830 protein-coding genes, 3 tRNA genes and 13 pseudogenes (2 of these 846 cut by a window edge) are annotated in these 913,057 nt (G+C 63.9%); 369 read left to right on the top strand and 477 right to left on the bottom strand.

Features of this window, described 5'->3' with window-relative positions:
- From KMZ68_RS11710 to KMZ68_RS11695, 4 genes and pseudogenes are all read right to left on the bottom strand, one after another.
- A pseudogene (locus KMZ68_RS11710) lies at positions 1–183 on the bottom strand (branched-chain amino acid ABC transporter permease) (it extends 679 nt beyond the left edge of the window).
- Positions 184–263: 80 nt separating this feature from the next.
- Positions 264–1,484: an ABC transporter substrate-binding protein gene (locus KMZ68_RS11705; protein WP_215615915.1), complete on the bottom strand. Its 1,221-nt coding sequence runs from the start codon at positions 1,482–1,484 to the stop codon at positions 264–266.
- A 33-nt stretch (positions 1,485–1,517) separates the two neighbouring features.
- Complete coding sequence (locus KMZ68_RS11700; RefSeq protein ID WP_249779595.1) at positions 1,518–2,267, bottom strand: ABC transporter ATP-binding protein; 750 nt, start codon at positions 2,265–2,267, stop codon at positions 1,518–1,520.
- Positions 2,260–3,015 (bottom strand): ABC transporter ATP-binding protein, encoded by a 756-nt coding sequence (locus KMZ68_RS11695; protein ID WP_215615914.1) that lies wholly within the window; start codon positions 3,013–3,015, stop codon positions 2,260–2,262. Before KMZ68_RS11695 ends, KMZ68_RS11700 begins: the two co-directional genes overlap by 8 nt.
- A 388-nt stretch (positions 3,016–3,403) precedes the next feature.
- On the opposite strand from KMZ68_RS11695, the gene KMZ68_RS11690 reads away from it, so the two are divergent.
- Positions 3,404–4,006, top strand: a complete 603-nt coding sequence (locus tag KMZ68_RS11690) for a PAS domain-containing protein (RefSeq protein WP_215615913.1) — start codon at positions 3,404–3,406, stop codon at positions 4,004–4,006.
- Here KMZ68_RS11690 and KMZ68_RS11685 read toward each other — a convergent pair.
- On the bottom strand, positions 4,003–4,380 hold the full coding sequence (locus KMZ68_RS11685; RefSeq protein WP_215615912.1) for an ArsC family reductase: 378 nt from the start codon (positions 4,378–4,380) through the stop codon (positions 4,003–4,005). The two genes, KMZ68_RS11690 and KMZ68_RS11685, sit on opposite strands and share 4 nt — an antisense overlap.
- A gap of 76 nt (positions 4,381–4,456) precedes the next feature.
- Between KMZ68_RS11685 and KMZ68_RS11680 the strand changes: the two genes are divergently transcribed.
- From KMZ68_RS11680 to KMZ68_RS11665, 4 genes are all read left to right on the top strand, one after another.
- Positions 4,457–4,615, top strand: coding sequence for a DUF5993 family protein (locus KMZ68_RS11680; protein ID WP_215602306.1), 159 nt, complete (start codon positions 4,457–4,459; stop codon positions 4,613–4,615).
- Between the two features lie 133 nt (positions 4,616–4,748).
- Complete coding sequence (locus KMZ68_RS11675) at positions 4,749–5,579, top strand: hypothetical protein (protein ID WP_215615911.1); 831 nt, start codon at positions 4,749–4,751, stop codon at positions 5,577–5,579.
- The gene (locus KMZ68_RS26020; protein ID WP_249779594.1) at positions 5,566–5,895 is read left to right on the top strand and encodes a DUF5993 family protein; all 330 of its coding nucleotides are present in this window, start codon (positions 5,566–5,568) and stop codon (positions 5,893–5,895) included. Before KMZ68_RS11675 ends, KMZ68_RS26020 begins: the two co-directional genes overlap by 14 nt.
- A gap of 21 nt (positions 5,896–5,916) precedes the next feature.
- Positions 5,917–6,465, top strand: coding sequence for a disulfide bond formation protein B (locus tag KMZ68_RS11665; protein ID WP_371741450.1), 549 nt, complete (start codon positions 5,917–5,919; stop codon positions 6,463–6,465).
- Between the two features lie 5 nt (positions 6,466–6,470).
- Here the strand turns inward: KMZ68_RS11665 and KMZ68_RS11660 are convergent, their stop codons facing one another.
- Entirely contained in the window at positions 6,471–7,175 is a 705-nt protein-coding gene (locus tag KMZ68_RS11660) for a glutathione S-transferase family protein (protein ID WP_215615909.1), read from the bottom strand.
- An 80-nt stretch (positions 7,176–7,255) separates the two neighbouring features.
- Between KMZ68_RS11660 and KMZ68_RS11655 the strand changes: the two genes are divergently transcribed.
- Entirely contained in the window at positions 7,256–8,122 is an 867-nt protein-coding gene (locus tag KMZ68_RS11655) for an SDR family oxidoreductase (RefSeq protein WP_215615908.1), read from the top strand.
- Between the two features lie 4 nt (positions 8,123–8,126).
- On the opposite strand, the gene KMZ68_RS11650 is transcribed toward KMZ68_RS11655, so the two are convergent.
- From KMZ68_RS11650 to KMZ68_RS11630, 5 genes are all read right to left on the bottom strand, one after another.
- A complete protein-coding gene (locus tag KMZ68_RS11650; RefSeq protein ID WP_215615907.1) occupies positions 8,127–9,341 on the bottom strand; it encodes an MFS transporter in 1,215 nt (404 codons plus the stop codon).
- A 153-nt stretch (positions 9,342–9,494) separates the two neighbouring features.
- Complete coding sequence (locus KMZ68_RS11645) at positions 9,495–10,187, bottom strand: GNAT family N-acetyltransferase (protein ID WP_215615906.1); 693 nt, start codon at positions 10,185–10,187, stop codon at positions 9,495–9,497.
- Complete coding sequence (gene fabA / locus KMZ68_RS11640) at positions 10,184–10,735, bottom strand: bifunctional 3-hydroxydecanoyl-ACP dehydratase/trans-2-decenoyl-ACP isomerase (RefSeq protein ID WP_215615905.1); 552 nt, start codon at positions 10,733–10,735, stop codon at positions 10,184–10,186. The genes KMZ68_RS11645 and fabA overlap by 4 nt, the downstream gene beginning before the upstream one ends.
- Positions 10,736–10,753: 18 nt before the next feature.
- On the bottom strand, positions 10,754–11,401 hold the full coding sequence (locus KMZ68_RS11635; protein ID WP_215615904.1) for a TetR/AcrR family transcriptional regulator: 648 nt from the start codon (positions 11,399–11,401) through the stop codon (positions 10,754–10,756).
- 129 nt (positions 11,402–11,530) lie between these two features.
- Positions 11,531–11,881 carry a Lin0512 family protein gene (locus tag KMZ68_RS11630; protein ID WP_215615903.1) on the bottom strand — a complete coding sequence of 117 codons (351 nt, stop codon included), beginning with the start codon at positions 11,879–11,881 and terminating at the stop codon, positions 11,531–11,533.
- Positions 11,882–12,088: 207 nt separating this feature from the next.
- On the opposite strand from KMZ68_RS11630, the gene KMZ68_RS11625 reads away from it, so the two are divergent.
- Both KMZ68_RS11625 and fabF read left to right on the top strand, forming a co-directional pair.
- On the top strand, positions 12,089–12,598 hold the full coding sequence (locus tag KMZ68_RS11625; protein ID WP_215615902.1) for a winged helix-turn-helix transcriptional regulator: 510 nt from the start codon (positions 12,089–12,091) through the stop codon (positions 12,596–12,598).
- Between the two features lie 8 nt (positions 12,599–12,606).
- Positions 12,607–13,872, top strand: coding sequence for a beta-ketoacyl-ACP synthase II (gene fabF, locus KMZ68_RS11620; RefSeq protein WP_215615901.1), 1,266 nt, complete (start codon positions 12,607–12,609; stop codon positions 13,870–13,872).
- Positions 13,873–13,938: 66 nt separating this feature from the next.
- Here fabF and KMZ68_RS11615 read toward each other — a convergent pair whose 3' ends face one another.
- The 5 genes from KMZ68_RS11615 to KMZ68_RS11595 form a co-directional block, all read right to left on the bottom strand.
- Entirely contained in the window at positions 13,939–14,238 is a 300-nt protein-coding gene (locus tag KMZ68_RS11615) for a hypothetical protein (RefSeq protein ID WP_215615900.1), read from the bottom strand.
- A gap of 47 nt (positions 14,239–14,285) precedes the next feature.
- Positions 14,286–15,074 (bottom strand): DUF899 domain-containing protein, encoded by a 789-nt coding sequence (locus KMZ68_RS11610; RefSeq protein WP_215615899.1) that lies wholly within the window; start codon positions 15,072–15,074, stop codon positions 14,286–14,288.
- Between the two features lie 177 nt (positions 15,075–15,251).
- The gene (locus KMZ68_RS11605) at positions 15,252–15,668 is read right to left on the bottom strand and encodes a GFA family protein (protein ID WP_215615898.1); all 417 of its coding nucleotides are present in this window, start codon (positions 15,666–15,668) and stop codon (positions 15,252–15,254) included.
- Between the two features lie 13 nt (positions 15,669–15,681).
- Positions 15,682–16,167 carry an SRPBCC family protein gene (locus tag KMZ68_RS11600; protein ID WP_215615897.1) on the bottom strand — a complete coding sequence of 162 codons (486 nt, stop codon included), beginning with the start codon at positions 16,165–16,167 and terminating at the stop codon, positions 15,682–15,684.
- A complete protein-coding gene (locus tag KMZ68_RS11595) occupies positions 16,164–16,493 on the bottom strand; it encodes an ArsR/SmtB family transcription factor (RefSeq protein WP_215615896.1) in 330 nt (109 codons plus the stop codon). The genes KMZ68_RS11600 and KMZ68_RS11595 overlap by 4 nt, the downstream gene beginning before the upstream one ends.
- A gap of 159 nt (positions 16,494–16,652) precedes the next feature.
- Here KMZ68_RS11595 and KMZ68_RS11590 point away from each other — a divergent pair, with 159 nt between their 5' ends.
- The 6 genes from KMZ68_RS11590 to KMZ68_RS11565 all read left to right on the top strand — a co-directional run bounded on the left by KMZ68_RS11590 (position 16,653) and on the right by KMZ68_RS11565 (position 20,373).
- A complete protein-coding gene (locus KMZ68_RS11590; RefSeq protein WP_215615895.1) occupies positions 16,653–16,946 on the top strand; it encodes a type II toxin-antitoxin system TacA family antitoxin in 294 nt (97 codons plus the stop codon).
- 3 nt (positions 16,947–16,949) lie between these two features.
- On the top strand, positions 16,950–17,459 hold the full coding sequence (locus tag KMZ68_RS11585) for a GNAT family N-acetyltransferase (protein WP_215615894.1): 510 nt from the start codon (positions 16,950–16,952) through the stop codon (positions 17,457–17,459).
- A gap of 88 nt (positions 17,460–17,547) precedes the next feature.
- Positions 17,548–18,045, top strand: coding sequence for a peptide deformylase (locus KMZ68_RS11580; protein ID WP_215615893.1), 498 nt, complete (start codon positions 17,548–17,550; stop codon positions 18,043–18,045).
- 144 nt (positions 18,046–18,189) lie between these two features.
- The gene (locus KMZ68_RS11575) at positions 18,190–19,254 is read left to right on the top strand and encodes a ketopantoate reductase family protein (RefSeq protein ID WP_215615892.1); all 1,065 of its coding nucleotides are present in this window, start codon (positions 18,190–18,192) and stop codon (positions 19,252–19,254) included.
- Positions 19,255–19,393: 139 nt separating this feature from the next.
- Positions 19,394–19,858, top strand: a complete 465-nt coding sequence (locus tag KMZ68_RS11570) for a TspO/MBR family protein (RefSeq protein WP_215615891.1) — start codon at positions 19,394–19,396, stop codon at positions 19,856–19,858.
- A gap of 11 nt (positions 19,859–19,869) precedes the next feature.
- A complete protein-coding gene (locus KMZ68_RS11565; RefSeq protein WP_215615890.1) occupies positions 19,870–20,373 on the top strand; it encodes a hypothetical protein in 504 nt (167 codons plus the stop codon).
- A gap of 235 nt (positions 20,374–20,608) precedes the next feature.
- On the opposite strand, the gene KMZ68_RS11560 is transcribed toward KMZ68_RS11565, so the two are convergent.
- Complete coding sequence (locus KMZ68_RS11560) at positions 20,609–21,676, bottom strand: linear amide C-N hydrolase (protein ID WP_371741449.1); 1,068 nt, start codon at positions 21,674–21,676, stop codon at positions 20,609–20,611.
- A gap of 99 nt (positions 21,677–21,775) precedes the next feature.
- Between KMZ68_RS11560 and KMZ68_RS26015 the strand changes: the two are divergent.
- Positions 21,776–21,871, top strand: a pseudogene (locus tag KMZ68_RS26015) (glutathione S-transferase family protein); the annotation flags it as partial.
- Here the strand turns inward: KMZ68_RS26015 and KMZ68_RS11555 are convergent.
- The 5 genes from KMZ68_RS11555 to guaA all read right to left on the bottom strand — a co-directional run bounded on the left by KMZ68_RS11555 (position 21,870) and on the right by guaA (position 27,356).
- Positions 21,870–22,406 carry a dihydrofolate reductase family protein gene (locus KMZ68_RS11555; protein ID WP_215615888.1) on the bottom strand — a complete coding sequence of 179 codons (537 nt, stop codon included), beginning with the start codon at positions 22,404–22,406 and terminating at the stop codon, positions 21,870–21,872. The pseudogene KMZ68_RS26015 and the gene KMZ68_RS11555 sit on opposite strands and share 2 nt — an antisense overlap.
- A gap of 30 nt (positions 22,407–22,436) precedes the next feature.
- Positions 22,437–22,856: a YciI family protein gene (locus KMZ68_RS11550; protein ID WP_215615887.1), complete on the bottom strand. Its 420-nt coding sequence runs from the start codon at positions 22,854–22,856 to the stop codon at positions 22,437–22,439.
- Positions 22,857–23,034: 178 nt separating this feature from the next.
- Positions 23,035–23,640 (bottom strand): YdeI/OmpD-associated family protein, encoded by a 606-nt coding sequence (locus KMZ68_RS11545; RefSeq protein ID WP_215615886.1) that lies wholly within the window; start codon positions 23,638–23,640, stop codon positions 23,035–23,037.
- Between the two features lie 319 nt (positions 23,641–23,959).
- Complete coding sequence (locus tag KMZ68_RS11540; protein WP_215615885.1) at positions 23,960–25,651, bottom strand: AIPR family protein; 1,692 nt, start codon at positions 25,649–25,651, stop codon at positions 23,960–23,962.
- 109 nt (positions 25,652–25,760) lie between these two features.
- Positions 25,761–27,356 carry a glutamine-hydrolyzing GMP synthase gene (gene guaA, locus KMZ68_RS11535; protein ID WP_215615884.1) on the bottom strand — a complete coding sequence of 532 codons (1,596 nt, stop codon included), beginning with the start codon at positions 27,354–27,356 and terminating at the stop codon, positions 25,761–25,763.
- Positions 27,357–27,481: 125 nt separating this feature from the next.
- On the opposite strand from guaA, the gene KMZ68_RS11530 reads away from it, so the two are divergent.
- A complete protein-coding gene (locus KMZ68_RS11530; RefSeq protein WP_215615883.1) occupies positions 27,482–27,856 on the top strand; it encodes a nuclear transport factor 2 family protein in 375 nt (124 codons plus the stop codon).
- Between the two features lie 239 nt (positions 27,857–28,095).
- Here KMZ68_RS11530 and KMZ68_RS11525 read toward each other — a convergent pair whose 3' ends face one another.
- Positions 28,096–29,394, bottom strand: coding sequence for an RsmB/NOP family class I SAM-dependent RNA methyltransferase (locus KMZ68_RS11525; protein WP_215615882.1), 1,299 nt, complete (start codon positions 29,392–29,394; stop codon positions 28,096–28,098).
- A gap of 262 nt (positions 29,395–29,656) precedes the next feature.
- Between KMZ68_RS11525 and KMZ68_RS11520 the strand changes: the two genes are divergently transcribed.
- Positions 29,657–30,340, top strand: a complete 684-nt coding sequence (locus tag KMZ68_RS11520) for an acriflavin resistance protein (RefSeq protein ID WP_371741448.1) — start codon at positions 29,657–29,659, stop codon at positions 30,338–30,340.
- A gap of 67 nt (positions 30,341–30,407) precedes the next feature.
- The gene (locus KMZ68_RS11515) at positions 30,408–31,253 is read left to right on the top strand and encodes a metallophosphoesterase family protein (protein WP_215615881.1); all 846 of its coding nucleotides are present in this window, start codon (positions 30,408–30,410) and stop codon (positions 31,251–31,253) included.
- On the opposite strand, the gene KMZ68_RS11510 is transcribed toward KMZ68_RS11515, so the two are convergent.
- From KMZ68_RS11510 to guaB, 4 genes are all read right to left on the bottom strand, one after another.
- Complete coding sequence (locus tag KMZ68_RS11510) at positions 31,231–31,638, bottom strand: hypothetical protein (RefSeq protein ID WP_215615880.1); 408 nt, start codon at positions 31,636–31,638, stop codon at positions 31,231–31,233. The genes KMZ68_RS11515 and KMZ68_RS11510 overlap by 23 nt on opposite strands.
- Positions 31,639–31,814: 176 nt before the next feature.
- A complete protein-coding gene (locus KMZ68_RS11505; protein ID WP_215615879.1) occupies positions 31,815–32,840 on the bottom strand; it encodes an NADP-dependent oxidoreductase in 1,026 nt (341 codons plus the stop codon).
- 132 nt (positions 32,841–32,972) lie between these two features.
- Positions 32,973–33,596, bottom strand: coding sequence for a hypothetical protein (locus KMZ68_RS11500; protein ID WP_215615878.1), 624 nt, complete (start codon positions 33,594–33,596; stop codon positions 32,973–32,975).
- 146 nt (positions 33,597–33,742) lie between these two features.
- A complete protein-coding gene (gene guaB, locus KMZ68_RS11495; RefSeq protein ID WP_215615877.1) occupies positions 33,743–35,245 on the bottom strand; it encodes an IMP dehydrogenase in 1,503 nt (500 codons plus the stop codon).
- Between the two features lie 415 nt (positions 35,246–35,660).
- Here guaB and KMZ68_RS11490 point away from each other — a divergent pair, with 415 nt between their 5' ends.
- Entirely contained in the window at positions 35,661–37,136 is a 1,476-nt protein-coding gene (locus KMZ68_RS11490) for a DHA2 family efflux MFS transporter permease subunit (protein WP_215615876.1), read from the top strand.
- A 108-nt stretch (positions 37,137–37,244) separates the two neighbouring features.
- Positions 37,245–37,475 (top strand): hypothetical protein, encoded by a 231-nt coding sequence (locus tag KMZ68_RS11485; RefSeq protein WP_249779593.1) that lies wholly within the window; start codon positions 37,245–37,247, stop codon positions 37,473–37,475.
- A 57-nt stretch (positions 37,476–37,532) separates the two neighbouring features.
- Here the strand turns inward: KMZ68_RS11485 and KMZ68_RS11480 are convergent, their stop codons facing one another.
- The 4 genes from KMZ68_RS11480 to KMZ68_RS11465 form a co-directional block, all read right to left on the bottom strand.
- Positions 37,533–37,811, bottom strand: a complete 279-nt coding sequence (locus KMZ68_RS11480; RefSeq protein ID WP_215615875.1) for a DUF1488 family protein — start codon at positions 37,809–37,811, stop codon at positions 37,533–37,535.
- A 9-nt stretch (positions 37,812–37,820) separates the two neighbouring features.
- Positions 37,821–37,997 (bottom strand): hypothetical protein, encoded by a 177-nt coding sequence (locus tag KMZ68_RS11475; protein WP_215615874.1) that lies wholly within the window; start codon positions 37,995–37,997, stop codon positions 37,821–37,823.
- Positions 37,998–38,080: 83 nt separating this feature from the next.
- Positions 38,081–38,377 carry a hypothetical protein gene (locus KMZ68_RS11470; protein ID WP_215616288.1) on the bottom strand — a complete coding sequence of 99 codons (297 nt, stop codon included), beginning with the start codon at positions 38,375–38,377 and terminating at the stop codon, positions 38,081–38,083.
- Complete coding sequence (locus tag KMZ68_RS11465; RefSeq protein ID WP_215615873.1) at positions 38,370–38,639, bottom strand: hypothetical protein; 270 nt, start codon at positions 38,637–38,639, stop codon at positions 38,370–38,372. Before KMZ68_RS11465 ends, KMZ68_RS11470 begins: the two co-directional genes overlap by 8 nt.
- A gap of 186 nt (positions 38,640–38,825) precedes the next feature.
- Between KMZ68_RS11465 and KMZ68_RS11460 the strand changes: the two genes are divergently transcribed.
- Both KMZ68_RS11460 and KMZ68_RS11455 read left to right on the top strand, forming a co-directional pair.
- Positions 38,826–39,632 (top strand): transglutaminase-like domain-containing protein, encoded by an 807-nt coding sequence (locus tag KMZ68_RS11460; RefSeq protein ID WP_215615872.1) that lies wholly within the window; start codon positions 38,826–38,828, stop codon positions 39,630–39,632.
- Positions 39,632–39,823, top strand: coding sequence for a hypothetical protein (locus tag KMZ68_RS11455; protein ID WP_215615871.1), 192 nt, complete (start codon positions 39,632–39,634; stop codon positions 39,821–39,823). The genes KMZ68_RS11460 and KMZ68_RS11455 overlap by 1 nt, the downstream gene beginning before the upstream one ends.
- A 13-nt stretch (positions 39,824–39,836) precedes the next feature.
- Here the strand turns inward: KMZ68_RS11455 and KMZ68_RS11450 are convergent, their stop codons facing one another.
- Complete coding sequence (locus KMZ68_RS11450; RefSeq protein WP_215615870.1) at positions 39,837–40,541, bottom strand: RlmE family RNA methyltransferase; 705 nt, start codon at positions 40,539–40,541, stop codon at positions 39,837–39,839.
- A 36-nt stretch (positions 40,542–40,577) separates the two neighbouring features.
- Positions 40,578–41,654 (bottom strand): Ppx/GppA phosphatase family protein, encoded by a 1,077-nt coding sequence (locus KMZ68_RS11445; RefSeq protein ID WP_215615869.1) that lies wholly within the window; start codon positions 41,652–41,654, stop codon positions 40,578–40,580.
- Between the two features lie 196 nt (positions 41,655–41,850).
- On the opposite strand from KMZ68_RS11445, the gene KMZ68_RS11440 reads away from it, so the two are divergent.
- Together KMZ68_RS11440 and KMZ68_RS11435 are read left to right on the top strand one after the other, a co-directional pair.
- Positions 41,851–44,226, top strand: a complete 2,376-nt coding sequence (locus KMZ68_RS11440) for a xanthine dehydrogenase family protein molybdopterin-binding subunit (protein ID WP_215615868.1) — start codon at positions 41,851–41,853, stop codon at positions 44,224–44,226.
- A 143-nt stretch (positions 44,227–44,369) separates the two neighbouring features.
- Positions 44,370–45,758, top strand: coding sequence for an FAD-binding oxidoreductase (locus tag KMZ68_RS11435; RefSeq protein WP_215615867.1), 1,389 nt, complete (start codon positions 44,370–44,372; stop codon positions 45,756–45,758).
- A 30-nt stretch (positions 45,759–45,788) separates the two neighbouring features.
- Here KMZ68_RS11435 and KMZ68_RS11430 read toward each other — a convergent pair whose 3' ends face one another.
- Entirely contained in the window at positions 45,789–46,397 is a 609-nt protein-coding gene (locus KMZ68_RS11430) for a 2-hydroxychromene-2-carboxylate isomerase (RefSeq protein ID WP_215615866.1), read from the bottom strand.
- A gap of 103 nt (positions 46,398–46,500) precedes the next feature.
- Complete coding sequence (locus tag KMZ68_RS11425; protein WP_215615865.1) at positions 46,501–47,301, bottom strand: MaoC/PaaZ C-terminal domain-containing protein; 801 nt, start codon at positions 47,299–47,301, stop codon at positions 46,501–46,503.
- Between the two features lie 191 nt (positions 47,302–47,492).
- Here KMZ68_RS11425 and KMZ68_RS11420 point away from each other — a divergent pair, with 191 nt between their 5' ends.
- The 3 genes from KMZ68_RS11420 to KMZ68_RS11410 are packed head-to-tail and all read left to right on the top strand — an operon-like array spanning position 47,493 to position 50,911.
- Positions 47,493–47,990, top strand: a complete 498-nt coding sequence (locus tag KMZ68_RS11420; RefSeq protein WP_215602349.1) for a YaiI/YqxD family protein — start codon at positions 47,493–47,495, stop codon at positions 47,988–47,990.
- A gap of 11 nt (positions 47,991–48,001) precedes the next feature.
- The gene (locus KMZ68_RS11415) at positions 48,002–49,819 is read left to right on the top strand and encodes an ABC-F family ATP-binding cassette domain-containing protein (RefSeq protein ID WP_215615864.1); all 1,818 of its coding nucleotides are present in this window, start codon (positions 48,002–48,004) and stop codon (positions 49,817–49,819) included.
- A gap of 12 nt (positions 49,820–49,831) precedes the next feature.
- A complete protein-coding gene (locus tag KMZ68_RS11410; protein ID WP_215615863.1) occupies positions 49,832–50,911 on the top strand; it encodes a D-TA family PLP-dependent enzyme in 1,080 nt (359 codons plus the stop codon).
- 37 nt (positions 50,912–50,948) lie between these two features.
- On the opposite strand, the gene KMZ68_RS11405 is transcribed toward KMZ68_RS11410, so the two are convergent.
- From KMZ68_RS11405 to KMZ68_RS11370, 8 genes are all read right to left on the bottom strand, one after another.
- The gene (locus tag KMZ68_RS11405; RefSeq protein WP_249779592.1) at positions 50,949–52,196 is read right to left on the bottom strand and encodes an NAD(P)/FAD-dependent oxidoreductase; all 1,248 of its coding nucleotides are present in this window, start codon (positions 52,194–52,196) and stop codon (positions 50,949–50,951) included.
- Positions 52,197–52,355: 159 nt separating this feature from the next.
- Entirely contained in the window at positions 52,356–53,273 is a 918-nt protein-coding gene (locus KMZ68_RS11400; protein ID WP_215615861.1) for an SDR family NAD(P)-dependent oxidoreductase, read from the bottom strand.
- 127 nt (positions 53,274–53,400) lie between these two features.
- A complete protein-coding gene (locus KMZ68_RS11395) occupies positions 53,401–53,880 on the bottom strand; it encodes a MaoC family dehydratase (protein ID WP_215615860.1) in 480 nt (159 codons plus the stop codon).
- Between the two features lie 3 nt (positions 53,881–53,883).
- Positions 53,884–55,620 (bottom strand): AMP-binding protein, encoded by a 1,737-nt coding sequence (locus KMZ68_RS11390; protein ID WP_215615859.1) that lies wholly within the window; start codon positions 55,618–55,620, stop codon positions 53,884–53,886.
- Between the two features lie 10 nt (positions 55,621–55,630).
- Positions 55,631–56,518, bottom strand: a complete 888-nt coding sequence (mmsB, locus tag KMZ68_RS11385; protein ID WP_215615858.1) for a 3-hydroxyisobutyrate dehydrogenase — start codon at positions 56,516–56,518, stop codon at positions 55,631–55,633.
- A 39-nt stretch (positions 56,519–56,557) separates the two neighbouring features.
- Entirely contained in the window at positions 56,558–57,640 is a 1,083-nt protein-coding gene (locus KMZ68_RS11380; protein ID WP_215615857.1) for an enoyl-CoA hydratase/isomerase family protein, read from the bottom strand.
- Positions 57,637–58,782, bottom strand: a complete 1,146-nt coding sequence (locus KMZ68_RS11375; protein WP_215615856.1) for an isobutyryl-CoA dehydrogenase — start codon at positions 58,780–58,782, stop codon at positions 57,637–57,639. Before KMZ68_RS11375 ends, KMZ68_RS11380 begins: the two co-directional genes overlap by 4 nt.
- A gap of 14 nt (positions 58,783–58,796) precedes the next feature.
- Complete coding sequence (locus tag KMZ68_RS11370; RefSeq protein WP_215615855.1) at positions 58,797–60,293, bottom strand: CoA-acylating methylmalonate-semialdehyde dehydrogenase; 1,497 nt, start codon at positions 60,291–60,293, stop codon at positions 58,797–58,799.
- A 99-nt stretch (positions 60,294–60,392) separates the two neighbouring features.
- Here KMZ68_RS11370 and KMZ68_RS11365 point away from each other — a divergent pair, with 99 nt between their 5' ends.
- Positions 60,393–61,307 carry a LysR family transcriptional regulator gene (locus KMZ68_RS11365; RefSeq protein ID WP_215615854.1) on the top strand — a complete coding sequence of 305 codons (915 nt, stop codon included), beginning with the start codon at positions 60,393–60,395 and terminating at the stop codon, positions 61,305–61,307.
- Here KMZ68_RS11365 and KMZ68_RS11360 read toward each other — a convergent pair.
- A complete protein-coding gene (locus tag KMZ68_RS11360) occupies positions 61,304–61,918 on the bottom strand; it encodes a TetR/AcrR family transcriptional regulator (RefSeq protein WP_215615853.1) in 615 nt (204 codons plus the stop codon). The genes KMZ68_RS11365 and KMZ68_RS11360 overlap by 4 nt on opposite strands.
- 81 nt (positions 61,919–61,999) lie before the next feature.
- On the bottom strand, positions 62,000–62,548 hold the full coding sequence (locus tag KMZ68_RS11355; protein ID WP_371741446.1) for a PaaI family thioesterase: 549 nt from the start codon (positions 62,546–62,548) through the stop codon (positions 62,000–62,002).
- A gap of 164 nt (positions 62,549–62,712) precedes the next feature.
- Here KMZ68_RS11355 and KMZ68_RS11350 point away from each other — a divergent pair, with 164 nt between their 5' ends.
- Positions 62,713–63,483 (top strand): enoyl-CoA hydratase, encoded by a 771-nt coding sequence (locus tag KMZ68_RS11350; RefSeq protein WP_215615852.1) that lies wholly within the window; start codon positions 62,713–62,715, stop codon positions 63,481–63,483.
- A gap of 6 nt (positions 63,484–63,489) precedes the next feature.
- Here KMZ68_RS11350 and KMZ68_RS11345 read toward each other — a convergent pair whose 3' ends face one another.
- Positions 63,490–64,305, bottom strand: a complete 816-nt coding sequence (locus KMZ68_RS11345) for an enoyl-CoA hydratase/isomerase family protein (protein WP_215615851.1) — start codon at positions 64,303–64,305, stop codon at positions 63,490–63,492.
- A gap of 151 nt (positions 64,306–64,456) precedes the next feature.
- On the opposite strand from KMZ68_RS11345, the gene KMZ68_RS11340 reads away from it, so the two are divergent.
- The 4 genes from KMZ68_RS11340 to KMZ68_RS11325 all read left to right on the top strand — a co-directional run bounded on the left by KMZ68_RS11340 (position 64,457) and on the right by KMZ68_RS11325 (position 69,206).
- Complete coding sequence (locus KMZ68_RS11340; RefSeq protein ID WP_215615850.1) at positions 64,457–66,148, top strand: FAD-dependent monooxygenase; 1,692 nt, start codon at positions 64,457–64,459, stop codon at positions 66,146–66,148.
- The gene (locus KMZ68_RS11335) at positions 66,145–66,330 is read left to right on the top strand and encodes a hypothetical protein (RefSeq protein WP_215615849.1); all 186 of its coding nucleotides are present in this window, start codon (positions 66,145–66,147) and stop codon (positions 66,328–66,330) included. The genes KMZ68_RS11340 and KMZ68_RS11335 overlap by 4 nt, the downstream gene beginning before the upstream one ends.
- Before the next feature lie 158 nt (positions 66,331–66,488).
- Complete coding sequence (locus KMZ68_RS11330) at positions 66,489–67,685, top strand: acetyl-CoA C-acyltransferase (RefSeq protein WP_215615848.1); 1,197 nt, start codon at positions 66,489–66,491, stop codon at positions 67,683–67,685.
- A 237-nt stretch (positions 67,686–67,922) separates the two neighbouring features.
- A complete protein-coding gene (locus KMZ68_RS11325; RefSeq protein ID WP_215615847.1) occupies positions 67,923–69,206 on the top strand; it encodes an MFS transporter in 1,284 nt (427 codons plus the stop codon).
- A 74-nt stretch (positions 69,207–69,280) separates the two neighbouring features.
- Here the strand turns inward: KMZ68_RS11325 and KMZ68_RS11320 are convergent, their stop codons facing one another.
- Both KMZ68_RS11320 and KMZ68_RS11315 read right to left on the bottom strand, forming a co-directional pair.
- Positions 69,281–70,840, bottom strand: a complete 1,560-nt coding sequence (locus KMZ68_RS11320) for an acyl-CoA carboxylase subunit beta (RefSeq protein ID WP_215615846.1) — start codon at positions 70,838–70,840, stop codon at positions 69,281–69,283.
- Positions 70,770–71,744: an IclR family transcriptional regulator gene (locus KMZ68_RS11315; RefSeq protein WP_215615845.1), complete on the bottom strand. Its 975-nt coding sequence runs from the start codon at positions 71,742–71,744 to the stop codon at positions 70,770–70,772. Before KMZ68_RS11315 ends, KMZ68_RS11320 begins: the two co-directional genes overlap by 71 nt.
- A gap of 134 nt (positions 71,745–71,878) precedes the next feature.
- On the opposite strand from KMZ68_RS11315, the gene KMZ68_RS11310 reads away from it, so the two are divergent.
- The 4 genes from KMZ68_RS11310 to KMZ68_RS11300 all read left to right on the top strand — a co-directional run bounded on the left by KMZ68_RS11310 (position 71,879) and on the right by KMZ68_RS11300 (position 75,593).
- Positions 71,879–72,100, top strand: a complete 222-nt coding sequence (locus tag KMZ68_RS11310; protein WP_215602371.1) for an acetyl-CoA carboxylase biotin carboxyl carrier protein subunit — start codon at positions 71,879–71,881, stop codon at positions 72,098–72,100.
- The gene (locus KMZ68_RS26130; protein ID WP_256443703.1) at positions 72,097–72,219 is read left to right on the top strand and encodes a hypothetical protein; all 123 of its coding nucleotides are present in this window, start codon (positions 72,097–72,099) and stop codon (positions 72,217–72,219) included. The genes KMZ68_RS11310 and KMZ68_RS26130 overlap by 4 nt, the downstream gene beginning before the upstream one ends.
- Positions 72,220–72,274: 55 nt before the next feature.
- Positions 72,275–73,444, top strand: coding sequence for a TAXI family TRAP transporter solute-binding subunit (locus KMZ68_RS11305; RefSeq protein WP_215615844.1), 1,170 nt, complete (start codon positions 72,275–72,277; stop codon positions 73,442–73,444).
- 70 nt (positions 73,445–73,514) lie between these two features.
- Positions 73,515–75,593, top strand: a complete 2,079-nt coding sequence (locus KMZ68_RS11300) for a TRAP transporter permease (protein WP_215615843.1) — start codon at positions 73,515–73,517, stop codon at positions 75,591–75,593.
- 79 nt (positions 75,594–75,672) lie between these two features.
- Here KMZ68_RS11300 and KMZ68_RS11295 read toward each other — a convergent pair whose 3' ends face one another.
- The 15 genes from KMZ68_RS11295 to KMZ68_RS11225 form a co-directional block, all read right to left on the bottom strand.
- Positions 75,673–75,918, bottom strand: a complete 246-nt coding sequence (locus KMZ68_RS11295; protein ID WP_215615842.1) for a class I SAM-dependent methyltransferase — start codon at positions 75,916–75,918, stop codon at positions 75,673–75,675.
- Between the two features lie 16 nt (positions 75,919–75,934).
- On the bottom strand, positions 75,935–76,462 hold the full coding sequence (locus KMZ68_RS11290) for a carboxymuconolactone decarboxylase family protein (RefSeq protein WP_215615841.1): 528 nt from the start codon (positions 76,460–76,462) through the stop codon (positions 75,935–75,937).
- A 400-nt stretch (positions 76,463–76,862) separates the two neighbouring features.
- Entirely contained in the window at positions 76,863–77,222 is a 360-nt protein-coding gene (locus KMZ68_RS11285; protein WP_215615840.1) for a Zn-ribbon domain-containing OB-fold protein, read from the bottom strand.
- Entirely contained in the window at positions 77,219–78,355 is a 1,137-nt protein-coding gene (locus tag KMZ68_RS11280; protein WP_215615839.1) for a thiolase family protein, read from the bottom strand. The genes KMZ68_RS11285 and KMZ68_RS11280 overlap by 4 nt, the downstream gene beginning before the upstream one ends.
- Before the next feature lie 177 nt (positions 78,356–78,532).
- Positions 78,533–79,699 carry an acyl-CoA dehydrogenase family protein gene (locus KMZ68_RS11275; protein WP_215615838.1) on the bottom strand — a complete coding sequence of 389 codons (1,167 nt, stop codon included), beginning with the start codon at positions 79,697–79,699 and terminating at the stop codon, positions 78,533–78,535.
- 4 nt (positions 79,700–79,703) lie between these two features.
- Entirely contained in the window at positions 79,704–80,915 is a 1,212-nt protein-coding gene (locus KMZ68_RS11270; RefSeq protein WP_215615837.1) for a CaiB/BaiF CoA transferase family protein, read from the bottom strand.
- 248 nt (positions 80,916–81,163) lie between these two features.
- Positions 81,164–82,693 carry an AMP-binding protein gene (locus KMZ68_RS11265; RefSeq protein WP_215615836.1) on the bottom strand — a complete coding sequence of 510 codons (1,530 nt, stop codon included), beginning with the start codon at positions 82,691–82,693 and terminating at the stop codon, positions 81,164–81,166.
- Between the two features lie 9 nt (positions 82,694–82,702).
- On the bottom strand, positions 82,703–83,872 hold the full coding sequence (locus tag KMZ68_RS11260) for an acetyl-CoA acetyltransferase (protein ID WP_215615835.1): 1,170 nt from the start codon (positions 83,870–83,872) through the stop codon (positions 82,703–82,705).
- Between the two features lie 54 nt (positions 83,873–83,926).
- Positions 83,927–84,571: a bifunctional 4-hydroxy-2-oxoglutarate aldolase/2-dehydro-3-deoxy-phosphogluconate aldolase gene (eda, locus tag KMZ68_RS11255; RefSeq protein ID WP_215615834.1), complete on the bottom strand. Its 645-nt coding sequence runs from the start codon at positions 84,569–84,571 to the stop codon at positions 83,927–83,929.
- Positions 84,568–85,512 carry a sugar kinase gene (locus KMZ68_RS11250; protein WP_215615833.1) on the bottom strand — a complete coding sequence of 315 codons (945 nt, stop codon included), beginning with the start codon at positions 85,510–85,512 and terminating at the stop codon, positions 84,568–84,570. Before KMZ68_RS11250 ends, eda begins: the two co-directional genes overlap by 4 nt.
- A gap of 101 nt (positions 85,513–85,613) precedes the next feature.
- Positions 85,614–86,600, bottom strand: coding sequence for a D-erythronate dehydrogenase (denD, locus tag KMZ68_RS11245; protein ID WP_215615832.1), 987 nt, complete (start codon positions 86,598–86,600; stop codon positions 85,614–85,616).
- 48 nt (positions 86,601–86,648) lie between these two features.
- Positions 86,649–87,584, bottom strand: a complete 936-nt coding sequence (locus KMZ68_RS11240) for a carbohydrate ABC transporter permease (protein ID WP_215615831.1) — start codon at positions 87,582–87,584, stop codon at positions 86,649–86,651.
- Positions 87,577–88,536 (bottom strand): carbohydrate ABC transporter permease, encoded by a 960-nt coding sequence (locus tag KMZ68_RS11235; protein WP_215615830.1) that lies wholly within the window; start codon positions 88,534–88,536, stop codon positions 87,577–87,579. The genes KMZ68_RS11240 and KMZ68_RS11235 overlap by 8 nt, the downstream gene beginning before the upstream one ends.
- 112 nt (positions 88,537–88,648) lie before the next feature.
- On the bottom strand, positions 88,649–89,968 hold the full coding sequence (locus tag KMZ68_RS11230) for an ABC transporter substrate-binding protein (RefSeq protein WP_215615829.1): 1,320 nt from the start codon (positions 89,966–89,968) through the stop codon (positions 88,649–88,651).
- Between the two features lie 33 nt (positions 89,969–90,001).
- Positions 90,002–91,069, bottom strand: a complete 1,068-nt coding sequence (locus tag KMZ68_RS11225; RefSeq protein ID WP_215615828.1) for an ABC transporter ATP-binding protein — start codon at positions 91,067–91,069, stop codon at positions 90,002–90,004.
- Positions 91,070–91,249: 180 nt separating this feature from the next.
- Between KMZ68_RS11225 and KMZ68_RS11220 the strand changes: the two genes are divergently transcribed.
- From KMZ68_RS11220 to KMZ68_RS11190, 7 genes are all read left to right on the top strand, one after another.
- Positions 91,250–92,281, top strand: a complete 1,032-nt coding sequence (locus tag KMZ68_RS11220; RefSeq protein WP_215615827.1) for a LacI family DNA-binding transcriptional regulator — start codon at positions 91,250–91,252, stop codon at positions 92,279–92,281.
- Positions 92,282–92,485: 204 nt separating this feature from the next.
- A complete protein-coding gene (locus KMZ68_RS11215; protein ID WP_215615826.1) occupies positions 92,486–94,294 on the top strand; it encodes an IlvD/Edd family dehydratase in 1,809 nt (602 codons plus the stop codon).
- A gap of 128 nt (positions 94,295–94,422) precedes the next feature.
- Entirely contained in the window at positions 94,423–95,157 is a 735-nt protein-coding gene (locus KMZ68_RS11210) for an SDR family oxidoreductase (RefSeq protein WP_215615825.1), read from the top strand.
- 153 nt (positions 95,158–95,310) lie between these two features.
- Positions 95,311–96,057: an SDR family NAD(P)-dependent oxidoreductase gene (locus KMZ68_RS11205; RefSeq protein ID WP_215615824.1), complete on the top strand. Its 747-nt coding sequence runs from the start codon at positions 95,311–95,313 to the stop codon at positions 96,055–96,057.
- A 147-nt stretch (positions 96,058–96,204) separates the two neighbouring features.
- Positions 96,205–96,597 carry a GFA family protein gene (locus tag KMZ68_RS11200; protein ID WP_215615823.1) on the top strand — a complete coding sequence of 131 codons (393 nt, stop codon included), beginning with the start codon at positions 96,205–96,207 and terminating at the stop codon, positions 96,595–96,597.
- Positions 96,598–96,676: 79 nt separating this feature from the next.
- Positions 96,677–97,357: a site-2 protease family protein gene (locus tag KMZ68_RS11195; protein WP_215615822.1), complete on the top strand. Its 681-nt coding sequence runs from the start codon at positions 96,677–96,679 to the stop codon at positions 97,355–97,357.
- 60 nt (positions 97,358–97,417) lie between these two features.
- Positions 97,418–97,822: a hypothetical protein gene (locus KMZ68_RS11190; protein ID WP_215616286.1), complete on the top strand. Its 405-nt coding sequence runs from the start codon at positions 97,418–97,420 to the stop codon at positions 97,820–97,822.
- Positions 97,823–97,841: 19 nt separating this feature from the next.
- Here the strand turns inward: KMZ68_RS11190 and KMZ68_RS11185 are convergent, their stop codons facing one another.
- Complete coding sequence (locus tag KMZ68_RS11185) at positions 97,842–98,780, bottom strand: hydrogen peroxide-inducible genes activator (protein ID WP_215615821.1); 939 nt, start codon at positions 98,778–98,780, stop codon at positions 97,842–97,844.
- Positions 98,781–98,889: 109 nt separating this feature from the next.
- On the opposite strand from KMZ68_RS11185, the gene katG reads away from it, so the two are divergent.
- Both katG and KMZ68_RS11175 read left to right on the top strand, forming a co-directional pair.
- Positions 98,890–101,058: a catalase/peroxidase HPI gene (gene katG, locus KMZ68_RS11180; RefSeq protein WP_215615820.1), complete on the top strand. Its 2,169-nt coding sequence runs from the start codon at positions 98,890–98,892 to the stop codon at positions 101,056–101,058.
- Between the two features lie 905 nt (positions 101,059–101,963).
- Positions 101,964–102,397: pseudogene (locus KMZ68_RS11175) on the top strand (selenium-binding protein SBP56-related protein); the annotation flags it as partial.
- Between the two features lie 272 nt (positions 102,398–102,669).
- Here KMZ68_RS11175 and KMZ68_RS11170 read toward each other — a convergent pair.
- A complete protein-coding gene (locus KMZ68_RS11170; protein ID WP_215615819.1) occupies positions 102,670–105,729 on the bottom strand; it encodes a DUF11 domain-containing protein in 3,060 nt (1,019 codons plus the stop codon).
- A 435-nt stretch (positions 105,730–106,164) separates the two neighbouring features.
- Here KMZ68_RS11170 and KMZ68_RS11165 point away from each other — a divergent pair.
- Positions 106,165–106,465 (top strand): annotated as a pseudogene (locus KMZ68_RS11165) (phosphoribosylglycinamide synthetase C domain-containing protein); the annotation flags it as partial.
- A gap of 649 nt (positions 106,466–107,114) precedes the next feature.
- On the opposite strand, the gene KMZ68_RS11160 reads toward KMZ68_RS11165, so the two are convergent.
- The 6 genes from KMZ68_RS11160 to KMZ68_RS11135 form a co-directional block, all read right to left on the bottom strand.
- Positions 107,115–107,909, bottom strand: a complete 795-nt coding sequence (locus KMZ68_RS11160) for an energy transducer TonB (RefSeq protein ID WP_215615818.1) — start codon at positions 107,907–107,909, stop codon at positions 107,115–107,117.
- 18 nt (positions 107,910–107,927) lie between these two features.
- Positions 107,928–108,401 (bottom strand): TonB system transport protein ExbD, encoded by a 474-nt coding sequence (exbD, locus tag KMZ68_RS11155; RefSeq protein ID WP_215615817.1) that lies wholly within the window; start codon positions 108,399–108,401, stop codon positions 107,928–107,930.
- 3 nt (positions 108,402–108,404) lie between these two features.
- Positions 108,405–109,349, bottom strand: a complete 945-nt coding sequence (gene exbB, locus KMZ68_RS11150) for a tonB-system energizer ExbB (RefSeq protein ID WP_215615816.1) — start codon at positions 109,347–109,349, stop codon at positions 108,405–108,407.
- Positions 109,346–110,035 carry a Fe2+-dependent dioxygenase gene (locus tag KMZ68_RS11145; RefSeq protein ID WP_215615815.1) on the bottom strand — a complete coding sequence of 230 codons (690 nt, stop codon included), beginning with the start codon at positions 110,033–110,035 and terminating at the stop codon, positions 109,346–109,348. Before KMZ68_RS11145 ends, exbB begins: the two co-directional genes overlap by 4 nt.
- Positions 110,036–110,038: 3 nt before the next feature.
- Positions 110,039–112,450, bottom strand: coding sequence for a TonB-dependent receptor (locus KMZ68_RS11140; RefSeq protein WP_215615814.1), 2,412 nt, complete (start codon positions 112,448–112,450; stop codon positions 110,039–110,041).
- Between the two features lie 253 nt (positions 112,451–112,703).
- Positions 112,704–112,943 (bottom strand): hypothetical protein, encoded by a 240-nt coding sequence (locus KMZ68_RS11135; protein WP_215615813.1) that lies wholly within the window; start codon positions 112,941–112,943, stop codon positions 112,704–112,706.
- A 294-nt stretch (positions 112,944–113,237) separates the two neighbouring features.
- Here KMZ68_RS11135 and KMZ68_RS11130 point away from each other — a divergent pair, with 294 nt between their 5' ends.
- The gene (locus tag KMZ68_RS11130) at positions 113,238–113,759 is read left to right on the top strand and encodes an invasion associated locus B family protein (RefSeq protein ID WP_215616285.1); all 522 of its coding nucleotides are present in this window, start codon (positions 113,238–113,240) and stop codon (positions 113,757–113,759) included.
- Between the two features lie 17 nt (positions 113,760–113,776).
- Here KMZ68_RS11130 and KMZ68_RS11125 read toward each other — a convergent pair whose 3' ends face one another.
- Entirely contained in the window at positions 113,777–116,062 is a 2,286-nt protein-coding gene (locus tag KMZ68_RS11125; RefSeq protein WP_215615812.1) for an arylsulfatase, read from the bottom strand.
- A 137-nt stretch (positions 116,063–116,199) separates the two neighbouring features.
- Here KMZ68_RS11125 and KMZ68_RS11120 point away from each other — a divergent pair, with 137 nt between their 5' ends.
- Positions 116,200–116,898 carry a TetR/AcrR family transcriptional regulator gene (locus KMZ68_RS11120; protein ID WP_249779591.1) on the top strand — a complete coding sequence of 233 codons (699 nt, stop codon included), beginning with the start codon at positions 116,200–116,202 and terminating at the stop codon, positions 116,896–116,898.
- 15 nt (positions 116,899–116,913) lie between these two features.
- On the opposite strand, the gene KMZ68_RS11115 is transcribed toward KMZ68_RS11120, so the two are convergent.
- From KMZ68_RS11115 to KMZ68_RS11100, 4 genes are all read right to left on the bottom strand, one after another.
- Positions 116,914–117,645 (bottom strand): spermidine synthase, encoded by a 732-nt coding sequence (locus tag KMZ68_RS11115; protein ID WP_215615810.1) that lies wholly within the window; start codon positions 117,643–117,645, stop codon positions 116,914–116,916.
- Between the two features lie 338 nt (positions 117,646–117,983).
- Positions 117,984–119,330 (bottom strand): hypothetical protein, encoded by a 1,347-nt coding sequence (locus KMZ68_RS11110; protein ID WP_215615809.1) that lies wholly within the window; start codon positions 119,328–119,330, stop codon positions 117,984–117,986.
- Entirely contained in the window at positions 119,327–120,481 is a 1,155-nt protein-coding gene (locus KMZ68_RS11105) for an ATP-binding domain-containing protein (RefSeq protein WP_249779590.1), read from the bottom strand. Before KMZ68_RS11105 ends, KMZ68_RS11110 begins: the two co-directional genes overlap by 4 nt.
- Positions 120,478–121,845 (bottom strand): serine/threonine protein kinase, encoded by a 1,368-nt coding sequence (locus tag KMZ68_RS11100; protein ID WP_215615808.1) that lies wholly within the window; start codon positions 121,843–121,845, stop codon positions 120,478–120,480. Before KMZ68_RS11100 ends, KMZ68_RS11105 begins: the two co-directional genes overlap by 4 nt.
- 442 nt (positions 121,846–122,287) lie before the next feature.
- Here KMZ68_RS11100 and KMZ68_RS11095 point away from each other — a divergent pair.
- A tRNA-Gln gene (locus tag KMZ68_RS11095) sits at positions 122,288–122,361 on the top strand.
- Between the two features lie 48 nt (positions 122,362–122,409).
- On the opposite strand, the gene KMZ68_RS11090 is transcribed toward KMZ68_RS11095, so the two are convergent.
- The 13 genes from KMZ68_RS11090 to KMZ68_RS11030 all read right to left on the bottom strand — a co-directional run bounded on the left by KMZ68_RS11090 (position 122,410) and on the right by KMZ68_RS11030 (position 136,323).
- Positions 122,410–124,218 carry a hypothetical protein gene (locus KMZ68_RS11090; RefSeq protein WP_215615807.1) on the bottom strand — a complete coding sequence of 603 codons (1,809 nt, stop codon included), beginning with the start codon at positions 124,216–124,218 and terminating at the stop codon, positions 122,410–122,412.
- Between the two features lie 226 nt (positions 124,219–124,444).
- Positions 124,445–125,311, bottom strand: coding sequence for a hypothetical protein (locus KMZ68_RS11085; protein ID WP_215615806.1), 867 nt, complete (start codon positions 125,309–125,311; stop codon positions 124,445–124,447).
- 24 nt (positions 125,312–125,335) lie between these two features.
- Positions 125,336–126,595, bottom strand: a complete 1,260-nt coding sequence (locus KMZ68_RS11080) for an MFS transporter (RefSeq protein ID WP_215615805.1) — start codon at positions 126,593–126,595, stop codon at positions 125,336–125,338.
- Between the two features lie 126 nt (positions 126,596–126,721).
- A complete protein-coding gene (locus KMZ68_RS11075) occupies positions 126,722–127,504 on the bottom strand; it encodes a CbiX/SirB N-terminal domain-containing protein (RefSeq protein WP_215615804.1) in 783 nt (260 codons plus the stop codon).
- Complete coding sequence (locus tag KMZ68_RS11070) at positions 127,501–129,066, bottom strand: cytochrome D1 domain-containing protein (RefSeq protein ID WP_215615803.1); 1,566 nt, start codon at positions 129,064–129,066, stop codon at positions 127,501–127,503. Before KMZ68_RS11070 ends, KMZ68_RS11075 begins: the two co-directional genes overlap by 4 nt.
- Positions 129,044–130,252 carry a heme d1 biosynthesis radical SAM protein NirJ gene (gene nirJ, locus KMZ68_RS11065; RefSeq protein WP_215615802.1) on the bottom strand — a complete coding sequence of 403 codons (1,209 nt, stop codon included), beginning with the start codon at positions 130,250–130,252 and terminating at the stop codon, positions 129,044–129,046. Before nirJ ends, KMZ68_RS11070 begins: the two co-directional genes overlap by 23 nt.
- 21 nt (positions 130,253–130,273) lie before the next feature.
- The gene (gene ahbB, locus KMZ68_RS11060; protein ID WP_215615801.1) at positions 130,274–130,750 is read right to left on the bottom strand and encodes a siroheme decarboxylase subunit beta; all 477 of its coding nucleotides are present in this window, start codon (positions 130,748–130,750) and stop codon (positions 130,274–130,276) included.
- A gap of 2 nt (positions 130,751–130,752) precedes the next feature.
- On the bottom strand, positions 130,753–131,205 hold the full coding sequence (locus KMZ68_RS11055; RefSeq protein ID WP_215615800.1) for an Lrp/AsnC family transcriptional regulator: 453 nt from the start codon (positions 131,203–131,205) through the stop codon (positions 130,753–130,755).
- Positions 131,205–132,191, bottom strand: coding sequence for a siroheme decarboxylase subunit beta (gene ahbB, locus KMZ68_RS11050; protein ID WP_215615799.1), 987 nt, complete (start codon positions 132,189–132,191; stop codon positions 131,205–131,207). The genes KMZ68_RS11055 and ahbB (KMZ68_RS11050) overlap by 1 nt, the downstream gene beginning before the upstream one ends.
- The gene (locus tag KMZ68_RS11045; RefSeq protein WP_215615798.1) at positions 132,188–133,366 is read right to left on the bottom strand and encodes a cytochrome D1 domain-containing protein; all 1,179 of its coding nucleotides are present in this window, start codon (positions 133,364–133,366) and stop codon (positions 132,188–132,190) included. Before KMZ68_RS11045 ends, ahbB (KMZ68_RS11050) begins: the two co-directional genes overlap by 4 nt.
- Positions 133,363–133,656: a c-type cytochrome gene (locus tag KMZ68_RS11040; protein ID WP_249779589.1), complete on the bottom strand. Its 294-nt coding sequence runs from the start codon at positions 133,654–133,656 to the stop codon at positions 133,363–133,365. Before KMZ68_RS11040 ends, KMZ68_RS11045 begins: the two co-directional genes overlap by 4 nt.
- A gap of 7 nt (positions 133,657–133,663) precedes the next feature.
- Positions 133,664–134,443, bottom strand: coding sequence for a uroporphyrinogen-III C-methyltransferase (gene cobA / locus KMZ68_RS11035; protein WP_215615796.1), 780 nt, complete (start codon positions 134,441–134,443; stop codon positions 133,664–133,666).
- A 95-nt stretch (positions 134,444–134,538) separates the two neighbouring features.
- Positions 134,539–136,323, bottom strand: a complete 1,785-nt coding sequence (locus KMZ68_RS11030) for a nitrite reductase (RefSeq protein WP_305853276.1) — start codon at positions 136,321–136,323, stop codon at positions 134,539–134,541.
- A gap of 185 nt (positions 136,324–136,508) precedes the next feature.
- On the opposite strand from KMZ68_RS11030, the gene KMZ68_RS11025 reads away from it, so the two are divergent.
- Positions 136,509–138,611, top strand: coding sequence for a NosR/NirI family protein (locus KMZ68_RS11025; protein WP_215615795.1), 2,103 nt, complete (start codon positions 136,509–136,511; stop codon positions 138,609–138,611).
- Positions 138,601–139,593, top strand: a complete 993-nt coding sequence (locus KMZ68_RS11020) for an FAD:protein FMN transferase (protein WP_215615794.1) — start codon at positions 138,601–138,603, stop codon at positions 139,591–139,593. The genes KMZ68_RS11025 and KMZ68_RS11020 overlap by 11 nt, the downstream gene beginning before the upstream one ends.
- A 34-nt stretch (positions 139,594–139,627) precedes the next feature.
- Here KMZ68_RS11020 and KMZ68_RS11015 read toward each other — a convergent pair whose 3' ends face one another.
- The 9 genes from KMZ68_RS11015 to KMZ68_RS26125 form a co-directional block, all read right to left on the bottom strand.
- On the bottom strand, positions 139,628–140,011 hold the full coding sequence (locus KMZ68_RS11015) for a c-type cytochrome (protein ID WP_215615793.1): 384 nt from the start codon (positions 140,009–140,011) through the stop codon (positions 139,628–139,630).
- Positions 140,012–140,080: 69 nt separating this feature from the next.
- Complete coding sequence (locus tag KMZ68_RS11010) at positions 140,081–140,485, bottom strand: bacteriohemerythrin (protein WP_215615792.1); 405 nt, start codon at positions 140,483–140,485, stop codon at positions 140,081–140,083.
- A 10-nt stretch (positions 140,486–140,495) separates the two neighbouring features.
- Positions 140,496–140,996, bottom strand: a complete 501-nt coding sequence (locus KMZ68_RS11005; RefSeq protein ID WP_249779588.1) for a hypothetical protein — start codon at positions 140,994–140,996, stop codon at positions 140,496–140,498.
- Entirely contained in the window at positions 140,996–142,591 is a 1,596-nt protein-coding gene (locus KMZ68_RS11000; protein ID WP_215615790.1) for a cytochrome b N-terminal domain-containing protein, read from the bottom strand. The genes KMZ68_RS11005 and KMZ68_RS11000 overlap by 1 nt, the downstream gene beginning before the upstream one ends.
- A 28-nt stretch (positions 142,592–142,619) precedes the next feature.
- Complete coding sequence (locus tag KMZ68_RS10995) at positions 142,620–143,387, bottom strand: SCO family protein (RefSeq protein ID WP_215615789.1); 768 nt, start codon at positions 143,385–143,387, stop codon at positions 142,620–142,622.
- A gap of 32 nt (positions 143,388–143,419) precedes the next feature.
- Entirely contained in the window at positions 143,420–144,292 is an 873-nt protein-coding gene (cyoE, locus tag KMZ68_RS10990; protein ID WP_215615788.1) for a heme o synthase, read from the bottom strand.
- 30 nt (positions 144,293–144,322) lie between these two features.
- Positions 144,323–146,044 (bottom strand): cbb3-type cytochrome c oxidase subunit I, encoded by a 1,722-nt coding sequence (locus KMZ68_RS10985; protein WP_215615787.1) that lies wholly within the window; start codon positions 146,042–146,044, stop codon positions 144,323–144,325.
- A 4-nt stretch (positions 146,045–146,048) separates the two neighbouring features.
- Positions 146,049–146,624, bottom strand: coding sequence for a hypothetical protein (locus KMZ68_RS10980; protein ID WP_215615786.1), 576 nt, complete (start codon positions 146,622–146,624; stop codon positions 146,049–146,051).
- Positions 146,625–146,685: 61 nt separating this feature from the next.
- Complete coding sequence (locus tag KMZ68_RS26125; RefSeq protein ID WP_256443702.1) at positions 146,686–146,811, bottom strand: hypothetical protein; 126 nt, start codon at positions 146,809–146,811, stop codon at positions 146,686–146,688.
- 147 nt (positions 146,812–146,958) lie between these two features.
- Between KMZ68_RS26125 and KMZ68_RS10975 the strand changes: the two genes are divergently transcribed.
- On the top strand, positions 146,959–147,423 hold the full coding sequence (locus KMZ68_RS10975; protein ID WP_215615785.1) for a hypothetical protein: 465 nt from the start codon (positions 146,959–146,961) through the stop codon (positions 147,421–147,423).
- 27 nt (positions 147,424–147,450) lie between these two features.
- Here KMZ68_RS10975 and KMZ68_RS10970 read toward each other — a convergent pair whose 3' ends face one another.
- The 3 genes from KMZ68_RS10970 to hemA all read right to left on the bottom strand — a co-directional run bounded on the left by KMZ68_RS10970 (position 147,451) and on the right by hemA (position 149,996).
- Complete coding sequence (locus tag KMZ68_RS10970) at positions 147,451–148,203, bottom strand: Crp/Fnr family transcriptional regulator (protein WP_215615784.1); 753 nt, start codon at positions 148,201–148,203, stop codon at positions 147,451–147,453.
- Between the two features lie 133 nt (positions 148,204–148,336).
- On the bottom strand, positions 148,337–148,537 hold the full coding sequence (locus KMZ68_RS10965) for a DUF1858 domain-containing protein (protein ID WP_215615783.1): 201 nt from the start codon (positions 148,535–148,537) through the stop codon (positions 148,337–148,339).
- Between the two features lie 229 nt (positions 148,538–148,766).
- The gene (hemA, locus tag KMZ68_RS10960) at positions 148,767–149,996 is read right to left on the bottom strand and encodes a 5-aminolevulinate synthase (protein ID WP_215615782.1); all 1,230 of its coding nucleotides are present in this window, start codon (positions 149,994–149,996) and stop codon (positions 148,767–148,769) included.
- A gap of 347 nt (positions 149,997–150,343) precedes the next feature.
- On the opposite strand from hemA, the gene KMZ68_RS10955 reads away from it, so the two are divergent.
- Positions 150,344–152,110 (top strand): ATP-binding protein, encoded by a 1,767-nt coding sequence (locus KMZ68_RS10955; protein ID WP_215615781.1) that lies wholly within the window; start codon positions 150,344–150,346, stop codon positions 152,108–152,110.
- 386 nt (positions 152,111–152,496) lie between these two features.
- On the opposite strand, the gene KMZ68_RS10950 is transcribed toward KMZ68_RS10955, so the two are convergent.
- Complete coding sequence (locus KMZ68_RS10950; RefSeq protein WP_215615780.1) at positions 152,497–153,471, bottom strand: helix-turn-helix transcriptional regulator; 975 nt, start codon at positions 153,469–153,471, stop codon at positions 152,497–152,499.
- An 87-nt stretch (positions 153,472–153,558) separates the two neighbouring features.
- Here KMZ68_RS10950 and KMZ68_RS10945 point away from each other — a divergent pair, with 87 nt between their 5' ends.
- A complete protein-coding gene (locus KMZ68_RS10945) occupies positions 153,559–154,077 on the top strand; it encodes a cupin domain-containing protein (RefSeq protein ID WP_215615779.1) in 519 nt (172 codons plus the stop codon).
- 134 nt (positions 154,078–154,211) lie between these two features.
- On the opposite strand, the gene KMZ68_RS10940 is transcribed toward KMZ68_RS10945, so the two are convergent.
- Positions 154,212–154,784 carry a GNAT family N-acetyltransferase gene (locus tag KMZ68_RS10940; protein WP_215615778.1) on the bottom strand — a complete coding sequence of 191 codons (573 nt, stop codon included), beginning with the start codon at positions 154,782–154,784 and terminating at the stop codon, positions 154,212–154,214.
- A 324-nt stretch (positions 154,785–155,108) separates the two neighbouring features.
- On the opposite strand from KMZ68_RS10940, the gene KMZ68_RS10935 reads away from it, so the two are divergent.
- The 8 genes from KMZ68_RS10935 (at position 155,109) to KMZ68_RS10900 (ending at position 161,337) form a co-directional block, all read left to right on the top strand.
- Positions 155,109–155,687 carry a peroxidase-related enzyme gene (locus KMZ68_RS10935; RefSeq protein ID WP_215615777.1) on the top strand — a complete coding sequence of 193 codons (579 nt, stop codon included), beginning with the start codon at positions 155,109–155,111 and terminating at the stop codon, positions 155,685–155,687.
- 38 nt (positions 155,688–155,725) lie between these two features.
- Positions 155,726–156,220, top strand: coding sequence for an MgtC/SapB family protein (locus KMZ68_RS10930; RefSeq protein WP_215615776.1), 495 nt, complete (start codon positions 155,726–155,728; stop codon positions 156,218–156,220).
- A gap of 143 nt (positions 156,221–156,363) precedes the next feature.
- On the top strand, positions 156,364–156,711 hold the full coding sequence (locus KMZ68_RS10925; protein WP_215615775.1) for a hypothetical protein: 348 nt from the start codon (positions 156,364–156,366) through the stop codon (positions 156,709–156,711).
- Positions 156,712–157,074: 363 nt separating this feature from the next.
- The gene (locus KMZ68_RS10920) at positions 157,075–157,362 is read left to right on the top strand and encodes an acyl carrier protein (RefSeq protein ID WP_215615774.1); all 288 of its coding nucleotides are present in this window, start codon (positions 157,075–157,077) and stop codon (positions 157,360–157,362) included.
- 9 nt (positions 157,363–157,371) lie between these two features.
- Positions 157,372–157,842, top strand: coding sequence for a 3-hydroxyacyl-ACP dehydratase FabZ family protein (locus KMZ68_RS10915; RefSeq protein WP_215615773.1), 471 nt, complete (start codon positions 157,372–157,374; stop codon positions 157,840–157,842).
- Complete coding sequence (locus KMZ68_RS10910) at positions 157,839–159,029, top strand: beta-ketoacyl-ACP synthase (RefSeq protein WP_215615772.1); 1,191 nt, start codon at positions 157,839–157,841, stop codon at positions 159,027–159,029. The genes KMZ68_RS10915 and KMZ68_RS10910 overlap by 4 nt, the downstream gene beginning before the upstream one ends.
- Before the next feature lie 27 nt (positions 159,030–159,056).
- Entirely contained in the window at positions 159,057–160,334 is a 1,278-nt protein-coding gene (locus KMZ68_RS10905; RefSeq protein WP_215602441.1) for a beta-ketoacyl-ACP synthase, read from the top strand.
- 70 nt (positions 160,335–160,404) lie between these two features.
- Complete coding sequence (locus tag KMZ68_RS10900; protein ID WP_215615771.1) at positions 160,405–161,337, top strand: lipid A biosynthesis lauroyl acyltransferase; 933 nt, start codon at positions 160,405–160,407, stop codon at positions 161,335–161,337.
- A 113-nt stretch (positions 161,338–161,450) separates the two neighbouring features.
- On the opposite strand, the gene KMZ68_RS10895 is transcribed toward KMZ68_RS10900, so the two are convergent.
- From KMZ68_RS10895 to KMZ68_RS10865, 7 genes are all read right to left on the bottom strand, one after another.
- Positions 161,451–162,557, bottom strand: coding sequence for a polyamine ABC transporter substrate-binding protein (locus KMZ68_RS10895; RefSeq protein WP_215615770.1), 1,107 nt, complete (start codon positions 162,555–162,557; stop codon positions 161,451–161,453).
- Positions 162,558–162,570: 13 nt separating this feature from the next.
- A complete protein-coding gene (locus KMZ68_RS10890; RefSeq protein ID WP_215615769.1) occupies positions 162,571–163,734 on the bottom strand; it encodes an aminotransferase in 1,164 nt (387 codons plus the stop codon).
- 8 nt (positions 163,735–163,742) lie between these two features.
- On the bottom strand, positions 163,743–164,069 hold the full coding sequence (locus tag KMZ68_RS10885) for a rhodanese-like domain-containing protein (protein WP_215615768.1): 327 nt from the start codon (positions 164,067–164,069) through the stop codon (positions 163,743–163,745).
- A 193-nt stretch (positions 164,070–164,262) separates the two neighbouring features.
- On the bottom strand, positions 164,263–166,191 hold the full coding sequence (locus KMZ68_RS10880; protein ID WP_215615767.1) for a potassium transporter Kup: 1,929 nt from the start codon (positions 166,189–166,191) through the stop codon (positions 164,263–164,265).
- A 133-nt stretch (positions 166,192–166,324) separates the two neighbouring features.
- Positions 166,325–168,223 carry a potassium transporter Kup gene (locus tag KMZ68_RS10875; protein WP_215615766.1) on the bottom strand — a complete coding sequence of 633 codons (1,899 nt, stop codon included), beginning with the start codon at positions 168,221–168,223 and terminating at the stop codon, positions 166,325–166,327.
- Positions 168,224–168,384: 161 nt separating this feature from the next.
- A complete protein-coding gene (locus KMZ68_RS10870) occupies positions 168,385–169,215 on the bottom strand; it encodes an OmpA/MotB family protein (protein WP_215615765.1) in 831 nt (276 codons plus the stop codon).
- A 30-nt stretch (positions 169,216–169,245) separates the two neighbouring features.
- Complete coding sequence (locus KMZ68_RS10865; protein WP_215602449.1) at positions 169,246–170,019, bottom strand: motility protein A; 774 nt, start codon at positions 170,017–170,019, stop codon at positions 169,246–169,248.
- 373 nt (positions 170,020–170,392) lie between these two features.
- Between KMZ68_RS10865 and KMZ68_RS10860 the strand changes: the two genes are divergently transcribed.
- Genes KMZ68_RS10860 through KMZ68_RS10850 form a run of 3 tightly spaced genes read left to right on the top strand, consistent with a single transcriptional unit; the run spans position 170,393 to position 173,688 of the window.
- Positions 170,393–171,655: a Tm-1-like ATP-binding domain-containing protein gene (locus tag KMZ68_RS10860; protein WP_215615764.1), complete on the top strand. Its 1,263-nt coding sequence runs from the start codon at positions 170,393–170,395 to the stop codon at positions 171,653–171,655.
- Positions 171,652–172,317, top strand: coding sequence for an HAD-IA family hydrolase (locus KMZ68_RS10855; protein WP_249779587.1), 666 nt, complete (start codon positions 171,652–171,654; stop codon positions 172,315–172,317). Before KMZ68_RS10860 ends, KMZ68_RS10855 begins: the two co-directional genes overlap by 4 nt.
- 18 nt (positions 172,318–172,335) lie before the next feature.
- Positions 172,336–173,688 carry an aspartate aminotransferase family protein gene (locus KMZ68_RS10850; protein WP_215615763.1) on the top strand — a complete coding sequence of 451 codons (1,353 nt, stop codon included), beginning with the start codon at positions 172,336–172,338 and terminating at the stop codon, positions 173,686–173,688.
- 1 nt (position 173,689) lies between these two features.
- On the opposite strand, the gene KMZ68_RS10845 is transcribed toward KMZ68_RS10850, so the two are convergent.
- The 6 genes from KMZ68_RS10845 to KMZ68_RS10820 form a co-directional block, all read right to left on the bottom strand.
- A complete protein-coding gene (locus KMZ68_RS10845; RefSeq protein WP_215615762.1) occupies positions 173,690–175,267 on the bottom strand; it encodes a gamma-glutamyltransferase family protein in 1,578 nt (525 codons plus the stop codon).
- 139 nt (positions 175,268–175,406) lie between these two features.
- Positions 175,407–176,078, bottom strand: coding sequence for a helix-turn-helix transcriptional regulator (locus KMZ68_RS10840; RefSeq protein WP_215615761.1), 672 nt, complete (start codon positions 176,076–176,078; stop codon positions 175,407–175,409).
- A gap of 35 nt (positions 176,079–176,113) precedes the next feature.
- Positions 176,114–176,749: an RraA family protein gene (locus tag KMZ68_RS10835; protein WP_371737177.1), complete on the bottom strand. Its 636-nt coding sequence runs from the start codon at positions 176,747–176,749 to the stop codon at positions 176,114–176,116.
- 283 nt (positions 176,750–177,032) lie between these two features.
- Complete coding sequence (gene pssA, locus KMZ68_RS10830; RefSeq protein ID WP_249779586.1) at positions 177,033–177,887, bottom strand: CDP-diacylglycerol--serine O-phosphatidyltransferase; 855 nt, start codon at positions 177,885–177,887, stop codon at positions 177,033–177,035.
- Positions 177,888–177,993: 106 nt separating this feature from the next.
- Entirely contained in the window at positions 177,994–178,692 is a 699-nt protein-coding gene (locus KMZ68_RS10825; RefSeq protein ID WP_215615759.1) for a phosphatidylserine decarboxylase, read from the bottom strand.
- A gap of 57 nt (positions 178,693–178,749) precedes the next feature.
- On the bottom strand, positions 178,750–180,666 hold the full coding sequence (locus KMZ68_RS10820) for an ABCB family ABC transporter ATP-binding protein/permease (RefSeq protein WP_249779585.1): 1,917 nt from the start codon (positions 180,664–180,666) through the stop codon (positions 178,750–178,752).
- 259 nt (positions 180,667–180,925) lie between these two features.
- Between KMZ68_RS10820 and KMZ68_RS10815 the strand changes: the two genes are divergently transcribed.
- Positions 180,926–181,531, top strand: coding sequence for a TIGR00730 family Rossman fold protein (locus KMZ68_RS10815; RefSeq protein WP_215615757.1), 606 nt, complete (start codon positions 180,926–180,928; stop codon positions 181,529–181,531).
- Here KMZ68_RS10815 and KMZ68_RS10810 read toward each other — a convergent pair.
- From KMZ68_RS10810 to cysS, 4 genes are all read right to left on the bottom strand, one after another.
- Positions 181,528–181,917: a VOC family protein gene (locus tag KMZ68_RS10810; RefSeq protein ID WP_215615756.1), complete on the bottom strand. Its 390-nt coding sequence runs from the start codon at positions 181,915–181,917 to the stop codon at positions 181,528–181,530. The genes KMZ68_RS10815 and KMZ68_RS10810 overlap by 4 nt on opposite strands.
- Positions 181,918–182,032: 115 nt before the next feature.
- Entirely contained in the window at positions 182,033–183,631 is a 1,599-nt protein-coding gene (gene cimA / locus KMZ68_RS10805) for a citramalate synthase (RefSeq protein ID WP_215615755.1), read from the bottom strand.
- Positions 183,628–184,140 carry a GNAT family N-acetyltransferase gene (locus KMZ68_RS10800; protein ID WP_215615754.1) on the bottom strand — a complete coding sequence of 171 codons (513 nt, stop codon included), beginning with the start codon at positions 184,138–184,140 and terminating at the stop codon, positions 183,628–183,630. Before KMZ68_RS10800 ends, cimA begins: the two co-directional genes overlap by 4 nt.
- 118 nt (positions 184,141–184,258) lie before the next feature.
- Entirely contained in the window at positions 184,259–185,662 is a 1,404-nt protein-coding gene (gene cysS / locus KMZ68_RS10795; protein WP_215615753.1) for a cysteine--tRNA ligase, read from the bottom strand.
- A gap of 274 nt (positions 185,663–185,936) precedes the next feature.
- Between cysS and KMZ68_RS10790 the strand changes: the two genes are divergently transcribed.
- Positions 185,937–186,245, top strand: a complete 309-nt coding sequence (locus KMZ68_RS10790) for a hypothetical protein (RefSeq protein ID WP_215615752.1) — start codon at positions 185,937–185,939, stop codon at positions 186,243–186,245.
- 154 nt (positions 186,246–186,399) lie between these two features.
- Complete coding sequence (locus KMZ68_RS10785) at positions 186,400–187,539, top strand: DUF2865 domain-containing protein (RefSeq protein ID WP_215615751.1); 1,140 nt, start codon at positions 186,400–186,402, stop codon at positions 187,537–187,539.
- 23 nt (positions 187,540–187,562) lie between these two features.
- Here KMZ68_RS10785 and KMZ68_RS10780 read toward each other — a convergent pair whose 3' ends face one another.
- From KMZ68_RS10780 to KMZ68_RS10770, 3 genes are read right to left on the bottom strand one after another with little or no spacing between them, the layout of a single operon-like run.
- Positions 187,563–189,314: an NAD+ synthase gene (locus tag KMZ68_RS10780; RefSeq protein WP_215615750.1), complete on the bottom strand. Its 1,752-nt coding sequence runs from the start codon at positions 189,312–189,314 to the stop codon at positions 187,563–187,565.
- Positions 189,315–189,359: 45 nt separating this feature from the next.
- On the bottom strand, positions 189,360–189,713 hold the full coding sequence (locus tag KMZ68_RS10775; protein ID WP_215615749.1) for a diacylglycerol kinase: 354 nt from the start codon (positions 189,711–189,713) through the stop codon (positions 189,360–189,362).
- A gap of 1 nt (position 189,714) precedes the next feature.
- Complete coding sequence (locus KMZ68_RS10770; RefSeq protein WP_215615748.1) at positions 189,715–191,103, bottom strand: class II 3-deoxy-7-phosphoheptulonate synthase; 1,389 nt, start codon at positions 191,101–191,103, stop codon at positions 189,715–189,717.
- A gap of 266 nt (positions 191,104–191,369) precedes the next feature.
- Here KMZ68_RS10770 and KMZ68_RS10765 point away from each other — a divergent pair, with 266 nt between their 5' ends.
- Positions 191,370–192,269 (top strand): alpha/beta hydrolase family protein, encoded by a 900-nt coding sequence (locus KMZ68_RS10765; protein WP_215615747.1) that lies wholly within the window; start codon positions 191,370–191,372, stop codon positions 192,267–192,269.
- A 208-nt stretch (positions 192,270–192,477) separates the two neighbouring features.
- On the opposite strand, the gene KMZ68_RS10760 is transcribed toward KMZ68_RS10765, so the two are convergent.
- From KMZ68_RS10760 to rpiA, 10 genes are all read right to left on the bottom strand, one after another.
- The gene (locus KMZ68_RS10760; RefSeq protein ID WP_215615746.1) at positions 192,478–192,708 is read right to left on the bottom strand and encodes a hypothetical protein; all 231 of its coding nucleotides are present in this window, start codon (positions 192,706–192,708) and stop codon (positions 192,478–192,480) included.
- A gap of 171 nt (positions 192,709–192,879) precedes the next feature.
- The gene (locus KMZ68_RS10755) at positions 192,880–193,152 is read right to left on the bottom strand and encodes a PilZ domain-containing protein (RefSeq protein WP_215615745.1); all 273 of its coding nucleotides are present in this window, start codon (positions 193,150–193,152) and stop codon (positions 192,880–192,882) included.
- Positions 193,153–193,254: 102 nt separating this feature from the next.
- Complete coding sequence (locus KMZ68_RS10750) at positions 193,255–194,394, bottom strand: hypothetical protein (RefSeq protein ID WP_215615744.1); 1,140 nt, start codon at positions 194,392–194,394, stop codon at positions 193,255–193,257.
- A gap of 70 nt (positions 194,395–194,464) precedes the next feature.
- Positions 194,465–195,295, bottom strand: coding sequence for an aspartate dehydrogenase (locus KMZ68_RS10745; protein WP_215615743.1), 831 nt, complete (start codon positions 195,293–195,295; stop codon positions 194,465–194,467).
- Positions 195,296–195,308: 13 nt separating this feature from the next.
- Positions 195,309–196,832, bottom strand: a complete 1,524-nt coding sequence (locus KMZ68_RS10740; protein ID WP_215615742.1) for a tripartite tricarboxylate transporter permease — start codon at positions 196,830–196,832, stop codon at positions 195,309–195,311.
- Positions 196,832–197,311 carry a tripartite tricarboxylate transporter TctB family protein gene (locus KMZ68_RS10735; RefSeq protein WP_215615741.1) on the bottom strand — a complete coding sequence of 160 codons (480 nt, stop codon included), beginning with the start codon at positions 197,309–197,311 and terminating at the stop codon, positions 196,832–196,834. The genes KMZ68_RS10740 and KMZ68_RS10735 overlap by 1 nt, the downstream gene beginning before the upstream one ends.
- Positions 197,308–198,270, bottom strand: coding sequence for a Bug family tripartite tricarboxylate transporter substrate binding protein (locus tag KMZ68_RS10730; RefSeq protein ID WP_215615740.1), 963 nt, complete (start codon positions 198,268–198,270; stop codon positions 197,308–197,310). The genes KMZ68_RS10735 and KMZ68_RS10730 overlap by 4 nt, the downstream gene beginning before the upstream one ends.
- 167 nt (positions 198,271–198,437) lie before the next feature.
- Positions 198,438–199,811: a glutathione-disulfide reductase gene (gor, locus tag KMZ68_RS10725; RefSeq protein WP_215615739.1), complete on the bottom strand. Its 1,374-nt coding sequence runs from the start codon at positions 199,809–199,811 to the stop codon at positions 198,438–198,440.
- An 86-nt stretch (positions 199,812–199,897) separates the two neighbouring features.
- A complete protein-coding gene (locus KMZ68_RS10720; protein ID WP_215615738.1) occupies positions 199,898–200,449 on the bottom strand; it encodes a DUF2059 domain-containing protein in 552 nt (183 codons plus the stop codon).
- A gap of 26 nt (positions 200,450–200,475) precedes the next feature.
- Positions 200,476–201,174: a ribose-5-phosphate isomerase RpiA gene (gene rpiA / locus KMZ68_RS10715; RefSeq protein ID WP_215615737.1), complete on the bottom strand. Its 699-nt coding sequence runs from the start codon at positions 201,172–201,174 to the stop codon at positions 200,476–200,478.
- A 189-nt stretch (positions 201,175–201,363) separates the two neighbouring features.
- On the opposite strand from rpiA, the gene KMZ68_RS10710 reads away from it, so the two are divergent.
- The 7 genes from KMZ68_RS10710 (at position 201,364) to KMZ68_RS10680 (ending at position 208,748) form a co-directional block, all read left to right on the top strand.
- Positions 201,364–202,050, top strand: a complete 687-nt coding sequence (locus KMZ68_RS10710; protein ID WP_215615736.1) for an HAD hydrolase-like protein — start codon at positions 201,364–201,366, stop codon at positions 202,048–202,050.
- Between the two features lie 133 nt (positions 202,051–202,183).
- Positions 202,184–202,636, top strand: coding sequence for a hypothetical protein (locus KMZ68_RS10705; protein WP_215615735.1), 453 nt, complete (start codon positions 202,184–202,186; stop codon positions 202,634–202,636).
- 116 nt (positions 202,637–202,752) lie between these two features.
- Complete coding sequence (gene moaA / locus KMZ68_RS10700) at positions 202,753–203,787, top strand: GTP 3',8-cyclase MoaA (protein WP_215615734.1); 1,035 nt, start codon at positions 202,753–202,755, stop codon at positions 203,785–203,787.
- Positions 203,788–204,072: 285 nt separating this feature from the next.
- Positions 204,073–204,612, top strand: a complete 540-nt coding sequence (locus KMZ68_RS10695) for a TRAP transporter small permease subunit (protein ID WP_215615733.1) — start codon at positions 204,073–204,075, stop codon at positions 204,610–204,612.
- Entirely contained in the window at positions 204,609–206,222 is a 1,614-nt protein-coding gene (locus tag KMZ68_RS10690) for a TRAP transporter large permease (protein WP_215615732.1), read from the top strand. Before KMZ68_RS10695 ends, KMZ68_RS10690 begins: the two co-directional genes overlap by 4 nt.
- A gap of 254 nt (positions 206,223–206,476) precedes the next feature.
- Positions 206,477–207,058, top strand: coding sequence for a TRAP transporter small permease subunit (locus tag KMZ68_RS10685; protein WP_215615731.1), 582 nt, complete (start codon positions 206,477–206,479; stop codon positions 207,056–207,058).
- A gap of 31 nt (positions 207,059–207,089) precedes the next feature.
- Positions 207,090–208,748 carry a TRAP transporter large permease gene (locus KMZ68_RS10680; protein WP_215615730.1) on the top strand — a complete coding sequence of 553 codons (1,659 nt, stop codon included), beginning with the start codon at positions 207,090–207,092 and terminating at the stop codon, positions 208,746–208,748.
- A 78-nt stretch (positions 208,749–208,826) separates the two neighbouring features.
- On the opposite strand, the gene KMZ68_RS10675 is transcribed toward KMZ68_RS10680, so the two are convergent.
- The 4 genes from KMZ68_RS10675 to KMZ68_RS10660 form a co-directional block, all read right to left on the bottom strand.
- Complete coding sequence (locus KMZ68_RS10675; RefSeq protein WP_215615729.1) at positions 208,827–209,915, bottom strand: TRAP transporter substrate-binding protein; 1,089 nt, start codon at positions 209,913–209,915, stop codon at positions 208,827–208,829.
- A 185-nt stretch (positions 209,916–210,100) separates the two neighbouring features.
- Positions 210,101–211,189: a TRAP transporter substrate-binding protein gene (locus KMZ68_RS10670; RefSeq protein WP_215615728.1), complete on the bottom strand. Its 1,089-nt coding sequence runs from the start codon at positions 211,187–211,189 to the stop codon at positions 210,101–210,103.
- A 189-nt stretch (positions 211,190–211,378) separates the two neighbouring features.
- On the bottom strand, positions 211,379–212,509 hold the full coding sequence (locus KMZ68_RS10665; protein ID WP_215615727.1) for an Mrp/NBP35 family ATP-binding protein: 1,131 nt from the start codon (positions 212,507–212,509) through the stop codon (positions 211,379–211,381).
- A gap of 180 nt (positions 212,510–212,689) precedes the next feature.
- Positions 212,690–213,127: a VOC family protein gene (locus KMZ68_RS10660; protein ID WP_215615726.1), complete on the bottom strand. Its 438-nt coding sequence runs from the start codon at positions 213,125–213,127 to the stop codon at positions 212,690–212,692.
- A 217-nt stretch (positions 213,128–213,344) separates the two neighbouring features.
- Here KMZ68_RS10660 and KMZ68_RS10655 point away from each other — a divergent pair, with 217 nt between their 5' ends.
- The 4 genes from KMZ68_RS10655 to KMZ68_RS10640 all read left to right on the top strand — a co-directional run bounded on the left by KMZ68_RS10655 (position 213,345) and on the right by KMZ68_RS10640 (position 216,755).
- Entirely contained in the window at positions 213,345–214,214 is an 870-nt protein-coding gene (locus KMZ68_RS10655) for an NAD(P)-dependent oxidoreductase (RefSeq protein ID WP_215602491.1), read from the top strand.
- A 140-nt stretch (positions 214,215–214,354) separates the two neighbouring features.
- On the top strand, positions 214,355–215,956 hold the full coding sequence (locus KMZ68_RS10650; protein ID WP_215615725.1) for a sensor histidine kinase: 1,602 nt from the start codon (positions 214,355–214,357) through the stop codon (positions 215,954–215,956).
- A 45-nt stretch (positions 215,957–216,001) separates the two neighbouring features.
- Positions 216,002–216,211: a DUF1289 domain-containing protein gene (locus tag KMZ68_RS10645; protein WP_215615724.1), complete on the top strand. Its 210-nt coding sequence runs from the start codon at positions 216,002–216,004 to the stop codon at positions 216,209–216,211.
- A gap of 31 nt (positions 216,212–216,242) precedes the next feature.
- Positions 216,243–216,755, top strand: coding sequence for a TIGR02281 family clan AA aspartic protease (locus tag KMZ68_RS10640; protein ID WP_215615723.1), 513 nt, complete (start codon positions 216,243–216,245; stop codon positions 216,753–216,755).
- 14 nt (positions 216,756–216,769) lie between these two features.
- Here KMZ68_RS10640 and dusA read toward each other — a convergent pair whose 3' ends face one another.
- Both dusA and KMZ68_RS10630 read right to left on the bottom strand, forming a co-directional pair.
- Entirely contained in the window at positions 216,770–217,765 is a 996-nt protein-coding gene (dusA, locus tag KMZ68_RS10635) for a tRNA dihydrouridine(20/20a) synthase DusA (protein WP_215615722.1), read from the bottom strand.
- Between the two features lie 628 nt (positions 217,766–218,393).
- Positions 218,394–218,771 carry an RtcB family protein gene (locus tag KMZ68_RS10630; RefSeq protein WP_215615721.1) on the bottom strand — a complete coding sequence of 126 codons (378 nt, stop codon included), beginning with the start codon at positions 218,769–218,771 and terminating at the stop codon, positions 218,394–218,396.
- A gap of 67 nt (positions 218,772–218,838) precedes the next feature.
- Here KMZ68_RS10630 and KMZ68_RS10625 point away from each other — a divergent pair, with 67 nt between their 5' ends.
- The 5 genes from KMZ68_RS10625 to KMZ68_RS10605 all read left to right on the top strand — a co-directional run bounded on the left by KMZ68_RS10625 (position 218,839) and on the right by KMZ68_RS10605 (position 224,603).
- Positions 218,839–219,258, top strand: coding sequence for a DUF2267 domain-containing protein (locus KMZ68_RS10625; RefSeq protein ID WP_215615720.1), 420 nt, complete (start codon positions 218,839–218,841; stop codon positions 219,256–219,258).
- A gap of 82 nt (positions 219,259–219,340) precedes the next feature.
- Positions 219,341–220,432 (top strand): CapA family protein, encoded by a 1,092-nt coding sequence (locus tag KMZ68_RS10620; RefSeq protein ID WP_249779584.1) that lies wholly within the window; start codon positions 219,341–219,343, stop codon positions 220,430–220,432.
- A gap of 450 nt (positions 220,433–220,882) precedes the next feature.
- Entirely contained in the window at positions 220,883–221,362 is a 480-nt protein-coding gene (locus KMZ68_RS10615) for a hypothetical protein (protein WP_215615718.1), read from the top strand.
- Positions 221,363–221,778: 416 nt separating this feature from the next.
- Positions 221,779–223,470, top strand: a complete 1,692-nt coding sequence (locus KMZ68_RS10610) for a DNA topoisomerase VI subunit B (RefSeq protein WP_215615717.1) — start codon at positions 221,779–221,781, stop codon at positions 223,468–223,470.
- A complete protein-coding gene (locus tag KMZ68_RS10605; protein ID WP_215615716.1) occupies positions 223,467–224,603 on the top strand; it encodes a DNA topoisomerase IV subunit A in 1,137 nt (378 codons plus the stop codon). The genes KMZ68_RS10610 and KMZ68_RS10605 overlap by 4 nt, the downstream gene beginning before the upstream one ends.
- A gap of 663 nt (positions 224,604–225,266) precedes the next feature.
- Here KMZ68_RS10605 and KMZ68_RS10600 read toward each other — a convergent pair.
- A complete protein-coding gene (locus tag KMZ68_RS10600) occupies positions 225,267–226,100 on the bottom strand; it encodes a hypothetical protein (RefSeq protein ID WP_215615715.1) in 834 nt (277 codons plus the stop codon).
- Positions 226,101–226,545: 445 nt separating this feature from the next.
- Between KMZ68_RS10600 and gpmI the strand changes: the two genes are divergently transcribed.
- Positions 226,546–228,063, top strand: a complete 1,518-nt coding sequence (gpmI, locus tag KMZ68_RS10595) for a 2,3-bisphosphoglycerate-independent phosphoglycerate mutase (protein ID WP_215615714.1) — start codon at positions 226,546–226,548, stop codon at positions 228,061–228,063.
- Between the two features lie 312 nt (positions 228,064–228,375).
- Here the strand turns inward: gpmI and KMZ68_RS26225 are convergent.
- The 5 genes and pseudogenes from KMZ68_RS26225 to KMZ68_RS10570 all read right to left on the bottom strand — a co-directional run.
- Positions 228,376–228,699: pseudogene (locus KMZ68_RS26225) on the bottom strand (transposase); the annotation flags it as partial.
- A gap of 20 nt (positions 228,700–228,719) precedes the next feature.
- A complete protein-coding gene (locus KMZ68_RS10585; protein ID WP_215615713.1) occupies positions 228,720–229,259 on the bottom strand; it encodes a hypothetical protein in 540 nt (179 codons plus the stop codon).
- A 77-nt stretch (positions 229,260–229,336) separates the two neighbouring features.
- On the bottom strand, positions 229,337–229,816 hold the full coding sequence (locus tag KMZ68_RS10580) for a universal stress protein (RefSeq protein ID WP_215615712.1): 480 nt from the start codon (positions 229,814–229,816) through the stop codon (positions 229,337–229,339).
- A gap of 491 nt (positions 229,817–230,307) precedes the next feature.
- The gene (locus KMZ68_RS10575; protein ID WP_215615711.1) at positions 230,308–231,129 is read right to left on the bottom strand and encodes a universal stress protein; all 822 of its coding nucleotides are present in this window, start codon (positions 231,127–231,129) and stop codon (positions 230,308–230,310) included.
- 128 nt (positions 231,130–231,257) lie between these two features.
- On the bottom strand, positions 231,258–232,604 hold the full coding sequence (locus KMZ68_RS10570) for a nicotinate phosphoribosyltransferase (RefSeq protein ID WP_215615710.1): 1,347 nt from the start codon (positions 232,602–232,604) through the stop codon (positions 231,258–231,260).
- Positions 232,605–232,874: 270 nt separating this feature from the next.
- Here KMZ68_RS10570 and KMZ68_RS10565 point away from each other — a divergent pair, with 270 nt between their 5' ends.
- Positions 232,875–233,084 (top strand): ChaB family protein, encoded by a 210-nt coding sequence (locus tag KMZ68_RS10565; protein WP_215603070.1) that lies wholly within the window; start codon positions 232,875–232,877, stop codon positions 233,082–233,084.
- A gap of 305 nt (positions 233,085–233,389) precedes the next feature.
- Here KMZ68_RS10565 and polX read toward each other — a convergent pair whose 3' ends face one another.
- Positions 233,390–235,084: a DNA polymerase/3'-5' exonuclease PolX gene (gene polX / locus KMZ68_RS10560; protein WP_215615709.1), complete on the bottom strand. Its 1,695-nt coding sequence runs from the start codon at positions 235,082–235,084 to the stop codon at positions 233,390–233,392.
- A 145-nt stretch (positions 235,085–235,229) separates the two neighbouring features.
- Here polX and pncA point away from each other — a divergent pair, with 145 nt between their 5' ends.
- Positions 235,230–235,868, top strand: a complete 639-nt coding sequence (gene pncA, locus KMZ68_RS10555; protein ID WP_371741471.1) for a bifunctional nicotinamidase/pyrazinamidase — start codon at positions 235,230–235,232, stop codon at positions 235,866–235,868.
- Between the two features lie 82 nt (positions 235,869–235,950).
- On the opposite strand, the gene KMZ68_RS10550 is transcribed toward pncA, so the two are convergent.
- The 3 genes from KMZ68_RS10550 to KMZ68_RS10540 form a co-directional block, all read right to left on the bottom strand.
- Positions 235,951–236,520, bottom strand: coding sequence for an HPF/RaiA family ribosome-associated protein (locus KMZ68_RS10550; RefSeq protein ID WP_215615708.1), 570 nt, complete (start codon positions 236,518–236,520; stop codon positions 235,951–235,953).
- 47 nt (positions 236,521–236,567) lie between these two features.
- Positions 236,568–237,221, bottom strand: a complete 654-nt coding sequence (locus tag KMZ68_RS10545; protein WP_215615707.1) for a BON domain-containing protein — start codon at positions 237,219–237,221, stop codon at positions 236,568–236,570.
- A gap of 359 nt (positions 237,222–237,580) precedes the next feature.
- Positions 237,581–237,844 (bottom strand): hypothetical protein, encoded by a 264-nt coding sequence (locus tag KMZ68_RS10540; RefSeq protein ID WP_215615706.1) that lies wholly within the window; start codon positions 237,842–237,844, stop codon positions 237,581–237,583.
- Positions 237,845–238,024: 180 nt separating this feature from the next.
- On the opposite strand from KMZ68_RS10540, the gene KMZ68_RS10535 reads away from it, so the two are divergent.
- From KMZ68_RS10535 to KMZ68_RS10505, 7 genes are all read left to right on the top strand, one after another.
- Positions 238,025–238,483, top strand: coding sequence for a YbhB/YbcL family Raf kinase inhibitor-like protein (locus tag KMZ68_RS10535; RefSeq protein WP_215615705.1), 459 nt, complete (start codon positions 238,025–238,027; stop codon positions 238,481–238,483).
- Between the two features lie 128 nt (positions 238,484–238,611).
- A complete protein-coding gene (locus KMZ68_RS10530; RefSeq protein WP_215615704.1) occupies positions 238,612–239,040 on the top strand; it encodes a universal stress protein in 429 nt (142 codons plus the stop codon).
- A gap of 602 nt (positions 239,041–239,642) precedes the next feature.
- Positions 239,643–242,483, top strand: a complete 2,841-nt coding sequence (locus tag KMZ68_RS10525; protein ID WP_215615703.1) for an AMP-binding protein — start codon at positions 239,643–239,645, stop codon at positions 242,481–242,483.
- A gap of 117 nt (positions 242,484–242,600) precedes the next feature.
- On the top strand, positions 242,601–242,870 hold the full coding sequence (locus KMZ68_RS10520; RefSeq protein ID WP_215615702.1) for a YbhB/YbcL family Raf kinase inhibitor-like protein: 270 nt from the start codon (positions 242,601–242,603) through the stop codon (positions 242,868–242,870).
- Positions 242,833–244,224, top strand: coding sequence for an MFS transporter (locus tag KMZ68_RS10515; RefSeq protein ID WP_215615701.1), 1,392 nt, complete (start codon positions 242,833–242,835; stop codon positions 244,222–244,224). The genes KMZ68_RS10520 and KMZ68_RS10515 overlap by 38 nt, the downstream gene beginning before the upstream one ends.
- Positions 244,225–244,481: 257 nt before the next feature.
- Positions 244,482–244,715: a hypothetical protein gene (locus KMZ68_RS10510; protein WP_215615700.1), complete on the top strand. Its 234-nt coding sequence runs from the start codon at positions 244,482–244,484 to the stop codon at positions 244,713–244,715.
- A gap of 668 nt (positions 244,716–245,383) precedes the next feature.
- Complete coding sequence (locus tag KMZ68_RS10505) at positions 245,384–253,984, top strand: GH36-type glycosyl hydrolase domain-containing protein (protein ID WP_215615699.1); 8,601 nt, start codon at positions 245,384–245,386, stop codon at positions 253,982–253,984.
- Positions 253,985–254,709: 725 nt separating this feature from the next.
- On the opposite strand, the pseudogene KMZ68_RS10500 reads toward KMZ68_RS10505, so the two are convergent.
- From KMZ68_RS10500 to KMZ68_RS26120, 4 genes and pseudogenes are all read right to left on the bottom strand, one after another.
- Positions 254,710–254,961 (bottom strand): annotated as a pseudogene (locus tag KMZ68_RS10500) (ABC transporter substrate-binding protein); the annotation flags it as partial.
- Positions 254,852–256,127, bottom strand: a pseudogene (locus KMZ68_RS10495) (amidase). The pseudogenes KMZ68_RS10500 and KMZ68_RS10495, both read right to left, overlap by 110 nt.
- Before the next feature lie 448 nt (positions 256,128–256,575).
- Positions 256,576–257,601, bottom strand: coding sequence for a histone deacetylase family protein (locus KMZ68_RS10490; protein WP_215615698.1), 1,026 nt, complete (start codon positions 257,599–257,601; stop codon positions 256,576–256,578).
- Positions 257,602–257,828: 227 nt separating this feature from the next.
- Complete coding sequence (locus KMZ68_RS26120; RefSeq protein ID WP_256443701.1) at positions 257,829–257,963, bottom strand: hypothetical protein; 135 nt, start codon at positions 257,961–257,963, stop codon at positions 257,829–257,831.
- Positions 257,964–258,286: 323 nt separating this feature from the next.
- Between KMZ68_RS26120 and KMZ68_RS26115 the strand changes: the two genes are divergently transcribed.
- The gene (locus tag KMZ68_RS26115; protein ID WP_256443700.1) at positions 258,287–258,418 is read left to right on the top strand and encodes a hypothetical protein; all 132 of its coding nucleotides are present in this window, start codon (positions 258,287–258,289) and stop codon (positions 258,416–258,418) included.
- A gap of 5 nt (positions 258,419–258,423) precedes the next feature.
- Here KMZ68_RS26115 and KMZ68_RS10485 read toward each other — a convergent pair whose 3' ends face one another.
- Complete coding sequence (locus KMZ68_RS10485; RefSeq protein ID WP_215615697.1) at positions 258,424–259,689, bottom strand: D-amino acid dehydrogenase; 1,266 nt, start codon at positions 259,687–259,689, stop codon at positions 258,424–258,426.
- A gap of 74 nt (positions 259,690–259,763) precedes the next feature.
- Positions 259,764–261,044: an aspartate aminotransferase family protein gene (locus KMZ68_RS10480; protein WP_249779629.1), complete on the bottom strand. Its 1,281-nt coding sequence runs from the start codon at positions 261,042–261,044 to the stop codon at positions 259,764–259,766.
- A 213-nt stretch (positions 261,045–261,257) separates the two neighbouring features.
- Between KMZ68_RS10480 and KMZ68_RS10475 the strand changes: the two genes are divergently transcribed.
- Positions 261,258–261,806, top strand: a complete 549-nt coding sequence (locus KMZ68_RS10475; RefSeq protein WP_215606756.1) for a cupin domain-containing protein — start codon at positions 261,258–261,260, stop codon at positions 261,804–261,806.
- Between the two features lie 69 nt (positions 261,807–261,875).
- On the opposite strand, the gene KMZ68_RS10470 is transcribed toward KMZ68_RS10475, so the two are convergent.
- From KMZ68_RS10470 to KMZ68_RS10450, 5 genes are all read right to left on the bottom strand, one after another.
- On the bottom strand, positions 261,876–262,118 hold the full coding sequence (locus KMZ68_RS10470; protein WP_215615695.1) for a DUF2798 domain-containing protein: 243 nt from the start codon (positions 262,116–262,118) through the stop codon (positions 261,876–261,878).
- Positions 262,119–262,137: 19 nt separating this feature from the next.
- Positions 262,138–263,214, bottom strand: a complete 1,077-nt coding sequence (locus KMZ68_RS10465) for a hypothetical protein (RefSeq protein WP_215615694.1) — start codon at positions 263,212–263,214, stop codon at positions 262,138–262,140.
- Positions 263,215–263,292: 78 nt separating this feature from the next.
- Complete coding sequence (locus KMZ68_RS10460) at positions 263,293–264,039, bottom strand: haloacid dehalogenase type II (protein WP_215615693.1); 747 nt, start codon at positions 264,037–264,039, stop codon at positions 263,293–263,295.
- 82 nt (positions 264,040–264,121) lie between these two features.
- On the bottom strand, positions 264,122–265,666 hold the full coding sequence (locus tag KMZ68_RS10455) for a solute symporter family protein (RefSeq protein WP_249779583.1): 1,545 nt from the start codon (positions 265,664–265,666) through the stop codon (positions 264,122–264,124).
- Positions 265,647–265,961, bottom strand: coding sequence for a DUF485 domain-containing protein (locus tag KMZ68_RS10450; protein WP_215615692.1), 315 nt, complete (start codon positions 265,959–265,961; stop codon positions 265,647–265,649). The genes KMZ68_RS10455 and KMZ68_RS10450 overlap by 20 nt, the downstream gene beginning before the upstream one ends.
- Positions 265,962–266,159: 198 nt before the next feature.
- Between KMZ68_RS10450 and KMZ68_RS10445 the strand changes: the two genes are divergently transcribed.
- Entirely contained in the window at positions 266,160–267,032 is an 873-nt protein-coding gene (locus tag KMZ68_RS10445) for a LysR substrate-binding domain-containing protein (RefSeq protein ID WP_215615691.1), read from the top strand.
- Positions 267,033–267,116: 84 nt separating this feature from the next.
- Here the strand turns inward: KMZ68_RS10445 and KMZ68_RS10440 are convergent, their stop codons facing one another.
- From KMZ68_RS10440 to KMZ68_RS10415, 6 genes are read right to left on the bottom strand one after another with little or no spacing between them, the layout of a single operon-like run.
- Positions 267,117–268,568, bottom strand: coding sequence for an aldehyde dehydrogenase (locus tag KMZ68_RS10440; RefSeq protein WP_215615690.1), 1,452 nt, complete (start codon positions 268,566–268,568; stop codon positions 267,117–267,119).
- Positions 268,569–268,613: 45 nt separating this feature from the next.
- Positions 268,614–269,339 (bottom strand): ABC transporter ATP-binding protein, encoded by a 726-nt coding sequence (locus tag KMZ68_RS10435; protein ID WP_215615689.1) that lies wholly within the window; start codon positions 269,337–269,339, stop codon positions 268,614–268,616.
- Positions 269,332–270,081 (bottom strand): ABC transporter ATP-binding protein, encoded by a 750-nt coding sequence (locus KMZ68_RS10430; protein WP_215615688.1) that lies wholly within the window; start codon positions 270,079–270,081, stop codon positions 269,332–269,334. The genes KMZ68_RS10435 and KMZ68_RS10430 overlap by 8 nt, the downstream gene beginning before the upstream one ends.
- Positions 270,078–271,025, bottom strand: coding sequence for a branched-chain amino acid ABC transporter permease (locus KMZ68_RS10425; RefSeq protein WP_215615687.1), 948 nt, complete (start codon positions 271,023–271,025; stop codon positions 270,078–270,080). Before KMZ68_RS10425 ends, KMZ68_RS10430 begins: the two co-directional genes overlap by 4 nt.
- Entirely contained in the window at positions 271,022–271,891 is an 870-nt protein-coding gene (locus KMZ68_RS10420) for a branched-chain amino acid ABC transporter permease (protein WP_249779582.1), read from the bottom strand. The genes KMZ68_RS10425 and KMZ68_RS10420 overlap by 4 nt, the downstream gene beginning before the upstream one ends.
- Before the next feature lie 31 nt (positions 271,892–271,922).
- Positions 271,923–273,146 carry an amino acid ABC transporter substrate-binding protein gene (locus KMZ68_RS10415; protein WP_215615686.1) on the bottom strand — a complete coding sequence of 408 codons (1,224 nt, stop codon included), beginning with the start codon at positions 273,144–273,146 and terminating at the stop codon, positions 271,923–271,925.
- A gap of 164 nt (positions 273,147–273,310) precedes the next feature.
- On the opposite strand from KMZ68_RS10415, the gene KMZ68_RS10410 reads away from it, so the two are divergent.
- Positions 273,311–274,222: a helix-turn-helix domain-containing protein gene (locus KMZ68_RS10410; RefSeq protein ID WP_215615685.1), complete on the top strand. Its 912-nt coding sequence runs from the start codon at positions 273,311–273,313 to the stop codon at positions 274,220–274,222.
- A 10-nt stretch (positions 274,223–274,232) separates the two neighbouring features.
- Here KMZ68_RS10410 and KMZ68_RS10405 read toward each other — a convergent pair whose 3' ends face one another.
- Positions 274,233–274,736 carry an Lrp/AsnC family transcriptional regulator gene (locus KMZ68_RS10405; RefSeq protein WP_215616279.1) on the bottom strand — a complete coding sequence of 168 codons (504 nt, stop codon included), beginning with the start codon at positions 274,734–274,736 and terminating at the stop codon, positions 274,233–274,235.
- A 154-nt stretch (positions 274,737–274,890) separates the two neighbouring features.
- Between KMZ68_RS10405 and ald the strand changes: the two genes are divergently transcribed.
- The gene (ald, locus tag KMZ68_RS10400; protein WP_215615684.1) at positions 274,891–276,006 is read left to right on the top strand and encodes an alanine dehydrogenase; all 1,116 of its coding nucleotides are present in this window, start codon (positions 274,891–274,893) and stop codon (positions 276,004–276,006) included.
- Positions 276,007–276,010: 4 nt separating this feature from the next.
- Here the strand turns inward: ald and KMZ68_RS10395 are convergent, their stop codons facing one another.
- On the bottom strand, positions 276,011–276,223 hold the full coding sequence (locus KMZ68_RS10395) for a hypothetical protein (protein ID WP_215615683.1): 213 nt from the start codon (positions 276,221–276,223) through the stop codon (positions 276,011–276,013).
- A 108-nt stretch (positions 276,224–276,331) separates the two neighbouring features.
- Positions 276,332–276,628: a hypothetical protein gene (locus KMZ68_RS10390; protein ID WP_215615682.1), complete on the bottom strand. Its 297-nt coding sequence runs from the start codon at positions 276,626–276,628 to the stop codon at positions 276,332–276,334.
- 99 nt (positions 276,629–276,727) lie between these two features.
- Between KMZ68_RS10390 and KMZ68_RS10385 the strand changes: the two genes are divergently transcribed.
- A complete protein-coding gene (locus KMZ68_RS10385) occupies positions 276,728–278,431 on the top strand; it encodes a thiamine pyrophosphate-binding protein (protein ID WP_215615681.1) in 1,704 nt (567 codons plus the stop codon).
- Positions 278,432–278,441: 10 nt separating this feature from the next.
- Here the strand turns inward: KMZ68_RS10385 and KMZ68_RS10380 are convergent, their stop codons facing one another.
- Genes KMZ68_RS10380 through KMZ68_RS10370 form a run of 3 tightly spaced genes read right to left on the bottom strand, consistent with a single transcriptional unit; the run spans position 278,442 to position 281,363 of the window.
- Positions 278,442–279,491: a hydroxyacid dehydrogenase gene (locus tag KMZ68_RS10380; protein WP_215615680.1), complete on the bottom strand. Its 1,050-nt coding sequence runs from the start codon at positions 279,489–279,491 to the stop codon at positions 278,442–278,444.
- 14 nt (positions 279,492–279,505) lie between these two features.
- Positions 279,506–280,390: an amidohydrolase family protein gene (locus KMZ68_RS10375; RefSeq protein WP_215615679.1), complete on the bottom strand. Its 885-nt coding sequence runs from the start codon at positions 280,388–280,390 to the stop codon at positions 279,506–279,508.
- A gap of 4 nt (positions 280,391–280,394) precedes the next feature.
- A complete protein-coding gene (locus tag KMZ68_RS10370) occupies positions 280,395–281,363 on the bottom strand; it encodes a Bug family tripartite tricarboxylate transporter substrate binding protein (RefSeq protein ID WP_215615678.1) in 969 nt (322 codons plus the stop codon).
- A gap of 192 nt (positions 281,364–281,555) precedes the next feature.
- Between KMZ68_RS10370 and KMZ68_RS10365 the strand changes: the two genes are divergently transcribed.
- The 3 genes from KMZ68_RS10365 (at position 281,556) to KMZ68_RS10355 (ending at position 283,167) form a co-directional block, all read left to right on the top strand.
- On the top strand, positions 281,556–282,110 hold the full coding sequence (locus KMZ68_RS10365; RefSeq protein WP_215615677.1) for a thiamine pyrophosphate-binding protein: 555 nt from the start codon (positions 281,556–281,558) through the stop codon (positions 282,108–282,110).
- An 8-nt stretch (positions 282,111–282,118) separates the two neighbouring features.
- Positions 282,119–282,733: a thiamine pyrophosphate-dependent enzyme gene (locus KMZ68_RS10360; RefSeq protein WP_215615676.1), complete on the top strand. Its 615-nt coding sequence runs from the start codon at positions 282,119–282,121 to the stop codon at positions 282,731–282,733.
- A 77-nt stretch (positions 282,734–282,810) separates the two neighbouring features.
- Positions 282,811–283,167 carry a VanZ family protein gene (locus KMZ68_RS10355; RefSeq protein ID WP_215615675.1) on the top strand — a complete coding sequence of 119 codons (357 nt, stop codon included), beginning with the start codon at positions 282,811–282,813 and terminating at the stop codon, positions 283,165–283,167.
- 35 nt (positions 283,168–283,202) lie between these two features.
- On the opposite strand, the pseudogene KMZ68_RS26005 reads toward KMZ68_RS10355, so the two are convergent.
- The 6 genes and pseudogenes from KMZ68_RS26005 to KMZ68_RS10330 form a co-directional block, all read right to left on the bottom strand.
- Positions 283,203–283,432 (bottom strand): annotated as a pseudogene (locus KMZ68_RS26005) (NAD-binding protein); the annotation flags it as partial.
- Positions 283,411–284,913: a tripartite tricarboxylate transporter permease gene (locus KMZ68_RS10350; protein WP_249779581.1), complete on the bottom strand. Its 1,503-nt coding sequence runs from the start codon at positions 284,911–284,913 to the stop codon at positions 283,411–283,413. The pseudogene KMZ68_RS26005 and the gene KMZ68_RS10350, both read right to left, overlap by 22 nt.
- A complete protein-coding gene (locus tag KMZ68_RS10345) occupies positions 284,913–285,416 on the bottom strand; it encodes a tripartite tricarboxylate transporter TctB family protein (RefSeq protein WP_215615674.1) in 504 nt (167 codons plus the stop codon). The genes KMZ68_RS10350 and KMZ68_RS10345 overlap by 1 nt, the downstream gene beginning before the upstream one ends.
- Complete coding sequence (locus KMZ68_RS10340) at positions 285,413–286,381, bottom strand: Bug family tripartite tricarboxylate transporter substrate binding protein (protein WP_215615673.1); 969 nt, start codon at positions 286,379–286,381, stop codon at positions 285,413–285,415. Before KMZ68_RS10340 ends, KMZ68_RS10345 begins: the two co-directional genes overlap by 4 nt.
- 163 nt (positions 286,382–286,544) lie before the next feature.
- A pseudogene (locus KMZ68_RS26000) lies at positions 286,545–286,631 on the bottom strand (IclR family transcriptional regulator); the annotation flags it as partial.
- 212 nt (positions 286,632–286,843) lie between these two features.
- On the bottom strand, positions 286,844–288,973 hold the full coding sequence (locus KMZ68_RS10330) for an acetate--CoA ligase family protein (RefSeq protein WP_215615671.1): 2,130 nt from the start codon (positions 288,971–288,973) through the stop codon (positions 286,844–286,846).
- Between the two features lie 350 nt (positions 288,974–289,323).
- Between KMZ68_RS10330 and KMZ68_RS10325 the strand changes: the two genes are divergently transcribed.
- From KMZ68_RS10325 to frc, 3 genes are all read left to right on the top strand, one after another.
- Positions 289,324–290,016, top strand: coding sequence for a GntR family transcriptional regulator (locus KMZ68_RS10325; RefSeq protein ID WP_369810030.1), 693 nt, complete (start codon positions 289,324–289,326; stop codon positions 290,014–290,016).
- 79 nt (positions 290,017–290,095) lie between these two features.
- Positions 290,096–291,832 (top strand): oxalyl-CoA decarboxylase, encoded by a 1,737-nt coding sequence (gene oxc / locus KMZ68_RS10320; RefSeq protein WP_215615669.1) that lies wholly within the window; start codon positions 290,096–290,098, stop codon positions 291,830–291,832.
- Positions 291,833–291,921: 89 nt separating this feature from the next.
- Positions 291,922–293,199, top strand: a complete 1,278-nt coding sequence (gene frc / locus KMZ68_RS10315; protein WP_215615668.1) for a formyl-CoA transferase — start codon at positions 291,922–291,924, stop codon at positions 293,197–293,199.
- Positions 293,200–293,223: 24 nt separating this feature from the next.
- On the opposite strand, the gene KMZ68_RS10310 is transcribed toward frc, so the two are convergent.
- A complete protein-coding gene (locus KMZ68_RS10310; protein ID WP_215615667.1) occupies positions 293,224–293,415 on the bottom strand; it encodes a hypothetical protein in 192 nt (63 codons plus the stop codon).
- Here KMZ68_RS10310 and KMZ68_RS10305 point away from each other — a divergent pair.
- The 10 genes from KMZ68_RS10305 (at position 293,408) to KMZ68_RS10260 (ending at position 307,025) form a co-directional block, all read left to right on the top strand.
- A complete protein-coding gene (locus KMZ68_RS10305) occupies positions 293,408–293,545 on the top strand; it encodes a hypothetical protein (protein WP_215615666.1) in 138 nt (45 codons plus the stop codon). The two genes, KMZ68_RS10310 and KMZ68_RS10305, sit on opposite strands and share 8 nt — an antisense overlap.
- 547 nt (positions 293,546–294,092) lie before the next feature.
- Entirely contained in the window at positions 294,093–295,097 is a 1,005-nt protein-coding gene (locus KMZ68_RS10300; protein ID WP_215615665.1) for a Bug family tripartite tricarboxylate transporter substrate binding protein, read from the top strand.
- An 82-nt stretch (positions 295,098–295,179) separates the two neighbouring features.
- Positions 295,180–295,677 carry a tripartite tricarboxylate transporter TctB family protein gene (locus KMZ68_RS10295; RefSeq protein WP_215615664.1) on the top strand — a complete coding sequence of 166 codons (498 nt, stop codon included), beginning with the start codon at positions 295,180–295,182 and terminating at the stop codon, positions 295,675–295,677.
- A gap of 40 nt (positions 295,678–295,717) precedes the next feature.
- Positions 295,718–297,217, top strand: a complete 1,500-nt coding sequence (locus KMZ68_RS10290; RefSeq protein ID WP_215615663.1) for a tripartite tricarboxylate transporter permease — start codon at positions 295,718–295,720, stop codon at positions 297,215–297,217.
- Positions 297,218–297,447: 230 nt separating this feature from the next.
- A complete protein-coding gene (gene oxlT / locus KMZ68_RS10285; RefSeq protein ID WP_215615662.1) occupies positions 297,448–298,737 on the top strand; it encodes an oxalate/formate MFS antiporter in 1,290 nt (429 codons plus the stop codon).
- Positions 298,738–299,004: 267 nt separating this feature from the next.
- Complete coding sequence (locus KMZ68_RS10280) at positions 299,005–299,436, top strand: CBS domain-containing protein (protein WP_215615661.1); 432 nt, start codon at positions 299,005–299,007, stop codon at positions 299,434–299,436.
- Between the two features lie 1,534 nt (positions 299,437–300,970).
- Positions 300,971–301,966 carry an NAD(P)H-dependent flavin oxidoreductase gene (locus KMZ68_RS10275; RefSeq protein WP_215615660.1) on the top strand — a complete coding sequence of 332 codons (996 nt, stop codon included), beginning with the start codon at positions 300,971–300,973 and terminating at the stop codon, positions 301,964–301,966.
- A gap of 28 nt (positions 301,967–301,994) precedes the next feature.
- Complete coding sequence (locus KMZ68_RS10270) at positions 301,995–302,969, top strand: zinc-binding dehydrogenase (protein ID WP_215615659.1); 975 nt, start codon at positions 301,995–301,997, stop codon at positions 302,967–302,969.
- A 151-nt stretch (positions 302,970–303,120) separates the two neighbouring features.
- Complete coding sequence (locus KMZ68_RS10265) at positions 303,121–304,503, top strand: cation diffusion facilitator family transporter (RefSeq protein ID WP_215615658.1); 1,383 nt, start codon at positions 303,121–303,123, stop codon at positions 304,501–304,503.
- 197 nt (positions 304,504–304,700) lie between these two features.
- On the top strand, positions 304,701–307,025 hold the full coding sequence (locus KMZ68_RS10260; protein WP_215615657.1) for a PAS domain-containing sensor histidine kinase: 2,325 nt from the start codon (positions 304,701–304,703) through the stop codon (positions 307,023–307,025).
- Between the two features lie 13 nt (positions 307,026–307,038).
- Here KMZ68_RS10260 and KMZ68_RS10255 read toward each other — a convergent pair whose 3' ends face one another.
- On the bottom strand, positions 307,039–307,785 hold the full coding sequence (locus KMZ68_RS10255) for a GntR family transcriptional regulator (RefSeq protein ID WP_215615656.1): 747 nt from the start codon (positions 307,783–307,785) through the stop codon (positions 307,039–307,041).
- 114 nt (positions 307,786–307,899) lie between these two features.
- Here KMZ68_RS10255 and KMZ68_RS10250 point away from each other — a divergent pair, with 114 nt between their 5' ends.
- The 5 genes from KMZ68_RS10250 to hydA are packed head-to-tail and all read left to right on the top strand — an operon-like array spanning position 307,900 to position 312,784.
- Positions 307,900–308,997, top strand: coding sequence for an ABC transporter substrate-binding protein (locus KMZ68_RS10250; protein WP_215615655.1), 1,098 nt, complete (start codon positions 307,900–307,902; stop codon positions 308,995–308,997).
- 8 nt (positions 308,998–309,005) lie between these two features.
- Positions 309,006–309,815 carry an ABC transporter permease gene (locus KMZ68_RS10245; RefSeq protein ID WP_215602542.1) on the top strand — a complete coding sequence of 270 codons (810 nt, stop codon included), beginning with the start codon at positions 309,006–309,008 and terminating at the stop codon, positions 309,813–309,815.
- A gap of 3 nt (positions 309,816–309,818) precedes the next feature.
- On the top strand, positions 309,819–310,607 hold the full coding sequence (locus tag KMZ68_RS10240) for an ABC transporter ATP-binding protein (RefSeq protein ID WP_215615654.1): 789 nt from the start codon (positions 309,819–309,821) through the stop codon (positions 310,605–310,607).
- A complete protein-coding gene (locus KMZ68_RS10235; RefSeq protein ID WP_215615653.1) occupies positions 310,604–311,332 on the top strand; it encodes a maleate cis-trans isomerase family protein in 729 nt (242 codons plus the stop codon). The genes KMZ68_RS10240 and KMZ68_RS10235 overlap by 4 nt, the downstream gene beginning before the upstream one ends.
- A gap of 42 nt (positions 311,333–311,374) precedes the next feature.
- Complete coding sequence (gene hydA / locus KMZ68_RS10230) at positions 311,375–312,784, top strand: dihydropyrimidinase (protein WP_215615652.1); 1,410 nt, start codon at positions 311,375–311,377, stop codon at positions 312,782–312,784.
- Positions 312,785–312,826: 42 nt separating this feature from the next.
- On the opposite strand, the gene KMZ68_RS10225 is transcribed toward hydA, so the two are convergent.
- From KMZ68_RS10225 to KMZ68_RS10165, 13 genes are all read right to left on the bottom strand, one after another.
- Positions 312,827–315,793 (bottom strand): bifunctional [glutamine synthetase] adenylyltransferase/[glutamine synthetase]-adenylyl-L-tyrosine phosphorylase, encoded by a 2,967-nt coding sequence (locus KMZ68_RS10225; protein ID WP_215615651.1) that lies wholly within the window; start codon positions 315,791–315,793, stop codon positions 312,827–312,829.
- A complete protein-coding gene (locus tag KMZ68_RS10220; protein ID WP_215615650.1) occupies positions 315,790–317,262 on the bottom strand; it encodes an ATP-binding protein in 1,473 nt (490 codons plus the stop codon). The genes KMZ68_RS10225 and KMZ68_RS10220 overlap by 4 nt, the downstream gene beginning before the upstream one ends.
- On the bottom strand, positions 317,246–317,926 hold the full coding sequence (locus KMZ68_RS10215) for a response regulator transcription factor (protein WP_215602548.1): 681 nt from the start codon (positions 317,924–317,926) through the stop codon (positions 317,246–317,248). Before KMZ68_RS10215 ends, KMZ68_RS10220 begins: the two co-directional genes overlap by 17 nt.
- 370 nt (positions 317,927–318,296) lie before the next feature.
- Positions 318,297–319,892, bottom strand: a complete 1,596-nt coding sequence (locus tag KMZ68_RS10210; RefSeq protein ID WP_215615649.1) for a Do family serine endopeptidase — start codon at positions 319,890–319,892, stop codon at positions 318,297–318,299.
- Between the two features lie 258 nt (positions 319,893–320,150).
- The gene (locus tag KMZ68_RS10205) at positions 320,151–321,494 is read right to left on the bottom strand and encodes a methyl-accepting chemotaxis protein (protein ID WP_215615648.1); all 1,344 of its coding nucleotides are present in this window, start codon (positions 321,492–321,494) and stop codon (positions 320,151–320,153) included.
- Between the two features lie 178 nt (positions 321,495–321,672).
- Entirely contained in the window at positions 321,673–322,173 is a 501-nt protein-coding gene (locus tag KMZ68_RS10200) for a cytochrome c-type biogenesis protein (RefSeq protein WP_249779580.1), read from the bottom strand.
- A 115-nt stretch (positions 322,174–322,288) separates the two neighbouring features.
- Positions 322,289–324,271, bottom strand: coding sequence for a heme lyase CcmF/NrfE family subunit (locus tag KMZ68_RS10195; RefSeq protein ID WP_215615646.1), 1,983 nt, complete (start codon positions 324,269–324,271; stop codon positions 322,289–322,291).
- Positions 324,268–324,756 (bottom strand): cytochrome c maturation protein CcmE, encoded by a 489-nt coding sequence (ccmE, locus tag KMZ68_RS10190; RefSeq protein WP_215615645.1) that lies wholly within the window; start codon positions 324,754–324,756, stop codon positions 324,268–324,270. Before ccmE ends, KMZ68_RS10195 begins: the two co-directional genes overlap by 4 nt.
- A gap of 123 nt (positions 324,757–324,879) precedes the next feature.
- Positions 324,880–325,983, bottom strand: a complete 1,104-nt coding sequence (gene ccmI, locus KMZ68_RS10185; protein ID WP_215615644.1) for a c-type cytochrome biogenesis protein CcmI — start codon at positions 325,981–325,983, stop codon at positions 324,880–324,882.
- Between the two features lie 145 nt (positions 325,984–326,128).
- On the bottom strand, positions 326,129–326,398 hold the full coding sequence (locus tag KMZ68_RS10180; RefSeq protein WP_215615643.1) for a hypothetical protein: 270 nt from the start codon (positions 326,396–326,398) through the stop codon (positions 326,129–326,131).
- A gap of 102 nt (positions 326,399–326,500) precedes the next feature.
- Positions 326,501–327,901: a hypothetical protein gene (locus KMZ68_RS10175; RefSeq protein ID WP_215615642.1), complete on the bottom strand. Its 1,401-nt coding sequence runs from the start codon at positions 327,899–327,901 to the stop codon at positions 326,501–326,503.
- Positions 327,902–328,063: 162 nt separating this feature from the next.
- Entirely contained in the window at positions 328,064–329,437 is a 1,374-nt protein-coding gene (locus tag KMZ68_RS10170; RefSeq protein ID WP_215615641.1) for a sensor histidine kinase, read from the bottom strand.
- A 118-nt stretch (positions 329,438–329,555) separates the two neighbouring features.
- Positions 329,556–330,227 carry a response regulator transcription factor gene (locus tag KMZ68_RS10165; protein ID WP_215615640.1) on the bottom strand — a complete coding sequence of 224 codons (672 nt, stop codon included), beginning with the start codon at positions 330,225–330,227 and terminating at the stop codon, positions 329,556–329,558.
- Between the two features lie 330 nt (positions 330,228–330,557).
- Between KMZ68_RS10165 and ku the strand changes: the two genes are divergently transcribed.
- Positions 330,558–331,523 (top strand): non-homologous end joining protein Ku, encoded by a 966-nt coding sequence (gene ku, locus KMZ68_RS10160; RefSeq protein ID WP_215615639.1) that lies wholly within the window; start codon positions 330,558–330,560, stop codon positions 331,521–331,523.
- 104 nt (positions 331,524–331,627) lie between these two features.
- Here the strand turns inward: ku and KMZ68_RS10155 are convergent, their stop codons facing one another.
- Positions 331,628–331,792, bottom strand: a complete 165-nt coding sequence (locus KMZ68_RS10155) for a Flp family type IVb pilin (protein WP_215602560.1) — start codon at positions 331,790–331,792, stop codon at positions 331,628–331,630.
- Between the two features lie 291 nt (positions 331,793–332,083).
- Here KMZ68_RS10155 and KMZ68_RS10150 point away from each other — a divergent pair, with 291 nt between their 5' ends.
- The 4 genes from KMZ68_RS10150 to KMZ68_RS10135 all read left to right on the top strand — a co-directional run bounded on the left by KMZ68_RS10150 (position 332,084) and on the right by KMZ68_RS10135 (position 337,935).
- A complete protein-coding gene (locus tag KMZ68_RS10150; RefSeq protein ID WP_215615638.1) occupies positions 332,084–333,628 on the top strand; it encodes a thymidine phosphorylase family protein in 1,545 nt (514 codons plus the stop codon).
- Positions 333,625–334,545, top strand: a complete 921-nt coding sequence (locus KMZ68_RS10145; RefSeq protein ID WP_215615637.1) for a ribose-phosphate pyrophosphokinase — start codon at positions 333,625–333,627, stop codon at positions 334,543–334,545. The genes KMZ68_RS10150 and KMZ68_RS10145 overlap by 4 nt, the downstream gene beginning before the upstream one ends.
- The gene (locus KMZ68_RS10140) at positions 334,542–336,140 is read left to right on the top strand and encodes an MBL fold metallo-hydrolase RNA specificity domain-containing protein (RefSeq protein WP_215615636.1); all 1,599 of its coding nucleotides are present in this window, start codon (positions 334,542–334,544) and stop codon (positions 336,138–336,140) included. Before KMZ68_RS10145 ends, KMZ68_RS10140 begins: the two co-directional genes overlap by 4 nt.
- Before the next feature lie 160 nt (positions 336,141–336,300).
- Entirely contained in the window at positions 336,301–337,935 is a 1,635-nt protein-coding gene (locus KMZ68_RS10135; protein WP_215615635.1) for a thiamine pyrophosphate-requiring protein, read from the top strand.
- A gap of 196 nt (positions 337,936–338,131) precedes the next feature.
- On the opposite strand, the gene KMZ68_RS10130 is transcribed toward KMZ68_RS10135, so the two are convergent.
- The 3 genes from KMZ68_RS10130 to KMZ68_RS10120 all read right to left on the bottom strand — a co-directional run bounded on the left by KMZ68_RS10130 (position 338,132) and on the right by KMZ68_RS10120 (position 340,837).
- Complete coding sequence (locus tag KMZ68_RS10130) at positions 338,132–338,353, bottom strand: hypothetical protein (RefSeq protein ID WP_215615634.1); 222 nt, start codon at positions 338,351–338,353, stop codon at positions 338,132–338,134.
- A gap of 234 nt (positions 338,354–338,587) precedes the next feature.
- Complete coding sequence (locus KMZ68_RS10125) at positions 338,588–340,168, bottom strand: MDR family MFS transporter (protein WP_215615633.1); 1,581 nt, start codon at positions 340,166–340,168, stop codon at positions 338,588–338,590.
- Positions 340,169–340,324: 156 nt separating this feature from the next.
- Positions 340,325–340,837: a YcgN family cysteine cluster protein gene (locus KMZ68_RS10120; protein WP_215615632.1), complete on the bottom strand. Its 513-nt coding sequence runs from the start codon at positions 340,835–340,837 to the stop codon at positions 340,325–340,327.
- 285 nt (positions 340,838–341,122) lie between these two features.
- Between KMZ68_RS10120 and KMZ68_RS10115 the strand changes: the two genes are divergently transcribed.
- Genes KMZ68_RS10115 through KMZ68_RS10105 form a run of 3 tightly spaced genes read left to right on the top strand, consistent with a single transcriptional unit; the run spans position 341,123 to position 344,600 of the window.
- Positions 341,123–343,414, top strand: coding sequence for a transglycosylase domain-containing protein (locus KMZ68_RS10115; RefSeq protein WP_215615631.1), 2,292 nt, complete (start codon positions 341,123–341,125; stop codon positions 343,412–343,414).
- 2 nt (positions 343,415–343,416) lie between these two features.
- Positions 343,417–343,995 (top strand): DUF1214 domain-containing protein, encoded by a 579-nt coding sequence (locus KMZ68_RS10110; protein WP_215615630.1) that lies wholly within the window; start codon positions 343,417–343,419, stop codon positions 343,993–343,995.
- Positions 343,992–344,600, top strand: a complete 609-nt coding sequence (locus KMZ68_RS10105) for a DUF1254 domain-containing protein (RefSeq protein WP_215615629.1) — start codon at positions 343,992–343,994, stop codon at positions 344,598–344,600. The genes KMZ68_RS10110 and KMZ68_RS10105 overlap by 4 nt, the downstream gene beginning before the upstream one ends.
- A 15-nt stretch (positions 344,601–344,615) precedes the next feature.
- On the opposite strand, the gene KMZ68_RS10100 is transcribed toward KMZ68_RS10105, so the two are convergent.
- Positions 344,616–345,380, bottom strand: a complete 765-nt coding sequence (locus KMZ68_RS10100) for a hypothetical protein (RefSeq protein ID WP_215615628.1) — start codon at positions 345,378–345,380, stop codon at positions 344,616–344,618.
- Between the two features lie 17 nt (positions 345,381–345,397).
- Entirely contained in the window at positions 345,398–345,595 is a 198-nt protein-coding gene (locus KMZ68_RS10095; RefSeq protein ID WP_215615627.1) for a hypothetical protein, read from the bottom strand.
- A 232-nt stretch (positions 345,596–345,827) separates the two neighbouring features.
- Between KMZ68_RS10095 and KMZ68_RS10090 the strand changes: the two genes are divergently transcribed.
- Entirely contained in the window at positions 345,828–346,796 is a 969-nt protein-coding gene (locus KMZ68_RS10090) for a DUF2336 domain-containing protein (RefSeq protein WP_215615626.1), read from the top strand.
- Here KMZ68_RS10090 and KMZ68_RS10085 read toward each other — a convergent pair.
- Genes KMZ68_RS10085 through KMZ68_RS10075 form a run of 3 tightly spaced genes read right to left on the bottom strand, consistent with a single transcriptional unit; the run spans position 346,793 to position 349,702 of the window.
- Entirely contained in the window at positions 346,793–347,137 is a 345-nt protein-coding gene (locus KMZ68_RS10085; RefSeq protein ID WP_215602576.1) for a DUF1491 family protein, read from the bottom strand. The genes KMZ68_RS10090 and KMZ68_RS10085 overlap by 4 nt on opposite strands.
- A 35-nt stretch (positions 347,138–347,172) precedes the next feature.
- Positions 347,173–347,820, bottom strand: a complete 648-nt coding sequence (locus KMZ68_RS10080) for a peptidoglycan-binding domain-containing protein (RefSeq protein WP_371741438.1) — start codon at positions 347,818–347,820, stop codon at positions 347,173–347,175.
- Between the two features lie 22 nt (positions 347,821–347,842).
- Positions 347,843–349,702: a PAS domain-containing sensor histidine kinase gene (locus KMZ68_RS10075; protein WP_215615624.1), complete on the bottom strand. Its 1,860-nt coding sequence runs from the start codon at positions 349,700–349,702 to the stop codon at positions 347,843–347,845.
- Between the two features lie 404 nt (positions 349,703–350,106).
- Here KMZ68_RS10075 and KMZ68_RS10070 point away from each other — a divergent pair, with 404 nt between their 5' ends.
- Both KMZ68_RS10070 and KMZ68_RS10065 read left to right on the top strand, forming a co-directional pair.
- The gene (locus KMZ68_RS10070) at positions 350,107–350,490 is read left to right on the top strand and encodes a DUF5330 domain-containing protein (RefSeq protein WP_215615623.1); all 384 of its coding nucleotides are present in this window, start codon (positions 350,107–350,109) and stop codon (positions 350,488–350,490) included.
- A 101-nt stretch (positions 350,491–350,591) separates the two neighbouring features.
- Positions 350,592–351,017, top strand: a complete 426-nt coding sequence (locus KMZ68_RS10065; protein WP_215615622.1) for a SufE family protein — start codon at positions 350,592–350,594, stop codon at positions 351,015–351,017.
- Positions 351,018–351,038: 21 nt separating this feature from the next.
- On the opposite strand, the gene KMZ68_RS10060 is transcribed toward KMZ68_RS10065, so the two are convergent.
- Positions 351,039–351,455, bottom strand: coding sequence for a MucR family transcriptional regulator (locus KMZ68_RS10060; protein WP_215615621.1), 417 nt, complete (start codon positions 351,453–351,455; stop codon positions 351,039–351,041).
- A 178-nt stretch (positions 351,456–351,633) separates the two neighbouring features.
- Complete coding sequence (locus KMZ68_RS10055; protein ID WP_215615620.1) at positions 351,634–352,506, bottom strand: DUF308 domain-containing protein; 873 nt, start codon at positions 352,504–352,506, stop codon at positions 351,634–351,636.
- A 331-nt stretch (positions 352,507–352,837) separates the two neighbouring features.
- Between KMZ68_RS10055 and KMZ68_RS10050 the strand changes: the two genes are divergently transcribed.
- The gene (locus KMZ68_RS10050) at positions 352,838–354,487 is read left to right on the top strand and encodes a glycosyltransferase family 39 protein (RefSeq protein ID WP_215615619.1); all 1,650 of its coding nucleotides are present in this window, start codon (positions 352,838–352,840) and stop codon (positions 354,485–354,487) included.
- 1,170 nt (positions 354,488–355,657) lie between these two features.
- Here the strand turns inward: KMZ68_RS10050 and KMZ68_RS10045 are convergent.
- The 3 genes from KMZ68_RS10045 to KMZ68_RS10035 form a co-directional block, all read right to left on the bottom strand.
- A complete protein-coding gene (locus KMZ68_RS10045) occupies positions 355,658–357,061 on the bottom strand; it encodes a M20/M25/M40 family metallo-hydrolase (RefSeq protein ID WP_215615618.1) in 1,404 nt (467 codons plus the stop codon).
- Positions 357,062–357,189: 128 nt separating this feature from the next.
- Positions 357,190–358,500: a glycosyltransferase family 87 protein gene (locus tag KMZ68_RS10040; RefSeq protein ID WP_249779579.1), complete on the bottom strand. Its 1,311-nt coding sequence runs from the start codon at positions 358,498–358,500 to the stop codon at positions 357,190–357,192.
- 48 nt (positions 358,501–358,548) lie between these two features.
- Complete coding sequence (locus KMZ68_RS10035; RefSeq protein ID WP_215615617.1) at positions 358,549–360,126, bottom strand: helicase HerA-like domain-containing protein; 1,578 nt, start codon at positions 360,124–360,126, stop codon at positions 358,549–358,551.
- A gap of 357 nt (positions 360,127–360,483) precedes the next feature.
- Between KMZ68_RS10035 and KMZ68_RS10030 the strand changes: the two genes are divergently transcribed.
- From KMZ68_RS10030 to KMZ68_RS09960, 15 genes are all read left to right on the top strand, one after another.
- Positions 360,484–360,849: a DUF2267 domain-containing protein gene (locus KMZ68_RS10030; RefSeq protein WP_215615616.1), complete on the top strand. Its 366-nt coding sequence runs from the start codon at positions 360,484–360,486 to the stop codon at positions 360,847–360,849.
- Positions 360,850–360,871: 22 nt separating this feature from the next.
- Positions 360,872–361,279, top strand: coding sequence for a DUF4332 domain-containing protein (locus KMZ68_RS10025; RefSeq protein WP_215602598.1), 408 nt, complete (start codon positions 360,872–360,874; stop codon positions 361,277–361,279).
- 83 nt (positions 361,280–361,362) lie between these two features.
- Complete coding sequence (gene folP, locus KMZ68_RS10020; protein ID WP_215615615.1) at positions 361,363–362,220, top strand: dihydropteroate synthase; 858 nt, start codon at positions 361,363–361,365, stop codon at positions 362,218–362,220.
- Positions 362,217–362,597 (top strand): dihydroneopterin aldolase, encoded by a 381-nt coding sequence (gene folB, locus KMZ68_RS10015; RefSeq protein WP_215615614.1) that lies wholly within the window; start codon positions 362,217–362,219, stop codon positions 362,595–362,597. Before folP ends, folB begins: the two co-directional genes overlap by 4 nt.
- Positions 362,590–363,081: a 2-amino-4-hydroxy-6-hydroxymethyldihydropteridine diphosphokinase gene (gene folK / locus KMZ68_RS10010; RefSeq protein ID WP_215615613.1), complete on the top strand. Its 492-nt coding sequence runs from the start codon at positions 362,590–362,592 to the stop codon at positions 363,079–363,081. Before folB ends, folK begins: the two co-directional genes overlap by 8 nt.
- A gap of 105 nt (positions 363,082–363,186) precedes the next feature.
- Positions 363,187–365,058, top strand: coding sequence for a methylmalonyl-CoA mutase family protein (locus KMZ68_RS10005; RefSeq protein WP_215615612.1), 1,872 nt, complete (start codon positions 363,187–363,189; stop codon positions 365,056–365,058).
- Positions 365,055–365,519, top strand: a complete 465-nt coding sequence (locus KMZ68_RS10000) for a GFA family protein (RefSeq protein ID WP_215615611.1) — start codon at positions 365,055–365,057, stop codon at positions 365,517–365,519. The genes KMZ68_RS10005 and KMZ68_RS10000 overlap by 4 nt, the downstream gene beginning before the upstream one ends.
- Before the next feature lie 42 nt (positions 365,520–365,561).
- On the top strand, positions 365,562–367,718 hold the full coding sequence (gene scpA / locus KMZ68_RS09995; protein ID WP_215602610.1) for a methylmalonyl-CoA mutase: 2,157 nt from the start codon (positions 365,562–365,564) through the stop codon (positions 367,716–367,718).
- A gap of 69 nt (positions 367,719–367,787) precedes the next feature.
- Positions 367,788–368,549, top strand: a complete 762-nt coding sequence (locus KMZ68_RS09990; protein ID WP_371741470.1) for an RsiV family protein — start codon at positions 367,788–367,790, stop codon at positions 368,547–368,549.
- 139 nt (positions 368,550–368,688) lie between these two features.
- Positions 368,689–369,681: a tripartite tricarboxylate transporter substrate binding protein gene (locus KMZ68_RS09985; protein ID WP_215615609.1), complete on the top strand. Its 993-nt coding sequence runs from the start codon at positions 368,689–368,691 to the stop codon at positions 369,679–369,681.
- Between the two features lie 45 nt (positions 369,682–369,726).
- Positions 369,727–370,212, top strand: coding sequence for a tripartite tricarboxylate transporter TctB family protein (locus KMZ68_RS09980; protein ID WP_215615608.1), 486 nt, complete (start codon positions 369,727–369,729; stop codon positions 370,210–370,212).
- Between the two features lie 3 nt (positions 370,213–370,215).
- Positions 370,216–371,730 (top strand): tripartite tricarboxylate transporter permease, encoded by a 1,515-nt coding sequence (locus tag KMZ68_RS09975; RefSeq protein ID WP_215615607.1) that lies wholly within the window; start codon positions 370,216–370,218, stop codon positions 371,728–371,730.
- Positions 371,731–371,781: 51 nt separating this feature from the next.
- Positions 371,782–372,774 carry a methylmalonyl Co-A mutase-associated GTPase MeaB gene (gene meaB / locus KMZ68_RS09970; protein ID WP_215615606.1) on the top strand — a complete coding sequence of 331 codons (993 nt, stop codon included), beginning with the start codon at positions 371,782–371,784 and terminating at the stop codon, positions 372,772–372,774.
- 1 nt (position 372,775) lies between these two features.
- On the top strand, positions 372,776–373,435 hold the full coding sequence (locus tag KMZ68_RS09965; RefSeq protein ID WP_215615605.1) for a pyroglutamyl-peptidase I: 660 nt from the start codon (positions 372,776–372,778) through the stop codon (positions 373,433–373,435).
- Between the two features lie 156 nt (positions 373,436–373,591).
- A complete protein-coding gene (locus KMZ68_RS09960) occupies positions 373,592–374,962 on the top strand; it encodes a TIGR03808 family TAT-translocated repetitive protein (protein ID WP_215615604.1) in 1,371 nt (456 codons plus the stop codon).
- A 32-nt stretch (positions 374,963–374,994) separates the two neighbouring features.
- On the opposite strand, the gene KMZ68_RS09955 is transcribed toward KMZ68_RS09960, so the two are convergent.
- The gene (locus tag KMZ68_RS09955) at positions 374,995–376,533 is read right to left on the bottom strand and encodes a DHA2 family efflux MFS transporter permease subunit (RefSeq protein WP_215615603.1); all 1,539 of its coding nucleotides are present in this window, start codon (positions 376,531–376,533) and stop codon (positions 374,995–374,997) included.
- 84 nt (positions 376,534–376,617) lie between these two features.
- Between KMZ68_RS09955 and KMZ68_RS09950 the strand changes: the two genes are divergently transcribed.
- Positions 376,618–377,136, top strand: a complete 519-nt coding sequence (locus KMZ68_RS09950; protein WP_215615602.1) for a MarR family winged helix-turn-helix transcriptional regulator — start codon at positions 376,618–376,620, stop codon at positions 377,134–377,136.
- Positions 377,133–378,212: an HlyD family secretion protein gene (locus KMZ68_RS09945; RefSeq protein ID WP_215615601.1), complete on the top strand. Its 1,080-nt coding sequence runs from the start codon at positions 377,133–377,135 to the stop codon at positions 378,210–378,212. Before KMZ68_RS09950 ends, KMZ68_RS09945 begins: the two co-directional genes overlap by 4 nt.
- A 21-nt stretch (positions 378,213–378,233) precedes the next feature.
- On the opposite strand, the gene KMZ68_RS09940 is transcribed toward KMZ68_RS09945, so the two are convergent.
- From KMZ68_RS09940 to KMZ68_RS09925, 4 genes are all read right to left on the bottom strand, one after another.
- Positions 378,234–378,695: a TIGR03809 family protein gene (locus KMZ68_RS09940; RefSeq protein ID WP_371741437.1), complete on the bottom strand. Its 462-nt coding sequence runs from the start codon at positions 378,693–378,695 to the stop codon at positions 378,234–378,236.
- Positions 378,696–379,199: 504 nt separating this feature from the next.
- Positions 379,200–380,888 carry a S8 family serine peptidase gene (locus KMZ68_RS09935; RefSeq protein WP_215615599.1) on the bottom strand — a complete coding sequence of 563 codons (1,689 nt, stop codon included), beginning with the start codon at positions 380,886–380,888 and terminating at the stop codon, positions 379,200–379,202.
- 65 nt (positions 380,889–380,953) lie between these two features.
- Complete coding sequence (locus tag KMZ68_RS09930; RefSeq protein ID WP_215615598.1) at positions 380,954–381,658, bottom strand: hypothetical protein; 705 nt, start codon at positions 381,656–381,658, stop codon at positions 380,954–380,956.
- Positions 381,655–382,224 carry a sigma-70 family RNA polymerase sigma factor gene (locus KMZ68_RS09925; protein ID WP_215615597.1) on the bottom strand — a complete coding sequence of 190 codons (570 nt, stop codon included), beginning with the start codon at positions 382,222–382,224 and terminating at the stop codon, positions 381,655–381,657. The genes KMZ68_RS09930 and KMZ68_RS09925 overlap by 4 nt, the downstream gene beginning before the upstream one ends.
- Before the next feature lie 443 nt (positions 382,225–382,667).
- Here KMZ68_RS09925 and KMZ68_RS09920 point away from each other — a divergent pair, with 443 nt between their 5' ends.
- Together KMZ68_RS09920 and KMZ68_RS09915 are read left to right on the top strand one after the other, a co-directional pair.
- A complete protein-coding gene (locus KMZ68_RS09920) occupies positions 382,668–383,816 on the top strand; it encodes a GGDEF domain-containing protein (protein WP_215615596.1) in 1,149 nt (382 codons plus the stop codon).
- A gap of 66 nt (positions 383,817–383,882) precedes the next feature.
- Complete coding sequence (locus KMZ68_RS09915; RefSeq protein ID WP_215615595.1) at positions 383,883–384,998, top strand: DUF2336 domain-containing protein; 1,116 nt, start codon at positions 383,883–383,885, stop codon at positions 384,996–384,998.
- Positions 384,999–385,032: 34 nt separating this feature from the next.
- On the opposite strand, the gene KMZ68_RS09910 is transcribed toward KMZ68_RS09915, so the two are convergent.
- Both KMZ68_RS09910 and KMZ68_RS09905 read right to left on the bottom strand, forming a co-directional pair.
- Positions 385,033–385,671 (bottom strand): NrsF family protein, encoded by a 639-nt coding sequence (locus KMZ68_RS09910; RefSeq protein WP_215615594.1) that lies wholly within the window; start codon positions 385,669–385,671, stop codon positions 385,033–385,035.
- A gap of 2 nt (positions 385,672–385,673) precedes the next feature.
- Positions 385,674–386,219: a sigma-70 family RNA polymerase sigma factor gene (locus KMZ68_RS09905; RefSeq protein ID WP_215615593.1), complete on the bottom strand. Its 546-nt coding sequence runs from the start codon at positions 386,217–386,219 to the stop codon at positions 385,674–385,676.
- 358 nt (positions 386,220–386,577) lie between these two features.
- Between KMZ68_RS09905 and KMZ68_RS09900 the strand changes: the two genes are divergently transcribed.
- Both KMZ68_RS09900 and KMZ68_RS09895 read left to right on the top strand, forming a co-directional pair.
- The gene (locus KMZ68_RS09900; protein ID WP_371741436.1) at positions 386,578–387,222 is read left to right on the top strand and encodes a hypothetical protein; all 645 of its coding nucleotides are present in this window, start codon (positions 386,578–386,580) and stop codon (positions 387,220–387,222) included.
- 105 nt (positions 387,223–387,327) lie between these two features.
- Positions 387,328–388,107 carry an enoyl-CoA hydratase gene (locus KMZ68_RS09895; RefSeq protein WP_215615592.1) on the top strand — a complete coding sequence of 260 codons (780 nt, stop codon included), beginning with the start codon at positions 387,328–387,330 and terminating at the stop codon, positions 388,105–388,107.
- A gap of 16 nt (positions 388,108–388,123) precedes the next feature.
- On the opposite strand, the gene KMZ68_RS09890 is transcribed toward KMZ68_RS09895, so the two are convergent.
- Together KMZ68_RS09890 and KMZ68_RS09885 are read right to left on the bottom strand one after the other, a co-directional pair.
- Positions 388,124–389,986: an acetyl-CoA hydrolase/transferase C-terminal domain-containing protein gene (locus KMZ68_RS09890; RefSeq protein WP_215615591.1), complete on the bottom strand. Its 1,863-nt coding sequence runs from the start codon at positions 389,984–389,986 to the stop codon at positions 388,124–388,126.
- A gap of 89 nt (positions 389,987–390,075) precedes the next feature.
- Positions 390,076–390,954, bottom strand: a complete 879-nt coding sequence (locus KMZ68_RS09885) for a LysR family transcriptional regulator (protein ID WP_215615590.1) — start codon at positions 390,952–390,954, stop codon at positions 390,076–390,078.
- A gap of 125 nt (positions 390,955–391,079) precedes the next feature.
- Here KMZ68_RS09885 and KMZ68_RS09880 point away from each other — a divergent pair, with 125 nt between their 5' ends.
- The 3 genes from KMZ68_RS09880 to KMZ68_RS09870 all read left to right on the top strand — a co-directional run bounded on the left by KMZ68_RS09880 (position 391,080) and on the right by KMZ68_RS09870 (position 393,642).
- Positions 391,080–391,373, top strand: a complete 294-nt coding sequence (locus KMZ68_RS09880; RefSeq protein ID WP_215615589.1) for a DUF1330 domain-containing protein — start codon at positions 391,080–391,082, stop codon at positions 391,371–391,373.
- Between the two features lie 27 nt (positions 391,374–391,400).
- Positions 391,401–392,021, top strand: a complete 621-nt coding sequence (locus KMZ68_RS09875; protein WP_215615588.1) for a glutathione S-transferase family protein — start codon at positions 391,401–391,403, stop codon at positions 392,019–392,021.
- Positions 392,022–392,223: 202 nt separating this feature from the next.
- A complete protein-coding gene (locus tag KMZ68_RS09870; protein ID WP_215615587.1) occupies positions 392,224–393,642 on the top strand; it encodes a TolC family outer membrane protein in 1,419 nt (472 codons plus the stop codon).
- A gap of 163 nt (positions 393,643–393,805) precedes the next feature.
- Here KMZ68_RS09870 and KMZ68_RS09865 read toward each other — a convergent pair whose 3' ends face one another.
- Complete coding sequence (locus KMZ68_RS09865) at positions 393,806–395,050, bottom strand: efflux RND transporter periplasmic adaptor subunit (protein ID WP_215615586.1); 1,245 nt, start codon at positions 395,048–395,050, stop codon at positions 393,806–393,808.
- Between the two features lie 501 nt (positions 395,051–395,551).
- On the opposite strand from KMZ68_RS09865, the gene KMZ68_RS09860 reads away from it, so the two are divergent.
- Genes KMZ68_RS09860 through KMZ68_RS09850 form a run of 3 tightly spaced genes read left to right on the top strand, consistent with a single transcriptional unit; the run spans position 395,552 to position 400,283 of the window.
- Complete coding sequence (locus KMZ68_RS09860; RefSeq protein WP_215615585.1) at positions 395,552–398,875, top strand: adenylate/guanylate cyclase domain-containing protein; 3,324 nt, start codon at positions 395,552–395,554, stop codon at positions 398,873–398,875.
- 18 nt (positions 398,876–398,893) lie between these two features.
- A complete protein-coding gene (locus KMZ68_RS09855) occupies positions 398,894–399,574 on the top strand; it encodes a peroxiredoxin-like family protein (protein WP_215615584.1) in 681 nt (226 codons plus the stop codon).
- 25 nt (positions 399,575–399,599) lie between these two features.
- Positions 399,600–400,283 carry a formylglycine-generating enzyme family protein gene (locus tag KMZ68_RS09850; protein WP_371741469.1) on the top strand — a complete coding sequence of 228 codons (684 nt, stop codon included), beginning with the start codon at positions 399,600–399,602 and terminating at the stop codon, positions 400,281–400,283.
- 63 nt (positions 400,284–400,346) lie between these two features.
- Here the strand turns inward: KMZ68_RS09850 and KMZ68_RS09845 are convergent, their stop codons facing one another.
- The gene (locus tag KMZ68_RS09845; RefSeq protein ID WP_215615582.1) at positions 400,347–401,168 is read right to left on the bottom strand and encodes a DUF2182 domain-containing protein; all 822 of its coding nucleotides are present in this window, start codon (positions 401,166–401,168) and stop codon (positions 400,347–400,349) included.
- Between the two features lie 6 nt (positions 401,169–401,174).
- Complete coding sequence (locus KMZ68_RS09840) at positions 401,175–401,810, bottom strand: DUF1326 domain-containing protein (protein ID WP_215616275.1); 636 nt, start codon at positions 401,808–401,810, stop codon at positions 401,175–401,177.
- Between the two features lie 313 nt (positions 401,811–402,123).
- On the opposite strand from KMZ68_RS09840, the gene KMZ68_RS09835 reads away from it, so the two are divergent.
- From KMZ68_RS09835 to KMZ68_RS09825, 3 genes are all read left to right on the top strand, one after another.
- Entirely contained in the window at positions 402,124–403,596 is a 1,473-nt protein-coding gene (locus KMZ68_RS09835) for an amidase (RefSeq protein WP_215615581.1), read from the top strand.
- 67 nt (positions 403,597–403,663) lie between these two features.
- A complete protein-coding gene (locus KMZ68_RS09830; protein ID WP_215615580.1) occupies positions 403,664–404,578 on the top strand; it encodes a hotdog domain-containing protein in 915 nt (304 codons plus the stop codon).
- 281 nt (positions 404,579–404,859) lie between these two features.
- Complete coding sequence (locus KMZ68_RS09825; RefSeq protein WP_215615579.1) at positions 404,860–405,282, top strand: hypothetical protein; 423 nt, start codon at positions 404,860–404,862, stop codon at positions 405,280–405,282.
- A gap of 82 nt (positions 405,283–405,364) precedes the next feature.
- On the opposite strand, the gene KMZ68_RS09820 is transcribed toward KMZ68_RS09825, so the two are convergent.
- From KMZ68_RS09820 to KMZ68_RS09810, 3 genes are read right to left on the bottom strand one after another with little or no spacing between them, the layout of a single operon-like run.
- A complete protein-coding gene (locus KMZ68_RS09820) occupies positions 405,365–408,826 on the bottom strand; it encodes an error-prone DNA polymerase (protein ID WP_215616274.1) in 3,462 nt (1,153 codons plus the stop codon).
- Positions 408,827–408,831: 5 nt separating this feature from the next.
- The gene (locus tag KMZ68_RS09815) at positions 408,832–410,424 is read right to left on the bottom strand and encodes a Y-family DNA polymerase (RefSeq protein ID WP_215615578.1); all 1,593 of its coding nucleotides are present in this window, start codon (positions 410,422–410,424) and stop codon (positions 408,832–408,834) included.
- Positions 410,315–411,109, bottom strand: a complete 795-nt coding sequence (locus tag KMZ68_RS09810; RefSeq protein WP_215616273.1) for an ImuA family protein — start codon at positions 411,107–411,109, stop codon at positions 410,315–410,317. The genes KMZ68_RS09815 and KMZ68_RS09810 overlap by 110 nt, the downstream gene beginning before the upstream one ends.
- A gap of 226 nt (positions 411,110–411,335) precedes the next feature.
- Here KMZ68_RS09810 and KMZ68_RS09805 point away from each other — a divergent pair.
- Positions 411,336–411,974, top strand: a pseudogene (locus KMZ68_RS09805) (UdgX family uracil-DNA binding protein); the annotation flags it as partial.
- 232 nt (positions 411,975–412,206) lie between these two features.
- Here the strand turns inward: KMZ68_RS09805 and KMZ68_RS09800 are convergent.
- The gene (locus KMZ68_RS09800; RefSeq protein WP_215615576.1) at positions 412,207–413,379 is read right to left on the bottom strand and encodes a M20 aminoacylase family protein; all 1,173 of its coding nucleotides are present in this window, start codon (positions 413,377–413,379) and stop codon (positions 412,207–412,209) included.
- Between the two features lie 142 nt (positions 413,380–413,521).
- On the opposite strand from KMZ68_RS09800, the gene KMZ68_RS09795 reads away from it, so the two are divergent.
- From KMZ68_RS09795 to KMZ68_RS09760, 8 genes are all read left to right on the top strand, one after another.
- The gene (locus tag KMZ68_RS09795) at positions 413,522–415,141 is read left to right on the top strand and encodes a GMC family oxidoreductase (protein ID WP_215615575.1); all 1,620 of its coding nucleotides are present in this window, start codon (positions 413,522–413,524) and stop codon (positions 415,139–415,141) included.
- Between the two features lie 198 nt (positions 415,142–415,339).
- On the top strand, positions 415,340–416,284 hold the full coding sequence (locus KMZ68_RS09790) for a metallophosphoesterase family protein (protein WP_215615574.1): 945 nt from the start codon (positions 415,340–415,342) through the stop codon (positions 416,282–416,284).
- Positions 416,285–416,297: 13 nt separating this feature from the next.
- Positions 416,298–416,630: a cupredoxin domain-containing protein gene (locus KMZ68_RS09785; RefSeq protein WP_215615573.1), complete on the top strand. Its 333-nt coding sequence runs from the start codon at positions 416,298–416,300 to the stop codon at positions 416,628–416,630.
- Positions 416,631–416,721: 91 nt separating this feature from the next.
- Positions 416,722–417,282, top strand: a complete 561-nt coding sequence (locus KMZ68_RS09780; protein ID WP_215615572.1) for a sigma-70 family RNA polymerase sigma factor — start codon at positions 416,722–416,724, stop codon at positions 417,280–417,282.
- Positions 417,279–418,040 (top strand): anti-sigma factor family protein, encoded by a 762-nt coding sequence (locus tag KMZ68_RS09775; protein ID WP_215615571.1) that lies wholly within the window; start codon positions 417,279–417,281, stop codon positions 418,038–418,040. The genes KMZ68_RS09780 and KMZ68_RS09775 overlap by 4 nt, the downstream gene beginning before the upstream one ends.
- Positions 418,041–418,434: 394 nt before the next feature.
- The gene (locus KMZ68_RS09770; RefSeq protein ID WP_215615570.1) at positions 418,435–419,019 is read left to right on the top strand and encodes a hypothetical protein; all 585 of its coding nucleotides are present in this window, start codon (positions 418,435–418,437) and stop codon (positions 419,017–419,019) included.
- Positions 419,020–419,263: 244 nt separating this feature from the next.
- Entirely contained in the window at positions 419,264–419,857 is a 594-nt protein-coding gene (locus KMZ68_RS09765) for a hypothetical protein (RefSeq protein ID WP_215615569.1), read from the top strand.
- A 58-nt stretch (positions 419,858–419,915) separates the two neighbouring features.
- Positions 419,916–420,365, top strand: a complete 450-nt coding sequence (locus tag KMZ68_RS09760; protein ID WP_215615568.1) for a hypothetical protein — start codon at positions 419,916–419,918, stop codon at positions 420,363–420,365.
- On the opposite strand, the gene KMZ68_RS09755 is transcribed toward KMZ68_RS09760, so the two are convergent.
- Both KMZ68_RS09755 and hpnO read right to left on the bottom strand, forming a co-directional pair.
- Positions 420,295–420,564, bottom strand: coding sequence for a DUF3551 domain-containing protein (locus KMZ68_RS09755; RefSeq protein ID WP_215615567.1), 270 nt, complete (start codon positions 420,562–420,564; stop codon positions 420,295–420,297). The genes KMZ68_RS09760 and KMZ68_RS09755 overlap by 71 nt on opposite strands.
- A gap of 70 nt (positions 420,565–420,634) precedes the next feature.
- Positions 420,635–422,026, bottom strand: a complete 1,392-nt coding sequence (gene hpnO / locus KMZ68_RS09750) for an aminobacteriohopanetriol synthase HpnO (protein ID WP_215615566.1) — start codon at positions 422,024–422,026, stop codon at positions 420,635–420,637.
- Between the two features lie 120 nt (positions 422,027–422,146).
- On the opposite strand from hpnO, the gene KMZ68_RS09745 reads away from it, so the two are divergent.
- Positions 422,147–422,755, top strand: a complete 609-nt coding sequence (locus KMZ68_RS09745) for a DUF2147 domain-containing protein (protein WP_215615565.1) — start codon at positions 422,147–422,149, stop codon at positions 422,753–422,755.
- Here KMZ68_RS09745 and KMZ68_RS09740 read toward each other — a convergent pair.
- On the bottom strand, positions 422,723–425,311 hold the full coding sequence (locus KMZ68_RS09740; RefSeq protein ID WP_215615564.1) for an MMPL family transporter: 2,589 nt from the start codon (positions 425,309–425,311) through the stop codon (positions 422,723–422,725). The two genes, KMZ68_RS09745 and KMZ68_RS09740, sit on opposite strands and share 33 nt — an antisense overlap.
- A gap of 452 nt (positions 425,312–425,763) precedes the next feature.
- Here KMZ68_RS09740 and ispH point away from each other — a divergent pair, with 452 nt between their 5' ends.
- On the top strand, positions 425,764–426,690 hold the full coding sequence (gene ispH / locus KMZ68_RS09735; RefSeq protein WP_215615563.1) for a 4-hydroxy-3-methylbut-2-enyl diphosphate reductase: 927 nt from the start codon (positions 425,764–425,766) through the stop codon (positions 426,688–426,690).
- Positions 426,691–426,727: 37 nt separating this feature from the next.
- Positions 426,728–427,888 carry an adenosyl-hopene transferase HpnH gene (gene hpnH, locus KMZ68_RS09730; protein ID WP_215615562.1) on the top strand — a complete coding sequence of 387 codons (1,161 nt, stop codon included), beginning with the start codon at positions 426,728–426,730 and terminating at the stop codon, positions 427,886–427,888.
- A gap of 188 nt (positions 427,889–428,076) precedes the next feature.
- Here the strand turns inward: hpnH and KMZ68_RS09725 are convergent, their stop codons facing one another.
- The 6 genes from KMZ68_RS09725 to KMZ68_RS09700 form a co-directional block, all read right to left on the bottom strand.
- A complete protein-coding gene (locus KMZ68_RS09725; RefSeq protein ID WP_215615561.1) occupies positions 428,077–428,811 on the bottom strand; it encodes a phosphorylase in 735 nt (244 codons plus the stop codon).
- Entirely contained in the window at positions 428,808–430,769 is a 1,962-nt protein-coding gene (gene shc / locus KMZ68_RS09720; protein ID WP_215615560.1) for a squalene--hopene cyclase, read from the bottom strand. The genes KMZ68_RS09725 and shc overlap by 4 nt, the downstream gene beginning before the upstream one ends.
- An 81-nt stretch (positions 430,770–430,850) precedes the next feature.
- Positions 430,851–432,104, bottom strand: a complete 1,254-nt coding sequence (gene hpnE, locus KMZ68_RS09715; RefSeq protein WP_215615559.1) for a hydroxysqualene dehydroxylase HpnE — start codon at positions 432,102–432,104, stop codon at positions 430,851–430,853.
- Positions 432,104–432,943 carry a presqualene diphosphate synthase HpnD gene (hpnD, locus tag KMZ68_RS09710; RefSeq protein WP_215615558.1) on the bottom strand — a complete coding sequence of 280 codons (840 nt, stop codon included), beginning with the start codon at positions 432,941–432,943 and terminating at the stop codon, positions 432,104–432,106. Before hpnD ends, hpnE begins: the two co-directional genes overlap by 1 nt.
- Complete coding sequence (hpnC, locus tag KMZ68_RS09705) at positions 432,940–433,818, bottom strand: squalene synthase HpnC (RefSeq protein ID WP_215615557.1); 879 nt, start codon at positions 433,816–433,818, stop codon at positions 432,940–432,942. Before hpnC ends, hpnD begins: the two co-directional genes overlap by 4 nt.
- Before the next feature lie 200 nt (positions 433,819–434,018).
- The gene (locus tag KMZ68_RS09700; RefSeq protein WP_215615556.1) at positions 434,019–434,255 is read right to left on the bottom strand and encodes a hypothetical protein; all 237 of its coding nucleotides are present in this window, start codon (positions 434,253–434,255) and stop codon (positions 434,019–434,021) included.
- Between the two features lie 497 nt (positions 434,256–434,752).
- On the opposite strand from KMZ68_RS09700, the gene KMZ68_RS09695 reads away from it, so the two are divergent.
- Complete coding sequence (locus KMZ68_RS09695) at positions 434,753–435,256, top strand: hypothetical protein (RefSeq protein WP_215615555.1); 504 nt, start codon at positions 434,753–434,755, stop codon at positions 435,254–435,256.
- Between the two features lie 142 nt (positions 435,257–435,398).
- Here the strand turns inward: KMZ68_RS09695 and KMZ68_RS09690 are convergent, their stop codons facing one another.
- The 14 genes from KMZ68_RS09690 to hpaR all read right to left on the bottom strand — a co-directional run bounded on the left by KMZ68_RS09690 (position 435,399) and on the right by hpaR (position 456,837).
- The gene (locus tag KMZ68_RS09690; RefSeq protein WP_215615554.1) at positions 435,399–437,747 is read right to left on the bottom strand and encodes an efflux RND transporter permease subunit; all 2,349 of its coding nucleotides are present in this window, start codon (positions 437,745–437,747) and stop codon (positions 435,399–435,401) included.
- A gap of 331 nt (positions 437,748–438,078) precedes the next feature.
- On the bottom strand, positions 438,079–438,849 hold the full coding sequence (gene eutC / locus KMZ68_RS09685; protein WP_215615553.1) for an ethanolamine ammonia-lyase subunit EutC: 771 nt from the start codon (positions 438,847–438,849) through the stop codon (positions 438,079–438,081).
- Between the two features lie 6 nt (positions 438,850–438,855).
- Positions 438,856–440,442, bottom strand: a complete 1,587-nt coding sequence (locus KMZ68_RS09680; protein WP_215615552.1) for a B12-binding domain-containing radical SAM protein — start codon at positions 440,440–440,442, stop codon at positions 438,856–438,858.
- A gap of 161 nt (positions 440,443–440,603) precedes the next feature.
- Complete coding sequence (locus KMZ68_RS09675) at positions 440,604–441,986, bottom strand: ethanolamine ammonia-lyase subunit EutB (RefSeq protein WP_215615551.1); 1,383 nt, start codon at positions 441,984–441,986, stop codon at positions 440,604–440,606.
- 67 nt (positions 441,987–442,053) lie between these two features.
- Complete coding sequence (locus tag KMZ68_RS09670) at positions 442,054–443,754, bottom strand: methyl-accepting chemotaxis protein (protein ID WP_215615550.1); 1,701 nt, start codon at positions 443,752–443,754, stop codon at positions 442,054–442,056.
- 48 nt (positions 443,755–443,802) lie between these two features.
- Positions 443,803–444,225, bottom strand: coding sequence for a cache domain-containing protein (locus tag KMZ68_RS09665; protein ID WP_249779577.1), 423 nt, complete (start codon positions 444,223–444,225; stop codon positions 443,803–443,805).
- 164 nt (positions 444,226–444,389) lie between these two features.
- Complete coding sequence (locus KMZ68_RS09660; protein ID WP_215615548.1) at positions 444,390–445,592, bottom strand: NAD(P)/FAD-dependent oxidoreductase; 1,203 nt, start codon at positions 445,590–445,592, stop codon at positions 444,390–444,392.
- Positions 445,589–446,467: a transglutaminase family protein gene (locus KMZ68_RS09655; RefSeq protein ID WP_215615547.1), complete on the bottom strand. Its 879-nt coding sequence runs from the start codon at positions 446,465–446,467 to the stop codon at positions 445,589–445,591. Before KMZ68_RS09655 ends, KMZ68_RS09660 begins: the two co-directional genes overlap by 4 nt.
- Positions 446,464–448,908, bottom strand: a complete 2,445-nt coding sequence (locus KMZ68_RS09650; protein ID WP_371741468.1) for a circularly permuted type 2 ATP-grasp protein — start codon at positions 448,906–448,908, stop codon at positions 446,464–446,466. The genes KMZ68_RS09655 and KMZ68_RS09650 overlap by 4 nt, the downstream gene beginning before the upstream one ends.
- A gap of 114 nt (positions 448,909–449,022) precedes the next feature.
- Positions 449,023–452,313: a transglutaminase family protein gene (locus KMZ68_RS09645; protein WP_215615545.1), complete on the bottom strand. Its 3,291-nt coding sequence runs from the start codon at positions 452,311–452,313 to the stop codon at positions 449,023–449,025.
- 167 nt (positions 452,314–452,480) lie between these two features.
- Positions 452,481–454,004, bottom strand: a complete 1,524-nt coding sequence (locus KMZ68_RS09640) for a UxaA family hydrolase (RefSeq protein ID WP_215615544.1) — start codon at positions 454,002–454,004, stop codon at positions 452,481–452,483.
- A gap of 156 nt (positions 454,005–454,160) precedes the next feature.
- The gene (locus tag KMZ68_RS09635) at positions 454,161–454,940 is read right to left on the bottom strand and encodes an HpcH/HpaI aldolase family protein (RefSeq protein ID WP_215615543.1); all 780 of its coding nucleotides are present in this window, start codon (positions 454,938–454,940) and stop codon (positions 454,161–454,163) included.
- 54 nt (positions 454,941–454,994) lie between these two features.
- A complete protein-coding gene (locus KMZ68_RS09630; protein WP_215615542.1) occupies positions 454,995–456,080 on the bottom strand; it encodes a malate/lactate/ureidoglycolate dehydrogenase in 1,086 nt (361 codons plus the stop codon).
- 220 nt (positions 456,081–456,300) lie between these two features.
- Entirely contained in the window at positions 456,301–456,837 is a 537-nt protein-coding gene (hpaR, locus tag KMZ68_RS09625; RefSeq protein ID WP_215616272.1) for a homoprotocatechuate degradation operon regulator HpaR, read from the bottom strand.
- A 110-nt stretch (positions 456,838–456,947) separates the two neighbouring features.
- On the opposite strand from hpaR, the gene hpaH reads away from it, so the two are divergent.
- The 6 genes from hpaH (at position 456,948) to KMZ68_RS09595 (ending at position 463,379) form a co-directional block, all read left to right on the top strand.
- On the top strand, positions 456,948–457,754 hold the full coding sequence (gene hpaH, locus KMZ68_RS09620) for a 2-oxo-hept-4-ene-1,7-dioate hydratase (RefSeq protein WP_215615541.1): 807 nt from the start codon (positions 456,948–456,950) through the stop codon (positions 457,752–457,754).
- A 33-nt stretch (positions 457,755–457,787) separates the two neighbouring features.
- A complete protein-coding gene (locus KMZ68_RS09615; protein WP_215615540.1) occupies positions 457,788–458,186 on the top strand; it encodes a 5-carboxymethyl-2-hydroxymuconate Delta-isomerase in 399 nt (132 codons plus the stop codon).
- Positions 458,179–459,723 (top strand): 5-carboxymethyl-2-hydroxymuconate semialdehyde dehydrogenase, encoded by a 1,545-nt coding sequence (gene hpaE, locus KMZ68_RS09610; protein ID WP_215615539.1) that lies wholly within the window; start codon positions 458,179–458,181, stop codon positions 459,721–459,723. The genes KMZ68_RS09615 and hpaE overlap by 8 nt, the downstream gene beginning before the upstream one ends.
- Positions 459,724–459,841: 118 nt before the next feature.
- Positions 459,842–460,825, top strand: coding sequence for a 3,4-dihydroxyphenylacetate 2,3-dioxygenase (hpaD, locus tag KMZ68_RS09605; protein WP_215615538.1), 984 nt, complete (start codon positions 459,842–459,844; stop codon positions 460,823–460,825).
- 24 nt (positions 460,826–460,849) lie between these two features.
- On the top strand, positions 460,850–461,722 hold the full coding sequence (locus tag KMZ68_RS09600) for a fumarylacetoacetate hydrolase family protein (protein ID WP_215615537.1): 873 nt from the start codon (positions 460,850–460,852) through the stop codon (positions 461,720–461,722).
- Positions 461,723–461,750: 28 nt separating this feature from the next.
- Positions 461,751–463,379 carry a thiamine pyrophosphate-dependent enzyme gene (locus KMZ68_RS09595; RefSeq protein ID WP_215615536.1) on the top strand — a complete coding sequence of 543 codons (1,629 nt, stop codon included), beginning with the start codon at positions 461,751–461,753 and terminating at the stop codon, positions 463,377–463,379.
- A gap of 112 nt (positions 463,380–463,491) precedes the next feature.
- On the opposite strand, the gene KMZ68_RS09590 is transcribed toward KMZ68_RS09595, so the two are convergent.
- The 5 genes from KMZ68_RS09590 to KMZ68_RS09570 all read right to left on the bottom strand — a co-directional run bounded on the left by KMZ68_RS09590 (position 463,492) and on the right by KMZ68_RS09570 (position 468,405).
- Positions 463,492–464,724, bottom strand: coding sequence for an MFS transporter (locus KMZ68_RS09590; protein WP_215615535.1), 1,233 nt, complete (start codon positions 464,722–464,724; stop codon positions 463,492–463,494).
- A 56-nt stretch (positions 464,725–464,780) separates the two neighbouring features.
- On the bottom strand, positions 464,781–465,434 hold the full coding sequence (gene alkB / locus KMZ68_RS09585; protein WP_215615534.1) for a DNA oxidative demethylase AlkB: 654 nt from the start codon (positions 465,432–465,434) through the stop codon (positions 464,781–464,783).
- Positions 465,435–465,445: 11 nt separating this feature from the next.
- Complete coding sequence (locus KMZ68_RS09580; RefSeq protein ID WP_215615533.1) at positions 465,446–466,195, bottom strand: 2OG-Fe(II) oxygenase; 750 nt, start codon at positions 466,193–466,195, stop codon at positions 465,446–465,448.
- Between the two features lie 181 nt (positions 466,196–466,376).
- The gene (locus tag KMZ68_RS09575; protein ID WP_215615532.1) at positions 466,377–467,063 is read right to left on the bottom strand and encodes a DUF2848 domain-containing protein; all 687 of its coding nucleotides are present in this window, start codon (positions 467,061–467,063) and stop codon (positions 466,377–466,379) included.
- Positions 467,056–468,405 (bottom strand): amidase, encoded by a 1,350-nt coding sequence (locus tag KMZ68_RS09570; RefSeq protein ID WP_215615531.1) that lies wholly within the window; start codon positions 468,403–468,405, stop codon positions 467,056–467,058. The genes KMZ68_RS09575 and KMZ68_RS09570 overlap by 8 nt, the downstream gene beginning before the upstream one ends.
- 266 nt (positions 468,406–468,671) lie before the next feature.
- Here KMZ68_RS09570 and KMZ68_RS09565 point away from each other — a divergent pair, with 266 nt between their 5' ends.
- The 3 genes from KMZ68_RS09565 (at position 468,672) to KMZ68_RS09555 (ending at position 471,280) form a co-directional block, all read left to right on the top strand.
- A complete protein-coding gene (locus KMZ68_RS09565) occupies positions 468,672–469,085 on the top strand; it encodes a Zn-ribbon domain-containing OB-fold protein (protein WP_215615530.1) in 414 nt (137 codons plus the stop codon).
- Between the two features lie 5 nt (positions 469,086–469,090).
- On the top strand, positions 469,091–470,230 hold the full coding sequence (locus KMZ68_RS09560) for a thiolase C-terminal domain-containing protein (protein WP_215615529.1): 1,140 nt from the start codon (positions 469,091–469,093) through the stop codon (positions 470,228–470,230).
- Positions 470,231–470,362: 132 nt separating this feature from the next.
- On the top strand, positions 470,363–471,280 hold the full coding sequence (locus KMZ68_RS09555; protein WP_215615528.1) for an SDR family oxidoreductase: 918 nt from the start codon (positions 470,363–470,365) through the stop codon (positions 471,278–471,280).
- 75 nt (positions 471,281–471,355) lie between these two features.
- On the opposite strand, the gene ppc is transcribed toward KMZ68_RS09555, so the two are convergent.
- The 3 genes from ppc to KMZ68_RS09540 all read right to left on the bottom strand — a co-directional run bounded on the left by ppc (position 471,356) and on the right by KMZ68_RS09540 (position 476,904).
- A complete protein-coding gene (gene ppc, locus KMZ68_RS09550) occupies positions 471,356–474,154 on the bottom strand; it encodes a phosphoenolpyruvate carboxylase (RefSeq protein ID WP_215615527.1) in 2,799 nt (932 codons plus the stop codon).
- Positions 474,155–474,402: 248 nt separating this feature from the next.
- Positions 474,403–475,947: an acyl-CoA synthetase gene (locus tag KMZ68_RS09545; RefSeq protein ID WP_215615526.1), complete on the bottom strand. Its 1,545-nt coding sequence runs from the start codon at positions 475,945–475,947 to the stop codon at positions 474,403–474,405.
- A gap of 141 nt (positions 475,948–476,088) precedes the next feature.
- Positions 476,089–476,904: a crotonase/enoyl-CoA hydratase family protein gene (locus KMZ68_RS09540; RefSeq protein ID WP_215615525.1), complete on the bottom strand. Its 816-nt coding sequence runs from the start codon at positions 476,902–476,904 to the stop codon at positions 476,089–476,091.
- A gap of 120 nt (positions 476,905–477,024) precedes the next feature.
- Here KMZ68_RS09540 and KMZ68_RS09535 point away from each other — a divergent pair, with 120 nt between their 5' ends.
- Both KMZ68_RS09535 and KMZ68_RS09530 read left to right on the top strand, forming a co-directional pair.
- Entirely contained in the window at positions 477,025–477,897 is an 873-nt protein-coding gene (locus tag KMZ68_RS09535; RefSeq protein ID WP_215615524.1) for an SDR family oxidoreductase, read from the top strand.
- 226 nt (positions 477,898–478,123) lie between these two features.
- The gene (locus KMZ68_RS09530) at positions 478,124–479,701 is read left to right on the top strand and encodes a fatty acid--CoA ligase (protein WP_215615523.1); all 1,578 of its coding nucleotides are present in this window, start codon (positions 478,124–478,126) and stop codon (positions 479,699–479,701) included.
- Positions 479,702–480,573: 872 nt separating this feature from the next.
- Here KMZ68_RS09530 and KMZ68_RS09525 read toward each other — a convergent pair.
- A complete protein-coding gene (locus tag KMZ68_RS09525; protein ID WP_215615522.1) occupies positions 480,574–481,848 on the bottom strand; it encodes an acyl-CoA dehydrogenase family protein in 1,275 nt (424 codons plus the stop codon).
- Positions 481,849–482,070: 222 nt separating this feature from the next.
- Between KMZ68_RS09525 and KMZ68_RS09520 the strand changes: the two genes are divergently transcribed.
- Complete coding sequence (locus KMZ68_RS09520; protein ID WP_215615521.1) at positions 482,071–482,850, top strand: enoyl-CoA hydratase-related protein; 780 nt, start codon at positions 482,071–482,073, stop codon at positions 482,848–482,850.
- A 105-nt stretch (positions 482,851–482,955) separates the two neighbouring features.
- Here KMZ68_RS09520 and KMZ68_RS09515 read toward each other — a convergent pair whose 3' ends face one another.
- Genes KMZ68_RS09515 through KMZ68_RS09505 form a run of 3 tightly spaced genes read right to left on the bottom strand, consistent with a single transcriptional unit; the run spans position 482,956 to position 485,109 of the window.
- Positions 482,956–483,330: a DUF6285 domain-containing protein gene (locus KMZ68_RS09515; RefSeq protein WP_215615520.1), complete on the bottom strand. Its 375-nt coding sequence runs from the start codon at positions 483,328–483,330 to the stop codon at positions 482,956–482,958.
- A 1-nt stretch (position 483,331) separates the two neighbouring features.
- Positions 483,332–484,321: a phosphotransferase family protein gene (locus KMZ68_RS09510; RefSeq protein ID WP_215615519.1), complete on the bottom strand. Its 990-nt coding sequence runs from the start codon at positions 484,319–484,321 to the stop codon at positions 483,332–483,334.
- On the bottom strand, positions 484,318–485,109 hold the full coding sequence (locus tag KMZ68_RS09505; RefSeq protein ID WP_215615518.1) for an enoyl-CoA hydratase/isomerase: 792 nt from the start codon (positions 485,107–485,109) through the stop codon (positions 484,318–484,320). The genes KMZ68_RS09510 and KMZ68_RS09505 overlap by 4 nt, the downstream gene beginning before the upstream one ends.
- Positions 485,110–485,286: 177 nt before the next feature.
- Here KMZ68_RS09505 and KMZ68_RS09500 point away from each other — a divergent pair, with 177 nt between their 5' ends.
- From KMZ68_RS09500 to KMZ68_RS09490, 3 genes are all read left to right on the top strand, one after another.
- Complete coding sequence (locus KMZ68_RS09500; protein ID WP_215615517.1) at positions 485,287–486,066, top strand: SDR family NAD(P)-dependent oxidoreductase; 780 nt, start codon at positions 485,287–485,289, stop codon at positions 486,064–486,066.
- 157 nt (positions 486,067–486,223) lie between these two features.
- Positions 486,224–487,498, top strand: a complete 1,275-nt coding sequence (locus tag KMZ68_RS09495; protein WP_215615516.1) for an acyl-CoA dehydrogenase family protein — start codon at positions 486,224–486,226, stop codon at positions 487,496–487,498.
- 78 nt (positions 487,499–487,576) lie between these two features.
- On the top strand, positions 487,577–488,194 hold the full coding sequence (locus KMZ68_RS09490) for a flavin reductase family protein (protein ID WP_215615515.1): 618 nt from the start codon (positions 487,577–487,579) through the stop codon (positions 488,192–488,194).
- Between the two features lie 17 nt (positions 488,195–488,211).
- Here the strand turns inward: KMZ68_RS09490 and KMZ68_RS09485 are convergent, their stop codons facing one another.
- On the bottom strand, positions 488,212–489,885 hold the full coding sequence (locus tag KMZ68_RS09485; protein WP_215615514.1) for a flavin-containing monooxygenase: 1,674 nt from the start codon (positions 489,883–489,885) through the stop codon (positions 488,212–488,214).
- A 318-nt stretch (positions 489,886–490,203) separates the two neighbouring features.
- Between KMZ68_RS09485 and KMZ68_RS09480 the strand changes: the two genes are divergently transcribed.
- Complete coding sequence (locus KMZ68_RS09480) at positions 490,204–491,718, top strand: acetyl-CoA acetyltransferase (RefSeq protein ID WP_215615513.1); 1,515 nt, start codon at positions 490,204–490,206, stop codon at positions 491,716–491,718.
- Between the two features lie 34 nt (positions 491,719–491,752).
- On the opposite strand, the gene KMZ68_RS09475 is transcribed toward KMZ68_RS09480, so the two are convergent.
- The 5 genes from KMZ68_RS09475 to ltnD form a co-directional block, all read right to left on the bottom strand.
- Positions 491,753–493,780, bottom strand: coding sequence for a methyl-accepting chemotaxis protein (locus KMZ68_RS09475; protein WP_215616271.1), 2,028 nt, complete (start codon positions 493,778–493,780; stop codon positions 491,753–491,755).
- A gap of 206 nt (positions 493,781–493,986) precedes the next feature.
- Positions 493,987–496,017, bottom strand: a complete 2,031-nt coding sequence (locus KMZ68_RS09470) for a methyl-accepting chemotaxis protein (RefSeq protein WP_249779576.1) — start codon at positions 496,015–496,017, stop codon at positions 493,987–493,989.
- Between the two features lie 196 nt (positions 496,018–496,213).
- Positions 496,214–497,491 carry a 3-oxo-tetronate kinase gene (gene otnK, locus KMZ68_RS09465; protein WP_215615512.1) on the bottom strand — a complete coding sequence of 426 codons (1,278 nt, stop codon included), beginning with the start codon at positions 497,489–497,491 and terminating at the stop codon, positions 496,214–496,216.
- Entirely contained in the window at positions 497,488–498,270 is a 783-nt protein-coding gene (otnI, locus tag KMZ68_RS09460) for a 2-oxo-tetronate isomerase (RefSeq protein WP_215615511.1), read from the bottom strand. The genes otnK and otnI overlap by 4 nt, the downstream gene beginning before the upstream one ends.
- A 25-nt stretch (positions 498,271–498,295) precedes the next feature.
- The gene (gene ltnD, locus KMZ68_RS09455) at positions 498,296–499,210 is read right to left on the bottom strand and encodes an L-threonate dehydrogenase (protein WP_215615510.1); all 915 of its coding nucleotides are present in this window, start codon (positions 499,208–499,210) and stop codon (positions 498,296–498,298) included.
- A 115-nt stretch (positions 499,211–499,325) separates the two neighbouring features.
- Here ltnD and otnC point away from each other — a divergent pair, with 115 nt between their 5' ends.
- Positions 499,326–499,985 carry a 3-oxo-tetronate 4-phosphate decarboxylase gene (gene otnC / locus KMZ68_RS09450; RefSeq protein WP_215615509.1) on the top strand — a complete coding sequence of 220 codons (660 nt, stop codon included), beginning with the start codon at positions 499,326–499,328 and terminating at the stop codon, positions 499,983–499,985.
- A 139-nt stretch (positions 499,986–500,124) separates the two neighbouring features.
- On the opposite strand, the gene KMZ68_RS09445 is transcribed toward otnC, so the two are convergent.
- The 6 genes from KMZ68_RS09445 to KMZ68_RS09420 form a co-directional block, all read right to left on the bottom strand.
- On the bottom strand, positions 500,125–500,829 hold the full coding sequence (locus KMZ68_RS09445; protein ID WP_215615508.1) for an ABC transporter ATP-binding protein: 705 nt from the start codon (positions 500,827–500,829) through the stop codon (positions 500,125–500,127).
- On the bottom strand, positions 500,813–501,544 hold the full coding sequence (locus tag KMZ68_RS09440) for an ABC transporter ATP-binding protein (protein WP_215615507.1): 732 nt from the start codon (positions 501,542–501,544) through the stop codon (positions 500,813–500,815). The genes KMZ68_RS09445 and KMZ68_RS09440 overlap by 17 nt, the downstream gene beginning before the upstream one ends.
- Positions 501,541–502,521: a branched-chain amino acid ABC transporter permease gene (locus tag KMZ68_RS09435; RefSeq protein WP_215615506.1), complete on the bottom strand. Its 981-nt coding sequence runs from the start codon at positions 502,519–502,521 to the stop codon at positions 501,541–501,543. Before KMZ68_RS09435 ends, KMZ68_RS09440 begins: the two co-directional genes overlap by 4 nt.
- On the bottom strand, positions 502,521–503,354 hold the full coding sequence (locus KMZ68_RS09430; RefSeq protein WP_249779627.1) for a branched-chain amino acid ABC transporter permease: 834 nt from the start codon (positions 503,352–503,354) through the stop codon (positions 502,521–502,523). Before KMZ68_RS09430 ends, KMZ68_RS09435 begins: the two co-directional genes overlap by 1 nt.
- Positions 503,355–503,422: 68 nt before the next feature.
- The gene (locus tag KMZ68_RS09425) at positions 503,423–504,667 is read right to left on the bottom strand and encodes an ABC transporter substrate-binding protein (RefSeq protein ID WP_215615504.1); all 1,245 of its coding nucleotides are present in this window, start codon (positions 504,665–504,667) and stop codon (positions 503,423–503,425) included.
- A gap of 84 nt (positions 504,668–504,751) precedes the next feature.
- Positions 504,752–505,576, bottom strand: a complete 825-nt coding sequence (locus tag KMZ68_RS09420) for a putative hydro-lyase (RefSeq protein ID WP_215615503.1) — start codon at positions 505,574–505,576, stop codon at positions 504,752–504,754.
- 119 nt (positions 505,577–505,695) lie between these two features.
- Between KMZ68_RS09420 and KMZ68_RS09415 the strand changes: the two genes are divergently transcribed.
- Genes KMZ68_RS09415 through KMZ68_RS09405 form a run of 3 tightly spaced genes read left to right on the top strand, consistent with a single transcriptional unit; the run spans position 505,696 to position 508,850 of the window.
- Entirely contained in the window at positions 505,696–506,613 is a 918-nt protein-coding gene (locus KMZ68_RS09415; protein WP_215615502.1) for a LysR family transcriptional regulator, read from the top strand.
- 45 nt (positions 506,614–506,658) lie between these two features.
- Positions 506,659–507,909 carry a Zn-dependent hydrolase gene (locus KMZ68_RS09410; RefSeq protein ID WP_215615501.1) on the top strand — a complete coding sequence of 417 codons (1,251 nt, stop codon included), beginning with the start codon at positions 506,659–506,661 and terminating at the stop codon, positions 507,907–507,909.
- Between the two features lie 26 nt (positions 507,910–507,935).
- Positions 507,936–508,850, top strand: a complete 915-nt coding sequence (locus tag KMZ68_RS09405; RefSeq protein ID WP_215615500.1) for an NAD(P)-dependent oxidoreductase — start codon at positions 507,936–507,938, stop codon at positions 508,848–508,850.
- A 55-nt stretch (positions 508,851–508,905) separates the two neighbouring features.
- On the opposite strand, the gene KMZ68_RS09400 is transcribed toward KMZ68_RS09405, so the two are convergent.
- Together KMZ68_RS09400 and KMZ68_RS09395 are read right to left on the bottom strand one after the other, a co-directional pair.
- Positions 508,906–509,616: an OmpW/AlkL family protein gene (locus KMZ68_RS09400; protein WP_249779575.1), complete on the bottom strand. Its 711-nt coding sequence runs from the start codon at positions 509,614–509,616 to the stop codon at positions 508,906–508,908.
- 480 nt (positions 509,617–510,096) lie between these two features.
- On the bottom strand, positions 510,097–511,176 hold the full coding sequence (locus KMZ68_RS09395; RefSeq protein ID WP_215615498.1) for a tartrate dehydrogenase: 1,080 nt from the start codon (positions 511,174–511,176) through the stop codon (positions 510,097–510,099).
- Between the two features lie 176 nt (positions 511,177–511,352).
- Here KMZ68_RS09395 and KMZ68_RS09390 point away from each other — a divergent pair, with 176 nt between their 5' ends.
- The gene (locus KMZ68_RS09390) at positions 511,353–512,129 is read left to right on the top strand and encodes an SDR family oxidoreductase (RefSeq protein ID WP_215615497.1); all 777 of its coding nucleotides are present in this window, start codon (positions 511,353–511,355) and stop codon (positions 512,127–512,129) included.
- Between the two features lie 125 nt (positions 512,130–512,254).
- On the opposite strand, the gene KMZ68_RS09385 is transcribed toward KMZ68_RS09390, so the two are convergent.
- Positions 512,255–513,106: an alpha/beta hydrolase gene (locus KMZ68_RS09385; RefSeq protein ID WP_215615496.1), complete on the bottom strand. Its 852-nt coding sequence runs from the start codon at positions 513,104–513,106 to the stop codon at positions 512,255–512,257.
- Between the two features lie 105 nt (positions 513,107–513,211).
- Here KMZ68_RS09385 and KMZ68_RS09380 point away from each other — a divergent pair, with 105 nt between their 5' ends.
- Positions 513,212–514,633, top strand: coding sequence for an amidase (locus KMZ68_RS09380; RefSeq protein WP_215615495.1), 1,422 nt, complete (start codon positions 513,212–513,214; stop codon positions 514,631–514,633).
- 156 nt (positions 514,634–514,789) lie between these two features.
- Here the strand turns inward: KMZ68_RS09380 and KMZ68_RS09375 are convergent, their stop codons facing one another.
- Positions 514,790–515,437: a TetR/AcrR family transcriptional regulator gene (locus KMZ68_RS09375; protein ID WP_215615494.1), complete on the bottom strand. Its 648-nt coding sequence runs from the start codon at positions 515,435–515,437 to the stop codon at positions 514,790–514,792.
- Between the two features lie 172 nt (positions 515,438–515,609).
- Between KMZ68_RS09375 and KMZ68_RS09370 the strand changes: the two genes are divergently transcribed.
- From KMZ68_RS09370 to KMZ68_RS09350, 5 genes are all read left to right on the top strand, one after another.
- Entirely contained in the window at positions 515,610–515,819 is a 210-nt protein-coding gene (locus KMZ68_RS09370; RefSeq protein ID WP_215615493.1) for a ferredoxin, read from the top strand.
- Between the two features lie 136 nt (positions 515,820–515,955).
- Positions 515,956–517,155, top strand: coding sequence for a cytochrome P450 (locus KMZ68_RS09365; protein WP_371741467.1), 1,200 nt, complete (start codon positions 515,956–515,958; stop codon positions 517,153–517,155).
- 70 nt (positions 517,156–517,225) lie between these two features.
- On the top strand, positions 517,226–517,891 hold the full coding sequence (locus KMZ68_RS09360) for a sulfite oxidase-like oxidoreductase (protein WP_215615491.1): 666 nt from the start codon (positions 517,226–517,228) through the stop codon (positions 517,889–517,891).
- Positions 517,892–517,924: 33 nt separating this feature from the next.
- Complete coding sequence (locus tag KMZ68_RS09355) at positions 517,925–519,148, top strand: bifunctional alpha/beta hydrolase/OsmC family protein (RefSeq protein WP_215615490.1); 1,224 nt, start codon at positions 517,925–517,927, stop codon at positions 519,146–519,148.
- A gap of 166 nt (positions 519,149–519,314) precedes the next feature.
- Positions 519,315–520,268, top strand: a complete 954-nt coding sequence (locus KMZ68_RS09350; protein ID WP_215615489.1) for a fatty acid desaturase family protein — start codon at positions 519,315–519,317, stop codon at positions 520,266–520,268.
- On the opposite strand, the gene KMZ68_RS09345 is transcribed toward KMZ68_RS09350, so the two are convergent.
- Together KMZ68_RS09345 and KMZ68_RS09340 are read right to left on the bottom strand one after the other, a co-directional pair.
- A complete protein-coding gene (locus KMZ68_RS09345; protein ID WP_371741435.1) occupies positions 520,251–521,330 on the bottom strand; it encodes a YeeE/YedE family protein in 1,080 nt (359 codons plus the stop codon). The genes KMZ68_RS09350 and KMZ68_RS09345 overlap by 18 nt on opposite strands.
- A 228-nt stretch (positions 521,331–521,558) precedes the next feature.
- Complete coding sequence (locus KMZ68_RS09340) at positions 521,559–522,584, bottom strand: quinone oxidoreductase family protein (protein ID WP_215615488.1); 1,026 nt, start codon at positions 522,582–522,584, stop codon at positions 521,559–521,561.
- 192 nt (positions 522,585–522,776) lie between these two features.
- Here KMZ68_RS09340 and paaI point away from each other — a divergent pair, with 192 nt between their 5' ends.
- On the top strand, positions 522,777–523,241 hold the full coding sequence (gene paaI / locus KMZ68_RS09335) for a hydroxyphenylacetyl-CoA thioesterase PaaI (protein WP_215615487.1): 465 nt from the start codon (positions 522,777–522,779) through the stop codon (positions 523,239–523,241).
- 36 nt (positions 523,242–523,277) lie between these two features.
- A complete protein-coding gene (gene paaK, locus KMZ68_RS09330; RefSeq protein ID WP_215615486.1) occupies positions 523,278–524,609 on the top strand; it encodes a phenylacetate--CoA ligase PaaK in 1,332 nt (443 codons plus the stop codon).
- 121 nt (positions 524,610–524,730) lie between these two features.
- Here the strand turns inward: paaK and paaE are convergent, their stop codons facing one another.
- The 12 genes from paaE to KMZ68_RS09270 all read right to left on the bottom strand — a co-directional run bounded on the left by paaE (position 524,731) and on the right by KMZ68_RS09270 (position 534,853).
- Complete coding sequence (gene paaE / locus KMZ68_RS09325; RefSeq protein WP_215615485.1) at positions 524,731–525,834, bottom strand: 1,2-phenylacetyl-CoA epoxidase subunit PaaE; 1,104 nt, start codon at positions 525,832–525,834, stop codon at positions 524,731–524,733.
- Positions 525,825–526,328: a 1,2-phenylacetyl-CoA epoxidase subunit PaaD gene (gene paaD, locus KMZ68_RS09320; protein WP_215615484.1), complete on the bottom strand. Its 504-nt coding sequence runs from the start codon at positions 526,326–526,328 to the stop codon at positions 525,825–525,827. The genes paaE and paaD overlap by 10 nt, the downstream gene beginning before the upstream one ends.
- Positions 526,322–527,098 (bottom strand): 1,2-phenylacetyl-CoA epoxidase subunit PaaC, encoded by a 777-nt coding sequence (gene paaC / locus KMZ68_RS09315; protein ID WP_215615483.1) that lies wholly within the window; start codon positions 527,096–527,098, stop codon positions 526,322–526,324. Before paaC ends, paaD begins: the two co-directional genes overlap by 7 nt.
- Positions 527,099–527,261: 163 nt before the next feature.
- Entirely contained in the window at positions 527,262–527,549 is a 288-nt protein-coding gene (paaB, locus tag KMZ68_RS09310; RefSeq protein WP_215602761.1) for a 1,2-phenylacetyl-CoA epoxidase subunit PaaB, read from the bottom strand.
- Between the two features lie 17 nt (positions 527,550–527,566).
- Positions 527,567–528,562, bottom strand: a complete 996-nt coding sequence (paaA, locus tag KMZ68_RS09305; protein WP_215615482.1) for a 1,2-phenylacetyl-CoA epoxidase subunit PaaA — start codon at positions 528,560–528,562, stop codon at positions 527,567–527,569.
- A gap of 68 nt (positions 528,563–528,630) precedes the next feature.
- Positions 528,631–529,500, bottom strand: a complete 870-nt coding sequence (paaX, locus tag KMZ68_RS09300) for a phenylacetic acid degradation operon negative regulatory protein PaaX (RefSeq protein ID WP_215615481.1) — start codon at positions 529,498–529,500, stop codon at positions 528,631–528,633.
- A 167-nt stretch (positions 529,501–529,667) separates the two neighbouring features.
- Positions 529,668–530,438: an esterase/lipase family protein gene (locus KMZ68_RS09295; protein WP_215615480.1), complete on the bottom strand. Its 771-nt coding sequence runs from the start codon at positions 530,436–530,438 to the stop codon at positions 529,668–529,670.
- Positions 530,439–530,622: 184 nt separating this feature from the next.
- Positions 530,623–531,909, bottom strand: a complete 1,287-nt coding sequence (locus KMZ68_RS09290) for a DUF445 domain-containing protein (protein ID WP_215616268.1) — start codon at positions 531,907–531,909, stop codon at positions 530,623–530,625.
- 211 nt (positions 531,910–532,120) lie between these two features.
- Positions 532,121–532,597, bottom strand: coding sequence for a phasin (locus KMZ68_RS09285; RefSeq protein WP_215602766.1), 477 nt, complete (start codon positions 532,595–532,597; stop codon positions 532,121–532,123).
- 182 nt (positions 532,598–532,779) lie between these two features.
- Positions 532,780–533,376, bottom strand: coding sequence for a GNAT family N-acetyltransferase (locus KMZ68_RS09280; RefSeq protein ID WP_249779574.1), 597 nt, complete (start codon positions 533,374–533,376; stop codon positions 532,780–532,782).
- Positions 533,373–534,452 (bottom strand): alpha/beta fold hydrolase, encoded by a 1,080-nt coding sequence (locus KMZ68_RS09275; protein ID WP_215616267.1) that lies wholly within the window; start codon positions 534,450–534,452, stop codon positions 533,373–533,375. The genes KMZ68_RS09280 and KMZ68_RS09275 overlap by 4 nt, the downstream gene beginning before the upstream one ends.
- A 14-nt stretch (positions 534,453–534,466) precedes the next feature.
- A complete protein-coding gene (locus tag KMZ68_RS09270) occupies positions 534,467–534,853 on the bottom strand; it encodes a hypothetical protein (RefSeq protein WP_215615478.1) in 387 nt (128 codons plus the stop codon).
- Positions 534,854–535,040: 187 nt separating this feature from the next.
- Here KMZ68_RS09270 and KMZ68_RS09265 point away from each other — a divergent pair, with 187 nt between their 5' ends.
- Positions 535,041–535,961: an alpha/beta fold hydrolase gene (locus tag KMZ68_RS09265; RefSeq protein ID WP_215615477.1), complete on the top strand. Its 921-nt coding sequence runs from the start codon at positions 535,041–535,043 to the stop codon at positions 535,959–535,961.
- Positions 535,962–536,016: 55 nt separating this feature from the next.
- Here the strand turns inward: KMZ68_RS09265 and KMZ68_RS09260 are convergent, their stop codons facing one another.
- The 6 genes from KMZ68_RS09260 to KMZ68_RS09235 all read right to left on the bottom strand — a co-directional run bounded on the left by KMZ68_RS09260 (position 536,017) and on the right by KMZ68_RS09235 (position 544,492).
- On the bottom strand, positions 536,017–539,250 hold the full coding sequence (locus KMZ68_RS09260) for a bifunctional cytochrome P450/NADPH--P450 reductase (RefSeq protein WP_215615476.1): 3,234 nt from the start codon (positions 539,248–539,250) through the stop codon (positions 536,017–536,019).
- Between the two features lie 151 nt (positions 539,251–539,401).
- Entirely contained in the window at positions 539,402–540,397 is a 996-nt protein-coding gene (locus KMZ68_RS09255; protein ID WP_215615475.1) for an alpha/beta fold hydrolase, read from the bottom strand.
- Positions 540,398–540,425: 28 nt separating this feature from the next.
- Positions 540,426–541,973: a WS/DGAT/MGAT family O-acyltransferase gene (locus KMZ68_RS09250; RefSeq protein ID WP_215615474.1), complete on the bottom strand. Its 1,548-nt coding sequence runs from the start codon at positions 541,971–541,973 to the stop codon at positions 540,426–540,428.
- Positions 541,974–542,053: 80 nt separating this feature from the next.
- Positions 542,054–542,851 (bottom strand): esterase/lipase family protein, encoded by a 798-nt coding sequence (locus KMZ68_RS09245; RefSeq protein WP_215615473.1) that lies wholly within the window; start codon positions 542,849–542,851, stop codon positions 542,054–542,056.
- Between the two features lie 5 nt (positions 542,852–542,856).
- Entirely contained in the window at positions 542,857–543,123 is a 267-nt protein-coding gene (locus tag KMZ68_RS09240; protein WP_215602776.1) for a DUF6489 family protein, read from the bottom strand.
- Positions 543,124–543,238: 115 nt separating this feature from the next.
- Complete coding sequence (locus KMZ68_RS09235; protein WP_215615472.1) at positions 543,239–544,492, bottom strand: NAD(P)/FAD-dependent oxidoreductase; 1,254 nt, start codon at positions 544,490–544,492, stop codon at positions 543,239–543,241.
- A 201-nt stretch (positions 544,493–544,693) separates the two neighbouring features.
- On the opposite strand from KMZ68_RS09235, the gene KMZ68_RS09230 reads away from it, so the two are divergent.
- The 12 genes from KMZ68_RS09230 to KMZ68_RS09175 all read left to right on the top strand — a co-directional run bounded on the left by KMZ68_RS09230 (position 544,694) and on the right by KMZ68_RS09175 (position 558,478).
- Positions 544,694–546,292 carry an ABC transporter substrate-binding protein gene (locus tag KMZ68_RS09230; RefSeq protein ID WP_215615471.1) on the top strand — a complete coding sequence of 533 codons (1,599 nt, stop codon included), beginning with the start codon at positions 544,694–544,696 and terminating at the stop codon, positions 546,290–546,292.
- 100 nt (positions 546,293–546,392) lie between these two features.
- On the top strand, positions 546,393–547,373 hold the full coding sequence (locus KMZ68_RS09225) for an ABC transporter permease (protein ID WP_215615470.1): 981 nt from the start codon (positions 546,393–546,395) through the stop codon (positions 547,371–547,373).
- Positions 547,374–547,386: 13 nt separating this feature from the next.
- Positions 547,387–548,358: an ABC transporter permease gene (locus tag KMZ68_RS09220; protein ID WP_215615469.1), complete on the top strand. Its 972-nt coding sequence runs from the start codon at positions 547,387–547,389 to the stop codon at positions 548,356–548,358.
- Positions 548,359–548,389: 31 nt separating this feature from the next.
- Positions 548,390–549,376: an ABC transporter ATP-binding protein gene (locus tag KMZ68_RS09215; RefSeq protein ID WP_215615468.1), complete on the top strand. Its 987-nt coding sequence runs from the start codon at positions 548,390–548,392 to the stop codon at positions 549,374–549,376.
- Entirely contained in the window at positions 549,373–550,374 is a 1,002-nt protein-coding gene (locus tag KMZ68_RS09210; RefSeq protein ID WP_215615467.1) for an ABC transporter ATP-binding protein, read from the top strand. Before KMZ68_RS09215 ends, KMZ68_RS09210 begins: the two co-directional genes overlap by 4 nt.
- A gap of 94 nt (positions 550,375–550,468) precedes the next feature.
- On the top strand, positions 550,469–552,274 hold the full coding sequence (locus tag KMZ68_RS09205; protein WP_215615466.1) for a gamma-glutamyltransferase family protein: 1,806 nt from the start codon (positions 550,469–550,471) through the stop codon (positions 552,272–552,274).
- Between the two features lie 7 nt (positions 552,275–552,281).
- Positions 552,282–552,992, top strand: coding sequence for a DUF1028 domain-containing protein (locus tag KMZ68_RS09200; RefSeq protein WP_215615465.1), 711 nt, complete (start codon positions 552,282–552,284; stop codon positions 552,990–552,992).
- Complete coding sequence (locus KMZ68_RS09195) at positions 552,989–553,978, top strand: ABC transporter ATP-binding protein (RefSeq protein ID WP_215615464.1); 990 nt, start codon at positions 552,989–552,991, stop codon at positions 553,976–553,978. The genes KMZ68_RS09200 and KMZ68_RS09195 overlap by 4 nt, the downstream gene beginning before the upstream one ends.
- Positions 553,975–555,078 (top strand): ABC transporter ATP-binding protein, encoded by a 1,104-nt coding sequence (locus KMZ68_RS09190; protein WP_215615463.1) that lies wholly within the window; start codon positions 553,975–553,977, stop codon positions 555,076–555,078. Before KMZ68_RS09195 ends, KMZ68_RS09190 begins: the two co-directional genes overlap by 4 nt.
- A gap of 25 nt (positions 555,079–555,103) precedes the next feature.
- The gene (locus KMZ68_RS09185; protein WP_215615462.1) at positions 555,104–556,615 is read left to right on the top strand and encodes an ABC transporter substrate-binding protein; all 1,512 of its coding nucleotides are present in this window, start codon (positions 555,104–555,106) and stop codon (positions 556,613–556,615) included.
- A 28-nt stretch (positions 556,616–556,643) separates the two neighbouring features.
- The gene (locus tag KMZ68_RS09180; protein WP_215615461.1) at positions 556,644–557,585 is read left to right on the top strand and encodes an ABC transporter permease; all 942 of its coding nucleotides are present in this window, start codon (positions 556,644–556,646) and stop codon (positions 557,583–557,585) included.
- Between the two features lie 5 nt (positions 557,586–557,590).
- On the top strand, positions 557,591–558,478 hold the full coding sequence (locus KMZ68_RS09175; RefSeq protein WP_215615460.1) for an ABC transporter permease: 888 nt from the start codon (positions 557,591–557,593) through the stop codon (positions 558,476–558,478).
- Between the two features lie 114 nt (positions 558,479–558,592).
- On the opposite strand, the gene cnbZ is transcribed toward KMZ68_RS09175, so the two are convergent.
- The 5 genes from cnbZ to KMZ68_RS09150 all read right to left on the bottom strand — a co-directional run bounded on the left by cnbZ (position 558,593) and on the right by KMZ68_RS09150 (position 564,723).
- Positions 558,593–559,336, bottom strand: a complete 744-nt coding sequence (gene cnbZ, locus KMZ68_RS09170) for a 2-amino-5-chloromuconate deaminase CnbZ (RefSeq protein WP_215615459.1) — start codon at positions 559,334–559,336, stop codon at positions 558,593–558,595.
- Positions 559,337–559,474: 138 nt separating this feature from the next.
- Entirely contained in the window at positions 559,475–562,570 is a 3,096-nt protein-coding gene (locus KMZ68_RS09165) for a MexW/MexI family multidrug efflux RND transporter permease subunit (RefSeq protein WP_215615458.1), read from the bottom strand.
- Positions 562,571–562,587: 17 nt separating this feature from the next.
- Positions 562,588–563,781, bottom strand: a complete 1,194-nt coding sequence (locus tag KMZ68_RS09160; protein ID WP_215615457.1) for an efflux RND transporter periplasmic adaptor subunit — start codon at positions 563,779–563,781, stop codon at positions 562,588–562,590.
- A 1-nt stretch (position 563,782) separates the two neighbouring features.
- Entirely contained in the window at positions 563,783–564,469 is a 687-nt protein-coding gene (locus tag KMZ68_RS09155) for a TetR/AcrR family transcriptional regulator (RefSeq protein ID WP_215616266.1), read from the bottom strand.
- Between the two features lie 116 nt (positions 564,470–564,585).
- Positions 564,586–564,723 carry a hypothetical protein gene (locus KMZ68_RS09150; RefSeq protein ID WP_215615456.1) on the bottom strand — a complete coding sequence of 46 codons (138 nt, stop codon included), beginning with the start codon at positions 564,721–564,723 and terminating at the stop codon, positions 564,586–564,588.
- A gap of 57 nt (positions 564,724–564,780) precedes the next feature.
- Between KMZ68_RS09150 and KMZ68_RS09145 the strand changes: the two genes are divergently transcribed.
- Both KMZ68_RS09145 and KMZ68_RS09140 read left to right on the top strand, forming a co-directional pair.
- Complete coding sequence (locus KMZ68_RS09145; protein ID WP_215615455.1) at positions 564,781–565,998, top strand: cytochrome P450; 1,218 nt, start codon at positions 564,781–564,783, stop codon at positions 565,996–565,998.
- A gap of 298 nt (positions 565,999–566,296) precedes the next feature.
- Positions 566,297–567,094 carry an outer membrane protein gene (locus KMZ68_RS09140; RefSeq protein WP_215615454.1) on the top strand — a complete coding sequence of 266 codons (798 nt, stop codon included), beginning with the start codon at positions 566,297–566,299 and terminating at the stop codon, positions 567,092–567,094.
- A gap of 85 nt (positions 567,095–567,179) precedes the next feature.
- On the opposite strand, the gene KMZ68_RS09135 is transcribed toward KMZ68_RS09140, so the two are convergent.
- The 5 genes from KMZ68_RS09135 to KMZ68_RS09115 form a co-directional block, all read right to left on the bottom strand.
- The gene (locus KMZ68_RS09135; protein ID WP_215615453.1) at positions 567,180–567,857 is read right to left on the bottom strand and encodes a nitroreductase; all 678 of its coding nucleotides are present in this window, start codon (positions 567,855–567,857) and stop codon (positions 567,180–567,182) included.
- Between the two features lie 119 nt (positions 567,858–567,976).
- Positions 567,977–568,864 (bottom strand): glutathione-dependent disulfide-bond oxidoreductase, encoded by an 888-nt coding sequence (gene yghU, locus KMZ68_RS09130; RefSeq protein WP_215615452.1) that lies wholly within the window; start codon positions 568,862–568,864, stop codon positions 567,977–567,979.
- Between the two features lie 174 nt (positions 568,865–569,038).
- Entirely contained in the window at positions 569,039–570,406 is a 1,368-nt protein-coding gene (locus KMZ68_RS09125) for a vWA domain-containing protein (protein ID WP_215615451.1), read from the bottom strand.
- Between the two features lie 876 nt (positions 570,407–571,282).
- A complete protein-coding gene (locus KMZ68_RS09120) occupies positions 571,283–572,134 on the bottom strand; it encodes a VOC family protein (RefSeq protein ID WP_215615450.1) in 852 nt (283 codons plus the stop codon).
- Positions 572,131–573,390, bottom strand: a complete 1,260-nt coding sequence (locus KMZ68_RS09115) for a Glu/Leu/Phe/Val family dehydrogenase (RefSeq protein WP_215615449.1) — start codon at positions 573,388–573,390, stop codon at positions 572,131–572,133. The genes KMZ68_RS09120 and KMZ68_RS09115 overlap by 4 nt, the downstream gene beginning before the upstream one ends.
- 226 nt (positions 573,391–573,616) lie before the next feature.
- On the opposite strand from KMZ68_RS09115, the gene KMZ68_RS09110 reads away from it, so the two are divergent.
- Both KMZ68_RS09110 and KMZ68_RS09105 read left to right on the top strand, forming a co-directional pair.
- The gene (locus KMZ68_RS09110; protein WP_215615448.1) at positions 573,617–574,510 is read left to right on the top strand and encodes a sugar kinase; all 894 of its coding nucleotides are present in this window, start codon (positions 573,617–573,619) and stop codon (positions 574,508–574,510) included.
- 22 nt (positions 574,511–574,532) lie between these two features.
- Positions 574,533–575,447 (top strand): ribokinase, encoded by a 915-nt coding sequence (locus KMZ68_RS09105; protein ID WP_215615447.1) that lies wholly within the window; start codon positions 574,533–574,535, stop codon positions 575,445–575,447.
- A 1-nt stretch (position 575,448) separates the two neighbouring features.
- Here KMZ68_RS09105 and KMZ68_RS09100 read toward each other — a convergent pair whose 3' ends face one another.
- The 4 genes from KMZ68_RS09100 to KMZ68_RS09085 all read right to left on the bottom strand — a co-directional run bounded on the left by KMZ68_RS09100 (position 575,449) and on the right by KMZ68_RS09085 (position 579,794).
- On the bottom strand, positions 575,449–576,729 hold the full coding sequence (locus KMZ68_RS09100; RefSeq protein WP_215615446.1) for a TRAP transporter large permease: 1,281 nt from the start codon (positions 576,727–576,729) through the stop codon (positions 575,449–575,451).
- Positions 576,730–576,744: 15 nt separating this feature from the next.
- Positions 576,745–577,317, bottom strand: coding sequence for a TRAP transporter small permease (locus tag KMZ68_RS09095; RefSeq protein WP_215615445.1), 573 nt, complete (start codon positions 577,315–577,317; stop codon positions 576,745–576,747).
- 168 nt (positions 577,318–577,485) lie between these two features.
- Entirely contained in the window at positions 577,486–578,472 is a 987-nt protein-coding gene (locus tag KMZ68_RS09090) for a sialic acid TRAP transporter substrate-binding protein SiaP (RefSeq protein ID WP_215615444.1), read from the bottom strand.
- Positions 578,473–578,573: 101 nt separating this feature from the next.
- Positions 578,574–579,794, bottom strand: a complete 1,221-nt coding sequence (locus KMZ68_RS09085; protein ID WP_215615443.1) for an NAD(P)/FAD-dependent oxidoreductase — start codon at positions 579,792–579,794, stop codon at positions 578,574–578,576.
- 276 nt (positions 579,795–580,070) lie between these two features.
- On the opposite strand from KMZ68_RS09085, the gene KMZ68_RS09080 reads away from it, so the two are divergent.
- The gene (locus KMZ68_RS09080) at positions 580,071–580,877 is read left to right on the top strand and encodes an enoyl-CoA hydratase/isomerase family protein (protein ID WP_215615442.1); all 807 of its coding nucleotides are present in this window, start codon (positions 580,071–580,073) and stop codon (positions 580,875–580,877) included.
- A gap of 204 nt (positions 580,878–581,081) precedes the next feature.
- On the opposite strand, the gene KMZ68_RS09075 is transcribed toward KMZ68_RS09080, so the two are convergent.
- Complete coding sequence (locus tag KMZ68_RS09075; RefSeq protein ID WP_215616265.1) at positions 581,082–582,788, bottom strand: IlvD/Edd family dehydratase; 1,707 nt, start codon at positions 582,786–582,788, stop codon at positions 581,082–581,084.
- A 170-nt stretch (positions 582,789–582,958) separates the two neighbouring features.
- Between KMZ68_RS09075 and KMZ68_RS09070 the strand changes: the two genes are divergently transcribed.
- The gene (locus tag KMZ68_RS09070) at positions 582,959–583,651 is read left to right on the top strand and encodes a GntR family transcriptional regulator (RefSeq protein ID WP_215615441.1); all 693 of its coding nucleotides are present in this window, start codon (positions 582,959–582,961) and stop codon (positions 583,649–583,651) included.
- Here the strand turns inward: KMZ68_RS09070 and KMZ68_RS09065 are convergent, their stop codons facing one another.
- Positions 583,652–584,470 (bottom strand): NAD-dependent epimerase/dehydratase family protein, encoded by an 819-nt coding sequence (locus KMZ68_RS09065; protein WP_215615440.1) that lies wholly within the window; start codon positions 584,468–584,470, stop codon positions 583,652–583,654.
- 92 nt (positions 584,471–584,562) lie between these two features.
- On the opposite strand from KMZ68_RS09065, the gene KMZ68_RS09060 reads away from it, so the two are divergent.
- A complete protein-coding gene (locus KMZ68_RS09060) occupies positions 584,563–585,528 on the top strand; it encodes an SMP-30/gluconolactonase/LRE family protein (protein WP_215615439.1) in 966 nt (321 codons plus the stop codon).
- 251 nt (positions 585,529–585,779) lie between these two features.
- Here the strand turns inward: KMZ68_RS09060 and KMZ68_RS09055 are convergent, their stop codons facing one another.
- Both KMZ68_RS09055 and KMZ68_RS09050 read right to left on the bottom strand, forming a co-directional pair.
- Entirely contained in the window at positions 585,780–587,210 is a 1,431-nt protein-coding gene (locus KMZ68_RS09055) for an aldehyde dehydrogenase family protein (RefSeq protein WP_215602816.1), read from the bottom strand.
- 318 nt (positions 587,211–587,528) lie between these two features.
- The gene (locus KMZ68_RS09050; RefSeq protein ID WP_215615438.1) at positions 587,529–589,895 is read right to left on the bottom strand and encodes a transketolase; all 2,367 of its coding nucleotides are present in this window, start codon (positions 589,893–589,895) and stop codon (positions 587,529–587,531) included.
- A gap of 137 nt (positions 589,896–590,032) precedes the next feature.
- On the opposite strand from KMZ68_RS09050, the gene KMZ68_RS09045 reads away from it, so the two are divergent.
- Entirely contained in the window at positions 590,033–590,494 is a 462-nt protein-coding gene (locus tag KMZ68_RS09045; RefSeq protein WP_215602818.1) for an Lrp/AsnC family transcriptional regulator, read from the top strand.
- Positions 590,495–590,756: 262 nt separating this feature from the next.
- On the opposite strand, the gene KMZ68_RS09040 is transcribed toward KMZ68_RS09045, so the two are convergent.
- The 8 genes from KMZ68_RS09040 to KMZ68_RS09005 all read right to left on the bottom strand — a co-directional run bounded on the left by KMZ68_RS09040 (position 590,757) and on the right by KMZ68_RS09005 (position 600,159).
- A complete protein-coding gene (locus tag KMZ68_RS09040) occupies positions 590,757–591,455 on the bottom strand; it encodes a class I SAM-dependent methyltransferase (protein WP_215615437.1) in 699 nt (232 codons plus the stop codon).
- Positions 591,456–591,498: 43 nt separating this feature from the next.
- Complete coding sequence (locus tag KMZ68_RS09035; protein ID WP_215615436.1) at positions 591,499–592,581, bottom strand: zinc-binding dehydrogenase; 1,083 nt, start codon at positions 592,579–592,581, stop codon at positions 591,499–591,501.
- A 75-nt stretch (positions 592,582–592,656) separates the two neighbouring features.
- Positions 592,657–595,962 (bottom strand): autotransporter outer membrane beta-barrel domain-containing protein, encoded by a 3,306-nt coding sequence (locus KMZ68_RS09030; RefSeq protein WP_249779572.1) that lies wholly within the window; start codon positions 595,960–595,962, stop codon positions 592,657–592,659.
- 245 nt (positions 595,963–596,207) lie between these two features.
- The gene (locus KMZ68_RS09025; RefSeq protein ID WP_215616263.1) at positions 596,208–597,155 is read right to left on the bottom strand and encodes a DMT family transporter; all 948 of its coding nucleotides are present in this window, start codon (positions 597,153–597,155) and stop codon (positions 596,208–596,210) included.
- 233 nt (positions 597,156–597,388) lie between these two features.
- The gene (locus KMZ68_RS09020; RefSeq protein WP_215615435.1) at positions 597,389–598,228 is read right to left on the bottom strand and encodes an aldo/keto reductase; all 840 of its coding nucleotides are present in this window, start codon (positions 598,226–598,228) and stop codon (positions 597,389–597,391) included.
- A 97-nt stretch (positions 598,229–598,325) separates the two neighbouring features.
- Complete coding sequence (locus tag KMZ68_RS09015; protein WP_249779626.1) at positions 598,326–599,039, bottom strand: SDR family NAD(P)-dependent oxidoreductase; 714 nt, start codon at positions 599,037–599,039, stop codon at positions 598,326–598,328.
- Between the two features lie 43 nt (positions 599,040–599,082).
- Positions 599,083–599,733 carry a glutathione S-transferase family protein gene (locus tag KMZ68_RS09010; RefSeq protein ID WP_215615433.1) on the bottom strand — a complete coding sequence of 217 codons (651 nt, stop codon included), beginning with the start codon at positions 599,731–599,733 and terminating at the stop codon, positions 599,083–599,085.
- Between the two features lie 21 nt (positions 599,734–599,754).
- Complete coding sequence (locus tag KMZ68_RS09005) at positions 599,755–600,159, bottom strand: MAPEG family protein (RefSeq protein WP_215602823.1); 405 nt, start codon at positions 600,157–600,159, stop codon at positions 599,755–599,757.
- 62 nt (positions 600,160–600,221) lie between these two features.
- Between KMZ68_RS09005 and KMZ68_RS09000 the strand changes: the two genes are divergently transcribed.
- The gene (locus tag KMZ68_RS09000) at positions 600,222–601,301 is read left to right on the top strand and encodes an AraC family transcriptional regulator (RefSeq protein WP_215615432.1); all 1,080 of its coding nucleotides are present in this window, start codon (positions 600,222–600,224) and stop codon (positions 601,299–601,301) included.
- 88 nt (positions 601,302–601,389) lie between these two features.
- Here KMZ68_RS09000 and KMZ68_RS08995 read toward each other — a convergent pair whose 3' ends face one another.
- From KMZ68_RS08995 to urtA, 8 genes are all read right to left on the bottom strand, one after another.
- On the bottom strand, positions 601,390–602,430 hold the full coding sequence (locus tag KMZ68_RS08995; protein ID WP_215615431.1) for an aliphatic amidase: 1,041 nt from the start codon (positions 602,428–602,430) through the stop codon (positions 601,390–601,392).
- 38 nt (positions 602,431–602,468) lie between these two features.
- Complete coding sequence (locus tag KMZ68_RS08990) at positions 602,469–602,807, bottom strand: FmdB family zinc ribbon protein (RefSeq protein ID WP_215602826.1); 339 nt, start codon at positions 602,805–602,807, stop codon at positions 602,469–602,471.
- Positions 602,808–602,896: 89 nt separating this feature from the next.
- Complete coding sequence (fmdA, locus tag KMZ68_RS08985) at positions 602,897–604,126, bottom strand: formamidase (RefSeq protein WP_215615430.1); 1,230 nt, start codon at positions 604,124–604,126, stop codon at positions 602,897–602,899.
- 32 nt (positions 604,127–604,158) lie between these two features.
- Complete coding sequence (gene urtE, locus KMZ68_RS08980) at positions 604,159–604,848, bottom strand: urea ABC transporter ATP-binding subunit UrtE (protein ID WP_215615429.1); 690 nt, start codon at positions 604,846–604,848, stop codon at positions 604,159–604,161.
- A gap of 24 nt (positions 604,849–604,872) precedes the next feature.
- A complete protein-coding gene (gene urtD, locus KMZ68_RS08975; RefSeq protein WP_215615428.1) occupies positions 604,873–605,628 on the bottom strand; it encodes an urea ABC transporter ATP-binding protein UrtD in 756 nt (251 codons plus the stop codon).
- An 11-nt stretch (positions 605,629–605,639) separates the two neighbouring features.
- Positions 605,640–606,785 (bottom strand): urea ABC transporter permease subunit UrtC, encoded by a 1,146-nt coding sequence (gene urtC / locus KMZ68_RS08970; protein ID WP_215615427.1) that lies wholly within the window; start codon positions 606,783–606,785, stop codon positions 605,640–605,642.
- Between the two features lie 16 nt (positions 606,786–606,801).
- Complete coding sequence (urtB, locus tag KMZ68_RS08965; protein ID WP_215615426.1) at positions 606,802–607,728, bottom strand: urea ABC transporter permease subunit UrtB; 927 nt, start codon at positions 607,726–607,728, stop codon at positions 606,802–606,804.
- 123 nt (positions 607,729–607,851) lie between these two features.
- Positions 607,852–609,111 carry an urea ABC transporter substrate-binding protein gene (gene urtA / locus KMZ68_RS08960; RefSeq protein ID WP_215602832.1) on the bottom strand — a complete coding sequence of 420 codons (1,260 nt, stop codon included), beginning with the start codon at positions 609,109–609,111 and terminating at the stop codon, positions 607,852–607,854.
- A 164-nt stretch (positions 609,112–609,275) separates the two neighbouring features.
- Here urtA and KMZ68_RS08955 point away from each other — a divergent pair, with 164 nt between their 5' ends.
- Both KMZ68_RS08955 and KMZ68_RS08950 read left to right on the top strand, forming a co-directional pair.
- Complete coding sequence (locus KMZ68_RS08955) at positions 609,276–612,647, top strand: hybrid sensor histidine kinase/response regulator (RefSeq protein WP_215615425.1); 3,372 nt, start codon at positions 609,276–609,278, stop codon at positions 612,645–612,647.
- Positions 612,637–613,560 (top strand): response regulator transcription factor, encoded by a 924-nt coding sequence (locus KMZ68_RS08950; protein WP_215615424.1) that lies wholly within the window; start codon positions 612,637–612,639, stop codon positions 613,558–613,560. The genes KMZ68_RS08955 and KMZ68_RS08950 overlap by 11 nt, the downstream gene beginning before the upstream one ends.
- 20 nt (positions 613,561–613,580) lie before the next feature.
- On the opposite strand, the gene KMZ68_RS08945 is transcribed toward KMZ68_RS08950, so the two are convergent.
- The 6 genes from KMZ68_RS08945 to KMZ68_RS08920 all read right to left on the bottom strand — a co-directional run bounded on the left by KMZ68_RS08945 (position 613,581) and on the right by KMZ68_RS08920 (position 621,897).
- Positions 613,581–616,325: a nitrate reductase gene (locus KMZ68_RS08945; RefSeq protein WP_215615423.1), complete on the bottom strand. Its 2,745-nt coding sequence runs from the start codon at positions 616,323–616,325 to the stop codon at positions 613,581–613,583.
- 13 nt (positions 616,326–616,338) lie between these two features.
- On the bottom strand, positions 616,339–617,556 hold the full coding sequence (locus tag KMZ68_RS08940) for an NAD(P)/FAD-dependent oxidoreductase (RefSeq protein ID WP_215615422.1): 1,218 nt from the start codon (positions 617,554–617,556) through the stop codon (positions 616,339–616,341).
- Positions 617,557–617,576: 20 nt separating this feature from the next.
- A complete protein-coding gene (locus tag KMZ68_RS08935) occupies positions 617,577–618,368 on the bottom strand; it encodes an ABC transporter ATP-binding protein (RefSeq protein ID WP_215615421.1) in 792 nt (263 codons plus the stop codon).
- A gap of 11 nt (positions 618,369–618,379) precedes the next feature.
- Positions 618,380–619,291 carry a nitrate ABC transporter permease gene (gene ntrB, locus KMZ68_RS08930; RefSeq protein WP_215615420.1) on the bottom strand — a complete coding sequence of 304 codons (912 nt, stop codon included), beginning with the start codon at positions 619,289–619,291 and terminating at the stop codon, positions 618,380–618,382.
- Positions 619,292–619,351: 60 nt separating this feature from the next.
- Positions 619,352–620,668: a CmpA/NrtA family ABC transporter substrate-binding protein gene (locus tag KMZ68_RS08925; RefSeq protein ID WP_215615419.1), complete on the bottom strand. Its 1,317-nt coding sequence runs from the start codon at positions 620,666–620,668 to the stop codon at positions 619,352–619,354.
- A gap of 317 nt (positions 620,669–620,985) precedes the next feature.
- The gene (locus KMZ68_RS08920) at positions 620,986–621,897 is read right to left on the bottom strand and encodes an intradiol ring-cleavage dioxygenase (RefSeq protein ID WP_215615418.1); all 912 of its coding nucleotides are present in this window, start codon (positions 621,895–621,897) and stop codon (positions 620,986–620,988) included.
- Between the two features lie 142 nt (positions 621,898–622,039).
- On the opposite strand from KMZ68_RS08920, the gene KMZ68_RS08915 reads away from it, so the two are divergent.
- Together KMZ68_RS08915 and KMZ68_RS08910 are read left to right on the top strand one after the other, a co-directional pair.
- Positions 622,040–623,314 (top strand): serine hydrolase domain-containing protein, encoded by a 1,275-nt coding sequence (locus tag KMZ68_RS08915; RefSeq protein ID WP_215615417.1) that lies wholly within the window; start codon positions 622,040–622,042, stop codon positions 623,312–623,314.
- 135 nt (positions 623,315–623,449) lie between these two features.
- On the top strand, positions 623,450–624,964 hold the full coding sequence (locus KMZ68_RS08910; protein WP_215615416.1) for a sensor histidine kinase: 1,515 nt from the start codon (positions 623,450–623,452) through the stop codon (positions 624,962–624,964).
- A gap of 21 nt (positions 624,965–624,985) precedes the next feature.
- Here the strand turns inward: KMZ68_RS08910 and KMZ68_RS08905 are convergent, their stop codons facing one another.
- The 7 genes and pseudogenes from KMZ68_RS08905 to KMZ68_RS08875 form a co-directional block, all read right to left on the bottom strand.
- Positions 624,986–625,249 carry a DUF2798 domain-containing protein gene (locus KMZ68_RS08905; protein WP_215615415.1) on the bottom strand — a complete coding sequence of 88 codons (264 nt, stop codon included), beginning with the start codon at positions 625,247–625,249 and terminating at the stop codon, positions 624,986–624,988.
- A gap of 100 nt (positions 625,250–625,349) precedes the next feature.
- Entirely contained in the window at positions 625,350–626,084 is a 735-nt protein-coding gene (locus KMZ68_RS08900) for a cytochrome c biogenesis CcdA family protein (protein WP_215615414.1), read from the bottom strand.
- A 106-nt stretch (positions 626,085–626,190) separates the two neighbouring features.
- Positions 626,191–627,468, bottom strand: coding sequence for an allantoate amidohydrolase (locus KMZ68_RS08895; protein ID WP_215615413.1), 1,278 nt, complete (start codon positions 627,466–627,468; stop codon positions 626,191–626,193).
- 5 nt (positions 627,469–627,473) lie between these two features.
- Positions 627,474–627,572, bottom strand: a pseudogene (locus tag KMZ68_RS08890) (allantoinase); the annotation flags it as partial.
- A 24-nt stretch (positions 627,573–627,596) separates the two neighbouring features.
- Complete coding sequence (locus KMZ68_RS08885) at positions 627,597–628,010, bottom strand: DUF3830 family protein (protein ID WP_215602847.1); 414 nt, start codon at positions 628,008–628,010, stop codon at positions 627,597–627,599.
- A gap of 170 nt (positions 628,011–628,180) precedes the next feature.
- Complete coding sequence (locus KMZ68_RS08880; protein ID WP_249779571.1) at positions 628,181–628,450, bottom strand: hypothetical protein; 270 nt, start codon at positions 628,448–628,450, stop codon at positions 628,181–628,183.
- Entirely contained in the window at positions 628,443–628,745 is a 303-nt protein-coding gene (locus KMZ68_RS08875; RefSeq protein ID WP_215615412.1) for a hypothetical protein, read from the bottom strand. The genes KMZ68_RS08880 and KMZ68_RS08875 overlap by 8 nt, the downstream gene beginning before the upstream one ends.
- Before the next feature lie 185 nt (positions 628,746–628,930).
- On the opposite strand from KMZ68_RS08875, the gene KMZ68_RS08870 reads away from it, so the two are divergent.
- The 5 genes from KMZ68_RS08870 (at position 628,931) to KMZ68_RS08850 (ending at position 632,898) form a co-directional block, all read left to right on the top strand.
- The gene (locus KMZ68_RS08870; protein ID WP_215615411.1) at positions 628,931–629,980 is read left to right on the top strand and encodes a LysR family transcriptional regulator; all 1,050 of its coding nucleotides are present in this window, start codon (positions 628,931–628,933) and stop codon (positions 629,978–629,980) included.
- A gap of 7 nt (positions 629,981–629,987) precedes the next feature.
- Positions 629,988–630,383 (top strand): helix-turn-helix domain-containing protein, encoded by a 396-nt coding sequence (locus KMZ68_RS08865; protein WP_215602850.1) that lies wholly within the window; start codon positions 629,988–629,990, stop codon positions 630,381–630,383.
- 45 nt (positions 630,384–630,428) lie between these two features.
- Positions 630,429–630,620 (top strand): hypothetical protein, encoded by a 192-nt coding sequence (locus KMZ68_RS08860; protein ID WP_215615410.1) that lies wholly within the window; start codon positions 630,429–630,431, stop codon positions 630,618–630,620.
- Between the two features lie 188 nt (positions 630,621–630,808).
- Positions 630,809–631,630 (top strand): enoyl-CoA hydratase, encoded by an 822-nt coding sequence (locus KMZ68_RS08855; RefSeq protein WP_215615409.1) that lies wholly within the window; start codon positions 630,809–630,811, stop codon positions 631,628–631,630.
- A gap of 158 nt (positions 631,631–631,788) precedes the next feature.
- Complete coding sequence (locus tag KMZ68_RS08850) at positions 631,789–632,898, top strand: RelA/SpoT domain-containing protein (RefSeq protein WP_215615408.1); 1,110 nt, start codon at positions 631,789–631,791, stop codon at positions 632,896–632,898.
- Between the two features lie 855 nt (positions 632,899–633,753).
- Here the strand turns inward: KMZ68_RS08850 and KMZ68_RS08845 are convergent.
- The 8 genes from KMZ68_RS08845 to KMZ68_RS08810 form a co-directional block, all read right to left on the bottom strand.
- On the bottom strand, positions 633,754–634,833 hold the full coding sequence (locus KMZ68_RS08845; protein WP_215615407.1) for an isocitrate/isopropylmalate dehydrogenase family protein: 1,080 nt from the start codon (positions 634,831–634,833) through the stop codon (positions 633,754–633,756).
- Between the two features lie 153 nt (positions 634,834–634,986).
- Positions 634,987–636,051, bottom strand: coding sequence for an alcohol dehydrogenase (locus KMZ68_RS08840; protein ID WP_215615406.1), 1,065 nt, complete (start codon positions 636,049–636,051; stop codon positions 634,987–634,989).
- Between the two features lie 120 nt (positions 636,052–636,171).
- Complete coding sequence (locus tag KMZ68_RS08835; RefSeq protein WP_215615405.1) at positions 636,172–637,158, bottom strand: ABC transporter ATP-binding protein; 987 nt, start codon at positions 637,156–637,158, stop codon at positions 636,172–636,174.
- Complete coding sequence (locus KMZ68_RS08830) at positions 637,158–638,153, bottom strand: ABC transporter ATP-binding protein (protein ID WP_249779570.1); 996 nt, start codon at positions 638,151–638,153, stop codon at positions 637,158–637,160. The genes KMZ68_RS08835 and KMZ68_RS08830 overlap by 1 nt, the downstream gene beginning before the upstream one ends.
- On the bottom strand, positions 638,150–639,022 hold the full coding sequence (locus tag KMZ68_RS08825; RefSeq protein ID WP_215615404.1) for an ABC transporter permease: 873 nt from the start codon (positions 639,020–639,022) through the stop codon (positions 638,150–638,152). Before KMZ68_RS08825 ends, KMZ68_RS08830 begins: the two co-directional genes overlap by 4 nt.
- Positions 639,009–639,959, bottom strand: coding sequence for an ABC transporter permease (locus tag KMZ68_RS08820; RefSeq protein ID WP_215615403.1), 951 nt, complete (start codon positions 639,957–639,959; stop codon positions 639,009–639,011). The genes KMZ68_RS08825 and KMZ68_RS08820 overlap by 14 nt, the downstream gene beginning before the upstream one ends.
- Before the next feature lie 6 nt (positions 639,960–639,965).
- Entirely contained in the window at positions 639,966–641,507 is a 1,542-nt protein-coding gene (locus KMZ68_RS08815) for an ABC transporter substrate-binding protein (protein ID WP_215615402.1), read from the bottom strand.
- 144 nt (positions 641,508–641,651) lie between these two features.
- Entirely contained in the window at positions 641,652–642,857 is a 1,206-nt protein-coding gene (locus KMZ68_RS08810; RefSeq protein ID WP_215615401.1) for a CaiB/BaiF CoA transferase family protein, read from the bottom strand.
- Between the two features lie 158 nt (positions 642,858–643,015).
- On the opposite strand from KMZ68_RS08810, the gene glgA reads away from it, so the two are divergent.
- Entirely contained in the window at positions 643,016–644,431 is a 1,416-nt protein-coding gene (gene glgA, locus KMZ68_RS08805; protein ID WP_215615400.1) for a glycogen synthase GlgA, read from the top strand.
- A 79-nt stretch (positions 644,432–644,510) separates the two neighbouring features.
- Here the strand turns inward: glgA and ccoS are convergent, their stop codons facing one another.
- From ccoS to KMZ68_RS08755, 10 genes are all read right to left on the bottom strand, one after another.
- On the bottom strand, positions 644,511–644,696 hold the full coding sequence (ccoS, locus tag KMZ68_RS08800; RefSeq protein WP_215602861.1) for a cbb3-type cytochrome oxidase assembly protein CcoS: 186 nt from the start codon (positions 644,694–644,696) through the stop codon (positions 644,511–644,513).
- Positions 644,696–646,888 carry a cation-translocating P-type ATPase gene (locus KMZ68_RS08795; RefSeq protein ID WP_215615399.1) on the bottom strand — a complete coding sequence of 731 codons (2,193 nt, stop codon included), beginning with the start codon at positions 646,886–646,888 and terminating at the stop codon, positions 644,696–644,698. Before KMZ68_RS08795 ends, ccoS begins: the two co-directional genes overlap by 1 nt.
- Before the next feature lie 13 nt (positions 646,889–646,901).
- Positions 646,902–647,402, bottom strand: a complete 501-nt coding sequence (locus KMZ68_RS08790) for a FixH family protein (RefSeq protein ID WP_215615398.1) — start codon at positions 647,400–647,402, stop codon at positions 646,902–646,904.
- 17 nt (positions 647,403–647,419) lie between these two features.
- Positions 647,420–648,886: a cytochrome c oxidase accessory protein CcoG gene (gene ccoG, locus KMZ68_RS08785; protein WP_215615397.1), complete on the bottom strand. Its 1,467-nt coding sequence runs from the start codon at positions 648,884–648,886 to the stop codon at positions 647,420–647,422.
- A gap of 103 nt (positions 648,887–648,989) precedes the next feature.
- Positions 648,990–649,862 (bottom strand): cytochrome-c oxidase, cbb3-type subunit III, encoded by an 873-nt coding sequence (gene ccoP / locus KMZ68_RS08780; RefSeq protein WP_215615396.1) that lies wholly within the window; start codon positions 649,860–649,862, stop codon positions 648,990–648,992.
- Positions 649,863–649,865: 3 nt separating this feature from the next.
- On the bottom strand, positions 649,866–650,030 hold the full coding sequence (locus KMZ68_RS08775; RefSeq protein WP_215602866.1) for a cbb3-type cytochrome c oxidase subunit 3: 165 nt from the start codon (positions 650,028–650,030) through the stop codon (positions 649,866–649,868).
- Positions 650,031–650,043: 13 nt separating this feature from the next.
- Positions 650,044–650,778 (bottom strand): cytochrome-c oxidase, cbb3-type subunit II, encoded by a 735-nt coding sequence (ccoO, locus tag KMZ68_RS08770; protein WP_215615395.1) that lies wholly within the window; start codon positions 650,776–650,778, stop codon positions 650,044–650,046.
- An 11-nt stretch (positions 650,779–650,789) separates the two neighbouring features.
- Positions 650,790–652,409: a cytochrome-c oxidase, cbb3-type subunit I gene (ccoN, locus tag KMZ68_RS08765; RefSeq protein ID WP_371741465.1), complete on the bottom strand. Its 1,620-nt coding sequence runs from the start codon at positions 652,407–652,409 to the stop codon at positions 650,790–650,792.
- Between the two features lie 195 nt (positions 652,410–652,604).
- Positions 652,605–653,036, bottom strand: coding sequence for a CBS domain-containing protein (locus tag KMZ68_RS08760; protein ID WP_215615393.1), 432 nt, complete (start codon positions 653,034–653,036; stop codon positions 652,605–652,607).
- Positions 653,037–653,074: 38 nt separating this feature from the next.
- Positions 653,075–653,902, bottom strand: coding sequence for a universal stress protein (locus KMZ68_RS08755; RefSeq protein WP_215615392.1), 828 nt, complete (start codon positions 653,900–653,902; stop codon positions 653,075–653,077).
- A gap of 305 nt (positions 653,903–654,207) precedes the next feature.
- Between KMZ68_RS08755 and fixL the strand changes: the two genes are divergently transcribed.
- From fixL to KMZ68_RS08735, 4 genes are all read left to right on the top strand, one after another.
- Entirely contained in the window at positions 654,208–655,728 is a 1,521-nt protein-coding gene (gene fixL, locus KMZ68_RS08750; RefSeq protein WP_215615391.1) for a sensor protein FixL, read from the top strand.
- 2 nt (positions 655,729–655,730) lie between these two features.
- Positions 655,731–656,348 carry a response regulator FixJ gene (gene fixJ, locus KMZ68_RS08745; RefSeq protein WP_215615390.1) on the top strand — a complete coding sequence of 206 codons (618 nt, stop codon included), beginning with the start codon at positions 655,731–655,733 and terminating at the stop codon, positions 656,346–656,348.
- Between the two features lie 96 nt (positions 656,349–656,444).
- A complete protein-coding gene (locus KMZ68_RS08740; protein WP_215615389.1) occupies positions 656,445–656,852 on the top strand; it encodes a response regulator in 408 nt (135 codons plus the stop codon).
- A 104-nt stretch (positions 656,853–656,956) separates the two neighbouring features.
- The gene (locus KMZ68_RS08735; protein ID WP_215615388.1) at positions 656,957–657,646 is read left to right on the top strand and encodes a helix-turn-helix domain-containing protein; all 690 of its coding nucleotides are present in this window, start codon (positions 656,957–656,959) and stop codon (positions 657,644–657,646) included.
- Between the two features lie 138 nt (positions 657,647–657,784).
- On the opposite strand, the gene KMZ68_RS08730 is transcribed toward KMZ68_RS08735, so the two are convergent.
- Together KMZ68_RS08730 and KMZ68_RS08725 are read right to left on the bottom strand one after the other, a co-directional pair.
- On the bottom strand, positions 657,785–659,731 hold the full coding sequence (locus KMZ68_RS08730; protein WP_215615387.1) for an alkyl/aryl-sulfatase: 1,947 nt from the start codon (positions 659,729–659,731) through the stop codon (positions 657,785–657,787).
- Positions 659,732–659,759: 28 nt separating this feature from the next.
- Positions 659,760–661,037, bottom strand: a complete 1,278-nt coding sequence (locus tag KMZ68_RS08725) for an acyl-CoA dehydrogenase family protein (RefSeq protein ID WP_215615386.1) — start codon at positions 661,035–661,037, stop codon at positions 659,760–659,762.
- Between the two features lie 111 nt (positions 661,038–661,148).
- Here KMZ68_RS08725 and KMZ68_RS08720 point away from each other — a divergent pair, with 111 nt between their 5' ends.
- Both KMZ68_RS08720 and KMZ68_RS08715 read left to right on the top strand, forming a co-directional pair.
- Positions 661,149–661,952 (top strand): IclR family transcriptional regulator, encoded by an 804-nt coding sequence (locus KMZ68_RS08720; RefSeq protein WP_215615385.1) that lies wholly within the window; start codon positions 661,149–661,151, stop codon positions 661,950–661,952.
- Positions 661,953–662,030: 78 nt separating this feature from the next.
- The gene (locus KMZ68_RS08715) at positions 662,031–663,011 is read left to right on the top strand and encodes a Bug family tripartite tricarboxylate transporter substrate binding protein (RefSeq protein WP_215615384.1); all 981 of its coding nucleotides are present in this window, start codon (positions 662,031–662,033) and stop codon (positions 663,009–663,011) included.
- A gap of 37 nt (positions 663,012–663,048) precedes the next feature.
- On the opposite strand, the pseudogene KMZ68_RS25990 reads toward KMZ68_RS08715, so the two are convergent.
- Positions 663,049–663,572, bottom strand: a pseudogene (locus KMZ68_RS25990) (diguanylate cyclase domain-containing protein).
- A 1,112-nt stretch (positions 663,573–664,684) separates the two neighbouring features.
- Here KMZ68_RS25990 and KMZ68_RS08705 point away from each other — a divergent pair.
- Complete coding sequence (locus KMZ68_RS08705; RefSeq protein WP_215615383.1) at positions 664,685–664,906, top strand: hypothetical protein; 222 nt, start codon at positions 664,685–664,687, stop codon at positions 664,904–664,906.
- 11 nt (positions 664,907–664,917) lie between these two features.
- Here the strand turns inward: KMZ68_RS08705 and KMZ68_RS08700 are convergent, their stop codons facing one another.
- From KMZ68_RS08700 to KMZ68_RS08680, 5 genes are read right to left on the bottom strand one after another with little or no spacing between them, the layout of a single operon-like run.
- Complete coding sequence (locus tag KMZ68_RS08700) at positions 664,918–665,745, bottom strand: sugar phosphate isomerase/epimerase family protein (protein ID WP_215615382.1); 828 nt, start codon at positions 665,743–665,745, stop codon at positions 664,918–664,920.
- On the bottom strand, positions 665,742–667,466 hold the full coding sequence (locus KMZ68_RS08695; protein ID WP_215615381.1) for an FAD-dependent oxidoreductase: 1,725 nt from the start codon (positions 667,464–667,466) through the stop codon (positions 665,742–665,744). The genes KMZ68_RS08700 and KMZ68_RS08695 overlap by 4 nt, the downstream gene beginning before the upstream one ends.
- Before the next feature lie 27 nt (positions 667,467–667,493).
- Positions 667,494–667,877, bottom strand: a complete 384-nt coding sequence (locus KMZ68_RS08690) for a cupin domain-containing protein (protein WP_215615380.1) — start codon at positions 667,875–667,877, stop codon at positions 667,494–667,496.
- A 22-nt stretch (positions 667,878–667,899) separates the two neighbouring features.
- Positions 667,900–668,604 carry an SDR family oxidoreductase gene (locus KMZ68_RS08685; protein WP_215615379.1) on the bottom strand — a complete coding sequence of 235 codons (705 nt, stop codon included), beginning with the start codon at positions 668,602–668,604 and terminating at the stop codon, positions 667,900–667,902.
- 59 nt (positions 668,605–668,663) lie between these two features.
- Complete coding sequence (locus KMZ68_RS08680) at positions 668,664–670,466, bottom strand: thiamine pyrophosphate-binding protein (protein ID WP_249779569.1); 1,803 nt, start codon at positions 670,464–670,466, stop codon at positions 668,664–668,666.
- Between the two features lie 200 nt (positions 670,467–670,666).
- Here KMZ68_RS08680 and KMZ68_RS08675 point away from each other — a divergent pair, with 200 nt between their 5' ends.
- From KMZ68_RS08675 to hemE, 5 genes are all read left to right on the top strand, one after another.
- Positions 670,667–671,572 carry an IclR family transcriptional regulator gene (locus tag KMZ68_RS08675; RefSeq protein WP_249779568.1) on the top strand — a complete coding sequence of 302 codons (906 nt, stop codon included), beginning with the start codon at positions 670,667–670,669 and terminating at the stop codon, positions 671,570–671,572.
- Between the two features lie 147 nt (positions 671,573–671,719).
- On the top strand, positions 671,720–672,964 hold the full coding sequence (locus KMZ68_RS08670; RefSeq protein WP_215615377.1) for an ABC transporter substrate-binding protein: 1,245 nt from the start codon (positions 671,720–671,722) through the stop codon (positions 672,962–672,964).
- Between the two features lie 192 nt (positions 672,965–673,156).
- Positions 673,157–674,032, top strand: a complete 876-nt coding sequence (locus KMZ68_RS08665) for a branched-chain amino acid ABC transporter permease (RefSeq protein WP_215615376.1) — start codon at positions 673,157–673,159, stop codon at positions 674,030–674,032.
- The gene (locus KMZ68_RS08660) at positions 674,029–676,569 is read left to right on the top strand and encodes a branched-chain amino acid ABC transporter ATP-binding protein/permease (protein WP_215615375.1); all 2,541 of its coding nucleotides are present in this window, start codon (positions 674,029–674,031) and stop codon (positions 676,567–676,569) included. Before KMZ68_RS08665 ends, KMZ68_RS08660 begins: the two co-directional genes overlap by 4 nt.
- Positions 676,570–677,249: 680 nt before the next feature.
- Positions 677,250–678,296 (top strand): uroporphyrinogen decarboxylase, encoded by a 1,047-nt coding sequence (hemE, locus tag KMZ68_RS08655; protein ID WP_215615374.1) that lies wholly within the window; start codon positions 677,250–677,252, stop codon positions 678,294–678,296.
- A gap of 173 nt (positions 678,297–678,469) precedes the next feature.
- On the opposite strand, the gene hemC is transcribed toward hemE, so the two are convergent.
- Positions 678,470–679,438, bottom strand: a complete 969-nt coding sequence (hemC, locus tag KMZ68_RS08650; RefSeq protein ID WP_215616259.1) for a hydroxymethylbilane synthase — start codon at positions 679,436–679,438, stop codon at positions 678,470–678,472.
- A 102-nt stretch (positions 679,439–679,540) separates the two neighbouring features.
- A complete protein-coding gene (locus KMZ68_RS08645; protein ID WP_215615373.1) occupies positions 679,541–680,800 on the bottom strand; it encodes an acyl-CoA dehydrogenase family protein in 1,260 nt (419 codons plus the stop codon).
- Between the two features lie 179 nt (positions 680,801–680,979).
- Here KMZ68_RS08645 and KMZ68_RS08640 point away from each other — a divergent pair, with 179 nt between their 5' ends.
- From KMZ68_RS08640 to KMZ68_RS08595, 10 genes are all read left to right on the top strand, one after another.
- Positions 680,980–682,224 carry an ABC transporter substrate-binding protein gene (locus KMZ68_RS08640; RefSeq protein ID WP_215615372.1) on the top strand — a complete coding sequence of 415 codons (1,245 nt, stop codon included), beginning with the start codon at positions 680,980–680,982 and terminating at the stop codon, positions 682,222–682,224.
- A 7-nt stretch (positions 682,225–682,231) separates the two neighbouring features.
- Entirely contained in the window at positions 682,232–682,951 is a 720-nt protein-coding gene (locus KMZ68_RS08635; protein ID WP_215615371.1) for an ABC transporter ATP-binding protein, read from the top strand.
- Positions 682,944–683,648 carry an ABC transporter ATP-binding protein gene (locus KMZ68_RS08630; protein ID WP_215615370.1) on the top strand — a complete coding sequence of 235 codons (705 nt, stop codon included), beginning with the start codon at positions 682,944–682,946 and terminating at the stop codon, positions 683,646–683,648. The genes KMZ68_RS08635 and KMZ68_RS08630 overlap by 8 nt, the downstream gene beginning before the upstream one ends.
- A 14-nt stretch (positions 683,649–683,662) precedes the next feature.
- Complete coding sequence (locus KMZ68_RS08625; protein ID WP_215615369.1) at positions 683,663–684,529, top strand: branched-chain amino acid ABC transporter permease; 867 nt, start codon at positions 683,663–683,665, stop codon at positions 684,527–684,529.
- The gene (locus KMZ68_RS08620) at positions 684,526–685,506 is read left to right on the top strand and encodes a branched-chain amino acid ABC transporter permease (protein ID WP_215615368.1); all 981 of its coding nucleotides are present in this window, start codon (positions 684,526–684,528) and stop codon (positions 685,504–685,506) included. Before KMZ68_RS08625 ends, KMZ68_RS08620 begins: the two co-directional genes overlap by 4 nt.
- 214 nt (positions 685,507–685,720) lie before the next feature.
- Positions 685,721–686,743: a TRAP transporter substrate-binding protein gene (locus KMZ68_RS08615; RefSeq protein WP_215615367.1), complete on the top strand. Its 1,023-nt coding sequence runs from the start codon at positions 685,721–685,723 to the stop codon at positions 686,741–686,743.
- A gap of 44 nt (positions 686,744–686,787) precedes the next feature.
- A complete protein-coding gene (locus tag KMZ68_RS08610; RefSeq protein WP_215615366.1) occupies positions 686,788–687,336 on the top strand; it encodes a TRAP transporter small permease subunit in 549 nt (182 codons plus the stop codon).
- Positions 687,333–688,622 carry a TRAP transporter large permease gene (locus KMZ68_RS08605; protein WP_215615365.1) on the top strand — a complete coding sequence of 430 codons (1,290 nt, stop codon included), beginning with the start codon at positions 687,333–687,335 and terminating at the stop codon, positions 688,620–688,622. Before KMZ68_RS08610 ends, KMZ68_RS08605 begins: the two co-directional genes overlap by 4 nt.
- A gap of 29 nt (positions 688,623–688,651) precedes the next feature.
- Complete coding sequence (locus tag KMZ68_RS08600) at positions 688,652–689,689, top strand: TRAP transporter substrate-binding protein (protein WP_215615364.1); 1,038 nt, start codon at positions 688,652–688,654, stop codon at positions 689,687–689,689.
- Between the two features lie 83 nt (positions 689,690–689,772).
- Positions 689,773–690,933, top strand: coding sequence for a CaiB/BaiF CoA transferase family protein (locus KMZ68_RS08595; protein WP_215616258.1), 1,161 nt, complete (start codon positions 689,773–689,775; stop codon positions 690,931–690,933).
- 233 nt (positions 690,934–691,166) lie between these two features.
- On the opposite strand, the gene KMZ68_RS08590 is transcribed toward KMZ68_RS08595, so the two are convergent.
- The 12 genes from KMZ68_RS08590 to KMZ68_RS08535 form a co-directional block, all read right to left on the bottom strand.
- Positions 691,167–691,970, bottom strand: a complete 804-nt coding sequence (locus KMZ68_RS08590) for an SDR family NAD(P)-dependent oxidoreductase (RefSeq protein ID WP_215615363.1) — start codon at positions 691,968–691,970, stop codon at positions 691,167–691,169.
- Entirely contained in the window at positions 691,967–692,539 is a 573-nt protein-coding gene (locus KMZ68_RS08585; protein WP_215615362.1) for a carboxymuconolactone decarboxylase family protein, read from the bottom strand. Before KMZ68_RS08585 ends, KMZ68_RS08590 begins: the two co-directional genes overlap by 4 nt.
- A gap of 43 nt (positions 692,540–692,582) precedes the next feature.
- Entirely contained in the window at positions 692,583–693,446 is an 864-nt protein-coding gene (locus tag KMZ68_RS08580) for an HpcH/HpaI aldolase/citrate lyase family protein (RefSeq protein WP_215615361.1), read from the bottom strand.
- Positions 693,447–693,450: 4 nt separating this feature from the next.
- Entirely contained in the window at positions 693,451–693,906 is a 456-nt protein-coding gene (locus KMZ68_RS08575; protein ID WP_215615360.1) for a MaoC family dehydratase, read from the bottom strand.
- A gap of 51 nt (positions 693,907–693,957) precedes the next feature.
- Positions 693,958–694,734, bottom strand: coding sequence for an enoyl-CoA hydratase/isomerase family protein (locus KMZ68_RS08570; protein ID WP_215615359.1), 777 nt, complete (start codon positions 694,732–694,734; stop codon positions 693,958–693,960).
- Positions 694,735–694,759: 25 nt separating this feature from the next.
- A complete protein-coding gene (locus KMZ68_RS08565) occupies positions 694,760–695,965 on the bottom strand; it encodes a CaiB/BaiF CoA transferase family protein (protein ID WP_215615358.1) in 1,206 nt (401 codons plus the stop codon).
- Positions 695,966–696,139: 174 nt separating this feature from the next.
- Positions 696,140–697,339, bottom strand: coding sequence for a mannonate dehydratase (gene uxuA / locus KMZ68_RS08560; protein ID WP_215615357.1), 1,200 nt, complete (start codon positions 697,337–697,339; stop codon positions 696,140–696,142).
- A 42-nt stretch (positions 697,340–697,381) separates the two neighbouring features.
- On the bottom strand, positions 697,382–698,431 hold the full coding sequence (locus KMZ68_RS08555) for an L-idonate 5-dehydrogenase (protein ID WP_215615356.1): 1,050 nt from the start codon (positions 698,429–698,431) through the stop codon (positions 697,382–697,384).
- The gene (locus tag KMZ68_RS08550) at positions 698,428–699,834 is read right to left on the bottom strand and encodes a TRAP transporter large permease (RefSeq protein WP_215615355.1); all 1,407 of its coding nucleotides are present in this window, start codon (positions 699,832–699,834) and stop codon (positions 698,428–698,430) included. The genes KMZ68_RS08555 and KMZ68_RS08550 overlap by 4 nt, the downstream gene beginning before the upstream one ends.
- 4 nt (positions 699,835–699,838) lie before the next feature.
- Positions 699,839–700,417, bottom strand: coding sequence for a TRAP transporter small permease (locus KMZ68_RS08545; RefSeq protein WP_215615354.1), 579 nt, complete (start codon positions 700,415–700,417; stop codon positions 699,839–699,841).
- 112 nt (positions 700,418–700,529) lie between these two features.
- Positions 700,530–701,438: a sialic acid TRAP transporter substrate-binding protein SiaP gene (locus KMZ68_RS08540; protein WP_371741464.1), complete on the bottom strand. Its 909-nt coding sequence runs from the start codon at positions 701,436–701,438 to the stop codon at positions 700,530–700,532.
- 188 nt (positions 701,439–701,626) lie between these two features.
- Positions 701,627–702,364 (bottom strand): FadR/GntR family transcriptional regulator, encoded by a 738-nt coding sequence (locus tag KMZ68_RS08535; protein ID WP_215615352.1) that lies wholly within the window; start codon positions 702,362–702,364, stop codon positions 701,627–701,629.
- A 179-nt stretch (positions 702,365–702,543) separates the two neighbouring features.
- Here KMZ68_RS08535 and KMZ68_RS08530 point away from each other — a divergent pair, with 179 nt between their 5' ends.
- The 4 genes from KMZ68_RS08530 (at position 702,544) to ppsA (ending at position 709,945) form a co-directional block, all read left to right on the top strand.
- The gene (locus KMZ68_RS08530) at positions 702,544–704,001 is read left to right on the top strand and encodes a mannitol dehydrogenase family protein (protein WP_215615351.1); all 1,458 of its coding nucleotides are present in this window, start codon (positions 702,544–702,546) and stop codon (positions 703,999–704,001) included.
- Positions 704,002–704,097: 96 nt separating this feature from the next.
- Positions 704,098–705,333 (top strand): efflux RND transporter periplasmic adaptor subunit, encoded by a 1,236-nt coding sequence (locus KMZ68_RS08525; protein WP_215615350.1) that lies wholly within the window; start codon positions 704,098–704,100, stop codon positions 705,331–705,333.
- Positions 705,334–705,365: 32 nt separating this feature from the next.
- Positions 705,366–707,477, top strand: coding sequence for an ABC transporter permease (locus tag KMZ68_RS08520; protein ID WP_215615349.1), 2,112 nt, complete (start codon positions 705,366–705,368; stop codon positions 707,475–707,477).
- 56 nt (positions 707,478–707,533) lie between these two features.
- Positions 707,534–709,945: a phosphoenolpyruvate synthase gene (gene ppsA, locus KMZ68_RS08515; RefSeq protein ID WP_215615348.1), complete on the top strand. Its 2,412-nt coding sequence runs from the start codon at positions 707,534–707,536 to the stop codon at positions 709,943–709,945.
- Positions 709,946–710,009: 64 nt separating this feature from the next.
- Here ppsA and KMZ68_RS08510 read toward each other — a convergent pair whose 3' ends face one another.
- Entirely contained in the window at positions 710,010–711,347 is a 1,338-nt protein-coding gene (locus KMZ68_RS08510) for an agarase (protein WP_215615347.1), read from the bottom strand.
- A gap of 143 nt (positions 711,348–711,490) precedes the next feature.
- Between KMZ68_RS08510 and KMZ68_RS08505 the strand changes: the two genes are divergently transcribed.
- The 6 genes from KMZ68_RS08505 to KMZ68_RS08480 all read left to right on the top strand — a co-directional run bounded on the left by KMZ68_RS08505 (position 711,491) and on the right by KMZ68_RS08480 (position 716,791).
- A complete protein-coding gene (locus KMZ68_RS08505) occupies positions 711,491–712,876 on the top strand; it encodes a GH1 family beta-glucosidase (RefSeq protein ID WP_249779566.1) in 1,386 nt (461 codons plus the stop codon).
- Positions 712,873–713,853 (top strand): glucokinase, encoded by a 981-nt coding sequence (glk, locus tag KMZ68_RS08500; RefSeq protein ID WP_215615346.1) that lies wholly within the window; start codon positions 712,873–712,875, stop codon positions 713,851–713,853. The genes KMZ68_RS08505 and glk overlap by 4 nt, the downstream gene beginning before the upstream one ends.
- On the top strand, positions 713,846–714,802 hold the full coding sequence (locus tag KMZ68_RS08495) for a 1-phosphofructokinase family hexose kinase (protein WP_249779565.1): 957 nt from the start codon (positions 713,846–713,848) through the stop codon (positions 714,800–714,802). Before glk ends, KMZ68_RS08495 begins: the two co-directional genes overlap by 8 nt.
- On the top strand, positions 714,799–715,887 hold the full coding sequence (locus tag KMZ68_RS08490) for an SbmA/BacA-like family transporter (RefSeq protein ID WP_215615344.1): 1,089 nt from the start codon (positions 714,799–714,801) through the stop codon (positions 715,885–715,887). The genes KMZ68_RS08495 and KMZ68_RS08490 overlap by 4 nt, the downstream gene beginning before the upstream one ends.
- 113 nt (positions 715,888–716,000) lie before the next feature.
- Positions 716,001–716,285: a YARHG domain-containing protein gene (locus KMZ68_RS08485; protein WP_371741433.1), complete on the top strand. Its 285-nt coding sequence runs from the start codon at positions 716,001–716,003 to the stop codon at positions 716,283–716,285.
- A 23-nt stretch (positions 716,286–716,308) separates the two neighbouring features.
- Positions 716,309–716,791, top strand: a complete 483-nt coding sequence (locus KMZ68_RS08480) for a hypothetical protein (RefSeq protein ID WP_215615343.1) — start codon at positions 716,309–716,311, stop codon at positions 716,789–716,791.
- A 21-nt stretch (positions 716,792–716,812) separates the two neighbouring features.
- Here KMZ68_RS08480 and KMZ68_RS08475 read toward each other — a convergent pair whose 3' ends face one another.
- On the bottom strand, positions 716,813–717,787 hold the full coding sequence (locus tag KMZ68_RS08475; RefSeq protein ID WP_215615342.1) for a zinc ribbon domain-containing protein: 975 nt from the start codon (positions 717,785–717,787) through the stop codon (positions 716,813–716,815).
- A gap of 31 nt (positions 717,788–717,818) precedes the next feature.
- Positions 717,819–720,671: a hypothetical protein gene (locus KMZ68_RS08470; RefSeq protein ID WP_215615341.1), complete on the bottom strand. Its 2,853-nt coding sequence runs from the start codon at positions 720,669–720,671 to the stop codon at positions 717,819–717,821.
- Positions 720,672–720,925: 254 nt separating this feature from the next.
- On the opposite strand from KMZ68_RS08470, the gene KMZ68_RS08465 reads away from it, so the two are divergent.
- Positions 720,926–721,723 (top strand): SDR family NAD(P)-dependent oxidoreductase, encoded by a 798-nt coding sequence (locus KMZ68_RS08465; protein ID WP_215615340.1) that lies wholly within the window; start codon positions 720,926–720,928, stop codon positions 721,721–721,723.
- Positions 721,724–721,799: 76 nt separating this feature from the next.
- Here the strand turns inward: KMZ68_RS08465 and KMZ68_RS08460 are convergent, their stop codons facing one another.
- Together KMZ68_RS08460 and KMZ68_RS08455 are read right to left on the bottom strand one after the other, a co-directional pair.
- Positions 721,800–722,768, bottom strand: a complete 969-nt coding sequence (locus KMZ68_RS08460) for an NAD-dependent epimerase/dehydratase family protein (protein WP_249779624.1) — start codon at positions 722,766–722,768, stop codon at positions 721,800–721,802.
- Positions 722,769–722,997: 229 nt separating this feature from the next.
- Entirely contained in the window at positions 722,998–724,071 is a 1,074-nt protein-coding gene (locus KMZ68_RS08455) for a YeiH family protein (RefSeq protein WP_215615338.1), read from the bottom strand.
- 113 nt (positions 724,072–724,184) lie between these two features.
- Between KMZ68_RS08455 and KMZ68_RS08450 the strand changes: the two genes are divergently transcribed.
- Positions 724,185–725,087 (top strand): LysR substrate-binding domain-containing protein, encoded by a 903-nt coding sequence (locus KMZ68_RS08450; RefSeq protein ID WP_249779564.1) that lies wholly within the window; start codon positions 724,185–724,187, stop codon positions 725,085–725,087.
- Here KMZ68_RS08450 and KMZ68_RS08445 read toward each other — a convergent pair.
- The 7 genes from KMZ68_RS08445 to bufA2 (KMZ68_RS08415) form a co-directional block, all read right to left on the bottom strand.
- Positions 725,077–725,298 (bottom strand): hypothetical protein, encoded by a 222-nt coding sequence (locus KMZ68_RS08445; protein ID WP_215615336.1) that lies wholly within the window; start codon positions 725,296–725,298, stop codon positions 725,077–725,079. The genes KMZ68_RS08450 and KMZ68_RS08445 overlap by 11 nt on opposite strands.
- A gap of 251 nt (positions 725,299–725,549) precedes the next feature.
- Positions 725,550–726,185, bottom strand: a complete 636-nt coding sequence (locus KMZ68_RS08440) for a TetR/AcrR family transcriptional regulator (protein WP_215615335.1) — start codon at positions 726,183–726,185, stop codon at positions 725,550–725,552.
- A gap of 524 nt (positions 726,186–726,709) precedes the next feature.
- Positions 726,710–727,285 (bottom strand): NAD(P)H-dependent oxidoreductase, encoded by a 576-nt coding sequence (locus KMZ68_RS08435; protein ID WP_215615334.1) that lies wholly within the window; start codon positions 727,283–727,285, stop codon positions 726,710–726,712.
- A 646-nt stretch (positions 727,286–727,931) separates the two neighbouring features.
- Entirely contained in the window at positions 727,932–728,909 is a 978-nt protein-coding gene (locus KMZ68_RS08430) for a hypothetical protein (RefSeq protein ID WP_249779563.1), read from the bottom strand.
- Positions 728,910–728,958: 49 nt separating this feature from the next.
- The gene (locus KMZ68_RS08425; RefSeq protein WP_215615333.1) at positions 728,959–729,744 is read right to left on the bottom strand and encodes an HvfC/BufC N-terminal domain-containing protein; all 786 of its coding nucleotides are present in this window, start codon (positions 729,742–729,744) and stop codon (positions 728,959–728,961) included.
- Positions 729,741–730,601 carry an MNIO family bufferin maturase gene (gene bufB / locus KMZ68_RS08420; protein WP_215615332.1) on the bottom strand — a complete coding sequence of 287 codons (861 nt, stop codon included), beginning with the start codon at positions 730,599–730,601 and terminating at the stop codon, positions 729,741–729,743. Before bufB ends, KMZ68_RS08425 begins: the two co-directional genes overlap by 4 nt.
- Positions 730,602–730,763: 162 nt before the next feature.
- Complete coding sequence (gene bufA2 / locus KMZ68_RS08415; RefSeq protein ID WP_215615331.1) at positions 730,764–731,021, bottom strand: BufA2 family periplasmic bufferin-type metallophore; 258 nt, start codon at positions 731,019–731,021, stop codon at positions 730,764–730,766.
- Positions 731,022–731,328: 307 nt separating this feature from the next.
- Here bufA2 (KMZ68_RS08415) and KMZ68_RS08410 point away from each other — a divergent pair, with 307 nt between their 5' ends.
- Positions 731,329–733,389, top strand: a complete 2,061-nt coding sequence (locus KMZ68_RS08410) for an adenylate/guanylate cyclase domain-containing protein (RefSeq protein WP_215615330.1) — start codon at positions 731,329–731,331, stop codon at positions 733,387–733,389.
- 77 nt (positions 733,390–733,466) lie between these two features.
- Here KMZ68_RS08410 and bufA2 (KMZ68_RS08405) read toward each other — a convergent pair whose 3' ends face one another.
- From bufA2 (KMZ68_RS08405) to KMZ68_RS08380, 6 genes are all read right to left on the bottom strand, one after another.
- Positions 733,467–733,724, bottom strand: coding sequence for a BufA2 family periplasmic bufferin-type metallophore (gene bufA2 / locus KMZ68_RS08405; protein WP_215615329.1), 258 nt, complete (start codon positions 733,722–733,724; stop codon positions 733,467–733,469).
- A 403-nt stretch (positions 733,725–734,127) separates the two neighbouring features.
- Positions 734,128–734,601 carry a DoxX family protein gene (locus KMZ68_RS08400; protein WP_215615328.1) on the bottom strand — a complete coding sequence of 158 codons (474 nt, stop codon included), beginning with the start codon at positions 734,599–734,601 and terminating at the stop codon, positions 734,128–734,130.
- A 138-nt stretch (positions 734,602–734,739) separates the two neighbouring features.
- Positions 734,740–735,066 (bottom strand): hypothetical protein, encoded by a 327-nt coding sequence (locus KMZ68_RS08395; protein WP_215615327.1) that lies wholly within the window; start codon positions 735,064–735,066, stop codon positions 734,740–734,742.
- 125 nt (positions 735,067–735,191) lie between these two features.
- Positions 735,192–735,650 (bottom strand): DUF302 domain-containing protein, encoded by a 459-nt coding sequence (locus KMZ68_RS08390; protein ID WP_215615326.1) that lies wholly within the window; start codon positions 735,648–735,650, stop codon positions 735,192–735,194.
- 160 nt (positions 735,651–735,810) lie between these two features.
- Positions 735,811–736,536 carry a cytochrome c biogenesis CcdA family protein gene (locus KMZ68_RS08385; protein ID WP_371741432.1) on the bottom strand — a complete coding sequence of 242 codons (726 nt, stop codon included), beginning with the start codon at positions 736,534–736,536 and terminating at the stop codon, positions 735,811–735,813.
- 1 nt (position 736,537) lies between these two features.
- Positions 736,538–736,918 (bottom strand): thioredoxin family protein, encoded by a 381-nt coding sequence (locus tag KMZ68_RS08380; protein WP_215615325.1) that lies wholly within the window; start codon positions 736,916–736,918, stop codon positions 736,538–736,540.
- A gap of 280 nt (positions 736,919–737,198) precedes the next feature.
- Between KMZ68_RS08380 and KMZ68_RS08375 the strand changes: the two genes are divergently transcribed.
- From KMZ68_RS08375 to KMZ68_RS08360, 5 genes and pseudogenes are all read left to right on the top strand, one after another.
- Positions 737,199–737,723, top strand: a complete 525-nt coding sequence (locus KMZ68_RS08375; RefSeq protein ID WP_249779562.1) for a sigma-70 family RNA polymerase sigma factor — start codon at positions 737,199–737,201, stop codon at positions 737,721–737,723.
- A 5-nt stretch (positions 737,724–737,728) separates the two neighbouring features.
- On the top strand, positions 737,729–738,406 hold the full coding sequence (locus KMZ68_RS08370) for an NrsF family protein (RefSeq protein ID WP_215615323.1): 678 nt from the start codon (positions 737,729–737,731) through the stop codon (positions 738,404–738,406).
- Positions 738,407–738,520: 114 nt separating this feature from the next.
- Positions 738,521–738,586 (top strand): annotated as a pseudogene (locus KMZ68_RS26220) (GDCCVxC domain-containing (seleno)protein); the annotation flags it as partial.
- Between the two features lie 324 nt (positions 738,587–738,910).
- Positions 738,911–739,333, top strand: coding sequence for a redoxin domain-containing protein (locus KMZ68_RS08365; protein ID WP_249779622.1), 423 nt, complete (start codon positions 738,911–738,913; stop codon positions 739,331–739,333).
- A gap of 187 nt (positions 739,334–739,520) precedes the next feature.
- The gene (locus KMZ68_RS08360) at positions 739,521–739,895 is read left to right on the top strand and encodes a hypothetical protein (protein ID WP_249779561.1); all 375 of its coding nucleotides are present in this window, start codon (positions 739,521–739,523) and stop codon (positions 739,893–739,895) included.
- Positions 739,896–739,981: 86 nt separating this feature from the next.
- Here the strand turns inward: KMZ68_RS08360 and KMZ68_RS08355 are convergent.
- Positions 739,982–740,056 (bottom strand) — tRNA-Gln (locus KMZ68_RS08355).
- Between the two features lie 302 nt (positions 740,057–740,358).
- Here KMZ68_RS08355 and KMZ68_RS08350 point away from each other — a divergent pair.
- On the top strand, positions 740,359–742,143 hold the full coding sequence (locus tag KMZ68_RS08350) for an acyl-CoA dehydrogenase (RefSeq protein ID WP_215615321.1): 1,785 nt from the start codon (positions 740,359–740,361) through the stop codon (positions 742,141–742,143).
- Between the two features lie 431 nt (positions 742,144–742,574).
- On the opposite strand, the gene KMZ68_RS08345 is transcribed toward KMZ68_RS08350, so the two are convergent.
- Both KMZ68_RS08345 and KMZ68_RS08340 read right to left on the bottom strand, forming a co-directional pair.
- Entirely contained in the window at positions 742,575–742,814 is a 240-nt protein-coding gene (locus KMZ68_RS08345; RefSeq protein ID WP_215615320.1) for a hypothetical protein, read from the bottom strand.
- An 88-nt stretch (positions 742,815–742,902) separates the two neighbouring features.
- Positions 742,903–743,250, bottom strand: coding sequence for a hypothetical protein (locus KMZ68_RS08340; protein ID WP_215615319.1), 348 nt, complete (start codon positions 743,248–743,250; stop codon positions 742,903–742,905).
- 383 nt (positions 743,251–743,633) lie between these two features.
- On the opposite strand from KMZ68_RS08340, the gene KMZ68_RS08335 reads away from it, so the two are divergent.
- From KMZ68_RS08335 to KMZ68_RS08300, 8 genes are all read left to right on the top strand, one after another.
- A complete protein-coding gene (locus KMZ68_RS08335) occupies positions 743,634–745,304 on the top strand; it encodes a bifunctional metallophosphatase/5'-nucleotidase (RefSeq protein ID WP_215615318.1) in 1,671 nt (556 codons plus the stop codon).
- A gap of 274 nt (positions 745,305–745,578) precedes the next feature.
- A complete protein-coding gene (locus KMZ68_RS08330) occupies positions 745,579–746,508 on the top strand; it encodes a histone deacetylase family protein (protein ID WP_215615317.1) in 930 nt (309 codons plus the stop codon).
- A 72-nt stretch (positions 746,509–746,580) separates the two neighbouring features.
- On the top strand, positions 746,581–746,832 hold the full coding sequence (locus tag KMZ68_RS08325) for an exodeoxyribonuclease VII small subunit (RefSeq protein WP_215615316.1): 252 nt from the start codon (positions 746,581–746,583) through the stop codon (positions 746,830–746,832).
- 156 nt (positions 746,833–746,988) lie between these two features.
- A complete protein-coding gene (locus KMZ68_RS08320) occupies positions 746,989–748,287 on the top strand; it encodes a hypothetical protein (RefSeq protein ID WP_215615315.1) in 1,299 nt (432 codons plus the stop codon).
- A 325-nt stretch (positions 748,288–748,612) separates the two neighbouring features.
- Entirely contained in the window at positions 748,613–750,538 is a 1,926-nt protein-coding gene (dxs, locus tag KMZ68_RS08315; protein ID WP_215615314.1) for a 1-deoxy-D-xylulose-5-phosphate synthase, read from the top strand.
- A gap of 131 nt (positions 750,539–750,669) precedes the next feature.
- A complete protein-coding gene (locus tag KMZ68_RS08310; RefSeq protein ID WP_215615313.1) occupies positions 750,670–751,242 on the top strand; it encodes a nucleoside 2-deoxyribosyltransferase in 573 nt (190 codons plus the stop codon).
- 50 nt (positions 751,243–751,292) lie between these two features.
- Positions 751,293–752,000, top strand: coding sequence for a TlyA family RNA methyltransferase (locus KMZ68_RS08305; protein WP_215616253.1), 708 nt, complete (start codon positions 751,293–751,295; stop codon positions 751,998–752,000).
- On the top strand, positions 751,993–753,231 hold the full coding sequence (locus KMZ68_RS08300; RefSeq protein ID WP_215615312.1) for a class I SAM-dependent RNA methyltransferase: 1,239 nt from the start codon (positions 751,993–751,995) through the stop codon (positions 753,229–753,231). Before KMZ68_RS08305 ends, KMZ68_RS08300 begins: the two co-directional genes overlap by 8 nt.
- 17 nt (positions 753,232–753,248) lie before the next feature.
- Here KMZ68_RS08300 and KMZ68_RS08295 read toward each other — a convergent pair whose 3' ends face one another.
- Positions 753,249–754,100 (bottom strand): DUF1194 domain-containing protein, encoded by an 852-nt coding sequence (locus KMZ68_RS08295; RefSeq protein ID WP_215615311.1) that lies wholly within the window; start codon positions 754,098–754,100, stop codon positions 753,249–753,251.
- 296 nt (positions 754,101–754,396) lie between these two features.
- On the opposite strand from KMZ68_RS08295, the gene clpS reads away from it, so the two are divergent.
- The 3 genes from clpS (at position 754,397) to KMZ68_RS08280 (ending at position 756,307) form a co-directional block, all read left to right on the top strand.
- A complete protein-coding gene (clpS, locus tag KMZ68_RS08290; RefSeq protein WP_215602995.1) occupies positions 754,397–754,702 on the top strand; it encodes an ATP-dependent Clp protease adapter ClpS in 306 nt (101 codons plus the stop codon).
- Positions 754,703–754,776: 74 nt separating this feature from the next.
- The gene (locus tag KMZ68_RS08285; protein ID WP_215615310.1) at positions 754,777–755,544 is read left to right on the top strand and encodes a hypothetical protein; all 768 of its coding nucleotides are present in this window, start codon (positions 754,777–754,779) and stop codon (positions 755,542–755,544) included.
- A gap of 4 nt (positions 755,545–755,548) precedes the next feature.
- On the top strand, positions 755,549–756,307 hold the full coding sequence (locus KMZ68_RS08280; protein ID WP_215615309.1) for a hypothetical protein: 759 nt from the start codon (positions 755,549–755,551) through the stop codon (positions 756,305–756,307).
- Here the strand turns inward: KMZ68_RS08280 and KMZ68_RS08275 are convergent.
- The 4 genes from KMZ68_RS08275 to fabI all read right to left on the bottom strand — a co-directional run bounded on the left by KMZ68_RS08275 (position 756,304) and on the right by fabI (position 760,412).
- A complete protein-coding gene (locus KMZ68_RS08275; RefSeq protein WP_215615308.1) occupies positions 756,304–757,488 on the bottom strand; it encodes an adenylate/guanylate cyclase domain-containing protein in 1,185 nt (394 codons plus the stop codon). The two genes, KMZ68_RS08280 and KMZ68_RS08275, sit on opposite strands and share 4 nt — an antisense overlap.
- Positions 757,489–757,709: 221 nt before the next feature.
- A complete protein-coding gene (gene aroC / locus KMZ68_RS08270; protein WP_215615307.1) occupies positions 757,710–758,798 on the bottom strand; it encodes a chorismate synthase in 1,089 nt (362 codons plus the stop codon).
- A 129-nt stretch (positions 758,799–758,927) separates the two neighbouring features.
- On the bottom strand, positions 758,928–759,521 hold the full coding sequence (locus tag KMZ68_RS08265; RefSeq protein ID WP_215615306.1) for a histidine phosphatase family protein: 594 nt from the start codon (positions 759,519–759,521) through the stop codon (positions 758,928–758,930).
- Between the two features lie 60 nt (positions 759,522–759,581).
- The gene (fabI, locus tag KMZ68_RS08260) at positions 759,582–760,412 is read right to left on the bottom strand and encodes an enoyl-ACP reductase FabI (protein ID WP_215615305.1); all 831 of its coding nucleotides are present in this window, start codon (positions 760,410–760,412) and stop codon (positions 759,582–759,584) included.
- 198 nt (positions 760,413–760,610) lie between these two features.
- Between fabI and KMZ68_RS08255 the strand changes: the two genes are divergently transcribed.
- Both KMZ68_RS08255 and KMZ68_RS08250 read left to right on the top strand, forming a co-directional pair.
- Complete coding sequence (locus tag KMZ68_RS08255) at positions 760,611–761,099, top strand: RNA polymerase sigma factor (RefSeq protein ID WP_215615304.1); 489 nt, start codon at positions 760,611–760,613, stop codon at positions 761,097–761,099.
- A gap of 67 nt (positions 761,100–761,166) precedes the next feature.
- Positions 761,167–761,937, top strand: a complete 771-nt coding sequence (locus KMZ68_RS08250; protein WP_215615303.1) for an anti-sigma factor family protein — start codon at positions 761,167–761,169, stop codon at positions 761,935–761,937.
- A 217-nt stretch (positions 761,938–762,154) separates the two neighbouring features.
- Here KMZ68_RS08250 and KMZ68_RS08245 read toward each other — a convergent pair whose 3' ends face one another.
- Both KMZ68_RS08245 and KMZ68_RS08240 read right to left on the bottom strand, forming a co-directional pair.
- Positions 762,155–763,099, bottom strand: coding sequence for a DnaJ C-terminal domain-containing protein (locus KMZ68_RS08245; protein WP_215615302.1), 945 nt, complete (start codon positions 763,097–763,099; stop codon positions 762,155–762,157).
- Between the two features lie 200 nt (positions 763,100–763,299).
- On the bottom strand, positions 763,300–763,701 hold the full coding sequence (locus KMZ68_RS08240; RefSeq protein ID WP_215615301.1) for an RT0821/Lpp0805 family surface protein: 402 nt from the start codon (positions 763,699–763,701) through the stop codon (positions 763,300–763,302).
- Positions 763,702–763,824: 123 nt separating this feature from the next.
- On the opposite strand from KMZ68_RS08240, the gene pdxH reads away from it, so the two are divergent.
- Positions 763,825–764,466 carry a pyridoxamine 5'-phosphate oxidase gene (gene pdxH, locus KMZ68_RS08235; protein WP_215615300.1) on the top strand — a complete coding sequence of 214 codons (642 nt, stop codon included), beginning with the start codon at positions 763,825–763,827 and terminating at the stop codon, positions 764,464–764,466.
- A gap of 23 nt (positions 764,467–764,489) precedes the next feature.
- Complete coding sequence (locus KMZ68_RS08230) at positions 764,490–765,245, top strand: SDR family NAD(P)-dependent oxidoreductase (protein WP_215615299.1); 756 nt, start codon at positions 764,490–764,492, stop codon at positions 765,243–765,245.
- Between the two features lie 51 nt (positions 765,246–765,296).
- On the opposite strand, the gene KMZ68_RS08225 is transcribed toward KMZ68_RS08230, so the two are convergent.
- Together KMZ68_RS08225 and KMZ68_RS08220 are read right to left on the bottom strand one after the other, a co-directional pair.
- A complete protein-coding gene (locus KMZ68_RS08225; RefSeq protein WP_215615298.1) occupies positions 765,297–765,524 on the bottom strand; it encodes a hypothetical protein in 228 nt (75 codons plus the stop codon).
- A 161-nt stretch (positions 765,525–765,685) separates the two neighbouring features.
- On the bottom strand, positions 765,686–766,666 hold the full coding sequence (locus KMZ68_RS08220) for a magnesium transporter CorA family protein (RefSeq protein WP_215615297.1): 981 nt from the start codon (positions 766,664–766,666) through the stop codon (positions 765,686–765,688).
- Positions 766,667–767,045: 379 nt separating this feature from the next.
- On the opposite strand from KMZ68_RS08220, the gene KMZ68_RS08215 reads away from it, so the two are divergent.
- The gene (locus KMZ68_RS08215; protein WP_215615296.1) at positions 767,046–767,726 is read left to right on the top strand and encodes a L,D-transpeptidase; all 681 of its coding nucleotides are present in this window, start codon (positions 767,046–767,048) and stop codon (positions 767,724–767,726) included.
- 99 nt (positions 767,727–767,825) lie between these two features.
- Here the strand turns inward: KMZ68_RS08215 and KMZ68_RS08210 are convergent, their stop codons facing one another.
- Positions 767,826–768,017 carry a hypothetical protein gene (locus tag KMZ68_RS08210; protein WP_215615295.1) on the bottom strand — a complete coding sequence of 64 codons (192 nt, stop codon included), beginning with the start codon at positions 768,015–768,017 and terminating at the stop codon, positions 767,826–767,828.
- 48 nt (positions 768,018–768,065) lie between these two features.
- On the opposite strand from KMZ68_RS08210, the gene KMZ68_RS08205 reads away from it, so the two are divergent.
- Positions 768,066–768,749 (top strand): L,D-transpeptidase, encoded by a 684-nt coding sequence (locus KMZ68_RS08205; RefSeq protein ID WP_215603013.1) that lies wholly within the window; start codon positions 768,066–768,068, stop codon positions 768,747–768,749.
- 130 nt (positions 768,750–768,879) lie between these two features.
- Here KMZ68_RS08205 and KMZ68_RS08200 read toward each other — a convergent pair whose 3' ends face one another.
- Entirely contained in the window at positions 768,880–769,863 is a 984-nt protein-coding gene (locus tag KMZ68_RS08200) for an extensin family protein (protein ID WP_371741431.1), read from the bottom strand.
- Positions 769,864–770,011: 148 nt separating this feature from the next.
- Here KMZ68_RS08200 and KMZ68_RS08195 point away from each other — a divergent pair, with 148 nt between their 5' ends.
- Positions 770,012–771,640, top strand: a complete 1,629-nt coding sequence (locus tag KMZ68_RS08195; RefSeq protein WP_215615293.1) for a fatty-acid--CoA ligase — start codon at positions 770,012–770,014, stop codon at positions 771,638–771,640.
- A gap of 320 nt (positions 771,641–771,960) precedes the next feature.
- Positions 771,961–772,809 (top strand): DUF1499 domain-containing protein, encoded by an 849-nt coding sequence (locus KMZ68_RS08190; protein WP_215615292.1) that lies wholly within the window; start codon positions 771,961–771,963, stop codon positions 772,807–772,809.
- A 75-nt stretch (positions 772,810–772,884) separates the two neighbouring features.
- On the opposite strand, the gene KMZ68_RS08185 is transcribed toward KMZ68_RS08190, so the two are convergent.
- The 4 genes from KMZ68_RS08185 to KMZ68_RS08170 form a co-directional block, all read right to left on the bottom strand.
- Positions 772,885–773,802, bottom strand: coding sequence for an MBL fold metallo-hydrolase (locus KMZ68_RS08185; protein ID WP_215615291.1), 918 nt, complete (start codon positions 773,800–773,802; stop codon positions 772,885–772,887).
- Positions 773,803–773,962: 160 nt separating this feature from the next.
- The gene (locus KMZ68_RS08180) at positions 773,963–775,177 is read right to left on the bottom strand and encodes an acyl-CoA dehydrogenase (protein ID WP_215615290.1); all 1,215 of its coding nucleotides are present in this window, start codon (positions 775,175–775,177) and stop codon (positions 773,963–773,965) included.
- A gap of 66 nt (positions 775,178–775,243) precedes the next feature.
- A complete protein-coding gene (ribB, locus tag KMZ68_RS08175) occupies positions 775,244–776,320 on the bottom strand; it encodes a 3,4-dihydroxy-2-butanone-4-phosphate synthase (RefSeq protein WP_215615289.1) in 1,077 nt (358 codons plus the stop codon).
- 154 nt (positions 776,321–776,474) lie between these two features.
- Positions 776,475–778,205 (bottom strand): cation:proton antiporter, encoded by a 1,731-nt coding sequence (locus tag KMZ68_RS08170; RefSeq protein WP_215615288.1) that lies wholly within the window; start codon positions 778,203–778,205, stop codon positions 776,475–776,477.
- Between the two features lie 58 nt (positions 778,206–778,263).
- Here KMZ68_RS08170 and KMZ68_RS08165 point away from each other — a divergent pair, with 58 nt between their 5' ends.
- From KMZ68_RS08165 to KMZ68_RS08155, 3 genes are all read left to right on the top strand, one after another.
- Positions 778,264–778,806: a DUF3124 domain-containing protein gene (locus KMZ68_RS08165; protein WP_371741430.1), complete on the top strand. Its 543-nt coding sequence runs from the start codon at positions 778,264–778,266 to the stop codon at positions 778,804–778,806.
- Positions 778,807–778,870: 64 nt separating this feature from the next.
- Positions 778,871–780,112, top strand: coding sequence for an aminotransferase-like domain-containing protein (locus KMZ68_RS08160; RefSeq protein ID WP_215615286.1), 1,242 nt, complete (start codon positions 778,871–778,873; stop codon positions 780,110–780,112).
- A 33-nt stretch (positions 780,113–780,145) separates the two neighbouring features.
- On the top strand, positions 780,146–780,925 hold the full coding sequence (locus tag KMZ68_RS08155) for a PAS domain-containing protein (RefSeq protein ID WP_371741429.1): 780 nt from the start codon (positions 780,146–780,148) through the stop codon (positions 780,923–780,925).
- Here KMZ68_RS08155 and hpaD (KMZ68_RS08150) read toward each other — a convergent pair.
- A complete protein-coding gene (gene hpaD, locus KMZ68_RS08150) occupies positions 780,841–781,764 on the bottom strand; it encodes a 3,4-dihydroxyphenylacetate 2,3-dioxygenase (RefSeq protein ID WP_215615285.1) in 924 nt (307 codons plus the stop codon). The genes KMZ68_RS08155 and hpaD (KMZ68_RS08150) overlap by 85 nt on opposite strands.
- A 19-nt stretch (positions 781,765–781,783) precedes the next feature.
- Positions 781,784–782,044, bottom strand: coding sequence for a helix-turn-helix domain-containing protein (locus KMZ68_RS08145; RefSeq protein WP_215615284.1), 261 nt, complete (start codon positions 782,042–782,044; stop codon positions 781,784–781,786).
- Positions 782,045–782,213: 169 nt separating this feature from the next.
- Here KMZ68_RS08145 and KMZ68_RS08140 point away from each other — a divergent pair, with 169 nt between their 5' ends.
- The gene (locus KMZ68_RS08140; RefSeq protein ID WP_249779560.1) at positions 782,214–782,666 is read left to right on the top strand and encodes a hypothetical protein; all 453 of its coding nucleotides are present in this window, start codon (positions 782,214–782,216) and stop codon (positions 782,664–782,666) included.
- Positions 782,667–782,681: 15 nt separating this feature from the next.
- Here KMZ68_RS08140 and KMZ68_RS08135 read toward each other — a convergent pair whose 3' ends face one another.
- Positions 782,682–783,500 carry an aldo/keto reductase gene (locus KMZ68_RS08135; protein ID WP_215615283.1) on the bottom strand — a complete coding sequence of 273 codons (819 nt, stop codon included), beginning with the start codon at positions 783,498–783,500 and terminating at the stop codon, positions 782,682–782,684.
- A gap of 144 nt (positions 783,501–783,644) precedes the next feature.
- Between KMZ68_RS08135 and KMZ68_RS26110 the strand changes: the two genes are divergently transcribed.
- Complete coding sequence (locus KMZ68_RS26110; RefSeq protein WP_256443699.1) at positions 783,645–783,773, top strand: hypothetical protein; 129 nt, start codon at positions 783,645–783,647, stop codon at positions 783,771–783,773.
- A gap of 31 nt (positions 783,774–783,804) precedes the next feature.
- Here the strand turns inward: KMZ68_RS26110 and KMZ68_RS08130 are convergent, their stop codons facing one another.
- Positions 783,805–784,176 carry a hypothetical protein gene (locus KMZ68_RS08130; protein ID WP_215615282.1) on the bottom strand — a complete coding sequence of 124 codons (372 nt, stop codon included), beginning with the start codon at positions 784,174–784,176 and terminating at the stop codon, positions 783,805–783,807.
- A 269-nt stretch (positions 784,177–784,445) separates the two neighbouring features.
- On the opposite strand from KMZ68_RS08130, the gene KMZ68_RS08125 reads away from it, so the two are divergent.
- Genes KMZ68_RS08125 through KMZ68_RS08095 form a run of 7 tightly spaced genes read left to right on the top strand, consistent with a single transcriptional unit; the run spans position 784,446 to position 791,887 of the window.
- Complete coding sequence (locus tag KMZ68_RS08125) at positions 784,446–784,739, top strand: helix-turn-helix domain-containing protein (RefSeq protein WP_215615281.1); 294 nt, start codon at positions 784,446–784,448, stop codon at positions 784,737–784,739.
- Entirely contained in the window at positions 784,736–786,769 is a 2,034-nt protein-coding gene (gene hyfB, locus KMZ68_RS08120) for a hydrogenase 4 subunit B (protein WP_215615280.1), read from the top strand. Before KMZ68_RS08125 ends, hyfB begins: the two co-directional genes overlap by 4 nt.
- Positions 786,760–787,716: a respiratory chain complex I subunit 1 family protein gene (locus KMZ68_RS08115; RefSeq protein WP_215603029.1), complete on the top strand. Its 957-nt coding sequence runs from the start codon at positions 786,760–786,762 to the stop codon at positions 787,714–787,716. The genes hyfB and KMZ68_RS08115 overlap by 10 nt, the downstream gene beginning before the upstream one ends.
- Entirely contained in the window at positions 787,716–788,378 is a 663-nt protein-coding gene (locus KMZ68_RS08110; RefSeq protein ID WP_215615279.1) for a hydrogenase-4 component E, read from the top strand. Before KMZ68_RS08115 ends, KMZ68_RS08110 begins: the two co-directional genes overlap by 1 nt.
- Entirely contained in the window at positions 788,375–789,826 is a 1,452-nt protein-coding gene (locus KMZ68_RS08105) for a hydrogenase 4 subunit F (protein WP_215615278.1), read from the top strand. The genes KMZ68_RS08110 and KMZ68_RS08105 overlap by 4 nt, the downstream gene beginning before the upstream one ends.
- Positions 789,827–789,845: 19 nt before the next feature.
- A complete protein-coding gene (locus KMZ68_RS08100) occupies positions 789,846–791,357 on the top strand; it encodes a hydrogenase large subunit (protein ID WP_215615277.1) in 1,512 nt (503 codons plus the stop codon).
- Between the two features lie 2 nt (positions 791,358–791,359).
- Positions 791,360–791,887, top strand: coding sequence for an NADH-quinone oxidoreductase subunit B family protein (locus KMZ68_RS08095; protein WP_215615276.1), 528 nt, complete (start codon positions 791,360–791,362; stop codon positions 791,885–791,887).
- Between the two features lie 62 nt (positions 791,888–791,949).
- Here the strand turns inward: KMZ68_RS08095 and KMZ68_RS08090 are convergent, their stop codons facing one another.
- Entirely contained in the window at positions 791,950–792,261 is a 312-nt protein-coding gene (locus tag KMZ68_RS08090; RefSeq protein WP_215615275.1) for a helix-turn-helix domain-containing protein, read from the bottom strand.
- A 217-nt stretch (positions 792,262–792,478) separates the two neighbouring features.
- On the opposite strand from KMZ68_RS08090, the gene KMZ68_RS08085 reads away from it, so the two are divergent.
- Together KMZ68_RS08085 and KMZ68_RS08080 are read left to right on the top strand one after the other, a co-directional pair.
- On the top strand, positions 792,479–793,222 hold the full coding sequence (locus tag KMZ68_RS08085; RefSeq protein ID WP_249779559.1) for a class I SAM-dependent methyltransferase: 744 nt from the start codon (positions 792,479–792,481) through the stop codon (positions 793,220–793,222).
- Between the two features lie 270 nt (positions 793,223–793,492).
- Positions 793,493–796,972: an indolepyruvate ferredoxin oxidoreductase family protein gene (locus tag KMZ68_RS08080; RefSeq protein ID WP_215615274.1), complete on the top strand. Its 3,480-nt coding sequence runs from the start codon at positions 793,493–793,495 to the stop codon at positions 796,970–796,972.
- 42 nt (positions 796,973–797,014) lie between these two features.
- Here KMZ68_RS08080 and KMZ68_RS08075 read toward each other — a convergent pair whose 3' ends face one another.
- From KMZ68_RS08075 to KMZ68_RS08060, 4 genes are all read right to left on the bottom strand, one after another.
- Positions 797,015–797,914, bottom strand: a complete 900-nt coding sequence (locus KMZ68_RS08075) for an alpha/beta fold hydrolase (RefSeq protein ID WP_215615273.1) — start codon at positions 797,912–797,914, stop codon at positions 797,015–797,017.
- Positions 797,915–798,012: 98 nt separating this feature from the next.
- A complete protein-coding gene (locus KMZ68_RS08070; protein ID WP_215615272.1) occupies positions 798,013–798,330 on the bottom strand; it encodes a DUF1476 domain-containing protein in 318 nt (105 codons plus the stop codon).
- 67 nt (positions 798,331–798,397) lie between these two features.
- Entirely contained in the window at positions 798,398–798,808 is a 411-nt protein-coding gene (locus KMZ68_RS08065; RefSeq protein WP_215615271.1) for a F0F1 ATP synthase subunit epsilon, read from the bottom strand.
- 123 nt (positions 798,809–798,931) lie between these two features.
- Entirely contained in the window at positions 798,932–799,291 is a 360-nt protein-coding gene (locus KMZ68_RS08060) for a hypothetical protein (RefSeq protein WP_215603042.1), read from the bottom strand.
- On the opposite strand from KMZ68_RS08060, the gene KMZ68_RS08055 reads away from it, so the two are divergent.
- The gene (locus tag KMZ68_RS08055; protein WP_215615270.1) at positions 799,290–799,883 is read left to right on the top strand and encodes a hypothetical protein; all 594 of its coding nucleotides are present in this window, start codon (positions 799,290–799,292) and stop codon (positions 799,881–799,883) included. The genes KMZ68_RS08060 and KMZ68_RS08055 overlap by 2 nt on opposite strands.
- Before the next feature lie 50 nt (positions 799,884–799,933).
- Here the strand turns inward: KMZ68_RS08055 and KMZ68_RS08050 are convergent, their stop codons facing one another.
- Positions 799,934–800,167: a hypothetical protein gene (locus KMZ68_RS08050; RefSeq protein ID WP_249779620.1), complete on the bottom strand. Its 234-nt coding sequence runs from the start codon at positions 800,165–800,167 to the stop codon at positions 799,934–799,936.
- Between the two features lie 110 nt (positions 800,168–800,277).
- On the bottom strand, positions 800,278–800,796 hold the full coding sequence (locus KMZ68_RS08045; protein ID WP_215615268.1) for a MarR family winged helix-turn-helix transcriptional regulator: 519 nt from the start codon (positions 800,794–800,796) through the stop codon (positions 800,278–800,280).
- A gap of 129 nt (positions 800,797–800,925) precedes the next feature.
- On the opposite strand from KMZ68_RS08045, the gene badH reads away from it, so the two are divergent.
- From badH to KMZ68_RS08025, 4 genes are all read left to right on the top strand, one after another.
- Positions 800,926–801,693, top strand: a complete 768-nt coding sequence (gene badH, locus KMZ68_RS08040) for a 2-hydroxycyclohexanecarboxyl-CoA dehydrogenase (RefSeq protein WP_215615267.1) — start codon at positions 800,926–800,928, stop codon at positions 801,691–801,693.
- 21 nt (positions 801,694–801,714) lie between these two features.
- A complete protein-coding gene (badI, locus tag KMZ68_RS08035; protein ID WP_215615266.1) occupies positions 801,715–802,497 on the top strand; it encodes a 2-ketocyclohexanecarboxyl-CoA hydrolase in 783 nt (260 codons plus the stop codon).
- Positions 802,498–802,568: 71 nt separating this feature from the next.
- Positions 802,569–803,720 carry a cyclohexanecarboxyl-CoA dehydrogenase gene (gene aliB / locus KMZ68_RS08030; protein ID WP_215615265.1) on the top strand — a complete coding sequence of 384 codons (1,152 nt, stop codon included), beginning with the start codon at positions 802,569–802,571 and terminating at the stop codon, positions 803,718–803,720.
- A 226-nt stretch (positions 803,721–803,946) separates the two neighbouring features.
- Entirely contained in the window at positions 803,947–804,141 is a 195-nt protein-coding gene (locus KMZ68_RS08025) for a hypothetical protein (RefSeq protein WP_215615264.1), read from the top strand.
- 61 nt (positions 804,142–804,202) lie between these two features.
- Here KMZ68_RS08025 and KMZ68_RS08020 read toward each other — a convergent pair whose 3' ends face one another.
- Both KMZ68_RS08020 and KMZ68_RS08015 read right to left on the bottom strand, forming a co-directional pair.
- Positions 804,203–805,312 carry a tetratricopeptide repeat protein gene (locus KMZ68_RS08020; RefSeq protein WP_215615263.1) on the bottom strand — a complete coding sequence of 370 codons (1,110 nt, stop codon included), beginning with the start codon at positions 805,310–805,312 and terminating at the stop codon, positions 804,203–804,205.
- A gap of 320 nt (positions 805,313–805,632) precedes the next feature.
- Complete coding sequence (locus KMZ68_RS08015; RefSeq protein ID WP_215615262.1) at positions 805,633–806,133, bottom strand: SRPBCC family protein; 501 nt, start codon at positions 806,131–806,133, stop codon at positions 805,633–805,635.
- A gap of 241 nt (positions 806,134–806,374) precedes the next feature.
- Here KMZ68_RS08015 and KMZ68_RS08010 point away from each other — a divergent pair, with 241 nt between their 5' ends.
- Positions 806,375–807,073, top strand: coding sequence for a winged helix-turn-helix transcriptional regulator (locus tag KMZ68_RS08010; protein ID WP_215615261.1), 699 nt, complete (start codon positions 806,375–806,377; stop codon positions 807,071–807,073).
- Positions 807,074–807,212: 139 nt separating this feature from the next.
- Positions 807,213–807,539, top strand: coding sequence for a DUF1330 domain-containing protein (locus KMZ68_RS08005; protein WP_215615260.1), 327 nt, complete (start codon positions 807,213–807,215; stop codon positions 807,537–807,539).
- A 104-nt stretch (positions 807,540–807,643) separates the two neighbouring features.
- Here the strand turns inward: KMZ68_RS08005 and KMZ68_RS08000 are convergent, their stop codons facing one another.
- Together KMZ68_RS08000 and KMZ68_RS07995 are read right to left on the bottom strand one after the other, a co-directional pair.
- Positions 807,644–808,720 carry a tartrate dehydrogenase gene (locus KMZ68_RS08000; protein ID WP_215615259.1) on the bottom strand — a complete coding sequence of 359 codons (1,077 nt, stop codon included), beginning with the start codon at positions 808,718–808,720 and terminating at the stop codon, positions 807,644–807,646.
- Positions 808,721–808,787: 67 nt separating this feature from the next.
- Positions 808,788–809,777, bottom strand: coding sequence for a tripartite tricarboxylate transporter substrate-binding protein (locus KMZ68_RS07995; protein WP_215615258.1), 990 nt, complete (start codon positions 809,775–809,777; stop codon positions 808,788–808,790).
- A 139-nt stretch (positions 809,778–809,916) separates the two neighbouring features.
- Here KMZ68_RS07995 and KMZ68_RS07990 point away from each other — a divergent pair, with 139 nt between their 5' ends.
- Positions 809,917–810,822: a LysR family transcriptional regulator gene (locus KMZ68_RS07990; RefSeq protein ID WP_215615257.1), complete on the top strand. Its 906-nt coding sequence runs from the start codon at positions 809,917–809,919 to the stop codon at positions 810,820–810,822.
- 143 nt (positions 810,823–810,965) lie between these two features.
- Here the strand turns inward: KMZ68_RS07990 and KMZ68_RS07985 are convergent.
- Positions 810,966–811,042 (bottom strand) — tRNA-Pro (locus KMZ68_RS07985).
- A gap of 69 nt (positions 811,043–811,111) precedes the next feature.
- On the opposite strand from KMZ68_RS07985, the gene KMZ68_RS07980 reads away from it, so the two are divergent.
- The 5 genes from KMZ68_RS07980 to KMZ68_RS07960 all read left to right on the top strand — a co-directional run bounded on the left by KMZ68_RS07980 (position 811,112) and on the right by KMZ68_RS07960 (position 815,416).
- Positions 811,112–812,104 carry an L-threonylcarbamoyladenylate synthase gene (locus KMZ68_RS07980; RefSeq protein ID WP_215615256.1) on the top strand — a complete coding sequence of 331 codons (993 nt, stop codon included), beginning with the start codon at positions 811,112–811,114 and terminating at the stop codon, positions 812,102–812,104.
- 43 nt (positions 812,105–812,147) lie between these two features.
- On the top strand, positions 812,148–813,578 hold the full coding sequence (locus KMZ68_RS07975) for an FAD-binding oxidoreductase (RefSeq protein WP_215615255.1): 1,431 nt from the start codon (positions 812,148–812,150) through the stop codon (positions 813,576–813,578).
- Positions 813,575–814,036, top strand: a complete 462-nt coding sequence (locus KMZ68_RS07970) for a GNAT family acetyltransferase (protein WP_249779558.1) — start codon at positions 813,575–813,577, stop codon at positions 814,034–814,036. The genes KMZ68_RS07975 and KMZ68_RS07970 overlap by 4 nt, the downstream gene beginning before the upstream one ends.
- Before the next feature lie 138 nt (positions 814,037–814,174).
- Positions 814,175–814,756, top strand: a complete 582-nt coding sequence (locus tag KMZ68_RS07965; protein ID WP_215615254.1) for an NUDIX domain-containing protein — start codon at positions 814,175–814,177, stop codon at positions 814,754–814,756.
- 15 nt (positions 814,757–814,771) lie between these two features.
- Positions 814,772–815,416, top strand: a complete 645-nt coding sequence (locus KMZ68_RS07960; RefSeq protein ID WP_215615253.1) for an aspartate/glutamate racemase family protein — start codon at positions 814,772–814,774, stop codon at positions 815,414–815,416.
- Between the two features lie 8 nt (positions 815,417–815,424).
- Here KMZ68_RS07960 and KMZ68_RS07955 read toward each other — a convergent pair whose 3' ends face one another.
- Positions 815,425–816,189 carry an SOS response-associated peptidase gene (locus KMZ68_RS07955; protein WP_215615252.1) on the bottom strand — a complete coding sequence of 255 codons (765 nt, stop codon included), beginning with the start codon at positions 816,187–816,189 and terminating at the stop codon, positions 815,425–815,427.
- Between the two features lie 62 nt (positions 816,190–816,251).
- Between KMZ68_RS07955 and KMZ68_RS07950 the strand changes: the two genes are divergently transcribed.
- The 4 genes from KMZ68_RS07950 (at position 816,252) to KMZ68_RS07935 (ending at position 818,066) form a co-directional block, all read left to right on the top strand.
- Entirely contained in the window at positions 816,252–816,764 is a 513-nt protein-coding gene (locus KMZ68_RS07950; RefSeq protein ID WP_215615251.1) for a hypothetical protein, read from the top strand.
- Positions 816,765–816,769: 5 nt separating this feature from the next.
- Positions 816,770–817,195 (top strand): NUDIX hydrolase, encoded by a 426-nt coding sequence (locus KMZ68_RS07945; RefSeq protein WP_215615250.1) that lies wholly within the window; start codon positions 816,770–816,772, stop codon positions 817,193–817,195.
- 69 nt (positions 817,196–817,264) lie between these two features.
- Positions 817,265–817,642, top strand: coding sequence for a TIGR02301 family protein (locus tag KMZ68_RS07940; RefSeq protein ID WP_215615249.1), 378 nt, complete (start codon positions 817,265–817,267; stop codon positions 817,640–817,642).
- Positions 817,643–817,799: 157 nt separating this feature from the next.
- The gene (locus KMZ68_RS07935) at positions 817,800–818,066 is read left to right on the top strand and encodes a hypothetical protein (RefSeq protein WP_215603116.1); all 267 of its coding nucleotides are present in this window, start codon (positions 817,800–817,802) and stop codon (positions 818,064–818,066) included.
- Between the two features lie 161 nt (positions 818,067–818,227).
- Here KMZ68_RS07935 and KMZ68_RS07930 read toward each other — a convergent pair whose 3' ends face one another.
- Positions 818,228–819,562, bottom strand: coding sequence for a dihydroorotase (locus tag KMZ68_RS07930; protein ID WP_215615248.1), 1,335 nt, complete (start codon positions 819,560–819,562; stop codon positions 818,228–818,230).
- A gap of 211 nt (positions 819,563–819,773) precedes the next feature.
- On the opposite strand from KMZ68_RS07930, the gene ygfZ reads away from it, so the two are divergent.
- The 6 genes from ygfZ to KMZ68_RS07900 all read left to right on the top strand — a co-directional run bounded on the left by ygfZ (position 819,774) and on the right by KMZ68_RS07900 (position 826,240).
- Positions 819,774–820,655, top strand: coding sequence for a CAF17-like 4Fe-4S cluster assembly/insertion protein YgfZ (gene ygfZ / locus KMZ68_RS07925; protein WP_215615247.1), 882 nt, complete (start codon positions 819,774–819,776; stop codon positions 820,653–820,655).
- On the top strand, positions 820,652–821,278 hold the full coding sequence (locus KMZ68_RS07920; RefSeq protein WP_215615246.1) for a DNA-3-methyladenine glycosylase I: 627 nt from the start codon (positions 820,652–820,654) through the stop codon (positions 821,276–821,278). Before ygfZ ends, KMZ68_RS07920 begins: the two co-directional genes overlap by 4 nt.
- Positions 821,275–821,892, top strand: a complete 618-nt coding sequence (locus KMZ68_RS07915; protein WP_215615245.1) for a YfbR-like 5'-deoxynucleotidase — start codon at positions 821,275–821,277, stop codon at positions 821,890–821,892. The genes KMZ68_RS07920 and KMZ68_RS07915 overlap by 4 nt, the downstream gene beginning before the upstream one ends.
- A gap of 71 nt (positions 821,893–821,963) precedes the next feature.
- On the top strand, positions 821,964–822,470 hold the full coding sequence (locus KMZ68_RS07910) for a tyrosine phosphatase family protein (RefSeq protein ID WP_215615244.1): 507 nt from the start codon (positions 821,964–821,966) through the stop codon (positions 822,468–822,470).
- 19 nt (positions 822,471–822,489) lie between these two features.
- On the top strand, positions 822,490–823,467 hold the full coding sequence (locus KMZ68_RS07905) for an NUDIX hydrolase (RefSeq protein ID WP_215615243.1): 978 nt from the start codon (positions 822,490–822,492) through the stop codon (positions 823,465–823,467).
- A gap of 76 nt (positions 823,468–823,543) precedes the next feature.
- A complete protein-coding gene (locus tag KMZ68_RS07900) occupies positions 823,544–826,240 on the top strand; it encodes a DUF2339 domain-containing protein (protein ID WP_215615242.1) in 2,697 nt (898 codons plus the stop codon).
- Positions 826,241–826,306: 66 nt separating this feature from the next.
- Here KMZ68_RS07900 and KMZ68_RS07895 read toward each other — a convergent pair whose 3' ends face one another.
- From KMZ68_RS07895 to KMZ68_RS07870, 6 genes are all read right to left on the bottom strand, one after another.
- The gene (locus KMZ68_RS07895; protein ID WP_215615241.1) at positions 826,307–828,457 is read right to left on the bottom strand and encodes a methyl-accepting chemotaxis protein; all 2,151 of its coding nucleotides are present in this window, start codon (positions 828,455–828,457) and stop codon (positions 826,307–826,309) included.
- Between the two features lie 282 nt (positions 828,458–828,739).
- Positions 828,740–830,767 (bottom strand): methyl-accepting chemotaxis protein, encoded by a 2,028-nt coding sequence (locus tag KMZ68_RS07890; RefSeq protein WP_215615240.1) that lies wholly within the window; start codon positions 830,765–830,767, stop codon positions 828,740–828,742.
- Positions 830,764–831,000, bottom strand: a complete 237-nt coding sequence (locus tag KMZ68_RS07885; RefSeq protein ID WP_215615239.1) for a hypothetical protein — start codon at positions 830,998–831,000, stop codon at positions 830,764–830,766. Before KMZ68_RS07885 ends, KMZ68_RS07890 begins: the two co-directional genes overlap by 4 nt.
- Positions 831,001–831,280: 280 nt before the next feature.
- Positions 831,281–831,880, bottom strand: coding sequence for a hypothetical protein (locus tag KMZ68_RS07880; protein ID WP_215615238.1), 600 nt, complete (start codon positions 831,878–831,880; stop codon positions 831,281–831,283).
- Positions 831,881–831,996: 116 nt separating this feature from the next.
- Positions 831,997–832,983 (bottom strand): acrylyl-CoA reductase (NADPH), encoded by a 987-nt coding sequence (gene acuI / locus KMZ68_RS07875; RefSeq protein ID WP_215615237.1) that lies wholly within the window; start codon positions 832,981–832,983, stop codon positions 831,997–831,999.
- A 40-nt stretch (positions 832,984–833,023) separates the two neighbouring features.
- Entirely contained in the window at positions 833,024–834,274 is a 1,251-nt protein-coding gene (locus KMZ68_RS07870; RefSeq protein ID WP_215615236.1) for an MFS transporter, read from the bottom strand.
- 376 nt (positions 834,275–834,650) lie between these two features.
- Between KMZ68_RS07870 and nadA the strand changes: the two genes are divergently transcribed.
- The 3 genes from nadA to nadC are packed head-to-tail and all read left to right on the top strand — an operon-like array spanning position 834,651 to position 838,320.
- Positions 834,651–835,760 (top strand): quinolinate synthase NadA, encoded by a 1,110-nt coding sequence (gene nadA / locus KMZ68_RS07865; protein ID WP_215615235.1) that lies wholly within the window; start codon positions 834,651–834,653, stop codon positions 835,758–835,760.
- A gap of 58 nt (positions 835,761–835,818) precedes the next feature.
- Positions 835,819–837,426, top strand: coding sequence for an L-aspartate oxidase (locus KMZ68_RS07860; protein WP_215615234.1), 1,608 nt, complete (start codon positions 835,819–835,821; stop codon positions 837,424–837,426).
- Between the two features lie 15 nt (positions 837,427–837,441).
- Positions 837,442–838,320: a carboxylating nicotinate-nucleotide diphosphorylase gene (gene nadC / locus KMZ68_RS07855; RefSeq protein ID WP_215615233.1), complete on the top strand. Its 879-nt coding sequence runs from the start codon at positions 837,442–837,444 to the stop codon at positions 838,318–838,320.
- Between the two features lie 7 nt (positions 838,321–838,327).
- Here the strand turns inward: nadC and KMZ68_RS07850 are convergent, their stop codons facing one another.
- From KMZ68_RS07850 to KMZ68_RS07835, 4 genes are all read right to left on the bottom strand, one after another.
- Complete coding sequence (locus tag KMZ68_RS07850) at positions 838,328–839,779, bottom strand: cell wall hydrolase (protein ID WP_215615232.1); 1,452 nt, start codon at positions 839,777–839,779, stop codon at positions 838,328–838,330.
- A gap of 95 nt (positions 839,780–839,874) precedes the next feature.
- Positions 839,875–840,054 (bottom strand): hypothetical protein, encoded by a 180-nt coding sequence (locus tag KMZ68_RS07845; RefSeq protein WP_215615231.1) that lies wholly within the window; start codon positions 840,052–840,054, stop codon positions 839,875–839,877.
- 27 nt (positions 840,055–840,081) lie between these two features.
- Positions 840,082–842,943 carry a pyruvate, phosphate dikinase gene (gene ppdK, locus KMZ68_RS07840; RefSeq protein ID WP_215615230.1) on the bottom strand — a complete coding sequence of 954 codons (2,862 nt, stop codon included), beginning with the start codon at positions 842,941–842,943 and terminating at the stop codon, positions 840,082–840,084.
- 91 nt (positions 842,944–843,034) lie between these two features.
- A complete protein-coding gene (locus KMZ68_RS07835; RefSeq protein WP_215616248.1) occupies positions 843,035–843,190 on the bottom strand; it encodes a DUF3096 domain-containing protein in 156 nt (51 codons plus the stop codon).
- A gap of 239 nt (positions 843,191–843,429) precedes the next feature.
- Between KMZ68_RS07835 and KMZ68_RS07830 the strand changes: the two genes are divergently transcribed.
- Complete coding sequence (locus KMZ68_RS07830) at positions 843,430–843,792, top strand: DUF1236 domain-containing protein (protein WP_215615229.1); 363 nt, start codon at positions 843,430–843,432, stop codon at positions 843,790–843,792.
- A 903-nt stretch (positions 843,793–844,695) separates the two neighbouring features.
- Here KMZ68_RS07830 and glyS read toward each other — a convergent pair.
- The 6 genes from glyS to KMZ68_RS07800 all read right to left on the bottom strand — a co-directional run bounded on the left by glyS (position 844,696) and on the right by KMZ68_RS07800 (position 850,576).
- Positions 844,696–846,930 (bottom strand): glycine--tRNA ligase subunit beta, encoded by a 2,235-nt coding sequence (glyS, locus tag KMZ68_RS07825; protein ID WP_215615228.1) that lies wholly within the window; start codon positions 846,928–846,930, stop codon positions 844,696–844,698.
- A gap of 5 nt (positions 846,931–846,935) precedes the next feature.
- Positions 846,936–847,901 (bottom strand): glycine--tRNA ligase subunit alpha, encoded by a 966-nt coding sequence (locus KMZ68_RS07820; protein ID WP_215615227.1) that lies wholly within the window; start codon positions 847,899–847,901, stop codon positions 846,936–846,938.
- A gap of 206 nt (positions 847,902–848,107) precedes the next feature.
- On the bottom strand, positions 848,108–848,299 hold the full coding sequence (locus KMZ68_RS07815) for a hypothetical protein (RefSeq protein ID WP_215615226.1): 192 nt from the start codon (positions 848,297–848,299) through the stop codon (positions 848,108–848,110).
- Between the two features lie 105 nt (positions 848,300–848,404).
- Complete coding sequence (locus KMZ68_RS07810) at positions 848,405–849,316, bottom strand: S49 family peptidase (protein WP_215615225.1); 912 nt, start codon at positions 849,314–849,316, stop codon at positions 848,405–848,407.
- A 272-nt stretch (positions 849,317–849,588) separates the two neighbouring features.
- Entirely contained in the window at positions 849,589–850,356 is a 768-nt protein-coding gene (locus KMZ68_RS07805; RefSeq protein WP_215615224.1) for a tRNA1(Val) (adenine(37)-N6)-methyltransferase, read from the bottom strand.
- Positions 850,349–850,576: a putative signal transducing protein gene (locus tag KMZ68_RS07800; RefSeq protein ID WP_215615223.1), complete on the bottom strand. Its 228-nt coding sequence runs from the start codon at positions 850,574–850,576 to the stop codon at positions 850,349–850,351. The genes KMZ68_RS07805 and KMZ68_RS07800 overlap by 8 nt, the downstream gene beginning before the upstream one ends.
- A 136-nt stretch (positions 850,577–850,712) precedes the next feature.
- Between KMZ68_RS07800 and KMZ68_RS07795 the strand changes: the two genes are divergently transcribed.
- Positions 850,713–851,723, top strand: a complete 1,011-nt coding sequence (locus KMZ68_RS07795; protein ID WP_215615222.1) for a polyprenyl synthetase family protein — start codon at positions 850,713–850,715, stop codon at positions 851,721–851,723.
- Positions 851,724–851,848: 125 nt separating this feature from the next.
- Here KMZ68_RS07795 and KMZ68_RS07790 read toward each other — a convergent pair whose 3' ends face one another.
- From KMZ68_RS07790 to KMZ68_RS07780, 3 genes are all read right to left on the bottom strand, one after another.
- The gene (locus tag KMZ68_RS07790) at positions 851,849–852,727 is read right to left on the bottom strand and encodes a 4-(cytidine 5'-diphospho)-2-C-methyl-D-erythritol kinase (protein ID WP_215615221.1); all 879 of its coding nucleotides are present in this window, start codon (positions 852,725–852,727) and stop codon (positions 851,849–851,851) included.
- 18 nt (positions 852,728–852,745) lie between these two features.
- Positions 852,746–854,527, bottom strand: a complete 1,782-nt coding sequence (locus KMZ68_RS07785; protein ID WP_215615220.1) for a tetratricopeptide repeat protein — start codon at positions 854,525–854,527, stop codon at positions 852,746–852,748.
- A gap of 251 nt (positions 854,528–854,778) precedes the next feature.
- On the bottom strand, positions 854,779–856,437 hold the full coding sequence (locus tag KMZ68_RS07780; protein WP_215615219.1) for an electron transfer flavoprotein-ubiquinone oxidoreductase: 1,659 nt from the start codon (positions 856,435–856,437) through the stop codon (positions 854,779–854,781).
- A 137-nt stretch (positions 856,438–856,574) separates the two neighbouring features.
- On the opposite strand from KMZ68_RS07780, the gene KMZ68_RS07775 reads away from it, so the two are divergent.
- Positions 856,575–857,402 carry a uracil-DNA glycosylase gene (locus tag KMZ68_RS07775; RefSeq protein WP_215616247.1) on the top strand — a complete coding sequence of 276 codons (828 nt, stop codon included), beginning with the start codon at positions 856,575–856,577 and terminating at the stop codon, positions 857,400–857,402.
- A 187-nt stretch (positions 857,403–857,589) separates the two neighbouring features.
- On the opposite strand, the gene KMZ68_RS07770 is transcribed toward KMZ68_RS07775, so the two are convergent.
- The 4 genes from KMZ68_RS07770 to KMZ68_RS07755 form a co-directional block, all read right to left on the bottom strand.
- Positions 857,590–859,098: a glycosyltransferase family 39 protein gene (locus KMZ68_RS07770; RefSeq protein WP_215615218.1), complete on the bottom strand. Its 1,509-nt coding sequence runs from the start codon at positions 859,096–859,098 to the stop codon at positions 857,590–857,592.
- Positions 859,099–859,181: 83 nt separating this feature from the next.
- Entirely contained in the window at positions 859,182–859,925 is a 744-nt protein-coding gene (locus KMZ68_RS07765; RefSeq protein WP_215615217.1) for a ribonuclease HII, read from the bottom strand.
- 135 nt (positions 859,926–860,060) lie between these two features.
- Positions 860,061–860,516, bottom strand: coding sequence for a VOC family protein (locus KMZ68_RS07760; protein WP_215615216.1), 456 nt, complete (start codon positions 860,514–860,516; stop codon positions 860,061–860,063).
- Between the two features lie 162 nt (positions 860,517–860,678).
- Positions 860,679–861,842, bottom strand: coding sequence for a PA0069 family radical SAM protein (locus KMZ68_RS07755; protein ID WP_215615215.1), 1,164 nt, complete (start codon positions 861,840–861,842; stop codon positions 860,679–860,681).
- Positions 861,843–862,015: 173 nt separating this feature from the next.
- On the opposite strand from KMZ68_RS07755, the gene KMZ68_RS07750 reads away from it, so the two are divergent.
- Positions 862,016–862,588: a glycosyl transferase gene (locus KMZ68_RS07750; RefSeq protein ID WP_215615214.1), complete on the top strand. Its 573-nt coding sequence runs from the start codon at positions 862,016–862,018 to the stop codon at positions 862,586–862,588.
- Between the two features lie 137 nt (positions 862,589–862,725).
- Positions 862,726–863,655 (top strand): bifunctional helix-turn-helix transcriptional regulator/GNAT family N-acetyltransferase, encoded by a 930-nt coding sequence (locus tag KMZ68_RS07745; RefSeq protein WP_215615213.1) that lies wholly within the window; start codon positions 862,726–862,728, stop codon positions 863,653–863,655.
- 189 nt (positions 863,656–863,844) lie between these two features.
- On the opposite strand, the gene moaB is transcribed toward KMZ68_RS07745, so the two are convergent.
- Both moaB and ypfJ read right to left on the bottom strand, forming a co-directional pair.
- A complete protein-coding gene (moaB, locus tag KMZ68_RS07740) occupies positions 863,845–864,408 on the bottom strand; it encodes a molybdenum cofactor biosynthesis protein B (protein WP_215615212.1) in 564 nt (187 codons plus the stop codon).
- Positions 864,409–864,449: 41 nt separating this feature from the next.
- Complete coding sequence (gene ypfJ, locus KMZ68_RS07735; protein WP_215615211.1) at positions 864,450–865,388, bottom strand: KPN_02809 family neutral zinc metallopeptidase; 939 nt, start codon at positions 865,386–865,388, stop codon at positions 864,450–864,452.
- Between the two features lie 260 nt (positions 865,389–865,648).
- Between ypfJ and KMZ68_RS07730 the strand changes: the two genes are divergently transcribed.
- On the top strand, positions 865,649–866,782 hold the full coding sequence (locus KMZ68_RS07730) for a site-specific DNA-methyltransferase (RefSeq protein WP_215603157.1): 1,134 nt from the start codon (positions 865,649–865,651) through the stop codon (positions 866,780–866,782).
- Between the two features lie 257 nt (positions 866,783–867,039).
- Here KMZ68_RS07730 and KMZ68_RS07725 read toward each other — a convergent pair whose 3' ends face one another.
- Both KMZ68_RS07725 and KMZ68_RS07720 read right to left on the bottom strand, forming a co-directional pair.
- Entirely contained in the window at positions 867,040–868,371 is a 1,332-nt protein-coding gene (locus KMZ68_RS07725) for a methyl-accepting chemotaxis protein (protein ID WP_215615210.1), read from the bottom strand.
- Positions 868,334–868,870 (bottom strand): PAS domain-containing protein, encoded by a 537-nt coding sequence (locus KMZ68_RS07720; RefSeq protein WP_215603159.1) that lies wholly within the window; start codon positions 868,868–868,870, stop codon positions 868,334–868,336. The genes KMZ68_RS07725 and KMZ68_RS07720 overlap by 38 nt, the downstream gene beginning before the upstream one ends.
- A 294-nt stretch (positions 868,871–869,164) precedes the next feature.
- Between KMZ68_RS07720 and KMZ68_RS07715 the strand changes: the two genes are divergently transcribed.
- Positions 869,165–869,851: a glutathione S-transferase family protein gene (locus tag KMZ68_RS07715; RefSeq protein WP_215615209.1), complete on the top strand. Its 687-nt coding sequence runs from the start codon at positions 869,165–869,167 to the stop codon at positions 869,849–869,851.
- 120 nt (positions 869,852–869,971) lie between these two features.
- Here KMZ68_RS07715 and KMZ68_RS07710 read toward each other — a convergent pair whose 3' ends face one another.
- Positions 869,972–870,400, bottom strand: coding sequence for a nuclear transport factor 2 family protein (locus tag KMZ68_RS07710; RefSeq protein WP_215615208.1), 429 nt, complete (start codon positions 870,398–870,400; stop codon positions 869,972–869,974).
- A gap of 91 nt (positions 870,401–870,491) precedes the next feature.
- Between KMZ68_RS07710 and KMZ68_RS07705 the strand changes: the two genes are divergently transcribed.
- Positions 870,492–871,415, top strand: coding sequence for a LysR family transcriptional regulator (locus tag KMZ68_RS07705; RefSeq protein WP_215615207.1), 924 nt, complete (start codon positions 870,492–870,494; stop codon positions 871,413–871,415).
- On the opposite strand, the gene KMZ68_RS07700 is transcribed toward KMZ68_RS07705, so the two are convergent.
- Positions 871,412–872,032 (bottom strand): glutathione S-transferase family protein, encoded by a 621-nt coding sequence (locus tag KMZ68_RS07700; RefSeq protein ID WP_215615206.1) that lies wholly within the window; start codon positions 872,030–872,032, stop codon positions 871,412–871,414. The genes KMZ68_RS07705 and KMZ68_RS07700 overlap by 4 nt on opposite strands.
- Positions 872,033–872,164: 132 nt before the next feature.
- Here KMZ68_RS07700 and KMZ68_RS07695 point away from each other — a divergent pair, with 132 nt between their 5' ends.
- Positions 872,165–873,454: a flavin-dependent oxidoreductase gene (locus tag KMZ68_RS07695; RefSeq protein WP_215615205.1), complete on the top strand. Its 1,290-nt coding sequence runs from the start codon at positions 872,165–872,167 to the stop codon at positions 873,452–873,454.
- Here the strand turns inward: KMZ68_RS07695 and KMZ68_RS07690 are convergent.
- On the bottom strand, positions 873,451–873,906 hold the full coding sequence (locus KMZ68_RS07690; RefSeq protein ID WP_215615204.1) for a PaaI family thioesterase: 456 nt from the start codon (positions 873,904–873,906) through the stop codon (positions 873,451–873,453). The genes KMZ68_RS07695 and KMZ68_RS07690 overlap by 4 nt on opposite strands.
- 131 nt (positions 873,907–874,037) lie before the next feature.
- Here KMZ68_RS07690 and KMZ68_RS07685 point away from each other — a divergent pair, with 131 nt between their 5' ends.
- Complete coding sequence (locus tag KMZ68_RS07685; RefSeq protein ID WP_215615203.1) at positions 874,038–874,349, top strand: DUF1905 domain-containing protein; 312 nt, start codon at positions 874,038–874,040, stop codon at positions 874,347–874,349.
- Here the strand turns inward: KMZ68_RS07685 and KMZ68_RS07680 are convergent.
- On the bottom strand, positions 874,327–875,538 hold the full coding sequence (locus tag KMZ68_RS07680) for an A/G-specific adenine glycosylase (RefSeq protein WP_215615202.1): 1,212 nt from the start codon (positions 875,536–875,538) through the stop codon (positions 874,327–874,329). The two genes, KMZ68_RS07685 and KMZ68_RS07680, sit on opposite strands and share 23 nt — an antisense overlap.
- 205 nt (positions 875,539–875,743) lie before the next feature.
- Between KMZ68_RS07680 and KMZ68_RS07675 the strand changes: the two genes are divergently transcribed.
- The 9 genes from KMZ68_RS07675 (at position 875,744) to KMZ68_RS07635 (ending at position 886,209) form a co-directional block, all read left to right on the top strand.
- Positions 875,744–876,232 (top strand): DUF721 domain-containing protein, encoded by a 489-nt coding sequence (locus KMZ68_RS07675; RefSeq protein WP_215603168.1) that lies wholly within the window; start codon positions 875,744–875,746, stop codon positions 876,230–876,232.
- Between the two features lie 115 nt (positions 876,233–876,347).
- On the top strand, positions 876,348–877,004 hold the full coding sequence (locus tag KMZ68_RS07670; protein WP_215603169.1) for a DsbA family protein: 657 nt from the start codon (positions 876,348–876,350) through the stop codon (positions 877,002–877,004).
- A gap of 261 nt (positions 877,005–877,265) precedes the next feature.
- Positions 877,266–880,730, top strand: a complete 3,465-nt coding sequence (gene smc, locus KMZ68_RS07665; protein ID WP_215615201.1) for a chromosome segregation protein SMC — start codon at positions 877,266–877,268, stop codon at positions 880,728–880,730.
- Positions 880,731–880,889: 159 nt separating this feature from the next.
- Positions 880,890–881,882 carry a small ribosomal subunit Rsm22 family protein gene (locus KMZ68_RS07660; protein WP_215615200.1) on the top strand — a complete coding sequence of 331 codons (993 nt, stop codon included), beginning with the start codon at positions 880,890–880,892 and terminating at the stop codon, positions 881,880–881,882.
- A gap of 72 nt (positions 881,883–881,954) precedes the next feature.
- The gene (locus KMZ68_RS07655) at positions 881,955–882,335 is read left to right on the top strand and encodes a COG4315 family predicted lipoprotein (protein ID WP_215615199.1); all 381 of its coding nucleotides are present in this window, start codon (positions 881,955–881,957) and stop codon (positions 882,333–882,335) included.
- A 204-nt stretch (positions 882,336–882,539) separates the two neighbouring features.
- Positions 882,540–883,100 (top strand): LemA family protein, encoded by a 561-nt coding sequence (locus KMZ68_RS07650; RefSeq protein WP_215603172.1) that lies wholly within the window; start codon positions 882,540–882,542, stop codon positions 883,098–883,100.
- 144 nt (positions 883,101–883,244) lie between these two features.
- Complete coding sequence (locus tag KMZ68_RS07645; protein ID WP_215615198.1) at positions 883,245–884,447, top strand: M48 family metallopeptidase; 1,203 nt, start codon at positions 883,245–883,247, stop codon at positions 884,445–884,447.
- Between the two features lie 285 nt (positions 884,448–884,732).
- Positions 884,733–885,482: a hypothetical protein gene (locus tag KMZ68_RS07640; RefSeq protein WP_215615197.1), complete on the top strand. Its 750-nt coding sequence runs from the start codon at positions 884,733–884,735 to the stop codon at positions 885,480–885,482.
- A 58-nt stretch (positions 885,483–885,540) separates the two neighbouring features.
- A complete protein-coding gene (locus tag KMZ68_RS07635) occupies positions 885,541–886,209 on the top strand; it encodes a hypothetical protein (protein WP_215615196.1) in 669 nt (222 codons plus the stop codon).
- A 44-nt stretch (positions 886,210–886,253) separates the two neighbouring features.
- On the opposite strand, the gene KMZ68_RS07630 is transcribed toward KMZ68_RS07635, so the two are convergent.
- Positions 886,254–886,793: an adenine phosphoribosyltransferase gene (locus KMZ68_RS07630; protein ID WP_215603176.1), complete on the bottom strand. Its 540-nt coding sequence runs from the start codon at positions 886,791–886,793 to the stop codon at positions 886,254–886,256.
- A 32-nt stretch (positions 886,794–886,825) separates the two neighbouring features.
- Positions 886,826–888,991 carry an anthranilate synthase component I gene (locus tag KMZ68_RS07625; RefSeq protein ID WP_215615195.1) on the bottom strand — a complete coding sequence of 722 codons (2,166 nt, stop codon included), beginning with the start codon at positions 888,989–888,991 and terminating at the stop codon, positions 886,826–886,828.
- Positions 888,992–889,322: 331 nt separating this feature from the next.
- Here KMZ68_RS07625 and KMZ68_RS07620 point away from each other — a divergent pair, with 331 nt between their 5' ends.
- Complete coding sequence (locus KMZ68_RS07620; protein ID WP_215615194.1) at positions 889,323–890,324, top strand: VOC family protein; 1,002 nt, start codon at positions 889,323–889,325, stop codon at positions 890,322–890,324.
- Between the two features lie 140 nt (positions 890,325–890,464).
- Here KMZ68_RS07620 and KMZ68_RS07615 read toward each other — a convergent pair whose 3' ends face one another.
- From KMZ68_RS07615 to petA, 3 genes are all read right to left on the bottom strand, one after another.
- Positions 890,465–891,139: a dienelactone hydrolase family protein gene (locus KMZ68_RS07615; protein ID WP_215615193.1), complete on the bottom strand. Its 675-nt coding sequence runs from the start codon at positions 891,137–891,139 to the stop codon at positions 890,465–890,467.
- Positions 891,140–891,280: 141 nt separating this feature from the next.
- A complete protein-coding gene (locus tag KMZ68_RS07610; protein ID WP_215615192.1) occupies positions 891,281–893,347 on the bottom strand; it encodes a cytochrome c1 in 2,067 nt (688 codons plus the stop codon).
- A gap of 65 nt (positions 893,348–893,412) precedes the next feature.
- Positions 893,413–893,943: a ubiquinol-cytochrome c reductase iron-sulfur subunit gene (gene petA, locus KMZ68_RS07605; RefSeq protein WP_215615191.1), complete on the bottom strand. Its 531-nt coding sequence runs from the start codon at positions 893,941–893,943 to the stop codon at positions 893,413–893,415.
- A gap of 277 nt (positions 893,944–894,220) precedes the next feature.
- Between petA and KMZ68_RS07600 the strand changes: the two genes are divergently transcribed.
- From KMZ68_RS07600 to KMZ68_RS07585, 4 genes are all read left to right on the top strand, one after another.
- Complete coding sequence (locus KMZ68_RS07600; protein ID WP_215616246.1) at positions 894,221–894,676, top strand: tRNA (cytidine(34)-2'-O)-methyltransferase; 456 nt, start codon at positions 894,221–894,223, stop codon at positions 894,674–894,676.
- A 12-nt stretch (positions 894,677–894,688) separates the two neighbouring features.
- The gene (queE, locus tag KMZ68_RS07595; RefSeq protein ID WP_215615190.1) at positions 894,689–895,321 is read left to right on the top strand and encodes a 7-carboxy-7-deazaguanine synthase; all 633 of its coding nucleotides are present in this window, start codon (positions 894,689–894,691) and stop codon (positions 895,319–895,321) included.
- A 116-nt stretch (positions 895,322–895,437) separates the two neighbouring features.
- A complete protein-coding gene (gene hemF, locus KMZ68_RS07590) occupies positions 895,438–896,325 on the top strand; it encodes an oxygen-dependent coproporphyrinogen oxidase (RefSeq protein ID WP_215615189.1) in 888 nt (295 codons plus the stop codon).
- On the top strand, positions 896,316–897,065 hold the full coding sequence (locus tag KMZ68_RS07585; protein WP_215615188.1) for an HAD family hydrolase: 750 nt from the start codon (positions 896,316–896,318) through the stop codon (positions 897,063–897,065). The genes hemF and KMZ68_RS07585 overlap by 10 nt, the downstream gene beginning before the upstream one ends.
- Before the next feature lie 336 nt (positions 897,066–897,401).
- Here the strand turns inward: KMZ68_RS07585 and KMZ68_RS07580 are convergent, their stop codons facing one another.
- The 6 genes from KMZ68_RS07580 to KMZ68_RS07555 all read right to left on the bottom strand — a co-directional run bounded on the left by KMZ68_RS07580 (position 897,402) and on the right by KMZ68_RS07555 (position 902,998).
- A complete protein-coding gene (locus KMZ68_RS07580; RefSeq protein ID WP_215616245.1) occupies positions 897,402–899,216 on the bottom strand; it encodes a caspase family protein in 1,815 nt (604 codons plus the stop codon).
- Between the two features lie 202 nt (positions 899,217–899,418).
- Entirely contained in the window at positions 899,419–900,198 is a 780-nt protein-coding gene (locus KMZ68_RS07575) for a TSUP family transporter (RefSeq protein ID WP_215615187.1), read from the bottom strand.
- Between the two features lie 7 nt (positions 900,199–900,205).
- Positions 900,206–901,462, bottom strand: a complete 1,257-nt coding sequence (locus KMZ68_RS07570) for a CCA tRNA nucleotidyltransferase (RefSeq protein WP_215615186.1) — start codon at positions 901,460–901,462, stop codon at positions 900,206–900,208.
- Positions 901,459–901,722 carry a DUF6111 family protein gene (locus KMZ68_RS07565; RefSeq protein WP_215615185.1) on the bottom strand — a complete coding sequence of 88 codons (264 nt, stop codon included), beginning with the start codon at positions 901,720–901,722 and terminating at the stop codon, positions 901,459–901,461. Before KMZ68_RS07565 ends, KMZ68_RS07570 begins: the two co-directional genes overlap by 4 nt.
- Complete coding sequence (locus KMZ68_RS07560; protein ID WP_371741425.1) at positions 901,719–902,378, bottom strand: CoA pyrophosphatase; 660 nt, start codon at positions 902,376–902,378, stop codon at positions 901,719–901,721. Before KMZ68_RS07560 ends, KMZ68_RS07565 begins: the two co-directional genes overlap by 4 nt.
- 8 nt (positions 902,379–902,386) lie before the next feature.
- Positions 902,387–902,998, bottom strand: a complete 612-nt coding sequence (locus KMZ68_RS07555; protein WP_215615183.1) for a DUF1285 domain-containing protein — start codon at positions 902,996–902,998, stop codon at positions 902,387–902,389.
- A gap of 303 nt (positions 902,999–903,301) precedes the next feature.
- Between KMZ68_RS07555 and KMZ68_RS07550 the strand changes: the two genes are divergently transcribed.
- The 6 genes from KMZ68_RS07550 to KMZ68_RS07525 all read left to right on the top strand — a co-directional run.
- Positions 903,302–904,306 carry an AAA family ATPase gene (locus KMZ68_RS07550; protein WP_215615182.1) on the top strand — a complete coding sequence of 335 codons (1,005 nt, stop codon included), beginning with the start codon at positions 903,302–903,304 and terminating at the stop codon, positions 904,304–904,306.
- A complete protein-coding gene (locus tag KMZ68_RS07545) occupies positions 904,306–905,250 on the top strand; it encodes a DUF58 domain-containing protein (RefSeq protein ID WP_215615181.1) in 945 nt (314 codons plus the stop codon). The genes KMZ68_RS07550 and KMZ68_RS07545 overlap by 1 nt, the downstream gene beginning before the upstream one ends.
- Positions 905,250–908,060: a DUF4159 domain-containing protein gene (locus KMZ68_RS07540; RefSeq protein WP_215616244.1), complete on the top strand. Its 2,811-nt coding sequence runs from the start codon at positions 905,250–905,252 to the stop codon at positions 908,058–908,060. Before KMZ68_RS07545 ends, KMZ68_RS07540 begins: the two co-directional genes overlap by 1 nt.
- 10 nt (positions 908,061–908,070) lie before the next feature.
- Positions 908,071–910,134, top strand: coding sequence for a hypothetical protein (locus KMZ68_RS07535; RefSeq protein ID WP_215615180.1), 2,064 nt, complete (start codon positions 908,071–908,073; stop codon positions 910,132–910,134).
- Positions 910,135–910,298: 164 nt separating this feature from the next.
- Positions 910,299–910,706, top strand: coding sequence for a DUF2946 family protein (locus KMZ68_RS07530; RefSeq protein WP_215615179.1), 408 nt, complete (start codon positions 910,299–910,301; stop codon positions 910,704–910,706).
- Between the two features lie 133 nt (positions 910,707–910,839).
- On the top strand, positions 910,840–913,057 hold the 5' portion of the coding sequence (locus KMZ68_RS07525; RefSeq protein WP_215615178.1) for a TonB-dependent receptor. The gene runs 167 nt beyond the window's last position; the window shows 2,218 of its 2,385 coding nt (coding positions 1–2,218); the start codon lies at positions 910,840–910,842; its stop codon lies off the right edge, out of view.

Raw genomic sequence — 913,057 nt, 5'->3', positions numbered from 1 at the left:
CAGTAGCCGATGCCCGCCACGTTGAGCAGGAAATAGGCGCAGAACGCGCCCATCATGTAAACCGCGCCGTGCGCGAAATTGATGATGTTGAGCATGCCGAAGATCACGGCGAGCCCAAGGCTCAACAGCGCGTAGAACGAGCCGTTGATCAGTCCCACCAAGCTGCGCGTAGAGAGCCTGCATCGATCGATCTTTCGAAACTCAATCTTCTGTAATCGCCGGGCGAAGACCCGCCGGCGCCAGGCGCCGGCGGGCAGCCATTGTTACTTCTTTACCAGCAGACATTCGCTTTCCGAAAGCGGCCGGAAAGCCTGCTCACCGGGGGTCGTCCCGATCAGCTTGTAGTAGTCCCAGGGTCCCTTGGATTCCGCGGGCTTCTTGACCTCGAACAGATAGGCCGGGTGAATCTTGCGGCCGTCCGCGCGGATCGTACCCTTGCCGAACAGCGGATCATCGGTCGGCATCGACTTCATCTTCTCGACGACCTTGATGCCGTCGTGCGGATTGCCGCCCATCGCCTCGAGCGCCTTGAAGTAGTGGATCAGGCCCGAATAGACGCCGGCCTGGATCATCGACGGCATCGCCTTGTTCTTCATGCGCTCGGAAAAGCGCTTCGAAAACGCCCGGGTCCCGTCATTGAGGTCCCAATAGAACGTTTCCGTGAAGTTCAGCCCCTGCGCCACCTTCAGACCGAGCGAGTGAACGTCGTTGATGAACAGCAGGAGACCGGCGAGTTTCTGGCCGCCCGCAACGATGCCGAATTCCGACGCCTGCTTGATGGTGTTGGTGGTGTCGCCGCCGGCATTGGCCATGCCGATGATCTTGGCCTTGGACGCCTGCGCCTGCAGCAGGAACGAGGAGAAGTCCGACGAATTCAGGGGATGCCTGACGGTGCCCAGCACCTTGCCGCCCGACTTCACCACCACCGCGGCGGTGTCGCGCTCCAGCGCGTGACCGAACGCATAGTCAGCGGTGAGGAAGTACCAGGTGTCGCCGCCGGCCTTCACCAGCGCCTGACCGGTGCTGTTGGCGAGCATGTAGGTGTCGTAAACCCAATGAATCGTGTTCGGCGAGCATTTGGTATTGGTGAGATCCGACGACGCCGCGCCGGTGTTGATCATGATGACGTTCTTTTCCTTCACCAGGTTGCTGACCGCCAGCGCGACGCCGGAGTTCAGCACGTCCATGAAGATGTCGACCTTGTCGACGTCGATCCACTGACGCGCGGTGTTGGTGCCGATGTCGGGCTTGTTCTGATGGTCGGCGGAAACGATGTCGATCTTCCAGCCCTTGGCCGCCAGCCCGGAGTCCTCAACCGCCATCTGGGCGGCCAACGTGGAGCCTGCGCCGCCGATATCGGAGTACAGACCCGAATTATCGGTAAGCACGCCGATCTTGATGGTCTTGTCCTGCGCCAAAGCGGCGCCACTTGCGCCAAGCGCCAGTGCGGTACCAAGCAAAACTGCCGAGATTCTATGTTTCATATCTTCTCCGTTGGATCGTGCTTGAGAGGTAGTTCAGACGCCGAGATAGGTGTGAAGCTTGTCCATATTGGCTTGCAGATCGGAATTTGCGAAACCGTCGATCACCTTGCCGTGCTCGACGATGTAGTAACGGTCCGCGACGGTCGCCGCGAACCGGAAATTCTGTTCGACCAGAAGGATCGTGAAGCCCTCCTTCTTGAGGCGCGCGATGGTATGGCCGATCTGCTGGATGATGACCGGCGCCAATCCCTCGGTCGGCTCGTCGAGCATCAGGAACCGTGCGCCGGTGCGCAGGATTCGCGCGATTGCCAGCATCTGCTGCTCGCCGCCGGACAATTTGGTGCCCTGGCTGTTGAGCCGCTCCTTGAGATTGGGAAACAGGTCGAAGATCTGGTCCAGCGACAGCCCGCCCGGGCGCACCGCCGGCGGCAGCAGCAGGTTTTCGCGCACATCGAGGCTGGCGAAGATTCCGCGCTCCTCGGGGCAGAAGGCGACGCCCATGCGCGCGATCTTGTCCGACGATGCCCGGATGATCTCCTGATCGCCGAAGCGGATCGAACCGGTGCGCTTGCCGATGATCCCCATCACCGATTTCAGCGTCGTGGTCTTGCCCGCGCCGTTGCGTCCGAGCAGCGTGACCACCTCGCCTGCATTCACGTTGAAATTGATGCCGTGAAGGATGTGGGATTCGCCGTACCAGGCTTCGAGATTCTGCACCGACAGCACCGGCGCGCCCGCGCCGGACTTGGTCGTGGCGGCATCGGCCATCTTCAAATCAGCCATGACCGGCCCCCAGATACGCTTCCTTGACGCGCTCGTCCTTGGTGAGCTCGGCATAATTGCCTTCCGCCAGCACCTGCCCGCGCGTCAGCACCGTGATGATGTCGGAAAGGTTGGCGACGACGCTGAGGTTATGTTCGACCATCAGGATGGTGTATTTCGCCGAGATCCGCTTGATCAAGGCGGCGATCTTGTCGATGTCTTCATGTCCCATGCCGGCCATCGGCTCGTCGAGCAGCATCATTTCCGGATCGAGCGCCAGCGTGGTCGCAATCTCGAGCGCACGCTTGCGCCCATAGGGCATCTCGACCGCCGGCGTGGCGGCGAACTCGCTGAGGCCGACGTCGTCGAGCAATTCGTGGGCACGGCCGTTGAAACGGTCGAGCACCGACTTGGAACGCCAGAAATCGAAGGACTGCCCATGCTGCCGCTGCAGCGCGACCCGCACATTCTCCAGCGCCGTGAGGTGCGGGAACACCGCTGAAATCTGGAACGAGCGGACCAGGCCGAGGCGCGCGACGTCGGCCGGCGCCATCGCCGTAATATCCTGTCCCTTATACAGAATCTGGCCCGCTGACGGCTTCAGGAACTTGGTCAGAAGATTGAAGCACGTCGTCTTGCCGGCCCCGTTCGGACCGATCAGCGCATGAATGCTGCCACGGCGGACCCTGAGATCGACATCGCGAACGGCAAAGAACCCCGCGAATTCCTTGGTCAATCCGTGGGTTTCGAGAATGAACTCATCGGCCAATCAAATTTCCCCCGACAGCCTACGCCGCGAATGCCACCGCGCGTGACCGAATTCCTGCTAACCGGCAGGTTCTCCTTGAGACGCCCCGAGGGCGCCCTGGAAGATCCCGTCCCGGACCTGCCGCCTCCGGCCGGAATATGCCGTCAACGGCCTGGTTTGCGCAAGATGGAAAGCTGCCATGCGCGGCGAGCAGAAGCCGGCTCCGGCTGTGCCATTAGTCGAATTACCGGCGGATTGGAATAGCCGGGAGGCCGGGGTCTTCGGCCTCCCTTTCAATCCGTCCCGAAAGCAAGCGTTAACGGTGTTCTGACACGATCCGGCGGTTTCATCGGAAATTGCCCGTCGACCCGATAGTTTGGTGTTTTGTAATCGAGATCGGATTGCAGCCGTGGAATTTGAAAGCGCCAACCCGTCGGTCGTCAAATCGATCAAGCAGCGGGACCTGCTGAACAACTGGCTGCGGCTTTTTGCCCGCGAACGGTTGATGCCGCGCATCGAGGAATACCAGCCGGCTCGGATCGAGGACGAACTTCCGGACCTCGTGTTTTTTACAGTGGATACCGCCAGCTGGCCGCCGCGCCTGACCATCGAGAGCGACGGCACGCGGATGTCGAGCGCCTATGGCCACACCGGCAAGGGCCGGCTTCTCGACGAATATCTCGGCGCCAGGCTCGCGCCCATGATGATGCCGGTCTATTACGAATGCATCGCCCGCCGCCTCCCCGTCTACACCATTGCCAACATCGACGACGTCTATGGACGAATCGTCGCCTATGAGCGGCTGCTGCTGCCGTTCTCGAACGGCGACAATGTCAGCCATGTGATCGCCTCGCTGAAGACCATCAGCGAAGACGGCAACTTCGAGATCAAGAATCTGATGCGCGGCAACGACTCGCTGCCGACGCCGAAACTCCGTGCGGTCATCGATCGCGATCTCTTCCATCGCGCACCCGGCCGTATTCCGGCCGGCGACCAGATCGAATTCAGCTAGGCCTTCCGCGCCCGCGACCCGCCCGACGGCTTGACTTCCCTGGCATAGGTTTCCGGCTTGAAGCCCACCAGCAATTTGCCGCCGAGATCGAGCACCGGCCGCTTGATCATCGAGGGCTGCGCCAGCATCAGCGCCAGCGCCTTGCGCTCGTTCAAGCCTTCCTTGTCGCTATCGGGCAATTTGCGAAACGTGGTGCCGGCGCGGTTGAGCAGGGCTTCCCAGCCGAGTTCGTCGCTCCAGCTCTTCAGTTTGTCCTTGGCGATGCCCGCGGTCTTGTAGTCGTGGAATCCATGCGTGACGCCATGACTGTCGAGCCAGGCGCGGGCCTTCTTCATGGTGTCGCAGTTCTTGATGCCGTAGATGGTGATGGGCATTCTGATCCATTCCGGAATGGTGCGGTTCGATCGTCCATTGTAGGGTATTGTAGGCTTCCTTGCATCCGGGGCGAACATGGAATTCACCGCGCTTTTTCTGGCCGTCGCGATCGTCATGGTCGTCGCCTGGCGAGGTCCACGGCCGCTGGCGCTGGCCTTGTTCGCGGCGGTGCTTGCAGCCTCTGTCGCGACCTATCTGCATCATGCGACCGACACCCTGAAACTGTCATTCTGAGGCAGGCGCATGATGAGACGAGACAGCAAGAGGCGAACGGTTGCGGCCGCGTTCGCAAAATCCCGTGCAGGGCGGTAGCATCGTCATGACTGGCGCAGCATAGTTTGCTTCCTTTGCGAACGGATACGAACCAATGACTAGTAATCGGGCCAGCATCTACTTAGCCCTGACGTTCGCGGCAATCTTTGCGCTTGTATCTCTTGTCCTGGGATTCGGCGTGATTCTCTCGATCGCTTCTGCCTTGATTGGGGCCGTCTCCGGTAGCGCCTTCATTGACCGATCGTCCCGTCACTTGGACCCTCGCTCCCGAGAGATCGTGGAGCAAATATTCCGTGGCGAGCTTCGCGGCGATGTCGTGCCCCAGAGGATATTGCTGCAGGATCGTAAAGGTCTTGCCAAGCTGCTGCTCACCATTTCGATTATTTTCAGCTATCAATCGCCGATTCAGCGTGTCGCCAGCTATACTTTTCTCATCCAATTGATGATTGGCGGTGTTGCGGTCGTTTTGTTTTTCGTGGCGCAGGCAGCCAGCATCGAGGTCGATTTGGTCGGCAATCCCTCGCTGGCGCGGCTGCTCGCTGACGCGTTTCCCATGGAAGGCGCATCAGCAATTGCAAGAGCCAGATTTGATCATCTCTTCGTGCCGCTCGCTTCGCTTTATGCAATCTCGCTCGCGATGTTTGGTGTGGCATTCCTGGCTAGCATTCCTGGTGCCTTGAAGAACTTGAGAAGACATACGCCCGCATTGTTTCTCTCGTTGGTGTTGGTCTTTGCCTTGTGGTCGTTCTTCTTCCCTGCAAGTTCATTCCCAGCTGCTCCCCAGAGGTTAATCATCAGGGGCGACTTGTGGGGTTACATCGTCATCTTCGTTTTCATACCAATCTTTTGTCTCATTCTTACCGGTGCCTTGCCGAATTCTGACTCGCGGCAGCGCTCAACCTTGGGATCAAATGGCCACAGCTGAAGGTGTCAAGACAATCGCAGACCTTGTCTCCACCACAGGGCAGGCGATGCAGCAGGATGCTTCTGCGGCGATCAGAGCAGCTGGCCGAGCGTTCGAGCTTGCTGGCACCGGCTTTCTTCATGGTGTCGCAATTCTTGATGCCGTAGATGGTGATGGGCATTTTGATCCATTCCGGAATGGTGCGGATCGATCGCCCATTGTAGGGTATTGTGGAGGTCCACGGCCGCTGGCGCTGGCCTTGTTCGCGGCGGTGCTTGCAGCCTCTGTCGCGACCTATCTGCATCATGCGACCGACACCCTGAAACTGTCGTTCTGAGGCAGGCGCATGACGCGATCCTTGGCCGTCACTCTCAATGCGCTCGGCCTCTACGCCGTGGCGCTGGTGCTGACGGCGGCGTTTGCCGCGCAGCTCCTGCTGCATGAGCTGCCCTGCCCGCTGTGCCTGCTTCAGCGCCTCCAGTTCGCGGCGCTCGCCGTCGGCCCGATCCTGAACGTCCGCTTTGGACCGCGCCCCAGCCACTACGCCCTGTCGTTGTTTGCCGCCGCCGCGGGCTTTGCTTTTTCGACGCGCCAGGTGCTGCTGCACATCATGCCCGGCGACGCCGGCTACGGCACGGCGCTGCTCGGCTATCACTACTATACCCTTGCCTTGATCGGTTTCGCGGTGGCCATCGTCCTGATCGCGGCCATCCTGTTGTTCGACCGTCAGTTCGAACGGGATGGCGCAGAGATGCAGCCTGTCGCGCCCCGCCTGTTCGCGACAATGGCAGTGTGGCTCGTGATCGCCTTGACGGCGCTGAATGTCGCCTCGACGCTGCTGGAGTGCGGGTTCGGGGCCTGCGCCGACAATCCGGTGGATTACGAACTACTCAAGCGCGGGGCCTGAGGCGTTCACGGCCGCTTCGGAATCTCGAGCCCGCGCTGCACCGCCGGCCGCGCCAGACCGCGATCGAGCCAGGCCGAGACGTTGCCAAAATCATCGAACCCGACCAGCTCGCGCGCGCCGTAGAAGCCGATCAGGTTGCGCACCCAGCCGAGCATCGAGATGTCGGCGATGGTGTAGTCGTCGTCCATGAACCATGACCGCCCGGCAAGCCGCGTCTCCATCACGCCGAGCAGGCGTTTGGACTCCGTGACATAGCGTTCCAGCGGCCGTTTGTCGGCAAACTCCTTGCCGGCGAATTTGTGGAAGAAACCGACCTGGCCGAACATCGGCCCGATCCCGCCCATCTGGAAGTGGACCCACTGGATGGTTTCCCAGCGGCGTGCGGCGCCGGCCGGCATCAGCTTGCCGGTCTTCTCGGCGAGATATTGCAGGATCGCGCCGGACTCGAACAGGCCGAGCGGTTGGACGCCGGGTCCGTCCGGATCGAGGATCGCGGGGATCTTGCCGTTCGGGTTCAGCGACAGAAACTCCGGCGTCTTCTGGTCGTCCTTGTTGAAGTCGACCAGATGCGCTTCGTAAGCGAGCCCGACCTCCTCCAACATGATGGAAACCTTGACGCCGTTCGGCGTTGGCAGCGAATAGAGTTGGAGACGGTCGGGATATTTGGCGGGCCAGCGTTTGGTGATCGGAAAGGCGGAAAGATCGGACATCACAACTCGTTCTTTGCTTCGACTCTATTGCGTGGCTACTGTACGGGGACTGCCTGACGTGACAAGGGCCGGCGCCATCGATGGATGACCAAGCGAACGCAAAACCCGGCCTGACCGACGCGGAGCTTGCGGTTCATCCGACGGTTTACGCACCCGACGCGCTCAAGGGTCAGGTCGCGGTCGTGTCCGGCGGATCGGGCGGCATCGGCCGCGCGATCGCCTGGCTGTTGGCACGGCTGGGCGCGCATGTCGTCGTGGTCGGGCGCGATCAGCACAAGCTCGACATCCTCGTCGGCCAATTGACCGGCCGCGGTTTGAAGGCCTCCGCGCATGCCGCCGACATCCGGGACCCGGACGCGGTCGATGCGCTGTTCGACAAGGCCTGGGCCGCGCATGGCCGCGTCGACAGCCTCGTCAACAGCGCCGGCGGCCAATTTCCGCAACCCGCGATCGATTTTTCGGTGAAGGGCTGGAACACGGTCATCAACACCAACCTCAACGGCACCTGGTACATGATGCAGGCCGCGGCGAGACGCTGGCGCGACCACGGACATCCCGGCAGCATCGTCAACATCGTGGTGGTCACCACCCACGGGCTCTACGGCATCGCGCATTCGGTCGCGGCGCGCGCCGGCGTGATCGGCCTGTCGCGCGCCGTCGCGGTCGAATGGGCGCCGCTGAATATCCGCATCAATTGCGTAGCCCCCGGCGTGATCGAGACCGAGGGCTGGAACGTTTACACGCCGGAGGCTCGCGCCGCCTACCCGCGCTCCAATCCGATGATGCGCGCGGGCTCAGCCTGGGACATCGCGGAAGCGTGCGTCTACCTCGCCGGGCCGTCGGGACGGTTCGTCGCCGGCGAAACGCTGACGGTCGACGGCGGCGGGCAGTTGTGGGGCGAGACCTGGACCACGGGGAAGCCGGATTATTTTGGCGGCGGCCATTGACGGATCACGCCGGCGCAGGCGCCGCCTGCGCTTTTGCAAAGGGGCGGAAGCTCAAGGCCATCAGGAACGCGCCGATGCCCATGCCCCACGCGCCGATATAGAGCCAGGCGTAGCTGGCGAAGGTGTCGTAGATCAGGCCGCCGGCGATCGGTCCCGTGGCCATGCCGAGACTGCCCGCCATCGCAATGCCGCCGATCACGGTGCCCATCATCTTCAACGGGAAATTTTCCCGTGCCAGCACCGCATAGAGCGGCATGACGCCGGCATAGATGAAGCCGAACAGCGCTGCCACGGCATAGAACGCGGCCAGTTCGCGCACGAACACATAGGCCAGCGCGCCGAACGCCTGCGCCAGCAGTCCCGTGACGAGCACGCGCTTGGCGCCGAACCTGTCGCCGAGCAGGCCGAACGCCACGCGGCCGCCGAGGCCGGCGAGCCCTTCCACGCTGTAGATCGAAACCGCAGCCAGCATTGGGATGCCGCAGCTGATGGCATAGCTCACGGTATGGATGATCGGTCCCGAATGCGTGGCGCAGCAGAAGAAATTCGTCGCGAGCAGGACGATGAATTGCGGCGAACGCACCGCTTCGCCGAGCAACATCTCGGCCGGCGCCGCGCCGGTTTCGGATGCAGGCGCGTTTCCGCCCGCGAGCGCCGGCGGGCGCCGCACCAGCAGCGATACCGGGATCATGATGGCGGCGACGATGACGGCAACGATCTGCAACGTGGTTCGCCAGTCGTGGAAGGAGACGAGCCATGCCACCAGCGGCGACATGGTCATGGGCGCCATCCCCATGCCGGCTGATACCAGCGACACCGCGAGGCCGCGATGGGTATCGAACCAGCCGGTGACGCACGCCATCAACGGCGCGAAGATCGCCGCGGTGGCGCCGCCCACCAGCAGCCCGAACAGGAGTTGAAACTCGATCAGCGAGGTGGCGCGGCTCGCCAGCGCCAGGCTTGCCGCGATCACGATCGAGCCCGTCAGCACCACCGGGCGCGGCCCCACGCGGTCGGACAGTGTGCCCCAGATCATGCTGCCGAAGGCCATCGCGAGGAAGCCGATCGTCATGGCGCTGGATACGCCGGCGACCGACCAGCCGGTGTCCCGTGTGATCGGCTGAAGCAAAACCGGCAGTGAAAACATGCCGCCGATCGCGACACAGCCCAATAAGCCGCCGGCTGCGACGATGACCCAGCGATAGCGAGAATCGTTCATTCCATATCTCCCATTCGAGCTCTCTGCGCAGAGGACGAATGAGGGGGTGCAAATGCCGACACGCTTGCCTCGCGTGCGGCGTCACTTCTTTGTGAGCGTCCCGGCCGCGACGGGCGGCGTCGAGCCGGCCGGCCCGCGGCCTCAGCCGGTCGTTCACTTTCGCCGATGCAACACGGTGACGTGGAAACGGCGGCGGATTTCCATCCCTTGCCGCCGGTACAGCGCGATGGCCGAGGTGTTGCTGGAAAATACGTGCAGGAACGGAAGCTCTCCCCGCGCCAGGATCTGGCGGGAAATCTCACCAAGCAGGATTTGCCCGTAACCGCGGCCGCGGTGCGATGGATGCACGCAGACCGCCGTTATCTCGGTGTAGTTGGCGGGCTTCATTCGCTCGCCGGCCATCGCGACAAGCTTTCCATCGATCCGGATCCCGAGAAAGGTCCCCAGCTCATGCGTGCGCGCGCTGAAGGGTCCGGGCTTGGTCAATTCGGTCAAAGCGAGCATCTCCGGAACGTCATCGGCGCCGAGCGTGACGATTTCCACGCCTGGGATCGAAGCTTCCGCGAGCGTCCCGATCATCTGCTCTCCGGTCTCGGCGAGCAAAACCTTGAACTCGGCGGGCGGGGTCACGGGGTCGGGCGTAAACAGCACGGCGATGTCGGATTTCGACATCAGCGCGTGGAGCGCCGCAAAGCTCTGCGGTGACATATCCGGCGTTGCCGCGAACGGCGCGATTTCAGGAGGATAGCGCCGCGCCAGCGCGCCGCCTTCCGCCAGGGCCCGCTGCCGGGTCGTCAATGCGGTCCAGATCGGATGATCGAGCGGGTGGATCAAGGGGGCCGTCATTCAGGGGAGTTGACGGAAGTGGTGGCGGGTTTCATCAGGCCTACTCTCAAATCGTTGGCGACATAGACACATGCGTCGTCAGCAAACACACGACCGTTCGCAATACCCAGAACCAACTTCCCGCGCCGCACTTTGTGCATATCAACCTCGTAACGCACGCGCTTGATGTCAGGCGTGATGTGCCCGCTGAACTTCACCTCGCCAACGCCGACGGCGCGGCCTTTGCCCGGTGAGCCCGACCAGCCAAGCCAAAAGCCGACAATCTGCCACATCGCATCCAGACCGAGACATCCCGGCATCACCGGGTCACCGACAAAATGGCAATCAAAGAACCAGAGATCCTTCGTAATATCCAGCTCCCCGACGATACGGCCTTTGCCGAATTCGCCGCCGTCCATGCTGATCTCCGTGATCCGATCCATCATCAACATGGGCGGCGCGGGCAATTGCGCATTGCCCGCGCCGAAATACCCTCCATTGCTGGATCTAAGCAATTCTTCCTTTGTGTAAGAGGATTGTGGGGTGTGAAAAGCGTGTGGATCTGACAAGGCAATGTCACCTTCCTGCTAGATTGGGCGCCTGTTCCTGCTGTTGGGCAACAGCCGAGCTTTTCGCGCTCCTGCCCCCGGGGCTCGCTTCAGGTGCAAGGCGCCTGCCATGAAGTCCCATATGGCATTCGCCAATTTCTTCCGATCAGGGCGCCGCTCGCTGGTCAGCGCGCCGATCAACGCTTGACGAATCCCTCCTATCATCAGCGCAATCGTGAGATGAGGATCAATGTTCTCAGGAACAATGCCGTCACGTTGGGCCGCCTTGAGCATCCGCGCGCCCGCGGCGAGTTGCCGGCTGGTAAAGGCGATCTCGACATCCAGCACCTCGGGCGCACGGCTCAATGCACCGATCACAAGGGGGGCAAATGGATGTTCATAGTGGAATGCGACATAGGCGGATATCCGCTCCTTTTCTCGCTCTGCCCACGATTCCGAAACCATCTTAGCGCCGCCGAAAGCCGCATCATCCAGGAGACGGTAGAACCTTTCAACGACGGCAGCGATCAAGCCCGCTTTCGATCCGAAGTGATGATAGGCAAGCCCCACGGAAAGTTGGGCTCGTCTTGCCACGGCCTGCATTTCGATATGACCGTGGCCGCGGATCAGCTCTTCTTGAGCGGCAAGGATCAACCTCTCTCGCGTACCGACGCTCTCAGCGGCCATCATCGCCTCGGACTTGAATTGAATTCAATTCAGCCCAGGTTGGTGGAGTTGTCAAGCGACCCAGGTTGTTGCAGCGCCCATATTCCTCTCAGCAAAGACTCCGGCGACGAGGCAGCCGGGAGACGTAGCCTAGCCAGCCGTCCCGTCATCCAGACTCACGATCACCGCCGCATTGGCAATGATGACGCTATCACCGCCGCTCTCGGCCGGAATCTCGAGCCCGCCCTTGACCGCGGTGACGGTCACCGTTCCATAAGGCAGCTCCTTCGCGACCGCTGCGGTGTCGACCGTGCTCGGATCCGGCACGCCGATGGTGACGTCGACGAACATGTCGCTGGCGGCCTTGCCGAGCATCCGGAAGAACCCGAGGCTGGAGTGACGGATGGCGTCGGAGACCGCGCGTTTCGCCGCCTTGGTGGAATCCTTGCCGTGGACGTCGACGCCCATGCCCATTTCGGTGATACAGCGCACGCGTGCCATCGATTTCCTGCTTTCTTTAGGGTCCCGGGAAGCCAGCGATCTTCCCTGATTCTCGTGGCGCCGGCCACGGCTGCCGTTACTCCCACTCGATCCCGCCATCAACCCGAAAGGCAGCGCTGCGCCGGATGCGGCCTTTGCAGATCCGCTTCTGCAGTTACCGCGGGCGAGGTACTTGCAAAATGCAAGTACCTCGCCTAGCCTTGCTTCATGCAGCCGCGGAAGAAGCCCCGTTCGGAATGTCCGGCCGCCCGGACTCTCGAGTCCGTTGGCGAATGGTGGAGCATTCTGATCCTGCGTGATGCGTTCCAGGGCTGCACCCGCTTCGACGAATTCCAGCGAAGTCTGGGAATTGCCCCGAATATCCTGGCTCGCCGCTTGAAGCATCTGACCGAGCGCGGCCTGTTCGAGCGCCGCCTCTATCACAGGAAGCCCGACTGGTACGAATACGTGCTCACCCAAAAAGGCCGCGACTTCTTTCCTGTGGTCGTGACGATGTTCGCCTGGGGCAACAAATACCTTTCTTCCCACGGAGAGGCTCTGCTGATGGCGGACCGGGCGTCTTCGCTCAGGGTCGATCCGGTCGTGGTCGCGGCCGGCACTCTTGCGCCAATCACGCCGGACAATGTGGTTCTCGTTCCCGGCCCGAAGGCCAGCCGGGACATGCATCGGCGGCTAGCCACGATGCGCGCGATGCGGCCAGACGTTTCTCCAGCATAGGGAATGACATGCGCCGAATTGTTGTGACTGGCATGGGAGCGGTGTCTCCGCTGGGCTGCGGAGTGGAATTGATCTGGTCGCGCCTGCTCGCCGGCCGATCGGGTCTGCGGTCCCTCCCCGCCACCATCGGTGCAGGTCTTGCCGCGCGGGTGGCCGGCCTGGTGCCTGACAATGCCGATGACCCCGAGGGCGGATTCGATCCCGATACCGTCGTGGCGCGCAAGGACCAGCGCAAGATGGACCGCTTCATCCTGTTCGCGATGGTGGCGGCGGCCGAGGCGATCGCGCAGGCCGGCTGGACGCCTGCGGATGCGCAGTCGCTCGAACGGACCGCGACGGTCATAGCGTCTGGGGTCGGCGGCTTTCCGGCCATCGTCGAGGCCGTGCGCACCACCGATCAGCGCGGCATCCGGCGCCTCTCCCCGTTCACCGTGCCGTCGTTCCTGGCCAATCTGGCGGCCGGTCAGATCTCCATCCGCTACGGATACAAGGGGCCGATCGGCGCTCCCGTCACCGCCTGCGCCGCAAGCGTCCAGGCCGTCGGCGATGCCGCGCGGCTGATCCGGGCGGGCGAAGCGGACATCGCGATTTGCGGCGGCGCCGAAGCCTGTATCGACCTCGTCAGTCTCGGCGGCTTTGCCGCTACCCGCGCGCTCTCGACCGGCTTCAACGACACGCCGACGCAGGCGTCCCGTCCATTCGATCGCGACCGCGACGGCTTCGTCATGGGCGAAGGCGCGGGAATTCTCGTCATCGAGGAATTGCAGCACGCGCTGGCGCGAGGGGCCACCCCGATCGCCGAACTCGTCGGCTACGGCACCAGCGCCGATGCCTACCACCTGACATCGGGACCCGAAGACGGCGAAGGCGCCCGCCGCGCCATGCAACTGGCGCTGCGGCAAGCCGGGCTGGCGCCGGGCGACGTACAACATCTGAACGCGCACTCCACCTCCACGCCGGTCGGAGACAGCGGCGAATTGGCGGCCATCAAGGCCGTGTTCGGCAACGACCAGGGCATTGCGGTCAGTGCGACGAAATCGGCCACGGGTCATCTGCTCGGAGCCGCCGGCGGCCTGGAGGCGATTTTCACCATCCTTGCCCTTCGCGACCAGGTCGCTCCGCCCACGCTCAACCTTGAAAACCCGGACGTCCTTGCCGACGGCATCGATCTGGTCCGGGGCGAAGCGAGAGGCATGCCGATCGAGCATGCGATCTCGAACGGTTTCGGTTTCGGCGGCGTCAATGCCAGCATCGTACTGCGCCGTTGGTCGTGACAGATTGACGAGAATCCGCAACGAACGCCCGTCACTCGCACTCGTTCGTCCTCGACCATCTTGACGTCACGTCATAGACCCGGTTGACGCCCGTCGCCGGCTGGAAATCAGCTTCAGCCAGGGCGCCGAATGGAAGGCGCTCATCAGCAAGTACATCGGGACCATTCCACTCAGCGGCGATGCACTCACGATCGAACACAGCGCATCCTGCGATCCGCCGCCAAGGACGCCCGTCAGCAGCGCCATGATCGCGAAGGTTGGCGCGGCCGCGAGGTATAGAAAATCGGCTGCCCCAATTGCTGCTGCGTTACCGTTTTCACCATCGAGCGCACCGGTGCCGCGTCTGCCGGCAAGCACCTCGCTCATGTTCTCTCTCTCCTGCAATGAGCGCATTTGCGCCGCTGGCACCTATGTCACCGCGCGGAACGTTGAGGTTCTCCCAACGTCACCAAGGCGCTGTCCACCACCTCGCTCCACCTCGAGTCGCGCGGGGCGTCGGCGGCGTAACTGTCGTGCCAGTTCCACCACTTGCACGGTGGGGTCTGCGGATAGCCCTCCGGGGAGTCCTCCCACTCCTCCTGGCGCCCGAGCGGCGTCACGTCGAGGTAGCTCCAGGTGCTCCCCATCGCCTCGTCGCCGCGGTTGTTGATGAAGTAGGTACGGAAAAGTTTGTCGCCGCCGCGGAAAAACACGTTGGTGCCGTGCCACTCGTCCACGCCGAAGTCTGCGTCGAAGCCGTCCGTGATGGTGTACCAGGGCATCTCCCATCCCATTCGCGCCTTCAGGCTTGCGATGTCCGTCTGAGGCGCGCGCGAGACAAACGCGAGAGTGGTATCACGGGCGTACAGATGGGCGACGTGGGCGACCTGGTCGGCCACCATGGAGCAGCCTCGGCAGGCATGCTCGGGCCACCCGAACACCCCGGGCTCGAAGAAGGCGCGGTAGACGATCAGCTGACGGCGGCCGTCGAACAGGTCGAACAGGCTCACCTTGCCCGCAGGCCCGTCGAACGCATACTCTTTCTCCACGGCCAGCCACGGCATCCGCCGACGCTCGGCTGCCAGCGCGTCACGGGCGCGGGTCAAGGCCTTCTCCTTCACGAGCAGCTGCTCGCGCGCAGCCGCCCACTCCTGCGGCGAGACGATCGGTGGGGTGTCCATTGCGGTCCGCCCTTTGCGGCCGTTCTCGGGTGATATCTGCATTGTTGATCTCCTCTCCACCATGTCCGGTTCCTTCTGCTCCAGCGTCCAGATGCAGCTAGAACGATTGAGGCAGGGAAAAGGAGTCACACGCCGCCGCCGGGGACCGATCCTCCAGCCTGCGCGAGGGGCTGGACAAGGGAGCTCGACGAGGGCCCGCGATTCCCGATCACGCCGCTTTTACATCGGCGGCATCTTGTCGAATTTCGGCAGCGCCGGATCGAGCTGGTCCCAGGCGTAACCGCGCATGCGATACGTCACGGCCTGCGGCCTGTATCGGCTGGGATCGTCGAGGCTCGCAGCGTGCACGGTGAACAGATCGGGCATCGCCGCAAACCTCATATAGACCGGTGACCCGCAGGTGGGGCAGAAGGCGCGCGTCTTCACATTGCCGCTGTCGCCAACGATGTCCCAATGCGTCGCTTCGCCTTCGAGCTTCACGCTCTGCCTGCCCGGGAAAGTCAGGTAGGACCCGTGGCCGGTGCCGCTCTTGAGCTGACAGTCGCGACACTGGCAGTCGTTCATGAAGACAGGTTCGCCGGAGATTTCATAGCGGACCGCGCCGCAGGCGCATCCACCGGTATAAGCCTCGCTCATGTGTTTTTCCTCCCTAGTGCGGCTTTTTTGGGCGGTCCTGTTCCGCAGCGATGACGCCGATGCTTGGCACGACCTTCTTCCAACCTTCGCCCATATTCCTGAACGCCAATTCGTTCCGCGGCAGCACGAAGCCGGAGTGGACGAGGCGAAGGCGCGTACCGTTCTCCACTCTCGAAAGGATAAAGGTGACGACAGTGTCCAGCGGTGCGCCGTAGCCGACATTGCCCTCGTGTCCGCCTTTCCAGGCAAAGGCGAGGCGCTGGTTCGGGATCGCCTCCAGTACCTCGCAATGAATGACGCCGTCCCAGGCGCCGGCGGGTGTGGTCTTCATCGTGAAGTGTTTGCCTTTGACCGGCTCGAATCCTGTCGGCGACATCTTCAGCCAGCGGCCGATCAGTTCGTTCGTCGTCAGCGCTTTCCAGATCGTCTCCGGCGCATGCGGAAGGACCTCGTCGACCACGATGGCCTGCGTGTCGGACTTCAATGCGGCGTCGTTCATGGATCGATCTCCTTCAGCAGGGTTTTCAGGTTGGCGAAGCGCTCGCGCCAGAACACGCCGTAATGGCTCATCCAGTCGACCAGCGGCGCGAGGCCTTCCGGCTCGGCCCGGTAATAAACGTTGCGGCCTTCGGGACGTTCGGCGACCAGGCCGGCGAGCTTCAACGATTTGAGATGCTGGGAGATGGCGCCCTGCGTCACCCCACTGCCCCGCGTCAGCTCGACCACGGTAATCTCGTCGGAACCGACGATGCGTTCGAACACGGCGCGCCGGGTGGGATCGGCAAGCGTGCGCAGGACGGTGTTGATGGCGGCGGCCTGGTTCATGACCATTCAATTAGTATACGCTAATTCATTAGTCAATACTTATTTGTTGTCAGTCATGCCCCATCGATCCGCCCGGCCTTTCCCGCTCACAATCCACGTATTGCAAAATGCACTACGTTTGTGCTAGCATATCTCTCTGAACGCTTCGGAGAGTTGCCAATGCCGCGCGTCGTCAAACGCAAGGAACACCCGCTGTCGATGCGGCTGCCCGAGGCGGACATCGCCATTATCGATCGGGCTGCGAACCTGCGCGGACGTTCGCGCACCGATTTTATGCGCGAGGCGGCTGTGCGCGCAGCAGAAGACGTGCTGATGGAAACCGCACCCATTCGGATGAGTCCTGCCAGCTTCAAAGCCTTCATGGCGGCGCTGTCGGAGCCCGTCCGTCCCGTCCCCGAGATGATCGAACTGTTTCAACGCAAAGCCCCCTGGGAATCCGGGACCGGGAAGTGAAACGTGGTGGTTTCCGGCCCCGAACCGCTGACGGCCGCGCACGATGTCTCGCAATTCTCCTGTGGCAAACCATCGCTTGACCGCTGGTTGAGAACGCACGCGCTCTCCAATCAAGAGAAGGGTTTTACGGCAGTTCTTGTCGTTCATGAAGCCAACCGGGTAATCGGCTACTACGGCCTTGCCCCTACCGCCGTTCTGCCATCCACTCTTCCGCGCTCGATCCGTACCGGCCAGCCGCCCACGCCTGTCCCCTGCCTGCTGCTGGGGCAGCTGGCGACTGATCGGAACTGGATCGGCAAGGGAGTCGGTACAGGTCTACTCAAACACGCGCTGCAGCGCTGCGTGGCGGCTGCGGAACTCGTTGGCGGCCGCGCGTTGATCGTGAACGCTGTGGACGCTGAAGCCGCAGGCTTCTGGATGAGACGCGGATTTATTCCGTCGAAAGACGACCCGCAGGTCCTGTTCCGGTCGATCGCGGATATTGCGGCTTCGATCGCCGCCCGATCCGGTTGAGCTTTTCAAGGCCGAACGCGCAGGCCACGCACGCGGCACGACCAGCCGCGTTGCCCGCCGCCATTCACCGGCCTACGACAGGGATCACATGACCATCCGCCCGATTGTCCGTTATCCCGACTCCCGGCTTGCGCTCCCGGCGCAGCCCGTGACCGTGTTTGACGGCGCGCTGCGGGAGCTTGCGAGGGACCTGCTGGAGACCATGCACGCAGCACCCGGGATCGGGATCACCGCGCCGCATATCGGCATCTCCCTGCGGGTGGTGGTGCTCGACCTCGACCCGGTCGATGGCGCGCGGACCTATGTCAATCCCGAGATCATTTGGGCATCGCCCGAGACGATCACGCATCAGGAAGGCAGCGTCTCGATGCCCGGCGTCAATGACGACATCCGGCGTCATGCCCGCGTCCGCATCAGCTATCAGGACGTCGACGGCAACATGCAGACCGAGGAATCCGAGAGCCTGCGCGCCGTCTGCCACCAGCATGAAATCGACCAACTGAACGGCGTGTTCTGGATCCAGCGGCTGTCCCGCCTCAAGCGCGAGCGGCTGGTCAAGCTCTTCGGGAAGCTGTCGCGGGGCTGAGATTGGCCTGCCGCGGATGATAAATTGAAACCGCTATGTAATTGTCATGCCTATCGATTTGCGCTAGCACCTCCCGCGGATCCCTAACGGGAATTTTCAGACTGGCGCGGATCGGGACGTCAGATCATCGGTGGAAGAGAGAGTATGGCGCGCAACATTCTGATCCTTGGAGCCTCGTATGGCTCATTGCTGGCGACAAAGCTGCTGATGGCGGGTCACAACGTGACCCTGGTCTGCCGGGCGAAGACGGCGGAACTCATCAACCGCGACGGCACCGAGGTTCGCATCAAGCTGCGTGACGAGGCGGTGCATCGCGCGATCTTCTCGCGCGACCTGCCCGGGAAGCTGGACGCGACCACGCCCGCCGACGTCAAGCTTTCCCGTTACGATCTGGTTGGTCTTGCCATGCAGGAACCGCAATACACCAACCATACGATCAGGGTTCTGATGATCAAGATCGCCGAGGCGAAGCTGCCTTGTCTTTCGATCATGAACATGCCGCCGCTGCCCTATCTCAAGCGGATCCCGGCGCTGGCGGCGATGGACCTTGAGGAAGCCTATACCAACGCGCAGGTCTGGGAGCGGTTCAAACCGGGACTGGTGACGCTGTGCTCGCCCGATCCGCAGGCCTTCCGTCCGCCGGAAGAGGCGGCGAACGTCCTTCATGTCGGCCTGCCGACGAATTTCAAGGCAGCGGCCTTCGAAGACGCGAAACACAACCAGCTGCTTCGGGAGCTGGAAGCCGACATCGACGCGGTGAAGCTGGATGGCCATGACGTTCCGGTGAAGCTCAAGGTGTTCGATTCGCTGTTCGTCCCGCTGGCGAAATGGTCGATGCTGCTGACCGGCAATTACCGCTGCATCACCCTGCACGAGCCGCGGCCGATCCGCGACGCCGTGCACGGCGATTTGAAGCTCTCGCAGTCGATCTACGACCATGTCGACGCCATCGCCCGGCGTCTCGGCGCCGACCCGAAGGATCAGGTGCCGTTCGCAAAATACGCCAAGGCGGCGGAAAGCCTGCTCAAGCCCTCATCGGCGGCCCGCGCGGTCGCAGGCGGAGCGCCCTTCATCGAGCGGGTCGACCTGCTGGTGAAGCTGATCTCGCATCAGCTCGGCATGCCCAATGCCGAGATCGACCGCACGGTCGAGATCGTCGATCAGAAACTCAATGAGAAGATCGTGGCGGGTGGTTCCGGCCTGGCGTGAGGCCGAAGGCAGGGCGGCAGCAAGAATAACGCCGAAATCACGCTATTTCCGTTTACAAGGAGACGCGATCGCTGCTGCCGATCCGAGGCGAAAGGACCAACTTTCCTGCGCCGACAACCAGGGATGAAAAGTCATTTCAATGAAAATGCGCGCAGCCGAACTCGGCAGTGTAGTCTGGTTTCTTGCGCTCGTTCTAGGTGGTGGCCTCATTATCGGTTTCGTGACCGCCCCCGGTGCATGGTATGCGACGCTAAGCAAGCCGCCTTTCGGTCCGCCGAACTGGATCTTTGCCCCGGTTTGGAGCACGCTTTATATCATGATCGCGATCGCCGGATGGCGTGTTTGGAGAGAGGGCCGCAATAGCGCGCCAATGAAGCTGTGGTGGGGGCAGCTGGCTCTGAATTTCGTTTGGCCGCCCATCTTCTTCTTGGGCCATCGCATCGATATCGCCCTTGGCGTAATCATACTGCTCCTGATCACGATCATTGGCTTCATCATGATAACTTGGCGACAGGATAAGATCGCATCGCTCCTGTTCGCGCCCTACGCCGCCTGGGTAGCGTTCGCTTTGGTTCTGAACGGTGCGATCTGGCTGTTGAACTAACAGGAGGCCGAATGCGCCGCCGCATCGTCACCGACAAGATGCAGAATGGCTATCGCTATGTGTTATCTGCGTCGGCCGGCCGCGATTTCGACCCGCAATTCCGGCCCGATTTGACGCCCAAGCAGATGCTCGAACTCGGTGTGTTCTGCGGCAAATACCTCACCGATTGTCGTGACGAGTTTCCCGCGAGTTGGTTTGCGCGCGCGAAGCTCTCGCCTTCGGGCCGCGACTGCTCCTTGAACTATTTCGGCGTGGACGCCAGCCAACGCTTGTCGGAATGGAGAAGAAAGGGCTGGATATATCCGAACGATCCGCGCGGCTGGTTCCAGTGGTATTGTCGGTACTACCTGGGCCGGCGCTTGCCTGAGGAGGACGCGCGCCAAATCGGGCGCTGGAAGGCCATGAGACGACACGTCTCACAAATCAGGAAGCATTGCGAACCGGGCGACCCGACTTGCCGGCCGCGCCAGCGCCAGGCGCTATTACATTGGGCCTACGACAGCCGAAAAATTTAGAGGCCGCGTCGTCGCTGCCGCCACGCACAAGGCACCAAGAGGAACTGTGATGCTTCAGAAACCGTATGACGAGCAAGCAAATGGGATCGACTGACGCCCTCACCGCACCATGAAGCTCGGCCTGCGAGCAAATGCCACTTTTGCCCGCCCTCGAAGACGAGATCGTCGATCAAAAACTGAATGAGAAGATCGTGGCGGGCGGTTCCGGCTCGGCGTGACACGCTGCCGTCAGTGCTCACATCGGCAGACCCAGGAACTTGAACGGCTCAGCCTCCTGGAAATTCGCCGTCGCATCGCCGGAAAAGGTGCGCGACTGTTGAGGTCCCAGATCGAGCTTCTTCACCTTTCCCTTCTCAGGTGAGAAGTCGACCGCCTTGAGATCCACCCAGAATGTGTTCGGGGTCAGGACGGATTCAAAGAAGTAGAGCTTGCGCTGATGGTCGGCGACGGTGCGCCACCGCGTCGAGGAAATATTCGGCTGGTCCGGCGTCGAAATGCCGAATGGCACAGACACGTTGCGGATCACGCTGAAGACGCTGGCCAAGGCGCGGTCGGGATTTTCATCTTTCGGGATTGCGTTGACGTAGAAGGATGCCCGCGCGAACCGGTCCGCGGCGCGGTTCGTGCCCGGCAGCATCACCGTGCCGCCGATCTCCTTCCAGTATTCGTTCAGCGCCAATTGCTGTTCAAAGATGGGGGAATTGGTCATCACCTGGTACTTCCGGTCGTGATGGATGACCGGTTTGCCGTTGATGTATTCGACGATCGCGCTGTCACCCGCGGCATCCGAGATCGACAGGTGAAGCGTGGCGAGCAACTTCAGCCCGGGTACGTTGTCCGTGACGATCGTGAAAGGATTCTTCTCAAGTATCTCGACCGCCTCCTGAACGGTCGCGAAATTATCAAGCACATATTGTGCCCAGGCGGCGATGGACAGACCCGGCTTGCTGGAGTCGAACTTTGGATATTCGGATTCCGTGAGCCAGAGGACGTTGGCGACAAGTCCCGCCTCGTTCATGCCGTCCGACGTCGAAACCTCATAAGCGGAAGCAACTACGCTGCCATATTTGGATTTCCATTGCATCGAGTTCGGCCCGACCTCTCCGCTACGCGCCATGCCTCTCGGGAAAATCCAGAGACTGGTGGGCATCTCAAATCGCCAATCCATCGAGCGCGCAGTGATGACCTGACTCTTGGCGCCGAGATATACCAGCCGCGTACAGGCAAGCGAGAGCGAAGGTGCGGTGGCGATCACCGCCACCAGACTGGCTGCGAAGACGCGCGACAGAGCGGAACTTTTCATTCTCATCGACACCTTTTTGAAAAAGCTATCAGGTTTCGATGATCATCATCATGACGCAGCTCAAACCGGACAAGTTTACGTAAAACTTCGCCGTGTTTTCTCGAACCGGTGCTGGCAGGACGCCAACGGCTGGCGGGCACCTTCTCCGTCGCCGACATCCTGTTGGCGGATGTGCTGCGCCTTGTCGACCGGTTCAAGCAGGAACGTACGTCAACCTGATCACCTCCTCGCCAATTCGATCGCTGGCCACCAGGCGGAGCGGCGGCCGGGGGCCGGCGAAGAACGGCTTGCCGCGACCCAACACGATCGGGTGGAGGTAGAGGCGATACTCATCGATCAGGCCAAGATCGCTCAGGCTTCGCGCCAGCTCCGGTCCGGCGACGTCGATCTCGCCTGCGCGCTCGGCCTTCAGCTTCCGTATCACCGCCTCGAGGTCATCCCCGACCAGCGTGGCGTTAGGGCCGACTGACTTAAGGGAGCGCGACACCACCCACTTCGGCTGGCTCCGCCAGGCCGTCGCAAAATCGCGTTCATCGGAGTCCCACTCGGGCTGGTCGTCGTCCCAATAGCGCATCACCTCGTAGATGCGGCGACCGTACACGCTGCCCGCGAGGGCGCGCACTTGCCCGACGAAGTGACGAAACAGGGCGGGGTCCGGCCTGAATTCGGCGTGGTCGTGGTCGACATAGCCGTCCAGCGACTGGTTCATTCCAAATACGAGCTTCGCCATTGCGATTTCCCCACGTAATTTCCCCGATCATCAGGCGACGCCGAGCTTGCCGCGCTCGCCGTCACGGGGCGTCGAGAGTTCCTCTGATGTCAGAAACTCGGCCAGGTCCGCCGCCTCGTAGAACGGGCGGATCTCGACCCCGCTCGCGCCCAACATGGGATTGCGCTTCGCCCAGGCCACGGCCTCGTCCAGATCCCTGACCTGCCAGATCATGAAGCCGGCGACCAGTTCGCTTGTCTCGGCGAACGGCCCGTCGATGACCTCAGCGCCCGAACCATCCGACGTGATGCGCTTGGCCTCGGCGTTGTTTTGCAGCCCGGCGCCGGCCACCATGATCCCGGCCTCGACCAGTTCCGCGGTGAACCGGTCCATCGCCGCGAACGCCTCTTGCGAAGGCGGCGCGCTGTTTTCGCTGCCATCGCCGGCTTTTCCGAACACCATCACCCGCATCGTCGGTCTCCCTGCCTGAGTCGTCCCCGTTGGCGCCTCGCCGGAACGACGAACAGGGGTTTCGGAAACCGACATCGTTTGCGGAAATTTTTCGAATGTCGTAGGGCGGGTTAGTGTCACGGTGAAACAATGCGGTGGATTACGCCTTCGGCTAATCCACCCTACGAACTGCGAGTTATCAATCGTCCTTGGTGGTTTTTTGCGGGTGGATCGTCTCGCCGCGCTTGAGCATGGCGACGAAAGCCTCGATCTTCTTCTTCCGTCCGGCTTCGGTTTTCATGTTGTGGACGCGAAAGGCCAGCGCGAAACGGTTCTGCGCACTGAGTTTCGCCAGCATGGCCTTTGCCTTGGGCTCGGCGTCTACAGCGGCCTGGAGATCATCGGGGATCTTCATGTCCTTGCTGTTATAGGCGCGCGCCCAGCGCCCGTCGGCCTTCGCCGCATCGACTTCCCTCAACCCGCGTTCGGTCATGCGGCCTTCCCCGATCAGGCGCGCGACGTTATCGACGTTGATCCGGCTCCAGACGCCTTTCTTTGTGCGCGGCGTGTAGCGCTGCAGATAGCTCTTGTCGTCAAGCCCTTTGCGGAGGCCGTCGATCCAGCCCCAGCAAAGCACGACGTCGATGGCTTCCTTCGGCGTGATCGATTTGAAACCGGAATCCACCTTGTGGATCTTGATCCAGATTTCGTCTTCCTTGTCGTGGTGTTTGCCGAGCCACTTGTAGCAACTCGCCGCGTCCTTGAACGCGAGGATTTTATCGGGATTGATCTTGACGGGTGCCATCGGTTTTCTGTTTTCAATTCCTGGACAGCGTGAGGTATGGGGCCGCCTTCTCGCGGCACGGATGCCCAAGGTTTGCATAACTTTCCGCCCTCAAAAAGCAGCCCGGTAGGATGGGTGGAGCGAAGCGATACCCATCAATCGCCATTTGTGAACGGGTGGTGGGTTTCGCGAACGGCTCAACCCACCCTACGTGCTATGCAGGAGACCGGACGACAGGTTCGGCGTTTCAGTTACCCATTCTCACGGCCACGACGGAAACTTGCACATTCGAATTGACTCGCAGGAGCGTTGATACCGGCAACTCGATCATCGCCGCCACCTAAACTAATGCAAGCATCTCACCCAAGATCGCTTGCCGTTTAAGGCGGTCGCTAGATACATCCCCTAATCGGTGACATATATCCACGATCTTGTCGAACACATCAGTCGCTGGTTGGCCGTGCTGACCCATAACTTCGATGATTCGATCAGACGCTTGTTGAAGCTGCCTTGAATTCAGCAGCGGGACAGATGGTCCACACAGGATTGCCCGCACCAGCGGCAACATATGCCACTTGAAACGTTTCATATTCTGCGGAACCGTGCTGTTCGAAACCAGCAAATTGAACCGGTAAAGCGTTACACAAGCCGCATAGAACGCCACTTCTCTGGTTGAGTCTGCGAAAATTGTCTCGGTAAGTTCGCCATACATCTGCTTGGGATATCGCGCCGCCAATTCGGGGCGATTGCAAAACATAGCAGCGACGCATTTCGCGGCGTTATGCAAAGAGAAAACTCTCGTTGCAGGAATGTCCTGCCCCACGTACTGCCTGTCCCTTCGTTCTAAATACAGGCGACTATCAGCTCCTTCGTACGTGTTGAAATACTGCTCAACTCGTTTGATGATCGGTCGCAGCGAGAGAAACTGCGTATCTTCCACTTTTGTCTGACTATTGGTGGCCCTTACCAACTCGGAGAAAACATCCTCGAGCTGGGTCTTCACGACCTTGATATTTACCATGACGTCACCAAGCGCATCGCGATTCTCAAACAGAACGTTTGACGTCTGACAACCATTTACAATCTGATAGTTTGTTAGATGCAAGGTCGTGCCCTGAAGTTTGACATCAGGACTCACGATGGTAATGCCATTGTTGAGAACTGGAAAACGACTTGCCGCACCTGATGCCAGAGTTGCTGCGATCGATTGGTTCACGGGATTATCGTGACCGAGAAATGAGCGAACATTTTCCTCAAACACTTGCGTCCGTAAGTTACCGTCCTCCGTCACAAGTAAATTGTTAACAAAGTCGCTGGCACGAACCACGGCGAGATAGGCCTCATCGATTCCAGCAATGTTGGGCAGCGCTGCGATGCTGAACGCAGGCATGCTGGCATTTATCCCGGAATACGTGCCGACCCACAGACGGGTCAGCTCGTCCCGATCGACAAATCGCACATCGATATCGTGGAAGAGACCCAGCGCGTCTAGTTGCGCTTTAAAATCTGTCAATGCAGTCTCAAGTGCTGCTGGCTTCTGGTATTGCCCATTCGTAACAAAACGCGCGGTCAATGAGGGCTTGCCGTTACGTACCTTCGGCACTTCCTTGAGAACCACATCGAACATCTGTCTAGCCGATAAAAGAACTTCGTCGGTCGGGCCATATGACGTCTGTGTGGCAAACCGCAGGATTCCTTCTTTGAACTTGAGAAAATCTCCGAGATCAAAGCTTTCGGACCGCTTCGCCTGAACGAACAGAACGTCTACATCATGATTTCGTCGCTGAGACGCGAAGATGGCTTGAGCGTCCTCGACAGAAGGCGTGACCACTTCGTCGATAACCACTGCTATCCCATCAATTCCTTCGTCACCTGGCCCAGTGGAAACGTCATCCAGATCAAAAGTCGCGCTGAATCGACTAGATAGCACACAGTACGTTGCGAATTTTTCGAATTGTAAGGCCTCGTCCTCCGCCTCAAGCCCGAAGCTTTTTACGAAGCTTTCCAAGTGCGCCTTTACAATCCGATGCATGAATAAACTTCTCCAAAACGCGTTAGTTTGCCGGACGTATCAAGTGGAGGCAAGAAAGCTACGCCAGGTCATTCTGGCCAAGCTAACTAGAGGTGATAGAAATATAAGACTACTCCCACTCAATCGTCCCCGGCGGCTTGCTCGTCACGTCATAAACCACGCGGTTGACGCCCTTGACCTCGTTGATGATCCGCGTCGCGGTCTCGCCCAAAAATTTCATCTCGAACGGATAGAAATCCGCGGTCATGCCGTCGGTGGAGGTCACTGCGCGCAGGCCGACGACGAAATCGTAGGTGCGGCCGTCGCCCATCACGCCGACGGTTTTGACCGGCAGCAGCACGGCAAAGGCCTGCCAGATCTGGTCGTAGAGGCCGGCCTTGCGGATCTGGTCGATGTAGACGGCGTCCGCATTGCGCAGGATGTCGAGCTTTTCCTTCGTGATCTCGCCGGGGCAGCGGATCGCGAGGCCCGGACCGGGGAACGGATGGCGGCCGACGAAGATTTCGGGCAGGCCGAGTTCGCGGCCGAGCACGCGCACCTCGTCCTTGAACAATTCGCGCAACGGCTCGACCAGCTTCATCTTCATGCGCTCGGGCAGGCCGCCGACATTGTGGTGCGACTTGATGGTGACCGACGGGCCGCCGGTGAACGACACGCTCTCGATCACGTCGGGGTAGAGCGTGCCCTGCGCCAGGAAATCGGCGCCGCCGATCTTCTTCGCCTCCGCGTCGAACACGTCGATGAACAGGCGCCCGATGGTTTTGCGCTTCGCTTCGGGGTCGCTGACGCCATGGAGCTCGCCGAGGAAAAGCTTCGATGCATCAACGTGGACCAGCGGGATGTTATAGTGATGCCGGAACAGGTCGACCACGGTCTCGGCCTCGTTGAGCCGCAGCAGACCGTGATCGACGAACACGCAGGTGAGCTGGTCGCCGATCGCCTCGTGGATCAGCACCGCGGCGACGGCGGAATCGACGCCGCCGGACAGGCCGCAGATCACCCTGCCCTTGCCGACCTGCGCCCTGATCTTCTCGATCGCCTCCTCGCGGAAGGCGCGCATGGTCCAGTCGCCGGTGAGGCCCGCGACCTTGCGGACGAAATTGCGCAGCAGCTTGGCGCCGTCGGGCGTGTGCACTACTTCGGGGTGGAACATCAGCCCGTAATACTTCCGCTTCTCGTCCTGGATCACCGCGAACGGCGCATTCGGCGACACGCCGGCGACGACGAAGCCCGGCGGCATTCTGGTGATGCGGTCGCCATGGCTCATCCAGACCGGATGCTTCTCGCCCATGGCCCAGGTGGATTCGAACAATTGGCTTTCGGCCTTGACCTCGACGTCGGCGCGGCCGAACTCGCGGTGGTGGCCGCCCTGCACCTCGCCGCCGAGCTGGGCGGCCATGGTCATCTGGCCGTAACAGATGCCAAGCACGGGCACCCCGGAATCGAAGATCGCCTGCGGCGCCCGCGGCGAACCTTCCTCGTGCACTGACTCCGGGCCGCCGGAGAGGATCACCGCCTTCGGCTTCATCTCCCTGAAGGCGGCTTCGGCCTTCTGGAACGGCACGATCTCGGAATAGACGCCCTCCTCGCGCACCCGCCGCGCGATCAGTTGCGTCACCTGACTGCCGAAATCGACGATCAGAATCTTGTCATGCGCCGAGGCCACTGATGGCGCCGACTCGCGGGCTTGCTGTGCTGCTGTCATGGACAGGAATTACGCGACGGGGGCGGCGCTCGCAACCGCGCAAAACGATGGCCCACATTCTTTCGGAGGCATGGACAAATCCAATTAGGTCAGTATTATTGACCTAATTGTATCAGGAGGAAACCATGCCAACGCAACCTCACGAGCCCGCGCGCCTCGCCGCCCTCGGCCGGGACTGGATCTCAGCCTGGAACTCGCGCGACCTGGAACGCGTGCTCGCGCTCTATGCCGAGGACGCCGAGATGACCTCGGACAAGGTCCAGGCCCTCGGCCTCGATTGCAGTGGAACATTACGCGGCAAGGCCAAGTTGCGGATGTACTGGGGAAAAGCGCTGGCGCTGTTGCCCAATCTGCACTTCGACCTGATCGATCTCTACGTCAGCCCCGACAGCATCGTGGTGCATTATACCAACGAGCGCGGGGCGCGGATTTGCGAATATCTGCGGCTCGATGCGGACGGCAAGATCAGGCAGGGCTCGGCCAATCATCCGGCGCACTAAGTCGAACCGCCGCCACTGCGACTTCGGTGCCCGCCCTGGGGCCGATCCTGTTGGATGAGCCAGGAATTCCTGTGATCGCGACGCAGCACGAGTGCCGCGAGTCGAGGCATTCTACTTTGCATGGGGTTGTTTTCGCGATTTTTGTAGGTGGGCAAAGCGCAAGCGTGCCCACCATCCAGAATGACGCTGTCGATGGATGGTGGGCACGGCGCAGAAGCGCCTTTGCCCACCCTACGAATTCACGCCTTCTTCAGCACCGAGACGAAAAACCCGTCCGTCCCGGTGCGGCGCGGCGTCATCAGCAGGCCTTCCGGAGACTGCAGCACGGCGGCGGCGAATTCCTCGGCCTTGTCCCACAGCACCGTCACGGTCTGCTCGGGCGGCACCACCGCAAACTCCGGATGGCGCGCGACGAAGGCGCGGATCTGCTCGTTGTTCTCCTGCGGCAGGACCGAGCAGGTGATGTAGGCGATCCGCCCGCCGGGCTTGACCAGCGCGGCGGCGCGGTCGAGCACCGCTACCTGGTCCTTCAGCCGCACCTCGAGCGCGCCGGGGCGCATCCGCCATTTGGCGTCGGGATTGCGCCGCCAGGTGCCGGTGCCGGTGCAGGGCGCATCGATCAGCACCAGGTCGGCGGAGGCGTGGATGTCGAGCAGCGTGTCGTTCGGGCCCTTCGGGGTGCGTACATCGCAATTGTGCACGCCGGCGCGCGACAGCCGCTCGTAGATCGGCGCCAGCTGCCGCTTGTCGTGGTCGGTCGCGATCAGCCGGCCCTTGCCCTGCATCATCGCCGCCAGCGCCAGGGTCTTGCCGCCAGCGCCGGCGCAGAGGTCGATCACCTGCTCGCCGGGTTTCGCCGCCGACAGCAGCGCCGCCAGCTGCGAGCCCTCGTCCTGCACCTCGATCGCGCCCTTGATGAAATCCTCCTCGGCATGGATGCCGGGATTGCGCGCGTCGGCGCCAAGCTCGATGCGCAGGCCGATCGGCGACCACGGCGTCGGCTGCACACCGAGATGGGCCAGCGAGGACAGCAGCTTCTCGCGCTTGGCTTTCAGCGTGTTGACGCGCAGATCGAGCGGCGCCCGGCTCGCCATTGCGGTCGCCTCCGCGACCCTGTCGTCGCCGAACACCTGCGCCAGATGGCCGTCGAGCCATTCCGGGTAGTCGCCGGCGATATGCGACGGCGCGTCTTGCAGGGATCGCGAGGTCAGCGCCGCGCGCTCGTCCTCGGTGAGCGGCTCCGGCGCAAACCGGCCGCCGTCGCAAAGCCCCGCGATGGCGTCGGCGTCCATGCCGCGCTCCAGCCTGAGCATGCCGAGCACCCGCGCCCGCGGCGTGTCGGCGTCCATGATCCAGGCGCTGGACGCGCGCCGGCGCAGCACGTCCCAGACCAGGCCGGAGATCGCGGCGCGGTCGCCGGAACCGGCATAGCGATGCGCGGTGCCCCACTCCTTCAGCGCCTTCGCCGCCGGAACACGCTGCGCGTCGATGGTGCCGATCAGTTCGATGGCGGCGGAGAGGCGCGCGGCGGGGGTCATTCAAATCTTTCGGTTCGAGAAGGGGTTAGATCGACAACAGAATCTTCAGCGCGAAGGTGGGCCACATCGCCAACAGCACCGCCACGCCGGGCCTCCCGCGGGGGGTGAAGCGCGAGCCCCCGCTATAGCGACCGCGCCCCCGCCTGACAATGAATCGCCGTCCGCCGGTTGAACCACATCCCCCGCTCCGGTGACCAACTGCAGATAGTTCCGATGATTTCAGTGCTGAATTGGCCCTAAACGCTTTCCTGCGGATACTGCGATGAACCTGACCTCTCCCGTCCTCAAAGGCGTCGCCGAGGCCGCCGAAGTGCCCGGCAACTCCGTGGCCTCGCTGCTCAAGATGGCCGACGACAGCCCGGACGGGGCGCTCGGCATGGTGATGTCGGGGCTTTCGGGCGTCGCCGCCGCGCTCGCCGTGGCAATCGTCCTCACCGTCTATTTCCGCAGCGGCTACCGGAGCGGCCACGATATCCTCCGCCACAGCCTCGCCGCCACCGCGGTGCTCGCCCTGCTCGCCTTTGTCGCCTACGACATGCGGCATGCCGCGCTGGCCTATCTCGGCATCAACCCGGCCAAACCCGCGGTCGAGTTCGAAATCCGCCTGCCCAAGGCCGCGCTCACCGCCGTCGGCGACAGCCAGGTCGAGCTGGTCACCAACCGAAACCAGAAGCTTGCCGACATCCAAGGCGCGCCGGCGTCCGACAGCCACGGCCGCACCGTGCTGCGGGGCTCGGTGACGCTGGATTACCGGACCACCGACCGCGTCGTGGTCCTCAACCTGCCGGGTCAGCCGCAGCGCGAGTTCCGGCTGCGGCTGGCGGCAAGCCCGAGCCACTCCGATCAGTTCGGGCCATGGCATCTGGCCGATCGCGTCACCGCGCCTGCCGGCGAACCGGCGCGTGAACCGAATGACGCCTTCGCGATCCGCTACCGGGTGTTCTGAGCATCAAGCCGAGGTTTCATCATTCCGTCGCCGATCGATATATAATCAGCGCCGGAAGGACCATTGCATGTCCGAATTTCGCCTGACCCAGATTTCCGACACCCACCTCGCCCGCCGCCACCGGAAACTCACCGACAATTTTCACCGGGTCAGCGAATACATCGACGCGGCGCGGCCGGATCTCGTCGTCAACAGCGGCGACCTCGCCTGGGATGCCCCGACCAACCCGGACGATTTCGCGTTTGCCCGCGAACTGCACGCAGCGCTGCCCGTCCCCTGCCGTTACCTGCCCGGCAATCATGACATCGGCGACAACCCGACCGAGATCGGACCGGCGCCGGCTCAGCCGGCCACCGAACGGGATCGGCAGGCTTTTCTCTCCTGCTTCGGCGAAGACCGCTGGCGTTTCGAGGCCGCCGGCTGGTGCTTCATCGGCCTCAATTCGCTGATCATGAACACCGGCCTTGCCAGCGAGGCCGAACAGTTCGACTGGCTGGCGTCGCAGCTCGCGGGCGCCAACGGCAGACCGGTGGCGCTGTTCCTGCACAAGCCGCTGTATCTGAATTCGCCCGATGATCCCGAGCTGGCGGCATCGGCGGTACGCTACGTGCCGCAGCCAACGCGCAGCCGGCTGGTCGAGCTGCTGGGCAAGGTCGACCTGCGGCTGGTCGCCAGCGGCCACGTCCACCAGCGCCGGGACTTTACTTATGGCCGGGTGAGGCAGGTCTGGGCGCCGTCGACGGGCTTCGTCATTCCGGACCGCAAGCAGGAAGTGATCGGCACCAAGGAGGTCGGGCTGGTGGAGTACCGCTTCCGGCCCGACGGCTTCGAGGTCCGGCACGTCAGGGCGCAGGGTCAGGTCGACGTCGACCTGGATTCGCTGCTCGGCGCTACCGCGTCCCGGCCGTCTTGATGCGGAGCAGATCGCAGTCGGGCTCGGCATATCTGGTCCGGCGGAGCCCCTCCCGGTCCACGACCACGGTCGGCCGGCAACGCGCCTGCCAGGCGGCGTGGGCCTGTGCGTCCGCCTTCTGCTGCTCCGGCGGCGGCGCCGGGATAGTGCCACCGGCATTGACGTAAAAATCGGTAAATTCGCTGGGGCTGCGCGGAGCTCCGCCGGCGCCGGCGGCCACCTGGTTCGATGCGGCGGCAGCCGCGTTGTTTGACGCAGCCGCATCCCCGTCGCTTGCCGCTGCCGCCTCTCCATTCGCGCGCCCGTTATCCGCCGACTCTTGCTGCGCGGATGCCGTCGAGATGCCGGCGGCGGCGATCAGCAACAGGACTGGAATGATACGCATTGTCAGAAGCCCGCAAAAAAACTCGCAACGCTTCTCGTTGCTAGTCGGCAAAGCTTGCGGGCGCGTAAAGCGGGCTGGTTAGCGCTCCCTCAACAGGATGCGCCGCATTGTAACGACGGCCGATATCCCTGCGGCGTCCGCTTCGGGGATCGAGAGCGGACGCAGCGTTCGGCGGCTTACGCCTTGTCGGGCCCGACCCGCACCAGCTGCTTGCCGAAATTGGCGCCCTTCAGAAGCCCCATGAATGCGGCGGGCGCGCTGTCGAGGCCTTCGGTGACGAATTCCCTGTGCTTGACCTTGCCCTCGCGCACCCACTGCGACATGTCGCGCAGGAAGTCGCCATGGCGCGCGGCGAAATCGCTGACGATGAAGCCGCGGATGGTCAGCCGCTTGGTCAGCACCGCGCGCATCAACTTGCCGGCCCATTTCGGCGAGGTCTCGCCGAAATTATTGTATTCCGCGATCAGGCCGCAGACCGGCATGCGCGCAAAGGCGTTGAGCAGCGGAAACACCGCCTCGAACACCGCGCCGCCGACATTCTCGAAATAGACGTCGATGCCCTTCGGGCAGGCCTCCTTCAGTTTGACCGCCAGATCGGGATCGCGGTGGTCGAGACACTCGTCGAAGCCGAGCTCCTTTTTCACGTAGTCGCATTTGTCCTTGCCGCCGGCGATGCCGACCGCGCGCGCCCCCTTGATCTTCGCAATTTGTCCGACCGCCGAACCGACCGCGCCGGAGGCCGCCGCAACCACCACGGTTTCGCCGGCCTGCGGCTTGCCGATATCGAGCAGGCCGGTATAGGCGGTCATGCCGGGCATGCCGAGCACGCCCACCGCGGTCGAGATCGGCGCGAGTTTCGGATCGATCTTCGCCAGTCCCTTGCCGTCGGAGAGCGCGTGGGTCTGCCAGCCGGCGCGCGACAGCACGATGTCGCCCTTGGCGAAGCCCGGATTGTTGGACGCGACCACCTCGCTGACCGTGCCGCCCTCCATCACGCCGCCGATCGGCACCGGCGCCGCATAGGACGGGCCGTCGCTCATGCGGCCGCGCATATAGGGATCGAGCGACAGCCAGATGGTGCGCAACAGAACCTCGCCCTCGCCCGGCGCCGGTATCGCGCAATCCTCGACGCGGAAGTCCGACGCCTTGGGCTCGCCGACCGGACGGGAGACGAGAACGACGCGCTTTGCAGATTGGGCCATGGTTATTTCCTCTGGTTTTTTTGTTTGTCATTCCGGGATGGTGCGTCAGCACCAGACCCGGAATCTCGAGATTCTCCGATGTGCAATTGCACTAGTTCGATGCTTCGCATCGCCCGGAATGACGGTTGAGACTTAAGCCGTGATTTTCGCCAGCGCCGCGTCGAACGCAGCGGCAGCACTCGGCAGATCCTTGAAGGCGAGCCCGCTGTCGGCGGACTGCTTCTGCGCTTCGGTCGCGGTGGGACGGATCTCGGCCACCGGCCTTGCGCCATCGAGCAGGGCCTTTGGCGCGATCACGTGAAACTCGTGGGCCTCGATCGGCTGGTCCTTGAGCAGAAACACGTTCAGCGAAACGACGTCCGTGCCGCGCCGGTATGAAATGTAGCGGTCGATCGCCACCGATCCGTCGCGCTGCATGCCGCCGAGTTTGGCGTAGCCCTTGGCGTCCAGCAGCTTGTGCGCCCTGAAGCCCTTGACGCCGGCCGATTTCGCCTTCGCGGTCTCCTCCGACAGGTCGTATTTGGCGGCCATCTCGCGGCCGACCGCGGCAAGCTGGCCGGCCATCTCGTGCTCGAATTCCTTGAGCTCGGTGCGCGGCTTCGATGCCTTGCGGGGCTTCAGGGCGTCGCGCTTTTCCATCTCGGCCTTGCACTGCGCAACGACCTCGGCGACCGATTTGCGTTCCGCATTGACCAGGAGGTTCTTCAGATCCTGATCCGAAAGCGCTGCAATCCTGTCGTCCGTCCAATCGACCATCGTGTCCAACTTCTTTTCTGTATGCGCTGAGATGAATCGCTCAAGACCGCACCGCGATCCGCGCGTCTATTCCGGGGCGGCGCGACGATCCGCAGGCAGCAAACTGTACCGCGTTTCATCGGCCTTGTGGCAGTCTATTTGGGGCCCTAGAAGCTGGCCCCGCCGGGGTAATTCGGGCTTTCGCGCGTGATGGTGACGTCGTGGACGTGGCTTTCGCGCAGGCCCGCGCCGGTGATGCGCACGAACCGCGCCTTCTCGTGGAATTCGGCGAGGTTCCTGGCGCCGACATATCCCATCGCGGCGCGCAGGCCGCCGGCGAGCTGGTGCATGACATTGCCGACCGGGCCCTTATAGGGCACCTGGCCCTCGATGCCCTCCGGTACCAGCTTGAGCGTGTCCTTGATGTCCTGCTGGAAATAGCGATCGGCCGAGCCGCGCGCCATCGCACCCACCGAGCCCATGCCGCGATAGGCCTTGTAGGAGCGGCCCTGCCACAGGAACACCTCGCCCGGCGTCTCGTCGGTGCCGGCCAGGAGCGAGCCTACCATGGCGATGTCGGCGCCGGCGGCGAGCGCCTTGGCAAGATCGCCGGAATATTTGATGCCGCCGTCGGCGATCACGGGCACGCTGGCCTTCTTCGCGGCTTCGACCGCATCCATGATCGCGGTCAGTTGCGGCACACCGACGCCGGCGACGATACGGGTGGTGCAGATCGAACCCGGCCCGATCCCGACCTTGATCGCGTCGGCCCCGGCATCGATCAGCGCCTGCGCGCCTTCCTGGGTGGCGATGTTGCCGGCGATCACCTGCACGGCGTTCGACAGCCGCTTGATGCGGTTGACGGCTTCCAGCACCCGCGAGGAATGGCCGTGCGCGGTGTCGACCACGATCAGGTCGACACCGGCGTCGATCAGCCGTTCGGTGCGCTCAAAACCGCCCTCGCCGACCGTGGTCGCGGCGGCGACACGCAAGCGGCCCTGCGCATCCTTGCAGGCCAGGGGATGGGCGACCGCCTTTTCCATGTCCTTGACGGTGATGAGGCCGACGCAGCGATACTGCTCGTCGACGACAAGCAATTTTTCGATGCGGTGCTTGTGCAGCATTCGCTTCGCCTCGTCCTGGCTGACGCCTTCGCGCACCGTGACGAGGTTTTCATGCGTCATCAATTCGCTGACTTTTTGCCTTGGGTCGGTGGCGAACCGCACGTCGCGGTTGGTGAGGATGCCGACCAGCTTGCCCGGAATTCCCTTGCTGGCGCCGGTGACCACCGGAATGCCGGAAAAACCGTGATCGGTCATCAGCGTCATCGCGTCCGACAGCATCGCATCGGGACCGATGGTCAGCGGATTGACCACCATTCCCGATTCATACTTCTTGACCTGCCGCACCTGGGCGGCCTGGCCGTCGACGTCGAAATTGCGGTGAATGACGCCGACGCCGCCGGCCTGCGCCATGGCGATCGCCATGCGCGCTTCGGTGACGGTATCCATCGCCGAGGCGATGATCGGAATATTGAGCGGGATGGCGCGGGTGACGTGAGAGCGGATATCGGCCTCCGAGGGCAGGATATCCGAAAGGCCCGGTTTCAGCAGCACGTCGTCGAATGTATAGGCTTCGCGAATCCCCTGAAGTCCCTGCACAACAGCCATTACCAACTCCTTCGGCGGCTCGTTTGCCGCGGTACGATCTAGGGATGAACAGGACCTTCGGCGACGCAGATGGCGTTACCGTCGAATCGAAGCCCATCGGTAGGGTTGGCGGTGGTCGATAGCATGGCGGGCCGCCGAATCAAAGCGTTTGCCAGCCATGCACAGGCTTTTCGTCGGCGGCGGCCGGCCCCTTGCCCGGTCAGCGCGGATAGCCCGGTTTCGGCAAGCGTCAGCGCCGATAACCCGGCGGCGGGCCGTGCCGGCGGATCACCTCCACCACCTCCCGATGCCGGCGATCCTCCGGGGGCAAATCACGCAGGATTTAGGCGGCCTGCCGGGTTCCACATTGGCCGCACCGGCGATGCGATGATACAGCCGGTCCGCCCGCCGTTGTCCCGCTCCTCCGCGAATCCCGATGACCAAAGAACGCCTGATCCCGCTCATCGTGGCCACCGCCCTGTTCATGGAGAACATGGATTCGACCGTGATTGCGACCTCGCTTCCGGCGATCGCGGCCGACATCGGCACCAGCCCGCTGACGCTCAAGCTCGCCATCACCTCGTACCTGCTGTCGCTGGCAGTATTCATTCCGGCGAGCGGCTGGACCGCCGACCGCTTCGGGGCGCGCATGGTGTTCTCGGTCGCCATCGGCATCTTCATGGTCGGCTCGATCGGCTGCGCGCTGTCCTCTTCCGTCGCCCATTTCGTGATCGCACGCATCCTGCAGGGCATCGGCGGCGCGATGATGACGCCGGTCGGGCGGCTGGTGCTGCTGCGCTCGATCGACAAGAGCGCGCTGGTCAACGCAATGGCCTGGGTCACGGTGCCGGCGCTGATCGGCCCGGTGATCGGGCCGCCGCTCGGCGGCTTCATCACCACCTATTTCTCCTGGCACTGGATCTTCCTGATCAACATTCCGATCGGCCTCGTCGGCATCTTCTTGGCGCTAAAGTACATCGATCCGATCAAAAGCGAGGATCCCGAGCGCTTCGACCTCTACGGCCTGGTGCTGGCCGGGATCGGCCTTGCCGGCATCGCGTTCGGCCTGTCGGTCGCCGGCCTCAATCTGCTGCCGTGGACCGTGGTCGTGGCCCTGGTGGCGATCGGCTCGATCTCGATGACGCTCTACGTGATTCACGCGCGGCGCACCGGGTCGCCGGTGCTGGACTTTTCGCTGATGCGGCTGCCGACCTTGCGCGCCAGCATCATCGGCGGCTTCCTGTTCCGCCTCGGCATCGGCGCGCTGCCGTTTCTGCTGCCGCTGTTGATGCAGGTCGGCTTCGGCCTGTCACCATTCCGCTCCGGGCTGGTGACGTTCGCTTCCGCCGTCGGCGCCATGGGAATGAAGACTCTGGCCGCGCGCATCATCCGCACCTTCGGCTTCCGCAATCTGATGACCATCGACGCCGTCATCAGTTCGGTCTTTCTCGCCGCTTGCGCGCTGTTCACGGCGACGACGCCGCTGCTGCTGATCATGATCGTTCTGGTGGTCGGCGGCTTCTTCCGCTCGCTGCAGTTCACCGCCATCAGTACCGTCGCCTATGCCGAGGTCGAGCCGGCCCAGATGAGCCGGGCCACCACGCTGGTCAGCGTCAACCAGCAACTGGCGATTTCCGCCGGCGTCGCCGTCGGTGCGTTCTCGGTGGAATCGACCATGCTGATGCGCCATGTCAGCGAACTCGGCGCCGCCGACTTCGCCCCGGCATTCGTCGTGGTTGCGGCCATCTCGGCAGCCTCGGCCTGGTTCTTCTGGCAGATGCCCGACGATGCCGGCCACGAGATCTCCGGCCGTCAGGCGATCGAGATTTCCAGCCGCAAGGGTGCTGCGAAAGCGGCGGCCAAAGCGGCCGGCGAAACCACCGAAGACGCCCGGGATCAGCGGCTCGGGTAGATCACCACGTCATCGCAACTTCATTTGAAGAGAGTTTTAGCGACCCTTCGAACACGCCCTTAAGCCCCGGCCAGCAGATTGCTGCCGCAGAGTCCAAAGGGGCATTTCATGATCGACGAAAAAGTGAGAATCAAATGCACGAAGTGCACGCAGGTATTCCGGGAACGGGCGCAAAGAATTCGTGACGGCTTTCAAACCAACTGCCAGCACTGCAACCGGCTGATTACGTTCGATACCACTTCGGAAGACAAGAATATCCGGCGGGCTCTGATGAGCGCCAGGGAAGTACGGATGGCGATCGAAGCCCGGCCCAGGAGCAGCAGCGTGGCGTCAAACTAGTTTGGCGCAGCGTCGTTGCGCCGGCCCGGCGAGCAAAACCACCGGGGCGACGACGTCCTAGCTGCGAAAATCGATGCTTCGCAGGATGATGCCGGGCGGGGTCCCCTCGAACTCTCCCGCGAGAAACTTGCGGGACGCGCATTGTTCGATCCGGTCGCGCAATCGCAGGAACTGCTCCTCGCGCTGTTCCGGCCTGGTCCGGGCCACGTGTTCCAGATCGTCCATCGCCGAGCTGCTGATGGCGCAACCGACCTCCCTGCTGCCGTCCATCATGGAAAACAGCATGACCATCCGATTATGTTCGAAAGCTCCGGCACTGCCTCGTGTAAGGGTCATCTGAAGCCCTCATTTTCGCTTCTTCATCGGGGGATCGATCTCCGAAATCCTGCGAAGACAATCGGCCTCGGACTCATGCGGTCCCGAGACGAATGTTCCACTGACCTTGGTCGAGTACCAGCCGGACACCACGCCGAGGCGAAGCGATTCTTCCGTCTTGACGTGACGTGGCGATAGGTTCTGCATCGGATACTTTCAATTCGGACGTTCGCTTCCGCAGCGAACGAAGGGGTGAAGTTTCAGTTGATCCGGGGATAACCCCGCGTCGTTCAGCTCTCACCGGAGAGCCGGGCAAAGTCGGCAAGTACCGCCGCGACCAGGTCGCGATGGTGCGTATCGGCCGGAGCAAGATCGGCCGCATACAGGTTCAAGACATAACGCGCCTTTGCGGCCGCCTCGGGCCACGAGGTGGCCGGCACGGCAAGAAGCTCGATTTCCACCTCGCCCTGCCGGTCGCGCAACAGTTTTGCATTGGCCTCGACATCGGCCAGCACACGGCGGATGTCGGTCGCCTTTTGTGCCGCCATGCCACGATGCTTGTCGAGCTCGACCGGGATATCACTCATCCCGTGCACCGGCATCGTTGCGCTGCGCATCCGACAGATCGACCGAGCTGATCGCGAACATCTCCATCGAGGACTTCCGCGGCGCGGCGCCGGGCACCATGATCATCGTGGCGACGCGCCGAAAGCTCGGAAACGAAAGGCCTTCGATCATCTCCTCGTCGGTGACGATCTCGTAAGCGCCGGGCGACAGCAGGCGATCGACACCCTTGAGCCGGAAGGGATGCTTGAAATGAACCGTTTCCCGTCGCGAGCGCCCGGTCATGGACCAGCGCTTCTGCGCGTGAGGACGTCGACATATTCGGACATCTGATCACCCTGCGCGCTTTCAGGGGAATTAGCTATGGCTTTCTCGCCGCATGCGCGCATTTGACCGAATAAGGCAGTCCGCGCCTTGTATTCGAGGGCTCGATAGCCATCTCAATGGTTGTATTTAACGAAAGTGTTTCGAATGAAAATTCGCGTCGGATTCGAAATGCTGTACGATTTTCCGCAGCCGACGCCGATGATCATGGTGCTGGGTACGCACTTCACGCGCGCGTCCGACGTCATCGTCCCCGATTTCCTGACCATCACCCCTGCCGTGCCGATCACGCCCTATCGCGATCTCTTCGGCAACTGGTGCAGCCGCATCGTCGCACCGGCCGGCCGGGTGCGCCTGGCTGCCGACGGTGTGGTTCGCGACAGCGGCCTGCCTGACCCGGTTGTTCTCTCGGCCCAACAACATGCGGTCGAGGATCTGCCGACCGATACACTGGTCTACCTGCTCGGCAGCCGCTACTGCGAGACCGATCGGCTCTCGGACATCGCATGGAAGCTGTTCGAGAAGACGCACCCGGGCTGGGCGCGGGTCCAGGCCATCTGTGATTTCGTGCATCGCCACATCGTTTTCGGTTACGAGCACGCCCGCGCAACCAGGACCGCCTGGGACGCCTACACCGAGGGCAAGGGCGTATGCCGCGACTATGCCCATCTCGCCATTACATTTTGCCGCTGCATGAATATTCCGGCGCGCTACTGCACCGGATATCTCGGCGACATGGGAACGCTGCCGCCTTACGGGCCGGGTGACTTCGCCGGGTGGTTCGAGGCCTATCTCGGCGGATGCTGGCATACGTTCGACCCGCGCAACAACGTGCCGCGGATCGGCCGCGTTCTGATTGCGCAGGGGCGCGATGCTTCCGATGTCCCGATCACCCAGACGTTCGGGCCGAATACGCTGGTCAGCTTCAAGGTCTGGACCGACGAGGTCGCGTGATGACGGATAATTCCCCTGCCCTCAGTCCGGACGAATTTGCCTCGTTGCTCGAGGTCAGCAAGGGCGACGCGCAGCGCGAGATTCCTCAATTGCACTGGGAGCGCCTGGTCGGACTGGGCTACGCCGTCAGACGGCTCGGAGAGCTCGGGCTGACTGCATCCGGCGTTCGGCGGCTGGCGACGGGCCAATAGCCGATCGGCGCGCTTAGGTGCGCTCGCCCGGCGGCTTTGCCTGCCCGCCCCGAAATCCCATCGCCAGCACGTAGCGCTCGGAAGAATCCTTGCGGCTTGACGCCGGCTTGACGTGCTTGACGGTGGCAAAGTCACGCTTGAGTTGCGTCATCAGTTCGGCATCCGCACCGCTCTGGAACACTTTTGCGACGAACGTGCCGCCGGGATTGAGTACCTCGGCGGCGAACGCTGCAGCGGCTTCGACGAGGCCGACGATACGGAGCTGATCGGTCTTGCGATGGCCGGTCGTATTGGGCGCCATGTCGGACAGCACGACGTCGGCGCGGCCGCCCATCATCTTCAGCAACTTGTCGGGCGCATCGTCTTTAAGAAAGTCGAGCTGCGCAAAGCTGACGCCGGGGATCTCCGGCATCTCCAGAAGATCGATCGCGATCACCTTGCCCTTGCCGCCGACCGAACCGACGCGTTTGGCGGCGATCTGGCTCCAGCCGCCGGGCGCCGCGCCGAGATCGACCACCGTCATGCCCGGCTTGAGGAAATGGTGCTTGTCGTCGATCTCGATCAGCTTGAAGGCCGCGCGCGAGCGCAGGCCCTCCCGTTTGGCCTGCGCCACATAGGGATCGTTGAGCTGCCGCTCCAGCCAGAGCTTGGAGGACAGCTTGCGCTTGCCGCCGGTCTTGACGGTAACGTGCAGCCGGCCGGTGGTGTCTTTCGCCATGATTTGAGGGCTCTAGCACATTGCCGGCGCAAACGCCTATCGGCATCCGCCGAGCGCGCCGTCCTCGCGCATCATTTCGACCAGCATGCCCTCGCGCAGGCCGCGATCGGCGACCCGCAGCCGCGGCAGCGGAAACGCGTCACGGATGGCATCGAGAATGGCGCAGCCCGCCAGCACCAGATCGGCGCGCTCGACGCTGATGCAATTGTTGCTGGCGCGCTCCTGGTAGCTCATGCCGAGCAGACGCGCGATGGTAGCGGTAAGATCCGCATCGCTCATCCAGACGCCATCGATCCGGCGGCGATCGTATCGCGCCAGATTAAGATGGACCCCGGCCAGGGTGGTCACCGTGCCCGAGGTGCCGAGCAGGTGCATATCCCTGAGGTCCTCGCCGTGCTCGGCCGCAAACGGCGCGATGTGCCGGGCGACCTTCTCGACCATATCGGCATAGGATTGCGGCGTGACGTCCTTGCCGCCGAAATGCTCGGCCAGCGAGACGACGCCGAGCGGGATCGACATCCATCCCTTGATGCGAGGCGCCGCATCCTGCTCATCCGGATCGCGCTCGATCCGGACCAGTTCGGTGGACCCGCCGCCGATATCGAACAGAATGGCGCCGCGGCCCCTGGGATCGAGCAGCGGCGAACAGCCGATCACCGCCAGCGTCGCTTCGGTCTCGCGATCGATCACCTCGAGCCGGATCCCGGTCTCGGCTTCGACCCGGTGCCGGAAGCCGTCGGCGTTGGAGGCGGCGCGGCAGGCCTCCGTTGCGATCAGCCGCAGCCGCCCGGCTCTCCTGGAATGGATCTTGTCGCGGCAAATGCTCAAGGCGGCGATGGCGCGGTCGATCGCGGCATCGCTGATGCAGCCGGTCGCCGAGATGCCCTCCCCCAGCCGGATGATCCGCGAGAACGAGTCGACCACGCGAAAGCCGTCGCCGGTGGGACAGGCGATCAAGAGCCGGCAATTGTTGGTGCCAAGGTCCAGCGCGGCATAAACGCCGGTTCCAGCGGCGGCCGGCGGATGGGCCGCCCCGGGCGTGCCATCACGCAGCCTTGGGCCATCGGCTTCGCGCGGCGCGGGGCCATCGCGAAGCCGGGTGTCCTGGTTCATTCAAAATGTCTTTCCGCGGCCTTCTGGAGCCGGCGTGGAATTTCCGTTCACGGAAACTTTAGCAGCGCGCAAGCGCCACGCAACAGCCGTTCACATGGCAGCATGCCCAATCAGGCGTTGTCGTACCGGTATCGGTGCGTTATCTCACGGGAACCCGCGAAATCGCGCAAAAACCAAGCCTTTCAGGTACCTGCCAATGCAAGATCATTCGTCTTCGTCCTCCCTGGAAAACGCTATCGCACTGCAAAAATACGGTGTCGGGCAACCGGTGCGCCGCAAGGAGGACGACACGCTGGTCCGCGGCAAGGGCAAATACACCGACGATTTCAACCTGCCCGGCCAAGCCTACGCCTGGATCGTACGCTCCAGCCATGCCCACGGGATCATCCGCGGCATCGACACCAAGGCCGCCAAATCGATGCCGGGCGTGCTCGGGGTCTACACGGCCAAGGACCTTGCGGTGGCGAATTACGGGCCCTTCACCTGCGGCCTGCCGCTGAAGAGCCGTGACGGCACGCCGCTGCTGCAGACCAACCGCACCGCACTGGTGAGCGACAAGGTGCGCTTCGTCGGCGATCCCGTCGCCTTCGTCGTCGCCGAAACGCTGGCGCAGGCGCGCGATGCCGCCGAAGCCGTCGAGGTCGATATCGATCCGCTCCCCGCCGTCACCGACGCCGCCGAAGCGGCCAGGCCCGGCGCCCCCCAGCTCTATGACCACATCCCCAACAACGTCGCGCTCGATTATCACTACGGCGACACCGCCAGGATCGAGGCCGCCTTCGCCGCCGCGGCGCATGTGACGAAGCTCGACATCGTCAATACCCGTGTCGCCGTGGTGTCGATGGAACCGCGCGTGGCGCTGGCGGCCTACGACAAGACCAGCGAACGCTTTACGCTGCAGGTTCCGACCCAGGGCGTGTCCGGCAACAAGGTGACGCTGGCGAAGATCCTCAACGTGCCGAACGACAAGGTCCGCATCCTGACCGCCAATGTCGGCGGTTCCTTTGGCATGAAGAACGTCAGCTATCCCGAATATACCTGCATTCTGCATGCAGCGAGGGCGCTGGGACGGCCGGTGAAATGGACCGATGAACGGTCGACCAGCTTCCTGTCCGACAGCCACGGCCGCGCCCAACTGATCCATGCCGAACTCGCGCTCGACGCCGAGGGCAAGTTCCTCGCGGTCCGCCTCTCCGGCTACGGCAATCTCGGGGCCTATATCACCGGCGTGGCGCCGGGGCCGCTGTCGCTCAACACCGGAAAAAATCTCGCCAGCGTCTATCGCACCCCGCTGCTCGGCGTCGACATCAAGACGGTCCTGACCAACACCACGCTGATGGGCGCCTATCGCGGCGCCGGCCGGCCCGAGGCCAATTACTACATGGAACGCCTGATCGACCGCGCCGCCGACGAGATGGGCATCAACCGGCTGACGCTGCGCAAGCGCAACTTCATCAAGCCGTCGCAGATGCCGTTCGCGGCGGCCAGCGGCGTCACCTATGACAGCGGCGACTTCCAGGGCGTGTTCAACAAGGCGCTGGAGATTTCCGATCACGCCAATTTCGCCAGACGCAAGAAAGAGAGCCGCAGGAACGGCAAGCTGCGCGGCATCGCGATCGGCTCCTATCTGGAAGTCACCGCCCCGCCCGCCGGCGAACTCGGCAAGATCACCTTCGAGCCGGACGGTTCGGTGAAGCTGACGACCGGCACGCTCGATTACGGGCAAGGCCACGCCACGCCGTTCGCGCAGGTGCTCTCCGCCCAGCTCGGCGTACCCTTCGAAAAGATCACGCTGGAGCAGAACGACAGCGATCTGGTGCGCTTCGGCAACGGCACCGGCGGTTCACGCTCGATCACCGCGACGGGCGCCGCGATCGTCGAGGCCGCGGCACTCGTCGTCGCCAAGGGCAAGCAGGCGGCGGCGCACCTTCTGGAGGCGTCGGAAGGCGACATCGAATTCGGCAATGGCCGCTTCACCATCGCCGGCACCGACCGCAGCATCGGCATCATGGAACTGGCGCAGCGGATGCGCGAGGGCAAGATGCCGGAGGGCGCGCCCGATACGCTCGACGTCGACCACGCCACCAAGGATACGCCCTCGACCTTCCCCAATGGCTGCCATGTCGCGGAAGTCGAGATCGATCCCGACACCGGCGTGACGCGCATCGTGCGGTACACCGGCGTCAACGATTTCGGCACCATCGTCAATCCGATGATCGTCGCCGGCCAGTTGCATGGCGGCGTCGCCCAGGGCATCGGCCAGGCGCTGATGGAGCAGGTCAGCTACGACTCCAGCGGCCAGCCGATCACCGGCTCGTTCATGGATTACGCGATGCCGCGCGCCGAGGACGTGCCGCTGATGGAGGTCGGCGATCATCCGGTGCCCGCCAAGTCCAATCCGCTGGGCACCAAGGGCTGCGGCGAAGCCGGCTGCGCCGGAAGCCTGGCGTCGATCGTCAACGCGGTGCTCGACGCGCTCTCCGAATACGGCATCACCCACATCGACATGCCGTTGACGCCGGAGCGGGTCTGGCGTGCGATCCAGGATGCCAAGGCCAGGCAGGCGGCGTGAGCCGCCACATCCGCGATCGTCGGCGCCCGGCTTGACCGGCGACCCAGTGCTCCGGGACATCTGTGATGAACCGAGATGCCGCGGCGTACTGGCTTCCCCGCTTTCGCGGGAATGACGACTGAGAGTGAAACGGAGCAAGCTACGTGCAGGCGGCAATCATCGGCGAACTTCGCGCGGCGTTCGATGCGACGACGGTCCTGACCGGCGGCGACATCGGCGCCCGCTATCACACAGACATGGCCGGTATTGCGGTCGCGCCGCCGCTCGCGGTGGTGCGGCCGCGCACGACGGAAGAGGTCTCCCAATTCCTCAAGCTTTGCCATCGGGCGCGCGTGCCGGTCACGACGCAGGGCGGCATGACCGGACTGGTGCGCGCCACGATGCCGGCACCGGGCGAAATCGTGCTGTCGACGGAACGCATGAACGCAATCGAAGAAGTCGATACCGGCGGCGGGGTCGTGATCACCCAAACCGGCGTGCCGCTGCAGCGCCTGCAGGAGCGCGTCGGGCAGGACGGCTTCATGTTCCCGCTCGATCTCGGCGCGCGGGGCAGTTGTACTATCGGCGGCAACATCTCCACCAATGCCGGCGGCAACCGGGTGATCCGTTACGGCATGACGCGCGAGCTTGTGCTCGGGCTCGAAGCCGTGCTTGCGGACGGCACCATCCTCAAGGGGGTGCGCAAATACATCAAGAACAACACCGGCATGGACCTCAAGCAGTTGTTCGTCGGCACCGAGGGCACGCTCGGCGTGGTCACGCGCGCCGCGCTGCGGATCTTCCCGGCGCCGGCGGAGCAGCAAGTGGCGCTGTGCGCGCTTTCGAGCTTCGACAAGGTCCGCGCCTTGCTGGCGCTGTCGCGCTCGCGTCTTGGCGGCGACCTCACCGCCTTTGAGGTGATGTGGAACAACTATTATCGCCTCACCACCGAACTGGTGAAAGGCGTCGCCGCGCCGCTTCCGACCAATCATCCCTTCTACGTCCTGCTCGAATCCTCCGGCAGCGACGCCGGGCGCATCCGCGCCGATCTCGAAAGCTTGCTGGAGCAGGTGCTGGGAGACGACATCATCCTTGATGCCACGATTGCGAGTTCAGGGGCTGCGGCCGCGGCGATCTGGCGGATTCGCGATTCCTCGGTCGAACTCGGCCGCGCGCTCGGCCCCGGCGTCGGCTTCGACATCAGCCTTGCCATCGACAGGATGGAGGCGTTTGCGGACGCCGTCGACAAGGGACTGAAGACGATCCACAGCGATGCCTACGCGATCGTGTTCGGCCATGCCGGCGACGGCAACCTGCATGTCAACGCAAAGTACCCGCCGCCGGCCGACAAGCACGACGAGGTCTCGAAGCTCGTCTACGGCATCACCGGCGAATTCGCAGGCTCGGTCTCGGCCGAGCACGGCATTGGCATTCTCAAGCGGCCCTATCTCAAGCTCAGCCGCACCGCGGAGGAGATCGAGACCATGCGCACGCTGAAGCGCGCGCTCGACCCGCATCAGATTCTCAATCCCGGGCGCATCTTCACGATGTGAAGGGAACGCCGGACTCCAACAGCGCGTCGGCTAAGCCATCTGCTTCAAGGCGCGTTCCAAGAGCTCCAGCCGGTCCTGGCCCCAGAAGATCTCGCCCGAAGGCAGCACGTAACTCGGCGCCCCAAATACTCCGGCCGCAAGAGCCTCGTTTGTGTACTGATCGTGCAGCGCGTCGAGTTCGGCGTCGGAGGGGCCGCCGGCGCGCAGCGCCGCGGCATCGAGGCCGGCGCGCTGGGCGGCCGACGCAATGCAATCCGGATCATTGAGCGTTTCCTCGCGTTCCCACACCGCGCGCCCCAGCTCGATCGACAGCTTGAGGGCATCCTTGCGTTGCAGCTTGGCCGCGATCACCAGCCGCGCCGCCACGGTGTCGTCGCAGGGGAAACCTTTCGGCTCGAGGTTCAGCGGAACGCCCCGCACCTCGCGCCAGCGCTTCAACTCCATCATACGGTAGGCGCGCCGCTGCGGCGAGCGCTTCGGCAGCGGCAGCCCGCCGGTCTGCTCGAAGATCGGTCCGAACTTGCAGGGCTTGATATTGACGGCCACGTTATTTCGCCTGGCGATTTCGGCGAACGGCGCGCTGCCGAGATAAGTCCAGGGCGAAGTCAGTGCCATGTAGTAGTCGACGGTGACGGTCATGGTCCGCAAGTTCCTCGAATGGTCTCGTGTGAAGCCGCAGCGTACTGGGTCCCCCGCTTTCGCGGAGAACGACAACTGAAGATGTTGCGGGCGGCGTGCGCGCCTACGCGGCCGCCTGCTCGCGCGGCTGGGTGATCGCGACATGTTGGCAATGCGCCAAAGGCGTCTTGCCATTGGCTACCACCAGCGCGTCCAGTTCGACGAAGCGGTGGCCCTTCTTGTCGTAATTGCCGGTGACCCTGGCCCGCGCAGTGATTTCGTCGCCGGCCTTGGCGGCCGACAGCAGCTGCATCGTGCTGCCGACATGGATCCACGGTCCCAGGATGGCGTTGTCGACCAGCACCCTGTTCATCACCCGCTGCAGCAGGCCAGGATGGGCAAGGCCTTCCCGGGCATAGATCGGGTCGGATTCGCGGACATCGGCGAGATATTCCTTGCCTGCCTCGCCGGCCCAGTCGCGCGGCACGGTGCCGAGCCATTTGCCAAGCTCATAGGAGGCGGCATTGACCGGCATGCGCTCGGCCACCGCGGCGACCGCCTTGTAATCCGCGATCGAAACCGATGGCGCGGCTGATGGCAACGAGGCGATCCCGGTGGCGCAGAGCTGGCCCCGGCTTTTGACCTCGATCGAAAGCACGCCATTGGTTTCCTCGGCCGTCACCTCGGCGGTCTCGCCGTCATAGACCGGCTTGACAAAGCGCGCGTCGATCAATCCGCGTTCGAGAAAGGCCCGGCCCCACTTCGCCACCGGCATGTGCATCATATAGGCCAGGACGTCGACGCCGGGGACGAGGCCGCCCGAGAATCCGAACCGCTTGGCCACGGTGTCGTCATGCATCTTGTTTTCGGAGAGTTTGGCGGTGTTGAAGGCCTGGACGCGGTAGGTTTCGAGCCGGTTCGGCATTTCCTGCGTTTCCTCGGTTTCTGGTTGGCTTTTCTGGCCACAATGGTACGCGAAGAAAATGCCGAGGCAAGCGTGTTCCACGCGCCGTTTTCCTCGCAATTCCGCCCGTGATGGGGTACCACGCGCATTCGGGAGCGCAGTTGCGCTCCAGGGAGGGCGCGGCTTGCGCCCCCGACCTAAATCTCCAGCCGATGACAGCCGTTTTGAACACCACCCGCATCTATGTCGACGCCGACGCCTGTCCGGTCAAAGACGAAATCTACCGCGTCGCCATCCGGCACGGCCTGCCCGTCAGCGTGGTCGCCGGCAACTTCATCCGGGTGCCGCAGGACCCGCTGATCGAGCGCGTCGCGGCGGGCTCCGGGATGGACGCCGCCGACGACTGGATTGCGGAACGCGCGGGAAAGGGCGATATCGTCATCACCTCGGATATCCCGCTGGCGAGCCGCTGCGTGAAGACCGGCGCCGAGGTGATCGCGCCGAACGGCAAGCCGTTCACGGAGCAATCGATCGGGATGACGCTGGCGGTTCGCAATCTGATGACCGACCTGCGGTCCTCGGGCGAAGTCACCGGCGGTCCGCGGTCGTTCGCGCCGCGCGACCGCTCGGCGTTCCTGTCGGCGCTCGACCAAACCATCCGCCGCATCCAGCGCCAACGCGCCGATCAAACTGCGCAAGAACAGAGTTGAATTAGAGAGCCATGGCGCCTCCGCTGATCCAGTTGAAAGACATCAAGCTGACCTTCGGCGGTACGCCGCTGTTGTCTGGCGTCGAACTGTCGGTGTCGGCCGGCGAGCGCGTCTGTCTGATCGGCCGCAACGGCTCCGGCAAATCGACGCTGCTCAAGATCGCCGCCGGCCTGGTGGAGCCCGACAGCGGCAGCCGCTTCGTGCAGCCCGGCGCCACCGTCCGCTATCTGCCGCAGGAGCCGGATTTCGACGGTTTTACGACCACGCTGGCCTATGTCGAGGCCGGGCTTGGCCCCGGCGACGACCACTATCAGGCCCGCTATGTGCTGGAACAGCTCGGCCTGCACGGCGACGAAGACCCCGCGCATCTTTCCGGCGGCGAAGCCCGCCGCGCCGCGCTGGCGCGGGTGCTGGCGCCCTCGCCCGACATCCTGCTGCTGGACGAGCCCACCAACCATCTCGACCTCACCACCATCGAATGGCTGGAGAGCGAACTCGGCAGCCGGCGCAGCGCGCTGGTCATCATCAGCCATGACCGCCGCTTCCTCTCCAATTTGTCGCGCTCCACCGCCTGGCTCGATCGCGGCCAGATCAAGCAGATCGACCGCGGTTTCAGCGCCTTCGAGGAATGGCGCGACGAGGTACTGGCCGAGGAAGAGCGCGACCAGCACAAGCTCGACCGCAAGATCGTCAATGAGGAGCACTGGCTGCGCTACGGCGTGTCCGGCCGCCGCAAGCGCAACGTCAAGCGGCTCGGCAATCTCTACACGCTGCGCCAGCAGCGGCGCGACTACCGCGGCGCAACCGGGAATGCCAGCCTCGCCGCCGCCGAAGCCGACAAATCCGGCAAGCTCGTGATTGAAGCCAAGAACATCTCCAGGACCTATGGCGACCGCAAGATCGTCGACGGTTTCTCGATCCGGGTGCAGCGCGGCGACCGCATCGGCATCGTCGGTCCCAACGGCGCCGGCAAGACCACGCTGATCGAGATGCTGACCGGCGCCAAGCCGCCGGACAGCGGCACCATCCGCTTCGGCGCCAACATTGAAATGGCGACGCTGGACCAGCACCGCGAAAGCCTCGACCCCAAGTCGACGCTGGCCGAAGCCCTGACCGGCGGCCGCGGCGACCACGTCATGGTCGGCGGCAAGCCCAAGCATGTGGTCAGCTACATGAAGGACTTTCTGTTCGGACAGGAGCAGATGCGCACGCCGCTGGAGGTGCTTTCCGGCGGCGAACGCGGCCGGCTGATGCTGGCCCGCGCGCTGGCGAAGCCCTCCAACCTTTTGGTGTTGGACGAGCCGACCAACGACCTCGACCTCGAAACCCTCGACGTGCTGGAGGAAATGCTCGGCGACTACGAGGGCACCGTGATCCTGATCAGCCATGACCGCGACTTCCTCGATCGCGTGGTCACCTCGGTTATCGCGCCGGAAGGCGACGGCCGCTGGATCGAATATGCCGGCGGCTATACCGACATGCTGTCGCAGCGCGGCGCGGATCTCAGGCGCGAGGCGGTGAAGGCGGCGGCAACCGCCGCCGAGGAGAAACGCGAATCGAAAACCGGCACGCCATCAGGCACATCGAAGCGCCGGCTCAATTTCAACGAAAAGCACGCGCTGGAAACGCTGCCCAAGACCATCGCCAGGCTGCAGGCCGAAATCGCCAAGCAGCAGCGGCATCTTGACGATCCCAATTTGTTCCAGAAGGATCGCAAGAAGTTCGACCAAGCCTCTGATGCACTTACCAAAGCGCAGAAGGAATTGCAGGAGGCCGAGGACCGATGGCTGGAACTTGAAGTGCTGCGCGAAGAGATCGAACAGGCCTGACTTGGAGTTGGAATGACCACGCCCCTCGCCGCCAAGATCGCCCGTGAATATGGCACGCCTTGCGCCGTCATCGACATGGAGCGCGTGGAACGCAACATCGCGCGGATCCAGGCCGTCTGCGACGCGGCCGGGGTCGCCAACCGGCCGCACATCAAGACCCACAAGAGCCCTGTGCTGGCGCGGTTGCAGATCGCGGCCGGCGCCAAGGGCATCACCTGCCAGAAGCTCGGCGAGGCTGAGGTGATGGCGAACGCCGGGATCGACGACATCCTGATCAGCTATAATCTGATCGGCGAAGAGAAAATGGCGCGGCTCGGCGCGCTGCAGGCCAGGGCCAATATGACGGTCGCCGCCGACAATTCGACCGTGATTGCCGGCCTGCCGCAGGCGGCCGCCGCCTCCGGCCGGCCGCTCTCGGTGGTGGTCGAATGCGATACCGGGCGCAAGCGCGCCGGGGTCGAAACCCCGGCCGAAGCCATCGCATTGGCGCGCGAGATCGCAGCGTCGAAGGGATTGCTGTTCGCGGGCTTCATGCTGTACCCGACCGAGACCGGCTGGGCGGAGGCGCAGAAGTTCTACGACGAGGCATTGGCCGGCGTGCGCGCGCACGGGCTCGATGCGGCGATGGTCTCCACCGGCGGCTCGCCGAACCTGAAGAACGTTGGAAAACTCAAGGGCGCCACCGAGCACCGGCCCGGCACCTATATCTATAACGACCGCATGCAGGTCGCGGCCGGCGTCGCCAGCTGGGACGATTGCGCGCTGAATATCTATTCGACAGTGGTCAGCCGCGCAGGCCCGGACCGCGGCATTCTCGACGCCGGATCGAAGACACTGACCTCGGACACCGGCGGGCTGGAGGGCCACGGCCTGATCCTCGAACATCCCGAGGCCAAGATCGCCCGCTTTGCCGAGGAGCACGGCTTTCTCGATCTGACCCGCAGCAACACCCGGCCCAATGTCGGCGACGTCGTGCGGATCGTGCCGAACCATGTCTGCGTCGTCGTCAACATGATGGACGAGGTGGTGATGGTGCGCGGCGAGGAAATCGTCGGCACTCTGCCGGTGGCGGCAAGGGGGAAGTTGCGGTAGGCGAATGGCGAGTAGCGAATAGGGAAAGTTCCACTCGCTATTCGCTATTCGCCATTCGCATCTCAAGCCACCTCAACACACCCTTCCCCGCCGCCACTCCCGTCGCGAATGACGCCTGCAGCAGGTAGCCGCCGGTCGGGGCCTCCCAGTCGAGCATTTCGCCTGATGCGAATACCCCGGGCAAACGGCGGAGCATGAAATCGGCGTCAACCTCGTCGAAGGCAATGCCGCCCGCGGTCGAGATCGCGCGCGCGATCGGGGCGATGCCGGTGAGCCGGACCGGCACCGCGTTGATCAATGCGGCGAGATTTTCCGTCGGCAGCGACGACAGCGACGTGCCCGAGGCTATCGCCGCCTCCTGCAACAGGCCGATGGCGACAGGCGAAAGATGCGCCGCCTTGCGCAGCCAGTTTGAAAGGGATTGCTTGCCGCGGGGGGCAGATAGCCGGGCCGCCAGATCGGGGATCTTCAGATCGGGCCGCAAGGCGATGTGCAGCCTCGCCTGCCCTGCCTTGATAATGGCTTCGCGCAACACCGCTGACAGCGCATAGATCGCGCCGCCCTCGATGCCGGCGCGAGTGATCAAGGCCTCGCCTCGCACGCTGTGTTCGCCGAACGACAGTTCAATGCCCTTGAGCGGATGCCCCTCGAAACGGTTTCGGAAGACATCGGACCAAGCTACCACGAAACCGCAATTGGCCGATCGCAGCGGCGAGATCGTTATACCCTTCGATCTGAGTATTTCCACCCATGCGCCGGTCGACCCAAGCCGCGGCCAGCTGGCGCCGCCGAGCGCCAGCACGGTGGCGTGCGCACCGGCAGCGCGCGGTCCGTCGGGCGTTTCAAACAGCAAACGGCCCTGCTCGTCCCAGCCGGTCCAGCGGTGGCGCAGCGCGAATTTCACGCCCATGGAATCCAGCCGCCGCAGCCATGCGCGCAGCAGCGGCGAGGCTTTCAATGCTTCGGGAAAAACCCGGCCGCTGGAACCGACGAAGGTCGGCTGGCCCAGCCCCTCGCTCCATGCGCGCAAAGCGTCCGGCGGAAATGCTTCAATAGCTGCGGCGAGTTGCGGCGACGCCTTGCCGTAGCGGGTGAGGAATTCCTCGAGCTTCTCGCTGTGAGTCAGATTGAGTCCGCCGCGCCCGGCCATCAGGAACTTGCGGCCCGCCGACGGCATCGCGTCATAGACGGTGACGCGCGCGCCGCCCTGCGCCAGCACCTCGGCGGCCATCAGGCCGGCGGGGCCGGCGCCGATGACGGCGACATCCACTTGCGATGTTGTCACGCCTGCGGCCAAGACGCGCTCCCTCCCGGCACACCGGACCTCATCCTGATGAGCGGCCAATTGGCCGCGTCTCGAAGGATGGCCGCGAGTTCATTCGTTGCCTCCATCCTTCGAGACGCTTGCTTCGCAAGCTCCTCAGGATGAGGCTGTCGCAAGCATCTACAGCTTGATCCCCGCCCGTGCCGCGGCCTGGGCGACATATTTCTGGGTCTGCTCGAACGCGCCCTGCAGCGCCTTCGCTCTCGACATGTCGGAGATCTCGGCGAAATGCGCGGCAACCGCATCGGGGGTCCAGTCGGATTGGGCCAGGTTGATGCCCTCGGTTTCCATGACCTTGATCACCGCGAACGAACCCGCGCCCGCGCCCATGATGGTGCGGGTCGGCGCGTCCTCGCTGAGCAGGTACTCCACCGCGGGCGTAATCGCTTCCGGCTTCAACAGCGCCTGCGCCTGCGGCGGCAGCAGTTCCTCCGTCATCCGGGTCGCCGCGGTCGGCGAGATCGTGTTGACGCGGATGTTGTTCTTGCGGCCCTCTTCCGCCAGCACGTTCATCAGGCCGACCATGCCGGCTTTCGCAGCACCGTAATTGGCTTGGCCGAAATTGCCGAACAGGCCGGACGACGAGGTGGTGACGACGATGCGGCCGTAATTGCGCTCGCGCATGCCGTCCCACACCGCCTTGCAGCAATAGAAGGTACCGATCAGATGCACGTCGAGCACTTTGGCGAAGTCGGCTACTTCCATCTTGGCAAACGACTTGTCGCGCAAAATGCCGGCATTGGCGCAGAGCAGATCGACGCTGCCCCACTCTTTGGTGGCGCGAGCCACCATCGCCTTGACCTGCTCGAAGTTCGAGACGTCGGCGCCGTCGGCCATCGCCACACCGCCCGCCTTGCGGATTTCCTCGACCACGGTTTCGGCCGGGCTCAACGATCCGCCGGTGCCGTCGCGCGCGCCGCCGAAGTCGTTGACCACGACCTTGGCGCCGCGGCTCGCCAATCCCAGCGCGTGCGCCCGTCCAAGACCATTGCCCGCGCCGGTAACGATGGCGACGCGTCCGTCAAATCTGATTGCCATGAGTAAAATTCCCGGAGTTTGGTTTCCCTCGTCATGCCCGGCCTCGTGCCGGGCATCCACGTCTTCTTGGTTGCTGCATAGCAAGACGTGGATGGCCGGGACAAGCCCGGCCATGACGGCTGAGACATCAAGCGAAATAGATCAAACCGAGCCAGTCGGCCACCAGCGCGGGTTTTTCCTCGCCCTCGATCTCGACGGTGACATTGGTGCGCGACAGCAGTTCGGTCGGCTTGCGCAGCTTGGCTTCCGCGAGCGTGAAGCGGCCGCGGACGCGCTTGCCGGAACGCACCGGCGAAAGGAAGCGCAGTTTGTCGAAGCCGTAATTGACCCCCATGGTGGTGCCTGCGATCACGGGCATCACCTCGTAGGACATGATGCTCAACAGCGACATGGTCAGGAAGCCGTGCGCCACCGTGCCGCCGAACGCGGTTTCGCGCCTGGCGCGCTCGGGATCGACATGAATGAACTGATGATCCTCGATCACGTCGGCGTAGACGTCGATCCGGTTCTGATCAAGCAGATGCCATGACGACACCCCGACTTCGTGGCCGACCATGTTCTGATAGGCCTCAAGCGAGATCGGGGGTTTCTTCCAGACTTCATTCATTCCTTAGTTCTCCGACGATCCGGCCGCCCGCACCTTTTGCAGCTCCGGGAAATCCTCTTCGCGGAATTCGTCGCCCCTCAAGGGGTCGCCGCGATCGTTGTCATGCTCCAGCCGGCGCAACTGCACGCGGCGGATTTTTCCGGAAATCGTCTTCGGCAATTCCGTCACCAGTTCGATCCGCCGGATGCGCTTGAACGGCGCCAGCCGCTTGTGCAGGTGCTGGAAGATCGACAGCGCGGTTTCCGCCGAGCGCTCCGCACCCGATACCAGCAGCACATAGGCTTTCGGGATCGCCAGCCGGATCGGATCCGGACTGGGCACGACCGCGGCCTCCGCCACCTTCTCATGTTCCAGCAAAATGCTTTCGAGTTCGAACGGGCTGATCCGGTAATCCGACGACTTGAAGACGTCGTCGGAGCGGCCGACGAAGGTCAGGTACCCATCCTCGTCGGCGAACACGACGTCGCCGCTGCGATAGCGATCGCCGTCGGCGCCCGAGAGCTTGCCGTCGTCGCCCTGATAACCCTGCATCAGGCCGGCCGGCCTGTCGTCGCCGAGCAACAGGGTGACCTCGCCCTCTTTCGTCACCTGGCCGTCGATATCGGTAATCTGGACGCGGTAACCCGGCAGCGGGCGGCCCATCGACCCGACCTTGACCTTCTGTCCCGGCGAATTGCCGGCCAGCGCCGTGGTCTCGGTCTGGCCGTAGCCATCGCGGATGGTGAGCCCCCAGGCGGCGCGCACCTGATCGATCACTTCGGGATTGAGCGGTTCGCCGGCGCCGCAGACTTCGCGCAACGATACCTTGAAGGTGTCGAGCTTCTCCTGGATGAACAGCCGCCACACAGTCGGCGGCGCGCACAGCGTGGTGACGCCGCAGCGGCCGATGGTCGCGAGCAGTCCCTTGGCGTCGAAGCGCGGCTGGTTGACCACGAACACGGTCGCGCCGGCGTTCCAGGGCGCGAAGAAGCAGCTCCAGGCGTGCTTGGCCCAGCCCGGCGAGGAAATGTTCAGATGCACGTCGCCCGGCTGCAGGCCGAGCCAGAACATGGTCGAGAGCGCGCCGACCGGATAGCTGCGCTGGCTGTGCCGCACCAGTTTCGGTTTGGCGGTCGTGCCCGAAGTGAAATACAGCAGCATCGGATCGTTGGCGCCGGTCGGGCCATCAGGTACAAAACTTTCCGGAAACTCCGCAACCTGCTCGTAAGCCAGCCAGCCGTCCTGCTGCGAGGATGCACCGACCACGATCCGAACAAGCCGTTCGGCGCCGAGACCTGAGAATTTCGCGACCTGATCCTGCGTCGCCACCACGACCTTGGCGCGGCCGCGATCCAGCCGGTCGCGCAATTCGTCCGGCGTCAGCAACGTGGTGGCGGGGATCACCACCACCCCGAGCTTCATCGCCGCCAGCATGGTCTCCCACAGCGGCACGACATTGCCGAGCAGCAAGAGCAGATGATCGCCGCGCTTCAGTCCCTGCGCGCGCAGGAAATTGGCGACTTGATTGGAACGGCGGGACAGCGCCTCGAACGACAGCTTCGTCTCCCGGTTGCTGCCGGCATCCACGATCCACAGCGCCGCGCGATCCTTGCTGTCGGGGTTGCGCGCCAGTTCCGCGTCGAACCAGTCCAGCGCCCAGTTGAACGGCGCCGGATCCGGCCAGCGGAAATCCGCAACCGCCTTGTCGTAATCGGTCCGATGCCTGAGGAGGAATGCGCGCGCTTCCTGGAAGGTCGTCATCGATTGCCTGTCATTTTCCGGCCAGACTCCGCACGTGCTGAATGATCCCCGAGAAATCGACCCCGCCATGCCCGGCGGCGTCGAATGCCTTGTAGATTTCCTGCGCATGCTTGCCAAGCGGCGTCGCAGCGCCCGTCGCCTTGGCGGCGTCCTGCGCCAGCGTGAGGTCCTTCACCATCAGGGTCGAGGCAAAGCCGGGCTTGTAGTCGTTGTTCGCGGGCGAGGTCGGCACCGGGCCCGGCACCGGGCAATAGGATGTCAGCGCCCAGCATTGTCCCGATGACGTCGAGGCGACGTCGAACAGCGCCTGATGCGACAACCCCAGTTTCTCGGCGAGCGCAAAGGCCTCACCGACCGCGATCATGGAAACGGCCAGGATCATGTTGTTGCAGATTTTCGCCGCCTGCCCGGCACCGGCGCCGCCGCAATGCACGATCTTCTTGCCCATCTTCTCCAACACAGGCTTGGCCGCCGCGAACGCCTTGTCGTCGCCGCCGCACATGAAGGTCAGCGTCGCACCCTTGGCGCCGCCGGTGCCGCCGGACACCGGCGCGTCGACCGAAACAGCACCGTATTTGGCCGCCAGCGCATGGGCCTGCTTGGCGCTTTCAACATCGATGGTCGAGCAGTCGATGATCAGCGTCCCCTTCGCCATCGCCGGGACGACTTCGTTCCAGACCGACAGCACATGCTTGCCCGCGGGCAGCATGGTGACTACGACGTCGGCTCCCTTCACCGCGGCAACGGAGTTCTCGGCAATCACAGCCCCGTCAGCCTTGGCCTGGGTGCGCGACGCTTCCACCAGATCGAACGCGGTAACCTTATGACCGCCCTTGACCAGATTGGCCGCCATCGGCCCGCCCATATTGCCGAGACCGATGAATGCGATCGTTGCCATGGTATTTCCTCCGCTTCCAGTCGTTGCTGTTCTTGTCGCTTAGAACTTGAGTTCGTCGGTGCCGATCTCGGCGAAGTAAGGCGCCACCATTTCGGGCGTCACGTCATCGATCCGAGCCGGCGACCATTTCGGGTTACGGTCCTTGTCGATCACGGCGGCGCGTACGCCCTCGCGAAAATCGTCGCTGGCGAACACTTCCAGCGCGGCGCGATATTCCCGCACCAGGCATTGTTCGAGCGAGGACGCCGCCCGCGCCAGCCGCAGCAATTTCAGCGCCACCACCATGCCGCGCGGCGACTTCTCATTCAACGTCTTCAGCGTCGCCTGCGCCAGTTCCGAGCTATCCGCCTGCAGCGCTGCGACGATATCCTGCATCCGGTCAAAGCCAAACCAGCGGTCGATCTGCGGCTCGATCGCGGCAACGGGTCCCGCGGTCTCGCCGGTCGCGAAACCATCGATCACGCCCTTGACCTCCGCCGCCGTCACGCCGGGACAAAGCTTCGTCAGCGCCTCGCGCAGGGCGGCCAGTTCACCTGACGGCACCACCGCATCGGCGAACCCGGCATAAACCGCATCGGGACCGTTCATGGTCTGGCCGGTGAGCCCAAAATAGGTGCCGACCTCGCCCGGCGTGCGCGCCAGCAGCCAGGTGCCGCCGACATCCGGGAAGAAGCCGAGGCCGACTTCCGGCATCGCGAGCCTGGTGCGTTCGGTGACGACGCGATGGCTGCTGTGCGCCGACAGCCCGACGCCGCCGCCCATCACGATGCCGTCCATGAAGGACACATAGGGTTTTGCGAACCTGGCGATACGGGCGTTGAGGATGTACTCCTCGCGCCACAGGATCTTGCCGAGATCGCCTTTGACCTTCGAGCTCTCCCAGAGCGCGCGGATATCGCCGCCGGCGCACAGGCCGCGCTCGCCGGCGCCTTCCAGCAGGATCACGCCGACCGCAGGATCGGCCTCGAACGCGTCGAGCGCCTTGTCGACGTCGCGAAACATCTGCAGCGTCACCGCATTGATCGCCTTCGGCCGGTTGAGCCGGATCACCCCGACGGCGCCCTCGCGCCGGGCGATCAGGTCGGGTTCCGGCGCCCCGGCAGCGGCAGTCGCCGCCGTCATCGCGCACCCTCGATCAATTTCCGCGATACGATCAGCCGCATGATTTCATTGGTGCCTTCGAGGATCTGGTGCACGCGCAGGTCGCGCACGATCTTTTCGATGCCGTATTCGCTGAGGTAACCGTAGCCGCCATGCAGTTGCAGCGCCTGGTTGGCGACCTCGAAGCCGACATCGGTGCCGAAGCGTTTGGCCATCGCGCACAGCATGGTGGCGTCCGCATCCTTGCGGTCGAGCGCCGCCGCCGCGCGCCACACGAAGGTGCGCGCCGCCTCCAGTTCGGTCGCCATGTCGGCGAGACGAAACTGCAGCGCCTGGAATTCGTCGAGGCGTTTGCCGAAGGCTTTCCGCTCTTTCATATAGGCGAGCGACTTGTCGAGCGCCGATTGCGCGCCGCCGAGCGAACAGGCCGCGATATTGATGCGGCCGCCGTCGAGCCCGGCCATCGCGATCTTGAAGCCGATGCCCTCGTCGCCGAGCCGGTTTTCGACCGGCACCCGCGCATTCTCGAAAATCACCGCGCGGGTCGGTTGCGCGTTCCAGCCCATCTTGCGCTCGTTGGCGCCGAACGACAGCCCCGGCGTGTCACCCTCGATCACCAGCGTCGAGATGCCGCCGGGCCCCTCGCCGCCGGTCCGCACCATCACCACATAGAGATCGCCCTTGCCGGCGCCGGAGATGAACTGCTTCTGGCCGTTCAGCACATAATGATCGCCGTCGCGCACCGCACGGGTGCGCAGCGCGGCGGCATCCGATCCCGAGCCCGGCTCGGTCAGGCAATAGCTTGCCAACAGCTCCATGGTGCAGAGCTTCGGCAGCCACTTCCTCCGCTGCGCGTCGTTGCCATAGGCATCGATCATCCACGACGCCATGTTGTGGATCGAGATGAAGGCCGACACCGTCGGACAGCCCTGCGCCAGCGCCTCGAAGATCAGCGCGGCGTCGAACCGCGTCATGTCAGAGCCGCCGACGTCGTCGCGGATATAGACGCCGCCGATGCCGAGGCCGGCGGCCTCGCGCATCACGTCGACCGGAAAATGCTTCTCCTCGTCCCAGCGGATCGCATGCGGCGCGATTTTTTCCGCGGCGAAATCCCGCGCCATATCGCGAACCGCAATCTGGTCCTCGTTGAGAGCGAACTGCATTGGCTACCGGGCGTCTACTTCATCGTCGGAATCGAGAACTCCGCGCCTTCCTTGACGCCGGAGGGCCAGCGCGAAGTCACCGTCTTGGTCTTGGTGTAGAAGCGCACGGAATCCGGTCCATATTGATTGAGATCGCCGAAGCCGGAACGTTTCCAGCCGCCGAAGGTGTAGTACGCGACCGGCACCGGGATCGGCACGTTGATCCCGACCATGCCGACATTGACCCTGGCCGCGAAGTCGCGCGCGGCGTCGCCATCGCGCGTGAAGATCGCAACGCCGTTGCCGTAGTCGTGTTCGGACGGCAGTCGCAGCGCCTCATCGTAGTCATGGGCGCGCACGACCGACAGCACAGGACCGAAAATCTCTTCCTTGTAGATCCGCATGTCCTTGGTGACGTTGTCGAACAGACAACCACCCATGTAAAAGCCGTTCTCATAGCCCTGCATCTTGAAGCCGCGGCCGTCGACGGCGAGTTTGGCGCCCTCCTTGATGCCGATCTCGACATAGTTCCTGACGCGGTTGAGCGCCTCCTTGGTCACAAGCGGACCGAAATCGGCGGTCGGATCGATCGAGGGCCCGATCTTCAGATTCTCGACGCGCGGAATCAACTTTTCCATCAGCCGGTCGGCCGTGGTCTTGCCGACGGGAACCGCCACCGATACCGCCATGCAGCGCTCGCCCGCAGCGCCGTATCCGGCGCCGACCAGCGCATCCACGGTCTGATCCATGTCGGCGTCAGGCATAATGATGGCGTGGTTCTTGGCGCCGCCAAAGCATTGTGCGCGCTTGCCGGTCGCCGCCGCCCGTTCATAAATATACTGCGCAATCGGCGAAGAGCCGACGAAGCCGACGGCGCGGATGTCGGGATCGTCGAGGATGGCGTCGACCGCTTCCTTGTCGCCGTTGACCACGTTGAGGATGCCCGGCGGGAGCCCCGCCTCCAGCATCAGTTCCGCAAGCCTCATCGGCACGCCGGGGTCGCGTTCCGATGGCTTCAGGATGAAGGCATTGCCGCAGGCGATCGCGGGCGCGAATTTCCACATCGGAATCATCGCCGGAAAATTGAACGGGGTAATGCCGGCGACGACTCCCAGAGGCTGGCGCATCGAATAGATATCGATGCCCGGGCCGGCGCCTTCGGTATATTCACCCTTCATCAATTGCGGAATGCCGAGAGCGAACTCCACCACCTCGACGCCGCGCAGAATGTCGCCCTTCGCGTCGGGAAGGGTCTTGCCATGTTCGCGGGCGAGCAATTCGGCCAGGGCATCGTTGTCGCGCGCCACCAGTTCGAGGAATTTCATGAGAACGCGAACCCGGCGCTGCGGGTTGGTCGCGCCCCATTCCGGCTGCGCGGCCTTGGCGTTCTCGACGGCGGCGCGCAGCTCGGCCTTGGTGGCCAGATCGACCTTGGCCTGGACCGTACCGGTCATCGGCTCGAAAACGTCGGCCGTACGTCCCGATGTGCCCTTGACCTCGCGGCCGCCGATGAAATGTCCGATTAAGCGCATTGAATGATCTCCCTGGTCCCGGCTGGATCGCTTTCAGACCCTTTGGACCCGCATTTTGTAGTATTCAAGTCCGAGATGTTGCACCATAGATGTGCGCAAATGCAGGATCAAGGCGGCATGATCGACTGGGATGACTTCCGCTTCGTGCTGGCCATTGTGCGCGGCGGATCGGTCTCCGCGGCTGCCAAACAGCTCGGCGTCGATCATGCCACCGTGATCCGGCGTGTCGACCGGCTGGAACGCCATCTTTCGGCAAAGCTGTTTGATCGCCGCAAGAGCGGATACCTCCTGACCGAAGCCGGCCAGCGCGTCGCCGACAGCGCGGAGGCGATGGAATCGACCATCGTCGCCAACCAGGAGGCGGTCGGCGGGTCGCGCGCCCACCTGACCGGCACGGTGCGGATCGGCGCGCCCGATGGCTTCGGCAGCCACTTCCTGGCCTCGCGGCTGGTGCGGTTCACCGAGCGCTATCCGGATCTCGATCTGCAGCTCGTCGCCACCGCGCGGCTGTTCAGCCTGTCGAAGCGCGAGGCCGACATCGCGATCAGCCTGTCGATGCCGAAGGAGGGCCGGATCGTCGGGCGCAAGCTGCTCGACTACAGCCTCGGGCTCTATGCCGCGCCGGCCTATCTCGATCGTTTCCCTGCGATCGCGACCCGCAGCGACCTGCCCCGGCACCGCTTCGTCGGCTACATCGAGGACTTGCTGTTCACGCCCGAACTGGACTATCTGCCGCAGGTCTCGCCGAAGATTTCGGCCAAATTCCGCAGCGCCAATCTGATCGCGCAGCTCAACGCCACCATCGCCGGATTCGGGATTGCGGTGCTGCCGCACTTCATGGCGACCGCGCATCCCGAACTGCGTCCGGTATTGCCGGACGAAATCTCGATCTCGCGCACCTTCTGGCTGTTGATGCACGCCGACAGCAAGGACCTGGCGCGGATTCGCGCCGTTGCCGATTACATCTACGAGACGGTGGAGCGCGAGCGCGCGTTGTTTAACCGGCCAACCTAATTCGACGGGGATTTCCTCGCCGCAGGCTTCGCCGGCGCCGCGCGGCCCAGCGTGGCCTCACGCCCGGCGCCCAGAATTTCGTCGGAAAAATCGCCGGTGCCGGCGATGCGGGCCAGTACCAGCGTGCCCACCATGGTCGCGAGCGCTGATATCGCCTGCTTGCGAGCGGCCTTGCGCGTCAGTTCCGGAAGCTGCGCCGCCAGCATGTCGATCATCTGCTCCAATTTGGCCGCGAACGCCTTGCGGGCCTTCGGGCTCTCACGGGCGATTTCCGCGCCCAGCGCCGTCAGCGAGCAGCCATGGCCGGGATCGTCGCGATGCAGCGAGGTCAGATAGGAATCCACGATCGCCGCCAGCCGCTTTTCCGGCGCCGTCGCGGCGGCGAGCTTGCGCCAGTGCTCGGTCGAGCGGTCCATCGCATAGCCGAAGGCCTCGATCACCAGCGCTTCCCGGGAGTCGAAGTGGGCGTAGAACCCGCCATGGGTCAGCCCGGCCTCCTTCATCAGGTCGGCGACGCCGATGCCGTGCGCGCCCTTTTCGCGAAGCCGCACCGAGGCTTTCTTCACGATCCGGGCGTGGGTCTCGAGCTTGTGTTCCCTGGAATAGCGCATCGGCGGTCCCATAAGATGTTTGCAGTCATATAATGGCGCTTGATAGCATTTGGCGCCGAACAATGCTGCATCTTATTTGCTTCAGGTGGCTTCGCCGACCATCGAGAACGTCGCCGTCGCGTGCACTGCAAGATTGCCGTTGCCGTCGCGAACCGAGCCTTCGGCGTAGCTGGTCTGGCGGCCGAGCTTGACGAGCTTTCCCTCGGCGGAAATCGTGCCCGACTTGACCGACAAGGGTCGAAGGTAGCTGAGTTTCAGGTCGAGGGTGACCGCGCCCTGCCCGGCCGGCAGCATGGTGGAGATCGCGCAGCCCATCGCGGTGTCGAGCAGGGCCGCCGCGGTCGCCCCATGCAGCAAGCCGATGGTGTTTTCGAGCGCCTCGTGCGGCTCCATTTCCATCACGATCCGGCCGGGCTCGGCGACGCGCAGCCGAAAATCGATCAGCCTGGCCATCGGCGGCTCCGGCAGGATGCCGTCGCGGATCGCCCGCATCGTCTCCAGCCCGGACATCCCGGCGGCCGCCCTCGCCACCGGCCCCGGCGCCTGCCAGTCCACCACCCGTTCCCGCCTCCATGCCGCCGTGAAAAGGTCGATGGATTCCGCCGTATCAATCCTGCCAGCCGCGGTCATGGGCCTTCCTCCATTATAAATGATGATCGTCATATTATAGCAGCGGCTGCCGCTTCGCAATGGGCGGACGGCCCCGGCGGCGATCGGCCTGGCTCCACTTGACAAGGCGACGTTTTGCCGGGAAGTGGCACCAACCGCGCACTTCACCAATTGCGAGACCGTCCATGGAAATGCTCAATCCCTATTGCGGCGTCGACCGCGACCCGCGCGGCGTCGTCCGCCTGACGATCTGCAATGCCGGCTCGCTCAACATCCTCGGCACCCCGGCCATCGGCGGCGTGCGCGAAGGGCTGGAGGCGCTTAGCAACGACAAGCAGATCCGGGTGCTTGTGGTCGCCGGGCAAAGCGAAAAGAGCATGATCGGCGGCGCCGACATCAAGGAAATGGCGAAACTCGATCAGGCCTCGGCGGAGAAATTCATCACCGGCCTGCGCGACCTCTGCGAGGCCGCGCGCGCGTTCCCGGCACCGGTCATTGCGCGGATGCCGGGCTGGTGCCTCGGCGGCGGGCTCGAATTCGCCGCCGCCTGCGACTTCCGGATCGCCGCGCACGACGCCCATTTCGGCATGCCCGAAGTTCGCGTCGGCATCCCCTCGGTCATCCATGCCGCGTTGCTGCCGCGGCTGATCGGCTGGGGCCGCGCCCGCTGGCTGGTGATGACGGCGGAGAATATCGACGCGCCCACCGCGCTCGCCTGGGGATTGGTCGATGTGGTCGCGCCATCAGGCGGCCTCGACGCCGCGGTCGAGAAGACCGTGGCGGCGCTGCTGGAATGCGGCCCCGAGGCGCTGCGCGCGCAGAAGGCGCTGCTCCGGCAATGGGAAGAACTGCCGCTGAAAGAATCCGTCGACCTCTCGATCGCCGTGTTCGGGCAATCCTTCCTGACCGGCGAGCCGCAGCGGCTGATGCAGGGTTTTATCAATCGCAAGCGGTAGGCGGGTTCAGCGGCCCTCGAATTTCGGCTCCCGCTTCTCCATGAAGGCCTTGATGCCCTCCTGCATGTCCTGCGTCTTGAACAGCGGCAGGAGTTGCAGATAGACGTGGTGCACATGGTCCGGAAAGGTCTCGTTGAGCCCCATCCGCATCATCCGCTTGGCGGCCTGCACCGCCAGCGGCGCATTGGCCGCGATCTCGCGCGCCACCGCGCGCGCCCGCCCCATCAGTTCGGCGTCCGGCACCACCTCGTTGGCGAGGCCCCAGTCGAGGCATTCGCGCGCGCTGAGCGTGCGCCCGGTGAAGATCAGTTCGGAAGCCTTGGCCCAGCCGATCATCCGCGGCAGGAACCAGGTGCCGCCGGACTCCGGCACCACGCCGCGCTTGACGAAGGCCGCCGCAAGTTTCCCCGACTCCGCCATGATGCGGATGTCGCAGCCGAGCGCGGTGTCCATGCCGTAACCGGCCGCGCCGCCATTGACTGCGCAGATCGTCGGCTTGTCCATCGCCTGCAGCACTGTCGGCGGGGTGTTGCGCAGATCGAGCGACGTCGATGAGGATGCTGAGCTGATCCCCTCCCCGCTGCGTTCCTTGCGCAGATCGAGGCCGGCGCAGAAGGCGCGGCCGTTGCCGGTCAGGATGACGCACCGCACCGCTCTGTCCTCGTTGGCCCTGATCAGGAGTCGCGTGAGATCGTTCAGCATCGGCCCGGAGATCGTGTTCATGCGCGCGGGCGCATTGAGCGTGATGACCGCAATGCCGTCATCGACGTCGTACAGGACTTCGCTGGATTCGGTCTGCTCGGCGCGTGCGGATTGATTCATCGTAAGCGTCTCTTTCAATCGCGAAGGTGGGCGGTGATCGCGTTCCGGCGCATGCTGCCTTGCCATCCGGCCTCTTTCAAGCTGTAGTCCACCGGACGCCTGTCGCAAACGAAGCCGCACAGCCGGCCTGAGAACAAAAAACAGGAAACGCATGAGACCTGCCGGCAAAGGGCCGCTCGATTCCCTCTATTTCCACTATCCGACCTTCCCGGCGCGGCGCGCCCCCGAGCTCGACGGCCTCGCGGCGCGTCATCCGGTCGCGATTGTCGGCGCCGGCCCGATCGGCATGACCGCGGCGCTGGTGCTGGCGCGATACGGCATCCGCAGCGTCCTGCTCGACCGCAAGGACACCTTCAACGACGGCAGCCGCGCCATCTGCATCGCGCGGCCGAGCATGCATATCCTGGAGCGGATCGGGGCGGTCAAGCCCTTCGTCGAAAAGGCGCTGGGCTGGCGCTACGGCCGCAGCTATTACCGCGGCGAGCAGATCTTCCGGCTGGAGATGCCGCAGCCGCCGGGCGAGAAATACCTGCCGATGTACAATCTGCAGCAGCAATATATCGAAAAATTCCTGCACGACGCGGTCGCCGCCTGCGACCTCGTCGACATGCGCTGGCAGAGCGAGGTCGCTGACGTCGAATGCCGCAACGACGGCGTGTCGCTCCGTGTTGCCTCGCCGGCCGGCGATTATCGCCTCGAGGCCGACTACGTGCTCGCCGCCGACGGCGCGCGCTCGCCGGTTCGTTCACGGCTGGGCCTGCGCCTGAAGGGCGAGAACTACGAAGGCAAATATGTCATCGCGGATATCCGCATGGATCACGACTTTCCGACCGAGCGCCGCGCCTTTTTCGAGCCGAGCGGCAATCCCGGCGGCACCGTGCTGATCCACAAGCAGCCGGACGACATCTGGCGGGTGGACTACCAGCTCCGCGAAGGCGAGAGCGAGGAAGAGGCCTTGCGCGAGGAAAATATCCGCGCCCGCGTCGGCGCCATCCTCAAAGATATCGGCCACGACAAGCCGTGGGAACTGGAATGGTGGAGCATCTATTCCGCCAACACGCTGTGCCTCGACGACTACCGGCACGGCCGGGTGTTCTTCATCGGTGACGCCGCGCATATCGTGCCGATCTTCGGCGTGCGCGGTCTCAACAACGGCCTCGCCGACGCCGATAATCTCGGCTGGAAGCTCGCAGCCGTGCTCAAGGGCGAGGCGGACGAAAAGCTGCTCGACAGCTATTCGCCGGAGCGGCGCGGCGCCACGCTGGACGTGTTCGCCAACGCCACCAAGAGCACCCGCTTCATGACCCCGCCGACCCGCGGCTGGCGGCTCGCGCGCGAAGCGGCGCTCTCGCTCAGCCTCCGTCACGAATTTCCGCGCGGCCTCGCCAATCCCAGGCAGATGCAGCCCTACACCTATTCGGAAAGCCCGCTGACGCCCTACGCCAGCCGCGATGCCGACTTTGCGGCCGGACCGGCCAGCGGCAGCGCCTCGCCCAACGCCAGGCTGACCGACGGCAGCTTTCTTCTGGATCGCGCCGGCGACGGCCTGACCGCGATCCTGTTCGGCGACGGCGCGGCCAATACCGAACAGGCCGGACTTCTCGATCAACTCGGCAAGCTCGACCGGCGCTTCATTGCATTGCGGATTCAACCCCCGGGCCTCGCGGCCACGGCAGATGCGATTGCCGACGGGGATGGCGAAATCGCCCGGCTGTTCAATGCTCGGCCGGGGACGCTCTATCTGCTGCGTCCGGACCTGCACATCGCCGGGCGCTGGAAGACCATCGCAGCCGACGAAGTCCTGCGCACCGCGCGCCTCTGCCTGGGGAGAACGGCGCCATGAGCACGATGCGTTCCGAAGACTTCGAAGCCGCCTACGAGACGCTGGCGACAGCGATCGATTCGGCCGGCCCCGAGCGCGAGGCACTGTTTCTGACCCGGCTGGCGCTGCTGCTCGGCCATGAACTCGGCGACATCGCCGCCTTCAGGAAAGCGATCCTGACGGCGCTCGAAGGTATTGAATAAGCGGGTCAATCCGGCGGCCTGAGGCCGCCGATCCCCCTCGCCGGCCAGTTCACGATAATTTATCCCGCATCGCCGTTGCAAATCCCGCGGCGCATCATATGATGATCATAATTCAAACGGCATTGCCTTCGCGCGCAAAGAATTTGAGGAGCCCCGCCATGGCCGCAGCTTCCGATCCCGTCGTCATCGTTTCCGCCGCCCGCACTCCGCTCGGCCGGTTCATGGGCGAGTTGTCGCCGTTCAGCGCCCACCAACTCGGCTCCCACGTCATCGGCGCAGCTCTTCAGCGGGCCAAATTGCCACCGGAGCGGATCGACGAAGTGTTCATGGGCTGCGTGCTGCCGGCCGGTCAGGGCCAGGCCCCGGCGCGGCAGGCCGCGCGCGGCGCCAAACTGCCGGACGCGACGGGAGCGACCACCATCAACAAGGTCTGCGGTTCCGGCATGAAGGCCACGATGCTGGCGCATGACATCATCCATGCCGGCTCCGCCGACATCGTGTTGTCCGGCGGCATGGAGAGCATGACCAACGCGCCGTACCTGCTGGCAAAGGCACGCGGCGGTTACCGCGCCGGCCATGACCGCATCATCGACCACATGATGATGGACGGCCTCGAAGACGCCTATGAGACCGGCCGCTCGATGGGCGATTTCGGCGAAGCCACTGCCGAGGCCTATCAGTTCACCCGCGCCGACCAGGACGCCTACGCCATGGAAACGCTGACCCGCGCCCGCAAGGCGGTGGAAGGCGGCGCGTTCAGGGCCGAGATCGCGCCGATCACGGTCACCGAAAAGTCCGGCCCGCGCGTCATCGCCAATGACGAGCATCCGCTCAAGGTCGATCCCGCCAAGATTCCCGGGTTGAAGCCGGCATTCCGCGCGGGCGGCACGATCACGCCGGCCGCCTCGTCGGCCAATGCCGACGGCGCCGCGGCGCTGATCCTCGCGAAGCGCTCGCTCGCCGACCGCAACGGCCTCCCTGTACTGGCCGAGATCAAGGGCCACGCCACCCACAGCCAGGAACCGCAATGGTTCACCACGGCGCCGATCCCGGCGATCCGTAAATTGCTCGACAAGGTCGGCTGGAGCGCCGGCGATGTCGATCTGTTCGAGATCAACGAGGCCTTTGCAGTGGTGGCGATGGCCGCGCAGCGCGATCTCGGAATCCCCCGCGACAAACTCAACATCAACGGCGGCGCCTGCGCGCTCGGCCATCCGATCGGCGCCACCGGCGCCCGCCTGATCGTCACGCTGCTGCATGCGCTGGAAGCGCAGAACCTGAAACGCGGCGTCGCCGCGCTCTGCATTGGCGGCGGCGAAGCCACCGCCATCGCCGTGGAGCGCATCGTCCACTAGGCCCAGACTTCAATTGGTCCACGTGTGGTCGCGGCGGCCATGAGAATTGCAGATACTGGTTTTGTCCTGAATTGAGGGAAATATGGCATTTCGGACATCGGAGGCTCGTGCAACATGCCGCGGTCAAGCAAGGCTTCGAAAGGCTCAATCCGTTTCCATTGCGGATTTGATCCAACCGAGTGCGGCGCCTAGGTCATCTGGCCTCATCATCACCCGGAATTCCGGCAAGGAACTTTCATGATCTCCAATTGGCTGTCAGCCGCCCTCGCCCGCCGCAACATCCATTACGGCTGGGTGATGGTCGGCGTGACCTTCCTCACTGCGCTGATCACCGCCGGCACGGTCGGCGCGCCCGGCGTCTTCATCGTGCCGCTGCAACAGGAATTCGGCTGGAGCACCGCGGAGATTTCCTCGGCGCTGTCGATCCGCTTCATCCTGTTCGGACTGATGGCGCCGTTCGCCGCCGCGTTGCTCAACCGTTACGGTTTGCGCAACGTCACCCTGTTGTCCTTGCTGATCGTGGCTTCTGCGCTGGTGATGTCGCTCGCGATGACAGACGTCTGGCACCTGGTGCTGCTGTGGGGCGTCGTCATCGGCCTCGGCACTGGCATGACCGCGCTGGTATTGGGCGCCACCATCGCTACGCGCTGGTTCGCCGCGCGGCGCGGCCTTGTCGTTGGCATCCTCACCGCCAGCGTCGCCACCGGACAACTGGTGTTTCTGCCGCTGCTCGCTGCCATCACCGAGCGGCTGGGCTGGCGGATCGCGCTGCTGCTGGTCTGCGTCATGCTCGGCGTCGCCGCCTTGGCGGTGCTGCTGGTGGTGCGCGACCGCCCGAGCGATCTCGGATTGCGGCCGTTCGGCGATGCAGGCACCGAGCCGCTGCCGGCGCCGCCGCCCAATACCGCGCCGATCATGGCGGCGGCGCTCGGCACCCTGCGCGATGCCGCCAGGACACGGGTGTTCTGGATCCTGTTCGCCACCTTCTTCATCTGCGGCGCCAGCACCAACGGCCTGGTTCAGGTCCATCTGATTCCGATGTGCCTCGATTTCGGCATCCCGCAGGTCCAGGCCGCCGGCCTGCTCGCCGCCATGGGTATCTTCGATTTCGTCGGCACTATCCTGTCGGGCTGGCTGTCGGACCGCTACGACAATCGCTGGCTGCTGTTCTGGTATTACGGCCTGCGCGGGCTGTCGCTGCTGCTGCTGCCGTTTTCCGATTTCTCGTTCTACGGGCTGTCGCTGTTTGCGATGTTCTACGGCCTCGACTGGATCGCGACGGTGCCGCCGACGGTGCGGCTGACCGCGCAACGATTCGGGCCGGAACGTGCCAATCTGGTGTTCGGCTGGATCTTCGCCGGCCATCAACTGGGCGCCGGCGCCGCCGCCTTCGGCGCCGGACTGTCGCGGACAATGCTGGCGAGCTACCTGCCGGCCTTCTTCATCGCCGGCGCGCTGTGCATCATCGCGGCGCTGATTATTCTTGCGGTCTCGCGGCCGCCGAAACCGGTCATCGCCTGAGGGCGGCGAATAGCGAGTGGCGAATAGAGTTTCCCCATTCGCTACTCCCTATTCGCTACTCGCCATTCCCTACTTCACGGCCTGATCGTGAAATTCTTCGGCGGGCCCGGCGTGCGCAGCGGCTCGGCGAGGCGGGCGAATTCGCACAACAGCGAACGCGTCTTGCGCGGGTCGATGATCTCCTCGACCCAGAATTTCTCCGCCGACCGGAACGGCGAGCGCAGCTTGTTGAGGCGGTCCTCGATCTCCTGCTGCTTGGCCTTGGGATCGTCCGATGCGTCGATGTCGGCGCGATAGGCCGCCTCGATGCCGCCTTCTAGCGGCAGCGAACCCCAATAGGCCGACGGCCAGGCATAACGCATCGAGAACCGGTTGGCCGGCTGATGCACCACGGCGGCGACGCCGAAGGCGTTGCGCACGATGATGGTGCACCAGGGTACCGTGGTCTGGTTGACCGCGGCCATGGCGCGCACGCCGTGGCGGATGGTCGCCGCCTTCTCGGCCTCGAGCCCGATCATGAAGCCCGGACAATCCATCAGATAGACTACCGGCAGATGGAAGGTTTCGGCGAGATCGACGAAGCGCACCACCTTCTGGCACGCCTCCGACGTCCACGAGCCGCCGTAGTGAAAGGGATCGCTGGCGAGCAGCAGCACCGCGCGGCCGTCCAGCCGGGCAAATCCGGTGATGACCGGGCGGCCGAAATTCGCCGCCATCTCGAAGAACGAACCCTTGTCGACGACAGCGTCGATGATCGGGCGCATCTTGTAGACCTGGCGGCGGTTGCGCGGCACCGCCTTCATCAGGGATTCTTCCGCGCGTTCCGGATCGTCGTCGCAGGCAACCGTCGGCGGCAGGTCGTAAACCGACGACGGCAGATAAGAGAGAAAGCGCTTGGCGCAGGCGAAGGCTTCCTCCTCGGTTTCGACGGCATGATCGACGCCGCCGGCGCGGGTCTGGATATCGGCGCCGCCGAGTTCCCACTTGGTGAGATCCTGGCCGAGGCGCTTCACGACAGGCGGACCGGCGACGAACATCGCCGAGGTCTTGGTCATGACCGAGTAATGGCTGGCGGCGAGCCGCGCCGCGCCGAGGCCTGCGACCGAGCCAAGCCCGAGGCCGACCACCGGCACGCGGGCCATGTTCGCGATCGTGTACCAGTACCAGCGGGTGCCGCCGACGCCGCCGGGCAGATTGGCCGCGCCCTTGGTTTCGATGGTCTTCACCGAGCCGCCGCCGCCGGAGCCCTCGATCACGCGGATGATCGGCATGCGGAAGTCGTGCGCCATCTCCTCGGCCATCAGGGGCTTGGCGGAAATGGAAGCATCCGCGGAGCCGCCGCGCACGGTGAAATCGTCGCCGACCACCACCACCGGCCGGCCGTCGATCTTGCCACGGCCGAACACGCAGTTCGCCGGCGTCAGGCCGGTGAGTTCGCCGCGCTCGTTATATTCGGCAGTGCCGGATATCGCGCCGATTTCGTGGAAGCTGTTCTGATCGACCAGTCCGTCGATGCGATCGCGAACGGTGAGCCGACCCTGGTCGCGCTGCCGCTTGACCTTGTCAACGCCTCCCATCTCGCGCGCGAACGCTTCGCGCCGGGCGAGGTCGTCGAGTTCCGGCTTCCAGGTCATTCGTATCCTCCGTCTTTATGATTTTATTGTTATGGGTCGTCACTGGAAGCGGCTTTCTATCCAGCCGATTGCTGAAGATATCTCCCTCGGCACCCTCGAGCATGCTGCCGACCGCAAAGCCGAGATCGAGCATCCGCGGCGCAACCTCCTTGTGCAGGCGCTTCTCGTCATACATCGCGGACAAAAGGCCGATCGTCACCACGACAAAGGTCTGGTACTGCGGCGACCACATCGGCACAGCGAGACCGTTGATGTGCGGGCTCCACAGGCCGCAGGCGACGACATAGCCGTGCTCCCTCAGGAAGCGACGGTTGGCTTCGAGCCGCGGCCGCAGCACCTTGGCGCCTTCGGGGTTTTCACGTTCCATTTCCACAAGCAGCGCGTCGCCGACATCGGCATCGAGCGCCGCCGTGTAGGCGTGCCCCGCCGCGGTCGAGGCGATCGCGATGCGGCTGCCGGTGCTCTCGTGCAGGCCGAGCGCGTTGGCGGCGCGGGCATATTCGAGATAGACGAGGTGAAAGCGATCGGGAATCACGAAGCCGACGGTGCCAGGCAATTGTTCGGCGACATCCTGCAGCCGCTGCCGGATCAGGTTGCGAAGCTGCAGTCCCCGCATCATCGAGGTGCTCATCGCCACCGCGCTCGGGCCGATGCGGTATTTCTGGTCGCGCGGCAGATAGACCAGCTGGCCCATCCGGGTCAGCGTGTGAGTCAACCGCGACACCGTCGATCGCGGCAGTCCGCAGCGATTGGAGATTTCCAGATTGCCGAGCCGCGCCTCGTGGCCCTCAAAACAACGCAATACGTCGAACGCACGCGACACCACCTGAATGACATCGCCCTCGCCCGCCAGATCGCTGGCGAGCATTCCCTGCTTACTGAGCCGTTCCGAGCGTCTTCCCATGTGATTTTTTCCATTCCGTCAGGCGGAATAAAATTCCACTTGTAGATCAAGCTACCTCAGGCAATCTGCGGCCACAACAAAAAGCCGTTCGCGAGGGCATCTGTCCGACAAACGGTCGTCCCCGGGAGAACGGAATGCCAGAAATCAAGATTGTGACCGAAGTGGCCGGACGCGTTTGCGCGCTGCCCGTTGAAATCGGCGGCAGCGTCGGCGACGGCGACGACATCGCCTTCGTCGAAGCCATGAAGATGGAAATCCCCGTCGCCTCGCCTGCAGCGGGCAAGCTCAAGCTCATTCTCGTCAGCGTTGACGACGTCGTCGCCGAAGGTCAGGTGCTCGCCGTCATCGAGACGTGAGTACCGCCGGCCGCTTCATCGACTTCGGTCCGATCGAGTTCCGCGACGATCCGTTCGGCTCGACGGATCGTGGGCTCAGCGATAACCGCCCGGTCGTTGCCATCGCCATCAAGCGATGACATGATCCGGCCAACAAACAGTCATTTTTCGCGCAGCGAAAATATTGGAGGGAAGATGATCCGTCGCCTGATCGTGCTCACGCCTGTCATTGCTGTCACGAGTATTTCGCTGCTGACCTTGCCCGTGGCTCGCGCCCAGGACGTCAAACTGCCGCCGACCATGACGTTCACGGCCTACGACACCGGCACCGCCGGTTTCAATATTGCTGTCGCCGTCGGCAAGATGATGAAGGACAAATACGGTACCGATCTGCGGGTGCTGCCCGCGGGCAACGACGTTGCGCGCCTGTCGCCGCTGCGTGCCGGCCGGGCGATGTCGTCGGCGATGGGTTCCGGCACCTATTTCGCACAGGAAGGCGTGTTCGAATTCGGCGCCAAGGAATGGGGACCGCAGGCCCTGCAGCTGGTGCTGTCGACGGTCGACTGCAATGGCGCCTCACTCGGCGTGGCGAAGGACACCGGCGTGAAGGAGGTCAAGGACCTCAAGGGCAAGCGCGTCGGCTTTGTCGTCGGCTCGCCGGCCTTGAACCAGAACTCGCTGGCGATCCTGGCATTCGGCGGTCTCAAGCAAAGCGACGTCAAGTCCGTCGAGTTCTCGAGCTATGGCGCGATGTGGAAAGGCCTGCTCAACAACGACGTCGACGCCGCCTTCGCAACCACGATCACGGGCCCGGCGAAGGAAGCCGAGACCTCACCGCGCGGGCTGGTCTGGCCGCCGCTGCCGCACAACGACAACGCCGGCTGGGAGCGGGTGCAGAAGGTTGGATCGTTCTTCTTCCGGCACAACGCGACTTGCGGCGCGGGCATTTCCAAGGAAAAGCCGATCGAAATGGGAACCTATCCGTATCCGATCTTCGTGGTTTACGGATCGCAAGCCCCCGACCAGGTCTACGCCGTCACCAAGGCGATGATCACCGGCTACGACGTCTACAAGGACGCCGCCGCCGGTGCGAGCGGGCTCGCGGCCGACAAGCAGACCAAGAAGTGGGTGGTGCCGGTGCATCCCGGCGCGGTGAAGGCGCTCAAGGAAGCCGGCCAGTGGAGCGACGACCAGGAGGCGCACAATAATGCACTGTTCAAGCGGCAGGCGGTTCTGGCGGCGGCGTGGGCGGATTTCGGCAAATCCAGCCCGCCTTCCGATGACAAGGAATTCCTGGCGAGCTGGATGAAGGCGCGCGCCGCGGCGCTGAAGAAGGCCAACATGCCGAACGGATTCGACGAATAGCGCTGCTTCGAAGACAGCCTCAGCTGCCACGCCCGCGCCGGATCGGCCGGGCCATTTGACGGGATAACTCATGTCGACTGCATCACCGACTGCCGACTCCGAAAAGCCGGCGGCCAAACGTATCGAGTTCGACGATCCCCACGGCAGCCTCGACAATTTGCAGGAGGCCGAGGTCACGCGGGTGCGGACCCTGACCGGCGGCTGGCGCTGGGCGCTGATCGTGGCCACCGCGGCGACGATCCTGCTCTGCATCAACCAGCAATTCTCGCTGCGGTTCTTCATCGGCTACACCCAGCTCAACACCGAATATTTCTATCTGCTGATCGCGCTGATGCTGCCGTTCACCTTCCTGATCTTTCCGGGCTCGGAAAGCTCGCCGCTCGATCGCATCCCCTGGTACGATGTCCTGTTCTTTGTCGTGACTTCCGGCGCGGCCGTCGTGCTGATGCGCAGCGTGCGCAAGGCTGCGGAAGCCGGCTGGGAATTCGGCGGCGCCCCGATGCCGGTGATCGTTGCGGGCCTGGTGATGTGGTTCGTGCTGATGGAGGCGCTGCGCCGCACCGGCGGCTGGAGCCTGCTGCTCAGCGTGCTCCCCTTCACCGTCTATCCGCTGTTTGCCGACGCCAGATGGCTTGGCCCGTTCCGCGGCACCGAGTCGACCCTCGAACAGGCCACCTCGTATCACGTGCTGTCGGGCGAAAGCCTGCTCGGCATCCCGATCCAGGCGTTCGCCGACACCGTGATCGGCTTCCTGGTGTTCGGCACCGCGCTGATGATGACGGGCGCCGGCAAGTTCTTCATCAACCTGGCGTTCGCGCTGTGCGGCACGTTCCGCGGCGGCGCCGCCAAGGTCTGCATCTTCGCCAGCGGCCTGCTCGGCATGATGTCCGGCTCGATCATTTCCAACGTGCTGACAGCCGGCACCATGACCATTCCGGTCATGAAGAAGAGCGGCTTTCGCGCCTCCTATTCCGCCGCGATCGAGGCTTGCGCCTCGACCGGCGCCGTGCTGGCGCCGCCGGTGATGGGCGCGACCGCGTTCGTGATCGCGCAGTTCCTCAACGTCAGTTACGCCGATGTCGCGATCGCGGCGATCATTCCGGCAGCGCTGTATTATATCGGCCTGTTCGTGCAGGTGGATTCTTACGCTGCCCGGCACGGCCTTGCGGGTATCCCGCGATCCGAGCTGCCGAGGGTATGGGATACCATCAAGGACGGCTGGTACTATATCTTCGTCATCGCACTGCTGATCGTCATGCTGCTGTACTTCAAACGCGAGAGCCATGCGCCGTTCTACGCCACCGCGCTGCTGCTGGTTCTGAACCAGCTGTTTTCGAGGGAAACCCGCTGGACGTTTTCGACGATCAACAAGTTCCTCGAGGTCAATGGCCGCACCTTCGTCGAGCTGGTAGGCATTCTCGCTGGCTGCGGCCTCCTGATCGGCGCGTTCTCGATGACCGGGGTGGTCTCCAGCCTCGCCAACGATCTCCTGCGGATCGCCGGCGACAACGCCTTCCTGCTGCTCGGGATGTGCGCCTTCACCAGCCTCGTGCTCGGCCTCGGACTGACGACGACGGCCTGCTACATCTTCCTTGCCATCCTGGTGGCGCCGGCGCTGGAAAAACTCGGCCTCAACAAGATGGCCGTGCACATGTTCATCTTCTACTGGGGCATGCTTTCGTCGATCACGCCACCGGTGGCCATCGCCTCATTCGCCGCGGCCGGCATAGCCGGTTCGCCGGCCATGAAGACCGGCTGGGAATCGATGTGGGTCGGCAGCATCATCTATTTCATTCCCTTCTTCTTCGTGCTGAACCCAGCGCTGGTGCTGCAAGGCGATAGCCCCTATTTCGAAGGGCTCGGCCTGATGGCGCTGGCCGCCTTCGGCACCTTGTTCATCTGCGGCGGCATTCAGGGCTATCAGGCGTTCGTCGGCGATCTCCGCCGCGCCGGTGCGATGGAGTGGCCGATACGGGTGCTGCTGGTGATCGGCGGCTTCGTGATCGCGACGCCCGGCGGCGGCATCATGCCGATCTCGCAGTTCCAGGTCACCAGTCTGGGGCTGGCCATCCTGGTCCCGACGGTCGTGATCGCGCGGCTCCTGATGCGGGGGCAGCCGCTTGCAGCGGGCCAGTTACGCGTCCGCTGATTGCGCAGCAAGACTGGGGGCGATGAATCCGCGACCGCGTGATCGTCGCCAATACGCGGGTGGATCTGCTGACGGCGAACTAGCGTCGTTTCGCCGTTTCCAGCAATTGCAGCGTCGGATCGATCCCCGTCGCGTTGACGCCGGCCGCCTTCAGCATTCGGCAAAAGCGGCCTTCACCACAACCAACATCAAGCGCGCGTTCAAACCGCCCCCTCCCGACGCGGCCAAGCATGACCGGATCGAGCACATGCTCCCGCGCCCAGTCGCCCCGCTCGCCCATGGAGTCGATCCAGGCCTGGGCTGAACGATCCCATCCATTACCCATCGGAGCGCGGTCCTGATCAGCTCACCACTTCCGTCACCGGCTGCATGTCGATGCCAAAGGTTTCCAGGAACTTCGACGTCATGATGTAGAAGCCGACCGAAAGCTGCAGCTCGACCAATGCTGCCGGCGTCAATTTTGACGCGATGGCATTGAAGGTCGCATCGGTCGGCTTCCTCAGCTTGACGATCTCATCGGTGAAGGCCAGCGCGGCCCGCTGCACCTCGTCAAAGCAGGTCGCGGCCTGCCAGTTCTCCAGTGCCTCGTTTTGCTCGTCGGTGACGCCGACATTCTTGCCGATACGCTTGTGCGCGACGATCTCGTACGGCGCCTCGCACAGGATCCCCGTGCGCGTGATCGCGAGTTCCCGCACCACCGGATCGAGTTCGCCCTTGTGACGGATCGCGCCGCCGAGCCGGCAGTACTGTTCGAAATAGCTCGGCGAATGCGCCATCATCCGGAAGATATTGGCATTGCGGTTCTTGCCGAGAATTTCCTTGGTGCGCTCGTTCGATTTCGTCGTGTCGCAATAGTCGATGCGGGCCATGATTCACCTTGGGTTTTCGGTTCTTGATTGTTGTTTTCGGAGCGTGGGTTCCATTCCACAGTAACGGGCGGCTGACCACGGAGCAACACAACCGAGTCAAAATGCCGCCGCATTACTGTTCGATCCTGAGACGGTCGACGTTCGCTGAGTGGGGACTCAATTCAAGCGAATGCTCGTCGCGGGGTGTTCCGAGTAAAGAATTATGGCCTTCGTTTGCGCTCTCGCGCAGCGATGAGTCATGCCCAAGTCTAGGGAGATCGGCATGAAGGAAGCCAGCAAGAGGGCGGCCTCGGAAGCGTTCGCGCAAATGCTGGCGGTGACGGCCATGCTCGTCATTGCCAGCTTCATCTTTTACGGGCGGTGACGGATTCACCCTTTTGGGTGACGGCAAGCAAGCAACTCACTTCGCCTTCTCGAAATACGGAACCAGGCGCCCGGCAAACGGCGCGAACCGCGCGGTGACCTTGTCGCCGATGGCGAGATCATTGTCGCCGTGGGCCATCATGCGAAAGCCCTCCGCGGTATCGACCAGCACGATGTTGTAAGGCACATGCGCACGGGTCTCCGGCGTCGCGGCGCGGCATACCAGCGAGGTCGCGTAGACCGTCCCCTCACCGCTTGCCGCTTTCTCCGCCGGCTCCGGCGCGCCGCAGACGCAGCAGAAGCTGCGGCGGAAATATTGCAGGCTCCCGCAGGCCGCGCAGGCCTGATAGACGATCGCTTCCGCGCCCGTGGTCCAATCCGCGAGTTTGTCGCTCATCGCACCCGCTCCAGGAACATGCTGACATGCGAGGACAGCACGCCGCCGTCGCCATGCAGCAGCGCGATCGAGGCATCGCGCACCTGGCGATTGCCGGCCCGCCCCGTCATCTGCAGGTGGGTCTCAACCAGATGCGCCATCGCGCCGCCGACACCGCAATGGCCGTAGCTGAGCAGCCCGCCATGGGTATTGAGCGGCATCGCACCGTCTTGGCTGAAATGCCCGGAGCGTACCCGCGCCGCCGCCTCGCCGCGCCCGGCTAGGCCCAGATCTTCCAGCAGCATCGCCAGCGTGATCGTAAAACTGTCGTAGACCGCGGCGTAGCGCACATCCGATATCGCGACGCCGGCGACCTGTTTTGCCTTTGCGATCGCAATCTCGGCGCCGAGTTCGCTCAAGGCGGGCGCTGCAGTGACATGCTGATGGGTATGCGCCTGCGCGCAGCCCCTCACCCGCACGCCGACATCGCCGGTGCGTTCGCGGCTGACCACGAAGGCCGCGCCGCCATCCGACACCGGGCAGCAATCCAGCAGTTTCAGCGGCATCGCCACCGGCTTCGAGGCCATCACGTCCGCGACCGTGATCGGGTCGTGAAATTGCGCGCCGGGATGGGTCAGCGCATGCTTGCGCATCAACACCGCGAATTCGGCAAGGTCGCCCTCCGTCACGCCGTATTCGTGCATGTAGCGCGAGGCGACCAGGCCGTAATAGGCCGGGATGGTCGGCCCCAGCGGCACCTCGTAATCGGGATGCCCGACCTGCGCCAGCGCCAGAATCGAGGCGTCGCGGCTCTGCCCGGTCAGCCGGTTCTCGCCGGACACGACCAGCACGTGCCTGACCACGCCGGCCTCGACCAGCTGGTGCGCCAGCATCGTCATCGCGAGCCCGGTGGCGCCGCCGACCTGCACGGCGTGGGCGTAAGACGGCTTGATGCCGAAATGCTCGGCGAACACGGTCGCCAGCATGATGTGCGGTGAAACCGTGGAGTAGCCGCAGAGAATGCCGTCGATCTCGCTGCGCTGCAGCCCCGCATCCGATATCGCCAGCTGCGCTGCCTTGCTCATGAGGTCGAGCGAAGATGAGCCCTCATGCCTGCCGTAAGCGGTCAGTCCGACGCCGGTGATGAAGCTCATGATAGTGCGACTTCGTTTGATGCCGTCATTCCGGGATGGCCCGAAGGACCAGACCTCAGATGCGCAACTGCGCATCGGGGAATCTCGAGATTCTCCGATGTGCAATTGCACATCGTAGTTCGCATCTTCGATGCGCCCCGGAATGACGGCTGAAAATTCCGGTCGACTTCCATCATCTCAATACGATTTGGGCAGGCCCAGCACCTTCTCGGCGATGAAGCTGAGAATGAGCTGAGGGCTGATCGGAGCGATGCGCGGGATCAGGGATTCGCGCAAATAACGCTCGACATGGAATTCCCTGGCATAGCCGAAGCCGCCGTGGGTCATGACAGCCTGCTCGCAGGCGTGGAAGCCGGCTTCGGCGGCGAGGTATTTGGCGGCATTGGCCGCCGGGCCGCACGGCAGGCCCTGGTCATATTGCCAGCCCGCCGACATCACCATCAGCCACGCCGCTTCCAGCTCCATCCAGTTCTTGGCCAACGGATGCTGGATTCCCTGGTTCATGCCGATCGGGCGGTTGAACACGATGCGGCTCTTGCCGTAGGCCGCAGCGCGCGCCAGCGCCACCTTGCCCAGGCCCACCGCTTCGGCGGCGATCAGGATGCGCTCAGGATTCATGCCGTGCAGGATATATTCGAAGCCGCGGCCTTCCTCGCCGAGACGGTCCTCGACCGGGATCTCGAAATTCTCGAAGAACAGTTCGTTGGAGTCGACGGGCTTGCGGCCCATCTTCTCGATCTCATGCACGGCGACGCGATTCTTGTCGAAATCGGTGTAGAACAGGCTCAGACCGTGGGTCGGGTTCTTGACCTCTTCCAGCGGCGTGGTGCGGGCCAGCAGCAATATCTTGCTGGCGACCTGCGCGGTGGAGATCCAGACCTTCTGGCCGTTGACGACGTACTTGTCGCCCTGCCGCACCGCGCGCGTCTTCAACTGCGTGGTGTTCAGCCCGGTATTCGGCTCGGTAACCGCGAAGCAGGATTTGTCACGGCCATCGACGATCGGCGGCAACATGCGCTGGCACTGCTCCTTGGTGCCGAACACCACCACCGGATTGAGCCCGAACACGTTCATATGCACGGCAGAGGCGCCGGACATGCCGGCGCCAGATTCCGAAATCGTCCGCATCATGATCGCGGCGTCGGTGATGCCGAGGCCCGATCCGCCATATTCCTCGGGGATGCAGATGCCGAGCCAGCCGGCATCGGCCAGCGCCTTGTGGAAGTCGGCGGGATAGCCGCCCTCCTTGTCCTTCTTGAGCCAGTAGGCGTCGTCGAAGCGCGCGCAGATCTTGCCGACGGCGTCGCGGATCGATTCCTGGTTGGCGGACAGCGCGAAATCCATGATCTCAATCCTTGTTGGCGCCGGGCGCCGTTCCGGTGACGCCGTCGCGCACCAATGCAGCGATCTCGTCGGCGGAGAAGCCCGCCTCGCGAAGAATTTCCTCGCCGTGTTCGTTGAGACGCGGCGCCAGCCGCGCCGGCTCCGCCGCGGTGTCCGACCAGGTCGCCGACACCTTCATGTTGCGGATCCGGCCTTCGGTGGGATGGTCGATCACGGGAAAGAAATTGGTCGCGACCAGATGCGGGTCCTGCAAAATGCTCTCGAGATCGTGCATCGGCATCACGGGCACGTCGGCCTTGACCAGTAGCTCCGTCCATTCGGCGGTGGTGCGGGTGTCGAAAATCCGCGCGAGCTCGGCATAAACAGTGTCGATATTGGCGGCGCGTCCGGCGAAGGTGGCGAACTTCGGATTCTGGCGCAGATCGTCGCGGCCGGTCGCATCGAAGAAGGCGTTCCACTGCTTGTCGTTGTAGACGATCACGCAGATATAGCCGTCGGAAGTCTTGTACGGCCGCCGGTCGCGCGACAGGTGCCGCGCATAGCCGCCTCTGTCGAGCGGCGGCTCGTAGGTGAGCCCGCCCATGTGATCGCCCATGACGAAGCCCGCCATGGTCTCGAACATCGGAATATCGACGCGCTGGCCGCGCCCGGTGCGGTCGCGATGCACCAGGCTGGCGCAGATCGCGCCGACGGCGGTCAAGCCCACGATGCGGTCGACCAGCGCGTTCGGAACATAACGCGGCGTGTCGTCGCCGCCGACCGCCATCAGATGCGCCAGCGCCGAGCCGCCCTGGATCAGGTCGTCATAGGCCGGCTTGGCGGCATAAGGGCCGTCCTGGCCGAAGCCGAACACGCCGGCATAGATCAGCCGCGGGTTGAGTCTTGAGACCACGTCGTAGCCGAGTTGCAGCCGCGCCATCGCCTGCGGGCGGACATTGTAGACCAGCACGTCGGCGGTCTTGATCAGCCGCAGCACCGCGTCGCGTCCCGCCGGTTTCTTGAGGTCGAGGCAGAGGCTTCGCTTGCTGCGATTGGTGTTGAGGAACACCGGGCCCATGCCGGGATGCCGGGTCGGCCCGATCTGCCGCGTCACGTCGCCCTCGAGCGCCTCGATCTTGATGACGTCGGCGCCGTAGTCGCCGAGCATCTGGGTGGCATAGGGCCCCATCAGCACGGTCGTCATGTCGATGACCTTGATGCCCTCGAGCGGTCCCATGGCGTTATTTGCTCCCGATGCGACGGTTTTCGCCGCGGTTTTGTTGCTCAGGCCTAGTAACGGCAGCGCGCCGGCAAGATCAAGGGCGTGGCGGGTATGGGCGTATGCGTCTCGCGTCGTCCCGGCCAAGCGAAGCGCGAGCCGGGACCCATACTCCGTGAAGTCGCTAGTTTGCGCTGGGGTTAGTTGCCTCACACCAACCAAAGCCGGTGGTTATGGGTCCCCGCGTTCGCGGGGACGACGACAACCTACTTCTTCATCATCGCCCGCAGCTCGGTCTTCAGCACCTTGCCGTAATTGTTCTTCGGCAGGGCGTCGAGATAGACGTAGCGCTTCGGCCGCTTGAAGCGCGCGATCGAGGCGAGGCAATGCGCGTCGAGCTTGGCGTCATCGGCCTTGGCGCCGTCTTCCAGCACCACGCAGGCGACGACGATCTCGCCCCAGTCGGGATCGGGCACGCCGATCGCCGAAACCTCGCGCACATCAGGATGCGTCAACAGCGCCTCCTCGACCTCGCGCGGATAGATGTTGGTGCCGCCGGAGATGATCACATCCTTGGAACGATCCGACAGCGTCAGGAAGCCGTCTTGATCCAGCCGTCCGACGTCGCCGGTGCGCAGCCAGCCGTCCTTCAGCGTCTCGGCATTGGCTTTCGGGTTATTCCAGTAGCCGAGCATCACCGCGGAGCCCTTGGCCTCGACCTCGCCGGTTTCGCCAGATGGCAGCGGCTGGCCGTCGGCGCCGGTGATGCGGACCTGCATCACGCTCTGCGCGTGCCCGACCGAAGCGAGGCGCTCGAGATAGCGCGGATGGTCGGTACGCTCATGCCATTCGCGGCCGAGCGCGGTGATCGTCATCGGCGATTCGCCCTGGCCGTAGATCTGCACGAAGCGTTGGCCCATGGTGGCGATGGCATCCCTGATATCGGCAAGATACATCGGCCCGCCGCCATAGATGATGGTGCGGAGACCAGCACCGTTCTCGCCGCGGCGCTTGGCGGCATCGACCAGCCGCCGCACCATGGTGGGGGCGGCAAACATCACGACATTGTCGAGCTGCCGGCCGAGATTGAGCACTTCATCCGGATCGAAGCCTTTCGATTCCGGGACCACATGCCTCCCGCCGATCCGGACATGCGGAAAGTTATACAGCCCCGCGCCATGCGAAATCGGCGCGGCGTAGAGCGAGGCGTCGTGCGGGGTCGCCGGATCGACGTCGGCGAGATAGCACAGCGACATCGCCACCAGATTGCCGTGACTGATCATCACGCCCTTGGGGCGGCCTGTGGTGCCCGAGGTATAGAACAGCCAGGCAAGATCGTTGACCTCGCGCGGCAACGGCGCCGGCGTCCCCTCGCCGTCGCGGATCTTGCGATAGGCGTCGCTGTCCATCGACACCGTCTTCATTGCGGCGGGCAGGTCGCTCCTGGCTTCGGCCAGAGCCTCGGCGGTGTCGTCGGAGACAAAGGTCAGCTTGGCGCCGCCGTCGCTGCAGATCCACGCCGCCTCGCGGCCGTGCAGCTTGGCGTTGATCGGGATCGCGACCGCGCCGATCCAGAAGATGCCGTACAGGCACTCCAGATATTGCGTGCAGTTGGTTGCGAACAGGCCGACGCGGTCGCCGGGCGCAATGCCGTAGTCGCGCGACAGCGCGGCTGCGATCGCCGCCGCACGCCGCGCGAAGGTGGCATAGTCCGCATCGAGATCGAAGCCGGTCAACAGTGCCGGCGAATGCGGGCGGAGACGCGCGGTCGCCGCCAGCCATTCGGCAACGTTCATCGCTCAAGCCTACTTGGCGGGCTCCAGCACGGAAACGTAGTTCGCCACCGCCGCACCGCCCATGTTGAAGATGCCCGCGAGCTTCGCATTCTTGATCTGCATGCCCTCGGGCGCCTGGCCGACGAGCTGCATCGCGGTCATCACATGCATGGAGACGCCGGTGGCGCCGATCGGATGGCCCTTGGCCTTCAACCCGCCGGACGGATTGACCGGCAGCTTGCCGTCCTTCTGGGTCCAGCCTTCCTTGATGGCGCGGGCGCCCTGCCCGCGCGGCGTCAGGCCCATCGCTTCATATTCGATCAGTTCGGCGACGGTGAAGCAGTCGTGGGTTTCGACAAAGGACAGATCGGACAGCTGCACGCCGGCCGATTGCAGCGCGCGCTGCCAGGCCACGGTGCAGCCTTCGAACTGCAGGATGTCGCGCTTGGACATCGGCAGGAAATCCTGGGCATGCGCGGTAGCGCGGATGTTGACCGCCTTGCCCATGGTCTTGGCGGTCTCGGCATCGGTCAGCACCAGCGCGGCTGCGCCGTCCGACACCAGCGAGCAGTCGGTGCGCTTCAAGGGGCCCGCGACGAACGGGTTCTTCTCGCTCTCGGAGCGGCAGAATTCGTAGCCGAAATCCTTGCGCATCTGCGCATAGGGATTGGCGACACCGTTCTTGTGGTTCTTGGCGGCGATCATCGCCAGCGCATCGGACTGGTCGCCATATTTCTGGAAATAGGCCTGCGCGATCTTGCCGAACACGCCGGCGAAGCCGCCGGGGGTGTCGCCATCCTCGGGCAGATAGGAGGCGCGCAACAGGTTGCGGCCGATTTCGGCCGGCGGCGTCCGCGTCATCTGCTCGACGCCGACCACCAGCACGATCTTGGCCGCGCCCGCGGCGATCGCCCGGATGCCCTGATGCACAGCGGCCGAACCGGTGGCGCAGGCATTCTCGACCCGGGTTGCCGGCTTGAACCGCAAGGCGGGATCGGCCTGCAGCACCAGGGATGCGGTAAAGTCCTGCGGCGAGAAGCCGGCATTGAAGTGCCCGAGCACGATTTCGTCGACGTCGGCGGCCGTAATCCCGGCGTCCGCCATCGCCTCGGTCGCGACCTTCACCACGAGGCTTTCGACGGTTTCGGTATCGAATTTGCCGAACGGCGTGTGCGCCCATCCGACGATGCTGGCTGTCATGGCGGTTCTCCCTGCATTGCTCGGAAGGCGTTGTAGCCTATTGGCAGGAATACTTCACGCCGGTTTCAATAATTTCATCGCTCGATTGCACATGGCGGTTATGCCGGCCCAGTTGCCGGACCTGACATCTGCAGCCGGACATAGCCAGGAACCGCCCACCGCGACCACATTGGGCTCGGCCAGCCAGGCCGCGGCGTTGGCCTCGCCGATGCCGCCGGTCGGGCAAAACATCACATCCGGAAAAGGCCCGGCCAGGGCGCGAAGCGCCTTGATGCCGCCGGACTGTTCGGCCGGAAAGAATTTCACGAGATCGAAGCCATGGGCCAGCGCCAGCATCAGTTCGGAGGCAGTGGCGATCCCCGGCGCCAGCGGCAAGGCGCTCGCCGAAGCCGCCTTCAGGAGATCCGGCGTGACGCCGGGGCTGATGCCGAAGCCGGCGCCGAGCGATTCGGCGCGCGAAAGATCATTGGCATTGAGGATGGTGCCGATCCCGACCTCGGCCTCCGGCACGTTGGCCATCATCGCCCTGGCGGCTTCGATCGCCACCGGCGTGCGCAGGGTGACTTCCAGTACCCGCACGCCGCCCGCGACCAACGCTTTGGCGAGCGGCACCGCGTCCTCGATCCGTTCGATGGTCAGGACGGGGATGATCGTCGCCTGCCGGAACAGCGCAGCAAGTTTTTCCTGTTTCGCTCTCATGGCGACGGCTTTCGAGCGGGTGGCGGCCCAGGCAAAATACTTGCCGGCATCGCCGAGCGCGGGATGATCGCGCCGGGATAGCAGACCACGACGCCGCCAAGACGATGACCGGCCCGCGCGGCTTCCGCCGGCTCAACGCCTGCAAGGCGTGCAGCAATGTAGGCAGCCGAGAAACTATCGCCGGCCGCCGTGGTGTCGACAACGGGCTGCGTCACAGGCTCCGCCCTCACCTCTTGCGAAACGCCTCCAAACCGCACGATGCTGCCCGGACTGAGGAGCTTCAATACCGCTTCGCCGCAGGGAATTCGCGCCATCAGTTGCTCGTCGCTGTCGTCGGGATAAAGCGGAAGCAAATCTTCCGTGGAGGCCAGCACAATATCGGATGCCGCAAACGCTTCGTCAAAGGCGGCGCGTGCGATATCAGGATCGGGCCAACCACTGGCGCGGCGATTGGCGTCAAAAACAATTGTCGTGCCGCGCCGTCGGGCCTGGCCGAGCGCACCGATCAATTTCGTCCGCCCCTGCGCGCCGTAGATGGACAGGGTAATGGCCGAGAGATAGACGACGTCGTAGGTGCCGAGCGACTCCAGGATGCCGTCGGTCTCGGGCAGATCCATCAAGCGGCGTGCGGCGGCGCTTTCCCGCCAGTGAAGGAAACGGCGGTCGCCAAACTTGTCGGTCTGGATCATGTAGAGGCCGGGCAATTTGCCCTTGAGCCGGACGACACGCTGCGTGCCGACACCCTCGGCCGCCCAGCCTGCGATCATTTCATCGCTCATGGGGTCATCACCGAGCGCGGTGACGTAGTCGACACCTACGCCAAGCCGGACGAGATAGATGGCGGTATTGAGCGTATCGCCGCCAAATCCCCGCGAATACAGACCGCCTTCCGCCTGCTTCAGCTCGATCATGCACTCGCCGATGCTGGCCACTTTGGTCATGAAAGCTCAACACAATAACGGCCTCTACACCGTCATTGCGAGCCAACGGGTCGCGCTTCGCGCCGACCCATTGGCTCCTCGCAATGACGACAAAGGCAAGCTTATGCCACGAACTTGCCGTCGAGTTCGTCCTCGATGTGAATTTTGATGATGTCGTCAAACGTCTTTTCGGCGGTCGTGAAGCCGAGTTCGCGGGCGCGTCTGGCCTCGAAATTGCGCGGCCAGCCGTCGACGATACCCATGATGAACGGGTCGGGTTCGCGCTTGATCCGGGCAGCGACCTTGTCGCCCGCCACCCGCTTCAGCGCCGCGATCTGTTCGCCGACGGTGGCCGAAAGACCGGGCATGGTGAGGTTGCGGCGCGCGCCGGCCGCCGCGCTATCCATGGTCGCCGCGTGAATCAGGAATCCCACGGCCGAACGCGGCGAAGCGTGCCAGTGACGGACCTCCTCCGACACCGGCAACACCGCTTCCTTGCCGGCCAGCGGTTCGCGCAGGATGTTGGAGAAGAAACCGGAAGCCGCCTTGTTGGGCAGGCCGGGACGGATGCAGATGGTCGGCAGCCGGATGCCGATGCCGTCCAAGAAGCCGCGGCGCGAATAATCCGCCAGCAAGAGTTCGTCGATCGCCTTCTGGGTGCCGTAGCTCAACAGCGGCGTATGGAAGAACTCGTCGCCGATCGCATCGGGGAACGGCGCGCCGAACACCGCGATCGACGAGGTGAAGACGACGCGTGGCTTGTAGCCGCCGCCGATCAGCCTGATGGCGTCGAACAGCATCCGGGTGCCGTCGAGGTTGATGCGATAACCCTTGTCGAAATCCAGCTCGGCCTCGCCGGAGACGATCGCCGCGAGATGGAAGATCACGTCGGGGCGATGCGCCACCAGCGGCGCGGCGGTGCCGGGGTCGGCGAAGTCGCTGGTGACGACGGTGATGGGGATCGCCGCGCCCACGGGCTTGGTCGGGGCCACGACATCGTGCAGCGTCATCCGCGAGATTTCGCGGTTGCCGAGCCGGCCGTCGCGCAACAGCCGCTCGGTCAACTTGCGGCCGACCATGCCGGCGGCGCCCAGAACCAGAATGTGCAAAGCCCAACTCCTTTTTCTTGAAAACTTATCTGATGCGGGCCTGCAGGCTCACTCTTTGACGGCTCCGGTCATCGCCGACACGTAGTGCTCGACGAAGAATGCGTAGAGGATGACCAGCGGCAGCGAACCCACCAGCGCGCCCGCCATCAACGATCCCCAGCGATAGACGTCGCCATCGACGAACTCGTTGACGATGGCGACCGGCACCGTCTTGTTCTGCACCGATGTAAGGAAGGTAAGCGCGTAAATGAATTCGTTCCAGCACAGCGTGAAGCAGAAGATGAACGCCGAAATCAGCCCCGGAATCGCCAGCGGCAGCACGATCTTGGTCAGGATCTGCCAGCGGCTGGCGCCATCGATCAGCGCGCATTCCTCCAGTTCGAACGGGATGGTCTTGAAATAACCCATCAATAGCCAGGTCGAGAACGGGATCAGGATGGTGGGATAGGTCAGGATCAACGCGAACGGCGTGTCGAACAGGCCGTACTGATACACAACGGTCGCGAGCGGAATGAACAGGATCGACGGCGGCACCAGATAGGACAGGAAGATCAGGCCCCCGACCCACTGCGCGCCGCGATAGCGCAACCGCACGATGGCATAGGCCGCGAGCACGGAGGCCAGGATCGACAGGATCGTCGAGCAAATCGCCACATACATCGTGTTCCAAAGCCAAAGCGGGTAATAGCTTTCGAACAGCAGCTTGTAGATGTGCTTGAATGTCGGGTTCCAGGTCCAGAACGGATTGAAGGTGTTGAGATCGAGCAACTGGTCGTCGGGTTTGATGGCAGTAAGCGCCATCCAGTAAAACGGGAACAGCAGGACGATCACGATGAGCGACAACGGCAGATAAAGCGTAACCATCCGGCGCGGCAGCGACTCCAGATAGCTCATGCCCTCGCTGTGATCGTCTCTCGCGACCGTCGGCGAGGTAGCGGTGAGTACAGCCTTGACGTCGACCGGCAGGGTGGGAATCTCAGTCATTGCTCTCTCCCTGCTGCCACTTACGCCGCTGCAGTCCGAACCATGAGATCATGATCGCCGCGAGCAGGAACGGAATCATCGCATTCGATATCGCCGCGCCCTCGCCGAGCACGCCGCCGATGATCGCACGCTGATAGGACAGCGTCGCCATCAGATGGGTCGCGTTGACCGGTCCACCGCGCGTCATCGCCCAGATCAACTGGAAGTCGGTGAAGGTAAACAGAACCGAGAACGTCATCACGACCGCGATGATCGGCGTCAGCAGCGGATAGGTGATGAACCGGAATCGCTGCCAGCTGGTCGCGCCGTCGAGCGTCGCGGCTTCGTAGAGCGATGGCGACACCGTCTGCAGGCCAGCCAGCAGCGTAATCGCAACGAAGGGAACGCCGCGCCAGATGTTGGCGAAAATCACGCACGCCCGCGCCCAGGCGACATCGCCGAGGAAATTGATGTTGTCGGTGATCAATCCCATCTGCTTCAGCGACCAGGAAATGATCGAGAATTGCGAATCGAAGATCCACCAGAAAGCCAGCGCCGACAACACGGTGGGCACGATGAAGGGGATCAGCACCAGAGCGCGCAGCATCGCCTTGAACGGCATGTTCTCGTTCAACAACAGCGCCAGATAGAGGCCGATCGCAAATTTGATGGCGCTGGCGACCGTGGTGTAGAGTAACGTGTTGAACACCGACAACCAGAAGATCGAATCGCCCCACAGCCATTCGTAATTTTCCGTGCCGATGAACACGCCGGGCCGCCCGATACGCGCATCCGTAAATGAAATCCAGACCCCCAGACCCAGCGGATAAGCCAGGAACAGGATCAGGAACGCCATCGCCGGCAGCATGAACCAGAAGCCGAGCCAGTTGCGATTGGCCCTGATCTGATCCCAGGTGGTGGCCTCACGAATTGGCCGCCTGCCGGTCCTGGGTTCGAGTGCGATGTCAGCCATTGCCGAAATCCCTTGGTATTAGCGATGCCGTCTTCACCGATGCGGGCGGTCGAATTTCGCGCAACGTCGTCGATCGGCGGGCTGCAGGCTGCCTGCAGCCCGCCGATTTCGTTCAACGATAGATGCGCTTCAACTGCCGTTCGGCAATTGCGATCGCGCCGGCGGCGGTCTCGCGGCCGGTGCAGTAGTTGGCGAACATGTCGACCACCAGGAAGTCGGCGATCGCGGTTGCCGCCTTCTCGCCGGGCGTACCGATGCCGGAAGCGGGAAGCGAGCGCTTGCTGGCCTGGCTGAACACCTGGTTCTTCGGGTCGGCGGTCCAGACCGGCGAGTTGTCGTAGGCGTTGAGCGTGTGGGTCAGATAGCCGCGCGCGCCGCTCAGCCACTTGTCGTAGTTTTCCTTCTCCAGCATGAAGGCAACGAAGGCTTTCGCCGCGTTCGGATACTTGGTGAAGTTGAATGCCAGGATCGGAACCGTGAGCTGCAGTTCGGTCGGCTTGCCGATCGGCCCGACCGGATACAGCGCGTGATAGGTATCCTCGGTAAGTTCCTTCTTGGTCGGATCGTCCTTGGCGGCGACGTAGATCGAGATGCCGTTGGCGGTGCAATAAAGTTCACCCGACAGGAACGCCTTGTTGTTGGAGCCGTCGTTCCACGACGCGGTGCCTGGAATGAAGGTGTCGGACAGCGCCTTGGTGTATTCCAGCGCCTTCACGGTCTCCGGCGAATTGATGATGACCTTGTCGTTCTTGTCGACCGTGTAGGCGCCGTGGCCCCACAGCATCCAGTGCAGCCAGCCGTTGGCATCGCCCGAGGCATGACCGAGCGCCATGCCGGCCGGCGTGTTGTTCTTCTTGAGCGCCTTGCACAATTCGAGGAAACCCGCGAAGTCCTTCGGGAATTCCTTGAAGCCGGCCTTTTCCATCGCCGATTTGCGGTAGGTCATGTAGCCGCCGATGGTGGCGACGGGAATGCCGAGCCAGTCGTTGCCCTGCTTGCAGGTAACGGCGGCCGCACTGGTCCATCCGCCATACTTCTTGCCGAGATAGTCGGCGACGTCGTTCATCTTCAGCACTTTGGTCGGGAATAACTGCGGCAGCGTGTGCAGGCCCCATGCGAGATCAAGACCCTGCCCGGTGTTGGCGGCGACGGAAGCCTTCGGCTGTACGTCCTCGAAGGACTCGCTGAAGACGTTCATCTCGGTGCCCGTGGCGGTCTTGAAGGCTGCGACCATGGCGTTGAAGGCATCATCCTCGGCCGGCACGAAGCGCTTCCAGCGCATCACGGTGAGCTTGGCGCCCTTCTCCGGCTTCCATGGCGATGCCTGCGCCCAGGCCTTGGCAAAATCAAGAAGAGCCGGCCCGGTAAGTGCGCCGGCCGCGGCAAGCGCGGTGCCGCCCTGAAGCAAAGTGCGGCGGGTAAAGTCTTGCATAGTCGATCCTCCCTTTTGAATTTGATTATGTCTTTAGGCGTTCAGTCGCTTCCCGGTAGTCTCGTCGAACAGATGCACGAGCGTTGGATCCGGCTTCAACCGGATCTTGTCGCCCGGATTGAATTGATGCCGCTCGCGGAATACGGCGACGACCTGTTCGCCGCCGAGTTTGGCGAAGACCTGGGTTTCCGAACCGGTCGGCTCGACCACCACGATCTCGGCCTCCGCACCATCGTCCGCGATGGTGAAGTGCTCAGGCCGGATGCCGTATACCGCGGGCCGGCCTTCGGAATTGGCGGGCGCCGAGGCGAGCGGAAGCTTGACCCCGTTCGGCCCCTCGAACCCGGCGGTGCCGTTCGACTTCACCTTGCCTTTGAGGAAATTCATCGCCGGCGAGCCGATGAAGCCGGCGACGAACTGGTTGTCCGGCTTGTCATAGAGCTCGAGCGGTGTGCCCATCTGCTCCACGATGCCGTCGTGCATCACCACGATCTTGTCGGCCATGGTCATGGCCTCGATCTGGTCGTGGGTGACGTAGACCGTCGTGGTCTTCAGCCGCTGATGCAGTTCCTTGATTTCGGTGCGCATCGCGACGCGCAGCTTGGCGTCGAGGTTGGACAAGGGCTCGTCGAACAAGAAGACCTGGGGGTCGCGCACGATGGCGCGGCCCATCGCCACACGCTGGCGCTGCCCGCCGGACAATTGCCGCGGAAAGCGATCGAGCAGCGGCGTCAGGTCAAGGATTTCCGCGGCGCGCTTGACGCCGGTGGAAATTTCGTTCGCGTTCGCGCCGCGCAGCTTCAGCGAGAATCCCATATTGTCGGCGACCGTCATATGCGGATAGAGCGCATAGTTCTGGAACACCATCGCGATGTCCCGCTCCTTGGGCTGGACATTGTTGACGACCTTGTCGCCGATCGAGATCGTACCGGAGGTGATGTTTTCGAGGCCGGCGAGCATCCGCAGCAAGGTCGACTTGCCGCAACCGGAGGGGCCGACCAGAACCACGAAGGCGCCGTCCTCGATCGGGATCGTCACACCGTGCAGGACCTCAAAGCCGCCAAACGACTTCCGCACGTCGCGAATCTGCACCGACGACATGTAATTCCCTCCATGTTTCCCGGCATCGTACAGCGCGAGCCGTCGCTGCTCTGTTCTCAACTTCGACGCGGACGTCGAACCTGATTGGGCATTGTCTGCAATTCAAATATCATTAGCAATCCGGTGGTAGCGCTGTCAATCTTTGTTCAATTGCCGGAATTGTTGTGGTATGAGCGCATCATGGAACGGAAACGGGCGAAGTCTGGCGAAATCCGGCTCACAGAAGTTGCCAAACTTGCGGGGGTAAGCCCGATCACCGCTTCGCGATTTTTCAGAAATCCCGAAGCGCTGTCGATCAGCAAGCGGGAACGGGTGGCGAGCGCGGCAAAGGAACTGGGTTACGTGCCGAACCTCGCGGCGCGTGCGCTCGCTTCGCAGCGCACCGAAGTCATCGGCGTTCTGATCCCGTCCCTCACCAACAACGTGTTCTCCGACGTGCTGCGCGGCATCTACGACGCCTCGGAGGGCAGCCGCTACAGCATCCAGCTTGCCAATACCCGCTACAGCATCCTGCAGGAGGAAAAGCTGCTGCGGCTGTTCCAGGCGCAGAAGCCGGCCGGATTGATCGTGACCGGCATCGACCAGACCCCGGAGTCCCGCTCGGTCATGGAGGCCATGAACTGCCCGATTGCGCAGATCATGGAAATCGGACCCGACCCGGTCGACATGATGGTCGGGTTTTCGCATTATGATGCAGCCTTTGCAGCGGTTTCTCACCTTATTTCGCAAGGTTTTCGGCGCATCGGGTTTCTCGGCGCGCAAATGGATCCGCGCATGCAGCGCCGACTGCAGGGCTACCGCGATGCGATGAAGGCGGCCTCGCTGTTCGACCCGCGCAACATCGTTACCACCCCCGTGCCGACCACCGTGACGCTGGGCGGTACGCTGATCGCCGACCTGCTCCTGAGGACGCCCGACATCGAGGGGATCGTCTGCGTCAATGACGACATCGCGCTCGGCGCGCTGTTCGAATGCCAGCGCCGGCATATATCCGTTCCCGAAGACATGGCGATCGTCGGCTTCAACGACCTGGAGTTCATGGCCTCGGCCGTCCCCTCGCTCACCAGCGTCAGAACCAACCGCTACGAGATGGGCCGGCGCGCCGTCACCATGGTGACGGCCGCGATCGACGGTAATCGCCCACCGGAGCCGGTCATCGATCTCGGTTTCGAACTCATGGTCCGCGAAAGCTCGTCGGCACGGAGCGCTTGAGGACCCGATACTACCGTCCCCGATCAAATCAGCGTGGCAGAAGAAAATGGTAGCGCTGTCTTTTCGACGCCGTTAGAGTTGAATCTCTGAAAACTCGGTCCGGGAAATGCCCGGCTTTGCAAAAGATGCATCTCGACGCGTGGTGCGAGCCACTGCCGCGCGCTAGGCTGCATAACAAGAATGCTACTCGCGGAGGAAACAACAATGAACAAGCCGCTCACCGGCGTCACCAGGCGCAAGCTCCGCTCCAGCGAGTGGTTCAACAACCCGCACAATCCCGGCATGACCGCGCTCTACCTCGAGCGCTATCTCAATTACGGCCTGACCCGGCACGAGCTGCAATCCGGCAAGCCGATCATCGGCATCGCGCAGACCGGCAACGACCTTTCGCCGTGCAACCGCCATCACCTCGAACTGGCGCATCGGGTCCGCGAAGGCATCCGCGCCGCCGGCGGCATCGCCATGGAATTCCCGATGCACCCGATCCAGGAGACCGGCAAGCGCCCGACCGCGGCGCTCGACCGCAACCTCGCTTATCTCGGTCTCGTGGAAGTGCTGTTCGGCTATCCCCTCGATGGCGTGGTGCTGACCACCGGCTGCGACAAGACCACCCCCGCCTGCCTGATGGCGGCGGCAACGGTGAATATCCCGGCGATCGTGCTGTCGGGCGGGCCGATGCTCAACGGCTGGCACAAAGGCCAGCGCACCGGTTCCGGCACCGTAGTCTGGAAAGCGCGCGAGGAGCTTGCCGCAGGGGATATCGACTACGAGGAATTCATGAACATCGTGGCCTCCTCGGCGCCGTCGGTCGGCCACTGCAACACTATGGGCACTGCCTCCACCATGAATTCGCTGGCCGAAGCGCTCGGCATGTCGCTGCCGGGCTGCGCCGCCATCCCCGCCCCCTATCGCGAGCGCGGCCAGATCGCCTACGAGACCGGCATGCGCATCGTCGGGATGGTGTGGGAGGATCTGAAGCCGTCCGACATCCTCACCCGCAAGGCGTTCGAGAACTGCATCGTCGTCAATTCGGCGATCGGCGGCTCGACCAACGCGCCGATCCACATCAACGCGCTGGCCCGCCATATCGGCGTCGAGCTTTCGATCGACGACTGGCAGAAACACGGCCACGACGTTCCGTTGCTCGTGAACATGCAGCCGGCCGGCTTCTATCTCGGCGAGGAATATCACCGCGCAGGCGGCGTGCCGTCGGTAGTGCGCGAATTGATGGCGCACCAGCGCATCCATGAAGACGCCATGACCGTCAACGGCCACACTATGGGCGACAATTGCCGCGAGGCGCCGAAGCCCGATGGCGACGTGATCTGGTCTTACGACAAGCCGCTGGTGAAGGACGCCGGCTTCCTGGTGCTGCGCGGCAATCTGTTCGATTCCGCGATCATGAAGACCAGCGTGATATCCAAGGAATTCCGCGACCGCTATCTGGTCAACCCGAAGGATCCGAACGCCTTCGAGGGCCGCGCAATCGTGTTCGAGGGCCCGGAGGATTATCACCACCGCATCGACGACGCTTCGCTCAATATCGACGAACACTGCATCCTGTTCGTTCGCGGCACCGGTCCGATCGGTTATCCCGGCGGCGCCGAGGTTGTGAACATGCAGCCGCCGGCGGCGCTGATCAAACGCGGCATCCTGTCGTTGCCCTGCATCGGCGACGGCCGCCAGTCCGGCACCTCCGGCTCGCCCTCGATCCTCAACGCCACGCCCGAAGCCGCCGCCAATGGCGGGCTCGCAATTCTCAGGACCGGCGACAAGGTCCGCATCGATCTGAACAAGGGCAGCGCCAACATCCTGATCGGGGATGACGAGGTGAAGCAGCGGCACGCCAAGCTCAAGGCCGACGGCGGGTTCAAATATCCGGCCAACCAGACGCCGTGGCAGGAAATCTACCGCTCGACCGTCGGCCAGCAGTCGACCGGCGCCTGCATGGAGCTCGCGACCCGCTACCACGACATCGCCGGCAAGGTCGGAGTGGCGCGGGATAATCATTGAACTCAATCGTCATTGCGAGGAGCGAAGCGACGAAGCAATCCAGGCTTCCTTTCTGCGGCAGCAATGGATTGCTTCGCTGCGCTCGCAATGACGGATAGCAACTCAGGCTGAATTCCAGGGAGATTTGAATGTCAGACCGCCTCAAGGGCAAGCGCGCCTTCGTGACCGCCGCCGCGGCCGGCATCGGCCGCGCCAGCGCAATCGCCTTCGCGCGCGAAGGCGCCACGGTGTTCGCCACCGACATCGACGAGAAGGGCCTCGCCGCGCTCAAGGCTGTAGGCATTGCGGAGGTCGCAAAACTCGACGCGCGCGACACCGCCGCCGTTACCGCGATGGCAAAACGCGCAGGCCCTGTCGACATCCTGCTCAACGCCGCCGGTTTCGTGCATCACGGCACCGTGCTCGACTGTTCCGACGAGGACTGGGATTTTTCCTTCGACCTCAACGTCAAATCGATGCACCGGACCATCCGCGCGTTTCTGCCGGGCATGCTGGAAAGCGGCCGCGGCTCGATCGTCAACATCTCCTCGGCCGCCGGCGTGTTCAAGGCCGCGCCCAACCGTTACGTCTATGGCGCGACCAAGGCCGCGGTTGCGGCCTTGACCCGCGCGGTCGCGGTCGACTTCATCACCAAGGGCATCCGCTGCAATTGTATTTGCCCCGGCACCATCGAGACGCCGTCGATGTTGAACCGCGCCGCCGCCGCGGGTCCGCAAGGCCGCGAAATGTTCATCAGCCGGCAGCCGATGGGCCGGCTCGGCACCGCAGAGGAAATCGCGTCGCTCGCGGTCTATCTCGCCAGCGACGAAAGCGCGTTCACCACCGGCGTCGCCCACATCATCGACGGCGGCTGGACGCTTTGACGCAACCCTCATCCCTGCGTAACGGCTTCGCCGTTATCGCTGGAGGAGCCGCGCTTTGCGCGGCGTCTCGAAGGATGGGCCACGGGCCTCATGGTTCGAGACGCGCAAGAGCGCTCCTCACCATGAGGAATATCAAGTGAAAGGATTTTTTTCATGAACAAGATCGATCTCAACGGCCGCTGCGCCGTCGTCACCGGCGGCGCGCAGGGTTTCGGACGCGCCATTACCGAGCGCTTCGTCTCCTCCGGCGCCAAGGTCGCGATCTGGGATCATGACCAGCCGTTCGCCGAGAAGACCGCGAAGGAGATCGGACCGGCCGTCACCGCCTTCAAGGTCGACGTGTCCGACCTCGCTGCGGTCGAGAAGGCGCGCGACGCCACGCTGGCCGCGTTCGGCAAGATCGACATTCTCGTCAACAACGCCGGGATCGCCGGCATCAACAAGACGGTGTGGGAAACCGACCTCGAGGAATGGCGCAAGGTGCTGCGCATCAATCTCGACGGCCCCTTCATCTGCTGCAAGGCGATCGCGCCCGCCATGATCAAGCAAGGCTACGGCCGTATCGTCAACATCGCTTCCATCGCCGGCAAGGAGGGCAACCCCAACGCCGCGCACTACTCGGCCTCGAAGGCCGGCCTGATCGCGCTGACGAAATCGCTCGGCAAGGAACTCGCGGCGCACGACATCCTCGTCAACGCGGTGACGCCTGCCGCCGCCAGGACCGCGATCTTCGACCAGATGACGCAGCAGCACATCGACTTCATGCTGTCGAAGATTCCGAAGGGACGTTTTGTTCTGGTGGAAGAACTCGCCGCAATGGTGGCGTGGCTGGCGTCGGAGGATTGCGCCTTCTCCACCGGCGCGGTGTTCGACATTTCCGGCGGCCGGGCGACGTATTAGCTCCAGCCTCATGGTGAGGAGGCGCCCCTCCCGGCAGCGCTTTTGCGCTGTCCGGTGCGCCGTCTCGAACCATGAAGAACACGTACCACTCATCCTTCGAGACGCGGCGAAGATGCCGCTCCTCAGGATGAGGTCAGTGAGGACGCCATGACCAGAGAAGGCGGATGTCTGTGCGGTGCGGTCAGGTTCAGGGCGGAGGGCGAGCCGCTCAACGTCCGCGTCTGCCATTGCCGCAATTGCCAGAAGGCGATGGGCTCGCCGTTCTTTGCCCGCGCGCTGTTCGACCAGCGGGCGCTTTCGGTCGAGGGCGAGACGGCGCGCTATCCGTCGTCGGAGGCGCTCGACCGGGTGTTCTGCAGGATTTGCGGCACGAGGCTGTTTTCCCGGCGCACCAACGGCACCGTGGTAGGCGTCGCGCTGGCGGCCTTCGACGACCGCAACGCCTTTGCGCCGGCCGAACACATCTGGGTGTCCGAAAAAATGGACTGGGTGAAGCTCGACGACGGGTTGCCGCAGTATAAGGGGACGGTTCTCCCGTAGCTCGTCGTGGCAAGAACGCCTCACACGAAATTCATGATAGCCTGATTTCGCGAAGCAACACGAGTCGAGGCCCCCTGGATTGAACATCTCCCTTTACGACATCTCGGTCTGGGTGCTGCCGCTCCTCATCGCCATCACCTTTCACGAGGCTGCCCATGGCTTTGTCGCGCACCGTCTCGGCGACGACACCGCCTTCCGGCTCGGCCGGGTCAGCTTCAATCCGCTGAAACACATCGATCCCTTCGGCACGGTGATGTTGCCGGCTATCCTGCTGTTGTCCCACTCCCCGTTCCTGTTCGGCTACGCCAAGCCGGTGCCGGTGAATTTCCGGGCCCTGAAACATCCCCGGCTCGACATGGTCTGGGTGGCGCTGGCGGGCCCTGCGACCAACATCCTCCTCGCTCTGGCCGCGGCGGCGGCATTCCACGCCCTGCCCCTCGCGCCGGCGAATTCGGCGCAGTGGATCGCCGACAACCTCAAGAATTCGCTCGTCATCAATGTCGCGCTGGCGGTGTTCAACATGCTGCCGATCCCGCCGCTGGACGGCGGGCGGGTCGCGGTCGGGCTGTTGCCGAACGTACTGGCCTACCCGCTTTCCCGGCTGGAGCCGTACGGAATGCTGATTTTGATCGGGATTCTGATCGTTCTGCCGCTGGCCGGCTCGCAGTTCGGTCTAAATCTTGATGTTATTTCAACGATACTGCGAACATCGACCGGCACGATCATACGATTACTTCTCGTATTGACCGGCAATCTGTAGTCCAATCCGCCCAGGGAAATGCCGACAAGGGCTGAGGCCATTTTGATTAAAGCTGCCGACATGCTGATCGCGCGACGCGCCGATACCAGGGCGCGCGCGGATTTTGCCACCTGGAAGATGCTGGCCAAGTTAAACGGCACCTCCTCCTTGCCCGAGGAAGCCCAGAGCTTCCTCGCCGGCTACCGGACCCTGCTGGAGAAGATGGCGGAAGCGGAGGCGACGGAAGTCACCATCCAGCTCATCTACCGCAGCTATTACGCCGAGATGGGCGGGGCCGGCGCACCGCCCGATGTCAGGACCCACAAGGACGGTCCGGTGACCGACAATGTGACGGCGTTCCGGCGGCCGGTGCCGAGGCCGGCCAGAGCCGCCGGCGGTCCGCGGGCAAAGCCGCGGCTTCCGGTGGCGCTGATCTTCGCCTGCCTCGTCGTCGTCTATGTCGGCCTGCGATATTTCTGGCGCTGAGACGGACGACGCGCTCGGCTCAGGTCCGGCGATTGCGCGAAGACGATCCCGGGCTGTGCCGCTCGCGCAACGCGTCGGCGGAGAGACGAACCACCTCGGAAATCTGCAGGAGCTGTTTGGTTAGAGGACTTGTCTTGCGCCAGACCATGCCGATGGTTCGCGAGGGTTGCGGGTTCTTGAAGCGGGCGACCGACACCGGCGCCGAGCGTGTCTCCACCGCCACTGCCATTTCCGGGATCAAGGTGACCCCGATCCCGGCGCCGACCATTTGAACCAGTGTAGACAGCGAACTCGCGTCCAGCACCTCCCGCGGCGGCGACGATTGCATGCCGCAGAACGACAGCGCCTGATCGCGAAAACAGTGCCCCTCTTCCAGCAGAAGCAGCCTCAATTCGCGCAGCTTTTCGCTGCTGGGCACCGGCGTTCCCTCATCCCCGCCGGGCCGGACCAGCAGAAAATTTTCCGAAAACAAGGCGACCTCCGTCAGCGAAGGTTCGGACACCGGCAGGGCAACGATTGCGGTGTCGAGCCGGCCTTCCGCGAGCTCTCGTATCAGCTTCTGCGTCAACGCCTCACGTATGTGAATGTCGAGTTCGGGATGCGTTCGGGTGAGGTTCCCGATCACCGTCGGCAGCAGATAGGGTGCAATCGTCGGGATCATGCCGATGCGCAGCCGGCCCACAAGCCGGTCCCGCGACGCACGCGCGAAGTCTCCCAGTTCATCGACGGAGCGCAGGATGTCGCGGACGCGCTGGGCGACGTCTTCCCCGAACTTGGTAAGCCCGACTTGTCGTGCGCCCCGCTCGAGCAGCACGCCGCCCAGATCTTGCTCCAGTTCCTTGATCTGCATCGACAAAGCCGGCTGCGAGATCGCACATGCCTCCGCCGCGCGTCCGAAGTGGCAATGACGTGCCAGCGCATCGAAATAGCGAAGTTGCCTGAGGGTAGCATTGTTCATCAGGTAAAGTTATCGTGGCAATCAATAAAGTCAACTTTACCTGATGGCTTGCGTTGCCTAGAAACACGGAACAGGGTGGCCACCATGCAAACCACCACGGGAGAGAATTATGGATGACAAAACCAAGTGCCCGTTCACGGGGACCCGCGCACATACCAACCGTGACTGGTGGCCGAGCCAGTTGAACCTTCAGGTTCTCCACCAGCACTCCACTTTGTCCGATCCGATGGGCGAAGCGTTCGACTACGCCAAGGAGTTCAAGAGCCTCGACCTCAATGCCGTGATCAAGGACCTTCATGCCCTGATGACGGACTCGCAGGAATGGTGGCCGGCCGACTTTGGCCACTACGGGCCGTTCTTCATCCGGATGGCGTGGCATAGCGCGGGCACCTACCGCATCGGCGATGGCCGCGGCGGCGCCGGAGCTGGCCAGCAGCGCTTTGCGCCCCTCAACAGTTGGCCGGACAACGTCAACCTCGACAAGGCCCGCCGGCTGCTGTGGCCGATCAAGCAGAAGTACGGCCGGAAACTATCCTGGGCCGACCTGATGATTCTCGCGGGCAACGTCGCCCTCGAGTCGATGGGATTCAAGACGTTCGGTTTCGGCGGCGGCCGCGCCGACGTCTGGGAGCCCGAAGAGGACATTTACTGGGGCGCCGAAGGCAAGTGGCTGGCGGACGAGCGTTACTCCGGCGACCGTGACCTTCAGAATCCTCTCGCCGCCGTGCAGATGGGTCTGATCTACGTCAATCCGGAAGGGCCGAACGGCAATCCGGATCCGCTCGCTGCGGCGCGCGATATCCGCGAGACGTTTGCGCGCATGGCGATGAACGACGAGGAGACCGTCGCGCTCATCGCCGGCGGACACACGTTCGGCAAAACCCACGGCGCTGCCGATCCGGGCAAGTATGTCGGTCCCGAGCCCGAAGCCGCCTCCATCGAGGACCAGGGTCTTGGCTGGAATAACAGCTATGGAAGCGGCAAAGGCGGTGACACGATCGGCAGCGGCCTCGAAGTCATCTGGACCACGACGCCGACGAAGTGGGGCAGCAACTTTTTCTGGAACCTGTTCGGCTACGAATGGGAACTGACCAAGAGCCCGGCCGGTGCGCATCAGTGGAAACCGAAACATGGAGCAGGCGCCGGTACCGTGCCGGATGCGCACGACCCGTCGAAGCGTCATGCGCCATCGATGCTGACTACCGACCTCGCTTTGCGGTTCGACCCTGCCTACGAAAAGATCTCGAGGCGCTTCTACGAGAATCCGGATCAGTTCGCTGACGCGTTTGCGCGGGCATGGTTCAAGCTGACCCACCGCGACATGGGCCCGGTCGTGCGTTATCTCGGCCCGCTGGTTCCGAAGGAACAGCTGGCGTGGCAAGACCCGATCCCCGCTGCGGATCATCCTTTGATCGGTGAGCAGGACATTGCGGCTCTGAAGGCGAAGATCCTCGCGTCCGGGCTGTCGGTGTCCCAGCTCGTCTCGACGGCCTGGGCGTCAGCCTCGACGTTCCGCGGCTCCGACAAGCGCGGCGGCGCCAACGGAGCGCGCATCCGTCTCGCACCGCAGAAGGATTGGGGCGTCAACCAGCCGGCTCAGCTGGCGAAGGCGCTCTCGAGCCTCGAAGCGATCCAGAAGGAGTTCAACGCCGGCGGAAAGAAGGTCTCGCTTGCCGACCTGATCGTTCTCGGCGGCTGCGCAGGCGTAGAGAAAGCCGCGAAGGGCGCCGGGCACGACGTCAAGGTTCCCTTCACACCGGGGCGCATGGACGCGTCGCAGGAGCAGACCGATGCCGACTCCTTCGCGCCGCTCGAACCGACCGCTGACGGGTTCCGCAACTATCTCCACGGCAAGCAGCGCTTGTCCGCCGAGGAGCTGTTGGTGGATCGGGCGCAATTGCTTACGCTGACGGCGCCCGAGATGACGGTTCTGGTCGGTGGCCTGCGCGTCCTGGGCGCAAATGCCGGCAAGTCCACGCACGGCGTCTTCACCAAGCGGCCGGAGACGCTGACCAACGACTTCTTCGTCAACCTGCTCGACATGGGCGCGCAATGGCAGCCGGCCGCCGGCTCCGAAGGCGTGTACGAGGGGCGCGACCGGAAGACCAACGAGGTCAAGTGGACCGCCACCCGGGTCGACCTGATCTTCGGTTCGCACTCGCAGCTGCGCGCTCTTGCGGAAGTCTATGCGTGCGCGGACTCGAAGGAGAAGTTCGTGAAAGACTTCGTGGCGGCCTGGAACAAGGTGATGAACCTCGATCGCTTCGATCTTGCCTGATCCCGGCGGGAAGCTCTCCAGGGGCGCAGCCGCGCCCGCTACGGAAGAAAAGCTGAGCTGACGTCACCACGTCACGCGATCAAAATGCCCGGCGAGCGATCGCCGGGCATTCTTGTTCGAGGATGGCAGCGCCCCCTTTCGCGCCGGGTGCGTCTTCAACCGAAACGCCCTAACCGGAAACGTGTTACGGTCGTATCGAAGCGTAGAAAGGACAGCTGGCCTGTCCCACACCGACACCTCCGCCTGGGTGCCGGTGCCGCGGCCTTTGAACCTTTGCGCAGCTCCGTTGACCACACCTTCAGGGCTGGGGGAACGGAGGTTCCCATGACGACCGGCATGATGTCTCAAGAACTCACGGCCGCCGCAAATAAGCTCCCGACCGGGGTTCAGGACCATTCACCGGTCCAATCGACGAACGTCAAGCGAGAGGCCGCCGATCAGGGCCGCCTCGTTGTTCGAGCAACGTGAAGCGTTTGAGTGGAGAATGCCAAAATGGCCCACACTGCAGAATGGTTGCCTGTTTCGATCGAGCCATCCGACGAAGATCTCGAGGTCTGCGTCGTAGACTATGACGGAATCGTTCGCACGCTGATCTACCCCTGTCATAAGGATGGGGACGAATGGTTCGATGCTTCAAACAGGAAGCACGTCCACATTCAGCCGACGCATTGGCGTAGATGGACCGAGAGCCATTAGATGAGTGGCTCGAGATGGAGCAGCCTGAACGCCGGTACGAGCCCAAGTAGACGAGCCCAAATCGAATTGATTGGCCGCCGTTGACCGTCTTTCGATCCGAAGAAGTCGGCGGCGCTCGCCAGGGAACCTGGACGAACCGGATTATCTCCTGCGGCTTCATGGCCGCCGAGCCCCCTGCTGCACATTCACGCAAACAGGGAGGCAGTACGATGACGATACGACCCGACCCGACGTTTCATGCATCGCCGAAGCTTGCCATGGAAGCTTCGCCGGAGAGCTTCCCCTACACCCTGCTGCTCAGTCCGGACTTCTCAAAGCCCGACGCTCTCGCTGTGATCGACGTCAAGCGCGGCTCCCCGACATTCAGCCGGGTCGTCCATACGGTGGTGATGCCCAACAAGGGCGACGAGTTTCACCATTTCGGCTGGAATGCCTGCTCGTCGGCTCTGTCGCCGCTGGCCGGGCACGCTTTCCTCGAGCGGCGTTACCTCATCATCCCCGGCATGCGGTCCTCTCGAATTTACATTGTGGACACCAAACCGGATCCCACCAAAGCGAAGATCCACAAGATCATCGAGCCCGAGGAAATCTGGTTCAATCTGGATACATCCTGGGCCATCAGCCTCATTCTGGTGGGGTCTATTGCACTGGTGCTCGTCCTCACGAGCTAGCGCCGAAGCCATGCAAGGCTCCAGCATCATCAGACTCGGAGGAGAGACGTTTGTGAAAGACTTCGAGACGGCGTGGGAAAGGTGATGAATCTCGATCGCTTCGATCTTGCCTGATCTCGGCGGGAAGGTCTTCGAGGGCGCAACCGCATCCGCTGCGCAAGAAGAGCTGAGCTGACGTCACCATGTCACGATAAAGATGCCCGGCGAGCGATCGCCGGGCATCCTGTTCTTGCAGACCGCGCGATCAGCGGTGGGTTGGCTCCCTTATCAGTATCGGCCGGCAGTTCGGCGGCGTTCCCGTCGTACCGCTTGGGCAGCGGCGCTCGATCCGCTGGCAGTTCGGCGGCGTGCCGACCATGCCGGGCGGACAGCGGCGCTGGATCCGCTCGCAGTTCGGCGGCGTGCCGACCATGCCGGGCGGGCAGCGGCGCTGGATCCGCTCACAGTTCGGCGGCGTGCCGACCATGCCGGGCGGACAGCGGCGCTGGATCCGCTCGCAGTTCGGCGGCGTGCCGACCGTTCCAGGCGGGCAGACGCGCGGCGGAGGCTCGTCGCGACCGCAACGCTTGCCGGTCCAGGGCTGTCCGGGCGGGCAGCACATCCCGGCGATCGGCGTCGGAGTCCAGCCGGGCTGGCATCGCCCGGAGGGAGGAGGCTCGTCGCGACCGCAGCGCTTGCCAGTCCAGGGTTGTCCGGGCGGGCAGCACATCCCGGCGATCGGAGTCGGAGTCCACCCCTCCTTGCACAGGGTCGGCGGCGGCGGCAGCGGCCGCTGACCGCATTGCCGACCGGTCCAGGGTTGACCGGGCGGGCAGCAGACACCGGCCACCGGGGCGATCGTCCAGCCGGCCGGACAGGCCGGTTGCCGCGGCTCGCACGTCGTGCCCTTGGCGACGAAACCTGGCGGACACGTCGTCGGCGAAGGCGGCGGTGGTGGCGGCGGCGGTGGCGGCGCCGGGGCGATGATCAGTAGCGGGCAGATGTCCGGCGGCAGGTTCAGCGTCGCCGAAGCCTGGTCATCGCCAGCGTTGCTGTTCTGCACGCTTCCGCCGGCCGCGACGGTAATCCGGGACTCGTTCGTCACCTGGCAGCCCGGGACCAGGGCGGCCGCCGGCAGCGGCATCCGAACATGCACCTGCATGTGCACGACACCGCCCGGCGGTATGTTCACGCCGGGAAGCGTGCAGGTATAGGTCGGCGGCCCGCCGCCGCAAATCCACGGCGGTGAGAAGGTCGCCATCGTTCCAGCCGGCACCGTATCGGTCACGGTGATGTTCCCGGCGTAGGCGCCCGGGCCCTCGTTGTGAACGATCACGACGAAGCTGCAGTCGGCCATGCCGCCGACGGCCGTGCAGACCGATCCCGTCTTCTCCATGCGCAGGTTGGTTCCTCCGCAGTTCGGACCGGGCACAGCCATGCTGTCGCTGTCGGCATCGTCTCCCGGATTGATGTCGCCGCCGCCGGGCGGCCACACCAGATTTGCATTGTTGTTGATCGAACAACCCGGGAAATTGGCCGGCAGGTGCACCGAGATCAGCAGGTCGATGCTGTCGCCTGGATGCAGCAGCACCGGGGGATGCGTACAGGTTACCCCCCCGGGGCCGGCCGGCGCGCAGGCCCATGGCGGCAGGCCATGCACGGTGCCGGGCGGCACCCCCGCCACGGCATCATGAACCGTGACGGGACCGAAATAGTCGCCCGGGCCGGTGTTGGTGACGCGGACCGTGAACAGGCACCAGAAGCCGCCCCCGAAGTGCACGCACGAATTTGTATTCGCGCTCTTGTTCAGTCTCAAATTGGTAGGCGGCGGTGGCGGCGGTGGCGGAATCCAGTCCGGCGGCAGTGGCCAATAGGCGGCGCCACCCCAGAAGCCGAACATGCCGAGGTCACCGATCTCGGCGGGGAGTCCGGCCGCACGCTCGCAGGGCTGCCAGATCTCGACATCGCCGATATGGCCGGCGCGTTCGGGATCGCCGAATACACCATCATAATCGGCGAAATAGCTGGCGCTGGGCGGCGCGTTCTGCGGCCGCACCAGCGTGACGGAATTGCCCTGCAATCCGTGCACCTCGAACGGCGGAGCGCCGGCCAGCGTAGGGTTGTTGCGCAAATTTTCGCCGGTCGACCACAGAAACGACGAACAACTCGCTCGGCTCATGGCACCGGATGGATCGTGACCATAGCCGAGCGCGACGCCACCGGTCGCGTTCCGGAACGGTTCGGGGAAGCCGATCGCATATTCTTCCGGTACCGGCACCCAGTAGCCCGGCGTCGCCGGATTATCCGGCACTTCGCGCCGGAAACGCTTGACGTCGGTCTGCTGGGTCCGTTCGGCGAATACCGAATAATTGTAGCTGCCGCGCGGCGCACCGCGCAGCGCGACGAGAAGCCGCCCCTCGCCATCAAAGGCGAGGTCGGTGATGAGCGCGCCGGGCGGCACGCCGGGCACGCTGAACTCCCATCGCGCATCGTTGGCGAACTCGCCCTCGAGGCGGATACCGATCGACCAGATTTCGGAGCCTTCGGCGACCGCGTAGTACAACCGGCCGGCGAACACCGCCATGCCGTAGACCATGCGCTGGCGCTGCGTGAATCCCCAGGTCGCAGTGTCCTCGCTGTTGAACGCGGGGCTCTGGATCATCATCCGCTTGCCGTCGTCCGGTATCGGCGCGAGGCCGCGCCCGGGCCGCCCGGCCAAGCCGTGATCGAAGCTGTCGATCAGCGTGCCATCGACGTCAATCCGGTGGATAAGGCCGCTGTCGAGATCCGATGCGAAGAACTGGTGCGAGGCCGGATCGTAGACGACGTCGCCGAGCCCCGGTCCGGAATTGTCGAGGCTGGCGAACAACGACGCGGCGCCGGTCTGGCCGTCGATTCGATAGATGCTACCCGGCCCGCCGCCGAGCGCGGTGCCGAACTGGCCGATCATCCACTGCGCGGCGGGATCGCCGGTGCGAATACGCTGCGGCTGTCCATCCGGTCCTGTTCTCACGATCTGGATGCCGAAGGCGGAGGTGGCGCCGAGATAGATGTCGGGTACGGCCTGCGGGGTGCCGGGTGCGACACTCAAGGGCGGCGCCAGCGTGATCGCGAACACCTGGCCTATCTGACCGGCCTTGATCTGCATGACCGGTGGGGCGGGTATCAATTGGCCTTGCGGCGGCCCGCCCGGCTGAAGTCTCAGCACCTGCATCGCATTGCCGTCGATATCGATGAAGAAGCGGGCGAGCGGATCGGGCGGAGCGGCTGGCAGATCCAGCGCCTTGAACCCAGAAAATCCGGTGACGACGGCATCGCCCGGCATCATCGGACCGCCCTGGGCCACCGCTGGAGCGGACGATAGAGATAGAGACGTCGCGAGCAGAGCAACGCCGATCAGCCCGGAGACGACCCCGCCAAAATGGCGGGCATGTCCGCGAGACAGTCCGTAGCGAACGATTGGCATCCAAATATGCCACCTTGATGGAGAACCTTGCGCCGCCAGCCTCGTACGAGCGCTGAACGTTGTGATGTGTGGCAACATGGATTGGCCCCTCCACGGCACGCGACATTTATCATTTTCCTCCCGGATTCCCCGTTGCGCGTTGATCTAGCGCAACCCATCCACGCCTCTTCCCAGAAATAAGTGGAGCTCCTCGCCAATTTCGGACATCGAAAGAGCAGGCGAATGTCCGCGCAGGGGCAACTGCGAAAATATTAGTTCAAATAACGCTGCTTCCGCCCATGACCGATACCGGACGGCCCAAAACTGTTCGAATACAATATCCGCTTCGGCGATCCGGAATGCCAGGTCTTGATGCTGCGGATGATGTCGGACATCGTGCCGGCCATGCCGGCGTGAGGGCGTCGAAATTTTCCACGCCGGTACCAGAGCCGACGGCAAAAAGATTCTCGCCAATGGTGGCCACGTGCTGAACGTCTGCGCGTCCGGCCAGACCGTCAGCGAAGCGCAGAGCCGCGCCGATGCCGCGGTCGATCGCATCCAATGGCCGGAGGGCTTTTGCCGCCGCGACATCGGCTGGCAGGCGGTGACAAGAGAGAACGCGCATGGCCATAGCGCGATCCATCTTCCGCCCTCACCGGGTGCGGCAAAACAACCCGACGGGCAAGATTTCGCTTAACCCGTCGGGCAAATCAGCGCTAACGACTCGCCCGTCTCACCCGACAAGAGGGGCGGCTCGCGATCGTCACGAAACGCGCGGTGGGATGCGATGGACGCGGAAGCGCCTTTGACGAACGGTGCGGACGCGGACGGCAAAGTCGTGTGGTCCTGACACCCCGACGCTGGTGTCAAGTTCGCGCTAGGGAGCGCGGGCGACGGTGGCAAGAAAGCCCGGTCACCGGGGAGAGCGCGCTATAAGCCGTAAAACCATTGCGCAGGGAAGGCCGGATTGCCTCCGCTGAACCTGTATGCTCGTGTGCGTTTTTCCCAATAACAATTGCACACGGGACCGCGGGTGCAGCGCGCACCCGGTCTTCCCTGCGCCCTCTGAATGGAGGGCCGAGGAAACTGATAGCAAAACTCGGGCGAAATGCGCCGCGAGATCGCAAAGCTGTGCTTGCCAACAGCGGCTGTCTGGAGCGTGAATTGGGATGCCTGACACTTCGTCTTTGCGAGCCGACGACGCTTCGCGTTTGTCGCAGGCAATGACGGCCCCCGTTGCCCACCCCGCCCTGCCCGTGTTCGCCTCAGCTCTTTCCCTTGACCCGGAAGATCACCGGCAGCGTAAAACTCAAACCCTCGTCGGCGACCATCGGCGGGGGTTGCGGGACGGGATCGGAACGCTTCACCATCGCCAGTGCCGCCTCGTCGAACGCCGCATCGCCAGATCCCTTGACGATGCTGGCCGAGAGCACGTGGCCCATGCGGTCGAGCGCGAAGCTGACCAGGATCTCGGCACTCTTCTGCGAACGCTCCGCCGGATAGCGCTTGTGCTTGTCGAGATGCGCCACCAGCTCCTTCTGCCAGGTCGCGCGCACCCGCCGCGCAGTCTCGCCGCTGCCGATCGCGGGCGCGACCGAACGCGGTCCTTCCGGGATCGCTTCGGAGCTGGGCATGGCGGTGGCTTCGGCGGCGACCGACTCGGTGGAAGCCGAGGTCTGCACCGCGGCGATCTTCGGATCTTCTTCCTTGGGCTTGTTCGACTCGTTCGGCGCCACCACGCGATCGGGATCGTCGGTCTCGGTCGGCGTGTCCTTCGGCAGCTCGGTCTCCTTGAGCTCGGCCTTCTGGTCGGCCAGCGCCGGCGAAGCGACCGACGCGTCGGTGTCCGGCCCCGGCGGCAGGTCGGTGGCCTCCCGGCGCAACGACGCGAATTCGATGCCGACCTCGATCGCATTGGCGCCGAGTTCATTCTCGGCTTCCGATTCCTGCAGATGCGCGATCGCCAGCGCGCCGCCGCCGAGATGAAGCACGAGCGCACCGATCGCGGCCAGGATCCACAGCCGGCGGGACGGTCTTGGTTCGGTTTCGAGGCCGGACATCGCTACGTCGCCCCCGGCTCAGGGTTTCGGGTTGTCGGAAGCTGCAGGCGGAATGGCATTGGCGGGAACGCCTTCCAGCGCCACCAGCTTGACCTTCGAATAGCCGCCGGCGCGGAGGATTTCCAGCACGTCCATCAGCTCGCCATAGGGCACCGCGCGGTCGGCGCGCAGGAAGATGAAGCGCTCCTTGCTGCTATCGGCCATCGCATCGAGCGAACGCACCAGATCGACCCGCCTGACCAGGGTTTCGCCGATCGCCACCGCGAGATCGGGCTTGATGCTGACATAGGTCGGCTTGTCCGGCTTCTTCTGCGGCGTTGCGGTCGACGACGGCAAATCGATCGGCAGGTCGACGGTCGACAGCGGCGCCGCCACCATGAAGATGATCAGGAGAACCAGGATGACGTCGATGAACGGCGTGACATTGATTTCGTGCGACTCCGCGAAATCGCTGTCCTCGTCGACGTCATGTTCTGCGACCGATGCGCCCATCGCCTACTCCGCCGCGCGCGCATGTGCGCCGCCGACATGGGTGCGATCGAGATCGCGCGACAGCAGCCGGCCGGCAGCGCCAGATGCCCGGCCGACCAGTTCGAGGTAGCCTTTGGTCACGCGCGCGAAGTGATTGTAGATGATCACGGCGGGAATCGCCGCGACCAGGCCGAGCGCCGTGGCCAGCAGCGCTTCGGCGATACCGGGCGCGACCACGGCGAGATTGGTGGTCTGCGATTTCGAAATGCCGATGAAACTGTTCATGATGCCCCACACCGTGCCGAACAGCCCGACGAAGGGCGAGGTCGCACCGATGGTCGCGAGCAGTCCCATGCCGAGCCTGATCCGGCGCGCTTCTGCGCGCACGATCTCGGCGAAGCTCGAGGCGGCCCGCTCCTTGATGCCGGCGTCGCTGGAAATTCCCGCCGACAGCCGTGCCTCGCGCATCGCGGCGGCGAGCAGCGACGACAACACGCTGTCCTTGGCGCCGAGCGCAAACTGCGCTTCCGCCAGCGATCGCGCTTCTCCGATCTTGCCGAGCGCCACACGCAGGCGCCGCTGCACGACGGAGAGCTCCACCATTTTTGCGATAAAGATGGTCCAGGTCACCAGCGAGGCAAAGGCGAGCCCGATCATCACGGCCTTGACCAGCACATCGGCCGACTGGAACATCGACCACGGCGACAGCTCACGCGGCACCGCGGGCGTCGACCTCAGCGATCTGCCCTCTGCGGGAGTTGCTGTGGTGCCGGCCGCCACGGGCGAAACGGCCGCTGCTGCTGGAACCGGCACCGAAGGCGCGGCCTGCACCGGCGCCGCCGGAACTTGCGACAGCCCCGGCACGGCGACAGGCGCCGCCTTCTGCTGCGCCCATGACGGCAGCGGAAGCGACAATGCTACCAGCGCAAAGACGACGGCACATGCGGTTCGGAACGGTGACATCTTCATACTTCGGCCCAGCGGCGGATCAGGTTGTGATAAATACCGGTCAATTTGACCGTTTCGGGGTCATCTCGCCCAAGCCGCTCCACCAGGGCCTGAATCGCCGTGTCGAGATCGAAGATCAGGCTGCGGGCGTGGGCATCTCGTATCATGCTCTGCAGCCAGAAAAAAGATGCAACCCGCCTGCCCCGCGTCACCGGGGTGACCATATGCAGGCTGGAGGCTGGATAGAGCACGAGATCGCCGGCCGGCAGCTTGACCTCGTGGAAACCGTAAAAGTCCTCGACCACCAGTTCGCCGCCGTCATATTCCTCCGGTTCGGACAGAAACAGCGTCACCGACAGGTCGGTCCGGATCCGCAAGCCCGTCCGGTGATCGCCGCGCACCGCATTGTCGACATGGATGCCGAAATGATGTCCCTCGGCGGCGCCGTAGCGATTGAACAGCGGCGGAAAGATCTGCAACGGGATCGCCGCCGAGATGAACCGCGGATTGGCCGTCAGCGCGGAAACGATGTGGTTGCCGAGCCTGCGCGCCACCTCGCTGTCCGGCGGCAGCTGCTCGTTCTTCTTCACCAGCGCCGATTGCGCCCCCGCGGTGGAGCGGCCGTCTTCCCACGCGCAGTCGTCCATGACGCGGCGGAACTCCGCCACATCGTCCTTGCTCAGGACCTCGGGGACACAGATCAGCATTTTTCAGAACTTCGCCGAGGTGACGAGGTAGAACGCCCGCCCAGGCGCGACCGCGACAAACGGCGTCGCGCTACGGTAGAGCGTGTCGTAATAGAGCTTGTTGGTCAGGTTCTGCGCGTAGAGCTTCACGGTCCAGTGCTTGTCGATCTTCTTCTCGACGAAAGCATCGAAGCGCCAGTAGCTCGGCAGCTCGGTGCCGGTGTTGGCGCCGAAGGTGCCGCCATAGATCTTCGAGCGGTAGACCGCCTGCCCACCGAGTTCCCAGTCGCCGTCGAACTTGTACTTGGTCAAAAGGCTGAAGGACTCATGGGCGATGTTGGCCATCTGCAGCCCGATGTTGGAAGCGAGCGCACTTTGCGTGACCTTCGACCTCATCAGCACAATGCCGCCGAAGACGCTCCAGCGGTCGGTGATGTTGCCGCTGACCTCGATATCGATACCCTCGACCCGGTAGGCTGCCCCCGACTGCAGAACACCACTGACCGTTTCACGCGCATTGGCCTTGTCGGTCTGGAACAGAGCGCCCGTCACCAGCAGGTGACGATCGAACAGCTCCCACTTGGTGCCGACCTCGGCGGCCTTGTTGCGCTCAGGCCCAAGGACGACGCCGCCCGGGACAGCTCCGCCGTAGTCCCCAGCGGTGCCGTCGAGTTCGGAACCGAATGGATTGGTCGAGGTCGCGTAGGCAGCATAGAGGCTTCCGATCGGCACAGGCTTGAAGACGATGCCGCCGTTGTAATTGACGAAATCCGAATTAACCGTGCTCGATTTCGCTGCGGTCGACGATCGCAGGTCGTAGCCGTCATAACGCACGCCGCCGTTCAGGATGATCCTGTCTTCCCAATTCGCGGTATCGAGAACATAGAAGGCCTTGCTGTCGACATTGTAGCGGGTCGGATCGCTGCCCAACGTCGGGACCGAGGCGAACGGAATGAGCGTGTAGCTTGGCGCATAGATCGACTGCCCCGGCAAGGCGCCGTTGCTGGTGAATGCGCCGGCACCGAACACCTCCGACGAAAGCCCGGTGTAGCGGCCGATCCCGACACGCTCGTTGGAGACCTCGAGCCCGACCACGGCCGTGTGCTTGACGGCCCCCGTGTTGAACTTGAACGTGGCGTCTTCCTGGTTCGCCACGACGTCGACCCACTGGTTGCGGCTCTGCGCGCTCGCGGTGAACGTCCACTTCGTCGGATCGGGATTTGTCGTCACGGGCGACTGCGGCAGCGTCCCGATGTAGGCCAGCAGCGAGTGCTCTGCACGGGTCCTGCTGGTCAGCGTGATGCTATCGGTAATCTTGTACTCACCCGTCAGCGTACCGAAGTCCTGCCGCGCGGTCTGGAAGTCGCGATTGACGAATCCGTACCAATTCTGTCGCGGGATGCCGGCCTCGGTGACCGGCGTATTGCCCTGCCGATACCAGGGCACACCGAAGTCCGGCAGACCGCTGAGGTCGGTGTGGACGTAGTTCGTTGTGATCTTGATGTCGTTGGTCGGCGTATACTTGGTCGAGATGAAACCGCCCCAGCGATCGTCGGTCACATAGTTGCGACCGGCGACGTTGGCATCCTGGAACATGCCACCGGTACGCACCGCGAAGGTCGGGCTGATCACCTGGTTGACGTCGAGGGTGACGCGCTTGGTCCGGTCGGTGCCGAACGTGCTCTCGGCGTTGTAGAAGTTGCGATCACCTGCCTGCTTGGTGACGATATTGATGGCGCCGCCGGCGGTGCCGCGGCCGGCATAGGCCGAGGCCGGTCCGCGCAAGATCTCGATCTGCTCGGTAAAGAAATTCTCGCGGATGCTGACTGCCGGGTCGCGAATGCCGTCGATGAAGACATCGTTGCGCGCATCGAAGCCGCGGATGAAGAAGCGGTCACCAAACGCGTTGCCGCCCTCGCCCGACCCCAGCGTCACGCCGGCGGTCGAGCGACCGACCTCGCGCAGCGAGGTGATGTTCTTGTCCTGGAGCACTTCCTTGCTGAGCACCGTGATGGACTTCGGCGTATTAAGCAGGGGCTCGGGGAACTTGCCAGACGCCTGTACGCGATCCACCTTGTAAGGCGCTGCCGCATCCGCATAGGGGTTACGATCGGGCGCAAGGCCGCCGGCATTGGGGAATGGCACCGCCGCGACCTGCGCCGGCTGCGACCGGCGCGCGGCGCGCCGCAGCGCCATGCGGGCGCGCAGCGCATCCGGCGACGGCTTCGACGCTGCGGGCCGCGGGCGAGCGACGGGGGCATCGACCGTCACCGGCGGGAGGTTGGATTGCTGCGCTTCGGCGCCCGAGAACGAGGCGACCGCGATCAGGCCGGCGACGGCGGAGACTTTCCTGCCCGAATTGTTGTCGACCCCATCATTGACCGAATAAACCGTTGCCACCGAGCGCAACGACCTCGGTGCTCTTGCCTGTCCCATTTCAACTCGCCCCTTGCCCCGAATTTCAATTCGCTCATGCGGTTCATTTGCAACGACCGATGAAGCGTTGGTATCGAGCGAAAAATTTCGGGTCAATGCGATTGCGGCTCTTGGATGTTTGAATACATCCAGATCGAAATGATTCTAAATCGCGAGTTTGAAACCGTTCTAAATTTGGATTTGAAGCGTTCTAAACTGGAGACGAGAAATGCCCAAGAATCGCGCCTTTCTGCTCTTTCGCGAACGACACCGATCAATCGCTGCTGGGCGGCTTCATCAGCGAGAACAGTTCGTCGACGGTCTGCTGCGCGATCAGCCGTACGCGATCGGTGTTGTCCATGCCCGCAATGTTGACGCCCTTCACGACAGCTCTGATCTCGTCGCGAAAATCGGTGAGAAACCGCAACGCGTCGGGCGAGTTGTTGGCGACGCGCGCGATCAGCCCCGTGATCAGGATCTGGCAGGCGATCATGCGTCCGTTCAATTCGTCCATCATGCACACTCCGGGTAGCTACGTCTTCGCGAAATAGCGATCACGACGATGGTGCATATGAACGACATGCCGCGCGGTGACAACGGAGTGTGCGACTATTCAATTTAGAACGTTCCTAGCTGGCGCCGTCGAGAACGGCAGATGCGGGGCATCGCCGCCGGGATTCCGGCCACGGCATCGGCCGGAAAGTCCGCCTGACGACTTGACTTTGCGCGGCCACCGGCACATCCGGTGGGTATTGCTCACGGAGCCGGTTCAGTGAAGATCTTTACAACGTTTGTTGTCCTCCTCGCCATGCTGGCTTTCGGGTCAGCCGGCCAAGCCCAAGCCCCCAAATCAAAAGCCGCGCCGCCCGCGGCGCAAGCTGCAACACCGGCCGCGCCTCAGGCAGAGCCCGCGGCAAGTCCCACAGCCGGCTGGGCCGCGCGATGCAGCAGCGCCAGCCGCACTGCGCCGCTCGAATGCGCGATGGAGCAGACCGCAGTTCTCAGCAAGACCGGGCAGTTGATCGTACTCGTCAACATCCGCGTGCCCGCCGACACCAAGGCGCCGGTCGCGCTGGTGCAACTGCCGCTCGGGCTCAACCTGCCGGGCGGCGCCAAAGTCCAGGTCGATGACGGCAAGGTGACCGACCTGCAGATCCAGACTTGCGAGAACAGGGGCTGCTACGCCAGTTCCCCGATCGCGCCCGACCTGCTGGCGGCGCTCAAATCGGGCAAGCAGCTAAGAGTGTCGTTTCAAAACCTCGCCAAGGAAACCATCATGATTCCGATGCCGCTGGCCGATTTCGCGGCGGCTTACGACAAGATCAAATAGGCGATCCGACGCTTACCTCACTGCCTCGCCATTTCCGCAGCGCCGATGCCGTCGCCGTCGAGCTTCTGGTCGTCGTGCATGGCGACCGTCACCCGCAGCAGCCGCCCGGTGAATTCGAACGGCGCCTCGTAGTGCGACACCGGGCTGGAGCGATCGCGTCCGATGTCGAGGCCGGACCACGAGATGAAGTTATTGAACGCCTGTTGCGTCTGCAGCGTGCCCGCAGGTTCGCCGTCGATCAACAGCGTATAGGCAGTGATCCCGGTGCGCGCGCCCTTGGCCGGCGGCGTGTCGCGCACCAGACGTTCGACATGCACGCCGAACCGATGCGCGCCTGCCGGCACCTTGCGATCGGAGCGGACGATCTCGTGCCCGCCACCGATGTTGAGATCGTGAACCAGGTGCCCGTCCTTGATGTAGAGGCTATAGCCTGACGTCGCGTCGCCATGCGCGATCAGAACTCCCTCGGCGCCGGCATCGCCGACCTCGGCATGCGCCTCGATGGTGTAGCTGCGGCTGCGCACGTCGGGCGCGACGTCGGTCGGCACATGGCCCATGCCGGCGTGAAAAACGAAATTATTGCGCGAGCCTTGAAACCGCGCGGCGTTCTCCGCAAAGCGCGCCGCGAAGCGGTCGTCGAGCGGCAGCACTTTGTGTTTCTCCGCCTCGCTCCACCACAGCTTGATCATCTCGGCGAGGCGCTCGGGTTCCCTGGCCGCGAGGTCGTCGACCTCGGAGAAATCACGGTCGAGATGGAATAGCTCCCATTTGTCGTTCTCGAACGGCGTCCCCGGCGGGTGAAAGGAGACCGCCTTCCAGCCCTGATGCCAGAGCCCGCGATGCCCGAACATCTCGAAATATTGCGGCTGACATTTCGATGGCGCCGACGGCTCCGCGATCGAACGCGCAAAACTTTCGCCTTGGATCGGCATTTGCGCGGTCCCTGCGATCTCCTCGGGCGCGCTGACACCGACCAGTTCGAGCAAGGTCGGCACCAGATCGCTGGCGTGGACGAATTGATGGCGCAACTCGCCCTGCGGGACCCGCTTCGGCCACGAGATCACGAAGGGATCGCGGATGCCGCCGCCGTGGGTGTTCTGCTTGTAGCGGCGCAGCGGCGTGTTGGAGGCCATCGCCCAGCCGTGCGGAAAATTGTTGTGCGAGTCCGGTCCGCCGATATCGTCGATCCGACGCACCTTTTCCGCGATCGGTTCGGGGCGGAAATTATAGGGTCCCATCGCATTGACGAAGCCGAATGGCCCGCCCTCCTGGCTGGCGCCGTTGTCCGACAGCACGAGGATCAGCGTATTGTCGCGAATCCCGACCGTGTCGAGAAACCCGATCAGCCGCGCCAGGTGTTGATCGGCATGATCGAGCATGCCGGCGAACGCCGATTGCAGCCGTGTGAACAGGCGTTTCTCGTCCGCGCTGTGCTGGTCCCACGCCTTCACGCCATCGTTGCGCGGCGGCATTTTGGTCTCCGGCGGTACGATGCCCATCGCCTTCTGGCGCGCCATCCGCTGCTCGCGCTCGACATCCCAGCCGTGCGCGAACACCGCGTCGTAGCTCTTGATGATGTCGATGGGCGCCTGATGCGGCGCGTGGCAGGCGCCGAGCGCAACCCAGGTCAGCCAGGGCAGATCGGGCCGGTCGGCCAAGTGATCGGCAATGAAGCGGATCGACTGGTCGACCAGATCGGAGGTCAGGTGATAGCCGTCGGCGAATGTGCCGGGCGGATCGATATGGGTGTTGTCGGAGACCAGTTCCGGCGCGAACTGGTCGGTCTCGGCGTCGAGAAAACCATAGAACCGGTCAAAGCCGCGGCCGAGCGGCCAGCCGTCGAACGGGCCGGTCGCGCCGCTTTCGGTCAGCGGCGTGACGTGCCATTTGCCGACCATGTAGTTGCGATAGGCGTGCACCTTCAGCATTTCCGCCAGCGTCCCCGCCTCCCGCGCGATCTTGCCGCGATAGCCGGGATAACCGCTGTCGAAATTTGCGAGGCAGCCGACGCCGACGGAATGATGGTTGCGCCCGGTCAGCAGCGCCGCGCGCGTGGTCGAGCACATCGCGGTGGTGTGGAACCCGGAGTAGCGCAGGCCTTCGGACGCCAGCCTGTCGATGGTCGGCGTCCTGACCGGCGAGCCGTAACAGCCGAAATCGGAAAAGCCGACGTCGTCGAACAGCACCACCAGGATGTTGGGCGCGCCGGCCGGCGGCTTGGGCTTCGACGGCCACCACGGCTTTGAGGCCGCGACCGTCTGGCCGATGGTGCCGCCAAATGAGCTGTCGCTGCCTGCGCCCATGGGTCTCTCCCTGTCACCGCGACGGCGGTTGATCCGCCATTCGCCCCGAGCGGCCACCGCCGCGCTCCGATCCGGATTGCCAGAAAGCATAATCCGAATTATCATTATGGATAATTCACCGGGAGATGCAATATCCGATGCAGCCTGAAGCGGAAGATTTCGACCTTCCCGGCGTCACGCCGTCGCGGCAGAAGCGGAGCCGCGAAACCACGGCGGCGCTGCTCAGGGCGGGTGCGGACATGCTGCGAACGCGCAGCCTTGCCGGACTGTCGATCGAGGCGCTGTGCGCGAAAGTCGGTGTCACCGTCGGCGCTTTCTACAGCCGGTTCGAAAGCAAGGAAGCCTACTTCAACGCCCTGATCGAACTCGCCGCACGCGACGGCGAAAGCAGGCTATCGCGGATGGTGGCGAACGAAAAGGCCGCCGACGGATCGCTCGCCGAGCTGTGCCGCCTCGTGGTCCACGGCCTCATCGGCTGGATCAGAAAGCATGAAGGCGTGCTGCGCGCGGCTCTGCAGCACGACGATACCAGGCCGAACCGGTGGACCACCTTCAAGGGCCTGGCGCGCGCCACCACCGGCCATGCCACGCCTCCCCTGCTCCGCATCATGGGCAGAGGCCGCGAGGCGGCGAAGACCCGGGCGATCGCCTTTGGGTTTCAGGTGGTGCTGGGCACGCTGGTCAACGCCATCCTCAACGATCCCGGACCGCTGTCCATCCACGACGACGAGATGGAGGCCCGGCTCAGCGGCTGCCTGTTGCTGCTGCTGGAAGCCGAGCTGCAGGCGACCCCGCCCGGGGCACCGGTTCGTGGCGCAATCAAGCGCAGGAAATAGTCCGGCGCTTGAGCGTCAGCCACCGAGACATGCCTCCTTGACCCCGACATAAACGGTGTTGCTGGCGTCGTGATCGCCGAACGAATTATCGAAGGTCACGACATGCGCATCCGACGTGGCAAAGACACTGGCGAGCACCGCGCTGAAGGCGGCCTCCGGCGGATCGTTCGACCACAGGGCGAACACGCCGCCGGGATTGAGATGCTCGGCGAGCCTCGCGAGCCCCTCCTGCTCGTACAGCGCGGCGTGGCGCGGATGCAGCAGGTTGCGCGGCGAGTGATCGATGTCCACCAGCACCGCATCGAAGCAGCGGCCCGGCGCGCGCGGGTCGAAGCCCTCGGCCGAATGCGACATCGCGAAGAAATCGCCATTGACGAGGCGGCAGCGCGGATCGCCGGTCAGTTGCTTGCCGAGCGGCAGCAGCCCCTGCTCGTGCCATTCGATCACCTCGGCCAACGCGTCGACCACGAGCAGCGATCGCACGCCCTGATTCTCGAGCACCGCCTGCGCGGTGTAGCCGAGCCCGAGGCCGCCGACGACGACGTCGAGACCGGCTCGATCGAGCGCGGCCAATCCCAGCCGCGCAAGTTCAATCTCGGCCACGGTGAACCGGCTCGACATCAGGTACTCGTCGCCGAGCTTGATCTCGTAGACGTCGGTATCGGTGGAGGGCAGCCTGCGGCGGCGCAGGCTGAGTACGCCCATCGGGGTCGGACGGAAATCCAGCTCTTCGAAATAGAGGCTCATGCACCGACCGTCCTGCCTGCGGCGGCTTGCCGCCACGCCGAATGGCCGCGGCGCCGCCCACATCAGCAACAAGCGCATCGCCGCGCGCTTGCCAAGGCCGGGATCTAGCGGGTAGAAGGACGCAACTGTTCGGCCGGTTCTGCCTGATCCGTCGCCGGAACTGTAAGATTTCATCCTAAGTATTTGAAAATATTGGGGAATGGTGTAACGGTGGCCTAAAGCTAAGCTATTGATTTCCTTCAGGTCCTTGCGATCACGGCCTGACTTCGTCCCCGCACATAACGCAGAGGTTTGCAAAACTCCCCGCAACACCAGGCCTTGTTTTTAGGGGCCGAAGATTATGATTTACTTCGGTTCGGTCGACGCGATTTGTAGAGATCGCCTTGGCGCTCCTCTCCCACCCGATCGGTTAAGATCCGGCGAGCGCGATTAGCGAGATAAGACATCTCATCTAAAGTGCGTAGCAGGGTCTCACGTCCCTCTACATTTCCTTCGTCTTGACTATTCTCATGTGACAGAACCCGGCTGATAACGTTTGGAAGGATCTCTACTTCGATCGATCGTGGTCCATGAACACCCAGTTGTCCGATATCCATTTTGCTGCCTTGGATAAACCGGAGTTCCGTCGAGGCAATATCTGCTCTTGGTAGATCGAATGGGTCGTCGCGCCGCAAAAGATCGCGGACGATGCGGCGGCCAGCTGAATTAGCGTAGGCAAGGACATTGCTTTCCTCAAAAAGCGCTGCGCAGATGCCGAACCAAACAACCGCGCCGTCCAGCCAGCCCTCGAACTCCCGCGCTGATCGCATCATTTCAAACGATCCGTTGCCAGCTATCGCCAACATTAGACCTGCCAGAAATTCCGATTGAAGTCCGCCTTCGCCACGACTCTTGAGTTGTGTGAGCGTTGCATTGAAACGGCTTATTCGCTCCTCCCTAGAAGCACCAAGCAATTTCACCAGATCGAGATCAAGACCCGCAATCGCCGATAGCGGACGAAGCATTTCCGGGCGGACAGATCGCGCCTCGACCGCCGCTGCAATGAATTCAACTATCGAACTGTTGTCGCTCGAAAGGGATTTCTGAGAGAGAGCCGTTGCGAGATGCACATAGTGCCAAGCGAGGCCAATGCTTCCGACACTCCGGCTGCTGGCCGCATCGGTATGCCCCGCTCTTGTTGCTATCCATTCCTGCATGCACCAGTCAAACGCATTGCCATCGTAGCCAGCAAGAACGGATTGACCAAGCACGAAGGATAGCGATGATTGGAGCAGCGGTAGCACGTAACTCGGCCGTTCTGCCTGTCGCGCTGCAGCAGTCCAGATGTCCGCGATACTTGCTCCGGCGATCATCCGCGCGAGTTGCATCTCGTTGCCCCGCACACGCTCGGTGTGCTGTAGATTCTCGAGCAACTCGAGGGGCATTACTCGAAAGTATGCGGTGAACGGTCGTACGCTCGTGCTGTAGGTCGACACAAACGCAAAAAACTCTTGAAGCTGGCGCTCGGCAACGCAGACAATCGGCCGTGCATTCGATTGAAAATCGGGCCATGCCAAGGTCACATCGCTAGATTTCGTTCCTGATGTCCTTAAATCGCGCGGTAACGCTGGAATTCCGGCCAGCGCCTCGGCCATCCAGTTGACGAACCCCTCCCGGCTTAATCGGCGCGCCGTGATCGCGATCATAGGAAAAGATCCTTTAGGTTCGGCTCAACTGGCTTTGTAATCTCGCAGGCCTTCAACCCCTTTTCGAAATACCCAGCCAAACTCTCACCATGATACACGACTAAAGTCGTTTTCGCCCTTGTGACGGCAGTGTAAGTTAGATTCCTCTGCCTGGAAAATCTTTTCAGCTTGTCGGCCGCCATCAGGTGAACGGCCCTGAACTCAAGGCCCTTTGCTCCTTGTACTGTCGTAACGACCACTGGGCGTCCTGCAACAATCGAGGTGTAGGCACCGGCGCGCTGAACCTGCACCTCACCAGCGATATCACTAGCAATAAGCTGTGCAGTGACCGCCTTCAGATCGTCAGCTCTAGGACACAACACTCCGATCATCTCTCCGGGATAAGCCTGCAGCTGCGTCTTTATGCGTTTAACTGCTTCCGCAATCTGATCCTGGATTTCGAGCTGACCTAGCACCTCGACGGCGGATGGGTAGGCAGCCTCGTCATAGTTAGAAGTTGCTTCCATGCCATTAGGATCATCGATGATATTCTTAATCCCATCCGCCACCCGGCAAATTTTGATGCCATTGCGATAATGGTGGCGAAGGATCGCCATCTTCGCCCCGAGCTCCTCCAACTTCTCTAACGCTCCAGTCTTCTCGGAAATGCGCTGATTATTGTCCCCGACTGCGAAAATGCGCTCACCAAATGAACGGATCAAGTTGACCTCATCGGCGGAATAATCTTGCGCTTCATCGAGTAGGATTACGTCATAAACGTTTTCTGCTCTCTTCATCGCGGCAACTTCTTCGAGTTTAGCAAACATTTGATCTCGAACCTTGTCGAAGTCATCCTCCTCCTCTAGCCCGACACCGTTCGCAGCCAAAACCTCGTATGCCCATCGCATGAAAGTCTGCACCTTGTCAGGGGCAAAGGGATAGTGCGCAGTTCCGGATGCAATGAACTCCTTTAGAACTCGGCCAAAGGCCAGCACCTTGATATTGGCGGTTCCTTTTTTATGGAGATAACTTGCACGCAAAAGAAGGAGATTAGTTTTGCCGCAACCTGGCGGCCCAACCACAAGATGATCGATATCGTCATCGAGAGAGATAACCTTCTTCTGTTCGTCATCTAGTTGGCCAAGGTCTTTCCACCAAGAGGCTTCCATCATACCCCTCCCAAGCCTTCTAGGTCGAGTGGACCCTCGCGCCCCTGCTGCGCCTGATCCAAACCCAAGAACAAGGCGGCTTCGATCCGATCACCAATCGCTACTGAACTGTACGGACCTTTGAACACCTGCGTGACGGGAATACCATCCATTGATTCGGTGGAAGCGGCTGCAGCCATCTGCACAACAATTGCTTGGGCGTCGACATCGATCACTTCGACCGTGATCCTCAGCCGCAACCCCCTCGCGAGCTGAAGACTCTCTGAAGGCTTCAGCTGAATAACGAGCGTCGGCGAGCGGCGCGTGGTTCGCGTTACTTCGACCGGAGGAATCAGCGAAGCATTCGCCTGTCGTATTCGTCGAACCTCGATCTTCAATCCCGCAATAATTGTGTCGAGAAGTTCGCTGGCGGAGGCGGCGTCCTTCGTTGGCGCATGAGCGGTTTCGGCCTTCGCGAGTAAGATACGTTGACCGACGCGTTTGCGAGCTTGCTCTGCAGCCGGCATCGTTCGCGGAGGTCGGAATGCGTCCCAATTGACCAGGTCGCGCCGCTTAGCCGGGTCCTTGATCAAAGCCATGCGACATGCGTCAACCAAATAGGAGGGGGCCGTCTCGCTGGCAACATTCGGAAGTTCGTACTGCACTGCATTTACGAGCGCGGCATATGGATTCACGAACTCTTCAAAAATGGGGCGGCGCATAATCAGATCATGTAACACGGCGCCAACCTGATAAAGCGACAAGGCACGCCAGCCATCGGCATCATCCGCCTCATCCCTCAGCAGGAACTCTGGAGAGCTGTATTGTAGAGTGCCGACAAATACGCGCTGACCATCCACGTCGGTTAGTCCGGCCTCGCCGATCGGCTTCAGCACACCGAAATCGAGCAACACAAGCCTACTAAGATCTTCCAGTAGAACTATGTTGGCAGGCTTGATGTCTCTGTGTGCCAGGTTAAGCGACTCCAAGAACTCGCATGCCGACACAAGTTGTTCTATTAGACTTGGGATATTGGCTTCTGGTACGCGCTCTAGGCATTTGCTCAGGCTGAGACCGTCCAGAAACTCCATAACGATATAGTGGTTCTTGCTATTTGCATCCACTCCGCCGCCAAGGAGGCGGACCATGTTAGGGTGCGATTTGCCAACCAGCGTCAGCTCACGCTTAATTCGACCGAGTTGTGCCTCGTCGCCATAGCGCTGAATGATTTCATCGTCGAATATCTTGACGGCGACCAAGCCGTCTTTTCCGGTAGCCCGAAATACCGCTGCTGACTTTCCATGATCGATCAGCGATTCGATCGTCCAAGATTCGATTGCAGTTCCGCGAAAGCGGTCTTCCCATTCTTTTGCTTTGGCTGAATCCACGATTTCCCCTTGGGGTTCGCATTTGGCGGTCGTTCATGAATTACCAAGCGCGCGAGGCGGACGATCGCCGAGACTAGAGCCGCTAGGTCGTTCCTTGCCCCGAGAAACATAGTCATCAGCATTTCAATTTGCGATATAGGCAAGCCATCTTTTCCACCATGAATCGGCAGAGCCGACACGTCGGAAAGCTAGTTCGACGCGCGATCGCACGTGGGGCGGAACGGCTCGGCATGTGGCGTAGGAACGTCCAGCACCACATGTGTTTCCGCGACCATTGGAAATCGCAGATGGGCGGTCAAAGGAAGCTCAAGGTCGTCGACAAACAAGACTAGACCACGAACGTTGGGGTCGCTATATCAGCCGAACATCGCGGCTGATTTGCAAAACTCCATCGAAAATTGCAAAACTTTCGTCAGAAGTGCTTATATATCAAGCGCTTAATTGGGGAATGGTGTAACGGTAGCACAACAGACTCTGACTCTGTTTGTCTAGGTTCGAATCCTAGTTCCCCAGCCACCGTTCTCAATACTGACCCATATATCCCCTCCTCACGCGCCGGCCCGTTCAGATCGCGTTTCTCTGCCCCTTGAGCCGGCTCGCAATATATCCGCCCACCAGAGCCATCACGGCCAATGCCGCCAATCCCCAGGCGCCGTAGCCGAGCAGGCGCAGATTGAATAGCCACGCGGCCAATCCGACCACGACCAGCAGCGGCGTCGCAAAAGCCAGCAAGGCATAGACTGACCGGGTGCCGAGCGGCTCGCCAAGCCCCTGATAGACGCTCGCGTAATCATAGGGCTTGCCGGGATCGGGCTGCGTCAGGGTGCGGAACGAGCCGTCGCGGCGATAGATGATGCGAAACAACGCGTCGATGACGATTCGATTGTTGAAATAGCCGCCATGCGAAGCGCCGGGATCCGGAAATCCGAAATTGGCGACGTGAACATTGTCGACGCGCTGATTGAAATCGACCGCGCTGGCCGGCGAATGCAACGCGCCGCTGATCGCATCGCCCTGATCCCAGAAGTTGATCCAGTGGATGTAGGGATGCCGGTTGCGCGTGAACGGCGGCGCGCCGATATCGCCGCGAAGCGCCTCGACCACCCGCTTGTATCGATGCGAGGGCGACGAATAGCTCTCGAAGAAGTACTCGATCTTGTCGATCGGGCTGCCCATGGTCACGAAGTGCTCGATCTTGTTCATCGGCACCGGACCGGCGATCGGATCTTCGGGCTTGAAGGCGCGGTTGCGCCGGGTCAGCGCCAGCAACGCGTCGTGGGCGACGCTGGTTCCGAGGCTGTGGGCGACGACGGTGACCCGCTCGCAGGCGGGATCGCCGAGCACGTGGGTCAGGAGTTCGAGGCTCTGGTCCAGCACCTTGTTGCGAGCCATGTGCTTGATATCGGTTTCCTCGTAGGTGGCCCAGGCCTCGACGTCGCCGAGGTAATCGGTAAGGAACCTGCCGATCCCGACCAGCCCCGCCAGTGAAGCGGCGATGGCAATCACGGTCTTCCAGTCGGCCTTCAGCGGCGCATCCAGCTGCGTCAAAACGTCGGCGAGCGGCCGGAACGCCAGCATTGACTGCAGCACGATCAGGACCCCGAACAACGTCGCCCCGGCCAGCAGCACCAGCGCCAGGGCCATGATCGCAAGGATGGCGGCATTGCGCAGCTCCTCGAAGCGGTAGGCGGCGTACCAGGCCCGCGCCAGTGCCTCGAGCCGCCTGGCGGTTTCCGGCTTCGACTTCGCCTCCTCGGCGACGAAGGAGAGAAACTCGTCGAAGCTGCCCTCGGGGAAGCGGCGCTGCGCCTCCAGGCCTTCGAAATCGTCATAGAGGCTGATCAGGCGCGCGTAGTCGCGCTCTTCGGTCTCCACCGGGGGCTGAGCGCGCTTGCGCTCGAACAGGGCGGCAAGGCTGGCTCGCCGCAGGCGTTGCCGCTCCCGCCACGGCGATCGCAGCGTGCGCCACGGCCGCAACGGCTGCTTGAACAGCCACTTCGTCACGCCCCACGGCGACTTGTTGCCGGCCATGATCGGAGCCCAATAGACCTCGTAAAACCGTACCGAAATCGCCTCGCGAACCTGCGGCCCGGCTGCGAAGACCGTTCGGATATAGCCGACGATGTCGCCGGACGCCTGGGCGGATCGAAGCGGCTCGACGCGCACCCTGATGTTTCGCAGCATGCCCAGCGAATTGCCGGCACGATGCTGGCCGACGAGGTACCGATCGAGGCAATCGATCAGCCGGCTGGTCTCCTCATAGCGGCGCTGGCTGCCCATGCCATGGAAGTAGACCACGCTGGAATAGCTGGCGCGATCGGCGCCGCCGGCTGCATCCTTCGGCCGCTCCGCGTTATCGAGGTCGCTTGCCATCTCATCCCCCTCTATCAGAGGGTGTACGATAGCTCATCTGCACCATAACCCGCCAGCCCGATCAGGTCATCAAAGAGGTCATCAAACGCGGCTTCGCGTCCCCTCATCGGGCCGGGATGACGGAATCAATAAGGGTGTTTCCGCCAAATCGCGAAGCGCAATATTCTTGCAACGTGGGCTGGACAGTCGGGTGAACAGCCAACGAACTGACTTTCCCGCCGGGTAGTCAGCCCATGGCCCGGAGCGTACGCGTCAGATCGTCGAACAACTCGTCCACCGCAAACGCCCGCGGAATCAGCCGCTGCTGCGCGGCATAGCCAATGATCATTTCCAGCGAGCGGCGCATTTCGTCATCGCTGAACCGCGGCACCGAGGCTGCGGGCGCGCGCGCGGCGCTTTCGCGCAGCAGGCGGAACACTTCCCGCACGGCATCGGGATGGTCACGACACAACGTCTCGCTGACCACCACCATGTGGTTGATCGGCAGCACGCCGTACTTGGCGAACCAGGATTGTTCCTCCGCGGCGACGTCCGGAAACAGCGGCTTCAGCCCGGGCTTCTCCACCTTCTCTCCGAGCACGGCGTCGAGTTCGCCGTCGAGCAGCATCTGGATGATCTGCCTGCCCGCGGGCGCGCGCTCCGTGGTGTCGACGTATTCGGCGACATGCGCGTCCTCGAACGTCACCCAACTGATAGCATCGAGGTTGACGCCGTATTCGTTGGCGAGGATGCCACGCAGCCACGCCCCTGTCGTGGTGGTGAAGGAGCGGATGCCGACCCGCCGGCCCTCGAGATCACGCGGCTTCAGGTTGCCGAGATCGGCCCGGTACACCGCATGGGCATATTGAAACCGCGCCACCACTACGTGCGGCAGCAGCACCATCGCCTTGCCGAAACTCTTCGCCATCAAATAGGTGACGATGGCCATCTCCGAGACGTCGAAGGCCTGCTCGCGCACCATCGGCTTGAAGCCCTTGTTGGTCGGCGAGTATTCCGCGAACTCGAACGCAACGAGATCGGACCTGAGCGATCCATCCTTCAGCGCCAACGTGCCGGCATGATCACCAAGCAGAGTACGCAGGCGTAGGGTCATCTCATCAGGACTCCGGTTCGGCGCTCACTTCGCATTCGCCGGCGCGTGCAGGTGCCACAGATCGGCGCGCCAGTGCAGCACGATGGCCAGCATCAGCGCGATGCCGGCGGCGGCGTAGAGCGAGGCGGTGGCGGCAAATCCGATATCGCCGATCAGGCTGCCGGCGGCCAACAGGCCCAGCGGCAGGCTGTAGATCGCCAGCATGCGCACGCCCATCACCCGGCCGCGGAAGTGCTCGCTCGCGGTGCGCATCAGGATCACGGCGACCGAGATCATGGCAAGGCTCTGCATGAAGCCGGCCAGCGCCAGGCAGGCGATCGCGGCATGGATGGTCTGCATCTGCGCGAACACCAGCAGGGTCGCGTACCATGCCATGGTGGCGCCGATCATCAGCCGCGCCACCCGGATGCCGCCGATCAGGCTCAATGCAATGGAACCGACCAGCGAGCCGAGCGCGAAGCTGGCCGCCATATAACCGAGCCCGGTCTGGTCGGTGCCGTAGATATCGCGCGCCACATAGGGCAGCAGTCCGTTCGACAGCGGATAGGCGGTGAGATTGGCGAGGAACGCGACCCAGATCACCGCGCGCATCCGCGGCGTGGTCCAGACATAGGCGACGCCCTCCTTGAGGTCGCGCATCGGCGAGCGCGGCGGCGCGCCATCAGCCGCTTCACCGGCCGGATGCGGCTTCGAAGGCGCCACCACGCAGAGGGTCAGCAGGGTCGAGGCGATATAAAGGGTCACGATCGCGACATAGGCCGGCCCCATGCCGAGGGCCGCGAACAATCCGGCGCCGCTCAGCGCGCCCGCGAACTTCGCGGTGTCCATCGTGGTCCTGGAAATGCTGATCGCGCCGATCAACTGGTCGTGCGGCATGATGGTGGCGACCAGAGCGCCGCGCACGCCGAGGTCCGACGGCCGGACCAGGCCCATGACCGCGACGATGATGAGGACATAGAGCGGACTGAGATGGCCCGATAGCGCCAGCGCCATCAGCGTGGCCGCCAGCACCGCATAGGTCGCGCGCATCATGGCGAGCAGGTCGCGGTGGCCGATGCGATCGCCGACCACGCCGAACATCGGGGCAATCAGCGTGCCGACGAAATTGAGCGAGGCAAACACCGTCAAGAGCAGCACCGATCCGGTCTCGACCAGCACGTACCAGCCGAGGATCAGCGTCTCCATCTCGAACGCCCACGAGGTGAGCAGATCGGCGGGCCACTGAAATCGGTAGTTCCTGATACGGAAGGGTGCGAGCGCGGAAGGCCGCGCGGGCCCGCTCAAATCCCGACGCCGCGGTTCATCGCGTTCCACCCTGCCCTGTTTCTTGTTAGCCCAGCCAACCGATTTCCCTGCGGTGAAAATTGCTGCCTGGAGGTTGGACTCAGCGTAGCGTTGATCTTGCTCGTGTCAATCACGCCCGGCGGCATGGCACCATTCCGCCGCCGCGGTGGCCGTTCGGCGCAGCGCCTCGGCAACAGCCCGGGCCACCAGATTTTCGATTCCCGAAACGTTGCCGATCACGCCGGCATAGACCACGTCCTTCCGGTTCAGTTCCGCGATCAGCCTCGGCGCGTCGCTGGCGCCGTGCATACCCTCGCCGGAAAACATGCCGACCACAACGGCCGGTCCCTGAACCAGCGCCATCGCCTGATCCAGGAACGGCCGCTCCTCCAGCAAGGCGATACCGACGCTGCGGAACGCTGCGCGGCCTTCGATCGCGCGCGCCACCTGTTCGGTGGCTTCGCGCGAGGCCGAATTACGCCTCGAGCCATGGGCGAGCAGGACGACGCTGGTGGCTTCCGGCGCAAAGCCGTTCTCGCGCGCGACCTGGCTGGCGCGATCCAGCACCAGATCCGGCAGGCCGGGATCGAGGCCGAGCGGCGGCAGCACCTCGACATTGCGGCTCTCGCTGTTGGCCTCGTCGAGCAGTTGCACCAGGCGGTCGCGGGTAAAGTAGCCGCTTGAGGCGAACAGCGGATAGACGATGACCCTCGGCGCGGTCAGCGCGGCGAACGCCTCGCCGATATCAGGGGTGCCGTTGATGAAGCCGACGCCGACTTCCGCGACGAGCCCTTGGGCGGAAACGGCCTGCGCGATAGCCCTGGCGCCGTCGTTGGTCGCCCCCTCGCTTCGTTCGCCATGGGCCGCGATCAGCAATGCAACGCGGGTGGCTTCATCATCGGCGCTCAATGACTGGTTCCGTCGGAGAAATTGATCTTGTTCCATACATTATATTTGCCTGACGGCCGCGACATCGGGATGCGCTTGATCTCGGCAAACGTGGCGGCATCGTAGATCACCAGGGCGCCGTCGTTCTCCCAGATCGACACCAGCGCGTAACGCCCGTATTTGTCGAACTCGACATGAGCGGCGGTCTTGTTCGGCGCGGGTGTCACGGTGCGGACGATCTCGAGGCTGCGCTTGTCGATGATCGACATCGTATCCTTCTTCGGCCCCATCATGGCATCGGTCCAGGCATAAGGCGAATTTTCATGGCTGCGCATGAAGAAACCCGGCCCCGGCGTATCGATCGCCTTGATCAGGGACCAGTCCTGCATGTCCAGCACGCTGATCTTGCCTTCCTTCAGATGCGGGGTCGCCATTACAGGCCGCCCGTTCCAGATCCAGGAAATTCCGGAGCCGAGGTGCGGCAGGCCGGGCAAGGTAAGCTGCTTGATGTCGCGGCCGACGGTGAGATTGACGACGATCGCCTTGCCCTCCCGGGCCGAGCCGACCAGATTGCGGTAGGGCGGATCGAAGAAGAAGTCGTCGAGCGGTTCGGGGATTTCAATCCGGCGCAGCGCGAACAGCCCCTGCGACGACTGCAAGGCCTCGACCATGCCCTTCTCGTGCGAATGCACCAGCCCCGGATAGACCGGCGGCGCGTTCGGATCGGTGGCGATCTCCCAGATTTCCGGCACGTCCTTCAGCGCCGCGATGAAGCTGTCGCGCGGCGGCGCCTGGTACACCGCCGACACCCGCGACGAATTTCCCTTTTTGTCCCTGGCCTCGAAAATCTTCTCGACCGACAGGTCCGCGGTGGACAGCATCACGAGCGTATGCGGCAGATAATTCGCGACCGCGATATGCTTGCCGTCGCGCGAAATCGCGATGTTGCGCGAATTGATGCCGGCGCGCACCTCGGACAGCATGGTCAGCGACCACAGATCGTATTTGCTGACCCAGCCATCGCGCGACATGAAGAAGACATAGCGGCCATCGGGGGTGAACTTCGGGCCGCCATGCAGCGCAAAGCGGGTCGGAAACCGCGCCAGCGGCTCGAATCGATCGCCGTCGAGGATGGTGGCGTGGTGGTCGCCGGTTTCGACCACGACGAACAGGTTCAACGGATCGGCCGCAAAGCGCGGGCGGTCGAGCGCCGGCGCGGTGGCGTGGATGACGCGGCTCGCGGCAATCTCTACAGCTCCCCACGCAGGCATCTTCGGCAGCGGCGTCGCAATGAAGGCCGCCAGCGCCGCGATCTCGTCCTTGTCGAGTGTCGCGCTGAAGCCCGGCATCTGCGTCGCCGTCCGGCCATCGGCGATCACAGCAGCCGCCCGCGGGCCCATCAGGCGCCCGAGATTTTCCGGCAGCAGCGCCGGCCCCTGCCCGCCGAGCCGGTCCGCGCCATGACACGACGCGCAGTGCTCGGCGAACAGTTTTGCCGCGTCCGGGTCTGCCAAGGCCGGAACGGTCAGGCCGATGATGACCAGCAGCGCGGCGGCGAGCTCAGAGCGAAAGCGGCGCTTCATGGCGTGCTCCGCGGTAGGCGCTGACCGTGACGCGCTCGACCGGCGCAGCGAGACCGATCTCGGCATCGCTGAGATAGCAGCCGGGGTCTTCGGCCCAGGGATCGCCGGTGATACGCATCGCGCGCACCCTGGTGTTGCCGTTGCAGACGTCGAAAAAGGCGCACTGGCCGCAACGTCCGCCAATCACGCGCGGCTTCCGCTTCAATCCGGCCATGATCGGATCGGACAGGTCGGTCCAGATCTCCGAGAACGGCCGCGCCCTGACGTTGCCGAGAGTGTAGTGCCACCACATCGTATCCGGATGCACATTGCCAAGATTGTCGATATTGGCGACGTTGACGCCGGAGGAGTTGCCGCCCCACTGCCTGAGCCGCGCGTGCAGGCCTGCCACGGCGTGCGGCATGGTGCGCTCGGCCCAATGCAGGAGATAGACCGCATCGGCGTCGTTATTGCCGGTGACGATTTCCATGTCGCTGCCCCTTTGCGCCCAGCGCCAGGCGCGCTCGATCACCATGTCCATGGTGTCGCGCGTGGTCTGCCACACCGCGTCGTCGCCGCGATTCTTGTTGCCGCGTCCGGCATAGACCAGATGCGACAGATAGAATTTGTGAAAGCCCTCGCGCTCCACCAGATCGAGCATGTCAGGCAGTTCGGCGGCGTTGTCTTCCGTCATGGTGAAGCGCACGCCTACCTTGATGCCGCGGTCGCGTAACAGCCGCAGCCCGCCCAACGCCTCGTCATAGGCGCCGGCCTTGCCGCGGAAGCGGTCATGGGTGTCGCCGATGCCGTCGAGCGAAATCCCGACATAGTCGTAGCCGACATCGCGGATGCGGTCGGCGAGCGCGGCATCGACCAGCGTGCCGTTGCTGGAAAGCCCGACATAGAACTTCATCGCCTTGGCGCGCTCGGAGATCTCGAAGATGTCGCGCCGCATCAGGGGTTCGCCGCCGGACAGGATCAGCACCGGCACGCGAAACGCCTTGAGGTCGTCCATCACGGAGAAGACTTCCGGCGTCGACAGTTCGCCGGGGAAATCGACATCGCCCGAAATCGAGTAGCAATGCTTGCAGGTCAGGTTGCAGCGCCGGATCAGGTTCCAGATCACCACCGGTCCCGGCGGCTGGCGCGCCGGCCCAAGCGGCGTCGGCTCGCGCAACTGGTGCAGATAATGGCTGAGGCGAAACATGGTGTGCGCTCCCTCGAAGGTCTACGCAGCGATGCGCAAGCCGGTCTTCTTCAGGATCCGGGTTGAAAACAGGACGTCATGCGCGCGGGCGGCGGGGCCGATCAATCGCGCAATGCGCTCGACCTTGGCCCTGACCTCGTCGCGGGTATGGCCGTGCACCATGGCGAAGAGATTGTAGGGCCACAGCGGCAGATGGCGCGGCCGCTCGTAGCAATGCGTGACCTCGTCGAGCGCGCCGATTTTGGCGCCGATCCCGGCAACCGCATCGTCGGCGACGTCCCACACCGACATGCCGTTGGCGATGAAGCCGAGCGCGTAATGGTTGGGGATCGCGCCAATCCGGCGGATGGCGCCCTCGTCGAGCAGCCGCTTCAGGCGGACGATGATGTCGGCCTCGTCGAGGCCGAGCTTTTCGGCGATCGCCCGATAGGGCTCGCGCACCAGTGGAAGCCCGGCCTGGGTGGCGGCAACGATCCTGCGATCGACGGCGTCGAGCATCTTCATACCTCCACCCGGAAACCGACGAAGAACTCGTGCATCTTCGGCATGGCGTGCACGCCAAGCCCGGTTTCGGTTTCGATTTCCGCGATCACCTCAGCGATGCGGCGCGGGTCTTCCGCCGAGATGACGAACCACATGTTGAGCGCATGGCTGCGTTCGTAGTTGTGCGCGATTTCGGGATGGGCGTTGACCTGTTCCGCCACCTCGTCGAACCGCTCCGGCGGCACTGCGATGGCGGCAAGACAAACATCGCCGCCGAGCATTTCCGCGTTCCACAGCGGGCCGAAGCGGCTCAACTGTCCCGCCCCGACGAGGTCGCGGACGCCGTCGATGAGTTCGCCCTCGCTCAACCCGAGCTCGGCGCCGGCATCGCGAAACGGCCGCGGCGTCAGCGGAAATCCGCCCTGCAGGCCGTTGATGATCGCTCTTGATGTGGGATCGAGGACCGGCATCAGTTCAACCCCCTGGCTTCCGAGAACACCGCGCCGCGCTGCTTGAAACAGCGCGTCGAGAACAGCACCGCCTGCCTGTTCAAGCCGGTATCGGCCAGCAGATTGATTTCGTCGATGACGGCGTAAGCGTCCTGGCGCGCCCGCGCGTGGATCATGCAGAAGATGTTGTAGGGCCACAGCGGCAGATGGCGCGGCCGGCGGTAGCACAGCGTGACGTTCGGATTGCGGGTGAACCTTTCCGCGACCGAATCGACCATGTCGTCCGGCACATCCCATACCGCCATGGCGTTGGAGTTGAAGCCGAACTTGTCGTGGCGCACGACGCAGCCGAAACGGGTCACGATGCCGGCGCTGGTGAGATGGTCGAGCCGGTCGATGATTTCGTCCTGGTCGAGGTCGAGCTGTTCGGCCACCGCCCGGTAAGGCTGCTCGACCAGCGGCAGGCCGTCCTCGATCGCCGCCAGGATGCTGCGGTCGCGCGGATCGGGACGATAGTCGCCGCGCGGGCCGGCCGGCTCGCGCTTTGCGGGACGCGCGGCGCGAAGCGGAAAGCCGAGACCGAGATGGTAGGCGCTGAGCATCGGCAGGTCGATTGCCTGAAGCCCGGTCTGCTGCTCGATGCTCTCGATGGTCGCGGCGATTGCCCTGGCATCGGCGCCGGCGATCACGAACCACAGATTGAGCGTGTGGGTGCGCTCGTAATTATGGGTCACCAGCGGCTCGCGGCTGACGATCGCCGCCACCTCCTCCAGCCGCTCGGGCGGAACCTGCAGCGCCGCCAGCGTGCTGGCGCCGACGGTGTTCGGCCGCACCACCGCGCCGATGCGCGAGATCACCCCGGTCTCGCGCAGGCGGCGAAACACGCGGATGGTTTCGCGTCCATTGAGCGCCGCGGAGCGGCCGACGACCTCGAAGGGTTTGTCGACCAGCGGGAAATTATGCTGCCAGCGATCGACCAGTGTCAGTTCGGCGGGGTTCGGGCTCATTGTCCAATCCTCGTTGCACGTGCGGTGAAGAAAATGCCGGATGGTTTCTGCGCGGAGATCTGTCCCTTCCTGGCGAAGGTCGCGGCGTCGTAGATGTCGACGCGGTCGGCGTCGCGCAGCGAGACCCAGACCTCGTTGCCGCGCGGGGTGAATTCCATGTGCAGCACCGCAGGTCCCGGCGCGAAGCGGTGGATCACCGTAAGCGTCAGGGTATCGACGATGTCGATGGTGTCGTTGAGCGGATGGGCGAAATTGACCCAGACATGGCGGCCGTCGGGACGCGCCACCGCGAACACCGGCTGGCCATGGGTGGCGACGCGGCCGGCCTCGGCGAAGCTGCGCGTGTCCACCGCGATCAGTTCATGGCGGCCGACCGCGGGCAGCAGCAGCCGGTCGCCGATCGCCGCCCAGCCTTCGAGATGCGGCATCTTGTAGACCGGCAACGGCTCCTCGCCATGGCCGTAGCGGTCGAGGATGCGCTCGGCCTTCGGCGGCGATTGCCACATGTCGACATGCACCACGCCGTCCTCGCCGAACAGCCCGGCCAGATAATGCCGGCCGTCCGGCGTGACGTTACCGTCATAGGGTAGCTTGCCGACCCCGGTCAGACGGGTGATCGCCGGGGTCTCGACCCTTGAAAGGTCGGCGATCCAGATTTCGCCGGCGTTGTAGAGCGCAAAGGCGAAACGACGCCCCGGCAGATCGACGAGGCCGACGGTCTTCGAGGCCTTGCCGTCGGCGCCGGTGGCGGGAATATCGGCGACCTGCGCCAGCGTTTTGGCGTCGAACACCCGCACCCCGCCCGGCTCGTAGTTCGAGACCGCAATCAACTCGCCGTCGTCGGAAATGGCGCCGCCGATCGAATTGCCGGCCTGCACCACGCGCCCGGCGATCTTGGCCGTCAGCAGGTCGATTCTGGTCAGCCCGCCGTCGCGTCCGAACACATAGCCGTAACGCTGATCCGGCGAGAACACGACCGAGGCATGCGAGAGATCGCCGACGCCCTCGACCCGACCGAGCGTCTCGCGGGCGCTGGTATCGACGATCAGCACCGAGCCCGTGGCACGCTCGATCACGAGGCCGAGGTTGCCGGTGCCGCGCAATCCTTCGGCAAGCCCGGTGGCCGGGATCGCCAACAACAACAGCGCAGCAAATATGCGCGCAGCGAACATCATGGCAGATTTCCCTGCTTGAGCCGGTCGGCGATCCAGCGGGCGTCGAGTTCGGACAGCAGCGGACGCCATGGCGGCATCGGCGTGCCCGGAATGCCATCGAGAATGATGTGGACGAGCTGGTCGCGGTCCCAGGGCCCGAGCTGCTCGGCGGTCAGTGGCTTGCCTAGGCCGCCCTTCAAGGTCAGCCCGTGGCATGAACCGCAGTCCTGCCGCACCAGGTTCGCGAGCTTGACCGGATCGGGCGCCGTCTCTGCGGCCGAGGCCGGCGCCATCGTCGCGATCAGCGCCAACGCCGCGTTAGGCCACAACCGAGATCGCGCCGGAGTCCGTTGCATCATCGTGCTCATTGCGCTGCATGGCGATCGCTGCGACCCGACCGATGATGAACAGGACGGGGCCCGCAAAGCCAGCCTCCTGGGCCGCGGCGGGAAGTGCTGCGAGCCATGTGCATATTCGCTGCTCCCGGGGGGTCGTACCTTGACACACCGCAAGGACCGGAGTGTCCGGCGGCAAACCGTTGGCGATCAGGTTCCCGGCGATTTCCTCGATGTTGGCCAGCCCCATGTAAACGACGAGCGTGGTTTCGGGATCCGCCAGCCTCGCCCAGTCCAGATCCAACGGCTCGTTCGCCTTGCGATGCCCGGTGACGTAGTGGACGCCGGTCGCAAGTCCGCGATGGGTCAGCGGAACGCGCAGCGATGCGGCGCAGCCTTGGGCCGCGGTGATGCCGGGGATAACCTCATAGGGAATACCGGCGCGTTCGAGTTCGGCTGCTTCCTCGGAGCCGCGGCCGAAAATGAAGGGGTCGCCGCCCTTCAGCCGCACCACGGTCCGGCCGGCCCGGCCGAGCCGCACCAGCATTTCGTTGATTTCTTCCTGTGGCACCGGATGGAAACTGGCCTGCTTGCCGACATTGATCCGGGCCGCGCCGTCGCCGATGGTGGCGAGAATGCTGTCCGGCACCAGCCGATCGTAGACGACGACCTCCGCCTCCTTGATGACTCGCGCCGCCTTCAGGGTCAGCAGTTCCGGATCGCCCGGGCCTGCCCCGACCAGGTAGACTTTTCCAACGCTCATAGCGCGCTCCGCCCGGTTGGCCTTTGCAATTCGGCTCCTTGCATCGAGGCGGCGCGGCAGACTCGTTGCCGCGCCGGCTCATTGTCGTCCGGTCCTCAATAGACGTCGTTACGCGTATTATGGACGTTGAACTTGCCGGTCGGCGTCACCAGCCGCTTGTCGCGGATGACGGTCTTCAGGGTCAGGGTCTTGTCATCGACCACGACGATCGCCGATTCCTGGGCCTTGTTGTTCCAGACCGAGAACCAGACTTCGGTGCCATCCTTGTTGTACTCGCCCTGCACGACGCGGCGCGCGCCTTCGGAAATCCCGGACCACTGGCCGATCGGAAGCACCTTGTATTCGGGCTTCTCCTTGGCGAGATCCTTGATCTTGAATACCGCAACCGATGAGGAGATTTCGGCGTCGGTGTTCAGCGGCGTATCGACGTAGAGGTTTTCCGACTTCGGGTGGGTCTTGATGAACAGCGACCCGCCGCCCTGGCCGTCGACCTTCTGCACGACCTTCCAGGCATGCTGCTTGTTCTTCTCCGGATCGGTGCCGATGAAGGAGATCGTTTCGTTGCCGAGATGGCTGGTCGCCCAGACCGGACCGTATTTCGGATGCAGCAGGTTGGCGCCGCGTCCGGGATGCGGGGTCTGGCCGCCGGATTCGATCACGCTGACCAGCTTGTCTTCCTTGGTGTCGACGATCGCGATCTTGTGGCGGGCGTTCGCCGCCACCAGGAAGTAGCGCCCGGTCTTGTCGAAGCCGCCGTCATGCAGGAAGCGCTCGGCCTCGATCGCCGTCACCTTCAGGTTCTTGATGTCCTTGAAGTTGACGAGCAGGATCTGTCCGGTCTCCTTGATGTTGACGACGAATTCCGGGTTGTAGTGCGAGGCCACGATCGAGGCGACGCGCGGTTCCGGGTGGAACTCCTGGGTGTCGTAGGTCATGCCCCGGGTGGAGACGACCTTGAACGGCTCGAGCGTCACGCCGTCCATGATCACGTATTGCGGCGGCCAGTAGGCACCGGCGATCGCGTACTTGTCCTCATACCCCTTGAACTTGGAGGTCTCGATCGAGCGCGCTTCGGAGCCGACCTTGAGTTCGGCCACAGTCTGCGGCGGATCCATCCAGAGATCGACCAGATTGATCTTGGAGTCGCGGCCCACCGTGAACAGGTAGCGGCCCGAGGCCGACATCCGCGAGATATGCACCGCATAGCCCGTCTTCAGGATCAGCTCGATCTTCTTGGTCGTGCCGTCGATCAGGGCGACTTCGCCCGCGTCGCGCAGCGTCACCGCGAACAGGTTGTCGATATCGAGCTTGTTCATCTTCTTGGTCGGCCGCTGCGCGACCGGGATCAGGACCTTCCAGCTCTCCTTGATCTCCTTGAGACCGAATTCCGGCGGCTGCGCCGCGTCGTTGAGCAGATAGCGCGCCATCAGCTCGATGTCGGCCGGCTGCAGGTCGCCGGAGGTGCCCCAGTTCGGCATGCCGCCGGGCGAGCCGTAGGTGATGAAGTCGCGCAGATAGTCGAAGCCGAGCTTCTTGGTGAGATCAGGCGTCAGCGGCTTTCCGGTCGCGCCCTTGCGCAGCACGCCGTGACAGCCCGCGCAGCGTTCGAAATAAATCTGATTCGCCTTGTCGAACTCCGCCTTGCTCAGCACGGGATCGCCGGGCTTGGTGCCGGGCTGTTCGGTGCCCTTGCCGCTCAGCGTATCCAGGCTCGGCTGGTACTGGCCGCCGGGCGTGGTTTTGTGTTTCTCGATATCGGCAGGCGCCGGCTTGGCCGGCTGCTGTTGCGCATATCCGGGCGTTGTCGCGCCGAGATAGAACATAGCCGCGGCGGCGATGCCGCCCGTGAGCATTGCAAGCACATAAGCGTGACGTCGCATCGCATTCCTCCGCATGAATCTGGTGCCTTGTTTATGCCTATGCTGCGGGTGCGTCGCCTTGACCGCGGTTAAGGACGCGGTTGGCCGCAGTTTGACATAGCTCAATGCGCACTCATCCAAAGACTGCCTCATCCGAAACCATGCACAGCAACGTCATCGCAAGCAGGCTCTCTAAAGTGCGCTGGATGTTGCGCATTTTCGCGGCGCTGGTGCTGGCGGCGAGTGGCGGCGCGCAAGCCGCCGATCTCGGAATCGCCAGACAATTTTTTCCATCGGAAAGTTCCGCGACGATCGAGCAGCCGCAGGGAACTCCTCCGGCCGCCATCGTCCGCGGCTCCAACGGCCGTATTCTCGGCCATGCGTTCTCGACCTATGAGGTTTCCGGTTCGGTCGGTTATGCCGGCCGGCCGCTCGATATCGTCGCCGCGGTCACGCCCGAGGGCATCATCGCCGGCGCCCGGATCGTGGCGCATGAAGAGCCGATTCTCGTGATCGGCATCCCGCGCGAGGCGCTGGCCGCCTATGTGGCGGCCTTCAAGGGCTTCGATATCCGCACCGGCGCCGGGCTCAAGCAAACCAGGGATCTCGCGAGCGGCCCGCACGCCGTAGCGGGCGCGACCATCACCAGCACCGTCATTCGCGATGCCATCGTGCGGTCGGCGCGGGCGATCTGGCGCAGCCGAAGCGGCGCTGCGGAAAATGTTGCACGGCTCGACCGCGAAACCCTGCGCCGGTCGTCCTGGCCATCCCTGCTCGCCGAGGGCGCGGTGCAGCGGCTGCTGGTGTCGCGCGGCGAAGCAGCGAAAATGCTCGGCACCAGGGACAATGAACCGGAAAAGGCTTTCATCGATCTCTGGCTGGCGCTCGCCACACCGCCGCCGATCGGCGAAAGCCTGCTGGGGCAGCGGATCTACGAAAGCGAACTGGCCAGGATCGGCCCCGAGGACGATCTCGTCCTGATCGGCGCGACCGGGCTCTATTCCTTCAAGGGCACCGAATGGCGCCGGTCCGATTCGTTCAACCGCATCGAAATCATTCAGGGCGGCCGAACCATCCGGCTGAAACCCGCCGACCATACCGCCATCGAAGCGCTGCGGGCGGCCGGCGCACCCGAACTGCGCGAGATCGCGGTGTTTCGGATCGCGCGCTCGAGCGGCTTCGATTCGACCAAGCCGTTCCGGCTCGATCTCGATCTCGGGCCTGCGGCGTCCGCAGCCGGCCCTGCAGTGGTGTCGCTGGAGTACCGCATACCCGACCGGTATCTGATCGCGCCTCGGGTTGCGCCGGCGGCGGCACTGTCCGGCAAGGCGGCACAATCCGATGCGTCCGCGCCAAGCCAGGCGCCGCTATGGCAGGATATCTGGTGGGCCCGCAGCTACGAAATCGCGGCGCTCGGCGCCATGCTTGCCGTGCTCGGCGGCATCCTGATCTTCCAGGACTCGGTAACCGCTCATGGCCGCTTCTATTACCGCCTGCGCACCGGTTATCTGCTGCTGACCTTCGTGTTTCTCGGCCTGATCGCCAACGCGCAATTGTCGGTGGTCCATGTCCTGACCTTCATTCATGCCCTGCTGTCGGGCTTCCGCTGGGAGCTGTTCCTGCTCGACCCCATGGTGTTCCTGCTCTGGAGTTTTGTGGCGATCAGCATGCTGTTCTGGGGACGTGGCGTATTCTGCGGCTGGCTGTGCCCGTTCGGGACCCTGCAGGAATTGACCAACCAGCTGGCGCGGCGGCTCGGCATCAAGCAAATCGAAATTCCGTTCGGGCTGCACGAGCGGCTCTGGATGATCAAATATGTCGCCTTCGTCGGCATCCTCGCGATCTCGCTACGCTCGATCATCACCGCGTTCCAGTTCGCCGAGGTCGAGCCGTTCAAGACCGCAATCACCATGAAATTCCTGCGCGAGTGGCCGTTCGTGCTCTATGCGGGGAGCCTGTTGGTCGCCGGGCTGTTCATCGAGCGGTTCTACTGCCGCTACCTCTGTCCGCTCGGCGCGGCGCTGGCGATCCCGGCGCGCATGCGGATGTTCGAATGGCTCAAGCGCTACCGCGAATGCGGCTCCGAATGCCATGTCTGCGCACGGCGCTGCACCGTTCAGGCGATTCATCCGCTCGGCCAGATCAATCCCAACGAATGCATCTACTGCCTGAAATGCCAGGCCAACTATTTCGACCACGACGTCTGCCTGCATCTGAAGAAGCGCGCGACGCGGCGCCAGCCGTTTGCAGCCACGCCTGTTCCGACCAGCGCCGGCGCCCGACCGAAGGGAGCCGGTGATGCGATCTGACGCTCCGACGCGACGACGCGTCATCACGATTTTCGCTGCCGCCGCCGCTAGCGCCGTGGCCGGCAGCCCTGCCCGCCCCGATGAGGCCGACTACGTCTGGCACGGCGTTGCGATGGGCGCGGACGCCACCATCCTGTTCAACGGGGTCGAACCCGCGGCCGCCCGCAGCGCGATTGCCGCCGCGGCCGCGGAAATCGATCGTCTCGAAGACGCGCTGAGCCTGTTCCGCGACAACTCGGAACTGCGGCGCTTGAATCGTGACAAGCAGCTGCATGCGCCTGGTGGCGACATGCGCCGCGCACTGGCGCTGGCGCTCGATATCGCCGGCCGCAGCGGCGGGCTGTTCGATCCCAGTGTCCAGGCGCTCTGGGAAGCGCATGTGGACTGGTTTGCCGCATCGCCCGGCGCCGGGCTGCCGCCCGATGAGCTGATCGCCAAGGCGCGGACAGCGGTCGACTGGCGCCGGATTGCGGTCGAGACTGACAGCATCCGTACCGGAGCCGATCAGCGCCTCACGCTCAACGGCCTCGGCCAGGGCTATGTCACCGACCGGGTCGCGGACCTGCTGTATTCACGCGGCTTGCGGCATATCTTCGTCGATCTCGGCGAGCAGCGCGCGCTCGGGCCGCGCCAGGACGGTGCGCCATGGCTGGTCGCCCGCGCCGATGCGGCGCCGCTCACACTGAGCGGCGGCGCGCTGGCGACCTCGGAAGGCTCAGGCTGTGTGCTCGGCGCGTCCGGCGCTGCGCATCATCTGTTCGACCCGCGCAACGGCCGCAGCGCCACACACTGGAAGACAATCACGGTGCATCATCGCTCTGCCGCCGTCGCCGATGCGCTGTCGACGGCGCTTTACGCCGCTTCATCAGCTGAGATCGAAGCCCTGCTGCCGCGCTTTGCGGGAACGGCGATATGGGCGACCGGCCACGACGGACGCGAGCGGCGATGGATTTCGCCGCCGGTCGATGGGACCATCGGCTGAAATCCACCGCAACGCTATCGCGAAAGCGCCTTGGCTACTTGGTCTTGCCTTCCGCGTCGTACTGCTTGAGGAAGGCCCAGAGACTCTTCGCCTCGCCCTCGTTCTTGATGCCGGCGAACACCATCTTGGTGCCCGGGATCTTGCCCTTGGGATCCCTGATGTATTCGAGGAACACTTCCTCGTTCCAGGTGATGCCGGAACCCTTGTTGGCATCGGAATAGTTGTAGGCGGCCGCGGTTCCGGATTTGCGGCCATCGAGGCCGTTCAGCACCGGTCCGACCTTGTTCTTCGCCGTCGGTCCCACGTCGTGGCAGGCGGCGCACTTCTTGTACGAGGTTGCGCCGGCCGCCACGTCCTGTGCGAACGCCCCGCTCGCCGATACCATCGAGATCGCAACCACCGTAATCATTCTCTTCATAATCGCCGTCTCCTTCTGCTGGATGCCGTGTACCGGCCTGACTTGACCGGAATTCGTAAAGATCCGATTTCACCCGGGATGCGTGCCGAGCGCGTTGTGCAGCCTTGCGTCATGGGTCTCGAAGTGCCGGGAAAACCACGCATCGAGCCGCTGCGCGAGCAAACCTTCGTCGAAGCGGTCGCTGGCCTCGAAATCCTCCATGATGTCGCGAATCTCGTCCAGCAGGCGCTCATGATCGTTCTTGTGCTGGGTCAGCTGGTCGTAACCGCGCTCGCGCATGAAGCGCTCCTCGAGCGCAAAATGCGCCGAGATCGCCTTGAACAGGTCGCCGAAGAAATTGAGCACGGCGTCTTTCGATCCCTGCGACGTGGCCTCGTCGTAGAGTCGATTGACGAGTTCGACAAGCTCCCGGTGCTCGTGATCGACCGCGGCGTTCCCGACGCTGTAACGATCCTCCCAATGCAGCAGGCCCATGATGTACCCCTCAGCGAAAGATGAACTCCCCGCTCTCCGGCCGGTAGTCGATGACGAACATCTGGCTCGGCGCGAAGTCCACGGTACCACGGCGCTCGTGATCGAAGCCGTCGGCGCGCGCGGTGTCCCGCATGCGCACCGCAACATCGTATTTCCCGGCCGGCATCACGAAGCGCTGGTAGACCCGCGATGGGCCGTCGCCGGCAATCCCGGTAGGCTTCAGGTCCGCAGCATAGATCTTGCGGCCATCGATATCGAGCTCGACATAGAGGGACCGGCGGACGCGCGGACAATCCTGCACCCGGCGCATGTTCGGCGCCAGTTTGGCGATCTCCTCAGGAGAAAGCCTGCGGCATTCGCCCTTGCGGTCCGCGCCATGCACGAAGGTCAGCATCATCATCCCGGACCCCTCGGGGATTTTCCGGTAGACTGGCCGGTCGGACAGCCACGCCACGCCGGCGAACAGCGCGGCAATGACCACGAACTGGCCTGCGAGCCGCAGCAGCTTCATCACGAATCCCCCTTCAGCTCGGCGGGCTCGGGAGGCTTGGCGGCCGGGGACATGGGGCTCACCGGCAGCGGCGAACGCAGGCGCAGCGGCGGCAGGCCGGCAATGGTGGCAGCGAATGATGCAATGGCGGATTCGGCCTTGGTCACCTCGAGCGCGGAGGCCCAGATCGTGGCAATCCGGTCGCGCGGAACCCGCGCGCGCAAATATGGATCGCGCTGCCCGGCGAAGCGCTGCTCCGTCCATTGGATACCGAGGCGGTTGTAGCAGGCGCTTTCCGCGCAGCCCGCCACCACCACGCCGTCGGCGAGGTCGCGGCTGAGGACGAAGTCGATCAGCGACGGCGGCATCATTGCGACGCAGGGCATCACCACCGTTCCATCGAGCCGTCCGCCGGCCGCACCGTGCTCGCAGGCGAGCACCAGCACGCGGCCCGGCTTCGTCAGCGTAGCGGCGGCGGCGATAACCCGCTCGCGCAATTCCTTCAGCGAGTAGTCAGGCAGATCGATTCCGGTCTTGAGGTCCTCGGAGCGGCGGAACGGCGTCGAGGAAGGGCACGCGCCGACGCAGATGCCGCAGGATACGCAGAGCGATGGATTGACCGCCGCCTCGGTTGGGAACGGCAAGCCATCGGTGCGAGGGACCATCCGGATGGCCTCGTAGGGGCAATCCTCGGCGCAGCGCGCGCAGCCATTGCAGTGCGCCAGATCAATCTGCGCAGCCTTCGCCCGCCGCAGCGGCGGCAGCCAGGGCATCAACCCGATCATCAGCGAGAAGGCACCCAGGAAAGCCCAGACCGCACCGTTGCCCCAGATGTCGGTCAGGGGATAGAGCGGCAGATAAAGCCAGTCGAGGCCGACTTCGGCCGGCACCTTCGCCAGATCGGCGGGGCCCTGCGACAGCGCGGGCTTCCAGATCGACACCGCGAGCAATGCCGCCAGCGACAACAGCGCGAGCGTACGCGGCGGGTTCATCTTCGGCCGGGAGATCCGGATGATATGAATCCACATGATGAAGAGCAGGAACAGCGGCACCGCCACATGCATGAACACCATCAGCGAGAAGAAGCGGCTGGTGAGCGTGCCGGTGGAAATGAAATTTCGCGCAATCGGTTCCCCGAAAATCGGCAGCCAGTCCAGAAGCTCCGACGAGACGACCGCGACATACTGGGCAAGCTTGTCCCAGACCAGCCAGTAGCCGGTAATGCCCGAGGCGTAGAGCAGCCAGATGATCGGCAGGCCGGTGATCCAGGAGAACCACCGGACGCCGCGATAATGATCGAGCGAGAATTCCCGCAACAGATGCACCACCACCATCACGACCATCAGGTCCGACGCATAGCGATGAAAGCTGCGCATCACGCCGGCATGAAACCAGTAGTCCTGGGTCAGGTGTTCGACCGATTGATAGGCCCGCTCGATGCCGGTGTCGAAGAAGATGAACAGGTAGATCCCGCTCACCGCCACTATCCAGAAAAAGAAGAAGCCGAGCGCGCCGAGCTGCGCGAGCGGATTGAGCTGCGGCGTGAACAGCCGCTCGAACGGCCGCTCGATCAGCGAAAATCCTGCCCGAAGCACCCTGCGGATGGCGCCGATCACATTGCTCTCCGTTTCCGGCCCCGGCCGTTCATGCGTGCGCCGAGCGAAACCATTCCCGCAGAATGAGGCCGCCCATGACGAGGAGAGAGAATGCCGCAATCACGCCGCCGAACACCAGCCCGAAATCGATACGGTAGCGGCCGGCGCCGGGGTCGTAAGCGGTGCAGATGAACTTGATGCGGTCCACGATGCCGCGGAAAGTGAACGATGTCGTGGTGCCGTAGACGACGTCCTTGAGCGGCTCCATGAACATCTGCAGCGGAAACTCCTCGCCATAGACGTGGCGGTATATCCGGCCCTCGCGGTCGACGATCGTGGTCTGCGTCAGATGATCGAATCCGCCGGCCACGGCGCGGTAGCTGAAGCCGAGGTCGCCCAGCAGCGCCTCGATGGTCGCGGGATCGGCGCTGGCTACCCGCCAGTTCAGCGACCGGATGCCCTGGGTCGACGCGAACTGGGTCAGCCGCGCCGGCGTATCATTGCGCGCGTCAAAACCGACCGTGAGCACGTTGAAGCGGTCCAGGCCGATCATCCGCCCGGCCTCGTTCACGGCGTCGATGACATGCTGGGTGGTCGGCGGGCAGACCGAACTGCAGGCGGTGTAGACCAGGCTGATCACCAGCGGCTTGCCGCGGTAGTCGCGCAGCGCCAGTGGCGCGCCCTTCATGTCGACAAGGGTATAGTTGCCGATGGCTCGTCCAAGCGCCTGCGTTCCCTTGGCGACCGTTGCCGCGGGATCGAGCTGGGGCGACGCGGCCTCTGCGGAAACCGGCGCAATGAACAAATGAGCGAGCATGACAGCCGCGCATGCCGCAACGCGACCCCTGGTCATAACCAATGCCTGACGGCGCTCGCGAGCAGCGCGCCGGCGATCAGTAGCGCCAGTTGTACCAGCGACGCGAAGAAGTTCGCCATCGCATTCTCCTTGGAAGGAACGCGATACAGCTTCACGCTCTTCCAGACGAAATAGCCGCCGCCAAGTCCGGCGCCGAGCCCGTAGAGCAGCCCCTCGCCGAACCACAGCGGCACCAGCGAGACGGCAGCCAGCGCCACCGAATGGACGAGGATCGCCAATGTCCAGGCATAGGCGGGAACCACCACCGGCAACATCGGGATGCCGGCCTTGGCGTAGTCCTGGCCCTTGGCGGCCGCAAGGCTCCAGAAGTGCGGCGGCGTCCACAGAAACAGCGCAACCGCCAGCACGGTCGGGATCACCTGCGGCGACGGATCGACCGCCGCGGCACCGGCGAGCACCGCGAAACTTCCGGCCAGGCCGCCGACTACGATATTCCAGGTACTGCGACGCTTCAGCCAGACGGTATAGACGATGCCGTAGGTGAAGGCGCCGAGGAAGACATAGGCCGCCGCGACGTTGCCGGCACTGACCGAGGCGAGCCCGAGCGACGCCGCCAGTAGCCCGAGAAATCCGACCAGCCACCACGGGCTCGGCTTGAAGGTTCCGCTGGCAAACGGCCGCGCGCGGGTGCGCCGCATCAGCCGGTCGACGTCGCGCTCGTAATAATGGTTGAAGGCGCCGGCCGCGCCGGAGGCGCCGAGGATCGCCAGTGCGAGGCCGGTGATCTGCCACCATGCCAGCGCCGGTCCGCTCGCGACCGCGATGCCGGCCAGCGCGCTCGCCGCAATCGCGACGCCGATCCTGAGTTTCAGGAGCGAAATCGTCAGTCCGACTGCGGCGCGCATGAGGTTTCCTCCGTAGGGATCCAACGGTAATCAGCGGAACAGCCAGAGTTCCGACAGATATTTCCAGTTGATGAAGTAGTAGAGGACGAAGCAGACGAAGAAGATCATGACCAGGATGATCGTGCCCGGAAGCTTCGGCGCCTTCTCGCTGCCGTAGTGCGAGACTGCGGCGCCGCCGCCGGAGTGCAGCGGGAAGGTCAGCTTGTGACCGGCCTTGATCTTCTCGCCGAAGAACACCGTGCCGACGACGACCAGGATGAAGAGGATCCCGCCGATCGCCGCGATGATCGCGAAGATGCCGTTGAGACCCATCATCAGGAACGCGCCGGCCGAGTGAGCGAACGACAGGTTGGCGTCGCTGAAGGTGATGTCCCAATGCCGGCGCGGGACCCCGAGCGTGCCCGCCCCCATCATGAACAGCGAGATGCCGGCGGCGCCGATCCCGAACAGATAGGGCTGGATCTTGGCGAGCTTGGGAAACAGGATTTCGCGCTCGAACACCAGCGGCAGCACGAGATAGGTCGCGCCCATGAAGGCGAGCGTGGTCCCCGCCACCACGGTGCCGTGGAAGTGGCCCGGCACGTAGATGGTGTTGTGCATCAGCACGTTGAGCTGCTCGGTGCCGAGCACGACGCCGGAGATACCGCCGATGAAGCCGAAGAACACCAGCGACAGGAACATTCCGGCCCAGGCCGGATGACCCCAGGGCGACTTGCGCAGCCACTCGAACACGCCGCGGTTATAGCCGTTCTTGCGCTGCGCCGATTCGATCGCTCCCGGCACAGTCAGGCCGTGAACCATCGAGCCGAGCACGGCCAGATACATCATGTAGCTGGTGTTGACGATCTTCCAGCTCGCATCCAGCGCAGGGTCGGCCAAGAGATGGTGCGCCGAGGCGAGCTGCAGGAACAGGATGTACATGAAGAAGGCGGTACGGCTCACCTTCTCGCTCAGCGGCTTGGCGCCGACCAGGAGCGCTGCGGTCAGGTACCAGAGCGAGACATGCGCCGAGACGTTGATCTGCTGCGAGGAATGGCCCATCGCCCACCACACCACCTTGTACATCAGGGGGTCGATGTCGTTGATCAGGCCGAGCGACCACAGCCAGGTCGGGATCAGGATGATGGCGCCCGAGGCGATCGTGAACACCGCGATGATCGCGGCGGTCAGCGCGCCGAAGGTCACCAGCGGTATAGAGCCCTCATAGGTCTTTTCCTCCTTGGCGATCGCCAGCGTCGCGAAGAAGATCGCGCAGCCGATCAGGGCGCCGACCGCGAACAGGATCAGGCCGAGATAGAAATGCGGCTGGGCCTTCATCGGCGGATAGGAGGTGAACATCACGCTGGAATCGCCCTGCAGCACCGCGACATTGGTCGCGATCGCGCCGACGACCATCATGACAAAACCGACCCAGGCGAGCTTCGGCGCCGCCAGCCGCGAATTGAGCAGGATCGCGGAGGCGAAATAGAGCACGGCCATTTCGAAGAAGATGATCCAGAACAAGAGCACGTTGGCGCCGTGCCCGGTCAGGATCAGGTAGAACCAGTCGGCCGGAAGCAAATGCACCGCCGGCCAGCGCGTCAGCGCGACCAGCAGGCCCATCAGCCCGCCGATGGCGAGAAACACCACCGCGGCCACGGCATTGGCCTTGATCAGCGCCTGCGCCGCGGTGTCGACCTTGAGGCCGGTATATTGGCAGGTGCGGAACTCTGCCTGCGCAGGCACGGCACCGATGACGGTTTCTGCGGTCATGAGCCTACCTCCCCCCGGCGAGGCGCTGTTCGGCCTCGGCTCGCTTCTGTTCCGTGACGTAAATCTTTCCGGTCATGGTGTGATGGCCGATCCCGCAAAACTCATTGCAGATGATGCCGAACTCGCCGCTCTGGGTCGGCGTCAGCGAAATCACGTGCTCGTAGCCCGGGTGAACCGAAATGTTGATGTTGACGGGCTGCAGCGAGAAGCCATGCTGCCAGTCGATCGATGAAAGATGGATCCGGTAGCTGACGCCCTTCTCCAGCTCGAGAATCGGCCACCATTGCCACAGCCGGCCGAGCAGATAGACATCGGTTCCCGGCTTCGGCTTGACCACCGGGATGCCCTGCTCCTCGCGCACCGTGAATTTCTTGGCGAACTCGTCGACCTTCGCCTCATAGGCCGACGGCGCGATGCGGTAGGCTTCCTTGCTGAGGTTTTGCTGGCCGATGAAATGCCAGGCGATCATGAAGCCGAACATGAACAGGCCCCAGAGGAAGGCGATCACGATCCAGACCAGTTCGACCCTCTCGATAGGCTCGTTCCACCAAATTCGTTGTTCGGGCGGTGTGACGGCCATGTCGATCTCCCCTTCTCAAAAGGATACGCGCCTCAGCGCGGGTGGTTGCAGTTTGCAGCCTTCATTTCGCCAGCGGGACCGAGGCGATTTCCATCACGCCCCAGATCAGATAGAGCACCGTCGGAAGCGTCACCCCGAGGAACAGCAGCAGGAACGGATTGTCGAGAATGCGCTGCATCATCGGCATGTGCTCTAAGCTCGGAGGCTGTTCGATAGGCGGCATGGCGGGACCCCTTGGACCTTCCGGTGAACAATTCAAATCTATCTGGCGCGCACCCGTCGCATCCTTGACCGCGGTCAAGGATGACGAGACCGGCAACAGAAATAATTCGACATGTCTGGAATTCGGCTCCTCGTTCAACGGGCACGCCGTTCGGCGATCTTTCGCCGAACGACGTTCGGCGCCGGCATCGTCGTTGCCGTCGCGGCGGTCGCGGTGACGGCGTGGGCCGTTCATGCCGGCAAGCCCGCGCGCGACGCAGACATCATGCTGCTGTATGTCGGCGCCGAGGATTGCGCGCCCTGTCGCGCCTGGCAGAACGGCGACGGCGCCGCGTTCCTGGCATCCGCGGAATTCCCGCGCATTACCTACCGGGAGGTCAAGTCGCCGCATCTCCACGACGTCCTGAAGGACGAACACTGGCCGGATGACCTGCGCAACTACCGCAACGGGCTGCGGCGCAGCGACGGCGTGCCGCTGTGGCTGGTGGTCGCCGACCACAGAATCGTGGAGCAGCGCTTCGGCGCGACCGAGTGGCGCGCCAGCGTGTTGCCGAGGATCAAATCATTGCTGCACTAGGAAGAACGGCTGCAGCCTTCGCGACCATCAGTGCTGAGCCCGGCCCTCGCCGAGCTGATGCCTTCCGCCATTCATCCCGCTGCGGGCCTTGATTCGATCGCTGGCGATCAGGCTCCTGAGCAGGGCGACTTCGCTGACCACGACATCGGAGGCACGAACGTCGACACCGACCAGACGAAGCTTCGCGAACACCCGCGACAGCGATTCCGGCTTGAGCCCGAGCCGCCCGGCAATCAGGGATTTGTCGTAAGGCAGCGAAATCCGGCAGGAGCCGTTGATGTTCGGGCACAATGCGGCGAGGAATTCCGCTACGCGCTGCAAACCGCTTTGCGCGGAAAGCTGCTCGACGCGCTGAACCAGTTGATGGAGATGCTGTGAGGTCGACGCAATCATCGCGATCGCGATATCCGGTATCTCGCGAATGCAGCACATCACATGATGCGCCGGTATCAGGACAACGCGGGAATCGGTGGCGGCGGAAGCTGTGGCGGGATAACGGCCCCCTGCGAAGGCGACCGCCTCGGCGAAACTCTCGCCCTTGGTGAGAACGTGAAGAACCGCCTCGTCGCCGGCGGGCGTGATCCGGTACAGCTTGATCCATCCCTCGATGACGATGAAGAACGCCGCAGCCGGCTCGCCTTGCCGGAACAGGGCGTCGCCGGGCTCGAGCTCGACGACAGTGGCGGGCGCAAGAAGGGCCTGGACCGTCCGCGGGTTGAGACCGCAGAGCACGGCCGTCTGTGAAGCGGTTTTCAGATCGTCTGGCGTCGGAGCGGTCATGGATCAATTCCTCGGTGGTGATGCCTCCGCCTGCTTCGTTGCCTGCGGTGCAAGACTACTGCCTATGCAGAAAGCAAATTGACCTAGATCAATTTGCGCCGGCGAAAGGCCGGGTTTTTCGGAGCACAGCCGTTCATTGTGATGCGACAACTTCGCGCAGCGCCTTCAGGAAGGCGTCGCGATCGACGTGATGCTCTCCGCATGCGTCGTCCACGGTATGGAAGCACGCGATAGGACAGCCCACGCACCCCATCCTGAAGTCGAGAAAGACCCGGATGGTCGCCGGCCAGTCGTTCATGACGTCGTGCACCAGATCGTCGAAGCCAATCGGCATGAGCACCTCCACGGTGCATTACGCCCAGGAAGGCCCGCCCGGTCTTTGTGGAAGCACAACTTTCGCGGCGAATCCGGTCCGCGCATGGGCGCTTAGGCCGGAAAAATCCGGCATCCCCGTCATTTTTTTGCGCTGCAATAGGAGCGCCGCGCAATGTGCGGCGATCGGTCATCCACGAAACCGGACGGGCCGCAGCGGAGAGCGCAATGCAGCTTTTTCCGGATCCGGATTATTCCGCTGCGAGAACCTGATCGACCCACTCGAGCCCGAGCCGGTCCCAGACATCGGTGAGGGCTTCGGCCAGACGATCGATCAGAGCGTCGTCGTGATAGGGTGACGGCGTGATCCGCAGCCGCTCCATGCCTCTGGGCACCGTCGGGTAGTTGATAGGCTGGATATAGATGCCGTATTCCGACAGCAGCAGGTCGCACGCCGCCTTGCATTTCTCGGGGTCGCCGACATGCAGCGGCACGATGTGGGTGTCGCTTTGCATCACCGGAAGCCGCGCGGCATTGAGCACGAGCTTGAGGCGGGCGGCGCGGTCCTGGTGGCGATCGCGCTCGGACTGCGACGTCTTGAGATGCCGGATGGCGGCGGTGGCCGCCGCGCAGATCGCCGGTGGCAGCGCCGTCGTGAAGATGAAGCCCGGCGCGTAGGAGCGCACCGCGTCGATCAGATTGGCGTTGGCCGCGATATAGCCGCCGAGACAGCCGAACGCCTTGGCCAGCGTGCCTTCGATGACGTCGATGCGCGCCATCGCCCCGTCCCGCTCGGCGATGCCGCCGCCATGCGGTCCGTACATGCCGACGGCGTGAACCTCGTCGACATAGGTCAAGGCGCCGTAGCGCTCTGCGAGATCGCAGATCCGATGCAGCGGCGCGACGTCGCCGTCCATCGAGTAGAGGCTTTCGCACAGGATCAGTTTCGGCCGCTCCGGGGCCGCCGCCCGCAGCAATTGCTCGAGATGTTCGATGTCGTTGTGGCGCCACACCTGCTTTTCAGAGCCGGACTTGCGCACGCCCTCGATCATCGAGTTGTGGTTGAGCGCATCCGACAGCAGCAGACAGTTCGGCAACAGCCTCGCAAGCGTCGAGATGCCGGTCTCGTTCGAAACGTAGCCCGAAGTAAAGACCAGCGCGGCCTGCTTGCCGTGCAGCTCGGCGAGCTCGCGCTCCAGCTCGATCAGGGGATGATTGGTGCCGGCGATATTGCGGGTGCCGCCGGCCCCGGTGCCCATCCGCATGGCGGTCTCCACCATCGCGCCGACCACTTTCGGATGCTGGGCCATGCCGAGGTAATCGTTGGAGCACCAGATCACGACGTCGCGCGGACCGTCCGGCGAATGCCAGATGGCATGGGGAAATCTGCCCGCCAGCCGTTCCAGGTCGGCAAAGACCCGGTAGCGGCGTTCGTCCCGAAGCTGGTCCAGGGCCCGATCGAAAAAGACATTATAGTCCATGATGCTTCGTCCCCACGGTATCCTCTGCCAATACTAAAGCCGGGATCCCGGCCGCTCGCCTTGATCGAGATCAGGCACCGGATCGGAATCCAAGGGTCGCCCGCGAACCGTGACCTCCGGCCTTGGTAAACAAGAGGTAAAGCGAGGGGCGCCCCTGACGCCCGTCGGCGAGCCCCCGAAAACCGCGATTTCCCAGCAAAATCCGCCAATGCGGACCAGTTTGCTGCGGGGCAGCAAGCGGCAGCCCTAACCAAAGTAGGGTGGATTTGAAGGACCGGGCATCTCCCCCATTTAACCGTTTCTCCAGCCCCGTGGCCGCATAATGGGGTCCGATCCAACCTCATGACATGCCAGGTTCAACCACTGTGACATCCTTCGGACGAGTGATTTCGGTGCGCGGATCCCTCGCCCGGGTCGGACTGCTGGCGACCAGCCAGATGGCCGTCTCCGAAGCGCGAGCGACCGTCGGCAAGTTCGTCAGCATCCGCTGCGCCAATTCCACCATCGTGGCCATGATCACGGAAGTGACCTGCGAGGGCCTGCCGGCCAGCGACAATTACGTCGCCATCGCCGGCGTCGACCTGCTCGGCGAAATCCTCGGTGGCCCGGAACGCCCCAAATTCCAGCGCGGCGTCACCAATTATCCGACCATCGGCGATCCCGTCGAACTCATCACCAATCAGGAGCTGCGCACCGTCTACGCCCCGACCGGGTCGGACCAGATCAATATCGGCACCCTGCAGCAGGACCGCTCCGTCATCGCCTATGTCGACGTCGAGGAAATGCTCAGCAAGCACTTCGCGGTGCTCGGCTCGACCGGCGTCGGCAAATCGAGCGGCGTGTCGCTGCTGCTGAACGAAATCCTCAAGTCGCGGCCCAACCTGCGCATTTTCCTGCTCGACGTTCACAACGAGTACGGCCGCTGCTTCGGCGACCGCGCGCTGGTTCTCAATCCGCGCAATCTGAAGCTGCCGTTCTGGCTGTTCAATTTCGAAGAGATCGTCGACGTGCTGTTCGCCGGCCGGCCCGGGGTGCCTGAGGAACTCGACATCCTTGCCGAAGTCATCCCGATGGCGAAGGGCATCTACACCCAGTACCAGAACACCGACCGGCTCGGGCTGAAGCGCGCCGATCCCAAGGCGATCGGCTACACCGTCGACACCCCGGTCCCCTATCGCCTGGTCGACCTGATTTCGCTGATCGACGAACGCATGGGCAAGCTCGAGAACCGCTCGTCGCGCATCATCTATCACAAGCTGATCTCGCGCATCGAGACCGTGCGCAACGATCCGCGCTACACCTTCATGTTCGACAACGCCAATGTCGGCGGCGACACCATGGCCGAAGTCATCAGCCACCTGTTCCGGCTGCCCGCCAACGGCCGGCCGATGACCATCATGCAGCTGGCCGGCTTCCCCGCCGAAGTCGTCGATTCCGTGGTGTCGGTGCTGTGCCGGATGGCGTTCGATTTCGGGCTGTGGAGCGACGGCGTCTCGCCGCTGTTGTTCGTCTGCGAAGAGGCGCATCGCTACGCCTCCGCCGACCGCAACATCGGCTTCGGCCCGACCCGCAAGGCGGTCTCGCGGATCGCCAAGGAAGGCCGCAAATACGGCGTCTATCTCGGCCTCGTCACCCAGCGCCCCGCCGAACTCGACGCCACCATCATTTCCCAGTGCAATACGCTGTTCACGATGCGGCTTGCCAACGACCGCGACCAGGCGCTGCTGCGCTCGGCGGTCTCCGACGCCGCGGCCAACCTGCTGTCGTTCGTGCCCTCGCTCGGCACCCGCGAAGTGCTGGCGTTCGGCGAAGGCGTGGCGCTGCCGACGCGCCTGCGCTTCAAGGAAGTGCCGGCGCATCAATTGCCGCGTAGCGAGGCCACGATATCGACGGTGCCGTCGGTCGCCGCCGGCCACGATATGCATTTCGTCGGCGCCGTGCTGGAGCGCTGGCGCGGAGCCACCTCGCATCGCGACGTCCCCAACGATCCCGCCATCAACGAACGCCCCGCCGCCCGCTCTTTGGAACCGCGCATGGTGGAAGCGCCGATGCTGCAGCCGTCGATGGGACACGATCCCGACCGGTTCTCGCTCTTGAAGAAGCCGCTGCGCTGAGGGCCGGCGGCGGCGATTTTCGTGACAGAGCCGCAGGACGGGTGGAGCGCAGCGATACCCATCGCGTGACGCGAACGGCCGCATGCGGGCAGCAAGGTGATGGGTTTCGCAAGAGCTCAACCCATCCTACCGGCCACCTGCGATCGCGATCGGGACAGGCGAAAGGCCGACCCGGCGCCCTCCAAACCAAAATATCGAAAACAACCCCATGCAAAGTAAGAGCTGGGCGCCTGAGGCTTTGAACGTCCCGCGAAAATATTTTGACACGTCGGGCAAATCAGCGGCACTGTTGCATCATCACGCGATTTGAAAATGCTCATGGCCCTGCCCGTCGTCGAGCGCTATCGCGGAAGGATTAAGTGCACTGTCGCCGTAATTCCCATCGATCAGTTGCGTGGCTCGCGATAAGCCCGCGCTATGTCCTCTGCGACTCTTGCCATTTTGTCACGCAGTTCCAGAGGCTCGAGCACTTCGACTTCCCCGCCAAGACGCAAGAGGTCTGTGATGGCGTGCCACGTCTTTCCGACCGGAAGCGTCGCGATACGCCATCCTTTGGCGTCGCCATCAATCTCCAGTTTTGTCCTGTCGCGCACGTAGGCAGGGCTGAACGCGGCCAAGAGATCGACGCCGAGCGGAGAGAGGCGCAGCCTCGCCGTCACGGGATGTAGCTCCGCTTCGAGCCGCTCGGTCGACTCCCGCCAGTAGCCGGAAAGGTCGAACCTGTCTGGCCGCTCGAAAGCCTCATCGAGAACCGTAAGTTCGAGGATCCGGGCAATGCGATAGGTGCGCGCGCGTCCTTCGATCTGGCCGACGAGATACCAAGTCCCGCTCTTGAGCACGATCCCCAAGGGTTCGACCAGACGGGTCTTTTCGGCCTTCCAGCTCTTGTAGCGAATCCTGATCGCGATCTGTCGCCAGACGGCATCGGCGATCGCGATGAGGTGGATGGGGTGCTCGGCCTCCGAGAACCAAGCCGGCGCATCAAGATGGAAACGGCTGCGCATCCGTTCCGCGCTCGACCGCAGGTCTTGCGGCAGAGCCGCAAGCAGCTTCGTTTGGGCGGCGGTCATGACGGCGCCGAGCCCGAGATCAGCGGCGGGGCCGGAGAGGCCGGTCAAAAACAACGCCTCGGCCTCCTTGGCCGAGAGGCCGTTCAGCCGCACGCGATAGCCGTCGAGAAGCCGGTAGCCGCCCTCCGATCCACGTTCACTGTAAACGGGGATTCCGGCCGCGCTGAGGGCGTCGATATCGCGATAGATGGTCCGCAGCGAAACTTCACACTCGTCGGCGAGCGTTTGGGCCGTGACGCGGCCGCGCGCTTGAAGGGTCGTCAGTATGGACAGGAGCCGGCTCGCTCGCATGATGACGATTATGCTAAACCAACCTGACAGAAATTGACAGGTATGGATCGCTAGACTGGGGCGCTCATAAGCAAAGAAAGAGCTCCGATGACCAGACCCATCCTCAACGTCGCCGACGCCGACCTGCACCCCCGCCCGCCGCAATATGCCCCGACCGGCGCGGCGGCGGAAATCATCGACGCCAAGGTCGCATTCGTTTCGCGGCAGTTCGGCGCGAGCAAGCTCGGCTATAATGTGACCGCCATCCCGCCCGGCAAGCGGGCCTTCCCGTTCCACAATCACCACGTCAACGACGAGATGTTCTTTATCCTGTCGGGGACAGGCGAGATTCGGATCGGTGGTGAAAGCCATGTCATCCGCCCAGGGGACATCATCTCCTGTCCCGCCGGTGGGCCTGAGACGGCGCATCAGTTCGTCAACACCGGCACGGAGGAATTGCGATTTCTGGCGGTCAGCTCGATGTTCTCACCCGATGTCGTCGAATATCCGGACAGTGGCCGCTTCGGCATCCTCGCCGATCTCGCACCTGCGGCGGACGGCCAGCCGCGAAAACTCATGTATGTCGGGCGAGAGAATGACAGCTTACCCTATTGGGACAGCCTGTGAGGACCTGGCCCCAGAGAATCTTCGTGGCGGAGGCCCAGCCGTCGAGCGGCGATGGTTGCGCGGGGATCAGCACTATCTGTCAGAGCGCGGCGACGTGATTGCGTAGTGGGCGCTTTTCATCTCAATGACCGACCTCACTTGGTTCCAGCTACAGTGAGTGCCTTGCGAACAACGTGTCGACGGGCTCCCTTGTGGCCGACCAGTGAGTATCCGGCCTGCTCGAATGCCGGCAGGAAGCCGCCAAACCGGTAGCTGGGAGAGTCTTGATCGACAGGATACCCCTCGAGCAATGTCGCTCCGTTGTCGGCTGCATGCGTTTCCGCAGCCGCGATCAACTTCTGGAACAGCCCCTGTCCTCGGAACTGTCTCGACACGAAGAAGCAGACGATCGACCAGATTTTGTGCTTTTCGTCCCCCCGCATTGGATCGCTCATCGCGGCGCGGTAGGTGTCGCGCGGCGCTATGGAACACCATGCAACGGGCTCCGAGCCGAAATAGCCGAGCAGTCCTACCGGCTCTCCCGTCGATATGCGTTTCTTCATCTCCAGTTTCTTGGCCGTTGCCGGACGCTCGGAATTCGGGCAGCTCTGCACCGTTCGCCAAACGGTGCACCAGCAGGATTTTGGTCCGCCACGGCTCTCGAATAACTTCTCAAAGTCGGTCCAGTTCTCTGAAGTCACCGGACGGAAGGTCAGTTCATGGGACATTGCCTGGGTCCTTGGTAGCTTGGCGTTCAATGCGGGAGTTTCTGCAGGAGCAGCAAACGGTAGCCGTGCCTGGTCATCCAGCGAGCGCGTGCCGGATGCGTGTCGTGGATACGACGCGCCAAACGGTTCTACAACGCGACCCGGCGCCATTCGACGATCAGGTATCTCAGCCCTGTTGAGTTCGAACGCAAGATGGGACTAGCTTAACCGGGGCGTCCATCAAACCGGCAGCAGCTCACTCCCGCCCAGCCACCTTTGCGCTGACGCGGCCATGGACTATGGTTGCGGCCGACCGCATCTCGCGGTGTGAGCCGGAACCTGCTTATGACCCAGCCCGTTGCCAGACGCTTCCCGACGCCCGCCATCGACAAGCTGCCCGACGATATCCGTACCCGCATCCTCGGGGTGCAGGAAAAATCCGGCTTCGTGCCGAACGTGTTCCTGACACTGGCCTATCGGCCCGACGAATTCCGCGCGTTCTTCGCCTATCACGATGCGCTGATGGAGAAGGACAGCGGCCTCACCAAGGCCGAACGCGAGATGATCGTGGTGGCGACCTCGAGCGCCAACCAGTGCCATTATTGCGTGATCGCACACGGCGCCATCCTGCGCATCCGCGCCAAGAACCCGCAGATTGCGGATCAGATCGCCGTCAACTACCGCAAGGCGGATATCACGCCACGCCAGCGCGCCATGCTCGACTTCGCGATGAAGGTGAGCACCGAGGCCAACAGGGTTTCGGAAGCGGATTTTGCCGCGGTCGCCGGTCATGGCTTCAGCGACGACGACATCTGGGACATCGCCGCGATTGCGGCGTTCTTTGCGCTGTCGAACCGGATGGCGAACGTTACCGCCATGCGCCCGAACGATGAGTTCTATATGATGGGACGGCTGCCGAAATAAGACGTGCGCAGGAGCATGATCCACGGGAGTGAAACGCTTTGCTTGACTGGTCCGAAATCGTGCTGCGTCTTGGCGTCGCCACGCTCGCCGGCGGCCTGATCGGTCTTAACCGCGATCTTCAGGGCAAGCCGATCGGCCTGAAGACGCTCGGGCTGGTGGGTCTTGCCACCGCCATGGTCGTGATGCTGGCCGATCCCTCCGGCGACAGCAGCAGAATCTCCGATGCCTCGAGCAGGATCATCCAGGGCATCCTGACCGGCATCGGTTTTCTCGGCGCCGGCGTCATCGTCCACGCCGAGCATCGTTTCCGGGTTCGCGGGCTGACCAGCGCCGCCTGTACCTGGCTCGCGGCGTGCGTCGGCATCGCCTGCGGCGTCGGGCAATGGCGGATTGTCACGATCGCCGTCGTGATTGCGCTGGCGTTGCTCACCGTCGGCCGCCGGCTCGAGCGCTGGCTGCATCGCACGCTCGGCGGCAAGGACGAGCCATCGCATAAAACTCCCGCCCCGCCGCCGGATACGCCGCCGGCCTGACGGCGATCCGGCAGCACCCGCGCCCGATCCACCGCCGGTTCCGCGCCGGCGTCGATTGCCGCATCCATGCCATGCCAACATTTTCGGTGAGACGCGCGGCGGGCCGTGCTAAATGAGATCGGCGTCTCCCGGAGCTGGCAGCAGTGAACACCCAGCAGCCCATCACCTCGGATCAAGAGCATCGCGTGCTCAAATTCCGGCCGCGCACCCTGGCCCATCCGCCGGGTTGGCGGGGAGAGCCGGGCAAGCAGGCCCACAACGACGCCGGCCGGCCGCAATCCGGGCACCTGTCGCGTTTCCAGCAGGGCCGGGAGGAATCGGACGATTTCCGCCATCGCATGCTGGCCAACCTCGCGGCCTTCGCCTTCACCGTGGCGCTGACGGCGATCGGAATTTGGCTCGCGATGAGCATCGCCGATCTGCGCAAGACCCAGGATTGCGTGCTGATGGGGCGGCGCGATTGCGCCCATATTTCGACGCCGCGCATCTAGTGCTCGCTATTAATGGTCAGTGAGTTGCTTGTTGCCATGCTTCGAGACGCTCGCGATGCTCGCTCCTCAGCATGAGGTTGTTGTGTATCAACAAGTTAGACCTCATCCTGAGGAGGCCGCGAAGCGGCCGTCTCGAAGGATGGCTGCATTACCGATTTACGATTCCGGGTACTGGCATTTTGGCGCTTTCGGGCCGTTTCGCCCGCAAATCCGAACCCGGCGGCAGCCCGCCTCCATTGAACTCAGGGCCTCGCTCCGATATACGGGCACTCGACTCCGGCTGGGGGATCGGGCATTCCGGGGCGCCGCACCCACATCCCATGCCGTTCCGGAATTTATCTCCAATATATCAAAGGCTTAATGATGTCTTCTACATTCGAGCAGATCGCCACGATCATCGCTGAAACCTGCGACATCCCGCGCGACACGATCACGCCGGAGAGCCACGCCATCGATGATCTGGGGATCGACAGCCTGGATTTTCTCGACATCGCGTTTGCCATCGACAAGGCGTTCGGGATCAAGATGCCGCTGGAGAAGTGGACCCAGGAGGTCAACGACGGCAAGGCCACCACCGAGCAGTATTTCGTGCTGAAGAATCTCGCCGCGCGCATCGACGAACTGGTTGCGGCCAAGAGCACGGGCGCCTAGTCGCCCGCCATGCAACTTGATTATTTTCAGCTGATTGACCGCATCGTCGACCTCAACCTCGACGAGAAGAGGATCACGGTCGAGGCCCAGGTCCCGCAAACGCACACCATCTTCGAGGGGCACTTTCCGGGCTTTCCGATCATGCCCGGCGTCCTGCTCACCGAAGCGATGGCGCAGAGTTCCGGCTGGCTGCTGCTCGGCGTGATGAAGTTCGAGCGCATGCCATTCCTGGCGATGGTGAAGGAAGCCAAGATGCGGGGGTTCGTGAGTCCCGGTCAGCTGTTGACGATCGAAGCCAGGATCGAGCACGAAGGCTCGGGTTTTGCCGTCACGTCCGCCAAGGCGCGCGTCGGCACCGAATTGAAGTGCAGCGCCGACCTCACCTTCCGCCACATCCCCTTCCCCGATCCCGCCCTGCGCGTCCACATGGACGCGATGGCCCACAAGATCGGATTTCCCCTGCAGGCGATTACGCAATGACTGAGCCGAAGGAAGCCTGGATCACCGGTATTGGCATCGTGTCGTCGCTCGGCGAAGGCCTCGACGCGCATTGGGATGCCCTCAACAACAAGCGCATCAATGTCGACGACAAGCGCTTTGCGCCCTACATCGTCCACCCGCTGGCGCCGGTCTCCTTCGATGCGCAGATCCCGAAAAAAGGCGACCAGCGGCAGATGGAGGCCTGGCAGCGCATCGGCACCTATGCCGCCGGGCTCGCGCTGGATTCCGCCGGGGTCAAAGGCAATCAGGAAATCCTCGGGCGGATGGACATGATCGTCGCGGCCGGCGGCGGCGAACGCGATGTCGCGGTCGACATGGCGATCCTCAATGCCTATATAAAGGGTAATTCGGGTCCCGCCTTTCTCAATGAAAGGCTGATGAACGATTTGCGGCCGACGCTGTTTCTGGCCCAGCTCTCCAACCTGCTCGCCGGCAACATCGCCATCGTCCACGGCGTTTCCGGCACCTCGCGCACCTTCATGGGCGAGGAAGCGGCAAGCATCGATGCGGCGCGAATCGCGCTGGCGCGAATCGAATCCGGACAAAGCGACATCGCGCTGGTCGGCGCGGCCCATAATGGCGAGCGGACGGATCTCCTGATCCTCTACGAATTCGGCGACTTCAATCTCAAGGACAAGTTTGCCCCGGTATGGGCGCGCGACAAGGAGCATGATGGTTTTGCCCTCGGCTCGGCCGGTTGTTTTCTGGTGATCGAATCCCGGGAACACGCCGAGGCTCGCGGCGCCAAGCCCTATGCGAAGCTGACCAAGGTGGTCGCCGACCTGGCGCAACGCAAGCAGCCCGGCGCGGTGACGAAATCGCTGGACGCGCTGTGGTCGAAACTCGGCGTGGGCGGCGACAATGGGGCGCTGATCACCGGCGCGACCGGGGTCGAACCCGTCACGTCGGAGGAAAGGGCGTTCCTGAACCAGCGCACGGGATGCGCGGTGCGGGCAACCGGAACCTCGTTCGGCCACACGCTGGAGACCCAGTTTCCTCTCGGTATTGCGCTGGCGGCGCTGTCGCTGTCGCGCGGCGCGCTCTATCCGCCCAACGATCCGACCGGGCTGGAGGTTGAAATGTCCAAGCCCCCGACCCAGATTGTGGTCGTTGGGGCCGGTCACTGGCAGGGCGAGGGCATGGCCCTGGTCGAAGCCATCAAGTAGCGACGGCGCGTAATCGACGGGGACATCATGACAGCATCACGCGACAAATTCGGCAGACCGATCGTCGTCGTCACCGGCATGGGCATCGTCACGTCGCTCGGCGCCGGCAAGACCGACAACTGGAAGAAGCTGACCGCGGGCGAATCCGGCATCCGGACCGTCACCCGCTTCCCGATCGAGGGCCTGAAATCGACGATGGCCGGAACGGTCGATTTCGTGACGGTCGACCCCGCCTCTTCGACCGCGCTGACCGAACGGCTCGCCGATATCGCCACCGAGGAAGCCCTCGGGCAGTCCGGCATCGGCCGCATGGGCGAATTTCCCGGACCGCTGTTTCTGGCCGTGGCGCCGGTCGAAGTTGAATGGCCGCAGCGGATCGAAGTGGGGCGCGCGGTCGGCAAGCCGGATTTCGACGTCAATGATATCCTTTCTATCAGCGGCGGCGGAAAGTTCGCGTCGTATCATCACCGATTCATGTTCGGCTCGGTGGCGGGTCATCTGGCCGAGAAATTCGGCACCAAGGGATCGCCGATCTCGCTCTCGACCGCCTGCGCCTCCGGCGCCACCGCGATTCAGCTCGGCGTGGAAGCTATTCGCCGCGGCGAAACTGACGCGGCGCTGGTTGTGGCTACCGACGGCTCGGTCAATCCGGAAGCCTTGATCCGGTTTTCGCTGCTGTCGGCGCTGTCGACCCAGAACAATCCGCCGCAGGCGGCCTCCAAGCCGTTTTCCAAGAACCGCGATGGATTCGTCATGGCCGAAGGCGCCGGCACGCTGGTGCTCGAAAGCTACCAAGCCGCCGTCGCGCGCGGCGCGCCGATTCTCGGTGTTCTCGTCGGCTGCAGTGAACTGACCGACTCGTTCCATCGCACCCGATCGAGCCCGGACGGCAAACCGATCATCGGCTGTGTCCGCAAGGCATTGGCGGATGCCGGCATGACGACCGAGCAGATCGACCACATCAACGCGCACGGCACCGCGACGCCGGAAAACGACAAGATGGAATATGTCGGCATCTCCGCCGTGTTCGGCGAGCGCGCCAAGCAAATTCCGGTATCGTCGAACAAATCGATGATCGGCCACACCATCTCGGCCGCCGGCGCGGTCGAAGCGATCATTTCGCTGCTGACGCTCGAGCATCAGCGGATTCCGCCGACCATCAATTACGAGATTCCGGACCCGGCGATTCCCTTCGACGTTGTGCCCAATCATGCCCGCGATGCGCGCGTCACCGCCGTGATGTCGAATTCGTTCGGCTTCGGCGGCCAGAATGCCTCGCTGATCCTGACGCGTGAACCGCTCTAACCTGCGATAGCCCGATGCCGAAGCGCCTGGAAAACCGGCAGACGTCCGGTCAAATCGTCGTTGGTCGGTGATGCGCCCTCTCCTGCTTCGCACCAGGGCCCGTATTCGCGACGCCACCAAGCCGCTTGCCGAAGCCGCGGTGGGCGCGCTGACGATCGCAATGCTGCGCACCACCCGCTATTTCGATCCGACCAAGACCGCCAACCTGTTCGGCCGCATCACGCGCTTTATCGGCCCGCGGCTCCGTGAAGACAGGATCGGACGGGAGAATCTCAAGGCCGCCTTCCCCGAGAAATCCCCCGAGGAGATCGAGACGATCCTGGCGGGCGTGTGGGACAATCTCGGCCGCATCGGCGCCGAGTTCGCCCATCTCGACCACATCTGGGATTACGACCCCGATCATCCCGAGAAAAGCCGCGTCGAAATCCCGCCCCGCACCCATGAATTGTTTGCCCAGCTCAAGGACGACGGCAAGCCAGCGCTGATTTTCGCCAGCCATCTCGGAAACTGGGAACTGCCGGCACTGGCGGCGGTTGCGCACGGCCTGGATGCCGCAATCCTGTTCCGGCGGCCGAACAGCGAGTCCGCCGACCGCGCCATCGAACAAATCCGTGCGGTGAAAATGGGCACGCTGATCGCGGCCGGCCGCGACGCGCCATTGAAGCTCGCCGAAGCCCTGCAAAAGGGCCAGCACGTCGCCATGCTGGTCGACCAGTACCTGACCAACGGCGTCGAGGTCACCTTCTTCGGGCGCAAGACCAGGGCCAATCCGATGCTGGCGCGGCTGTTGCGGCAAGTCGAGTGCCCGATCCATGGCACGCGCATCATCCGTCTGCCCAACAACCGCTTCCGCGCCGAACTATCCGAGGAGGTGAAGCCGGTGCGCGACGCCTCGGGGCAGATCGATATCCAGGGCACGATGCAGGCGATCACCTCGGTCGTCGAAGGCTGGATTCGCGAATACCCGGACCAGTGGCTGTGGCTGCATCGCCGCTGGCGGTGAGGATAGTCCCGTGCTCCCTCAACGTCATTGCGAGCGCAGCGAAGCAATCCAGCTTTTCTTTCTGCGGCGAGCAATGGATTGCTTCGCTTCGCTCGCAATGACGGTGGAGAAACCTATCTCCCCGTCTTTACCTTGGTCCAGAGCCGGTTGACGATGCGCTGGGTCGCCGGGTCGCGCGCGGTGATCACGAACAACTTGCCGATCGTCGCCTCGTCCGGATAGATATTCCTGTCATTGAGAATTTTCGGGTCGATCAGCTTCTGGCTCGCCAGATTGCCGTTGGCGTAGGACAGAAAATCTGAATTCTTCGCCGCCACTTCAGGCCGATAGAGATAATCGATCAGCTGATAGGCCTCCGCGACATTGTTGGCATCGGCGGGAATCGCGAGATTGTCGAAGAACATCTGCGCGCCCTGTTTCGGGATGGCATAGCCGATCTCGATGCCGTTCCGCGACTCCGCCGCGCGGCTGCGCGCCTGCATGATGTCGCCCGACCAGCCCACCACGAAGCAGATCTCGCCGGAGGCCATGGCGCTGAGATATTCGGAGGAATGAAATTTGCGGACATAGGGCCTGATCTTGCTGACGAGATCGGCGGCCTTTTCGAGCTCGGCCTGCCTGGTCGAATTCGGGTCGAGCCCGAGATAGCTCAGGGCTGCGGGGAGAATGTCGTCGGCGGAATCCAGCATGTGAATGCCGCAGTCTTTGAACTTCGCCAGATTCTCCGGCTTGAAGACGACGTCCCAGCTGTCGATCCTGGCGTCGGGTCCGAGAATCTTCTGCGCCATCTTGACGTTGTAACCGATGCCGGTGGTGCCCCACATGTAGTTGGCGCCGTAGCTATTGTCGGGATCGTAGGTGGCGAGCCGCCTGGTCACCACCGGCCAGGCGTTGGCGAGGTTCGGCAGCTTCGACTTGTCTAGCTTGAGGAAAACCTTCGCGGTGATCTGGCGCTGCAGGAAATAGCCGGTGGGAACCACGACGTCGTAACCGGACTTTCCGGCGAGCAGCCGCGTCTCCAGGGTCTCGTTGGCGTCGAAGGTGTCGTAGACCACCTTGATGCCGGTCTCCTTGGTGAAATCCTCGAGCACCCCCGGCGCCATGTAGTTCGACCAATTGTAGAAATTGACCGTGCGCTGCTGCGCCGTTGCCGGCGGCGAAGACAGCGCCAGCACAGCGGCCATCGCGATACCGAATTGGATGTGGAAACGGCTGCGCATCGCTGTCGACCTCTCAGCGGCGGTGCACCGCGTCCGACAGGCGTTCGAGCGCGGTGTCGAGAGTTGCATCCTTCTTGGCGAAACAAAACCGCACGACCGAGGTCACGGCGTTCTCTTCATAGAACGCCGACACCGGTATGGCGGCGACCTTGTAGTCGGTGACGATGCGCTTGCAGAACGCCTCGTCGGTCTCGTTGAGCCCGAGCGGCGACAAGTCGACCGTGAGGAAGTAGGTGCCCTGCGACTTCAGGACCGGAAAGCCGATGCTCTCCAGACCTTTCGTGAGACGGTCGCGGCTGCGCGCCAGTTCCTTGCGCATGTCGAAAAAATAATCCGCCGGCTTGCCGAGCCCGTAGGCGACCGCGACCTGCAGATTGGGCGCGGTGGTGAAGGTGAGAAACTGGTGCACCTTCGCAGCCACCCGCAGCAGCGGCGGGGCCGCGCAGACGAAGCCGATCTTCCAGCCCGTCAGCGAAAAGATCTTGCCGGCGGAACCCACCTTGATGGTGCGGTCGCGCATTCCCGGAATCGCAATCAGCGGGATATGCTCGCGGCCATCGAAGATCACATGCTCCCAGACCTCGTCGCAGATCGCGACCGTGTCGAACTCCTGGCAGTACCGCGCCAGCAATTCGAGATCCTCGCGGGGGTAGACCACCGCGGCGGGATTGAGCGGATTGTTGAACAGCACGGCCTTGGTCTTGTGGTTGAAGACGCCTTGCAGCGCCTCCTCGGTCAGCCGCCAATGCGGCGGCTCGAGACGCACCAGACGCGGGATGCCGCCGGCCTGACGGATGATCGGCAGGTAGGAATCGTATACCGGCTGGAACACCACCACTTCGTCGCCGGGCTCGACCACGGCCAGAATCGCCGATGTCAGCGCCTCTGTGCCGCCCGAGGTCACCATCACCTCGGTCATCGGATCGAGGTTGAGCCCGTGCCAGCGCCCGTAATGGGCCGCGATCGCCTGCCGCAGTTCCGGAATACCCATCATCGACGGGTACTGGTTATAGCCGTCCATGACCGCGTCGGCCGCGGCGCGCCGGATGTCCTCAGGCCCCGGATCATCGGGAAAACCCTGGCCGAGATTGATCGCGTTGTTGTCGCGGGCAGCCTGCGACATCGCCTCGAAGATCGTGACGGGAAGATCCGCGAAAACCTTGTTCATGGACGTCATGGCAGCGGTCAGCCGCCGCTCTTGGTCGGCAGTCCCGCGGCCTTCCAGCCGAGTATTCCTCCAGCAAGATGCCGGTCGTATGGGAGGCCCGCCGCCTGCGCCGCCAGCGAGGCCGTTACCGAGCGCTTGCCGGAGCGGCAGGCAAAAACCACCTCTTTGCCCTGCGGATCCGGAATATTCTTCGGGTCGAAGGTCGAAAGCGGAACGACTATGCCACCGGGATAGGCTTCCACGGCGACCTCGTTCGGCTCGCGGACATCGACGAGAAGATAGCGTCCCTCCGCCATCCCCTTCGATACCTCATCCGGCAGCAAATCGTGAACCTGGTTCGCCACTCAAAACCTCCCAACAATGCCTGACGTCGCACATATCCTGTTCGCAAGACCGGTCCCCACTCCTGCAGAATACGCGCTATTGCCAGCGAATTCAGCGAAGATCGACCGACCGCCCTTCCGCGCCAAAGTCGCCTCTGGCGCGGCGAAAATCAAGCGCCGCAGGGCCATTTGAGGGGGGGGCCTGAACGAGACCCTAGACGGTCACCTGGGTTCCAACCTCGACCACCCGGCCGCTCGGAATCTGGAAATAGTCGGTGGCGTCGTTGGCGGTGCGGCTCAGCGCGATGAAGAGGTGATCCTGCCAGCGCGGCATGCCGGAATGCGCGGCCGGCTTCAGCGCGCGCCGCGACAGGAAGAACGAAGTCGACATGATGTCGAACTGCCAGCCCAGTTTGCGCGCGATCGCCAGCGCCTTCGGGACGTTGGGCGATTCCATGAATCCGAACCGCAGCGTCACCTTGGAGAAGGTCTCGCTGATCTGCTCCAGCCTGACCCGCTCGGCCGGGTCGATCCGCGGCGTCGGCGCGGTCTCGATGGTGAGGATGACGTTCTTCTCGTGCAGCACCTTGTAGTGCTTGAGACTGTGCATCAGCGCGGTCGGCGCGCTCTGGGGATCGCTGGTCAGGAAAACCGCGGTGCCGGGAACCCGCTGCGGCGGCTTCTTCTCCAGCATCGCCACCAGTTCGTTCAGCGGAAACTCCAGCTTGCGCGACTTCTCGAACAGCAGCCGGCTGCCGCGCCGCCAAGTGTACATCAGGATCATCACCACGGCGCCGAGCGCCAGCGGCACCCAGCCGCCCTCGAATACTTTCAACAGGTTCGCCGCCAGAAAGGTCAGGTCGAGGAACAGGAACGGAGCGATCAGCGCCGCGGCCGCCAGCGGCGACCATTTCCAGACTTTCCAGATCACCACGAAGCCCATCATCGCCGTGACCACCATGGTGCCGGTCACGGAGATGCCGTAGGCGGACGCCAGCGCGCTCGACGAGCGGAACAGCAATACCAGCAGCATCACGCTGACGAGCAGCAGCATGTTGACGCGCGGGATATAGATCTGGCCGGAATGGGCTTCCGAGGTATGGCGAATTTCAAATCGCGGCAGCAGGCCGAGCTGGATGGCCTGACGCGTCAGCGAATAGGCGCCGGTAATCACCGCCTGGCTCGCAATCACGGTCGCCGCGGTGGCGAGACCGACCATCGGGATCAGCGCCCAGTCCGGAAACATCAGGAAGAACGGGTTCTCGATCGCCTTCGGATCGGCGATCAGCAGCGCGCCCTGCCCCAGATAGTTCAGCGCCAGCGACGGCAGCACGATGACGAGCCAGGCGGTCTGAATCGGCTTCTTGCCGAAATGGCCGAGATCGGCATAGAGCGCCTCGGCGCCGGTGACGGCGAGAAACACCGCGCCGAGCGTGACGAATCCGATGATACCGTGATGGATCATGAAGGAGGCAGCAAGCAGCGGGTTGAACGCCAGCAGCACTTCGGGGTGCTGCATGATCTGCGGCACGGCCGCGATCGCGATGACGGCGAACCAGATGCACATGATCGGTCCGAACAAGGCCGCGACCCGTGCGGTGCCGCGCGACTGAACCGCAAACAGCGCCACCAGAATGATCACGGTCAGCGGCACCACATAGTGTTCGAAGGTCGCGGTCACCAGCTTGATGCCTTCGATCGCCGAAAGCACCGACAGCGCCGGCGTGAGCACCGCGTCGCCGTAAAACAGCGCACCGCTGATGATCCCGAGCAGCACGATGGCGCCGGCGCCGGCGCCGACCGCGCGCTGCGCCAGCGCCATCAGCGCCAGCGTTCCACCCTCGCCGTTGTTGTCGGCGCGCAGCAGGATCAGCACATATTTCAGCGTCACCACGACGATCAGCGCCCACAGGATCAGCGAGAGGATGCCGAGCACCGCGTCCGGATTGGCCGATGTCGCAGCCGGGCCGCCGGCGGCGACGACCGCTTCGCGCAAGGCGTAGAGCGGGCTGGTGCCGATATCGCCGTAGACCACCCCGATGCTGCCGAGCATCAGCGCGCCGAAGCCGGCGGTGGAATGGGCTTCGCCATGCCCATTGGCCGCCGGCGTTTCCGCGGCGGGAGCTGCAACGTCACTGGTCATGGGAGTGGAGGCCTCAAATGCTTCACTGCACAAATAGCAAAGCGTGGCGGCTTATAGCCCTGCGCTTGGAGCATAGCCTACCCTGATTTTGGGGTCTAGCCATGCGAAAAACGCATGGACGGCTAGATGATCGCTAGATGATCACCTGGGTGCCGACCTCGACCACGCGCCCGGTCGGGATCTGGAAATAGTCGGTGGCGTCGTTCGCCGACCGGGTCAGCGCGATGAACAGGTGATCCTGCCATTGCGGCATTCCCGACTGCGGAGACGGCTTCAGCGAACGCCGCGACACGAAGAACGACGTCGACATGATATCGAACTGCCAGCCGAGCTTGCGCGCGATCACCAGCGCCTTCGGCACGTTCGGCGACTCCATGAAACCGAAGCGCAGCCGGACGGTGGAGAACTTGTCGCTGATCTTTTCCATCCGGACGCGCTCGGCGACGTCGACCCGGGGCGTCTGCGCGGTCTCGATGGTCAGGATCACATTGTGCTCATGCAGCACCTTGTTGTGCTTGAGATTGTGCAACAGCGCCGTCGGCACGAAACTGGGGTCGCTGGTGAGGAACACCGCGGTGCCCTTGACGATGTGGGGCGGACGCTTTTCCAGGCTCTTGATCAGGTCATCCAGCGGCACCTCGATGCGCCGGGTCTTCAGGACCAGGATCGCCGCACCGCGGCGCCAGGTCCAGATCATCACCGCCATGGCAAAACCGAACAATAGCGGCACCCAGGCGCCTTCGAGCAGTTTCAGGAGGTTGGCGGCGAAGAACGTCGAGTCGACGAAGACGAACGGCACGATCAGCGCCGCGGCCGTGGCCGCACGCCAGTTCCACAATTTCCAGATCACGACGAAACCCATGATCCCGTCGACGACCATGGTCGTGGAGACGGCGATGCCATAGGCGGACGCCAGGTTGCTCGAGGTGCGGAACAGCAGCACCAGCAGCAACACGCCGATCAGGAGCAACCGGTTCACGCGCGGCAAATAGATCTGCCCGGCATGGGTCTCCGAAGTGTAGCGGACCTCGAAGCGCGGCAGCAGACCGAGCTGCACCGCCTGGCGGACCAGCGAATAGGCTCCGGTGATCACCGCCTGGCTCGCAATGACGGTGGCAGCGGTCGCCAGCACCACCATCGGTATCAGCAGCATTTCCGGAACCATCCGGTAGAAGGAGTTTTCGATCGCGGCAGGATGGGCAAGCACCAGTGCGCCCTGGCCGAAATAGTTGATCAAGAGCGCCGGCAACACGAAGTAGAACCATCCGGCCTGGATCGGTTTGCGTCCGAAATGACCGAGATCCGCATAGAGCGCCTCGCCGCCGGTCACCGCGAGAAACACCGCGCCCAGCGTCACCAGCCCGACGGTTCCGTGGGAGAGCATGAATTCGACGGCATACCAGGGATTGATCGCCGCCAGCACCGACGGGTCGTCGCTGATATGCACCAGTCCCAACACCGCCAGGGTGGCGAACCAGACCACCATGACCGGTCCGAAAGCGGTAGCGACGCGGGCGGTACCGCTGCTCTGGACCGAGAACAGCACGACGAGAATGAAAACGGTCAGCGGCACCACGTAATTTTCGAGCGCAGGTGCTGCGAGCTTGAGACCTTCGACCGCGGACAACACCGAAATCGCCGGCGTGATCATGGAGTCGCCGATGAACATCGATGCGCCGACGACGCCAAGCGCGAGCAATGGCCAGCTGCGGCGACCGAGCGCGCGCTGGCCGAGCGCCATCAGCGAAAGCGTGCCACCCTCGCCGTTGTTGTCGGCACGCAGCAGCAGCAACACGTATTTTGCGGTGACGACGATGAACAGCGACCACAGGATAAGGCTGAGGACGCCGAGCACGATGACGCGGCTGACCGGCTGGCCATGCGCCGCAGCGCCGACAGCTTCGCGAAACGCATACAGCGGCGAGGTGCCGATGTCGCCGAACACCACGCCGATGCTTCCCAGCGTCAGCGCCCAGAAGCCAGTGGTGGCCGACGCCTCATGGGCTTCGGTTGATGGAACGCTGAGAGCCATGATGCCTGAAGACGCTCTGTCGGTTGATTGATCCGGGCCGGCTATCGACGCTTTCCTGGAAAGCTTGTCAACCGATCCACCCTAGCACCGCCGGCCCTGCGGCGCCCGCACACGGCGACAACTGCACGGAAGTATGCGGTATTGACGTAGTGGCCGCAAGCCTACGGCTTCAAGCCCGGAGGCAGCGGCGGATCCTCGCGCATCAGCGTGATGGTGACGCGGCGGTTGGCCGACAGCGTCGGGTCGTCCGGAAACAGCGGCTGGCTGTCGGCCTTTCCCGAGACGGCGAAGATATGGGCGGGCTGCAGGCCTTCCCGCTCCAGGATCTGGCGCACCACGTTGGCACGGTCAGCCGAAAGGTCGAAAGCCCCATAGTCGCTGCGCGACGGCAGGAAGCCCGCCGCGGTATGGCCGACGATGGAGATGCGAAGCGGCGTCGCCTTCAGCGGGCCTGCCAGTTTCTGGATCAGCCGGCGGGTGCGGTCGTAGGGCACCTTGGAACCATCGGCGAACATCGAGCGGCCATCCTGGTCGACGATTTCCAGGTTGAGACCCGCATTGGTCTCCTCGAACATGATGTGTTTGGAGATTTCGGTCAGTTCGGGCATGTCCTGCAACGCCTGCCGCAGCGACGCCGAGGCCAGCGCGAATTCGCGGTCGGTTTTCAGCCTGGCGCCGGCGATCCGGCTGCGTTCCTGCTCGTCCGGGGTCGGGGTGTTGGACGCCTCGTCCGGGGGGATGTGCGCCGCGTTCTTGAGCTTCGGCCGCGTCGGCAGGCCGTCGGATTCGATGATTCCGGAATAGCGGGCCTCGCTCTGCACGCCGAACGCATCGCGCATCGAGCCGGCGACGATCTTCAGCTTGTTGTTGTCCATGGTGGAGAAGGCGACGAGCATCACGAAGAAGCTCATCATCAGGCCCATGAGGTCGGCAAAGGTCACGAACCAGCCGTGTCCTCCGCCATGCGCGTCGCCTCGTTTCTTCTTGGCCATTGCTTGGTTTCCGGAACCGGAATCAGGCGTTTACGCCGGGACCGGCTCGCCTTCCTCATGGCGGTGTTTCTCCGGCAGGTAGGCCAGCAACATCTCGCGCACCAGCGTCGGGCTCTTGGAATCGCGGATCATCAGGATGCCGTCGATGATCAGCGTGCGATTGGTCTCCTCGTCGAGCAGCTTGCCGTGCAGCTTGTCGGCGATCGGCAGGCAGAACAGGTTCGCGACCAGCGCGCCGTACAGCGTCGCCAGCAAGGCGGTCGCCATGAACGGACCGAGCTTCGAAGGATCGGTCATGTTGGCGAACATCTGCACCATGCCGATCAGGGTTCCGATCATGCCGAAGGCCGGCGCGCAATCGCCGATGGCGCGGTAGATCTTGCCGCCTTCGTCGAGATGCATCAGGAAATTGTCGCGGTCGCGCTCGAGATTGTCGCGGATGAATTCGAGATCGTAGCCGTCGGCAACGTAGCGAATTCCCTTGGCGAGGAACGGCTCGTTGGTGTCGACCTTTTCAAGCCCGACCGGGCCCTGCTTGCGCGCGATTTCCGCGATCCGGGCCAGTTCGTCGACCAGGTCGCGCGCCGACAGGCGGCTCATGGTGAAGGCGAATTTGGCGCCGAGCGGCAGGCCGTGCAGGATGGCGCTGAGCGGAAACCGGATCATGGTGGCGGCGATCGATCCGCCGAAAATGATGATCATCGCATGTTCGGAAATGAACATGTGAAGATCGCCTCCCATGAGCACCATCGCTGAAATGACAATGATGCCGAATACGAGCCCAACGCTCGTCATGATATCCATGGGAAACTCCAACGCGCACGCGAACGACCGGCCGTCCTGGACGGTGGCGCAGCTCATCCTGAGCCGCGCTACAGGAACCCTACGTCGCCGCAATTAAAGACGCGTAAAGGTTAAGCCGCCGCGAGAAATTGCCGGGCCGAACCGGCGTGGTGTTGGTGCGCGGGGCCGGCGCCGGCGCGCGCTCTCAACCTTCTGCTAACCATAGCGCGTCAGGCTGCGGCCAAACCCGTCAATTCGAGGCTGAGCGCGCGGGCGGCCTCGTCCAAGCTCAGTGGATGCGCTCGCCCGGCCGCAATCAACCGATAGGTTGATGGGCCCGGCAGTGTAAGGCCAGTAGCCTCTTTCCAGGCGCGAATGACCGGCGGTCTAGTTCATGACGAAAGCCCTACACCCCCGAATTCTGCTGATCGGAACGGGCGACACCAAGGCCGACGAACTCATCTTCATGGGCAACTGCATCCGGGCGGCCGGCGGCGAGCCGGTCCTGATGGATGTCAGCGTGCTGGGCGATCCGCCCTACCAACCCCACCATGACAAACACGCCGTCGCGCGGGCGGCGCAAACCACGATCGACATAATCGCGGCCAGCGGCGACGAAAATTCGGCGATGTCGCTGATGGCGGCCGGCGCCACCCGCCTGACGCGCGCGCTTTGCGACGCCGGCGAGATCGACGGCATGATCGCGATCGGCGGCACCATGGGAACCGACCTTGCCCTCGACGTCGCACGCGCGCTTCCGATCGGCGTTCCCAAATTCGTGGTATCGACGATCGCCTTCTCGCATCTGATACCGCCGGAGCGTATCGCCGCGGACCTGATGATGATCCTGTGGGCGGGCGGCCTCTATGGCCTCAACGGCACCTGCACGGCGGTGCTTTCCCAGGCCTGCGGCGCGGTGGTGGGCGCGGCAAAGAGCGCCATCAAGCCCGGGAACGACCGGCCGGTCGTCGCCATGACGTCGCTCGGCAAGAGCTGTCTCAGCTACATGGTCGAGCTCAAGCCGGAATTGGAAAGGCGGGGCTACGAGGTCGTCGTGTTCCACACCACCGGAATGGGCGGCCGCGCCATGGAGTCGATCGCCGCCCAGGGCGGCTTTGCCGCGATCCTGGATCTCAGTCTGCAGGAAGTCGCGAATCACCTGGCGGGCTCGGTCGTGAGTTCCGGCGCGGACCGGCTGGAGAACGCCGGAAAGGCGGGAATTCCGCAGATCGTGGCCCCCGGCGCCGTCGACATGGTCGACTTTCCCGCCTGGCAACCGGTACCGAAGGACCTCGTCGACCGTCCGTTCCACGCGCACAACCGGCTGCTCGCCTCGGCAACGTCACGGCCGGACGATCGGCGAAAAATCGCGCGGGCCATCGCCGACAAACTTGATACGGCGCGGGCGCCCGTGGCGTTCGTCCTGCCGGCCGGCGGCATCCAGCAATGGGATCGCGAAGGCGAAGCCCTGCATGATCCCGAAGGTCTTTCTGCCTTCGTCGCCGAAATGCGCGCGGCTATCGTCAGGCCGGTCGAGCTTCATGAAATCCGGGGACATATCAACAGCCCGGCATTCGTCGAGACCATATTGGGCATTTTCGACCGCTGGGTCGAGGCCGGCATCGTACCCGCCGGCAAGCCGGCGGCAGCATCGTGAAGACGCCGGCCGCCAGGGCGCTGGTGCTGGATTTCGGCGGCGTCATTTCGAAGACGCTGTTCGAAACCCACCATCTGACGGAAATGGCGCTCGGTCTGGACCCCTTCACCCTGAACTGGCTCGGCCCGTTCGCACCGGAGACCGATCCGCTGTGGGTATCCATGCAGCAAGGGGTAATTTCAGAGCGTGACTACTGGCTGATCCGCAGCCGCGAGGTCGGACGGCTGGTCGGCGAAGACTGGCGCGACATGGAAACCTTCGTGAGACGCGCGCGTGGCGCCGACCCCGGGTCCGTGATCCGGCCGGAAGCTGAACGCGCGATCCGGATTGCCGGTGACGCCGGATACAAGCTCGCCATCCTGTCGAACGAACTCGATCTGTTCTACGGCGCCGGCTTTCGCACAAAACTGCCCCTGCTCGACCGCTTCCAGGCCATCGTCGACGCGACCCATACCGGAATCCTGAAACCGGACCCTCGCGCTTACCGGCTGGTGCTTGAGCAACTTTCGATCGATGCTGGCCGCTGCGTGTTCGTGGACGATCAGGAGCGCAATATCGCGGGCGCGCAAGCCTGCGGCTACCAGACCGTCCATTTCGATGTCCGGGAGCCCCGGGAATCCTACATCAGGGCCCTGCGTCACCTTGATCTCGAATTCGTCTGAACCGGAAGGCGGCACCACATGCGCGACATCAACTTCCTGCTCGAGAACAATGCCAAGCCGATCTGGCACCCGATGGCGCATCCGGCCGAAATGCGCGCGCAACCGCCGAAAATCATCATGAAGGGCGAAGGCGTCCACGTCACGGACATCCACGGCAACAGGGTTCTCGACGCGGTCGGGGGGCTATGGAACGTCAATCTCGGCTACAGTTGCGATCCCATCAAGAAGGCGATCGCCGACCAGCTCGACGCCCTGCCCTATTATTCCGGATTTCGCGGAACTTCGACCGGCCCATCCATCGAACTCGCGCACGAGCTCACCGAATGGTTCAAGCCGGAAGGCATGACACGGGTGTTCTTCACCTCGGGCGGATCGGACTCCGTCGAATCCGCGCTCCGGCTGGCGCGGCAATACTGGAAGATCAAGGGACAAGGCGACCGCACCAAATTCCTGGCGCTCAAAAAGGGGTATCACGGCACCCACTTCGGAGGCGCCTCGGTCAACGGCAACGCCAACTTCCGCCGCAACTACGAGCCGCTGCTGCCCGGCGTCTTTCATATCCCTGCACCTTCGACCTACCGCAATCCGTTCAACGAGAGCGATCCCGCGCGGCTGGCGCAACTGTGCGCGGCGGCGATGGAGGACGAGATCGCGTTCCAGAGCGCGGATACGATCGCGGCGTTCATCATGGAGCCGGTGCTCGGTGCAGGCGGCGTGATAGTGCCTCCCGTCAATTTCATGAAGCTCGCACGCGAGATCTGTGACCGCCATGGCATCCTGATGATCTCCGACGAGGTGGTCACGGGATTCGGCCGCACCGGCGCTTGGTCTGGCGCGAGGCTCTGGGGCGTGCAGCCGGACATGATGACCATCGCCAAGGCGATCACGTCAGGATATTTCCCGCTCGGCGCCACGCTGATCAACGACAGGATTGCCGAGGCATTCGAGAGCGATCAATCGACGTTCGGATCGATCGGTCACGGCTATACCTATTCGGGCCACCCCGTCGGATGCGCCGCCGGCATTGCGGCGTTAGCCGAGACCAGGCGGCTCAAGCTCGACGAGAACGCCACCGCGCGCGGCAAGGAACTCGCAAGCGCGCTTGAGCAACTCAAGTCGAAGCATGAGATCGTCGGCGATGTCAGGTGCCAGGGATTGATGGCCGCGATCGAACTGGTTTCCGATCGCGACGGCAAGAAGGCCGCGGACAAGAAGACGACGGCGGCGATCGCGGACCGCACCTACGACGCCGGCGTGATGATCCGGGTTTCCGGCAACAACATCATTCTGTCGCCGCCGCTGATTCTCGGACCGGCCGACGTCGCAAGGATCGCCGCTGGAATCGACGCCGGGCTTTCGGCGGTGAAGTGATTCAAAAGCCGAGCGCCAGCCCATCCTTGCGGTGATCGGAGGCGCCGAGCAGGATGCCTCGTTCATGATCGATGCGGATCGCCTGGCATCCGCCGATCGGCTCCCCGGACCAGCGGACGTCATGCCCGCGCGCAGCCAGATCGTCCTTGATGTCAGGGGATACCGTCGTCTCCAGTGACAGGATGCCGTCGAAGGCGAAAGTGCGCGGCGCTTCGGCTGCCGACTGGATGTCGAGGCCGAGGTCGAGGATGTTGGAGATCAGGTTCGCATGTCCCGCAGCCTGATAGTGCCCTCCCATGACGCCGAATGGCATCACGGCCCGGCCGTTCTGCATCATCATGCCGGGAATGATGGTGTGCATCGGCCGCTTGCGCGGTCCGAGCGAGTTCGGATGTCCTGGTCTGGCGCGGAAGCTCCAGCCCCTGTTGTGCAGGAGCACGCCGGACTTCGGCGCATAGATGCCGCTGCCGAACGGGTAGAATAGCGAGTTGATCAGCGAGATCGCGTTGAGGTCGCGGTCGACCACGGTCACATAGACCGTGTCGCGGTGTTCGATATCGTCCCACGCCTCGGCGGCGGAAGCGCGCCTCATGTCGATCCTGGCGCGGATCGCGTCGATGTAGCGGTCCGACAGGAACCAGGCAGCGTCGACAGGATTGACCGCGGGATCGCAGAAGAACGCGTCGCGGGCCCGATAGGCGGCCTTGGTGGCCTCCGCGAGCAGATGAATCCTGTCCGCTTCGGACATGCTCTTCACATCGAAGCCCGCCAGCGTCCGCATGATCATCAGCGCCGCCAGCCCCTGCCCGTTCGGCGGGCACTCCGCGATCTCGCAATCGCAATAGGTCGCGGAGATCGGATTCACGTAGTCCGATTCGTGCGCGGCAAAATCCTCGGCGCTATGGGCACCGCCCATTCCGCGCAGGATGCCGATGATTTCATCCGCAACGGCGCCGCCGTAGAACGCCTTGCTTCCGTCGCGCGCGATCTGGCGGAGCGTGCGCCCGAGCGCCGGTTGCGACCTGATATCGCCAACGACGGGTAGCCGGCCGCCGGGAAGATACTGGGCCGCCGCGTCTGCATTGCTTTCGATGCGCGAGCGAAAATGTTCCCAGTCGGCGGCGACGCGCGGCGTGATGCAGAACCCCTGCTCGGCAGCTGCAATCGCGGGGCGGAAAATCTCGTCGAGCGGCTTGCTGCCGTGATCGGCGATCAGCCTGCACCAGGCATCGATGGCGCCGGGCACCGTCACCGCTTCCGGAGACGTCGGAGGAATATCCCGCCCGGCGGCATCGGCATATTTGCCGGCATCGGTTTTTGCCGGCGTGCGGCCCGAGCCGTTCAATGCGATCGGAGCGCCCGCCTTCGGCGAATACAGCGCGAAGCAATCGCCGCCGATCCCGGTCATCTGCGGTTCGACCACGCCCTGGACGGCAACCGCGGCGATCGCGGCATCGACGGCATTGCCGCCCGCCTTCAGGATCTCGACTGCGGCGAGCGTCGCCTGCGGATGCGACGTGGCCGCCATCCCGCGTTCCGCGACGGCTACCGATCGGCCGACAGCCATGAAATTGCGCATGAAGTTCCCTTGTGTTTATGGCCACCGTGATCCGGCGCAAATGCCGGGACAATCAACCGAAAGGTGGATGGCCTGGACGGCTCTCCGGCCGGCGACAGACGGACTCGCACGCCGGCTTCCGGGTCGGGTCGTGGCAGACTCAGTGCGGTCGCGACATCAGCGCAACGGCGGCGGAACGCGTTTCCACACCGAGCTTTTCGAAGATGTGGATCAGGTGGGTCTTGACAGTCGCCAAGCCGATTTGCAGGCACTCGCTGATTTCGCGGTTGGTCCGCCCACAGCATAGCAGCTCGACCACGTCCAGTTCGCGGGAGGTCAGGCCATACCGGGCTGGTTCCTCGGCCGGCGACGCGGCGCGGCCGACCAGATTGAACTCGAGATAGTCGTGGATCTTTCCGGCGATGTTCATGGCCGCGTCCGGAATCCTGCAGCCCGGCCCCCAGGCAACGCTCATCCCTGCGACGATCCTGTCATCTCGCCGGAAGAAGAATTCGACCATATCGACGATGCCGCATTGACCGGCGAATGAGCGGTAGGCCGCAGATTCGAGCGTCGGGCATCGCTCCGTCGCGACACTCAGCAAGGCAAACGGCTTGCTGGCGGCGCGCTTCGGATGCAGCGGATCGAATTGATTCATCCGCTCGACATACTGACGATGAAAATCGACCGGAATTCCACTGAGCAGGAAGCGATTCAGGTTGAGGCCTTCGTCGACCTCATAGAAAGCCGTCGCCGAGGCATCGAGAATGCCCCTGGCGAACTGAATGGCCTGGCTAGCCGCTGGATCTGCACGGCCCATCAGCGCGAACATGGCCTACCCCTCCCAAATTGCTTCTGTCTTCCCCGTCAGTGAATCTCCGCCGCCCGCTTCAGCGCTGCCTTCAGTTTTTCCAGCGTAAAGTCCTTGCTGCGGGCGATCTCGAGGATCGGGGTCTCGCGGCGGCCGCAGAGTTCGGCGGCCTCGGGGATCTTCGCGGCGATGTCGATCGGGATCACGATCGCGCCGTGCTGGTCGGCGTGGATCAGGTCGTCGGAGCGCACCGTCATGCCGGCGACGCGGACTTCGCCGCCGAAGCTTTCGGCGTGAACCCAGGCGTGCGACGGGCCGATCGAGCCTGCCAAAGCCTGGAAGCCCGGCGCCCATTGCGGGATGTCGCGGATCGATCCGTCGGTGATGACGCCGAGGCAGCCGAGCGCCTTGTGCACGTTGCTTTGCACCTCGCCCCAGAATGCGCCGTAGCCGACGTCCGGTCCGTCGATGTCCTGGATCACGGTGATGCGCGGGCCATGGCCGGTGCCGACATATTCGTAATAGTCGATGCGCCGTTTCGCCTGCTCGTCGGCCGGCAGCCCCGACTTCAGCACCGAGCGGATCGTCACCGTGCGCGCATAACCGACCATCGGCGGCAGATCGGGGAACGGACAGACCAGCGGCTTGGTGGTGTAGCCGATCAGGCGGCGTTCGGGGGCGACGATCTCCATCGCATTGCAGATGGTCGGGGTGTCATAGCGCGCCAACGCTTCGAGGACGGAAGCGGGCAGCGGAGCGGATTTCGTCACGGCGTGTCTCTCCAGATTTACAGGATGGCATTGGGGCCACCCATTGATCTGCCTATAGCCGAGATTGGGATCGAACCCAACTCGAACGGCCGCTCATGGCAGACATCCAAAGCGTTTTCGAGCGAAGTGGGTACCGGTTCGCGTGAAGAAAACGCATCAAACAAGGAGGGGTGAGGTGGCGCGGCCCCTGGCAGCGCGGGCCCGCTCAGTTCAGCCGGACCGGCCGATTGTCCTGGTCCGCCTCGGCGACGGGCGCAGCGAACGGCGGCGCCGCCGGACTTGACGGAGTTGCCTCCGCCGGCGCTGCGGCCTGCGCGGCCGCATTGCGCTTGTGGTCGCGATACGACTTCCAGCCCAACGGCAGGCTCAGGAGGTAAAGCGCCGACCCCGCCGACAGAATGTGCCAGGGATAGCCGATCAAGAGCGCCACGAAGAAGATCACCGAGACGAACACCGGCAGCACCATCTCCGGCGGCACCCGCAAGCGCACGGTCTTGCCCGAGAAAACCGGCAGGCGCGACACCATCAGGAATGCGATCAGGAGCGTATAGAACGCGGTCAGCATCACCGGCGGCGACGGCATGCCGAGGAAGGCGAGATAGATCGGCAGCAGCACCAGGATCGCGCCGGCGGGAGCCGGAACGCCGGTGAAGAAATTCGCGGCAAAGGCCGGCTTGTTCGGATCGTCCATGGTGGCGTTGAAGCGCGCCAGCCGCAGGCCGCCCGAGATCGCGAACACCATCGCGGCGATCCAGCCGCCATTGTGCAGATCGTGCAGCGTCCAGAAATACAGGATCAACCCCGGCGCGACGCCGAAATTGACGAAATCGGCGAGACTGTCGAGTTCGGCCCCGAACTTCGACTGGCCCTTGATCATGCGCGCGACACGGCCGTCGATGCCGTCGAGCACGGCGGCAAACACGATGGCGGCGACCGCCAGTTCCATCCGCCCTTCCGTGGACAGGCGGATCGCGGTCAGCCCGGCGCAGATCGCCAGCAGCGTGATGACGTTGGGCACCAGCATCCGCACCGGGATCGGGCGAAACCGCCGGCGGCGCATTTCAGGATTCTTGGGATCGACGGGCGTCAACATCGCACACATATAGCAAGCGGAGGGCCGTTCCGCCATTGCGGCGTCCGGCCAGGGCGAGCGCCCGCCCAGATGGTTAATCGGCCCGGTAAGTCCGGCCGCCGTCGCCTTGCCTGAAATCGGCCAGAACGGTCTCCCCGGCCACCGCGGTCTGGCCTACGGAAACCAGCGCCTTGCCGCCTTCGGGCAGGTAGACGTCGAGCCGGGAGCCGAAGCGGATCAACCCGAACCGCTCGCCGGCGCCGATCGACTGCCCTTCGCGGACGAATGAGACAATACGCCGCGCCACCAGCCCCGCGATCTGGACCACGCCGATGCGGCCGTTCGGCGTCGAGATCACAAGCGAATTGCGCTCATTGTCTTCGCTCGCCTTGTCGAGTTCGGCGTTGATGAAGGCGCCCGGCCGATACGCAATGCGATCGATCCGCCCGGTCACCGGACTGCGGTTCACGTGGCAGTTGAACACGCTCATGAAGACCGAAATCCGCAGCAGCGGCCGGTCACCGAGACCAAGCTCGGCCGGCGGCAGCACCATCGAGATCAGCGAGACCCGACCGTCGGCCGGCGAAACCACGATGCCCTCGCGCACCGGCGTCACCCGCACCGGATCGCGGAAGAACAGCGCGCACCACACCGTCAGCACGGTTCCGATCCAGCCCAGCGGCGTCCAGATCCAGAACAGGATCAGGCTGACCAGCGCAAAGCCGCCGATGAACGGATAGCCTTCCGGATGGATCGGCGGAATTTGCGCGCGGATGGAATTGGCGATGGACATCAGGGCTTCACTGTCATTTATCCCCTCTCCCGTTGCGGGAGAGAGATTGGTTTTCGGTCATTCCGCCGCAGCCGGGGTAACCAGCACGTCATCGACCGGCGGCGGCGCGCGGTTCGGCGCTTCGTTGTCGTCGGCAATCCGCGCCAGTCGCTCCCGCGCCTCCTGGGCTTCGCGCTGCCTGTTCCACATACTGGCATAAAGTCCGCCCGATGCCAAAAGCACGGCGTGAGTTCCACGCTCGGCGATCCTGCCCTGATCCAGCACGATGATTTCGTCGGCGCCGACGATGGTGGACAGCCGATGCGCGATCACCAGCGAGGTGCGGTTGCGCGACACCCGCTCCAGCGCTTCCTGGATTTCATGCTCGGTGTGGCTGTCGAGCGCCGAGGTCGCCTCGTCGAGCACCAGGATCGGCGGCGCCTTGAGCACGGTGCGCGCGATCGCGACGCGCTGCTTTTCGCCGCCCGACAGCTTCAGGCCGCGTTCGCCGACCTGGGTCTCGTAGCCCTTCGGCGACATCCGGATGAAGGGATCGATCTGGGCCAGCCGCGCGGCCTCCTCCACTTCGGCGTCGGTGGCGTCCCAGCGGCCGTAGCGGATGTTGTAGCGGATGGTGTCGTTGAACAGCACGGTATCCTGCGGCACCATGCCGATCGAGGCCCGCAAGGAGGCCTGCGTGACCTGCCGGATATCCTGGCCGTCGATCATGATCCTGCCGCTGGAGACGTCATAGAGACGGAACAACAGCCGCGAGATGGTCGACTTGCCGGCGCCGGAGGGACCGACGATCGCGACCGTCTTGCCGGCCGGCACCTCGAAGCTGAGACCCTTGAGGATCGGACGCTCGGGGTCGTAGGCGAATTGTACGTCGTCGAACCGCACATTGCCCGAGGTCACGACCAGCGGCGTGGCGCCGGGAAGATCCTTGATCTCCGGATGGCGCGACAGCACGCTGAACATCTTCTCGATGTCGATGATCGCCTGCTTGATCTCGCGATACACCATGCCCATGAAATTCAGCGGCTGGTAAAGCTGGATCATCATGGCGTTGACCATGACGAAATCGCCGACCGTATTGGTGCCGTTGCGCACGCCGATCGCGCACATCAGCATGGTCGCGGTCAGGCCCACGGTGAAAACGACCGCCTGCCCGGTATTGAGCACCGCCAGCGAGGTATAGGTCTTCACGCTGTTGCGCTCGTAGCGCTCCATCGAATGGTCGTAACGCTCGGCCTCGCGCTGCTCGGCGCTGAAATACTTCACCGTCTCGTAGTTCAACAGCGAGTCGATCGCCTTGGTGTTCGCCTCGGTATCGGAATCGTTCATCTTGCGGCGAATCTCGATACGCCATTCGGTCGCGATGTAGGTATAATACATGTAGATGACGACCATGATCAGCGTGACCAGCACGTAGCGCCAGTCGAACTGCCACAGCAGCACGGCCATCAGCAGCGAGACCTCGACGATGGTCGGGACCAGCTGCAGGATCACCATCCGCACGATGACCTCGATGCCGGAGCGGCCGCGCTCCAGCACCCGCGTCAGGCCGCCGGTCTTGCGCTCCAGATGGAAGCGCAGCGACAGCTCGTGCATGTGGATGAAGGTGAGATAGGCGAGCTTGCGCACCGCATGCATCGCGACACGGGCGAAGATGCCGTCGCGCCATTGCGTCAGCACCGCCATCAGCACGCGCATGGCGCCATAGCTGGCGGTCATGATCAGGGGCGACGCAATCAGCCACAGCGTCCAGTTCGAGGACTGCACCGGGGCGGTATCGGCCCCCGTCAGCGCGTCGATCGCCCATTTGAAGGTGAACGGCACCGACAGCGTCGCCAGCTTCGCAGCCAGCAACAGCACCATCGACCAGACCACGCGCATCTTGAGATCGGCGCGGTCGCCCGGCCAGATATACGGCCACAGATGCGCCAGCGTCCCGATCAGGGTCGCCTGTTCGACGGATCTGCCGGGGGGCATCGCTTCTTCGCCGGAGCCCCCGTTCGAGTGACCGTGAGCCATCAATCGAGAGCCTGGCGCAAAATGGCGCGCCGATCAGTCGTCGCGCGGATTTTCTGGTTGGTCTTCATTCTGCCCGTCATATAGAGCGTTTGAGCGCCGCTTGCACCCTCAGGAAAGGCAAATCTTTCGCGATTTGCCCAGATTTGCGGGACAATTCAATCGCCTTTGCGAATCAGCCCGCCTTGACGCCCCTACGTTGCGGTGCCACATGCCCAATATGAGCATCATCAAAACCGTCTGTGTCTATTGCGGCTCCGGCCCCGGCACAAACCCCCGCTTTGTCGAAGCCGCCTTTGCATTCGGAAAGGCCCTCGCCGACAACGGCATCCGCCTCGTTTATGGCGGCGGCTCGGTCGGGCTGATGGGCGCCGTGGCCAAATCCGTACTCGATCACGGCGGCACCGTGACCGGCATCATCCCGGAATTCCTCACCGGCCGCGAAAACGCGCTGAAGCGCGTTCAGGACCTGATCGTCACCCCCGACATGCACGAGCGCAAGCGGCTGATGTTCGAGCACTCCGACGCATTCGTGGCGCTGCCTGGCGGCGTCGGCACGCTGGAGGAACTGGTGGAACAACTGACCTGGCAGCAACTCGGCCGTCACAACAAGCCGATCCTGCTCGCCGACATCGATGGCTTCTGGGAACCGCTGCTGGCGCTGCTCGCGCATATGCGTGAGACGGAGTTCATCCGCCCCAACCTGCAGGTCGATATCCTCAAGGCCGAACGCGTCGAGGATATCCTGCCGCGCCTGCGCGCCGCCGCGGCGCGTGCGCCCGCCGTCGCGGAGGCACTGACGCCCGAGTTGGCAAGAAGACTTTAGGAACTAGCCTCCTCCCTGGGAAACGTCACCGCCTCAATGCGATTGCCATCGGGATCGATGACGAACGCCGCGTAGTATTTCACGCGATCATGCGGGCGCAGCCCCGGTGCGCCGTCGGAGCGGCCGCCGGCATTCAGCGCGGCGGCATGAAACGCATCGACGTCAGCAATAGCCCTCGCGCGAAGACAGATATGGACGCCGCTCTCCGGCGCGACCTCGGCCATCCCGTCGCGCAGATTGATCCAGAACTCGGGATAGGCCTTGCCGAAGCCGATCGTAGCGGGCCGCGTCACCAGCCGCGACAGACCGAGCGGCGCCAGCGTTGCCTCATAGAAGCGCGCGGCGCGTTCAAGATCGCGGACACCGACGGAGATGTGGTCGATCATTGGAAGGCATCCTCGAATATCGACACGTCATTAGGGGATGGTCCGCAGGACCAGACCCGGAATCTCGAGATTCCGGGTTCGATGCTTCGCATCGCCCCGGAATGACGGAAGCACCTCACGCCGGCGCGCCTGATTTCACCAGCTTGTAAATGACCGAATCCATCAGCGCCTGAAACGACGCATCGATGATATTGGGCGACACGCCGATCGTGGTCCAGCTCTCGCCCTGCTCGTCCTCGCTCTCGATCAAGACCCGCGTCACCGCTTCCGTGCCGCCATTGAGGATACGCACGCGATAGTCGATCAGCTTCAGGCCTTCGATGTATTTCTGGTATTTGCCGAGATCCTTGCGCAGCGCCACGTCGAGCGCATTGACGGGACCGTTGCCCTCGGCCGCCGAGATCAGCCGTTCGCCGGCGACGTCGACCTTCACCACCGCCATCGCCACTGTGACGCGCTGGCCGTTGGCGTTGTAGCGCTGCTCGACATTGACGTCGAACTGCTCGACCCGGAAATATTCCGGCACCTTGCCGAGCGTGCGCCGCGCCAGCAGTTCGAACGAGGCATCGGCGGACTCATAGGCGTAGCCGGCGGCTTCGCGCTCCTTCAGTTCCTCGACGAGGCGCAGCAGCTTCGGGTCGTTCTTGTCATGGGGGATGCCGGCGCGTTCCAGTTCGGCAATCACGTTGGAGCGGCCGGCCTGATCCGACACCAGCACCTTGCGGTGATTGCCGACGGTCTCGGGCGATACATGCTCGTAGGTCTGCGGATCCTTCAGCACGGCGGAGGCATGAATGCCGGTCTTGGTCACGAACGCGCTTTCGCCGACATAAGCCGCGTGGCGGTTCGGCGCCCGGTTGAGCATGTCGTCGAGCGTCCGCGACACCTTCATCAGGGTCGCCATCCTGTCGGCGGACACGCCGATCTCGAAGGCATCGGAAAATTCGCGCTTCAGCCGCAGCGTCGGGATCAGCGAGCACAGATTGGCGTTGCCGCAGCGCTCCCCTAACCCGTTCAGCGTGCCCTGGATCTGGCGCGCGCCGGCGCGCACCGCCGCCAGCGAGTTGGCCACCGCCTGCTCGGTGTCGTTATGGGCGTGGATACCGACGTGATCGCCCGGAATATGTTTCACCACCTCGCCGACGATGGTCTCGATCTCGTGCGGCATGGTGCCGCCATTGGTGTCGCACAGCACCACCCAGCGCGCGCCGGAATCATAGGCCGCCTTGGCGCAGGCCAGCGCGAAATCGGCGTTCTCCTTGTAGCCGTCGAAGAAGTGCTCGCAATCGAGCATCACCTCGCGGCCTGCGGCTTTCGCCGCACCGACGCTGTCGCGGATCGAAGCGAGGTTTTCCTCGTTGGTGGTTTCGAGCGCGACGCGGACCTGATAGGCGGAGGACTTTGCGACGAAGCAGATCGCATCGGCCTTGGCCTCGATCAGCGCCGCGAGCCCCGGATCGTTCGAGGCCGAGCGGCCCGGACGCCGCGTCATGCCGAACGCCGTGAACTTCGCATGTTCGAGATCAGGCTTTTTGGCAAAGAATTCGCTGTCGGTCGGATTGGCGCCGGGATAGCCGCCCTCGACATAATCGATGCCGAGTTGGTCGAGCATCTGCGCGATGATCTGCTTGTCGTGCAGCGTGAAGTCGACGCCGTTGGTCTGTGCGCCGTCGCGCAGCGTGGTGTCGAACAGATAGAGGCGTTCGCGGCTCATGTGGAAGCTCCCGGCGCAGCCCCTTGGACAAGCGTCTTCTGCATCGTGGTGTTGGCCAGCCACTCGCCGTTGACGGTGACGGTGTTGCGCTGTTTGGCGACGTAGCCGCGCCTGGCGAAGAAATCCAGCGCGCTGTCGCTGGCGTCGACGGTTAGGTTCTTGGCGCCGCGGCCGCCGGCGAGTTTTTCCAGCGCATCGCACAGCGTCGCGGCGACGCCCTGCCCGACCGCGCCCGGGTGAACATAGAGCATGTCGATATGGTCGGCGCCTTTCAGCGAGGCAAAGCCGACCGGCGACCCCTGCAGCGTGGCGATCAGCGTGAGCGTACCCGCCAGACGCTTGCCGAATTGCTCCTCGTCCTCGGCGGCGCTGGCCCAGGCTTGCTGCTGCGCTTCGCTGTAGTCATCGCCGGTCAATTCGGCGATAGCAGCGGCGAAGATCGCCGCCAGCACCGGCGTATCCTCGTCGAGAAACGGCCGCAACGCGGGTTTGGGCAACGTCTGTCCCATCGCAATATTCACCACATGCCGTACAGCTTCAGGGCCAGCGCCACGGCGGCGGCAATCAGCAGGATCTTCAGCGCGATATAATAGAACCAGTGCTTTGGAAACGGCGTATCGGGCTTGGTCATCGCGCGATCTCCCATGTGGTGCCTTCCTTGGAATCCTTGATGACGACGCCCATGGCGGCCAGTTCATCGCGGATCCGATCCGATTCCCTGAAATCCTTGCGAGCGCGCGCGGCGGCGCGATCGGAGATCAAGCCATCGATCTGTCTTGCATCGACGCCGCTCGCCTGCTGCTTCCGGCCCTTCCATTGCGCTGCGCTCTCGGACAGGAAACCGAGCAGCCGCAGCGTCGCAGCGAACTCGCCGCGGTCGCGCTCGTTGCCGGATGCCGCCGCATTGCGCAGGCCGTGCAGCGAGGCGATCATCTGCGGCGTGTTCAGATCGTCCGAAAGCGCTGCGATGACGGCATCGGATGGCCGGTCGGATTTGACGTCGGCGGCAATGGCGTACCAGTCATCGAGCGTCTTCGCGCTCTCTTCGAGGTTCTTCGAGGTCCAGTCGATCGGCGAGCGATAATGCGTCTTCAACATATTGAGGCGCAGCACCTCGCCCGGCCAATCCGCCAGGGATTCCCTGATGGTGATGAAGTTGCCGAGACTTTTCGACATCTTCTCGCTTTCGACCTGCAGGAAGCCGTTGTGCATCCAGACATTGGCCATGCGGTCGGCGTGAAAGGCGCAAGTGCTCTGCGCGAGTTCGTTCTCGTGATGCGGAAACACCAGGTCGATGCCGCCGCCGTGGATGTCGAACTGCTCGCCGAGGTGCTTCCACGCCATCGCCGAGCACTCGATGTGCCAGCCCGGACGGCCTTGCGCCTTGATGCCCGACGGCGACGGCCATGACGGCTCGCCCGGTTTCGACGGCTTCCACAGCACGAAGTCGGTGGCGTCGCGCTTGTAGGGCGCGACATCGACGCGGGCGCCGGCGATCATCTCGTCGAGCGAGCGGTTGGCGAGCGCGCCGTAGCGCGGCAACACCGAATTCGCGGCATTCATCGCCTGCGGCGAGAACAGCACGTGGTCCTCGGCGACATAGGCGAAGCCGCCCTGCACCAGCCGCTCGATGATGTCGCGCATTTCCGCGATATGCTCGGTGGCGCGCGGCTCGACCGTCGGCCGCAGGCAGCCCAGCGCATCGACATCAGCGTGGAACTGCTTTTCGGTCTGCTCGGTGACCTTGCGGATCGCCTCGTTCAGCGGCAGGCCGGGGAAATCCCGCGCCGCACGATCGTTGATCTTGTCGTCGACGTCGGTGATGTTGCGGACATAGGTGACGTGGCCGGCGCCATAAACATGCCGCAGCAGACGGAACAGCACGTCGAACACGATGACCGGGCGCGCATTGCCGATATGGGCGAAGTCATAGACCGTCGGCCCGCAGACATACATGCGCACGTTCTTGGGATCGAGCGGCGCAAATGGCCGCTTTTCCTTGGTCAACGTATCGTACAGGCGCAAATCCATGGATATCCCGTCCCTTGCGGCCGGGCGTCCAGTGATCTCGTGTGAGAAAAGACGGCCTCAGCCAGCGAATCGCTAGCTCATAATCTCGCGGCAAATGCTGCAGATGGCGAGGAAACCGTTCATGAAAAACACCATGGGCCAGCCCGGGGGACGCCGTCAAGGCCTTGCAAACGCCCGATTCGGCCGGCAAACGGCCCGCCCCGCCATGGTTAATCATTCTTAACGTTTTGAGTTTATTCGAATGAGGGCCGTTTCCTCATTCATTTGGTGCAGCATGCGATCCCTGTCAGCGCTCTTGACCTGTCTTTCCCTGCTCGCCGCGACGGCCGCATCGGCCGACAGCCGTGTCTTCATCATCGCCAACCAGGCGGACGGCTACGGCGTCGACCAGTGCCTCGCCAAGGGCGAAAAATGCGGCGCCCACGCCGCCCGCTCCTATTGCCAGTCGCGGGATTTCGCCCAGGCCGTGTCGTACCGGCGGGTCGATCCCGACGAAGTAACCGGCGCTATCCCGAAGGCGGCCGGCGGCAATTGCAGCCACGCCGGTTGCAACGAATACGTCGCCATTACCTGCCAGCGCTGAAGCCGTCCTGCCCCGGCGGGTTGGCGGCCAGTTCCGCCACACCGGCGCCCCGGAAACGACGTGACGCTGCCCCGAGAAGCAGGTATGTCAGGCCGCGTTGGCCGCGCTTTTCGGTGCTATCGGCCTGCGCGGTTTAGCTTCTCATTGGCCGGATATGCTGGAAACGCCGATTACCCCCTTCTGCCGCCGGATTCTGGCCGGCGCCGTGCTGCTCGGCGCGGCCGCGCTCGGCGTTGACGCCTTCGCCCAGGTGAATCCGGGACCGCCGCAGGGCGGTGCCGCCGTCAATCCGATGTGCCCGCGGCTGGAGGCGCAACTGGCGAGCATCGATCGCGGCGGCGGCAGCGGCGATCCCGCCAAGGAAGAGCAGATCCGCCGCTACCAGGATGCCGCTTCCAGGCAGCAGGCCGAACTCGACCGCGTCACCTCGCAGGCCAAGCGCATGGGCTGCGACAGTTCCGGATTTTTCTCGCTGTTTTCGGGCCAGTCGGCGCAATGCGGTCCGGTCAACAACCAGATCCAGCAGATGCGCGGCAATCTCGACCAGATCACCACCAGCCTCGAACGGCTGCGCGGCGGCGGCTTCGGCGGCTCCGAGCGCGAGAACCAGCGCCGCTCCGTGTTGACGGCGCTCGCCCAGAACAATTGCGGGCCGCAATATGCCGCAGCCGCCCGCAACGGCGGCAATTTCCTCGAAAATCTGTTCGGCGACAGGGGCAATCTCAATGCGCCCCCCGGCGATCTCGGGCCGCAATCCGGAACCTATCGCACCGTCTGTGTGCGTACCTGCGACGGCGCCTATTTCCCGGTCTCCTTCGCCACCGTGCCGGCACGCTTCCCGGATGACGAGAAGAGCTGCAAGGCGCTGTGTCCAGCGACGGAAGCGACGCTGTTTTCCTATCGCAATCCCGGCGAAGACATGAACCAGGCGGTCTCGATCAGCGGCCAGCCTTATTCGGCGCTGCCGAATGCGTTCAAATACCGCACCGAGTTCAATCCGTCCTGCGCCTGCAAGGCGGCCGGACAGACCTGGTCGGACGCGCTGAAAGCCGTCGATGACAAGGCCGCCGCCGAACAGCAGGGCGACATCATCGTCACCGAGGAGAGCGCGAAGAAGATGGCGCGGCCGCCTGCGCCGAAGGCGGTCAACGCCAAGAAGGGTGCGGCCCCCGCAGCCACGACCGCCACCGCGCCGGCGGCCAACGCTCCGGCCAGCACGGCGGCGACGGCAGGCACCACTCCGGACAACAAGCCGATCCGTTCGGTGGGGCCGACCTTCATCCCTGCGCGTTAAGGCCTTTATCCGATACGATAGTCCTACCCCTCGAACGCCTCCGCCGATCCGCGGGCTGCGCGCGACAGCAGCGCGTCGTCCGGTTGCGGCAACGCCTTGCCGGTATCGCGAAAACGGTTGGTAATGGGATAGCGGCGATCCCGGCCGAAATTCTTCTGCGTGACCTTGACGCCGGGAGCGGCCTGCCGCCGCTTGTATTCGGCGACGTTGAGCAGCCGATCGATCCGCGTCACCACGGCCGCGTCGAAGCCGGCGGCAATGATGTCAGCCAGCGGCTCCTCGCGCTCGACCAGCCCCTCGAGGATGGCGTCGAGCATGTCGTAGGGCGGCAGCGAATCCTGGTCGGTCTGGTTTTCGCGCAATTCAGCCGTCGGCGGCCGGGTGATGATGTTGACCGGGATCACTTCGCCCGAAGGGCCGAGCGCCCCGTCCGGCTTCCATGAATTGCGCAAAGTGGAGAGCCGGAACACCTCGGTCTTGTAGATGTCCTTGATCGGATTGAAGCCGCCGTTCATGTCGCCATAGATCGTGGCGTAGCCGACCGACATTTCCGACTTGTTGCCGGTCGTGACCACCATCGCGCCGGTCTTGTTGCTGATTGCCATCAACAGCGTGCCGCGCGCGCGCGCCTGCAGATTCTCTTCGGTGATGTCGCGCGGCAGGCCGGCGAAGGTTTTCGACAGGATTTCCTCGAAGCCGTTCACCGCCGGCGCGATCGGCAGCACCTCGTAGCGGATGCCGAGCGCCTTGGAGAGTTTCGCCGCGTCGTCGAGCGACACCTGGGCGGTAAAACGAAACGGCAGCATCACGCCACGAACCCGGTCGGCGCCGAGCGCGTCGACCGCGATCGCCGCGCACAGCGCCGAATCGATGCCGCCGGAGACGCCGAGCAGCACGCCGGGAAATCCGTTCTTGCCGACGTAATCGCGCAAGCCGAGCACGCAGGCCGCATAATCGCCCTTGTCGCCGTCGACGACAGGCGCCACCGGCCCGTCGCAGCGCCAGCCGGCGTCGGTCTTGCGCCAGCGCAGGGTCGTGATGTTCTCCTCGAACGCTGGCAATTGCGCCGCGACCGACAGATCGCCGTTCAGCGCGAACGAGGCGCCGTCGAACACCAGTTCGTCCTGTCCGCCGATCTGGTTGAGATAGACCAGAGGCAGCCCGCTTTCGGTGACGCGGGCGACCGCGATCGACAGCCGCAGATCGTTCTTGTCGCGCGCATAGGGCGAACCGTTGGGCACCACAAGGATTTCCGCCCCGGTCTCGGCCAGACATTCGACGACGTTCTCGTAGTCCTCGGACTCCTCGAGCCAAATGTCCTCGCAGATGGGAACGCCGACCCGGATGCCGCGGATCGTTACCGGGCCCGCGGCGGGGCCGCGCGCGAACAGGCGCTTTTCGTCGAACACGCCGTAGTTCGGCAGATTGGCCTTGTAACGGATGGCGGCGATGCGGCCGCCGTCGAGCAGCGCGCAGGCATTATAGAGCTTGCCGTCCTCGACCCAGGGACTGCCGATCAGCACCGCCGGGCCGCCATCGCCGGTCTCGCGCGCCAGCGCCTCGACGGCGGCGCGGCAGGCCGACTGCAGCGCCGGTTTCAGGACCAGGTCTTCCGGCGGATAGCCGCAGATGAACAGTTCCGGCAGTACCAGCAAATCGGCGCCATCAGCCGTCGCCCGCGCGCGGGCGGCGCGCGCCTTGGCGGCGTTGCCCTCGACGTCGCCGACGATCGGGTTCAACTGCGCCAGCGTGATCTTGAACTGAGGTTCGGTCATTTGCCGATGGTGCCCTGCACAAGCCCAAACTGCAATCGCATGCTTTCAGATCACGCCCATGCGTTCGGCGATGGCGAACAGCCAGAACAGGCCGGCCATGACCAGCGCGACGCCGACCGCCGCCGAGCCCATGTCCTTGACCTGGCCGATCTGCGGATCATGGTCGGTGGTGAGCCGGTCGGCGAGCTTTTCGATCGCGGTGTTGAGCAGTTCGACCACCAGCACCAGAGCGACGGCGGCGACCAGTTCGACGCTGCGCATGGTGGTGACGCCGATCAACCACGCCAGCGGCAAGGCCAGCGTCAGCGCCGCGATCTCCTCGCGCACCGCCTGCTCCGAGCGGATGGCAAAGGCGAGGCCGTTGCGCGTATTGATGGTGGCCCGCCAGAACCGCAGCAAATCAGAGTCCTGCTGCGGCCGGCATCGGCTGCGCCTTGCCGGCGCGTTCCTGCTTGAGCAGTTCGGCGATCAGGAAGGCCATGTCGATCGACTGCTCGGCATTGAGGCGGGGATCGCACACGGTGTGATAGCGATCGCTGAGATCCTCTTGGGTGATGGCGCGCGCGCCGCCGATGCATTCGGTGACGTCCTGCCCGGTCATTTCAAGATGGACGCCGCCGGCGTGGGTGCCTTCGGCGGCGTGGATGGTGAAGAACGACTTCACTTCCGACAGAATGCGGTCGAACGGCCGGGTCTTGTAGCCCGACGTCGAGGAAATGGTGTTGCCGTGCATCGGATCGCACGACCACACCACGACGCGGCCCTCGCGCTGCACGGCGCGGATCAGCCCCGGCAGGTGATCGCCGATCTTGTCGGAGCCGAAACGGTTGATCAGCGTCAGCCGTCCGGCTTCGTTATCCGGATTGAGGATGTCGATCAGCTTCAACAGCTCGTCCGGCTTCAGCGAGGGACCGCATTTCAGCCCGATCGGATTCTTGATGCCGCGGAAATATTCGACATGGCCGTGATCGAGCTGGCGGGTGCGGTCGCCGATCCAGATCATGTGGCCCGAGGTGGCGTACCAGTCACCGGTGGTGGAATCGACCCGGGTGAAGGCCTGCTCGTAGCCGAGCAGCAGCGCCTCATGGCTGGTGTAGAAATCGGTGGCGCGCAGCTCCGGGTGGCTTTCCAGGTCGAGCCCGCAGGCGCGCATGAAGTTCAGCGCGTCCGAGATGCGGTCGGCCAGTTCCTTGTAACGGCGCGACTGCGGGGAATCCTTGAGGAAGCCGAGCATCCACTGATGCACGCTGCCGAGATTGGCAAAACCGCCGGTGGCGAACGCCCGCAGCAGGTTGAGCGTCGCCGCCGACTGGCGGTAGGCCATCAACTGACGCTGCGGATCGGGGGTGCGCGCCTCCCGCGTGAAGGCAATGTCGTTGACGATGTCGCCGCGGTAGCTCGGCAGCTCGACGCCGTCGATCTTTTCGGTCGGCGACGAACGCGGCTTGGCGAACTGGCCGGCGATGCGGCCGACCTTCACGACAGGCAGCGCGCCGGCATAGGTCAAAACCACGGCCATCTGCAGCAGCACGCGGAAGAAATCGCGGATGTTGTTGGCGCCATGCTCGGCAAAACTCTCCGCGCAGTCGCCGCCCTGCAGCAGGAACGCCTCGCCCTTGGCGACGCGCCCGAGCGCCTTTTTCAGGTTGCGGGCCTCACCGGCAAAGACCAGCGGCGGAAACGTGGCGAGCTGCGCCTCGACATCCGCCAACGCCTTGGCGTCGGGATATTCCGGGATCTGCAGCGACGGCTTGGCGCGCCAGCTATCGGGTGTCCACCGCTCGGACATGACGTTAACTCCTGAGCAAAAACCGCTACTTATGGCAGGTAGCCGAAGGGCCGGGTTATACACAGGCTGTTGAAGAACCGCCAGAGCGCGATCACCGTCGATGACAGCCGTTGCGCCCTATCCTTTTGTTCGGGCACGATCTTTTCGCAAGGTTCCGTACTGCTTTTCCGGATCGTCCACCTCGAATTCAAGTTCTCCAGACAACCCCTTGCGGCAAAAGCCGAATTCGCATTTGCTGGCGCAACCAAGAAGGCCGGGGGAAATCGGTGGCTGAGGCTGCGCTGGACGACGTTTTCATCGACGACATTACCTTCCCTGCGACCGACGGGTATCTGCTTGGGGCGACGCTGTTTTTGCCGCGGGGGGCGAAGAGCCATGCCGTCCTGATCAATTCGGCTACGGCGACGCCGCGCAAGGTCTACCGGCAGTTCGCCGGCTATCTGGCGCGCCGCGGCTGCGCGGTCTTGACCTACGACTACCGCGGCATCGGCGACAGCAGGCAGAAGGCCATGGTCGGCTACAACCAGACCAAGTCGCTGGCCGGCTTCAACGCCACGATGTCGGACTGGGCCGGCAAGGACGTCACCGCGGCGGTGGCCTGGATGCGCGAGCGCTACCACACCCTGCCGCTCAACTTCGTCGGCCATTCCTTCGGCGGCCAGGCGCTGGGGCTGCTCGCCAACAACACCGAGGTCTCGCGCACGCTCTTCATCGCGGCGCAAGCCGGCTACTGGAAGCTGATGGCCCCGCCGGAGAACTACCGCGTCTATGCCATGCTGAAATTCGTCGGCCTCCCCCTCACCCGGCTGATGGGCTATGCGCCCGGCTGGACCGGTCTCGGCGAGGACCTGCCGAAAGGCGTGTTCGAGCAATGGGCCTCCTGGGTCATGAGCGAGCGCTATCTGTTCACCGATCCCAAGCTGCCGGGCCTGTCGAATTTCGCCAACTACAAGGGCGCGCTGCGCGCGCTGTGCTTCTCCGACGATCCCTGGGCGACGCGGCCGGCGGTCGGATTGCTGTGTTCAGGATTTACGGCAATCGAGCCGGAGATCCTGACCATCAAGCCCGCCGACATCGGCGTCACCAGGATCGGCCATTTCGGCTTCTTCCGCCCCGAGCACCGCGACACGCTGTGGCGCGGGGCGGCGGAATGGATCCAGGCGTAAATGCACCCTCTCCGTCATCCCTGCGAAGCAGGGATCCATAGCCACCGCCGCGCATTTCTAAAAAAGACTGCCGCTCCAGCCGAGCGCAACATCATGTCTTGGGTGATGGGTCCCGGCTCAAGGCCGGGACGACGGCGGTGATTGTGGCTGCAGAACTCCCCGACGGTCTCGCATCGGACGTCAGCGACGGCCGCCCTTCGGATAATCTTCATCCATGATCATAAAATAGAATCCGGTGATGGCCGCGCCAAAAGGCAAAATACATGGAAGCGCCGGTCACCAGAATGATCGTGGCCGTGATCGGGCTCGTGCTGCGCAGCACGACATGCGAGATGCTCTGGACGTTCAGGACAAGGAGCGACATTATGAAAAGAGCGCCCAGGGTCGCTCCCATCCCGAAGTGAAGCGCCACGCGTCGAAAAAGCTCCCGCTCGCTCATGGGAAGCTCGCCTAAAATAGGTCTTAAGCGATAACGTCGCGAGCAAGCCGAAGGTTCCCCGGCGGCTGAAAAATCCATTCGCGAGGCCGGCCGCACGGAGGCGGAAGCCGGGTCAGTCCGGCTGGAAGCCCATGGCGGGCTGCGCGCTACAGCGGACAAATTCCACCGGGATCAGGGAATGAATTTCAGACCGTAGGTCTTGCCGCGACGCCAAACCACTTCGCAGGGCTGGCGCTTCGGATGATCCGGCACCAGCGCAAGTTTGAACCTGTCCCTGACGTCTATCACCTGATCCGTCACGATTTTGGCGCCGCCCGGCGAGACGTCCAGCACGAAGCATGCGCGCCGCGTCATGCCGTCGTCGACGGTAAACCAGGCCGGCTGTTTGTCCACCTGCCGGCGCGGTTCGCGCTGTACCTTCAACCTTGGCCCATCAGGAGTCATGACGACCATCATCCATCGTTGGACTAGCAAATCAGCTTGAAGGCGCACCCGTAAAGCTCTGCTTAGCGCATTGCCTTGCAATTTAAGGGTTTGTCGCCGCGGTCAGTCCTTCGGCTTGACCATGTTCGAGGCCATGAACTCCGCGACCGCAGTGGAATATTCCTTCAGTCCCTCGAAACTGAAATGCATGTCGTACTTCCAGTAGAGCGCCTCGGGGTGCGATCCGGACCGCTGCTTCAAGGTCTCGGTGGCGTTGAAGTAGAGGAAGTGGTTGGCAAGGCTGGTCTGGCGCACCGACGAACTGACGAGATCGTTCCAGACGCGGCCCGCGGCGTCGGGTTTCATATGCTGAAGATGCGGGTGCGAGACGAACAGCACCTGGCTGCCGTCCCTGGTGTATTCCTTCAGGACCCCGGCCAGCTCCTGCAGGTTCTGCCTGAAAACCGCCAGCGGCTCGGAATATTTTCGTTCCAGATCGGGGCCATGGTCCCGCGAATAGGAAAACATCGCGAGGCCCGACCGGTATTTCTCGATCACCGCCGGCATGCGCACATAGGTGTGCCAGAGCTTTGCCGCCAGCCGCCTCAGATATGACGGATGCTGGCGGGCCTCCATCAGGCCGACGCTGCATTCGTGTCCGATCGGCGACGCCTTGACGCCGACATTCTGACCGCCTTCGTTGCGGACGATCAGCTTGCGGTATCGCGCGAAGTCGTCGTACAGATCGGTCTCGTCGATGTCCACCACGACATAGTCGGGACGCAGGATCGGCAGCAGCTTCCTCGCCTGCGGCACGAAGATGGCCGGAGAATAGGAGGTATATCCGGCGTTGTAGGTTTTCAGGCAGACCCCCCGCTCCGTCTTGAAGTATCTTGCGACGTGATACGGCAGCGTGTTCTTTGCGTCGTAGCCTTCCATGAAGGAATCGCCGAGGAACAGCACCGAAACCGGATTCTTACATCCGGCCAGCAGTTCCGTATCGTCGATGATCCTGATGCCGTTGACGTCGAAGGATCGCTGGTAGCTGAAGCCGGTCAGATCGCCATAAATGCACAGGTTCTGGTTTTCCGGTTCCGGCTTGTGGTTCAAGACGTCGGATTCCCAGTCCAGACCGACCTTCGCCAATTCGAGATCGTACAGCGGACCGAAATACTGCTGCATCCGCAACCCGGCCTCGAAGATAGCGGCCCACACGACGACCAGCAGCGCCGCCTGTCCGAGCAAGCCAAGCAACCGCCTCATGGAAGCTCTCCGTAATGGGCGCCGAACCGCTCAACAGGCGCACAAGATCGTTGCAGGATCATGGCTTCCCTCACGTTCCGACACGAAGCGGTGCGCGCAGCTTGCGAAGACAGGCAATGACGGACAGCGCGGTGATGAGACCCGTCTTCGGGTTTTCCGAGGGGATATTCTCGATCGACATGGAAAAGCGGGCGGAATCGGATTCCACGTCGATCCGGTGCATGTTACGCGTCACTTTGGGATCGGCCCAGATCTCGATCGTCGTTCGATCGGGACCGATCCCGGCCAGCGACAGCGCGGCGGCGACATTCACATTGGCCGGAAATCCCTTCGCCGCCTCGCGCGCCGTGCCGTCGAATATTTTGAGAGGCTCGGTAATCCGCTCGATGTCGATGTCGTTTTCGACGACATAGGGAGCGCCGGCGAGCCCGCGGACCGGCTTCCGGGTGACCATCCGGACCGAATGGATCTTCCCGACCGCTGCGGCGGTCACGGCGTCGAGCCCGATCAGCGCGCCTGTGGGCACCACGATCTGGCCGCCGTTCCGCTTCGCCAGTTCAATGAGGTCTTCGTGATCGAGCAGCGCACCGGCGCTGAGCACGATTGCGATCTTTCCGCCTGTTACGAACGGCGCGACGATCGAGCGGACGAGCCTGCTCGGGGCGCATTCGATGACGATGTCGGCGACATCGACCAGCGCCTCGATCGGCAGGACGGCAGGCGTTCGCGTCAGACCGGCAAGCCGGCTGCGGTGCTTTTCGGGGTTCTGCACCGACACCGCTGATAGCACCAGGCCATCGATGCCCCGGTCCAGCGCCTCCACCACCCTGGTGCCGACAGCGCCGAGCCCGACCACCGCAATCCGCAGATCAGGCCGCACGCTTTTCTCCACATTGGCCATCGGGTACCTCGGTTCAGAAATCCGGCTCTTCCTCGATCACCCGCTTCTGGTGGCGCATATGCTGCCATATCGCCGCCACCACCGAGGCCACCGCCGCCAGCAGCAGCCCGCCGGATATCGGCCGGGTCAGGAACAGCCAGGGATCGGCGTCGGTCATGATCGCTCGCACCAGGTTGATCTCGATCTGGTCGCCGAGAATGAGGCCCAGGATAAGGGGCGCGAGCGGAAAGCCGAGCTTGACCAGCCCATAGCCGACGACGCCGAACAGCAGCAGCACGTAGACGCTCTGCATGGTGTTGTTGAGCGCGTAGGCGCCGACGACGCAGAGCACCAGCACGACCGGCGCCAGCACCGCCATCCGCACCGAGGTCACGCGCAGCATCAACGGCATCAGCGCGACGCAGATCAAGAGCATGCAGGGGTGCGCCAGGATGTAGGCCGCATAGATGCCATAGGCGAGGTCGGGGTTCTGCGAGATGAACAGCGGCCCCGACTGAATGCCGTGGATCGTCATCGCGCCGAGCATCACGGCGGTGACGGCGTCACCGGGAATGCCGAATGCCATGATGGTCATCAGCGAGCCCGAGACATTGGCGTTGTTGGAGGCTTCCGAGGCGATGATGCCCTCGGGGTGGCCCTTGCCGAAACGCTCCGGCGTCTTCGAGAACTTTTTGGCCTGGTCATAGGCCATCACGCTCGACGCGCTGCCGCCGATCGCCGGCAGGATGCCAATGATCAGCCCGACGATCGTCGCCCATCCGAGCAGGAACGGCTGCCTGAAGATTTCCAGGTTGACCTTGAGGTGCGAGAAGCGCTCGAGCCTGATCCCGGCCAGCGATTCCGGCGCATGGCCGTGCGGCAGATTGAGCTTCTCCAGATCGGTCATGATCTGCGCGAAGGCGAAAATACCGATCAGCACCGGGAGGAACGGAAAGCCGCCGCCGATGAACTCCGAGCCGAAGGTGAAGCGCGGCACGCTGCCGATCGGATCGTGGCCGACCACCGTGATCAACAGCCCGATCGCGGTCGAGATCAGTCCCTTCAGCAGCGAGGATTCGGTGAGCCCCGCCACCATCGCCATGGCGAGCACGAACAGCGAGAAGTATTCCCACGGCCCGAATTCCAGCGCGATCGCCGCCAGCGGCCCGGTGAGGAACACCAGGAACAGGGCGCCGAGCAGGCCGCCCCAGACCGACGCCCAGACGCCGAGCCAGATGGCGCGGCCCGGCTCGCCGTTGCGCGACATCGGGAAGCCGTCGAAGGTGGTGGCGATCGACGCCGGCGAGCCGGGGATGCCGAGCAGGCAGCAGGCGATGAGGCCGCCGGTCGAGCCCCCGACATAGACGCCGGTCATCGCCGCAAGGCCCGCCAGCGGATCGAGCCCGTAGGTGAACGGCAACACCACGATCACCGTCATGGTGATGGTGACGCCCGGCAGCGAGCCGCCGATCACGCCGATGAACGTGCCGGCAAACAGCGGAAACATATATTTCCACTGGGCGACGTTGACGAGGCCGTGCCAGAGCAGATCGAGCATCAGAAACCCGTCCACGCGCCGCGCGGCAGCAGCACCAGCAGATAGCGTTCGAAGATGAGATAGCCCACCGCGGCGGTGCCGAGCGCGATTGCGGCGAGCACCGCCCATTGCCGCGCGGTTCGCGGCCGGCCCAATGCGGCCTGCAGCGCCCCGACGAACAGGACCGTGGCGACGCGAAATCCCAACAGCGGCAGCAGCGCCACATAACCACCGACGATCGCGAATGCGATCACCACCAGGCGATAATTCCGCCTGGGTGTGTCGGGTGCTGTGGCTGCGGCCGGCGCGCGACGGCTCAAGAGGTCCTGCAGCACCAATAGCGCGCTCGCGGCCGCCATGAAGGACAGCACGATGGCCGGGTAGAAGCCCGGCCCGACCGGAACGATGGGAAGGGACGGCAGCTGGAACGACTGGACCAGGAGGACCAGGCTGATCGCGAGCAGGACCAGCCCGGCAATTCCATCGCGGCCGATGCTCATTTCTTGATCAGGCCGAGATCGGTCATGATGACCTTGTTCTCGTCGTCGATCCTGGCGAGAAACTTGCCATAGTCATTGGCATTGAGGAACGCCACGCGGGTGCCCTGCACCTTCATCGCCTGGGCGAAGGCCGGCTCCTTGGTCGCCTTGGTGCAGGCATCCTCGAGCTTGGCGCGCACCGGCGCGGGTGTCCCTTTGGGAACCAGGAGGCCGCGCACCACCTCGAACACGATGTTCATGCCGAGTTCCTTGAGCGTCGGCACGTCGGGCGATTCCGGATCGCGCTTCTCGCTGGCGATTGCGATGAAGCGCAGCAGCCCGGCTTCGACCTTGCCCTTCTGCGTCAGGTTGGAATCGGTGAGGTTGATGTGGCCGCCGAGCAGCGCGTTCATCCGCGGCGCCAGGCCTTCATAGGACACGAATTTGAATTTCACGCCGGCCTGCTTCTCGATCAATGCCGGGAAGATATGGCTGGTCGAGCCGAGCGTGGCGCCGACCGTGATCTCGCCCGGCCGCTTCTTGGCGTCGGCGGCGAGCTCCTGCCAGTTCTTCCAGGGCGTCTTGGCGCTTGCGGTCAGCACCGAGGGCGTCGCTGCGACCAGGCAGATCGGTTCGAAGTCGCTGTATTTGACGTCGCTGATGCCGGCGTAGAACGTCAGATGGATATAGTCGTGCACCGCGTAGACGGTATAGCCGTCGGGCGCCGCGTTCTTGGCCTCGCGCGCGCCGACCGTGCCGGAGGCGCCGCCGACATTGGCGATCACCACGGGCTGGCCAATGTGCTTCTGCAATTCGACGGCGAACGGCCGGAAGATGTTGTCGGTATCGCCGCCGGCGGCCCATGGCACGATCATCTTGATGGGGCGGTCGGGATATTGCGCCGTCGCGGGCGCCGGTAGAGCAGCCAGCACACCGACCAGCACGGCAGCGCCGGCCATCGTCACGGACAATCTTGCCATCCGTCATCTCCCCGTCGTTTCGTGGGCCATTCAGGCTCTCGATCGGGACAGTAACAGCTGAGCCACTCAGGGGAAAGCCCTGCGGCTATTCGGAAGGTTCGCTTGTGACGCACTGCAGAAAATTCCGCTGCGTCGCAGGGTTCGCTGGAAGCCCGCTACTCCGCCGCTTACCGCACATGCCGCGCGCTCGGCGTCTGCATCGTCACCAGCTCTTCCGCCGCGGTCGGATGCAGCGCCATGGTGGCGTCGAAATCGGCCTTGGTCGCCTTCATCTTCACGGCGATGCCAAGCACCTGGACTATCTCGGCGGCGCCGTCGCCGACGATGTGACAGCCGACGACGCGGTCGGTCGAGGCGTCGACCACGAGCTTCATCAGCATCCGCGTGTCGCGGCCCGACAGCGTCGCCTTCATCGGGCGGAAGCTCGCCTTGTAGATGTCGACACGGGCGAAGCCGGCGCGGGCCTGGGCTTCCGTCAGCCCGACGGTGCCGACCTCGGGCTGCGAAAACACCGCGGTCGGAATGTCCGCATGGTCGACCTCGACCGTCTGCTTGCCGAACACGGTGTCGGCGAACGCATGACCCTCGCGGATCGCGACCGGCGTGAGATTGATGCGATGGGTGACGTCGCCGATCGCGTAGATGTGCGGCACCGACGTCCGCGAGAAACCGTCGACCGCGATGCCGCCATTGTCGGGATTGATGGCGACGCCGGTTTTCTCCAGCCCGAGATTGGCCACCGCCGGATGCCGCCCGATCGCGAACATCACCTGGTCCGAGGCGATGCTGGAGCCGTTCGACAGATGGCTGGTGAACTCCCTGCCGTGCTTGTCGACCTTGTTGACGGTGCAGCCGGTGAGAATCGTGATGCCGTCCTTCTCCATCTCGTCGCGGACGTGGCTGCGGACGTCCTCGTCGAAACCGCGCAGGATGTTCTCGCCGCGGTAGATCAAGGTCACGTCGCTTCCGAAGCCGGCGAAGATGCAGGCGAATTCCAGCGCGATATAGCCGCCGCCCTGGATCACGATGCGCTTCGGCAATTGCGGCAGGTGGAACACCTCGTTGGACGAGATCACGTGCTCGATGCCGGGGATGGCCTGGCCGTGATTGGGCGCGCCGCCGGTGGCGATCAGCACGTGTTTCGCCGTGACGGTCTCGCCGGTGCCGAGCCGCAGCGTATGCGGATCCTCGAACACCGCGCGGGTCTTGACCACGCGGGCGCCGGATTTTTCGACGTTGGTGGTGTAGGCCGCCTCCAGCCGCGCGATCTCCTTGTCCTTGTTGGCGATCAACGTCGGCCAGTCGAACGTCGCCTGCGGAATAGTCCAGCCGAAACCGGCGGCATCCTCGACGTCGTGGCGGATGTGCGAAGCGTAGACCAGGAGCTTCTTCGGCACACAGCCGCGGATCACGCAGGTGCCGCCCATGCGGTACTCTTCGGCGATCATCACCTTGGCGCCATAACCGGCGGCGATCCGGGCGGCGCGTACCCCGCCGGAGCCACCTCCGATCACGAACAGATCGACGTCGAACTCAGCCATGGCAGCCCCAATTGCGGATGGCGAATAGCGAATGGCGAATGGCAGACCGAGCCCGCGATGCGCCTTCCATTCGCCGCTCGCTACGCCTAGATTTCCTTGCCGCGCTTGCGCATCTCGGCGCGGAACTCGCCGTTGATCACTTCCGCAAAGTTCTGCGCCCAGGCGTTCATGTAGGACATGCTCAACCCGATGGCCCGGGGTTCCGTCGCCAGCAGCTTCTGGCCGAGCGGCGACTTGTAGAACGTCGCCAGATCCTTCAATTCCTGCTCCGTGAACTCGTTGGCGTAGATGGTGGCCATGCCTTCGCCGATTTCCTTTTCGCGGCCGGCGAATTTCTGGGCGACGGTCACGGCGACCTCGTTGAGGTCCTTCTGGTAGTTCAGGTTGGCCTGCAGCAGCGCCTCCTTGGTCTTCTGGACCAGACCGGGCACGGCGCCGGCGTACATCCCCGCCACGTTCTTCATCTGCAGGATTTCCCTGGCGGCGGTCATCGCCGCCGGCGTGCCCGGCTTGGGCAGCGAGGAAGTCATCGCCGAGGCCGGCGCAGCCTGCTTCTGCTGTGCGGAGGCAGGAGCGGCGACCGCCGCCAATGCAAGCGCAAGACCGGCGGCCGACAAAGTCTTCGAAACAAGCTTCATTCCAAGTCTCCTTAGGATTAACGGCGTCACCGCCGTTCGATAACGCGAATTCCCTGAGCACCCGCCAGCACAGCCAGGCTGGCAAGACCGATGAACAGTCCGTGCTCGACGACGCCGGGAATGGCGGTCAACAGGCCCGCCAGCCGCGGCGCATCCGATATGCGGCCCAGATGGGCATCGACAATCCAGTGGCCGCCATCGGTGACAAAAACGTGGCCGTCCTTACCCTTCCGGAGCACCATTTGCCCGGAATTGCCGCTTTCCGCAAATGCCCCGGCCATGGCGCGCCGCGTCGCCGCGAGGCCGAACGGAATGACCTCGACGGGTAGCGGAAAACGCCCGAGGACATCGACCCATTTGGTATCGTCGGCGATCACGATCATGCGATCCGACGCGGCCGCGACGATCTTTTCGCGCAGCAGCGCTCCGCCGCCGCCCTTGATCAGATGGAGCGCAGGATCGATTTCGTCGGCGCCATCGACCGTGAGGTCGAGCCGGTCGACCTCGTCGAGCGTGGTCAGCCGGACGCCGCACTGCTCGGCCTGGATGCGGGTGGCTTCCGATGTCGGCACGCCCACCACATTCAGTCCGGCGCGCACCTTTTCGCCGAGCAGATCGACGAAGTGCTTTGCGGTCGAACCGGTGCCGAGGCCGAGCTTCATGCCGTCGCGCACTTCTTCGAGCGCGCGCGCCGCCGCCTGCCGTTTCAATTCGTCCATGTTCACGTGCGTGCGATGCCTTTTTGGGAAGCCGCCGCCGGTCCCGCGACCCGCGCTGTCCGGCGGGGGCATGTCTAGCGTCGTTTTGCGATGAGGAACAGCGGTATAAAGGGGATTTGATGAAGGCGGCCATGATGAAGAAACGACTCGTTCAGCCACTTGCACGATCGCGCCGGGCCCGATAGCGGTTTTCGCATGACCTCTGCCCGAATCATCGTATTCGATCTCGACGGCACGCTGGTGGATACGGCGCCCGATTTGATCAACGCCCTCAACTTCGTGCTCGACCGCGAGGGTATGCCCGCAGTGCCGCTGCACGCCGCGCGCAACATGATCGGCGCCGGTGCCCGCAAGCTGATCGAACGCGGCGTGGAGGTGGACGGCCGCATCACCTCCGTCGAAGACATCAACCGGATGATGGGGGATTTCATCGATTACTATGCGGCACATATCGCCGACGCCTCCCGCCCGTTCGAGGGGCTCGAGGACGCGCTCGATGAGCTCAGCGCGCGCGGGTGCCGGTTCGCGGTCTGCACCAACAAGCTGGAGTGGCTGTCGAAACTGCTGCTCGACCAGTTGGGCCTCAGTGCGCGGTTTTCGGCGATCTGCGGCGCCGACACTTTCGGGGTCTCGAAGCCGGACCCGGTCTTCCTGCGGGAGACGATCGCGCGCGCCGGAGGTCACCCGTCCGCCGCGATCATGGTCGGCGATGCCGGACCGGATGTCGGCGTCGCCCGCCGCGCCGGCGTCCCCGTGATCGGCGTCGGATTCGGCTATACCGAGGTGCCGATCGCCGAGCTCAAGCCGGACCTCCTGATCCATCACATGCGCGATCTGCCGGCCGCCGTGGAAAGCCTGACGAAGCCCAGAAATCAAGCGTAATACATTGATTTTACTTACATAAATAGATATTAACCATTACTTAACTATAACGGTCCGCACCGTTGCGCGGATACCCCGACACCCCTAAGCTCGCGCGGGGATTGTGGCGCCGAGCCGCAGTAGGGTGACGGATATGCGTCGTGTCATCGTGATGGCCGTGACGGCGGCAGGCCTGGCCGGGTGTTCCTCCTTTTCCATGGACGCCTTCAAGTCCACGCCGCCCACCATTCAGGTCCAGCTCGACTCGGTTCCCTCGGGCGCCGACGCCAAGACCTCGCTGGGGCCGGGCTGCAAAACCCCCTGCTCGGTCGCGGTGCCCGCGGTGGATACCGGTTTCTCGGTCACCTACACCATGAACAAGTTCCTGCCGGCGACCGTCCCGGTGCAGGTCACCTTTGTCCCCGGCGATTTCTCGACTCCCGCCTCGACCACGATCGATCCCAACCCGGTGGTCGCGGAACTGAAGCCGGCTGGGCCGCCGCCGAAGCCGGTTCGCCGGCCGGCCAAGCCGAAGAAACCGAAGCCGCCGCCGGCCGCCCCTGCGGGCTCGCCGTTCCCAAACCCGACGCCGCCGCCCCCCCGCTGATTGCTTTGCAGCGCACCTGAAAAAGGTTGCGGATTGTACAGGCATTGCAACGTGCCTAGATTGCAACGGCGGGGCCGTCTCCTATTGTCGCGGCGGCCCACCGAAAAGGCACCTGAATGACCGGCCCCTCACCCAGTCCACTGGCATCGCTGTCCCGTCCGATGACCGACCCGTTCGGCCGGACCATCAGCTATTTGCGGGTATCGGTCACCGATCGCTGCGACCTGCGCTGCTTCTATTGCATGTCGGAAGACATGACATTCCTGCCCAAGGCCGATCTGCTCACGCTCGAGGAACTCGACCGGCTGTGCTCGGCCTTCATCGCCAAGGGCGTGCGCAAGTTGCGGCTGACCGGCGGCGAACCGCTGGTCCGGCGTAACGTGATGTCGCTGGTGCGCTCGCTGTCGCGCCACCTCGACAGCGGCGCGCTCGGCGAACTGACGCTGACCACCAATGGCTCGCAGCTTTCGCGCTTTGCCGGGGAGTTGCGGGATTGCGGGGTACGCCGCATCAACGTCTCGCTGGACACGCTGGATCCCGAGAAGTTCCGCGCCATTACCCGCTGGGGCGACCTCGACAAGGTGCTGGCCGGCATCGAGGCGGCACGATCGGCGGGCCTCGCCGTCAAGATCAACGCGGTGGCGCTGAAGAACCTCAACGAGGATGAAATCCCCGGGCTGATGCAATGGGCGCACGGCAAGGGCATGGCGCTGACCTTGATCGAGGTGATGCCGATGGGCGACATCGGCGAAGGCCGCATCGATCAATATGTGCCGCTGTCGCTGCTGCGCGCCCGTCTCGCCCAGCAATTCACGCTGACCGACATCGACGACGATACCGGCGGCCCTGCCCGCTATGTTTCGGTCTCCGAGACCGGCGGCAAGCTCGGCTTCATCACGCCGATGACCCACAACTTCTGCGAAGCATGCAACCGGGTGCGCATCACCTGTACCGGCACGCTGCATACCTGCCTCGGCCACGAGGATGCCTCCGATTTGCGCAAGCCGCTGCGGGCTTCGGTCGACGACGACCTGCTCGCTGCCGCGATCGACCGCGCTATCGGCCTGAAGCCGAAGGGCCACGACTTCATCATCGATCGCCGCCACAACCGCCCGAGCGTCAGCCGGCATATGAGCGTCACCGGCGGCTGAACTTTCAGTCCGCGGCCATCTGACCCCAGTGCCAACTTTTCCAATTGACGCTGCCGCGCCGCGCTGAAATGGTGCGGCTGCTTTATGACTGCCCGGCCAGACAGGCCGCTGCGCCCTCAAGGGCACAGTTCAAGACGGCAAAGGCGCAAGTTTGGGGGGATCATCGTTGCAATCGCAGCCAATAGAAATAACAAGCCGTGGCGCCCTGTGCGCGAAACATGGCGGCGGAACGAAATGCGCTGAAGCTCCGGACACATTCAGCCGGCGAGTGCCTGGGCGAACATGATGCGTCCGCTGCTTGCGCTCAGCGCCGGGATCGACCTGCTCAACGAAAAGATCGGCAGCGTCTGCAACCTGCTGGTTCTGGGCGCGTGCGTGGTCAGCGCCGGCAATGCGATGATCCGCTACGCGTTCGGCTACAGCTCCAACGGCTGGCTCGAGCTGCAGTGGTACATGTTCGCCATCCTGGTGATGTTCGGGGCGTCTTACACCTTCAAGCGCAACGAGCATGTGCGGGTCGAGATCTTCTATCTGTTTCTCTCCGAACGCGGCCAGCTCTGGCTCGATCTGATCGGCACGCTCGTCTTTCTGATCCCGGCCTGCCTGCTGCTGTCCTGGCTGTCCTGGCCGTTCTTCTATCAGGCTTACGCCGTCGCCGAGGAATCCGGCAATGCCGGCGGCCTGCTGCGCTGGCCGATCAAGTTCGTCATTCCCGCGGGCTTCGTGATGCTGGCGCTGCAGGGCGTCTCGGAGGTCATCAAGCGCGTCGCGGCGCTGCAGAACCTCGTGACCATCGACGCCAAGTACGAGAGACCGGTGCAATGATCACGCTGGAAATGATGCCGCCGCTGATGTTCGGCGGCCTGGTCCTGGCGATGCTGATCGGCTTTCCGGTGGCGTTCACACTGGCCGCGGTTGGATTTTCGTTCGGCTTTCTATCGATCCACCTCGGCTTCTTCGATTTCGTCTTCTTGCAGGCCATTCCCGGCCGGGTGTTCGGCAGCGTGCTGTCGAACGAGCTGCTGCTCGCGATCCCGTTCTTCACCTTCATGGGCGCGGTCCTCGAGCGATGCGGCCTCGCCGAAGACATGCTGGATTCGATGGGCCAGTTGTTCGGCCCGGTCCGCGGCGGCCTCGGCTATTCCGTGATCATCGTCGGCTTCATCCTCGGCGCCATCACCGGAACGGTGGCGGCGCAGGTGATCGCGATGGCCTTGATCTCGATGCCGGTGATGATCCGCTACAAATACAACATGCGCTACATCACCGGCGTGCTGGCGGCATCGGGTACCATCACCCAGCTGGTGCCGCCGTCGCTGGTGCTGATCGTGCTCGCCGACCAGCTCGGCAAGTCGGTCGGCGACATGTATCTCGGCGCCTGGGGACCGTCGGTTTTCCAGATCATGCTGTTCGCCGGCTACACCTTCCTGCTCGGCCTCATCAAGCCCGATCACGTGCCGCCGGTGCCGCGCGACGAGCTGACGCTGAAGGGATGGCCGTTGTGGCGCAAATGCCTGCTCGGCATCATCCCGTCGGCCGTGCTGATCTTCGTCGTGCTCGGCACCATGATGCTCGGGCTGGCAACCCCGACGGAGGCCGGCGCCATGGGCGCGGTCGGCGCCATCGTGCTGGCGGCAATCCACAGCAAGGATTTCAGCACCAAGGGCCGCAAGGTTCTGATCGTCGGCGTGATCGCCGGCGGCATAGGCACCATGGTCGGTATTTTCGTGGCGGAGAACCTGGTGTTCAAGCTCGCCTTCGCCGTCGCCTATTTCGCGGTGGTCTGGGTATGCCTCGAGGCCGTCCGCATCCCCGAATTGCGAAGCCTGATCAAGCAGGGCTACGAGAGCACCATGCGCCTGACCACCATGGTGGTGTTCATCCTGATCGGCTCGACCTGTTTCTCGGTGGTGTTCCTGGGCGTTTCGGGCGGGGTGTGGCTCGAACACATGCTGACGTCCCTGCCCGGCGGGGTCTGGGGTTTTCTGATCTTCATCAACCTGTTCATCTTCTTCCTGGCGTTCTTCCTCGATTTCTTCGAGATCGCCTTCATCATCCTGCCGATGGTGGCGCCGATCGCGCAGAAGGTCCTGGCGCCGGTGGTGGGCGCGGACGCTGCGCTGATCTGGTTCGGCGTCATGCTCTGCGTCAACATGCAGACCTCGTTCCTGCATCCGCCGTTCGGCTTCGCGCTGTTCTATCTGCGCGGCGTGGCGCCCAAGGAGGTGAAGAGCTCGGATATCTACTGGGGCGCCATGCCCTGGATCGGGCTGCAGGTCATCATGGTCGTGCTGGTGATCGCCTTCCCGTGGACCGTCACCGCGCTCTTGGACAAGCCGATCAGTGCCGAGGACATCAGCAAGGTCAGGATCGAGATACCGCAGCTTGATGAACTGCCGCCGATCGATTTCAACACGCTGGGAAAGCCGAAATAGCGGCTTCACACCCCCGGCCCACCACCGCCGCACCCACCGGCGTCAGCCGGTGTACGAGCGCCACCGGCGGTTGAGACTGAGGCCCCGGCGGCGGCGTTCCGCAGTGGGAATATTCCCCTTCAATATCAACAAACTTGACGGCGGCTCCGCGCGCTGGAATGGTGAGCCGGCTTTATGCTAGCCCGGCTGGATAGGCCGCCGTACCTGACAGGTGCGGTCAAGACGGCAGAGGCGCAACTGGGAGGGGTCTTCGTTTGCAATCGCTCTTGAAACTGAGCCGCGGGATTGACGCGTTCACGAAATGGACGGGTAAACGCCTGGCATGGCTGATCCTGGTGGCGGTGGTCGTTTCCACCGTCAACGCGATCATCCGCAAATCCTTCGACACCTCCTCGAATTCCTGGCTCGAGCTTCAATGGCTGCTGTTCAGCATGGTGTTCCTGCTGTGCTCGCCGTGGACCCTGCTCGACAATGAGCATATCCGGATCGACATCGTCAGCAACATGATGCCGAAGTGGCTGCGTGACTGGATCGATATCGTCGGTCATGCCTTCTTTCTGATGCCGCTGTGTATCGTCATGATCGTAACCGGCGGCCCGTTCTTCATGCGTTCGGTCGAGCTCAACGAGCAATCGGGCAATGCGGGCGGGTTGCCGCAATGGCCCGCCAAGTCGCTGATCATCATCGGCTTCACCTTGCTGCTGGTGCAGGGCATATCCGAACTGATCAAGCGCATTGCGGTGAGGCGCGGCCTGATCCCGGATCCACATGCCTTCCAGGTGCATGCTCTCGAGGCCGAGGTCGAACATCTCGTCGAGGCGATAGAAAAACGCTGAGCGCAGACGCGGTCGCAGGGGAATCCACTAGATGTCAGCCTTTCTTATTGCCAATATGGCGCCGATCATGTTCGCGTCGTTGGTCGTGTTCCTGCTGCTGGGTTATCCGGCGGCATTCTCCCTCGGCGCGGTGGGACTGATCTACGCCTTCGTCGGCATCCAACTCGGGGAGTTCCGGCCGGACTTCCTGCAGGCACTGCCCGAACGCGTCTACGGCGTGATGAGCAACGACACGCTGCTGGCAATTCCGTTCTTTACCTTCATGGGACTCGTGCTCGAACGATCCGGCATGGCGGAGGATCTGCTCGACACCATCGGGCAGTTGTTCGGCACCATCCGCGGCGGCCTCGCCTACGCCGTCATCTTCGTCGGCGCCCTGCTCGCGGCGACGACGGGTGTCGTGGCGGCGTCGGTGATTTCGATGGGCCTGATCTCGCTGCCGATCATGTTGCGCTATGGCTACGACCGGCGCATGGCCTCCGGCGTGATCGCCGCTTCGGGCACGCTGGCGCAGATCATTCCGCCCTCGCTGGTGCTGATCGTGATGGCCGACCAGCTCGGCAAATCGGTCGGCGACATGTACGAAGGCGCGTTCATTCCGGGAATGGTGCTCGCCGGCCTATATGCGGGATATGCCTTCCTCGTGACGCTGGTCTTTCCAAAGGCGGCGCCGGGCCTGCCAGCGGAGGCGATCGGTTTTCGCGAGAAGGACGGCAGCCGCGGGCTGATTTCGTTGGGTATCCTCACGCTGGCCAGCGTCGCCTTCGGCTGGCTGATCATGCGAGACTCGACGACGCATGGCGCGGACTACGTCGTGCTCAGCATGTTCTTCGGTATTCTGTTCGCATTCTTTGTCGCCGTCCTGAACTGGATCCTCGACAAGTTGACGGGATACCGTTTCCTGTCGGCAATGGCTCAGCAGACCACGTTCGTGATGGTGCCGCCGCTGTTCCTGATCTTCCTGGTGCTCGGCACGATCTTCATCGGCATTGCGACGCCGACCGAAGGCGGCGCGATGGGCGCGGCCGGCGCGATCATTCTCGGCGCCGCCAAGCGCCGGCTGAGCTGGGATCTGATCCGTCAGGCGACCGAATCGACGGCCAAACTGTCGGCCTTCGTCATTTTCATTCTGGTCGGCGCGCGGGTGTTCTCGCTGACCTTCTACGGCGTCAACGGCCACGTCTGGGTCGAGCACCTCCTGACCTCCCTGCCCGGCGGCCAGATCGGCTTCCTCATCTTCGTCAACGCGTTTGTGTTCGTTCTCGCCTTCTTCCTCGATTTCTTCGAACTGGCCTTCATCATCATCCCGCTGCTCGGGCCGGCGGCCGAAAAGCTCGGCATCGACCTGATCTGGTTCGGCGTGATCCTCGGCGTCAACATGCAGACCTCGTTCATGCATCCGCCGTTCGGATTCGCGCTGTTCTACCTGCGCTCGGTGGCGCCGAAGGAATCCTATATCGACCGCCTCACCGGCAAGCGCATGGACCCCGTCACCACCGGCCAGATCTATTGGGGCGCGGTGCCGTTCGTGGTGATCCAGGTCATCATGGTGCTGCTGGTGATCGCGTTCCCCGGAATGGTGATGCACTACAAGGGCGTTGCATCGACGATCGATCCGAACACGATCAAGATCGAAATCCCGCAAATGGAGCCGCCGCCGCTGGACTTCGGTCCGCCGCCCAAGCAATAGCAATCGTTTCCGCAGACAAAAAACCCCGGAGCTTTCGCTCCGGGGTTTTTCCGTTCACTTGAACGATCGGCGGGCCTATCAGCCCTGCGAGTGACGCGCCATGAAGTTGTCGTAACCGACTTCCGCGACCTGGAACCACTGGTAGCCGTTGTTCGTGAAGGCGGTAAGGGACTCCAGCACCTTCTTGAAGTTGGCATTGCCCGCGGCCGTTTCGCTGTGCAATTCCTTCGCCGCCTTGAGACAGGCTTCCATGACAGCCGGCGGGAAGGCATGCAGCTTGGTGCCGCCTGCGAGCAGCCGGCGCAAGGCCGGCGGATTGCCCTGATCGTATTTCGCCATCATCCAGTCGTTGGCATACTGACCGGCCTGCTCGAGGATGCTCCGATAGTGTTTCGGCAGCGCATTCCATTTATCGAGATTGACGAAAGCCAGCAGCATCGGGCCGCCCTCCCACCAGCCGGGATAGTAGTAATGCGGCGCGACCTTGTAGAAGCCGAGCTTCTCGTCGTCATAAGGACCGACCCATTCGGCGCCGTCGATGGTGCCCTTCTCCAGCGCCGGATAGATATCGCCGCCGGCGATCTGCTGCGGCACCGCACCCAGCTTCTGCAGCACGCGCCCGGCAAAACCGCCGATGCGGAATTTGAGGCCCTTGAGATCGTCGACGGTCTTGATCTCCTTGCGGAACCAGCCGCCCATCTGGCAACCGGTATTGCCCGCCAGCAACGAAGTAACGTTGTAGCCCTTGTAGAACTCGTTCAGGAGGTCCTTGCCGCCGCCCAGCATGTACCAAGCCTGGTTGATGCGCATATTGGGCCCGAACGGAACCGCCGAGCCGAAGGTGAAGGTCGGATCCTTGCCGAAGTAGTAATACGACGCCGTGTGGCCGCACTCGACGGTACCGTTCTGCACGGCGTCGAGCACCTGCAACCCGGGAACGATTTCGCCCGCCGCAAACAGCTGAATCTGGAATTTGTTGTCGGTGGCTTCGGCGACCATCTTGGCCATCATCTCGGCGCCGCCGTACAGCGTATCGAGCGATTTCGGCCAGCTCGCCGCCATGCGCCATTTGATCTCCGGCGTTGACTGCGCGATCGCAGGTGCAGCCAAGGCGGCTCCGCCCGCGACGCCCATGCCGGTAACCTTGATAAAATCTCGTCGTTTCATTGAGTGATCCCTCTCTGTCTGCGCTTGTATCCGTGAGCCTTCTTGCCGAGGCTTGGAACCAGCATGGAACATCCGGCACCGGATTTCCATGCCGAATTGATGCAGGGCAACAAAAAAAGCCCGACCTCTTAGCGGAGGCCGGGCCGATTTCTACGACTTAAGGCGTAGCCGCCTGACGGCGCCGATCAGCCGCGCGTGCGCGAACGGATCTGGAAGCTGTCGTAGGTGTATTCTGCAACCTGCCACCACAGATACTGGTCGGAGCGATAGGCCTGCATCGCGTCGATGACCTTCTTGAACTCGGCGTTTTTCGCCGAGATTTCCGACCACAACTCGTTGGTCGCCTTCAGGCAGGCTTCCAGCACTTCGTTGGTGAAGGGACGAAGCTGGGTGCCGCCGGCGACCAGGCGCTTCAACGCCGCCGGGTTCTGCATGTCGTAGCGCGCCGACATCCAGCTATTGGTGCACTGAGCGGCGTTGGCGAGCACGGTCTGATAGCTCTTCGGCAATTCGTTCCACTTCTCGAGATTGCAGAAGGCATGAACCGTGGGGCCGCCTTCCCAGAAGCCGGGATAGTAGTAGTACTTGGCGACCTTCTGGAAGCCGAGCTTCTCGTCATCATAGGGTCCGACCCATTCGGCGGCGTCGATGGTGCCCTTCTCGAGCGCCGGATAGATGTCGCCGCCGGCGATCTGCTGCGGTACGACGCCGACCTTCTGCAACACCTGGCCGGCAATGCCGCCGATGCGGAACTTGAGACCGGAGAGATCGGCGACCGTCTTGATCTCCTTGCGGAACCAACCGCCCATCTGGGTGCCGGTATTGCCGCAGGGGAAGCCGATCACGCCGTGCTTCTTGAAGAACTCGGTGGCCAGCTCATTGCCGCCGCCCTGATACAACCAGGAATTCTGCATGCGCGCATTGAGACCGAACGGCACCGCCGAGAAGATCGCAAAAGTCGGATCCTTGCCGACGTAGTAATAGGAAACCGTATGGCTCATCTCGACGGTATTCTTGGCGGTCGCGTCAAGCGCCTGCAATCCCGGAACGATTTCACCCGCCTGGAACACCTGAATCTGAAACTTGTTATCGGTCATCTCGGCAACTTGCTTCGCGAGATACTCGGCGCCGCCATAGATCGTATCGAGCGATTTCGGGAAGCTCGACGTCAAGCGCCACTTGATCTCGGGCGAGGATTGCGCGATCGCCGGCGAGGCCACGGCGGTGGCGGCGGCACCGGCCGCGGAAACTTTCAAAAAGTCACGACGCTTCATCTAAGGCATCTCCTTGTTGGGCATATTTTCCCAGATTTCCTGGAGCGGCTGGTTCGGCAATACGGGATCCGTGTCGGCCGAAGGCGCTCTGGCGCGGGGGCTTTACCACGGAAGTTTGCCATCGGAAAACCTCACAATGGCGTGACAGCACCGATTAATCGAAAGTCGCATATGCCCCCGAAAACCGGCTCAGGCGGCGGCAATGACGCCCTGGAGCTGGTCGCGGACCCTGGCGCCGATCGCGCGATAGATCGCCGCATGCGGGCCGTCCGGCTCGCTGTCGACCACGGGGGTACCCGAATCCGAGGTGGCGCGAATCGACATATGGAGCGGGATTTCGCCCAGGAACGGCACGCCAAGCCGCTCCGCCTCGTGCCGCGCGCCGCCATGCCCGAAAATATCCGATCGGGTGCCGCATTGCGGGCACTGGAAATAGCTCATGTTCTCGACGATGCCGAGAACCGGCACATTGACCTTCCTGAACATCGCAAGCCCGCGCCGCGCATCGATCAGCGAAAGATCCTGCGGCGTCGAGATGATGATCGCGCCCTTCAGCGGCACATTCTGCGCCAGCGTCAGCTGCGCGTCGCCGGTGCCGGGCGGCATGTCGACCACGAGAACATCGAGGCTGCCCCACGCGACGTCCCGCAGCATCTGGGTGATGGCCGACATCACCATCGGCCCGCGCCAGATCATCGCGGTTTCCTCCTCGACCAGGAAACCGATTGACATGATGGCAAGGCCGAAACGCCGGATCGGAATCATCTTCCGCTCGTCGTTCAATTGCGGCTTCTCGTGAATGCCGGTCAGCCGCGGCACCGACGGACCGTAGATGTCGGCATCGAGCAGACCGACCCGCAGGCCGAGATCGCGCAGGCCCAGCGCCAGGTTGAGCGCGGTGGTCGATTTGCCGACACCGCCCTTGCCGGAGGCAACCGCAATGACCGCTGAAATGCCGGGAATTTCCGACTGCTTCGACATCGGCGACGCCGGGCTCTGCGGCGGGCGATGCGCCGAGACCGGTTGAACGCCCGGCCCGTGCCGATGCGGCGCTGGCGGCGGCGCGGAACCGGGTTTGCGCTCGGCCGTCAGCGCGACCATGGCGACGGTGACGCCGGGAATGGCGCGCACCGCGGCCTCGGCCTCGGCGCGGATGCTTTCCCAGGCGCGGGCCTCGGCGGCATCGACATTGATGGAGAAGAAGACCTTGCCGTCGTTGGCGGCGATCGCCGACAGTACATTGGCATCCGTCAAGGCAACGCCGCGGGGCGACCTCACCCTGGCCAGCGCATTCAGAACCTGTTGCTGCGTTACGCTCACGGCGCATCTCCTTGAGCCTTATCGGTTCTGATTGCATCAGGACCGGGCTCTATTCTTTGCTTTGGCGCAACTTCATTTCGCGAACCAAAGTCCGCCCCGCATCAAGTTCGGGGCAGATCTCGCTCGAAAAGGCGATGCGATATTTCGGATGCGATACATAGAGCGTTGCAGCGCAAAAGGCTACCTCGCCCCCATGTCCTCCCGGCGCTCGACGGGGGCTGCTACGCCCTGCTCCCTGGCGGCCTCGTAGTTCAGCTCGATCATGACGCCGTTGGGGTCATCGACGAAGATCTGCCAAAGCTCGCCGCCCGGAACCTGCCGGGCGTCGTATTTGTATCCCTTGGATTCCAGCCGCTGCTTCATGCCGGCAAACCCCTGGCTGACGAAGGCGACGTGATGGACCACGCCGGAATCCGGCTTCTGCGGCTCATCGGTCCTGGAAATATCGACCAGATGCACCACCGGCTTGCCTTCGCTGTACATCCAGGCCCCCGGAAAAGCGAAATTCGGCCGGGCGCCCTTCTCCAGCCCCAGAATATCCTCGTAGAACCGGACGGTGTCGTCGAGTTTCCGGGTCCGGATATTGAAATGATCAAGCACGCCCACGCTCACACCCATGCGAAACACTCCCCTTTTTTGAAGTTGTTTTGACGGTCCAATCCTAGCACAAAACCCTGCGCACACGCCAAACGGAGGCGTTGCCCTCCATGCTGCAGGGTTTATGGTGCGCCTTCCGCATCTTCAGGGGGCCTGTTCCAGGACGTACCGGCCCCTCATCGCTCCCCAGAACACGGTCCGGCTAATCCAATGCCGGCGAAACCCCAAGGTTGCTCACATGGCTAAAGTCGCTTTCCTCGGTCTCGGCGTCATGGGCTTCCCCATGGCAGGACATCTGGTCAAAAAAGGCGGCCACGAGGTGACGGTGTACAACCGCACCGCGGCGAAGGCGAAGCAATGGGCGGACAAGTTCGGCGGGCGCACCGCGGCGACCCCGAAAGCCGCGGCCGAAGGCCAGGATTTCGTGATGTGCTGCGTCGGCAACGACAATGACCTGCGCGCGGTCGCGATCGGCGCCGACGGCGCCTTTGCCGGCATGAAGAAGGGCGCGACCTTCGTCGACCACACCACGGCCTCCGCCGAAGTCGCACGCGAACTCGACGCCGCCGCCACCAAGGCAGGCTTCAAGTTCGTCGACGGTCCGGTGTCCGGCGGCCAGGCCGGCGCGGAAAACGGCGTATTGACCGTGATGTGCGGCGGCACTGCGGATGCCTATGCCGGCGCCGAGCCCGTCATCGCGGCCTATGCCAGGATGTGCAAGCTGCTCGGGCCCGCCGGCTCCGGGCAACTGACCAAGATGGTCAACCAGATCTGCATCGCCGGACTGGTCGAGGGCCTGTCGGAGGGCATTCATTTCGCCAAGAAGGCCGGGCTCGACGTCCAGGCCGTCATCGACACCATCTCGAAGGGCGCCGCCCAGTCCTGGCAGATGGAAAACCGCTACAAGACCATGAACGAAGGCAAGTTCGATTTCGGCTTCGCGGTGGAGTGGATGCGCAAGGACCTCTCGATCTGCCTCGCGGAATCGCGCCGCAACGGCGCCAACCTTCCAGTGACCGCGCTGGTCGACCAATTCTATTCCGAGGTCGAGAAGATGGGCGGCAAGCGCTGGGATACGTCGAGCCTGCTCGCCCGGCTGGAGCGCTGAAGGAGCCTCCCGCAAGAGGTTAATTTAACCTCCCGTTAACGTGATTCTTTAGCGCTTTAAGGTCGCTCTTAATAATTTAGCGCCAGAGATAGACAATGCAAAAAGCCCGCGCGGTCCGCGGGCAGGATTTGTGTTGTTTGATGAGTAAACCCGCAGAAAAGCCCGAAGTCGTCCAGCTTCCGGCTGAAGCGCCCGTGGTCGTGCCGGTGAGCAACCGCCGTGCGGCCGCGCAGCGGGTGCGCGAGGCGCGCGACAGGTTAACGTCGACCAGCGGAACCCGTCCCGCTTTCGATCGCGAGTTGCTCCGGCAATATGCCCAGACCCGGGTATCCGCGTCCTACGTCGTCATGCTGCTGGTGGTGGCAACCGGCCTGTTGTTCGGCTTCTGGATGCAGCCGATTTCGGCAGCGGCCTGGACCCTGGGCATGTTCTGCATTCATGCCGTCATCATCCGCCACTGCCACAGGTTCCTCGGCGAATCCCCCTCGCTCACCGCCACCCGCAAGTGGCGCACCCGGTTCGTGCTGCTCGATCTGCTCTACGGCCTGTGCTGGACGGCGATCCTGATCCACCCGGCCAGCCTCGACGTGGTCTCCAACACGCTGATGATGTTCCTGATGCTGCTGGTGATCGCGGTATCGAGCATGCTGGCGGCCAGCCTGCCGATCGCCGCCCTAGTGGCGACCGCGCCGGTGACGGCGGCGATCGCGGCGAATTTCGTGCTGAGCGGGACCTTCGACAATTACGTGCTCGCCCTGCTCGCGATCGCCGCCGAAGGCTATTTTGCCCTGCTCGCGCATCGCCTGCATTCGACGACATTGGCGACACTGGAAGCGCGCGCCGAAAAGGACGCGCTGATCGGCGAACTCGAGCAGGCCAAGGCGATATCCGACGAGGCGAGGCATCGCGCCGAATCCGCCAACGTCGCGAAGTCGAGGTTTCTGGCGCAGATGAGCCACGAGTTGCGCACGCCACTGAACGCGATCCTCGGATTTTCCGAGGTGATGAAGAGCGAGATCTTCGGCGCGCACGCGGTACCGGTCTACAAGGAATACTCCGCCGACATCCACAATTCCGGCGTGCACCTGCTCAACCTGATCAACGAGATCCTCGACCTGTCGCGGATCGAGGCCGGACGGTACGAACTCAACGAGGAAGCAGTGTCGCTGGTGCATGTCGTCGCCGACTGCCATCATCTCTTGAAACTGCGCGCCTCCAGCCGCGGCATCACCATTCACGAGGTGTTCGAGCAGGGCATGCCGCGGATCTGGGGCGACGAGCGCGCGACCCGTCAGATCGTGCTCAATCTGCTGTCGAACTCGATCAAGTTCACCCCGCAGGGCGGCGAGATCTGGCTGAAGGTCGGCTGGACCGCGTCCGGCGGACAATATCTGAGCGTCAAGGATACCGGCTCGGGCATCGCCGAGGACGAAATCCCGATTGTGCTGGCATCGTTCGGCCAGGGTTCCAATTCGATCAAGTCAGCCGAACAGGGCGCGGGGCTGGGCCTGCCGATCGCGAAAAGCCTGATCGATATGCATGGCGGCACGTTCACGCTGAAATCGAAGCTTCGCATCGGTACCGAAGTCATCGTCACCTTCCCGCCGGAGCGCGTGATGTCGGCGCTGGCGCCGATGGCCGAGGAGGCTCCGCCGCTGCAGCCTCAATCCGCCACCGTGACCGCCGAAGACAAACGCCGGATCCGCAAACAGCCGATCATGAGCGCCGGCACCGGCCTGTAACTGGAGCGCTTGCGAAATCGACGGAAACCCCATCACTATCTCCTGATGAGCAAAGAGACGCCGTGCACCGCAGTTTGTATGATCGATCCCAGAACCAGCCTCTGTTTCGGCTGCGGCCGTACCTTGCCGGAGATCGCGCGCTGGCAGGAGATGGACAGCGCGGAGCGGCATGCCGTCATGGCGCAGCTTCCGGCGCGCATGGCCGAGGCCGGGCTTGCTCCGCCCGCGAAGGCGGCGGCCGCGAAGCCGGCCTGACAGGCGACGACACCTGCATGGGAGGCGCGTCGTGAGCCGCTTTGTGCTCGTGCTCCTGATGCTGGCGGCGACGGCCGGCGCCGTGGTCGCCTACAAGGATCCGGAACAGCTCGCGCGCGCCAGCGACAGCGTGTCCGACATGCTGCGCAAACGAACCGTATCGACGGGGCGCGCGGTGCAGATCGCGCGCGGCCAGGGCGGTGAGTTCGCGCTGCGGGCCAGGATCAACGGCGTCAGCGCCCCGATGGTGATCGATACCGGTGCGACCTCTGTCGTGCTGACCTGGGAAACGGCGAAGGCGGCCGGGCTGCCGCTCGAGCTGCTCGTATATAATGTCGACGTCGAGACCGCCGGCGGACACACCAAGGCCGCACGGCTGACGCTCGATCGCCTGGCGATCGGCAAGCTGGTCGAACGTTCGGTGCCGGCTCTCGTGGTGCCGCGCGGACAAATGAAGACCAACCTGCTCGGGATGAGTTTTCTGGACCGGCTGGAAAGCTGGGAAGTGCGCGCCGACCGGCTGATGCTGCACGGCTATCCGTAGCGCCGTCGAGCGGATCACGCCGCGATCGGAGCCACCGCACGGTCCTGCACCAGCGCAATCGCATCGCGCAGCACGCTGACACCCGCTTCCTGCCTGACACCATTCTCGGCGAGGTGGCGGCGGAAAGCGCGCGCGCCGGGCACGCCATGGAACGCGCCGACCAAATGCCGCGTCATCGAATGCAGCCGAGTGCCCTGCGCCAGCTGGTCCTCGATATAAGGAATCATCGCCTCGAACACGTCCTTCATCGTCGCGTAAGGGGCAGCCTCGCCGAACAATTCGGGATCGGCCGCCAGCAACCGCCACGGTTCGTGGTAGGCCGCCCGCCCGAGCATCACGCCGTCGACATGATCGAGGTGCTGCTTCGCCGCGGCGAGATCGGCGATGCTGCCGTTGATGATGACGGGCACCTCCGGCATCGACGCCTTCAGCCGGTACACCCTGTTATAGTCGAGCGGCGGGACGTCGCGGTTTTCCTTCGGCGACAATCCATTGAGCCAGGCCTTGCGGGCATGCACGATCAGCGCATCCGTGCCGGCGGCGACTACGCTGCGCGCCAGCGTATCCAGCGCAATTTCCGGATCCTGGTCGTCGATGCCGATCCGGCATTTCACCGTGACGGGAATGCCGACCGCGCGCTTCATGGCGTGGACGCCCTCGGCAACCAGCGCCGGCTCCGCCATCAGGCAGGCGCCGAAGCGGCCGTCCTTCACCCGATCTGACGGGCAGCCGACATTGAGATTGATCTCGTCATAGCCGAAATCCTCACCGATCTTCGCAGCGGTCGCGAGATCGCGCGGCTCCGAACCGCCGAGCTGCAGCGCCACCGGATGTTCGCTCTGATCGAAGCCGAGCAGCCGGGCGCGATCGCCATGAATGATGGCGCCGGTGGTCAGCATCTCCGTATAGAGCCGGGCGCGCCGCGTCATCAGGCGGTGGAAGACGCGGCAATGCCGGTCGGTCCAATCCATCATCGGGGCGACGGAGAATTTCCAGCGCAAATCATTCATTTCGATAATCTATTACGTCTCCACCCAATCCTATAGCGGATTGGACGGGTTTGGGAAATCTAGCGCGAACGAGCTTTGATATATTTTGCTTTTTTCCAGAATCATATCCCCCGGTTAGAAGCCCAAAACGCCAAATCTGCATTCTCAGTGCACACACACATGGTGCACACGAAAGCCCGAATGCACACGTGCGGCGGCGTTTTGCCGCTGAAGCCATCCTTTCCCAATTCACATTGCAGCGCGAGTGACACAAGGAAAACGCCAAGAACGACGCACATTCAACCGAAATTAAGAATCAGCCTTAGCAATGACGTCAGCGTTGATCCAACCCTTCGAGGGGTAAATCACATGCACCCGCAACGTGAGCGTAGTTGGGAAAACGCATCAATAGAGCGTGAGGGACATGATGAAATTGGATCACACAGCCGGCCGATCCGAAGTGCGTCAGATCACAAGCCGTCGGGCGCGAGCACTCCATGACTGCGATCGATTCCGCGTCCGATCGGTTTGGATGGGCTTGGCAGTGTCTCCCAGAAGCTTGTCAGCCTCGCACCCTGTGCCGTCGTTGTCGTTCCCTGAATGCAAAATCCGTGCGTTGGCAGCTAACTTTCGAGCTTCCGGACGGATCCTAGCCCTTGATGCAAATCAGCGGTCGCAGGCGCGCCACACTTCGAGCGAGCCCTGCATGCTCAGCCGCGGCCACGACCGCACCGACGTCCTGTGCGAGCCCGAAGGCGTCTGCGACCGCCATATCAAAACTCTCGGGCATCGCTTGGACCTCGAGATAGTGATTGCCCGAGCCAAGCGTTCCCATTTCCCGGCGCTGGCGTTCCTTGGCGCGGTCCGACACGCAATCCGGTCGGGCACCAACCATCCGCCCTTGTTCCTCGATCCGTTCAAGGTCGCGCATTTCCCCCAGCCGCGCAACTGCCCAATGGGCGCCCTTCGCGAGCATGATCCAAGCCGCAGGACACCGCTGCGAGGAAAGCAACAAAACAAACGGCATCACTTGATCTCGCGCAAACACACCAAGCCGCCTTGGCGGAGAATGATTAGCAATTGGGGAGATAGTCATGCCCGCCCTTCAGGATCTCCGCGTCGCCGTGTCTGAGACAGAGGCTTGGGTCGATGACGTCATGCGCCGTCTCGGCTGGCATGACCGCGAGCGGGTCTATCTGGTTCTGCTGGCAACCCTACATGGGTTGCGTGACAGCCTTCCGCAAGATGCGGCTATATACATCGGAGCGCAACTGCCCCCATTGTTGCGCGGGCTCTACTATGAGGGATGGCATCCAGGTGCCCACCTGGCAGCGAAGAGCAGAAGCGCCTTCCTTGAGCGTATTCACGATAGCGTGCATCGCGACCCCGGCATCGATGTAGAGGAAGCCGCTCGCGAGGTGTTCGCCACACTTGCGGCACGTTTGCCTGCCGGCGAACTCGAGGGCGCCAAGGTCGCCACGCCGAAGCCGCTGCACACTCTTTGGCCAAGCTGATTTGGCCATGAGCGCTACGGCGCAATCATCAACTGATTCTCGGCCAGTGCGATCCGTAAGGCTGTTCCTTTGCGGCGACGTCATGACGGGACGAGGCATTGATCAGGTGCTGCCGCATCCCTGCGACCCAACGCTGCACGAAGACTACGTCGCCTCGGCAAAGGATTATGTTGGTTTGGCCGAGCACGCGAATGGCCCAATTCCCCGACACGCCGAACCTTCGTACGTTTGGGGCGCCGCGCTCGATGAATTGAGCCGGATGCAGCCGGACGCGCGTATCATCAACCTGGAAACGGCCATTACCCGTAGCGACGACTACGTCCGAAAGAGCATCAATTACCGCATGAGTCCGGAGAATGCCGACTGCCTCTCCGCCGCAGGGATCGACTGTTGTGTGCTCGCCAACAATCACGTCCTGGATTGGGGACCGAGCGGTCTGTTGCAGACGTTGGCAGCACTGGAACATCTGAAGATCAAGGCTGCCGGCGCAGGGCGAAATGCCTCCGAGGCCGCGGCGCCAGCAGCACTGGACCTTGCCAACAAGGCGCGGGTACTTGTCTTTTCTTTCGGCGCTGTGACGAGCGGCATTCCACGCAGTTGGGCCGCCACAACGGACATTCCCGGTGTCAACCTCCTGACGCGGCTTTCGGAGGCGGACGCGCTACGCGCCGCGGAATACATCGTCAGCGTCAAGCAACCAGGCGATTTGGCCGTTGTCTCGCTTCATTGGGGATCGAATTGGGGCTACGAAATCCCAGAAGAGCAACAGCGCTTCGCACGCACGCTCATCGACCGGGCCAATGTGTCGATCATTCATGGCCATTCATCGCATCATGCCAAGGCCGTCGAGGTCTACCATAAGCGACTTATTCTCTATGGTTGCGGCGACTTCCTCAATGACTATGAAGGGATCCGCGGCCATGAAGAATTTCGCAGCGACCTGGCGCTGATGTATTTCGCAGATATCGAACCGGCGACCGGAGATCTCGCCGCGCTTGAGATCATCCCTCTTCAAATCAGGAAGTTCCGGCTTGACCGCCCTTCGCGGCAGGACATCGAGTGGATGCAACAGACGCTCCAGCGAGAATGTCTGCGGTTCAAGACCGGCATCGTACTCGATCCGGGCGGCCGGCTCGTTCCTTCCCATCCAATGTCCAATCGACTCGCCACCTGACGTCTCTCGCGAGTTCGTCTCCTTCGATGACGTCCGTGCCTGACAAGGCGACTGAGCATCCTCACTTCACGCGACGGGAGCGCTCTGGTGTGGGATAGCGTCGCCGACGGTCCGCTTTGATCCAGGTCAAGGCACTCCGCCGCCTCCGGCGCTTGAATAATTTACCGTCGTGCGGAGGCAAGATTGGCGAAATACGGCAGTGAACCGTCTAAGGGCGTGGATCTGCCTATGTGATGAACCAGTCTGCTGACGAAGCATGGCGGAAGGGCCCGTAGCTGTCCTGTTCGAGCACCCCGGAGGAGACTTCGGTTCGACGGATGGGAGGCGCGGGCCCTGCGTTTTGTGAAACCCAATGCTTGCCCGCTCGGTCGCTTCGAACCAGAGCTTTCGCACGCCCGAACAGAACACCATCAGAACTAGACGAACGGCAACAGCTCGGAGGATATCCGAATGGAACCCTTTCCCGTAGATATCGATCCCAAGCAGATCGTTCGCTGGATCATTGCCGAGCATCGGATCACCCCCTCGTCTCTGAAGATCGTCGCACGCCGCACAGCCGAGGAGCGCCAAATCCCCGCTCGCGCAGAACTTCACCTCGGCGATGAGGAGCGTGAGGACCTTAGCGAAATTGCCACTGTTGCAACCCTGGAGATCGCTCCCGCTCATCCGTCCGACGGCTGGCTGATGACCATTGTCGTTGAAGACGAAATCGGTCCGCGCGGGCCCGGCAGGGGCACGATGGTAGAGGATGAGCAGCAGATTGATCTTGACTCCTTCTACAGCCAGTTCATTCGCCCCGAACGAGGAACCGCGACAGTCCTCGCGCAGGCAAACGATTCCGAAGCCGAGGCCCGCCTCTCCAGGCTACTCGCTTCCATCGAGAACGATCGGCATGGCCCCGGTGTTGTCAAGCAAGAGCGGGAAAAATGAACGAAGTCTTCGCACTGGCTTCGTAGTTGGATCTAAACATGCGGCAGAGGCCGTCGTGAGGACTGCCGGAAACGGCATTGGATGTCGTCGAGGGCAGGAAATTCGACCGTGGCTCTAACGCCTGACCGATCGCACCGTTCAGGAAACCAATTTATGGCTCAGGGCAGTCGCAGAGCAGTTGCAGTTTTGAGGATCGCCACCACGCTTACATGGCGCTGCGGGCCGTGTTGCATGCGCGAGTTTGCCAAGCTCATGGACCACCTGCCGGCTTCCCTCAGAACTTTGCGGTCCTAGCCGCGCAAATGGAGCTGACTCGGCTGTTTCTGCGCAACACAGCGGGTAAACGATATTGATCTTGGTCAAGCGACCCCGTGGGAGCGGTAGATATACATCAGCTGCTCTATGGATAATGAGGGATGCACCTTGTGTCTGACAGGCAATCCCCACCCGCCACCGCCCTTGAAATGGCGGGTCGGCAGCGCGAAATTTCCGTTTCGGAGTTCTTTCTCAAGAATCGTCATCTGCTCGGCTTCGATACCCCCGCCAAGGCATTGGTCACTGCTGTAAAAGAGGCGGTCGACAACGCTCTCGATGCTTGTGAGGAAGCAGGGATACTCCCCGATATCAGCGTGCAGGTGAGCGATCGCTACGGGAAGTCGCGGGTTATCGTCGAGGATAACGGACCCGGAATTGTCGAGAGCCAGATCGCACGCATTTTCGGCAAGCTCCTCTATGGCTCGAAATTCCACAAGCTCAGCCAGTCACGCGGCCAGCAGGGGATGGGGATCTCGGCTGCAGGAATGTACGGACAGCTCACCGTCGGCAAGCCGTTGCATATCATCAGCCGCATCAAGGGCGATAAGCTTGCCTCGGAAATGCATGTGTCGGTCGATACCGCCAGGAACCAGCCGGACATCCACAGGAAAAAGCGGCTGCAGTGGGACCGTCCTCATGGGACGCGGGTCGAGATGGAGCTGGAAGGCCACTATCAGAAGGGGCCGCATTCGATCGAAGTTTATCTGAAGCAGACGGCCATCGCCAATCCGCATCTTTCCATCACCTACAAGGACCCGCAGGGGGAAGAGGTCCGTTTCGCCCGCAGCACCAGGAAGCTTCCGACTCGGCCGACAGAAATCAAGCCTCATCCGTACGGCATCGAGCTCGGCCGGCTTATTCAGATGTTGAGCAATACCGAAAGCCGTACGTTGTTGCGATTTCTGGTAGACGAGTTTTCCTGCGTGGGGAGGAAGACGGCGCTCAAGATCATCGAGCTCGCCGGCAAACTGTCAGACAGGAAACTAAGCGATCGCTCTCATCCGAAGCACATCGCCCACGTGCAGGCGGCCGCGCTGCACAAGGCGATTCAAAAAACCCGCATCCTGGCGCCGCGGACGGACTGTATCGTCCCTATCGGCGAGAAGCAGCTGCTGGACGGGCTGCACAAGGAGCTGGAGGCGGACTTCTTTACCGTCACCACCCGGCCAGCCGCCGCCTATCGGGGCAACCCGTTCCAGGTGGAAGTCGCAATCGCCTATGGCCGCCCCGGCGGGGCCGGCGTTGAAGTCGACGCAAGCGGCCACATGCGCAAGAAGGAAATGCCTGAAACGCGTGCTGCCGAACACCTGATAGCGCAGCAGGACGAGCCGGTTCGCCTGCTGCGGTTTGCGAACCGGGTACCGCTGCTCTACCAGCAGGCCAGCTGTGCGATCACCAAGGCCGTCACCCAGACGAACTGGCGTGGCTACGGCCTGCACCAATCGAAAGGCGCCTTACCGGTAGCACCGATGGCGATCCTCGTCCATGTCGCGTCCGTTTGGGTGCCCTACACTTCCGAGTCCAAGGAGGCCATCGAGCCCTACCCGGAAATCCTCAAGGAGATCAAGCTGGGACTGCAAGAATGCGCACGCAAGCTCGCACATTACCTGCGCCACGAGACGCAACTTCACCAGGAATATGACAGGCGATCCTATATCGAGAAATATCTGCCACATATTGGCATCGCCCTGCAGGACATTCTCGCTCTCAGCAATGATGAACGCGACTCCACCGTGAGGAAGCTCGACGACGCGCTCCACAAGACCCGTACGACGCAAAGGCCCGAGCCATGAAAAAGAGCAGCTCCGACGTCACGCGCAGCGATCTGGATAACAAGACCATCACGCTGATCGAATCGATTGCCGGACAGGTCCGCACAAGCATTGAGGCCGGAAAGCTGCCGGACATCAAGCTTCCAGTTCGTAGCCTTGACAATGTCACGTATGATGAAGCGAAGGGCTATTTCGAGCTCGGCGATGCACGTAAGGTGCGCTCGCTGACGGTGACCACCGCGCGGTCATTCGCGCAGACCCTGCGTTTAATGGCGACCTCACGAGCGATGGTCGAGCATAACGACTTCGCTACCAAGCGCGAGGTTTACTACATCAGCAAGAACTGGGGAGATTGCCGCTTCGATGAACAGCCCGAATCAGATGCCATTATGGACGACATCGAGGCCATGGCGTCGATGCAAGGGCTGTCACGGGAACAGCTGCGCTTCTACCCGGAATCCCATGGCGGTTCGGTCGCGGGTCGACTCACCGTGGTCGACAAAAATCCCGCGACGGGAGAGGCCATCGAGATTGACTGCGCCAACCTGGGGAGCGGGGCCTACAGTATCCCGCGCTCGGCTGAACACCTGACTTTCCGTACCGATGCACGATTCGTGCTCGCCATTGAAACCGGAGGCATGTTTCAACGCCTCAACAATCACCGATTTTGGGAAACAGCCCGATGCATCATCGTCGAGATGGGCGGGGTCCCGACCCGCGCCACACGGCGCTTCATCCGCCTGCTTTCCGACAAGCAGAACTTGCCGGTCTACTGCTTTGTCGATTGCGACCCCTATGGTTTTACCAATATTTACCGCACGCTCAAGGTAGGTTCAGGTAATGCGGCCCACATAAACCGCTTCCTGTGTGTGCCGCAGGCCCGTTTCCTGGGCGTAACGCCACAGGATATCGTCGACTTTGGTCTTGAGGACGCAACCCACAAGCTGGCAACGACTGACATCAAGCGTGCTCAAGACGCACTCCAGAATGATCCATTCATCAAGGCTCACCCCGAGTGGATTGCCGCGATCAAGCAATTGCTTCAAATGGGCGTTCGCGCCGAGCAGCAGGCGCTGGCCAAATGGGGCCTCAACTACGTTATCGATGACTATCTGCCAAAGAAGCTCGCCAACGTGAACGGCTTCCTGCCATAGAGCCGCGGACACTCGAAGACCAATGCCGATTTCGCGCGGGTACTCGATTTCGGCCAGCAAGAGTTCAACCTAAATGCCAGAGTGTACCACCCTCTCCGCTTGATCTTACGACCGCTTTGCGCCGCCAATAGCCGACATTGCCCGTCTGGTTTGGAATGAAAGAGGTCGCCAACTGAGACTGCCTTCTTGTCGATCACGAAGTTCCGGGTACTCCAGGACGGATCGATCTTATGCCTATAGCGCGCGACAGTATGGACATGGAGATGCGGCGTCCGAACTGGAAAGATCATTCCTGCCTTCCCTATTTTTGGGCCATCCTGATTGTTTATGTTCGCGAATGGTGGGCGCGCTCGGATTGGAATTCTCGCGAAAATGTCTACCCATCGCGACCGACACCTGGTCTGCGGGATGGTTCTGGTATCACCAATTGCTGCAATGGGATTCGGAATGGAATTTCAAGATCGCAACAGAACGATATCGGTATAACGGCGATCCGACTATTCAACACAATATCGATGCTCGCACGGGCCCAGGCAGCGATTAGCGGCCTCACGTCCTGCGGACGCATTGCTGTTAGGGCGACAGTTAAAAGGTTCCCTCTGAGCGGCTTTAGCGCCGTTGAGCGAGGAGGCCCGCGATGTCCCCTAATCGGCAGCAGACGCGCTAGGATTGGGACGAAAACAGCTTGGCGAGATCCTGCTTGGCGATGAAGTTCAAGATGAGCGCTGCATAGCTGAATACGATTAATCCAAAGAACGGATAGCCCAGATATCCCAGGATCGGCATCTCGAAGATCTTCAAAAAGCCGACATACGGGATCGTGTAGATCCACTTCGGAAGCGAGTAGAAATTCCAACACTCCCACCAAAATCCGGTTATGAGCGTACCGATACCGAGAGACAGCGGGAGCGTTAGATTCCCTTGCTCAATTTGGTGAACGAGTGACGCACGTACCCCCAAGGCATAGGCAAGCGGCTCAAGAAACAGGATTGGGCCTATCCAGACCAGCGGAAACGTTTCAGAGGGAAATAGATTGAGCAGCCAAAACAAGATAAACGCGGATCCGAAAGCAATAAGCAATGTTGTGCCCGGTATGGCTACTCGCGTGTTGAGTGAGCGTTTCCTCAAGAGCTGAAAGACTAAGATCGATGTCGACAGGACCGCTGGTACAACAGTCGAGAAGTCAATCGATGCTTGAATTTCGTAATGAAGAATGCTGATCGGATGAGCAAACAGGTAATGCCAGTTCTGGACAATCGAATTCATATATTCAAAGAACCACCACATGGGAATTGAGATTATGAACAGCCATAGGAAGGACCAGCGCATACGGCGCAGCAATGAGGTCCCAGCCATGACTTCACTCAATCCATTGACGAGCAGGATGTAGCCAACCCAGAGCGGGAAGAACGAATATTCGCTTACAAGGCCAATGTGAGACCAAGCGAAATACCAGCAGACGACAGTGAGTACAATTCCCAATATCAATAATTGCATAATCTATGCTAGCATTTCTGCCCTATTTTTGCGATCACCAATTGCTGCCGCCGAAACATCACGACCGCACGATCCATCTCGCCGGACGGTTGGCGCCCCATGGCGGGGCAGAGTGGGTGAAGTGCGGTTACCGGACTTGGCAATGAAAGGCTGATCGGTTCGGTCCGCAGGGAATGCGATGATCATATCATCGTGTTAGGCGAACGATATTTGCGTCACGTTCTGCTTTCGTACATGCAATACTACCTTGAGGTACGCACGCATCTATCGCTGGACAACGATGCGCCGGTGCAGCGCTCCGTTCAGAGCTTTGCTTGTCCGATCTTCGGTGGATTGCATCACCAATATGTCCGGAGTTGATATACGATGGGTACAGCCGACCAATTCGATTTATGAGGATACCGCTTGGATCTAGGGCGGATTCGCCGAATTGAAGGGAGCCTAGATGAAGCGACATCGCCCCGTCGTATTGGTGATACTTGACGGATGGGGTTGGCGGGAGGAAGTCGCTGACAACGCCATACGGCAAGCCGATATTCCAACGTTTGACCATCTTTGGAAGACATGCCCCCACGCCCTCTTGCGTGCATCAGGCACGGACGTCGGGTTGCCTGAAGGACAGATGGGCAACTCCGAGGTCGGACACCTCAATATCGGCGCGGGCCGGGTGGTGAAGGGAAATTTGCTTGGCATCGCCGAAGCGATTGCCGACAACCGCGTTCTGTCCGCGCCCGCTCTGTCAGCATTGATTAACCGCCTTCTGCAGAGCGGTGGCACCTGTCACCTGCTGGGGCTGGCCTCACTCGGAGGCGTGCATTCGCATCAGGATCATGCCGTTGCTCTCGCCAATATGCTTGCCAGGACCGGCGTGCCCACGGCTATCCACGCTTTTACCGATGGGCGTGATACGCCCCCGCAATCAGCAGCCGAGGAAATCGATCGTCTCGCCGCAGCACTGCCGACATCTGTACCGATCGCCACGATCTGCGGACGTTATTACGCGATGGATCGCGACCATCGCTGGGATCGCATCGCCAAGGCCTATGCCGCCATCGCGGAAGCGGAAGGGCTGCGCTTCGATACCGCTCAGGCCGCGATTGCCGCGTCCTATGCACGCAACGTCTCCGACGAGTTCGTGGCGCCATCCATCATTGGCGGCTACCGCGGCATGAACGACGGCGACGGCGTCCTGTGCTTCAACTTTCGCGCCGACCGAGTACGCGAAATTCTTACGGCGCTCCTTGATCCGGATTTTTCCGCATTTCCTCGCCGGCGCGCGATTGATATCGTGGCTGCCGCAGGAATGACTGAGTATAGCCAACAGCTCAACGCGCTGATGCAGACAATCTTCCCATCACAAGCATTGCCCAATGTACTGGGCCAAGTCGTATCGGCGGCCGGCCGTACCCAATTGCGGATGGCAGAGACCGAGAAGTATCCGCATGTAACCTATTTTCTTAATGGCGGCAGGGAAGACCAATATCCAGGCGAGGACCGAATCATGGTCCCCTCCCCCAAGGTCGTAACATATGACCTGCAGCCGGAGATGTCCGCTCCCGAACTGACCGACAAGGCCGTAGATGCAATTGGCTCCGGTCGATACGATTTGATTGTCCTGAACTATGCCAATCCCGACATGGTCGGCCACACCGGCAATTTGGCCGCTGCCATCAAGGCAATCGAGACAGTTGACGCAGGGTTGGGCCGGCTTGCAAAGGCAACCGTTGAGGCCGCTGGTTGCCTGCTTGTCACCGCCGATCACGGTAATTGCGAAATGATGCGTGATCCTGAAACAGGCGGCCCCCACACCTCTCACACGACGAACCCAGTGCCACTCTTGCTCATGGGTCGCGCCAACGTTTCGCTTAACGATGGCCGGTTGGCGGATATCGGCCCCACGGTGCTCGCCTTGATGGGGCTCGCAAGACCCGCCGAGATGACCGGCGCCTCGCTATTACGGTAATGGTCTTCTCAAAATCGGATCAAATTAGCCGATACTTCAAACCGTCAGCTCCATTGATTGATCGCATTCTCTAGGGGCCCAAGCCTGCTCACCTTCCAAGGCAGGCGTCTACCAATTGCAATCTCCGCAAAACTGTTCTTGCGCGTTAATGAGATGGTCGATTGGGGGATGCTGTTTACTGCGGTGCATGAGTCCGGAAGTGGCAGATTTTGTTGCAGGAGTCGGGCTGCTGCTGATGGGTCGTCGGCCATCTCGTTTAGGAGCGGCCGGCTTTGATCCGCCGGCCCTGACGCCTTTTACGCAACTCCAACGCTACGCGATGTACAGAGCTCGAGCGGGTGGCGGCCGAGCGACCAGCGTTGCGAGTCGCCTTAGGTTCTGCGCAATAGCGGCCAGAACAAACTCATCCTGGGCGCCTCGTGGACCGCGCAGTCGAAGGCGACCGAGCTTCAGGATGCGCTTCAGGTGGGCGAACCGCATCTCGATCTTCTTGCGCTCACATCGCGACTTCTCAAAACTCTTCGGTGCAGGCGAGCGATCGGCCAACGTCTCGGCGTGTTCATGGATGTCGCGCGGGATCTAGCATGATGGTTCTTTTGGGCAGCACTGGGGTTTGAGCGGGCCGACATCGCAATCTAGCTTGCCACGATACCGCGCTAATCCGGCCTCAACAAGCGATGGCGAGCGATATCCTCGCGAGCCCACATGGCGAGCCCGGCCCGATCATCGACGGTATCGATCACTATCACCGCATCCGGGTCCGTGAACGATATCCGACCCGGTTGTCCGGCCTTAGCCGTCGCCTCGATGATGACATCGTTCAAGAACCGTTCGACAACTGGCGTGTGCAGTCCAAGTTTGGGCCCGCGCTGATGCAGGCGCGCGTGAAATGACTTTCCTGCCAGGCTCGGTAGCCATTGGAGCAAGATGGATTTCGCGTTGTCCTTGAAGTTCTCCGCAGATGAAAAATCGAACACTCGCATCGCCGGCGCCACCCGCGCGATCGCATCGTAGAGCGCCGGGCGTTCCTCGGTCAGACGCTCTACGGATTCGAGAACCGCCATCGGATCGTCAGCTTTCATCACCAGCACATTGTGGTACGGACCGCGCTCGGCGGGCCCAACATCATGCAAAGCGCGGAGCGCCCGCCTGAAACCCTCCTGGTAGATCGTGACAATGATGTTCCAGTCTTTCACGCCCAGCCCCGGTAAGTCTCGATCTGGATTGCATCCCAGCGATGCAGTAGACCTAGCCCGCTGGTCCAAAATATCCGTCAGGTCAACGATGCCAGCGCCGTGAAGATTCCCTGGTGCGGCGCGCGAAAGACGAGAACCGGGATGGTGCTGTGTGTCAGCACCTTGACGGTTTCGCTCCCAAGCACGATCGCGGAAATCCCACGCCGGCCATGCGAAGCCATGACAATCAGATCGCACAATCGTCGTGCTGCCGTCTCGATGATGGCCAGGTATGGCTGATCGTGCTCGATGTGCATCGTCTCGCAGCTCACACCGGCCGCCGCTGCGGCCTCCTTCGCGACCTTGAGGTAATTTGCAGCGAGTGTCGCCATGCGCTTCCCGTATTGTTCCGGCGTATCGATGACCATACCCGGCTCAACCGCGAACGTGGGAAAGGGCGTCGACACGGTCAGTACCGTCACTTTGGCATTGACCGACTTCGCCAGCGCCATGCCATAGTCGATTGCATTCTGTGACAGCTCCGAGCCGTCAGTCGGGATCAGAATATGTCGATGCATACATCCTCCAGCTTCAGTTGGTCCAGGAGCGGCTTTTGGAGTGACTCGGCGTACGAAGCGTTGATCTCCCGCACGAACATTCTCTGCAACGTGCCTTTTTGGCCACGAGAGTTGGCGTCGATAGCCCAGATCCGATCGTCCGCAACTCCATACCTGCGGATACAGTGGCAGGGCGGGCGACGAAAAGCGGTCCGGCTCTTCCTAGTAACGATCTTGCTGCTGCATACGCGAGTTGAAGCCTGTTCCCATCGAGATGCTTCGTTCTTGACACAGATCAAAGAGTGTCGATCTGCGCACGCGAATGACGTTTTTTGAGAAGGACAAAATGAAAGTCAAAGACGTCATGCACAAAGGCACAATCTGCGTCGAACCCGGGGCATCACGTCTAGGAGGCCGACCGCGCCCGGGCGAGTCGAGTACAACCCAATACCTTCTTCGGAGAACGTTTTTTTGCTCTTCCTCTGCCAGCTACTGGAGAGCACCAGCGCCCGTCAATGAGACATCAGGCAGCAGATCGGGGTTGACGCCAGGAGATCGTGGGTCACTCCACCGAAGATCCATTCGTTAAGCCGGCTGTGTCCGTACGCCCCGGTCACAAGCAGGTCAGCTCCCTCGTCCTCGGCGAACCTGATGATCTGATCGGCACTTGATCCCGGCAACTGCATTTCGACCCGACCTTCGGCCCTTATTCTGTGTCGCGCCAGGTAGAGCACGACATCATCGACATGATGACGCGCGGCCTCCTTTTGATCATTCTGGCAGATTTCGACGACCGTTACACGCTTCGCCTCATGCAGGAATGGCAGCGCGTCCTGAATTGCCCGCCGCGCCTCACGCGTATCCTTCCATCCAACCACTACATGGTCCGCGGTGAGCGATTTCACTGACCCAGGCACCACGAGGAAGGGGCGCCCCGCCCCCAGAATTGCCGCCCCGCTATCGGCCACCCTATAGAGATCTATCGAGCGGCTGCTTTTTTCGAGCAAGATCAGATCCGCACATCGCGCTTCACTAATCAGGGCATCCGTTGGGATCTCGAGCGCCGATCGCCACTCAACCTCACGGCCAGCTCCCGCGGCTGCCCGGAACTTGTCTTCGGCCTCAGCCAGTCTTGCCTTCACCTGTGCAACATCGGATTCCGACGCATTGTCGACGATCACCACTCCCTCCGCAACAAATGGCGGCGTGATCGCAAGAGCCGATAATCCGATCAGCTTTGCCGAGAACTTGTCCGTGAGGCCTGCGGCAACGCCGACAAGCGTTTTCGAGACGTGATCGACATTGACGCAAACCATCAGCGTTGCATAGGACATGGTGGCTCCCCTCATGCGACGATAAAGCATTGAGCCACGTCCCGCAGGGACGCCTTTGACTCACATCAAGGTTCGAGTCATTCGAAGAGACGTGCGCCTCCAAGTAATGAAGATCGTCGCATCGCTCGTCACATCATGGCTGCACATCGGCGATCGACTTCCTCCGCGAGCGCTATCAGTCCCGGCGCTACGGTGACTGGGAGCGTTGCTCCGTCGCTCAGGTGGCGCAACGACCAGGGCAACTGGGCAAGGCCTTGCGCCGCCCTCTTCCGGATATCGGCTAGTGTAGGAGGCGCAGCAAGGCGTCGGCCATGACGCATGACGGGTACCAACAGTGGTTCGCCCGCCTGTTGATCATGATCGAGGGCCAATACGTCGCCGGTCATGCATCCGTTGTCACCAAAGCTGCGCCAGACCTGCTTGCGACCAGGCCACGTGGCCTTTCCAACAGATCGTTTGCGTCGCGCAATGCCGGCATATTCTTGAAGCTTGTAGGCGCAATCAAGCGCCGGCGCGTCGGAGGACGTCGTCAGGCTGGTGCCGATTCCAAAACCATCAATCGGAGCATTCGCATCCATCATTTTTGCAAGTTCGTCTTCGTCGAGCCCCCCACTCGCAAATATGGTCACGTCGCGCAAACCTCCGTCGTCCAGAATGCGCCGGACAGCCTTCGACAACGCGATCAGATCGCCGCTGTCGAGACGGACTCCGCGCACGGCAATGCCTTCCTTCTTCAGGCGAGGCGCCAGTGTAACGACTGTTCGGGCTGCGGCTTCGGTATCATAGGTGTCGATCAGCAAGACGAGATTATCTGGTCGCGAGCGCGCAAACTCCAAAAAGGCCGATGTTTCATCGTCATGTGCCTGGATGAAGGAGTGGGCCATCGTTCCGAAGACCGGAATTCCGAAGTATTCCCGTGCAAGCACGGTGGCCGTCCCGTCAAATCCCGCCAGATAGCTGGCGCGCGCGGCCATCAGCCCGGCCTCCGCTCCATGTGCTCGCCGCAATCCGAAATCGATCAGTTGCTTGCCCGGTGCTGCAAGGACCATTCGCGCCGCCTTGGAGGCGACCACCGACTGAAAGTGGAGGATGTTGATAAGGCGAGTCTCGACCAATTGCGCCTCCGGAAGCGGCGCGGTCACCCGAATGATTGGTTCGCTGGCGAAGAAAATCGTGCCTTCCGGCATGGCATCGACATCGCCGGTAAAGCGCAGGCGCGCGAGGTAGTCGAGGAATCCATCCGTGAACCGATAGTTCTTACGGAGCCAATCAATCTCCTCGCTGGAGAATTGCAGGTTCTCGAGAAACTCGATGGCCTGCTCCAGCCCTGCCGCCATGAGGAAGCCCCTTCGAGCCGGAAGCCGACGCACGAAGAACTCGAATACAGCCGTATCCATTTGACCATGGTCCAGATACGCCTGAACCATGTTCAGTTGATACAAATCGGTCAGCAGAGGGCTTGTCGCAGGATACATGTGGCCAATCCCGTAGGAGGTGGCAGAATCAAACGCCGGGTTACTTCCTTGTCCTTCCGAAAGGATGGAAGTCCTACTGCGAAGAGCATATTGCCGCGCACTAGGTTCCTGATCACTTGATCTCGCTCAAGCCTGGATCCGTTGGTTGGAATGCTTATGCTAGCCGATCATCTGGAAGAGGCGCTCTCGAAATTCGGCCATTGATCAGAAGAAGTCGAAGCAGATCTATTCTGACCGACACACCTTCGTTGCTTCATTTGGGAGAAACCCATGCCATACCGCGCCAATATCGATCTTCCCGCATCGGTCCGCGACCACCTTCCGCCGCATGCGCAGGACATCTATCGTGCCGCGTTCAACCATGCCTTCGCAGCCCATGCGGGGGACATTCGGCAGGAAGAAATCGCTCACCGCACCGCCTGGGCGGCCGTCAAGCGATCCTACGTCAAGGATGGCGATCTCTGGGTGCCGATAGAATGAGAATAGGTCGCGGCTGTTCACCTGGATTCAGGGATCGAAGCCGGTCGCTTGGGAAGCGCCTCAGAATGGCTCATGGGCGCTGAGGGGATGCGCCAGCAGCTTGCTGATATCACGCCCGACATCGTCGGTCCGTTCAAGACGAATAAGCGCAGATGGCGGCGTGCAATCGCTCCGACGGTGGAAGGCGACCAAAATCCGATTTCCCATCACGATGCGCCTCTCTGACTCAAAAGACCCTCCTAAACCATTGGATAGAACAGGTTTTTGACGTGGCTCAACACCCTCCCCCGCGCGCGTTCAAAACGTCAACCCCGGACGGAGGCTCGACGCTTCAGCAGCTTGCGCAATTCGGCAAGTGGCCGGGTATTGAGCACGTCGTTTACCGTGAGCCAGGCGCGTCGCGCCTGATCGATCCCGAACCGCATGCACTGATATGCATCGACGGAGTGCGCATCCGTCGAGACCGCCAGCTTCACCCCGGCGAGCTTCGCCGCGCGAGCATGCAGATCGTGCAAATCTAGGCGATCCGGCTCCGCATTGATCTCGAGGTAACATCCGGCCTTGCGCGCCGTCGAAATCACGCGATCCATATCGATGTCGTAAGGCTCGCGCTCGCCGATCAATCGCCCGGTCGGATGCGCCAGAATGGACACATGACGGTTCTCCAGGGCACGGACGACGCGCTCGGTCTGCGCCTGCCGCGGCAGATCGAAATGCGAATGCACCGCGGCCACCACGATGTCCAGTTTCGCCAGGCTTGACTCCGGCAGATCGAGACTGCCGTCCCGGAGTATATCGACCTCGATGCCTCTGAGAATCGTGAAATTCTTGAGTCTTTCGTTGAGCCGGTCGATCTCGCGGATCTGCCGTGCCAGGCGCGCCGGATCGAGACCGTGGGTCATGGCGACCCGGCGGCTGTGGTCGGTCAGGGCGATGTATTCGTAACCGCGCGCCTGCGCCGCCGCCGCCATTTCAGCGATGGTGACGGTGCCATCGGTCCAGTCGGAGTGCACGTGAAGGTCACCTCTGACATCGGAAAGCTTCACAAGCCTGGGCAGCTTGCCAGCCTGGGCCGCCGCAATCTCCCCGCGGTCCTCGCGCAACTCCGGCTCGATGTATGCGAGCTTGAGCTTCTCGTAGACATCCTCCTCCGTGGCACCGGCAATCCGCCGCTTGCCTGAGAACAATCCGTATTCGTTCAGCTTCCATCCGTGCTGGTTGGCGAGCCCGCGCAGCGCGATGTTGTGGGCCTTCGAACCGGTAAAATACAGAAGTGCTGCGCCATAGCTTTCCTCCGGCACCGCACGGACATCGACCTGCAGGCCGGAGCGCAGCATTACGGTGGTGCGCGTCGGTCCGTGAGCGACGACCTGCGCGACATTTTCATACTTCGCCAGCCTGTCGCCCACCGCGGCACCGTCCTTCGCGGTCACCAGCACGTCAAGATCGCCGACGGTGTCGCGGCGCCGCCGATAGCTTCCGGCGACGACGACGCGTCCGCTACCACGGAGAAAGCCGACCAAGGCTTCAGCTTCAGCTTCGGCCACCGAAAGCTTGAACCGCCTTGCAGGCTGCGGCTTTTCAAGCGCATCGAGCAGTTTCTTCTCGATCACAGGACCAAACCCGCGAAGCTCGCGCAACCGTCCTGTTTTGATGGCCTGACGAAGGTCGCTGAGGGTTCGCACTTTCATCTTGTCATAGAGCAGCTTGATGCGCTTCGGTCCGAGGCCGGGAAGAGCCGCCATTTCGCCGAGTTCGCCAGGGAGTTTTCGTTTCAAGGTGTCGAGCAGACCGAAATGCCCGGTCGTGACGATATCGGCGATCTTGCCGGCGAGATCCTTGCCAATCCCCGGCAACTCCGACAGATCGCGTCCCGATTTCAGCAAGCTTTCGGCCGCTTTCGGCAAGCCCTCGATGACGCGTGCGGCACGGCGGTAGGCGCGCACGCGAAACTGGTTCTCTCCCCCAATCTCAAGGAGTTCAGCGGCCTGGTCGAACATGGCGGCGATTTCCGCGTTCTGCACGGGCATATCGGAGACCCACGAAAGCCGTTTTTTTCAATATCACATGGCTCGGCAGCCCGGAATTGATTCAGATCAGGGTCAGTTCCTCAATGGCACCAATAGTCATACTGGAGCCGCAGAGATGGGCGCTCATATGATCGCAGGCGATACCGACGTATTGATCGTAGTCGATGTCCAGAATGATTTTTGTCCCGGAGGTCGCCTTCCGGTGCCGGGCGGCAGCGATGTGGTGCCCGTCATAAATCGGCTTGCCGGGCGCTTTGCAAACATAGTCGTCACCCAGGACTGGCACCCGCACGACCACTTTTCGTTCGCCTCGATGCATCCGGGAAAGCAACCAAATGACATCATTGCCGCCCCTTATGGTCCTCAGATCCTTTGGCCGGACCATTGCGTGCAGGAAACGTCAGGGGCTCAATTTCATGAATCGCTATGTGTTTCGCAAGCCACGATGATCCTGCGCAAGGGGTTTCATCGCACGATCGATTCATATTCGGCGTTTTACGAGAACGACCGTCAGACGCCGACCGGGCTTACCGGATATTTGCGGGAGCGCTCGCTGACACGTGTTTTTCTCGCCGGGCTGGCGTTCGACTTCTGCGTCCGCTACTCAGCCGAGGACGCACAACGCGCCGGCTTTTCCGTCTTCGTGATCGAGGATGCTTGCCGCAGCATCGATGTCGGCGGATCGGCGGAAGCAGCGCGATCCGCTTTGCAAAATCTTGGCATCCAGGCCATCGCGGCCGGCGACTTCGCGTAATTGATGATTTCCATCAACGACGGCAGCAGAGCTATTCCTGGGAAAACGGATCTGCATAACGCCGCGCCAGCGAACGAGGCGGTCAGACCCGCAACCCGTGTTTTCCGAGCAGCTTTACTGTGGTCGCCTGTGGGCCCTTTTCGCCGATCTCATCGGCAAACACGACCCGGGAGCCGATGGCCAGTTCGGAAAACGCTCCGTCAAGAACGCTATTGCGATGGAAGTAAATCTCCTCGCCATCGTTTGACCGAAGGAATCCGAATTCGCCGGAGGCGTCCAGTCGTACGACAGTTCCGATGGATTGCCCTTCGTGGCTTTTGACCATTCCCTCCATGCGCCTCGCGCTATCCTGAAGCCGCCTGCCTGCCCGTTTGAACGCATCGTTAATTGCAAATGGCAAATCCGCATGTCGCTCGTCTTCCTTCGGCGTCCGCCCGATGTCGACTTCACGACCATCCGGTAGCGCCAGTCGAATATTGATTTCATATAAGCCGCCGGTTTTGTGACGTTTCCCGGGACCTTTTACGACGATCCGACATGCTGTAATCCGACCAAACAGTTGTTCAAGCTTCTTCACATGCTCCGCGAGCATGTCCTGGACCGCAGGACTGGAAACCATATCCTGAAATTCTACTTCAACTGGCGTTTGCATTGCTCTCTCCTCATCGGATGAAGCCGATGTCAGTCAAGACGCTGTCGCTAAGACTCTATCGTCAGCCGGTCCTTGACGTTCTTCACACCGGGGGCCGACCAAGCCGCGTTCTCGACCGCAAACTTCTCGTCCCAATTGCGAACCTTACCTTCAAGCAAGACTTCATCATCATCTCGAACGGTGACACGTATGTCCTTGGCTTCGATTTCAGCGTGCCGTTTCAGAGCCGCTTCGATCTTCATTTTTACGTTATCGGCCTTTGCATGCGGCTCAATTTCGATATTATTGACGATGCTGCGCACGCCCGACAGCCTGCGAACATCGCGCTCGGCGCTGCTCTTTTGATAGTACCAGTTGACTTTTCCGGTCAAAGTTACCAGCCCATCCCGCACCGTGACCTGGATTGCATTACTCGGAACGACGCTGTCCCAGGACAGCACGTTGATCGCGCGTCTGGCGATCTCATCGTCAGTCGCCTTTGCATCCGAAGAGTAGCGAACTTCGATCTCGTCCGCGATTCCATGCACGCCCTTTACCCGGCGCACCGCGGATATTGCCGCGAGCTTCTGCGCATAGCTGCCGACGTGTCCGGAAAGCGTTACAACATCCTGATCTACGGCCACGCCAATATGGGCTGCATCAACGATGGGTTCATAACCGAGTTCGTCCAGGATATCGTCACGCAGTTTCAATTCGTTCATGACCTGCCTCCTGAGCGATAAATAGTCAATAATCAAGCTTGCCTAACCTCGTCGGGGGGTTGTTGATGCAGGTCAAGGCGGGTCAGGCAAAGGAGCGGAGGCTCGTTTCGCCGAATATTCTGTTCGTTGCTGTCGCTCTACGTGAGCCGGTCAGCAAATGGCTTTTCTGCAACGCTTTTCCAGCGTCGCGGTTGGAACCCGGCAGGTTGGATCCTTGACCACGATGCCTTCGTCGATCCGGCCCGTACCCATTGCTTCAGCGGCGAAGGCTGTCTTGAGGCGAAACGAGAGGGATCAATTTCTGTCACCACGAACGTCAGATCACCAGGTTCGCCATCAACAAGATTCCAGAGACAGGCTTAGTGCTTGTGGTGGACGTGATTGACGAAACCGATCGGGCCATAGAGATGGATCTTCTTGTCCCGACCGAAGAGCACCCTTAACAGACGATCAAAACCGAAAAAAATGATCGATACGGGCGTGCGAAACGAACACTGCGCAAGGCGTCGCATCTTTCGTGGCAACAATGACGTGATGTTGCCAAGATCGTACAGGATCGCCCGCTTCTCGAACAGAGTCTCGATATAGAGCGCCGGATCGCCGGTTCGCCCGTTTATCAGCATTGGATGCAATAGCGGACGTATTTTGCTATTTTAGTGCGCGCCAAATCGTGGTTTGGAACAAGCCGCTTTCCTCGCAAGCGGCCGAGGACCCTGCTCGCGAGGACCGGACCGTGGATGCAACCTTGATCAGGATCAATCAAGCCAGTCCATCATTGAGACAGTTTTATCCAGAGGTGGCCAATGCAGCTTAGCTCAAGTGCCTTTTCTGGCGGCTCAGCGATCCCGCGCCGTTTCACCTGCGATGGTGAGGATCTATCCCCGCCCATTGATTGGAAGGCCGCACCTTCGACGACCCGCAGTTTCGCCTTCCTTTGTGACGACCCGGATGCGCCCGCAGGAAAATGGCATCATTGGGCCGTTTACGACATTGATGCTGACCAAACGGGACTTGCCGAAGGCGCGGGCCATGACGGCGGCATGGCACGATTCAAGCAAGCCATCAACGACTTTCGCCGGGTGGGCTACGGCGGCCCCTGCCCGCCCCGCGGTCATGGACGTCATCGCTATCACTTTCGATTGCTGGCCCTTTCCGTCGACCACCTATCGCTCGGCGCCAAGCCCTCCTGCCGTGAAGTCGAGCGAGAAGCACGCAGGCATGTTATTGCCGAGGCAACCCTCGTCGGAATCTACCAGCGATAGTCGCTGGCATTCAAATCCTCGCGTCATTCCGGTTGGGCGAAGATATGGGCATCCGGAATTTGGTGTGTGCTAGATCGGTGCGGAGCCCCGCCAGCACGATGAAGTAGAGCAAAAGTGAGGACAATCTCATGCGACATATTATGGTGGCCACTGACGGATCCAGCGGGGCAGATCGCGCGGTTGACGTGGCGGCGGAGGTCGCCAGAGCGCTGTCGGGCGATCTCCTCATTGTTACAGTTGCGGATAGCCTCGCATTTGAGGAAGCGCAGCAACTCGTACGAACCGAACAAAGCATTGGCGACGTGCTGGAAGCATTGACAACACAGACGCTGCAGGCGGCCGAAGCGCGCGCTCGCCACCTTGGCGCATCCCAGATCGAACTGCGGGTCGGCTGGGGTGACGTCACCCGATCATTGATCGATATCGCCACGGGCGGCCCGGTCGAGATGATCGTGGTAGGCCGGCGTGGTCGCGGCCAATTGGCCGGACTGTTGCTTGGCAGTGTCTCCCAGAAGCTTGTCAGCCTCGCACCCTGTGCCGTCGTCGTCGTTCCCTGAATGCAAAATCCGTGCGTTGGCAGCTCTCGCCGGGGCGCAGTCAAAAGGCATCGACGCCAAAATCCAACTCCGGTGGGACCACGTTGGCAACACAGAACGCAATCAAGGGCGTCTTGGGTGATATTGATCCTGCGGAGATGCTGGCGATCATGTCACTGCGACCGACAATCGCGGACATCGAACAGCATCAGTGTGGCTCGAAGGCGATCCGGATGTGTTCCGCGCAGGCGCGGCCGTACAGGGCGTCGCGTCGGAAATCATTGCGATCCTCACTGAGAACGAAGGAGACGAACCATCGCGCGCGGGATAGTTGCGCGCTGGCTGCCGCGCCTTCCTGATGGTCCGCCGGGGCTGGAGGCACTCGACGATCTTGAAAAGCAAAGGCGCGGGGACCGCTGCGATTGCTCGGTCGTTATAGAATTCATATGACACATTCATGCTCGGCGGCTTACGCAACGGCGCGCCATACGAGACCGTCGCCTCATGGAGAAAACTCGAAAGGTTCTTATAGGGATTGGCCGCCACGGGAGATTGATCCGTGTCAAGAACTGATCAGCCCGCAATCCTATTCTTTTATTTTGGAGCAGCTTTACCGAACTGAAATGCCCGCCATAATTGCCGAACGACAGCTTCGCGAGCGCGAGTTGATTGCGCTGGTAAGCGAACTTGTCCGCGAGCTCCACCCGCGGCGGATCAGGTTCATTGACGTTCAGCCGTCCAGCCGTATCGAGCGCGATCTCGGCATCGATAGCCTGGGCCGAACCGAACTGATCCTGCGCGTTGAGCGCGCGTTTCGTGTACGCCTTCCCGCCCAGACCATTGGCGAGGCTGAGACCGTCGACGACCTGGTGCGTGCGCTGGAACAGGCGGGACCTGCGCGAGAGCGCATGGCTCGTGCATCACCACCGGTTTCCGCGCTTCCGTCGGTGCCGGCTGCAAGGGAAGCGCGGACCCTCCTTGAGGTGCTTGACTGGCATGCGGAGCGGCATCCGGATCGTCAGCACCTGACCGTGCTACAGGACGAGGCGACGATCCTCGGCACGTTGACTTATGGCGAACTCGCGATCCGCGCGCGCAAGCTCGCGCGTGGCCTCATTGCCCGTGAAGTCGTGCCCGGCGATCGCGTTGCCTTGATGCTCCCAACCAGTATTGACTTCTTCGTCGCATTCTTCGGCATCCTGTATGCTGGCGCCATTCCCGTTCCGATCTATCCCCCGATGCGACTGTCGCAGCTCGAGGATCATCTGCGCCGCCAGATCGGCATTCTGCGGAACGCCGGCGCCTGCATGCTGATCACAATGCCGGAAGGACAGCGGCTAGCCGGACTGCTCCGCGCGCAAGTAGAAACCCTGACGGCTATCGAAAGCGTGGCCGGCGTAGATGCGTCGGCGACGCCGCTTGAGCTGCCGCAGGTAAAGGACCCAGATTCCGTTGCGCTCATTCAATACACATCCGGCAGCACCGGCGATCCGAAGGGCGTGGTGCTCAGTCACGCCAATCTGCTCGCCAACATCCGGGCGATGGGCGGGGTGATGGATGCGAGTTCAGCCGATGTCTTTGTGAGTTGGCTGCCGCTCTATCACGACATGGGTCTGATCGGGGCGTGGCTGGGATGTCTGCACTATGCCGCGACGCTTTATGCCATGTCGCCGTTGAGCTTTCTGGTTCGACCGGAGAGCTGGCTCTGGGCGATCCACCGCTTTCGCGCGACCTACTCCGCATCGCCGAACTTCGGGTTCGAGTTGTGCCTCAATAAGATCGATGATACCAGCCTCGAGGGGCTCGATCTCGGTTCGTTGCGCATGGTCGCGAACGGCGCGGAACCAGTCAGCGTGCAGACACTGCGCCGTTTCCTCGCGCGATTTGGCCGCTACGGTTTTCCAGCCCAGGCGATGGCGCCGGTCTATGGTCTCGCGGAAAGCTCGGTCGGACTCGCATTTCCGCCACTCGGCCGCCCGCCGGTGATCGACCGCGTCAATCGCGAAAGGCTAGGCACTCATGGGCTCGCCGAGCCGGCCAAGCCGGACGACCCAAGGCCGCTGGAAGTCGTGGCCTGCGGCCAGCCACTACCCGACCACGAGGTTCGCGTGGTCGACGAGACTGGTCGTGAGCTCGGCGAGCGATGCGAGGGGCGGCTCGAGTTTCGGGGGCCTTCGACGACGCGCGGCTATTTCCGCAACGAAGCCAAGACCCGCGCGCTATTTCACGATGGTTGGCTCGACAGCGCCGACCGCGCGTATGTGGCCGGAGGCGACGTCTATATCACCGGGCGCGTCAAGGACATCATCATTCGCGCCGGCCGCCATCTCTACCCGCAGGAAATCGAGGAGGCCGTTGCTGACATCCCGGGTATCCGCAAGGGTGGGGTCGCGGTATTCGGCGTGACCGATCAAGCCTCGGGCACCGAGCGCGTCGTCGTCCTTGCCGAGACCCGAGAAGCCGATCCAGCAGCGCGCGCGGCACTGCATGCCCGCGCCCACGAGGTCACGACCGACATTGCGGGCACCCCGCCAGACGAAATCGTGCTCGCACCACCGCGCACCGTGCCGAAGACGTCAAGCGGCAAGATCCGCCGCAGCGCGGCCAAGGCACTTTACGAGAGCGGCCATATCGGCCCAGTACAACGCCCTCTGTGGTGGCAGCTGCTACGCTTGGGGCTATCGGGGGCAGGCCCCCAAATCAGGCGCTTTACGCGGTTGTTGGGCGAAGCCCTGTATGCGGCATGGTGGTGGGTCGTCCTCACCGGTACATTTCTGTTGGGATCGCTCACCATCATCATCGTGCCGCGTCTCGCTTGGCGCTGGTCAGCACTCAGGTGGATCAGCCGCGGCACACTGGCGGCGATGGGGGTCCCGGTCTCGGTCACCGGCATCGATCGCATTCCAGACCGTGGCGCGATGCTGGTCTTCAATCATTCCAGCTACATGGACTCTCTCGTGCTCGTCGCGGTTCTCCCGGGTGAGCCTGCGATCGTCGCCAAGAGGGAATTGGCGGGGCAATCTTTTGCGGGGCCGCTCCTGCGGCGCCTCGCAATACCGTTCGTCGAGCGCTACGATGTGTCCGGTAGCCTCGCCGACGCCGAGGCGTTGATCGCGCACGCGCACCAGGGCCGTACCCTGGTGTTCTTCCCGGAGGGGACCTTCACCCGAAGGACCGGCCTGTCCGGGTTCTATCTCGGTGCGTTCAAGGTCGCGGCCGAGGCAAACCTTCCCGTCCTGCCCGGCATCATCCACGGGACGCGATCGATCCTGCGCAGCGATCAATGGTTTCCCCGGCGCGCTGCGATCAGCGTCGAGATCGGAGAGCCGGTGATGCCGTCGGGTGCGGATTTCACCTCAGTACTGCGACTACGCGATGCGGTACGAAATGTCATGTTGGCGCGTTGCGGGGAGCCCGACCTCGGCGAGTTGATTAAACCCGCATCGTCACCGGCCACGACGTGAGCAAATGACTGACGGACGCCGGTGCGGCACAAACCGGGAGCTCTGTGATATTGACTCGTATCAATCCGCCGAAGTCAACGTTGGCGCATCATTTATCCTAGCATAAGGAGAAGTTTCGTGCAGCTGAGCTCAGTTGCCTTTACCGATGGGCCAGCGATCCAAAATCGCTTCACCTGCGATGCCGAAGACGTGTCCCCTTCCCTTAATCGGAGCGGCGCACCAACGCGAGCTCCAAGCTTTGTCGTCCTCTGCGATGATCCTGATGCGCCCGCGGGTACGTGGCATCACTGGGTAGGTTCCGACGCCCAAGGCAAACGCCTCCTCGTGATTGACAAGGATATTTTCGAGCATGGCGGTGATCGCAGCTTCGCACACACGCATCGCTGATATGCAGCAGAATTATCCCCCGCGTGCCGCCGTCATTAGCTGGATTTTCTTCGATTGGGCTACGCAACCTTTTTTCACGCTGATCACAACCTTCGTGTTCGCACCCTATTTCGCAACGCATTTGGCCTCTGATCCCGCGAACGGACAGGCGTTGTGGGGCTTTGCGACTGCGGCCGCGGGGCTGATGATCGCGCTGATGTCACCTGTTCTTGGCGCGATTGCGGACAGGAGCGGCCGCCGCAAGCCGTGGATCGCAGCGTTCGGTACGCTGCTGGTGATCGGCTCCGGTCTGATGTGGTTTGGAAAGCCCGGCGACGCTAGCGTCATTCCACAGCTGCTGCTCGCCTATGGGATCGCTACCATCGGCGTCGAATTAGCCACCGTCTTCAATAATGCGATGATGCCGTCGCTGGTGCCGCCGGACAAGATCGGGCGATTGTCCGGCACCGGCTGGGCTACCGGCTATGTCGGCGGAATCTTAAGTCTGATCCTTGTGCTCGGATTTCTCGCCGCCAGTCCTGACACCGGGCGCACGCTGTTCGGCTTTATGCCGCTGTTTTGTCTCGATCCCGTCACGCATCAGGGCGACCGCATCACCGGCCCGCTGACAGGGATCTGGTTCATCATCTTCGTGCTGCCGATGTTCCTGCTGACGCCGGATTATCCCGCCAAGCGGCGAATAGGCGAAGCACTGCGCGAGGGATTGACAGAGTTAAGACAAACGCTCGCCGAATTGCCGAAACAAAAATCGATGGCGGCGTTTCTGCTCGCCAACATGATCTACACCGACGCTCTGGTGTCACTGTTCACGTTCGGCGGCATCTACGCCGCCGGCACCTTCGGGTGGAACACGATTCAGATCGGCACTTTCGGTATCCTGCTGGCGATCGCCGGCACTTTCGGCGCGTGGCTTGGCGGCAAGCTCGACGACAAGCTCGGACCGAAACGGGTGATCGCCGGCAGCATGCTGATCCTGCTGTTTGCGATCGTTGCGATCTTGCTGGTGGACATGGATTCAATTCTGTTCATCAAGGTGGCGCCGCCAACGCCAGGCGGCGCTCTTTTCTCTGGCGCGGCGGAACGGGCCTATCTGGTGCTCGGATGTTTGATCGGCGCCGCCGGCGGCCCGCTGCAGGCCGCATCCCGCACGCTGCTGATCCGCATGGCGCCGAAAGATCTCATCGCCCAATATTTCGGATTGTTCGCGCTGACCGGAAAAGTCACCTCCTTCGTCGGGCCACTGCTGATCGGCGCGATTACGGCAATCACCGCAAGTCAGAAGGCCGGCATGGCGGTGCTGGTGGTATTCTTTGTGGCGGGCCTGGCGTTGCTGACGCGGGTGCGGGAGGAATAGAGCTGCGGCAAGCCTTTCTGCGCATTGCACTCGACGATCTCGAAAGACTTCGCTTCTCCGCCGAAGAGTTCGGCTGGATCGCCCGCGCGCGCCGCCGCGCCAGGCGGACCCCGCTTCGATCAACGGCACAACCCCCTCCACTCTCTCCCACTTCCCCAATCGTCCTCCGCATTTTCGCAAGATCAATTACACCCCGACCCATCTCTGTCAGCTTACTCATGAATAACCGCGCGTGAATGCATGTCGGGAGGCTTCCAATGCCGAGCAAATCGCAACTCTTGTGGATGTACAAGGTGATGAAGAAGGCGCGTTATTGTGAGGACACGATCGCCGTCGCCCATATGGAGGGAAAGCAGCCGAAGTTTGATATCGGTGCCGGTCCGCTGCCGGGCGAGATGCATCTCGCTGCGGGACTGGAGTCTTGTGCAGCCGGCGCTTTTGAAAACGCAGCTTCCCAAAGCGTCGCCAACCGCAATATTGGACCGCTGTAACCAAGAGCAAAAGCGGATGGCTAATCACCTTGCAGAAGGCAAGGTATCGCGCTGTAGCGAAAAGGCGAGGGAATATTTCAGCAGCCTGCTAGATCACGAGACCGAAGCAACAACTGTTCAAGTGTTTCAATCGATTGGCAAAATGGGTCCATGGCCATACGGGCGGACGAGGCCGGACGATTCGCCCGCATCAGGGCAACTTTTCTCTTTTACCTCGGGAACCGGAGCCGCCGGAGAACGTTTGATATAGATCAACGCCGCCGATCCTCCACGTTGTTGAATGCATAGGCATCTGCAGTCTCAATCATCGGGCGCGTAGTAGGTAGGAAATGCGAAATTTCTTGCAGCCCATTCGCGGTGATATGCGATGATCACATTTAACGTTGTCAAAGAGCAGCACGGCTGGGCCATCCGGATGGATGAGCGCATGGTTACACCTTTCTGGTCGAGAGATTTGGCGATCCGTGAGGCGAACTGCTTGGCCCGCGCCATCCGCTGCCATGGCGAGTGCGCGGAAGTAATTGTCGAGGATGCCGTCCCAAGCGAGCCGCTTACGAAAACCACGGACACAAGATCCGCCGCGGCTTGAGGCGCTCCCGAAGGATGGTGGGAGTATGGGATGCTGGCGGGGCCAGCGGCCAGGCCCACGTTGAAGGGGCCTCAGGACCATGCTTGTCGACATCGACGACTTCGCGGGCCGACGCAGACCGCGCCTCAAGAGTGCGCTGAGCTTGCGGTTTCGGCCATGGCCGTGGGCACGTGGACCATCTCCGCCGTGGGACGACGAAGCTCCGATCCGGGCCGAGCTGTTTAGTGTCGAGCGGCTTGAAGAACACGCGCGCAGCCTTGCCACCGCGCAAGCCGTGATGTCCGACCACGTGAAGGGTCCCTCATTGACGGCGAGGCTTGCCGACAATGAAGCTTCGCTTCTGGCGGCTTACCGCGACGTCGCCACGGCTGTCGATGCGGGGGCGGCAATCACTCCCACGGCCGAGTGGCTGATCGACAATTTTCATGTGGTGGAGAAGCAGATCCGGGAGGTCCGGGTCGATCTACCGCCCGGCTACTATCGCCAGTTGCCCAAGCTCGCCAGCGGACCTTTCGTGGGGTATCCGCGCGTGCTCGGCGTGGCATGGGCGTACGTAGCCCATACCGACAGCCTCTTCGACCCAGAGATGCTGCGCCGCTACCTGCGCGCTTATCAGGAAGTGCAGCCGCTGAGCATTGGCGAACTGTGGGCGGTAGCGACCACCCTGCGCATCGTGCTCCTCGAGAACCTCAGGCGGATCGCCGAGCGCGTTGTCGACAGTCGAGCGGGGCGCGGCGCCGCGGACGTCGTGGCGGACCGGTTGCTGGGGACGGGCGGCCGTGTCGTCGAGCCAGCCGAGGCCGCCCTTCCGCCACATCCACAGACAACGTTCCCAGAGAGTTTTCTCATGCAGTTGGTCCATCGGCTGCGCGATCAGGATCCCAGCATTGCGCCGGCGTTAGAGTGGCTCGACGAGCAACTGGCCCGGCAGGGAAAGACTGCCGAAGCCGTCGTTCGCGGCGAACACCAGAGACAGGTCGCCGGCGCCGTCACCGTGCGTAACATCATCACCAGCATGCGCCTCATCACCGACGTCGATTGGACGGAGCTGTTCGAGCGCGTCAGCCTAGTCGATGACGTCTTCGAGGCCGGCAGCGCCTTCGAGCACATGGATTTCCCGTCGCGCAATCTCTATCGCAACGCAGTCGAACACCTCGCTCGCGGTTGTGAACTCACCGAATTGGAAGTAGCCCAAGCGGCAGTGGAGACGGCGAGGCGCGCGTTCGAGGCGAGTGCCGATGACGGCAATGTCCGCCTGGCAGATCCCGGCTACTATTTGATCGCGGGCGGGCGTGCCGGATTCGAAGCGGCGATCGGTTTCAGGTCGTCTCCGCTGGCCTGGCCGCGACTGGCCTATCGCGCGCTGGGAATCGGCGGCTATGTCGGCTCCGGCGCGATCGTCGCAGCCGGCTTGCTGGCCGTTCCGCTTTCTGTCGCCGCATTAGGTGGCCTGGAGTGGAGATGGCTGCTGCTGTTAGGAATTCTCGGATTCGTACCAGCGATCGACTTGGCCGTTGCGGTCGTCAACTACCTCGTCACCCGAGGCTTCCGAGCCACCTTGCTGCCGGCGCTCGAGCTGCGCGGAGGAGTCCCTGCGGACCTGCGCACTCTGGTCGCCGTGCCGACGCTGCTGACCTCGCTCAAAGAAATCGAGGAGCAGATCGGCCGGCTCGAGATCCACTACCTGGCAAGCGCTCAAGGTGAACTTCATTTCGCGCTGCTGTCCGATTGGCGCGATGCGCCAAGCGCGCACGAGGACGGCGACGATGAGCTGCTGGCCGCTGCGAAAGACGGCATCGCGAGGCTGAACCAACTCTACGGACCTGCAATGGGCGGCGACCGCTTCCTGCTGTTGCATCGGCGGCGCGTATGGAGCGAATGCGAAGGCTGCTGTATGGGGTGGGAACGAAAGCGTGGGAAGCTGTGCGAGCTCAATCGTCTCCTGCGGGGCGCCAAGGACACCACATTCGTGGCGCCCCCCTCTGTGCCCAATAATGTGCGGTACGTTATTACGCTCGATGCGGACACGCGGCTCCCGCGCGAGACGGTCGGACGGCTCATCGGCAAGATGGCGCATCCTCTGAACCGGCCGCGCTTTGACGCAGATCTGGGGCGCGTCGTCGAAGGCTACGGTATCCTGCAGCCGAGGGTCACGCCTGCACTGCCGGTGGGGCGCGAAGGCTCGCTCTTTCTGCGCGTATTCTCCCGCGCAACCGGCATAGATCCCTACGCCGCAGCGGTCTCGGACGTGTACCAAGACCTCTTCGGCGAGGGCTCATATACGGGCAAGGGTATCTACGATGTAGACGCCTTTGAGGCGGCGCTACACGGACGCGTGCCCGAGTCAACGCTCCTCAGCCACGATCTGTTCGAGGGGATATTCGCTCGCGCCGGCCTGGCCTCTGATGTCGAGGTGGTGGAGGATTTTCCTCCTCGCTATGACGTTGCCGCTCTTCGCCACCACCGCTGGGCGCGAGGCGACTGGCAGCTGCTGCCTTGGCTCTTCGGACGTGGGCCCAGACGGGCCGATCATCGGCCACGGTCGGGGGTTCCCGCGATCGGCCGCTGGAAGATCCTCGACAACCTGCGGCGGTCGCTGGCTGCGCCGGCGGTTGTTGTGGCGCTGATCGCAGGATGGGCCATGCCGCTTGAAGAAGCCGCGGTCTGGACCGCATTCATTCTATCGACGATCGTCCTGCCGCCATTCATTCCCGTGATCGCGGAGATCGCGCCGCGCCGCCCCGGCGTGACGCTGCGCAGTCATGTCCGGGCTCTGGGCGCGGAGCTGCGCCTTGCGCTTATCCAGTCTGGCTTGATGATCGTTTTTCTGGCTCACCAGGCTTGGCTGATGGGTGACGCAATCGTTCGCACCCTCATACGGCTCGCGGTTACGCGCCGCAACCTTCTCGAATGGGTCCCTGCGGCCCACGCGGCGTTCGGACCGCGTCCACGGGCGCGGCGTTTCTACCGTCGAATGTCGGGGGCCTTGGTCATTGGCGCTGTAGCCGTGGGCGTCGCTTGGCTCTGGGGACACCAAACGTGGCCCTTGGCCGCCGTATTCGCGGGAGCTTGGTTCGCCTCTCCGACCGTCGCACTTTTGGCGAGCCTGTCGCCTCGAGTCTTGGGCCGGCGTCCGCTGGCCGAGGCCGACGCGCATAGTTTACGCCGTATCGCCCGGAGGACATGGCGTTTCTTCGAAGCATCGGTCACACCGACCGACAACATGCTTCCGCCAGACAATTTGCAGGAAGCTCCAGAGTTCGTGTTAGCCCATCGCACATCGCCGACCAATATCGGCCTCTATTTGTTGTCGGTAGCCTGCGCGCGCGACTTCGGGTGGATCGGGACCCTCGAGGGTGTGGAGCGGCTCGAGGCGACGCTCGCGACCATGGATCGGCTGACGAAGTACCGGGGCCACTTCTTCAATTGGTACGACACACGTGACTTGCGTCCGCTCGATCCGCAGTACGTGTCCTCGGTCGACAGCGGGAACCTTGCTGGACACCTGATCGCGCTCGCCAACGCGTGCCATGAGTGGAGTACCTCGGCCATGGCGGAGCAGCAGCGCATGCAAGGCGTGGCGGATGTTCTCGACCTGGTCCGGGACGAGGCTCGCCGGTTGCGCGGCCTGCGCAAGTCCCAAGCGGTGTCATGGCGGCGGCTCGATGACGAGATTGCACGACTAGCCTCTAGCCTGCTTCAGGCGAGCGTCCGCGCCATTGGTATCGAACAGCAGCTTGCGGAACTTTCCGAACAGGCCGCGATCCTGGCCGACGCCGTCCATCAGACCGTTCTCGAAGAAAGCGACCAGGCGGGTGCGGACCTGCAGTTCTGGGCGGATGCAGTAGGCGCCTGCATAGAAAGTCACCGGCGCGATCTTTGCGCGACTAGCGCAGCCTCGCTGGAGGCGCGGCTGAAGTCACTGGAGGAAACCGCGCGGTCGACAGCGCTGTCGATGAAGTTCGACTTTCTGCTCGACCCCGACCGGCTGCTGCTCTCAATCGGATACAGGGCGCCTGAGGGCGAGCTCGATCCGCGCTGTTATGACCTTCTCGCCTCGGAGGCGAGGCTCGCAAGCTTCATGGCCATCGCCAAGAGGGACGCACCGGCGCGGCATTGGTTCCGGCTGGGCCGTGCGGTGACCGAGGCGGCGAATGGCGCAGCACTGATCTCGTGGTCGGGCTCGATGTTCGAGTACCTGATGCCTTCCATCGTCATGAAGGCGCCAGCCGCGAGCTTGATCGAGCAGACCAATCGGCTGATTGTCCGCCGCCAGATCGAGTATGGAGCGACGATGCGGGCGCCGTGGGGCGTCTCGGAGTCCGCATACAACGCGCAGGATCTGGAGTTCACCTACCAATACTCCAACTTCGGCATTCCAGGTCTCGGCCTGAAGCGAGGGCTGGCGGACAATGTCGTGGTCGCTCCCTATGCCACCGCCTTGGCGAGCATGGTTGACCCTCAGGCCGCCGTGCAAAACTTCGAGCGGCTCGAGGCCCTCGGCGCCCGCGGCCGTTACGGTTTCTACGAGGCGCTGGACTTCACGCGAGCCCGCGTCCCGGACGGAGATAGCGTTGCCATTGTGCGTGCTTTCATGGCCCACCACCAAGGCATGACGATCACCGCGATCGCCGATGCCCTGCTGGACGGCGTGATGCGAAACCGCTTCCATGCCGAGCCGATCGTTCAAGCGACAGAGTTGCTTTTGCAGGAACGCGTACCACGCGAGGTCACGGCGACTCCACCGTTGGTCTCGGATGCGATGTCGGCGGCCAGGATCCGCGAGATCGAAGGAGCCGGCACTTGGCGAAAGGCCAGCCCGTACAGCGCTACGCCGGCCACGCAACTGCTGTCGAACGGCCGCTACTCCGTGATGCTTACGGCGGCCGGGTCCGGCTACAGTGCCTGGCGCGACCTGGCTGTGACCCGCTGGCGAGAGGACGCCACCTGCGACGATTGGGGCTCGTACGTCTTCTTGAGGGACATCGCGAGCGGCAAAGTCTGGTCGGCGACCTACCAGCCGACTGGTACCGAGCCTGAGGCGTGCGAGGTCACCTTCAACGAGGATCGCGCTGAGTTCACGCGTCGAGACGGGGCGCTGACGACCAACATGGAGGTGCTGGTTTCCGCCGAAGACGATGCGGAGGTGCGCCGGGTGACCATTTCCAATCTCGGCGACCAACTGCGCGAGATTGAGGTGACTTCCTACCTCGAATTGGCTCTGGCGCCGCAGGCCGCAGACCTGGCACACCCCGCATTCTCGAAACTGTTCATCGAGACCGAGCATCTCGCCGGCCTCGGCGCCATATTGGCGACCAGGCGGCGGCGGGCGCCCACGGACCCGCAAATCTGGGCTGCGCACTTGGTGGTTGTCGACGGTATGGCGGCGGGCAAGCGCGAGTTCGAGACCGATCGCGCGCGGTTTCTGGGTCGAGGCGGCAGTATTCGCGCGCCGGGCGCAGTGATGGGGGGCCGGCCACTCTCCGGCTCGACCGGTGCGGTGCTCGATCCGATATTTGCCTTGCGCCGCCGGGTGCGGATCGCGCCGGGCGCGACGGCACGGATCGACTTCTGGACGATGGTCGCCTCCTCGCGCCAGGAGATTCTCGATCTTGCCGACAAGCACCACGATGTCGGCGCCTTCGAGCGCGCCGCTGCGCTCGCCTGGACGCAAGCCCAGGTGCAATTGCACCACCTCGGCATCACTCGCGGCGAGGCCGGGCAATACCAGCGTCTGGCGGGTCACCTCGTCTACGCGGCGCCCGTGCTGCGCGCGCCGTCGGAAACCATCGAAAGCGGGAGTGGTGGGCAGCCGGGCTTGTGGGGCATGGGCATATCTGGCGATCTGCCGATCATCCTGGTCCGCATCTCCGACATCGACCAACTCAGTGTGGCGCGCGAGGCGCTCCAGGCGGTGGAATATTGGCGGATGAAACGGCTTGCGGTGGACTTGGTTATCGTCAACGAGCTCGCCTCCTCCTACGTTCAGGATCTCCAGACCGCGCTGGAAACCTTGGTGAGGGCCAGCCAATCCCGGCCCCAGATTGGAGAAGATGGGCCAGCCGGGCACACCTTCATGCTGCGCTCCGACCTGACCTCGCCGGAGGCCTTGGGTCTTCTTGCGTCCGTCGCGCGAGTTATCCTGGTCGGAGCGCGCGGACGGCTCGCCGATCAGCTTGAGCGCGCGCCCGCAGTCAGACCTGGGCCCCGGGTCACAGCACAGCGTGCTCTGCCCGCCTCCGAGCTTCAGATCTCGCGACGGCCGCCTGGCGTGGAGTTCTTCAATAGCCTGGGTGGCTTCGCCAAGAGTGGCCGCGACTACGTGACGATCCTCGGCCCGGGTCAATCGACGCCAGTGCCGTGGATCAACGTGATCGCCAATCCTACCTTCGGTTTCCTGGTGTCCGCGGAAGGCGGCGGTTACGCCTGGTCAGTGAACAGTCGCGAGCATCAGCTGACGCCTTGGTCCAACGATCCAGTCACTGATCAACCGGGCCAAGCTTTCTATCTTCGGGATGAGGAGACTGGACGTCTCTGGAGCCCCACAGCGCTGCCGATCCGGGACGAAGCGGCCACTTATTCGGCGCGCCATGGATGGGGTTACAGCCGTTTTGAGCACACCTCACAAGGCATCGCTGCGGAGCTACTCGAGTATGTACCGCTCGCTGATCCGCTGAAGATCTCGCGCCTGAGAATGCGCAATCTTTCGGGCCGCACCAGACGGCTGTCGGTGACGGCTTACGTGGAATGGGTTCTCGGTGCGTCCCGCGGCGCGGCGGCGCCATCTATCACCACGCGCATCGATCCGGAAAGCGGGGCGATGATTGCAAACAACCTATGGAATCCGGCCTTCGCGAGACGCTCCGCTTTCGCGGACCTGGCTGGACGCCAAACGAGCTGGACAGGCGATCGCCGGGAATTTATCGGCCGCAACGGCGCGCTTGCTTGGCCGGCGGCCCTGATTAACGGGACTCCACTATCGGGGCGGGTCGGCTCCGGACTTGATCCTTGCGCCGCTCTCCAGACCACGGTCGAGATCGCGCCGAACGGTGTTGCCGAAATCGTCTTCTTCCTCGGCGACGCCCACGACGAGGCGGAGGCGCAATCGTTGATCGCGCGCTACCGTCTGGCGGACCTAGACGCCGTGCTCACCGAGGTCCGTGGGTTTTGGGATGAGTTAGTCGGCGCAGTCCAGGTCCGAACGCCGGACCGGTCGATGGACATCATGCTCAACGGCTGGCTCATCTACCAAACGCTCGCCTGCCGCGTCTGGGCGCGATCTGGTTTCTACCAAGCCAGTGGCGCCTATGGCTTCCGGGACCAGTTGCAGGACTGCATGGCGCTCGCCGCGATCCGCCCATCGATAACCCGCGAACATCTCCTCAGGACCGCTCGCCGCCAGTTCGTCGAGGGCGACGTCCAGCACTGGTGGCTTCCGCACTCAGGCCAGGGAGTGCGCACGCGTATATCGGACGACCGCGTGTGGCTCGCCTACGCCGTCGCGCACTATGTGAGAGTCACCGCCGACACCCTCGTGCTCGATGAAGTCGTCCCGTTCCTGACAGGCCAGGCGCTGCAGCCAGGCGAGAGCGACAGCTTCTTCCAGCCGATCGTCTCGGACCAAACCGCAAGCCTCTACGAACATTGTGCCCGTGCGCTGGACGCGAGCCTAGCGGTCGGCAACCATGGCCTTCCGCTGATCGGCGGCGGCGATTGGAACGACGGCATGAACCGCGTCGGCGAAGGCGGCCGGGGCGAGAGTGTCTGGCTTGGCTGGCTGTTGCACGCCGCTCTCGACGCCTTCGCAACCATCGCTGATACGCGCGGTGACGCGACGCGGGCGGCGAACTGGCGGGAGCATATGCAAGCGCTGAAGACTGCCTTGGAAAGCGAAGCTTGGGACGGGGACTGGTATCGGCGGGCCTGGTTCGACGACGGCACTCCGCTAGGCTCGGCAACGAACGAAGAGTGCCGCATCGACTCTATTTCTCAGTCATGGGCAGTGATCTCCGGCGCGGCGCGGCCCGACCGCGCGGCCCAAGGTATGAGGGCCGTCGACCGCGAGCTGATTCTGCACCACGAAGGGTTGGCGTTGCTGTTCACGCCGCCGTTTGATCGCTCGCCGCTCGACCCTGGTTACATCAAGGGCTATCCGCCGGGCGTCCGCGAGAATGGCGGCCAGTACACGCATGCCGCCCTCTGGTCCGTGATGGCCTTTGCAGGCCTCGGAGATGGCGACAAGGCAGCAGCGCTCTTCTGGATTCTTAATCCGATCAACCACGCCCGCACGCGCGTCGACATGCACCGCTACAAGGTGGAGCCCTACGTCGTCGCCGCCGACGTCTACGCAGCATCCGGCCATGTCGGGCGCGGCGGCTGGACCTGGTACACGGGCTCGGCCGGCTGGATGCAACGCGCTGGCGTCGAGTGCATCCTCGGACTTCGCATCGAAGGCAGGACTCTGCGTCTTGACCCGTGCATTCCCAAGTCGTGGCCCCGTTTCGAGATCACCCTCCGCCACGGCGCGTCACGGTACGAGATCGTGGTCGAGAACCCGCAAAGCGTGCAGCGAGGCGTCGCGGCGGCGGAGCTCGATGGCGCGACGATCACCGCGCGGCCGCTCTCCTTCCCACTCAAAGACGACGGCGCCACCCATCGGCTGCAAGTCTGGCTGGGCTAACCCGCCACGCTTCCGGTTCGCGTCAACGGTCGGCACCTGCCTAAAGCTGACATTGACCGGTCAAGAGACGTCTGCTCTGCCCTCAAGAGCGGACATTCCATAGTCGCCATTACGCGAATTGGACGCTCGGTAAAGGTCGGCTTCGACGATACAGGCTTGCCTAACGAGATCACACCGTCTCGAAGCATCGGCCGCTGCTGACAGTGAACCGCATTCAGTTCAGCGCTTCTCACGTTGGATGTCGCTGGATTTTCTTTGATCCCCCGGTGCACAAGAATTAAACTCTCGTTCCAATCCATCATCGGCGCGACGGAGAATAAATGATCCAACATATTGATACTATTTCTCTTTACCATATCGCCCGTGGCTGACTGATATGGGCCGAGGACAATCCGAAGCGACACCTAAAGCATATTCCCTTCGTTTCAAGCGCTTACGTTCACGGCGTGGTTGGCTCCGCCGATATCCTGATTTGGCCGGTACGACACTGCAGGACCAGATGAACTCGTGCAGCACCGCGGTCCGGCGCAAAGCATCGGATGCGCAATGGTCGCCGCCATCCAACAGCTCCGCCGCCCGCCCCGCGGGAGGCGGCTATTCCCAGGACCAGGCGGAGAAGTCGTTCTCGAATTGCGGGACTTCCTTCCACACACCCTTCAGCTTCTTGTTCGCAATGGTGATCCATTGCGGCTGGAACAGGAAGCCGGCGACCGCGTCGGTTGCCAGAACGGCTCGCCATTGTGGAATTTGACGCCCTTGCGAAGCTTGAACGTATAGGTCTTCAGGTCGGGCGATGCCTGCCAGCTCTCGGCGAGCAACGGCGATACCGAACCATCCTCGTTGATCTTGGTCAGCGTCTCATAGAGGTTATAGAGCGTGACCTCGGCAATCGCCGCAGCGGCTGCAGTGGTAGGATCGAGCCCCGGCGGCTCCAGCGTCATGCCCATGACGACGTCGTCCTTCTTGCCCTGCGCCAGGCCCGGCAGCGGCGCGGCGGCGAACGCGGCGAAGAGTGCAAAGACGGCTAGTTTCCTGAACATTCGCTTGCTCCCCTGACATGTCGCGTGACCAGACCCGCTGATAGTCAACACCGCTTACCTTCGTGGCCAGGGCCAGTTGCTTCATGAAGGTCTCGCTCAGCACGTCGCCATGATCGGCCGCAAGCTCCTCAAACCGTGCGCGCCAGGCGGTGTGATTGATGGCGCGCCAGATCGGCTCCACCTCAAATCCGTCGGCGGGCATTTCCTCGATCTCGGCCCCAAGGGCTTCCAGCTTGGCAAGAGCGCCCCTGAATGCTGCGGCGACATCGGCGGCAACCGGCCGGCCGAGCGGCGCCAGGCAGAATGCAATCCTGCACCCGCGCAGATCGCCGTTTGGCGCCGATCCCTCGACAAAATTCCACTGCGGGAAGCCCATCGACCACGGATCGGAAGCGTCTTCTCCCGACATTGCCTGCATCACCAGGGCCGTGTCCGCGACGGTGCGTGTCATCGGGGGTCACATAGGTCTGGTTGCCGAAAGCGTCCTGCGCCTGGCTGTGGGGAATAACGCCGTTGCTTTGCTTCAGCCCGACAACGCCGTTGCAGGCCGCCGGAATCCGCGTCGAGCCGCCGCCGTCCGTCGCGATCGCAAGAGGCGCGATGCCGCTGGCAACCGCAACCGCCGCTCCCCCGCTCGAACCGCCGCTCGAGCGCGCGCCACTCCAGGCATTGCGCGTGCGGCCGAACAACGGCGAATCCGTCAGGCACTTGGTGCCGAACTCCGGCGTCGTGGTCTTGCCAAGCAGGATGGCGCCCACTGCCCGCATTCGCGCCACGGCGACCGCATCATGGTCAGGAACGTTGTCCTTGTAGGGGATCGCTCCGAAGGTCGTTCGCACCCCCTTGGTGTTGACCAGATCTTTCACCGTGAACGGAATGCCGTGAAGAAGGCCCAGCGGCTCCCCGACCATCACCGCACGCTCCGCCTTCCTTGCCTCGGCCATGGCCTCATCGCCGCAAAGCGTGATGAAGCAGTTCAATGAGGGCTGCATCCGCTCGGCGCGCGCAAGGACGGCACGCATGATCTCAACCGGCGAAACGTCTTTGCGGACAACCCGCGCGCGGAGTTCGGTCGCGGGCAGAAAGCACAGTTCATCACTCATCGCGCTAAAATCCCCAGGGTCGAATTGACGCAAAGATGACATTCACATTGACTATTGTCGGTCCAGATTCGCAAACTGGGATCGGAAGTGGGAACCTCGCTGTTTCGTCGGGACACGCGGGGAATGGAGCTGACGGCAGCCAGCCGCGCCTTGCTGTCGCGCACGCGTGAAGCGCTGGCCTTGACGGCTGAAGGCTTCGAGGCAGCCCGCGCGGTGGCGACGGGGCGCCGGGGAAGATTGTCAGTCGGATACATGTTCGCGCTCGCCCACGCCCTGTTTGGATCTTTTGAGGGAGAGCCGCCGACAGTTCCTCTTCCGGTTCAGGCATTCCCGAGTTGCTGGCGTATTGCGCTATGCATCACGTAATGTCCACACGCGGTACTTCAGCTTGATCCGTGAGCGGATGGGCGGAGCACGCTTTGATGCGCGACGGCCATCCATTTCCTGGCTAGCGAACCTCTTCGAATCCGGCGAGGGCAGACGTCAGATTGGCTCCGAGAATCTCCGACAGATATCCGCCTTCCTGGACGAAGACGGTTGGTAGTCCCAACCGTGCGATGGCCGCGCCGATGCGCCGGAATCCTTCGGTGGTCACGGCAAGACCCGCGAGAGGATCATGCTCGGACGCATCGAGACCGAGCGGCACGACCAGGGCGCCGGGAGCAAAGGAACGGATCGTCTTTTCCGCTACGCCGAGCGCCTGAATATAGCCGTCATCCCCGGTGCCGATCGGCAGCGGAAGGTTGAGATTGGCGCCAAGTCCGGGACCCGCGCCGCGCTCGTGGGCATAGCCCCAAACGAAGGGGTTGAAGAAAGTCGGATCGGCGTGGATCGAAACCGTGAGGACATCGGGCCGTTCGTAGAAGATGCCTTGCGTGCCGTTACCATGATGGACGTCGATGTCGAGGATCGCCACGCGCTCATGCCTCAGCCGCAGATGGGCGGCCGCAACCGCGCTGTTGTTGAGATAGCAAAAGCCGCTGGCCAGATCGCGATAGGCGTGATGACCGGGAGGACGGCAGAGTGCGTAAGCCGCATCCTCGCCATCCGTAACCAGTTGAGCTGCCGTCGTCGCCACATCGGTGGCAGCGCAAGCGGCAGCCCAGGTGCCGGGGCCGATCGGACAGGACGTATCGATCGTATGCCAGCCGAGACGACCGACGATGTGGGTCGGGTAAGTCGCGGCGTTGCGGACGGGATGCATGTTGGCGATCATCTCGGGGCCTGAATCCCCAAGCGCGGACCAGGCGTCCCATGCCTCGGCGAGAAAGCCGAGATATTCCGGGCTGTGAACCCTTGCCCGCGGGCCCTGCCCGAAAGCAGTCGGCCCAACCAGATCGTGCTTGCCCGCCTTGAGCCCCGCGAGCAGCCGGTCGGCGCGTTCGGGCTGTTCGGTGGTACGCTTGATGACGCCGCGAACCAGAAAAAATTGCGGATCGTGGCTTCGATGCAGTTCGGTATAGACGGCCTTCACGCAGATACTCCCATCGCTGAAAAACAGAATGCTTGGGCGCCCGCTACCGTGCCGTCGGGCGCGCCGCTCGCGCCTGGTCATTATTTCGCACCAGCGGCCACGAGAGGAATCTCCCGCACCAGTTTTGCGACCTCCCGCCGGGCGTGACCGATGTGGTAATCGATATGCGCCACGATACGCTCCGGCCTTAACACGCATACGCGCTATTTGCACGAGACCGTGCTGGACTACGCCGAAAAGCTCCTGGCCACCTTCCCGGCCGAGATCGGCCACGTCATGTTCACTTGTACCGGCAGCGAGGCCAGCGACCTCGCTTTGCGCGTCGCCCGGACCTGCACCGGCGGCACCGGTTTCATCGTCACCGACAACGCCTGCCATGGCGTGACCAGCGCGCTGGCCGAACTTTCGCCCTCGCTCGGGCTGCCCGCGTCAAAGGACAGCCACGCGCGATTGGTGCCGGCGCCTCACCCGGCCACTGACGGCACCGGCGAAATCCTTGCGCGTCACATCCGCGATGCGCTGGACGACATGGAGAGACACGGCATCCGCCCGGCGGATTACGGGTCGATACCATCTTCTCGAGCGACGGCATCTTCGCCCACCCGCCTGGTTTCCTGCGGCCCGCGGTCGAAGCCATCCGGACTGCCGGCGGCCTGTTCATCGCCGACGAAGTGCAACCCGGCGCGTGCTGATCAGCGTCGCCGACTCACACGGCAATGTTCTCAAGATCCGACCACCGCTGGTGTTCGGTACCGGACATCCCGACCTGCTCGTCGAGAAGCAGGACCAGGCGTTGCTGGCCCTGGATCACGCCTGACGAGATCAACCAAAACGATCTTCGTATCTGGTGATGGCGAGTTCAGCCGGGTCGATCTCGGGCTTGCGGCCCGACAGCAGATCCGCGAGCACACGCCCCGAACCGCACGCCATGGTCCAGCCGAGCGTGCCGTGACCGGTGTTGAGATGGAGGTTGGCATAGCGGGTCGCGCCGATCACCGGCGGGCCGTCCGGCGTCATCGGCCGCAACCCGCTCCAGAATGTGGCGCCGGCCAGATTGCCGCCGCGCGGGAACAGGTCGGTCAGGGAATGGTCGAGCGTCGCCTGTCGGGCCGGATGGAGCTTGTTCGAATAACCTGACACCTCGGCGGTGCCGCCGACACGAATCCGGTCGCCGAGCCGCGTGATCGCCACCTTGTAGCTTTCGTCCATCACCGTCGATACCGGCGCCGCATCGGGATCGGCGATCGGCACCGTGATCGAGTAGCCCTTGACCGGATAGACCGGGATCGGAATGCCGAGCGGCCTGAGCAGGCGCGACGACCAGCTGCCGAGCGCGACCACATAGGCGTCGGCCCGCAACACGCCCACGCTCGTTGCTACACCGGCGATCCCCGTGGCGTCAGCCATCAGCCGCTCGATTGTCGTCTCGAGGCGGAACTGAACGCCGAGCTTCGCTGCCTGCGCCGCGAGCGCCTGCGTGAACATGTGGCAATCGCCGGTCTCATCCTGCGGCAACCGCAGGCCACCGGAGATCTTGTGCTTCACGGCGGCGAGCGCCGGTTCCGCGCCGACGCAGCCATCGCGATCGAGCACCTCGTACGGCACGCCATACTGCTTCAGCACCGCGATGTCGTCGGCGATACCATCGACCTGGGCCTGCTTGCGGAACAGTTGCAGCGTGCCGCGGCTGCGCTCGTCATAGCGGATCGCGGTCTCCGCCCGCAGCGCGCGCAGGCAGTCGCGGCTGTATTCGGCCAGCGGAATCATGCGGCTCTTGTTGACCGCATAGCGCGCCGAGGTGCAGTTGCGCAGCATCTTGGCGAGCCACAGCCACATCGCCGGATCGAGCTTCGGCCGGACCACCAGCGGTCCGTGCTTCATCAACAGCCACTTGACCGCCTTGACCGGCACGCCCGGCCCGGCCCACGGCGAAGAGTAGCCGGGCGATACTTCTCCGGCATTGGCAAAGCTGGTCTCGAGCGCAGTCGCCGCCTGGCGGTCGACGACCGTGACCTCGTGGCCGCTCCTTGCGAGATAGTAGGCGGTGGTAACGCCGATGACGCCGCCGCCGAGAACCAGTACCTTCACGATCGTCCATGCTCCCGCTGCAGCCGCCGCACTGTCGCGCTCGAAACTCTCCGCAGCCCTCGGACTAGCAAGGATCAGGCCACGCGCTTCAGCGCGTCGCCGAGTATCGTCACGATTTCGTCGATCTGGCCGCGCTCGATGATCAGCGGCGGCGACATCGCGATGATGTCGCCGGTGACGCGGACCACGAGGCCGCGGTTGAAGCAGTCGACCATGACATCGTAGGCGCGGCTACCTGCGGCACCCGGCCGTGACGACAGCTCGATGCCGGCGACGAGACCGATGGCGCGGATATCGATCACGTTGGGCGAACCCCGCAGCGAATGCATCGCGTCCTGCCAGTAATCGGCAAGTTCGGCGCCACGCGTCAGCAAGTTCTCCTTCCGGTAGATTTCCAGCGTCGCAAGCCCGGCCGCGCAGGCGACCGGATGGGCGGAATAGGTATAGCCGTGGAACAGTTCGATCTGGCTGGTCGGCCCGACCATCAGCGCATCGTGGATCTTGCGGCTCGCGAATACCGCGCCCAGCGGAATCGTGCCGTTGGTGATTCCCTTGGCGGAAGTGATGAGATCGGGCGTGACGCCGAAATAGTTGGCGGCAAAGGGGGCGCCGAGGCGGCCGAAGCCGGTAATCACCTCGTCGAAGATCAGGAGGATGCCGTGCTTGTCGCACAGCGCGCGCAGGCGCTGCAGATAGCCTTGCGGCGGGAGCAATACGCCGGTCGAGCCGGCGACAGGCTCGACGATAACCGCCGCAATCGTCTCGGAGCCGTGCAGCGCGACCAGACGCTCGACGTCATCGGCGAGTTCGGCGCCATGCGCCGGCAGGCCCCTGCTGAAGGCGTTGCGGGCAAGGTCGTGGGTATGGCTGATATGATCGACGCCCGGAAGATGCGTCGCGAACGCCCTGCGGTTGTTGACCATGCCGCCAACCGACATGCCGCCGAAACCGACGCCATGATAGCCGCGCTCGCGGCCGATCAAGCGGGTGCGCGTCGCCTGCCCGGCGGCGCGATGATAGGCCAGCGCAATCTTGAGTGCGGTGTCGACGGACTCGGAACCGGAATTGGTGAAGAAGACGCGATCGAGGCCGGCGGGCGCGATCGCCGCCAGCTTCTCGGCGAAATCGAACGCGATCGGATGCCCGATCTGGAACGACGGCGCATAGTCCAGCGCCATCAGTTGCCGGGAAACCGCATCGGCGATTTCCCGGCGGCCATGGCCGGCGTTGACGCACCACAGCCCGGCCGATCCGTCGATCACCTTGCGGCCATCGACCGTCGTGTAGTGGATGCCTTCGGCGGAGGCGATCAGGCGCGGCTCTGCCTTGAACTGCCGGTTTGCCGTGAACGGCATCCAGAATGCGTCGAGGGCTAACGTGTTCGGAATCTGGTGAATGGTCACGGGCGGGCTCCTGCTTGCGGCTTTCCGCATCGACATCATGTTGAAGAATATGCATCAAGTCCTTTTCTTATAACTTATAAGCCATTGATTTCACATCATTTGACTGATAGTCTTTGTGCAATCCGCAACACCCTCAACAGCAGCATCTCAAGTCCGGGAGTGGCTATGAGCATCGATGTCGGCGACCGGCTGCGCTTCGTCCGCAGCCGCAACAAATTGTCCCAGCGTGAACTCGCCAAGCGTTCCGGGGTGACCAACTCGACGATCTCGCTGATCGAATCCAACCAGATGAATCCCTCGGTCGGCGCGCTCAAGCGCATCCTCGACGGCATCCCGATGGGAATGGCGGAATTCTTCGCGCTCGAACCCGACCGGCCGCGCAAGGCATTTTACCGGGCCGACGAGTTGAGCGAGATCGGCAAAGGGCCGATCTCCTTTCGCCAGGTCGGCGACAACCTGTTCGGCCGCGCGCTGCAGATCCTGAAGGAGCGTTACGAACCGGGTGGCGACACCGGGCGGGTTCCGCTGGTCCATGACGGCGAAGAAGGCGGCATCATTCTCAGCGGCCGGCTCGAGGTGACCGTGGACAGCGAGCGCCGCATCCTCGGACCCGGCGACGCCTATTATTTCGAGAGCCGCCGGCCGCATCGTTTCCGCTGCATCGGCGCCAAACCATGCGAGGTGATCAGCGCCTGCACACCGCCGACATTCTGACGGCGACAAGGTTTGATCGAAGGACCGGCACCCCGTCAAAGGCGGTCCCGACACCTTGTGATCAGGTCGTCAAGGATCGCCATCGTCCCGCGCGGTCAAGGAAACGCTCACCCATCGAATAGCAGGCGCGGCGACCAGAACGATGGGCACCATGAGTGCCCAGGAAGTCAGCCATGACACCAGCCAATGGGCGACAAAGTCGCCGTCCACGAGAAACTCGTAGCTGGCGACGGCGGACGCCACCGCCGCCGTGAGGCCGGACTGAATGACCCCGAACAGGAAGTGTGCGTATCGTCGCGGAATCTTCGGCACGGCAGCTTTCCCGGGCGGGTCAGGCAGCCGCGGACTGCGCCCTCCGATTGGCTTCGAGCCTCCGGTCGACCAGAGCGACAATTCCATCGAGCACGGGATGACTCATGCCTTTCTGTCTTGCTACAAGCTGAACGAGCTTGTCCGCTCGTTCGATGTTCGAGGCACCGTTGTTGAGCGCACGCGCGGCAGACGCAGGACGCGAGAGGCTTTCGGCTGCGCCCGCGTACTTTTCGAACGGCACCAGTTCGTCCCGGGACGCGCCGATCTTCATGCAAACCTCGACCACGAAATCGTAGATCGAGCGCGATTCCTCCAGATCCGCATGAACGGCCTCCCGGGCCGTCCGCATGCCGTCCTCGGTGATGCACCGATAATTTCCGGCCATCAGCATCGCCCACTTGGCCAGCGGCACGAACACCGAATCGTGGAACCGCAGCTTCACCGGCAACTCCATCCTGCCGTCGAGAGCGTCGAAGCGCGCCGCATCGATCTCCCTCTCCAGGCGGCGCACGATCTCGTTGCCCTTCTCGACGTCGAAACGCGCGACCTTGAAATTCGTCGGAAGCGTCACCTGCAGCACGTTGGCCTTTGCATCGGGCGGCCTAATCGCCTGTGGGTCGGGACTGCAAAGCGTCAACGTTGCCGGATCGAAATTGTCCCATACGGCAGGCGCCGTATAGGCGGGCTTCAAGGACTCGACATCGAGCCCCGGGATGCGTCTCATATACGGCAGCGGCGGCATGTTCATAATGGACATGCAAGGGACCCCGGATGACGCGATGGCCTCCAGAAGCTCGCGGACCCCCGGCGATCCGTATTGCGGCTCCTGCATCGCAAGGCCGATCAGATCGTACTCGCGTGGATCGACATCCGCCGGGCCGCCCGCGAAGACCCTACCGGGCAGATTGCGGGAATCGAGTTCGATTTGTCCGTCGCGACCGCGCACTGGCATGCGGACGCGAAATCCTTCCGAATTGATCAGGTCGGCCTCGGCCGGCAGACACACCAACTTCACCAAATGTCCGCCGAAGAGTATCTTTGACGCCAGCAACGAACCGTAGGACGCACCGAGAATGAGGATGTTGTATTTCGACATCGGGTTTTTCCTGGAGGTTTCGGTCTCAGGTGCTCCGTTCAGCCGGTGCGACGGGTTCGGAACGAACAGGCGACGCGGCTAGGCCGGGACAGACGACAAAATTTCGACAAGGGCGGAAAGTCCGTGGACGCGATAGTCCGGTGCGAGACCGAATTCGTCCATTTGCATCCGCACCGCCTTGAACATCGTCAGCGGCGCGATCAGATCGCTCTTTCGGCAGGCCTCTCCCATCGCCTCGGGCGTCACGCGTTCGATCCAGACGGTGTTCAGCCCGGCGGATTTCGCGCCGATCGCATCCCACGGATTCGAGGACACGAACAGAATTTCGGCGGATGCGACCCCGAGGCGGGCCTCGACCAGCGCGTAGACCTCCGGGCTGGGCTTGAAAATCCGCTTGGAGTCGATGCTGATGGTCGCATCGAGTACGCTCTCCAATCCGGTATTTCGGACGAGCGTGGTCAGCATGTCGGTGCTGCCGTTGGATAATATCGCGAGCTTGTAGTCCTTCAGATCGGCAAGCGTTCGCCTCACGTCGGGGTAAAGCTCCAGGTGGACATATTTGTCCATTATCCGCTCGAACACTCTATCGTCGTGCTTCAAGCCAAGCGTTCTCAGCGTATAGACCAGCGATTCGCGGGTGATGACCGAGAAATCCTCGTAACGGCGCATCAGCGAACGAAGCCAGGTATATTCGAGCTGCTTGATCCGCCAAACCTGTGTGATCATTTCGCCGTAGCCGGGAAAGGCCTCGTCCGTGATCGCGGCTACCGATTGGATATCGTACAGGGTTCCGTAGGCGTCGAAGACAACTGCTCTTATGGTCACTGAACACCTCTCGTTCGAGATGACGATCGGCCCTCTCCGGGAAGCACGATCGCAAATTGGCGGGACGGTCCTCCGGTAGCGGTTATTCCGCTTCCACGCCGGTATGGACCTGGAAGAGAAACGCATCGAAGCGTTTCTCGTTGTCGAAGTCGCGTCCGGCAATCAGCGTGCCCAGAACTCCGCCCAGGAATCCGAGCGGTAGTGACACGATCGTGGGGTTGACGAGCGGCCACAAGGCATCCGCACCGCGCATCGCCGGCCCGATCATCGCCAGCACGACCGAAGACACCAGGCCAAGCGCCATTCCGCCGATCACCCCGCCGGTATTGAAGCGTCGCCAGAACAGCGAAAGGACCAGTACGGGAAAGTTGGCGCTGGCGGCGACGCAGATCGCGAGGATGACCAGCACCGCGACGTTGACGCCTTGCGCGAGGATGCCGAGCGCGATCGCCAGCACGCCGATGGCAACGGCGGCACCACGGGCGATCCAAACCTCCTGCTTTCCCTCGACCTGCCCGCGCTTGAACCAGTTGGCATAGAAATCGTGAGCGATCGCGCTCGATGTCGACAGCGTGAGGGCCGAAACCACCGCCAGAATGGTCGCCACCGCCACGGCGGCGACGAAGCCGAGCATCAGATCTCCACCGAAGCTCCCCTTGCCGCCGCCGAGATATTGCGCCAACAGCGGCAGCGTCAGATTGCCGCCCTTGTCCGCGGCACGGATCGCATCCTGCCCTATGAAATTGGCCGCGGCCAGGCCGAACAGCGTGGTGCACGCGAAGAAGGCGCCGGCCAGGAACATCACCCAGACTACCGACCGGCGCGCGGCCTTTGCGTCCGGCACGGTATAGAAGCGCGTCATGACATGCGGCAAACCCGCCAGGCCGAGGACATAACCGAGGCCCAACGAAATCTGGTCGAAGGGGTTCTTCAGATAATTGCCCGGTAGTAGATAATTGGCCGTGTATTTCTGTTCGGCCTGGGCGAACAGCGTCAATGGGTTGAAGTTGACCATGCCCAGGACCATCACGAGGATGATTGCGCCGGCGCTGAGCATGAGCACCGCCTTGACGATCTGGACCCAAGTCGTCGCGAGCATTCCACCGAACGCGACGTAGACGATCATGCTGATACCGACGAAGATCACCGCCCAGTCGTAGGAAATGCCGGTGAGCAGTCGCACCAGAACCCCCGCGCCCGCCATCTGCGGCATCAGGTAGGCGAAATTGACGACGACGGTTCCCGCGATGACTGCGAGAAGCGAGGTTCGCGTCTGCATTCGGCTGCGAACGATGTCGCCGAGGGTATATTTCCCGGTGTTCCGCATCGGCTCGGCGATGAGAAAGAGTACCGTGCAGAAAGCGACCAGAGGCCCGAGGGCATAGAATGCTCCGTCCATTCCATAAAGCGCGGTGAGTCCGGTGAATCCAAGGAACGCCGCAGCGCTGCACCAGTCCCCGGCCAAGGCAAAGCCATTCTGGGCCGCGGTAAGTCCGCTGTCGGCGGCATAGAAATCGCTGGTAGTCGCGGTGCGCCTGGCCGCCCAATAGGTGATCCCTAGGGTGATCAACAGGATGACCGCGAAGATCCCGAGAGTGATGCTCATTTCAACGTTCCCTTCCAGCAATTTCCAAAGCAGCGCGCGCCGCCAAGGGATCGAACTTGTCGCGAGCGATGCGGCCGTAGGCGATCGCAAGCAGCCAGGAGAGCAGGTAATTGAATGCGATGAGGACAAATCCCAGGTTCACCGCGCCGAAGATCTTCGTCCCCACCCAGCCCTTGGCAAACGCGGCGAGCACGGTCAGGCCGATGTAGCCGGTCATGAAGAGGACCGTCATCGGTACGAGGTATTTGATCTTTTCGCCTATCAGCGCTCTCACCGAGGCGTGCGCAGCCTCTGGCGATCTTCCGTTGCCGGCCATTTGATTTCCTCCCGTTAGCCCTGGACGCGTCTTCAATGCTCCGGATGTCCGGGCATGGCGGCCGGTATTCCCGCTTGTTCCCGCGGGTTCGCCGAGTTGCTTCGGCAATGGCAATGCGTCTTTACGAGAGCGGCCGTAAGTGACAAAATGAATAATAACGATGATGAGTATCGAATTGTTCGATTATGAGGCCCGATCATGAACTTCGACATCGATTGCCTCCGTTCATTCGTGGTCGTCGCCGACACCATGAGCATCTCGCGAGCCGCAGAGAGTGTCGGACGGTCGCAATCGACCGTCAGCCAGCAGATTGCCAAGCTGGAGACCCAGGTGGGAAAGGCCCTGCTGGTGCGTCGGAAAGGGCTCGTGATCGAATTGACGTCGGAAGGCGGAAAGCTGCTTCAGTTCGCGAGGCGAATACTTCAGCTCAACGACGAGGCGTATGCTTCCATGTCCGACGACGTACTCACGGGTTTCGTCCGGCTCGGCGTGCCGTTCGATTTCTTCGGGCGCGACTTCGCCACATGGCTCGCCGCATTCAAGAACAAGCATCCGATGGTCGGCCTTGAGATCGAGGCCAATCAGTCCGAGACTCTCTCAAAGCGCAGCGCACGCGGCGAATTCGATCTTGCCTTCTTCAAGCAGGAAGCCGGAGCGAAGAACGGCACCGTCGCGTTGCGCGAGCAACTGGTTTGGGTGAGCGGCCCCAATTACTCTCCTGACGCGCTGCACTCCCTCCCTCTGATTCTTTTTCCGGAAGGCTGCGCCTACCGGCGCTTCGCGATCGCCGCATTGAAGGATCAGAATCGACCGTGGCATCTGAGCTTCGTCAGTCCGAGCTTCGAATGCCTCAAGTCGGCAGCAGTGGAAGGACTTGGAATAACCGTGCTCGCCCGCGCTTTGGTCACGCCCCCGCTACGCGTGGTCCGTCACGGCTATGGACTGCCGCAGCTGCCGAGCGTGGACCTGGTCTACTCTTACGGCCGCCGCAGCAATTCTCGCGTGGTCAGCGAACTCGCCAACCACCTGGCCGATAGCCTCACCGACTCGGCTCCCCCTCGTGCGCATTAGCATCGCGCCGTCCAGGCCCGCCCACGCAGTGAGGGACGGTCGGCATAGCCCGCGGTCCCGGCTTGATGCAGGACTATGGGGCAGTCAAATCGGATAATGCTGCGGACCGGTCTCGATCGTGATCCATCGCAGCTCGGTGAATTCGGCGATGCCGGCCTTGCCGCCGAAGCGGCCGTAGCCGGAGGCCTTGACGCCGCCGAACGGCATTTGCGCCTCGTCGTGCACGGTCGGCCCGTTGATGTGGCATATGCCGGACTCGATCCGCTTCGCCACTTCCAGCGCCCGCGCAATGTCGCGGCCGAATACCGCCGCCGACAATCCGTACTCGGTATCGTTGGCGACCCGCACCGCTTCGTCCACGCCGTTGACGCGGACGATGGAGACGACCGGGCCGAACGATTCCTCGCCATAGATCCGCATCGTCGACGTCACGTGGTCGACCACGGTCGCCGACATCAGTGTGCCGTCGACCTTGCCACCGGCCACGACGCGCGCGCCCTTCCCGATCGCATCCTGGATCAGGCCCTGGATCCGGTTGGCGGCCTCGACCCCGATCAGGGAGCCGAGCGCGGTATTGCCCTTGCGGGGATCGCCGGCCACCAGCGTTTCCGCCTTGGTCGCGAGCTTGGCGACAAAGGCGTCGGCGACTTTCTTGTCGACCACGATCCGTTCGGTCGACATGCAGATCTGCCCCTGGTTCATGAACGCACCGAAGGCTGCGGCTGCAACCGCGGCATCGATGTCGGCGTCGTCGAGAACCAGCAGCGGCGCCTTGCCGCCGAGTTCGAGCAGCGCCGGCTTCAGATATTTCGCGGCGGTCTGCGCGATGATGTGCCCAACCCGCGTCGAGCCGGTGAAGTTGATGCGGCGCACGGCGGGATGCGAAATCAAGGCATCGATCAGCCCCGGCGCGTCTTCCAGCGCATTGGTGATGACGTTCAGCACGCCCGGCGGCAGGCCCGCCTCGCGCAGGCATTCGGCGATCAGCCGGTGCGTGCCGGGGCAGATTTCGGAGGCCTTGAGGACGACGGTATTGCCGCAGGCCAAAGGCAGCGCGATCGCGCGCACGCCGAGGATGACCGGCGCATTCCAGGGCGCGATGCTGAGCACGACGCCGGCGGGCTGGCGGATCGCCATCGCGATGCAACCGGGCTTGTCGGAGGGGATCACCTCGCCGGAAATCTGCGTCGTCATCGCCGCCGCCTCGCGCAGCATGCCGGCGGCGAGATGGACATTGAATCCCGCCCAGCCGGCGGTGGCGCCGGTTTCCGCCGCCATCAGTTCGATGAACTGCGGCGCCTTGCTCGCCAGCACGTCCGCTGCCTTGAGCAGGATGGCGCGGCGCTGGCTCGGCCCGGTCGCCGACCACGCCGGAAAGGCCGCCGCCGCGGCGTCGGCTGCGCGCTTGACGTCGGCGATCTTGGCCGCCGCCGCGCGCGTGGCGACCTCTCCCGTCATTGGGTTGAGGCGCTCGAAGGTCACGCCGTCGATCGCCTGAACGTCCTTGTTCTCGAGCAACAGGTTGATCTGATTCATCGCCCTCTCCTCCCTAAAAGATTCCGCGGCCCCTGTTGGTCCGGCTCATGCCGCGCCGGTCTCGATTCCGCCGAGATAGGCCCGTCGCACCGCCGGGTCGGATTGCAGCGCCTGTGCCGTGCCGCTGCCGACGATCCTGCCGTTCTCGATGAGATAGCCGCGATCGGCGAGCGCGAGGCTTTCCCGCGCGTTCTGCTCGACCAGCAGCAGGCCGACGCCGGTTTCGCGCACCTGCCGGAGTGCTGCAAACAACTCGCGCACCAACAGGGGTGACAACCCGAGCGACGGCTCGTCGAGCAGCAGAATGTCCGGGTTCGACATCAGCGCGCGGCCGATCGCCACCATCTGCTGCTCGCCGCCGCTCATGGTCCGCACCATCTGCGGCAGTCTTTCGTTGAGACGGGGAAACAGCGACAGCACCTGCTGGCGCCGCACCGCCTCGCTGCTGCGCGCCCGCTTCGGATTGGCGCCGAGCAGCAGGTTTTCAGCGACCGTCAGTTCGCCGAAAATGCCGCGGCCTTCCGGCACCGACGCCAGTCCCGCCTCGACGGTCTCATGCGCCGGGAGGCGGGAAAGATCGCGGCCGGACAGAATGACGTTCTTGCCGGGCAGGCACGGGACGATTCCGGCGATGGCCTTCAGCAGCGACGTCTTGCCGGCGCCATTGGCGCCGAGGATGACGACGATCTCGCCGCGGCCGACGGTCAACGCCGCATCGCTTAGTGCGCGGTGCTGGCCATAGGCGACGCTGACGCCCGAGACATCAAGCATCGGTCGTTACTCCGAGATAGGCCTCGACGACGGCAGGATCGGCCAGCACCTCGTCGGGGCGGCCTTCGGCGATCCGGCGGCCGCTGTTCATGACCACGCAGCGATCGCAGAGGGAGCGGATCGCGTCCATGACATGTTCGACCAGCAGGATCGACAAACCCTCGTCTTTCAGGGAGCGGATCAATTCGATTCCGGTCAGGAGTTCCGACGGGTTCAGGCCGGCGAGCCATTCATCGAGCAGCAACAGCCGCGGCTTCAGCGCCAGCGCGCGGGCAAGCTCGAGCCGCTTGCAGTCGATATAAGTGAGTTCGGATGCCGAAAAACCGTCACGGCCCGACAGCCCGACCCGCTGCAACAACCGGTGCGCGGCGTCGTCGATCTCGACGCGCGCCAGATGCGGCCGGTGGAAGGCGAGGCCTGCCTTGACGTTCTCGGCGCAGCTCATGCCGTTGAGCACGCGAACCAGTTGAAACGTGCGCGCGAGGCCGAGGCGGGCGATGCGAAAAGCCGGCATGCCCTGGATGGCCTGTCCGGCAAAGCGGATGCTCCCGGAATCCGGACGCAGCACGCCCGAAACCAGATTAAGCGCGGTGGTTTTGCCGGAGCCGTTGGGACCGAGCAGCCCGACGATTTCGCCTGAATGCACGACGAGATCGACGGCGTTGACCGCGACCAGCCCGCCGAAGGCGCGGGTCAGCCCCGCTATCTCCAGAACCGGCGTGGAGGATGCGGCCGTCGTCATGGCTGCACCCCTGGCGCGGCCGGCGCTGCCGGCCGCCGCCAGCGCGCGCGCTCCCACAATCCGACGACGCCTGATGGCAGCGCATAGACGATCAGCAGGAAGACGATGCCGATGATCAAGGTCGATGTAGAGGGAAAGCGCGCCGACAGGAACTCGAACAACAGCGTCAGCGGGATCGCGCCGACCGCCGGCCCCCACAGCCGGTGCGCGCCGCCGAGCAGCGCCATGATCACGACCTCAAACGAAATCGTCGGATTGAACGCGATCGAAGGCTCGATATAGGTCCAGCGCGGCGCCATGATCGCGCCGACCAGGGTCATGAACACCGCGCTGATCGCAAACAGCGCCACCTTGGCGAAGGTGACATTGATGCCGCAGTGTCTGGCGACCGTCTCGTCCTCGCCGATGATGCGCAGCGCGAAGCCGAGCCGGGAGCGGGCGACGAGCCAGCCGATCGCGAACACCGCCACCGCAAGACCGAGCAGCTGCCAGTAGATGTCGCTCTGGGTGATATCGACGAACACGTAACGGCCGAGCACCCGGGTCTTGTTGACCTCGTACCAGATCACCAGCTGGCGGACGAGTTCGGCGAGGCCGAAGGTGAAGATCACGAAATGCAGGCCGCTGAGCCGCAGCGTGGAGACCCCGACGATCACCGCCATCAGCGCCCCGATCGCAACCGCGATCAAGAGCACCAGCGGCCACGCCAGTAGTTCACCGAGCACCGCCACGGTATAGGCGCCGACGCCGAAAAACGCCGTCGTCGCCAGCGAGACGTAGCGGGTCGGCCCGGAGAACAGTCCCCACGCGGTGGCAAGCACGGTGAACTGCAGCAGGCCGAGCGCGAGCGAAAGATGATACGCGTCCGCGTAGAGCGGCAGCAGCGCCAGCGCCGCCAGGCCCGCGACGGCGGCGATGCCAGCTGCGATGTGCGCAATGCTCATCGCTGCGCCCTGCCGAACAGGCCCGCCGGCTTCACCAGCAGGACGCCGAGAAACAGCGCGAAATTCACCGCCAGCGTCAGCCCGGGATCGACGAAGGTTGCCACCAGGGATTCACTGAGGCCGAGCGCGAGGCCCGCGACCAGGCAGCCGAGCAGATTGCCGACGCCCCCCATCACCACCACGATCAGCGCCTTCATGGTGAAGACGACGCCCGACGACGCGCTGAAGGTGAGGAACATGCTGATCAACACGCCTGCCGCGGCGACCAGCGCACCACCGATTGCAAAGGCGAAGGCAGATATCCAAGTGACGTCGATCGCCACCAACCGCGCCGCGGCAGGATCGACCGCCACCGCGCGTATGGCGGTGCCGAATCGGGTTCGGGTCAGCGCGAGATAGAGGGCGACGCCGAACAGCACCGCGAGGCCGAAAGCGATCAGCCGGTTCAAGGCCAGGGTTTCGCCGAGCACGGCAACCGGAATCGAGAGAAACGAATAGCTGAAATAGGCGCCGCCGAACATCGTCAGCATGATGCCCTGAACGATGAACATCATGCCGAAGGTGGCCAGGATGCTGTCCACCTCCAGCGCGTCGCGCGTCGGCGCGCGGCGCACCAGCGGCGTGAGCAGGACACGATACAGAATCATGCTCACGCCGAAGCCTGTGGGAACGACGACCGCCAGCCCCACCAGCGGATTCAAGGCCCATCCCGTGAACAGCCAGTACGAAGCAAAGGCCGCCGCGACGAGAAACTCGCCGTAGGACAGGTTCATGATCCGCGCCACGCCATATTGCAGGGTCAAGCCCATGGCGATCAGCGCATACATGCCCCCGAGCATGAGGCCGGTGAGGATGGCGTTGGTCATTGACCCCGGATCTGCCGCAGCGATCTGGCGATCACTGCGCCTTCCATGCCGGCTTGGGAATGATCGGCGCCCGCGCACCCTCGTTGGTGGCCGGACCGACACCGTAGAACTCGCCGCCCTGCCACTGCCCGACCCACCAGTATTTGGTCGGCAGGTTGTTCTCGAATTTGACCTTGCCGATCACGGTATCGAAGGTCCCGGTCTGCAGGTCCTTGATGACAGCGGCGCGGTCGATCTTGCCGACGCGTTCGATCGCCTGCTGCAGCATCTGCAGGCTGGCGTAGGTCACGGAACTGGCCCAGCGATCCGGCTCGGCGCCGTTCGCAGACGCCGCCTTGTGGCGCGCCAGGTAATCCTTGATCGCCGGGCTGTCGCCGTTCCATCCGCCGATCCCCATCACGCCCTCGGCGTTGGCGCCGAATTTCCCCTTGAACAGGGGAAATGCGGTGCCGACGCCGGTGTAGAAGATTTTTGGATTGAAGCCGGCGATCCGCGCCTGCTCGGTGAGCCCGAGCGTATCCGGCGGATAGCTGAAGGCGATGAAGACGTCGGGGTTGAGGGCCTTGGCCTCGTTGACCAGCGGGCTGAGGTCCTGGGTGCCGACCGGGTAGGTCTTGTCGTAGGCCAGCTTGAAATTGGCCTTGGCAAGCGCAGGCCGCGCTGCGCCCGAAAGGTCGATGCCGAAACCGTCGGCGACGCTGACCATGGCGACGGTGTCGCCGATCTTGCCTTCGCCGCGCAGCTTGACCAGGAGTTCGACCAGCGTATTGGCGGCGCCGGCACTGGTTCCGAGTAGCCAGAAACTGTTCGGCCAGCGCTTCGCCAGTTCAGGCGCACGGTCGGTGACCGCGGTGGCGGCCAGATGCGGATAGCCGGCCTTGTTCAGGATCGGTCCGACCGCGAGATTGAGGCCGGTTCCCCAGGGCGGCAGAATGAAATCGACCTTGTCCTGGGTGATCAGCCGGTCCAGCGCTTTTGCTGCCTCTTCCGCGCTGGAGCGATCGTCGTATTGCACGATCTCGATCGGCACCCGCTTGTCGCCGATCTTCAGACCGCCGGCAGCGTTTACCTCCTTCACCCACATTTCGTAGTTCGGCAGCGTCGTTACCGCGGCGCCGCCGGCGTTCGGCCCGGTGCGCGACAGGGCGTAGCCGATCTTGACCGAAGTCTGCGCCAGGGCCGGCCCGACCGAAAAACTGGCGACCCCGGCGATTGCGACCAATCCCGCTGCCAGGCGTGTGACTGATGAAACCATGTTCTCCTCCCAGAGCATTCCGTCCGTCGCCTTGATGGCGTTCGACCCTGAAGAGACTATTCGAGCGGTCTCGACAAGAGATTGGACGTATCCGGGCAAAGATTGTATCAATCCGTCAGCTTCCTCCCGATTGGAGCGACGGATTGTCCCAGGTGCTCGACACGATGCTTGTCCCTCCAGGTCCGGCCGGCTTCCTCGCGCAGGCAGGTTCGGCCCTGCATGCCGAAGGGTTTTCCGGCGGGCTCGCGCCGCGCCACTGGGTCATTCAGGAGGATAATGTGCGGCGCGCGCATCTGCTCTTGATCGAGAGTCGACGCGGCTCGGCCGTCCTGCGCGGCACGGTGGTGAAATTCGAAGCCCCTGCCCTGCTCTGGCTGCCCTGCGAGGTCGAGGGCGATCTTCAGGTGGAGGCCGGCGGACGAGGCTACCTCATCGCGGTTTCGGAGGATCTGTTGACGCGAACGGTGGCCGGCAGCCCGGAGGCATTGCACCTGCGGCGCACCACCGACCGCCTCGTGATGCTGAGCGGCGCGCAGATCGACGGCGCGCTCGACGCCGTGACGAACTCCTGCGCCATGCTGGTGCGGGAACTGCACAGGCCGCAACGCGGCGGCATGACCATGATCTCGTCCCATGTGCTGCAGCTCTGCCTGCATCTGTGGCGTTCGGCGGCCTCGGAAGAATTCGGCAGCGAGGATGCGCTCCGCGGAGACGGTCCGCGGTTGGTTGGAAATTTTCTGCAGATGGTGGAATTGCACTATCGCGACGGCTGGCCGATCGCGCGTTACGCCGTCGTGCTCGGCGTCACCTGCGACAGGCTGCATGCGCATTGCAAGCGCGAAAAATCGCGCAGTCCCCGCGCCATCATCCATGAGCGGCTGATCCACGAGGCCCGCACCCGCCTGCACCAGCTCGACCTGCCGGTCGAGCAGATCGGATACGGTCTGGGCTTTCGCGATCCCGGCTATTTCAGCCGTTTCTTCCAGAAGCACCAGGGCATTCCGCCCGGCGCCTATCGGCGTCGCGCCAGGGCCGAACAGGCGAAACGCGGTCCGTTTTACGCGGCATGGCCGTAGGTCCGCCCGGCTATCGCGCGCCGTGACCGGATCGATGCCGGCGCGTTGCGCCGAAGATCACCGGCGGGACCGCGCGGTTCACGACTTCGCGCATCGCAAAGCTCGATTGAATCCGCGCCACTCGCGGCAACCGGGAAAGCTCGGTCCTGTGGATGCGTTCGAAGTCCTCGATGTCCCGCGCCATCACGATGACGATGTAGTCGTCGCTGCCGGACATCAGGAAGCATCGAACCACTGACGGACAGTGGATCACGGCGGCTTCGAACGATTTGAGCGCATTCTCGTTCTGGCTTTCGAGGGTGACCCTGACCAGAACGGTGGTGGAGAGGCCAAAGCGCGTCAAATCCAGCACGGCCTGATAGCCGCGGATGAAGCCTTCTTCCTCGAGCATCTTCTGCCGCCGGGCGATCGCGGTGCTTGAAAGCGCCACGCGTTCGGCAAGTTCAACCTGGCTCGCCCGGGCATTGACCGTGAGTTCTGACAGGATCGTCGTATCGATATTGTCGAGCTGCATCGTCCTGATTCCCGTCAATTTGATTCCTGCGCCAAATTGTGATTTTACGCCGATTTTCAGCAAAGGATCGAAATAAATCGCCGATATCGCAAGGTTCTTAACCCGAATCCGCCGTAAAATATAAGCTCTGGATTCCAGGAAGGAGTATCGAACGATGCGGATCGGGGTGCCGAGGGAGATCAAGATTCATGAATATCGTGTCGGCCTCACACCGGACACCGTTCGTGAGTACGCAGCTGCCGGCCATAGCGTCGTCATCGAGGCCAATGCGGGTGCCGGGATCGGCGCTGACGACGACGCCTACCGCAGGGCGGGAGCTGCCATCGCCGACACGCCAGCCGAAATCTTCGCAACCAGCGACATGGTCGTGAAGGTCAAGGAACCCCAGGCTCGCGAATGGACCCAGCTGCGCGAAGGCCAGATCCTCTTCACCTATCTGCATCTGGCGCCTGATCCGGAACAGGCCAGAGGCCTGATGGCTTCGGGCTGCACCGCGATCGCCTATGAGACGGTCACGGATGCCAAGGGTGGGCTGCCCCTGCTCGCTCCGATGAGTGAGGTCGCAGGAAGACTCTCCATCGAGGCGGCCGGCTCGGCGTTGAAGCGCAGCGCCGGCGGCCGCGGCATTCTGCTCGGCGGCGTGCCGGGCGTCGTTCCTGCCCGTGTCGTGGTCATCGGCGGCGGGGTCGTCGGCTCCCACGCTGCGCGAATGGCCGTTGGGCTCGGCGCGGAAGTCACGATCCTGGACCGCTCGATCCCGAGGCTGCGTGAGCTCGACGAGTTGTTCCAGGGCCGAGTCCGCACCCGCTTCCCCACCGCCGAGGCAATCGAACAGGAGATTTTCGCCGCCGACGTTGTGATCGGCGCGGTGCTGGTCCCCGGTGCAAGCGCTCCGAAGCTGATCAACCGGAAAATGTTGAAATCCATGCGGCCGGGTTCGGTGCTCGTCGATGTCGCGATCGACCAGGGAGGCTGCTTCGAGACGTCTCGTCCGACGACGCATGATGAGCCGACCTATGAGGTCGACGGAATCATCCACTACTGCGTGGCGAACATGCCCGGTGCGGTTCCCCTCACCTCAAGCCATGCCTTGAACAACGCGACACTGCCGTTCGGGCTGGCATTGGCGAACCTCGGCTTCGTGGCGGTGATGCAAAATCCCCATCTGCGTGCGGGCCTCAACGTTCACCGCGGCCGCCTCACCAATAAGGCGGTTGCCGAAAGTCTGGGCTTGGCCTGCTTCCCGATTGAAGGCGCGATTGGCGCCTGAGCGTTCAGGACGGGAAGTCAGCCTGCCTGACCTGAATTCGATCGGCATGCAGTGACCAGTCGCAAAGCGACTGGGTTTCGCAAAATTTCTTCTTGGCCAGCTCCGTGGCGAGGCCCTCATTCGAAGCATCGACTTCCACGGTGCTCTGGCAGATCTCGCACTGCCGGCCGTTTTCGCCGAGCACGTCCTTCATGAATCTGACGACAAATCGCGACATGGAACCTTCCTCCCGCGGCCGCAACGCCAAGACAGGTCCATATAGAATTATCATACGGAGAAGGTTTTGACCGTGATCAAGAATACGGCGGAACTGCCCGAAGCCGCCTCAGGCGCCGGCTGACGGCAGGCTCGCGGCCGCGATGGCGACGATCAGCTTGAAGCGGCGTCCGATCCGGGACGTTGCCGAGCGCAAGAATGAGTTTACCTGTCGCATCTCGCCAATTCCTTCCACGCCGGCCGGAACCACCGTTCCGCAAACGGCGCGTTGAAGGAAAATGGCCGCGCCCGGGAGGCGTGTCGAGGCCGCAGCGAAAATAGCAACATGGCCATCGTCCGGCGGCTCATTCACAGTGGATTTATTGCCGCCATCCAGCCGGAGACGGTTGAATTCTTCTCCCGACAAACATAGTGGTTCACCAGCATCTTGGTCATGTCGACGACCCCGGCTTTCGCCGCCCAAACGGCGATGCGTTCAAGTATCGCTCTATTGGAGAACAATGCGATGAATCTGCCCTTTTCCAATGCGCGCACCGGCGGAAAGATCCTGGTCGATCAGCTCCTGATCCACGGCGCCGACATGGCGTTCTGCGTGCCGGGCGAGAGCTATCTGGAGGTGCTGGATGCACTGTTCGATGTGCGCGACCGCTTCAAGCTCGTCAACGCCCGTCACGAAGCCGGCGCCGCCAACATGGCCGAGGCCTACGGCAAGCTTACGGGCAGGCCCGGCATCTGCATGGTGACGCGCGGTCCCGGCGCATGCCATGCGTCGGTCGGCGTCCACACCGCATTCCAGGACTCGACGCCGATGCTCCTGCTCATCGGCCAGGTCGGCCGTGACATGATGGATCGCGAAGCCTTTCAGGAGATCGACTACCGTCAGATGTTCGGCCCTGTCGCCAAATGGGCGGCACAGATCGACGTCACGGCGCGGATTCCCGAATATATCGCGCGCGCTTTCCACATCGCGACCTCGGGCCGCCCTGGCCCGGTGGTGCTGGCATTGCCGGAGGACATGCTGACCGAAGTGACACAGGCGGGCGACGCGGTTTGCTATCGGCCGACGCAACCGGCCGCCCCGCCGCAGGCCTTCGCGCCAATTCGCGAACTGCTCGATGGCGCGAAGAAGCCCATGATCCTGGCTGGAGGTCCTGGCTGGAGCGACCGCGCCTGCGCCCAATTGCAGGATTTTGCCGAGGCCAACGGCATTCCGGTCGCGACCTCGTTCCGCCGGCAGGATACTTTCGACAACCGGTCGTCGTGCTTTGCCGGCGATCTCGGCACGTCCGGGCCGCCAGCTCTGGTGCAGCGCTTCAAGGAAGCCGATCTGCTGTTCGTAATCGGTGCGCGTCTCGGCGAAATGACCACCCAGGGCTACACTATTCTTTCGGCGCCAACGGCCCGACCGAGGCTGGTCCATGTCCACGCCGACGCCGACGAACTCGGCAAGGTATTCACGCCCGACATCGCCGTGCTGTCGTCTGCCGACAATTTCGTGGCTGGCCTGGCCGAGTGCCGCTGGTTTGCAGCCGATCGCTGGAACAGCTGGCGCAAATCCGCCCGTACCGACTATCTCAACGCGGTCGCAGCGCCGGACTGCACCCAGGCGCTGGACCTCGCCGCCGCGATGATCGAACTCGGCAAGCGGATCGGCGACAACGCGGTCGTCACACTCGACGCCGGCAATCACACCGGCTGGCCGCAGCGCTATCTGACCTATGCGCGGCCGGGCCGCCAGATCGGGCCCACCAACGGCGCGATGGGCTATTCGGTGCCGGCGGCGGTTGCCGCGTCGCTGGTCCACCCGGATCGCATCGTGATCGGCTGCGTCGGCGATGGCGGTTTCATGATGAGCGGACAGGAGATCTCGACCGCCGTGCAGCACGGCGGCAACCCGATCATTCTGCTGTTCAACAACAACATGTACGGCACCATCCGCATGCATCAGGAGCGCGAGCACCCTTCGCGCGTCGTCGGAACCGACCTCGTCAATCCGGACTTCGTGGCGATGGCGAAAGCGATGGGGGCGCATGCTGAGCGCATCACCCGCACCGGAGATTTTGCGCCGGCGCTCGAGCGCGCCATCGCGGCGAAACGTCCGGCGCTGATCGAACTGTGCACCGATCCGGAGCAGATTTCGACGCGCACCACCCTCACCAATCTGCGCGTGGCGGCCGAACAGCGGCAAACGAAAGCCGCTGCGGACTAAGGGCAAATCGCTAGCCCGGCGTAAACCCGAACGCCCGCTCGAAGCGCTTGGCGTAGGCCGGCCACACTTCGGGGTTGATGATGCGCGGCGGCCGCTTGCCGTCGAGTGCGCCGAGCATCTGCTCGGCGGCGATCCGGCCCATATTGATCCGCGCTTCCCTGGTCACTCCCGCCGTATGCGGGCTCGCCAGCACGTTGTCGAATTGCAGCAGCGGATGGTCCGGCGGCGGCGGCTCCTTGGCCCAGACATCGAGGCCGGCGCCGGCGATGCGCTTGTCGCGCAGCGCGTCATAGAGCGCGGCCTCGTCATGGATGAAGCCGCGGGCGGTGGTGATGAAATAAGCATGCGGCTGCATCAGCGCGAATTCCCGCGCGCCGATCATGCCGCGGCTCTCTTTCGTGAGCGGACAATTGATCGAGACGTAATCGGAGCGGCGCAGCACCTCGTCCAGCTCGACCTTCTCAGCCCCGCGCGCCGCCATCTCGGCTGCCGGGAGATAGGGGTCGTAGGCCAGCACCTTCATGCCGAGCAAACCCTTGCACAGTTCGGCGATGCGGCGGCCGACATTGCCGAGCCCGACGATGCCGATGGTCTTGCCCTGCGCCTCGGTGCCGATCAGGGCGTTACGGTTGACATTGGGATCGCGCCGCAGCGCGCGGTCCGCCTCGATGATGCGTTTCGACAGCGTCAGCATCATGCCGAGCGCATGTTCGGCCACGGAATGGGCGTTGCCGCCGGACTGGTTGACGACCAGCACGCCTGCCGCGGTGCAGGCCTCGACATCGACGGGATCGTAACCGGCGCCGTTGCTGGAGACGATCAAGAGGTTCGGCGCGCGGCGCAACAGGTCGGCATGGACGTGGAAGTGGCCGTCGAATTCGTCGCGTGCGGCGCCGATCTGGTAGGCGTGCGCCTGGGCCAGGATCGGCGCATAGATTTCCTCGGCGCTTTCGTTTTCGAGCCGGTCGAGACGGACGTCGGGCCGTGCCGCCAGCATCTCGGCAAAGATCGGATGCGCCAGATATTTGACGTAGAACACGCGCTTGTTATTCACGGACATTGCTGATGCGACTTTCAGTTCGGGAAGCCATAGAGTTTGGCCGGATTGGCGACGAGGATGCGATGCTGCGCCGCCTGATCCGGCGTCCACAGCTGAAACAATTCGAACAGATGTCCGGCGTCGGGCATTTCGCCTTCGACGCGCGGATGCGGCCAGTCGCCGCCCCACACCAGCCGTTCCGGATTGGCGGAGACCAGCGCCTCATGAAACGGCCTTGCGTCGGGATAGTCAGGAGCGTTGCGGCTGAGCCGATGAGCGCCCGACAGCTTGGCCCAGCACCAGCCGTCAGCGACCGCGCGCAGCAGGCTCTGAAAACCTTCCGTCCCGGTGCCGGCGCGGGCATCGGTGCGGCCCATGTGATCGATCACGACCGGCAGGCCGAGCGATTTCAGCACCGGCACGGTCTCGGGCAGATCCTTGACGTCGATCCAGAGCTGAAGATGCCATCCGAGCTCGGCCATGACGGGCGCGAGCGTTTGCGCCGCCGACAGCGGCACGCCGCCGCGATAGTGCAATTGCCCGTCGCGAAAGAAGTGATTGAAGCGCAGGCCGCGGACGCCGAGTCGATTCCACTCCCGAAGCTCCGCCGGCGCGATGTCGGCGTCGGCCACCGCGACGCCGCGCAGGCGGTCGGGCCGCCGCGCCAGCGCATCGAGCATGGCGGAATTGTCGCGGCCATGCGCGCTGCCCTGCACCAGCACGCCGCGCGCAAATCCGATTGTATCGAGCATGCCGAGATATTTCTCGAGCGGCGCATCCGGCGGCGTGTAGCTGCGATCGGGAGTGTAGGGAAACCGCGCCGCCGGCCCGAACACATGCGCATGGGTATCGCAGGCATTGGGCGGCGGCGGTACTTTCGGCCGGCTGACATCGCGCGGCGGCAGACAGGCAGGGATCATGGGATCATTCGGCCTTGATGCCGGCGGCCTTGATGATCGGCGCCCACTTTTCGTAGTCGGCCCGAATCTTGGCGTCGAACGCCTTCGGCGAACTGCCGATCGGCGATGCGCCGAGCTTGGCCAGCCGCGCCTTCACGGCGTCCGTGTTCAAGGCCGCGACGAAGTCCTGCGAAAGTTTGGCAACGAGATCGGCGGGCATGCCGGCCGGCCCGAGCAGACCCCACCAGACTTCGGTGTCGTAGCCCGGCACGGTCTCGGACATGCTGGGCACGTTGGGCAGCAGCGACGCCCGCGAAGCAGTAGTGACCGCGAGCGCACGGACCGTACCGGCCTCGAGCTGCGGAATCGATTCCGGCCCGTTGTTGAATGACATCGCAATCTGTCCGCCCAGGAGATCGTTTATGGCGGGTGCGCCGCCCCTGTAGGGAACGGCATTGAGATCGATCCTGGCAAGATTCTTCAGGAGTTCGCCGGCCAGGTGCGTCGACGTCCCGGTGCCCGCATAGGCAAAGGACAGGCTTCCCGGTTTGGCGCGCGCCTGCGCGATCATGTCGCCGAGCGTCTTGAACGGGGAGTCGGCACGCACCAGCAGGATGTTGGGCGACGACCCCAGCAGCGAAATCGGCGTGAAGTCCTTGAACGTGTCGTAGGGAATTTTCGGGTGCAGCAACGGATTGGTGGCGTGGCCGCTGGCGACGACGATCAATGTGTAGCCATCCGGCGGCGATGCGACGAGCGCCTGCGACGCGACCAGGCCGCCCGCGCCCGGCCGGTTTTCAACGATGACGGATTGACCCCATTGCTTTGAAACCACATCGCCCAGCGTGCGGGCGAGGATGTCGACGCCGCCACCGGCCGCGTAGGGCACGAAGATATGCACGGGCTTCGATGGAAACGACGACTGCGCGGATGCAGTCACAGCCGCGCTCAACATCGCCACCGCGACGACGGCCCACCTCAGAAAGCTGTCCATGGCACCCCTCCCGCTATTCATTATTTCTATTTCTTTTATCGCACACAGGCATATCCCAAAGGCACAGGCCGCCGCTACGATTGGCGCATGTTGACAATCCCGGAGATCGCGTCAAGTTTCGCCGCGCCGACAGAACGGCCGTGATGGCGTCGCGAACGGAAACCGTCGCAAGAAGCAATAAGGGAGAATTCGATGGCGGCCGCCGGGGGACAAACCTCGCCTCAAGCTTCCGGGAAGAACTGGCACGAGGTAGTGCTGGAAACGCTCAAGCGCAACGACATCCGGCTGGTGCCCTACGTCCCCGACCGCGTGCTGACGACGCTGATCAAGAGCATTCACGCCGACCCGTTCTTCACGACCTTTCCAACCGCGCGCGAGGAAGAAGCGGTCGGCATCATCTCCGGCGCCTGGATGGGCGGCATGCGCGGCGCCGTGCTGATGCAGACTTCCGGCTTCGCCACGCTGGCCAACGTGCTGGCGTCGCTGGTGGTGCCGAGCCAGATCCCGCTGATCATGTTCGTATCCGAGCGTGGCACGCTCGGTGAATTCAACTACGGGCAGACGCTGGTGTGCCGCACCATGCGGCCGGTGCTGGATTCGCTGGCGATGGAGCATCACACCTGCACCCGGCTCGATGAATTCGAATTCATCGTCGATCGGTCGATCAAGCAAGCCATCACCACGCAGGCGCCGGTGGCGCTGATCCTGTCGCCGCTGCTGACCGGCGGCAAAGTCTTCGACAAGTGAGTGCAGCCATGAACACGGCAACCAACGGCCCCGCCCGCAACACCAAGGTGATGAACCGGTTCGATCTCACTTCGAGGCTGGTCGCGAAGCTGAAGAACGAGGAAGCCGTGATCGGCGGCATCGGCAACACCAATTTCGACCTGTGGGCCGCCGGCCACCGGCCGCAGAATTTCTACATGCTGGGCAGCATGGGGCTGGCGTTCCCGATCGCACTCGGCGTCGCGCTGGCGCAGCCGAAGCGTCGCGTCTTTGCGCTGGAAGGCGATGGCTCGCTGCTGATGCAACTGGGATGCCTGTCCACCATCGCGATGCTGAAGCCGAACAACCTCACCATGATCGTGATGGACAACGGCATCTACCAGATCACCGGCGCGCAGCCGACACCGGCCGCGGCGGTGGCGGACATCATCGCCATCGCCATCGGCTGCGGTCTTTCGAACAGCGCCTGGGCGGCCGACGAGGAGGATTTCGAGCGTCTCGTCGATCGATCGATGACGGCCTCCGAGCCTGTCCTGATCGGGGTGCGCATCGACGACAAGCCGGGGGTCGGCACCACCCGTCGCGATCCCGTGCAGATCCGGGAGCGCTTCATGCACGGCATCGGCGTGCGGGAACCGCTATAAAAACAGGCATTAACCAAAGGGCATCGTCCGTTCGCATCTGCGGAATATCCTGTCGCTAATCGTGTTATCCCATTCCCATGACGATGCCCCTTCGAATATTCGCCTGGCTGCTCGCCGCGGCGGTGGCCTTTGCGACGCTGGGGCCGCCGGGATTGCGGCCGCATTCCGACCTCGGTCAGAACGGCGAACACGCCCTCGCCTTCGTCCTGATCGGGCTCGCCTTCGGCCTCGCCTATACGCAGCGCCGCCTGCTGACGGCGGCGGCCGCCGTTGTCATGATCGCCCTGATCGAAGTCCTGCAGTTCTGGGCGCCGGGACGGCACGCGCGATGGTCGGATTTCGTCGTCGACGCCGTGGCCGCCTGCGCCGGCCTCGCCGCGGCGGCAGTACTGGACTGGGCCATCCAGCGATCCCGCACCCAGACTTCGTCATAGAAGTCCCCGCGGGAACAAGCTGGCATCACGCCGCCGATCTCATGACCCGCCATCATCTCCAGCGCCCTGACCATCGCCGAGTGGTCCGATGCCTTGCCGCCATGCGCGGCGCAGGAACGGAAGAGCTGCTGGGCCGCGGCGGTGTTGGGCAATGAAAGCTCCAGCGCCCGCCTTCGAGGGCGAGATTGAGATCCTTCTGGTGCAGCTCGATGGGCTCCCACTTCGCTCTGCAGGCACCAGGATCTAGTCCTCGTTCGCCTTGAACCGTCCCAGTCCCTTCAGCACGAACGGCGCCACCAGCGCGATCAGCGCGACGCCGAGCAGCGTCGCCGACATCGGACTTTGCAGCAGCGCCAGGGGATCGCCGAGGCTGATCGCCATCGCGCGGCGCAACTGGCTTTCGGCGATCGGTCCGAGGATGAGACCGATGACGACAGGCGCGATCGGGAAATCGAACCTGCGCATCAAAAAGCCCATCACCCCGAAGCCCGCCAGCATCGACAGCTCGACCACCGACGGCTTCGCCGCAATGGTGCCCGTGGTCGCGAACACGAGAATTCCGGCGTAGAGCCACGGCTGCGGGATCGCGAGCAGTTTCACCCACAAGCCGACCAGCGGCAGATTGAGAACCAGCAGCATGCAGTTGGCGATGAACAGGCTTGCGATCAGGCCCCAGACCAGTTCGGGCCGCTCCGCGAACAGCAGCGGTCCCGGGTTCAGGCCGTATTGCTGAAAGCCCGCCAGCATCATCGCGGCGGTTGCCGATGTCGGAAGCCCGAGCGTCAGCAACGGCACGAGGGTGCCGGCGGCGGAGGCGTTGTTGGCCGCTTCCGGCCCCGCGACGCCTTCGATGGCGCCCTTGCCGAATTGCTCCGGGTGTTTCGTCAGCCGCTTTTCTGTGGAGTAAGACAGGAATGTCGGAATCTCCGCGCCGCCGGCGGGAAGCGCGCCGATCGGAAAACCGAACAGCGTCCCGCGCAGCCACGGTTTCCATGACCGCTTCCAGTCCTCCTTCGTCATCCACAGCGAGCCGCGCACGGGCTCGAGCTTCTCCTCGGTGTGATGACGGCGCGATGCGACGTAGAGCGCCTCCCCGAGGGCGAACAGGCCGACCGCCAGCGTCGTCACTTCGACGCCATCGAGCAGTTCAGGGATGCCGAAAGCGAGCCGGGCCTGACCGGTGAGCTTGTCGATGCCAACAAGCCCGAGCGTCAGCCCGATGAACAGGCTGGTCAGTCCGCGGATCGGCGAATCTCCGAAGGTTGCCGACACCGTGACGAAGGCCACGCACATCAACGCAAAATAATCCTCAGGCCCGAAGCGCACCGCAAAATCCACCAGCCACGGCGCCAGAAAGGCCAGGCCGATGGTGGCGATGGTGCCCGCGACGAACGAGCCGATCGCCGCGGTCGCAAGCGCGGGACCGCCGCGGCCGGCCTTGGCCATCTTGTTGCCCTCGAGCGCGGTCGCCATCGATGCGCTCTCGCCGGGCGTGTTGATCAGGATGGCGGTGGTCGATCCGCCGTACATGCCGCCGTAATAGATGCCGGCGAACATGATCAGCGAACCGCCGGGATCGAGCTTGTAGGTCACCGGCAGCAGCAACGCGACCGTCAGCGCGGGACCGATACCGGGCAGCACGCCCACCGCGGTGCCGAGCAGCACGCCGATCAGCGCATAGAGCAGGTTCAAGGGCTGGACCGCGACGGCCATGCCGTGAGCGAGCGCGGCGAAGGTGTCGACCATTACAGCAGCCTTTCCAGCGGGCCGGCGGGAAGGCTCAACGTCAGCAGCCGATCGAACGCGAGATAGATCAGGGTGGTCATCACCAGGGCGATGGCGAGGTCGGCGAGAAAGGCGCGCCGTCCAAAGGCTCTTGCCGTGGTGACGAACAGTGAGGTGGTAGCAAGGATAAAGCCGCCGCCAAGGCCGATGATGGCGATCAGAAGCGCAAGGCCCGCGAGAATAAGCCACACAGTCCTGGGATCGGCGCTCTCGCGCGCCGGCAGATTGCCCCGCAACGCGTCGATCAAATTGCCGATCGAAAGAATGCCGAGCCCGACGGCGATGACGATCGGCATCGCGTGGGGGCCCATTCCGTAAGGCGTGTTGGATTGCAGCCGGCTCGCGTCCCATACCAGCACCGCGGCAAGGACCGCGAGCGCCAGGGCAATGACCAAGCCCGCACGGTCGATGTGCCGCGACGCCGGACCATGCGGAAGATCGCTGGAAGCGCTATCCGGCGTCATGATTTGACGAGGCCGACCGACTTCAGCACCTCGGTGATGCGCGCATTTTCCTTCTTCAGGAAATCCCCGAACGCATCGCCACCGAGATAAGCGTCAGCCCAGCCCTTCTGCTTGAGGATGTCCTTCCAGGCGTCGGACTTGGCCATCTTCTCCACCGCATCGCTCAGGGTCTTGCGCTGTTCCGCCGTGATGCCGGGAGCTGCGACCACCGAGCGCCAGTTGGCCAGCACCAGGTCGATCCCCTGTTCCTTGAAGGTCGGAATATCGACGCCCGGGATGCGCTTTTCCGACGTCACGCCGAGCGCGCGCAGTTTGCCGGACTTGATCTGGCCGTCGTATTCACTCAGGCCAGAAATGCCCGCGGTGACTTTTCCGCCCAGAATGGCCGCCAGCGACTCGCCGCCTCCGGAAAACGGAATGTAGTTGATCTTCTTCGCATCGGCGCCGATCGTCCCCGCAAACAGCGCCGCCATCACATGGTCGACGCCGCCGGCCGAGCCGCCGGCAAAGGTTGTCTTGGCGATGTCCGCCTTGAGAGCGGCGGCAAGATCCTGCGCGGTCTTGATCGGCGAATTCGCCGGCACCACGATGACCTGGATCTCCTCGGTGAGGCGCGCAATCGGCGTCACCTGATCGAGCGTCACAGGCGATTTGTTCATGGCCAGCGCCCCGACCATGACGAAGCCGTTCACCATCATCTGGTTGCCGTCGCCCTTGGCGCCGTTGACGAACTGCGCGATGCCGACGCTGCCGCCGGCGCCTGCAACGTTGGTGACCTGGACACTGCGGGCGATTCCGGCGGCGACAAGCGCTTGCTGCATCGCTCGGGCCGTCTGATCCCACCCGCCGCCGGGGGCCGCGGGCGCCATCACCTTGAGTTCGAGCTGCTGCGAGAGGGCCGGATAGCCGGCCGCCAGCGTCAGCGCGACGACCGCGCCGAACAGGCGCGCGTGAAACGGGATCATTGGAGTTCCTCCAGGCTTGTGCGGAGCGGCTGTTGTTGACGATTGGCCGCCGTGTCATTTCGTCGCATATCAACCGGAAAACCCGCCGCTGTCCAGAAAGGACTGTTCGCCGGCGCCGTGTTTCGCTGCAAAAACGCGATTGCGGTGTGGAAAGCGTCCGATTGGTGGCCAGCACCGCCTTGCCGGCGCCGGACGCCACCATCGCGGCGCGGCCGCCGACTCTTGTCAGCGAACGCATGATCTCGCGGCTCTACATCCTGGTCAGCACATCGCGACCCGCATTCATCCGTTAGAGCATGATAGCTCTGGACTGACTCGGCGCACGTCGATTGGTCACCTCGCCCCGCTTGCGGGGAGAGGTCGAAGCCGAAGGCTTCGGGTGAGGGGGAATCTCCACGTGCTGAACTCGTGGAGAGTCCCCCTCACCCCGCCCCTCTCCCCGCAAGCGGGGCGAGGGAGAACTCAGAGCAGGCCCGCGCCGCGCGCCCACTTATACTTGGCGCCGAGCACCTCGACCGGCAATTCGGTCGAGTAGGCATAGGCCGGAATGCCGTTCTGGTAGAGATATTCGGCGGCCTCCTCGACCTCGACGTCGCCGGCGAGCGAAGCGACGATCGGTTTCACGAAGCCCTTGGCCTCCATCTCCTTCTTCACCTCGACCATGTTGCGGGCGAACACCATCGGCGGGGTGACGATGGTGTGCCAGTAGCCGAGGATCAGCGAATGGATGCGCTCATCCGACAGGCCGAGCTTGACGGTATTGACGTAGGTGATCGGCGGCTCGCCGCCGGTGATGTCGACCGGGTTGCCGGCGGCGCCGAACGGCGGAATGAACTTGCGGAACGCCGCATCCAGATCCGGCGGCATCGCCATCAGCGAGAGACCGTTATCCACTACCGAATCGGACAACAGCACGCCGGAGCCGCCGGCGCCGGTGATGATCAGCACGTTCTCGCCCTTCGGCGTCGGCAACACCGGCACGCCGCGCGCGAATTCGAGCAATTGCCGCAAGCTGCGGGCGCGGATCACGCCGGACTGCTTGAACACGTCCTCGTAGATCTTGTCGTTGCCGGCGAGCGCGCCGGTGTGCGAGGACGCGGCCTTGGCGCCCGCCGAGGTGCGGCCGGCCTTGAGCACGATCACCGGCTTCTTCTTCGAGACCCGCTTGGCGGCGACCGCGAAAGCGCGGCCATCCTTCAGGTCCTCGCAGTGCTGGGCGATGAGGTTGGTGTTCGGATCCTGCTCGAAGAAGGCCAAGAGATCGTCCTCGTCGATGTCGGACTTGTTGCCGAGGCCGACGATCGCCGAGACGCCCATCTTGGCCGAGCGCGAGAAGCCGATGATCGCCATGCCGATGCCGCCGGACTGCGACGACAACGCCGCATGGCCCTTGACGTCGTAGGCGGTGCAGAACGTGGCGCAGAGATTGGCGGGGGTATAGTAGAAGCCGTAGATATTCGGCCCCATCAGGCGGACGTTGTACTTGTTGCCGACTTCGACGATTTCAGCCTGCAACTCGGGCGCGCCGGCTTCGGCGAAGCCCGACGGAATCAGAACCGCGCCGGGAATTTTCTTCTCGCCGCATTCGGCGAGCGCGCCGGCGACGAACTTCGCCGGGATCGCGAACACCGCGGTGTCGATCACGCCAGGCACATCCTTGACGCTCTTGTAGGCCTCGTAGCCGAGAATCTCGGCGGCCTTCGGATGGATCGGATAGATCTCGCCCTTGTAGCCGCCGTTGATCAGATTCTTCATCACCGAGTTGCCGATCTTGCCGTCTTCGGCGGAGGCGCCGATCACGGCAACCGCCTTCGGCATCATGATGCGGTTCATCGCGGTGACGATTTCCTCGTTCGAGCGCGGCGCCGGGCGCGGCTTGTAGTCGAAATCGACGACGATGCGCACGTCGGCGGCGATCGCGTCCTTCTTGGTGGCGAATACCGGATTGAGGTCGAGTTCGACGATTTCAGGGAAATCGCTGACGAGCTGCGACACCTTGACGATGACGTCTGCCAGCGCGTCGCGGCTGACCGGATCGCCGCCGCGCACGCCCTTCAGCATGTCATGGGCCTGGATGCCGTCGAGCATCGACAAGGCATCGTCCTTGGTCGCGGGCGCGAGCCGGAAGGTGATGTCCTTCAAAACCTCGACCAGCACGCCGCCGAGGCCGAAGGCCACCAGCTTGCCGAACGAGCCGTCGGTGATGGAACCGATGATGACCTCGGTGCCGCCGGCCAGCATCTGCTGGACCTGGACGCCCTCGATCCTGGCGTCGGCCTTGTACTTCTTGGCATTCGCCAGAATGGTGTCGTAGGTCTTCTCGGCCTCGGCGGCGGTCTTGACGCCCACCACCACGCCGCCCGCTTCGGTCTTGTGCAGAATGTTCGGCGAGACGATCTTCATCACCACCGGAAAACCCATGCCGGAAGCGATCTTGGCGGCCTCGGCGGCCGATTTGGCGACGCCCTCCTTCGGGACCGGGATGCCGTAGGCATCGCACACCAGTTTGCCTTCCGGCGCCGTCAGGCTGGTGCGCTTGTCCGCCTTGACGGAATCGAGGATCTTGCGGACCGCATCTTTGGAATTCGACATTGGCTTCCCTCCTTGGCGTCTGTTTCTTGGTTCGCTGGCAGCCCGTGCGGGCGTCAGGACTGCAAATTCCCGGCGCAGATTCAATCGAGGTCCCGATGATCGCTTGCGCGGGGTCCGCGTCGGCTACGGTATTCCTGGGTGGCCGTGGTCGACCACTTATGGCATTTGGTATGCCAGAGACAAGATTGTCAAGCCGATGCAAGGGGCGGAAGTGCTGAAAACACGGTCAACTTGACAGTGTGGTATTTGGTATGCCAAAAACTCTCTTGGTAATCTTCTGTTAAAAGGCGTCTCCCCAACGGAGGAGACCAGTCGTGCCCACACGGAAACCAACCAAGGCGCCGCCCCCCATGGCTGAGGCAGAAATCGCGATCGTCCGCATTGCGCCGGAGACCAGCTTCAAGAACAAGGCCTATGAGGCGTTGAAGGAGGCGATCCTCAAGATGGACATCTACGCGACGCCCGAGCCGGTGATGCTCGACGAGCGCGCGCTGTCCGAACGTCTCGGCGTCAGCCGCACCCCGATCCGCGAAGCAATCGCGATGCTGGAGCAGGACGGCTTCGTCAAGACCGTGCCACGCCGCGGCATCATCGTCGTGCGCCGTACCAAGAGCGAGATCGTCGACATGATTCGCGCCTGGGCCGCGCTCGAGAGCATGGCGGCGCGGCTGATCACGACGACCGCGCGCAAGAAGGACATTTCCGCGCTGCGCGACTTCTTCAGGAATTTCGGCAAGGATCGCCTGCCGCAGGATCACGTCGAGGAATATTCCAAGGCCAACATCGCCTTTCACCAGGCGCTGATCTCACTCTCGGAGTCGCCGACGCTGGTCGATATGACCAACGATATACTGCTGCACGTGCGCGGCTACCGGCAACTGACCATCGGGCGAACGGACCGCACCGCAACCTCGTTGCCCGAACACATGGCGATCATCGAAGCGCTCGAGGAGCGCGACACCGAATTGGCGGAAAAGCGCGCGCGCGATCACACGCTCGGCCTTGCCGCCTATGTCGAAGCGCACGGCCAGGAGCTGTTTTAGCGAAGGACGGCTTTTTATTTTGGACCAGCTGGATGAGGCAAAGACTCGTCCAAACCAAGAAACGACAGGGAGAAGCGGAATGTCCGCAGTAGTGCAGACCATCGATGCCAACGCAGCCGACGAACGTGAACTGACGGATGGCTTTCATCTCGTCATCGACGCGCTGAAACTCAACGGCATCAACACCATCTACGGCGTTCCGGGGATTCCGATCACCGATCTCGGCCGCATGGCGCAAGCCGCCGGCATTCGCGTCATCTCGTTCCGCCACGAGCAGAACGCCGGCAATGCCGCGGCCATCGCCGGCTTCCTGACCAAGAAACCCGGCGTCTGCCTGACGGTTTCGGCGCCCGGCTTTCTCAACGGCCTGACGGCGCTGGCCAACGCCACCACCAACTGCTTCCCGATGATTCTGATCTCGGGCTCGTCCGAGCGCGAGATCGTCGACCTGCAGCAGGGCGACTACGAGGAGATGGATCAGCTCGCGATCGCCAAGCCGCTGTGCAAGGCGGCGTTCCGCGTGCTGCATGCCGCCGACATCGGCATCGGGCTGGCGCGCGCGATCCGCGCGGCGGTGTCGGGACGTCCGGGCGGCGTCTATCTCGATTTACCGGGCAAGCTGTTCTCCCAGGTGATGGACGCCGAAGCCGGCACCAGGTCGCTGGTCAAGGTGATCGACGCGGCGCCTGCGCAAATTCCGGCTCCCGCCGCGGTCAAGCGCGCGCTCGACGTGTTGAAGAGCGCCAGGCGTCCGCTGATCATCCTCGGCAAGGGCGCGGCCTATGCGCAGGCCGACGACGACATTCGCGCGCTGGTCGAGAAGAGCGGCATTCCGTTCCTGCCGATGAGCATGGCCAAGGGTCTCTTGCCCGATACCCATCCGCAATGCGCAGGCGCGGCGCGCTCGACCGTGCTCAAGGACGCCGACGTCGTGATGCTGATCGGCGCCCGGCTCAACTGGCTGCTGTCGCATGGCAAGGGCAAGACCTGGGGCGAAGCACCGAAGAAGTTCATCCAGATCGACATCGAGCCCAGGGAAATGGACTCCAACGTCGAGATCGTCGCCCCCGTGGTCGGCGACATCGGATCCTGCGTTGCCGCCCTGCTCGCCGGCATTGACGGCAAGTGGCCGGCGCCGCCCTCCGACTGGACCGGCGCGGTAAGGGCAAAGCGCGACGACAACGTCGCCAAGATGGCGCCGCGGCTGATGAACAACAACTCGCCGATGGACTATCACGGCGCGCTCGGCGCGCTGCGCAGCGTCATCAAGGAACGGCCGGATGCCATCCTGGTCAACGAAGGCGCCAACACGCTCGATCTCGCGCGCGGCATCATCGACATGTATCAGCCGCGCAAGCGCCTCGACGTCGGCACCTGGGGCGTAATGGGCATCGGCATGGGCTTTGCGATCGCAGCCGCCATCGAGACCGGCAAGCCGGTGCTCGCCGTCGAGGGCGACAGCGCGTTCGGTTTCTCCGGCATGGAAGTGGAGACGATCTGCCGCTACAACCTGCCGGTCTGCGTCGTGATCTTCAACAATAACGGCATCTATCGCGGCACCGACGTCAATCCGACCGGCGGTGCCGACGTGGCGCCCACCGTGTTCGTCAAGGGCTCGCGCTACGACAAGATGATGGAAGCCTTCGGCGGCGTCGGCGTCAACGCGACCTCGCCGGACGAGCTGAAGCGGGCGGTCGACGCGGCGATGAATTCCGGCAAGCCGACCCTGATCAATGCCGTGCTCGATCCCGCCGCCGGCAGCGAGAGCGGCCGCATCGGCAACCTCAATCCGCAGAGCAAGCTGAAGAAGAAATAACCGGCCATACCCGGCGGGACCGGCAAGCGGCCCCGCCCCCATTCCTTCCTGCGCTCGCGCAGGAGCAGACACGATACGGAGCAAAGACGATGACAAAGGCGCTGAAGGGCGTTCGCATTCTCGATTTCACCCACGTCCAGTCAGGGCCCACCTGCACGCAATTGCTGGCCTGGTTCGGCGCCGACGTGATCAAGGTCGAGCGCCCGGGCGTCGGCGACATCACCCGCGGTCAATTGCAGGACATCCCGAATGTCGACAGCCTGTATTTCACCATGCTCAACCACAACAAGCGTTCGATCACGCTCGACACCAAGAACCCGAAGGGCAAGGAAGTCCTCACCGCGCTGATCAAGAACTGCGACGTGCTGGTGGAAAATTTCGGTCCCGGCGTGCTTGATCGCATGGGATTTCCGTGGGAGCAGATTCACGCCATCAACCCGAAGATGATCGTGGCCTCGATCAAGGGCTTCGGCCCCGGCCCCTACGAAGACTGCAAGGTCTATGAGAACGTCGCGCAATGCACCGGCGGCGCGGCCTCGACCACCGGTTTCCGCGACGGACTGCCGCTCGTCACCGGCGCCCAGATCGGCGACAGCGGCACCGGCCTGCACCTGGCGCTCGGCATCGTCACCGCGCTCTATCAGCGCACGATGACCGGCAAGGGACAGAAGGTCACCGCCGCGATGCAGGACGGCGTTCTCAACCTCGCCCGCGTCAAATTGCGCGACCAGCAGCGCCTCGCTCACGGCCCGCTCAAGGAATACAGCCAGTACGGCGAAGGGATCCCGTTCGGCGACGCGGTGCCGCGCGCCGGCAACGATTCCGGCGGCGGTCAGCCCGGCCGGATTCTGAGGTGCAAGGGCTCGGAGACCGATCCCAACGCCTACATCTACTTCATCACCCAGGCGCCGGTCTGGGAGAAGATCTGCGACGTGATCGACGAACCCGGCTGGAAGACCCATCCCGATTACGCCAAGCCGGCGGCCCGGCTGTCGCGGCTGAACGAAATCTTCGCGCGCATCGAACAATGGACCATGACCAAGACCAAGTTCGAGGCGATGGAGATCCTCAACAAGGACGACATCCCCTGCGGCCCAATCCTGTCGATGAAGGAAATCATGGAGGACCAGTCGCTGCGCGCGACCGGCACCGTGGTCGAGGTCGATCATCCCACCCGCGGCAAGTACATCTCGGTCGGCAATCCCATCAAATTGTCCGACAGCCCGAGCGAGGTGACCCGTTCGCCGCTGCTCGGCGAGCACACCGACGAGGTTCTGCGGCAGGTGCTCGGCTTCAGCGATCACCAGGTCGCCGAGATCCACAATTCCGGCGCGCTCGATCCGCCGCGCAAGCAGGCCGCCGAATAGGCAAACGCCCCAAGCGGGCATATTTCAAAGGCCGCCGGTCAATCCGGCGGCCTTTTTCGTCATTTGGGTGGCAGATCGGTCGCTTGCTGCACTGCGGTGATCGAAATGCTGCCATGCAAACAAACCAGTTGTTCCTGGTATTTGGTATACATAAATTGTTCTCGGATTTGATGCGGCGCCGCGCTGCACTTCAAGAAAGGGGACGACAATGTCCAAGACTGCTTCCATCGGATTTGTGCCTTCCAACGGCCTGTTCGGCCGCCTGATCGCCGCGATCGACCGGCTGCTGATGACCAGCGCCCGCACCTCGATCCGCAATAACGATCTGCCCTATTTCGGGCTCTGAGGCACTTATCTGAGCCATTCGGGCAAGCCGCTAGTTCGCCCGGATCAGCATTGGCTCCCTGACTTCGCGTTTCCTCCCAGACTTATGGCCCCGACTTCGGGGCCATTTTTTTTGCCGAAGTTCTGAGCAAGGTGGGACGCAACGCCTGCGACAAATTGGCCTACCCTCGATCCCACGGGAGTAATCGTTTGCACTCTGGCATATCGCATACCAATATGCGGTTCGTTAGCGCCAAACCAAGAACAGAAGCGCAATGACGGGGGAGTTGATGCAGCAGGGCTGGTCCGCGAGACAGCCAAAGCGATCCGGCGGCAGGTATGACCATTTGTCGTACCGTCCCATTTGTTCCGTTTCAAAACTCAGGTAATCCAAAAGAAGCGGATGCCACGCTGGAGCGTCCCTCATACAATTCTAACTGGCAACCGTCTCGCAGCGACAATCCTTGCGAGACGATCGACCGGGACGAGGGCCGAAACGCTACTCGGGATCAGTTGACGGCAAAGCCGGCATAGACCGGCGCGCTCGAACACATTGGGAGAGAGACAAAATGAAACGTTCTGTTTTGCGTGTTGCGCTGGCTACGGTCGCTGCTTTCTGCACGAGCGGCATTGCGTCTGCCGCCTGGGAACCGGTTCGCCCGGTTGAATTCATCGTACCCGCCGGCACCGGCGGCGGCGCCGATCAGATGGCGCGCACGATCCAGGGTATCGTCACCAAGCATGGCCTGATGAAGCAGCCGCTGGTCGTCATCAACAAATCCGGCGGCGCCGGGGGCGAAGGCTTTCTCGACGTCAAGGGATCGGCGGGCAACCCGCACAAGATCATCATCACCCTCTCGAATCTTTTCACCACACCGCTCGCAACCGGAATTCCCTTCAACTGGAAGGACCTCACCCCGGTCGCCATGCTGGCGCTCGACGAATTCGTACTCTGGGTCAATGCCGATAAGCCGTACAAGGACGTCAAGGATTACGTCGACACCCTCAAGAAGGCGCCGTCCGGCTCCATCAAGATGGGCGGCACCGGATCGAAGCAGGAAGACCAGATCATCACGGTCGCCGTCGAGAAGGCAACCGGCACCAAGTTCACCTACATTCCCTACAAGGGCGGCGGCGAAGTCGCCGTTCAGCTCGTCGGCAACCATGTCGATTCGTCCGTGAACAATCCGATCGAGGCCGTGGCGCAGTGGCGCGGCGGCAAGCTTCGTCCGCTCTGCGTGTTCGACGGCAAGCCCATGGCCTATGACGAGCAGATCGCGGACGGCAAAGCCTGGAAGGATATTCCGACCTGCAAATCGCAGGGCCTCGATATGGAATATCTGATGCTGCGCGGCATCTTCATGTCACCCAAGGCCACCAAGGACCAGGTCGACTACTACATCGATCTGTTCAAGAAGGTGCGCGCCACTCCGGAATGGCAGGACTTCATGAAAAGCGGCGCCTTCAATACGACCTTCATGACCGGGGCCGACTATGCCAAGTGGGTGGAGGGAGAGGAAAAGCGCCACGAATCTCTCATGAAGGCGGCCGGTTTCCTCGCTACGGGAAATTGATCCAACCCACCCGGGAATGCTGACGAACGCGTGACGCAGAGTCGGCTGCGAATCCGAAGCTGCGATTACGCATGGAGTTTCCATGACGACGAATAATTCAGACGCTGCAGGCCCGAAGCACAAGACCGTAGAAGCCGGCATCGCGCTGCTGATCGGGATCTTCGGAGCGATCGTGATCGCCGGCAGCCTGAAGGCCGGCATCAACTGGGGCGCCGAGGGCCCGCGCGCCGGATTCTTTCCGTTCTACGTCGGGATCATCATCATCGCTTCCAGTGCGGTGAACCTCTTGCACGTGCTGCGTGACAGGGATGACGGGCTGTTCGCGGAGTGGGGCCAGCTTCGTCAGGTCATGAGCGTCGTCATGCCCACCGCGATCTATGTCGGCGCGATGCCGTTTACCGGTCTGTACGTCGCATCGATCGTCTTCATCGGCTGGTTCATGCGATGGCTCGGCAAATACAGCTGGCTGACGGTGCTCGCCGTGGCGTTCGGCATGCCGATCGTCACCTACTTCATTTTCGAACGCTGGTTCTTGGTGCCGCTTCCCAAAGGCCCCCTCGAGGAATGGTTCGGCCTCTAGGGTCATTGCGTTGTCAGCTCACGGTTGCAGGACTTAAAGCATGGAAGAAATCGTCAATCTTTTTCACGGCTTCGCCGTGGCCCTGCAGCCCTTCAACATCATGGTGATGGTGCTGGGCATCGTGCTCGGCGTCATCATCGGCGTGCTGCCGGGCCTCGGCGGCGCCAACGGCGTTGCGATCCTGCTGCCTCTGACCTTCAGCATGCCGCCGACCTCGGCCATCATCATGCTGTCCTGCATCTATTGGGGCGCGTTGTTCGGCGGCGCGATCACCTCGATTCTGTTCAACATACCGGGTGAGCCGTGGTCAGTGGCGACGACATTCGACGGCTACCCGATGGCGCAGCAAGGCAAGGCCGGAGAAGCCCTGACGGCAGCCTTTACCTCCTCGTTCGTCGGTGCGCTGTTCGCCGTCATCATGATCACGCTGGTCGCCCCGCTGGTCGCAAGCTTCGCGCTGCAATTCGGTCCGGCGGAGAAATTCGCGGTGTATTTCCTGGCATTCTGCAGTTTCGTCGGCCTGAGCAAGGAGCCACCGTTCAAGACCATCGCGGCGATGATGATGGGCTTTGCACTTGCGGCCGTCGGACTGGACTCCATCACCGGACAATTGCGCCTGACCTTCGGGTTCACCGAACTGCTCAACGGCTTCGATTTCCTGATCGCCGTCATCGGCCTGTTCGGGATCGGTGAAATCCTTCTGACCATGGAAGAAGGACTGAACTTCCGCGGCGGCAACGCCAAGATCGATTTGCGGGTCGTGCTGCGCACCTGGAAGGGACTGCCCAAGTACTGGATGACCTCGCTGCGCTCCTGCATCATCGGCTGCTGGATGGGCGTCACGCCGGCAGGCGCAACACCCGCCTCGTTCATGAGTTACGGCATCGCCAAGCGGGTCGCCAAGAACGGCCACAATTTCGGCAAGGGCGAGATCGAAGGCGTGATTGCGCCGGAGACCGCGGCGCATGCCGCCGGCACCGCCGCATTGCTGCCGATGCTGTCGCTTGGCGTGCCCGGCTCGCCGACGGCCGCCGTTCTTCTCGGCGGCCTGTTGATCTGGGGCCTGCAGCCCGGTCCGATGCTGTTCGTCGAGCAGAAGGAATTTGTCTGGGGCCTGATCGCCTCGATGTATCTCGGCAATCTCATGGGCCTCATCGTCGTGCTGACCTGTGTGCCGATCTTCGCGGCCATCCTGCGCGTGCCGTTCAGCATCATCGCGCCGCTCATCCTGGTGCTGTGCGCGATCGGCGCCTATTCGGTTCACAGCAGCACGTTCGACGTGATCCTGATGCTGGTGTTCGGCGTCGTCGGATATCTGCTCAAGAAGTGCAATTATCCCCTCGCCCCGCTGGTGCTGGCGATCGTGCTCGGCGACAAGGCCGAGGAGGCGTTCCGGCAGTCGCTGCTGGGATCCCAGGGCTCGCTTGGCGTGTTCTTTTCGAATGCGCTGGTCAGCACGATCATGGTCCTCGGATTGATCGCGCTGTTCTGGTCGGCGATCCAGCAAGGCTATAGCCGTCTGCGAACCGCCGCCGCCTGATCCGATCTGCGCCCTATTTCCCCGTAAAATCTGTGGCTTGCTGCGCCGCAGAAATGCCAGCGACTGCGAACAGCTTCGGCCGGCCTCGCCTGAGGCCGGCTTTCCGCCGCGCGCTTTTTTCCACCTCCTGCGGCAAACTGTCAAAATTTCTCTTGTCTACTGGCATATCATATACCACACTCGGTCGATTAGCTGTCAGGCTTCGATAGAACAGCGCTTGGAGGGAAATGATGACAGACACGGTTCACGGAGCGGTCCCCACGACTGCACGCGTCAGCGATGCCTATCGATGGACGCAGCTGGCCATCGGCGTCGCCGCGATGGTGATGATCGCCAACTATCAATACGGCTGGACGTTCTTCGTCCCCGATATTCAGAAAAAATTCGGATGGGATCGCGCCTCGATCCAGTGGGCCTTCACCCTGTTCGTGCTGTTCGAAACCTGGCTGGTGCCGATCGAGGGCTGGTTCGTCGACAAATACGGCCCGCGCCTCGTGGTCCTGATCGGCGGCATCCTCTGCGCCATCGGCTGGGCGATCAATGCGCAGGCCACCTCGCTGAACGGCTTCTATCTCGGCATGATCATCGCGGGCATCGGCGCCGGCGGCGTCTATGGCACCTGCGTCGGCAATGCGCTGAAATGGTTTCCCGACAAGCGCGGCCTTGCCGCCGGGATCACCGCGGCCGGGTTCGGCGCGGGCTCAGCGCTGACGGTCGCGCCGATCCAGGCGATGATCAAGGATTCCGGCTTCCAGAATACCTTCCTCTATTTCGGTCTGGGGCAAGGCATCATCATCGTGATCCTCGCCTTCATCATGTTCGCACCGAAGGCCGGTCAGGTCCCCGCCGTCATCCAGAACGCCAATGTGATCCAGAGCCGGCGTAACTACCAGCCCACGGAAGTGATCCGTCAGCCGATCTTCTGGCTGATGTATTTCATGTTCGTGATCGTCGGCGCGGGCGGATTGATGGTCACTGCCAATCTCAAGCCGATCGCGGTCGACTGGAAGGTCGACGCCATCCCGGTCACGCTGATCGGAATGACGATGACCGCGGTGACGTTCGCAGCGACGATCGACCGCGTCCTCAATGGTTTGACGCGGCCGTTCTTCGGCTGGGTTTCCGACCAGATCGGCCGCGAGAACACCATGTTCGTCGCGTTCGGCATCGAAGGCGTCGGCATCTGGGCGCTTTACATGCTGGGCCACGACCCCGTCTGGTTCGTGATCCTCTCCGGTCTGGTGTTCTTCGCCTGGGGCGAGATCTATTCGCTGTTCCCGTCGACCTGTACCGATACGTTCGGCGCGAAATTCGCGACCACCAATGCCGGGCTGCTCTATACGGCCAAAGGCACGGCAGCGCTGCTGGTTCCTGTCGCCAATTACATGCAGCAGTCCTCCGGCAACTGGGACCGGGTATTCCTGATCGCAGCCGGCGCGAATATCCTCGCCTCGCTGCTTGCGATCATCGTCCTCAAGCCGTGGCGCAGGAAAGTCGTCGCCCGGGCGATGGCGAACTGACCGGCTGCAACGCCACTGCGAAGAGCGCGCTCATCTGCCCGATGGGCGCGCTCTTTGCCTTCCGGTTTCTCGATCGGTGGCATACCTGAAGTCTCTTGCGACCATGTTCGCAAGACTTTCATGCCGGACCGCGCGACGACGAAACATCCATAAGCGTCAGTAATACTGCCTCTTTATTGCTGTTATGCACGCGCGCGATTTCCCGTTGACATATGGTATATTGTATACCAGTCTGCACCGACGCTTGAACCATTCAGGGAGGTTGCCATGCAAGTCGGAGATGTCCTGCGCAAGAAAGCCGCACGTGTTGCAACGGTTCGAATGAACGAAACCGTCGCAATCGCTTCCCAACTGATGCGCTCCGGCAATATCAGCGCGCTCGTGGTCAAGGATGTCGTGCGCACCGAGGGCAATACCGCGGTGGGCATGTTCACAGAGCGCGACGTCGTCCGCGCCATTGCCGAACACGGCGCGGCCGGCGTCCACATGAAGATCTCGCAGCTGATCTCGGTGCAGGAGCTGGTGTGGTGCAGCCCTAACGATACGCTCGAGCACGTCCGTCATCTCATGCACAGGCACCACATCCGTCATCTGCCTGTGATCGACAACTACAGCCTGATCGGCGTCATCAGCATCCGCGACATCTCGACCGCGTTCGCCGACGAGGCCACGGCCGTCGCGCCAACCGTAGCAGCCTGATCGGTCGCTCTTGCTTCGCCTGCTTACGACCTGCCTCGAGGCTTCGCCCCGGGGCAGGCAGGTAATCTGCGCTGAAATTTCCTCCACCCGTTTTCGAAAGTCTCCGTGAAAATCTGGGTCTACGACGCCGGCGCGATCGGTGGATATCTCGGTGCGCAGCTCGCGCGTGCGGGCGCCGACATCAGCCTGATGGAGTGTCCGCTCTGAAGCGCATGACGGACTCAAGTCGGACATCACGCCATGTCCGTTTTGTGCCAACAGGCGACATCAACTCTATGGCCAATTTCACCACTGAAACCTCGAGACCTTTGTCGGCTTCGTGCGGTTAGCGTCGGGGAACTTGCCTTCGAAGGTGGCAGCGACCAACCAGCCATTCATCCATTTGATCTCAGTCGAGGGCAGTGGTCGCGCCGAGCCAGCGTCGCGGACGCGCCTTGGCAACGTTTGGAGGCTGGAGGGGCACAGTCGGCGTTGTAGTCGTGAGCGAGCTTGACGAAGGGGCCGCCGCTTTCGCACAACCCCAATTCGCGTGCCCTCGATGCGGGACAATGCGTCAGTCGAGTAGCGATTGACTACCCGCCCACGAACAGATGCGTGGAACGGGGTTCTGAGGCGATCCCGAAAAGGTAATTTTCTCGACGTATGGCCTGGCAATCCCAGTCGTTATTCGTTTTCGGTCGCTTGAGATCCGGAGCACCCTGCTGCCCACATCTATAGCAAATTGCTGGCCAGCTGCTGGACCCGAGTCAAGCGCACCTTGATAAGTGCCGGGCGTGAAAGTCACGCGAGATGAGTGATCTGACACAGGCGTGTAAGTGAACGAGTAGGAGATTGTGCCCGCACTTATTGCCGCTCCATAAGTGGGGGGCGGGACAATGGTCACGAATGTTCCCGTGCCCTTACCAGTTCCATCGCCATTGTAGGTAATCTGACCCTCGCTACTGACCATGCTGATGTTGCTGTCGCCCTTTGGGAGCGTGAGGTTTCCCTTACTGTCTTCTTTAAATCCGGCGGGTACCGTCAAACACACCTGAGTGCCTGCAAACGAATAAGTACCTTTCAGATCGTCAGCAGCCGCAACTCCCGTCGAGATAGATGTAACAGCAATTATCGACCAAAATAGCGCACGTCGCATGGCGTTCTCCTGACATCTGGACTCCGCCCCATAGATATAGATTAAGCTGGATCACAGGTCTTGGATTGAGATGGATCAAGGATTGCGTTTTGGCCATTCTCGCCTTAACCGCCATCGCTTCCGGCCTCTAATCTTGGTTAGGCGCATGTCCGTGTTGGGTCATTAGCGCCGATTTAGGTATGTCCGCAGCATGTCCGGTCAGCGGGTGATCTCGGAAATGCCGGACACTATCCGGAATCGCCCATCGCCCGGAAACAAAAGCCCCGGTTTTGCATGATTGCGTTGCTCCGAGCCCTGACCTGCCCGGTGGACATTTGCGGGGGGTGGCGGCATCCTGCGCCTCGAAATCCGACAAGAGACGCGCGCAAAATTCCGCGCAGAGGAAACAGAGGGCAGACCATGTTGAAAACGCGATTTACCGAGCTCGTCGGCGTCGAACACCCGATCGTGCAGGGCGGCATGCAGTGGGTCGGACGCGCGGAGCTGGTAGCGGCGGTCGCCAATGCCGGCGCGCTCGGCCTCATTACGGCGCTGACGCAACCGACGCCGGAAGACCTCACCAAGGAAATCGCGCGCTGCCGCAGCCTCACCGACAAGCCGTTCGGCGTCAATCTCACCATTCTGCCCTCGATCAAGCCGCCGCCTTACGCGGAATACCGGCAGGCCATCATCGAGAGCGGCATCAAGATCGTCGAGACCGCCGGCAACAAGCCGCAGGAGCATGTCACCGAATTCAAGAAGCACGGCGTGATCGTGCTGCACAAATGCACCAGCGTTCGCCACGCGCTGTCGGCGGAGCGCATGGGCGTCGACGCGATCTCGATCGACGGTTTTGAGTGCGCCGGGCATCCCGGCGAGGACGACACGCCCGGCCTGATCCTGATTCCGGCCGCCGCCGACAAGGTCAAGATTCCGATGATCGCTTCCGGCGGCTTCGCCGACGGCCGCGGCCTGATCGCAGCGCTCGCGCTCGGCGCCGAAGGCATCAACATGGGCACCCGCTTCATGTGCACCAGGGAAAGTCCGATCCATCAGCTGGTGAAGGAGCGCATCGTCGCCAACGACGAGCGCGAGACCGAACTGATCTTCCGCACCATGCGCAATACCTCCCGCGTCGCCAAGAACGCGATCAGCACCCAGGTGGTCGCAATGGAAAAGGCAGGCGCTAAATTCGAGGATGTCCGCGAGCTCGTCGCCGGCGCCCGCGGCAAGATGGTCTACGCGTCAGGCGACGCCGATGAAGGCATCTGGTCGGCCGGACAGGTGCAGGGACTGATTCATGACATCCCGACCTGCGCCGAACTGGTGTCGCGCATCATGCGCGAGGCGGAAGCCATCATCCAGACCCGGCTCGAAGGCATGATGTCCGGCGCCCGCCGTCAGGCCGCCGAATAACCGGCTTCGAACAACAGAGAACGATCGCATGAAGGCCTATGTCTATGGCGCCAATGGCGCCGCCATCGCCGATGTCGCCAGGCCGTCGCCGAAAGGCGCCCAGGTGCTGGTTCGCGTGCGCGCCTGCGGCCTCAACCGCGCCGACCTCGGCATGACCAAGGGCCACGTCCATGGCGCCGCCGGCGGCGTCGGCACCGTGCTCGGCATGGAATGGGCGGGCGAGATCGCCGAACTCGGCCCCGACGCCCAGGGCGTCGGTATCGGCGACCGGGTGATGGGCTCCGGCGCCGCCGCATTCGCCGAGTATGCGCTCGCCGACCATCGCCGGCTGTTCCACATTCCGGCCAAGGCCAATATGAGCTTCGAGGACGCAGCCACCCTGCCCGTCGCGCTCACCACCATGCACAATGCGGTCGTGACCAATGGCGCCCTGCAGCCCGGCCAGACCGTGCTGATCCAGGGCGCCAGTTCCGGCGTCGGCCTGATGGCGCTGCAGATCGCCAGGCTCAAGGGCGCGAAAACCGTGATCGGCTCATCGACCGACGCGACGCGACGCGGCCGGCTGAAGGATTTCGGCGCCGACCTCGCGGTGGATTCCAGCGATCCCGGCTGGGTCGATCAGGTATTGAAGGCGACGAACGGCGAAGGCGTCGACCTGATCGTCGACCAGATCTCCGGCAAGGTCGCGAACCAGAATCTGGCAGCCACCAAAATCAAGGGCCGCATCGTCAATGTCGGCCGGCTCGGCGGCACCCATGCCGATTTCAACTTCGACCTGCATGCCGCGCGCCGCATCCATTATATCGGCGTCACCTTCCGCACCCGCTCGATCGAGGAAATCCGCGAGATTTTCGATGAAGTCCGCAAGGACATCTGGCCCGCGGTAGAGTCGCGAAAACTGCAATTGCCGATCGACAAGGTGTTCGCCTTCGACGATATCGGCAAGGCGTTCGAGCACATGGAAGCCAACATGCACCTCGGCAAGATCGTGGTGACGCTCTGACTTCGTTGACCTAGAGGTCGACTTCTGTCCGGGTCGATTTCGGCCCATCCAACAATTCAGAACAATTCGCAACAAAGTACTCCCTGCGGATAAAGTGGCGATGGCGGATCGGCGCTTTAATGTTAGGTGACGGGCTGCTAAACCGCCGCGCATGAGCCCTGCCGTACCCAACGTCAAATCCCGCGTCGCGGCGATTTCGATCTTCGCCAGCGCCGGCATGGCGGCGGCGAAGTTCGCGGTCGGCATCGCCATCGGCAGCCTCGCGCTGATTTCGGAAGCGCTGCACTCTTCGGTCGACGTGGTCGCGACCGTCGTAACCTGGATGGTGGTGCGGGTTTCGGACCGCCCGGCGGACGACGAGCATCATTACGGCCACGGCAAGTTCGAGAGCCTGTCGGCGCTTGGCGTCATCGCCATGCTCTATGTGCTGGCCGGCGGCATTCTCGTCGAATCCTACAGCCGCCTGCGCGAAGGCGCGCCGCCGCCGACGCTGTCGGCGATCCCGTTCGTCGTCCTTTTGATCGACATCGCCGTGAACTTCTGGCGGGCGCGGGCGCTGCATCGCACCGCACGCGCGACCAAAAGCCAGGCACTGGCCGCCGACGCGCTGCATTTTGCCTCCGACGTGCTCGGCTCGATCGCCGTCATCATCGGACTGGCCCTTTCCGGGTTCGGCTATGTCTGGGGCGACGCCGTCGCCGCAGTCGCCGTCGCGATCATGATCGCGCTATTGGGCCTGCGGCTGGCGCGCTCCACCGTCGAAACCCTGCTCGACCGCGCCCCCGAAGGCGTATCGGAGACCGCGACCGCCGCCATCCGGGCCGTGTCCGGCGTGGTCGATGTCGAACGCTTAAGGGTGCGCATGGTCGGATCGACGCATTTCATCGACGCCATCGTGCAGGTGCCGCGTACCTATCCGATCGACCGCGTCGAAGAGATCAAGCGAATGGCACAGGATGCGGTCAACAAGGCGCTCGACGACGCCGATCTGACGTTCACCGCCGTGCCGGTCGCGCGCAATAATGAGAGCGTGCGCGAGCGCATCATGGTGATCGCCCGCAATTCCGGCCTCGCCGTCCACCATGTCACCGTGCACGACCTCGGCGGCAAGCTCACCGTCTCTATCGACCTCGAAGTCGACGGCGAGATGGCGCTGACGGCGGCCCACGACATCGCCCATGGGCTGGAGCGCAACATCCGCGAGGAATTCGGCGAGGACGTCGAAGTCGACACCCACATCGAGCCGCTGGAACCGGAATTGCCGCACGGCACCGATGCCGCGCCCGACCGCGTCGAAACCATCAAGGCCGCGCTGTCGCGCCTGGCCGCCGACGGCGCCATCCATGACATCCATAATGTGCGGGTGCGCGACACCGACGCCGGCGAAATCGTCAACTTCCATTGCCGCGCCGCACCCTCGATGAGCGTGATCAAGGTCCACCAGAAGGTCGACGAGCTCGAACGCGCGCTGCGCCGCGCGTTCCCCACGGTGAAACGCGTTATCAGCCACGCCGAGCCGCCGCACGCGCAGTGAAATCCCGATGCCGGGCGCGTTCTCCTTTCGGACTCGCTTTTCGCACTCCCGATTCTCCATTGGACAAGATTTATTTTCATTAACGAATCGTTGACTCTCGACAGTCTGCAAAAAGTGGATTCAAATCGCTGTGATTCGGAAGCGACTGGGGCTGTTCCGGACAGGGTGCAAATAAGATTTTTGGTGGGGGTCCAAGCATGGCGCGCGCACACGCGGCGAGCGCGTGCGTCCAATCCGATTCGATCAAGGGATTGGCGCAATCGATCGCAAAACCGGCCTATCACCGGCTGTTGGTAGCGGAGCCTGCGCTTCGCCGCGCAGTGCCAACCCTGATCATTGCCTTCCTCATCACCATCTGCCTTGGCGCATTCGTGCAGGTCGTCGATCAGAACCGGCAAAAGCGCGGGGCCGTCAAGCGCGACCTGGCGGCGGTCGCCGATCTGCTCGCCGAACGCCTCGACCGCATCGCCGCGGTCAGGCAGGACCGGGCGGCGACCATCGACCGCCTGCAGAGCCTGCTGCCCGGCCTCATCCCATCATGGGGAGTCGCGGCCGGCCGGCACGTCATCGTCACCGGCGCCGACCAGCGCGTTCTCGCCCGCGTGCCGGTCGAAACCACGCTTGGCGACACCGCCAGCACACTCGAGGCCATCAGCGCCGCACTGTCGCTGACCGGAGCGGCCCAGCAGGGCGGCGTCACCGACATCGTGCTGCCCAACGGCAACGGCGCGCTGGCGGTCCAGCACATCGTCAAATCGCTGCCCGGCCAGGTCATCATCATCCAGGAAAAGATCGATTCACTGTGGCAATCGGACGCCGCCCTGTCGGTGACGCTGTCCGCCACCACGGGCTTCGTCGTGCTGATCCTGGGCTTTGCCTTCCACTGGCAATCGACCCGCGCCCGCGAAGGCGATCTCATCAATGACGCCGTGCGCGGCCGGATCGATACCGCGCTCAATCGCGGCCGCTGCGGGTTGTGGGACTGGGACCTGTCGCGCGGCAGGATCTTCTGGTCGCAATCGATGTTCACGATGCTGGGGCTGGACAGCCGCAACGACCTCCTGACCTTCGGCGAGGTCAACGCGCTGGTGAAATCCGACGACATCGACCTGTTCGCCATCGGCGATCAGCTCATCTCCGGAAAGATCACCTACATCGACCAGACCTTCCGCATGCAGCACACCGACGGCCACTGGATCTGGCTGCGGGTCCGCTGCGAGCTCAGCCATGGCGCAGCCGACGCCGGCCTGCACCTGATCGGCATTGCCGTCGACATCACCGAGCAGAAGAGCCTCGCCGAGAAAACGGTGGAGGCCGACCTGCGGCTGCGCGACGCGATCGAGACCATCCCGGAAGCGTTCGTGCTGTGGGACGCGGAAGACCGCCTGGTGCTCTGCAACTCGCACTTCCAGCGCCTGCACAAGCTACCGGATTCGGCCGTCGCGCCGGGCACCTCCTACGAAACCGTGATCGAAGTCGGCAGCATGCCGGAGGTCCGCACCCGGCTGCATGAAACCGCCACCCAGGCGCCGGGCGCGCGTACCTTCGAGGCGCAACTCGACGACGGCAGCTGGCTGCATATCAGCGAGCGCCGCACCAAGGACGGCGGTTACGTCTCGGTAGGCACCGACATCACCCGCATCAAGGAACATGAACAGAAACTGGTCGACAACGACCTTCGCCTGCGCGCCACCGTCATCGACCTGAAACGCTCGCAGACCGCGCTCGAACAACAAGCCATCGAACTCGCCGACCTCGCCGAAAAATATTCCGAAGAAAAGACCCGCGCCGAGGAAGCCAACCAGACCAAATCCAAATTCCTCGCCAATATGAGCCACGAGCTGCGCACGCCGCTCAATGCCATCATCGGGTTCTCCGAGATCATGGAAAGCGGCATGTTCGGCACGCTCGGCTCGGAGAAATACCAGGAATACTGCCACGACATTCTCACCAGCGGTCACTATCTGCTGGAAGTCATCAACGACATTCTCGACATGTCGAAGATCGAAGCCGGCCGGATGAAGCTCGACATGGAGCAGCTCGACCTGTCGAAGACGCTGGCGGAATCGCTGCGGGTGGTATCCGGACGCGCCGACGACAAGCAGCTGGCGCTGGACGCGGATATCGACGGCAGCATTTCGGTGGTGGCCGACCGCCGCGCCATCAAACAGATCATCGTCAACCTGCTGTCCAACGCCGTCAAATTCACGCCCGACGGCGGCAAGGTGGTGGTGCGCAGCCGGCTGCTCAACGACTCGATCGTGCTGATGATCGCCGATACCGGCATCGGGATCGCGCCGCATTCGCTGCAGCGGCTGGGCCGGCCGTTCGAGCAGGTCGAGAGCCAGCTCACCAAGACCTATCACGGCTCGGGGCTCGGGCTCGCCATCGCGCGATCGCTGACCGATCTGCACGGCGGCTCGATGCGGCTGCGCTCGAAACTCGGTACCGGCACGGTGGTCTGCGTGTCGTTGCCGCGCGACGCCAGCAAGGCCAAGGCGAAGGTTCAGGCTGCCGCCTAGCTGGACGCCGGATTCAGCCATTGCGCGCGGGCGCGCGCTCCAACGTCAGCAGGACAGCCTCTCCAGTCTTACGCGTGTGCGTGCTCAGGGCAGCCGCGAACCCTGCCGCATCGCGTGCGCGGAGCAAAGCCATAAAGGTTTCGTGCTCCTCCACGGACTCGGTCCATCGTCGGGCATCGTAATTTGCGACAGCGCGCGCGCGAAAGATGTTCGCATGCAGCGTCGTCCAGATGTTGAGAAGAACGGGATTGCGAGCCAGCCTGGTGATCTCAACGTGAATGTCCTGGTTCAATCTAAAATATGCGGTGCGTGCTGCATCGCGATGAAGCTGGATCAGCCGCTCATGCATCGCATTCAGTCTGGCGATGTCGTCATCAGTAGCCAATGTTGCAGCCTGACTCCCGGCAACGCCGTCCAGCGCAACCATGATGTCAAATATGTTGGCAATCTCGTCGCGATTGATCGGCGTAACCACAGGTGTCCGGTGCGACCGGAGTTCGATAAGGCCCTCGTTCGCCAATATCTTGAAAGCCTCACGCAAGGGAGTCCGCGACACTCCGAACGTCTCGCATAGCATTCGCTCCGGTAACGGGGCGCCCGCTTGCAGTTCGCTGTTCACGATCATTTCACGAACCTTCGCGACCAGCTGATCGTGCAGCGACATTCTCTCGATGGGCCTCTTCGAATGGTCCGACGACAATTTCAGCCGAGCCGGCTTGAAGCGGGTGCGGAGTTTGGCTCGTGGCGCGCGCTCGCTCATGCCCGGTAGTCCCCTTTCATGGCTGCTGCCTCAAAACTGTGCTCGTCGCCCATTGAACAAGCACCTTTCTTAAGATAAGATAGATCAAGATCCTTGATATTGCTAGCTAAAATCATGATTGCATATCGTATCCAATTTGGCATAGGGATTGCTACAATCATTGCTCGGACAAGGAATCCGCAAACAACTGACCGGAGATCAGCCGTGAGAAAACTTCTGCTGGCTACCCTCATCGCCCTTGGTTTCGCTTCGCTGGACGTCGCAAGCACCTTTGCCCAAGTCGAGCCCTCGATCAAACTCGGTTACGCGAAGTGCGCTCACTGCACGCCGATGTCGCTAACACCGCAATATGCGAAGGGCGTTCAGATCGACGCCGTCGGCTTCAATACCGGGACCGACGCACTCACTGCCCTGGTATCCAAGAATATCGATGTCGCCCAAGTCACCTACCTTCACTACGCGATTGCGCTCGACAAGGGTTTCGATGTGGTGGCGATCTCGGGGCAGGTCAACGGCGGCTCGGCGATGCTGGTCGGAAACGATCTGGAAGTCACGCCGAACGATTGGGCATCTCTCAAAAAGGTCATTGCCGATTTCAAGGCCGCCGGAAAGCCGTTCCGCGTAGCGGCGTCCCGCGGAAATGCGCAGGACATTCACATGCGCGGCGCATTTGCCAAACAGGGCATCGATATCAACAAGGACGTGCAGTTCGTCAACATTCCGAATCCGTCGGACCACTTGCAAGCCTTGCGACGCGGGGAAATCGAGTTGATCTGCACCGTCGAGCCTTTTGCAACGCAGATACTGCAGAACAAGGCAGCCAAGCTGTTCGGTCTTCCCTATGATCAGGCCGCAGGCAAGCTCACCAACATCATTCTAACCCGGTCGGATGTTGTCGCAGCGAAGCCCAAGGAACTCGAGAACACCGTCCGCGCGGTGGTGAAGGTTGATGAATTCATCGCGGGCGACAAGGCAGCTTTGGTTGCCGTGATCTCAAAGATCACCGGTCTCGACAAGGCAATTGCCGCAGGCGCCGTGGATAATCTCGACCCGGACCCGAAGATGTATCGTGCTTCGGCCGTGGCGATCGCCGGCATGATGCGCGACCTGAAGTACATCAACTCGGATGTCTCGGCCGCGGTCGAGAAGAACATGGATTACCGCTTTCTGGAGGCTGCGACCGGCAAGCCCAAGTCCGACCTGGGCTATTGAGGTCGATCATGCTCAACGTCCTCCACCTCAGGAAGCTTGATCGCTACGTCGTGCCCTTCCTGATTCTGGTGGGGTGGGAAGCGTTCTCGCGGTCGGGCGCGCTTCCCGCCGCCTTGTTGCCGGCGCCGTCGACCGTGCTGTGGGCATGGGCGGACTGGATATTCGGTACCGATGGCAACACCCAAACCTACAGCGGGCATTGGGTCTACGACATGGCATCCAGCTTTTCCCGCGTTCTCGCGGGCTTTGCGATCGCCACCTTTCTTGCTGTTGTGCTGGGCGTTGCCATCGGCTGGTCTCGCGCCACCGAAGTGATCATCGAACCGACGCTGCAAATGCTGCGGCCGATTCCACCGGTGTCATGGATTCCGCTGGCGATCATCTGGTTTGGAATAGCCAACAAGCCCGCAATTTTTCTCGTGTTTCTCGGCGCATTTTTTCCGATCCTGCTCAATACGATTCACGGCGTGAAGAATTGCGACCGCAATCTCATTCGTGCGGGCGCGATGGTCGGCGGCAAGAATCGCGAGCTACTCCGCTTTATCGTGCTGCCCGCCGCGTTGCCGAACATTTTTGCCGGCCTGCGTATCGGAATTGGATCGGCATGGATGCTTACCGTTACCGCCGAGATGGTCGCGGTGAAGAGCGGCCTCGGCTACGTGCTGTGGGACTCGTATTACTTCCTGCGTTACGACCTCGTTCTTGCCGCCATGGCCAGCATCGGGCTGCTCGGCTTCCTGAGTGATCTCGGTATCCGCGCCGTCATGAGCCAGGTCCTTCACTGGCAGCGCAATACCACCATCCAGGGCGGGGAATGAGACATGGCCACGATCGAAATTTCCCGCCTGTCCAAAGTATTCAAGGACGCCAAACGGAAGTCCGATGTCGTCGCTCTCGACGATATCAATCTTCAGGTTGCGAAAAACGAATTCGTTTGCTTGCTCGGGCCCAGCGGATGCGGAAAGTCCACGCTGCTGAATATGATCGCCGGCTTCGAGAAGCCAACTTCCGGCACCGTAACGGTCGATGGACAGCTGATTTCCTCCCCCGGATCCGATCGGGGCGTGGTTTTTCAACAAGCCAATCTAATGCCGTGGCTGCCGGTCTGGGAAAATGTTGCCTTTCATTTGCTTCTGCGTGGCAACCAAAAAAGCGAGCGGCGCACCATCGCGCAACGCTATATCGATATGGTCGGGTTGACCGGCTTCGAGAACCACTATCCTTCCGAACTGTCGGGCGGAATGAATCAGCGGGTCGGCATTGCACGCGCACTGCTTATGAATCCGCAGGTTATTCTGATGGACGAACCATTCGGCGCGCTCGATGAACAAACGCGAATGGATATGCAGAACGAACTCGTTCGAATCTGGCAGAAACACCAGGGCACCATCGTCTTCGTAACCCACGGCATCGACGAAGCTTTGACGCTCGGAACGCACGTCGCTGTGATGAGTGCGCGACCAGGCCGAATTCGGGAGATCATTCCGATCGACCTGTCGCGACCCCGGGACATCACGAGCCCGCAGTTCAACGAAACCAAGCGCCATATCCTCGATCTGCTTCGCTCCGAGCGGGCAAATCAACCCTTGGAAACAACGGACCACCAATGACAAAGCGTGTTCTTCTTGGAATGCTCACCCCTTCGTCCAATACTGCTCTGGAACCGATTACAACCGCCATGGTTGCCGGCCTGCCCGAGGTTTCCGCGCACTTCTCCCGTTTCAAGGTTACGGAAATAGCGCTTTCCAGCAAAGCACTCGCTCAGTTCGACAATGACGAAATCCTGCGGGCGGCAGAATTGCTGGCGCATGCGAAGGTGGATTCGATCGGATGGAATGGCACTTCCTCCGGATGGCTGGGGTTTGAGGCCGACGTCCGCCTTTGCGAACAGATCTCCGCGGCCACCGGAATTCCCGCTACGACCTCGATGCTGGCGCTTAACGAGATCCTCGAGCAGCGCAAAGTAACGAGGCTCGGCTACGTCACGCCTTATCTGGATGACGTTCAGGCCAAAATCCTCGAAAACTACGGAAAGCTCGGTATCGTCTGCCAGGGCGAACGGCATCTCGGCCTGCAGGACAATTTTTCCTTTTCGGAGGTGCCGGTCTCGCAACTGGAGGCGATGACCCGCGACGTTGCAATGGACAGACCGGATGCAATCACGATCATCTGCACCAATTTGAAGGCCGCACCATCGGTTGCGAAGCTCGAACGTGAAACCGGCATTCCAATCTATGACACGATCGCGACTGTAGTCTGGAAATGTCTAAGGCTCGCCGGCGTGGATACCCGGCGCGTGACAGAGTGGGGTTCGCTGTTTCAAGAAGTTGCGTGACCCTTTGCGGCAGGTTGCGTGTTGTTATCTGGAGAATGAACCATGGCTGCCTTCGACACTGTCATCCGTCACGGCACGATCGCTACCGCGAGCGAGACCTACAATGCCGATATCGGGATCAGGAACGGGCGCATCGTCTCGATCGGGGAGTCGCTGACGGACGCCGACGAAGTCGTCGATGTCGCCGGCATGCTGGTTCTGCCTGGAGGCATCGACAGCCATGTCCATATTTCCCAGCCATCCGGGCCCGGGATCGTCATGGCGGACGATTTTGCCAGTGCGACGCGTGCGGCAGCCTTCGGGGGCAATACTTTCGTTATGCCGTACTGTCTTCAGGCCAAAGGGCAGCCGTTGCGGGAGGCCCTGAAGGACTATCACACGCTTGCGGACCAGAACTGCCACATCGATCATTCCTTTCATCTCATTATCGCTGATCCCACTGAGAGCGTCCTCGGCCAGGAACTGCCCGCATTGGTCGCCGACGGCTACACCTCTCTCAAGATTTTTATGACCTACGCTGACCTGGCACTGAGCGACTTCCAGATCCTCGAAGTTCTTGCTTTCGCCCGGGAGTCGGGTGCCCTCGTTCAGATCCATGCGGAAAACTACGATGCCATCCGCTTTCTCGCCGACCGGCTTGAACGTGCCGGAAATACGGGGCCGTATTTTCACGGCAAGTCGCGCCCCATCATCGTAGAGCGGGAGGCCACCAGCCGCGCTATCTCCTTGGCCGAATTGATCGACGTCCCCATCGTCATCGTCCATGTCTCCAACCGTGAAGCGATGGACGAAATCAGGCGCGCGCGGATGCGCGGCTTGAAGATTCATGGTGAGACCTGCCCACAATATCTGGTCTTGACGGAAGACGACCTGAAGGATCTGGGCATGGAGGGCGCGAAGTATGTGTGTTCTCCGCCGCCTCGGGACAAAGCAAGTCAGCAGGCATGCTGGGAAGGGCTTCAACAAGGCATCTTCTCGCTGTTTTCTTCCGACCATTGTCCGTTTCGCTACAACGACGAAGCCGGCAAGCTCACGCCCAACGCGCGAACTAGCTTTCGCTGGATTCCAAATGGCATTCCCGGAATCGAGACACGACTTCCAATCTTGTTTTCCGAAGGTGTCAGTAAGGGACGCATTTCGCTGAACCAGTTCGTCGGGCTGACCGCGACCAATCATGCCAAGACCTACGGTCTGGCAAGAAAAGGCTCAATTGCCGTCGGATATGACGCAGACATTGCTATTTGGGATCCCAAGAGAACAGCAACCCTGTCACAAAAGGATCTTCATCACGGAGCTGATTACACCCCCTATGAGGGTTTGGAGATCACGGGATGGCCAATCGCGACGATGCTGCGCGGTCGCTTTGTCGTACGTGAAGGAAAACTCGTTGGCGACAAATCTTACGGCCGCTACCTCAGTCGGGGGAAGCCGTTCAAGCCCTCGGCCCCTTAGAGTCTGTTCGTCTCTGCCGAATCCACTTGGCTCGAAGGCATCCTAGTTCCGGCCTTCGACGAGATCCGCAAACACCCGGCGCACTTCGGTCTGCGTCTCCTTGACCCGCGCCTCCAGCGACGAGAAGTCCGGGGCATCGCCGGCCCGCGCCATCACGCGCAACAGGTCTTCGCCCGCGGTTTCCGGCTTGAATTTCTCGCTGACACAGAGCCGCAGGATCTGCGTCAGGTCATGATAGAGCCGCGCCGCCGAACGCAGGATTTCCACCGACGATTGCGGCAGCACGCCGAGCCGCGCGGCGTTGTCGAGCACCTGCAGCGTGGAGACGTCAAGAATGTCGGGCTTGTCGGCGGCGTGAGCCAGCTGCAGATATTGCGCGATGAAATCGATGTCGACGATGCCGCCGGCTGCGTATTTCAGGTCCCAGACATCGTCCTCGCCCTTCTCCTGCGCGATGGCGCGGCGCATGTCGGCGACGTCGCCGGCGACGCCGGCGCGGTCGCGCGGCCGGGTCAGCACGCCGTGAACGATCGCCTCGATACGCGCGCGAAATTCCGGCGACGCCGAAATCACCCGCGCGCGGGTCAGCGCCATATGCTCCCAGGTCCAGGCCTCGCGCTCCTGATAGTCGGCAAAGGAATCGATCCGCGAGGCCACCGGGCCCGCGCGCCCCGACGGCCGCAGCCGCATATCGACGTCGTAGAGCACGCCATAATTGGTCCGCGTCGTAAAGGCGCTGATCAGCCGCTGCGTGAAACGGGCAAAATACTGGGCGCCGTGCAGCGACCGCTCGCCGTCGGAGTCCGGATGGTCGTGGTCGAAATCATAGAGCAGGATCAGGTCGAGATCGGATGACGCGGTCATCTCGCGGCTGCCGAGCCTGCCCATCGCGAGGATCGCAGTCTCCTGCCCCCTGATCCGGCCGTGCTGGGCCGCGAAGCGGTCGGTCACGAGGCCATGCACGGTATGGACGATGCCCTCGGCGACGTCGGCGAAGGCGACGCTGGCCTGCTGGGCGGACACCGTGCCGGACAGGATCCGGGTGCCGATCAGGAACAGGCTTTCCTGGCCGAACAGCCGCAATCGATCGAGAAATTCTTCATAGGAATCCGCGTCCGCCAGGGTCGCCGCGAGCCGCGCCGATAATTCCTGCCGGTCGGGAATGGCGCCGAAGAAGCGCGGATCGATCAGCCCATCCATGATCTGCGGTTGCCGCGCCAGCATGTCGCCGAGCCGGGGCGCCGCGCCGAGGATCAGCGCCACCAGCGCGACCAGGTCGCGGTTCTGGCTGAGCAGCGAAATCAGCCGCCCGCCGCGCTGCAGCGCCTGCAGGAAGCGGTCGAAGGCAGCCACCGCATTGTCGGGTTCTTCGGCGCGGGCCAGACCGTCGATCAATCCCGGCACGAATTCGACGAAGGCGTTCCGGGTCGCTTCGACGCGCAACGCGCGATAATCGCCGGTCATCCATTGCTGCACGGTTCCCGCCACCACCACCGGCTTCTTGAAGCCGAGCGAGACCAGATGTTCGATCAGGCGCGGATCGTCGGGACCGGCGCTGTAATCGGCCGCCGGCAATTTCGCCGTGCCGGTCGGATCGCCCTCGAACAGCTTGCCGTAATGCCCCTGCACGACCTTGAGATGGCCGAGCAGGTCCCTGGCGAATGCGGCGCGGCTGTCATAGCCGAGGAAGCAGGCAAAGCGCTCCACCGCCTCGACCTCGTCGGGCAAGGCATGGGTCTGCTCGTCGGCGACCATCTGCAGGCGGTGTTCGACCCGCCGCAGATAATGATAGGCCGCGGTCAACTCGTCGCGCGCGGCGAAGGTAATCCAGTTGCTCGAGGCCAGCACCTTGAGCGCTTCCAGCGTCGGCCGCACCCGCAATTCCGGGTGCCGGCCGCCGGCGATCAACTGCTGGGTCTGGGCGAAGAACTCGATCTCGCGGATACCGCCCCGCCCGACCTTGACGTTGTGACCCTCGACCGCGATCTCGCTCTGCCCGCGAAACGTCTGCATCTGCCGCTTCATGTCGTGGACGTCGGCAAGAGCTGCGAAATCCAGATGCTTGCGCCAGACGAAGGGCGCGATTTCCGCAACCAGCGCCTCGCCGGCTTTGGCATCGCCGGCGCAGGGCCGCGCCTTGATCATGGCGGCGCGTTCCCAGGTCCGCCCTTCCCGCTCGTAATAATGCAGCGCCGCGGCCATCGAGATCGCCACCTGCGTCGAGGACGGATCCGGCCGCAGCCGCAGGTCGACCCGGAACACGTAACCGTCGCCATTGCGCTGCTGCAGCAGCCGCGCCAAAGCCTGGGTGACGCGCACGAAGAACGTCTGCGGCTCGATGCCCGGCGCCAGCGTCGGCGCCTCGGAATCGAAGAACACGATCAGATCGATATCGCTGGAATAGTTCAGCTCGCCCGCGCCCATCTTGCCCATCGCGAGCACGACCAGACCGCTGTCGTCCTCCGGGGCATCGGGATTGGGCGGCAGCAGCTTGCCTCGTGCGGCTTCCTGCCGCAGCAGGAAGCGCAGCGCCGCCTGCACCGAGGCGACCGCGAGATCGGTCAGCGCCGCGGTCACCTGCATCACCGGCCACAGCCCGCCGATGTCGCACAGCGCGATCAGGAGCGCGGCCTCCGACTTCATGCGGCGAAGCAGTTGCATGACGTCGGCTTCGCTCGAAGCCGCCGAAACGTTGCGGCTGGTCTTTTCGATCAGCCGGGCCAGATGCGGCTCCGGTTCGCATTCAAGCAACCGGATGGCGCGCGCGGCGTCGGCGCGCAGCAGATCGAACAGATAGGGAGAGGCTTCGGCGATGCCGAGGAGAATGGTCCTGGCGCGGGGAAACCGGCCGGTGAGATCGTCGATCGCAGCCGCCTGCTCCGGCGCCAGATCGGTCAGCCAGTCTGCCAGTCGCTGTTCGGCTATATCGGGAGCGGACACATGCGGTCCGTCCACAAACCGCGCGGCCAGACTCTGTTGGTCCGCGTCGCCCTTCGCGGATGAGGTCATGCCACCTTCTGTGGCACATCCGGCGTTTGAGCCGCAAGCCTGTCACCGACGCCGGCCCTGGCCGGGATCGCCAGTGTCGCCGACAGTCCGGGATGGGCGTCGCCGAGCCGGAGCTCGCCGCCATGCAGCGTCGCCACCGCCGACGCCAGGCTGAGGCCGAGGCCGGAGCCGGGCTGGGTGCGGCTGGCCTCGAGCCGGACAAAGCGTTCCACCGCATGGCTGCGGTCGGCTTCCGGTATCCCCGGCCCATGGTCGGTGACACTGAGCAGCACGGAAGCGCCGTCGCGCCGCGCCTCGATCACGATCTCACTGCCGGCGGCCGCGGCGCCCGCGCCGGCGCTCAGCGGCAGAATCGAGGACAGCGGCTTGCCGTATTTGATCGCGTTCTCCACCAGATTGGCCAGCGCTTGGCTGATCAATTCGCGGTTGCCGTGAACGAGCGCGGGCGAGGTCTTGACGCGCAGGGTCATGCCGTCGTCTTCCGCCAGCGGTTCATAGAGTTCCTGAATGCCCCTGGCGACGTCGGCGGCGTCGAAATCATCCATGTTGCCGCGCGCCTGCCCGGATTCGGCGCGCGCGATCATCAACAGCGCATTGAAGGTCCGGATCAGGCCGTCGGATTCCTCGATGGTTCGCTCCAGCGCGCTGCGGTATTCGGCCTCGCTGCCCGACTTCGCCAGCGCCTCCTCGGCGCGATTGCGCAGCCGCGTCAGCGGCGTCTTGAGGTCGTGGGCGATGTTGTCGGAAACTTCCTTCAGCCCCGTCATCAGGGCCTCGATCCGCTCCAGCATGGCGTTGAGGTTTTCCGCCAGCCGGTCGAGTTCGTCGCCGCTGCGCCCGACCGGCAGCCGCCCGCTCAGATCGCCCGCCATGATGCGCCGGGTGGTGCCGGTCATGGCGTCGATGCGCCGCAGCACCCGCCGCGCGACGAAGATGCCGCCGCCGATGCCGAGCACGATGACGACCAGCAGCGACCATTGTGCGGCCTTGGCGACGATGCCGAACAGCCGCCGCCGCTCCTCCAGATCGCGCCCGATCAGGAGCCGGAAACCGCTGGAGAGTTCGGTGACGCGCACCAGCGCGCGATGGTCACGGGTATTCTGCTCGTCGAGCCGCCGGTAGGCGGTCTCCGACCAGCCCAGGCTCGCCATCACGCCCGGAGCCAGCGAGCCGACATTGCCGGCGACCGCCACCCCCGCCGGCGTGGTCACGAGGTAGAGATTGGCGCCGGGCCGCAGCGCCCGGTTCTCGATCGTGAACACCAGCCCGCGCAGCCCGCGCCGCGCATAGATGTCGCTGATCTCGCCGATTTCCGCATTCACGGTGGTGGTGATCTGCTCGGTGATCAGCCGGCGGGTATTCCAGGCGAAATAGCCCAGCAGCGACGCGGCAAACAGCGCAAACAGCAACAGGTAGACCAGCGTCAACCGGAACGCGGTGGTGCGGATCAGCTTACCGAATGCCGTCACGGATCATGTATCCCGCGCCGCGGATCGTATGAAGCAGCGGCCGGTCAAAACCCTTGTCGATCTTGGAACGCAGCCGCGAAATATGCACGTCGATGACGTTGGTCTGCGGATCGAAATGATAGTCCCAGACGTTTTCCAGGAGCATGGTCCGCGTCACCACCTGCCCGGCATGCTTCATCAGGTATTCCAGCAGCCGGAACTCGCGCGGCTGCAGCGTCAGTTCGTCCTTGCCGCGGGCAACGCGATGCGAAAGCCGGTCGAGCTCGAGGTCGCCGACCTTGTAGGTGGTCTCCTCGGCCGGGCCGCCATGGCGGCGCGACAGCACCTCGACCCGCGCCAGCAGCTCGGCGAAGGCATAGGGTTTCGGCAGATAATCGTCGCCGCCGGCGCGCAGGCCCTTGATGCGGTCGTCGACCTGCCCGAGCGCCGAGAGGATCAGCACCGGCGTGCGGTCGCCCTTTTCGCGCAGGCTCCCGATCAGCGACAGGCCGTCGCGCTTCGGCAGCATGCGGTCGACCACCAGCACGTCGTAATCGCCGGATTCGGCAAGCGTCAGCCCTTCCTCGCCATCGCCGGCGAGATCGGCGACGTGGCCGACTTCGCGAAACGCCTTGACCAGATAGTCGGCGGATTCGCGGTCGTCTTCGATGATCAAAAGGCGCATGTGGCGATCGGGAGCGGTCAGGGAAGTCGAGCTTTCTGTCACCATGGCGCGGCCAGCATCCTCATGCAAGGCAACCCGTTGCCTCGCGATTCCGTGAAAAAAGCGGGCGGTGAAGCTGGGGGACTTCACCGCCCTTAGGCCCTTCCGACGGAGGGGGGCGTATTCCACCGGAAGGTACTCGAAGGGAGCGGGCTTTGTGGCCCGCCCCCCGGAAAGAGCCGTCGGCGGGGGCGACTATGCCGGCGACACCCTCCATCTCCTCGATCATGATCCAAAAGATCGGATCGTGATCTCATCTCCTTGTTTGAGCATGATCTTTTCGAAAAACCGGTTGCCACTTTTCCGGATCATGCTCGCAAACGCGCGATGCTCAGCCTTTCGCCAGGGGCACCGCGACGAAGCGCGACGATCCACCGGTCTTGATGCGCATCAGGACGCTGTTCTTGTTGTCGCTGCGCGCGGCGTTGATCGCCTCGCGCACGTCTGCGGCATTGGTGACGGTCTTGCCGGCGACTTCGAGAATCACGTCGCCTTCCTTGAAGCCACGCTCCGCCGCCGGGCTCTTCGGGTCGACTTCGGTCACCACGACGCCATCCTTGCCGGCGCCGGCCACGCTGTTGGCGGGCGCGAGCGTCAGGCCGAGCTTCGGCACGTCGGTGCCGCGGGTGGCGCCATCCTTGCCGCCCTTGTCGGTATCAGCCTTGGCTTCGATCGTATTCGGCAGCTGGCCGAGCGTCAGGTTGATGACCTTTTCCTGGCCCTTGTGCAGCACGTTGAGCTTCACCGCATTGCCGGGCGCCAGACCGCCGATGGTGCGGGCGAGTTCGCGGGCATCCTTGACCGGTTCGCCATTGACCGCCGTGATCACGTCGCCGGATTCGATGCCGGCCTTGGCCGCCGGACCATTGGCCTGCGGTTCCGCGACCAGCGCGCCTTCGGCCTTTTTGAGGCCGAGGCTGTCGGCGATGTCAGCCGTCACCGGCTGGATCTGGACGCCGATCCAGCCACGGCTCACCGAGCCCTTGTCCTTCAGCTGGTTGATTACGCTCTTCACGGTCGAAGCCGGGATCGAGAACGCGATGCCGACGCTGCCGCCGGACGGCGAATAGATCGCGGTGTTGACGCCCATCACTTCGCCTTCGGTGTTGAAGGCCGGGCCGCCGGAGTTGCCCTTGTTCACGGGCGCGTCGATCTGGATGAAATCGTCATAGGGGCCGTTGCCGATGTCGCGGCCGCTGGCCGAAACGATGCCGGCCGTCACGGTGCCGCCGAGGCCGAACGGATTGCCGACCGCGAGCACCCAGTCGCCGATCCGCGGCTTGCCGTCGGAAAGCTTGGCGAACGGGAAATCGGTGCGGCCCGCGACCTTGATCAGCGCGACGTCGGTGCGGGGATCGGTTCCGATCACCTTCGCGGTGTAGGTCTTGCCGTCGTCGGTCGTGACCTCGACCTTGTCGGCGCCGTCGACGACGTGATTATTGGTCACGGCATAGCCGTCGGCCGAGATGAAGAAGCCCGAACCCTGACCCGTCACCGGGCCACGGCCGCCGCGGGGTCCGCCGCGCAGGCCCGGAGGCAAGCCATCGGGACCGCCGAAGCGCTTGAAGAAGCGCTCCATCGGCGAGCCCGGCTGGAACGGCGATTCGTCATCCTTGCCGGCGCTGTCGTCCTTGGCGACCTTCTCGTTGATATTGATCTTCACCGAAATGACCGACGGTTTGACGCGCTCGACGATGTCGGCAAAGCCGACCGGCTTCTGCACCCTGCTGAGGTCGCTGTTGACCTGGGCATGGGCGGTGCTGGTGAAGACATCGACCGGGCCGTGCGACGGGCCGAAGCCGTAGACGGCAATGCCGAGGCCGGCCACGACCGAAGCCATCAGGGCAAATTTGCGGGCGGAAAACAGCTGATGGCGGGGCTGCCGGAAGGACGGGAGCGACGAGAAATCGGTGGGACGTTCGGTCATGTAGGAAATCTCCAGAGCCTGTTTCGACGGTGCCGGGGGCGAGCACCTTACAGGCTTCAAGATGGGAGTTTCCGCCTTACCGCGCGCTGGCGGGGGAATTAAACTTTTGTAATGATGCCGGGGGGCGATGCGGCGGATTATCGCACGCGGAAAAGGGCTTGCCGCAGCGCGAAATCGGCCGTCGCCGGGCTGTTCCCGGATGCTGCCGCCGGTTCCGCCGGTGGCCGACCGCTCGACCGGGGTCAGGTCGCCTTGGGGTCAGGTCGCCCTGACGCTCAGGATGAAGCCGTCGATTTCCCGTTTCAGGGTTTCGGCCTGCTGCGACAGATCGACAGCCGAGTCTCTGGCATCGCTTGCCAGACGTCCGGTTTCAGACGACGTCGAGGTGATCTGGGCGATATGATTGGAGACGTCCAGCGTGCCCCGCGCAGCGTCCTGGACACTCTTCGAAATTTCCAGCGTCGCGGTTCGCTGTTGCGCGGTGTCGACTTCGATGCCGGACATGATCGCGCTGATTTCCGCGATGATGTTGGAGATCTCCGCCATCGCCTCGCGCGTCTCACCGGTGATGCCCTGAATGCTCGCGACATGGGTGGAGATTTCACCGGTAGCCTGGCTGGTCTGGTGGGCGAGATTCTTCACCTCCGAGGCGACCACCGCGAAGCCTTTGCCCGCCTCGCCCGCCCGCGCCGCTTCGATCGTGGCGTTGAGCGCCAGCAGGTTGGTCTGGGAGGCGATCGCCTGAACCAGCTGCACCACGGCGCCGATCCTTTCGGCCGCTTCCGACAGCGCGTGAATGGTGTCGCCGCTCTTGCGCGCCTGGGCAGCCGCCCCCTCGGCACGCTGCGTGGCGTCGGTCACGCGCCGGCTGATGGTGCCGATCGACGTCGTCATCTCCTCGGCCGAACTGGCGACCGTCTGCACGCTGGTGCTGGCCTGGCTCGCGGCGCTTGCAACGGCACTGGCCTTGGTGCTGGTTTCGTTGGCGGCCTGCGACAGGGTTTCCGCATTGCTTTTCAAGCGCACCGCCGACGAAGCCACGCTGCCGACGACATTGGCGACGAGGTCGTTGAAGTCCCGGATCTTCCTGTCGAGATATCGCGAACGTTCGCCCTGACGCTGCGCTTCCTGCAATTCGTGCTCAGTCAGCCGCTGCCGCTCGATGCCGGTGGTCTTGAAGACCTCCAGGGTGCCGGCAAGCAGGCCGATCTCGTTGGCACGGCCCAGGCCTGGGATCGGGGTTTCGAATTTCTGGTCGGCGACCTGGCGCATCGCGTGCACGATGGCGGCCAGCGGCCCGATGATGCCGTTGCGAACCGCAAAATAGGTGGTCAGGCAGACTGCGGAAGCGACGACCGCAATGGCCACGCAAGCCATCAGGAAATACGAAAACGCGGTCTGGGCCTGCTGATAGATCTGCAACGCATGCTCGCGGGCCGGACCGCTCAGCGCGCCGAATTCGGCGGACAGACTGGTGATCTGATTGTTCAGGTAGAGCACGGCGACAAACCCCGTGCCGCCGCCGATGGCCAGCAACAGCAGGAGAGCCGCCACGACGGCTCCGATCAGGAAGCGGATGGTCAAATTGCTGTTGGCAAACATCGGTGCGCTCGGCCGGGAGGACTTGAGGGGACGCGCGACGAAATTTTCAGAGAAAGGTCAAGATTACATGAAGGCCCGATCCTGCGGCCGGCGTTGAGCCGTCCGCCAACGCGGCCGGACTGCAAATCGGTCGCATTACCAGCGACAGGTCCGCAGCAAGGCCCGTGGCAATACGGAGCTAGATCGATTTCTCCGGCGGCGTTTCACGCGGGATCAGCGCCGACAGCCGGGCCTCTTCGTCCGCCGTCAGCTTGAACAGCGGGTCGTCTTCCGCCGGCGCGGATTTCGCACGGCGCCGGCTGTTGGCCCACAATGCAAAGCCGCCGGCGGCGAGCGCCAAGGGCGGCAACAACCACAACAACAGGGTGTGGGGCTTGAGCCGGGGTTTCAGCAGCACGAACTCGCCGTAGCGCGCCACCAGGAAATCGATCACCTGGCTGTCGCTGTCGCCGGAGGCGATCCGCTCCCGCACCAGGAGGCGCAAGTCGCGCGCCAGCGGCGCATCGGAATCGTCGATCGACTGGTTCTGGCACACCATGCAGCGCAGTTCGCGCGACAAATCCCGCGCCCGCAATTCCTTGGCCGGATCGGACATGATCTCGTCGGGCTGCACGGCGCGCACGCTCGAAGCGGCAAACGCCGTAAACACGATGATCGAAACAGCAATCAGCTTCCGCACCGGGCCTCTCCCCTCATCCTGAGGAGCATCCGAAGGATGCGTCTCGAAGGATGGCGCCATAACAATCTCATCCTTCGAGACGCCGCTACGCGGCTCCTCAGGATGAGGAACGAGCCTATTCCGCCGCCTGCAATCCGCGCAGCGCCTTCGCCGGCTTCGGCGCGCCGACCCGCAAGCGCCGGTCCGACAGCGACAGCAGGCCGCCGAACGCCATCAGCACCGGACCCCACCAGATAAAGAGGACCAGCGGCTTGTGATAGATCCGCACCGCGATCGCGCCGTCGGCGTTGGTCTCGCCAAGCGAGATATAGAGCTGGCTGGCGCCGCGCGTCAGCAACGCGGCCTCGGTGGTCGAAGATCCCCTGGTGGTGAAACTGCGCTTCGACGGGGTCATGGCGCTCAATCGCTCGCCATCGAGACGGACCGTGAACTGCGCCAGCATTTCGCGAAAATTCGGCCCCTGCCGCTGCGTCACGCCGTCGAGTTTCAATTCGTAGCCGGCGATCTTGGCGACGTCGTCGGGCTTCATGGTTCCGATATATTCGCTGTTCCACGTGGTTTCGCAGACAATCCCGATCAGGGCGACGCCGACGCCGGCATGGGCGAACGCCGTCCCCCAGGTGGCGCGTGGCAATCCGCGCGCGCGCCGCATCGCGATGCCAAGCGGCACGCGGAACAGGCCGGATCGCTCGGCAAGCTCGCTCAGCGCGCCCGCGATGACGAAGACCGCAAGCCCGATCGCGAGCGGCGCGAAAGCGCTGCCGCCACGGCTCCACGCCCACAGCACCGCGATCGCGATCAGCGCCGCGATCCCCGCGGCGGTCAGGCGCTGTGCCGCGCCCAGCAGATCGCCGCGCTTCCAGGCCAGCAGCGGCCCAAACGGCACTGCGACCATCAGCGGCAGGAACAGCGGCCCGAAGGTCAGGTTGAAGAACGGCGCGCCGACCGAAATCTTGTCGCCGGTCAGGACTTCCAGCGCCAGCGGATACAGCGTTCCGATGAACACGGTGGCGCAGGCGCTGGTCAGGAACAGGTTGTTGAGCACCAGCGCGCCCTCGCGCGAGATCGGCGCGAACAAGCCGCCCTGCTTCAGCGCCGACGCCCGCCAGGCATAGAGCGAAAGGCTGCCGCCGATAAACAGGCAGAGGATCAGCAGGATGAAGACGCCGCGCGCCGGGTCGGTCGCGAACGCATGCACCGACGTCAGCACGCCCGAGCGCACCAGGAAGGTGCCGAGCAGCGACAGCGAGAAGGTCAAAATCGACAGCAGGATGGTCCAGACCTTGAGCGCGTTGCGCTTTTCCATCACCACCGCGGAATGCAACAGCGCGGTGCCCGCAAGCCACGGCATCAGCGAGGCATTCTCGACCGGATCCCAGAACCACCAGCCGCCCCAGCCGAGTTCGTAATAGGCCCAGTACGAGCCCATCGCGATGCCGAGGGTGAGGAATATCCAGGCCACCAGCGTCCACGGCCGCACCCAGCGCGCCCATGCCGCGTCGATCCGGCCTTCGATCAGGGCGGCGACGGCGAACGAAAACGAAATAGAGAAACCGACATAGCCGAGGTAGAGCATCGGCGGATGCACCGCCAGGCCGATGTCCTGCAGCACCGGGTTGAGGTCGCGGCCCTCGATCGGCGGGCTCACGATGCGCAGGAACGGGTTCGAGGTGATCAGGATGAACAGATAGAACGCGCTCGCGACCCACCCCTGCACCCCCAGCACGTTGGCGCGCAGCGACAGCGGCAGATTGTTGCCGAACGCGGCAACCAGACCGCCGAACAGCGCCAGGATCGACACCCACAACAGCATCGAACCTTCATGATTGCCCCACACGCCGGTGATCTTGTAGAGCAGCGGTTTCGACGAATGCGAATTCTCGAAGACGTTGGCGACGGAAAAATCGGAAACGATGTACAACGCGACCAGCGCCGCGAACGACGCCGCCACGAATGCCAGTTGCGCCAGCGCGGTCGCGCGCGCGACATTCATCAAGGCGGGATCGCGCCACCGCGCGCCGAGCATCGGCACGGTGGACTGGATCAGCGCCAGCGCCAGCGCCAGCACCAGCGCGTAATGTCCGGCTTCCGCGATCACTGCGAAACTCCCTGTTTCGCCGGCGACGCACCAGCCGCTGGCTTGGCGCCGTAATCGTCTTTCCAGTGCCCCTGCTTCTTCAGCGCATCGGCGACTTCCTTGGGCATGTAGGTCTCGTCGTGCTTGGCGAGCACGGTATCGGCCTTGAACACCCCGGCTGCGTCGAGGGCGCCCTCGGCGACCACGCCCTGCCCTTCGCGGAACAGGTCGGGCAAAATCCCCTTGTAGGAAACCGGCAGTGCGGCGCTGCCATCGGCGACCTGGAAGGTGACCGCAAGGCTGTCGCCACGCACCAGCGACCCCGGCTGCACCAGTCCGCCGAGCCGGAAACGCTTGCCCGCGGCAATGTGCTTCTCGGCCACCATCGAAGGCGTCGAGAAAAACACGATCGAATCGCGCATCGCGTTCAGCACCAGGGCCGCCGCGACCGCGAGCACCGCGAGCGAGCCGCCGATCATCGTCAAACGCCGTTGCTTGCGCGTCATGCGTGGCCTCTCATCTCGCGCATGATGTCCTCCGAAAACCGCTGCACACTTTTCGGCATCATGCGCCTGTCATCTCGCGCATGATGTGACCCGAAAACCGCTGCACACTCTTCGGCATCATGCTCATCCGTCCAGCCCGAGATCCTTCAGGCCCTCATTCAGTCGTCGCAGCCGATCGGCGTCGTTGGCGACGGCCTGACGGGCGTCGGCGAGCGCACTCCTGGCCTTGTCGCGATCGCCCATCACCATATAGGCCCGCACCAGCCGCAGCCAGCCTTCGACGTCGTCGCCGTTTTGCTTCAATCGCGTGGCGAGGCGCTCGACCATGCCGCGGATCATGGCGTCGCGGTCGGTCTCATTCATGCCCTTTGCCGCGGCCATCGCATCATTCGACAGCGCCGGCGCCGGGGAACCGCCGACCCGTGCCAGGGCGGCCTGAACCAGCGGACGCCACGGCGCATCCGAGGGCGCCTTGGCGAGCATGGCGCGCCAGATCGTCGAAGCCTCGCCGGCGCGGCCGTCCTGCTCGGCGGCCAGCCCGAGGAAGTAGCTCGCCTTGACCTCGTCGGCGTTCAACGCGAGGGCGCGTTCGAATTCGGCCTTCGCCTCCGCGGTGACGACACCGTTCGCCGCGGCGGCCAGGGCTTCGCCGAGATCGGCGCGGCGCTCGGGGCTGTCGCCGTTGTAGGCGATCGAATTACGATAGGCACGAACCGCTTCATTGTGGCGGCCGAGCCTCGACAGCACCGGCGCCAGCACGTTCCAGCCACGGCCATCGGTTGGATTCTTCTCCAAATGCGCCTCGACCTGCGCCACCAGGTTATCCAGCGGCTGCGCCACGTCGGGCGCGCGGGTGCGCTGGGCGAGCGGAAAATCGCCGAGCCGGGGCGATCCAAGCGGGAGGTAAAACGCCACCGCCACGATCGGGAGCCCGACCAGGGCGACAATCGCGGTAGAGCGGCGCAACCAAGTGTTCGATGCCACAGGCCGATCTTCCTGAAGATCCACCGCCGCCAGCAGACGGCGGCTGATCTCGACGCGTGCGGCGTCGGCTTCGGTGGCGCCGATCAGCCCGGCGGCGACGTCGCGATCGATCTCGGCGAGCTGATCCTTGTAGACGGCCGCCTCGCTGCCTTCATTATGCGGCCGGCCAGCCCGGCTCAGCGGCCAAAGCACGACGAAAATCGCCGCGGCCGTCATCAGCGCGAACACAAACCACAGCGTCATAGAGCGGGTTCCGGTGGAACGGCGCCAAGCTCGGGGCGAGACGCCGATGCGCCGCTTTACACCACGGGCGGCAAGCCGGGCAATTGACAATTATCAATATGCCGGCGTGTCCGGAAAGTCCTGAAAACCCCGCAAAAATCGCGTATTAGCCGACATAAAACTCGACGCTCTGCGCGACACCGGCGCCGTGCCCGTTCAGCGCCTTCAGATAATAGGCCCCCGGCTTGACGGTGCCCGGCAGCCTGATCCGCAGCATCCCGTTGGGGACCGGTGACGCAACCGTGGTGACCGGATCGGGCAACTGCTGGTCGCTGGTCTTGTCGACCAGCACGACCTTGGCGCCGATCATCAGGTTTCGATAGGTTGCGGAGATGATGCGATTATCCAATTCGACGAAATAAAGGACTGGGTTCATTTCTGGAATTCAATGACTTGGTGATTGGGCACGGCAAAACGTGTATGTCCGGCTTTGGACTTGGTCAACTAAAAATTGCAATCGGAGAATTTCACTATCTTTTTAACTGGCGCGCTGCGGCTTGCGTTCGCCGGTGACGGCATTTTCGGCCGCCCTGCTCATCAGCGATGCATAATCCTGGCCGAACAGCACCTCGCAGAAGCGGATCGCCGCCTTGACCTGCATCTGCCGGTAGGCGCGCGTCTTGGCATCGCTGCCGCGCAGCGACTGCACCAGCGACTCGGTGGACTTCTCGACATATTGCTGCAGGTCGGAATAGGTCCGCAGCGTGACCTCGTTGATCGCGAGTTCACTGGCATAGGTGCGGCACACCGCGACGAAATCGATCAATGCCGCGGTTTCATCCACTTCGCTGGCATCGACCTTGGCGCCGGCAGGAATCTCCTTGTCGGGGCGTTGACGCAGCAGACGCCGGACCCGGCCGGGCACGCTGTCGATTTCCGATTGCAGGGCGTTGGAGATGTCGGCCCGGATCGATGTCAACTGCCTGCCCCAGGAGGAGTCGTTGCGCAGATCGAGCTCGGTCCGCAAGCCGCGCACGCCATCATGCAGGGTCTTCAGTTGCTCGGCCACGGTGTCGAAATGGCCGCGCTTGATGTCGGTCCGCAGGCTGGCCGCGAGGAACGACAGGTCGTGTAGCGCGATGGTGACGGCAACGCCGTAGGGCGTGGCGGCAACGCGGATTTCATCGTCGGACGCGGCCATCTTGATGGCGAGGCGGATGATTTGCCACGGCGCGCTCAGCCGCTGCATCACCAGCGACAGCGCGAACGGCAGCAACTGCGGCGTTTGCAGGGACGGAACATTGAGGGCCGTGCCTATCGAGGCGATTTGCGAATCCGCGAATATCCGCAGGAAACTGGGTAGCCGGCCATTGAGGGTATCCAGCGCTTCACGGGCCTGCAGCACCGAGCCGATCGGCAGCAGGTCCTCGATCGCATTGGGCGGACCGACGCGGGTCAGCGCGCGCTGCTGGTCGCCGCCGGGCACCGGCGTGGCGATCTTGACAATCGCATCCGCCGCGGCGTGCTGGAACTTGCGGATCGCCGGCTCGAGTTCGGACGAGGCCCCGGAGTCCCGCACCCGGGCCATCGCCGCTTCGAATTCCCGCGCGGAATCGGGCGCGCCGTCGCGGATCAGCCATTGCCACACCGGCAGCAACGACGCGCGGCGGATCTGCCCCGGCCGCACCGGTGAATTTCCTTCGACCAGGAACGGCTCAAGCGGGCGGAACACCAGGCGAGCCGGATCGTCGGTGCGCGGCCGCGCCTCCTCGTCGGTTCCGCGCACGACCTTGCGCAATTGTTCGAGTACGAAGGTCGCGACCGCGGTGTCTTCGCCCCGTTCGATGGCGCGCTCGAACTCCCGCATCAGCAGCGCCTGCGCCTGCGGCGGAAGCTGCGCAAGATAGTCTCTCAGCCGCTCTGTCGAAGTCTGGTTCATGCGTCCGGCATGGATGCGTGTTAGGTCGGACGGCAGAACGCGTCCGCCGGCCATCTTAGAAGCCCCGGCGTTAAGAAGGCGTTTAGGAATGGCGCATTGGCGGGCGCTCGGCCGCTTCCCGCCCCGCTCGAACCACGGGCTTTGGGAGCCCCGGGGCGAGATTCACGCCGCCGGCAGCACCAGTTCCGCCCTCAGCCCCCCGATCGGCGCGTTGCCGAGGGAAAGACTGCCGCCGTACAGGGCTGCGAGATCGACCACGATTGAGAGCCCGAGGCCCGAACCCGGCTTGGATTCGTCCAGCCGCTGGCCCCGGCGCGCGACCTGCGCCCGCTCGGCCGCCGACAACCCCCGCCCGTCGTCGTCGACGATGATCCGCAGCATCGGACCGGCGCCAGGCTCCGCCGGCGGTTCCACCAGCACCTCGATGGAGACCTGCGAGGCCGCCCATTTGCAGGCGTTGTCGACGAGATTTCCGGCCATCTCCTCGAGGTCCTGCCGCTCGCCGCGAAACTTCGCCTGGGCGTCGGCCTTGATCCCGATGGCGATGCCGCGATCCCTGTGGATCTTCTCCATGGTCCGGCGCAACGCCTCGATCGCGGGCGCAACTTCGGTGACGGTGCCGATCACGGTGAGGCGCGCGGCGATGCGGGCACGCTCCAGATGATGCGCGACCTGGTCGCGCATCACGTCGGCCTGCTCCAGCACCTTGGCCGCAAACGGATCGGCGCCGCGCGCGGAGGCTTCATTGACGATCACCGACAGCGGCGTCTTGATGGCGTGCGCGAGATTGCCGACGTGGGTGCGGGCGCGCTCGACAATCTCCCGGTTGGCGTCGATCAGCGCGTTGGTTTCCCGCGCCAGCGGCGCGATCTCGACCGGGAATTCGCCTTCCAGCCGCTCGGCGCGGCCGGAGCGGATATCGGCGATCGATTCCGAAATGCGTTTCAGCGGCGCGAGCCCGAAGCGGACCTGGAAGATGGTGGTCAGCACCAGCACGATCGTCAACGCCGCGAAGGTGCCGCCGAGGTAGTAGTCGAAGCTGCGCGTTTCGTCGAAGATTTCGGTGGCGTCGCCGGCCACGCTGACCAGATACTTGCCATCGATGCCGAGATCGACCGGCCGCTCCACCATCCGCAGCGACTGGCCCTCGGGGCCGTCGACATAGCCGAGGCGGATACCGGCCGCGGTCAGATCGGCGCCGTGTTCTTCGAGCTTCGGCAGGTTCTTGTCCCACAACGAGCGCGACCGGCGTATCTCGGGCTTTTCGGAGTCGGCGCGGGCGATCTGCCAATACCAGCCGGACAGCGGCAGCTCGAACAACGGCTCGCCGAGCGACTGGAACTGCTCGGGCGTGTTGTCCGGCGTCGCCACCTCCGCAATGATGGTGCGGAGATAAAGATTGAGACGGCGGTCGAAGGCGCGCTCGGTGGCGTTGCGATACACCGACGACAGCACGATGCCGGTGATGGCCAGGATCACCACCACCCAGGCGGTCGCCGACAGGAACAGCCGCGTGGCGAGCGAACTGGCGCGCATCAGAACAGGATCCCGAAAAGCATGTCCCCGGGCCGCGACCCGATGGAGCGATGCCGGTTTTCGCACAGGATCATGTTCGAACACCGGGGTAAGCGTGGGACTCGATCGACACCCCTGATCAAGCGCCCGGCGGCGGCGGCGTCAACAGATAGCCGAGCCCGCGCACGGTCTGGATGATATCGACGTCCAGCTTCTTGCGGATGCGGCCGACGAACACTTCGATGGTGTTGGAGTCGCGATCGAAGTCCTGGTCGTAGAGATGCTCGACCAGTTCGGTGCGCGACACCACGCGCCCGGTGTGGTGCATCAGATAGGCCAGCAGGCGATATTCATGCGAGGTCATCTTGATCGGGTTGCCCGACACGCTGACCCGGCCGGTTCTGGTGTCCAGCGAAACCGGCCCGCAGGTCAGCTCGGACTGGGCGTGGCCGGCGGAGCGGCGCAGCAGCGCCCGGATCCGCGCCAGGATTTCCTCGAGGTGAAACGGTTTTGCCACGTAGTCGTCGGCGCCGGCGTCGAAGCCCTGCACCTTGTCGCTCCAGCGGTCGCGCGCGGTGAGGATCAGGACCGGCATCGCGCGCCCGTTGCGGCGCCACGCCTCCAGCACCGAGATGCCGTCCATCTTGGGCAGGCCGATGTCGAGCACCACGGCGTCATAGGGTTCGCTGTCGCCGAGAAAATGCCCTTCCTCGCCGTCGAAGGCGCGGTCGACCACATAGCCGGCGTCGGTCAGCGCCGTCGTCAGCTGACGGTTGAGATCCGGATCGTCTTCAACGACGAGCAGGCGCAAGCTGGTCTTCCCTCAAAGTTTTTCCGGCAAAATCGCCGCCGGCAAGTTGAGACGCCGCGGCGTGAATGCCGGATGAACAGCCGTCGGCGCACTTCATTACTTTTTGTTCACAACCGCCTCGCGGCGGCGGGCCATTTGTCGAAATGGGGTACCACGCCGAATCGAAAGCCCCAAGAGGCCCTCGGCCGCGCGGTCGCCCCGACCCGAGCCTGGCGGCCCGACGCTCCCTGCGGTTAACGCCGTTCCGGGATTCCCTGCCCGGCTTGCTTTGAAACCCGGCCCCTCGGTGGTATCCTATGTGCTTGGACTGTTGCGTTTTCGGAGTTTCCCATGGCCCCCCGCGCCAACTGGAAGGGCTTCCTGCGCCTTTCGCTCGTGACCTGCCCGGTCGCCCTTTATCCGGCGACGTCGGATACCGAAAAAGTCAGCTTCAACCAGATCAACCGCAAGACCGGCCATCGCATCAAATATGCCAAGGTCGATGCCGACACCGGCGAGGAAGTCGCCTCCGAAGACATCGTCAAGGGCTACAAGGTCGACACCGATACCTACATCGAGGTGACCAAGGACGAACTCGACGACATCGCGCTGGAGTCGACCCACACCATCGAGATCGACGAATTCGTGCCCAAGACCGATATCGACAACCGCTATTTGATCCGCCCCTATTATCTGGTGCCCGACGGCAAGGTCGGCCACGATGCCTTCGCGGTGATCCGCGAGACCATCCGCAGCATGAACAAGGTCGCGATCGGCCGGGTGGTCCTGACCAACCGCGAACACATCATCGCGCTGGAGCCGCTCGACAAGGGCCTGATGGGCACGCTGTTGCGCTACCCTTACGAAGTGCGCGGCGAGAAGGAATATTTCGACGGCATCCAGGACGTGAAAGTCACCAAGGACATGCTGGATCTCGCCAGGCACATCGTCGAAAAGAAGTCCGGGTCGTTCGAGCCCGAGCGGTTCGAGGACCACTACGAAGCCGCGCTGATCGATCTCATCAACAAGAAGCGCAGCGGCGTCAGCCTGACCGCGAAGGCCGCGCCGAAGACGGCCGGCAACGTCATCAACCTGATGGACGCCCTGAAGCGCAGCCTCGCCGGCGAAAGACAGTCCGCCGCTCCCGCCGCCAAGGCGAAAGGCAAGAAGCCGCGCAAGGCGGCCGCCGGCCAGCGCGAGATGCTGTTGCCGATCTCAGGCAGCGGCAAGCGCGCCGCCAGGGGAGAATCAAGGCAGGAGCCGAAGAAGGCCGAGAAGCCGGTGCGCAGCTCCGCGCGGTCGAAGAAGGCCGGATAGGCCAGCGCCGCGCAGAGCGCCTGCAATGTATGCAATGTATGTTGCTGCTTAAGGGCGGCGACCTGCGGGCCCCGGATTCCAGGAATCCGGCTGCCGACCAGCGGCTATTTCAGCGACGAATTCACCGAGGTGAAGCTGCCGTTCAGCGTGGTGCCGACGCCGTTGACGGCAACGACGATCACGATGCTGATGCCGGCCGCGATCAGGCAATATTCGATGGCGGTGGCACCGGACTCGTCACGCAAAAATTTTGAAAAAAGCTGCCGCATTCAAAAACTCCTGTCGACGCGCCGCGGGATTCTCCCGCGCAGTGCCCAAGGTTGCAAGAACTAGACGGGATTGGTTGATGGGCTGTTGCGGAATACGCTGAACGAACGATTAAGGGCGGATGGCGGCTTTCCGCATGCCTGGCGAGATTTCCGGATCGCGCGGGTCGCGAATTCCTCGCTCGCCTCATTCCCCTGGGACTATAATGATGATTTGAGTCAAACGAATTCGCTCAATTTTGCTCTCAGTTATGTTTATGTGGTCCCGATGCTCCTACCCACCGGCTTTGGCAAATGAACTCCGTCGACACATCAAGGCCCCCTCTGAAGATCCGGCGCGTCAATCTCGATACCGGACGCGAGAACGTCGTGGTCATTTCGCGGCAGTCGAAGGCGTTGCGTCCGGAAATCTTCCGGGGCTTCAGCCGGGTCGAACTGCGCCGCAATTCCAGGGTGTTGCTGGCCACGCTGCTCATCACCGATGACGACAGCCTGGTCGGCCCCGACGAGATCGGCCTCTCCGAGCCGGCCTTCCGGCGTTTCGCCGAACCATCCGGCAGTCTGGCGACGGTCACCCCGGCTGTGCCGCCGGAAAGTCTCGAAGCCGTGCGCGCCAAGATCCGGGGTCAGACCCTGAGCGCTTCGGAAATAGGTGCGATCATCAACGACCTGATCCATTATCGGTATTCCGACATGGAGATCGCCGCGTTCCTGATCTCTTCCGCCAGTTTCATGACCAGTGATGAGCTGCTCGCCCTCACCGGCGCGATGGCTCAGGCGGGAACGCAGCTGAAGTGGGCCAACCCGATCGTCGTCGACAAGCATTGTATCGGCGGAATCCCGGGCAACCGGACTTCCATGATCGTGGTGCCGATCGTGGCGGCGCATGGGCTCACGATTCCGAAGACTTCCTCTCGGGCCATTACGTCTCCGGCAGGCACGGCGGACACGATGGAAGTACTGGCCAGGGTCAATGTGGGCGCCGACGAGATGAAGGCGATCGTCGAAGCCTGCAATGGCTGTCTGATCTGGGGCGGACACGTCAACCTCTCGCCGGCCGACGATATCCTGATTTCGGTGGAGCGGCCGCTCAGCCTCGATACGCGCGAGCAGATGGTCGCCTCGATCATGTCGAAAAAACTCGCGGCGGGTTCGACCCACCTCCTGATCGATCTGCCGGTTGGCCCGACCGCCAAGCTCACCAGCGGCATCGAGGCGATGCGGCTGCGCAAACTGTTCGAATTCGTCGGCGATCGCTTCGGCATATCGGTGGAGGTAATCACGACCGACGGCAGCCAGCCGATCGGCTACGGCATCGGTCCGGTGCTCGAAGCCCAGGACGTGATGGCCGTTCTGGCCAACGATCCCGCCGCGCCACAGGATTTGCGCGAGAAGTCGCTTCGGCTCGCGGCTCATCTGTTGGAATACGATCCGAATCTGCGTGGCGGCACCGGTTACATCAGGGCCCGCGAGTTGCTCGATAGCGGAGCGGCGCTCAGGCAGATGCAGAAGATCATCGATGCGCAGGGTCGATCGGACTGCCGCGCCGAATTGGGAACGCTGACCTTCGACGTGATGGCCGCAAGCGACGGCTTCGTCTCCGGCATCGATTGCCTGCAGTTGAACCGGCTGGCGCGGATCGCCGGCGCGCCGCTCGACCAGGGGGCCGGCATCAGGCTGTTCAAGAAGATCGGCGACCGCGTCGAAAGCGGCGAGCCGCTCTATCGCGTCTATGCCTTTGACAAGTCGGAGCGCGATCTCACCGCAGCCGGCGCGAAGAGCAATTCCGCCTACACGATCGAAAACGCGACAACGCCCCGCAACAAGACGGCGCCGTGAGCAAGATCGTCATCCAGAGCCTGCCAACCGGCGCCGGCGATGCCAAACGGCTGGCGGCGCTGCTTGGCCTGTCGTGGCAGGAAATCGCGTTGCATCGCTTTCCCGACGGGGAAATCCGCGTGACGGTCGGCCCGGCCGCGTCGACCACGATCCTCTATGCTTCGCTCGACCAGCCGAACGACAAGCTCATCGCCATCCTGTTCGCCGCCGAAGCGCTGCGGCGCGCCGGCGCCAGCCGGCTCGTGCTGCTGGCGCCATACCTCTGTTACATGCGCCAGGATGCCGCCTTTCACGAGGGCGAAGCGATCAGCCAGAAGGCTGTCGGCCGGCTCTTCGCCGCAACCGTGGACCGCGTCATCACGGTGGATGCCCATCTTCATCGCACCCACGATATCAAAGCGGTGTTTCCCGGCATCGAGGCCGAAGACCTCTCGGCCATGCCGGCCATTGCGGACGCGCTGCGCAAATCCGGAGTCGACCCCGCAACGGTGGTGATCGGTCCCGACGCGGAGTCGCGCCCCTGGGTGAGCGATCTCGCCAGCCGGCTTGGGCTCGCATACACGGTGGCGCAGAAAATTCGCCGCGGCGATCGATCGGTCGAAATCAGCTTTGCCGAAGCCGCTCTGCTCGCCGGCCGGCCGGCTCTTCTGGTGGACGATATCGTCTCGTCAGGAGGCACCTTGACCGCCTGCGCCAGGGCGCTCAAGGACGCCGGCGCGACGGCGATCGATGCCGTTATCACTCACGCCTTGTTTCCGCCGGACATGGCGGCCGGGTTTGCCGCCGCCGGCATCCGTTCCGTCCGCTCGACATCGAGCGTGCCGCACCCCAGCAACGCGATTCCGCTCGATGACATCCTTGCCGCCGCCTTGCGCGGCGAGATCGATGGCGAAAGTATCCCGGAGGAGACCCCATGACCATGACCGTTCGATTTTGCGGTGCGGCGCGCACCGTGACCGGTTCGTGCTACCTCGTCGAAGCTCCGTCCGGACGCTTTCTGATCGATTGCGGCTTGTTCCAGGGTCAGAAGACGCTGAAGGAGCTGAATTACAACCCCTTCCCGTTCCGGCCCGCCGACATCGATGCCGTGCTGCTGACGCATGCGCACATCGACCACAGCGGGCTGTTGCCGAAGCTGGTGCGCGAAGGCTTTGGCGGCAGGATTCTGGCGACGCGCGGAACCATCGACCTGTGTTCCTGGATGTTGCCGGATTCCGGAGGCATTCAGGAATCGGAGGTCGCGGCCCTCAACCGGCGCAACGCGGCGCGCGGGCGGCCCGAGGTCAGTCCGATCTATACCGAGGCCGATGCAAAGGCCTCGCTGCAATCGTTCCAGCCGGTGGAGTATGAGACGTGGACCGGCGTGATGCCGGGCGTGCGCGCGCGCTATTGGAACGCCGGGCACCTGCTCGGCTCGGCCTCGATCGAAATCGAGTTCGACGGCGCGGGCTCAGGGGGACAACCGCTGCGCCTGCTCGCGTCGGGCGATATCGGCCCCGATGCGAAACTGCTGCAGCCCGATCCCAAGGCGCCGACGGGCTTCGACTACGTGATCTCGGAGTCCACTTACGGCGACCGGATTCGCGCAAAGACCACGCCGGAAGAACGCCGCCAGCGCCTGGCCTCCGAAGTCCGCGACGCGGCAGCGGCCAAGGGGGCCCTGCTGATCCCCGCCTTTGCCGTCGAACGCACCCAGGAATTGATCGTCGATCTGGTCGACCTGATGGAGCGCGGCGACATCCCGGCGGCGCCGATCTTTCTCGATTCGCCGCTGGCGATTCATGCGACGGAAGTTTTCCGGGAGCACGCCGAAAGCCTCGATCCGAATATCGACGTCAATCGCCTGTTCAACTCGCAACATCTGCGGTTCACCGAGACCGTCGACGAAAGCAAGGCGATCGCGAAACTGACCGGCTTTCATATCATCATCGCGGCGAGCGGCATGTGCGACGCCGGCCGTATTCGACATCACCTCAAGCGCTGGCTGTGGACCAGCCGGGCCACCGTGCTGCTGGTCGGCTTTCAGGCCAATGGCACGCTGGGCCGGTTTCTCCAGGACGGCGCCAAGGCCGTCCGGATCCAGGGCGACGAGATCAAGGTGGCGGCCCGCATCCGCATGATCGATGACTATTCGGGTCATGCCGATGGCGCCGAGATTGCGCGATGGATCGCGGCGCGCCGCCCGATTCGGCGGGGTGTGTTTCTCGTTCACGGCGAGGAGGAAGCGATAGCAGGCATGGCCGAGCGCATCTCGGAGCGGATCGTGCCGGCGGCCAAACTCTTCCAGCCGGTGCTCGACGACATCTACGAGCTCTCGACGCCTGAGCCCGCTCTCATGGACGTGTCGCGCCGACGCCGGCTCGCGCCTGAAGCGGTGACGCATCTCGATTGGCACAACGACATGTCGAAGCTCGTGCTCGACATCAACGATCGGATCCATGCGGCCGCCGACGACCGCGCCCGCGGCGTCATCATCCGGCGCCTGAAACGGGCCCTCGAAGAAGCCGGTTGAACCCGGCCGCGCCGCAAAGCGCGGCCGGCTGCCTTCGGGGACGCATATCAGAGCTTCGCCGGATGGCGGCGCCCCGCGCTTTACCGGATGAACGATTCCTGTTCCAACTGGCTCCCACAGGCCGAGCTCTCAACATCGGCCAACCTGGGGAGAGAACGGCATGAAGCTCGGCACCGCCATCGCGGAAATCATGAAGCGCGAGGGGATCGAGATCCTCTGCGGCTATCCCGTCAATCACCTGATCGAACACGCCGCCAATGCCGACATCCGCCCCGTCATGGTGCGGCAGGAGCGCGTCGGGATCCACATGGCGGACGCGATCTCGCGGGTCACCTCGGGGCAGACGATCGGCGCCTTCTGCATGCAGCACGGCCCCGGCGCGGAGAACGCCATGGGCGGGGTGGCGCAATGTTACGGCGAATCCGTCCCGGTGCTGGTCTTGCCGATGGGCTATGCGCGGCGGATCGCGAACATCGAGCCGAACTTCAATTCCAGCCAGGCGATGCGGGCGTTCGCGAAGTCGGCCGAGCCGATCAACATCGCCGCGGAAGTCTGCAACATTTTCCGCCGCGCCTTTACCAAGCTGAAAAACGGCCGCGGCGGCCCGGTCATCGTGGAAATCCCCTCGGACATGTGGAACGAGGAGGTGCCGGAGCCCTTGAACTATACGCCGGTGCTGCGCACCCGCTACGGCGCCGACCCCGTGCATGTCAGGGAAGCCGCCGCGCTGTTGATCGCGGCCAGGCGGCCGGTGATCTATGCCGGCCAGGGCGTGCATTACGCCCGGGCCTGGCCGCAACTGAAGCGGCTGGCGGAACGGCTCGCCATCCCCGTCACCACCAGCCTCGGCGGCAAGTCGTCGTTCCCGGAAACGCATCCGTTGTCGCTGGGCTCCGGCGGCCTGGCCGTGCCGCGCGCGGTGCCGAAGTTCCTCGCCGAGGCCGACGTGATCTTCGGCATCGGCTGCTCATTCACCGAGACGAATTTCGGCATCGCCATGCCCAAGGGCAAAACCATCATCCATTCAACGCTGGACCCGGCGCATCTTAACAAGGATGTCGAGGCCAAAATCGGCCTGGTCGGCGACGCCGGCCTGGTGCTCGACGATTTGCTGAACGAGATCAACAAGAGCATCAAGACCGACCGCGATGCCACTGCTGTTGCAGGCGAAATTGCCGCTTCACACAAGGAGTGGCTGGCCAAATGGATGCCGAAGCTGACCCATAACGACGCCCCACTGAACCCCTACCGAGTATTGTGGGACCTGCAGCACACCGTCGACATCAAGAACACCATCGTCACCCATGACGCCGGCAGCCCGCGCGACCAGCTGTCGCCGTTCTGGAAAACGGTCGAGCCGCTGACCTATCTCGGCTGGGGCAAGACCACCCAGCTCGGTTACGGACTGGGCCTTGCGATGGGCGCCAAACTGGCAAAACCCGACAAGCTCTGCATCAACGTCTGGGGCGATGCCGCGATCGGCTTCACCGGCATGGATTTCGAGACCGCGGTGCGCGAGCGGATTCCGATCATGTCGATCCTGTTGAACAATTTCAGCATGGCGATCGAGCTGAAGGTGATGCCGATCTCGACCGAAAAATATCGCTCGACCGATATTTCCGGCGACTATGCCGCGATGGCGCGCGCCTTCGGCGGCTATGGCGAGCGGGTGACCCGGCCCGAAGACATCATCCCCGCCATCCAGCGCGGCATCGCCAAGACCAAGGAAGGCATCCCGGTGCTGCTGGAATTCATCACCTCGAAGGAGACCGAGGTTTCGCGGCCGGGAACCTAGTTTTCCACTTCGGATGCTCCATCCTTCGAGACGCATCGCTTCGCGATGCTCCTCAGGATGAGGTCTCAGTCCCTCATGGTGAGGAGCGCGTCTTCGCGCGTCTCGAACCATGAGGCCCCGCGAGAAGCGTACTGGTTCGGGCAAGCTGGAAGACGCTCTATACTAGCCATGCCGGGACGCGCTGCCGGAACGAAACCTACGGCTTGAAGAACGCGGGATCGTTGAGCGCCTTGATCATGGTGTCGACCATGTCGGCGGCGGCGTGGTCTTCGCGGCCCTCCAGCAGTTCCCACATCTTGCGCAAGTTGGCCCGCAGCGGCGCCTTCAGCGACGGATCGCGCTCGATCAGGGTCCGCGCGATGCAGAAGGCGATGCCTTCGCTGCCCATCCGTGTCTGTTCGATGGAGGGTTTGCTCATGGCCGGCTCCTTGTCGGATTGCTAGAGCCTTTTCCGTTCCGATTGAATCGGAACGGGGCTCTATCTTTTTGTTTTGACGCGTTTTCTTCATGCGAACCGGTATCCACCCCGGATCAAGTCCGGGGCAGGCTTTCGCTTGAAAACGCTCTGGTTACTGGCGCCGCTGTTAGATCAAATCACGGCCCGTGGATAGCCTGTGCCCATCAGGGCAGCGGAGGCGCAACTCCCGGCGCCCTACTCCGCCATCTCGGCCGGCACCGAGGCCGGACCGGCCAGCGGCTTCTCTTCCATCAGGATCATGCACAGCGCGGCACAAGCCATCAGTGCCGTGGCGGCGCCGAACACATAGCGGAATGCCGTGACCATGTCGGAGGCGAGAATCGAATTCACCGGGCCGCGATGCTCGCCGCCGAGCGAAATATCCGCACCGAGCGCCATCAGCAGGATCGCGGTGAACGCCGCCACTGTGAAAGACGCCATCAGCGCGCGAAAGAAATTCATGGCTCCGGTAGCGGTGCCGACCTGCGATCGCACCACCGAATTCTGGATCGATACCACGCTGACCGGAAAGGTGGTGCCGAGGCCGAGCGCGAACATCGACAGCAGCGCCAGCAGGCCCCACAGCGGCAGCGTGGTGAGCGCCAGCGCAGCTCCGCAAAGCGCGGCAATCGAGGTTCCGACGATCGCCACCCGCTTGTAGTGCCGGGCGCGGGCCATGGTTCGGCCCGCGATCGCGGCGCCGACGGTCGAAACCGCCGCCAGCGGAATCAGCGAAAGTCCGGCCTCGCTGGCGCTGAGACGATAGACCACCTCGTAATACAGCGGCAGATTCACCGTCAGCCCCAGCATCGCGCCCATCGCGCAGCTGCCGGCCACCATGGCGTAGGGCACCACCGTTCCCCCCATCAGCGGCAGCGGCAGGAACGGCTCCTCGGCATTCCGGGCATGCCACACGAACGCCAGCGCGAGCGCGACCGAGGCGCCGATCATCGCCATGATGACAGGCGACAGCCAGAGATAGCGGTTGCCGCCCCATGTCAGCACCAGCATGAACACGACGGCGGAGGCCATCAGCAGCACGCCGCCGAGCCAGTCGACCTTGCGCCTGCGGTGAAACACCGGGATCCTGCCCATCTTCGGCAGCAGCAGCGCCAGCGCTCCGAGCGCGAGCGGCACGTTGATCCAGAAGATCATCGACCAGTGCAGGTGCTCGGCGAACACCCCGCCGAGGATGGGCCCACCGATGCCGCCGACGACCCATACGCCGCTGAAATAGGCCTGGTACTGGCCGCGTTCACGCGGCGTCACCACGTCGGAAATCACGGTCTGGACGATCGGCATGATGCCGCCGCCGCCGAGCCCCTGCAGGCCGCGCGCGAGAATCAGGACCGGCATGTTCGGCGCCACCGCACACAGGATCGAGCCCGCGACGAACAGGCTCAGCGCCGCGATGATCATGGCGCGGCGGCCGTAGATATCGGCCAGCGTGCCGAACACCGGCGCCACCGCGGTGGCGGCCAGCAGGTAGGCTGATATCACCCAGGACAGGCTGGAGACGTCTTGGAACTGGCGGCCGATGGTCGGCAGCGCGGTGGCGACGATGGTCTGGTCGAGGGCGGCCAGAAACATCGTCAGCAGCAGGCTCATCAGGATGGTGCGGACTTCGCCTTGCGTCAGCGGCGCGCGCGGCGCGATCGGCGGGGCGTCGCTGATGTCGATGACCTCGGTCGGGATATGCGACAGCTCTTCGGCGATCGCCTCGGGCAATGTCTGTTGGTCAGCCGGGTCACGGCTCTGCCGTTCGAACTTGTTCATGCGGACGTTGGTTATCGGGGGCGCGTGGCGGCGCGGAATCGCGAAATCGCCTGCAATCTAGACGGCAAATCCAAGCCGCGGCAGCGGGTTAGGCGCATGGGTGCATCCCGCGTCGATGGCATCCCATTCGCTTGATAGATTAAGTGAAGAGCAGCCTCAGGCCGGCCGCTTCTTCAATCGCGCCCGTTTCGGCAGCAGCGCCGGCCACTGCACGATGTGGTCCTCGAGATCCTCGTCGGCGATCTCGTTCTCGGTTCCCTGCACCCGGCCGCGCACCGAGACGCCCGCCTCGTGAACGGTATTGGGATCGCCCGAGATCAGCGGGTGCCACCAATAGAGATCGCGGCCTTCGGCGACGAGCTTGTAGCCGCAGCTCGGCGGCAGCCAGTTCAGGGTACGGACGTTCTCAGGCGTGAGCCGGACGCAGTCCGGAACCTTGTCGGAGCGGTTCGCATAGTCCTTGCAAGCGCACAGCTCCGCATCCAGCAGACGGCAGGACACGTGGGTGAAATAGATCTTGCCGGTATCCTCGTCCTCGAGCTTTTCCAGGCAGCAGCGCGCGCAGCCGTCGCACAGGCTTTCCCATTCGGCGTTGGACATCTCTTCCAACGTCTTGGTTTTCCAAAAGAATCCCTCTTGGCCCGAGGGCGGCTTGAAAGGCGCTGTCATGAATCCCGAGATTTCCGGCGAGTGTGGGCTGCAGCCCTTCTAGGGGCTGGCGCCGCAAGGGCGCAAGCAACAACGTCCGGCGTCGCCGAAAAGTGCGGGTCGGCGTTAGCTCTGCTGTTCAAAATCGCGAGCCAGACCATTGGTTTATGGCCCCCGCTCGGTTAGATAGAGAGCGAGTCCCCTTTGGCGCAAAAGCGCCTTGGGTTTGCCGCAACATTCCCGCAAGACGTCTCGGCGGCGCCCGTCCGGGTGCCCCCAAGCGCTGCGAACTGACCAAGGGTCCCGGTGCGCCAGATCGTACCATCTCAGTGGAAGAAGAAGATCCGGCATTTCATGCTGGACCTGGATGCGCGCATCGACTCGACGCTGTTCTCCTCCGGCAAGGGCGCGCGCGAGCTCTACGAGCGGTTTTCCACTTTCATGGACCGCTTTTATGTCGGCCGCTGGAAGCGCTGGGTATTCATCGAACCCCTGTCGGAAGCGGCGACCATCGGGCTCGGCGGCCTGATCCTGATGCTGGCGCTGGCGATCCCGGCATTTCGCGAGACCTCCGACGACGACTGGCTGAAGAAATCCGATCTCGCCGTGACGTTTCTCGACCGCTACGGCAACCCGATCGGCAGCCGCGGCATCAAGCACAATGATTCGATTCCGCTGGAGGATTTCCCGGACAATCTGATCAAGGCGACGCTCGCCACCGAGGATCGCCGGTTCTACGAGCATTTCGGCATCGACATCGCCGGCACCGCGCGCGCGCTCGTGACCAACGCCCAGGCCGGCGGCGTGCGGCAGGGCGGCTCGTCGATCACCCAGCAGCTGGCCAAGAACCTGTTCCTGAACAACGAGCGCACCATCGAGCGCAAGGTCAAGGAAGCGTTCCTCGCGGTCTGGCTGGAGACCCGGCTCACCAAGAACGAAATCCTGAAGCTCTATCTCGACCGCGCCTATATGGGCGGCGGTACCTTCGGCGTCGACGGCGCCGCGCATTTCTACTTCAACAAGTCGGCGCGCGACGTCAATCTGGCGGAATCCGCGATGCTCGCCGGTCTGTTCAAGGCCCCCACCAAATACGCGCCGCACATCAACCTGCCCGCTGCGCGTGCCCGCGCCAACGTGGTGCTGGACAATCTGGTCGATGCCGGCTTCATGACCGAGGGCCAGGTGTTCGGCGCGCGGCGCAATCCAGCCATCGCGGTCGATCGCCGCGACGAGAACTCGCCGAACTATTATCTCGACTGGGCGTTCGACGAGATGCGCAGGCTGGTCGACACCTTTCCGAAGTCCTATGTCGAGCGCGTTTTCGTGGTCCGCACCGCGATCGACATGAATGTGCAGCGCGCCGCGGAAGGCGCCGTCGAAAACCAGTTGCGCCAGTTCGGCCGCGACTATCACGCCACCCAGGCCGCAACCGTGGTCGCCGACCTCGACGGCGGCGTGCGCGCGATGGTCGGCGGCCGCGACTACGGCGCCAGCCAGTTCAACCGCGCGGTGGACGCGATGCGCCAGCCCGGTTCGTCGTTCAAGCCCTACGTCTACACCACCGCGCTGCTCAACGGTTTCAAGCCGAATTCGATCGTGGTCGACGGCCCGGTCTGCATCGGCAACTGGTGTCCGCAGAATTACGGCCACTCCTACTCCGGCGCGGTGACGCTGACGGTGGCGATTACCCGCTCCATCAACGTGATTCCGGTGAAGCTGTCGATCGCGCTCGGCGGCAAGACGCCGAATCCGGCCAAGGCCGGCCGCGCCAAGATCGTGGAAGTGGCGCGCCGCTTCGGCATCAAGGCGCCGCTGCCGGACACGCCGTCGCTGCCGATCGGCTCCGACGAAGTCTCGGTGCTCGAACACGCCGTGGCCTATGCGACCTTCCCGAACAAGGGCAAATCGGTCACGCCGCATGCCGTGCTGGAAGTACGCACCGGCGCCGGCGATCTGGTCTGGCGCTTCGACCGCGACGGCAAGAAGCCGCTGCAGGCGATCCCGGCCTCGATCGCCGCCGACATGGCGGGGATGATGAGCCACGTCGTCAGCGAAGGTACCGCGCGGCGCGCGGCGCTCGACGGCATTCCGACCGCCGGCAAGACCGGCACCACCAACGCCTATCGCGATGCCTGGTTCGTCGGATACACCGGCAATTTCACCTGCGCGGTCTGGTACGGTAACGACGACTACTCGCCGACCAACCGCATGACCGGCGGCTCGCTGCCGGCGCAGACCTGGCACGACATCATGCTCGTGGCGCATCAGGGCGTCGAGATCAAGGAGATCGCGGGCATCGGCGCCGGCACGAAATTGCCGGCGCCGGCGGCCTCCGCGGCCATGGCGGCCAGCGGCGCGTCGAGACTGCCGGACATCAAACCGGGCCCGCCGCCAATCCTCACCAAGCGCGGCGCGGACATCCTGGTGCGCGTGGAGAAGCTGCTCGACGAGGCCGGCAAGACCGCGGGAAAGGCCGCGCCGGGCGAGCCGGTGAAGCCCGGCAAGCCGGTGTCGTCAAGCGCGATCGCATTCCCGGATAGTTTTGCCGCGGCAGCGCCTGGCGAAGCGGCGGCGACAGCCGCGCCGCGCAAGAACTGACCGTGCGGCTGATCTTCATCACCCTGCTGGCGCTGATCCTCGCCACCGTCGTCGGCCTCGGCGCCACCTGGATGACGGCGACGCGCGGCACCGATCTCGGCACGCTGACGATCGGCGCCTGGACCGCGCGGCCGAAGACCGGCACCTCGGACATCGATCCCTATTCGCGCGCCTCGATCGCCCGCAGCGGCGAATTGCCGGTCGGCACCGGCGACGGCATCGCCTTCTCGGCGACATCGGACGACCGCAAGAAGCCGCTCGACGGGCGCTGCGACGTGGTGGTCAGCGGCGTCACGCCCGCCGCCCGGTTCTGGACACTGACGCTCTACGACACCAAGGGGCGTCTGGTCGCCAATTCGCTGCAGCGCTACGGCTTCACCAGCCAGGAAATCATTCGCGGCGCCGACGGCGCGTTCGAGATCCGGGTGGCATCGCGGTCGCGCGCCGGAAACTGGCTCCCCACCGGCGGCATCGAACGCTATGCGCTGATGCTTCGGCTTTACGACACCCCGGTCGGCGTCGCGACGCGGACGCAGCGCGACGCGCCGATGCCGTCGATTGCGACAGTGGGGTGCCCATGATCCGGCTGCTGTTCACGATCATCGCAGGCGTGGTGCTGGGCGCCGTCGTGCATCTCGTCGCCGTGCTGGCGTTGCCGCGGATCGCGACCCAGGATGCCTATTCGCGTCTGGCGCCGATCACCAAGCTCAACGCCGTGACCGCCCTGCCGCTGGCCGATCCGGGCAACGCGCCGATGCCGTTCATGGATCCGGCGTTCGCGATCGCGATCTGCCGTTACGATCTGACCTCGGGGCCGATCAAGCTCGCGGTCCCCGTCAGCCAGGCCTACACCTCGGTGTCGTTCTATACCCGCAACGAAGTCGCCTACTACGCGATCAACGACCGCTCGGCCGGACGCAAGGTGATCGAACTCGACCTCATGACCGAGGCGCAGCACGCCGAATTGCCGGAGGAAGAAGACGTGACTTCCGCCGACCGGCTGATCATCGATTCCCCTACCGCGACCGGACTGATCGTGTTGAAGGCGCTGGCGCCGGAGCCGGGTCTGATGACGCAGGCGCAGGCCACGCTCGCGGCCTCGAGCTGCAAGGTGCAGACCGAGCCGCCGGCCAAACACGAAGAGCCCGCGGCCGTGCCGCAACCGGCGCCGCGGGGCAAGCGCTGATCAATAGACGAATGCTCAGCCCTTCACCGTGACGGCGCGTCCGATCACCGGCCGCGCTGCGACCGGCGGGTTGGCGGTTTGCGCGGCGAGTTCGCCGATCAGGCGATCGGCATCGGCCGCGATGGTGTCGGGCGCCTGGATCACCAGCCGCTCCAGCGCCCAGCGATAGGACGAGATCCGCCGCTCCAGGCTCTGCTGCACCCACTGCACGATCAGGGTGTTCTCTTCCATGCGGGCGACGGCGTCGTCGCGCTCGCGCGGCGACAGTTCCGAGACCAGCTTGAGACTGGCGTTGCGCTTCCTGTCGAGTTCGATGACGCGCGCGGCCGAGGCAAAGAACGGCTCGAAACGGGTGATGTCGTTGCGCACGTCCTCCATCAACACAGCGTAGCGTGAGGAATGCGAGCGGTGCGGTTCGTCGATCAGCAGCCGGCCATAGGCGGTACGGTCGAACAGCACCGCCTGCCGCCATGGTGAAGGCAGCGGCTTGTAATCGCCGAACACGGTCTTCCAGGCGGGACGCGAATGCGGCGGCTCGATCAGGGGATAGGCATAGTCGCGGAGCTGCCGCTCATTGTCGGTGAGCTGGAATTGCGACGCCCTGAGGCCGACGCTTCCGGTCGCCTCGGCGCCGAGCCAGCGATGCATGTCGTCGTTGCGCATGTCCTGGCGGGTGCGGCCGAAGTCGCCGCCGCTGCAGCCGCCGAGCGCTGCGCCGAGCAAAAGCAGCGTCAGCAGCCGAACCTGTCTCGTCCGGATCGGAAAGCACGTCTCCGGCATATTGGGATGTCCTGGTGTCAGCGCCGGCGGCGACGGCGGCCGGGGGCCGTTCCCTCTTCCGGTCCGCTGCCACCGCTGGTTTCATCGGTGTCGCGCTCGATCCGGACGACGGGCAGGATCAGGATGGTGCCCATGCCTTCGCGTGGAGCGCCATCGATGGTTGAGCCCAGCCGCCGCGACGCCGCATCCGCCGGAAATTCAATGATGGTGCCCATGTCCCGCTCTCTCCGGTTGCCGCGCTGACACGATCTCGCCGGCGACATGCCATCATTAAGAACAGGACGTGGTTAACGGCATCTTAATTTCTCCGCCTGCGGCCCGGCGTGGCCGCGTCTTGCCGGAAGCACTGAATTTGCCTGCACGCCTTCACCGATTGTTTTCCTTAACGAGCTGTTAAAGCAAACCCGCCTAAGCTGGTGAGAGCATTACTCTGTTGCGTACCCTGACATGACCAGACCTCCATTATTTCCGGGCTTCGACGGGCTGATGACGCTGTCCCGCCGCGAGGGCGTCGATATCCGCCCGACGCTATTGCGCGTGCTGACCGATCTCTACGTTCAGGCCGATGCGCACAGCGGCGAAGAAGAGCGGCAGTTCATCGAACTGACCTCCCGCCTGATCGATCAGGTCGACGACGCGACGCGCGCGGCGGTGCGGGCGCGGCTTGCGATCTATCCGGGTACACCGGCCGTAGTCCTGCAAAGGCTCGGATTGAGACCCTCAAATCCCCACGCGCGGATGCCGCTCGCCGGTGAAATTCCCGCGCATCCCGTCGCGGCGCCGCCGGTGAGGCCGCCGACCGAGGCGGAATTGCGGATGGCGTCGAACCTGTCGATGCAGCCGAAGGATGCCGCCGAGATCCACGACATGTTCTTCGCGGCCAGCGCCAGCGAGCGCGTCCTGATCCTGCATAATCTCGCGGAGACGCCGTTGCGGGCTTCGGCGCGAATTCCCGCCGCGCGGGCGGCGCGTGGCGTCGAGACGCTGCAGATGGCCGCCTGGGTCGGCGATATCGAAAACTTCACGCTGGAACTCGGCGAAACCCTGATCCTGCCGTCGCGGGTCGCAGCCCAGGTGGTCAACGATCCCGGCGGCGAGCCGCTGGCCTGCGCGGCCAGGGCGCTGGACATGCCGGCCCCCGTGTTTCAGCAGGTGTTGCTGTTTCTCAATCCGGAATTCGCAACGGTGACTTACGTCTACCGGCTGTCGCGCCTTTACGATCGCCTCAGCGAGCGATCCGCGCTGATCATGCTGGCCGCCTGGCGCGGCTCGATCATGGCCATGACCCGCGCCAAGTACCGGCCCGCGCTTTACGACGACGAACGCCAGCGCGCGCGCGCGGCGCCGGCGCGCCCTGCCGTACAGCCCGGCCTCGGCTCTGTCGTACGCACCGGCTCCCAGGGTTCCGGGCGCTAGGCCCGCGCCAGATCGAGGAAGTGCCGCCCTGCCCTGTCCTCGGTCTCCACGATCCAGGCATCGGGATCGAACTTGATTTCCCTGACCAGACGCTCCTCCACCGAAGCTTCCGGCACCGGCTCTTTCGATGCCGGCATGAAGAAACGCTCGATCGGGCGGCTGTCGTCATAGACCGTCTGCGGCGCCGGCATGTACAGCATGGCATGGCCGTCGAGCGTGGCGACCTTGACGAAGACCGCGCCGGCCTCTTCCGCGCCGCGCCTTCGCACGGCGCCGAACACGCCTTCGGCCTGGCAACGGCGCAAATAGGCCGCCACCCAAATACTGGATTTCAATCGCATGGGGCTGACGGTATAGGCCAGCGGCGGAGTCGAAGCTAGTCGATCGGGCGGCCGATCATCGCGGTGAGTTCTTTCACCAGGCGATCCGATACCTGCCCGGTCACCGGGATCCTGCGCTCGCGCTCAAATTTCTGGATCGCGGCCTGGGTGTCGGAGCCGGCGATGCCGGTCGGTTTCAGCTGACCGTAGCCGTATTCGGTGAGCGTACGCTGCACCGCTGCTACGCGGCGCGCAGCCGGGGTCTGGTTGGCGATGGTCTCGTTGCGCGATGACGCCGGAATCGGCGCCGGCGGCCGCGCGACATTGGAAGGCGTTGCCGGGGAAGCCGTGGTCGCCTTGACCAGATTGGTCATGGGATCGCCGCTCTTCGGCTCGGCTGCCCTCGGTTCGATCCTGAATTCAACCGGCGCGGCATCGGCGGGCCGAGCCGCGGCTTCGACCGGGCGCGGACGCGGCAGCGGGCTGACGGGCGCCGGCATCGCTACCACCGTACCGAACATCGGCGACGGATGACGTCCGGCCTGCAGGAACAGGGCGTTGGCGATGATGGCGCTGACCGCGGCAAATGCCAGCGCGCCCGCCACCATGTCTTTCGGACTGTGCAGCAGAATGCGCATCACGAGGCCGCGCTCGGCTTCCGCTTCCGCCGCAACCGCGCCTGCGCGGCGGCGGCGGCGCGACATGTCGTCATCTCTCGTGGTGTTTCTAGGCACTTTTCTTCACCTGGTGGGATTGCTCTTGGTGTTTCTCTTGTTCCTGGACCGGCGATCGCAGCGCCGGCGTCAGCGTTGCGATATTGCTCGACGGCTGCCCGGCCTTCGGCGCGAACGCCAGCGGCAGCGCGACGGTCACGGTGGTGCCCTCGTCGAGCTTGCTTTGCACGGTCATCTCGCCGGCATGCAGGCCGACCAGGCTCTTGACGATCGACAGCCCGAGGCCGGTGCCCTCTTGCCGCCGCTGATAGGTCTTGCCGGCCTGGAAGAAGGGGTCGCCGATCCGCTTCAGGTCGTCGGCCGCGATGCCGACGCCGGTGTCGGTGACGCGCAGCACCAGCCGCGATCCCTCGACACTGGCGGAAACCGTCACCGCGCCGCCGCGCTCGGTGAACTTGATGGCGTTGGCGACGAGATTGAGCACGATCTGCTTGAACGCGCGCGGATCGCCGGTCATGACCGGCAGATCCTCGGGCGCGCGGCTGACGAGATCGATGCCGTTCTCCCGCGCCTTCAGGGCCAGGAGGTTGCAGCAATTGAGCAGGGCGGCGCGCGGCGCGAACGGTTCCGGCGCAATCTCGAAATTGCCGGATTCCATCTTGGACATGTCGAGAATGCCGTTGACGACCGACAGCAGGTGCTGGCCGGAATCGTTGATCAGCTGGGCATATTCCTTGCGGCGCGCGGCATCGACCATCAACACGTCCTCCTGAACGATCATCTCGGAGAAACCGATGATGGCATTCAGCGGCGTGCGCAGTTCATGGCTCATGGTGGCGAGGAAGCGGGTCTTGGACGCATCCGCCTGCTCGGCGACGGTGCGCGCCAGATCCAGCGCCTGTTCCTGGATCTTGCGGTCGGTGACGTCGCGCATCACGGCGACGACCCCGGCCTCGGTCGTGTCGGTCGTTTCCGACGCCTGTTCGAGCGGCCGGCAGCGCATTTCGACCCAGATGAAATCGATCTGACTGTTGTGGCCCCGCGCGCCGCCGCGCGGTGCATCGCGCTTGAGGCGGAATTCGACGCTGCGCGCCTCGCCGCCGCGCGCCGCATCGGAAAGCGCGGTGAGATAGGCCGGACGATCGGCGACATGGACGCGATCGAACAAGCCATGCCCCAGCAGCCGCGATACCGGAGCTCCCAGCATCGCCTCCGCGGCGGGTGAAATGAACTGCACGGCGCCGTTGCGGCTGTGGCGGGAAATCACGTCGCTCATGTTCCGCGCCAGCAGGCGATAGCGGTCCTCCTCGACGTAAAGCAGCGCAACGCTGGTGCGCGCCAGCGACTCGGCGGCAAAGGCAAGCCCGGCCGCATAGAGCGTCGCCGAGGCGACGCCGAACGCCATGAATACGCCGCGCGAGATCGCGCTGGCGTCCGGCGGCGGCAACAGGTCGAAATGCCCGATCGCAATCAGGAACCCGGCGCAGGCCAGCGCCAGCGCGGAGGCGAACGCCACCACGCGGCGCGATGCCGAGAGCGCGGCTTCGAGCGGAACCACGACCAGCCAGATCGCGGCAAAGGATTCGATGCCACCGGTGGTCATCGCCACCGTCATGACGAGGCCGGTCAGCGCCAGCGACGACAGCACATGCGCGCCTTCGTAGCGGCCGGTACGCGACAGAAACCATGACAGCAGGATAGGCGCGATCAGCCAGGCGAATGCCGCGACCTCGATCGCCGTGGGCGCGCCGCGCATCGCCAGATAGGCCGGGAATGCCGCGAGGGCGGCCAGGCTTCCGAGCAGCCGTGGCGCCATGAATGCGCGATGACGCGCGCGCGTCAGCGCATCATAACGCGCGGACGGATGCAGCAACGCATCGAGGCAATCGTGGATGATACTCAAAACTGTCACGGCTCTCGCGCTTCGGCTTGTTCGTCGAACAGACGCGCCGGAACGCCCCCTTATCGTTGCCCCACCGTGTCAGAGCGACATTAAGCGAACGCTAAGGCCCGCGCGACGGCGCCTGCGGACCCTGATCTTCACGGGGGTTTCGCCGATGCTGAACTGCTCATTCGATGCGAATGGTGAACGACAAGTTTCCAGCCCCCGGCCGGTATGGTTTCGAAATCGTGGATACAGCCGTTACGGCCGGCTTGTCGACGAATGCGGTCATCAATGGAAAATTTACACCGAATCCAATCATTCGGACTTTCGGCGAATTTTCGGCGATTTAACTTCAATGCAGATACTTGCGATTTATCGACGGCTGTTAGTCAGGCACCAAGGGAAACAAGAGAGACGACCGGGATCGCGAGATGTTTTTTCTGCTCCGCATGACATTCTGGCTCGGGCTGGTGCTGGTGCTGCTGCCCAGAGAGAAGACGCCGGAATCCGACAAGCTGCCGCAGATCGGCGCGTCGGAAGCGGTTTCGGCTGCGACCGCCGCGGTGTCGGACATGAGTCAGTTCTGCAAGCGCCAGCCGGCCGCGTGCGAAGTCGGCGGCCAGGCCGCGACCGCGATCGGCCAGCGTGCCCAGGACGGCGCGCGCAAGCTTTATCACATCATCACCGACAAGAAGGCGCCCGACCATACCGGCTCGATCGGCAGTGTCGAGAATGCCGAGGTTTCCGTGGCAGCAGTCTCCCACGATACGTTGACGCCGGATGACCTTGCGGCTGACTGGCGCGGCGTGCCCTGACCCCGCGAATCGGGCCGAAACCGCCGCCATTTTGGCCTGACAGTATCGCTTTCGGCCGCCCGTAATCCTATATATGGTTTTGGGATCGAGCGCGGGACACGATGACGATCGACGAAATCAGGGATAATTTTTCGCTGCTGGACGATTGGGACGACCGCTACCGGTACGTCATCGAACTCGGCCGCTCGCTTGCACCGATGCCGGAAGCCGAGCATTCCGCCGCCAACAAGGTGCAGGGCTGCGCCAGCCAGGTCTGGCTCTCGAAGCAGATCGACCGCAGCGGCGGCGAACCGCTGCTGAAATATCTCGGCGACAGCGACGCACACATCGTGCGCGGGCTGGTCGCGATCCTGCTGACGCTGTATTCCGGCCGCACGCCGCGGGAAGTTCTCGCAACCGATGCGCTCGCGGTATTCGACGAATTCGGCTTCCGCGAGCACCTGACGCCGCAGCGTTCCAACGGCCTGCGCGCCATGGTCGAGCGCATCCGCTCCGACGCGCGCGAGACGCTTGCCGCAGCCTCCTGAGGGCCAGCCCGCTGCTTCCGATTACTTGCCGCGCCGCCGTCGCTGCTGGCCGAGCCCCATCTTCTTGGCGAGCGCCGAACGCGCCACCGCATAGTTCGGCGCCACCATCGGATAGTCGGCCGGGAGCCCCCATTTGTCGCGGTACTGTTCCGGCGTCATGTTGTACTGGGTGCGCAGATGCCGCTTCAGCGACTTGAAGCGCTTGCCGTCCTCGAGACACACCAGATAGTCGGGGGTCATCGACTTCTTGACGGAAACCGCGGGCTTGGCGGGCTCCAGCGGCGCTTCGATCCGGCCGCTCGAAACCCGCTGCAACGCCGCGTGAATCTGGCCGATCAGGGCCGGGATTTCGGAGGCCGGCGTCGGGTTATTGCTGAGATAGGCCGACACGATATCGGCGGTCAGGTCGATGAAGCTTTTTCCGGCGCCGTCGCTCATGGCTGAACCTTCCAGAGATCGCAATCGCGCAAGGATCTTTTCGGGATCGGACAGTATTCCGCAGCGCCAATACGCTTTCGGAATCTTGCACTACTGGACGAATATGAGCGGATTGCCGCCGACGTGACAAGAACGACGGCGCTTTATTTTTCGATTGGCTTGGGAACGACGGGCGCGCTCATTGACGGTGGTCGAGATGCGAGCGCAGTTCATCGATCGAGGCGAACCGCATCATGCCTTCGGGCATCTGCGCCTCGATCGAGCCGTCGGAATACAACGAATAGGCCATCCCATCGACGACGCCCGATTTGAGAACCGTCACCGGCGGCTGGTCCTCGCTTCGCGCAGCGCCCGGTGAGCGGTCGGCGGCGGCGCCCGGTTCGGTAAAGGTCGATGGCGTCCGGCCGCTGCGCCGCGCCGGCGCGTCGGCGGCCCTGAGGCGTTCCGGTTTCGGCCAGGCGTCGTCGAACGTCGCCGGCGGCGGCTCGCTTGCTTCGGCAGCCGGCGGCGGGACCGGCGGTGCCGGGCGAAGATCGGGCGACAGAAGGTCGGGCGACAGCGGCTCGCTGCTGCGGCCCTGGGCGCGCTCACGCTCTTTCCGGGACGTCGACGAAAACAGCAGGTTGCGCCGCGGCTTGGCTGCCGGCGCGGCCTCGGCTGGCGCCGGCAGGGCGGGCACGGCCTCGTCCTGCCACGGTACCGCCCCTGGCGACGGCGCGGCGGGTTCTGCGCTGCCGGCGCCTTCCGCCGCCGGCTGGTCGCGGCTGAACAGGAAGCCGCCGCTTTCCGAAGTGCGCGATAACGCGCCCGGGGCCGTCTCCAGCGCAGCTCCCGCGTGCAATCCGGCCGGGCCCAGCCGCCGCGCGATCGTCTTCAGCTCCTTAACCGCGGTCCAGAAGCCGAGCAGAAGCATCCCGGTGCACGCCGAAATTGTACCGGCGAGGATCAGGGTGTTGCCGAAACCGAATTCGTTGATCGGGATTCCGAACCCGATCGCCACCAGACCAGCCAACAAGAAGCCAATCCCGGCGACCAACAGCACGACCATCATCGAATTCACCCCCCGGCCGCGCCGGAAAATGCTGGCCAGCCGCCATCGCCACGATACCGTCATATTGTGCACATCGCCAACCGCCAATTGGGGATGCGGTTCCCGCGAAAAACCCGATCGGCCTCGGTCGGGGATCCGATCCGGTCCTCCGAACCCGTCCGCAAGACCACGGAGCCGATTGGACGCCGCGACGATTGCTGCGTTGCATCAGGGAAATTACGCCACAATTCCCAATTACTTGGAGCCGGAACTGCGCTATATGGATGCCGGGGAACGAGGCCCAAAGCGCCAAAAAGCAGGGCCGCAAGGGGACACCGGATTACCAATAGCCATGTCAGCCATCACGACTTCGGCCATCGATACGCCCTTGCGGCGCTCGGTGGAGCGGACATGCGACGATCTCGCCATCCTTGTGCTGGCGGTGATCGGACTGATCGCCGGCCTGACGTTCCGCGACTATGGATTGGGCTGGGACGACTACACGCACGCCGAATATGCCGATCTGCTGCTGCGCATGTATGGGTCCGGTTTCAAGGACACCGCAGCCCTGTCGTTCGCCAATCTCTACATGTATGGCGGCGGCTTCGACATGGCGGCGGCGCTGCTGCACAAGATCGTCCCGCTGGAGCTGTTTGAAACCCGCCGCCTGCTCGGCGCCGTCGTCGGCCTGATCGGTCTTGCGGTGACGTGGCGGCTTGGCCGGCGTGTCGGCGGCCCGCTGGCCGGACTGGCAACGCTGCTGCTGCTGGCGTTGTGCCCGACCTTCTACGGGCACATGTTCATGAATCCGAAGGATGCGCCATTCGCGGTTTCGATGGTGATCCTGATGCTCGGCCTCGTCCGCCTGGCTCAGGAATACCCCTCGCCCTCGCCGCGCACCGTTCTGATCGTCGGTATTGGCGCTGGCCTGTCGATCGGGTCGCGGATTCTCGGCGGGCTGGCCCTGGTCTATGCCGCGGTCGGCTTCGTACCGTTGTTGCTCGAGGAGTTTCACGCCCAAGGCGCGCGTGAAGCCGCTCACCGCTTCGCCCATGTCGTGTACTTGCTGCTGCCCGGCCTGGTCTTCGGCTACCTCGTCATGGGTCTGGTCTGGCCGTGGTCGATCATGGAGCCGGGCAATCCCTTCCACGCCCTGACCTATTTCTCGCACTTCTTCGAGAAGCCGTGGAAGGAGATGTTCGGTGGCGCGCTGGTGTCGGTGCCGGACATGCCATGGTCGTATCTGCCGACGCTGTTCGCCCTGCAGCTTCCCGAAATCCTGCTGGGTCTTGCCGCTGTCGGTGTCGCCGGCACGTTCATGTCGCTGTCGCGCAGCGGTGTGCCGGCCCGCCGCAAGACCATCCTGCTGATGCTCACGCTCGCGGCGACGCTGCCGCTGGCGGTGGCGATGGTGAAGCGCCCGGCGCTTTACAACGGCATTCGCCATTTCATTTTCGTCATCCCGCCGATGGCGGTGCTAGCGGGCACCGCCTTCGCGTGGACCATGAACTGGCTCAGGGGCACCCGCCGAAGCTGGCAACCCGCCGCCGTAGCCGTTCTCACATTCGGCTTGCTGCTGCCGCTCGGCGAAATGATCCGGCTGCATCCCTACCAATACACCCACTTCAATCATGTCGCCGGGACGGTTCGCTCGGCAGACAACCTGTTCATGCTGGACTACTGGGGCCTCGCGCTGAAGCAGGCTTCCGATGGCCTGCGCGAGGAAATCGTCGAACGGCAGGAAGCGCCGCCCAGGGGGCGCAAATGGAAGGTCGCGGTATGCGGACCGCAACGCCCCGCCCAGGTCGCGCTCGGCCCCGACTTCACGATCGGCTGGGACGCGAACGCCGCCGACTTCGCCATGACGCTCGGCGAGTTCTACTGCAAGGGACTGACCGCGCCTGTCATGGTGGAGATCAAGCGAGACGACGTCGTGTTTGCCCGCGTCTACGACATCCGCGGCCGCAGTATTTCCAGCCTGCTGGCCATTCCGGCGCCATAAGGCGGCGGCCTCGACCCCGCGGCTGGAATTGAAATTTTCGTCATTTCATGTAGCATCGGCCTCAACAACCTCTGCACTGCGAATCCAAACGCCGCCCAATCCCGGGCGGCGTTTTTGTTTGGCACAGGACATGGCGGGGCGACAGGGAACGACGACGCGGGAGAGGCAGGCCATGCCTGCGCCAAGGATACGATCTGTCAATTTATGCACTGTCACCGTAATTCGACGTCGTGCCGTCGCTCGGTGACGCGATGGTCGGGGGGCAACCAGCAGGGATCCAGCGTCACGACCGGCATGGACGAAATCGCCAATATCCTCTGTGGAGGCCGCGTCGAAGGATGTCTTGCGGCTTCTGGACGAACTGGGCAAATAGCGCGCCTCCTTGTCCGCCGATCGCGGATTGCTTTCCTCAACTCCGTTTTGCTTGACGCCGCGCGCGCAAGCGAAATCTCACGACCGCGTGCGACAAATCAACCCGACGGGCAAATTTCCGCTTAACCCGTCGGGCAAATCAGCACTACGACTTCGCGCGTCTCACCCAATGAGAGGGGCGGGTCGCGATCGTCACGAACGCGCGGTGGGATGCGGTGGACGCGGAAGTTGCGACTGACGAGCGTGACTCGAGCGGACGGCGAAGCCGTGTGGTCCTGACGCCCCGACGCTGGCGTCAAGTTCGCGGGAGGCAAAACTTCCCGTGGATGATGGTGGCAAGAAAGCCCGGTCACCAGGGAGAGCGCGCTATAAGCCGTAAACCACTGCGCAGGGAAGGCCGGATTGCCTCCGCTGAACCTGTATGCTCGTGTGCGTTCTACCCAATAACAATTGCACACGGGACCGCGGGTGCAGCGCGCACCCGGTCTTCCCTGCGCCCTCTTCTTTCAGAGGGTGACCATCGACGCAAAGCTCGGGCGCATCGCGCCGCGACAATGCGGACGCATGTCCTCTCGCTGTTTGAGATTTGAATCAGAAAACTCACCCACGTCGTCCCGGACAAGTGAGCGCAAGCGAACGCCGATCCGGGACCCATATGCCGCGGCTTCGCGGTGAAGCTCCGGTGTGAGACGGCATCTTCAACATCATTCGCCGGTGGCTATGGGTCCCTGCTTTCGCAGGGACGACGCGGAAAGATCGCGGTGCCGTAGCGAAGCTCACCCTTCCTGCACGGCTGCTTTACCGCGGCGCCTCCGCGAACGCGCCGAGAATCCGCGCCCACGAACGGATGCCTTTGTGGAAGCTCTTGAGGTCGTACTTCTCGTTCGGCGAGTGGATGTTGTCGTCGTCGAGACCGAAACCCACCAACACCGTGTCGAGGCCGAGCGTGCGCTTGAAATCCGCGACGATCGGGATCGACGCGCCCGAACCGATCAGGAGCGCTTCCTTGCCCCACTCGTCGGTCAGAGCGCGCCTGGCGGCGGCCAGCGGCTTCATGTTCCAGTCGAGCGCGATCGCCGGCGCATTGGAATGGTCGACGAATTCCGCCTTGCAGTCGCCCGGCAGCCGCGCGGTCACGTAATCGCGGAACGCCTGGCGTATCCTGTCGGGCTGTTGCCCCTCCACCAGCCGGAAGGAAACCTTGGCGGAGGCTTCCGCCGCAATCACCGTCTTGGAACCCTCCCCCGTGTAGCCGCCGATGATGCCGTTGATGTCGCAGGTCGGGCGCGACGAGACCTGCTCGATCAGCAGGCGATCCTTCTCGCCGGCGGGAATCGAAAGACCGATCGGCTTGAGGAAGGAATCCGGCGTCAGGTTCAGGTTCTTCCATTGCGCCAGAATGTCCGGCGGCAGGTCCTTCACGCCGTCATAGAAGCCGGGGATGGTGATGCGACCGTTGTCGTCATGCAGACTGCCGAGAATGCGCGTCAGCACCCGGATCGGATTCTGCGCCCCGCCGCCGAAGATGCCGGAGTGCAAATCGCGATTGGCGGCCTTGATCCGCACCTCGTCATAGACGAGTCCGCGCAGCGACGTGGTGATCGCCGGCGTGTTCGGATCCCACATGCCGGTGTCGCACACCAGCGCGAAGTCGGCCTTGAGGTCCGCCTTGTTCTGCTCGAGAAACGGCACGAAATTCTTCGATCCGATTTCCTCTTCGCCCTCGATGACGATGGTGATGTCGACCGGCAGCGCACCCGTCACCGACTTCCAGGCCCGGCAGGCTTCGACGAAGGTCATCAACTGCCCCTTGTCGTCCTCCGCGCCGCGCGCGACGATGATCTTGCGCCCGTCGGCATGGTCGGTAACCACGGGCTCGAACGGCGGACGATGCCAGAGATTGAGCGGATCGACCGGCTGTACGTCGTAGTGGCCGTAGAACAGCACATGCGGCCGTCCCTTGCCGCCATTGGCTTTGGCGACGATGGCGGGGTGACCGGCGGTCGGCCTGACCTCGGTCGCAAAACCGAGCGTCGCGATATCCCTGGCGAGGTGATCGGCAGCCGCCTTGCAGTCTCCGGCATGGGCGGGATCGGCCGAGATCGACTTGATCCGCAGCAGGGCAAACAGCCGCTCGAGGCTGTTGTCGAAATCGGCATCGATGCGATCAAGGACCGGTTGAAGTTGCGCCGCGTTGGACATTGCGATCTTTCCCTGGGCTACGGCATGATCCCGAAAAGTGGAAACCGGTTTTCGGAAAGAGATCATGCCCAACTAAGAAGGTAAGCGACGGGTCTGATTCAGTGAAGCTGGATCGGACCCTGGCGGGGTTACGTTTGGGTGTCAGGTTGTAGCTCGCCGGCGGTTGAAGACAAGACGCCGGTCGTCGCATCGGGAGGCGGATGCAGGATATGCCAGACCAATCCACCCGTTATCACGGCGGCGGCCGCGAGGTTGTTGCCCCAGGCCTGCAGGTCGTTCGGAAACACCGGAAACGACAGGCACATCAGGCCTCCAGCGAACGCCAGGGCGGCCCAGCTGCCCGCCCGCACGGCGGTGCGGGAATCATAGGCCGCCCGATGGATCAGGACGGTGATCGGAAAGAACAGCCACATGAAATAATACTGACGGGCCAGCGGCGAGGCCACCGTCATCAGGCAGAACAGGATGCCGAGCTCTTCCGCATTCGACCGCCGGGTCACGCGCGAGGCCGCCGGCATCACCGCGAGGTAGCCGACCCCGATCAGAAACGATATCGCGAGCACGATCCAGTTGGCGGTCTTGAAGCTGAGATCGGCCAGATTCATGGTGCGCGGCGGCTTGTTCGGATCATCCTGGTTGTAGTTCACCGGCCGCGTCAGCCGATGCGTGACCGCGATGATGGATTGATTGACCCAGGACCAGTTCTGCTCGTCGCGCTGGCCGAACCCCTTCTCGGAGCTCGACCCGACCATTCCCCGGTACCATGTCTTCAGCTCGGAGACGTTGTGCTGGTAGCCTCGGAACGGCGCCGGGAGCACGAACAGCAACACGCCCAGGAACACGATCATGCTCGCGGCGGTCGCCCATTGCCTGCGCCAGATCAGATAGGGAAACACCGCCACCGGGAAGACCTTGATGGCGGTGGCCAGCGCAAACATGCTGCCGGCGATCCAGGGGCGTTCATGCTGCAGCAGCCAGAACCCGAACAGCATCATGGCCAGCAGGACCAGGTTCGGTTGTCCGAGATCGAACATGTCGAACACGAAGGTTATCGTGACGAAGCCCGGCAGCGCGAACAGCCACGGACCGGGGATCCGGCCGGAGCCCGCCATCGCGTGCGAGAATTGCGCCGTCATCCACCACGCCACCGCGTTGAACAGCGACAGGCACAGATAGAGCGGTATCTTGCCGAAATAACTGGGGATCGCGAGCAGGATCGCCGACAGCGGCGGATAGATGAAATCGAAAGTGGTGTCGGGATTGCCGGGATAGAGGTCCTTGCCGCCCAGCACCTGCTGCCCGGCCCAGAACCACAGCGGATAGTCCTTGGTCTTGCCGTTGCCCCAGATTTCCGGAACCAGAACGTCAGCCGTCAGCGCGATGACGCAGACCAGAAACAGAATATCGAGCGGCGCTCGCAACGACGGATATCTCAGCACACTCGGCTTTCCGCAAAATCAGAGGGAGATCACGTCGCGCTTCGAATCCTATCGCCGCAGCAGCCCGCCGAGCGCGCCGCGCACCAGCGCGCGGCCGACCGAACTGCCCATCGCGCCGCCAAGGGATTTCCCGACGCTGGCCGCGACGTTACCGGCCACCTGATTGGTGACCGTCCGCGTGACGCTTCGCGCGATGACCTGACCGGTCGACAGTTTTCCCCGCTTGACGTTGGTGCCGAAGATCGTCCCGACGATGGCGCCGATCTGCGCCAGAATTCCGCCGCCTCCGCCGCCGGCCTGGCCGTCCGCGGGCGCCGCGGTTCCGGCCACGCGCTTCTGCAGCATCTCGGAGGCGGATTCGGAATCGACCGTGGTGTCGTATTTGCCCTTCACCGGGCTCTTGCTCATGATCGCCTTGCGTTCCTCCGGCGTGATCGGCCCGATCCGCCCCGTCGGCGGCCGGACCATGACACGCTCGACCATCGCCGGCGTGCCGTTGCCCTCCAGGAACGACACCAGCGCCTCGCCCTTGCCCAGTTCCGTGATGGCCTTGGTGGTGTCGAGCTTCGGATTGGGCCGGAACGTCTGCGCGGCCGCCGCCACCGCCTTCTGGTCGCGCGGGGTAAAGGCCCGCAGCGCATGCTGCACCCGGTTGCCCAACTGAGCGAGCACCTTGTCCGGCACATCGATCGGGTTCTGCGTGACGAAGTAGACCCCGACGCCCTTCGAACGGATCAGCCGCACCACCTGCTCGATCTTGTCCATCAAGGCCTTCGGCGCATCGTTGAACAACAGGTGCGCCTCGTCGAAGAAGAACACCAGCTTGGGCTTCGGCGGGTCGCCGGCCTCCGGCAACTCCTCGAACAGCTCCGACAGCATCCACAACAGGAAGGTCGCGTACAGCCGGGGGCTCTCCATCAACTTGTCCGCCACCAGGATGTTGACCATGCCCCGGCCGTCGCTGTCGGTCTTCATGAAATCCTTCAGCGCCAGCGCCGGCTCGCCGAAGAACTTGGCGCCGCCCTGATTTTCCAGCACCAGAAGCTGGCGCTGGATGGTTCCGACGGTCTGCTTGGAGACGTTTCCGTATTGCGTGGTCAGGTCGGCGGCATGTTCCGCGACGAACGACAGGATCGCCCGCAGATCCTTCATGTCCAGCAGCAGCAATCCCTGCTCGTCGGCCACCCTGAAGGCGATGTTCAGCACGCCTTCCTGAACGTCGTTGAGATCCATCATGCGGGAGAGCAGCAGCGGCCCCATTTCCGAGACCGTGGCGCGGACCGGATGCCCCTGCTCGCCGAACACGTCCCAAAATACTGTCGAAAACTGGTCGGGCTGGAATGCCAGCTCCATCGCGGCCGCCCGTTTGAGGATGAAATCCTTGGCCTCGCCGACTTCCGCGATGCCCGAGAGGTCCCCCTTGATGTCGGCGGCAAACACCGGAACACCTGCGCGCGCAAATCCCTCGGCCATCACCTGCAGCGAGACGGTCTTGCCGGTCCCGGTAGCGCCGGTGACGAGACCGTGGCGGTTTGCAAGACCGAGCGTCAGCCAGGCCGGCTGTTCGCCCTTCCCGATGAAGATCTTCTCGCCGGTATCGGCCATCTTGTTCTCGGACGTAGCCATTGCATCGCCTCTTCGCGCGCCTACCCAGGGTTTCAGTCGCCAGACGCCCTATCATACTGCATCTTGCAAGCCGATTGAAACCGGTCAACGCCGCCCAGGGGACCCGAAGCCCGGTTCGTCGACTTCGGATCGACCGGCCTCGTTCGATCGGTCGACGAAAGTTGCAGTGAGGCTGCTTGACCCGCGACAAATCTCCGCAGATTCCACGCCTGCTCTTGCAATGCTGCAACACTCGCGGCGCGATCGAGGACGAAAATTACTTTCGAATGCGGTGATCGCTTGTAATTCGTGCAGCAGAAGATCAAGATAAATTCACAAGCAAGGATCCGGCAAACAACGGGTCGAGGGCGGGGCAATATGGACGAACTGATTGGACAGCTGGCTGCAAAGGCCGGCATCGATGAAGCCGTGGCTGAAAAAACCATCGGCATCATCCTGGGTTTTCTCCGCAGCGAGGGGCCTTCCGACAAAGTCCAGGCCTTGATCGACAAGATTCCCGGCGCGGAAGCCGCGATCGCGGCCTCGAGCAACAGCGGCGGTCTTGCGAGGTTGATGGGCGGTGGTCTGATGGCGCTGGGAACCAAGCTGATGGGGCTTGGTTTGGGCATGGGCGAGATTCAGAGCATAGCGCGTGAACTTTTCAAGTTTGGCCGCGACAAAATCGGAGCGGATCAAATGGGCGAGATCATCGCAGGGACGCCGGGCCTCAGTCAGTTCGCTTAAAGCACCTTTTTGATCGAGTACCATGACATACCCCATCTCCGAGATTGACGGCCTGCCAGCCTTCGCCGCTTCGAAACTCAAATCGCTTGGCATCCGCACCACCGACGGGTTTCTCGAGGCCGCCCGCACCGTAAAAGGGCGCAAGGCGCTCGCGGCAAAGACCGGCATCAGCGAGCAGCTGCTGCTCGAATGGGCCAATGTCTCCGACTACATGCGGATTCCCGGCATGGGCAAGGCCAAGGTCGGGCTGGTGCGCGCCGCCGGCGTCACCACGGTTCGCGAGCTCGCGCTTCGCAACCCGGCGCGCCTGGCGCAGAACATGAAAGAAGTGAATACCAGGCGCAGACTCGTCCGGGTCCTGCCGTCGGAAAAGTCGGTCGAACAGCTGATTGAGAAGGCTCGCAAGCTTCAGCCCAAGATCACTTACTAATCCTTTATCGAGCCGCCCCGCAGGCGGCCCGGACGGCGCCCCCGCATCTTGACTCCCATGCGCGGACCGCGCAAAGCGACCGCATGATCGCGACCACGTCCACAACCGCTCCGGCGGCCACCCCGGCAGATCATCCGGCGCTTCGGGCGCTGTTGTCCCGGCCGTATCCAGCCGTGATGGGCGTCCTGAATGTGACGCCGGATTCATTTTCCGACGGCGGACGGTTCATCGCGCCGGAGGCCGCGCTGGCGCAGGCTCGCCGCATGATCGCCGAGGGCGCCGACATCATCGACATCGGCGCGGAATCCACCCGGCCCTATGGCGCGCAACCGATCACCATCGACGAAGAACTGAAGCGCCTGACGCCTGTCCTGACCGAGGTGGTTTCGCTCGGCGTTCCCGTTTCCATCGACAGCATGAAATCGGCCGTGGTCGCTTGGGCGCTCGATGCAGGTGCATCGATCGCCAACGACATCTGGGGCCTGCAACGCGATCCCGCGATGGCGAGGCTGCTGGCGGCACGCCATGCGCCCGTCATCGTCATGCATAACCGCGATCGGGTCGATGCCGGCATCGACATCATGAAGGATATTGCAGCCTTCTTCGCGCGCTCGCTGGAGATCGCCGACGAGGCCGGCATTCCACGTGAAGATATTGTGCTCGACCCCGGCATCGGCTTTGGCAAGACCCCCGAACAGAGCATCGCTGCGCTGGCCCGGCTCGACGAACTCAACGTCTTCGGCCTGCCGTTATTGGTCGGCGCCTCGCGCAAGCGCTTCATCAGCACGGTAGTGCCGTCGGAGCCGCATCAGCGCCTCGGCGGTTCGATCGCAGCGCATCTCATTGCAGCAAAGGCCGGGGCCAGGATCATCCGGGCGCACGATGTGTCGGAAACCGTACAGGCGCTGCGGGTGGCGGCGGCGATTTGGGACAGGCAATGACCGATACGATCTTCATCACCGGCGTCGTCATCCATGCCCGGCACGGGGTGATGGAACATGAGACCGAGGTCGGGCAGCGTTTCGTCATCGATCTCGAGCTCTCGATCGATCTTGCGGAATCCTCGCGCACCGATCGCCTCGCCGACACCGTGTCCTATTCCAACGTGGTCGCGACCGCGACCGCGGCCTTCAAGAACGCCAATTACAAGCTGCTGGAACGCGCGGCCGGCGCCGTGGCCGAAGCTGTCCTGACGGCGTTTCCGAGGGTGAGCGCGATCAAGGTCACCGTTCACAAGCCGCACGCCCCGATCGCCGCGATCTTCGAGGATGTCGGCGTGGTCCTGACGCGGACGCGGCAAGCGCCGTCGCATGGCTGACGTACTGATCGCGCTCGGCGGCAATGTCGGCGACGTCCGCGCGACGTTCCAAAAGGCGATCGCCAACATCTGCGGCATGACGCAAGCAGCGTTGCTCGCGCGGTCCTCGGATTACGCCACCCCGCCCTGGGGCGATGAGCAGCAGGCGCGCTTCATCAACGCCTGCATCGAGATCGAGACCAGCCTCGATCCCCATGCGCTGTTGTTCACGCTGCACAAGATCGAGCAAAAATTCGGCCGCGATCGCGCCCGGGAGAAGCGCTGGGGTCCGCGCACCCTCGACCTCGACCTGATCGCCTATGACGACGTCTCGATCCAGAAACCGGAACTGACGCTGCCGCACCCGCGGCTGTTCGAACGGGCTTTCGTGCTGGTGCCGCTCGCGGAGATTGCACCCGACCGCCTCATTGCGGGACGCAACGTTGCTGCGGCGCTGGCACAGCTATCAACCGAGGGGATCGAGCGGTTGCCCGACCTTGCCTGACCGGAATCCGCTGCCTAAACCCCGAAAACAACCGTTTGGCTTGGCGGCCGCCACGTGGCAATTTCCGGCCAAACAACAGAACGGCCCCAGGGAGCGACCTGCCGGATGACATCTGTAACTGACGACCTGCGGCTGGCGGCGGATTTCGCGCCGGCGAGCTATGACGACTGGCGCAAGCTGGTCGATGGCGTGCTGAAAGGCGCGCCGTTCGAGAGACTGGTCGGCAAGACCTCGGATGGCCTGAAGATCGAGCCGATCTATCAGCGCGCGCGCGGCGCCGCGCCGATCGCAGGGCGGCCCGCGGCCGCGCCATGGCAGATCATGCAGCGGATCGACCATCCCGATGCGGGAAGCGCCAACGCGCAGGCGCTGCACGACCTTGAGAACGGCGCCAATGGGCTGGCCCTGGTATTCGCGGGCGCCAATGGCGCCCATGGTTTCGGGCTCGATCCCTCGGCGGAAGCAGTCGAGAAGGTTCTCGACGGCGTGTTCATCGACGCCGGCATTTCGATCGAGCTGCAGATCGGCCCGCAGTCGCGGACGGCCGCGATCCATGTCGCGGAATATATCAAGCGCAAGGGCCTCAATCCCGCCGCCTGCGATATCCGGTTCGGGCTCGACCCGATCGGCGGATGCGCGGTCTGGGGATCCAGCCCCGATACCTGGCCCGAGATCGTGTCTGCGCTCACCGGCGCGATCAAAGGCTTCGCCGCCATGGAATTCAAGGGTCCGTTCGCTGCGGCCGACGGCCGGGTGATCCATGACGCCGGCGGATCGGAAGTGCAGGAGCTGGCCTTCGTGCTGGCGGCCGGCGTCGCCTATCTGCGCGCCATCGAGAGCGCCGGCATTGCGCTCGAGGATGCGCAAGCCATGGTCTATGCGCGGCTTGCCGCCGATGCCGATCAGTTCCTGACATTGGCAAAGTTCCGTGCGCTGCGTCTGCTGTGGGCGCGGATCGAAAAAGCCTGCGGCCTCACGCCAAAACCGCTGTTCGTTGCCGCCGACACCGCATGGCGGATGCTGACCCAGCGCGATGCTTACGTGAACATGCTGCGCGCGACGATGGCGACGTTCTCGGCGGGGCTCGGCGGCGCCAACAGCATCAATGTGCTGCCGCATACGCTGGCGCTGGGATTGCCCGATCGGTTCGCGCGCCGCGTGGCGCGCAACACCCAGCTCGTACTGCTGGAGGAATCCAATCTCGCCAGGGTGTCCGATCCCGCCGCCGGCTCCGGCGGCATTGAAACCCTGACGCGCGAGCTTTGCGAAGCGGCGTGGTCGCTGTTCCAGGAGATCGAGAAGGCCGGCGGCGTGTTCGCTGCCCTCGAACAAAACCTGATCCAGCGCAAGGTCGCGGCGACGCGGACGGCGCGCGAGGCCAACATTGCCAGGCGCAAGGAAGTGCTGACCGGCGCCACCGAATTTCCGAACCTGCATGAGGCGCAGGTCGCGGTGCTCGATGCCAGGCCAGTTGCGCTCGCGCCCTTTGGCGAAGAGAAACTCAAATTCGATCCGCTGTCGCCGATGCGGCTTGCCGCCCCCTTCGAACGCCTGCGGGACCGCTCGGATCAGCTCCTGAAGAATTCCGGTGCGCGGCCGAAGGTGTTCCTGGCCAATCTCGGCACGCCCGCCGACTTCACCGCGCGCGCCACTTTTGCCAAGAGCTTCTTCGAGACCGGCGGCATCGAGGCGGTCGATACCGAAGGGTTCACCGATCCGGCGGCGTTGGCCAAGGCGTTCAAGGCATCGGGCGCTGACCTGGTGTGCCTGTGCTCGTCCGACAAGGTCTGTGCCGCGCAGGCAACCGGCGCTGCAACGGCCCTTCAAGCAGCCGGTGCAAAGCATATCTATCTGGCAGGCCGCCCCGGCGACCAGGAAGCCGTGTTCCGCGGCGCGGGCGTCAGCGAATTCATTTTCGCCGGCGGCGACGCGCTGGCGGCGCTGCAGCAGGCCTGGCAACTGACGGAGCGAGCATGACTTCGGCCGCGAAAACCGTTCTGACCGGCGGCTGCCAATGCGGCGCAATCCGCTTTGCGCTGTCGGCGCCGCCGAAGAGGATCAGCATCTGTCATTGCCGGATGTGCCAGAAAGCGTCGGGCGCGCCGTTCGCCTCATTCGCCGACATCGATCACGCCGATTTCGCCTGGACCCGCGGCAAGCCCGCCGCGTTCCGCTCCTCCTCCATCGCCGAGCGCGACTTCTGCCGCGATTGCGGCACGCCGCTGAGCTTTCGCCGCATCGACGGTCCCCAAATCGAGATCATGACCGGAACGTTCGATCGCCCGGACATGGTGATCCCGACCCAGCAGTTCGGAACCGAATCCCGGCTCGGCTGGGTGGTGGGCATCGCCAACCTGCCGAGCCAGACCACGCTGCAGAACTACGGTGCGGAGAAGCTACATGGCATCGTCAGCTACCAGCATCCGGACCACGATTGACAGTGGCGCCCCCTGCGGTCGCCTGTGCTATAATGGAAGCCCATGAGCCGCATACCGAACTTTGCGAATATCGCTTTTGAGAAAACCGCCCCTGCACAGCCTGCCGGCGGCGCCGAACCGTGGCTGACGCCCGAAGGCATCCTGGTAAAGCCGGGCTATGGCGAGGCCGATCTCGAAGGCATCGATTTCCTCGAGACCTGGCCCGGCATCGCGCCCTATCTGCGCGGCCCCTACCCCACGATGTATGTCAACCAGCCCTGGACCGTCAGGCAGTATGCCGGCTTCTCCACGGCGGAAGATTCCAACGCGTTCTACCGCCGCAACCTCGCCGCCGGGCAAAAGGGCCTCTCGGTCGCCTTCGATCTCGCCACCCACCGCGGCTACGATTCCGATCATCCGCGGGTGTCGGGCGATGTCGGCATGGCCGGCGTCGCGATCGATTCGATCTACGACATGCGCACGCTGTTCTCAGGCATTCCGCTCGACCAGATGAGCGTGTCGATGACCATGAACGGCGCGGTGCTGCCGATCCTGGCGCTGTTCGTGGCGGCAGCCGAGGAACAGGGCGTGCCGCCGGAGAAGCTCTCGGGCACCATTCAGAACGACATTCTGAAAGAGTTCATGGTGCGCAACACCTATATCTATCCGCCGGCGCCTTCGATGCGGATCATTTCCGACATCTTTGCCTACACCTCGCAGAAGATGCCGAAATACAATTCGATCTCGATTTCCGGCTATCACATGCAGGAAGCCGGCGCGACGCAGGACCTCGAACTCGCCTACACGCTGGCCGACGGCGTCGAATATCTCCGCGCCGGGCTTGCCGCCGGCCTCGACGTCGACCGCTTCGCACCAAGGCTGTCATTCTTCTGGGCCATCGGCATGAACTTCTTCATGGAGGTGGCAAAAATGCGCGCGGCAAGGCTGCTGTGGGCCAAGCTGCTGACGCAGTTCAATCCGAAGGACCCGCGCTCGCTGTCGCTGCGCACGCATTGCCAGACCTCGGGCTGGTCGCTGACCGCGCAGGACGTCTACAACAACGTGATGCGCACCACCATCGAGGCGATGGCGGCGACGCAAGGCCATACCCAGTCGCTGCACACCAACGCGCTCGACGAGGCGCTGGCGCTGCCGACCGATTTCTCCGCGCGCATCGCGCGCAACACGCAATTGTTCCTGCAGCAGGAAAGCGGCACCAACCGCATCATCGACCCCTGGGGCGGCTCCTATTATGTCGAACGGCTGACCCGCGATCTCGCGGCGAAGGCCTGGGGGCACATCCAGGAGGTCGAGGCGCTCGGTGGCATGGCGAAGGCGATCGAGGCCGGCGTTCCCAAGCTGCGGATCGAGGAAGCCTCCGCCAAGACGCAGGCGCGGATCGACGCCGGCAAGCAGGCGGTGATCGGCGTCAACAAGTACAAGCCGGTCGAAGAGGCGGCGATCGACGTGCTGAAGGTGGAAAACTCCACCGTGCGGCGCCTGCAGATCGACAAGCTGGCGCGGCTGCGATCCGAACGCAGCCAGAAAGAGGTCGACGAGGCGCTGGCGGCGCTGACCCGCAGTGCCGGCGAAGGCAACGGCAACCTGCTGGCACTGGCGATCGATGCCGCGCGCGCAAAAGCCACCGTCGGCGAGATTTCCGATGCGATGGAGAAGGTGTTCGGACGCCATCGCGCCGAGATCAAATCCATCACCGGCGTCTACAAGCGAGAGGCGTCCACCATGTCCAACCGGGTCGAAAAAGTGCAGGCGCTGATCGATGCGTTCGAGGATGCGGAGGGCCGCCGGCCGCGCATCCTGGTCGCCAAGATCGGCCAGGACGGCCATGACCGCGGCCAGAAGGTGATTGCGTCGGCGTTCGCCGACGTCGGCTTCGACGTCGATATCGGACCCTTGTTCGCCACCGCCGAAGAGGCGGCGCGGCAGGCGGTCGAGAACGACGTGCACATTCTCGGCGTGTCGTCGCTGGCGGCCGCCCACCTCACCGCGGTGCCGGAACTGAAAGCCGCGCTGAAGAAACAGGGCCGCGAGGACATCATGATCATCGTCGGCGGCGTGGTGCCGCCGCAGGATTACGACGCGCTGTACAAGGCCGGCGCCGAGGCGATCTTCCCGCCCGGCACCGTGATCGCGGATGCCGCCGAAGAGCTGATCCACAAGCTCAACGCACGGCTCGGGCATAGCGAGGCGGCGGAGTAACTTCCGCCGGCCATACTTTCTCTCAGAGGACTTCCCTTGCGCGCTGCTGCCTTCACGTTTGCCCGCAGGATCGGCCTCGCGGTCGCATGCCTGGCTTCGCTCGCTGCAGCCCGCGCCGCCGAGCCCAACCCCGACGCCTCGATCAAGACCAAAGCGGTCGAGGCCACCGTGCTGCTCGACGACCAGATGAAGGCCGATCCCGCGCTGGCGGCGGATTGTCTGGCCGAAGGCAGGAAGTGGATCGAGAAGAACGCCGCGGAGGCCGCCGCCTCGCGCAAGCAGGAGCCGCAACTGTTTCGCGACGGCGGCTGGACCTTCGAACGCAAATATTCCGTGCGCTCCGTGGTCGGCGGGCACTATGTCAGCATCGTCAGGTTCGACTACATGGATACCCGCGGCGCGCATCCCAATTCGGACGTCAACACCATCCTGTGGGACTCCACCGCGAAGAAGCGCATCAGCATCCGGCCGTTCTTCACCGAGACCGCCGATAACGGCCCGACCATGAAGGCGATGCTCAAGGACGTGATCGCTTCACTGAATGCCGAAAAGAAGAAGCGCGACGCCGGCGATACCGCCACCGCCGAATGGTACAAGGACCTCGCGCCGAAGCTGCTCAAGATCGGCGCGGTGACGCTGGCGCCGTCGACCGTATCCGGCAAGAGTTCCGGCCTCACCTTTCATTATCCGCCCTATGCGGTCGGCCCCTATGCCGAAGGCGAGTATGTCGCCTTCGTGCCATGGGAAGACCTGAAGTCCTATTTGTCGCCGGAGGGCAACGCGATCTTCGGCGGTGCCCGGCCCAAGGGCGACGATGACGGCCAGCGCTGACCGGTCGCAGCCCGCGCGATATCGGCAAGGCGGTCCGCGTCCGCATCAAGGCTGACGTCTTGCGACCGCGGCGCAAAGCTGCCTAGAATGCCCGCATCATAAGAGCGCCGGGATTCACCGGCGCCGTGGGGAGAGACACATGCCCAAAATCACGCGCCGCGCCTTTGCAGCTTCATCCGCCGCTGCCGCGGCAACAGCAGCTTTCGGTTTCAAGCCAGCTCTGGCGCAAGCCTATCCGGCGCGCCCGGTGACCGTGATCGTGCCGTGGGGTGCGGGCGGCGGCACCGATGCGACCGCGCGTATCGTTGCGGCGCTGTTGGAAAAGGACCTCGGACAGCCGTTCAACGTGGTCAACCGCACCGGTGGCTCCGGCGTGGTCGGCCATTCGGCGATCGCCACCGCACAGCCCGACGGCTACACCATCGGCATGCTGACGGTGGAAATCTCGATGATGCACTGGCAGGGGCTCACCGAACTGGCGCCGAAGAGCTACACCCCGCTGGCGCTGATGAACGAAGACCCGCCCGGCATCCAGGTCGGCTCGACATCGCCCTACAAGACCGTCAAGGAGCTCGCCGACGCCATCAAGGCGGCACCTGTCGGCAAGTTCAAAGCCTCCGGCACCGGCCAGGGCGGCATCTGGCATCTCGCGCTGGTCGGCTGGATGCAGGCCATGGGGCTTCCGGCCAATCAGGTTGCCTGGGTGCCGTCGAACGGCGCTGCGCCGGCGATGCAGGATCTCGCGGCGGGTGGTCTCGACCTCACCACCTGCTCGGTGCCGGAAGCGCGCGCGATCATCGAGGCCGGCAAGGCGCGCAGCCTCGCCATCATGGCGCCGGCGCGCAACCCCGCATTCCCCAATGTGCCGACGCTGAAGGAGGCGATGGGCATCGACTATTCGACCGGCGCGTGGCGCGGCATTGCGGGTCCGAAGGGCCTGCCCGCAGATGTCGCGGCCAAGCTCACGGCGTCGCTGAAGAAGGTCTACGACTCCAAGGAGTTCAAGGACTTCATGAGCAATCGCGGCTTCGGAACGGTGTGGGGCGATGCGGCCCAATTCGCAGCCTTCATGGACAAGGGCGACGCCCAGATGGGCCTGGCGATGAAGGCCGCCGGCCTCTCCAAGGCCTGATCCGTCCCGCCGGCTCACTTCCTCGGAAATCCGTGGGGATCATTCATGCGTCTTCCCGATCGCGTCACGGGATTGTTTCTCGTTGGCCTCGGCGCAGCCGCCGCCTATGGCGGCTGGCTGCTGCCGCCGGTGCCCGGCCAGCCGGTCGGCCCCAACGTGTTCCCGCTGGTGATCGGGAGCGGGCTTGCACTTTGCGGGCTCGCGATCGCATTCGGCATCGGCCACAGCTTCGAAGAGGAAGAGGAGATCATTCCGATCGAGGGCGGCGAGGTCAAGGCGCCGCCCGGCAAGCTCTACGGACTGCGCGCCCTGCTGCCGCCGGCGCTGCTGCTGTTCTACGTGGCGGTGGCCGACCGCCTCGGCTTCATCATCACGGCCGCGCTGATCGTCTATGGCACGGCAACCGCGCTCGGCGCCCGGTGGAAGCTTTCGCTGCCGCTCGCCGTGCTGGCGCCGATCGGCATCCATCTGATTTTCAGCAAGCTCTTGCGCGTGCCGCTCCCGATCGGGCTGCTGCCGATGCCGTGGTGATCCATGCTCAACACCCTGATTGAAGCGTTCGGCCTGATTACGACCTGGGAAGTCATCATCGCGATGCTGGCGGCATCGATCTACGGGCTCGTGATCGGATCGCTGCCCGGCCTGTCCGCCACCATGGCGACCGCCCTGCTGGTCCCGGTCACTTTCTACCTCTCGCCGATCGCCGCGATCGCCACCATCGTGGCGGCGTCCTCGATGGCGATCTTCTCCGGCGACATTCCCGGCGCGCTGCTGCGCATCCCCGGCACGCCGGCTTCCGCAGCCTATGCCGACGAGGCCTACGCCATGACCCGCAAGGGCGAGGCCGAACTCGCGCTCGGCGCCGGCGTCTGGTTCTCCGCCGTCGGCGGCATCGCGGGCACGCTCTCGCTGATGATCCTCGCGCCGCCGCTCGCCGAAATCGCGCTGTCGTTCTCGACCTTCGAATATTTCTGGCTGGCCCTGCTCGGCCTGATGTGCGCGACGCTGGTGGCGCGCTCCTCCCCTGTGAAGGCCATCGCCGGCATGTTCATCGGCCTCCTGGTTTCCTGCGTCGGGATCGAGAACCCGGGCGGCGTGCCGCGATTCACGTTTGGCTTCACCGACCTGTTCGGCGGCATCGAGCCGATCCCGGCGCTAGTCGGCGTCTTTGCCGTAGCGCAAGTGATGCGTGCGATGCTCACGCCGGAACCGCCGCCGATCCCCCGACGCAAGTTCGGAAGCATCATGGCGGGCCAGTGGAGGCTGACCAAGAAGTATCAATGGCAGATGACGCGGGGGAACATCATAGGCATCATCATCGGGGTGCTGCCGGGCGCGGGCGCCGACATGGCGGCCTGGGTCAGCTACGCGATGTCCAAGCGCTTCTCGAAGGAGCCGGAGAAGTTCGGCACCGGCCACGTCGAGGGCCTGGTCGAGGCCGGCGCCAGCAACAATGCCAGCATCGCCTCGGGCTGGGTGCCGTCGCTGTTGTTCGGCATTCCCGGCGACACCATCGCGGCGATCGCGATCGGCGTGCTCTACATGAAGGGGCTCAATCCCGGCCCGACGCTGTTCACCGAGAAAGCGTCGAGCATGTACGCGATCTACCTGATGTTCATCATCGCCAACATCATGATGATTCCGCTCGGCATCGTCATGATCCGGCTGGCAAGCTACGTGCTGCGCGCGCCGCGCTGCAGCGTGATGCCGGTCATCATGCTGTGCTGCGCGGTCGGCTCGTTCGCCATTGGCAACAACATGTTCGGGGTGGTGACGGTCGCGACCTTCGGGGTGATCGGCTACGTCATGGAGGCGAACGGCTATCCGGTGGCGGCGATGGTGCTCGGGATCGTGATGGGCACCATGGTGGAGCAGGCCTTCGTCACCTCGCTGATCAAATCCGACGGCAGCATCCTGCCGTTCTTCGAGCGGCCGATTTCCGCGATCCTCGCCTCGATGGCGATCGGCGCGATGATCTGGCCGGTGCTGGTCTGGGTGTGGCGGCGGTTGAAGCGCGAATCGCCCGCCCCCGCCGCGCCGACCCTCTGAGCAAGCCCTGCGCCCTCTCGCATGTCGCGCCCGGCCGTTGTAAACGGAGGCATGACCCTGCCGAAACGTGCCTCCCTCGATATCAAAGCATTGGCGAAAGACCTGCGCTCGGGACACCGCGCGGCGCTGGCGCGCGCCATCACACTGGTCGAAAGCCGGCGCGGCGATCATCAGGCAGCGGCCCGCGACCTGGTGCAGGCGCTGCTGCCCGACACCGGCACGGCTATCCGGGTCGGCATCACAGGCTCGCCCGGGGTCGGCAAATCCACCACCATCGACGCGCTCGGCATGTTCCTGATCGAACGCGGCCACAAGGTCGCGGTGCTCGCGGTCGACCCCTCTTCCGCGCGCACCGGCGGCTCGATCCTCGGCGACAAGACCCGGATGGCGCGGCTGTCGGCCTCCGATCGCGCCTATATCCGGCCTTCACCTGCCGCCGGCACGCTCGGCGGCGTCGCGGCCAAGACCCGCGAGGCAATGCTGCTGTGCGAGGCCGCGGGCTTCGACGTGGTGCTGGTGGAAACCGTCGGCATCGGCCAGTCCGAGACGGCGGTCTGCGACATGACCGACTTTTTCCTGGCGCTGATGCTGCCGGGCGCCGGCGACGAGTTGCAGGGCATCAAGAAGGGCCTGGTTGAGCTCGCCGACATGATTGCCATCAACAAGGCCGACGGCGACAACATCAAGCGCGCCAATCTTGCCGCGGCGGAATATCGCGGCGCACTGCATATCCTCAGCCCGCGCTCGGAACACTGGCAACCGCCGGTGGAGACCTATTCGGCGTTGACCGGCGCGGGCATCGACATCTTGTGGCGGAAGATCCTCGAGCACCGCACCGCGATGAACGCCTCGGGCGAATTCGCCGAACGGCGACGGGAGCAGCAGGTGAAGTGGATGTGGTCGATGCTGGAACAGCGGATGATGGCACGGCTGCGCGCCGATCCGGCGATCCGCAGCAAGGTGAGGAAGATCGAGGCGGAGGTGGCCGACGGCCGCATCGCGCCGGCGCTGGCGGCGGAGCAGATCGCGGACATGCTGGCGTGACATGAGCGACAAACTCCGCATTCTCGTCACCGGCTTCGGCCCGTTTCCCGGCGCGCCGTACAATCCGACGCAGCCGCTGGTGGCGCGGCTGTTGCGCCTGCGCCGTCCGGCGCTCGGCGATGTCGAGCTTTCGGGCCACATCTTCCCGGTCACCTACAAGGCGGTCGACCGCGAGCTGCCGGAATTGCTGGCAGCGAAGAGACCGCAGGCGCTGCTGAGTTTCGGCCTCGCCTCGCGCACGCCTTACCTCCGGGTCGAGACCCGCGCCCGCAACGCCGTCACCACGCTGTGGCCCGACGCCGATCACGCCCGGGTGCGGAAGGGATCGATCGCAGGCGGCGCCGATGCCATGATGTTCGGTCCGCATACCGCAAGACTGTTGCGCGCAGCTGATAGCACCGGCATCGATGCGCGCGCTTCGCGCGATGCCGGCAGGTACCTCTGCAACTATCTGAGCTGGCGCGCGATCGAGGCGACCTGCAGCGATAACGGTCTCCGCCTCGCCGCCTTCGTGCATGTGCCGCCGCTCGCGCGCAATGGTGCGCAGCAACGCAAGGGCGCGGCGCATCATGTCACCCTGGAGGAGATGGTCGACGCCGGCGAAGCCATGCTGCTGGAGATGGTGAGGCTGGCGCGGAGGGCCGCGCGGGAGGACGCTTGATCCTCGCCCTCCTCCCGCTCGCCGCGTGAGGTTAAGATTAACCCTACCCCCAACAATCGCCTTCTTCCGCCCTCGCCTTCGCCACGCTCCGCCGTATTTTTGCGTTACTCCAAACCCTGCGGACGCATGGCAATTGTGTCTGCCGGAGACGCGATCATGGACGTCAATCGCCGCCATCTCATCGGAACAGCCGCTGCCGGCGCAGCCGGCGCGCTGGCGATGTCACCAGACGCTGCGCGGGCGGCGCCGCCGACGTCGGCGCTCGGGCGCGACGCCACCCAATATGGCGTCAGGCCCGGCAGCCCCGACGACCAGACCAAGGCTCTGCAGCGCGGGATCGACGAGGCGGCGCGGGCGCAGGTCCCGCTGGCGCTGCCACCGGGCGTCTATCGCACCGGGATGCTTCGCCTGCAAAGCGGAACGCAGCTCATCGGCGTGCGCGGCGCGACCAAACTGGTGTTCAACGGCGGCGCGTCGATGCTGCAAGGCGAAGGCGCGGGCAGCGTAGGCCTCACCAACCTCACGCTCGACGGCGGCGGCATTCCGCTGCCGACCCGGCGGGGGCTCGTGCATTGCCTCGGCGGCCGCGACATCCGCATCACCGACTGCGAGATATCAGGCAGCGGCGGCAATGGCATCTGGTTCGAACAGGTCTCCGGCGACATCAGCGGCAACATCATTGCGAGGTCGGCGACGACGGCGATCGTGTCGTTCGACGCGCTGGGCCTGCTGGTTTCTCGCAACACCATCCTTGGCACCAACGACAACGGCATCGAGATCCTGCGCACCGCCATCGGCGATGACGGCACGCTGGTAGTCGACAACCGCATCGAGGACATCAAGGCCGGCCCGGGCGGCTCCGGGCAATACGGCAACGCCATCAACGCCTTTCGTGCCGGCAACGTCATCGTGCGCGGCAACCGCATCCGCAATTGCGACTATTCGGCAGTGCGCGGCAATTCAGCCTCCAACATCCAGATCACGGGCAACAGCGTCAGCAATGTCAGCGAGGTGGCGCTGTACTCCGAATTCGCTTTCGAGGGCGCCGTGATCGCCAACAACACCGTGGACGGCGCGGCGCTGGGCGTGTCGGTCTGCAATTTCAACGAGGGCGGCCGCATCGCGGTGGTTCAGGGCAACATCATTCGCAACCTGCTACCGAAGCGCCCGATCGGCACCGCACCGGACGACGATGCCGGCATCGGCATCTATGTCGAGGCCGATACTTCGGTCACAGGCAACGTGATCGAGAACGCACCCTCGTTCGGGATCATCGCCGGCTGGGGCAAATATCTCCGCGACGTCGTGATATCAGGCAATGTGATCCGCAATTCCTTTGTCGGAGTCGGCGTATCGGTGGCGCCGGGCGCCGGCACCGCGCTGGTCAACAACAACATGATCTCGGAAACGCCGCGCGGCGCCGTGGTCGGGCTCGATCACGCCCGGCCGATCACGCCGGATCTGTCTGCCGAGGGCGCGCAACGCTTTGCCCAGGTGGTGGTGGGAACGAACGCGGTGCGGAGGTAGAGTTACGTCCTGCCCCGAAGCGGCGTGACACCTCAAGACACGACGGTCCTCCGGCGCCGGACCATCAGGACGAACACGACCGCGAGCGCCGACGTTACCGTGTACATCGTGAACGCGTTGAGATAGCCGATCATCGCCGATTGGCGCGCGATCTCCTTCGCGACCCTGGCGAGGCCCGGCACGGTGTCGAAGTTCCACGCCCCCGTCAGGCCCGGCGTGGTGAGCGCCCGATTGTAGGGTGTGATCATCTCGGTCATGCGGCTGTAATTGGCGCCGGTCGTGCGCACGATCTCGGCGATCGACAACGAGATGAAGAAGCTCGAGCCGATGTTGCGCAGCAGGTGGAAGATCGAGGATGCTTCGGCGTAGTCCTTCGCCTCCAGGGTATCGAACGCCACCACCGTGATCGGCACCCAGACGACGCCGACGGCCAAGCCCTGAATGGCGCTGTTGATGACCAGGATCTCCATCGTCACGTTGAGATCGAACGTCAGCATCCACAGCCCGGCCACGGTTTGCAGGCCGAAGCCAAAGGCCATGCTGATGCGCGGATCGATCCGGCTCATGAAACCCGCGGCAAGGAAGCCTACCAGCATTCCCATGCCGCGGCTTCCGATCACCTGCCCGACCAGCGCGTCGGAAAACCCGACATGCTGTTGCAGCAGCGGCGGCAGCAATACCATCGGCGTGAAATTCAGCATGCCGTAGATCGTCACCAGCGCGAGTCCGATCGCATAATTGCGGTCGGTCAGCAGCTTCAGGTTCAGGAACGGCGCGCGGGCGCCTAGGCTGTGCACGATGAATACGTAGAATGCGATAGCTGCGACCAGGCACTCGATCACGATCTCCGTCGAATTGAACCAGTCCAGCCGCACGCCGCGCGCGAGCACGAGTTGCACGGCGGCTAGCGCAGTGGCAAGCGCAAGGAAGCCGGTCCAGTCGAAGCGAACCTTCACCAGCCGCATGGTGGAGGGCAAGGTCAAGCTCATGCCGATGGTGGCGCAGATGCCGATCGGCACCAGCATGTAGAACGACCAGCGCCAGCTGTGGATCTCGGCGAGATAGCCGCCGAAAATCGGACCGAAAACCGGTGCGACCGCAACCGCCATCCCGAAGACCGACATCACCATCGTGTGCTGGTGGCGCGGGAAGGTGTCGAACAGGATCGACTGCGACAACGGCACCACCGGCGCGCCCGCGCCGCCCTGAAGGATCCGCCACAACACCAGCATTTCGAGCGATTGCGCCATCCCGCACAGCATCGTTGCAACCGTGAAGCAGGCAATCGAGTACACCACGACGCGCTTGGTGCCGAAGCGGGACACCAGCCAGCCGGTCATCGGCGTCACCACCGCGGTCGCGAGAATGTTGAACGTCATCGCCCAGGCAATCTCGTCCTGGGTGGCCGACATCGCGCCCTGCATCTGCGGCAGGATGGTCGATGTCGTCAGCAGCGCCGTGCCATAGAGCGAGGACCCCAGAACCACGGTAGCCAGCGTCAGATAGCGCTGCGCCGGGGACATGGTCCTGGCCGGGCCCTCGGTATCGATGCTTGCGGAGCTCGAGCTCATGTCCCCTGCGATCGAAAAGATAATAACCTAGCTTACCAATTAAATAGCCTAGCTTACTAATTCGCCGGCGGCTACAATTGCCGGATGCCGAACACCGACGAATACATTGGTGTCGTGATCTCGGACGTCGCCCGCCTGCTGCGGACGGAGTTCGATCGCCGCGTGCGCCGGCTCGGGATCACCCGCGGGCAATGGCTGGTGCTGACCCGTCTGCACCGGCATCCGGGCGCGTCGCTTTCCGAGCTTGCCGAGATGATGGAAGTGGAAAAGGCGACGGCGGGCCGCATGATCGACCGGCTGGTGGCCAATGGCTGGGTTGCGCGCCGGAACCAGCGTGACGACCGACGCGTCAAGCGGGTCTTCCTCACGCCGGAAGCCGAGCGGGTGCACAAGCGGATCTGGCGCGTCGCCGAGGCGACGGTCGAGGACGCCCTCGCCGACCTTTCCACGCGCGAGAGCAAGCAGCTGATGACGTTGCTGCAGCGCGTCAAGAAAACCCTGGTTACTGCAGTGGATGGCGCCCCGACCGGGAGGGCCCCGGCTGCCGGCCGGAAACCCATGCCGCGTGCCGGGCGCGGTCACAATGGGAAGGCCGCGCCATGATGAAGCGCCTGCGACCTTGGGCACTGGTGGGCGTGCCGGTACTCGTCCTTCTCGGCGCCCTGATCGCCTGGCTGCAGGGTGGCCGATACGCCTCGACCGAGAACGCCTACGTCAAGGCCGACATCACCCAGGTCGCGAGCGAAGTGCCCGGCCGGATTATCGACGTGCGCGTTCGGGACCATGCGGTCGTCGAAGCAGGCGACGTGCTGCTGCGTCTCGATCCCTCGGCCTACCAGCTCGCGCTGGCGAAGGCCGAAGCCGAGATCGATTCTGCGCGCGCCGCCGTCGAGCAACTCAAGGTGAGCCTGCGCGAGATTCGGGCCGAGGCCACCGAGGCCGAGAACAAATTGTCGTATCTTCAGACCCAGGCCAAACGTCATCGCGATCTGTCCGGCCGCGGCGTCACTTCGACGGCCAGAGTCGAGCAGGCCAACAGCGAGGAACAGGAGGGGCAGGACCGCCTCGCGGTACTGCAGCAGCGCATCGCCCGTGTGGAGGCGGCGCTCGGCGGAAAGCCGGACAGGCCGACCGACCAATATGCGGCGGTCCGCGAAAAGCAGGCGCTGCGCGATCGCGCGGCCCTGGATCTCGCCTATACGGAGATCAAGGCTCCGCGCGCCGGCGTGGTCGTCAATTTCAGGCTTCAGCTCGGCGAGCAGGTCAAGGCGCAGTCGCCGCTGTTCGCGCTCGTCACCGACCGCCGGCCCTGGCTCGAAGCCAACTTCAAGGAAACCGACCTGACCCACGTGGCCGTCGGGCAGAAGGCAAAGGTCGTCCTCGACATGCACCCCGACATGACCTGGGATGCCGAAGTGGAAAGCATCAGTCCGGCGACCGGCGCCGAGTTCGCGATCCTGCCGGCGCAGAATGCCTCGGGCAACTGGGTGAAGGTGGTGCAACGCCTGCCGGTGCGGCTGCGGTTGATGGAGCGGCCGGGCGAGCCGCCGCTGCGCGCCGGCATGACCGCCTATGTCAGCATCGACACGAAGCGCACACGCAAGCTCTCCAGCATCTTTGGCAGCGGCGCTGCGGTTGCAGCGCGCCCCGATCCGCAGGAGACGACCAAGACGGAATAGCGGGCTTATCCGCCCGGCGCCCTATAGCGCATTGCGGAGCAGCGGATAGCGCTGCTCGATCGCGGCGATATCCAGCGTCGGCTCCGGAGCATTCTGCATCGCCACCACGGATGGCGCGTCTTCGGCACAAACCACATCGCCTTCCACGAGAGCCGGAACAGCGGACAGCGGCGGCTCGTCCAGGATTTTCAGCGGCTGCGGCGAAGCGGCCTGATCACGCACCGTCTCGCGGCGCGGCGGCGGCACTCTGCGGCCGAGCCAGGACATATCGATGGCGGAATTGTCGAATGACGCCTCGCGCGCCGACAGGCTGCGCCAGGTTTCGACCGCTGTCTTGGCCTCCTGGATATTTTCGAGGAACGCCAGTTCGCTGTGGTAGCGGCGCCAGCGGCCGGTCTCGAACAGCTCGGTCAGGTATTCCAGCCGCTGTTCGGCGAGATTGCACCAGCGCGCGACGATGTCGCGGCCATCTGCCACGTCCACTCGATGTGTCATGAGCCAGCCCGTAAGGAGAAAAACGGACGCGGACGCAACGAAACCGAATCAGCCGAACGTGACAGAGATATTTTGTGGAAAACCTTAACGAAGTCTAGCGAGAGACCTTATTTGGCCGCAAGCGGCTGCAGAAAACCGTACTAGTGCGGGGTTTTCCGCCCTGTCCGCAGTCAAGACGCCTTCGGGCATAGCCGGGCTGCGGGTTCAGCTGCCACAGGAGCGCCCGCATCTATCCACTGATTTCACCGGGCTGAAAGCTTCCCGGATAGAGCCCGCAAGAGACGGCGCCAGAAACGAAAGACCCGTCCGGGGGGACAACCGGACGGGTCAAGCCATATGGGCGCTTGGGGTGGATGGGCGCTCGCGCCGAATACAGCCTCGATGGGGAGGGATAACCGCTCCCACATACATAAGTCGCAGCAGGGTCGCCGGACGTTCAAACCGCCGCGCGATTTTTTTAACTTTCTTACCGACGGTTCTTGGACGGGGAATCTATTGCGCGGCAGGGCGATTGGGCTCGCCGACGTCCGATTTTTCCGATGCCATGGCGGCTGCCGGCTGATTCAGCGCACGTGTCGCGGGAACCTGCTGCGGGTCTGAAACTTTCTCGGTCGCAGGCGGGGGCGAAGCCGCTGCGACCGGAACCGCCGGTGCGGCGCCGGCAGCCGAGACCGCGGCGAAGGCATCGGCTTCGCCGGCGCCAAATTGATCGTCGCGGCCGGGACTGCCGATATCCCGGGCAGTCCCGATCAGGATGGCGCGCACTTCGCCCGGCTTCAATGCAGGATTGCGTTCCAGCATCAGGGCCACAAGGCCGCTGACATAGGCGGCGGAAAACGAGGTGCCGGAGCTCATCTGGTATTTTTCGTCCGGCGCCGGCAGGAAGATATCGACGCCGGGTGCGGCGACCGCGATGTGGCCGCCGCGGTTCGATGCAGCGAATAGTTTGTCCTGGGCGTCGGTGGCGCTGACCGCAATCACATTGCCGTTGGCTGCCGGAAACAGCGGCGGCGATTTCGGCCCGGCGTTGCCGGAGGCCGCGACCATGACGATGTCCCTCGCAGCCGTGGCGTTGATACCGCGCTCGATCAACGGATCCTTTGGACCGGCGAAGCTCATATTGATGATCTGCGCCCCGTGCAGGGCGGCGTAGTTGAGCGCCTTCAGGATCACGAAGGTCGTGCTTTCGGCGCCGTTCTGCGCCACGCCGAAGGCGCGGATGCCCAAGATCCTCGCCTGCGGGGCGCTTCCCATCAGCCGCGCATGCGACACGATCGCGCCGGCGATACCGGTGCCATGGACATGCGGGCCTTCCTTGCTGCCGAGCGCGTCGAAATTGTCCGCAACGGCGTTCATGAGTTCCGGGTGTCTTTCGTCGATTCCGGAATCGATCACAGCGATGGTGACATTGGCGCCGCTGGCCAGCGCATGGGCCTGCGGCAATCGAAGTTTTGCCAGCGCATATTGCGCCGGATCGCCCTCGCTCAATACCGTCTTCTGGTCCTGCAGCAGAAAGCGGAAGTTCAGCTGCACCGAGCGAACGCCGGCGGCGCCTGCGAAAGCGCTACGTACCTTCTCCACCGGGCGGCGGTCGGTGATGCGGAACAGGCCGATGGTCGCGCCTATCAGCGGAAAATTCTGCGATTCGACGCGCACCAGGCCGTACCGCCGCGCCAGCGCATCGGCCTGCGCGTCGGACAGCGAGCCGTCGATCTCGGCCACGAATTCGCCCGGGATCGCGCCCGGGCTGAGCGCTGCCAGCGGTGTATTGCGGCTCACGCCGCCGTTCTTGCCGTTCTTGACGGATTTGCCGGCACCGCCGCCATCGGACGACGAGACCGGCTTGTCCTGACATTCGCCGCTGCTGGCGCGATAGGCGTAGCTGCAGGCCGACGAAAGATTCGGCGAATAGCGAGCGTTGGGAAGCGTCGATGTCACCCCGATGCGCGGCGTCGCCCTCATCGTGACATCGGGTCGCCCTCTGTCGACTCCTGTCACCACCCTGCCCGCGACATTAGGATCGATCCGCGGCGTCACCGTCGGATTGATCGCCGGTATCCGCGGTTGAATGTTGAGGTTGGGCGTGCGCATGACACTTTGCGCGTGGACCGCCGCGATATCGGAGTACGCAAACAACAACGCGGCGGCGCTCAACACCAACGCCGCACGCCGCACCTTCATCAGCCAATTCGCACGATCGTGGACCATGAGGCCTCGGGTTTACGCAGTATCGCGGATACTGCCGCCTATGGCGCAGCCACCGCGAGACTGACAATCTTCTCGCGCTGCAACCGGCTCAACAGCGCGGCAGCTTCCTCTTTGCCCATCGCACTGTTGCCGAATTGCAGCCGGAACAGTCCGCCCTTGGCGCCGTCGACGATCGAGGCCTGATAGCTGTCGAGCAGCGCGGTGATGTCGGCGATACGCGCGTCGGGCGCAAACCGCACCAGCGCACGCGGCGGCGGCGGGGCCGGCGCCGCCAGATCGCGGGTGACGGGCGCGTTGGTGCTCAACGACGCCGTCTGGAACGAGGACGTCTGGTTCTTCACCAGCACGGCGCCGATCACGCCGGCCTGCAGCAGCAGCGCCAGCGCGCCCAGGCTCGTCGACCAGGCCAGTGTCCGCGGCGACAGGCTCGCGAAGAATTCCGCGATCCGCGCCGAAATATTGAGCGACACCGACGGGGTGCGCGCCGGCTCGCCGTCGATCGCGGCGAACAGCTTCTGCATGGCACGCGCTGACGGCGCGCCGAGGCTCTCGTTGAGGGAAATGGTTTCAGCGTATTCTTCCCGGATCGCGGCATATTGCCGGGCGAGCGCGAGGTCGCGCGCGAGCGCTTCATCGACGCGGCGGGAATCGCGCACGTTCAGGGTGCCGGCCGCATGCCATGGCAACAGCATCTCGATCTCGCTGGGCTCTTGATCCAGCATTTGCTTGCTCAATGCCATCATGGCCAACCTCGTTCTATGCCGGCTGCCTTCAGCAGATCGGCCAGTTTCTTGCGCGCATAAAACAAGCGCGTCTTCACGGTGTTCTCGGGTATCCCGACGATTTCAGCGACCTCTTCCACGGATTTCTCGTGGTAGTAGACGAGATCGACGATCTCCCGATGCTCCGACGACAGTGCGGTGAGGCACTTGCGCAACGCTTCACTGGTATCCTTCTTCTGCACCGCCACTTCGGGATCGTCGGACGTATCCTCGATCGCGTTGGCGGCCTCGTCATCCAGTTCACCGTCCTTCCTGCGCCGCAGCGCAGACAGGGCCTTGAATCGCGTAATTGCCAGCAGCCAGGTGGAAACGGCGGATCGGCCTTCGAACTTGCCGGCCTGGCGCCACACATCGAGGAACACCTCGCTGATGAGGTCCTCAGCAACCTGTTCGTCCCGAACGAGCCGGAGCCCGAATCGGAACACCCTGACATGGTGCCTTCCGTACAGCACCTGCATGGCGAGCCGGTCGCCTTGAGCGATCCGAGCGATCAGGACATTGTCCGAAGCCGCCTGTGTCGCACTCAATGGCCGTCTCGCAAGGTTGGTCGGATTGGGTTGGCGGGTGGTTCGATGGGAAAGGCAAGATTCTTCAAATTGTCGCAAGTCCGCGACTTCAACTGTGACCTACCCCACAGAAGACCACAGCCGCGCAACGATCGCACGCAGCAAGGCGAACGAAACCAGAAAGGTGGTGTCATAATACCGAAATTCTCTCTTCGTCCCGGCGACCATTCATCGGTGACCCTAGCAAGGCTTTGCCGGCAAAGCAGCATCAGCGTACCGCGCCTGCGCCATCCGGTTCCCGGTCGATTCGAGCGACTGGGATATCCTACCCGGATCCAGCCAATTTCCATTGCAGAACAAGGACAATAGCGACCCATCGGGACCACTGGGTTCCGCCCCGAAAGATACCAAACCTAAAGGCTTGCTCCCTAAGATTTCGCCAACTTCACTCCACTTGGCGGGACATGAGCAGCGCAGCTTCATCGCTTCAAGGCCAGAGCACTGCCGGGACGGGTACACTCGCCGGCACGCTGACACCGGACGCGTTGAGACGCCGTGCCGGCCAGCGCCGTCAGATGTTCGTGGCGCAGGCCGTGAGTTATTCGCTCGGCGGCCTCGTCCTGCTGATCTATTCCTACGCGGGTACGGTCCCGATCATCGTTCCATCCAGCTATTTCCTGTGCGGCCTGACCCTGACGGGCATTTTTGCCGTGCTGTCGGAAGCCCACTTCAACGACAGGTTTGAGGACCACTATCTCACGATCTCCCAGATCGCCTGCAACGTCGCGCTGCAGCTTGGATTCCTGGTGGCAGCGCCCGAGATCGGATATGCGTTTCTGAGCGTACTTTTTCTCATCTTCGGATTTGGCGCGCTGCGGATGACCTCGCGGCAGGCAGCCATTGCCTGGACCCTTACGACATTGGGTGTGGCTCCAATTTTTCTGCTTACCAGCGTTCCGATCGGAATGCCTGTTTCAACTCCCGTCGAACGCCTGGCCGCGATGCTCGCCTTCGTCCTCACGATCGGACAGTGCGCGTTCGTGGGCCTCTACGGCAGCTCGATGCGGATGATGCTCTACAATCGCGGTGTCGAGCTCAAGGCAGCCAACAAGCGCATCGAGGAACTCGCCGAACTCGACGAGCTGACCGGCTCGTTCAACCGCCGTTGCATCATGCGGGTACTGGATGAGGAGGTCGCCCGCGCCCATCGCAGCAAAGCGCCCTGCTCGATCGCCCTGATCGATCTCGACTGGTTCAAGCGCATCAACGATGCCTATGGTCATCCTACCGGTGACGAAGTGCTCAGGACATTCGCCATCACCGTGTTCGCGAACCTCCGCGCCATCGACAAGTTCGGCCGCTATGGCGGTGAGGAGTTCCTGCTGGTGCTTCCTGATACGCCCGATGACAGTGCGGCTCAAATCCTCGACCGGCTGCGCGCGATCATCGCCGACCTCGACTGGAGCGCGTTCTCGCCCGGCATGCGGGTGACTATCTCCGCCGGCGTCGCGACGCTGAAGCCGAATGAGACGCCAGACGCCATTCTCGCGCGCGCCGACAGCGCGCTTTACCTGGCCAAGTCGCGGGGACGCAACCGCATCGCCAGTGCCTGATCTCGAATACCTTCCAGGGGACGGAGAAACCGTCACCATATTACAAATACGCTCCAGGATAGAGTCATGAGTTCGAAGTCCGCCGCCAATACCGAAAGTCTGCTCGACGAACTGCAAACTACGCTCGCGCATGGAACCGTCGCACGCCGGGTCGAGACGCTGCGAAAGGTAACCGATCTCTTCATCAACGGCGCGGTGGATTATTCGGACGAACAGATCGGACTGTTCGACGACGTCTTCCAGTGCCTGATGGAACACATCGAGACCTCCGCAAGAGCGCTGCTCGCCAATCGCCTCGCGCCTATCGACACCGCCCCGACCGGCACCATTCGCGCGCTGGCGTTCGACGACATCATCGAAGTCGCGGCTCCGGTGCTGTCGAGATCGGAGCGCCTCGACGACGAAACGCTGATCGAGACCGCGCGCAACAAGAGCCAGGCGCACTTGCTGGCGATTTCGATACGACGGGTGCTGAGCGGCGCGGTAACCGACGTGCTGGTACTGCGCGGCAATGACGAGGTGATCCACAGTACCGTCAACAATCCCGGCGCTGAATTCTCCGAGCGGGGCTTCACCCGGCTGGTGCATCGCGCCGAGGGCGACGACAGCCTCGCGACCTGCCTCGGCATGCGCCCGACGATTCCGCGGCATCTCTACCTGAAGCTGATCGCCAAGGCGTCGGCGACGGTGCGCGAGCGCCTCGAAGCCGCCCACCCGCGGCAGGCCGGGGAAGTGCCGACCGCAGTGCGGGAAGCGACGCGGCGCGCACGTGCGGCGCCGGTCGCGATCACCCGGCAAACCGAGATCGCCCACGCGCTGGTCAAGTCGCTCTACGCGGACGGCCGACTCGACGAAATCCAGGTGGCGGCGTTTGCCGAGGCCGGCAAATTCGACGAAACCAACGCGGCGATCGCGGCGCTCGCCAACGTTCCGGTTTCGATCGCTGAGAACATGATGCTGGAAACCCGCGCCGAGGGCGTGATGATCCTCGCCAAGGTCGGGGGTTTGTCGTGGTCGACGGTCAGGGCGATCATCAACATGCGCGACGACCTCTCGGGGATGGAACCGGCCGACCTTCAGGCCTGCAAGGCCACCTATGAGCGGTTGCGGCCTTCGACCGCGCAGCAGGTGCTGCGCTTCCATCGCATGCAGCAAAACACGGCGCCGTCGCCGGCGGCATAGACATTCGCTGTCGTCCCGGCGGACGCCGGGCCTCCTAGAACCGCAGCACCCGCGATCCCGCCAGCGCGCCGATCGCAGTGACCAGGGCGGTGGCGATCGTGTACCAGGTCGCCACGAACAGCGGGGAATCGTCGATGCAGTGTGCGGCATAGAGCGTCGCCGCCAAGCCCGCCGACAACAGGCCTGCGATCGCGCCGGCGACCGCGGGGCGTGCCGGCGCGCCATGACGCAAGCCGATCAGCGCCGCGGCCAGCAACGGCAGCGAAAGCAGCGGAATGGCCGTCAGACAGACCATCGAATTGCGGCCGACCAGCCGCGTCATCATCGGCAGCCGCTGCGGCATCATCATCTCGCTTGCGATCCCGGCGACGAGAAGTCCGGCCGGGATCAGCAGCAGCCATCCCCAGCCCTGCAGCGAGGCTTCCGGCCGCGACAGATGCAGGCTGATGGCGATGGCCGAGATCGCCAGCGCCAGCGTCACCGCAAACTTCAAGTCGAAGAACGGATTGCGCATCGCGGTCATGACATCCGGCCTGACGCCAAGCTCGGCGACGAACATCGCCACCGAAACCGGCGCCGCCGCCAGCAGCGCCAGCGCCAGCACCCACCCGACCGGCCGCGCGCGATACGCGTTGTCGGCGGCGAGGGTACGAATGAGCTGTTCGGTCTCCATTCTCATTGTCCCCGTAGTTTGGCGGTGAGGCTGGCAAGTCCGCGATGCAGCGCCACTCGCACCGCGCCCTCGCTCATCGCCAATTTCTTCGCCGTGTCCTTGATCGAGGCGCTCTCGACCGCAATCGACTGCAGCACGTCGCGCTGACGCGCCGGCAGCGACCGGAGCTGGGCAGCGACCTCGCTCGCCGGAGCGGTCTCCGCAGCCGGCTCGCCGGGAAGCGACTCGGCGAAGTCGTCGATGTTGACGAAAACCCGCCGGCCGCGGCGGCGCAGCGCATCGATCAGCTTGTTGCGGGCGATCGCAAACAGCCATGGCGCGAACGGGGCGTCGGCGTCCCAGGTATGCCGCTTCAGATGCACCGCCAATAGAATGTCCTGCACGATGTCCTCGGATTGATCGACCGGTTGACCTGCCCGCGACAGACCGCGGCGCGCCGCGGCCCGAAGCACCGGCGTGACGGCCTTCAGCAGGCGATGATACGCCGCATTATCACCTGCAATGGCCGACCGCATCAGGCCGGTCCACTCGTCCTCACGTTCGCGCACGCGCGCTCCTACATTGCAATTCGGTCGATCTTTCAATTTGTTACGCCGCAAAGCCAAGATCACGAAATCGTGATCAAGGCTTTGGCGGCGGCCGGAGTCCGCCCCTCGCTTTCCGGGAATCGCGACCGCGAATTCCGCACCCCGCAGGCTCATAACACCGATCGGTTCCGCTCGCATCCGCCGCCCCGATGGCATGACGTTTCATGCCTCAATGCCGGCGTGCTGCGCACCCGACTGAACCGCCGTTGCCCTGCTTTCGCCCGGTCTAGCCCGAAGATTCCCTTTTTTTGCCCCGCTGCGGACACGCCCCAGGGTCTCATTTCGCTCGTTGGGGGCGGGCATATGGGGAGATTACCAGATGATCATCAAAGCCAGCGGGCGCTCGGCGTTGATCCTCGTTACTGGGCTGTTCGTGTGTTTCGCGATGCCGTCGCAGGCGGCGCCGGACGCTGACAAGGCGACCGCAAGTTCAAAATCCGAAAGCGCCAAGGCGGCGACTGCTGCGAACGGCAAACAGGCCAGACGCAGCGCGCGCTCCTGGAAGAAATATGCGCAGCGGAAACCCAGCAGGACCGCACTGAAATCCTCCGCGAGCAAGAAGGCGACCGACGACGCCGACAACAGCGTCGGCAGCCCGGCCAAGATCCCGCCTTCGGTTGCCAACGCCAATGCCCAATTGGCATCCACCGAGGCGCCGGCCGACAGCGCCAGGGCGATGTCCGCAAAAGCCACCACGATCCTGCAGGCTGCCGCGGACAAGCCGGCCGACAGCCAGGTGGTCTCAGCCGATCAGCTCAACGACCTCGACCGCGCATTGCAGGAGAGCAGGCCGCCCGCACCAGCCCTGGCGCTGGCCTCGGCCGAGCCGCCGGCCGCACCGCTCGCCATAGCCAGCAGCAAGGAGGACTCCACCTGGGACCGCACCTCGCTGATCGGGAAGATCTTCATCGGCTTCGGCGCGCTGCTGACGATGGCCTCCGCCGCGCGCATGTTCATGGCGTGACGCAGCGCCTCGGCGCTGTACCGCGCCCGGGACGCGGACATCACCCCACTTGAAGCGCACCCCGCCAGCGGGCACATTGCCGGCGAAATCAAGCACGGGGTAACCATGAGCAAGTTCGAACACATCATCGTCGAAAGCAAAGGCGCGGTCGGCATCATCACGCTGAACCGCCCGAAGATGCTCAACGCGCTGTCATTCGGCGTGTTCAGGGAGATCGCCGCCGCGGTCGACGATCTCGAGGCCGACGACGGAATCGGATGCATCGTGCTGACCGGCAGCGAAAAGGCCTTCGCCGCGGGCGCCGACATCAAGGAAATGCAGCCGAAGACCTTCATCGACATGTTTTCCAGCGATTTCGCCGCCGTCGGCGGCGACCGCGTCGCCAATTGCCGCAAGCCGACGATTGCCGCCGTCAGCGGCTATGCGCTTGGCGGCGGCTGCGAACTGGCGATGATGTGCGACATCATCATCGCCGCGGACACCGCCAAATTCGGTCAGCCGGAGATCACGCTCGGCACCATTCCCGGCATCGGCGGAACGCAGCGGCTGACGCGCGCGGTCGGCAAATCCAAGGCGATGGACCTCTGCCTCACCGGCCGGATGATGGATGCCGCCGAGGCGGAACGCTCGGGCCTGGTCAGCCGCGTCGTGCCCGCAGACAAATTGATGGCGGAAGCACTGGCGGCGGCGGAAAAGATCGCCGCGATGTCGCGTCCGGCGGCGGCCATGGCCAAGGAAGCCATCAACCGCGCCTTCGAGACACCGCTGTCGGAAGGCATGAACGTCGAGCGCAACCTGTTTCACGCGACCTTCGCGCTGGAGGACCGCTCCGAAGGCATGGCGGCGTTCATCGAGAAGCGCAAGCCCGTGAACAAGAATCGCTGACGGTCGCGGCGAGTCCCTATCCCGCCCTGCTCCGCGCCAGCGCCGCGCTGACCAGCGCGCGATAGCCGCGTTCGGTCATACTTGCCGGCCGATCAAGGCCGAGCCGCGCCAGGCATTCACGGTCGGCGGCATCGGGATGCCTGGTCAACCCCTGCCACAACAGTCCGGGCAATTGCAGCGGCGAGCGCTGCGCCTGTCGCAGGATCTGGAGCGCCGGAATCAGCCGCTGCTCGGCGTCGGTGAAGTCGCTGCCGAACGGAAACGTCGGCAGCAGGCCCGCCTCGCGCGCTGGCTTCAAAGCGGTCTTGATGCGCTCCGGAAAATTCTCGCGATGAGCGGAAGGAATCTCGAAATTCTTCGGCAGCTTGCCGGCATCCCTGGCTTGCCGCACGAGTTCGGGCTGAAAGCGGGAGTCCGCCACCGCTAGCATCGCGGCGATGACATCGGCGTCGGATTTTCCCCTGAGATCGGCGATACCGTATTCGGTGACGACGACATCGCGCAGGTGCCGCGGAATGGTCAAATGGCCATAGCTCCAGCGGACATTCGAATGGGTCTTGAGCTTGCCCTGCCGCGTCGCCTCCAACGTGAGGATGGCGCGCGCGCCGGCAAGCGCGAACGCCTGCGCCACGAAGTTATACTGGCCGCCGACGCCGCTGACCACCTGTCCGTTTTCGAGCCCGTCGGAAACGGCCGATCCCATCAGGGTCGCCATCATCGCATTGTTGACGAAGCGGGCGTCGACGCGGGCGCGCCGCTTGCCGGCCTCATCGCCATAGAGCTCGTTGGTGAAGGACACCGGCACCATCTGGATCCGGGCGGCCTGATCCGGCGTCATCTCCCGCAACGCGCGATAAAATGCCTTCGGCCCGAGAAAGAACGCGCCGTGCAGGGTCACGCCGTCGACCTCGCGCTTGATAATGCCGGCCTCGAGCAGGCCGATAAACGCCTCGGTCAGCATTTCGCTGACGCCATAGAGCCCCTTTTCGAACGATCCGGTTTCCAGCGCCGCAAGCTGCTCCGCTCCAGGCGCCAGACGCGTCATGATCTCGCGATACTGCGAGCTGCCGCGGTGGCGCAGGATCAGCCCTTGCGCCAGCGCGTCGCCGATCTGGCCGATTCCGATCTGCAGGCTGCCGCCGTCGCGCACGAGGCCCGCGGTATGCAGCCCGATGGCGTATTTGATGTCGTTGATCGGCTCCGACGGCGGGGCGAACAGCGGAAAGTCGGTCTCCGGACTGTCCAGCACCGCATCGAATTCCCCGGCCGGCAAATCGCCCGCGCCCGGCATGAACGGCAGTTCGGAATTGACCTGCCCGAACACCTTGAACGATGCGCGGCCCTCGGCGCGGGCGCGCAGCAGATCCAGCGAGGTATCGGTATTGCAGCTCAGGCTGTAGCGCGTCTCGCCGTCGACGATGCGCTTTGCCACCAGTTGCATGACGACGTTGAGCCCGCGCGCCAGCAGATAGGACGACGCGTGGGTGTAATTGGCGGAAATATAATGCTGCTGCGCCAGCGGCACATGCAGCCATTTTCCCGCCAGAAAGAAGAACTCGAACACCTTTATGTTGGACGGCAGCGCATCCGCATGCAGCGCATCGGCATAGGCGAGATCGGGATAGCCGCCGAACAGGCGATCGATGACGGGCGCAATGAAGCGCTGCTCCAGCAGGTTCTTCGGCTTCGGCTTCTCCAATGTCAGCGCGGTGAAGATCGTCAGGCTGATCGCACGGTCGGCGGCGGCGCGGGCATAGAGCGCATTGATGATGTGATTGGCCTTGCCGAGCCCGAGCGGCAAGCCGACGACGAGGTTGCTGCCGACCTCGCGGATAATCTGCTCCGCGATATCATCGGGGTCGGTGAATGTCTTCGGCATCCATATTCCGTCTTGACCAATGCGAGCCGGAATGGCCGGCGAGGCTCCGGGAATCGCGCCCGCTTGGAAGTTAGTATACTTCGGGGCCGCTATCTGGAATTTTGCTGAGGGCGCGAGCCGTCCCGCAGAATTTCCTCCATGGCCCTGACGTTCGCCGAACCCGCTCCCTTGCGCCAGATCAGCACGGTCTGTGCGCAGTTTTCCTTTCGCGGCAAAGGATGCACGCTCAAACGCTTTCGCTCCGGAAACGTGGTCAGAACGCTCTTCGGAAGCAGCGATATCCCCATGCCCGCGACGACGCATCCCAGGATGGCGTGATACGACGCCAGCTCGATGGTGCGCTCCGGCATCTGCTGACGGTTTGCATACCAGTCCTCGAGCCGCTTCCGGTGCGGGCATCCGTGCTCGAACACCAGCACGGTCCGCGGCAGATCGCCCTTGCTGCGGATCGGCGGATGATCGGCGGGCGCCACGATCACCAGTTCCTCGTCGAAGGCGAAGGTCTTCTCGAATGGCGCGTCCGCGATTGGCTCGGCAACGAGCGCCGCGTCGAGGTCGCCCGCCAGGATCGCAGCGCCGAGAACCAGCGGATTGCCGGTGCGCAATTCCAGCACCACCCCGGGATGGCGCCGGTGGTATTCGGTCAACAGTCCCGGCAGCCTGACGGCCGCCGTGCTCTCCATCGAGCCGATCCGGAACGTGCCGCGCGGTTTCGCATCGCGAACGGCGCCGCGCGCCTCGTCGGCCAGCGCGAGCAGACGCTCGGCGTAATCGAGCAGCACCTGACCGGCCGGCGCGAGGTGAAGCCGCTTGCCCTCGCGAATGAACAATGCGACGGCCAGATCCTCCTCGAGCTGGCGAATGCGGGTCGTGACGTTGGACTGCACGCGATGCAGCCGTTCCGCCGCCCGCGTCACGCTGCCTTCGCGCACGACGGTGCTGAATATCTGCAGGTCCGAAAGGTCCATTCATCTCACCTGGAGATCGAAAATATCACAATTATTCATTTTATTGGATTGAACGTCCTGCGTAAAGAGCACGACACGGCCGCGACGGTTCTGCCGTCGCAGCCAGACACCGGAGGAGAACGACCATGTCGAAGGCCTATTGGATCGTGCGGGTCTCGGTCCGCGACGAGCAGCGCTATCCCGAATACCTGGCGGCGGCGGGTCCGGCGTTCCAGAAATTCGGCGCCAGATTCATCGTGCGCGGCGGCGCGTTCGAAGCGATGGAAGGCGGTGCCCGCGAACGAAACGTCGTGGTCGAATTCAGGGACCGTGCGACGGCAATCGCCTGCTACCAGAGCCCGGAATACCAGAGCGCGCGTGCGATCCGCCAGAAATATGCCGACGCGGATTTCATCATCATCGACGGCGTTGCCGCGTGAGGCCGCGCCGATGAAGGGGAGATCGATATGTTGACCCTGTTTTACGCCCCACATACCTGTTCGCTGGCTTCCCATATCGCGCTCGAGGACGCCGCTGCCGAATACTCGACGGTGCGGATCGACTTCACCGCCGAAGAGCAGCGCAAGCCTGAATATCTCGCCATCAATCCCAAAGGCCGCGCGCCGGCCCTGGTGACCGACAGGGGTATTCTGACGGAGACGCCGGCAATCCTCGCCTTCATCGCCCAGAGCTTCCCCGCGGCGCGGCTGGCACCGCTGGAGGATCCCTTTCTGTTGGCACAGGTGCAGGCCTTCAACTGCTATCTGTGCTCGACGCTGCACGTCGCCCATGCCCACCGCATGCGCGGACATCGCTGGGCCGACGATCCCTCGGCGATCGAGGCGATGCAGCGCAAGGTGCCGGAGTCGGTCGGCTCGTGTTACCAGCTGATCGAGGAGAAGCTGCTGGGAGCGCCCTGGGTGATGGGCGAAACCTACACGATCTGCGATCCCTACCTGTTCACCCTGGCGCAGTGGCTGGAGCAGGACGGCGTGAATCCGTCCCGATTTCCGAAAGTCATCGAGCACCGACGCCGCGTGTCGGAGCGGCCGGAAGTCAAGAGGGCTATCGCGGAGGAACTCGCCTGAGCGCAAATGCCGCCGCAGCCTGCCTGATCTGCCCAGGATCAGGTCGTTGTTAGGTCCTTCGCGCAACACCTGTCCGGAATGAGTTGAAAGTCCACCGTTTTCCCGCACAGCAGTTTGCCTGTGGCGTCCGTGCGCTCTAAACAGGTAAGGGTGTCGAAGGCGTCGGCGGGGGCGGACGGCCGGGGGGTTGTAACGGGATCACATGGTTGGGCGTGCCGCTAGAGTTGGCCACGTAGGAAGGCGCGTGCTTCGATCGGGCATTTGTCTTGGCGTGGCGGCTTGGGCCGGATTTGCCGCTTCTGCGGCCTGGGGGGAAGCCCTCCCCGAGGCCTTGACCAAGGCCTATCAGTCCAATCCGCAGCTCAATGCCGAACGGGCGCGACAGCGGGCTACCGACGAGAACGTGCCGCAGGCGCTGGCGGGTTACCGGCCGCAAATCGTCGCCAGCCTCAGCGGCGGCCTGCAGGCGGTGCGCAACCTCTTGCCGGACAATACGGTTCAATCGGCGACCCTGAAACCCTGGACCATCGGGGTGACGGTGACCCAGACGCTGTTCAACGGATTCAAGACCGCCAACAGCGTCCGGGTGGCGGAATTGCAGGTGCAGTCCGGCCGCGAAGCGCTGCGCAATGTCGGCCAGGGCGTGCTGCTCGACGCCGTCACCGCCTACACCAACGTGCTGGCCAATCAGTCGCTGGTCGCAGCGCAGCGCTCCAACGTCGCCTTCCTGCGGGAAACCCTCAGCATCACCCAGAAGCGCCTCAACGCCGGCGACGTGACGCCGACCGACACCGCGCAGGCCGAAGCACGGCTCAACCGGGGCCTTGCGGATCTCAACGCCGCCGAGGTCGGCCTCGCCATCAGCCAGGCGACCTACACCCAGGTGATCGGCAATCCGCCGGCGGAATTGCGCCCGGCCGAAACCGTGGACCGTTATCTGCCGCGCAGCCGCGACGACGCCACCAGCCTCGCCTTCAAGGGCCATCCCGCCGTGCTCGCCGCCGGTTTCGATGTCGATGTCGCCTTCACCACCATCCGCGTCGCCGAGAGCAGCCTTCTGCCCACCATCACCCTGCAGGGCAGCGCCAGCCGCAGCAGCCAGGCAGACCCGACGCTGGGCACCTTCGGGACCGATCAGGCCTCCATCCTCGGCCAGATGAACGCGCCGATCTACGATGGCGGCACGGGGGCATCGCAGACCCGGCAGGCCAAGGAACTGGCGGCGCAAAGCCGGCTGGTGCTCGATCAGGTCCGCAATCAGGCGCGCACCGCGGCGGTCGGCGCGTGGGTCGCCAATGAAGGCGCCAAGATCGCGGTGACGGCATCGGAGTCCGAAGTGCGCGCCGCGACCGTCGCACTGCAGGGGGTGCAGAAGGAAGCTCAAGGCGGCCAGCGCACCACGGTCGACGTGCTGAATTCGCAGCAGGATCTGATTTCGGCGAAGGCCCGGCTGATCGGCGCGCAGCGTGATCGCGTGATCGCCTCCTACACCCTGCTCAGCGCGATCGGCAGGCTCGACGTCAAGACGCTTGGGCTCAATACACCGGACTATCTGCCTGAAGTGCACTATCATCAGGTGCGCGACGCCTGGCATGGCCTGCGCACGCCGTCAGGACAGTAGGGCTGGTCCCTCTGTTCGTTAATCGCGCGCTGATCATGTCGGTATTTCATCGCGGCTTCAGCCCGGTTGGCTAGACCGGGTCAACCACAAACAGAGTGGGCAGAAGATATGGGCATGTGCCCATAGGCGCATGCGCGGCGCGAGAAATACGAAATGCTTGGGATCAGCTGCCGGAGGCCGCGCGGTCGATGAACAGGCTGCCTTTAGTCACCACCAGTTCGCCGGGCCTCAGATTGCCGTGGACCTCGACGATGTCGCCATTGGTGAGGCCGGTCTTGATCTGGCGCAGCTCGATCGACCTGTCCTCATGCGCGACCCAAACCCGGGCCTGGTCGCCCTCGTAGATCAGGGCCACCTTGGGCACGCCGACCGAGGGCTGCTCGCCAGGCGCATAGAGGGTCACGGTGGCGAACATTTCCGGCTTCAATTGCCCGCTGGTGTTGTCGACGGTGGCGCGGACCAGCAGCCGCCGGGTGGCGGGATCGATCCCCGCCGCGACGTAATTGATGCGGCCGGTCAGGTTGCGACCGGGCAAGGCCAGCAGGCTGAAGGTCAGTTCCTGCCCCACCGACACCGAGGACGCTTCGGTCTCCCGCACGAAGGCGGTGAGCCAGACGGTGGAGAGATCGCCGATCACGAACACCGGATCGCTGGCGCCGGCGTTGACGTATTGGCCGGGGCCGATCTTGCGCTGGACCACGGTGCCTGCGATCGGCGCATAGATCGTGGTTTCCGGATTGATGCGGCCTTTTTCCTGGAAGACCGCGATCGCCTCGTCCGAGAGGCCGAGGATCCGCAGCTTGTTGCGCGCCGCTTCCAGCGCCGTTTGCGTCGAGCGCAGATCGTTCTGCGCCTGGATCAGGGTTGCCTGGCTCTGCTGATAGTCCTTGAGCGGAACAGCCTTGCCCTCGAACAGATCCCTGGCGCGCTTGTCCTGCAACTGCGCAAGGTCGAGCGCCGACTTGGCCTTGTTCAGCGCGGTCATCGCCGCAATGAAATCGTTCTGCGCCTGCACGTTGTCGGCGGCCTCGATCACGAACAGCGGCTGCCCTTGGGTGACGCTGTCGCCCGGCCGCGCCAGCAATTTAGTGACCCGCCCGGCATAGGGTGAAAACACCGGCGTCGAGCGGTCCTCATCGACCGCGATCTTGCCTTCGGTGACATGCTCTTCCCGGAAGGCGCGCTCGGTAACCGGCTGGATGGTCAGGCCGGCCCATTCGGACGGGGTCAGGGCGTAACGCTGCGAGCCCTTGCGGGATTGGCTCGATACTTCGGAATGGCCCTGGCTTGCCCCCGTTATATGCAGCAACCCAAACAGAGCGCCGCCGGCCAGCGCCAGCAGGCCCGCGGCGACGGCCAGCCGTTGCCTGGTAAGCATCTGCAATTGCTTGATAAACTCTCTAAGCATCGGGCCTGACCAAACCAGCGATGATTCCAGCAGAGATTGCCTCATCGATACGCTAATAGTGCCCAATTAATGTTGCAAACAACGAAAAAAAGCCATGGGCAGACGGGTTTGGCGTTATTTTTTCGGGGCGGCCGCCGCTCCTCGGGCCGGCCTAGGCCGGCCATTGCGGCGGGTGGCTGCCGCGCCTTGGCCATCATGGCGCCGAACGCCATCAGGTAATTGATGGCCTCTTCGGGCCGTCGAGCGCGGCGGCCTGGCATGGCCATAGGCTGACAGCGACACATAAACCTTCGCGTTCTCGAACCTTCGTGTTCTCGCGGCGCGATGCGCCAGAGCTGTGCGTGTATCTTCCGCCCCTCCGTCGTCCATACCGGCGGTCAAGGCAGTAACCGCCGCTTGCTCTTCCGGCACTCCGAGCCCATTCTTGTCCGGGATCCAGGACCCGTTCGATAAGGTCCGGGATCAGATCGCGCCATCGCGGCTCCCGCGAGGTATTGATCCATGAACTGCTCCCGTTGCGGTTTCGAGGTTCAGAGCGGCTTTGCCTTCTGTCCGAAATGCGGGGTGAAGCAACCGAATGCGTGCCCCGGCTGCGGCTATATGTGCGCACCGGATTTTACGTATTGCCCGAAATGCGGCGCCCAGGTCGACGAGGCCGTTAGAGCCGGCAACCAACGGAACCCGTCGTCACCGACGATTCCGACGACGGTCCCGATTGGGGCCCACCCACCGGCGCCGATGCCGGACCCGATTGCCGCGATCGAGCGAGGACACCACAGGGCAGACACCGAAGCCAACCGCCGGACCATTACCGTGCTGTTTGCGGACCTCAGTGGCTTTACCACCATGAGCGAGCGGCTCGACCCGGAAGTCATGCAGACTCTTCAAAACGAATTGTTCGAGGAATTGACGGCAGCGGTGCAGAGTTTTGGCGGCTTCGTGGACAAATTCATCGGCGATGCGCTGCTCGCGCTGTTTGGTGCGCCGGCGGCGCACGAAGACGACCCCGAGCGGGCGGTTCGCGCGGCCCTCGACATGATCAAGCGGACGGCGCACCTCGGAGAACGTTCGCAGATATCCGCCGGTTCGCCGCTCATGCTCCATATCGGCATCAACACCGGGCACGTGGTTGCGGGCGGGCTCGGTGCGGGGGCAACCAAATCCTATTCCGTGACCGGCGATACGGTGAATACCGCCCAACGATTGCAGTCGATGGCGCCTCCGGGCGAGGTGCTGGTGGGACCGCTGACCCACCGCCTCACCCGGCATGCATTCTCGTATGAATCACTCGGCGACGTCACGCTCCGCGGCAAGATGGGCAGCGTGCTGGTCCATCGTCTGAAGGGGCCGCTCGACACGCCGCGTGCGGCACGAGGACTCGAAATACTGGGCCTGAGCGCGCCGCTGATCGGGCGCGACGCGGAGATTGCCCGTATGATCGGGAGCCTCGATCAGGCGTGTGCCGGAACTGCTCAACTGGTGCGCCTGGTTGGCGAAGCCGGCATCGGAAAATCTCGCCTGGTGGATGAATTCGTTGCCCGCATCCGTGATGAGGACCGCTTCGCAGGCGTGGCAATCCGGCGGGCGGTCTGCTCGCCGCTGGGCGAGCAATCCTACGGTACTCTTGCCGCGGTGCTGCGCAGTGCTTACGGCATCGCGCACAAGGCTTCGGCGGCAGAGGCGCAGGCCAAGCTGGCCGAAGCGCTGTCGGAGCTTGGCCTGGCGGCCGAAGAGATCCAGCGCCTGATGCCGCTCTACTTCCATGTTCTCGGTCTCGGCGACCCCGACGTGGCCCTGCAGCATGTCGAGCCGGAACAACTCCGGCGACAGATCTTTTTCGCGATCCGCACCGTGTTCGAACGGCGCCTGGCCCTGTCGCCCCTCCTGATCATCGTCGAAGACCTGCACTGGGCCGATTCCGCGTCGCTCGAGGCGCTGCGGTTCCTGATGGACCGGCTGGAGCGCCGACGGCTGATGCTGTTGTTCACGCACCGGCCAATGCTTGAAATGGATCAACTCGATTCAAGTCGAATTAGCCACACCATACTCCGGCTGGCGCCCCTCGGCGCCGCCGACGGACAAAAGCTGCTCGCGGCGTTGTTCGGTCTCGGTTGCAACGAATTATCCGGCAATCTATTCAATCGAATTCTTGAACGCGCGAGCGGGAATCCGCTGTTCATGGAAGAAATCATACGCGGCCTCATCGAAGCCGGCGTTTTGGAACGCGACGGCTCGCACTGGCAGATCAAGTCCAATGAGGCGGCCGCCGACATTCCGGCGAGCATTCAGGCGTTGTTGCTCGCGCGCGTGGATCGGCTGCCACACGAGGTACGCAGGCTGGCGCAGGAGGCAGCCGTCATCGGGCCGCGCTTCGATGCTGCCCTTCTCGGCGCCACGGCGACCGACCCGGCGAACGTAGAGGCAGGGCTCGAACTGCTGTGCGACGCCGAGATCATCGAGGAGATCTCGGGCGCGAACTCGATTTCGCTGCAATCCTGTCGTTTCACGCAAACCATGCTGCAGGATGTGATCTACCAAAACCTGCTTCTGCAGCGGCGCATCGAGATGCATGGGCGGATCGGTGCCGCTCTGGAGCGGTTGTATGGAGATGCCCCCGAACGGCTCGAAGACCTCATACTGCTGGGACATCATTTCAGCCTCAGCGCGAGCAAGCCGAAGGGCGCCCGCTACCTGAGCGCGGCCGGCGATCGGGCACGCGCGACTTACGCCAACGACGACGCCATCCGTCTCTATCAGCAGGCGCTCGCCGTGTTGTTGACCGCCGGCGATCAGGGACCGAAACGGCTCGTGCTGTATGAGCGGATAGCCGATCTGTGCCGGGCGGCCGGACGCCGGAACACGGCCGACGAACATTACCAGACGGTGTTGGAGGCCCACCGCGCTTCCGGAAACCGCGCCGCCGCAGCGCGAATACTTCGCAAGCTTGGCCGGTTGCTGTGGGACGCCGGAAAACGAACCAAGGCGGAGGCGCATTATGCCGAGGCGGCTGCACTGCTTGAAGGGACCGACGCGCCGATCGAGTGGGCGCACCTCTTGCAGGAGCGCGGCCATCTCGCGTTTCGCATGGGCGATCACGCCGCGGCTGCGAGATGGGCAGACGAGGCGCTTGGCTACGCTCAATCCGTGCCGCCGGATACAGATCAGCAAGCCGGACTCGAGGCGGCTCGCGCCACTGCAGAGGCTCTCAATACCAAGGGGGTTGCGCTGGCGCGGCTGGGACGGAGCCGGGATGCCGTATGCGAGGTGGAGCGAAGCGTCGCGGTTGCCGAAGCCGCCGGCCTTCTCAGCGCAGCCTGCCGCGGTTACACCAATCTTGGCGTGCTCTACACCATGGTCGATCCGGCGCGAGCCATCGAGGTGTGCCGGCGCGGCCTCGACGTGGCGCGCCGGATCGGCGATCTCGGCTTTCAGGCGCGGCTTCTTGCCAATCTCGCCGTCGCCTGCTGCACCTTCACGGACAGGTGTGCCGACGAAGGCGTGCCGGCCGCCGAAAAGGCGATCGAGCTCGACCGCGCACTGGATCAGCGCGAGCATCTCCCCGTGCCGTTGATTGTGTTGGGGCAAATTTATCAATGCCATTGCCAGCCGGAACTGGCCGCCCGCTGCTACCATGAGGCAATTGAGGTGGCGCAGGAAACAGGCGAGCCGCAACAGCTCTTTCCATGCTATGATGGGCTCGCGACGCTGAACCTCGATCGAGGCGATATGCCGGAGGCCGAGCGGTATTTCGCTCTGGCACATGACGTCTGCGCCCGGCACGGGCTTGATCCCCAGGGGCTGATCGTACTGCCATTTCTTGATTAGCAAGCAAAGGAGGTCACCATGTCCGAACTTCATGTCGATGGGCCACTCCAGCCGGGCGACCGCGCACCGAACATCGTGCTGGACGCGATCACGCGCCAGGGCAAGATCGCACTGGATGACTTTCGCGGCCACAGCCCGATATTGGTCGGCTTGTTTCGAGGCCTGCATTGCCCGTTCTGCCGGCGCCATATCGCGGCGCAGGCGCAACTTGACGTCGCCCTGCGCGAGAAAGGCATCGAAAGTCTCACGGTGGTCAATACGCCGATCGAGCGTGCGCGGCTCTATTTCCGTTACCATCCGTTGCCCAACCTGCTCGCCGCGTCCGACCCCGAGCGCATCTCGCACCGCGCGTTCGGCTTGCCCAATCTCGAGTTCACCGAGAGCGAAACCGAATGGCCGCGCAAGATGGGCATGAACGCGGTGATGAGCATGCGGATGGCATTGCCGGGCGAACTGCCGGAGCCGATGAATCCGATCGCGGCGGCCGATGTCCTCAACGCAAAAGACGGCTACGAAATGACGGAAGCCGATCAGCGCATGGCCGCAACGGGCACAGGCCAGCTCTTCGGCCAGTTCCTGCTCGACCGGGAGGGGATCGTGCGCTGGAGCTTTACCGAAGTTCCCGAAGGCGGCCGCCGCATGTTCGGAGCGCCGACGTCGCAGGAGCTGATGTCGGCCGCCTCCCAGGTTGCAGGCTAGCCAGGCGCGGTAGTGTGTTTTGGGTGTGCGATCCTGCACCCCCGACGAGAGGCCTCAACACAAGGTAAACTTCGCACGACCATTCAGTGTGGATCGCTTTCCCGTGACATTTGGCGAGTGGGATGCTTGCGTAGCGGCAAGGGGCTGCAGCTTTCAATCTTCCGACCGAGGCTGGGGGCGCGGGATGCAGCCGGTAATCAATATCCTGTGGGATGATGCCAAGGAGTACGTTGCCTGGCTCTCCCGTACCACCGGCAGGACCTATCGCCTTCTCAGCGAAGCTGAGCGCGAGTATGTCGCGCGCGCCGGGACGACAATGGCGTATTGGTGGGGGGACACGTTCCTGCCCGCGCAGGCAAATTGCGCTCCCGGCAATCGCGAACTGACGTCTGCGAGCCTTGACCTACATCAGACCGCCGAGCGAGCGCGCCCCTTGCCGGTTCAGTCATTTGCTCCCAATCCCTGGGGGCTCTATCAGATTCACGGCAACGTCTATGATTGGGTCGAGGATTGCTGGAACGAAAATTACGATGGAGCGCCATCCGACGGTTCAGCCTGGATGACCGGGAATTGCGGTGGGCATGTTCTTCGCGGTGGCGCCTTCAGCCGAAGCGCTCAAACCGCCAGATCGGCTGCACGCATGTGGTTCGGCTCCCCCAATCGCCTCATCTATATGAGCATCCGCGTTGCCCGAACATTGCGCCAGTAACTGGTCCGATCGTCTAGCCGATTGCCCGCGCCGATGAGGCGGCCGAATGAGGCATGATGTCGATCATACCAATGCATCCTTCAGCAGCCAGGCACCCCAGGCCAGGAATCCCAGGCCTGCGATGCGCGAGATCGCACGGCCAGCCGGAACGATCTTCTCAGCCAGGACGAAGATCGTAATCGCGGCGATCCACAGCACGTTCATCACCCCACCTACGAACAACAACGCCATCAGCGCCCAACAGCAGCCGACGCAGTACATCCCGTGGCGGGCGCCGAGCAGAAGCGAACCGGGCATGTCACCGCGAAAACCACCGTGGCGCTGAATGAACAACCACGGCGCCTGGCATTGCCGAAGGCAGGCGTCCTTGAGCGGCATCCACTGATAAAGGCCGGCTGCAATCATGACGATGCCGCCGAACACCCCGCCCGCGCCGGCCATCGCCGGCGTGAGCAAGCTCTCCCGCTCCAGCACCCATTGCGCCAACGTGGCGGCGAACGCGAACACGGTCCAGACCAGAAGATAGCCGGCCGCGAACCACCAGGCCGCGGCCAGCGCCTTGCCTGTGTTTGCCGCCTGTCCGCCGACCCGCGCATATAGCAAGATCATGGGCGTAGCCGACGGCGTCATCATGCCGATCATCATCACCGCCCACATGGCGAACACAAACGCAAACTCGATTGCGTTCCAGGGTGCGGTGGCCGGCTTCATCAGACCCATGCCGGCGGGGACCATCCGAAAGCCCGACATATCCATGCCACCCATGTCCATGTCGGCGACAAGCCAGAGCAGGTAGCTCCAGGCGAGCGCCGTCACGACAACCAGCGCGGCGGCTACGATCGCGCGGTCGCGTCGCAGAATGGCCTCGAGGGTCCCACCGACCATATCAGCTCAATGCACGATGCCGCTTTGGCACAGGTGAATTTCCGCAAATTGACCGTAGGAATCGGTGAGTTCGAACTTGATCGGTTGCGCCGTCTTGGTCCAGCCGCGTCCGACTTCGGCAAGCCGGTATTCGAAGCCGCCCACCATATCGATGCGAACCCGGTGCGCCGCTCCCGTCACTGGATTGAGGATCGGCTCGCCGTGGCCTTCGGTAACGCCCTTCACGACCAGTCGAGCCTTCCGCTCTGCAACATCAACCTGAAACTCGATCGGAGCGAAGATCGGATCGTGCAGCTTTTCGAGCGTCGAGGCGAATACGTTGAAGACGGTCGCTCCCGGCTCGGTGTCCTGGCCGCTGAGGATCCGCAACAGCACCCCGCGTTGTGCCTCGGTCGCGCGCTCGTCGATCACCACCGCGGCTTCGCCCTTGCCCTCGTGGATTGCGCCTGGCCAGCGGAAGATCCCGACGAACTTCAGACCGTCGAGCTTCGTCGACCCATGATAACCCTGCTCTATCTCGAAGCCGGCGACCGCTCGGCAATGTCCGTGGGTCGGCAATCCGTCGAATTGGCAGGGACAACCGTAAGAGCAATTGCAATTAACGAATTCACGTCCCTTGATCATCCAAGTGGTGTTGGCCATCGTCACCTCCCGACATGTTACCCTTGGCAGCGAGGGCAAATCACGCCGCCGGGGCGCCCCCAAACGGTAACAGAACCGGGGCTCTTCCGAAAGCTGCAAGGGACGAGGGAGTTGCGCCGAGGAAGGGTTCGAGAAGAGATTGCAAAATGTCTCGTGGAGTCAAAGCGGACTTCCACCGCGACCCCGATCAGACGCAGATCGTTTCAAGGCGGGATGACGCGAACCGCCTGAGCCCGGATTCCCATGCATCTCGATTGATTGACTTGCCATGGTGCGAAACTAAGGTGGCGCCGCACCGAAGGGAATGAATCGCATGACTTTGCCGATGAGCTGGAACGATTGGGCGCAGCACGACGGAGTGGCGCTGGCCGCACGCGTCAGGAAGGGCGAACTGACGGCAAAGGAATTGGCAAGTCAGGCAGCTGCAGGCATCGCCAAGGTCGATCCGGCGCTGTCGGGAGTGGTCGAGGTCTTCGAGGACGCGATCGCCGATCCCGGCAAGGATGCCAATCTCGCGGGGCCCTTTGCCGGCCTGCCCTTCCTGATGAAGGATCTGGGCCCGACGATGAAGGGGCGCTTGCAGGAAATGGGCTCGCTGCTGATGCGCGGCAATCGCGCCACCGCCGATACTTTCCTGACGGCGAAGATGCGCCAGGCGGGACTCAACCTGATCGGACGGACGACCACGCCGGAGTTCGGCGTTTGCAGTTCGGCAGACAATCCCGCCGTCTACGTCACCCGCAACCCGTGGAACACGGACTACACGACATGCGGATCCTCCGCCGGCAGCGCCGCCATGGTCGCGGCGGGCGTCGTGCCAATCGCGCATGCCACTGACGGCGGAGGTTCGATCCGCATTCCGGCCGGGGTCAATGGCAACATCGGTCTCAAGGTTTCACGGGGGGTGTTCTCGCTCGCGCCGCACCTGTCGGATTTGACCGGGCTGGTATCGATCCAGGGCTGCCAGTCGCGTTCGGTACGCGATACCGCGGCTTTCGTCGATGCATGCCGCGGTCCCGGGCCGGGCGAATTCATGCCGTTCTGGACCTCACCGCAGCCTTACCAGGACATGATCAAGCGCGATCCGCGACCGCTCAAGATCGCGCTCTCGCACCAATGGGGCGACTATCGGGCGACACCGCAGATCGCATCGGAGCTCGAAAGAGTCGGGCGATTCCTCGAAGGCCTCGGCCATCGCGTGGATTACGCGTTACCCGAGATCGACTATCGCGCCGCGTTCGACGCCCAGACCACCTGCTACATCAGCAATTTTGCGGTCGTGATCGGCAACATGCTCGCGGCACGCGGGCTGGACCGGCCGCCAGCGGATCTCGTCGAGCCCGTCAACATCAGGATCTGGGAAGCAGGCCGGCACACGTCGTTTGCCGAGCGGGCGCGCATGCAGGCGGTCTTCAACACAACATCCCGCGGCTTCGGAGCGTTCTTCGAGGAATGGGATATCATCCTGACGCCGGTCACCGCGCTGCCGACACCGAAGGTCGGCACCACCGAATACCTGACGATATCGGACAATCCATCGGTGCTGGATTGGTTCGGCAATCTATGGCGCAACTTCGCCTTCACGCCGCTCGCCAATCTGTGCGGAATTCCCGCGATCTCGCTGCCGCTGGCGGAACATGAGAATGGGTTGCCGCTCGGCATTCAAGCACAGGCAAAGCAGGCCAATGATGGGCTGCTGCTGCAGCTGGCGGCGCAGATCGAGCGGGCGGTCGGCGGCCAATGGAATTCCGGACGGACGCCCAGGGTGCACGTGACGCAGGGCTGAACGACGGTCGTTTGGCGCGGGGCGCGCCATCTCTTGCTCACTTCGCAACCTGCTCTAGAACGCCGGCATGTCCAAAACACCGATACTCAACACGCCACTGCCGTTTGACGAACTGGCCGAAGCCATCCAGGGCCGCCGCTCCGTCTATGGTTACATCAGCGGACTTCGGCTCGACCGCGCCGCCCCTGGCGAAGCCTGGTCGAGCCTGCCGTACCGCCCCGTCTTCGTCGGCGACACCGGGACGGGCGTTCTTCACGGCGGCGTCGTCACCGCCATGCTCGACGAGAGCTGCGGCATGGCCGTCCAGCTCGCGCTCGATGGGACGCGCGCGATCGCCACGCTCGACCTGCGCATCGACTATCAGAAGCCCGCAACGCCCGGCCTCGACATCAAGGCGCATTCGTTTTGCTCCCGCGTAACCCGCTCGATCGCCTTCGTGCGCTCGACGGCCTACCAGGAATCCGAGGACGATCCCGTCGCCACCGCAACGGCCTGCTTCATGATCGGCGCGAACCGGACCAACATGCTTCGGGACCGGGCGATGGAGGATCGCGCACTGCCGACGCTTGAAGCGCCGGAGGATCCGACCGGCCCATTCGCCCAAAGCCCCTTCGCGCGTTGTCTCGGCATCCGCATCGGCGAGGATGGCACGCTGGTCATGCCCTTCTCGCCAAGGATCATCGGCAACCCGATCCTGCCCGCCATCCACGGCGGCATGACCGGCGCCTTCCTCGAAACGGCCGCGATCGTGGGCGTGACGCGCGAACTCGGCGTGTCGCCGCCGAAGCCGATCGGCCTCACCATCAATTATTTGCGCTCCGGCCGCGCGCTGGACAGCTACGCCAACGTGTCGATCGTCAAGCAGGGTCGGCGCGTCGTCGCTTTCGAGGCGCAGGCCTGGCAGGACGATCGGGCCAAGCCCATCGCCTCGGCATTCGGTCATTTCATGCTGAGGCAGGCGCCGGGCGTGGATGAGGAATAGGCCCGTCCTGGCGATTGCGCGCCGTCTCGACAGGCTTCGGCATCCCGGCGTCGATAGGACAGCAACGCTGGCTTGATCGACGTCATCGTGCATGACAGCATTCGCGGCATCGGGGATCGTTGGTCCGACACACTGGCAACGCACCGCGCCTCATTTCAGTGAGACCGTGCGTCCCATGGCGTGGTTAGGCACGGTTACGTTCGACGCCGCTCGACGCAGCACACCTCCACGCAATCACCACGCAACGGCAAGCCGTCAGGGTCATCTCTCTGGCGGCTTGCGTGTGGGCATCGCCTTGTTTTGCAGCGAAGGAGGACCGCATCGACACCACGCAACCCAAGGCATCACTCGATAACTGGCATGTGAAAGCAGGAAACCAAGGGGACCTTGCCATGGCGAATATCGAAGAAACTCCGCGCAAGTGCATTTTGAAAGCAGGCTCGACGACGCTTACGCTCGACAAGGAGTCCGGCAAGGCAACGCTGCAGCAGAAGATGCTGCTGTGGAACAAGAAGCCGGTCGAGTTCGCGCTCTCCGATATCGACGACATCGCGGTGAAGTCGGACGTGGACGGCCTTTCAGGCGCGGCAATCCATCACAGCGTCTTGCACAGGCGCACCGGCGAGATCACGGTCCTGACGACCGAGGAAGCCAAGGACGCCGCCGAAACGGTGAAAAAGCTGCGCGGATTTGCCGGACTCTAGGGTTCAGGAGCAAAACGGTTACCGCTGGGCTTCCGCTTTTGTGCGGACACGGCGGGTTCCTGACGTAATGCTCTTGGTCACCTCAATGAAAATCCCGCGAGGGCGTCAGGATCCGCACATTGCGCGGATGGCGGATTTTCTGGGCCGGGTTGTCGGGATGCTCGCGCGGATCGTCATTGAGCGGTTCGATCAGCGCCGGGCCTGCCGGCACCGGATGTTTTCGGCTGGGCGCGTCGTTGGCGAGCCCGACCAGGTCATGCGAGCGGTCGTATAGCCGTTGCGCGACCAGATGCGTCACCTGTTCCGGGCTGCTCTGGATATAGCCCTCGACCAGAATGAGCCGCGCGCCCATTACTTCTTTTCGGAACTGCTCCATCACCTTCGGCCATACCACGATATTGGCGATGCCGGTTTCGTCCTCCAGCGTCATGAACACCACGCCCTTGGCACTGCCCGGACGCTGCCGCACCAGCACCACGCCGGCGCAGCGCACGCGCTTTTTGTCGTCGGCATGGCAGACGCGTTCGCAGGCAACGACGCCCTCCTTCGCAAACATCGGCCGCAGGAACTCCATCGGGTGGCCCTTCAGCGACAGCCGGATGGTCTGATAGTCGGCCACCACCTGCTCCGGCAGCGGCATCTCGGGCAGCGGACGCGCCTTCTCGTCGGGCTGCTCGCGCGCCACGGCGATTTCGAACAGCGGCAGCGGCACGTCGTCAGGCAGTCGCCGCACCGCCCACAATGCGGCGCGGCGATCGAGTCCGATCGAGCGAAACGCATCGGCATCCGCCAGCAGGATCAGCGCGCGCTTGGGCAAGCCGGTGTCGCGGGCGAAATCCTCCAGCGAAGTGAAGGGGCGGCGGGCCCGCGCGGCGACGATGCGCTCGGCCCAGTCGTCCATCTTCTCGCCCTTGTCATTCCGGGGCGTCGCGCTAGCGACGAACTCAGATGTGCTATCGCACATCTGAGAATCTCGAGATTCCGGGTTCGTCGCTGACGCGGCGCCCCGGAATGACGGAACGCTTCTCTTCAACCTCTCCTCATCCGGATCGATCCAATGAAAGCCGTCGATCTGGCGGAAGCCGAGCCGCACGGCGTGATATTTTCCGCTTCCCTCCTCCAGCGTGTTCTGCGCGTGGCTGAACGACACGTCGACCTCGCGCACCTCGACGCCGTTGTTGCGGGCATCGCCGACGATTTGCGCGGGGGCGTAAAAACCCATCGGCTGCGAATTCAACAGCCCGCAGCAGAATGCATCGGGATGGAAATGCTTCAGCCATGACGAGACATAGACCAGCTGGGCGAAGCTTGCGGCATGGCTTTCCGGAAAACCGTAGCTGCCGAACCCCTTGATCTGGTCGAAACAGTTTTTCGCGAACGTGGGATCGTAGCCACGCGCGATCATGTTGTTGACCATCTTGGATTCGAACTTGCCGATAGTGCCGACGTTGCGGAACGTCGCCATCGCGCGGCGCAGGCCGTTGGCTTCCTCCGAGGTGAACTTCGCGGCCTCGATGGCGATCCGCATCGCCTGTTCCTGGAACAGCGGCACGCCGAGGGTCTTGTGCAGGACCCTGCGCAATTCGTCCTTGTCGCCATGCGCGGGCGATGGCGACGGATAGCTCACTTTCTCGACGCCGTTGCGCCGCCGCAGATAGGGATGCACCATGTCGCCCTGGATCGGACCGGGCCGCACGATGGCGACCTCGATGACGAGGTCGTAAAATATCCGTGGCTTGAGGCGCGGCAGCATGTTCATCTGCGCGCGGCTTTCGACCTGGAACACGCCGAGCGACTCGCCCCGGCACAGCATGTCATAGACCTCGGGCACATCCTGCGGGACCGTCGCCAGTTCGTAGCGTTCGCCCTTGTGATCGGCAATCAGGTCGAAGCATTTGCGGATGCAGGTCAGCATGCCCAGCGCCAGCACGTCGACCTTCATCATGTTCAAGGCGTCGACGTCGTCCTTGTCCCATTCGATGAAGGTGCGGTCGTCCATCGCGGCGTTGCCGATCGGCACATAGCTGTCGAGCCGGTCCTGGGTCAGCACATAACCGCCGACATGCTGCGACAGATGCCGCGGAAATTCGATCAGTTCGGCGGCAAGCTCGACGGCGAGCCCGACCATGGAGTTTTGCGGATCGAGGCCCGCCTGCCTGACCTGCATTTCGTCGAGGCCCTTGCCCCAACTGCCCCACACCGTATCGGCCAGTGCGGCGGTGACATCTTCCGTCAGCCCCAGCGCCTTGCCGACGTCACGGATCGCGCTGCGCGGGCGATAATGAATCACGGTGGCGATGATCGCCGCGCGATGCCGGCCATAGCGGCGGTAGACATACTGCATCACCTCCTCGCGCCGCGAATGCTCGAAATCGACGTCGATGTCGGGCGGCTCCAGCCGTTCCTTGGAAATGAAGCGCTCGAACAGCAGATCGACCTTGGTCGGGTCGACCGAGGTCACGCCGAGCACGTAACAGACGGCCGAGTTCGCCGCCGATCCCCGGCCCTGGCAGAGGATATTCTGGCTGCGCGCATAACGGACGATGTCGTGCACGGTGAGAAAATAATGCGCGTATTTCAGCTTCCGGATCAGCCGCAGTTCCTTGTGCAGGACCTTCCTGGTCTTCGGCGAAATCCGGACCGGGAATCTCTGGTGCGCGCCGGCCCAGGTCAGGTCTTCCAGATGGCGCTGCGCGGTCTTGCCCGGCGGCACCGGCTCGTCGGGATACTGGTATTTGAGCTGATCGAGCGAAAACGTAATGCGATCCGCGAACCGCATGGTTTCCGCGATCGCCTCCGGCGCGTCGCGAAACAGCCGCGCCATTTCGTGTCCCGGCTTGAGGTAGCGTTCGGCATTGGCTTCGAGACGCCGGCCGATGGCGTCGATGGTGGTCTTCTCGCGAATGCAGGTGAGGACATCCTGCAGCGGGCGGCGCGCGGGATGGTGATACAGCACCTCGTTGGTCGCCAGCAGCGGCACCCGGGCGGTGGCGGCGATGCGCTGCAGCCGCGAAAGCCGGCGCCTGTCATCGCCGCGATACAACAGGCTCGCCGCCAGCCACACGCCATCGGCGCGGCTGCGCTGCAACAGGTCCAGCAGCTGAAGCGCCGTTGCCGCCTCGAAGCGATGCGGCAGCGCCAGAACCAGAAGCTGCCCTTCGCTGAATTCGAGGAGATCATCCAGCTTCAGGCGACATTCGCCCTTGTCGGTCTTGTCGGCATCGTCGCCGCGCTTGCCGCGGGTGAGCAACTGGCATAGCCGGCCGTAGGCGGCGCGGTCGCGCGGATAGACCAGGATATCCGGCGTGCCGTCGATAAAGACGAGGCGCGAGCCGACCAGGAGCTTCGGCCGGCATCTGACCTCGGGGTTTTCCAGCTCCTTGTAGGCCCGCACCACGCCGGCCAACGTGTTGTGATCGGCAATGCCGATGGCGGGAAGCCGCAACTCGCTCGCCTGCTGCACATATTCCTGCGGATGCGACCCGCCACGCAGGAACGAGAAATTCGTGGCGATGCCGATCTCGGCATAGGCCATGCCATCCATGCAGCTCATGCGAACAGTCCATGCACGAACCAGTTCGGCTGAGCGATTTCGCCCTCGCGCTGCGCGATCTCGCGATCGTACAAACCGTCGCGGTACAGCCAGAACCGCAGGCCGGCTTCGTCCTCGACGCGGAAATAATCGCGCGTCAGCATCTCGGCCGGGGAACGCCACCATCCCATGGCGACGCGCTCCGGACCTTCGACGCGCATCACCGTATGGGTGGCCCGCCGCCATTGAAACCACGCCGGCGGCCCATCCGGCACTTCCGCGATCACCTTGATCGCTTCCGGCCGCGCGAACAGCCGCAGCGGCCTCAAGGGAGGTTCGCTCTCCGCCCGTGCCGGCCAGTCCGCCTGCTGGGCCGCGGCAAGATGGTGCTGCGCCGGCGCCGCCAGTACCGCGCGTTCGGGAATATGGGTGTCCTGCGGCAGGTGCACGACCACGCGCCGTCCGCCGATCCGCGCGGCGATGCGGTCGATCAGGGCCGCCAGTTCGTCATTGTCGTGCACCTTGGCGTCGAGATCGCGCTGCTGCTGCACGACGATCTCGACGCGGCTGGCCGACAGGCGGATGAGATCGAAACCGAAACCGGGATCGAGCGGATCGTTCAGGGCATCGAGCCGCTCACGAAACAACCGGTCGATCACCTCGGCCTTGGTCACGGGCTGTCCGGTGTCGACCGAAATCGCGCGAACTACTCCGTCGGTGCGGAAGAAATGAGCCTGCAGCCGCCGCGCGCCCTTGCCCTGCCGGTCCATCGCCGCGACCAGCATCCCGGCCAGACGCGACAGCGTTGCCGAGATCACGGCTTCGGTGGCGACCGGTTCGGGAAACCTTTTCTCCACGATGTAATCCGGCAGCGGTTTGCGCGGGCTGATCGGCGCATCGCCCTGCCCCAGCGCGCCTTCCAGCAGGGTGGTGAAATCAGCGCCGAACCTTGCCGTGATCTCGTGACGCGCGCGCGCGGCCACATCGCCGATGGTTTTCAGCCCGGCGCGGCGCAGGCCGCGGGTGATGGCGTCAGCGGCGCCGAGCGCGGACACCGGCAGCGGCCCGACCGCAGCGGCTTCCTCGCCCTCACTGATGATTTTTCCCGAAACATGGCGCGTCATCGTCCGCGCGCAGATCGAGGTACTGGCGATGCCTGCGCTGACGGCAAAGCCGTGCCGCGTCAGCGCGCCGCAGACGATTTCCATCAGCGCGGCCTCGCCGCCGAACAGATGGGCGCAGCCGGTGATGTCGAGAAACAGGCCATACGGGGGATCGAGCGCCACCAGCGGCGTGAAGCGGTCGCACCAACAGGCTATGTCGTCCAGCGCCCTGGCGTCGGCCGCCTCATCGGCATCGAACACTGTTATTTGCGGACAGATGGCGCGGGCATTGGCGAGCGGCAGGCCGATCGAAAGCCCGAGGCGCGCGGCGGCGTCATCGAGCGCAAAAATCTGCAACGCGTTGTTTTGCCTGGCGACGACGATGCTGGGTTCGCTATTACCCGGCGCGGCGCTGTCGCGCGCGAGCTGGCGCTTGATGCGGTCGATGGGCAGGCGCGGCAGCCACAGGCTGAGGATACGCCGCCGGTTTCTCGAAAAGGCACTCATCACATTTCCATTCCATGATCCACCGCCCGACCGGGCCATGACGGTTGCGGACGAGCTGCGCGTCGAACACCGGCGCGCCCCACGCGCTGCAGAGGGAGGCGGGCGGCGAATGCGCCGCGCGCACGATCCATCGCGTCTCCGCCGTCGAGGGCTGTGGTTCCGCCGCCACCCGCAGTACTAATCCGGTAACTCCGGAGGCCTGCGCCGCCAGCGTCAGCTTGCGGCTGGCGACGAGATCGAGCTGTCGTGTTTCGCCCCAGACTTCCAGCACCACGGCGCCGAGCGCATCGCAGGCCAGCGCGTCGGCGGCGGTGCGCAATGCGGCGTCGATGTCGGCGGCACGCACCGTCACCACGCGGCGCGGATCGAGGCCGAGTTCGGCCAGCCCGCTCATCGACAACGCGCCGGATTCGATCTCGGTGAAATCCTGCCGTACCCACACCAGAGGCCGCCGCGCCGCCGCCCGCCCTGCAAGGCCTGCGATGAAGCCCGTCGCCGCGGCGCTCTGCCGTCCCTCGGCGAATACCTCGTGCATGGCGGCCAGCGCGAGACCGCCCTGCAGCATCGCATCCGCATCCGCATGCCCGAGCGCGACGCGCGCCGGCGCGGTGGCGTCGGCATGGGCCTCGATGCGCTCGATGCTGCCGCGCAAACTCGCAAGCGTGTTCGTGCGTGCGCCGCTCATGCGCCGCTCCTCTGGGATGGTGGCCGCCGCCGGTTCAGGAGAGAACCAGCGGCCGGTCCATTTGTTCATGATATGTTCTAATATAAAGCTAATAGGCCCTGCGGAGTCAATCAGGATCCGCATTCACGATTTTCGTTAACAATCCCAATGGGATGGAAAGGAGCCTTCGACACCCTGCCCGCATTGGCTCCCGGCTCGGCGCAGTGATAGCCTTAACGGCAAGCGGGAAACGCCCATGACCCCAGCGTCTCACCCCTCCGGCGTCAGCCTCGAAGCCTTGCGCGAGGAGGCCGCCGGCTGTCGCGCTTGTCCGCTCTGGAAAGATGCGACCCAGACCGTGTTCGGCGAAGGCCCGCCGCATGCATCCCTGATGCTGGTCGGCGAGCAGCCCGGGGACAAGGAAGACCTCGCCGGCAGGCCGTTCGTGGGGCCTGCAGGAGTGATGCTCGACCGTGCATTGGAACAAGTCGGCATCGACCGCAAGAAGGTCTACGTCACCAACGCGGTGAAGCATTTCAAATTCTTGGCTCGCGGGAAAATCCGCCTGCACCAGAAGCCGACGACGCCTGAAATCAGGGCTTGCCGGCCATGGTACGAACGCGAACTCAAGTCGATCAAACCCGATCTGGTGGTGGCGATGGGCGCCACCGCGGCGCAAAGCGTGTTCGGCAAGATCACGCCGATCAACAGGAGCCGCGGCCGGCTGATCGATCTCGACGACGGCGCCAAGGCGCTGGTGACGGTGCATCCGTCCTATCTGTTGCGGCTGCCGGATGCGGCCGCCAAGGCGCGGGAATATCAGCGCTTCGTCGATGATCTCGAGATTGCCGCCGATCTCATGAGAAAATTGGCGCGCGCAGCGTAAGGATATGCACACCATTCAGGCACGAGATTCGCCGCAAGGATTTGACATTCATTCGCACAACCTTTAATTGTAAGTATATTAGCGCCGTGACGTTCTCAGGGGTCGGCGCGCTGCGTGGCGGCCCTAGCCCCGGACGCTGCACAGCGCGCCGCTCTTGCGGCGCGACAATCCCGCCATGTTCCGCTTCACCGCGATATCAGCCGCGCCATCAACGTCGTGCGACGCTGACGGCTCACGCCGCCAGCGTGTTCTCGACCAGCTTGATCCAGTATGACGTGCCGTAGACGATGGCGTCGTCGTTGAAGTTGTAGGCGGGATGGTGCAGGCCGGCGCTGTCGCCATTGCCGCAGAAGATGAACGCCCCCGGACGCGCCTCCAGCATGTAGGCGAAATCCTCTGCGCCCATCAGCGGCGGCATTTCATGCACGTTGCCGTCACCGGCAATTTCCTTCGCCACCTGGATCGCGAAATCGGTCTGTGAGGCGTGATTGATCACGACCGGATAGCCGCGTTCGTAGACTAGATCGATCCTGGCGCCGGTCATCTGCGCCACACCCGCAACCACCTCGCGCACCCGCTTCTCGATCAGTTCCCTCACCTCGGCCGTCAGGGTGCGGACGGTGCCCCGCAGTTCCGCAGTCTGCGGGATCACGTTGCGGGCGTTGCCGGCGTGGAATTCGCACATCGAAATCACGGCCGATTCCAGCGGATCGATGGTGCGCGCGACGATCGACTGCAAGGCGTTGATGAGCTGCGCGCCGACCAGGACGGAATCGATGCATTTGTGCGGCCGCGCGGCGTGGCCGCCGAGCCCTTCGATCCGGATGTCGATGGAATCGGTCGCCGCCATGATCGGTCCCTGCCGAATCGCGAAGGAACCGATTGGGATTCCCGGGCCGTTATGCATGCCGTAGACCTGATCGATGCCGAAGCGGTCCATCAGGCCGTCCTTGATCATCGCGGCGGCGCCGGCGCCGCCCTCCTCCGCCGGCTGAAAGATCACCACCGCATCGCCGGCGAAATTCCGGGTCTCGGCGAGGTACCGCGCCGCACCCAGCAGCATCGCAGTGTGCCCGTCATGGCCGCAGGCGTGCATCTTGCCCGGCGTCTTGGAGGCGTATGGCAGATCGGTCTCCTCCTCGATCGGCAGCGCGTCCATGTCGGCGCGCAGCCCGATCACCTTGACCTCGCCCTTGCCGGCGGGCTTGCGGCCCTTGATGACGCCGACCACGCCGGTGACGCCGAGGCCGGTGGCGACCTCGTCGCAGCCGAATTCACGCAACCGGTCCGCCACGAATGCCGCAGTGCGGTGAACGTCGTAGAGCAATTCGGGGTTTTCATGGATATCGCGGCGCCAGGCCTGGATATCGGGTTGCAGATCGGCGACGCGGTTGACGATTGGCATGGGAAAAATCTCGGTTGGTTAGAGTGCTTTGTCCTGTCTAGCATGCAAGGACCGATCCACCCAATACTCCTCCGCGCTGTACAGCGGGCGGCAGCGACGGTATGGGCTTTGACGCCCGGGGTGGGCGGCGTGGTGATGGCAAATGAAGCGGCTCGAAGGTGATTTTGACTATATCGTCGTCGGCGCAGGCACCGCCGGCTGCATCGTCGCCAACCGGCTGTCGGCCGATCCCAACAACCGCGTCTTGATCCTGGAGGCCGGCGGCAACGACAACTGGATCTGGTTTCACATCCCGGTCGGCTATCTCTTCGCGATCGGCAATCCCCGTTCGGACTGGATGTTCCGGACCGAACCCGAACCCGGGCTCAACGGCCGTTCGCTGGCCTATCCCCGCGGCAGGGTGATCGGAGGCTGCTCCGCCATCAACGCCATGATCTCGATGCGGGGACAAGCCGCCGACTACGATCACTGGCGCCAGCTCGGCCTTGCCGGCTGGGGCTATGACGACGTGCTGCCGGCGTTCCGGCGGCTGGAGGATCATTTCCTTGGGCCAAGCGAGCATCATGGCTCAGGCGGCGGCTGGCGGATCGAAGCGCCGCGATTGTCCTGGGCCATCCTCGACGCGGTCGGCGATGCCGCGGAAGAAATGGGCATCCGCAAGATTTCGGATTTCAACACCGGCGACAATGAGGGCGTCGGCTATTTCCATGTCAACCAGAAGCGCGGGCGCCGCTGGTCTTCCGCGCGGGGCTTTTTGAAGCCCGCGTTGACGCGTCCCAACCTGCGTCTGGAAAAGAACGTGCTGGTTGATCGCCTGATCGTCGAGAACGGCCGCGCGGTCGGCGTGCGATTCATGCAGGGCGGCGAGGTCGTCGAGGCCCGCACCAAGGGCGAAGTGATCTTGAGCGCCGGCTCGATCGGCTCGATCCAGGTGCTGCACCGCTCCGGTATCGGCCCGGCCGACTGGCTGGCGCCGCTCGGCATCAATGTCGTGCTCGACCGCCAGGGCGTCGGACGCAATCTGCAGGATCATCTGCAGCAGCGCGCGATCTACAAGGTGAGCGGCGTACGCACCCTCAACGAGACCTATTACTCGCTGTTCCGGCGCGGCCTGATGGGCCTCGACTATGCGTTCCGCCGCCGCGGCCCGCTTACCATGGCGCCGTCGCAGCTCGGCATCTTCACGCGCTCGGACGCTACCCGCGAGCGCGCCAACATCCAGTTCCACGTACAGCCGCTGTCGCTCGACAAGTTCGGCGATCCGCTGCACCGCTTCCCTGCAATCACCGTGAGCGCCTGCAATCTGCGGCCGACGTCGCGCGGCACCGTGCGCATCCGCTCGGCTCAGCCCGACCAGGCGCCGGCGATCGCGCCGAACTACCTGTCGACCGCCGAAGACCGCGAGGTCGCCGCCGACGCCATCCGCGCCACGCGACGGCTGATGAAGCAGCCGGTGCTCGAACAGTATCATCCGGAAGAATATCTGCCGGGCCCGTCGGTCGGCGATGACGATGCCTCGCTGGCGAAAGCCGCCGGCGATATCGGCACCACGATCTTCCACCCCGTCGGCACTGCGAAAATGGGCACGGCCAGCGATCCCCTGGCCGTGGTCGATGAGCGGCTGCGCTTTCACGGACTTGCCGGCCTGCGCGTGGTCGATGCCTCGATCATGCCGACGATCACGTCGGGGAATACCAACACCCCGACCGCGATGATCGCCGACATGGGCGCTGCGATGATTTTGAAGGATTCGCGTACGTAACCCGGATAAACCCAGCGAAATCCGGGGCCGGTCTCGCGATTATTCCCGGATGGCGCTTCGCTCCATCCGAGCTACGATTTTTTCGCTCACGAAATCGTCATCGCCGCTATCTGCTGGCCCGTCAATTCCGGGAATAAACCCCGCCCCCGCCCGATCAAGCCCCTCGGAAACCCAATCAAGGGACCATGGAGGTTTATCATGAGCGACCACGACCACGATGACCACGGCCACGGCGTCAGCCGCCGCCGCGTGCTGGAATGCATGACCTGGGCCGGCACCGGCGTGCTCTGGACCATTTCCGGCGGCGTGCCCCGCTCGCTCGGCCTGGTCGGCTCCGCGCAGGCCGCCGAGCCGGCCGGCCTGACCTTCCTGCAGATCAGCGACAGCCATATCGGCTTCGACAAACCGGCCAATCCGAACGCGATCGGCACGCTCGAGCAAGCCATCAACCAGATCAAGGCGATGCCGAAAAAACCGTCGTTCATGATTCACACCGGCGACATCACCCATCTGTCGAAGGCGGCTGAGTTCGATAACGCCGAACGCATCATTTCGCAGGCCAAGCTCGACGTGCACTACGTGCCCGGCGAACACGATTTCATCGATGAAGAGGTCAAGCTCTACAAGGAACGCTACGGCAAAGGCACCAAGGGCGCCGGCTGGTATTCGTTCGACTCCAACGGAGTCCACTTCATCGGCCTCGTCAACGTGGTCGACCTCAAGGCCGGCGGCCTCGGCAATCTCGGCTCCGAGCAGCTGGAATGGCTGGAGGACGATCTCAAGAGCCGTTCGAAATCGACGCCGATCGTGGTGTTCGCCCACATCCCGCTGTGGACGGTGTATCCGACCTGGGGCTGGGGCACCGAGGACGGCGCGCGTGCGCTCGACTACCTCAAGGGTTTTGGCTCGGTCACCGTGTTGAACGGCCACATCCACCAGGTGATGCAGAAGGTCGAGGGCAACGTCACCTTCCACACCGCGCGCTCGACCGCATTCCCGCAGCCGGCGCCCGGCACCGCGCCCTCGCCCGGGCCGATGAAGGTCCCCGACGACAAGCTGCGCACCCTGCTCGGCGTCGCCAGCATCAACTTCAAGCCCGGCGAGCAGCGGCTCGCGATCATCGACACGCCGCTGCAGGGCTGAAGGGAATTTCGTGATGGTATCCGTAACTCTCCGCGGCCTTGGCATGCGATCCGCCATCGCCGCGACCATTCTTTCCCTGTACCTCGGCGGCGCTCACGCCGAGGAGACGGCGGTCATGATCGACAATTTCACCTTCGAGCCGCAACAGCTCAACGTGAAGGTCGGCACGACGGTGACCTGGAAGAATCGCGATGACATTCCGCACACGGTGGTCTCCGCGGGCAAGTTCAGGTCGAAAACGCTGGATACCGACGACAGCTTCTCGTTCACGTTCACGTCAGCGGGCGATTACAAGTATTTTTGCTCGCTGCATCCGCACATGACCGGGATGATCAGGGTTGAGTAGCGAGCGAAACCAAGGCATCACTGCGATGCCCGGCCGGTGGATGGCAACCGGCCGGGCGTCAGCAGCTTCTGCAAGAGCCGGGCAACAGGCGATGCCGGTCGACGCTCCGGATAACGATCCCGAGAAGGCACGGCGCTTTCGCGATGCGGCGCTGCCGTATCTCGACGACGTCTATACGCTGGCGCGCTATTTGCTCCGCGACGCCACCGAGGCCGAGGATGCGGTGCAGGAATGTTTTTTGCGCGCCCTGAAACATTTCGACAGTTATCGCGGGCCGGCCATGAAACCCTGGCTGTTTGCGATCCTGCGCAATGTCTGCCGCGCCGAATTTGCCAGGCGCGCGAATTCGCCGGCCACCACCATCGACGACCTGCCGGATGAAACCGCGCAGACGCTGCTCTGGCACGAAGCGCAGGAAACGCCCGAAACGCAGATGGTGCGCCGCTGGGATTCCGACACCATCCGGCGGCTGGTCGCAGCCCTCGCCGAACCGTTCCGGGAGACCTTTGTCTTACGGGAAATCCAGAGCTTGTCTTACCGCGAGATCGCCGATGTCGCCGAAGTGCCCGTCGGCACCGTGATGTCCCGTCTCGCGCGCGCCCGCGCCTTGCTGCGATCGGCATGGCTGGCGGAACAGGAGTCATTGAAATGACCTGCGACGAGGCTGAAATCCTGCTGCACGCGCTGATCGACGGCGAACTCGACGCCGGCCACGCGCGCGAGGTCGAGAACCATATCGCGACCTGCCCACGCTGCGCGGCGCTGCTGCGGGACTACCGCGACATCAGCCAGGCAGTCGCTGCCGCCGATGTAGGCTTCAAGGCGCCGCAGGAACTGCGCCGGCGCATCGAAGCCTCGTTGCCGCAAACCAAGGCGCCGAGCCGGCGCGCGGTGCTCAAGGGCTTTGCGCTTGGATCCGCGGTCTCGGCGATCGCCGCTACCGGCCTCGTCGCTATCGTGCTGCGCAGCGACGACGAGGCGCGCATCCAGTCCGAGGTGGTGTCGGCGCATCTGCGCTCGTTGCAGGCGGGACATCTCACCGACGTATTGTCGACCGACCAGCACACGGTCAAACCGTGGTTCAACGGCAAGCTCGACGTGGCGCCGCCGGTGGTCGACCTCACCGCGCTGGGTTTTACCCTGGTCGGCGGCCGGCTCGATTACGTCGACACCCGCCCGATCGGCGCCATCGTCTACCGCCGCCGCTCGCATGTCATCAACCTGTTCGTGGCGCAAACCGCCAGCACCGAACGCCGCGCCGCCAAAATCGAAACGCTGCAGGGCTTCAACATCCGGCGCTGGAGCGAACGCGGCCTGCACTTCTGGGCGGTCAGCGACATCGCTTCCGATGAACTCGGCGAGTTCGGCGAGAAGTTCGAGAGCGCACTGCGCAGCGGGAGCGCGGGGTAATTTCAAGGCCGTCGTCGCGGCGAACGCCGGGATCCGCACGCCACGGCCAATCGGCAAGACGCCAGTGTCAAACATCTTCCCGCACAATGAACGTCGGTGACTATGCGTCCCGGCGTTCGCCGCGACGACGCGGAGCAGATGCGTTCATACGCGCTATCGTGCTATCTCAATATTGCTCAGCCATCGGCAGCAACGCTCCATGATCAAGATCGTCGAGCGATAACGAACCTTTAACTTTGATCCAACCTGCAATCATCCGTGCGACGAAAGAGTGACTATTGACATCGGGAAGCGCACGAGCAATCTAAGGTTGTTACGTTTGTTGACTCAGATCTGACCTGCGCGACCAAGTTGATGGTGGTCTCCAAATGAACTGTACGGTCCGATGAGACGAATGAACGAAGTCACGGCACGTTATGCCAGACGCTTCAAGACCGTGCTCTTCGCGATGCTTCTCCTTGTCAGCGAGTGTGCGTCAACGTCATGGGCAGCAATCTACCAAACTGGCCCGTTTCGGAGTGTCTGCAGCTCGGTTGAGATTTCGGCGGAGCCGGAGGTGTTTCAACGCTTTGCACATGCAACCGTCAATGAAATTGTCGCGCGCACGATCGAAGCGCGCTTGCGCACGCTGGGGCTTACCTATCCGGTCCTCGCAGGACCGGATTGTCTGAGGGAACGCGCAAGCGCGCCGCGGCAGTTGAGCCTCCAGTTCTATGCGCGTGCGGTTTCCGACCCCGAACACCCCCGCCGGCTGCTCATCTCCTTGATCATGCACAGCTACTACAAGGATACGACGGCGGAAGGCCCTTACCATCGCGATATCCCAAGGGCACACCACGAGTTCCCAACGGAAGTGAGTTTCTGCCCTGCCGAAACCGATCCTTCAAGCTGCCTGACTGATCGCGTGATCAACTACTTCGACGCGACCATGCTGAAAATCATTGAACGCGCTCAAGAACTCCAAAAAGGGAGACGATGATGACGGCAGCCCAGACTATCACCGAGCTCCTTACCGGCTACAAATGGCCAACCACCAGAATCTTTAACTTTCATCCAACGTGAAATCAGACGTGCGACACAAGGGGACTATCGACATCGGAAAATATGAAATCAATCTAAGGTTGCTCTGTTCGTTGACTCAAGCTTGACGGCCGCGGTGGTGGTGGTGGTGGTGGTGGTGGTGGTGGTGGTTCCAAAATGGAATGTAGGGTCCGATGAGACGAGTGAACCAGGCATTGGCGCAATATGCCAGACGGCGCAAGAACGAGCTGATCGCCATCATCCTCATTGCCAGCGCGGACGCCTCAACATCACAGGCAACAACCCTTCCGTTTGAGTACGGGGCATTTCGGAGCGTCTGCACTTCGGTGGAGATTGCGGCGGATCCGCAGGTGGAACAGGAATTTGCCAGGGCAACCATCAATGAAAACGTCGCCCGTGCAATTCAGGAGCGACTTCGCATGTTGGGTCTTACTTACCCGGTCGTTGCCGGACCGGCCTGCTTGAGAGAGCGCGCGACAGCGCCGCAACAGTTGGGCCTCCTGTTCCATGCTCGCGTGGTTTCCGACCCTGAACATCCGCGCCGACTGATCGTCTCACTGATCATGCACAGCTTCTACAACGATCCAAAGTCGCCAGGTCCCTACCATACCGACATTCCAAAAGCACAACATGAATTCCCAACTGACGTGAGCTTCTGTTCTGCCGAAGCGGACCCTTCGCGCTGCCTGACAGATCGCGTCGTCGGCTACTTCGATGTGACGATGCTCAAGATCATTGAACTTGCCCAAGAACTTCTAAAAGGAGAGCGGCGGTGACGGGGGCACAGAACATGACGCAGCTCCTTACGGGCTACAGTTCGGTTCGATGAGACGAATGAACGAAGCAATGGCGCGCTATGCCAGGCGGTTCACGAACGCGATGATCGCGATGATCCTCATTGCCGGCGCGGGCGCGTCAACATCATGGGCAGCAAGCCTTGCTTTCGAGTACAGCTCGTTTCGGAGTCTCTGCAGTACCGTTGAAATTTCGGCGGAGCCGGAGGTGTTTCAAAGCTTTGTACGCCCGACTATCAATGAAAACGTCGCGCGCACCATCGAAGCGCGCTTGCGCGCGCTTGGACCTACCTATCCGGTCCTCGCAGGACCCGAGTGCTTCAGGGAACGCGCAAGTGCGCCGCAACAGCTGAGCCTTCAGTTCTATGCGCGCGCGGTTTCCGACCCCGAGCAGCGGTGTCTCCATGCGCTGGATCAGCTCAATCGACGCGGCGATGCCGCCGGTCGCGTCGTCCCGGCGATGCTTTTGCGCCCGCGTAATATGGATTGATGATGCACTGTGCGGCGCGGCCCGATGCCGACATATTGCACTGTGCCAGCGAGGTATAGGCGCATTCGAAGTAATAGTCCCTCCAGCCCTGGTAGACTTGCAGGCAGACCGGATAGTCCGGGCTATAAGTCTGGGCCAGCGTCGGCGTTGCCGTCAAAAACGTTGCGATTGTCAAAATCGCCAAAGCCAGAATGCGCATCGGAATCTCCCTCGAGATTGGCGCGACGCGCGGCGCCGGTCACCGGGCGCGCATTCGCGCGACCCGTTGGCTACGCCGATTTCCGCACCGCGTTATCCACCAGCGTCTTGCCGAGCGACCAGATCGCGCCGGGGACCTTGTGGCTGGCGGCGATGACGGAATCGAATGAGGTCTCGATCCAGGTGCAGTCTTCCTGCGTGATGGTCAGCGGCGGCAACAGCTTGATGGTGTGGCTGCCGTGGCCGGAGACCTGCGTCAGGATCTTGTGATCCTTGAACAGCGGCACGGTGATGAGCTGGCAGAACAGGCCCTTGTTGGCGCTCTCCAGCAAATTCCACGACGCCTTCAGCTTCAGCGATTTCGGCGGGCCGAACTCGACGCCGATCATCAGTCCCTTGCCGCGGACTTCCTTCATCAATTCGTAGCCCGGCACCATCCGGGTCAGCGCCAGCCGCAGTTCGGCGCCGCGCTTGGCCGCCTGCTCGACCAGCTTCTCGGCCTCCATCACTTCAAGCGTCGCGATTCCGGCGGCCATTGCCAGATCGTTCTTGGCAAAGGTCGATCCGTGCACCACCGCACGGTCCATCTGGTTGAAGATCTTGTCGAAGATGCTCTTGCGGGTCAAAAGCGCGCCGACCGGAACGTGACCGCCCGACAATGCCTTCGCCAGGAGCACCATGTCGGGTTCGACATTCCAGTGCTCGATCGCGAGGAAGCGTCCGGTGCGGCCGATTCCGGTCTGGATTTCGTCGGCGATGAACAGGGTGCCGTATTTGCGGCAAAGCGCTGCGGCGCCGGGCAGGAATTCATCGGTGGGCATGTTGACGCCCTTGCCCTGGATCGGCTCGACGATGAAGGCGGCAACCTCGCGCGACGACAGCGCCCGCTCGAGCGCAGCGAGATCGTTGAAGGGGATGGCGGTGCATCCCGGCAGCAGCGGTTCGAATCCGGCGCGGAAGTTCGGATCGTCAGTCAGCGACAGTGCGCCGTAAGACAATCCGTGAAACGCATGCTCACAATAGACGATGCCCGGCCGGCCGGTGGCGCCGCGCGCGAACTTGATCGCGGCCTCGACGGTTTCAGCCCCGGAATTGGCGAAGAACACCTTGTCCAGCCAGGGGGCGTATTTGAGCAGGCGTTCGGCCAGCACGCCCGCCAGCGTCGAGACGTCGAGTTGCACGAGATTGGGCAGATCGGCATCGAGGACGCTCTTCAACGCCTTGCGCAGCGCCGGATGATTGCGGCCAATCGCAAAAACGCCAAATCCGCTCAGTAGATCGAGGTAGCGCGCGCCGTCGCGATCGTACAGGTACTGGCCCTGTCCCTTCTGAAAGCCGACGTCGTAGCCGATGGTCTTGAGAACCCGTACCAGCTGCTCATTGAGGTGGCGCGCATGCATGGAACTGCGCTGCGCCTGCCGGTCCACAAACATCTCGGAAACGTCTAGATTTGAATATAGCATTCGTTACTTACTTCGGTTGATGGGCATTTCGTCAACTGAAAACGCAAAATGCGGCGTTTTGACCCCCGCTCCGATCCACTAAGCACAGGTTTGAACATGTTGCACTGCCCCCGAAATATCATGCGCACCGTCGCCTATTGCGGTCTGTTTTTGGCCACCGGACTCGTTCCGGCGCTGGCTGCAGATCCGACCGGCGACTGGCGGGTGTCGGACGGGGTCGCCAACATCCGGGTTGCCGAATGCAATGGCAGCATGTGGGGCGTGGTTGCATGGGAGAAGACGCCTGGAGGCCGCGACAAGAACAATCCCGATGTCTCAAAACAGAACAGGCCGACCCTGGCCATGCCGATCCTGATCGACATGAAGAAGAAACCCGCCGTCGATGCGTGGGAAGGCCAAGTCTATAACGCCAAGGACGGCCAGTTCTACAGTTCAACGATCAAGCCGGTCGGCGCCGATCAGCTCGAGATTCAAGGCTGCGTGCTCGGCTTTCTCTGCGGCGGCGAGACCTGGACCCGCGTCGCGGGCCCGATTCCCTCGAGCCCCGCCAACAGCATGGCCAAGGGCGCACCGAAGGCCACGGGGACCCTGCCCAAGGCCGCGGCAGCCGCACCGGCTGCGCCGAAGACCACCGGCTCTGCAAAAGCGAATCAGAAGCAAGTGGCCGGGCAGCCCGGCGACATCGGCGATATCTGCCTACTCCCCGATATCGCGCGGTTTGCCCATTAGCGCCGGCTGGAACAGCAGCACCGCGGCGAGCGTGGTGACGAGAGAGAGCGCCAGCAGCTTGCCCATGCTCGCGGTTCCCGGATGACTCGATAGCCACAGGCTTCCGAACGCCGTGGCGGTCGTCAGCGCGCTGAAGAAGATCGCGCGCGTCAGGCTGGTCTGCAGCAGATTCGTCCTGCCCGACCGCCAGGCCGTGACGTAATAGATCTTGAACGCGACGCCGACGCCGAGCAGCAGCGGCAGCGCGACGATATTGGCGAAGTTGAGCGGCAACCCGATCAGCACGCAGATTTCCAGCGTCACCGCCCCCGCCACCAGCAGCGGAACCAGCGTCAGCAGCACGTCGGTGACCCGCCGCAACGCCAGCCAGAGCAGGACGCTGATCACGACCAGCGCCCAGATCCCGGCGTGAATGAACGCCTTCACGACGGTGTCGCCGGACTTGAGGATCGATACCGGCCCCCCGATCGCATTCGGCTCGGCTTCCAGAACGGCGCCGGCGAACTTGCGCAGCGTATCGTTGTCGTTGGGATCGCCGCGCGGCAGCGCCTCGACACGCATCAGGCCGTCCTTGGTTTTCCAGGCCGCGACCAGGTTGGCCGGCAGCGTCTTCAGGCTGACCGGCGCCGCCTGCAGCGAGTTCTTGAGCTGGTCCAGCACCACCTTCAGCGGCGTCACGAAAACGGCCTCGGCCTTGTCCCGCGTCGCCCCGTCCGATTCGGCGAGTTTCGACAGCGCGTCGGCGAGCCTGCGCGAGGCTACCGCCCCCGGGCCCTTGGCGTCGCCGGCGGCCTTGCGCAGGCTCTCCGCCGATCCCTTCAAGGCCTCGACGTTCTCCTGGTCGGAGGGCGGGGCATCGATCGACTCCGGATTGAGCGCGGGCTCGAGCACCCTCGCCCCTTGCGCGATCAGCTTCAGCTTTGCCGGCTGGCCGCCGGGCACAAAACTGTCCAGCGACATCACGCGAAGCACTTCAGGTACTTTCTCAAGTCTCGCCTCTATCTTCTTGGCGTCGGCCTCGGAATTCGTCATCACGTTGACGGCGTTGGCGCCGGTGTTCGGGTCCTTTCTCAGGTCCAGAAAGGTCGCGATCGACTCGACCTGCGAATTGCGCAGGTTGATCGGGTTGAAGTCGAACTTCATGAAGTACAAGAACGGCAGGCCGGCCACCGCGACCAGCAGCGTGCCGGCGATGATCCCGACGCGGTGCTTTTCGAGGAACTCATCGACCGGCGCCAGGAACGCGTAGCCGACCGGCTCGCTTTCGCCGGGCGGATTGAGCAGCTTCAGCAGCGCCGGCAGCACCGTGATGCTGGTCAGGAAAGCCGCCAGCATGCCCACGCCGGCGATCTTGCCGAGCTCGGAAATGCCCTTGTAGTCGGTCGGCAGAAAACACAGGAAGCCGGCCGCCGTCGCCATCGCGGCGAGCGAGAGCGGCACCGCCGAGCGTTCGGCCGCCCTCTCCAGCGCCAGCGCCAGATCGTCGTTCTTGAAACGCTCCGAACGGTAGCGGACGCTGAACTGGATGCCGAAATCCACGCCCAGTCCGACGAACAGCACGGCAAAGGCGATCGAGAGCAGGTTCAGCGAACCGACCATCATCAGGCCCACCGCCGTGGTGATCGAAAGCCCGATGAAGAGGTTGAGGAACACGGCAAAGATGATCTTCGACGAATGCAGCGCCATCCAGAGGATGACCAGCACGACCAGGACGGTGCCGATGCCGTTGACGATCGCACCGTCCTGAACGGTCGAGAACTCCTCGTTGGCGATCGGAACCGGCCCGGTCAATCGGATTCGGGCGTCAAATCCGCCGGCCAGGTTGAGCTCGGAGGCCGCCTGCCGGATTGCATCGGTCGCCGCCTTGCCGGGCTCCAGCGCATTGAAATCGAGGATCGGCTTGAATTCGATGAAGGCGCGCCGGTCGGAATCGGTCAACGGCTTGTCGCTGACGAGTTCGCGCCAGGAGAAGGTGGCAGCCCCCTTGTTCAGCACATTCTCGACCGTCTGGGCGATCAGGTTGAACGGCCGCTCGGTGCTATCGAGCTTGAACTGGCCGCGCTTGACGCCGGCAAGGCCGGTCTCCAGCGCGCCGGTCAGGCCGCGAATGCTGGGGTCGCCGGCCATGATCTCGATCAGCGGGGCGGCGGACGAGAACTGGCCGGTCAGCCTGCCGACCTCCTCGACGGAGAGGAACAGCAAGCCGTTCTTCTCGAAGAATTCCCCCGACCCGAGTTGCTGGACGGATTCGAAATGCCTGGTGTCGCCAACGAGCTTGCGCGCGAGCGCCGCGGCCGCGGTGCTGGTCAGTTCGGGCGTCGGCGCCTCCACCACGGCCAGGATGGTCCTTTCCCGATCGAACGCCTCGCCGAATTGATTGTCGCGCTTGCGCCAGTCCAGATTGGGCGAAATCAGGGTGTTGATGTCGGTGTTGATGGCGAAGTTCCGGGCGGTGTAGAAGCCCGCCGCGATCGCCAGGATGAGTGCGATCAGGACAGTTGGGAGGGCGAACCGCGTGCAAGCCTTAACAATCGAGACAACAATTCTTGTCAGCACTTCTTTTCTTTCTAACGTTAACGGCTTGCCGGAAACGCCCGCTGTCTACCGGAGTTCCGCAGGCTGATCTAATGTTGATTTCGAGGATTTTTTCCGAGGAAGCACGACCAAATAGCGCAAAATGTGCCGAAACTGCGCTGCCCGGCTGATATAGTCCGCTTCATCGGGCGGTAAAGTGACGAACAAGTGAGGGGGTTAGGGGTTCACCCGCCGCGGCTCGCGCATTACTGTATCATATTACCAGGTCCGGCTTAACGCCGTTGGGCCTTTGTTTGCGATGCGCCTTTCCCGGCCGATCGTTTTTTGACACAAAGTCCTGTCTCTCCATGGATTTGGGGCGGGGCGGACAGATTCCAGGAACCCGGCATGGTGCGGATATTGCAGATATCCGCGCGACCGGAGAGGGCCGGAGAGTGAAATGAGGTTGGTGCAGCTTGCGTAACGGGCATCCCATGGAAGTGTATCTTGCGCAACCGCGCGGATTTTGCGCGGGCGTCGTGCGCGCCATCGAGATCGTCGAGCGCGCGCTCGAGAAATACGGCCCACCGGTCTATGTCCGCCACGAGATCGTTCACAACAAATACGTGGTCGAGAGCCTGAAGAACAAGGGCGCCATCTTCGTCGAGGATCTCTCCGAGGTCCCGCCGCTTTCGGTCACGGTGTTCAGCGCCCACGGCGTCGCCCGGAGCGTGGAGGAGGAAGCCGCGGTGCGCGGCCTGCCCGTCCTCAACGCCACCTGCCCGCTGGTGACCAAGGTCCACAACCAGGGCAAGCGCTACATGTCGAAAGGCCGGGTGCTGGTCCTGATCGGCCATGCCGGCCATCCCGAGGTCGAGGGCACCATGGGCCAGGTCCCCGGCCCCGTGACGCTGGTCCAGAACGTCGACGACGTGGCCGCCCTGACCCTGCCGGCGGACACCCCGGTGGCCTACATCACCCAGACCACGCTCAGCGTGGATGACACAAAAGACATCATTTCCGCCCTCCAGGCCCGATTTACGGATATTCAAGGCCCCGACATCCGGGATATCTGCTATGCGACACAGAACCGCCAATCTGCGGTAAGGGACCTGAGCAAGCTCGTGGACGTTATCTTGGTGGTGGGGGCCACTAATAGTTCGAACTCGAACCGGCTTCGCGAAATCGGCACCGAGGTCGGGGTCGCGAGTTATCTGATCGCCGACGGCAGCGAGCTGAACCCCGAATGGCTGAAGGACGCCAAGGCCGTCGGCATCACCGCCGGCGCCTCGGCTCCGGAAGTGCTAGTCGATGACGTGATCGAGGCGTTGCGGCGTATCGGCCCGGTGAAGGTATCCGTGCTTCCGGGCCGCGAAGAAAATATCGAATTCCGGCTTCCGGCCGAACTGACTGCGGGCTGACCCACTTCGTTTCCAAGTTCCAGAAAGAAAACACGTAATGGCAATACCGTTCTTCAAAGAGATGCGTATCGGCGGCTACATGCTCAAGCAGAAGCTGCTTGGCCGGAAACGCTATCCGCTGGTCTTGATGCTCGAGCCGTTGTTTCGCTGCAACCTCGAATGCGTCGGCTGTGGCAAGATCGACTATCCCGACGCGATCCTCAACCGCCGCATGTCGGCGCAGGAATGCTGGGATGCCGCCGACGAATGCGGCGCGCCGATGGTGGCTATTCCCGGCGGCGAGCCGCTGATCCACAAGGAGATCGGCGAGATCGTCCGTGGCCTCGTGGCGCGCAAGAAATTCGTGTCGTTGTGCACCAATGCGCTGCTCCTGGAGAAGAAGCTCGATCTGTTCGAGCCGTCGCCCTACCTGTTCTTCTCGGTGCATCTCGACGGCCTGAAGGACCACCACGACAAGGCGGTTTCGCAGAAGGGCGTGTTCGATCGCGCGGTCTCGGCGATCAAGGCTGCGAAAGCCAAGGGTTTCGCGGTCAACGTCAATGCCACCATCTTCGACGGCCACGCCGCGGAAGATATCGCCAAATTCCTCGACTTCACCACCGAACTCGGCGTCGGCGTCTCGATGTCGCCGGGCTATGCCTATGAGCGTGCGCCCGACCAGGAGCACTTCCTCAACCGCACCAAGACCAAGAAGCTGTTCCGCGACGTGTTCGCGCTTGGCAAGGGCAAGAAGTGGAACTTCATGCATTCCGGCCTGTTCCTGGATTTCCTGGCCGGCAATCAGGATTTCGAATGCACCCCGTGGGGGATGCCGGCGCGCAACATCTTCGGCTGGCAGAAGCCCTGCTACCTGCTCGGCGAAGGCTACACCAAGACCTTCAAGGAATTGATGGAGACGACCGACTGGGAGACCTACGGCACCGGCAAGTACGAGAAGTGCGCCGATTGCATGGCGCATTGCGGTTACGAGCCGACGGCGGCGAGTGCGGCGCTGAGCAGTCCCCTGAAGGCGCTGTGGGTGTCGCTGCGCGGCGTCAAGACCACCGGTCCGATGGCGCCGGAGATCAGCCTCGATAAGCAGCGTCCGGCGCAGTACATCTTCTCGGCGGAAGTGCAGAAGCGGCTGTCGGAGATCCGCCGCGACGAAGCCGCGGCCGCGCAATTGAAGGAAGCTCAAAAGGCTTCAACCGCCGCCTGACCCGACCGCAGACAAAACGCAAGACGGGGCGCGATGCCGATCGCGCCCCGTTTTCGTTTTCATGGTTTTCGAGCGAAGCGGGGTGCTCAGAGCCTTTTCCGTTCCGATTGAATCGGAACGGGGCTCTATCTTTTTGTTTTGACGCGTTTTCTTTACGCGAACCGGTATCCACTTCGCTTGAAAACGCTCTAGAGATCCGCCGTGACGAAGCCCTCGCTGCCGAGCAGAAAGCCCCGGCAGCCGCGTAGGCTCTTCAGCGCACGATTGAAATCGATCCCGGTCGAAACCAGCGCGCGCAGCGTCATCGGGTTGCGCGCCACGCCGCGCAGCACCTTGCGCAGATCAATATCGCCGTTCGGCTTGATCGCGGTCATCGCCAGTGCCGGAAGCGCGCGGGTGGCGGGATCGCTGATGACCCGCAAGGCGGCGAATGGCAGGCCGGCATCGGCGGCATAGGCTGCCGCGATATGGCTCTCCATGTCGACGGCGGCGGCTCCTGTCTCCGAGCGCAGCGCGGCCTTGCAGGCCCGGGCGGCGACCACCTGCTCGACGCCGGCAAGTCCGCCCCTGACCACGCGCCGGCGCTTGAGCGCGACGCCGGCGATCAGTTCTTCGTTGAGCGCCAGACCGGCCAGCCAGCGGGTATCGCCGGCCAGCACCTCGGTCGCCACCACGACGTCGCCCGATTTCAATGTCGGGTCCAGCCCGCCCGCGACGCCGAAGCTGATGACACCACGGATCGTCGTCGGGTCGAACACAGTGAGCAGGGCCCGCAATTGCTGCGGATCGCTACTGCTGCAGATAACGGTCATGCCGGGCCCGGCCGCTATGCGGGCTTCCTGCACCAATCCAGTCACAATCAGAACCGGCCGCGGATCAATTTGATTGCCCGCGGACGCATCGTCCCCCGCCCCCAAATTCACATTCCGACCCCTACCGCCTTGCTGTTGGTGTTCCTCAGATTCCGATACCGCGCCAACGCCCAGAGCGGAAAGAACTTCGGATAACCATGATAACGCAGATAAAACACCCTGGGAAAGCCCGTTGCCGTGTAGCGCTGCTCGTCCCACAGTCCTTTTTCGGTCTGTGTGGCTATTAGGTACTCCACGCCGCGGGCGACCGCCGGATGCCCGACCTCGCCCGCCGCCATCAGACCAAGCAAGGCCCATGCCGTTTGCGAGGCCGTGGTGGGCGCCCCCTCGAACCCCCTGTAATCGAGCCGGTAGCTGACGGCATCCTCGCCCCAGCCGCCGTCCGCGTTCTGGATCGACAGCAGCCAACTCACGGCCTTGCGGATGGTGGGGTCCTGGTGGTCGACGCCGGCGGCGTTGAGCGCTGATAGCACCGACCAGGTGCCGTAAATGTAGTTCAGCCCCCAGCGGCCGTACCACGACCCCTCGGCGAGCTGGGTCCGCCGGAGGTAATCGACCCCGGCGGCGACGGCCTTGCTGGTCTCTGCGGTCTCACCGAGCTGCGCCAGCATCGAGACGCAGCGCGCGGTGACGTCCTCGGTCGGCGGATCGAGCAGCGCGCCGTGATCGGAGAACGGAATGTTGTTGAGGTAGTATTCGAGATTGTTGACGTCGAAGGCGGCCCAGCCGCCATCGGTGCTTTGCATGCCCTCGATCCACTCGCGGCCGCGGGCAATCGCGACATCGTATTCCGGGTCGTGGCTGGCGCGACGGGCGCGGTCCATCGCCATCACCACGACAGCAGTGTCGTCGAGGTCAGGGTAATAGGCATTGTTGTACTGGAACGCCCAGCCGCCGGGGCGAACGTCCGGCCGCTTCACGGCCCAGTCGCCCTTGAGATCCAGCACCTGCTTCGGCTTCAGCCAGTCCAGCCCCTGTTTGGCCGGGGACAACGCCACTTCACTGCCGGCTTCGATCAGGGCATGGCAGGTCAGCGCGGTGTCCCACACCGGCGAGACGCAGGGCTGGCAATAGGCCTCGTGCTCGCCGATCACCAGGAGCTTGTCGATGCCTCGCCGCGTGATGGCGCGCGGCGGATAATCCGCCGGCTTGCCGAGCACTTCGTACATCATCACGGTGTTGGCCATCGGCGGATAGATCGCGCCAAGTCCGTCTTCGCCGTTCAGCCGTTCCTCGACGAAGGCAACCGCGGCATCGATCGCACGGGCACGCAATTTCTTCGGAAACAGCGGCTCGATCGTCCGCAATATCGCATCGAGCCCGCGGAACAGATAGAACCAGCCCGCACTTTGGTGCGGCGCCTTGGCCGTCATCCCGATCGAATGCGGCTTCTGCAGGAACAGTTCATCGATGCCGACCCCGCTGACATTCTTGGCGCGCGGCTTCAGCGCCGCCAGCACCATCAACGGCACGATCGTGGTGCGCGCCCAGTAGGAAATCTTGTTGAGATGAAACGGCGACCACATCGGCAGCAGCATGATCTCGACCGGCAACACCGGCACGCTCCGCCATGTCAGCACGCCGAACATCGACAGCATGAAGCGGGTGAAGACATTGCAGTGGATGGCGCCGCCGCGGATGCGGATCGCCTCGCGCGCCCGCACCATGTGCGGGGCGTCAACGGAATCGCCGATCATCTTCAGCGCGAAATAGGCCTTCACGCTGGCGCTCATGTCGAAATCGCCGTCATGCACCAGCGCCCAGCCGCCATGGGCACCCTGCACCCGGCGCAGGTAATTGGCGATCTTGGCTTCGAGCGCGGCGTCGCGGGGTTCGCCGAGATAATGGCGGAGCAGCACATATTCCGCAGGGATAGTGCAATCGGCTTCCAGCTCGAACACCCAGTGTCCGTCCGGCTGTCGGTAGCCGAGCAGGCCGCGCGTCGCCGACGCGATGCTCCCCTCCAGGGCGCCGCTTTCAAGTCCAACTGATTTGCTACCGGAATGCATCTTGCTCGACATCCCCAATATTGGCCCTGCCCCGGTCGTGCCGGGAACCGCAAGGCTTGCCGCCCCGGATCAGGCCTTCGATCAGCTCTTGCGCATCGCGAGAACGAGATCGGCCGCGCGGTTGCCCGACCGTACCGATCCCTCGATGGTTGCCGGTAACCCCGTATCAGTCCAGTCGCCGGCAAGAAACAGGTTTTTCCAGTTCGTGACCGCGCCCGGCCGCAGGGCGTTCTGCTCCGGCGTGGCCTCGAAGGTGGCGCGGCGCTCGCGCACGATCTGCCAGGGCGGCAGGTCGCCCTGAACGCCCGCCGCCTTGCAGATGTCATCCCAGATCGCCTGCGCGAGCTCCTCGCGCGGCAACTCCACCAGCCGGTCGCCATTGCTGATGGTGACCGACAGCCGCTGCGGAAACGCGAACAGCCATTCGACCAGCCCGCCGACGACGCCGAGGATGGCCGGCTGTCCCTTCGGCGGATCGAAGCGGAAGTGCGCATTCACGATGGCGCGGAATTTGTTCGGTGTCTTCAGTCCCGGCAGCAACGCCGCGGCGGGGCGCGGCGGCACCGCCATCACCACCGCATCGCCGGGTCCGATCGAGACGGTATCGCCGCCGAACCTGAGTTCGCCGACGCCACCCGCCGCCATCGCGAATTCGCGCAGCTCGTGCCCGAACTGGATGCTGGCGCCCTTGTCCTGCAGCAGCTTGATGGCGGGTTCGACCAGCACCGCGCTGAGGCCATCGCGCGCGATCAGCGGCCGGCAGGCCTGTCCTCCCGCCAGCAGGGTTTCCCGCACCACCGCTCCGGCAAGCCCTGCGGAGCCCTCCGGCGGATCGACGTTCAACGCCGCCAGCAGCAGCGGCTGCACCAGCCGCTGGTACAGCGTCCCGTCGCAGGGGATCGCATCGCCGACGAGTTTGCTCTCGGCCGCCCAGATCAGCGGCATCAGCGCCAGATAATCGCGCAGCCGGGTGTCGGGGACGCGGCGCGCCTCGTCGAACACCCACAACGGCAACCGGCTTTCGCCGAGATCGAGCTGCCAGCGCTGGCCGGTGGCGAGATCGACGAACGGAAACAGCGCGCGCTTCGGCCCGACCAGTCCGGCCTCGGTGCCGATCGACCTTGCGTAGGCGACCGCGGCACGGTTGCCCGAGAGCAACAGATGATTGCCGTTGTCGATGGTCAGGTTGGTCGCGGCGTCGAAATAGGACCGGCAGCGGCCGCCGGCCTGCTGCGTGGCTTCGTGGACATGCACCTTGAAATTCGCGTTCGCCAGCCGAACGGCTGCCGAGAGGCCCGAAATTCCGGCGCCGATGATATGGACGGTATTTTGCATCAGATGAACGCGTAGCGGAGGATGATGAAGAGGCGGGCGAGCTTGTTGAGGCGGACCGGCGCGCGCGGCGCGGCGAAGCCCCTGGCGACCAGCAATTCGAGGATCGCACGATAATATTTCGACATGATCCGCGGCGCCCGCACCGTCCGGCGCGGATTGCGGCGCATGATCTCGTCGGCTTTCTCGAAATGCGCCCGCGCCCGCGCCACCAGCGGCACGCAGACCTTCGGCAGCGCCGGTTCCGATATCACCTTGTGCGGATCGGTGGAAGTGATGCCGGCATGCAGCAAACCCTCGAGCGGCAGATACAGCCGGCCGATGCCGGCGTCCTCGTCGATATCGCGCAGGATGTTGGTCAATTGCAGCGCGCGGCCGAGATGATGCGCGAGCAGGATGCCGTCGTCCTCGGCGAGACCGAACACCCGCACCGACAGCCGTCCGACCGCGCTGGCGACGCGGTCGCAATACAGGTCGAGCGTGGCAAGATCGGGCGCCCGGATATCCTGCGGCACGTCCATCTCCATGCCGTCGACGATCGCCAGAAAATCCTCGCGCTTGAGGTCGAAGCGCCGCACCGAGGCGACGTAGTCGCGCAGCCGCGCCGGCGGATGGCCCTGGTACAGCGCGTCGATATCGTCGCGCCATTGCTGGAGCGCGGCCAGCCGCTCGGGCCGCGGGCCGTCGGAATCCGCGATATCGTCGACCTGCCGGCAAAAGCTGTAGATCTGGAACATCGCCTCGCGCTGCTCGTGCGGCAGAATCCGCATCGCCGCGTAAAACGAGCTGCCGGAGGCTGATGCCCCGTAGCCTGCGTTGCCTGCCGCCGTCTCGAGCGTCATGCGCCGGCCGCCGGTTTGGAGACGGGCCGCCGTCCGATGGCGCGGCGGGTCAGCTCGCCGGCGATCCCGCCGAGACTGTGGCCGAGCAGTTCGAGCGGGTTGAGATGCACCCGCTCGCTGAGGGGATCGCGCACCTTCAGCATCTGCACGATCTTGTCGGCAAAGGCCTGGATCACCGATATCTCGCAGCCGAGTCTGACATCCCTGACTTCGGCGCTGAGCGACTTGCTCTCGTCGAGCAGCGCCTCGGTCCGCACCGCGAGCCCATGCAGGCACTGCAGCAGCGGCGCCGACGACCGCTCCGCGCCGAGCGCCTCGACCGAGGCGCCACTGGCGGCGAGCGCATCGCGCGGCAGATAGACGCGATTGAGCTGGCGAAAATCCTTGCCGCAATCCTGCAGATGATTGTTGATTTGCAGGCCGGCGCAGAGCGCGTCCGAAGCGGCCCAGGTCGAGGTGCTCTCGCCATGAACGTCGAGCATGAAGCGGCCGACCGGCATCGCCGAGTAACGGCAGTAGTGGATCACTTCGTCCCAGTTCTCGTAACGCAGCTTGGTCACATCCATCCGGAACGCGATCAGCACGTCGAGCGCGTGACGCGGCGGCATCGAACGTTCGGCGAGCGCGCGCCGCAGATTGACGGCCTCGGGCTGGGTGTCGCCGTTGCCGAGCAATTCGGCCTCCAGCAGATCGAGAAGCCTGAGCTTCTCGCCGTCCTCGAGGGTTGCATGATCGGCGATGTCGTCGGCGGTCCGGACGAAATTGTAGTACGCAAGGATCAGCGCCCGGTGACGCGGGTGAATGATCCACGACGCCACCGGAAAGTTCTCATCGCGGTGTGTCTTGCCGGATCGCAGTTCGCTCGCGCTGGTCATCAAGAACTGGCTACATTCATCTGGGCATGGTGACGACGCACGCGCCGGCTGGCCCGGCTCATGCGCAGTGATCGCGAACCCCATATAGGGGAATACGACGCTAAAACCAATGCTGTCTGCGATTTCTCGCAGATTCCTGACACTTCGGAATGAGGCCCGTTAACCGCCTGCGGCGGCGATTGCCGCCGTCGAGCGCCGCTTCATTGGCCGTGGTTTTTCAGCACCTGATTGCACGCCGCGGTCAGCTTGGGACGGTTCTGCTGAAGGCACGCCAGGATGGTGAAATCGCCCTGGTCGATCACCGGACGGCAGTAGCGCTGCACGTCGCGCGAACAGGCCGCCTGTTCTTCCGCCGTGCCGCTGCGCTGCTGCTGGGCGATGGCGCCGGTGGAAACCGATACCGACAAGAGCGTGAGTGCAAAGAAAAATTTACGCATCATCTTCCTTCATTCTGGCAGTAGGGATTCCGATCCCGGATGGCGCACGGCTTTTCGGGATGCGGATTGCAGGCGCAGCGAACTGCAGCATCGAGCGCGCAGAAGCACTGGTAAATGCGGCCAAATTTGCGGCGCCCCGATTCCTGACACGGTTCCCCGCAAGGAAACCGGCCATTTACTTAACCATTTGATATCTAAAGACTATTTATCGACTCGCATTTTTCGCTATTGACTGTTGCAGGAGAGTGCGGCGGATAGCTACATGTTTCGCTGCGAATCCCGGCGATATCTGCAGCTTTTTGATTTCGCCGAACGCAAAATGCGGTTCGCAGCGTTATCAGGTTTGTGTATTTTGCCGGCGCCGACCCACGATGGCGGCCGGCCAATCGCAGCGGCAGGTCCGTCATTTGAACCTAACACACTGCGGCGACACTAAGTCTTCGATGCGGCGAGACGGCTCTGATATGAGAACGTCAATTTGAATGGGAAAACTTGATATGAAGCTGTTTGGTTCCAGGTTATTCGGGCAGGCGCTCAAGGCCGCCGGTGTAGGCGCCGCGCTCATGCTGTCGGTGTCGGCGGGCCATGCTCAGTCGGGGCCATTTACCGGTTTTACCGGATCGTGGTCCGGCAACGGCACCGTAGCACTTTCCGACGGAACGACCGAGCGCATCCGATGCAAGGCCAGCTACAATGTCAACGGCACCGGACTCGGTCTGAAGCAGACTCTCCGTTGCGCCAGCGATAGCTACAAATTCGACTTGAGTACCGACGTGACGAGCCAGGGTGACCGCATTTCCGGTAACTGGAGCGAAGCCAGCCGGAATATTTTCGGCAATCTGCAGGGCACGGCGGGCGGTGGCGAGATCGAGGTGTTCGTCGAGGCTTCGGGATTTGCCGCCACCGTGACATTGCGAACTCGCGGCAACAGGCAGACGGTGCAGATCAGTTCCAAGGGCGAGATCAGGGGCGTCAACATCACGATGGCGAAGGGCGGCTGACGCCGACTCTTTTCCCGTTCGCTCTGCCGGTTCACGCGACCAGGAGCCCGGTTCTGATTGAATCAGAACCGGGCTCTGGTCTTTTGCTCCGACGCAGTTTCTTCCCCGCATCAAGTGCGGGGCCGGCTTTCGCTCGAAAACGTCAAGAAGTGCGGCGAAGCCGCTGCGACATGTTGATCAGCCACATCGCCGTCGGCCGCAGGATGAAGAGATCCGCGACCAGCGCCGCGACCATCGCGAAAGCGCTGAGCCAGCCGAACAGGCGCAGCGACGGCAGATCGGAAAACACCGTCACCACCAGTCCGCAGGCCAGCACCACCGTGGTCAGGATCAGCGCCGGACCGACCAGCACGGTCGCCCGCTCGACCGCGAACGCCGGGTCGACATCCGGCGTGGTCTCGAGCCGCAGCCGGTTGAGGAAGTGAATCGTGGCGCTGAGGCCGAGGCCGAACGACACCGTCAGCGCCACCACGCTGGCGAATTGCAGCCCCTCCCCCAGCGCCCACAGCACCGTGCCGGACAGCACCACCGGAAAGATGCCGGGCAGGATGCAGGCAAACATCACGACCCACGACCGGAACGCAAGACCGATGAAGACGGCGACCAGCACGAATTCGATGGTCAGCCCGCGGTTGAGCTTGTCGATCATATTGGCGCTGTTGCGCGCGGCGATCGCGGACAGGCCGGTGACGGCGACCTCGTAGCCCGGATGCTTCTTGCGGACGGCATCCAGGGCGCCGTCGAGCTTCTCGACCACCGGCAGGATCGCGCTGGAATCGAGGTCCGGCACCCTGCCCGAGACCACCACCGCATCCTGATCGGCCGAAATGAAGCGGCGGACCAGGTGCTCGGGAATCACGCTGACATATTCCTTCAGCGTCGCAACGTCGGAACTGCCGGCCTTCTCGGCGAGCCAGCGGCGCAATGTCTCCAGCGACCAGACGTTGCCGACACCGGCCTGCGTTTCCACCATCGAATGAACGTCCGCGATGGTCTGCAAGGTCTCCGGCGCATACAGCGACGCGCCCTTGGGGAATTCGATCAGGACGTCGATCGGATTGGCGCCGGTCAGCTTGGCGTCGAGGCGCCCGCTGGCCGCCACCGCCTGCTGCTTGTCCGGCACCTGATCAGCCAGCCGGTAGCGCGGTTCGAGGTTGGCATAGATCACGGCCAGGCCGCCGACAAAGATCACCGCGATCAGGCTGAACAGCCCGGGCCGGCCGACCATGCGCACCGCGATCCAGTAGCAGAAAGCGCGTAGCGCGTTGACGCCGGCGTCGGCCGACTGGAACTTGGCGGCAAACACCTGCTCGTTGCGGACCAGCAGCACCCCGAACACCGGCACCAGCGACAGCACCGCGAGCAGCGCGATGATCGTCGCCGCAAGGCCGGCTTCGCCGAAGGTGCGGATCAAATCCGAATCCGAGAACTGCAGCGCCAGGAACGAGATTCCGGCGGTCGCATGCGTCAGCACGCAGGCCGGCCCGACCACCAGGACGGCGTTGCGGAATGCGGAGAAGCGGTCTTCGCCGGCCAGCAGCCGGTCGCGCGCGGCGAATGTCAGCTGCATCGAATCGGAGAAACTGATCACCATGATGAGCGGGGTCATCACGTTGAGGAACATATTGAGGCTGAAGCCGGCCCAGCCGAGGATGCCGAGCGACAACAGAATGGCGAGCAGCGGCGGGAACGCCGCAACGATCATGAACGACACCTTGCGGAAGAACAGGATCGCGATCAGGCAGCCCGCCAGGATGCCGGCGACGTTGTAGATCAGGCCGTCGCGTTCCACCGCGTTGCGGATTTCGAGTTGCATGACCGGGACGCCCGACAGCTCCTTGCTGAGCCCGGAATCCGCGAGATCGTCGGCCATGATCTTGCGGATTTCGCCGACCGTGGTCTTCAGCTTGTTGTTGCCGACGATCGAAGGCTCCAGCGAGAGCACGATCAGCGCCAGCGTGCCGTCTTCCGACAACAGTTTGCCGCGAATGATCTCGTTGGTCTTGACGGTTTCGATGAACTTGTCGTAGTCGGCGCCCTGCGGCAGATCGGACGGGAACAGCGCCGCGGGCAGCTTGCCCGGCGCCGGCGCCTGGCGCGCCGAGAACAGCGAGATCAGGCCGCGGGTGCCGTCGACGAGTTGCAGATCCGTGACCAGGTCGCGGATCTTTTCCAGGTTGTCGCGCTTGAGCAGGGTCTTGCCCTCGACCACGACCAGCACGTCGAATTCGGTCGAGGGGAAGCGCTTGGTGACTTCCTCGTATTGCCGGTATTCCCTGGTGTTGGAACGGAACAGCTGGCTGAGCGAATCGTCGATCTTGATGCGCTCGATGCCGAACACCGCGCCGATCACCATCGCGAACAGAATGATGCAGGACAGCACGGGCGTGCGGATGGCAATCAGGCCGAGACGCTCCAGCCCGAAGGCGATGCTCATCGGCCGCTGCTCCGATTTCTTCGCATCCGGGTCGACAGTGTTTCGTTCGAGCATGCCCTGTCCAGTTCTCACATCGGCTCAATCTGTCTAGAGCCCGATTCTGATTGAATCAGAACCGGGCTCTGGTCTCTTATATTTTGACGCGTTTTCTTTGCGCGAACCGGTGCCCACTTCGCCCGAAAACGCTATAGCGGAAATTCGTGAGGTGCGAATGAGACTGGATCGGCCACGTCCGATCGGCGCTAGCCCTTGAAAACATGCGATAAATTAGCCGCGCGAGGTGTAGCAGGTCTTGCCCGCCCCTCGCAAGCGCACACAAAAAAACGCCGAATCGACGCGGATGCCGCGGATATTGCCCCGCGACACCCGGATTCGCCATGCCGGATCAATCGGTCGCGATGCGCTGAGGTATCGGGCCGCCGCTCTCATCCTTCAATGCGACGCCGGTTACCCCTCGCGCCAGGCCCTCGCGGATCAGCCACGCAATCCTGAACGCGGCCTCGTCGTAACCGAGCCCTGCGCCGTGGATGTTGGAGACGCAGTTGCGCTCGGCATCGGTAATGCCAGGTCGCGGCGCGAAGGTCAGATAGACCCCGAGACTGTCGGGCGCGGACAGGCCCGGCCGCTCGCCGATCAGCACGGCTACCATGCGCGCCCCGAGCATGGCGCCGATCTCATCGCCCAGGGCAACCCGCGCACCGGAGGCGACCACGGCATGACCGATCTCGATCCGCTCCCCGGCCAGCCGCGGCATGAGGTTGCGGACCAGCGCGACCGCATGCGCATTGACGGCCGCTGGCGACAGGCCATCGCCAACCACGATGGCAAGCCGGCACGGCCCGGCATTGCGGCCCGCCAGCAGTTGCCTCGAGGCCTGATCGAGCTTTCGCCCGAGGTCCGGACGGCGGAGATAGTCCGTGCGCTCGCGTGCGCAGCTGGATACGGCGAGGGCCTGGAGGCCGAGGCCGTCGAGGCCCGAGATCAGAGCGGACCCATCGAAAGCGGCATGGACGGCGTCGCGGGCTCGGGCGTGAGCAAGCGTGAATTCAAGCAGAGCCCCGGTGGGCAGGCTGGCGCCGGCCCGGCCAAGCCCGACCCGCGCGGGAGTAAGGTCGCGCAGACGCTGCAGCGAGCGGGACGGCGGCGGCGTTGTCATCTCCGGTTACTCGGCAGGGACCGACGCCTCGCGCAGGCGGATCGAATAATTCGACGCGTTCTGCTGACCGACCGACGCCGCGCGCGCGAACTTGATCAGGTGATGGGCGATCATCGCCGAACCGATCAGGCCCTCGAAATCGCCGCGCCGCAGCCGGCCCAGCGCAAATTTCCAGAACACCTTCCTGTAGTCGCCGAGCACGCCGACTTTCCAGAACAGATTGCGCAGCATGATCAGGCCGCGCCTGATATTGGCCCAGCTCCTCATCTCCGGGCTGACCGGCACCTTCAGCCGGTTGGCATAGGTGTAATCGCATTGATGCTGGTAGCGCGCGAACAGCCTCTCGGGCTCATAGGCCACTTCCATGCACCGGCGCCACGAACTGACCACTTGCTCGTAAGGCAACAGGAAATCGACATTGGAGTCGCGGCTGTCATCATCGATCAGCCGGTTTTCACGCTCCAGCCGATCCCACAGCGGCGTCTTCGGCAATGCCTGCAACAGATTGATGGTCAAGAGCGGAATCCGAGATTCCTCGACGAAAGCGAGCAGCGCATCGGGGGTCTCGGGCTTGTCGGTATCGAGACCCATGATGATGCCGGAGACGACCTCGATGCCGTAGGAGTTGATGGTACGGATGCCCTCCAGGATCGGGACCATCATGTTGTGGTCCTTGTGCATCGCCTTCAGCGCGTCGGGATCGGGAGTCTCGATGCCGCAAAACACGGTGACGAAGAAAGCCTCGCGCATCAGCTCGAGGATCTCCGGCCGCTTGGCGATGTTGAGCGTCGCCTCGCAGGCAAGCCGCGTGATGTAGCCGGTCTTCTTCTGCCACTCGACCAGATGCGGCAAGAGATCCAGCGCCGCCTTGCGGTTGCCGATGAAATTGTCATCGACGAAATACACCGTGTCGGTCATTCCGCATTCGCGCAACTTGTCGAGCTCGGCGATAATCTGCTGCGGCGTCTTGAGGCGCGGATTGCGGCCGTAGAGACCCGGGATGTCGCAGAATTCGCACTGATACGGACAGCCGCTCGAATACTGGATACTGCCCAGGAAATACTTCCGGGTCTCGGCAAGCTCATAGGCCGGTATCGGAAACTCGCTCATGTCGATGCGATCGGCGGTCTTCAGGACCACCTGCTGTTCGGGGCGCGACGGATCGCGCGCCAGCCGCGCCAGCAGCTCGTTGGTCGCATCACCCAATTCGCCGACATGGAGATAATCGAAGGACGGATAGTAATCCGGGCAGGCGCTCACCGACGGTCCGCCGATGGCAACGGCAAGATCGAACGCGTGGGCCCGGCGGCAGATGTCGTTCATCTGCTGGCGCTGGATGTGCATGCCGCTGACGAACACCGCCTCCGCCCATTCGAAGTCTTCCCGGGTGGCCGGGCGGATGTTCTCGTCGATGAAGCGGACCGGCCAATGCTCCGGGAGGTAGGCTGCGATCAGGAGCAGCCCCTGCGGCGGCATGAAGGCGCTGACGCCGTCGGTCAGCGGATAGGCGTGTTCGAAGGTGCCGAAAGAAGACGTGTAGCGCGGAAAGACGCACAGGATGCGCCGAACCGTCTCGATGCCCTGAGCTCTCATCAAACTTCCTCTGGGAACGCTCGTAAAACCTGCCGGCCGCCAAGTTTAATCACGCGAACCGAGGCTGGGCTACAATTTCCTCAAGATTATGGCAGCCATTTCAAGCTGTTGATAGACTGATGATCGCCGGGAAAGGCCCCGGCGGCGGCGCTTCCGGCGCCTCAGACCAGCAAGCGCGACGCAAAATCGGGCAGCGACCCCGTGTTGCCGGCCAGCCGAAAGCCGGCATCGGCAAGGCCTGCGCGGAACAGCCAGTCGTCGAATTCCGGCGCCCGCTTCAGGCCGAACAAGTCGCGGATATACAGCGCGTCATGGAATGAGGTGGACTGGTAGTTCAGCATGACGTCGTCAGCCCCGGGCACCCCCATGATGAAGGTGACGCCGGCGGCGGCGAGCAGGGTCAGGAGATTGTCCATATCGTCCTGATCGGCCTCGGCGTGGTTGGTGTAACAGACGTCGACGCCGAGCGGCAGGCCGAGCAGCTTGCCGCAGAAATGATCCTCGAGCCCGGCGCGGATGATCTCCTTGCCGTCATAGAGATATTCCGGGCCGATGAAGCCGACCACGCTGTTCACCAGCAGCGGATCGAAGGCGCGGGCCACCGCGTAGGCGCGCGCCTCGCAGGTCTGCTGGTCGACGCCGCGATGGGCGTTGGCCGACAGCGCCGAGCCTTGCCCGGTTTCAAAATACATCAAATTGTTGCCGACGGTTCCGCGCCGCAGCGACAGTCCCGCCTGGTGAGCCTGCCTCAAAAGCGCGAGATCGATGCCAAAACTCCGGTTCGCCGCCTCTGTGCCCGCGATCGACTGGAACACCAGATCGACCGGCAAGCCCTGCTCCATCAATCCGAGCGTTGTCGTCACGTGGGTCAGAACACAGCCCTGCGTGGGAATCTGCAGCCGGGCGATGATGTCGTCGAGCAACCGTAGCAGCCCGCCGATCACGGCGGGATCGTCGCTGGCCGGGTTGATGCCGATACAGGCGTCGCCGGATCCGAGCAGGAGGCCGTCGAGGATCGAGGCGGTGATGCCCTTGGCGTCGTCGAAGGGATGATTGGGCTGCAGCCGCACGCTCATCCGTCCGCGCAGGCCGATGGTGTTGCGGAAGGCCGATGTCACCGCGCATTTCTTCGCCACCAGGATCAGGTCCTGGTTGCGCATCAGTTTCGAAACCGCCGCGGCCATCTCCGGCGTGACACCGCGCGACAATTTCCCGAGAACGTCGGGGGTGGCCGCGTCGGAGAGCAGCCAATCGCGCAACGCGCCGACCGTCAGCGACGAGATCGCCGCAAAGGCCTCATCATCGTGGGTATCGACGATCAGGCGGGTGACTTCATCGTCCTCGTAGGGAACGACGGTCTCCTGCAGGAATTGCCTCAGGGGAACGTCTGCCAGCGCGATCCGCGCTGCGATCATCTGCTCGGCGCTGCCGGCGGCCAACCCCGCGAGGCGGTCGCCGGAGCGCGGCGGCGTGGCCTTGGCCAGGAGATCGCGCAAGTCTTCGAACACATAACTGGTGGCATCAATGGCGTGGCGATAGACCATGGCGGCTCCCGGCCATCACCGCTAAATGCGCGGACGGCCTCGCACCAGACTATCACCTGAAGGGATTCTACGCAGCCCGGACGGTGGCGAGGAATTTGACCACCTCGGCCTTGAGGCGCTTGTTCTCGTCGGAAAGCAATTGCGCCGATGCCAGCACCTGCGCCGACGCCGAACCGGTATCGCCGGCGCCGCGGTTGACGTCGGCAATGGAGGTTGCGACCTGGGTGGAGCCGATCGCCGCCTGCTGCACGTTGCGGGCGATTTCCTGGGTCGCGGCGCCCTGCTCTTCGATCGCGGCAGCGATCGCCGCGGCAATCTCGGAAACCCGGCCGATGGTGCCGCTGATCTCCTTGATGGCGACCACCGAATCCTGCGTCGCCGCCTGCATCCCGGCAATCTGGGTGGAGATCTCGCTGGTGGCCTTGGCGGTCTGGGAAGCGAGCGCCTTGACCTCCTGCGCCACCACCGCAAAGCCGCGACCGGCCTCGCCGGCGCGGGCGGCCTCGATGGTGGCGTTGAGCGCCAGGAGGTTGGTCTGCTCCGCGATCGTGGTGATCAATTGGGTGACGTCGCCGATACGGCTCGCAGCGAGCGACAATTCCGCGATCCGCGCGTCGGTCTTCTGCGCCTGCTCGACCGCCTCGTTGGCGATCCGGTTGGAATCCGTCACCTGGCGTCCGATTTCGTTGACGGAACTGGCCATTTCCTCGGTCGCCGACGCCACCGACTGCACGTTGGTCGAGGTCTCTTCCGAAGCCGCGGCGACCACGGTCGAGAGCTCCTGGGTTGCGGTGCTACTCTTGGTCAGGATGACGGCGGAATTTTCCAGTTCGCTCGATGCGGCACCGACGTTCTCGATGATATTGCCGACCGCGGTCTCGAAACGATCGGCCAGGTTATGCAGCTCGGCGCGGCGGGCCGCCGCCAGTTCGCGGGTTTTTTCCTCGCGCTCGGCGGTCTCGCGTTCGGCCTTGGCAATGGCCTGCACCTTGAATTCCTCAACTGCGCGGGCCATCTGCCCGACTTCGTCGCTGCGGTCCAGCCCCGGCAACTGGACTTCGAAGTTGCCGACCGCGAGTTCGCGCATCGCCTTCGACATCGCGACCACCGGGCGGGAAATGTTCCGGCCGATGAAGAACGAAACGACGATGCCCGCGAACGCCACGACCAGAAGCACGGCCATCAGCGTCAACTGCTGCTGCTCGAGCCGCATCCCGGCGCGGGCAATTTCGCGGTCCTTGCTGTCGCTGCTGCGCGTGATCAGATCGTCGGTCAATTTCTCGATCTCGGCGAAATTCCGCTCGGCGCCCTTGATGAACAACAGCGCCGATCCGGCATCGCCGTCGGCCATCTCGATGGCGTTCTTCGATTGCTTGAGATAGCCCGCGACGGCGGCTTTCAGTTTTTCCAGGCCATCCGACTTGACGCCGCCCTGAGCGCTTTCGACCGCCTTCAAGGCCTCCGAGATCTTCGCGGCGGCAGTCGAGGCTTCCTTGGCGATCGCCGTAACCTTCTTGGTGTCGGTTTCATTGGCCGCGGTCGCCGCCAGCCGGTACAGCTTGGCATGCGCCATCCAGGTCGTGGTGGTGAGTTCGTTGGCCAGCTCGGATTGCCGCATCGGCCCCGAGACCAGCGCATCGACCGCGGTCTGGTTCGACCGCAGCGCCTGCAGGGCATAGGCGCCAACGCCGATCAGGACCAGGATCAGGAACGCCGGCGCGAGCTGAACTTTCCAGGACAGCCCGATATTCTTGATCCAGCCGAGCATATCAATCCTTCGATGCGACGATTGCCGGGCAACGCCGGTCGTTGCGTGTCAGAGCTTGTAGATACCCGCACACACAGCCGTGTTATCCACCTTCTCGCAGTACATCTGCTTCGGCTCGACCTTCTTGGTCACCGGATTGACGAATTTGTAGTCCTGCCAGAACGAGGGCTGCTTGGCGGCCATTTCGACCCGCTCCTTGACATAGAGCTTGCCGTCAACGTCCTGCGCATCGATCAGGTCCTTGCCGACGAACTTGGCGTTGGAACCGTGGGCCAGCACCTTGCCGTCGAGCTGATAGACGACGACGTACAGATCGCGATCGATGAAGTCGGCGGCCTTGCCGGTGAATTCCGCGTAGGCCTTTTCAGCACCCTGCCCTTTGATGAAGGTCACGGCTTTCTTGACCATCGCGACGGCTTCGTCCTTGTTGGCGCCATCGGCAGCCGCGGCAGCGCCCGCGAAAATGAGCATGGCAGCCACGCCAGTAACGAGCGACTTGGTTGACCAATTGTTCACGTTATCTCTCCGGATCGACTGATTTGGGACGCGGTCAAAGCACCGCACACGGAATGATTGTCACAAAAGAGCGAATCATCCGTTAAAATGCCTATTAGTAGAGCAACGGGGGTCGGCCACTAGACGTGCCGCCCGGCCGCCACTCCCGACGACCACGCCCATTGAAAATTGAAGCCGCCGAGATGGCCGGTGACGTCGACGACCTCGCCGATGAAATAAAGCCCGGGGACGGATCTGGATTCGAGGGTTTTCGAGGAAAGTCCTGACGTGTCGACACCGCCCAGCGTCACCTCCGCGGTGCGGTAGCCCTCGGTGCCCGCAGGCCTGACGTGCCAGCGTTGCACCGCCGCGGCGACGCCGGTGAGAAGCCTGTCGGAGAAATCGGCGAGGCGGTCCGGGCCTCCGACCCCGCCGGCAATGACCGATGCGAGGCGCCTGGGAACAAAGCCTGAAAGCGCGGTGGCCATTTCCTGCTTCGGATGATCGCGGCGCAGCTCTTTCAGCGCGGCCAGCACATCGATCTCCGGCGCCATGTCGACTACGATGTCCTGGCCTTCGCGCCAATAGGAAGAGATCTGCAGGATCGCCGGCCCGCTCAGCCCGCGATGGGTGAACAGCAGCGCCTCGTCGAAGCTCACCTTGCCGCAACTGACGACGGCGTCGACCGAGACGCCGGACAGATCCTTGAATTTCGCCAGCAACGCCGGATCGAACGTCAACGGCACCAGCGCCGGTCGCGGCGGCACGATCTTCAGCCCGAACTGCTCCGCGATTTTGTAGCCGAATCCGCTCGATCCCATTTTCGGAATCGAGGGACCGCCGGTGGCCACCACCAGCGACCGGCAGCGAAACTCACCCTGATCGGTAACGACGGCAAAGCCGTCTTCGCCTTTCGAGACCTCGGAGATCCGCACTCCCAGCCGCAGCTGCGCACGGGCCTTGCGGCACTCCTCCAGGAGCATGTCGATAATCTGCCGCGACGAGCCGTCGCAGAACAATTGGCCGCGGGTCTTCTCGTGCCAGGCGATGCCGTAACTCTCGACCAGCGCGATGAAATCGTGCTGGGTGTAGCCGCTCAGCGCCGAACGGCAAAAGCGCGGATTGTCCGACAGGAAATTGGCCGGGCTTGTGTGCAGGTTGGTGAAATTGCAACGGCCGCCGCCGGAAATGCGGATCTTCTCGCCGGGGTGCCGCGCCTGCTCGAGCACCAGCACCGAACGCCCGCGCCGGCCGGCGACGCCGGCGCACATCAGGCCCGCGGCGCCCGCCCCCAATATGATGACGTCATGGACGATCGGGTGCGGATGGCGGGCTTGTGTCATTCCACCAGCAGCACATCGACGGCGACCGCGAGCTTCTGCTTGCGCGATCCCACGATGATGCCATCGACCGGCGAGACGTCGGAAAAATCCCGCCCCATGGCGAGTTCGATGTGGTCGTTTTCGACCAGGATGTCGTTGGTCGGATCGAGGCCGATCCACCCCAGGCCCTCGCCGCACCACAGCGAAACCCAGGCATGGGTCGCGTCCGCGCCCTGCAGGCGCGGTTTGCCCGGCGGCGGGATGGTGCGCAGGTAGCCGCTGACATAAGCGGCCGGCAGGCCGAGGCCGCGCAGCCCGGCGATCATCACATGGGCGAAATCCTGGCAGACGCCGTGGCGCTTCTCGAACACCTCCTTGAGCGGCGTCGAGATCACGGTGGCTTTCGAATCGTATCTGAACTCGGTGCGGATCCGGTGCATCAGGTCGACCGCGCCGGCCAGGATCCCGCTTCCCGCCCGGAAGCTTCGTGACGCGTAGGAAGTGACCGGCTGCTGCACCGGCACCAGCGAACTGGCAAAGACGTAACCGATCGGCGACGCCGGCCCGAGGCTGGTGGACTCGAATGCGAGATCGCGCACGCTTTCCCAGGACGGGCTTGGCGCGGCGCGGCCGGGCGCCTGGCGGGAAACCGATACCCGCGACCGCGAGTCGATGCGCAAAGTGCGATGCGGGGCTTCGATCAGGATGCTCTCGGTATGAGTGCCGAAGAAATCGCGCCGCACGTTGCGATCCACCGGCCGCGGCCTGATCTCGACGGAGTGCGAGACCAGTTCCTGCCCGTCGCCGTTCCTCGGCTCCAGCCGCAGCGAGCACCGCGCGAAACTGACGGGGCTTTCGTAAGAGTAGGTGGTGACGTGACGGATATCGTAGATCACGCGAGGCCCGTCAGCTTTTCGGGCCGGCTCGCATTGGGCCCGTGCGGGAAATAATGCAATCCGATGGCATCGGCCAGCGTCAGCAGATCCTGCTCCAGCGCGAACAGCGTCTTGGTATCGAGGCTGGAGGCCTCCGCCGTCGTCAGCGTCGCCTGCAGGGCGACGGCGAGCCGCTGCGGCCGTTCGATCAATCCTCCCTCCTTCAGGGTCGGCAGGCTCGCAATGTGCTCGTTCAGCGCGGCGACCTGAAACGCGACCGAGCGGGGATTGTAGGGATCGAGCACCACGAGGTCGCGCACCGGCGCCAGCAGCGGACCGACCAGGTAGCGCGAGCGATAGGTGATCTGGCAGTCCACCAGCGTCAGCAGGACGTCGAGGTCCTCGCCGCTGGCTTCATCGTAGGCGAACTGGCGCGCGAAACGCATGGTGTTGATGGCGCGCTCGGCGCGGCGGCCCATTTCGAGAAAACGCCAACCGGCGGCGCGGTTCATGTTTTCCTGCGCGAGACCGGCGAAGCTCGCCAGTTCCTGCAGCGTCAGTTCGGCGGCGCTGACGATGCCGTCGTCGTCTTCAACCTCTTGGGCGAGGCGTTCCGCCATTTCGGTGATGACCTGCCAGGCATCCGGCGACAGCCGCTCGCGCAGTGACGTCGCGGTTCGCTGGGCCGATCGCACCAGCGACAGGGCCGAACCGAATCTTTCTTCGCTCTGCAGGGCTTCGGCTGCGATCTTCGCCGACTGCGACCGCGCGGTCTGCGACGTCGCGCCCCATGTCACCAGCAGCCGCTGAATCCGCTCGACCGAATGAAGGGCAGTCGACGACCCCTTGCCCGGATCGCGCTGCGAGGTTCCGAGCGCGCGTATCAGCCGCAGCGTGGCCTCGGCGCGCTCCAGATAGCGGCCGAGCCAGAACAGATTGTCGGCGGCGCGGCTCGGCACCACGCCGGCAATGCGCCGGATTCGCACCGTATCGACCGCCGGCAGCAAGGTGGACGGCGAGACCGCCTTGTCGGACACTACCCAGACGTCCGCCGCCCGCGCGCCGTCGCCCATCGAAACCGCGCGGGCATCAGGTTGGTCGGCGATCCGGCAGAAGCCGCCGGGCATGATGACCCAGCCGTTGGGCGTCGCGGCCGCGAACACCCGCAGCACGAACGGGCGCGGCGTCAGGCGGCCGTTGTCCCACACCGGCGTCGTCGATAGCCGGACCAGCTCCTGGCCGACATAGTCGATGCCGCGATCGGCGATCGCGCTCTTCAGCCGTTCGCGCTCGCTCGGCGAGAGCTCGTTGGCGAGCACGGGCCCGTTGCCCGGGAAACCGGGAACGCCGCGGCCATAGGCTCCCTCGATCGCAAACTCGTCGAGCCGCGACAATACTTCCTCGCGCGCGGATTTCTGGCCGCACCACCAGGTCGCGATATGCGGCATCTTCAGATCTTCGCCGAAGAAGCGCCGGCTGAGACTCGGCAGGAAGCCCAGCAGCGCCCGCGCCTCCATCACGCCCGAGCCCGGCATGTTGGCGACCACGACGCCGTCCTTGCGCAGCACGTCGATCAGGCCGGGTACGCCGAGCTGCGAGGAGGCATCGAGCTCCAGCGGATCGAGCGAATTGGAATCGACCCGACGCAGCAGCACGTCGAGCCGCTTCAATCCGGCGACGGTGCGGATATGAACGCGGTCGCCGCTGACGGCGAGGTCGTCGCCCTCCACCAGCAGGAATCCGAGATAGCGCGCCAGCGTCGCGTGTTCGAAATAGGTTTCGCTGAACTGGCCGGGCGTCAGAAGCCCGATACGCGGCTCGTCGCGGTCGGCGCTGGCGCGCAGCGAGTCGCGGAAGGCTTCGAAGAACGGCGCCACCCTTTCGACGTTCATCGACTTGTAGAGCGAGGCAAAAGCGCGCGACAGCACCAGCCGGTTTTCCAGCGCGTAGCCGGCGCCGGACGGCGCCTGGGTGCGGTCGCCCAGCACCCACCAGCGGCCGTCGGGACCGCGGCCGACATCGGCGGCGTACAGGCTGAGGTATCGGCCGCCCGGCGGTTTGATGCCGCAGACCGCGCGCAGATATTCGTTGCTGCCGGCAATGGCCGCCGCAGGTATCGCGCCCTCCGCCACCAGGCGGCCCTCGCCGTAGAGATCGCTCAGCACCAGCTCCAGCAATTGCGCGCGCTGCGCGATGCCGGCGCTCAGTTGTTGCCAATCGGCATCGTCGACCAGAAGCGGCAGATGGCTCAGCGGCCACAGCCGGTCGGCGGTTTCGCCGGGCGCGCGATAGGTCACGCCGGCTTCCCGCAGATGCCGGTCGGCGGAACCGAAACGCCGCTCGATATCGCCCGGCGTCAGCGCAGCGAAGGCATCGAAGAACCGGGTCCAGACCGCGCGCGGCGCCCCGTCCGGCCCGATATACTCATCGGGAATTCCCGGCAGGCGGGCATAGTCGCGCATCCACTGCGCCACGCGCCGATCGGCCGGGCGGGCCTTGCTTCCCTGACTGTTTGCCCGGCTGTTCTCCTGGCCGTCCTGTCCCGCCATCCCAACTCTCCCGCCCCTTACGGCTATTCAATGCAGGAGCGGCGTCCTCAAGTCGAGTGTCAAAGGAAACTCAATTGTGCGTTCCTCGCGCGGCGGATCGATCTTGCCGGGCGTATGGCCATGGTCCTGAAACCGGGCCAGCCGCCGCGCCTCGGCCTCGTAGGAATTGACCGGCTTGGTCTCGTAGTTTCGCCCGCCGGGGTGCGCCACGTGATAGACGCAGCCGCCCAGCGAGCGGCCGTTCCAGGTATCAATTAAATCAAATGTCAGCGGGGCGTGAACCGGGATGGTCGGGTGCAGCCCGGAGGCCGGCTGCCAGGCCTTGAAGCGGACGCCCGCCACCGCCTCGCCGGAGCGGCCGGTTTCGGTCATCGGCAGCCGCCGGCCATTGCAGGTGACGACGTGGCGGCCCTCGACAAAGCCCGATGCCTTGACCTGCAGCCGCTCGACCGACGAATCGACATAGCGCACGGTGCCGCCAGCTGATCCCTCTTCGCCGAGAACGTGCCAGGGCTCCAGCGCCTGACGCACTTCCAGCGCGACGCCGCCGTGATGAACCCGACCGAACACGGGAAAGCGGAATTCGAGCTGCGCGGCATACCAGTCCGGTGAAAAGTCGTAGCCGGACTGCTTCAACTCCGTGAGCACGTCCAGAAAGTCTTCCCAGAGAAAATGCGGCAGCATGAAGCGATCATGCAGTGTGGTGCCCCAGCGCACGAACTTGCCCGTCTGCGGTTCGCGCCAGAGCTTTGCGATCAGCGCCCGGATCAGCAGTTGCTGGGCCAGCGACATGCGCGGGTCGGGCGGCATTTCCAATGCGCGGAATTCGACCAGCCCGAGCCGGCCGGTGGGACCGTCGGGCGAATAGAGCTTGTCGATGCAGATTTCCGCGCGGTGGGTGTTGCCGGTGATATCGACCAGGATGTGCCGGAACAGGCGATCGACCAGCCATAGCGGCGCCGCGGTCCCGGGCGGCGGCACGTGGGAAAGCGCGATCTCCAGTTCATAGAGGCCGTCATGCCGGGCCTCGTCGATGCGCGGCGCCTGGCTGGTGGGGCCGATGAACATGCCCGAGAACAGATAGGACAGCGACGGATGCCGCTGCCAGTACAACACCAGGCTCTTCAGCAAATCGGGGCGACGCAGGAACGGCGAGTCCGCAGGCTTGCTGCCGCCGACCACCACATGATTGCCGCCGCCGGTACCGGTGTGGCGGCCGTCGACGAGGTACTTGTTGGCCCCGAGCCGGACCTGGGCCGCGTCTTCATAGAGACCGAAGGTGATATCGACGGCCTCGCGCCAGCTCGACGCCGGCTGGATATTGACTTCGATCACGCCGGGATCGGGCGTTACCTTGATCACCTCGACGCGCGGGTCGAACGGCGGCGGATAGCCCTCGACATGGACCTGCATCTGCATTTCTTCTGCTGTGGCCTCCACCGCCGTCACCAGCTCGAGATAATCCTCGAGCTTCTCCACCGGCGGCATGAAGGCGCAGAGAATGCCGTCGCGGATCTCGATTGACATCGCGGTGCGCACGCCGCCGCCGACGCCCTTGAGTTGCTGCTCGTGCACCTCCTGATGCGGCGCGCTCCCGGCCGATGCGGTGACGTCATACGCCGGCAGTGCGTCGCGCGGCTCCAGCGGATCCTGCTCGACGATATAGGGATATTCATCGGCCGGGATATGCGGCAATGACGCGATCGGCAGCCGCAATCCGAGCGGGGAATCGCCAGGGGTCAGGAACAGGTTGCCGCGGCGAAGTTTCCAGCGCTCGCTCTTCCAGCGCGAGGCCTTGCTTGCCTCGGCGTTCCAGCGCTGGATCGGCAGCACGAATCCCTTCGGGGTGTTCAGTCCCTGATCGAACACCCGCGCCATGCGCGAGCGCTCTTCCGGATCGGAAAGTTTGGAATCGCCGGGATCGACGTTTGGCGGCAGTGCCGCTTCCTTCTGCAGCCAGTGCGAGGGATCCTCAAACGCCGGCAGGATGTATTCGGGGTCGATGCCGAGTTTCTTCGCCGTGCCTTCCGCGAAGCGCTCGGCGTCCTGGATCCGGGCCCGGTGCGGGCGTTCGATGGTCGCGATCAGATCCGGATTCTTCCAGATCGGTACGCCGTCCTTGCGCCAATAGAGCCCGAACGCCCAGCGCGGCAGGCTTTCGCCGGGATACCATTTGCCCTGCCCGTAATGCAGCAATCCGCCCGGCGCGAAACGCGTCCGCAACTTGCGTATCAGGTCGTCGGCAAGCCCTCGCTTGGTTGGGCCGACCGCGGCAATATTCCATTCCGGCGATTCCAGGTCGTCGACCGACACGAAGGTCGGCTCGCCGCCCATGGTCAGGCGCACGTCGCCGGCCTTCAGGTCGGCATCGACCTTTTCGCCGAGCGCGTCGAGACGCGCCCATGATTCATCCGAAAACGGCCGGGTGATCCGCGGCGCTTCGCGGATCCGCCTGACGTTCATCTCGAAGCCGAATTCGACATTGGCGAATCCGACCGCGCCCGAGATCGGCGCGGCCGAACGATAATGCGGCGTGGCCGCAACGGGAATGTGCCCCTCGCCGGTCAGCATGCCCGAGGTGACGTCGAAGCCGATCCATCCCGCACCGGGCAGATAGACCTCGGCCCAGGCGTGCAAGTCGGTAAAGTCGTTCTCGACCTCGCGCGGTCCCTCGACCGGATCGATGTCGGGGCGCAACTGAATGAGGTAGCCGGAGACGAAGCGCGCGGCGAGCCCGAGATGGCGCAGCGTTTGAATCAGCAGCCACGCCGAGTCGCGGCACGATCCCGCGCCGGACGCCAGCGTCTCTTCCGGGGTCTGGATGCCCGGCTCCATGCGGATGATGTAGCGGACCTGGTCGCGCAATTTCGAATTGAGATCGACCAGGAAATTGACCGTGCTAGCCGCCTCGCGCGGAATGCCCGCCAGGTATTTCGCAAACAGCGGGCCGGGCTCGATGGTCGCCAGATATGGCGCCAGCTCGGTCTTGAGATCGTTGGGATAGGTGAACGGAAAACTGTCGGCATAGGGCTCGACGAAGAAATCGAACGGATTGATCACGGTCATCTGCGCCGTGAAATCGACCTCGATCTTCAGCTCGCTGGCCTTCTCCGGAAACACGAAGCGGGCCAGCCAGTTGCCTTGCGGGTCCTGCTGCCAGTTCACGAAATGATTTGAGGGCGTGACCTTGAGCGAATAGCTCAGGATCGGCGTGCGGGTGTGCGGCGCCGGGCGCAGGCGTATGGTTTGCGGGCCGAGGTCGATCGGTCGATCATATTTGTAGTGCGTGACGTGATGTAGTGCGACGAAGATCGACACAGGCGGGCTACTCCAGCAGCTTTTTTAAGCAGAACACTGGTTCCGGTGTGGATCAAGCATTAACAACGGGCAGCGGGTGCCTATGGGACGTGCTTGGCTAAGGGCGAATAGCGAGTGGTGAATGGAACTATTCCCTATTCGCCACTCCCTATTCGCCATTCGCTTACCTACATCGTCGCTCCCAACACCCAGGGCGCGAACTCCGCGCCGCCGAAATCAAAACTCTCGCTCTTGGTCGGCTGGCCCGAGGCAGTCTTGAGCATGAGATCAAAGATGCGCTGGCCGCATTGCTGCACCGTCTCCTCGCCATCGAGGATGGTGCCGCAATTGACGTCCATGTCGTCTTCCATCCGCTTGTACATCGCCGAGTTGGTGGCGAGCTTGATCGAGGGCGCGGGCTTGCAGCCGAACACGCTGCCCCGGCCGGTGGTGAAGCAGACGAGGTTGGCGCCGCCGGCCACTTGCCCGGTGGCCGCGACCGGGTCGTAGCCCGGCGTGTCCATGAAGACGAAGCCCTTCTTGGTGACGGCTTCGGCGTAATTCAGAACGTCGACCAGATTGGTGGTGCCGGCTTTCGCCATCGCGCCGAGCGATTTTTCCAGGATCGTGGTGAGCCCGCCGGCCTTGTTGCCGGGGCTCGGATTGGCGTTCATCTCAGCGCCCTCGCGCGCGGTGTATTCCTCCCACCAGCGCATCAGCCCGACCAGCTTCTCGCCGACCTCGCGGCTCACCGCGCGGCGTGTGAGCAGATGTTCGGCGCCGTAGGTCTCCGGCGTTTCCGACAGGATCACGGTGCCGCCGTGTCGCACCAGAAGATCGCTCGCTGCGCCCAGCGCCGGATTGGCGGAGACGCCGGAGTATCCGTCGGAGCCGCCGCATTGCAGCGCCACCGTCAATTCGCTGGCGGGTACGGGTTCGCGCTTCACTTTGTTGGCGTCGGTGAGCGCCTCGCGCACGAAGGCAACGCCGGCTTCCACGGTCTTGCGGGTGCCGCCGACTTCCTGAATGTCCATCGCGCGCAAACGGCCGGCGAGTTTCTGCTCCTGCATCAGCCCGCCGATCTGGTTGACCTCGCAGCCCAGCCCCAGCACGATCACGGCGGAAAAATTCGCATGCCGCGCATAGCCGCCGAGCGTGCGCCGCAGCAGCGTCAGCGGCTCGTCCTGCGTCATGCCGCAACCGGTCTTGTGGGTCAGCGCGACCACGCCGTCGACATTGGGAAAGTCGGCCAGCGGATTGTCGCCGGTGAACGGATTCTTCTTGAAAACGTCGGCGACCATGCCGGCGACATGCGCGCTGCAGTTCACCGAGGTGAGGATGCCGATGTAGTTGCGGGTCGCCACCCGCCCGTCGGGACGGCGGATACCCTCGAAGGTCGCGGGCAGATCGAAGTTCGGCACAGGCTTCACGTCCACCCCGAAGGCGTAGTCCTTGGAGAAATCGCCCATGCCGCAATTCTGGGTGTGAACATGCTGGCCCGGCGCGATCGGCGCGGTGGCAAAACCGATGATCTGGCCGTAGCGGCGGATCGGCTCGCCCACTGCGATTCCGCGGATCGCCACCTTGTGGCCGGCCGGAATCCGCTCGAGCGTGGTGACGCCGTCGGCCACCACCATGCCGGGCGGCAGGCTCGCGCGCGCGATCAGCACGCCATCATCGGGATGCAGGCGGATAACGGGAGCCGGGGCCATATGAATTTCTCCTCGTGCCTAACAGACGGACCTCATCCTGAGGAGCAGGCGCAGCCTGCGTCTCGAAGGATGGCCACAAAAATGCTCAATGCCCTCGTGCTTCGAGACGGCCTTTCAGGCCTCCTCAGCATGAGGGCATTGTAGCACAGTCTTACCTTACGCCTTGCCGCCGGAATCCTTGCGGGTCTGCGCCACCTGCATCTTGGCATAGGTCATCATCAGCCCGCTCTCGTTCGACAGCGTCACGAGCTTGAAGCCCATATTGATCGCGCGCACCGCGCCCTCGGCGCCCGAGCAGTGAATGCCCGGATGGAGGCCGCGCTTGCCGCACTCCTTTACGATCTTCTCGTAGATCTTGAGAATTTCCGGCTCGTCGCGGTCGAGCTTCGGCACCAGCCCGTAGGAGAAGCCGAGATCGGACGGACCGATATAGACGCCGTCGATACCCTCGACATCGAGGATCGATTCCATGTTCCCGACCGCGGTCTTGGTTTCCATCATCGGCAGCAGCACGATCTCGTCGTTGGCGGTCTGCTGATAGGCGCCGGCCGAACCGTACATGCCGGAACGGATCGGGCCGTTCGAACGCGTGCCGCGCGGCGGATATTTGGCGTATGAGACGAGGTTCTCCGCCTCCTGCCTGGTGTTGACCATCGGACAGATCACGCCATAGGCGCCGCCGTCGAGCACCTTGCCGATGATGCCGGGCTCGTTCCAGGGCACGCGGACCATCGGCGTCACCGGATGACCGTTCATCGCCTGAAAGCATTGCACCATCGACTGATAGTCCTGCACTCCGTGCTGCATGTCGACGGTGACGCTGTCGAAGCCGCATTGCGCGATCACTTCGGCAGAAAAACCCGATGGGATCGCCAGCCAGGCGTTCACCACCGCCTTGCCCGAGGCCCAGACTTTCTTGACGTTGTTGGTTGTCATTGATCGCGTTTCCTTTTGTGATCGTTGCAATCGGATTGAGATTCCTGGAGCCGCCTAACTCACGGCCCTCTGGATGCTGACTTCGCTGACGCCGACCTCACGGGCGGTATTGACGATCGCCGCCCAGGTATCATCAGGCAAGGGCACGCCGTTCCTGGTGCGGTCGGCGCGCATCTTCCGCTCGGGGTCGCCGGGGATCAGCACGGCATCGACGCCGGCGACCGGCTTGGTCGCCCGGATGAAGTCGGCATAGCGCGAGATTTCGCCGTCGAAGAAATTGCCGGTGTCGACCACCTTGGGATCGATATAGATCGCGAGCATGCCGTTGGCAAAGCGCCGGTCCGGCGCGGTGGCGCCGGTGCCGGTCAAGGCGCCGCCGAGCAGCTCGCAGATGAAGGCCAGCCCCGAGCCCTTGTGCTCGCCGAACGCGCGGATCGCGCCGGTCCCTTTGGTATGGTCGCGCGGCCCCTCGGCCGTGTGCGGCCCGTACAGCACGGCCGGATCTTCACTCAGCATGCCGTCGGCGTCGATCAGCGCGCCCTTCGGCAACTTCTTGCCGCCGCGGCTGGCGACCAGCACCTTGCCTTCGGCGACGATCGAGGTGGCGAAATCGAGCACGATCGGGTCCTGGCCCTGGCGCGGAATGCCGACGCAGTAAGGCGCGGTCGACAGCCGCTTCTCGACGCCGCCGTAAGGCGCGACCAGCAGCGAGCCCGCGGCGTTGACGAAGTGGACCGAGACCAGTCCTTCGGCCGCCGCCATTTCCGCCCAGTCGCCGACCCGGCCGATATGTCCGGCATTGCGCAACGCCACCGCTGCGAGGCCCGCCTTCCTGCATTTCTCGATGCCGATCCTGACCGCCTGCGGCGTGACGGTCTGCCCGTAACCGAATTTGCCGTCGACCACCGCCAGCGACGGCGTATCGACCACGACCTCGGCGGTCTGGTTCGGCACCACAGAGCCCATCTTCTTCCATCTGATGTAGACCGGCACCCGGATGACGCCGTGGCTGTCGTGTCCGGTGAGATTGGCCGTCGTCAGATAGGTCGCGATGCGCCTGGCTTCTTCAGGCGAAGATTCCGAATGGGTGAAAACTTCAGCAACGAAATTGATGAGATTTGGAACCTGGATAGTGACCATGTGCGGATTTTCGCCTGTCCTCGTACCGGGGCCGGCCGCACCGTTGACGGCGAACCCTCAAACTCCCACGCCGGTTTTCATGACCGGCTTGCGGCCACTTTGAACGAAAAATCGCGTGCGTGTCTATGGCTTCGGCCGTGATCGCAGCATGATTACGATCATTTGCCCGGCCGCTATGCATGGTGCCGATAGCATGATGTGGCATCATGCAAATTTGCGCTCACTCGTCCGTCTCCGCGCTCGCTTCATCCGCTGCTTCCATTCCCGAGAGGCTACCCTCCAGCACCCCGAGCATGTCCTGTAGCTCGGCGAGCTTGCGGGCGCCGTAACGTTTGGTGATGGCGGCATAGATCGCTTCCGACGACGGCGCCACCGCCTCGATCAGCTTGAGGCCTTTCGCCGAGATCGACACCACGGCGCGGCGCAGATCCGACTTCGCGGCCTCGCGCTCGATCAGGTGCCGCGCTTCGAGGTCGCGCAGAATCCGCGACAGGCTCGGCCCCAGCAGAAAGGCTGTGCGCGCGAGCTCGGTGACCTCGATGGTCTCGACCGCCGCCAGCGCACGCAGGATCCGCCATTGTTGTTCGGTGAGCCCGTGATGGCGCAGCGACGGGCGAAACTGCCGCATCACGGCCTCACGGGCGCGCAACAGCGACATCGGCAGCGAACGGGAGAAGTCACGCATCGGCACCCGCCGCACGGCGGGTGCGCCGGCCGGATCGGAGCCGTTGTTTCCTGAGGATTTCTTCCGAGCCATGGCCGATCGGGCGTCCTTCAGTTTGCGCTGCAACAAAGTCTCATTCGGTTTGCGCCGATACATTTAACATGTTAATCATATTCCGGCATCCTCTTTTTCGCCGGTCCCGCATGGCCCTTTCCGCAGACGAAATCCGCAGCGCCGCCGAACGGCTCGATCAGGCGGAGAAGACCAAGCAGCAGATCCGGCAGCTCTCGCTGGACCATCCCGGCATCACCATCGCCGACGCCTATGCGATCCAGAAGGCGTGGGTCGCGATCAAGGTCGCGCAGGGCCGCGTCGTCAAAGGCCACAAGATCGGCCTGACCTCGAAGGCGATGCAGAGCGCACTCAATATCGACGAGCCGGATTCCGGCATCCTGCTCGACGACATGTTCTTTGCCGATGGCGGCCTCGTGCCCTCGGACCGCTTCATCGGCACGCGGGTCGAGGCCGAACTCGCCTTCGTCATGAAGCAGCGGCTCAGCGGGCCGGACTGCACCATGTTCGACGTCCTCAATGCGACGGATTTCGTCGTCCCAGCGCTCGAAATCCTCGATACCCGAATCGAGCGGGTCGATCCCGTGACCAAGTCGACGCGAAAAATTTTCGACACCATCGCCGACAACGCGGCCAACGCCGGCATCGTGCTCGGCGGCCGCCCGTTGCGCCCGCTGGATGCCGACCTGCGCTGGATCGGCGCCTTGTGCTATCGGAACGGCCAATTGGAAGAGACCGGCCTTGCCGCCGGCGTGCTCAATCATCCCGCCACCAGCGTGGCCTGGCTCGCCAACAAGATCGCGCCGAATGGGCTTGCGCTCGAAGCGGGGCAAGTGGTGCTGGCGGGATCGTTCATCCGTCCGATCGAGACCCGCAAAGGCGACACCATTCAGGCCGACTATGGTCCCTATGGCACGGTGAGCTGCTACTTCGCTTGAAGCAATCAGCACAATCGCTGGAGTAAACAGGACATGCCGCATTTCACCATCGAATATTCCGCCAATCTCGACGGCCGCGTCGAGATGGCCGAAGTCGTCGAGGTGATCCGCAAGGCCGCGGTGGAGACCGGGATCTTTCCGCTCGGGGGGATTCGCGTCCGCGCCATCAGGTGCGAGCACTACGCCATCGCCGACGGCAACCCGCAGCTCGGCTTTCTCGCCATGGTACTGCGGCTCGGCGAGGGCCGCGATCTCGCCACCCGAAAGGCGGCCGGCGAACATATTTTCAAAGTGCTTTCCGCCTATCTCGATCCGGTATTCGCGGGGAGCAAATTCGCGCTGTCGTTCGACATGCAGGTCAACGACAAGGAAACCAGCTGGAAGCGCAACAACATCCACGACGCCCTGAAAGTGGAGATCGCCAATGGATAAAGCCACGCCGAACGATCTGTTCCAGGCCAATCGCGACCGCGCCGCACCCTTGCTCAAGCAACTGCGGGCCGACGGCATCGGACACATGATCGACGGCAAGACCGTGCCGTCTTTCTCGGGCGACAGCTTCGAGACCAGATCGCCGGTCGATGACGCGGTGCTCACGACCGTCGCCCGCGGCGGGGCTGAGGACATCGACCGCGCCGCCACCGCGGCCGCGCTGGCGTTCAAGTCCTGGCGCGACATGCCCGCGAACATGCGCAAGAAGCTGCTGCACCGGGTCGCCGACGCCATCGAGGAACGCGCCGACGACATTGCGGTGCTGGAATGCATCGATACCGGCCAGGCCCACAGGTTCATGGCCAAGGCCGCGATTCGGGCTGCGGAGAATTTCCGATTCTTCGCCGACAAATGCGCCGAGGCCCGCGATGGCCTCAACACGCCGAGCGAGGAGCACTGGAACATCTCCACACGCGTTCCGATCGGGCCGGTCGGCGTGATCACGCCGTGGAATACGCCGTTCATGCTGTCGACATGGAAGATTGCGCCGGCGCTGGCGGCCGGCTGCACGGTGGTGCACAAGCCGGCGGAATGGTCGCCGATCACGGCCGACCTGTTGGCGAAACTGGTGAAGCAGGCCGGCGTGCCCGACGGCGTCCTCAACACCGTGCACGGCATCGGCGAGGAAGCCGGCAAGGCGCTGACCGAGCATCCCGCAATCAAGGCGATCGGCTTCGTCGGCGAAAGCGCGACGGGATCTGCGATCATGGCGCAGGGCGCGCCGACCTTGAAGCGCGTGCATTTCGAACTCGGCGGCAAGAACCCGGTGATCGTGTTCGACGACGCCGATCTCGACCGCGCGCTCGATGCGGTCGTGTTCATGATCTACTCGCTCAACGGCGAGCGCTGCACCTCGTCGAGCCGGCTGCTGGTCCAGGACAGTATCGCCGGGAAGTTCATCGAAAAGCTCACCGCGCGCGTCAAGGCGCTGAAGGTCGGCCATCCGCTCGATCCCGCAACCGAAATCGGGCCGCTGATCCACGAGCGCCATCTCGCCAAGGTCTGCTCGTACTTCGACATCGCCCGGAAGGACGGCGCCGTGATCGCGGCCGGCGGCAAGGCTCATGACGGCCCCGGCGGCGGGCATTACGTGCAGCCGACGCTGGTCACCGGCGCGCACGCCAAGATGCGGGTGGCGCAAGAAGAAGTGTTCGGGCCGTTCCTCACCGTGATCCCGTTCCGCGACGAGAAGGACGCCGTCGAGATCGCCAACGGCGTGCAGTACGGCCTCACCGGCTATGTCTGGACCGGCGACATGGGACGCGCGCTGCGCGTCGCCGACGCGCTGGAGGCCGGCATGATCTGGCTGAATTCCGAAAACGTCCGTCATCTGCCGACGCCGTTCGGCGGCATGAAATCGTCCGGCATCGGCCGCGACGGCGGCGACTACTCCTTCGACTTCTACATGGAGACCAAGCACGTCTCGCTGGCGCGGGGCACGCACAAGATTCAGAAGCTGGGCTCGCCTTCATCCTGAGGAGCGCGCGCCTGCGCGCGTCTCGAAGGATGGACCGCGGGCCTCATGGTTCGAGACGGCGCTGAAGAAGCGCCTCCTCACCATGAGGACGGACAAATCTGCGAACTGGGACAAACATATGCCGATACCGACACACGTCTTCGATCCGCCGTTCAACATCATCCGCTGCAGCCACGTCGTGCTCGATGTGACGGACCTCAACGCCTCCAGCGCGTTCTATGCAACCACCGTCGGGCTGCATGTCGAGGATCGCGACGACAGAGCGGTTTACCTGCGCGGCAGCGAGGAGCATCAGCATCACTCGCTGGTGCTGCGCAAGGCGCCTGCCGCCGCCTGCAACCGGCTGGGGTTCAAGGTCGGCAACGAAAACGATCTCGACAAGGCGGCCGCCTTCTTTTCCGAGAACGGCGTCACTTACGGGTTCACCGAGCAGCCGTTCCAGGGCCGCACGCTGCACTTCACCGACCCCTTCGGCTTCCAGATCGAACTCTACGCCTCGATGGAAAAGCGCCCGCATTTGCTGCGACGCTACGACCTCTACAAGGGCTGCCACCCGCAGCGGCTCGACCACTTCAACGTGTTCGCCGCCGAGGTTCAGGACACCGTCGATTTTTACGCGCGATTGGGCTTCCGCCTCACCGAGTATGGCGAGGAAGACGGGCCGAACGGGCGCATCGCCGCGGCCTGGATGCATCGCAAGGGCAACGTACACGACTTCGCCATCACCAACGGCAAGGGCCCTCGCCTGCACCATTTCGCCTTCTGGGTGCCGACCGCGATGAACATCCTGCACCTGTGCGACGTGATGGCCTCGAGCGGCTTCCTCAAGAACATCGAGCGCGGACCCGGCCGTCACGGCATTTCCAACGCCTTCTTTCTCTATGTCCGCGACCCCGACGGCCATCGCCTGGAACTCTACACCAGCGACTACTTCACCGGGGATCACGACCACGAACCGATGCGCTGGTCGCTGAAGGACCCGCGGCGGCAGACGCTGTGGGGCGCGCCGGCGCCGCGCTCCTGGTTCGAGCAGGGATCGCCGTTTACCGGACAGGCGGTCCGCGAGCCGCTGTTCGTCGCCGACGTCACCATTGCCGACTGATTTCCCGATCGTATCGGATAGCTGATGACTTTTCCCCGCCTCGCCACCTACTCCACCGACGGATCGACAAAGTACGGCGCGGTCGTCGATGGCGGCATCGTCAATCTCTCCGCGAAATTCGCCAGGCAATACCCGACGCTGCGCGAGGTGATCGCCGCAGGCGCGCTGACGAGGCTGGCCGAGGAAGCCGCGCGGCATCAGCCTGACCATGCGCTGGACGCCATCACCTGGCTGCCGCCGATTCCCGCGCCGGAAAAAATCATCTGCATCGGCGTAAATTACCCGGATCGTAACGCCGAATATAAGGACGGCCAGGATGCGCCGAAATATCCGAGCATGTTCATGCGCACGCCTCGCTCCTTTGTCGGCCACAACACGCCGCTGGTGCGGCCGCGCGCCTCGACACAGCTCGATTACGAAGGCGAACTGGTGCTCGTGATCGGCAAGGCCGGCCGCCACATTCCGGAAAGCGCGGCGCTCGATTACATTGCCGCCGTCACGCTGTGCAACGAGGGCACCATCCGCGACTGGGTCCGGCACGCCAAGTTCAATGTCACGCAAGGCAAGAACTTCGACTCTACCGGCAGCCTCGGCCCCTGGCTGGTGCCTTACACCGATGAAAGGCAGATCGCGGATATCCGGCTGACGACACGGGTCAACGGCGAGACGCGGCAGGACGACCGCACCGGCCGCTTGATCTTCGGCTTCCGCTATCTCATCAACTATCTCTCGACCTTTACGACGCTGGTGCCCGGCGACGTCATCGTCACGGGCACGCCGACCGGCGCCGGCGCGCGGTTCGATCCGCCGCGCTATCTCAAGCCCGGCGACGTCGTCGAGGTCGAGGCCGAAAACATCGGCGTGCTGCGCAACGGCGTGATCGACGAGGCCCCATGATTTTTCCTGCGAGCGATTGGACAAGACAATGACGGTGAGTTCCGGCGGCGAAGCGATTGTCAGCGGCCTGGTCGCGCACGGCGTCGATACCGTGTTCGGCCTGCCCGGCGCGCAGATCTACGGCCTGTTCGACGGGTTTCATCGGGCGCAGCTCAAGGTGATCGGCGCGCGGCATGAGCAGGCTTGCGGCTACATGGCCTTTGGCTATGCGCGATCGTCGGGCCGGCCCGGCGTGTTCAGCGTGGTGCCCGGCCCGGGCGTGCTCAACGCCGGCGCCGCGCTACTCACCGCGCTCGGATGCAACGAACCGGTGCTGTGTCTCACCGGACAGGTGCCGACGCAATTCCTCGGCAAGGGCCGCGGCCATCTGCACGAGATGCCGGACCAGCTGGCCACGCTCCGCACCTTCGTGAAATGGGCCGACCGCATCGAATACCCCGATAACGCGCCGGCGCTGGTCAGCCGCGCCTTCCAGGAAATGCGGTCGGGCCGGCCCGGGCCCGCCGCGCTGGAAATGCCCTGGGACGTCTTCACCCAGCGCGCGGCAACCGGCCCGTCAAAGCCGCTCGATCCGTTGCCGGCGCCACTGCCCGATCCGGACCGCATCAAGGCCGCCGCGGCGCTGATCGCCGGCAGCAAGACGCCGATGATCTTCGTCGGCAGCGGCGCCATTCACGCTCGCGATGAAATCCTGGAACTGGCCGAGCTGATCGACGCGCCCGTGGTGGCATTCCGCAGCGGCCGCGGCATCGTCTCCAACGCCCATGAACTGGGATTGACGATGGCGGCGGCCTATCGGCTGTGGCCAAAGACCGACCTGATGATCGGGATCGGCACCCGCATGGAACTGCCGGCCTCAACGTTCCGATGGCCGTTTCAGCCGGCCGGCCTGAAATCCATTCGTATCGATATCGATCCGTCGGAGATGCGCCGCTTGACGCCGGACGCCGCCGTGGTCGCCGACGCCCAGGCCGGCACGCGCGAACTGCTCGCGGCGGTGAGAAAGGCCGGTTACACCAGGACCAGCGGCCGCCGCGCCACGATCCGCGAGGCCTCGGCGGCGGCGCTGCGTGAGATCCAGTCGGTACAGCCGCAGATGGCCTACCTGAACATCCTGCGCGAGGTGCTGCCGTCGAACGCCATCGTCACCGACGAACTGTCGCAAGTCGGCTTTGCCTCCTGGTACGGTTTCCCGGTCTACGAGCCGCGCACCTTCATCACCTCGGGCTATCAGGGCACGCTCGGCTCAGGTTTCCCAACCGCGCTCGGCGCCAAGGTCGCGAATCCAAATACTCCCGTGGTCGCGATCACGGGCGACGGCGGCTTCATGTTCGGCGTGCAGGAACTCGCCACCGCCGTGCAGTTCAACATCGGCGTGGTGACGCTTGTGTTCAACAACAATGCCTATGGCAATGTGCGGCGCGACCAGCGCGAGCGTTTCGAGGGGCGCGTGGTGGCATCCGACCTGGTCAATCCGGATTTCGTCAAGCTCGCTGAATCCTTCGGCGTCGGCGCGGCCCGCGTCACCTCGCCGGATCATTTCCGCTCAGCACTTGAAAAGGCGCTGGCGCATGGCGGGCCCTATCTGATCGACGTCGAAGTGCCCAGAGATTCGGAAACCACGCCGTGGACGTTCATTCACCCGGCGAAGCCGTGAGATCCCTCATGGTGAGGAGGCGCTTCTTCAGCGCCGTCTCGAACCATGAGAGCCATGATACATCCATCCTTCGAGACGCCGCGCAAGTGCGCGGCTCCTCAGGATGAGGGCCCTACACCCTCCGCACCTGCATACCCTGCTGCACCCGCGACGCCGCGATCACCAGCAACCCCGCGCCGGCGACCGACCAGCACGCCACCGGCGCCCACTGCAGCAGCGGGGCGTATTCCGGCAGCTTCTGCAGGCCGCCCGCGACCGCCGCCATCCGCGCGAAGGTGGCGAGCGCCAGCGCTGAAAACACCAGCCCCACCACCTTGCCCTCGGCGCCGGTATCCCCGATCGCCAGCGCGGCGGCGACCGCGCTCATCAGCATGCAGCCCCAGGCCGCACCGGCGACGAACTGCGCCGCAATCAGCATGTTGAGATTGCCCGCGAGCTCCGCGCCGAGCACCGCCAGGGCGCCGAGCAGGCCGGCGGCGCCCATCACGATCAAGCCGCCGCGATGCTTGACCACCACGCTGGCCGGAAACATCGCGATGTTGAAGCCGATCCAGAACACCGGCAGCAGCCACTGCAGGTCGTCCGGCTTGGCGAAACGCAGGAAGAACGGCGCGCTGTTGATGCTGAAATGCAGTTGATAGCCCAGCGAGAGAAGCACCATCGATGCGATGAAGAACATCGGCATCTGGCCGAGCGGCTTTGCGGGCTCGGCCGGCTTTTGCGCAGACAAAGGCTGCTGCGACAGATCGCGCTCGACCCTGGACAAGGCCAGCGCGGTGAGCAGCAACACCACGGCGGAAATCACGAAGGGAAGCCGCGCGTCGTGATTGCGCAGCACCACGCCGAGATAGGGCGACACCGCGCCGGCCAAACCGTAACCGAGCATCGCCAGCGCCGACAGAAACGGAATCGCCGGCTTGGCGCGGTGCTTGCCGAGCAAGGTAAGCGGCGGCGCGCGCAGCGCCGACGAAGTGACGACCCAGACCACGATCAGCGTGATGAACCAGACCTGCGCGCCCGGGCCGGTGCCGGCGACGAACGGCAGCGCCACGAAGGCCGCACAGGAGACCGCCGTGACGATGCCGACGAACGCACCGAGCCGGCCGACGAAGGGCGCGATCCTGTCGGCGGCGATCCCCATCGCGGTATCGGTGATGGTGAAGATCGCCTGATCCAGCATCAGGATGAGGATCACGGCCGTCGGCGCGATCCCGACCTGCGCGGCGAGCTTCGGCAGATAGATCACGTAGGTGGTCCAGCCCAGCGTGAATACCAGCTGCAGGACCGCGAGATAGACGCCGGTCCGGTTGGTGGTCGCGTCGGCCGTCATTGCGGTATCGCTCATGGTCGCCTCCCAGCGCGGGAAGCATAGACCGGAGGAGGCTTTGATGGAAAGCAGCCTTAGCGCGCCTTGCGGAAGGTCAGGTTGATGCGTTGCCGCCCCAGCACGGCGTGCTCGCCGTCGGCGAGCGGCGCTATGCCGTGAAACGCCAGCCGCGCCGGCCCGCCCCATACCACGACGTCGCCATGCTCCAGCCGAAACCGGCGTGGTTTGTCGCTGCGCTGCAGGCCCCCGAACAGAAAGATCGCGGGCAGGCCCAGCGACACCGAGACGATCGGCGCGCCGAAATCCTGCTCGTCCTTGTCCTGATGCAGCGACATCCGCGCGCCCGGCTGGTAGCGGTTGATCAGGCAGGCATCCGGCAAGAAGCCGACGAATCCGGCCGCGGCCGCCGCCTGCGCGGCCAACGCGTGAAGCGATGGCGGCATCGAAGGCCATGGCTTGCGGGATTCCGGGTCGACACCGTCGTAACGGTAGCCGGCGCGATCGGTCACCCAGCCGGCGCTGCCGCAATTGGTCATCGCCACCGACATCTGATGGCCGCCCGGCGTCATCATGTGGCGAAACGGCGCCTGCTCGACGATCCCTCCGACGTCGGCGATCAATTCGACTTCGAACGGCCTGGCGAAGCCGCGCAGCAGCACGGCGCCCTCCGCCATCGCCTCCCGCGACGGGCGGACATCGGGAACACCTTCGAACAGATCAGCTGTCAATAAACCCGCGCTCACTTCGCATCGTGAAAGATCACACCGACGGTGTGGCGGTGACCGGAGCGGATCCGGCTCACACCGTGGCGGAGATTAACCCGGTACACCCCGCGCGTCCCCTGCACCGGCCTGACATGCACGGCAAAAGCCACCGCATCGCCCTGCGCCAGCGGCACCACTTCGGGCCGCGACTGCATCCGCGGCCGCTGCTCGGTCAGCACGAACTCGCCGCCGGTGAAATCGCGGCCCGGTTCCGACAACAGGATCGCGACCTGCAGCGGAAACACATGTTCGCCGTAGAGATCCTGATGCAGGCAATTGTAGTCGCCGGTTTCGTATCGCAGCAGCAGCGGCGTCGGCCTGACCTGGCCGGCGTCGTGGCAACGCTTCAGGAACGCGTCGTGGATTTCGGGGTAACGGATATCGATGCCCATCGCCTCGTTCCAGCGATTGGCGACGCCACGAAGCCGGGCATAGAGCGCCGGGCGCAGCGCCGCGATCACAGGGGGCAACGGATAGGAAAAATACTTGTACTCGCCTCGCCCGAAGCCGTGGCGTCCCATCACCACCCGGCTGCGGAATTGGCTGTCGTCCGGATAGAGCGCGGCCAGCGCGCGGCATTCTTGCGGCGAGAGCAAGCTCTTCAGGACGGCGCAGCCCTGGGCGTCGAGATCCGCAGTCGCCTGCGCCCAGTCGATGGCATCGACACGCGCGGGGATGCCAGAAGATGGCGCGGGATGGATGATGGCTTTTGCGGTTGATTTCATGGACGGCAGTTTCGCAAATTGACCCAACTCGCGCCACCCGATTTCCGAACTATCGGGCTGTCGTCCCTGCGAAAGCAGGGACCCATAACCACAATTCTCCGTGGTTGGCCCCGCTGCGGTCCCATCTTGTCGCAACAACAAACGACGGTGGCTATGGGTCCCCGCGTGCGCGGGGACGACGCTATCCCAGCACCGGCAGCACGATCACATCATAGGCGTGCCGGATGCTGCGCTTGAGCACGGGGTCCTCGAGTTCATACTCGAAGCGGTCGGCGGGGCGGATGCCGCCCTTGGCCGCAAAGGTGCCGCCGAACATGGCGCAGCCGTCCGGCAGCCCCTTGCCGCCGAAACCGCGCTCAACGAGGTCCTTGACCGGCAACATGCCGTCGAGCGTGCCTTCCTGATACAGCACGCGTTCGCCATCGATCCACGCCCATGAGCGCAGGATCATCTGGTCCCAGTGGCCGATGACATCCTCCAGTTCCCACAGCACCGGCGCCATCACCTTGTCGCACATCTGTTTCGACACCGTGACGCTGTAGGCCTCGACCTTGCGGTCGGTGTGATCGGAGCCGAGGCCGACAAGGATACGGCCCTGCCAGCCGATCAGCACGAACTCGACCTCGCCGCTGGAATTCGGCCCGCAGACCTCGATGCAGTCGGTGGTCGTCAGCCGCCGGGCGGAAACCCGGTAATAGATCGGCGTCGAGGCCGGCCGGGCAATGCCGATCGCTTCGAGTTCGGCGATGTGCTTGTCGCGCGCCACCGGATCGCGACCGGTCCAGCCCGCAATCACGGCCTTGCCGATCGGCAAGGTCAGCGGCGTTGTCTTGCCCTGGGCATCGACGGTGAATGTGAGATCAACCACGGATCGCCTCCTCCATGCCGGCGGCGAGTTCGAAGATGCGGCGGTCCGATCCACCCGCTGCCGCCAGCATCAGACCGACCGGCACCTCGCCTTCGCGATGCGCGGGCAGCGAGATCGCGCAGCCGTCGATCATGTTGATCAGCGTGCAATTGCGCAGCGACCGCAAATTCTCCCTGGCGAAATCCTTGTCGTCGGCGAGATCGGCGATGCGCGGCGGCGTATTGGCAGTGGTCGGCATGATCACCGCGTCATACGGCGCAAGGCGAACGGCGGCGCGCGCGATCAGCGACTTACGGGCGCCGACAAGATCGACATAATCGGCCGCGCTCAGGCTTTCGCCGCGCATGATCCGCATCGACACCCGGGGATCGTAGACATTGCCCTTGCCGGCAATCAGGTAGCGATGCCAGGCATAACTTTCCGCGGCGGCGAAACCGCCCTTGGCGTTCATCACCCCGACATCGAGGAATTCCGGCACCTCGATCCGCTCGATCAGCGCGCCCTGGCGCGACAGCGTCTCCAGCGCGCGCTCGAATGCTTTCGCGACGGCCTCGTCGAGATCGTCGAGCGCCACCGTGGTCGGCACCGCCAGCCGCATGCCCTTGATCGGGCGCGGCTGCAACGAAACGAGGGTTTCATCGGCGAGCACGGCGTCGAGCGCCGCGCAGCAGGCGACGCTACGCGCCAGCGGACCGATGCTGTCGAGCGTGAACGAGAGCGGCACCGCGCCATCGAGCGGCACCCGGCGCTGCGTCGGCTTGAAGCCGACGATGCCGTTATAGGCCGCCGGAATCCGGCAGGAGCCGCCGGTGTCGGTGCCGAGCCCGCCATGCGCCATGCGGTCGGCGACGGAAACCGCAGCCCCCGACGATGACCCGCCGGGCACGTGGCCGGCCTTGCGATTCCACGCGCCCTTGGGCGTGCCGTAATGCGGATTGATGCCGATCCCGGAATAGGCGAACTCGGTCATGTTGGTGCGGCCGATCACGACGAAGCCGGCGCGGCGCAATCGCGCCACCGCGGGCGCGTCGGCTTCCGCCGGCGGCGAATCGTCGAGCGCGCGCGAACCGGCGCGGGTCACCTGCCCCCTGATGTCGAACAGATCCTTGATCGAGACGGGAATGCCGGCAAAGCGCGACGGCGCGGCCTTGACCTCGCGCAGCCGGTCCATCGCTTCGGCGGCCTCGATCGCGGCCTCCGCATCGACGTGGACGAAGGCACGCGCGCCCTCGCCCGAAGCATCGGCGATCTTGGCCAGACATTCATCGACCAGCTTGCGGGCGCAGGTACGGCCGCATTCGAGATCGTCGGCCAGGGTGGCAAGTGTCGGGGTGTTCGGCATCGCTAATTCTTTCCCTCCGTCATCGCCGCGCCCTTGTCGGCGAACTCAACCGCAGGCTCGATGCGAACGGATTGCTTCGTCGCTGCACTGCTCGCAACGCCCGGGACCCTAGCGCGGGAGATCGTTGGCATACAAGCGCTCTGGGCTGCAGGAATGAGGCTATGCAGCATTGCGGCTGGACCGTTGACGCCGGATGGTCAATTGTCGCATCAAGATCGCAACAAGCGGGCCGTGCGGCCCGATCCCGAAACGGAGGAAATGACAGAATGGCAGAGCCAGCGCGCGCGCGACCGAAACCGACACCGGAAACCCAGCATTTCTGGGATGGCACTGCCGCCGGCGAACTGCGCCTGCAACGCTGCGACGCCTGCGCCAATGTCTATTTCCCGCCGCGCCCGTTCTGCCCGTCCTGCGCCTCTCGCAAGGTCAGCATCTTCAAGGCCAGCGGCAAGGCCAAGCTCTACAGCTACGTCATCAATCACCGGCCCGCCGCGCCCGGCTTTACGCCGCCTTACGCGATTGCCGTCGTCGAACTGGACGAAGGCCCGCGGATGATGAGCAACATCATCGACTGCCCGCAAACGCCGGAGGCGCTCGAACTCGACATGAAGCTGGAAGTTGCGTTCGAGAAGCTCGACGACAAGATCACCCTTCCCCAATTCCGTCCGGCGAAGGGCTGAGCAACATGCGAAAGAATCAGGTCGCCGTGGTCGGCGCCGCCGAGACCACCGAGCTCGGCGTTATTCCCAACATGTCGCAGATCCAGCTCCACGCCGACGCGGCGCTGAACGCCATTGCCGACGCCGGACTGAAGCTGTCCGACATCGACGGCATCGCCACCGCGGTGGAAACGCCGCAGCAAATCGCACATTACCTCGGCATTACGCCGACCTGGGTCGACGGCACCTCGGTCGGCGGCTGTTCGTTCATGCTGCATGTCCGCCACGCCGCGGCCGCGATCGAGGCAGGGCTGTGCAAGACCGTGCTGATCACGCACGCCGAAAGCGGCAAGTCGATGATCGGCAAGCAGCCGCGCTTCACCGCACCGGACAGCCTGAACGGCCAGTTCGAATCTCCGTTCGGCGTGTTCGGGCCGCCGAGCATGTTTCCGATCCCGGTGCTGCGCTACATGAAGACCCACGGCATCACCCATGAGCAGATCGCCATGGTCGCGGTGGTGCAGCGCGAATGGGCCGCGAAGAATCCGCGCGCCATGATGAAGGCGCCGATCACGGTCGAGGACGTCTTGAACTCGAAGATGATCGCCTATCCGTTCCGCATCCTGCAGTGCTGCCTCGTCACCGACGGCGGCGGCGCGCTGATCCTGACCTCGGCCGACCGCGCCAAGGACTTTCCGAGGAAGCCGGTCTACATCCTCGGCACCGGTGAGAGCGTGGAAACCCCGATGGTCAGCCAGATGCAGACTTTCGACAGCTCGCGCGCCTTCCGGACCGCAGGTCCCCTCGCGTTCAAGGAAGCCGGCATCAGCCACAAGGACGTCGATCACCTGATGATCTACGACGCCTTTGCGCATCTGCCGCTGTTCGGCCTCGGCGATCTCGGCTTCATGCCGCACGAGGAGACCGGCAAGTTCATCGCCGACGGCAACACCCGCCCCGGCGGCAAGCTGCCGCTCAACACCAACGGCGGCGGCCTCAGCTACATGCATTCGGGCATGTACGGCATGTACGCGCTGCAGGAGAGCGTGCGGCAGATGCGCGGCATCGCCCCGGCGCAGGTCAAGGACGCCAGGATCTCGGTCTGCCACGGCGTCGGCGGCATGTTCGCGGCATCCGGCACCATCATCTTTACGAACGAGAAATAGGAATAACCGGTCTGTCATTGCCGGGCTTGACCCGGCAATCCATCCTCTCATGAAGAGCGATGGATGCGCGGGTCAAGCCCGCGCATGACGAGTCGGGACTTCCTCCAACCGCGGAAAACAGGACAGAACCCCATGACCACCAAATCACTGCAGGATAAAGTCATCATCGTCACCGGCGCGGGACGCGGCATCGGCCGCGAAATCGCGCTGCTCTGTGCGGCGGAAGGCGCCAAGGTCGTGGTCAACGATCCCGGCGTCGCCGCCGACGGCTCGGGCACCAGCGCCGCACCGGCCGAGGAAGTGGTCGAGGAGATCAAGAAGCGCGGCGGCACGGCGATCGCCAATTTCGAGTCGGTGGCGGAAGCGATTCCGGCCAGCAAGATCGTCAAGATGGCCACCGATCACTTCGGCAAGCTCGACGGCGTCGTCAACAACGCCGGCATCCTGCGCGACATGATTTTCCACCGCATGAGCGTGGAAGCCTTCGAATCCGTCATCAAGGTGCATTTGATGGGTTCGTTCTACGTCTCGCATGCCGCGGCCCGGCTGTTCCGCGAGCAGGAAAGCGGCTCGTTCGTCCACTTCACCTCGACCTCGGGCCTGGTCGGCAATTTCGGCCAGGCCAACTACGCCGCGGCCAAGCTCGGCATCGTCGGCCTGTCGAAGTCGATCGCGCTCGACATGAACCGCTTCAACGTGCGCTCGAATTGCGTCTCGCCCTTCGCCTGGAGCCGGCTGATCGGGACCATTCCGACCGAGACCGAGGAAGAGAAGGCGCGCGTCAAGAAGATCCAGCAGATGGGCCCGGAGAAGATCGCGCCGATCTGCGCCTTCCTGCTCAGCGACGCCGCCAAGGACGTCACCGGGCAGATCTTCGCGGTGCGCATGAACGAGATCTTCCTGATGAGCCAGTCGCGCCCGCTGCGCTCGGTGCATCGCGGCGAGGGCTGGACCACCCAGACCATCGCCGAGCACGCCATCCCGGCCTTGAAGTCGTCGTTCTACAAGCTCGACCGCTCGGCGGATATCTTCAACTGGGATGCGATCTGAAGGGCGAATGGGGAGTGGCGAATAGCGAATAGAGGCGTTCCATTCGCTACTCGCCATTCGTCATTCGCATCTTCCCTACCCGCTATTCCGCAACCCCGCCGAAATCCCGTTGATGGTAATCTGGATGCCGCGCAGCACCGCTTCGTCGGGGTTTTGCGCGCGGTGTTCCTTCAACAGTTCCACCTGCACGTGGTTGAGCGGGTCGAGATAGGGAAAGCGGTTGCGGATCGAGCGCTCCAGCAGCGGGTTGCTTTGCAGCAGGCGCTCCTGGCCCATGATGTCGAGCAGCATCTCGATCGAAGAGTGCCATTCGCGCCGGATCCGGCTGAAGATCTTTTCGCGCAGCTCCGCATCCGGCACCAGTTCGGCATAGCGCGAGGCGATCGCGATCGAGCTTTTTGCCAGCACCATGTCCATGTTCGACAACAGCGTGCGGAAGAACGGCCACTCGCGGTAGAGTTCCTTCAGGAACGGCATGCCCTTGTCGGGATGCTCCGCGATCCAGGCCTCGACCGCGCTGCCGAAGCCGTACCAGCCCGGCAGCATCAGCCGGCACTGCGCCCAGCTGAACACCCATGGGATCGCGCGGAGATCCTCGATCTCGCGGGTCTTCTTGCGCGAAGCCGGACGGCTGCCGATGTTCAGCGTGGCGATTTCGGTGATGACGGTGGAGGACCAGAAATAGTCGGCAAAGCCCTCGGTCTCATAGACCAGCCCGCGATAGGCTTTGAAGGCCAGCGACGACAGCTCTTCCATCGCCTGCAGATATTCGGCGCGCGGCGCGCTGTGCTTGGGCTGCAGCAGGCTTGCCTCCAGCGTCGCCGCGGCGAGGATTTCCAGGTTGCTGCGGCCGACTTCGGCGTTGGAATATTTGCTGGAGATGATTTCGCCCTGCTCCGTGATGCGGATCTGGCCGTTCACAGCACCCCCGGGCTGCGCAATGATGGCGTCGTAACTCGGCCCGCCGCCGCGGCCGACCGAGCCGCCGCGGCCGTGAAACAGCCGCAGGCGGACGTGGTGGCGTTCGAACACCTCGATCAGGCCGATCTCGGCCTTGTAGAGCTCCCAGCCGGAGGTGACGAAGCCGCCGTCCTTGTTGCTGTCGGAGTAACCCAGCATCACTTCCTGGACCGCGCCGCGGCTGTCGACCAGCTTGCGATAGTCGTGAATCGACAGCATCCGGTCCATGATGCCGCTGGAAGCCTGCAAATCCTCGATGGTCTCGAACAACGGCACGATGTTGATCGCGCTACGCCCGGAGGGATGGACGAGGCCGGCCTCCTTCAGGAGCAGCGCGACCTCCAGCATGTCGGATACCCCCTTGCACATGGAGATGATGCATTGGGGAATGGCATCGCTGCCGAACTTGGCATGGGCCTCGGCCGCCGCGTGGAAGACGGCCAGTTCGCCCAGCGTTTCCTCGCTGTATTTCACGAAGGCCGAGGTCAATGGCCGCGCGTTACGCAGTTCGCTGGCAAGCAGCGCTATCCGCGCCTCCTCGCTCAAGGCCAGATACGACATGCCGGGCATCGCTGCGTCGATCAGCTCGGCGACCGTGCGCTCGTGCACGGCGGAGTTCTGCCGGATATCGAGGCTGGCGAGGTGAAAACCGAAACAATCCACGGCGCGGCGCAGCAGCCGCAGCCGCCCGCGCGCGATCACGCCGGCATTGTTCGAAATCAGCGAGCGATAGAGAATATCGAGATCGGCCTTGAACTCCTTCACGCCGTCATAAGGCGCGGCTTCGCCGACCGGCCGCCGGGTAATTCCCACATCCAGCCGCAGCGCAGTCGCGGTGAGCCGCGCGTAGATGCCTGACACCGCCAGCCGATACGGCTCGCCGCTTCGATGCGGCGACTTGTCGGGCGAGCGCTCGGCGAGCGCGCGCAAATCCTTCGAGACATCGGTAAGATGCGCCGCCAGCGACAGTTCGGAGCCGAGTACGTGCAGCTCCTCGAGATAGAAGCGCAGTACGCGGCTCGACTGCAGCCCGAGCGTTCCCCGCATCACTTCCGCCGTCACGAACGGGTTGCCGTCGCGGTCGCCGCCGATCCAGCTTCCCATCCTTAGGAACGACGCCAGTTCGCCCCGCGCGGCGCTGTCGCCCTCGTTCAACCGGTCCTCCAGCGCGCAATGCAGCCGCGGCACCTCGCGCAGGAAGGTGTAATCGTAGAAGGAAAGACCGTTGGTGACTTCGTCGAGCACGGTGAGCTTGGTGCGGCGCAACAGATTGGTCTTCCACAGCGTCAGCACCGCGCGGCGCAGCTGTTCGTCGCTCGCCTCGTTTTCTTCCGGAGTGAGCTGCACCCGTTCCCGCCGGTCGAGCACGGCGGCGATCTCCATCTCGCGGTCGATCGTGCTCTTGCGGCGGACTTCGGTGGGGTGCGCGGTCAGAACCGGACTGACCAGCGCTTCGGTATAGAACTTGCGCAGGTCGGCTGCGCTGAAGCCGGCGGCGCGGGCATGCGCCAATGTCAGCGCCAGCGTTCCCGGCCGCGGGGTGCCGCCGGCAGTTGCGCGTACCCGCATCTGCCGGATGTTGTTCTGATCCTCGGCGATGTTGGCGAGATGCGAAAAATAGCTGAAGGCGCGGACGATGCGCACGGTCTGGCTGGTCGACATGCTGTCGAGGATTAGTTCGAGTTCGTGCCGCGCCGGCTTGTCGTCGTCGCGATGGAACCGGATCGAGGTCTGCCGGATGCGTTCGACCAGGTCGAACACGTCGGCGCCCTCCTGATCGCGCACGGTGTCGCCGAGGATGCGGCCGAGCAGCCGGATGTCTTCGCGGAGCCGCGCATCCGCCTCGATGGCGGCGACATCCTCGCCGCGGCTGGTACGCACGTCAGACTCTGAAGGCATGGTCTGGGACGACATGACGCTGCTCCAGAAATTGCCCGGCCGCCATTGAGTCGCAATTTTTTTGTCGCAGCGCAAGATAAAGATGGAGGCGATGCCAACCAGAACTGCCGACCTCATCCTGAGGAGGCCGCGACGCGGCCGTCTCGAAGGATGGGCCACACGGGCCTTTCATGGTTCGAGACGCGCGCCGGACAGCGCAAGGGCGCTGCCGGGAAGACGCGCTCCTCACCATGAGGAACTGCTGGTTTTCCCGCAACAGCGAGCTAAATCTTCCGTCCCGCCCGCTCCCAATAGGGATCGCGCAGGCGGCGCTTGAAGATCTTGCCGGAATCCTCGCGCGGCAGGCTGCCGTGGATTTCGACGTGTTTCGGCACCTTGTAGTCGGCCAGCGAGGCCTTGAGCTGCGCGCGGATCGAGCCGGCATCGAGCGTGACGCCCGGCTGCGGTTCCACCACCGCCATCAGTGCCTCGCCAAATTCCGCGTCGGGAATGCCGAACACCGCGCAGTCGTGCACCCCCGGTACCGCATGCAGCGCCGCCTCGATCTCGGCGGGATAGATGTTGACCCCGCCCGAGATCACCATGTCGCGCTTGCGGTCGCAGATGAAGACATAGCCGTCCTGGTCGATATAGCCGACGTCGCCCGAGGTGATGAAGCCGTCGAGATCGATCTCGGCGCGCTTCTCCGGCTTGTTGTGATAGGTGAAATCCGGATTGCCCGCGATCTTCGAATAGATCTCGCCGATCTCGCCCTGCGGCAGGATCTTGCCGTCCTCCCCGACGAAGCGGAGTTCGGCGCCGGGCGCGATCCTGCCGACAGTGCCGGGCTTCTTCAGCGCATCCTCGGAATTGGCGAAGGTGACCGCGCCTGACTCGGTGGAGCCGTAGAATTCATAGATCACCGGCCCCCACCATTCGATCATCGCGCGCTTGACGTCGGCCGGACAAGGCGCGGCGGCATGGATGATGTGGCGCAGCGAAGACACGTCGTATTTCCGGCGCACCTCCTCCGGCAGTTTCATCAGCCGGATGAACATGGTCGGCACCATGAAGATGGTGTCGATCTTCTCGCGCTCGACCAGCCGCAGGAATTCCTCGGGATCGAACCGCGGCATCAGCACCAGCGCGCCGCCGAGACGGCCGGCGCGCAGGCCGAACGAGTTCGGCGCGGAATGGTACAGCGGACCCGGCAGCAGCGCCCGCGCGCCCGGCTTCAGGCCATAGATCATCGCCCGCATGGCTTCCGCGTTCGCGGTCTGCTCCGGCGTCGGCGCGTTGCGCTTTACCCCCTTGGGATGACCCGTGGTGCCCGAGGTGTAGATCATGTTCTGTGGCTGCGGCAGCGCCGGTCCGTCGTAGGGCGCCTGCTGCTTCAGCCAGGATTCCAGATCGGTCGCGAAATCGGGCGTGGCGAGATGCGCGGGGTCGATCTTGTAATTGCCGAGGATTTCCGGCGGCGTCGGCACGCTGAGCACGGTGACCCCCGGGGGAATCGCATCGCGCAGTTGATGCAGCATGTCGGCATGGCCGATCAAGACCGGCGTCGCGGAATCCTTCAGGATGTAGTTGATTTCCTCCGGCTTGAAGTGCCAGTTCACCGGCACGCCATAGGCCCCTAACCGCATCGCGGCATAGGCGGCCTCGATGAAGGCGATGTCGTTGCGCATCAGGATGCAGACGCTGTCGCCCTGCCTAACGCCGAGCTTCCGCAATCCGCTGGCGATGCGATCGGCGCGATCGGCGACCTCGGCGTGGCTGCGCTTACGTTGACCGCTGATGACGCCGAGGAAAAGCTGTTGGGTTGTCATTGTCTCTTTCCGATCTGAAGCCGGGTTACAAAGCCCTCATGGTGAGGAGCGCGTCTTCGCGCGTCTCGAACCATGAGGGATGGGTACGCCCGTCCTTCGAGACGCGCGCAAGAGCGCGCTCCTCAGGACGAGGTCCGAGCGCTATCCAACGTCCGCAAACCGCGGCGCGCGCTTGTCGATGTTGGCGCTGACAGCCTCGAGCTGGTTGGGGCTGCCCATCAGTTTCATCTGCTCGACGGATTCGGCGAGCAGCGCCGGGCCGGGATCGACGGACAGATTGTTGAGCATGCGCTTGCAGGCGCGGATCGCATCCGGGCTCTTGCCCGCGATCTCGCGCGCGAGTTCGAAGGCGGCGGCGCGCGGGTCGTCGCAGATGCGGGTGGCGAGGCCATAACTCAGGGCCTCCTGCGCCGAGAAAATCCGCCCGGTATAGGTGAGTTCGCGCAGGATATCGTCGCGGACCAGGCTGGCCAGGATCGGTGTCCCCGCCATGTCTGGCACCAGCCCCCATTTGATCTCCATGATCGACATCCGGGCGTCGGGGGCTAGGAAACGCATGTCGGCGCCGAGCGCGAGCTGAAATCCGCCGCCGAACGCCACGCCCTGGATCGCAGCGATCACCGGCACCGGCAGCTGCCGCCAGCCCCAGACCGCAGCTTGTGGGAAATTGGCCTTGCCATGGGTGCGCGTGGAAAGGTCGCGTTTTTCGCCGCCCGCGATCCCGTTGCCGCCTTTCTCCTTCATGGCGGCAAAGCGTCCCATGTCGAGACCGGCGCAAAACGCCCGCCCCTCGCCGGACAATACTACCGCTCGCACGCCTTTTTCCTGGGCGAGCCGGGAGGAAGTGGCAACCAGCGCCTCGAACATCGCGGCATCGAGCGCGTTCATCTTGTCCGCCCGTACCAGGCGGACGTCGGCGACGCCCTCCGAAATCGTGACCTTGACGCGATCTTCCATCAAATTTCTCCCTTTGCAGTCTTTCTTGCACTTCTCTTTGTTGCCGCTTTACAGAAAGGCGTTGGGCGGATTTAGTCAATCAACCAATTAACTGACAATCCCCTTGGGCGGAAACCAGACATGTTCAGCGAACAACTCCTCGCCGGCCGGCGCATCCTCGTCACCGGAGGCGGCACCGGGCTCGGCAAATCCATGGCCGGGCGCTTTCTTCAATTGGGCGCCGAAGTCCATATCTGCGGCCGCCGCAAGAGCGTCTGCGACGAAACAGCAACCGAATTGATGGACCTGCACGGTGGACGTGTGGTCAGCCACGGCGTCGATATCCGCAACGCCATGGCCGTCGACGAGATGATCGAGGCGATCTGGACCAGCGGCCCCCTCACCGACCTCATCAACAACGCCGCCGGCAATTTCATCTCGCGATCGGAAGACCTGACCCCGCGCGGCTTCGATGCGGTCGCCAATATCGTGATGCACGGCACCTTCTATGTAACCCATGCAGTGGGCCGCCGCTGGATTGCCGCCAGGCAGCGCGGCAATGTGGTCTCGATCACCGTGACCTGGGTGCGCAACGGCTCGCCCTATGTGGTGCCGTCGGCGATGAGCAAATCCGCGATCCACGCCATGACCATGTCGCTCGCCGTGGAATGGGGCAAATACGGCATCCGCCTCAACACCATCGCGCCCGGCGAAATCCCGACCGAGGGCATGAGCAAGCGCATCAAGCCCGGCGACGAGGCCGGCGCCCGCACCAAGGCGCAGAACCCGATGGGCCGCGTCGGCACCATGGAGGAACTGCAGAATCTTGCGGTGTTCCTGATTTCCGGCGGCTGCGACTGGATCAATGGCGAGACCATCGCAATGGACGGTGCCCAGGCGCTGGCGATGGGCGGCAACTTCTACCAGTTGCGCGACTGGTCGGACGCCGACTGGAACCAGGCCCGCGAGTCGATCAAGGCGCAGAACGAAAAGGACCGCGCGGCAAGGGGGTGATTTCGCCTTGATGTCGTCCCTGCACACGCAGGGACCCATAACCACCGCCGGCAGTTGTTACAAAGGCAACTTGCGACATTGCCTGAATTGATGGGCCGCGGCGTATGGGTCCTCGCGTTCGCGAGGACGACATCGCCGAGAAATAATCAGGGATATCGCCCATATTGTCTTTGCCGCGCAACGACGCCACTATCGCGACAATAAGAACAAAACCCACGGGAGAAACATGTCCGAGACCCAGGAACCGGCCAACCTCGCCGATATGGTACGGGCGCGGGCGAAGGCCCGCGGCGATGCCATTGCCTATGAATTCGAGGGACGCCAGACCTCGTTCGCCGAGTTCGACATCAAGACCAACCGCGTTGCCAATGCGCTGATCGCGCTCGGCGTCAAGCCGCATGAACGCATCGCCTATCTAGGCAAGAACAGCGACATCTATTTCGAACTGCTGCTGGGCGCGATCAAGGCCAATGTGGTGATGGCGCCGGTCAACTGGCGGCTGGCCGGGCCGGAAGTCGCCTTCATCGTCGATGACTGCAAGGCGCCGGTGCTGTTCGTCGGCCCCGAATTCATCACCCAGGTCCGCAATATCCTGCCGCAGCTGCCGAGCGTTCGCCACGTCATCACCACCGAAGGCGGCGCGGCGGAATGGCAGGATTTCACGGCGTGGCGCGACGCCCAGAGCAGCGACGACCCGAAGGTTCCGATCGACCGCAAGGACATCGCAATCCAGCTCTACACGTCAGGCACCACGGGCAAGCCCAAAGGCGCGATGCTGTCGCATGCCAATTTTCTCAATCTGGTGGAAACCGGCCGCGACCAGAAGCCCGACTGGAACAAATGGTCTGTCGACGACGTCTCGCTGGTGGCGATGCCGATCTTCCATATCGGCGGCTCCGGCTGGGGCGTGATGGGCCTCTATCACGGCGCCAGGGGTGTGATCGCGCGCGAGTTCGATCCGACCAAGGTGCTGGATTTCTTCGAACAGTCCGGCATTACAAAGCTGTTCATGGTGCCGGCCGCGATGCAGTTCGTGGTGCGGCAACCCCGCGCGCGCCAGGTCGACTTCTCCAGGCTGAAATACATGCTCTACGGCGCCTCGCCGATCCCGGCGGCGCTGTTGAAGGAATGCATCGAGGTCTTCAAGTGCGGCTTCGTGCAGATGTACGGCATGACCGAGACCACCGGCACCATCGTGGCGCTGCCGCCGGAAGATCATGTTGAGGGACTGGACCGGATGCGCTCGGCCGGCAAGGCGCTGCCCGGCATTGAACTTGCAATCCTCGATGCCAACGGCAACCAGCTGCCGCCGGGCGAAGTCGGCGAGATCGCGACGCGTTCCGGCTCCAACATGGCCGGCTACTGGAATCTGCCGGAGGCCACCGCCAAGACGCTCGGCAGCGACGGCTGGCTGCGCACCGGCGATGCCGGCTACATGGACAGTGACGGCTACCTCTACATCCACGACCGCATCAAGGACATGATCATCTCGGGCGGCGAGAACATCTACCCCGCCGAGGTCGAGAGCGCGATCTGCGACCACCCCGACGTCGCCGAAGCCGCTGTCATCGGCATCCCCGACGACAAGTGGGGCGAAGCGGTCAAGGCGGTCGTGGTGATGAAGCCTGGCAAGAGCGCAACCTCATCCGACATCATCAACTTCACCCGCGAACGCATCGCCGGTTTCAAGACGCCGAAATCGGTCGACTTCCTCGACGCGCTGCCGCGCAACCCCTCCGGCAAGATCCTGCGGCGCCATTTGCGCGATCCCTATTGGGCGGGGAAGGACCGGCAGGTGAATTGAGGCACACCCACAGCGTCGTCCCCGCGAACGCGGGGACGACGTGATGAGAGAGTTGAGCGCGCCCCCTCTCAATGCCTCCCCGTGCCAGTCTGCGACAAATCAACCCGACGGGCAAAATTTCGCTTTCACCGTCGGGCAAATCACTTTTAGGACTCCCGCCATCCTGTCCCCGAGGAAGGGGCGTTGGCCATCGTCACCGAACGTTGGGATGGGATGCGGTGGACGCGGCGGCGTCGGGGCGTGGGGTTTGTTCGCAGGGCGGTCTTCCGTGAGCGGACAGCGGCGCGCAGGACGTACGATGCCGAAGCGTACGGCAAAGTCGTGTGGATCCGACGCCTCAGTGGTTGGCGTCAAGTCTTTCGGAGGCGCGAAAGCCCAACCGGGCCAGAGCGCCAAATTCCGTGAGGCGACGGGGGCAAGAAAGCCCGATACCCCGGGGTGAGCGCGATATAAGCCGTAAAGCCATTGCGCAGGGAATGTCGGATTGCTCTCCGCTGCCCTGTATGCTCGTGTGCGTTTTTTACTCGTGCATTTTGCACACGAGACCGCGGGTGCAGCGCGCATCCGGCATTCCCTGCTCCCTCTTTTCATGAGGGACAACGACACGCAAACCTCGGGCAAAATCGTGCCGCGAGAATGCGGACGTGTATCTGCTGTTTGAAATTCGAATCGGAAGGCGGCGGCACCGCTGTCGTCGCCCGGCTTGACCGGGCGACCCAGTATTCCAGAGGAGTTTGAGATAATTCGAGAGGCCGCGGCGTACTGGATCGCCCGGTCAAGCCGGGCGACGACAGTCTTGCTTGTGGCGATTGCTTCGCGAAATCTGCCATCGGAGGCCGGGACGACGCGTTGAGAGAGCCGAACGCACCCCTCTAGTGCTTCCCCGCGCCCATATAGCCGAACAAGAATCCCGCGACCTTCCGCTTCTGGATTTCCTCGCTGCCTTCGGTGATGCGGTAGCGGCGGTGGTGGCGGTAGATGTGTTCGAACGGCTTGTGGCGTGAATAGCCCATGCCACCATGCACCTGCATGGCGCGGTCGGCGGCCTCGCAGCACAGCCGGTTCGCCCAGAAATTACACATCGACACCCGATCGGACAGCGTGTGCTCGACCTGGGCCTGGGTCAACTGGTCCATCTCCCAAGCGGTCTTGCGGATCAGAAGCCGCAGCATCTCCGCCTGCGTCGCGAGCTCCACCAAAGGCCACTGGATCGCCTGGTTCTCGGCCAGCGCCTTGCCGAACGGCTTACGCTCGCGCGCGTATTTCACGCTTTCGTTGATGCAGTAGACCGCAGCGCCCAGCGAGCTCGCCGCCTGCCGGATGCGGTTCTCATGGACAAAACATTGCGCCAGCGACAGGCCGCGGCCGATTTCGCCGAACAGCGCGTCGTCGGGCACGAACACGTCGGTAAAGCTGACGCGCGGGTGATCGGTCGGCATGTTGAAGGTCCACATATACTCCTCGACCTTCACGCCCTTGGCTTTGGCCGGCACCAGGAAACAGGTGATGCCGCGGGCATCGCCGTCATTGCCTGACGTGCGGGCAAACAGCGCGCAGTGGGTGGCGACATGCATGCCGGTGGTCCACATCTTCTCGCCGTTGATCACCCAGCCCTTGACGCCATCGCGGGTCGCCTCGACCGCGCGGGTCTCCATGTGGGTGGCGTCCGAACCGTGCTCGGGCTCGGTAAGACCGAAGGTGATGCGATATTTGCCTGATATCGAACCGTCGATCATGGCCTTCTGGTCGTCGCGGCCGTAGCGGTCGAGCATGGTGACGATCGGCAGGTTGCCGACGATGGAATGCTCGTTCTGCAGGTCGTTGTGCAGGCCAAGCCCCTTGGCCGCAAAATGCTCGCGGATCACGGCCATCCAGAGATTGGAGCCGTCCTTGCCGCCATAGCGCTTTGGGATCGCGAAGCGCAGATGGCCGGCGGCATCGGCGAGATTCTTGGCCTTGCGCAGCAGCACTTCCCAATCATGCCGCGGCAGGCCGCCATTGTCGAAGTCGGTGCGCGCCCATTCGCGGCGATGGTCGAAGAAGCGGATGTTGTCGTCGGCCTCTTCCAACGGCTTGATCTCGCGAGCGATGAAGCGGTCGAGTTCGTCGAGATAGGCGACCAGATCGGCCGGCAGATTGAAATCCAAGGCGGTCTCTCCCGGAGATATCGTTATTGTCGATTTGCGTTTAGGCGCTACGAGGCGCCGCTGCCCGGATCGATTAAGGTGAGAAGACGGCGTCCAAGTCAAGCAACCGCATGGGGCTTGGCACGCGCACCCCGCTTGCGTAATTGGATGGTATCGGATGGCGGGCACACGTTACTATGCCGGCAATATTCTTCGCCGCAGAAAATCGAAATGGGAGCAAACATGGACCTGAAATTCTCCAAGGTGACGCGCAAAGGCCCAGTCACGATCGTGACGCTGTCTCGCCCCGAAGTGTACAACGCGCTGCATACCGACGCCCATTTCGAGCTGCAGAAGGTGTTCGACGATTTCTCTGCCGATCCGGAACAATGGGTGGCGATCGTCACCGGCGCCGGCGACAAGGCGTTCTGCGCCGGCAACGACCTGAAATGGCAGGCGGCGGGCGGCAAACGCGGCTGGGACAAGGGCGGCTTTGCCGGCCTCACCTCGCGCTTCGACTGCGACAAGCCGATCATCGCCGCCGTCAACGGCGTCGCGATGGGCGGTGGTTTTGAAATCGCACTCGCCTGCGACCTCATCATCGCTTCCGAGAATGCCACCTTCGCGCTGCCCGAGCCGCGTGTCGGCTTAGCTGCGCTTGCCGGCGGCGTGCACCGGCTGCCGCGCCAGATCGGGCTGAAGCGCGCCATGGGCATGATCCTGAGCGCGCGCCATGTCGGCGCCAGGGAAGGCCTCGAACTCGGCTTCGTCAACGAGGTGGTGCCGCCGGGCGAAGCGCTGGCGGCGGCCGAGCGCTGGGCGGAGACGATCTGCAAGAACTCGCCGATGTCGATCCGTGCCTCCAAGCAGGCGATCCAGCGCGGCCTCGAGGTGTCGCTGGAACAGGCGATATCGGAGCAGCGCGAGTATCCCGCGGTGAAGGCGATGGCGGCGTCGCAGGATTACATCGAGGGCCCGAAGGCGTTTTCGGAGAAACGCCCGCCGAAATGGGTGGGGAAGTAATTTTCTCCGTCATGCCCAGCCTTGTGCCGGGCATCCACGTCTTCCTTGCGTCGCAAAGGCGTGGATGGCCGGGTCAAGCCCGGCCATGACGACGGAGAGTGTGCACTACTTCGTCCCCAACTCCCGCTTGTACGAGCCGTAGTTCGGCTGGTCGACCGCGAGCTTGTCCATCGTGGTCTGCCAGAGGTGCTCGGCTAACCCCGGCGTTTGCAGATCGGCCTCGCCGCTGGCGATGCGATCGGCAAGCATGCGGTTGAGTTCGCCGAGCAAGCCCTGCTGGCCGAGCAGTTGCGAGAGCCGGGCGAGTTCCGCCGTATCGCTGCCCGCTTCCAGCTCGAGTTGCCGCGTCACCAGATCCAGCGCGTTGATCGAAACCCGCAGCTTGAACGCGTTGTGTCCGCTGATCAGCGGCGAGATGTCGTTGCGCAGAAAATCCGCAACCGCCTTGACAAGTTCTTCCGGTGTCGGTTCGTCCTGCATCTCAGCCTCGCTCTCTCGGCGCAAGCAACCGCAACAAATCGATCTCGGTTTCCGAGGAGCGGCGGCCGATCATGGCGCGCTCGATGGAGTGCTCGGGCGAGAGGCGAAAGCGCTGCATCATGCCGCAGCACATGATGCCCCAGCGCAGCGTGCCCATCACTTCCCAGAATTTGACGCGATCGGGATCGACGCGGTGACCGGCCTGTTCGTAGCCGGCAAACAGTTCCTCGCGCGTGCCGAAACCGCCGACGGGCTTGTCGATCTCGCCGAAGCGCCACGAATTGACGCAGACCCAGCCGAGGTCCTCCATCGGATCGCCGAAATGCGCAAGCTCCCAGTCCAGCACCGCTCGCACGCCGTCGGGGCCGATGATGAGATTGCCGTGGCGGAAATCGCCGTGCACCAGCGTCACTTCCCCGGATGGTCCGGGATCGTGGTCGCGCAGCCAGCGCAGCGCCAGTTCGAACACCGGCCGCGGCCAATCGAGGCTGCGGTAGTCGCGTTCGAACTCGTCGATTTCCCTGGCCGCCGTCATGCGGCGCAGTTCCGGCAGTTGCGCCAGCCCCAGGCCGTGGATGCCGGCCAGCACCTTGCCGATCTGGCGCGCCAGGATCGGACGTGCCGATGCAAACTCGGTGTCGCGCAAAATCTTGCGCGGGATGGTTTCGCCCTCGACCCGCGCCATGATGAAGCCGGTGCCGAGTTCGTCCTGCGGCTGCAGCACATGCAGCACCCGCGGCGACGGCACGCCCGCGTCGTAGGCGCGCTGCATCAGGATGGCCTCGGCATCGAGCCCGGCCGCACGCGAGGGCGCCGCCCCATAGCCCGGCGGCGCGCGGCGCAGGATCGCGCCGATGTTGCCGCCGGGATGGACGATGTCGAACGACCAGGTCTCCTGGCTGGCGCCGCCGGAGAGCCGGGCCGCGTTGATCACGCCGGTCGCGCCCGCACACCACGTCGTGACGCAACGCCCGAGCGCTTGCTCCATCATTTGCCCTTGAACTTTGCGGGGCGCTTCTCGAGGAACGCGGTGACGCCCTCCTTGAAATCTTCCGCCGAACCCGCCAGCCGCTGCGATTCGAATTCGAGGTTGAGCTGCTCCTCGAACGAGTTGTCGGGGCTCTCCCAGTACATCTTGCGGATCAGCGACAGCGCGATAGTCGGGCCGTTCGCCAGCTCATGGGCGAGCTTCATGGTCTCTTCCGTCAGGGCCGCGTCGTCACAGACCCGGTTGACCAGCCCCCATTCCAGCGCCTTCTCGGCCGGCAGCCGTTCGCCGAGCAGCGACAGCTCCACCGAGCGCGCCTTGCCGATCAGCCGCGGCAACAGCCAGGTCGAGCCGCAATCCGGCACCAGGCCGATGCGGCGGAACGCCTGCAGGAAATACGACGAGCGCGCGCACAGGATGATGTCGCCCATCAGCGCGAAGCTCATGCCGGCGCCGGCGGCCGGACCGTTGACCGAGGTGACGATCGGGCAATGCAGGTTGCGCAGACGGCGCAGGAACGGATGGAATGCGGTTTCGAGCGAAGAACCCGCATTGCTCCTGCCCGGCTTCTGGTTGTTGCGGCCCTGCAGATTGGCGCCGGTGCAGAATGCGCGGCCCGCGCCGGTCAGAACGAGGCAACGCACCTCCGCCTTCTTCTCGTCGATGGCGTCGAGCGCCTCGCCGAGACCGCCCAGCATATCGATGGAGACCGCGTTCATGACCTCCTGATGGTCGAGCTTGAGAACCGCGACCGGTCCATCGAAATCGAGCGTGACGTGCTTGAATTGCATTGTTTCCTCGTGCGTTGTAGCCCGCGTTGTAAGCCGCGGTGGGCCGGATCTGAACTCTCGGGCCATATTTGATTTTCTGTGCGGCCTTGTCCATGGTTGGACCAGAACACCTGCCCGCCATCGGACGCACATCTAAAGCGCGCCAGACCAAATGAAAACACCCCAAAGGAAACTCTCATGAGCATTTTCGACCTCACCGGCCGCGTCGCCGTCATCACCGGCGGTAACGGCGGCATCGGACTTGGCATCGCGCAGGCGCTGGCCGCCGCCGGCTGCAACGTCTCGATCTGGGGCCGCAACGCCGACAAGAACAAGGCCGCTGCGGCGACCATGGCGGGTGCGAAGGGCAAGATCGATACCCGTGTCTGCGATGTCAGCGACGCCGCTTCGGTCAAGGCTGCCATGGCCGCGACGCTGGACAGCTTCGGCCGGGTCGACGGCTGCTTCGCCAATGCCGGCATCGGCGGCGGCGGCAGGCGGGCCTTCATCGATCGCAGTGAGGAAGAATGGCGCACGATGTTCGCCACCAACCTCGACGGCGTATTCCACGTGTTTCAGGCCGCCGCCCGGCACATGACCGAGCGCGCCGCATCGGGCGATGCCTTCGGCCGGCTGGTCGCGACCTCGAGCCTCGCCTCGCTGTTCGGCACCGCGCGCAACGAGCACTACGCCGCGACCAAGGCCGGCATCAACGCGCTATGCCGCGCGCTCGCGGTCGAACTGGCCCGCTACGGCGTCACCGCCAACGCCATCCTGCCCGGCTGGATCAAGAGCGACATGACCGCGGGCATCATGGCCAACGACAAGTTCGTCGCCAATGTGATGCCGCGGATCCCGGTGCGGCGGTTCGGCGAGCCCTCGGATTTCGGCGGCATTGCCGTCTATCTGATGAGCAAGGCGTCGTCCTACCACACCGCCGACTGTTTCGTGATCGACGGCGGCTATACCGCGTTCTGATTTTCCGCGACGCGGACAAACCCGGCACCTGAAGAACTCGCCTGCTCCGCCTGCTTGTAAAGGCCGGGCGGGCGTCTAGACTATCCAGCAAGAGCGCTTCAGACAGATCGCCCGGCAATGGGGCAGCAACGATCTGCACGAATGGGAGGATCACCAGATGAAACATGACTACGTGCCCCGAATGACGTCCTACACCCTCAATCCGGAGGACGAACTCAACGATCTCAGAATGTCGGATCGGGTCCGGCCTCTTTACGATCATGTGCGAAAGTTCATCCGGGAAACGGTCGAGCCGATGTCGGTCGAGTTTTATCGGCATGGCGAGAAGAAAACCGATCGCTGGAGCTTCACGCCCCAGCAGCTCGAGGTGTTGGGAAAAGCCAAGGACAAGGCCAAGGAAGTCGGACTGTGGAACTTCTTCCTGCCCGATGCGGAGACCGGCGAAGGCCTGAAGAATCTCGACTACGCCTATATCGCCGCCGAACTGGGCAAGAGCCCGCTGGCCTCGGAGACCATGAACTGCTCGGCGCCGGACACCGGCAACATGGAAGTGCTTGAGCGCGTCGGCACCAAGGCGCAGAAGGAGAAGTGGCTGAAGCCGCTGTTGAACGGTGAAATCCGCTCCGCCTATGCGATGACCGAGCCGAACGTCGCGTCGTCCGACGCCAAGAACATCTCGACCACGGCAAAGCTCGTCGGCGACGAATGGGTGATCAACGGTGAAAAATACTACATCTCCGGTCTCGGCGACCCCCGCTGCAAGATCATGATCGTGATGGTGAAGACCAATCCGGACGCGCCGCCGAGCAAGCAACAGTCGCAGATTCTGGTGCCGAAGGACACGCCCGGCGTCGAGATCATTGGGCCGATGCACGTGTTCGGCCACGACCATGCCCCGCGCGGTCACATGCATCTGCGCTTCAACAATGTCAGGGTTCCCAAGGACAACATGCTGCTCGGCGAAGGCCGCGGTTTCGAGATCTCGCAGGTCCGCCTCGGGCCGGGCCGGATCCATCACTGCATGCGGACGATCGGCAAGGCGGAAAAGGCGCTCGACCTGATGGTTTCACGCGGCCTGACGCGCGAGGCCTTCGGCAAGAAGATCGCGCATCTCGGCGGCAATCTGCAGATTATCGCGCAGGCGCGTTGCGAAATCGAGGCGATGCGGCTGATGGTGCTGAAGGCCGCCAAGGCGATGGACGTGCTCGGCAACAAGGACGCGCGCATCTGGGTCAGCATGGTCAAGGCCATGGTGCCCGAGCGCGCCGCCAGGATCATCGACCAGGCGATCCAGATGCACGGCGCCACCGGCATTTCGCAATGGACGCCGCTGGCCGAAATGTACACCGACGTGCGCCACCTCCGCTTCGCCGACGGTCCCGACGAAGTGCACTGGATGGTGGTCGGCCGCCACGAGTTGAGCATGCCGTAGGCTCAACCTTCGCCCTCTCTCCGCTTGCGGGGAGAGGGTGCCTAAACCGGTAAAATTCCGCCAAACAGGGAATGCGGGATGGAATACGCCCCAGAGGATCTGACGTCCCGTGAACGCTACAAGGTGCTGACGGGGTTCGTCCTGCCGCGGCCGATCGCCTGGGTAACGACGATCGGACCGACAGGCGTGGTCAACGCCGCGCCGTTCAGCTTCTTCAACGTGTTCTGCGAGGATCCGCCGCTCTGCATGTTCGCCGCCAACCCGCGGCCCGACGGTCGCGTCAAGGACACGGTGGTCAACATCCAGCGCACCGGCGAGTTCGTGGTCAACCTCACGGATGAACCGCTGGCGCGCGCGATGCACGATTCCAGCGGCGACTTTCCGCCTGAAATCGGCGAGCCCGATTACCTCGGCCTGAAACTCGCGCCATCGACAAAAGTCGGTGTGCCGCGACTGGCCGGCGCGCCGTGGGCGATGGAGTGCAGGACCTGGAAGACGATCGATGTGAACGGAAACCGGCAGCTGATCATGGGCGAAGGCATCCATTTCCACATCCGCGACGAATTGTGGGATGCCGCCTCGATGCGGGTTAACATGGACCGCTATCACCCGGTCGGCCGTATGTTCGCCGACCGCTACTGCCGCACCGACGACCGAATCGTGTTCCCGCCGGCCGAAGGGGGACCTGCCGCGTGAGGAGCGCCGACCGCACGCTACGATAGCGCCACCGCTCTTTGCGGCTGCTCTGCCGCCGTCATCGTAAAGCCTTCATAGCCCCTGGCCGCGACGTCGCTGCAAATCTGCCTGTAAACCCCGACGCCGCCGATATAGGGCATGAAGACCTGTGGCTTGCCGGGGATGTTGGCGCCCATATACCAGGAATTGGCCTGCGGATAGAGCGTGCCCTGGGCGACTTCGTTGACGTGCGCCACCCACTTGTCCTCGGCGGCCTTGTTAGCTTCGATGGTGTCGATGCCGCGGTCGCGCATATGGGCGATGCAGTCGGTGATCCAGTCGACATGCTGCTCGATCGAAACGATCATGTTGGAGAGTACCGACGGACTGCCGGGACCGGTGATGATGAACAGATTGGGGAAGCCAGCGCTCATCAGGCCGAGATAGGTCTTGGGGCCCTCGGCCCATTTCTGATTCAGCGTCTGCCCGTTACGTCCGCGGATGTCGATCTTTGCAACTGAACCCGTCATGGCGTCGAAGCCGGTTGCGAGGACCAGCGCGTCGACTTCGTAATCCTTATCCGCGGTCCGCACCGCGTTGGGCAGGATCTCCTGAATCGGATTCGACCTGATGTCGACCAGCGTCACGTTCGGACGATTGAAGGTCGCGTAGTAATCAGTATCGACGCAGATGCGCTTCGACCCGATCGGATGGTTGTCGGGCTGCAGCAACTTTGCGGTTTTCGGATCCTTGACGATCTCGGCGATCTTGTCGCGGACGAAATCGGCGGCGGTGTCGTTGGCGGCCTTGTCGAGCGCCAGATTGTTGTAGGCCATCATGAAGGTCAGGCCGCCGCGGCTCCAGCGCGATTCGTATTTCGAGCGCCGCTCGTTATCGCCGTCGTCGAGCGCGCCCTTGTCAGGCATCTCGGTATAGATGCCGTTACGCGCCTCTTCCCGCGCAAAGCGCCTGATTTCCGGGTATTTTGCGCGAAACGCCTCGCGCTCCTCCGCCGTCAGCGCGGCGTTGCGGGCGGGCACGCTGAAGTTGGCCGTGCGCTGGAACACCGTGAGCTGGTTCGCCTGCTCGGCAATGATGGGCACCGACTGGATCGCCGACGATCCCGTGCCGATGACGCCGACGCGCAGGCCGGTGAAATCTATCCGTTCATGCGGCCAGTTGCCGGTGTGGTAAACCTTGCCCTTGAAATCCGACAGACCCTTGATATCGGGCACGCGCGCGTTCGACAGGCAGCCGGTGGCGAGCACGACGTGTTTCGCCATTACCGTCTTGCCGTCGGAGGTCGTCACCGACCATGTGTTTGAACTTTCGTGGAAGGCCGCCCAATCGACGCGGGTATTCAGCTGAATGTCGCTGCGCAGCTTGAAACGGTCGGCGACATGGTTGGCGTATTTCAGAATCTCGGGCTGCGGCGCGTAGCGCTCGCTCCAGTTCCATTCCTGCTGCAGTTCGTCCGAGAACGAATAGGAATACTGCATGCTTTCGACATCGCAGCGCGCCCCGGGGTAACGGTTCCAGTACCAGGTGCCGCCGACGTCGCCGCCCTGCTCATAGACCCGAACCGACAATCCCTGCCCGCGCAGCTTATGCAGCGCGTACATGCCGGCAAAACCCGCGCCGACCACGACGACGTCGTAAACCTCGGTGCCTGCGGGCTGGCCTTTGCCTGAAATGGATTGCACGGCGGACATTGGTGCGAACTCCCTCGAGATTTTCTTTATGTTGGAATCAGCATTCTACCCGCGGCGCGAAAGCGCAAGAGCCAAAACCGCCGTTCCGGGCTGCATATTTTGCCTCACGGAATACGCGACAAACGGCCTTCGCCGCATCGGCTCTGCCCGGCGCCTCGACGCAAGACCGGACCGACCCGCTTGGCTTCGATGCCCCCGATGCGCTAGCGTCGCCGGAACATGCACCCATCCAAACCTGGGATGAACAGCGTTGCTCAAGACGCGCCCAAGCCGCCCCTCCGATGAGTTCCGCGTTTTAGGAAGGTATCAAGAAGAACAATGGCAAACGCAGCGCAATCCGACGACCGCATCCCCGTCATTGTCGGCGTCGGCGAAATCACCGATCGACCGAAGGAAATCGCCGATGGCCTCGAGCCGCTCGCCTTGCTGGAACAAGCGCTGAAGCGCGCGGAAGCTGACTCAGGCGGCAAAATGCTCGGTGACATCGGCTCGCTCGACGTCGTCAATTTCCTGAGCTGGCGCTACCGCGATCCGGAGAAACAGCTTGCCGGCCGTCTCGGCATCAAGCCGGCACACCTCTATTACGGCCCGGTCGGCGGCGAAAGCCCGATCCGCTATCTACACGAGGCCGCGCAACGCATCGCGCGCGGCGAATGCAGCGTCGCCGCGGTCTGCGGCGCCGAAGCGCAGTCGACCGCAACCAAGGCCGAGCGCGCCAAGATCGAACTGCCATGGACGCCCTTCGCCCATGACGTGGAAGAGCCGAAGCGCGGCGCCGCGTTCCAGAAACCGATGGCCGTGAAGCTCGGCGTGTTCAGGCCGATCACCGTCTATCCGCTCTACGAGACCGCGACCTCGGCGCATTGGGGCCAGACTCCGCGCGAGGCGATGGCGGAATCGGGCGCGCTCTGGTCGGTCTATTCAAAGGTGGCGTCGGAAAACCCCAATGCCTGGCTGAAGCGGCGCTTCAGCCCTGAGGAGATCACGACGCCGACGCCGGACAACCGTCTGATCGCGTGGCCCTACAACAAGCTGATGGTGGCCAATCCGACCGTCAATATGGGCGGGGCCGTTCTCCTGACCAGCCTTGCCAAGGCGCGGGCCTCGGGCGTGCCCGAGGATCGCATCGTTCACGTCTGGGGCGGCGCTTCGGCGGAGGAGCCGCGGGATTATCTCATCCGCGACCAGTTCTACGAGAGCCATCCCCAGAATGCCGTGCTCAAGTCGGTGATGGAGCTGGCCGGCGGCGACGGCAGGAAGTTCGACGCGATCGAACTCTACAGCTGCTTTCCCTGCGTGCCGAAAATGGCGCGGCGGACGCTGGGCCTCGGCCCCGAGGTGCAGCCGACGGTGACCGGCGGTCTCACCTTCTTCGGCGCGCCGCTCAACACCTACATGACGCATGCGGCCTGCGCGATGGTGCGCCGCTTGCGCGGCGGCGCGAAGCTCGGCCTGCTCTACGGCCAGGGCGGCTTCGTCACCAAGCATCACGGACTGGTGTTGTCGCGGCAGGCGCCTGGGCACGCGCTGGCGCAGGATACCAGCGTGCAGGCGGAAGCCGACCGGCATCGCGGCAAGGTGCCCGAATTCGTCACCGAGGCCAGCGGCAAGGGCAAGGTCGAAAGCTTTACCGTGCTCTATGGCCGCAGCGGCGAGGTCGAGCACGGCGTGGTGATGATGCGGACGGCCAATGATTGCCGCGCGCTGGCGCGGGTGCCCGCCAACGACGGCGCGACGCTGGCGCATCTAACGAACATGGACCGCACGCCGGTGGGCTCGCTTGGCGATATCGCCACGGCCGAAGACGGCGTGCTGGAGTGGCGAGTGACGTAACAGAGTCCGCCGTATCCCGCTGCCGCCGGCCTCGTCAGGCCGCCCGCACCGAGTCGAGGAATCTTCCGACCTCGAGCTTGAGGCGGTTGCTGTCACCAGACAGCGACTGCGCCGCTGAAAGAACCTGCGAAGAGGCCGATCCGGTCTCGCTGGCGCCGCGCTGCACGTCGGTGATGTTCGACGAGACCTGCTGGGTCCCGTGCGCCGCCTGCTGCACGTTGCGGGAAATCTCCTGCGTCGCCGCGCCCTGCTCTTCCACCGCCGCCGCGATGGTCGACGAGATCTCCGACAGCTTCTCGATGGTGCCGCTGATTTCCTTGATGGCGTTGACCGAGTCCTGGGTCGCCGCCTGAATGCCGGTGATCTGCTGGCCGATCTCGCCGGTCGCCTTCGCGGTCTGCTCGGCCAGTGCCTTGACCTCGGAGGCCACCACCGCGAATCCGCGGCCGGCTTCGCCGGCGCGTGCCGCTTCGATGGTAGCGTTGAGCGCCAGCAGATTGGTCTGCCCGGCGATGGTATTGATCAGTTCGACCACGTCGCCGATCCGCGCGGCCGCCTTCGACAATTCGCTGACCCGATCGGTCGTGGTGCGGGCCTGGCCGACCGCCTCATTGGCCATCCGCGCCGATTCCTGGACCTGACGGCTGATCTCGTTGACGGACGACGCCATTTCCTCGGTCGCGGATGCCACCGACTGCACATTGGTGGAGGCTTCCTCGGAGGCGGCCGCGACCGCCGTGGTCAGCTCCTGCGCCCGTTCCGCGGTCGAGGTCAGCGTGCCGGCGGAAGCTTCGAGTTCGGTTGAAGCCGAAGACACGGTCTCGACGATCTCACCGACCGCGCCTTCAAAGTCGTCTGCGAGCTTGATCATGTCGGCCTTGCGCCGTTGGGCTGCGATCTGATCCTGCTCGATCTTGGCTTCCGCTTCGTCGCGCGCCTTCTGCTCGGCGTTCTCGCGGATGACGGTCACGGTCTTGGCGAGGTCGCCGATCTCGTCGCCGCGGTTGGCACCTGGAATCTCGATGTCGAGATTGCCGCCGGCCATCTCGCCCAGCGCACCGTTCAGCCGCATCATCGGACGCGCAATCCCCAGGAAGGAGAACATCACCGACACGATCAGCGACAGGACAACGACGACGGTCATGATCAGGTTGATCCGGTTGGCCTGCACCGTTTCGGCAACGACCTCGTCCTTGGAAGCTTTCGCATTCTTTTGCGCGTTGGCGACCGTCAATTCCATCAACTCGGCAGCGTCGGCGACAACCTTGACCGTGCGATTTGTAATGATATCGGCCTTCAATTCCTCGCTCTTGACGACCTCGTCATTGGCGGCCAGGAAGCGTTTCACGATCTTGTCCATGGAGCTGATCACGACCAGCAAGTCCCTGTCGTCAGCCTCGCCCCGCAACTCATTGAAATTGGCCTTGAGCGCGGCCTGGGTCTTCGCAATTAAGGCGCTCAAGCTTGAATCGCCGGTCGCGCCCAGCCGCCAGACCATGGCCTGCAGCGCGTTCACCTTGGCGTCGGCCTTATGCAGCAGCTTTTCGATCTCGGTGCGATTGTCCAGCTTGGCCAGCGCCGGTGAAGCCAGTTCGGCATCGATGGCCTTGGTCCATTCAACGGATATCTCCGAGCGCTTGTCGATCTGCGCGAGCAGCGTGGTTTGGGTTTTCGCCAGATCTTCCACGGCGGACGCGAAGCTGTCCATCAAGGACTTGATCTTCCCAAGTCGTTCCCTGGTCTCCGGCTTCTGCGCGCTCGTCAGCGCGGCATCCAGTTCCTGGGCTTCGGATGCCTTGAAGCGTTGCAGGTCGGCGACGATCTTTTCGACGTCTGCGGGGGTCCTTGCCAATCTGACCTCGCGGGCGGTGAGCTGCATCTTGCGCAGATCCAGATTCGCCCCGAGCGCATTGTCGGCCACCCGTTGCGACCGGTCGGCGCGTTCGGTTGATCCGGCTACAACCGATTCGGTCATCATCTGGTTGGCCGCCATGCCGACCGCCAGCAGTACGCCGACGACACCGGCCAGACCCAGCTTGTTTCCGATGCGATTGAGCTTGATCATGTCAGGGATCCCTCCAGTGTGCCCAAATCTGCAATTGGCGATGGCAAACAGAAACCAGCGACCCGAGCCTTAACCTGGGGCTGGTTAATTCCGGGTTTCGTGGAACTTCGGAGTCACACCGATTGGCCGGGCAAACTTGCCCAACACAAGAAGCCCGGTCCCTCTTGGGGGCCGGGCTGTTCGATTGCCGTCAGCGGTTATCGTCAGGCCGCCCGTACCGAACTCAGGAATTTGCTGACCTCGAGCTTGAGGCGGTTGCTATCGCCGGACAGCGACTGCGCAGCGGAAAGAACCTGCGAGGACGCCGATCCGGTCTCGCTGGCGCCGCGCTGCACGTCGGTGATGTTCGACGAGACCTGCTGGGTGCCGTGCGCCGCCTGCTGCACGTTGCGGGAAATCTCCTGCGTCGCCGCACCCTGCTCTTCCACCGCCGCCGCGATGGTCGACGAGATCTCCGACAGCTTCTCGATGGTGCTGCTGATTTCCTGGATGGCGCCGACCGACTCCTGGGTCGCCGCCTGAATGCCGGCGATCTGCTGGCCGATCTCGCCGGTCGCCTTCGCGGTCTGTTCGGCCAGTGCCTTGACCTCGGAAGCCACCACCGCGAAGCCGCGGCCGGCTTCGCCGGCGCGCGCCGCCTCGATGGTGGCGTTGAGCGCCAGCAGGTTGGTCTGTTCCGCGATGGTATTGATCAGTTCGACCACGTCGCCGATGCGGGCCGCGGCCTTCGACAACGCGCTGACGCGATCGTTGGTCCTGCGCGTCTGGTCGACGGCCTCATTGGCCATCCGCGCCGATTCCTGGACCTGACGGCTGATCTCGTTGACGGACGACGCCATTTCCTCGGTCGCGGAAGCCACCGACTGAACGTTGGTGGAGGCTTCCTCGGAGGCCGCCGCGACCGCCGTGGTCAGCTCCTGCGCCCGTTCCGCAGTCGAGGTCAGCGTGCCGGCAGAGGTTTCGAGTTCGGATGAAGCCGAAGACACGGTCTCGACGATCTCGCCGACGGCGCCTTCGAAGTCGTCGGCGAGCTTGATCATGTCGGCCTTGCGCCGTTGGGCCGCGATCTGATCCTGCTCGATCTTGGCTTCCGCTTCGTCGCGGGCCTTCTGCTCGGCGTTCTCGCGGATGACGGTCACGGTCTTGGCGAGGTCGCCGATCTCGTCGCCGCGGTTGGCACCTGGAATCTCGATGTCGAGATTGCCACCGGCCATCTCACCCAGCGCACCGTTCAGCCGGGTCATCGGACGCGCAATGCCGAGGAAAGAGAAGATCACCGACCCGATCAGCGAAATCACCACCACGACTGCCATCGCCATGCTGATCCGGTTGGCCTGCGCAGTCGCGGCCACGACCTCCTCCTTCGAGGTGTTCATATCCTTCTGCGCGCTCGCAACGGCCGCTTCCATCAATTCGCCGGCCTCGTTGACGACCTTGATCGTCCGATTGGTCGTGATCTCGGCCTTCAATTCCTCGGACCTGACGACATCGCCATTGGCAACGAGAAATTTCTTGATAATGGATTCCAGCGAGTCGATCCTGCCGTGGAATTCCTTGTCATCGGTCTGCTTGCGCGCGGATTTCAAGGCATCCTTGACCGTCCCTTCGGCAATCGCGATCGCCCCCAGCTGTTCGACGTCACCAGTGCCCCCGAACCGCCATGCCGCCGCCCGTATCGCGTTCACGCCGCCGTCCGCCTGGTACAGCAGCTTTTCTATTTCCGGACGGTTCGGCAAGTCAGCCAGCGCCGGCGATGCCAATTCGGATTCGATGGCCTTGGTCCACTCATCGGAGATCACCGACCGCTTGCCGATCTGCGCCAGCAGATCACCTTGGGCTTTCGCAAGCTCCTCGGTGCCGGCGGCGTAGTCGGTCATCAGCGACTTGATGTTCTGTAACCGCTGCCTGGTCTCGGGCCTTTGCGCGCTCGCCAATGCGGCTTCGATCTCCTTCATTTCGACCGCGCCAAACTGGCGCATCTCGGCGACGCCCCTGTCCACTTCGGACCGGGTGCTTGCCAACCTGATGCCGCGGGCGGCGAGTTGCACCTGCCGCATGTTGAGGTGCGCCGTGAGGGTGCTTTCGGCCACGCGTTGGGATCGATCAGCGCGATCGCTCGCTCCGGCCACCGTGGACTCCGTCACCATCTGATTGGCGACCATGCCGATCGCCAGCAAAACGCCGATAGCGCCGGCGAGACCGAGCTTGTTGCCGATGCGATTGAGCTTGATCATTTCATCCAACCTTCTTTTTCTTCTTGGAATCGGGATTTGCCCTGGCGAATCAAATCCCGCGCGCGGCCGGCGCTGTGACGCGAATACCGCTCAAGGTTGTTAGGTTCGGTTAGTTTAAATTTCCGTGAAACTAGGGACCATCCGATCGAGCCTCGCCTGATCGGGGCGAACCGCGCGCAGAGCTTCATGTCAGCGCCTAACGCATCAGCTTGAGCGCGTCGGAGAAAAATTCCGTACCGCCGAAATTGCCCGATTTGAGCGCAAGCAGCATGTCGCCGCCCGCGGCACCGACAGCGCGCAAAACCGGCACTCCTGCAGCAATTTCCTCGCCAACCAGGAAGCCGGGAATCCGCAAGCGATCGACCACGGCGCCTGAAGTTTCGCCACCGGCAACGACCAGTCGCCGCACGCCGGACTGGACCAATCCTTCCGCAATGTCGGCCATCGCCTGCTCGATGGCATGTCCAGTTGCATCGCGGCCATGACGAGACTGCAGAGCCGCAACCTGATCCGGCGTCGAACTGCTGGCAATGAGGATCGGGCCACGAGCGAGACGCTCGCCGGCCCAGGCCAGCGCGCGCCGGACTTCATCCTTGCCCGCAACCACCTGAGCGGGATCGAGGCGCAGCACCGGCATGACAGCTTCGGCGCTTGCGATCTGCTGCAGGGTCGCCTGCGAACAACTGCCGGCAAGGCACGCCGCCGGTCCGCCGACCGGCGCGCCGGCAACCGCATTCGACGCGCTCGACTTGACGCGGCCCGAGGCGACCAGCGCACGGGCGAGACCAAGCCCGATGCCGGAGGCGCCGACGGAGAGCCGGTGATCCAGCGCCACCGCGCCGATGGTTTCGAGGTCGCGGTCGAATACGGCATCGACGATGGCAGCCCCAAAGCCCTTGCCGGCAAGATCGGCCAGCCGCGCCCGGACCGCATCGGGACCACGCGTCAGCACCGCCAGTTCGACCAGGCCGATCCTGGTCCTGCTCTGCCGCGCCAGCACCCGCACCAGGTTGGAATCATGCATCGGGTTGAGCGGATGGTCCTTGAGCGGGCTTTCGTTCAGCGGCACGGAGCCCACGAACAGATTGCCCTGATAGACGGTGCGGCCGGTCTCGGGAAAGGCCGGCGTCACCAGCACGATCGCGTCGCCGGAATCGGCACGCAGCGCGTCCATGACCGGGCCGATGTTGCCGGCGTCGGTGGAATCGAAGGTCGAGCAGATCTTGAACAGCACATGACCAGCGCCCCGGTCACGCAGCCATTTTTCGGCGGCGCGCGAGCGCGACACCGCAAGCCCGGCCTCGATCGAGCGGCTCTTCAGCGACACCACCACCGCGTCGACCTCGGGCAATGCCAGATCGTTGGACGGGACGCCGATGGTCTGCACCGTACGCAGACCGCAGCGGGTCAGCGTGTTGGCGAGATCGGAAGCGCCGGTGTAGTCGTCGGCAATGCAGCCCAGCGCCAGGGTCACGGCTTTGCTCCGGCGTAAGGCTTGAACCAGCCGAGGCCATCGGTCGTCCTGGCCCGCGGGTTGTATTCGCAGCCGACAAAACCGCTATAGCCGAGCCGGTCGAGCTCGGCGAACAGGAACGGATAATTCAGTTCCTCGCCATCAGGCTCGTTGCGCGACGGGATGCTGGCAATCTGGACATGACCGATGATCGGCATCATCTCGCGCAGCCGCATGGTGACGTCGCCATGGATGATCTGGCAGTGATAGATATCGAACTGCAGTTTCAGATTGGGGATTTTCAGCTCATTGATCAGGTCGCGCGCGAACGAGAAATCGTTGAGGAAATAGCCGGGCACGTTGCGCGAATTGATCGGCTCGATCACCACATCGAGGCCATGCGGCGCGAAGAACTCGGCCGTCCAGGCCACCGATTTGTAGAACGCCTCCACCGCCTTGGCATTGCTGCGGCTGGCAATGCCCGCCATCAGATGCAGCCGGTTGACGCCGGTCGCCTGGGCGTAGGGAAGTGCGGTGCGCAGGCTCTGCTGCAGATCGGCGAAGCGCTCGGGCAGCGCCGCAAATCCTTTTTCGCCGGCATCCCAATTGCCCGGCGGCAGGTTGAACAGCGCTTGGGTCAGGCCATTGGCACGCAGCCGCTTGCCGACCTCTTCGGCCGGATGGTCATAGGGGAACAGGAATTCGACGGCGGTAAATCCCGCTTTCGCCGCCGCCTCGAAGCGGTCGAGGAACGGGACCTCGTTGAACATCATCGAGAGATTGGCGGCGAAGCGGGGCATCGACTGTCCTCTGGTTCCTTGAATTCTACTTCGGCTCGCCCGGCAAATGCGTGCCGGTGACCCGGGCATACATCCGCGCCACCGAGGCGTCGTCGTCGCGGCCCATGCCGGAAGCCGATGTCATCAGGAACATCTGCAGCGCCGCGGCCGACACCGGCACCGGAAACTTCGCCGTGCGCGCCATGTCCTGGATGATGCCGAGGTCCTTGACGAAGATGTCGACCGCACTGCGCGGGGTGTAATCGCCGTCAAGCACATGCGGCATGCGGTTCTCGAACATCCAGGAATTGCCGGCCGACGCCGTGATGACTTCATAGACCTTGCGGATATCGAGCCCCTGCTTGGCGGCGAACGCCATCGCTTCCGAGGCGGCGGCGATATGCACGCCGGCCAGCAACTGGTTGATCATCTTGAACGCTGCGCCCTGGCCGGCGGCATCGCCGAGTTCGTAGAGCTTGGCTGCCATCGCATCGAGCGCCGGCCTTGCCTTGGCGAAGGCGGCGGGACTGCCCGAGGCCAGAATGGTGAGTTCGCCCTGCGCCGCGCGCTGCGCGCCGCCCGAGATCGGCGCATCGAGATAATGCCGGCCGCCGGCTTCCAGCTGCTTGGCCAGCCGCCGCGCGACATCCGGATCCATGGTAGCGGAGGAGATGAACACGCCACCCTTGGCCAGCGTTTCGGCCACCCCGTCCTTGCCGAACAGGATGGTCTCGGTCTGGGCGGCGTTGACGACAACGCTGACGGCGATATCGGCGCCCCTGGCGGCCTCGGCCGGCGTCTTCGCGCCCTTGCCGCCGTCGGCGACGAACCTCGCCACGCTGTCCGCCGAGACGTCGCAGCCGGTCACGTCAAAGCCCGCGCGCCGCAGCGAGGTCGCCATGCCAAAACCCATCGAGCCGAGCCCGATGACGGCGATACGCGGTTTTGCGGTTTCAGGCATGCGGCAGTCCCCTCGGCTTCCTCTTTGGCCGGCATCGATGGCCAGCTTTGCCTCTGGGTATCACGGCTTGGCCGCGCTGCCAAAGCATGAGACAAGGCGGCAGAGAGGTGCTGCCATGACCGAAACCAGGGTTCGCGAGGAAATCTGCCGCCTCGGGCGCTCGCTGTTCGAGCGCGGGCTGACGCCGGGCTCTTCTGGCAATATCAGCGTGCGGCTTGACGACGGCGGCTGGCTGGTGTCGCCGACCAATGCGTCGCTCGGCTCGCTGGACCCGGCGCGGTTGTCGCGGCTCGATGCCGACGGTCGGCTCGCCTCCGGCGATGCCCCGACCAAGGAAGTGCCGCTGCATACCGCGCTGTACCAGACCCGCCGCACCGCACGCGCGGTGGTGCACCTGCATTCGACCCATTCGGTGGCGATGTCGATGCTGCCGGAGATCGATCCGCGCGCCGCGCTGCCGCCGATGACGGCCTATTACTTGATGAAATGCGGCTTGACCGCACTGGTGCCGTATTATCGGCCCGGCGATCCGGCCGTGGCGGACGCAATCAAGGGTCTCGCCGGAAAGTATTCGTCAGTGCTTCTAGCCAATCACGGCCCGGTGGTCGCGGGCGAAACGCTGGAAGCCGCGGTCTATGCGATGGAAGAACTGGAAGAAACCGCAAAGCTCTATCTGCTGCTGCGCGGGCTGAACCCGCGTTTCCTGACGCCAGCGCAGATCGCCGACCTGTCAAAGACCTTCGGCCTGACGCTGCCGGAACACGAGCACGAGTAACTCTGCTTGTCCTAGCCGGGCTTGTCCCGGCCATCCACGTCTATGCTGCGCACAAGGAAAGAACTTGCGACACATCCTTGGAGACGCTGCTTCGCGGCTCCTCGGGATGAGGGGTACACGCGCGGAGAAACCGTAGTGGTCATAGCCCCAGATACGCCTTGCGCACGTCGGGATTGCCCTTGATGTCGGCCGCAAGGCCCTGCATCAACACGCGGCCGGTCTGCAGGATGTAGGCGCGGTCGGCGATGTCGAGGCATTCGGCCATACGCTGCTCGACGATCAGCACGGTCATGCCGGCGTCGCGGATTCGCTTCACCGCGGCAAAGATTTCGTCGACCAGTTTCGGCATGATGCCCTGCGACGGTTCATCCAGCATCAACAGCCGCGGCCGCGTCATCAGCGCGCGGCCGATCGCCAGCATCTGCTGCTCGCCGCCGGAGAGCGTTTCGGCGCGCTGCTCCAGGCGCTCCGACAGCCGCGGAAACAGCTGGAACACCAGCGCCAGCGGTTGGTCGCGATCCGCCTCGTGGCGATAGAGATAGCTGCCGAGCCGCAAATTGTCGCGCACCGACAGCCGCGGAAACAGCCGGCGGTTTTCCGGCACATAGGCGATGCCGCGCGCGGTGATCGCATGCTGCGCCAGGCCGTCGATACGCGCACCATCGAAGGTGACGGCGCCGGAGCGCGGACGTTCGGCGCCGGCGATGGATTTCAGCAGCGTCGATTTGCCGGCACCGTTGGCGCCGGCGACGCAGACGATTTCGCCCTTGGCGACATCGAGGCTGACGGCCGAGATGGCGACGAGGCCCTGATAGGCGGTGGTGACTTCATGCACCGACAGCATGACGATCCCCAAGGTAGGCGCTGATGACTTTCGGATCGCGAACGATGTCGGCAGGCTTACCCTCGACCAGCACCTTGCCGAGGTCGAGCACGATGGCGCGGTCGACCAGCGGCATCACGATCTCCATGACATGCTCGACCATCAACACGGTGACGCCGGTGTCGCGTACCTGGCGCACCAGTTCCACTCCGGTTTGCGCCTCGATCGGGGTCAGGCCCGTGAGCACTTCATCCAGCAGCAGCAATTTGGGCTCGGTCGCCAGCGCACGCGCGACCTCGAGCCGGCGTTTTTCCGACGGGATCAACTCGCTGGCCATCACATCGGCGCGGGCGGCGAGGCCGGCGAATTCCAATACCTCATGGGCCTTGCGGCGCGCCTCGCGCATCACCGTGGTGCGGACCAGCGCGCCGACGATGACGTTGTCGATCACGGTCATGGTCTCGAAGCTCTTGACGACCTGGAAGGTGCGGCCGATTCCGCGCACGCAGCGCTCGGCTGCCGGCAGCCTGGTGACGTCCTCGCCGTCAAACCAGATCGAGCCCTGGGTGGGCGGCAGCACGCCCGCGATCAGGTTGAACAGCGTCGACTTGCCGGCGCCGTTGGGACCGATCAGTCCGACGATCTCGCCGCGCCCGACGGAAATAGAGATGTCGCTGTTGGCGATCAGGCCGCTGAATCGTTGCCAGACGCCGCGGGTTTCCAGCAAGGCTGTCATCGGGTCGCTCCCTTGCGACGGCGCGAGAACAGTCCGACCAGGCCCTCCGGCCGCGCCAGCGAGATCAGCACGATCAGGGTGCCGTAGACGATCAGATCGACGCCGCGGCCGGAGCCGCCGATGAAGGACCGCGTCAGTTCGGTGAGCGGGATCAGGATCACGGCGCCGAGCGCCGGTCCCCACAGCGTTCCGATGCCGCCGAGCACGGCGGGTAGCGCCATCAGCAGCGAGTACTGGAAACCCATCACGCTCTCGGGATCGATGTAGGAAACGAACTGCGCATAGAAGCTGCCGCCGACCGCGGTGAGGAATGCCGAGACCGCCGCGGCGCCCATCTTGGAATTGAACACCACCACGCCGAGGCTTTCGGCGGCGTCCGGATTGTCCTTCACCGCGCGCCACCAGTAGCCCCATTTGGAATCTTCCAGCCACCAGGTGACGAACCAGGCGATGCAGGCCAGCGCCAGCGCGAAGTAGAAGTAAGGCAGCTTGCTGCGGGTGAACTGGAACGTCAGCCAGCTGTCGGTGCGGACGGGAATATCGATGCCGAGCGCGGCGCCGGCCCAATCCCAGTTCTGAATCAGCAACAGCGCGATCTCGGCGATCACGATGGTGGCGATGACGAAGTAATGGCCACGCAGGCGGAAACAGGGATAGCCGAGCGCCATCGCGATCACGGCCGATATCAACCCGCCGCCGACCATGCCGAACCACGGCAGCACGCCGAATTTGGTGAAGAGGATCGCGGTCGTGTAGGCGCCGAGCCCGAAATACAGCGCGTGGCCGAGCGAGATCTGCCCGCAATAGCCGGAAAGGATATTCCAGCTCTGCGACAGCGCCGCATACATCAGCGTCAGAACCATGATGTTCTGGACGTAGACGTCCTTTACGAACAGCGGCACCAGCGCCGCGACGAAGGCGAGACAGGCGGCGACGATCAGGTCGCGGCGGCGGCGCTGGGCGAAGGCGGTATCCATCACATCGATCCGAACAGGCCGCGCGGCCGGACAAAGACCACCAGCAGGTAGACCGCGTAGATGCCGACCGATTTCAGCGACGGCGGCATGATCAATGCGGTGGTGGCTTCAACGAGACCGACGATGATGCCGCCGGCGAAGGCGCCGAACACGCTGCCGAAACCGCCCAACGCCACCGTGACATAGGCGATCAGCGCGAACGAGGCGCCGACGTCGGGATAGATGTAGAAGAACATTGCCATGATGGCACCGGCCAGGCCGACCAGCGCCGCGCCGAGGCCCCAGCCCAGCGCGAACACCCTGTTCTTGTCGATGCCGACCAGCGCCACCGCGCCGGCGTCCTCGCGCGTCGCCTCGAGCGCGCGGCCGAAATCGGTGCGGTTGATGAAGAAATACAGCGCGACGAACGCTGTGATCGCCACCAAGGCGCCAATCAGTTGCGGCTGAGGCAGGAAGATGCCGCCGACCGATATGGTTTTGCCGCCGAACCATGAATGGGTGACGCTGCGATAGTCCGGCGTGAAGAAGAACTGCGCCAGGCCGCGCATGACGATGGCGAGGCCGAAGGTGGAGAAAATCTGCACCATGCCGGCATTGGCTTTGGCCCTGACCGCAAAGCGGACGATCACGAGATAGACCACCGCCCCGAATACGAACAGCGCGGCCGCGACCAGCGGCGCCGACAGCAAGGGGTCTATCGCGAAGAAGGCGAACAGGAAGAACGTCGCGTACATCGCGATCATGAGGAACTCGCCGTGGGCGAAGTTCACCACGTCCATCAGGCCGAAGATCAGCGCCAGCCCCACGGCGATCAGGCCGTAGAGCAACCCCATCAGCAGGCCGCTGGCAAGACTCTGGATGATGGTTTCGGCTGTCACGGCCCCCGCCCCTGTCCTGCCGCTTACTTCATCGGCCAGAGCGCTTCGGCGATGGCCGCCTGCGCCGGGAAGACGGTGACGAACTTGCCGCCGACATATTGCAGCAGCACCGGATCGGCGTCGTTGTTCTGGCCCATGTCGTCGAACTTGACGCGCTTCCACGGCATGATGGTCTGCTCGCCCGGCATGTCGGTGGTCGCCAGCGCCGCACGAATCTTTTCGCCATCGGTGGACTTGGCACGGTTGATGGCGTCGGCCATCACGATCAGGCCCATGAACTGCCGCGACGTCAGATCGTTGAAATCCTTACCCGACTTTGCCTTGTACATGGCGTTGATGGTGCCGACGACCGGCCGCTTCTTTGCGAGGTCGAGCGAGAAGCTGCCGCGCGAGATCACGCCTTCGAGCTTGTCGCCGACCGCGTCGTACAGCGCCTTCTCGGAGAAGCCGGCGTCCTGTGCGACGATCGCCTTCGGCTTGTAGCCGAGCTCCGCCATGGTCTTCACCAGGAGAATGCCGTCGGTGGTGTAGCTCGAGGGCATCAGCACGTCGGCGTTGGCGGCTTTGAGCTGCTGAACTTCCGCGGACAGCGACGGCGAATTGGAGCGGTATTTGATGTCGGCGACGATCTTGTAGCCGCGCTCCTTGGCGAGCTTGAGCTGGGCGTTGCCGGAATCGGTGCCGAAAATGGTGTCTTCGTGGAACAGCGACAAGGTCTCGATCTTGGTGCCCTTCTTCTTCAGGGCGTCGAAGAAGTCGAACATCGCAGCCGAGAACATTTCGTCGTGGGCCGCGGGGCGGAAGTAGAATTTGAGGCCGCGGCGATGCAGGCTAGGCGACGAATTGTCGGCCGAAATGAACGGAACCTGGTAGCGCTCGCAGATCTGGCTGACGGTGACAGCCACAGAACTCTGGTAGGTGCCGATGACGGCGCAGACCTTTTCCTGCGTGATCAGGCGCTCGGCCTCGGCGCGGCCCTTCTGGGGATCGCCCTGGTGGTCGGCGAATACGAGCCGAACCTTGGCGCCGCCGAGGCCGGGCAGCCCAACGTCCTTTGCCAGCGGCAGATCGAAATCATGTTTGCTGTTGATGACGTCCGCCGCCGTTCCGTAGGCATGCTGCGCGTCGACGCCGATCTGCGCGTTGGAGCCGGACAGCGGATAGGTGACACCGATCACCACTTCGGACGTTTGCGCGCGACTCGCGATCGGCGAGAAGGCTGCGGCAGCGGTGGCTCCGAGCAATACATTGCGGCGAGTGATGGTCATTGCAGATACCCCCTGTTGATCGCAGTTATCGATGAAACGGCAGAACGTTGCGGTAAAGCCTCAATGAGCGGCAAAGGCTGCCCATCAAAGCACCGCCAATTGCTTGTTCTTGAGATCGGTCACCAGCATCAATCCCGGCGCATGCGTGATCGCGAACGGCAGCTTCGCCGCTGCGATCACCGCTTGCGGTGTCACGCCGCAGGCCCAGAACACCGGAATTTCATCGGCTTCCACCGGCACCGGATCGCCGTAGTCGGGCTTGGCGATATCGGCGATCCCGATCGAATGCGGATGGCCAAGATGAACCGGCGCGCCATGCACGGAAGGAAACCGCGAGGTGATCTGCACCGCGCGGATCGCATCCGCCGGCTTGAACGGCCGCATCGACACCACCATCGGACCCGCGAACGGCCCTGCCGGGTTGCATGCAATGTTGGTGCGATACATCGGCACGCGCACCTTGCGCTCGATGTGACGGATCGGCAGATCGTCCGCCATCAGCGCCTCTTCGAACGAGAATGAGCAGCCGATCACGAAGGCGACCAGATCGTCGCGCCAATGCGCCATGATCTCGGTCGGCTCTTCCACCACCTCGCCGTCGCGCCAGACCCGGTAGCGCGGCAGATCGGTGCGGATGTCGAGATCGATCCCGAGCGAGGGAATATGGGGGTCGCCGACGTCGGACATGCCGATGATCGGGCAGGGTTTGGGATTGAGCTGGCAGAACCGGTGAAACGAAGCTGCGAGATTCTCCGGCAGGATCACCAGATTGCCCTGCACGAAACCATTGGCCATGCCGGCGGTGCTGGTGACGGCGCCGGTGCGGCAGGCCCGCCGGGCCGCCACGCTTGGCGACAGATCGGCCGCCTTGTCGTCCAACAGCCGTTCCGTTCTTGCCAAGCCGGTCATCGTCGATCCCGCCCAAATTAGCTCGACAGCCAATGGGCCATAGAGCTAGCATAATGTCTAATCGTTGTTTTTGATCAAAATCGATAAATTGAATTTATCGAACTGGGAGCTTTGGAAGCATGGTCGATTTCAAGGCAATCGAGACCTTCATGTGGGTGGTGACGCTCGGCAGCTTTCGCGGCGCCGCGCAAAAGCTCAACACCACCCAGCCTGCGATCTCGCAGCGGATCGCGCAGCTCGAGCACGAGGTCGGGGTCAGGCTCCTGCAGCGCGACCGGCGCATGGTGCTGCCGACACCGAGCGGGCGGCAGATGATGGTGTATGCCGAGAAGCTGATCGGGCTGCGCTCGGAGATGCTGGCCGCGGTCGGCGATCGCTCGGCGATGCGTGGCGTGCTGCGGCTCGGCGTCGCCGAAACCATCGTCCACACCTGGCTGTCGCAACTGGTCAAGAGCGTCAATCGCACCTATCCCAATCTCTCGCTCGAAATCGAGGTCGACATCACCTCGAACTTGCGGACGCGGCTCTTGGCGCAGGAAATCGAGCTCGCCTTCCTGCTCGGGCCGATAACGGCGCCGACCGTCAGCAACCGGGTGCTGTGCGACTATCCCGTAGGCTTTCTCGCCAGCCCTTCGCTTGGGCTGGGCCAGCGCAGGCTGACGGTGCACGATCTGGCGAAATTCCCCATGATCACGTTTCCGCGCAAGACCCCACCCTATGAACTGGTGCGCTCGCTGTTCAATCGCCCGGACTTGCCGCCGATGCGCCTGCACGCCAGCGCTTCGATCGCCACCGTCGTACACATGGCCATCGAAGGCCTCGGCATTGCGGTCATTCCAACCGCGATCGTCGAAAGCGAAATGGCGGATGGGCGGCTGCAACTGCTGTCGACCAATCTGCAGATGCCGCTGCTGACATTTGCGGCAAGCTGGCTCACTTCCCCCGACACCGTCGCGGTCGAACGCGTGGCCGAACTCGCCGCCAACCTCGCGCAGGGCAGCACTGTCATTGACGCGCCGCTGCAGGCGCGTCATTGAAAACCCTCGAATGCGCGCGGCTCCTGAATTTCCGGAAATGGCTCCATGACCAAGATCGCTTCCAACCTGCAGATCGACTCCGCCCGGCTCTGGGATACGATTCACGAAACCGCGAAATTCGGCGGCACCCCCAAAGGCGGGGTGCGGCGGCTGACGCTGGGCCCCGAAGACAAGCAGGTGCGCGACTGGTTCCGCCGGGCGTGCGAGGCCGCGGGCCTCGACGTGCACGTCGACGCGCTCGGCTCGATGTTCGGCCTGCGCAAGGGCCGCGACATGTCGAAGCCGCCGGTCGGCTTGGGCTCGCATCTCGATACCCAGCCCACGGGGGGCAAGTTCGACGGCGTGCTCGGCACGCTGGCGGCGCTCGAAGTGGTGCGTACGCTCAACGATGCCGGGATCGAGACCGAGGCGCCGATCTGCATCGTCAACTGGACCAATGAGGAAGGCTCGCGCTTTGCCCCGGCGATGATGGCCTCGGCGGCGTATGTCGGCGACTTCACCACCGACGATATCCTGTCGCGCAAGGACGCCGACGGTGTCACCGTGGCTGAGGCGCTGGACAGCATCGGCTATCGCGGCGAAGCCCCGGTCGGCACGCAGAAATTCGCAAGCTTTGTCGAGCTGCACATCGAACAGGGTCCGATTCTGGAAGCCGAGCACAAGACCATCGGCGTGGTCGATTCCGGCCAGGGCGTGCTGTGGTACGACGGCAAGATCACCGGCTTCGAAAGCCATGCCGGCTCGACGCCGATGCCGCTGCGCCGCGACGCGCTCGCCACTCTGTCGGAAATCGTGCTGGCGATGGAGAGCATCGCGAGGAAGCACGGACCCAAGGCAGTCGGCACCATCGGCGAAGCCGTGATTGCCAACCCCTCGCGCAATGTCATTCCCGGCGAAATCGCCTTCACCGTGGATTGCCGCAGCGCCGACGCCGCGATCATGGACGCGCTCGACAGGGATTTGCGCGTGGCGGTGGCCGAGATCGCCGCGCGGCGCAAGGTCAACGTCAAGCTCGATCTGGTCTGGCGCAAGCCTCCGACCCATTTCGACCCCAAACTGGTCGATGCGGTGGAGAACGCGGCCCAGGCGCTCGGCTATTCCAACCGGCGCATCACCTCGGGCGCGGGCCATGATGCCTGCAACCTCAACACCCGCATTCCCACCGCGATGGTGTTCGTGCCCTGCAAGGATGGCGTCAGCCACAACGAACTCGAGGACGCCACGCAGGCCGATTGCGCCGCGGGCGCCAATGTGTTGATGCATACCGTGCTGGCGCTTGCCGGCGTCGCTTCCTGATCGTCAGCCAACCACCGGAGAATTCAGTGCGCGGAGTTTTTGTCGACGCCAACGAATCGCTCGCCGTCATCTTCGAGCGGCTGGAAAAACCGGGCGATCCCAAGGTCCGCATCCATCGCGACCCCGATATCACCCCGGAGCAGTACCCCGAGGTGCTCGGCGGCGCCGAGATCGCCATCGTCGATCACACCGCGCTGCCGACCGAAATCGCGAAAAAATGCACCGGCCTGAAGCACGTGGTGTTTCTGGGCACCGGCGCGCGCAGCTACATGAATCCGGAGGAACTCGCCGGGCTCGGCATCGAAGTGCACCTGATCAAGGGCTATGGCGATACCGCGGTGGCCGAATGCGCCATCGCGCTGATGTGGGCGGCAGCGCGCGGCATCGCCGAGATGGACCGCGAAATGCGCGCCGGCAACTGGCTGCGCGAGGACGGCATGCAGCTGACCGGCAAGACGCTCGGCCTGATCGGCTTCGGCGGCATCGCCGCGGAAGTGGCGCGGATCGCGCGCGGCAGCGGCATGCGCGTGATCGCCTGGAACCGGTCGCCGAAGAGTTCTGCCGGCGTCGACTTCGTGACGCTGGAAAAATTGCTGGCCGAAAGCGACGTGGTCTCGCTTCACCTGTTGCTGAACGACGAAACCCGCGGCTTTCTCTCGGCAGAACGCATCGCGGCGATGAAGCCGGGCGTGATCCTCGTCAACACCGCGCGCGGAGCGATGGTGGATGAGCAAGCGATGATCGACGCGCTGAAGTCGGGCCAGATCCGGCACGCCGGCCTCGACGTCTTCAACATCGAGCCGCTGCCGAAGGATCACCCGCTGAACAAGCTGCGCAACGTGACGCTGTCGGCGCATTCGGCGTTCCGCACGCCGGAGGCGAGCGAGAACCTGATTGGCGCCGCGTGGGAGCATTGCCGAAGGATCGCGGCGGGAACCTGAGCGGCTTCGCCCGGTCTCCCCGCCGCATCGGCCCCCACCGAGATCCGGTCGGATATCAGAACTTGTAGGTCAGACCGGTTCCGATCAGCCACGGATCGAGATTGACCTTGCCGGTGACCGGCACACCGCCGCCGAGCGTGCCGTCCCAGTTCGGACGCAGCCAGATCTTCTTGACGTCGACGTTCAGGCCGACATGCTTGTTGATCATGTAGTCGAATCCGATCTGCGCGGCCGGTGCCCACGTATTCTGCAGGTGGCTGTTGGTGACGATCACGCCCGCATTGTTGAAGGTGTTGCCGGCCGACTGATTGAAGAACACCGTATAGTTCACGCCGGCGCCGATATAGGGCTTGAACGCGCCGAGATCGGTGAAGTGATACTGCAGCGTCAGCGTCGGCGGCAGCAGCCAGGCCCTGCCCACGTCGAGGCCGGCCGTGGCGGGGACGCCGGTACCGGTCACTTCGTGACGGGTGACGCCGAGAATGAGTTCGGCCGCGATGTTGCGGGTGAAGAAGTAGGAGATGTCGAGCTCCGGAATGATCGCATCCGAGGTCTTCAGGCCCGATCCCGGCACCTGGTCGACCCAGCCCGAATCACGGGTGACGACGCCGAGCGCGCGCAGGCGGATCATCCAGGGATTCCAGGCTTCGACCGCCGGCGCCTTGGTGTAGACCGGCAAATCAGCGGCTGAAGCGGCTGTCGCGAGTCCAAAGATCCCGGCAGCCAAAGCGAGCGACGGGATCGCAGTTCTTGTTCTTGTCTTCATGAAAATCCCCAATATTTGCCGGTACGAATGATTCCGCATCGACTGACCTTCACAAATGCCTTCGCGCGATCCGAAAAATTGATCTGCGTCAATTCGTGTGTGCTCCGCACAAACCGCGCGCGACTGTTGCCGCGCCGACACGGAACTCACGAATGCAACTGAATCGCACGTCCGCGAATGATTGCTATCTGCAGAGGACCGCGTTCGAGTGGGAACTATTCTGCATAGTCAACGCAGTTGGCGCATTCGGCGTTGTGCTCCGACGAAGCGAGCTAGAACCAGATCGCGGCTGCGTGGAAGTATTGCAAACGGATCGCGGCGACAACCTGAACCGCCGCACATGGCGCCTCATCCCGAGGAGCGGCCACTTGGCCGCGTCTCGAGGGATGAGGATGAAGGATGTGGATGATGTGGATATTGCCCGGCCTCATGGTTCGAGACGGCGCTATCGCGCCTCCTCACCATGAGGGTCCGGCTTCCCTACTCCACCATCTCCGCGACCGCCTTGCCGCACGCGACCGTATCGGCATTGCCGCCGAGATCGCGGGTCCGCAGCGTCCGTTCGCCGAGCGTGCGTTCGATCGCAGCCACGATCGAGGCCGCCGCCTGCTTCTCGCCGAGGTGCTCCAGCATCATCGCACCCGACCAGATCATGCCGATCGGGTTGGCGATGCCCTGCCCCGCGATGTCGGGCGCCGAGCCGTGCACCGGCTCGAACACCGACGGGAAATGGCCTTCCGGGTTGATGTTGCCCGATGGCGCGATGCCGATGGTGCCGGTGCAGGCCGGACCGAGATCGGACAGGATGTCGCCGAACAAATTGGAACCGACCACGACGTCGAACCAATCCGGATGCAGCACGAAGTTCGCGGTGAGAATGTCGATGTGGTACTTGTCCCACTTCACCTTGGGATAGTTTTTCGCCATCGCCTCCACGCGCTCGTCCCAATACGGCATGGTGATGGAGATGCCGTTGGATTTGGTCGCCGAGGTCAGGTGCTTCTTCGGCCGCGACTGCGCCAGCTCGAATGCGAATTTCAGGATGCGGTCGACGCCGATCCGGGTCATCACGGTCTGCTGGGTGACGAATTCGCGGTCGGTATCCGGGAACATCCGCCCGCCGACCGATGAATATTCGCCCTCGGTGTTCTCGCGCACCACCCAGAAATCGATGTCGCCGGGCTTGCGGTTGGCGAGCGGCGACGGCACCCCCGGCATCAGCCGCACCGGACGCAAATTGACGTACTGGTCGAACTCCCGGCGGAACTTGATCAGCGATCCCCACAGGGAAACATGATCGGGGATCTTCGCGGGCCAGCCGACCGCGCCGAAATAGATCGCGTCATGCTTGCCGATCTTCGCCTTCCAGTCCTCCGGCATCATCTCGCCGTGCTTCTCGTAATAGTCCCAGGAGGCGAAATCGAAATGATCGAAATGCACCGATACTCCGTGCTTTTTCGCGGCCTGTTCCAGCACCCGCAACCCTTCCGGCGCCACTTCCTTGCCGATGCCGTCGCCGGGAATGACCGCGATCCGGTATTGCTTTTTTTCGTTGCTCATCGGGGATTTCCTTATGGTCTTGAAGGGCCGCTAACGCCGTTTGCTGGATCGGATTGCAATGGACCAAAGTCGGCTGCGGTGCAACGCTGCAGTGCAATGTTGACCGTCTCAGCGGCGGCGGCCTAACAATCCGGTCCCACCCGATGACCGGCCCCCAATCACAGAGAGAAATCGCCATGGACCTGCATTTGCGCGGCAAGCGCGTCCTGATCACGGGCGCATCGAAGGGCATCGGCGCGGCCGCCGCCGAAGCCTTCGCCGAAGAGGGCTGCCACCTGCTGCTTGCGGCCCGCAGCGGCGATCAGTTGAAGGCGCTGGCCGAGCGGCTGCGCTCGGCGCACCAGATCGACGCCGCCACTGCCCTCGTCGACCTGCGCAACCCTGCGGACATTGCGAAACTGGTGAAGGACGCCGCCGATATCGACATCCTCGTCAACAATGCCGGCGACATTCCCGGCGGCTCGATCGACAAGATCGACGAGGCGACCTGGCGTCATGCCTGGGAGCTGAAAGTGTTCGGCTACATCAACCTCACCCGCGCCATCTACGCGCAGATGAAGGCGCGCGGCCACGGCGTCATCATCAACGACATCGGCGCCGCCGGCGAGAAGTTCGACGCCAATTATATCTGCGGCAGCGCCGGCAACGCCGCGCTGATGGCGTTGACCCGCGCGCTCGGGGGAAAAAGCCTTGCCGACAACATCCGCGTGGTCGGCATCAATCCCGGGCCGGTCGGTACCGATCGCCACGTCACGCTCTTGAAGACCCGCGCCAGGAACCAGTTCGGCGACGAAAACCGCTACAAGGAATTTCAGAAGGGCATGCCGCTCGGCCGCCCCGCCCATACCCGCGAGATCGGCGATCTGATGGCGTTCCTCGCCTCCGACCGCTCCGGCTATACCTCGGGCGTGATCTTTACGGTCGATGGCGGGCACACGTCGGGCTGGGGGTAGTGGTATAGACGCAAGCTCAACCTCATCCTGAGGAGCCGCGAAGTGGCGTCTCGAAGGATGGGACGCTGGCACCTCGCTCCCTCATCCTTCGAGACGCGGCGAAGACGCCGCTCCTCAGGAAGAGGTCAAATAGCCGTCCTCTCGAACAGCTGCCGTATCAGCGTCGTTACCCGCCCCGCCGGCGACAGCATTTCGTTCATGATCGTAAAGTGATTGGCGCCCGGGATCTCTTCATAGGTCACCGGCAATCCATATTTGGCGCGGTGCCCGGCAAAATCCGAAGTCTGCCGGCGCAGCAGCGGCAATTCGGCGTCGCCCACCACCAGCGACAGCGGTTTTGGCGCGCCGCCGGCCTGCATCATGGGCGAGTTACGGCGCGACATCGCTTCATCCAGCCCGAGCTTGACGTTGAGATAGGAGTGCCGGATCGGCTCGAGATCATAGACGCCCGAGATCGCCATGCCTGCCCGCACATTCGGATTCGACAGCGCCATCGCGGTGAGGTGGCCGCCCGCCGACCAGCCCGACACCACGATCCCGCGCGCGTCGGCGCCGAGCGCGGGCAATTGCCCGGCGAGGTAGTCGATCCCCTGATGAATTTCACCTACGATCTGGTCGAGCGTCGCATCCGGCGCCAGCGTGTAGCCGATCAGCGCGACATTAATGCCATGCGCCATCGGGCCTTCGGCAAACAGCGCAAAGACTTCCTTCGCCCGGTTCTGCCAGTAGCCGCCGTGGATGAACAGCAGCGTCGGCACCTTCTCCGCGGCCTTGAGGAAATCGATCCGGTTGCGGTCGCGCGGGCCGTAGCGGAGGTCGAGATGCGTGGGGTGCCGCTTGCGTATTTCGGCGGAGCGCTGCTCCCAGCCGGCGACCATCTCGGCGCTGCCGGCAACCGCAACGCCGTTGTTGAGGCCGAGGTCGCGCTCCTCCTGGCTCATCTTGCGCCAGTCGGGCGTATCTGAAGGCGTCAACATGCGGGAATCTCCGGGACGGCGGCGGGTATTTCCACTTTGCCGGAAAATGTTTTACAGCACTAGGCAATCCGTGGCTTCGAGCCGGAATGAACGGGAGAAATACGAGTGGCTGATCAGGGACTGGTAAATGCGACGGCGTGCGCCATCGTCGACAAACTGAACAAGGGCGAAGTCACCCCGCTCGATCTGCTCGACGTGCTGGAGAAGCGCATCGCCGAGGTCGACGGCAAGGTGAACGCGCTGCCGACGCTGTGCTTCGACCGCGCCCGGGCGCATGCCAAAGAACTGATGAAGAAGCCGGCCGGGAGCCGCGGCCTGCTGGCGGGCATGCCGGTTCCGATCAAGGACCTCACCAATGTCGCGGGTGTACTGACGACGCAGGGCTCCCCGATCTACAAGGACAATATCCCCGCACGTTCCGATATCCTGGTCGAACATCTCGAAAGCAATGGCGGCGTGATCTACGCCAAATCCAACACGCCGGAATTCGGCGCCGGCGCCAACACGTTCAACGAGGTGTTCGGCGCGACCCGCAATCCCTGGGATACGTCGCGCTCGGCCGCCGGCTCCTCCGGGGGAGCTGCGGTGGCGCTCGCCACCGGCATGGCCTGGCTGGCGCATGGTTCCGACATGGGCGGCTCGCTGCGTAATCCCGCCAGCTTCTGCGGCATCGTCGGTCTGCGCCCGAGCATCGGCCGCGTCGCGCATACGCCGGCCGCCGCGATCGACCGCAATCTCGGCGTGCAGGGCCCGATGGCGCGCAATGTCGAGGATCTCGCGCTGCTGCTCGACGCCATGAGCGGCGAGCATGCGGCCGATCCGCTGTCGCTGCCGGCGCTGCCGACCTCGTTCCTGTCCGCCGCACGTTCCGGCAACAAGCCGAAGCGCATCGCCTATTCGCCGGATCTCGGCATCACCCCGGTCGATCCCGAGGTTGCCGCCATCACCCGCAAGGCGGCGCAGCGTTTCGCCGAGGCCGGCGCCATCGTCGAGGACGCGCATCCGGACCTGCGCGAGGCCCATGAATGCTTCCACGTGCTGCGCGCCTTCGACTTCGCGCTCAGCAAGGCGGCGCTGCTGCGCGAGAAGCGCGATCAGCTCAAGCCCGAGGTGATCTGGAACATCGAGGAAGGTCTCAAGCTCACGGTCGAGCAGCTCGAGCGCGCCGAGGCCCAGCGGGTGGCGATGACCGCGCGCACGCTGGAATTTTTCAACAGCTACGATCTGCTGCTGACGCCGGCGACCATCGTCGCACCGTTTCCGGTCGAGAACCGCTATGTCGCCGAATGCGCCGGCAAGAAATTCGACAACTACGTCGAATGGCTCGGCATCGTCTATGCGATCACGCTGGTGTGCTGCCCGGCGCTGTCGCTGCCGTGCGGGTTCACCGCGTCCGGCTTGCCGGTCGGCCTGCAGATGGTGGCGCCGCCGCGCGGCGAGGCAAGGCTTCTCGCCGGCGCCAAAGTGCTGGAGGATATTCTCGGTGTACGCGGCACCACGCCGATCGATCCGAGGCCGCCGAAGTAACGCCGCGGCTCGCCCGCAGCCTCATGGCTCGAGACGCGCGACGCGCTCCTCACCATGAGGGTCTGAGACCTCATCCCCGCGTAACGGCAAAGCCGTTATCGCTGGAGGAGCGCGCACTCGCGCGCGTCTCGAAGGATGAAGCCCCCATGTCTAGTCCTAGCCCGCCACGCGCGCGCCGGTACCGGCGGCCTTGATAGCGACCGAGAGCGCCAGCTTGCTCTGCTCCACGATCTCCTCGACCAGTTCTTCCCGGCTGATCTGGGCAACCTGGCCGGTGAGCAGTCCCTGCTCGGCCAGCATCACCACGCCGTGCAGCGCGGCCCAGATTTGCAGGGCCTGCCGCTCGCGCAACAATCCGACGGCGGGCGCTTCCAGCGCTTCCAGCACGAGGCCGAACGTCTCAAAGGCCGCGTTGTGCAGCTCGCTGCCTTTCGATGCGCAGGCCATGGTTCGCGACGCGAACATCAGGCGGTAGATCCCGTTGCGGCGAAGACCGAAAGAAAGCGTGGCCTGCGCGAGGCGCGACAGCTTCGATTGTTTCGACGGTCCGCTGATCGACTCCCGCAGCATGGCGGAAAATTGCCGGAAGGCCTCCGCCGTGACCGCCGCCAGCAAGGCCTCGCGGTCGGCGAAATGCCGGTACGGCGCCGGTTGCGAGACGCCGAGCTTTTTTGCCAGCGCCTTGAGGCTGATGGCTTCCGGGCCGCCCTGCTCCGCCTCGGCCAATGCGGCCCGAACCAGGGCGTCGCGGAGATCGCCATGGTGGTAGGTATTGAGCGGTTTGCGGGCTAACCGAGGCGGCATCTGCGTCCTGATCCCTGACTTTTCACTTGACACCACAACCGCGGCACGAATGTAATATGCTATAATTTAACGACGCAGCCAATACGGTCAGCGCCGTTAGAATAATAAGACAGCAAGTGGAAACGCAACACGGCAGCAAGGCTGCAGGTGAGTTCGGGGAGAAGCGCGTCAGATGGCCGGAAAACTCAAGATCCACGTCGATCAGGACAAGTGTCAGGGACACGCCCGCTGCAAAGCGCTGGCGCCCGAACTGTTCGAGCTCGACGAGTTCGGCAATGCGCACGAGGTCGGCGACGGCTCCGTGCCTGCAGGGATGGAGGAAAAGGCCTGGCTCGCCCGGGCCAATTGCCCTGAGATCGCGATCGAAGTCACCGAAGAGTAACCGCGTCACCCCTGTGCCGCCGATTCGAATCTGCTGACCGATTTCTTTTAGCGCAATCGTAGATCCAGCGAACGAACCAGAGGAATTTACCCTGATGTCCGATCCCGCCCGCGCCATTCCCGACGCCGCCCCCGCGATGCCCGAGCATCCTCCCGTGAAAGATTGGGTGCACGATTTCGACCATACCGATCCGCACTGGACGGAAAATCCGTATCCAATCTGGGACGAATTGCGGGCGGCATCGCCGGTGGTTCATACCGACCGCTTTCTCGGCTGCTACATGCCGACCACCTATGAGGCAGTGAAGGAAATCGCCTACGACACCACGCATTTCTCCTCGCGCCGTGTCATCGTGCGCGACGTGCGGCCGCCGATTACCAACACCGCGCCGCCGATCACCTCCGATCCGCCCGAGCACAAGCCCGCCAAGCAGCTGTTGCTGCCGCCGTTCACGCCCGACGCGATGAAGAAGCTCGAGCCCCGGGTTCGCGCGATCTGCAACGAGCTGATCGACGAGTTCATCGCCGACGGCAAATGCGACGCCGCGGCGCGCTACACCAAGCACATTCCGGTCCGCGCCATCGCCCACATGCTCGGCATCCCCGAAAAGGACAGCGACCAATTCATCAAGTGGATCCACGAAATTCTCGAGCTCGGCATCAAGGACGACGCCACCATGATGCGCGCGGTCCAGGAGATGACCGGCTACTTCCATGGTCATATCGAGGCGCGCAAGAAGAACCCGACCGACGACCTGATCATGACGATGATGAACGCCCGCGACAAGAACGGCCAGCCGCTGGCCGACGGACACGTGCTGGGTTCGCTGCGGCTGTTATTGATCGCCGGCATCGACACCACCTGGAGCGCGATCGGCGCCTCATTGTGGCATCTGGCGAAGACGCCCGCGGATCGCGACCGCCTGATCGCCGAGCCGGAACTGATGCCGACCGCGATCGAGGAATTGCTGCGCGCCTATGCGCCGGTGACGATGGCGCGCGAGGTGATGAAGGACACCGTGATCAGCGGCTGCCCGGTGAAGCACGACAACATGGTGCTGCTGTCGTTTCCCGCCGCCAACCGCGATCCGGCCGTGTTCCCCGATGCCGACAAGGTCGTGATCGACCGCAAGGAGAATCGCCATGTCGCCTTCGGACTCGGCATTCACCGCTGCGTCGGCTCCAACCTCGCACGCATGGAAATGACGGTCGCGATCGAGGAATGGCTGAAGCGGATTCCGGACTTCAAGCTCGACCCGGCCGGTCAGGTCAAATGGTCGGAAGGCACCGTGCGCGGGCCGCGGCAGCTTCCGGTGCTGTTCGGGAAATCGGCCTGAGGCGTTCGCTTCTCGTGATGGCTCCATGCTAGACTTTCGGTTCTGATCAAGTCGGAACCGAAGGTCTGGAATGGCCGAACAGGACGAACCGCCTCCGGACTCAAAGCTGACGCGCAGCAAGCAGCGCTGGGCGCAGCAGGGCCGCTTCCTTACCGGCAGGACGTCCCGTCCCGCGGAGCAGCGCCTGCCGCCCGGGCAGCATCTCACAAGGGACTGGCCGACGCTCGACCTCGGCGTCACCCCGAATATTTCCCGCGAGCGCTGGCGCCTCGATGTCTACGGCGCAGTCGAGGAGCCGCTGTTCTGGAATTTTGCGCAGTTCACCGCGCAGCCGCAGGTCAATTTCATATCCGACATCCATTGCGTCACCACCTGGTCGCGCTACGACAACCGGTGGGAGGGGCTTTCAACCCGCGATCTGCTCGACGCCTGCCGGCCGCGCGCGGAGGCGCGCTTCGTGGTGCTGCATTGTCATGACGGCTACACCACCAATCTAACGCTGGAAGATTTCGCCGCCGAAGATGCCCTGCTCGCGCATGGCTGGTCCGGCGCGCCGCTGGAGCAGGAGCATGGCGGCCCGGTGCGGCTGGTGGTGCCGCATCTCTATTTCTGGAAGAGCGCGAAGTGGCTGCAGAGCATCGAATTCCTGGCCGAAGACAAGCCGGGCTACTGGGAAGTCCGCGGCTATCACAATCGCGGCGACCCGTGGAAGGAAGAGCGCTATTCCAGGGGTTGATGCTTTGGCCGATCCGAACCATGGAGCTTGAACGTGCCCACTGAACGCTTCCAATTCACCAGTGAGGGGGGCCACCAGTTGGCGGCATCGCTGGATTTGCCGGAAGGCACTCCGCTCGCCTATGCGCTGTTCGCGCATTGCTTCACCTGCGGCAAGGACGTGCTCGCGGCCAGGCGCATCGCGGCGGCGCTGGCCGCCAGGGGCATCGCGGTGTTGCGCTTCGACTTCACCGGCCTCGGTTCCAGCGAAGGCGATTTTGCCAACTCGAACTTCTCCTCGAACGTTGCCGACCTGGTGCGGGCCGCCGACCATCTGCGCGAAACACGAAAAGCGCCGACGATCCTGATCGGCCACAGCCTCGGCGGCGCCGCCATCCTCGCCGCCGCCGGGCAAATTCCCGACGCGAAAGCGGTCGTCACCATTGCGGCGCCGTCCGATCCCGCCCACGTCACCGGCCTGTTCAGGGAACGCATCGAGGACATCCGCAAGCACGGCAAGGTGGAAGTCCAGCTCGCCGGGCGGCCATTCCACATCACCAGCGAATTTCTCGACGATATCGCCGGGCACAGCCTGATGGCGGAGGTGACGAATTTGCACAAGGCGCTCTTGATCATGCATTCGCCGACCGACGACACCGTCGGCATCGACAACGCCACGCATATCTTCGTGGCGGCCAGGCATCCCAAGAGTTTCGTTTCGCTGGCGGGCGCCGATCACCTGCTTTCCGGCAAGCGCGACGCCTCCTATGTCGCCGGCGTCATCGCCGCCTGGGCGGAACGCTATGTCGATCTTGCCCTGCCCGAGCAGCCGTCCGTTTCAGGCGACGCGCCGCGCAGCGTGGTGGTGCGCGAGACCGGCAGCGGCAAGTTCCAGCAGACCATTTCGGTCGGGCCGCATCGGATGATCGCCGACGAACCCATTGCCGCCGGCGGCGACGACACCGGACCGGGACCCTACGATCTCGTGCTGGCCGGCCTCGGCGCCTGCACCTCGATGACCCTGCGGATGTATGCCGACCGCAAATCGCTGCCGCTGGAACGCGTCACGGTGACGCTGAACCACAGCAAGATTCATGCGGAAGATTGCGCCGAGTGCGAGACCAGGGCCGGCATGCTCGACCGGTTCGACCGGGTGATTTCAATGGAAGGCGCGCTCGACGCCGAACAGCGCAGAAAATTGATGGAAATCGCCGACAAGTGCCCGGTGCACCGCACCCTCACCTCGGAGATCCATATCGTGACATCAGCGGCCGATTGACGAACAGTCGAGCGGGCGTATCATCGATGGCCTCATGGTTCGAGACGCGCGGCGTTGCCGCGCTCCCCACCACGAGGGTTTCAAACCTCATCCAGAGGAGGCGCGACGCGAAGCCGTCTCGAAGGATGAAGCCCCCGAGCCGAAAATTGCATTGAGAGAACTGCCCATGCCGATGGTGGCCCGTGTCGACCCCAAGACGGTCTTTACGCCGGAGGAGTGGAGCCGGCTGACGTCGCGCAGTTCGCTGCGCGGCATGTGGCTGGTGCTTCACGCCTGGGGCACCATCGCAGCCGCCATCGCGCTGGTGATGCTGTGGCCCAATCCGCTGACCTGGCTGATCGCGGTGATGGTGGTCGGCACGCGCCAGCTGGGATTGGCGATCCTGATGCATGAAGCCGCGCATGGCGGACTGCACAGCAACAAGGCGGTCAATGAATGGGTCGGGCAATGGCTGTGCGCGGTGCCTGTCGGTGCCGACCTCGCCAGCTATCGCTCGTACCATTTGCAGCATCACAAATTCACCCAGCAGCCGGAGGACCCCGACCTGTCGCTGTCGGCACCGTTTCCTATCACCAAGGAGAGCTACACCCGCAAGGCGATCCGGGATCTCACAGGGCAAACTTTCGTCAAGCAGCGGCTGCCGCTGTTCCTGTCGCTGTTCCGGCGCAAGGACGGCGACGGCAAGGTGTCGCACGAGAGCTTCGTCTCCAGCGGCGCCGACAAGATGGCAAGATTTCTCGGCGTCAACGCGGTGATGTTCGCACTGTTCTGGCTGGCGGGCGCCGGCATCTGGTACTGGGCCGTCTGGGTGGTCGGGATGGCGACCTGGCTGCCGCTGGTGACGCGGATCCGCAACATCGCCGAGCACGCCTGCACCTCGACCGGCGAAGACCCGTTCAGCCACGCCCGCACCACGCTCGCGGGTCCGATCGAGCGGCTACTGATCGCGCCCTATTGGGTGAACTATCACGCCGAGCACCATCTGTTCATGTACCTGCCGTGCTACCGGCTGCCGGAAGCACATCGGCTATTGGCCGAGAAAGGCCTGATCAAGCGGATGGAAGTGCGCCCCGGTTATCTCGACGTGATGCGGCTGGCGACCTCAGGTCCGCGGGGCTGATTCCTGCGCCGGCACCAGCGGCTGCACGCGAAGCGCGCCGCGCAGGCCTGCTGCCGTCCCTAACAGAATCCCGGCGACCGCGACGAATGACGCCAGCGCCAGTGTCGACAGGCCGGTCAGGCCCTGCCCGATCGAGCAGCCATAGGCCATCGCGCCGCCCGCGCCCATCAGCGCCGCGCCGGCGATCGAGCGCAGCATGTGGCGCGGCGAGTTGAAGCCTTCCCACTGGAAGCGACGCGTCGCCAACGCCGTCAGCAGGCTTCCGGCGAACACGCCGGCCACCATGACGACGCCGAAATTCAGCGTCAGCCCGGTCGACAGCATGACGTACTGCACGCCATCGGCGATCGGCGCGATGAAGGTCAGCGACGTCACCGCGGCGGGATTGAAATCGTCGGCGCCGAGAAAGCCGGTCGCGAACCATCCCGCGGTGGCCAGCAGGCCGACCGCGAGCCCCGCGGCGATCTGCCCCCAGGCGCGCTGGAACGGGGCATGCGCGAACGCGAAGATGATGAGGGCGCCCGAGATGGCGGACGCCGCCAGCATGCGGGCGAACGTCTCACTGAGGCCGAACGCCGACAGCAGCGCCGGCAACGAGATGATCTTCGGCGCCGTCTGCGACAGCTGCAGCGCCGCGACGCGCGGCGGCGCGATCAGGCCTTTCAGCGTCATCTGCGCGGCGATGCCGAGCACGATCACCACGACGAACGAACGCAGATTGCCGCGCCCGAGCAGCACCAGCGCGCGCGAGCCGCAGCCGTTCGACAGCACCATGCCGTAACCGAACAGCAATCCGCCGGCGAACATCAGCGGTGCGGAAAACGACGGCTGCAGATAGATCGTCTTGCCGAGATCGACGAGGCCGCCGGCGGCGAGCAGCTGCGTTGCCGCGATCGCGACGCCGAGCGCCAGCGCGTAGGTCCGGACCAGCCGGCTGTCGCCGTCGGCCCACCAGCCGCGCAGGCTACTGAGCAGACAGAAGCCGCTCAACAGGCCGACCGCGCCATAGGCGAGGCCGATCAGAAGTCCGCTCACCACGACAATATTGTCCACGCCCTGCACTGGTTTTTCCCTTGGCTTTCTCGGCCAACGACGGCCGGCACGGCTCAAATATGCTGCAAAATCAGCACAGCTATAACGTTTCCCGCATGGGACCGTCCACGGTCTGCGACAGCAAAGAATGAAGCTATCGCGCGCCGCCGCGCAGAGAGAATAAAACCTTCGCTCCCGATCGAAATGCGAATGGTTTCGTTCCCGCTGCGGAAGCGCGAAATGAAGGGATCGAATGGCTTATACCGGCCGCAGGATGACGCGGTCGCGCGAGGAGCCGGCCACCGCAATATAGGCTGCCTTGGCCTGCTCCAGCGGATAGATCGCACTCGCCAGAATCGGGAACGGCTTCAGATGCCCGCTGGCGAAACCGGGACCGAGTTCCCGGAGCACCGTCCCGGTCGCGATCGATGACAGCGCCAGCGTATCGATGCCGACATAAGTGTGCTGTCCGCGATAGAATTCGAGGATGTTGAACTGCACGATGCGGTCGACTGCGGCGATCAGGATTTGACGTCCGCGCAACGCCAGCGATTTGTGCGCCGCCTGAAAATAGGGATCGCCGACGGTGTTGAAGACGATGTCGGCGCCCTTGCCGTCCGTCAGCTCGCGGACGCGCGCGGCAACATCGCTCACCGAGGCGTCGATCACTTCGACCTTGCCGTTGGCATGGCCTTCATACGGCTCGCTCTTGCGCACCACGCCGATCACGCGGGCGCCGTTCCAGCTGGCGATCTGCACCGCGGCCTGGCCGACCTTGCCGTTGACGCCCATCACCAGCACGGTGTCGCCCTGCTTCGGCATGCCGGCGCGGCGGAATCCTTCGATCGCGGTGACGAAGGGCACGCCGATCCCGGCCGCCTCCTCCCACGAGATATTGCGGGGTTTGTCGACCACGGCCTCGGTTTCCACCTGGAGATGCGTGGCATGGCTGCCGTCGCGCCGGATCCCGAGGTCGCCCGAGGAGCCGAACACTTCGCGCCCGATCCAGTCGGCCGGCCCGTCGATCACGACGCCGGCATAGTCACGGCCGGGCGTGCGCGGAAACACCGCATAAGCCATCAGGCCGGTGGCGGCCTTCACGTCGGACGGATTGACCGCCGCCGCCTTGACCTCGATCAGCAGCTCGTTCAAGGCCCGCGACAGCGTGCGCCGCTCGACCACCGGCGCCAGCGAGGCCGGATCGACAGCCTTCGCCAGCAGGCGCACGCAGCGCGCCTCGACGGCAACCGGCGGGCCATTTGGTTTTGGAGGGGCGGGTATCATGGGTCTTCCCGATTTGTGGCGGTTTCCAGCGATTTGACGCCCGCAGGGATCGTTGACACCATGGTGGCTTCGCATCATGACTAACCGACTGATCGCTGAGTTCAAGAGGCTTGTTACAACAGGCCCACAGCGGCCTGAACCGGTCTTGGGGAGAACGCTCTTGCATCCGATCCTGCTCGCGGGGAACCCGCAGTGAACGTCAAGGCCACGCTGTCGGCGGACGATCTCGCTCGCGCCTGCGCCGACGCGATGTGGAAGGAAGACGACGCCAGCCAGGGTCTCGGCATGGAGATCCTGCAGATCAGGGCCGGCGAAGCCGTCATGTCGATGACGGTCAAGCCGCATATGGTCAACGGCCACGGCATCGCCCATGGCGGTTTCATTTTCCTGCTGGCGGATTCGACCTTCGCCTTTGCCTGCAACTCCCACAACGAGCGCGCCGTGGCGGCGCAGTGCAACATCACCTTCATCCGGCCGGGCAAGCTCGGCGACCGGCTGGTGGCGACGGCGCGGGAAATCTCGCGAACCGGCCGTTCCGGAATCTACGACGTGCGCGTCACCGTCGATGACACAGCGATTGCCGAGTTGCGCGGCCATTCCCGCACCATCGGCGGCGCCTGGGTGCCGGCCGCCGGAACGGACGCCAAGGCGCGATAGAGCGCCGATTTCAGGAAACCTGCCAGGAAACTTGCGATGGCTTCGACCAATACTCAATCCAACAGCAGCGGTTACAGCGCCGAGCTGGACCAGGCCGAGCGGGCATCGCGCGACGAGATGACGGCGCTGCAGACCAGGCGCATGGCGTGGACGCTGGCGCATGCCTACGACAATGTCCCGCATTACAAAAAGGCCTTCGACCAGGCCGGGGTGAAGCCGGCGGATTTCCGGCAATTGTCGGATCTTGCGAACTTCCCGTTCACGGTGAAGACCGACCTGCGCGACAATTACCCGTTCAACATGTTTGCGGTACCGCGCGAGAAACTGGTCCGGGTCCACGCCTCCTCCGGCACCACGGGCAAGCCGATCGTGGTCGGCTATACCCAGGCCGACATCGACATGTGGGCGGACGTGATGGCGCGCTCGATCCGCGCCGCAGGCGGCCGCAGCGGCATGATCATCCACAACGCCTACGGCTATGGCCTGTTCACCGGCGGCCTCGGCGTGCATTACGGCGCCGAAAAGCTCGGCTGCACCGTGGTGCCGGTGTCCGGCGGCATGACCGAACGGCAGGTGCAGCTGATCAACGACTTCCGGCCCGACATCATCACGGTGACGCCGAGCTACATGCTGGCGATCCTGGACGAGTTCAAGCGCCAGGGCCTCGACCCGCGCAAGTCATCCCTAAAGGTCGGCATCTTCGGCGCCGAACCCTGGACCAATGCGATGCGCACCGAGATCGAGCAGTCGTTCGACATGGACGCCACCGACATTTACGGACTGTCCGAGGTAATCGGCCCCGGCGTGGCGCAGGAATGCATCGAGACCAAGGACGGCCTGCACATCTGGGAGGATCATTTCTATCCCGAAGTGATCGACCCCGAGACCGGCGCGGTATTGCCCGCCGGCGAAAAGGGTGAACTGGTTTTCACCTCGCTGACCAAGCAAGCGTTCCCGATCATCCGCTATCGCACCCGTGACCTGACCCGGCTGTTGCCGGGCACGGCGCGGCCGGGCATGCGGCGGATGGAGAAGGTCACCGGGCGCTCCGATGACATGATCATCCTGCGCGGCGTCAACGTGTTCCCGACCCAGATCGAGGAAGTGCTGCTCGGCGCCGACTGGTGCGGCGGCCACTTCATCATCGAACTGACCCGCGAGGGACGGATGGACGAGATGACGGTGGTGGCGGAAGCCCGCCCCGAACACTGGGACGAGAGCGGATTGGTCGAGCATACCGAGCGGGTCACCGCCTATATCAAGAACACCATCGGCATCACCGCCCGGATCCGCGCCGTGGCGCCGGAAACGCTGGAGCGCTCGCTCGGCAAGGCCAGGCGCATATTCGACAAGCGGCCGAAGGATTAGTCCACCCACCGCCGTCATTCCGGGGCAGCCCGCAGGGCTGAACCCGGAATCTCGCGGCAATAACTTCCGGATTCCGGGTTCGCGCTAACGCGCGCCCCGGAATGACGGGGATGAGCACACGCTAAACGTGATCGTAATCCACCACGACCTTGTCCGTGGTCGGCCGCGCCTGGCAGGTGAGGATGAAGCCCGCCTCGAGCTCCCACGGCTCCAGCGAGTAATTCACTTCCATCTCGGCCTTGCCCTCGACCAGCTTGGCGCGGCAGGTCGAACACATGCCGCCCTTGCAGGCGAACGGCAGGTCCACGCCGCCGCGCAAGGCGGCGTCGAGAATAGCCTCGCCTTCGGCGACCGGCACCTCGCGGCGCTTGCCGTCGATGATGAGCGCGGCATGCGCCTTCGGCGGCGCGCTTGCCGGCACCGCCGTCTTGGGGCGTGGTTTGCCGCCGAGTCCGGAGACGAAACGCTCGACATGGATGCGGTCGGCTGAAATGCCGATGTCGCGGCAGGTCGCCTCGACATCCTCGCTCATGCCGGTCGGACCGCAGATGAAGACGTGATCGACCGAGGCGGCCGGGACCAGCGAGCGCAGCAGCACCCTCACCTTGTCGCCGTCGAGCCGGCCATGCAGGATCGGGATATCCTGCTCTTCGCCCGAGATCACATGGAACACCGAGAGCCGCTGCAGATAGCGATCCTTCAGTTCCTCCAGCGCCTCGCGAAACAGCATGCCGCCGGTGGAGCGATTGCCGTAGAACAGAAAAAAGCGGCTGTCCGGCTCGCGCGCCAGCACGCCCTTGACGATGGACAGGATCGGCGTGATGCCGGAGCCGGCGGCGAAGCCGACATAGACCCTTGCCTCGCCGGGCGCGGGCGCAACGCCGAAGCGGCCGGTCGGGGTCATGACGTCGAGTTCATCACCGGTCTTCAATTCGTCGGCGGCCCAGCTCGAGAACGCGCCGCCGTCGACCTTCTTCACCGCAATGCGCAATTCGCCATCGTCGGGCCCCGAGCAGATCGAATAGGAGCGGCGCACTTCCTCGCCATCCATCATCGTGCGCAAGGTCAGATACTGGCCCGGTGAAAAATGATAGTCGCCGGCAAACTCCTTCGGGATCGCAAAGGTCAGCGACACCGCGTCGGACGATTCGCGGCGCAGATCGTTGACGGCGAGACGGTGAAAACGGGGTGTGTGGGACAATGACGCCTCAACGATCAGTGACATTTGAAATAGTCGAACGGTTCGCGGCAGCTCTTGCAGCGCCACAGCGCCTTGCAGGAGGTCGAGCCGAATTCGGACAGCACTTCGGTATCGCCGGAGCCGCATTGCGGGCACGCCACCTGCTGCACCCCGAACAGCGCGCGACGGGAGCCTGCGGCTTGTGGCGGCGCGATGCCGTATTCCCTGAGCTTGCGGCGGCCGTCCTCGCTCATCCAGTCGGTGGTCCAGGCCGGCGAAAGCACGGTGCGCACCTTCGTATTGCGGAAGCCTTCGCGTTCCAGCGCCATCTCGATTTCGAGCGTGATCATGTTCATCGCGGGACAACCGGAATAGGTCGGCGTGATCGCGACTTCGACCCGGCCATCGTTGATCGCGACATCGCGGAGCACGCCGAGATCGGCGATGGTCAGCACGGGAATTTCAGGATCGACCACGGTCGCCGCGGTATCCCACGCGTGTTGCCGCAACCCGGCATCGCTGAATACAGTGCTCACCATGCGACCCCCGGAAAGGTCCGCTGCATCGATTGCAGCTCGCTGAGCAAATGCCCGAGATGCTCACTGTGCCTGCCGTCGCGGCCGCCCTGCTGCATCCAGTCGTTGCTGGGCAGAACCAGCGTCGCCTCACCCACGACACCGGAGACCGTGTCGAGCCATTGCGAACGCAGGCCCGCGGGATCGACGGCAATGCCGGCATCAATCAAGGCGCGCTCGCCGGCATCCACCTCGAACATCTCGCCGGTGAAGGCCCAGAGGTCATCGATCGCGCCTTGCGCGCGGGCGTGGCTCTCCTCGGTGCCGTCGCCGAGCCGGACGATCCATTCCGACGAATGCCGCAAATGATAGGCGCTTTCCTTCTCGGACTTTGCCGCGATCGCCGCCAGCGTGGCGTCGCTCGATATCATCATCGCGCGCCAATAGAGGTCGGCGAAGGCCGAGTAGAACAGCTGCCGCACCATGCTGCGCGCGAAATCGCCGTTGGGCTGCTCCAGCAGCAGCAGGTTGCGGTACTGCCTGACGTCGCGCAGATAGGCCAGCTTGTCTTCGTCGTTACCCCTGCCCTCGACCTCGGCCGCATAGGTATAGAGTTCGCGCGCCTGGCCGAGCAGATCGAGCGCCATATTCGCGAGCGCCATGTCTTCCTCGAGGATCGGCGCATGGCCGCACCATTCCGACAGCCGGTGCCCGAGAATCAACGCATCGTCGGCGCGGCGCAGCGTGTACAGCAGCAGCGGGGTTTCGGAGACGGTTATGGACGCGACAGCCATTCTTTCCACTCGCTCATCAATCTCCAGCCTTATCCTGAGGAGCGCGCCCTTGCGCGCGTCTCGAAGGATGGCCGCGAATTCGGTGTTGCTCCCATCCTTCGAGACGCTCGCTTCGCAAGCTCCTCAGGATGAGGTCCGTATTAGTGAGCTCTCAGGGAGAGCATCACATATGCCCGACTTCCTCGGGCACCTCGTAAAACGTCGGATGGCGGTAGATCTTGGATTCAGCCGGCTCGAACATCATGGCCTTGTCGGCCGGATCGGACGCAGTGATCGCGCTCGACGGCACCACCCAGATCGACAGCCCCTCGCCGCGACGGGTGTAGAGGTCGCGCGCGGCCTGCACCGCCATGGTCGCATCTGAAGCATGCAGCGAGCCGACATGCTTGTGCGCGAGCCCGTTGCGGCTGCGAATGAAGACTTCCCACAGCGGGGTATTGGGCGTGGACATGACGATCTCCCTCAACTCTATTCGGCAGCTTGCGCGACTTGCCGGCGCTTGCGTTTCTCGGCATAGGCCTGGGCCGTCTCTCGGACCCAGGCGCCGTCGTCATGCGCCTTGCGCCGCGCCGCCATCCGGTCGCGGTTGCAGGGGCCGTTGCCGGCCAGCACCTGCTTGAATTCTTCCCAGTCGATCGCGCTGTATTCCCAATGCCCGGTCGCCGCGTTCTGCTTCATGCCGGGATCGGGAATGGTCAGGCCGAGATACTGCGCCTGCGGCACCGTGGCATCGACGAATTTCTGGCGCAGTTCGTCATTGGAGAAGCGCTTGATCTTCCATCTGGTCGAGGTGTCGCTGTGCTGGCTCACCTGGTCGGGCGGCCCGAACATCATCAGCACCGGCCACCACCAGCGGTTCAGCGCGTCCTGCGCCATCGCCTTCTGCTCCTCGGAGCCGCGCGCCAGCGTCAGCATGATCTCGTAACCCTGCCGCTGGTGAAAGGATTCCTCCTTGCAGACGCGGATCATCGCGCGCGCATAGGGACCATAGGAGCAGCGGCACAGCGGGATCTGGTTCATGATCGCCGCGCCATCGACCAGCCAGCCGATCACGCCGATGTCGGCCCAGGTCAGGGTCGGATAGTTGAAGATCGAGGAATACTTGGCCTTGCCGGCCAGCATCTGATCGACCAGTTCCTCGCGCGAGGCCCCTAATGTCTCCGCCGCGGCATAGAGATAGAGACCGTGGCCGCACTCGTCCTGCACCTTGGCGAGCAGCGCCGCCTTGCGGCGCAGCGACGGCGCGCGCGTGATCCAGTTGCCTTCCGGCAGCATGCCGACGATTTCGGAATGGGCGTGCTGCGAGATCTGCCGCGTCAGCGTCTTGCGATAGGCCGCCGGCATCCAGTCGTTCGGCTCGATGCGCTCCTCGGCATCGATGCGCGCCTGAAACGCCGTCGCGTGCGCGGCGTCCTCGATATTGCGGTCATCAGCGTCGGACGTGTTGAGCGCCTGCGTGTACATGGCCGTCTCCCGGAAGATAATTAACATATATCAGAATAAACGTAACTCAAGCAATTCTTGTAACATAATTACACGCCGGTAAAGCGGCGCGCCAGGTCCTTGGCGGCGCCGGGCAGCGGTCCGGTCTCGCAGGTTCCGTTCCGCTCAAGCCATTGTTCGGACGCGGCAAGCACCCCCCGATAGATCTCGCCGCAGAGCGTTCGGGCGGCCCGGCCCGGCCAGTCCACAGGGAGCAGCGCCGTCGGCAATAGCGGGTCGCGCAGCACCACCCGCCGGTAATGATGGATCAGCAGGATCCGCGCGGTGAAGGCGTCAGCCTCCGACAAGCGTTCGCGGCGGCCGGCCCAGCCCCGCAGCGGCTCGAAGGTCTTGATGAACTTCAGATAGGCGTCGGCGGTGCGCTCGAGCGGCCAGCTTTCGGTCAGCAGGCGGCGGCCGCTGTCATCCTCGGCGGAGACTTCCAGGCGAATCGCGGTTGCGGCTTCCTCTGGAATGGGAACGCCCGACGGCGCGACCCAGACGCCCGGCAGCGGACTGCCGAAGCCGGCATTCTTCAGCGCCTCGCGCGAGGCGTCGCGATCCTCACCATTGCCGATCAAGAGCAGCTCGAAGCGTCCGGTCCAGTCGGACGGCTGCGGATCGTAGATGTGCCGGGTCGCGGCGTCGAAGGTCTGACGCCCTTTCCGCGCCAGCCGGTAGAAGCTGTTGCGGCCGACCTTGTGGCGCTCGAGCCAGCCATCGGCAGCGAGCCGCGACATCGCGGTGCGCACCACGCCGCTGTCGATGTCGAGCACCTCGAAGAATTTCAGCAGCGTGCCGAGCCAGACCGAGCCGCCGCGCGGCACGATGGCGTCGCCGAACACCGTGATGACGATGGAGCCGGTGCGCGACGGTTCACGCTTGAGCTGAGAGATGATGCGGGCAAGCGGCTGCGGCATGTGCCACGCATACCGCGTTTTCGGGAGTCGCGACAACGCTCACGACCCGGACTCTCATGGTTCGAGACGCGTGGCAGTGCCACGCTCCTCACCATGAGGGTCTGAGACCTCATCCTGAGGAGCATCGCCAACGGCGATGCGTCTCGAAGGATGAAGCCACCACGCGCCTAGCGGTGCGGATCGGGATAGACGAGGCTGCGCCAGCCGTTGCGGTCGAACGGCGCCCATGTGCCTTCGGGCTGGGCCAGGCGATCGGCCACGGCGTAGACCACCGCGGGATGATGGCCCATGCCGCAATGGCTGCTTTCGACCTCGATGCTTTCGGAGGTCGCGGAGGTCTTTTCCATGCAGCCCTGCCACGCGCAGATGCCGTCGGTACGGCTGAAGATCGCGGTGGTCGGCACCGGCGGCGTTTCGGAAAGCGCCCCGCCGAAGCGGTGATCCTCTTCCTCGGCGCTGCGGCCGCTCGCCATCTCGTAGACCCGCCACGCGTTGGTCGCCTTCGGGCTGCCCGCGAACGGACTGCCGAGCGTGATCACCGAGCGCACGCGATCGGGCATCATCTTGGCGAGCTGGCGCGCATAGAGACCGCCGAGGCTCCAGCCGACCAGGCTGATCTTGCGGCCATGGGTATCGTTCAATTCATGCACGAGGTCGACCATCGCGTGCTGCACGCCATGGCGCAGGCCGAGATTGCGGCCTTGCCGCCAGCCGCTGACGGCGTAGCCACGGTTCTTCAGGAAGCTGCGCAACGGCCGCGTCGAGGTGTCCGAGGCGACGAGGCCGGGCAACACCAGCACGGCATGGCCGTCGCCCTTCGGCGCGAGGCTGAGCAGCGGCAATGCGCCGAGAAATGCGCCGAACTCGTGAAGGGCGCGCCCTTCCAGAAACATCAGGGTTCTGGACGGCGGGCGCAGTGTCTGGGCAGTGGCGGACATCAGGTTTCCTCTTCAGGGTCGGCATCGACCCAATCGGTCAATTGAAAACGCGGCTCACGCACATTCGTTTCGCAGTGCAGCAATCTCTTGAAGGAAGCTATGGCACCGATTCCTTCATTCAAGCGGCTGCCTGCCGATGGGACAATAGGTGCCCGCACTTAATGCGGGCGCCGTGATCTAAAAGTCACAGCAGGCGCAGCAGTAATTCCACGGTGTACAGCCCCAGCCCGGCCAATCCGCCGATCAGCGCGCCATTGAAACGGATGTATTGCAGGTCCTTGCCGATGTTGATTTCGATCAGCGCTATCAGCTGCCCCATATCCCAGGCCTTGACCTGATCGGAGATGAAGCTCGACACGCCGCTCTTCTGATCGGCGATGAAACTCCTGAGCACGGCGACGAGACCCTGGTTGATCTCAGCGCGCAGCTCGGCATCGGCCGCGAGCGCCTCGCCCGCTTTCACGAACATTCCGGCAAGATGCTGCTGCAGCACCTGGGTTTCGCCGCTGGCGCTGCGTTCGATGAAGGATCGCGCGTTCGACCAGATGTTGCGCGCGAGGTCGCCGAGTTCGGGGCGCGCCAGGAGGTCGCGCTTCAATCCGTCGAGGCGATCGGCGAAGGCCTTGTCGCTGCCGAGCCGGTCAACGAACGACAGCAGCATGCGATTGAATTCGCCGCGGAACGGATGCTGCGGATCGTCGCGCACTTCCTCGAAAAACGTGGTCGCGGACGCCACTATACGTTTCACCAGGAACTTGTCGGCGCGGTAGAGCTTCAACAGCGTCGGCAATTCGTCGCGGATCTTCTCACGGATCACAGCCATGGTTTCCGGTTGGGTCAGCGACTGATGCACCACGCGCAGGATGTCGTCGAGCAGGCCCTGATGCCTGCCCTCCTGCACGAAGCCGCGCAGCGTGCCGGCGGCGAGCGGCGCCAGATCGATCCCCTGCAACTGGGTGGCGATGCGCCGGGTGATGAACGTCATCAGGCCCGAGGTCTCGGTCGCCGACACCGCTTCCGGCAACAGCCGCAGCGCAAAGCGGGCGAGATCGTCGCTGCGCTTGCGGTCGCGCAGCCAGTCGGCGATGAACGAGCCGAAATCGATCTGGCGCAGCTTGGCTTCGACGGGTGCGGCTTCGAGGAAGTGCACCTCGATGAATTCGCCGAGCTTGTCGGCGATGCGGTGCTGGTTGCTCTGGATGATCGCGGTGTGCGGGATCGGCAGTCCCAGCGGCCTCTTGAACAACGCCACCACCGCGTACCAGTCGGCGAGGCCGCCGATAGTGGCGGCCTCCGCGAACGCGGCGACGAAGCCGAACGCCGGATGCACGTGCAGCAGCGACTTCGCCGTAATGAACAGCGCCAGCGTGGCCGCCAGCACCAGCGTCGCCAGCGCCTTGACGCGCCGCAGCTCGGCCGCGCGCGCGGCGTCGCCGGGTGCGTCGAAAGAGAAGGTGCCGGGGACGATCATGATGGCTTTCGCGGTGTCGGGGCCCGACGATAGCAGCATCCGTCATTGCGAGCGAAGCGAAGCAATCCATCTCGCCGAGCAAAACTGGATTGCTTCGTCGCTTACGCTCCTCGCAATGACGGAGGATGCAATGATGATCTATTGACGTGCCCGTCAAAAAGAAGGCCCGCCTAAGCGGGCCTTCGAACTGACGCTACTGACTCGATATCGATCAGGCGGTCTTGTTGTAGACCTTGGCGAAGTTGTCCTGAGCGGTCTTGGCGCCGTCGGCGACGAGCTTGCCGAGATATTCGGTCGAGGCCTTCGCCCGCGACACCAGCACTTCGCCGCGCGCACGGACCATGTCGGACTGGATCTGGACCGCTTCGTTGAGCGACTTGGCGGAAGCCAGCTTGTCGATGCCGGCGAAGAACTCCTGGGCGTCCTGGTAGATCGCGTCCTGGATGTTGCGGCTGATCTTGGCGGCCTCGGAAACCGAACCGGCAACGGCGGTCTCGATCGCGGCGGTCACCTTCTCGGAGCCGGCATGAAGGTCGGCAGCGCGTTCCTTGGCGGTCTCGGTCTGCTTCTTCACGAACTCACGGGCGGCTTCCGGAACTTCCATGTTCTGGAGCTTGGTGAACGCCTCGGTGACGGGCGCGAAGGCTTCCTTGACGGTGTTCAGCACGGAATTGGTTTCGGTGGTCATGGGGTTTCTCCATCCTCAGGGTTTGAGCTATGGGCTCACCCCGTCCGGATTTGGCCCGGGGCAAGGTCTATATGACACGGTTAATGGTGCGTCGCAACATCAATGTTGCGGTGCGATATCACGAACTCGTGATCGGCCTCGGGATTGGGCGTTTTGCCCGGTAAAGCGCCCGGCAACGGTATTTAGTGCTGCACGGCGCCCGGCAGCCCGTAGGCTTCCAGCTGGGCCCGGACCTGGGCCACGTTGTGGCCGAGCACCACGATATCGTGGGTCTTGCCATCCTTGTCCTTCACATGGTCGCGCAGCAGCGCCTCGGCCTTGAAGCCCAGGCCCTCGAAGATCGCGATGGCGCCGGATTGATCCACCGTCATCTGCACCACCAGCTTCTCCAGGCCGGCGCTCAGCGCCAGCGCAAAGGTCTCCTGCGACAGCGCCCGGCCGACCCCTTGGCCGCGCACCTCCGAGGAGACCACGTTGCGGATTTCGCCGACATGCGGCGACCACGACCAGGGATCGCGCACCAAGGTGCCGCATCCGACCACCCTGCCCGCCTTCACCGCGAGGATGCTGGTGATGGCGCCGCGCTCGATCTCCTTGATCCAGGCTGACAGCACCTTGGGCTCGCTGATGTTGCGCGGCAGGAACAACAGATCGTGCACCGGCAGCTTCTGCGCAAAGTCGAGCACGGCGGCTTCGTCCGCCTGCGACATCAGGCGGAATTCGATCTCGCCGGCCTCGGTCTGCACGCGGCGCGGATAGGTTCTGATATCGCTGCTCATATCGATCTCTCGCATAACCATGAATCGAGTTTCGGCCATAGCCGCTTGATGGCGTTGGCGCCGGCGACCAGGCTGACATGGCCGCCCTTCAGGATCACCTCTTCCTTGTCGGTCGAGCCGATCTTCTGAATCAGGGGCTTGGCCGCGTCATAAGGCACGATGTGATCGTGCTCGGCGACCGCGTGCAGGATCGGCACCTTGATTTTCGAAATATCCGCTTTGCGCCCGCCGACCGACATCGCGTCGTTGTAGAGCTTGTTGTCCCACATCAGGTCCCTGGCAATGGTGCGGAAATATTCGCCGGCCAGTGGCAGCGTATCGGTCGCCCAGCGGTCGAACATGCGGTACGACTTGACATATTCGTCGTTCCAGATGTTTTCCCACAACTGCACTTGGCTGGCGGCGCGCGACGCCGGTCGCAGCATCTCGAACGACGACAGGATCATCTCGGGCGGGACGTTGCCGACGCTGTCGATCAGGCGGTCGACGTCGAAATAGCGCTTGTCGGAGAAATTCTGGAACAACTTCATCTCGCGGAAATCGACCGGCGTGGTGAAGCAGATCAGGTTCTTCATCGGTCCTTCGTTGAAGATCGATCCGTACAGCAGCGACAGCACGCCGCCGAAGCAATAGCCGATCACGGTGACGTCGGTCTCGCCGGAATCCTGCTGCACGCGGCGGACGCAGTCCGGAATGAAGTCGAGGACGTAGTCCTCCATCCGCAGGTTCTTCTCTTCCGGCTTCGGTGCGGTCCAATCCAGCATGTAGACGTCGTAGCCGCGCTTCAGGAGAAACTCGATGAAGCTCTGGCCCGGCACCATGTCGAGGATGTAGCCGCGGTTGGTGGTCGCCATCACGATCAGGATCGGCACCCGGTAGATCTCGTCCGCGACGGGGCGATAGTGATAGAGGTTCATGGTGCCGCGGACGGCCAGGATGTCCTTCGGCGTCGAGCCGAGCGACGGCCCCGAGGAGGAAATGTATTCGACGCCCTTGATGCTGCGCTGGATCGCGCGCTGCACCTCGGACTGGATCCGGTCCGGGATCGAGGCCAGATCGAGGCCCGCGGCATTCAAGCCGGCACTGGCGTTCATTTCTGCTCTCCGCCTGATGAAGGCGGTCGTTTGGTCCGCGGCGGCTTCGGCGCCGCCGGATATCCGCTGTCCGGCGCGCCGGAATTGTTGTGGACCTGGTGCAAGAGCGCCTTGATCTCGTTGAGCTGGCCTTCGATCGACTGCAGCCGCTCGGCCATACTGGCCATCTGCGCCCGGCTCGGCAGGTTCATGCTGACGAGATATTTCTCCATGAGGTCGCCGAGCTGCTTCTGCGCGCCCGCCGTGACCCCGCCGACCTGATTGACGACCTTGGAAAACTCCGGCGACGCCATCGCCTGATTGGCGAAGGAATTGAATCCCTTCTCCATCTCGCCGATCATGTTCTGCCAGATCGCGACCGGATCGTTGCTCTTGTCTGCCATTGGCGCCCTCCAGCATCATCTCGCGGGCCTTTTGCGCCTCGCCTGTTTTTGGCATACCACACTGTTGCGACAGCACGGTCAACATCGCCGGCCGATTTGTCAGTCTTTCTGCCGCACCGGAGCCTTCTGCAGCGCGAAAAACCGTGCCATAGGTTTCCCATTGCATTGCCATTCGAGGATTACGCAGGTGACTTCACTCGCCCACCAGCCGCCGCAGATCGCCCGCGCCAACGGCATCGATATTTGCTACGAGAGCTTCGGCGACGCCGGGGCCGAGCCGATGCTACTGATCATGGGGCTGGGCGCCCAGATGATCCTGTGGGACGACGAATTCTGCCGCGAGCTTGCAGGCCGCGGATTCCGCGTCATCCGCTTCGACAACCGTGACATCGGCAAGTCCAGTCACCTGTCGGGCGGCAAGCGCCTGACCCCGCTCGAATTGCTCAAGCTGCGGTTCCTGAAGATCCCGGTCCAGGCGCCCTACAAGCTCCGCGACATGGCCGAGGACACCACCGGGCTGATGGATGCGCTCGGCATCAAGTCGGCCCACCTGGTCGGCGCGTCGATGGGCGGCATGATCGCCCAGGAAGTCGCGATCTCGTTTCCGCACCGGGTCCGCTCGCTCACCTCGATCATGTCGACGACCGGCAATCCGAAAGTGCCGCCGCCGACCCGCGAGGCCGCAGCGATGCTGATGGCGCCACCCCCGACCACCAGGGAAGAATATCTCAAGCGCTTCGCCCAGACCTGGAAGGTGCTGCGCGTCGGCAGCTTCCCGCTCGACGAAGCCAAGGACCTCGAACGCGCCGAACGCACCTTCGCCCGCGGCCTCAATCCCAACGGCGTCGGCCGGCAGCTCCGCGCCATCCTCGCCTCCGGCAGCCGCAAGGAACGGCTGCATGCTGTGAAGGCGCCGACGCTGGTCATTCACGGCACCGTCGATCCGCTGGTGCGCCCCGAGGGCGGCAAGGACACCGCGGCCTCGATCCACGGCGCCAGGCTCCTGATGATCGAGGGCATGGGCCACGCGCTGCCGATCCCGATGTGGCCGCAGATCATCGACGCGATCGACAAGCATGCCCATGGCGCGGCGGCGAAGGCGGCGTAGCGCCTTGGTTGTCGTCGTCCCGGCGTTCGCCGGAACGGCAGGTTGAAAATTCGCGCTAGCCGCCCGCCCAGACGTCCAGCACGTAGCGATTCTTCGTGCCGAGCTCGTCGATCCAGCGCAGCCCCGCATCGGCGTCGACGCCCTTGCGCTCGCGATAGATCGCCACCAGCGCGGCCTTGACGTCCGGCTCCATCTTGCCGCCGTCGCCGCAGACGTAAATGATCGCGCCCTGCTCGATCAGGCTCCAGACGCGGTCCTTCTGCGCCGCCACCAGGTGCTGCACATAGGTCTTCGGACCATCGGCGCGCGAGAAGGCGGTGTGCAGCTCGGCGATCCCGGCAGCAGCGCACGCCTTCAGTTCGTCGGCGTAGAGATAGTCCTGGTCGGGATGCCGGCAGCCGAAGAACAGCATCGCCGGGCCGAGGCTGGCGCCCCGCGCTTTCCGCGCCTCGCGCTCCTGCAGGAAGCCGCGGAACGGCGCCAGACCCGTTCCCGGCCCGATCATGATGATCGGCACGCCGGGGTCGTCGGGCAACCGGAATCCGGCCTTGGTCTCGCGCACCGTGGCGTGAACGGTCTCGCCGGCGCGGCGGCTGGCGAGGTAATTCGAGCAGATGCCCTTGTAGACGCCGCGCCCCGAACTCGCGGGGCCTTCGACCACGCCGACGGTGACGCTGCAGCGCGCCGGATCGACCGAGGGCGACGACGAAATCGAATAATAGCGCGGCGCCAGCAGCGACAGCATTTCGAGATAGGCGTGGAACGGCAATTCGCAGGCCGGATGTTCCTCCAGCAGATCGAACACCGATTTGCGCTTGCCGAGCACATCGGAACGATAGCGCTCGGTGGCGCCGTCGTCGTCGCCGACATAGGCCAGCAATTTCGGCTTGGTCACCGGGCAGCGCGTGTGCTCGGCCATGAGCTGGATCTGCTTGCGGGTCGCGACCTGCTGCAATTCGACGAAATCGGTCAACAGCCGGCCGACCGACACGACGTCGCCGGCCGGCAACTGCGCGCGCCGTCCCTCCGCGACCTGCAGCCGGATCTGATCGGCAGGGAGAAAGCCGAAGCGGCGGGCGATGGAATCGACCAGCGCCGGATCGTTGCGCGGCACCACGCTCAAGTGATCGCCGACCCGGTAGCTGATGCCGGCAGGCAGCTCGACCTCAATATGCCGGGTCGACCTGTCGGACGGATTGGCGCCCGCCTTGTTCTGCAATTCGTAGTTGGCCAGCACCTTCATCGGCGCGGCGCCGCCCAGTGCGACGACCGCATTCACCGTGGTCGGCGCCACCGGCTCGATCGTGTAAAGCGGGGTATCGTCGGCGCGGCTGAAACTGGAATCGACGCCGAACTCCTTCATCGCCGCTGGCGCGAGCTTTGCAAACCAGCTTTCGAATTCGCCGTCGAGATCGCTGCGGGCATCGCCCTCGCCGCGCGCATAGACGCTCTTCGCGCCGTGCGCCGCCAGTTGCTCGTCAATCAGGCGCGGGATCGACTGATAGGTCGCGGACCAGTCGCTGTTGCCGCAGCCGAACACCGCATAGCGCAGCTTGGCAAAGGCATCCTTCGGCAGACCACGGCCCAGCCATTTGACGAATTGGGTGGCGTTGTCCGGCGGCGCGCCATTATACGAGGCGGAGAAGATCAGCACCCCGCCCTGCTCCGGCAGTTTGCCGACGTACTCGTCGAGCGGCGCGAGTTTGGTCGCAAACCCGTTGACCTCGGCGAGGTCGGCGACGCGGGTCGCCAGTTCCTCGGCGGTGCCGAGGTTCGATCCGTAGAGCACCAGAAGCGGCGTGTTGTGCCCTGGGCGCGTCCGCGCCGGCCGCGGCGCCGCGGTCGAAGCCGCCGCCGTCGTCATTGCACGGCCGCCAAAGGCGCCGCGCTCCTTGTCGGTCCGCGGCCGAACCTTGATCTTGAAACCGTCCGGCTTGATGGTCAGCGTTTCCTTCAGATGCATCTGGTAGCGGTGGTGGTCGACCAGCTTGAAGCGCTGCAGGATCATCCCAATCGCGAGCGCCGCCTCATGCATGGCAAAGCCGCGGCCGATGCAGGCGCGTTGGCCGTTGCCGAACGGCTTCCAGGCGTTGACGGGACGCGCCGCCTCGGCCTCACGGCTGAAATTTTCCGGATCGAAGGCATCGGGGTTCGGCCCCCAGACGCTGGGATCGCGATGCAGGGCCAGCACCAGCACGGTGATGAAAGTGTTCTTCTTCAGCTTGTACTTGCCGCCGATGGTCTCGTCCTGGAGCGGCGAGATGCCATAGGCCGGCGCAGGCGGCCACAGCCGCAACGCTTCCTTCAATATTTGCGTGATGTAGGTGAGCTGGGTGACCTGCTGATAAGTCGGCCTGGCGTCGATGTCCGGCCCGAGCACCCGGTCGACCTCCTCATACGCCTTCTTGAGAACCTCGGGATGCTTCAGCAGCGCATACAGCGTGCATGACAACAGGCCGCTGGTGGTCTCGTGCCCCGCGATCAGGAAGGTGTTGATCTGGTAGCGGATGTTGACGTCGTCGAGCTGCTCGCCGGTCGAGCGGTCGACGCCGGTCATCATGGCGCCGAGCATGTCCTTCTTGCCCTCGGCGGCCACGGCGTTGCCGCGGCGCTCGGCGACGATTTCGTCGACCATCTTGTTCATGAAGGCGACGTCGCCGGCGAGGTCGCGCCGGCGCTTCTGCATCCAGAGATTTTCCAGCGGCAGGCCGCGGATCATCATGATGGTCTCGAGCGAGCGCACCAGCGACGCCACGAACGGATGGTAGTCGCGCCGGTAGAACGAGTTGAACCGGTAGTCGAAGCCGCACAGCCCGATGGTGTCGAGCGTCAGCGCCGTCATGTCGTGCACGACGTCGATTTCCTCGTCGGCGTTCAACCGCTCCCACTTCTTCACCAGCTGTTCGGCGATATCGACCATGCTGGTGTGGTAGGACTGCATGGCGCGGTTGCCGAACGGCTGCAGCAGGATGTTGTGGGCCTTGCTCCAGTTCGGCTCCGTGGTGTCGGCGGTGAACAGTCCGTCGCCGCCGATCGCGCGCACCCGGCGCAAGGGTCCGCGCACCGCCTTGTCGAAGCGTTTTTCGTTGCTGAGCTCATTGACCAGAGCGTGGCCGGAAACGATGACGATCGGCGCGCCCATCATGTCGAGCCAGAAGATCGGCCCCAGCTCCTTGGCGAGCCGCGCCAGATTCTGCACCGGCGCGGAGGAATCCAGCGACAGCATGTTGCCGACCACCGGCTTGGTGGGCGGATGCGGGATCGGGCTCAGTCGATTCGTGGACGCCATCGCGATATTACCCCTGCCTTGTCTTAATCCTAGCAACGAGCCCTGCTCTTACCTCGTCATTGCGAGGAGCCCTTGCGACGAAGCAATCCAGTCTTCGCTATGGCCAGATGGATTGCTTCGCTTCGCTCGCAATGACGACGGTGCACGTTCGTCACCCAAATCGCTTTCTACGCCATTCGATCAGCTTGGCGCTGACCTCGTCCGGTTTTTCCTGCTGCGTCCAATGGCCGCTGTCCCGGACCAGATACTTCTCGAGATCGGGGACGATCTTCTCCATGCCGTCGGCCGCGGACGGCGGCAGCACGTGGTCGTTTTCGGCCATGATCATCAGCGACGGCACCCGCACGGTGTGGTCGATCCCGGCCGAGCGCCGCCAGTTGCGCGACATGTTGCGGTACCAGTTGATGCCGCCGGTGAAGCCGGATCTTGTGAACGTGTCGACGAAAACCTTTTTCTCTTCCGGCGACAGGATCGGCGTCCGCGGGTCATGCCTGGCGTCGTAAGCGGCAATCATTTGCGGAAATGCCAGATTGAGCCGCGGTGAAGCTCCGACGCCGGCGACCACCTGCTCCGCCGGCGCGGTATCGCTGCGCGGCACCGGCTTGCGCATGAAGGCATCAAAGGTCTGCTCGACACGGCTGCCGAATATCCTGTCGGGCTCGCGCGCCGGGTCCTGGAACTGCACGATATACATGTGCTCGCCGAAGCGCTGCCGGAACAGCTCGATCGGATCGGCCGGCGCACGATTGGTGTGCGGTGTGTTGATCCCGACCACCCCGGCGACGCGATCGATGTGACGCAGCGGCATCTGCCAGACGACGAAGCCGCCCCAATCGTGACCGACGAAGATCGCCTTGTCGATCTTGAGATGGTCGAGCAGGCCGACGAGATCGCCGGTGAGGTGCTCGATGTCGTAGTCTTCGACCGGTTCAGGCCGGTCGGTGGCGCCATAGCCGCGTTGATCCGGCGCGATCACCCGGATGCCGGCCTCGCTCAAAGCCTTGATCTGGTGACGCCAGGAAAACGCGATCTCCGGCCAGCCGTGGCACAGGATCACCGGCGGCTTGTCGGTCTTGGGACCGGCTTCGTAGTAGCCCATGCGAATGCCGTTGGTCTGGGCGAATTGCAGCGGCGGCATTTCGATCATCGCTGATATCTCACTCTCGTTCTGGGCTTCAGCTTGCGGCGCTGGTCAGATCGGCCGGAGGCGCGTAGGCCGCTTCCAGTGCTGCGAATTCCCCCGGCAGCATGTCGCACAGAACCTGCACATGCGGGATGATGTTGGCGCCGGCGATGAAGCCGAAATCGAGCTGGTCGCGATAACTCTGCACGGTGATGTTGAGCGCCATGCCGTGGGTCGAGATCGACACCGGGAAGATGTGCAGCAACTCGGCACCTGCCGCATACAGCGTCTGCCGCGGCCCCGGCACGTTGGACACCGTGACGTTCGCCGCCGGCGGCAGCACGTCCGACAGGTTGGAGCGGCTGTACAGCAGCGCCAGGATCTGGACCAGGATCGGCGCGCCCAGCATCGAGACGTTGGAGACCTGCGGCATCAGGGCCCGCAGCGGATGCGACATCTCCTTCGACTTGGTGGATTGCGCGATGATAGCCTCCAGCCGCGCCTTGGGATCCTCGATATTGGTGGCGATCGAGCAGATCATGCCGAACACCTGGTTGTTGGCGTCGGTATTGCCCTCCTCGCGCAGCGAGATCGGCACCGCGGCCGTCATCGATTTGGTCGGCAACGCGCCCTGCTCGAGCAGATAGCGCCGGACCACGCCGGAGGCGAGCGCCAGCACCACGTCGTTGAGCTTGCCGCCGGACTGCTTGGCCAGCGCCTTGGCGCGCGAGAGCGAGATTGAAACGCCGGCAAAGCTGCGCTCCGACGAAATCGCCTTGTTCAGGACGGTCGACGGCGACACCATGCTGGCGATGCTGTCGCGCGATTTCGGATCGGAAATCTTGCCGACCACGTCGGAGACGCTCTTCAGCATGGTGGGAATACTGCCAGCGAACTTTACCGCGCTTTCGATCTGGAACATCGCGTTGTCGAACAGGATCGACCCGAGATCGCTCTTTCCCGAGCGCGGCAGGTCGATGCTCTTCGGCGCAGTGGCGCCGTCGAACGGCTGGCGCCAGAGCTGCTGATAGGAATCGATCAGGTTGGCGGCGATGTCGCGCGGCTCCTGCCCGACCTTGGCGCGCGCCGTCGGCGGCTCGATCGTCCGCGGGATCGGCGTCACGTCGTAGATCATGTTGGTCAGCGCCGCGCCGGCGCCGCCGTCGATGCAGGCGTGATGCATCTTGGAATAAAGGCCGATCTCGTTGTCCTTCATGCCTTCGAAGACATAGAACTCCCAGAGCGGGCGGGCGCGGTTGAGCAACTTGGCATGCATCCAGCCGACGATCCGTTCCAGCGTCGCGCGATCGTGCGGCGCCGGCAGGCTGCCGCGGAAGATGTGGCGGTCGATGTCGAACTGGTCGTCCTCGACCCAGGAGGGGTGATCGATGTCGAGCGGCGCCTTTTCCAGGCGGGCCTTGAGGATCGGCGCGATATGCAGCCGCGAGGCGATCATCGCCTTGAAGTCCTCGAAGAAGTCGCCCTTGTAGTCGTCGGGCAGGCGGAAGATCGCCATGCTCCCGACATGCATCGGCATTTCCGGCGTTTCCAGATACAGAAACGACGCGTCCATCGACGACAGTTTCTTGGCGTCACTCATGTTTTCCCTCCCGCAGATCACGCGGCGCCTTTTTTTGGCGCTTCTTGCCGTTCAGGCGGTCCCTGTTGCCGGGACGCTAGTCACAATTGTGCATTTTCCGGAGCCGCATATGCAATGGCAAACGGCCCCGATCGGTCAAATTGCTTAAATTCGCCCTCGGCCTGGGCCAGACGATCCACAACCGCCCACAGCGCGGCCGGATTGACGCCGAGCCCGATATGGCTGGCAAAACGGACCTCGATGTTCTCGGCGATATCGGAGGGACGCAGCAGGCAGGTTCGCCAGTTCACGATGCCGTCGGTGCGCGAATAGATCGACGTAGCCGGAACCGGCAGATCGCCCGATATCGCGGCGCGAAGCTCCGGGTCGTCCTCGACCCCCTCCCCTGACAACGCCTCATAGAGCCGCGTGGCGTTGGTCGCCGTCACGTCGTTTGCGAACGGGCTTCCCAACGTGACCACCGATCGCACCATGTCAGGGACCTGCAGCGCCAGGTCGCGCGCATAGACGCCGCCGAGGCTCCACCCGACGATGCTGACCTTGCGGCCGGTGGCGGCATGAATTTCGGCAAGCCGGCCGCGCAGCGCGGTTCGCATCCGCGACACGCCGCCGAGGTTGCGGCCCATCCGCCATGCATGGGCGTCGTAGCCGAGTTCCCTGAGATATCGCCGCATCGGCGCCATCGACAGGTCGCTGGCGAGGAACCCCGGCAGCAGCAGCACCGGATGGCCGTCGCCGCGCGGTGCGCGCATCAACAGCGGCGACAGCATCAGGCTGGCGTTGAGTTCGAAGATCCCTCTCGCCTCGGCCAGCAGCAGGCCGAGCGACGGCGGACGAAGCCGGCCGGTGGGCTGCGGTTCGCTGCGGTCGGCTGGCATCGCTACTACTTGTCGCCGGACTTCTTGTCGGCGCCGCGCACACCGCCGAGGCCGGCCATGGTCACGAACATGTCCTGAAACCGCTCGGCGATTTTCGGATCGAAGGTGAACCAGCTCTGCACCAGCGCTTCCGGCGAAACCTTTTCGATGTTGGCCATCATCTGCTTCTGGAGATTCTCCATGACGGCCGTCTGCATCGGCTGCACGTCCGGAAGCCCGAAAAACTGCCGGGCTTCGAGCGGCGTGCAGTCTATTTCAACGTTTATCTTCATGTCGGCTCCTGACTGCTTCTTGACAGCTAGTCGCAGTATCGCCGCGACAGGCTGGGCGAAGCAAGCGGCCTGACCGGAGGAAACCGGGCCTCGAGCCTTCATTCGCCAGATATGGTCAACCGAACCGCTCGACCGCAAAGGGGGTGGGATCGGCGAACGGGGTCTCGCCGGTCATCATCTCAGCCAGCAGGCGGCCGGTCGCGGGGCCGAGCGTCAGGCCGTGGTGCTGGTGTCCGAAATCGAACCACAGCCCGGCGTGGCGAGGCGCCCTCCCGATCACCGGCAGCATGTCCGGCAAACACGGCCGCGCGCCGATCCAGGGTTTCGCGTCGACCGCCTCCCCCAGCGGAAACAGCGCATGGGCCTGCGGCAGCGCGCGCTGCAGCTGAACGGGGGTCGGCGGTGCGTCGCGGCGGGCGAACTCCACCCCGGTGGTGAGCCGGATGCCGCGGTTCATCGGCGCCAGCACGAAACCCTGGTCCGCATCGAGCACGGGATGATTGAGCACGGCATTGCCGCGCGCCGCCACATGCAAATGATAGCCGCGCTTGACGCTGAGCGGGATCGCATAACCGAGCGGGCGAAACACCAGATCGGACCACGGTCCCATCGCCACCACGACTTCGCGCGCGACCGCAGCACCGCTGGAGCCGCCAATGCGCCATCCGCCGGCGGACTGTTCGAGGGTCCTGGCATCGCCGACGAGAAAGCGGCCGCCCTTGCGTACCAACAGCGCCGCATAGGCCTTGGCCAGTCCGCCCGGATCGGGAACGAATCCGGGCGCAGGAAAATGGATCGCGCCTGAAAACTCCCCGCTCAGATTGGGCTCGCGCGCCGCGATGGCCTTGCCGTCGAGAACATGGCCTGCGACGCCATACTGCCTGGCCCGTTCGAAATCGCTCAACGCATCGGCCAGCGTCGCATCCGAGCGATACAGCTTGATCCAGCCGTCGCGCCGCAACAATTCCGGAACCCCGGCCTCGGCAATCAGGGCCTCATGTTCGATGAGACTGGCCCGGATCAGGGGCAATTCGGCCATCGCGCTGTGCAGCGCCCGCTCCGGCGAGGACGCCAGATAATAGCGCAGGATCCACGGCAGGAAGGCCGGCAGGTCGGCGAGGCTGTAGCGCACCTGCGGCGCGCGGTTCATGGCGTATCGCAGGATCTGGCCGAAATCCCGGGGAAACATGTAGGGAAAGACCGACGCACACTCGATCAGTCCGGCATTGCCGAAACTGGTCTCTTCGCCGGCCAGTTCGTTCCGGTCGACCAGGATGACGTCGCGTCCCCGCTGCTGCAGGTGCAGGGCAGCGCCGACGCCGACCATGCCCGCACCCAATACGAGAACATCGGCCTTGAGATCCGCCATCCCGGCACTCCGAAAGTTGAATGTTACGTTCTTGTTCCCGTTGCTTACAGCGAAGCTGGCCGTTGCGGTAGCGGCGCGCAAACCGACCTGCCCTCGCTGAAATCGCCCTTGCGCAGCGGCCAAACTCTGGCAACAATGGATTGGCCATGGCTGCCGTCATTGCAGCGATGAACCTCGCGCCACAGCGGAGAACCTTAACAAATGTCGGTACGTCAAACCTTGTTCGCAGCAGCGACCACATTCTCGATCGTCGCTTTCGCGATGACCCCGGCATCGGCCCAGACCCTGCGCTACGCCAACCAGGGCGACCTCAAATCGCTCGACCCCTACACCCTCAACGAGACCACCACCCATGCACATCTCGGGCAGGTCTATGAAGGCCTGATCGCGCGCGACAAGGATCTGAAGATCATTCCCGGGCTTGCCGAAAGCTGGGAAACCCCGGAACCGACCCGCTGGCGCTTCCACCTGCGCAAGAACGTCAAATTCCAGAACGGCGATCCCCTCACCGCCGACGACGTGGTGTTCTCGGCCGACCGCGTTCGCGCCAAGGGCTCGAACCTGCAAACCCGCATTGCGGCGGACGCCAAGGTAGTCAAGGTCGATGACTACACTGTGGACTTCATCCTGACGTCGCCCAATCCCATTCTGCATTCGCAGTGGGATACCTGGTACATCATGGACAAGAAATGGGCCGAGGCGAACAACGCGGTAGCCCCGACGCCGGCCGCCGCGACCTCGCCGAGTTTTGCCTCGCTCAACGCCAACGGCACCGGCGCCTTCACCATCGAAAGCCACCAGCCCGGCGTCAAGACGGTGTTCAAGGCCAACCCGAACTGGTGGCAGAAGCCGCAGCACAATCTCAAGGAGATCATCTTCACGCCGATCGGCTCCGACGCCACGCGTGTGGCGGCGCTGCTCTCGGGCGAGGTGGACATCATCGAGCCGGTTCCGACCCAGGATATCGCCCGCGTCGACTCCAGTGCGAACGCCCAGGTACTGAAGGGCCCCGAGTTGCGCACCATCTTCCTCGGCATGGACCAGACCCGCGACGAACTGCTGTATTCCAACGTCAAGGGCAAGAACCCGTTCAAGGATGTCCGCGTCCGCGAAGCGTTCTTCAAGGCAGTGGACGTCGAGCTGATCAAGACCCGCGTGATGCGCGGCCTGTCGACGCCGTCCGCGCTGATGATCGCACCGCAACTGTTCAAGCTGTCGGGCGACTTCACCCGTCCGAAATTTGATCCCGACGGCGCCAAGAAGCTGCTGACGGAGGCCGGCTATCCCGACGGTTTCGAAGTCACGATGGATTGCCCCAACGACCGCTACGTCAATGACGCCGCGATCTGCCAGGCAATCGTCGGCATGATGGCCCGCATCGGCGTCAAGATCAACTTGCTGGCGCAGCCCAAGGCGCAGTATTTCGCCAAGGTCCTGGAAGCCGGCGGTTACCAGACCTCGTTCTATTTGCTCGGCTGGACTCCCGGCACCTCCGACGCCCACAACGTGCTCTACGACATCATGGGCTGCCGCGGCAATCCGAAATCCTCGCGCGGTAACGCCAATCTCGGCGGCTACTGCAACAAGACGCTTGATGAGCTCGCCGACAAGGTGCTGGTTGAATCGGATACGACCAAACGCGATCAGCTGATCAAGCAGGCGTTCGAGATCATGGCCAAGGATTTCGGCTATATCCCGCTGCACCAGCAGGCGCTGGCATGGGGCGTATCGAAAAAGCTCAAGGTGGTGCAGCGCGCCGACAACGCGGTTCTGCCCTACTGGATGACCAAACAGGAATAAGTCGGTCGCAGCATCCAGGTCCCGGTGGCTTCACGCTCCCGGGACTTTTCGTTTCCGCCCGACAGCGACGTCCACATCAGAACAGAAGTGAAAGGATCACATGCTCGCTTTCACTCTTCGTCGCGCCATCCAGGCCATCGGCGTCATGATCGCGGTCGGGATCATCTCGTTCTCGATGTTCCGGTTCGCGGGCGATCCGGTCAACCAGATCGTCTCGCTGGATACGCCGGCCGCCGAACGCGCGGCCGTGCGAAAGTCGCTCGGGCTCGACGATCCGGTGCCGCTGCAGTTCGCCCGCTATTTCGCCAACGCCGCGCAGTTCAAATTCGGCGTCTCCTATCAGTTTCGCCAGCCGGTCGCGAGCCTGCTGAAAGAGCGGATGCCGGCGACGCTGGAACTCGCTATCTGCGCCACCATTTTCGCGATGGTGTTCGGCATCCTGATGGGAGTCTATTCGGCGCTGAAACGCGACACGTTCCTGGCCAAGATATTCCAGGCGGTGTCGCTGATCGGAATCTCGCTGCCGACCTTCCTGATCGGCATCCTCCTGATCTATCTGTTCGCCGTGGTGCTGGGCTGGCTGCCGTCGTTCGGCCGCGGCGACGTGGTGCGGATCGGCTGGTGGACCACCGGCCTGCTCACGGTGTCCGGCCTCAAGGCCCTGATCATGCCTTCGGTCACGCTCGGCCTGTTCCAGATGACATTGATCATGCGGCTGGTGCGGGCTGAAATGCTCGAGGTGCTGCGTACCGACTACATCCGCTTTGCGCGGGCGCGAGGGCTGACGACGCGGGCGATCCATTTCGGGCACGCGCTGAAGAACACGCTGGTGCCCGTGATCACCGTCGCCGGCCTGCAATTTGGCTCGGTAATTGCTTTTGCGATCATTACCGAAACCGTATTCCAGTGGCCGGGCATGGGACTGTTGTTCGTGCAAGCGGTGCAGAACGTCGACATCCCGATCATGGCCGCGTATTTGCTGATGGTGTCCCTGATCTTCGTCACCATCAATCTGGTGGTGGATATTCTCTACACGGTCGTCGATCCGCGGCTGCGCTCCACCATCAGCCGTCCGGCCTGAACGAGATCCCCCGATGTCCGACGCCGTCATCCCGCACCAGGCCGAACCGAGCGCTCCGCGCTCGCATTCCGGCAGCGGATGGCTTCGACGCGCCCTCGAAAGCGACGTGTTCTATTCGTTCCGGCGTTCCAGGATGACGATGGTGGCGGCCGCCGTCACCGTGCTGTTCTTCCTGCTGGCGATCCTGGCGCCGCTGCTGGCCGTGCAGAACCCGTTCGACCCGGCACAGCTTCAACTGATGAATTCGCGGATTTCGCCGCTGTGGACCGCGGACGGCCAAAGCCCGTTCCTGCTCGGTACCGACGAACAGGGCCGCGACGTGTTCTCCGCCATTCTCTACGGCCTGCGCATTTCGCTCACGGTCGGGATTCTCGGCGTGCTGTTCTCCGGCACGCTCGGCATCGTCCTCGGACTGATCGCCGGCTATGTCGGCGGCGCCGTCGACGGCCTGATCATGCGGATCGCGGATGTGCAGCTCACCTTCCCGGCGATCCTGATCGCGCTCCTGATCAACGGCGTCGTCAAATCGGTGTTCGGCAATCGCCTCGACGCCATGAGCACGCTGGCGGTATTGGTATTCGCGATCGGACTGAGCTTCTGGGTGCAATATGCGCGCACCGTGCGCGGCTCGGTGATGGTGGAGAAGAACAAGGATTACGTCGCAGCGGCGCAGCTGATCGGGCTGCCCGCGCCCGTGATCATGCTGCGCCACGTGCTGCCCAACGCGATGGGACCGATCCTGGTGATCGCCACCATCAACCTCGCGCTCGCCGTGATCACCGAGGCGACGTTGTCGTTTCTGGGCGCCGGCATGCCCGACACCATGCCCTCGCTCGGCACCCTGATCCGGATCGGCAACAATTATCTGTTTGCCGGCGAATGGTGGATCGTGGCCTTTCCGGGTCTCGCGCTGGCGTCGCTGATCCTCTCGATCAACCTGCTGGGCGACTGGCTGCGCGACGCGCTCAATCCGAAACTCCGATGATTGGCGCGGCAACACCCACGCATTCGTTTCCATGACCGAACCCGTTCTCTCCGTGCGTAACCTTCAGGTGGAATTCGTCACCCGCCGCAGCACGTTGCGCGCCATCGACGGGGTGTCGTTCGACATCGCCAAGGGCGAGGTGCTGGGCGTGGTCGGCGAATCCGGCGCCGGAAAATCCGTCACCGGTCTTGCGGTGATCGGCCTGATCGATCCTCCCGGCCGCATCAGTGGCGGCGAGATCTATCTGTCGGGCATGCGGATCGACAACCTGCCGCCGGAAGAAATGCGCCGGATCCGCGGCAAGCGGATCGGCATGATCTTTCAGGACCCCCTCACCAGCCTCAACCCGCTGTACCGGATCGGCGACCAGATCGTCGAGACCATCAGGACCCATACCAACCTGTCGGAACAGGCCGCGCGCAAGCGCGCCATCGACCTGTTGGCCGAGGTCGGCATTCCCGCCCCGGAAAAACGCATCGATGCCTATCCGCACGAATTTTCCGGCGGCATGCGCCAGCGCGTGGTGATTGCGCTGGCGATCTGCGCCGAACCGGAACTGATCATCGCCGACGAGCCGACCACGGCGCTCGACGTCTCGGTGCAGGCCCAGATCATCTCCCTGATCAAACGCCTCGGCCGCGACCACGGCACCGCGGTGATGCTGGTGACCCACGACATGGGCGTGATCGCCGAAACCTCCGACCGCGTCGCGGTAATGTATTCCGGCCGCGTCGCCGAGATCGGTCCGGTGCGCGATGTCGTGCAGAACCCGCTGCATCCCTACGCCAAGGGCCTGATGGGCGCGATCCCGACGCTCGCGGGCGAAGACAAGCGGCTGGTGCAGATCCCCGGCTCGATGCCGCGGCTGTCGGCGATCCCGGCGGGCTGCTCGTTCAACCCGCGCTGCGCGTTCGCGTTCGATCGCTGCCGGATCGAGCGGCCGGAACCGATCAAGCACGGCACGCAGGCCGTGGCCTGCCATCTCTACGACGCCGCCGCGAAGGATTCCGCGGCATGACCTCAGCGCCCTTCGTCGATGTCAGGAATCTGCGCCGCACCTTCGACGTCTCGAAACCATGGCTCAACCGGGTGCTCGAAGGCGGCCGGCTGGAATTCCTGAAGGCGGTCGACGGTGTGACCTTCGACATCAAGCGCGGCGAGACTTTTGCCCTGGTCGGCGAATCCGGCTCCGGCAAGACCACGGTCGCCCGGATGGTGGTCGGGCTGCTGTCGCCGAGTTCCGGTGAAGTGATCATCGACGGCGTCTCGATGAGCGACGCCAGGCAATTGCAGGCGCGCCAGCAGCTGCGCCGGCGCATCCAGATGATCTTCCAGGACCCATATGCCAGCCTGAACCCGCGTTTCCGGGTCGACGCCATCGTCGCCGAGCCGATCCGCGCCTTCGACCTGATCCAGGGCGAGCGCAATATCCAGGCGCGCGTCGGCGAGTTGTTAAGTCTGGTCGGCCTGCACGCCGACGATGGCTGGAAATATCCGCACGAATTTTCCGGCGGGCAGCGGCAGCGGATCGCGATCGCGCGCGCACTGGCGTCGGAGGCCGAATTCATCGTCTGCGACGAGCCGACCTCCGCGCTCGACGTCTCCGTGCAGGCGCAGATCCTCAACCTGATGCGCGACCTGCAGGACAAATTCGGCCTCACCTACCTCTTCATCAGCCACAACCTCGCCGTGGTCCGGCACATGGCGAGCCGCATCGGCGTGATGTATCTCGGCCGCATCGTCGAAATCGCGGAAGGCCGCGAACTGTTCAGCAACCCGCGCATGCCCTACACCAGAATGCTGCTGGGCGCGGTGCCGGATCTGGCGATGTCCGGCCGCCAGCGCATTCCGGTCCAGGGCGAAATCCCCAACCCGATCGATCCGCCGCCCGGCTGCGCCTTCAACCCGCGCTGTCCGCTGGCGTTCGATCTCTGCCGCAAACAGGCCCCCGCGCTGATCGGCGGCGTCGCCTGCCACGCCGTCAACAAGCCGGCTGACGTCGCCGTATCGGCCTAATCGCGGGCGGCAGCACTGCGTTGGTGCCGGTTGGCAGGCAGGCCCGGCTGTGGTCAAGTGGCGTACCAAATACCAACCCGGCCGACAGGTTCCCATGAGCAAAATCAATCCCGATCCCTTCACCACCCGGCCGGAAATCGAAGGCACGTTCGGGGTCGTGACCTCCACCCACTGGATCGCCACTGCGGTCGGGATGGCCACGCTGGAGAAGGGCGGCAACGCGTTCGACGCCGGCGTCGCCACCGCGTTCACGCTGCAGGTGGTGGAACCGCATCTGAACGGTCCGGGCGGCGACGTTCCTGTTATCGTGCACGATACCAGGCGCGGCCGCACCGAGGTGATCTGCGGCCAGGGTCCTGCCCCGGCCGGCGCCACCATCGCGCATTACCGCAGCGAAGGCCTCGAAATGGTGCCCGGCACCGGTCTTTTGGCCGCCTGCGTGCCCGGCACCTTCGAATCCTGGATGCTGCTGCTGCGTGATTACGGCACGTTGCGGCTGCGCGACGTGCTGGAGCCCGCCATCGCCTATGCCCGTGACGGCTACCCGCTGGTGGAGCGGGCGTCGGCGACGATCAAGACGGTCGAGCAATTGTTCAGGACGCATTGGACCACATCCGCCGCGGTCTATCTGCCCAACAACGAAGTGCCGGTCCCCGGCACGCTCTTCACCAACAAGACGCTCTCGGAAACCTACGCCCGCATCCTGAAGGAGGCCGAAAGCGCCGGCTCCGACCGCGTCGCCCAGATCGAGCGTGCGCGCAAGGCATGGTCGCATGGCTTCGTCGCCGAAGCGATCGACAAATTCTGCCGCACACAGGACATCATGGACGTCAGCGGCTCGCCGCATCGCGGCGTCCTGCGCGCCGACGACATGGCGCGCTGGCAGGCAACGGTCGAAGCGCCGCTGACCTACGACTATGGCCGCTACACCGTCTGCAAGGCCGGCGTCTGGAGCCAGGGTCCGGTGATGCTGCAGCAACTCGCGCTGCTGAAGGGATTCGAACTCGACGGGCTCGATCCCGCAGGGCCGGAATTCATCCACCTGCAGGTCGAAGCTGCCAAGCTGGCTTTTGCCGACCGCGAGAAATTCTACGGCGATCCGGACTTCAGCGAAATCCCGATCAGCACGCTGCTGTCGGACGCCTATAACGACGAGCGCCGCAAGCTGATCTCGAGGGACAAGGCCTCGCTCGACTTCGTTCCCGGCTCGGTCGAAGGCTTTGGTTCGGTCGTCAAGCTGCGCCGTGCCGAAGGCCATCGCGAGGCGGTCGGCGCCATGGGCGCGGGCGAGCCGACCGTCGGCCGCTTCGGCGAAGTGCGCGGCGACACCGTGCATTTCGACATCATCGACCAGGCCGGCAACATGATCTCGGCGACGCCGTCCGGCGGCTGGCTGCAGTCGTCGCCGGTCGTTCCCGAACTCGGCTTCTGCCTCGGCAGCCGTGCCCAGATGTTCTGGCTCGAGGAAGATCACCCGGCCGCATTGGCGCCGGGCAAGCGCCCGCGCACCACGCTCTCGCCCACCATGTGCTTGCGCGACGGCGAGCCGTACATGGCCTGGGGCTCGCCCGGCGGCGATCAGCAGGACCAGTGGACCACGCAATTCTTCCTGCGGCACGTTCATGCCAACATGAACCTGCAGGAAGCGATCGACGCGCCGGCCTGGCATTCCGAGCATTTCCCGATTTCGTTCTGGCCGCGCACCTCGCGGCCCGGCGTGCTGGTAGTCGAGAACCGCGTGCCGAAATCGACCATCGATATCCTGGAGAGCCGCGGCCATATCGTGGAGACCGGCCCCGACTGGTCGGAGGGCCGCCTCACCGCCGCCTCGAAGGTCGGGCGCCGCCGCCGCGCTGCCGCCAACCCCCGGGGTATGCAGGGCTACGCGGCCGGACGGTAAGCTCGATATGACCTGGTCGATTATCGCCCGAGACCAAGCCACCGGCCAGTTCGGCATCGCGGTCGCGACAAAATTCTTTGCGGTCGGCGCGCTCGTGCCGCATATCGCTGCCGGGATCGGCGGCGTCGCAACCCAGGCGCTGGTCAATCCCTATTTCGGCATCGACGGTGTGAGGTTGCTGCGCGAGGGACGCTCGCCGCGCGATGTCGTCGACACCCTGATTGCCGGCGATAGCGGATTCGAGAGCCGGCAGCTCCACATCATGGATGCGAAGGGCCGCATTGCCTCGCATACGGGAAGCGAATGCGTCGACTGGTGCGGGCACATCGAGGGCGACGGTTTTTCGATTGCCGGCAACATGCTGGCGGGCTCAAGCGTGCTGGACGACACCGCGCAGGCTTATCTCGCGGGCAGAGACCTGCCGTTCGCGCAACGCCTGATCGCGGCGATGCGATCCGGCGAAGCTGCGGGCGGCGACAAGCGCGGCAGGCAATCGGCAGCGCTTCTGATCCACGGCGAGGAAGAATGGTCCGCACTCGACCTGCGCGTCGACGACCATGCCGATCCGCTCGCCGAACTCGCTCGCCTGGAGGCGGTCAGCCGCGAGCGCTGGGTGCATTTCCGCCCGTTCCTTCCGACCCGCGGCAATCCCGCCGGGATCACCGATCGCGCAACCATCGACGCCGGGATCGAAGCAGCCATCGCGAGCCAGAAATGACCGATGGCCCGCTGATCGAGATCAAGGACCTGCGGGTCATCTTCCATGGCGACGGCGGCCGCATCACCCACGCGGTCGACCGCGTCGACCTTAGCGTCGCCAATGGCGCAACGCTCGGCCTGGTCGGAGAATCCGGCTGCGGCAAGAGCGTCACCTCGCTCGCCATCATGGGGCTGCTGTCGAAGCACTCGGCCGAGGTGTCGGGCTCGATCCGCTTCGACGGCTTCGATCTGCTCGACGTGCCCGATCAGACCCTGCGCGACCTGCGCGGCAATCGCCTCGCGATGATTTTTCAGGAGCCGATGACCTCGCTCAATCCGAGCTTCACCATCGGCGACCAGATCATGGAGACCATCCTTCGTCATCGCGGCGGATCGCGGCGCGCGGCACGGGAGCGCGCCATCGAGCTGCTGCGCCGGGTGCACATCCCCTCGCCGGAGCGGCGCATCGACGAATATCCGCACAAGCTTTCCGGCGGCATGCGCCAGCGCGTCATGATCGCGATGGCACTGGCCTGCGATCCCCGACTCCTGATCGCCGACGAGCCGACCACCGCGCTCGACGTCACCCTGCAGGCGCAGATCCTCGACCTGATGCGGGAGTTGAAGGCGGCGAGCGGGGCTGCGATCATCCTGATCACCCACGATCTCGGCGTGGTCGCCGAAGTCTGCGACGAAGTCGCTGTCATGTATGCCGGCGAGATCGTCGAGCGCGCACCGGTCGATGAATTGTTCGGCAATCCGCAGCATCCCTACACCGTCGGCCTGCTTGGCTCGATCCCGCGGCTCGACCGCCGCGCCTCGCATCTCGCCACCATCGAGGGTATGGTTCCGAACATGAGCGCGCTGCCGACCGGCTGCCGCTTCTCTGCGCGGTGTCCGTTCGTCCGCGAAGCCTGCACCGCCGCGCCGCCGCCAATGGTCGCGGTCACCCCCTCGCACTGGTCGCGCTGCATCCGGACGCCGCTGGAGGGGCTGGTGTCATGACCGCCCTGCTCGAGGTCGAAAATCTCGCAAGATACTTCGTCGCCGATCGGTCGCTGCTCGGGCGGCCGACCGCCTACATCAAGGCCGTCGACGGTGTCAGCTTCAGCGTCGAGGCCGGCAAGACGCTGGCACTGGTCGGCGAATCCGGTTGCGGCAAGTCCACCGTGAGCCGGCTGGTGTTGCGGCTGATCGAGCCGGATGCCGGCAGCATCCGCTTCGAGGGCCGCGACCTGCTCGCGCTGGACGCCAACCAGTTGCGCGCCTTCCGCAAGGATGCGCAGATCATCTTCCAGGACCCCTACGCGTCGCTCAATCCGCGCATGACCGTCAGCCAGATCCTGACCGAGCCGCTGGCGCTGCATGATCTGGTGCCACCAGCGCGCCGCCGCGAACGGGTCGAGGAATTGCTGCGGCTGGTGGGACTGGAGCCGCGCTTCGCCCGCCGCTACCCCCACGAATTTTCCGGCGGCCAGCGCCAGCGCATCGCGATCGCGCGGGCGCTGGCGGTTGAACCCAAACTGATCATCTGCGACGAGCCGGTTTCGGCGCTGGATGTCTCGATCCGCTCGCAAATCCTCAATTTGCTCCGCGACCTGCAGGACCGGCTCGGCCTCGCCTATATCTTCGTTTCCCACGACCTGGCGGTGGTCAAGCACATCGCCGACCGTGTCGCCGTGATGAATCTCGGCGTGATCGTCGAGACCGCGGAGGCGCAGGCGCTGTTCGCGGGGCCCCGCCACCCCTACAGCCGGGCGCTTTTGTCGGCGATCCCGGTGCCCAAACCGCGGGCCAAGCGCAGCCGCATTCTGCTGCAGGGCGAAATGCCGAGCGCGCTCAATCCGCCCTCGGGCTGCCGCTTCCACACCCGCTGTCCCCATGTGGTCGAACGTTGCCGGGTCGAGCGACCGCAACTGCTCGGCGACGGCCACTTCACCGCCTGCCACCGCACCGCGGAACTGCCGCCGGCCGACGCCGTGGTTCCCGCCGACGGCGGGTTTTCGCCGGCGCTGGAACGATTGGTGGCGGCGTTCAGCGGCGGCACGGAAGGTGCAGGCGTCCGCGGGGTTGGTATAGTCGGGGCCGCGCCGCCGGCCGATTGAGTTCGTGAACATGGAGATCAGTGCGATGAAAATCCTGCGTTTGGCGGCCGCCTCGGCGGCGCTGTTGCTATCGTTGGCGGCTGGTGCCCAGGCCCAGACCACGCTGCGCATCGGGCTGGCCGAGGATCCCGATATTCTCGATCCGACACTGGCGCGGACCTATGTCGGCCGCATCGTGTTCGCCTCATTCTGCGACAAGCTGTTCGACATCGACGAGAAGATCAACATCGTGCCCCAGCTCGCGCTGTCCCACGAGACTTCCGCCGATGGCAAGGAAGTCACGATCAAACTGCGGCCGGGCGTCAAATTCCACGATGGTGAGCCGTTCAATGCCGAGGCGGCAAAATTCTCGCTCGACCGCCACCTGACAATGCAGGGCTCGTTCCGCAAACCGGAACTCGCCGCACTCGACCATGTCGACGTCGTCGATCCCCTCACCATCAAGCTTGTGCTGAAGGCGCCGTTCTCGCCGTTGATCGCGCAACTTACCGATCGCGCCGGAATGATGGTGTCGCCCAAGGCGGCCAGGGAAGCCGGCGACAAGTTCGGATTGAAGCCAGTCTGCAGCGGTCCCTACAGATTCGTCGAACGCGTGCAACAGGACCGCATCGTGTTCGAGAAGTTCGCCGACTACTGGAACAAGGACAAGGTCTTCATCGACCGCATCGTCTATCTGCCGCTGGTCGATGCCACGGTCCGCCTCGCCAACCTCAAGTCCGGCGGTCTCGACCTGATCGAACGCCTGCTGGCCACCGACCTCAAGGAGGTGCAGGCGGACCCCAGGCTGAAGCTGTCGACCGCGATCGAGCTCGGCTATCAGGGCGTGACGCTGAACATCGGCAAGGACAAGGCCAAGGGGCCGCTCAGCCAATCCGCCAAGGTGCGCCAGGCACTAGACCTCTCGATCGATCGCGAGGCGATCAACCAGGTCGTGTTCAACGGCGAGTTCAAACCCGGCAACCAGTGGGTCAATCCGGATCATCCCTATTATCAGAAGGCTTTTCCGGTCCAGCCCCGCGACATCGCCAAGGCCAAGGCGCTGATCAAGGAAGCCGGCGTCGCCGTGCCGATCCCCGTCGATTTCATGGTGCCGAAGGGCGCCGAAACCGAAGCTGTCGCGCAGGTGATCCAGTCGATGGCGGCGGAAGCCGGCTTCGACATGAAGATCAGGGTCACCGAATTCGCGACCTCGCTGAAGCAGGCCGAGGCCGGCGAATACCAGGCCTTCATGCTGGCGTGGAGCGGGCGGATCGATCCGGACGGCAATTCCTACGTCTTCCTGAGGACCGGAGCGCCGCAGAACTACAGTGCCTGGTCAAGCCCCGATGCCGACAAGGCGCTCGACGATGCCCGGCTCGTCACCGATCAGGCCCAGCGCAAGGTAATCTATGAAAAGCTGGCAAAACTCGCGCTCGACGAAAAGCCGCTGCTTTATATCTATCACCGCAGGATATTGATCGCGCATACCACCAAGCTTGAGGGCTACAAGCAGATGCCGGACGGTCTGGTGCGCGTGATCGGGCTGAAGCTGAAGTGAGAGCAACCGCGCCCGGAAAACAAAGCCCATGCTGAACTTCCTCGGCAAACGCATTCTGCAGCTGATCCCGACGCTATTCTTCGTGTCGGTCCTGATCTTCTCGCTGCAGCAATTGCTGCCGGGGGATCCGGCGCTGGTGATGGCTGGCGAAGAGCGCGATCCTAACGTGATCGCGCAGATCCGCGCGCAGTACCGGCTCGATCAGCCGGTCCCGGTGCAATATGTCTACTGGGTCAAGGGCGTGCTGTCGGGCGACTTCGGCGAGTCGCTCCGCATCAAGGTACCGGTACGCGACCTCATCGCGCAGAAGCTGCCGGTGACGCTGCAGCTGGCTTCGATGGCGATCGTGATTGCGTTTCTGATCGGGATTCCCGCCGGGATCGTATCGGCGGTGAAGAAGGGCACGGCCTGGGACTACGGCGCCAACCTGTTCGCGCTGTGGGGCATCTCGACGCCGAATTTCTGGCTCGGCATCATGCTGATTTTCCTGTTCTCGATCGAGCTCGGCTGGCTGCCGGCCTCGGGCTATGTGCCGCTCTCCGAAAACTGGCGCGCCAGCCTCGCCTCGACCATCATGCCGGCCTTCGTGCTCGGCAACGCCATCGCCGCGATCCTGATGCGGCACACCCGGAGCGCCATGCTGCAGGTGCTGGAAAGCGACTATGTCCGCACCGCCCGCGCCAAGGGCCTGTTCGAACGCTCGGTGATCCTCAAGCATGCGATGCGAAACGCGCTGACGCCGGTGATCACGCTAGGCGCGCTGGAACTCGGTACCCTGCTGTCGGGCGCGGTGCTGACCGAACAGATTTTCTCGATTCCGGGCTTCGGCAAGCTGATCGTCGATGCCGTGTTCAACCGCGATTATGCCGTGGTGCAGGGCGTCGTGCTGGTGACGGCGACCATCTACATCACGCTGAACCTGATCGCCGACATCGCCTATATCCTCGTCAACCCGCGACTGAGGGCGTAGGCCACATGACCGACGCAGCGCTCGCCGCCCTCCCTGTTGCCGCCTCCGACGAGCTGGAAAGTCCGTCGCGGCGCGCGTTGCGGCGACTGTTCCAGCGCAAGGGCGCGGTGGTCGGGCTCGCCGTGATCGCGGCCTTCATCGTGCTGGCGCTGTTTGCGCCATGGATCGTGCCCTATGATCCGATCGCGACCAGCTGGACGGCCGTGCGCAAAGCCCCATCGGCGCAGCACTGGTTCGGCACCGACGACCTCGGCCGCGATATTCTGGCCCGAGTGATCTATGGCGCACGGGCTTCGCTGCTGGCCGGCGCGATCTCGGTCGGCATCGCGCTTGGCATCGGTGTTCCCTTCGGGCTACTGTCGGGTTATCGCGGCGGCTTCATCGATGGGCTGATCAGCCGGATCACCGACGCCATGCTGGCCTGCCCGTTCCTGATCCTCGCCATTGCGCTGGCGGCGTTTCTCGGCCCGAGTCTCGGCAACGCCATGATCGCGATCGGCATCTCCGCGACGCCGATCTTCGTGCGGCTGACGCGCGGCCAGGTGATAAGCGTCAAGGTCGAGGACTATGTCGAGGCTGCGCGGGCCATCGGCAATCCGCGCTGGCGGATCGCGCTGTTCCATATCCTGCCGAACATCATGCCGGCGCTGCTGGTGCAGGCAACCCTGTCGATCGCCGCCGCCATCATCGCCGAGGCGGCGCTGTCGTTCCTGGGCCTCGGCCAGCAACCGCCCTCGCCGTCCTGGGGCAGCATGCTGAACGCGGCGCAGCGCTTCCTGACCGGCGCGCCGTGGATGGCGCTGTGGCCGGGACTTGCGATCTTTCTCGTGGTGCTGTCGTTCAACCTGGTCGGCGACGGCCTGCGCGACGCCCTCGACCCGCGCGAGCGCTGATGGGCCGTCATTGCGAGGAATGCAATCCATAAGCCCACAAGGAAGAGCGGATAGCTTCGTCGCTTCGCTCCTCGCGATGACGAAACAATGCCAGGTCGATCTCTGGCTCGCCTCCTAGATCACGAGTTCCCGCATCACGCGGCGGCAATCCATCTCGTATTCGAGGTCGACCACCGGCGGCCGGGCAAAGTGCCAGATCAAGCCGGACCGCATCACGCCGCGGCGGACCAGTTCGTCGGCGATGACAGGATGGAAGTCGTGCACGGTGTAGGCCTGCGCGGCAGTGGTGTCCTTCCAGCCGAACCCGAAGGCGGCGAGACGGCTTTCCATCGATCCCACGGTGAAGCGGACCTTTTCCTTCAAGCCCTCCGGGCTGAGGTCGCGGTAGCGCACGGTGCGTTCGGAATAGGTTCCGGGCCCGTCGCGCGATTCGGCGCCGCCGGCGATGACGAAGGTCGGCGTGGTTGTGTTGCTCGGGCGCGTGAAGGAGAAGGCATAGAATGACGGCTCGGCCGGCGGATCGATTTCCGGGCAGACATTGCTGCGCGCCACCGGATTGGTCGACCCGTCGAACAGGCCCCACTCGGCCAGCGTCTTGACGTAGTGCTGGTTGAATTTCAGGAAGCCGTCTTCGGTAAACGCCGCCGGCGAGCGCAACTCGCAGGCGCAGAACGACGTCAGCGGCCTTCCCGCGGCCTCGATATATTTCCTGATCAGCGCAAAGCCTTCGGCCAGCGGCGGCATCTTGTCGAAGCGCACCCGCTCGACTTCATAGCCGAGGTTGGCGGCGGCGCCGCTGGAATATTGAAATACCGCCGGAATGAACCGGTAATTGCCGGCCGAAAAGTCACGCGTCATGTCCGCCCCCTGATCTTCTTATTCTGGTTGCCTGCGGACGCCCCTGGCGCCGTTGAACGGGGGAAGATAGCACGAGGCAAAACGAAAGCGACAGCGGCCGTCAGGTCCGCTGTCGCTCTAACAACCTATGACCTTCGCTCAAGTCGCCTTCAGCGCCTTCGAACCGAGATCGAAATCCGCGATCTCCTTGGTCCGCCGCGAGCCGGCCTTGGCCCTATGGTCGGTGGCGAGCGACACATAGACCGCCGGCAGCACGAACAGCGTGAACAGCGTGCCGATCGACATGCCCGCGACGACCACCAGACCGATCGAGAACCGGCTCGCCGCCCCCGCGCCGGTTGCAGTCAACAGCGGGATCAGGCCGGTCACCATCGCCGCCGTCGTCATCAGGATCGGCCGCAGCCGGATGCGGGCCGACATTTCAATGGCGGAGCGCCGGTCGAGGCCCTCATTGAGCTGCAGCTCGTTGGCGAACTCGACCATCAGGATGCCGTGCTTGGTGATCAGGCCGACCAGGGTGAGCAATCCGACCTGGGTGTAGATGTTCATGGTCGCCATCCCGAAGAACAGCGGGATCAGCGCGCCGACGATCGCCATCGGCACGCTGATCATGATCACCAGCGGATCCCGCAGGCTCTCGAACTGCGCCGCCAGCACCAGGAAGATGATGATCAGCGCGAAGCCGAAGGTGATCGCAAGCTGGTTGCCTTCCTGCACATACTGGCGGCTATCGGCGAGGAAGGCGTGGCTGAAGCCGGCCGGCAGCTTCTTCGCCTCACCCTCGAGGAAGTCCACGGCCTGGCCGACCGTCACCCCCGGCATCGGCACCGCCTGGAAGGTCGAGGAGTTCAGCTGGTTGTAATGCGTCAGCGAGTTCGGCGCGGTGGCGGTCTCGATCGACACGATGGTCGACAGCGGGACCAGCTGGCCGGTGTTGGTCGGCACGTAAAAACCGCCGAGCGATTCCGGCGAGAGCCGCAGGCCGCGCGGCACCTGCGGGATCACCTGATAGGAACGCCCTTCGAGATTGAAGCGGTTGACGTAGTTGCCGCCGAGCAGGGTCGACAGCGTATTGCCGACCTGCTGCATGTTGATGCCAAGATTGCTCGCCTTCGAGCGGTCGATCTTGATCCGCACCGTCGGCTGATTGAAGTCGAGATCGCTGTCGGAGACGATGAACAGGCCGCTCTTGCGCGCGGCGTCCTTCAGCTTCGCCATCTGCTCATAGATGGTCTGGAAACCGACGGTCGAATTGATCACCATCTGGATCGGCAGGCCGCCCGGTCCGCCCGGCAACGGCGGCAGGTTGAACGCAAAGGCGTTGACGCCTTCGATCTTGCTCAATTGGGCCTGCACCAGCGGCTTCAGCTTGATCGAGGAGCGCTCGCGCTCGTCCCACGGCTTCAAGAGCATGCCGGCGATGCCGCCTTGCGGGCCGTTGATGCCGTTCAGCACGAAGCGAAGATCGGTCTCCGGGAAGCTCGCGAATACCTTGTCGAGCTTCTCGCCGTAGAAATCGGTATAGTCGATGTTGGCGTATTTCGGCGCCTTGGTCACCGCGAACACGATGCCCTGATCCTCCTCGGGCGCCAGTTCCTTCGATGTATTCGCATAAAGGAAGCCGACCAGCCCGAGGATCGTCAGCGCGAACAGCCCGGTGATCGGGCGATAGTCGAGCGAACGGTCGAGCTTGCGGCCGTACCAGCGCGTCATCGCGCCGAACACCCGGTTCACCTGCTTGGCGAAGCGTCCCTCTTCGGCGCTCTTCAGGAACACCGAGCACATCATCGGCGACAGCGTCAGCGCGATCACGCCGGACACGATCACCGAGCCCGCCAGGGTGAAGGCGAATTCGCGGAACAGCGAACCGGTGAGACCGCCGAGGAATCCGATCGGCGCATAGACCGCCGCCAGCGTGATCGTCATCGAGATCACGGGGCCGACGATTTCGCGCGCGCCCTGCAGCGACGCCTGCACCGGCGTCTTGCCCTCCTCGAGATGGCGATGGATATTCTCCACCACCACGATGGCGTCGTCGACCACGAGTCCGATCGCCAGCACCATCGCCAGCAGCGTCAGAAGATTGATGCTGAAGCCCATCACCAGCATCAGGCTGCAGACGCCGACCAGCGACAGCGGGATCGTCACCACCGGAATCACGACCGAGCGGAACGAAGCCAGGAACAGGAAGATCACCACGACGACGATCAGCACCGCCTCGCCCAGCGTCTTCTCGACTTCGTCGATCGACGACTGGATGAACCGGGTGGAATCGTAGGCCACCTTCATCTTCATCGATGGCGGCAGGTTGCGCTCGAGTTCCGGAAACAGCGCGCGGACGCCCTTGACCAGCGTCAGCGGGTTGCCTTGCGGGGTTGCCTGTACGCCGATGAAGATCGCGTGTTCGCCGTTGAAGGCGACGCTCGCATCCGAGCTCTGCGCCGCCAGTTCGACGGTCGCAATATCCTCCAGCCGCACGATACCGCCGTCCCTCGACTTGACGATCATGTTCTTGAACTGATCGAGGCTGCGCAGATCGGTATTGGTCGTCACGTTGGATACGATGAAGTAACCCTTGGCCTGTCCGGCCGCGGCCTGGAAGTTGTTGGCGGCGATCGCCAGCGAAACGTCGCTCGGCGAAATGTTGCGGCCCGCCATCTTGACCGGATCGAGCCACAGCCGCATCGCAAAGGTCTGGCCGCCGAGGATATCGGCGGACGCCACACCGTCGACCGTCGACAGCACGGGCTGCACGACGCGCGTGAGGTAGTCCGAGATCGCCGATCCCGTCAGTTCCTCGCTGGAGAAGCCGAGATACATCACGGCTGTGGTCTGGCCCGTGGTCTTGGTGACGATCGGGTCGTTCGATTCCTTCGGGATCAGGTATTTGACCGAGTTCACCTTGGCGAGCACTTCGGTCAGTGCCTGGTTCGGGTCGAAATTCAGCTTGATGAAGACCTGAATCGTGCTGGTGCCCTGCACCGAGGACGAGGTCATGTAGTCGACGCCTTCGGCGGAGGCCACCGCCTGCTCGATCGGCGTGGTGATGAAGCCCTGAATCAGATCCGCCGACGCGCCGGGATAGACGGTCGTGATGTTGACCACCGTATTCGACAGCTTCGGATACTGGCGGATCGGCAGGCTGGTCGCCGCGCGGAAGCCGATCAGGAGGATCAGCAGGCTGACGACGACCGACAGGACCGGCCGCTTGATGAAGATATCGGTTAAGGCCATTGCGAAGGTCTCGCTTGTCAGTAGCGCGGCGGCTGCGCGGGCATCGGGGGCACCGGATCGGTGGAGATGGCGACGGCCGATCCGGACTGCAGCTTGAGCTGGCCGACCGCGACGACGCGATCTCCGGCCTTCAATCCCCTCAGGATCTCGGCCCGTCCGTCGATCCGGTTGCCGACCTGGACGAAGGTGCGCACCGCGCTCAGGCTGGTCTTGCCGTCGTCCGCTTTCTTCTCGGTCAGCAGGTACACGGAATCTCCGTACAGCGTGTAGTCGACCGCCGTTTCAGGAACGGTGACGACCGCCGGCTTGTCCGGCAATACGATGGTGGTGGTCGCGAACATGCCGGGCTTCAGGATGCGGTCGGGATTGGCGATCGTCGCCTGAACGCGGATGTTGCGCGTGTCGGTGGCGATCTGCGGTTCGATGGTCGTGATCTTGCCTTCGAACTTGCGGCCCGGATAGGCATCGACCGCGATACGAACGGTCTGGCCGACCTGCAACTGGGCGCTGTCCTTCTCGGTCACGGTGAAGTTCGCATACAGCGTGGACAGATCGGTCAGCGACACGATCTGGGTGCCCGCGGTGAGGAACTGTCCGACTTCGACCTTGCGGACGCCGAGTTCACCGTCGAACGGCGCGCGCACCAGCTTCTGCGAGATGATCGCCTGGGTCTTGGCGATGCCGGCGTTGGCCTGGTCAAAGGCCGCCTGCGCGGCATCCACCGTCGCCTGCGGGCTGAACTGGCGCGAGGCCAGCTGCTTGGCGCGTTCCAGCGTCAGCTGCGCCACCGTCGCCTGCGCCTTGAAGCTTGCCAGATCGCCCTGATCGGGGCCGTCGAACAATTGCACCAGCGGCGTGCCTGATGTCACGGTCGAGCCGGCGGTGAACAGGATGTCGGTAATGCGGCCGTTGACGTCGGAGGTGACGTTGACCTGATGCACGGCGGCGAGATCGCCGACCGCCGTCAGCAGGTTCGGAATGACTTCCGACTTCGCTTCCGCAACGCTGACCGCAACCGGCGGCGGCTTGTTGTTGGCGAAGAACTGCGCGATCATCTTGCTGCGGAAGGCGTTGAAGCCGACGAAGCCGCCGACCAGCAACGTCAGCAGCAGCCCGACGATGATGGACCAGCGCAGCATTCGTACCGGACGCTTGTGCGACTTCTCAACAATCGGCTTGCCGGAAATATTGGCTTCGGTCACAACGTTCATTTCATGCACCTTCTGCGGTTACCTTCTGCCCCGGAAGGAGCGACAGCTCGCGGTCCAGATGAAAGGCAATAGCGGTTTCGTTCAGTCCAATTCCACGGAGAATGAATTCGCAGACCTGACGCTCGAGATCGGCGGCGTTGGCGTAGGTCAGGCAGGGAACCGTCGGCAGCCGCGACAGCGCCGCCATCAACACGGTGTGGTGCGCGAACCAGAACAGGTTGAGCGGCTCGCGCCCGATCCGTGTCGCGTCCCCCGCCGCAACCGCCCGCTCCAGCGACGCGGTGAACACGGGTCCGATCAAATCTCCGATCTTCTCATACAGCAGCCGCGCGAATTCTCCGTCGTCGAGTTGGCTGGTCATCATCAGCCTGAGACGCTGGGCTTCCTCCTGGTCGGGAAGGTCCGACGCGTGCAGGAAGTGGTGGACCATGCCGCGGATCAGAACGACCAGCGTTTCCGTCGACGGCTCCAGCCCGAGCAGTTCGGCGAAGGCCGGATCGGCTTCGCACTCTTCAGCCAGGATCTCCGCATAGAGGGCCGACTTGGTCGGGAAGTGCTTGAACAGCAAACCCTCCGAAATTGAGGCGGCGGCGGCGACGCTCTTGGTCGTGGTTCCGGCAAAGCCATGGCGAGCAAAGCAACGCTTGGCGGCGCTGAGGATCAGCTGCCGCCGCAGGTCGCTTGTCATGCGAAGGGGGGTGCGCAATGGAGTACCCATGGTTGTGAGTAAGCACTCACCCTCGCGAAAGTCAAGCATTTGCTGCGCTGCACACGTGAGTGTGAGGTTCCATTTCAGCCTCGGCTTCAGATCGGGCTGGATCCGAGAGCGCCGCGGATGCGGTTGGCGATGAAGGCACCGTCGCGGCTTGACAGCACCCGCTCCGGATTGGTGCTGTCGATCTTGACGCTGGCAAGGCGCGCGGGCGGGACAATAGAGGCCACCGGATTTTGCGATAGAGCGAAAACGGCATAACGGGCTCCACCAAAAGGGATGGCAACATGAACGCGGACGCGCGGGAGCTGGCGGCAAGTTTCGATATCGAGAAGCTGACGCCCGAATTCTACGAAAACCCCTACCCGATCTATCGCGCGCTGCGGGAGCACGAGCCGATCAAGCGCATGCCGAACGGCTCCTGGTTCCTGACCCGCTATGACGACCTTGTCAGCGCCTACAAGAGCACCAGGGTTTTCTCCTCCGACAAGAAGAAGGAGTTCTTGCCGAAATACGGCGATTCGCTGCTCTACGAGCACCACACCACCAGCCTCGTCTTCAACGACCCGCCCGCGCACACCCGGGTGCGGCGGCTGATCATGGGCGCGCTGTCGCCGCGCGCCATCGCCTCCATGGAGCCGGACCTGATCGCGCTGGTGAACCGGTTGCTCGATGCGATGGCCGCCAAGGGCAGCGTCGATCTGATCGACGACTTTGCCTCGGCGATTCCCATCGAAGTGATCGGCAATCTGCTCGACGTGCCGCAGGACGAGCGCGGACCGTTACGCGAATGGTCGCTGGCGATCCTCGGCGCGCTGGAGCCGGTGATCGGACCCGAGGCCTTTGCCCGCGGCAACACGGCGGTGAAGGATTTTCTTGGCTATCTCGAGGGCCTGGTCGCGCGGCGGCGCTCGAAACCCGGCAATCCCGAGCGAGACGTGCTGACCCGCCTGATCCAGGGCGAGGACAATGGCGAGCGCCTGACCGAGAAGGAGCTGCTGCACAACTGCATCTTCCTGCTCAACGCCGGACACGAGACCACCACCAATCTGATCGGCAACGGGCTGGTGGCGCTGTCAGGCCATGCGGGCGAGAAGAAGCGGCTGATCGACAATCCCGATCTGATCAAAACCGCGGTCGAGGAAATCCTGCGGTTCGAAAGCTCGAATCAGCTCGGCAACCGCATGACCACCGAAGCGGTCGAACTCGGCGGCGTCACGCTCGCCCCCGGCACCTCGGTGACGCTGTGCATCGGGGCCGCCAACCGCGACCCCGCGCAGTTCGCCAATCCCGAAACCTTCGACATCGGCCGCACCCCGAACCGGCATCTCGCGTTCGGCACCGGCGCGCATCAATGCGCCGGGATGGCGCTGGCGCGGCTCGAAGGCGCGATCGCGATTTCGCGATTCCTGGCGCGGTTTCCGGACTACGAATTGAACGGCGAGCCGGTGCGCGGCGGCCGCGCGCGGTTTCGCGGGTTCCTCAGCGTGCCGTGCGAGGTTTGAAAACGCAGGGTGGGCAGAAGCGCCTCCCGCGCCGCAGAAGGTGAATTCATCTGACACCGTAGGATTGCCCCCGATCAACTTGTGAAAGCTGACGATGAGATTCCTCTCGCGGCTGTCTTCCCGGTCGGAAACAATCACGGCGAACAAAATCGCGAATGGCACGCGGTGAATGTTGCCAATCCATCACACAACCTCGCGTTTCGTCAATGCGCCAGGGACTGCAGCGTGTTTTCGACCCCCCGCGCATTGCAAATTGACGATGGGTACGTCATCAGATTAACGAAATGGAGTCTTGGAAATGCGCCTCAAATTGACCAGCTTGCTGACGATAGCGCTCAGCCTGGGTGGGGCGCATATCGCTTCCGCCGCCGACATGCCCGTTAAGGCACCGATGGCCGCGGTGTGGAGCTGGACCGGTTTCTACATCGGCGGCAACGTCGGGTATGGCTGGGGAAATGGCGACCTCTCACTGGTTCCGGGGCCCGGTTGGGCTGCCTTTGGTAATCCCGCTACTGATCCGGGCTATCTTGTCGCCAACGGCTCTCCCAATCTCAAACTTCGAGGCGCATTGGGCGGTGCCCAGGTCGGTTACAACTTCCAGCTTAACAACGTCGTTCTCGGTGCCGAGGCCGACTTTTCGTTTGCCGGCATCGACGGCGGGCGAACGACAGGCTTCATAGCGCCGCCGCCAGGTGCGCTGATAGACAATCGCGCGTTCAATGAATCCGATCGGCTTCGATGGCTCGCTACTTTCCGTGGCCGGCTCGGATATGCTGCGCAGAATTTTCTGATCTACGCGACCGGCGGCTTGGCCGTCGGGCGCCATGAATTCTCTCAGACCATCTTCAATGCGGGAAATTTCAACACCAACGCAGGATCCGTCAATTCAACGAAGACCGGTTGGACGGTCGGCGGCGGTGTCGAAGCCAAGCTCACGGGCAACTGGACGGCGAAGGCCGAATATCTCTATGTCGACCTTGGCTCCGTGAATGTCTTTTCCGACAGCAACACGGCCCCCGGCTTTGGCTTGACCGTGAACACCTCGAGCAAGCTGACCGCGAATATTCTCCGCGCCGGCCTCAACTATCATTTCTAGGCTCCGGCTGGCAGCGCCCCAGCCCTAAGGGCGTGAGCACGAAGGCCGCGGGTCGCGCACCCGCGGCATTTTGTGGCGTCCGTGCCTAGTCCTGAAACCCGACATAGCGGACGAAATCGCGGTTCGGCTCGCGGTCGGACCTGACTGCGTTGGCCGCGAAATTGTCGTCGGGATATCCCATCGCGACGCAGGTCATGATGACTTCATCCTCGGGAATATCGGCGACCTCGCGCACGATATCCGAGCGCATGATGCCCTGGCCGTTGATGACCGAGCCGAGGCCGCGGTCCCAGGCGGCCAGCACGATGCCGTAGCAGAGCGCGCCGAGGTCGAAGTGGCACACCGCGCCGGGATCGAGGATTTTGTCGTAGGTCAAAACCAGCGAGACCGGCGCATCGAACTGGCGGAATCCGCGCAACACCCAGTCCTGCCGCATCGGCTTGTCGTCGCGCGCAATTCCCATCGCGCCGAACAGCTTCTTGGCGATGTCGACCTGCCTGCCGCGGTGCACGCCCTGATATTCGCCGTGCGAAACGATGTCGCGCTTCGGCTGGGCGCCGGCCAGCATCTCTTCCATGTTGCGCCGGCGGACTTCTTCCAGCGGGTCTCCGGTCAGGACATGCACGTGCCAGGGCTGGGTGTTCATCGACGACGGCGCGCGCTTGGCGACCTCGATGATCTCCTCGATCACGGCGCGCGGCACCGGCTGATCCCTGAAACCGCGCACGCTCCGGCGCGTGTTGACGAGCTCTTCAAAATCCATTTCGGGGTATTCCTGCGTTAGGCGGGGGCGGCGGGCGTCTATCTATCGAATACATTTAATCCGGAAAGCGAACCTTCCTGCAAGGGCAAGCCCCCTCAGACCGCCGGGCGGTGACGCCGTCACGCCCCCGCCGCGGTCTGGCCGGCCTCGAGCTTGTCCTGCGTCCTGGTTTCGAAATCGCCGGCGTCGTGGCGTTCGTGCAACTGGCTCGAGGGCTCGCCCCAGGTGCGGTTGACCATGCGGCCGCGCTGCACCGCTGGGCGTTTGGCGATGGCGTCGGTCCAGCGCTGCACGTTCTTGTACTCCTGCACGGCCAGGAATTCGCCCGCGCCGTAGAGCACGCCCTTCACCAAAGCGCCGTACCACGGCCAGATGGCGATGTCCGCGATGGTATAGTCGCAGCCTGCCACATACTCGTTGTCCGCCAGCCGCCGGTCGAGCACGTCGAGCTGGCGCTTCACCTCCATCGCGAAACGGTCGATGGCGTATTCGATCTTGGTCGGCGCGTAGGCGTAGAAGTGCCCGAACCCGCCGCCGAGATAGGGCGCACTGCCCATCTGCCAGAACAGCCACGACAGGCATTCGGCGCGGGCAGCCGTATCGGTCGGCAGTAACGCCCCGAACTTCTCCGCGAGATGCATCAGGATGGCGCCGGATTCGAACACCCGGATCGGTTTGGGGCCGCTGCGGTCCATCAGCGCCGGTATCTTGGAGTTCGGATTGACCGCGACGAATCCGCTGCCGAACTGGTTGCCGTCGATCTTGATCAGCCAGGCGTCGTATTCCGCGCCCTTGTGGCCGAGCGCCAGCAGCTCTTCCAGCATCACCGTGACCTTGACGCCGTTCGGCGTCGCCAGCGAATAAAGCTGGAGCGGATGACGGCCGACCGGCAGCTCCTTGTCGTGGGTCGGCCCGGCGACCGGACGGTTGATGCTCGCGAACCTGCCCCCGCTCTCCTTGTTCCAGGTCCAGACTTTCGGCGGCGTATAGACGGCGGGGTCGGTCATGCGATTGGCTCCGGGTGGCGGACGTGGTCGTCAGCGCAACCGATATCACAGGGTTGGGGTTGATATCGCAAGGGCCGGATGAGGCCCATGGAGACAATACCGGAATGCAGAAGAAGGCTGGCTCAAGACCACCATGCGGTGCGCGCGCCAGCTCCCCGGAAGTGCTCGTCGCGATTATCTGGCGACGCGCAGCTTCGACAGCGATGTCCCGATCGAGTTGAAGGCCGAGACAGTCTGACTGGCCGACGTGACGAGGAAGAATTTGTCAGACGTGCTGGCGCAGTATTGCAGAACCGCCGAGGTCGGATCGCCGCCGGTATTGACCTGTACGGTGTAGACCGTGATTCCCGCGGCCTTGGCGTTGTCACACAAAATCTTCTGACGGGCGTCGATCTGCGAGGCGTTGTTGTACCAGCGGTTCTGCGTGTTGAGGCCGTCGGACAACAGGATGATGGCATCCTTGTAGGTATAATTGGGATCCTTGGCGGGGGCATTGAACGGGGCTCCCGTGCCCAGCGTCATCCAGGCCCACGCCATGCCGATGCCCTGATTGGTCATGCCGGTCGGCTCCATGTCGTCGATCAGCTTCTTCAGCGTCGTCCAGTCGTAACTCAGCGGCATGACCGGCTGCAGGTAGGGACGATTGCCCTTCTTGCAGTACTTCTCGCCGCCGGAAATGTATTCCTCCGCGGGGAAGAGCGTTGCGCTGTTCGAAATCACCGGCGTGGTATTCATCGTATCGTAATTCTGATCGCGGTCGGTGACGCAGCCGGACCAGGTATTGTGGTTCGACGGGTTCCAAGTCTTGCCGTGGGATACACACGAGCTTCGTGAATTGTAGTACGGGCTGTTGCAACTGCCGTTGACCGCCTCCCAGTCGGCCCAGTCGATCCAGTCTCCCGCATAGCTCTTGGCATCGACATTGACGTCCTTGGCGAACGGGACGATGGAGATATAGATATCGCCGTTGGTCTTGGCGAGCGCACCGAGCTGATCGATCAGGCCCTTGGCCGCTGTCTGCATCGCCGGCATCTTTCCGTCCCACGCCATCGATCCGGTGTTGTCGAGCGCCATCGCCACCCGCATCCGCACACTGCCCCAGGCGGAAGTCGAACTGGTGTTGAAGTTGATATTCGGGAAGCCGGCCACCTTCATGAATTCGGTAATCACGGCGCCGGATCCGTTGACCTGGATGGTCGAACCCTGGCTGGAGCTGGCCGTATAGGTCGCACTGATCGCGACGGACCTGGCGTCGGTATTGGTGAAGAGCGCGGCGAAATAGGTCTGCGCCTTCGCATTGATCTCGCTGGTTGTGATTCTTCCGTCGGACAGATCTTTCGCCAGCATCAGCGCCGTCGAATCGAGGGCTGCCTGCATCGACGAGCGCGCGTTGTTGGCGCGGGTATAGTCGATCGCAGCACCCATGAAGCTGAGCAGGGGTACCAGCGAGATGGCAAAGATCACCGCGATGTTGCCCTTGTCGGATTCAAGGAACCGGGCGGAAGCTCGTCGTGCGGACAATAGCAAAGAGGAAAAATTCATGGCGCCAGGGCCTCGACCGAAAAATGCCTGGCCGTGTCGTAGCGGGCGACCGTAAAATTTGCCTATAAATTATCCAGAAATATCGATCGTGGGAAATGAAACCTTACTCCCCTTGCGGGGGCTAGGAAGGGGGTAGCCGCAACGGCAGCGCTCGTGGCGTGCGTCCTCGCGTTCGCGAGGACGACGGAGATCGGGCCGGTTGCTGTGCCGCAGCGCGCAGCTTTGTTCTCAAAGTCGTCATCGCCGCGATCGGGTATTTCGACGAGGGCGCCCAGCGCGCACGCCGCCGGCACCTGGCCTAATAGCATCGCATGATGTTGACGGTCTGCTCTTTGCCGCTGCGCCCCGGAACCGTTACGGTCTCCGCGGAGCAGCTCTGCACATAGGGTCGCTCAGAAGGCGTGACAGCCGGCGGAAATCGATGCGACCAATCCCAGGGAACATCATAGGTGTAAGTGTAACGGATATCGCCCGATATCGGTGGCGCAGCACCTACCATGGCTTCGCCATTCGACGGCCCGTAGAAGAAGCCGCCTGTCGCCGGCCAGAGGGGCGCTACATTGTGTCTGCGGTGATGCCCGACTGGCGGACGGGAAAACGAATGCGCCGAAGTAGCCCCTCCACGAGGCGCGGCTCCCGACCGGGCGAACGTCTCGTCCGCCGCAAGCATCAGCACGACGATGCTGAGAGGAGCGATAAATGCCCGATACATTCTATACGTCATGGCACGCACCAATTCGTTGGTTACTGAGCAGCCCCTCAAGCTACGCTAGGCCGGACCTCTGGTGCCCACAAACGCATAATTAATTATTGGTTAAGGCGTAATATTAACAGAGAGCGCCAATCCGGTTCCCGACGATGTTGCGGCGCGGCGCATCAGACGGGCTGCCGTACCGGAGCCCGTTCGATCAGCAGCGTGTGAATGCCGCAGGTACCGTTGCGCACGCTCACCACCCTGGTGCCGGGCCGGCGGCCGGTGCGCACCTCCGATACGTCGACGCCCGATGCCAGGAGCCGCGCGCGCACCGCGTCGATGTCGGCGACGCGCCAGCTCAGGCCCCACAATTTATCGTGGGTCTGGTCGGCGCCTGCGACCGGCCGGCGCACCACTTCGACGGTGAGATCGCCGCAGCGGAAGAACATCAGCTGTCCCCAGTCCTGATGCGAGCGGTCGAGCGCCATGTCGAGACCCAGCCGCGCGCCATAGAGCGCCGCGGCGCGTTCGGGATCCTCGGTCGAGACCACGACATGGTCGAGCCCCAGGATCGGCGCCTCCGCTATCGCGGCCGAGTGCGGGCGGTCCTGGGCGAGTTCGAGGAAGAACATGCGGACGCCCCGCGTCAGGTCGGTCGCCGCGCGGGTCCGCTTCCAGCGCAACGTCCCGCCCGTTTCCAGGTCGCGGCTATCGACCTCGGCCACCGGATCCGGCTTCAGCGCCAGACGATCGAGCCGGCGGTACATCTTCCCGATGTCGCCGACGCGGAAGCAGATGCTGGCAAGCCCCTCGCCCCAGATCCTGATCACGGTGCGGATGCGCTCGGCGGTCTCCGAGCTGCCCGCCGGGGCCATCAGTTCCAGCGACATGTTGTCGAGGGTAAACAGCACGGTTTCGGCGCCATCGGTCTGGCTTCGCCAGGAAGGCGCGCGCCCGAGCAGCAGTTCATAGGCTTTGGCACCGGCCTTGATATCGGAAAGCAGAACGACGATGTGGTCGAGGCCGGTAATCACGGAAACAGTCCTCTGATGTTCTTGCCGGCGCGGACCTTCTCGACGCCGATCGCCATCGCGGCGGTGCGATGCGAAATCTTGTCGACCCTGGCGCGCGTCACCATCTGGTCGAAGGCACGGTCGAGGATCTGGTATTCGCGCCGCGTCACCTCCTCCTCCTCCCAGAACAATTGCTGCAGATCCTGCACCCATTCGAAATAGCTGACGATGACGCCGCCGGCGTTGCAGAGGATATCCGGAATCACAAAGACTTCGTCCTGACGCTTTTCCAGCACGAGGTCGGCGTCGGGCGTGGTCGGACCATTGGCGCCTTCCGCCAGCACCCGACATTTCAGGTTTGCCGCCACCTGCGCGTCGATCACCCGTTCCATCGCCGCCGGCACCAGCACATCGCAGGACAGCGCGAAGATTTGCTCAGGATCGAACTGCAACTGGTTGGAAAAGCCGGCGATGCTGCCATGCGTTCCGGCATGCCGGATCAGCGCGGGAATATCGAGTCCGGAGGGATCGTGCAGCGCGCCGGTGTGATCGCTGACCGCTATTACCTTGAGGCCGAACCGGTGCAACTCCAGCGCCGCATAGGACCCGACATTGCCGAAACCCTGGATCACCGCGGTGGCGGTGCCGAGGTTGATCGAGAGCTCGTTCAACACGCGCTTGGCGATGTGAGCGACGCCGCGCCCGGTGGCTTCCCGCCGTCCCAGCGTGCCGCCCGACGACACCGGCTTGCCGGTGACGATCTCGGTGACGGTGCGGCCCTGATACATCGAATAGGTGTCCATGAACCAGGCCATCACCTGCTCGTTGGTGCCCATGTCGGGCGCCATCACGTCGGTGTGCGGGCCGACGAACGGGATCATTTCCTGCATGTAGCGGCGCGACAATCCCTCCAGTTCGCGCTTGGAAAGCGTCGTCAGATCGACCCGGACGCCGCCCTTGGCGCCGCCGTAGGGCAAGCCCACCAGCGCGCACTTCCAGCTCATCCAGATCGCCAGCGCCGCCACCTCGCCGATATCGACGCTGGGGGCAAACCGGGTGCCGCCCTTGGTCGGGCCGAGGGTGAGGTGATGCTGCACCCGATAGCCCTCGAACACCGTAATCGAGCCGTCGTCGCGGTGGATCGGACAGGAGATGATGACCGCGCGTTTCGGCAGCAGCAGCCGGTCGCGCTCGTCAAAAGGGATCGACAGATGATTGGCGATCACCCCGAACTGCTCGGCCGCCATGTCGAACACCGGACCGGAATAGACGGACATCGTTTCCCACCCCTTTTGTCTTGCCACCGGGAACCCGGAGCCGGCGCGGGCCGTTAGCCAGACTGCACGCCGACGACGCTTGGGGACGGTCGTAGTCCGGCCATATGGTTATCTCAAGCGATTAAGGCGGCAAGCTTGCGAATAATTTCAGCGAATAATCCGCAATAAGCGGTGCTAATGTGTCGATGCCGGCCGGGACCACCCCCAAGCCACGACGGACAGATTTATGCAGGCGCTCTTCATCGGACAGACCTATATCGACGTTACCTTCATTACCGACCATATGCCGACCGGCGACGAGAAGCATGTCGCAAAGGCCTACGCCGTTTCGTTCGGCGGCAACGCCGTCACCGCGGCATTCTGCTGCGCCAAGCTCGGCATCGTGCCGGACCTGATCGCCACCGTGGCCAATGACTGGCTGGGGCGGATGTTCCAGGACATGAGCGCGAAGTACGGAATCTCGATCCATCCGCGCAAGGTCAACTCCTCGTCGCTGTCGTTCATCATGCCGAAGGACGGCAAGCGGGCGATCGTGCGCTGCCGCGACGATGAGCATATCCACCCCTTCCCACTTCTGAACCTCGGCGGCTGCCGCGCACTGCATGTCGACGGCCACCAGCCGGACGCCGCGATCCACTATGCCAAACTGTGCCGCGAGGCCGGCATCCTGACCTCGCTCGACGGCGGCGGCCTGCGCGCCAACACCCATGAGCTCCTGGAATTGATCGACGTCGCCATCGTCGCCGAGCGGCTATGCGAGCAGATGGACCTGACGCCGGAAAAGATGCTGGAGTATCTCAAGAGCAGGGGGTGCCGGGTCGCCGGCGTCACCATGGGCGAAAGGGGCCTGCTCTGGTATGACGAGACCGGCACCACGCATACGCTGCCGGCGTTGCCGATCCCGCGCGAACGCGTGCTCGACACCAACGGCGCCGGCGACGTCTTCCATGGCGCCTACGTCTATTCCTACCTCTCCAATCCCGGCAAAAGCTGGCACGATCATTTCGATTTCGCGCGAGCGGCATCGACATTCAAGATCCAGCGGCTCGGCAACGAGGCCGGCTTGCCGACGCTGTCTGACATCGAAGCCGTCAGGCAGGAGTTTGGCGTCCGGGTCTGAACAATTCTGTTGGGAATAGAGCATGGGGCGCGTCTTCGTCGCCGGCAGCATCAATATGGATGTGGTGGCGACGGCCGACCGGCATCCCCGCATCGGCGAGACCGTCGCAGGCCATGCCGTGCTCTATTTTCCCGGCGGCAAGGGCGCCAACCAGGCGGTGTCGGCGGCGAAACTGGGCGCGCCGACGACGCTGATCGGCCGGCTCGGCGGCGACGCCTTCGGCCATGAATTGAGGACGTTCCTTGCGGCGCAGGGGATCGACCTGAGCTTGGTACGGGAAACCGCGGGCGCCCACAGCGGAACCGCCGTCATCACCATCGCCAATACCGACAACACCATTGTCGTCATTCCCGGCGCCAATGCGCTGGTGAGCGATGACGATGTCGTCGCACCAGCGCTGGCGAAAGGCGATGTCGCGGTCAGCCAGTTCGAGATACCCCTGCCCGCGATCGAGGCCTTCTTCCGCCGCGCCCGCGCCGCCGGCGCCACCACCATCCTCAATCCCGCGCCCGCGCTCGAATGCGGCGCCGATCTCCTCGGCCTCGTCGATATCCTCATCCTCAACGAGACCGAACTCGGCTTGCTGGCGAAGACCGAGCTTCGCGACACCGACGATCCCGCCCGCTTCGTCGAAGCCGCGCGCTCGCTGCGGATCGGCAAAGACGGCGTCGTCTGCGTGACGCTCGGCAAGCGCGGCGTGCTGGCGCTAGTGGACGGCGAACCGCTGATCGTTCCGGGCCGCCCTGTCAAAGCCGTCGACACCACCGGCGCCGGCGACTGCTTTGTCGGCGCGGTCGCGGCCCAACTCGCCGGCGGCCACTCTATCCGCGAGGCGCTGTCTTACGGCAACGCCGCCGCCTCGCTCTGCGTGCAACGGATGGGCGCCGCGCCGTCGATGCCGACGGCGGCGGAGGTCGCCGTGGTCAGCTCCCGTTGAATTACTTCAACATCCCCATGGTGCGCGGCAGCCACAGCGTCAGTTCGGGGATCAGGGTAATCGCGATCAGCGACATCAGGAGTGGAATCAGCCACGGCAGGATCGCCATGGTGGTGCGCTCAATGGACAGTTTCGCGATTCTCGACAATACGAACAGCACCATGCCGAGCGGCGGGTGCAACAATCCGATCATCAGGTTGAGCGTCATCACCACGCCGAAATGAACGGGGTGAATGCCGACCTTGAGGATGATCGGCATCAGTACCGGCACCAGAATGCTGATCGAGGCGATCGGCTCGAGGAAACAACCGATCACCAGCAACAGCACGTTGATCAACAGAAGAATGATGTACTTGTTGTCGGTCAGTTGCAGCAGCGCTTCCGCGCCCGCTTCCGTCAGCCGCGTCGTCGTCAGCACCCAGCCGAACAACGAGGCCGCGGCGACGATCAAGAGCACGCCCGCCGTGGTCTCGATGGTGTCCATCGTGACCTTGTAGAACTGCTTCAGCGACAGCGAGCGGTACAGGAAAATGCCGAGTATCAGCGCCCATGCGCAGGCCGCGATGGCGGCTTCCGTCGGCGTGAACCAGCCGAAGGTCATGCCGCCGATGATGATCGCGGGCGTCATCAGCGGCGGCAACGCCGCAATGAAGGTGCGGCCGAGCGTGCTCCAGCGGAATGCCTGGTCGCGGCCCATGCCGTAGCGGCGCGCGACATAGCTCACATACAGCATCATGAAGAGGGTCATGACGGCTCCGGGGATGAAGCCGCCGAGAAACAGCGCGCCGATCGAGACGTTGCCCATCATGCCGTAGATCACGAACGGCAGCGACGGCGGAATGATCGGACCGAGCGTGGCGGACGCCGCGGTGACGCCGACCGAAAACTCGGTGCTGTAGCCATGGTCCTGCATGGCCTTGATCTCGATGGTGCCGAGGCCGGCGGCGTCCGCAATCGCGGTGCCGGACATGCCGGCGAAGATCACCGAACCGAAGATGTTGACGTGGGCGAGGCCGCCCTTCATCCAGCCGCAGGTCGCCACCGCGAAATCGTAGATCCGGTTGGTGATCCCGGCGGAGTTCATCAGATTGCCGGCGAGAATGAAGAACGGCACCGCCAGCAGCGGGAAGCTGTCGAGCCCGCCGGCCATGCGGTGCAGGATCACGAAATCCGGAATCCCCGCAATGAAGTGGGTGTAGAGCAGCGACGAGAACGCCAGCGCAATGAACACGGGAATGCCGGCCAGCAGTGTTGCAAAGAAGACGAAAATCAGGATCGGCATCGGTCAGCCCAGCTTTCAGTCGGCGTGAATCTGTTCGGTTACTTTGGGCGCCCGTCGCCAGCCTTCGCGCGCATTCTTCCAGACCACCTGGGCCTGGCGCACCAGCATCATGAAGCAGCCGAGACCGACGACGCCGTAAACCAGGCTCATCGGCAGGTCGAACACGGTCATGCGCTGCGAATGCATGCGTTCGACGATGGTCACCGAGAAATACGCCAGCAGCCCCACGAAACCGAGCGTGATGAAATCGACCAGCGCCAGCAGCGCCGACCTCAGGGGCCCGGGCCCCATCAGGTTCGACACCAGTTCGACCGCGATATGCGCCTTCTTGCGCGTCACCACCGCGCCGCCGATGAACGCCAGCGACATCAGCCCGTAGCGCGCGATCTCCTCGGTCCAGGACAGGCTGTCGTTCAGGATATAGCGGGTGAAGAACTGCAGGAAGACGATGAAGGCCAGCGCCCAGAACAACACGAAGGCGATCCAGTCCTCCGGGTGGTGCTCGATGACGACCTCTTCGTCCTTGGCGACGATCAGGCGAACGTCATCCGACGGAGCAGCGTTGGCGGATTTGGGGCTGGTGTTCATGAACAGTGATCCACTATCTATCGTCGTCCCCTCGAAAGCGGGGACCCATAACCACCGGCATTCATGGTGGCAAAAGGTGTCTGCCAGATTGCCTTATTGAAAAGACACGGGCGTATGGGTCCCCGCCCCCGTGCGCAATTGCGCACTAGGCGGGGACGACAGCGTGGTTTACTTCAGCGCCTGCAGCGCGTCGTATTCCGCGCGGCTCCAGCCGGCGCCGGCGGAGGCGTCGTTGTGCAGCGGGATCGCCGCCTTGCGGAACGCCTCGCGGTCGACCTCGACCACGGTCTTGCCGAGCTTGCGCAACTGATCCGCGATCTTCTGCTCGGACTCACGAATTTGATCCGACGACTTGGCGGCTGCCTGCACCAGCACCTCCTCGAACACCTTCTTGTCGGCGTCCGACAATTTCGACCAGACATGTGAGCCCGTGATCGTCAACAACGATTCGATGATGTGACCGGTCAGCATGACATGGCTCTGCACCTCGTAGAACTTCTTGGCCATGATGGTGGGCAGCGGGTTCTCCTGGCCGTCCACGGTACCCTGCTGCAAGGCGAGATACACCTCGGCAAAAGCGATCGGCGTGGCGTTGGCGCCGACCGATTTCGCCAGCATCAGATAGAGCGGCGCCGGCGGCACGCGCAGCTTCATGCCCTTCATGTCCTCGGGCTTCTTGATTTCCTTGTTGGCGGTCACCATGCGCTCGCCGTAATAGGTCAGCGCCATGATCTTGTGCTTGGTCTTGTCCTCGTAGCCCTTGGCGATGTCGCGGAACAGCTTGCTGTCGCGGTAGGATTTCCAGTGATTGAAGTCGCGCACCATGAACGGCGCGCCGGAGATCGCCAGCGGCTTGTGGATCGAGCCGGCGAATGAAGTGCCGGTGTAGATGATATCGACGGTGCCGAGGCCGAGCCCCTCATTGATCTGGTTCTCGTTGCCGAGCTGGGACGCCGGAAACACCTGGATTTCATACCGGCCCGAGGTCCGCTTCTTGATTTCCTCGGCGGCCCACAGCGCCTGGGCGTGATAGGGTTCGGCGATCTCGTAGACATGCGCCCATTTCAGCTTGGTCTGGGCCGAGGCCGGTCCCGCAATGGCTGCTGCGACGATGAATACCGATGAAAGCGCCAGGCGGCGTGTCCAGACGGACATGTTTCTCTCCCCTTGAATTATTTCCCGAGACCTCGTTGACGGGTCCCCGTCCGACAACGTCGCCGATATGAAGTGCGGATGCAAGTGGCCCGGGAATCGACTTAAGTCAGGGCCGCCTTGAGGTCGAAGGCGGTATCCGCTGCCTGCTCCGGCGCGATCGATCCCTTCACAGCCAGGATGCGGCGTCCGAACACGTGATCCGACGCACGATTGACGGACTCGATGCCGACGAGCTGCCCGGATTTGTAGCAGAACGCCGAGAACGATCGCTGCGCCGGGTCGCCGCGCACCACGACTTGATCGTATCCAGTGGTCAGACCCGCGATCTGCAGCTTGTCGTCGCCCTGATCGCTCCAGAACCACGGCAGACCGTCGTAGGTTTTGGCGTCGCCGGTCAGCCGCGCCGCAACGCAGCGCGCCTGGTCGGTGGCGTTCTGCACGGACTCCAGCCGCAGCGACCCGCCGAAGCGCGGGCTTGCGAACAGCGCGCAGTCGCCGATCGCCGAAATATCGGGATCCGATGTCAGTAATTGCTCGTCGACGATGATGCCCGAAGCCACCGGCAGGCCGGCTTCCGCAGCCAGTTCGACATTGGGCAGGACGCCGACGCCGACCACGACGAAGTCTGCCGGTATATGGCGGCCGTCGCTGAGGCTGACCCCGGAGACGTCGGTGCCGTTGGCCTCGATGGAGGTCGCCTGCACGCCGAGATGAATGCGGATGCCCGCCGCAGTGTGCCGCGCCTGAAAGTAATCCGAGATTTCGGCAGTCACCGCACGGGCCATCACGCGCGTGCCGAGTTCGACCACATCCACTTCCAGACCCTTGGCCCGCGCAGTGGCGGCGAATTCCAGCCCGATGAAGCCGGCGCCGATCACGACGACGCGCTGGCCGGAGCCGATCCGCTTTCGCAGCGCCTCGCTTTCATCAAGGATTCGCAAATAGCGCACGTCTTCGAGACGCGCGTTGGGAATATCGAGCAGGCGATTGCGCGCGCCGGTCGCCAGCACCAGGTGCCCGTAATCGAGCGCGGAACCGGAGGCGAGCTTCAGCTTGCGCGCGGTCCGGTCGATCGAAACGGCGCGATCGGCGATCAGCTCGATGTTCTGGTCGCGATAGAACTTATCCGGCCGGAACATCAGGCTGTCCGGCCGTCCCTCGCCCTTCAGATAGGCCTTGGACAGAGGCGGACGCTGATACGGCAGGTGCGCCTCGTCGTTGATCAGGCAGACGCGCTCGCCGAAGCCATGCTGCCGCAACGATGCCGCGACCTGAAAACCCGCATGACCCGCGCCGACAATGAGGACCGGTCCTTGCGTCATCGGTACAGCCCAACTGGAAGAACACAGGGATTACCCATGTCATCTCCTCTCTTCGCCGATTTTGGTGCTTGCTCGCCTCATCCAGAATAACGGCGCTCGTGGCCGCATCTTGCGGGATGGGAGCATCACTTGGCCCCATCGCCCGGGCCCGCGCAAGCGCGTCGCCCAACCATGAGGGATAAGGATTTAAGTCTTGCAGACTTCGCCGGGATTGTCACCTGTCCCCTTCTGCGATTTAAATGCCCCGCGCCGTTCCAACCCCCGAGGCCCCTTCCGATGACGACCCCCGATCCGGCTACCGCCACCCCTTCCGACGAACCGGCACTGCTCAGGATCGAAGGCCCGATCGCCACCATCACGCTCAACCGGCCTGACGCCTTCAACTCGATCAACCTTTCGATCGCGAAGAAGCTCGAACAGCTCGGCGCCGAGGTCGAGGCCAATGACGACATCCGGGTGCTGGTGATCGAGGGCGAAGGCCGCGCCTTCAGCGCAGGCGGCGATCTGCAGACCATCGGGGCCGCGGCCGAGGCCGACACCATCGCGCCCGTGGTCGGCGAACTGCTCAAGCACTATCACGCCTTCATCGAGACGCTGCGGCGAATGCCCAAGATCGTGCTGTCGAGCGTCCACGGCTCCGCGGCCGGCGCCGGCATGGGGCTGGCCTTCGTCACCGATCTCTGCATATCGGCCGATACCGCCCGCTTCACGCCGGCCTACGCCAAGATCGGCGTGTCGCCGGACGGCGGCTCTACCGTCGGCATGGTCGGCACCGTCGGCACCCGCCGCTCCCTGCAGATATTTCTGGCCGAGGACAGCTTCACCGCCCAGCAGGCCTATGACTGGGGTCTGGTCGCCAGGGTGGTGCCGGCAGTCGAACTGAAGGCCGCGACCCGCGAGTTGGCGCATCGCCTGGCGCAGAATCCGCCGGCCGCCATCGCCGGCACCAAATCGCTGATCTACCAAGCCGCGGTGACCCCGACCAAACAGCAGCTCGACGCCGAAGAAGCGAAGATCATCGACGCCATGCATACGGAAGATTTCCGGGCCGCGGTGAAGAAGTTCACGAGCAAGTCGAAGTAAGTCAGCGGAGTCGATCCAATAGTCAGCTGTCATCATCCGCGAAAGCGGATGATCCAGTACGCCGCGGCTAGTCGGTTCAATTCACCGCCGCGAACTCGATCCTCATCCTGAGGAGCCGCGCCTTTGCGCGGCGTCGAAGGATGTGCAGCCTGAATCTCATGGTTCGAGACGCGCGGCGATGCCGCGCTCCTCACCATGAGCCCCCTACTCCTTGCCCCCACCGCGCATGAAATCGAAATCGCAGCCTTCGTCGGCTTGCAGGATGGTTTCGTTGAACAGATGGGCGTAGCCGCGCTTCGCCCAGTCCGGCGTGGCCGGAAGCGCCAGCGCCGCGCGGCGCTTTTCGAGTTCTGCGGCGTCGACCAAAAGATCGATGCGGCGCCTGGCGACATCGAGCCGGATCATGTCGCCATTCCTCACCAGCGCCAGCGGGCCGCCGACGGCGGATTCCGGCGTGATATGCAGCACGATGGTGCCGAACGCGGTACCGCTCATCCGCGCGTCCGAGATCCGCACCATGTCCTTGACGCCGCCACGCGCGAGCTTTCTGGGGATCGGCAGGTAGCCCGCTTCGGGCATACCCGGCGCGCCCTTGGGGCCGGCGTTACGCAGCACCAGCACGTCGTCGGCGTTGACGTCGAGGTCGGGATCATCGACCCGCAGCGTCATGTCCTCGACGGATTCGAACACCACGGCGCGACCGGTGTGCTGCAGCAGTTTCGGGCTCGCGGCGGAATGCTTGATCACGGCGCCGCGCGGCGCGAGATTGCCGTGCAGCACCGCCATCGCGCCCTCCGGCTTGATCGGGTTGTTGCGTGGACGAATGGCGTCCTGCCCCGGCACGTCTTCTGCGCCGGCGACGATGTCGCGCAAGGTAGCGCCTGTGATCGTCTTCGCATCAAGGTCGATGAGATCGCCGAGCTGCGCCATCAGTTTCGGCAGGCCGCCGGCATGATGGAAATGCTCCATGTAATGCTCGCCCGACGGCTTCAGGTCGATCAGCACCGGCACCTCGCGGCCGAGCTTGTCGAAAGCTTCGAGATCGATGCGATGCGAGGTGCGGTTGGCGATCGCGGTGAGATGGATCAGCCCGTTGGTCGAACCGCCGATCGCCTGCAGCACCACTAGCGCGTTCTTGAACGAAGAGGCCGTCAGCAACTCGCTCGGCTTCGGCCCTTTCGATTTGGCCATTCCGGCGGCCACCCTGCCGCTGGCTTCCGCGGAACGGAAGCGCTCGGCATGCGGCGCCGGGATCGTCGCGCTCATCGGCAGCGACAAGCCGAGGGCCTCGGTGATGCAGGCCATGGTGGAGGCGGTGCCCATCACCATGCAGGTGCCGACGGAAGGCGCGAGCCGGCCGTTGACCGCCTCGATTTCCACCTCGTCGATTTCGCCGGCGCGGTGCTTCGCCCACAGCCTGCGGCAATCGGTGCAGGCGCCGAGCACCTCGCCCTTGTGATGGCCGACCACCATCGGACCCACCGGGATCACCACCGTCGGCAGATCGGCTGAGACCGCGGCCATGATCTGCGCAGGCAGTGTCTTGTCGCAGCCGCCGATCACCACGACGGCATCCATCGGCTGCGCCCGGATCATCTCCTCGGTATCCATCGCCATCAGGTTACGCAGATACATCGAGGTCGGATGCGCAAAACTCTCGGCGATCGAGATGGTCGGAAACACCATCGGCATGGCGCCCGACAGCATCACGCCGCGTTTCACCGCCTCGATGATCTCTGGGACGTTGCCGTGACAGGGATTGTAGTCGCTGTAGGTGTTGGTGATGCCGACGATCGGACGGTTGAGCGCGTCGTCGGAATAACCCATCGCCTTGATGAAGGCCTTGCGCAGGAACAGCGAAAACCCGGCGTCGCCGTAACTGGTCAAACCCTTGCGCAGCCCGTCCGCCATCGTGCTCATTCCCTGTCGCCTCGCCTCCTCCCTTATGAAGTCCGCAGAATTATTGTCAATATTTGATAATCGCGGCCGCGACCTCGCCGAAAACGGAAAGCCGGCGGCCTCATTATTGACAATGGACGCCGTGCCGTGCTGACTTCAGCGGCGATCCGAAGCGAGCGCCCATGAAAGCACAGGCTGCATCACCGGAAATCATCCCGCTTTCGCGCGAGGAAGAGCAGGCCGAGGTCATCCGCCGGCTGGAGGAGGACATCATCTTCGGCCGTTTCGCGCCCGGCGCGCGGCTGGTCGAGGACACGCTGATGGCGCGCTACGGCGCCAGCCGGCATTTCGTGCGCCAGGCGCTGTTCCAGCTGGAGCGGCGCGGCATCGTGCTGCGCGAAAAGAACATCGGCGCCACGGTGCGGTTCTATTCCAGCGAAGAGGTCCGGAAAATCTACGAGGTGCGGGAAATGCTGACGCGGCAGGCGGCGTTGATGATCGCCCTGCCCGCGCCCTCGAGCCTGATCGAACAACTGACCGAGCTGCAGCGGCAATATTGCGCCAGGGCCGACGCGCAGGATCTGCGCGGCATTCATGAAGCCAACGACGCGTTTCACGTCGCGCTGTTCTCCGCCTGCGGCAATCCCTATCTGGTGCGCTCGCTGCAGGACTACATGAACCTGACCCTGCCGATGCGGGCCAAGAACCTCGCCGACAGTGAAGGGCTGGCGCAGTCGCGGCGCCAGCACGAGTTGATGATCGAGCTGCTCAAGGGCCGCGACAACTGGGCGTTCGCGCAGCTCTGCGTCGATCACATGCAGTTGAGCAAGTCGGATTATCTCGGACGTATCGCCAAGGACGAGGGCAAACGGTAGCTATTTCCAGTCGATAACCCGGCTCTTGTCGCCGCTGAACTCCATGCCGCAGAACGCGCCGCCCTGGTAGAAATCGCTGACCGGATCGGGCGGAAGCTTCGCCTGCTCGGCCATCGCGTGTTCGCGAAAATCCTCAGCCCGGCCGGTCGGACGATAGCCGAGATCGTAAGCGCGGTGGTTGTCCCACCACGCCCGCTCGTTGTAGGACGCGCCGTAGAAGATTTCGAAATGGATGTCGGGATGGTCGAGCCCGATCCGGCACAGCTGCACCAGATCTTCCGGCTTGAGCCAGATCGAGAGCCGGCGGTGATCGAGCGGCTTGTCGCCGAAATTGCCGATCCGCAGGCACGTCACGCCGAGCCCGTGCTTGTCGGCATAGAGCGCGCCCACCGCCTCGCCAAACACCTTGCTGACGCCGTAGCGGCTGTCGGGGCGCGCCGTCACGTCGGTGCCGATGCAGTGATGGCGCGGATAGAAGCCGACCGCATGGTTCGACGACGCGAACACCACGCGCTTGACACCCCTCCTCCGCGCCGCCTCGAACAGATTGTAGCAGCCGATGATGTTGGACTGCAGGATCTCGTCCCAGGGGCCCTCGACCGAAAACCCGCCGAAATGCAGGATGCCGTCGACGCCTTCGCAGATCGTCTCGACCTGCGCGAGGTCGGACAAGTCGGCCGCCCTGAATTTTTCGTCTGCGCCGAGATCGGCGGGTGTCTTGATGTCGCTCAGCAACAGGTCGGGATAGACCGGCGGCAGCAGTTTGCGAAGGCTGGCGCCGATTCCGCCGGCGGCGCCGGTCATCAATATGCGTGGCATTTCATTCTCTCGATGCTGCGGCCGATTTGCGGTCGTTGACTGGCAGTGATAGCAAACCAGAACGCGAGGAAACGCAACAACGAGAACAGCAAATGTCCGAGGCCAAACCCCGAGCCGGCTGGCAGCCGGCGACGCATTATCCCGATCCCGCCATTCACGCGCTCGATCCCCGCTTCGAAAAATACTGGCTGAAACTGTCGGCGGTGGAACGGCTGACCACGGGATTGCGCTGGGCCGAGGGCCCGGTGTGGATCGGCGACGGCCGCTATCTCCTGTGCAGCGACATTCCCAACCAGCGCATCATCAAATGGGAAGAGGAAACCGGCGCGGTCTCGATCTTCCGCAAGCCGTCGAACTTCGCCAACGGCAACACCCGCGACCGCCAGGGCCGCCTGGTCACCTGCGAACACGGCGGCCGCCGCGTCACCCGCACCGAATATGACGGCTCCATCACCGTGCTGATGGACTCCTTCGACGGCAAGCGGCTGAACTCGCCGAACGACGTGGTGGTGAAATCCGATGGCTCGATCTGGTTCACCGATCCGGTGTTCGGGCTGCTCGGCAATTACGAAGGCTACAAGGCCGAGCCCGAGCTCGACATGAACGTCTACCGGATCGACGACGCCACCCAAAAGGCCGGCATCGTCGCCCAAGGCATTTTGGGACCCAACGGACTCTGTTTCTCGCCGGACGAAAAAATTCTCTACATCATCGAATCGCGCGGCGTGCCGACCCGCAAGATTCTGGCCTACGACGTTTCATCCGGCGGCGACAGGATCTCCAACAAGCGCGTGTTCGTCGACGCCGGTCCCGGCACCCCCGACGGCATGCGCGCCGACATCGACGGCAATCTGTGGTGCGGCTGGGGCATGGGCGACCCCGAACTCGACGGCGTCGTGGTCTTCGCTCCCGACGGCAAAATGATCGGCCGCATTGCGCTCCCCGAGCGCTGCGCCAATCTCTGCTTTGGCGGATTGAAGCGCAACCGGCTGTTCATGGCCGCGAGCCAGTCGATCTACGCGCTGTACGTCAACACGCAGGGCGCGCCGGGGGGATAGTTTTCCGCGGCCTCCCGATTGACGCGCGAAATCCTTCGCCGTCGTCCCTGCGAACGAACGCAGGGACCCATACCGCGCGATCCATCGATTCAAGAAAGCTGCATGACGACTTGTCGTAACCACAAACGCCTGTGGTTATGGGTCCCTGCGTTCGCAGGGACGACATCGAGTTTGTTGCTGCGCTCTCCCAAAACGCAAAAACGCCGGAGCGGAAATCCGCCCCGGCGCTGCAATCTCGTCTCGCGTAAGACTTACGCGGCGTTGTAGCCGGCGACTGCCTTGACCTCGAGATATTCTTCCAGGCCGAACTTTCCCCACTCGCGGCCGTTGCCGGACTGCTTGTAGCCGCCGAACGGCGCGGTGCGTTCGTTCGGCACGCCCTGCAGGTTGACGTTGCCGGCGCGGATGCGGCGGCCGACCCGGCGGGCGCTCTCCACGGTATCGGCTGAGACGTAACCGGCCAGCCCATACGGCGTGTCGTTGGCGATCTTGACCGCATCCTCTTCATCCTTGGCGCCGATAATGGTCAGCACCGGTCCGAAGATCTCCTCGCGCGCAATCGTCATGTCGTTGGTGACGTCGGCGAAGATGGTCGGGCGCACATAGAAGCCCTTGTTGACGCCTTCCGGCAGGCCGGGGCCGCCGGCAACCAGGGTGGCGCCTTCCTCGATGCCCTTCTGGATCAGCTTCTGGATCTTGTCCCACTGGATGCGGGACACGACCGGGCCGATGGTGGTGCCTTCGGCGCGGGGATCGCCGGCCTTGGTCTTGTCGGCCACGGCCTTGGCGATGGCGGCGACTTCCTTCATCTTCGACAGCGGCACGATCATCCGCGACGGGGCGTTGCAGGATTGCCCGGAGTTGTTGAACATGTGCATCACGCCGCCGGTGACGGCCTTGGCGAGATCGGCGCCTTCCAAGATGACGTTCGGCGACTTGCCGCCCAGTTCCTGGCTGACGCGTTTCACGGTCGGCGCGGCGCGCTTGGCGACATCGACGCCGGCGCGGGTCGAGCCGGTGAACGAGATCATGTCGATGTCCGGATGCTCGCTCATGGCGGCGCCGACTTCGGGGCCGAGGCCGTTGATCAGGTTGAACACGCCCTTCGGCACGCCGGCTTCATGGAGGATTTCCGCGAAAATCAGCGCCGACGACGGGGTGAACTCGCTCGGCTTCAGGATCATGGTGCAGCCGGCGGCGAGCGCAGGCGCGACCTTGCAGGCGATCTGGTTCAGCGGCCAGTTCCACGGCGTGATCATGCCGATGACGCCGACCGGCTCGCGCACCACCATGGCGGAGCCCATCGGCTCCTCGAAGGGATAGTTCTTGAGCACTTCCAGCGTGGAAGCGATATGGCCGAGGCCGGCGCCGGCCTGCAGCCTCTCCGCCATCGGCAGCGGCGCGCCCATCTCGTCGGAAACGGCGGCGCCGATGTCCTTCATGCGGGTCTTGTAGACTTCCACGATCTTGGTGAGCAGCGCGACGCGCTCCTCGCGGCTGGTCTGCGAATAGGTTTCGAAGGCGCGCCTGGCGGCGGCCACCGCCTTGTCGACATCGGCCTTGGAGCCGAGCGCAACCTCATACATCGCCTCCTCGGTCGCCGGGTTGACGACGGGCGTGGATTTCTTGACGACGGGATCGACCCAGGCGCCATCGATGTAGAATTGCATGCGGTTGACCATCGTAAACCTCTTTATTTCGGAACAAATGGAGGGGGAACGGAGCGTTCGGCAGGCATCCTTGCACGAAAGCCGGGGGAATTGAACCCGCCATATGCGGGACGCCGCGATGCGGCAGGGGCGGCATATAAAATCAGTGCGGTGAAGGAAGCAAGGCGGCGATCAATATTTAGCGTCATCCCGGCCAAGCGAGCGAAGCGAGCGCGAGCCGGGATCCATAGCCACCGGCGGCAATTGGTGGGCAAACGGTCAGCCACCGTCCAAAGCAATAACCGCCGCGGAGTATGGGCCCCGGCGTTCGCCGGGGCGACGGCTTCGAAACTACACCGCCGTCTTGCGGTGCCGGACCGGCGCGCCCGAGGTGAGGGTTTCGGCCGCATCGATGATGGCGTTGGCGTCGATGCCGTGGTGGCGGTAGAGGTCGCCGATGGAACCGGTCTGGCCGAACTGCTCGACGCCGAGCGCCTCGACCCGGTGGCCGCGCACGCTGCCGAGCCAGCTGAGCGTCGCCGGGTGGCCGTCGATCACGGTGACGATGCCGCAGTCGCGCGGCAGCGGCGCCAGCAATTGTTCGACATGGCTGAGATACTGCATGCCGCGGCGGTCGCGGCGCAGTTGGCGCGCGGCGGTCCAGCCGGCATGCAGCCGGTCCGCCGAAGTGACCGCGAGCAGGCCGACATCCCTTCGGCTCTCGCCTGACAGCCCGACCGCCTCGATCGCCTCCGGCGCCACCGCGCCGGTATAGGCGATCACCACTTCACAGTTCTCGCCGGGCCTGCGCAGCCAATAGGCGCCGTCGGTGATGGCTTTCTGCAGGTCGGGCGTCATGATCCGCTGCGGCTGCTCCAGCGTGCGAGTCGAAAGCCGCAGATACACCGAACCGCCCTCGCCGCCTTCGCGCTGCATGTGCCGAAATCCCCAGCCCATGATCACGGAGAGTTCATCGACAAAGGCCGGCTCGAACGAGGCCAACCCGTCCTGCGCCATGCCGATCAGGGGCGTCGCGATCGACTGATGCGCGCCACCCTCCGGCGCCAAGGTTATGCCCGACGGCGTCGCTGCCACCATGAAGCGCGCATCCTGGTAGCAGGCGTAGTTCAGGGCATCGAGGCCGCGCTGGATGAAGGGATCGTACAGCGTGGCGACCGGCAGCAGCCGTTCGCCGTTGATGGCATGCGACAGCCCGAGCGCCGACATCAGGATGAACAGGTTCATCTCGGCGATGCCGAGTTCGATATGCTGCCCCTTCGGCGAAAACTCCCAGTTGAAGGTCGAAGGAATCTTCTCGCTGCGGAACAGATCGGCCTTCTCGGCGCGCGCGAACAGGCCGCGCCGGTTGACCCAGGCGCCGAGATTGGTCGACACCGTGACGTCGGGCGACGCGGTAACGATGCGCGAGGCGAGTTCGCTGTCGCCGCGCGCCAGTTCATTGAGCACCAGCCCAAAACCCTGCTGCGTCGACATCACGGGCGACGGCTTGAACGAAAGCCGCCCGGGCACCTCGATCACATCAGCGGTCAGACGGCGGCGGCCGTCGCGGTTGAACGGCACAGCCGCCAGAAAGGCTTCCAGCTCGGCGGGCGCTTGCGAAAGCCCTTCGAACTTTTCCCATTCATGCCCGGGGCGGATGTTCTGCGCGGCGCGCCACTTCTCCATCTGCGCCACCGTCATCAGGCCGGCATGGTTGTCCTTGTGGCCCTGGAACGGCAGGCCGATGCCCTTGATGGTGTAGGCGATGAAGCAGACTGGGCGATCGTGATCGATCGCCTCGAACGCCTCGACCATGCTGGCCATGTCGTGTCCGCCGAGATTGGACATCAGCGCCAGCAGCTCGTCGTCGCTGCGCCGCCCGATCAGTTGCGACACCGCACCCTGATCGCCGATCTCGTCCTCGATATGCTTGCGGAACGCCGCGCCGCCCTGGAAACACAGCGCCGCATACATCGCGTTCGGGCAGGCGTCGATCCAGCGCTTGAGCGCCTCGCCGCCGGGTTCGGCGAACGCCGCCTGCATCAGCCGGCCGTATTTGACGATCACCACGTCCCAGCCGAAATTGCGGAACATGGATTCGAATTTTTCCCACAGCCCCTCGCGCACCACGGCGTCGAGGCTCTGGCGGTTGTAGTCGACCACCCACCAGGTGTTGCGCAGGCCGTGCTTCCAGCCCTCGAGCAGCGCCTCGAAGATGTTGCCCTCGTCCATCTCGGCGTCGCCGACCAGCGCGATCATCCGTCCCTCGGGCCGGTCCTTCATCCAGCCATGCGCCTTGACGTAGTCCTGCACCAGCGAGGAGAACAGCGTCTGCGCCACGCCGAGGCCGACCGATCCGGTGGAAAAATCCACATCGTCGGTGTCCTTGGTGCGCGACGGATAGGACTGTGCGCCCTTGAAACCGCGGAAATTTTCCAGCTTGTCGCGGGTCTGCCGGCCGAACAGATACTGGATGGCGTGGAACACCGGGCTGGCATGCGGTTTCACCGCGACGCGATCCTCCGGTTTCAGCACCGAGAAATACAGCGCCGACATGATGGTGGCGAGCGAGGCCGAGGAGGCCTGGTGGCCGCCGACTTTCAGGCCGTCGGCGTTGGGCCTGATGTGGTTGGCGTGATGGATGGTCCACGACGACAGCCACAGCACCTTGCGGGCCAGCGCGGACAGCAGTTCGAGACGTGCGGGTTCGATCGGCATGGCGGGATTCCCGGCACAGTGATTATCCGGGGATGTTAACGCTTCGGCCTTCGGCAAAAATCTCAAATTCTCGCGACATGTCAGGCATTATTGGGATAATATCCCAATCAGACGCCCATCAGACCGAGTTTATCCCAATGCACACCCTGGATGCCATCGACCGCAAGATCCTCGCCATTCTGCAGACCGACAGCCGCACCACCATGCAGGAACTCGCCGACCAGGTCGGCCTGTCGGTGTCGCCGTGCCATCGGCGGGTCAAGCTCCTGGAAGAGCGCGGCGTCATCACCCGCTATATCGCCACCGTCGACCAGAAATCGCTCGGCCTGCATGTCAGCGTCTTCATCTCGATCAAGCTGGCGCGGCAGAAGGAGGAGGACCTCAACCGGTTTGCGAAGGCAATCTCGAAATGGGACGAGGTGCTGGAGTGCTATTTGATGACCGGCAACCGCGACTATCTGCTCCGCGTCGTCGCCGCCGATCTGTCGTCCTATGAGGCGTTCCTGAAGAACAAGCTCACGCGCCTCGACGGCATCGCCTCGATCGAATCGAGTTTTGCGCTCAGCCAGGTGAAGTATTCGATCGCGCTGCCGGTGTGAGGAGGCATGGCGGTGCGGGTTCTTCCTTCCCTTCTCCCCTGTGGGAGAAGGGGGCGCGGACCAGAGTGGTCACCAATGCCGGCCGGAAACTGGACGCGCCGGGCCGTTCTGCGGCGTTGCCGCCAGCCTCCATGCCGGCGGCTCCTTGTTACTTTGCATGGGGTCGTTTTCGATATTTTGGTGGGAAGCGGGAACCGCGTCCGGCCTGCGGCCGGGAAGCGTGGCTGGCCGGGCCATAGCTCGCGCGGCAAAGCCAACCGTTTCACCTTCCGATCTCCGCCAGCCGCCACGCGCCAAGACTCTTGTCGCGCCAGCCGCCGCCCGCCTCCGTGCAATTTTCATTGAGCAATTCAACCGGCGGCCCCCAATCGAACGGCGCGCGCTCGAAATTCAGCGCGCGCCAGTCGCCGTCCTCGCAATCGGCGTTGGTCTGCCATTGCGGAAACGTGGTCACAATCAGCCACGCCGCACCGGAGCGGCGGAAGTTCGCAACCGCGCGCGCGATGTTGGCAAAGGACAGATGCACCAGGCAGTCGCGGCACAGGATGGCGTCGCAGCGGGGCAGCGCATCCGCGGTGATATCGGCGAGATGGTATTCGCCCTTGATATCGCCTGCGGCGGCGCGGGCCTGCAGGCCCCCGATCAGCGCGGGCACGACGTCGATCCCCGCATAGCGCACGTCGAGATCGGCGTGGTTGATCCAGCCGGCATCGCCGCAGGGCGCATCGAGCAGCGAGGTCACGCCTATTTTTTCGAGAAACCGCGGCAGTTCGGCGCGCAGCACCGAGGTTGCGTCCAATTCCGAGCCGAGCCCGGACGTGGACGCCGCCGCACCCCACAAATTGGTTTCATGGATACGCTGAAAGCGCTGTGCCAGATCGAGGCCGGCGAAGGAGTCCTTCGCCGCAAGGAAGCGCTGATGCGCGAGCACGGGCGGACGATCGGAATCATCAGAGGCCATGGCGCATCATAGCGCTGCCGCCTCGCCCTGAGAATCTGACAATCTACCGCCACGGCTCGACGATCATCTTGGTGTGCCGCTCCGGATTGGCGAGGTCGGCGAATGCCTGTGCGACGCCGTCGATGCCGACGGTCGCGGTCACCAGCGACGCGGCGTCGACCTCGCCTTCCGCGATCAGGCGCAGCGAATGGGCGAATTCATCCGGCGTGTAGCCCAGCACATATTGAACGTTGAGTTCCTTCATGATCCCGAGCATCGGCTCGGAGCGGTCGGTTTCCATGCAGACGCCGACCACCACGATGCGGGCGTCGCGCGGCGCGCCTTCGAACACCTGCTGGATCAGACCGGGAATGCCGACGCATTCGAAGATCAGCGCAGGCTTAAGCGCCGGCAGCAATGCCTGCAGCGGCGGCCGCCTGGCCTTTTCCTCCGGCGACATCGCGGCGTGCTCGGCCCAGGTCGCGTAGGGCTGCGAACGCGCGGGATCGACGACGATGTCGGCGCCGAGCTTCTCGGCCAAAGCGCGGCGCGCCGGCGAATAGTCGGCGGCGACGATCGGGTGCAACCCTCTCAGCTTCAGCGCCGCGATTACCGCGAGCCCCACCGGGCCGCAGCCGATCACCAGCGGCACCTCGTCGCCACGAATATTGGCTTTTGCGACCGCGTGAACGCCGACCGCGAGCGGCTCGGTCAAGGCCGCGTGTTCCGCCGCGAGGCCGTTCGGCACCTCCAGCAAGAGCGCCTCGCTGAGCAGCATGCGCTCGGCATAGCCGCCGACATTGTCGTTGGAATAGCCGATGCCCTGCGGACCTTGCGCGGTCAGCAGCGCCGGCAGCGAACAGACGCGGGCGCCGGGCTTCAGCTTGCGCGCCGTGCCCGGTCCGTACTCGATGACCTCACAGCAGAATTCGTGGCCGAACACGACATCGCGGGAAAGGTCCATCGGCTTGCGGCCGGGGAAGTGTCTTGCCAGTTCGACCATGCGATGGGCGTGCTTGCGGGCGTGCAGGTCGGAGCCGCAGATGCCGCAGGCCAGCGTCTTGACCAGCACCTGCCCCGCCGCCGGTTTGGGCTCGGGCAGCGTATCGACGACGATCTCGCCGTTCCTGAAAACCGCAGCGCGCATAACTCCCCCTTGTTATTTTTGTTCTCTATCCGGCCGCGTCGCCGCACCGTTCGTCAACTCGCGTGACGAACCCTCTTACCACGTATATCGCGCGACGCCCTTGCCGGCGTAGGATTTGGTGACGTCGGAGAACTCGCCCTCGAAGGTGGCGACGGCGGACCAGCCGTTCAGCCACTTCATTTCGGCCGACGCCGTGGTCAACGCGGCATCGGGGACCTGCGCCGCACCGTTGACGACGAAGGCTGTGCCCGGCAGCGTCTGGAACACCGGGGTGATGCTGCGGTCGGTGTTGAAATTATGCGCCCAGGCGGCGCGGCCGCGCAGCGTGAGAATTCCGTTCCGCATCGCGAACGACCGGTCGGCGCGGACGCCGAGTTCGCTGCGCGCCGCCGTGACGTCCCTGGCGGCGTAATTCAGCGCAAAGGTGTTGGCGCCCGACAGCACCTGCTCGGCATAGGCCGGCAGCTGATAGGTGGTGAACTGGCCGGCGGCATAGGGCGTAACGCCCATCCACGGGGTGACAAAACGGTAGCCACCTTCGACGCGGCCAGACCAGGCATTGGCGTTGAACTGCGCGTGCAGCCGATCGACGCCGGCAACGGTGACGGTGCGATCCGTCGTCACATCCTGCCAGCCATAGGCCAGCGCACCCGTCACATAGGCCCGGCCGGCCGTGTGGCGCACGAAGACGCCGGCCTGGAACAGGTCCGAACGTCCGGAGCCGAAACCGTTGACGGCAAAACTGGTGCCGCCGCCGGCCAAGGCAAAGCCGGCCAGCGTCGCCGGCGAGATCCGGTAGTCCGCGCCGGCGGAAAAACCGAACGCGCGCGCCGTGGCATCGTTCGATCCCAGTGCCGCATTGCCGTCGGTAGAGCTGCTGCCGCCATAGGCCGCGCCCCACACGCTCCAGTGCGGATCGAACAAATTGTTGCGCGCTACCTCGGCCTTGGTCGGGAATCTGGCGAAGGCGCCGCGCGCGGCATTGTTCTTTCGCGCATAGGCATGGACGCCGACGGTTTCATCGGCGAACGCCGGCGCGCCGGCGCCCGCGGTCACGCCATCGCCGCGGCCGGCGACAAAAGGATCGGTGAGCAGGCTGAGGAACATGTTCATCGCATCGAAGGTGGCCTGCTGCGATCCGGTGCCCAGCTCACCCGACACTTGCGTCAGGCCGGCCGGCGTCAGCGCACCGAACGCCAGCGGGATGCCGCCGGTCGCGTTGAAGAAATTGGTCAGCACATTGGCGACGTTCTGCTGGTTGACGTTGAGACCGCCGGGCGGATTAAAATTCAGCGCGAAATTCAGGTAAACATTGTTGGCGTCATAGCTCAGGCTGGGCGCGAAGTTCGGCACATTGACGCTGACCAGCGGATTGAAGGTGCCGGCGACGCCGCCGGTGGCGTTGAGGACGATGTATTGCTTGAGGATGGTGCCGGCCAGCAGCACTGCATTGACCGTCGCGCCCCCGGGCGTCGCGACGCCGGTGATATTGGTGCGATCGCTGTTCGCGCCCGATATTTCCACCAGGTAGCTGGACGCAGCGGTGAACGCCAGACTGCCCTGCACCGTCAGCAAGCCGACCGAATTGCCGGGCGCCAGCGTTCCGCCATTGATCAGGGTGTCGCCGACGATGCCGTTGCCGCCGAGCGTGCCGCCGGCATTCACGGTGACGCTGCTTGACGACACGATGGAGCCATTGACGCTGAGCGTGCCGCCGTTGATCACCGTCGTGCCGGTATAGGTGTTGACGCCCGACAGGATCAGGTTGCCGGTGCCGACCTTTTCCAGCGAGCCGGGTCCCGGTGAACAGCCGCAATCATCGGCAATCACGCCGCTGACTTCGGTCGACAGATTGTTGCCGCCGACGACCAGCGTGTTGCCGGCGCCGATGTAGTAGGTGCCGGATCCGGCGATCGAGCCTGCCGGGATCCGGCCGTCGCCGTTCGGACCGAGGCTGCCGGAGAAATCGACGAAGCCGGCGCCGATGGTGATGAAGGCAGCGTTGCCGCCGCTGGCGTTGTCAAAGAAGTACGTGCTGCCGCCGTTATTGGTGATGATCGTGGCGTTGCCGGCGGTGCTGAAATCGAAGAAATCGGTATTGCCGCCGTTGTTGTTGATGATGATCGCGTTGCCGGCCGTGGAAACGGCATTGAATTCGGTAATGCCGTCGAAATTGTTGATGATGGTCGCGGATCCAGCGGATGCCGAATCGTTGAATAGCGTTCCGCCAGTATTCTGGTTGGTGATACGGGCGGTGCCGGCATTGGTCAGCGCATTGAATATGGTTCCACCGTCATCGTTGTCGATGGTGGCGTTCCCGGCCGTGCTGGTATCCGTGCCGCTCGGCGCGCCGAACAGGGTGACGCCGCCCGAGGTGTTCGTGATGTTGGCGCTGCCGGCGCTGCTATTGCCGAAAAATGCGGTCGCGCCGACATTCTGGTTGACGAGCGTCGCCGTGCCCGCGGTATTGCCGCCGAAAAACGAGGTAAAGCCGCCATCGGTGGTGATCGAGGTGATGCCGGAGGTGTTGGCGTTGACGATGTCGAAGAGGCCCTCGTTGAACACCGCGCCCACGATGGTGGCGGTATGGGTGGCGTCGCCGAGTTGCAGCGTCGCGCAGGTGCAGATCGTGGTGCCGCCGGTATAGGTGTTGGTGGCGGTGAGGATCAGGGGGCCGCCGCCGAAAGTATCCAACACCGTCAGCGCGCCCGGGCCGCTGACCACACCGGAGATGGTCAGTGCGATGCCGTTGGTATCGATCGCGCTGCCGAACGCAGGCGCGTTGAGCGTGAAATTGTTGCTGAAGGTCAGATCGCCGGATCCGTCGGCCTGGAACGTGCCGCCGTTGATCGTCACCGCCCCGGTGCCGACCGAGCTGTTGTTGGTCACCTGCAGCGTGCCGCCCGAGATGATGGTGCCGCCCGAATAGGTGTTGATGCCCGACAGCGTCAGCAGGCTGTTACCGAGCTGCTGCACCTGAACGCCGGCGACCGTTCCCCCGATATTGTTCGAAATCGAGATCGCCTGACCGGCATTAGCGTTGTTGATGATGCCGCCGGTGGGCCCTGCCAGGCTGAAATTAACGTCCGCGCCATTGATGACATAGGATTGCGAGGCGGCATTGAAGGTCCAGGCGTCAGGCGCAATGGGGCCGGCCGTCACGGTGACGGCAATCGAACCCACGGAATCGAAAATCGCCGATTGGCCGCCGGTGACCGGCGGCGCGCCGGCGGGCGGATTGGCCCAGTTAGTGCCGAGATTGTAGTCCGTCGTGGCGGTCGAACTACCGGTGCCGCCCCAGATGAAACCCTGGGCCTGCGCGGCCGACAACGGCGACAGGATCGCAACCGCCAGCGCCGCGCCATAGCGTAGCGCAGACACGCAACCGCGCGGCCGGTCTTGCACCAGCAATTGCAAGAGAAAACGCAACGCCAACCCCACAGCCCTGTGTCCAGCGCTCTGCGGCGCCGCCCGGGTCAGGCTAGCATGACCAACGTCCCGTAATTTTACGGATCGCTCCGAATCCCTTGATTCGTCACCTGAAAAGGATGTTTTCCGGTTCCACTGTTGCACACGCGCAACGCTTGCGGCCCGACCGGCCTACGCATGCGGCAGTGCGTCAGCGATCAGGCGTTCGGGGACGGCTCGCCCGGCATCGCCAGAAGCTGCGACCGCCGCACCCGCTCGCGGTGCGCGGTGTAGAGCCCGCTGCCGACGATGAAGGTCGCACCGACCACGGTCCAGATGTCGGGCACTTCGCCGAACACCAGGAAGCCGAGGATGCTGACCCACAGCAATTGCGTGTAGGAGAACGGCGCCAGCACCGAGGCGTCGGCGTAGCGGAACGCCAGCACCACGATCCACTGCCCGGCCGTCGAGGCCACGCCGATGAAGATCCCGAACATAATATCGTGCCAGCTCGGGGTAACCCATACGAACGGCACCAGCAGCGAGAGAATGCAGACGCCTGCGATAGACGAATAGGTCATGGTGGTGAGGACATGTTCCCGCCCCGCCATCATGCGCGTCATGATCAGGGTGCAGGCCCAGGCCAGCGCCGAGACGATCGGGAAAAAGGCGGCGGGATGAAACGCCGATGTGCCCGGCCGCAGGATGATCAGCACGCCGGCCAAGCCGACCGCGGTCGCGATCCAGCGCCGCACGCCGACCTTCTCGCTGAGAAAGACGATCGACAGCGCAGTGACGAACAACGGCGCGACGAAGCCGGTGGCGGAGGCTTCCGCGATGGGCAGGAACCGCAGGCCGGAGATGAAGAACAGCGACGATCCCAGCAGCGCGGCGCCGCGCAGCAGTTGCAGGCCGAGCCGGCCGGTGCGTAGCGCGAACAGCGGCGATCCCGGCAGCATCGCCGGCGACATGATCAGCGCGAACGTCAGGAACCGGATCCAGGCGATCTCGATCGACGGCAGCGTCGCCGACAGGTATTTCGCGGTCACATCCGAGGCGCCGAGAAATACCGTCGAGGCGAGGATCAGCGCGATGCCCTTGAAGGGATGATCGGCGCGCGCCGGCGCCTTGCGCGCGGCCGGCTTCTTTTCTTTGGGCAATGGCAACGCTGCGCTGTCCAGCCTGGCGGCTGCGGCGGGTGGCGGGGTCACGATGAAACTCGGCGTGAAATTATCGAATCGGGCGAGCGATCAAAAAAACGACAATTGGCCTGAAACGACAAGGTCCGAAAACAGGCAGCCGATATGCGCGATTGCACGCGGCCGCCCGCCGCCGCCCCGGACCCACGGGCCTCATGGTTCGCGCCGGCGCAGAGCGCCTCCTCGCCATGAGGCATAACCTACAGCATCGGCAGGCCGCGCGGCTTCGGCCCGCGCGGGAAGGCCTTGTCGAGCGCGGCGATCTCGCCGTCGCTGAGCTCGAGCTTACCCGCCGCGGCGTTGTCGGCGGCGTGCTCAGGCGATCCGGCCTTGGGAATTACAAACACCGACGGCCGCCGCGCCAGGAACACCAGCGCGACCTGGCGCGGTGAGGCGCCATGCGCAGCCGCGACCGATTGCAGCAGTTCGCCCGCCGGGCTGCGCGGCGACGGGAAATCATTGTGACCGAACGGCGAATACGCCACCACCGCAACGCCGTGCTCCTCGCACCACGGGATCACCGCGTGCTCGATGGCGCGCTCCTGCAAATGATAGAGCACCTGGTTGCAGGCGATCTTTCCCTTGCCGGCGACCGCGAGCAGCTCATTGAGGTCGCCGGTGTCGAAATTGCTGACGCCCCAGGAGCGGATCTTGCCGGCGCGCATCAATCCGTCGAACGCCGCGACGGTCTCATCGAGCGGATACGCGCCGCGCCAATGCAGCAGGTAGCAATCGAGCCGGTCGGTCTTCAGCCGAGCCAGCGAACGCTCGCATGCGGCGATGGTGCCGCGCCTCGAGGCGTTGCTCGGCAGAACCTTCGAGACCAGGAAGACCTCGTCGCGCCGTCCGGCGATCGCCTCGGCAACGACGGGTTCGGCGTCGCCATACATCTCGGCGGTGTCGATGTGGGTCATGCCGAGATCGAGACCACGGCGCAGGGCGACGACCGCGCGCTTGCGATCGCCTTGGTCGATGTACCAGGTGCCCTGCCCGATCACGGGCACCTCAGGGCCGTTGCCGCCGAATTTTTCCGTTCGCAAGATTGCCTCGATCGCCGCTCGTGCCCCTCACATCGGGACCTTAGCCGAACCGCCGATCAATGTCCCGAGAGCAAATTTATTCGAACCGGTCGAGGCTTCACCAGGCCTCGCCGAATGGCCTGGCTTCGAGTTCAAAGCTCCACGCCGAGCGACGCTGGCGCGTCAGCATCATCGCAATATCGGAAACGTCGTCCGGCTTGACGAAAAAACTGTCGGGCTTGTCACTGAAGCGAGCGCGCATCAGCGGCTCGCCGACAATTCCGTCGACGACGATGACCGAGACATGCACGCCTAGTGGACCGTAGGCACGCGCGAGCGATTCAGCGAGTACGCGCTGGCCGGCTTTCGCCGAAGCAAAGGCCGCCGCCCGCGCGGCGCCACGCCGCGACGCCGTAGCTCCAATGAAGATGATGTTGCCCGAAGCGGAGAACATCATCGCCGGAATGACAGCGCGGGCTGCAAGAAAGGCTCCAAACCCGTTGACTCGCCAACATTCCTCGAAGTCTTCCGGCGAGACATCCGCCGCAGCGCCCCAAACGCCTTTTCCCGCGTTGTAGATCAGGACATCGACCACGCCGAGTTCGCGGGCAACGCGCGCGAACGTCTCCTGCACGGCGGCGGCGTCGGTCACGTCGCATGGATAGCTCCGTGCCCGCGGCAACTCGGCCGCCAGAGGCTCCGTCAGCGCGGTCGTTCGCGCCAGCATGGCCACCGCATAGCCTTCGGACGCAAAGCGGCGGGCCAATGCCGTTCCGTTTCCTGGCCCGACGCCGACGATGGCGCACACAGGCAATCGGTCGCGTCCGTTCATGGCGATACTCCGTTCAGCCAAGGCGGCCTTGCGTGGAATTCGGTCACGATTGCCGCCAGTGCGGCGGAATCGTTTTGCCGAAATAGGGAAGCTTTTCCATACGGGACATCCAGTCACGGACGCCTGCGGGCATCGCCGATCCGATGTCGCTCGCCGGCCGCATCGCGCCGATGCGGCGCAGGATCGCCATCAGGGGATAAAGTGCGAAATCAGCAGCGCATGGCTCGGCCCCCGCGGCGAAGGGCCCGATGACGGCCATCTCCATCGCCGCAAGCTCGGACACGAGCGCAGATTTCGCTTCCGCGACCACGTCCGCATCGGACTGGCCGCGCCGCATCAAGAGTTCGACGACCAACCTGCGGACATGCGGGTAGACGTAGTTATCCGACTCGGCGGCGATGCGGCGCGCGATGGCGCGCGCCTTCACATCCCGGGGCCACAATGTGGCGCCCGATCTGGAGTACCGGTCTTCGAGATACTCGACGATCGCCGAAGACTCGGCCAGGACGAACCCATCATCGACAATGACCGGCACCTTTCCGCGGGGACTGATCTCCTCGAACGCCGGCGATCGCAGGTCCCCTGCATCGGCTGAAAGAAGCTTGAGGCCATAAGCCAGATTCTTGCTTTCCAGCGAAAGCCAGACCTTCCACGAGAAGGGCGAACCGGACAGGCAGTAGAATATCAGCGCCATGATACTGAACCCGGTTCGCGCCTACATTACGCCAACGATCCGCCCGAACAAAATCATCTGGCAGGCGAACCCGATCACGAAGGCAATAGTCCTGAGAAGCGGTATGCCGAATGTGTAGATGAGCGCGTGGGCAATTCGCGCGACGAAGAATATCAACGCGGCCCTGGCGGTCAGCGGCGACCCAGACTCCAGCACATGGACGATGATGGCCAGCGGCGCGAAGACAATGAGGTTTTCGATCGCGTTGCGGTGAGCGCTCGCGGCGCGGTACGCCCAGTCAGCGTGAGGACGAACATCCGGCTGCGGATTGGTGAGGGCCTTCCAGGGCCCCATCTCGACAAGCCGGTTGAGGATGATCGGCACCCAGATGATCCCCGTGAAGGCGGACGTCAGGGCGGTGTAGTAGAGTTCGGGTGTGATCTTCATGGTCGTTCCTTCTCAAGCCTCGCCTCGAGGCGGCGCAGCCGATCGCGACGCCTGAGTTCACAATGAGTGCCAACATCGGTTGTATCAATGTCGGTCCCGACCATTTTCATTGCAGATACGATCATTCCGCCCTATCGTCCGAGACGATGCTTTCACCTGTAACTTCGCCTTTCGAGGACGCCCTGGCCGCCTTGCGGATTTCAGGAAGCGTGTTGCTGCATGAATGCTATCGGCCGCCCTGGGCAATCGAGGTGCCGGACGAAAGGCAGTTGCAGAAGCTGCTCGGCGCAAAGTCCGACGTCCGCGTCTTGCCGTTCCATCTCGTCCGTCACGGCTCCTTCGTCCTGCATCACGACGGTCTTGAGCCCATCGACGTCGAAACCAACGATGTCGTCATCTGCACGGGCGGCAAGCGGCATCGCATGGCGTTCGGCGCGAAGTCGGAAGCGGTTTCGCTGGCCGACATTCTGAGCGGCGAGGCCGACCGGCGCGAGGTCGCGTCAGTCGCCAGAGACAAGAGAACTACCGAGTTGATCTGCGGCGTATTCCTGCTGAGGAGCGTGCCGCTCAATCCGATGCTGGCCGCGCTTCCGCCCGTCCTGAAGCTACGGACCGCGGGCGACGATGCTTCGCCTTTACTCATGCGCGTCGCGGAAAGCCTGGGAGAGGAATTGGCGCTGGGGCACCGCAGCAGTTTCACGGCGCTGCGCCTTCTGGAAGTATTCTGCGCGGCCGCCATCAGCCAGCACCGACGTGCCGAAGGGCAGCATTTGCCCGGATGGTTCAAGGCGCTCGACGACCCGAAGATCGGCAGCGCGATGGCCCGAATACATCAGAACCCGGGGGCGCCGTGGACTGTGGCATTGCTTGCAGAGGCCGTCGCGATGTCGCCATCGCGCTTTGCCGCGCGGTTTCGGGAGACCACCAGGCAGAGCGCGATGGCTTACGTCACGCGCTGGCGGATGAGCGTCGCCTGTCGGCTGCTGCGGGAGACGGAACTCGCGCTTCCCGAGATTGCCGCGGAGATCGGCTATCAAGATACCGCCGCCTTCAGCCGCGCATTCAAGGCACTCGTCGGCCAGAGTCCCTCACCATGGCGGCAGCAGACACGTCTGAGATCGAACACCTTTCCTGCCGCGTAGCCACGGCATCGGCGCCGAATGTGTTGCAGGGCGCGCGCCGGCAACTCACGATCGCCGGCAAGCCGAAAACCGACTCGCGCTCAATGGCTTAGAAATTGCTGGCGGACTTCTCATTCGGAATGCCGTCGATCGGGCATTCGTCAGTCCCCGCGGTCGGGCGGGTCATCGCCTCGACCATTTCGCGCGTGCCATCCGGATCGGCGATCCACTTCTTGTAGAAATCGTACGGGCAGACCGCGACGCCGCGCGCGCTTTCGCCGGAATTGATCATGCCGGTATAGCCGCGATGCACCAGTTTATAGAGGTGGTTCTGCGACTGGCCGTTGCGGCGGAAATCGCGGATCAGATTCTTCGACAGGGCCGCATACTGGATGCCGTATTCCTCCTCGCCGGTCTCGCCCAGGGTGCGGCCGTCGAAGCCGATGATCGCGGAGTGGCCGAAATAGGAATAGACGCCGTCAAAGCCGGCAGCATTGGCGACAGCGACATAGACATTGTTGGCCCAGGCCATCGCCTTGGAAATCAGGACCTGCTGTTCCTTGGCCGGATACATGTAGCCCTGGCAGCGCACGATAAGCTCGGCGCCCTTCATGGCGCAGTCACGCCAGATTTCCGGAAAGTTGCCGTCGTCGCAGATGATCAGGCTGACCTTCAGGCCTTTCGGGCCTTCGGAAACATAGGTGCAATTGCCGGGATACCAGCCTTCGATCGGTACCCACGGCATGATCTTGCGGTATTTCTGAACGATCTCGCCCTTGTCATTCATCAGGATCAAGGTGTTGTAAGGCGCCTTGTGCGGGTGCTCCTCGTGGCGTTCGCCGGTGAGCGAGAACACGCCCCAGACCTTGGCCTTGCGGCAGGCTTCGGCGAAGACGTCGGTCTCGGGACCCGGGACCTGCGAGGCGGTCTCGTACATCTCTTTCGAGTCGTACATGATGCCGTGGGTGGAGTATTCCGGGAAGATCACCAGGTCCATGCCCGGCAGGCCGCTCTTCATGCCCACCACCATGTCGGCGATCTTGCGGGCGTTGTCGAGCACCTCGGCCCTGGTGTGCAGGCGCGGCATCTTGTAGTTGACGACGGCTACGCCGACCGTGTCGTTGCTGCTGGAAATGTCACCGTGAAGCATGGGATGGCCTTCTGTTTTTGGTTTGAGTTTGCCGTCGATCAGTGGCTGATCATCCAGGGACGCGCGGTCGGAAAACTTTTCGCGCCGCTCCTGGTCTGTTTCACCAGCCGCGACGGCCTGGTCGAACAGCAGCCGCAGCCCGGGCCGTGCGAGGCCTTGTATTCGCCGACGGTCTTCGGCGCGTTGCGGCTGCGCTCGTTGGTGGCGTGGGCCTTGCGCTTGTCGGAGGGCATGCAGAAGAAATTCGGCGCCGTCAGGATGACGCGCGGCGAAGAGCTCTCGCAGTGCGGGCAATCCTGCGGCGCGTCGCATTCGGCCATCGGCCGCATGTCGGTGAACGGGCCGCAATCGTTGCAGAGATATTCATATACAGGCATCGCATTCCCTCGCGCGTTCAGCAGGAATTCCGCGACGGCGGATGCGGGGCGGCAGAAACTTGGCCGTCCCGCACCCCATCGCGCAGGGATCATTTGTCCGGTGACAGCGGCATCTGGATGTCGCCCTTGATGTGCTTGATCGGCCCCGCCGCCGACGGCATGACGTCGAAGTCGAAGATCTCCGTCGGCAGCCACAGCGTCGCGCAGGCGTTGGGCACGTCGACCACGCCGGAGATGTGGCCCTGGCACGGCGCGGTGCCCAGGATGGAATAGGCCTGCGCGCCGGAATAGCCGAACTTCTTGAGGTACTCGATCGCGTTCAGGCAGGCCTGCCGGTAGGCGATGTGGACGTCGAGGTAATGCTGCTTGCCAGCCTCGTCGACCGAGATGCCCTCGAAGATCAGGTAGTCCTTGTAGTTCGGCGTCACCGGCGACGGCTTGAACACGGGGTTCTTGATGCCGTATTTCGAGACGCCGTCCTTGATGACGTCGACCTTGATGTGCAGCCAGCCCGCCATCTCGATGGCGCCGCAGAAGGTGATCTCGCCGTCGCCCTGGCTGAAATGCAGATCGCCCATCGAGAGCCCGCCGCCGGGTACATAGACCGGGAAGTAGACCTTCGATCCGCGCGACAGGTCCTTGATGTCGCAGTTGCCGCCATGCTCGCGCGGCGGCACCGTGCGCGCGCCTTCCGCCGCCGCCTTCGCCTTGGCATCGCCTTTCAGCCGGCCCATATGCGCGGTCGGACCGAACGGCGGATTGGCCAGTCCCGGCACCCGCGTCGGATTGGTGGCGATCAGCGCGGTCTCGCGCTCGTTCCAGGTCGCCAGCAGTTTCGGATCGGGCAGGCAGCCGATCAGGCCGGGATGGATGAGACCGGCGAAATTCACGCCGGGAACGTGCCGGGATGAGGTGTACATCCCCTTGAAATCCCAGATCGACTTCTGCGCCAGCGGGAAATGGTCGGTCAGGAAGCCGCCGCCGTTCTGCTTGGAAAAGAAGCCGTTGAATCCCCACAGGCTTTCCTTCATCGGGCCGACGTCGAGCAAATCGACCACCAGCAGATCGCCGGGCTCGGCGCCCTTGACCCCGATCGGCCCGGACAGGAAGTGCACGATCGACAGATCGATGTCCCGCACGTCGTCGGCGGAGTCGTTGTTCTTGATGAAACCACCGGTCCAGTCGTAGGTCTCGACGATGAAATCGTCGCCCGGATTGACCCATGCCACCATCGGGACGTCGGGATGCCAGCGATTATGGATCATGTCGTTGTCGTAGGCCGACTGCGTTAGATCGACCTTGATCAGTGTCTCTGGCATCAGAAGCTCTCCTGGTTACAAGTCTTGCGTGGTTAGACTGACAAAAATTTCGCGATCTGCCCGGCATCGATGCCGTCGCGCGCCTCGTCGCGGACGATCTCGCCGTTCTCGATGACGAGCACCCGATCGGCGACGTCGAGCGCGAAGCTCAACACCTGTTCGGAGACGATGATCGAAAGGCCGCGGGTGTCACGAATCCGCTTCAGGGTGCGAGCCATCTCCTTGATGATCGACGGCTGTATGCCCTCGGTCGGTTCGTCCAGCAGCAACACCTTGGGTTTGGTTGCCAGCGCCCGCGCGATCGCGAGCTGCTGCTGCTGGCCGCCGGACAGATTGCCGCCGCGGCGATCTTTCATTTCCAGCAGCACCGGGAACAGCTCATAGAGGTCGCCCGGCACCTCCTTTTCGCCGGAAGCAACGAGGCCGGTCTCGATGTTTTCCCTGACCGTCATGGCCGAGAAGATCATGCGGCCCTGCGGTACATAGGCCAGTCCCTTCGCAACTCGCTCATAGCTTTTCAGCTTGCTGAGTTCGGCGCCTTCCATGTTCACGGAGCCGCTCCTGGTCGGCACGATGCCCATCAACGACTTCATCAGCGTAGTCTTGCCCATGCCGTTGCGGCCCATGATCGCGACAATCTCGTTGGGCGCCACCGAGACGTTGAGGCCGTGCAGCACTTCACTCTGGCCGTAGGCGACATGCAGATCGGAGATAGCCAGCATCAAAATGCTCCTTAGTCTTGCGCGCTAGTGCCCGAGATAGACTTCGATGACCTTGGGATCGTTCTTGACGTGCTCCATGGTGCCTTCCGACAGGATCTGGCCCTGATGCAGCACCGTGACCTTGTGGGCGATGTCCTCGACGAACTTCATGTCGTGCTCGATCACCAGCACCGACCTGCCCTTGATGATGCGGTTGAGCAGTTCGGCGGTCTTGACGCGCTCGCTGACGCTCATGCCGGCGACCGGTTCGTCGAGCATCAGCAGTTCGGGATCCTGGATCAGCAGCATGCCGATCTCGAGCCATTGCTTCTGGCCATGGCTGAGCAGCTCGGCGCTCATGTGGAGGCGGTCCTTCAGGAAGATCATCTCGGCGACCTCATGGACGCGGTCGCGCACGATGGCGTCGCGCGTGAAGGTCAGTGCGCCGAACACCGTGCGGCCGCGCGGAAAAGAGATCTCGAGATTCTCGAACACAGTGAGGTCGTCATAGATCGACGGTGTCTGGAACTTGCGTCCCACCCCGGCCTGCACGATCTGGTTCTCCTTCATCTTCGTGAGGTCCTTGTCGCGAAAATGAATCGATCCCGACGTGGCCTTGGTCTTGCCGCAGATCAGGTCGAGCACCGTGGTCTTGCCGGCGCCGTTCGGGCCGATGATGACGCGGATCTCGTTTTCATCGACATAGAACGACAGGTCGTTGACCGCCTTGAAACCGTCGAAGGAAACCGTCAGTCCCTCCACCGCGAGCAGGAAATCCTTGGGCTGGTGACCTATGAGCATGATCTATCTCCTCATTCCGCCGGGGCGCCGTCGGCGACCGAACTGTCGGTCCAGCCGTTGCCGGATCTCGGCTTGCGCGAGTTGATCAGCCGATCGATGCGGGGCTGCACATAGTCGCCCCAGATTCCAGCCAGACCGTTCGGGAAGGCGAGAACGACGGCGATGAACAATCCGCCGAGCCCGAACAGCCACAATTCGGGAAAGGATTCCGACAGGCTGGTTTTGGCGAAGTTGACCAGCAGCGTGCCGTACACCGCGCCCAGGATAGAGAGCCGGCCGCCCACCGCGGTATAGATCACCATCTCGATCGATGGCACGATGCCGACGAAGGACGGCGACATGAAGCCCACATTGAGTGCGAACATCGCGCCGCCGATCGCGGAGAATATCGCGGCGATGCAGAAGGCGAAGATCTTGAAATTCGCAACGCTGTAGCCGGAGAATCTGACGCGATCTTCCTTTTCGCGCATCGCGACCAGGATGCGCCCGAGCTTCGAGTGGCGGATGAATTGCGCGATGAAGATACAGCCGAACAGGCACGCGACTTCGAAGAAGTAGAGCACGATCTTGGCGTGATCCGGCCGGATGTCCCAGCCCTTCAGGGTCCGCAGGTCGGTCATGCCGTTGATGCCACCGGTGTAGCCCTGCTGGCCGACGATAAGGATGGTGAGGATTGCCGCGATCGCTTGCGTGATGATGGCAAAATATGTGCCGCCGACTCGCCGCTTGAACATCGCAGCGCCGATCACGAAGGCGAAGAAAGACGGCACCACGATGATGGCGATGATGGTCAGGGTCAGGCTGTGGAATGGCTGCCAGAAGAAGGGCAATTCGGTGATCTGATTCCAATCCATGAAATCGGGAATGCCGGGGGTGGACTGGATCTTGGTGTTTTCCGGGCTGGAGGCTTCGAGCTTGAGAAACATCGCCATGCAATAACCGCCGAGGCCGAAGAACACCCCCTGCCCCAGGCTGAGAATGCCGCCATATCCCCAGCAGATCACCAGACCCAGCGCCACGAAGGCGTAGGTGAGATATTTCGCGACCAGGTTGAGCCTGAAGACATCGAGAAAGAGCGGCAGGATCACCACCAGCAAGGCGGCGAGCACCAGGATCCCGATAAGCTCCGATCGATTGATAAAGCGGTTGTCGGTCATGGCTTCAGCTCTCTTGTTATTTGCGGACCTTGAGGGCGAACAGACCCTGCGGCCGCAGCATCAGAATTCCGACAACGGCGAGCAGCGTCAGCACCTTCGCCATCGACCCGGACATGAAGAATTCGAGCGTGGATTGTGTCTGCGAGATGCTGAATGCCGAGGCGATGGTGCCGATCAGGCTGGCTGCGCCGCCGAACACCACCACCAGGAAGGTATCGACGATGTAGAGCTGGCCGGAAGTCGGCCCCGTTGAGCCGATCATCGTGAAGGCGCTGCCGGCGACACCGGCGATGCCGCAGCCGAGGCCAAAGGTGTAGCGATCGACCTTCTCGGTGTTGATGCCGACCGCGCCGGCCATGATGCGGTTCTGCACCACGGCGCGGACCTGGCGGCCCCAGCGCGATTTGTACATGACGTAAGCCACGGCGACCGTGATCAGCACTGTCAAAGCCATCACGAACACGCCGTTGATCGGGACCTCGATGCTTTCGGTGACGTGCAGCGAACCCAGCATCCATTGCGGCAGCTCGACGCCGACTTCACGGGCACCGAAAATCGATCGATAGGCCTGCTGCAGGATAAGGCTCAACCCCCAGGTGGCGAGCAGCGTATCCAGCGGGCGCTTGTAGAGATGCCGGATCAGCGCCCATTCGACCAGCATGCCGAGCGAACCGGAGGCGACGAAGGCCAGCGCCATCGCGATAAAGAAGTATCCGGAAAACAGCGACGGCAAGTAGTGCTGAAAAGCGCTGGAGGTGAGCCAGGTGACGTAGGCGCCTAGGATCATGAACTCGCCATGCGCCATGTTGATGACGCCCATCTGGCCGAAGATGATCGCAAGCCCGAGCGCCATCAGCACGTAGACGGAAAACAGGATCAGGCCCGCGAAGCCCTGCATGACGAAAATGGAGCCCAGATCGCCAATCGAATAGTCGCCGAACATCGATGTTTCTCCGTCGGGGAAGTCCCGCGTCGCGAGCAGGTTCGCGACGCGGGGGTGTTGGGCGCGGATTGACGGTCCACGCCAGGGAGAGGCTGGGAAAGCGCAGGATTTGTGCGCGAGCCCTTATTGATAGCCCTTGGGGAACGGATCCGGCTGGATCAGGTCGGCGGTCTCGAACACCACCTCGAATTGCCCGTCCAGCTTGGCTTTGCCCACGCGGGTCTTCGACCACAGATGGTGGTTTTCGTGGATCCGGACATAGCCTTCCGGCGCACCCTTGAACTCGATGCCGGGCGAAGCCGCCGCAACCTTGTCGACGTCGAAGGAACCCGCCTTCTCGACGGTGGCCTTCCACAGCCACGGGCCGAGATAAGCGGCCTGCGTCACGTCGCCGATCACCGTCTTCTCGCCCCACATCTTCTTGAACGCGGCAACAAACTTTTCGTTGTTCTCGTTCTTCAGCGACTGGAAGTACTTCATGCAGGCGTAGGCGCCGGCAATGTTCTCGCCGCCGATGCCGTCGATCTCGTCCTCGGTGACCGAGATGGTCAGAAGGGTCTGCTTCGACAGGTCGATGCCGGCCGCCTTGAGCTGCTTGTAGAACGCGACGTTGGAACCGCCGACAACGTCGGTGAAGATCACATCGGGCTTGGTCAGCTTCAGCTTGTTGATCACCGAGTTGAACTGGGTGTGGCCGAGCGGGAAGTATTCCTCGCCGACGACCTTCAGCTTCAGGAAGTTCTCGATGTGCTTGCGCGCGATCTTGTTCGAGGTACGCGGCCAGATGTAGTCGGAACCAATGAAGTAGAACGATTTGGCGTTCTTCTCCTTGGTGATCCAGTCGATGCCGGCGAGAATTTGCTGAGTCGCTTCCTGGCCGGTGTAGATCACGTTCTTGGACTGCTCGAGCCCTTCATAGAAGGTAGGGTAATAGAGCATGCCGTTGTACTGCTCCATCACCGGCAGCACCGCCTTGCGCGACGCCGAGGTCCAGCAGCCCATGATCGAGGCCACCTTGTCGTTAACCAGCAACTTCTTGGCCTTCTCCGCGAAAGTCGGCCAGTCAGAGGCGCCGTCTTCCTGAATGATCTTTATCTTGCGGCCAAGCACACCACCCATGGCGTTGATCTGCTCGATGGCCAGCTTTTCGGCCTGGATCGAGCCGGTTTCGGAGATCGCCATCGTGCCGGTCGCGGAATGCAGGATGCCGACCGTGACTTCGGTGTCGGTCACCGCAAGTCCCGTGGTGTTGACGGCCGAAGTCGCCGGCCCGGCACCGAATGATACCCGCGGCAGCAGCGCCATGGCTGGCAGAGCGGCCGCTCCCATCAGCAGTTTGCGGCGAAGCGGAGACTGCAGGCCCCGTTTGATCTCGTCTGACATGAGCACCCCATTTTGTTTGAGAACGCGCTTTTTGGTCAGGCGAGGATTGCTGAATTTGTGCGGTGCACAGATACGCAAGATCGCGTATATTGCACCGCAAAATAGCGACGTAGGTTTTGGACCGGGCCTTGCATGTGCACGGGCTTCGGGTCAGGAGTGCAGAAGTGGCAGGGCGGCAGCGGATAGACCGCGTCAGGCGCCAATATAATCAGTGGGTTGCCAACCAGACGCTGGAAGACTACGCGCTGCGCTTCACGGCCAAGAGCGCGCGGCGCTGGTCCGCGGCCCGGGTCGCCAACACCGCGCTGGGCGCGATTTCGTTCCTGGCGCTGGAAGCGATCGGCGGCACCATCACCCTCAATTACGGCGTCACCAACGCCACTGCCGCGATCCTGGTGGTCAGCGTCATCATCTTCTGCTGCGGCCTGCCGATCGCCTACCACGCCGCCAAATGCGGCATCGACATCGACCTGCTGACGCGCGGCGCCGGCTTCGGTTACATCGGCTCGACCATCACCTCGCTGATCTACGCCTCCTTCACCTTCATCTTCTTCGCGATCGAAGCCGTCATCCTCGCCACCGCGCTCGAACTTTGTCTCGGAATCCCGCGGCCCGTCGGCTATCTCATCAGTGCGATCGTCATCATCCCCCTGGTCACATACGGCATCACCCTGATCAGCCGCTTCCAGCTGTGGACGCAGCCGATCTGGTTCGTGCTCAACATCCTGCCGTTCGCCGCCATCGCGCTTGCCAGCCGGCATTCCTTCGTGGAGTGGACCAAATTTCCCGGCGAGCACGGCGATCCCAACGGCCATCTCGACCTGCTGTTGTTTGGAACCGCGGCCTCGGTCGTGTTCTCGCTGATCGCGCAGATCGGCGAGCAGGTCGACTTCCTGCGCTTCCTGCCGCGCGACCGGCGAAGTTCCAGGACATCGTGGTGGATCGCGATGCTCAGCGCCGGTCCCGGCTGGATCGTCGTCGGAGCCATCAAGTTGCTGGCGGGATCGTTCCTCGCCTTTTTCGCACTCAGCCACGGCGTATCGGCCGAACATGCCGCCGAGCCGGCGCACATGTATCTCGAGGCCTTTCACTACGTGCTGTCGCAGCCGGACCTCGCGCTGGCCCTGACCGGAACGTTCGTGGTGCTGGCGCAAATCAAGATCAACGTCACCAACGCCTATGCCGGTTCGATCGCCTGGTCGAATTTCTTCTCCCGCCTCACCCACAGCCATCCCGGCCGCGTGGTCTGGCTGGTGTTCAACGTGCTGGTCGCGCTGCTCTTGATGGAGATCGGCGTCTACAAGGCGCTGGAGCAGACGCTGGCGCTGTACTCCAACGTCGCCATCGCCTGGGTCGGCGCACTGGTCGCCGATCTCGTGGTCAACAAGCCGTTCGGCCTGCGCCCGCAGCAGATGGAGTTCAAGCGCGCGCATCTCTACGACATCAATCCGGTCGGCGTCGGCGCCATGAGCATCGCCACCATCGTCTCGATCAGCGCGTTCTACGGCCTGTTCGGACCGACCGCGAAGGCGCTGGCGCCGTTCGTTGCGCTGGCGGTGGCCTTCGTCACAGCACCCCTGATCGCCTGGGCCACCGACGGCAAGTACTACATCGCGCGGAAGCCGAAGCGGAGCTGGCAGAATATCGAGGCGATCCAGTGCTGTATTTGCGAGCATACCTTCGAGCCGGAGGATATGGCCTCCTGCCCCGCCTATGCCGGCCCGATCTGCTCGCTGTGCTGCTCGCTCGACGCCCGCTGCCATGATCTCTGCAAGCCGCATGCGCGGATCCAGGCACAGGTGTCGGAGACGCTGGGCAAGCTGCTGCCGCAGCCGATCTATGCCCGGATCAATTCGCAGCTCGGACACTATCTCGGCGTGTTCGCGGTCTCCGCCGGATTGGTCGGGCTGACGCTCGCCCTGATCTATCTGCAGACCTCGGCGACGGTGCACGCCGACAATCTGCAGCTATCGGACGTGTTGTGGAAAGTGTTCTTCGCGCTGACCATCATCATCGGCGTGGTCGCCTGGCTGTTCGTACTGGCGCAGCAGAGCCGGAGCGCGGCGGAAGCCGAAACGAGACGGCAGACCGCGCTCCTGATCCAGGAGATCGACGCACACAAGCGAACCGACGCCGAACTGCAGCGCGCCAAGGAGGTCGCCGAATCGGCCAACCTTGCGAAAAGCCGCTATGTCGTCGGCCTCAGCCACGAACTGCGCTCGCCGCTGAACGCGATCTCCGGCTACGCCCAGCTGCTGGAGCAGGATTCGAGCCTCTTGCCCAAGCCGCGCGATCAGGTGCGCGTGGTCCGCCGCAGCGCCGATCACCTGTCCGGGCTGATCGACGGCATTCTCGATATCTCCAAGATCGAGGCCGGCCGGCTGTATCTGTCGCGGGACGAGGTTCGCCTCAGCGAATTTCTCGACCAGCTGGTCGGCATGTTCCGCCTGCAGGCCGCCGCCAAGGGCATCGACTTCGTGTTCAAGCGACCGACGGTGCTGCCCTTCGTGGTGTTCGCCGACGAGAAGCGCCTGCGCCAGATTCTGATCAACCTGTTGTCGAACGCCATCAAGTTCACGCAAGTGGGCAGCGTGCAGTTCATCGTGCATTACCGCAGCCCGGTCGCCGAGTTCGAAGTGATCGACACCGGCCCCGGCATCCAGGCTTCCGACCTCGAGCGCATCTTTGCGCCGTTCGAACGCGGCGCGCTCGGCGTATCGCAGCCGCAGACCGGCACCGGTCTGGGCTTGACGATCAGCCGCCTGCTCGCAGGCGTGATGGGCGGCGACATCCAGGTCGTGAGCACGGTCGGCAAGGGCTCTACCTTCCGCGTCAAGCTCTTGTTGTCGGAAGTCACCAACCCGACCCGGATCGCGCCGGTCGACGCGCCGATCTTCGGCTATCACGGCCCGCGCAAGACCATTCTGATCACCGACGACGATCCGACCCAGCGCGATCTGTTGCGCGAGGTGCTGACGCCGCTTGGCTTCATCCTGCTGAGCGCGCCGGACGGACCCGCCTGTCTGACGCTCGCCCAGCATTGCCGGCCCGATCTGTTCCTGCTGGATATCTCGATGGCCGGCATGGACGGCTGGACGGTAGCGGAAACGCTGCGCGCCACCGGCCATCACCAGGCCCGCATCCTCATGGTTTCCGCCAGCGCGCTGGAGGCGCACGGCACCCCCCTGGCGCAGCCATTTCATGACGGCTATCTGATGAAGCCGATCGATATTCCAAAGCTGCTGGAATTGATCCGGCAGTTGCTCAAGATCGAATGGCAATATGAGACCGACCAGGTTCCGGCTTCCTGCTGGCAGCCGGACTCGGGATCGCGACCGCCGCTGCGGCACATCGAGGAACTCATCAGCCTCGGACAGATGGGCTACATCCGGGCCATTCAGGTCAAGCTCGCCGAAATCGGCGCCGACCACCCCGAGCATGCCGATTTCGTCACCCAGATGCGCGCGCTGATCGATCGCTTCGACCTCGATCAGTTCATGGCCACATTGAAGACATTGCACAGCTATGACCACTGACCCCAGCAAACGCGACGTCGCGCTCGTCGTCGACGATTCCCCGGAGACGCTACGGCTCCTGACCGACGCGCTCGATGGCGCGGGGATGACCGTGATGGTGGCGATGGACGGCGCCGCCGCGATGCGGATCGTCGATCAGATCACGCCGGACATCGTCCTGCTCGACGCCGTGATGCCCGGCATGGACGGTTTTGAAACCTGCCGGCGGCTGAAGCGGGACGCCGGCCTCGCCAACGTGCCGGTGATCTTCATGACCGGGCTCGCCGAAACCGAGCACATCGTGCGCGGCCTGGAGGCCGGCGGCGTCGATTACGTGACCAAGCCGATCGTGATCGAGGAAATGCTGGCCCGGATCAGGGTTCACCTCGCCAACGCCAGGATGACGCAGAGCGCGCAGACTGCGCTCGACGTCTCCGGCCGCTTCCTGATGGCGGTGAGCCGCCAGGGCAAGATCATGTGGGCGACGCCGCAGGCGCAGAAGCTGCTGTCAGACAATCTCGGGGCCGGCGATGAACTGGAATTGCCGCAACCGATGCTGCAGTGGCTCGATGCTGCGCAAAAGGGCAAGGCCGGGGCGAAGACCCCTGCGCTCGCCTCGTTCCCGAACAACGAGGCGCTGCGGCTGCAATATATGGGCAAGCTCGGCCCCAATGAATTCCTGTTGCGCCTTGCCAAGGACAACGGCGCCGGCCTGCCGCAGGAGTTCAGCAAGGATTTGGGCCTGACTACCCGGGAGGGCGAAGTGCTGTCATGGCTCAGCAAGGGCAAGACCAACCGCGACATCGCGCAGATCCTGGGCCTGAGCCCGCGAACGGTCGACAAGCACCTCGAACAGATCTACTCGAAACTCGGCGTCGAGAACCGCACCGCGGCCGCCGCCATCGCCGTCAACGCGACGCACCGAAAATCGTGAGTGCCTGACGGGGCTACGGTCTAATTGGCCGCCGCCAGCTGCCGTTGTTCGGGATCGGTGGAGCCGGCCTGCGCGATCAGCCGTTTCAGTTCCGGAATGCACGAGCCGCAATTGGTGCCGGCTTTCAGCCTGGCGCCGATCTCGGCGGCGGTGCGCGCCCCGCCGGCGATGCTGTCGCAGATGGTGGTGCGGCCGACGCCGAAACAGGCGCAGACGATCGGTCCGGCGCTGGCCAGCCCGTCGGTCGATTTGCCCGACAGCAGCATGCGGCGCTGCTCGTCGTCGAGCCTGTCGGCCGCGAACAACTGCTTGACGACGTTCCAGTCGCCGGCGTCCTGCGCCGGCCCGATGAACAGGCAGGCCTCGATACGGTCGGCGGCAAAGCACGCGGCGCGGTAAACGCCACCGCCGAAATCCTTGTATTCGGCAAGATCCTCGCCGGCCACCGAACGCAGCCAGGACTGCCATCCCCTGAGATCGGCATTGTCGGCCAAGAGATAGCCGTAGCCGCCGGGCACCGCCACGCGCGCCCACCAGGCATGGTCGGGCAAGGCGAGCGGGGCGCGCGACAGCGCAAAGCCCCGGAACACGAATTCGTAAGGCGTGATCGACGCCGGCGTCGCCTTGTTCTCGGGCTGGCCGGAGAATGGGTCGGTGAACGGCGCCACCAGCGCGCCGACGCGCGAGCCGGTCGCGGTCGCCTCGCTCCAGTGGATCGGCGCGAACAGCATGCCGCGCTGCTGCCGTTCGCTGACCACGACCTTGAGCGTGCATTGTCCGTGATCGGTGGTGACGCGCGCGAAGCTGCCGTCGGTCACGCCGAATTTCAGCGCGTCGTCGGGATGAACCTCGACGAACGGCTCCGGCAGATGCTGGCCCAGCCGCGGACTGAGGCCGCTGCGGGTCATGGTGTGCCATTGATCCCTGATGCGGCCGGTATTCAGCCGCAGCGGCCGGCCGGCGGTGGTCTCCGTGCGCAGCGCGGGGATCTCCGGCGCGATGAAACGCGCCTTGAAGTCGCTTGAAAAGAAGCCGCCATTGGCAAAAAAGCGCGGCTGCGGCTGGCTGTTGTCCTGGCGCGTCGGCCACTGCACCGGCGTCAGCGCATCGAAGGCCTGATCCGACAGCGACTGCAGGGCGCCGATGTCGAAATCGCGGCCGCCGTTGTTCTCGAACGCAGACAAGGCGGCGTGCTCGCGGAATATTTCGGCGGCGGAGTTGAAATCGAACGCCGCGCCGAAGCCGAGCCGTTTCGCCACTTCACTGAGGATCCACCAGTCCGGCCTGGCCTCGCCCGCCGGCGCGAGGAAGGCGCGCTGCCGCGATATCCGGCGTTCCGAATTGGTCACCGTGCCGGACTTCTCGCCCCAGGCCTGCGCCGGCAGCAGCACATGCGCTCCGGCGTTCACGGTGTCGTTGGAACGCACATTCTCCGAGACCACGAACAGCTCGAGTTTCTTCAGCGCGGCGCGGGCGGCGTCGGCGTCCGGCAACGACACCGCCGGATTGGTGCCGATCACCCACAGCGCCTTGATCTCGCCGCGCGCGATCGCCTCGAACATCTGGACCGCCTTCAGTCCCTCATGGGTGGCGATGCGCGGGGCCTTCCAGAACCGGCGCACGCGGTCGATGTCGGGCGGCGAAAAGCCCATATGGGCAGCGAGTTGGTTGGCGAGTCCGCCGACCTCGCGGCCGCCCATCGCATTGGGTTGCCCGGTCAGCGAGAACGGCGACGCGCCCGGCTTGCCGATCCGCCCGGTCGCGAGATGGCAGTTGATGATGGCATTGACCTTGTCGGTGCCCTGCGCCGACTGGTTGACGCCCTGCGAGTACAGCGTCACCACGCGCGGGGTCGCGGCGAAGATCCGGAAGAAGTCCGCCACGTCCTGTTCGGAAAGGCCGGTCGCCAGCGCGGTCGCGCCGACGCTGCCGGCGATGCAGCGCGCCCGCGCCAGCGCCTCGTCGAAACCGCCGGTGTATCGTTCGATGTAATCTGAATCGAGCGCGCCGCTGTCGGCAAGATGCACCAGCAGGCCCGAGAACAGCGCGGTGTCGGTGCCGGGCTTCAGGCCCAGAAACAGCTCGGCATCACCGGCGGTATCGGTCCGCCGCGGGTCGATCACAACCATGCGGGCGCCGCGCTTCTGCTTGTTGGCGAGCATGCGCTGGTACAGAACCGGATGGCACCATGCCGCGTTGGAGCCGACCAGCACCAGCAGGTCGGCCTGCTCGAGATCCTCATAGCAGCCGGGCACGGTATCGGCGCCGAACGCGCGGCGGTGACCGGCGACCGAGGAGGACATGCACAGCCGCGAATTGGTATCGACATTGGCGCTGCCGATGAATCCCTTCATCAGCTTGTTGGCGACGTAGTAATCCTCGGTCAGGAGTTGCCCGGAGAGATAGAACGCGACCGCGCCGGGGCCGTCACGCTTGACGATGTGCGCGAAACGATTGGCGACATGGTCGAGCGCGTCGCTCCAGGCCACCTGCTCCATGGTGCCCTTGCTGCAGCGGATCATCGGATAGAGCAGCCGGTCTTCGAGCCCGAGGGTTTCGCCGAGCGCCGAGCCCTTCGAGCACAGCCGGCCGAAATTGGCGGGATGTTCGGGATCGCCCGAGATCGCCGCACCGCCGCGGCCATCGGGCGTCGCCAGCACGCCGCAGCCGACGCCGCAATAGGCGCAGGTGGTGCTGATGGCGCCAACGGGTCCGCGCGGAGCGCGGCCCGATGATAAACTCCATGCGGGATCGACGGCCGTCATGTCAGCAACCGGGTCACGCCGCCTCCGAGGCAAGCGCCAGCGAGCGCCCGAACATCATGTCGGCACGGATGCCCGCAATGGATTTGCGGTCCCGGATCAGTTCGAGATACCAGAGTGCGCCGGCGACATCGCCGACCAGCACCGCGCCGGTGAGCCGGCCAGCCGAGATCACCAGCTTCTTGTAGGTGCCGCGCCTGAGGTCCTTGAGCACGATGGCTTCGCTGCCGTCGGCGCCCATGAAGTCGCCGGCCGAGAACACGCTGACGCCGGAGACCTTGAGATTGGTCGCCACCACGCTGCCGCGATAGCCGGCCGCCCGGCCCGCAAGATGCTGCGCCAGCACGCGGGCCTGCTCGTAGGCCGGCTCGACCAGGCCATAGCAAATGCCGCGATGCTCGGCGCATTCGCCGATCGCGAACACATCCGCCGCGCCGGTCTGCAGATGGTCGTCGACGACGACGCCGCGATTGACCGATATGCCGGCCTCCTTCGCCAGCGCGGTGTTCGGCCGAATGCCGGCCGCGAAGATCACCGCGTCGGCATCGATCCGGCGGCCGTCCGCCAGTTCGACGCCCTCGACATGGGTCTCGCCGTGGATGCGCGCGGTATTGGCATTGAGCAGGATCTCGATGCCCTTGCGTTCGACCAGCGACTTCAACAGCTCCGCCGCCGGCGCATCGAGCTGCCGCTCCATCAGCCGGTCCATCAGATGAACCAGGGTCACCGGGGCGCCGGCCTTGGCGAGGCCGTAGGCCGCCTCGAGTCCGAGCAATCCGCCGCCGACCACGACGACGCGTTTCCTGCGGGCCGCCAGCGTCAACAACAGATCGACGTCGCGGCTGTCGCGAAAGGTATGGACGCCGGCGAGTTCGGCGCCGGGCACGTTGAGCCGCAGCGGCGTCGAGCCGGTGGCGAGCACCAGCTTCGAAAACGTGATGCTCTCGTCGCCCGCGATCTTGAGTTCGCGGCGGCCGACGTCGATCCCGGTGGCGACGCAGCCATATTTCAGGGTGACGCCGCGGTCGCGCCACCACGAAGCCGGCCGGAGTTCGATGTCGTGGGAGGCGATCTCGCCCGCGAGCACCGACGACAGCAGCACGCGGTTATAGGCGAGCCGCGGTTCGTCGCCGATCACGGCAATGGCGTAACGCCCGAGTGCGGCCTTCGTCAGTTCGTCGACCAGACGCGCGGCGGCCATTCCATTGCCGACGATGACCAGCGGTTCGCTCACGAGGTATCCTCACTCGAAAACTACGCCGCCTCGACAAACCGATGCCGCTCGTAGAGGAATTCGAGCACGCGCTGCCGGCATTTCAGGTAGCCGGCATTGGTGGCGAGTTCGAGCCGCTTGCGCGGCCGCGCCAGCGGCACCTCGAGCACCTCGCCGATCCGCGCGCTCGGCCCGTTGGTCATCATCACGATGCGGTCCGACAGCAGCACCGCCTCGTCGACATCGTGCGTGATCATCAGGATGGTGTTGCCGAGCTTCTGGTGCAGCGCCATCACCGAATCCTGCAGATGCGCACGGGTCAGCGCGTCGAGCGCGCCGAACGGCTCGTCGAGCAGCAGCACCTTCGGCTCCATCGCCAGCGCCCGCGCGATGCCGACGCGCTGCTTCATGCCGCCGGAAATTTCCGCAGGCCGCTTGTCCTTGGCGTGCGTCATCTGCACCAGATTGAGATTGTGCATGGTCCAGGCGTCACGCTCCTCGCGGGTCTTGCTCGATGCGAACACCTTGTCGACGCCGAGCCTGACGTTTTCATAGACCGTGAGCCAGGGCAGCAGGCTGTGGTTCTGGAACACCACCGCGCGATCCGGACCCGGCGAGTTGACCTCGCGGTTTTCCAGCAGCACGCCGCCCATCGTGGCCGAGGTCAGGCCTGCCACGATGTTGAGCAGGGTCGACTTGCCGCAGCCGGAATGTCCGATGATCGAGACATATTCGCCCTTGTCGATCGTCAGGTTGATGTCCTTCAGCACCTCGGTCGAGGCATTGCCGCGGGTGAAGACCTTGTCGATGTGATCGAGCTTCAGATAGGTCATGACGGTTCCCTTCAGTTCAGCGCGGTGCCGCGGGTCACAATCTTCGCCATCCCCGCGATCATGCGGTCGAGCACGAAGCCGATGATGCCGACGTAGAACAGCGCCAGGACGATTTCGCTGATATGCGAGGAATTCCACGCATCCCAGATGAAGAAGCCGATGCCGACGCCGCCGATCAGCATCTCCGCCGCCACGATGGCAAGCCAGGACAGGCCGATGCCGATGCGCAGGCCGGTGAAGATGTAGGGCGCCGCCGCCGGGATCATGATCTTCCAGAAGAACTCCAGCGGGTTGAGCTGAACCACGGCTGCGACGTTGCGGTAGTCCTGCGGGATGTTGCGGATGCCGACCGCGGTGTTGATGATGATCGGCCAGATCGAGGTGATGAAGATCACGAAGATCGCCGAGGGCTGGCCGTCCCGGAATGCCGCCAGCGACAGCGGCAGCCAGGCCAGCGGCGGGATGGTGCGAAGCACCTGGAAGATCGGGTCGAGCCCGCGCATCGCCCAGACCGATTGTCCGACCAGGGTGCCGAGCGCGATGCCGGCGACTGCCGCCAGCGAATAGCCGAGCGCGACGCGCTGCAGACTGGCGGAGAGATGCCAGAACAACCCCTTGTCGATGCCGCCGCGATCGAAGAACGGATCGAAGATCAGTTCCTTGGTTTCCTTGAACACCCGCGACGGCGGTGGCAGGGTCGAGCCGGCGCGCCGGCACACCAATTCCCAGAACAGCATGCCGAGTGCCAGCACGATCAGCGGCGGCACCACGCGCACCGCGGTCTCCTTCGCCATCTTGATGTATTTCTCGGCGCGCGGCGGCTGCTTCGGCGTCATCGCGACGACCGGCGCCGCGGTGACCGGCGCGGCGGTAACCGGAATTGCCACGGCATCGGGTTCGGCTTTCATGGCATGCATATTCATCGGGAGTGTGTCTCCGGGTTCGATGGGCGGGCCGCACGCAAGCGTGCGGCCCGGTTTGGATCAGACGTCAGCACGCTTGATGGACAGCGACTTCAGGTAGGCCGCCGGATTTTCCGGATCGAACACCTTGCCGTCGAAGAAGGTTTCCTTGCCGCGCGACTTCGAGGTGGGGATATCGGAGGCGGCGACGCCGAGGGCCTTGGCGGCGTCGCGCCAGATATCCTCGCGGTTGACCTTGGCGATCAGCGCCTTGGAATCGAACCCGGGCTCGAACTTGCCCCAGCGGATATCCTCGGTCATGAACCAGAGATCGTGGCTCTGGAACGGATAGGAGGCGAAGTCGCGCCAGTACTTCATGATGTGAGGGCTGTTCTCGACCACCTTGCCGGTGCCGTAGTCGAACTTGCCCTTGGCGCGATCGAGAATGTCCTCGACCGGGCAGTTGATCCACTGCCGCTTGCCCATGATGGTGGCGAGTTCTTCCTTGTTCTCGGCCTTGTCGGCCCACTGCTGGGCTTCCTGGACCGCCATGGTGATGGCCTGCGCAGCCTTCGGATTCTTGTCGACCCAGGCGGCGCGCATGGCCAGGGATTTCTCGGGGTGCTTGCTCCAGATCTCGCCGGTGTTGACCGCCGTGTAGCCGATGCCCTGATGCACGAGCTGGCCGGGCCACGGCTCGCCGACGCAGAAGCAGTCCATGGTGCCAACCTTCATGTTGGCGACCATCTGCGGCGGCGGCACCGTAATGGTTTCAATGTCCTTGTCGGGGTCGATGCCGCCGGCGGCGAGCCAGTAGCGCAGCCACAGATCGTGGGTGCCGCCGGGAAATGTCATTGCGGCCTTGATCGATTTGCCGGCGGCCTTCTTCTTTTCCAGCGCTTCCTTGAACGACTTGACGTCGATCCCGACCTTGAGGTCGGCGTATTCCTTGGCGACCGAGATGCACTGCGCATCGAGATTGAGCCGCGCCAGGATGTACATCGGCGTCGGCACGTTGTTCTGCGTCACCTTGCCGGACGAGATCAAATACGGCATCGGGGTCAGGATATGCGCGCCGTCGATGCCGTTGCCTTCCGAGCCGAGCACGAGGTTGTCGCGCGTGGTGCCCCATGACGCCTGCTTCTGCACTTCGACATCGGGCATGCCGTGCTTGGCGAAGAAGCCCTTGTCCTTGGCAACGAACAGCGGGCCGGCATCGCTGAGCGCGATGAAGCCGAGCTTGGCGCCCTTCACTTCCGGGCCCGCTCCTTGCGCAAAGGCGCCGGCAGGGAAACTCAGCCTGGCGGCGGCGAGCAGCGCGGCCGATCCCGCGGTGGCCTTGAGGATCTGACGGCGGCTGAGGCCGTTGCGGGAAGTCTGGTCAATGCGCGTCGTCATGGGTGCAGGCGTCCTTTGTGTGTATGGCCGTCCGTCCGGTGTCACCGCGCTGAGCGCATAGAGGCACGTCCTGGGGAGGCCCCAGTCCGGCGGTGTCACAATTCGGATGATTGGTCTCGAGGGACGGCTTCAATGGCGTCGGCACGAACTATTCAAGCTTCGTGCCAAGCGGCCAGATTACAAAAATCGTATATTTTTTAGATAGTTACAGAAATTGCATAATTTATATGCATGCCCAATATTGCATCCGAAATTTGCGCGTGGCCCATTTCTTGTGCGCCGCACAAGAAATAAGCAGGCGCCTCGGAGGACGTGTTTCAGGCGTTCTCGGTCGCCGCCATCAACGGCTTCGGCGCCATTCCCTGGCCCGGCTTGATGCGGAATTCATAGGTCATCAGGTGCCAGGGCGCGGGCGCCGGCTTGCCGTCCGGCATCACCGGATCTGTCCGCTTTTCGATATGGGCGACGAGTTCGTCCTTGACCCCGAACACCACGTCGGAATCCAGATATTTGTCGCCCTCGATGAAGACGTGGGTGATCAGCGGCTCGTAGCCGGGTGCATTGACCAGGAAATGCACATGGGCCGGCCGCATCGCGTGGCGGCCGACCTGCAGGATCATTTCCCCGGCAGGACCATCGGTCGGGATCGGATAGCTGCACGGCAGGATGGTGCGAAAGAAGAACCGGCCGTCGGCGTCGGTGATGAACCGCGCCCGCGATGACGGGCCCTGCGTCGCATAGGTCGGCTTTTGCGAATCGTAGAAGCCGTCATCGTCGGCGTGCCAGACGTCGACCGGGACACCCGCCAGCGGCTTGCCCTTGAGGTCGGTGACGCGGCTCTGCACGAACATCCGCTCTCCTTCCAGGGTGGCGGAAATATCGGTGCCGTGCGGCGTCTCCTTGTGCTCGCCGACATAGAACGGGCCGAGCACGGTGGTCTCGGTGGCGCCGTCGCGCTCGCGATGGTTGACGGCATCGACCAGCATGGAAACCCCGAGCACGTCCGACAGCAGGATGAACTCCTGCCGGATCGGGGTGCATTTCTGGCCGGTGCGGGTCAGGAAATCGATCGCATAGTCCCACTCCTCGAAGGTGAGATCGGTCTTGCGCACATATTCGTGCAGCGATTTCACCAGCTCCTGCAGCAGGAATTTGGCGCGCGGATTCGGCGTGCCCTCAAAACTCTTGATCACGGCGGCGGTCAGTTCGGTGTCGTTGAATTGAGGCATTTGGGCTGTCCTGCGGGGGCTACGCGATGGCGGGTGAGCCTACACCAGCCGATCGCCCGGGGTAAGCATGCGGGCGGTTGGAACGGGGCGCCCTTTTCGGCTATCAAGGCGGACCGCGACCGCCTCCCGGAGACCCGCCCCGATGCTAGCCCCCACCCCCGCCTCCCCCGAATCCGCCGGCATGTCCAAGGCCGCCTTCGACCGTGTCGAAGCGCACCTGAAGCACCGCTATGTCGATGCCGGCCGTTTTCCGGGCACGCAGCTTCTGGTCTACCGCCGCGGCAAGATCGTCCACTCGACGGTGCAGGGCTTTGCCGACCTCGAGCGCAAGGTGCCGGTCAAGGACGACACCATCTTCCGCATCTATTCGATGACCAAGCCGATCACATCGGTGGCCTTCATGATGCTGGTGGAGGAAGGCCGCGTCGCGCTCGACGAGCCTGTCCACAAATACATCCCGGAATGGAAGAACCTCGGCGTATTCCAGGCCGGCGTCGCGCCGGCGTTCCTGACCAGGCCACCGACACGGCCGATGCTGGTCGTCGACCTGCTCCGGCACACTTCCGGACTGACCTACGGCTTCCAGCAGCGCTCCAATGTCGACGCCGCCTACCGTGAAAAGAAGATCGGCGAGGTCGTGACAGCGGGTACGCTGCAATCGATGATCGACGAGCTCGCCGGGATTCCGCTTGAATTCTCCCCCGGCGAGGCCTGGAACTATTCGGTCTCCACCGACGTGATCGGCTACCTCGTCGGCAAGATCAGCGGCATGCCGTTCGAACAGTTCTTGAAGCAACGCATCCTCAATCCGCTCGGCATGAACGACACCGACTTCTTCGTGCCGGCCGACAAGGCCCACCGATTCGCGGCGTGCTACTCGGCCGACCCGAAGGGCGGCATGACCTTCCACGCCACCGACCGCAAGGGCGGCCTGACGCTGCAGGACGACCCGGCCACCAGCTCGTACCTGTCGCCACCGTCGTTCATTTCCGGCGGCGGCGGATTGTGCTCGACCGCGGCCGACTATCTGACCTTCTGCCGCGCGCTGCTCAATGGCGGCGAACTCGGCGGCGTCCGGCTGATCGGCCCGAAGACGCTGGCGCTGATGACGTCAAATCATCTGCCCGGCGGATGCGACCTGCCGGCGATGTCGCGGTCGATGTTCTCGGAGGCGACCTATAACGGCATCGGCTTCGGCCTCGGCTTCTCGGTCACGATGAACCCGGCGCTGACGCTGATTCCGGGCAGTGCCGGCGAGTATGCCTGGGGCGGCGCCGCCACGACGTCGTTCTGGATCGATCCGGCGGAAGACCTGATCGCCATTTTCATGACCCAGGTGCTGCCGTCGAGCGCCTATCCGGTGCGGCGCGAACTTCGCACCATGGTGTATTCGGCGATTACCGACAGCAATCTCTGAGAACGGGCCGGGTTCCACGGCCCCGCCAGCCGCAATGGAACCCGGCCGCAGCCGAAATCCTTGGCGAATTTCAAGCGCTTCTCCTATGCTCCCGGCATTCGGCGTTACCGCCGGATGCCACGAGCCGGGATCCCCGTGCGAAAACTCTCACTGCCAGTGCGTCTCGCCCTGCTGGTTGCGGGAACCACGCTGCCGCTGATCATTTTCGCGGCCGGGATCGTTTTCAACAATTACGAGCAGCACCGCAGGGATGCCAAGCAGCGCGTGGTCGAGACCGTGCGCAGCATCCGCCTCGTTCTCGATGCCGAGATGCAGCGGATGACCGGCGGGCTTCAGGTGCTGTCGCTGACCGACGCGCTGCGGGACCGCGACTTCGAGGGCTTCCGCCGCATCGCCGCCGGTTTTCTCGAGCAGTATGGCAAGGACGGCGTCGTGCTGGTGGCCGACCGCAAGGGCCGCCAGGTGTTTTCCTCGATCACCGCGGACACCGCCAATCTGCCGCCGCGTAACAATCTTGCCATCGTGGACAAGGTGTTCGCAACCAGGAGCCCGCAATACTCCAACCTGTTCTTCGGTGCGGTGAAGCAGCAACTGATCGTGACGGTCGAGGTGCCGATGGTTCGCGACGGCGAGGTGCTGTACGATATTTCCTTCAGCCCGCCGGCCGAGATTTTCCAGGCCATCATCGAAAAACAGCGTCCGAGCCAGGACTGGACGATCTCGATCTTCGACGGCGACGGCATCAATTTCGCGCAGGTGCCGAACCCGCAGGAGACGCTCGGCAAGCGCGCCTCGCCGACGCTGTACGACGCGATGTCCCGCGCACCGGAAGCCACCTTGCAGACCGTATCGCGCGAAGGGGCACAGCTGATCACGAGCTATGCGCGGTCCTCGCTGACCAGCTGGACCGTGGCCGCCGGGATCGCGGAAAGCTCGCTGGTCGGACCGCTCTGGCGCAACCTCGCCATCACCAGCCTGATCGGCGGCATTCTGCTCCTGATCGGCCTCGCCTTCGCGGTGCGGATGGCAACCGCGATCGCCCGCGGCGAGATGCTGCATGATCTCCTGATCGAGGAACTCAATCACCGCGTCAAGAACACGCTGGCCATCCTGCAGTCGATCGCCACGCAGACGTTTCGCAGCGCAAGCCGGGCCGAGCGCGAAAAATTCGAGGGCCGGCTCGGCGCGCTGGCGGAGGCACACAATCTGCTGAGCCAGGAGAAGTGGCAGAGTTCAGAACTCAGGGACGTCATCGGCCGTGTGGTGCAGCCCTATCTGTTCAACACGCCGGAGCGGCTGCGAATGTCCGGACCGGACGTGCCGCTGTCGCCGCGGCTGTCGGTGGTGCTGTCGATGATCCTGCACGAGATTGCGACCAACGCCGCGAAGTATGGCGCGCTGTCCAACGACACCGGCAAGGTCGAGCTGGACTGGGAAGTGATCACGGAAGACGTCAAACCGCAGCTGCGGCTGATCTGGACCGAGTCCGGCGGTCCTCATGTCACCAAGCCGGAACAGCGCGGCTTCGGATCGCGGCTGATCGAGCGCAGCGCCCGCGACCAGCTCGGCGGCGAAGCTACCGTCGAGTTCCTGCCCCATGGCGTGGTCTACACCGTGACCTGCACGCTGGAGGATGTCGGCCAGGCATAGCCGGAAAAATTACCGGCCCCATCAGTTCGCGGCCTTGTTGATCTGGCCGGGATCGTCCTCACCTCGCGTCAGGAGGTACGACAGCCTCCGGATCGCCGGGGCTGCGAAAAGCACGACCGGCAGCATGATGACCCAGGCGAAAACCCACGATCGGGCCCAATGGGTGACGAAAGTGCCGGTCGCAATGAAGGGGAAACTCGCGATCCCCGCCGCAATTGCGCATGTAAGCCCGGATTGAATCACGCCATAAACGAAATGGCTGAACCGGCGCGGTATTCTCAGCATATTCCACCTCTGAGAGACGACCCGGACAAGGCAAAGACCATGCCTGCGGCGACCCTCGATGTGAGCCCGCCGCAGGTGGACGCCTTTGGTCACCGCATCTCTAGCCAAAGCTCTGCAGCGCCGGAAACGCCTCCAGCAGCCAGATGCTGACGCCGGATACCGCGCCGGTGAGAAAACCGATGCCGGTGACGACCATCAGCACGCCCATCGCGCGCTCGACCGCGGGAAGATGCCGCTTCATCCGCGCAAACAGCGAGGAGAATTGCTCGACCATGAAAGCCGCGATCAGGAAGGGAATTCCGAGCCCCGCCGAATAGATCGCGAGCAGGCCCGCCCCCTTGGTCACCGTCGCCTCGGTGGCGGCGACCGACAGGATGGCGGCGAGGATCGGGCCGATGCAGGGCGTCCAGCCGAACGCAAAGGCGAGCCCCATCGCATAGGCGCCCCACAGACCTACCGGCTTCGGAATCGGCAGCCGCCCCTCCCGCATCAAAAATCCAATCCGCGTCAGGCCGAGAAAGTGCAGGCCCATGACCATGATGACGATGCCGGCGACGATGGAAAGCTCCGCCGACCAGGCGCGGATCAGGCCGCCGATCAGGGAGGCGCTGGCGCCGAGCGCCACGAACACGGTGGAGAAGCCGAGCACGAACATGCCGGCCGAAATCATCACCGCACGCTTCGAGGCCGTTTCCGTCTCGTCATTGGCGACATGCTCGATGGTCGCGCCGGTGAGGTAGATCAGATAGGGCGGCACCAGAGGCAGCACGCAGGGCGACATGAAGCTGACCAGACCGGCAATCAGCGCCGCGGGGATCGTGACATCTTGAATCATGCAGTCATTGCCATCGTTGCTGTCCGGCTGGTGGATTCGATCGGGAGGCCGGCCCATGTCTAGCATCTCCGTGACCGCCGGAACCGCACGAAAGCCGCTCTATCGCTCACTTTTCGTTCAGGTCCGGATCGCCCGGCTGCCGCGGGCGAAAATCCTCGATCAGGCGCAGCAGGACGCGCGCGCCGGCGTCGGCGTCGGCCGGATCGACGTGCTCGGCCGGATGATGGCTGACGCCGCCGCGGCAGCGCACGAACAGCATGGCCACATCGGCGATATCGATCATCGCCATGCCGTCGTGGCCGGCCCCGCTCGGCAGTTCGAACACCCGATAGCCCTCGCCTGCGATGGCCCCGGCCACCTGCTGCCTGAGCCAGGGGGCGCAGGGTACGGTGCGGTTCTCATGGGTCACATCGATCGCGGCAACCAGATTTCGCCGCCCGGCGATCGTCCTGATCCGATCGGTGATTTCGGCGACCGCGCCTGTGCGCTGCTGGTCCGATGCGGCGCGGACGTCGATCGTAAACACGGCCTTTCCGGGAACGACATTGGTCGCTCCCGGCATCGCGCTGATGGAGCCGACGGTGCCGACCAGCCCGGGCTCGGCCCGGCAACGGGCCTCGACGGCGAGAATGCATTCGGAGGCGCCCGCCAGCGCATCGCGCCGCAGCGCCATCGGCACCGTGCCGGCGTGGCCGGCCATGCCCGACAGCGCGACCGAAAGCCGGGTCGCGCCCGAGATCGCCGTCACCACCCCGACCGGCAGGCCCTGGTTTTCCAAAACCGGCCCCTGCTCGATATGCAGTTCGAGATAGCCGTGCAGCTCGCCTCGCCTCCGCGCCGCGGCACAAATGCGGCCGGGATCGAGGCCGAACCGCAGCAGGGCGTCGCGCATCGTGATGCCGCCCGTGTCCCTGGCCTCAAGCACACGATCGTCGAAGGTGCCGGCCACGGCGCGGCTGCCGAGCAGGGTCGATGCGAAGCGGACACCTTCCTCATCGGCAAAGCCGGTCACCTCGACCGCGAAGGGCAATCGCTTGCCGCGCCGGTTGAGATCTCCGACGCAGGAAATCGCGGTGACGAGCCCGAGCGGCCCGTCCCATTTGCCGGCGTCGCGCACGGTGTCGTAATGCGAGCCCAGCATCAGGCAGGGCAACCCCGCCTGCCCGCCTTCGTAGCGGCCGCAGACATTGCCGATGGCGTCGAGCTGCGCGGCCATGCCGGCGTCCTGCATCCACGCCAACAGCAGATCGGCCGCGGCGCGGTGCTCGGGGGTGAGAAAGATCCGCGTCAGATGACCGGAAGTCTCGGAGATCGCGCCGAGCGCGTCGATGCGGCGGACGATTTCCCGCCCGAGATCGCCGGCGCCGTCGGTTGCCTGCGCCATCACGGCGATCCGTATTCGAACATCGATTCGATATCGGCGTGGCGCCGTCCCAGCCAGGGCTGCGCGCCGAGCACATCGGACAAAAAGGCTTCCGAGGCGGGATCGCGGGGATAGGAGGCGTCAGCCATTCAAGCCGCCTCGAACCGGACCTTCTGCGCGCCCTTCCACAGCACGGTCTTGCCGAGCTCCGGCAGCCGGTCGAGCCCCGAGGTCAGGGTGATGAAATGGTTGCCGGCGAGCTGACCCATCTTGCTGGCGAAGTGCACCCCGCCATAGGCCAGCAGGATCTCGGTCTCGCTGATGCCGCCGGGATAGAGGATGATCTGGCCCGGCGCGGGATAGCTGGTGTGGTTTTCATAGCCGACGCCGAAGTCGAGATCGCCGAGCGGAAGCCACACCGCCTCGCCGCTCCAGCGCACATGCACCATCCGGCTTTCGAACGGCATCGCGCGGCGGAACGCGGCGCAGGTCTTCGGCGCCAGTTGTTCCTCGAAACGCGCGTCGAACGTGAAGTCGCCGGCGCGGACAATGAGTTGGCTCATGGGATGGCTTTCCTGCTCCTCGAGGTGAGGATCAGTGCTCCTCGAGGTGGGGATCAGATTGCAGCCACCGCGCCATCAGGCAAGATTATTTTTGTCGCGGCAAATGCCGAAGACAACGCCGTCCCGGGCGCAGCGTCGAAAAATCCGGGTGAGGCTTCGAAAGCGCGCGGCTATTTCACCAGCTTCAGCACGGCCCGCCGGCGCTGGCCGGCGGTCGATTTCGGATCGTTCGACCGTTCCGCCGCGTCGTCATCCGGCGTCATCGCATCGCACAGGGCTTTCAGATCCGAATCCGGAATCTTGCTGAGGTCGATCCGGAGGTCGAGAATCGCCAGCGACACCAGCTTGGCCGTCTCCGGACGGCCGCCCTTGACCAGCGCCGCCCGGCACTGCTCCAGCGTTGCAAGAATCGAATGCAGTCGTTCTTCCGAATTAGCCACCAGCGTTCTTTCCGTAACCGAGCTTGCGAGGTAGAGCGGAGGCGATCCAGTCGGTCGTTTCATACACCTCTCCATAAAGTCCCGATATTCGCGATACGGCCCGATGGACGTCATCCGCCGACATGTCGTCGAGAGCATGGCCGGCCGACGCGGCCCACAGAAAAGTAACCTCGTGGTTGTGGTGGAAGGCCAGCCGCCGCGGCTTCGCCAGGTACTCCTGCAGCATATCCACAAAGACGACGATTGGGGCGCTGGAGCAGTTGGCTAAGGTCCGCAGGCTGACCGCTGACGTCATTTGGGGCCCCTTTTCAGGTCCGAACGCCAGCCTGACGGTATCAGGGGGTTCCGGAGGGGGGGCCTGCGGGGTCCGGAGGGGGGCCTGCGGGGTAAGCATAGGCGTCGGAATCCGGAGACTGAAACCCGCAGTGGTTGTACTTTCGGGCATATTCTGCCAAGTTTAGCGCGCAGAAAGGACGATGTATGCGTCTGGTCGTGGAAAGGGGCGTTCCGCAGGAGGAACGCCAAAAGGTCGCGATAGGCAGTCTCACCGACTGGGACGCCGCCAGGGTTTTCCTGGAGGTGGTCCGCTGCGGCAGCTTCAGGTCCGCGGCCGAGCGGCTCGACCTGTCCATCAACGTCGTGCGCCGGCGCATCGACGATTTCGAGCGCCAGGTCGGCGCCACCCTGTTCACGCGCGACGTTCACGGCACAAGGCTGACCGACGAAGGCTCGCTGGTCGTCTCCGCGGTGGAACGCATGGAGGCCGCGTCGTTCGACCTGCTGCGCGCCGGCAATTCCGTCACCAATACACTGTCGGGCGAAGTCCGCGTTGCCGTCACCGAGGGACTCGGCACCTTCTGGCTGGCCCCGCGCCTGGTCGAATTCCAGCAATCGTTCCCGAACATCCGGGTCGATCTGCACTGCGCGATGCGATCCGCCGACGTGTCGCGGCATGAGGCCGACATTGCGATCCATTTGTCGCGGCCGGCCGCGCTCGACGTCAAGCTGGTCCGGCTCGGCCGCATGCACCTGATGTTCTTTGCCGGCGAGAAATACATCGAGAGATTCGGCGCGCCGAAGACCACGGAAGAGCTGGTCAAGCACCGGCTGGTGATGCAGGTCGCCGATGAGATCGCCGCCAAGGAGACGTTCGAAAGCTGGTTTCCCGGCTATTCGCAGCGGGACTTGCTGGTGATGAAAACCAACGTCAGCAGCGCCCACTACTGGGCCGTCGCCAACGGCGCGGGGATCGGCGTGTTTCCGACCTACGGCTACGCACTCGGCGGCAAGATCGTGCCGCTCGAGATTCCGTTGCGCCAGCCGTTCGACATCTGGCTCTCCTACCATCCCGGCAGCGGCCGCATCCCCCGGGTGCGGCGGATGATCGACTGGCTGGTGGAGGCTTTCAATCCCGTGAGATTCCCGTGGTTCAAGGACGAGTTCGTCCATCCATGCGAATTCAACGCGGTATACAAGGGTGAATCCCTGACCCATTTATTCGGGGGCTTCTCGACCGACGAAGGACGGTAAAGGCAGGATGATGAAATCAGCAGCGAAGAAAATGAAGCAGCGCAGTGCTGGAAAACCCGACATCGAATTGGGCAAACGAATCCGGCTGCGGCGCGTTGAGCAGAAGATCTCGCAGGCGGAACTTGGCGACAAACTCGGCGTCAGCTTCCAACAGGTGCAGAAGTACGAGAAGGGCGTCAATCGTGTCGGCGCCGCCCGTCTTCAAGCCATCGCCACTGCGCTCGATGTCCCCGTCACCTTCTTCTATGACGGCGACGGCAAGGCGCGGGAGGTCGAAAGCCTGCTGTTCCTCGACAGCGCGTTCAGCCTCCGGTTGCTCCGGGCTTACAGCAAGATCAAGGACCAGACCGTGCAGCGTCAGCTGGTGTCCTTGATGGAATCGATCGCCGCGAACGAAGACTAGAGCCGTTGCGACCCCTCGGGGTTCCCTTGGAGTTCTCCCTGGGGTTTGCAGCGCGAGCTTTCGATTCGCAGCACTGCGGATACGTTCGATCGGCGCAAGCGGATCGGCCGGCAAACCATCGACGCGCCAGGCCGCATGCGGGTCCGGGCGCGACAGGACGAGCCCGACGCCATGGCAAGCGGCGCTGTTGCGGGCCGCAGCCTCGAGCAAGCCGATTGCCGATCCGGCGAAGCGTGACAAGCTGACGATGATTGCGCTCTGACGATTGCGCGCTGGAGCCGCTCTCCCCGGTCCGGCCGGGGAGAGACACTGCGGCCGAATGCTCGGCTAAATTACCGGCGCGTCCGGCTTCCACGCGGGCGACGACCGGCCCTTTCCTCACGTCCTGAGGCCGGACCACCTCGATACTTCACGAAAGCGCACCGATGCTGGACGCCCCCAAGACAACAGAAAAATCCTTTGCCGACGGCAAGATCCTGCAGAGCGTCAGCGACGGCGTCGGCGTCATCACCTTCAACAATCCGGAAAAGCGCAACGCCATGTCGCTCGACATGTGGGAAGGGCTCGGCCACGCGCTGGTCGAATTGCGCGACGATCCCGAGGTGCGCGTGGTGATCATGGTCGGCGCCGGCGACAAGGCGTTCGTCTCCGGCGCCGATATCAGCCAGTTCGAGAAGACCCGCCACAACGCCGAGGCAGGGGAAGAATATGCCAAGAAGAGCGCCGCGCAGCGCGCGCTGCTGGCGGATTATCCGAAGCCGACGATCGCCTGCATCCGCGGCTTCTGCCTCGGCGGCGGCATGCAGGTGGCGATGCTCGCCGATATCCGCATCGCTTCCGACTACAGCCAGTTCGGCATTCCCGCCGCCAGGCTCGGCATCGCCTATGGCTATGACGGCCTGAAGCATCTGGTGTCGCTGGTCGGCCCGTCCTGGGCGCGGCTGTTGATGTATACGGGGATGCGGATCGATTCCGCAGAGGCGCTGCGGATCGGGCTGGTCGACCGCGTGATATCGGACATCGAGCTGTGGGACGCGACGCTGGAGATCGCCCGCACCATCTCGGCCAACGCCCCGCTCGCCATTCAGGCCGCCAAGATCACCATCGCGCAGGTCTTGAAAGACGAAAGCAAGCGCGACATGAACGCGATCAAGAAGATCGGCAACGCCTGCATGGACTCGGAAGATTTCCGCGAAGGAAGGCAGGCGTTCATGGAGAAGCGCAAGCCGCAGTTCAAGGGAAGGTAGCGGGCGCTGTGCTGCGGGCCAGCATGTCAACAAAACTGCTTGATCGGTGGGTGATACCCATACGCTGCTTAAGTCGATAATCCTTGCAGACCGTACAATTTAGAGCTTCATTTCCCTGATAGCGACAGAATAAGCACACCTCCAACAAGTAGGCCATTATGGTCTGGGCTACGCCTGAATATCCAAAACGCTGGGTCAACGATGCTGGCTCGGTAATCGCTGATTACTCTAGCGGAAGCTTCGACGACCACTTGGCGTATCTAGACGCCCTCGACATCGTGAACAATTGGAGATCTTCTCATAACTTCCCATTGAATACGTTTCACGTAGGACTCAAGCGGCGAGGCAAGCTGATCGACAGGGGCATAATAACAGCACAGCGGATCAAGCGCCTATCTTCTATAGAAGCAAAATTGTCGCGCTTCAAAACAATGACCCTATCGCAGATGCAGGATATAGGCGGATGCCGGGCAATTATGCGCTCAGCAGCAAGCGTCAAACAACTCTGCGAAGCCTATGCCTCAAGCGAAATAAAGCACGAACTAGCAGCGAATGATGATTATATCGCATCCCCGAAAGAATCTGGTTACCGAGGAACACACCTTGTCTATAAGTATTTCTCCGACAGAAAGACCGATTACAATACGTTAAAGATTGAAATCCAGATTCGGTCGCAGCTCCAACATGCGTGGGCGACCGCCGTGGAGACGGTTGGAACCCTTCAACAGCAAGCACTCAAATCCAGCCAAGGCGAAAGAGACTGGCTAAGATTTTTTGCACTTGCAAGCAGCGCCTTCGCATTTCGCGAAGGAACAGCTCCCGTGCCTGGAACGCCCGTTCGTTATCGCGATTTGATCGCTGAACTTCGCGATTTCGCAAGAAGCTTGGACTTGGAGAAGCGGCTGCAGGCTTATGGCCATGCAATGAGATTTCTTTCTAACCCTCAGCATGGGCGAAGCGATAATCATTACTTCTTGCTGGAGATGAATCCTGCCCAGATGTCCATCCAGGTGACCACTTTCAAATTTAGCGAATCTACGATTGCCAATCAAAAGTACTTGGAGGTCGAAAAGAAGCTAAAAAATACTGCGGGAGCCGAGGCAGTTCTTGTTTCAGTCGACTCACTGGACGCAGTTCGTAAGGCGTATCCGAACTATTTCCTAGACACCGGAGTGTTTGTTCAACTTATCAGGGACACGACCAAGAGACTCTCGCGCCCCAAGCTAATCCAACGATCACCAAACCAACTGCAATTAGACCTGTTTTGAGTTGGAGGCATCCACTCATGCTTCGTTACCAGCATGTCACCTTCTGGCCCTTGACGACGCGAAGCGTTTCGCGAAGCGCTCGACCCATCCTGCGATCGGCTGCAGCTGTGTGACTACCCGACGGGCAAATCAGTTCGCCTTGCGATTGCGGCGTGTCCAGTCCCTTTGCGAAAAAGATTTCGCTTAACCCGTCGGGCAAATCACTTTTACAGAGTCGCCCGTCCCGTCCACAGAGGGGCGTTGCGCAACGTCAACGACGCGGAAGGGGATGCGGTGGACGCGGATGGCGCTCCTGACGAGGGCGCTTGAAGCGGACGGCGAAGTCGTGTGGTCCTGACACCCCGACGCTGGTGTCAAGTTCTTGAGAAGCAAGCTTCTCAGGGGCGACGGTGGCAAGAAAGCCCGGTCGCCGGGGAGATCACGTATAAGCCGTAAACCATTGCGTGGGGAATGCCGGGTGATTCCGGTGTGACCTGACTAACGCGTGTGCGTTCTACCTACTACCATTGCACGCGCGGCTATCGGGCGCATCGGGCGCCCGGCATTCCCTGCGCCCTCTAAATGGGGGGTAAGGAAATCGATGGCAAAGCTCGGGCGCCTTGCGCCGCGAGATCGTGAAGCTGTGTGTTCGAGCGTGAACCTGCCGGCGATGGCGCACCACACTCTCCGTTGTCATCGCCCGGCTCGACCGGGCGACCCAGCATTCCAGAGACGGTCATGTTCAATCGAGAAGCCGCGGCGTACTGGATCGCCCGGTCGAGCCGGGCGAAGACGGGCTGTGGCGAGGCGACGCCCCTCACTCATCTTTTTTCTTTTCCAGGCACGGGATCGTTTGCCGGCTATGTGGGCCCCCGCCTACAGCGCCTCGATCACCGCCTTCGCGATTTCCGCGGTGCCGTTGCTGCCGCCGAATTCCATCGGCTTGATTCCTCCCGCATAGACCTTGTCGACGGCGCGCTCGATGCTTTCAGCGGCCTCGGCGGCGGCCTCGATGCCGTGCTTGTCGGCGAGCCAGTCCAGCATCATCGCGGTGGACAGGATCATCCCGGTGGGGTTGGCTTTGCCCTGCCCCATGATGTCGGGCGCGGTGCCGTGGCAGGGCTGGAACACGGCGTGGCGGTCGCCGATGTCGGCCGACGGCGCCATGCCCATGCCACCGATCAGGCCGGCGGTCAGGTCGGAGAGAATGTCGCCGAACATGTTTTCCGTCACCATGACGTCGAAGTCCCAGGGCCGCTTCACCAGCAGCGCCGAGCAGGCGTCGACATACATGCGATCGGCCTTGACCCCGGGGTGACGCTTGGCGGCTTCGTCGAACATCCCGCGGAAGAAGGCGAACGCCTTGAACACGTTGGCCTTGTCGACGCAGGCCAGTGCGCCGGGCTTGCCGCGCGCCTTGCGGCGTTCGGCGAAGCGGAAGGAGAACTCGAACAGCCGCTCCGAGGTTTTTCGCGTGATCACCAGCGTCTCGCGCGCCTCGCTGTCGGTGACGACGCCCTTGCCCATCGAGGCGAACAGCCCCTCGGTGGATTCCCGGATCACGATGAGATCGATGCCGCGCGTATCCGCGCCGACGATCGGGCTCGGCACGCCGGGAACGAGCCGTGCCGGCCGCACCCCGGCATAGAGATCGAAATGAACGCGCAGCTCGATCTGCGGCGCTATCTCGGTGTTGTCGGGGTAGCGCACCGACGGCAGGCCGCAGGCGCCGAGCAGGACGGCGTCGGCCTCGTCGCACAGCCGCACGGTAGAGTCCGGCATCGACTTGCCGGTCTCGCGATAATGGTTGGCGCCGGCCGGCGCGTCGGTGAAGCGGAATTTGAGATCCGACTTCGACTCGATCTTGCGCAGCACTTCCAGCGCCGGAGCCATCACTTCAGGGCCGATACCGTCGCCGGCAAGCACGGCGATGTGGAGCGCGTCGTTGGCGGACATGGGGTTTCCTCAGAATTACGAGTGTCGGTGGCCTCATGGTTCGAGACACGCGCCGTTGCCGCGCTCCTCACCATGAGGGTGATGGACCTCATCCTGAGGAGCGACCATTTGGCCGCGTCTCGAAGGATGAAGCCACCGTACTTGAAATGTCCCCTACGGCGTCAATACCGCGCGGCCGACCAGCCGGCCCTTCTGCAGGTCGACCAGCGCATCATTGGCCCTGGCGAGCGGCATCGGGGTCACCGGGATCGGCGGCACTTTCTTGTCGCGTACGAGATCGAGCAGTTCCTGGGTCTCGCGGAGGTTACCGACATAACTGCCCTGGATGGTGATCGCCTTGATCGGAATCAGCGGCAGCGCAAAGGTGGCGCCGCCGCCGAACAGGCCGACGATGACGAGCTTGCCGCCCTTGCTCAGGCAGTCGAAGCCGAGCTGCGTGGTCTTGGCGTTGCCGACGAGATCAATCACCGCCCGGATCGGGCCGCCGGCCTTTTGCGCGAGCTGCTCCAGCGCGTCGGGCGCGCCACCATCGACGGTCGCGAGCGCGCCGGCCTTCTCGGCGGCTTCGCGCTTGCGCGCATCGATGTCGACGACGATGGCGCCCTTGCCGCCCATCGCCTTCAACAGCGACAGCGCCATCAGGCCGAGACCGCCGGCGCCGATGATGACGATCGGCGTGTTGAAATCCTTCTCCACCTTCTTCAGCGCGCTGTAGGTGGTGACGCCCGAGCAGGCGTAAGGCGCCGCGGTGACGGGATCGAGCCCCTTCAAATTGAGCAGATATTTCGGATGCGGCACCGTCATGTGATCGGCATAGCCGCCGTCGCAGTAGACGCCGAGCGAATTCGGCTTCAGGCACATATTCTCGTCGCCGGCGAGGCAGGTTTCGCATTTGCCGCAGCCGAGCCAGGGATAGACCAGCGCGACATCGCCTACCTTGAGGCCTGCGGTGTCGGCCTTGGCATCCGGCCCGAACGCCACCACCTCGCCGACGGTCTCATGTCCCATCGTGCGCGGCAGCGACACGCCGCGATCCCTGAGCGACAGCGGCTTGCGGCCGTGGCCGAGATCGTAGCCGCCTTCCCAGATGTGCAGGTCGCTGTGGCAGACGCCGGCCGCCTTCACCTTGACCAGGACCTGCGTGCCGGATGGTTGCGGCGTCGGCTGGTCCACTTCCTTCAAGGGGGCGTTGAAATCGGCAACCTGGAAACTCTTCATCGCGTCTCTCCCGATGGTTCTTGCTTTTGGCCTGATAGCATGGCGTTTTCGAGCGAAGTGGGCACCGGTTCGCGCTGGGAAAACGCATCAAAACAAAATGCTTCGACCGTTGTTAGACGCTTAGTCCGCCCCGATCAATGGATGATGGCAGGCCACGAACTGGCGTGCGGCCACCTCGCGAAGTTCCGGGACCTCAATGCTGCAGCGCTGGTCCGCCCGCGGGCAACGGGTGCGAAAACGGCAGCCGGAAGGCGGCGCAATCGGCGACGGCGGCTCGCCGACCGCCACGCTTTCGGCCGGGCGGACGTCGGGATCCGGCACCGGGATCGCTTCGAGCAGCAGCGCGGTATAGGGATGCGCGGGCTGGGCGAACAACTGCTCGGACGGGCCGACCTCGCAGAGCCGGCCGAGATACATCACCGCCACCCGGTCGCTGACCGCTTTCACGACCGCGAGATCGTGGGCGATGAACAGCAGCGTCAGCCCGAACCGCGCCTTCATGTCTTCCAGCAGATTCAGGATCTGGGCACGGATCGACACGTCGAGCGCCGACACCGGCTCGTCGCAGATGATGAATTCGGGATTGAGCACCAGTGCACGCGCGATGCAGATGCGCTGGCATTGTCCGCCGGAAAATTCGTGCGGCAGCCGTCCCATCACCAGATTGGGATCGAGGCCGACCGCGCCGAGCACGTCGCACACCATCTGGTGGCGCTTCTCCGGATCCTTAACGCCCGCGATCACCAGCGGCTCGGCGACGATATCGCCGATCCGCCGCCGCGGATTGAGCGAGGCGATCGGATCCTGGAAGATCAGTTGCACGCGCTGGCGCATCTTGCGCAAGGCATCGCCATGCATCGCGGTGAGATCATGGCCGTCGAACAGGACGCGGCCGGATTGAGCCCTGCGCAACTGCAGCACCGCGCGGCCGAGCGTCGACTTGCCGCAGCCGGATTCGCCGACCAGGCCAAGCGTCTCTCCGCGCGCGACTTCGAGACTGACGTCCGACACCGCGTGGACGACGTGGCCGCCGACCGCATATTCGACGACCAGATGCTCGACCTTGAGCAGCGGATCGCGCGAAAGGGACTCCTTGCTTTCCTGCATCACACGCCAGCTCCTGCCGGCGCCAGAATCGGGTGGAAGCAGGCGAATTGGTGGTCGGGAGTTTCCGCAACCGTGAGCCGGGGTTTCTCCTGATGACAGAGCCCGGCGGCATAGCGGCAACGCGGCGAGAACGAGCAGCCCTTGATCGGCCGGGTCGGGTCCGGCGGACGTCCGGAAATCGCCGGCAGCGGCGTATGCGGCGCGGTATCGAGCTTCGGGATCGCCGCCAGCAGCGCCTCGGTGTAGGGCATGTGCATCTTCTTGAACAGGTCGGGCGTCGGCGCGCGCTCGACGACGCGGCCGGCATACATCACCGCGACCTCGTCGGTGCGGCCGGCCACCACGCCGAGGTCATGGGTGATGATGATCATCGCCATGTGGCGGCGGCGCTGCTCGCGCGCCAGGAGATCGAGGATCTGCGCCTGGATGGTGACGTCGAGCGCGGTGGTCGGCTCGTCGGCGATCAACAGCTTCGGTTCGCAGGACAGCGCGATCGCAATCGCCACCCGCTGCCGCATGCCGCCGGAGAGCTGATGCGGGTATTGCATCAGTCGCTGTTCCGGCGCGGGGATGCCGACCGCCGCGAGCAACTCGATGCTGCGCATTTTCGCGGCCTGGCCATCGAGTTCGAGATGCTCCTGCAGCGTCTCGATCAGTTGCGTGCCGATGGTCAGCACCGGATTGAGCGAGGTCATCGGGTCCTGGAAGACCACCGCGAGCGACCGTCCACGCAGCTTGCGCAGGCGTTCGGGATCCATGCCCACGAGGTTCTGCCCGTCGAACATCACGCGGCCGGAAAGCTTTGCCTTCTTCGGCAGCAGTTGCAGGATAGCGCGCGACAGCATGGTCTTGCCGCAACCGGATTCGCCGACGATACCCAGCGTCCGCCCGGCGCCGACCACGAGGTCGACCTGATCCACGGCGCGAAGATTGCCGCGCGGCGTCGGCAGATCGACCGCAACCCCCTCGACCGAAAGCAGCACGGATCCGGTCACAGCGCGCCCTGCCGCGGATCGGTCAGGGCGCGCAGCGTGTCGCCGATCAGGTTGAAGGCAAGCACGGTCAGGAACATCGCGATCGCAGGAATGAAGGCGAGCCTGGGCGCCATCTCGAGACTTTGGCGCCCCTCCCCGATCATGCTGCCCCAGCTCGATATCGGCGGCGGCACGCCGAGGCCGAGGAACGACAGCGCCCCTTCCACCACGATGGTGACGGCGACACCGAGCAGAAAGAACGCCAGCAGCGGCAGCATGACATTGGGCAACAGCTCGCGCAGCAGGATGCGCGCATGCGTCGCGCCGAGCGCCTGCGCCGCGATCACGAATTCGCGCCGCGCCAGCGTGAGCGTGGTGGCGCGCGCCACCCGCATGAAGGCAGGAATACCGAGCACGCCCAGAATAAAGGTGAGGTTCAGGATTGATTGTCCGAGATAGGCGGTCACGGCCAGCGCCAGGATCAACGGCGGAAACGCCAGCAGCACGTCCATGCTGCCGACCACCAGCGACTCGAACCGGCCGCGGAAATAGCCCGCCAGCATTCCGAGCGCGCCGCCGAGCGTGAGCCCGATGATCGGTGCACAAATCCCTACGACCAGCGATATCCGCGCTCCATGGATCACCCGGGACAATTCATCCCGGCCAAGGCCGTCGGTGCCCAACCAGTGGGCCATCGAGAACGGCGCGCGCTTCTCCAGCATGTCCATGTCGGTCGGGCTCGGCAACGGCAGCACATCGGCGAATATCGCCACTGCAAACACGAAGATCACCCAGCCGATCGCGATCCAGAATAGCGGTCCGAGCCGGCGGCCCCGCCGCGTCGGCGCTTGTGCAACATCCTGGTCGATGCTGAGTTCAAGCGTGGCCATGACGGATCCTTGGATCGAGAGCGGCGTAGAGCATATCGACGATGAAGTTCAGCAGCACGAATCCTGCTCCAACCAGCAACACCACGCCCTGCAGGATGATGAGGTCGCGGGTGGCGATCGCGCCGACGAGAAGCCGGCCGATTCCCGGCAGCGCAAAAATCGTCTCCACGATCACGGCGCCACCGATCAATCGTCCAATGTTGATTCCGGTGATCGTGACCAGCGTGAGCGACGAGGGCTTGAGCGCATGCACGAACAGGATGCGCGACGCCTTCAATCCCTTGGCCTTGGCCAGCGCGATATAGTCCTCCTGCAGGGTCGCGATCATGTCGGAACGCAGCACACGCATGATCCCCGGCCACTCGGCGAGCGCCAGCGTCAAGGCCGGCAACACCATGAAGCGCAGATTCGCGGCCGGATCCTCGCCGAACGGGACATATCCGGTCGCCGGCAGCCAGCGAAGCTCGACCGCGAACAGATAGATCAGCAGGATCGCCGACAGGAAGGTCGGCACCGACAGCATGCCGAAGGCGGTGCCGGTCATGAAGCGATCGAAGGGGCCGCCGCTGCGCGCCGCGCAAACAATCGCCAGCGGAATGCCGATCGCGAGGCACATGATCTCGGCCAGGATCATCAGTTCGAACGAGATCGGAAGCCGCTCGGACACCGCCTGCAACACGGTTTGCCCGGTGCGGAACGACCGGCCGAAGTCACCCTGCAGGACGTGACCGAGCCAGCCGAAATAGCGGATCCAGATCGGTTGATCCAACCCCATGTCGCGGCGCAACGCCGCGACCGTTTCCGGTGTCGCCTGATCGCCGAGGATCGTGTAGGCGAGATCGCCCGGCAGAAGCGAGGCGATCAGGAATGTCAGCAGCGACACCGCGATCAGGACCGGTACCAGGTACAGGAACTTTCGCGCGACAAAGAACAGCATACGGAGTTAATCCAGCCAGACGCGGGATACGTCGATCACTCCGCTGTACATCTTCGGCAGGCCTTTCACCTTCGCACTCGACATCGCGTAATAGGTGTTCTGGAAGGTCCAGAACCAGAGCGCCTGCTGGTTGATGTGCCGGCTGATCGCGCAGTAATCCTCGATCCGCTTGTCCTGATCGGCAGTGACCCGCGCATGCTCGAGCAGTTTGTCGAGCTCCGGATTCGAGTAGTTGGCCAGCGCGACCGGGCTGCCGGTGTGGAAATTGGCATACATCTGGACGTCGGGATCAGCGAGATCGATGATCCGCCACCCTATCACCTGGAACTGGCGCATGAAGGCGCGTGGAGGGAACGTGGCCTGGTCGACCTGTTCGATCTCCATATTGGCGCCGGCCTGCTTCCAGAATTGCTGCAAAACCTGACCGCCGGCACGTCCGCGCGGCGTTGCGGTGAAGAGCATCTTGAAATCGACCGGCTTGCCGTAGTCCTTGATCAGCGCCTTGGCCTTTTCAAGGTCGTAGGGCAGCGCGCCGTCATCCTTGCACTTCACCCACGAGCCGTCGCCATAGGGGTTGGAGGCCGGCCGGGCGAGGCCATTGGTGAGCGCCTGCGACATCTTCTTGCGATCAAGCGCCATCACCAGCGCCTGGCGCACGCGGACATCGTCCAACGGCGCGACCTTGGTGTTGAAAGCGGCGACCGCGGCGCCGGAGCCCGCATAGGTATGCACCTTCAGCTTCGGATCCTTTTCCGCCCGCTGAATATTGTCGGCGTCGTACTCATCATCCCAGACGATATCGGCCTCACCCGACTGCAGACTGGCAAAGCGCGACTGCGCATCCGGCAGCGGCTTCAGAATGATCCGGTCAAGATAGATACGGCCCTTGTCCCAGTAGTCCGGATTCCTTTCCAGCACCATGCGGTCGCCAGCGATCCATGACTTCGGGATATAGGGACCGGTACCGACGGGATTGCGGTTGTAGTCGGCGCCCTTGGTCTTCCACGCCGTCGGCGACTGGACCACGAAGTTCGCACCGGGAGGCGAAACGATCGCGGGCAGATTTACCGACGGATCGTTCAGATTGAATACGACAGTCAGCTCGTCAGGCGCCTGCACATTGTTGATGAACGCGACGTAGAACGCGCATCGGCACTTGTTGGCCGGATCCTTCTGCCGGTCGTAATTCTCCTTGACCGCCTGGGCATTGAACGGCGTGCCATCATGGAACTTGACGCCGGGCCGCAGCTTGAACGTCCAGGTCTTGAAATCGTCCGAGTGCGTCCAGGACAGCGCCAGCTTCGGCTGCGCCACGCCCTTGTCGTCGAGATAGGTGAGCGTGTCGAAGATCGCCGCGGCCGCCGATCCCGCGGCCGTATCGAACACGCCGACCTTCAGCGGATCGAAACCGGGAATATCGAGCTCGAGCCCCATGGTGATGCTGCCGCCCTGCTTCTGGGCGCTGGCGGGGCTTGCAGCCAAGGCAATGCCAAATGCCGCCACATGAAATATCTGCGCAAGCGTGCGCACGCGGATTGCCGCTGTCATTGGTGCTCCCTCCAAGATGCCGAACGTCCGGTATTCCGGATCGTCGATGACTGCGCGGCAGATTGGCTGGAATCGCAGGCGGCGGCAAGTCCGCATCATGGGCGCTGGATGAAAAGCCGCAGGTCCTTGGGGCGACGCGTTGCGTCAGCCCGGTACAGCCATCCGCCGCTTCCCCGTGAAGGCCGCAATTTCATCTTCCGACAGACCGGTCTCGCGGAGATAGGCGACCGTGTGTTCGCCCAGGGTCGCCATCCGCTTCGCCGCCGAGACCTTGGCTCCGGACATGCGGAACGGCAGGTTGAGAACCTTGAACGTGCCGCCGCCATCCTGCACCTCGGCCAAAGCGCCGCGATGCGCGATCTGCGGATCGCTCAGGGCTTCGTTCACCGTGCGGTAGGCCGAACTGGGAACGCCCTCGCCGTTCAGCGCGGCGAGGCATTTTTCGGTCGTCACCGACTGCGACCAGGCTTCGACGCCGTTGATCAGGTCCGCCCAGTTGTCGCGGCGATCGGCATAGACGGCGAAACGCGGATCGGTGACCCACTCCGGATGGCCGATCACCTTCATCAGGCCCTGAAAGGTCTTCTCGCTGGCGACGGCCACCATCACGTAGCCGTCCGCGGTGGCGATCGGCCCGAACATCGGACGCTGGGTCGGCTTCACCTCGAATTGCGACCACTGCAATTCATTGAGCGTCAGGCTCAACATCGATTCCAGCATCGAGACGTCGATGTGCTGGCCGTGCTGCGTGAGGTGGCGCTGATACAATGCCGCCGAAATGGCGCCGAAGGCATAGACGCCGGTGAGCACGTCGGCGTGATAGATCCCGCAATAGTCCGGCCGGCTTCGTCCGGGTTGATAGGCCAGGTGGGCCATGTCGTAACCCGAGGCGGCATGGATCACCGGCGCGTAGGCCGGCAGTTCGGCCGACGGCCCGGTCTGGCCGTATCCGGAGATCGAACAATAGATCAGCTTCGGATTGAGCGATTGCAGCGAGTCGTAATCCAGCTTCAGCCGCCGCATCACACCGGGACGAAAGTTCTCGACGAGCACGTCGGTGCTCGCGATCAGCCGGCGAACGACCTCGATCCCTTCAGGCGACTTCAGATCGAGCACGAGGCTGTTCTTGCCGATATTGAGCTGGCCGAAGGCGGTGCTGCACATGTTGCGGACCGGCGGACGGGTACGCATCGTCTCGCCCTCGGCGGTCTCGATCTTGATGACCTCCGCCCCCATGTCGGCCAGCATCCGCGTGCAATGCGGGCCGGCAATGGTGGTCGAAAAATCGAGTACGCGCAGGCCATGGAAGCTCTTTGTCAAATTACCCTCATCGCGCTCAGCTACTGTCATAGCAAATTCCTCCCAGGCGCTGCCCGGCGCGGCGAGACCCTAAATTGCGCCGCCCGGCCTGGGAAGCGTTTCTCCCGGCACCTACAAATGCGAGCCGCTGCCGAAAAACTGGAACCGTTCTTGCATAGTCCAAGTTAGCGCTGGTACGAGGGCGTTTCTTGAGAGTCCTGTTCGCTACCACGGAGATGGATGACTTCGTCCGGGTGGGCGGGCTCGCGGCCGTTTCGGCGGCCCTGCCGCGGGCCTTGCGCTCCCTCAGCGACGTCCGGATCATCCTCCCCGGTTACCGGGACGTCGTCGAACAATTCCTGCACATCCAGATCGTCGGTCAGTGCGCCGCGCTGGCGGACATGCCGGCCTGCTCGCTGGGGCTGACTTCCACCCGGGATGGGCTGCCGGTCTACGTCCTGCTCTGCCCGCAACTTTATGACCGCCCCGGCAATCCCTATGGCGATATTTCGGGCCGGGATTGGCCGGACAACGACGTGCGGTTCGGGCGACTTGCCTCCGCCGCTGCGCAATTGGCGGCAGGCACGCTGGACAAGAATTGGGCAGCTGACCTGGTTCACGCCAATGACTGGCAGGCCGCGCTGGTGCCGGCCTATCTTGCCTGGAACGCGGTCAAGATCCCGACCATTCTGACCATCCACAATCTGGCCTATCAGGGACTGTTCCCGAAGGAGTCGTTGCGCCGGATCGGCGCTCCCGCAGACTCCTTCCATATCGATGGCCTCGAATTCTACGACAAGCTCTCCTTCCTCAAGGGCGGTCTGGTCTACGCGTCCCATCTGACGACCGTAAGCGAGACCTATGCGAAGGAGATCACCACTTCGGAACTCGGCTGCGGGCTCGAGGGCCTGCTTCGGCGGCGTTCTGAGGCCGCGCAATTGACGGGGATATTGAACGGCATCGACGAAAGCTGGGATCCCAGGGTTTGCGCGCAACTGGCGCAGCCGTTCGGCGCCGGCGATTGGGACGGCAAGCAGGCGAATGCCGATTACGTCCGCCAGCAGTTCGGCCTGGCGCTGTCGCGCGGTCCGATCTTCGGCCTCGTCGCCCGCCTCGTGCACCAGAAGGGCGTCGACCTCGTGCTGGCGGCAGCGGACGAGATCATCGAGGCCGGCGGCCAGATCATCGTCACCGGCAGCGGCGAACCCGATATCGAGCAGGCGCTGGTCGATGCGCATCGCCGCCGGCCGGATGCGATCGGCGTCGCCATCGGTTTCAACGACGGACAGGCCCGGCGGATTTTCGCCGGCAGCGATTTCACCCTGATGCCGTCGCGGTTCGAACCCTGCGGCCTGAGCCAGATGTATGCACAGCGGTTCGGATCGCTGCCGATCGGCCACCAGACCGGCGGCCTCGCCGAAACCATCAGGGACGGCGAGACCGGATTTCTGTTCGACCGGCCCTCGACCGAATCCTTTCTCGGCGGCATCAGGCGCGCGTTCGCGGCCTTCATGGCGAAGGACCGCCTCGATGCGATGCGCCGCAGCGCGATGTCGCGGTCGTTCAGCTGGGATATTTCGGCCGCCTGCTACGACGCGCTGTACCGGAAGGCGTTGTCGCCTTAGCCGTCATTCCGCGCCGCTGCTGGCAGGAATGGAACGGCATGACGGTCGCGGAGACCAAGTGGCGGCTGGGCAACCGGCTTCAGGCCTTCGAAGGCTTCGCCTCGGCCGGCGGCGGCTCCCGCGCCGGCTCGTCATCCGCGATGGCACGCCAGGCGGCGCCGTCGAGATCGTCATACTGTCCGCTCTTCAGCGACCAGAGAAAGGCGAGCAGGCCGACCAGCCCAAGCGCCAGTGCCAGCGGCACCAGAATCACGAGCACTTCCATCATGACCTCCCGTTCGCGACGCTGCGCGCGCGGAGCGCGTTCAGCATGACCAGGATCGAGGAGCCGGACATCGCCGCCGCCGCAATCAGCGGTGTCACCACCCCGCTGATGGCAATCGGCACCGCCAGGAAATTGTAACCGACCGCGAGCCAGAGGTTCTGCCGCATCAACAGCAGCGCCTTGCGCGAGAAGTCGATGGCCGCGACCACGGGGGCCAGCGGCTTGCCGAGAAAAACCAGATCGGCGGTCGCCTGACTGAGATGCGCGGCACTGATCGGCGACATCGAGACGTGCGCTGCCGCCAGCGCCGGCGCATCGTTCAGCCCGTCACCGACCATCATCACCCTGGAGCCCTGCCCCTTCAGTTCTTCGATGCGTGCGATCTTGTCGGCCGGCGTCACGCCCGCCCGCCAGTCGCTGACGCCAAGCGCGCGCGCCGCCGCCCGAACCGCGGGCTCGCGGTCGCCCGAAAGAATTTCAACCTTGACGTGGCGCTTCTGCAGCCCGGAGATCACGGCTTGCGCATCGGGGCGCAGGCCCTGCCGGACGCAGAACACGTATTTTGCATCGCCGTTGCTGAACGCCACGGCGGAGGCTTCCGGATCGAGGCGCAGGCTGTCCTCTGCCAGCTGCTCGGCCCCACAGAACGACGGCCGTCCGAGCCTGAGCTCCTTGCCGTTGAGCAGTGCGCGCACACCCTGGCCGGATTCCTCGACTGCACCGGCAAGCGGCGCTTTCGCCTCCGAGGCCCGCGCCACGGCAGCTGCGACCGGATGGTGGCTCGCAAGTGCAAGCTGCCCAGCAAGGCGGAACACGTCATCGGGAATGCCTGATGCGTTGACGACTTCGAGATCGGGCAGCGTCAGCGTTCCCGTCTTGTCAAAGATGACATGGTCGACATCGGCGAGCCGTTCGATGGAATCGCCGGAATTGAGCAGCACGCCGGCCCGGAACATGGCGCCGGACGCCACTGTCTGCACGGTGGGAATGGCAAGGCCAAGCGCACACGGACAGGTAATGATGAGAACCGCGACCCCGGTGACGATAGCGTCGTGCCAGCTCGCACCCGCCAGAACCCAACCGAGGATCGTCAGCAGCGCGGTGGCATGCACCACCGGCGCGTAAAGCCGCGATGCCCGGTCGGCGAGGCGCACGTAGCGCGAGCGGGCCTGCAGCGCGTTGTCGAGCAGCCGGGTGATCTCCGCCAGCAGCGTGCCTTCCGACGCGGCCGAAACGCGAACCCGCAAGGTTCCTGTCATGTTGAGGGAACCCGCATAGACCGAGGTGCCCTGCTCCGCATCGACGTGGCGGGTCTCTCCGGTAATCAGGCTCTGGTCGATTTCGGACCGGCCCTCGATGACCGTGCCGTCGACCGCGCAGCGCTCGCCCGGCCGCAGCAGCACGATATCGCCGGGATCGATCGCCGCTACAGGCACGACGGTGATCTCGTCGGCACCGACGAACTTGGTCGCGGTCTCGGCCTTCAGCGCGGCGAGGTTTCCCGCCACCGCCCGGGTCCGCCGCCGCATGCTCTGGTCGAGATAGCGCCCCACCAGCAGGAAGGTCAGCAGCATGATCGCCGCATCGAAATAGGCATGCTCGGCGTGGTTTGCCGTCTCCACCAGTGACATGCCGAGCGCGAGGATAACGCCGATCGAGATCGGCACGTCCATATTGACGTTGCCCGTGCGCAGTGCGCTCCAGGCCGATTTGAAGAAGGGCTGGCCGGCATAGGCCGCGGCTGGCAGCGCGATCAGCGCCGACAGCCAATGGAAGAAATCGCGCTGTTCGGGGATCATGTCGCTGACGTTGCCGGACCACACCGGAATCGACAGCATCATTACGTTCATGGTGGCGAACGCCGCGACACCGAGGCAGCGCAGCAGAAAGCGCGACTGTTCGGCTTCGGCCGCTTCCGCGCCTGCGGTTTCGAACGGATAGGCTTTGTATCCGAGTTCGGCGAGCCGGTCGATGAAACGGGCGGGATCGAGCGCGCCCTGCTTCCATTCCAGCGCCACGCGGCGGTCGGTCAGATTGACGCGCGCCAGCGTGACATCGGGTAACGCCGAAAGCCCGCGTTCGATCTTCGACATGCATCCGGCACAGCTGACGCCTTCCACAGCCAAATCGATATGTGAGAGACCCGAACCGGCGTCCTTCACATAATGCGAAAAATCCCGCGTCGCCTGCATGATGCGGTCTCCGTTAGTTCAGCAATACGCGGTTCTTCGAAAGGAACATCCGCCGTCCCGCCGCGTCGCCTTCGAGCACCAGATCCCATTGACCGGGCGCAATCGCCGCCGCGTTGCCGCGATAGATGCCGATCCCGGTTTCGGCGAGTTCCACCGGCTGATCGGCGCGGCGGTCGGTCGGCCGCTCGAAGCGCCCGAGGAATTTCAACCCGGTCATCGGCCGGCCATTGTTGTCCCGCGCCTCCACCAGCAGCATCGCGCCGCCGTTCGGACCGCGCTGGATCCGGGCGTCGACCTTCCAGTTGCGCGCGTTCTGATCGTGGGCGGCCATGATCTCCTTCTCGTAGGCGAGGCTCGCACTGTAGGCGCTGTCGACCTCGGTGCCGGGCAGCGTCTGGATCGCGAGCCGCATCATGATCATGTTGGCCCCGATCACCACGCCGAAGAATGCAAGGAGCATGACGAGCACCTTGCCCCCGGTCAGCGGCTTCGGCGAAACGGGCGGTCTGCTCATGGTAAACTTCCTTGCCATCACGGAGAGACGAAATTATCGGTCGCCGACGTCACCTCGCCGAGCCCGATATCGGTGACCCGGAACCGAACCGGAATCGATTTCTCGGGGTTGTTCTCGGCGGGTGCGGTAACCAGCAGCCGCAGTTCGGTGGTCTGATCCCGTCCGAGGATGATCATGGGACGGTCTGGAGTCACGGAATCGGCGCCGACGACATGAACGGTGGCATTGGTCGGGCCGTCGATGTCGATCGCAATCACCCGGTCGAAGCCGCGCTTGTTCAAGAGCCGAACGGTATAGGCGTTGCGGATCGATCCGTCGCTCAGTTTTATCGCGACCGGATTGCGGTCGTGCAATACGTTGATGTCGAGCAGCGACCGCGTCAACATGGCGTACAGCATGATCGCACCGACGGTAGCGATCATGGCGCTGTAGACGATGGTGCGCGGCCGGACGAAGCGGTAGATCGGCGGTTTGCCGGCCTGGCGCCGGTGGATGTTGATGTCGTTGTCGTATCCGATCAGACGGGTTTCCCTGCCTATCTTCTTCATCACGGTATCGCAGGCATCGATGCACAGGCCGCACTGGATGCACTCGAGCTGCGCGCCGTCGCGGATATCGATACCGGTGGGGCAGACGGCGACGCATTGATAGCAGTCGATGCAGTCGCCGACCGGCTGACCGAGCGCCCGCAAATCCTTTGCCTTCTTCAGTGAGGTCCGCTTTTCGCCCCGGTCGTATTTGTAGGTGACGTTCAGCGCCCATTCGTCGGTCAGCGCGGCCTGGATCCGCGGCCACGGGCACATGTAGACGCAGACCTGTTCGCGCATGAAACCGGCCAGCACATAGGTCGTCGCCGTCAGGATCGCGATCCAGATATAGGCCAGCATCGGCGCCTGGAAGAAGACGAGTTGCTTCACCAGCGTCGGCGCGTCGTTGAAATAGAGAACCCAGGCGCCGCCGGTCCACCAGGCGATCATCAGCCAGATTGCGTGCTTCAGCCCGATCTCGGCGAAACGCTGCAGCTTCATGGTGCCGCCCGCGGCGTCCTTGCGCATGCGCTCGCGCCGGTCCCCCTCGACCAGGCGTTCGACGGCGTAGAACAGATCAGTCCACACCGTCTGCGGGCAGAGATATCCGCACCAGATCCGGCCGCCCACCGAGTTCATCAGGAACAGGGTAATGGCAGCGACGATCAGCAGCCCGGTAAAATAGTATACCTCCTGCGGCCACAGCTCGATGAAGAAGAAGTAGAAGCGGCTGTTGGGAAGATCGACCAGTACCGCCTGATCCGGCGCGCCGAGGCCGCGGTTCCATCGCACGAACGGCAGCAGGTAATAGACCCCGAGGCAGAACGCCATCAGGCCCCATTTGATGCGGCGGAAGGTGCCGGAGACCTTTTGCGGGTAGACCTTCTTGCGCGCCGCATAGAGCGGCGCGTCGTCTTCGTATTGTTGCAACTCGGTCGGTGGAACAGGTTTGTTCATCGCAGGGATTTATCTCGCATTGTCGTTTGAACCTAGACTCAACTCCGCGTGCGGAGTTGATCCAGCTCAAACGATATCCAGGATTTCCCAGCCGAATCCTGGCTTATTGGCCCCCGCCAAGCGAGTGGACGTACACCGCCAAGGCCTTGATCGTGGAGGGGTCGAGACGCCCCACCCATGCGGGCATGACGCCGGCACGGCCGTTGCTGATGGTTTCGACCAGGGTGGCCTCGTCGGACCCATAGAGCCAGATCTTGTCGGTGAGATTCGGCGCACCGAGTTCCTGGTTGCCCTTGCCGGCGTCGCCGTGACAGGAGACGCAGTTGTCCGCGAAGATCTTGGCGCCTGCTTTGGCGTCATATCCCTTGCCGGTGGACAGCCCGGACAGCGAGCGGACGTAGTTGGCGACGGTGACGATCTCTTCCTTTTTCAGGACGCCGTCCTTGCCAAAGGCGAGCATGGCGCCTTCGTGAGCTTTGGCGTGCCCGGAGCGCGCGCCGTACTGAATCGTCTCCAGGATCTTGTCGAGCGAGCCGCCCCAGATCCACTCGTCGTCGTTCAGGTTGGGATAGCCCTTGGCGCCGGCGCCGCCGCTGCCGTGGCACGGCGCGCAATTGTCGCCAAACACCGTCTTGCCGCGGGCGCGGGCGAGCGCGAGCAACGCCGGATCCTTCTCGATTTCGACCAGCGACGCCGCCCCGAGCTTCACCATCTTGTCGCCGCGGATCTTTTCCAGGTTGGCGAGTTCGACGGCGACATCGGCCCGGGACGAGTACCCGAACAGACCGGTGGTGTGGCTCGCCACCAGCGGCCACGCCGGATAGACGATCCAGTAACCGATCGCCCAGACGATCGTGATGTAGAAGGTGATGACCCACCAGCGCGGCAGCGGGGTGTTCAGTTCCTTGATGCCGTCCCACTGATGACCCGTGGTCGCGGTACCGGTGACTTGGTCGATTTCATTGTGCTCAGCCATGTTCTATTCCTCCCGCAACGGCATTCTCGCCGCCTCGTCGAAAGTTGCCTTGTTGCGGGGCCAGAGTGCGTAAGTCACGATTGCGAGAAATATCCCGACGAACATCGGCGTCCAGAAGGTCGTGACGAAATCCGAGGTGATATTCTGGACCGTTAGGATTGCTTTCATCGTTTGAGCCTTCTCAGCGAAGATTTGCTTTTTCGTTGTAAAGCTTGAAGTCGACGAGGGTGCCGAGCATCTGCAGGTACGCGACCAGCGCGTCCATCTCGGTCGGAGCACCGCCCTTGCCGTCGAAGTTGCGAGCGACGGCCTTCGGATAGCGCTTGGTGAATGCTTCCACCCCGGCGTTGTCGGGATCGGCCTGCGCCTTCATATCGGCGGCGGCGTTGGCAACCTGGTCATCCGAATAGGGCACGCCGATGATGCGGTTGGTCCGCAGATGGTCTGCAATACCGGTGGCGTCGACTTCAGTCGCGGCCAGATAGGGATATCCGGGCATCACCGACTGCGGCACGATGGCACGCGGATTGACCAGATGCGTCACATGCCAGTCGTCGGAATATTTTGCGCCGACCCGGGCCAGATCGGGGCCGGTCCGCTTCGATCCCCACTGGAACGGATGGTCGTACATGCTCTCGGCCGCCAGCGAGAAGTGACCGTAACGCTCGACCTCATCGCGCAGCGGGCGGACCATCTGCGAGTGGCAGAGATAACAGCCCTCGCGGACGTAGATGTTGCGCCCCGCGAGCTCCAGCGGAGTGTACGGCCTGACGCCATCGACCACCTCGATCGTGCTCTTCAGGTAGAAGAGCGGGGTAATCTCGACCAGACCGCCAACCGCGATCATGGCAAGGATGCCTCCGATCAGAATGATCGAATTCTTTTCGAAAATTTGGTGTCGAGTCCAGAAAGACATTTAACCGCTCCTCATTCCGCCGGCTGAAGAGCGACGGGCGATTGCACTTCCGCCTCGCCGGCGCGCACCGTCATCCAGAGATTGTACGCCATGATCAGTGACCCGACCAGGAACAACGCTCCTCCAGCGGCGCGGATGATGTAGAATGGATGCATCGCTTCCACGGTCTCGATGAAGGAGTATTCGAGGAAGCCCAGCGACGTGTAGGCACGCCACATCAGACCCTGCAAGATCCCGGATACCCACATCGCGGAGATGTAGAGGACGATACCGATGGTCGCGACCCAGAAGTGCCAGTTCACGAGCTTGAGACTGTACAGCTTGCGATCCCATAGCCACGGAACCAAGCAGTAGAGCGCGCCGAACGAGACGAACCCAACCCAGCCCAGCGCACCCGAATGGACGTGACCGATAGTCCAATCAGTATAATGGCTGAGCGAGTTCACGACCTTGATCGACATCATCGGACCTTCGAACGTCGACATGCCGTAGAAGGCGACCGACACCACGAGCATGCGCAGCACTGGATCGGTGCGAAGCTTGTCCCAGGCACCCGACAGCGTCATCAGGCCGTTGATCATGCCGCCCCAGGAGGGCATCCAGAGCATGATCGAGAAGGTCATGCCCAGGGTCTGGGCCCAGTCGGGCAGCGCGGTGTAGTGCAGATGATGGGGACCGGCCCAGATGTAGAGGAAGATCAGCGCCCAGAAGTGAATGATCGACAGCCGGTACGAGTAGATCGGCCGCTCGGCGCGTTTCGGAACGAAGTAGTACATGATGGCGAGGAAGCCGGCGGTCAGGAAGAAGCCGACCGCATTATGGCCATACCACCACTGGAACATCGCATCCTGCACGCCGCCCCAGGCGATGTACGACTTGGAGCCGAACACCGACACCGGCAGCGGCGGATTGTTGCCGAGGTGGAGCACGGCGATCGTCACGATGAACGCCAGGTAGAACCAGTTGGCGACGAAGATATGCGGTTCCTTGCGCTTGATCAGCGTCACCAGGAACACCAGCAAGTACACGACCCAGACGATGGTCAGCCAGAGGTCGGCATACCACTCCGGCTCCGCGTACTCCTTGCCCTGCGTTACGCCGAGCAGATAGCCGGTCCCGGCGATCACGATGAAGAAGTTGTAGCCGAGCACCACGAACCACGGCGCGATGTAGCCGGCCAGCCGCACGCGCGAACTCTTCTGCACCACATAGAACGATGTCGCGAGCAGGACGTTGCCGCCGAATGCGAAGATCACGGCCGAGGTATGCAGCGGCCGCAGCCGGCCGAAGCTCGTCCACGGCAGATCGAAATTGAGCGCCGGCCACGCCAGCTGGGAAGCGATCAGCAACCCGACGGTGAATCCGGCAATGCCCCAGAATACCGCCATGAAGGAGGCGAACTTGATCGGGCCCAGATTGTAATTGGGCTTGCCGTTGATTTCCTGCGGCGGCAGCGTCGCCGGGCGATCGAAATAGCGGTTCAGAATCGCAAAGACCGCCGCGAGACTGGCGGCGGCACCGAGCGAGGCATGGAATGCGAAGGGAGCATCAAGGGCTTTCGCTGCGCCGATCATGCACAGAAAGGCGGTCGCTGCGAATACGACCGTCAAGCCACTTTCACCAATGGTCATCTTCTTCAAACTAGCGGCTTGGCTCATGTGGAATCTCTCTTGAGGACACGAATCTAACAACCACAATCGCGCCGGCGGCGATTTGATCGAGATCAATTTCGTTAAGTTTGGTGATCTTCATCGAGTCCAGCGACGCACGGCAGTCGCCTTTGGTCTAAGTATCAAGGACTCTGCGAGCCCTGAGCGTCCGCTCACTCAAGCGCCGCCGCCGGAGCAGGCCTCGAGCGCCCTGAGAATATCCTCACGGGAAATAATGCCAGCCAATCGATGGCCGCTGTCGATCGCGGGGACGCTCCTGAAGCGATGCTCGACCATCAGCTGCAGCACCCGCGTCAGTTTGGTGTCGGAGCGCACATAGATGAACTCCGACGTCATGATGTCGGCGACGGTTCGCTTCATCAAATCGTCGTAGCGCGGAACCATCTGGTTCGGCGTGAATGCAAAGCACTTCAGGAAATCGAACTTGGTGACGATGCCGATAATCTGCCCGTCCTCCTCGACCGGATAGGCGTTGAAATCGTCGCGCTCGAACAGATCGCCCAGTTCACGCACGCCGAGGTCGCGCGTCACCGTCCTGACATCGCGCGTCATGTGGCCGGCGACGGTTTCCTCGAGAAATTTGTACAAGGCGCAATCCTGTCGGTTCTGGCCGTTGCGCTATCGCCCTAGTGCGACAGCAGCACGCAACGGGTGGTCTGGGTAATGAGATGCTGCGTCATGCCGCCGAGAATCAGTTCGCGGAATCGCGAATGGCCATAGGCACCCGCGACGACAACACCGGCGCCGACATCGGCGGCTATTTCGTCGAGCCGATCGGTGGCGGCGCCGTGCTTCTCCGGCACCAGTTCGGTGGCGGTGACACCGTGGCGCACCAGCCATGCCACGACATCGCGAACCCGCAAGACGGCGGCCGGACGGCTGTCCCCCGCTTCCACGACCTCCGCGACGGTGACGTATTTGGCCTTGCGCAGCAACGGCAGCGAATCGGCGATCGCCCGCCGTGCCTCGGTGGTGTCCTTCCACGCCACCAGCACGCTGCGCAAATCGAGCCAGTTGGCGGTGTCGGGGACCACCAGCAGCGGGCGGCCCGCCTGCATCACCAGATCCTTCGGGCTGGCCATCGCAAATGGATCGGAAAGCGCATCGCTGTGCCCGCCGCTGACGATGAGGTCGGCGCAACGCGCCTGCTGCAGGATGAAACGCGCCGGAAAGTCGAGAGCACTGCGCCATTCGACAAATTTGGCCCGATTCTTGACCGACCCGCGGAATTGCGCTTCCAGCTCCGAGATGCGCTTTTTCAGCGCCGCCTGACCCTGGTCGATCAGATTTTGGGCCTGCTCTCCCGAGGTGAAATAGAGCGGCGGGCTGAACTGCGACGCCGCAATCCCGACAATCCCTGCGTCAAATTTCTCAGCGATCTGGCCGGCAGCTTCGAGACGAGCCTCGTTGGGCTGGTCAAGCGCCAGATTGACCATGACGGTCGCATAACTCATTCAATTTCTCCATTACAAATAATTGTAGGCCCGGAATCGGGGGCCAGGATGAGATAGATCAAACTGCCTCCAACCGCAGTGAATTTTGCGCGGCGGCCGACCCGGCCGTCTTTCGGAAGGGGCTCCGGGCAGGCCTTGCGTCCGCGTCGCCGTCGGGCGAAATTGCCGGTTCGGCGCCGCAGTTGCGGCCGTCGGCGCCCTCACGGGCGTCAATCTCGTATAGGATCGCCACACCCGAATCTTGCCGGTTCATGCTGGCGGGAGACCGGATAGCGGAAGTGAAGGCTTGAAGTGAAGGCTTGGACGTGACCGGCACAACGCAATCGTCGCCAGACCACTCCGCCGGAAATGAACATTTCAGGCTCAAAATCGAGGGATTCGGGGTCGGAACCTGGGATCTTGAGCTCGCGACCCGAGATTTGGACTGGTCCGACACCACGCGGAGCCTGTTCGGCATCGCCCGCGGCACGCCAGTGACCTACCAGCTGTTCCTTTCGCTGCTCCAGCCGAAAGACCGCGAGCGCACCGAACAGGCAATAAAGAGGGTTGTCGAGACCGGCGGCAATCTGGACGTCTCCTTCAAGATCGGCGGAACGGCCGAACCCGGCCACTGGCTTCGCATCCGCGGCGGCCTCGTCAAGGACGCGGCCGGGGTCGCACGTCATCTCAGCGGACTGGTTCTCGATCTCGACGAGGAGAAGCAGCTCGAAGAGGCGCTGAAGACGCGGGAAAGCCACCTCCGCTCGATCCTCGATACGGTCCCGGACGCCATGATCGTGATCGACGGACGTGGCATCATCCAGTTCTTCTCTGCCGCGGCCGAGCGCCAGTTCGGATATTCCGAGCAGGAAGCCGTTGGCCAAAATGTCAGCTTGCTGATGCCCCACCCGGACAGCGCGCGTCACGACAGCTATCTCGCGCGCTACCGGTCGACAGGCGAGCGACACATCGTCGGCATCGGGCGGATCGTGACGGGCAAACGCAAGGACGGCACGACTTTTCCGATGCACCTGTCGATCGGCGAAATGCAGTCCGGCGGCGAGCCCTACTTTACCGGTTTCGTGCGCGACCTGACCGAGCATCAGCAAACCCAGGCACGGCTGCAGGAATTGCAGTCCGAACTGGTCCACGTCTCGCGGCTGACCGCGATGGGAGAAATGGCCTCTGCGCTCGCCCATGAGCTCAATCAGCCCCTCGCCGCTATCAGCAACTACATGAAGGGCTCGCGCAGGCTGCTCGCCGGCAGCACCGATCCAAATGCGCCGAAGATCGAAACGGCCATGGACCGCGCCGCCGAGCAGGCGCTTCGCGCCGGCCAGATCATACGCCGTCTGCGCGACTTCGTTTCGCGAGGGGAATCCGAGAAGCGCGTCGAAAGCCTGTCGAAACTGATCGAAGAGGCCGGCGCGCTCGGCCTGGCGGGCGCCCGCGAACAGAGCGTCCAGCTTCGCTTCAATCTCGATCCGGAGTGCGATCAGGTGCTGGCGGATCGGGTGCAGATTCAGCAGGTGCTCGTAAACCTGTTCCGCAACGCGCTGGAGGCGATGGCGCAATCGCCGCGACGGGAACTGACCGTAACCAACGCCAAGGCGGCGGACGACATGGTCGAAGTCGAAGTGTCCGATACCGGGTCCGGATTCCAGGATGACGTCAAGCCCAACCTGTTCCAGACGTTCTTTACGACAAAGGAGACCGGGATGGGGGTGGGACTCTCCATCAGCCGCTCGATCATCGAAGCCCATGGCGGCCGGATGTTGGCCGAAAGCAACGCTGCGGGGGGCGCAACGTTCCGCTTCACGCTGCCCGTAGCGCCAAACGAGAGCTGAACATGCCGAACAAGGGAAGAGTTTATGTCATCGACGACGACGAGGCGATGCGGGATTCGCTGAACTTCCTGCTCGACTCGGCCGGCTTCAGCGTCACGCTGTTCGAAACCGCCCGGAATTTTCTCGATATGCTGCCGGGCCTCGAGTTTGGATGCGTGGTCTCCGACGTGCGCATGCCGGGCATCGACGGCATCGAGCTTCTCAAGCGCTTGAAGGCAACCCACAGCACGTTTCCGATTCTGATCATGACCGGGCATGGCGATGTCCCGCTGGCGGTCGAGGCGATGAAACTGGGAGCGGTCGACTTTCTCGAGAAGCCGTTCGAGGACGACCGCCTGGTCGGCATGATCGAGGCAGCCATCCGCCAGGCGGAGCCGGCGGCCAAGGACGAGGCGGTCACCCACGACATCGCAGCGCGGGTCGCGACGCTCAGCCCGCGCGAACGTCAGGTCATGGAAGGCCTGATCGCAGGGCTTTCCAACAAGCTGATCGCCCGCGACTACGACATCAGTCCCCGCACCATCGAGGTCTACCGGGCCAACGTGATGACCAAGATGCAGGCCAATAGCCTCTCGGAGTTGGTGCGGCTGGCGATGCGGGCCGGCCTGCTCAAGGACTGAAGATCATTGAGCTAAATCAAGCCATGTTGCCCGGAATGGGTGTTAGCTTATTCCATGCATCAATCAGATTTGCACTCGGGGGGCGGGGATTCCAGGATGTCGGCACCCGCAAAACCTACTGTCTACGTGGTCGACGACGACGCCGATGTCCTCGGCTCGCTGCGCTTTCTCCTTGAAACGGACGGCTTCAACGTCCGCACCTTCAGGAACGGCGCGGCGCTGCTGAGTGCCGTCCGTTCGACCGGCGTGGACTGCTTTGTGATCGACTACAAGATGCCCGATATCAACGGCATCGATCTGGCCAGGCGCCTGCGCAACCGGGACATGATGGCGCCGATCATTCTCATTACCGGCTACCCCGACGAGAACATCTCGGCCAGGGCTGCGGCGGCAGGCGTGCGCGATGTGCTGCTGAAACCCCTGCTCGAAGAGAGCCTGGTGACGCGGATTCGAGGGGCAATACAGGACGGCGGCCCCACCGCCGGCCCCGGAACCGGGCTGTGACCTACGGGAATATACGTAGGTAAACCCCCTTAAGATATCGCACGAAATTTTCAGACTCGATCATTCCCCGTAGCAATTGGCCATCCGCCGCAAGGAGATGACCAATGCTCACCCAGTCCCTCACCACTTCCGCAGTCGCCAGCCGAGTAAGCCCGCTCCCCTACCCCGCTCTCGACCAGTTTGGCGCGGTCACCGGACATGCCGGCCTGATCGCCACCGAATTCAGCTACAAGAAGGATGAGGAAATCTACGGTGAGGATGAACCTGCGGAATACGTCTATCAGGTGATTTCCGGCGCGGTCCGCAGCTACAAGCTGCTTTCCGACGGACGCCGTCAGATCGGCGCATTCCATCTGCCGGGCGACGTTTTCGGGCTCGAATCGGGAGCCTCCCATCGGCTCGCCGCGGAAGCCATTATCGACACCACCGTGCGGCTGGTGAAGCGCCGCAGCCTGGAACAGGCCGCGGGCGTTGACGTCAAGGTCGCGCGCAACCTCTGGACCATGACCGCCGGCGACCTCCGCCACGCCGAAGATCACATGCTGCTGCTCGGACGCAAGACCGCGATGGAGCGGGTCGCCACCTTCCTTCTGGAAATGGACCGCCGGCTGGCCGTCGCAGGCATGATGGCACTGCCGATGTGCCGCCGCGATATCGGCGATTATCTCGGCCTGACGCTGGAAACGGTCTCGCGCGCACTTTCGCAGCTCCACGCCCAGGGCGTGCTCGGATTTTCCGGCGCCCGCCAGATCGTGCTGCGCAACCGCCAGCGCCTGCACAATATGGACGCCTGAGCATCTGCTCCTCCCTCTCCCCAAAAAGACATGCCCAGAGACGATATCTCTGGGCATGTTTGTTTCGCTCTCCCCTCGGGCCCGCGCCGAGGATTGATACCGGTGCATTGAACGCACCCGTGCGTATCGGCTCGCAGCCTAGCTTACCGGCGTCCGCTTCGGTTCGACGATCTCGAACATCCGCGGGAATTCGTCCATCAGCCCCATCAGTTCCGCCAGCCGCATCGGATTGCCGCTGACCTTGATCTTGCCGGCAGCCACTGCTTCCGGGAACGACGTCAGCTTGGCAATCACCTCGTCGAGCACGCCGCGCGGCAGCGTGAATCCGGCGTCCGCAACAGCTGCCTGCGCGCCCGCAACGTAGGTCAGCGCGCTGTTCTCCAGGGTGAGAACGAAGGTCTCGCCGGTATCGCTGAAGTTCCAGTTGAGCACGATGTGCTTGCCTTCGGCCTTGGGGCCGTTGAGCCGGACCCCCAGCACGTCCCACAATTGCTCTGACCGCAAGGCCGCCAGCGTTTCGCGCGGCATCGGCGCGCGCGGCGGCACCTTCGGCATGCCCTGCCGCAGCTCCTGCGCCCCGAACAGATAGGCGTTGCGCCAGGTCGCGCTCTCCGCGGCATAGCCGAGTTGCTCGAAGGTGTCGGCGAGCAACGCGCGGGCCGTCTGATTGTCGGGGTCCGCAAACACCAGATGGCTCAGCGCCTGCGCGACGAAGCGAAATTCGCCCTTGGCGAAGTCCTTGGCCGCGCGCGCCAGGATCGCGTCGGCGCCGCCCATGTATTCGACATATTTCCTGCCGGCCTCGACCGGCGGCAGCGGATCGAGGTTGACCGGATTGGCGTCGTACCAGCCGAGATATTTCTGGTAGATCGCCTTCACATTATGCCGGATGTGGCCGTAGTAACCCCGCGCATGCCAGGCGCCGTCGAGGCTCGCCGGCAGCTTGATGGTCTCGGCGATCTCGGTGGCGGTGAGGCCATGGTTCATCAGGCGGATGGTCTGGTCATGCGCGAATTTATAGAGGTCGCGCTGCTGCCGGATCATGGTGTCGATGCGTTCCCGGCCCCAGACCGGCCAGTGGTGCTGGCCGCACATCGCATCCGCCTTGCCGCCCCACATCTGCAGGGCTTCGCCGAGATATTTCGACCAGGCGAGCGCGTCGCGCACATCGGCGCCGCGGAACGGCAGCAGATTGTGGAAATTATGCGTGCAGTTCTCGGCCAGGTTCAGGAGCTTGTAGCGCGGAATGAAGAAATGCATTTCCGCCGGCGCCTCGGAGTTCGGCGCCATCTGGAATTCGAATTCGACCCCGTCGATGGTGCGCCTGTCGCCGGTCGCCATGATCAGATCCGAGGGGCGCAACAGCGCGACCGAGCCTGCCGCCATCGACTTGCCGAGGCCGCAATCGATCTGCCCGCGCGGACCCTTGGCCAGCAGCGGCCCGAACTGATATTGCGCCCGCCGCAGCATCGCCGGGCCGGCGATGATGTTTTCCGAAACCGCATGTTCCATGAACAGATTCGGCGCGATGATCGGGACGCTGCCGCTCGCCAGTACGTCCTCTTCGAGCACGCCGCGCGCGCCGCCCCAGTGGTCGGTATGGGTGTGGGTGAAGATGACGGCCACCACCGGCCGCAGGCCGCGGTGCTTGAAATACAGCTCCATCGCGGCGCGCGCGCCTTCGATCGAGGTCAAGGTATCCACCACGATCACGCCCCTGTCGCCCTCGATCAGGGTCATGTTGGCGATGTCGAGGCCGCGCACCTGATAGACGCCGGGCACCACCTCGAACAGTCCGTGATGCATGTTGAGGCGCGACTGCCGCCACAGGCTCGGGTCGACCGTCGGGGGATTTTGTTCGCCCGAGAGGAAAGCATAGGGCTCGAGGCTCCAGATCACCCTGCCCTGCGCCGAAGCAATCCGCGCATTTTCCACCGTGCCGAGAAAGCCGCGGGCCGCTTCATCGAAATCGCGCGTATCCGAAAATGGAAGTGCTTTCAGCGTCGCCGCATGCTGCGCCACGACCGGTGCCGAGGCTTCCTTCGGTGTTTCCCTGGGTGTTTCGATGGTTGCCGTCTGGGTCATGTTATTGCCCTCCCTCGCGTAGCGAAAATCAGAGTTGGTTTCTTTGCGATGGATGCGCCGCGAGATAGGGCGAGTCCGCGATCGACCAGGGCGGCATCGCCTCCATCCGGAAAATCTGCCGCAGGTGCACTTCATCCGGCCCATCACCGATCCGGAGCAGCCGTCCCCAGGCCAGCGCCTGGTGGATCGGCGCATCATCGGATCCGCCCATCGCGCCGAACACCTGCAGGGCGCGGTCGGCGATCCGCTGCAGCATCGCGGGGACCGCGACCTTGATCAGCGAGACGTCGCGCCAATTCTTAGTTGAAGAACTTGCGCCGTGGTGGCCGGCCTGGTCAAGCCGCCACGCGCAGCGATAGGCCAGCAGCCGCGCCTGCTCGAGTTCGACGCGGGACTCGGCGATCCAGCGCTGCACGGTGTCGTACTGAATGACGCTGCGTCCGAATGCGGAGCGCTCGGCCGAGCGCACCATCATCAGCTCGATCAGCAGTTCGCACAGCCCGATCGAGCGCATGCAATGATGAATTCGCGCCGGCCCGAGGCGGATCTGCGCCACCTTGAAGCCCTCGCCTTCGGCGCCGAGCAGGTTCGCCGCGGAAACGCGGACATTGTCGAAGGCGAGCTCGCCGATCGGAGCGGTGTGATCCTCGCAGCCCATCCAGCGCAGCGGTCGCACCAGGCGGAGGCCGGGCGCGTCCATCGGCACGATGATGCAGGAATGGCGGCGGGTACGCTCGGCGTCGGAATTGGTCACCCCCATCACGATCAGGAAGCTGCAGCGCGGATGCGCAGCACCGGTGATGAACCATTTGCGGCCGTTGATGACGTAGTCGTCGCCGTCGCGCACCATGCGGGTGGCGATATTGGTCGCATCCGACGAGGCCACATCGGGCTCGGTCATGCCGAAGGCAGAGCGGGTCCTGGCCTCGAGCAGCGGCCGCAGCCAGCGCGCCTTCTGTTCCGGCGTCGCGCAGTTCTGCAGCGCGATCATGTTGGGCACGTCGGGCGCCTGACAGTTGAAGACCTCGGAAGCCCAGAACAGCCGTCCCATGATCTCGGCGAGCGGCGCATATTCGAGATTTGAAAGCCGTGTCCCCGGCTCGTCGGGCGCCAGCTCGGGCAGGCCGAGGTTCCACAATCCCGCCGCGCGCGCCTTCTGCTGCAGCTCGGCGATGAACGGCGGAGTTTCGCGGCTGGCTGCGGTGTGTTCGAGCCAGACGCGATGGCGCGGCAGCACTTCGGAATCGAAGAACGCGGAAAGCCGTTTCCGCCACTGCTCCGACCGCTCCGATAGATCGAAATCCATACTGCCTCCCAGGGCATCTAAACGTATGTCGAAATGAATTGCAAATTTGTTTCGATATATTGACAATACTGTATATTGTGTCCAATATTTCGCATGGCATCGACATCGTCCTTGAGCCGATCCGCGGCTACCCGGCCGAAAGCCGAGGCAGATCAAAACGATCCGTCGTTTGCGACGACGCTGGCGCATGGGCTCGACGTGCTCGCCGCCTTCCGCAACAGCACCGGCTCGCTGTCGAATGCGGATCTCGCTGCCAGCACCGGCCTGTCGCGGCCGACCGTGTCGCGGCTGACGCACACGCTGGCGCAGCTCGGCTACCTCAAGCGCGACGCCAAGGGACGCTTCGAGCTCGGCCTCGGCATCCTGGCCGCCGCCTACCCCGTGCTTTCGGCACTCAAAGTCCGGCAGCTGGCGCGCCCGCTGATGCGCGATTTTGCGGCCTACACCGGCGGCACGGTTTCGATCGCGATGCCGTTCGGGCTCGACTTCATCTATGTCGAGACGCTGCGCACCACCGACGCCGTGCCGCACGTTCCCGATGTCGGCTTTACCGGAACGATGGCGACCACCGCGGTCGGCCGCGCGCTGCTGTCGCTGTACACCAAGGATGAATTGCAGGCCTATTTGCAAGCCGTGAAGGCAGAACGTCCGGAGGAGTTGAAATACGTGCAGTCGCGGACCTTGCCCGACATGGAGCTCTGCAAGGAGCGGGGTTTCGCGGTTTCGCTCGGCGAATGGCGGCGTGAAATCTTCGGCGTCGCCGCACCGCTCTACCGCACGCCGGCCGGCGATTGTCTGTCCGTGAATTGCGGCATTCCCTCGTTTCGTTTCAGCGCCGAGCAGATCGAGCGCGAATGCGGGCCGCGCATCCTCGGCCTCGCCCGCAGCATCAGGTCGCTTGTCACCAACGTTTGAGGAAACGCCGCATCGGTCCAGAGCGCGGGACAATCGCGCCACAACGGCCGGAATGAAATGAAACGATGGGAGGGGAGAATGAGAGGAATCCGGGCCTTCGGCCTTGCCGCCGGCGCAGCCGGCGTGCTGCTGGGCATCGGCGCTGACGCGCAGGCGCAGGGCAATTATCCGAACCGGCCGATCCACATCGTGGTGCCCTACCCCGCCGGCGGCATCGTCGACATCGTCGCCCGCACCGTGACCGAGCAGATCGGTCGCGACCTGAAGCAGGCGATCGTCGTGGAGGCAAGGCCCGGCGGCAACAGCAACATCGGCACCGCATCGGTCGCGCGCAGCGAGCCTGACGGCTACACCTGGCTGGTCACGGGACCGGCGGTGCTGGTCAATCCCACCCTGTACAAGGATGCCGGCTGGGATGCGATGCAGGGTTTCAAATGCGTCGGTCTGGCGATCTGGAATCAGAGCGTGGCCGTCGTGAACTCATCGCTGCCGGTCAAGACCCTCGGCGAGTTCGTGGAACTGGCGCGAAGCAAACCTGGCCACTACAATTTCGGCAATCCCGGCACCGGCTCGTCGATCGACCTGACCGCGCAGAAACTGTTCCAGACCACCGGCATCAAGCTGACCAATGTCGGCTACAAGGGCCAGCCGCCGGCGCTGATCGATCTCATCACCAACCTGATGCATTTCGAGATCGTATCGCTGGCGCTCGCGCTGCCGCATATCAGGCAAGGCACCATCAAGCCGCTCGCGGTGTTCACGGAGAAACGCATCGCCGACTTGCCCGATGTGCCGACGATCGCCGAGGCAGGCTACCCCGGGGCCCACTACGTCTCCTGGTACGGGATCTATGTGCCTTCGGCGACGCCGGACGCGCTCGCCGAGCAAATCAATCAGGCCATCAACAAGGCGCTGGTCAATCCCGACGTTCAGCGCCAGCTCGCGGTGGCCGACATCCCGGGCAAGCCGACGTCGCTGAAGGAACTCGCTGCCCTGATGAAGGCCGACTACGACAAGCTGACTTCCGTCGTCAAGGCCTCCGGCATGACGCCGCAATGAGACGATGTCACGATGTCATCGCACCGCGCGGGCCGCCTCAGGCGGCAAGCTCGCGATCGGCGGCTTTGGCCGATCCAGCCCTCGCCCTGACCTCGGCAAGCAGCTTGTCAGCAAAGACATAGCCGCCGCGGTTTTCCTTGGCCTGGTAGAGGGCCGCGTCGGAACTCACCAGCAATGCCTCGACCGACTGGCCGTCGTCGGGCGACAGCGCCACGCCGATGCTGGCGCCGATCACGATTTCATGGCCGCCGACACGATAAGGCGCGCAAACTGACTCGAAGATTCGCCGCGCCATCGCTTCCGCATCCTGGCGGCTGGGAACATATTTCTGCACAAGAATGAATTCGTCACCGCCCATGCGAACGATAAGATCGCCCGGCTGGGCAATCGACTTCAGCCGTTCTGTTTGAGCAAGGCATCGCCTACGGGATGGCCGAAGCGGTCGTTGGCGGCCTTGAAGTGATCGAGATCGATGGCATGGACTGCGACGCCTGTCTCTCGCCCGGCAGCCATTTCGACCAGCTCCGTGTCCAGCACGGAGCGGTTGAAAACGCCGGTCATCGGATCGAGCCGCGCGAGCTGTTCGAATTGCTGCTTCAGCGTGATCTGGCTGATGGTGGATCTATAGCTTAGCCGGACCATTTCCAGGCTGCACCCCAGATAGATCGCCAGCAGGACTCCAAGTCCGAAGTGACGAAGATCCGGCACCGTCAGGGTCACGATGATGACGGGCAGACCGGTCGCGAGCAGATCGGCAATGGCGACAGCCGGACGAAGCGAAAGGCGCGCGACGACGCCGGCGCCAAATCCAAAGGCGACGCCGATCGCCATCACCGAACAAATGGCATCATCGAGCATCAGGCCGCGCGCGGCGGCAAGCCCGACGATCAGCGCCGTGACGACGCTTCCGGCGGCATAGCGCCACTCCCACCTGACCGCTTCGGCCCGATCAATTGAAGGCGCTTCGCCGATGCGCCGCCGGTAGGCGAGGACGTCAAGGGTGCGTACGGCGGCAGCCATCACGCCAACGGCCGCCAGTGCCGCGGTAACGATGTCTCCGGTCTCCCGCGCGGTGATCATTCCGACAATGGCCTGTGCCACGCCTGCGAACACGATCGGGACCAGCGTGCCATAGAGCGTGGCGATGATCTCCGAATACACCGCATCCGGAACAGGGCCGGCCCGACGGCCAAATTTCATGGCAGAAAACATGTAGCCCCCAATCCTGGAGCCGCACGTTAAGGCAAAGCCGTAAAGCTACGGCCTCGCAGGTCGATCAAATTTTATCGGAACCGACAATTAAATGAGCGTTTACCACATGAGCCGACCGTTGTTGCCGGGCGATCTCAACGCCTGATGAGCCACTGCGGGGACAAAAGCGACATTCGCTTGCAGAATTTCGACGATAGCCCGGTCGCTGCCGTGACCGCGAATCCGCAGACCGGCGGAAAGATCAGCGACGGCGTCACAATGGACACCCAGGATGAGTGTCGCGAGTTGGATCAGGATGATCTGTCTCCCTAGACAATTTATTGTGACCGCTGCGTTACCGTCCATTTCAATCCACAACGATTCCAAACAGCGGCTTGATCGAAATCCGGACTCAATGTCGTCGCATCCCGTTCATGGTGTCTCTGTACGACACGCGCAGAATAATCCTCTTTGAGGCGATCATGAACGCGGAACTCGACTACGACCTGACGCGGGATCAATGGGAAGCGCTGAAGGCGATTCGCCTGCCTGCGGCGGAACGCCAAATTGTAAACCGCCGGGTCATCGAGAGCCTCATCGCGCTGCAGCTTGCGGCCATCAACGGCGATTGCCCGGTCATCACGCCCAAAGGCCGCAGCGTGCTGCTGCGAGGTTCACCGCAGCTTTGGGACGTGGCGGCCTGACATGCCGGGTCTCATGCGTTGGCGCCAAATCCCGCCTGCCGGAGCCGCCTGCAGCTATCGGCAATATCGGCATCCGGTGTGTGCGAGATCACTTCCAGCATCGGCAGCTCGGTGCAGCCGATCTCCTTCATGACATCGGCGATGCCCGTCAGCGGAACGTCGCCGCATCCGAGGGGATCGTGCTTGTAGCTTTGCCGGGTCGTATCGGAGAAATGCACGAGGCTGACGCGGTCACAGACACGCTGCAATCCTTCCACGGGCGATTCGCCGATGAAATGAGCATTCGCAACGTCGTAGATGGCGCGGATGCTGTCGTCCCCGTAACCATCGACGATGTTCATCAACGACTCCGCGTCGGGCAGGAACGCAAACGGCATGTTCTCGATCAGGAGCTTCGTGCCGACCTCCCGCGCCAGCGGCGCAAGCCGGTCCAGCGCGCGATAGAAATGGGAGACCATGCGGTCACGCGGCATCGGAAACAACGGATTGGGCTTGCCGGGGCCGATAATGATCCCGCCGGCGCCGAGCTCACCGGCGCAGCGGACGAACTGAACCAGGAGACCGAGGGTATGGGCCCGCATTTCCTCCGCGGCCGCGGCTATATTCATGTCGACGTTCGGCATGTTGACGGACACCAGCCGTAGCCGCGCTTCGCAGAGATTGCGCAAGTTGCGGAGCGAAGCGGCGTCGAGTTCCGCCGGCCATAGATGGCCCGGAAAAAACATCAGTTCGACGCCACCGTAACCCTGATCCGCGAGTCGCGCGACAGCATCGGCGGCACTGCCGCTAAAGATGTAGGAGTATGTGTTCACGCCAAAGCCCGCGGCCATGCTGGTCATGCTTGTCCTCCTTGCCGCATGGACGGCGTTGCATCGGTCTGTGCGAGGTGACGCCCGACGACGTAGCCGAATGTCAGAGCCGGCCCGAGCGTGATGCCGGGCCCCGGATAGTTTCCGTTCATGATCGATCCCATGTCGTTGCCGCAAGCATAAAGGCCAGCGATCGGAGCGTCATTCTTGCCCAGGACTCTCGCATGAATATCCGTCTTGAGGCCAACGGCGGTGCCGAGATCCGCCGGATAGATGCGCAGCGCGTAGAATGGCGCTTGCTCGATCGGCGCGACGCAGGGATTGGGCAGATGGCCGGCGTCGCCGAGATGGCGCTGATAGATGGTGCTGCCGCGCCCGAATTCCGGGTCGAGCCCCTGCCGCGCACCCGCGTTGTACTTGTCCACGGTTCCCGAGAGTGCCGATTTCTCGACGCCGATCAAGTCGGCAAGCGCCTCAATGCTCGACGCTTCGATCAACTCGCCAGTTCCGATGTATCGCCGGATCCGCCAGCTGAAGGGCCTGATACGGCCAAGTCCGTAGGTCCAGAGAAACTGGCGGTCGCAGATGAGGTGGAACGGCCGCCCCGTGGGGTCGTTGCCGTCGGAGAGCATGGCGCGGACGAACTCGTGATAGGACAGCGCTTCGTTGACGAAGCGCCTGCCCGACGCATTGACCGCAATCACGCCGGGCTTCGCCCGGTCGGTAACGGTATGCGGGAAAACGCCCCAACTGCCGTCCGCGCGCCGGAACAGCGACGCTGGCACCCAATAGGCCGGATCCGCAACGCTGGTGCCGATGTCAGCGCCGCCGGCCATGGCAAGACGCAAACCGTCGCCGGTCCCGGCCGGCGACGTCGCGGAAATGAAACCTGCGGCATCAGGAAAGAAACGTCTGCGAAGCTCCGCATCATGGGAGAATCCCCCAGTTGCCAGCACGACGCCCCTGTGCGCGGCGATCGACCGGGCGCCAGACGCACCTTTGATCCGCACGCCGCGAACGGCATCGCCGTCGATCGAGAGCTGCTCGACATCTGTACCGAACAGGATGTCGACGTTTCGCGCGAGCAGCGAAGCATAGAGACGCGCCGCCAGCGCATTGCCCAGATGCAGCGTGGTTCCTCGGGGCGAGTGAAGCCGCTGCATCGCATATTGCGAAATCAGGCGCAGCGAACGCAGGGTGGAGCGCAGCGAACGCCCGATCCTGCGCAGGTGCGGAATGTCGAGCCGATTGACCATCATGCCGCCGAACAGCGTGAATTCCGGCAACGGCGGACGCAGCCGCCCAAACTTCTCCCTGAGCCTTGCGCCGTCGAAGCTGACGGGCTCAAGCACGCGGCCACCGGCCGTGGCGCCCGGCTTGTCCGGATAATAGTCGGGATAGACCTTCACCGGCTGCAGCCGGATTTCGGTGTTCGCTTCGAGATACTCGATCGCCTCGGGGCCGCGCGAAAGAAAGGTCTCCCGCAGCTCGGCGTTTTCGATTTCGGGGACGGTGCTGGCGAGATATTTGGCGGCATCGGACGGACTGTCGGGCAAGCCCGCCCGCATCATCAGGGCATTATCAGGGATCCAGATCATCCCGCCCGACCACGCCGTCGTTCCCCCGACAAATTCGGTCTTCTCGATCAGGAGAACGCTCAGCCCCTCCGCGGCGGCGACCGCAGCGGCCGTCATGCCACCGGCACCGGCGCCAATAACGATGACATCGTAAGCGTCGGAAGCCGGCATCATGCTTGGACCGCGCAGTTGAAGATGCAGCTAGACGGCTTTGCCTTCATCGGTAACCGGCGAAGTGATCACCAGAAACACCAGATCGACCAGGCCCGAATTCGAGATGGCATGCTCGACGCCGGGCGGCAGGAAGATGAAATCGTGCTTGCGCACGACGTGGTTCTTGCCGGCGATCTCCATCAGCCCTTCGCCTTCGAGCACGTGATAGATCTGCTCCTGAACCTGATGCTTGTGCCTCGCGACATGCGCCATCGGCTGATACATCGAGATCCGGTAATCGAGGTGACGCGAGCCCGCCGTCTCCGGCATCACCAGAGGCTTCGACAGGGCGCCGCCGAAATGATTGGGGAATTCGCGCCAGGGTACTTCGGCGATGTTGCGGATGAAGGCGCCGTTACTTTCTGAGGCCATGGTCGTAATTCCTTTTCCAGGATCAGGCGATCAGCGCGCCCCCATCGATATAGACGATCGACCCCGTCGCAAAGCCGATCGTCATGAACGCCAGGATCTGGCGCGCAATATCCTCGCCGACGCCGACGCGTCCGACGGGAAGGCCGGCCGCCGTCTTGGCCAGCATGTCGCGGCGCGCTTCTTCCGGCATCGCGGCGCGGATCGGCGTATCGATGATCCCCGGCGACACGGCATTGACCCGCACCGGCGCGAGCTCGAGCGCGAGGCTTCGGGCCAGCGATTCGATCGCGCCATTGGCGGCGCCGACAATGGCGGAGTTCGGCCGCGGACGGACACTCAGGAATCCCGAGACCAGCGTCAGCGATCCGCCGGGGCGGATGTCGGCCGATCGGGCCACGCGCCAGGCGCCCCAGAACTTGCCTTCCATGGTGGCACGCACGTCTTCCATCGCGACCGTCTTGAACGGGCCGGTGCGCAGTTGCGCTGCCGTGACGACGACATGGTCGACTTGGCCGCAGGCGCGGAAAAGGCTGGCGACGCTCTCGTCACTGGTGACATCCGCCGGGATCGCCTTCACCCCCGATTTCTCCGCAACCGCATTGAGGCGCTCGGCATTGCGGGAGGCAATGACGACATCGGCGCCTTCCCGCTTGGCGAGTTCGGCGGTCGCAAGACCGATACCGGACGAACCTCCGACGACGACGACCTTCTTGCCTGCAAGCAACATGCTGTTTCCTCGATGTTATGTTGTTGGCGGAATAGAGAACCGCATCGGTGCGAACTTGATCAGGTCGGATCGAATCGCGTCCCGATGCCCGGCTTGCTTCGGCCGAGACCCGGAAGCTCCCAGATGCCGGCGCCGGCGGGGTTGATGTCGGCGGCGATATCGACGTCGATCAGATAGGGCTTGTTGGCGGCGATGCCCGTGCGGATGGCTTCGCCGATATCGCCGGCGCGATCGACGCGGACGCCTTCGACGCCGCAGGAGCGCGCCATGGCGGCGAAATCCGGATTGTAACGCGCGCCGGTGGTCGGATCGTGGAAGTCGGTGGCGAGTTCGCGGCCGCCGAGATAGCCGCGCTGCAGGCCGCGGATCGAAGCATAGGCGTAGTTGTTCCAGACCACCCAGACCACCGGCAGATTATATTCGACCGCCGTTCCCAGCACATTGGCATGCATGAAAAACGCGCCGTCGCCGCACACCGACACGCAGGGCCGGTCGGGGGCCGCAAACTTCGCACCCATCACGCCGGCGACGCCGAATCCCATCGGACCGAACCCCATCGAACCGATCAGCGAGTCCGGCCGCTTCGGCTTGCAGAAACTCAAGAGCCAGTTGTGGTGCACGCCGATGTCGGAGACCAGGATCGCGTCTTCCGGCAGCGCCTTGTCGATCTCGAGCGCGGCGCGCTGCGGGTTGATCGGCGTGGTGTCGTCGGAAAAACCGGGGGCGACGAACTTGTCCCATTCCTGGCGATAGGTGTCGATCTGCGCCAGCCATTTCTTGCGGGCATCGGCGCGCTTGGTGAGGTCGGCGCGGCGGTCGAGTTCGGCATGAACCTGCCGCAGGAAGGTGCGCACATCGGCCATCAGGCCGAGCGCGACCGGATAGTTGCGGCCGATCTCGTCCGGATCGATGTCGACGTGAATGAGCTGCGTTGGCGGAATGTTGAAGGAATAGCCTGGAATCCACGAACTCGAGGTGCGATCGTCGAAGCGCATCCCTATCGCCAGCAGCACGTCGGCCTGGCGCGTGGCATGATTGGCCTGGTAATGGCCGGCGCGCGCGACGAGACCGAGCGCCAGCGGATGATTGCAGTCGATGGCGCCGAGGCCCGAGGCGGACGCCGCCACAGGAATCTGCAGTCGCTCCGCGAGACTCAGTAATTCCTCGGCCGCGCCGCCATAGCGCACGCCCTGGCCGACGATCATGACCGGCCGCTCGGCACCGAGCAGCATGTCGACTGCCTTCACCACGCCTTCGGGATCAGCGCCGCAGCGGCTCGAAATATTGCCGTTCCAGGCCTTCGCATTCGGCGCCTCCTCGGCGGCCGATTCCATGAAGACGTCGAAGGGGACATCCAGCACCACCGGCCCCGGACGGCCCGTCGTCATGGTCTTCCAGGCCTGCCGCATCGCAAGCGGCACCATCTCGCCGCGCGTCGGCTGGAACACCTTCTTGCAATAGGACCGTACCGTGGAGGGAAAGTCGGCCTGATAATGCCGGTACAGTTCCTGGAACGCACCGCGGTTGAACTGGCTGGTCGGCACGTTGCCGGTCACCGCCAGGAACGGCACCGAATCGAGAAACGCATTGCCGAGCGAGATCGGCAGGTTCGCCGAGCCGGGGCCGCAGGAGGTGAAGGTGGCGGTCGGCCGGCCCGAAACACGGTAATAGACGTCCGCCATGAAGCCGGCGACGCTCTCGTGATGCACCGAGATGGTCTTGAGTTCGTCGGAGCGCTCATAGAGCGCGTCGATGAACTGGATATTGCCGTGACCGCACAGGCCGAACACCTGCGGCACCTTCTCCTGGATCAGATAATCGACGATAACCTGGGCGCCATTGAGCGTATTACCTGCCACCATTGCCTTACTCTCCTGCTCGCTCAACTACCCAAGTCTGCGGCTCGTCTGTGACATTGCCGCCCGGCGCGCGAAACCTATTTCTCATAATACTGTACGTCAATTGATATTGTGGTATGCTCAACATCGACGCTGAAGAGGAAGATCAGGGCGCTGTTCAGCCGTTCCGATGGCCTGATAGAGTGCGGCACCGTCGCGTGGAGATGAGATCTGTGAGACCGCGTACCAAGCCAAAGGCCAATGAGAAGCCGGCAAGCCCGCGCAAGTCAGCGATCGCCAAGCTGGTGAAAACTCCACAGGCTGATATCGATGACGACGCGGACGACCGCCAGCGCGGCGGTGGCGTTCAGTCGCTCGGCCGTGCCTTCGCCATCCTCGAGGAAGTTGCGCGTCATCGTGACGGGATCGGGCTGGCAGACCTGAGCAAGCTGGTCGGCCTGCACAACTCCACCACGTTTCATCTTGCCAAGACCATGGTGTCGCTCGGCTATATCCGCCAGGAAAAGGATTCCAAGCGATACCGCGTCGGCCGGCCGCTGTTTGCACTGGCGGCGAGCGCGCTCGACGAGATCGAGATGGTGAATGTCGCGACGCCGGTGCTTGAGGATCTGTCGCGGGAAACCGGCGAAAGTGGCCATTTTGCAGTGCGAATGGGCGATGCCGTGGTGGTGATCGCCCGCACCAGCGGCCCCGGAGCATTTCAACTGACCGACCGCGTCGGCGTGGTACGGCCGGCCCATTGCACCGCACTCGGCAAGATCATCCTGGCGTCGTTGCGTCCGGAGCAGTTGAAACGGTTTCTCGAACGCGTCGACCTGAAACCATCGACCGAGAAATCGATCACCGACGTTCCGGCGCTAATGCGCGAAATCGCCGAGATCAAGCACAGCGGCATCGCCTTCGACGATGGCGAGTTCAATCCGGAAGTGCGGTGCATCGCCGTACCGGTGATGGATTTTACCGGCCAGACCGTCGGGGCGCTTGGCATATCCGGCCCGATCTGGCGGCTCTCGATTCAGGCGCTGCAAAATCATGCCAAGACGATACGGGCTGCGGCCAATCGGCTGTCCGCCGAATTTGGCGCCAAGGATATCGCGAAATCCACCTGAGGACGAAGCCGGCGCCCGCATTTGGCGTTGACAGGAACCTCCGCGTCCGGAACTATCATCCGACAATAGAAAAACGTCTCTCACATTCTCGCATATGCGGATTGAAGGGGGACATCGCGGAAAACGCCCTTTGGGAGGAGACCAACGATGACCCGCTACAGCCGACGTACACTTTTGAAGGGGGGCGCCGCCTTTGCCGGCGCATCGGCACTCGGATTTCCGGCGATCGTCCGCGCCCAGGCCAGCACGATCAAGATCGGCCATGTGACGCCGCTGACCGGATTTCTCGGCGCGATCGGTAGCTATGCCCAGTTGGGCGTGAAACTGGCTGCGGAAGAGATCAATCAGGTCGGCGGCATCATGGGCAAGCAGATCGACCTGATGTCGGAAGACTCGGTCAATCCCGCCACCGCCGCCACCAAGGCACAGCGCATGCTGGAGCAGGACGGCGCCGTGGTGCTGCTTGGCGAAATCTCGTCGGCATCCTCGCTCACCATCATGCAGGTCGCCGAACGCAATAAGAAGGTGTTCTTCTCGACAGGCGCGCGCTCCGACGCTTTGCGCGGCAAGAGCTGCAACCGCTACTCCTTCCACTGCGACATTCCGAACACGGTGATGGTCAATGCCGTCGGCACCGCGCTGCTGCAAAAAGGCATGGTGAAGGACAAGAAGTTCTTCACGCTGACCGCCGACTACATTTTTGGCCACGACCTGCTGAAGGCGGCCAAGACCTTCTTCGCCGCCAACAATGCCAACCTGATCGGCGACGAATTGATCGCGACCGACGTCACCGACTTCAGCCCCTATCTCCTGAAGATCCGGCAGGCCAAACCGGACGTGGTGTGCTGCAACCTTGCCGGCAATCAGGTGACCAACCTGGTCAAGCAATATGCCGAGTTCGGATTCCCCTACCCGCTGGTCGGCTTCAATCTCAACACCGGCGATGCCTGGGCCGCCGGCGAGGGCAATCTCAGCGGCACCTGGCCGACCGTCTGGTATCACACGCTCGACAATCCCGCCTCCAAGGCCTTCGTCGCCGCCTTCAGCAAGAAGTACGGCAAGCCACCGGAAAACCACGCCTGGATCGACTACATCACGCTCAAACTGCTGGCGCAGGCGATGAACGAGCTCAAGTCGACCGACAGCGAAGCGCTGATCGCGCATTTCGAGAAGCAGACGCAGTTCGACATCATGAAGGCGCGCAAGGGCTATTTCCGCAACTGGGACCATCAGCTGGTTCAGGAGGCCTATCCGTTCACGGTGAAGCCGAAGAACGAAATGAAGGACAAGTGGGACATGCTTGTGCTCGGCAACGCCGTACCGGTGCCGAGCGAGCCCCTGGAAAAGATCTACCCGACCAAGGTGCAGAACCCCTGCGAGATGAAGGCATAGCGCTCCGCTTCGCACGCCTGACTTCGTTGGCGTCGACGGCGCCGGCACCGAAAGGCCGGCGCCGCTTTTTCTGGAGCCATTTCCGTTCCGACGAATGAATCGAAACGAGGCTCTATCTCTTGTATGACGCGTTTTCTTCACGCGAGCCGGTGTCCGCTTCGCTGGAAAACGCTCTAAGGCAGCGGAACACATATGCAGTTCGGGTTTTTGCTGGAGCAGGTGGTGAATGGCCTCGTGCTCGGAGGCTATTATCTGCTGATTGCGCTCGGGCTGTCGCTGATCTTCAGCGTCGGCGGCGTGGTCAACCTGGCGCATGGCGCGTTCTATGCGCTCGGCGCCTATGCCTCGGTCGAAATCACCAAATATCTCGGCTTCGGCCCCGCCGTGGTGCTGTCGCCGATCGCCGTTGCGATGCTGGGCATCCTGTTCGAGCGGTTCATCCTGCGCCGTTTCTATACCGCCGATCCGATCCTCAGCCTGCTGGTGACCTTCGGCCTTGCCATGGTCGCCGAGCAGGCGATCCGCATCGTCTGGGGCGCGCCGCCGCTGTCGGCGTCGATCCCGCCGGTGTTTCGCGGCTCCGTCATCCTCGGTGACTTCCTGTTCTCGCGCTATCGCCTGCTGATCCTCGCCGTGGTCGCGGCGATACTGCTCGCGGTCTGGCTGCTGCTGCACAAGACTTCATTCGGCCGCGTGGTGCGCGCCGGCATCCAGCGGCCGGACATGGTGGCCGCGCTGGGCATCCGGCTGCAGCCCTACATGACCGCCATCGTCATGCTCGGCGTCGGCATGGCCGCGATGGGCGGCGCGTTCTTTGCGCCGATCACCATCGTGCACCCGGCGATGGGCGCCGAGATCATCACAGTCGCCTTTGTCGTGGTCGTGATCGGCGGTCTCGGCAGCTTCTGGGGCGTGGTGCTCGCCGCCATGCTGGTCGGCGTCGTGCGCGGCATCACCATCCATTTTGCACCCGCCGCCGGCGAAGCATCGATCTACATCCTGATGTTCCTGATCCTGCTGGTGCGGCCACGTGGTCTGCTTGGCGAGCGTATCGAGAAATTCGAATGACCACCGCATCGCCGATGTCGAAATACCGGCCATTGCTACTGGCAACCCTCGCGCTGATCGTGCTGCCGTTCGGCCTGCAGGCGCTCGGCCTGTCGCTCAACACCGGCATCATGGTGGTGGCGGTGGCGATCGCCACCATGGGGCTCAACCTCTGCGTCGGCTATACCGGCCTCGTCTCGTTCGGCCACGGCACCTGGTTCGGCATCGGCGCCTATGCCGCGGGCCTGATCCAGCTCCACTGGTTCGGCGGCCAGATCTGGTTGCCGCTACTGCTGTCGATGGTCGCGGTCGCGATCTCCTCGACCATCGTCGGCGTCATCATCCTGCGCCGGCGCGGCGTCTACTTCTCGCTGCTGACGCTGGCGCTCGCCGCGTTGACCTACACCACCGCGTTCCGCTGGACCGCCGTCACCGGCGGCGAGGATGGTCTCGGTGGCCTCAAGCGCGGCAGCATCGGGCCATTCAGTCTCGACAATGCGCTCACCTATTACATCGTCGTCGCGCTGATCGGGCTCGGCGTGCTCTATCTGCTGCTGCGCCTGGTGCGATCGCCGTTCGGCCATGTGCTGGTCGCGATCCGCGAGAACCAGTTGCGCGCCACCTTCCAAGGCTATCCGGTCGAGCGCTACAAGCTCGCCGTGTTCGTGATATCGGCTGTGGTGACCGGCCTCGCCGGCGCGCTGGTCGGATTCCAGAACTACCTGGTTTCGGCCGAAGCGGTCTCGGTGCCGTTTTCCGGCGAGCTGCTCGCGATCGTCGTGATCGGCGGCATGCGCAGCATGCTCGGGCCCGCGCTCGGCGCGCTGTTCTTCTTTCTGTTCCGCGAGCTATTTTCTATCTGGACCACGGACTGGCTACTCTGGTTCGGGCTGATCTTCGTTGCCTTCGTGCTGTATTCGCCGGGTGGCCTCGTCGGTATCTGGGCCACGCTGAGCCGGCGCTGGTGGCCGGTGCCGGAAGAATCCGCGGCCATGAGCCGGCGCAAGATCTACGAGGGCCTGCCGCTGCCGGATTTCCTGAGGCCGGAAAGCCTCAAGGGCACCGTGCTCGAGGTCAAAGGCATCGCCAAACATTTCGGCGGTATCCGCGCCGTCTCCAACGCCAGCCTCGAGGTCGGCGCCGGCGAAATCCACGCGCTGATCGGCCCAAACGGCGCCGGCAAGACCACCTTGTTCAATCTGGTCTCGGGTCTCTACCCGGCCGATCAGGGCACCGTGCGCCTCAACGGCCGCGAGATCCAGGGCGTGCCGTCCGACCTGATCTGCCACCAGGGTCTGGCACGCTCGTTTCAGATCACAAACCTGTTCAAGGAACTGTCGATCTACGAGAATTTGCGACTGTCGCTGCAGGCGCAGCACAGAATCGGCTTCAACATCTGGCGCGACATCGACAGCTATCCGCAGATTCATTCCGAGACCGCCGCACTCATAAAATTCCTTGGACTGGAAGGCATCGAGGAAATCCAGGGCGGCGAGCTGTCCTATGGCGGGCAACGGCTGGTCGATCTCGGCATCGCACTCGGCTCCAAGCCGCAGGTGCTGTTGCTCGACGAGCCGCTGGCGGGCCTTGCCGCCGCCGAGCGCGAACGCGTCTCCAACCTGGTCAAGAACGTGGCCGCCAACATTCCGGTCCTGATCGTCGAGCACGACATCGATCGCGTGCTCGGTTTCTCGCAACAAGTCACCGTGATGAATCAGGGCGAAGTGCTGATGACCGGCACGCCCGAAGCGGTGCGCACCAACCGCCGGGTGCAGGAGATCTATACCGGCACCGGCATTCCCGAGGTCGAGCACAGCCGCAGCGACGAGGCCCGCGAAGGCGCGGCGCATGTTCTGCGCTTCGAGGGCGTCAACACCTTCTACGGCAAGAGCCATATCCTTCACGACGCCACGCTCGACGTTCGCGGAGGCGAGATCGTCGCGCTGCTCGGGCGCAACGGCGCCGGCAAGTCCACGCTCCTGAAGACCATCGCCGGGCTGGTGCCATTGGCGTCCGGCACGATGGAATTCGAGGGCCGCAATATCGCTGGCCTCCCCGCTCCGGATATCGCGCGCGCTGGAATCGGCTACGTGCCGCAGGGGCGCGGATTGTTTGCCGGCATGACCGTGCGGGAAAATCTCTCGCTCGGCCGCCTGGCGCGCAAGACCGACGGCAGCCATGGCGTGGTGTGGAGCGAGGAGCAGATCCTCGATTATTTCCCGCGCCTGAAGGAGCGGCTCGATGTCGCGGCGGATTACCTGTCCGGCGGCGAGCAACAGATGGTGGCGGTGGCGCGCGCGATGTCGGGCAACGTCAAACTGCTGCTGCTGGACGAGCCGTTCGAGGGCCTGGCGCCGACCGTGATCCTCGAACTGTTCAAAGTGTTCGACCTGTTGCGCCGGCACACCTCGATCGTGATCGTCGAGCACAATCTCGACCTGGTGCTGGCGCTGGCCGACCGCGTCTTCGCGCTGGAGCGCGGTGCGGTGTTTCACGAGGGGCCGGCCACCCCGCTGCTGATCGATCTGGATTACCGCAAGAAGATTCTGTGGCTGTGACAGCCACGCATGTGATGTCATTGCGGGCCGGCGGGTCGCGTGCCCGATGACAGGCTCCGCGAAAGCAATCCAACCGTCGACATTACCACCGTCATTGCGAGCGAAGCGACGCAATCCATCTCGCCGCGCAATGAAAAAAGATGGAAGCTGGATTGCTTCGTCGCAAGTGCTCCTCACAACGACGGCGCCCTATCTCCAGATACGCGTTTATCTCCCGCGGCGCGAGGCGCCCGAGGCTTTGAAGAATTTTCCACCCAATGAGGGCGTGGGGAATGCCGGGTGCCAGGACCACACGGCTTCACCGTACGCGATAGCATCGTTCGTCTGCACGCCGTGCTTCGCTCACAGACTCAGCGAGCCCGCCCTGCGATCACCTGCGCGCCCGACGCTGCCGCGTCCACCGCATCCCGCCCCGCGTCTCTGACGATCCGGATACGCCCCTCGAGTGGGCCGGGATGACGGAATCAATAATGGTGTTTCTACCTGACGGCGAAGCGATTTATTTTTCTAGATGGGGCTGGACAGGGTGTTTGAAAAACGACCCGACGGGAAAATCAGATGGGCGGTTCAGCTCGCGGCCGGGGGCGGAGAAATCGTCCGCGCGGTTGCCGTGGCCAAGACCGCAGCGGCAGTGTATCAGGGGCGGCAAATTGCACCGTCGAACCCCACGGATAAGCGGCTTGACCCAGAACCCGACCATCAAACCCTTCCTCGAAGTGCTTTCCGGGCGCAGGCAGCCGGTTCCGCCGATCTGGATGATGCGGCAGGCCGGCCGCTATCTGCCGGAGTACCGCGAATTGCGCGCCAAGGCCGGCGGCTTTCTCGACCTCTGCTTCACGCCGGAATATGCCGCCGAGGTGTCGCTGCAGCCGATCCGCCGCTTCAACTTCGACGCCGCGATCATCTTCTCGGATATTCTGGTGATCCCCTACGCGCTCGGCCGCGACGTGCGGTTCGAGGCCGGCGAGGGTCCGCGGCTCGATCCGCTGGATACGCCGGACAAGGTCGGCACGCTGGCTTCAAAGGGCGACTTCACCAAGCTGGAGCCTGTATTCGAGGCGCTGCGCCGCGTGCGCTGCGAACTCGATTCCAAAGTCGCGCTGATCGGTTTCTGCGGCGCGCCGTGGACGGTCGCGACCTACATGGTCGCGGGGCAAGGCACGCCGGACCAGGCGCCGGCGCGGATGATGGCCTATCGCCATCCCGAGGCGTTCGCGAAAATCATCGACGTGCTGGTGGAGAATTCAGTTCAGTACCTGCTCGGACAGCTCAAGGCTGGCGCCGACGTGCTGCAGATCTTCGACACCTGGGCCGGGGTGCTGCCGCCGCACGAGTTCCAGCGCTGGTCGGTCGAGCCGACCAGGCGCATCGTCGAAGGCGTCCGCAGACAGGTGCCCGATGCGAAGATCATCGGCTTTCCCCGCGGCGCCGGCGCGCTGCTGCCCGGCTATGTCGAGGCGACCGGCGTCGATGCCGTCAGCATCGACTGGACGGCCGAGCCGTCGCTGATCCGCGAGCGCGTGCAAACCAAAGTCGCGGTGCAGGGCAATCTCGATCCGCTGGTGCTGATCGCCGGCGGCGACGCGCTCGACCGCGCGGTCGACGACGTGCTGGCGAATTTCGCCGGCGGCAGGCTGATCTTCAATCTCGGCCACGGCATCCAGCCGGAAACCCCGATCGCGCATGTCGAGCAGATGGTGAAGCGGGTGCGGGCGTATAAGGGGTGAGTCAAGAGGCGCATACCCGCCAACGGGTCTCGCCTTCACCCGGTTGTCATCCCCGCGAAAGCGGGATCCAGTACGCTGCAGCTTCTCGATTTACCGCAGGCGTCTCTGGAATACTGGATCATCCGCTTTCGCGGATGATGACAGCTTTGTTTGCGGAAACGAGCGTCGGTCAATCACACGGGCCGGCTGCGCTCGATGATGTCGGCAGCTCCCTTGGCCAGCAGTTCGAGCCCGACGGCGCGGCCGAGTTCACGCGGGCGATCGGCCGGGCCTTGACGCGTGACCTCGATGAACCGCCCGCCGGCTTCGTCCAGCACCGAGGCGGTCAGCGACATCTGCGCGCCGTCGATCGAGGAGAAGCCCGCGATCGGCGAATTGCAGTGGCCGTTGAGCACCCACAGCACCTCGCGCTCGGCATCGCAGCAAAGATGCGCCGCGGCATCGTCGATCAGGGCAAGGTAGCGCCGCGTCTGCCAGTCGCTCGCTGCGCATTCCACAGCGACGATGCCCTGCCCCACCGCCGGCAGCATTTCCTGCGGCGTGAAATCATGGGCGATCCGATTTGAAAGCCCGACGCGCTCCAGCCCGGAGCGCGCCATGATCAGGGCGTCGGCGGGGCCGGCCTCGCCGCCGCCAGGCAACCGCTGCATCTCGCGGTTATCCAGCTTGCGGACGCGGGTGTCGGCGGCGCCGCGAAAGTGCACGACCTCGATGTCCGGAAACAGCCGCCGCGCATAGGCGGCGCGGCGCACCGCGTTGGTGCCGATCTTGAAACCCTTGCCGCGCGAACGCCTGATGTCCTCCAATGATACGCCTTCGCGCAGCACCAGCGCATCGGTCGGCCGGTCGCGCGACAACGTCGCGCCGATCACCAGCCCCGGCGTGTCCTCGTTGCCCGGCATGTCCTTGAGCGAATGCATCGCGGCGTGCAGACGGCCGGCCCTGACCGCGGCGCGGATTTCGGCGACGAAGGCGCCGCCCTTGCCGCCATGCATCAACAGTTTGCTGGTCTGGTCGGTATCGCCGACAGTCTCGAACTTGACGATTTCGACGTCGAGATCGGACGCCGCCGCCGTCAGACGCCGCGCAATCTCCTCGGTCTGGGCAAGCGCCATGGTGCTCTTGCGCGTGCCGATACGCATCGAAACTGCCACCACCGCCGCTCCATCCGCTTCACCGCCGCGCAAACCCCGGCCGGCCGGCTCTTCTTATAGAGAAATCCCTCCATATAGAAATCCCTTGCGTCACAAATCGAGATCGCCGGCCAGGAGCCGCTGGGCGATCATCCGGGTCAGGATTTCGTTGGTGCCGTCGGCGATGTTGACGATCCGCAAGTCCTGCCACGCATGAACGAGGCCGACTTCGTTGGTCAGGCCCATGCCGCCATGGGTCTGGATGGCGCGGTCGACCGCGCGGAATCCGGCCTGCACCGAATAGGCCTTGGCCATCGAAAGCTCTTTCAGGGCCTTGTCGCCGCGATCGAGCAGGGTCGCGGCATTCAACCCCATCAGATGCGCCGCATGCAGTTCGGTCGCAGACTCGGCCAACGGGAACGAGACGCCCTGATATTCGGAAATTTTCGCGCCGAACGCCTCGCGCTGCTTGGCATAACCGATCGCCATTTCGAGCGCCCACCGGCCCTGCCCGACCGCGCGCGCAGAATTATAGACCCGCCCGAGCGACACGCCGTACAGCGCGATCTTGAAGCCCTGATCGAGTTCGCCGACGAGCTGCCACGGCTCGACCTCGACGTCTTCCAGCACCAGCGCGCCCTCGTGGCCGCCGGCGTGGCCGAACAGGCGAACCACGCTTTCCACGGTGAAGCCGGGGGCATCGGTCGACACCAGAAACGCGCTGATGCCGCCGGCCTTGCGGGCGGCCTTTTCGGCGTCGGTGATGGCAAAGACGATGCACCATTCCGCCGTCGGTGCATTGGTGGTCCAGAGCTTGCGGCCCGAGATCTTCCAGCCCCGGGCGGTCTTGACGGCGCGGGTCTTGATCATGCTGGCGTCGGAACCGGCGCCGGGTTCGGACAGGCCGAAGCACATCGAGGTTTCGCCCGATATCATTCCCGCCAGACATCGTGAGCGGGCTTGCTCGGTCGCCTGCGTCAAGAGCCGGCTCGGACCGAACGCCCAATGCGCGATCACCCATGGAATAATGACGCCCTGGCCGCCGAGCCGGCGATAGATCGCCTCCCAGGAAACGTAATAGGCGAGATGCCCGAGGCCGCCGCCGCCGATTTCGACCGGCGCGCACATCGCGTAGAATCCGGCCTGCGCCGACAGCATCCTGATGTCGCGGATCAGCTTGCGTGCGTCGGGCGAGTAACGCCCGCTTTCGTCATACAGCCGCCGCTGGTCGTCCAGCAGTGCCCGGCTCCGCTCGATCCGCGGCGCCACCTGCGCCTCGACGAAACGCAGCACGCCGTCGCGCACGTCCACGACATCTTCGGGAAGATCGAACGCGACGCCGCCCATCGGAAAACACCCAGTCTGATTCACCTGCGAATTTCCATCACCAAAGCGCAACACCGCGCCATCGGCAATAGCGGTCACACGCGGTCATTTCGTGCACAAATGCCGCTTCTGCGATGCGTCCAGCGCAATGCTCCGCCAAATGCCTATTTACAAGCCGCGCACAACGCTGCTTTGCTGCTTTCCAAAAGCAGGGAGAAACAACAATGACCGTTACTCGCCGGACCTTTGGAATTGCGGCCGCCGGAATATTGCTCGGCCCGATTGCCGCGCCCTACATCCGCAAGGCGAGTGCGGCAGGTTCGACAATCCGAATCGGCGTCGTCAACTCGATGAGCGGCGGTCTCGCCGCCTACGCCCAGGAAGGCCAGCCCGCCTTCGAATACGTCATCAAGAAGATCAATGACGCGGGCGGCATCAAGAGCAAGGGCGGCGCCAAGATCGAGCTCATCCAGGCCGACGACACCAGCCAGCCGGCGCGGACGGCAGCGGAAGCCCGCAGGCTGATCACCGAAGAGAAGGTTCACCTGCTGACCGGCACAATCCTCAGCGCACAGATGCTGGCGCTGACGCCGGTGCTGGATGAACTCAAGATGCCGACGCTGTCGGTCTGGGCCGGCGGCTCGCATTCGAACTACATGTTCACCCTGGGCTACCCCTACGATCGCGGCTATGCGCAGACCATCCATGACTTCGTTGTTTTTCTTCGCGACGCGAACAAATTCAACATCAAGACGGCCGTCATGGGCTATTCGAACTATGAGGCCGGACAGCAGGTCAACCAGTTCCTGACGCAACGGCTGAAAGCCAGCGGCATCGAAATAACAGGCGAAGCGCCGCTCGACACCCGGGCGCAGGACCAGACCGCGGCGATGATCCGTATTCGCTCGCTGAAGCCCGACATCGTCGTCGGGCTGGTGACGCCGCGCGACGGCATCCTGCTGCACCAGGCGCGCTACAATCTCAACTATCACGGCAGCATCTTCTGCGGCGGCACCGGGGGCTATTCGGACCTGTCGCTATGGAAGGATCTCGGCCCTGAAATCGGCAAGGCGGTGCTGACCAAGAATCTGTACGGCATGACCGGTTTCAGCCCGGGCGCCAAGATCGACTCGATGCAGAAGATCATCGCCGAACTGCGCGACGTCGCCAAGCTCGACAAGATCGGCCAGGGCGCCATTCAGTACGCCCAGGCCGCACGCGTGCTGCAGCAGACCCTGGAGAATGCCGCTTCGCTGGAGCGCGATGCGCTGCTCGACTCGTTCAAGAACGTCCATATTCCCTTCGGCGATCCCAACCTCTACATCTCGAAGCCGAAGGGCCTGCAATTCGCCGACGACCGCCTGCTCAAGGACGGTTCGGCGATGTTCATCCAGTGGACGCCCGAGCAGGAACAGCAGGTGATCTTCCCGAAAGAGTTCGCGCAGACCGCGCCGCGACCACGGGCCTGAGACGACAGTGGCATTTCTCGAAGTAACCAATGTCACCAAGCGCTTCGGCGGCCTGGTGGCATTGAATGCGATTAGCTTTTCCGTCGCCAAGGGCGAGATCCTGGGGATCATCGGCCCGAACGGCGCCGGCAAGACCACGCTGTTCAGCGTCATCTCCGGTTTCATGCCGCCGAGCGAGGGCGACGTTCATTTCGACGGCGCCGCGATAACAGGCATTTCGCCTGATAGGCTGGTGCGCCGCGGCCTGATCCGCAGCTTCCAGATCGTGCAGACCTTTGCCGACATGACGACGCTCGACGTGGTGACGACGGCCGCACTGGCGCGGCGGCCGATCCGCGAAGCCATCGATTACGCCGCGCATGTGCTTGACCGCGTCGGCCTCGGCGGCAAGGAGAACCTGACGCCCGCGACGCTGTCGCTGCAGGACAAGAAGCTGCTCGAACTCGCCAAATGCGTCGCCACCGATCCGCGCTGCATCCTGCTCGACGAAGTGATGGCCGGCCTGACCATGGCAGAGACCGCCGCGCCGATGGCGATCATCCGCGAGCTCAACAATCAGGGCGTCACCATCGTGATGGTCGAGCACGTGATGCCTGTCATCATGCGACTCGCGACCCGGATCGTCGTCGTCAATTTCGGCGAGAAGATCGCCGAAGCCACGCCAGACGAAATCGTCAAGGACCAGAAGGTCATCGATGCCTACTTCGGGGAGCACCTCGATGCTTGAGATCGACCATCTGGTCGCCGGCTATGGCGGCGTGCCCGTGCTGAACGAGGTCTCGATCAAGCTTTCGGCGGGCGAATTCGTCGGCCTGCTCGGCGCCAACAATGCCGGCAAGACCACGCTGATCAACAGCCTGTCGGGACTGGTGCCGGCGATGTCCGGCCGCATCCGCTTCGAAGGCCAGGATATCACCAACCTTTCACCGCGGCAGCGGGTTGAACTCGGAATCGTCCAGGTGCCGGAAGGGCGGATGGTCTTTCCCGAGATGAGTGTGCGGGAAAACCTCTTGCTCGGCGGCATCAATGCTCGGGCGCGGACCCACCGGCCGCGCCAGATGGAGCGGGTGCTCGAATTGTTTCCGCGGCTGCAGGAGCGGCTGGCGCAGCATGCGGGAACGCTGTCCGGAGGCGAGCAGCAGATGCTCGCGATCGGCCGCGGGCTGATGGCCGAAGCCAGGCTGCTGATGATGGACGAACCCTCGCTCGGCCTGTCGCCGCTGTTCGTGCAATACATCTTTGAGATCATCGACAAGTTGCACGCCAACGGACTGTCGATTCTCTTGGTCGAGCAGAACCTGATGCTGACATTGCGCCACGCGCAGCGCTGCTACGTGATCGAGCGCGGGCATATCGCGGTCGAGGGAACGGCCGACGTGGTCCGGGACGATCCGCGGACGCGCAGCGCCTATCTCGGACTTTGACGGGAGCATGACACGTGACTGAACTTTGGCAGGCGCTGGCGCAGGGCGTGTTGATCGGGAGCACCTACGGGCTGCTTGCGCTCGGCATGGGCCTGGTTTACGGCGTGAGCGGCGTGGTCAACTTCTCGCACGGCGATTTCATTTCGCTCGGCATGTTCATGTGCCTCGCGCTCTATTCCGCGCTGTCGCTCGATCCCTACGTGTCGGCGGTCATCACCATTCCGGTGATGACCGCGATCGGCGCGGTGGTTTACCGCTTCCTGATCCGGCCGATGGTCGGGCATCAATTCCTGATGATCGTGCAGCTGACGCTCGGCTTGAGCCTGGTGCTGCAGAACGGTATCCTGATGGTGTTCGGCGGCCAGCCCGCCCGGACGCCCTCGATGGTCGAATCCAAGCTGGTCATTCTCGGCGAGGTCGTGCTGCGGGTGCCGCATCTGATCGCCTTTGCCGTATCGTTCGCGCTCGCCATCGGTCTGTACGTGATGCTGCGCTCGACCGATTTCGGACGCTCGATCCGGGCGGTCCATCAAAACGCGCATGCAGCCTCCCTGATGGGGATCGACGTCGGCCGCGTGCAGGTCCTGACCTTCGCGCTCGGCATCGGCATCCTGGCGCTGGCGGCCGCGCTGCTGCTGCCGGGCACGCCGATCCAGCCGAGCCAGGGGCTTCGTTATACCGTGATCACGCTGCTGGTGGTGGTGCTCGGCGGGATGACGAACTTCGTCGGCATCATGCTCGGCGGGCTAGTGATCGGCATTTCCGAGGCCTTCGGCACGATCTATCTGTCCGGCCCGCTCGGCCTGTTGATGCCTTACATCATCTTCGTGGCGATCATGCTGTTCCGCCCGCAGGGACTGACCTGGAGTTCCCAGCGATGAGGGAGGAATTCTTCAAGACCCTGATGTCGCCGGTCTGGCTGGGTGCGCTGGCGCTGACCGCGCTGCTGCCGTTCGTGCTGTCGAGCTATTATCTGCACATCGTGACTCTGTCGCTGGTCTATGTGGCGTTGGCCTCGTCGTGGAACATCGTCGGCGGCATGGCCGGCCAGATCTCGATGGCGCACAGCCTGTTCATCGGTATCGGCGCCATGCTGTCGAGCGCGCTGCTGCTGAAGCTCGGCGTCAACATGTGGCTGGGCATGCTGATCTCGGCGGCGATCTCGGGCGTATTGGGTGCCGTGATCGCCTGGATCGACTTCCGCTTTCAGCTCGGCCATCTCTCCTTCGTGCTGATCACGCTGGCATTCGCCGAAATGGGCGCCATCGTGGTCGAGGGCTGGGACTTCCTCGGCGGCGCCTCGGGCCTGATGCTGCCGCGCGACACCGGAAATTTCCTGGCGTTCCAGTTCGGCGGCGGGCACGGCACGTTCTGGGTAATGCTGGCGCTGGCGGCGGTCTGCATCGTCGTCAACCTCGCCATCCTCAATGCGCCGCTCGGATATTATTTGCGCACCATCCGCGACAATGAGAAGGCGGCGCAGGCGATCGGGGTCAACATTCTCCGCTACAAGATCGCCGCGATGGTGATCTCGGCGGTGCTGGCCTCGGTGGTCGGTACCGCCTATGTGCGCTATCTGACCTTTGCCGATCCCTACCTTCTGATCTCGCCGGTGATCACCATCGAAATCGTGCTGTTCGCCACCGTCGGCGGCCTTGGCCGGGCCTTCGGACCGGCGCTCGGGGCGCTGCTGCTGGTGCCGCTCGGCGAGGTGCTGCGCGGCAAACTCGGCGGCACGCTGCCGGGACTGCACTACTTCATCTACGGAGTTGTCGTGATCGCCGTCATCCTGGTGACGCCGCGCGGGCTGTTGCCGCTGTTCGAGGCGCAATGGGCGCGGTGGCGGTCGCGCGGTTAGCGCGCGCAAATATCGGAAGTTTCCGACACAGCGATTCAGATGTCCGGGTAAAATTCCGTGACGCGGAAGGTGCTGCAAATCTGCCTGCCTCGATAAGAACCAGAATTGCTCGCTGCACTCGCTCGGGCGGCGTCGCCGGGGTTATCCTTGACGATGCATGGCGTTTATGTGCAGCTATAAAAAAATCTCGGGCGTCCGGCGGGAGGGTTATACAATGACAACGGTGCGGCAGGCGTTGGTTGGTTGCAGTTTTCTCATCGCGTCGACGATTTTCGCGCAAGCTGCCGATCCGATCAAACTGCGGGTCGCCGATTCATTTCCGAAGGGCCACTTTCTCGTCAAGCTGATCCTCGAGCCGTGGATGGAGGGGGTCACGAAGCGCACCAACGGCGCGGTGATCTTCGAACACTATCCCGCGCAGCAGCTCGGCAAGGCGGCGGACATGCTGAAGCTGACGCAGACCGGCGTCGCCGATATCGGCTACGTCGCCCCCGGCTATACCTCCGACAAGATGCCGGTGTCCGAAGTCGCGATGTTGCCCGGCGCCTTCGCGCATTCCTGCCAAGGTACCCTCGCCTACTGGAAGCTGGCGCGCAGCGGCGTCATCGCGCAGCAGGACTATGCCAGCAACAATATCCGGCTGCTGCTGGCGGTGAGCCTGCCGCAATACCGCATCTTCACCGTCAGCAAGCCGGTCAAGGATGTCGCCGACGTCGCCGGCCTGAAACTGCGTTCCACCGGCGGCGCGCAGGATCTGACCTTGCGCGCGATCGGCGCGGTGCCGGTCCGGATGGCCGCACCCGACGCCTATGAATCGCTGTCGCGCGGCACCATGGACGGGTTGCTGTTTCCGCTGGAAAGCGTGGTCGCCTACGGCGCCGACAAGCTGGTGAAGCATGCGACCGACGGGCTCGGCTTCGGCAGCTTCGTGGTGTCCTACTCGATCAGCGATACCGCCTGGAAGAAGCTGACGCCGGAAATCCAGAAGGCGATGACCGACGTCGCCGAGGAGATCATTCCCTCCGCCTGCCAGGAAGTGCAGAAGGCCGACGCGACCACCAAGCAGAAGCTGGAAGCCGCAGGCGTGCACTTTGAGACGCTGCAGCCCGAGAAATTCAAGGACTTGATGAAAGGCGTCAACAAGACCTGGGCCGAGGGGCTCGACTCCCGCGGCAAGCACGGCAGCGACGCGCTGAAGGAATTCGAAGCCGCCGCCGCCGCCATTCCCGCCAAATAATTCGTGTCCGGCGCGCCGCGGCAAGACGCTCGGAGGGGATCAAGGTGCTCGACGGATTATTGAGAACGCTCTCGGCAGTCGAGAAGGCGGTGTCCTCGATCGCCGCGTTCTTCATGTTTGCGATCATGATCATCGTCTTCAGCGACGTCGTCATGCGCTACGGTTTCAACCGGCCGTTCTCCTGGGCCTACGACCTGATCTCGCTCTATCTGATGGCCGGCATCTTCTTCCTGATCCTGTCGGAAGCCTATGCCAGTCACGCCCATGTCAGCGTCGACATCCTGCAGCAGAAATTCCCGCCGGCGATGATCCGCGTCACCGAAATCGTCACCTGCCTGGTCGGCATCGTGGTGTTCTCCCTGATCGCCTGGCTCGGCTTCCTGCGCGCGGTCGAGAGCTTCAGGTCCAGCGACGTCATGGCCGGCGCCATTCCATGGCCGATGTGGCCCTCGATCGGGCTGGTGCCGCTCGGCGCCGGGCTCATCACGCTGCGTCTCGTGCTCCATTTGGTCGCCCATGTCCTTTCTCTTGCTACCGGACGCGACGTGATCGCCCTGCCGGCGTCGCACGCGACCGAGGAAACCTTCGAATGATCCTCACCCTGGTCATGGTTGTTCTGTTCGTGCTGCTGGCGATCGGCACGCCGGTCGGCTTTGCGATGGCGGGCTCCGGCGTGCTCGGACTTTATATGATCGGCGGCATGCCGATCATGTCCGGCATCCTGCAGACCGCGCCGCTGTCGGCGGTCACCTCCTACGAACTGATCACGATCCCGATGTTCCTGCTGATGGCCGAATTCGTTCTGGTCAGCGGCATCGCCGACGACCTGTTCAAGGCTACCGCCGCCTGGGTCGGCCGGGTCCCGGGCGGGCTCGGCATGGCAACCGCACTGGCCGGCGCCGGTTTCGGCGCGATCTGCGGCACCAGCACCGCTTCGGCGGCGACGCTGTCGGCGACCAGCCTGCCCGCGATGCTGAAGCAGGGCTACGAGCCGAAGATGGCCGCAGGCGTGGTGGCGATCTCGGGCACGCTGGCGATGCTGATTCCGCCCTCGGTGGCGCTGGTGATCTACGGCCTGCTCGCGGAAGTGAACATCGGGGCGCTGCTGATCGGCGGCGTCATCCCCGGAATTCTCGTCACCATCACCATCATGGCGACGGTCTGGTTTCTGGCCTGGCAGGATCCTTCGCGGGCGCCCGCGGGCCCGTCCGTGACCTTGCGCGAAAAATTCCGGATGCTGAAAGTCGTCGGGCCGATGCTGCTGCTGTTCGGCATGGTCACCGGCGTGATCTATTCCGGCATCGCCACGCCGACCGAAGCCTCCGCGCTCGGCGCCTTCGGCGCCTTTTGCCTCGCCATTTGGAAGCGCAAGATCAACCTGACGAGCCTGCGCAGCGCCCTGCTACGCTCGGCGCACGGCACCTGCATGATCGCGATGATCCTGTTCGGCGCATCGGTGTTCGGCTACTTCTTCACCCTGACCCAGGTGACGCAGAACCTGGTGGCCCTTGTCGGCGGGCTGCACGTGCCACCCTGGGTGATCCTGACCATCATCCTGTTCGGCTACATCGTGCTCGGTTCATTCATGGACCAGATTGCGATCCTGGTGCTCACGGTTCCGATCGTGCTGCCGCTGATCAAGTCGCTCGGCTACGACCCGCTGTGGTTCGGCGTCATCAAGATCGTCACCGCCGAGGTCGGCATGATCACCCCACCGGTCGGATTGAACTGCTTCGTGGTGGCGCGCTACTCGGGGCGCCCGGTGGCCGAAGTGTTCCACGGGGTGTTTCCGCACTTCATCGCACATCTGTTTGCGATCGCGATTCTGGTCGCATGGCCGCAGATCATTCTGTGGCTGCCGATCAAGATGGGTTACTGAAAGAGCAACAACAACGGGAGAGAAACCTCATGACCACTGGTTTGAAAAGGCGGATCGTCGCCGTGACGACAGTGCTCGCAGCTGGCATGAGCCCCGCTCTCGCGCAGGAAAAGATCACGCTGCGCCTCGCCGAAAGCCTTCCCGCCGGTCACGTCATCCATGAGTTGGTAGCCAAGCCGTTCATGGAGCTGGTGACGAAAGCGACCAACGGTCAGGTTACATTCCAGCACTATCCCGCCGAGCAGCTTGGCAAGGCCAAGGACATGGCGCAGCTGACGGTCGCGGGCGTTGCCGACGTTTCCTATGTCGTGCCGTCCTATTCGTCGGAAAAATATCCGCTCACGGCGGTCGCCGAACTGCCCGGCATCTTCGATACCGAATGCCAGGGAACCCTTGCCTTCTACAAGATCTCGCACAATGGCGGCATCCTCGAGACCAGGGAATTCGGGCCGAACCAGCTTCGGCCGCTGGTGACGATTGCGCTGCCGGCCTACCAGATCCAGCTCGCCACCAGCCGCACGGTGAAGACCGCGAAGGATCTGGAAGGCCTCAAGATCCGCACCACCGGCGGCGCGATGGACCTGATGATGCGTTCGATCGGCGGCGTTCCGGTTCGCATGGCAGCGCCCGAGATCTATGAATCGCTGACCCGTGGCACGCTCGACGGCCTGATCTTCTCCTATCAGAGCTCGGTGTCCTACGACTTCGGCAAGATCCTCAAAGCCGGCACCGAGGGACTGAACTTCGGCACCGCGATCTTCACCTATTCGATCGGAGAGACCAAATTCAAATCGCTGCCGGAGAACGTCCGCAAGGCGCTGGTCGAGGCCGGCGAGCAGACCACCCGCGAGGGCTGCAAGCGTTTCGAGGATGGCGAGAAGGTCGCTGCGGAGAAGATCAAGTCGCAGGGCATGAAGGTGATCGAGTTCGGCGCCGAGGACAAGAAGGTGTTCGACGCCGCCTTCAAGAATGTCGCGGAAGACTGGGTGAAGGACATGGACAAGCGCGGCAAGCCCGGCACCGAGGTGTTCAAGGCCTTCACCGGGGCCCTGGCCGCAGGCCGTTGACCGAACGCTCCGTGACGGAAACAAAGACGGCGACACCGGCGGGACCTCTCGCCGGCATCAGGATCATCGACCTGACCAGCGTGATGATGGGGCCCTACGCCACCATGATCCTCGGCGACTACGGCGCCGACGTCATCAAGGTCGAGAGCCCCGAAGGCGACGTCATGCGGCATGCGGCGCCGATGCGTCATCCGCAGATGGGCGCGATGTACCTGCAGGGCAACCGCAACAAGCGCTCGATCGTGCTCGATCTGAAGAAGGCGGGCGGCCGCGCGGCGCTGTTGCGACTCGCGGCCTCCGCAGACGTCTTCGTCCACAATGTGCGGCCGGCGGCGATGAGCCGGCTCAAGCTAGCGGCCTCCGACTTGCTCGCGGTCAATCCGCGGCTGGTCTATGCCAGCCTGCACGGTTTTGGCGAGCAAGGCCCCTATGCCGGACGGCCTGCCTATGACGATCTGATCCAGGGCATGACGGCATTGCCGGCGCTGACCGGCAGGATCACGGGCGAGCCGCGCTACTCGCCGGCCACGATGGCCGACCGCATCGTCGGGCTCAACGCCGCACACGCGATCCTGGCCGCGCTGTTTCATCGCAACCGCAGCGGCGAGGGCCAGTCGATCGAGATCCCGATGTTCGAGACCATGGCGCAATTCGTGCTCGGCGACCACATGGCCGGCCGCAGTTTCGAGCCGCCGATCGGACCGCCGGGCTATTCGCGGCTGCTGTCGCCGGACCGCCGCCCCTACCAGACCAGCGACGGCTATGTCTGCGCGCTGGTCTACAACGACAAGCAATGGACCGCGTTCTTTCGTGCGATCGGCCTCGAGAACGAAGCAGACCGCGACCCGCGCCTGAACAGCATCGCCTCGCGAACCGGCAACTACGATTTCGTCTATGGCTGGTTCTCCGAGGTCATGAAGACCCGCACCACGGCCGAATGGATGCGGCTGTTCGAAGAAGCCGACATTCCCCACGCCCCGCTGCACGACCTCGACAGCCTGATCGACGACCCGCATCTGGCCGCGGTTGGCCTCCTGCAATCGATCGAGCACCCGACCGAAGGCACCTTGCGCGTCGCCGGTCCCGCCGCGACCTGGAGCAGGACGCCGCCGTCGATCCGGCACTATCCGCCCGGGCTCGGCGAACACGGCGAGACGATCTTGCGCGAGGCGGGGTTTTCCGATGAGGGGATCGAGGCCCTCGTCACCGAGGGTGCGTTGGTCAATCCGCCCAAGGATTCGTAGGGTAAGCCAAGCAACCGATCGCGCGAAGGGGCGCCTTTGCCACCCCTGCGCACTCGCTCCCAACCAAAATATCGAAAACAACCCCATGCAAAGTAACGAGCGGTTGCCGGTACGGAGGCTTCGCCCCCCGAAAACCCATTGACACGTCGGGCAAATCACCGGCACTTTTGCAACATCGCGCAAATCCTGAACACAACCATGACCCTGCCAAACGGGCGGTGTGAACTCGCGCTTCAGCCGACTCGCGCCGACATGCCGCCGTCGACCGGCAGCAGCACGCCGGTGATGAAGTTGGCTTCATCCGACGCCAGGAACAGCGCGGCATGCGCAGTGTCCCAGCCGGTTCCCATCCTGCCGCGCAACGGCACCCGCGCGTTGCGGGCTTCGCGCACCGCCTCGGTTGTCGAGCCCGTCGCCCCGGCGATCCCGGAAACCGCCATCGGCGTATCCATCAGGCCCGGCAGCACGGCGTTGCAGCGCACGCCGTAGGCCGCATTGGCGTTGGCGACACTGGTGGTGAGCCGGTTCACGCCAGCCTTGGAAACCTCATAGGCGACCTGATTGCCGCCGGCCAGCGAGGCCAGCGACGAGATATTGACGATCGATCCGCCGCCCTGCTCGCGCATCACGGGTACGGCGTGCTTGATGGTCATCCATGCCGATTTGAGATTGACCGCCATGATGCGGTCCCAGGCTGCCTCATCGGCACGATGGGCGGGACCATCGCCGCTACCGCCAATGCCGACATTGTTGACGAGGATATCGATCCTTCCCCAGCGCGACTTCCCCTCGGCGACAAGCGCCGCACATTCGGCGTCGCGCGAGACGTCGGCCTGAAACGCCGCGGCACTGCCGCCTTCCGCCGCGATCATCGCGACCGTCTCGGCCGCGCTTTCCAGCCGGCGGTCGACGCATAGCACCTGCGCGCCCTCGCGGGCGAACAGCACCGCCATCGCCCGGCCATTGCCGATGGTTTCGCCGGCAGACTGGCCGGCACCGGTGATGACCGCGATCTTGCCCTGCAGACGCCCGCTCACTTGAACCCCCTCAGATCGGGATCGAGCACCTGGCCTTCGTCGAGCTGAACGCCAAAACTGTTGAGCAGCATCGAGACCTGGGTGTACTGGCCCACCGTGAACACCAGATCCATGCGCTGGCGTTCCTCGAAATGCCGCGACAGTTCCGCCCACACCGGCTCGGTGATGAACTGCTCGCGGTGCAGATCGTCGGCGGCCCGCAGCAAGGCCGCATCGGCCGCACTCCAGCCCGGCGCGTCGGCGCCGAGCTTGATCCGGGCGATCTCGTCATCGGTCAGGCCAGCGCGTCGGCCGATCGGCACATGCTGGGTCCATTCGTAGCCGGAGCGGCACAGGAAACCGGTGCGCAGAATGACGATCTCGCGCTCGCGCGGCGGCAGCGAGGTCTTGCGGCTCAGGATATAGCCGCCCCACACCAGGAATGCCTTGGCTGCCGCGGGATGGGTCAAGAGGGTGCGGAAGATATTGAGCACCGGACCGCGCGCCAGCATGGGCTCCACGATCTCGCGCTGTTCTGCCGTGCAGCCTTCGAGGGGGACGGGCGCAATGCGTGGGGATGTCAGTCGCATGTCGTGATCTCCGGAATGAGTGTGGCGTCGCTCGGCGATGGGCTCAGCGCCTGCGTGAGCCCAAAGCGAGAATCTTCTCGGCGGCGCGAAGGTGCGGCTTGTCGATCATCTTGCCGTCGATCTTGACCACGCCGGAATCCGGATTGTCAGCGAATGCCTTGACGATCTTCCGCGACCAGGCGATTTCCTCCTCCGTCGGCATGAAGGCTGCGTTGACGACATCGACGTGCTTCGGATGAATCACGGCCTTCGACAGGAAGCCGTCGTGGCGGGCAGCAATCGCCTCCTCCCGCAGCGCGGCCAGATCGTCGATGTCAGTGGCGATGGTGTCGATCGCCACCACGCCGGCAGCCGCGGCGCTGATCAGGCAGAGATCGCGCGCCAGGAGGAACGGCCCGTGATAGCGGCCATTGGTGCGGTTGCGCGAGGCGCCGAGCGAGGCGGCGAGATCCTCGGCGCCCCACATCATGCCCCACAACCGCGGACTGGCGCCCTCGAAGTCGAGCAGTTTCGTAACCGCCCGCGCCGTCTCGGTCGCGACCACGACGATCCGCGTGGTGTCCTGCTCGATCCCGGACGCCGCCTCGAACGCGTCGAGATACAAGGCGAGGTGGTTGACGTCGGCGGCGCCGGCGCATTTCGGCAGCACGATGCCGTCGGGCCGGCCCGGCATGACCGCGGCGAGGTCGCCGAGCGTCAGCCCGGTGTCGAGCGCGTTGACGCGGATGTAGTTCTTCTGGTTCGGACTGCGCGCATCCAGCATGTCGCGGGTGATGCCGCGCGCCGCCACCTTCTGGTCCGGCGCGATCGAATCCTCGAGATCGAGGATCAGCGCGTCGGCGGCGGTTTTCTTCGCGCTTTCGAATTTCCGGACACTGTCGCCGGGAACGAACAGGAATGATCGCATCAGTTCAAGCCTTTGGTTTGCAGTGCATCAGGCCGGTGCGGCGGCAGCTTGCCACCACCTCGCCGCGCTGGTTGGTCGCGGTATGCTCGAACTCGACGATACCCTGGGTCGGCCGCGATTGGCTGATGCGCTTGGAGATGATCTTGGTATGCGCCTTCAGCGTGTCGCCGTGAAATACCGGCTTCGGAAACTTGACGTCGGTCATGCCGAGATTGCCGACGGTGGTGCCGAGCGTGGTGTCGTAGACGCTCATGCCGATCATGATGCCGAGCGTGTAGAGGCTGTTGAACAGCCGCTGGCCGTATTCGGTAGTTTCGGAGAAATGGGCGTCGAGATGCAGCGGCTGCGGATTCATCGTCAGCAGGCTGAACATGGTGTTGTCCATCTCGGTGACGGTCCGGCTGAATTCATGATGATATTCCCGGCCGACCTCGAACTCCTCGAAGTATAATCCTGCCATGGTCTCTCCCCTTTCCAGGTGTTGGTTGGTTTCTCGTCAATCGCCAATGCGTCAGCGGCCGGTATATTTCGGCGGCCGCTTTTCGACGAAGGCGTTGAGCCCTTCCTGACAATCTTCCGTGCTCGCCACAAGCGCAAAACTCTCCGCCGCATTCTCGACCGCACGGCGGTAGTCGGCATCGACCGCCCGCATGAAGGCGTCGCGGCCGATCTTCATCACGATCGGCGACTTGGCGGCCAGGCGTAACGCAATCGCCCGCGCGCGCTCCAGCGCGGTTCCCTTCGGCACCACCTCGCTGACCAGCCCCATTCGAAACGCGGTCGCAGCATCGAAGGGATCGCCGAGAAACAGCGGGCCGAAGGCCTGGTGCTTGCCGACCAGCCGCGGCAATTGCACGAAATGCAGCGCCGGAATCAACCCGACATCGATTTCGGGGTAACCGAAGGTCGCGCCGTCGCCGGCGATCACCATGTCGCAGGAGATCGCGATCGTCATGCCGCCGGCCCGCGCCGGTCCGTCGACCGCCGCGATGGTCGGCTTGCCCATCCGGTACTGGATGTCGTTGAGCGCGAAATAGAGCCGCTCGAGAAAGCCCTTGGTTTCGGTGGCGCGCTTGCCCCTGACGATATCGAGATCGAGTCCGGCACAAAATACCTTGTGGGCGCTGGCGATGACCACCGCGCGCACCTGCTCGTCGTCCCTCGCCTTCCGCAGCGCTTCCAGCAGCGCGTCGATCAAGGCGATGCTGAGCGCATTGACCGGGGCGCGGTCGAGCGTGATCTCCGCAATCGCATCCGAAACGGCATAGCGAACGAGTTCGGCTCCCATGGCGCCTGTCTCCCTTTGGTCCGGTCTAGCGTCGCGAGGTGCGCACGATGCCGGCCTCGATCAAACCGTCGATGGCAGCTGAATCGAATCCGGCCTCGAGCAGCACTTCGCGGCTGTCCGCGCCGATGTCCGGCGCGGGCCGCAACTCATCCTCGGACGGCCCAGCGATGCCCGGCGTGCGCGCGGCGTGGACCGGCCCGACGCCGGGGGTGTCCTGACAGACTGCGGCCCTGGTGGCCTCGACATGAACATTGTGCAGCCAGTCGCCGGGGGTGAGGATCCGCTCGGCGATGACGTCGGCCGCATGAAGCCGGCCGAGCCAGGTCTCGGTGGATTGCGACAGGAACACTTCACGCAGCTGCGCCATCAACGCGTCGGCCGAGTCGGCGCGCCTGGCAAAATCCGCAAAGCGCGGATCGCTGGCGAGGTCGTCGCGTCCGATCGCCGCGCACAGGCGCTTGTACTGCGGCTCGTTCACCAGCGTGACCATCATCCAGCCGTCGCCGGTCCGATAGGAGCCCGCCGGCACGTTGAGCGCACGCGGGGCGCCGCCTTCCAGAACGTATTCGGCGGCTTTGTGGCCGAGCAGCGCGGCGGTCGATTGCGCAAGATTGACGTCGATCCAGCGGCCGGTGCCGACGCTGGCGCGGGCGAACAGCGCGGTGGCGATGGCCTGGAAGGCGTAGACCCCTGTCGCGACGTCGGAGATGGTGGTGCCGACCCGGTGCGGAATGCCGTCGTTGCCGACATTGACCGAGACCAGGCCGGAAAAGGCCTGCGCCACCGAATCCGAACCCGGACGCCTGGCATAGGGACCGTCCTGCCCGAAGCCGGAGACCGAGAGATAGATCAGGCCGGGATTGTCCTTTGCCAGCGCCTGATAGCCGATCCCGAGCCGGGCGGCGACGCCGGGCCGGAACCCCTCGATCAGGACGTCGCAATCAAGCGCGAGCTGTTTGGCGATGGCGATCCCCTGCTCCGACTTCAGGTCGAGGCACAGGCTGCGCTTGCCCCTGTTATAGACGGCCGACAGCGCCGTATGGCTGCCATAGGTCGTTCCGAGATAGCGCGACCAGTCGCCCTCGGGCGGCTCGATCTTGATGACGTCAGCCCCGTAAACGCCGAGCAGCATCGCGCAATAGGGCGACGCGATGCCCTGCCCGAAGTCCAGAACCCGCAAGCCGCGATAAGGCGTCTCGTGCGTCGGCGACATCTTGCGTTCGACTGCCATTTTCTTGTTGTTCTCGAGCCCCGGTATCCGCTCAAAGCGGCCCGCAAAGAGAAGAGGATGGCTCCAGATGAGTCAAGCGCGCACGGGCCGCCGGACGCGCGCAAGCGTCCGCGGCAGCGGCTTCATCCCGCCCGCCGAAATATTTCCAATTCGGGATCAATCTGCAGGCGACGGTCAGGCGCGACCGGCGTGTTCGATCGCGCGGATGGCGCCGCGCAGTTCGGCGAGGCCGCGCAGCCTGCCAATCGCGGTGTAACCGGGATTGGTCCGCTTCGACGGGGCGAGATCGTCGAGCATGCGATGGCCGTGATCGGGCCGGAACACGATCTGGTCGGCAGCCGTGCGACGCCGGTTTTCCGCGAGCAGCGCCTTCAATACCGCAATCATGTCGACGTCGCCGTCGAGATGATCGGCCTCGAAGAACGACAGGCCGTCGGCTTCCCGTTTCGTCGCCCGCAGGTGAGCAAAGCCGATGCGCGGAGCGAACCGCTTCGCCATCGCGGGAAGGTCGTTTTCCGCGCGGACGCCGAGCGAGCCGGTGCACAGGCAGATGCCGTTCGCCTTCGAGGGCACGGCATCGAACAGCGCCTGATAGTCTTCCGTGGTCGAAGCGATCCGCGGCAGGCCGAACAGCGAGCGCGGCGGATCGTCGGGATGCAGCGTCAGCGTCACGCCGAGCGCTTCGGCAACCGGCGCGACGCGCGCCAGAAATTCGATCAGATGCCGGCGCAGCACCGGCGAGGTGATACCGCTGTATTGTTCGAGCCGGTCGCGGAACTGCGGGATCGAGAGCGCATCGGTGGTCGAGCCGGGCAAGGCGCTGGCGATCACCATCACCAGGTAATCGATGTCCGCCTGGCTCATCGCCTCATAGACCTGCTGCGCCCTGGCTTGCGCAGCCGGCGAATAATCCGCGGCCGCGCCCGGCCGTTGCAGAATGTGCAGATCGAAGGCCGCAAACCGGTTCTGGTCGAAGCGCAGCGCGCGGGCGCCGTTCGGCAGCTCCCATTCGAGGTCGGTGCGGCACCAGTCGACCACCGGCATGAAATTGTAGCAGACGATCCCGATGCCGGCTGCGGCCACCGCCTCCAGGCTGGCGATCCACGCCTCGATCGAGCGTGTTGCCCTGCCGCCAAGCCGCTTGACGTCATCAGGCACCGGAATCGATTCCACCACCGACCAGACCAGCGGCGTGCGGCCGGGCTGCCCGTTCTCGATGATCTGCTTGCGCTCCGCCACGGCCTCGCGCGTCCAGGCTTCGCCGATCGGCACCTGATGCAGCGCCGTGACCACATCGGTCGCACCGGCCTGGCGGATGTCATCCAACGAAACAGGATCGTCAGGCCCGTACCAACGCCATCCCTGCAGCATCATCCGCGAATCTCCTCCAATCTCTCCAGCGGTTCGGCCGCGCAATCAATGCGCGGTCAGCACCACCTTGACGCTCTGCGAACGATCGAGCGCCAGCCGCATGGCGTCGGGTGCGGCAGCCAGCGGACGCTCGGCCGTCACCAATGCCAGCACGTCGACGCTGCCGTCGGAGATCAGCTCGACCGCGGTCATGAATTCGACCCCGAACCGGAACGAGCCTCTGAGATCGATCTCCTTGGCCATCACCGCATTCGCGGGCACCGGGATCTGGCCGCCCGGCAGATTGCCGATCTGGACCACGATGCCGCCGCGCCGGACAATGCCGATGGCGCTGGCAAGGCCCGCCGCCGTCCCGGAGACTTCGAACGCGATGTCAAACGGTCGCGCCGCGGCCTGCGCCTTCAATCCGTCATCGCCGCCGGAGACATCGACGACACGATCGGCGCCGAGCCGGCTGGCAAATGCCAACGGCGCCGCCGCAATATCGACGACGGTGACTTCAGCGATCCCGGCGCGACGCGCCGCCAGCATGGTGAGCAGGCCGATCGGGCCCGCGCCGAACAGCACCGCGCTCTTGCCGCTGACATCGCCGGCGCGGGCGACCGCGTGCAGGCAGACCGCCAGAGGCTCGGCAAGCGCCGCGGCCTGATACGGCACATGATCCGGGATCTTCACGCACTGCTCCGGAACAGCATCGAAGGTGGTGGCGAAACCGCCCTGCATGTGCGGGGTCTTCGACGCCGAGCCCATGAAGAAGATGTTTTCGCAAAGATTGAGCCGGCCCTCGCGGCACGGCGTGCAGCGGCCGCACCAGCGCGACGGGTTGACGGCGACGCGGTCGCCGATCTTCAGCCCGGGCGCGGCACCCCCGATCTCGATGACCTTGCCCGCGATTTCGTGGCCGAGCACGAGCGGCGAGGTGACGACGAAGTCTCCGGTGCGGGCATGGCGGAAATAATGCATGTCCGATCCGCAAATGCCGCCCGCGCCGAACCGGATGCGCACCATGCCGGGCGCAAGGCGGTCGAGCGGCCGCTCGACCATGCGCAGGTCTTCCGCTCCGAACAAAGTTGCGGCCAAAGCCATCGATGTCATTTTGCAAGCCCCATGTATTTCGGCAACCAAAGCGTCAGGTCCGGGATGTAGGTGATGGCGGCCAGCGCCAGCAGCAGCGGCACCAGCCACGGCAGGATCGCCATCGTCGTGCGCTCCACCGAGAGCTTGGCGACGCGCGCCAGCACGAACAACACCATGCCGAGCGGCGGATGCAGCAGGCCGATCATCAGGTTCAGCGTCATGATCAGACCGAAATGAATCGGATCGATGCCGAGCTTGAGGACGATCGGCAGCAGGATCGGCACCAGGATGGTGATCGCCGCGATGGTGTCGATGAAGCATCCGACGACCAGGATGAGAATGTTGGCGAGCAGCAGGAACACCCATTTGTTCTGCGTCAGCCCGAGTATCGCGTCGGTCATGATCTGCGCGGCCTGCGAGACGGTCAGAAGCCAGGCAAAAATCGAGGCCGCCGTGACGATGAACAGGACCGATGCCGTCGTCTCGATGGTGTCGAACGTGGCCTTGGCGACCGTCTGCAGGGTCATGGTGCGATAGCGCACCAGCCCGAGAAACAGCGACCAGATCACGGCCGCAACCGCAGCCTCCGTCGGCGTGAACCAGCCGAGCGTCATGCCGCCGATCAGGATGACCGGCGCCATCAGCGCCATCACGGCGGAGAAATCGAAATACCAGTCGATCAGCAGCAACACCGCGAGCCCGACACCGATCGAAACGTTGGTCGAAACCCCGGCGACGGTCAGCAGCCAGACCGCGAGCGGAAAGCTGACGACGATCGCGATCTCGATAGCCGCCGATCCGAGCTGCGGCCACGAGAACGGCGAGTCGCTGCCCCAGCCGTTCTTGTGAGCGAAATACGCAACCGTCACCATCATGAACAGCGTCATCATGACGCCGGGAATGACGCCCCCGAGGAACAACGCGCCGATCGAGACGTTCGCCATCATGCCGTAGATCACGAACGGCAGCGACGGCGGAATGATCGGTCCCAGCGTCGCCGAGGCGGCCGTCACGCCGACGGAAAACTCCGTGGAGTAGCCGTGATCCTTCATCGCCTTGATCTCGATGGTGCCGAGGCCGGCGGCGTCCGCGATCGCGGTGCCCGACATGCCTGAAAAGATCACCGAGCCGATGATGTTGACGTGGCCGAGACCGCCGCGCATCCAGCCCACCAGCGCAACCGCAAACTTGTAGATCCGGCCGGTTACTCCGGCGATGTTCATGAGGTTGCCGGCAAGAATGAAGAACGGCACGGCGAGCAACGGAAAACTCTCGACGCCGGCGATCATGCGCTGCGCCAGCGTCACATCGGGCGTTATGCCGGTAACGAGAATGTACAGCAGCGACGACGTCGCCATCGCCAACGCGACCGGAAGGCCGACCAGCATCAATATCAAAAACACTCCAAGCAGAAGCAGCATCGCGTCACCCTTCCGTTCCGTCGAACGCGCCGGGGCGCTCCAGGATCGAGTAACCGCGCCGCCAATTGTCGACGGCGATCTGGATCGATCGCGCGAACATCATCACGAAGCCGAACAGCACGACGTAGTAGACGAAGCCTTTCGGAAACTTGATCGTCGTCATCCGCTCGTCGGCTACGACCTGGATGAACAGCCAGACCAGCTTGATCGCATACCCGAAGAAGGCGATCCGGATCAGGTCGATGGCGGTCGAGAGCGCGCGCGCCGGCAGCCGCGGCAAATAGCGGAACAAGAGGTCGACCTGGATATGCCGCGACAGGCGCACGCACATGGCGGAACCGAGAAAGACCACGCCGATCAGGCAATAGGTCGCGATCTCCTCGGTCCAGGCGTAGCTGTCATTGAGGACATAGCGGGTGAAGAACTGCAGAAAGACGCAGAGCGCCATGATCCAGAAGATCGCCAGCGCCAGCCAGTCCTCGATGGCATATTGCCCAAGATCGACCTTGGGTACCGCCTCTTCCTCGAAGGTGTGGGCTATCTCGTCTGCCGTGATCTGCTTGTGCACTTCGGCCGTCGACATGGGGATCTCTTTATATGATGAAGTTCAGCTGACACGGCCGCGCATCGTCCCGGCCTCGCGTTCACGCCTCTCCCCGCAGACTGCGGGAAGAGGCTGAAGCGGAATACCGCGATTACTTGATGGCTTGGATCCGATCCCAGTCGGATTTGCGGTAATCGAAGCTCTCGAAGCTCGTCGTCTTGATCACCGTGTCGCGGAACTCGTTCTTGTCGATCCCGGTGACGGTGAGGCCTTTCTGCTTGAAGAAATCGACCAGTTTGGCTTCCTTCTCCTTGATCTCCTGCGTTGCCTTCGCCGCCGCCTCCTGCGCCACGTCGGTGAAGATCTTGCGGTCCTCGTCGGGGAGCTTCTTCCAGAGGCCGCCCGCAACCACGGTATTGAGGTGGTCGACGATATGGCCGGTCAGCACGATGTGCTTCTGGACTTCGTAGAATTTCTTCGCCTCGATGGTGGTAAGCGGATTTTCCTGGGCTTCCACGGTGCCGTTCTGCAGGGCGAGATAGACCTCGGCAAAGGCGATCGGCGCGGTGTTGGCGCCGCAGGCGCGCGGCATCGCCAGATAGGCCGGAACATCCGGCACCCGCATCTTGAGACCCTTCATGTCGGCGCAGGTCTTGATCGCGCGGTTCGACGAGGTGTGGCGCACGCCGTAATAGGTGACCGCCACGATGTGATGGCCGCTCTTGTCTTCATAGCCTTTCGTCAGTTCCTTGAAGACGTCGCTCTTGGTGTAGGCCAGAAGATGATCCGCGTCGCGGAAGGTGTAGGGATAATAGGTGACGCCGATCGGCGGGAAACTCTTTGCAGCGAAGCTCGAGCCGGAAATGATGATATCGACGGAGCCAAGCGACAGACCCTGATTGATGTCGGTTTCCTTGCCGAGCTGCGAGGCCGGATAGACGTCGATCTGATAGCGCCCGCTGGTCCGCTTGCCGATCTCCTGCGCGGCCCATACCGAAGCGGTGTGGAACGGCTCCGACGTCTCGTAGACGTGGGCCCATTTGAGTTTGGTCTGGGCCATGCCGACATTGGTCGCCGCCACCAGCGCCGCTGCCGACGCGGCCAATACAGTCACTACTCTCTTCAACACGACAATTTCCTCCCTTGTTGCATTTGCTTTGTTACTCAACCGGTTCGGGATTTCGCCGAACCGCCCGAATGGGTATTTCGACGCGCCAGCCGTTGCTGGCGCGCATCCGCCACAATTTGTCAGCCGCTCCCGATTGAAGCGCGCGATGGGGAGGCAGTCTCCGCCCCAAAACTCTGGGCAAATCGTTCCTGCGAACGAGCCAGATGGCGGCGCATCGCGATCCCCGCCGCCTCGGGATCGTGTGCCGCAATGGCGTCGCGGATCGCGTGATGCTCAGCGAGCGCGGCCCGCCACGACTCCGGATTCTCGAAATAGTGCGCCAGTTTGGCGAAGTAGGGATTGAGGCGCTGGTCGAACAGTTCGCCGACGACGCGGACCAGCACTGCGTTGTCGAGGCATCCCGTGACCGCAACATGGAAAGCGCGATCATGGATCATCGATCCTTCGCCGGGATGCGGCACCGTCGCCATCGCCGTCAGCGAAGCGTCGATACGCTCGATGTCCTCAGGTCTGACGACCCGCGCAGCCTGCTCGGCGATCGCGCCTTCGATGAATTCGCGGGCGCGCAATACTTCGAACGGCCCTTCGATCGTGGCGGACGCCGGCAAGGGTGAAGCGAGTGCCGCCGGTTCGATGACGTAAATCCCCGAGCCGACACGGATGCGGACCCTGCCCTCGACTTCCAGCGCGATCAGCGCTTCGCGCACCGTCGGCCGCGAAACCTTCAACTGTTCGGCGAGATCCCGTTCCGTCGGCAGCCGGCTCCCGACGGCGTATTCACCGCTGTCGATGAGGGCGCGCAGTTGATCGGCAACCTGGCGATAGAGGCGCCGCGCCTCCACGGCTTCGAGCGGCACGCTGGTCTCCCTGAAACGAGTCCCCTCGGCAGATCGAGACGATCCTGCCTTCCAGCTGGGACCGCGGCCTGCCCAATTCGGTATATTGGCCTTACCAATTGACCAAAAGATTGACGAGAAAAGCCCTCTGTGTCAAGCCAACGGCGAAAACCCCCATTCAACCCCGACAGGAGGCAGTTTTGCGCCTCTCGAACGCCAGCCTCGATCGCCTTCCAGGCCATGTCCGCCGCCCCGGCTATGACCGCGCGCGGGTCACGCCTGGCATCGTCCATCTGGGCCTGGGCGCCTTCCATCGGGCCCACCAGGCTGTCGTCATCGACGACCTTCTTGCCGGCGGGACCACCAATTGGGGAATCGTCGGCGCCAGCCTGAGAAATCCAGACACGCACGACGCGCTCGCCCCGCAGGACGGCCTCTACACGGTCGCCATCCAATCCGGCGCGGCCACCGAGCACCGGGTCGTCGGCTCGATCATCAAGACCGAGGTCGCCAGGACGAACCCCGCGCGCTTGATCGCACACATGGCCGATCCGGCGACGCGGATCGTGTCGCTCACCATCACCGAGAAAGGATACTGCCACACGCCGCAAACCGGCGAACTGAACGAACGGCATCCCGATATCGTTCATGACCTGGAAAATCCGGATGCGCCGCGGTCAGCCGCCGGATTCATCGTCGCCGCGCTTTCGCGCAGGAAGGCTTCAGGTGCAGCGCCATTCACCGTGCTGTGCTGCGACAACCTCCCGGCCAACGGCCATACGGTGGGGCGAATTGTGAAGCGGCTCGCCAGCTTGAAATCGCCGGAGCTCGGCAAATGGATCGCGGACGAGGTCGCTTTCCCGTCAACGATGGTGGACCGGATCGTGCCCGAGACCACCGACGCCGACCGCGCCGACGTCTCCGTTGCGCTTGGCATGATCGACGCGTGGCCGGTGGTCACGGAGCCCTTTACGCAATGGATCGTCGAAGACCGCTTTCCGGCCGGCCGGCCGGATTTCGCAGCCGCGGGCGTGCAGCTCGTCGCAGACGTCACGCCATTCGAATACATGAAGCTGCGGCTGCTCAACGGCAGCCACTCGGCGCTGGCCTATCTCGGCTATCTCGCCGGCTACGAGACCATCGCCGCCACGATGGCCGACAGCCGCTTCGCGGCCTATGCCCGGCAATTGATGGACGAAGCGGCGGTGACGCTGACGGTACCGGCCGGAACCGATCTTTCGGCCTACTGCGCAACGCTCCTGAAGCGCTTTTCGAACCCGGCCCTGCATCATCATACCTGGCAGATCGCGATGGACGGCTCGCAGAAGCTTCCGCAGCGGTTGCTCGGAACGCTGCGCGACCGCTTGATGCTGGGCCTGCCGATCGAGACGCATGCGCTCGCGGTGGCGGGCTGGATGCGCTACGTCACGGGCGTGGACGAACTGGGGCGAGAGATCGACGTCCGCGACCCGATTGCGCCGGAGCTGGCGGCCGCCGCAGAGATGGCCGGTCCGGTCGCAGACCGGCTGGCCCCCGCGCTGCTGGACGTCAGCTCGGTGTTCGGCGCGCTGGGGGCCGATCCGCGCGTGCGCAAGGCAGTCACCGATGCACTCGCACGGCTCTACGATTTGGGTGCATCCCGGGCCGTGCGGGCATGACGGCCCGTCGCTGGCCTTGATCCCAATCAACAATCCGGCCCCGGTCATTGGCTAGGCTTTCTTTTTCGAAGCCATCAGCCCCGGAGCCAACGCAGAATGAACAAGCAGCTCGGCACTGCTGCAACCGAGCCTCCGCCGGGTCAACACCCGGTGCCAGCGCCGCAACGCCTTGCGGTCCGGCGCGGCACCGTCATTGCGATCGCGGTGCTGCTGCTTGCGGCTGCCGGCGGCGCATGGTGGTCGATCGGCAGCGGCGACACGGTCCGGTACGAGACGGCGCCGGTGACGACTGGCAGGATCGCCCGCGGCGTCAATGCCACCGGCACGGTCAATCCGGAACTGACGATCATCGTCGGGACCTATGTGTCCGGCGTCATCCAGGAGTTGAGCTGCGATTACAACACCGAGGTGAAGCGCGGACAGATCTGCGCCAGGATCGACGGGCGCCCGTACCAGAGCATCCTCGATCAGGCCAAGGCCAATCTCGCCGTCGCACGGGCGCAGCTGGAAAAGGACAAGGCATCGCTGGAATACGCCAAGCTGGCGTTCGATCGCATGGCGTCGCTGGTCAAGACCAATGCCGTATCGAAGGATGCCTACGACAACGCCCACAGCACATACGATCAGGCCGTCGCCCAGATCACCTTCGACGAGGCTACGATCCAGCAGCGCCAGGCGGTGGTCGACGCGGCGCAGATCAATCTCGATTACACCAAGATCATCTCGCCGGTCGACGGCACCGTGGTTTCGCGCAACGTCACGATCGGACAGACCGTCGCGGCGAGTTTCCAGACTCCCACGCTGTTCCTGATCGCAACCGACCTGACCAAAATGCAGGTCGACGCCAATGTCAGCGAAAGCGATATCGGCGGCGTCAAGCTCGGCAACAAGGCGACCTTCACCGTCGATGCCTATCCCAAACGCGCGTTCGACGGCATCGTGACCCAGGTCCGCCAATCCCCGCAAACGGTGCAGAACGTCGTCACCTACGACGTCGTGGTCAGCGTCAATAATTCGGATCTGGCGCTCAAGCCGGGCCTGACCGCGGCAACGCGGATCCTGGTCGATCAGCGCCATGACGTGCTCCGCATTCCCAATCAGGCGTTGCGCTATGTTCCGGCCGGAAACGTTCTGCGCGAGACGGGACCGGCGCATGCCTGGGTGCTCCGCGACGGAGTTCCGACACCGGTTCAGGTGACCACCGGTCTCGACGACGACGAATTGACTGAGGTGGTCAAGGGCGACCTCAAGCCGGGCGACAAGGTGATCGTCGGCGAAGCGCGCAATCAGACGGGCAACGCGCGCTCCGGCGTGCCGCGGCCGCGACTCTGAGTGCAGCGACGACAAAGCGGCGATGGACTGAAATGGCGGAGCCGGTCATCAGGATCGAACGGGTGTCGCGGACATATCATGTCGGCGATATCGATGTTCATGCGCTTCGCGACGTCAGCCTGACGGTCGAACGCGGCGAGTTCATCGCCATCATGGGCGCTTCCGGATCGGGCAAGTCGACGCTGATGTCGATCCTCGGCTGCCTCGACCGGCCGAGCGGCGGCCATTACTGGTTCGAAGGCATCGATGTGGCGCAGCTTGCCGAGCCCGACCTCGCGGGCCTGCGCAGCGAGCGGCTGGGTTTCGTATTCCAGAGCTTCAACCTGCTGCCGCGCACCAGCGCCATCGACAACGTCGCCCTGCCGCTGCTGTACGCGACGTCCGGCCAGGGCCATGCGCGGGCGCGCTTCGAGCGGGCGCGCGCGGTGCTGGACCAAATCGGCCTGCGCGACCGCGAGCGCAACACGCCCGGCCAGCTCTCCGGCGGGCAGCAGCAGCGCGTCGCCATCGCGCGGGCGCTGATCAACCGGCCGAGCCTGCTGCTGGCAGACGAGCCGACCGGCAATCTCGATACCCGCAACTCCCATGAGATCATGCAGACGCTGAGTTCGCTCAACCGCGAACAGGGCGTCACCATCATCGTGGTGACCCACGAGTCTGACGTTGCGGCCTTTGCGGATCGCGTGCTGACCATGCGCGACGGCCAGATCATCTCGGACGTAAAGAAGACCAGGCCGGTGACGACGCCGGAAAGCACTGCCGGATCCGCCGCTGCGAAACCGCCGCTGCCCTCCCCGGCCGCGGCGCCGCCATCCTTTGCCGGATCGTCCGGCGCATCCTGGCCGTTCGCCTGGATGGTGATGACGGCGGCGGCGGAGGCGATCTGGCGCAACAAGATGCGTTCGGCGCTGACCATGCTCGGGGTCTTCATCGGCGTCGCCGCCCTGATCGTGATGGTGTCGGTCGGCCAGGGCGCCAACGAGGCCGTGCGCAAGGAGATCGCACGGCTCGGGACCAACCTCGTGGTGATCGTGCCGGGCGCCGCCACCCGCGGAGGTGCCCGCGGCGGTTTCGGCAGCGCATCGACACTGACGGTTGCCGACGTCCGCGCGATCCTGCAGGAAGCGACCGCCGTCGGCGAGGTGGGCTATCTGATCCGCCAGTCCGGCCAGATCCGGTTTGCCAGCCAGAACTGGACCACCGGCATCCAGGGCGTGAGCTTCAACTATCCTCCGATGACGAACTGGCGGATCGCCTCCGGGCGGGCGATCACGGCGGAGGACGAGCGAAGCGCCGGGCTTGTCGTCGTCCTTGGAGAGACCGTGCGCCGGGAATTGTTCGGCGCCTCCCAGAACCCGATCGGCGCCCTGGTCCAGGTCAGGGGCGTCTCGCTGCGGGTGATCGGGGTTCTCGAATCAAAGGGACAGACATCCTTTGGACAGGACCAGGACGATCTGATCATGGTTCCGTTCACGACCGCCGAGCGCAAGATCATCGGCGTTGCGGCGCCGAGCCAGCAAACGCCCATCAACTGGATTTATCCGACGCCGCCCAATCCATACGGGCTGCAACCGCGCCTGACCGGATTTGTGAATCAGATCTACGTCCAGGCGGTGGACCAGAACGCCATTCAGACAGCCATCAACCAGTCCACCGACATCCTGGCGCGCCGCCACCGCGTCCGGCCGGGCACGCCGAATGATTTCTCGGTCCGCAATCTCAGCCAGATCGCCGAGACCGCCGAGGGCAGCAGCCGCATCATGGCGCTCCTGCTGGCGGCGGTGGCGTCGATATCGCTTGTCGTCGGCGGCATCGGCATCATGAACATCCTGCTGGTGTCGGTGACGGAGCGAACCCGTGAAATCGGGCTGCGGATGGCGATCGGCGCCCGCCGGCTGCACGTGCTGCTGCAGTTTCTGGCCGAGGCGGTATTCATCAGCGTCAGCGGCGGCATCGTCGGAATTGTCATCGGCGCGGCGCTTTCGGTCGCCGTTTCGGCCATCACCGGATGGCCGGCGCCGATATCGATAACGGCGATTGCCGGCGGATTCCTGTTTTCGGCGGCCGTCGGCATCTTCTTTGGCTATTATCCGGCGCGCAAGGCCGCCCGGCTCGATCCGATCGAGGCGCTGCGCTATGAGTGAGGAAGCGGCTTGACCTTGCTCAATGCCCACCAAATCCGGGCTGATTTACTGGCGCCATGGCAAACTATATCAGGTCCTTTCTCGAAATCGGATTGAACGATGTCGGGCTGGTCGGCGGCAAGACCGCCTCGCTCGGCGAACTCTATTCGACGCTCGCCTCGCAAGGCGTCGCGGTGCCCAACGGCTTTGCGATCACGGCTGACGCCTATCGCGATGCACTGTTGCAGCCCGGCGTCGCGGAGGAGTTGCATCGCCTGCTCGACGGCCTCGACAAGCGCAAGATCAAGCAGCTTGCGGCCACCGCCGCCAAGGCCCGCACCGTTATCTACCGGGCGATGGATACCGCGCTGATCCGCGAGCAGATCGTGGAGGCGTACCGGCAGCTGGAAAAGGAGGCCGGTAAAGGCATCGCCGTCGCGGTGCGAAGTTCGGCGACGGCGGAAGATCTGCCGACCGCGAGCTTTGCCGGCCAGCACGAAAGCTTCCTCAATGTGCGCGGCGCGAAGGATCTGTTCGAAGCCTGCCGGCGCTGCTTTGCCTCGATCTTCACCGATCGCGCGATTTCCTACCGCATCGACAACGGCTTCGACCACTTCAAAGTTTTCCTCTCCGTTGCCGTCATGAAGATGGTCCGCTCGGATATCGGAGCCAGCGGCGTGATCTTCACGCTCGATACCGAATCCGGATTTCGCGATGTGGTGTTCGTCACCGGCTGTTACGGCCTCGGCGAAACCATCGTCCAGGGTCAGGTCGATCCCGACGAATTCTATGTTCACAAGCCGACGCTGGCCCAGGGCTTTCGCCGTGTGCTGCGGCGACGGCTCGGCGGCAAGCAGGTCCGCATGATCTACGGCAAGCGCGGCGGCAGCCATGCGACGCTGACCCGCAAAGTGCCGGACGCCGAGCGGCGGAAATTCTGCATCTCCGATGCGGAGGTGCTGAATCTGGCCGACTTTGCGATGCGGATCGAGGCGCACTATTCGAAACATGCCGGCAGGCCGATGCCGATGGATATCGAATGGGCCAAGGACGGCGCCGACGGCAAGCTCTACATCATTCAGGCGCGGCCCGAGACCGTGGCCTCGCAGCGTTCGCCTGACGTCTACGAAACCTATGCGCTGAAGGGGCGCGGCGCCGTCGTCGTCACCGGCCGCGCGGTCGGCGAAAAGATCGCCGTCGGCCGCACGCGCCGCATTGCAGGCGCGCGGGACCTCGCCAATTTCAAGCCGGGCGAGATCCTGGTCGCACCGGCGACCAGCCCGGACTGGGAACCGGTCATGAAGATCGCGGCCGGCATCATCACCGACAAGGGCGGCCGCACCTGCCACGCCGCCATCGTGGCGCGCGAGCTCGGCATTCCCGCCGTGGTGGGCGCGACGCATGCGACCGAGAAGCTGAAGACCGGAACCAATGTCACGATCTCCTGCGCCGAAGGCGACATCGGCAGCGTCTATCAGGGGACGGTGGCTTTCGACGTCACGCGCACGCCGGTGAGCGAACTGAAGCAGCCGCGCACCGCGATCATGGTCAATGTCGGCACCCCCGAAATGGCGTTCCGGACCGCGATGCAGCCGCAGGGCGGCGTCGGCCTCGCCCGCATGGAGTTCATCATCAGCGAGCATATCGGCGTGCACCCGATGGCGCTGCTCAAGCCGAAGAAGATCGCCTCGGCCAAGGCAAAGGCCGCGATCGCCCGCCTGGTCCAGGGCTACAGGACGCCGGCCGATTTCTTCATCGCAAGGCTCTCGGAAGGCGTCGGCACCATTGCCGCGGCGTTCTATCCCAAGCCGGTGATCGTGCGGCTGTCCGATTTCAAGACCAACGAATATGCCAGCCTGCTCGGCGGCGAGACTTTCGAGCCCAAGGAAGAGAACCCGATGCTGGGGTTCCGGGGCGCTTCCCGTTACAGCCACCCGGCCTATGCGGAAGGCTTTGCGCTGGAATGCGCTGCCCTGCGGCGGGTGCGCGAGGAAATGGGTCTTTCCAATCTGCGCATCATGGTGCCGTTCTGCCGGACCGTCGAGGAAGGCAAGCGCGTGATCGCGACGATGGCGGCCAATGGCCTCAAGCGCGGCGAGAACGGGCTGGAGATCTACGTGATGTGCGAGATCCCGAACAACGTCATTCAGATCGACGCGTTCTCGCAATTATTCGACGGCTTTTCGATCGGCTCCAACGATCTCACCCAGCTGACGCTGGGGGTCGACCGCGATTCCGATATCGTCGCCTTCGATTTCGACGAACGCGATCCCGGCATGCTGGAGATGTTCAGACTGGCGGTGACGGGCGCCAAGCGCAACGGGCGGCACGTCGGCATCTGCGGCGAAGCGCCGGCGAATTACCCCGAGATCGCGCGTTACCTGACCCAGCTCGGCATCGATTCGATCAGCGTCAATCCGTCGAGCGTGTTTCGCACCATGGCGGCGGTGGTCGAGGCCGAAGCCGGTCCGGCGAAGGCCGGGGTCTGACATCTGGGCCTTCATGGCTCGAGACGCGCGGCGTTGCCCGCACTTCTCGCCATGAGGATATTCCCTAATCGCGCAGGGCACCTGCGGCGTGGATTTGTTCGGCCGCGGCATTGACCCTGGTCATGGTTTCCGTGAGTTCGGCATAGGGGTCGTCTTCGATGGTCACGGTGCCGTAGTTGGAATTTTCACCGTCAAAACGTCCTTCCGCCGGCTGATCGGCATGCTCGAACCAGTGATAGCCGACCACCGACGGCTTGCGCAGCGCCGTCGTCACGTAGAGCTCGAAGCACTTGGCGCGCTCGGTCTGGCTGGCCACCCGGGGACCGGCGCCGCGGCTGTTGGGCAGGCCGGCATCGTCGCCGCGAAAGGAAAATTCGGAAATCAGGCACGGCTTGCCGGTGGCCGCATAGGCGTCGATCAGCGCACTCGCTTCGATCTCGTAGCAATTGAACGAGATCACGTCGAGGTAACGGCCGGCCGCCGCGATCACGCGTGAATGCGGCTGATAGCCGAAGCGGGAGCCGATCACGAGATGATTGGGATCGGCGCCCTTGATGGCGGAGACGCAGACGTCGAAATATTGCTCGGCGACCACGGCAACGAAGGCGTCGCAGTCAGCGGAAAATGCCGCGCGGAGGGGATCGGCGAGGTTGGCCTTGGCCTCCAGCAGGCTATTCAGCCCGCCGGCCGGCAATCTGGTGTACGGCGCTTCGATGCGTGCCATCGTGGCGAGTTCCTCCCATGATCGTGCCGGCGTCCGCCAGATTGCATTGAACTGGGGGAATTCCCGATAGCGCTCCTGTAACCTCTCGATGGCCGCAACGCGGCCGGGACGGTGCGACTGCAGGTTGAGGAACAGCGTCAGAACCTCGTCGCCGCCACGCCAGTCGGGCGACCAGTACAACTCATTGTCGATGAAGGTGCCGAGCAACCCGGCTTCATGACATCGCATTGAACAATGATCGTTCGCTCGTTCCCGGATGTGAGCTGAAAACGCGGGATCAAAGACATCGGGAAAGATCTGGTCACGCCGGTGGCGCTTGAACGAGGCGCCGAGCTCATTGGTCGGCGCGGTCGCAAGCGGCATTGAGCCTGCATGGGCGACGAGTTCATCGGACCAGCAGCCGAGTGTGTTGAATTTCCAGCTCGCCAGCCGGTTGGCCACCGCCCCGCGCCAGACGTGCTGGCTGCCGTATTTCTTCCGGCACGCATCGGTGTAGGGCATCCGGCCGGTACTGCCGACATGGTCCGCATCGAGACGGACATTGTTCACGCCCTTGGACAGAAAGCGGCCGCCGTCCGGATCGACCAGCCAGAACACCCCGTCACGCTCCTCCACGCGGAAGAAGCCGCTTCCGCGGAAGCATTCATCGGCGATTCCACCCCATCTGGTTCTTTGCAATCCGACACCCCAACGGCACAATAACAGCGAATCATTTGTCGCATCGGCAGGCCGAAAGCGCTTGATATAGCTCAAGATCGTCCGGACGTCGGCCTGCCTAATGCTGCAAGGCGACGCACTCTGCCTGGAGGGAAGGGTTAGCAGTGAATTCGAACGAAAATTCAACCGGCGATCAAGCGAACCACCCTGCGCCGGCATTGGACCTGCCTTCCACAGCCAGCTTGCGTCCGGATTTCGTCTGGGGGGTCTCCACCTCGAGCTTCCAGATCGAGGGCGCCACGAAGGAAGACGGGCGCGGGCCGAGTATCTGGGACGTCTACTGCCAGAACGGAGAAATCAGGAATCGCGACACCGGCGACGTCGCCTGCGACCACTACCATCGCTACCGGGAGGATGTCGCGCTGATGCAGCGGCTGGGCGTTCAGGCCTACCGGTTCTCGGTAGCCTGGCCGCGCGTGCTGCCGCAGGGCCGAGGGCCGGTCAACGAGCCGGGCCTCGCCTTCTACGACCGGCTGGTCGACGAACTCCTCGCCGCCGGCATCGAGCCGTGGCTGTGCCTGTATCACTGGGATCTGCCGCAGGCGCTGGAGGATCTCGGCGGCTGGCAGAACCGGGAGTCGGTAAAGTGGTTTGCCGACTACACCGCGCTGATCGCCGCACGTCTCGGCGATCGCGTCAAGCGCTTTGCGACGTTCAACGAACCATCGATCTTCAGTCTGTTCAACCGTTCGCTGCGCAACCGGGACCGCAGTAGCAGCGAGGACGCGCTCTACCGGGTGACGCACCACGTCAACCTCGCCCATGGCGCGGCGGTGGACGTGCTGCGCGAGCAGGTTTCCGGCGCCACGATCGGATGCATTCACAATCTTCAGCCGTGCTGGCCCTCCAGCGCCAGCGAAGCCGATGCGGCTGCGGCGGCGCGCCTCGATCTCTATTGGAACAACGCCTTCCCCGATGTGCAATGCCGCGGCGAGTATCCGCCGGCGATGCGGTCTGCGATCGAGCCGCATATGCAGCCGGGCGATCTCAAGCGGATTTGCCGCCCCGTCGATTGGTTCGGCCTCAATCACTACAGCCCGGTCTACACCAAGGCACTCCCGACCGCGATGCTGGGCTACGACTTCGGCGACAAGCCGGCCGGCGTTCCGCTGACGCCGATCGGATGGCCGATCAATCCCGAAGCCTTTGGCGAGACGCTGCGCCTCGTTCATGGCAGCTATCGGCTGCCGATCTATGTTCTCGAAAACGGACTGGGCAATTTCGACAAGCCTGACGAGACGGGAGCAGTCGTCGATCCGGACCGGGTCGCGTTTCTGCGCCGCTATATCGGCGCGATGAATGATACCGCCGCCGCAGGCGTCGATGTCAGGGGTTACTTCGTCTGGTCGCTGCTCGACAATTTCGAATGGATGTCCGGATACAGCGAACGATTCGGAATCACCTATGTCGATTATGGCTCGCAGCGGCGCATTCCAAAATCATCGTTCCACTGGTACGCGGATTTGATCAGGACGGCACGGCGGCGATGAAAGCGGCCTCCACACCCACCAGCGAAAAGGTGTTATTGGCCGACATCGGCGGGACCAACGCGCGCTTCGCGCTGCTGGCCGGAGGAACGGTCGGCATGATTGCCCATATGGCGGTCAGCAAGTACGGAAGCTTCCGCGAGGCGCTGGATGCGTATCTCGGCGGTTTGCCGCAGCATGATGCGATCCGCGCCGCCATTCTTGCCGTTGCCGGCGTGGTCCGGGACGGCCATTGTGATCTCACCAACAATTCCTGGGTGGTCGACGCCGCCGAGTTGCGCGCGGCTTACGGATTTTCCAGCGTGCGCCTGCTCAATGATTTCGAGGCCGTGGCGTGGGCCCTGCCCCACCTTTCCCCGGAAAAACTGCTCCGGCTGGGTGGCCGGCAACCGATCGCGGGCGCTCCGCTGGCGGCGCTCGGCCCCGGTACCGGCCTCGGCATGGCCGCCACCATACCGCACGCCACCGGCCACCTCGTGCTTTCGAGCGAGGGCGGCCATTCGACGATGGCCGCGAACTCGCCGCGCGAGGACGCCGTCATTGCCTGGCTGCGGCAGCGATCGGGCCATGTCTCGGCCGAACACGTGCTTTCCGGGCCCGGCCTGGAAGATCTGCACGAGGCGCTGGCTACGCTGGACAACGTCGCGCTGCCGAGGAGCCGCGCCGCTGAGATCACCCGGGCCGGCATCGAAGGGACCTGCGCGACCAGCCGCGCCGCCGTCGACATGTTCTGCGCGATGCTCGGGACGGTTGCCGGCAATCTCGCGCTGACGTTAGGTGCAAGGGGCGGAGTATTCATCGCCGGAGGCATCTTGCGTCACATGCCCGATTATCTTGCCCGCTCGCAGTTCCGAGCGCGCTTCGAGGCCAAGGGCCGGCTTCGCAGCTATCTCGAACCGATACCGGCCTGGCTCATTCTGGATGGGGATGCCGCATTCACCGGCCTGCGTGCATTGGCGGAGGTCGAAGGCATTGGCTGAAATCCCATCGACAGGGATCGTAACCCTCACCATCAATCCCGCCGTCGACGTCTCGACGTCGGTGAAGAAAATGGTGCCTTTCACCAAGATGCGCTGCGCGCAGGCGCAGCGCGATCCCGGCGGCGGCGGCATCAACGTCGCCCGGGTTCTCAAGCGGCTGGGCATCGAGGCCTCGGCCATCTACCCGGCCGGCGGCGCCACCGGAAAACTGCTGGGCACCCTGGTCGAGCGCGAAAGCGTGCGAAGCGTGCTGATCCCGGCGGAGAACGAGACGCGTGAGGACCTGACGATTTTCGACGAGGCCACCCGCGAGCAATATCGCCTGGTGTTCCCGGGAGCACCGCTCAACGATCTCGAATGGAAGGAATGCCTGGCATCGCTCGCCCGCATCAAGCCGCCGCCGGCCTTCGTCATCGCCAGTGGCAGCCTGCCTGCCGGCGTGCCGGATGATTTCTACGGCCGGGTCGCGCAGGCCTCGAAGGCGAACAGCAAGGTCATCGTGGATACTTCCGGCCCGTTCCTGAAGGCGGCGCTGCAACAGGGGGTCTATCTGATCAAGCCCAACCTTCACGAGTTTCAGGATCTGGCCGGGATCGCCGCTTCCGACGATGCCGCGCTGATCGAGGCCGCGCGGCGCCTGATCGCTCGCGGCCAGGTCGAGGTGATTGCGCTCTCGCTGGGACCGGACGGCGCCCTTCTCATCACCCGCGATCTGGCGATGCGCGCCAACGGTCTTCCGATCGAACCGGTCAGCGTGTCCGGCGCCGGCGACAGCTTTTTGGGGGCCATGGTCTGGAGCCTGGTCAACGATGGCAGTCTGGAAAACGCGCTGCGCTTCGGGGTGGCCGGCGGCTCGGCCGCGCTGCTCAGTCCCGGGACGGAACTGTGCCAGCCGGAGGACATGCATCGGCTGGCTGCGGAAGTAACGGTAAGGCCGATTACCTCATGAACGACGTCAGCTACATAGCGCCCAGCGAAGAGCGCCTGCTTTCCCGCTTCTGGCAAGGCGCACGAGGCTTCTGGAGCGGCGCGTCGGCGCCGTGGGCCTGGCTGCTGACGGTGCTGCTGATCGCGATCGTGCTGCTGCAACTGTTGACCCAGTACTCGCTGAATTTCTGGAACCGCGATTTTTTCAATGCGGTGGAACGGAAGGATAGCGCCGAGCTGTTGAGGCAGGCCTTGCGGTTCGCGCCGTTGGCCGCGGCCAGCCTGGCGCTCGCGGTATTCTCGGTCTGGGGCCGCATGACGCTGCAACGGAAATGGCGGGAATGGCTGAGCCACCGCCTCTACGACTACTGGCTGGAAAAGGACCGCTATGCCCGGCTGCGGTTCATGCCGGGCGAGCACCAGGCCCCGGAATACCGCATCGCCGAGGACGCCAGGGTCGCAACCGATCTGCCGGTCGACCTCGTGCTCGGACTGTTCTCCTCGTTCATCACCGGAATCACCTTTATCGGCATTCTCTGGACGGTGGGAGGCAATCTGGCCATCGACGGGTTCGGCATCGAAATTCCCGGCTACCTCGTCATTGCGGTCATCGTCTACTCGATACTCGTCGCGGGTGCGATGATGCTGATCGGCCGCCGCCTGACGCATGTGCTGGAGGACAACAAGCGGACCGAAGCCGAGCTGAGGGCGATCGGGACGCACATCCGCGAGAGCGGCGAAGGCCAGGCGTTGCCGGATGAGACGAAAGGCGGGCTTCGCGCCGTCGGCGTAGCGCTGCAGGCGGTGATCGACAATTGGCTGGAATATTGCTGGCAACTGATGCGCCTCACCGTGGTCACGCACTCGAATTCGCTGCTGGCGCCCGTTGTCGGCTTGCTGCTCTGCATGCCGAAATATGTCGCCGGAACGATGCTGCTCGGCGAGGTCGTCCAGGCGGCCGCCGCCTTTGTCGTGGTACAGGGCGCATGCAACTGGTTCACCGACAACTATACGCGCATTGCGGACTGGGCAGCCTCCGCGAACCGCGTCGCATCGTTGCTGCTTGCGCTGGATCAGGTCGACCAGTCCGGCCCAACCGCAACATGACGGTTTCCGGACGGATTGTCCGCGCCGGGTTGCCTCATTGATTCAGCGCAAGGCGATCCTTGCGAGCGGCCCGTAAATGAACGCATCATTTGTTACAGAAAGAGGCGATTGCCATGAAGATCGGGACTCAGCGGTGCATGATTGCCGCACTGGTTATTGCGGCTTCCGGCTTCGGTACTATCTCGGCTGCAAGCGCCCAGAGCTGTCAGGAGCTGTGGGTCGAGCGCAATTCCTACTACAAGGAAGCCGGCTATTGCTTCAAGACATCGAGGGCGATTTCCTATTTCGGCAATGGCGGCTGCATCTATGACATCGAGGCCCAAGTGCCGCTGCCGCGCGAAATCCGCGCCCGCATCGCCGAGATCACCCGGATCGAACGGCGCATGGGGTGCAATTGATGGTGCCTTGGCTTCGCCGACGGGTGGGCGCCCTTCTCGTCGTCCTCGCCTGCGCCATCGGCGGCAAGGCCGTCGCCGCGCCGGCATGGATCAGGCCCGCACTTCCGGCGGCGCTCGGCTTTCTCGTCATGCAATGCGATCAGCGCGACTTCTGCTTCGCGATCGCATGTCCCGGCAACAAGCTGCAGCTCGTCAATATTTCACCCGGCGGCGGCCCCTTCGGCAATCCAGACTTGGGTGCAAACGGCCGCATCGCCAAGCTTACCGTGGGCCAGGAAGTATTTTCGCTGTCGTTCGCATGGGACGACAGCATCCTGGAGCAGGTGGGCAATGCCGGAAGCCGCAGCGAATTGCCGGTCGCGGCCCTGCTGGCACTTGCCCGCAGCAACGGCAGGATCGAAGGCACCAACACCGGAGCGGTCAGGGCCACGATCACCAGCAGCGGCCTGAAACAGCATTGGCCCGTCCTCGCCAAGGCCTGCGGGCTTCCCGAGTTGCCGCGGTGATCGGCGCGGCCTTGTGATTTCTCACGCCAGTTCGGCGCCGCATTCGCCGCAGAAACGATCGGCTGCCGTCGCGGGATGACCGCATTGCCGGCAGAAGCGCCGCGCTTCGGCCGCCTTCTGCGCTGGCGGCGGCGCGGCCGGCTGCTTCAGCGCCAGCGCAATGGCGTCGTGCACGAAGGTCCTGGCATCGGCGGCGCCGACGGAGCCGAGGCGCACGGCGGTCGACGCGCCGGCCGGCCCGCGCGGTTCGATGACCCAGATGGCAGCGAAGCTGCGCAGGAATACTCGCATCGCCGAATCGAATCCGCCCGCTCGACGGCGGTCAATTGACAACACCGCTGCGGCGAGCGGCAATTCGAGATGCGCGAACGCAGTGATGAAGGCCGGCTGCGGCGACCACAGTCCGGTCGGTCCCCGCGCGATCAATCCGGCGCGTGCCAGCGCGGCGAGGCCTTCGAGCAGCCGCGCCTCGGTGACGTCGCCCGGACCGAAGACCTGCGTCAGCATCCCCGACAGCCAGCGCGGATCGGGCAGCGCCGCACCGTCGAGAGCACGCAGATAGATGCTGTCTTCGCTGAGCGCGACCTGACGCGTCGGCGTGCGCGCCAGCAGGCTTTCCAGCTCGGCTTGCCGGTGCGCATCCGCCATGGCCGCCAGCGCCCAAAGTGCCGCGATATCGAACTCGCTGCGATGGTCGATCTGCGCCAGCGGTTGATCGAAGCCGAGGGTTTCGACGATCAGGGCTTCCGCCAACATGCCATCGACCGGGAATGACACCGCGGCCTCGCCCTTGGCGTCCGGCGTCACCGCCGCCAGTTGTTTCCCTGCGCCTGCGACCGCATAGCAATCGAGCCGCCGCCCGCCATCGCGCGTCACCGTCGTCACCGAAATGCGCGCCATCGGATCAGCGAGCCCGGCGCGCACCGCCGGCGGCAATGGCCCTGTCTTTGCCGCGCGATCGAGCAGAACCTGGTCCGGTGCAATGGTTTCAATCATGGCAATCCTCCTGCGCGCGTCGGCGCGATAATTACTGTGCCCATTTCAGGCTCTCGAACTGGCTGGAAAGCTGGTGGCTGAAGTCGCCGAGATCGCTGAAGCCGAGCCGCTCCAGTTTGCCCTCCAGCGTGTGCAGCACCGCGGCGTCGGGATGGCTGGGCAGGTTCGAACTCTTCACGAGGTCCATCGCCTGGCGCAGATTGCCGGGCAATTGGCCGGCCGGGATGTTCTGCGCGCCATAGGCGGTGCGCACGGTGTCCAATGTGTCGACGCCCTTCTGCGCCTGCGCGATCGCCTCGAACGGATCGCCGCGCCGCAGATTGCCGGTGACCTTCTCGTGGAACTGCTGCGCCAGCCCCTGCGGATCGGCGAGTTTTACGGGCTGCTGCGGCGGCGGCGCCTTGCCTGACGCGATCTCCTTCAGCTCGGCGATGCGGGTTTTACCGGTGCCCGCCGCCTCGCCGCCCGGCAGGTTGACGCGCTCGCCGGTCCTGAGGTCGGCGATCTGGTCGGAGTAGTCGCGCCCGGCCTCGCGGAAGGTGCGGTCGGTCGGGGTGTGGCCGTGCTGCTCCGCCCACCACGCCTTCTGCTGCGCCGGGTCCATCCCCTTCGGGCATTTCGACTTGTCGAAGAAGGTCAGTTCGGCGAAGGCGTCGTTGGAGTGATGCTCCCACTTGGTCTTCGGCACCTCCACCCATTGGCCCTTGCTGTCCTGCATCAGCACCCGGAAGTCGCGGTCGGTGTTGATGGGATTGGCGGTTTTGCCCGGGGTGCGGAACTCGTGGACGACAAGTTTCTTGTCGGCCAGTTCCGGACTCGACTTCCTCAGCCGCTCTAGCAGCATCTGGTCGTGCGGCTTGTAGACCTCGTTGCGCAGCGTGTTGTTGAAGGCTTCCTGGGTCGACGGCGATCCGCTCTGCTTGAGCGCCCGCACCTGATGCGGGTTCTTCTGTACCTCCAGCACGTCGGTGAGCGAAGCGCGCAGCCGCCCGGAGCCGTCGACATGCACGCCCTGGTCCAGCGTGCCCAGATTCTTCCGCAGCTTCTCGACCAGGTCGGTGGCGACCTTGGAGCGCCGGCTCGCCTGCGCCAAGAGATCGGCACCGCTCTCGGCGATCCCGGCGACCGCCTTCTTGCCGGCGCGCCAGGCCTCGCCGGCATAACCGGCGCCGTAGTGGATCACCTTGCCGAACAGGAAGTCGGTCACCGCCGACTTGACCCCTGCGGTCGCGATCTCGACGATACCGCCGCCGGCGCGCGCCGCGTCGCGCATTGCCAGCGAACTGCCGACCGCCGAACTCGCCCAGCCCTTGGTCAGCACCGCATCGAGCGCCGCCGCGCCAGACTGCAGCAAGGTGTCCTGGGCTGCGTCCTTGTAGGTATAGGTCGGGGTGTAGCCCGGGCGCATCTGGTTGCCGATCACATCGGCCAGCGGCAGCAGGCCCTTCAGGCCCTTGCGGTAGTCGTTGTCGGCGGGGACCTTAAGCAGGCGGTCGCTGAGCTCGTCGAACAGGCCGGAGCGGGACTCGTCCAGCAGCGCATCGACGCCTTCGCCGCTGCGCTGGTCGCCGAGCGCGCCCAGCAGTTCGTCGCGCGCCTTGAAGTAGGTGCGCATCTCCGCGCCCTGCTGGCGGGTCGCGGCGATCTTGCACTGGAGTTCGGCGACGTCTTCGTCCGGCCGCTGCATGTCGGCGAGGTCGCTACGATCCTTCTCGGCGAGTGTCGCCCGGCTCGCCATATCCTGGTCATAGGTCTTGCGCTCAACATAGCCGCCGGAGAACGAGCTCCACACCTCGCCGCGCTCGTTGACGTCGCCGTCGCGCGGCAGACGCGGCGGCACAACCGGCGTCTCGCCCGCAGGCCGCACGAAGCCGCCGCGCTCCGCCGAATAGATCTCGCCGCCTTCGTTGCGCGCGCCGTCCACCGGATCGAAGGTCGCCACCCCATTCTTCTCGTTGTACTTCCAGCCCAGCGCCTCGTACTTCCGCTTCCACGCCTCGAACGGATCCTCCGGAACACGACCGCGCAGGAGATCGCGGATCGCTTGCAACGCCTCCTCGCGCCGCACGCCGGTCGCACCCAGCATCATCAGCGATCCAAGCAACGCCGCGCCGCCGGCAATCGCCGATACCGCCGCGATCTCCGCGGGGGTGAGGTCGGACTCCGTCTGATCCGTTAGACCTGGCGGTTCCGGCGCGGTCTCCGTATCGGATGGTGGCTGCCCTGAGTCGTTGCTCACATCGCCGGGCGGTGGTGTCTTGCGGTCGAAGTCAGGTTTCGTTCGCGATGCCTCGAGGTTGGTCCAGCCGCGATCGGCGATATATCGGCCAAACGCGGCGTGAAACTGCCGATAGGTTTGCAGAACCTCGTCTTCGCTGGGACGGGCAAATCTGCGATTGCCCCGCTTCGGAGTCGCTTCGCTGGCGTCGACATAGAGGTTCATCACGCAGGAACCGATTTTGAAGACGAAATTTGTCTGCAGCGCGCTGTCGGACTGGTAGACTTGGTTCCAATATCCCTGAATGCCGTCGCCTATGCTGCGCGGGGTAAATATGGTGTTGGGTCCGTAACCCATCGGCGCGGTTGGCTCGCCGGGCTTGGCGGAGAGGTTGTAGTTCGCGCAGTAACCGCCTGCACCGATGAAATAACGCCGGCAATGCGCCTCGTTGCAGCCGGGATCGATGGTCTTGAAGATGAAATGGCGGCCGTCCGGGTCGTAATAGAATCCTTCGGGCAGGTACGCGTCGGCAAGGTAAAATGAGAATATCCATTTTCCCGCGGGCCACGCATCCGACAGCTTCTCCCGGTCGGCAAAGGCCGGCCCGAACAGCGTCAGCGCCGCCAGCGTCACGAGGAGCCGAGGCAGGACATTTCTCCAGCCCATCGCGCTCACTCCGCGACACCGCTGGCCGCCGCGACAACGACCGCCGATAACTCCCGGAAGCGGACCGTTCGCCGCTGCTGCCAAAGATTGGCGTCCTGCATTTTATAAGTCTAGAATGAGTATCATAGCCGACCTTGATCCTGGTCAACGCCATCTCCGCCCCTGAACGAATTGCCTCGCTGAACCCCGTCGAAATACGCCTGCCGGCTTCCAAATTGCCGTCCAGTTCCATCGCCTGAAAGGACGTATCGACCATGAACCTCGACCTCACCGGGAAGCTCGCGCTGGTCACGGGATCGACGCGCGGCATCGGGCTCGCCACGGCCACTGGGCTCGCGCAGATGGGGGCGGAAGTCATCGTCAACGGGCGCGAAGCCGCCACGGTTGCGAGGGCGATCGCCAAAATCAAGCAGGCGGTGCCGGCGGCCAAGGCGCATGCGGCGGCGTTCGATCTCGGCGGCGCCGCGGGCTGCGCCGGGCTGACGGCGCAATTTCCGGAAGTCGACATTCTCGTCAACAATCTCGGCATCTACGAGCCGGGCGCATTTTTCGACATCGAGGACGACGCCTGGACCAGGATGTTCGAAGTCAACGTCATGAGCGGCGTGCGGCTGACCCGGCACTACCTGAAGCACATGCTCGAGCACAAGGACTGGGGCCGCGTCGTGTTCGTCTCCTCAGAATCCGCGATCTTCGTGCCGAAGGAGATGATTCATTACGGCTTCTCGAAAGCCGCCCAGCTTTACGTCGCGCGCGGCGCCGCCGAGCAGACCAAGGCCACCAACATCACGGTCAATTCGGTATTGCCCGGCCCGACCTGGGTCGAGATGGCGCCGGTCCGCCTTGCCGCGCGCGCCGAAGGCATGGGGACCACCATCGACGATCTCGCCGCCAGAACCTTCACCGAGCGGCGGCCGGCGTCGCTGCTGCAGCGCTACGCCACGCCGGAAGAAGTGGCCAACCTGATCTGCTACGTCTGCTCGAAGGCGTCGAGCGCGACCAATGGAGCCGCACTGCGCGCGGACGGCGGCATCGTCACCAATCCGTTTTGAGGCTCAGGCGCAGGTAGCGATTGCAGAATGGCGGTCAGACATGCGGCAAGTCATGCCACGGTTGCCCAGATTTTGTTCAGACACCGTGATAGCCACGGTACCAGTCGACAAATCGGCGCAGCCCCTCCGCCAGCGGCGTCGATGGCGAGAATCCGACATCGCGCTGGAGTGCTGAAATATCGGCACAGGTCTCGAACATGTCGCCGGCCTGCATCGGACGAAGATCGCGGATCGCCGGCTTGCCGATGATGCCTTCCAGCGTCGCCACGAAATCCAGCAGATTGACCGGCTGATTGTTGCCGATGTTGTAGACGCGGTATGGCGCCGAACTGGTGGCGGCCTCAGGTTGCTCCGGATTCCAGGTCGGGTCGGGCGCCGCCGGCCGATCGAGCGTGCGCAGCACGCCTTCGGCGATATCGTCGACATAGGTAAAATCGCGCCGCATGTTTCCATTATTGAAGATCCGGATCGGCGTGTTCTCGAAGATCGCGCGCGTAAAGAGATAGACCGCCATGTCGGGCCGGCCCCAGGGGCCATAGACCGTGAAGAAACGAAGCCCCGTGACCGGCAGGCCGTGAACATGCGCATAGGTGTGCGCCATCAACTCATTCGCCTTCTTGCTCGCCGCGTAGAGACTGACGGGATGATCGACCGGTTGATGCGTCGCATAAGGCAGAGTGCGGTTGGCGCCATAGACCGAACTCGATGAAGCATAGACCAGGTGTTTGACGTCATGACGACGGCTGTATTCGAGTACGCAGACGAAGGCGTCGCAATTGGCGCGAATGCAGGCGATGGGATCGTCGATAGAGGCACGCACGCCCGGCTGCGCGGCCAGATGCACCACGCGATCCGGCCTGACGGCATCGAAAACGGCTTCGGTGGCCCTGGGATCGGCGAGATCGGATTCGTAGAAGCCGAAGCCCGCATGCTGCTTCAGATAATTCAGCCGTGCTCGTTTCAGGGCCGGATCGTAATAAGGCGTAAGCGAGTCGATGCCGACCACCGCTTCGCCGCGCGCAAGCAGGCGCTCGCAGACCTGCATGCCGATGAAACCGGCAGCCCCCGTGACAAGAACAGCTTTCGACGCCAACGCCGTCTCCTCTACCGATGCACCTGCTGCAAATGCCAGAGTGCGGAAGCGGAGGCAAGCGAACGTCCGCCCGGCTCGTCGCTAACGCTCGACCTATCGATTGATCCCGACCGCATTGGTAAGGTTGATCGGTAAACCGTGCCCGGACGGGAGGAGCGTTGCACCGCTTCAAACCTTTGCATCAGGCCGCGGCAACGAAGCGAACCAGGCAAAGGCTGATGACGAGAAGAAACAACAAGGACAGTGTCACCGCCGCGGTGACCTTGCCTCCGATGCGACCGATGACGCGCAGGTCGACGCCGAGGCCGAGCGCTGCCATCGACATGACGGTCAGGATGCCGGCCGTCTTCCGGATCGGGAAGACCGCCGCATCCGGCATCCAGGACAACGAGCGGAATGTCGCCAGCAAGAAAAACGCCACAATGAACCACGGCACAGCCTGAAAGAAACCGTTCTGCCGCGAACCGCCCGGCGCGCAATCGCCGCGGAGGCCTCGCGCCGCTACCGCAATGCATGCGACAACCGGGCCGAGCATCATCACCCTTATCAACTTGACCAGCGTGCCGACTTGCGTGCTCACGAGGCCTGCCGGGACCGTCGCCGCGAGCACCTGCGGCACCGCGTAAACGGTCATTCCGGCCAGGATCCCGTACTGGGTTTCCGAGAGCTGCAGCAGCGGGATCAGCAGCGGCAGGCCCAGCACCACGATGACGCCGAGCACCGCGGTAAAGGAGATCGAGGAGGCGACGTCATCGGTGCTGGCCCCGATCACCGGCGCGACCGCGGCAATCGCCGAATTGCCGCAAATCGAGTTGCCGCAGGCGATCAGGATCGAAAGCCGAACCGGCAGGCCGAGCGACCGGCTGATGCCGAAGGAGACCGCAAGCGAAAGGATCACCAGCGCGACGACCGAGCCCAGCAGGGCAAAGCCCGAGGCGCCGATCGCGGCAAAGGTCAACGAGGCTCCGAGCAGCGCGACGGCGACCTCCAGCAATTGCTTGGCGCTGAAGGCGATCCCCGCGCGCCAGCGGCGGCCCGGTTCCCAGAGCGTGCGGATGGCGGTGCCGAGCAGAATGGCGATCACGATGGCTTCGACGTAGGGGTGCCCAACGAGGCTCTCTTCGACCGCCTGAATCGTCACCGCCGCCAGCGTGACCAGGGCGCAAAGTGCTATCCCCCAAAGCAGAGGGACGGCTTTACCGATCGTTCCGGCAAGGAGCCTGACTTCGTCAGGAGAATCGATCCGATTTGACACGCGAAATCCTTCAAAGAGAAGGAATTATGCGCTAAGCCGGCCAGGATGGATAATATCGTTTCAGAATAGCCGGATAGAAAGAGGTTATGTCCCTCAACCTTCATCTGCTTCGCATGTTCGCCGCCGTCGTTCGCAGTGGAAGCTTTTCGAAGGCTGCTGAAATACTCAATGTCAGCCAACCCGCGATCTCCAAGGGCGTACGCGACTTCGAGCTTCAGGTCGGCTGCCGATTGCTCAATCGCTCTCCCAAGGGCGTGGTGCCGACCCCGGAAGGGCTCGCGCTGTCCCAGCGCGCCGAGGCGCTGTTCGCGATCGAGCGCGCGGCCGAGGATGAGCTGTCCGCCGTGCGGGGGTTACACAACGGCTCGCTGCGGATCGGCGCCAGTACGACGATCGCCACCTACATAATCCCGCGATATCTCGGTGCATTTCACCGGGCCTATCCGGGCGTCGACCTCCATCTCATCAGCGCCAACACCCGCGACATCGCCGAGCAGATGGTTGCGCAGGACATTGACATCGGCCTGGTGGAGGGGCCGGTCGACGACAAAAATCTGATCGCGGAGCCCTGGCTTACCGACGTCATGAAGCTGATCGCCGCGCCCGATCATGCATTCTCCGCAGAGGCTGGACCGATCGATCCCAGGCAGCTGGAAAATGAAGTGTTGATCGTCCGCGAACCGGGCTCAGGGTCCCGCGAGGTGGTGACTCAGGCCCTTGCCGCCCGCGGCATCGAACCGCTGCGGACCCTGGAAATCGGCAGCACCGCGGCGATCAAGCAGGTCGTTGCCGCCGGACTCGGCATCGCGATCGTATCGGCCGTCACGGTGAAGGATCAGGTGCAGCTCGGGCGCCTGAAAGTGCTCGATCTGCGCGACATGACGATCGAACGCACCTTGTGGCAATTGAAGCTGCCCGGCAGGGTCGCCATGCCCTCGGCTCGCGCCTTTGAAAAAATGCTGCTCGATCGTTCGGCTTTTCCCGCCGAAAGATTGAATCAGGCTGCTAGCGCGTGACCGCCGGTTTCACGTCGGTCGCGGTGCCGACTTCAAAAGCCGGCGCCGCCGGATAGTAGATGACCCGGACAGACACGATAATGACGACGAGCAGCCAGAACAGGTATTGACCGACGCGGCCCGGCATCGCCGACGCCGCCCTTGCCGTCTCGGGCTTACCGCCCGCGGCATCCGTCAACACCTCACCATAAGCGTCGAATTTCTCGGTCAACATCGCTGTTCCGGCGTCGTTCCTGCGATGATTTATGTCGCAAGACCGGCCGCCAGAACAATAGTCGGAACTTGCAATGTTCGACCGATAACGAATGCTTTGTTCCGAGTTTTGGGCCTCCACAGGTGGTTTTGATATCCCGATCCCGGGACGAAGGGATCAGTGCGAATAGGCGCGGGCGAAATCCGTCCGGAGCATCCACCAAGCGCTCCATCGATGACTGAGCACGGCCAATCGCTACTCCGATCGGGCTAGACCTTCTCGCGTCGGCCGGCCGGAGCAGGCCTGGCCGCATCGCCGGGCGCAAACCCGTTCAGGAACAGATCGACTGCGATGTCGGCGAATTCCCTGGGGCCGATGCCGCCCTTCGGGTCGTACCAAGTGTAGGTATAGTTGATGATCCCGAACAGGATCATCGTATAGATCTTCCTGGTGCGCTTGACGATCTTGCCTTCGGCGTCGAGCCTGACCAACAGATCGGTGACGGTATCGACGAGCTGGCGCTCGAGATCCTTGATCGTGTGCTGCTCGTCTTCGTTCAGAAACGACAGATCGTGAATCAGGACGCGCTGCTCGTGCGGCGACTTGGCGTTGACCTCGACGGTCGTGCGGATGACGTTCCTGAATTGCGTCAGTGTCGGGCCGCCCTCGGCAATCGCGGCATCGACATGCGCAATCATTTCCCGAATGTGCGCATCGAGGATCGCAAACAGGATCGCTTCCTTGGAGTCGAAATAGTGATAAAGCGCGCCGCGCGACAGCTTGCAGGCGTCGGCAAGGTCGGCGATCGAACTGCGCATGTACCCCTGCGCCGAAAACAACGCGGCCGCCTGGGTCAGGATCCCGAGATGAATGCCGTCGTAATTTTCAGAGCGTGTTCGCGCCATTCCGATTCCTTCTGACTTCGTCGTCTCGGCTCGATTTCCCGCACCGCTTCATCGGCCTGTCGCACCCACATTCGACGCAGACTGACCTCCGCGCCATCATCTTTTCAAGAATCGCCGGGCCCCTCCAAAATAAAAATGCAAATCATATGCAGAAATTGTTTGAACGGCTGGTCGGATTATAATAGCCTAAGGGCCTCCAATGCAACAGACCGCCAGCTCGGGCCACGGGGCGGGCCAGATAACACCGAACATGTGATAATCGACACAGCGCGCGCCGTCTGCACCGGGCCTCGTTCCCGGGCTCTCGGTGTTGCCGCTGCATCAGCACGCAACAGAAAGCGTCGCGCCGTTCGCTTCACTGCACCCATGGTGCACGCCAGTCGATCCCTTCCAGCAAGGGCACATCGAAATTTCCTCTCGAGAGTCTGACGAATCATCGGGTGAGCAGATCACGGCGCTCGATCCGACGCACCCGTTGCTCGGACCTGGACTCGTCTCACGATTTGGGTGCGCAGACCTCCCTTCTACGCTCCGCCGCGCCCCAGTTTTCGCGCCGAGTCCAGAAAGTGAGACTTGCATGCGGCCGATGCATCCTTTGCACCATACATCGCAAGACGCCTCACGGGGTGAAATCCGCAATGCCCGAGCACCGCGTGAGAGATCCACCGCCAGAACAGGTCCCCGCGAAAAAGCCAGCCGACGAGCCTCGGCGAGTTCTGGGTGTAAATGACGCGCGCCGACCGCCCGCGCAGGAGCGGTTCCACGTAGGGAAAGCGGGCGTGATAGCGCATCGCGAACTCCGGCAGGAAAACGCGGTCGACGTAGCCCTTGAGAAGGGCAGGCGCTGCCCACCACCAGTTCGGCGATATCACGACAAGATGCTGGCACCAGCTAATAAGTTCTTGTTGTTGCGCGATATCGGGTTCGAGAGGTTTGTTGCTGTGATAACCGCCACGCAACACTAAATCGAACTGCAGCTCACGGAGCATGACGCTCTTCACCTCGTGACCCATCTCGCCAGCACCTTCCACATAGGCTGCTGCTACGGCATCACTGAAGCTACCTTGGTCTGGATGGGCATTGAGGACAAGTATTCGCATGGCAGTATGACTCGTATGGTCGTCATTTTGGACAGGCGGTCAAATCGTTCGCGTTTTGACACGCGCGCGCTTCGGCGCCGATAGTCGAAACCGAAAACGGGTGCAAAGGATACTATAAGAGATCTTGCGGTGTATCGAGCCACTCCTGCCACTCGGACAGAGGGCCGTCGACAGGCGTACAAGAACTAACGCGCATATGCAGCTCGGGCAAAGAACTTCGATAAAGTTGCCTTTCTGCGAGTAACAAGTCTTGTTCTCCGGGCGCCGCACTGCCTGACTGGCAACGCGGTGCTGATCGCACCAGTCTCCGAGCCAAATCCCCTGCAAACAGGGAACTTCTTGCACGGCAAGAAATCCCGATGCTAAGGGGCTTTCTCGCAAGATTCCCTATCCGCGATATCAGGTAAAACTCTTTGCAGAACAGGCAATTGAGTACCAAGAACAGGGAATCTCATTGCTCTGGAGACAAGAAGGAACAAGATAACGTCAGAGCATGGAAACGCAGACAGTCCGATCCGCGTTCGGCTGCGAAAGAGAAATCAGCAGAAGAGATTGTTCGCACGCTCAAGCGGTCTCGGCTTTCTCGTGCTGGTGACATTAGATTTGATGCATAACCGGCGCCTTTTGAGACATTCCGGAAAACGGATTACTCGGTGATAGACTCTCGGATCGCTGCAAGCGGTGCAACATTATCAAAATTCAAATGACCTCCACGCATCGTTAGTCCCAGTTCAAGCCAAAGGCTATCGAGATCGGGTGCAGTGGGCTTCGGTCCCATCAGCTTGTGGAGATCTGTAAGCACATCCACGCCGACCGCCTTGTCGGCGGTCGAGAGAATGCGCTCGATGGGCCAATTGACCTCATGACTGCCGCCGGCCGCGATGACACCTTGCATCGCATCTCGCAGGCCGAGCCGGTTGGATGTCCGCTTGCGAATTTCTATATCGGCCAGCAGGCAGAACATGGCACCACCCCAGTATTTCCGGCCCCAGCTATCGGTATTGTCGAGTCCCTGATCGCCGGCCTGCGGCAACCCCTTGGGCATGTCCCGCATCATCGCTTGCCAGATGGATTTTGCGGCCAAGTCTCCGGCCTGTACGCGCGCGATCGGCTCGATATACACCGCCAGTCCTTCCGATAACCAGCTATAGCGCCGCTGCACGTCGGGAAGAGCCAGATGCACCATCTCGTGGACCATGATCCAGTCGCGGCGGAGATCCTCCTCGGTGGAATCGCGACCGAGCAGCACCCGAATGGCGGCGCCGCGATAGCCCCATGTGGTCCCGCCCCGGACACGCTGACCGTCGACCGGCACCAGCAGGAGCTTCAGCGATTTGACGGGAAACCGCCCGTAATAGGTCGAAACGGCACGGGCCGCCGCTCTCACCCAATCCAGAACCTTGTCCTTTGGCAGCGAAAGGTCGCCGGGGGCAAATGCGGCATGAATCACGCCGCCGGAAACATCGAGGTCGATCTTGTCGAGCCCGTCGAATGCATCGTACGGCATTCGATCGCCGCGCAGGAATTCCGATTGCGCATCTGCGCGCAACGGACACAGCACGAGCAGCGCCAGCACTGCGATCACGGCCGGCACGATACCGTTCGATCTTTCGATATCCCTCATCTGGAGACACATGGAAGCCTGAGCTTGCCTCCGCTCATGCACCCGACTTTCACTTGTCGCCGGAAACATCCGCCAGAAGTCCCGCCGTCACCCAGCCGTGCAGGTAGCCGGCACCTCTGGCTGCAGCGCCTTCGGGGTCGTCATAGGTCGCCAACATCGAGCAAAGCACCCCGAACGGAATTCCGCGCGCGGCCTCGTCCCACATCATCGCTTCTTCGGTGGAAAGCTCGCGGAACATCGGCGTCACGTCCTGGCGCCATATCAGGAGGCGGCTGGGCTCTTTCAGCGCCACGGCATCCGGCGGGGTCTCGTCATTCTTGAGCGCCAGCCAGACTGCGGACACATTGGTGCTCAGGTCGAGCCTGATGGCACTGGGGTGGGACATGAATTCGAGATCGTTCCAGACCTCCGGAGCAAAACCGGCCATATCGGCAACGGCAAGCGTCGGCGCATCCTTGGCATCGAAAGCATCGTTGAGGGCTTTTTCAAGCGCGGCAAGATCGGACAGGATGGGGTAATTGCTGTAGGGTGCCGATGATTTCAGAAATTCCGGAAGAGCTTGCGCAAACCAGCGCAGGTTCGGATGCTGCGAGGGGTTCGCCGCGACATAGGCATACCCCATCTCATCAAACATCTCGTCGCCGAGATAGCTGTGCAGCAGCTTGTGGTCGTTGCGCATGGCCTCGACCAGCCGCGAACCGTAAGCATGCCTGTAAACCCCAAGCAGCACGTCGCGCCTTTCCCGCGGGCTATCGAGAATTTCCGTGAGAACAGAGTCTTCACCGGCCAATATGCAGCGCTGAAACTCGCTCTGTTGCCGCGCCAGATCGCTCATCCCGTTTGTCCATCCGCCAAGACCTTCCCGGCGATCTCCCGGGTCCGGTTGACTTCGACAATGAGCTCGTCGAGTGGCGGGATATTGTCGTCGCGCTCGATCATGGTCGAGACGCGACCGAAGCGCTTCAGGGCTGCGGCGTAGAGGTCCCAGACATCTTCGCACACCGGATGATCGTGGGTATCGATGATGTGGGTGCCCATATGGCTATGCCCGGCCATGTGAAACTGGACCACCCGGTCCGCCGGAATGCCTTCAAGGAAGGCATAGGGGTCGAATCCGTGGTTGAAGCCGCTGACATAGACATTGTTGACATCGAACAGCAGCCAGCATCCGGAGCGGCGTGCGAGCTCCGAGATGAATTCCCACTCCGTCATTTCGGAATTGTTGAACTGCACATAGGTCGAGGCATTCTCGATCACCAGGGCGCGGCCGAGATAGTCCTGAACCAGCTGAACGCGGTCCACCACGTGATCGAGCGCCTCGCGGGTGTATGGTATCGGCAGCAGATCGTGCAGGTTCTTGCCATGCACACCGGTCCAGCACAAATGGTCCGATATCCACTGCGGTTCGACCCGGCGCGCGAGATCACGCAACTCCCGCAAATACTCGAAATTGGGCGGCGCCGTCGACGCGATCGAAAGCGACACGCCGTGCATCACCACCGGGTAGCGCGCACGAATCTTGTCCAGCACCCGAAGCGGTTGGCCACCCGGCAGCATGTAGTTTTCGCTGATGATCTCGAACCAGTCGATCGGCGGATTTCCGCTGAGGATCTCATCATAGTGCTGCGCACGCAGCCCGAGCCCAAAGCCGAGAAACGGCGGCTTGCCCGCATCGATCTGACGACCTGTCATCGGTTGCAAAGTCGGTTGCGACGATTTGCCTGCAATGTTCATTTGGCCTCTGCTGGTGGCGGGCCGGCGATGGACACCGGCCATATCGCTCTCTGGCGCCTTGGAACGGTCCGGATTGCCACGAAAATGAGCCTGTGGCCTGTAGCTCCCGAACAGGACAGATCAACCCGGCTGGAACTTGCCCTTCACCGCGGCACATTTTTCCTTGGTCATCGCCGAGAAGCCCTGGCCCTTGCATGCATTCTGGCCCTTGCAGGCGTTCGAAGCGCTCTTGCAGGCGCTCTGGCCCTTGCAGGCATTTGCGCCGACGCAGTGACCTTCGCCGGCCGCATAGGCAACCGTCGACAGCGTCGTTCCCGCCAGGAACAGGCTTGCGGCTGCGGCGGCGATGGCGGCGCCGGACCGGGAAGTAAGTTTCATGAGCATTCCTCCTAAATGGGGTTCTGACAAGGACAGGCCTGGGCCGCCGAATGATCTCCAGCCGACCGGCCTGTACCCAGCATAGGTACGCACAAGGTTTGCTGTTGGTTACGCCGCAGTTCGAATTTATTTGGTGATCCCCTCGACCGGACCCCCGAATTCCGGATCATCGGCCAATTCTCGAGGGTTCAGGACGGATACGCTTCCCCAGATTGGCGCTCCGAGACTGGTTGCCGGATAGGCTTCCGACCGCCATTGACGATATGCTCGCGAATCTGTCGCGGTAGTCCGCAGCGAAGGTGACGGCATGCGCATCGGAATTCGCAGCGCTATTTCAGGACTTGTGCTGGCGTCTATCATCGTCAGCGCTGTAGGCGTTCATCTGCTGTGGTGGAGAACCGCCGAACAAACCAGCCAGACGCTTGCCACCACGATCAACGAGCAGATCGTCTCTGCCGTCGGCGATGAGCTGCAGTCGATCACGACGGAGGCCAGATCCGCCCATGCCGCCGTCCGCACCCTGTTTCAGGGCGGCGTCCTCGATCCGCGGGAAGCCGAGAAACGCAGGTTCGTTTTCCTCTCGCAGTTGCAGGCCCAGCCGACCATTTCATGGGTGGTGTTCGGCTGGCCGGACGGATCGCTCTCTGCTGTTCACAAACTCGGCGACGCGGCTGTCGAGATGCTGGAACTTCCCGAGAAAGCTCCCGACAGTCAGTTGAAGCTGCGGATCGACCGCTATGAGCTGGTCGACGGCGATCTCCGCTTCAAGGACACCCGATCCGAAGAAACGTCGTATTCCGTCATCAAGCAGGAATGGTTCGACGAGGCGATGCAATCGGTGGGACCGCGCTGGTTCAATCTCACCAGCCAGCCCGGAAGCGACCGGCTTGCCGTGGCGCTTGCCGGTCCGATCGACATCGATCAGAAGCGCCAGGGCGTGCTCAGCATCGTCATCGAACTGACCCGGGTGTCGCGATTCCTGTCGCAGCTCACGGTTGGAAAGTCGGCGGGAGCCTTCATCCTCGATCGTAGCGGTGCGGCCATCGCCTCGCCGGACCCAGACGCCGACGAGATCAACGCGCTCAAGACCAACCATCCGCTCTTTCCGGTCGCGGTGATTGCAGCCCGGCAATCCGCACTGAGCTATGACCCCGAGCAGGGAGACGCCTATCGCACGCGGGTTCTTCAAGGTGATCAAGCCTACGAAGCGGTACTGACGCCGATTTCGTTTCCGGGCTGGTCACTGGTGACGGTTGTTCCTGAATCAGAGTTTCTGGGACCGGTCCGGATGACGATCCAGAGACTGCTCGTAGGCCTTGCGGCTCTGATCATTGCCGCCGGCCTGTTCTCAGCCTGGTTCGCCCAGCGTCTGATCGCAGGCCCGCTCCTCAAGGTTGTCAACGAAATCAGGCACGTCGAACGATTCGATCTCGAAAAGGTCGAACGGCATCCGTCGCGGCTGACCGAGATCGAGAACCTGTCCGGAGCTATCGGAGATATGGCGCAGGGGCTCGCTGCGTTCAGAAAATACATCCCTGCCGATCTGGTTAAGCGTCTAATAAGCGACGGCGGCGGTGCGCGCCTCGGCGGCGCCGTGCGATCGATGAGCGTGATGTTCGTCGACCTGGCAGGCTTTACCGGAATGTCGGAACGCATGGGTGATCGGATCATCCCCTTGCTGTCCCGCTATTTCGACTCGGTATCGGCGCAGGTTCAGCGCCATGGCGGCACCATCGACAAGTTCATTGGCGATGCCGTGATGGCATTTTGGGGAGCGCCTGCGCTTAACCCCGATCATGCCGTCGACTGCTGCCGGGCCGCGCTGGCGTGCCAGCAGGCGGTTGGAGAGCTCGCTCTCGTCGACGATGAGGGCGCAGCCGTGACGATTCGTATCGGTATCAACTCCGGCGAAATGCTGGTCGGTAACATCGGATCGGAAGTCAGATTGAATTATACGGTCATTGGTGACGCGGTAAATATCGCAAGCCGCCTCGAGGGCACCAACAAGCTCTACGGATCCCGGATCATCATTGGACCGGAAACGCGCCGGCTGGCTGGCAATCAAATACTCGTTCGCGAGCTCGATCGGCTGGCCGTCTACGGTCGGTCTGGGGGGCTGCGGATTTATGAATTGTTGGGTATGGCCGACGAATTCGCGGACGTTCCCAGTTGGGTGGAGCATTACGAATCCGGCCTTGTGTCTTATCGGGCACGTGATTTTGCCGCCGCAATTCTCGATTTTGAGAAGGTCGTGAACCTTCGAAATCAAGACCAGGCATCATCAGTAATGATCGAACGCTGCAAAACGCAACTCGAAACGCCAACGGGCGACGACTGGGATGACACCACAATTGCGCAAAGAAAGTAATTTGGCCAAAGCGCGCTTTTAGCCAAAAAAAAAGGGCCCGGCGCGCAGCCGGGCCCCTTGGATCGGGACGAAGGCGATTAGCCCGCCTTGAATTTGCCCTTCACTGCGGCGCATTTTTCCTTGGTCAACTCCGAGAACCCCTGGCCCTTACAGGCATTCTGGCCCTTGCAGGCGTTCGAAGCGCTCTTGCAGGCGCTCTGGCCCTTGCAGGCATTTGCGCCGACGCAGTGACCTTCACCCGCCGCGTAAGTCACGGTCGACATGGTGGCACCGGCCAGGAACAGAGTAGCGGCAGCAGCAGCGAGAGTGGCACCGGACTTTGAGCTAAGCTTCATGATATTTTCCTCCAGACTTGGGTTGGTAATGAAAAGGGTCGTTATCGAGCCAGGCTGACTGATCCGGCCTTCAAAGAACCCCGAGCAACGTCTTCGGCAACCGACGTGTGATCGATATCGAAGTCAAATTTCCCTACACACACCAAGTCGTCATGGCCGGTGGGTTTTGCTTGCGCCTCGATCCTTTCACCGGTTGCCTGCGATATGTTTCGATTGAGCAGTCCGGATTGTTACACCTACCCGCGGCTATTTTTTCCTTAGCCCCCGGCAGGCGAAACCCCGTGACGCTGATCCTCACCAACGCGAATTCACACAATCAGCGAAAGCGGCTCAGGTGCGTTTCTCAGAGGGCAGGTGCAAAACCATTTTCTGCGGACGCTTGCTCAAGCCGACTCTGGTCTGCTCAAACGAGCTTCGATCGCTCACTTTCCTGGCCGGTCAGCCGCAGTAGCAGCCGGTCAAGGGAGGCTGCGCCTGGCCCCGCGATCGCGAGCCAAAGGAAGGCCGCCAGGTAGGTCGCCTCCTCAAATCCAAGCAACGTTTCCAGGGAATCCGCGTTTTCCCATTTTGCCGCCTTGATCGCGACGATCATAACGACCGTCAGCATGGCCGCCGGGATACGGGTAAACAATCCCAGGATCAGCATGGCGCCGCCGAAGCATTCCACGGCGGAGACGAACGGCGTCAGAATGGCGGGAAACGGGATTCCCCATTCAGAGAAGTTCTGGATCATCTGGGGAAGATTGTTGAGCTTGGCCCAGCCGGTGAGCATGAATACGTAACCGACGACAAGCCGCATGATCAGCGGTCCGATCCACGGAAAATATGAAGCAATCTGCGCCGGCAGCGCTATTAACAGAAATACGATCGATTTCATGGTCTCTCCCTGGTATTCGCCACCCTGGACCGTCCCTCTGGGTTCGCTTCGGGAGCCGGATTTGTTACTTGCTGCAATACGGCAAACGACGAATATCTTGCCTGGACTGCGCCGGTCGAAACTTTGCCTCGGCGTGGTCTATCCGGAATTGCCGTCCTCAAATCGGTCCCTCTCCACCAAGACGACCCCGGCACGCTTGTCGGTCCCCGCGTTCATCTGATCCAGCCGATATCGAATTGCGAGCGCAAGCTCGACGCCCGCTGCGCCGGCGCCGACCACCGCGATCCGGATGCCCGAATCGGATTTCATCCGTTGCTCGATCATCGGCCAGAAATTCTCGAATTCATCCATCGGCTTTACGGAAACAAGCAACCCGTTGTTTCGCGGCGCCTTCGATGTGTCGGTTACCGCGCCGACGTCGACGGAAATCAGATCGCCTGACACTGAACGCCCGTCTTCCAGCAATACCCGCCGACCATCGGCATCCAGTCCGACGGCATCGGCGCGTTGTTCCGTGGGATTTTGCTTCGAAGTTCACATGCCGCATGGGCTGGAACATATGCTTGCACCGATCCGGCATTGGTCGAACGTTACTTATCGGAAGTTGTCCGCTCGGCGATTCTGGCGAATATCGCGTCCAGCTCTGCGCCGACCGATTTAAGTGCATCTCCGCCTTCATCGGCATAGGGCGCAAACACAGTGCTGGGCTTCTTGTAGGAAAGCGTCGCCGTACCGTCCTGATTTTCCGTGACGTACATGCGAATGGGAGCCTCTATGCCGGCGGCCACGCTCGAACCCAGCATCCGTCGCGCGAAGTCGTTTCGGAACACGCCGAACACCTTGTTTCCCGGAATCGCGACGCCTGCCGCCTTCGCCCCCTCGGACGCGCTCGCCGAGGTTACGATACCCATTTTCTCAGATTTTACGGTTGCCTCAAGCCGCTCGACCAGCGCCTGGAAGGATTGCCGTGTGTCGATGACGGCCCACCCTGCGCGCGTCTTGACGGTGCCTGCGGAAGCTGCCGAAAGGCCGATGAACACTGCCGCCATCGAAAGTGCCAATCGTACCATGGTTTGTCCTTTCGCTTGGACGACGAAATCTGACGGGCGTGCATCTCGCATTCGTCGCTACCCTGCCGTGAGCCAGGCCATCATTGCCATGCCTGCTGCGATGGCTTTCCTTTGCTTCTTTCCGCGTAGTTCGATGGTTTCACAGCCGAGTGGTTAGAGCTGTCAGCCAATCCGGCAGCGCATTCGTCAACGACGTTTCCACAATCTTGTCGATGCCGGTAAGTACGAATGCGCCGACGAACGCAAACGCCACGCCCATGACGGGCTTTGCGATGCGCGATGTCTTTGCCAGCAGATCTCGGCGGGTAAGGATCGCCTGCCTGGAACCATAGGCGAGTGCCAGGATCGGCGTCGCCGCTCCGAGCCCGAAGAGCGCCATCACGGCAGCCGCCTTGATGACGGTGTCACCCTGAGCCGCAAGTCCGATCGCGGCTCCGAGAGTTGGACCGGAACAGGGCGACCAGATGGCGCCCAGCAGACCACCGAGTACGAACTGTCCGCCAAGTCCGGATGGCTGAATGCGATCGAGCAATGTTTGTCCGCCGGTTGCGACGGGAGCTGCGAAGGCCGCCAGCCTTCCCTGCAGGGCGGGGATAAGCAGTACGACGCCCATGGCGAGCATGAGCATCGCGATGGCGTATCTGAGCGCCGCGGGATCCAGACCTATATTGAAGCCGACGGAGGCGATCGTGGTACCCAACACGGCGAACGATGTCGCAAGGCCGGCAGCCAGGGCAACCGGTCCCCAGGCATGCCTCTCAAGCACGCCGAATAGTACAATCGGCAGCAATGGAAGCACGCATGGGGAGAGAGTCGATAGCGCGCCCGCGGCGTAGCTGAGCGCCAGATTGCCGATTTCGGGCACCTCAAAGCCCTTTCGAGACAAGAGCCCTGATGCTTGCAGGATTGGTGTCGCCCGCGGACCTGCCAACCTCGTTGGCGCCCTTGAACACGATGAGGGTGCTCTGATTTTGAACCCGAAAGCGCTTCAGGACGTCCTTCGCGTTATCGAAGTCCACTTCATAGACAACCAGATTTGGCGTCGATTTTTCGATTTCCTGCACGATCGGCCGCTGCTGCTTGCACGTCGGACACCAAGGTGCGGTCACATCGACAAGGATGGACTTCCCGGCCGCCTGCGCTTGCTGGAACGCGCTCGTATCGAACGGTTGCGCGGCCTGGGCGACCAGCGCGCCCCCGACAAGGAAAGCCGATGCGATCAGTGTCTTTAAGGATTTCAATAACATGTGCGATGTATCTCCGAGGAAGCCAAGACGGCCAGCTCTGGAGTTTCGCTTCGAAGCCGGCGGAAGTTACGCGCTCGCCGCAAAATATAAGTCTGCCGGCATCCACCTCCGGTCGGGGTCTTCACGGCTCTTGCCGCGCCGTCGACGGATCTCTGCTAGTCTGCGCCCTCGACCTCCGGATATCGGTTCATTTAGGATGTACGCTTGATGGTTTGCGAGACCCAGAGGCTGTTACGGTGACATGAAGCGGGATTCCAGTTCGCCTACCATGGAGGCGCTCATGCAGGCCGCACAGGCCGGCGATATGCGCGCCTATGAGCGCCTCTTGAGGGAAATCACGCCAAAGTTGCGCCAGATCGTGCGAAGGCGTCGGCAATTTTTCACGGCTGAGGAAGTCGAGGACCTGGTTCAGGAGATCCTCCTATCGGTCCACGCCGTACGCGCGACTTTCGACCCAAAACGTCCGTTCATGCCATGGCTATCTACGATCGCCCACAACAGGCTAATCGACAGTGCACGACGGTATTATCGGGGCAAATCAAATGAAGTCCAAGTGGACGAACTCCCCGTAACCTTTGCCGATGATTGGACGAATGTAGAGAACGAGGAATATCGCGACCCGGAAGAGCTTTCGATTGCTATCAAGAACCTGCCGGACGGTCAGAGGAAGGCGATCGAAATGCTGAAACTGCGCGAAATGTCGCTCAAGGAGGCGGCAGCGGCGAGCGGAACGACTGTTGGAGCGCTGAAGATTTCGATCCACCGGGCGGTCTTGAACCTGCGGAAGGCTCTTAACAGAGAGTAATGGGCATGGATACCGACAAGCTGATAGCGTGTCTGACCGAGAAAGCGGATCCCGTCCAGCGGCTTCCGTCGCCTTGGGTTCGAACTGCATCGTGGCTTGCGATCGCGATCCCCTATGTCGCGGTCATCGTCATGATGATGACTCCGCGTGACGATCTCGCTGTCAAGTTCGCGGATCCTCGTTTTCTTCTCGAGCAGGTGGCTGCGCTTTGCACGGCGATCGGTGCCGCCGTTGCCGCCTTTCAGTCGATCGTTCCCGGATACAACCGCCGCTTCCTGTTGCTTCCGCTGGTACCGCTGTCGGTTTGGCTGGTCAGCCTCGGGCAAGGCTGTGTTCAGCTGTGGTTGCGCGGAAACGCTCTACAGAATTTTGCCTCGGATTTCATCTGTATTCCGGCGATTGCACTGGTGGGAACGCTGCCGGCCGCGGCGATGGTATTCATGCTGCGAAAAGGAGCGCCGCTTTGGCCGCATGCTTCGGCGGCGCTTGGGGGCTTGGCGGCGGCGGGATTGGGCAACTTCGGTCTTCGTCTCTTCCACAATCAAGACGCGAGTTTGATGGTACTGGTCTGGCAGATGGGAACTGTCTTCATGCTGACTATTCTTTGCGGATGGGCCGGCCGATTGTTCCTGGATTGGCGTCCTGTGGTCGCAAGGGTTCGCCGCAATCTGGCAGCGCATTAGTTCGCACGTTTAACCTCGATCCCGGGCCCCGCCTTTGGCCCAGCCTGGAGCTGGATAGTGACGCTTGACGCTCTGATTGCGTGTCCCCATTGCGGGACGGCAAAGCTCGAAACGATGCCAACGAATGCGTGCCAGTTCTTCTATGACTGCACGGGATGTGGCGTTCGCCTCCAACCCAAGGCAGGCGACTGTTGTGTATTTTGTTCATACGGCGATCGGCCTTGCCCTCCGATCCAGGAAGCACGCCTCGCGGGCGCTCCTCCCACTGCTGCGCATGACCCCGGCGGCCCGAGCACGCACTCTGAAGACATTAATTGGATGCGTAGCGTAACATCACAGACACTTTGGACGAACTGGCATCTGAATAAGCACAGAATCAGGGTTTTGCATCGTTGCGCGGAGAATACGAATGTCGCCTCCAAAATTAGAAGCCGGTTCAATCCTTCCGACGATCTCGCTGCCCAAGGTCGGAGGCGGCGAATTGCAGATCGGGGGCGCAGGGGGTTGGAAGATGCTGGTCGCTACCGCGGCAAGCACTGCCCCATTTGCCGCACCTATCTGAAGACACTCGATGGACTTCTTGACCGGTTCATGGACGCCGGCACCGAAGTGGCCGCGGTATCAGCGGACCCAAGGGAAAAGGCAGAGACCGAAGCTGGGAATGAAAAATGGCGCTTCCCCGTCGGCTACGATCTGTCGCTGGACCAGATGCGCACCCTTGGCCTCTATATCTCGAAGCCTCGATCGCCGCAGGAAACCGACCGCCCGTTTCCCGAGCCCGCACTGTTCATCACCAATCCCGAGGGAAGACTCCAGATCATTGATATTTCCAATGCCCCGTTTGCACGACCGGAACTGAATTCGGTACTAATGGGTCTCAAATTCGTTCAGGAACGGAGTTATCCGATCCGCGGAACGCTTGCATGATTGCATCGGACATGGGGTCTGCCAATCGCCGACTCTCCGTCGTTGCGTCCGTCGTCATCGAAACATTATTCCTGCTCGAACCGCTGCGGCGAGGCTCATCCTCGCGTCGCTCCGGCTACGAGGCGCTTTCGGAGTTCGGGTCTCGCCCTGGGTGACCTACACCGACCCCGGACTTGCGCAGATCGGAATGACCGAAGAAGCCGCACGCAAGGAATACGGCGAGAAGTTGCGAGTCGTGAGGCTCCCATTCTCGGCCAGCGACCGGGCTCAAACCGAGGGTGCAACGGCGGGCACCGTCAAGCTCGTCGTGCACGGCAACGGACATATCCTCGGCGCATCCATTCTCGGCGGCGCTCACGCAGGAGAGCTCGCTCATCTATGGGTCGTCGCCATCGAACAGAAATTTAACTTGCGGAATATCGCCCAGATGATGGCGCCCTACCCCACCTTGGATTGCGAAAGCTTCGGTCTGTCGACTCTTGCTGCCACCGAGAGACCTGCCAATGGGATGAATGGGAGTTTTTCAAACGCCCGCCGGAGACTCTCGGCGATCTCGGTCTGAGAATGCCGGAAATTGGAGCCTGGAGACCGGTGCCTGGTTCGCAAAAGCCCACCATTGGCAAGCATTCAACTGGACGCCACACTGCCTGGCTGGGGCGGGAGGGATCGAACCTCCGAATGGGGGAATCAAAATCCCCTGCCTTACCGCTTGGCTACGCCCCAACAGACTGTCCGGAATGCGGCGGGAATGACCTCTCCCGCGGATTCCCTCAGGCCACGCCGGTCTATAGGGGGAGTTGAGCCATTTCAACAGCCTATGGGACGAATTTCCGGCTGAATCGGAACCGGCGCGCCCCCGTCACACATTTAAAGTAATGCGTCAGGTGAGCCGGATGAATTCCGGCCCGAAACGCACGCCTTCGCCGTGCCTTAACGTCCCGATTTCGTCCCCCGGAGAGTTGAGAGCAGCCGGTTTTCGTGGGAATACGGCGGCCTGTCGTTCCCGTACTGAGCGAGACACCGCCATGACCTACCGCGCGCCTGTTAACGATATGCTGCTGGCCCTCAACCACGGCGCGGGCCTCGCGGCCGCCGTGAAAGCCGGCCATTACGGCGATTTCGACGGCGACATCACCGCCGCCGTGCTGGAGGAAGCCGGCAAATTTGCCTCCGACGTGCTGGCGCCGCTCAACCGCATCGGCGACGAACACGGCATCAAGCTCGAGGCGGACAAGGTCACCACCGCCCCCGGCTGGCCCGATGCCTATCAGCGCTGGGCGGCGGCGGGGTGGAACGCGGTGTCGGGCCCGGAAGCGTTCGGCGGCCAGGGCCTTCCGCTCGCGATCAATGCCGCCTGCACCGAGATCTGGAGCGCGTCGAACATCGCGTTCGGGCTCTGCCCGCTGCTCACGCTGAGCGCGATCGAGGCGCTGGATGCGCATGGCAGCGACGAGTTAAAGAGTATCTATCTGGAGAAGATGGTGACCGGCGCATGGACCGGCACCATGCAGCTCACCGAGCCGCAGGCGGGCTCTGACGTCGGTGCGTTGCGAACCCGCGCCGAACGCGCCGCCGACGGCACCTATCGCATCAAGGGCAGCAAGATCTTCATCACCTATGGCGACCACGACATGACCGACAACATCGTGCATTTCGTGCTGGCGCGGCTGCCCGATGCACCTGATGGCACCAAGGGCATTTCGCTGTTCCTGGTCCCGAAATTCCTGGTCAACGCCGACGGTTCGCTGGGCAGCCGCAACGATATCTTTCCAAGCGGCGTCGAGCACAAGCTCGGCATGCATGCCTCGCCGACCTGCACCATGACCATGGGCGATCACGGCGGCGCCGTCGGCTACCTGATCGGCGAGGAAAACCGCGGCATGGCCTGCATGTTCACCATGATGAACCAGGCCCGGCTCGGCGTCGGGCTCGAAGGCGTCGGCATCGCCGACCGCGCCTATCAGCAGGCGCTGGCCTTTGCGCAGGAACGCCGCCAGGGCCGCGCCGCCGGCAAAGCCGGCAATGGGTCCGACCCCATCATCGTGCATCCCGACGTCAAGCGGATGCTGATGCAGATGCGCGCGCTGACCGCCGCCGCGCGCACCATCTGCTACGCCACCGCGGTCGCGCTCGATGTCGCCGCGCGCGCGACCGATGCCAAGGTGCGCGGTGCGGCCACCGCGCGCGGCGCGCTGCTGACGCCGATCGCCAAGGCCTTCTCCACCGATATCGGCAACGAGGTCACCTCGCTCGGCGTGCAGATCCACGGCGGCATGGGCTTCATCGAGGAAACCGGCGCCGCGCAGCACTATCGCGATGCGCGCATCACCGCGATCTATGAAGGCACCAACGGCATCCAGTCGATCGACCTCGTGACCCGCAAACTCGCCGCCAATGGCGGCGCATCGGTGTGGGCCCTGCTCGACGAACTCTCCGGCATCGTCAAGCAAGTCGAAGCCTCGAACGATCCCGCGTTCGGCACCACCGGCGCCAAACTGCGCGACGCGCTGGGCTCGCTCGAGCGCACCAGCCAATGGCTGCTGGAGCGCGTCAGCTCGGCGCCAAACGAGGCGCTGGCGGGCGCGACGCCTTACTTGCGGCTGTTCGGATCAACGCTCGGCGGCTGCATGCTGGCCAATGAGGCGCTCGCCGCCCGCGATCTCGGCGAAGGCGCTGGCGATCCGCAGCGCTATGTCACGCTGGCGCGGTTCTTCGCCGAGAACATCACGGTGCAGGCGGGCGCGCTGGAGCGCACGGTGATGGACAGCGCCGAAGCGGTCAACGGCGCGGACGCGGTGCTGCTGGGGTAACCTGACGGCGATCCTTCTTCCCTTCTCCCACAAGGGGAGAAGGGAAGAAGAGCGAACATGATTTAACGATCCCGCGGCGCAATGCGTCCGAGTTTTGCATGACGTTGTCCCTCAAGAAAAGAGGGAGCAGGGAATGCCGGATGCGCGCTGCACCCGCGGTCTCGTGTGCAAATATGTGCGAAAGAGAACGCACACGAGCATGCAGGTTCAGCGGAGGCAATCCGACATTCCCTGCGCAATGGCTTTACGGCTTATGCCGCGCGCTCCCCGGCGACGGATTCGTCTTGTCACCGTCGCTGCCGGCTTGACGGCTGATCGTCTCCGGTAGGAAGCGATTTCGCCACCGACAGCTTGGCACCAGCAACGGGTGTCGGGACCACACGGTTTTGCCGTACGCAACAAACGCCGTCGTCCTGCGTGCCGTTCACCGCTCACGAGTTTTTTCTCGCCCTGCGATCACCTTGCGCGCCTGACGCTGCCGCGTCCACCGCATCCCATCCCGCGTTCGTGACGATCGCGATACGCCCCTCTTGCCGGGTGAGACGGGCGAACTGATAAATCTGATTTGCCCGACGGGTTAAGCGAAGTTTTGCCCGTCGGGTTATTTTGCCGCAGCCATGGCGCAGCAGGATGAGCAAGGGCGCGAAGTCAATCGTGATCTGCTGGATCAAATTGCGCGGCTCCATCGCAATACTGTGGGCGCTACCGGCTTGCGCAGCACCACCCCGCCCGATGGGAGTTTCTTCGTCGCGCGCTGCGTCAAATCCGTCTCATCGTCCTGTCGCCAACCACCTGAAGGTCGATCCTGCCGATCAGATCCGAACGGAGCACCTCGGCGGCACTGATGGCGGCCATCGTCTGTCGCAACGTACTGACGTTCGATCCGAGCGCCACGATTCCGCCCAGCACTGCGGCAATCGATCCGATGGCGGCGACCTGATTGGATCCGAACAGGCCCAGCAGCATAACCAGCAGCAATGCGCCGCCGCCGGCGATTGCCGCCTTGGAAACCAGTATAATCTTTCGGCATCGCTCGGAGACCTCGGCAAGCTCCTCGAGCCGCGCTTCGATCCGCGAAATCTCGTCGATCGGGTCGTCCTGGTCCATCAAATTCAAGGTCCCGTAGGGCGGGTTAGCGAAGCGTAACCCGCCATCATGAGCACGATACGGTGAAAGAGCGTGGTGGGCTACGCTTCGCTAGCCCACCCTACGCATTCCGCCAAGAAGGCGCGGATGGCCGGGACGAAGCCCGGCCATGACGACGGGTACGTCACTGCCAAAGTCCGTCAATATACCCCCCGCCCCAGGCCGGTTTGGGGCGCCGCGGAGATCATGTAGGGTGGACTTGCGCTCGCTAGGCGCAGCCTCTTGTTCAAGGACAGCATCATGCCCGGGCACCTGATCATTACCGACGGATACGGCACTCGCGCGGCCACGCGGCAGGCGGCGACCTGATGATGTCGTTGTGCTTCCGCTCCAACCGTAAAGCCATGAGACATTCGTTTGGTCAGATCCTTGCAGCCGTCCTGCTGGCGTTGGCGCTCGCCCCAATGTCGCGCGCAGGGGCGCAAACCGCGCCGGTCGAGCTGCGCATTCTGGCCATCAACGACTTCCACGGCTATCTGCAGCCGCCGCAGGGCGGCATCCGGATCGCCGATCCCGGCGACAAATCCAAAAAGATTACAGTCGCGGCCGGCGGCGCCGAGCACATGGCGACGGCGATCCGGCAGCTCCGTCAGGACAGCAAGAACAACATCTTCGTCGCCGCCGGCGACCTGATCGGCGCCAGCCCGTTCCTGTCGGCGATGTTTCACGACGAGCCCACCATCGAATCGCTCGGCATGATGGGCCTGGCGGTTGCCTCCGTCGGCAACCACGAATTCGACGAGGGCAAGGACGAGCTGCTGCGGATGCAGAATGGCGGCTGTCACGCGATCGACGGATGCCAGGGGCCGCATCCCTTCCAGGGCGCGAAATTCCGCTATCTGGCCGCCAGCACCTTCGAGAAGAGCACCGGCAAGACGCTGTTTCCGCCTTACGCGATCAGGGAGTTCGACGGCGTTCCCATCGCCTTCATCGGCCTGACGTTGAAGGGCACGCCGAAGCTGGTGGCGCCGACCGGCGTCGCCGACCTGGAATTCAGGGACGAGGCCGATACCGTGAACGCGCTGGTGCCGGAACTGAAGGCGCGCGGCGTCGAGGCCATCGTCGTGCTGATCCATGAAGGCGGCTTTCCGAGCGGCGACTATAATGAGTGCCCTGATATCTCCGGTCCCATCGTCGACATCGTCAGGAAATTCGATCACGCAGTCGATCTCGTCGTCAGCGGCCACACCCACCAGGCCTATGTCTGCGAAATCGACGGACGGCTGGTCACCTCAGCCGACAAGTACAGCACCGTCGTCACCGCGATCGATCTGAAGCTCGATCCCGTCACCCGCGACGTCATCAGCGCCCGCGCCGACAACGTCATCGTCCGCACCGAAGCCTTCGCCAAAGATCCCGAGCAGACCGCGTTGCTCGAGGCTTACGACCGACTGGCCGCCCCGATCGCCGGCCGCCCGGCGGGCTCGATCACCGAAACGCTGTCGCGCATGCCCAACGAGGCCGGCGAGAGCGTGCTCGGCGATATCGTCGCCGACGCCCAGCTGGCCGCGACCCGCCTCGAGGCCAATGGCGGGGCCGTGATCGCCTTCACCAATCCGGGCGGCGTCCGCAGCGATATCCCGAAGAAGGACGGCGGCGCGGTGACCTATGCCGACGTGTTCGCCAGCCAGCCGTTCCGCAACCAGCTGGTGACGCTGACGCTCACGGGGGCGCAGATCAAGACCATGCTCGAGCAGCAATGGCTCGACCCGAAGCGGCCGCGGATCCTGCAGGTCTCAAAGGGTTTCAGCTACACCTGGGACGGCGCCAGGCCGATCGGCGACCGCGTGGCCGCCGACAGCCTGTCGCTGAACGGACAACGCATCGATCCGTCGACGGGCTACCGCGTGACGGTGAACAGTTTTCTCGCGGTCGGCGGCGACGGATTTACCGTGTTCACGGAAGGAGCAGCGCCGCTGGTCGGCGTCTACGACGTCGATGCTTTGTATGCCCACTTCCAGGCCAACAGCCCGATCGCGCCCGCGACGGGGAATCGCATCGTGCGAATGAACTGAAATGGCAGAGATATCCCCAAGGCTAGTACTGAAATCACAAATCGGTATTGCAGCCCATCCTTCGAGACGGCCACTTCGTGGCCTCCTCAGGATGAGGTTCAATTTGTCGAAACACAGCAACCTCATGCTGAGGAGCGAGCGGCGCGAGCGTCTCGAAGCATGGGCAGCAAGCGACTCACCAACCTTACATAGTCAGGTACTGGCTCTTTCCCAAGCTACGCCGACCCCCTAGATTAGTCTCTTCTCATAAGCGCTTGCCGCGCCAGGGTACTGCATGACCACGCTGCTTCTCACTCATCCGGCCTGTCTCGACCACGCCACGCCGCCGGGCCATCCGGAGCGCTCCGACCGGCTGCGCGCGGTCGGCGAGGTGCTCGCCGAAGATCGCTTCAACAGGCTGGTGCGCGGCGAAGCGCCGGAGGGCAGCCTGGATTCGGTCACGCTCTGCCACAACGAGCACTATGTCGGAGAACTCCGCCATATCGCGCCGTCGAGCGGGCTGATCTATCTCGACGGCGACACCTCGATGTCGCCGGGGACCTGGGAAGCGGTGATGCGCGGCGTCGGCGGCGCGGTCACCGCCACCGATGCGGTGATGTCGGGCACGCACGACAATGCGTTCGTCGCGATCCGTCCGCCGGGCCATCACGCCGAGATCAACAAGCCGATGGGGTTCTGCTTCTTCGACAACGCCGCGATCGCCGCACGCCACGCCCAGCGCAAATACGGCATCGCCCGCGCGGCGATTGTCGATTTCGACGTGCATCACGGCAACGGCACCCAGGATATCTTCTGGTCCGATCCGACAGTGATGTACTGCTCGACGCACCAGATGCCGCTGTTTCCCGGCACCGGCGCCAGCGGCGAGCGCGGCGAGCACGACACCATCGTCAACGCGCCGCTCGCCTCCGAAGACGGCGGCGCCAAGTTCCGCGCCGCGTTCGAAAACGTCATCCTGCCGCAACTGCGGAAATTTTCGCCCGAACTGATCATCGTCTCCGCCGGCTTCGACGCGCACTTCCGCGATCCTTTGGCGTCGCTCAATCTTCACGCCGAGGATTTCGGCTGGGTCACGCGCCAGCTGATGGACGTCGCCTACTCCAGCGCCGGCGGCCGGATCGTCTCAGTGCTGGAAGGCGGCTACGATCTGCAGGGCCTGAAAGAGTCGGTGGCGGCGCACGTCAGCGCATTGATGGGCGCGTGATTTCCCGCCACAATGCGTCCGCATAGATGGATTTGAGTCTGCGCCCCGTGAGGGCGCATCCGGGAAAGCGATATGGCCGAAAACACCCAAACGGACGTCAAGAAGCTCTCCTTCGAACGCGCGATCGAGGAACTCGAATCGATCGTCAAGCGGCTCGAGGACGGCAAGGTGCCGCTGGAGGAATCGGTGGCCATCTACGAGCGCGGCGAGGCCTTGAAACGGCGCTGCGAGGAATTGCTGCGGCAGGCCGAGGCGCGGGTCGACAAGATCACCACCGACGCCAGCGGCCAGGTCACCGGCACCGAGCCGCTCGACGTTCAGTGACGGAAGGCGGTCGGGACCGGATTGACGTCGCTCCCCGGCAACAGATGGGAATATTTGGCGAATTCGGCGCCGACCGGGGCGGCGAGGCCCGAAATAGCTCTTGGCGCGTTACCTAGCCTGTTATAGTCCCGCCGTCAGTCCGGGGACCACTTTTTCGTGCGCGTTCAGCACCGTCATATCATCTATGTGCAGGGATACGATCCGCGCGGGCTCGCGCAGTATTACCGCATGTTCAGGACCGAGCTGCGGAAGTTCGGCCGGCTGTATCAGCTCAGCGCCACCATCAGCCGCCCGCAGAGTTCATCCGACGGCGAGACCGCGTCCTGGACCATCGAGACCAGGGACGGCGACTGGCAGACCCGCACCAGTTACGATTTCCTGCGTTTCGAAGACCTGATCCAGCGCGACCTCGCGGCGCCGATCTGGAGCACGGTTTTTCATGCGGTCTGGATCTACTGGCGGCTGGTGTTCCGCGGCACGATTGCACGATTCTGGCGGGCGAACTGGCGGTTCGCGACCTTCATCACCTACCCGCATTTCCTGCTGCTGCTCGAGGCGCTGGGATCGCTCGGCATTGCCTACGCCTGCGCGAAAGGCCTGCAAGCGCTCGGCGTCCCCAACCTGTTCAGCATGGCAGCGGCGACGACCGTGTTCGTCGCCCTGCTCGGCTCGCTGCTGAAATACACCGAAAACGCCACCTATTTGCTCTATCTGCTGTCCGACACGATCTGGACCTGGGAATTCTCGCACCGCCAGCGGCCGGAATGGGACCAGCGCATCGATCGCTTCGCGCAATACCTCGTCGACACCGCGCGCTCCAGCGACGCCGAGGAAATCGTGATCGTCGGCCACAGTTCGGGATCGTTCCTGGGAACCGAGATCCTGGCGCGCGCGCTCAGGCTCGACCCGGGCCTCGGCCGGCATGGCCCGCGCATCGTCCTGTTTACCATCGGCGGCAATTTCCCGATCGTCGGTTTTCATGCGGCGTCGCAGGATTTCCGCGACCATCTGCGGCAACTGGCGGTCGAGCCTTCGATCGACTGGATCGACTGCCAGTCGCGCAAGGACGTGATGAATTTCTTTCCGTTCGATCCGGTCGCCGGCCATGGCATCGACGTCGGCGCCGCCGGACGCAACCCCACCATCGTGGCGGTCCGGTTCCGTGAAATCATCAAACCGGAACACTACAACGCGTTCCGCTGGAAGTTCTTCCGGGTCCATTTCCAGTTCGTGATGGCCAACGAGCAGCCGCACGCCTACGACTTCTTCATGATCGTCTGCGGGCCGATCCCTTTGCGCGAGCGCATGGCGCTGCCCGAGGCGGCCCTGGCGGTCGCTACCGGCGACGCCGCCGCCCGGGAACAGGCGTGGAAAAGGCTCGAATCCGCCGCCTCCGGTAGCGCGGATGCCGCCGATTTGAGCGGGAGGGAACCTCCGGCGCGCCGCCGGGGTTGAAATTCGGCCCTTTCCGGACCCGTTCCGCCCCGCCTCACGACCTCGGCGGGTTGGCTTTGGCCGCAGCTTTAGTGTAAAGCTTGGCGGGCTATGGGCTATTGAAGGCGGCCTGCCCTCGATTTCCGGCGACGGTAAGCGCTTCAAATAGCAGATAAAATTGACTGGGAAGGGCGAAGCCGCCAAAGGTGATGCATATCACATTGACCGATCCGGAGCGCGTCTAGGCTGTCAAGGCACCCGGCGCCCGGGTCTTCGCTGCGCTGATATTGCGCAACCCATCTTACGTCGGGAGGTTTGTCCCGACATGCAAAATTGGAATATCGCTGTGACGACATTTAGCAAGACACCGCTCCTCGACACGATCCACACCCCGGACGATCTGCGCCGGCTCAAGGTCGAGCAGGTGCGGCAGGTCGCCGACGAACTGCGCCAGGAAACCATCGATGCCGTCTCGGTCACCGGCGGACATTTCGGCGCCGGCCTCGGCGTCGTCGAGCTGACCACGGCGATTCATTACATCTTCGACACCCCGCGCGACCGCCTGATCTGGGACGTCGGCCATCAGGCCTATCCGCACAAGATCCTGACCGGCCGCAGGGACCGCATCCGTACCCTGCGCACCGGCGGCGGGCTGTCCGGTTTCACCAAGCGCACCGAGAGCGATTACGATCCGTTCGGCGCCGCCCACTCCTCGACCTCGATCTCCGCCGGCCTCGGCATGGCGGTGGCGCGCGACCTCTCCGGCGGCAAGAACAACGTCATCGCCGTGATCGGCGACGGCGCGATGTCCGCGGGCATGGCTTATGAGGCCATGAACAATGCCGGCGCGATGAATTCCCGGCTGATCGTCATCCTCAACGACAACGACATGTCGATTGCGCCGCCGGTCGGCGCGATGTCGGCCTATCTGTCGCGGCTTTACTCCGGCAAGACCTATCGCACGCTGCGCGAGGCCGCCAAGCAGCTCGGCAACCATCTGCCGAAAATAATCGCCAACCGCGCCAATCGTGTCGAAGAATATTCCCGCGGCTTCATGATGGACGGCGGCACGCTGTTCGAAGAGCTCGGCTTCTACTATGTCGGCCCGATCGACGGCCACAACCTCGACCACCTGCTGCCGGTGCTGAAGAACGTCCGCGACATGGAGACCGGCCCGATCCTGGTCCATGTCGTGACCCAGAAGGGCAAGGGCTACGGCCCGGCGGAAGCCTCCGCCGACAAATACCATGCGGTGGTGAAGTTCGACGTCGCGACAGGCACCCAGGCGAAAGCAAAACCGAACGCGCCCGCCTACCAGAACGTGTTCGGCCAGAGCCTCGTCAAGGAAGCGCAGAAGGACGACAAGATCATCGGCATCACCGCGGCGATGCCGTCCGGCACCGGGATCGATATTTTCGCCAAGGCTTTCCCGACCCGCACCTTCGACGTCGGCATCGCCGAGCAGCACGCGGTGACCTTCGCCGCCGGTCTTGCGACCGAAGGCTACAAGCCGTTCTGCGCGATCTATTCGACCTTCCTGCAGCGCGGCTACGACCAGGTCGTCCATGACGTGGCGATCCAGAGCCTGCCGGTGCGCTTCGCGATCGACCGCGCCGGCCTCGTCGGCGCCGACGGCGCCACCCATGCCGGCTCGTTCGACAACGCCTATCTGGGCTGCCTGCCCAACTTCGTCATCATGGCGGCTTCCGACGAAGCCGAGATGGTCCACATGGTCGCGACGCAAGTGGCGATCAACGACCGCCCGAGCGCGCTGCGCTATCCGCGCGGCGAAGGCCGCGGCGTCGAGATGCCCGAAGTCGGCATTCCCCTCGAGATCGGCAAGGGCCGCATCGTCCGCGAGGGCACCAAGATCGCGCTGCTGTCGTTCGGCACCCGTCTGGCCGAATGCGAAAAGGCCGCCGACGAACTCGCCGCCCATGGCCTCTCCACCTCGATCGCCGATGCTCGCTTCATGAAGCCGCTCGACACCGACATGATCCTGAAACTCGCGCGCGAGCACGAAGTCCTGCTCACCATCGAGGAAGGCTCGATCGGCGGCTTCGGCTCCCATGTCATGCAGCTACTGGCCGATAACGGCATGCTCGACGGCGGCTTGCGGATGCGGGCGATGGTGCTGCCCGACGTGTTCCTCGACCACGATACGCCGGCCGCGATGTATGGCCGCGCCGGCCTCGACGCCAAGGGCATCGTCGCCAAGGTGTTCGAGACGCTCGGCAAGGACTTCAAGGCCGAGACGGTGAAGCTGGCCTGACGGTCCGGTGGCCACATCCTTCGAGACGCCCGCAACAGCGGGCTCCTCTGGATGAGGTCCCAAACCTCTTGGTGAGGAGCGCAGCGACGCTGCGCGTCTCGAACCACGAGCCATCTGCTGCTTCAATCGAAATGAAGATTTACCTCGCCGGTCCCGACGTTTTTCTGCCCGACGCCCTTGATATAGGACGGCGCAAGGCGGAAGTTTGCGCGCGCCATGGCCTGACCGGGCTCTATCCGCTGGATAATGCCGTCGACGTGACGGCAGCCGATGCCTCGCTCAATATCTTCAAGGGCAACCAGGCCATGATGATCGAGGCCGACGCCGTGATCGCCAACCTCACGCCGTTCCGCGGACCGGGCGCGGATGCCGGGACCGTCTACGAACTCGGCTACATGGCGGGGCGCGGCAAGCTCTGCCTGGGCTACTCCAATCATCCCTCGTCCTACGCCGACCGCGTCCGCGAATTCACCGGCGTGAATTCGCGCGATGGACGCCTGATCGACCGGCACGGCCTGACCGTCGAGGATTTCGGGCTGACCGACAACCTGATGATGATCCATGCGCTCGATCTGTACGGCTGCACGCTGGTGACGCCACAGCAGGCGCCCGCAGACCTCTGGCGCGATCTCACCGCATTCGAGGCCTGCGTGCGCATGGCGGCCGAGCGGTTGTCTCCGGCCCATGTGCGGGCATCGAGTTGACCGTGGCCAGGCACGACCGCAGCCTTCCCCCTGCCCGCAAGCGCGCCGACATGCTGCTGGTCGAGCGCGGCCTGTTCGAGAGCCGGGCACGGGCGCAGGCCGCGATCGAAGCCGGCCTCGTCACCGCCAATGACAGGCAGGTCGCCAAGCCCTCCGAAACCATTCCGGCCGATGCGGTAATAACGGCGCAGCCCGCGCATCCCTTCGTCTCGCGCGGCGGCGTCAAGCTGGCGGGCGCGCTGGAGCAATATCCGATCGAAATCGAGGATCACGTCTGCCTCGACGTCGGCGCATCGACCGGCGGTTTCACCGAGGTGTTGCTCGCCAACGGCGCCAGCCTGGTGTTCTCGATCGATGTCGGCCACGGCCAGCTGCATCCTTCGCTGCACGGCCATCCCAAAATCGTCTCCATGGAAGCCACCGACATTCGCAATCTTGAAGGCAAGCGCCTGCCGGCGCGGCCGGACATCGTCGTCATCGACGTCAGTTTCATTTCCCTGAAGGCCGTGCTGCCGGTAGCGCTGTCGCTGGCGGCAGCGCCGATGCATCTCTTGGCATTGATCAAGCCGCAATTCGAGGCGCCGCGAAAACATTCCAAGCGCGGCATCATCCGCGACGCCGCGGTGCATCAGCAAGTCTGCGACGACATCGCGGCGTTTGCCGCCTCGCTCGGCTGCACCGACATCAAGGTGTTTCCGTCATCGATCGCAGGCGGCGACGGCAACTTCGAATTCTTCATCGGCGCGCGCCGTGGTTGAGCACCTCACCATCGATCATGTCGGCCATCACGGCGACGGCGTCGCCATCGTCGGCGGGCAGTCGATCTACGTGCCGTATGCGCTTCCCGGCGAGACGATCGAGGTGGCGCCGGTGCCGGGTCACCCCGACCGCCGCCGCCTGCTGCAGGTCGACGTCGCGAGCCCGGACCGGATCGCACCGTTCTGCCCGCATTTCGCCATCTGCGGCGGCTGCGCTATCCAGCACTGGCAGGGCGAACGCTACCGCGCCTGGAAGCGCGACATGGTGGTCGAGACGCTGGCGCGCACCAGGCTCGACTGCGAGGTAGACCCGCTGATCGATGCCCATGGCCTCGGCCGCCGGCGGATCACCCTGCATGCCCGGATGGGCACGCACGAAGTGCTCAGGGTGGGCTACACCGCGGCCGGTTCGCACGACGTCATTCCGATCGACCACTGCCCGATTCTCGATCCCGGCCTGAGCGGCGCGCTCGATGCGGCGTGGGCCTTGGCCGAGCCATTGATCGCGGTCGGAAAGCCGCTCGACATCCAGATCACCATGACCGATAGCGGACTCGACGTCGACGTGCGCGGCTCCGGGCCGCTGCCGCCGGCCATGATCGCCACGCTGTCGCGCCTCGCCGAGCAACATCGGCTGGCACGGCTGACGCGCCACGGCGAGCTGGTGCTGATGCGCACCCCGCCGACGATCGCGATCGGGTCCGCGCGGGTCACCTTGCCGCCGGGCTCGTTCCTGCAGGCCACCGTTGCCGGCGAGGAAACGCTGGCGGCGCTGGTAGCGGAACGCTGCAAACGCGCCAAACATGTCGCCGACCTGTTTTGCGGGGTTGGCCCGTTCGCGCTGAGGCTGGCGGCGAAGGCCCGGGTTACGGCCTTCGACAGCGATGCCGGCGCGGTCACCGCGCTGCAGAAGGCGGCGACCTCGACATCAGGCCTGAAGCCCGTCAAGGCCGAGGCGCGCGACCTGTTCCGGCGGCCGCTGATGCCGCCGGAATTGCGCGACTACGACGCCGTCGTGTTCGATCCGCCGCGGCAGGGCGCCGAGGCGCAAGCCAGGCAGCTTGCCGCCAGCAAGATTCCGGTCGTGGTCGCAGTGTCCTGCAATGTCGCGACGTTTGCCCGCGACGCCCGGATCCTGGTCGATAGCGGTTACAAGATGCAGAGCGTGACGCCGGTCGACCAGTTCCGCCATACCTCGCATGTCGAACTGGTGGCGCGGTTCGCACGTTGAAGTTCACGCGCTAGAAATCACCTTCCCCACCTGTCCTGCCAGATCTTCTCGCCGATCATGCAGTTGACCCGCGGCTCCTTCGAAGCCACCGGGACGATCGGGCGCTCGGGCGTGCGGCCGGCGACCTCGAGCACGAGCTTGGTCCGGATCGCCTCCTTGAACTTGTCGCGGTCCTTGATCGTCACCACGAACGAACCCGGGCCGCCGATCACGCAGTCCTCGTAATAGAAATCGAGGTGGTCGATATCCATCGTCGAATAGGACGGCTCCTTCACCATGATCGGCAGGCCGTTGATGACGATCCCCTTCTCCAGCGCGGCATCCCGCGCGGCCGTGACCGGCGAGCCGTTGTTGTTGGGTCCGTCGCCGGAAATATCGATCACGCGCCTCAAGCCGCGATGCGGGTTCTCGTCGAACAGCGGCATCGCGAAATGGATCGCCCCCGAGATCGAGGTGCGCGAGGCCCGGCGGATCGGCGTCTTCATGATCTCGTTGGCGACGGCATCCGCCGTCTCCGGGCCGTCGATCACCCGCCAGGGAATGATGATCTTCTGGTCGCCCGACGCCGCCCATTCGAAATAGGTCACCGCGATCTTGCCGTTCGGGCCGGTCTTCAGCGCCTGCAGAAATTCCCTGGAGACGATGGCTTGCGCGTAACCCTCGCGTTGAAGCGCGAGCTCGTCCATGTCCATCGAATAGGAAACGTCGACCGCAAGCACCAGTTCGACGTCGACGGACGGGTCGACCTCCTTGTTGGCGAGTTGATGGCTGAGCTGGTTGCCGGGGGTCGGCGCGGCGATCCCCACGACGTCGCCTCCAGCCATGGCGCCTGCGACAAGCACCGCCCCGATCGAGACACACCAGCGCATCAGCGGCCCTCCCGTCGTATGACGTGATCGTGACACGCAAACCGGGCTCCGAAAAGCGGGAACATCGGTTGTCCCTACACAATCAGGTTAGCCGGCGCCCGCCGCCGCAAGCGACACGGATTGGAACGAATCCGGCGCGCTGTTTCTGTTGCAATGCCCGGTTCCAGGAAAGACCGGGAGCCTGTAAACTGATCGGGACGGCCGCGGGCCGCGGCGATCCGACCATGACGCAGTGCCAGTCGGAATGCCGCGCCAACTGATCGCCGCGCACGGCGCCGTCGGGAGAGCCTGCCGGAATGATCGACGCCGTCACCAAGCCGAAGACCAAGGTCAAGACCAAGACCGAACGGCCGCGCCTGCACAAGGTCATCCTGGTCAACGACGACTACACGCCCCGCGAATTCGTCGTCACCGTCCTGAAGGCGGAATTCCACATGACCGAGGATCAGGCGCACAAGGTGATGATCACGGCGCACCGGCGCGGCGTATGCGTGGTCGCCGTCTTCACCAGGGACGTCGCCGAAACCAAGGCGACGCGCGCCACCGACGCCGGCCGCGCCAAGGGCTACCCGCTGCTGTTCACCACCGAGCCCGAGGAATAGCAGCTTCCCGTTTTAGTTTCAATTTTACCGACCACTCGCACCGAGTTTTCAGGTTCGGCTGACATGGTCGCGCCATGACCATCGCACTCCGCAAGCAGCTCCGGCAGCAATCTCTCCCGGAAATTTCATTCGGGCCATTCCGCTTCCTCGAAGCGTTGCCCTGGCTGGTGATGGCCGCGGCGATGCGCGTGATCGCGTTCGGCGGCGGGGCGGTGGCGTTTCCGGCCATCGTCGTGGCCAGCATCGCGGTGCTCCATGCCTTCCTCGTCGTGGCTCAACGCTCGATCGAACTCAACGACGGCCAGACCAACCTCGGCGAACTCGAATTCACCGAACAGTTCAGGCTGTCGAGAGCGGTGCTGTGGCGGATCGCGCTGCTGATGTTCGCGGCAGGCTGCGCCCTGCTGGCGGCAGGGTTCACATCGTTCGCGCCGCACATGATGAACGGGCTCGACGGCATGGCGTTCGATCAGTGGACGAATATCGGCAAGTTCTGGAGTGCGATGGTCGCCGCCCTCGTCCTGCTGATGATCGTCGATGCCGAGCGCAATCATGGCCAGGTCAGCTTCGTGAGGGCGCTCGCCGAATTCGCCCGGCGCGGCCTGTGGGTCGGAGCCGCGGTGGTCGTGCTCGGCGCGGTCTATCTCGGGCTTGGTCTCGGCCAGGGCTGGGTGCGCAGCGCGATCTGGAATTTCTGGCAGGTATCTTCCTCCAGCCAGTTCATCAAGAACCTGATCTACTTTGTCTTCATCTTCTCCTTCGCGATGCTGCGGCTTTGGATCACCTTGCTGATCCTGACCTGGGGCCTGAAGCAGTCCTACCTCCGCAGCGGCGGCGCGTAGGACGATGGCGATCGCGCGGGCCCTGAGACTGGTGTGGCCGGACACCTCGTTCGGCCCCTTCCGTTTCGTCGAGGCGGTGCCCTGGCTGATGTTGGCACTGACCTGCCGGATCGTCGGCCCCGAAGATAAACCACTGTTGAATCTGCTGGCCGCGTGCGGCACATGGGTCGCTGTGCTGATGGCTTTCATGGCGGTCGCCCGACGTGTATTCGCGATATTCGACCGCTCCTCCCACCTCGATGCGCTGCCCCTCGACCGGGAGCTACGACTCTCGCTCCGAATATTTGGCCGCATCATGGCGGTGATGGTTGCGGCCACCCTGTTGCTGCACAATCTCGGCAATGCGTCCATCGCGCCTTACTTTATGCTGGGGCTGGACTCGATGGCATTCAACCAGTCCAGCATTTCCGGAAAAGTCTGGAGTGCATGCATGGCAGCACTCGTGCTGCTTCTCGTTCTTGGCATCGATCGCAACAGCGGAAAGCCGAGCTTTGCGTCGGCATTTCGCGGTCTGCTCAACCAGGGTGTCCGGTTCGGCGCCGCGATCGTGGTCCTTGCCGTATTTTACGTTGCGCTCGGTCCCATTCAGAATGTGGTCTTGAACGGATTCTGGGGCTCCTCAGTCGTCGCGGCGTCCAGCCATCAGACCAAGACCCTAATCTATTTCACCGTCACTCTCGGCTTTGCGGCGATGCGCCTTTGGGTGACGCTGCTGGTCCTGACCTATGGCCTCAAGCAGTCCTACCTCCGCGGCGCCGCTTAGGCCGCCGGCGCCTCATCCACCAGCCCATAAACCCGCTCGGCCTTCGAAAAACCCGCGATCGGGAACTCGCCGAGATCGGCCCAGCTGCCGGCGCAGATGCCTGCAAATCCGGCCGACGCCACCACGGTGCGGCCGAGCCGGCCTGCGATCTTTTCCAGCCTTGCTGCGAGATTGACGGCGGGACCGATGCAGGTGAAGTCGAGCCGGTTGCCGCCGCCGATATTGCCGTAGAGGATTCTGCCGACATGCAGCGCGACGCCGAAGCGGAAGCGCTCGACGGCGTCGCCGACCGGGTATTGCATCGCCTCGACGCTGGCGCGGGATTCGCGGGCGGCTTCCAGCACGCTTCCGCAAACCTGGTGGACGTCGCCGACATATTCGTCGATCGGAAACACCGCGAGCAGCCCGTCGCCCATGAACTTCAGGACTTCACCGCCGTGATTCCGGATCGACGACACCTGGCAGTCGAAATAGCCGTTGAGGATATCGACCACGGTTTCGGCCGGCAGCCGGTCCGACAACGCGGTGAAGCCGCGCAGGTCCGACAGCCAGATCGCCGCATCCATCGTATCGGTATGGCCGCGGCGGATCTGGCCGCCCAGGATCCGCGCGCCGGCGCGGTTGCCGACATAGGTGTCGAGCAGGATCGACGCGGTACGGCGCAGGCTGATGATTTCGGTTACCCGCGCCAGCGGCGGGATCACCGACCGCAATGCGCTCAACTGTTCGTCGGTGAAGCCGCCCGGCTGCTTCGTAGTCCAGCTCGATGCGTGGATCGAGCCGTCAGTGAACAGCAGCGGCAGCGCGATATAATCGGTGACGCCTTCGGCGCGCATATCCTCGATGATCGGGAAGCGCTTGCTCTCGGGGTCGTCGACGCGGGCCCTCACCTCTATTCCCTGGGTGAAGACGACGGCCAGCGGGCTGTTTTGAAATTGCGGCGAATCCCGGATATCGAAATCGACCGTGCCCATTTCGACCTCGGCGCCGGGCCGCCAGATGAAGTTGCGACCAAAAATATCGGGATGCAGCGTCCGGATGAAGACGCCGACCCGCCATAGCGGCAAGCCCGCCTGTGCCATGCGTTCCCAGGTCTCCGCCATCACCCTGAGCGGGCTGCCCGCCGACCGCGCGCCATCGATCAGCCAGTCGGTAATTTTCCGCAGTTCCGATGCGTTCATGGGAGGTCCATTTGCGGCGCAAGTTTCGGAGACGTCAAGGCGAGACGAACGCTTTGCGTTTCGGCGCCGGTATTACCGTCATCCCCCGCGCATGCCCGGGCTTCATGGTTCGAGACGCGCGGCGTTGCCGCGCTCCTCACCATGAGGGTCCAAGACCTCATCCTGTGGAGCCGCGCTTGCGCGGCGTCTCGAAGGATGAAGCCACCGAACTGGAAAATGCGTTAACCGCCCACCTGCCCGCGGTGCCGCAGGAAATGATCCGCCAGCACGCAGGCCATCATGGCTTCGCCGACCGGCACCGCGCGGATTCCCACACATGGGTCGTGGCGGCCCTTGGTCAGGATGTCGGTGTCGGCGCCGCTGCGATCGATGGTGCGGCGCGGCGACAAAATCGACGAGGTCGGCTTCACCGCGAAGCGCGCCACCACCGGCTGGCCGGTGGAGATGCCGCCGAGGACGCCGCCGGCATGATTGGACATGAAGCTGATGCCCTGATTGCCCATCCGCATCTCGTCGGCGTTTTCCTCGCCGGACAGTTCGGCAGCACCAAAGCCGGCGCCGATCTCGACGCCCTTCACCGCGTTGATGCTCATCAGCGCCGCCGCCAGATCGGAATCGAGCTTGGCGTAGATCGGCGCGCCCAATCCCGCCGGCACGCCTTCGGCTGTTACCTCGATGACGGCGCCGATCGACGACCCGCTCTTGCGGATGCCGTCGAGATAGCCTTCGAAGAACGCGGCCTTGTCCTTGTCCGGGCAGAAGAACGGATTGCGCGCGATCTCGTCCCAATCCCATTTGTCGCGATCGATCTTGTGCGGGCCCATCTGCACCAGCGCGCCGCGCACGTTCACCCCCGGCAGGATCTTGCGGGCGATGGCGCCGGCGGCGACGCGGGTCGCGGTTTCCCGCGCGGAAGAACGCCCGCCGCCGCGATAATCGCGCAGGCCGTATTTCGCCTCATAGGTGAAGTCGGCGTGGCCGGGGCGGAACTTGTCCTTGATCTCGGAATAGTCCTTGGAGCGCTGGTCGGTGTTCTCGATCAACAGCGCAATCGGCGTGCCGGTCGTCACCTGCACGCCGGTCTCCGGATGCGCCATCACGCCGGACAGGATCTTCACCGCATCGGCTTCCTGGCGCTGGGTGGTGAAGCGCGACTGGCCGGGACGGCGGCGGTCGAGATCGCGCTGAATATCCTCGTTGGTCAGGGGCAGCAGCGGCGGGCAGCCGTCGACCACGCAGCCGATCGCAATCCCGTGGCTCTCGCCGAAGGTCGTGACCCGGAACAGGTGACCGAAGGTGTTGAAGGACATTTGGAGGGCCTGAACGCCGAATGTAGGTCGATGCTGACTGTGTCGTAACGCGCGTGGTTCGAGGGGTCAAATGCCCTCTCGTTCGTCATGGCCGGGCTTGACGGTGGGTGGGTCTGGCGACCTCCACCCTTAACCATACTTCTGCAGCCCGCCGTCGCTGAACACGTAGACCACGCCCTGCCCGATCGGTATTTCCGAGGCCTCATGCGGCGTCGAAATGCCGAGTGCGACCATCAGCGCCCGCATGGTGCCGCCATGGGCGACCGTGACGGTGTCGCCGGCCAGCGAGTCGAACCACTCGCGCATGCGCAAGGTGACGCTGGCGTAGCTCTCGCCCGCAGGCGCGGCGACGCCCCATTTGTCTTCGCGGCGCGCGGCAAAGGTCGCGGCGTCGTGCTGCGCCATCTCGGGCAATGTCAGGCCTTCCCACTGGCCGTAGCCGATCTCGCGCAGGCGGTCGTCGACGGCGTAATCGTGGTGCGGCAGCTGCAACGCGCCACGCACCAGCTCCATGGTCATGCGGGCACGGCCGAGCGGGCTCGCCACGAACGGCAGCGCGGTCGCCGCGTGGCCGTTCTGCGCCAGGAGATCGGCGAGGATGCCGCCGGCGGCGACCGCCTGGCTGCGGCCGAGGTCGTTGAGCGGAATATCCCGCGAGCCCTGGAAACGGCCTGCCGCATTCCATGCGGTCTCGCCGTGGCGGATGTAGTAGATGACAGGCATACAGAATCGCGTTTTCCCAGTTCGTCATGCCCGACCTCGTGCCGGGCATGGCGAGCTTATTCAATCCTTGCTCAGCGAATTGCTCAGCGAGATATCCGGCGCGTCCGGACGCTTCATGCCGACGGCATGGTAGCCGGAATCGACATGATGCACCTCGCCGGTGACGCCGCGCGACATGTCCGAGAGCAGATAGAGCGCGCTGTCGCCGACTTCCTCGATCGAGACGGTGCGCCGCAGCGGCGCGTTGTATTCGTTCCACTTCAGGATATAGCGGAAGTCGCCGATGCCCGACGCCGCCAGCGTCTTGATCGGTCCGGCCGAGATCGCGTTGACGCGGATGTTCTTCTCGCCGAGATCGGCGGCAAGATAGCGCACGCTGGCTTCCAGCGCCGCTTTCGCAACGCCCATCACGTTGTAGTGCGGCATCCACTTCTCGGCGCCGTAATAGGTCAGCGTCACGATCGAGCCGCCGTCGACGAGGAGCTTTTCGGCGCGCTGGGCGATCGCGGTCAGCGAGTAGCAGCTGATCAGCATGGTCTTGGAAAAATTGTCGGCGGTGGTCTCGAGATAGCGGCCGTCGAGCTGATCCTTGTCGGAAAAGGCGATGGCGTGCACCACGAAGTCGATCTTGCCCCATTTCTCCCGCAGCACCTCGAAGACCGCGTCGATGGTCGAGGGATCGGTGACGTCGCAGTGACCGAGCAGGATACCGCCGAGTTCCTTGGCGAGCGGCTCGACCCGCTTCTTCAGCGCGTCGCCCTGCCAGGTCAGCGCGATCTCGGCGCCGGCCGCCCGGCAGGCCTTGGCGATGCCCCAGGCGATCGAACGGTTATTGGCGACGCCCAGCACCACGCCGCGCTTACCCTGCATAAGACCTGAATTTTGCGACATCTGGGGTTTCCAATCGAGCTTTCCCGGGGGTTTGGAGGTACACCAGCCCTCCCGGCCGGTACAGCCCAAATTCACCCCGGTTCGGGCCGTCGGCGCGCAGCCTTGACAGCCGGAATAGTCCCGTCATCCGGGTGTTATGCTGTAGTAGGCGTTCGCGTTGATCCGGATGCCGGCCGCAGCAACCCGAGACCGATGTCGATGAGCGCATTTCGTCAGAGTGTCGAAGCCATGATTCCGGCCCTGCGCCGCTATGCGCGCGCGCTGGCGCGCGATGCCGATGTCGCCGACGACCTGGTGCAGGACACGCTGGTGCGGGCCCTGCGTTCGGAACGGCTGTTTCTCGGCGGCGACGTCAGGAGCTGGCTCTACACCATCCTGACCAACCTCAACAAGAACCGGCGGCGATCGCTGGCGCGGCGGCCGCAATTCATGCCGCTGCTCGACAACAATCCCGACGCCAGCGGCACCGAGGCCGAAGGCCGCGACATCGCCCGCGCGCTCGCCACGCTGGTGGAGGAGCAGCGCTCGGTGCTGCTTTTGGTGATGCTGGAGGGATTGAGCTACCGCGAGGTCGCCGACATCCAGGGCGTGCCGATCGGCACCGTGATGTCGCGGCTTGCCCGCGCCCGCGCCCATGTCAAAGCCGCGCTCGAGGGCGAGCGGCCGGCGCTGCGGCGGGTGAAATGATGGCGAGCCCCATGCGTGAGATTTCCAGAGAAGCCGCGAACCTTTCGTTCCAGAAGAGACAACGACCATGACCGAGCCGAACATTCCCGTCACCGAAGACGAACTGCACGCCTTCGTCGACAACGAACTGCCGCCGGAGCGGCGCGGCGATGTCGAGGCATGGCTCGCAACGCACCCCGACGATGCCGAGCGGGTGCAATCGTGGCGCGCGATGGCCGAGGCGCTGCATGCGCGCTACGACCCGGTCGCCGACGAGCCGGTGCCGAAGCGGCTCGAGATCGAGCGATTGGCGCAACAGCCGCGTAAATGGATGTACGGCGCGATCGCCGCCACGCTGGCGGCGTTCATCGCCGGCGGCGGCGCCGGCTGGCTGGCGCATGGCGTGGCGGCTTCGCCGTCGGCGTTCCGGAGTTTCACGGTGGATGCGCTGGACGCGCACCGGCTCTACGTCGTCGAGGTTCGCCATCCGGTCGAAGTTCCCGGCAGCGAACGCACGCATCTGCAGGCATGGCTGACCAAGCGCTGCGGCTGGGACGTCCGCGCGCCGGAACTGGACGCCACGGGATTGAAGCTGGTCGGCGGCAGGCTGCTGCCCGGCCCGACGGGACCAGCGTCGTTCCTGATGTATGAGAGCGCCTCGGGTGAACGCTTCACGATCTACACCGCCAAGGCCGACGCCGAAACGACGCAGATGCGTTATGCCAAGCAGGATAATGACGGAGCGCTGTTCTGGGCCGACCGCGGCGTGGCCTATGTGGTCAGCGGCAGCAGCGACCGCGAGCGCCTGACGCAGGTGGCGCGGATGGTCTACGATCAGAACGAGAAGAGCGGTGGCTAGATAACCGCGGGTAGACTAGGCGTCCCAATTCCGACACCGAAAATCTGGAATCAAGTCATCGGCACGTCTCAAAAACGCACCGGGTGATCACGCGAAGTTGAGGTGCGCTCGATCCGCCGATCGACCGCGAAGTCGGCCTCGACTGGGGTTTTTGTACCGCGCTGGTCCCCCGGTCGAGGCCGCACCTTTTTTCAAAGGCGATAAATCTTTCCAAACGCTACAGGTCGCTGCGCGGATTGTACGGATGTGCGTCGCGCCACTTCTGCATCAACGTCTCGAGTTCGGAATCGTTCCCGTCCGGCAGCATGATGCGGGTGGTGACGAACAGATCGCCGGTCGCGCCGGCGGCGGGCTTCGGCAGTCCCTTGCCCTTGAGGCGAAACGTCCTCCCGCTCGAGGTGTTCTTCGGAATCGACAATTCGACCGCGCTGCCCAGTGTCGGCACGCGGACCTTGCCGCCGAGCACCGCTTCATAAAGCGTGATCGGCAGATCGACGCGCAGGTCGCTGCCGTCGACCTTGAAGAAGGCGTGCGGCGCGATTGAGACCGTGATCAGGAGATCGCCGGGCCGGTGACCGTGCGCGGTCTCGCCCTGCCCCTTGAGCCGGATCTGCTGGCCGGCGGTGACGCCGGCGGGAATCTTGACGTTGAGCTCCTTGCCGGTCGGTAGCCGGACGCGTTTTTCCACGCCCCTGACCGCCTCTTCCAGCGACACCGTCATGGCGACGGAAAGATCGAGATCGAGCCCGATGCCGCCGGTTTCGAACTCGAAGCCGCCGCCCGGCCCCGGCCGCGCGCCGCGCCCTGCACCGCCGAACATGCTGTTGAGGATGTCCTCGAAGCCGCCGCCGCCACCGCTGCGGAAGGTGTGGGTCTCGAAGCCGCCGGCTCCGGCGCGGCCGCGCGGGTCGCCGCCCCCGGGAAAACCCTGGAAGCGCGGCTTGCCCTCGGCGTCGATCTCGCCGCGGTCGAACTGCTTGCGCTTGGTCTCGTCGCCGATGATCTCGTTGGCCGAGTTCAGCTCGGCAAAGCGCGCCGCGGATTTCGGATCGTTCTTGTTGGCGTCGGGGTGATGCTTCTTGGCGAGCTTGCGATAGGCACTCTTGATCGCCGCAGCGCTGGCGCCCCGCGGCACCCCCAAGACCTCATAGGGGTCGCGCATCCGTCACGTCTCCTCTAAAGCGTTTCCGAGCGAAGTGGGTACCGGTTCGCATGAAGAAAACGCGTCCAAACAAAAGACTAGAGCCCGATTCTGATGCAATCAGAACCGAAAGGCTCCAGGGAAATCAGATCATCGATTCCGGGCGATTGGCCCGCTTCAGGCTTCATCTGGGGTGGCCGTTGCATTTCTGCAACGGGGGTTCAGCCCCGTGTCCACGGCTTTAGCGTATGAATCTCCCATCGGCCATGGCCGGCCTTGCAGGCGGCGCCCTGCAGCCAGCTTTCCGAGTGGCCGTTGACATAGCTCGCCAGGAAATCCCGGCAGGTGCGTCCCTCGGAGGAATAGGCCTGGGCCAGCGGCGTCACCGAGCCCCGCGCGCCGGTCTCGGGATTTTCCCAAGGCTGGCTGGAATCCTTGTCGCCCTTGGTCAGCACGTCGGAGGCGGCGTTGCGGGTGAAGGCGAGGTCGCTCTCGGTCGGCACCGGGGGCTTGGCGGGACCGATCGAGCCGGTCACCTCATTGTCATCCATCTTGGCGAAGGCGCCGTCGCCGCGGGAGAGGCTGCAGCCGCCCGAGCCGATGCCAATTAGAATCGCTGTCATCACCGCGCCCACGGGGCGGATCGCCGATAGGCCAATGCGTTCCCATGTCCTATATAGGGCGAGCCTACACCGGGACTGCAACGCGCTCTCGGACGCGGGCGGACGCAACTCGGAACTCCTGACATGACCGACACGACCTCCATCAAACACCCGACACCGTTAACATCAGGTGATTTCACCGCGGCGGAGGAGCCGTTTGCGCTGTTCGGCGACTGGTTCGCGGAAGCCGTGAAGGCCGAGCCGAACGATCCCAATGCCATGGCGCTGGCGACCGTCGACACCGACGGGCTGCCCGACGTGCGGATGGTGCTTATGAAAGGCTACGATGCCGACGGTTTTGTCTTCTACAGCCACATCGCCAGCCAAAAAGGCCGCGAACTCGCCGCAAATCCTAAGGCGGCTTTACTTTTTCACTGGAAGTCGCTGCGCCGGCAGGTCCGCATCCGCGGCAAGGTGTCGCCGGTGACGGAAGCGGAAGCCGACGCCTATTTCGCAACCCGGCCGAGGCAGGCCCAGATCGGCGCCTGGGCCAGCAAGCAGTCGCAGCCGCTGGAAAGCCGTTTTGCCTTCGAGCAGGCGATCGCCAAGGTGGCGGCCAGGTATCTCGTCGGCGAGGTGCCGCGCCCGCCGGGCTGGAGCGGCTGGCGCATCGAGCCTGCACGGTTCGAATTCTGGCACGACCGGCCGTTCCGGCTGCATGACCGCATCGAATTCGACCGCGGGGCGCCTGGCCAGCCATGGTCCAAGACGCGGCTTTATCCGTGAATTCCAGAGTCTGAAGGACCTCCATGGCCAGTTCGACCAACCACGGCCCGCGGCGCACGCTGCTCCTGACCGGCGCCAGCCGCGGCATCGGGCATGCCACCGTGATCCGCTTTTCCTCCGCCGGCTGGCGCGTCATCACCTGCTCGCGGCATCCGTTCCCCGAGGATTGCCCGTGGGACGCGGGACCGGAGGATCACATCCAGGTCGACCTCGCCGACCACGACGACACCACGCGGGCGATTTCGGAAATCCGCCAACGGCTGGAAGGCGGCGAGCTGCACGCGCTGGTCAACAACGCCGCGATTTCGCCCAAGGCCGCGGGCGGCGCCCGGCTCGGCTCGATCGATACCGACATCGAGACCTGGAGCCACGTGTTCAGGGTCAATTTCTTCGCCCCGATCATGATGGCGCGCGGGCTGATCGAGGAGCTGAAGGCCGTCAGGGGCTCGGTGGTGAACGTCACCTCGATCGCGGGCTCCCGCGTGCATCCGTTCGCGGGCGCGGCCTATGCCACCTCGAAGGCGGCGCTGGCCTCGCTGACGCGCGAGATGGCGTCGGATTTCGGCCGCCACGGCGTCCGCGTCAATTCGATCGCACCGGGCGAAATCGACACCTCGATCCTGTCGCCGGGCACCGAGAAGATCGTCGAGCAGCAGATCCCGCTGCGCCGGCTCGGCACGCCGGACGAGGTGGCGAAGATCATCTACGTGCTGTGCACGGAAACGTCGTCCTACGTGAACGGCGCCGAGATCCACATCAACGGCGGCCAGCACGTGTAGCGGCGACGCGCCATCGCCGTCATCGAGCGTCCTGGAGCAAGCGGTTCCCGATCAAATCAATCCGCGCAAAATTTGCGCGGCCTGCCAGCGCAGGCTGGCATCCTCGACGTTGAAGGCGCTGGAACATTCGTCCTCGCGCTCGCCTTCGGAAAGCGCCGCGCCGCAATAGCGGCAGAGCCGCGCCGAGATCGCCGGCGCCTTGCCCACAGCATTGCGACCGCGCTGATAGCTCGCGAAATCAACCACGTTACGGGGTGACGTTATGACTTTCTCAACCATCGCTGTCCTCGCCGCTTGTGACAGCGTTATCGCAGAAAGGTTTGGCGCAAACGTTCAGCGCAACGCTCAAATTTTAGCGGAGCAATTGAGGCGGGTTCCCTGGTTCTTCGCAGGTATATGAACGCCCCGGAGGACAGCCGTTCGGCTTAATATATCGGTGACTACAGCCACTTCTTCCATTTGAAAAAGAGGTACGGCCCGACCGCGGCGAGCAGCATCATGATCAGCGCCATCGGGTAGCCATGGGCCCATTCCAGCTCGGGCATCATCTTGAAATTCATGCCGTAGACCGAGGCGATCAGGGTCGGCGGCATCAGGACCACCGCCATCACCGAGAACAGCTTGATGATGTTGTTCTGCTCGAGATTGACGACGCCGAGCATGGCGTCGAGCACGAAGGTGATCTTGTTGGAGAGGTAGCTGGCATGGTCGGTCAGCGAGGTGACGTCGCGCTGCATGGTCTTGAGCTGCTCGCGCATGTCCTTCGACCATTTGACGCCGTCGGTGGCGGCGGCGACGAAGGTCACCACCCGCCCGATCGAGACCAGGCTCTCCCGCACCTTCGAGGTCAAGTCGCCCTTGCGGCCGATCGCGATCAGGATGTCGGAATAGCGTTTGGCATGGCCGGTGCGCGCGGCGCCTTCCGGCTCGAAAATGTCGTGGCTGATCGAGTCCATGTCGCTGCCGGCGCGTTCCAGGATGTCGGCATTGCGGTCGATCACGGCATCCAGCAGTTCCATCAGCACCATTTCGCCGGTGATCCCGCCCGGACAGGAACGCGCCAGCTTGTTTTCCACCAGCACGAACGGCCTCGGCTCGTCGTAGCGCACGGTCACCAGCCGGTGGCTGGCGAGGATGAAGGTCACCGCCGTGGTGCGGGGATTCTGGGTGTCGGCCGCGCACATCAGCGTCGCCGTCATGTAGCGCGCGCCATTCTCGATATAGAGCCGGCTGGAAATCTCGATCTCCTGCATGTCTTCCCGGGTCGGCACCGCGATCCCGGCCAGCTGCTCCACCGCCTTGTCCTCCACCCCGGTCGGCTTGACGAGGTCGATCCAGACCGCGTTCTCAGGCAGCGTCGTGAGGTCGGCGGCCGCGACTTTTTTCAGCGAGGATTCGGCAGGAACGAACACCGCGAACATGGACAACTCCGGAACCTGGCACGCGAGGGCCTGTTTTGGCACCCACTTCGCTCGAAAACGCTATGAGCACCCAACAGGACTTAACTCGATTCTGGCAAGCGCTTCATGACCGGCGGATTTACCGCCGATCCATATTTGCGGCGGCGGAATGGCGACGGCGTGGCAAGGATTCGGCAACCGACGGTCTCCTTGCCCAAAAATCAGCCGGAAAGCGGAGAAGTTGCGGCAAGAAAGACACAGCCAGCGCGCTGCAGCGCCGAACAGGCGTCCAAGCGCTGGGAATTATGAATGATTTCGCCGATACTACCGCTGAATGGAATCGTGGCGTTTGGGCCGCAATGTTGGCGCTTGAGCGCGAGACTTTCGATTGGAACTGCAGATGTCGTCGCTGAAAGCAAAGTTGGGAATCCTGGCCGCCGGCCTGATGCTGTCTGGCTGCATGCAGGCTACGACCTACCAGGCCGCCCCGGAGGCCAGCCTCAAGCCTGCGGACAAGGCCCAGCTGGCCAAGGCGCGCTACGAGAAGGTCGCGGTCGCCGAGCCGTTCCGCCGCGCCATCGTCGATTACCACCGCCGCGAACAGCCGGGTTCGATCGTAGTCGATTCCGATAACCACTATCTTTACCTGGTGCAGGACGGCGGCAAGGCGATCCGGTACGGCATCACCGTGGGCGAAGAAGCGCTGGCCTTCTCCGGCATCGCGCGCGTCGGCAACATGGCGGAATGGCCGAAATGGACCCCAACCGCCGATATCCACAAGCGCATCGAGGGCCTGCCCGCGTCGGTGCCCGGCGGCGTCGATAATCCGCTCGGAGCCCGCGCGCTCTATCTGTACCAGGGCAACCGCGACACGCTGTTCCGGATTCACGGCACCAACCAGCCGGAATATATCGGCGCATCGATTTCCTCAGGCTGCATTCGCATGACCAACGAGGACGTCATCGACCTCTACAGCCGGGTCAAGCAAGGCACCATCGTGGTGGTGCTGGACCCGAAGCAGGGCGACTCGCCGCAAAATTCGAAGATGGCGCTGCAAGGCAGCGGCAATAGCGCCTTCTGATCCACCGATCACCTTCAAGCACGGGGAAAGCGCCGGTTTTGCCGGCGCTTTCTTGTTTGCGGCGCAGTCCTTGGGGGCCGCCCCGGCTGGCGCGATCGGTTAACGGCGGGATGACGGCGCCAAGCGGCGACCGTCCGGCGGCAGCCGCTTCTGCCCGAAATCGCCGGAAAACCGCAAGGTTTGCGGCAAAAAGGACACATCCGGCCTGCCGCAATGCCGAACAGCCATGTAAATGCTGGAATTGTGGCCGATTTCGGCGATAATACGATCAATGGATTTGTGGCGTTTCATGCGCAATGTTGGCGTGCGCGATCGCGAGACTTTCGATTGGAACTGCAGATGTCGTCGCTGAGGGCAAAGTTGGGAATCCTGGCCGCCGGCCTGATGCTGTCCGGCTGCATGCAGGCCACGACCTATCAGGCCGCCCCGGAGGCCACGCTCAAGCCTGCGGACAAGGCCCAGCTGGCCAAGGCGCGCTACGCCAAGGTCGCGGTCGCCGAACCGTTCCGCCGCGCCATCGTCGATTACCACCGCCGCGAACAGCCGGGCTCGATCGTGGTCGATTCCGACAACCACTATCTCTACCTGGTGCAGGACGGCGGCAAGGCGATCCGTTACGGCATCACCGTGGGCGAGGAAGCGCTGGCCTTCTCCGGCATCGCGCGCGTCGGCAACATGGCGGAATGGCCGAAATGGACCCCAACCGCCGATATCCACAAGCGCATCGAGGGCCTGCCCGCGTCGGTGCCCGGCGGCGTCGACAACCCGCTCGGAGCCCGCGCGCTCTATCTGTACCAGGGCAACCGCGACACGCTGTTCCGGATTCACGGCACCAACCAGCCGGAATATATCGGCGCATCGATTTCCTCAGGCTGCATTCGCATGACCAACGAGGACGTCATCGACCTCTACAGCCGGGTCAAGCAAGGCACCATCGTGGTGGTGCTGGCTCCCAAGCAGGGCGACTCGCCGTACAATTCGAAGATGGCGCTGCAGGGCGGCGGCCAGGCCACGACGCACTAATCGCCCATCGATAGCGAGATACCAAAGGCGCCGGTTCTATCGGCGCTTTTTTGTTGGCGGCTTTCCTGGCGAATAGGAAGTGGCGAATAGCGAGTAGTTGGCCGAACCTTCTTTCCCCATTCACTATTCGCTATTCGCCCTTCCCCTCGCGCGGCGGAGCCTCCTCCGGCCGCGCGGACGGCAGCAGCGGAGCCACCTGCGGCAGCGGATCCCACACGTTCCACTGGCAGATCCTGTAATTGTTGTTTCGCGCCGCGAGGTCGAGATGGATGTGGTCCTCGTGGTACCAGTCCGAACCCGGCCCCAGCACGGTGGCGAACCGCGTGCAGACCGAACGCAGAACGTTCTCGCGCAACTCCCGCGGCACCGTGCGATCGGTCAGCGAGATCGACTGGCCGTTGGCCAATTTCAGGGAGCGCACATCGAGCGCGTTGGCGCGGCCGTGCTCCGACAGCCTGGCGCCGACCACCCGGTTGCGGCCACGGCACTCGAAGGAGTCGAAATTGTCGAGATCGCTGAACGTGCTGCCGAGGGTGGCCGCCAGCGGCGCCATGTCGGTGCGGATCCAGTCGGCGATCGCCGACGCCATGGCGCAGCGCAGGATCGCCGCGGGCTTCACGGCGACCCTGCGCTTGTCCGGCAGCACCACGGCCTCCAGCCGCACCAGATCCTCGCCGCCGCAGCCGCCGGCGCCCTTGATGTCGGGGATGCTGGGGGCGATCGCGATCGCCTCCGTCAGTGCCAGCCGGCAGGCCGAGGGCGGCGGCGGCGGTTGTTCGGCAGCCTTGTCGGGGCCGGCGGACGCCGGCTTGTCGGCCGCAGGCGGTTCGGGCTCGGGCTTGTCGGTGTCTACCTTGTTGGAATCCCTGGGCGCCTCGGCCGGGCGCGGCCGCGGCAACGGGACAGCGCCGGGGAGCATGGCTCCGCGCAGCTTCGGCTTGCCCTGCCCGAACAGGTCGCCCCACGGGTCCTGCCCTGCCTTGCGGGCCGCCGCCGGGTCGGCCGGCCCGCCGAGCAGCAGCAGGACCGCGGCGACGGTAACCATTGCCGCTTCCTTGCCACCAAAGACGCCACTAGGCCATTTGCGGCTTGATTTCTCCGCGCTACAGTTCATGACAACCCATAGCGCGACCAGCAAAACTGGGAACCGGTTTTGCATCCGATCGCGCGGTAAAATATGAAGAGCGCAGCAACTTTTCGCCAAACCGCCCGTATCTGGGCAGGTCTCGGGCGAGACAATAACGATCAGGAGGGACGTCCGTATGCTCGGATTGATGCAAGATTGGCCTTTGCTTTGTCACCGGATTATCGAGCATGCGGCGAAGTATCACGGCACGCAGGAAGTCGTAACGCGGTCGGTCGAAGGTCCCATTCATCGGACCAATTACGCCGAAATTCATGCCCGTGCGCTGAAAGTCTCGCAACGGCTGGAGCACGACGGCATCAAGCTCGGCGACCGGGTCGCCACCATCGCATGGAACACCTGGCGCCATCTGGAAGCCTGGTACGGCATCATGGGCATCGGCGCGATCTGCCATACCGTCAATCCGCGGCTGTTCCCCGACCAGATCGCCTGGATCATCAACCACGCCCAGGACCGCGTGGTGATGACCGACATCACCTTCGTGCCGATCCTGGAAAAGATCGCGGACCAGCTGCCGAGCGTCGAACGCTACGTCGTGCTGACCGATAAGGCGCACATGCCGCAGACCACGCTGAAGAACGCGGTCGCTTACGAAGACTGGATCGCGCAAGCCGACGGCAAGTTCGAATGGAAGAATTTCGACGAAAACACCGCCGCCGCGATGTGCTACACCTCGGGCACCACGGGCGATCCCAAGGGCGTGCTGTATTCGCATCGTTCCAACGTGCTGCACGCGCTGATGGCCAACAACGGCGACTCGTTGGGCGCCAACGCTGCCGACACCATGCTGCCGGTGGTTCCGCTGTTTCATGCCAACAGCTGGGGCATCGCATTCTCGGCGCCCTCGATGGGCACCAAGCTGGTGATGCCCGGCGCCAAGCTCGACGGCGCCTCGGTCTATGAACTGCTGGATACCGAGAAGGTGACGCATACCGCCGGCGTTCCGACGGTGTGGCTGATGCTGCTCAACCATATGGCGGCCGGCAATCTCAAGCTGCCTCATCTGCGCATGGTGGTGTGCGGCGGATCGGCAATGCCGCGCACGATGATCAAATCGTTCATCGACATGGGCGTGAAGGTACGCCACGCCTGGGGCATGACCGAAATGAGCCCGATCGGCACGCTCGCCACGCTGAAGCCGCCGTTCGACAAACTCACCGGCGAGGAGCGGCTCGATATCCTGCAGACCCAGGGCTACCCGCCGTTCGGCGTCGAGATGAAGATCACCGACGATGCCGGCAAGGAACTGCCGTGGGACGGCAAGACCTTCGGCCGGCTCAAGGTCTCCGGTCCCGCGGTGGCGAAAGCCTATTTCCGGCTCGACTCCAGCATCCTCGACGAGGAAGGCTATTTCGACACCGGCGACGTCGCCACCATCGACGCGCACGGCTACATGCGGATCACCGACCGTTCCAAGGACGTGATCAAGTCCGGCGGCGAGTGGATCTCGTCGATCGATCTGGAAAACCTCGCGGTCGGACATCCCGCGGTGGCGGAAGCCGCCGTGATCGGCGTCTATCACCCGAAATGGGACGAGCGCCCGCTGCTGATCGTGCAGCTCAAGCAGGGCCAGGCCGCGACGCGCGAGGAGATCCTCAAATTCATGGACGGCAAGATCGCCAAATGGTGGATGCCCGATGACGTCGCCTTCGTCGACGGCATTCCGCACACGGCAACAGGCAAGATCCTGAAAACCGCGTTGCGCGACCAGTTCAAGAGCTACCGTTTCCCCAACGCCGCGGCCTAGGGATCCTATTTCCTTCTCCCCTTGTGGGAGAAGGTGGCCGTAGGTGGCCTTTGGCCGCTGTCCTTCAGATGGACGCCGATGCTTTGCATCGGCTATGCGCAGTCCGCGCCGGATGAGGGGTTTGCATCCGCGGAGCAGACCCCTCACCCGTCCGCGACGCTTTGCGTCGCCTCCACCCTCTCCCACTAGGGGAGAGGGAAGCAAGGGCCGCAGCCCAATCCACCCTTGAATTTGCCGTTAGTCCGTGGTCTCAAGCGGACCAGTGTGCAGCCCGGCGCGATTTGCCCGGCAAGGCTTCAAACCCGGCAGATTTCTGAGCCATGGCCCGCAGGTTTTCCGCTCCCTACCAGTCGGAGCCCGTGTCCAGCCTCGCCACATTGGCGCGCAACCTCGCGGTGTTCTCGGTCGTCGCGGTGCTGGTTTCGATTCTGATCGTCCGCTTCGGCTTCCTCGAAGTGAAACCGGCGCTGGCGACGTTCTTCGGTGCGCTGGCCTGCGCCGGCCTTTCCATCCTGGCGGGCTTCGCCGCCTTCGCCGCGATCTGGCAGAACGGATCGCGCGGCATGAGCCGCATCCTGCTGGCGTTCCTGATCGACGCGCTGGTGCTGGCCTACCCGGCCTATCTCGGCCTGCAATACCGCAAGCTGCCGCCGATCCACGACATCACCACCGATCCGATCGATCCGCCGCGTTTCGAGGCGCTGGCGCGGTTGCGCACCGGCGAAGGCGCCAATACCGCGGTCTATGCCGGTCTCTATTCCGCCGAACAGCAGCGGCTGGCCTATCCCGATATCGAGACGGTCGAGCTCGAGGTTCCGCCGCAGCGGGCCTTTGAGGTCACGCTGGCGCTCGTCACCAAGCGCAAGTGGCTCGTGATCGACGAACGCGCGCCGCAGCCGCCGCGCCGCATCGGCCGCATCGAGGCGGTGGCGCGGACGCCGATCATGGGATTCCGCGAGGACGTCTCGATCCGCATCACCCCGGACGGCGAGGGTTCGCGCGTCGACATCCGCTCCTCGTCGCGCTATTTCGAGAGCGATCTCGGCAGCAACGCCGCGCGCATCGCCAAGCTGATCGAGGACATCAACAGCGCCGTCGACAGCGCCAAACCCGTGGTGAAGAAACCGCAGGCGCCGGCGAAGCCGCAGGGCAAGACGGTGAAGAAGTGAAGGGGCGAGTGGCGAATAGCGAGTAGAAAGAGGAGCCGCAGACGAGGCTCCCTTCGCTATTCGCGCCTTTCGCCCCTACACCATCCGATAGCTTCCCCCGATCACCGGGTCGCCGTCGGTCGCGACGATGCCGCGGCCGACCAGATCTTCCAGATGCGCCAGCACCGAATAGCCGGCCGCATTGGTCAGCCGCGGGTCGATGCCGATATAGACCGCGCGCACGATGGTCGGGATGTCGGCCTCGCCCTTGGCGAGGCGATGCAGGATCGAAGCTTCGCGCCCCTGGCGATGCCTGGTCAGAAAACGCACATAGCGCCGGGCTTCCGGGATTTCCGGGCCGTGGCCGGAGAAGTAGATATCCTCGCTGCGCTCCGCCAGCCGGTCGAGCGAGGCCATGTAGTCGATCATCGAGCCGTCCGGCGGCGCCACGATCGAGGTCGACCAGCCCATCACGTGATCGCCGACGAAATTGATTCCACGCTCCGCCCAGGCGAACGCCAGGTGATTGGCGGTATGGCCCGGCGTCGCCACCGCCTCGAGCTGCCAGCCCGAACCTTCGATCACGTCGCGGTCCTTGACCTCGACGTCCGGCCTGAAGTCGCGGTCGGCGCCGGATTCCGGACTGTGCTTCTCGCTCTCGAAACGCGGCCGCGAGGCGCGGTGCGGCCCTTCGGCATAGACGGTGGCGCCGGTGGCCGCCTTGATCCGCGCGGTATTCGGCGAGTGGTCGCGGTGGGTATGGGTGACCAGGATATGCGTCACGGTCTCATTGCGCACGGCGTCGAGCAGCGCCGCCGCATGGGCTTCGTCGGCGGGGCCGGGATCGATGATCGCGACGTTGCCCTTGCCTACGATGTAGCTGACCGTGCCGGTGAAGGTGAATGGGCTCGGATTGTCGCAGAGCACGCGGCGCACGCCGGGACGGACCTCCTCGACCACGCCGGGCTTGAGCGGGAAATCGCGGTTGAACGGGATGTCGTCGTTGTCGGCCATAGGGGTGCCTGTATGTGCCGCCGCGCTTTCCACCGGGCCCTCATGCTGAGGAGGCCCGCAGGGCCGTCTCGAAGCATCGGGCAAGATCTGTCGCGCGGCCATCCTTCGAGACGCCCGCCAAGCGCGGGCTCCTCAGGATGAGGTCGGAGGACTTCGAAACCTACGAAAACGCCTGAATGCCCGTGATCGCGCGGCCCAGGATCAGGGCGTGGACGTCGTGGGTGCCTTCATAGGTGTTGACGGTTTCCAGGTTCGCGGTATGGCGCATCACGTGATATTCGATCTGGATGCCGTTGCCGCCGTGCATGTCGCGGGACATCCTGGCGATGTCGAGCGCCTTGCCGCAATTGTTGCGCTTGACGATCGAGATCATCTCCGGCGCCATCTTGCCTTCGTCCATCAGGCGGCCGACCCGCAGGCTGCCCTGCAGGCCGAGCCCGATCTCGGTCTGCATGTCCGCAAGCTTCTTCTGCACCAGTTGCGTCGCCGCCAGCGGCCGGTTGAACTGCTTGCGGTCGAGCGTGTATTGCCGCGCGCGCGCCATGCAGTCTTCCGCAGCCCCCATCACGCCCCAGGAAATGCCGTAGCGGGCGCGGTTGAGGCAGCCGAACGGACCCTTCAGACCCGACACGTTGGGCAGCAGCGCGCTTTCCGGCACCTCGACGCCTTCCATCACGATCTCACCGGTAATGGAGGCGCGAAGCGAAAGCTTGCCACCGATCTTCGGCGCCGACAGGCCCTTCATGCCCTTCTCGAGAATGAAGCCGCGGATCTGATTGTTGTGCTCGGCCGACTTGGCCCACACCACGAACACGTCGGCGATCGGCGCGTTGGAAATCCACATCTTGGAACCGGTCAGCCGGTAGCCGTCCGAGGTCTTCTCGGCACGGGTCTTCATGCCGCCGGGATCGGAGCCAGCATCCGGCTCGGTCAGGCCGAAGCAGCCGACCCATTCGCCGGTGGCGAGCTTGGGCAGGTACTTCTTGCGCTGGTTCTCGTCGCCATAGGCGTAGATCGGGTGCATCACCAGCGACGACTGCACGGAGTTCATCGAGCGATAGCCGGAATCGACGCGTTCGATCTCGCGCGCCACCAGGCCATAGGCCACGTAGCTCGCATTGGCGCAGCCATATTCCTCCGGCAGCGTGATACCGATCAGGCCGAGCTCACCCATCTCGTTGAAAATCTCGCGGTCGGTCTTCTCTTCGAGATAGGCCTTGGTGATGCGCGGCAAGAGCTTGTCCTGCGCATAGGCGCGCGCGGTGTCGCGGATCATGCGCTCGTCTTCGGTGAGCTGCTCGTCGAGCATGAACGGATCGTCCCACTGGAATTCGACCGAAGCCGGCTTGTCCTTGGCCTGAGGGCGCACGCTCATGAAAGTTCCTTTCGCATCGCTGCTACCGGCCGCTCGCACGGCGGAAACAGGTTAAATCTTTGGAGTTTAGCCTTCAAGCTGTTCGTTGGAGAGGATCTCGATCCCGAAACCGGACAGTCCCTTGTAGTCGTGCACCGACGACGTCAAGTGACGGATCGAGGTGACGCCGAGATCGCGCAGGATCTGCGCGCCGACGCCGACTTCGCGCCATTGCCGGTTGCGGTCGGCTTCCGCCGACTTCTCCTCCGGGAGCGGCGAGACCGGAACGCCGGCCGCGCCATCGCGCAGGTAGATCAGCACGCCGCTGCCGTTCTTCCTGAAATGCTCCAGCACCGCCTGCATGCGCTTCGGCCCGGTGAAGATGTCCTTGACGATATTGGGCTTGTGAAACCGCGTCAGCACGTTCTTGCCGTCGCCGACCCCGTTATAGACGAAAGCGACATGGGCGATGGAATCGAACGGCGAGCGATAGGCGTAGCCCTGCAGCGGTCCGATCGGGCTATCGGTCGTGAAGGTCGAAACCCGCTCGATCAGTTTCTCGCGCGCCTGGCGGTAGGCGATCATGTCGGCGATGGTGACATGCTTGAGCTTGTGGCTGGCCGCGAATTTGGCGACCTGCTCGCCCTTCATGACCGTGCCGTCGTCGTTCATCAGTTCGCTGATGACGCCGACCGGCGGCAGGCCCGAAAGCTTGCAGAGGTCGACCGCGGCCTCGGTATGGCCGGAGCGCAGCAGCACGCCGCCGTCGCGGGCGATCAGCGGGAAGATGTGGCCGGGCCGGGCGAAATCATTGGCGCCGACGTTCGGATTGGCCAGCGCGCGGCAGCAGGAAGCGCGCTCGTCGGCCGAAATGCCGGTGCCGTTGTCCGGCTTGTAGTCGATCGACACCGTGAACGCGGTGGTGTGGGCGGATTCGTTGTGCGCCACCATCGGATCGAGCCGCAGCCGGCGCGCGTCCTCGGTGGTGATAGGCGCGCAGACGATGCCTGAGGTGTGGCGGATGATGAACGCCATCTTGTCGGCGGTGCACAGCGACGCTGCGACGATCAGATCGCCCTCGCCTTCGCGGTCTTCGTCGTCGGTGACGACGACGAGTTCGCCGTGGGCGAAGGCATGCAGAACTTCCTGGATCGGGTCGGCCATATTCTCAAAGTCTCTCGCTTCGTGCCGGGCAGCATTAGCCGGACTCGGAACGCCGCGCCAGCGTCATTACGCAGGGCAGAACGGCGCTGCCGGGGGGCCGGATGGCGGCGATCCCGGCAAGGCCGCGGGCGCCCGGCAGGCAGTCCGGAAGCGCTTACGGCAGCACTTCCTTGCGTTCGGCGAGCTGCGCGTCGATCTCGGCGCGCTTGTCTTCCAGGAGGCCGGCGTCGGCGGCCTCGATCACCGCGTAGAGTTCGTGGGCATCGGTAATCCGGGTGACGGTCACATAATCAGCGCCGGCGGCGTAGAGATCCCCGACGTCGGACAACAGATCGGCGGTGGCGACGATCTTGGCGGTCGGGTTGAGCGCACGCACGTGCCGGACCAGCTTTTCGTTGTTGGCGCCCTTCAGCAGCGAGTCGGGCACGCTCAGGATGATGAGTTCGGCCTTGCCGACCCCGGCATGCACCAGGGTATCGACGTTGCTGATATCGCCGTAGATCACGTGCAGGCCGCGATCCGCCAGGGTGCGGAACACGTTCGGATTGAAGTCGACCACGCTGATCTGATCGAGCAGGGATTCGTTCTGGCGTCCGATCTCGCTCAAGAGCGCGCTGGCGGCGCGAAAAAAGCCGAGGATCACGATCCGTCGCGCCTCGCCGTGGCCGCCGTCGTCGTGGCCGGAATCGTGCGCATGGCCGTGGTCGAGATCGCGCAGGCCGATCCGCTTCAAGGGGCCGATCGCAAACCGCGTGATCTGGTCGCTGCGCATGATCACGAAGGTGGAGAGCACCGCCAGCACCACGAAGGCGAAAGAGGCCGCGCTCGCGGTCTGGGTCTGGATATGCCCGGCGGCGACGCCGGTCTGGATCACCACCAGCGAGAACTCGCTGATCTGCGCCAGATTGAGCGCCGGCAGCAGGCTGGCACGCAGGCCCTGCTTCATCAGATAGAGCGGCGCGAACGTCGTCACCACGCGGCTCACCACGGTGAAAGCCGCGATCACCAGCGCCAGCCCGATCACCGACATGTTCGGGATCGGGATCGTCATGCCCAATGCGACGAAGAACAGCGTGATGAAGAAATCGCGCAAGGTCGTGACCTTGGCGGTGACGTCGAGCGCATAGGGAAAGGTCGAGAGCGAGACGCCGGCCACCAGCGATCCCATTTCGCGCGACAAATGCAGCTGCTCGGCGATCTCGCCGATCAGGAAGCACCACGCCAGCGCGCCGAGCAGGATCAGTTCGGGGCGGCGCGCGATCTGGTGGAACAGCCGCGGCAGGACGTAGCGGCTGAGCACCAGCGCGGTCGCCACCAGCACGCCGACCCGGCCGACCGACAGCAGGATCACGCTGACCTGGAGATTGGCGAGGCTCGGCTGCACCGCCAGGAACAGGATGGCGAAGATGTCCTGCAGCACCAGCACGCCGAGCGTGATGCGTCCGGGCAGCGTGTCGAGCTCGCGCTTTTCGTACAGCACCTTGACGATGATGACGGTGGAGGAGAGCGCGCAGGCGATGGTAAGATACAGCGCGTCGAAACCGCCGCCGCCCATCGCGAGCCCGATCCCCACGAAGAAGGCGATGCCGAGCACGCAGCCGCCGACCAGCTGCCCGCCGGCGGCGAACAGGATCACCCGGCCGGCGCGCACGATCTTCTTGAGGTCGATTTCCAGCCCGATCATGAACAGCATGAAAATCAGGCCGAGCTCGGAGATGACGGTGATCGATTCCTGCGACTTGACCCAGCCCATCCCGAATGGACCAATGAAGAAGCCGGCGATAAGATAGGCGAGGATCAGCGGCTGGCGGAAGAAGTGGGCGAGAAGCCCGAGCCCCCAGGCGAACAGGATGCATAAGGTGATATCGCGAATAAGCTCATGCATGACTAAGGACTTTCCCTCGCCGCAGCCTAAAGGCAGGAGCTTGAAGGTCAAACAAGCAATGTGTCACATCCGGACGGGATACGTTCTTTTCGCGATTCTGGCCCTGCTGTCGATGCCTTGCGCGCCTGCCGCGCACGCCCAGGCGATGGCCGGCATCGAGCAGGCTTTTGCGAGTTCCCTGACCGCGATGCCCACCGAAAGTCTCGGCGTGTCGGGCGCGTTCTATGTTCCGGTCTATTCCAGCGTGTCGATGAGCCAGGGCAAGCTGCGCGCGGATTTCTCGGTGACGCTGAGCATCCACAACGCCTCGGAAACCCGGCCGCTGGTGCTGCGGCGGATCGCCTATTTCGACACCGCGGGCAAGCTGGTGGAAAGCTACCTCAAGGCCCCGGTGGCCCTGAAGCCGTTCTCGACCGTCGAGGTGTTCGTCCCCACCACCGACATCCGCGGCGGCACCGGGGCCAATTTCGTGGTGGACTGGGCCGCGTCCGGCGAGATCGCCGAACCCGTGATCGAGGCGCTGATGGTCGGCAGCATCGGCAGCGGGCATTACGCCTTTACGACCCAGGGCCGGCCTGTAAAGGTAATCGGCAGGAACTAGCCTGCCATCGAAGCCCGGAACATCCGGGTCCCTCAAGCAAGAAAATCAAACGGGGATGACGTCCATGACCGCAGCGCAATTCGACTTCGCACCATTGCTTCCGGCGGGATTGCCGGCGCCGGCCGCGAAGTGGACCGGACTGGCGAAGTACAGCTTCGTCGGCGGCAACAACGATCCCGACCAGGTCCCGGTCGAAGGCCTGATCGGCGCCGTCAACGCGGTGCTCCGGCGCGAGGGGCAAACGCTTGCCACCTACGGGCTGGCCAGCGGCCCGCAGGGCTATCGTCCCTTGCGCGAATTCCTCACCAAGAAACTCAAGCGCGATGCCGGCATCGACTGCACCGCCGACGACATCCTGATCGTCTCCGGCTCGCTGCAAGCGCTCGATCTCGTCAACGCCACGCTGCTTTCGCGCGGCGATACCGTCATCATCGAGCAGGACACCTATCAGGGGGCAATCAACCGGCTGACCCGGCTCGGCGTCAACATCGTCGGCATTCCGCTCGACGATCAGGGAATGCGGATGGATGCGCTGGAGAAGGCGCTGGCCGACCTCAAGGGCAGAGGCATCACGCCGAAATACATCTACACTATCCCCACCGTGCAAAACCCGACCGCCACCATCATGCCGGAATCGCGCCGCGCCGAACTTCTCAAACTGTCGCAGCAATATGGTGTGCCCATCTTCGAGGACGATTGCTACGCCGACCTGGTCTGGGACGGCAAGCGCCCGCCCGCGCTCTACGCCATGAGCAAGACCGGCGGCGTGATTCACATCGGCTCGTTCTCGAAATCGATCGCGCCGGCGCTGCGGGTCGGCTTCATCGTCGCGCCCTGGGCCATCCTGTCGCGGATGCTGGCGCTGAAGACCGACGCCGGCTCCGGCGCGCTCGAGCAGATGGTGCTGGCGGAATATTGCACGCCGCATTTCGCCGAACATGTGCCGAAGCTGACGCGAGGCCTGCGCGCCAAGCTCGACACGCTGATGGAGGCGCTCAACGAGCAGTTCGGCACGTCGGCGGAATTCGAAGACCCCAAGGGCGGCATCTTCCTGTGGGTGAAACTGCCAGACCATGTCGATACGCTGAAGCTGTACCAGGCCGCACTTGCGGCCGGCGTCGCCATCAATCCGGGGCCGGAATGGTCGACCGACAAGGCCTATGCCGGCAGCCGGTTGCGGCTGTGCTTCGCCAGTCCGTCGCACGAGCAGATCCGCGAGGGCGTAGCGGTGCTGGCCGAAGTCTGCCGCAAGGAATTCGGCGTCCCGGCGCGAATTGCCAATGTGGAGAAGCAGGTTCGCGCCTGATCGGAACACGGTTCCGAGATCACGCAATTGCGATTGCAGCCTGCCAGCCCCTCAATTTACGCGCTTGTGCGACAACGGCGTCCTGAGGCAAAATGCCTTTCTTCGACAAGATGGCGATGGCCGCAGATTCGGACTGCGGCTTCGGTTGGAGGTCGGACGATGCAAAGGTTCATTTGCGAACAAAACATCGCTCATTTTCAGAAACTTCTAGCAGAGGCGACGGACCCCGCCCTGCGCCGAACACTTGATGGCCTGCTGAAGTCGGCGCGGCGCGATCTCGCGATCCTGGAATCGGCGGAGTTCGGCGCAGAGGAATCGCCGCTCGAAGCACGCCGGCGGCGGAACGGCGACGCAAATGGAATCAGGCAGCAATTTCAACCCGAGTTCGAAGCTTCGTCGCATCCCTATATGCTGCTCGATCCGGCGCCCGGCCTGCTGATCGTCGACATCAACGACGCCTACGCCCAGGCCACCCTCACCAGACGCGAAGACGTGGTCGGCCGCTCGCTGTTCGAAATCTTTCCGGACAACCCCGACGACGCGCTCGCCGACGGTGTCAGCAACCTCTACACCTCGCTGCGGACGGTGGTGAAGACCGGCCAGGCGCACGCCATGGCTATCCAGCGCTACGATATCCGCGATCCCGACGGCGAATTCGTCGAACGTCACTGGCAACCGGTCAACTCGCCGATTCACGACCGGGACGGCGTCCTGATCTTTCTATTGCATCATGTCGAGGACGTGACCGCGGACGTGCTGTCGCCGGCAGGGCGGGCACGGGCGTCGCCCGGTCCGGACCAACCGTCGACGTGAAACTCGACGTTGACCTGACCGCTGCCGCTGGACGGAAAGTAGTCGCAGAGCTGCTCGGCGGCGCCGTGAAAACCGTCCCAGCCGAGTGCCGCAAACAGCATGATGGTATCGGCCATGCCGCCCTCCCCGTTGCACTTGATGGCGTAGTCCGGAAGCATGTCGATGAATTCACGGTAGCGGCGCTGCTGCCACAGCTCGAGCACGCGCAGATCGACCTGACGGTTGAATTCGCTCGCCACCGACGTCCATGCCTCCGGCCCGAGCTGCTTGTTGGGCCAGAGCCGGTGCGACAGCGATCCGCTGGCGATAATCGCCACCCGTTCGCCTGAACCTTCGATCGCGCGCCGCGTCGCCTCACCGAGAAGGCGGCTCTCCTCCAGCGAGGTGAACAGCGGCGAGGCGACCGAGACCACCTTGGCCCAGCCGTCGGGGTTCATGTAGTGCATCGGCACGATGGTGCCGTATTCGAGGCCGAGGCTCGCGACCTTGTGGGCGATGACATTGAGCCCGGCCTCGCCGGCCTGTTTGGCGATCGCCTCGGCGAGCGCGGTATCTCCCGGCAGGTCGTAGCGCAGATCCTGGATCATCTGCGGGGCTTCGTGGCTGGTGAACGACCCCTGATGGTGAGGATTGGCGTTGATGTGGTAGCCGAAATTCGACAGCCAGTGCGTATCGAATACCACGAAGGTCGAGACGCGGCGGTCCCTGGCGCGGCGGCCGAGTTCGCGCAGTGCCCGCACCGCACCCGCCCGCGCCGACTTGAGCGGACTACCCTCCGCCTCGGACAGCATCAGCGACGGGACGTGGCTGACCTTGGCGGCAAGAACGAGCTGTCCCATCGAATTCCTCTCCTCGGCGCTATTGGGCGCTGCGGAATGCTTGCGCGATCCGGAGCAGCAGCACGATGGACACGTTGCCCTTGCCCACCTCGATCTGGGCAATGTAGCGCTCGGAAATGCCGGACCTGCGGGCGAGTTCCCGGCGCGACATCCCGCGGAGCATGCGCGTGTCGCGCACGCGTTCGCCGAGCTGGGCGAGAAATTCGCTTTCCGAACAACCGAATGCTTCGCCGGGCGCAGCCGCCTGCGCGGCAAAGCCGGAGGGCGCTTTCGCCCGCATTTGAGGTTCGCTGTTTGCCACGGTTGAGCCCTTACGGCCGGCATGGTCGCCCAGGCGCCCGGGCGGCCGCATTGACGCGGATCAAATCGCCTGCACATGACGTCGGCGCGTTGCGCGGCGGCATCGAAGTGTTAAGCTCGCTCCGTCTCACGAAGGCGGGGGGTGCGACGTGAAGCGGCTTTTGGCTGGATTGGCGCTGGCGCTGGCTTTTTCCCTGACGCTCGCACGCGACGCGTCAGCGGAAACGGTGGCTCAGACCGCGAGCAAGTGGGGATTGATCGGATCGTGGGCGCTGGATTGTTCGCTGGCTCCCGACAAGGGCAAGGGGGCCGTGCTCGCCTATGAGGTCGCGCCCGGCGGCCGCGTCGTCCACCGGCGCAATTTCGGCGACGTCAAGGATGAAAACCAGGTGGTGGGGGCTGCGGTCTCCTCCAACGGTATGCTGAATCTGCGGGTTTCGTTTCCGGGCCTGAAGGAAACCCGCGAATACGGCATGATGAAGCAGCCCGACGGAACGATACGGGCGATGTACAATCGCAATGCGAAGGAAGAATACACCATCAAGGACGGCAACTTCACCTCCAACGGCAATCCAAGCCCGGCGCAGCACAAGTGCAAGTAGCGGACGCGCCCCGCCTTAATCCCACACCGGCGCGAAGCCGGGATTGACGCAGCGCCTGTCCTTCGGCAGCGCCGCGATCGCCTTGATGTCCTCGTCATCGAGCCCGACATGCAGCGCGTCGAGATTGGCCTTTTGACTCGCGCTGCGCGACGCTTTCGGGATCGCAGCCACGCCGTCCTGGTCGAGCAGCCATTTCAACGCCACCTGCGCCGCGCTGGCGCCATGCTTGCGGCCGATCGCCATCAGCGTCTCGTCAGACGCCACGCGCCCTTGCGCCAGCGGGCAATAGGCCATCAGCGGGATCGACCTTGCGCCGAGATACCGGCGCAGCGGCGTCTGATCCAGCATGACGTGATATTCGACCTGGTTGCAGGCGATCGGCGCCCCGATCTCCTCGACCACGGTCTTCAGCAGCGCGAGGTTGAAATTGGCGACCCCGATGGCGCGGGTGCGGCCCTCTTGCTTCAGCTTCACTAGCGTCTCGAAAATCGCCGGCAGGTTCATGTTTCTCGACGGCCAATGCACCAGATAGAGATCGACGCGATCGAGCCGGAGCTTGTTCAGGCTGGCGTCGAACGCCCGGCGGATCGCATCCGGCGCCAGGTTCTCGTGCCAGACCTTGGTGGTGACGTGCAGATCGCCGCGCGCGAGGCCGGAAGCGGCAATCGCGGCGCCGATCGCTTCCTCGTTGCCATACATCTCCGCGGTGTCGATATGCCGGTAGCCGAGACCGAGCGCGCTTTCGACCGCTGCGCGGCAGGCATCGCCCTGCAGGCGAAAGGTGCCGAGCCCGAGCCGCGGCAGGCTGATGCCCTGGGTTTGCAGAGGTTCCATGGATACTCCTGAGGCTCGAACCGCCGGACGAGCCAGCGGCGATGCGGCGTGAACGGGTTTTTGTTGAGGGGATCGGTCAGACGGCGTATCAGCTATAGTCTGCCCGCGGCGCCGGGCTCAAATCAAGATCGGGTTGGATGGACGATGGGCAAGGCATTGCGACAGTGGCTGGAGAGCCATGAACTGCCCGCGATCGTCGCCGGCGTGGTCGGCGTGCTGTTGGTGCTGTCGCTGCTGCTGGTGCTGGGCGGCTATCTGTGGGTGACGCGCTGAAGCGCCCGCGCTTGATCGCGCCGGCGCCCGGTCACTTCCAGTTGCAGATGCCGCCGGTCCTGCATGGCCAGGCCTGAATCCGCGTATCCGACGCCTGCGCATCGAGCGGATTGCCGTGCCGCCGCGCCAGCTTGGTGCGGGCGGCGCGGCGCGGCTCCTCCGTGCGCTGATGCGCAATGCGAGCCTTGGTCGGTGTGGCGCGGTCGGCCCGTGCCTCGATCCGAACCGGCGCGAAGCGGGCGTCGGGCCCCAGCCGCTTCGGCGACAGCGCCGCCCTGGAAAGGTCGAGACCGAGGAACTCGTCCGGACGATACTCGTCCGCGATCGAAGCGCCACTCCATGCCAGCAGCATGATGCAGCTCAAGGCAGCCAGGCCGTTCCGGCAGACATTCTTGGCGACCATCGCAGGCTTCCTGAAACACTCGAAGAGGAACGCCCATCATCTAGGAAGCAGAACCCGAAATGCCAGCCGATCCTGCCGGCAAGGTTAGCGCGGCGGGTGCTGCGAGCTGCCCCGCCCCATCATGGCTTGGCTTTCCTGTGGGCATCGCCCCGGAAGCGCCCCCTCAGAATAGATATCCTATCTATCACTTGTTGACAGTTTAACATCATTAATTATCATGTACCAATGATGTTTGATATCCGCCGGGGACCCGCCAGTGAGGCAAACGCATGATCACGGCAGCTCAGTTGCGGGCGGCCCGGGTGCTTCTCGGCATCGATCAGCGCCAGCTCGCGGAGCTGTCCGGACTTTCGGTGCCCACCATTCAACGCATGGAGGCAAGTGAAACGATGGTTCGGGGCAACGTCGATTCACTGGTCAAGCTGATCGCCGCATTCGACGCCGCCGGGATCGAGATGATCGACGAAGGAGCCGTCAGTCATTCGCAGGGGCGCGGGGTGCGGCTGAGAGCCCTTTCAGGTTCGGCCAAGCCGCTTCCGGGCGCTCGATCGGACAACAAATGATTGCTGCGCTCGCTGTCTCTGCCGTCGTCCTGCAAATGTCCTGCGTCGCTGGGTTGCTCGGGCTCGCGATTGTCGCGATCGCATTGAGCCGCAGCAAGAGCGCCACCACGGTGATCTACGGCGCGACGTTGGCAATCTGCCTGGCCGCCTTGGCCGGGTCCCTCATTTGGCTGCTTGGCGGCGCGGCCAAAGCCACCGAACTGATCCTGCCGATCGGATTGCCGTGGCTCGGCGCCCATTTTCGCCTCGACGCCCTGGCTGCGTTCTTCCTGATCGTCGTCAACCTGGGCGGCGCGGCGGCAAGCCTCTACGGGCTCGGCTACGGCCACCACGAACCTACGCCGTATCGCGTGCTGCCGTTCTTCCCCGCCTTCCTGGCCGGCATGAACCTCGTGGTGCTGGCGGACGATGCCTTCTCCTATCTCCTGTGCTGGGAATTCATGTCGCTCGCATCCTGGGCGCTGGTGATGGCGCACCACCGCGAAGCCGGCAACGCCAAGGCGGGCTACGTCTATCTGGTGATGGCGAGCTTCGGCACGCTGGCGCTGCTGCTGGCGTTCGGCCTGCTGGCCGGAGCGGCCGGAGATTACGGCTTTGCCGCCATTCGCAATGCGCCGCATACGCCGTATGTGGCCGCATTGGTGTTGATCCTGATGCTGCTCGGGGCCGGTTCGAAGGCCGGCCTCGTGCCGCTGCATGTCTGGCTGCCGCTCGCGCATCCGGCGGCTCCGAGCCACGTTTCGGCGCTGATGAGCGGCGTCATGACCAAGGTCGCGATCTACGGTTTCATTCGCGTCGTCTTCGATCTCCTGGGACAGCCGAGCTGGCCGGCGAGCGTGATCGTGCTTTTCCTCGGCAGCATCACCGCCGTCATGGGCATTCTGTACGCAATGATGGAGAAGGACCTGAAGCGCCTGTTGGCCTACAGCACGATCGAAAACGTCGGCATCATCTTCGTCAGCCTCGGCCTGGCGCTGGCGTTTCAGGCCAACGGCCTGAAGCTGGCGGCCGCGCTCGCCTTCACGGCCGCGCTGTTTCATGTGCTCAACCACTCGTTCTTCAAGAGCCTGCTGTTCTTCGGAGCCGGCGCCGTCCTGATGTCGACCGGCGAGCGCGACATGGACAAGTTGGGCGGCCTGATCCACCGGATGCCGTTCACCAGCTTCGTCGTGCTGGTGGGCTGCGTCGCGATCTCGGCGCTGCCGCCGTTCAACGGCTTCGTTTCGGAATGGCTGATGTTCCAGGCCGTGCTGCAGAGTCCGGAACTGCCGCAATGGGCCTTGAAGATCATGGTGCCAGCGGTCGGCGCCATGCTGGCGCTGGCCGCGGCATTGGCGGCCGCCTGCTTCGTCAAGGCATTCGGCGTGACCTTTCTCGGACGGCCGCGCAGCCCGGCGGCGGAAACCGCCGGCGAAGTCGACCGCTACTCGCTTTCGGCGATGTTCATCCTCGCCGCGCTCTGCCTATTGGCCGGCATCCTGCCGGGGCCGGTGATGGACGCGCTGTCGCCGGTCGCGGTCGAGATCCTCGGCGGCCGCCTGCCGGTGCAGGCCCATGTGCCGTGGCTTACGATCGTGCCGATCAGCGAAAGCCGCGGCTCCTATAATGGATTGCTGGTGATGGTGTTCATCACGATATCCGCTTCGCTCGCGGTCTATTTCATTCACCGCTTCGCTTCGCATGCGCTGCGGCGGGGACCGGCCTGGGGCTGCGGCTTCACCGATCCGACGCCCCTGGCGCAGTATTCGGGCGCGAGCTTCGCGCAGCCGATCCGCCGGGTGTTCGGCACCATGGTGTTCCACGCCCGCGACCATGTCGACATGCCCGCCCCCGGCGATACCCGGCCGGCGCGGCTTCGGATCGAACTGCACGACCTGGTCTGGGAGGGAATGTACCAGCCGCTCGCAGGCGCGGTCGGCTTCGCCGCCGACCGGCTCAACCGGCTGCAGTTCCTGACCATCCGCCGTTATCTCAGTCTCGTCTTTGCCACCCTCGTCACGCTGCTCCTGGTGCTCGCGATATGGTCGTGATCTCGGACATCCTCGTTCAGGGCATCCAGATGCTGCTGGTGCTGCTGCTGGCGCCGCTGCTGACCGGCTTCGTGCGCAAGATCAAGGCCCGGATGGTGCGCCGCCAGGGACCTTCGGTGTTTCAGCCCTATCGCGACCTGCTGCGCCTTTTGCGCAAGGAAGTGGTGCTGGCCGACAACGCCTCGTGGCTGTTCCGCGTCACGCCCTACGTGACCTTTGCGGCGATCTGGGTCGCCGCCGCGCTGGTGCCGACCTTCGCCACCGGCCTGTTGTTCAACTGGACCGCCGACCTGATCGCCATCGTTGCGCTGCTCGGAAGCGCCCGCTTCTTCCTGGCGCTGGCCGGCATGGACGTCGGCACCAGTTTCGGCGGCATCGGCTCTAGCCGCGAGGTCATGATCGCCGCACTGGCGGAGCCGGCGATGCTGCTGATCTTCTTCTGCATGGCGCTGGTCGCGGGCTCCACCCAGCTTTCCACGGTCGCCAATTTCATGGGCTCGTCCGGCGTCGGCTTGCGGGTGTCGCTGGGAATGGCGGTGATCGCGCTGATCATGGTGGCGCTGGCCGAGAACGCGCGAATCCCGGTCGACAACCCGGCCACGCATCTGGAACTCACCATGGTGCATGAAGCGATGGTGCTCGAATATTCGGGACGCCATCTCGCCATGATCGAATTCGGCGCGTTCCTCAAGCTCCTGCTCTATATCTCGCTGATCGCCTGCGTATTCTTTCCCTGGAAGATCGCGCTGTTCGGCACCGGACCGCTGGCCTACGCGGTCGGCGCCGGCGTCTACATCGTCAAACTGGCGGTGGCCGGCTTCCTGCTCGCGCTGTTCGAGACCGCCACGGCGAAGATGCGGGTGTTCCGCGTTCCGCAGTTTCTCGGCGCGGCCCTCATGCTGGGCCTGCTCGGTACCCTCCTGCTGTTCGTGTCGAGGAGCCTTTGATGCACAACCTCGCCTTCGACATCTCGCATACGCTGGCCGGCGGACTCGTCCTGATCAGCTTCATGATGCTGTACCAGGACCGGCTCTATTCGCTGCTCAACGTCTTTGCGCTGCATGCCGTGGTGCTCGCGCTCTCCGTCGCCTGGCAGGCCTATGTCCAGGACGCGCCGCATCTCTACGTCACCGCTGTCATCGCGCTGGTCTTCAAGGCGATCGTGATTCCGGTGGGACTGCACCGCATCGTCAAGCAGCTCGGCATTCATCGCGACATCGAGTCGGCGGTGGGCATCGGCCCGACCATGCTGGCCGGGATGGGACTGGTCGCGCTCTCCATGGTGCTGATGCTGCGGGTGACCTCCGAAGCCGACCCGCTGGCGCGCGAGGATCTCGCCTTTGCGCTGTCGGTGGTGCTGCTCGGATTGCTGGTCATGGTGACGCGCCGCAATGCCGTCAGTCAGGTCGTCGGATTCATGTCGCTGGAGAACGGACTGGTGCTGGCGGCGACCGGCGCCAAGGGCATGCCGCTGGTGGTCGAGATCAGCGTGGCCTTCTCGATCCTGATCGCTTTCATCGTCATCGGCATCTTCCTGTTCCGGATTCGCGAACGCTTCGATTCCGTTGACGTCTCCGCACTCGACGACTTCCGGGGCGAGCGGCGATGAGCGTGACTTCCTTCAATCCCGTGACGGCCGTGCTGCTGATTCCGATCGTCTCGGCGGCCCTGTTGGCCGTGTTGCCCGGCTACCGGCTGACGGCGCGCCTCAACGTGGTCGCCAGCCTCTCGACCTTTCTCTCGGCGCTGTCGCTGTTCGCGATCGACCGTCCGCACCCCGGGCCCTACGTACTGATCGATGACCTCAACATCGTCTTCATCGTGCTCAACACCTTCGTGGGTTTCACGACCAGCATCTTCAGCGCCAGCTACATCGGCCACGAACTGGAGACCGGCCGGCTGACCCCGGTATATCTGCGTTTCTACCACGCCATGTACCAGATCATGATGTTCGGCATGAACCTCGCCTTCGTGTCGAACAATATCGGCCTGATGTGGGTCGCGGTGGAAATCGCCACGCTGACGACGGTGCTGATGGTCGGCATCTATCGCACCCACGCCGCGCTGGAAGCGGCGTGGAAGTATTTCATCCTCGGCAGTGTCGGCATCGCGTTCGCGCTGTTCGGCACCATCCTGGTCTACATGGCGGCGCGCCCAGTGGTCGGCGAAGGCCAGGACGGCATGGTCTGGACGCTGCTGATCCAGCATGCTGCGACGTTCGACCCTGCCTTGCTCAACGTCGCCTTCGTGTTTCTGTTTCTCGGCTACGGCACCAAGGTCGGCCTCGCGCCGCTGCATGCCTGGCTGCCCGACGCGCATGCCGAAGGCCCGACCCCGATCTCGGCGGTGCTGTCGGGCCTGCTGCTGAACGTCGCACTCTATGCGCTGCTGCGCTTCAAGATATTGCTCGCCGCCAATCCGGCCGCGATCGCGCCCGGCCCGCTGATGGTGACGATGGGGCTGGTCTCGCTGATCTTCGCCGCCTTCATGCTCTACCGTCGGCGCGACATCAAACGCCTGTTCGCCTATTCCTCGATCGAGCACATGGGCATCATCGTGTTTGCGTTCGGCATGGGCGGCCCGCTCGCCAACTTCGCAGGGCTGCTGCACATGGTGATGCACAGCCTGACCAAGTCGGCGATCTTCTTCGCCGTCGGCCACATTTCACAGATCAAGGGCACCCAGCGGATATCCAGGATCCGCGGCCTGACGGTGACCCATCCGGCGCTCGGCTGGGGCCTCGTGGTGGGCGTCGCGGCGATCGCCGGATTGCCGCCGCTCGGCATCTTCATGAGCGAATTTCTCGTCGTGAGTTCCACTTTCGCGCGGCAGCCGCTGCTCGCGATCGCGCTGGTGTTCGGGATCCTGCTGGCCTTCGGCGCATTGATGCTGCGCCTGACCAGCGTCGCGTTCGGCGAACCCCGCGGCAGCACGGCGTCGGCCGAGGCCTCCTACGTGCCGATGTTCGCCCATCTCGCGCTGGTCTTGGGCGCGGGCATCTATCTTCCCGCGCCGCTCGTGGTCTGGTTCCAGCATGTCGCTCGCCTGCTAGGATAGTCCAAAGGGATCACAGCAAATGCCGTCACTGATCGATCTCATCCAGGAAGGCCGCAAGGTCGAGCAACACGGTCCGTGGCCGCGCGCCGTGGTGGATGCTTCGGTCTGGCGATTTGCAGCAGGGGAGCTGGCGCAGGGAAACTGGAGCCTGCTCGGCCTGTGGGGCGAACCCGCAACCATGCACATGGCGATCCTGGATGCGCGCACCGCCGACGTCGCCGTGGTCAGCCTGGATTGTCCCGATCGCACTTTTCCTTCGGTCGGCAGGCAGCACCCGCCGGCGCTTCGGCTGGAGCGCACCGTCAACGACCTGTTCGGACTGGCGGCGGAAGGCTTGCCGGATACCCGCCCCTGGCTCGATCACGTCAGGTGGGGCGTGCGGTTTCCCCTCGGCGACCGCCTCGATGCGTTGCCGAAGGCGACGCCCTATCGCTTCCTGCCGACGCAAGGCGACGGCCTGCACCAGATCGCGGTCGGTCCGGTGCATGCGGGAATCATCGAGCCCGGCCATTTCCGCTTCACGGCGAGCGGCGAGACCGTGGTCCGGCTCGAGCAGCGGCTCGGATACGTCCACAAGGGCATCGAGGGACTGATGACCGGCGCCGGTTACGAGCGGGCCGTCCAGCTCGCCGGGCGCGTCTCCGGCGACAGCACCGTCGCCTATTCCTACGCGTTCTCGCGAGCCGTCGAAGCTGCCCTGCAGATCACCGTGCCGGATCGCGCGGTGTGGCTGCGCGCGCTGCTCGCCGAACTCGAGCGGCTCGCCAACCATCTCGGCGACATCGGCGCCGTCTGCAACGATGCTTCTTTCACGCTGATGCACGCGCATTGCAGCGTGCTGCGCGAGAGCGTGCTGCGTGCATCCAATTCCGCGTTCGGTCATCGATTGCTGCGGGATATCATCGTGCCCGGCGGCGTGAGCCGCGACATCGACGAGCAAGGGCCGGAAACCATCCAGGCGACGCTCGACAACATTCGCCTGCGCTTCCCCGATTTGATCGAACTATACGACAACACCGCATCGCTGCAGGATCGCACCGTCGATACCGGCATGCTCAAACCGGCCATGGCCCAGCAATATGCCGCGGGGGGCTATGTCGGCCGCGCCGCCGGCCGGTCCTTCGACGCGCGCCGCACGCTTGCCTATGCGCCGTATGACAATCTGCGCTTCGAGGTGCCGGTCCTGAATGAGGGCGATGTCAACGCGCGGGTCTGGATCCGTATCCGCGAGGTCGAGCAGAGCCTTTCCCTGATCGACCAGATCCTGGAACGGCTCCCCGACGGACCGCTGGGGACTCATGCCGGCCATATCCGCGAGGCGCGGGAAGGCATGGCGATCGTCGAGGGATTCCGCGGCGACGTTCTGGTCTGGCTCCGCCTGCGGGATGGCCGGATCGAACGTTGCCACCTGCGCGACCCCAGCTGGTTTCAATGGCCGCTGCTCGAAGCCGTGATCGAGAACAACATCGTCGCGGACTTTCCGCTCTGCAACAAGTCGTTCAACTGCTCCTATTCGGGCCAGGATCTCTAGCGATGCGCAAGCTGCTGTTTGAAAGCCTGTTTCGCCGGCCGTTCACGGAAACGGCGCCGTCGCCGGACGATGCCGCGCTGAGCGAGCTTGCAGCCGCGGTCGGCGGCGCGGCGCGGCGGCGGCTCGGCCGCAGCCTCTCGATCCGCGAGGTCGACGCCGGGTCCTGCAACGGCTGCGAACTGGAAATCCACGCACTCAACAACGCCTATTACGACGTCGAACGCTTCGGCCTCCGCTTCGTAGCCTCGCCGCGCCATGCCGATGTCCTGATGGTGACCGGTCCCGTCACCAAGAACATGCGCGAGGCGCTGGAGCGCACCTATCATGCGACCCCCAATCCGAAATGGGTGGTGGCGGTCGGAGATTGCGCGCGCGATGGCGGCTGTTTCGCCGGCAGCTATGCGATCGTCGGCGGCGTCGCCGAAGTCATCCCGGTCGACTTGCACATACCGGGCTGCCCCCCCAATCCGATGGCCATGCTGCAAGGGCTGCTGGCGCTGCTCGAACGCGTGGATGCCGTTGCGTCCTGAAGATCATCTCGATGCCGTCGTCTGCGCTGGTCCCGCGCGAGCCCATCGCGGCACGCATCAATTCATCGGGCCCGCTCCAGGGCGCGCGCTGCGGACGCCTTGGGTTGCCGCACCGGCTCCTTTGCGACGTGTTCCCGGAGCCGGACGCCGCGGCCTCCGGCCATGCTCGGAACGCCCGGATTGATCAGCTCGATGCCTGCATTTTCGAGCGCCGAAACCAGCTTCATGAGGGAATCGACATTGGCGCGGATGACGCCGTCGCTGGCTTCCATGCGCTGGATCGTCGGCACCGAAAGGCCCGCCAGCTCGGCCGTCTGCCGCTGATCGATGCTCAGGAGCGCACGCGCGGCCCTGAGTTGATTGGCGGTGATCATGAAACCTCGCCCCGGTTGCGGCCGAATATATTCGTGCCATGCAAATTACGGCCTCACGCATCAATTTACAAGCGCAGTATATCAGCGAACCATCGCCGCCGCGGCCGGGGCCGCCATTGTATCGGTCGCCGGCCGGATTAGCGCTTCTGCATATTGCATTATAATAGATGTTTCATGCATATTATTTAATGTCTTAACTCGGACGGGGTTGTCGACAGTGCGGCTGTTGGGGCGCTACCAGGGAAGAAGCGGCGAGATCGAGATCGTCGAATGTTCGTGGGACGGCACCCGCATCTATTTCGAAGAAGGCGTGCGGCAGAGCCAGGCGACGCCCGACGGTGAGAGCGTATTCACCTATGTGAAGCTGATGGACGAGCTGTTGCATCGCTCGGCCAACATCCTCGTGCTTGGATGCGGCGGCGGCAACCTCGCCACCCGGCTGGTCCGCCGCGGCAAGACGCTGACCATCGTCGACAACAATCCGATCAGCTTCGTGATCGCGCACAAGTTCTTCGGGTTGCCCGACGACCTGAACTGCATGGTCTCCGATTTCCGCAGGTTCATCTATCAGGACGACACGCTCTACGACGGCATCGCCATCGACATCGGCGGCCCCGGTTTCCAGTTCAACGACGAGTTCGACGTCGAGACCTGCGAGGCGATCCGCGCGCGGCTGGCGCCGGGCGGCCGCATCGTCATGAACGTCCTGGTGAAGAACGACATCGATCCGCTGCCCGACCGGATTGCGGCGCGGCTCGCCGGCGACAGCTTGAAGGTATGGGTCGTCGACGAGCAGGGCATCGAAGACCGCAACGCGATCATCGCCTGCATCCCGGAACGGCAATTGAATGCGCGCCCGGCGCTCGCCGATGCGATGCGCAACAACTACAATGAGCAGTGGTCGATCCGCCGCGGCCGGCTGCGCAGCCGCGACCTCGCTTACGGATCGCGCAACGGCTGAGACGGCCGCATGGCTGCGGCCTGATTTTCCAGAGACTACATGCTTCGTCGGATGCGAACGCAGCAGCAACGTGCGCTGCCATGACGCGCTGCCACCCACACCCGCCGGGTGAGGCCCGCGCAAACCGATATTGACATTGACGGCATATGGTTTTCACTGCCGCGCTGGATTTGACCGGCTTGCAGTCGGCCGCCGTCCGGATAGCGTCCAATAACGAACAACAAGACTCCTCGCCACGCCCTCCCCCTGACGATTTAACGGAGCAACGAGATGACCCTGATGCAGGTCGGGTTGGACGACAAGTACCGGCTCGAGGCCAAGCGGATCTACCTTTCCGGAACCCAGGCGCTGGTGCGGCTGCCGATGCTGCAGCGCGAACGCGACCGCATCCAGGGGCTCAACACCGCCGGATTCATCTCCGGTTATCGCGGCTCGCCGCTCGGCATGTACGACAACGCGTTGTGGCGCGCCAAACCGTTCCTGCAGTCGCACGATATCGCTTTTGTCCCCGGACTGAACGAGGACCTTGCGGCAACCGCGGTCTGGGGCAGCCAGCAGGTAGGACTGTTTCCCGGCGCCAAGGTCGATGGCGTGTTCGGGATCTGGTACGGCAAGGGGCCCGGCGTGGATCGCTCGGCCGACGCGCTGAAGCACGCCAATTCGGCGGGCTCGGCGCGGCATGGCGGGGTTCTGGCGCTGGCCGGCGACGATCATGGCTGCCAATCCTCCACGCTCGCGCACCAGAGCGAACAGATCTTTGCCGCAGCCCTGATGCCGATCCTCAATCCGGCGACGCTGCAGGACTACCTCGATCTCGGAACCTACGGCTTTGCGCTTTCCCGCTTCTCCGGCTGCTGGGTCGGCTTCAAGGCGATCTCGGAAACCGTCGAGAGTTCGGCCTCGATCTACAGCGATCCATCCCGCATTCAGGTGGTGCTGCCGACGGACTTCGAGATGCCGCCGGGCGGACTGAACATCCGATGGCCCGATCCTCCGCTCGAAGCGGAGCGGCGGCTGCACGGTGCGAAAATGGCGGCCGTCGCAGCCTTTGCGCGCGCCAACCAGCTCGACCGCGTCGTGCTCGACAGCAAGCCGGCGCGGCTCGGCATCATCGCCACCGGCAAGGCCTACCTGGATCTGCGGCAGGCGATGGCCGACCTCGGTATCAGCGAGCGCGACGCCCAGGAACTGGGGTTGCGCATCTACAAGGTCGCGATGACCTGGCCGCTCGAAGAGAACGGCGCGAAAGGCTTTGCCGAAGGCCTGCAGGATGTGCTGGTGGTCGAGGAAAAGCGCGGCTTCATCGAAGATCAGCTGGTGCGAATTCTCTACAACATGGACGCATCGAGGCGACCATCGGTGGTCGGCAAGCGCGACGAATCCGGCGCGGTGCTGCTGCCGAGCGAGGGCGAGCTGACGCCGACCATGGTCGCAGCAGCCCTGGTTTCGCGCCTGCGCCGCCTCGGTCACCAAAGTCCGGCTCTGGAACAGCGGCTGGCGCGGCTCGAAGCATTCGAACACCCGGCGACGGTGCGCGCGCCGCTGGCGCTGCAGCGGACGCCTTATTTCTGTTCGGGTTGCCCGCACAACACCTCCACCAAGGTACCGGAGGGCAGCCGCGCGATGGCCGGCATCGGTTGTCACGGCATGGCGCTGTCGATTCCGAGCCGCCGCACCGCGACCATCTCGCATATGGGCGCCGAGGGCGTGAACTGGATCGGCCAGGCGCCGTTCACCTCGGAGCCGCACATCTTCCAGAATCTCGGCGACGGCACCTACACCCATTCGGGCCTGCTGGCGCTGCGAGCGGCTTCGGCCTCGGGCGTCAGCATCACCTACAAGATCCTCTACAACGACGCCGTCGCCATGACCGGCGGCCAGCCCGCCGAGGGCGGCCTGACCGTCTCGCAGATCGCCCACCAGGTGTGGGCCGAAGGCGCCAAGCGCGTCGCGGTCGTCTCGGACGATCCGGCGAAATACCCGAGCAAGGATTACTTCCCGCAAGGCGCCACGGTGCACCACCGCCGCGAGCTCGATCAGGTTCAGCGCGAGCTGCGCGAGGTCAAGGGTCTCACCGTTATGATCTACGACCAGACCTGCGCTGCCGAGAAGCGCCGCCGCCGCAAGCGCGGCCTTTATCCGGATCCGCCGAAGCGGGTCTTCATCAACGATCTCGTCTGCGAGGGCTGCGGCGATTGCTCGCAGACCTCCAATTGCGTGTCGGTGCAGCCGCTCGACACCGAATTCGGGCGCAAGCGGCAGATCGACCAGTCGAACTGCAACAAGGACTATTCCTGTGTCGAGGGATTTTGTCCGAGCTTCGTCACCGTCCATGGCGGCACGCTGAAGAAGGCGGAAACCTCCGCGGTCGATTCAGGCCAGCTGTTCGCCGACCTTCCGCTGCCGCCGCGGCGCGAACTGGACGGGCCATACAACATCCTCGTCACCGGCATCGGCGGCACCGGGGTCATCACCATCGGCGCACTTCTGGGCATGGCCGCCCATCTCGACGGCCGCGGCTGTTCGGCGCTGGACTTCACCGGGCTATCGCAAAAGAACGGCGCCGTGATGAGCCATGTCCGGATCGCACCGGCTCCCGAGGACATCGCCACGGTGCGGATCGCCTCTGGCGGCGCCGACCTCATTCTCGGCTGCGACATCGTGGTTTCCGCCAACGACACCGCGCTCAGCCGTGTCGAGCGCGGCGCGACCCGGGCCATCGTCAACGCCGACCTGCAGCCCACCGCAAGCTTCGTGATGAATCCCGATATCGATTTCGAGATGAATGCGATGCAGGGCGCGCTGCGCGAGGCCATCGGCGACAGGAATCTCGACATCCTCGACGCCACCGGCATTGCGTCGGCCCTGATGGGCGACAGCATCGCCACCAATTCGTTCCTGCTCGGCTATGCCTTCCAGAAGGGCACCATTCCGCTTTCGCTGGAAGCGATCCTGCGCGCCATCGAGATCAACGGCGCCGCAATCGAGATGAACAAGCAGGCGTTCTCCTGGGGCAGGCTGGCGGCGCACGATCTCGCACGCGTTCGCAGCGTCATCCAGTTCCGATCCCGCGCCGCGGCGCCGGCAACCCGGACGCTGGATGAAACGATCGCCTACCGGGCCAAGTTCCTGAGCGAGTACCAGGATCAGTCCTACGCCGACAGCTATCTCGCAGCGGTCGCCCGGGTTCGCACCGCCGAAACCAAGACCGCGCCCGGTTCCAGCGAACTCACCGAGGCGGTGGCGAAGAACCTGTTCAAGCTGATGGCCTACAAGGACGAATACGAGGTGGCGCGGCTCTACACCGACGGCTCCTTCGCCGCCAAGCTCGGCGAGAAATTCGACGGCGACGTCCGCCTCAAATTTTATCTCGCCCCACCCGTCTTCGCGCGCCGCGACAAGGCGACCGGCCATTTGCTGAAGAAGGAGTATGGCGGCTGGATGATGCACGCGTTCCGGCAGCTGGCGCGGCTCAAATTCCTGCGCGGCACGGCGTTCGATCCGTTCGGCTACACCGCCGAGCGGAAAACCGAACGCAGGCTGATCGACGACTACCTCGCGATGATCGAGCAACGCTCCGCAAATCTGAAGGACGAACAGATTCCGCTGCTGGCCAGACTGGCGCGGCTGCCGGAAACGATCCGCGGCTACGGCCACATCAAGGAACAGAGCATCGGCAAGGCGATGGCCGAGAAGGCGCGGCTGGAAGCGGAGCTGGAAAACAACTGTCTTGCTGTCGCCGCCGAATAGTCCCGCGGCGGGCGCGCAACGCCTGCGGCGCTGTGGGCGCGGCTAGCCTCCGGCTGACAACGCCGGTTCAGCCGCGGCGGCCAGAAAGCCGTTGAGGGCCTTCAGGACTTCCTCGGGCTTGTCGTGCTGCAGCCAGTGTGCCGCGCCTTCGATCCGCACCAGCTCGGCCTGCCGGAAATGTCCGAGTACCCCGGCGGCCGCGGGATCGGGCAGGAAGCTCTCGCTGCCCGAGACCAGCAGTGTCGGGCACGCGATGCGCGACCACAGCGCGATGTGGTCCTCCAGCGACAGCCGGTACGGCGCGCGGGCGCGCAGATAGGGATCGAACTTCCAGCAGTATCCGCCGTCGGCGTCCTGCTTCAGCGCATGGGTGGCCAGATGCATCGCCTGCTCGCGCGTCAGCCTGGCATTGCGCGCCTGGATTCGATCGGCGCCATCGGCCACCGAAGCGTAGCGATGCGCCTTTCGCTGCGCCGTCTTGTCGAGATCGGATACCCATTCGGCGATCCGCACGTCGATCGGCTTGACTTTTCTCGCCGGAAAATTGGTCACGCCGTCGAGCACGACCAGCCGCGACACTTGTTCCGGAAAGGCCCCGGCATAGGCCAAGCTGACCATGCCTCCCATCGAGTGGCCGACGATCGCGAATCTCTCCAACCCCTCGGACTTCACCAGGCATCTCAGGTCGTAGACGTGATCGGCCAGGCTGTAGCTGCTGCCCGTCGCCCACTCGGAATCGCCATGCCCGCGGAGATCGGGAGCGATGACATGGAACCTCGCCCTCAGCGCGCGGGCCAGATGATCCCAGCTGCGGGACTGATCGAGGCCGCCGTGAACCAGGATCAGCGGCGGCGCCGACGGGTTGCCCCAGTCGGTGTAGTGAAGCCGAAGTCCCTGGGATTGGTAATAGCGCGCTTGCGGAGCGTCAGGTGCTGTATCCATGGCGCCTACTTAAAGGCTGGCCCCGCGCAGGTCCAGTATTCCCGAAGCGGGCCCATGCGAGACAACGGAGCCCACGCGCATATTCCGGAAAACAACCGTCAGACTCCAGCCTGAACTTGCTCCAGGGCGAAGCGATAAAACTCGTCCATCCTGGCGGCGATCTGCTGTTCCGAAATCCCCCTTGGCGCCAGGTCTTTCGACACCTTGTGCAAGACGTCTTCGTCGCGCTGGTTTGCCAGATCCGCGGTGACCAGCTCACTGGCGTAGGTCCTGGCGGCATCGCCGGCGAGGCCGAGTTGTCCGGCAGCCCAATTGCCGAGCAGCTTGTTGCGCCTTGCCGTCGCCTTGAACCTGATCTCCTCGTCGTGGACGAATTTGTTCTCAAAGCCCTGCTCACGTTTGTCGAAGGTGGTCATGATCGTGGTCCTCGATTGTCTCCAGATCCATCATGCCTTCTCGCGGCTCCCTGCCCCCGTGGTCAGTTCAGAACGCCGTCGTCGTAGCCAGATTCGTATGGATAGACTTGTAATGGTCGAGCAGCGCGATCGCGCGATCGAGTTCATCGCCGGCCGACTTGCTCGCGAGCCCCTCCTGCATCTCCTCGATCGTCGCCTTGAATCCGGCCAGATCGAAGTCGTCGACCGTTACAGCGCTTTCCGCGAGGATGGTCAGTTCGCCTTGCGAAAATTCGGCGAGGCCTCCCAGCACGACGAAGCTGTCGCGGACGTTTCCGGCGATCGCCGTCACGATCCCCGGACGGAGCATGGCGACAACAGGTGCGTGGCCGGCAAGGACGCCGAAATCGCCCTCCACCCCGGGCAGGTCGACCTGATCGGCCTGGCCTGCGAACAACAGCCTTTCCGGCGATACAAGGCTCAGCTGGAAGGTTGCCACCGCGCGCTCCGCACAACTCAAGAAAAACTCTTATTGCTAGCAAGTGTTCAGCGTCGGGACGCCCGTCAAGGGCCAAAATACGCTGTTGCGCCGAATCGGCGGCGGCCGCGCTTGCGAGATGGACTATCTGCGGCGCCGGGCCGGTGGCGGCGGCGGCAGTCCGAGGTCGCGCTGCCAGATCGTCCCGTTATCGAACTGGATCAGCATGCCATCAGGCGAATAGACCGCGCCCTGGTTCTGGTTCTCGACCCAGATCCGGGTCGCCGGCGCAAACCAGTCGGGCCAGGCACGGGAAGGCTCGCCCGCCTCATTCAACAGATTCAGTTGGGGGCCGTTTTGGGTGATGAAGGCCTGATAGCCAACGAGGCCTTGCCGGCACATCTGGACGCATTTGTAGGTGCCGGTCAGATTGATCGATTGCGCCGACGCTCCGGTTGCGGCGACAGCGGCCAGCAAGCCAAATGCCAATGAAACCATTCTCATGAACATCACTCCACTGTTGGTCTCCATTTTCCTAGTAGCCGCCCCTCCGCCGCCCGCTGTTGATCTGCGTCAAGCCAACCCGCCCCGGCACAAACCGGGCAACGCGATACTTGATCTGGGTCAGGCCGGCGCAGCCGCACCCCGATACAAAAATGTCATGAGCGCATCGTCCTTTCAGCAGGAAGGCTACGACGAATTCCGCTGGACCATCGCGACCGTGGCGGCGCTGACCTGCTGCGCCGTTCTGCTCGCTGCGGCTATCGTGGTGACGGCCACCGGCGACCGCTTCGAGTACAGACCGGCGGCGTCCGAGCTTTCGCGCTATGACGACGAACTCGTCCGATCCTTCGAAGCGCTGCAGGCCACTGAGGCTGCAAGGCAAAATCTTCCGCCGCACAGCACGGAGAGCCCTCAAGCCTCCGGCGCCGCTGCTTCCGAAACAAACGCGAAGCCCGATCCCTCCGGCACCGGCAACCGCAAGGCGGCTGACGCGCCCAAACGGCGGCGGATCGCAGGTCGTCTCAAGAGCCCCTGGTGCACGGGCGTGCTGCGCTACCAGCCGTTCCGCAGTTGCCGCCCCCGGCCCAGATGAGCGCGCCGTGTACATGGCGAGAACTGTTGATGCCGCTCGAGCAATCCGGCCTAGCGAACTCCGAGCAGCGAGCGGCGATAGCCGTTGCTGCGCACTTCCTCCAGGCACGCGAAGCTGCCGTTGCTGCCCTGCCCATAGCGCTTCTGGCGCCTTGCATAGTAGACGCCTTTTCGGAAATCGAGCCACACCACGGTGTCGGCGGGACAATGCCGTTGTGCCTGCGCCTCGTAACGAAACGGCGTCAGCGGCGTGGCGAAAGCCCCATTCGCGCCGCCTGCAACCATCAACAGCGTCAGCAGTCCGGCCGCGCGCTTGAGAGAATTCCGCATCGAGAACACCGCTTAAACCCATCGTGAACCGCCGGTGAGGTTGAGGGGTCAGCTCAACCGCGACTTCAATCCTCGGCGGAAGGCTCACTGTCATCCAATCTCTGCATGTTTTCCAGTATCTTGAGCAGGTAGTGGAGCGCATGCGCAATGTCGTTGATGGAAAAATCCAAAAGTACCTGTTCGTAGTACCCGCGGATTTTCGGCTGAGCCTGAATTTGCCACACGCGACGCCCCGATGCGGTCATCGTCACCATTCTGGAGCGCCGATCACGCGAAGCGGTGGCGACTGAGATATGACCGTCCCGCTCCATGCGGCTGATCAGCCCGGCCAGGCTCTGCCGGGTCACCATGAGGTACTTCGCAAGATCACCGATACTTATGCCGCTTTGCGCACCTTCCCGCGACAACGCCCCCAATACCGCCCATTGCTGCGTGGTGAGACCTTCCGCCTCGACCGCCCGGCTCCCCGTTTTATGCAACATATTGGCACATTGATAGAGGCGAAAGAACAGCCTGTTGGCCAATTCCAGCCGGGTAGCGAGCTCCCCTGACGCTTCCAACGTTGGCTTCCGGCTCTTTGCCATCGCGATTTTCGCTCTTGTGCCTGGATGCATACTATGACAATATATTGTCATATAACACGCCGGGATGCAAGGCATTCGGCCTGGACTTCGGCTCAGACCGAGAGCCCGGTACAAAAAACGGGAGGTGTCATGAAGCGTTTCGCCAGCAAGACCGTTATCGTCACGGGCGGAGGCGGCGGCATCGGCGGTGCGACTTGCCGCAGGTTCGCCCGTGAAGGCGCGCAGGTCGCCGTGTTCGATCTCAATCCTGAAGCGGCGGAAAAAGTGGCTTCGGCTATCCGGAAGGACGGCGGTGCCGCGGAAGCGTTCCGTTGCGACATCACGGAAAGAAAGAGCGTCGATGCTGCGGTCGCCGCCGCGGAATCCAGGTTTGCGCCAATCGACATATTGGTCAACAACGCCGGCTGGGACATCTTTTGTCCTTTCGCCAGGACCGAACCGGCGCAATGGGACAAGCTCATCGCGGTTAACCTGACCGGCGCGTTGCATATGCACCACGCGGTGCTGCCCGGCATGACCGCGCGCAAGTCCGGCCGCATCGTCAACATCTCGTCGGACGCGGCGCGCGTCGGCTCGTCCGGCGAGGCCGTTTATGCCGCCTGCAAGGGCGGCCTCGTGGCGTTCTCGAAGACGATCGCTCGCGAGCACGCCCGTCACGGCATCACCGTGAACGTCGTCTGTCCGGGACCAACCGACACTGCGCTGTTTGCCGATTACAAGGAGGGTGCCGGCAACCCGGAAAAACTGGTGGAAGCGTTCAAGCGGTCGATCCCCCTCGGGCGCATCGGCCAGCCCGAGGACCTGCCTGGCGCCATCCTGTTCTTCGCGAGCGACGATGCCGCCTATGTGACCGGCCAGGTGCTGAGCGTATCCGGCGGCCTGACGATGAACGGCTGATCGAGATTCAGGGAGGAAAAGATGGAATTCGAGGATCTGATTTACGAAATTCGCAACGGCGTGGCCTGGATCATCATCAACCGGCCGGACAAGATGAACGCCTTTCGCGGCAAGACCTGCGACGAGCTGATCAAGGCGCTGTACAAGGCCGGCTACGACAAGAGCGTCGGCGCGATCGTTCTCGCCGGCGCAGGCGATCGGGCCTTTTGCACGGGCGGCGACCAGTCGGCCCATGACGGCAACTATGACGGCCGAGGCACGATCGGCCTTCCGATGGAAGAGCTGCATACGGCAATACGTGACGTGCCGAAGGTGGTGATCGCACGCGTGCAGGGTTATGCGATCGGCGGCGGCAACGTGCTGTGCACGATATGCGACCTGACAATCTGTTCGGAGAAGGCCACCTTTGGCCAGGTCGGCCCCAAGATGGGCTCGGTGGATCCCGGCTACGGTACGGCGTTTCTGGCCCGGGTCGTCGGCGAAAAGAAGGCTCGCGAGATGTGGTATATGTGCCGCCGCTACTCCGGGCAGGAGGCAGTCGCCATGGGGCTGGCCAACGCCTGCGTGCCGCACCACCAACTCGACGCGGAAGTGCAGAAGTGGGGCGAGGAATTGTGCGAGCGCAGCCCGACAGCGATCGCGATCGCCAAGCGCAGCTTCAACATGGATACCGCCCACCAGGCCGGCATCGCCGGCATGGGCCTGTACGCGCTCAAGCTCTATTACGACACCGAGGAATCCCGCGAAGGCGTCAAGGCGCTGCAGGAGAAGCGCAAACCCGATTTCCGCAAGTTCTCCAAGTAACGAACCGCATGCAAGACCGCCGTTCAGGCGGCCCGGCAGTGACAGGTCTCATATGTCAAGGAGGCGAGCAGGTGAACCCGTATCTCGACGAAGATCTGGTCGCGCTCGGCGATCAGGTCAGGCGGTTCGCGGCCGACCGCATTGCTCCAGGCTTCCAGGAACGCGACAGGACGCGCCTCCTCGATCGCGGGCTGATGAAAGCGATGGGCGAAATGGGATTCATCGCCCCGGAGCTGCCGGAGCGATTCGGTGGCCTGGGGACGGGCTGCCTTGCGGCCGGAGTGATCCACGAAGAGGTCGCACGCGCCGACCTCAGCATTTCCTACATCAATCTGCTGGCCTCGCTGAACGGTCAGATCCTGTCGCATCACGGCCGGCCGGACGTTGCCAAACCCTGGCTGGCGCGTCTGATCAGCGGCGAGGCGCTTCTGGCCCTCGCGCTGACCGAACCGCGTGGCGGGTCCGACGCAGCCAATCTGCGCCTGCAGGTCGAACGTATCGGCGATGAATACGTCGTCAATGGCGAAAAGACATCGATTTCTGCTGCCGATCAGGCGGATGCGGCGGTGGTGTTCGGTCGTACCGGTCCACCGGAATCCGGCGCCCATGGCGTTACGGCACTGCTCATCCCGATGGATCTGCCGGGCATCACGCGGAGCCGCTTCGATTGTCATGGCCAACGCGCAATCGGACGCGGCTCCCTGTTTTTCGAAAACGTTCGCGTACCCGTTTCACATCGCCTCGGCGAGGAGAACAAGGGCTTCGTGCAGGTGATGCAGGGCTTCGATTTCTCGCGTGCCCTGATCGGACTGCAGGTTCTCGCCGTCGCACGCGTCGCACTGGAGGAGGCCTGGGCCTATGTCGTGGAGCGGCAGGCGTTCGGCCAACCATTGGCTGCCTTTCAGGGTGTGTCGCATCCACTCGCCGAACTCGATACGCAGCTCGAGGCGGCCCGCCTGCTTTGCCTGCAGACACTGTGGCTGAAAGACAAGGGAGCCCGGCATAGCGCGGAGGCGGCCATGTGCAAGTGGTGGGCGCCGAAGCTTGCCTATGATGTCGTTCATCAATGCCTGCTGATGTTCGGCCACGGCGGCTACGACCGGGGCCCGATGGAGCAGCGGCTACGCGACGTCCTCGGCTTCCAGATCGGCGACGGCACGGCCCAGATCATGAAGACCATCATCGCCCGTACGCGGGCCGGCCGGGCGGCGGTTCCCGCCTAGCAAAAGCACGTCGCGCGAGGCCAGGCGGGAACCCCGTTCGCCTGACCGCAAAGGGCAGAGCGCCGAGCGCGCGATGGCCGCCGGTAAGGTTGACAGGTTAGCTTAACCGGCGACTTCAATTGCGGCGCTACCGGTGCGCGCTATCGTGCACTGACCGGGAATTCTCCCGGCGCACGGCCGTCGAGCGATCCAGATCCGCATGACGGCTTGGTTAGCGGAAGGCATGATGCTCGCTGAACGCCGGGAGCGATTTCGAATATTGGGCCTGAGCCCAAAGCCCGCCTGGGCCGAGGTCTGGCATCTCTGGAACGTCGTCATGCCCCGGCGATCGATCACCGGACGCTTGCTGACCGGCCGGGTCTGGCGGCGCCATGATGGCCGGCGCTGGATCTACAAGAAATTTACCGAGCACGAGAGCTGAAACGCAAAGCGAAGCAGGCGCAGCCCAGCGAGACGGATCTGGCCGCCATCTATCGGCTCAGCTATGGCCGCCGCTTCGCGAGGTACCACCAATTGAATTGGGCTTGCCGCGCCGGGTCCGAGATCTGCACGTGACCGATCAGGTCATTATCGGCGGTGACGACGAAATCCGTGCGTCCGGTCTTGCCGTCTTCGAATTTCCAGTCGTAATAGCCGTGCCTGCCCTGGAGCTTGCCGACACTCTTCCAGACGGATTCGGGTTTGACGACGTCGCTCGGACTGCCCGCCTGGATGGTGCCGCCGTCACCCGCGGCGATGACCATGCGGCTGGCCGGCGCCGGCAGCTCTCCCGCCGTGCGGAATCGCTTCAGATTGTAGAGATCGTACATACCCACCAGACTTTGCGCGTTGACCGGCAATCCGGTAGGCGACTGCAATCCGAACTGCGCGAAAACGGCCTTGGCCTCGTCATCCCAGTATTCCGCCTCGATATGGGCGGCGGCCTTTTGCAGATCTTCCCGCGCTTTCGCGCGATCGCCTTTCTTGTCGTAACTCGCGCCACGCCGGAAATACGCCCAGTAATAGTCCGCCCGTTGCGCGATAGCTGACGTCATGGCGTCGATGGCTTCGTCGTACCGGCCAAGCAGATACAGGTTCCATCCCAGAAAATAGAAATATGACGGCCCCTGCTGGTCGGGATAGGCCGAACCGGCAGCCTTGATGTCATCGAGCGCCGCCGAAGGGTTACCCGACAGCCGAAAGGAATTGGCGCGCGTCAGGTAGTCCTCGTAACTCGCCTTGCCGCGCAGCTCCATGGCGCGCGTCGTATCGCTGATGGCTCGGGCATAATCGCGTTTTTCCTGAAACACGATACCGCGGTCATTGTAAGCCGCCGTAAACTTGGGATCGAGCCGGATCGCTTCGCTGAGGTCTGCCAGCGCGCGGTCGAAATCACCCTTGACGTACCAGCCGATTCCTCGCCTGTAGTGGGCCTTAGCACGATTGCCAGCCGGCTCCTTGCGATCGTCGATGACACGCGTGCAGCCAGCGATACGCCGATCCTGGTCCTTTGTCTGATTGCAGTCATCATAGTCGCGCTGGCTGGCCGCCCAGCCAGGACTTGCAAGAATAGATAGCGCCGTCGCGATGAAAGCTGCAATCAGTGACCGCATCGACTGGCTCCCCATTTATGCACGGGCATTTAACTCCCAGGCTGGGCTGAATTGCACTGATCCAGGTCAATTCGACACCGTGCGCGATGCGCATTGGCGGATTGATCCGCCGTCGTTCCGAAACAGCGGGAAGGTGCGCTAGATCAAGGCGCGAGCGAGGGATCAGGGACCAAATGCTCTTTTTATGCGTTGTGTCGCGCGTCGTGGAGGATCCATCCCATGTTGCCACACTCCCGAGGACGGAAAGCGCAGCCCGGATGAGCGACGATATCGCTGCGCACATCCGGGCTACTGCTGTGTAGCCGCTCTCCGCGAGCCGCCTACTTCTTGAACTTGGCCTGGATCGCGGCCAGGCCGGATTCGTAGACGCCGTTCAGGGCGTCCATCGCATCCTTCTCCTTACCTGAATCGGGCGTGTAGGCGCCGGTCCAGGTCACGACGGAAACGCCGTCCCCCTTGGCGGTGACCTTGATGGTCGATTTGTAGTTCGTGACCGGCAACGGGCTCGATATGAAGGCGTAGGAGTAGCTGTACTCCCTGTCGTTGCGCGAGATCTGCGTCTCGACGAACGAGGCCTTGCCGTCCTTGGTGACGAGCGTCCGGGTTGGCGGAGATTTGCCGTCTTCGATGCACATGCCGACCGGCGGCAGCCAGTCCTTGATGGCGCAGAACGCGCCGATCACGGACCACACCGCCGAGGGCGCGCCGTTGACCTCGATGCTGCGGGTCAAGGTGGCAGCGGAGGCCGGCATCGCGCCAAAGCCAAGCGTGACGGCGCAAAGCGCCGCGGAACGGACCAATGCGGTGATGTTATTCTTCATGGAGGATCCTTTTGCATTTTGAGGACTGCAGGCATGCGGTTCGGCGATTGCCGACGGAACGCCGGTGCAACGGCAAAATGCATATCCTGCAGGCGAGCTCCTGCTCGCAATCCCGGTCGATTATCGATCCCCGCCACGGCCAGCCAGTTCAGGAAATGAATCGAGGCAGATACAGAAACTGAACTAGGAGCCCCGCCGGTTCGGCCGTAAGCTCCCCGTCTCGCCTGTCACGGAGGAAAGCATGACCATAGGCAGCTACAGGCAGTTCTGCCCGGTCGCGATGGCCGCAGAGATATTATGCACGCGCTGGACCGTGGTGCTGCTCCGTGAACTCATCGCCGGCTCGACGCGCTTCAACGAGTTGCGCCGCGGCGTGCCGCGGATGTCGCCTGCCCTGCTCTCGCAGCGATTGAAGGAGCTCGAAGCGGCCGGCATCGTCGCGCGTCAATCGTCGGGCTCGGAACGCGGCGTCTTCGAATATCAATTGACCGCAGCGGGCCGCGAACTCGGGCCCATCGTCGAGGCGTTCGGGGTCTGGGGCCAGCGCCGCATCGAATCGCATCTGTCGCTGCAGCATCTCGATGTCCAGCTCCTGATGTGGGACATGCGGCGGAACCTGAACACCACGCCGATGCCGGCAGAGCGTAGCGTGGTGCAGTTCACCTATCCCGAGCTGCCGGCGGCGCAGCGCTCATGGTGGCTGATCGTCGATCCCAGCGACAGCGTCGATCTCTGCTCGATCGATCCGGGCTTCGACGTCGATCTCTATGTGTCGGTCGATCTCAGAACCATGACGGCGATCTGGATGGGGCTCGACACCGTACGCGCCGCCGTTGCCAACCGCTGCATGATATTGACCGGCAACCGCAAGCTCGCCGCGGCGATGCAGAGCTGGCTCGGCCTCAGTCCCTTTGCGAAGGAACAGAAGCTGGCGAGCTGACGCGGGCGACACGGCCGGTTCAGTCTCTGTATTGGGCTGATTCACTTCCTGAACTGGCAGGCAGCGTCGCTCGTCTGGCAAGCCGAGGTCAGACCTCCCATTCCCGCGGAGGCTGACTTCGAGCCAGGAGAGACATGGCATGACGGCGTTTTTGATCGCAGACATCAAGGTGACCGACGACAAATGGGTGCCGGACTACGCGGCCTCGGTGCACGACCTCGTGCACAAGCACGGCGGCAAGTATCTGTCGCGCAGCGGCAACGTGAAGACACTGGAAGGCACGCCTCTCGATACGTCGCTGATCGCGATCATGGCGTTCCCGACGGCGAAAGCGGCGGAATCCTTCGTCACCGATCCCGCCTACGTCGGCTACGCCGCGGCGCGCCGGGACGGCAGCGAGAGCCGCTTCCAGCTGATCGACGATACCGATCTGGCCGGAACGATTCCGTATCTCGTCAAGGGCTGAACGACAGGTCGCGCCTGCGAAATGCAATGCCACCAATAGATCGCAGCGCCGGAACCCGGCGCTGCGATTGCGCGCTACAGCCGCCTGGAAAAGCAGGACTGTCTTCAGTCGTTGGCACCGTGGATGCTGTCGATGACGGCAGCCGTGACTTCCGCTGTCCTGGCCTTGCCGCCGAGGTCCGGTGTGTGAAAGCGCTTGTCGGCGGCGACACGCTCGATCGCCTGCATCAATCGCGCAGCGGCAGCTGGCTCGCCGAGATGTTCCAGCATCATCACCGCAGACCAGAACGTGCCGATCGGGTTGGCGATGCCCTTGCCGATGATGTCGAAGGCCGAGCCATGAATCGGCTCGAACATCGAGGGGTAAGTTCGTTCCGGATTGAGGTTCGCCGTCGGCGCGATCCCGAGCGACCCCGCGAGCGCGGCAGCAAGATCCGACAGGACATCGGCATGCAGGTTGGTCGCCACGACCGTATCAAGGGTTTCCGGCTTCATGACCATGCGCATGGTCATGGCATCGACCAGCATCTTGTCCCAGGCGACGTCACTGAACTCTGCCGCGATCTCGGCGGCGATCTCGTCCCACATCACCATCGCGTGGCGCTGGGCGTTGGATTTGGTAACTACCGTCAGCAGTTTGCGCGGCCGAGACTGCGCCAGCCTGAAAGCGAAGCGCATGATGCGCTCGACGCCGGCGCGCGTCAGGATCGACACGTCGGTCGCGACTTCGAGCGGCAAGCCCTTGTGTACGCGGCCACCCACGCCGGCATATTCGCCCTCGGAATTCTCGCGAACGATCACCCAGTCGAGCTCTTTGCCGTGGACATTGCGCAGCGGGCTGGTGATGCCGGGCAGGATTCGGGTCGGCCGGACATTGGCATATTGATCGAACGGCTGGCAGATCGCCAGCCGCAAACCCCATAGCGTGATGTGATCCGGCACGTCAGGCGCGCCGGCCGAGCCGAACAGGATGGCGTCATGCTTCCTGATCTGGTCGCGGCCGTTCTCCGGCATCATGATGCCGTGCTTCTTGTAGTAAGCGGACCCCCAGTCGAAATGGTCTACCCGAAACTTGAAATTGCCGTCGCGGCCGGCCAAAGCGTGCAAGACCTCCACCCCTGCGGCAACGACTTCGGTGCCGATCCCGTCGCCCGGGATGGCTGCTATGGCGTACGTCTTCACGGAAAGTCTCCGGATCGCGAATGATCGCTTGTCAGTTATTGGTGATCGGGCGGCTGTGGCGGGGAGCTCAATTCCCTTTCGCGCCTGAAGCCTTGATGACGGCCCCCCACCGCTGCACTTCGGCTGCGAGATGGGCCTTGAGCGCCGCCGGCGTCGCCAAATCCGCCTGGACCGGCTCGGTGCCGAGGTTCGCAAACCGCTCGATGACCTTGGCATCCCTGAGCGCCGCTTGAAGAGCAGCGACAAGCTTGTCGGAAACATCCTTCGGCAATCCCTTCGGGGCCCACATTGCGTGCCAAGCCGAGACCTCGAAGCCTTTGACGGCTCCCGCATCGAGCGGCGGCAGGTCGGGCACCGATGAGACCCTGGATTTGGTCGTGACGGCGAAGCCCTTGATCTTGCCGTCCTTGATCTGATTGGTGGTATTGGTCGTCTGGTCGCACATCAGATCGAACTGGTTACCCAGCAGGTCGTTCATTGCCGGCCCGGTGCCGCGATAGGGAATCCCGTTCATTTGCACACCAAGCTCTTTCATCAGCATCAGCATGCAAAGATGCGAGGCGGAGCCGACACCAGCATGCCCATAGGTGGCTTTGTCCTTGTTGGCGCGAATCCACTCCAGAAGCTCGGTCACGTTGCTGACCGGCAGCGTCGGTTTTGACACAAGGGTCATGGGCACGTCGGTAATGCGGCCGAGGTGATCGAAGTCGTTGACGACGTCGTATTTGAGAGATTCGTAGAGCGCGGGAGCGGTAGCGTGCGCGATGTGCCAGACGGCGATCGTGTATCCGTCAGCGGCCGACTTCGACACACGCGCCATGCCGAGTGTCCCGCCTGCTCCGCCGAGATTTTCGACAATGACCGTCTGACCAAGGGTTCTGCCCATCGATTCCCCAATGAGGCGGGCCACTGTGTCGGTCGGCCCTCCGGACGCGGCCGGAACGATGAGTGTGATCGGCTTGGTCGGAAAGGCGGTCTGCGCAGTGACGGCCTGCGACAGCAACGTTGACATGGCAGCGATGGCGCCGGAAAGCATCGCGCGACGACTGAACCGCATTGGTCACTCCCATCAAATTGGTTGGCTGATTCTGCTGCGTTCAGCGGTTCCGGGCAAGCTACGTCCTGATGTCGCGGCCCTGCAATTGGCGCGCGATTATACAAATATTTGATATAATCTACGGCAAGGAGGACCGGAGATGGAATTGCACCAGCTTCGCTGTTTCGTTGCCGCGGCCGAGGAACTTCATTTTGGACGCGCAGCCCAACGGCTCGAAATGCTGCCCTCCGCGCTTGGGCGGCACATCCGGCTGCTCGAAGACGATCTCGGCACCAGGCTCATGACACGCACCACCCGCAGCGTAGCGCTGACCGATGACGGCGCTGTCCTTCTCAGGGAAGCGCGCACCTTGCTGGCGCAGGCGGACAGCCTTGCGGTCAAATTCCGCGCGCGCGGCCGGAGGCAGGCCTCGACCATCCGCGTCGGCGCGATCGATAGCGCGGCTGCAGGACTTTTCCCGATGCTGCTTCACGATTTTCGCGAGCGGAGGCCGGATGTCACGGTGAAATTGACGGAGGACAAGACGATCCGCCTGCTGCCCCGGCTGATCTCCGGGCGGCTGGACCTCGCTCTGGTGCGCCCTCCGGACAAACCAGACAGCCGGCTTGAATTCCTGCTGCTCTTTCACGAGACGGCTGTAGTCGCCGTCTCCAGTCGTCACCCGCTCGCATCGAGAAAGCGGGTAACCATCACCGATCTCGCCGAGCAGCCGTTGATCGTGCCCGAGCGCCGTTCGCGTCCGCACAGTCACGACCTCACCATGAAGCTGTTTGCTCAAGCCGGACTGCATGCGCGCATCGCCCAGCTTGCCGATGAAAAGCAGACCATCGTCAATCTCGTCGCCGCCGAACTGGGCGTCGCCATCGTTCCAAGATGGACATCCCGAATGGCGGCGCGCGGTGTTCGATATATCCCGCTTGAGGCGTCCGATATGAACAGACTGCCGCTTGCGGCGGCCTGGACTCGCGGTACACGCGATCTCATCAGGGACGAAATGCTGGAGATGCTCAAGACTTCACTTTCGCGCTATGCGCAGGAGGCCTGAAGCACAAGAGCAGCCTGTCATCGGGCACGCCGAAGGCGAGACCTGATGGCGAGAGATAACGGGCTTGGGGTGGGTCTTTGGGCGTTGACCCGTGGCTAGCCTTGAAAGCGCTCGGGAAAGAGGGCAAAACGCCCGAAAATAACTGGTCGGAGTGGCAGGATTTGAACCTGCGACCCCTGCGTCCCGAACGCAGTGCTCTACCGGGCTGAGCCACACTCCGACAAGATGGGCGGCTTATAGCCTTGGGTTTCGTGCACCGCAAGAAGCCGATTTGAGGATAATCTTCCCTGTGAATGTAGCCCTGAAAACGCGGATTCTGCCCGCCGGCGAGGCCGCCGTGGCCGCGGCGGCATCCTGCCTCGCCGAGGGCGGCCTGGTCGCGTTCCCGACCGAGACCGTTTACGGCCTGGGCGCAGACGCCGCCAACCCCGCCGCCATTGCCCGGCTCTACCAGGCCAAGGGCCGGCCGGCGTTCAATCCGCTGATTGCGCATGTCGGCGATCTCGCCGCCGCCCGGCGGATTGCCCGTTTTGATGCGACGGCCACCTTGCTCGCCGAGGCGTTCTGGCCGGGGCCGCTGACGCTGGTGCTGCCCAAAGCCGCCGATTGCCCGGTCGCCGATCTCGCAACCGCCGGGCTCGAGACCGTCGCGATCCGGGTTCCCGCCCACCCGGTGGCGCTGGCCATCCTGCGCGCCTTCGGCGGGCCGGTGGTGGCGCCGTCGGCTAATCTGTCGGGCCATGTCTCGCCGACTACGGCAGCCCATGTGCAGGGCGACCTGACCGGGCGGATCGACCTGATCGTCGACGGCGGACCGGTCGCGGTCGGCGTCGAATCGACCATCGTCGGATGCATCGAGCAGCCGATGCTGCTGCGCCCGGGCGGCCTGCCCCGCGCCGAGATCGAGCGCGTGCTGGGCCGGGCGCTGGCGCAACCGCCCGCCGATCCCGACGCCGACAGCGGACAACCGCTGGCGCCGGGCATGCTGGCCTCGCATTACGCGCCGCGCACCAGGGTCAGGCTCAATGCCGATAGAGTCGAGCCCGGCGAAGCGCTGCTGGCGTTCGGCCCCGCCTCGGTGCCGGGCTCGGACGGGGCGGCCGCGATCATGAATCTGTCGCCTCGGAGCAATGTCGATGAGGCCGCCGCCAATCTTTTCGGTTATCTTCGTGCGCTCGACACCAAAGACGCCCGCGCCATCGCGGTGATGCCGATCCCGCATCACGGGCTCGGCGAAGCCATCAATGACCGGCTGCGCCGCGCCGCGGTGGGACGGGACTGAGGCAACGCGAGCAAACAACGAGCGACAAGAACAAGAGACAGAAATGAATATCGTCCAGCCTTCGACGCCGCCGCCGCTCTCGCCCGAACTGATCGCACAATTTCGTTCGATCGTCGGCGACAAATACGCGGTCACGGATCAGGCCGATATCGCGCCTTACGTCACCGAGGAGCGCGACCTGTTTCGCGGGCGGTCGCCGCTGGTGTTGCGGCCGGGCTCGACCGCGGAAGTCTCCGCCATCTGCAAGCTCGCCACCGAGCACCGGATCGCGCTGGTGCCGCAGGGCGGCAATACCGGCCTCGTCGGCGGCCAGACCCCGCACAACGGCGAGGTGGTGGTATCATTGCGGCGGATGGACAAGATCCGCGACATCGACACCGCGTCCAACACCATGACCTGCGAGGCCGGCGTGGTGCTGCAGATCGCGCAACAGCGCGCTTCCGAGGTCGACCGGCTGTTTCCTCTGTCGCTCGGCGCGGAAGGAAGCTGCACCATCGGCGGCAACCTCTCCACCAATGCCGGCGGGACCACGGCGCTGGCCTATGGCGTGGCGCGCGAAATGGCGCTCGGGCTGGAAGTTGTGCTGGCCGACGGCCGTATTCTGAACGGGCTGTCGAAGCTGAAAAAGGACAATACCGGCTACGACCTGCGCAACCTCTTCATCGGCGCCGAAGGCACGCTCGGCATCATCACCGCGGCGACCCTGAAACTGTTCCCGAAGCCGCGCGCGGTGGAGACCGCCTTCGTCGGCCTGAAATCGCCCGCCGACGCGCTGAAGCTGCTGTCGATCTCGCAGAACGAGGCTGCGGGCACGCTCACCAGTTTCGAACTGCTGGCCGACATCGCGGTCGGTTTCAGCGTCCGCCACGGCATCGATGTCCGCCATCCCCTCGCCGGCCGGCATCCCTGGTACGTGCTGATGGAGCTGTCGTCGCCGCGCGACGACGCCCGCGCCACGCTGGAAGCGATCCTGGCCAAGGGTTTCGACGACGGCATCGTCGACGACGCCGTCATCGCGGCCAGCCTCAGCCAGCGCTCAGGCTTCTGGAAGCTGCGCGACGAAATGTCGGCGGCGCAGAAGCCGGAAGGCGGCTCGATCAAGCACGATATTTCAGTGCCGGTCGCCGCCGTGCCCGCCTTCATCGCGGAAGCCAACGCCGCGGTGGTGAAACTGATTCCGGGCTCGCGGCCGGTGCCGTTCGGCCATCTCGGCGACGGCAATATCCATTACAATGTCAGCCAGCCTGTTGGCGGCGACACCGCCGACTTCATGGGCCGCTGGCACGAGGTCAACGCGGTCGTGTTCGACATCGTGCTGCGGATGGGCGGCTCGATCTCCGCCGAGCACGGCATCGGCGTGCTCAAGCGCGACGAACTGCCCGACGTCAAGGACAAGGTGGCGATCGAGCTGATGCGCGGCATCAAGGCGATGCTCGACCCGCTCGGCATCATGAACCCCGGCAAGGTGCTGTGAACGCGCCGCCGCCAAAACCGATCTCCGCACTCGCCATCGCGCCGGTCGAGGACGCCGATATCGCCGCGGTCATCGCGCTATGGCAACGCTGCAACCTGACGCGGCCATGGAACGATCCCGCCGCCGACATCGCGCTGGCGCGGCGCGGGCCGAACGCGACGGTGCTGGCCGGCCGCGTCGGCAACGCCATCATGGCGACCGCGATGGTCGGCCATGACGGCCATCGCGGCTGGGTCTATTACGTCGCCACCGACCCGGACCATCGCGGCAAGGGTTTTGGCCGCGCCATCATGAAGGCGGCCGAGGACTGGCTGCGCGAGACGGGCATCGCAAAACTGCAATTGATGGTCCGGCGCGAAAACGCCAGTGCGGGGGCATTCTACCAATCGATCGGCTACGCCGAGTCGCAGACGATCGTCTTCGCCAGATGGCTCGACGGCCGCGAGCCGACGCCGTAATCAGCAGGTACTGCCTGCCGGGCAATGCTCCTCATGGTGAGGAGGCGCGTCAGCGCCGTCTCGAACCATGGGCCTCATCCTTCGAGACGCGGCGAAGACGCCGCTCCTCAGGACGAGGAGAACCAGACAGGAATCGAGATGACCATTTCCGACCGCATCCGCGTCAAGAGCGTCCGCGTCCTTTCAGACAACCACTACACCCTGAAGACCACCACGTTCGAATTCCGCCGCGCCAACGGCGAATGGCAGACGCAGCATCGGGAAACCTACGACCGCGGCAATGGCGCGACGCTGTTGCCCTACAATCTGGCGCAGCGCACCGTGGTGCTCGTGCGGCAGTTTCGCTATCCGGCCTATGTCAACGGCTACGACGATCTCCTGATCGAGGCCGCCGCCGGCCTGCTCGACAACGAGTCGCCGGAAAACCGGATCCGCGCCGAGGCGGAAGAGGAGACCGGCTACCGGCTCGGCGACATCAACAAGGTGTTCGAAGCCTTCATGAGCCCCGGCTCGGTCACCGAAAAACTGCACTTCTTCGTCGCTGAGTATCAGCCGCACATGAAGATCGGCAGCGGCGGCGGCATCGCCGACGAAGGCGAGGACATCGAGGTGCTGGAGCTGCCGATCGATCAGGCGCTCGACATGATCGGCGACGGCCGCATTGCGGACGCCAAGACCATCATGCTGCTGCAGTATGCGGCGCTGAACATTTTTCGCTGAGGACGTTTAAACACGATGCGCATCGCTTTGATCCACGCCCTGAAGCATTCGATTGTGCCGATCGAGGCTTCGTTCGCCCGGCTATGGCCGGACGCAACTTTGATGAACCTGCTCGACGACAGCCTGTCGGCCGATCTCAAGCGTGACGGCCGCCTCACTGACGCGATGGCGGAACGTTTCCTGTCGCTCGGGCGCTATGCGGCCTCGACCGGCGCCGACGCGATCCTGTTCACCTGTTCGGCCTTCGGCCCCTGCATCGAAGCGGTGGCGCGCGCGCACGCGCCGATGCCGGTGCTCAAACCAAATGAAGCGATGATCGAGCAGGCCGTTGCGAAGGGCCGCAGGATCGGCCTGCTCTCGACCTTCGCGCCGACGCTGGTGTCGATGCCGCCGGAATTTCCGGCTTCCGTGGAGGTTGTGCCGAAGCTGGCGGAAGGCGCGCTCGCAGCACTGGATCGCGGCGACCGCGCCGGGCATGATCGCCTGGTCGTGGAAGCCTCACGCGATTTGCGGGGCTGCGACCTGATCGCGCTCGCGCAATACAGCATGGCGCCGGCGGCCGAACTGGTCGCCGCGGCGTCGGGACGGCCGGTCCTCACCACGCCGGACAGCGCCGTTGCGAAGCTAAAGGAGTTGCTCGGCGCAGGGACGGGGACCTGAATGCTGCGTCAAAACAGCGACCCCTGCCCGTCATCGGACGCCGCCGATGCCGGCTTGCGCGGGGCGGCTTTCTTCGCGGGCTTCGGCGCTTCCGCCGCCCGCTCCTCCGCGGTGATCGGCAGGATCAGTTGCGCGTCGTCATTGGCGACGCGGTTGACCCGCGTCGAAACCTCGTGCCAGACGAATTCGCCTTCTTGCGGCGCGACCAAGAGCGCCATCACGCCCTCCGCACTGTCGTCGCGGCAATCGAGCCAGCGCTCGAAATCGGCGGGCGCGATGGTCACCGGCACGCGGTGATGCAGCACCGCAAGATCGGCGCTCGCCGGCGCCGTGACGATCGCCACGGTGTCGAGCTCCTCGCCGTTGGGCCCGGTCCAGGTTTCCGCCAGCCCCGCCAGACCCATTGGTTGCCCGTCGCGGCGATGGATGAAGTGGGGCCGCTTGCGCGTCCCGGCCGCCTGCCATTCGTAATAGCCGTCGGCCGGGATCAGGCAGCGCCGGCGCCTGATGGCGTTCTTGAAGGCCGGTTTTTCCGCCGCGGTTTCCGAGCGCGCATTGATCAGCAGCGTGAATTTCCTGGGGTCCTTGACCCAGGACGGCAGCAGGCCCCAGCGCATCAGCCGGAAATGCCTGATACCGTTTTCGACGATCACGACAGGTATAGGTTGCGTCGGCGCGATATTATGCCTTGGCGGGAAATTTGGCTGCTCGAGGTAGCCGAAAATCTGCCGCACGGCGGCCGGCGGGGAAGTAATGACGAAGCGTCCACACATTCTCTGGCCCAGACAGGTATCCGTTCAGGTCCCTTTAACTCCAAACGTTAACACTGCAGCGGATGACCGCAACGGGCGCCCAAACCGCTAACCCCAACCGTACGGCGCCTGGCAAGGTTGGCGGCGGCGATGCCGCGCGTGCCGCGCAATTGCGGGCCGCCAACATCAACCCCCGTACCGGGCTCGCCACCGACTACCTCAATCACTTCAACGAAGCCGTGATGCTGCTCGAGATGATTCCGGACATGCCGGAATGCGCCGAGGATTTCCTCGGCTGGCAACCGCTGTCCTATGCCGAGCATTTCACGGCGTCGAATTTCAAGGCCCGCGACCTCGCGATTTCGGCCTATAATTCCGCCAATCCTGTCATCCGCGCCGAGTTCGACAATATCACCAGCGCCATGACCTCGATTCTGACCGCGGTGAGCGACGCCATGCGCGAGGCCAGGCAGGACAAGACCCGCGCCACGCTCGCCGAGCAGGCCACCGGCTGGGTCAAGCCGCTGGTGACGCTGGCCGGCGGCATCATCAATGGCGGCTCCGAGGCCGACGTCGACTACATCATGACGCACTGACCGCCGTGACGTCCCCGGTCCAGCCCTCGCATCCGCAGCTCGCCGTCAGCGCGGCGATCTTTCGCGACGGCAAGATCCTCCTGGTGCGGCGGGCAAAGTCCCCGGCCAAAGGCTACTATTCGCTGCCCGGCGGCCGGGTCGAATTCGGCGAGACGCTGCACGCGGCGCTGCATCGCGAGGTCGACGAGGAAACCGGGCTGAAAATCGAGATTGCCGGGCTCGCCGGATGGCGCGAGGTGGTGCCGGGAACCTCCGGCGGCGGCCATTATCTGATCATGTCGTTCGCCGCACGCTGGACCGCAGGCGAGCCGGTCCTGAACGACGAACACGACGATTTCAGGTGGCTGGCGCCGGATGCGCTCGGCGATCTCAAGGTCACCGGCGGCCTGGATGAGATCATCCGGTCGGCCAGAGCCCTGCTCGGGGCCTGAACCGGCCCTGCCGGCGCCTTGCTTCCAGCGCATTGAAAAGGCATATCGGGCGGGTTCTGGACCCCCAAAATGCTCAAGCACATTCTGGCCGCTTTCATCCTTGTCTCGGCGTGCATTTCCGGCCCTGCGCGGGCCCAGGATGCGGCTGCGCCGTTCGACGGCGACCTGCAGCGGCTGGCCGAGATCCTCGGCACCCTGCACTATCTCAGGGGCATTTGCGGCACCAATGAAGGTCCCAAATGGCGCAACGAGATGCAGGCGCTGATCGACGCCGAAACCCCCTCCGGCGACCGCCGCGCCCGCATGATCGCCGGCTTCAACCGCGGCTATAACGGCTTTCAGCAGACCTACCGGACTTGCACGCCGGCCGCCTCGATCGCGATCCGAAGATACATCGAGGAAGGCTCGAAGATCTCGCGGGACCTGACCGCCCGCTACGCCAACTGAGAGACGAAGAGCCCGAATATGGAACAATGGAATCATCTTGTTCCGGGGCGTTAACCTTTCCTAAAGAACTGGCCTAGGCGGCCGCGAAGCTCATGCTACACCTCGGCGCGTCAGATGCGTTCCGCCCTGGATCGCGCGCCAGTCCCGCCAGAGTCTCATGAGCCCTCCAGTGTCCTTCACAACCGCCCGCGACCCGCTGCCCGATCACGAACAGAAGCAGGCGGCGCTGAGCTACCTCAACGAGGCCTGGGCGGAGGCGCGTCATGACGGCGTCGATGGCGACTGCCTGGCGCAGGCCAGCCTGTTCGCAGCCTTCGCCGAACTGGTCGCGACCTATGGCGAGGACGCGGTGGCGAAATTCGTCGAGGGATTGCCGACCCGCGTCCGCAACGGCGAGTTTTCGACCCGGCTGGCGAAACAGTAGGCTTGCGCGGCTGTCATCACCCGGCTTGACCGATCCGCCCGGTATTCCAGAGTTCCCGCATTCTAGCCGCACCGCCGCGGCGTACTGGATCGCCCGCTTTCGCGGGCGACGACGACTGAAGTTGACGCCGCGCCGGGCCTCCGCTCGAGAGCATGAATGATCTACGCCCTCAACGTCTCCAGAAACCGCACCGGTTCGCCGGTCGACGGCGTCACCAGTTCACCCTGCCACATCACGCGGCGGCCCCTGACAAAGGTGCCGACCGGCCAGCCGGTGACGCGCACGCCGTGATACGGCGTCCAGCCGGCGCGCGAGGCCACCCAATCGTCGGTGATGGTTTCGCTGCGCTTGAGATCGACCACCGTGAAGTCGGCGTCGTAACCCGCCGCAATGCGGCCCTTGCACGCGATGTTGAACAGCCGCGCCGGGCCTGCGCTGGTGAGATCGACGAAGCGCTGTAGCGACAATCGCCCGGCGTTGACGTGATCGAGCATCAAGGGCACCAGCGTCTGCACCCCGGTCATGCCCGAGGGCGAAGCCGGATAGGTCTTGGCCTTTTCCTCGAGGGTGTGCGGGGCGTGATCGGAGCCGAGCACGTCGACGATGCCCTGCTCGATGCCGCGCCAGATCCCGGCCCGATGCTCGGCCGAGCGCACCGGCGGATTCATCTGCGCCCGGGTGCCGAGCCGCTCGTAGCATTCCGGCGCGGTCAAAGTGAGATGGTGCGGCGTCGCCTCGCAGGTGGCGACGTCCTTGTGGTCGCGCAGAAACTCGATCTCCTGCTTGGTGGAGATATGCAGCACGTGAATCCGCTTGCCCGTCTCATGGGCGAGCTGGACCAGCCGCTGGGTCGCCATCAGCGCCGCGGTCTCGTCGCGCCAGACCGGATGCGAGCGCGGATCGCCCTCGACGCGCAGTCCCTTGCGATCGTTGAGGCGGTACTCGTCTTCGGCATGAAAGGCGGCGCGGCGGCTGATCACCTGGAAAATCCGGCGCAGGCTTTCGTCATCCTCGACCAATAGCGCGCCGGTGGAAGAGCCGATGAACACCTTGACACCGGCGCAGCCGGGCGCGCGTTCCAGCTCCGGCAGATCCTGCACGTTTTCGCGGGTGCCGCCGATGAAGAACGCGAAATCGCAATGCATGCGGTGGCGGCCGCTCTTCACCTTTCCGGTGAAGGTCGCTTCGGTGATGGTCAGGGGATCGGTGTTCGGCATTTCGAACACCGCCGTCACGCCGCCCATCACAGCACTGCGCGAACCGGTTTCGAGATCTTCCTTGTGGGTCAGGCCCGGCTCGCGAAAATGCACCTGCGTGTCCATGACGCCGGGCAGGATGTGCAGGCCCTTGCAGTCGATCACCTCGGCGGCCGATGCCTGTCCAAGGGAACCGATTTCAGCGATACGGCCATTGGCGACGCCGATGTCGCGCACGCCCTCACCGTCCTGGTTGACCACGGTGCCGGATCTCAGAATCACATCAAAACTCTGACTCATCGTTCCTCGTAATAGGCTCAATCCTCATGCCGAGGAGGTCCGCAAGGGCCGTCTCGAAGCATGGGACGCGTTCAGTGCCAGTTACCATCCTTCGAAACGCGGGCTGCGCCCGCTCCTCACAGGATGAGGTCATCCCACGCCGGGCGCGGGCCTTGTCGTTCATGACTTGGCGGCTTACGTTCTGCAGCAACATGTCACAAGAGATTTTTGCATGAAAGCGGCGTTTCTCCCCGACCGGGGCGTGGTCAAGGTCAGCGGCGACGATGCGCGCAACTTTCTCAACGGCCTGGTCACCACCGATATGACGCTGCTCCGCCCCGGCCTCGGCCGGTTCGGGGCGCTGCTGACCCCGCAGGGCAAGATCACGGTAGATTTCCTGATCACCGAGGCGCCGGCAGGCCATGGCGGCGGCTTCCTGCTCGATTGCCCGCGCGTGCTGGCGCCGGGCCTCGCCGAAAAGCTCGGTTTCTACAAGCTGCGCGCCAAGGTGGCTGTCGAGAATCTGTCGGACAGTCTCGGGGTGCTCGCCGCCTGGAATGGCGAACCCGCCATGAATCCGGATCTTGCCTTCGCCGATCCGCGCAATGCCGCGCTCGGCTGGCGGGTTCTCGTTCCGCAGGAACTCGCGCAGAAGGTCGCCGACCTGATCGGCGCGGAACTGGTCGACAGCACCGCCTACGATGCACATCGCATCGCCTCCGGCGTTCCGCGCGGCGGTCTCGACTTCATGTACGGCGACGCGTTTCCGCACGAGACCAACATGGACCGCCTGCATGGCGTCGATTTCGACAAGGGCTGCTATGTCGGCCAGGAAGTGGTGTCGCGGATGCAACATCGCGGCTCCATACGCACCCGCATCGTGCGGATCGTTCTTGAAGGTCCGTCGCCGGAACCGGGCACGCCTGTCCTCGCCGGCGACAAGCCGGTCGGCGCCATCGGCTCGACGGCCGGGGCCAACGGTCTCGCCCTGATCCGGATCGATCGCGCCGCCGACGCGCTGGCCGCCGGAACGGCGCTGACCTCGGGCGGTCTTGCTCTCCGGCTCGCCGAGCCAGGCGATCTTTCGGCCGCACCGAAGCAGACCGTCGCATGAGCAAGTCGGCGCGCCTGCATGCCGATGGCCTGACGCGGTGCCCGTGGCCCGGCGAAGACCCGTTTTACATGGCCTATCACGATACCGAATGGGGCGTTCCGGAATATGACGACCGGGCGCTCTACGAAAAGCTCATCCTCGACGGCTTCCAGGCCGGGCTGTCGTGGATCACGATCCTGCGCAAGCGCGACAACTTCCGCAAAGCTTTCGACGATTTCCAGCCCGACAAGATCGCGCGTTACAATTCGAAAAAAGTCCACGCGCTGATGAACGACGCCGGCATCGTCCGCAACCGTGCCAAGATCGAGGGCGCGGTGAATAGCGCCAAATCCTATCTGAAGATCATGGAAGACGGGCCGGGCTTCTCGAAATTCCTGTGGGAATTCGTCGACGGCAGGCCGAAGGTCAACAACTTCAAGACCACCGCCAGCGTGCCGGCATCGACGCCGCTGTCGATCAAGATGTCCAAGGAGCTTGCCGCACGCGGATTCAAATTCGTCGGCCCGACCATCGTCTACGCGTTCATGCAGGCGACCGGCATGGTCAACGATCATCTGGTGACGTGCTTCTGCCACGATACCTGCGCCGGAAAGCACCGCGCGCCCCGCCTCAAAGTCAAATGACGGCAAAAAAAAACCCCGCTTCGGCAGTGCCCGCCCGGGTCTGGCAGCGGATGCTGTCGGGGCGGCGGCTCGACCTGCTGGACCCCTCGCCGCTCGATATCGAGATCGCCGATATCGCCCACGGCCTGGCGCGGGTCGCGCGCTGGAACGGACAGACCAGCGGCGCGCATATCTTTTCGGTGGCGCAGCACACCCTGCTGGTCGAAGCCGTGATGCGCGAGCGCACGCCGCGCGCCGACGTCAGGCTGCGCCTTGCGGCATTGCTGCATGACGCTCCGGAATATGTCATCGGCGACATGATCTCGCCGTTCAAGGCGGTGCTCGGCGGCGACTACAAGGCGGTGGAAAAACGGCTGTTGGCGGCCATCCATATCCGCTTCGGACTGCCGCCGGTGCTGCCGGATGAAATCACGCAGGCGATCAAGGCGGCCGACCGGGGCGCGGCCTATCTCGAGGCGACCGAGCTGGCGGGCTTTGCACAGGCCGAGGCGAAGCGACTGTTCGGCCGCGACCCCGGCCTGCCGCCTTCGACCGCGCAGGACTATCTGACGCCATGGACCGCAGCCAGGGCCGAGAAGCGGTTTCTGGAACGGTTCAAGACCTTGCACGCCTGAACATCGAGGCCTGAACCGGCTTTCACCCCCCCGGATGCGGGCCTATAATCGGCGCGAAAAGAAGGACCGCCATGATTCACGTCTGTTCGCTCGCTGCACTTCCCGACACTGTCAGGGCGACCGGCGCCAGCCATGTCCTGACCGTCATGGCCAATGTCGATCAGGTGCAGCGGCCGGAATCGGTGCTGCCGGCCAACCATCTGAAGGTGCAGATGGACGACATAACCGAGCACATGGATGGCTTCGTCGCGCCGTCGGATCAGCATATCGAGCAGGTCCTGAACTTCGTGCGCGGCTGGGACCGCAGTGCGCCGCTGGTGGTCCACTGCTATGCCGGCATCAGCCGCTCGACCGCGAGCGCCTTTGCCGCCGTCTGCCTGCTCAATCCGCATCGCGATGAGATTTCGATCGCCAGGCAGATCCGTGCGGCCTCCCCGATCGCATCGCCGAACCGGCTGATCGTCGGCCTGGCGGACAAGGCGCTGGGGCGTGAGGGCCGGATGCTGCGCGCGCTCGACGAAATGGGCCCGGGCAGCATGATGGTCGAAGGCCGGCCGTTCCGCATCGATCTCGAGTGATGCCCGTCAACGGCGCCCCATGAGCGAGAAGCTCCTGACGCCGATCGAGATCGGCCTGACCGCCGCCATCGTCGCGATCGAAGGCAACGAGCCGCTGATCCTGACCGCATCCTCGGGCGACGGCGACAAGCCCGCCGGGCTTCCGTTCGGCCCGTTCGACGCGGTGGCGCACCGCACCTTCGAGATCGGCCTGCGCGCCTGGGTGGAAGAACAGGCAGGCTTGCGGCTGGGTTATGTCGAGCAGCTCTATACGTTCGGCGACCGCGGCCGGCATACTCAGGCCGGCGACACCGACGCCCATGTCGCCTCGATCGGCTACCTCGCGCTCACCCGCGCCGCCGACAACGCCTCGCGCGCGCCGGGCGCGACCTTCGAACCCTGGTACCGGTTTTTTCCATGGGAGGACTGGCGGCAGGCGCAGCCCGACATCATCGAGCGCGCGATCGTCCCCCATCTCACGAACTGGGCCGCCGCGAGCGAGCAACCGGACGCCACCCGCGCCCTCAGCCGCAGGGATCGCGTCCGGCTGTATTTCGGCACCGAGGGCGCGCCTTGGGACGAGGAGCGCGTGCTCGACCGCTACGAGTTGCTCTACGAAGCCGGACTGGTCGAGGAGGCGCGGCGCGACGGCCGTCCCGCGGCGCTGGCGCGCAAACAGCTTCCCGTCCTCGGCGTGCCGATGCGCTTCGACCACCGCAGAATCCTGGCCACCGCGATCGCCCGGCTGCGCGCCAAGCTGAAATATCGCCCCGTGGTATTTGAACTTTTGCCGCCCGAGTTCACACTCACTGAACTGCAGCGGACCGTGGAAGCGATCTCGGGGCGGCATCTGCACAAGCAGAATTTCCGCCGGCTGGTGGAAGCCGGCGCTTTGGTCGAACCAACCGGCGTGATGTCGACACACACCGGTGGGCGGCCTGCCGCGCTGTTTCGCTTCCGCCGCGAGGTGCTGCAGGAACGGCCGGCGCCGGGCCTGCGGGTACGCGGAAGACGCTAGATCGTCTGACGGCGCCGAGACACTGAATATCTTGATGCGGTAAGCCCCGATCCCGGGCCGATCGCCTGGAGGCTTGATGTTGGAATTCTTCTCACTGGTGGTTGCCATCGTCGCGCTTATCATCGCACGCAAGACGTTCAACCAGACCGCCACCTTGCGTGCGCGGCTGGATGCGATCGAGGCCACCGCGCTGCAGGCGGGAGCGGCTCCGCCACCGCTCGCACCGCTCCAGGAAGTCGAGCAAGGTCTCGCCGCGTCGCCATCCGTTGCCGCCGAACAGCCGGCAACGGCCGGCGAGATGGAAACGGCCGCGCCGGACGCGGAAGCGCAAGATGCCGCGCCGACGGCCGCGACCGACGGCACGGCCACGCCGCCGCCGCTTCCGCAACCCCAGCCCGGCTTCGAGGAGCGGATCGGCACCCGCTGGGTGGTCTGGGTCGGCGGCCTGACGCTGGCGCTCGGCGGCTTCTTCATGGTGCGCTATTCGATCGAGGCCGGGCTGCTCGGCCCCGGCGTGCGCACCATACTCGGCGGCCTGTTTGCGCTCGCCCTGCTGGCGGCCGGTGAATGGACCCGCCGCAAGGAAAGCGTCTCGGCGATCGAACCGCTGCCGATCGCCAATATCCCCGCGATCCTCACCGCCGCCGGCACTGCGGTGGCATTCGCGACCGTCTATGCCGCCTATGCGCTGTATGAATTTCTCGCGCCCGCCACCGCCTTCATCCTGCTCGGAATGGTGGCGCTGGGCACGCTCGCCGCGGCGCTGCTGCATGGACCGGCACTGGCCGGCCTCGGCATTGCCGCCGCCTTCGTCACCCCGCTGCTGGTCTCTTCCGACAAGCCGGACTACTGGGCGCTCTACCTCTATCTCGCCATCGTCACCGCGGCGGCGTTCGGGCTGGCGCGGATCAGGCTGTGGCGCTGGCTCGCGGTCACCACCATCGCCTTCGCGCTGATCTGGACTTTCCCCTGCCTGGAATGCGGGCCGTCGATGGTCGGACCGCACGCGTTCCACGTCATTGCAGGCTTCGTGCTCGCCGCGTTGCTGGTGGTATGCGGATTCATGTTCGGTCCGGCCGCCGACGATGACCGGATTGAGCCGATCTCCTCCGGCTCGCTCGCGGCCTACCTGCTGGGCGCCACCCTGATCGTGCTTCAGAGTTTCCATGCCGACACCGCCATCATCGTGTTCGCGATCCTGGTCGCCGGCACCTTGCTGGTCGCCTGGCGTGCGCCAAGCGCCACGGCCGCGGTCGGCGCCGCCGCCGCTTTGGTCTTCGTGGTGTTTGCCGAATGGGCCGTGCGCGGCAATCCGGACATGCTGGTGCTGCCGGGCGGGCCGCTGCCCGGCATCGGCCCCGCCGCGACCGATGCTTCGGTCACGGTGCACCTGATATCCGCGGTGATCTTCGCCGGCGGCTTCGGCATCGCGGGATTTCTGGCGCAGGGCCGATCCGCCAACGCCGTTATCCCGGTGGTCTGGTCGGCCGCCGCGGTGTTCACGCCGCTGGCGCTATTGATCGCGCTCTACGCCCGCATCGCGCATCTCGATCGTTCGATCCCGTTTGCGATCCTGGCGGTGCTGCTGGCGGCGGCGTATGGCGCAGCGACGGAAATTCTCACCAAACGCGACCATCGGCCAGGCCTGCCGATTTCGATCGCGCTGTTCGCCACGGGGTCGCTGGGCGCGCTGGCGCTGGCGCTGACCTTCGCGCTGGAAAAGGGATGGCTCACCATCGCGCTGGCGCTGATGTCGCTCGGCACGGCTTGGATTTCGCTGCAGCGGCCGATACCGTTCCTGCGTTCGCTGGCGGCCATTCTTGCCGGCATCGTGGTGCTGCGGATCGGCTACGAGCCGCGCATCGTCGGCAATGCGGTCGGCGCCACGCCGGTCTTCAACTGGCTGCTGTGGGGCTATGGCATTCCGGCGCTGTCATTCTGGGCCGGAAGCCACTTCCTGCGCCGCCGCGCCGACGATGCGCCGCTGCGCGTCGTCGAGTCGGCGGCGATCCTGTTCACGGTGCTGCTGGTGTTCATGGAAATCCGCCATACCGTGAACGGCGGCGATATCTACCGCGCCACCGCCGGCCTGACCGAAGTGGCGCTGCAGGTCTGCGCGACGCTGGCGATGGCGATCGGCCTGGAGCGGCTGCGGATCCGCACCGGCAGCATCGTCCACAATGTCGGCGCTATCCTGCTCACGGCGTTTGCCGGGATAGCCGCAGCGGCCGGCCTGATGGTGCTGGAGAATCCCCTGCTCTGGCCGATCGACGTCGGAGGCGCGTTCTTCAACCTGCTGCTGCTGGCTTACGCCGGACCCCCAGTGCTGGCACTGCTGCTGTCCTATGCGGTGGCGGGCCGGCGGGCTGCGAGCTACGCCAACACCATCGCGGCAGCCGCGCTGATACTCGCCCTGACCTATGTCACGTTCGAGATCCGCAGGCTCTATCACGGCCCGGTCCTGAGCCGCGGCGTGACCACCGGCGCCGAACAATACACTTACTCGATCGCATGGCTGGTGTTCGGCGTCGTGCTGCTCGGCATCGGCATCCTGTTCAATTCGCAGCGCGCCCGTCTCGCCTCCGCGGTGGTGATCGCGCTCACCATCCTGAAGGCGTTCCTGATCGACATGTCGACGCTAACCGGCGTCTATCGGGCGCTGTCGTTCATGTGCCTTGGTCTGGTGCTGGTGGCGATCGGCTGGCTGTACCAGCGCATCCTGTTCCGCCGGCAGGCGCTGCCGGCCGCACCTGTCGCCGAGCCGGGCGCGTAGCCGGATGATCCCGCCTGTGTGGCGAACACCGGAGGCCGGCTCACATTGAGCCGGCCCTCGCGCGTGTCAGGCCGCCCTCACCGAACTGAGGAACTTGCCGACCTCGAGCTTGAGCCGGTTGGAATCGCCGGACAATGACTGCGCTGCGGAGAGAACCTGCGAGGAAGCCGATCCGGTCTCGCTGGCGCCGCGCTGCACGTCGGTGATGTTGGAGCTGACCTGCATCGTACCTTGTGCCGCCTGCTGCACGTTGCGGGAAATCTCCTGCGTCGCCGCGCCCTGCTCCTCCACCGCCGCAGCGATGGTTGATGAGATCTCGGACAGCCTTTCGATGGTGCCGCTGATTTCCTTGATGGCGTTCACCGACTCCTGCGTCGCGGCCTGGATCCCGCTGATCTGCAGGCCGATCTCGCCGGTCGCTTTCGCGGTCTGCTCGGCCAGCGCCTTGACCTCGGAGGCCACGACCGCGAATCCGCGGCCGGCCTCGCCGGCGCGGGCGGCCTCGATGGTGGCGTTCAGCGCCAGCAGGTTGGTCTGCCCGGCGATGGTGTTGATCAGTTCGACCACGTCGCCGATGCGGCTTGCGGCCTTCGACAACTCGCTGACGCGATCGGTCGTGGTGCGCGCCTGGTCGACCGCCTCGCTGGCCATCCGCGCCGAGTCCTGAACCTGGCGGCTGATTTCGTTGACCGACGACGACATCTCCTCGGTCGCGGAAGCCACCGACTGCACATTGGTGGACGCTTCTTCGGAGGCCGCCGCGACCGCCGTTGCGAGTTCCTGCGACCGTTCCGCGGACGAGGTGAGCGTACCGGCGGAGGTTTCGAGTTCAGTTGCGGCAGAGGACACAGTTTCAATGATTGCACCGACAGCGCCTTCGAAGTCGTCGGCCAGCCGGCTCATTTCCGTCTTGCGTCGGATCGCCGAACGGGTTTCGGTATCTTTCAATTCTTCACGGTCGAAGCGGATGATTGCCTGCAGCGTCTGCAGATTGCGCAACGCCACGCCGGCTTCATCGTCGCGCTCGACCAATATGTTGCTGTCGAGTTTGCCTCGAGTGATGCTCCCCATAACCTCATTGAGCCGTCCAAGCGGGCGGACGATGGCCCGGATGGTCTGCCTTCCGAGCAATCCACCCAGCAGCAGACCCGTGAGCAGGATGGCGGCCGCAACCCCGATCACGATGGCATATTGGCGCTCGGCGGCCTCGTATTCCGCCCTGGCTTCCTTGACCTGGATCGCAACCAGCTTGTCCAGATCCTGCTTGGCCAGAGCGAACAACTCGCTCGCCTTGCCTGCCAGAAGCGTGCTCGCCTCGTCGTATTTGCGATCGGCGAGCAGCGCGAGCGCCGGCTTGATGGCGCTCTCGACATAATTCTTGCGCTTCAGAGTGAAGCTGTCGGCGGCGATCTTCTCCTCCGGCGTAAGGTAGGTCGCCATATATTCGGTCCACATCTTGGAGATGACCTCGATGTTGGTGGCGACCTTGCCGGCGACATCGCCGATCGGCTTGCCGGCGCGGCCGTTGGTGACGGCGTCGTATTGCACGATGGTATTTTTTTCCATGCGGTCGTTGATCTCGAACAGCTGCGCCAGCGGCATTGCGCGATCCTCGTAGATCGATTTCATCCGCGCATTGCTGTCCCGCGTCGCCAGAATACCGGCCAATCCGATTGTCAGCATGAAAAGTCCCAGGGTCGCAACCAGCGTGACCAGCCTTGCATTCAGCGAACCGGTGAAGATTGCGAGGAAGTCCAGCGGCGAGCGGCACCGGATGATGCCGGCATCGATCCTGTAGCCCTGCGCCTTGTTGGCGCGCAGCAGCGCGTAGACATGTTCGGCTTCCTGGCGCTGCTCGGCGGGCAATTTGGTTCGGATGGACGTATAGCCGGTGATATGTCCATTCTCCAGGATCGGAGAAGCGGTCGCCAGCACCCAATAGAAATCGCCATTCTTGCGGCGGTTCTTCACCGCGCCCACCCACGGCTTGCCGGCCTGGAGCGTGGCCCAGAGATTCTCGAATGCTTCAGGCGGCATGTCCGGATGGCGGACGATATTGTGAGGCTGCCCCATCAACTCCGCCTCGCTGAAGCCCGAGACTTCGAGAAAGGCGTCGTTAAAGAAGGTCAGCCTTCCCTTGGTGTCGGTCTTTGACACGATGAGAGTGGTATCGGCGATCGGATACTCGACGGCGGTGACGGGAACATTGTTGCGCATTGCCAGGCCTCATTGCCACGAGTCGATTTTCAGATCTTGGTAACTTCTTCATTGATGAATTAATGGGCAATGAAGTATCCGAACCGTATGAGTACGGAGCGCGCAATGGTTGCAACGAGATCGCGCTAACCCGACGCCAAAACAACCCGTGCCACGATCACATGCTAATTGTTAACCATTAAGATCTGCCTAAAAATTGTGCAGTCGAAGATTGAAACACGGCTGGTCAACAACCGACACGCTTGTCTGGCTTGTCCGCTGCGAGACATGCACCGAGGCTGATCAGGCAGCCCTTACCGAGTTGAGGAACTTGCCGACCTCGACCTTGAGGCGGTTGCTCTCGACTGACAACGACTGCGCGGCGGACAGAACCTGCGAGGAAGCCGAGCCAGTCTCGCTGGCGCCGCGCTGCACGTCGGCGATGTTGGACGAGACCTGCACCGTCCCCTGGGCAGCCTGCTGGACGTTGCGGGAAATCTCCTGCGTGGCCGCGCCCTGCTCCTCCACCGCCGCCGCGATGGTCGACGAGATCTCGGACAATCTTTCGATGGTGCCGCTGATTTCCTTGATGGCGTTTACCGACTCCTGCGTCGCGGACTGGATACCGCTGATCTGCAGGCCGATCTCCCCGGTCGCTTTCGCGGTCTGCTCCGCCAGCGCCTTGACCTCGGAGGCCACGACCGCGAAACCGCGGCCGGCCTCGCCGGCGCGGGCGGCCTCGATGGTGGCGTTCAGCGCCAGCAGATTGGTCTGTCCGGCAATGGTGTTGATCAGCTCGACGACGTCGCCAATGCGGCTTGCGGCCTGCGACAATTCACTGACGCGATCGTTGGTCGTGCGTGCCTGATCGACAGCCTCGCTGGCCATCCGCGCCGAGTCCTGAACCTGGCGGCTGATTTCGTTGACCGACGACGACATCTCCTCGGTCGCGGAAGCCACCGACTGCACATTGGTGGAAGCCTCTTCGGAGGCGGCTGCAACCACGGTCGCGAGTTCCTGCGACCGCTCTGCGGTCGACGTCAGCGTATTGGCGGAGGCCTCCAGCTCGGTCGAAGCCGACGACACCGTCTCGACGATCTCGCCCACCGCGCTCTCGAACGAATCGGCGAGCTTGCGCATGTCCGCTTTGCGCAGTTCGGCAAGGGCCTGGTCCTGCCTGACCTTGGCTTCGGCTTCGTCGCGCGCTTTTTGCTCGGCATTGTTGCGAATCACCGCGATGGTCTTGGCCATGTCGCCGATCTCGTCGCCGCGGTTTGCACCGGGGATGACCACATCGAGATGGCCTTCGGCCATCTTGTTCATCGCGCCGTTCAGCCGGGTCATCGGTCGCGCTATGCCGAAGAACGAAAAAGCGCTCGACCCGATCAGCATCAGAATGATGGCGCAGCCGAACCCGAGCGCCACCTGACCGGCGCGCCGCATCTTGTCGCTGACATCCGTCGCACTTTCCGTCACCGCCTTCTGCGCGACCGCCACCGCGGAACTCAGCAGTTCGGCGACTGCATTGGCGGTCGGGATGGTTTGCTCCCGGCTGATCTTGTTCTTCAGGAGGTCGGCTTCGATAACTTCATCGGTCAGGGCGACAACCTGTCCCACCAGCGGGCTGAGCGCATCGATCGCATCCTGCAGCCGCTTGTCCTCCGCCAGATCGCGCGCCTTCTTCAGCGACTGGGATGAAACGCCAGCCTTGCCGACGAGCTTGCCCTTTTGATCGGTCTCCCCGGTTGCAAAGAAGCGCCAACCCCCGGCCTGTACGGCGTTCAGGGCGCCGTCGGCATCGCGCAGAAGGTTTTGAATTTCGGCGCGGTTTGAAGACCCCGCCGAGGCCAGCGCCGCCAACGATTTGCCGAGCGCGGCGTCCCACTGGTTGAAGACGGCAATTCGCTTTTGATTGAGTTCGAGAACCGTCAGCATCAACTTCGCCTGCTCGTCCGCCCCGACGGCGTAAGCCTCCGTTTTCGTCTTGATGTTGCCGAACAACTCCTTCGATTGGGGCTCGAGGGCGAGCGCAAGGGCGGTATCCAGCAGCTTCGCCTGGGCATCGCGCGCAACCCGAAACTGGCTCCTGCCTTTGGCGACGACTTCCGCCGTCCTTGCCAGGCGCACACCACGCACGGCAAGCTGCATGTTTCGCATTTCCGATTCCGCCTTCAGCGCAATGGCGGAAATCTGCTGCTGCACCCCGGCGCGCCGATTGGCCTCGAACACCGAGGACTCGGTGGCGGTCTGATTCATCACCATGCCGATCGCCAGCAGGATTCCGGCAACGCCGGCGAGGCCCAATTTATTGCCAATGCGATTGAGGATCATTTTATCGAGCCTTGCATGACTTGAATGAATTTGCAGCCGGGGCGCGCCACGACGAATCGACTCCAGGAAGCGACCGGCGCCTCCACATCCGAGCCATAACTTTCGCGCTGCAAAATCCTGTTAATTTTGGGGCCCGTAAGATTACGGGTCACCGGCAAAAATGCGCCAGCATTGGTCACTTCGCAGAATGCCCCGGCGGTCGAACTGAAATCATCTTCGCCAGTGACCGCCATCAGCCGAGCAATACTGTTCCAGGCTCCATTTTGGAGTTAACAGGAACTGAGTACGAATACGGGGAAATGCCCGAAATCGATCCGCGAAGCCATCACGCGGGCGCCCCGGTCTAGCAGATCGACTCCGCGACGAGTCGAACCCGGAACACAGGCTTTTTGGATTGATCGAGCAATTCCATGCGCCATTCGGCGTGACTGCGGCGCGCCGACGGAATGGTCGCCCCCTCCAGCTTGTCAGTCGGGCGTGGGAAATGCGAGGCGCGCCAGCGCCTGTGCCGCATCAGTCGGTCGAGCGGCGAAGTTCCGGCGCACTTTCCGGTTTCGCCGGTTCCGGTCGCGCTTCGGATTTGACCGGCTCGAGCCTGGCGCTCTCGACCTTCGGCGTCTCGACGCTCGCCGTGATGTCGTTCCGCGATGCGTCCGCCGAGCGGGAGTGTGCCGGCGCATGCAGCGAACGCGGCCGGGCTACCGCGCGGGCCATCAGCATCTGCGCCGCGCCCTGATGGCGGAAATCGCAATAGGCGAAAGCCATGCCCGAGACCGAGCCACGGAAGCTGCGCTCGTCCTTCTTGTCGAGATTGAAACAGGGCTGGAACGGAATGCCCTTGATCGAGGCGCATACGGCCTGGCCGCGGACTTGCAACGTATTGCCGGGCAGCCGCATGTGGCGCACCGGACCCGAACCACTGAATTGCACGGCGCCGGCGGCGCCCATGTCATCGAGCACCCGGCCCGCGCCGCGGGTACCGTCGAAACAGGTAAATGCGAAAACCTTGCCGATCACGAACCTGCGCGCCTCATCGGCGTTCATCTGCCCGGCCATGGCGGGCGCGATCACCGCACCGGCCATGACGGCCCCCAACACGAAACGCGCAACCATGCTGCAACTCCGAACTTTACCGAGCGCGGGTAACCGCCAGAGGTCTCTTTACCCGCTGCTTACCATACGAACAGTGGCAACATTGGAGCAGCTTGGTTGGTAAAGTCTGAATGCCGTTAGAGAATTTTTACCACGATTCGCCCGCGAACCTCGCCAGCGAGAATCTTGGCACCAGCGCCGATGACCTCGTCCAGGCCAATTTCATGAGTTATTTCAGTAAGTTTTCCAGGCGCCAGATCGCCCGCGAGCCGGTTCCAGGCGGCCTTTCTGAGCTCGATCGGGCACATCACGGAATCGATGCCGAGAAGGCACACTCCGCGTAAAATAAACGGTGCCACCGAGGACGGCAGGTCCATACCGGCGGCAAGGCCGCAGGCAGCGATGGCGCCCCGGTATTTCGTCATGGAAAGAACGTTGGCCAGCGTGGTGGAACCGACGCTGTCGACCCCGCCCGCCCAGCGCTCCTTCGCCAGCGGCTTGGCCGGTCCCGACAGTTCGGCGCGGTCGATCACCTCGGCCGCGCCCAGCCCTTTCAGATAATCGGCCTCCGTCATGCGGCCGGTCGAAGCGATGACGTGATAGCCGAGTTTCGAGAGCACGGCCGTGGCGACCGATCCGACGCCGCCGGCGGCGCCGGTGACCACGACCGGACCGTCCTTCGGGGTGAGGCCGTACTTCTCGAGAGCCAGCACCGACAGCATCGCGGTCAAACCGGCGGTGCCTATCGCCATCGCGTCACGTGCCGACATGGTCCCGGGCAGCCCCACCAGCCAATCGCCCTTGACGCGGGCCTTTTCGGCATAGGCGCCGAGATGGGTCTCGCCCATGCCCCAGCCGGTGCAGATCACCTTGTCGCCGGCCTTCCAGGAGGGATGCGACGATTGCTCGACTGTGCCCGCAAAGTCGATGCCGGCGATCATCGGGAAACGCCGCACTACCGGCGCCTTGCCGGTGACGGCCAGGCCGTCCTTGTAGTTGAGCGCGGAATATTCGACCCGCACCGTGACGTCGCCCTCCATCAATTCGGCTTCGTCGAATTGCGTGAGCGCGGCGGTGGTGCCCTTTTCCGCCTTGTCGATCCTGATCGCCCTGAACGTTCCCAACGTAAACTCCCGATTTTTTCAGCCCGAGATGTTTACCGGATCAGGCCGGTTGCGCAACCGGGCGCGCCACCGGCGCCTCGACGATCGGCAGGTTGATCAGCGCCGACAGCACGCCGAACAGCACCGAAAGCCACCAGATCGGGGTGTAGGACCCGAACTGCTCGAACACGATGCCGCCGAGCCAGACGCCAAGGAAGCCGCCGACCTGATGGCTGACGAAGGCAAAGCCGTACAGCGTCGCAAACCAGCGGGTGCCGAACATCAGGGCCACCAGCGCCGACGTCGGCGGCACCGTCGAGAGCCAGGTCAGGCCGCTGATCGCGCCGAATGCGATTGCGGAGAATGTGGTGATCGGGAATGAGATGAACGCGATAATCGACAGCGCACGCGTGAAATAGATCGCCGACAGGATATGGCGCTTCGGAAAGACATTCTGCAGCCAGCCGACACTCAGCGAACCGATGATATTGAACAGGCCGATGGCGGCGATCACCCAGCCGCCGGTTTGCGCCGATACGCCGCGATCCGACAGAAAGGCCGGCAGATGCACGGTGATGAAGGCGAGCTGAAAGCCGCAGGTAAAGAAGCCCAGCACCAGCAGCACATAGGAGCGATGGCCGAACGCTTCCGCCAGCGCCGTCTTGAACGACTGCTGGTCCGCCGCAGGCACATCGGCCGCTGCCGTGGGCGGCGTCGCCAGCGCGAGCGAAAGCGGGATGATCAGCAGCATCAGTCCCGCGAAGACGGTCAGCGCCGCCTGCCAGCCGAAATTGTCGATCAGCGCCACGCCGAACGGCGCGAACAGAAACTGCCCGAACGATCCGGCAGCGGTTCCGGCGCCCAACGCTATTCCGCGCTTCTCGGGCGGCAGGAGCTTGCTGAACGCCGAGAGCACGAGGTTGAACGAACAGCCCGAAAGCCCGAAACCGATCAGCACGCCGGCGCCGATATCGAGCGAGAGCGGCGTCGCGGCATAGCGCATCATCAACAGGCCGCCGGCGTAAAGCAGCGCGCCGACGCACATCACGCGCAGCACGCCGAACCGGTCGGCGATCGCGCCGGCGATCGGCTGGCCCAGCCCCCACAACAGATTTTGCACGGCAAGCGCGAGCCCGAAGACGTCACGGCCCCAAGAAAACTCCCGGCCCATCGGCTGGACAAAGAAGCCGAGGCTTGACCGGGGCCCGAAGCTCAACAGCGCGATCGCGCAGCCGCAGACGATGATTACCAGGGGGGTACGCCAGTTGCCGACGGCGGAAGCCGGGCGGAGTTCGCTTGCAGCGATCGACATGCAATCCCTCAACGGTTGGCGTCACAACCGGAAGGTCCGGCGAACACGTTGCAGGGAGTTAATGCATTCGCATGGAAATCCCAATCGGCAACCGGCGAAAAACACGCTCTGCATTGCAGCGTTGCAAATCATGGCGGGCAGAAGCGACGAATTGGGGTCCGAATGTCTAGCGGAGTGCCCGAAGGGATGCTATATTTGATTTGCTCGTAATGAGGATAAGTGAATATTCCATCACGGGTCGGGCTCCACTGCTCAGCTGCGGGTTGGTCCGGACCACAGGCTACGCAGCTTTTCAAAACCGCCGGCCTTCGAGGCCGGATTTCTCAGGAGCTATATATGCTCATATTGAGTATATATGGCTCGAGGGGAGGCCCACATGCCGATCGCTGGAATCTACGGTCCCGCCGATTTCGGAAACCCCGCTCACGGCCACCTCGCCGCTCCGGCGCGGAGCATCGGCCCTGCCGACCGCGCGCGTGCGCTGCCGGCGCCATCGCTGGAATGGACAAGCGAGGTCGAGCGCGCCACCGCGCACCTCTATGACCGGGTCAGGAACGTGATCTCGCCGGTCGAGTGGCCGTTCATGGCCCCCTACGTCAAGGCGATCAACGAACTGAAGGAGACGCGCGGCGCGGTGATTCTGGCGCATAATTACCAGACACCGGAGATCTTCCATTGCGTCGCCGACATCGGCGGCGATTCGCTGCAGCTTGCGATCGAAGCCACCAAGGTGAAGGCCGACATCATCGTGCAATGCGGCGTGCACTTCATGGCGGAGACCTCGAAGATCCTGAACCCGCACAAGACGGTGCTGATCCCGGATTCGCGCGCCGGCTGCTCGCTGGCCTCCAGCATCACCGGCGCCGACGTCCGACTGTTGCGCGAGCGCTTCCCCGGCGTGCCTGTGGTCGCCTATGTCAACACATCGGCCGACGTGAAGGCGGAGGTCGATATCTGCTGCACCTCGTCGAACGCGGTCGAGGTGGTGGAAAGCCTCAATGCACCGACTGTGATCTTTGTGCCGGACCAGTATCTGGCAAAGTACGTGGCGTCGAAAACCGGCGTGAAGATCATCGCCTGGAAGGGCGCCTGCGAGGTGCACGAGCGCTTTACCGGCGACGAACTGCGGGCCTATCGCGAGGCCGATCCCTCGGTGCAGATCATCGCGCATCCGGAATGCCCGCCCGACGTGCTGGCCGAGGCCGATTTCACCGGCTCGACCGCGCACATGATCAACTGGGTCCGCAGCAAGCATCCCAGGCGCGTGGTGATGATCACCGAATGCTCGATGGCCGACAACGTCCAGGCCGAGCTGCCCGACGTCGAAATGGTGCGGCCCTGCAATCTGTGCCCGCACATGAAGCGGATCACACTGCCCAGGATTCTGGACAGCCTGATCTACCTGCGCGAGGAGGTCACGGTCGATCCCCTGATCGCCGAAAAGGCGCGGCGCTCGGTCGAGCGGATGATCAATCTGAAGCATTGAGTTCAACGGGAGCCGTCGCTCCCGCTTTCGCGGGCACGACGACTGGCGAGAAACCGATATGAGCGATCGAGTTCAAGACCTCACCCGCACCACCGACGATGTCGTCATCGTTGGCGGCGGCCTCGCCGGACTGTTCTGCGCACTGAAACTGGCGCCGCGTCCGGTCACCGTGATTTCCGCGGCACCGCTCGGCCAGGGCGCCTCGACGGCGTGGGCGCAAGGCGGCATCGCCGCCGCGGTCGCGGACGGCGACAGCGCGGAAGCGCATGCCGCCGACACCGTCGCCGTCGGCGCCGGCCTGGTCGATGAGGCAATAGCGTTGGGATTGGCGCGCGAAGCCGGCGCGCGCATCCACGACCTCCTGCGTTACGGGGTTGCCTTCGACCGCGACCTCGAAGGCCGGCTCGCGGTCGGCCGCGAGGCTGCGCATTCCGCGCGGCGCATCGTGCATGTGCGCGGCGACATGGCCGGCAAGGCCATCATCTCGGCGCTGATCGAAGCGGTGCGCAACACGCCCTCGATCCGGGTGATCGAAGGCACCATCGCCGAAGCGCTCCTGACCGGAGACGGCGCAGTCACCGGACTGCAACTGCGTCCGGCCGGCGACGCCCTCGCAAGGCCCACGACGATTGCATCGCGCACGGTGGTGCTGGCGACCGGCGGCATCGGGCATCTCTATGCCGTGACCACCAACCCGGCGGAAGCTGGCGGCGTTGGCCTCGCCATCGCCGCACGCGCCGGCGCCGTGATCGCCGATCCGGAATTCGTGCAGTTTCATCCGACCGCGATCATGGCCGGCCGCGATCCCGCGCCGCTGGCGACCGAGGCGCTGCGCGGCGAAGGCGCGACGCTGATCAACGGCAATGGCGAACGTTTCATGCAGGCGCTGCATCCGCTGGCCGAACTGGCGCCGCGGGATATCGTGGCGCGCGGCGTATTCGCGGAAATCGCGGCGGGCCGCGGCGCGTTTCTCGACGCGACCAGGGCGATCGGCGCGCATTTCGCCGAAAAATTTCCCACCGTCCACGCCAGCTGCCTCGCCGCCGGAATCGATCCGGCGACGCAGCCGATACCGATCGCACCCGCCGCGCATTACCACATGGGCGGCATCGCGGTGGATGCGCATGGCCGCAGCTCGATCGCGGGCCTGTGGGCCGGCGGCGAAGTGTCATCGACCGGCGCACACGGCGCCAACCGGCTGGCGTCGAACTCGCTGCTCGAAGCGGTCGTCTATGCCGCTCGCATCGCGGAGGATATTGCCGGCAGCGCAATTCCCGCGCCTGCCCGACCGTCCGCGGCGTCGATCAGCCAGCGGAACATCACGATGCCGCCGGGGGCGGAGGCAAGCCTCAGGACGATGATGACCTCGCATGTCGGCGTGATCCGCGATGGCGATCGTCTGGCGCAAGCCATGCGGTCGTTCGCGGCGATCGAGCGCGACACTGGCAACATCGCGCTGCGCAACACGGCCACGACGGCGCTGCTGGTCGCAGCCTCGGCCTGGACGCGGCGCGAAAGCCGCGGAGCGCATTACCGCTCCGATCATCCGGCCGAGAAGCCGGCGCTGGCCCGCCGCACCATGACGACCCTTGCCGCAGCACGAGAGGTCGCAGCTTCACTCGCTGAACGTTCCGCGTTGCGGACCCCCCAGCCGATGACCGCCTGACCGAAAGCACGCGCCATGACAACTCCAGCCTCGCTCCTGCACCCGGACGCCTTCCTGTCGCCGCTCGCCATTGGCGAAGCGGTGCAGCGCGCGCTCGATGAGGATCTCGGCCGCGCCGGCGACATCACCTCGATCGCCACCATTCCGGAAACGACGCCGGCGCGCGCCGTCCTGATCGCGCGGCAGGCCGGCGTGATCGCAGGCCTGCCGCTGGCGGTGGCGACGTTCCGAAGACTGTCGCCCGATCTCCACATCCAGCCGCATTGTCGCGACGGCGCCACCGTTGCGTCAGGCAAGCATGTACTGACGATCTCTGGTCCGGCGCGCGCGGTGCTGGCGGGCGAGCGCACTGCGCTGAACTTCGTCGGCAGGTTGTCCGGCATTGCTACCCTCACCGCCGATTATGTCCGCCATACCGCCGGCACCAAACTGCGCATCTGCTGCACCCGCAAGACCACGCCGGGGCTGCGCGCGCTGGAGAAATATGCGGTGCGCTGCGGCGGCGGCTTCAACCATCGCTTCGGTCTCGACGATGCGATCCTGATCAAGGACAACCACGTCGCGGTCGCCGGCGGCGTGCGGCCGGCGCTGGAACGCGCGCGGGCCCATGTCGGACATCTGGTCAAGGTCGAGATCGAGGTCGATACGCTAGCACAATTGCGCGAGGTGCTCGACACCGGTCTCGCCGACGTGGTGCTCCTGGACAATATGGATATCGCCGCGCTGAGCGAAGCGGTAACGCTGGCAAGGGGCCGCGTCGTGCTGGAGGCGTCCGGCGGCGTCACTCGGGATTCCATTGCCAAGATCGCTGCGACCGGCGTCGACTACGCCTCGGCCGGCGCGCTGACGCATTCAGCGCCGAATTTCGACGTCGCGCTCGACATCGATGCGTGAATAATGGCTAGCGCTTGGCGCTGGCCTGTTCGGCCGAGCTTTGCGCCGCTTCCGCGAGCTCTGCGGAAATTTCCGCGGTCTGCGCGGTCGAACCCCAGCTCGGCGCTTCGCTGCCATCGCCCCATGCCCGCGGCCGGTAGAAGGTATGCACGCCGAACTTGTACAGCCTCTTCATCTCGTTGACCCATGACGGGCGAACCCAATAGGCGTGGTAGTGCGTCGACTTGGCGACCTCCGGCAGCCAGAGCTGCCCGTCGAGCATCGCCTTGGCGATCTTCCTGGCGCGGTCCCACATGTCGGGTTCGCGCACCACGTCGGCGTTGTTGTCGCAGGCGAAGGTGAACTGGCAGGCCAGATGCCGGTGCTTGTTCTGGTAGACCACGCCGCACACGGTATCCGGATATTTGCCGGAGAAGGTGCGGTTCATCACCACTTGCGCGACGGCGATCTGGCCGCGCACGGCCTCGCCGCGCGCTTCGAAGTAAATCGCTTCGGCGAGACATTTTTCCGATTTGGCGCGCGACTTCTCGTCGAACAGGCCGAGCCGCTCGGCCGGGGTCTTGGCGCGCTGGTTGTCGGAATTGACCTCACCCTTGGGAGCAACGCTCTCGCCGCTGTCGACCGTCTTCGACGGTTCGTCCGCCACCGTCGGCAGCGACGCCATCACCTTCATGTCCGGATCCGGCAGCGCGCCCGGCATCACGATCGTCGGTTCCTCGCCGGGCTGCCAGCGCTCGATGCTCTCGGGTGATCCCAGCGACGAACTGCCGAAGAACAGGCTGGAGGTCTTGAACGAGAACGTGTCGCGCATCGGCGCGGGCTCGACGCCGGCAGCGGCGCTGGATGAGCCCTTGAGGTCGTCGAGCGGCTGGGCTTCGAGCGACAGCGCAACATCGTATTGCGGGAGCGGCGGGGCGCTCAGCGCTGCCGCCAACTCCGGATCGAGCTTCGCCGGCGCCTCGGCCGGAACGGCGTCGGCGGTCTTGGCGCCCAGCACGGATGCATTCGAGGTCGACGGATCTTCGCTGGATGGCGCAGCCATTGCGGGCGCGGGGGCAACGGGCTCGGGCGTAACCGCGACGAGGCGGTCGCCCTTCAGGGTACGGTCGACCTTGGGGAAATCGGAGGCATGATAGCGCGGCGGCGCCATTGCAAGCGGATTGCGCGTCACCGAACCGGTGATGTCGATGCCCTGGTTGTTGAGACTGGCCAGCCGGTAGGTCGGCGCACGCGGCGCCGAGGTCCCGATCGGGCGACCGAAGCTGTAGGTGGCGACCTGGATATTGCTGGCGGCGGAGAAGACGCGCTTCTGCCAGCGCTCGGCGACGCCCGGCTGCCGGGCCAGCAGTGACGCGATGTCCTGATATCCGATTTCATTCGGCAACAATGCGAAGATGCAGAGGCCGATTCCGAAGGACGCGAACCGCGCGCCCTTCGGCCGGTTACGCATTACTAACATCGAGTACGCTCACGCAACGCTTACACCGATCGAACTTCAGTACATCCGTGCAATTCGATCTTTTTTGGTGGTATCTAATTTAGGTTGCGAGGGAGTTAACCGGCGTTGCAGCCGCGATACAGGCAAGGAATCGCTGTGGTTTGCGCGATGCCATCGAAAACCTTGGTAAACAGTCGCTCGAACAAAGTGGTAAATATCGCGTCAACGAAAATGGTGAAGAGAGCAGGCATGCAAAATTGCTCCCGCAGGAAAATGGCCGGGAAAATCCCGGCCATTTCCGTCTCCATGACTGGTGTTGCGTACTACGCCTGGCTGGCGGCAACCTTGCCGAGCGCGGCCTGCGCGGCGGCGAGCCGCGCGATCGGCACGCGGTAGGGCGAGCAGGAAACGTAGTTCAGCCCGATCTCGTGGCAGAACGCGACCGAAGCGGGATCGCCGCCGTGCTCGCCGCAGATTCCGACCTTGATATTCGGGCGGGTCTTGCGCCCGCGCGCCACGCCGATCTTGATCAGTTCGCCGACGCCGGAGCGATCGACCGAGATGAACGGATCGATCTCGAGGATTCCCTTGGCGATGTAGGTGCCGAGGAAGCCCGCGGCGTCGTCGCGACTGATGCCGTAGGTGGTCTGCGTCAGGTCGTTGGTGCCGAACGAGAAGAACTCCGCGGTCTGCGCGATGTCGCCGGCCATCAGGCACGCGCGTGGCAACTCAATCATCGTTCCGACCTGATAACTGAGCTTCTTGCCGGTCTCCTTCATCACCGCCTGCGCGGTGACGTCGATCCGGTTCTTGACCAGGTCGAACTCGGCCTTGGTGGCGATCAGGGGCACCATCACCTCGAGGCCGACCGCCTTGCCGGTGCGCTTTTCCGCCTCGACCGCGGCCTCGAAAATGGCGCGCGCCTGCATCTCGGCGATTTCGGGATAGGCGATCGCAAGCCGGCAGCCGCGGAAGCCGAGCATCGGATTGAATTCGGCGAGATCGCGGGCGCGATCGGCCAGCCGCCGCGGATCGGTGTTCATCGCGCGTGCGACTTCCTCGATCTCGGCCTGGGTGTGCGGCAGGAACTCATGCAGCGGCGGATCGAGCAGCCGGATCGTCACTGGCAGGCCCTTCATGATCTCGAACAGCTCGACGAAATCCGCACGCTGCATCGGCAACAGCTTCGACAGCGCGGCGCGGCGGGTCTGCTCGTCCTCGGCGAGAATCATCTCGCGCACGGTGCGGATCCGGGTTTCCTCGAAGAACATGTGCTCGGTGCGGCAAAGCCCGATGCCCTCGGCGCCGAACTTGATCGCGGTGCGCGCGTCGTCCGGCGTGTCGCCGTTGACGCGAACGCCGAGCTTGCGGACCTGGTCCGCCCAGCCCATCAGCGTGCCGAACTCGCCGGAGAGCTTCGGCTCGATCATCGGCATCCGCCCGGCCAGCACCTGGCCCAGCGATCCGTCGATGGTGATGACGTCGCCGGTCTTGAAGGTGCGCGAGCCGACGCTCATGGTGCCCCGGCCGTAATCGACGCGGATCGAGCCGCAGCCGGAGACGCAGGGCTTGCCCATGCCGCGCGCGACCACCGCGGCGTGCGAGGTCATGCCGCCACGGGTGGTGAGAATACCTTCGGCCGCGTGCATGCCGTGAATGTCTTCCGGGCTGGTCTCGACCCGCACCAGAATGACCTTGTGGCCGTCGGCCTGCAGCTTGGCGGCCTCATCGGAGGAGAACACGATCTCGCCGGCGGCAGCCCCCGGCGAGGCCGGCAGTCCGGTGGCGATGACGTCGCGCTTGGCGGTGGGATCGATGGTCGGATGCAGCAACTGGTCGAGCGAGGCCGGATCGATCCGCGTCACCGCTTCCTTCCTGGAGATCAGTCCCTCATTGGCGAGTTCGACGGCGATGCGCAGCGCCGCCTTGGCGGTGCGCTTGCCGCCACGGGTCTGCAGCATCCACAGCTTGCCCTGCTCGACCGTGAACTCCATATCCTGCATGTCGCGGTAGTGCTTTTCCAGGAGCGTGTAGATCCGCGTCAGTTCCTTGAACGCTGCCGGCATCGCGGTTTCCATCGATGCCTTGTCGGAGCCGGACTCCTTGCGCGCATATTCGGTGATGTCCTGCGGCGTGCGAATGCCCGCCACCACGTCCTCGCCCTGGGCGTTGATCAGAAACTCGCCGTACAGCTTGCTCTCGCCGGTCGAGGGGTTGCGCGTGAACGCAACGCCGGTCGCCGAGGTCTCGCCCATGTTGCCGAACACCATCGCCTGCACGTTGACCGCGGTGCCCCAGGATTCCGGAATGTCGTGCAGCCGGCGGTAGGTCACCGCGCGCGCATTCATCCAGGACGAAAACACCGCGCCGATCGCGCCCCACAACTGGTCGTGAGGATCCTGCGGGAAATCCTTGCCGGTTTCGCGCGCCACCGCGTCCTTGTAGCGGCCGACCAGATCGACCCAGTCGTCGCCGGTGAGGTCGGTGTCGAGCGCGTAGCCCTGGCTGTCCTTGAAGGTATCGAGGATGTCCTCGAAGTGGTGATGCTCGAAGCCGAGCACCACGTCGGAATACATGGTGATGAAGCGGCGGTAGCTGTCATAGGCGAAGCGGCGATCGCCCGACAGTTCGGCCAGCGCTTCGACCGTCTTGTCGTTGAGGCCGAGATTGAGCACGGTATCCATCATGCCCGGCATCGAGGCGCGGCCGCCCGATCGTACCGATACCAGCAGCGGATTCCTCGAATCGCCGAACGCCTTGCCGGTCAGCTTGCCGATATAATCGAGCGCCTTTTCGACCTGCGCCTTCAATTCCTTCGGATAGGATTTGTCGTGCGCGTAGAAATAGGTGCAGACCGAGGTCGGAATGGTGAAGCCGGGAGGCACCGGCAGGCCCAGATTGGCCATCTCGGCGAGGTTGGCGCCCTTGCCGCCGAGCAGATCGCGCAGGCCCGCTTTGCCCTCCGCCTTGCCGTCGCCAAAGGTGAACACCCATTTGCCGGCTTTCGGCGCAGATGCCGCGGGCTTGCTTGCCGCCGCCTTCCTGGCGGCTTTCGGCGCCGGCTTGACCGGGCTCTTCTTCAGCACCTTGCGGGCGCGGGCGGGCGGCGCGGCCTTGGCCCGGGCGGGCATGGAGGGCTTTGATTTTACTGCGGTTTTCTTGAGCTTCGATGCGGCTTTGGCCATGACTGCAAATAATCCGCGAGAGGAATGGGAGTTGCGGGCCTTACACCACTTTGGGCGGGCCCGCGCAAGCCGCGAGTACCCGGTTTGAACCCTACATTCGAAGCATCTTGAACAAGCCAAGCCCCGCCAAACCGATGAAGATCAGATAGATCGCGACCACCAGGTTGAGGAAGCGCGGCATGATCAAAATGAGAACGCCGGCGATCAGCGCCACGATGGGCTGAATATGGGCAGCTGTGATGGTCATTGAAATCTCTCCGGATGGCGCTGAGTGGAAAAATCGAATCGAGGCGGGGATTTTACCCTGCGGCACGGTTCCACGATAGCAGACGCCGGCTACTTCTACCGGTTCCAGCGCCCACGAAAGAATGCCGAAAATTGCAGCGGTGAACTGCCGTCTTTCTCCGGAACAATGCCGCGCGCGATGAATTGGAGGGGATTGCATGCTGTGCAAGGCCAGCGTGCATCACGTCGGAAGGAGTTGTCATGCGGAACAAAATACTTGCCGTTGCCGCCGTCGCGGGCGCCCTCGGCGGACCGGTCGCGGCGCAGGCACAGGGCGAAATCACCACGGGCGTCGTTCGCGGCGGCACCGTGATCATCAACGATGCCGACGGCATCGCCGCCGATCAGCGTCCGGCGTTCCGCGAATATGTCATTCGCGAGCGCGTGCCGACCTTCACCATTCCGGATCGCGTGGTGGTGGGCGGTATCCTGCCGGAAGCCGGCATCACCTATTACGACGTGCCGCAGACCTATGGCGCGACGCCCTATCGCTACACCGTGGTGAACGGCCGGACCGTGCTGGTCGAGCCGCGCAGCCGCCGCATCGTTCAGGTGGTCGACTAGAGTTGGGATCGCCCGAACGACTTGTCCGGACAGCCGCAGCGGCGCTTTTCCGGACATCAAGGCCCCGTCCGGTCTCCCCCGCCGGGCGGGGCTTTTGGTTTGAGCGTTCTCTTGCGCGCACGCAGAAATGCAAATTCCAGACGTTGAGTCATCGCCAAATACGGCTTCGCGATCTCGCGGCGCGTTTCGCCCGAGTCTTGCTATCAGTTTCCTCGGCCCTCGATTCAGAGGGCGCAGGGAAGACCGGGTGCGCGCTGCACCCGCGGTCCCGTGTGCAATTGTTATTGGGAAAAACGCACACGAGCATACAGGTTCAGCGGAGGCAATCCGGCCTTCCCTGCGCAATGGTTTTACGGCTTATAGCGCGCTCTCCCCGGTGACCGGGCTTTCTTGCCACCGTCGCCCGCGCTCCCTAGCGCGAACTTGACACCAGCGTCGGGGTGTCAGGACCACACGACTTCGCCGTCCGCCAGCGGCACGCCCGTCTCGCGCGCCGCCCGCGTCCACCGCAGCCCATCCCTACGTCCGTGACGTTCGCGAAACGCCCCTCCGAGTGGAACGGGATGCGATGGATATAGACCGATTTGCGATTTCGGAAAATCAGAATATTTTTGCTTGAGGGACTAGACACACTGCAATCGCAAGGCGAACTGATTTGCCCGTCGGGTAGTCACACAGCGTCAGGCAGCGTTGATGGTATCGCTTTCGCACCGCCCATCCTCCGCAGTGTCGTCCCTGCGAACGCAGGGACCCATACGCCGCGGCTTCGCATTTTGAGCAGACTGGTCGACGCCTTTTGTCACAATCGGCGACTGGGATTATGGGTCCCTGCGTTCGCAGGGACGACACCGTGGCGCATGAAAAGCAGTGCAACGTGCGCGTTCACGCGGAGATAACGGGCACTCAATCCTGTATCTTGGAAAAGTCCGCGACCGCGCGCGTGGCGGCGCGGATTTCGTTGAGCAGCTTCAGGCGGTTCTCGCGCACCTTGGCGTCGTCGTCGTTGACCTTGACCTTGTCGAAGAACGCATCGACCGCCGGACGGAGCTCAGCCATATGGCCCATGGCATTTTCGAAGTCCTCGGCCTTAAGGGCAAGAGAGGTAGCGATCTTGGTGCGCTCGATCGCGGACGCCAGCGCCTTTTCCTCGTCGAGGCTATAAAGCCCGGCGTCCGGCGTCCCGTCATAGGCCTTGCCGTCCTTCTTCTCTTCGATCCGCAGGATGTTCGCGGCACGCTTGGCACCGGCGAGCAGGTTCTTGCCGTCGTCGGTGTCAAGGAATTTGCCGAGCGCCTCGACGCGGCGGACCACCATCAACAGATCGTCATGGCCTCCGAGCGCGAACACGGCGTCCACCAGATCATGCCGCGCACCCTGCTCGCGGAGCTGGACCTTGAGACGGTCAGCGAAGAAAGCGAGGAGGTCGACACATCTTTGTTCGACCTTCGTATCGTTCCAATTCACAAGCCCCTTTGCGATACCAAAAGTACCGGCGCCCGCGTTTCGTAAAGACGTTGCAATGGACTCTAATATCGAATCGTGGTGCCGATCAAAGAGCCTTACGAGATTCGATCGAACGCCGTTCTCAACAATCAGCCTGATCACGCCCAGCGCCGCCCTGCGCAGCGCATAGGGATCCTTGCTCCCGGTCGGCTTTTCGTCGATTGCCCAGAAGCCGACCAGCGTATCGATCTTGTCCGCCAGCGCCACCGCCACGCTAACCGGATCGGTCGGCACCCGATCCGCCGGTCCCTGCGGCTTGTAATGCTCCTCGCTGGCGGCGGCGACGGAGGCATGTTCGCCCTGCGCCAGCGCGTAGTACTTGCCCATCAGGCCCTGCAACTCCGGGAATTCGCCGACCACTTCGGTCAGCAAGTCCGCCTTGGCCAGCCGCGCCGCGCGCTTCACGTTCAGGATGTAGTCCTGCTCATTGCGGAATCCCTCGGCGTTCAGGAGCTTGCCGTCGAAGAAGGTGTCGCGCTGCTTCCACAGAACAGGCGCGATCTCCGCCGCCAGCCGCTCGATGCGCGCGATGCGTTCGCCCTGGGTGCCCAGCTTCTCGTGAAACACGATGCCGTCGAACTTCGGCAGCCGGTCTTCCAGCCTGGTCTTCAGATCGGTCTCGCAGAAGAACTTCGCGTCGCTCAACCGGGCGCGGATCACGCGCTCGTTGCCGGCGACGATCGCCTTGCCGCCGTCGCTCGCCTCGATGTTGGCGGTGAGGATGAACTTGTTGGCGAGTTTTTGCGTCTTGGGATCGCGCACCACAAAACACTTCTGATTGTTGCGGATGGTGGCGCGGATCACTTCGCCCGGGATCGACAGGAATTCCGGATCGAACGATCCCATCAGCACCACAGGCCATTCGACGAGCCCCGCGACCTCGTCGAGCAGCACCTGGTCCTCGACCAGCTCAAAACCTTGCGCGAACGCCAGTTGCCTGGCGTCGGTGAGGATGGCGTCCTTGCGGCGCTGCGGATCGAGCACGACCTTGGCATCCAACAGCTTCGCCTCGTAATCCTCGAAGCGGCGCACTTCCATCGCCGCCGGCGCCATGAAGCGGTGGCCTCTTGTCGCTTGGCCGGCCTCGATACCATCGATGGCAAACTTCACCACGTCGGGCGCTTCGGTCTCGAGGCCGAAGGTGGCGATGATCGAATGCAGCGGCCGCACCCAGCTCAGCGCGCCCGATCGCGCCGAGCGCTCGCCCCAGCGCATCTGTTTCGGCCACGGAAAGGTCCGGATGATGACCGGCAATATGTCGGCCAGCACGTTCAGCGTGGCGCGGCCGGGCTTCTCGATCAGCGCGACGTAAAAGTCGCCCTTCTTCGGATCGCGCTGGATCTTGGCTTCGTCGAGCGACTTGAGCCCGGTGGCTTTCAGGAAGCCCTGCACCGCCGCGTCCGGCCCGCCGACGCGCGGGCCCTTGCGCTCTTCCTTGAGGTCGGATTGTCGCGCGGGAATGCCGTGCACCGTCAGCGCCAGCCGCCGCGGCGTCGCGAACGCTTTCGCACCCTCGTAGACCAGACCTTCGGCGACGAGCTTGTCAGTCACCATGCGGCGCAGGTCCTCGGCCGCCTTCGCCTGCATGCGCGCGGGAATTTCTTCGGAGAACAATTCGAGCAGAAGATCGGGCATTGGCTCTACTCCCCTCCCCTTGAGGGGGAGGGTAAAGTCCCCGCCCTGCCCGCTTCGGTATGTACCCAGGCTTCGCCGCAGGCCTTGGCCAGTTCGCGCACGCGCATGATGTAGCTCTGCCGCTCCGTCACCGAGATCACGCCGCGGGCGTCGAGCAGGTTGAAGACGTGGCTCGCCTTGATGCACTGGTCATAGGCCGGCAACGCCATCAGATGTTCTTTCTGATTGCCGCCCTCTTTCCAGCCGGCCGCGAGATATTTCTTGCAGGCTTCCTCCGCCATCGAGAACTGCTTGAACAGCATCTCGGAATCGGAGTGCTCGAAATTGTGCCGCGAATATTCCTGCTCGGCCTGCAGGAACACGTCGCCATAAGTGACGCGCTCGTCGCCGTCGCGGCCGTTGAAGTTGAGGTCGTAGACGCGGTCGACGCCCTGCACATACATCGCGAGCCGCTCGAGCCCGTAAGTGAGTTCGCCCGCGACCGGCGCGCATTCGACGCCGGCGACCTGCTGGAAATAAGTGAACTGCGACACTTCCATGCCGTCGCACCAGCATTCCCAGCCGAGCCCCCAGGCCCCGAGCGTCGGGCTTTCCCAGTCGTCCTCGACAAAGCGGATGTCGTGCAGGTGCGAATCGACGCCGATCGCCGCCAGCGATTTCAGATAGAGCTCCTGAATGTCCGGCGGCGACGGCTTCAGGATCACCTGGAACTGGTAATAGTGCTGCAGCCGGTTGGGATTTTCACCGTAGCGGCCGTCCTTCGGCCGCCGCGACGGCTGCACATAGGCCGCGTTCCAGCGCTTCGGCCCGAGCGCGCGCAGCGTGGTCGCGGGGTGAAATGTGCCGGCGCCGACCTCCATGTCATAGGGCTGCAGGATCACGCAGCCGTAATCCGCCCAATAGCGCTGCAGAGTCAGGATCAGTCCCTGGAACGAGCGTTCCGGGCGCATGTGGGCAGGTATGGCGTCCATCGGCAGAATCGGTCTCGCGAGGGGGGCTTGAAGCGCGCGGGACCGTATCGGCGGGGGCCAAGGGAATCAAGGCGATGGCGGACCTGATTTCCTCATGGTGAGGAGCGCATCTTGCGCGTCTCGAGCCATGAGGCCCCGATATCGCGGCCATCCTTCGAGACGCAGGCTGCGCCTGCTCCTCAGGATGAGGACCGAGGGCCTGAGGATCAGCCCGGGCGGTAGGCGCCGGTGTTGGGGTCCCGCCGCAGCGTCGGGATCTCGTTCGAGCGGGCAGCCTCGGCGACCCGTGCCAGCCGGGCCTCTTCCAGTTCCCTGTTGACCCTCTGGGCGGTCTTGTAAGCCCAGCGGACCACGGCCAGCCCACCCAGGGCGCCCGCGAATGCAATCAGCGGCGGCATCGGTCGATCCTTGTCGTTACGTCACGCCCCGATTGGTATTGTCGCGCAAGCCGGCCTTTGCGGCAATCGCCTTATCCGAGGCCAAATGGCGCGGGGTGGTCGGCCTCAGAACCCAAATTTGGCCCAAATTGCCCTGCTCTCGAGCGCGGAAATCAGTTCGTCCGGCAGGCCCGCAATCGCCTCGAGCGAGGCAGCCGTTCCCGCGCCGGGCGATTTGCGGCCGAACAGGCTCGACAGCATCCCGCCCGGGGGCGAGACCACGGGGGTCAGCACCTTGTCGCCGTAGCGGGTGCGCAAGGTCGAGCGCAGATCGCCGACGGCGTCCGCAAGGCCCAGTGAAACCGAGGTTTCGCCGGCCCAGTATTCCCCGGTGAACAGGGTGTCGTCAGCGCCCTTGAGGCGGGCGCCCCGGCTCTGCTTGACCAGCGCGATGAAGATGGCGTGGATCTCGCGCTGAAGCGCTTTCAGGCGCGCGACGTCGTCGGGGTTTTCCGGCAGGAACGGATCGAGCATCGCCTTGTGGGCGCCGGCCGTATAGAGCCGCCGCTCGACGCCGATCTTTGCGATCAGGTCCTGGAATCCGAAGGAACCGCCGACCACGCCGATCGAGCCCAGGATCGAAGACGGATCGCAGAAGATCTCGTCGCCTGCGCAGGCGATCATGTAGCCGCCGGAGGCCGCCACATCCTCGACGAACACCAGCACCGGCAGTTTCTTCTCCGCGGCAAGCTGCCGGATCCGCAGATAGATCTGGCGCGACTGCACCGGCGAACCGCCGGGCGAATTGATCACCAGCGCCACCGCCTTTGCATGCTTCATGGCGAAGGCGCGCTCCAGCGTCCGGGCGACGCCCGCCAGCGACATGCCCGGCCGCAGCGGCGTCACCGCACCGATCAGGCCCGACAACCGGACCACGGGCACGACGACGGCGCCACGCCGCAGCCGCGCCGGAACGAATTGCATCAGCCGCTCGACGAGGCCCGGCAGTCCCGCGCGATCACTTATTTGTTCACTCATGCCGTTACCTCGAATTAACCATTTTTTATCACCCCACTGGGCAATGAGGGGGGAACGCCCGAAGCGGTGGAACGCCTTTTGCTTTGCAGTCGTTATGGCTGCAATGGCGCAGCGGAGAGTGACATGAAAATCTATCTGCTGATGATGCTGATGGGTATCCTTTTGACCGCGGTTCACTTCACCTCGGCGCCGGAACGGCAGTCAGAGAAGCTCCCGCAATAGCACTTCTGCTCAAATCGTGAGCGACCGGACGCGCCTCGACCGGACACGCCTCAGAGTGTCGCAAGGGGCAAGACACCCTTCCCCGCCAGAATTTCCTGTACCCGTTTGTTGGGCACGCCTGACTCATCGTTGAGCATCAGGGCGGGATGGATTTGCGTGGGAGCCCGTCCGCCCTTGATCGAACGTATCAGGAGCCGAATCGCGGGGGTCCCGGGATCGCCGTGAACCGGCAGGATCGCCAGGCTGCCGAAGCCGCGATCGAGCGCCGCCAGCACCTCCGCGATTCCGTCGGCGCGCCAAATCAAAGTCAGCACGCCGCCGGATTTCAGGATCCGCCGCGCGGCGTGGACCCAGCCCTCCAGCGTCGAAGCCGTTGCGACATGGGCCGAGGCGCGGGCCTTGTCCGGCGAGGCGCGGTGCCGCGCGGCATCGTTGAACGGCGGATTCATCAGAACCACATCGGCGCTGTCGGGAGTGAGGCCCGCGGCGGCAAAGGCGTCGGCGGCAGCCGCCACGTCCAGCACGATCGCCTCGGCCGCGATCGCATTCGAGACGGCGTTGCTTCGCGCGAGCCCGGCCAGATCAGCATCGATCTCGACCAGAACGAGATCGATCCCGGTCACGCGCCTGGCGACCGCGAGACCGGCGGCGCCGACGCCGGCGCCGAATTCGACCACGCGATCGCCCGGACCCACCGGCGTCGCCGCGGCCAGCAGCATGGCGTCGTGGCCGGCGCGGTGGCCCGACCGCGGCTGACGCAGGCGCAATTGTCCGCCGAGAAATGCATCCTCGGTGAATTCGGCGGCGGAATCAGTCATCGGCTCGCAGCTCGTGGGCGAGCCCGGCGTCGCTGAGGATCTGCCGCGCCTCGCGGTCGTCGTCCTCATGGACCAGAATACGGCGCGGCAGGACGCCCAGCGAGCCTTCGAGGATGCTCATATTCTGATCCAGCACCAGATGGTGAATATGGGCGCCGTCGAGCAGGGCGCCGACCGCCGAAACCAGCACCATATCGTTGGTCCGAACCAGTTCCCGCAACTTTGGCTCTCCTTAGCCGATCCGGGGCGGGGGGCGCGGGCGCGTGTCAACCGCTACCTGCCCTTGCCGCATTACCCGGCACTTTCTATTGTCGGACCGTAAGGATAGTCCGAATTGGGCAAATGTGGAGACCAGCGTGGCGGTTATTGTACCCTTCGAGAGCCCATCGAACGCTTCGATAGATGAGCTGGTCGGGCTTGTCGCCGCCGACATGGAGCGGGTCAACGCGACGATCCTGTCGCGGACCGGCTCCGAGGTCACCATGATCCCCGAGGTCGCCAACCACCTGATTTCCTCAGGGGGCAAAAGGCTGCGGCCGATGCTGACGCTGGCGATGGCGGGTCTCGCCGGCTATTCCGGCGAGGGCCATATCAAGCTCGCCGCTTCGGTCGAATTCATGCATACCGCCACGCTGCTGCATGACGACGTGGTCGACGAAAGCGAACTCCGGCGCGGCAAACTGTCGGCGCGCATGCTGTGGGGCAACGAGGCCAGCGTGCTGGTCGGCGACTTCCTGCTCGGCCAGGCCTTCCGGATGATGGTCGAGGTCGGCTCGCTGCGCGCGCTCGACATTCTGTCGTCCGCCGCGGCCACCATCGCCGAGGGCGAAGTGATGCAGCTTGCGGCGGCGAAAAATACCGCGACCACGGAAGACGAGTACCTCGCCGTGATCAGGGGCAAGACCGCCGAGCTGTTCGCGGCGGCTTGCGAGGTCGGCCCTGTCATCGCCAATCGTCCGAAGGCCGAGCAGACCGCGTGCCGCTCGGTCGGCATGAACCTCGGCATCGCGTTCCAACTGGTGGACGACGTGCTGGACTACGGCGGCAAGGCCGCCAAGCTCGGCAAGAACATCGGCGACGATTTCCGCGAAGGCAAGATCACGCTGCCGGTGGTGCTGGCGTTCCGCCGCGGCAACGACTCCGAGCGCGCGTTCTGGGTCAAGGCGCTGGAGCGCGGCGAGATCGGCGACGGCGATCTCGATCACGCCATCGGGCTGATGACCAAGCACCGCGCGCTGGAGGATACCATCAACCGCGCCCAGCATTACGGCGCGATGGCGGTCGATGCGCTGGCGCTGTTTCCAGCCTCGCCGATGAAGACCGCGCTGGAGCAGGTGGTGGCGTTCTGCCTGGCGAGGTCGCACTGATCTCCTCATCCTGAGGAGCGCGCGTCTTCGCGCGCGTCTCGAAGGATGAGGCAGTTGGAGATCCGTCTGTGGCCTCATGGCTCGAGACGGCGCAAGGGCGCCTCCTCACCATGAGGGTCGGCAGGTTAGCTCAGCACGCCCGCATGCACCCACCATTGCGGGTGGTCGCGGCTGATCTTCTGCGCCGCGCGCCGGGCGTCCGCGGTGTTCTCATAGATCGCAAAGCAGGTCGCACCCGACCCCGACATCCGCGCCAGCCAGGCCCCGTTGGTGGCGTTGAGCGCCGAGAGCACTTCGCCGATCACGGGCTGAATGCGCATCGCCGGCTCTTCGAGATCGTTGGAGGCAGAGCTGAGCGCCTCAACCCAGTCTTCGACCGACGCCCCCTGCTCCGGCCAGCCCGGCGTCCGGATCACGTCGGTGGCGCCAACCAGCAGTTCGCCGTTGCGCAAGCCCAGTGCTGCAAACACGTCCTTGGTCGCGACCGGAATCCGCGGGTTGACCATCACGCAGGGCATGATCGGCAGGCTCAGCGGCATCAAGGCTTCGCCGACGCCGGTCATGACGCAGGCGCGCGAGGCAAGACACACCGGCACGTCGGCGCCGGTCAGCCGCGCGACCTCGATCAGGCGCGGATCGTCGAGCGCAAGCCCGTTGGCCTGCGCCAGCAGGCGCAGCGCCGCCGCGGCGTCGGCCGAACCGCCGCCGATGCCGGCAGCGACCGGCAGCTTCTTGTCGAGCACGAAAGCGCCGAGCTTGAGATCCGGCACGCGTTCGCTGAGCAGTTGCGCCGCCTTGAACACCAGATTGTCCGCGGCCTCGCCGCAGGCCTGCGCCAGCGGCCCGGTGGTCTCGAGATCCAGTGTGGCGCCCGGCGTCAGCGTGATGCGATCGGCGCAATCGGCGAACGCCACCACGCTTTCGAGATCGTGATAACCGTCGACGCGGCGCCCGACCACCCGCAGGGTCAGGTTGACCTTGGCACGCCCCTCTTCCATCAGCATCGGCGGCCAGTCCTTCGATCAGCCGCCCTTGCCATCATCTTTTTTCTTGTCGGCGGACGCCGCCGACGAGGTGTCCTCCGGCAGCCCGTTTTCGATCTTGGCCTCGATCTTCGGCAGTTCGTCCGGCTCGGGCTTGAGGTCGCGGGCGTGGGCCCACTGGAATTTCGCCTCCAGCGTGCGGCCGACGCGCCAATAGGCGTCGCCGAGATGGTCGTTGATGGTCGGGTCTTCGGGCTTGAGATCGATCGCGCGCTCGAGATTTTTCACCGCGTCCGCATAGTTGCCGATGCGGTAGAACGCCCAGCCCAGCGAGTCCACGATGTAGCCGTCGTCCGGGCGCTGATCGACGGCGCGCTTGATCATCTTCATGCCTTCGTCGAGATTGATGCCCTGATCGATCCACGAGTAGCCGAGATAGTTCAGCACGTGCGGCTGCTCGGGCTGCAGCTCCAGCGCCTTGCGCATGTCGGCTTCCGCCTTGCTCCACTGCTTGGAACGCTCCTCGCAAATGCCGCGGTAATAATAGGTTACCCAGGCGTTCTTTTCGTTGCCCGGCGGCATCACATCGATGCCCTGACCGTAGGTCTGGGCGCAGTCGGCGAACCGCTTGCGGCCGCGCTCGATATTGCCGAGCGCCATGATGGCTTCGATGTCCCTGGGATCTTCCGCGGTGACGCCCTTCAGGATCTTGATCGCCTCGTCGCTGCGGTCGGCGGCGTCGAGGTTGGTCGCGAGCTGAATCTGCGCGTTGCGCTTCAGCGGCGAACCGGCCGGCATCCGCTCATAGACCTTAATCGCCATCCTGGGCTTCTTCACGGTCTCGTAGAGATCGGCCAGCGACAACAGCGCCAGCGGATGATTGGGTGCGAGATAGAGCGAGAGCTGCAGATAGACCAGCGCGAGGTCTTCGCCGCCGCGCCGCGTCAAGGTGGCGCCGATGCCGTAGAGCGCCTCGGCGGCGCCGGCCTGCGGCGAATCGACCAGCGGCGACATCTTCTTGCCGGCTTTGGTTTCGCGCAGGCCTTCCTGTACCAGCGGATGCCGCGGCAGCTTCTTGTCGAACGCCGCGTAGACGGCGGTGGCCGCCGCCGGATCCTTGCCGCGCGACAGCCAGCGCCCATAGGCCTCGGCCACCCGCAGCATGGAATCGTCGAGCTTGTGGGCCCGCTCCAGACGTATCCCGGCGTCCTTTTCCTTGCCCGCGAGTTCGAGGATCATGCCGGAATGCAGGTCCTTGAAGATCGGATACCATTCCGGACCGGTCAGCTTGTCGATGTTGGCGACCGCGGCCTTGGTGTCGCCGGCGCCGTAGCTGGCCCAGCCCGACAACAGCGTCGCCACCAGATCCGTGATCGGTCCGCGAATCGACTGATTGATGTTGATCTGCGCGGTGGAATATTTCTTCTGCTTGAGATCGCGCACGCCGACCACGAGGCGGGCGACGCGATTGGATTTGTCGATCGTCAGGATGCGGTCGGCGAGCTTTACCGCCTCGTCGATGTCGCCGTCCGCGAGCGAGGAAATGAACGCGCGATCGAGCAACTCGTTGTTCTTCGGATCGGTGCGCAGCGCCGAGCGGTAGAACGCCGCCGCCGAAGAGGCGTCACGCTCGACGCTGGCGTGACGGGCGGCCAGATAGCTGCCCGATGTGGTCATCGACTTCAGGTCGCCCTTGGTCGGGAACTGCGCCGAATTGTCGGCGGTATGATCGGGTGTCTGGGCCGCAACCGAACCGGGCGCTGCCAGCGCGGCGAAGGCGAGTGCGGCAAGGGTCCGGCGATTGAAACGAATGGAAAACATCAGGGTTTGCCTAGCTCCAGGGATTTCAAGGATCGTCTCGGATGCGAACCCAGCCGGCGGCATCAAGGCAAGCGACAATGCCGCGTTTGGCGTTGAACCGCAAGGATACGGGGTGGCGAATCGAATGGCAGGAGGGCCCGATGATCGTCGCACTGACCGGCCTTCCGGCCGGCCCGGCCTGAAAACGCTTTCAGTGTGGCGGTATCGTGGCCGGCGGCTGCATGGGCGGCTACCGGCTCACGCAATCGTGGTCACATCGCCTCGTAGTTCGGACCGCCGCCGCCCTCCGGCGGAACCCAGGTGATGTTGCCGTTGGGGTCCTTCACGTCGCAGGTCTTGCAATGGACGCAATTCTGCGCGTTGATCTGGAAGCGGGGACCCGACGCTTCCTCGACCCATTCATAGACGCCCGCCGGGCAATAGCGGTTGGACGGACCGGCATAGACATCGTGCTCGGACGTCTTCTGCAGGTTCATGTCGGCGACCTTGAGGTGAACCGGCTGGTCCTCTTCGTGGTTGGTATTGGACAGGAACACTGACGAAAGCTTGTCGAACGATATCTTGCCATCCGGCTTCGGGTACGCGATCGGCGCATGCGCCTTCGCCGGGTCGAGCGTCTTGCGGTCGGGCTTGGCGTGCGACTGGGTTCCGAACAGCGAGAAGCCGAGCGTGTTGCACCACATGTCGATGCCGCCGAGGGCGACGCCGATCACGGTGCCGAACTTCGACCACAGCGGCTTGACGTTGCGGACCCGGTACAGATCCTTGCCGACCGCCGACCCGCGCCAGGCGTTTTCGTATTCGACCAGTTCGTCGTTGGCGCGGCCGGCGCCGAGTGCTGCGATGACGTGCTCGGCCGCCAGCATGCCGCTGCCCATCGCATTGTGCACGCCCTTGATGCGCGGCACGTTGACGAAACCCGCCGCGCAGCCGATCAGCGCGCCGCCGGCGAAGCAAAGCCGCGGCACCGACTGATAGCCGCCCTCGGTGATGGCGCGCGCGCCGTAGGCGAGCCGCTTGCCGCCTTCGAACAGGTTTCGGATCGCCGGGTGGGTCTTGAAGCGCTGGAATTCGTCGAACGGCGACAGATAAGGATCGTCGTAATTGAGATGCAGCACGAATCCGACCGCCACCAGATTGTCGTCGTAGTGATAGAGGAACGAGCCGCCGCCGGTCGAATTGTTGAGCGGCCAGCCGAACGAATGCTGGATCAGGCCCTTCTGGTGTTTGGTGGGGTCGATCTGCCAGACTTCCTTGAGGCCGATGCCGAATTTCGGCGGCTCGCTGCCCGCGTCCAGCGAGAATTTCGCGATCAGCTGCTTGGTCAGGCTGCCGCGGGCGCCTTCGGCGAACAGCGTGTATTTGCCGAGCAGTTCCATGCCGCGGGTAAACGAGTCCTTGTGGGTGCCGTCCTTGGCGATGCCCATGTCGCCGGTGGCGATGCCGCGCACCGCGCCCTTGTCGTCGTACAGCACCTCAGTCGCAGCGAACCCCGGATAGATCTCGACGCCGAGCGCCTCGGCCTTTCGCGCCAGCCAGCGGCAGACATTGCCGAGCGAGCCGATATAGCAATGATGATTGTTCATCAGCGGCGGCATCGCGATCGCCGGCAGCGGGATCGCCGATCCCGCGGTCATCCAGTAGAACTTGTCGGTCTTGACCTGCGTCTTCAGCGGGCAATCGGCGTCCTCGCGCCAGTCCGGAACCAGTTTGTCGAGCGACACCGGATCGATCACCGCGCCGGACAGGATATGCGCGCCGACCTCGGAGCCCTTCTCCACCACGACGATGCTGAGATCGGCGTTGAGTTGCTTCAACCGGATCGCGGCCGCCAGGCCGGACGGCCCGGCGCCGACGATCACGACGTCGAAGTCCATGGATTCGCGCGGGGGTAATTCTTCGCTGCTCATGATCTGGTCCCGGCCGGTTGAGAACGCCTCTAATTGCCCCCGTTGTTTCCGATTTTTGTCCTGAGAACAACTGCCGAAATGCGTTTCACAACGGCGCAAGGCGGCCTAGATTGCGCGAGATGCCGCAGACCCCCGCCATGACGCCCGAGAACGCACCTACCGTCCAGCAATTGCTGGCCTTTTATCTGGAGGCCGGGGTCGACTGTGCGCTGACCGACGAGCCGGTCAACCGGCTGTCCGATCCCGACATCATGCCGGCCCCCCGCGAGGCGGCGCCGGCCCGGCCCGTCAGGACAATTCCCGCCGCTCCGGCGATCCCGGCCGCGCGCGCCGAGGCGCCGGCCGCGCCGGAGGCCGCTATCCAGTCGGCCCGGGAAGCGGCGCGCACCGCGCCCTCGCTCGAGGCGCTGCGGACGCTGATGGAGACGTTCGACGGCTGCGCGCTGAAGTCGACCGCCACCCGCCTGGTATTCGCCGACGGCAATCCGCAGGCGCGCGTCATGTTCGTCGGCGAGGCTCCCGGGCGCGAGGAAGACATCGAGGGCCTGCCGTTCGTCGGCCGTTCCGGCAAGTTGCTCGACCGCATGATGGCGGCGATCGGGCTCGACCGCTCCAGCGTCTACATCGCCAACGTCATTCCTTGGCGGCCGCCCGGCAACCGCACACCGACGCCGCAGGAAACCCAGATCTGCCTGCCCTTCATCCAGCGGCAAATTGAACTGGTGAACCCGGACGTGCTGGTGACGCTCGGCAACCCCTCGACCCAGACCCTGCTGTCGACGCGCGAGGGCATCATGAAGACCCGCGGGCGCTGGTTCGACTACGACACCGGCACGCGGACGATCCGCGCGCTCGCCACCTTCCATCCGGCCTATCTGTTGCGCTCGCCGTCCTACAAGCGGATGGCGTGGCAGGATCTGCGGGCAATCGCCAAGGCGCTGGAGCAGGCACAGGCCTCATCCTGAAGGAGCACGCGCGAGCGTGCCTCTCGGAGGATGAGATATCCGGGCTCTCATGGTTCGCCCGGCGATGCGAAGCATCGTCCGGAGACGCGCGCCGGACCGCGCAAGCGCGCTGCCGGGAAGACGCGCTCCTCACCATGAGGGTTCGAGACGGCGCAAGCGCGCCTCCTCACCATGAGGAATAGAGTGCTTACGGCCCCTTCGGCCGCACGATAGCCCAGCCGATCCGCAGCAGCGGCTGCCGTCCGGTCACCAGCCATTCGAACGCCCGCGGCACTTCCGGCACCAGACCGGGAAAGCGTTGCGCGATATCGGCGGGCGGCGTGCCTGATGTATCGGACGCGCGCCACACCACGACGCCGCCGGTTTCGTTGAATTTCGCCGGTGTCAGCCACGGCGTCCGTTGCGGCGCGGCATCGAGCAGCAGATGCGGACGCCCGGTATCCAGCGAAATCAGCGCCGCCAGCTGCGGATCGCCGGCCACCGCGCGCAGCCGCTGGTTGGTGCGCCGCTCGAAACTGTCGCCGAAAAAATGCGCGATCGCGCGCGCAGGCAGCGAGGTCGCCACTTCGGTGCCGCCGGTCCAGGGCAGAAACAGCGTGGTCGCGGTTGCCGCGAACGCAGGCGCGAGGACGGCGAGCGCCCAGACCGTGCGCAGGACGCGCTGACGCCGCAGATGGACCAGATCGCCGGTCGCGACGATCACGGCCAGTCCCGACATCATCAGCGCGACGCCCGCCCCGCCCACGACGCCGTCGAGATTGAACAGGCCGGAGATCAGGCTTCCCGCCAGCGCGGGCGCGATGGCGAAGAAGTAAACGAAATTGCGCGCCAGCGGATCGACCGGCGGCCGGTAGATGATCGGCGTCTCTTCCGGGTTGCGGTTGAACCAGCCGGAATTGAGCACCACCAGGACCAGGATCCCCGAAATCGCCAGCAGCAGGCCGCCGAGCAATTTGCCCCAGTGCAGCGCCCTGCCGCTGAGATCGGCAACCGCCGGCCATGGCGGCAATGCCAGCATGTCGGCGCGGATCAGCCAGACCAGCCAGGGCAGCGCCAGCACGACGATCACCAACAGCGCGAACAGCGGATCGAACGACATCAGCATGCGCCGCCCGCGGACGGTGGCGAGCGCAAAGCCGGCGATCAGCAGAAGCAGGCCGATTGCGGCGGAGGTCGTCAGCAGCAGGAGGCCTGCCTCGATCGACCACGCGAACCACGCGTTGCGCCGGTTCTGGCCGATCAACTGCCAGGAGTGCAGCAGCAGCAACGCCCAGAGCGGGCGCGCCAGCACCAGGGGACCGAACTCGGCGCCGGGCGAACTGAAGGCCGTGACCGTCAGCGTCAGCAAAATCGCGAGCACGGCCTGTTGTCCGCCGACAATGGCGCGCGCCAGCAAGAATAGTGTCCAGAAGGTCGCGACCGCGCAGAGCTGCGCCAGCAGATAGACGCCGAACATGTGGTTGCCGGCGGCGCGGAACGCGATATCGGCGAGCCAGAACGCCAGCGGCGGACCGAGATCGGTGCCGACCTGATATTCCCGGCCGAAGGCCAGCATCGTCGCGAGATCGCCGGGCGGGCTGCGATACAACAGCAGCGGCAGGATCAGCCACAACGCCGCCTGCAGCAGCACCACGAGCCACACCACCAGCCGCGGCCGGGCGCGGATCAGTTCGACAATCAGGGAGGTGAAACGCATGAAACGTCCGAAATGCCCGACCAGCCGGCCCCATTCGATCTCGAACGTTTGATAGAGCGCGTCAGCCGCTGACGCAACTGGCGCTAGATGGCGGCCGCAACCTCGGCACCTGCAGGCGTTTCCCTCGTAAAGAGATCGCGCTCGACGGTCGAGGGGTGATGTTTTTCCCGCGCGGCCACGACCGGGGCGAAGAAGCGGCGGTGATGGACGCTCGGCCCGAGCCGGTCCAGCGCTTCGAGATGCTCGGGCACGGCATAGCCCTTGTGGGATTCGAAACCGTAGCCCGGGCAATCCTGCGCCAGCGCGCACATCAGGCGGTCGCGCGTCACTTTGGCAACGATCGACGCCGCCGCGATCGACAGCACCAGCCCGTCGCCGCCGATCACGGCGGAGCATTCGCAGGCGACGTCGAGCCGGTCGCGGCCGTCGACGAACACATGCTGCGGCATCTCCGGCAACGCCTGCACCGCACGTTCGAGCGCCCACAGCGAGGCGCGCAGGATATTGTCGCGATCGATCCGCGCCGGCGAACCGAACGCGACCGCAATCGACGCGGTGGCGCAAATCTGCTCGAACAGTTCCTCGCGGCGTTCCGCCGTCAGCCGCTTTGAATCGTCGATGCCCTTGGGGATCCGCTTCGGGTCGAGCACCACGGCGGCGGCCACCACCGGGCCCGCCAGCGGGCCGCGCCCGGCCTCGTCGCAGCCGGCGATTGGCCAGATGCCACGCTTGATCAGCGCGCGCTCGCGCCGAAAGCTCGGCGGCGCTACGGCAATCGCGCCCTTCGGCGGCTTGGCCTCGTCTTTCCCGGATTTGTCGCGACTCATGCCGGGATCGTGGCCACAGCGAGCCCGACGACGCAACCGGGAACTCCGGGAAATTCCCGCTATTCAGTCGCGGCGCCATGACGTTTTCAGGCGTGGGCGCCGGTTCGCGCAAGGAAAACGCGTCAAACCAAAAGGCTAATCCGGCAAATGGACCCGCCGGTCGTCACCGACCTCGATGCCGGGCGCGACCACCACTTCCCAGGGATGATTGTCGGGATCGGAAAAATATCCGGAATAACCGCCGTAATCGGTCGCGTGCGCCGGTTTCAACAGCGAAGCACCCTTTGAGATGGCGAAATCCAGCACGGCGTCGACCTCCTCGGCCGTACTGCAATTCCAGGCCAGCGTCATGCCGCGAAACCCTCGCGGCCGCGGGTCCTGCGGCAGCGTGACGTCCTGCGCCAGCAGATCCCACGGAAACAGCCCGAGCGCCGTGCCGCCGGTCTCGAAGAACGCGACGGCTTCGCCTGACGCGGCAAGCTTTCGCGTGAAGCCGAGCGCTTCGTAAAACGCGATGCTGGCGCGCATATTGCTGACGCCGAGCGTGATCATGGTCAGCCGCGGGATCGGGGCCGGTAGTTTCGTATTCATGCCACTTCCTTCTCCGTCATTGCCTGCGACAAACGCGAACCGTTTGCGCAAGGGAGCAACGCGACGAAGCAATCCATCTTTGCCTGGCAAGCGATGGATTGCTTCGCGGAGCCTGTCATCGGGCGCGCATTCGCGCGACCCGTTGGCTCGCAATGACGGCTGCTAGAACAAACTCAGCTGCTGCCCGCTGCTCTTCGGTCGCGCGAAATGATCTGATGTCAGTTTCGAGCGCCGCTTGTTGAGCCCGAGCTTCTCGCAGGCGATCTCGAACCGGCGTCCGATCATCCAGGCCATCGGCCCGGTGCCCTTCATCCGCGTTCCCCACTGCGAATCGTAGTCGCGCCCGCCGCGCATGTCGCGGATCAGCGTGAAGACGTGGCGGTAGCGGTCGGGATAATTCGCCATCAGCCATTCGCGGAACAGGTCGCGCACCTCGAGCGGCAGCCGCAGCAGTATATAGCTCGCTTCCTTGACGCCGGCATGGGCCGCGGCATCGAGAATGCGCTCGATCTCGGAATCGTTCAGCGCGGGGATCACGGGCGCCACCATCACCGTGGTCGGAATTCCCGCCTCCGACAATTGCCGCAGCGCTTGCAGCCGCTTTGCCGGCGTCGAGGCCCGCGGCTCCATGGTGCGCGCGAGCTGGGGATCGAGGCTCGTTACCGACAATGCGACCTTGGCGAGGTTGCGCTTCGCCATCCGCGCCAGAATATCGATGTCGCGGGTCACCAGCGCCGATTTGGTAACGATGCCGACCGGGTGGCCCGCTCGTTCCAGCACTTCGAGAATGCCGCGCATGATCTTCCGCTCGCGCTCGATCGGCTGATAGGGATCGGTGTTGGTGCCGATCGCGATCATGCGCGGTTCGTAGTCCGGCGCCGCCAGTTCCTTTTCCAGTAGCTGCGGCGCGTCGGGCTTGGCGAACAGTTTCGATTCGAAGTCGAGCCCCGGCGACAGTCCGAGATAGGCGTGGGTCGGCCGCGCGAAGCAGTAGACGCAGCCATGCTCGCAGCCCCGGTAGGGGTTGATCGAACGGTCGAAGCCGATATCCGGCGAGTCGTTGCGGGTGATGACTTTCCGCGCGGTATCGAGCGCGACGGTGGTCTTGAACGGCGGCAATTCGTCGAGGCTCTGCCAGCCATCGTCGAAGGCTATCCGCGCCTCGGCCTCGAAGCGGCCGCTGGCGTTGGATTGCGCGCCGCGGCCACGCCGCCGTTCGCGTTCGATCGCGACTGCGAGTTCGGGAAAAGGAGAAGGTGCACCCGCCGGCTCGGAGGGCGCCGTGACCGGCGGGTGCTTGAGGGCATGTGAGGATGCTCGGCTCATGGCCAGAACATAACACGCATCGAGAACAAAACAAGAACATGAATCGCGAAATCCACAGATGGCGGAACCGCCTGCCCTGCTGCAAAAAACTGCACCGCGAATGCTGATTTGATTGTGACAAGGTGCTAACAATCCGGCGTTTTTCACCGTTTTGAGCCAGCGAAGCCTCATTGATGCTGAGCGTGATCATTCCGACCGAGGGCGTCGAACAGCCGGCCGTCGCGACCCTTGCGGCGCTGGTGCCCGGCGCCGCCGCAGGCATCGTTCGCGAGGTGCTGCTGGTCGACCGTTCCGGCACCGGCGTGATCGAGCGCGTGGCCGACGTCGCAGGCTGCCGCTTCCTGGCGTTCGAGGGATCGCGCGCGGCGGCGCTGGCCGCAGGCGCCCGGCAGGCCCGCTCGCCCTGGCTGATGTTCCTGCATGCCGGCGCCGTGCTGGACGCAGGCTGGATCGAGGAGACCACCCAGTTCATCCAGGGCGTCTCCTCGAGCGGCCGTCCCCGCGCCGGGATCTTCCGCTATGCCCGCTCGCCCTATGCCGACACCCGCTGGCGCGACGGCTTCAAATTCGTGGCCCGGATGATCACGGGGCCGTCGGCGGAACAGGGGCTGCTGATCGCCCGGGACCATTACGACCGGCTCGGCGGCTACGCGCCGGACGCCCGCCGCTCCGAGGCCCGGCTGTTGCGCCAGCTCGGCCGCTCCTCCCGCACCCAGCTGCGCAGCCGGATCATGGTCGTCGCCTGAACATCCTGGACCCGGGACGGCCCGGACCAAAAATCGCGAAAACAACCCCATGCAAAGTAGAACTGGCAGGGCTGACACCGCAATATATTTGCCAAAGTCAAATAATTAATTGATAATGGCAAACATCGAGGTGTGTGATGTCCCCAGACGATTTCGACGGCCAGGTCGCCGCGATCCGCGGTTTCAGCCGCTTCTACACCCGCAAGCTCGGCATCATCGAGCCGAAGCTGCTGCATAGTTCTTTCACCCTGCAGGAGGCGCGCATCCTCTACGAGATCGCGCATCGCCCCGCCTGCACCGCAACCGACCTGACCCGCGACCTCGGCCTCGATCCCGGCTTCCTGAGCCGAACCCTGCAGGCGTTGCAGCGCCGCCAGATCGTGACGCGAAAGCCGTCAAAGGACGACGGCCGCGTCAACGAGCTCTCGCTCACCGCCAAGGGCCGCACCGCGCAAGCCGAACTCGAACGCCGCTCGCACGAGGAGGTCGGCGCACTGCTCGCGGGACTGGATGCCGCGCAGCGCGCGGCCATCGTGGGCGCGATGACCACGATCGAGCAGACGCTGGAGCGGCCCGCGGAAAAGCCGGCCGTCTTCATCCTGCGCAGCCACCGTCCCGGCGACATCGGCTGGGTGATCTCCAGCCAGGCACAGGCCTATGCCGAGGAATATGGCTGGGACATCAGTTACGAGGCCCTGGTCGCCGAGATCTGTGCGCAGTTCATCAGGAGCTATGATCCTTCGCGCGAGCATTGCTGGATCGCCGAGGCAAGCGGCGAGCGCCTCGGCTCGGTCTTCCTGGTGAACGGCGGCGATGACGTCGCCAAGCTGCGGCTATTGCTGGTGGAGAAAAAAGCGCGCGGACTCGGCGTCGGCCGCGCGCTCGTCGAGCAATGCGTCCGCTCGGCGCGCGAGAAGGGCTACCAGGAGATGACGCTGTGGACGCAGAGCGTCCTGGTCGCCGCGCGCGGCATCTATCAGGCCGTGGGTTTCCGTCGCGTCAAGGAAGAGCCGCACCACAGCTTTGGCGTCGATCTCGTCGGCGAGACCTGGGAGATGAAGCTGTAGCTTGTCGTTCCAGTGCAGTCACACGGCGGCTGTCATCGCCCGGCTTGACCGGGCGACCCAGTATTCCAGAGGCGTCCCTGATTGAGCCGAGAGGCCGCGGCGTACTGGGTCACCCGCCTTCGCGGGTGACGACAGCCCTGGGGCCCGAGGTTCCGGGTTCGCCTCTTCGACGCGCCCCGGAATGACAGATTACACCGATGCCCCCTTTGCCTTCGGCCGTCGCAGATGCTCGTCCAGCCGCGGCATGATCTCCACGAAATTGCAGGGACGCGTGCGGTAATCGAGCTGCGGGGCCAGAATCCCGTCCCAGCCGTCGCGGCAGGCGCCCGGCGATCCCGGCAGGCAGAAGATATAGGTGGCGCCGGCGACACCCGCGGTGGCGCGGCTCTGGATCGTCGAGGTGCCGATCTTGGCGTGGCTCAGCATGTGAAATGCGATGGAGAAGCCATCCATCCGCTTCTCGAACAAGGGCTCGATCGCCTCCGGCGTGACGTCGCGGCCGGTGAAGCCGGTGCCGCCGGTGGTGATGATGACGTCAATGCCGGGATCGGCGATCCATCGCCTGACGATGCTGCGGATCGCCTCGACGTCGTCGGTCGTGATCTCGCGCGCCGCCAGCGTGTGACCGGCCGCGGTCAGCCGGTCCGCCAGCGTGGTGCCGGACTTGTCATCCGCCAGCGACCGGGTGTCGGAAACCGTCAACACCGCGATGTTGAGCGAGATGAATTGTTTTGTTTCGTCGATTGATGACATTTGCGAACTCTTTCGCGCGCGCGGGAATAACGACTGTCGCGTTACAGCGCTCCCACCGCGAACGTATTGCAGGCCTGCACTGTACCCTGCTGGTAGCCGGTCATGAACCACTTCTTTCGTTGCGCGGCGGAGCCGTGGGTGAAGGAATCCGGCACCACCCTGCCGGTGGCCTGCCGCTGCAGCGTATCGTCGCCGATCGCGGACGCCGTGGTCAGCGCCGCATCGATGTCGCCCGCTTCGAGGAAGCCCGGACGTTTCTTTTCCTCGCGGTTGACCCAGACGCCGGACAGGCAATCGGCCTGCAGTTCGACCTTGACCTGCAGCGCATTGGCTTCCGCCTTGCTGCCGGCCTGGTCCTGCAGCCGCGTCACGCGCGGCAGGATGCCGAGCAGGTTCTGGATGTGGTGCCCCGCTTCATGGGCGATGATATAGGCCGCGGTGAATTTGCAGGCGTTGCCCGAGCAGCCGCGGAACCGGGTCTCGACCTGGCGGAAGAATGCGGTGTCGAGAAAGATCTGCCGGTCGGGCGGGCAGTAGAACGGCCCCATCGCCGACTGCGCCATGCCGCAGCGCCCGCCATTGGTGGCGTTGCGGAACAGCACGATGCGCGGGCCCTTGTAGGTTTGCCCGCCGGCCTTGAAGATTTCGTCCCAGCGATCGTCGATCTCGCCGAGCACGCCGGCGATCATGCTGCCCATCTCGTCGGTCGGCGCGCCGGTTTTCGCCGGGCCGGACCTGCGATCGCTTTGATAGCTCGGCGCCTGGCCGCCGCCGGTGAGAATTTCCGCGCCGCCGATCAGGATGCGCGGATCGATGCCGAAGGCGTAGCCGAGAAGGCCGAGCACGATGACGGTGCCGATGCCGAGCCCGCCGCCGCCCATCGGCAGGCCGAAGCCGCCGCCACCGCCGCCCATTCCGCCGCCGTCGTCGCCGCGACGGTCCTCGATGTCGTCGCTGCGGCGGAAATCATCGTAACGCATGGCGGTTTTTCCTCATTCCAGCCTGCCGGCGGCGAGCCCGCCGGTCCCAAACGCGGCAGACACGTAGAATTTCCATTCCGTTAATCAATAACCCGCCCGGCAATTATTGCCTAGTGGGACAGCGCCGCACACCGCCGCTCAATCTCTGGCGAAGCCATTATCGATTAAGTCGATTTTTACTTTGCGCGGTCAATGTATCGCCAGTCGGTTGTTTAGTCCCGCGTCGCCGACAGCGTCGCCTGAGTCAGAGTAATTGAGTCATGGTTGTGTCGCGTCGCGGGGCGTCTGCAAGGGCGCCCCGCACTAAATTCGAGTCCCCGTCGAGTGCTCGTATCGTCGTAGGCGATTGCGTCGCCGAGATGTCGAAGCTGCCGTCAGGCTCCGTCGATCTGGTGTTCGCAGATCCGCCTTACAACCTGCAGCTCAAGGGCGACCTCAAGCGTCCCGACGAGTCGCATGTCGACGCCGTCAACAACGACTGGGACAAGTTCTCATCCTTCGCCGCCTATGACGATTTCACCCGCGCCTGGCTGCTCGCCTGCCGCCGCGTCATGAAACCGTCGGCGACGCTGTGGGTGATCGGCTCCTACCACAACATTTTCCGCGTCGGCGCGATCATGCAGGACCTCGGCTTCTGGGTTCTCAACGACATCGTCTGGCGCAAGACCAATCCGATGCCGAATTTCCGCGGCCGCCGCTTCACCAATGCGCACGAGACCATGATCTGGGCCGCGCGCGACGAGAAGGCCAAGGGCTATACCTTCAACTATGAGGCCCTGAAGGCCGCCAACGAGGACGTGCAGGCGCGTTCCGACTGGCTGATCCCGCTGTGCACCGGCGAGGAACGCCTCAAGGGTGCCGACGGCAAGAAAGTTCATCCGACGCAGAAGCCGGAAGGCCTGCTGGCGCGGGTGCTGCTGTCGTCCTCGAAGCCCGGCGATCTCGTGATCGACCCGTTCAACGGCACCGGCACCACGGGCGCCGTGGCAAAGCGTCTCGGCCGCCGCTACATCGGCTTCGAGCGCGACCAGACCTATGCCACCGCGGCCGAAGCGCGCATCGCCGCCGTCGAACCGCTGCCGGAAGCAACCCTGGCGCCGTTCATGACCGCGCGCGATGCCCCGCGCGTGGCGTTTTCCGAACTGATCGAGCGCGGCATGATTTCGCCCGGAACAAAGCTGGTCGATGCCAGGAAGCGCCACGGCGCGCTGGTCCGCGCCGACGGCGCCATCATGCTGGGCGACAAGGTCGGCTCGATCCACCGCATCGGCGCGGTGGCCCAGGGCTCCGGCGCCTGCAACGGCTGGACCTTCTGGCACGTCGAGACCAACAAGGGCCTCAAGCTGATCGACGAGCTGCGCGCCGAAATCCGCTCCGGGATGGCGGCGGGTTAGTACTCACTATTAACGGTCAGTGAGTCGCTTGTTGCCCATGCTTCGAGACGCTCGCGATGCTCGCTCCTCCCGAGTGAGCGCGAAGCGCTCATCCGGGCATGAGGTCGTTGTGTATCAACAAGTTAGACCTCATCCTGAGGAGGCCGCGAAGCGGCCGTCTCGAAGGATGGCTGCATTACCGATTTACGATTCCAGGTACTAGTTCGCCCGGACGCCCGATTGGTCCCGCTGCGGCTCAGGCCGCCCGCGCAAGCCCGCTACGCCGCGCGAGACCCGGTCTGATCGACCAGGGTTCCCCTGGCATGATCCAGATAGGTCCTGATCTCCTTGGTCAGCAGGCCGGATTGCGACGAAAGGTTGCCCGACGCGGCCGTGGTCGATGTCGCAAGCTGCTCGGTGCTGGCAGCGATCTGCGCCAGCGCCTGAATATTGCTGGCGATCTCGCCGACCACCGCGAAGGCGCTGTCGATATTGCGCGCGATGTCGGCCGTCGCCTGCGCCTGGGCTTCGGACGTCCCGGCGACCTTGCCGGTAATATCGTTCACTTCCGCGATCACGGAGCCGATTTCGGTGATCGAGACGCCGACGCGGTCGGCGGCGGACTGCACCTGTCCGACCTGCGCCTCGATTTCGGCGGTAAAGTTCGCGGTCTGGGTCGCCAGCGCCTTGACCTCATGGGCGACGACGGCGAAACCGCGCCCCGCATCGCCCGCCCGCGCCGCCTCGATCGTCGCATTCAGCGCCAGTAGGTTGGTCTGGCTGGCGATCGCGTTGATCGACTTGACCACCTCGCTGATGCGCGCGGCGACATCCTTCAGCACATCGACGCTGCCGGCGGCGTCGTTGACTCGCTCGCCGGCGCGTCCTGCGATTTCCACGGAACGCTGAATGTCGGCGCCGACGTCGCGTGCATTCGAGGAAAGTCCCGCCGTCGCCGACGCGACCGACTGCATGTTGGAAGCCGCCTGTTCGGACGCCGCGGCAATCGAGGTTATGCGTTCGCGCGTGGTCGATGCGCCGGTGCGCAGATCGCCGGCGGTTCCGCCCATTGCCGCGGCTCCGTCGTCCAGTGCGGAAACGATCGAACTGACGCTGCCTTCCAGCTCGGCGGTCTGGCGCTCGAATTGCCTGATGCGGGCTTCGATGCTGGTAGTGGCGCTATTGATGGTGTTGGCGCCCTGCAGCAGCGCGCCATGAAGCCCGCCGGGCAGGATCCGCCGGAAGTATTTGTTGTGATGCACGGCGTCCATCGCCGCGGTGGCCTCGCGGACGAACGCATCGCAGCCGTCGATCATGTCGTTGACCAGCCCGAGCAGCTCGGCCATGCCGTCATTTTCCGGAATCGAGAGAATGCGCGCCTCGAAGTCGCCTGCGGCGATCCGCTTGCAAACCTCCTTCGCCTGCCGCGTCAGGCGCACGGTCCTGACGATCCAGAACATCGCCAGCCCCAAAGCGGCCACCGCGACGGCCTGCGCTCCCAGCGCCGCGGCCGGGTAACCCGACAGATGCAGAGCCGACGCGGCGACCGATCCAAGAATCGCAACCGCAATGCTAAGCAGCGCTTTTGAGAGAGAATATAAGCTCTTCATAGGAGACTTTCTGCGAGGCGACGAAATCGGCCAGCGCCTTGTATCCGGCCGCGACCGCGTCTTTTCCGTTCGCGTGGGCGCGCTCGATCTTCAGCACTTCGGCATAGAGCGGCATGATTGCGGTTTCGAGCACCGCGCGGTCGGGAACCCGGCGGTTGGAGTGGTAACCGGTCATCGTGCCCTGGGCGTCGAACGACGGCGTCACATGGGCAAAGACCCAATAGTGATCGCCGTTGCTGGCCATGTTCTTGACGAAGGCAAAGATCTCGCGGCGGTCCTCGATGGTGTCCCACAGCAGGCGAAACACGCTGCGCGGCATATCGGGATGTCTCACGATGCTGTGCGGCTGACCGATCAATTGGGACGCGCGATAGCCGGCGACCCTGCAGAACACGCTGTTGGCGTAGGTCAGGCGACCCTTCAGATCTGTCTTCGAGACGATCAGCTCGGATGCCGAAAAAAAGGTCTCGCGACCGCTTGGACTGACGTGATGGGCCATCATTGGCTTCCGATATCGCAATCATCCATGAATGCGCGCACCAACACCCCTAGAAACTTTGCCTGAATTTTTCCTTAAGCTTCGACAGTTCGACGGCAAAACCGCAGCAACTCAGCCATGCACATGCGACTCAATGGCCACGACATGTCGTCACGGCGAAACCTGAACGCGGGGCCAGTTCACGAACTCGTCGGTTGCGCATTCCGGAGAATCTGAGCAATGGACATGACGTCCGCGGCATCGTCGCCGCGTTCCGGTCTTTCGCGACTTAAAGAGCAACCAAGGGAGTCTATCATGCTCAAATTCTACTTTAACGGATCGCCGAACCCGACCAAGGTTGCGCTCTTTCTCGAAGAAGCCGGCATCCCCTATCAGCCTGTCCCCGTCGACACCCGTGCCGGCGACCAGTTCAAGCCGGAATACCTCGCCGTCAATCCGAACGGCAAGGTGCCCGCCATCGACGACGGCGGCGTCAAGGTGTTCGACAGCAATGCCATCCTGCTCTATCTCGCCGAAAAGACCGGCAAGTTTCTGCCTGCGAATACGCCGGCCAACCGCGCCGAACTGCTATCCTGGCTGATGTTCGTCGCCACCGGCGTCGGGCCGTTCAGCGGCCAGGCCGTCCACTTCAGGCATTTCGCGCCGGAGAAGGTCGATTACGCCCATAACCGCTATCAGTTCGAGGCGCAGCGGCATTTCTCCATTCTCAACGACCATCTGGCCAGGCGCCGCTACATGGTCGGCGACACCTACACCATCGTCGATATGGACGTGTGGGGCTGGGCCCGCATGATCCCGTTCATCATGGGCGAGGAAGCCTTCGCGAAATATCCCAACGTCAAGCGGCTGGTCGATGAAATCTCGGCACGGCCGGCGGCGAAGAAGGCGATCGCCCTGAAGGACAACTTCAAGTTCAAGGCGGAAATGGACGACGAGGCGCGCCGCAACATGTTCAAGCATCTTGCGGTCAAGGCGGCCTGATCGAAATCGCCACCGTCATTCCGGGACACGCGCGCACGCGCGTGGACCCGGAATCCGGGAGATCGAAGCGAGAGATCCCCGACGCGCCAATTGGCGCGCCGGGGAATGACGCGAGCGAACTCAACCCGCGGCCAGCCTGCGCTCTGCCGGAAACGGCCCGAGCACGCGTTCGACCAGGGCGGAGTCGCAGTATTCCTTGATCTGCCTGATCCTGCCGTCCTCGACGCGCCAGACCATGCAATACTGGTTGTCGTAGCGCAGACCCGCCTTGGTGACGTTGTCGCCGCGGGCCTCGACCACGACACAGTCGCCTTCGGCAATGAAATTGAACGCGACCGTCCGCGGCCGCGCCGCGAAGAACGAGCGGAAATGGCCCATCAGGCCGTTCAGGATCGCCTCCCGCCCCTTGAATTCATGCGACCATGAATACTGGCCGGTGACGATCCAGCTGGCATCGTCGGCGAGATTGTCCGCGAAGGTGGTCCCGCTGCGGTTGGCGGAATCCTCGTAGACCTGTTGCACGAGTTTCTTGTTCTCTGCTGCGCTCATGGCGGCTTCTCCATTGATTGGCTGTGGCCAATCATGGCGCCTCGGCACGGCATTCTTCCAATCGATAGTGAATATGATATATATTCGTCTCATGAATTTGAATTCGCTTGACCTCAACCTGCTGGTCGCGCTCGAGGCGCTGCTGAGGGAAGCCAGCGTCAGCCGCGCGGCGATGCGGATCGGGCTGTCGCAGCCGGCCACCAGCCACGCCTTGCAGCGGCTGCGCCACCTCGTGGGCGATCCCCTGCTGGTACGGTCGGGAGCGCGCATGGAACTGACGCCGCGGGCGCAGGCTTTGCGCGGGCCATTGGCGCAGGTGCTCGACCAGGTGCGCGGGCTGTTCATCCCCGACGACTTCGATGCCCTCAGCAGCGAACGGCACTTCCGCCTGATGATGCCGGACCTCGCGGTCGAACTGTTGATGCCGCCGCTGATGGAGAAGGTCACCAAGGCCGCGCCGAACGTGACCATCGACGTGGTGCCGTGGCGGGGACCGGCGATCTTCACCGCCGAGTTCGCCCGCACCATCGACCTCGTGATCTCGATCGGCGATGCGTTCGGCGGATTTCACCGCCAGCGCCTCTACACCGACAGCGACGCGCTCGCGGTGCGGCGCGGCCACCCGGTTGGCGCAAAACTGAAGCGGCGCGATGCGTTCCTGGACGCGCGCCATGTCGCCGTCGTCATCCGCGGCCAGAGCGAGGACCTGATCGACGGCTGGCTGCGGGCCAAGGGCATCGAACGGCGGATCGCGCTGGTGGTATCAGGCTATATCGAGGCGCTGCATGTCACCGCGCGCACCGATCTCGTCGCCTTCGTGCCGCGTCGGCTGATCGGGGCGTTGGCGAAGCAATTGTCGCTGATATCGGTGGCGCCGCCGCTCGACCCCGGGATCGACGAACAATTCATGTTCTACCCGACCCGCGCCCAGACGGACCCCGGCTCGATCTGGCTGCGCAACATCATGCTCGGGATCGGCCGCGAGATGGAGCGCGAGAAGCGGAAGGCCGCCTAGCTCTTTTCCTCGGCAACGACCTTCTGCACCGCCGCCCGCTCCGACATCCGCTTGCGGTGATCCGCCACCTTCGGCAGATCAGCCAGATCGACGCTGTCGCCCTCGAGCCATCCCGCCAGCGTAAACAGGTAGGGATCGCAGATCGTGTACTGCTCGCCCATCACCCAGGGCCCTTTCAGCATGTCGCGCTCGATCAGCGCGAAACAGGCGGCCATGGTCTGCGGCACCTTGCGTTTCATGTCGGCGAAGGAGGATTCCTCGGTGGCCCAGCGCGGCCCCCGCATCTTGTGGGCATGATTGATATGCACCGTCGAACACAGATAGGAGTTGAAGGATTGCACCTGCGCAAACGCAAAGGCGTCATCGAACGGCGCCAGTTTCGCCTGCGGAAAACTCTGCGCGATGAAGGCGAGCATCGCCGGCGTCTCGGTCAGGATGCCGCGATCCGTCACCAGCGCCGGCACGCGCCCCTTGGGATTGACCTTGAGATATTCCGGGCTGTTCTGCTGGTTGCTCTTGAAATCGAGCCGCTCGGTGGTGTAGGCGGCGCCGGCCTCCTCCAGGGCGATATGCGAAGCGAGCGCGCAAGTGCCGGGGGCATAATAGAGTTTGAACATGTTGGTCCTCTTGGCCGGAGTCGGACGTTAGCGGCACGCCGTTGAACGGTCCACCCCAGCCGGCCAGCCTCTTTCGCAGTTGCCCCCTGCCCTCCCGCATGCCATGACGCCCCCGGTAACAGGGGCGTAATCATGACGGTTCTCATCGCTGGCGGCGGCATCGGCGGGCTGACGCTGGCCCTCAGCCTGCATCAAATCGGCGTTCCCGCCAAAGTCTTCGAGAGCGTGTCCGAACTGAAGCCGCTCGGGGTCGGCATCAACGTGCTGCCTCATGCCGTGCGCGAACTGGTCGAACTCGGCCTGCTCGACAAGCTCGATGCGTCAGGCGTGCGCACCAAGGAACTCGCGTATTTTTCCAAGCACGGCAAGCCGATCTGGAGCGAGCCGCGCGGCATCGAGGCCGGCTACAGATGGCCGCAATTCTCGATCCATCGCGGCACGCTGCAGCAGATCCTGCTCGACGCCGCGACCGAACGGTTAGGGCCTGCGAACATCCTGACCAGCCATCATCTCAATGGCTGGACCGAGACGCCGGACGGCGTCCGCGCCGATTTCATCGACAAGGCCACCGGCAAGCCGGCCGGCAGCCATGACGGCACGATCCTGATCGCCGCCGATGGCATCCACTCCGCGATCCGCGAAAAGCTCTATCCGCAGGAAGGCCCGCCGATCTGGAACGGACGCATCCTGTGGCGCGGCGTCACCGCGTCGGATGCGTTCCTCTCCGGCCGCACCATGATCATGGCCGGCCACGAGATCCTGAAATTCGTCTGCTATCCGATTTCCAAGCAGGCCGACGCATCCGGCAAATACCAGATCAACTGGGTCGCCGAGCGGCACATGCCGCCGACCTACCAATGGCGGCGGGAAGACTACAACCGCACCGCCAGGCTGGAGGAATTCCTGCCGTGGTTTGCGGACTGGAAGTTCGACTGGCTCGACGTGCCCGGCCTGATCCGCAACTGCTCGCACGCCTACGAGTATCCGCTGGTCGACCGCGATCCGATCCCGCAATGGACGTTCGGCCGCGTCACCTTGATGGGCGACGCCGCGCATCCGATGTACCCGATCGGCTCCAACGGCGCCTCGCAGGCGATTCTCGATGCCCGCGTGCTGACCCGCGAAATTCTGGCGCAAGGCCCTACCAACGCCGCGCTGCTCGCCTATGAGGCCGAGCGGCGGCCCGCGACCACCGATCTCGTCCTGCTCAACCGGCGCAACGGGCCCGAGCAGGTGATGCAACTGGTCGAGGAGCGCGCGCCCGACGGCTACAACGTCGTCACCGACGTATTGTCGCTGAAGGAACTGGAAGACATCGCCGCCAATTACAAGCGCGTCGCCGGCTTCCAGGTCGAGGGCCTCAACGCCAAGCCGCCGATCGTGACGATGCCCGCCGGGGCGACCCGGGCCGGCGCGGTCTAGACGATTCCACCGGCAGCCACCTCAAGGTGCTCGCGCCTGATGGCCTTGGCGGTCTCGACCAGCCGCGCGCTCGCGGTTGAGGTCGCGAGCACGGTGCCGTCCCCGGCCATCAACCTGCCCTCGACGAACGCGACGGTCTTGCCGAGCTGCGTCACGCTCGCCTCGCCGACGATCGGCCCCGGTTTGGCCGGGGCGAGGAAATTGACGGTCATGGTGATGGTCGCGGTGTAGAGCCTGCCCTCTGTCATGATGAAAACCGCCGGCCCCATGGTGTCATCGAGCATGGCGGAGAGGATGCCGCCCTGGACGAAACCGGCGGGATTGCAGAACACTTTCTTGCCGTCAAAGCCGATCCGCACCCACCCCTCGCTGGGGCGCGCATCGAGCAGGTGCCAGCCGAGCAGCTTCGAGGACGGCGGGGCGGTGAGACGGTCGAGTGCGGTTGCGATCATGGGAGCCTCCGTTTGGCTCCGTCCTAACGCGGGCCTGCTGACAGCATGGTGTCAGCAGGATGCACTCTCGGGTTCGAACCTCGCCTTGTGATCCGTGCCGATGCCGGCCTATCGTTGCGGCCATGGGAAAAATGCCGGCACCAACACCGCATCGATACAAGAGCCGAAGCAAGGTCTGGCTCTATGATGGACCAGGCGGCTGGCATTTCGTCACGCTGTCCGGCAAGCAATCAAGCGAGATCGCCTTTCTCGCAGCACATTCCAAGAGCGCGTGGGGCTCGATCCGTGTGATCGCGACGGTCGGCCGAACGAGTTGGAAAACGTCGATCTTCCCGGACAAGAAATGCGGGGCCTACCTCCTCCCTCTCAAGGCCGCGGTCCGGATCAAGGAGAAAATCGCGACGGGCGATACCGTCGCGGTTACGATCGAACTCCAGACCTAGCACCGCCCCGATGATTGCGATCCGCGTGCGGCGATCGATCGCCCAACCCATGCGCGATTACCTTGCGCATGACATTGGGCAGCGCCTCGTCGTCCAGCGTCGCAACCGGCACCCAGCGCATGCCCGCAGGTGCCCGGGCGCGCGCCGGCGCATGTGCGGTGTAGACCGCCAGTTCCAGCGGAAAATGCGTGAAGACATGGGTGACCACCCCCGCCTTGCGATGCCAGCGCGCGATGCCTTTCAGCTCGGGCGCCTGCTTCAGCGCCGCTTTGTCGTCCTGCGCGGCGCGCCAGTCCGAGCCCGGCACTTCGGTCATGCCGCCGAGCAGGCCTTTTTCGGGGCGGGTGCGGACCAGCAGCCGATCGCCGCGCAGGACGACGAAGGCCGCGCCCCGGCGCAGCGCCCCGGCCTTCTTCGGCGCCTTGCGCGGAAAGCTCTCCTGATCGCCGCGCACACGCGCCGCGCAGTCGTCGTTCAGTGGGCATAATGCGCAGGCCGGCTTCTTCGGCGTGCAGATCGAGGAACCGAGATCCATCAGCGCCTGCGCGCTATCCCCGGCGCGAGAATTCTCGTCGCCGGCGCGAGAATCCTCGTCGCCCGCGCGAGCCTCCATTTCGTTCGCACCAAGCAGCGTCGCCGCCAATTGCTGAATCAGCGGCTTGGCCTGCGGCAGCGGCTCCTCGACCGCGAACAGCCGCGACACCACCCGCTCGATATTGCCGTCGACCGGCATGGTCCTGCGGCCGAAGGCGATCGCCGATATCGCCGCCGCGGTGTAGGGCCCGATCCCCGGCAGCGATTGCAGGCCTTGTTCGGTATCGGGAAACGCGCCGCCATGGTCGCGCAGCACCTTGACCGCGCAGGCGTGCAGATTGCGCGCGCGGGAATAATAGCCGAGCCCGGCCCACATCCGCAGCACCTCGTCGAGCGACGCGCTTCCGAGCGCCGCGATATCGGGCCAGCGCGCCAGGAATTTCTCGAAATACGGCCCGACGGTCTTGACGCCGGTCTGCTGCAGCATGATTTCCGACAGCCAGACGGAATAGGGATCGGCGCACTCGCCCGCCGGCGGGCGCCACGGCAGCCGGCGGCGATGGCGGTCGTACCATGCGAGCAGCCGCGCGGGACGGCCGGCTGCCTCGGGAGCGACTTCGCGACGTCTTGTTTTGGCAATTGCACGAGAATTCATGAAGCCGACTGTAGTGCGGGGGCGCCAATCTCTCCACGTCATGCCCGCGCTTGTCGCGGGCATCCACGTTTTTCTTTACGTGCCAATCCAATCCCAAGGACGTGGATGGCCGGGACATCTAGCGCGAAGATGGGCTTCGCGCTTTTGCCCGGCCATGACGGCTGTGGTTCCGTTCACACAGCGCGAAGCGGTGATATAAGACCCCATGGCACGCCTATCAAAACCCGGTCCGATCAGCGCCAAGCCGTTGTCCGTCCTGCTCAGCGACGTGTTTTCCGACGCCTACGCCAAGCAGGGGTTTGCGGCGCGCGAACTGGTGACGCGCTGGTCGGAAATCGCCGGCCCCGAGGTCGCGGCCCATTCCGAGCCCTTGAAAATCCAATGGCCGCGGCCGGTGGAGGGACAGCCGCAGGAACCGGCGACGCTGGTGCTGCGCGTGGAGGGCCCGATGGCGCTGGAAATCCAGCATACCTCCGACGTCATCCTGCAGCGGGTCAATCGCTTCTTCGGCTGGAGCGCGGTGGGGCGGCTGGCGCTGCGGCAGGCGCCGTTGTCGCGCCGGGACCGGCCCAGGCCCCCCCGCGCCCCGGACCCCGCGTCGGTGGCGAAAGTCGCGGAAACCCTGGCTTCGGTCGAGGACGAGGAATTGCGGGCCGCACTGGCGCGGCTCGGCGCGTCGATCAAGCGAAATTGAGCCTCTGGTCCGGTCCGGGAATCGCGGCGTGCCATTGCCACAATTGTGGTTTCAAGCTAGCGAACACCTTCCTTTGGTTCTTCGGGCGTGAACGCGCCAATCCGGGAGCAAACCGTTGATCATTACGCGCCGCGCCTTCACCACCGCCCTGTCGCTGACCGGGCTCAGCCTCGTCGCCGGGCTTTCGCCGTTGCACCTGATCAGCGACGCGATGGCGCAAAGCGCCTCGGACGTCGCCAAGCCGCAATCGCTGCCGGACATGGTGCTCGGCCCCGCCACCTCCCCGGTGACGATCACCGAATATGCCTCGATGACCTGTGGGCATTGCGCGAATTTCAACGAAACCGTGTTCCCGAAGATCAAGTCGGAATTCATCGACACCGGCAAGATCCGCTACGTGTTCCGTGAATTTCCGCTCGACATCAAGGCCGCGGCGGGCTCGATGCTGGCGCGCTGCATCGCCAATGGCGACTCCGGAAAATACTTCGCCGTCGTCGACATGCTGTTCAAGCAGCAGAACGATTGGGTGATGAAGAACACCGCCGAAACCCTGACCCGGATCGGCAAGCAGGCCGGGCTCAGCCAGCAGGCGGTCGAGACCTGCCTCAAGGACCAGGCGCTGCTCGACAAGATCGCCGCCGACCAGAAATTCGCCAGCGAGGTGCTGAAGGTCAATTCGACGCCGACCTTCTTCATCAACGGCGAAATGCTCAAGGGCGGGACCTCGTTCGAGGAATTCGACAAGCGGATCAAGTCGCTGCTGAAGAGCTGACTCTTGCGCTACCGCGAGCCACGACCTATCTGGGCTCGCATACCCCCTGCAAAAGCCGCTAACCCGCTGCAAAACCCGCTGTAAAACCCGCTGTAAAACCCTTGGGAAAAGCCCCGGGCGGCGGTTGCCCAAAGGCCCCGGCCTCGCCATTGTTGCGGGGCATAAGAGCCGCAAAAGGCGACTCGCCCACACACCGACATTGCCTTCTATGGTATTGTCACGGCAGGGAGATTCGCGCCCTGCCAACAGAGAATCGCGTCCATGAAACTGACCCGCCTCCGCCTCCACGGTTTCAAGTCGTTCGTCGAACCCACCGACTTCGTGATCGAATCCGGCCTCACCGGCGTGGTCGGACCGAACGGCTGCGGCAAATCGAATCTGGTCGAGGCGCTGCGCTGGGCGATGGGCGAGACCTCGCACAAGTCGCTGCGCGCCGCCGACATGGACGCGGTGATCTTCGCCGGTTCCGGCAACCGTCCGGCGCGCAACCACGCCGAAGTGGTGATGACGATCGACAACACCGATCGCTCGGCGCCCGCGGCCATCAACGACCGCGAGATCCTGGAAGTCTCGCGCCGCATCGAGCGCGAGGCGGGCTCGGTCTATCGCATCAACGGCCGCGACGTCCGTGCCCGCGATGTTCAAATTTTGTTTGCCGACGCCGCTACCGGCGCGCGTTCGCCGGCGCTGGTTCACCAGGGCAAGATCGGCGAAATCATCCAGGCCAAGCCCGAACAGCGCCGCCGGGTGCTGGAGGACGCCGCCGGCGTCGCCGGGCTGCACGCCCGCCGCCACGAGGCCGAATTGCGCCTCAAGGCCGCGGAAACCAACCTCACCCGCGTCGAGGATGTGGTCGGACAGCTGGCCGGCCAGATGGACGGCCTGAAGAAGCAGGCCCGGCAGGCGATCCGCTACCGCGAGGTCGCGGCCAAGGTGCGCAAGGCCGAGGCCATGCTGTTCCATTTGCGCTGGCTCGACGCCAATGCCGGGGTCGCCGAAGCCTCCCAGACCCACGATCTCAGCGTCCGCGAGATGGCCGAGCGGACCCGCGAACAGGCCGAAGCGGCCCGTATCCAGGCGATCCGCGCCTCCGAACTGCCAGCGCTGCGCGAGGGCGAAGCCCGCGCCGCGGCCGGGCTGCAGCGGCTCACCAATGCCCGCGAGCAGCTCGACCGCGAGGAAGAGCGCGCGAAGGAACGCGTCGCCGAACTCGACCGCCGGCTGACGCAGTTTTCGGCCGACATCGCCCGCGAACAACAGCAGACCTCCGACGCGGAAGTGGCGTTGCAGCGGCTCGATGCCGAAGACTCCGAATTGAAGGAAGAGATCAAGTCGCGCGTCGAAAAGCGCAGCGGCGTCGATGAACGGGTATCCGAGGCCGAAGCGACGCTGGCCGCGGCCGAACGGCTGTTCGCCGAACTCACCACCGTGCTCGCCGACCTCACTGCCAGGCGCCATCAGCTCGAAGGCAACGTGCGGACCCATCGCGACCGGCTGGCGCGGCTGGACCAGGAGATCGCCAGCGTCGCGGGCGAGGAGCAGAAGCTCGCGCAGGAAACCAGCGGGCTCGGCGACCTCGCGGAACTCGCCGGCGTCATGGAGACCGCGCAGCAGAGCCTGGCGCAGTCCGAAGCCGCCGCCCAGGGCAGCGAGGCCGCCCATATCGCTGCGCGGCAGAAGCTGGAGGCTTCCCGCGCGCCGCTCAACGAGGCCGACAAGCGCGTGCAGCGGCTCGAGACCGAAGCCCGCACCATCTCGAAACTCGTCAACGGCGAGACCAAGAATCTGTGGCCGCCGATCATCGACGGCGTCACCGTCGCCAAGGGCTATGAAAAGGCGCTCGGCGCCGCGCTGGGCGATGATCTCGATGCGCCGGTCGATCCGTCGGCGCCGATGCGCTGGACCAATTCCGGGGTGACCGAAGGCGATCCGGCGCTGCCCGCGGGCGTCGAACCGCTCGCCGCCCATGTCGACGCGCCTTCCGAACTGACGCGCCGGCTCGCGCAGATCGGCGTCGTGCCGAAGGAACGCGGCGCGGAACTGGTGTCGCAACTGAAGACCGGCCAGCGGCTGGTGTCGCCGGAAGGCGACGTCTGGCGCTGGGACGGTTTCGTCGCCGCCGCCCACGCCCCGACCGGCGCCGCGCGGCGCCTCGCCGAGCGCGCGCGGCTGGTCGATATCGAGAACGAGCTCGAACAGGCCCGCGTCGACGCATCAGCCAAGCGTCAGGCCCTGGAAACCGCCGAAGCCGAGCTGAAGATGGCTTCATCGGCGGAAGCCGCCGCGCGCGAAGCCTGGCGTGCCGCGCAGCGCGAGGCCGATGCCGCACGCGAGCGCCATGCCGCCACCGAGCGCGAGATCAACCGCCACGCCGCGCGGAAGTCGGCGCTGACCGAAGCCCACAGCCGCCTCAATGCCGACCGAGCCGAGGCCGAGAGCGCGCATGAGAGCGCCAATGCGGCGCTCAACGAATTGCCGCCCAGCCTCGAGACCGAAACCAGGCTTGCAACGGTGCGCACCGAGATCGAGGGCCACCGCCGCATGGCGGCGCAGGTCCGGGCCGAGGCGCAGGCGCTGGCGCGCGAGGCGGAACTCGCCGACCGCCGCGTGCAGGCGATCCTTTCCGAACGCAACGAATGGCAGAACCGCAAAGCCAGCGCCGCCACCCACATCGCCACCATCGAAGCCCGCGTCACCGAGGTCACCGCCGAGCGCGCCGAACTCGACGACGCGCCGGCATTGTTCGCGGCAAAACGCCGTGCGCTGATCAGCGAGATCGAGCAGGCCGAGACCGCCCGCCGCGTCGCTGCGGACGCGTTGGCCGCCGCCGAGAGCCTGATGGCGGAAACCGACCGCGCCGCCAAGATTTCGCTGGAGGCGCTGTCGAGCGCGCGCGAGGCCTGCGCCCGCGCCGAAGAGCGCATGGAAGGCGCCAGGCGCCGCCTCGCCGATATCGAACGTGAAATCCACGACATGCTGGAAGTCGAGCCGCACGCCGTGGCCGGTCTCGCCGAGATCGAGCCGGGCGCGGAGTTGCCGCCGCTCCCCGAGATCGAGGAAAATCTCGAAAAGCTGCGCCGCGACCGCGAGCGGCTCGGGTCGGTCAATCTGCGCGCCGAGGAAGAGCTGCGCGAGGTCGAGGCCCAGCACACCGCGCTGACCACCGAGCGCGACGACCTCGTCGAAGCCATCAAGCGACTGCGCCAGGGCATCCAGAGCCTCAACCGCGAGGCGCGCGAACGGCTGTTGACCTCGTTCGAGACCGTCAACAACCATTTCAAGCGGCTGTTCGTGGAACTGTTCGGCGGCGGCGAAGCCGCCCTGCACCTGATCGAGAGCGACGATCCGCTCGAAGCCGGCCTCGAGATCATCGCCAAGCCGCCCGGCAAGAAGCCGCAGACGCTGTCGCTGTTGTCCGGCGGCGAGCAGGCGCTGACCGCGCTGGCGCTGATCTTCGCGGTGTTCCTCACCAACCCCTCGCCGATCTGCGTGCTGGACGAAGTCGACGCGCCGCTCGACGACCACAACGTGGAGCGGTTCTGCAACCTGTTGCACGAAATGACGTCATCGACCGAGACGCGCTTCATCATCATCACGCACAACCCGATCACGATGGCGCGGATGAACCGGCTGTTCGGCGTCACCATGGCCGAGCGCGGCGTGTCGCAGCTGGTCTCGGTCGGCCTCGACGACGCGGTCAAGATCCTCGACCAGAACGTGGCGTGACGCCCCTTCCCTTCTCCCCTTGTGGGAGAAGGTGATCCTCGCGAAGCGAGGATCGGATGAGGGGTCTCTATCCGCGGAGACAGACCCCTCACCCGTCACGAACGCGCTTCGCGCCTTCGTGCCACCCTCTCCCACAAGGGGAGAGGGAAAGAAGACGGAATGACCGCTCCCGACCTTCCAGCCGAACTGAAAGCCGCGCTCGACGCCAGGCTGCACGGGTTGTCGCGCACCGATGCCGCCGCACGCGCCGCCGTCATCTCGCGCACCTATCGCGACGGCGGCGGCTCCGGCGCGATCCGGACCGAGGCCGATGCGCTCGCCTATGCGCTGGCGCGGATGCCCGCGACCTACGCCGCGGTGACCGCCAGCCTGAACGCGCTGCGCGAGATCACGCCTCACTTCGCGCCAAAAAGCCTGCTCGATGTCGGCGCCGGGCCGGGTACGGCGAGCTGGGCCGCGGCGGAAGCGTTTCCGTCGCTGCAGAGTTTTTCCCTGCTCGATGCCAACCCTGTCTTGCGCGCGCTGGCGCTGGATCTTGGCCGCGGCAGCACCCGCCTGCGCGATCTGAATTACCAGCGCGGCGAGGCCCGCGCCGCGCTGGCGGAGGCCGAGGCGGCCGACCTCGTGGTGGCGAGCTACATGATCGGCGAAATCAGCGAGAGCGAACGCAGCGCGCTCGCCGTGCTGATGTGGGCAAAGACCCGCGATACGCTGCTGATCGTCGAGCCCGGCACGCCGGCAGGCTACGCGCGGATCATGACGCTGCGGAAACAACTGATCGCATCGGGCGCGCATGTCGCGGCGCCCTGCCCGCATGACGGCCAATGTCCGCTGCTGGCGCCGGACTGGTGTCACTTCACCCAGCGCCTGCCGCGATCGCGCGCGCATAAACAACTCAAATCCGCAGAACTTCCCTATGAGGACGAAAAATTTTCTTACCTGGCGCTGACGCGCGAGGCGGTCGCGCGGCACCCCGCCCGCGTGCTGGCGCAGCCTGACGTCACCAAGGTCGCCGTAACGGCAAAACTCTGCACCGATCGCGGCGTCATCAGCGCCATCGCGCCGCGCCGCGACAAGGCCGCCTATGCGCGCTTTCGAAAATACAATTGGGGCGACGCTGTCTTCGATGACGGCCCGCCCTCGGCGGAATAATCCGCACGCTCCGGCGTTTGTCTAAGCGACGCATCCGCGTCCTCAACACGCTTCATCAGGAGTAGGGCTGCAATGTCCAGGACATTCGCCGCAATGGCGGCTTTGACTTTCATTCTCGCATCATCGGCGGCATCGGCGCAGGCGCTGAAGACGGCCGACACGCCGAAGGGCAAGACGTTCGTCGACGCCAAGGGCATGACGCTGTACACTTTCGACAAGGACGCCGGCGGCAAGTCGATGTGCAACGGTCCCTGCGCCGAGAACTGGCCGCCGCTCGCGGCCGCCGACGACGCCAAGCCGACCGCCGACATGACCATCGTGGTCCGCGACGACGGCAAGAAGATGTGGGCCTACAAGGGCAAGCCGCTCTACACCTTCAAGAAGGACATGGCCGCCGGCGACACCAATGGCGACGGCTTCCTGAACGGCGCCTGGCACATGGCAAAGCCGTAACCGGGCAAATCGACCGCAATCGGCCCTGCTCATGGCAGGGAGGCGATGGCCGCCTCCCTGCCATGTGGCACAAAGCCGTCCCGGCGCTTGAACTTACCCCGCTCCCCAAGCGACCAACCCGGGCGGCCCCCTATCGGGGCCGCTGACGTGCGCCCATCTTTCATCTAGGCTGCGCGCCGGTCGTTTCATCAGGAGTCACGGGTCATGTCATCGGGCTGGATTGTTCTCGGCATTATCGTCATCATCGTCCTTTTCGCGCTCGGCGCGTATAACCGCCTGGTCGCGCTCAGCCAGCGCGTCGGCCAGTCCTTTGCCGACATCGACGTGCAGCTCAAGCAACGCCACGACCTGATCCCGAATCTGGTGGAAACCGTGAAGGGCTATGCCTCGCACGAGCGCGGCACGCTCGACGACGTGATCAAGGCCCGCAACAGCGCGATGGCGGCGCAGGGACCGGGACAGGTTGCGGCCGCCGAAAACCAGCTTAGCGGCGCGCTCGGCCGGCTGATCGCGCTGTCGGAGGCCTATCCGGACCTCAAGGCCAATGCCAACTTCCAGCAGCTGTCCGGCGAGCTGTCCGACCTCGAAAACAAGATCGCAGCCAGCCGCCGTTTCTTCAACAACGCGGTCCAGGAATACAACACCGGCATCCAGCAGCTGCCCGCGGCGCTGTTCGCCGGCATGTTCGGCTTCACCAAAAAGGAATTCTTCGATCTCGGCACCTCCAGGACCGAGGTCGAGGCGGTGCCGACGGTCAAGTTCTGAAGTGACAAGAATCTTTCCCCGTCATTCCGGAGCGTCGCAACGCGACGAACTACGATGTGCAATTGCACATCGGAGAATCTCGAGATTCCGGGTTCGATGCTGCGCATCGCCCCGGAATGACACTCTTTAGTGGAATAGCCGGCTATGGCCGCGTACGGTCTTTACACGCACATCGCGTCGAACAAGTTTCGTTCGATGCTGCTGCTCGCCGGGCTGTTCCTGCTGATCTACGTGCTGGTCTATGCCGGCGCGCTGGTCGCGGAAGTGCTGATCGACGGCAACCGGCCGGCCGACTACTACCTGATGGCCGCCTCGCGCGACCTGGTGAAGGCGTTTCCCTATGCGACGCTCGCCGCCGCGCTGTGGATCGTGATCGCCTATTTCTTCCACCAGAACATGATCGACGCCGTCACCGGCGGCGAGGACGTGACGCGGAAGCAGCAGCCCCGGCTCTATAATCTCCTGGAAAACCTCTGCATCTCCCGCGGCATCCCGATGCCGAAACTGAAGATCGTGGAAAGCGACGCGCTGAACGCGTTCGCGACCGGGCTCAACCGCCGGCAATATGCCGTCACCGTCACCACGGGACTGTTGAGGGCGCTGAACGACAAGGAAATCGAGGCCGTGCTCGGCCACGAGCTCACCCACATCCGCAACGGCGACGTGCAGCTGATGGTGGTCGCGGTGATCATCGCCGGCGTGGTCGGATTCTTCGGCGAGCTGTTCTTCCGGATGTTCACCAATCTGAGCTGGAACTCCTCGAGCGGATCGTCATCCTCATCGTCGTCCTCATCATCCTCGTCCTCCTCGGACAGCAACAGCAAGGGCGGCGGCGGCGCGGTCATCGTCATCATCATCGCGGTGGTGCTGATCCTGCTGGCCTGGCTGCTGTCGCAGGTGGTGAAGCTGGCGCTGTCGCGGTCGCGCGAGCTGCTCGCCGACGCCGGGTCGGTCGAACTGACCAAGAACCCCGACGCCATGATCTCGGCGCTGCGCAAGATCGAGAACCGGGGCGAGCTTCCCGGCGCTACCTCGGCGGTGATGGAATTGTGCATCGACAACCCGCGCGAGGGGTTCGCCGACCTGTTTGCCACCCATCCGTCCGTAGAATCCCGGGTGCAGGCGCTGGTGCAGTTCGCCGGTGGCCGCGATCCCGGTCCGCTGGCCGAGCCCTCGGACGCCGGGGAGGAACCGGAGGATCGGCCCGAAAATCCAGCCAACCGGGAAGGCCCGCCGCCGCTGCCATCCGGGCCCTGGAGCGATGCCAAGGACCCCGCCGCCGCCTCGCAAGGCGCATCGCCGCGTTCCTGGGCCAATCCGGCCGGTCCGTGGGGCCGCCGGCACTGACAGCCTGTTTCGCGTCCCTCGAAGCGGGCCGGTGGCCCGGTCCGAAACGGCCGCCCCTCAGGGATTAACGGCGCCGGCAGGATTTAACCCTAACGGCGGTCTAATGATTTGAATTCTCCCTTGTTTCTGCCATGTTCGCGCCCAAAGCAGGGTGGGACGTACCGATCGCTCCCGCGATCGGGCCATTGGGACACGATCCGGAGCCGGCAGCGGTTTTCCCGAACAGACGGCTTGGTTTGTTCTAGGATCAGGCCCCCAATGAAAAATGGCGCGTAAGGGCAGTTCATGACGAAGCCGGTAGTGATCGTGGTAGGTGCGGACAAGGGCGGGGTCGGCAAGACCACGGTGTCGCGGACCTTGCTGGACTATTTTTCCGCCAACAATGTCCTCACCCGGGCCTTCGATACCGAATCGCCGCGCGGCACGCTGAAGCGCTTCCACCCCGACATCACCGAAATCGTCGACATGACGACGACGTCGGACCAGATGAAGATCTTCGACACCCTGAACGCGGGCTCCTCGGTGACCGTGATCGACGTCCGCGCCGGCCTGCTGTCGCCGGCGCTGGCCTCGCTGCGCGACATCGGCTTTCTCGACGCCGCCAAGTCGGGCCAGATCACCTTTGCCGTGTTCCATATCCTGGGACCCTCGATCGCCTCGCTGGACGAGATCGCCGAAACCGCGAATTTCATGCAGGGCGCGAAATACTTCCTGGTGAAGAACTTCATCAACGACACCCAGTTCTTCCAGTGGGACCAGGCGACCTACAATTCCTATTTCCACCGCATCAAGGACGCCACCGAGCTCACCATCCCCAAGCTCAACGAAATGGCCTATGAGCAGGTCGAGGTCGCCTCGGTGCCGTTCCTCAAATTCGTCGCCAACAAGGGCACGCATGACGAGGCCGCGAACTATTCGTTCGTGCTGCGCGGCTATGTCCGCCACTGGCTGGCCAATGTCTGGAGCGAGTTCGACCGCATCAAGCTGACCGACCTGGTCGGCTCCGGCAAAGCCACCGCGCGCGGCGAAAAATAATTGCGCTTCCGATGCTATTTGGCTGGATTAGGCGCCGAATTCGCCTGATATAGCGCCAATGCACCGCACGGCCGTCTACATCATCTGCTCGCCCCGTCCGCTGGTCGGCAAGACGCTGATCGCGCGGCTACTGACCGAATACCTGCTGCTGAAGCACGGCGCGGTCGCGGCATTCGACATCAACCTGAAAGAGCCGTCGCTGCTGGAATTCCTTCCCGGGGTCACCGAGACCGCCGAGGTCGACGATACCTTCGGCAAGATGCAGCTGATGGACCGCCTGATCGTCAATGACGGCGTCGCCAAGGTGATCGACCTCGGTTTTCACGCCTTCGACGAGTTCTTCAAGATGACCGGGGAAATCGGCTTCATGAAGGAGGCCGCGCGGCGTGGCGTCTCGCCGGTCATCCTGTTCGTCGCCGATACCGACCGGGTCTCGGCCCGCGCCTTTCCGATATTGCAGCAGCAGATTCCGCCGACTGCGCTCGTGACCGTCGACAACGAGCACGTGGTGCGCGGCGAGCTGCCTGCAGCGATGGCCCAAGGCCGGGTGCTTCGCATCGCCGCGCTGCCGCCGTTCCTGAAGACCTATATCGACCGGCTGACGTTCTCGTTCACGCAGTACCTGCGCAACGAGAAGGATTCATCGACCGAACTGCATCAATGGATCCGAGAGAACTACTTCAGCTTCCGCGAACTCGAGCTGAACTTGTTGCTGCAGGGGTCTTGAAGCACACTTCTCCCTCGCCCGCTTGCAGAGCGAGGTAAGAACGCTCAATGGCCCTCGAACGCCATCAGCGTTCGCACCGGAACGTCCATCGCCCGCAGTTTCGCCGCACCGCCGAGATCGGGCAGGTCGATGATGAAGCAGGCGGCCACCACATCGGCGCCGATCTGGCGCAGCAGTTTGACGGCACCCTCCGCGGTGCCGCCGGTGGCGATCAGGTCGTCGACCAGGATCACCCGCTCGCCCGGCTTGATAGCGTCGGCGTGCATTTCCATTTCGTCGATGCCGTATTCCAGCGAATAGGCGATACGTACCGTGGTATGCGGCAGCTTGCCCTTCTTGCGGATCGGAACGAAACCGGCCGAGACCTGATGCGCCACCGCGCCGCCGAGGATGAAGCCGCGCGCCTCGATGCCGGCGACCTTGTCGATCTTCGAACCCGCCCAGGGATCCACCAATTGATCGACCGCGCGGCGGAAGGCGCGCGGCTCGCCGAGCAGCGTGGTGATGTCGCGAAACAGGATGCCCGGCTTCGGGTAATCCGGGATGGTGCGGACGGTGGCCTTCAAATCATGTTCAAAAGTCATCGGATTTTTCTTTCAACCTCTGTTCGCCAACTTCAATTCGTTTGCATCCCGAGCCGGAATGCATTTTCCACGATGCGCAGGCCGACTTCCCCACCGAGCGACATCAACGATTCCGGGTGGAACTGCACGCCGCCGACTGGCAAGGTCTTGTGTTCGATCGCCATCGCGACGCCGTCCTCGGTGGTCGCCGTCACCTGCAGCACATCGGGCACGCTGTCGCGCTCGACATAGAGCGAGTGATAGCGGCCGATCACGATTTCATCGGGCAGGTTTTGCATCAGCCGCCCGCCGCGCACCTGAACGCGCGAGGGGCGTCCATGCGCGGGCTGGGCGAGTTGCCCGAGCTGGCCGCCGAAATACTCGCCGATCGCCTGCACGCCGAGGCAGACGCCGAAGATCGGCAGCCTGCGATCGAGCGCCGTGTCGATGGTCCTGGAAATTCCAAAATCCTCCGGCCGGCCCGGCCCCGGCGACAGCACCAGCAGATCGTAAGTATTCTGCTTCAGCATCTCTTGCGCGTGGATATGCCGCACCACCGTAACCGTCGCGCCGACCTGCCGGAAGTAATCGGCGAGCATATGAACGAAGCTGTCGTCGTGATCGATCAGGAGCACCCGTTTGCCCGATCCGGTGGCATCCGGCGCAAATGCCGACAACGGCTTCGGCGGATCGCCGCGCAGCGCCTGGAACAGCGCCGCCGCCTTGACCTGGCATTCCCTGTCCTCGGCGGCGGGATCCGAGTCGAACAGGCAAGTGGCGCCGACCCGCACTTCGGCGAGGCCGTCCTTCATCCGGATGGTGCGGATGGTCAACCCGGTGTTGATGCTGCCGTCGAAATTCACCGCGCCGATCGCGCCGGCATACCAGCGCCGCGACGAACGCTCGTTGTCCTCGACGAACTGCATCGCCCACAATTTCGGCGCGCCGGTCACCGTCACCGCCCAGGCATGGGTCAGGAAGGCATCGAGCGAGTCGAAGCCCGGCCGCAGAATGCCCTCGACGTGATCGACGGTGTGAAACAGCTTCGAGTAGGTTTCGATCTGGCGCCGCGCCAGCACCTTGATGGTGCCGGGAACGCAGACCCGCGCCTTGTCGTTACGATCGACGTCGGTGCACATGTTGAGTTCGAATTCGTCCTTCTCCGAATTCAGCAGTTGCCTGATCTGTTCGGCGTCGCCGATCGCATCGACGCCGCGCGCGATGGTGCCCGAGATCGGGCAGGTCTCGACCCGCCGGCCATCGGAGCGCACGAACATCTCGGGCGAGGCCGACACCAGGAATTCGCCGTCGCCGAGATTCATCAGCGCGCCGTAGGGCGACGGATTGATCCGGCACAGCCGCTGGAACACTTCCGCCGGCGAGCGCTCGCAGGGCTCGGCGAACAACTGCCCCGGCACCGCCTCGAACAGGTCGCCGCGGGCGAACGCCGCGCGCGCGGTCTCGACGGTCGCCTGATATTCGCCGGGCGCGTGATCGGCAAAGCCCTGCCGCGGCGTCTTGGCGTAGACGCTCTCGGCAGTCTCGCGCGGCAGGCCGGCGGTGGACTTGCCGTTCCAGGCAAAATCGTAGCTCAGCACCACACCGCGGCCGGTGGCGCGGTCGTAGGCCAGCAGGCGATCCGGCACGTACAGCACGATGTCGCGCTGGTCGTTCTCGCGCGTCCGCTTCTGCACGAGGTCCTCGATCTGGAACACCAGGTCGTAGGCGAAGGCGCCGAACAGGCCGAGCAGCGGATCGTCGTTGGCCCCGAGGGCGGCGATCAGGTCGCGCACCAGCGACATCACGCTGGCGCGGCGGGTGCGCTGGTCCTCATCGACCGGGGCGGCGCCGCGCACGATATGCCCCTTGAGCCGCGTTGCGCTTCTTTCGCTGATCACGACGCAGGGCTCGCGTAGCGCGTCGCCGAGGAAGGCGATCAGCACCTCGCCGCGCGCATTCAGCGCTTCAAGCGAAAAATCCGATCCCACGGTTTCCAGCTGCAACGGCGGATCGGAAAAGCCGAGGTCGAAACTCTCGTAGCGGCCGGGCACCGTGGTCCCCGACGACAGCACCACGCCGCGACGGCGATCGAGCAGGTCGATCAGGGCATCGAGCCGCTTGGCGTCGCCGGTGAACTGCTCCACCGACCGCGTGACCGCCAGCCCGCCGCGGGTGCGGTATTCGCTATGGGCCGGCAGGGAGAAGGCTGTCCTGTTCATGTGATCCTCTTACGAAACTTGCCGAGGGAACGCCACACAGGACAAACGAAAAGGCCGTCGCGCTGCGATGACGGCCTCTGACGATTCTGGAAAATGAAATCGCACCGGCCACCTCTTAGGAGGTGCGCCACCAAAGACTGACGTTGCGGACGACGGTGTTCATGGGCGGTTAAACACCATGCCGGAGCTGAAACGTCAAGGGAGGCGCCGGTGGGCCGGGGCCGGTTTCGGAGCCATCTTTTGGTGTTACGGGCCGGAAAATATGCGTAGGATTCCGCCTAGGCAGCACCGGTATCAGACGGTCAAGACTTGCCGAAAGCGGAGGCGCGCGATGTCCATTCAGGCGCTCGGATACGCCGGATTCGGCTCGGCCGATCTCGACGACTGGCGGCAGTTCGGCACCGGGCTGGTCGGCCTGCAGGCGGTCGAGCGCGGCAACTCGCTGCTGGCGTTCCGGATGGACGACCGCAAGCAGCGCATTGTGATCGACCGCGCGATGCCGGAAGGCGCGCGCTTCTTCGGCTGGGAGGTCGCGGACACAGCCGACCTCACCGCCCTCGCCGCCCGGCTGGAAGATGCCGGCGTTGCCGTTACCGCCGAGCCGCAGACCCTGGCCGATGCGAGGCGGGTCCGTGGCCTGATCTCGTTCAGCGATCCCGCCGGCAACCGGCTGGAGGCGTTTTACGGCGCCGAGACCGACGATACGCCGTTTCGTCCCGGCCGTTCGATTTCCGGTTTCCGCACCGGGCCGCTCGGCCTCGGCCATGCCGTGCTGACGGTCGAAAACATCGACACCATGATGCCGTTCTATGTCGGCCTGCTCGGCTTCGGGCTGAGCGATTACATGCTGAAACCGTTCCGCGCCTATTTCTTTCACATCAACGCGCGGCATCACAGCCTCGCGATGATCGAGACCGGCGACAACGGCATGCATCATCTGATGGTGGAATTGTTTTCGCTCGACGATGTCGGCCAGTCCTACGACGTCGCCTTGAACGAGGATCGCGTCAACGTCACGCTCGGCCGTCACACCAACGACCTGATGACCTCGTTCTACGCCAGGACGCCGTCGTCCTTCATGGTCGAGTGCGGCTGGGGCGGCCGTGCGATCGATCCTGCCACCTGGCAATCCTGCGAGCTGAAGGACGGCCCCAGCCTGTGGGGACATGAGCGGCTCTGGCTGCCGCCGGAAGACCGCGAAGTCGCGCGCGAGATGCGGATGCGCGCGGCGGCGGAAGGCCGGCGCGCGCCGGTGCAGGTGATGGAAGGCAATTACAAACTGATGCCGGGGACGTGCCCGTGGTGGGATGGGGTCAGCAAGGCCGGTGTCTGACCAACTATGTCGTCCCCGCGAAAGCGGGACCCATAAACACAGGGAGATGTTGTTTAGCGAAGCCGTCTACCAGTTCGTCCGATTACAACTGCCGCGGCGTATGGGTCCCGGCGTTCGCCGGGACGACGACACGGCGACCCTCACCCCAGATGCTTCCTGAAAAACTCCGTGGCGCGGCCCCAGGCGAGTTCCGCCGCCTCGCGGTCATGCACCGATTGCCGCTGCTCGTTGACGAAGGCGTGCTCGGCGTCATAGCGGAACAGTTCGAGCGACTTGCCCGCGGACTTCATCGCCTTCTCGAAGGCGTCGACGGCCGCCGGCGTGCACCAGTCGTCCTTGTTGGCGAAATGCGCCTGCAGCGGGATTTTCACGTCCGCGGGCTTCGCGGCCTGCTCGGGCGGGATGCCGTAGAACACCACGCCGGCGGCAAGTTCGGGGATCTTGGTGGCGCCGATAATGGTCACCGCGCCGCCGAGGCAGAAGCCGGTGAGGCCGACCTTGGCGCCGTTGCGGGCGAGATATTGCGCGGCGCCGCGCACGGTCTGCGTGGTGAGGTCGATGAAGTCCAGCGAGTTCATCTCTTTGCCGGCGGCATCGGTGTCGTGATAGGGCACCACCTTGCCCTTGTAGAGATCGGGCGCCAGCGCATCGAAGCCGGCCAGCGCGAAGCGGTCGCACATTCCCTTGATCTGCTCGGACAGCCCCCACCATTCCTGGATCACCACTACGCCCGGCGCATTGCCGCGCGCGGCGTTGGCGAGATAGCCGCCGGCATCCTTGCCGTCCGGACGCTTGAACGTGATGCTGGTACCCATGGGATCCTCCGGTGATTTTCTTTGGGGGCCGATTGTCGGCTATTTTGGCCGCACTGCGGCCGCAACGCAATCGGCGGCGTAGGCAACAAAAAAGCCCCCGCAGGGGCTTTTTCGCATTGATGTCATCGGCGGGCGCCAGGATCAGTGCGCGTCGGCCCAGATCTTCTTCTTGGTGAAGTAGAGCAGCCCCGTCAGCAGGATCAGGAACACGAACACCTGCAGGCCGAGCCGCTTGCGCGCCTCCATGTGCGGCTCCGCGGCCCACATCAGGAACGTGGTGACGTCCTTGGCGTATTGCGCGACCGTCGCCGGCGAGCCGTCGTCATAGGTGACCTGGCCGTCGCTGAGCGGCTTCGGCATCTTGATGGCGTGGCCGGGGAAGTACTTGTTGTAATAGGAGCCTTCCGGCAGCGTGAAACCGGCGGGGGGATTTTCCTCATAGCCCTGCAGCAGCCCGGCGACGTAGTTCGGGCCCTGTTCCTGGAACTGGGTGAAGAAGTCCACCAGGAACATCGGGAAGCCGCGCGGGTAGGAGCGAGCCTTGGTGATCAGCGACAGGTCGGGCGGCAAAGCGCCGCCATTGGCTGCCCGCGCCGCGTTGTCGTTCGGGAACGGCGACGGGAAGTAGTCGGCCGCCCGGCCGGCCCGCTCGAACATGTCGCCCTGATCGTTCGGGCCGTCCTTGACCTTGTATTCGGACGCGAACGCTGCCGCCTGCGCCGCCGAATAGCCGGGACCGCCGGCGTCGGCGAGATTGCGGAACGCGATGTAAGACAGGCCGTGGCAGGACGAACAGACTTCCTTGTAGACCTTCAGGCCGCGCTGCAGCGAGCCGCGGTCGAACTTGCCGACGGGACCGGCGAACGACCACTTCTGCGACGGCGGCGCTTCCTGCCCCTCTGCCGCCCGGGCGTCCTGCACGCTTCCGGCGAACAGCGCGCCTGCGACCGCAAGCGCGATCACCGACGACACCACCGCCGACTTGCCGGACTTGGCCAGCACGTCGTCGGAGATCGAATTCGGCACCGGACGCGGCGTTTCGATCCGGCTCAAGAGCGGCAGCACGATCACGAAATAGGCGAAGTAGCAGAACGTCAGCACGCGGCCGGCAATCACATAGATACCTTCGGCGGGCTTGGCGCCGAGCCAGCCGAGCAGCAGGCAGACGATGACGAAGATCCAGAAGAACTGCTTGGCCAGTGGGCGATACTTCGAGGACCGGGTCTTGGCGGTATCGAGCCAGGGCAGGAACGCCAGGATCAGGATCGCGCCGAACATCGCCACCACGCCGGCGAGCTTGTTCGGGATCGAGCGCAGGATCGCGTAGAACGGCAGGTAGTACCATTCCGGCACGATATGCGCGGGCGTGACGCCCGGATTGGCCGGGATGTAGTTGTCGGCTTCGCCGAGATAGTTCGGCATGTAGAAGATGAACCAGGCGAAGAACAGCATGAAGCAGGAAACGCCGAAGGCATCCTTCATGGTCGCGTAAGGCGTGAACGCCACGGTGTCCTTGGCCGTCTTGGGCTCGACGCCCGCCGGATTGTTCTGGCCGACGACGTGCAGCGCCCAGACGTGCAGCACGACCACGCCGGCGATCACGAACGGCAGCAGGTAGTGCAGCGAGAAGAAGCGGTTCAGGGTCGGATTGCCGACCGAATAGCCGCCCCACAGCAGGGTGACGATGCTGTCGCCGACATAGGGGATGGCGGAGAACAGGTTGGTGATGACGGTGGCGCCCCAGAAGCTCATCTGGCCCCACGGCAGCACGTAGCCCATGAAACCGGTCGCCATCATCAGGAGGTAGATGATGACGCCGAGGATCCAGAGGATCTCGCGCGGCTCCTTGTACGACCCGTAATACAGGCCGCGGAACATGTGGACGTAGACCGCGACGAAGAACATCGAGGCGCCGGTGGCGTGCATGTTGCGCAGCAGCCAGCCGTAATTGACGTCGCGCACGATGCTTTCGACCGACTTGAAGGCCATGTCGACATGCGGCGTGTAGTGCATCGCCAGGATAACGCCCGAGATGATCTGCACCCCGAGCATCATCGAAAGGATGGCGCCGAAGGTCCACCAGTAGTTCAGATTGCGCGGCGTCGGATAGGCCACGAACGAGGAGTGCATAAGTCCCAAGATCGGGAGACGCCGTTCAATCCACTTCAATGCGGGATTGGTCGGCTGGTAGTCGGATGGTCCGCTCATGATGCGATCCTGAGGAAATATAAGACGACGCGACGGGCCCAAGTCTCGGATAGTGGATCCGAGGCTCAGCCGATCTGGATTTTGGTGTCGGAAACGAATTGATAGGGCGGCACCGGCAGGTTGGAGGGTGCTGGTCCCGAACGGATGCGGCCCGAGGTATCGTATTGCGAACCGTGGCAGGGGCAGAAGAAGCCGTTGTAGGTGCCCTCATGGGCGATCGGAATGCAGCCCAGATGGGTGCAGATGCCGATCACGACCAGCCACTGGTCGTGGCCTTCCTTGACCCGGGCCTGGTCGCTCTGCGGGTCGGGCAGGCTCGAGACGGTGACCGCGCGGGCCTCCTCGATCTGCTTCTTGGTGCGGTGGCTGATGTAGATCGGCTTGCCGCGCCAGAACACCTTGACGTCCTGCCCTTCGGCAATCGGCGCCAGATCGACCTCGATCGGCGCGCCGGCCGCGATGGTCGAGGCGTCCGGGTTCATTTGGGAAATGAAGGGCCACAAAGTGGCCGCTCCGCCGACCGCAGCGGCGGCTCCCGTTGCAACAAAAAGGAAATCACGGCGTGTGGGATGATCCGCCGAAGACGCTGTCGTCACGATTCCAAGCCCTTTCTTGTCTGCAGCCGGTGGAACCGCCCCAGGGAACGTCACGACGAACCGGAGGAGGCTGCCGGCGCCCGCGACCCCCGCGGCGGCAGAAAGACCACTTTTCCCGGCCAATCGGGCGGAACAAGCAGTCCAGAATCGTTCTATTGGCACCCTTGCCGGACGAGCGCAAGCCCGCTATCGGCTCGCAAACGTGCAATGCACTAATTCCGCGGGAAGCGGCGAATTATTCAGACATTTCATGGAGCCCTCCGGGGGCCGTCACATCATGCAAGTTGCGCTTTTTCAGCCCGACATCCCCCAGAACACCGGGACGATTCTGCGCCTTTGCGCGTGCCTGGACGTGGCGGCCCATATTATCGAGCCGGCCGGCTTTCCGGTGTCCGACCGGCACTTCCGCCGGGCCGGCATGGACTACCTCGACCGGGTAACCATCATGCGCCACGACTCATGGTCAAAATTCGAGCAATGGCGTAGTGAAAAGGGCTATCGCCTGATCCTGTTTACGACCACAAGTCCCGGCTCCTACCTTGATTTTCGCTATGGCGCCGACGACATCCTGCTGTTCGGGCGGGAGTCCGCAGGCGTTCCCGACGAGGTGGTCGCCGCGGCAGACGCGCGGGTGGTGATCCCGATCAAGCCCGGTCTGCGCTCGCTCAATGTCGCGGTAGCGGCAGCGATGGCATTGGGCGAAGCCCTGCGGCAGACCAGTTCCGCATCTTGAGGAGACGGCGCGTTGAGTTACGCGGTCAAGGAAATCTTTCTGACCTTGCAGGGCGAAGGCGCGCATGCCGGGCGCGCGGCGGTGTTTTGCCGGTTTTCCGGCTGCAACCTCTGGAGCGGCCGCGAGCAGGACCGCGCCGCGGCGACGTGCCAGTTCTGCGACACCGACTTTGTCGGCACCGACGGCACGCTGGGCGGCCGCTACGCCTCGGCCGACGAACTCGCCGATGCCATTGCCGGCCAATGGGCGGGCGAGCATGGCTACCGCTACGTGGTCCTGACCGGCGGCGAGCCGCTGTTGCAGGTGGACGCCGATTTGATCGATGCCCTGCACGCGCGCGGCTTCGCCATCGGCCTCGAGACCAACGGCACGATCAAGCCGCCCGACGGCGTGGACTGGATCTGCGTCAGCCCCAAGGCGGGCGCCGAACTCGTGGTCCGGCAAGGCGACGAGCTCAAGCTGGTCTATCCGCAGGCTGACGCCATGCCCGCGGCCTACGCCGATCTCGCTTTCGAGCGATTTTCGCTGCAGCCGATGGATGGACCGGACGTCGCCGCCAACACCGAGCGCGCCGTCAATTATTGCATGCGCCACCCGCAATGGCGGCTCAGCGTGCAGACGCACAAGACACTCGGCATCAGATAGATCTGGATTTTTGGAAGATGTGGGAATTGGCGAAATCGCAGGGCTAATGTCGGAGCTTGCCGTCATTGCTCGCTTCGCTCGCAATGACGGAATCGACCGACGCGTTAGGAGTTAGAATGGACATCTCCGTGATCGAGGATCGCAAGGCGCGCGCGCGAACCTGGTTCGAGCGCCTGCGCGACGACATCTGCGCGGCCTTCGAGCAACTCGAGGCCGAAGCGCCGGCGTCGCTCTATCCGGGCGCGGCCGGGCGCTTCGTGCGCACCCCCTGGGACCGCACCGACCACACCGGAAAGCCCGGCGGCGGCGGCGTGATGTCGGTCATGCGCGGACGGCTGTTCGAAAAGGTCGGGGTGCATTGCTCGACGGTGCACGGCGAATTCGCACCGGAATTCCGCGCGCAGATTCCCGGCGCCGCCGACGATCCCCGGTTCTGGGCCTCGGGCATTTCGCTGATCGCGCATCTGCGCAATCCGAATATCCCGGCCGTTCACATGAACACCCGCTTCGTCGTCACCACCAAGGCGTGGTTCGGCGGCGGCGCTGACCTGACGCCGGTGCTCGACCGGCGGCGGACGCAAGCGGATCCCGACACGGTGGCGTTTCACGCCGCGATGCAGGCCGCCTGCGATGCGCACGCCGCGGTCGCGCCCTACGACAAGTTCAAGAAATGGTGCGACGAGTATTTCTATCTGCCGCATCGCAAGGAAGCGCGCGGCATCGGCGGCATCTTCTACGACTGGCTCGAAAGCGGCGACTGGGACGCCGACTTCGCCTTCACGCAGGACGTCGGCCGCGCGTTCCTGAAAATCTATCCCGAACTGGTGCGGCGCAATTTCGCCGCGCCGTGGACGGCTGATGATCGCGAGGAACAGTTGGTCCGGCGCGGACGCTACGTCGAATTCAACCTGCTCTATGACCGCGGCACCATCTTCGGGCTGAAAACCGGCGGCAACGTCGATTCCATCCTGTCGTCGATGCCGCCCGAAGTGAAATGGCCTTGAAGACCATGACTCAGCTGCCCCGCGCGATGCTGATCGATATGGACGACACCATCCTGTCGGCCTATGGCCGCCCCGAGATCGCCTGGAACAATGTCACGGCGGAATTTGCCGATGAGCTTGGATCACTGTCGTCGCAACAGGTTGCGGCCGCGATCGTGGAGTCGGGCCGGAAATTCTGGGCAACCGCCGAGGCCGCGTGGCGGCTGAAACTCGAGGAGGCCCGGCACGTGGTGGTCCAGGGCGGATTTAGCGCCCTTGCCGCCAAAGGCCACGCACCGCTGTCGCTGGATCTTGCGACACGTCTCGCCAACCGCTTCCATGCCTATCGCGAAGAGGAGATGTTCGTCTTTCCGGGCGCGCATGACGCGATCGATGCGCTCAAGGATCTCGGCGTGAAGCTGGCGCTGGTCACCAACGGCGCCGCCGGCCCGCAGCGCGCCAAGGTCGAGCGCTTCGAACTGACGCACCGCTTCGATCATATCCAGATCGAGGGCGAGCATGGTTTCGGCAAGCCGGAGGAGCGCGCCTACCACCATGCCATGCAGGCGCTCGGCGTCACCGCGCCCGAGACCTGGATGATCGGCGACAATCTGGAATGGGAAATCGAGGTGCCGCAGCGCCTCGGCATCTATGCGATCTGGATCGATGCGCATGGCGAAGGCCTGCCCGCCGGCACCACCGTCAGGCCCGACCGCATCATCCGCTCACTGACGGAATTGCTGCCGGCCGAGCGGGCATGAAGCTTTTGCCGCTCCAAACCTCGACCCGGTGCTCGCTCCCAACCACAAATATCGAAAACAACCCCATGCAAAGTAACAGGGTAGTCGCCGGCATGTGCGATGCCAGCGACACCATTTGACACGTCGGGCAAATCAACGGCACTAATTCAAGATGCGGACTCATTGAGGCGCGCGGGAATTCACTTCACCTCTCCCCACCTTTTTGTGGGGATCAAAAGCGTTAGCGGACGTCCGCTTTGGTGCGGATTCCGGACTCAAGTCCGACATTGCGTCACGTCCGAAGAGTGCCACGAGCGGAATTGTCCAAAGTGCAACGCGGCCCTCGCGGCCAGTTTTTCAGTTGCAAACCTCGGCTTCGTACCGGGCCATGCTAGTTCCAGAGCCCCCCTGGATAGATAATCTACAACCCTTGGCAACCGGTCTGCATCCACCGCTATTGCAAAGAATCTGGCCGGAGGCTTGCGACTTCTCTGGCCTAGCGTCCGCCTTGGCACGTTCTGCACGATCCCGCTTTTGCTCTTCGCGCTTTGCGGTCGGCTTTCCCACTTCGATCTTTTCGCAGGTATTATCGTCGCCAATTTCGTACCCCGCCCGGCAGGTGATCTTCGTACAACGGTCGCCGTCGGCCCTGAATCCGTGTTCGCAGATCAATGGGCAGACGCGTGCTGTCTTACCTTTGACTGCATCTAGCGCGTCAACGCTGGCGATCTTCACATCCAGCTTCACACCAGCGTGTTTATTGAACAGATCGAGTGCTTTCTGCGAGGCCGCGTTCCAGTTGCCATCTCCGGTGCCGGGGTTGCACCCGACACGGCGGAGTTCAGCTTGCAGGGCGCGCGGGAGATCGACAGCGGGTTGTTCAGGCTTGTCGGCCGGTGATACGGCAGCGAGATGCTGTTTCTTCTCCTGTGCCGCCTTCTCGACAGCCAAGCGCGCCTGTTCTGCAGCCGCAGCCTTCTCCTGCTCCGCCTGTTTGGCCTTCTCTACGGCGAGCCGGACTTTTTCCTGCTCGGCAAGTCGTGCCCGTTCGGCGGCGGCGGCCTTTTCCTGCTCGATCTGCTTCGTTTTTTCTGCCGCGATGCGCGCAGTTTCAGCGGCCTTGGCTGCGGCAGCGGCCTTGGTCTGTTCGGCTTGTCGTGCACCTTCTGCCGCGAGCCGCGCCTTATCCTGCTCTGTCTGTCGCGCCTTCTCGGAGGCGGCGACGCGGGCATCTTCGGCCGCGATCTTCTTCAACTGCCCCTTCGCGAGATCAGCATAGAACCCGTCGGGATATGTCCGCAGGAACGCCTCCCATCCGTCGCGGGAGCCCAACTGCAGCGCAAGTTCATAGTCTCGCCGAACTGCCGATTGAGGGTCAGCCTGCGGCCCCGTGGCCGCAGGCTTCGCAGGAACCAGCGCCAGATCGTCACCGCCCAGCGAACCGTATACATAGGGCTCCTGCCGGTTGCCGGTGTTCTTCAGCACATCGTCCCGCACGAACCCGAACGCCTTGCGCAGATCAAGGCCAGGTTTCGCGATATGCTTCACCAAGGCAGCGGTGAACGGACTGTTTTTGCTGTCGCCGTCCGATGCCGTCGAGCCTGCCTTCGAGGCGAAGGCGATCAGCGTGTTCGGACTGGTCGGTTCGACCTTGGCAAGCCCGCGTCCAACGGCGCGCGACCCAATGGTGCGCTTCATCGTCTTAGCAAATGGATTATCGCGGCAGGCGTCAAGGATCACCAGCCGCAATTGCTTGGCCGGCTCAATCGTGACCAGAATCCGGTCCAGCGCGAAGGTTTCGTCGTAAATATCGATGTCGCGTTCGAGAACTGCGTCAACCGGTATAAGATAGTTGGTGCCCTCGACCTCAATGCCATGCCCGGCGTAATAGACCACCGCGACATCCGCATCACGGGCTTGATCCGAAAAATCACGCAGCGCGCGACGCATATCGGAAGTCTTGAGGTCGCGTCGAGAGTCGACAACGTCGAACCCCGCACTTTTGAGAGTCGCAGTCATTGCCGCAGCATCGTTGGCAGGATTGCCTAGCCGGGCGACGTTCTGGTAGGCGGAGTTGCCAATCACCAGTGCTACCCGCTTCTCAGCAAGGGCGGGCCCACCGAGAAGGCAGACCGACCAAACCGCTACTGCAAGTGTCCACCAAGCCCGCATCAGCAAATTCCAAATCGGCAATAAACTGACCCTATCAGCCGGGCTGACCTTATCAATCTCCAAACCGAAATCGTCTGTGACTATGCTCACATTAGACACTGAGGATGAAGTCGACTCGCGGCGAATGTCCGTTTCGCCGGAGCGAACCAGCAGCAAGCCCGACCATGTCCGCTATGCCGCAAGAATCGGAAACAGGCTCAGGCTAATAGCTAGTCCACAAGATCTGCCGTACCGCCGCCGATATCATCACCACGCCACCCGCGACCACCGCGACGTCGAGGATCGCGGTGTGAATGTGCAGCGGCATCCGTTCGACAAAGGCGCGCGCCAGAAACGCTCCGGGGATCGCGATCGCCCCGATCAATAGCGCAAGGGCCAGCACCTGCGCGGTGATGACACCGGCGAGGCCAAACACGGAAATCTTGATGATGCTGGTCACAACCGAGATCACCGCGTCGGTGGCGATCACGGCGGCGCCCTCGAGACCCGCCGCCATCAACAACGACAGCAGGATCACGCCCGAGCCCGAGGTGCCGCCGACCACGACGCCGTAACCCACCGAGCCTGCGGCGAGCCCGGTGTCGCCGATCCTGACGTCGCGGCGCCTCGCCAGGCGGCGCAGCGGCACGCTCGATATCAGCATCGCGCCGATCACCAGCGCTGCACCGGCATTGGTGAGAAGCGTGTAGCCCCAGGCGCCGAGTGCGGTCGTGAATGCGGCCGCCGAGATCACGATCAGGGCGCGGCGGCCGTCGACATATCGGAGATAGGCGGCAAAGCGGCCGAGATTGGTGAAGATCGCCGAGAGAGCGATGATCGGCACCACGGGCTCGGCGCCGATCAGGGGCACCAGGACCAGCGGCATCAGCGCGCCGGTGCCATAACCCGCAAGGCCGCCGACCACCGAGGCCAGCAGCGCGACGCCGGCCACCAGCAGGAGTTGGGCCAGCGAGATATCGGCGAAGCCGGCAAGGATGCTCAAAGAAGGCTCACAGCCTGTTGTCGCGGGCGAAGCGGGCCACGGCCCGATCGGCAATGCCGCTCACGACGGCCTCATCCAGCGGGAAGTCCGCCGCCAGCCAGGCGTCTTCGGCCAGCGCCAGCACCTGCCCGAGCAGCGGGCCCTCGGTTATGCCGCGGGCGATGAAATCGGCCGCCTTCAACGGGAATTTCGGGGCGCTCCAGCGCTTCGGCAGGGTCGCAAGCTCGCGCCAATGCGCCGCATCGACGCGCCCTCCCGCCCGCGCCCATGCCAGCATCAGCCGGTCCCGGTAACGCTCCTCGCCGAGCCGGTAGAGCCGTCGCCGCGCGGTGGCCTCGTCCATGCCGGCGAGCCGCCACCAGCGATGGCCCATGGAATCCAGCGCCTTGGTTTCGGCGTTGGAAAGGCGCATGCGCAGCGCGACGCGCTTGGCGTCCTCGGTGACGGCGACCGCGAGCGCGCCGAGCCGGCGAATCGGGTCCGGCGCCAGTCCGAGCAGGCGTTCCGCCGCGATCATCGCGGCGAACGGTCCGGTATAGGCGACGCCGCCGAAAATCGGCTGCAGCAGCCCGCCCTCCGCCATCGCCTCGACCGCGCCGGCCGCGCCGCCTGCGACCATCAGCTTGAGCATTTCCATGCGCACGCGTTCGGCGGAGAGGGTCGCAAGGCCGGCATGTGCGCCGATGCAGGCGAGGTATCCGGCGCGGTCCGGTTGGCCCGAGCCATAGGCGGCGTGGATGCGGAAGAACCTGAGGATGCGCAGATAGTCTTCGGCGATGCGCGCTGCGGGATCGCCGATGAAGCGCACGCGTCTGGCGGCGATATCGCTCAGGCCGCCGACATGGTCATGCACGACACCGGCGGCGTCGACCGACAGGCCGTTGATGGTGAAGTCGCGCCGTTCCGCGTCGCGGACCCAGTCGCGGCCGAACGCGACCGTCGCCTTGCGCCCGAAGGTTTCGGTGTCCTCGCGCAACGTGGTGATCTCGAACGGATGCGCATCGACCACCAGCGTCACCGTGCCGTGGTCGATGCCAGTCGGCACGCTCTTGATGCCGGCCGCCTTGGCGCGGCGGATCACCTCGGTGGGCAAGGCGGTGGTCGCGATGTCGATATCGGCAACCGGGATCTTCAGCAGCGCATTGCGGACCGCGCCGCCGATCACGCGCGCCTCCTCGCCGCTGCCGTTGAGCAGCGCAAGCACGCGGGCCGCCGGACCGGATCTGAGCCAGGGCGCGTTGTCGAGCACCCGCGCCTCGCTCATTTCTCTACTCCGGGAACGAGCCTGCCGTTTTCGATATGCGCCGGGATGTAGGTCGAATTCGGCGACGCGCCGGAAAAATGCGCCAGCAGCACGAAACTGACCACCACCAGCAGCAGCGAGCCGATCGCCAGCTTGGCGATGATATGCATCGGCCATGACGCCTGCACCAGCAGTCCGGAACGTGTCGCAATCAGGAACGCCGCATAGACCGCGAACGGGATCAGGAAAATGCCGATCTCCGTGAGAACCGGACGGATCATGTGAGGCAGATCCGCTCGTACAGCACCCGCAGGATTCCCGCGGTGGCGCCCCAGATGTAGCGCTCGGCGAACGGCATCGCGTAATAGGAACGCTCCATGCCGCGGAATTCCTTGCTGTGCACCTGGTGGTTGGCCGGGTCCATCAGGAACGCCAGCGGAACCTCGAAGGCATCGTCCACTTCCGACTTGTTGATGCTGAGCCTGAAGCCCGGCTTCACCCGCGCCACCGTCGGCAGGATGCGAAATCCGAATCCGGTCGCGTAGAGGTCGAGATAGCCGATCGGCTCGACGAATTTGCGGGCGAGGCCGACCTCCTCCTCGGCCTCGCGCAACGCGGCGTCGAGCGGCGAAGCGTCGGTCGAGTCGATCTTGCCGCCGGGGAATGCGATCTGGCCGGCGTGATCGTTGAGATGCGCCGCGCGCTGCGTCAGCAGCACCGTCGGCTGCGGATGGTCCACCACCGGGATCAATACCGCGGCCGGCCGCACCGGCTGTTCGCGCGCGATGATCTCCAGCATGCGATCGGTGCCCTGATCGCCGCTCTTCGGGATGATGTTGGGATCGACCAGGCCCGGCGGCACGTCGAAGCCCAGCCGCGCGCGGCTGCGATCGAAAAACTCCGCCGAGTCGATCGCGGCAGGATCGTTCTTCAGCATCGGCTCGTTCAAAGCGCGCCCCTCACCTCGTCCGCATCCGCCATCGCAAAGAATTCGCCGCCGGATTCGATTCCGAACATCGGACGACCATCGACCACCCGCTCCTCGCCCATGTCAACCAGATCGTAGTACAAGGCCCGCGTCACCTTGGCCCACAGATCGGCGCGGACATGCAGATAGGGCGTCAGTCCGCCGTCTGCGGCGGCCTCGAATCGCAGGCGGTGGGCGGAATCGCAAGCCACCCAGTCGTCGACATTGGTCCGGAAGCGCAACAGCCGGCCGCGGCCGTCGGTTTCCCTGGTCATCTCGACCGCGAGAAACGGCGCATCGTCGACGCGGATGCCGACCTTCTCCACCGGAGTCACGAGAAAGTGCTTGCCGTCCTCGCGCTTGAGGATGGTTGAAAACAGCCGGACCAGCGCCGGCCGCCCGATTGGCGTCCCCATATAGAACCACGTACCATCGCCGGCGATTCGCATGTCGAGATCGCCGCAGAACGGCGGATTCCACAGATGCACCGGAGGCAGTGCCTTTCCGGCAGGGCTGGTATTCGCGGCCTGCGTAGCCGCAGCAGTCAGTCCTTCGAGGCCCTGATTGGTGCTCTGCCCTTGCTTCGCCATTGTTTGCCCTGACTCTGACGCTCGATTTGGCACGATTGGTGCAAGTCCGGCGGTGCGCATCCCGGACGAGTTCCGCCCGTGGATTCCCGGATCAGGTCGCCACATCGTGATGCCGTTCATACCCCGAAATGCCGATAAAGTGGGGATAGTTTAATTCAACGAATACATGGCCTTCGCATAAGTTTAGCATGGGGTTCGCAGCATGATCGCGCAAGCGGCGGCGTTTCGTGCACGGCTTTCCACGCGACGCTTTCCACGTAAGGGCTGCTTTCCACGTAAGGGCTTGGGTCCAAGGAGAACCAGATGGCTGGTGCAGACGGTGTCGAAAAACTCGAGGACGTGATCGTGCGTTCGGCCGAACAGGTCGCCGGTCAGATCCGGGCGGCGAAGGATGCGATTTCCACCGTTATCTTCGGCCAGGACCGGGTGATCGAAAACACCCTGGTGACGATCCTGTCCGGCGGTCACGCGCTGCTGATCGGCGTGCCCGGCCTCGCCAAGACCAAGCTGGTCGAAACCCTGGGGATCACGCTCGGGCTCGACGCCAAGCGCATCCAGTTCACGCCGGACCTGATGCCGTCGGATATTCTCGGCGCCGAGGTGCTGGACGAGAGCAGTTCCGGCAAGCGCTCGTTCCGCTTCATCGCAGGTCCGGTATTCGCGCAGCTGTTGATGGCCGACGAAATCAATCGCGCCAGCCCGCGCACCCAGTCGGCGCTGCTGCAGGCCATGCAGGAACAGCACATCACGGTTGCGGGCGCACGCCATGATCTGCCGAAACCGTTCCACGTGCTGGCGACGCAAAACCCGCTGGAGCAGGAAGGCACCTATCCGCTGCCGGAAGCGCAGCTCGATCGCTTCCTGATGGAGATCGACGTCGACTATCCCGATCGCGACGCCGAGCGGCGCATCCTGTTCGAAACCACCGGCGCCGAGGAGACGCTGGCCAAGGCCGCCATGAACGCCGAGATCCTGATATCCGCGCAACGGCTGGTGCGGCGGCTGCCGGTCGGCGATTCCGTCGTCGAAGCGATCCTGTCGCTGGTGCGCTCGGCGCGTCCGGGAGACGAAGGCGGCGAGGCCGGCAAGCTGATCGCCTGGGGACCGGGTCCGCGCGCCAGCCAGTCGCTGATGCTCGCGGTCCGCGCCCGTGCGCTGCTCGACGGACGCCTCGCGCCCTCGATCGACGACGTGCTCGATCTGGCGGAACCCGTTCTCAAGCACCGTATGGCGCTGACCTTCTCCGCCCGCGCCGAAGGCCGCACCATTCCCGACGTGATCAGGCAACTGAAGACCCGGATCGGTTGATGGCCACGGCAATCGAGCACAGAGGTGGAGAGATCACAGCAATCCGACGTGCCGATGGCGAAAGCCGAACGCTCGCCGCATCGCTGCCGCGCCTCGTGCTCGAAGCCCGCCGCATCGCCGCCAATGTGATCCACGGCCTGCATGGACGGCGGCGCGCCGGCGCCGGCGAGAGTTTCTGGCAATACCGCCGCTTCGTTTCCGGCGAGCCGTCGCAGAACGTCGACTGGCGACGCTCGGCGCGCGACGACCATCTCTATGTCCGCGAGCAGGAATGGGAGGCCGCGCATACGGTGTGGCTGTGGCCGGACCGTTCGCCGTCGATGGCGTTTGCCTCCAAACAGGCGCGCGACAGCAAGCTGGAACGCGGGCTGATCGTGACCTTTGCGCTCGCCGAGCTGCTGGTCGCCGGCGGCGAACGCGTCGGCATTCCCGGCCTGATGAATCCGACCGCGAGCCGCAGCGTGATCGACAAGATGGCGCAGGCGATGCTGCATGACGATGCCGCGCGGCCCAGCCTGCCGCCGTCGTTCGTGCCCTCGGCGCTGGCCGAAATCGTGGTGCTGTCGGACTTCTGGTCGCCGATGCCGGAGATCAGAACCATCCTTGCCGGACTGTCGGCCTCCGGCGCGCATGGCACGCTGGTGCAGATCGTCGACCCCGCTGAAGAGAGTTTCCCCTATTCCGGCCGCATCGAATTCGTCGAGCCCGAAGGCGGCGGCGTCATCACCGCGGGCCGCGCCGAACGATGGGCCGGCGATTACGTGGCCCGCGTGGCGCTGCATCGCGACGAGATTCGCACCGAGACCAACAAACTCGACTGGTTGTTCTCGACCCACACCACCAGCCGCTCGGCCGCCGAACTGCTGCTGTTCCTGCATTCCGGCATGATGGTAGCCAAGGGCAGCGCGCGCGGCGCCACCGTCAAAGTGGGGCGACGGGCATGATCGCCGGGCTCCCCCTCACCTTCGCCGAACCGTTGCTGCTGCTGGGCCTGCTGAGCCTGCCCGCGCTGTGGTGGCTGTTGCGGGTGATGCCGCCGAGACCGCGGCGCATCGAGTTTCCGCCGACGCGGCTGCTGTTCGATATCGCGCCGAAGGAAGAAACCCCCTCGCGCACCCCGTGGTGGCTGACCGCGTTGCGGCTTGCCGCCGCGGCGCTGGTTATTTTGGCCGCCGCGGGGCCGATCTGGAATCCGCAAACCGGGCCCGCCGGCTCCAGCGCGCCGCTGGTGATCCTGCTCGACGACGGCTGGAGTGCTGCTTCGAGCTGGGACAGCAGGGTCAAGGCCGCCGACGAACTGATCGCGAATGCCGACAACGACCGGCGCGGCATCGCACTGGTGCCGTTGTCGGAGCCTGCCCGCGACATCACCTTGATGCCGGGCGGCACGGCGCGGGTGGCGTTGCGCCAGCTGGCGCCCAAGCCCTATTCGATCGAGCGGGTGGAAACCCTGCCGGCCATCGAGCGTTTCCTGAAAGCCACCGGCGACAGCGAAATCGCCTGGCTGTCGGACGGCGTCGATACCGGACGCGGACCAGAATTTCTCGAAGGCCTCGGCAAGACGATCGGAGACCGTGCGCTGACCATTTACGACAGCGGCACCTCGCCCCCGCTCGCCCTGGTCGCGGCCGAGAATGCCGCGGCGAAAATGACGGTGAAGGTGCTGCGCGCCGGCGGCGGCGGCATTGCCGCGGGCGTCGTGCGCGCGATCGACCAGAAGGGCTCCCCGATCGGCGAGGCGCGCTTCGGCTTCGCGCCGCAGGATCGCGAGACCGAAGCGTCGTTCGATCTGCCGGTCGAGTTGCGCAACGACATCGCGCGGCTCGAGATTTCGGGCGAGCGATCGGCCGGCGCGGTGCAACTGCTCGACAAGCGCTGGCGCCGCCGCGCCATCGGCGTCGTCACCGGATCGACCAGCGATACCGCGCAGCCGCTGCTGGCCTCGACGTTCTATCTCACCCGCGCGCTGGCGCCGTTCGCCGACGTGCGGCTGGGCGATCGCGGCGCGCCGCAACAGGCGATCACGCAGTTCCTCGACCAGAAGCTGCCGATGATCGTGATGGCGGATGTCGGCACGTTGTCGCCTGAAATTCGCGAGCGCCTCAATGCATGGATCGAACAGGGCGGCGTGCTGGTGCGCTTTGCGGGCCCGCGTCTGGCGCAGGCCGACGACGATCTGGTGCCGGTCAAGCTGCGCCGCGGCGGACGCAGCCTCGGCGGCAGTCTCACCTGGGAAAAGCCGCAGCATCTGGCGTCGTTTCCGGCCGACGGACCGTTCGCGGGCCTGGTGGTGCCGAAGGACGTCACCGTCAGCCGCCAGGTGCTGGCCGAGCCGGATGCGGCGCTGGCGACCAGGAGCTGGGCCTCGCTGGAGGACGGCACGCCGCTGGTGACCGGCGAACATCGCGGCAAGGGCGTGGTCAGCCTGTTTCATGTCAGCGCCGACATGCGCTGGTCCGACCTGCCGATGTCCGGCAGCTTCGTCGAGATGCTGCGGCGGATCGTCGATGTGTCCGGCTACACCTCCACGCCCGGACCGGGCGTCGCGGGCGAGGCCAAGGTGGAAACGGTGGCGCCGCTGCGCACGCTCGACGGCTTCGGCGCGTTCGGACCGCCGCCGTCGACGGCGAAGCCGCTGCCCGCCGATTTCCGCGACCGCGCCACACCGGAACATCCGCCCGGCTTCTATGGTCCGGCCGACGGTCCGCTGGCGGTGAACGCGCTGGCCGCGGCCGACCGCATCGCGCCGCTCGATACCTCCTCGCTGCGCGCGCGGCACGCCAGCTACACCAATGCCGAGCCGCGCGATCTCAGGGGAATTCTGCTGGCGTCCGCGCTCGCGTTGTTCCTGATCGATGCCGTGATCGTCGCATTGCTCGGCGCCGGCATCGCCGCGCTGCTGCGGCGGCGCGCAGCGACGGCCGCACTGGCTTTCGCCTTCGCCCTGTCGACGATGATGGCGGCGCCGTGGCCGGCGCGAGCCGACAATAACGACGATTTCGCCATCAAGGCGGTTTCGCAAACCCGGCTGGCGTATGTCGTCACCGGCAATGCCGACGTGGATTCCATCGTCAAGGCGGGCATGGCCGGGCTGACGCTGTTTCTGGCGCAGCGCACGGCGCTCGAGGCCGGGGATCCCGTCGGGGTGGATCCGGCGCGCGACGAACTGGCGTTCTTCCCGCTGATCTACTGGCCGGTGATGCCCGGCGCGCCAAAGCCGCCGCAGGACGCCATCAACCGCATCGACGCCTACATGAAGCAGGGCGGCACCGTGATATTCGACACCCGCGACGCCATCGAGGCGCCGCCGGGGCCCAACGGCGCGTCGCAGACGCCGGGAATGCTGGCGCTGCGCAGCATCCTCTCCTCGCTCGACGTTCCCGAACTCGAGCCGGTGCCGCGCGAGCACGTGCTGACCAAGACCTTCTACCTGCTGCGCGACTTTCCCGGCCGGTTCAGCACCGGCCAGACCTGGGTCGAGACTTTGCCGCGCGACGAGGACGACGAGGCCGCCTCGAGGCCGGCCCGCGGCGGCGACGGCGTCTCGCCGATCATCATCACCTCGAACGATCTGGCCGGCGCATGGGCCCTGCGTCCGGACGGCCAGCCGATGCTGCCGCTGACGCCGGGCGAACCGCGGCAGCGCGAATTCGCCTTCCGCGCCGGCGTCAACATCGTGATGTACACGCTGACCGGCAACTACAAGGCCGACCAGGTGCATGCGCCGGCGCTGATCGAACGGCTCGGGCAGTAGGGGCGAGAGCATGCAATACGGCATCGCATTCACGCCCCTCGTTCCCAGCTACGTGCTGTGGTTCGCGCTGGCCGCCATCGCCGTGATCGCGGTGCTGCTGTTGCTCGGCCGCGCCCGGGGGGCGGCGGTGCGCGTGACCGCGCTGGCGCTGGTGCTGCTGGCGCTGGCCAACCCGTCATTCACCCGCGAGGACCGCGAGCCGCTGTCGTCGGTCGCCGCCGTCGTGATCGACAAGAGCCCGAGCCAGAATTTCGGCGAGCGCACGCGCGAAACCGAAAAGGCGCGCGAGGCGCTGGTCGACAGCCTGAAGAAGATCCGGGGCCTCGAGGTGCGCGTGGTCGAAGCGGGCCAGGCCGACGGCGAAACCGACGGCACGCGGCTGTTCGGCGCGCTGGGCTCGGCGCTGTCGGACGTTCCGGTCGATCGCGTCGCCGGCGCCTTCCTGATCACCGACGGACGGGTGCACGACATCCCCGCCAACGCCGCGGCGGTCGGATTCCAGGCTCCCGTGCATGGGCTGATCACCGGGCGCAAGGACGAACGCGACCGGCGCATCGCGATCTCGGCCGCGCCGCGTTTCGGCATCGTCGGACAGGTCCAGACCATCACCTACCGGCTGGACGATCAGGGCGTCAGCGGCGACCGCGCCAGGATCGTGGTGCGCCGCGATGGCGAAGTGATCAACGAACGCACCGTGCTGAGCGGCCAGACCGTCAATGTCGAGATCGACATCAAGCATGCCGGCCCCAACATCGTCGAGATCGAGGCTTCTCCGCTCGCCAACGAACTGACGCTGGTCAACAACCGCGCGGTGGTCGCGATCGACGGCGTGCGCGACAAATTGCGGGTGCTGCTGGTCTCCGGCGAGCCGCATTCCGGCGAGCGCACCTGGCGCAACCTGTTGAAGTCCGACGCCAGCGTCGATCTCGTGCATTTCACGATTCTGCGCCCGCCCGAGAAGCAGGACGGCACGCCGATCAACGAACTCAGCCTGATCGCGTTTCCGACCCGCGAACTGTTCCAGCAGAAGATCAACGAATTCCAGCTGATCATCTTCGACCGCTACGCCCGCCAGGGCGTGCTGCCGATCGCCTATTTCGACAATATCGCGCGCTACGTGCGCGCCGGCGGCGCGGTGCTGGTGTCGGCGGGCCCGGACTACGCCTCGACCACCAGCATCTGGCGCACGCCGCTGGATTCGGTGCTCCCCGCCGAACCGGTCGGCGTCACCGAGAAGCCGTATTACGCGCATCTGAGCGACGCCGGCAAACGCCATCCGGTGACGCGCGGGCTGGAGGGCTCGGGCGCCGAGCCGCCGCGCTGGAGCCGGTTCTTCCGCACCGTCGAGACCCGCAACGCCATCAGCCCGCCCGTCATGACCGGCGCCGACGGCAAGCCGCTCTTGCTGCTGTCGCGGTTCGGCGAGGGCCGCGTCGCGCTCTTGTTGTCGGACCATATCTGGCTGTGGGCGCGCGGCTATGAGGGCGGCGGGCCGCACCTCGATTTGCTGCGGCGAACCTCGCATTGGCTGATGAAGCAGCCTGATCTCGACGAAGAAGCGTTGCGGCTTCAGATCAGCGGCAAGGATCTGGTGGTGCTGCGCCAGACCATGGCCGACAGCGTCACGCCGGTAACCGTGACCTCGCCCTCAGGCGCAACGCGCGAGCTGACGCTGAGTGTCGGCGAGCCGGGCACCTGGCGCTCGACCATCCCCGCCAACGAACTCGGCCTCTGGCAGGCCACCGACGGCACGTTGAAAGCGCTGATCAATGTCGGTCCGACCAACCCCAAGGAATTTTCGGAAGTCACCTCCACCACCGACTTGCTGAAGCCGCTGGCGCAGGCCACCGGCGGCGACGCGCGGCGCGTGGTCGACGGCGCCAGCATCGACCTGCCACGCATCGTGCCGGTGCGCGCATCCGGCATCTTCCGCGGCGACGGCTGGATGGGCGTGAAGATGCGCGACGCCAGCGTGGTCAAGGGCGTCGGCGTGCTGCCTGTCTTCGCCGGCCTGATCGGCCTGTTGCTGCTGCTCGGCGCGTTCGCCGCCACCTGGCTGCGCGAGGGACGCTGAGCGCCACTTGTTTCGCAGGCGTTGCGTGAATCACACAGGCTTCGTGAATTCACCCCTGCGTGGATCGGCTACGGTTGACACCCCGCCGTCATCCCTGATGTTATATTATAACATTGGGGCGAACCGAAATGTCTTGGTCCCCCCGATGCAAGGCGTCTGTCGGCATGAAGTGGTTCCGCTCGAACATCAAACACGGCTCGCGGCTGGCGCTGCTGGCGCTGGCGCTGCAGTTCGCGCTGTCGTTCGGGCATTCCCATGGGGCCGCGGCGCGGACGGCGCCGACAATTCAGCCGGTCGCGGCGCAGTCCGACATTACTTCCGCCCTCGTCGCACCAGATGCAGCCGACAGCACCGCTCAGCCTGCATCCCATCCGGAGCCCGACCGGCAATCCGGCGACGCCTGCGCGGTCTGCGCCGTCATCGCGCTGGCGGGCACGGCGCTGTTTGCGGCGCCGCCGATCCTGCTGCTGCCGCAAGCGGCCGAATTTCGATACCTGACCACCGACGCCGAGTTCATCCATCTGAACCCGGCAAGCGCCGCCTTCCAGCCTCGCGCTCCCCCCGCCTCCTGACGATTGCTTGATGCCGTCCCTGGGGATCGCCGCGTCATGTGCGGCGCCCCGGGACAAATCGAAATCGGTCCGTCGCCCATCGACGGTAAGGCCGCTTCCGAATTCCGGTCGCAGCCTGTCAGGATCGGGACCAATGACAGTCCAAAGAAGACGAGCGCTCTGCATCAATGGAGCAAGCTGGCTGCTGTTATGCGCGATGGGTAACGGCGCGACAGCCCAGGACGCGGCGCCGCCGCCAGCCGCCACGCAGCTGCCGGAAATCACCGTGACCGCGCCGAGCCCGATTCAGCGGCGCAAGCCGGTGGTCGCCTCGCGAACGCCCGCACGCGGCGCACGCGCGGTTCCCGCCCCTGATCGCGAGCCGGCGCCACGGCCGGCGGCTGCCGCAGCCGCACCTCAGCAGGGCGTGCTGCCCGTGGTCACCGATCAATTCGCGACGGTCACCGTGGTGCCGAACGAGGAAATCCGCAGGGCGGGCGGCGCCACGCTCGGCGATCTCCTGTTTTCCAAGCCCGGTATTACCGGGTCCAGCTTCGCTCCGGGCGCGTCGAGCCGGCCGATCATCCGGGGTCTCGACAACAACCGCGTCGGCATCGTCGAAAACGGTGTCGGCGGCGGCGGCGTCTCCGATCTCGGCGAGGATCATTTCGTGCCGATCGATCCCCTGGCGACCAGTCAGATCGAAGTGGTGCGCGGCCCCGCGGCGTTGCGTTACGGCTCGACCTCGATCGGCGGCGTCGTCAGCGCGGCGAACAACCGGATTCCGGAAGCGCTGCCCTCCTGCGCGGCGGCCCCGTTCCAGAGCTATGGCCTGCCGGTCAAGGCGCCATCGGCGACTGTGTCGTCGCCGGGCTGCGCGACGGTAGAGACACGAACCGCCGTCAGTTCGGTCGATCGCGGCGGCGAAGGCGGCATCCTGCTCGATGCCGGCGGCGGCAATTTCGCGGTTCACGCCGACGCCTATGGCCGCAAGGCCGGCGATTACAACATCCCGGGCTATCCGTATCTGTTCGACCAGACCCGGCCGGTCAACGGCCGTCAGCCCAATTCGTCGACCCAGGCCGACGGCGCGTCGATCGGCGGCTCCTATATCTTCCACGGCGGCTTCATCGGCGCGGCGATCACGCAGAACGACGCGCTGTATCGTATCCCCGGCATCGACGGCGCCGATCACCAGACCCGGATCGACGCCCGTCAGACCAAGTTTTCAGCCAAGGGCGAATACCGGCCGGACGCCGCCGCGATCGAGGCCGTCAGGTTCTGGGCCGGCGCCACCGGCTACAAGCACAACGAGATCGGGCTTGCCGACCCGCTCGATCCGGCGACATCAGGCGTCCGGCAGACCTTCACGAGCAAGGATCAGGAAGGCCGCGCCGAACTGCAGATGATGCCGTTCGACGCCCGCTTTGCGACCGTCACGACGGCGTTCGGCCTGCAGGCCGGTCACCAGGACCTGACCGCCTCGAGTCCGGACGATCCGGGCAGCCCGCTGAACGGATTGTACGACCCTAACAAGAACGACCGGGTCGCCGGCTACGCCTTCAACGAGCTGAAATTCAGCGAAACCACCAAGGCTCAGATTGCCGGGCGCATCGAGCGCGTCGATCTTTCCGGAACAACGCCGGCATTCATACCGGCAGTGTTCGACGTCAACATCGACCCTGCCAGCATTGGTCCTGCGACGCCGCGCAATCTGCATTTCACGCCGAAGAGCGCCAGCGCAGGCCTGATCCAGAATCTGCCATGGGGTCTGGTTGCCAGCGTCACCGGTCAATACGTCGAACGCGCGCCCAAACCGGCCGAGCTGTTTTCGCGCGGCGCACATGATGCGACCTCCACTTTCGATATCGGCAATCCCGATCTCGGCATCGAAACGGCAAAATCGATCGAGGTCGGGCTGCGGCGGGCGACAGGACCGTTGCGATTCGAACTCACCGGCTACTACACGAAGTTCAACGGCTTCATATACCGCCGGCTGACCGGCAACACCTGCGACGGGACGGCTTGCGTTGACATCGCCGATCCGAACCAGCTCGAGCTGAACCAGGCGAGGTATTCACAGCGCGACGCCACCTTCCGCGGCGGCGAATTCCAGAGCCAGTTCGACGTCGGACCGCTTCATGGCGGCATCTGGGGCATCGAGAACCAGTTCGATGTCGTTCGCGCCACCTTCGCCGACGGCAGCAACGTTCCCCGGATTCCGCCGCTGCGCGTCGGCGGCGGCGTGTTCTGGCGCGACGCCAACTGGCTGATGCGCGTCAACCTGCTGCATGCCTTCGCGCAGAACGATATCGCCGCCATCGGCGAGACGCCGACCGCGGGCTACAATCTGTTGAAGGTGGAGGTCAGCT

This window comes from Bradyrhizobium sediminis (genome assembly GCF_018736105.1).
Lineage (GTDB): Bacteria > Pseudomonadota > Alphaproteobacteria > Rhizobiales > Xanthobacteraceae > Bradyrhizobium.
Note: the sequence above shows the minus strand (reverse complement) of the source record. Positions and strands in the feature narration are given on the sequence as shown.

Coding starts and splice junctions, on each gene's coding strand:
- KMZ68_RS08585 (WP_215615362.1), bottom strand. CDS start 692,539: ATGCGACTGACATCCCCACGCATTGCGCCCGTCCCCCTCGAAGGCTGC.
- KMZ68_RS10330 (WP_215615671.1), bottom strand. CDS start 288,973: ATGTCGAATTCCAAAGATGCGGTCCGCAAGATCCTCGATTCCGTCAAG.
- KMZ68_RS11055 (WP_215615800.1), bottom strand. CDS start 131,205: ATGCCGGTCCTCGATCCCACATCAAGAGCGATCATCAACGGCCTGCAG.
- KMZ68_RS09930 (WP_215615598.1), bottom strand. CDS start 381,658: ATGATGGCATTGAGCAAGCAAATGCTGGATCAAGAGCCCAGCGAGATC.
- KMZ68_RS08470 (WP_215615341.1), bottom strand. CDS start 720,671: ATGGGCTGGAGAAATGTCCTGCCTCGGCTCCTCGTGACGCTGGCGGCG.
- KMZ68_RS07620 (WP_215615194.1), top strand. CDS start 889,323: ATGTCCATTCAGGCGCTCGGATACGCCGGATTCGGCTCGGCCGATCTC.
- hydA (WP_215615652.1), top strand. CDS start 311,375: ATGGCTGCCTTCGACACTGTCATCCGTCACGGCACGATCGCTACCGCG.
- KMZ68_RS10675 (WP_215615729.1), bottom strand. CDS start 209,915: ATGAAACGACGAGATTTTATCAAGGTTACCGGCATGGGCGTCGCGGGC.
- KMZ68_RS09890 (WP_215615591.1), bottom strand. CDS start 389,986: ATGCCGAAGACATTCACCGACCCCGATGATATCGCGGAGCAGATTATC.
- KMZ68_RS09920 (WP_215615596.1), top strand. CDS start 382,668: ATGAGCAGCGCAGCTTCATCGCTTCAAGGCCAGAGCACTGCCGGGACG.
- KMZ68_RS10000 (WP_215615611.1), top strand. CDS start 365,055: ATGACTTCGGCCGCGAAAACCGTTCTGACCGGCGGCTGCCAATGCGGC.
- cnbZ (WP_215615459.1), bottom strand. CDS start 559,336: ATGACGCGTGACTTTTCGGCCGGCAATTACCGGTTCATTCCGGCGGTA.
- KMZ68_RS11680 (WP_215602306.1), top strand. CDS start 4,457: ATGGAATTCACCGCGCTTTTTCTGGCCGTCGCGATCGTCATGGTCGTC.
- KMZ68_RS07785 (WP_215615220.1), bottom strand. CDS start 854,527: ATGTTTTCCATTCGTTTCAATCGCCGGACCCTTGCCGCACTCGCCTTC.
- KMZ68_RS11560 (WP_371741449.1), bottom strand. CDS start 21,676: ATGAAAAGTTCCGCTCTGTCGCGCGTCTTCGCAGCCAGTCTGGTGGCG.
- KMZ68_RS10530 (WP_215615704.1), top strand. CDS start 238,612: ATGCGACATATTATGGTGGCCACTGACGGATCCAGCGGGGCAGATCGC.
- KMZ68_RS08285 (WP_215615310.1), top strand. CDS start 754,777: ATGACCATCGCACTCCGCAAGCAGCTCCGGCAGCAATCTCTCCCGGAA.
- KMZ68_RS09950 (WP_215615602.1), top strand. CDS start 376,618: ATGCCGAACACCGACGAATACATTGGTGTCGTGATCTCGGACGTCGCC.
- KMZ68_RS10270 (WP_215615659.1), top strand. CDS start 301,995: ATGAAGGCCTATGTCTATGGCGCCAATGGCGCCGCCATCGCCGATGTC.
- KMZ68_RS07695 (WP_215615205.1), top strand. CDS start 872,165: ATGACGGTTCTCATCGCTGGCGGCGGCATCGGCGGGCTGACGCTGGCC.
- ntrB (WP_215615420.1), bottom strand. CDS start 619,291: ATGAATATGCATGCCATGAAAGCCGAACCCGATGCCGTGGCAATTCCG.
- ku (WP_215615639.1), top strand. CDS start 330,558: ATGGCCCCCCGCGCCAACTGGAAGGGCTTCCTGCGCCTTTCGCTCGTG.
- pssA (WP_249779586.1), bottom strand. CDS start 177,887: ATGCGCCGCCGGCGGTTTCGCCCGATCCCGGTGCGGATGCTGGTGCCC.
- KMZ68_RS09240 (WP_215602776.1), bottom strand. CDS start 543,123: ATGAAGATAAACGTTGAAATAGACTGCACGCCGCTCGAAGCCCGGCAG.
- KMZ68_RS10060 (WP_215615621.1), bottom strand. CDS start 351,455: ATGAGCGACGGCGCCGGAAAAAGCTTCATCGACCTGACCGCCGATATC.
- KMZ68_RS09690 (WP_215615554.1), bottom strand. CDS start 437,747: ATGCTCGAACGAAACACTGTCGACCCGGATGCGAAGAAATCGGAGCAG.
- KMZ68_RS08990 (WP_215602826.1), bottom strand. CDS start 602,807: ATGCCTGTATATGAATATCTCTGCAACGATTGCGGCCCGTTCACCGAC.
- KMZ68_RS09955 (WP_215615603.1), bottom strand. CDS start 376,533: ATGAGCTCGAGCTCCGCAAGCATCGATACCGAGGGCCCGGCCAGGACC.
- KMZ68_RS11545 (WP_215615886.1), bottom strand. CDS start 23,640: ATGGCACCCGTCAAGATCAATCCCGATAAAATCCTCGCGTTCAAGGAC.
- KMZ68_RS10670 (WP_215615728.1), bottom strand. CDS start 211,189: ATGAAGCGTCGTGACTTTTTGAAAGTTTCCGCGGCCGGTGCCGCCGCC.
- KMZ68_RS11025 (WP_215615795.1), top strand. CDS start 136,509: ATGTTGCGCATTTTCGCGGCGCTGGTGCTGGCGGCGAGTGGCGGCGCG.
- bufA2 (WP_215615329.1), bottom strand. CDS start 733,724: ATGAAGCTTAGCTCAAAGTCCGGTGCCACTCTCGCTGCTGCTGCCGCT.
- KMZ68_RS10245 (WP_215602542.1), top strand. CDS start 309,006: ATGCTCAACGTCCTCCACCTCAGGAAGCTTGATCGCTACGTCGTGCCC.
- KMZ68_RS11305 (WP_215615844.1), top strand. CDS start 72,275: ATGATCCGTCGCCTGATCGTGCTCACGCCTGTCATTGCTGTCACGAGT.
- KMZ68_RS09435 (WP_215615506.1), bottom strand. CDS start 502,521: ATGGATACCGCCTTCGCCCAGCGCCGCCGCCGCGACCTGATCGTCGCC.
- KMZ68_RS10475 (WP_215606756.1), top strand. CDS start 261,258: ATGAGCATCGATGTCGGCGACCGGCTGCGCTTCGTCCGCAGCCGCAAC.
- KMZ68_RS09870 (WP_215615587.1), top strand. CDS start 392,224: ATGGTTGGGCGTGCCGCTAGAGTTGGCCACGTAGGAAGGCGCGTGCTT.
- KMZ68_RS10045 (WP_215615618.1), bottom strand. CDS start 357,061: ATGTCCAACGCGGCGCAACTTCAACCGGTCCTTGATCGCATCGATGCC.
- KMZ68_RS11170 (WP_215615819.1), bottom strand. CDS start 105,729: ATGCCGGGCGATGCCGTCGTCACCGGATTTTCTGGGTTCAAGGCGCTG.
- KMZ68_RS11235 (WP_215615830.1), bottom strand. CDS start 88,536: ATGGCTGACATCGCACTCGAACCCAGGACCGGCAGGCGGCCAATTCGT.
- KMZ68_RS09010 (WP_215615433.1), bottom strand. CDS start 599,733: ATGGCGCTGATATTCTACTGCCTGTCCGGTTCGCCCTTCTCGTGGAAG.
- KMZ68_RS07675 (WP_215603168.1), top strand. CDS start 875,744: ATGGCACGCCTATCAAAACCCGGTCCGATCAGCGCCAAGCCGTTGTCC.
- KMZ68_RS11430 (WP_215615866.1), bottom strand. CDS start 46,397: ATGACCGTCACCGTCGACTACTACATGGCACTGACTTCGCCCTGGACT.
- KMZ68_RS08265 (WP_215615306.1), bottom strand. CDS start 759,521: ATGCCTGTCATCTACTACATCCGCCACGGCGAGACCGCATGGAATGCG.
- KMZ68_RS09065 (WP_215615440.1), bottom strand. CDS start 584,470: ATGCCACGCATATTGATGACCGGCGCCGCCGGCGGAATCGGCGCCAGC.
- KMZ68_RS10910 (WP_215615772.1), top strand. CDS start 157,839: ATGACTGAGCCGAAGGAAGCCTGGATCACCGGTATTGGCATCGTGTCG.
- KMZ68_RS10265 (WP_215615658.1), top strand. CDS start 303,121: ATGAGCCCTGCCGTACCCAACGTCAAATCCCGCGTCGCGGCGATTTCG.
- KMZ68_RS07565 (WP_215615185.1), bottom strand. CDS start 901,722: ATGATCCGTCCGGTTCTCACGGAGATCGGCATTTTCCTGATCCCGTTC.
- KMZ68_RS10260 (WP_215615657.1), top strand. CDS start 304,701: ATGGCGCGCGCACACGCGGCGAGCGCGTGCGTCCAATCCGATTCGATC.
- KMZ68_RS11190 (WP_215616286.1), top strand. CDS start 97,418: ATGCTGATCGCGCGACGCGCCGATACCAGGGCGCGCGCGGATTTTGCC.
- KMZ68_RS08680 (WP_249779569.1), bottom strand. CDS start 670,466: ATGGTGGCAGGTAATACGCTCAATGGCGCCCAGGTTATCGTCGATTAT.
- KMZ68_RS08820 (WP_215615403.1), bottom strand. CDS start 639,959: ATGCTGTTCTTTGTCGCGCGAAAGTTCCTGTACCTGGTACCGGTCCTG.
- hpnH (WP_215615562.1), top strand. CDS start 426,728: ATGGCAATACCGTTCTTCAAAGAGATGCGTATCGGCGGCTACATGCTC.
- KMZ68_RS11135 (WP_215615813.1), bottom strand. CDS start 112,943: ATGGACGAATTGAACGGACGCATGATCGCCTGCCAGATCCTGATCACG.
- KMZ68_RS10580 (WP_215615712.1), bottom strand. CDS start 229,816: ATGCATCGACATATTCTGATCCCGACTGACGGCTCGGAGCTGTCACAG.
- pdxH (WP_215615300.1), top strand. CDS start 763,825: ATGACCGACACGACCTCCATCAAACACCCGACACCGTTAACATCAGGT.
- KMZ68_RS11650 (WP_215615907.1), bottom strand. CDS start 9,341: ATGAACGATTCTCGCTATCGCTGGGTCATCGTCGCAGCCGGCGGCTTA.
- KMZ68_RS11015 (WP_215615793.1), bottom strand. CDS start 140,011: ATGAAGAGAATGATTACGGTGGTTGCGATCTCGATGGTATCGGCGAGC.
- KMZ68_RS08700 (WP_215615382.1), bottom strand. CDS start 665,745: ATGACCAGCATGGCCGCGGGCTTTGGCGTGAACACATACTCCTACATC.
- KMZ68_RS09005 (WP_215602823.1), bottom strand. CDS start 600,159: ATGAAGATCACACCCGAACTCTACTACACCGCCCTGACGTCCGCCTTC.
- KMZ68_RS10865 (WP_215602449.1), bottom strand. CDS start 170,019: ATGGATATCATGACGAGCGTTGGGCTCGTATTCGGCATCATTGTCATT.
- KMZ68_RS09815 (WP_215615578.1), bottom strand. CDS start 410,424: ATGAGTGCCTTTTCGAGAAACCGGCGGCGTATCCTCAGCCTGTGGCTG.
- KMZ68_RS09790 (WP_215615574.1), top strand. CDS start 415,340: ATGAGCGACCACGACCACGATGACCACGGCCACGGCGTCAGCCGCCGC.
- KMZ68_RS07660 (WP_215615200.1), top strand. CDS start 880,890: ATGACCGCTCCCGACCTTCCAGCCGAACTGAAAGCCGCGCTCGACGCC.
- KMZ68_RS09545 (WP_215615526.1), bottom strand. CDS start 475,947: ATGACAACCCAACAGCTTTTCCTCGGCGTCATCAGCGGTCAACGTAAG.
- KMZ68_RS10215 (WP_215602548.1), bottom strand. CDS start 317,926: ATGCGCCTTTTGATCATCGAAGACGACCGCGAATCCGCCGACTATCTG.
- KMZ68_RS11455 (WP_215615871.1), top strand. CDS start 39,632: ATGACGGATAATTCCCCTGCCCTCAGTCCGGACGAATTTGCCTCGTTG.
- KMZ68_RS10065 (WP_215615622.1), top strand. CDS start 350,592: ATGACGATCGACGAAATCAGGGATAATTTTTCGCTGCTGGACGATTGG.
- KMZ68_RS08865 (WP_215602850.1), top strand. CDS start 629,988: ATGATGAAATCAGCAGCGAAGAAAATGAAGCAGCGCAGTGCTGGAAAA.
- KMZ68_RS08775 (WP_215602866.1), bottom strand. CDS start 650,030: ATGAAAGCAATCCTAACGGTCCAGAATATCACCTCGGATTTCGTCACG.
- KMZ68_RS10760 (WP_215615746.1), bottom strand. CDS start 192,708: ATGAGCGAGCGGGAGCTTTTTCGACGCGTGGCGCTTCACTTCGGGATG.
- KMZ68_RS08025 (WP_215615264.1), top strand. CDS start 803,947: ATGCTCGCTGAACGCCGGGAGCGATTTCGAATATTGGGCCTGAGCCCA.
- KMZ68_RS10480 (WP_249779629.1), bottom strand. CDS start 261,044: ATGCCGTTCACGGCAAACCGGCAGTTCAAGGCAGAGCCGCGCCTGATC.
- KMZ68_RS08935 (WP_215615421.1), bottom strand. CDS start 618,368: ATGACCTATCTGAAGCTCGATCACATCGACAAGGTCTTCACCCGCGGC.
- KMZ68_RS11700 (WP_249779595.1), bottom strand. CDS start 2,267: ATGGCTGATTTGAAGATGGCCGATGCCGCCACGACCAAGTCCGGCGCG.
- KMZ68_RS09480 (WP_215615513.1), top strand. CDS start 490,204: ATGGCAAACGCAGCGCAATCCGACGACCGCATCCCCGTCATTGTCGGC.
- KMZ68_RS09370 (WP_215615493.1), top strand. CDS start 515,610: ATGGCCGGAAAACTCAAGATCCACGTCGATCAGGACAAGTGTCAGGGA.
- KMZ68_RS07880 (WP_215615238.1), bottom strand. CDS start 831,880: ATGGTTGCGCGTTTCGTGTTGGGGGCCGTCATGGCCGGTGCGGTGATC.
- KMZ68_RS08250 (WP_215615303.1), top strand. CDS start 761,167: ATGACCGAGCCGAACATTCCCGTCACCGAAGACGAACTGCACGCCTTC.
- KMZ68_RS10720 (WP_215615738.1), bottom strand. CDS start 200,449: ATGAAGCTTGTTTCGAAGACTTTGTCGGCCGCCGGTCTTGCGCTTGCA.
- KMZ68_RS10730 (WP_215615740.1), bottom strand. CDS start 198,270: ATGGCAAGATTGTCCGTGACGATGGCCGGCGCTGCCGTGCTGGTCGGT.
- KMZ68_RS09165 (WP_215615458.1), bottom strand. CDS start 562,570: ATGGCCTTAACCGATATCTTCATCAAGCGGCCGGTCCTGTCGGTCGTC.
- KMZ68_RS07610 (WP_215615192.1), bottom strand. CDS start 893,347: ATGAGCGGACCATCCGACTACCAGCCGACCAATCCCGCATTGAAGTGG.
- KMZ68_RS09845 (WP_215615582.1), bottom strand. CDS start 401,168: ATGGTCGGTGGGACCCTCGAGGCCATTCTGCGACGCGACCGCGCGATC.
- KMZ68_RS07890 (WP_215615240.1), bottom strand. CDS start 830,767: ATGATCCTCAATCGCATTGGCAATAAATTGGGCCTCGCCGGCGTTGCC.
- KMZ68_RS11320 (WP_215615846.1), bottom strand. CDS start 70,840: ATGACCTGGAAGCCGGAACTCGACGACCTCGCCCGGCGCGAAGCGTTC.
- KMZ68_RS10915 (WP_215615773.1), top strand. CDS start 157,372: ATGCAACTTGATTATTTTCAGCTGATTGACCGCATCGTCGACCTCAAC.
- KMZ68_RS09280 (WP_249779574.1), bottom strand. CDS start 533,376: ATGAGCAGCGATATCAGAACCTATCCGCGCCGCGTGCAGACCGAGGCC.
- KMZ68_RS07655 (WP_215615199.1), top strand. CDS start 881,955: ATGTCCAGGACATTCGCCGCAATGGCGGCTTTGACTTTCATTCTCGCA.
- KMZ68_RS08715 (WP_215615384.1), top strand. CDS start 662,031: ATGAGAGGAATCCGGGCCTTCGGCCTTGCCGCCGGCGCAGCCGGCGTG.
- KMZ68_RS07535 (WP_215615180.1), top strand. CDS start 908,071: ATGCAATACGGCATCGCATTCACGCCCCTCGTTCCCAGCTACGTGCTG.
- KMZ68_RS10510 (WP_215615700.1), top strand. CDS start 244,482: ATGCCGAGCAAATCGCAACTCTTGTGGATGTACAAGGTGATGAAGAAG.
- KMZ68_RS09785 (WP_215615573.1), top strand. CDS start 416,298: ATGGTATCCGTAACTCTCCGCGGCCTTGGCATGCGATCCGCCATCGCC.
- KMZ68_RS08380 (WP_215615325.1), bottom strand. CDS start 736,918: ATGTTATTGAAATCCTTAAAGACACTGATCGCATCGGCTTTCCTTGTC.
- KMZ68_RS11565 (WP_215615890.1), top strand. CDS start 19,870: ATGCGCCGCCGCATCGTCACCGACAAGATGCAGAATGGCTATCGCTAT.
- KMZ68_RS10380 (WP_215615680.1), bottom strand. CDS start 279,491: ATGTCCGTGAATAACAAGCGCGTGTTCTACGTCAAATATCTGGCGCAT.
- KMZ68_RS11345 (WP_215615851.1), bottom strand. CDS start 64,305: ATGAATCAATCCGCACGCGCCGAGCAGACCGAATCCAGCGAAGTCCTG.
- KMZ68_RS10240 (WP_215615654.1), top strand. CDS start 309,819: ATGGCCACGATCGAAATTTCCCGCCTGTCCAAAGTATTCAAGGACGCC.
- KMZ68_RS11390 (WP_215615859.1), bottom strand. CDS start 55,620: ATGACGACCTTCCAGGAAGCGCGCGCATTCCTCCTCAGGCATCGGACC.
- KMZ68_RS08690 (WP_215615380.1), bottom strand. CDS start 667,877: ATGGCCTCAGAAAGTAACGGCGCCTTCATCCGCAACATCGCCGAAGTA.
- hpnC (WP_215615557.1), bottom strand. CDS start 433,818: ATGACCAGCGCGAGCGAACTGCGATCCGGCAAGACACACCGCGATGAG.
- KMZ68_RS09895 (WP_215615592.1), top strand. CDS start 387,328: ATGAGCAAGTTCGAACACATCATCGTCGAAAGCAAAGGCGCGGTCGGC.
- KMZ68_RS09635 (WP_215615543.1), bottom strand. CDS start 454,940: ATGACAACCAACAACGTCAAGAAAGTCTGGGCCTCGGGCAAGGCGGTG.
- KMZ68_RS08555 (WP_215615356.1), bottom strand. CDS start 698,431: ATGACATCGATGGCTTTGGCCGCAACTTTGTTCGGAGCGGAAGACCTG.
- KMZ68_RS09840 (WP_215616275.1), bottom strand. CDS start 401,810: ATGGCCAACACCACTTGGATGATCAAGGGACGTGAATTCGTTAATTGC.
- KMZ68_RS09680 (WP_215615552.1), bottom strand. CDS start 440,442: ATGAGAGCTCAGGGCATCGAGACGGTTCGGCGCATCCTGTGCGTCTTT.
- KMZ68_RS08735 (WP_215615388.1), top strand. CDS start 656,957: ATGCTCACCCAGTCCCTCACCACTTCCGCAGTCGCCAGCCGAGTAAGC.
- KMZ68_RS11125 (WP_215615812.1), bottom strand. CDS start 116,062: ATGGGCGCAGGCAGCGACAGCTCATTTGGCGGCACCATCGGCCAGACG.
- otnI (WP_215615511.1), bottom strand. CDS start 498,270: ATGCCCCGCTTCGCCGCCAATCTCTCGATGATGTTCAACGAGGTCCCG.
- KMZ68_RS10525 (WP_215615703.1), top strand. CDS start 239,643: ATGCCCGCCATAATTGCCGAACGACAGCTTCGCGAGCGCGAGTTGATT.
- KMZ68_RS09180 (WP_215615461.1), top strand. CDS start 556,644: ATGCTGAACTTCCTCGGCAAACGCATTCTGCAGCTGATCCCGACGCTA.
- ahbB (WP_215615799.1), bottom strand. CDS start 132,191: ATGAGCCCGAACCCCGCCGAACTGACACTGGTCGATCGCTGGCAGCAT.
- KMZ68_RS11475 (WP_215615874.1), bottom strand. CDS start 37,997: ATGCAGAACCTATCGCCACGTCACGTCAAGACGGAAGAATCGCTTCGC.
- KMZ68_RS07625 (WP_215615195.1), bottom strand. CDS start 888,991: ATGAACAGGACAGCCTTCTCCCTGCCGGCCCATAGCGAATACCGCACC.
- KMZ68_RS11335 (WP_215615849.1), top strand. CDS start 66,145: ATGAGCACGATGCGTTCCGAAGACTTCGAAGCCGCCTACGAGACGCTG.
- KMZ68_RS08215 (WP_215615296.1), top strand. CDS start 767,046: ATGTCGTCGCTGAAAGCAAAGTTGGGAATCCTGGCCGCCGGCCTGATG.
- KMZ68_RS11395 (WP_215615860.1), bottom strand. CDS start 53,880: ATGAATGAAGTCTGGAAGAAACCCCCGATCTCGCTTGAGGCCTATCAG.
- KMZ68_RS08565 (WP_215615358.1), bottom strand. CDS start 695,965: ATGGCAGTCGAACGCAAGATGTCGCCGACGCACGAGACGCCTTATCGC.
- KMZ68_RS08305 (WP_215616253.1), top strand. CDS start 751,293: ATGCTGCTGGTCGAGCGCGGCCTGTTCGAGAGCCGGGCACGGGCGCAG.
- urtC (WP_215615427.1), bottom strand. CDS start 606,785: ATGACCGACAACCGCTTTATCAATCGATCGGAGCTTATCGGGATCCTG.
- KMZ68_RS10680 (WP_215615730.1), top strand. CDS start 207,090: ATGTCAGCCTTTCTTATTGCCAATATGGCGCCGATCATGTTCGCGTCG.
- KMZ68_RS09975 (WP_215615607.1), top strand. CDS start 370,216: ATGCTCAACACCCTGATTGAAGCGTTCGGCCTGATTACGACCTGGGAA.
- KMZ68_RS11270 (WP_215615837.1), bottom strand. CDS start 80,915: ATGGGACCGCTCGAGGGCATCAAGGTCATCGACATGACGACCGTGCTG.
- KMZ68_RS09385 (WP_215615496.1), bottom strand. CDS start 513,106: ATGTTGACGCCTTCAGATACGCCCGACTGGCGCAAGATGAGCCAGGAG.
- KMZ68_RS09530 (WP_215615523.1), top strand. CDS start 478,124: ATGTCCGAGACCCAGGAACCGGCCAACCTCGCCGATATGGTACGGGCG.
- paaA (WP_215615482.1), bottom strand. CDS start 528,562: ATGTACACGCAGGCGCTCAACACGTCCGACGCTGATGACCGCAATATC.
- KMZ68_RS10545 (WP_215615707.1), bottom strand. CDS start 237,221: ATGAACGAATTGAAACTGCGTGACGATATCCTGGACGAACTCGGTTAT.
- KMZ68_RS10325 (WP_369810030.1), top strand. CDS start 289,324: ATGGCTGAGGCAGAAATCGCGATCGTCCGCATTGCGCCGGAGACCAGC.
- KMZ68_RS09395 (WP_215615498.1), bottom strand. CDS start 511,176: ATGAGCAACGAAAAAAAGCAATACCGGATCGCGGTCATTCCCGGCGAC.
- KMZ68_RS08740 (WP_215615389.1), top strand. CDS start 656,445: ATGTCGGCACCCGCAAAACCTACTGTCTACGTGGTCGACGACGACGCC.
- KMZ68_RS10105 (WP_215615629.1), top strand. CDS start 343,992: ATGATCCGGCTGCTGTTCACGATCATCGCAGGCGTGGTGCTGGGCGCC.
- KMZ68_RS07780 (WP_215615219.1), bottom strand. CDS start 856,437: ATGAGCAGCGAAGAATTACCCCCGCGCGAATCCATGGACTTCGACGTC.
- KMZ68_RS08375 (WP_249779562.1), top strand. CDS start 737,199: ATGCAGGCCGCACAGGCCGGCGATATGCGCGCCTATGAGCGCCTCTTG.
- nirJ (WP_215615802.1), bottom strand. CDS start 130,252: ATGTTTCGCCTCAGCCATTATCTGCACCAGTTGCGCGAGCCGACGCCG.
- KMZ68_RS07885 (WP_215615239.1), bottom strand. CDS start 831,000: ATGGCGGTCACTGGCGAAGATGATTTCAGTTCGACCGCCGGGGCATTC.
- eutC (WP_215615553.1), bottom strand. CDS start 438,849: ATGACAACGCCGCCGCCGTCCCGCTCGCTGCAGCGTCTGCGCGACCTT.
- KMZ68_RS10905 (WP_215602441.1), top strand. CDS start 159,057: ATGACAGCATCACGCGACAAATTCGGCAGACCGATCGTCGTCGTCACC.
- KMZ68_RS11610 (WP_215615899.1), bottom strand. CDS start 15,074: ATGCAGATATCACCCGAGAACGGCCGCAAAGGGCGGACCGCAATGGAC.
- KMZ68_RS11160 (WP_215615818.1), bottom strand. CDS start 107,909: ATGTCCGGCCTCGAAACCGAACCAAGACCGTCCCGCCGGCTGTGGATC.
- KMZ68_RS07755 (WP_215615215.1), bottom strand. CDS start 861,842: ATGAGCCGAGCATCCTCACATGCCCTCAAGCACCCGCCGGTCACGGCG.
- KMZ68_RS08160 (WP_215615286.1), top strand. CDS start 778,871: ATGACCGCAGCGCAATTCGACTTCGCACCATTGCTTCCGGCGGGATTG.
- KMZ68_RS07900 (WP_215615242.1), top strand. CDS start 823,544: ATGTTGGAATTCTTCTCACTGGTGGTTGCCATCGTCGCGCTTATCATC.
- KMZ68_RS10815 (WP_215615757.1), top strand. CDS start 180,926: ATGAGCATCATCAAAACCGTCTGTGTCTATTGCGGCTCCGGCCCCGGC.
- KMZ68_RS08095 (WP_215615276.1), top strand. CDS start 791,360: ATGCGCAAGCTGCTGTTTGAAAGCCTGTTTCGCCGGCCGTTCACGGAA.
- KMZ68_RS10660 (WP_215615726.1), bottom strand. CDS start 213,127: ATGGGTGTGAGCGTGGGCGTGCTTGATCATTTCAATATCCGGACCCGG.
- paaC (WP_215615483.1), bottom strand. CDS start 527,098: ATGGCTGTCGCGTCCATAACCGTCTCCGAAACCCCGCTGCTGCTGTAC.
- otnC (WP_215615509.1), top strand. CDS start 499,326: ATGACCGAAACCAGGGTTCGCGAGGAAATCTGCCGCCTCGGGCGCTCG.
- KMZ68_RS08670 (WP_215615377.1), top strand. CDS start 671,720: ATGACCCGCTACAGCCGACGTACACTTTTGAAGGGGGGCGCCGCCTTT.
- KMZ68_RS09640 (WP_215615544.1), bottom strand. CDS start 454,004: ATGGCCCCGGCTCCCGTTATCCGCCTGCATCCCGATGATGGCGTGCTG.
- KMZ68_RS10705 (WP_215615735.1), top strand. CDS start 202,184: ATGCGTCGTGTCATCGTGATGGCCGTGACGGCGGCAGGCCTGGCCGGG.
- KMZ68_RS11280 (WP_215615839.1), bottom strand. CDS start 78,355: ATGAGCTTCATCACCGGCGTCGGACTGACCGCTTACGGCAGGCATGAG.
- KMZ68_RS09780 (WP_215615572.1), top strand. CDS start 416,722: ATGCCGGTCGACGCTCCGGATAACGATCCCGAGAAGGCACGGCGCTTT.
- KMZ68_RS08105 (WP_215615278.1), top strand. CDS start 788,375: ATGAGCGTGACTTCCTTCAATCCCGTGACGGCCGTGCTGCTGATTCCG.
- KMZ68_RS09820 (WP_215616274.1), bottom strand. CDS start 408,826: ATGGATGGCATGGCCTATGCCGAGATCGGCATCGCCACGAATTTCTCG.
- KMZ68_RS10610 (WP_215615717.1), top strand. CDS start 221,779: ATGCACCTTGTGTCTGACAGGCAATCCCCACCCGCCACCGCCCTTGAA.
- KMZ68_RS08440 (WP_215615335.1), bottom strand. CDS start 726,185: ATGGCGCGAACACGCTCTGAAAATTACGACGGCATTCATCTCGGGATC.
- KMZ68_RS09695 (WP_215615555.1), top strand. CDS start 434,753: ATGAAGCTGTTTGGTTCCAGGTTATTCGGGCAGGCGCTCAAGGCCGCC.
- oxc (WP_215615669.1), top strand. CDS start 290,096: ATGTCCGCAGTAGTGCAGACCATCGATGCCAACGCAGCCGACGAACGT.
- KMZ68_RS10785 (WP_215615751.1), top strand. CDS start 186,400: ATGCTGGAAACGCCGATTACCCCCTTCTGCCGCCGGATTCTGGCCGGC.
- KMZ68_RS11030 (WP_305853276.1), bottom strand. CDS start 136,323: ATGCGACGTCACGCTTATGTGCTTGCAATGCTCACGGGCGGCATCGCC.
- KMZ68_RS10430 (WP_215615688.1), bottom strand. CDS start 270,081: ATGACGACGGCCGCATCCTCCACGCCGGTTCTGGAGATAGCGGGGCTG.
- urtB (WP_215615426.1), bottom strand. CDS start 607,728: ATGTTCGGCGACTATTCGATTGGCGATCTGGGCTCCATTTTCGTCATG.
- KMZ68_RS10605 (WP_215615716.1), top strand. CDS start 223,467: ATGAAAAAGAGCAGCTCCGACGTCACGCGCAGCGATCTGGATAACAAG.
- KMZ68_RS09755 (WP_215615567.1), bottom strand. CDS start 420,564: ATGCGCATTCTGGCTTTGGCGATTTTGACAATCGCAACGTTTTTGACG.
- ccoG (WP_215615397.1), bottom strand. CDS start 648,886: ATGAACAAACCTGTTCCACCGACCGAGTTGCAACAATACGAAGACGAC.
- KMZ68_RS10600 (WP_215615715.1), bottom strand. CDS start 226,100: ATGCAATTATTGATATTGGGAATTGTACTCACTGTCGTCTGCTGGTAT.
- KMZ68_RS08080 (WP_215615274.1), top strand. CDS start 793,493: ATGACCCTGATGCAGGTCGGGTTGGACGACAAGTACCGGCTCGAGGCC.
- KMZ68_RS09810 (WP_215616273.1), bottom strand. CDS start 411,109: ATGAGCGGCGCACGCACGAACACGCTTGCGAGTTTGCGCGGCAGCATC.
- KMZ68_RS09190 (WP_215615463.1), top strand. CDS start 553,975: ATGACCGCCCTGCTCGAGGTCGAAAATCTCGCAAGATACTTCGTCGCC.
- ald (WP_215615684.1), top strand. CDS start 274,891: ATGCGGATCGGGGTGCCGAGGGAGATCAAGATTCATGAATATCGTGTC.
- KMZ68_RS10135 (WP_215615635.1), top strand. CDS start 336,301: ATGAAGCTCGGCACCGCCATCGCGGAAATCATGAAGCGCGAGGGGATC.
- KMZ68_RS10290 (WP_215615663.1), top strand. CDS start 295,718: ATGGAAGAAATCGTCAATCTTTTTCACGGCTTCGCCGTGGCCCTGCAG.
- KMZ68_RS10210 (WP_215615649.1), bottom strand. CDS start 319,892: ATGACCGAACGTCCCACCGATTTCTCGTCGCTCCCGTCCTTCCGGCAG.
- mmsB (WP_215615858.1), bottom strand. CDS start 56,518: ATGGCAACGATCGCATTCATCGGTCTCGGCAATATGGGCGGGCCGATG.
- KMZ68_RS08665 (WP_215615376.1), top strand. CDS start 673,157: ATGCAGTTCGGGTTTTTGCTGGAGCAGGTGGTGAATGGCCTCGTGCTC.
- KMZ68_RS11570 (WP_215615891.1), top strand. CDS start 19,394: ATGAAAATGCGCGCAGCCGAACTCGGCAGTGTAGTCTGGTTTCTTGCG.
- KMZ68_RS09220 (WP_215615469.1), top strand. CDS start 547,387: ATGTCCGACGCCGTCATCCCGCACCAGGCCGAACCGAGCGCTCCGCGC.
- KMZ68_RS09600 (WP_215615537.1), top strand. CDS start 460,850: ATGACTTTTCCCCGCCTCGCCACCTACTCCACCGACGGATCGACAAAG.
- KMZ68_RS09350 (WP_215615489.1), top strand. CDS start 519,315: ATGCCGATGGTGGCCCGTGTCGACCCCAAGACGGTCTTTACGCCGGAG.
- KMZ68_RS11200 (WP_215615823.1), top strand. CDS start 96,205: ATGACCAGAGAAGGCGGATGTCTGTGCGGTGCGGTCAGGTTCAGGGCG.
- KMZ68_RS10350 (WP_249779581.1), bottom strand. CDS start 284,913: ATGGTCGACACCTTCGCCGCGCTCGCTCACGGCATGGCCGTCGCGGTC.
- KMZ68_RS10085 (WP_215602576.1), bottom strand. CDS start 347,137: ATGCGATTGAAATCCAGTATTTGGGTGGCGGCCTATTTGCGCCGTTGC.
- KMZ68_RS10125 (WP_215615633.1), bottom strand. CDS start 340,168: ATGAACAAGTTCGAACGGCAGAGCCGTGACCCGGCTGACCAACAGACA.
- KMZ68_RS07690 (WP_215615204.1), bottom strand. CDS start 873,906: ATGATCGCAACCGCACTCGACCGTCTCACCGCCCCGCCGTCCTCGAAG.
- KMZ68_RS10985 (WP_215615787.1), bottom strand. CDS start 146,044: ATGACCGCAGAAACCGTCATCGGTGCCGTGCCTGCGCAGGCAGAGTTC.
- KMZ68_RS09830 (WP_215615580.1), top strand. CDS start 403,664: ATGTCCAAAACACCGATACTCAACACGCCACTGCCGTTTGACGAACTG.
- KMZ68_RS08295 (WP_215615311.1), bottom strand. CDS start 754,100: ATGCGCTGGTGTGTCTCGATCGGGGCGGTGCTTGTCGCAGGCGCCATG.
- KMZ68_RS10275 (WP_215615660.1), top strand. CDS start 300,971: ATGTTGAAAACGCGATTTACCGAGCTCGTCGGCGTCGAACACCCGATC.
- KMZ68_RS08995 (WP_215615431.1), bottom strand. CDS start 602,430: ATGCTTCACGGTGACATTTCCAGCAGCAACGACACGGTCGGCGTAGCC.
- KMZ68_RS08640 (WP_215615372.1), top strand. CDS start 680,980: ATGACCGTTACTCGCCGGACCTTTGGAATTGCGGCCGCCGGAATATTG.
- KMZ68_RS08520 (WP_215615349.1), top strand. CDS start 705,366: ATGGCGGAGCCGGTCATCAGGATCGAACGGGTGTCGCGGACATATCAT.
- KMZ68_RS11005 (WP_249779588.1), bottom strand. CDS start 140,996: ATGAAGCTGCTGCGGCTCGCAGGCCAGTTCGTGGTCATTGCCGCGCTG.
- KMZ68_RS11295 (WP_215615842.1), bottom strand. CDS start 75,918: ATGGGTAATGGATGGGATCGTTCAGCCCAGGCCTGGATCGACTCCATG.
- KMZ68_RS11210 (WP_215615825.1), top strand. CDS start 94,423: ATGTCAGACCGCCTCAAGGGCAAGCGCGCCTTCGTGACCGCCGCCGCG.
- KMZ68_RS08130 (WP_215615282.1), bottom strand. CDS start 784,176: ATGGTCGCCAAGAATGTCTGCCGGAACGGCCTGGCTGCCTTGAGCTGC.
- KMZ68_RS09860 (WP_215615585.1), top strand. CDS start 395,552: ATGAACTGCTCCCGTTGCGGTTTCGAGGTTCAGAGCGGCTTTGCCTTC.
- KMZ68_RS11420 (WP_215602349.1), top strand. CDS start 47,493: ATGACAGCCGTTTTGAACACCACCCGCATCTATGTCGACGCCGACGCC.
- KMZ68_RS11045 (WP_215615798.1), bottom strand. CDS start 133,366: ATGATGTTCGCTGCGCGCATATTTGCTGCGCTGTTGTTGTTGGCGATC.
- KMZ68_RS09200 (WP_215615465.1), top strand. CDS start 552,282: ATGACCTGGTCGATTATCGCCCGAGACCAAGCCACCGGCCAGTTCGGC.
- KMZ68_RS11655 (WP_215615908.1), top strand. CDS start 7,256: ATGGATGACCAAGCGAACGCAAAACCCGGCCTGACCGACGCGGAGCTT.
- KMZ68_RS10965 (WP_215615783.1), bottom strand. CDS start 148,537: ATGCCGATTGGCTTCGACGATCTGGTGCACGACGTCATGAACGACTGG.
- KMZ68_RS09960 (WP_215615604.1), top strand. CDS start 373,592: ATGGACGTCAATCGCCGCCATCTCATCGGAACAGCCGCTGCCGGCGCA.
- KMZ68_RS07830 (WP_215615229.1), top strand. CDS start 843,430: ATGCGGAACAAAATACTTGCCGTTGCCGCCGTCGCGGGCGCCCTCGGC.
- KMZ68_RS07935 (WP_215603116.1), top strand. CDS start 817,800: ATGAGCCCTCCAGTGTCCTTCACAACCGCCCGCGACCCGCTGCCCGAT.
- paaB (WP_215602761.1), bottom strand. CDS start 527,549: ATGTCCACGCCCAATACCCCGCTGTGGGAAGTCTTCATTCGCAGCCGC.
- KMZ68_RS09110 (WP_215615448.1), top strand. CDS start 573,617: ATGCAGGCGCTCTTCATCGGACAGACCTATATCGACGTTACCTTCATT.
- KMZ68_RS09250 (WP_215615474.1), bottom strand. CDS start 541,973: ATGAGTGACGCCAAGAAACTGTCGTCGATGGACGCGTCGTTTCTGTAT.
- KMZ68_RS07975 (WP_215615255.1), top strand. CDS start 812,148: ATGAATATCGTCCAGCCTTCGACGCCGCCGCCGCTCTCGCCCGAACTG.
- KMZ68_RS09390 (WP_215615497.1), top strand. CDS start 511,353: ATGGACCTGCATTTGCGCGGCAAGCGCGTCCTGATCACGGGCGCATCG.
- KMZ68_RS10690 (WP_215615732.1), top strand. CDS start 204,609: ATGATCACGCTGGAAATGATGCCGCCGCTGATGTTCGGCGGCCTGGTC.
- hpnE (WP_215615559.1), bottom strand. CDS start 432,104: ATGCAAAATACCGTCCATATCATCGGCGCCGGAATTTCGGGCCTCTCG.
- oxlT (WP_215615662.1), top strand. CDS start 297,448: ATGACAGACACGGTTCACGGAGCGGTCCCCACGACTGCACGCGTCAGC.
- KMZ68_RS09270 (WP_215615478.1), bottom strand. CDS start 534,853: ATGGCAGACAAGAGCAACGATCCGGTCGCGATCTGGCAGAACATGATC.
- KMZ68_RS11070 (WP_215615803.1), bottom strand. CDS start 129,066: ATGAAGCGCCGCTTTCGCTCTGAGCTCGCCGCCGCGCTGCTGGTCATC.
- KMZ68_RS10250 (WP_215615655.1), top strand. CDS start 307,900: ATGATTGCATATCGTATCCAATTTGGCATAGGGATTGCTACAATCATT.
- KMZ68_RS07790 (WP_215615221.1), bottom strand. CDS start 852,727: ATGCTGATGGAAGAGGGGCGTGCCAAGGTCAACCTGACCCTGCGGGTG.
- KMZ68_RS09570 (WP_215615531.1), bottom strand. CDS start 468,405: ATGCCGAACACCCCGACACTTGCCACCCTGGCCGACGATCTCGAATGC.
- KMZ68_RS07680 (WP_215615202.1), bottom strand. CDS start 875,538: ATGAATTCTCGTGCAATTGCCAAAACAAGACGTCGCGAAGTCGCTCCC.
- KMZ68_RS07950 (WP_215615251.1), top strand. CDS start 816,252: ATGACCGCAACGGGCGCCCAAACCGCTAACCCCAACCGTACGGCGCCT.
- KMZ68_RS09500 (WP_215615517.1), top strand. CDS start 485,287: ATGAGCATTTTCGACCTCACCGGCCGCGTCGCCGTCATCACCGGCGGT.
- KMZ68_RS10975 (WP_215615785.1), top strand. CDS start 146,959: ATGTCTGGAATTCGGCTCCTCGTTCAACGGGCACGCCGTTCGGCGATC.
- KMZ68_RS11520 (WP_371741448.1), top strand. CDS start 29,657: ATGAACCTGACCTCTCCCGTCCTCAAAGGCGTCGCCGAGGCCGCCGAA.
- KMZ68_RS08545 (WP_215615354.1), bottom strand. CDS start 700,417: ATGTCGACGGCCGAAGTGCACAAGCAGATCACGGCAGACGAGATAGCC.
- KMZ68_RS08225 (WP_215615298.1), bottom strand. CDS start 765,524: ATGGTTGAGAAAGTCATAACGTCACCCCGTAACGTGGTTGATTTCGCG.
- KMZ68_RS11115 (WP_215615810.1), bottom strand. CDS start 117,645: ATGAGCCTCTATTTCGAAGAGCTGGATTTCCGTCCGACCCCGATGGGC.
- hemF (WP_215615189.1), top strand. CDS start 895,438: ATGGACATCTCCGTGATCGAGGATCGCAAGGCGCGCGCGCGAACCTGG.
- KMZ68_RS07860 (WP_215615234.1), top strand. CDS start 835,819: ATGAGCGATCGAGTTCAAGACCTCACCCGCACCACCGACGATGTCGTC.
- KMZ68_RS26125 (WP_256443702.1), bottom strand. CDS start 146,811: ATGCCGATGATGCAGCGCATTCTCGACAATCCGTTCCTGCTGCTGTTC.
- KMZ68_RS08730 (WP_215615387.1), bottom strand. CDS start 659,731: ATGACCCAGACGGCAACCATCGAAACACCCAGGGAAACACCGAAGGAA.
- ppc (WP_215615527.1), bottom strand. CDS start 474,154: ATGTCGTCCCAGACCATGCCTTCAGAGTCTGACGTGCGTACCAGCCGC.
- ccoS (WP_215602861.1), bottom strand. CDS start 644,696: ATGGAAGTGCTCGTGATTCTGGTGCCGCTGGCACTGGCGCTTGGGCTG.
- polX (WP_215615709.1), bottom strand. CDS start 235,084: ATGTTCGACCAGGCCGCTGAACTCCTTGAGATTGGGGGAGAGAACCAG.
- KMZ68_RS08450 (WP_249779564.1), top strand. CDS start 724,185: ATGTTCGCCGCCGTCGTTCGCAGTGGAAGCTTTTCGAAGGCTGCTGAA.
- badH (WP_215615267.1), top strand. CDS start 800,926: ATGAAGCGTTTCGCCAGCAAGACCGTTATCGTCACGGGCGGAGGCGGC.
- pncA (WP_371741471.1), top strand. CDS start 235,230: ATGGGCGCTCATATGATCGCAGGCGATACCGACGTATTGATCGTAGTC.
- KMZ68_RS10935 (WP_215615777.1), top strand. CDS start 155,109: ATGACCCAGCCCGTTGCCAGACGCTTCCCGACGCCCGCCATCGACAAG.
- KMZ68_RS07965 (WP_215615254.1), top strand. CDS start 814,175: ATGACCATTTCCGACCGCATCCGCGTCAAGAGCGTCCGCGTCCTTTCA.
- KMZ68_RS10755 (WP_215615745.1), bottom strand. CDS start 193,152: ATGACTCCTGATGGGCCAAGGTTGAAGGTACAGCGCGAACCGCGCCGG.
- cyoE (WP_215615788.1), bottom strand. CDS start 144,292: ATGCGCGCCGCAGTCGGACTGACGATTTCGCTCCTGAAACTCAGGATC.
- ccoN (WP_371741465.1), bottom strand. CDS start 652,409: ATGACCATTGGTGAAAGTGGCTTGACGGTCGTATTCGCAGCGACCGCC.
- glk (WP_215615346.1), top strand. CDS start 712,873: ATGAAAGCGGCCTCCACACCCACCAGCGAAAAGGTGTTATTGGCCGAC.
- KMZ68_RS11120 (WP_249779591.1), top strand. CDS start 116,200: ATGCAGCCTGAAGCGGAAGATTTCGACCTTCCCGGCGTCACGCCGTCG.
- moaB (WP_215615212.1), bottom strand. CDS start 864,408: ATGTCATCAATCGACGAAACAAAACAATTCATCTCGCTCAACATCGCG.
- KMZ68_RS08005 (WP_215615260.1), top strand. CDS start 807,213: ATGACGGCGTTTTTGATCGCAGACATCAAGGTGACCGACGACAAATGG.
- KMZ68_RS08115 (WP_215603029.1), top strand. CDS start 786,760: ATGGTCGTGATCTCGGACATCCTCGTTCAGGGCATCCAGATGCTGCTG.
- KMZ68_RS10405 (WP_215616279.1), bottom strand. CDS start 274,736: ATGCAGCTCGACAATATCGATACGACGATCCTGTCAGAACTCACGGTC.
- KMZ68_RS09865 (WP_215615586.1), bottom strand. CDS start 395,050: ATGCTTAGAGAGTTTATCAAGCAATTGCAGATGCTTACCAGGCAACGG.
- KMZ68_RS08100 (WP_215615277.1), top strand. CDS start 789,846: ATGCCGTCACTGATCGATCTCATCCAGGAAGGCCGCAAGGTCGAGCAA.
- KMZ68_RS09145 (WP_215615455.1), top strand. CDS start 564,781: ATGAACGCGGACGCGCGGGAGCTGGCGGCAAGTTTCGATATCGAGAAG.
- KMZ68_RS07895 (WP_215615241.1), bottom strand. CDS start 828,457: ATGCGCAACAATGTTCCCGTCACCGCCGTCGAGTATCCGATCGCCGAT.
- KMZ68_RS08600 (WP_215615364.1), top strand. CDS start 688,652: ATGACCACTGGTTTGAAAAGGCGGATCGTCGCCGTGACGACAGTGCTC.
- paaX (WP_215615481.1), bottom strand. CDS start 529,500: ATGCCGCAGCCGCTTGCCCGCATCATCTCTCAGCTCAAGCGTGAACCG.
- KMZ68_RS11290 (WP_215615841.1), bottom strand. CDS start 76,462: ATGGCCCGCATCGACTATTGCGACACGACGAAATCGAACGAGCGCACC.
- ahbB (WP_215615801.1), bottom strand. CDS start 130,750: ATGCTCGACGCCGTCGATCGCAGGATCGTTGCCGCCACCCAGGCCGGG.
- KMZ68_RS11300 (WP_215615843.1), top strand. CDS start 73,515: ATGTCGACTGCATCACCGACTGCCGACTCCGAAAAGCCGGCGGCCAAA.
- KMZ68_RS10800 (WP_215615754.1), bottom strand. CDS start 184,140: ATGGGACAGACGTTGCCCAAACCCGCGTTGCGGCCGTTTCTCGACGAG.
- KMZ68_RS09875 (WP_215615588.1), top strand. CDS start 391,401: ATGTTGACCCTGTTTTACGCCCCACATACCTGTTCGCTGGCTTCCCAT.
- KMZ68_RS08580 (WP_215615361.1), bottom strand. CDS start 693,446: ATGCGATCATTCCTGTTCGTTCCCGGCGACAGTGTCCGGAAATTCGAA.
- KMZ68_RS11605 (WP_215615898.1), bottom strand. CDS start 15,668: ATGAGCGAGGCTTATACCGGTGGATGCGCCTGCGGCGCGGTCCGCTAT.
- KMZ68_RS09515 (WP_215615520.1), bottom strand. CDS start 483,330: ATGCAGGACGAACCGACACCGGAAGAACTTGTCAAGGCGGTTGCGGAT.
- KMZ68_RS07730 (WP_215603157.1), top strand. CDS start 865,649: ATGGTTGTGTCGCGTCGCGGGGCGTCTGCAAGGGCGCCCCGCACTAAA.
- KMZ68_RS07580 (WP_215616245.1), bottom strand. CDS start 899,216: ATGCGGGCTTGGTGGACACTTGCAGTAGCGGTTTGGTCGGTCTGCCTT.
- KMZ68_RS08090 (WP_215615275.1), bottom strand. CDS start 792,261: ATGATCACCGCCAATCAACTCAGGGCCGCGCGTGCGCTCCTGAGCATC.
- KMZ68_RS08855 (WP_215615409.1), top strand. CDS start 630,809: ATGCTGGACGCCCCCAAGACAACAGAAAAATCCTTTGCCGACGGCAAG.
- KMZ68_RS11285 (WP_215615840.1), bottom strand. CDS start 77,222: ATGAGCGACAAACTCGCGGATTGGACCACGGGCGCGGAAGCGATCGTC.
- eda (WP_215615834.1), bottom strand. CDS start 84,571: ATGAGAGCGAAACAGGAAAAACTTGCTGCGCTGTTCCGGCAGGCGACG.
- KMZ68_RS07720 (WP_215603159.1), bottom strand. CDS start 868,870: ATGGCCCATCACGTCAGTCCAAGCGGTCGCGAGACCTTTTTTTCGGCA.
- KMZ68_RS11465 (WP_215615873.1), bottom strand. CDS start 38,639: ATGACCGGGCGCTCGCGACGGGAAACGGTTCATTTCAAGCATCCCTTC.
- KMZ68_RS07850 (WP_215615232.1), bottom strand. CDS start 839,779: ATGTTAGTAATGCGTAACCGGCCGAAGGGCGCGCGGTTCGCGTCCTTC.
- KMZ68_RS09415 (WP_215615502.1), top strand. CDS start 505,696: ATGGTCGATTTCAAGGCAATCGAGACCTTCATGTGGGTGGTGACGCTC.
- KMZ68_RS08010 (WP_215615261.1), top strand. CDS start 806,375: ATGACCATAGGCAGCTACAGGCAGTTCTGCCCGGTCGCGATGGCCGCA.
- KMZ68_RS07870 (WP_215615236.1), bottom strand. CDS start 834,274: ATGTCGATCGCTGCAAGCGAACTCCGCCCGGCTTCCGCCGTCGGCAAC.
- KMZ68_RS11425 (WP_215615865.1), bottom strand. CDS start 47,301: ATGCCGAACCGGCTCGAAACCTACCGCGTCCAGGCCTTCAACACCGCC.
- KMZ68_RS07615 (WP_215615193.1), bottom strand. CDS start 891,139: ATGGGTACCAGCATCACGTTCAAGCGTCCGGACGGCAAGGATGCCGGC.
- KMZ68_RS08795 (WP_215615399.1), bottom strand. CDS start 646,888: ATGCAGGCGACGCGGGATTTTTCGCATTATGTGAAGGACGCCGGTTCG.
- KMZ68_RS11685 (WP_215615912.1), bottom strand. CDS start 4,380: ATGCCCATCACCATCTACGGCATCAAGAACTGCGACACCATGAAGAAG.
- KMZ68_RS09105 (WP_215615447.1), top strand. CDS start 574,533: ATGGGGCGCGTCTTCGTCGCCGGCAGCATCAATATGGATGTGGTGGCG.
- KMZ68_RS07910 (WP_215615244.1), top strand. CDS start 821,964: ATGATTCACGTCTGTTCGCTCGCTGCACTTCCCGACACTGTCAGGGCG.
- KMZ68_RS10370 (WP_215615678.1), bottom strand. CDS start 281,363: ATGGACAGCTTTCTGAGGTGGGCCGTCGTCGCGGTGGCGATGTTGAGC.
- KMZ68_RS11450 (WP_215615870.1), bottom strand. CDS start 40,541: ATGGCGAAAGACACCACCGGCCGGCTGCACGTTACCGTCAAGACCGGC.
- KMZ68_RS07530 (WP_215615179.1), top strand. CDS start 910,299: ATGAAGTGGTTCCGCTCGAACATCAAACACGGCTCGCGGCTGGCGCTG.
- KMZ68_RS11260 (WP_215615835.1), bottom strand. CDS start 83,872: ATGACAGCCAGCATCGTCGGATGGGCGCACACGCCGTTCGGCAAATTC.
- KMZ68_RS07765 (WP_215615217.1), bottom strand. CDS start 859,925: ATGAGTCGCGACAAATCCGGGAAAGACGAGGCCAAGCCGCCGAAGGGC.
- KMZ68_RS09155 (WP_215616266.1), bottom strand. CDS start 564,469: ATGACAAGCGACCTGCGGCGGCAGCTGATCCTCAGCGCCGCCAAGCGT.
- KMZ68_RS10845 (WP_215615762.1), bottom strand. CDS start 175,267: ATGCGCAATTTCATGGCTGTCGGCCGATCGGTAGCCGTCGCGGAACGC.
- KMZ68_RS10920 (WP_215615774.1), top strand. CDS start 157,075: ATGTCTTCTACATTCGAGCAGATCGCCACGATCATCGCTGAAACCTGC.
- fmdA (WP_215615430.1), bottom strand. CDS start 604,126: ATGCCAGAGACACTGATCAAGGTCGATCTAACGCAGTCGGCCTACGAC.
- KMZ68_RS09510 (WP_215615519.1), bottom strand. CDS start 484,321: ATGATGGAGCAAGCGCTCGGGCGTTGCGTCACGACGTGGTGTGCGGGC.
- KMZ68_RS08620 (WP_215615368.1), top strand. CDS start 684,526: ATGAGGGAGGAATTCTTCAAGACCCTGATGTCGCCGGTCTGGCTGGGT.
- KMZ68_RS10950 (WP_215615780.1), bottom strand. CDS start 153,471: ATGCGAGCGAGCCGGCTCCTGTCCATACTGACGACCCTTCAAGCGCGC.
- KMZ68_RS08335 (WP_215615318.1), top strand. CDS start 743,634: ATGAGACATTCGTTTGGTCAGATCCTTGCAGCCGTCCTGCTGGCGTTG.
- KMZ68_RS08810 (WP_215615401.1), bottom strand. CDS start 642,857: ATGACAGTAGCTGAGCGCGATGAGGGTAATTTGACAAAGAGCTTCCAT.
- ribB (WP_215615289.1), bottom strand. CDS start 776,320: ATGGCCGACCCGATCCAGGAAGTTCTGCATGCCTTCGCCCACGGCGAA.
- KMZ68_RS08605 (WP_215615365.1), top strand. CDS start 687,333: ATGATCCTCACCCTGGTCATGGTTGTTCTGTTCGTGCTGCTGGCGATC.
- fabF (WP_215615901.1), top strand. CDS start 12,607: ATGCGCCGAATTGTTGTGACTGGCATGGGAGCGGTGTCTCCGCTGGGC.
- KMZ68_RS10835 (WP_371737177.1), bottom strand. CDS start 176,749: ATGGAGATCGTCGCCCCCGAACGCCGCCTGATCGGCTACACCACCAAG.
- KMZ68_RS09140 (WP_215615454.1), top strand. CDS start 566,297: ATGCGCCTCAAATTGACCAGCTTGCTGACGATAGCGCTCAGCCTGGGT.
- KMZ68_RS08660 (WP_215615375.1), top strand. CDS start 674,029: ATGACCACCGCATCGCCGATGTCGAAATACCGGCCATTGCTACTGGCA.
- KMZ68_RS08685 (WP_215615379.1), bottom strand. CDS start 668,604: ATGTTGCTTGCAGGCAAGAAGGTCGTCGTCGTCGGAGGTTCGTCCGGT.
- KMZ68_RS08485 (WP_371741433.1), top strand. CDS start 716,001: ATGAAGATCGGGACTCAGCGGTGCATGATTGCCGCACTGGTTATTGCG.
- KMZ68_RS10880 (WP_215615767.1), bottom strand. CDS start 166,191: ATGACCAGTGACGTTGCAGCTCCCGCCGCGGAAACGCCGGCGGCCAAT.
- KMZ68_RS10410 (WP_215615685.1), top strand. CDS start 273,311: ATGCTTGTCCCTCCAGGTCCGGCCGGCTTCCTCGCGCAGGCAGGTTCG.
- KMZ68_RS09285 (WP_215602766.1), bottom strand. CDS start 532,597: ATGACCACCGAAACCAATTCCGTGCTGAACACCGTCAAGGAAGCCTTC.
- KMZ68_RS08055 (WP_215615270.1), top strand. CDS start 799,290: ATGAACATCACTCCACTGTTGGTCTCCATTTTCCTAGTAGCCGCCCCT.
- KMZ68_RS08705 (WP_215615383.1), top strand. CDS start 664,685: ATGAACGCGGAACTCGACTACGACCTGACGCGGGATCAATGGGAAGCG.
- KMZ68_RS09085 (WP_215615443.1), bottom strand. CDS start 579,794: ATGACGCAAGGACCGGTCCTCATTGTCGGCGCGGGTCATGCGGGTTTT.
- KMZ68_RS11480 (WP_215615875.1), bottom strand. CDS start 37,811: ATGACCCTTACACGAGGCAGTGCCGGAGCTTTCGAACATAATCGGATG.
- KMZ68_RS09445 (WP_215615508.1), bottom strand. CDS start 500,829: ATGCTGTCGGTGCATGAAGTCACCACCGCCTATCAGGGCCTCGTCGCC.
- KMZ68_RS10295 (WP_215615664.1), top strand. CDS start 295,180: ATGACGACGAATAATTCAGACGCTGCAGGCCCGAAGCACAAGACCGTA.
- KMZ68_RS11330 (WP_215615848.1), top strand. CDS start 66,489: ATGGCCGCAGCTTCCGATCCCGTCGTCATCGTTTCCGCCGCCCGCACT.
- KMZ68_RS11185 (WP_215615821.1), bottom strand. CDS start 98,780: ATGAACAATGCTACCCTCAGGCAACTTCGCTATTTCGATGCGCTGGCA.
- KMZ68_RS11625 (WP_215615902.1), top strand. CDS start 12,089: ATGCAGCCGCGGAAGAAGCCCCGTTCGGAATGTCCGGCCGCCCGGACT.
- KMZ68_RS10100 (WP_215615628.1), bottom strand. CDS start 345,380: ATGCCGGAGACGTGCTTTCCGATCCGGACGAGACAGGTTCGGCTGCTG.
- KMZ68_RS11580 (WP_215615893.1), top strand. CDS start 17,548: ATGACCATCCGCCCGATTGTCCGTTATCCCGACTCCCGGCTTGCGCTC.
- KMZ68_RS10810 (WP_215615756.1), bottom strand. CDS start 181,917: ATGATCGACCACATCTCCGTCGGTGTCCGCGATCTTGAACGCGCCGCG.
- KMZ68_RS09470 (WP_249779576.1), bottom strand. CDS start 496,017: ATGATCAAGCTCAATCGCATCGGCAACAAGCTCGGTCTCGCCGGCGCT.
- KMZ68_RS07955 (WP_215615252.1), bottom strand. CDS start 816,189: ATGTGTGGACGCTTCGTCATTACTTCCCCGCCGGCCGCCGTGCGGCAG.
- KMZ68_RS08945 (WP_215615423.1), bottom strand. CDS start 616,325: ATGACGGCCGTCGATCCCGCATGGAGTTTATCATCGGGCCGCGCTCCG.
- KMZ68_RS11645 (WP_215615906.1), bottom strand. CDS start 10,187: ATGACGGCCCCCTTGATCCACCCGCTCGATCATCCGATCTGGACCGCA.
- KMZ68_RS09245 (WP_215615473.1), bottom strand. CDS start 542,851: ATGCCAGCCGACCGCAGCGAACCGCAGCCCACCGGCCGGCTTCGTCCG.
- KMZ68_RS10305 (WP_215615666.1), top strand. CDS start 293,408: ATGTCCAAGACTGCTTCCATCGGATTTGTGCCTTCCAACGGCCTGTTC.
- KMZ68_RS10535 (WP_215615705.1), top strand. CDS start 238,025: ATGCAGCTTAGCTCAAGTGCCTTTTCTGGCGGCTCAGCGATCCCGCGC.
- KMZ68_RS11240 (WP_215615831.1), bottom strand. CDS start 87,584: ATGACTGAGATTCCCACCCTGCCGGTCGACGTCAAGGCTGTACTCACC.
- KMZ68_RS08070 (WP_215615272.1), bottom strand. CDS start 798,330: ATGACCACCTTCGACAAACGTGAGCAGGGCTTTGAGAACAAATTCGTC.
- KMZ68_RS09425 (WP_215615504.1), bottom strand. CDS start 504,667: ATGACCATCACTCGCCGCAATGTATTGCTCGGAGCCACCGCTGCCGCA.
- KMZ68_RS09185 (WP_215615462.1), top strand. CDS start 555,104: ATGAAAATCCTGCGTTTGGCGGCCGCCTCGGCGGCGCTGTTGCTATCG.
- KMZ68_RS08465 (WP_215615340.1), top strand. CDS start 720,926: ATGAACCTCGACCTCACCGGGAAGCTCGCGCTGGTCACGGGATCGACG.
- KMZ68_RS10970 (WP_215615784.1), bottom strand. CDS start 148,203: ATGACCGCTCCGACGCCAGACGATCTGAAAACCGCTTCACAGACGGCC.
- KMZ68_RS11085 (WP_215615806.1), bottom strand. CDS start 125,311: ATGACCCTACGCCTGCGTACTCTGCTTGGTGATCATGCCGGCACGTTG.
- KMZ68_RS08550 (WP_215615355.1), bottom strand. CDS start 699,834: ATGCTGCTTCTGCTTGGAGTGTTTTTGATATTGATGCTGGTCGGCCTT.
- KMZ68_RS08050 (WP_249779620.1), bottom strand. CDS start 800,167: ATGGTTGCAGGCGGCGCGAATGGGGCTTTCGCCACGCCGCTGACGCCG.
- hpaE (WP_215615539.1), top strand. CDS start 458,179: ATGGATAAAGCCACGCCGAACGATCTGTTCCAGGCCAATCGCGACCGC.
- KMZ68_RS11595 (WP_215615896.1), bottom strand. CDS start 16,493: ATGAACCAGGCCGCCGCCATCAACACCGTCCTGCGCACGCTTGCCGAT.
- smc (WP_215615201.1), top strand. CDS start 877,266: ATGAAACTGACCCGCCTCCGCCTCCACGGTTTCAAGTCGTTCGTCGAA.
- KMZ68_RS09505 (WP_215615518.1), bottom strand. CDS start 485,109: ATGCAATTCAAGCACGTCACGCTCGATTTCGATGGACCGGTCGCGGTT.
- KMZ68_RS09615 (WP_215615540.1), top strand. CDS start 457,788: ATGCCGCATTTCACCATCGAATATTCCGCCAATCTCGACGGCCGCGTC.
- KMZ68_RS09295 (WP_215615480.1), bottom strand. CDS start 530,438: ATGTCCGCCACTGCCCAGACACTGCGCCCGCCGTCCAGAACCCTGATG.
- KMZ68_RS08790 (WP_215615398.1), bottom strand. CDS start 647,402: ATGAGCAGACCGCCCGTTTCGCCGAAGCCGCTGACCGGGGGCAAGGTG.
- ccoP (WP_215615396.1), bottom strand. CDS start 649,862: ATGGCTGAGCACAATGAAATCGACCAAGTCACCGGTACCGCGACCACG.
- KMZ68_RS11525 (WP_215615882.1), bottom strand. CDS start 29,394: ATGACCCCCGCCGCGCGCCTCTCCGCCGCCATCGAACTGATCGGCACC.
- KMZ68_RS09215 (WP_215615468.1), top strand. CDS start 548,390: ATGACCGAACCCGTTCTCTCCGTGCGTAACCTTCAGGTGGAATTCGTC.
- KMZ68_RS10300 (WP_215615665.1), top strand. CDS start 294,093: ATGAAACGTTCTGTTTTGCGTGTTGCGCTGGCTACGGTCGCTGCTTTC.
- KMZ68_RS08575 (WP_215615360.1), bottom strand. CDS start 693,906: ATGGCAGGATTATACTTCGAGGAGTTCGAGGTCGGCCGGGAATATCAT.
- KMZ68_RS10365 (WP_215615677.1), top strand. CDS start 281,556: ATGGCGGCCGCCGGGGGACAAACCTCGCCTCAAGCTTCCGGGAAGAAC.
- paaE (WP_215615485.1), bottom strand. CDS start 525,834: ATGTCACTGATCGTTGAGGCGTCATTGTCCCACACACCCCGTTTTCAC.
- paaK (WP_215615486.1), top strand. CDS start 523,278: ATGGCTTCGACCAATACTCAATCCAACAGCAGCGGTTACAGCGCCGAG.
- KMZ68_RS11485 (WP_249779593.1), top strand. CDS start 37,245: ATGATCGACGAAAAAGTGAGAATCAAATGCACGAAGTGCACGCAGGTA.
- KMZ68_RS11705 (WP_215615915.1), bottom strand. CDS start 1,484: ATGAAACATAGAATCTCGGCAGTTTTGCTTGGTACCGCACTGGCGCTT.
- KMZ68_RS09075 (WP_215616265.1), bottom strand. CDS start 582,788: ATGGCGGACGGGCTGCGCAAGGGTTTGACCAGTTACGGCGACGCCGGG.
- KMZ68_RS08915 (WP_215615417.1), top strand. CDS start 622,040: ATGCTAGCCCCCACCCCCGCCTCCCCCGAATCCGCCGGCATGTCCAAG.
- KMZ68_RS07990 (WP_215615257.1), top strand. CDS start 809,917: ATGGAATTGCACCAGCTTCGCTGTTTCGTTGCCGCGGCCGAGGAACTT.
- KMZ68_RS11130 (WP_215616285.1), top strand. CDS start 113,238: ATGCTGGCTTTCGGGTCAGCCGGCCAAGCCCAAGCCCCCAAATCAAAA.
- KMZ68_RS09160 (WP_215615457.1), bottom strand. CDS start 563,781: ATGAACGTTGTGACCGAAGCCAATATTTCCGGCAAGCCGATTGTTGAG.
- KMZ68_RS07685 (WP_215615203.1), top strand. CDS start 874,038: ATGCCGGCACCAACACCGCATCGATACAAGAGCCGAAGCAAGGTCTGG.
- KMZ68_RS11600 (WP_215615897.1), bottom strand. CDS start 16,167: ATGAACGACGCCGCATTGAAGTCCGACACGCAGGCCATCGTGGTCGAC.
- KMZ68_RS08220 (WP_215615297.1), bottom strand. CDS start 766,666: ATGTTCGCGGTGTTCGTTCCTGCCGAATCCTCGCTGAAAAAAGTCGCG.
- KMZ68_RS07635 (WP_215615196.1), top strand. CDS start 885,541: ATGCACCGCACGGCCGTCTACATCATCTGCTCGCCCCGTCCGCTGGTC.
- KMZ68_RS07750 (WP_215615214.1), top strand. CDS start 862,016: ATGCTGAGCGTGATCATTCCGACCGAGGGCGTCGAACAGCCGGCCGTC.
- ltnD (WP_215615510.1), bottom strand. CDS start 499,210: ATGCCTGAAACCGCAAAACCGCGTATCGCCGTCATCGGGCTCGGCTCG.
- KMZ68_RS09555 (WP_215615528.1), top strand. CDS start 470,363: ATGACCACCAAATCACTGCAGGATAAAGTCATCATCGTCACCGGCGCG.
- KMZ68_RS11110 (WP_215615809.1), bottom strand. CDS start 119,330: ATGATCGCGATCACGGCGCGCCGATTAAGCCGGGAGGGGTTCGTCAAC.
- KMZ68_RS10995 (WP_215615789.1), bottom strand. CDS start 143,387: ATGCTCGCTCATTTGTTCATTGCGCCGGTTTCCGCAGAGGCCGCGTCG.
- KMZ68_RS07555 (WP_215615183.1), bottom strand. CDS start 902,998: ATGGCGAAGCAAGGGCAGAGCACCAATCAGGGCCTCGAAGGACTGACT.
- KMZ68_RS09650 (WP_371741468.1), bottom strand. CDS start 448,908: ATGCGCGACTATGCCCGCCTGCCGGGAATTCCCGATGAGTATATCGGG.
- KMZ68_RS08900 (WP_215615414.1), bottom strand. CDS start 626,084: ATGATTCAAGATGTCACGATCCCCGCGGCGCTGATTGCCGGTCTGGTC.
- gpmI (WP_215615714.1), top strand. CDS start 226,546: ATGAAGCGACATCGCCCCGTCGTATTGGTGATACTTGACGGATGGGGT.
- KMZ68_RS10080 (WP_371741438.1), bottom strand. CDS start 347,820: ATGTCGCGCCGCCGCCGCCGCGCAGGCGCGGTTGCGGCGGAAGCGGAA.
- KMZ68_RS09210 (WP_215615467.1), top strand. CDS start 549,373: ATGACCTCAGCGCCCTTCGTCGATGTCAGGAATCTGCGCCGCACCTTC.
- glyS (WP_215615228.1), bottom strand. CDS start 846,930: ATGCCCGATCTTCTGCTCGAATTGTTCTCCGAAGAAATTCCCGCGCGC.
- KMZ68_RS10770 (WP_215615748.1), bottom strand. CDS start 191,103: ATGTCCGAGCGGTGGACACCCGATAGCTGGCGCGCCAAGCCGTCGCTG.
- KMZ68_RS07960 (WP_215615253.1), top strand. CDS start 814,772: ATGCGCATCGCTTTGATCCACGCCCTGAAGCATTCGATTGTGCCGATC.
- bufA2 (WP_215615331.1), bottom strand. CDS start 731,021: ATGAAACTTACTTCCCGGTCCGGCGCCGCCATCGCCGCCGCAGCCGCA.
- KMZ68_RS09070 (WP_215615441.1), top strand. CDS start 582,959: ATGAAAGCACAGGCTGCATCACCGGAAATCATCCCGCTTTCGCGCGAG.
- nadC (WP_215615233.1), top strand. CDS start 837,442: ATGACAACTCCAGCCTCGCTCCTGCACCCGGACGCCTTCCTGTCGCCG.
- KMZ68_RS08540 (WP_371741464.1), bottom strand. CDS start 701,438: ATGGCCCAGACCAAACTCAAATGGGCCCACGTCTACGAGACGTCGGAG.
- KMZ68_RS10445 (WP_215615691.1), top strand. CDS start 266,160: ATGAACTTCGACATCGATTGCCTCCGTTCATTCGTGGTCGTCGCCGAC.
- KMZ68_RS09520 (WP_215615521.1), top strand. CDS start 482,071: ATGGACCTGAAATTCTCCAAGGTGACGCGCAAAGGCCCAGTCACGATC.
- KMZ68_RS09365 (WP_371741467.1), top strand. CDS start 515,956: ATGCCCGAGCATCCTCCCGTGAAAGATTGGGTGCACGATTTCGACCAT.
- KMZ68_RS09060 (WP_215615439.1), top strand. CDS start 584,563: ATGTCCGAGGCCAAACCCCGAGCCGGCTGGCAGCCGGCGACGCATTAT.
- KMZ68_RS09205 (WP_215615466.1), top strand. CDS start 550,469: ATGAGCAAAATCAATCCCGATCCCTTCACCACCCGGCCGGAAATCGAA.
- KMZ68_RS10005 (WP_215615612.1), top strand. CDS start 363,187: ATGACATCTGTAACTGACGACCTGCGGCTGGCGGCGGATTTCGCGCCG.
- katG (WP_215615820.1), top strand. CDS start 98,890: ATGGATGACAAAACCAAGTGCCCGTTCACGGGGACCCGCGCACATACC.
- KMZ68_RS09900 (WP_371741436.1), top strand. CDS start 386,578: ATGATCATCAAAGCCAGCGGGCGCTCGGCGTTGATCCTCGTTACTGGG.
- KMZ68_RS09980 (WP_215615608.1), top strand. CDS start 369,727: ATGCGTCTTCCCGATCGCGTCACGGGATTGTTTCTCGTTGGCCTCGGC.
- shc (WP_215615560.1), bottom strand. CDS start 430,769: ATGCATTCCGGTAGCAAATCAGTTGGACTTGAAAGCGGCGCCCTGGAG.
- KMZ68_RS08205 (WP_215603013.1), top strand. CDS start 768,066: ATGTCGTCGCTGAGGGCAAAGTTGGGAATCCTGGCCGCCGGCCTGATG.
- KMZ68_RS08200 (WP_371741431.1), bottom strand. CDS start 769,863: ATGAACTGTAGCGCGGAGAAATCAAGCCGCAAATGGCCTAGTGGCGTC.
- KMZ68_RS09115 (WP_215615449.1), bottom strand. CDS start 573,390: ATGTCCGTCTATTCCGGTCCGGTGTTCGACATGGCGGCCGAGCAGTTC.
- KMZ68_RS08190 (WP_215615292.1), top strand. CDS start 771,961: ATGGCCCGCAGGTTTTCCGCTCCCTACCAGTCGGAGCCCGTGTCCAGC.
- KMZ68_RS08475 (WP_215615342.1), bottom strand. CDS start 717,787: ATGATTGAAACCATTGCACCGGACCAGGTTCTGCTCGATCGCGCGGCA.
- urtA (WP_215602832.1), bottom strand. CDS start 609,111: ATGTCAGACGAGATCAAACGGGGCCTGCAGTCTCCGCTTCGCCGCAAA.
- KMZ68_RS11250 (WP_215615833.1), bottom strand. CDS start 85,512: ATGACCAAAGTGGCCAGCATCGGCGAGTGCATGATCGAGCTGAAGCAG.
- KMZ68_RS11530 (WP_215615883.1), top strand. CDS start 27,482: ATGCCAACGCAACCTCACGAGCCCGCGCGCCTCGCCGCCCTCGGCCGG.
- KMZ68_RS08210 (WP_215615295.1), bottom strand. CDS start 768,017: ATGAAACGCCACAAATCCATTGATCGTATTATCGCCGAAATCGGCCAC.
- KMZ68_RS10890 (WP_215615769.1), bottom strand. CDS start 163,734: ATGACGTCCATGAACAAGGTTTTCGCGGATCTTCCCGTCACGATCTTC.
- KMZ68_RS10840 (WP_215615761.1), bottom strand. CDS start 176,078: ATGTTCGCGCTGATGGGCCGTGCAGATCCAGCGGCTAGCCAGGCCATT.
- paaD (WP_215615484.1), bottom strand. CDS start 526,328: ATGGTGAGCACTGTATTCAGCGATGCCGGGTTGCGGCAACACGCGTGG.
- KMZ68_RS11635 (WP_215615904.1), bottom strand. CDS start 11,401: ATGGCCGCTGAGAGCGTCGGTACGCGAGAGAGGTTGATCCTTGCCGCT.
- KMZ68_RS09035 (WP_215615436.1), bottom strand. CDS start 592,581: ATGCGCGCTGCGGTTTTCAGGAACGGCGAGATCGTCGTCGATACGCTG.
- hpaD (WP_215615538.1), top strand. CDS start 459,842: ATGCCGATACCGACACACGTCTTCGATCCGCCGTTCAACATCATCCGC.
- KMZ68_RS08370 (WP_215615323.1), top strand. CDS start 737,729: ATGGATACCGACAAGCTGATAGCGTGTCTGACCGAGAAAGCGGATCCC.
- scpA (WP_215602610.1), top strand. CDS start 365,562: ATGAGCCGCATACCGAACTTTGCGAATATCGCTTTTGAGAAAACCGCC.
- KMZ68_RS09225 (WP_215615470.1), top strand. CDS start 546,393: ATGCTCGCTTTCACTCTTCGTCGCGCCATCCAGGCCATCGGCGTCATG.
- KMZ68_RS08850 (WP_215615408.1), top strand. CDS start 631,789: ATGGTCTGGGCTACGCCTGAATATCCAAAACGCTGGGTCAACGATGCT.
- KMZ68_RS08075 (WP_215615273.1), bottom strand. CDS start 797,914: ATGGATACAGCACCTGACGCTCCGCAAGCGCGCTATTACCAATCCCAG.
- KMZ68_RS10450 (WP_215615692.1), bottom strand. CDS start 265,961: ATGGCCGGCAACGGAAGATCGCCAGAGGCTGCGCACGCCTCGGTGAGA.
- KMZ68_RS10550 (WP_215615708.1), bottom strand. CDS start 236,520: ATGCAAACGCCAGTTGAAGTAGAATTTCAGGATATGGTTTCCAGTCCT.
- clpS (WP_215602995.1), top strand. CDS start 754,397: ATGATCGACGCCGTCACCAAGCCGAAGACCAAGGTCAAGACCAAGACC.
- KMZ68_RS10340 (WP_215615673.1), bottom strand. CDS start 286,381: ATGATCCCGTTTCACGCGCGCCTGTTCGGCGCGGTCGTCGCGCTGACG.
- KMZ68_RS11445 (WP_215615869.1), bottom strand. CDS start 41,654: ATGAACCAGGACACCCGGCTTCGCGATGGCCCCGCGCCGCGCGAAGCC.
- meaB (WP_215615606.1), top strand. CDS start 371,782: ATGACCCTGCCGAAACGTGCCTCCCTCGATATCAAAGCATTGGCGAAA.
- KMZ68_RS11615 (WP_215615900.1), bottom strand. CDS start 14,238: ATGAGCGAGGTGCTTGCCGGCAGACGCGGCACCGGTGCGCTCGATGGT.
- KMZ68_RS09760 (WP_215615568.1), top strand. CDS start 419,916: ATGAACGAAGCAATGGCGCGCTATGCCAGGCGGTTCACGAACGCGATG.
- KMZ68_RS08060 (WP_215603042.1), bottom strand. CDS start 799,291: ATGAGAATGGTTTCATTGGCATTTGGCTTGCTGGCCGCTGTCGCCGCA.
- KMZ68_RS11275 (WP_215615838.1), bottom strand. CDS start 79,699: ATGGATTTCGCGCTGTCCGCCAACCAGGAATCGATCCGCGACGCCGTC.
- KMZ68_RS08570 (WP_215615359.1), bottom strand. CDS start 694,734: ATGGGAGCCGAACTCGTTCGCTATGCCGTTTCGGATGCGATTGCGGAG.
- badI (WP_215615266.1), top strand. CDS start 801,715: ATGGAATTCGAGGATCTGATTTACGAAATTCGCAACGGCGTGGCCTGG.
- KMZ68_RS07820 (WP_215615227.1), bottom strand. CDS start 847,901: ATGGACGCCATACCTGCCCACATGCGCCCGGAACGCTCGTTCCAGGGA.
- KMZ68_RS10440 (WP_215615690.1), bottom strand. CDS start 268,568: ATGAATCAGATCAACCTGTTGCTCGAGAACAAGGACGTTCAGGCGATC.
- KMZ68_RS09910 (WP_215615594.1), bottom strand. CDS start 385,671: ATGGAGACCGAACAGCTCATTCGTACCCTCGCCGCCGACAACGCGTAT.
- KMZ68_RS10735 (WP_215615741.1), bottom strand. CDS start 197,311: ATGAGCATCGGCCGCGATGGAATTGCCGGGCTGGTCCTGCTCGCGATC.
- KMZ68_RS10820 (WP_249779585.1), bottom strand. CDS start 180,666: ATGCCCCCCGGCAGATCCGTCGAACAGGCGACCCTGATCGGGACGCTG.
- KMZ68_RS09945 (WP_215615601.1), top strand. CDS start 377,133: ATGATGAAGCGCCTGCGACCTTGGGCACTGGTGGGCGTGCCGGTACTC.
- KMZ68_RS11360 (WP_215615853.1), bottom strand. CDS start 61,918: ATGCGCTATTCCAGGGAACACAAGCTCGAGACCCACGCCCGGATCGTG.
- KMZ68_RS11145 (WP_215615815.1), bottom strand. CDS start 110,035: ATGCTGATCTGTGTCCCCGAGGTCCTGAGCAAGGACGATGTGGCGGAG.
- KMZ68_RS09800 (WP_215615576.1), bottom strand. CDS start 413,379: ATGCCAATCGTCAACCGCGTCGCCGATCTGCAACCCGATATCCAGGCC.
- KMZ68_RS10630 (WP_215615721.1), bottom strand. CDS start 218,771: ATGCCGTTTGTTTTGTTGCTTTCCTCGCAGCGGTGTCCTGCGGCTTGG.
- KMZ68_RS11470 (WP_215616288.1), bottom strand. CDS start 38,377: ATGAGTGATATCCCGGTCGAGCTCGACAAGCATCGTGGCATGGCGGCA.
- KMZ68_RS11375 (WP_215615856.1), bottom strand. CDS start 58,782: ATGCAGTTCGCTCTCAACGAGGACCAGATTGCGGTTCGCGATATGGCG.
- KMZ68_RS07645 (WP_215615198.1), top strand. CDS start 883,245: ATGGCCGCGTACGGTCTTTACACGCACATCGCGTCGAACAAGTTTCGT.
- KMZ68_RS08400 (WP_215615328.1), bottom strand. CDS start 734,601: ATGAAATCGATCGTATTTCTGTTAATAGCGCTGCCGGCGCAGATTGCT.
- KMZ68_RS09045 (WP_215602818.1), top strand. CDS start 590,033: ATGCACACCCTGGATGCCATCGACCGCAAGATCCTCGCCATTCTGCAG.
- KMZ68_RS09230 (WP_215615471.1), top strand. CDS start 544,694: ATGTCGGTACGTCAAACCTTGTTCGCAGCAGCGACCACATTCTCGATC.
- KMZ68_RS10395 (WP_215615683.1), bottom strand. CDS start 276,223: ATGTCGCGATTTGTCGTCAGATTCATGAAGGACGTGCTCGGCGAAAAC.
- KMZ68_RS09700 (WP_215615556.1), bottom strand. CDS start 434,255: ATGCGTAAATTTTTCTTTGCACTCACGCTCTTGTCGGTATCGGTTTCC.
- moaA (WP_215615734.1), top strand. CDS start 202,753: ATGACCGGCCCCTCACCCAGTCCACTGGCATCGCTGTCCCGTCCGATG.
- KMZ68_RS10425 (WP_215615687.1), bottom strand. CDS start 271,025: ATGAGCATTGCGCACATCGCAGCTGGCATCGCCGCCGTCGCGGGCCTG.
- KMZ68_RS10150 (WP_215615638.1), top strand. CDS start 332,084: ATGAACTCCGTCGACACATCAAGGCCCCCTCTGAAGATCCGGCGCGTC.
- KMZ68_RS10615 (WP_215615718.1), top strand. CDS start 220,883: ATGGAACCCTTTCCCGTAGATATCGATCCCAAGCAGATCGTTCGCTGG.
- KMZ68_RS09420 (WP_215615503.1), bottom strand. CDS start 505,576: ATGACCGGCTTGGCAAGAACGGAACGGCTGTTGGACGACAAGGCGGCC.
- KMZ68_RS07640 (WP_215615197.1), top strand. CDS start 884,733: ATGACGAAGCCGGTAGTGATCGTGGTAGGTGCGGACAAGGGCGGGGTC.
- KMZ68_RS10255 (WP_215615656.1), bottom strand. CDS start 307,785: ATGAGCGAGCGCGCGCCACGAGCCAAACTCCGCACCCGCTTCAAGCCG.
- KMZ68_RS10900 (WP_215615771.1), top strand. CDS start 160,405: ATGCGCCCTCTCCTGCTTCGCACCAGGGCCCGTATTCGCGACGCCACC.
- urtE (WP_215615429.1), bottom strand. CDS start 604,848: ATGCTGGCTATCTCCGATCTGCATGTCGCCTACGGCCAGAGTGAAGTG.
- KMZ68_RS11355 (WP_371741446.1), bottom strand. CDS start 62,548: ATGACCGCGGCTGGCAGGATTGATACGGCGGAATCCATCGACCTTTTC.
- KMZ68_RS08815 (WP_215615402.1), bottom strand. CDS start 641,507: ATGACAGCGGCAATCCGCGTGCGCACGCTTGCGCAGATATTTCATGTG.
- KMZ68_RS07920 (WP_215615246.1), top strand. CDS start 820,652: ATGAGCAAGTCGGCGCGCCTGCATGCCGATGGCCTGACGCGGTGCCCG.
- KMZ68_RS11365 (WP_215615854.1), top strand. CDS start 60,393: ATGCAGGATCAAGGCGGCATGATCGACTGGGATGACTTCCGCTTCGTG.
- KMZ68_RS09580 (WP_215615533.1), bottom strand. CDS start 466,195: ATGAAATCAACCGCAAAAGCCATCATCCATCCCGCGCCATCTTCTGGC.
- KMZ68_RS10140 (WP_215615636.1), top strand. CDS start 334,542: ATGACCATGACCGTTCGATTTTGCGGTGCGGCGCGCACCGTGACCGGT.
- KMZ68_RS10515 (WP_215615701.1), top strand. CDS start 242,833: ATGGCGGTGATCGCAGCTTCGCACACACGCATCGCTGATATGCAGCAG.
- KMZ68_RS09080 (WP_215615442.1), top strand. CDS start 580,071: ATGACGACCCCCGATCCGGCTACCGCCACCCCTTCCGACGAACCGGCA.
- KMZ68_RS10025 (WP_215602598.1), top strand. CDS start 360,872: ATGACATACCCCATCTCCGAGATTGACGGCCTGCCAGCCTTCGCCGCT.
- KMZ68_RS11215 (WP_215615826.1), top strand. CDS start 92,486: ATGAACAAGCCGCTCACCGGCGTCACCAGGCGCAAGCTCCGCTCCAGC.
- KMZ68_RS11380 (WP_215615857.1), bottom strand. CDS start 57,640: ATGACGGCGGCGACTGCCGCTGCCGGGGCGCCGGAACCCGACCTGATC.
- KMZ68_RS08015 (WP_215615262.1), bottom strand. CDS start 806,133: ATGAAGAATAACATCACCGCATTGGTCCGTTCCGCGGCGCTTTGCGCC.
- fixJ (WP_215615390.1), top strand. CDS start 655,731: ATGCCGAACAAGGGAAGAGTTTATGTCATCGACGACGACGAGGCGATG.
- KMZ68_RS09485 (WP_215615514.1), bottom strand. CDS start 489,885: ATGTCCGCCGTGCAATCCATTTCAGGCAAAGGCCAGCCCGCAGGCACC.
- KMZ68_RS10575 (WP_215615711.1), bottom strand. CDS start 231,129: ATGTCCTATGCAACGCTGATGGTTTGCGTCAATGTCGATCACGTCTCG.
- KMZ68_RS08905 (WP_215615415.1), bottom strand. CDS start 625,249: ATGCTGAGAATACCGCGCCGGTTCAGCCATTTCGTTTATGGCGTGATT.
- KMZ68_RS11440 (WP_215615868.1), top strand. CDS start 41,851: ATGCAAGATCATTCGTCTTCGTCCTCCCTGGAAAACGCTATCGCACTG.
- hyfB (WP_215615280.1), top strand. CDS start 784,736: ATGATTGCTGCGCTCGCTGTCTCTGCCGTCGTCCTGCAAATGTCCTGC.
- KMZ68_RS11660 (WP_215615909.1), bottom strand. CDS start 7,175: ATGTCCGATCTTTCCGCCTTTCCGATCACCAAACGCTGGCCCGCCAAA.
- hpaD (WP_215615285.1), bottom strand. CDS start 781,764: ATGGGACAGCTCGTTCTTGCCGCCAAGGTCAGCCACGTCCCGTCGCTG.
- KMZ68_RS09040 (WP_215615437.1), bottom strand. CDS start 591,455: ATGGCCTCTGATGATTCCGATCGTCCGCCCGTGCTCGCGCATCAGCGC.
- KMZ68_RS07550 (WP_215615182.1), top strand. CDS start 903,302: ATGGCTGGTGCAGACGGTGTCGAAAAACTCGAGGACGTGATCGTGCGT.
- KMZ68_RS08330 (WP_215615317.1), top strand. CDS start 745,579: ATGACCACGCTGCTTCTCACTCATCCGGCCTGTCTCGACCACGCCACG.
- ppdK (WP_215615230.1), bottom strand. CDS start 842,943: ATGGCCAAAGCCGCATCGAAGCTCAAGAAAACCGCAGTAAAATCAAAG.
- KMZ68_RS08410 (WP_215615330.1), top strand. CDS start 731,329: ATGCGCATCGGAATTCGCAGCGCTATTTCAGGACTTGTGCTGGCGTCT.
- KMZ68_RS09135 (WP_215615453.1), bottom strand. CDS start 567,857: ATGGATTTTGAAGAGCTCGTCAACACGCGCCGGAGCGTGCGCGGTTTC.
- KMZ68_RS11315 (WP_215615845.1), bottom strand. CDS start 71,744: ATGGGAAGACGCTCGGAACGGCTCAGTAAGCAGGGAATGCTCGCCAGC.
- KMZ68_RS09665 (WP_249779577.1), bottom strand. CDS start 444,225: ATGCTCATTTTCGCGGGCGCTGCCGCGGCTGCCGATGGCGCCAACAAG.
- KMZ68_RS10375 (WP_215615679.1), bottom strand. CDS start 280,390: ATGATCCCTGCCTGTCTGCCGCCGCGCGATGTCAGCCGGCCGAAAGTA.
- KMZ68_RS10120 (WP_215615632.1), bottom strand. CDS start 340,837: ATGACAGCGCCTTTCAAGCCGCCCTCGGGCCAAGAGGGATTCTTTTGG.
- ccoO (WP_215615395.1), bottom strand. CDS start 650,778: ATGTCTTTCTGGACTCGACACCAAATTTTCGAAAAGAATTCGATCATT.
- KMZ68_RS10955 (WP_215615781.1), top strand. CDS start 150,344: ATGCCAGGTTCAACCACTGTGACATCCTTCGGACGAGTGATTTCGGTG.
- KMZ68_RS10710 (WP_215615736.1), top strand. CDS start 201,364: ATGACCTCTGCCCGAATCATCGTATTCGATCTCGACGGCACGCTGGTG.
- exbD (WP_215615817.1), bottom strand. CDS start 108,401: ATGGGCGCATCGGTCGCAGAACATGACGTCGACGAGGACAGCGATTTC.
- KMZ68_RS11350 (WP_215615852.1), top strand. CDS start 62,713: ATGGAAATGCTCAATCCCTATTGCGGCGTCGACCGCGACCCGCGCGGC.
- KMZ68_RS07760 (WP_215615216.1), bottom strand. CDS start 860,516: ATGAATACGAAACTACCGGCCCCGATCCCGCGGCTGACCATGATCACG.
- KMZ68_RS10205 (WP_215615648.1), bottom strand. CDS start 321,494: ATGTTTGCCAACAGCAATTTGACCATCCGCTTCCTGATCGGAGCCGTC.
- KMZ68_RS09965 (WP_215615605.1), top strand. CDS start 372,776: ATGAGCGACAAACTCCGCATTCTCGTCACCGGCTTCGGCCCGTTTCCC.
- KMZ68_RS11590 (WP_215615895.1), top strand. CDS start 16,653: ATGCCGCGCGTCGTCAAACGCAAGGAACACCCGCTGTCGATGCGGCTG.
- KMZ68_RS08725 (WP_215615386.1), bottom strand. CDS start 661,037: ATGGATTTCGATCTATCGGAGCGGTCGGAGCAGTGGCGGAAACGGCTT.
- KMZ68_RS10740 (WP_215615742.1), bottom strand. CDS start 196,832: ATGCTCGATCTGCTCTGGCACGGCCTCGTCAACGTCGCCCAGTGGAAA.
- KMZ68_RS10780 (WP_215615750.1), bottom strand. CDS start 189,314: ATGACCGAACCTCAGTTCAAGATCACGCTGGCGCAGTTGAACCCGATC.
- KMZ68_RS08895 (WP_215615413.1), bottom strand. CDS start 627,468: ATGGCGCAGGCAACCGACGGCGCCGGCGATCTCGGGCGGGAAATCGTC.
- KMZ68_RS11415 (WP_215615864.1), top strand. CDS start 48,002: ATGGCGCCTCCGCTGATCCAGTTGAAAGACATCAAGCTGACCTTCGGC.
- KMZ68_RS10945 (WP_215615779.1), top strand. CDS start 153,559: ATGACCAGACCCATCCTCAACGTCGCCGACGCCGACCTGCACCCCCGC.
- KMZ68_RS10540 (WP_215615706.1), bottom strand. CDS start 237,844: ATGCTGATAAACGGGCGAACCGGCGATCCGGCGCTCTATATCGAGACT.
- KMZ68_RS08280 (WP_215615309.1), top strand. CDS start 755,549: ATGGCGATCGCGCGGGCCCTGAGACTGGTGTGGCCGGACACCTCGTTC.
- KMZ68_RS09595 (WP_215615536.1), top strand. CDS start 461,751: ATGACGGTGAGTTCCGGCGGCGAAGCGATTGTCAGCGGCCTGGTCGCG.
- KMZ68_RS07905 (WP_215615243.1), top strand. CDS start 822,490: ATGAGCGAGAAGCTCCTGACGCCGATCGAGATCGGCCTGACCGCCGCC.
- KMZ68_RS07710 (WP_215615208.1), bottom strand. CDS start 870,400: ATGAGCGCAGCAGAGAACAAGAAACTCGTGCAACAGGTCTACGAGGAT.
- KMZ68_RS09490 (WP_215615515.1), top strand. CDS start 487,577: ATGGAATACGCCCCAGAGGATCTGACGTCCCGTGAACGCTACAAGGTG.
- KMZ68_RS11410 (WP_215615863.1), top strand. CDS start 49,832: ATGACCACGCCCCTCGCCGCCAAGATCGCCCGTGAATATGGCACGCCT.
- fabI (WP_215615305.1), bottom strand. CDS start 760,412: ATGTCGCAAAATTCAGGTCTTATGCAGGGTAAGCGCGGCGTGGTGCTG.
- KMZ68_RS11220 (WP_215615827.1), top strand. CDS start 91,250: ATGGAACGGAAACGGGCGAAGTCTGGCGAAATCCGGCTCACAGAAGTT.
- KMZ68_RS09935 (WP_215615599.1), bottom strand. CDS start 380,888: ATGAAGGTGCGGCGTGCGGCGTTGGTGTTGAGCGCCGCCGCGTTGTTG.
- KMZ68_RS10355 (WP_215615675.1), top strand. CDS start 282,811: ATGACGATGCCCCTTCGAATATTCGCCTGGCTGCTCGCCGCGGCGGTG.
- KMZ68_RS08350 (WP_215615321.1), top strand. CDS start 740,359: ATGACCTACCGCGCGCCTGTTAACGATATGCTGCTGGCCCTCAACCAC.
- KMZ68_RS08925 (WP_215615419.1), bottom strand. CDS start 620,668: ATGACGACGCGCATTGACCAGACTTCCCGCAACGGCCTCAGCCGCCGT.
- KMZ68_RS09670 (WP_215615550.1), bottom strand. CDS start 443,754: ATGCTCGGCTGGATCAAGAATATCGGGCTGTCCTGGAAAGTTCAGCTC.
- KMZ68_RS10505 (WP_215615699.1), top strand. CDS start 245,384: ATGCTTGTCGACATCGACGACTTCGCGGGCCGACGCAGACCGCGCCTC.
- KMZ68_RS09055 (WP_215602816.1), bottom strand. CDS start 587,210: ATGGTCAACCGCATGCAATTCTACATCGATGGCGCCTGGGTCGATCCC.
- guaA (WP_215615884.1), bottom strand. CDS start 27,356: ATGACAGCAGCACAGCAAGCCCGCGAGTCGGCGCCATCAGTGGCCTCG.
- KMZ68_RS08460 (WP_249779624.1), bottom strand. CDS start 722,768: ATGCAGGTCTGCGAGCGCCTGCTTGCGCGCGGCGAAGCGGTGGTCGGC.
- KMZ68_RS09630 (WP_215615542.1), bottom strand. CDS start 456,080: ATGGTCACTATCCAGGTTCCAAATCTCATCAATTTCGTTGCTGAAGTT.
- KMZ68_RS07630 (WP_215603176.1), bottom strand. CDS start 886,793: ATGACTTTTGAACATGATTTGAAGGCCACCGTCCGCACCATCCCGGAT.
- KMZ68_RS10980 (WP_215615786.1), bottom strand. CDS start 146,624: ATGGCCGTCACACCGCCCGAACAACGAATTTGGTGGAACGAGCCTATC.
- KMZ68_RS09565 (WP_215615530.1), top strand. CDS start 468,672: ATGGCAGAGCCAGCGCGCGCGCGACCGAAACCGACACCGGAAACCCAG.
- KMZ68_RS07700 (WP_215615206.1), bottom strand. CDS start 872,032: ATGTTCAAACTCTATTATGCCCCCGGCACTTGCGCGCTCGCTTCGCAT.
- KMZ68_RS11490 (WP_215615876.1), top strand. CDS start 35,661: ATGACCAAAGAACGCCTGATCCCGCTCATCGTGGCCACCGCCCTGTTC.
- KMZ68_RS10170 (WP_215615641.1), bottom strand. CDS start 329,437: ATGCGCGCCAGTTCGCTCGCCACGCGGCTGTTCCTGTCGGCGACCGCC.
- KMZ68_RS09590 (WP_215615535.1), bottom strand. CDS start 464,724: ATGAGCGATACCGCAATGACGGCCGACGCGACCACCAACCGGACCGGC.
- hpaR (WP_215616272.1), bottom strand. CDS start 456,837: ATGGCTCGGAAGAAATCCTCAGGAAACAACGGCTCCGATCCGGCCGGC.
- KMZ68_RS10415 (WP_215615686.1), bottom strand. CDS start 273,146: ATGGTTTCATCAGTCACACGCCTGGCAGCGGGATTGGTCGCAATCGCC.
- cobA (WP_215615796.1), bottom strand. CDS start 134,443: ATGAGCGTTGGAAAAGTCTACCTGGTCGGGGCAGGCCCGGGCGATCCG.
- KMZ68_RS08950 (WP_215615424.1), top strand. CDS start 612,637: ATGACCACTGACCCCAGCAAACGCGACGTCGCGCTCGTCGTCGACGAT.
- hpnO (WP_215615566.1), bottom strand. CDS start 422,026: ATGCTATATTCAAATCTAGACGTTTCCGAGATGTTTGTGGACCGGCAG.
- KMZ68_RS11225 (WP_215615828.1), bottom strand. CDS start 91,069: ATGTCGTCGGTGCAGATTCGCGACGTGCGGAAGTCGTTTGGCGGCTTT.
- KMZ68_RS11510 (WP_215615880.1), bottom strand. CDS start 31,638: ATGCGTATCATTCCAGTCCTGTTGCTGATCGCCGCCGCCGGCATCTCG.
- KMZ68_RS08885 (WP_215602847.1), bottom strand. CDS start 628,010: ATGAGCCAACTCATTGTCCGCGCCGGCGACTTCACGTTCGACGCGCGT.
- KMZ68_RS09090 (WP_215615444.1), bottom strand. CDS start 578,472: ATGTCCGTCTGGACACGCCGCCTGGCGCTTTCATCGGTATTCATCGTC.
- KMZ68_RS09795 (WP_215615575.1), top strand. CDS start 413,522: ATGAAGCGGCTCGAAGGTGATTTTGACTATATCGTCGTCGGCGCAGGC.
- KMZ68_RS09495 (WP_215615516.1), top strand. CDS start 486,224: ATGAAACATGACTACGTGCCCCGAATGACGTCCTACACCCTCAATCCG.
- KMZ68_RS10035 (WP_215615617.1), bottom strand. CDS start 360,126: ATGGCTACGTCCGAGAACAAGATGGCCGATACCGGCGAGAAGATCTTC.
- KMZ68_RS10895 (WP_215615770.1), bottom strand. CDS start 162,557: ATGCGCAGCCGTTTCCACATCCAATTCGGTATCGCGATGGCCGCTGTG.
- exbB (WP_215615816.1), bottom strand. CDS start 109,349: ATGAAGATGTCACCGTTCCGAACCGCATGTGCCGTCGTCTTTGCGCTG.
- KMZ68_RS07915 (WP_215615245.1), top strand. CDS start 821,275: ATGACGGCAAAAAAAAACCCCGCTTCGGCAGTGCCCGCCCGGGTCTGG.
- hemA (WP_215615782.1), bottom strand. CDS start 149,996: ATGGACTATAATGTCTTTTTCGATCGGGCCCTGGACCAGCTTCGGGAC.
- KMZ68_RS08390 (WP_215615326.1), bottom strand. CDS start 735,650: ATGGCGGCAGTGTTCATCGGCCTTTCGGCAGCTTCCGCAGGCACCGTC.
- KMZ68_RS09095 (WP_215615445.1), bottom strand. CDS start 577,317: ATGAACACCAGCCCCAAATCCGCCAACGCTGCTCCGTCGGATGACGTT.
- ccmI (WP_215615644.1), bottom strand. CDS start 325,983: ATGACGCTGTGGTTTGTGTTCGCGCTGATGACGGCCGCGGCGATTTTC.
- KMZ68_RS08430 (WP_249779563.1), bottom strand. CDS start 728,909: ATGAGGGATATCGAAAGATCGAACGGTATCGTGCCGGCCGTGATCGCA.
- KMZ68_RS10345 (WP_215615674.1), bottom strand. CDS start 285,416: ATGACGCCGGATAGCGCTTCCAGCGATCTTCCGCATGGTCCGGCGTCG.
- KMZ68_RS10750 (WP_215615744.1), bottom strand. CDS start 194,394: ATGAGGCGGTTGCTTGGCTTGCTCGGACAGGCGGCGCTGCTGGTCGTC.
- KMZ68_RS08020 (WP_215615263.1), bottom strand. CDS start 805,312: ATGCGGTCACTGATTGCAGCTTTCATCGCGACGGCGCTATCTATTCTT.
- yghU (WP_215615452.1), bottom strand. CDS start 568,864: ATGACCGACCCCGCCGTCTATACGCCGCCGAAAGTCTGGACCTGGAAC.
- KMZ68_RS09375 (WP_215615494.1), bottom strand. CDS start 515,437: ATGCCGCCTCGGTTAGCCCGCAAACCGCTCAATACCTACCACCATGGC.
- KMZ68_RS08840 (WP_215615406.1), bottom strand. CDS start 636,051: ATGAAGAGTTTCCAGGTTGCCGATTTCAACGCCCCCTTGAAGGAAGTG.
- KMZ68_RS11675 (WP_215615911.1), top strand. CDS start 4,749: ATGACTAGTAATCGGGCCAGCATCTACTTAGCCCTGACGTTCGCGGCA.
- KMZ68_RS08595 (WP_215616258.1), top strand. CDS start 689,773: ATGATGGGGCCCTACGCCACCATGATCCTCGGCGACTACGGCGCCGAC.
- KMZ68_RS09235 (WP_215615472.1), bottom strand. CDS start 544,492: ATGGCGGATCTCAAGGCCGATGTTCTCGTATTGGGTGCGGGCATGGTC.
- KMZ68_RS07995 (WP_215615258.1), bottom strand. CDS start 809,777: ATGCGGTTCAGTCGTCGCGCGATGCTTTCCGGCGCCATCGCTGCCATG.
- KMZ68_RS10050 (WP_215615619.1), top strand. CDS start 352,838: ATGTCAGCCATCACGACTTCGGCCATCGATACGCCCTTGCGGCGCTCG.
- KMZ68_RS07560 (WP_371741425.1), bottom strand. CDS start 902,378: ATGCTGAAGAACGATCCTGCCGCGATCGACTCGGCGGAGTTTTTCGAT.
- KMZ68_RS07650 (WP_215603172.1), top strand. CDS start 882,540: ATGTCATCGGGCTGGATTGTTCTCGGCATTATCGTCATCATCGTCCTT.
- KMZ68_RS10385 (WP_215615681.1), top strand. CDS start 276,728: ATGAATCTGCCCTTTTCCAATGCGCGCACCGGCGGAAAGATCCTGGTC.
- KMZ68_RS10360 (WP_215615676.1), top strand. CDS start 282,119: ATGAACACGGCAACCAACGGCCCCGCCCGCAACACCAAGGTGATGAAC.
- KMZ68_RS08845 (WP_215615407.1), bottom strand. CDS start 634,833: ATGTCCGCCAACGACGCGCTCCACATCGCCGTGCTTGCCGGCGACGGT.
- KMZ68_RS09125 (WP_215615451.1), bottom strand. CDS start 570,406: ATGAATTTTTCCTCTTTGCTATTGTCCGCACGACGAGCTTCCGCCCGG.
- KMZ68_RS11205 (WP_215615824.1), top strand. CDS start 95,311: ATGAACAAGATCGATCTCAACGGCCGCTGCGCCGTCGTCACCGGCGGC.
- urtD (WP_215615428.1), bottom strand. CDS start 605,628: ATGCTCATAGGTCACCAGCCCAAGGATTTCCTGCTCGCGGTGGAGGGA.
- KMZ68_RS09880 (WP_215615589.1), top strand. CDS start 391,080: ATGTCGAAGGCCTATTGGATCGTGCGGGTCTCGGTCCGCGACGAGCAG.
- KMZ68_RS09915 (WP_215615595.1), top strand. CDS start 383,883: ATGAGTTCGAAGTCCGCCGCCAATACCGAAAGTCTGCTCGACGAACTG.
- KMZ68_RS08630 (WP_215615370.1), top strand. CDS start 682,944: ATGCTTGAGATCGACCATCTGGTCGCCGGCTATGGCGGCGTGCCCGTG.
- KMZ68_RS08245 (WP_215615302.1), bottom strand. CDS start 763,099: ATGCGCGACCCCTATGAGGTCTTGGGGGTGCCGCGGGGCGCCAGCGCT.
- KMZ68_RS08240 (WP_215615301.1), bottom strand. CDS start 763,701: ATGACAGCGATTCTAATTGGCATCGGCTCGGGCGGCTGCAGCCTCTCC.
- KMZ68_RS11460 (WP_215615872.1), top strand. CDS start 38,826: ATGAAAATTCGCGTCGGATTCGAAATGCTGTACGATTTTCCGCAGCCG.
- KMZ68_RS11505 (WP_215615879.1), bottom strand. CDS start 32,840: ATGGCCCAATCTGCAAAGCGCGTCGTTCTCGTCTCCCGTCCGGTCGGC.
- ypfJ (WP_215615211.1), bottom strand. CDS start 865,388: ATGCGTTACGATGATTTCCGCCGCAGCGACGACATCGAGGACCGTCGC.
- KMZ68_RS08135 (WP_215615283.1), bottom strand. CDS start 783,500: ATGGAACCTCTGCAAACCCAGGGCATCAGCCTGCCGCGGCTCGGGCTC.
- KMZ68_RS10070 (WP_215615623.1), top strand. CDS start 350,107: ATGTTTTTTCTGCTCCGCATGACATTCTGGCTCGGGCTGGTGCTGGTG.
- KMZ68_RS07585 (WP_215615188.1), top strand. CDS start 896,316: ATGGCCTTGAAGACCATGACTCAGCTGCCCCGCGCGATGCTGATCGAT.
- KMZ68_RS11265 (WP_215615836.1), bottom strand. CDS start 82,693: ATGAACGTTGCCGAATGGCTGGCGGCGACCGCGCGTCTCCGCCCGCAT.
- KMZ68_RS07815 (WP_215615226.1), bottom strand. CDS start 848,299: ATGCCGCCGCTGATTGCATTCGCGGGCGCCCTGGGTGGGCTGGCCGTG.
- KMZ68_RS09430 (WP_249779627.1), bottom strand. CDS start 503,354: ATGGGGTTGCTCTACGGCCTGATCGCCGTGGGGCTGGCGCTGATCTTC.
- KMZ68_RS10625 (WP_215615720.1), top strand. CDS start 218,839: ATGCCCGCCCTTCAGGATCTCCGCGTCGCCGTGTCTGAGACAGAGGCT.
- KMZ68_RS09000 (WP_215615432.1), top strand. CDS start 600,222: ATGAGTGCCAACATCGGTTGTATCAATGTCGGTCCCGACCATTTTCAT.
- KMZ68_RS11370 (WP_215615855.1), bottom strand. CDS start 60,293: ATGCGCTTAATCGGACATTTCATCGGCGGCCGCGAGGTCAAGGGCACA.
- ygfZ (WP_215615247.1), top strand. CDS start 819,774: ATGAAAGCGGCGTTTCTCCCCGACCGGGGCGTGGTCAAGGTCAGCGGC.
- KMZ68_RS11310 (WP_215602371.1), top strand. CDS start 71,879: ATGCCAGAAATCAAGATTGTGACCGAAGTGGCCGGACGCGTTTGCGCG.
- KMZ68_RS09260 (WP_215615476.1), bottom strand. CDS start 539,250: ATGGCGTCCACGAATCGACTGAGCCCGATCCCGCATCCGCCCACCAAG.
- KMZ68_RS11500 (WP_215615878.1), bottom strand. CDS start 33,596: ATGGTCGATTGGACGGACGACAGGATTGCAGCGCTTTCGGATCAGGAT.
- KMZ68_RS07770 (WP_215615218.1), bottom strand. CDS start 859,098: ATGCGTTTCACCTCCCTGATTGTCGAACTGATCCGCGCCCGGCCGCGG.
- hpaH (WP_215615541.1), top strand. CDS start 456,948: ATGGCCCTTTCCGCAGACGAAATCCGCAGCGCCGCCGAACGGCTCGAT.
- KMZ68_RS10280 (WP_215615661.1), top strand. CDS start 299,005: ATGCAAGTCGGAGATGTCCTGCGCAAGAAAGCCGCACGTGTTGCAACG.
- KMZ68_RS11575 (WP_215615892.1), top strand. CDS start 18,190: ATGGCGCGCAACATTCTGATCCTTGGAGCCTCGTATGGCTCATTGCTG.
- KMZ68_RS07835 (WP_215616248.1), bottom strand. CDS start 843,190: ATGACCATCACAGCTGCCCATATTCAGCCCATCGTGGCGCTGATCGCC.
- KMZ68_RS09835 (WP_215615581.1), top strand. CDS start 402,124: ATGACTTTGCCGATGAGCTGGAACGATTGGGCGCAGCACGACGGAGTG.
- KMZ68_RS07810 (WP_215615225.1), bottom strand. CDS start 849,316: ATGAGTGAACAAATAAGTGATCGCGCGGGACTGCCGGGCCTCGTCGAG.
- folK (WP_215615613.1), top strand. CDS start 362,590: ATGGCTGACGTACTGATCGCGCTCGGCGGCAATGTCGGCGACGTCCGC.
- ispH (WP_215615563.1), top strand. CDS start 425,764: ATGGAAGTGTATCTTGCGCAACCGCGCGGATTTTGCGCGGGCGTCGTG.
- KMZ68_RS10420 (WP_249779582.1), bottom strand. CDS start 271,891: ATGACCAACGCCATCCTCACCGGCCTCATGCTCGGGGGCATGTATGCG.
- KMZ68_RS07570 (WP_215615186.1), bottom strand. CDS start 901,462: ATGAGCGAGGCGCGGGTGCTCGACAACGCGCCCTGGCTCAGATCCGGT.
- bufB (WP_215615332.1), bottom strand. CDS start 730,601: ATGACAGGTCGTCAGATCGATGCGGGCAAGCCGCCGTTTCTCGGCTTT.
- KMZ68_RS09985 (WP_215615609.1), top strand. CDS start 368,689: ATGCCCAAAATCACGCGCCGCGCCTTTGCAGCTTCATCCGCCGCTGCC.
- KMZ68_RS09745 (WP_215615565.1), top strand. CDS start 422,147: ATGCGCACCGTCGCCTATTGCGGTCTGTTTTTGGCCACCGGACTCGTT.
- KMZ68_RS08310 (WP_215615313.1), top strand. CDS start 750,670: ATGAAGATTTACCTCGCCGGTCCCGACGTTTTTCTGCCCGACGCCCTT.
- KMZ68_RS07715 (WP_215615209.1), top strand. CDS start 869,165: ATGCTCAAATTCTACTTTAACGGATCGCCGAACCCGACCAAGGTTGCG.
- KMZ68_RS07745 (WP_215615213.1), top strand. CDS start 862,726: ATGTCCCCAGACGATTTCGACGGCCAGGTCGCCGCGATCCGCGGTTTC.
- KMZ68_RS10090 (WP_215615626.1), top strand. CDS start 345,828: ATGACCAGACCTCCATTATTTCCGGGCTTCGACGGGCTGATGACGCTG.
- KMZ68_RS08695 (WP_215615381.1), bottom strand. CDS start 667,466: ATGATGCCGGCTTCCGACGCTTACGATGTCATCGTTATTGGCGCCGGT.
- KMZ68_RS08525 (WP_215615350.1), top strand. CDS start 704,098: ATGAACAAGCAGCTCGGCACTGCTGCAACCGAGCCTCCGCCGGGTCAA.
- uxuA (WP_215615357.1), bottom strand. CDS start 697,339: ATGATGCTGCAGGGATGGCGTTGGTACGGGCCTGACGATCCTGTTTCG.
- folB (WP_215615614.1), top strand. CDS start 362,217: ATGACCGATACGATCTTCATCACCGGCGTCGTCATCCATGCCCGGCAC.
- KMZ68_RS08675 (WP_249779568.1), top strand. CDS start 670,667: ATGAGATCTGTGAGACCGCGTACCAAGCCAAAGGCCAATGAGAAGCCG.
- KMZ68_RS10055 (WP_215615620.1), bottom strand. CDS start 352,506: ATGATGGTCGTGCTGTTGGTCGCCGGGATTGGCTTCTTGTTGGCTGGT.
- KMZ68_RS07705 (WP_215615207.1), top strand. CDS start 870,492: ATGAATTTGAATTCGCTTGACCTCAACCTGCTGGTCGCGCTCGAGGCG.
- KMZ68_RS08275 (WP_215615308.1), bottom strand. CDS start 757,488: ATGAACGCATCGGAACTGCGGAAAATTACCGACTGGCTGATCGATGGC.
- KMZ68_RS07545 (WP_215615181.1), top strand. CDS start 904,306: ATGGCCACGGCAATCGAGCACAGAGGTGGAGAGATCACAGCAATCCGA.
- KMZ68_RS07600 (WP_215616246.1), top strand. CDS start 894,221: ATGCAAGTTGCGCTTTTTCAGCCCGACATCCCCCAGAACACCGGGACG.
- gor (WP_215615739.1), bottom strand. CDS start 199,811: ATGGCTGAGTTCGACGTCGATCTGTTCGTGATCGGAGGTGGCTCCGGC.
- aroC (WP_215615307.1), bottom strand. CDS start 758,798: ATGTCCTTCAACACCTTCGGTCACCTGTTCCGGGTCACGACCTTCGGC.
- KMZ68_RS08425 (WP_215615333.1), bottom strand. CDS start 729,744: ATGAGCGATCTGGCGCGGCAACAGAGCGAGTTTCAGCGCTGCATATTG.
- KMZ68_RS11555 (WP_215615888.1), bottom strand. CDS start 22,406: ATGGCGAAGCTCGTATTTGGAATGAACCAGTCGCTGGACGGCTATGTC.
- KMZ68_RS10645 (WP_215615724.1), top strand. CDS start 216,002: ATGAGCAAAGAGACGCCGTGCACCGCAGTTTGTATGATCGATCCCAGA.
- KMZ68_RS11515 (WP_215615881.1), top strand. CDS start 30,408: ATGTCCGAATTTCGCCTGACCCAGATTTCCGACACCCACCTCGCCCGC.
- KMZ68_RS07845 (WP_215615231.1), bottom strand. CDS start 840,054: ATGGCCGGGATTTTCCCGGCCATTTTCCTGCGGGAGCAATTTTGCATG.
- ccmE (WP_215615645.1), bottom strand. CDS start 324,756: ATGACGCGCAAGCAACGGCGTTTGACGATGATCGGCGGCTCGCTCGCG.
- KMZ68_RS08920 (WP_215615418.1), bottom strand. CDS start 621,897: ATGCCTCAATTCAACGACACCGAACTGACCGCCGCCGTGATCAAGAGT.
- hpnD (WP_215615558.1), bottom strand. CDS start 432,943: ATGACGCTCGAGACGGCGGCAGGCAACGCAGGCTACGGGGCATCAGCC.
- KMZ68_RS09290 (WP_215616268.1), bottom strand. CDS start 531,909: ATGATCGTCCCCGGCACCTTCTCTTTCGACGCACCCGGCGACGCCGCG.
- KMZ68_RS09540 (WP_215615525.1), bottom strand. CDS start 476,904: ATGGAAGATCGCGTCAAGGTCACGATTTCGGAGGGCGTCGCCGACGTC.
- KMZ68_RS08490 (WP_215615344.1), top strand. CDS start 714,799: ATGAACGACGTCAGCTACATAGCGCCCAGCGAAGAGCGCCTGCTTTCC.
- hemC (WP_215616259.1), bottom strand. CDS start 679,438: ATGCGTATCGGCACGCGCAAGAGCACCATGGCGCTTGCCCAGACCGAG.
- frc (WP_215615668.1), top strand. CDS start 291,922: ATGACAAAGGCGCTGAAGGGCGTTCGCATTCTCGATTTCACCCACGTC.
- KMZ68_RS08110 (WP_215615279.1), top strand. CDS start 787,716: ATGCACAACCTCGCCTTCGACATCTCGCATACGCTGGCCGGCGGACTC.
- KMZ68_RS11325 (WP_215615847.1), top strand. CDS start 67,923: ATGATCTCCAATTGGCTGTCAGCCGCCCTCGCCCGCCGCAACATCCAT.
- KMZ68_RS10655 (WP_215602491.1), top strand. CDS start 213,345: ATGGCTAAAGTCGCTTTCCTCGGTCTCGGCGTCATGGGCTTCCCCATG.
- KMZ68_RS08755 (WP_215615392.1), bottom strand. CDS start 653,902: ATGAGTTATGCGACCGTCATGGTCAATCTGGCGCTTGACCAGCCCAAC.
- KMZ68_RS08145 (WP_215615284.1), bottom strand. CDS start 782,044: ATGCGGGCGAAAGCGCCCTCCGGCTTTGCCGCGCAGGCGGCTGCGCCC.
- KMZ68_RS10570 (WP_215615710.1), bottom strand. CDS start 232,604: ATGTATCCTGCGACAAGCCCTCTGCTGACCGATTTGTATCAACTGAAC.
- KMZ68_RS10650 (WP_215615725.1), top strand. CDS start 214,355: ATGAGTAAACCCGCAGAAAAGCCCGAAGTCGTCCAGCTTCCGGCTGAA.
- KMZ68_RS10180 (WP_215615643.1), bottom strand. CDS start 326,398: ATGAACCCAGTCCTTTATTTCGTCGAATTGGATAATCGCATCATCTCC.
- KMZ68_RS26110 (WP_256443699.1), top strand. CDS start 783,645: ATGGGCAAGGCATTGCGACAGTGGCTGGAGAGCCATGAACTGCCCGCG.
- KMZ68_RS09050 (WP_215615438.1), bottom strand. CDS start 589,895: ATGCCGATCGAACCCGCACGTCTCGAACTGCTGTCCGCGCTGGCCCGC.
- KMZ68_RS09195 (WP_215615464.1), top strand. CDS start 552,989: ATGACCGATGGCCCGCTGATCGAGATCAAGGACCTGCGGGTCATCTTC.
- KMZ68_RS09560 (WP_215615529.1), top strand. CDS start 469,091: ATGCGAAAGAATCAGGTCGCCGTGGTCGGCGCCGCCGAGACCACCGAG.
- KMZ68_RS11550 (WP_215615887.1), bottom strand. CDS start 22,856: ATGCGGGTGATGGTGTTCGGAAAAGCCGGCGATGGCAGCGAAAACAGC.
- KMZ68_RS10745 (WP_215615743.1), bottom strand. CDS start 195,295: ATGGCCAATGTGGAGAAAAGCGTGCGGCCTGATCTGCGGATTGCGGTG.
- KMZ68_RS08255 (WP_215615304.1), top strand. CDS start 760,611: ATGAGCGCATTTCGTCAGAGTGTCGAAGCCATGATTCCGGCCCTGCGC.
- KMZ68_RS10850 (WP_215615763.1), top strand. CDS start 172,336: ATGCGCGACATCAACTTCCTGCTCGAGAACAATGCCAAGCCGATCTGG.
- KMZ68_RS08435 (WP_215615334.1), bottom strand. CDS start 727,285: ATGCGAATACTTGTCCTCAATGCCCATCCAGACCAAGGTAGCTTCAGT.
- KMZ68_RS09255 (WP_215615475.1), bottom strand. CDS start 540,397: ATGATCGAAATGCCGCCGCTGCAATTCGCCCAGACCAACGGCATTCGC.
- KMZ68_RS10175 (WP_215615642.1), bottom strand. CDS start 327,901: ATGAACCAGACTTCGACAGAGCGGCTGAGAGACTATCTTGCGCAGCTT.
- KMZ68_RS26020 (WP_249779594.1), top strand. CDS start 5,566: ATGGCCACAGCTGAAGGTGTCAAGACAATCGCAGACCTTGTCTCCACC.
- KMZ68_RS11090 (WP_215615807.1), bottom strand. CDS start 124,218: ATGGCAAGCGACCTCGATAACGCGGAGCGGCCGAAGGATGCAGCCGGC.
- KMZ68_RS08875 (WP_215615412.1), bottom strand. CDS start 628,745: ATGACGTCAGCGGTCAGCCTGCGGACCTTAGCCAACTGCTCCAGCGCC.
- KMZ68_RS10870 (WP_215615765.1), bottom strand. CDS start 169,215: ATGGCCAAGAAGAAACGAGGCGACGCGCATGGCGGAGGACACGGCTGG.
- KMZ68_RS10695 (WP_215615733.1), top strand. CDS start 204,073: ATGCGTCCGCTGCTTGCGCTCAGCGCCGGGATCGACCTGCTCAACGAA.
- KMZ68_RS08180 (WP_215615290.1), bottom strand. CDS start 775,177: ATGAGCGTGCGCCCTCAGGCCAAGGACAAGCCGGCTTCGGTCGAATTC.
- KMZ68_RS09675 (WP_215615551.1), bottom strand. CDS start 441,986: ATGGTCTATCGCCACGCCATTGATGCCACCAGTTATGTGTTCGAAGAC.
- KMZ68_RS08165 (WP_371741430.1), top strand. CDS start 778,264: ATGTGTCACATCCGGACGGGATACGTTCTTTTCGCGATTCTGGCCCTG.
- KMZ68_RS09770 (WP_215615570.1), top strand. CDS start 418,435: ATGAACGAAGTCACGGCACGTTATGCCAGACGCTTCAAGACCGTGCTC.
- KMZ68_RS10465 (WP_215615694.1), bottom strand. CDS start 263,214: ATGTCGAAATACAACATCCTCATTCTCGGTGCGTCCTACGGTTCGTTG.
- KMZ68_RS09360 (WP_215615491.1), top strand. CDS start 517,226: ATGGCCGAACAGGACGAACCGCCTCCGGACTCAAAGCTGACGCGCAGC.
- KMZ68_RS10435 (WP_215615689.1), bottom strand. CDS start 269,339: ATGCTTGATGTCTCGGGCGTCAGCGTCGCCTATGGCCAGCACCGCGCA.
- KMZ68_RS10565 (WP_215603070.1), top strand. CDS start 232,875: ATGCCATACCGCGCCAATATCGATCTTCCCGCATCGGTCCGCGACCAC.
- KMZ68_RS11400 (WP_215615861.1), bottom strand. CDS start 53,273: ATGGCAATCAGATTTGACGGACGCGTCGCCATCGTTACCGGCGCGGGC.
- KMZ68_RS10225 (WP_215615651.1), bottom strand. CDS start 315,793: ATGACCTCATCCGCGAAGGGCGACGCGGACCAACAGAGTCTGGCCGCG.
- KMZ68_RS08125 (WP_215615281.1), top strand. CDS start 784,446: ATGATCACGGCAGCTCAGTTGCGGGCGGCCCGGGTGCTTCTCGGCATC.
- KMZ68_RS08325 (WP_215615316.1), top strand. CDS start 746,581: ATGGCCGAAAACACCCAAACGGACGTCAAGAAGCTCTCCTTCGAACGC.
- KMZ68_RS09885 (WP_215615590.1), bottom strand. CDS start 390,954: ATGGACCTTTCGGACCTGCAGATATTCAGCACCGTCGTGCGCGAAGGC.
- KMZ68_RS09410 (WP_215615501.1), top strand. CDS start 506,659: ATGACCAAGATCGCTTCCAACCTGCAGATCGACTCCGCCCGGCTCTGG.
- KMZ68_RS09535 (WP_215615524.1), top strand. CDS start 477,025: ATGTTCAGCGAACAACTCCTCGCCGGCCGGCGCATCCTCGTCACCGGA.
- KMZ68_RS07725 (WP_215615210.1), bottom strand. CDS start 868,371: ATGAAGAGCTTATATTCTCTCTCAAAAGCGCTGCTTAGCATTGCGGTT.
- KMZ68_RS09340 (WP_215615488.1), bottom strand. CDS start 522,584: ATGATACCCGCCCCTCCAAAACCAAATGGCCCGCCGGTTGCCGTCGAG.
- dusA (WP_215615722.1), bottom strand. CDS start 217,765: ATGAATGATTTGCGCTGGAAATTCTCCGTCGCCCCGATGATGGATTGG.
- KMZ68_RS08340 (WP_215615319.1), bottom strand. CDS start 743,250: ATGGACCAGGACGACCCGATCGACGAGATTTCGCGGATCGAAGCGCGG.
- KMZ68_RS08825 (WP_215615404.1), bottom strand. CDS start 639,022: ATGGCCACGCTTGAACTCAGCATCGACCAGGATGTTGCACAAGCGCCG.
- KMZ68_RS09175 (WP_215615460.1), top strand. CDS start 557,591: ATGACCGACGCAGCGCTCGCCGCCCTCCCTGTTGCCGCCTCCGACGAG.
- KMZ68_RS11140 (WP_215615814.1), bottom strand. CDS start 112,450: ATGGGACAGGCAAGAGCACCGAGGTCGTTGCGCTCGGTGGCAACGGTT.
- cysS (WP_215615753.1), bottom strand. CDS start 185,662: ATGGATTTGCGCCTGTACGATACGTTGACCAAGGAAAAGCGGCCATTT.
- KMZ68_RS09400 (WP_249779575.1), bottom strand. CDS start 509,616: ATGAAGACAAGAACAAGAACTGCGATCCCGTCGCTCGCTTTGGCTGCC.
- KMZ68_RS08045 (WP_215615268.1), bottom strand. CDS start 800,796: ATGGCAAAGAGCCGGAAGCCAACGTTGGAAGCGTCAGGGGAGCTCGCT.
- guaB (WP_215615877.1), bottom strand. CDS start 35,245: ATGGCTGTTGTGCAGGGACTTCAGGGGATTCGCGAAGCCTATACATTC.
- KMZ68_RS08870 (WP_215615411.1), top strand. CDS start 628,931: ATGCGTCTGGTCGTGGAAAGGGGCGTTCCGCAGGAGGAACGCCAAAAG.
- KMZ68_RS10790 (WP_215615752.1), top strand. CDS start 185,937: ATGCGATCCCTGTCAGCGCTCTTGACCTGTCTTTCCCTGCTCGCCGCG.
- KMZ68_RS10030 (WP_215615616.1), top strand. CDS start 360,484: ATGGACGAACTGATTGGACAGCTGGCTGCAAAGGCCGGCATCGATGAA.
- KMZ68_RS10235 (WP_215615653.1), top strand. CDS start 310,604: ATGACAAAGCGTGTTCTTCTTGGAATGCTCACCCCTTCGTCCAATACT.
- KMZ68_RS08230 (WP_215615299.1), top strand. CDS start 764,490: ATGGCCAGTTCGACCAACCACGGCCCGCGGCGCACGCTGCTCCTGACC.
- KMZ68_RS08615 (WP_215615367.1), top strand. CDS start 685,721: ATGACAACGGTGCGGCAGGCGTTGGTTGGTTGCAGTTTTCTCATCGCG.
- KMZ68_RS08360 (WP_249779561.1), top strand. CDS start 739,521: ATGACCGAAGAAGCCGCACGCAAGGAATACGGCGAGAAGTTGCGAGTC.
- KMZ68_RS09660 (WP_215615548.1), bottom strand. CDS start 445,592: ATGACACAAGCCCGCCATCCGCACCCGATCGTCCATGACGTCATCATA.
- folP (WP_215615615.1), top strand. CDS start 361,363: ATGATCGCGACCACGTCCACAACCGCTCCGGCGGCCACCCCGGCAGAT.
- KMZ68_RS10095 (WP_215615627.1), bottom strand. CDS start 345,595: ATGGGCACCATCATTGAATTTCCGGCGGATGCGGCGTCGCGGCGGCTG.
- cimA (WP_215615755.1), bottom strand. CDS start 183,631: ATGAGCCGCGAACGCCTCTATCTGTTCGACACCACGCTGCGCGACGGC.
- KMZ68_RS09855 (WP_215615584.1), top strand. CDS start 398,894: ATGTCCGAACTTCATGTCGATGGGCCACTCCAGCCGGGCGACCGCGCA.
- KMZ68_RS11630 (WP_215615903.1), bottom strand. CDS start 11,881: ATGGCACGCGTGCGCTGTATCACCGAAATGGGCATGGGCGTCGACGTC.
- KMZ68_RS11010 (WP_215615792.1), bottom strand. CDS start 140,485: ATGGGCCTGCTGCATTGGGAGGATCGTTACAGCGTCGGGAACGCCGCG.
- KMZ68_RS07775 (WP_215616247.1), top strand. CDS start 856,575: ATGACGCCCGAGAACGCACCTACCGTCCAGCAATTGCTGGCCTTTTAT.
- KMZ68_RS08170 (WP_215615288.1), bottom strand. CDS start 778,205: ATGCATGAGCTTATTCGCGATATCACCTTATGCATCCTGTTCGCCTGG.
- KMZ68_RS08185 (WP_215615291.1), bottom strand. CDS start 773,802: ATGGCCGACAACGACGACATCCCGTTCAACCGCGATTTCCCGCTCAAG.
- KMZ68_RS11105 (WP_249779590.1), bottom strand. CDS start 120,481: ATGATGGAAGCCTCTTGGTGGAAAGACCTTGGCCAACTAGATGACGAA.
- KMZ68_RS11340 (WP_215615850.1), top strand. CDS start 64,457: ATGAGACCTGCCGGCAAAGGGCCGCTCGATTCCCTCTATTTCCACTAT.
- KMZ68_RS10620 (WP_249779584.1), top strand. CDS start 219,341: ATGACGGGACGAGGCATTGATCAGGTGCTGCCGCATCCCTGCGACCCA.
- KMZ68_RS09015 (WP_249779626.1), bottom strand. CDS start 599,039: ATGAACGGACGCGACCGATTGCCTGTGTGCGCCATCGTCGGCGTCGGG.
- KMZ68_RS09440 (WP_215615507.1), bottom strand. CDS start 501,544: ATGACAGCCTTGCTGGAAACCCGCGGCGTCTGGCAACGATTCAGCGGC.
- KMZ68_RS07930 (WP_215615248.1), bottom strand. CDS start 819,562: ATGAGTCAGAGTTTTGATGTGATTCTGAGATCCGGCACCGTGGTCAAC.
- KMZ68_RS10860 (WP_215615764.1), top strand. CDS start 170,393: ATGACGAAAGCCCTACACCCCCGAATTCTGCTGATCGGAACGGGCGAC.
- KMZ68_RS10155 (WP_215602560.1), bottom strand. CDS start 331,792: ATGCGGCAGCTTTTTTCAAAATTTTTGCGTGACGAGTCCGGTGCCACC.
- KMZ68_RS10875 (WP_215615766.1), bottom strand. CDS start 168,223: ATGGCTCTCAGCGTTCCATCAACCGAAGCCCATGAGGCGTCGGCCACC.
- KMZ68_RS09100 (WP_215615446.1), bottom strand. CDS start 576,729: ATGCCGATCCTGATTTTCGTCTTCTTTGCAACACTGCTGGCCGGCATT.
- KMZ68_RS11230 (WP_215615829.1), bottom strand. CDS start 89,968: ATGCAAGACTTTACCCGCCGCACTTTGCTTCAGGGCGGCACCGCGCTT.
- KMZ68_RS10825 (WP_215615759.1), bottom strand. CDS start 178,692: ATGTCCATCGCCAATTCCATCCGCGCGCAAATTCCGCCGATCCATCCG.
- KMZ68_RS07940 (WP_215615249.1), top strand. CDS start 817,265: ATGCTCAAGCACATTCTGGCCGCTTTCATCCTTGTCTCGGCGTGCATT.
- KMZ68_RS11020 (WP_215615794.1), top strand. CDS start 138,601: ATGCGATCTGACGCTCCGACGCGACGACGCGTCATCACGATTTTCGCT.
- KMZ68_RS10940 (WP_215615778.1), bottom strand. CDS start 154,784: ATGTCCCATGAACTGACCTTCCGTCCGGTGACTTCAGAGAACTGGACC.
- KMZ68_RS08835 (WP_215615405.1), bottom strand. CDS start 637,158: ATGCAGGAAAGCAAGGAGTCCCTTTCGCGCGATCCGCTGCTCAAGGTC.
- KMZ68_RS10130 (WP_215615634.1), bottom strand. CDS start 338,353: ATGAGCAAACCCTCCATCGAACAGACACGGATGGGCAGCGAAGGCATC.
- nadA (WP_215615235.1), top strand. CDS start 834,651: ATGCCGATCGCTGGAATCTACGGTCCCGCCGATTTCGGAAACCCCGCT.
- KMZ68_RS08195 (WP_215615293.1), top strand. CDS start 770,012: ATGCTCGGATTGATGCAAGATTGGCCTTTGCTTTGTCACCGGATTATC.
- KMZ68_RS07805 (WP_215615224.1), bottom strand. CDS start 850,356: ATGACTGATTCCGCCGCCGAATTCACCGAGGATGCATTTCTCGGCGGA.
- ppsA (WP_215615348.1), top strand. CDS start 707,534: ATGGCAAACTATATCAGGTCCTTTCTCGAAATCGGATTGAACGATGTC.
- KMZ68_RS11540 (WP_215615885.1), bottom strand. CDS start 25,651: ATGCATCGGATTGTAAAGGCGCACTTGGAAAGCTTCGTAAAAAGCTTC.
- KMZ68_RS09775 (WP_215615571.1), top strand. CDS start 417,279: ATGACCTGCGACGAGGCTGAAATCCTGCTGCACGCGCTGATCGACGGC.